Annotated in this window: 857 protein-coding genes, 22 tRNA genes, 3 rRNA genes, 2 other RNA genes, 14 pseudogenes and 1 riboswitch (1 of these 899 cut by a window edge); of the genes and pseudogenes, 491 read left to right on the top strand and 407 right to left on the bottom strand. The window is 50.7% G+C overall.

Annotated features, from left to right (window positions below):
- Positions 1-49 precede the first annotated feature (49 nt).
- From tuf to LVJ85_RS11275, 6 genes are all read left to right on the top strand, one after another.
- Positions 50-1,234 carry an elongation factor Tu gene (tuf, locus tag LVJ85_RS11300; RefSeq protein WP_085360686.1) on the top strand — a complete coding sequence of 395 codons (1,185 nt, stop codon included), beginning with the start codon at positions 50-52 and terminating at the stop codon, positions 1,232-1,234.
- A 19-nt stretch (positions 1,235-1,253) separates the two neighbouring features.
- Positions 1,254-1,565, top strand: coding sequence for a 30S ribosomal protein S10 (gene rpsJ / locus LVJ85_RS11295; protein WP_002642322.1), 312 nt, complete (start codon positions 1,254-1,256; stop codon positions 1,563-1,565).
- A 361-nt stretch (positions 1,566-1,926) separates the two neighbouring features.
- Positions 1,927-4,140, top strand: coding sequence for an ATP-binding protein (locus LVJ85_RS11290; RefSeq protein WP_244739892.1), 2,214 nt, complete (start codon positions 1,927-1,929; stop codon positions 4,138-4,140).
- Between the two features lie 32 nt (positions 4,141-4,172).
- Positions 4,173-4,544, top strand: coding sequence for a response regulator (locus LVJ85_RS11285; RefSeq protein ID WP_244739891.1), 372 nt, complete (start codon positions 4,173-4,175; stop codon positions 4,542-4,544).
- Positions 4,544-4,999, top strand: coding sequence for a chemotaxis protein CheX (locus LVJ85_RS11280; RefSeq protein ID WP_085364111.1), 456 nt, complete (start codon positions 4,544-4,546; stop codon positions 4,997-4,999). The genes LVJ85_RS11285 and LVJ85_RS11280 overlap by 1 nt, the downstream gene beginning before the upstream one ends.
- A 12-nt stretch (positions 5,000-5,011) precedes the next feature.
- Positions 5,012-5,158 (top strand): lipoprotein signal peptidase, encoded by a 147-nt coding sequence (locus LVJ85_RS11275; protein ID WP_244739890.1) that lies wholly within the window; start codon positions 5,012-5,014, stop codon positions 5,156-5,158.
- Positions 5,159-5,438: 280 nt separating this feature from the next.
- Here the strand turns inward: LVJ85_RS11275 and LVJ85_RS11270 are convergent, their stop codons facing one another.
- Positions 5,439-7,286 (bottom strand): glycine betaine ABC transporter substrate-binding protein, encoded by a 1,848-nt coding sequence (locus tag LVJ85_RS11270; protein WP_244739889.1) that lies wholly within the window; start codon positions 7,284-7,286, stop codon positions 5,439-5,441.
- Positions 7,287-7,593: 307 nt separating this feature from the next.
- On the opposite strand from LVJ85_RS11270, the gene LVJ85_RS11265 reads away from it, so the two are divergent.
- Complete coding sequence (locus LVJ85_RS11265) at positions 7,594-8,058, top strand: META domain-containing protein (protein WP_244739888.1); 465 nt, start codon at positions 7,594-7,596, stop codon at positions 8,056-8,058.
- A 69-nt stretch (positions 8,059-8,127) separates the two neighbouring features.
- Here LVJ85_RS11265 and LVJ85_RS11260 read toward each other — a convergent pair whose 3' ends face one another.
- Positions 8,128-10,176: a M3 family metallopeptidase gene (locus LVJ85_RS11260; RefSeq protein WP_244739887.1), complete on the bottom strand. Its 2,049-nt coding sequence runs from the start codon at positions 10,174-10,176 to the stop codon at positions 8,128-8,130.
- 318 nt (positions 10,177-10,494) lie between these two features.
- Here LVJ85_RS11260 and LVJ85_RS11255 point away from each other — a divergent pair, with 318 nt between their 5' ends.
- The 3 genes from LVJ85_RS11255 (at position 10,495) to LVJ85_RS11245 (ending at position 12,692) form a co-directional block, all read left to right on the top strand.
- A complete protein-coding gene (locus tag LVJ85_RS11255) occupies positions 10,495-10,791 on the top strand; it encodes a helix-turn-helix transcriptional regulator (RefSeq protein WP_169709798.1) in 297 nt (98 codons plus the stop codon).
- Between the two features lie 30 nt (positions 10,792-10,821).
- Positions 10,822-11,592: an exodeoxyribonuclease III gene (gene xth / locus LVJ85_RS11250; RefSeq protein ID WP_244739886.1), complete on the top strand. Its 771-nt coding sequence runs from the start codon at positions 10,822-10,824 to the stop codon at positions 11,590-11,592.
- Positions 11,593-11,726: 134 nt separating this feature from the next.
- Complete coding sequence (locus LVJ85_RS11245; protein WP_244739885.1) at positions 11,727-12,692, top strand: MBL fold metallo-hydrolase; 966 nt, start codon at positions 11,727-11,729, stop codon at positions 12,690-12,692.
- A gap of 136 nt (positions 12,693-12,828) precedes the next feature.
- On the opposite strand, the gene LVJ85_RS11240 is transcribed toward LVJ85_RS11245, so the two are convergent.
- The 3 genes from LVJ85_RS11240 to LVJ85_RS11230 form a co-directional block, all read right to left on the bottom strand.
- Positions 12,829-13,506 (bottom strand): OmpA family protein, encoded by a 678-nt coding sequence (locus LVJ85_RS11240; protein WP_244739884.1) that lies wholly within the window; start codon positions 13,504-13,506, stop codon positions 12,829-12,831.
- Positions 13,507-13,733: 227 nt separating this feature from the next.
- The gene (locus tag LVJ85_RS11235; protein WP_244743200.1) at positions 13,734-14,597 is read right to left on the bottom strand and encodes a YoaK family protein; all 864 of its coding nucleotides are present in this window, start codon (positions 14,595-14,597) and stop codon (positions 13,734-13,736) included.
- 140 nt (positions 14,598-14,737) lie between these two features.
- Positions 14,738-15,550, bottom strand: a complete 813-nt coding sequence (locus tag LVJ85_RS11230) for a DNA ligase (RefSeq protein ID WP_244739883.1) — start codon at positions 15,548-15,550, stop codon at positions 14,738-14,740.
- An 85-nt stretch (positions 15,551-15,635) separates the two neighbouring features.
- Between LVJ85_RS11230 and LVJ85_RS11225 the strand changes: the two genes are divergently transcribed.
- Together LVJ85_RS11225 and LVJ85_RS11220 are read left to right on the top strand one after the other, a co-directional pair.
- Complete coding sequence (locus LVJ85_RS11225) at positions 15,636-16,274, top strand: MBL fold metallo-hydrolase (RefSeq protein WP_244739882.1); 639 nt, start codon at positions 15,636-15,638, stop codon at positions 16,272-16,274.
- A 233-nt stretch (positions 16,275-16,507) separates the two neighbouring features.
- Positions 16,508-17,776 carry an OmpA family protein gene (locus LVJ85_RS11220; protein WP_244739881.1) on the top strand — a complete coding sequence of 423 codons (1,269 nt, stop codon included), beginning with the start codon at positions 16,508-16,510 and terminating at the stop codon, positions 17,774-17,776.
- A gap of 76 nt (positions 17,777-17,852) precedes the next feature.
- Here the strand turns inward: LVJ85_RS11220 and LVJ85_RS11215 are convergent, their stop codons facing one another.
- Positions 17,853-18,269 carry an MliC family protein gene (locus LVJ85_RS11215; RefSeq protein ID WP_115134399.1) on the bottom strand — a complete coding sequence of 139 codons (417 nt, stop codon included), beginning with the start codon at positions 18,267-18,269 and terminating at the stop codon, positions 17,853-17,855.
- Between the two features lie 285 nt (positions 18,270-18,554).
- Here LVJ85_RS11215 and ileS point away from each other — a divergent pair, with 285 nt between their 5' ends.
- Positions 18,555-21,341, top strand: coding sequence for an isoleucine--tRNA ligase (gene ileS / locus LVJ85_RS11210; RefSeq protein ID WP_244739880.1), 2,787 nt, complete (start codon positions 18,555-18,557; stop codon positions 21,339-21,341).
- Between the two features lie 506 nt (positions 21,342-21,847).
- Here the strand turns inward: ileS and LVJ85_RS11205 are convergent.
- The 5 genes from LVJ85_RS11205 to LVJ85_RS11185 form a co-directional block, all read right to left on the bottom strand.
- The gene (locus LVJ85_RS11205; protein ID WP_244739879.1) at positions 21,848-24,022 is read right to left on the bottom strand and encodes a malate synthase G; all 2,175 of its coding nucleotides are present in this window, start codon (positions 24,020-24,022) and stop codon (positions 21,848-21,850) included.
- Between the two features lie 214 nt (positions 24,023-24,236).
- Positions 24,237-25,082, bottom strand: coding sequence for a DUF817 domain-containing protein (locus LVJ85_RS11200; protein ID WP_244739878.1), 846 nt, complete (start codon positions 25,080-25,082; stop codon positions 24,237-24,239).
- Positions 25,083-25,191: 109 nt separating this feature from the next.
- On the bottom strand, positions 25,192-27,606 hold the full coding sequence (locus LVJ85_RS11195; protein ID WP_244739877.1) for a DNA translocase FtsK: 2,415 nt from the start codon (positions 27,604-27,606) through the stop codon (positions 25,192-25,194).
- A 349-nt stretch (positions 27,607-27,955) separates the two neighbouring features.
- Complete coding sequence (locus LVJ85_RS11190; protein WP_244739876.1) at positions 27,956-28,456, bottom strand: DUF302 domain-containing protein; 501 nt, start codon at positions 28,454-28,456, stop codon at positions 27,956-27,958.
- Positions 28,457-28,723: 267 nt separating this feature from the next.
- Complete coding sequence (locus LVJ85_RS11185; protein ID WP_085364095.1) at positions 28,724-29,059, bottom strand: carboxymuconolactone decarboxylase family protein; 336 nt, start codon at positions 29,057-29,059, stop codon at positions 28,724-28,726.
- A gap of 122 nt (positions 29,060-29,181) precedes the next feature.
- On the opposite strand from LVJ85_RS11185, the gene LVJ85_RS11180 reads away from it, so the two are divergent.
- Positions 29,182-30,105 carry an AraC family transcriptional regulator gene (locus tag LVJ85_RS11180; protein ID WP_244739875.1) on the top strand — a complete coding sequence of 308 codons (924 nt, stop codon included), beginning with the start codon at positions 29,182-29,184 and terminating at the stop codon, positions 30,103-30,105.
- Between the two features lie 91 nt (positions 30,106-30,196).
- Here LVJ85_RS11180 and LVJ85_RS11175 read toward each other — a convergent pair whose 3' ends face one another.
- Positions 30,197-31,348, bottom strand: a complete 1,152-nt coding sequence (locus LVJ85_RS11175) for an extracellular solute-binding protein (RefSeq protein ID WP_244739874.1) — start codon at positions 31,346-31,348, stop codon at positions 30,197-30,199.
- Between the two features lie 95 nt (positions 31,349-31,443).
- Positions 31,444-31,719, bottom strand: a complete 276-nt coding sequence (locus LVJ85_RS11170) for a hypothetical protein (RefSeq protein ID WP_244739873.1) — start codon at positions 31,717-31,719, stop codon at positions 31,444-31,446.
- Positions 31,720-31,838: 119 nt separating this feature from the next.
- Between LVJ85_RS11170 and rpsT the strand changes: the two genes are divergently transcribed.
- The 7 genes from rpsT to LVJ85_RS11135 all read left to right on the top strand — a co-directional run bounded on the left by rpsT (position 31,839) and on the right by LVJ85_RS11135 (position 39,840).
- Entirely contained in the window at positions 31,839-32,102 is a 264-nt protein-coding gene (gene rpsT, locus LVJ85_RS11165) for a 30S ribosomal protein S20 (protein ID WP_085364092.1), read from the top strand.
- Between the two features lie 239 nt (positions 32,103-32,341).
- Entirely contained in the window at positions 32,342-33,484 is a 1,143-nt protein-coding gene (locus tag LVJ85_RS11160; RefSeq protein WP_370686959.1) for a phospholipase A, read from the top strand.
- 148 nt (positions 33,485-33,632) lie between these two features.
- On the top strand, positions 33,633-34,307 hold the full coding sequence (locus tag LVJ85_RS11155; RefSeq protein ID WP_244743195.1) for a DUF502 domain-containing protein: 675 nt from the start codon (positions 33,633-33,635) through the stop codon (positions 34,305-34,307).
- 22 nt (positions 34,308-34,329) lie between these two features.
- Positions 34,330-34,782, top strand: a complete 453-nt coding sequence (locus tag LVJ85_RS11150) for an Ivy family c-type lysozyme inhibitor (protein ID WP_244739872.1) — start codon at positions 34,330-34,332, stop codon at positions 34,780-34,782.
- A gap of 74 nt (positions 34,783-34,856) precedes the next feature.
- Entirely contained in the window at positions 34,857-36,665 is a 1,809-nt protein-coding gene (aspS, locus tag LVJ85_RS11145; RefSeq protein WP_244739871.1) for an aspartate--tRNA ligase, read from the top strand.
- Between the two features lie 255 nt (positions 36,666-36,920).
- Positions 36,921-38,756, top strand: coding sequence for an excinuclease ABC subunit UvrC (uvrC, locus tag LVJ85_RS11140; RefSeq protein ID WP_244739870.1), 1,836 nt, complete (start codon positions 36,921-36,923; stop codon positions 38,754-38,756).
- A 76-nt stretch (positions 38,757-38,832) separates the two neighbouring features.
- Entirely contained in the window at positions 38,833-39,840 is a 1,008-nt protein-coding gene (locus LVJ85_RS11135) for an IS5 family transposase (RefSeq protein WP_244739869.1), read from the top strand.
- A 256-nt stretch (positions 39,841-40,096) separates the two neighbouring features.
- Here LVJ85_RS11135 and LVJ85_RS11130 read toward each other — a convergent pair whose 3' ends face one another.
- The 4 genes from LVJ85_RS11130 to tig all read right to left on the bottom strand — a co-directional run bounded on the left by LVJ85_RS11130 (position 40,097) and on the right by tig (position 45,485).
- Positions 40,097-41,509 (bottom strand): tetratricopeptide repeat protein, encoded by a 1,413-nt coding sequence (locus LVJ85_RS11130; protein ID WP_244739868.1) that lies wholly within the window; start codon positions 41,507-41,509, stop codon positions 40,097-40,099.
- Positions 41,510-41,677: 168 nt separating this feature from the next.
- On the bottom strand, positions 41,678-43,216 hold the full coding sequence (murJ, locus tag LVJ85_RS11125) for a murein biosynthesis integral membrane protein MurJ (protein WP_244739867.1): 1,539 nt from the start codon (positions 43,214-43,216) through the stop codon (positions 41,678-41,680).
- 221 nt (positions 43,217-43,437) lie between these two features.
- Complete coding sequence (gene clpP, locus LVJ85_RS11120; RefSeq protein WP_085364114.1) at positions 43,438-44,061, bottom strand: ATP-dependent Clp endopeptidase proteolytic subunit ClpP; 624 nt, start codon at positions 44,059-44,061, stop codon at positions 43,438-43,440.
- A gap of 113 nt (positions 44,062-44,174) precedes the next feature.
- Positions 44,175-45,485, bottom strand: coding sequence for a trigger factor (gene tig, locus LVJ85_RS11115; protein WP_085364074.1), 1,311 nt, complete (start codon positions 45,483-45,485; stop codon positions 44,175-44,177).
- 249 nt (positions 45,486-45,734) lie between these two features.
- Between tig and LVJ85_RS11110 the strand changes: the two genes are divergently transcribed.
- Complete coding sequence (locus tag LVJ85_RS11110; RefSeq protein WP_085364075.1) at positions 45,735-46,004, top strand: PepSY domain-containing protein; 270 nt, start codon at positions 45,735-45,737, stop codon at positions 46,002-46,004.
- A gap of 79 nt (positions 46,005-46,083) precedes the next feature.
- Here LVJ85_RS11110 and LVJ85_RS11105 read toward each other — a convergent pair whose 3' ends face one another.
- Complete coding sequence (locus LVJ85_RS11105; RefSeq protein ID WP_244739866.1) at positions 46,084-47,475, bottom strand: nucleobase:cation symporter-2 family protein; 1,392 nt, start codon at positions 47,473-47,475, stop codon at positions 46,084-46,086.
- A 291-nt stretch (positions 47,476-47,766) separates the two neighbouring features.
- On the opposite strand from LVJ85_RS11105, the gene dapA reads away from it, so the two are divergent.
- Together dapA and bamC are read left to right on the top strand one after the other, a co-directional pair.
- Positions 47,767-48,642: a 4-hydroxy-tetrahydrodipicolinate synthase gene (gene dapA, locus LVJ85_RS11100; protein WP_244739865.1), complete on the top strand. Its 876-nt coding sequence runs from the start codon at positions 47,767-47,769 to the stop codon at positions 48,640-48,642.
- Positions 48,643-48,658: 16 nt separating this feature from the next.
- Entirely contained in the window at positions 48,659-49,789 is a 1,131-nt protein-coding gene (gene bamC, locus LVJ85_RS11095) for an outer membrane protein assembly factor BamC (RefSeq protein WP_244739864.1), read from the top strand.
- A gap of 218 nt (positions 49,790-50,007) precedes the next feature.
- Here bamC and LVJ85_RS11090 read toward each other — a convergent pair whose 3' ends face one another.
- Both LVJ85_RS11090 and LVJ85_RS11085 read right to left on the bottom strand, forming a co-directional pair.
- Positions 50,008-51,642: an SWIM zinc finger domain-containing protein gene (locus tag LVJ85_RS11090; RefSeq protein WP_244739863.1), complete on the bottom strand. Its 1,635-nt coding sequence runs from the start codon at positions 51,640-51,642 to the stop codon at positions 50,008-50,010.
- A 345-nt stretch (positions 51,643-51,987) separates the two neighbouring features.
- Entirely contained in the window at positions 51,988-52,530 is a 543-nt protein-coding gene (locus LVJ85_RS11085) for a carboxymuconolactone decarboxylase family protein (RefSeq protein ID WP_244739862.1), read from the bottom strand.
- Positions 52,531-52,985: 455 nt separating this feature from the next.
- Here LVJ85_RS11085 and LVJ85_RS11080 point away from each other — a divergent pair, with 455 nt between their 5' ends.
- The 4 genes from LVJ85_RS11080 to LVJ85_RS11065 all read left to right on the top strand — a co-directional run bounded on the left by LVJ85_RS11080 (position 52,986) and on the right by LVJ85_RS11065 (position 57,763).
- Positions 52,986-53,933 (top strand): IS110 family transposase, encoded by a 948-nt coding sequence (locus LVJ85_RS11080; RefSeq protein ID WP_244739372.1) that lies wholly within the window; start codon positions 52,986-52,988, stop codon positions 53,931-53,933.
- A gap of 357 nt (positions 53,934-54,290) precedes the next feature.
- The gene (locus LVJ85_RS11075) at positions 54,291-55,754 is read left to right on the top strand and encodes a hypothetical protein (RefSeq protein WP_244739861.1); all 1,464 of its coding nucleotides are present in this window, start codon (positions 54,291-54,293) and stop codon (positions 55,752-55,754) included.
- Between the two features lie 243 nt (positions 55,755-55,997).
- Positions 55,998-56,651: a hypothetical protein gene (locus LVJ85_RS11070; protein WP_244739860.1), complete on the top strand. Its 654-nt coding sequence runs from the start codon at positions 55,998-56,000 to the stop codon at positions 56,649-56,651.
- A 14-nt stretch (positions 56,652-56,665) separates the two neighbouring features.
- Positions 56,666-57,763, top strand: a complete 1,098-nt coding sequence (locus LVJ85_RS11065) for an ImmA/IrrE family metallo-endopeptidase (RefSeq protein WP_244739859.1) — start codon at positions 56,666-56,668, stop codon at positions 57,761-57,763.
- Between the two features lie 37 nt (positions 57,764-57,800).
- Here LVJ85_RS11065 and LVJ85_RS11060 read toward each other — a convergent pair whose 3' ends face one another.
- The 4 genes from LVJ85_RS11060 to hrpA all read right to left on the bottom strand — a co-directional run bounded on the left by LVJ85_RS11060 (position 57,801) and on the right by hrpA (position 64,605).
- Positions 57,801-60,713, bottom strand: coding sequence for a DUF3418 domain-containing protein (locus LVJ85_RS11060; protein ID WP_244739858.1), 2,913 nt, complete (start codon positions 60,711-60,713; stop codon positions 57,801-57,803).
- Between the two features lie 72 nt (positions 60,714-60,785).
- Positions 60,786-61,898, bottom strand: coding sequence for a hypothetical protein (locus LVJ85_RS11055; RefSeq protein WP_244739857.1), 1,113 nt, complete (start codon positions 61,896-61,898; stop codon positions 60,786-60,788).
- A 2-nt stretch (positions 61,899-61,900) separates the two neighbouring features.
- Positions 61,901-63,082: a DNA cytosine methyltransferase gene (locus LVJ85_RS11050; RefSeq protein ID WP_244739856.1), complete on the bottom strand. Its 1,182-nt coding sequence runs from the start codon at positions 63,080-63,082 to the stop codon at positions 61,901-61,903.
- Positions 63,083-63,207: 125 nt separating this feature from the next.
- Entirely contained in the window at positions 63,208-64,605 is a 1,398-nt protein-coding gene (gene hrpA / locus LVJ85_RS11045; protein WP_244739855.1) for an ATP-dependent RNA helicase HrpA, read from the bottom strand.
- Between the two features lie 556 nt (positions 64,606-65,161).
- Here hrpA and LVJ85_RS11040 point away from each other — a divergent pair.
- The 6 genes from LVJ85_RS11040 to LVJ85_RS11015 all read left to right on the top strand — a co-directional run bounded on the left by LVJ85_RS11040 (position 65,162) and on the right by LVJ85_RS11015 (position 69,635).
- The gene (locus LVJ85_RS11040; RefSeq protein ID WP_244739854.1) at positions 65,162-65,740 is read left to right on the top strand and encodes a hypothetical protein; all 579 of its coding nucleotides are present in this window, start codon (positions 65,162-65,164) and stop codon (positions 65,738-65,740) included.
- Positions 65,741-65,877: 137 nt separating this feature from the next.
- Complete coding sequence (locus LVJ85_RS11035; RefSeq protein WP_244739853.1) at positions 65,878-66,114, top strand: hypothetical protein; 237 nt, start codon at positions 65,878-65,880, stop codon at positions 66,112-66,114.
- Positions 66,115-66,467: 353 nt separating this feature from the next.
- Positions 66,468-67,076, top strand: a complete 609-nt coding sequence (locus LVJ85_RS11030) for a lytic transglycosylase domain-containing protein (RefSeq protein ID WP_244739852.1) — start codon at positions 66,468-66,470, stop codon at positions 67,074-67,076.
- Between the two features lie 74 nt (positions 67,077-67,150).
- The gene (locus tag LVJ85_RS11025; protein WP_244739851.1) at positions 67,151-67,465 is read left to right on the top strand and encodes a hypothetical protein; all 315 of its coding nucleotides are present in this window, start codon (positions 67,151-67,153) and stop codon (positions 67,463-67,465) included.
- A gap of 12 nt (positions 67,466-67,477) precedes the next feature.
- The gene (locus tag LVJ85_RS11020) at positions 67,478-67,912 is read left to right on the top strand and encodes a VirB3 family type IV secretion system protein (protein ID WP_244739850.1); all 435 of its coding nucleotides are present in this window, start codon (positions 67,478-67,480) and stop codon (positions 67,910-67,912) included.
- Positions 67,812-69,635 carry a conjugal transfer protein gene (locus LVJ85_RS11015; RefSeq protein WP_244739849.1) on the top strand — a complete coding sequence of 608 codons (1,824 nt, stop codon included), beginning with the start codon at positions 67,812-67,814 and terminating at the stop codon, positions 69,633-69,635. Before LVJ85_RS11020 ends, LVJ85_RS11015 begins: the two co-directional genes overlap by 101 nt.
- A 30-nt stretch (positions 69,636-69,665) precedes the next feature.
- On the opposite strand, the gene istB (LVJ85_RS11010) is transcribed toward LVJ85_RS11015, so the two are convergent.
- Together istB (LVJ85_RS11010) and istA (LVJ85_RS11005) are read right to left on the bottom strand one after the other, a co-directional pair.
- Complete coding sequence (gene istB / locus LVJ85_RS11010) at positions 69,666-70,394, bottom strand: IS21-like element helper ATPase IstB (protein WP_370686940.1); 729 nt, start codon at positions 70,392-70,394, stop codon at positions 69,666-69,668.
- Positions 70,381-71,913, bottom strand: coding sequence for an IS21 family transposase (gene istA, locus LVJ85_RS11005; RefSeq protein WP_182073206.1), 1,533 nt, complete (start codon positions 71,911-71,913; stop codon positions 70,381-70,383). Before istA (LVJ85_RS11005) ends, istB (LVJ85_RS11010) begins: the two co-directional genes overlap by 14 nt.
- Before the next feature lie 64 nt (positions 71,914-71,977).
- Here istA (LVJ85_RS11005) and LVJ85_RS11000 point away from each other — a divergent pair, with 64 nt between their 5' ends.
- From LVJ85_RS11000 to LVJ85_RS10925, 16 genes are all read left to right on the top strand, one after another.
- A complete protein-coding gene (locus LVJ85_RS11000; RefSeq protein WP_244739848.1) occupies positions 71,978-73,588 on the top strand; it encodes a type IV secretory system conjugative DNA transfer family protein in 1,611 nt (536 codons plus the stop codon).
- A gap of 57 nt (positions 73,589-73,645) precedes the next feature.
- Complete coding sequence (locus LVJ85_RS10995; protein WP_244739847.1) at positions 73,646-74,287, top strand: hypothetical protein; 642 nt, start codon at positions 73,646-73,648, stop codon at positions 74,285-74,287.
- Between the two features lie 58 nt (positions 74,288-74,345).
- The gene (locus LVJ85_RS10990; RefSeq protein ID WP_244739846.1) at positions 74,346-74,969 is read left to right on the top strand and encodes a hypothetical protein; all 624 of its coding nucleotides are present in this window, start codon (positions 74,346-74,348) and stop codon (positions 74,967-74,969) included.
- A 248-nt stretch (positions 74,970-75,217) separates the two neighbouring features.
- The gene (locus LVJ85_RS10985) at positions 75,218-75,709 is read left to right on the top strand and encodes a hypothetical protein (RefSeq protein WP_244739845.1); all 492 of its coding nucleotides are present in this window, start codon (positions 75,218-75,220) and stop codon (positions 75,707-75,709) included.
- Positions 75,710-75,810: 101 nt separating this feature from the next.
- A complete protein-coding gene (locus LVJ85_RS10980) occupies positions 75,811-78,849 on the top strand; it encodes an LPD7 domain-containing protein (protein WP_244739844.1) in 3,039 nt (1,012 codons plus the stop codon).
- Between the two features lie 113 nt (positions 78,850-78,962).
- Positions 78,963-79,163 (top strand): hypothetical protein, encoded by a 201-nt coding sequence (locus LVJ85_RS10975; RefSeq protein ID WP_244739843.1) that lies wholly within the window; start codon positions 78,963-78,965, stop codon positions 79,161-79,163.
- Entirely contained in the window at positions 79,150-79,425 is a 276-nt protein-coding gene (locus tag LVJ85_RS10970) for a type II toxin-antitoxin system RelE/ParE family toxin (protein WP_244739842.1), read from the top strand. The genes LVJ85_RS10975 and LVJ85_RS10970 overlap by 14 nt, the downstream gene beginning before the upstream one ends.
- Before the next feature lie 125 nt (positions 79,426-79,550).
- The gene (locus LVJ85_RS10965) at positions 79,551-79,838 is read left to right on the top strand and encodes a CopG family ribbon-helix-helix protein (protein ID WP_199903497.1); all 288 of its coding nucleotides are present in this window, start codon (positions 79,551-79,553) and stop codon (positions 79,836-79,838) included.
- Positions 79,816-80,094: a type II toxin-antitoxin system RelE/ParE family toxin gene (locus LVJ85_RS10960; RefSeq protein WP_244739841.1), complete on the top strand. Its 279-nt coding sequence runs from the start codon at positions 79,816-79,818 to the stop codon at positions 80,092-80,094. The genes LVJ85_RS10965 and LVJ85_RS10960 overlap by 23 nt, the downstream gene beginning before the upstream one ends.
- A gap of 124 nt (positions 80,095-80,218) precedes the next feature.
- Positions 80,219-81,040 (top strand): hypothetical protein, encoded by an 822-nt coding sequence (locus LVJ85_RS10955; protein WP_244739840.1) that lies wholly within the window; start codon positions 80,219-80,221, stop codon positions 81,038-81,040.
- 68 nt (positions 81,041-81,108) lie between these two features.
- Positions 81,109-83,211 (top strand): hypothetical protein, encoded by a 2,103-nt coding sequence (locus LVJ85_RS10950; protein WP_244739839.1) that lies wholly within the window; start codon positions 81,109-81,111, stop codon positions 83,209-83,211.
- Positions 83,212-83,279: 68 nt separating this feature from the next.
- Positions 83,280-83,825 carry a plasmid mobilization relaxosome protein MobC gene (gene mobC / locus LVJ85_RS10945; protein ID WP_244739838.1) on the top strand — a complete coding sequence of 182 codons (546 nt, stop codon included), beginning with the start codon at positions 83,280-83,282 and terminating at the stop codon, positions 83,823-83,825.
- A 21-nt stretch (positions 83,826-83,846) separates the two neighbouring features.
- Positions 83,847-84,905: a traS protein gene (locus LVJ85_RS10940; RefSeq protein WP_244739837.1), complete on the top strand. Its 1,059-nt coding sequence runs from the start codon at positions 83,847-83,849 to the stop codon at positions 84,903-84,905.
- Positions 84,906-85,264: 359 nt separating this feature from the next.
- Entirely contained in the window at positions 85,265-85,561 is a 297-nt protein-coding gene (locus LVJ85_RS10935) for a hypothetical protein (RefSeq protein ID WP_036494604.1), read from the top strand.
- Between the two features lie 72 nt (positions 85,562-85,633).
- Positions 85,634-86,224 carry a site-specific DNA-methyltransferase gene (locus LVJ85_RS10930; protein WP_244739836.1) on the top strand — a complete coding sequence of 197 codons (591 nt, stop codon included), beginning with the start codon at positions 85,634-85,636 and terminating at the stop codon, positions 86,222-86,224.
- A 10-nt stretch (positions 86,225-86,234) separates the two neighbouring features.
- Positions 86,235-87,365 carry a DNA cytosine methyltransferase gene (locus LVJ85_RS10925; RefSeq protein WP_244739835.1) on the top strand — a complete coding sequence of 377 codons (1,131 nt, stop codon included), beginning with the start codon at positions 86,235-86,237 and terminating at the stop codon, positions 87,363-87,365.
- On the opposite strand, the gene LVJ85_RS10920 is transcribed toward LVJ85_RS10925, so the two are convergent.
- From LVJ85_RS10920 to LVJ85_RS10895, 6 genes are all read right to left on the bottom strand, one after another.
- Entirely contained in the window at positions 87,344-89,326 is a 1,983-nt protein-coding gene (locus LVJ85_RS10920; RefSeq protein ID WP_244739834.1) for an ATP-binding protein, read from the bottom strand. The two genes, LVJ85_RS10925 and LVJ85_RS10920, sit on opposite strands and share 22 nt — an antisense overlap.
- Before the next feature lie 535 nt (positions 89,327-89,861).
- The gene (locus LVJ85_RS10915) at positions 89,862-90,056 is read right to left on the bottom strand and encodes a hypothetical protein (RefSeq protein ID WP_244739833.1); all 195 of its coding nucleotides are present in this window, start codon (positions 90,054-90,056) and stop codon (positions 89,862-89,864) included.
- Positions 90,057-90,099: 43 nt separating this feature from the next.
- Positions 90,100-90,639 (bottom strand): hypothetical protein, encoded by a 540-nt coding sequence (locus tag LVJ85_RS10910; protein WP_244739832.1) that lies wholly within the window; start codon positions 90,637-90,639, stop codon positions 90,100-90,102.
- Positions 90,639-91,100 (bottom strand): hypothetical protein, encoded by a 462-nt coding sequence (locus LVJ85_RS10905; protein ID WP_244739831.1) that lies wholly within the window; start codon positions 91,098-91,100, stop codon positions 90,639-90,641. Before LVJ85_RS10905 ends, LVJ85_RS10910 begins: the two co-directional genes overlap by 1 nt.
- 22 nt (positions 91,101-91,122) lie before the next feature.
- Positions 91,123-91,905, bottom strand: coding sequence for an N-6 DNA methylase (locus LVJ85_RS10900; RefSeq protein ID WP_244739830.1), 783 nt, complete (start codon positions 91,903-91,905; stop codon positions 91,123-91,125).
- A 157-nt stretch (positions 91,906-92,062) separates the two neighbouring features.
- The gene (locus LVJ85_RS10895) at positions 92,063-92,353 is read right to left on the bottom strand and encodes a phosphoglycerate kinase (protein ID WP_244739829.1); all 291 of its coding nucleotides are present in this window, start codon (positions 92,351-92,353) and stop codon (positions 92,063-92,065) included.
- Between the two features lie 622 nt (positions 92,354-92,975).
- Between LVJ85_RS10895 and LVJ85_RS10890 the strand changes: the two genes are divergently transcribed.
- Entirely contained in the window at positions 92,976-93,446 is a 471-nt protein-coding gene (locus tag LVJ85_RS10890) for a hypothetical protein (protein WP_244739828.1), read from the top strand.
- Between the two features lie 49 nt (positions 93,447-93,495).
- On the opposite strand, the gene LVJ85_RS10885 is transcribed toward LVJ85_RS10890, so the two are convergent.
- The 7 genes from LVJ85_RS10885 to LVJ85_RS10855 form a co-directional block, all read right to left on the bottom strand.
- Complete coding sequence (locus tag LVJ85_RS10885) at positions 93,496-93,756, bottom strand: Txe/YoeB family addiction module toxin (protein WP_085360210.1); 261 nt, start codon at positions 93,754-93,756, stop codon at positions 93,496-93,498.
- Positions 93,753-94,001 carry a type II toxin-antitoxin system Phd/YefM family antitoxin gene (locus LVJ85_RS10880; RefSeq protein ID WP_085360212.1) on the bottom strand — a complete coding sequence of 83 codons (249 nt, stop codon included), beginning with the start codon at positions 93,999-94,001 and terminating at the stop codon, positions 93,753-93,755. The genes LVJ85_RS10885 and LVJ85_RS10880 overlap by 4 nt, the downstream gene beginning before the upstream one ends.
- Before the next feature lie 117 nt (positions 94,002-94,118).
- The gene (locus LVJ85_RS10875; protein WP_244739827.1) at positions 94,119-94,523 is read right to left on the bottom strand and encodes a type II toxin-antitoxin system VapC family toxin; all 405 of its coding nucleotides are present in this window, start codon (positions 94,521-94,523) and stop codon (positions 94,119-94,121) included.
- Positions 94,520-94,801, bottom strand: coding sequence for an AbrB/MazE/SpoVT family DNA-binding domain-containing protein (locus LVJ85_RS10870; RefSeq protein ID WP_244739826.1), 282 nt, complete (start codon positions 94,799-94,801; stop codon positions 94,520-94,522). Before LVJ85_RS10870 ends, LVJ85_RS10875 begins: the two co-directional genes overlap by 4 nt.
- A 183-nt stretch (positions 94,802-94,984) precedes the next feature.
- Complete coding sequence (locus tag LVJ85_RS10865; protein WP_040667449.1) at positions 94,985-95,305, bottom strand: type II toxin-antitoxin system PemK/MazF family toxin; 321 nt, start codon at positions 95,303-95,305, stop codon at positions 94,985-94,987.
- Positions 95,299-95,547, bottom strand: a complete 249-nt coding sequence (locus tag LVJ85_RS10860) for a MazE family transcriptional regulator (protein WP_009116123.1) — start codon at positions 95,545-95,547, stop codon at positions 95,299-95,301. Before LVJ85_RS10860 ends, LVJ85_RS10865 begins: the two co-directional genes overlap by 7 nt.
- Positions 95,548-96,049: 502 nt before the next feature.
- Positions 96,050-96,862, bottom strand: coding sequence for a hypothetical protein (locus LVJ85_RS10855; RefSeq protein WP_244739825.1), 813 nt, complete (start codon positions 96,860-96,862; stop codon positions 96,050-96,052).
- A gap of 42 nt (positions 96,863-96,904) precedes the next feature.
- Between LVJ85_RS10855 and LVJ85_RS10850 the strand changes: the two genes are divergently transcribed.
- Entirely contained in the window at positions 96,905-97,183 is a 279-nt protein-coding gene (locus tag LVJ85_RS10850) for a type II toxin-antitoxin system RelE/ParE family toxin (protein ID WP_244739824.1), read from the top strand.
- 9 nt (positions 97,184-97,192) lie between these two features.
- The gene (locus LVJ85_RS10845) at positions 97,193-97,486 is read left to right on the top strand and encodes a HigA family addiction module antitoxin (protein ID WP_107689158.1); all 294 of its coding nucleotides are present in this window, start codon (positions 97,193-97,195) and stop codon (positions 97,484-97,486) included.
- Between the two features lie 149 nt (positions 97,487-97,635).
- Here the strand turns inward: LVJ85_RS10845 and LVJ85_RS10840 are convergent, their stop codons facing one another.
- Positions 97,636-97,836 (bottom strand): Cro/CI family transcriptional regulator, encoded by a 201-nt coding sequence (locus tag LVJ85_RS10840; protein ID WP_244739823.1) that lies wholly within the window; start codon positions 97,834-97,836, stop codon positions 97,636-97,638.
- A gap of 131 nt (positions 97,837-97,967) precedes the next feature.
- Here LVJ85_RS10840 and LVJ85_RS10835 point away from each other — a divergent pair, with 131 nt between their 5' ends.
- The 8 genes from LVJ85_RS10835 (at position 97,968) to LVJ85_RS10805 (ending at position 103,932) form a co-directional block, all read left to right on the top strand.
- On the top strand, positions 97,968-98,564 hold the full coding sequence (locus LVJ85_RS10835) for a LexA family transcriptional regulator (RefSeq protein WP_244739822.1): 597 nt from the start codon (positions 97,968-97,970) through the stop codon (positions 98,562-98,564).
- 793 nt (positions 98,565-99,357) lie between these two features.
- Positions 99,358-99,792, top strand: a complete 435-nt coding sequence (locus tag LVJ85_RS10830; protein WP_244739821.1) for a DUF29 domain-containing protein — start codon at positions 99,358-99,360, stop codon at positions 99,790-99,792.
- A 191-nt stretch (positions 99,793-99,983) separates the two neighbouring features.
- Positions 99,984-101,516: an IS21 family transposase gene (gene istA / locus LVJ85_RS10825; RefSeq protein ID WP_182073206.1), complete on the top strand. Its 1,533-nt coding sequence runs from the start codon at positions 99,984-99,986 to the stop codon at positions 101,514-101,516.
- Positions 101,503-102,231: an IS21-like element helper ATPase IstB gene (gene istB / locus LVJ85_RS10820; protein ID WP_370686940.1), complete on the top strand. Its 729-nt coding sequence runs from the start codon at positions 101,503-101,505 to the stop codon at positions 102,229-102,231. The genes istA (LVJ85_RS10825) and istB (LVJ85_RS10820) overlap by 14 nt, the downstream gene beginning before the upstream one ends.
- Before the next feature lie 200 nt (positions 102,232-102,431).
- Entirely contained in the window at positions 102,432-102,689 is a 258-nt protein-coding gene (locus tag LVJ85_RS10815; RefSeq protein ID WP_244739820.1) for a lipopolysaccharide heptosyltransferase, read from the top strand.
- Positions 102,690-102,695: 6 nt separating this feature from the next.
- On the top strand, positions 102,696-102,950 hold the full coding sequence (locus LVJ85_RS10810) for a helix-turn-helix domain-containing protein (RefSeq protein ID WP_244739819.1): 255 nt from the start codon (positions 102,696-102,698) through the stop codon (positions 102,948-102,950).
- A complete protein-coding gene (locus LVJ85_RS13370; protein ID WP_255733921.1) occupies positions 102,899-103,024 on the top strand; it encodes a hypothetical protein in 126 nt (41 codons plus the stop codon). The genes LVJ85_RS10810 and LVJ85_RS13370 overlap by 52 nt, the downstream gene beginning before the upstream one ends.
- Before the next feature lie 194 nt (positions 103,025-103,218).
- Complete coding sequence (locus LVJ85_RS10805) at positions 103,219-103,932, top strand: tyrosine-type recombinase/integrase (RefSeq protein WP_370686920.1); 714 nt, start codon at positions 103,219-103,221, stop codon at positions 103,930-103,932.
- A 75-nt stretch (positions 103,933-104,007) separates the two neighbouring features.
- Here LVJ85_RS10805 and LVJ85_RS10800 read toward each other — a convergent pair.
- The 14 genes from LVJ85_RS10800 to tssK (LVJ85_RS10735) all read right to left on the bottom strand — a co-directional run bounded on the left by LVJ85_RS10800 (position 104,008) and on the right by tssK (LVJ85_RS10735) (position 114,668).
- A tRNA-Leu gene (locus LVJ85_RS10800) sits at positions 104,008-104,097 on the bottom strand.
- Between the two features lie 145 nt (positions 104,098-104,242).
- Positions 104,243-104,316 (bottom strand) — tRNA-Cys (locus tag LVJ85_RS10795).
- Between the two features lie 46 nt (positions 104,317-104,362).
- Positions 104,363-104,438 (bottom strand) — tRNA-Gly (locus LVJ85_RS10790).
- Positions 104,439-104,459: 21 nt separating this feature from the next.
- Positions 104,460-104,535, bottom strand: a tRNA-Gly gene (locus LVJ85_RS10785).
- 27 nt (positions 104,536-104,562) lie between these two features.
- Positions 104,563-104,638: transfer RNA gene (locus LVJ85_RS10780), tRNA-Gly, on the bottom strand.
- 87 nt (positions 104,639-104,725) lie between these two features.
- Positions 104,726-105,292 (bottom strand): CDP-diacylglycerol--glycerol-3-phosphate 3-phosphatidyltransferase, encoded by a 567-nt coding sequence (gene pgsA, locus LVJ85_RS10775; protein WP_115134410.1) that lies wholly within the window; start codon positions 105,290-105,292, stop codon positions 104,726-104,728.
- Between the two features lie 319 nt (positions 105,293-105,611).
- Positions 105,612-105,863: an integrase core domain-containing protein gene (locus LVJ85_RS10770; RefSeq protein ID WP_244739818.1), complete on the bottom strand. Its 252-nt coding sequence runs from the start codon at positions 105,861-105,863 to the stop codon at positions 105,612-105,614.
- Positions 105,839-106,417 carry a DDE-type integrase/transposase/recombinase gene (locus LVJ85_RS10765; RefSeq protein ID WP_244739817.1) on the bottom strand — a complete coding sequence of 193 codons (579 nt, stop codon included), beginning with the start codon at positions 106,415-106,417 and terminating at the stop codon, positions 105,839-105,841. The genes LVJ85_RS10770 and LVJ85_RS10765 overlap by 25 nt, the downstream gene beginning before the upstream one ends.
- Positions 106,418-106,559: 142 nt before the next feature.
- Positions 106,560-107,066: an S-ribosylhomocysteine lyase gene (gene luxS, locus LVJ85_RS10760; protein WP_244739816.1), complete on the bottom strand. Its 507-nt coding sequence runs from the start codon at positions 107,064-107,066 to the stop codon at positions 106,560-106,562.
- Between the two features lie 345 nt (positions 107,067-107,411).
- Complete coding sequence (gene tssH, locus LVJ85_RS10755; protein WP_370686919.1) at positions 107,412-110,195, bottom strand: type VI secretion system ATPase TssH; 2,784 nt, start codon at positions 110,193-110,195, stop codon at positions 107,412-107,414.
- A gap of 76 nt (positions 110,196-110,271) precedes the next feature.
- Positions 110,272-110,760, bottom strand: coding sequence for an Hcp family type VI secretion system effector (locus tag LVJ85_RS10750; protein ID WP_085356701.1), 489 nt, complete (start codon positions 110,758-110,760; stop codon positions 110,272-110,274).
- 152 nt (positions 110,761-110,912) lie between these two features.
- The gene (locus tag LVJ85_RS10745) at positions 110,913-112,571 is read right to left on the bottom strand and encodes an OmpA family protein (RefSeq protein WP_244739814.1); all 1,659 of its coding nucleotides are present in this window, start codon (positions 112,569-112,571) and stop codon (positions 110,913-110,915) included.
- A gap of 13 nt (positions 112,572-112,584) precedes the next feature.
- A complete protein-coding gene (locus tag LVJ85_RS10740; protein ID WP_085364068.1) occupies positions 112,585-113,247 on the bottom strand; it encodes a DotU family type IV/VI secretion system protein in 663 nt (220 codons plus the stop codon).
- Positions 113,248-113,264: 17 nt separating this feature from the next.
- Positions 113,265-114,668 carry a type VI secretion system baseplate subunit TssK gene (gene tssK, locus LVJ85_RS10735; RefSeq protein ID WP_231990519.1) on the bottom strand — a complete coding sequence of 468 codons (1,404 nt, stop codon included), beginning with the start codon at positions 114,666-114,668 and terminating at the stop codon, positions 113,265-113,267.
- Positions 114,669-114,824: 156 nt separating this feature from the next.
- Here tssK (LVJ85_RS10735) and tssB (LVJ85_RS10730) point away from each other — a divergent pair, with 156 nt between their 5' ends.
- Both tssB (LVJ85_RS10730) and tssC (LVJ85_RS10725) read left to right on the top strand, forming a co-directional pair.
- Positions 114,825-115,325, top strand: coding sequence for a type VI secretion system contractile sheath small subunit (tssB, locus tag LVJ85_RS10730; protein ID WP_085364066.1), 501 nt, complete (start codon positions 114,825-114,827; stop codon positions 115,323-115,325).
- A 39-nt stretch (positions 115,326-115,364) separates the two neighbouring features.
- Complete coding sequence (tssC, locus tag LVJ85_RS10725; RefSeq protein ID WP_085364065.1) at positions 115,365-116,903, top strand: type VI secretion system contractile sheath large subunit; 1,539 nt, start codon at positions 115,365-115,367, stop codon at positions 116,901-116,903.
- Positions 116,904-117,005: 102 nt separating this feature from the next.
- On the opposite strand, the gene hemL is transcribed toward tssC (LVJ85_RS10725), so the two are convergent.
- From hemL to LVJ85_RS10710, 3 genes are all read right to left on the bottom strand, one after another.
- The gene (gene hemL, locus LVJ85_RS10720) at positions 117,006-118,289 is read right to left on the bottom strand and encodes a glutamate-1-semialdehyde 2,1-aminomutase (RefSeq protein ID WP_244739813.1); all 1,284 of its coding nucleotides are present in this window, start codon (positions 118,287-118,289) and stop codon (positions 117,006-117,008) included.
- Positions 118,290-118,508: 219 nt separating this feature from the next.
- Positions 118,509-118,634, bottom strand: a complete 126-nt coding sequence (gene ykgO / locus LVJ85_RS10715; protein WP_085364063.1) for a type B 50S ribosomal protein L36 — start codon at positions 118,632-118,634, stop codon at positions 118,509-118,511.
- Positions 118,634-118,909, bottom strand: a complete 276-nt coding sequence (locus LVJ85_RS10710) for a type B 50S ribosomal protein L31 (protein ID WP_115134427.1) — start codon at positions 118,907-118,909, stop codon at positions 118,634-118,636. The genes ykgO and LVJ85_RS10710 overlap by 1 nt, the downstream gene beginning before the upstream one ends.
- A 458-nt stretch (positions 118,910-119,367) precedes the next feature.
- On the opposite strand from LVJ85_RS10710, the gene LVJ85_RS10705 reads away from it, so the two are divergent.
- The 9 genes from LVJ85_RS10705 (at position 119,368) to LVJ85_RS10665 (ending at position 129,349) form a co-directional block, all read left to right on the top strand.
- Positions 119,368-121,857, top strand: a complete 2,490-nt coding sequence (locus LVJ85_RS10705) for a type VI secretion system Vgr family protein (RefSeq protein ID WP_244739812.1) — start codon at positions 119,368-119,370, stop codon at positions 121,855-121,857.
- Positions 121,858-121,866: 9 nt separating this feature from the next.
- Positions 121,867-123,435: a LysM peptidoglycan-binding domain-containing protein gene (locus tag LVJ85_RS10700; protein WP_244739811.1), complete on the top strand. Its 1,569-nt coding sequence runs from the start codon at positions 121,867-121,869 to the stop codon at positions 123,433-123,435.
- Positions 123,432-124,043 (top strand): hypothetical protein, encoded by a 612-nt coding sequence (locus LVJ85_RS10695; RefSeq protein WP_244739810.1) that lies wholly within the window; start codon positions 123,432-123,434, stop codon positions 124,041-124,043. Before LVJ85_RS10700 ends, LVJ85_RS10695 begins: the two co-directional genes overlap by 4 nt.
- A 218-nt stretch (positions 124,044-124,261) precedes the next feature.
- A complete protein-coding gene (locus tag LVJ85_RS10690) occupies positions 124,262-126,076 on the top strand; it encodes an RHS repeat-associated core domain-containing protein (protein ID WP_244739809.1) in 1,815 nt (604 codons plus the stop codon).
- 68 nt (positions 126,077-126,144) lie between these two features.
- Positions 126,145-126,777 (top strand): tetratricopeptide repeat protein, encoded by a 633-nt coding sequence (locus LVJ85_RS10685; RefSeq protein ID WP_244739808.1) that lies wholly within the window; start codon positions 126,145-126,147, stop codon positions 126,775-126,777.
- 450 nt (positions 126,778-127,227) lie between these two features.
- Positions 127,228-127,374: an RHS domain-containing protein gene (locus LVJ85_RS10680; RefSeq protein WP_244739807.1), complete on the top strand. Its 147-nt coding sequence runs from the start codon at positions 127,228-127,230 to the stop codon at positions 127,372-127,374.
- A gap of 42 nt (positions 127,375-127,416) precedes the next feature.
- Positions 127,417-128,034, top strand: coding sequence for an RHS repeat-associated core domain-containing protein (locus LVJ85_RS10675; protein ID WP_244739806.1), 618 nt, complete (start codon positions 127,417-127,419; stop codon positions 128,032-128,034).
- Between the two features lie 29 nt (positions 128,035-128,063).
- Positions 128,064-128,585 (top strand): hypothetical protein, encoded by a 522-nt coding sequence (locus LVJ85_RS10670; protein WP_244739805.1) that lies wholly within the window; start codon positions 128,064-128,066, stop codon positions 128,583-128,585.
- 122 nt (positions 128,586-128,707) lie between these two features.
- On the top strand, positions 128,708-129,349 hold the full coding sequence (locus LVJ85_RS10665; RefSeq protein WP_244739804.1) for a hypothetical protein: 642 nt from the start codon (positions 128,708-128,710) through the stop codon (positions 129,347-129,349).
- A 210-nt stretch (positions 129,350-129,559) separates the two neighbouring features.
- On the opposite strand, the gene pta is transcribed toward LVJ85_RS10665, so the two are convergent.
- The 8 genes from pta to LVJ85_RS10625 all read right to left on the bottom strand — a co-directional run bounded on the left by pta (position 129,560) and on the right by LVJ85_RS10625 (position 138,701).
- A complete protein-coding gene (gene pta / locus LVJ85_RS10660; RefSeq protein WP_244739803.1) occupies positions 129,560-131,068 on the bottom strand; it encodes a phosphate acetyltransferase in 1,509 nt (502 codons plus the stop codon).
- Positions 131,069-131,207: 139 nt separating this feature from the next.
- Entirely contained in the window at positions 131,208-132,200 is a 993-nt protein-coding gene (locus LVJ85_RS10655) for an ornithine carbamoyltransferase (RefSeq protein WP_244739802.1), read from the bottom strand.
- Between the two features lie 115 nt (positions 132,201-132,315).
- Positions 132,316-133,425: a class I SAM-dependent methyltransferase gene (locus LVJ85_RS10650; RefSeq protein ID WP_244739801.1), complete on the bottom strand. Its 1,110-nt coding sequence runs from the start codon at positions 133,423-133,425 to the stop codon at positions 132,316-132,318.
- Between the two features lie 300 nt (positions 133,426-133,725).
- A complete protein-coding gene (locus LVJ85_RS10645) occupies positions 133,726-134,460 on the bottom strand; it encodes a UDP-2,3-diacylglucosamine diphosphatase (RefSeq protein ID WP_244739800.1) in 735 nt (244 codons plus the stop codon).
- Between the two features lie 161 nt (positions 134,461-134,621).
- On the bottom strand, positions 134,622-135,752 hold the full coding sequence (dapE, locus tag LVJ85_RS10640) for a succinyl-diaminopimelate desuccinylase (RefSeq protein WP_244739799.1): 1,131 nt from the start codon (positions 135,750-135,752) through the stop codon (positions 134,622-134,624).
- 73 nt (positions 135,753-135,825) lie between these two features.
- Positions 135,826-136,884, bottom strand: a complete 1,059-nt coding sequence (alr, locus tag LVJ85_RS10635) for an alanine racemase (RefSeq protein ID WP_244739798.1) — start codon at positions 136,882-136,884, stop codon at positions 135,826-135,828.
- A 186-nt stretch (positions 136,885-137,070) separates the two neighbouring features.
- Positions 137,071-137,877, bottom strand: a complete 807-nt coding sequence (locus LVJ85_RS10630; RefSeq protein ID WP_244739797.1) for an integrase core domain-containing protein — start codon at positions 137,875-137,877, stop codon at positions 137,071-137,073.
- Between the two features lie 170 nt (positions 137,878-138,047).
- Complete coding sequence (locus LVJ85_RS10625; RefSeq protein WP_244739796.1) at positions 138,048-138,701, bottom strand: alpha/beta fold hydrolase; 654 nt, start codon at positions 138,699-138,701, stop codon at positions 138,048-138,050.
- 224 nt (positions 138,702-138,925) lie between these two features.
- On the opposite strand from LVJ85_RS10625, the gene dnaQ reads away from it, so the two are divergent.
- Together dnaQ and ispD are read left to right on the top strand one after the other, a co-directional pair.
- Positions 138,926-139,645 (top strand): DNA polymerase III subunit epsilon, encoded by a 720-nt coding sequence (dnaQ, locus tag LVJ85_RS10620; protein WP_244739795.1) that lies wholly within the window; start codon positions 138,926-138,928, stop codon positions 139,643-139,645.
- On the top strand, positions 139,642-140,331 hold the full coding sequence (gene ispD / locus LVJ85_RS10615; RefSeq protein WP_244739794.1) for a 2-C-methyl-D-erythritol 4-phosphate cytidylyltransferase: 690 nt from the start codon (positions 139,642-139,644) through the stop codon (positions 140,329-140,331). Before dnaQ ends, ispD begins: the two co-directional genes overlap by 4 nt.
- Here the strand turns inward: ispD and LVJ85_RS10610 are convergent.
- Positions 140,306-140,476 carry a lipoprotein signal peptidase gene (locus LVJ85_RS10610; protein WP_370686918.1) on the bottom strand — a complete coding sequence of 57 codons (171 nt, stop codon included), beginning with the start codon at positions 140,474-140,476 and terminating at the stop codon, positions 140,306-140,308. The two genes, ispD and LVJ85_RS10610, sit on opposite strands and share 26 nt — an antisense overlap.
- Positions 140,477-140,596: 120 nt before the next feature.
- On the opposite strand from LVJ85_RS10610, the gene putA reads away from it, so the two are divergent.
- On the top strand, positions 140,597-144,262 hold the full coding sequence (gene putA / locus LVJ85_RS10605; RefSeq protein ID WP_244739793.1) for a bifunctional proline dehydrogenase/L-glutamate gamma-semialdehyde dehydrogenase PutA: 3,666 nt from the start codon (positions 140,597-140,599) through the stop codon (positions 144,260-144,262).
- A 102-nt stretch (positions 144,263-144,364) separates the two neighbouring features.
- Here putA and LVJ85_RS10600 read toward each other — a convergent pair whose 3' ends face one another.
- Positions 144,365-144,997 carry an isochorismatase family protein gene (locus LVJ85_RS10600; protein ID WP_244739792.1) on the bottom strand — a complete coding sequence of 211 codons (633 nt, stop codon included), beginning with the start codon at positions 144,995-144,997 and terminating at the stop codon, positions 144,365-144,367.
- Between the two features lie 725 nt (positions 144,998-145,722).
- Here LVJ85_RS10600 and LVJ85_RS10595 point away from each other — a divergent pair.
- The 7 genes from LVJ85_RS10595 (at position 145,723) to yacG (ending at position 151,461) form a co-directional block, all read left to right on the top strand.
- Positions 145,723-145,798 (top strand) — tRNA-Phe (locus LVJ85_RS10595).
- Between the two features lie 266 nt (positions 145,799-146,064).
- Positions 146,065-147,744 carry a type IV-A pilus assembly ATPase PilB gene (gene pilB / locus LVJ85_RS10590; protein ID WP_244739791.1) on the top strand — a complete coding sequence of 560 codons (1,680 nt, stop codon included), beginning with the start codon at positions 146,065-146,067 and terminating at the stop codon, positions 147,742-147,744.
- Between the two features lie 32 nt (positions 147,745-147,776).
- A complete protein-coding gene (locus LVJ85_RS10585) occupies positions 147,777-149,015 on the top strand; it encodes a type II secretion system F family protein (RefSeq protein WP_244739790.1) in 1,239 nt (412 codons plus the stop codon).
- Positions 149,015-149,881: an A24 family peptidase gene (locus LVJ85_RS10580; protein ID WP_370686917.1), complete on the top strand. Its 867-nt coding sequence runs from the start codon at positions 149,015-149,017 to the stop codon at positions 149,879-149,881. The genes LVJ85_RS10585 and LVJ85_RS10580 overlap by 1 nt, the downstream gene beginning before the upstream one ends.
- A gap of 3 nt (positions 149,882-149,884) precedes the next feature.
- Positions 149,885-150,508, top strand: coding sequence for a dephospho-CoA kinase (gene coaE, locus LVJ85_RS10575; RefSeq protein WP_244739789.1), 624 nt, complete (start codon positions 149,885-149,887; stop codon positions 150,506-150,508).
- A complete protein-coding gene (gene zapD, locus LVJ85_RS10570; RefSeq protein ID WP_244739788.1) occupies positions 150,505-151,275 on the top strand; it encodes a cell division protein ZapD in 771 nt (256 codons plus the stop codon). Before coaE ends, zapD begins: the two co-directional genes overlap by 4 nt.
- 3 nt (positions 151,276-151,278) lie before the next feature.
- Entirely contained in the window at positions 151,279-151,461 is a 183-nt protein-coding gene (gene yacG / locus LVJ85_RS10565; protein ID WP_085364438.1) for a DNA gyrase inhibitor YacG, read from the top strand.
- A gap of 126 nt (positions 151,462-151,587) precedes the next feature.
- Here yacG and LVJ85_RS10560 read toward each other — a convergent pair.
- A tRNA-Ile gene (locus tag LVJ85_RS10560) sits at positions 151,588-151,663 on the bottom strand.
- Between the two features lie 266 nt (positions 151,664-151,929).
- On the opposite strand from LVJ85_RS10560, the gene ubiD reads away from it, so the two are divergent.
- A complete protein-coding gene (gene ubiD / locus LVJ85_RS10555; protein WP_244739787.1) occupies positions 151,930-153,408 on the top strand; it encodes a 4-hydroxy-3-polyprenylbenzoate decarboxylase in 1,479 nt (492 codons plus the stop codon).
- Positions 153,409-153,732: 324 nt separating this feature from the next.
- Here the strand turns inward: ubiD and LVJ85_RS10550 are convergent, their stop codons facing one another.
- The 3 genes from LVJ85_RS10550 to LVJ85_RS10540 form a co-directional block, all read right to left on the bottom strand.
- Complete coding sequence (locus tag LVJ85_RS10550; RefSeq protein WP_244739786.1) at positions 153,733-154,809, bottom strand: ATP-binding protein; 1,077 nt, start codon at positions 154,807-154,809, stop codon at positions 153,733-153,735.
- Between the two features lie 494 nt (positions 154,810-155,303).
- Entirely contained in the window at positions 155,304-155,639 is a 336-nt protein-coding gene (locus tag LVJ85_RS10545) for a type II toxin-antitoxin system HicB family antitoxin (protein ID WP_244739785.1), read from the bottom strand.
- Positions 155,636-155,890 (bottom strand): type II toxin-antitoxin system HicA family toxin, encoded by a 255-nt coding sequence (locus tag LVJ85_RS10540; RefSeq protein WP_244739784.1) that lies wholly within the window; start codon positions 155,888-155,890, stop codon positions 155,636-155,638. Before LVJ85_RS10540 ends, LVJ85_RS10545 begins: the two co-directional genes overlap by 4 nt.
- A 52-nt stretch (positions 155,891-155,942) precedes the next feature.
- On the opposite strand from LVJ85_RS10540, the gene LVJ85_RS13365 reads away from it, so the two are divergent.
- On the top strand, positions 155,943-156,071 hold the full coding sequence (locus LVJ85_RS13365; protein ID WP_255733767.1) for a hypothetical protein: 129 nt from the start codon (positions 155,943-155,945) through the stop codon (positions 156,069-156,071).
- 409 nt (positions 156,072-156,480) lie between these two features.
- Here the strand turns inward: LVJ85_RS13365 and LVJ85_RS10535 are convergent, their stop codons facing one another.
- From LVJ85_RS10535 to LVJ85_RS10520, 4 genes are all read right to left on the bottom strand, one after another.
- The gene (locus tag LVJ85_RS10535; protein WP_244739783.1) at positions 156,481-156,786 is read right to left on the bottom strand and encodes a hypothetical protein; all 306 of its coding nucleotides are present in this window, start codon (positions 156,784-156,786) and stop codon (positions 156,481-156,483) included.
- A 131-nt stretch (positions 156,787-156,917) separates the two neighbouring features.
- A complete protein-coding gene (locus LVJ85_RS10530; protein ID WP_244739782.1) occupies positions 156,918-157,094 on the bottom strand; it encodes a hypothetical protein in 177 nt (58 codons plus the stop codon).
- A gap of 22 nt (positions 157,095-157,116) precedes the next feature.
- A complete protein-coding gene (locus LVJ85_RS10525) occupies positions 157,117-158,319 on the bottom strand; it encodes an integrase arm-type DNA-binding domain-containing protein (protein ID WP_244739781.1) in 1,203 nt (400 codons plus the stop codon).
- A gap of 221 nt (positions 158,320-158,540) precedes the next feature.
- A tRNA-Leu gene (locus tag LVJ85_RS10520) sits at positions 158,541-158,625 on the bottom strand.
- 162 nt (positions 158,626-158,787) lie between these two features.
- On the opposite strand from LVJ85_RS10520, the gene LVJ85_RS10515 reads away from it, so the two are divergent.
- From LVJ85_RS10515 to LVJ85_RS10470, 10 genes are all read left to right on the top strand, one after another.
- Positions 158,788-159,459, top strand: coding sequence for a hypothetical protein (locus LVJ85_RS10515; RefSeq protein ID WP_244739780.1), 672 nt, complete (start codon positions 158,788-158,790; stop codon positions 159,457-159,459).
- Positions 159,452-160,042 carry a GTP cyclohydrolase II gene (gene ribA / locus LVJ85_RS10510; RefSeq protein WP_244743183.1) on the top strand — a complete coding sequence of 197 codons (591 nt, stop codon included), beginning with the start codon at positions 159,452-159,454 and terminating at the stop codon, positions 160,040-160,042. The genes LVJ85_RS10515 and ribA overlap by 8 nt, the downstream gene beginning before the upstream one ends.
- A 133-nt stretch (positions 160,043-160,175) precedes the next feature.
- Positions 160,176-160,251, top strand: a tRNA-Val gene (locus LVJ85_RS10505).
- Positions 160,252-160,263: 12 nt separating this feature from the next.
- Positions 160,264-160,340, top strand: a tRNA-Asp gene (locus LVJ85_RS10500).
- Positions 160,341-160,796: 456 nt separating this feature from the next.
- A complete protein-coding gene (locus LVJ85_RS10495) occupies positions 160,797-162,158 on the top strand; it encodes a type VI secretion system Vgr family protein (RefSeq protein WP_244739778.1) in 1,362 nt (453 codons plus the stop codon).
- Positions 162,158-163,300, top strand: a complete 1,143-nt coding sequence (locus tag LVJ85_RS10490; protein WP_244739776.1) for a type VI secretion system Vgr family protein — start codon at positions 162,158-162,160, stop codon at positions 163,298-163,300. The genes LVJ85_RS10495 and LVJ85_RS10490 overlap by 1 nt, the downstream gene beginning before the upstream one ends.
- Positions 163,297-164,682 carry a hypothetical protein gene (locus LVJ85_RS10485; protein WP_244739774.1) on the top strand — a complete coding sequence of 462 codons (1,386 nt, stop codon included), beginning with the start codon at positions 163,297-163,299 and terminating at the stop codon, positions 164,680-164,682. The genes LVJ85_RS10490 and LVJ85_RS10485 overlap by 4 nt, the downstream gene beginning before the upstream one ends.
- A complete protein-coding gene (locus tag LVJ85_RS10480; protein WP_244739773.1) occupies positions 164,675-165,388 on the top strand; it encodes a hypothetical protein in 714 nt (237 codons plus the stop codon). Before LVJ85_RS10485 ends, LVJ85_RS10480 begins: the two co-directional genes overlap by 8 nt.
- A gap of 206 nt (positions 165,389-165,594) precedes the next feature.
- Complete coding sequence (locus LVJ85_RS10475) at positions 165,595-167,358, top strand: RHS repeat-associated core domain-containing protein (protein ID WP_244739772.1); 1,764 nt, start codon at positions 165,595-165,597, stop codon at positions 167,356-167,358.
- A gap of 682 nt (positions 167,359-168,040) precedes the next feature.
- Positions 168,041-168,517 carry a hypothetical protein gene (locus LVJ85_RS10470; RefSeq protein WP_244739771.1) on the top strand — a complete coding sequence of 159 codons (477 nt, stop codon included), beginning with the start codon at positions 168,041-168,043 and terminating at the stop codon, positions 168,515-168,517.
- A gap of 72 nt (positions 168,518-168,589) precedes the next feature.
- Here LVJ85_RS10470 and LVJ85_RS10465 read toward each other — a convergent pair.
- Positions 168,590-168,676, bottom strand: a pseudogene (locus LVJ85_RS10465) (IS1595 family transposase); the annotation flags it as partial.
- A gap of 295 nt (positions 168,677-168,971) precedes the next feature.
- Between LVJ85_RS10465 and LVJ85_RS13495 the strand changes: the two are divergent.
- The 5 genes and pseudogenes from LVJ85_RS13495 to LVJ85_RS10445 all read left to right on the top strand — a co-directional run bounded on the left by LVJ85_RS13495 (position 168,972) and on the right by LVJ85_RS10445 (position 171,929).
- Entirely contained in the window at positions 168,972-169,877 is a 906-nt protein-coding gene (locus LVJ85_RS13495) for an RHS repeat domain-containing protein (protein ID WP_370686916.1), read from the top strand.
- Complete coding sequence (locus tag LVJ85_RS10455) at positions 169,874-170,584, top strand: tetratricopeptide repeat protein (protein ID WP_244739770.1); 711 nt, start codon at positions 169,874-169,876, stop codon at positions 170,582-170,584. The genes LVJ85_RS13495 and LVJ85_RS10455 overlap by 4 nt, the downstream gene beginning before the upstream one ends.
- 298 nt (positions 170,585-170,882) lie before the next feature.
- Entirely contained in the window at positions 170,883-171,107 is a 225-nt protein-coding gene (locus tag LVJ85_RS10450; RefSeq protein WP_244739769.1) for a hypothetical protein, read from the top strand.
- A gap of 97 nt (positions 171,108-171,204) precedes the next feature.
- A pseudogene (locus LVJ85_RS13490) lies at positions 171,205-171,372 on the top strand (hypothetical protein); the annotation flags it as partial.
- A complete protein-coding gene (locus LVJ85_RS10445) occupies positions 171,348-171,929 on the top strand; it encodes a tetratricopeptide repeat protein (protein ID WP_244739768.1) in 582 nt (193 codons plus the stop codon). The pseudogene LVJ85_RS13490 and the gene LVJ85_RS10445, both read left to right, overlap by 25 nt.
- Positions 171,930-172,080: 151 nt before the next feature.
- On the opposite strand, the gene LVJ85_RS10440 is transcribed toward LVJ85_RS10445, so the two are convergent.
- Genes LVJ85_RS10440 through LVJ85_RS10430 form a run of 3 tightly spaced genes read right to left on the bottom strand, consistent with a single transcriptional unit; the run spans position 172,081 to position 177,863 of the window.
- Positions 172,081-173,577 carry a class I SAM-dependent DNA methyltransferase gene (locus tag LVJ85_RS10440; protein WP_244739767.1) on the bottom strand — a complete coding sequence of 499 codons (1,497 nt, stop codon included), beginning with the start codon at positions 173,575-173,577 and terminating at the stop codon, positions 172,081-172,083.
- Positions 173,578-173,595: 18 nt separating this feature from the next.
- Complete coding sequence (locus LVJ85_RS10435) at positions 173,596-175,017, bottom strand: restriction endonuclease subunit S (protein WP_244739766.1); 1,422 nt, start codon at positions 175,015-175,017, stop codon at positions 173,596-173,598.
- Positions 175,018-175,019: 2 nt separating this feature from the next.
- The gene (locus LVJ85_RS10430; protein ID WP_244739765.1) at positions 175,020-177,863 is read right to left on the bottom strand and encodes a DEAD/DEAH box helicase family protein; all 2,844 of its coding nucleotides are present in this window, start codon (positions 177,861-177,863) and stop codon (positions 175,020-175,022) included.
- A 142-nt stretch (positions 177,864-178,005) separates the two neighbouring features.
- Here LVJ85_RS10430 and LVJ85_RS10425 point away from each other — a divergent pair.
- Positions 178,006-178,236: pseudogene (locus LVJ85_RS10425) on the top strand (IS1595 family transposase); the annotation flags it as partial.
- A gap of 304 nt (positions 178,237-178,540) precedes the next feature.
- On the opposite strand, the gene LVJ85_RS10420 reads toward LVJ85_RS10425, so the two are convergent.
- The 3 genes from LVJ85_RS10420 to LVJ85_RS10410 form a co-directional block, all read right to left on the bottom strand.
- A complete protein-coding gene (locus tag LVJ85_RS10420) occupies positions 178,541-179,275 on the bottom strand; it encodes a hypothetical protein (protein ID WP_244739764.1) in 735 nt (244 codons plus the stop codon).
- A 1,583-nt stretch (positions 179,276-180,858) separates the two neighbouring features.
- Positions 180,859-181,038, bottom strand: a complete 180-nt coding sequence (locus LVJ85_RS10415; RefSeq protein WP_158087943.1) for an AlpA family transcriptional regulator — start codon at positions 181,036-181,038, stop codon at positions 180,859-180,861.
- Positions 181,039-181,412: 374 nt separating this feature from the next.
- Complete coding sequence (locus LVJ85_RS10410) at positions 181,413-182,627, bottom strand: site-specific integrase (RefSeq protein WP_244739763.1); 1,215 nt, start codon at positions 182,625-182,627, stop codon at positions 181,413-181,415.
- Positions 182,628-183,194: 567 nt separating this feature from the next.
- Here LVJ85_RS10410 and LVJ85_RS10405 point away from each other — a divergent pair.
- The 3 genes from LVJ85_RS10405 to LVJ85_RS10395 all read left to right on the top strand — a co-directional run bounded on the left by LVJ85_RS10405 (position 183,195) and on the right by LVJ85_RS10395 (position 185,337).
- Positions 183,195-184,136 (top strand): energy transducer TonB, encoded by a 942-nt coding sequence (locus LVJ85_RS10405; RefSeq protein ID WP_244739762.1) that lies wholly within the window; start codon positions 183,195-183,197, stop codon positions 184,134-184,136.
- Positions 184,137-184,237: 101 nt separating this feature from the next.
- The gene (locus tag LVJ85_RS10400; protein WP_244739761.1) at positions 184,238-184,897 is read left to right on the top strand and encodes a MotA/TolQ/ExbB proton channel family protein; all 660 of its coding nucleotides are present in this window, start codon (positions 184,238-184,240) and stop codon (positions 184,895-184,897) included.
- 5 nt (positions 184,898-184,902) lie between these two features.
- On the top strand, positions 184,903-185,337 hold the full coding sequence (locus LVJ85_RS10395) for a biopolymer transporter ExbD (protein ID WP_244743180.1): 435 nt from the start codon (positions 184,903-184,905) through the stop codon (positions 185,335-185,337).
- Between the two features lie 299 nt (positions 185,338-185,636).
- On the opposite strand, the gene LVJ85_RS10390 is transcribed toward LVJ85_RS10395, so the two are convergent.
- Positions 185,637-186,101 carry an Rrf2 family transcriptional regulator gene (locus LVJ85_RS10390; RefSeq protein WP_115134466.1) on the bottom strand — a complete coding sequence of 155 codons (465 nt, stop codon included), beginning with the start codon at positions 186,099-186,101 and terminating at the stop codon, positions 185,637-185,639.
- 89 nt (positions 186,102-186,190) lie between these two features.
- Here LVJ85_RS10390 and LVJ85_RS10385 point away from each other — a divergent pair, with 89 nt between their 5' ends.
- The 5 genes from LVJ85_RS10385 to grxD all read left to right on the top strand — a co-directional run bounded on the left by LVJ85_RS10385 (position 186,191) and on the right by grxD (position 190,440).
- Positions 186,191-186,556 (top strand): hemerythrin domain-containing protein, encoded by a 366-nt coding sequence (locus LVJ85_RS10385; protein WP_244739760.1) that lies wholly within the window; start codon positions 186,191-186,193, stop codon positions 186,554-186,556.
- A 237-nt stretch (positions 186,557-186,793) separates the two neighbouring features.
- Positions 186,794-187,948 carry an NnrS family protein gene (locus tag LVJ85_RS10380; protein WP_085364036.1) on the top strand — a complete coding sequence of 385 codons (1,155 nt, stop codon included), beginning with the start codon at positions 186,794-186,796 and terminating at the stop codon, positions 187,946-187,948.
- 135 nt (positions 187,949-188,083) lie between these two features.
- Positions 188,084-189,130 carry an N-acetyl-gamma-glutamyl-phosphate reductase gene (gene argC, locus LVJ85_RS10375; protein ID WP_244739759.1) on the top strand — a complete coding sequence of 349 codons (1,047 nt, stop codon included), beginning with the start codon at positions 188,084-188,086 and terminating at the stop codon, positions 189,128-189,130.
- A gap of 39 nt (positions 189,131-189,169) precedes the next feature.
- The gene (locus tag LVJ85_RS10370) at positions 189,170-190,057 is read left to right on the top strand and encodes a DMT family transporter (protein ID WP_244739756.1); all 888 of its coding nucleotides are present in this window, start codon (positions 189,170-189,172) and stop codon (positions 190,055-190,057) included.
- 74 nt (positions 190,058-190,131) lie between these two features.
- Positions 190,132-190,440 carry a Grx4 family monothiol glutaredoxin gene (gene grxD, locus LVJ85_RS10365; RefSeq protein ID WP_115134470.1) on the top strand — a complete coding sequence of 103 codons (309 nt, stop codon included), beginning with the start codon at positions 190,132-190,134 and terminating at the stop codon, positions 190,438-190,440.
- 83 nt (positions 190,441-190,523) lie between these two features.
- On the opposite strand, the gene LVJ85_RS10360 is transcribed toward grxD, so the two are convergent.
- Both LVJ85_RS10360 and LVJ85_RS10355 read right to left on the bottom strand, forming a co-directional pair.
- Positions 190,524-191,210 (bottom strand): M48 family metallopeptidase, encoded by a 687-nt coding sequence (locus LVJ85_RS10360; protein WP_244739754.1) that lies wholly within the window; start codon positions 191,208-191,210, stop codon positions 190,524-190,526.
- 1 nt (position 191,211) lies between these two features.
- On the bottom strand, positions 191,212-191,391 hold the full coding sequence (locus tag LVJ85_RS10355) for a hypothetical protein (protein WP_244739752.1): 180 nt from the start codon (positions 191,389-191,391) through the stop codon (positions 191,212-191,214).
- A gap of 41 nt (positions 191,392-191,432) precedes the next feature.
- On the opposite strand from LVJ85_RS10355, the gene LVJ85_RS10350 reads away from it, so the two are divergent.
- Positions 191,433-191,579, top strand: a complete 147-nt coding sequence (locus LVJ85_RS10350; RefSeq protein WP_370686915.1) for a lipoprotein signal peptidase — start codon at positions 191,433-191,435, stop codon at positions 191,577-191,579.
- A gap of 5 nt (positions 191,580-191,584) precedes the next feature.
- On the opposite strand, the gene LVJ85_RS10345 is transcribed toward LVJ85_RS10350, so the two are convergent.
- The 11 genes from LVJ85_RS10345 to gltS form a co-directional block, all read right to left on the bottom strand.
- Positions 191,585-192,319 carry a 1-acyl-sn-glycerol-3-phosphate acyltransferase gene (locus tag LVJ85_RS10345; protein ID WP_244739748.1) on the bottom strand — a complete coding sequence of 245 codons (735 nt, stop codon included), beginning with the start codon at positions 192,317-192,319 and terminating at the stop codon, positions 191,585-191,587.
- A gap of 23 nt (positions 192,320-192,342) precedes the next feature.
- Positions 192,343-192,921, bottom strand: coding sequence for a D-glycero-beta-D-manno-heptose 1,7-bisphosphate 7-phosphatase (gmhB, locus tag LVJ85_RS10340; RefSeq protein ID WP_244739747.1), 579 nt, complete (start codon positions 192,919-192,921; stop codon positions 192,343-192,345).
- 14 nt (positions 192,922-192,935) lie between these two features.
- On the bottom strand, positions 192,936-193,985 hold the full coding sequence (locus LVJ85_RS10335) for a glycosyltransferase family 4 protein (protein ID WP_244739745.1): 1,050 nt from the start codon (positions 193,983-193,985) through the stop codon (positions 192,936-192,938).
- A gap of 76 nt (positions 193,986-194,061) precedes the next feature.
- Positions 194,062-194,604, bottom strand: a complete 543-nt coding sequence (rfbC, locus tag LVJ85_RS10330) for a dTDP-4-dehydrorhamnose 3,5-epimerase (RefSeq protein ID WP_244739743.1) — start codon at positions 194,602-194,604, stop codon at positions 194,062-194,064.
- An 84-nt stretch (positions 194,605-194,688) separates the two neighbouring features.
- Entirely contained in the window at positions 194,689-195,570 is an 882-nt protein-coding gene (gene rfbA, locus LVJ85_RS10325) for a glucose-1-phosphate thymidylyltransferase RfbA (protein ID WP_244739742.1), read from the bottom strand.
- The gene (rffG, locus tag LVJ85_RS10320) at positions 195,567-196,631 is read right to left on the bottom strand and encodes a dTDP-glucose 4,6-dehydratase (protein WP_244739737.1); all 1,065 of its coding nucleotides are present in this window, start codon (positions 196,629-196,631) and stop codon (positions 195,567-195,569) included. Before rffG ends, rfbA begins: the two co-directional genes overlap by 4 nt.
- Positions 196,632-196,696: 65 nt before the next feature.
- The gene (locus tag LVJ85_RS10315) at positions 196,697-197,779 is read right to left on the bottom strand and encodes a glycosyltransferase family 9 protein (protein ID WP_244739732.1); all 1,083 of its coding nucleotides are present in this window, start codon (positions 197,777-197,779) and stop codon (positions 196,697-196,699) included.
- A 111-nt stretch (positions 197,780-197,890) separates the two neighbouring features.
- A complete protein-coding gene (locus tag LVJ85_RS10310; RefSeq protein ID WP_244739728.1) occupies positions 197,891-198,970 on the bottom strand; it encodes a glycosyltransferase family 9 protein in 1,080 nt (359 codons plus the stop codon).
- Positions 198,971-199,045: 75 nt separating this feature from the next.
- The gene (locus LVJ85_RS10305; RefSeq protein WP_309473638.1) at positions 199,046-199,423 is read right to left on the bottom strand and encodes a hypothetical protein; all 378 of its coding nucleotides are present in this window, start codon (positions 199,421-199,423) and stop codon (positions 199,046-199,048) included.
- A gap of 206 nt (positions 199,424-199,629) precedes the next feature.
- A complete protein-coding gene (locus LVJ85_RS10300) occupies positions 199,630-200,652 on the bottom strand; it encodes a lysozyme inhibitor LprI family protein (protein WP_244739726.1) in 1,023 nt (340 codons plus the stop codon).
- A 95-nt stretch (positions 200,653-200,747) separates the two neighbouring features.
- Positions 200,748-201,989, bottom strand: a complete 1,242-nt coding sequence (gene gltS / locus LVJ85_RS10295; protein ID WP_244739725.1) for a sodium/glutamate symporter — start codon at positions 201,987-201,989, stop codon at positions 200,748-200,750.
- Between the two features lie 471 nt (positions 201,990-202,460).
- Between gltS and truA the strand changes: the two genes are divergently transcribed.
- Positions 202,461-203,273 (top strand): tRNA pseudouridine(38-40) synthase TruA, encoded by an 813-nt coding sequence (gene truA / locus LVJ85_RS10290; RefSeq protein ID WP_244739724.1) that lies wholly within the window; start codon positions 202,461-202,463, stop codon positions 203,271-203,273.
- Positions 203,274-203,330: 57 nt separating this feature from the next.
- Here truA and LVJ85_RS10285 read toward each other — a convergent pair whose 3' ends face one another.
- From LVJ85_RS10285 to LVJ85_RS10270, 4 genes are all read right to left on the bottom strand, one after another.
- On the bottom strand, positions 203,331-204,749 hold the full coding sequence (locus LVJ85_RS10285; protein ID WP_244739723.1) for a sodium:proton antiporter: 1,419 nt from the start codon (positions 204,747-204,749) through the stop codon (positions 203,331-203,333).
- A gap of 392 nt (positions 204,750-205,141) precedes the next feature.
- Positions 205,142-205,504 carry a YbaN family protein gene (locus LVJ85_RS10280; protein ID WP_370686914.1) on the bottom strand — a complete coding sequence of 121 codons (363 nt, stop codon included), beginning with the start codon at positions 205,502-205,504 and terminating at the stop codon, positions 205,142-205,144.
- A 52-nt stretch (positions 205,505-205,556) separates the two neighbouring features.
- Positions 205,557-206,138 (bottom strand): DUF1415 domain-containing protein, encoded by a 582-nt coding sequence (locus LVJ85_RS10275; protein ID WP_244743175.1) that lies wholly within the window; start codon positions 206,136-206,138, stop codon positions 205,557-205,559.
- Positions 206,139-206,359: 221 nt separating this feature from the next.
- Positions 206,360-206,842 (bottom strand): Lrp/AsnC family transcriptional regulator, encoded by a 483-nt coding sequence (locus LVJ85_RS10270; protein ID WP_244739722.1) that lies wholly within the window; start codon positions 206,840-206,842, stop codon positions 206,360-206,362.
- Between the two features lie 244 nt (positions 206,843-207,086).
- Positions 207,087-207,184, top strand: a riboswitch (glycine riboswitch).
- A 178-nt stretch (positions 207,185-207,362) separates the two neighbouring features.
- Here LVJ85_RS10270 and gcvT point away from each other — a divergent pair.
- Both gcvT and LVJ85_RS10260 read left to right on the top strand, forming a co-directional pair.
- A complete protein-coding gene (gene gcvT / locus LVJ85_RS10265) occupies positions 207,363-208,463 on the top strand; it encodes a glycine cleavage system aminomethyltransferase GcvT (protein WP_244739721.1) in 1,101 nt (366 codons plus the stop codon).
- Between the two features lie 49 nt (positions 208,464-208,512).
- Positions 208,513-208,713: a hypothetical protein gene (locus LVJ85_RS10260; protein ID WP_244739720.1), complete on the top strand. Its 201-nt coding sequence runs from the start codon at positions 208,513-208,515 to the stop codon at positions 208,711-208,713.
- 427 nt (positions 208,714-209,140) lie between these two features.
- Here the strand turns inward: LVJ85_RS10260 and LVJ85_RS10255 are convergent, their stop codons facing one another.
- Positions 209,141-210,088, bottom strand: a complete 948-nt coding sequence (locus LVJ85_RS10255; protein WP_244739372.1) for an IS110 family transposase — start codon at positions 210,086-210,088, stop codon at positions 209,141-209,143.
- Positions 210,089-210,545: 457 nt separating this feature from the next.
- On the opposite strand from LVJ85_RS10255, the gene aldA reads away from it, so the two are divergent.
- The 4 genes from aldA (at position 210,546) to LVJ85_RS10240 (ending at position 213,545) form a co-directional block, all read left to right on the top strand.
- Positions 210,546-211,988, top strand: a complete 1,443-nt coding sequence (gene aldA, locus LVJ85_RS10250) for an aldehyde dehydrogenase (protein WP_244739719.1) — start codon at positions 210,546-210,548, stop codon at positions 211,986-211,988.
- A gap of 162 nt (positions 211,989-212,150) precedes the next feature.
- Complete coding sequence (locus LVJ85_RS13360) at positions 212,151-212,276, top strand: hypothetical protein (protein WP_255733757.1); 126 nt, start codon at positions 212,151-212,153, stop codon at positions 212,274-212,276.
- Between the two features lie 37 nt (positions 212,277-212,313).
- On the top strand, positions 212,314-212,697 hold the full coding sequence (gene gcvH, locus LVJ85_RS10245) for a glycine cleavage system protein GcvH (RefSeq protein WP_004285714.1): 384 nt from the start codon (positions 212,314-212,316) through the stop codon (positions 212,695-212,697).
- 158 nt (positions 212,698-212,855) lie between these two features.
- Entirely contained in the window at positions 212,856-213,545 is a 690-nt protein-coding gene (locus LVJ85_RS10240; RefSeq protein WP_244739718.1) for an aspartate/glutamate racemase family protein, read from the top strand.
- Between the two features lie 163 nt (positions 213,546-213,708).
- On the opposite strand, the gene LVJ85_RS10235 is transcribed toward LVJ85_RS10240, so the two are convergent.
- The 3 genes from LVJ85_RS10235 to ccoG form a co-directional block, all read right to left on the bottom strand.
- On the bottom strand, positions 213,709-215,577 hold the full coding sequence (locus tag LVJ85_RS10235) for an NAD(P)-binding protein (protein WP_244739717.1): 1,869 nt from the start codon (positions 215,575-215,577) through the stop codon (positions 213,709-213,711).
- A 269-nt stretch (positions 215,578-215,846) separates the two neighbouring features.
- Positions 215,847-216,407: a FixH family protein gene (locus tag LVJ85_RS10230; RefSeq protein WP_255733754.1), complete on the bottom strand. Its 561-nt coding sequence runs from the start codon at positions 216,405-216,407 to the stop codon at positions 215,847-215,849.
- A 1-nt stretch (position 216,408) separates the two neighbouring features.
- Positions 216,409-217,842, bottom strand: a complete 1,434-nt coding sequence (ccoG, locus tag LVJ85_RS10225; protein WP_115134494.1) for a cytochrome c oxidase accessory protein CcoG — start codon at positions 217,840-217,842, stop codon at positions 216,409-216,411.
- 250 nt (positions 217,843-218,092) lie between these two features.
- Here ccoG and LVJ85_RS10220 point away from each other — a divergent pair, with 250 nt between their 5' ends.
- Both LVJ85_RS10220 and waaF read left to right on the top strand, forming a co-directional pair.
- A complete protein-coding gene (locus LVJ85_RS10220; protein ID WP_244739716.1) occupies positions 218,093-219,397 on the top strand; it encodes an aminotransferase class I/II-fold pyridoxal phosphate-dependent enzyme in 1,305 nt (434 codons plus the stop codon).
- 141 nt (positions 219,398-219,538) lie between these two features.
- Complete coding sequence (gene waaF, locus LVJ85_RS10215) at positions 219,539-220,546, top strand: lipopolysaccharide heptosyltransferase II (protein WP_244739715.1); 1,008 nt, start codon at positions 219,539-219,541, stop codon at positions 220,544-220,546.
- A 117-nt stretch (positions 220,547-220,663) separates the two neighbouring features.
- On the opposite strand, the gene LVJ85_RS10210 is transcribed toward waaF, so the two are convergent.
- Complete coding sequence (locus LVJ85_RS10210) at positions 220,664-221,527, bottom strand: phosphatidylserine decarboxylase (RefSeq protein ID WP_244739714.1); 864 nt, start codon at positions 221,525-221,527, stop codon at positions 220,664-220,666.
- Between the two features lie 307 nt (positions 221,528-221,834).
- Here LVJ85_RS10210 and LVJ85_RS10205 point away from each other — a divergent pair, with 307 nt between their 5' ends.
- Positions 221,835-222,578: a pseudouridine synthase gene (locus LVJ85_RS10205; RefSeq protein ID WP_244739713.1), complete on the top strand. Its 744-nt coding sequence runs from the start codon at positions 221,835-221,837 to the stop codon at positions 222,576-222,578.
- A 225-nt stretch (positions 222,579-222,803) separates the two neighbouring features.
- Here LVJ85_RS10205 and LVJ85_RS10200 read toward each other — a convergent pair whose 3' ends face one another.
- Complete coding sequence (locus LVJ85_RS10200; protein ID WP_244739712.1) at positions 222,804-223,484, bottom strand: epoxyqueuosine reductase QueH; 681 nt, start codon at positions 223,482-223,484, stop codon at positions 222,804-222,806.
- A 184-nt stretch (positions 223,485-223,668) separates the two neighbouring features.
- Here LVJ85_RS10200 and LVJ85_RS10195 point away from each other — a divergent pair, with 184 nt between their 5' ends.
- The 7 genes from LVJ85_RS10195 to LVJ85_RS10165 all read left to right on the top strand — a co-directional run bounded on the left by LVJ85_RS10195 (position 223,669) and on the right by LVJ85_RS10165 (position 233,556).
- Positions 223,669-224,646, top strand: coding sequence for a DNA polymerase III subunit delta' (locus LVJ85_RS10195; protein ID WP_244739711.1), 978 nt, complete (start codon positions 223,669-223,671; stop codon positions 224,644-224,646).
- Between the two features lie 13 nt (positions 224,647-224,659).
- Complete coding sequence (locus tag LVJ85_RS10190; protein ID WP_244739710.1) at positions 224,660-225,016, top strand: PilZ domain-containing protein; 357 nt, start codon at positions 224,660-224,662, stop codon at positions 225,014-225,016.
- Positions 225,017-225,217: 201 nt separating this feature from the next.
- Complete coding sequence (mutY, locus tag LVJ85_RS10185) at positions 225,218-226,267, top strand: A/G-specific adenine glycosylase (RefSeq protein WP_370686913.1); 1,050 nt, start codon at positions 225,218-225,220, stop codon at positions 226,265-226,267.
- Positions 226,268-226,923: 656 nt separating this feature from the next.
- Complete coding sequence (aceE, locus tag LVJ85_RS10180) at positions 226,924-229,593, top strand: pyruvate dehydrogenase (acetyl-transferring), homodimeric type (protein WP_244739708.1); 2,670 nt, start codon at positions 226,924-226,926, stop codon at positions 229,591-229,593.
- A gap of 132 nt (positions 229,594-229,725) precedes the next feature.
- Positions 229,726-231,372 carry a dihydrolipoyllysine-residue acetyltransferase gene (gene aceF, locus LVJ85_RS10175; protein ID WP_244739707.1) on the top strand — a complete coding sequence of 549 codons (1,647 nt, stop codon included), beginning with the start codon at positions 229,726-229,728 and terminating at the stop codon, positions 231,370-231,372.
- Positions 231,373-231,466: 94 nt separating this feature from the next.
- Positions 231,467-233,245: a dihydrolipoyl dehydrogenase gene (gene lpdA, locus LVJ85_RS10170; protein ID WP_244739706.1), complete on the top strand. Its 1,779-nt coding sequence runs from the start codon at positions 231,467-231,469 to the stop codon at positions 233,243-233,245.
- 164 nt (positions 233,246-233,409) lie between these two features.
- Positions 233,410-233,556, top strand: coding sequence for a lipoprotein signal peptidase (locus LVJ85_RS10165; protein WP_370686912.1), 147 nt, complete (start codon positions 233,410-233,412; stop codon positions 233,554-233,556).
- 40 nt (positions 233,557-233,596) lie between these two features.
- On the opposite strand, the gene xseA is transcribed toward LVJ85_RS10165, so the two are convergent.
- The 7 genes from xseA to LVJ85_RS10130 all read right to left on the bottom strand — a co-directional run bounded on the left by xseA (position 233,597) and on the right by LVJ85_RS10130 (position 237,963).
- Positions 233,597-234,952 (bottom strand): exodeoxyribonuclease VII large subunit, encoded by a 1,356-nt coding sequence (xseA, locus tag LVJ85_RS10160; protein WP_244739705.1) that lies wholly within the window; start codon positions 234,950-234,952, stop codon positions 233,597-233,599.
- Positions 234,953-235,140: 188 nt separating this feature from the next.
- Positions 235,141-235,461, bottom strand: coding sequence for a hypothetical protein (locus LVJ85_RS10155; RefSeq protein WP_244739704.1), 321 nt, complete (start codon positions 235,459-235,461; stop codon positions 235,141-235,143).
- A gap of 131 nt (positions 235,462-235,592) precedes the next feature.
- Positions 235,593-235,925, bottom strand: a complete 333-nt coding sequence (locus LVJ85_RS10150; protein ID WP_244739703.1) for a hypothetical protein — start codon at positions 235,923-235,925, stop codon at positions 235,593-235,595.
- Between the two features lie 98 nt (positions 235,926-236,023).
- Entirely contained in the window at positions 236,024-236,344 is a 321-nt protein-coding gene (locus tag LVJ85_RS10145) for a hypothetical protein (RefSeq protein ID WP_244739702.1), read from the bottom strand.
- Positions 236,345-236,475: 131 nt separating this feature from the next.
- Complete coding sequence (locus tag LVJ85_RS10140) at positions 236,476-236,793, bottom strand: hypothetical protein (RefSeq protein WP_244739701.1); 318 nt, start codon at positions 236,791-236,793, stop codon at positions 236,476-236,478.
- The gene (locus tag LVJ85_RS10135) at positions 236,790-237,428 is read right to left on the bottom strand and encodes a T6SS effector amidase Tae4 family protein (RefSeq protein ID WP_244739700.1); all 639 of its coding nucleotides are present in this window, start codon (positions 237,426-237,428) and stop codon (positions 236,790-236,792) included. Before LVJ85_RS10135 ends, LVJ85_RS10140 begins: the two co-directional genes overlap by 4 nt.
- The gene (locus LVJ85_RS10130) at positions 237,409-237,963 is read right to left on the bottom strand and encodes a PAAR domain-containing protein (protein ID WP_244739699.1); all 555 of its coding nucleotides are present in this window, start codon (positions 237,961-237,963) and stop codon (positions 237,409-237,411) included. Before LVJ85_RS10130 ends, LVJ85_RS10135 begins: the two co-directional genes overlap by 20 nt.
- Positions 237,964-238,124: 161 nt before the next feature.
- Between LVJ85_RS10130 and LVJ85_RS10125 the strand changes: the two genes are divergently transcribed.
- Together LVJ85_RS10125 and LVJ85_RS13355 are read left to right on the top strand one after the other, a co-directional pair.
- A complete protein-coding gene (locus tag LVJ85_RS10125) occupies positions 238,125-238,349 on the top strand; it encodes a BCCT family transporter (protein ID WP_244739698.1) in 225 nt (74 codons plus the stop codon).
- Between the two features lie 3 nt (positions 238,350-238,352).
- Entirely contained in the window at positions 238,353-238,481 is a 129-nt protein-coding gene (locus tag LVJ85_RS13355; protein WP_255733749.1) for a hypothetical protein, read from the top strand.
- Between the two features lie 81 nt (positions 238,482-238,562).
- Here LVJ85_RS13355 and LVJ85_RS10120 read toward each other — a convergent pair whose 3' ends face one another.
- On the bottom strand, positions 238,563-238,721 hold the full coding sequence (locus tag LVJ85_RS10120) for a hypothetical protein (protein WP_181792224.1): 159 nt from the start codon (positions 238,719-238,721) through the stop codon (positions 238,563-238,565).
- Positions 238,722-239,001: 280 nt separating this feature from the next.
- On the opposite strand from LVJ85_RS10120, the gene LVJ85_RS10115 reads away from it, so the two are divergent.
- Complete coding sequence (locus LVJ85_RS10115; protein WP_244739697.1) at positions 239,002-241,467, top strand: heavy metal translocating P-type ATPase; 2,466 nt, start codon at positions 239,002-239,004, stop codon at positions 241,465-241,467.
- Between the two features lie 22 nt (positions 241,468-241,489).
- On the opposite strand, the gene LVJ85_RS10110 is transcribed toward LVJ85_RS10115, so the two are convergent.
- The 4 genes from LVJ85_RS10110 to queC form a co-directional block, all read right to left on the bottom strand.
- Positions 241,490-243,295 carry a hypothetical protein gene (locus LVJ85_RS10110; RefSeq protein WP_244739696.1) on the bottom strand — a complete coding sequence of 602 codons (1,806 nt, stop codon included), beginning with the start codon at positions 243,293-243,295 and terminating at the stop codon, positions 241,490-241,492.
- 170 nt (positions 243,296-243,465) lie between these two features.
- Positions 243,466-244,098, bottom strand: a complete 633-nt coding sequence (locus LVJ85_RS10105) for a 7-carboxy-7-deazaguanine synthase QueE (RefSeq protein WP_244739695.1) — start codon at positions 244,096-244,098, stop codon at positions 243,466-243,468.
- Between the two features lie 4 nt (positions 244,099-244,102).
- Positions 244,103-244,525 carry a 6-carboxytetrahydropterin synthase QueD gene (gene queD / locus LVJ85_RS10100; protein WP_244739694.1) on the bottom strand — a complete coding sequence of 141 codons (423 nt, stop codon included), beginning with the start codon at positions 244,523-244,525 and terminating at the stop codon, positions 244,103-244,105.
- 91 nt (positions 244,526-244,616) lie between these two features.
- Positions 244,617-245,267 carry a 7-cyano-7-deazaguanine synthase QueC gene (gene queC, locus LVJ85_RS10095; protein ID WP_244739693.1) on the bottom strand — a complete coding sequence of 217 codons (651 nt, stop codon included), beginning with the start codon at positions 245,265-245,267 and terminating at the stop codon, positions 244,617-244,619.
- 362 nt (positions 245,268-245,629) lie between these two features.
- Between queC and istA (LVJ85_RS10090) the strand changes: the two genes are divergently transcribed.
- Together istA (LVJ85_RS10090) and istB (LVJ85_RS10085) are read left to right on the top strand one after the other, a co-directional pair.
- The gene (gene istA, locus LVJ85_RS10090; RefSeq protein WP_182073206.1) at positions 245,630-247,162 is read left to right on the top strand and encodes an IS21 family transposase; all 1,533 of its coding nucleotides are present in this window, start codon (positions 245,630-245,632) and stop codon (positions 247,160-247,162) included.
- The gene (gene istB, locus LVJ85_RS10085; protein ID WP_370686940.1) at positions 247,149-247,877 is read left to right on the top strand and encodes an IS21-like element helper ATPase IstB; all 729 of its coding nucleotides are present in this window, start codon (positions 247,149-247,151) and stop codon (positions 247,875-247,877) included. Before istA (LVJ85_RS10090) ends, istB (LVJ85_RS10085) begins: the two co-directional genes overlap by 14 nt.
- Positions 247,878-248,004: 127 nt before the next feature.
- On the opposite strand, the gene LVJ85_RS10080 is transcribed toward istB (LVJ85_RS10085), so the two are convergent.
- The 8 genes from LVJ85_RS10080 to LVJ85_RS10045 all read right to left on the bottom strand — a co-directional run bounded on the left by LVJ85_RS10080 (position 248,005) and on the right by LVJ85_RS10045 (position 253,422).
- Positions 248,005-248,775, bottom strand: coding sequence for a DNA adenine methylase (locus LVJ85_RS10080; RefSeq protein ID WP_244739692.1), 771 nt, complete (start codon positions 248,773-248,775; stop codon positions 248,005-248,007).
- Between the two features lie 61 nt (positions 248,776-248,836).
- Positions 248,837-249,709 carry a DNA cytosine methyltransferase gene (locus LVJ85_RS10075; RefSeq protein WP_244739691.1) on the bottom strand — a complete coding sequence of 291 codons (873 nt, stop codon included), beginning with the start codon at positions 249,707-249,709 and terminating at the stop codon, positions 248,837-248,839.
- On the bottom strand, positions 249,663-249,845 hold the full coding sequence (locus LVJ85_RS10070; RefSeq protein WP_107727205.1) for a Com family DNA-binding transcriptional regulator: 183 nt from the start codon (positions 249,843-249,845) through the stop codon (positions 249,663-249,665). The genes LVJ85_RS10075 and LVJ85_RS10070 overlap by 47 nt, the downstream gene beginning before the upstream one ends.
- A gap of 179 nt (positions 249,846-250,024) precedes the next feature.
- A complete protein-coding gene (locus tag LVJ85_RS10065; RefSeq protein WP_244739675.1) occupies positions 250,025-250,450 on the bottom strand; it encodes a hypothetical protein in 426 nt (141 codons plus the stop codon).
- 67 nt (positions 250,451-250,517) lie between these two features.
- On the bottom strand, positions 250,518-250,835 hold the full coding sequence (locus tag LVJ85_RS10060) for a hypothetical protein (RefSeq protein WP_244739673.1): 318 nt from the start codon (positions 250,833-250,835) through the stop codon (positions 250,518-250,520).
- Between the two features lie 76 nt (positions 250,836-250,911).
- Positions 250,912-251,640 (bottom strand): IS21-like element helper ATPase IstB, encoded by a 729-nt coding sequence (gene istB, locus LVJ85_RS10055; protein WP_370686940.1) that lies wholly within the window; start codon positions 251,638-251,640, stop codon positions 250,912-250,914.
- The gene (gene istA / locus LVJ85_RS10050; RefSeq protein ID WP_244738919.1) at positions 251,627-253,159 is read right to left on the bottom strand and encodes an IS21 family transposase; all 1,533 of its coding nucleotides are present in this window, start codon (positions 253,157-253,159) and stop codon (positions 251,627-251,629) included. The genes istB (LVJ85_RS10055) and istA (LVJ85_RS10050) overlap by 14 nt, the downstream gene beginning before the upstream one ends.
- A 92-nt stretch (positions 253,160-253,251) precedes the next feature.
- Positions 253,252-253,422, bottom strand: coding sequence for a hypothetical protein (locus LVJ85_RS10045; protein ID WP_244739670.1), 171 nt, complete (start codon positions 253,420-253,422; stop codon positions 253,252-253,254).
- A 483-nt stretch (positions 253,423-253,905) separates the two neighbouring features.
- Between LVJ85_RS10045 and LVJ85_RS10040 the strand changes: the two are divergent.
- Positions 253,906-254,075, top strand: a pseudogene (locus LVJ85_RS10040) (lipoprotein signal peptidase).
- Positions 254,076-254,136: 61 nt separating this feature from the next.
- Here LVJ85_RS10040 and fabD read toward each other — a convergent pair.
- The 6 genes from fabD to LVJ85_RS10010 all read right to left on the bottom strand — a co-directional run bounded on the left by fabD (position 254,137) and on the right by LVJ85_RS10010 (position 259,140).
- Positions 254,137-255,063 carry an ACP S-malonyltransferase gene (gene fabD / locus LVJ85_RS10035; protein ID WP_244739668.1) on the bottom strand — a complete coding sequence of 309 codons (927 nt, stop codon included), beginning with the start codon at positions 255,061-255,063 and terminating at the stop codon, positions 254,137-254,139.
- Between the two features lie 10 nt (positions 255,064-255,073).
- Entirely contained in the window at positions 255,074-256,306 is a 1,233-nt protein-coding gene (locus LVJ85_RS10030; protein WP_244739666.1) for a DUF1294 domain-containing protein, read from the bottom strand.
- Positions 256,307-256,427: 121 nt separating this feature from the next.
- Complete coding sequence (locus LVJ85_RS10025; protein ID WP_244743167.1) at positions 256,428-257,393, bottom strand: beta-ketoacyl-ACP synthase III; 966 nt, start codon at positions 257,391-257,393, stop codon at positions 256,428-256,430.
- Between the two features lie 158 nt (positions 257,394-257,551).
- Positions 257,552-257,628, bottom strand: a tRNA-Pro gene (locus LVJ85_RS10020).
- A gap of 50 nt (positions 257,629-257,678) precedes the next feature.
- A complete protein-coding gene (locus LVJ85_RS10015; protein ID WP_244739664.1) occupies positions 257,679-258,389 on the bottom strand; it encodes an SAM-dependent methyltransferase in 711 nt (236 codons plus the stop codon).
- A 160-nt stretch (positions 258,390-258,549) separates the two neighbouring features.
- Complete coding sequence (locus LVJ85_RS10010) at positions 258,550-259,140, bottom strand: nucleoside triphosphate pyrophosphatase (RefSeq protein ID WP_244739662.1); 591 nt, start codon at positions 259,138-259,140, stop codon at positions 258,550-258,552.
- A gap of 54 nt (positions 259,141-259,194) precedes the next feature.
- Here LVJ85_RS10010 and LVJ85_RS10005 point away from each other — a divergent pair, with 54 nt between their 5' ends.
- The 4 genes from LVJ85_RS10005 to plsX all read left to right on the top strand — a co-directional run bounded on the left by LVJ85_RS10005 (position 259,195) and on the right by plsX (position 261,946).
- Positions 259,195-259,698, top strand: coding sequence for a DUF177 domain-containing protein (locus tag LVJ85_RS10005; RefSeq protein WP_115134545.1), 504 nt, complete (start codon positions 259,195-259,197; stop codon positions 259,696-259,698).
- A gap of 35 nt (positions 259,699-259,733) precedes the next feature.
- The gene (gene rpmF / locus LVJ85_RS10000; RefSeq protein WP_004283533.1) at positions 259,734-259,913 is read left to right on the top strand and encodes a 50S ribosomal protein L32; all 180 of its coding nucleotides are present in this window, start codon (positions 259,734-259,736) and stop codon (positions 259,911-259,913) included.
- Between the two features lie 169 nt (positions 259,914-260,082).
- Entirely contained in the window at positions 260,083-260,613 is a 531-nt protein-coding gene (locus LVJ85_RS09995) for a phosphoribosyltransferase (RefSeq protein ID WP_244739654.1), read from the top strand.
- Positions 260,614-260,881: 268 nt separating this feature from the next.
- Positions 260,882-261,946: a phosphate acyltransferase PlsX gene (gene plsX / locus LVJ85_RS09990; RefSeq protein WP_085363989.1), complete on the top strand. Its 1,065-nt coding sequence runs from the start codon at positions 260,882-260,884 to the stop codon at positions 261,944-261,946.
- A 143-nt stretch (positions 261,947-262,089) separates the two neighbouring features.
- Here plsX and ubiA read toward each other — a convergent pair whose 3' ends face one another.
- From ubiA to smc, 3 genes are all read right to left on the bottom strand, one after another.
- The gene (ubiA, locus tag LVJ85_RS09985; RefSeq protein ID WP_244739645.1) at positions 262,090-263,004 is read right to left on the bottom strand and encodes a 4-hydroxybenzoate octaprenyltransferase; all 915 of its coding nucleotides are present in this window, start codon (positions 263,002-263,004) and stop codon (positions 262,090-262,092) included.
- Positions 263,005-263,125: 121 nt separating this feature from the next.
- Positions 263,126-263,707: a chorismate lyase gene (locus LVJ85_RS09980; protein ID WP_244739643.1), complete on the bottom strand. Its 582-nt coding sequence runs from the start codon at positions 263,705-263,707 to the stop codon at positions 263,126-263,128.
- Positions 263,708-263,791: 84 nt separating this feature from the next.
- A complete protein-coding gene (gene smc, locus LVJ85_RS09975; protein ID WP_244739634.1) occupies positions 263,792-267,286 on the bottom strand; it encodes a chromosome segregation protein SMC in 3,495 nt (1,164 codons plus the stop codon).
- A gap of 459 nt (positions 267,287-267,745) precedes the next feature.
- On the opposite strand from smc, the gene LVJ85_RS09970 reads away from it, so the two are divergent.
- From LVJ85_RS09970 to fabI, 3 genes are all read left to right on the top strand, one after another.
- Positions 267,746-268,642: an OmpA family protein gene (locus tag LVJ85_RS09970; RefSeq protein WP_244739616.1), complete on the top strand. Its 897-nt coding sequence runs from the start codon at positions 267,746-267,748 to the stop codon at positions 268,640-268,642.
- A gap of 29 nt (positions 268,643-268,671) precedes the next feature.
- Positions 268,672-276,912: an Ig-like domain-containing protein gene (locus tag LVJ85_RS09965; protein ID WP_244739614.1), complete on the top strand. Its 8,241-nt coding sequence runs from the start codon at positions 268,672-268,674 to the stop codon at positions 276,910-276,912.
- Positions 276,913-277,163: 251 nt separating this feature from the next.
- Positions 277,164-277,955, top strand: a complete 792-nt coding sequence (gene fabI, locus LVJ85_RS09960; RefSeq protein ID WP_085364416.1) for an enoyl-ACP reductase FabI — start codon at positions 277,164-277,166, stop codon at positions 277,953-277,955.
- Positions 277,956-278,055: 100 nt separating this feature from the next.
- Here fabI and tsaD read toward each other — a convergent pair whose 3' ends face one another.
- Positions 278,056-279,120 carry a tRNA (adenosine(37)-N6)-threonylcarbamoyltransferase complex transferase subunit TsaD gene (tsaD, locus tag LVJ85_RS09955; RefSeq protein WP_244739612.1) on the bottom strand — a complete coding sequence of 355 codons (1,065 nt, stop codon included), beginning with the start codon at positions 279,118-279,120 and terminating at the stop codon, positions 278,056-278,058.
- A 146-nt stretch (positions 279,121-279,266) separates the two neighbouring features.
- On the bottom strand, positions 279,267-279,956 hold the full coding sequence (locus LVJ85_RS09950) for a helix-turn-helix transcriptional regulator (protein ID WP_085364414.1): 690 nt from the start codon (positions 279,954-279,956) through the stop codon (positions 279,267-279,269).
- A gap of 300 nt (positions 279,957-280,256) precedes the next feature.
- Here LVJ85_RS09950 and LVJ85_RS09945 point away from each other — a divergent pair, with 300 nt between their 5' ends.
- Positions 280,257-280,523, top strand: coding sequence for a hypothetical protein (locus LVJ85_RS09945; protein WP_244739610.1), 267 nt, complete (start codon positions 280,257-280,259; stop codon positions 280,521-280,523).
- A gap of 184 nt (positions 280,524-280,707) precedes the next feature.
- Here LVJ85_RS09945 and LVJ85_RS09940 read toward each other — a convergent pair whose 3' ends face one another.
- Positions 280,708-281,229, bottom strand: coding sequence for a co-chaperone YbbN (locus tag LVJ85_RS09940; protein ID WP_244739608.1), 522 nt, complete (start codon positions 281,227-281,229; stop codon positions 280,708-280,710).
- A 338-nt stretch (positions 281,230-281,567) separates the two neighbouring features.
- Between LVJ85_RS09940 and LVJ85_RS09935 the strand changes: the two genes are divergently transcribed.
- The 12 genes from LVJ85_RS09935 to LVJ85_RS09880 all read left to right on the top strand — a co-directional run bounded on the left by LVJ85_RS09935 (position 281,568) and on the right by LVJ85_RS09880 (position 291,035).
- Positions 281,568-282,305, top strand: a complete 738-nt coding sequence (locus LVJ85_RS09935) for a methionine ABC transporter ATP-binding protein (protein ID WP_085364411.1) — start codon at positions 281,568-281,570, stop codon at positions 282,303-282,305.
- Position 282,306: 1 nt separating this feature from the next.
- Positions 282,307-282,993: a methionine ABC transporter permease gene (locus LVJ85_RS09930; protein ID WP_085364410.1), complete on the top strand. Its 687-nt coding sequence runs from the start codon at positions 282,307-282,309 to the stop codon at positions 282,991-282,993.
- Between the two features lie 78 nt (positions 282,994-283,071).
- Positions 283,072-284,001 carry a MetQ/NlpA family ABC transporter substrate-binding protein gene (locus LVJ85_RS09925; protein ID WP_244739606.1) on the top strand — a complete coding sequence of 310 codons (930 nt, stop codon included), beginning with the start codon at positions 283,072-283,074 and terminating at the stop codon, positions 283,999-284,001.
- 330 nt (positions 284,002-284,331) lie between these two features.
- The gene (gene dnaB / locus LVJ85_RS09920; RefSeq protein WP_244739596.1) at positions 284,332-285,744 is read left to right on the top strand and encodes a replicative DNA helicase; all 1,413 of its coding nucleotides are present in this window, start codon (positions 284,332-284,334) and stop codon (positions 285,742-285,744) included.
- Between the two features lie 243 nt (positions 285,745-285,987).
- A complete protein-coding gene (locus LVJ85_RS09915) occupies positions 285,988-286,707 on the top strand; it encodes a Tfp pilus assembly protein FimT/FimU (RefSeq protein WP_244739594.1) in 720 nt (239 codons plus the stop codon).
- An 86-nt stretch (positions 286,708-286,793) separates the two neighbouring features.
- The gene (pilV, locus tag LVJ85_RS09910) at positions 286,794-287,528 is read left to right on the top strand and encodes a type IV pilus modification protein PilV (protein WP_244739587.1); all 735 of its coding nucleotides are present in this window, start codon (positions 286,794-286,796) and stop codon (positions 287,526-287,528) included.
- Positions 287,529-287,534: 6 nt separating this feature from the next.
- Entirely contained in the window at positions 287,535-288,464 is a 930-nt protein-coding gene (locus LVJ85_RS09905; RefSeq protein WP_244739579.1) for a PilW family protein, read from the top strand.
- The gene (locus LVJ85_RS09900; RefSeq protein ID WP_244739569.1) at positions 288,443-288,997 is read left to right on the top strand and encodes a PilX N-terminal domain-containing pilus assembly protein; all 555 of its coding nucleotides are present in this window, start codon (positions 288,443-288,445) and stop codon (positions 288,995-288,997) included. Before LVJ85_RS09905 ends, LVJ85_RS09900 begins: the two co-directional genes overlap by 22 nt.
- Positions 288,998-289,009: 12 nt before the next feature.
- Positions 289,010-289,465, top strand: a complete 456-nt coding sequence (locus LVJ85_RS09890; RefSeq protein WP_304653898.1) for a type IV pilin protein — start codon at positions 289,010-289,012, stop codon at positions 289,463-289,465.
- 261 nt (positions 289,466-289,726) lie between these two features.
- Positions 289,727-290,101 carry a mechanosensitive ion channel domain-containing protein gene (locus LVJ85_RS13350; protein WP_255733734.1) on the top strand — a complete coding sequence of 125 codons (375 nt, stop codon included), beginning with the start codon at positions 289,727-289,729 and terminating at the stop codon, positions 290,099-290,101.
- Positions 290,098-290,274: a mechanosensitive ion channel domain-containing protein gene (locus tag LVJ85_RS13485; protein ID WP_370686911.1), complete on the top strand. Its 177-nt coding sequence runs from the start codon at positions 290,098-290,100 to the stop codon at positions 290,272-290,274. Before LVJ85_RS13350 ends, LVJ85_RS13485 begins: the two co-directional genes overlap by 4 nt.
- Positions 290,275-290,525: 251 nt before the next feature.
- Positions 290,526-291,035, top strand: coding sequence for a protein disulfide oxidoreductase (locus LVJ85_RS09880; RefSeq protein ID WP_244739567.1), 510 nt, complete (start codon positions 290,526-290,528; stop codon positions 291,033-291,035).
- A 95-nt stretch (positions 291,036-291,130) separates the two neighbouring features.
- Here LVJ85_RS09880 and clpX read toward each other — a convergent pair whose 3' ends face one another.
- On the bottom strand, positions 291,131-292,408 hold the full coding sequence (gene clpX / locus LVJ85_RS09875; RefSeq protein ID WP_244739557.1) for an ATP-dependent Clp protease ATP-binding subunit ClpX: 1,278 nt from the start codon (positions 292,406-292,408) through the stop codon (positions 291,131-291,133).
- Positions 292,409-292,880: 472 nt separating this feature from the next.
- Between clpX and LVJ85_RS09870 the strand changes: the two genes are divergently transcribed.
- The gene (locus LVJ85_RS09870; RefSeq protein ID WP_370686958.1) at positions 292,881-293,819 is read left to right on the top strand and encodes a serine hydrolase; all 939 of its coding nucleotides are present in this window, start codon (positions 292,881-292,883) and stop codon (positions 293,817-293,819) included.
- 261 nt (positions 293,820-294,080) lie between these two features.
- On the opposite strand, the gene LVJ85_RS09865 is transcribed toward LVJ85_RS09870, so the two are convergent.
- Complete coding sequence (locus tag LVJ85_RS09865) at positions 294,081-295,358, bottom strand: NupC/NupG family nucleoside CNT transporter (protein WP_244739548.1); 1,278 nt, start codon at positions 295,356-295,358, stop codon at positions 294,081-294,083.
- Between the two features lie 266 nt (positions 295,359-295,624).
- Here LVJ85_RS09865 and LVJ85_RS09860 point away from each other — a divergent pair, with 266 nt between their 5' ends.
- The 4 genes from LVJ85_RS09860 to xerD all read left to right on the top strand — a co-directional run bounded on the left by LVJ85_RS09860 (position 295,625) and on the right by xerD (position 298,110).
- Positions 295,625-296,068 carry a peroxiredoxin gene (locus LVJ85_RS09860; protein WP_244739546.1) on the top strand — a complete coding sequence of 148 codons (444 nt, stop codon included), beginning with the start codon at positions 295,625-295,627 and terminating at the stop codon, positions 296,066-296,068.
- 14 nt (positions 296,069-296,082) lie between these two features.
- Positions 296,083-296,667: a GNAT family N-acetyltransferase gene (locus tag LVJ85_RS09855; protein WP_244739544.1), complete on the top strand. Its 585-nt coding sequence runs from the start codon at positions 296,083-296,085 to the stop codon at positions 296,665-296,667.
- 21 nt (positions 296,668-296,688) lie between these two features.
- Positions 296,689-297,156: a methylated-DNA--[protein]-cysteine S-methyltransferase gene (locus LVJ85_RS09850; protein WP_244739542.1), complete on the top strand. Its 468-nt coding sequence runs from the start codon at positions 296,689-296,691 to the stop codon at positions 297,154-297,156.
- Positions 297,157-297,237: 81 nt separating this feature from the next.
- Positions 297,238-298,110 (top strand): site-specific tyrosine recombinase XerD, encoded by an 873-nt coding sequence (gene xerD / locus LVJ85_RS09845; RefSeq protein WP_244739536.1) that lies wholly within the window; start codon positions 297,238-297,240, stop codon positions 298,108-298,110.
- A 92-nt stretch (positions 298,111-298,202) separates the two neighbouring features.
- On the opposite strand, the gene LVJ85_RS09840 is transcribed toward xerD, so the two are convergent.
- From LVJ85_RS09840 to lgt, 8 genes are all read right to left on the bottom strand, one after another.
- The gene (locus LVJ85_RS09840; RefSeq protein WP_244739534.1) at positions 298,203-298,409 is read right to left on the bottom strand and encodes a (2Fe-2S)-binding protein; all 207 of its coding nucleotides are present in this window, start codon (positions 298,407-298,409) and stop codon (positions 298,203-298,205) included.
- A gap of 236 nt (positions 298,410-298,645) precedes the next feature.
- Positions 298,646-299,485, bottom strand: a complete 840-nt coding sequence (locus LVJ85_RS09835) for a neutral zinc metallopeptidase (RefSeq protein ID WP_244739524.1) — start codon at positions 299,483-299,485, stop codon at positions 298,646-298,648.
- Between the two features lie 166 nt (positions 299,486-299,651).
- Positions 299,652-300,962, bottom strand: a complete 1,311-nt coding sequence (locus tag LVJ85_RS09830) for an MFS transporter (protein ID WP_244739522.1) — start codon at positions 300,960-300,962, stop codon at positions 299,652-299,654.
- The gene (gene ccoS / locus LVJ85_RS09825; RefSeq protein ID WP_244739520.1) at positions 300,946-301,149 is read right to left on the bottom strand and encodes a cbb3-type cytochrome oxidase assembly protein CcoS; all 204 of its coding nucleotides are present in this window, start codon (positions 301,147-301,149) and stop codon (positions 300,946-300,948) included. Before ccoS ends, LVJ85_RS09830 begins: the two co-directional genes overlap by 17 nt.
- Positions 301,150-301,467 (bottom strand): hypothetical protein, encoded by a 318-nt coding sequence (locus tag LVJ85_RS09820; protein ID WP_244739511.1) that lies wholly within the window; start codon positions 301,465-301,467, stop codon positions 301,150-301,152.
- Positions 301,468-301,534: 67 nt separating this feature from the next.
- Complete coding sequence (trpD, locus tag LVJ85_RS09815) at positions 301,535-302,578, bottom strand: anthranilate phosphoribosyltransferase (RefSeq protein ID WP_085364389.1); 1,044 nt, start codon at positions 302,576-302,578, stop codon at positions 301,535-301,537.
- Between the two features lie 76 nt (positions 302,579-302,654).
- Positions 302,655-303,239: an aminodeoxychorismate/anthranilate synthase component II gene (locus LVJ85_RS09810; RefSeq protein ID WP_244739509.1), complete on the bottom strand. Its 585-nt coding sequence runs from the start codon at positions 303,237-303,239 to the stop codon at positions 302,655-302,657.
- A gap of 84 nt (positions 303,240-303,323) precedes the next feature.
- On the bottom strand, positions 303,324-304,181 hold the full coding sequence (lgt, locus tag LVJ85_RS09805) for a prolipoprotein diacylglyceryl transferase (protein ID WP_244739507.1): 858 nt from the start codon (positions 304,179-304,181) through the stop codon (positions 303,324-303,326).
- Positions 304,182-304,561: 380 nt separating this feature from the next.
- On the opposite strand from lgt, the gene putP reads away from it, so the two are divergent.
- Entirely contained in the window at positions 304,562-306,058 is a 1,497-nt protein-coding gene (putP, locus tag LVJ85_RS09800; protein ID WP_244739500.1) for a sodium/proline symporter PutP, read from the top strand.
- 352 nt (positions 306,059-306,410) lie between these two features.
- Here putP and LVJ85_RS09795 read toward each other — a convergent pair whose 3' ends face one another.
- From LVJ85_RS09795 to mnmA, 3 genes are all read right to left on the bottom strand, one after another.
- A complete protein-coding gene (locus LVJ85_RS09795) occupies positions 306,411-308,039 on the bottom strand; it encodes a CTP synthase (RefSeq protein WP_244739497.1) in 1,629 nt (542 codons plus the stop codon).
- Between the two features lie 130 nt (positions 308,040-308,169).
- Positions 308,170-309,840: an AMP-binding protein gene (locus LVJ85_RS09790; RefSeq protein WP_244739481.1), complete on the bottom strand. Its 1,671-nt coding sequence runs from the start codon at positions 309,838-309,840 to the stop codon at positions 308,170-308,172.
- Positions 309,841-309,905: 65 nt separating this feature from the next.
- Complete coding sequence (mnmA, locus tag LVJ85_RS09785) at positions 309,906-311,006, bottom strand: tRNA 2-thiouridine(34) synthase MnmA (protein ID WP_244743162.1); 1,101 nt, start codon at positions 311,004-311,006, stop codon at positions 309,906-309,908.
- 234 nt (positions 311,007-311,240) lie between these two features.
- Here mnmA and panD point away from each other — a divergent pair, with 234 nt between their 5' ends.
- Both panD and kdsA read left to right on the top strand, forming a co-directional pair.
- Positions 311,241-311,624: an aspartate 1-decarboxylase gene (panD, locus tag LVJ85_RS09780; protein WP_244743160.1), complete on the top strand. Its 384-nt coding sequence runs from the start codon at positions 311,241-311,243 to the stop codon at positions 311,622-311,624.
- A 59-nt stretch (positions 311,625-311,683) separates the two neighbouring features.
- On the top strand, positions 311,684-312,526 hold the full coding sequence (gene kdsA / locus LVJ85_RS09775) for a 3-deoxy-8-phosphooctulonate synthase (RefSeq protein WP_244739479.1): 843 nt from the start codon (positions 311,684-311,686) through the stop codon (positions 312,524-312,526).
- A 122-nt stretch (positions 312,527-312,648) separates the two neighbouring features.
- Here the strand turns inward: kdsA and LVJ85_RS09770 are convergent, their stop codons facing one another.
- Both LVJ85_RS09770 and purN read right to left on the bottom strand, forming a co-directional pair.
- Positions 312,649-313,311, bottom strand: coding sequence for a DUF3108 domain-containing protein (locus LVJ85_RS09770; protein WP_244739477.1), 663 nt, complete (start codon positions 313,309-313,311; stop codon positions 312,649-312,651).
- Between the two features lie 23 nt (positions 313,312-313,334).
- Entirely contained in the window at positions 313,335-313,961 is a 627-nt protein-coding gene (gene purN, locus LVJ85_RS09765; protein WP_244743158.1) for a phosphoribosylglycinamide formyltransferase, read from the bottom strand.
- Positions 313,962-314,374: 413 nt separating this feature from the next.
- Between purN and LVJ85_RS09760 the strand changes: the two genes are divergently transcribed.
- Positions 314,375-315,181: a DUF4198 domain-containing protein gene (locus LVJ85_RS09760; protein ID WP_244739475.1), complete on the top strand. Its 807-nt coding sequence runs from the start codon at positions 314,375-314,377 to the stop codon at positions 315,179-315,181.
- Positions 315,182-315,430: 249 nt separating this feature from the next.
- On the opposite strand, the gene LVJ85_RS09755 is transcribed toward LVJ85_RS09760, so the two are convergent.
- The 5 genes from LVJ85_RS09755 to LVJ85_RS09735 all read right to left on the bottom strand — a co-directional run bounded on the left by LVJ85_RS09755 (position 315,431) and on the right by LVJ85_RS09735 (position 318,919).
- Positions 315,431-315,889, bottom strand: coding sequence for a ProQ/FINO family protein (locus LVJ85_RS09755; RefSeq protein ID WP_244739465.1), 459 nt, complete (start codon positions 315,887-315,889; stop codon positions 315,431-315,433).
- Between the two features lie 255 nt (positions 315,890-316,144).
- Positions 316,145-316,318, bottom strand: a complete 174-nt coding sequence (locus LVJ85_RS09750; protein ID WP_244739463.1) for a lipoprotein signal peptidase — start codon at positions 316,316-316,318, stop codon at positions 316,145-316,147.
- A gap of 50 nt (positions 316,319-316,368) precedes the next feature.
- Positions 316,369-317,466, bottom strand: coding sequence for a chorismate synthase (aroC, locus tag LVJ85_RS09745; RefSeq protein WP_244739461.1), 1,098 nt, complete (start codon positions 317,464-317,466; stop codon positions 316,369-316,371).
- A 174-nt stretch (positions 317,467-317,640) separates the two neighbouring features.
- Positions 317,641-317,997, bottom strand: a complete 357-nt coding sequence (locus LVJ85_RS09740) for an STAS/SEC14 domain-containing protein (protein ID WP_085363897.1) — start codon at positions 317,995-317,997, stop codon at positions 317,641-317,643.
- 22 nt (positions 317,998-318,019) lie between these two features.
- Positions 318,020-318,919 (bottom strand): DMT family transporter, encoded by a 900-nt coding sequence (locus LVJ85_RS09735; RefSeq protein ID WP_244739456.1) that lies wholly within the window; start codon positions 318,917-318,919, stop codon positions 318,020-318,022.
- Positions 318,920-318,957: 38 nt separating this feature from the next.
- Between LVJ85_RS09735 and LVJ85_RS09730 the strand changes: the two genes are divergently transcribed.
- Positions 318,958-319,104 carry a lipoprotein signal peptidase gene (locus tag LVJ85_RS09730; protein ID WP_244739448.1) on the top strand — a complete coding sequence of 49 codons (147 nt, stop codon included), beginning with the start codon at positions 318,958-318,960 and terminating at the stop codon, positions 319,102-319,104.
- 30 nt (positions 319,105-319,134) lie between these two features.
- Here the strand turns inward: LVJ85_RS09730 and LVJ85_RS09725 are convergent, their stop codons facing one another.
- On the bottom strand, positions 319,135-320,865 hold the full coding sequence (locus tag LVJ85_RS09725; RefSeq protein WP_085363918.1) for a potassium/proton antiporter: 1,731 nt from the start codon (positions 320,863-320,865) through the stop codon (positions 319,135-319,137).
- A gap of 213 nt (positions 320,866-321,078) precedes the next feature.
- Here LVJ85_RS09725 and LVJ85_RS09720 point away from each other — a divergent pair, with 213 nt between their 5' ends.
- The 3 genes from LVJ85_RS09720 to rpoH all read left to right on the top strand — a co-directional run bounded on the left by LVJ85_RS09720 (position 321,079) and on the right by rpoH (position 324,777).
- Positions 321,079-321,957 (top strand): DUF808 domain-containing protein, encoded by an 879-nt coding sequence (locus tag LVJ85_RS09720; RefSeq protein ID WP_244739447.1) that lies wholly within the window; start codon positions 321,079-321,081, stop codon positions 321,955-321,957.
- Positions 321,958-322,043: 86 nt separating this feature from the next.
- A complete protein-coding gene (lnt, locus tag LVJ85_RS09715; protein WP_244739445.1) occupies positions 322,044-323,591 on the top strand; it encodes an apolipoprotein N-acyltransferase in 1,548 nt (515 codons plus the stop codon).
- A 322-nt stretch (positions 323,592-323,913) separates the two neighbouring features.
- A complete protein-coding gene (gene rpoH / locus LVJ85_RS09710; protein ID WP_085363893.1) occupies positions 323,914-324,777 on the top strand; it encodes an RNA polymerase sigma factor RpoH in 864 nt (287 codons plus the stop codon).
- 79 nt (positions 324,778-324,856) lie between these two features.
- Here rpoH and ftnA read toward each other — a convergent pair whose 3' ends face one another.
- On the bottom strand, positions 324,857-325,357 hold the full coding sequence (gene ftnA, locus LVJ85_RS09705; protein ID WP_085363892.1) for a non-heme ferritin: 501 nt from the start codon (positions 325,355-325,357) through the stop codon (positions 324,857-324,859).
- A gap of 390 nt (positions 325,358-325,747) precedes the next feature.
- Positions 325,748-326,644, bottom strand: a complete 897-nt coding sequence (locus LVJ85_RS09700; protein ID WP_244739432.1) for a tyrosine-type recombinase/integrase — start codon at positions 326,642-326,644, stop codon at positions 325,748-325,750.
- A 116-nt stretch (positions 326,645-326,760) separates the two neighbouring features.
- Between LVJ85_RS09700 and LVJ85_RS09695 the strand changes: the two genes are divergently transcribed.
- Positions 326,761-326,907, top strand: a complete 147-nt coding sequence (locus tag LVJ85_RS09695) for a lipoprotein signal peptidase (protein WP_244743155.1) — start codon at positions 326,761-326,763, stop codon at positions 326,905-326,907.
- Positions 326,908-326,941: 34 nt separating this feature from the next.
- Here the strand turns inward: LVJ85_RS09695 and LVJ85_RS09690 are convergent, their stop codons facing one another.
- Positions 326,942-328,465, bottom strand: coding sequence for a helicase HerA-like domain-containing protein (locus LVJ85_RS09690; protein ID WP_244739426.1), 1,524 nt, complete (start codon positions 328,463-328,465; stop codon positions 326,942-326,944).
- A 322-nt stretch (positions 328,466-328,787) separates the two neighbouring features.
- Between LVJ85_RS09690 and LVJ85_RS09685 the strand changes: the two genes are divergently transcribed.
- Positions 328,788-329,006, top strand: coding sequence for a lipoprotein signal peptidase (locus tag LVJ85_RS09685; protein WP_244743153.1), 219 nt, complete (start codon positions 328,788-328,790; stop codon positions 329,004-329,006).
- Positions 329,007-329,255: 249 nt separating this feature from the next.
- Here the strand turns inward: LVJ85_RS09685 and prfA are convergent, their stop codons facing one another.
- The 8 genes from prfA to LVJ85_RS09645 form a co-directional block, all read right to left on the bottom strand.
- Positions 329,256-330,332: a peptide chain release factor 1 gene (prfA, locus tag LVJ85_RS09680; protein ID WP_244739417.1), complete on the bottom strand. Its 1,077-nt coding sequence runs from the start codon at positions 330,330-330,332 to the stop codon at positions 329,256-329,258.
- A gap of 323 nt (positions 330,333-330,655) precedes the next feature.
- Positions 330,656-330,732, bottom strand: a tRNA-Pro gene (locus LVJ85_RS09675).
- 36 nt (positions 330,733-330,768) lie between these two features.
- Positions 330,769-331,095, bottom strand: coding sequence for a hypothetical protein (locus LVJ85_RS09670; protein ID WP_244739415.1), 327 nt, complete (start codon positions 331,093-331,095; stop codon positions 330,769-330,771).
- Complete coding sequence (locus LVJ85_RS09665) at positions 331,079-331,381, bottom strand: integration host factor subunit alpha (RefSeq protein WP_054598949.1); 303 nt, start codon at positions 331,379-331,381, stop codon at positions 331,079-331,081. Before LVJ85_RS09665 ends, LVJ85_RS09670 begins: the two co-directional genes overlap by 17 nt.
- A 76-nt stretch (positions 331,382-331,457) precedes the next feature.
- Complete coding sequence (pheT, locus tag LVJ85_RS09660) at positions 331,458-333,821, bottom strand: phenylalanine--tRNA ligase subunit beta (protein ID WP_244739413.1); 2,364 nt, start codon at positions 333,819-333,821, stop codon at positions 331,458-331,460.
- Positions 333,822-333,935: 114 nt separating this feature from the next.
- Positions 333,936-334,229: a hypothetical protein gene (locus LVJ85_RS09655; RefSeq protein WP_244739412.1), complete on the bottom strand. Its 294-nt coding sequence runs from the start codon at positions 334,227-334,229 to the stop codon at positions 333,936-333,938.
- A 4-nt stretch (positions 334,230-334,233) separates the two neighbouring features.
- Positions 334,234-335,223 (bottom strand): phenylalanine--tRNA ligase subunit alpha, encoded by a 990-nt coding sequence (gene pheS, locus LVJ85_RS09650; protein WP_244739410.1) that lies wholly within the window; start codon positions 335,221-335,223, stop codon positions 334,234-334,236.
- 116 nt (positions 335,224-335,339) lie between these two features.
- Positions 335,340-335,606 (bottom strand): hypothetical protein, encoded by a 267-nt coding sequence (locus LVJ85_RS09645; protein WP_115134656.1) that lies wholly within the window; start codon positions 335,604-335,606, stop codon positions 335,340-335,342.
- Positions 335,607-335,964: 358 nt separating this feature from the next.
- On the opposite strand from LVJ85_RS09645, the gene LVJ85_RS09640 reads away from it, so the two are divergent.
- Positions 335,965-339,108, top strand: coding sequence for a right-handed parallel beta-helix repeat-containing protein (locus LVJ85_RS09640; protein WP_244739402.1), 3,144 nt, complete (start codon positions 335,965-335,967; stop codon positions 339,106-339,108).
- A gap of 51 nt (positions 339,109-339,159) precedes the next feature.
- A pseudogene (locus LVJ85_RS09635) lies at positions 339,160-339,320 on the top strand (lipoprotein signal peptidase).
- Positions 339,321-339,379: 59 nt separating this feature from the next.
- On the opposite strand, the gene crcB reads toward LVJ85_RS09635, so the two are convergent.
- From crcB to rsmA, 4 genes are all read right to left on the bottom strand, one after another.
- On the bottom strand, positions 339,380-339,766 hold the full coding sequence (gene crcB / locus LVJ85_RS09630) for a fluoride efflux transporter CrcB (RefSeq protein ID WP_244739400.1): 387 nt from the start codon (positions 339,764-339,766) through the stop codon (positions 339,380-339,382).
- A 207-nt stretch (positions 339,767-339,973) separates the two neighbouring features.
- Positions 339,974-341,773, bottom strand: a complete 1,800-nt coding sequence (dsbD, locus tag LVJ85_RS09625; RefSeq protein ID WP_244739398.1) for a protein-disulfide reductase DsbD — start codon at positions 341,771-341,773, stop codon at positions 339,974-339,976.
- 176 nt (positions 341,774-341,949) lie between these two features.
- Complete coding sequence (locus LVJ85_RS09620) at positions 341,950-342,675, bottom strand: amino acid ABC transporter ATP-binding protein (RefSeq protein WP_244739390.1); 726 nt, start codon at positions 342,673-342,675, stop codon at positions 341,950-341,952.
- Between the two features lie 21 nt (positions 342,676-342,696).
- Complete coding sequence (gene rsmA / locus LVJ85_RS09615; RefSeq protein ID WP_244739388.1) at positions 342,697-343,476, bottom strand: 16S rRNA (adenine(1518)-N(6)/adenine(1519)-N(6))-dimethyltransferase RsmA; 780 nt, start codon at positions 343,474-343,476, stop codon at positions 342,697-342,699.
- 161 nt (positions 343,477-343,637) lie between these two features.
- Between rsmA and LVJ85_RS09610 the strand changes: the two genes are divergently transcribed.
- The gene (locus tag LVJ85_RS09610) at positions 343,638-344,144 is read left to right on the top strand and encodes a hemerythrin domain-containing protein (protein WP_244739386.1); all 507 of its coding nucleotides are present in this window, start codon (positions 343,638-343,640) and stop codon (positions 344,142-344,144) included.
- A gap of 333 nt (positions 344,145-344,477) precedes the next feature.
- Here the strand turns inward: LVJ85_RS09610 and ispH are convergent, their stop codons facing one another.
- Complete coding sequence (gene ispH / locus LVJ85_RS09605; RefSeq protein ID WP_244739384.1) at positions 344,478-345,416, bottom strand: 4-hydroxy-3-methylbut-2-enyl diphosphate reductase; 939 nt, start codon at positions 345,414-345,416, stop codon at positions 344,478-344,480.
- A 25-nt stretch (positions 345,417-345,441) separates the two neighbouring features.
- Positions 345,442-345,957 carry a signal peptidase II gene (gene lspA, locus LVJ85_RS09600; protein WP_244739382.1) on the bottom strand — a complete coding sequence of 172 codons (516 nt, stop codon included), beginning with the start codon at positions 345,955-345,957 and terminating at the stop codon, positions 345,442-345,444.
- 145 nt (positions 345,958-346,102) lie between these two features.
- Between lspA and LVJ85_RS09595 the strand changes: the two genes are divergently transcribed.
- On the top strand, positions 346,103-346,879 hold the full coding sequence (locus tag LVJ85_RS09595; RefSeq protein ID WP_244739377.1) for a ferredoxin--NADP reductase: 777 nt from the start codon (positions 346,103-346,105) through the stop codon (positions 346,877-346,879).
- 70 nt (positions 346,880-346,949) lie between these two features.
- Here the strand turns inward: LVJ85_RS09595 and LVJ85_RS09590 are convergent, their stop codons facing one another.
- The 5 genes from LVJ85_RS09590 to uvrA all read right to left on the bottom strand — a co-directional run bounded on the left by LVJ85_RS09590 (position 346,950) and on the right by uvrA (position 353,190).
- Positions 346,950-347,801, bottom strand: a complete 852-nt coding sequence (locus LVJ85_RS09590) for a hypothetical protein (RefSeq protein ID WP_244739375.1) — start codon at positions 347,799-347,801, stop codon at positions 346,950-346,952.
- A 337-nt stretch (positions 347,802-348,138) separates the two neighbouring features.
- The gene (locus LVJ85_RS09585) at positions 348,139-349,086 is read right to left on the bottom strand and encodes an IS110 family transposase (RefSeq protein WP_244739372.1); all 948 of its coding nucleotides are present in this window, start codon (positions 349,084-349,086) and stop codon (positions 348,139-348,141) included.
- Positions 349,087-349,496: 410 nt separating this feature from the next.
- Positions 349,497-349,838 carry a hypothetical protein gene (locus LVJ85_RS09580; protein WP_085357026.1) on the bottom strand — a complete coding sequence of 114 codons (342 nt, stop codon included), beginning with the start codon at positions 349,836-349,838 and terminating at the stop codon, positions 349,497-349,499.
- Positions 349,825-350,334, bottom strand: coding sequence for a hypothetical protein (locus LVJ85_RS09575; protein ID WP_244739363.1), 510 nt, complete (start codon positions 350,332-350,334; stop codon positions 349,825-349,827). Before LVJ85_RS09575 ends, LVJ85_RS09580 begins: the two co-directional genes overlap by 14 nt.
- Positions 350,335-350,361: 27 nt before the next feature.
- The gene (gene uvrA / locus LVJ85_RS09570) at positions 350,362-353,190 is read right to left on the bottom strand and encodes an excinuclease ABC subunit UvrA (RefSeq protein ID WP_244739361.1); all 2,829 of its coding nucleotides are present in this window, start codon (positions 353,188-353,190) and stop codon (positions 350,362-350,364) included.
- 212 nt (positions 353,191-353,402) lie between these two features.
- On the opposite strand from uvrA, the gene LVJ85_RS09565 reads away from it, so the two are divergent.
- The 3 genes from LVJ85_RS09565 to ettA all read left to right on the top strand — a co-directional run bounded on the left by LVJ85_RS09565 (position 353,403) and on the right by ettA (position 357,261).
- Positions 353,403-354,176, top strand: coding sequence for a TatD family hydrolase (locus LVJ85_RS09565; RefSeq protein WP_244739351.1), 774 nt, complete (start codon positions 353,403-353,405; stop codon positions 354,174-354,176).
- Positions 354,177-354,324: 148 nt separating this feature from the next.
- Positions 354,325-355,419 carry a GTPase HflX gene (hflX, locus tag LVJ85_RS09560; protein WP_370686957.1) on the top strand — a complete coding sequence of 365 codons (1,095 nt, stop codon included), beginning with the start codon at positions 354,325-354,327 and terminating at the stop codon, positions 355,417-355,419.
- Positions 355,420-355,584: 165 nt separating this feature from the next.
- Complete coding sequence (gene ettA, locus LVJ85_RS09555) at positions 355,585-357,261, top strand: energy-dependent translational throttle protein EttA (protein ID WP_095197843.1); 1,677 nt, start codon at positions 355,585-355,587, stop codon at positions 357,259-357,261.
- A gap of 149 nt (positions 357,262-357,410) precedes the next feature.
- On the opposite strand, the gene ssrA is transcribed toward ettA, so the two are convergent.
- Positions 357,411-357,772, bottom strand: a transfer-messenger RNA (tmRNA) gene (gene ssrA, locus LVJ85_RS09550).
- Positions 357,773-358,068: 296 nt separating this feature from the next.
- On the opposite strand from ssrA, the gene LVJ85_RS09545 reads away from it, so the two are divergent.
- From LVJ85_RS09545 to ppk1, 6 genes are all read left to right on the top strand, one after another.
- Positions 358,069-358,572, top strand: coding sequence for a DUF1841 family protein (locus LVJ85_RS09545; RefSeq protein ID WP_244739342.1), 504 nt, complete (start codon positions 358,069-358,071; stop codon positions 358,570-358,572).
- Positions 358,573-358,650: 78 nt separating this feature from the next.
- On the top strand, positions 358,651-359,217 hold the full coding sequence (locus LVJ85_RS09540) for an RNA 2'-phosphotransferase (RefSeq protein WP_244739334.1): 567 nt from the start codon (positions 358,651-358,653) through the stop codon (positions 359,215-359,217).
- 82 nt (positions 359,218-359,299) lie between these two features.
- Entirely contained in the window at positions 359,300-359,836 is a 537-nt protein-coding gene (locus LVJ85_RS09535; protein ID WP_244739332.1) for a glutathione peroxidase, read from the top strand.
- A 43-nt stretch (positions 359,837-359,879) separates the two neighbouring features.
- Complete coding sequence (locus LVJ85_RS09530; protein ID WP_244739330.1) at positions 359,880-360,932, top strand: NADP(H)-dependent aldo-keto reductase; 1,053 nt, start codon at positions 359,880-359,882, stop codon at positions 360,930-360,932.
- Positions 360,933-361,082: 150 nt separating this feature from the next.
- Complete coding sequence (locus LVJ85_RS09525) at positions 361,083-362,210, top strand: M14-type cytosolic carboxypeptidase (RefSeq protein ID WP_085363865.1); 1,128 nt, start codon at positions 361,083-361,085, stop codon at positions 362,208-362,210.
- Positions 362,211-362,549: 339 nt separating this feature from the next.
- On the top strand, positions 362,550-364,607 hold the full coding sequence (gene ppk1, locus LVJ85_RS09520; RefSeq protein WP_244739321.1) for a polyphosphate kinase 1: 2,058 nt from the start codon (positions 362,550-362,552) through the stop codon (positions 364,605-364,607).
- Between the two features lie 112 nt (positions 364,608-364,719).
- Here ppk1 and LVJ85_RS09515 read toward each other — a convergent pair whose 3' ends face one another.
- Positions 364,720-365,547, bottom strand: a complete 828-nt coding sequence (locus LVJ85_RS09515) for a YadA C-terminal domain-containing protein (RefSeq protein ID WP_244739313.1) — start codon at positions 365,545-365,547, stop codon at positions 364,720-364,722.
- Between the two features lie 255 nt (positions 365,548-365,802).
- On the opposite strand from LVJ85_RS09515, the gene ung reads away from it, so the two are divergent.
- The 7 genes from ung (at position 365,803) to LVJ85_RS13475 (ending at position 370,190) form a co-directional block, all read left to right on the top strand.
- Entirely contained in the window at positions 365,803-366,462 is a 660-nt protein-coding gene (ung, locus tag LVJ85_RS09510; protein ID WP_244739299.1) for a uracil-DNA glycosylase, read from the top strand.
- Between the two features lie 81 nt (positions 366,463-366,543).
- Positions 366,544-367,500, top strand: a complete 957-nt coding sequence (gshB, locus tag LVJ85_RS09505) for a glutathione synthase (RefSeq protein ID WP_244739290.1) — start codon at positions 366,544-366,546, stop codon at positions 367,498-367,500.
- Positions 367,469-367,891: a diacylglycerol kinase gene (locus tag LVJ85_RS09500; RefSeq protein ID WP_244739282.1), complete on the top strand. Its 423-nt coding sequence runs from the start codon at positions 367,469-367,471 to the stop codon at positions 367,889-367,891. The genes gshB and LVJ85_RS09500 overlap by 32 nt, the downstream gene beginning before the upstream one ends.
- 6 nt (positions 367,892-367,897) lie before the next feature.
- Positions 367,898-368,302, top strand: a complete 405-nt coding sequence (locus tag LVJ85_RS09495; RefSeq protein ID WP_244739280.1) for a diacylglycerol kinase — start codon at positions 367,898-367,900, stop codon at positions 368,300-368,302.
- Between the two features lie 79 nt (positions 368,303-368,381).
- The gene (locus tag LVJ85_RS09490) at positions 368,382-368,861 is read left to right on the top strand and encodes a copper chaperone PCu(A)C (RefSeq protein WP_244739277.1); all 480 of its coding nucleotides are present in this window, start codon (positions 368,382-368,384) and stop codon (positions 368,859-368,861) included.
- A 723-nt stretch (positions 368,862-369,584) separates the two neighbouring features.
- Positions 369,585-369,704, top strand: a complete 120-nt coding sequence (locus tag LVJ85_RS13480; protein ID WP_370686956.1) for a hypothetical protein — start codon at positions 369,585-369,587, stop codon at positions 369,702-369,704.
- A gap of 6 nt (positions 369,705-369,710) precedes the next feature.
- On the top strand, positions 369,711-370,190 hold the full coding sequence (locus LVJ85_RS13475; protein ID WP_370686955.1) for a hypothetical protein: 480 nt from the start codon (positions 369,711-369,713) through the stop codon (positions 370,188-370,190).
- Between the two features lie 796 nt (positions 370,191-370,986).
- Here the strand turns inward: LVJ85_RS13475 and secA are convergent.
- Positions 370,987-373,743 (bottom strand): preprotein translocase subunit SecA, encoded by a 2,757-nt coding sequence (gene secA / locus LVJ85_RS09480; protein WP_244739267.1) that lies wholly within the window; start codon positions 373,741-373,743, stop codon positions 370,987-370,989.
- 184 nt (positions 373,744-373,927) lie between these two features.
- Here secA and LVJ85_RS09475 point away from each other — a divergent pair, with 184 nt between their 5' ends.
- Positions 373,928-374,347 carry a DciA family protein gene (locus LVJ85_RS09475; protein WP_244739261.1) on the top strand — a complete coding sequence of 140 codons (420 nt, stop codon included), beginning with the start codon at positions 373,928-373,930 and terminating at the stop codon, positions 374,345-374,347.
- Between the two features lie 130 nt (positions 374,348-374,477).
- Here the strand turns inward: LVJ85_RS09475 and LVJ85_RS09470 are convergent, their stop codons facing one another.
- Positions 374,478-375,521: a hypothetical protein gene (locus LVJ85_RS09470; protein ID WP_244739259.1), complete on the bottom strand. Its 1,044-nt coding sequence runs from the start codon at positions 375,519-375,521 to the stop codon at positions 374,478-374,480.
- A 200-nt stretch (positions 375,522-375,721) separates the two neighbouring features.
- Complete coding sequence (locus tag LVJ85_RS09465) at positions 375,722-376,921, bottom strand: acetate kinase (protein ID WP_244739257.1); 1,200 nt, start codon at positions 376,919-376,921, stop codon at positions 375,722-375,724.
- 426 nt (positions 376,922-377,347) lie between these two features.
- On the opposite strand from LVJ85_RS09465, the gene LVJ85_RS09460 reads away from it, so the two are divergent.
- Positions 377,348-378,475 carry an aminotransferase class V-fold PLP-dependent enzyme gene (locus LVJ85_RS09460; protein WP_244739255.1) on the top strand — a complete coding sequence of 376 codons (1,128 nt, stop codon included), beginning with the start codon at positions 377,348-377,350 and terminating at the stop codon, positions 378,473-378,475.
- A 164-nt stretch (positions 378,476-378,639) separates the two neighbouring features.
- Here LVJ85_RS09460 and clpA read toward each other — a convergent pair whose 3' ends face one another.
- Complete coding sequence (gene clpA / locus LVJ85_RS09455; protein ID WP_244739253.1) at positions 378,640-380,922, bottom strand: ATP-dependent Clp protease ATP-binding subunit ClpA; 2,283 nt, start codon at positions 380,920-380,922, stop codon at positions 378,640-378,642.
- Positions 380,923-381,237, bottom strand: a complete 315-nt coding sequence (gene clpS, locus LVJ85_RS09450; protein WP_244739244.1) for an ATP-dependent Clp protease adapter ClpS — start codon at positions 381,235-381,237, stop codon at positions 380,923-380,925.
- 243 nt (positions 381,238-381,480) lie between these two features.
- Between clpS and LVJ85_RS09445 the strand changes: the two genes are divergently transcribed.
- From LVJ85_RS09445 to guaA, 7 genes are all read left to right on the top strand, one after another.
- Complete coding sequence (locus LVJ85_RS09445) at positions 381,481-381,684, top strand: cold-shock protein (RefSeq protein ID WP_002217533.1); 204 nt, start codon at positions 381,481-381,483, stop codon at positions 381,682-381,684.
- 135 nt (positions 381,685-381,819) lie between these two features.
- Positions 381,820-382,044, top strand: coding sequence for a branched-chain amino acid ABC transporter (locus tag LVJ85_RS09440; RefSeq protein WP_244739242.1), 225 nt, complete (start codon positions 381,820-381,822; stop codon positions 382,042-382,044).
- A complete protein-coding gene (locus LVJ85_RS09435; RefSeq protein WP_244739240.1) occupies positions 382,041-382,262 on the top strand; it encodes a DUF1653 domain-containing protein in 222 nt (73 codons plus the stop codon). Before LVJ85_RS09440 ends, LVJ85_RS09435 begins: the two co-directional genes overlap by 4 nt.
- A 116-nt stretch (positions 382,263-382,378) precedes the next feature.
- Positions 382,379-382,825: an SsrA-binding protein SmpB gene (smpB, locus tag LVJ85_RS09430; RefSeq protein ID WP_244739238.1), complete on the top strand. Its 447-nt coding sequence runs from the start codon at positions 382,379-382,381 to the stop codon at positions 382,823-382,825.
- A gap of 71 nt (positions 382,826-382,896) precedes the next feature.
- Positions 382,897-383,346 (top strand): hypothetical protein, encoded by a 450-nt coding sequence (locus LVJ85_RS09425; RefSeq protein ID WP_244739228.1) that lies wholly within the window; start codon positions 382,897-382,899, stop codon positions 383,344-383,346.
- 75 nt (positions 383,347-383,421) lie between these two features.
- Positions 383,422-383,760, top strand: coding sequence for a hypothetical protein (locus LVJ85_RS09420; protein ID WP_115134719.1), 339 nt, complete (start codon positions 383,422-383,424; stop codon positions 383,758-383,760).
- Positions 383,761-383,901: 141 nt separating this feature from the next.
- Complete coding sequence (gene guaA / locus LVJ85_RS09415; protein ID WP_244739226.1) at positions 383,902-385,467, top strand: glutamine-hydrolyzing GMP synthase; 1,566 nt, start codon at positions 383,902-383,904, stop codon at positions 385,465-385,467.
- Between the two features lie 96 nt (positions 385,468-385,563).
- Here guaA and LVJ85_RS09410 read toward each other — a convergent pair whose 3' ends face one another.
- The gene (locus LVJ85_RS09410; RefSeq protein ID WP_244739221.1) at positions 385,564-386,712 is read right to left on the bottom strand and encodes an FAD-dependent monooxygenase; all 1,149 of its coding nucleotides are present in this window, start codon (positions 386,710-386,712) and stop codon (positions 385,564-385,566) included.
- 278 nt (positions 386,713-386,990) lie between these two features.
- Here LVJ85_RS09410 and surE point away from each other — a divergent pair, with 278 nt between their 5' ends.
- The 7 genes from surE (at position 386,991) to LVJ85_RS09375 (ending at position 394,090) form a co-directional block, all read left to right on the top strand.
- Positions 386,991-387,743 carry a 5'/3'-nucleotidase SurE gene (surE, locus tag LVJ85_RS09405; RefSeq protein WP_244739220.1) on the top strand — a complete coding sequence of 251 codons (753 nt, stop codon included), beginning with the start codon at positions 386,991-386,993 and terminating at the stop codon, positions 387,741-387,743.
- A complete protein-coding gene (locus LVJ85_RS09400) occupies positions 387,743-388,402 on the top strand; it encodes a protein-L-isoaspartate(D-aspartate) O-methyltransferase (protein WP_244739218.1) in 660 nt (219 codons plus the stop codon). The genes surE and LVJ85_RS09400 overlap by 1 nt, the downstream gene beginning before the upstream one ends.
- Before the next feature lie 78 nt (positions 388,403-388,480).
- Complete coding sequence (locus LVJ85_RS09395) at positions 388,481-389,413, top strand: peptidoglycan DD-metalloendopeptidase family protein (RefSeq protein ID WP_244739215.1); 933 nt, start codon at positions 388,481-388,483, stop codon at positions 389,411-389,413.
- A gap of 169 nt (positions 389,414-389,582) precedes the next feature.
- The gene (locus tag LVJ85_RS09390) at positions 389,583-391,400 is read left to right on the top strand and encodes a Na/Pi cotransporter family protein (protein ID WP_244739213.1); all 1,818 of its coding nucleotides are present in this window, start codon (positions 389,583-389,585) and stop codon (positions 391,398-391,400) included.
- A gap of 33 nt (positions 391,401-391,433) precedes the next feature.
- Positions 391,434-392,801: a tRNA lysidine(34) synthetase TilS gene (gene tilS, locus LVJ85_RS09385; RefSeq protein WP_244739211.1), complete on the top strand. Its 1,368-nt coding sequence runs from the start codon at positions 391,434-391,436 to the stop codon at positions 392,799-392,801.
- A gap of 78 nt (positions 392,802-392,879) precedes the next feature.
- On the top strand, positions 392,880-393,479 hold the full coding sequence (gene rpoE, locus LVJ85_RS09380; RefSeq protein WP_085364446.1) for an RNA polymerase sigma factor RpoE: 600 nt from the start codon (positions 392,880-392,882) through the stop codon (positions 393,477-393,479).
- Positions 393,480-393,484: 5 nt separating this feature from the next.
- On the top strand, positions 393,485-394,090 hold the full coding sequence (locus tag LVJ85_RS09375) for a sigma-E factor negative regulatory protein (protein ID WP_244739202.1): 606 nt from the start codon (positions 393,485-393,487) through the stop codon (positions 394,088-394,090).
- 71 nt (positions 394,091-394,161) lie between these two features.
- On the opposite strand, the gene hemB is transcribed toward LVJ85_RS09375, so the two are convergent.
- Positions 394,162-395,166 (bottom strand): porphobilinogen synthase, encoded by a 1,005-nt coding sequence (gene hemB, locus LVJ85_RS09370; RefSeq protein ID WP_244743151.1) that lies wholly within the window; start codon positions 395,164-395,166, stop codon positions 394,162-394,164.
- 460 nt (positions 395,167-395,626) lie between these two features.
- On the opposite strand from hemB, the gene LVJ85_RS09365 reads away from it, so the two are divergent.
- The 7 genes and pseudogenes from LVJ85_RS09365 to LVJ85_RS13470 form a co-directional block, all read left to right on the top strand.
- Positions 395,627-397,167 (top strand): 16S ribosomal RNA (locus tag LVJ85_RS09365).
- A gap of 171 nt (positions 397,168-397,338) precedes the next feature.
- Positions 397,339-397,415: transfer RNA gene (locus tag LVJ85_RS09360), tRNA-Ile, on the top strand.
- A 49-nt stretch (positions 397,416-397,464) separates the two neighbouring features.
- Positions 397,465-397,540: transfer RNA gene (locus LVJ85_RS09355), tRNA-Ala, on the top strand.
- 327 nt (positions 397,541-397,867) lie between these two features.
- Positions 397,868-400,754, top strand: a 23S ribosomal RNA gene (locus tag LVJ85_RS09350).
- A 138-nt stretch (positions 400,755-400,892) separates the two neighbouring features.
- Positions 400,893-401,005, top strand: a 5S ribosomal RNA gene (gene rrf / locus LVJ85_RS09345).
- Together the 16S, 23S and 5S rRNA genes with 2 tRNA genes alongside form the textbook arrangement of a ribosomal RNA operon.
- Before the next feature lie 377 nt (positions 401,006-401,382).
- Positions 401,383-401,694: a helix-hairpin-helix domain-containing protein gene (locus LVJ85_RS09340; RefSeq protein WP_244739194.1), complete on the top strand. Its 312-nt coding sequence runs from the start codon at positions 401,383-401,385 to the stop codon at positions 401,692-401,694.
- A gap of 117 nt (positions 401,695-401,811) precedes the next feature.
- Positions 401,812-401,934: pseudogene (locus LVJ85_RS13470) on the top strand (IS5/IS1182 family transposase); the annotation flags it as partial.
- 218 nt (positions 401,935-402,152) lie between these two features.
- On the opposite strand, the gene LVJ85_RS09335 reads toward LVJ85_RS13470, so the two are convergent.
- Together LVJ85_RS09335 and LVJ85_RS09330 are read right to left on the bottom strand one after the other, a co-directional pair.
- Positions 402,153-403,781, bottom strand: a complete 1,629-nt coding sequence (locus LVJ85_RS09335; protein ID WP_244739184.1) for an ABC-F family ATPase — start codon at positions 403,779-403,781, stop codon at positions 402,153-402,155.
- Between the two features lie 177 nt (positions 403,782-403,958).
- Positions 403,959-404,522: an adenine phosphoribosyltransferase gene (locus LVJ85_RS09330; protein ID WP_085363665.1), complete on the bottom strand. Its 564-nt coding sequence runs from the start codon at positions 404,520-404,522 to the stop codon at positions 403,959-403,961.
- A 188-nt stretch (positions 404,523-404,710) separates the two neighbouring features.
- On the opposite strand from LVJ85_RS09330, the gene gmk reads away from it, so the two are divergent.
- From gmk to LVJ85_RS09315, 3 genes are read left to right on the top strand one after another with little or no spacing between them, the layout of a single operon-like run.
- Entirely contained in the window at positions 404,711-405,328 is a 618-nt protein-coding gene (gene gmk, locus LVJ85_RS09325) for a guanylate kinase (RefSeq protein ID WP_115133060.1), read from the top strand.
- Between the two features lie 60 nt (positions 405,329-405,388).
- The gene (gene rpoZ / locus LVJ85_RS09320; protein WP_085363663.1) at positions 405,389-405,595 is read left to right on the top strand and encodes a DNA-directed RNA polymerase subunit omega; all 207 of its coding nucleotides are present in this window, start codon (positions 405,389-405,391) and stop codon (positions 405,593-405,595) included.
- A gap of 26 nt (positions 405,596-405,621) precedes the next feature.
- Positions 405,622-407,775 carry a bifunctional (p)ppGpp synthetase/guanosine-3',5'-bis(diphosphate) 3'-pyrophosphohydrolase gene (locus LVJ85_RS09315; protein ID WP_085363662.1) on the top strand — a complete coding sequence of 718 codons (2,154 nt, stop codon included), beginning with the start codon at positions 405,622-405,624 and terminating at the stop codon, positions 407,773-407,775.
- Between the two features lie 262 nt (positions 407,776-408,037).
- On the opposite strand, the gene LVJ85_RS09310 is transcribed toward LVJ85_RS09315, so the two are convergent.
- The 5 genes from LVJ85_RS09310 to pip all read right to left on the bottom strand — a co-directional run bounded on the left by LVJ85_RS09310 (position 408,038) and on the right by pip (position 412,291).
- The gene (locus LVJ85_RS09310) at positions 408,038-408,796 is read right to left on the bottom strand and encodes an amino acid ABC transporter ATP-binding protein (RefSeq protein WP_244739182.1); all 759 of its coding nucleotides are present in this window, start codon (positions 408,794-408,796) and stop codon (positions 408,038-408,040) included.
- 9 nt (positions 408,797-408,805) lie between these two features.
- Positions 408,806-409,489: an amino acid ABC transporter permease gene (locus tag LVJ85_RS09305; RefSeq protein WP_181792150.1), complete on the bottom strand. Its 684-nt coding sequence runs from the start codon at positions 409,487-409,489 to the stop codon at positions 408,806-408,808.
- 22 nt (positions 409,490-409,511) lie between these two features.
- Positions 409,512-410,354: an amino acid ABC transporter substrate-binding protein gene (locus tag LVJ85_RS09300; RefSeq protein ID WP_115133063.1), complete on the bottom strand. Its 843-nt coding sequence runs from the start codon at positions 410,352-410,354 to the stop codon at positions 409,512-409,514.
- Between the two features lie 141 nt (positions 410,355-410,495).
- The gene (gene aroD, locus LVJ85_RS09295; protein WP_244739181.1) at positions 410,496-411,254 is read right to left on the bottom strand and encodes a type I 3-dehydroquinate dehydratase; all 759 of its coding nucleotides are present in this window, start codon (positions 411,252-411,254) and stop codon (positions 410,496-410,498) included.
- Between the two features lie 101 nt (positions 411,255-411,355).
- Positions 411,356-412,291 (bottom strand): prolyl aminopeptidase, encoded by a 936-nt coding sequence (gene pip, locus LVJ85_RS09290; RefSeq protein ID WP_244739173.1) that lies wholly within the window; start codon positions 412,289-412,291, stop codon positions 411,356-411,358.
- A gap of 191 nt (positions 412,292-412,482) precedes the next feature.
- Between pip and LVJ85_RS09285 the strand changes: the two genes are divergently transcribed.
- Complete coding sequence (locus LVJ85_RS09285) at positions 412,483-413,031, top strand: DUF1287 domain-containing protein (protein WP_244743149.1); 549 nt, start codon at positions 412,483-412,485, stop codon at positions 413,029-413,031.
- Between the two features lie 348 nt (positions 413,032-413,379).
- Positions 413,380-413,874 (top strand): DUF4440 domain-containing protein, encoded by a 495-nt coding sequence (locus tag LVJ85_RS09280; protein WP_244739171.1) that lies wholly within the window; start codon positions 413,380-413,382, stop codon positions 413,872-413,874.
- 91 nt (positions 413,875-413,965) lie between these two features.
- Here the strand turns inward: LVJ85_RS09280 and yhbY are convergent, their stop codons facing one another.
- The gene (gene yhbY / locus LVJ85_RS09275) at positions 413,966-414,247 is read right to left on the bottom strand and encodes a ribosome assembly RNA-binding protein YhbY (protein ID WP_244739169.1); all 282 of its coding nucleotides are present in this window, start codon (positions 414,245-414,247) and stop codon (positions 413,966-413,968) included.
- 105 nt (positions 414,248-414,352) lie between these two features.
- Here yhbY and LVJ85_RS09270 point away from each other — a divergent pair, with 105 nt between their 5' ends.
- From LVJ85_RS09270 to LVJ85_RS09240, 7 genes are all read left to right on the top strand, one after another.
- Complete coding sequence (locus LVJ85_RS09270; RefSeq protein ID WP_085363653.1) at positions 414,353-414,973, top strand: RlmE family RNA methyltransferase; 621 nt, start codon at positions 414,353-414,355, stop codon at positions 414,971-414,973.
- Between the two features lie 63 nt (positions 414,974-415,036).
- Complete coding sequence (gene ftsH / locus LVJ85_RS09265; RefSeq protein WP_244739154.1) at positions 415,037-417,037, top strand: ATP-dependent zinc metalloprotease FtsH; 2,001 nt, start codon at positions 415,037-415,039, stop codon at positions 417,035-417,037.
- A 244-nt stretch (positions 417,038-417,281) separates the two neighbouring features.
- Positions 417,282-417,791 (top strand): hypothetical protein, encoded by a 510-nt coding sequence (locus tag LVJ85_RS09260; protein WP_115133068.1) that lies wholly within the window; start codon positions 417,282-417,284, stop codon positions 417,789-417,791.
- Positions 417,792-417,848: 57 nt separating this feature from the next.
- Complete coding sequence (locus LVJ85_RS09255; protein ID WP_244739146.1) at positions 417,849-418,517, top strand: PspA/IM30 family protein; 669 nt, start codon at positions 417,849-417,851, stop codon at positions 418,515-418,517.
- 24 nt (positions 418,518-418,541) lie between these two features.
- Positions 418,542-419,525: a tetratricopeptide repeat protein gene (locus LVJ85_RS09250; RefSeq protein WP_244739137.1), complete on the top strand. Its 984-nt coding sequence runs from the start codon at positions 418,542-418,544 to the stop codon at positions 419,523-419,525.
- A gap of 243 nt (positions 419,526-419,768) precedes the next feature.
- Positions 419,769-420,437 (top strand): YqiJ family protein, encoded by a 669-nt coding sequence (locus tag LVJ85_RS09245; protein WP_244739135.1) that lies wholly within the window; start codon positions 419,769-419,771, stop codon positions 420,435-420,437.
- A 126-nt stretch (positions 420,438-420,563) separates the two neighbouring features.
- Complete coding sequence (locus LVJ85_RS09240) at positions 420,564-422,279, top strand: flotillin family protein (protein ID WP_244739127.1); 1,716 nt, start codon at positions 420,564-420,566, stop codon at positions 422,277-422,279.
- 183 nt (positions 422,280-422,462) lie between these two features.
- Here LVJ85_RS09240 and LVJ85_RS09235 read toward each other — a convergent pair whose 3' ends face one another.
- From LVJ85_RS09235 to folB, 3 genes are all read right to left on the bottom strand, one after another.
- Entirely contained in the window at positions 422,463-422,966 is a 504-nt protein-coding gene (locus tag LVJ85_RS09235) for a hypothetical protein (protein ID WP_244739125.1), read from the bottom strand.
- Positions 422,967-423,245: 279 nt separating this feature from the next.
- Positions 423,246-423,872 carry a flavin prenyltransferase UbiX gene (locus tag LVJ85_RS09230; RefSeq protein WP_244739123.1) on the bottom strand — a complete coding sequence of 209 codons (627 nt, stop codon included), beginning with the start codon at positions 423,870-423,872 and terminating at the stop codon, positions 423,246-423,248.
- Between the two features lie 78 nt (positions 423,873-423,950).
- Positions 423,951-424,304 (bottom strand): dihydroneopterin aldolase, encoded by a 354-nt coding sequence (gene folB, locus LVJ85_RS09225; protein ID WP_085363644.1) that lies wholly within the window; start codon positions 424,302-424,304, stop codon positions 423,951-423,953.
- Between the two features lie 61 nt (positions 424,305-424,365).
- On the opposite strand from folB, the gene plsY reads away from it, so the two are divergent.
- The 3 genes from plsY to greA all read left to right on the top strand — a co-directional run bounded on the left by plsY (position 424,366) and on the right by greA (position 427,245).
- Positions 424,366-424,989: a glycerol-3-phosphate 1-O-acyltransferase PlsY gene (plsY, locus tag LVJ85_RS09220; protein WP_085363643.1), complete on the top strand. Its 624-nt coding sequence runs from the start codon at positions 424,366-424,368 to the stop codon at positions 424,987-424,989.
- A gap of 50 nt (positions 424,990-425,039) precedes the next feature.
- Positions 425,040-426,536 (top strand): patatin-like phospholipase family protein, encoded by a 1,497-nt coding sequence (locus LVJ85_RS09215; protein ID WP_244739121.1) that lies wholly within the window; start codon positions 425,040-425,042, stop codon positions 426,534-426,536.
- A gap of 232 nt (positions 426,537-426,768) precedes the next feature.
- Entirely contained in the window at positions 426,769-427,245 is a 477-nt protein-coding gene (gene greA / locus LVJ85_RS09210; RefSeq protein ID WP_085363641.1) for a transcription elongation factor GreA, read from the top strand.
- Between the two features lie 235 nt (positions 427,246-427,480).
- Here greA and LVJ85_RS09205 read toward each other — a convergent pair whose 3' ends face one another.
- The 9 genes from LVJ85_RS09205 to LVJ85_RS09165 form a co-directional block, all read right to left on the bottom strand.
- Positions 427,481-428,248, bottom strand: coding sequence for an endonuclease/exonuclease/phosphatase family protein (locus tag LVJ85_RS09205; RefSeq protein WP_244739119.1), 768 nt, complete (start codon positions 428,246-428,248; stop codon positions 427,481-427,483).
- 134 nt (positions 428,249-428,382) lie between these two features.
- Positions 428,383-429,675, bottom strand: coding sequence for a 3-phosphoshikimate 1-carboxyvinyltransferase (aroA, locus tag LVJ85_RS09200; protein ID WP_244739111.1), 1,293 nt, complete (start codon positions 429,673-429,675; stop codon positions 428,383-428,385).
- Positions 429,676-429,883: 208 nt separating this feature from the next.
- The gene (locus LVJ85_RS09195; RefSeq protein WP_244739109.1) at positions 429,884-430,849 is read right to left on the bottom strand and encodes an SPFH domain-containing protein; all 966 of its coding nucleotides are present in this window, start codon (positions 430,847-430,849) and stop codon (positions 429,884-429,886) included.
- Positions 430,850-430,882: 33 nt separating this feature from the next.
- On the bottom strand, positions 430,883-431,299 hold the full coding sequence (locus LVJ85_RS09190) for an NfeD family protein (protein ID WP_244739107.1): 417 nt from the start codon (positions 431,297-431,299) through the stop codon (positions 430,883-430,885).
- A 298-nt stretch (positions 431,300-431,597) separates the two neighbouring features.
- Positions 431,598-432,347 carry a 23S rRNA (guanosine(2251)-2'-O)-methyltransferase RlmB gene (rlmB, locus tag LVJ85_RS09185; protein WP_244739106.1) on the bottom strand — a complete coding sequence of 250 codons (750 nt, stop codon included), beginning with the start codon at positions 432,345-432,347 and terminating at the stop codon, positions 431,598-431,600.
- Positions 432,348-432,460: 113 nt separating this feature from the next.
- Positions 432,461-433,054, bottom strand: coding sequence for a uracil-DNA glycosylase family protein (locus LVJ85_RS09180; RefSeq protein WP_244739092.1), 594 nt, complete (start codon positions 433,052-433,054; stop codon positions 432,461-432,463).
- Positions 433,055-433,080: 26 nt separating this feature from the next.
- On the bottom strand, positions 433,081-433,695 hold the full coding sequence (locus LVJ85_RS09175) for a riboflavin synthase subunit alpha (RefSeq protein ID WP_244739091.1): 615 nt from the start codon (positions 433,693-433,695) through the stop codon (positions 433,081-433,083).
- Positions 433,696-433,744: 49 nt separating this feature from the next.
- Complete coding sequence (locus LVJ85_RS09170) at positions 433,745-434,983, bottom strand: multifunctional CCA addition/repair protein (protein WP_244739090.1); 1,239 nt, start codon at positions 434,981-434,983, stop codon at positions 433,745-433,747.
- Positions 434,984-435,116: 133 nt separating this feature from the next.
- The gene (locus tag LVJ85_RS09165) at positions 435,117-436,082 is read right to left on the bottom strand and encodes a tRNA-dihydrouridine synthase (RefSeq protein ID WP_244739089.1); all 966 of its coding nucleotides are present in this window, start codon (positions 436,080-436,082) and stop codon (positions 435,117-435,119) included.
- 249 nt (positions 436,083-436,331) lie between these two features.
- Here LVJ85_RS09165 and argB point away from each other — a divergent pair, with 249 nt between their 5' ends.
- The 7 genes from argB (at position 436,332) to LVJ85_RS09130 (ending at position 443,699) form a co-directional block, all read left to right on the top strand.
- Positions 436,332-437,240, top strand: a complete 909-nt coding sequence (gene argB, locus LVJ85_RS09160; protein WP_244739088.1) for an acetylglutamate kinase — start codon at positions 436,332-436,334, stop codon at positions 437,238-437,240.
- Between the two features lie 113 nt (positions 437,241-437,353).
- Positions 437,354-438,298, top strand: a complete 945-nt coding sequence (ttcA, locus tag LVJ85_RS09155; protein WP_244739087.1) for a tRNA 2-thiocytidine(32) synthetase TtcA — start codon at positions 437,354-437,356, stop codon at positions 438,296-438,298.
- 355 nt (positions 438,299-438,653) lie between these two features.
- Positions 438,654-440,003: an aldehyde dehydrogenase family protein gene (locus LVJ85_RS09150; protein ID WP_244739083.1), complete on the top strand. Its 1,350-nt coding sequence runs from the start codon at positions 438,654-438,656 to the stop codon at positions 440,001-440,003.
- A 1-nt stretch (position 440,004) separates the two neighbouring features.
- Positions 440,005-440,745, top strand: coding sequence for a toxin-antitoxin system YwqK family antitoxin (locus LVJ85_RS09145; protein WP_244739081.1), 741 nt, complete (start codon positions 440,005-440,007; stop codon positions 440,743-440,745).
- A 555-nt stretch (positions 440,746-441,300) separates the two neighbouring features.
- On the top strand, positions 441,301-441,573 hold the full coding sequence (locus LVJ85_RS09140; RefSeq protein ID WP_244739079.1) for a FeoA family protein: 273 nt from the start codon (positions 441,301-441,303) through the stop codon (positions 441,571-441,573).
- Between the two features lie 102 nt (positions 441,574-441,675).
- On the top strand, positions 441,676-443,553 hold the full coding sequence (locus LVJ85_RS09135; RefSeq protein WP_244739077.1) for a ferrous iron transporter B: 1,878 nt from the start codon (positions 441,676-441,678) through the stop codon (positions 443,551-443,553).
- Positions 443,553-443,699 (top strand): FeoB-associated Cys-rich membrane protein, encoded by a 147-nt coding sequence (locus tag LVJ85_RS09130; protein ID WP_085363626.1) that lies wholly within the window; start codon positions 443,553-443,555, stop codon positions 443,697-443,699. Before LVJ85_RS09135 ends, LVJ85_RS09130 begins: the two co-directional genes overlap by 1 nt.
- Positions 443,700-443,796: 97 nt before the next feature.
- Here LVJ85_RS09130 and LVJ85_RS09125 read toward each other — a convergent pair whose 3' ends face one another.
- Positions 443,797-444,666 carry a pirin family protein gene (locus LVJ85_RS09125; RefSeq protein WP_244739075.1) on the bottom strand — a complete coding sequence of 290 codons (870 nt, stop codon included), beginning with the start codon at positions 444,664-444,666 and terminating at the stop codon, positions 443,797-443,799.
- Positions 444,667-444,718: 52 nt separating this feature from the next.
- Positions 444,719-444,952, bottom strand: coding sequence for a DUF896 domain-containing protein (locus tag LVJ85_RS09120; protein WP_244739073.1), 234 nt, complete (start codon positions 444,950-444,952; stop codon positions 444,719-444,721).
- 188 nt (positions 444,953-445,140) lie between these two features.
- Between LVJ85_RS09120 and LVJ85_RS09115 the strand changes: the two genes are divergently transcribed.
- From LVJ85_RS09115 to LVJ85_RS09100, 4 genes are all read left to right on the top strand, one after another.
- Positions 445,141-445,506 (top strand): helix-turn-helix domain-containing protein, encoded by a 366-nt coding sequence (locus LVJ85_RS09115; RefSeq protein WP_244739071.1) that lies wholly within the window; start codon positions 445,141-445,143, stop codon positions 445,504-445,506.
- A 121-nt stretch (positions 445,507-445,627) separates the two neighbouring features.
- Complete coding sequence (locus LVJ85_RS09110; RefSeq protein ID WP_244739069.1) at positions 445,628-446,836, top strand: ABC transporter permease; 1,209 nt, start codon at positions 445,628-445,630, stop codon at positions 446,834-446,836.
- A 24-nt stretch (positions 446,837-446,860) separates the two neighbouring features.
- Positions 446,861-447,997: an ABC transporter permease gene (locus LVJ85_RS09105; RefSeq protein ID WP_244739067.1), complete on the top strand. Its 1,137-nt coding sequence runs from the start codon at positions 446,861-446,863 to the stop codon at positions 447,995-447,997.
- 45 nt (positions 447,998-448,042) lie between these two features.
- Positions 448,043-448,234, top strand: coding sequence for a hypothetical protein (locus tag LVJ85_RS09100; RefSeq protein WP_244739065.1), 192 nt, complete (start codon positions 448,043-448,045; stop codon positions 448,232-448,234).
- A 120-nt stretch (positions 448,235-448,354) separates the two neighbouring features.
- On the opposite strand, the gene nagZ is transcribed toward LVJ85_RS09100, so the two are convergent.
- From nagZ to LVJ85_RS09085, 3 genes are all read right to left on the bottom strand, one after another.
- On the bottom strand, positions 448,355-449,440 hold the full coding sequence (gene nagZ / locus LVJ85_RS09095; RefSeq protein WP_244739063.1) for a beta-N-acetylhexosaminidase: 1,086 nt from the start codon (positions 449,438-449,440) through the stop codon (positions 448,355-448,357).
- 146 nt (positions 449,441-449,586) lie between these two features.
- Positions 449,587-449,988, bottom strand: a complete 402-nt coding sequence (locus LVJ85_RS09090) for a VOC family protein (protein WP_244739061.1) — start codon at positions 449,986-449,988, stop codon at positions 449,587-449,589.
- Between the two features lie 104 nt (positions 449,989-450,092).
- A complete protein-coding gene (locus tag LVJ85_RS09085; RefSeq protein WP_244739059.1) occupies positions 450,093-451,583 on the bottom strand; it encodes a DegQ family serine endoprotease in 1,491 nt (496 codons plus the stop codon).
- 369 nt (positions 451,584-451,952) lie between these two features.
- Between LVJ85_RS09085 and LVJ85_RS09080 the strand changes: the two genes are divergently transcribed.
- The 4 genes from LVJ85_RS09080 to pth all read left to right on the top strand — a co-directional run bounded on the left by LVJ85_RS09080 (position 451,953) and on the right by pth (position 454,120).
- A complete protein-coding gene (locus tag LVJ85_RS09080) occupies positions 451,953-452,630 on the top strand; it encodes a sulfite exporter TauE/SafE family protein (RefSeq protein ID WP_244739056.1) in 678 nt (225 codons plus the stop codon).
- A 96-nt stretch (positions 452,631-452,726) separates the two neighbouring features.
- Positions 452,727-453,158 carry a type II toxin-antitoxin system RatA family toxin gene (locus tag LVJ85_RS09075; protein ID WP_244739054.1) on the top strand — a complete coding sequence of 144 codons (432 nt, stop codon included), beginning with the start codon at positions 452,727-452,729 and terminating at the stop codon, positions 453,156-453,158.
- Positions 453,151-453,435 carry an RnfH family protein gene (locus tag LVJ85_RS09070; protein WP_244739051.1) on the top strand — a complete coding sequence of 95 codons (285 nt, stop codon included), beginning with the start codon at positions 453,151-453,153 and terminating at the stop codon, positions 453,433-453,435. Before LVJ85_RS09075 ends, LVJ85_RS09070 begins: the two co-directional genes overlap by 8 nt.
- A 109-nt stretch (positions 453,436-453,544) precedes the next feature.
- Complete coding sequence (pth, locus tag LVJ85_RS09065; protein WP_244739049.1) at positions 453,545-454,120, top strand: aminoacyl-tRNA hydrolase; 576 nt, start codon at positions 453,545-453,547, stop codon at positions 454,118-454,120.
- Between the two features lie 222 nt (positions 454,121-454,342).
- Here pth and LVJ85_RS09060 read toward each other — a convergent pair whose 3' ends face one another.
- A complete protein-coding gene (locus LVJ85_RS09060) occupies positions 454,343-455,074 on the bottom strand; it encodes a phosphoadenylyl-sulfate reductase (RefSeq protein ID WP_244739040.1) in 732 nt (243 codons plus the stop codon).
- Positions 455,075-455,104: 30 nt separating this feature from the next.
- On the opposite strand from LVJ85_RS09060, the pseudogene LVJ85_RS09055 reads away from it, so the two are divergent.
- Positions 455,105-455,317 (top strand): annotated as a pseudogene (locus tag LVJ85_RS09055) (signal peptidase).
- 96 nt (positions 455,318-455,413) lie between these two features.
- Here LVJ85_RS09055 and LVJ85_RS09050 read toward each other — a convergent pair.
- Positions 455,414-456,064 carry a DedA family protein gene (locus LVJ85_RS09050; protein ID WP_244739038.1) on the bottom strand — a complete coding sequence of 217 codons (651 nt, stop codon included), beginning with the start codon at positions 456,062-456,064 and terminating at the stop codon, positions 455,414-455,416.
- Between the two features lie 194 nt (positions 456,065-456,258).
- Between LVJ85_RS09050 and hda the strand changes: the two genes are divergently transcribed.
- The 6 genes from hda (at position 456,259) to nth (ending at position 460,460) form a co-directional block, all read left to right on the top strand.
- A complete protein-coding gene (hda, locus tag LVJ85_RS09045; RefSeq protein ID WP_244743147.1) occupies positions 456,259-456,927 on the top strand; it encodes a DnaA regulatory inactivator Hda in 669 nt (222 codons plus the stop codon).
- Positions 456,924-457,592 (top strand): HAD family phosphatase, encoded by a 669-nt coding sequence (locus tag LVJ85_RS09040; protein WP_244739036.1) that lies wholly within the window; start codon positions 456,924-456,926, stop codon positions 457,590-457,592. Before hda ends, LVJ85_RS09040 begins: the two co-directional genes overlap by 4 nt.
- Before the next feature lie 11 nt (positions 457,593-457,603).
- Entirely contained in the window at positions 457,604-457,927 is a 324-nt protein-coding gene (gene cutA / locus LVJ85_RS09035) for a divalent-cation tolerance protein CutA (protein WP_244739035.1), read from the top strand.
- 101 nt (positions 457,928-458,028) lie between these two features.
- Positions 458,029-458,784: a CDP-diacylglycerol--serine O-phosphatidyltransferase gene (pssA, locus tag LVJ85_RS09030; protein ID WP_244739032.1), complete on the top strand. Its 756-nt coding sequence runs from the start codon at positions 458,029-458,031 to the stop codon at positions 458,782-458,784.
- Between the two features lie 118 nt (positions 458,785-458,902).
- Positions 458,903-459,709: a sulfite exporter TauE/SafE family protein gene (locus tag LVJ85_RS09025; protein ID WP_244739029.1), complete on the top strand. Its 807-nt coding sequence runs from the start codon at positions 458,903-458,905 to the stop codon at positions 459,707-459,709.
- Positions 459,710-459,821: 112 nt separating this feature from the next.
- Positions 459,822-460,460 carry an endonuclease III gene (gene nth / locus LVJ85_RS09020; RefSeq protein WP_244739028.1) on the top strand — a complete coding sequence of 213 codons (639 nt, stop codon included), beginning with the start codon at positions 459,822-459,824 and terminating at the stop codon, positions 460,458-460,460.
- 96 nt (positions 460,461-460,556) lie between these two features.
- On the opposite strand, the gene LVJ85_RS09015 is transcribed toward nth, so the two are convergent.
- Positions 460,557-460,895, bottom strand: a complete 339-nt coding sequence (locus LVJ85_RS09015; protein WP_244739026.1) for a hypothetical protein — start codon at positions 460,893-460,895, stop codon at positions 460,557-460,559.
- A gap of 293 nt (positions 460,896-461,188) precedes the next feature.
- Here LVJ85_RS09015 and LVJ85_RS09010 point away from each other — a divergent pair, with 293 nt between their 5' ends.
- The gene (locus tag LVJ85_RS09010) at positions 461,189-462,094 is read left to right on the top strand and encodes a lysine exporter LysO family protein (protein WP_244739024.1); all 906 of its coding nucleotides are present in this window, start codon (positions 461,189-461,191) and stop codon (positions 462,092-462,094) included.
- 95 nt (positions 462,095-462,189) lie between these two features.
- Positions 462,190-462,975: a DeoR/GlpR family DNA-binding transcription regulator gene (locus LVJ85_RS09005; RefSeq protein WP_244739022.1), complete on the top strand. Its 786-nt coding sequence runs from the start codon at positions 462,190-462,192 to the stop codon at positions 462,973-462,975.
- Positions 462,976-463,085: 110 nt separating this feature from the next.
- Here the strand turns inward: LVJ85_RS09005 and LVJ85_RS09000 are convergent, their stop codons facing one another.
- The gene (locus LVJ85_RS09000; protein ID WP_244739020.1) at positions 463,086-464,651 is read right to left on the bottom strand and encodes an RNA-binding protein; all 1,566 of its coding nucleotides are present in this window, start codon (positions 464,649-464,651) and stop codon (positions 463,086-463,088) included.
- Between the two features lie 4 nt (positions 464,652-464,655).
- Entirely contained in the window at positions 464,656-465,009 is a 354-nt protein-coding gene (locus LVJ85_RS08995; protein WP_244739018.1) for a hypothetical protein, read from the bottom strand.
- A gap of 370 nt (positions 465,010-465,379) precedes the next feature.
- On the opposite strand from LVJ85_RS08995, the gene pncB reads away from it, so the two are divergent.
- Positions 465,380-466,603 carry a nicotinate phosphoribosyltransferase gene (gene pncB, locus LVJ85_RS08990; RefSeq protein WP_244739016.1) on the top strand — a complete coding sequence of 408 codons (1,224 nt, stop codon included), beginning with the start codon at positions 465,380-465,382 and terminating at the stop codon, positions 466,601-466,603.
- Between the two features lie 300 nt (positions 466,604-466,903).
- A complete protein-coding gene (fabG, locus tag LVJ85_RS08985) occupies positions 466,904-467,650 on the top strand; it encodes a 3-oxoacyl-ACP reductase FabG (RefSeq protein WP_244739015.1) in 747 nt (248 codons plus the stop codon).
- Positions 467,651-467,844: 194 nt separating this feature from the next.
- On the opposite strand, the gene LVJ85_RS08980 is transcribed toward fabG (LVJ85_RS08985), so the two are convergent.
- Positions 467,845-468,744, bottom strand: coding sequence for a ScpA family protein (locus LVJ85_RS08980; RefSeq protein ID WP_244743145.1), 900 nt, complete (start codon positions 468,742-468,744; stop codon positions 467,845-467,847).
- A gap of 14 nt (positions 468,745-468,758) precedes the next feature.
- Positions 468,759-469,529 (bottom strand): ThiF family adenylyltransferase, encoded by a 771-nt coding sequence (locus tag LVJ85_RS08975; RefSeq protein ID WP_244739012.1) that lies wholly within the window; start codon positions 469,527-469,529, stop codon positions 468,759-468,761.
- Between the two features lie 138 nt (positions 469,530-469,667).
- Between LVJ85_RS08975 and LVJ85_RS08970 the strand changes: the two genes are divergently transcribed.
- Positions 469,668-470,135: a universal stress protein gene (locus LVJ85_RS08970; protein ID WP_244743143.1), complete on the top strand. Its 468-nt coding sequence runs from the start codon at positions 469,668-469,670 to the stop codon at positions 470,133-470,135.
- Between the two features lie 71 nt (positions 470,136-470,206).
- On the opposite strand, the gene serB is transcribed toward LVJ85_RS08970, so the two are convergent.
- From serB to LVJ85_RS08950, 4 genes are all read right to left on the bottom strand, one after another.
- Positions 470,207-471,043: a phosphoserine phosphatase SerB gene (gene serB / locus LVJ85_RS08965; RefSeq protein WP_244743141.1), complete on the bottom strand. Its 837-nt coding sequence runs from the start codon at positions 471,041-471,043 to the stop codon at positions 470,207-470,209.
- Between the two features lie 171 nt (positions 471,044-471,214).
- The gene (gene gap, locus LVJ85_RS08960; protein WP_244739006.1) at positions 471,215-472,243 is read right to left on the bottom strand and encodes a type I glyceraldehyde-3-phosphate dehydrogenase; all 1,029 of its coding nucleotides are present in this window, start codon (positions 472,241-472,243) and stop codon (positions 471,215-471,217) included.
- A 269-nt stretch (positions 472,244-472,512) separates the two neighbouring features.
- On the bottom strand, positions 472,513-473,472 hold the full coding sequence (locus LVJ85_RS08955; RefSeq protein ID WP_244739004.1) for a peptidylprolyl isomerase: 960 nt from the start codon (positions 473,470-473,472) through the stop codon (positions 472,513-472,515).
- Positions 473,469-475,799: an LPS-assembly protein LptD gene (locus LVJ85_RS08950; protein ID WP_244739003.1), complete on the bottom strand. Its 2,331-nt coding sequence runs from the start codon at positions 475,797-475,799 to the stop codon at positions 473,469-473,471. The genes LVJ85_RS08955 and LVJ85_RS08950 overlap by 4 nt, the downstream gene beginning before the upstream one ends.
- Before the next feature lie 70 nt (positions 475,800-475,869).
- On the opposite strand from LVJ85_RS08950, the gene amgK reads away from it, so the two are divergent.
- From amgK to LVJ85_RS08905, 9 genes are all read left to right on the top strand, one after another.
- Entirely contained in the window at positions 475,870-476,874 is a 1,005-nt protein-coding gene (gene amgK, locus LVJ85_RS08945; protein WP_085363598.1) for an N-acetylmuramate/N-acetylglucosamine kinase AmgK, read from the top strand.
- A 259-nt stretch (positions 476,875-477,133) separates the two neighbouring features.
- The gene (locus tag LVJ85_RS08940) at positions 477,134-477,418 is read left to right on the top strand and encodes a hypothetical protein (RefSeq protein ID WP_085363597.1); all 285 of its coding nucleotides are present in this window, start codon (positions 477,134-477,136) and stop codon (positions 477,416-477,418) included.
- Between the two features lie 154 nt (positions 477,419-477,572).
- A complete protein-coding gene (dld, locus tag LVJ85_RS08935; RefSeq protein WP_244739001.1) occupies positions 477,573-479,261 on the top strand; it encodes a D-lactate dehydrogenase in 1,689 nt (562 codons plus the stop codon).
- A 102-nt stretch (positions 479,262-479,363) separates the two neighbouring features.
- Positions 479,364-480,002: a 4'-phosphopantetheinyl transferase superfamily protein gene (locus tag LVJ85_RS08930; RefSeq protein ID WP_244739000.1), complete on the top strand. Its 639-nt coding sequence runs from the start codon at positions 479,364-479,366 to the stop codon at positions 480,000-480,002.
- 127 nt (positions 480,003-480,129) lie between these two features.
- Positions 480,130-480,891 carry a 3-oxoacyl-ACP reductase FabG gene (gene fabG, locus LVJ85_RS08925; protein WP_244738997.1) on the top strand — a complete coding sequence of 254 codons (762 nt, stop codon included), beginning with the start codon at positions 480,130-480,132 and terminating at the stop codon, positions 480,889-480,891.
- Positions 480,892-481,364: 473 nt separating this feature from the next.
- On the top strand, positions 481,365-482,360 hold the full coding sequence (locus LVJ85_RS08920) for a tripartite tricarboxylate transporter substrate binding protein (protein ID WP_244738996.1): 996 nt from the start codon (positions 481,365-481,367) through the stop codon (positions 482,358-482,360).
- A gap of 158 nt (positions 482,361-482,518) precedes the next feature.
- Positions 482,519-482,956: a tripartite tricarboxylate transporter TctB family protein gene (locus LVJ85_RS08915; protein ID WP_085363593.1), complete on the top strand. Its 438-nt coding sequence runs from the start codon at positions 482,519-482,521 to the stop codon at positions 482,954-482,956.
- A gap of 19 nt (positions 482,957-482,975) precedes the next feature.
- Positions 482,976-484,469 carry a tripartite tricarboxylate transporter permease gene (locus tag LVJ85_RS08910; RefSeq protein WP_244738995.1) on the top strand — a complete coding sequence of 498 codons (1,494 nt, stop codon included), beginning with the start codon at positions 482,976-482,978 and terminating at the stop codon, positions 484,467-484,469.
- 128 nt (positions 484,470-484,597) lie between these two features.
- Complete coding sequence (locus tag LVJ85_RS08905; RefSeq protein ID WP_244738994.1) at positions 484,598-485,650, top strand: AbrB family transcriptional regulator; 1,053 nt, start codon at positions 484,598-484,600, stop codon at positions 485,648-485,650.
- Here LVJ85_RS08905 and LVJ85_RS08900 read toward each other — a convergent pair.
- Positions 485,651-486,337, bottom strand: a pseudogene (locus LVJ85_RS08900) (type IV secretion protein Rhs); the annotation flags it as partial.
- Positions 486,338-486,453: 116 nt separating this feature from the next.
- On the opposite strand from LVJ85_RS08900, the gene istA (LVJ85_RS08895) reads away from it, so the two are divergent.
- On the top strand, positions 486,454-487,986 hold the full coding sequence (gene istA, locus LVJ85_RS08895) for an IS21 family transposase (RefSeq protein WP_182073206.1): 1,533 nt from the start codon (positions 486,454-486,456) through the stop codon (positions 487,984-487,986).
- Positions 487,973-488,701 (top strand): IS21-like element helper ATPase IstB, encoded by a 729-nt coding sequence (gene istB / locus LVJ85_RS08890; protein ID WP_306424952.1) that lies wholly within the window; start codon positions 487,973-487,975, stop codon positions 488,699-488,701. Before istA (LVJ85_RS08895) ends, istB (LVJ85_RS08890) begins: the two co-directional genes overlap by 14 nt.
- A 53-nt stretch (positions 488,702-488,754) precedes the next feature.
- On the opposite strand, the pseudogene LVJ85_RS08885 reads toward istB (LVJ85_RS08890), so the two are convergent.
- The 21 genes and pseudogenes from LVJ85_RS08885 to tagF all read right to left on the bottom strand — a co-directional run.
- Positions 488,755-489,744 (bottom strand): annotated as a pseudogene (locus tag LVJ85_RS08885) (type IV secretion protein Rhs); the annotation flags it as partial.
- A gap of 18 nt (positions 489,745-489,762) precedes the next feature.
- Positions 489,763-489,999 (bottom strand): hypothetical protein, encoded by a 237-nt coding sequence (locus tag LVJ85_RS08880; protein WP_244738993.1) that lies wholly within the window; start codon positions 489,997-489,999, stop codon positions 489,763-489,765.
- Between the two features lie 42 nt (positions 490,000-490,041).
- Positions 490,042-490,347 (bottom strand): barstar family protein, encoded by a 306-nt coding sequence (locus LVJ85_RS08875; protein WP_244738992.1) that lies wholly within the window; start codon positions 490,345-490,347, stop codon positions 490,042-490,044.
- A gap of 46 nt (positions 490,348-490,393) precedes the next feature.
- Entirely contained in the window at positions 490,394-490,705 is a 312-nt protein-coding gene (locus LVJ85_RS08870) for a hypothetical protein (protein WP_244738991.1), read from the bottom strand.
- A 38-nt stretch (positions 490,706-490,743) separates the two neighbouring features.
- Positions 490,744-494,835 (bottom strand): PAAR-like domain-containing protein, encoded by a 4,092-nt coding sequence (locus tag LVJ85_RS08865; RefSeq protein WP_244738989.1) that lies wholly within the window; start codon positions 494,833-494,835, stop codon positions 490,744-490,746.
- A 59-nt stretch (positions 494,836-494,894) separates the two neighbouring features.
- Complete coding sequence (locus LVJ85_RS08860; protein WP_244738987.1) at positions 494,895-496,031, bottom strand: DUF2169 domain-containing protein; 1,137 nt, start codon at positions 496,029-496,031, stop codon at positions 494,895-494,897.
- A gap of 12 nt (positions 496,032-496,043) precedes the next feature.
- Positions 496,044-498,317 carry a type VI secretion system Vgr family protein gene (locus LVJ85_RS08855; RefSeq protein ID WP_244738985.1) on the bottom strand — a complete coding sequence of 758 codons (2,274 nt, stop codon included), beginning with the start codon at positions 498,315-498,317 and terminating at the stop codon, positions 496,044-496,046.
- A 134-nt stretch (positions 498,318-498,451) separates the two neighbouring features.
- Complete coding sequence (gene tssM, locus LVJ85_RS08850; protein ID WP_244738977.1) at positions 498,452-502,009, bottom strand: type VI secretion system membrane subunit TssM; 3,558 nt, start codon at positions 502,007-502,009, stop codon at positions 498,452-498,454.
- Positions 502,010-502,040: 31 nt separating this feature from the next.
- Positions 502,041-503,306 (bottom strand): type VI secretion system protein TssL, long form, encoded by a 1,266-nt coding sequence (gene tssL / locus LVJ85_RS08845; RefSeq protein WP_244738970.1) that lies wholly within the window; start codon positions 503,304-503,306, stop codon positions 502,041-502,043.
- A 24-nt stretch (positions 503,307-503,330) separates the two neighbouring features.
- Positions 503,331-504,674, bottom strand: coding sequence for a type VI secretion system baseplate subunit TssK (gene tssK, locus LVJ85_RS08840; RefSeq protein WP_244738967.1), 1,344 nt, complete (start codon positions 504,672-504,674; stop codon positions 503,331-503,333).
- 31 nt (positions 504,675-504,705) lie between these two features.
- Positions 504,706-505,332, bottom strand: coding sequence for a type VI secretion system lipoprotein TssJ (tssJ, locus tag LVJ85_RS08835; protein WP_085363581.1), 627 nt, complete (start codon positions 505,330-505,332; stop codon positions 504,706-504,708).
- Positions 505,333-505,489: 157 nt separating this feature from the next.
- Positions 505,490-508,138: a type VI secretion system ATPase TssH gene (gene tssH / locus LVJ85_RS08830; protein ID WP_244738957.1), complete on the bottom strand. Its 2,649-nt coding sequence runs from the start codon at positions 508,136-508,138 to the stop codon at positions 505,490-505,492.
- A gap of 81 nt (positions 508,139-508,219) precedes the next feature.
- On the bottom strand, positions 508,220-509,260 hold the full coding sequence (tssG, locus tag LVJ85_RS08825; RefSeq protein WP_244738955.1) for a type VI secretion system baseplate subunit TssG: 1,041 nt from the start codon (positions 509,258-509,260) through the stop codon (positions 508,220-508,222).
- The gene (locus tag LVJ85_RS08820; protein WP_244738953.1) at positions 509,257-511,233 is read right to left on the bottom strand and encodes a type VI secretion system baseplate subunit TssF; all 1,977 of its coding nucleotides are present in this window, start codon (positions 511,231-511,233) and stop codon (positions 509,257-509,259) included. Before LVJ85_RS08820 ends, tssG begins: the two co-directional genes overlap by 4 nt.
- A complete protein-coding gene (gene tssE / locus LVJ85_RS08815; protein WP_107928955.1) occupies positions 511,226-511,741 on the bottom strand; it encodes a type VI secretion system baseplate subunit TssE in 516 nt (171 codons plus the stop codon). Before tssE ends, LVJ85_RS08820 begins: the two co-directional genes overlap by 8 nt.
- A gap of 32 nt (positions 511,742-511,773) precedes the next feature.
- The gene (locus LVJ85_RS08810; RefSeq protein ID WP_244738951.1) at positions 511,774-512,589 is read right to left on the bottom strand and encodes a type VI secretion system accessory protein TagJ; all 816 of its coding nucleotides are present in this window, start codon (positions 512,587-512,589) and stop codon (positions 511,774-511,776) included.
- Between the two features lie 160 nt (positions 512,590-512,749).
- Positions 512,750-513,232, bottom strand: coding sequence for a type VI secretion system tube protein Hcp (locus tag LVJ85_RS08805; protein ID WP_009115598.1), 483 nt, complete (start codon positions 513,230-513,232; stop codon positions 512,750-512,752).
- 79 nt (positions 513,233-513,311) lie between these two features.
- Positions 513,312-514,811 (bottom strand): type VI secretion system contractile sheath large subunit, encoded by a 1,500-nt coding sequence (gene tssC / locus LVJ85_RS08800; protein ID WP_009115599.1) that lies wholly within the window; start codon positions 514,809-514,811, stop codon positions 513,312-513,314.
- A gap of 34 nt (positions 514,812-514,845) precedes the next feature.
- Positions 514,846-515,364: a type VI secretion system contractile sheath small subunit gene (tssB, locus tag LVJ85_RS08795; protein WP_009115600.1), complete on the bottom strand. Its 519-nt coding sequence runs from the start codon at positions 515,362-515,364 to the stop codon at positions 514,846-514,848.
- A 70-nt stretch (positions 515,365-515,434) separates the two neighbouring features.
- Positions 515,435-516,502: a type VI secretion system protein TssA gene (gene tssA / locus LVJ85_RS08790; protein ID WP_244738949.1), complete on the bottom strand. Its 1,068-nt coding sequence runs from the start codon at positions 516,500-516,502 to the stop codon at positions 515,435-515,437.
- Between the two features lie 4 nt (positions 516,503-516,506).
- The gene (tagF, locus tag LVJ85_RS08785) at positions 516,507-517,061 is read right to left on the bottom strand and encodes a type VI secretion system-associated protein TagF (protein WP_244738946.1); all 555 of its coding nucleotides are present in this window, start codon (positions 517,059-517,061) and stop codon (positions 516,507-516,509) included.
- Positions 517,062-517,382: 321 nt separating this feature from the next.
- Between tagF and LVJ85_RS08780 the strand changes: the two genes are divergently transcribed.
- The 9 genes and pseudogenes from LVJ85_RS08780 to LVJ85_RS08740 all read left to right on the top strand — a co-directional run bounded on the left by LVJ85_RS08780 (position 517,383) and on the right by LVJ85_RS08740 (position 531,912).
- A complete protein-coding gene (locus LVJ85_RS08780) occupies positions 517,383-521,549 on the top strand; it encodes a DUF6531 domain-containing protein (protein WP_244738942.1) in 4,167 nt (1,388 codons plus the stop codon).
- Positions 521,550-521,568: 19 nt separating this feature from the next.
- Positions 521,569-522,051, top strand: coding sequence for an SMI1/KNR4 family protein (locus LVJ85_RS08775; protein ID WP_244738940.1), 483 nt, complete (start codon positions 521,569-521,571; stop codon positions 522,049-522,051).
- Between the two features lie 317 nt (positions 522,052-522,368).
- Positions 522,369-522,557: pseudogene (locus LVJ85_RS13465) on the top strand (RHS repeat protein); the annotation flags it as partial.
- Between the two features lie 117 nt (positions 522,558-522,674).
- The gene (locus LVJ85_RS08765; protein ID WP_244738938.1) at positions 522,675-524,855 is read left to right on the top strand and encodes an RHS repeat-associated core domain-containing protein; all 2,181 of its coding nucleotides are present in this window, start codon (positions 522,675-522,677) and stop codon (positions 524,853-524,855) included.
- A gap of 40 nt (positions 524,856-524,895) precedes the next feature.
- Positions 524,896-525,312, top strand: a complete 417-nt coding sequence (locus tag LVJ85_RS08760; RefSeq protein WP_085389449.1) for a CTP synthase — start codon at positions 524,896-524,898, stop codon at positions 525,310-525,312.
- A gap of 199 nt (positions 525,313-525,511) precedes the next feature.
- A complete protein-coding gene (locus LVJ85_RS08755; protein WP_244743139.1) occupies positions 525,512-526,705 on the top strand; it encodes an RHS repeat domain-containing protein in 1,194 nt (397 codons plus the stop codon).
- Between the two features lie 11 nt (positions 526,706-526,716).
- Positions 526,717-527,637 carry a hypothetical protein gene (locus tag LVJ85_RS08750; protein ID WP_244738935.1) on the top strand — a complete coding sequence of 307 codons (921 nt, stop codon included), beginning with the start codon at positions 526,717-526,719 and terminating at the stop codon, positions 527,635-527,637.
- Positions 527,638-528,140: 503 nt separating this feature from the next.
- Positions 528,141-531,230 carry an RHS repeat-associated core domain-containing protein gene (locus tag LVJ85_RS08745; protein ID WP_244738932.1) on the top strand — a complete coding sequence of 1,030 codons (3,090 nt, stop codon included), beginning with the start codon at positions 528,141-528,143 and terminating at the stop codon, positions 531,228-531,230.
- Between the two features lie 37 nt (positions 531,231-531,267).
- Entirely contained in the window at positions 531,268-531,912 is a 645-nt protein-coding gene (locus tag LVJ85_RS08740; RefSeq protein ID WP_095197873.1) for an Imm43 family immunity protein, read from the top strand.
- Positions 531,913-532,094: 182 nt separating this feature from the next.
- Here LVJ85_RS08740 and LVJ85_RS08735 read toward each other — a convergent pair whose 3' ends face one another.
- Complete coding sequence (locus tag LVJ85_RS08735) at positions 532,095-532,253, bottom strand: hypothetical protein (protein WP_244738929.1); 159 nt, start codon at positions 532,251-532,253, stop codon at positions 532,095-532,097.
- Between the two features lie 180 nt (positions 532,254-532,433).
- Between LVJ85_RS08735 and LVJ85_RS08730 the strand changes: the two genes are divergently transcribed.
- From LVJ85_RS08730 to LVJ85_RS08715, 4 genes are all read left to right on the top strand, one after another.
- On the top strand, positions 532,434-533,555 hold the full coding sequence (locus LVJ85_RS08730; protein ID WP_244743137.1) for an RHS repeat domain-containing protein: 1,122 nt from the start codon (positions 532,434-532,436) through the stop codon (positions 533,553-533,555).
- Positions 533,556-533,565: 10 nt separating this feature from the next.
- Positions 533,566-534,249, top strand: a complete 684-nt coding sequence (locus LVJ85_RS08725; protein WP_244738928.1) for a hypothetical protein — start codon at positions 533,566-533,568, stop codon at positions 534,247-534,249.
- A 176-nt stretch (positions 534,250-534,425) separates the two neighbouring features.
- Positions 534,426-538,568 carry a DUF6531 domain-containing protein gene (locus LVJ85_RS08720; RefSeq protein WP_244738926.1) on the top strand — a complete coding sequence of 1,381 codons (4,143 nt, stop codon included), beginning with the start codon at positions 534,426-534,428 and terminating at the stop codon, positions 538,566-538,568.
- Positions 538,555-538,881, top strand: a complete 327-nt coding sequence (locus tag LVJ85_RS08715; protein WP_244738924.1) for a hypothetical protein — start codon at positions 538,555-538,557, stop codon at positions 538,879-538,881. Before LVJ85_RS08720 ends, LVJ85_RS08715 begins: the two co-directional genes overlap by 14 nt.
- Before the next feature lie 102 nt (positions 538,882-538,983).
- Here LVJ85_RS08715 and LVJ85_RS08710 read toward each other — a convergent pair whose 3' ends face one another.
- Positions 538,984-539,127 carry a hypothetical protein gene (locus tag LVJ85_RS08710; protein ID WP_244738922.1) on the bottom strand — a complete coding sequence of 48 codons (144 nt, stop codon included), beginning with the start codon at positions 539,125-539,127 and terminating at the stop codon, positions 538,984-538,986.
- A 33-nt stretch (positions 539,128-539,160) separates the two neighbouring features.
- Between LVJ85_RS08710 and LVJ85_RS08705 the strand changes: the two genes are divergently transcribed.
- A complete protein-coding gene (locus LVJ85_RS08705; RefSeq protein ID WP_244738921.1) occupies positions 539,161-540,402 on the top strand; it encodes an RHS repeat domain-containing protein in 1,242 nt (413 codons plus the stop codon).
- Here LVJ85_RS08705 and istB (LVJ85_RS08700) read toward each other — a convergent pair.
- From istB (LVJ85_RS08700) to LVJ85_RS08645, 12 genes are all read right to left on the bottom strand, one after another.
- On the bottom strand, positions 540,299-541,027 hold the full coding sequence (gene istB / locus LVJ85_RS08700; protein WP_306424952.1) for an IS21-like element helper ATPase IstB: 729 nt from the start codon (positions 541,025-541,027) through the stop codon (positions 540,299-540,301). The genes LVJ85_RS08705 and istB (LVJ85_RS08700) overlap by 104 nt on opposite strands.
- Positions 541,014-542,546 carry an IS21 family transposase gene (gene istA / locus LVJ85_RS08695; RefSeq protein WP_244738919.1) on the bottom strand — a complete coding sequence of 511 codons (1,533 nt, stop codon included), beginning with the start codon at positions 542,544-542,546 and terminating at the stop codon, positions 541,014-541,016. Before istA (LVJ85_RS08695) ends, istB (LVJ85_RS08700) begins: the two co-directional genes overlap by 14 nt.
- A gap of 109 nt (positions 542,547-542,655) precedes the next feature.
- Entirely contained in the window at positions 542,656-543,099 is a 444-nt protein-coding gene (locus LVJ85_RS08690; protein ID WP_244738917.1) for a LysM domain-containing protein, read from the bottom strand.
- A 9-nt stretch (positions 543,100-543,108) separates the two neighbouring features.
- Positions 543,109-545,640, bottom strand: a complete 2,532-nt coding sequence (locus tag LVJ85_RS08685) for a type VI secretion system Vgr family protein (RefSeq protein WP_244738916.1) — start codon at positions 545,638-545,640, stop codon at positions 543,109-543,111.
- Positions 545,641-546,175: 535 nt separating this feature from the next.
- Positions 546,176-546,269 (bottom strand) — tRNA-Ser (locus tag LVJ85_RS08680).
- Between the two features lie 139 nt (positions 546,270-546,408).
- Positions 546,409-547,647 (bottom strand): NADP-dependent isocitrate dehydrogenase, encoded by a 1,239-nt coding sequence (icd, locus tag LVJ85_RS08675; RefSeq protein ID WP_244738912.1) that lies wholly within the window; start codon positions 547,645-547,647, stop codon positions 546,409-546,411.
- A gap of 267 nt (positions 547,648-547,914) precedes the next feature.
- Positions 547,915-548,005: transfer RNA gene (locus LVJ85_RS08670), tRNA-Ser, on the bottom strand.
- A gap of 21 nt (positions 548,006-548,026) precedes the next feature.
- Positions 548,027-548,117: transfer RNA gene (locus LVJ85_RS08665), tRNA-Ser, on the bottom strand.
- Positions 548,118-548,198: 81 nt separating this feature from the next.
- Complete coding sequence (gene yaaA, locus LVJ85_RS08660; RefSeq protein WP_244738908.1) at positions 548,199-548,978, bottom strand: peroxide stress protein YaaA; 780 nt, start codon at positions 548,976-548,978, stop codon at positions 548,199-548,201.
- 190 nt (positions 548,979-549,168) lie between these two features.
- Positions 549,169-549,612: a ricin-type beta-trefoil lectin domain protein gene (locus tag LVJ85_RS08655; RefSeq protein WP_244738906.1), complete on the bottom strand. Its 444-nt coding sequence runs from the start codon at positions 549,610-549,612 to the stop codon at positions 549,169-549,171.
- 129 nt (positions 549,613-549,741) lie between these two features.
- Positions 549,742-549,945 (bottom strand): methionine-binding protein, encoded by a 204-nt coding sequence (locus tag LVJ85_RS08650; protein WP_244738904.1) that lies wholly within the window; start codon positions 549,943-549,945, stop codon positions 549,742-549,744.
- A gap of 64 nt (positions 549,946-550,009) precedes the next feature.
- Positions 550,010-550,954 carry a class I SAM-dependent methyltransferase gene (locus LVJ85_RS08645; RefSeq protein ID WP_244738898.1) on the bottom strand — a complete coding sequence of 315 codons (945 nt, stop codon included), beginning with the start codon at positions 550,952-550,954 and terminating at the stop codon, positions 550,010-550,012.
- Between the two features lie 311 nt (positions 550,955-551,265).
- Between LVJ85_RS08645 and LVJ85_RS08640 the strand changes: the two genes are divergently transcribed.
- Positions 551,266-552,765, top strand: a complete 1,500-nt coding sequence (locus LVJ85_RS08640) for a surface lipoprotein assembly modifier (protein ID WP_244738895.1) — start codon at positions 551,266-551,268, stop codon at positions 552,763-552,765.
- A 118-nt stretch (positions 552,766-552,883) separates the two neighbouring features.
- Here LVJ85_RS08640 and recN read toward each other — a convergent pair whose 3' ends face one another.
- Positions 552,884-554,551, bottom strand: coding sequence for a DNA repair protein RecN (gene recN / locus LVJ85_RS08635; RefSeq protein WP_244738889.1), 1,668 nt, complete (start codon positions 554,549-554,551; stop codon positions 552,884-552,886).
- Positions 554,552-554,944: 393 nt separating this feature from the next.
- Between recN and glyA the strand changes: the two genes are divergently transcribed.
- On the top strand, positions 554,945-556,195 hold the full coding sequence (gene glyA / locus LVJ85_RS08630; protein WP_244738888.1) for a serine hydroxymethyltransferase: 1,251 nt from the start codon (positions 554,945-554,947) through the stop codon (positions 556,193-556,195).
- Between the two features lie 193 nt (positions 556,196-556,388).
- On the opposite strand, the gene LVJ85_RS08625 is transcribed toward glyA, so the two are convergent.
- The gene (locus tag LVJ85_RS08625) at positions 556,389-557,522 is read right to left on the bottom strand and encodes a PilT/PilU family type 4a pilus ATPase (RefSeq protein ID WP_244738887.1); all 1,134 of its coding nucleotides are present in this window, start codon (positions 557,520-557,522) and stop codon (positions 556,389-556,391) included.
- Between the two features lie 152 nt (positions 557,523-557,674).
- Here LVJ85_RS08625 and LVJ85_RS08620 point away from each other — a divergent pair, with 152 nt between their 5' ends.
- The 7 genes from LVJ85_RS08620 (at position 557,675) to LVJ85_RS08590 (ending at position 565,073) form a co-directional block, all read left to right on the top strand.
- Positions 557,675-558,379 (top strand): 5'-methylthioadenosine/adenosylhomocysteine nucleosidase, encoded by a 705-nt coding sequence (locus tag LVJ85_RS08620; protein WP_244738884.1) that lies wholly within the window; start codon positions 557,675-557,677, stop codon positions 558,377-558,379.
- 312 nt (positions 558,380-558,691) lie between these two features.
- Positions 558,692-559,012 (top strand): DUF5339 family protein, encoded by a 321-nt coding sequence (locus tag LVJ85_RS08615; protein WP_085363088.1) that lies wholly within the window; start codon positions 558,692-558,694, stop codon positions 559,010-559,012.
- Positions 559,013-559,317: 305 nt separating this feature from the next.
- Positions 559,318-562,884, top strand: a complete 3,567-nt coding sequence (gene mfd, locus LVJ85_RS08610) for a transcription-repair coupling factor (protein WP_244738876.1) — start codon at positions 559,318-559,320, stop codon at positions 562,882-562,884.
- Between the two features lie 108 nt (positions 562,885-562,992).
- Positions 562,993-563,733 carry a hypothetical protein gene (locus tag LVJ85_RS08605; protein WP_244738868.1) on the top strand — a complete coding sequence of 247 codons (741 nt, stop codon included), beginning with the start codon at positions 562,993-562,995 and terminating at the stop codon, positions 563,731-563,733.
- Positions 563,723-564,379 carry a hypothetical protein gene (locus tag LVJ85_RS08600; RefSeq protein WP_244738866.1) on the top strand — a complete coding sequence of 219 codons (657 nt, stop codon included), beginning with the start codon at positions 563,723-563,725 and terminating at the stop codon, positions 564,377-564,379. Before LVJ85_RS08605 ends, LVJ85_RS08600 begins: the two co-directional genes overlap by 11 nt.
- 158 nt (positions 564,380-564,537) lie before the next feature.
- A complete protein-coding gene (locus tag LVJ85_RS08595) occupies positions 564,538-564,942 on the top strand; it encodes a transposase (protein WP_244738864.1) in 405 nt (134 codons plus the stop codon).
- Positions 564,903-565,073 carry a hypothetical protein gene (locus tag LVJ85_RS08590; protein ID WP_244738858.1) on the top strand — a complete coding sequence of 57 codons (171 nt, stop codon included), beginning with the start codon at positions 564,903-564,905 and terminating at the stop codon, positions 565,071-565,073. The genes LVJ85_RS08595 and LVJ85_RS08590 overlap by 40 nt, the downstream gene beginning before the upstream one ends.
- A gap of 155 nt (positions 565,074-565,228) precedes the next feature.
- Here LVJ85_RS08590 and LVJ85_RS08585 read toward each other — a convergent pair whose 3' ends face one another.
- On the bottom strand, positions 565,229-566,698 hold the full coding sequence (locus tag LVJ85_RS08585) for a DASS family sodium-coupled anion symporter (protein ID WP_244738856.1): 1,470 nt from the start codon (positions 566,696-566,698) through the stop codon (positions 565,229-565,231).
- Between the two features lie 583 nt (positions 566,699-567,281).
- On the opposite strand from LVJ85_RS08585, the gene LVJ85_RS08580 reads away from it, so the two are divergent.
- The 3 genes from LVJ85_RS08580 to mobA are packed head-to-tail and all read left to right on the top strand — an operon-like array spanning position 567,282 to position 568,584.
- On the top strand, positions 567,282-567,530 hold the full coding sequence (locus tag LVJ85_RS08580; RefSeq protein WP_115133152.1) for a MoaD/ThiS family protein: 249 nt from the start codon (positions 567,282-567,284) through the stop codon (positions 567,528-567,530).
- Between the two features lie 4 nt (positions 567,531-567,534).
- Positions 567,535-567,996 (top strand): molybdenum cofactor biosynthesis protein MoaE, encoded by a 462-nt coding sequence (locus LVJ85_RS08575; protein ID WP_244738855.1) that lies wholly within the window; start codon positions 567,535-567,537, stop codon positions 567,994-567,996.
- Positions 567,997-567,999: 3 nt separating this feature from the next.
- Positions 568,000-568,584: a molybdenum cofactor guanylyltransferase MobA gene (gene mobA / locus LVJ85_RS08570; protein ID WP_115133154.1), complete on the top strand. Its 585-nt coding sequence runs from the start codon at positions 568,000-568,002 to the stop codon at positions 568,582-568,584.
- A gap of 287 nt (positions 568,585-568,871) precedes the next feature.
- Here the strand turns inward: mobA and galU are convergent, their stop codons facing one another.
- The 4 genes from galU to ampD form a co-directional block, all read right to left on the bottom strand.
- On the bottom strand, positions 568,872-569,744 hold the full coding sequence (gene galU, locus LVJ85_RS08565) for a UTP--glucose-1-phosphate uridylyltransferase GalU (protein WP_244738853.1): 873 nt from the start codon (positions 569,742-569,744) through the stop codon (positions 568,872-568,874).
- A 117-nt stretch (positions 569,745-569,861) separates the two neighbouring features.
- Positions 569,862-572,324 carry an NAD-dependent DNA ligase LigA gene (gene ligA / locus LVJ85_RS08560; RefSeq protein WP_244738851.1) on the bottom strand — a complete coding sequence of 821 codons (2,463 nt, stop codon included), beginning with the start codon at positions 572,322-572,324 and terminating at the stop codon, positions 569,862-569,864.
- 220 nt (positions 572,325-572,544) lie between these two features.
- Positions 572,545-573,813, bottom strand: coding sequence for a cell division protein ZipA C-terminal FtsZ-binding domain-containing protein (locus tag LVJ85_RS08555; protein WP_244738842.1), 1,269 nt, complete (start codon positions 573,811-573,813; stop codon positions 572,545-572,547).
- Positions 573,814-573,867: 54 nt separating this feature from the next.
- Positions 573,868-574,473, bottom strand: coding sequence for a 1,6-anhydro-N-acetylmuramyl-L-alanine amidase AmpD (gene ampD / locus LVJ85_RS08550; RefSeq protein WP_244743135.1), 606 nt, complete (start codon positions 574,471-574,473; stop codon positions 573,868-573,870).
- A gap of 206 nt (positions 574,474-574,679) precedes the next feature.
- On the opposite strand from ampD, the gene mltG reads away from it, so the two are divergent.
- The 7 genes from mltG (at position 574,680) to LVJ85_RS08515 (ending at position 582,433) form a co-directional block, all read left to right on the top strand.
- Positions 574,680-575,675, top strand: coding sequence for an endolytic transglycosylase MltG (gene mltG, locus LVJ85_RS08545; protein ID WP_244738840.1), 996 nt, complete (start codon positions 574,680-574,682; stop codon positions 575,673-575,675).
- A gap of 171 nt (positions 575,676-575,846) precedes the next feature.
- A complete protein-coding gene (gene tmk / locus LVJ85_RS08540; RefSeq protein ID WP_244738837.1) occupies positions 575,847-576,473 on the top strand; it encodes a dTMP kinase in 627 nt (208 codons plus the stop codon).
- 132 nt (positions 576,474-576,605) lie between these two features.
- Positions 576,606-577,865 carry a DUF2254 domain-containing protein gene (locus LVJ85_RS08535; RefSeq protein ID WP_244738833.1) on the top strand — a complete coding sequence of 420 codons (1,260 nt, stop codon included), beginning with the start codon at positions 576,606-576,608 and terminating at the stop codon, positions 577,863-577,865.
- A gap of 287 nt (positions 577,866-578,152) precedes the next feature.
- Positions 578,153-578,758: a DUF4230 domain-containing protein gene (locus tag LVJ85_RS08530; RefSeq protein ID WP_244743133.1), complete on the top strand. Its 606-nt coding sequence runs from the start codon at positions 578,153-578,155 to the stop codon at positions 578,756-578,758.
- A gap of 33 nt (positions 578,759-578,791) precedes the next feature.
- Positions 578,792-579,286, top strand: coding sequence for a thiol peroxidase (gene tpx / locus LVJ85_RS08525; protein ID WP_085363076.1), 495 nt, complete (start codon positions 578,792-578,794; stop codon positions 579,284-579,286).
- 148 nt (positions 579,287-579,434) lie between these two features.
- Positions 579,435-581,171: an exodeoxyribonuclease V subunit alpha gene (recD, locus tag LVJ85_RS08520; protein WP_244738831.1), complete on the top strand. Its 1,737-nt coding sequence runs from the start codon at positions 579,435-579,437 to the stop codon at positions 581,169-581,171.
- A 77-nt stretch (positions 581,172-581,248) separates the two neighbouring features.
- Positions 581,249-582,433, top strand: a complete 1,185-nt coding sequence (locus LVJ85_RS08515) for an acetylornithine/succinyldiaminopimelate transaminase (RefSeq protein WP_244738829.1) — start codon at positions 581,249-581,251, stop codon at positions 582,431-582,433.
- 134 nt (positions 582,434-582,567) lie between these two features.
- Here LVJ85_RS08515 and LVJ85_RS08510 read toward each other — a convergent pair whose 3' ends face one another.
- Positions 582,568-582,801 carry a hypothetical protein gene (locus LVJ85_RS08510; protein ID WP_244738826.1) on the bottom strand — a complete coding sequence of 78 codons (234 nt, stop codon included), beginning with the start codon at positions 582,799-582,801 and terminating at the stop codon, positions 582,568-582,570.
- A 98-nt stretch (positions 582,802-582,899) separates the two neighbouring features.
- On the opposite strand from LVJ85_RS08510, the gene LVJ85_RS08505 reads away from it, so the two are divergent.
- The 4 genes from LVJ85_RS08505 to LVJ85_RS08490 all read left to right on the top strand — a co-directional run bounded on the left by LVJ85_RS08505 (position 582,900) and on the right by LVJ85_RS08490 (position 586,238).
- Positions 582,900-583,130 (top strand): hypothetical protein, encoded by a 231-nt coding sequence (locus LVJ85_RS08505; protein WP_244738824.1) that lies wholly within the window; start codon positions 582,900-582,902, stop codon positions 583,128-583,130.
- 208 nt (positions 583,131-583,338) lie between these two features.
- Positions 583,339-583,584, top strand: a complete 246-nt coding sequence (locus tag LVJ85_RS08500; protein ID WP_244738821.1) for a hypothetical protein — start codon at positions 583,339-583,341, stop codon at positions 583,582-583,584.
- 291 nt (positions 583,585-583,875) lie between these two features.
- Positions 583,876-585,243: a cytochrome ubiquinol oxidase subunit I gene (locus tag LVJ85_RS08495; RefSeq protein WP_244738820.1), complete on the top strand. Its 1,368-nt coding sequence runs from the start codon at positions 583,876-583,878 to the stop codon at positions 585,241-585,243.
- The gene (locus tag LVJ85_RS08490) at positions 585,243-586,238 is read left to right on the top strand and encodes a cytochrome d ubiquinol oxidase subunit II (protein ID WP_244738818.1); all 996 of its coding nucleotides are present in this window, start codon (positions 585,243-585,245) and stop codon (positions 586,236-586,238) included. The genes LVJ85_RS08495 and LVJ85_RS08490 overlap by 1 nt, the downstream gene beginning before the upstream one ends.
- A gap of 210 nt (positions 586,239-586,448) precedes the next feature.
- Here the strand turns inward: LVJ85_RS08490 and LVJ85_RS08485 are convergent, their stop codons facing one another.
- Positions 586,449-587,045: a response regulator transcription factor gene (locus LVJ85_RS08485; protein ID WP_244738817.1), complete on the bottom strand. Its 597-nt coding sequence runs from the start codon at positions 587,043-587,045 to the stop codon at positions 586,449-586,451.
- The gene (locus LVJ85_RS08480) at positions 587,038-588,762 is read right to left on the bottom strand and encodes a PhnD/SsuA/transferrin family substrate-binding protein (RefSeq protein WP_244738816.1); all 1,725 of its coding nucleotides are present in this window, start codon (positions 588,760-588,762) and stop codon (positions 587,038-587,040) included. Before LVJ85_RS08480 ends, LVJ85_RS08485 begins: the two co-directional genes overlap by 8 nt.
- 188 nt (positions 588,763-588,950) lie before the next feature.
- Here LVJ85_RS08480 and LVJ85_RS08475 point away from each other — a divergent pair, with 188 nt between their 5' ends.
- On the top strand, positions 588,951-590,303 hold the full coding sequence (locus tag LVJ85_RS08475; RefSeq protein ID WP_244738815.1) for a cytochrome c: 1,353 nt from the start codon (positions 588,951-588,953) through the stop codon (positions 590,301-590,303).
- Positions 590,296-591,210 (top strand): c-type cytochrome, encoded by a 915-nt coding sequence (locus LVJ85_RS08470; protein ID WP_244738814.1) that lies wholly within the window; start codon positions 590,296-590,298, stop codon positions 591,208-591,210. Before LVJ85_RS08475 ends, LVJ85_RS08470 begins: the two co-directional genes overlap by 8 nt.
- Before the next feature lie 477 nt (positions 591,211-591,687).
- On the opposite strand, the gene rpiA is transcribed toward LVJ85_RS08470, so the two are convergent.
- Both rpiA and ispF read right to left on the bottom strand, forming a co-directional pair.
- A complete protein-coding gene (gene rpiA, locus LVJ85_RS08465; RefSeq protein WP_115133173.1) occupies positions 591,688-592,353 on the bottom strand; it encodes a ribose-5-phosphate isomerase RpiA in 666 nt (221 codons plus the stop codon).
- Between the two features lie 75 nt (positions 592,354-592,428).
- Entirely contained in the window at positions 592,429-592,908 is a 480-nt protein-coding gene (gene ispF / locus LVJ85_RS08460; RefSeq protein WP_244738813.1) for a 2-C-methyl-D-erythritol 2,4-cyclodiphosphate synthase, read from the bottom strand.
- Positions 592,909-593,075: 167 nt separating this feature from the next.
- On the opposite strand from ispF, the pseudogene LVJ85_RS08455 reads away from it, so the two are divergent.
- A pseudogene (locus LVJ85_RS08455) lies at positions 593,076-593,224 on the top strand (signal peptidase); the annotation flags it as partial.
- Positions 593,225-593,269: 45 nt separating this feature from the next.
- Here the strand turns inward: LVJ85_RS08455 and thiD are convergent.
- The 11 genes from thiD to LVJ85_RS08400 all read right to left on the bottom strand — a co-directional run bounded on the left by thiD (position 593,270) and on the right by LVJ85_RS08400 (position 602,960).
- Positions 593,270-594,091 (bottom strand): bifunctional hydroxymethylpyrimidine kinase/phosphomethylpyrimidine kinase, encoded by an 822-nt coding sequence (gene thiD, locus LVJ85_RS08450; protein WP_244738806.1) that lies wholly within the window; start codon positions 594,089-594,091, stop codon positions 593,270-593,272.
- A 401-nt stretch (positions 594,092-594,492) separates the two neighbouring features.
- Positions 594,493-595,131, bottom strand: a complete 639-nt coding sequence (locus LVJ85_RS08445; protein ID WP_085363062.1) for an alpha/beta hydrolase — start codon at positions 595,129-595,131, stop codon at positions 594,493-594,495.
- A 75-nt stretch (positions 595,132-595,206) separates the two neighbouring features.
- A complete protein-coding gene (locus LVJ85_RS08440) occupies positions 595,207-595,539 on the bottom strand; it encodes a ferredoxin (protein WP_115133176.1) in 333 nt (110 codons plus the stop codon).
- Positions 595,540-595,608: 69 nt separating this feature from the next.
- Positions 595,609-596,400: a polyamine aminopropyltransferase gene (locus LVJ85_RS08435; RefSeq protein ID WP_115133177.1), complete on the bottom strand. Its 792-nt coding sequence runs from the start codon at positions 596,398-596,400 to the stop codon at positions 595,609-595,611.
- A 99-nt stretch (positions 596,401-596,499) separates the two neighbouring features.
- Complete coding sequence (locus tag LVJ85_RS08430; protein WP_244738803.1) at positions 596,500-596,991, bottom strand: acyl-CoA thioesterase; 492 nt, start codon at positions 596,989-596,991, stop codon at positions 596,500-596,502.
- Between the two features lie 106 nt (positions 596,992-597,097).
- Positions 597,098-598,162, bottom strand: a complete 1,065-nt coding sequence (gene corA, locus LVJ85_RS08425) for a magnesium/cobalt transporter CorA (protein ID WP_244738796.1) — start codon at positions 598,160-598,162, stop codon at positions 597,098-597,100.
- 159 nt (positions 598,163-598,321) lie between these two features.
- Positions 598,322-598,921, bottom strand: a complete 600-nt coding sequence (locus LVJ85_RS08420) for a type IV secretion protein Rhs (protein ID WP_244738792.1) — start codon at positions 598,919-598,921, stop codon at positions 598,322-598,324.
- Positions 598,911-599,456: a DUF2062 domain-containing protein gene (locus LVJ85_RS08415; protein ID WP_115133180.1), complete on the bottom strand. Its 546-nt coding sequence runs from the start codon at positions 599,454-599,456 to the stop codon at positions 598,911-598,913. The genes LVJ85_RS08420 and LVJ85_RS08415 overlap by 11 nt, the downstream gene beginning before the upstream one ends.
- Before the next feature lie 36 nt (positions 599,457-599,492).
- Positions 599,493-599,669, bottom strand: coding sequence for a hypothetical protein (locus LVJ85_RS08410; protein WP_244738791.1), 177 nt, complete (start codon positions 599,667-599,669; stop codon positions 599,493-599,495).
- Positions 599,670-599,718: 49 nt separating this feature from the next.
- The gene (locus LVJ85_RS08405; protein ID WP_244738789.1) at positions 599,719-601,182 is read right to left on the bottom strand and encodes a S41 family peptidase; all 1,464 of its coding nucleotides are present in this window, start codon (positions 601,180-601,182) and stop codon (positions 599,719-599,721) included.
- A 416-nt stretch (positions 601,183-601,598) separates the two neighbouring features.
- Positions 601,599-602,960, bottom strand: a complete 1,362-nt coding sequence (locus LVJ85_RS08400) for a murein hydrolase activator EnvC (RefSeq protein WP_244738787.1) — start codon at positions 602,958-602,960, stop codon at positions 601,599-601,601.
- Between the two features lie 336 nt (positions 602,961-603,296).
- On the opposite strand from LVJ85_RS08400, the gene LVJ85_RS08395 reads away from it, so the two are divergent.
- Positions 603,297-604,172, top strand: a complete 876-nt coding sequence (locus LVJ85_RS08395) for a DMT family transporter (protein ID WP_244738785.1) — start codon at positions 603,297-603,299, stop codon at positions 604,170-604,172.
- A gap of 73 nt (positions 604,173-604,245) precedes the next feature.
- Here LVJ85_RS08395 and hemF read toward each other — a convergent pair whose 3' ends face one another.
- The 4 genes from hemF to LVJ85_RS08375 all read right to left on the bottom strand — a co-directional run bounded on the left by hemF (position 604,246) and on the right by LVJ85_RS08375 (position 609,541).
- The gene (gene hemF, locus LVJ85_RS08390; RefSeq protein WP_244738784.1) at positions 604,246-605,151 is read right to left on the bottom strand and encodes an oxygen-dependent coproporphyrinogen oxidase; all 906 of its coding nucleotides are present in this window, start codon (positions 605,149-605,151) and stop codon (positions 604,246-604,248) included.
- A 102-nt stretch (positions 605,152-605,253) separates the two neighbouring features.
- A complete protein-coding gene (gene pnp, locus LVJ85_RS08385; RefSeq protein WP_244738782.1) occupies positions 605,254-607,392 on the bottom strand; it encodes a polyribonucleotide nucleotidyltransferase in 2,139 nt (712 codons plus the stop codon).
- Between the two features lie 342 nt (positions 607,393-607,734).
- The gene (locus tag LVJ85_RS08380; RefSeq protein ID WP_244738780.1) at positions 607,735-609,144 is read right to left on the bottom strand and encodes a phospholipase D family protein; all 1,410 of its coding nucleotides are present in this window, start codon (positions 609,142-609,144) and stop codon (positions 607,735-607,737) included.
- 154 nt (positions 609,145-609,298) lie between these two features.
- On the bottom strand, positions 609,299-609,541 hold the full coding sequence (locus LVJ85_RS08375) for a hypothetical protein (protein ID WP_244738777.1): 243 nt from the start codon (positions 609,539-609,541) through the stop codon (positions 609,299-609,301).
- A 503-nt stretch (positions 609,542-610,044) separates the two neighbouring features.
- Between LVJ85_RS08375 and LVJ85_RS08370 the strand changes: the two genes are divergently transcribed.
- The 20 genes from LVJ85_RS08370 (at position 610,045) to LVJ85_RS08275 (ending at position 624,963) form a co-directional block, all read left to right on the top strand.
- A complete protein-coding gene (locus tag LVJ85_RS08370) occupies positions 610,045-611,013 on the top strand; it encodes a hypothetical protein (RefSeq protein ID WP_244738776.1) in 969 nt (322 codons plus the stop codon).
- Positions 611,000-611,176 carry an endonuclease Q family protein gene (locus LVJ85_RS08365; RefSeq protein WP_244738775.1) on the top strand — a complete coding sequence of 59 codons (177 nt, stop codon included), beginning with the start codon at positions 611,000-611,002 and terminating at the stop codon, positions 611,174-611,176. The genes LVJ85_RS08370 and LVJ85_RS08365 overlap by 14 nt, the downstream gene beginning before the upstream one ends.
- Positions 611,163-611,321: a hypothetical protein gene (locus LVJ85_RS08360; RefSeq protein ID WP_180384120.1), complete on the top strand. Its 159-nt coding sequence runs from the start codon at positions 611,163-611,165 to the stop codon at positions 611,319-611,321. The genes LVJ85_RS08365 and LVJ85_RS08360 overlap by 14 nt, the downstream gene beginning before the upstream one ends.
- Entirely contained in the window at positions 611,296-612,942 is a 1,647-nt protein-coding gene (locus LVJ85_RS08355) for a hypothetical protein (RefSeq protein WP_244738774.1), read from the top strand. Before LVJ85_RS08360 ends, LVJ85_RS08355 begins: the two co-directional genes overlap by 26 nt.
- A complete protein-coding gene (locus LVJ85_RS08350; protein WP_244738773.1) occupies positions 612,942-613,142 on the top strand; it encodes a hypothetical protein in 201 nt (66 codons plus the stop codon). Before LVJ85_RS08355 ends, LVJ85_RS08350 begins: the two co-directional genes overlap by 1 nt.
- Positions 613,096-614,436, top strand: a complete 1,341-nt coding sequence (locus tag LVJ85_RS08345) for a hypothetical protein (protein ID WP_244738771.1) — start codon at positions 613,096-613,098, stop codon at positions 614,434-614,436. Before LVJ85_RS08350 ends, LVJ85_RS08345 begins: the two co-directional genes overlap by 47 nt.
- Positions 614,426-615,667, top strand: a complete 1,242-nt coding sequence (locus tag LVJ85_RS08340) for a hypothetical protein (RefSeq protein WP_244738770.1) — start codon at positions 614,426-614,428, stop codon at positions 615,665-615,667. Before LVJ85_RS08345 ends, LVJ85_RS08340 begins: the two co-directional genes overlap by 11 nt.
- Positions 615,637-616,014 (top strand): hypothetical protein, encoded by a 378-nt coding sequence (locus LVJ85_RS08335; RefSeq protein ID WP_244738768.1) that lies wholly within the window; start codon positions 615,637-615,639, stop codon positions 616,012-616,014. Before LVJ85_RS08340 ends, LVJ85_RS08335 begins: the two co-directional genes overlap by 31 nt.
- A 124-nt stretch (positions 616,015-616,138) precedes the next feature.
- Positions 616,139-616,324, top strand: a complete 186-nt coding sequence (locus LVJ85_RS08330; RefSeq protein ID WP_244738766.1) for a hypothetical protein — start codon at positions 616,139-616,141, stop codon at positions 616,322-616,324.
- Positions 616,287-617,108 (top strand): hypothetical protein, encoded by an 822-nt coding sequence (locus tag LVJ85_RS08325; protein ID WP_244738765.1) that lies wholly within the window; start codon positions 616,287-616,289, stop codon positions 617,106-617,108. Before LVJ85_RS08330 ends, LVJ85_RS08325 begins: the two co-directional genes overlap by 38 nt.
- A 307-nt stretch (positions 617,109-617,415) precedes the next feature.
- Positions 617,416-617,655 carry a hypothetical protein gene (locus LVJ85_RS08320; RefSeq protein ID WP_244738763.1) on the top strand — a complete coding sequence of 80 codons (240 nt, stop codon included), beginning with the start codon at positions 617,416-617,418 and terminating at the stop codon, positions 617,653-617,655.
- 177 nt (positions 617,656-617,832) lie between these two features.
- A complete protein-coding gene (locus tag LVJ85_RS08315) occupies positions 617,833-620,430 on the top strand; it encodes a phage protease (RefSeq protein WP_244738761.1) in 2,598 nt (865 codons plus the stop codon).
- 64 nt (positions 620,431-620,494) lie between these two features.
- A complete protein-coding gene (locus LVJ85_RS08310; RefSeq protein ID WP_244738759.1) occupies positions 620,495-620,911 on the top strand; it encodes a hypothetical protein in 417 nt (138 codons plus the stop codon).
- Positions 620,912-620,913: 2 nt separating this feature from the next.
- Positions 620,914-621,510 (top strand): hypothetical protein, encoded by a 597-nt coding sequence (locus LVJ85_RS08305; RefSeq protein ID WP_244738758.1) that lies wholly within the window; start codon positions 620,914-620,916, stop codon positions 621,508-621,510.
- Positions 621,507-621,992 carry an HK97-gp10 family putative phage morphogenesis protein gene (locus tag LVJ85_RS08300; protein WP_244738756.1) on the top strand — a complete coding sequence of 162 codons (486 nt, stop codon included), beginning with the start codon at positions 621,507-621,509 and terminating at the stop codon, positions 621,990-621,992. Before LVJ85_RS08305 ends, LVJ85_RS08300 begins: the two co-directional genes overlap by 4 nt.
- A complete protein-coding gene (locus tag LVJ85_RS08295) occupies positions 621,989-622,615 on the top strand; it encodes a hypothetical protein (protein WP_244738754.1) in 627 nt (208 codons plus the stop codon). Before LVJ85_RS08300 ends, LVJ85_RS08295 begins: the two co-directional genes overlap by 4 nt.
- A complete protein-coding gene (locus tag LVJ85_RS08290) occupies positions 622,599-622,763 on the top strand; it encodes a DUF2635 domain-containing protein (RefSeq protein ID WP_085359550.1) in 165 nt (54 codons plus the stop codon). Before LVJ85_RS08295 ends, LVJ85_RS08290 begins: the two co-directional genes overlap by 17 nt.
- The gene (locus LVJ85_RS08285; protein WP_244738753.1) at positions 622,764-624,266 is read left to right on the top strand and encodes a phage tail sheath subtilisin-like domain-containing protein; all 1,503 of its coding nucleotides are present in this window, start codon (positions 622,764-622,766) and stop codon (positions 624,264-624,266) included. It begins immediately after the preceding gene.
- Positions 624,267-624,278: 12 nt separating this feature from the next.
- Positions 624,279-624,629 carry a phage tail tube protein gene (locus LVJ85_RS08280; RefSeq protein WP_244738750.1) on the top strand — a complete coding sequence of 117 codons (351 nt, stop codon included), beginning with the start codon at positions 624,279-624,281 and terminating at the stop codon, positions 624,627-624,629.
- A gap of 130 nt (positions 624,630-624,759) precedes the next feature.
- Complete coding sequence (locus tag LVJ85_RS08275; RefSeq protein WP_244738747.1) at positions 624,760-624,963, top strand: hypothetical protein; 204 nt, start codon at positions 624,760-624,762, stop codon at positions 624,961-624,963.
- Between the two features lie 33 nt (positions 624,964-624,996).
- Here LVJ85_RS08275 and LVJ85_RS08270 read toward each other — a convergent pair whose 3' ends face one another.
- Entirely contained in the window at positions 624,997-625,179 is a 183-nt protein-coding gene (locus LVJ85_RS08270) for a ribbon-helix-helix protein, CopG family (RefSeq protein ID WP_244738744.1), read from the bottom strand.
- A gap of 391 nt (positions 625,180-625,570) precedes the next feature.
- Between LVJ85_RS08270 and LVJ85_RS08265 the strand changes: the two genes are divergently transcribed.
- The 7 genes from LVJ85_RS08265 (at position 625,571) to LVJ85_RS08235 (ending at position 631,672) form a co-directional block, all read left to right on the top strand.
- Positions 625,571-625,873: a phage tail assembly protein gene (locus LVJ85_RS08265; RefSeq protein WP_085359564.1), complete on the top strand. Its 303-nt coding sequence runs from the start codon at positions 625,571-625,573 to the stop codon at positions 625,871-625,873.
- A 124-nt stretch (positions 625,874-625,997) separates the two neighbouring features.
- Positions 625,998-628,004 carry a phage tail tape measure protein gene (locus tag LVJ85_RS08260; RefSeq protein ID WP_244738742.1) on the top strand — a complete coding sequence of 669 codons (2,007 nt, stop codon included), beginning with the start codon at positions 625,998-626,000 and terminating at the stop codon, positions 628,002-628,004.
- A complete protein-coding gene (locus tag LVJ85_RS08255; RefSeq protein WP_244738739.1) occupies positions 628,004-629,200 on the top strand; it encodes a DNA circularization protein in 1,197 nt (398 codons plus the stop codon). The genes LVJ85_RS08260 and LVJ85_RS08255 overlap by 1 nt, the downstream gene beginning before the upstream one ends.
- Positions 629,190-630,272: a phage baseplate assembly protein gene (locus LVJ85_RS08250; RefSeq protein ID WP_244738736.1), complete on the top strand. Its 1,083-nt coding sequence runs from the start codon at positions 629,190-629,192 to the stop codon at positions 630,270-630,272. The genes LVJ85_RS08255 and LVJ85_RS08250 overlap by 11 nt, the downstream gene beginning before the upstream one ends.
- Positions 630,269-630,883, top strand: coding sequence for a phage baseplate assembly protein (locus tag LVJ85_RS08245; RefSeq protein WP_085359572.1), 615 nt, complete (start codon positions 630,269-630,271; stop codon positions 630,881-630,883). The genes LVJ85_RS08250 and LVJ85_RS08245 overlap by 4 nt, the downstream gene beginning before the upstream one ends.
- Positions 630,880-631,266: a phage GP46 family protein gene (locus LVJ85_RS08240; RefSeq protein WP_244738733.1), complete on the top strand. Its 387-nt coding sequence runs from the start codon at positions 630,880-630,882 to the stop codon at positions 631,264-631,266. The genes LVJ85_RS08245 and LVJ85_RS08240 overlap by 4 nt, the downstream gene beginning before the upstream one ends.
- Complete coding sequence (locus LVJ85_RS08235; RefSeq protein ID WP_244738731.1) at positions 631,256-631,672, top strand: baseplate J/gp47 family protein; 417 nt, start codon at positions 631,256-631,258, stop codon at positions 631,670-631,672. The genes LVJ85_RS08240 and LVJ85_RS08235 overlap by 11 nt, the downstream gene beginning before the upstream one ends.
- Here the strand turns inward: LVJ85_RS08235 and istB (LVJ85_RS08230) are convergent.
- Complete coding sequence (gene istB, locus LVJ85_RS08230) at positions 631,648-632,376, bottom strand: IS21-like element helper ATPase IstB (RefSeq protein WP_306424952.1); 729 nt, start codon at positions 632,374-632,376, stop codon at positions 631,648-631,650. The two genes, LVJ85_RS08235 and istB (LVJ85_RS08230), sit on opposite strands and share 25 nt — an antisense overlap.
- Positions 632,363-633,895: an IS21 family transposase gene (gene istA / locus LVJ85_RS08225; RefSeq protein WP_182073206.1), complete on the bottom strand. Its 1,533-nt coding sequence runs from the start codon at positions 633,893-633,895 to the stop codon at positions 632,363-632,365. Before istA (LVJ85_RS08225) ends, istB (LVJ85_RS08230) begins: the two co-directional genes overlap by 14 nt.
- Positions 633,896-633,959: 64 nt before the next feature.
- Between istA (LVJ85_RS08225) and LVJ85_RS08220 the strand changes: the two genes are divergently transcribed.
- From LVJ85_RS08220 to LVJ85_RS13460, 3 genes are all read left to right on the top strand, one after another.
- On the top strand, positions 633,960-634,799 hold the full coding sequence (locus tag LVJ85_RS08220; RefSeq protein ID WP_244738728.1) for a tyrosine-type recombinase/integrase: 840 nt from the start codon (positions 633,960-633,962) through the stop codon (positions 634,797-634,799).
- Positions 634,800-635,005: 206 nt separating this feature from the next.
- On the top strand, positions 635,006-635,500 hold the full coding sequence (locus LVJ85_RS08215; protein WP_244738726.1) for a hypothetical protein: 495 nt from the start codon (positions 635,006-635,008) through the stop codon (positions 635,498-635,500).
- Positions 635,497-637,065: a recombinase family protein gene (locus tag LVJ85_RS13460; RefSeq protein ID WP_370686954.1), complete on the top strand. Its 1,569-nt coding sequence runs from the start codon at positions 635,497-635,499 to the stop codon at positions 637,063-637,065. Before LVJ85_RS08215 ends, LVJ85_RS13460 begins: the two co-directional genes overlap by 4 nt.
- Here the strand turns inward: LVJ85_RS13460 and LVJ85_RS08210 are convergent.
- From LVJ85_RS08210 to LVJ85_RS08185, 6 genes are all read right to left on the bottom strand, one after another.
- Positions 637,024-637,099: transfer RNA gene (locus LVJ85_RS08210), tRNA-Asn, on the bottom strand. The two genes, LVJ85_RS13460 and LVJ85_RS08210, sit on opposite strands and share 42 nt — an antisense overlap.
- 176 nt (positions 637,100-637,275) lie before the next feature.
- Positions 637,276-637,482, bottom strand: a complete 207-nt coding sequence (locus tag LVJ85_RS08205) for a YbdD/YjiX family protein (RefSeq protein WP_244738723.1) — start codon at positions 637,480-637,482, stop codon at positions 637,276-637,278.
- On the bottom strand, positions 637,472-639,544 hold the full coding sequence (locus tag LVJ85_RS08200; RefSeq protein ID WP_244738717.1) for a carbon starvation CstA family protein: 2,073 nt from the start codon (positions 639,542-639,544) through the stop codon (positions 637,472-637,474). The genes LVJ85_RS08205 and LVJ85_RS08200 overlap by 11 nt, the downstream gene beginning before the upstream one ends.
- A gap of 397 nt (positions 639,545-639,941) precedes the next feature.
- Positions 639,942-640,862, bottom strand: coding sequence for a tRNA pseudouridine(55) synthase TruB (truB, locus tag LVJ85_RS08195; protein WP_244738713.1), 921 nt, complete (start codon positions 640,860-640,862; stop codon positions 639,942-639,944).
- Positions 640,863-640,918: 56 nt separating this feature from the next.
- Positions 640,919-641,290 (bottom strand): 30S ribosome-binding factor RbfA, encoded by a 372-nt coding sequence (gene rbfA / locus LVJ85_RS08190; RefSeq protein WP_085363010.1) that lies wholly within the window; start codon positions 641,288-641,290, stop codon positions 640,919-640,921.
- A 235-nt stretch (positions 641,291-641,525) separates the two neighbouring features.
- Positions 641,526-642,152, bottom strand: coding sequence for an opacity family porin (locus LVJ85_RS08185; RefSeq protein ID WP_255733909.1), 627 nt, complete (start codon positions 642,150-642,152; stop codon positions 641,526-641,528).
- Positions 642,153-642,368: 216 nt separating this feature from the next.
- On the opposite strand from LVJ85_RS08185, the gene cysI reads away from it, so the two are divergent.
- On the top strand, positions 642,369-644,135 hold the full coding sequence (cysI, locus tag LVJ85_RS08180) for an assimilatory sulfite reductase (NADPH) hemoprotein subunit (protein ID WP_244738703.1): 1,767 nt from the start codon (positions 642,369-642,371) through the stop codon (positions 644,133-644,135).
- A 344-nt stretch (positions 644,136-644,479) separates the two neighbouring features.
- On the opposite strand, the gene LVJ85_RS08175 is transcribed toward cysI, so the two are convergent.
- Positions 644,480-644,653, bottom strand: coding sequence for a hypothetical protein (locus LVJ85_RS08175; protein WP_244738698.1), 174 nt, complete (start codon positions 644,651-644,653; stop codon positions 644,480-644,482).
- A gap of 11 nt (positions 644,654-644,664) precedes the next feature.
- On the opposite strand from LVJ85_RS08175, the gene cysG reads away from it, so the two are divergent.
- Positions 644,665-646,074, top strand: coding sequence for a siroheme synthase CysG (cysG, locus tag LVJ85_RS08170; RefSeq protein ID WP_244738696.1), 1,410 nt, complete (start codon positions 644,665-644,667; stop codon positions 646,072-646,074).
- Positions 646,075-646,190: 116 nt separating this feature from the next.
- Here the strand turns inward: cysG and LVJ85_RS13345 are convergent, their stop codons facing one another.
- From LVJ85_RS13345 to rph, 3 genes are all read right to left on the bottom strand, one after another.
- On the bottom strand, positions 646,191-646,313 hold the full coding sequence (locus LVJ85_RS13345; RefSeq protein ID WP_255733675.1) for a hypothetical protein: 123 nt from the start codon (positions 646,311-646,313) through the stop codon (positions 646,191-646,193).
- Positions 646,314-646,407: 94 nt separating this feature from the next.
- A complete protein-coding gene (coaBC, locus tag LVJ85_RS08165) occupies positions 646,408-647,598 on the bottom strand; it encodes a bifunctional phosphopantothenoylcysteine decarboxylase/phosphopantothenate--cysteine ligase CoaBC (RefSeq protein ID WP_244738694.1) in 1,191 nt (396 codons plus the stop codon).
- Positions 647,599-647,761: 163 nt separating this feature from the next.
- A complete protein-coding gene (rph, locus tag LVJ85_RS08160) occupies positions 647,762-648,511 on the bottom strand; it encodes a ribonuclease PH (RefSeq protein WP_244738689.1) in 750 nt (249 codons plus the stop codon).
- A 100-nt stretch (positions 648,512-648,611) separates the two neighbouring features.
- On the opposite strand from rph, the gene LVJ85_RS08155 reads away from it, so the two are divergent.
- Positions 648,612-649,484, top strand: coding sequence for a YicC/YloC family endoribonuclease (locus LVJ85_RS08155; protein WP_244738688.1), 873 nt, complete (start codon positions 648,612-648,614; stop codon positions 649,482-649,484).
- A gap of 308 nt (positions 649,485-649,792) precedes the next feature.
- Entirely contained in the window at positions 649,793-650,938 is a 1,146-nt protein-coding gene (locus tag LVJ85_RS08150; protein ID WP_244738683.1) for an iron-containing alcohol dehydrogenase, read from the top strand.
- A 320-nt stretch (positions 650,939-651,258) separates the two neighbouring features.
- Here LVJ85_RS08150 and LVJ85_RS08145 read toward each other — a convergent pair whose 3' ends face one another.
- A complete protein-coding gene (locus LVJ85_RS08145; RefSeq protein WP_244738678.1) occupies positions 651,259-652,086 on the bottom strand; it encodes a symmetrical bis(5'-nucleosyl)-tetraphosphatase in 828 nt (275 codons plus the stop codon).
- 74 nt (positions 652,087-652,160) lie between these two features.
- Here LVJ85_RS08145 and LVJ85_RS08140 point away from each other — a divergent pair, with 74 nt between their 5' ends.
- Complete coding sequence (locus tag LVJ85_RS08140; protein ID WP_244738667.1) at positions 652,161-652,298, top strand: lipoprotein signal peptidase; 138 nt, start codon at positions 652,161-652,163, stop codon at positions 652,296-652,298.
- Between the two features lie 20 nt (positions 652,299-652,318).
- Here LVJ85_RS08140 and LVJ85_RS08135 read toward each other — a convergent pair whose 3' ends face one another.
- From LVJ85_RS08135 to LVJ85_RS08110, 6 genes are all read right to left on the bottom strand, one after another.
- Positions 652,319-652,705: a RidA family protein gene (locus tag LVJ85_RS08135; RefSeq protein WP_244738665.1), complete on the bottom strand. Its 387-nt coding sequence runs from the start codon at positions 652,703-652,705 to the stop codon at positions 652,319-652,321.
- On the bottom strand, positions 652,702-653,493 hold the full coding sequence (locus LVJ85_RS08130; protein WP_244738663.1) for a hypothetical protein: 792 nt from the start codon (positions 653,491-653,493) through the stop codon (positions 652,702-652,704). The genes LVJ85_RS08135 and LVJ85_RS08130 overlap by 4 nt, the downstream gene beginning before the upstream one ends.
- Positions 653,494-653,623: 130 nt before the next feature.
- Positions 653,624-654,553, bottom strand: a complete 930-nt coding sequence (gene ribF / locus LVJ85_RS08125) for a bifunctional riboflavin kinase/FAD synthetase (protein WP_244738661.1) — start codon at positions 654,551-654,553, stop codon at positions 653,624-653,626.
- Between the two features lie 579 nt (positions 654,554-655,132).
- Entirely contained in the window at positions 655,133-655,729 is a 597-nt protein-coding gene (locus tag LVJ85_RS08120; protein ID WP_244738657.1) for a hypothetical protein, read from the bottom strand.
- A 208-nt stretch (positions 655,730-655,937) separates the two neighbouring features.
- Positions 655,938-656,096, bottom strand: a complete 159-nt coding sequence (locus LVJ85_RS08115) for a hypothetical protein (RefSeq protein WP_244738655.1) — start codon at positions 656,094-656,096, stop codon at positions 655,938-655,940.
- A gap of 244 nt (positions 656,097-656,340) precedes the next feature.
- Positions 656,341-657,345 (bottom strand): PhoH family protein, encoded by a 1,005-nt coding sequence (locus tag LVJ85_RS08110; RefSeq protein ID WP_244738651.1) that lies wholly within the window; start codon positions 657,343-657,345, stop codon positions 656,341-656,343.
- A gap of 241 nt (positions 657,346-657,586) precedes the next feature.
- On the opposite strand from LVJ85_RS08110, the gene LVJ85_RS08105 reads away from it, so the two are divergent.
- The 5 genes from LVJ85_RS08105 to LVJ85_RS08085 all read left to right on the top strand — a co-directional run bounded on the left by LVJ85_RS08105 (position 657,587) and on the right by LVJ85_RS08085 (position 663,337).
- Positions 657,587-657,862, top strand: coding sequence for a hypothetical protein (locus LVJ85_RS08105; protein ID WP_244738648.1), 276 nt, complete (start codon positions 657,587-657,589; stop codon positions 657,860-657,862).
- A gap of 379 nt (positions 657,863-658,241) precedes the next feature.
- Entirely contained in the window at positions 658,242-660,449 is a 2,208-nt protein-coding gene (locus LVJ85_RS08100) for a TonB-dependent hemoglobin/transferrin/lactoferrin family receptor (RefSeq protein WP_244738646.1), read from the top strand.
- Between the two features lie 96 nt (positions 660,450-660,545).
- A complete protein-coding gene (locus LVJ85_RS08095; RefSeq protein ID WP_244738644.1) occupies positions 660,546-661,202 on the top strand; it encodes a class I SAM-dependent methyltransferase in 657 nt (218 codons plus the stop codon).
- Between the two features lie 81 nt (positions 661,203-661,283).
- Positions 661,284-662,321, top strand: a complete 1,038-nt coding sequence (locus tag LVJ85_RS08090) for a ChuX/HutX family heme-like substrate-binding protein (protein ID WP_244738642.1) — start codon at positions 661,284-661,286, stop codon at positions 662,319-662,321.
- A 224-nt stretch (positions 662,322-662,545) separates the two neighbouring features.
- Positions 662,546-663,337, top strand: coding sequence for a hemin ABC transporter substrate-binding protein (locus LVJ85_RS08085; RefSeq protein WP_244738640.1), 792 nt, complete (start codon positions 662,546-662,548; stop codon positions 663,335-663,337).
- A gap of 220 nt (positions 663,338-663,557) precedes the next feature.
- On the opposite strand, the gene LVJ85_RS08080 is transcribed toward LVJ85_RS08085, so the two are convergent.
- A complete protein-coding gene (locus LVJ85_RS08080) occupies positions 663,558-664,034 on the bottom strand; it encodes a NemA protein (protein WP_085362992.1) in 477 nt (158 codons plus the stop codon).
- Between the two features lie 430 nt (positions 664,035-664,464).
- On the opposite strand from LVJ85_RS08080, the gene LVJ85_RS08075 reads away from it, so the two are divergent.
- From LVJ85_RS08075 to LVJ85_RS08060, 4 genes are all read left to right on the top strand, one after another.
- Positions 664,465-665,988: an acetyl-CoA hydrolase/transferase family protein gene (locus LVJ85_RS08075; protein ID WP_085362991.1), complete on the top strand. Its 1,524-nt coding sequence runs from the start codon at positions 664,465-664,467 to the stop codon at positions 665,986-665,988.
- 318 nt (positions 665,989-666,306) lie between these two features.
- Positions 666,307-666,618, top strand: coding sequence for a YqjD family protein (locus tag LVJ85_RS08070; RefSeq protein ID WP_085362990.1), 312 nt, complete (start codon positions 666,307-666,309; stop codon positions 666,616-666,618).
- Between the two features lie 170 nt (positions 666,619-666,788).
- The gene (locus LVJ85_RS08065) at positions 666,789-667,208 is read left to right on the top strand and encodes a phage holin family protein (protein WP_244738637.1); all 420 of its coding nucleotides are present in this window, start codon (positions 666,789-666,791) and stop codon (positions 667,206-667,208) included.
- Positions 667,192-667,470 (top strand): hypothetical protein, encoded by a 279-nt coding sequence (locus tag LVJ85_RS08060; RefSeq protein ID WP_143773790.1) that lies wholly within the window; start codon positions 667,192-667,194, stop codon positions 667,468-667,470. Before LVJ85_RS08065 ends, LVJ85_RS08060 begins: the two co-directional genes overlap by 17 nt.
- Positions 667,471-667,541: 71 nt before the next feature.
- Here the strand turns inward: LVJ85_RS08060 and LVJ85_RS08055 are convergent, their stop codons facing one another.
- Entirely contained in the window at positions 667,542-668,735 is a 1,194-nt protein-coding gene (locus LVJ85_RS08055; protein ID WP_244738634.1) for an amino acid aminotransferase, read from the bottom strand.
- A 207-nt stretch (positions 668,736-668,942) separates the two neighbouring features.
- Here LVJ85_RS08055 and LVJ85_RS08050 point away from each other — a divergent pair, with 207 nt between their 5' ends.
- Positions 668,943-669,992, top strand: coding sequence for an ABC transporter permease subunit (locus LVJ85_RS08050; protein WP_244738632.1), 1,050 nt, complete (start codon positions 668,943-668,945; stop codon positions 669,990-669,992).
- A gap of 51 nt (positions 669,993-670,043) precedes the next feature.
- The gene (locus LVJ85_RS08045; RefSeq protein ID WP_244738630.1) at positions 670,044-670,220 is read left to right on the top strand and encodes a hypothetical protein; all 177 of its coding nucleotides are present in this window, start codon (positions 670,044-670,046) and stop codon (positions 670,218-670,220) included.
- Positions 670,221-670,263: 43 nt separating this feature from the next.
- Here the strand turns inward: LVJ85_RS08045 and LVJ85_RS08040 are convergent, their stop codons facing one another.
- Entirely contained in the window at positions 670,264-670,668 is a 405-nt protein-coding gene (locus LVJ85_RS08040) for a hypothetical protein (RefSeq protein WP_244738629.1), read from the bottom strand.
- Positions 670,665-671,111, bottom strand: coding sequence for a hypothetical protein (locus LVJ85_RS08035; RefSeq protein WP_244738628.1), 447 nt, complete (start codon positions 671,109-671,111; stop codon positions 670,665-670,667). Before LVJ85_RS08035 ends, LVJ85_RS08040 begins: the two co-directional genes overlap by 4 nt.
- Positions 671,112-671,240: 129 nt before the next feature.
- Between LVJ85_RS08035 and LVJ85_RS08030 the strand changes: the two genes are divergently transcribed.
- The 6 genes from LVJ85_RS08030 (at position 671,241) to trxA (ending at position 676,256) form a co-directional block, all read left to right on the top strand.
- Positions 671,241-671,621, top strand: coding sequence for a helix-turn-helix domain-containing protein (locus tag LVJ85_RS08030; RefSeq protein ID WP_244738627.1), 381 nt, complete (start codon positions 671,241-671,243; stop codon positions 671,619-671,621).
- A gap of 105 nt (positions 671,622-671,726) precedes the next feature.
- A complete protein-coding gene (locus LVJ85_RS08025; RefSeq protein ID WP_244738626.1) occupies positions 671,727-672,749 on the top strand; it encodes an ABC transporter permease in 1,023 nt (340 codons plus the stop codon).
- Between the two features lie 81 nt (positions 672,750-672,830).
- On the top strand, positions 672,831-673,640 hold the full coding sequence (locus tag LVJ85_RS08020; RefSeq protein ID WP_244738623.1) for a PD-(D/E)XK nuclease family protein: 810 nt from the start codon (positions 672,831-672,833) through the stop codon (positions 673,638-673,640).
- 11 nt (positions 673,641-673,651) lie between these two features.
- Positions 673,652-674,290 carry a hypothetical protein gene (locus LVJ85_RS08015; protein WP_244738622.1) on the top strand — a complete coding sequence of 213 codons (639 nt, stop codon included), beginning with the start codon at positions 673,652-673,654 and terminating at the stop codon, positions 674,288-674,290.
- A gap of 11 nt (positions 674,291-674,301) precedes the next feature.
- Entirely contained in the window at positions 674,302-675,843 is a 1,542-nt protein-coding gene (locus tag LVJ85_RS08010) for an ABC transporter ATP-binding protein (RefSeq protein WP_244738619.1), read from the top strand.
- An 83-nt stretch (positions 675,844-675,926) separates the two neighbouring features.
- On the top strand, positions 675,927-676,256 hold the full coding sequence (gene trxA / locus LVJ85_RS08005; RefSeq protein WP_244738617.1) for a thioredoxin TrxA: 330 nt from the start codon (positions 675,927-675,929) through the stop codon (positions 676,254-676,256).
- A 93-nt stretch (positions 676,257-676,349) separates the two neighbouring features.
- On the opposite strand, the gene LVJ85_RS08000 is transcribed toward trxA, so the two are convergent.
- Both LVJ85_RS08000 and LVJ85_RS07995 read right to left on the bottom strand, forming a co-directional pair.
- Positions 676,350-676,952 carry a thermonuclease family protein gene (locus LVJ85_RS08000; protein ID WP_244738615.1) on the bottom strand — a complete coding sequence of 201 codons (603 nt, stop codon included), beginning with the start codon at positions 676,950-676,952 and terminating at the stop codon, positions 676,350-676,352.
- Between the two features lie 173 nt (positions 676,953-677,125).
- On the bottom strand, positions 677,126-678,385 hold the full coding sequence (locus LVJ85_RS07995; protein ID WP_244738613.1) for an acetate kinase: 1,260 nt from the start codon (positions 678,383-678,385) through the stop codon (positions 677,126-677,128).
- Positions 678,386-678,851: 466 nt separating this feature from the next.
- Here LVJ85_RS07995 and trpC point away from each other — a divergent pair, with 466 nt between their 5' ends.
- Complete coding sequence (trpC, locus tag LVJ85_RS07990) at positions 678,852-679,634, top strand: indole-3-glycerol phosphate synthase TrpC (protein ID WP_244738611.1); 783 nt, start codon at positions 678,852-678,854, stop codon at positions 679,632-679,634.
- 93 nt (positions 679,635-679,727) lie between these two features.
- On the opposite strand, the gene lipA is transcribed toward trpC, so the two are convergent.
- The 3 genes from lipA to LVJ85_RS07975 are packed head-to-tail and all read right to left on the bottom strand — an operon-like array spanning position 679,728 to position 681,597.
- Complete coding sequence (lipA, locus tag LVJ85_RS07985; RefSeq protein WP_244738608.1) at positions 679,728-680,702, bottom strand: lipoyl synthase; 975 nt, start codon at positions 680,700-680,702, stop codon at positions 679,728-679,730.
- Positions 680,699-681,322: a lipoyl(octanoyl) transferase LipB gene (gene lipB / locus LVJ85_RS07980; RefSeq protein ID WP_244738602.1), complete on the bottom strand. Its 624-nt coding sequence runs from the start codon at positions 681,320-681,322 to the stop codon at positions 680,699-680,701. Before lipB ends, lipA begins: the two co-directional genes overlap by 4 nt.
- Before the next feature lie 2 nt (positions 681,323-681,324).
- Positions 681,325-681,597, bottom strand: coding sequence for a YbeD family protein (locus LVJ85_RS07975; protein ID WP_244738600.1), 273 nt, complete (start codon positions 681,595-681,597; stop codon positions 681,325-681,327).
- 294 nt (positions 681,598-681,891) lie between these two features.
- Here LVJ85_RS07975 and lon point away from each other — a divergent pair, with 294 nt between their 5' ends.
- The 3 genes from lon (at position 681,892) to LVJ85_RS07960 (ending at position 686,989) form a co-directional block, all read left to right on the top strand.
- The gene (gene lon / locus LVJ85_RS07970) at positions 681,892-684,342 is read left to right on the top strand and encodes an endopeptidase La (protein ID WP_370686910.1); all 2,451 of its coding nucleotides are present in this window, start codon (positions 681,892-681,894) and stop codon (positions 684,340-684,342) included.
- A gap of 188 nt (positions 684,343-684,530) precedes the next feature.
- Positions 684,531-684,800 (top strand): HU family DNA-binding protein, encoded by a 270-nt coding sequence (locus tag LVJ85_RS07965; RefSeq protein WP_054598979.1) that lies wholly within the window; start codon positions 684,531-684,533, stop codon positions 684,798-684,800.
- 359 nt (positions 684,801-685,159) lie between these two features.
- Entirely contained in the window at positions 685,160-686,989 is a 1,830-nt protein-coding gene (locus LVJ85_RS07960) for a SurA N-terminal domain-containing protein (protein ID WP_244738598.1), read from the top strand.
- A 121-nt stretch (positions 686,990-687,110) separates the two neighbouring features.
- On the opposite strand, the gene purF is transcribed toward LVJ85_RS07960, so the two are convergent.
- From purF to LVJ85_RS07920, 8 genes are all read right to left on the bottom strand, one after another.
- Positions 687,111-688,649, bottom strand: coding sequence for an amidophosphoribosyltransferase (gene purF, locus LVJ85_RS07955; protein ID WP_115133229.1), 1,539 nt, complete (start codon positions 688,647-688,649; stop codon positions 687,111-687,113).
- Positions 688,650-688,664: 15 nt separating this feature from the next.
- Complete coding sequence (locus LVJ85_RS07950) at positions 688,665-689,162, bottom strand: CvpA family protein (protein ID WP_244738596.1); 498 nt, start codon at positions 689,160-689,162, stop codon at positions 688,665-688,667.
- A complete protein-coding gene (locus LVJ85_RS07945; RefSeq protein WP_244738595.1) occupies positions 689,162-690,352 on the bottom strand; it encodes an SPOR domain-containing protein in 1,191 nt (396 codons plus the stop codon). Before LVJ85_RS07945 ends, LVJ85_RS07950 begins: the two co-directional genes overlap by 1 nt.
- A gap of 12 nt (positions 690,353-690,364) precedes the next feature.
- The gene (folC, locus tag LVJ85_RS07940) at positions 690,365-691,651 is read right to left on the bottom strand and encodes a bifunctional tetrahydrofolate synthase/dihydrofolate synthase (RefSeq protein WP_244738592.1); all 1,287 of its coding nucleotides are present in this window, start codon (positions 691,649-691,651) and stop codon (positions 690,365-690,367) included.
- Between the two features lie 63 nt (positions 691,652-691,714).
- Positions 691,715-692,137 carry a protein YgfX gene (locus LVJ85_RS07935; RefSeq protein ID WP_244738586.1) on the bottom strand — a complete coding sequence of 141 codons (423 nt, stop codon included), beginning with the start codon at positions 692,135-692,137 and terminating at the stop codon, positions 691,715-691,717.
- A gap of 3 nt (positions 692,138-692,140) precedes the next feature.
- A complete protein-coding gene (locus tag LVJ85_RS07930; RefSeq protein ID WP_244738584.1) occupies positions 692,141-692,500 on the bottom strand; it encodes a hypothetical protein in 360 nt (119 codons plus the stop codon).
- Positions 692,501-692,604: 104 nt separating this feature from the next.
- Complete coding sequence (locus LVJ85_RS07925) at positions 692,605-694,281, bottom strand: cation acetate symporter (RefSeq protein ID WP_115133233.1); 1,677 nt, start codon at positions 694,279-694,281, stop codon at positions 692,605-692,607.
- 5 nt (positions 694,282-694,286) lie between these two features.
- Complete coding sequence (locus tag LVJ85_RS07920) at positions 694,287-694,601, bottom strand: DUF485 domain-containing protein (protein ID WP_085362967.1); 315 nt, start codon at positions 694,599-694,601, stop codon at positions 694,287-694,289.
- A gap of 270 nt (positions 694,602-694,871) precedes the next feature.
- Between LVJ85_RS07920 and LVJ85_RS07915 the strand changes: the two genes are divergently transcribed.
- Positions 694,872-695,753, top strand: a complete 882-nt coding sequence (locus LVJ85_RS07915) for a LysR family transcriptional regulator (protein ID WP_085362966.1) — start codon at positions 694,872-694,874, stop codon at positions 695,751-695,753.
- A gap of 114 nt (positions 695,754-695,867) precedes the next feature.
- Here LVJ85_RS07915 and LVJ85_RS07910 read toward each other — a convergent pair whose 3' ends face one another.
- On the bottom strand, positions 695,868-696,494 hold the full coding sequence (locus LVJ85_RS07910) for a bifunctional 4-hydroxy-2-oxoglutarate aldolase/2-dehydro-3-deoxy-phosphogluconate aldolase (RefSeq protein ID WP_244743130.1): 627 nt from the start codon (positions 696,492-696,494) through the stop codon (positions 695,868-695,870).
- 129 nt (positions 696,495-696,623) lie between these two features.
- Entirely contained in the window at positions 696,624-698,462 is a 1,839-nt protein-coding gene (edd, locus tag LVJ85_RS07905; protein WP_244738582.1) for a phosphogluconate dehydratase, read from the bottom strand.
- A 490-nt stretch (positions 698,463-698,952) separates the two neighbouring features.
- Here edd and zwf point away from each other — a divergent pair, with 490 nt between their 5' ends.
- The 6 genes from zwf (at position 698,953) to LVJ85_RS07875 (ending at position 706,242) form a co-directional block, all read left to right on the top strand.
- Entirely contained in the window at positions 698,953-700,410 is a 1,458-nt protein-coding gene (gene zwf, locus LVJ85_RS07900; RefSeq protein WP_244738571.1) for a glucose-6-phosphate dehydrogenase, read from the top strand.
- 67 nt (positions 700,411-700,477) lie between these two features.
- Positions 700,478-701,176: a 6-phosphogluconolactonase gene (pgl, locus tag LVJ85_RS07895; protein ID WP_244738565.1), complete on the top strand. Its 699-nt coding sequence runs from the start codon at positions 700,478-700,480 to the stop codon at positions 701,174-701,176.
- Positions 701,157-702,194 carry a glucokinase gene (locus LVJ85_RS07890; protein WP_115133237.1) on the top strand — a complete coding sequence of 346 codons (1,038 nt, stop codon included), beginning with the start codon at positions 701,157-701,159 and terminating at the stop codon, positions 702,192-702,194. The genes pgl and LVJ85_RS07890 overlap by 20 nt, the downstream gene beginning before the upstream one ends.
- Before the next feature lie 87 nt (positions 702,195-702,281).
- Positions 702,282-703,136: an SIS domain-containing protein gene (locus tag LVJ85_RS07885; RefSeq protein WP_244738562.1), complete on the top strand. Its 855-nt coding sequence runs from the start codon at positions 702,282-702,284 to the stop codon at positions 703,134-703,136.
- Positions 703,133-704,794, top strand: a complete 1,662-nt coding sequence (gene pgi / locus LVJ85_RS07880) for a glucose-6-phosphate isomerase (protein ID WP_244738559.1) — start codon at positions 703,133-703,135, stop codon at positions 704,792-704,794. The genes LVJ85_RS07885 and pgi overlap by 4 nt, the downstream gene beginning before the upstream one ends.
- Before the next feature lie 224 nt (positions 704,795-705,018).
- Positions 705,019-706,242, top strand: a complete 1,224-nt coding sequence (locus LVJ85_RS07875) for a sugar MFS transporter (protein ID WP_244738553.1) — start codon at positions 705,019-705,021, stop codon at positions 706,240-706,242.
- Between the two features lie 244 nt (positions 706,243-706,486).
- Here LVJ85_RS07875 and efp read toward each other — a convergent pair whose 3' ends face one another.
- From efp to LVJ85_RS07835, 8 genes are all read right to left on the bottom strand, one after another.
- Positions 706,487-707,047 carry an elongation factor P gene (gene efp / locus LVJ85_RS07870; protein ID WP_085362958.1) on the bottom strand — a complete coding sequence of 187 codons (561 nt, stop codon included), beginning with the start codon at positions 707,045-707,047 and terminating at the stop codon, positions 706,487-706,489.
- A gap of 45 nt (positions 707,048-707,092) precedes the next feature.
- Positions 707,093-708,244, bottom strand: coding sequence for an elongation factor P maturation arginine rhamnosyltransferase EarP (earP, locus tag LVJ85_RS07865; RefSeq protein ID WP_244738551.1), 1,152 nt, complete (start codon positions 708,242-708,244; stop codon positions 707,093-707,095).
- 436 nt (positions 708,245-708,680) lie between these two features.
- Entirely contained in the window at positions 708,681-709,121 is a 441-nt protein-coding gene (locus tag LVJ85_RS07860; RefSeq protein WP_244738549.1) for a DNA polymerase III subunit chi, read from the bottom strand.
- 163 nt (positions 709,122-709,284) lie between these two features.
- Positions 709,285-710,580 carry a serine--tRNA ligase gene (gene serS / locus LVJ85_RS07855; RefSeq protein ID WP_244738547.1) on the bottom strand — a complete coding sequence of 432 codons (1,296 nt, stop codon included), beginning with the start codon at positions 710,578-710,580 and terminating at the stop codon, positions 709,285-709,287.
- Positions 710,581-710,663: 83 nt separating this feature from the next.
- Positions 710,664-710,810 carry a lipoprotein signal peptidase gene (locus LVJ85_RS07850; protein ID WP_244738545.1) on the bottom strand — a complete coding sequence of 49 codons (147 nt, stop codon included), beginning with the start codon at positions 710,808-710,810 and terminating at the stop codon, positions 710,664-710,666.
- Positions 710,811-710,856: 46 nt separating this feature from the next.
- Entirely contained in the window at positions 710,857-712,470 is a 1,614-nt protein-coding gene (locus tag LVJ85_RS07845; RefSeq protein ID WP_244738543.1) for a glycosyltransferase, read from the bottom strand.
- Between the two features lie 202 nt (positions 712,471-712,672).
- Positions 712,673-713,581: a factor H binding family protein gene (locus LVJ85_RS07840; RefSeq protein ID WP_244738541.1), complete on the bottom strand. Its 909-nt coding sequence runs from the start codon at positions 713,579-713,581 to the stop codon at positions 712,673-712,675.
- 169 nt (positions 713,582-713,750) lie between these two features.
- A complete protein-coding gene (locus tag LVJ85_RS07835; protein WP_244738539.1) occupies positions 713,751-714,899 on the bottom strand; it encodes a 5-(carboxyamino)imidazole ribonucleotide synthase in 1,149 nt (382 codons plus the stop codon).
- Positions 714,900-715,339: 440 nt separating this feature from the next.
- On the opposite strand from LVJ85_RS07835, the gene LVJ85_RS07830 reads away from it, so the two are divergent.
- Positions 715,340-716,872 (top strand): phospholipase D family protein, encoded by a 1,533-nt coding sequence (locus LVJ85_RS07830; RefSeq protein ID WP_244738537.1) that lies wholly within the window; start codon positions 715,340-715,342, stop codon positions 716,870-716,872.
- Between the two features lie 116 nt (positions 716,873-716,988).
- The gene (locus LVJ85_RS07825; RefSeq protein WP_244743128.1) at positions 716,989-717,687 is read left to right on the top strand and encodes an NAD-dependent deacylase; all 699 of its coding nucleotides are present in this window, start codon (positions 716,989-716,991) and stop codon (positions 717,685-717,687) included.
- A 193-nt stretch (positions 717,688-717,880) separates the two neighbouring features.
- On the opposite strand, the gene LVJ85_RS07820 is transcribed toward LVJ85_RS07825, so the two are convergent.
- Both LVJ85_RS07820 and cueR read right to left on the bottom strand, forming a co-directional pair.
- Positions 717,881-718,528, bottom strand: a complete 648-nt coding sequence (locus LVJ85_RS07820) for a tellurite resistance TerB family protein (RefSeq protein WP_244738535.1) — start codon at positions 718,526-718,528, stop codon at positions 717,881-717,883.
- Positions 718,529-718,661: 133 nt separating this feature from the next.
- On the bottom strand, positions 718,662-719,048 hold the full coding sequence (gene cueR, locus LVJ85_RS07815) for a Cu(I)-responsive transcriptional regulator (RefSeq protein ID WP_064130424.1): 387 nt from the start codon (positions 719,046-719,048) through the stop codon (positions 718,662-718,664).
- Positions 719,049-719,132: 84 nt separating this feature from the next.
- On the opposite strand from cueR, the gene LVJ85_RS07810 reads away from it, so the two are divergent.
- Genes LVJ85_RS07810 through LVJ85_RS07800 form a run of 3 tightly spaced genes read left to right on the top strand, consistent with a single transcriptional unit; the run spans position 719,133 to position 722,249 of the window.
- Positions 719,133-719,345: a heavy-metal-associated domain-containing protein gene (locus tag LVJ85_RS07810; RefSeq protein WP_244738533.1), complete on the top strand. Its 213-nt coding sequence runs from the start codon at positions 719,133-719,135 to the stop codon at positions 719,343-719,345.
- 22 nt (positions 719,346-719,367) lie between these two features.
- A complete protein-coding gene (locus LVJ85_RS07805; protein WP_244738531.1) occupies positions 719,368-720,030 on the top strand; it encodes a YitT family protein in 663 nt (220 codons plus the stop codon).
- Positions 720,031-720,056: 26 nt separating this feature from the next.
- The gene (locus LVJ85_RS07800; RefSeq protein WP_244738530.1) at positions 720,057-722,249 is read left to right on the top strand and encodes a cation-translocating P-type ATPase; all 2,193 of its coding nucleotides are present in this window, start codon (positions 720,057-720,059) and stop codon (positions 722,247-722,249) included.
- A 410-nt stretch (positions 722,250-722,659) separates the two neighbouring features.
- Here the strand turns inward: LVJ85_RS07800 and LVJ85_RS07795 are convergent, their stop codons facing one another.
- From LVJ85_RS07795 to gatC, 11 genes are all read right to left on the bottom strand, one after another.
- The gene (locus tag LVJ85_RS07795) at positions 722,660-723,313 is read right to left on the bottom strand and encodes an IS1595 family transposase (protein WP_244738528.1); all 654 of its coding nucleotides are present in this window, start codon (positions 723,311-723,313) and stop codon (positions 722,660-722,662) included.
- Between the two features lie 39 nt (positions 723,314-723,352).
- Positions 723,353-724,648 carry a hemolysin family protein gene (locus tag LVJ85_RS07790; protein ID WP_244738526.1) on the bottom strand — a complete coding sequence of 432 codons (1,296 nt, stop codon included), beginning with the start codon at positions 724,646-724,648 and terminating at the stop codon, positions 723,353-723,355.
- A gap of 199 nt (positions 724,649-724,847) precedes the next feature.
- Positions 724,848-725,858 (bottom strand): 2Fe-2S iron-sulfur cluster-binding protein, encoded by a 1,011-nt coding sequence (locus LVJ85_RS07785; RefSeq protein WP_244738524.1) that lies wholly within the window; start codon positions 725,856-725,858, stop codon positions 724,848-724,850.
- 110 nt (positions 725,859-725,968) lie between these two features.
- Positions 725,969-727,396 carry an Asp-tRNA(Asn)/Glu-tRNA(Gln) amidotransferase subunit GatB gene (gene gatB / locus LVJ85_RS07780; RefSeq protein WP_244738522.1) on the bottom strand — a complete coding sequence of 476 codons (1,428 nt, stop codon included), beginning with the start codon at positions 727,394-727,396 and terminating at the stop codon, positions 725,969-725,971.
- A 119-nt stretch (positions 727,397-727,515) separates the two neighbouring features.
- Positions 727,516-727,689 carry a hypothetical protein gene (locus LVJ85_RS07775; RefSeq protein WP_244738515.1) on the bottom strand — a complete coding sequence of 58 codons (174 nt, stop codon included), beginning with the start codon at positions 727,687-727,689 and terminating at the stop codon, positions 727,516-727,518.
- A 23-nt stretch (positions 727,690-727,712) separates the two neighbouring features.
- Positions 727,713-728,546: a type II restriction endonuclease gene (locus tag LVJ85_RS07770; RefSeq protein WP_107860822.1), complete on the bottom strand. Its 834-nt coding sequence runs from the start codon at positions 728,544-728,546 to the stop codon at positions 727,713-727,715.
- Positions 728,539-729,360: a site-specific DNA-methyltransferase gene (locus LVJ85_RS07765; RefSeq protein ID WP_244738513.1), complete on the bottom strand. Its 822-nt coding sequence runs from the start codon at positions 729,358-729,360 to the stop codon at positions 728,539-728,541. Before LVJ85_RS07765 ends, LVJ85_RS07770 begins: the two co-directional genes overlap by 8 nt.
- The gene (locus tag LVJ85_RS07760; protein ID WP_244738511.1) at positions 729,350-730,168 is read right to left on the bottom strand and encodes a Dam family site-specific DNA-(adenine-N6)-methyltransferase; all 819 of its coding nucleotides are present in this window, start codon (positions 730,166-730,168) and stop codon (positions 729,350-729,352) included. Before LVJ85_RS07760 ends, LVJ85_RS07765 begins: the two co-directional genes overlap by 11 nt.
- Before the next feature lie 5 nt (positions 730,169-730,173).
- Complete coding sequence (locus tag LVJ85_RS07755) at positions 730,174-730,380, bottom strand: hypothetical protein (protein WP_107688385.1); 207 nt, start codon at positions 730,378-730,380, stop codon at positions 730,174-730,176.
- Positions 730,381-730,467: 87 nt separating this feature from the next.
- On the bottom strand, positions 730,468-731,922 hold the full coding sequence (gene gatA, locus LVJ85_RS07750) for an Asp-tRNA(Asn)/Glu-tRNA(Gln) amidotransferase subunit GatA (protein WP_244738508.1): 1,455 nt from the start codon (positions 731,920-731,922) through the stop codon (positions 730,468-730,470).
- Between the two features lie 105 nt (positions 731,923-732,027).
- Complete coding sequence (gatC, locus tag LVJ85_RS07745) at positions 732,028-732,318, bottom strand: Asp-tRNA(Asn)/Glu-tRNA(Gln) amidotransferase subunit GatC (RefSeq protein WP_244738506.1); 291 nt, start codon at positions 732,316-732,318, stop codon at positions 732,028-732,030.
- Between the two features lie 223 nt (positions 732,319-732,541).
- Here gatC and LVJ85_RS07740 point away from each other — a divergent pair, with 223 nt between their 5' ends.
- The 10 genes from LVJ85_RS07740 (at position 732,542) to LVJ85_RS07695 (ending at position 745,422) form a co-directional block, all read left to right on the top strand.
- The gene (locus LVJ85_RS07740) at positions 732,542-733,582 is read left to right on the top strand and encodes a rod shape-determining protein (protein ID WP_085362942.1); all 1,041 of its coding nucleotides are present in this window, start codon (positions 732,542-732,544) and stop codon (positions 733,580-733,582) included.
- A gap of 39 nt (positions 733,583-733,621) precedes the next feature.
- Complete coding sequence (mreC, locus tag LVJ85_RS07735; protein ID WP_244738504.1) at positions 733,622-734,491, top strand: rod shape-determining protein MreC; 870 nt, start codon at positions 733,622-733,624, stop codon at positions 734,489-734,491.
- A 17-nt stretch (positions 734,492-734,508) separates the two neighbouring features.
- Positions 734,509-735,009 (top strand): rod shape-determining protein MreD, encoded by a 501-nt coding sequence (gene mreD, locus LVJ85_RS07730; RefSeq protein ID WP_244738503.1) that lies wholly within the window; start codon positions 734,509-734,511, stop codon positions 735,007-735,009.
- 11 nt (positions 735,010-735,020) lie between these two features.
- Positions 735,021-737,078, top strand: coding sequence for a penicillin-binding protein 2 (mrdA, locus tag LVJ85_RS07725; protein ID WP_244743126.1), 2,058 nt, complete (start codon positions 735,021-735,023; stop codon positions 737,076-737,078).
- Entirely contained in the window at positions 737,075-738,181 is a 1,107-nt protein-coding gene (gene rodA / locus LVJ85_RS07720; protein ID WP_244738502.1) for a rod shape-determining protein RodA, read from the top strand. Before mrdA ends, rodA begins: the two co-directional genes overlap by 4 nt.
- 67 nt (positions 738,182-738,248) lie before the next feature.
- Positions 738,249-738,908, top strand: a complete 660-nt coding sequence (locus tag LVJ85_RS07715; protein ID WP_085362938.1) for a MarC family protein — start codon at positions 738,249-738,251, stop codon at positions 738,906-738,908.
- Between the two features lie 141 nt (positions 738,909-739,049).
- On the top strand, positions 739,050-741,797 hold the full coding sequence (locus LVJ85_RS07710) for a M16 family metallopeptidase (protein WP_244738501.1): 2,748 nt from the start codon (positions 739,050-739,052) through the stop codon (positions 741,795-741,797).
- A 236-nt stretch (positions 741,798-742,033) separates the two neighbouring features.
- Positions 742,034-743,155 carry an ABC transporter permease gene (locus LVJ85_RS07705; protein WP_244738496.1) on the top strand — a complete coding sequence of 374 codons (1,122 nt, stop codon included), beginning with the start codon at positions 742,034-742,036 and terminating at the stop codon, positions 743,153-743,155.
- Between the two features lie 53 nt (positions 743,156-743,208).
- Positions 743,209-743,862, top strand: coding sequence for a DNA alkylation repair protein (locus LVJ85_RS07700; protein WP_244738494.1), 654 nt, complete (start codon positions 743,209-743,211; stop codon positions 743,860-743,862).
- Positions 743,863-743,964: 102 nt separating this feature from the next.
- Entirely contained in the window at positions 743,965-745,422 is a 1,458-nt protein-coding gene (locus LVJ85_RS07695; RefSeq protein WP_244738492.1) for an efflux transporter outer membrane subunit, read from the top strand.
- Positions 745,423-745,617: 195 nt separating this feature from the next.
- On the opposite strand, the gene nadE is transcribed toward LVJ85_RS07695, so the two are convergent.
- The gene (gene nadE / locus LVJ85_RS07690) at positions 745,618-746,412 is read right to left on the bottom strand and encodes an NAD(+) synthase (RefSeq protein WP_244738490.1); all 795 of its coding nucleotides are present in this window, start codon (positions 746,410-746,412) and stop codon (positions 745,618-745,620) included.
- Positions 746,413-746,812: 400 nt separating this feature from the next.
- Here nadE and LVJ85_RS07685 point away from each other — a divergent pair, with 400 nt between their 5' ends.
- From LVJ85_RS07685 to LVJ85_RS07670, 4 genes are all read left to right on the top strand, one after another.
- Positions 746,813-748,354: an OFA family MFS transporter gene (locus tag LVJ85_RS07685; RefSeq protein ID WP_244738486.1), complete on the top strand. Its 1,542-nt coding sequence runs from the start codon at positions 746,813-746,815 to the stop codon at positions 748,352-748,354.
- A 175-nt stretch (positions 748,355-748,529) separates the two neighbouring features.
- Positions 748,530-749,078: a YqgE/AlgH family protein gene (locus LVJ85_RS07680; RefSeq protein WP_085362926.1), complete on the top strand. Its 549-nt coding sequence runs from the start codon at positions 748,530-748,532 to the stop codon at positions 749,076-749,078.
- Positions 749,071-749,541, top strand: a complete 471-nt coding sequence (ruvX, locus tag LVJ85_RS07675) for a Holliday junction resolvase RuvX (RefSeq protein WP_244738484.1) — start codon at positions 749,071-749,073, stop codon at positions 749,539-749,541. Before LVJ85_RS07680 ends, ruvX begins: the two co-directional genes overlap by 8 nt.
- A gap of 111 nt (positions 749,542-749,652) precedes the next feature.
- A complete protein-coding gene (locus tag LVJ85_RS07670) occupies positions 749,653-750,063 on the top strand; it encodes a YidB family protein (RefSeq protein WP_085362924.1) in 411 nt (136 codons plus the stop codon).
- A 246-nt stretch (positions 750,064-750,309) separates the two neighbouring features.
- Here LVJ85_RS07670 and LVJ85_RS07660 read toward each other — a convergent pair whose 3' ends face one another.
- Both LVJ85_RS07660 and LVJ85_RS07655 read right to left on the bottom strand, forming a co-directional pair.
- Positions 750,310-751,572 carry an RsmB/NOP family class I SAM-dependent RNA methyltransferase gene (locus LVJ85_RS07660; protein WP_244743124.1) on the bottom strand — a complete coding sequence of 421 codons (1,263 nt, stop codon included), beginning with the start codon at positions 751,570-751,572 and terminating at the stop codon, positions 750,310-750,312.
- 173 nt (positions 751,573-751,745) lie between these two features.
- On the bottom strand, positions 751,746-752,147 hold the full coding sequence (locus tag LVJ85_RS07655) for an RNA-binding S4 domain-containing protein (protein WP_115133272.1): 402 nt from the start codon (positions 752,145-752,147) through the stop codon (positions 751,746-751,748).
- A 229-nt stretch (positions 752,148-752,376) separates the two neighbouring features.
- Between LVJ85_RS07655 and LVJ85_RS07650 the strand changes: the two genes are divergently transcribed.
- The 9 genes from LVJ85_RS07650 (at position 752,377) to LVJ85_RS07610 (ending at position 762,191) form a co-directional block, all read left to right on the top strand.
- A complete protein-coding gene (locus tag LVJ85_RS07650; RefSeq protein WP_244738481.1) occupies positions 752,377-753,336 on the top strand; it encodes an acetyl-CoA carboxylase carboxyltransferase subunit alpha in 960 nt (319 codons plus the stop codon).
- A gap of 276 nt (positions 753,337-753,612) precedes the next feature.
- Positions 753,613-755,406 carry a translation elongation factor 4 gene (lepA, locus tag LVJ85_RS07645; protein WP_244743122.1) on the top strand — a complete coding sequence of 598 codons (1,794 nt, stop codon included), beginning with the start codon at positions 753,613-753,615 and terminating at the stop codon, positions 755,404-755,406.
- Entirely contained in the window at positions 755,406-756,419 is a 1,014-nt protein-coding gene (lepB, locus tag LVJ85_RS07640) for a signal peptidase I (RefSeq protein ID WP_304653897.1), read from the top strand. The genes lepA and lepB overlap by 1 nt, the downstream gene beginning before the upstream one ends.
- A gap of 293 nt (positions 756,420-756,712) precedes the next feature.
- Positions 756,713-758,245, top strand: coding sequence for an IS21 family transposase (istA, locus tag LVJ85_RS07635; RefSeq protein WP_182073206.1), 1,533 nt, complete (start codon positions 756,713-756,715; stop codon positions 758,243-758,245).
- The gene (gene istB, locus LVJ85_RS07630; RefSeq protein ID WP_370686940.1) at positions 758,232-758,960 is read left to right on the top strand and encodes an IS21-like element helper ATPase IstB; all 729 of its coding nucleotides are present in this window, start codon (positions 758,232-758,234) and stop codon (positions 758,958-758,960) included. The genes istA (LVJ85_RS07635) and istB (LVJ85_RS07630) overlap by 14 nt, the downstream gene beginning before the upstream one ends.
- A gap of 769 nt (positions 758,961-759,729) precedes the next feature.
- Complete coding sequence (locus LVJ85_RS07625; protein ID WP_085362458.1) at positions 759,730-760,101, top strand: hypothetical protein; 372 nt, start codon at positions 759,730-759,732, stop codon at positions 760,099-760,101.
- Positions 760,102-760,187: 86 nt separating this feature from the next.
- Positions 760,188-760,562, top strand: coding sequence for a hypothetical protein (locus LVJ85_RS07620; RefSeq protein ID WP_244738478.1), 375 nt, complete (start codon positions 760,188-760,190; stop codon positions 760,560-760,562).
- 52 nt (positions 760,563-760,614) lie between these two features.
- Entirely contained in the window at positions 760,615-761,502 is an 888-nt protein-coding gene (locus LVJ85_RS07615; protein WP_143773775.1) for a hypothetical protein, read from the top strand.
- Positions 761,503-761,660: 158 nt separating this feature from the next.
- Complete coding sequence (locus tag LVJ85_RS07610; RefSeq protein ID WP_244738476.1) at positions 761,661-762,191, top strand: hypothetical protein; 531 nt, start codon at positions 761,661-761,663, stop codon at positions 762,189-762,191.
- A gap of 57 nt (positions 762,192-762,248) precedes the next feature.
- Here LVJ85_RS07610 and ruvB read toward each other — a convergent pair whose 3' ends face one another.
- Positions 762,249-763,280, bottom strand: coding sequence for a Holliday junction branch migration DNA helicase RuvB (ruvB, locus tag LVJ85_RS07605; RefSeq protein ID WP_085362462.1), 1,032 nt, complete (start codon positions 763,278-763,280; stop codon positions 762,249-762,251).
- Positions 763,281-763,358: 78 nt separating this feature from the next.
- On the bottom strand, positions 763,359-763,670 hold the full coding sequence (locus LVJ85_RS07600) for a hypothetical protein (protein WP_244738475.1): 312 nt from the start codon (positions 763,668-763,670) through the stop codon (positions 763,359-763,361).
- A 223-nt stretch (positions 763,671-763,893) separates the two neighbouring features.
- On the opposite strand from LVJ85_RS07600, the gene adk reads away from it, so the two are divergent.
- The 4 genes from adk (at position 763,894) to LVJ85_RS07580 (ending at position 768,085) form a co-directional block, all read left to right on the top strand.
- Complete coding sequence (gene adk / locus LVJ85_RS07595) at positions 763,894-764,541, top strand: adenylate kinase (protein WP_115133278.1); 648 nt, start codon at positions 763,894-763,896, stop codon at positions 764,539-764,541.
- A gap of 234 nt (positions 764,542-764,775) precedes the next feature.
- Positions 764,776-765,507 carry a ribonuclease III gene (gene rnc, locus LVJ85_RS07590; protein WP_244738474.1) on the top strand — a complete coding sequence of 244 codons (732 nt, stop codon included), beginning with the start codon at positions 764,776-764,778 and terminating at the stop codon, positions 765,505-765,507.
- 56 nt (positions 765,508-765,563) lie between these two features.
- Positions 765,564-766,487 carry a GTPase Era gene (gene era / locus LVJ85_RS07585; RefSeq protein WP_244738470.1) on the top strand — a complete coding sequence of 308 codons (924 nt, stop codon included), beginning with the start codon at positions 765,564-765,566 and terminating at the stop codon, positions 766,485-766,487.
- Positions 766,488-766,735: 248 nt separating this feature from the next.
- Positions 766,736-768,085 carry a sodium-dependent transporter gene (locus tag LVJ85_RS07580; RefSeq protein WP_085362466.1) on the top strand — a complete coding sequence of 450 codons (1,350 nt, stop codon included), beginning with the start codon at positions 766,736-766,738 and terminating at the stop codon, positions 768,083-768,085.
- A gap of 206 nt (positions 768,086-768,291) precedes the next feature.
- Here the strand turns inward: LVJ85_RS07580 and LVJ85_RS07575 are convergent, their stop codons facing one another.
- Entirely contained in the window at positions 768,292-770,304 is a 2,013-nt protein-coding gene (locus LVJ85_RS07575; protein WP_244738467.1) for a site-specific recombinase, read from the bottom strand.
- Positions 770,305-770,498: 194 nt separating this feature from the next.
- Positions 770,499-771,443 carry a tRNA (adenosine(37)-N6)-dimethylallyltransferase MiaA gene (gene miaA / locus LVJ85_RS07570; protein ID WP_244738466.1) on the bottom strand — a complete coding sequence of 315 codons (945 nt, stop codon included), beginning with the start codon at positions 771,441-771,443 and terminating at the stop codon, positions 770,499-770,501.
- A gap of 224 nt (positions 771,444-771,667) precedes the next feature.
- On the opposite strand from miaA, the gene LVJ85_RS07565 reads away from it, so the two are divergent.
- Positions 771,668-773,152, top strand: coding sequence for an aldehyde dehydrogenase family protein (locus LVJ85_RS07565; protein ID WP_244738465.1), 1,485 nt, complete (start codon positions 771,668-771,670; stop codon positions 773,150-773,152).
- Between the two features lie 92 nt (positions 773,153-773,244).
- Here LVJ85_RS07565 and LVJ85_RS07560 read toward each other — a convergent pair whose 3' ends face one another.
- The 3 genes from LVJ85_RS07560 to LVJ85_RS07550 form a co-directional block, all read right to left on the bottom strand.
- Positions 773,245-773,856, bottom strand: a complete 612-nt coding sequence (locus tag LVJ85_RS07560; protein ID WP_244738464.1) for a hypothetical protein — start codon at positions 773,854-773,856, stop codon at positions 773,245-773,247.
- A gap of 145 nt (positions 773,857-774,001) precedes the next feature.
- Positions 774,002-774,208 carry an NF038104 family lipoprotein gene (locus LVJ85_RS07555; protein WP_085362471.1) on the bottom strand — a complete coding sequence of 69 codons (207 nt, stop codon included), beginning with the start codon at positions 774,206-774,208 and terminating at the stop codon, positions 774,002-774,004.
- A 2-nt stretch (positions 774,209-774,210) separates the two neighbouring features.
- Complete coding sequence (locus LVJ85_RS07550; RefSeq protein ID WP_244738462.1) at positions 774,211-774,537, bottom strand: general secretion pathway protein GspG; 327 nt, start codon at positions 774,535-774,537, stop codon at positions 774,211-774,213.
- Positions 774,538-774,633: 96 nt separating this feature from the next.
- Between LVJ85_RS07550 and uvrB the strand changes: the two genes are divergently transcribed.
- From uvrB to LVJ85_RS07515, 7 genes and pseudogenes are all read left to right on the top strand, one after another.
- The gene (uvrB, locus tag LVJ85_RS07545) at positions 774,634-776,697 is read left to right on the top strand and encodes an excinuclease ABC subunit UvrB (protein WP_370686909.1); all 2,064 of its coding nucleotides are present in this window, start codon (positions 774,634-774,636) and stop codon (positions 776,695-776,697) included.
- A gap of 42 nt (positions 776,698-776,739) precedes the next feature.
- Entirely contained in the window at positions 776,740-777,618 is an 879-nt protein-coding gene (locus LVJ85_RS07540) for a hypothetical protein (RefSeq protein WP_244738457.1), read from the top strand.
- Between the two features lie 153 nt (positions 777,619-777,771).
- A pseudogene (locus LVJ85_RS07535) lies at positions 777,772-778,026 on the top strand (transposase); the annotation flags it as partial.
- 404 nt (positions 778,027-778,430) lie between these two features.
- Positions 778,431-778,685 (top strand): annotated as a pseudogene (locus tag LVJ85_RS07530) (transposase); the annotation flags it as partial.
- Between the two features lie 266 nt (positions 778,686-778,951).
- On the top strand, positions 778,952-779,446 hold the full coding sequence (locus LVJ85_RS07525; protein WP_244738455.1) for a transposase: 495 nt from the start codon (positions 778,952-778,954) through the stop codon (positions 779,444-779,446).
- Positions 779,447-779,580: 134 nt separating this feature from the next.
- The gene (locus LVJ85_RS07520; protein ID WP_255733632.1) at positions 779,581-780,729 is read left to right on the top strand and encodes a YjgN family protein; all 1,149 of its coding nucleotides are present in this window, start codon (positions 779,581-779,583) and stop codon (positions 780,727-780,729) included.
- Positions 780,730-780,741: 12 nt separating this feature from the next.
- Positions 780,742-781,746, top strand: coding sequence for a M48 family metallopeptidase (locus LVJ85_RS07515; protein WP_244738451.1), 1,005 nt, complete (start codon positions 780,742-780,744; stop codon positions 781,744-781,746).
- Between the two features lie 84 nt (positions 781,747-781,830).
- On the opposite strand, the gene LVJ85_RS07510 is transcribed toward LVJ85_RS07515, so the two are convergent.
- Positions 781,831-783,258, bottom strand: coding sequence for an acyl-CoA dehydrogenase family protein (locus LVJ85_RS07510; protein WP_370686908.1), 1,428 nt, complete (start codon positions 783,256-783,258; stop codon positions 781,831-781,833).
- 293 nt (positions 783,259-783,551) lie between these two features.
- A complete protein-coding gene (locus LVJ85_RS07505) occupies positions 783,552-784,379 on the bottom strand; it encodes an AraC family transcriptional regulator (protein WP_244738449.1) in 828 nt (275 codons plus the stop codon).
- A 121-nt stretch (positions 784,380-784,500) separates the two neighbouring features.
- Between LVJ85_RS07505 and LVJ85_RS07500 the strand changes: the two genes are divergently transcribed.
- The 9 genes from LVJ85_RS07500 to LVJ85_RS07460 all read left to right on the top strand — a co-directional run bounded on the left by LVJ85_RS07500 (position 784,501) and on the right by LVJ85_RS07460 (position 791,584).
- Positions 784,501-785,340 (top strand): cysteine hydrolase, encoded by an 840-nt coding sequence (locus tag LVJ85_RS07500; RefSeq protein ID WP_107726216.1) that lies wholly within the window; start codon positions 784,501-784,503, stop codon positions 785,338-785,340.
- 176 nt (positions 785,341-785,516) lie between these two features.
- Positions 785,517-785,840 (top strand): phosphoribosyl-ATP diphosphatase, encoded by a 324-nt coding sequence (locus tag LVJ85_RS07495; RefSeq protein WP_085362479.1) that lies wholly within the window; start codon positions 785,517-785,519, stop codon positions 785,838-785,840.
- A 174-nt stretch (positions 785,841-786,014) separates the two neighbouring features.
- Entirely contained in the window at positions 786,015-786,338 is a 324-nt protein-coding gene (locus LVJ85_RS07490) for a histidine triad nucleotide-binding protein (RefSeq protein WP_244738447.1), read from the top strand.
- Positions 786,339-786,401: 63 nt separating this feature from the next.
- Entirely contained in the window at positions 786,402-786,602 is a 201-nt protein-coding gene (gene tatA, locus LVJ85_RS07485; protein WP_244738445.1) for a Sec-independent protein translocase subunit TatA, read from the top strand.
- Between the two features lie 3 nt (positions 786,603-786,605).
- Positions 786,606-787,139, top strand: a complete 534-nt coding sequence (tatB, locus tag LVJ85_RS07480) for a Sec-independent protein translocase protein TatB (protein WP_244738442.1) — start codon at positions 786,606-786,608, stop codon at positions 787,137-787,139.
- Positions 787,140-787,146: 7 nt separating this feature from the next.
- Positions 787,147-787,893, top strand: coding sequence for a twin-arginine translocase subunit TatC (gene tatC, locus LVJ85_RS07475; RefSeq protein WP_244738439.1), 747 nt, complete (start codon positions 787,147-787,149; stop codon positions 787,891-787,893).
- A gap of 241 nt (positions 787,894-788,134) precedes the next feature.
- The gene (locus LVJ85_RS07470; RefSeq protein WP_244738434.1) at positions 788,135-788,503 is read left to right on the top strand and encodes a DUF2069 domain-containing protein; all 369 of its coding nucleotides are present in this window, start codon (positions 788,135-788,137) and stop codon (positions 788,501-788,503) included.
- The gene (locus LVJ85_RS07465) at positions 788,496-790,319 is read left to right on the top strand and encodes a PglL family O-oligosaccharyltransferase (RefSeq protein ID WP_244738432.1); all 1,824 of its coding nucleotides are present in this window, start codon (positions 788,496-788,498) and stop codon (positions 790,317-790,319) included. The genes LVJ85_RS07470 and LVJ85_RS07465 overlap by 8 nt, the downstream gene beginning before the upstream one ends.
- A 224-nt stretch (positions 790,320-790,543) precedes the next feature.
- On the top strand, positions 790,544-791,584 hold the full coding sequence (locus tag LVJ85_RS07460; RefSeq protein WP_244738430.1) for a zinc-dependent alcohol dehydrogenase family protein: 1,041 nt from the start codon (positions 790,544-790,546) through the stop codon (positions 791,582-791,584).
- Between the two features lie 219 nt (positions 791,585-791,803).
- On the opposite strand, the gene LVJ85_RS07455 is transcribed toward LVJ85_RS07460, so the two are convergent.
- Positions 791,804-792,637 (bottom strand): HlyC/CorC family transporter, encoded by an 834-nt coding sequence (locus tag LVJ85_RS07455; protein ID WP_085362488.1) that lies wholly within the window; start codon positions 792,635-792,637, stop codon positions 791,804-791,806.
- Between the two features lie 6 nt (positions 792,638-792,643).
- Positions 792,644-793,153: an rRNA maturation RNase YbeY gene (ybeY, locus tag LVJ85_RS07450; protein WP_244738428.1), complete on the bottom strand. Its 510-nt coding sequence runs from the start codon at positions 793,151-793,153 to the stop codon at positions 792,644-792,646.
- A 103-nt stretch (positions 793,154-793,256) separates the two neighbouring features.
- Here ybeY and hemC point away from each other — a divergent pair, with 103 nt between their 5' ends.
- The 3 genes from hemC to LVJ85_RS07435 all read left to right on the top strand — a co-directional run bounded on the left by hemC (position 793,257) and on the right by LVJ85_RS07435 (position 796,164).
- On the top strand, positions 793,257-794,192 hold the full coding sequence (hemC, locus tag LVJ85_RS07445) for a hydroxymethylbilane synthase (RefSeq protein ID WP_244738422.1): 936 nt from the start codon (positions 793,257-793,259) through the stop codon (positions 794,190-794,192).
- A gap of 275 nt (positions 794,193-794,467) precedes the next feature.
- A complete protein-coding gene (locus LVJ85_RS07440) occupies positions 794,468-795,421 on the top strand; it encodes a cation diffusion facilitator family transporter (RefSeq protein ID WP_244738415.1) in 954 nt (317 codons plus the stop codon).
- Between the two features lie 95 nt (positions 795,422-795,516).
- Positions 795,517-796,164: an HAD family hydrolase gene (locus tag LVJ85_RS07435; RefSeq protein WP_244738413.1), complete on the top strand. Its 648-nt coding sequence runs from the start codon at positions 795,517-795,519 to the stop codon at positions 796,162-796,164.
- Between the two features lie 68 nt (positions 796,165-796,232).
- On the opposite strand, the gene LVJ85_RS07430 is transcribed toward LVJ85_RS07435, so the two are convergent.
- Together LVJ85_RS07430 and ygiD are read right to left on the bottom strand one after the other, a co-directional pair.
- Positions 796,233-796,577 carry a cupin domain-containing protein gene (locus LVJ85_RS07430; protein ID WP_244738411.1) on the bottom strand — a complete coding sequence of 115 codons (345 nt, stop codon included), beginning with the start codon at positions 796,575-796,577 and terminating at the stop codon, positions 796,233-796,235.
- Positions 796,578-796,816: 239 nt separating this feature from the next.
- The gene (ygiD, locus tag LVJ85_RS07425) at positions 796,817-797,602 is read right to left on the bottom strand and encodes a 4,5-DOPA dioxygenase extradiol (protein ID WP_244738409.1); all 786 of its coding nucleotides are present in this window, start codon (positions 797,600-797,602) and stop codon (positions 796,817-796,819) included.
- 24 nt (positions 797,603-797,626) lie between these two features.
- Here ygiD and LVJ85_RS07420 point away from each other — a divergent pair.
- A pseudogene (locus LVJ85_RS07420) lies at positions 797,627-797,783 on the top strand (lipoprotein signal peptidase).
- Between the two features lie 70 nt (positions 797,784-797,853).
- On the opposite strand, the gene LVJ85_RS07415 reads toward LVJ85_RS07420, so the two are convergent.
- Both LVJ85_RS07415 and LVJ85_RS07410 read right to left on the bottom strand, forming a co-directional pair.
- Complete coding sequence (locus LVJ85_RS07415; RefSeq protein ID WP_244738407.1) at positions 797,854-798,459, bottom strand: nitroreductase family protein; 606 nt, start codon at positions 798,457-798,459, stop codon at positions 797,854-797,856.
- Positions 798,460-798,503: 44 nt separating this feature from the next.
- Positions 798,504-798,914 (bottom strand): DoxX family protein, encoded by a 411-nt coding sequence (locus LVJ85_RS07410; protein ID WP_244738405.1) that lies wholly within the window; start codon positions 798,912-798,914, stop codon positions 798,504-798,506.
- Between the two features lie 100 nt (positions 798,915-799,014).
- Between LVJ85_RS07410 and LVJ85_RS07405 the strand changes: the two genes are divergently transcribed.
- From LVJ85_RS07405 to LVJ85_RS07380, 6 genes are all read left to right on the top strand, one after another.
- Positions 799,015-799,902, top strand: coding sequence for a LysR family transcriptional regulator (locus LVJ85_RS07405; protein ID WP_004286095.1), 888 nt, complete (start codon positions 799,015-799,017; stop codon positions 799,900-799,902).
- Positions 799,903-800,036: 134 nt separating this feature from the next.
- On the top strand, positions 800,037-802,529 hold the full coding sequence (locus tag LVJ85_RS07400; RefSeq protein ID WP_244738403.1) for a type VI secretion system Vgr family protein: 2,493 nt from the start codon (positions 800,037-800,039) through the stop codon (positions 802,527-802,529).
- Positions 802,530-802,534: 5 nt separating this feature from the next.
- Positions 802,535-803,710, top strand: coding sequence for a hypothetical protein (locus tag LVJ85_RS07395; RefSeq protein WP_244738401.1), 1,176 nt, complete (start codon positions 802,535-802,537; stop codon positions 803,708-803,710).
- Positions 803,703-804,644, top strand: coding sequence for a hypothetical protein (locus LVJ85_RS07390; RefSeq protein ID WP_244738399.1), 942 nt, complete (start codon positions 803,703-803,705; stop codon positions 804,642-804,644). The genes LVJ85_RS07395 and LVJ85_RS07390 overlap by 8 nt, the downstream gene beginning before the upstream one ends.
- Positions 804,645-804,742: 98 nt before the next feature.
- On the top strand, positions 804,743-805,693 hold the full coding sequence (locus tag LVJ85_RS07385) for a hypothetical protein (protein WP_244738396.1): 951 nt from the start codon (positions 804,743-804,745) through the stop codon (positions 805,691-805,693).
- Positions 805,694-805,774: 81 nt separating this feature from the next.
- Positions 805,775-806,167, top strand: a complete 393-nt coding sequence (locus LVJ85_RS07380; RefSeq protein WP_244738394.1) for a hypothetical protein — start codon at positions 805,775-805,777, stop codon at positions 806,165-806,167.
- A gap of 167 nt (positions 806,168-806,334) precedes the next feature.
- Here the strand turns inward: LVJ85_RS07380 and clpB are convergent, their stop codons facing one another.
- A complete protein-coding gene (gene clpB / locus LVJ85_RS07375) occupies positions 806,335-808,908 on the bottom strand; it encodes an ATP-dependent chaperone ClpB (protein ID WP_244738392.1) in 2,574 nt (857 codons plus the stop codon).
- A 354-nt stretch (positions 808,909-809,262) separates the two neighbouring features.
- On the opposite strand from clpB, the gene trpS reads away from it, so the two are divergent.
- Positions 809,263-810,582, top strand: coding sequence for a tryptophan--tRNA ligase (trpS, locus tag LVJ85_RS13455; protein ID WP_370686907.1), 1,320 nt, complete (start codon positions 809,263-809,265; stop codon positions 810,580-810,582).
- Positions 810,583-810,631: 49 nt separating this feature from the next.
- On the opposite strand, the gene LVJ85_RS07360 is transcribed toward trpS, so the two are convergent.
- Positions 810,632-810,826 (bottom strand): hypothetical protein, encoded by a 195-nt coding sequence (locus tag LVJ85_RS07360; RefSeq protein WP_085418278.1) that lies wholly within the window; start codon positions 810,824-810,826, stop codon positions 810,632-810,634.
- A gap of 203 nt (positions 810,827-811,029) precedes the next feature.
- Here LVJ85_RS07360 and LVJ85_RS07355 point away from each other — a divergent pair, with 203 nt between their 5' ends.
- A complete protein-coding gene (locus tag LVJ85_RS07355) occupies positions 811,030-811,206 on the top strand; it encodes a hypothetical protein (protein ID WP_244738390.1) in 177 nt (58 codons plus the stop codon).
- A gap of 93 nt (positions 811,207-811,299) precedes the next feature.
- Here LVJ85_RS07355 and LVJ85_RS07350 read toward each other — a convergent pair whose 3' ends face one another.
- The 3 genes from LVJ85_RS07350 to LVJ85_RS07340 all read right to left on the bottom strand — a co-directional run bounded on the left by LVJ85_RS07350 (position 811,300) and on the right by LVJ85_RS07340 (position 817,649).
- Positions 811,300-811,731: a molybdopterin-binding protein gene (locus tag LVJ85_RS07350; RefSeq protein WP_370686906.1), complete on the bottom strand. Its 432-nt coding sequence runs from the start codon at positions 811,729-811,731 to the stop codon at positions 811,300-811,302.
- 80 nt (positions 811,732-811,811) lie between these two features.
- Entirely contained in the window at positions 811,812-813,719 is a 1,908-nt protein-coding gene (locus tag LVJ85_RS07345; RefSeq protein WP_244738388.1) for an ATP-binding cassette domain-containing protein, read from the bottom strand.
- A 99-nt stretch (positions 813,720-813,818) separates the two neighbouring features.
- Complete coding sequence (locus LVJ85_RS07340) at positions 813,819-817,649, bottom strand: DUF3683 domain-containing protein (RefSeq protein WP_244738385.1); 3,831 nt, start codon at positions 817,647-817,649, stop codon at positions 813,819-813,821.
- Positions 817,650-817,959: 310 nt separating this feature from the next.
- On the opposite strand from LVJ85_RS07340, the gene ffs reads away from it, so the two are divergent.
- From ffs to LVJ85_RS07305, 7 genes are all read left to right on the top strand, one after another.
- Positions 817,960-818,056: signal recognition particle sRNA small type (gene ffs / locus LVJ85_RS07335), an RNA gene on the top strand.
- A gap of 147 nt (positions 818,057-818,203) precedes the next feature.
- Complete coding sequence (gene hpnC, locus LVJ85_RS07330) at positions 818,204-819,019, top strand: squalene synthase HpnC (RefSeq protein ID WP_244738383.1); 816 nt, start codon at positions 818,204-818,206, stop codon at positions 819,017-819,019.
- Between the two features lie 136 nt (positions 819,020-819,155).
- A complete protein-coding gene (gene recO, locus LVJ85_RS07325) occupies positions 819,156-819,902 on the top strand; it encodes a DNA repair protein RecO (RefSeq protein ID WP_244738379.1) in 747 nt (248 codons plus the stop codon).
- Between the two features lie 125 nt (positions 819,903-820,027).
- A complete protein-coding gene (pdxJ, locus tag LVJ85_RS07320; RefSeq protein ID WP_115133313.1) occupies positions 820,028-820,759 on the top strand; it encodes a pyridoxine 5'-phosphate synthase in 732 nt (243 codons plus the stop codon).
- Positions 820,760-820,954: 195 nt separating this feature from the next.
- Positions 820,955-821,332, top strand: coding sequence for a holo-ACP synthase (gene acpS, locus LVJ85_RS07315; protein WP_244738376.1), 378 nt, complete (start codon positions 820,955-820,957; stop codon positions 821,330-821,332).
- Positions 821,333-821,467: 135 nt separating this feature from the next.
- The gene (locus tag LVJ85_RS07310; RefSeq protein ID WP_244738370.1) at positions 821,468-821,740 is read left to right on the top strand and encodes an ACT domain-containing protein; all 273 of its coding nucleotides are present in this window, start codon (positions 821,468-821,470) and stop codon (positions 821,738-821,740) included.
- Positions 821,741-821,752: 12 nt separating this feature from the next.
- A complete protein-coding gene (locus LVJ85_RS07305) occupies positions 821,753-823,114 on the top strand; it encodes a PFL family protein (RefSeq protein WP_244738368.1) in 1,362 nt (453 codons plus the stop codon).
- 96 nt (positions 823,115-823,210) lie between these two features.
- Here the strand turns inward: LVJ85_RS07305 and LVJ85_RS07300 are convergent, their stop codons facing one another.
- The 4 genes from LVJ85_RS07300 to LVJ85_RS07285 form a co-directional block, all read right to left on the bottom strand.
- A complete protein-coding gene (locus tag LVJ85_RS07300) occupies positions 823,211-823,507 on the bottom strand; it encodes a HigA family addiction module antitoxin (protein ID WP_244738359.1) in 297 nt (98 codons plus the stop codon).
- A 16-nt stretch (positions 823,508-823,523) separates the two neighbouring features.
- On the bottom strand, positions 823,524-823,802 hold the full coding sequence (locus LVJ85_RS07295; protein WP_244738356.1) for a type II toxin-antitoxin system RelE/ParE family toxin: 279 nt from the start codon (positions 823,800-823,802) through the stop codon (positions 823,524-823,526).
- Between the two features lie 132 nt (positions 823,803-823,934).
- A complete protein-coding gene (locus LVJ85_RS07290; RefSeq protein WP_244738355.1) occupies positions 823,935-824,360 on the bottom strand; it encodes a DUF2846 domain-containing protein in 426 nt (141 codons plus the stop codon).
- Between the two features lie 17 nt (positions 824,361-824,377).
- On the bottom strand, positions 824,378-825,301 hold the full coding sequence (locus LVJ85_RS07285; RefSeq protein ID WP_244738354.1) for a Slam-dependent surface lipoprotein: 924 nt from the start codon (positions 825,299-825,301) through the stop codon (positions 824,378-824,380).
- A 345-nt stretch (positions 825,302-825,646) separates the two neighbouring features.
- Here LVJ85_RS07285 and metZ point away from each other — a divergent pair, with 345 nt between their 5' ends.
- From metZ to LVJ85_RS07260, 5 genes are all read left to right on the top strand, one after another.
- Positions 825,647-826,816 (top strand): O-succinylhomoserine sulfhydrylase, encoded by a 1,170-nt coding sequence (gene metZ, locus LVJ85_RS07280; RefSeq protein WP_244738353.1) that lies wholly within the window; start codon positions 825,647-825,649, stop codon positions 826,814-826,816.
- A 62-nt stretch (positions 826,817-826,878) separates the two neighbouring features.
- The gene (locus LVJ85_RS07275; RefSeq protein WP_244738352.1) at positions 826,879-827,085 is read left to right on the top strand and encodes a DUF2788 domain-containing protein; all 207 of its coding nucleotides are present in this window, start codon (positions 826,879-826,881) and stop codon (positions 827,083-827,085) included.
- Between the two features lie 85 nt (positions 827,086-827,170).
- Positions 827,171-828,016 (top strand): dihydropteroate synthase, encoded by an 846-nt coding sequence (gene folP, locus LVJ85_RS07270; protein ID WP_244738351.1) that lies wholly within the window; start codon positions 827,171-827,173, stop codon positions 828,014-828,016.
- A 169-nt stretch (positions 828,017-828,185) separates the two neighbouring features.
- Positions 828,186-829,544 (top strand): phosphoglucosamine mutase, encoded by a 1,359-nt coding sequence (gene glmM / locus LVJ85_RS07265; RefSeq protein WP_244738349.1) that lies wholly within the window; start codon positions 828,186-828,188, stop codon positions 829,542-829,544.
- A 263-nt stretch (positions 829,545-829,807) separates the two neighbouring features.
- Complete coding sequence (locus LVJ85_RS07260; RefSeq protein WP_244738347.1) at positions 829,808-830,491, top strand: DedA family protein; 684 nt, start codon at positions 829,808-829,810, stop codon at positions 830,489-830,491.
- Positions 830,492-830,512: 21 nt separating this feature from the next.
- Here the strand turns inward: LVJ85_RS07260 and LVJ85_RS07255 are convergent, their stop codons facing one another.
- A complete protein-coding gene (locus LVJ85_RS07255) occupies positions 830,513-830,671 on the bottom strand; it encodes a lipoprotein signal peptidase (RefSeq protein WP_244743115.1) in 159 nt (52 codons plus the stop codon).
- 83 nt (positions 830,672-830,754) lie between these two features.
- Between LVJ85_RS07255 and speB the strand changes: the two genes are divergently transcribed.
- From speB to LVJ85_RS07240, 3 genes are all read left to right on the top strand, one after another.
- Positions 830,755-831,723, top strand: coding sequence for an agmatinase (speB, locus tag LVJ85_RS07250; RefSeq protein ID WP_244738345.1), 969 nt, complete (start codon positions 830,755-830,757; stop codon positions 831,721-831,723).
- A gap of 280 nt (positions 831,724-832,003) precedes the next feature.
- Positions 832,004-833,800 carry an assimilatory sulfite reductase (NADPH) flavoprotein subunit gene (locus LVJ85_RS07245; protein ID WP_244738341.1) on the top strand — a complete coding sequence of 599 codons (1,797 nt, stop codon included), beginning with the start codon at positions 832,004-832,006 and terminating at the stop codon, positions 833,798-833,800.
- Positions 833,801-834,094: 294 nt separating this feature from the next.
- Positions 834,095-835,312 carry an aspartate kinase gene (locus LVJ85_RS07240; RefSeq protein WP_244738339.1) on the top strand — a complete coding sequence of 406 codons (1,218 nt, stop codon included), beginning with the start codon at positions 834,095-834,097 and terminating at the stop codon, positions 835,310-835,312.
- Between the two features lie 76 nt (positions 835,313-835,388).
- Here the strand turns inward: LVJ85_RS07240 and azu are convergent, their stop codons facing one another.
- Both azu and ilvA read right to left on the bottom strand, forming a co-directional pair.
- Positions 835,389-835,961: an azurin gene (azu, locus tag LVJ85_RS07235; RefSeq protein ID WP_085362517.1), complete on the bottom strand. Its 573-nt coding sequence runs from the start codon at positions 835,959-835,961 to the stop codon at positions 835,389-835,391.
- A gap of 168 nt (positions 835,962-836,129) precedes the next feature.
- Positions 836,130-837,653 (bottom strand): threonine ammonia-lyase, biosynthetic, encoded by a 1,524-nt coding sequence (gene ilvA / locus LVJ85_RS07230; RefSeq protein ID WP_244738337.1) that lies wholly within the window; start codon positions 837,651-837,653, stop codon positions 836,130-836,132.
- A gap of 376 nt (positions 837,654-838,029) precedes the next feature.
- Here ilvA and LVJ85_RS07225 point away from each other — a divergent pair, with 376 nt between their 5' ends.
- From LVJ85_RS07225 to LVJ85_RS07210, 4 genes are all read left to right on the top strand, one after another.
- Positions 838,030-839,223, top strand: coding sequence for a D-alanyl-D-alanine carboxypeptidase family protein (locus LVJ85_RS07225; protein WP_244738335.1), 1,194 nt, complete (start codon positions 838,030-838,032; stop codon positions 839,221-839,223).
- Positions 839,224-839,441: 218 nt separating this feature from the next.
- A tRNA-Arg gene (locus LVJ85_RS07220) sits at positions 839,442-839,518 on the top strand.
- Positions 839,519-839,536: 18 nt separating this feature from the next.
- Positions 839,537-839,611, top strand: a tRNA-Glu gene (locus tag LVJ85_RS07215).
- A 431-nt stretch (positions 839,612-840,042) separates the two neighbouring features.
- A complete protein-coding gene (locus LVJ85_RS07210; RefSeq protein WP_244738333.1) occupies positions 840,043-843,720 on the top strand; it encodes a nitrate reductase subunit alpha in 3,678 nt (1,225 codons plus the stop codon).
- A 170-nt stretch (positions 843,721-843,890) separates the two neighbouring features.
- Here LVJ85_RS07210 and LVJ85_RS07205 read toward each other — a convergent pair whose 3' ends face one another.
- Together LVJ85_RS07205 and LVJ85_RS07200 are read right to left on the bottom strand one after the other, a co-directional pair.
- Positions 843,891-844,478, bottom strand: a complete 588-nt coding sequence (locus tag LVJ85_RS07205) for a LemA family protein (protein WP_244738331.1) — start codon at positions 844,476-844,478, stop codon at positions 843,891-843,893.
- A 206-nt stretch (positions 844,479-844,684) separates the two neighbouring features.
- Positions 844,685-845,371, bottom strand: coding sequence for a methyltransferase (locus tag LVJ85_RS07200; protein ID WP_244738329.1), 687 nt, complete (start codon positions 845,369-845,371; stop codon positions 844,685-844,687).
- Between the two features lie 194 nt (positions 845,372-845,565).
- Here LVJ85_RS07200 and LVJ85_RS07195 point away from each other — a divergent pair, with 194 nt between their 5' ends.
- Positions 845,566-847,554, top strand: coding sequence for a transglycosylase SLT domain-containing protein (locus tag LVJ85_RS07195; RefSeq protein WP_244738327.1), 1,989 nt, complete (start codon positions 845,566-845,568; stop codon positions 847,552-847,554).
- 126 nt (positions 847,555-847,680) lie between these two features.
- Here LVJ85_RS07195 and LVJ85_RS07190 read toward each other — a convergent pair whose 3' ends face one another.
- The 5 genes from LVJ85_RS07190 to LVJ85_RS07170 are packed head-to-tail and all read right to left on the bottom strand — an operon-like array spanning position 847,681 to position 854,063.
- Positions 847,681-848,694: a virulence RhuM family protein gene (locus LVJ85_RS07190; RefSeq protein ID WP_244738325.1), complete on the bottom strand. Its 1,014-nt coding sequence runs from the start codon at positions 848,692-848,694 to the stop codon at positions 847,681-847,683.
- A 49-nt stretch (positions 848,695-848,743) separates the two neighbouring features.
- The gene (locus LVJ85_RS07185; RefSeq protein WP_255733908.1) at positions 848,744-849,274 is read right to left on the bottom strand and encodes a restriction endonuclease subunit S; all 531 of its coding nucleotides are present in this window, start codon (positions 849,272-849,274) and stop codon (positions 848,744-848,746) included.
- The gene (locus LVJ85_RS07180) at positions 849,234-849,824 is read right to left on the bottom strand and encodes a restriction endonuclease subunit S (RefSeq protein WP_244738321.1); all 591 of its coding nucleotides are present in this window, start codon (positions 849,822-849,824) and stop codon (positions 849,234-849,236) included. Before LVJ85_RS07180 ends, LVJ85_RS07185 begins: the two co-directional genes overlap by 41 nt.
- Positions 849,817-851,730, bottom strand: coding sequence for a class I SAM-dependent DNA methyltransferase (locus LVJ85_RS07175; RefSeq protein ID WP_244738319.1), 1,914 nt, complete (start codon positions 851,728-851,730; stop codon positions 849,817-849,819). Before LVJ85_RS07175 ends, LVJ85_RS07180 begins: the two co-directional genes overlap by 8 nt.
- Before the next feature lie 50 nt (positions 851,731-851,780).
- Positions 851,781-854,063, bottom strand: coding sequence for a Tex family protein (locus tag LVJ85_RS07170; RefSeq protein WP_244738317.1), 2,283 nt, complete (start codon positions 854,061-854,063; stop codon positions 851,781-851,783).
- On the opposite strand from LVJ85_RS07170, the gene LVJ85_RS07165 reads away from it, so the two are divergent.
- Positions 854,056-854,265, top strand: a complete 210-nt coding sequence (locus tag LVJ85_RS07165; protein ID WP_244738315.1) for a hypothetical protein — start codon at positions 854,056-854,058, stop codon at positions 854,263-854,265. The two genes, LVJ85_RS07170 and LVJ85_RS07165, sit on opposite strands and share 8 nt — an antisense overlap.
- Before the next feature lie 44 nt (positions 854,266-854,309).
- On the opposite strand, the gene LVJ85_RS07160 is transcribed toward LVJ85_RS07165, so the two are convergent.
- The 3 genes from LVJ85_RS07160 to recA form a co-directional block, all read right to left on the bottom strand.
- Positions 854,310-855,074 carry a TIGR03915 family putative DNA repair protein gene (locus LVJ85_RS07160; protein WP_244738307.1) on the bottom strand — a complete coding sequence of 255 codons (765 nt, stop codon included), beginning with the start codon at positions 855,072-855,074 and terminating at the stop codon, positions 854,310-854,312.
- Between the two features lie 24 nt (positions 855,075-855,098).
- On the bottom strand, positions 855,099-856,361 hold the full coding sequence (locus LVJ85_RS07155) for a putative DNA modification/repair radical SAM protein (RefSeq protein ID WP_244738301.1): 1,263 nt from the start codon (positions 856,359-856,361) through the stop codon (positions 855,099-855,101).
- A gap of 142 nt (positions 856,362-856,503) precedes the next feature.
- A complete protein-coding gene (recA, locus tag LVJ85_RS07150; RefSeq protein ID WP_085355456.1) occupies positions 856,504-857,550 on the bottom strand; it encodes a recombinase RecA in 1,047 nt (348 codons plus the stop codon).
- A 494-nt stretch (positions 857,551-858,044) separates the two neighbouring features.
- On the opposite strand from recA, the gene narH reads away from it, so the two are divergent.
- The 11 genes from narH to LVJ85_RS07095 all read left to right on the top strand — a co-directional run bounded on the left by narH (position 858,045) and on the right by LVJ85_RS07095 (position 871,222).
- Positions 858,045-859,604, top strand: coding sequence for a nitrate reductase subunit beta (narH, locus tag LVJ85_RS07145; protein ID WP_244738299.1), 1,560 nt, complete (start codon positions 858,045-858,047; stop codon positions 859,602-859,604).
- Complete coding sequence (gene narJ / locus LVJ85_RS07140) at positions 859,604-860,272, top strand: nitrate reductase molybdenum cofactor assembly chaperone (RefSeq protein WP_244738297.1); 669 nt, start codon at positions 859,604-859,606, stop codon at positions 860,270-860,272. The genes narH and narJ overlap by 1 nt, the downstream gene beginning before the upstream one ends.
- Positions 860,273-860,274: 2 nt before the next feature.
- Positions 860,275-860,958, top strand: coding sequence for a respiratory nitrate reductase subunit gamma (gene narI / locus LVJ85_RS07135; RefSeq protein WP_197697447.1), 684 nt, complete (start codon positions 860,275-860,277; stop codon positions 860,956-860,958).
- Between the two features lie 285 nt (positions 860,959-861,243).
- Complete coding sequence (locus LVJ85_RS07130) at positions 861,244-863,142, top strand: type IV pili methyl-accepting chemotaxis transducer N-terminal domain-containing protein (protein WP_244738293.1); 1,899 nt, start codon at positions 861,244-861,246, stop codon at positions 863,140-863,142.
- Between the two features lie 2 nt (positions 863,143-863,144).
- A complete protein-coding gene (locus tag LVJ85_RS07125) occupies positions 863,145-863,810 on the top strand; it encodes a response regulator (protein WP_085362533.1) in 666 nt (221 codons plus the stop codon).
- Between the two features lie 72 nt (positions 863,811-863,882).
- Complete coding sequence (locus LVJ85_RS07120; protein WP_244738291.1) at positions 863,883-864,308, top strand: molybdopterin-binding protein; 426 nt, start codon at positions 863,883-863,885, stop codon at positions 864,306-864,308.
- Positions 864,309-864,561: 253 nt separating this feature from the next.
- The gene (locus LVJ85_RS07115; RefSeq protein WP_085362535.1) at positions 864,562-865,818 is read left to right on the top strand and encodes a nitrate/nitrite transporter; all 1,257 of its coding nucleotides are present in this window, start codon (positions 864,562-864,564) and stop codon (positions 865,816-865,818) included.
- Positions 865,819-865,894: 76 nt separating this feature from the next.
- Positions 865,895-867,277 carry a NarK family nitrate/nitrite MFS transporter gene (locus LVJ85_RS07110; RefSeq protein WP_244738289.1) on the top strand — a complete coding sequence of 461 codons (1,383 nt, stop codon included), beginning with the start codon at positions 865,895-865,897 and terminating at the stop codon, positions 867,275-867,277.
- Between the two features lie 356 nt (positions 867,278-867,633).
- Entirely contained in the window at positions 867,634-868,860 is a 1,227-nt protein-coding gene (glp, locus tag LVJ85_RS07105) for a gephyrin-like molybdotransferase Glp (protein WP_244738287.1), read from the top strand.
- On the top strand, positions 868,857-869,834 hold the full coding sequence (gene moaA, locus LVJ85_RS07100) for a GTP 3',8-cyclase MoaA (RefSeq protein WP_244738285.1): 978 nt from the start codon (positions 868,857-868,859) through the stop codon (positions 869,832-869,834). The genes glp and moaA overlap by 4 nt, the downstream gene beginning before the upstream one ends.
- A gap of 194 nt (positions 869,835-870,028) precedes the next feature.
- Positions 870,029-871,222: an amino acid aminotransferase gene (locus LVJ85_RS07095; RefSeq protein ID WP_244738280.1), complete on the top strand. Its 1,194-nt coding sequence runs from the start codon at positions 870,029-870,031 to the stop codon at positions 871,220-871,222.
- 93 nt (positions 871,223-871,315) lie between these two features.
- Here the strand turns inward: LVJ85_RS07095 and argH are convergent, their stop codons facing one another.
- Entirely contained in the window at positions 871,316-872,698 is a 1,383-nt protein-coding gene (gene argH / locus LVJ85_RS07090) for an argininosuccinate lyase (RefSeq protein ID WP_244738277.1), read from the bottom strand.
- A 45-nt stretch (positions 872,699-872,743) separates the two neighbouring features.
- On the opposite strand from argH, the gene LVJ85_RS07085 reads away from it, so the two are divergent.
- Both LVJ85_RS07085 and hemA read left to right on the top strand, forming a co-directional pair.
- A complete protein-coding gene (locus tag LVJ85_RS07085) occupies positions 872,744-873,781 on the top strand; it encodes a sensor histidine kinase (RefSeq protein ID WP_085362541.1) in 1,038 nt (345 codons plus the stop codon).
- A gap of 276 nt (positions 873,782-874,057) precedes the next feature.
- Entirely contained in the window at positions 874,058-875,317 is a 1,260-nt protein-coding gene (hemA, locus tag LVJ85_RS07080; RefSeq protein ID WP_244738275.1) for a glutamyl-tRNA reductase, read from the top strand.
- A 115-nt stretch (positions 875,318-875,432) separates the two neighbouring features.
- Here hemA and nusB read toward each other — a convergent pair whose 3' ends face one another.
- The 4 genes from nusB to LVJ85_RS07060 all read right to left on the bottom strand — a co-directional run bounded on the left by nusB (position 875,433) and on the right by LVJ85_RS07060 (position 877,797).
- Positions 875,433-875,867: a transcription antitermination factor NusB gene (nusB, locus tag LVJ85_RS07075; RefSeq protein WP_085362543.1), complete on the bottom strand. Its 435-nt coding sequence runs from the start codon at positions 875,865-875,867 to the stop codon at positions 875,433-875,435.
- A 61-nt stretch (positions 875,868-875,928) separates the two neighbouring features.
- A complete protein-coding gene (gene ribH, locus LVJ85_RS07070) occupies positions 875,929-876,420 on the bottom strand; it encodes a 6,7-dimethyl-8-ribityllumazine synthase (RefSeq protein ID WP_085362544.1) in 492 nt (163 codons plus the stop codon).
- Between the two features lie 105 nt (positions 876,421-876,525).
- Positions 876,526-876,849, bottom strand: coding sequence for a DUF2185 domain-containing protein (locus LVJ85_RS07065; protein WP_115133344.1), 324 nt, complete (start codon positions 876,847-876,849; stop codon positions 876,526-876,528).
- A 42-nt stretch (positions 876,850-876,891) separates the two neighbouring features.
- Positions 876,892-877,797, bottom strand: a complete 906-nt coding sequence (locus LVJ85_RS07060; RefSeq protein ID WP_244743111.1) for a DMT family transporter — start codon at positions 877,795-877,797, stop codon at positions 876,892-876,894.
- A gap of 217 nt (positions 877,798-878,014) precedes the next feature.
- On the opposite strand from LVJ85_RS07060, the gene LVJ85_RS07055 reads away from it, so the two are divergent.
- Positions 878,015-878,809: an FKBP-type peptidyl-prolyl cis-trans isomerase gene (locus LVJ85_RS07055; RefSeq protein ID WP_244738273.1), complete on the top strand. Its 795-nt coding sequence runs from the start codon at positions 878,015-878,017 to the stop codon at positions 878,807-878,809.
- Between the two features lie 7 nt (positions 878,810-878,816).
- On the opposite strand, the gene LVJ85_RS07050 is transcribed toward LVJ85_RS07055, so the two are convergent.
- Positions 878,817-878,975 (bottom strand): lipoprotein signal peptidase, encoded by a 159-nt coding sequence (locus LVJ85_RS07050; protein ID WP_085362686.1) that lies wholly within the window; start codon positions 878,973-878,975, stop codon positions 878,817-878,819.
- 472 nt (positions 878,976-879,447) lie between these two features.
- Here LVJ85_RS07050 and LVJ85_RS07045 point away from each other — a divergent pair, with 472 nt between their 5' ends.
- On the top strand, positions 879,448-880,794 hold the full coding sequence (locus LVJ85_RS07045; RefSeq protein ID WP_244738271.1) for a DEAD/DEAH box helicase: 1,347 nt from the start codon (positions 879,448-879,450) through the stop codon (positions 880,792-880,794).
- A 151-nt stretch (positions 880,795-880,945) separates the two neighbouring features.
- Here LVJ85_RS07045 and dapC read toward each other — a convergent pair whose 3' ends face one another.
- A complete protein-coding gene (dapC, locus tag LVJ85_RS07040; protein ID WP_244743108.1) occupies positions 880,946-882,133 on the bottom strand; it encodes a succinyldiaminopimelate transaminase in 1,188 nt (395 codons plus the stop codon).
- Positions 882,134-882,394: 261 nt separating this feature from the next.
- Here dapC and hisH point away from each other — a divergent pair, with 261 nt between their 5' ends.
- The 9 genes from hisH to LVJ85_RS06995 all read left to right on the top strand — a co-directional run bounded on the left by hisH (position 882,395) and on the right by LVJ85_RS06995 (position 889,167).
- Positions 882,395-883,039 carry an imidazole glycerol phosphate synthase subunit HisH gene (hisH, locus tag LVJ85_RS07035; protein WP_244743106.1) on the top strand — a complete coding sequence of 215 codons (645 nt, stop codon included), beginning with the start codon at positions 882,395-882,397 and terminating at the stop codon, positions 883,037-883,039.
- Positions 883,040-883,136: 97 nt separating this feature from the next.
- Positions 883,137-883,874, top strand: coding sequence for a 1-(5-phosphoribosyl)-5-[(5-phosphoribosylamino)methylideneamino]imidazole-4-carboxamide isomerase (gene hisA / locus LVJ85_RS07030; protein ID WP_085362552.1), 738 nt, complete (start codon positions 883,137-883,139; stop codon positions 883,872-883,874).
- 121 nt (positions 883,875-883,995) lie between these two features.
- On the top strand, positions 883,996-884,298 hold the full coding sequence (locus LVJ85_RS07025) for a hypothetical protein (RefSeq protein ID WP_085362553.1): 303 nt from the start codon (positions 883,996-883,998) through the stop codon (positions 884,296-884,298).
- A gap of 46 nt (positions 884,299-884,344) precedes the next feature.
- Positions 884,345-885,475, top strand: coding sequence for a glycosyltransferase family 4 protein (locus tag LVJ85_RS07020; protein WP_244738269.1), 1,131 nt, complete (start codon positions 884,345-884,347; stop codon positions 885,473-885,475).
- 91 nt (positions 885,476-885,566) lie between these two features.
- Positions 885,567-886,334 carry an imidazole glycerol phosphate synthase subunit HisF gene (gene hisF / locus LVJ85_RS07015; protein WP_244738267.1) on the top strand — a complete coding sequence of 256 codons (768 nt, stop codon included), beginning with the start codon at positions 885,567-885,569 and terminating at the stop codon, positions 886,332-886,334.
- Positions 886,335-886,392: 58 nt separating this feature from the next.
- Positions 886,393-886,938, top strand: coding sequence for a CreA family protein (locus LVJ85_RS07010; RefSeq protein ID WP_244738252.1), 546 nt, complete (start codon positions 886,393-886,395; stop codon positions 886,936-886,938).
- 194 nt (positions 886,939-887,132) lie between these two features.
- Positions 887,133-887,891 (top strand): sulfite exporter TauE/SafE family protein, encoded by a 759-nt coding sequence (locus LVJ85_RS07005; protein WP_244738250.1) that lies wholly within the window; start codon positions 887,133-887,135, stop codon positions 887,889-887,891.
- Positions 887,892-888,006: 115 nt separating this feature from the next.
- Positions 888,007-888,405 (top strand): phosphoribosyl-AMP cyclohydrolase, encoded by a 399-nt coding sequence (gene hisI, locus LVJ85_RS07000; RefSeq protein WP_244738248.1) that lies wholly within the window; start codon positions 888,007-888,009, stop codon positions 888,403-888,405.
- Positions 888,406-888,492: 87 nt separating this feature from the next.
- The gene (locus LVJ85_RS06995; RefSeq protein WP_244738246.1) at positions 888,493-889,167 is read left to right on the top strand and encodes a hypothetical protein; all 675 of its coding nucleotides are present in this window, start codon (positions 888,493-888,495) and stop codon (positions 889,165-889,167) included.
- Between the two features lie 84 nt (positions 889,168-889,251).
- Here LVJ85_RS06995 and LVJ85_RS06990 read toward each other — a convergent pair whose 3' ends face one another.
- Positions 889,252-889,608 carry a RidA family protein gene (locus LVJ85_RS06990; RefSeq protein ID WP_244738244.1) on the bottom strand — a complete coding sequence of 119 codons (357 nt, stop codon included), beginning with the start codon at positions 889,606-889,608 and terminating at the stop codon, positions 889,252-889,254.
- Between the two features lie 187 nt (positions 889,609-889,795).
- On the opposite strand from LVJ85_RS06990, the gene ybaK reads away from it, so the two are divergent.
- The 7 genes from ybaK to nhaA all read left to right on the top strand — a co-directional run bounded on the left by ybaK (position 889,796) and on the right by nhaA (position 897,537).
- On the top strand, positions 889,796-890,281 hold the full coding sequence (ybaK, locus tag LVJ85_RS06985; protein WP_244738242.1) for a Cys-tRNA(Pro) deacylase: 486 nt from the start codon (positions 889,796-889,798) through the stop codon (positions 890,279-890,281).
- An 80-nt stretch (positions 890,282-890,361) separates the two neighbouring features.
- Positions 890,362-891,381 (top strand): tRNA dihydrouridine(20/20a) synthase DusA, encoded by a 1,020-nt coding sequence (gene dusA, locus LVJ85_RS06980; protein ID WP_244738234.1) that lies wholly within the window; start codon positions 890,362-890,364, stop codon positions 891,379-891,381.
- A 126-nt stretch (positions 891,382-891,507) separates the two neighbouring features.
- Positions 891,508-892,239, top strand: a complete 732-nt coding sequence (locus LVJ85_RS06975; RefSeq protein ID WP_244738232.1) for a uroporphyrinogen-III synthase — start codon at positions 891,508-891,510, stop codon at positions 892,237-892,239.
- A 239-nt stretch (positions 892,240-892,478) separates the two neighbouring features.
- Positions 892,479-893,795 (top strand): uroporphyrinogen-III C-methyltransferase, encoded by a 1,317-nt coding sequence (locus LVJ85_RS06970; RefSeq protein WP_244743104.1) that lies wholly within the window; start codon positions 892,479-892,481, stop codon positions 893,793-893,795.
- Entirely contained in the window at positions 893,792-895,018 is a 1,227-nt protein-coding gene (locus LVJ85_RS06965; RefSeq protein ID WP_244738230.1) for a heme biosynthesis HemY N-terminal domain-containing protein, read from the top strand. The genes LVJ85_RS06970 and LVJ85_RS06965 overlap by 4 nt, the downstream gene beginning before the upstream one ends.
- Positions 895,019-895,165: 147 nt before the next feature.
- Positions 895,166-896,227: a uroporphyrinogen decarboxylase gene (gene hemE / locus LVJ85_RS06960; protein ID WP_244738229.1), complete on the top strand. Its 1,062-nt coding sequence runs from the start codon at positions 895,166-895,168 to the stop codon at positions 896,225-896,227.
- A gap of 155 nt (positions 896,228-896,382) precedes the next feature.
- Positions 896,383-897,537 carry a Na+/H+ antiporter NhaA gene (gene nhaA, locus LVJ85_RS06955; RefSeq protein ID WP_244738227.1) on the top strand — a complete coding sequence of 385 codons (1,155 nt, stop codon included), beginning with the start codon at positions 896,383-896,385 and terminating at the stop codon, positions 897,535-897,537.
- Positions 897,538-897,656: 119 nt separating this feature from the next.
- On the opposite strand, the gene gloB is transcribed toward nhaA, so the two are convergent.
- Positions 897,657-898,406, bottom strand: coding sequence for a hydroxyacylglutathione hydrolase (gene gloB / locus LVJ85_RS06950; RefSeq protein WP_244738225.1), 750 nt, complete (start codon positions 898,404-898,406; stop codon positions 897,657-897,659).
- Between the two features lie 526 nt (positions 898,407-898,932).
- On the opposite strand from gloB, the gene LVJ85_RS06945 reads away from it, so the two are divergent.
- Positions 898,933-899,370 (top strand): hypothetical protein, encoded by a 438-nt coding sequence (locus LVJ85_RS06945; RefSeq protein WP_244738224.1) that lies wholly within the window; start codon positions 898,933-898,935, stop codon positions 899,368-899,370.
- A gap of 202 nt (positions 899,371-899,572) precedes the next feature.
- On the opposite strand, the gene purL is transcribed toward LVJ85_RS06945, so the two are convergent.
- Positions 899,573-903,454, bottom strand: coding sequence for a phosphoribosylformylglycinamidine synthase (purL, locus tag LVJ85_RS06940; RefSeq protein WP_244738222.1), 3,882 nt, complete (start codon positions 903,452-903,454; stop codon positions 899,573-899,575).
- Between the two features lie 258 nt (positions 903,455-903,712).
- Here purL and LVJ85_RS06935 point away from each other — a divergent pair, with 258 nt between their 5' ends.
- From LVJ85_RS06935 to LVJ85_RS06925, 3 genes are all read left to right on the top strand, one after another.
- A complete protein-coding gene (locus tag LVJ85_RS06935) occupies positions 903,713-904,051 on the top strand; it encodes a P-II family nitrogen regulator (RefSeq protein WP_244738215.1) in 339 nt (112 codons plus the stop codon).
- Positions 904,052-904,166: 115 nt separating this feature from the next.
- Complete coding sequence (recR, locus tag LVJ85_RS06930) at positions 904,167-904,772, top strand: recombination mediator RecR (RefSeq protein WP_244738213.1); 606 nt, start codon at positions 904,167-904,169, stop codon at positions 904,770-904,772.
- Positions 904,773-904,962: 190 nt separating this feature from the next.
- On the top strand, positions 904,963-905,445 hold the full coding sequence (locus LVJ85_RS06925; protein ID WP_244738208.1) for a GNAT family N-acetyltransferase: 483 nt from the start codon (positions 904,963-904,965) through the stop codon (positions 905,443-905,445).
- Between the two features lie 91 nt (positions 905,446-905,536).
- Here LVJ85_RS06925 and cysK read toward each other — a convergent pair whose 3' ends face one another.
- From cysK to dapF, 4 genes are all read right to left on the bottom strand, one after another.
- The gene (cysK, locus tag LVJ85_RS06920; protein ID WP_244738207.1) at positions 905,537-906,469 is read right to left on the bottom strand and encodes a cysteine synthase A; all 933 of its coding nucleotides are present in this window, start codon (positions 906,467-906,469) and stop codon (positions 905,537-905,539) included.
- Between the two features lie 116 nt (positions 906,470-906,585).
- Positions 906,586-907,191: a hypothetical protein gene (locus tag LVJ85_RS06915; protein WP_244738206.1), complete on the bottom strand. Its 606-nt coding sequence runs from the start codon at positions 907,189-907,191 to the stop codon at positions 906,586-906,588.
- A gap of 1 nt (position 907,192) precedes the next feature.
- Positions 907,193-907,849 (bottom strand): DUF484 family protein, encoded by a 657-nt coding sequence (locus LVJ85_RS06910; RefSeq protein WP_244738204.1) that lies wholly within the window; start codon positions 907,847-907,849, stop codon positions 907,193-907,195.
- Complete coding sequence (dapF, locus tag LVJ85_RS06905; RefSeq protein WP_244738202.1) at positions 907,849-908,697, bottom strand: diaminopimelate epimerase; 849 nt, start codon at positions 908,695-908,697, stop codon at positions 907,849-907,851. The genes LVJ85_RS06910 and dapF overlap by 1 nt, the downstream gene beginning before the upstream one ends.
- A gap of 569 nt (positions 908,698-909,266) precedes the next feature.
- On the opposite strand from dapF, the gene LVJ85_RS06900 reads away from it, so the two are divergent.
- Positions 909,267-909,617 (top strand): TonB family protein, encoded by a 351-nt coding sequence (locus tag LVJ85_RS06900; RefSeq protein ID WP_085362576.1) that lies wholly within the window; start codon positions 909,267-909,269, stop codon positions 909,615-909,617.
- A gap of 41 nt (positions 909,618-909,658) precedes the next feature.
- Positions 909,659-909,841, top strand: coding sequence for a hypothetical protein (locus LVJ85_RS06895; RefSeq protein ID WP_143773778.1), 183 nt, complete (start codon positions 909,659-909,661; stop codon positions 909,839-909,841).
- A gap of 24 nt (positions 909,842-909,865) precedes the next feature.
- Here the strand turns inward: LVJ85_RS06895 and ushA are convergent, their stop codons facing one another.
- On the bottom strand, positions 909,866-911,443 hold the full coding sequence (gene ushA / locus LVJ85_RS06890; RefSeq protein ID WP_244738201.1) for a bifunctional UDP-sugar hydrolase/5'-nucleotidase UshA: 1,578 nt from the start codon (positions 911,441-911,443) through the stop codon (positions 909,866-909,868).
- Between the two features lie 266 nt (positions 911,444-911,709).
- On the opposite strand from ushA, the gene LVJ85_RS06885 reads away from it, so the two are divergent.
- The 4 genes from LVJ85_RS06885 (at position 911,710) to trmA (ending at position 915,429) form a co-directional block, all read left to right on the top strand.
- Positions 911,710-912,735: a YeiH family protein gene (locus LVJ85_RS06885; RefSeq protein ID WP_244738199.1), complete on the top strand. Its 1,026-nt coding sequence runs from the start codon at positions 911,710-911,712 to the stop codon at positions 912,733-912,735.
- 91 nt (positions 912,736-912,826) lie between these two features.
- Positions 912,827-913,114, top strand: a complete 288-nt coding sequence (locus LVJ85_RS06880; RefSeq protein WP_085362578.1) for a hypothetical protein — start codon at positions 912,827-912,829, stop codon at positions 913,112-913,114.
- 172 nt (positions 913,115-913,286) lie between these two features.
- Complete coding sequence (locus tag LVJ85_RS06875) at positions 913,287-914,177, top strand: NAD(+) kinase (RefSeq protein ID WP_085362579.1); 891 nt, start codon at positions 913,287-913,289, stop codon at positions 914,175-914,177.
- 160 nt (positions 914,178-914,337) lie between these two features.
- Positions 914,338-915,429 carry a tRNA (uridine(54)-C5)-methyltransferase TrmA gene (trmA, locus tag LVJ85_RS06870; RefSeq protein ID WP_244738197.1) on the top strand — a complete coding sequence of 364 codons (1,092 nt, stop codon included), beginning with the start codon at positions 914,338-914,340 and terminating at the stop codon, positions 915,427-915,429.
- 75 nt (positions 915,430-915,504) lie between these two features.
- On the opposite strand, the gene LVJ85_RS06865 is transcribed toward trmA, so the two are convergent.
- From LVJ85_RS06865 to LVJ85_RS06855, 3 genes are all read right to left on the bottom strand, one after another.
- Positions 915,505-916,125, bottom strand: coding sequence for an NAD(P)H-hydrate epimerase (locus LVJ85_RS06865; RefSeq protein WP_244738196.1), 621 nt, complete (start codon positions 916,123-916,125; stop codon positions 915,505-915,507).
- Between the two features lie 332 nt (positions 916,126-916,457).
- Positions 916,458-916,544: transfer RNA gene (locus LVJ85_RS06860), tRNA-Leu, on the bottom strand.
- Between the two features lie 65 nt (positions 916,545-916,609).
- Positions 916,610-916,696 (bottom strand) — tRNA-Leu (locus LVJ85_RS06855).
- 72 nt (positions 916,697-916,768) lie between these two features.
- On the opposite strand from LVJ85_RS06855, the gene rnr reads away from it, so the two are divergent.
- Positions 916,769-917,436: the 5' end (the start) of a ribonuclease R gene (gene rnr, locus LVJ85_RS06850; protein ID WP_244738195.1), read on the top strand. Its footprint extends 1,708 nt past the window's final position; only the first 668 of its 2,376 coding nucleotides appear in the window; the start codon lies at positions 916,769-916,771; the stop codon falls past the right edge of the window.

The raw sequence follows: 917,436 nt of genomic DNA, 5'->3' as shown, positions 1-917,436 counted from the left end.
GACGGCTATAATCCTGTTCTTTAATCGTTCTTTATAAAGGAATTAGCTCATGGCTAAAGAGAAATTCGAGCGGAGCAAACCGCACGTAAACGTTGGCACCATCGGTCACGTTGACCATGGTAAAACCACTTTGACTGCTGCATTGACCACTATTTTGGCTGAAAAATTCGGCGGTCAGGCTAAAGGTTACGATCAAATCGACAATGCCCCGGAAGAAAAAGCCCGCGGTATTACCATTAACACTTCTCACGTAGAATACGAAACCGAAACCCGTCACTACGCACACGTAGACTGCCCGGGTCACGCCGACTACGTTAAAAACATGATTACCGGTGCTGCCCAAATGGACGGCGCTATTTTGGTATGTTCTGCTGCTGACGGTCCTATGCCGCAAACCCGCGAGCACATCCTGTTGGCTCGCCAAGTAGGTGTACCCTACATCATCGTATTCATGAACAAATGCGATATGGTTGACGATGCAGAGCTGCTGGAATTGGTAGAAATGGAAATCCGTGATCTGCTGAGCAGCTACGACTTCCCCGGTGATGACTGCCCGATCGTTCAAGGTTCTGCTTTGCGTGCCTTGGAAGGTGATGCCGCTTACAAAGAAAAAATCTTTGAATTGGCTGCTGCTTTGGACAGCTACATCCCGACTCCTGAGCGTGCAGTTGACAAACCTTTCTTGTTGCCGATTGAAGACGTATTCTCTATTTCAGGCCGCGGTACCGTAGTAACCGGTCGTGTAGAGCGCGGTATCATCAACGTAGGTGACGAGATTGAAATCGTAGGTCTGAAAGAGACTCAAAAAACCACTTGTACCGGTGTTGAGATGTTCCGCAAATTGCTGGATCAAGGTCAAGCCGGTGATAACGTTGGCGTACTGTTGCGCGGTACCAAACGTGAAGACGTTGAGCGTGGTCAAGTATTGGCTAAACCCGGCTCTATCACTCCGCACACCAAGTTTAAAGCTGAAGTATACGTATTGAGCAAAGAAGAGGGTGGTCGTCATACTCCGTTCTTCGCTAACTACCGTCCTCAATTCTACTTCCGTACTACCGACGTTACCGGTGCGGTAACATTGGAAGAAGGCGTTGAGATGGTAATGCCCGGTGAGAATGTGACCATTACTGTAGAATTGATTGCTCCGATTGCTATGGAAGAAGGTTTGCGTTTTGCGATTCGCGAAGGCGGCCGTACTGTAGGTGCTGGCGTAGTATCTTCTATCATCGCTTAATTGGAAGGATATAGATCAAATGGCAAATCAAAAAATCCGTATCCGTTTAAAAGCTTACGACTACAGTTTGATTGATCGTTCTGCTCAAGAAATCGTTGAAACTGCTAAACGTACCGGTGCTGTTGTAAAAGGCCCGATCCCATTGCCTACAAAAATTGAACGCTTCAATATTTTGCGTTCTCCCCATGTGAATAAAACTTCACGTGAGCAATTGGAGATTCGTACACACTTGCGTTTGATGGATATTGTCGATTGGACTGATAAAACAACAGATGCTTTGATGAAACTGGATCTGCCTGCCGGCGTTGACGTGGAAATCAAAGTTCAATAATTAGGTTTATCAGTAAAAACCCGAAGATTATTTCTTCGGGTTTTTTGTGTTTATTTCATATGTTTCCGATAACAAGTTACCAAACGGAAATTGTTAAAAAAGGTTAGTATTTGTATTTATTTTACAACATTAAGATAGTTTTATAAGTTATTGTAAATAATGAATGATGGATTGTTTGAAGATTATGCGGGTACATTTTTAGCTTTTAAATATGACATTATTGATGTGATTTGCGCATTTATTTGGTATATTTATTAGTAATATTTAATATAAAAATAATTCCTTTTGTTATTTCATGTGATTCATGGCAATAAAACGAAAATATTGAATATATCTTGGACAACATTGATAAGGGGACGTTATGAGTAATAGCAGCACAGGAAAAAGCTTGGATAGACAAGATTTTTCACTAAAAAAACGTTATCGTAATATTACTGCATCAATCGCTGTTTTTTTGGCATTGGTTTCAGGATTGATGTATTACGCTTATAGCATATCGGTGGACATTCAAAAGCATCAGGTACAAATCGATGCGGCCGGTACTTTGAGTGATACCTTTTACGATATGTTGGTAACCATTCAATCTCTGCGCATCAACGATTTAGAACGGAATGTCGGGCTTGGTGAGGATGGGCAAGAAAGTAGTGCTCAAAATGTGCGTGAAAAGAATAATTCTGATGATCAAGAAAAAGAATATATCTTGATGCAAGTTGAAAATCAGAAGGTTCTGAAGGATTCTTACCAAACAGCACAGGGGTTAATTAATGTACTTTCAAAAGGGGGAAACTACAATATCGTAGAAGGTTTCGACAGTATTCAACCCTTAGAATCAGAAGCTACCCGAAACTCTTTGGCAAAAGTTCGAGATATTTGGCAGCAGTATGATCCTTTGCTTCTTGAAACCATTCATCTTCCGATCAAACCTGATCATAATTTAGAGACCGAAAGCAAAATTGCTGCATTTGCGGCAGAAAACCAAGAGGCTTTATATAACGGTATTGATGAGATTATTGTCGGCCTCAATGCGGAGATTATGGAACAGTCTGCAATATTGAAAACCGTGCAAATTGCCGGCATTGGTTTTTCATTGTTGTATTTCTTATTCTTTGTAACCTTTTTTATCCGCCGTTTGGAAAAATCTGACCGTGAAACAGCAGTGGCAAGACGCGAGAACCACGAAATTTTGCAAACCATCAATAGCGGCTTATTCCTGCTAGATAAAGATTTGAACATTGGTACTCAATACTCTAAAGAGCTTGAGCATTTATGGGGTAAAAAAGATTTTGGTGGCCAGAATATGCTCGATATATTGTCGGACATGGTGGCAAACTCCGAAGATTTGGAAACCGCCAGCAGTTTTATCCGCCAATTGTATAACCCCCGGGTGAAAGAGAAATTGATAGGCAGTTTGAACCCGTTTGTGCGCTGTCCGATGTTAGTGGCCAATCGGACTGGTGAAAAAGAGATCCGCTATTTGGATTTTAAATTCAACCGGGTTTATCAAGATAAAGAAATTGCGCGCGTTTTGGTAAACGTTAGTGATGAAACGAATGCGGTTTTGCTGGCTGAAAAAATTACAAAAGAGCGCAAACAAAACGACTTGCAGACAGAAATGTTGTTCTTTATTTTGAATGCGGATTCTGAGTTGCTGCGTGACTTTATTGAAACTGCTAAGAAACGGAATAACAACATCAATGAGATTTTGAAACAACCTGCAAAAACCCAGTCTGACTTTTTCCAAAAACTTGAAGCGATTTTCCGTGATGTTCACGGTTTGAAAGGCGATGCCAGCTCTTTAAGCCTGCATGGATTCGTATCGATTGCAGAACGGTTGGAAGACAATTTAAAAGAGCTTCAAAAAAGAAAGGTATTGAACGGCGAAGATTTCTTGATGCTGACGGTTTCGCTGGAAGAGCTGTTTAGTCTGACGAAAATGATTGAAGATCTAAACAGTCGTATTAACAAAGCCGCATCGGAAGATGAGCGCAAGCCGGTACAACCTATTAACCGCCAGAAAAACTTCTCAGACTCCGTCGCTCAACAGCTGGGTAAATATGTAGGCGAATTGGCCGAGCGTAACGGCAAAAAAGTTGACTTCAGTTGCGAGGGTATGGAGCAACGGGGCATTAGCATGATGCTCAAAAGCCAGCTAAGAGAATTGGCCGTGCAGTTATTGAGAAATGCGGTAGCTCATGGTGTTGAAAAACCGGATGTTCGCGTTAAAAACCATAAGCTTGAGTCGGGCCATCTTCGTTTGGTTCTTGAAGACAAAGACGATTGTGTGAGCTTATCGGTTCAGGATGACGGAGCAGGCATTAATCCCGAGTTGATTCGTGAAAAATTGGTAGAAAAGGGGATGTACTCTCGAGAAGAGGCGGATAAATTGGATAAAAGAGCGTTGATCCAAAAAATATTCGTTCCGGGTTTCTCGACTGCGGCAGAAAATAATGAAGATGCCGGCCGCGGAGTGGGCATGGATATCGTCAGCGACCGTATTAAGCAAATGAAAGGCAAAGTTTCGATTGCAACGAGGTCGGGCGCTTATACCTGCATCACCTTAACGGTACCCAAGTAATTTAAAACGATAATGGCTTAATAAAAGGGAAAATGATGCTCACAATTATGGTAGTAGATGACTCCAATATTATCCGTAACCGTATTACCCGCAGCTCGGAAAATAAAGGATTTGAAGTTGTAGCGAGTGCTGCCAACGGCAGAGATGCCGTGCAGTTGTATGATGTTTTAAGGCCGAATATGGTAACGATGGATTTAACCATGCCCGAAATGGATGGCTTGGCCTGTATCCGCCATATTATGGACTTGGATGAAAATGCGAATATTTTGGTCATTTCTGCACTTGCCGATAAGGCAACAGGCATTAAGGCGCTGGAATATGGTGCAAGAGGGTTTATTTATAAACCTTTTACCGATGAAGATTTATTTGAAGCCCTTGAGGAAATGGCGGAAGGATTGCAGTAATGAAAGAGAAACAGCTTCAGGTTTTTTTAGAAGGTGTACAAAAATACTTTAGCCAAGTTGCGGGTGAAGAGATTTTTGTAGGTACGCCGTATCTTGTCGAAAACATTATGCCTGCGGCAAAGCACTATTCGGGTGTGATTGCTATTTCGGGTAGCAAAAAAGGCATTGTGTATTTTACTTCACCGGCAAGTATGGCTCAGCGCTTGCTCGAGCTGATGGGGGAAGAAGATCTTTCTGAAGCCAACATTATGGATCTTGTAGGCGAAGTGGCGAACACCATAGCAGGCAACGCACGCAGTGAGTTTGGCGAAAACTTTGAAATTTCCGTGCCCATAGTTATCAGAGGCGCGCCCGATGAGATTATGTTGCCGAGAGAGGGGCGCTCTTTTGTGATTCCTCTTGAGTGGAAAAAATTACAGGCTGCGATTGTTATTGCTATATGTAAAGGTTATTGAGTACGGAGACCATTGCAAAACCCTCATCTGCGGCGCATTTCTGCGTTGTGCGCTGCTCGCTCGTTTGCCTATCTATATGATATGTCTGCACTCGCTGTGCTGCTACGCCTTGAACTGCATCCACATCTGAGAGTTTTGCAAAGGTCTCAAGCCCGGTAGAACGTTTGTGCAAGTGGATTGATGGATAGCCGGCAGATTGGCGGTGTTCTTTCTTGAATCCGCACCATCGTTTAAGACGGATATTGTTTGATGTTCAGACAATATCCGTTTTTGTTTGGAACAAGCATTTCAGACGGCCTTAAGAACTTTAGCTTTAGTTCTTGAGGCCGTCTGAAAACATATCGATACGCTACTTGTGACTTGAAATATTGAGGCGTATTTTCAGACGGCCTCATCGTTTAGGCTGAACTCAAAAACAGCAGAATCAATCGCAAAACACCTATGATTTATTGTGTTTTTCGCCGCAACCGTAAGCCTGCGTGATGCGGTCGATAATGATGGCTAGAATCACGATGGCGGCACCGGCTTCCACGCCTTGACCGATGTTGAGCGTCTGCACCGCTTGCAACACGTATTCGCCCAGCCCGCGCGCGCCGATCATGGAGGCCAGCACCACCATGCCGAGCGACATCATCACGGCTTGGTTCACGCCTGCCATGATGCTGGGCTTGGCTTGCGGCAGCAGCACCCATTTCAGCAACTGCCAGCGGTTGCTGCCAAACGCGATGGCAGCTTCAATCATCTGCGGGCTCACTTGGCGGATACCGAGGGCGGTGAGACGGATAAGCGGGGCGAGGGCGTACACCACGGTGGCGAACAGCGCCGGCACTTTGCCGATGCCGAACAGCATCAGCACGGGAATCAGATACACAAAGCTCGGCATGGTCTGCATCACGTCGAGCGCGGGCGAGAGCAGCTTGTAGAGGCGCGGGCGGTAGGCGGTGAAGATGCCGACGGGAATGCCGATGATCACGGTGAGCAATACCGAAGTGGCCAGCAGCGCGAGCGTCTGCATCAGCGCCGCCCACAGGCCGAACGAACCGATTACGTAGAAACCGCCGATGCACAAGGCGGCAAACCACCATTTGCGCGTGGCATGCCAGCCCACTACGCCGGTGAGCAGCAACACCAACCACGCGGGCAGGGCTTGCAGCAGGCGCTCCAGCGGCAGCAGCAAACCGAGCGTTACATCGCTGGCTTTACGCAGCTTGTCGCCGTGGTTTTGCACGGTTTGTTTGAGCGAACGGTTGAGGCCGTCTGAAACCGACCAGACGCGGAAAATGCCGTTATTGCTTGCGGATCGGATATCGAGCTTGGTTTTCAGACGGCCTGCCGCTTCTTCGGAAACCCATTGCCGCCACACTTCGGGGTGCTGCTGCAAAAACAGCTTGGCCTGCGCTTCGCCGCTGCGTTTGTTTTCCGACATTTCCAAGATGGCGCGGTTGAGCATATCCGGCTCGAATTGCAGCCGTTCGATCATGGCGGCCAGTTCGGGGTGGGCCGTCTGAAACGGGGTGGACACGGCGACGGCGAGTTTGGAAACGGGAAAACCCGATACGCAGCGGTTTTTGCTGGCGGGCTGCAACAGCGTTTCCCAGCAGGCGGCATCGTGGGCGGGGAAGTCCAGCGGCTCGAAGCGGTATTTCGCCATCAGGCCGGTGGGCTGCCAGTAGTAAAACAAGATCGGTTTTTTCTGCTCGTAAGCGGAAGAAACGGCCGCATCCAAAGCCGCGCCGGTGCCGGGGCGGACGTTGTTGAAATGCGCGTTGAGGCCGGTGGTGTCGAGCAAGCGCGTGTTGAAAGTTTCACACGTCCAACCCGTAGGGCAGTTGAGGAAACGCGCTTTTTGCGGCGACTCGGGGTCGGGGAACAAATCTTTGAAACGCGGCAGGTCGGCCACGCCTTTTAAATCGGGGTGCGCCTGCTTCACATAATCGGGCACATACCAGCCTTGTTTCGCCCCGCCTTTGAGCGTGTCGCCGATAACGGCAGCCTTTTTTTCTTCCACGGCTTTCTGCATCACCGGCGAGCGGCCCACCCATTGTTCGGCAATAATCTGAATATCGTCTTGCGCCAGCGCGGTTTCCAGCGTGGTGGTGGTGCCGGGCACGCTTTCGGTGGCACAGCCGTAGCCGTCGCGCAAGATGGTGTTTAAGACGGCGGTGGTGAATTGCCCGCTTTCCCAGTCGAGCGCGCCGAGTTTGACGGGTTTGTCGGGCTGGCAGGCCGCGGCAAAAGGGCTGGCGGCGAGTAAGACGGTAAACAGGAGCGGTTTTAAAAAAGACATCAGTATTTTGGGCTTTCGGAGGGAAACGGCAGGGGTTTCCGAAGGTTTCGGGTGCTCACACAAACAGACGCGGCAGCGGGAAATATTCTTGCCGATTGATGAATCTGTGATAGATTTCAAGATATTAATACAGATAACGGCCTTTGCAAAACTTATTCAGGCCGTCTGAAAAATACGGCATGGTATTGCCCACCCGCTTAAAAGCGTGGTTTTGCTCATAATATGTGAACCGAAACCGACCATCTTCAATCCCATCGCAAAACCTGTACAATCCGCAGAACATCACGAGCAAATGAAAGGTGCGAATATGAAAACATGGATGGCTTTATCTGCATCAACCTTAATTTTGATGACAGGCTGTATCTCTATGAATAATCAGTCGGAAAACAAACCCGCGCCGCCGCAGGCCGAAGCACTGCTGTCGTCTGAAACCGCGTTGAAGCGCGTTTGGATGTTGGCCGGTTTGGAAGGATTCACGCGCGAGCAGCTGACGGCTTTGCGCGCCGAAATGGATTTACGTTCGCTTCCCCGCGGCAGCGCCTATATGGGTTGCAACCGTATTATGCTGAATGCCGATTCGGTTACCACACAGCAGATTTCATTTGGTCACGCCGCATCAACCCGCATGTATTGTGCCGACAGAATGGCGTTGGAGCAGGCTTTTACGGCCAATATCAAAGGCAGCCATACTTACCGCATAGAAGGGCATAAGCTCATTCTGCGCAGCGAGTCCGGCAAGGAAATGCACTTTGTCGCTCAAGATTGGGATTGATAACCGCAAATAAGGCCGTCTGAAAATGTGTTTTCAGACGGCCTTAAACTTTAAAACAAGCCAGATGAATCAAGCGGCTTCCACATCAAACCCGCTGTGGCGCAGCAACGCGTCGATTTCAGGTTCGCGGCCGCGGAAGGCTTTGAACGATTCCATCGCGCTGCGCGAACCGCCCACGGCGAGGATTTCCATCCAGAAGCGTTTGCCGGTGGCTTTCACGTCGCCGCTTTCTTCAAAGGCGGCGTAAGCGTCGGCCGAGAGCACTTCCGCCCACGCGTAGCTGTAATAGCCTGCCGAATAACCGCCGGCGAAGATGTGGCTGAAGCTCAGGGCGAAGCGGTTGTAGGCGGGCGGCTGGATAACGGCCACTTCTTTGCGTACGTCATCAAGCACCTGCGCCCAGTTTTTCAGACGGCCTTCGTCTTTTTCGCTGTAAATCAGCATATCGAAGAGGGCGAATTCCATTTGGCGCACGAGGAACATGCCGCGCTGGAAGTTTTTCGCCGCCACCATTTTGTCGAACAGCTCGCGCGGCAAGGCGGCACCGTTGTCTTCGTGCGACGACATTTCCGCCAGCACGTCGTATTCCCACGCAAAGTTTTCCATAAACTGGCTCGGCAGTTCGACTGCATCCCATTCCACGCCGTTGATGCCGGATACGCCCAATTCGTCGACTTGCGTGAGCAGGTGGTGCAGGCCGTGGCCGGTTTCGTGGTAGAGCGTGATGATTTCGTCGTGGCTGAGGCGCGATTCTTTGCCGTTTACGGGCGGGGTGAAGTTGCACACCAGATAAGCCACCGGCGTTTGGGTTTGGCCGATGCGGTTGCCGGAGATGAAACGGCGGCGGCCGCGGTAGTCGTTCATCCATGCGCCGCCGCGTTTGCCTTCGCGGGCAAACAGGTCGAGATACACGCCGCCGATGATCGAGCCGCCTTTTTCCAACTCGAAATAGCGCACGTCGGGGTGCCACACGGGTACGGTTTTTTCAATGAAGTTCACGCCGTACAAACGGTTGACTTGGGCAAACAGGCCGGCCAGCACTTTGCCGACGGGGAAGTATTTTTTCACTTCGGTTTCGCTGAAAGCGTATTTGGCTTGGCGCAGTTTTTCGCTGGCGTAGGTCAGATCCCACGATTGCGGGTCGGCAATGCCCAAGGTTTCGCGTGCAAACGCCTGCACTTCGGCCAAGTCTTTTTCGGCGAACGGTTTGGCGCGGCGGGCCAAGTCGTGCAGGAAATCCAGCACTTGCTGCGGGGTTTCGGCCATTTTGGTGGCGAGCGACAGTTCGGCGAAGTTGGCAAAACCCAGCAGTTTGGCTTCCTGCAAGGCGATTTCCAAGCGGCGGCCGATGTTGGCGGTGTTGTCGAACTTGCCTTCGTCGCTCAATTCGCTGGCGCGGGTAACGTAGGCGCGGTAGATGTTTTCGCGCAATTCGCGGTTGTCGGCATATTGCATCACGGCGATGTAGTGCGGCATTTGCAGGCCGATTTTGTAGCCTTCCTTGCCTTCGGCTTGGGCTGCGGCGGCGAACATGGCCATGGCGTCTTCGGGCAGGCCGGAGAGTTGGCTGTCGTCGTCGAAATAAAGCGCAAACGCATCGGTGGCATCGAGTACGTTTTGCGAGAACTGCGCGCCGAGCTGTGCGCCTTCGGTTTGCAGTGCGGCAAACTCGGCCTGCTGTTCGGGCGGCAATTCGGCACCGCTTAATACGAAGTCGCGCAGATCGTGGTTGAGTTTGGTTTGCTGGGCGGCATCGAGTTTGGCGAATTCGGGCGAGTTTTTAATCGCTTTGAAGCGTTCGTACAGCTCGATGTCTTGGCCGATTTCGGTAAAGAATACGGTTACTTCGGGCATCAATTCGTTGTACACGGCGCGTAATTCGGGCGTGTCGGCCACGGAATTCAAATGTGCCACCACGCCCCAAATACGGCCCACGCGCTCGGTGAGGTCGGTGAGTTTTTCAACGGTGTTTTCCCAAGTGATGTCGCTTTGGGCTTTAACGGCGGCGATTTCTGCGCGCGCTTCGGTCATGGCGGCTTCCATCGCGGGGCGGATGTCGGCGGTTTGGATGCGGTCGAAACGGGGTTCGTCGGCGAGGTTCAGTAATACGTTGCTCATGGTTTTCCTTTGGGTGTTTTCAGACGGCCTGAATGGGGTGAGGCCGTCTGAAAAAAACGGGTAAGATGGGAATCAAACGGGGTGTATATAGTGCCGGATGGGGTAAATTCAAAGTGTTTCTTTGATTGGCAATACGGTAAAAACGGCGGTTTCTGAATATAACAAAAATCATGCGGGCAGGGTGGGCGGTTTCATTGTTATTGTCAAATCAAATGATTAAAACCGCAAATGCCTGCAAACCCGCTGCATCGGTTTGCTTCGCTATCGTCTCCGAATGGTATAGAATAGCCCTACAACAAACCGCTACTAACTATAACTATGGAAATATCATCCGATACCGTCCGCACGGCCATGCAGCTCAAGCTGATTGCCCATCCGCAGCGGCTGGCCATTGCGAAGCTGCTGTTGGAAAGCGAGCATAGCGCCGCGGAAATTGCCCAAGCAACGGGCATTCACGTTACCACCGTGTCCAACCATTTGAACAAAATGCGCAGCGGCGGCGCGGTTGATTTCACGCGCTACCACCGTGTGATGCAATACCGGCTCACTTCGCCGCTGATTGTCGCCGTGCTCCGTGCCGTGCAGGAAAACGGCGGTGGCAAAGAGGCCGTCTGAAAAACGCTTTGGAAACAGACAAAACACATCATGAAAATCGCTACTTGGAACGTAAATTCCCTCAATGTGCGCCTGCCGCAGGTGCAGGATTGGCTGCAACAGCACAGCCCCGACGTATTGGTTTTGCAGGAACTCAAGCTCGACCAAGACAAATACCCCGCCGCCGTTTTCCAAATGGGCGGCTGGCATACCGTGTGGAGCGGCCAAAAAACCTATAACGGCGTGGCCATCATCAGCAAAGAAGCCCCGCAAGACGTGCACATCGGCCTGCCTGCGCTGCCCGACGATCCGCAGCGGCGCGTGATTGCCGCCACCGTTAACGGCGTGCGCGTGATCAACGTGTATTGCGTGAACGGCGAAGCACCCGACAGCCCGAAATTCCAATATAAAGAACAATGGTTCGCCGCGCTGACCGAATTTGTGCGTGATGAGATGAGCCGCCACGAAAAGCTGGTGTTGCTGGGCGATTTCAATATCGCTCCCGCCGATTTGGATTGCTACGACCCCGAAAAATGGCGTGAAAAAATCCATTGCACCAGTATCGAGCGGTCGTGGTTCCAAAAACTGCTCGATTTAGGGCTGACCGACGGCCTGCGCCACCACCATCCCGAAGAAGTGATGTACACATGGTGGGATTACCGCGGCGCGATGTTCCAACGCAAACAGGGTTTGCGTATCGACCACCTGCTGATTACCCCCGCCTTGCGCGATGCCCTGCAAGATGTGCAAGTGGATTTGGAAGCCCGCGCACAAGAACGCCCCAGCGACCATGCGCCGGTGTGGGCGGAGTTTGCCGTTTAAACCGCTTAACTTCGAATGCCCGATGGCATGAGGCCGTCTGAAAACTTTCAGACGGCCTCAACCCTTGTCTTTCATACTTAAACCATTCCTCAAATTATCTATCTTTTCATCACTCTATTTATTAAAGCCAAACAATGTACTCACGATTTTTCAAACCCAAATTTTTTCTCAACCTCATATTGGCATTGGCCGCCGTGCCTGCCGCCGCACACGCCGCACAGTGTACGAATGCCGGCTTGGACGTGGTGGTGCTTGGTTCGGGCGGCCCCGAATTGAGCGACAAACGCGCTTCTACCGGCTACTTGGTGCGTGAAAACGGCAAAGCCCGTTTCATTATCGACTTCGGTGCAGGCTCTTCACTCAACTTCGAGCGTGCGGGCGGCGACATTAAAGACTTGGAAGCCTTGCTGTTTACCCATTTCCACGTCGACCATTCCAACGACTTGCCCGCATTGGTCAAAGCCTCGTATTTTTCCGAACGTAACCGCGACTTGCCGGTTTACGGCCCCACCGGAAACCACACCATCCCGACCACGCCGTTATTCGTAGAGCGGCAGTTCGGCGAAAAAGGCGTTTATCCGTATTTGTCGGACTTCCTCACCGGTGAAGCCGCGTTCGCCTTGAAGCCGATAGCGGTTAACGCCGACAAAAAACAGCCCAAACTGTTTGAAACCAAGCTCGGCGGCTTTACCTTGAAAGCCATTCCCGTAGAACACGGCCTGCTGCCTTCTTTGGGTTGGCGCATCGAGAAAAACGGCTGCTCCGTAACCGTGTCGGGCGATACCAGCAACATCGGTAAAACTTTGGACGTGCTGGCGAAAAATACAGATGTTTTCATCGCCCACAATGCCGTGCCGGAAAGCGCGCGCGACAAAATTGCCCTGAAGCTGCACATGATGCCGTCTGAAATCGGCCGCATCGCCCAAATCACCGGCAGCCGCAGCGTGGTGTTGTCGCACTTTATGCGCCGCACCGAAAACGTGAAACCCGCCACCTCCGCCGCCATCCGCAAAACTTACCAAGGCAAGCTGGCGTTTGCGCAGGACTGCGATATTTATTCGCTCAAAACCGGTATGAAAACCGGAAGCTGCAAGCGGTAAGAACGCAAAACAAAGACCCGATAAAATGATTTATCGGGTCTTTTTGAATTTAAGCCTTTAATCAACATCGGCTTCTTTTCCTCATTATGGATTTCGGAAAGCAAGCCGATAAACAGCAATTCAGAGAACTGCGGGATTATTGTTGTCGGGCGGCACGAATGGCGTTTTGATCGGGATTGATCAAAATTTCTACGCGGCGGTTTTTGGCGCGGCCTTCGGGCGTGTCGTTACCCGCTACCGGTTGGCGCGAACCGTAACCGATGGTGCTGAGGCGGGAAGCAGCCACCCCGCGACGGTTCAGATAGTCGGCCACGGATTGGGCGCGGCGTTGCGACAGCGGTTCGTTAATCGCGTCATTACCCGTGTTGTCGGTGTGGCCGGCGATGGTCAGTGTGGTGTCGTGGTATTGAACCAGCGTTTCGGCTGCTTTGTTCAACGCATCCATGGCATTGCCGCTCAGCGTGGCACTATTGGTAGCGAAGGTTACGCTTTCGGGCATGATCAATTTGATTTGGTTGCCTTGGCGTTCTACTTCCACATTGGTATTGGCCAAGCTTTCGCGCAGTTTTTTCTCTTGGTAATCCATGTAGCCGCCGACGCCTGCACCGACTGCGCCGCAAGCCAGAGCCGAGTTGCGCGCGCCTTTGCCGCCGTGGGTCAATGCGCCGACGATGCCGCAGGCTGCTGCGCCGCCTAAGCCGTACATGGCGGTTTTGCTCATTTTTTGCTGGCCGGTTACAGGGTCGGTAACGCAACCTGAAAGCATCAGTGCGGAGGTTGCGGCCAATACGGTGAAGGGTTTCAACAGTTTCATGATCATTTTCCTTTCGGTTTCGAAGTGATTATTCAGACTTCAAGCATGCTTCGGGTGGGCATGTTATCGGATTCACTATATAGAAATCGTATGGGCAAAACAGTTTGCTTAACTTGATATTACATAGTTGGCGGTTTGCTTACTGTTCAGACGGCATCGAGGCCGTCTGAATATGATAAACCGTATCTTTTATGATACAGCTTGAATGCGGGATAAACGGCGGGTGTTTATTGCTCGGGGTGTTGGCGGCGGTATTTTTGCAGCCGCTGCATCAGCATCAGTTTGATTCTCAGTTTGACGTCGTAGCCGACGGAGCCGAATCCCAGTATGAACAAAACGGCCGCTACGGGCAGGGCGAAGTGGTGGCCGACGGTATGGTAGCCCCATGCGCCGATGAGTCCGCCCGCAAAAAAAGCCAGCAGCAGGCCGGTAAACAGTTTGGCTTTGGGTTTGTTGACATGCACATGCGGCAGTTTGGGGTTTTCGCTGCGGCTGTAATAGAGCATTTTGGAAATTTCTATGCCTAAATCGGTAGCGGTGCCGGTCATGTGGGTGGAGCGGATGGCTCCGCCGGAAAGTATGGTGATGACGGTGTTGTGCATGCCCATGATGAAGCACAATAAAAACATCGCCAGTGAGGGCATTTCGGCGATTTTCCATTCCAGCGCGGTTACGCCGAGCACGCCGAACAGCAGCATGTAAACGCCTTCCAGCCACATCGAAAAGCCGAAACCGCCGCGAAACCGCCGTCTTTTTGCCCACAAAACGATCCAGCTTGAATGTGCCGCGCCGAGAATGAAGCACACCAGTCCGAGCATGGTGATCATCACGATTTTCCATTCGCCCAAATAAGCCATGTCGGCCGCATGCGACAGCTCGCCGGTCACGTGCGAGGTGTAACGGGCGACGGCAAAAAAGCCGCCGGCATTGATTGCGCCGGCCAGTAAAGCCATCAGGTAGCCGAGAACGCGAAAACGCACGTCGCTGACATTATGCTCGTGCAGATACGGTTTGTCGGCCTGCCAAAACGGCTGCGTGTTTTTGGCACGGCGGCGTTTGGTGCGGTAGGATTCGGGGGCTTGGTTGTCCATGTAGGGAATAAATGTAGATGTGCTGATCACATAGTTGCCTGCGGATATTGTACCGTGCCGTCTGAAAAAAGAAAGTTCAGACGGCCTGCGGTATTTTGCTTAGGCAGTCGGAGGGATTTGCATGGATAAGCCGTTCAACATTATGGCTCTTTTCGAACGCGGACAAATGTGGCAAAGCGCGGCGTGCCTTTTTGTGTGAAGCCGCTGTAACGGTAGGTAACCGTGCTGCCGACGGGCGGGGGATTGGCGCGGTCGGCATCTTTCAGGCCGCTGCCGATGCGGAACTCGCCGTGCCGGTTGGTGCAGCCCAAAGCGCCTACCATGCCTGAATATTTGCCTTTGCCTTCATAGTGGCGGGTAACGGTGCATTCGTCGTCGTGCCGGCTTTTGAGTTTCAGCAGGTAATCGCTTCTGCCGCTTTGATAGGGGATGTCGGGGTGGCGCAACATCACGCCTTCGCCGCCCGCTGCTTCCACTTGCTTTAAAAATGCGCGGGCATGGGCGTTATCTTTTACCGGCGTCTGCGGAATAATCTTGATCGGTGCTTGCGGATGCTGCTTCAGCCAGCTTTCCAATACGGCCAAACGCCGGTAGAGATTGCCTTGTGCCTGCGGCACGTCGAATACATGCAGTTTGATGTGGCGCCAATCGGCCGAACCGGAGCGCACGGTGGCGGAGATGTGTTCGAATTGTCCTCTTCGGCTGAACAGCTCGCCGTCTATGGGGTAGGGCGGGAAATGGGCGGTGTAGCCTGCCGGCGGGGTAAACGCATGGCCTTGGCGGCTGATCAGCTGTTTGCCGTTCCAATACGCGCGCACGCCGTCGAGCTTTTCGCTCATGGCCCAGTCTGCGATATTTTGGCCTTTGTATTCTTTGGCCAGCAGCAAACCGGGCGGTGCGGCGACGGCGGCCTGCGTGATAAACCAAGCGCAAGAGAGTATGATGGCTTTCATTTTGTTTCCTGTAATGTGTCGTATTATTTTAATGATTAGGAAAGATACTATTACAGGCCGTCTGAAAAATAAAGGAATCTGATAAATGACTTTGCAATGTGAAATGATTGCGGTAACGCCGTTCCGTCAAAACTGTACGCTGATTTGGGATGATGAAACCCGCGAGGCGGTGTTGACCGATGTGGGCGGAGACGTGCCGTTTTTGTTGGAAGAAATCAAAAAACACGATTTGAAGCTGACCGCTATTTGGCTGACGCACGGTCATTTGGATCATGCCGGCGGTGTGGTCGAGCTGCTTTCGCAAGTTGACGTGCCGGTATTGGGGCCGCATGAGGAGGATTTGTTTTTGCTGGAGCAGCTGCCGCAGATAACGGCGCAATACGGCTTTCCGGTGTCGCCGTCGTTCAAACCGACGCGCTGGCTGAAAGAAGGGGATACGCTCATGGTGGGGAAATATGCTTTTGACGTGCTGCATATCCCCGGCCACACGCCCGGTCATGTTGTGTTTTATTGTAAAGATGCGGAATTATTGATAGCAGGCGATGTCTTGTTTTATGAAAGCATCGGCAGAACCGACTTCCCGCGCGGAAACCATGCCGATCTGATCCACAATATCACAAGCAAACTGCTGGTATTGCCCGAAGGTATCACCGTGATCAGCGGGCATGGAAGAACGACAACGATAGGGCACGAGAAACATCATAATCCGTATTTGCGGGGGTGATTTTTTCTGTAAAGAAATGAAAAACTTAAAAAATGCCTATGGGTTTTTTGAAAGATGCTTCGGCATCTGTTTCATTTCCCGGCGGGCTGCGTGATATTGCCGGTACACGGTTAAGTTTAAGTGTCAGGAATAACCTTATGGCGAAGCGGTCAAACGTTTAACAAGCAGACTTGCGGAGCCGTATTTTATTTTTGGTGCTTATTTTCGACACCTCTCACACAAGGAGAAGAAGCATGTCTTTTGATTTGGGCAATTTATTGCAAAGCCAACTGGGCGGCGTATTGAGCCGTTTTCTCACCCAATCGGGCGAAAGTGCCGAAAACAGCACCAAAGCAGTCCGCCTTGCTCTGCCGGCGGTGGTGGCCGGGATGTTGAAACACATCAGCAACCAGCCCGACAATGCGGCAAACCTGTATGAAACCGTGAGCGGCGTTTCAGGCAATGTGCTGAACAACGCCGTTAGCCGTGCCGAAGAAGGCGGTGCGGGTTTCAACGATCTGCTGGTGTGGGGTAAAACCCAACTGCCGCACTTCTTGGGCGGCAACGCGGCAGACGTTTCCGATCAACTTTCTCAAGAAAGCGGCGTATCGAAATCGGCGGCCGGATCGTTGGTTGCCTTATCGCTGCCTTTGGTGCTGTCGGTATTGCGCAATAAAATCAAAAGCGAAAATCTCGACCGCGATCAAATGCTGGGCTTATTCAGCTCGCAACGCGACTGGTTGTCCGGCTCGTTGAGCAACGGCATGTTGTCGGCGCTCGGTATCGGCAGCTTGAGCGGTTTGTTCGGCAGTCTCACCGGCTTGTTTGGTACTGCCGCCCGCACCGCAACTGCGGGAGCTGCCGCCGCAGCCGCTGCACCGGCCGCCGCTGCCGCCGCAACCAAAGGCTCGGGATTGGGCAAATGGATTGCGTTGGTGCTTGCCGCGCTGCTGGCTTTGTTTGCCTTCAAGAGCTGCGGCGACCGCAAAGGCGCAGAGCCTACTCCTGTTTCTACTGAAGGAGCTGCGGCTTCCGACGCGGTTGTGGACAATGATGTCGAGCCGGTAGAAGCTTCGCCCGTATCGGCGCCTGTGATGCCGTCTGAACCTTCCGTGGTTTCAGCACCTGCGGCTGTTGAAGCATCTGCCCCTGCCGCCGATGCCGTAGCGCCTACTGATTTGAAAGCGGAAGAAGCCCGCGTACTGTATCAAGACGGTGTAGCCAAGTTCTACTTCGCTACTGCCAAAGCCGATGTGCCCGAAGGTGCGGAAGTGATGGTGGCCGATGTGATTGCTGCCGGTAAAGCAGGCAAAAAACTGGTGGTGAGCGGATTTGCCGACAGCACCGGTAACGCCGCCGCCAATGCTGCATTGTCGAAAAAACGTGCTACTGCCGTAAAAGCATTCTTTGAAGCACAAGGCGTTGACGCGGCCAATATCGAGTTGCGCAAACCTGAAAACACTACCGGTGCGATTGGCAACGATGTTGAAGGCCGCCGCGTAGAAGTGAAAGTTGAAGGCTGATAAAGATTCAACCGCATCATGTAAGAAGGCCGTCTGAACATTTTCAGACGGCCTTTTCTTATCTAGCAGTCAGGATTTATTTGCTGCTGTTGCAAGAAGTTTCGGTTACGTTGCCGTAACGGTCGGTGAATGACAAGAAAGCTTGGTTGCCTTTTTGGTGCCATTCGGTTTTCTTGTCGCGTGATACGTAACGCTCGCCTGAGCCTGAAACAGCGCTTTCAAGATTGGCGCTCATGCGTTGGTCTTGCAGGCCGTAGTTTACAGAGATGCGGTCGGTACCCATGCGGCTTACTTTTACAGTGAATCCGTTTTGGCAGCTGAAGTTTGATGCCGCGCCGTGAGCGTGGCCGTGGTCATGAGAATGACCGTGTGAGTGGTCATGGCCATGATGGTGGCCGTGATGACCGTGATCGTGAGGTTGACGGCCGTCAGAGGCACACGCAGCCAAAATCAAGGCAGCAGCCGCAGGAGCAAGTAATTTAACAAATTTCATCAAACATTCCTTTTCAGTAAAATAATCATATTCGAGCCGCCCGAAAGCGGTCTGTGTATATACTAACCGCCGTTTTATCCCATCATGGCCGGCGCGGCGCCAACATTATAACGTTTAACTTTCATTTACCGGCCTTTTCACAGCCTGTTGCACTTTTCAGACAGCGCAAACCCTTATAAAATGAAACAATTTTGCAAGCTTTAAGCAGGCCGTCTGAAATAACGGCTTTGCGGGTTTCGCTAAAACTATTTGAATCACTGCTATACATTACATACCGAGAACACCATGACCGATTACAGCAAAACCGTCAATCTCCACGAATCGCCTTTTCCCATGCGCGGCAATCTCGCCAAGCGCGAACCGGCGTGGGTAAAAGATTGGCAGGATCAGCAACGCTACCAAAAACTGCGCCAAAAAGCCCAAGGCCGCCCGAAATTCATTCTGCACGACGGCCCGCCCTATGCCAACGGCGACATCCACATCGGTCATGCCGTCAACAAAATTCTGAAAGACATCATCATCCGCAGCAAAACGCTGGCCGGCTTCGACGCACCTTATGTACCGGGCTGGGACTGCCACGGCCTGCCGATTGAAGTGATGGTGGAAAAACTGCACGGCAAAAACATGCCCGATGCCAAGTTCCGCGAACTGTGCCGCGAATATGCCGCCGAACAGATTGCCCGCCAGAAAAAAGACTTCATCCGCTTAGGCGTACTCGGCGATTGGGGCAAGCCTTACCTGACCATGGATTTCAAAACCGAAGCCGACACCGTGCGTACCCTCGGCGAAATCTACAAAGCCGGCTACCTCTACCGCGGCGAAAAACCCGTACAGTTCTGCTTGGACTGCGGCTCTTCGCTGGCCGAAGCCGAAGTGGAATACAAAGACAAAGTATCGCCCGCTATCGACGTAGCCTATCCGTTCAAAGACAACGCCGCCCTTGCCCAAGCCTTCGGTTTGGGTACCCTCGACGGAGAAGCCTTTGCCGTGATTTGGACAACCACGCCGTGGACATTGCCCGCCAGCCAAGCCGTCAGCGCGGGCGCGGAAGTGGTTTACCAATTAATCGACACGCCCAAAGGCAAACTCGTACTCGCCAAAGATTTGGCCGAAGACGCTTTGAAACGCTACGGCTTTTCAGACGGCCAAACCCGAGTGCTGGCCGAAACCACCGGCGACAAGCTCGAAAACCTGCACATGAGCCATCCGTTTTTAGAGCGCGACATCCCCATGCTCAACGGCGAACACGTTACCACCGATGCCGGTACCGGCTTGGTTCACACCGCACCTTCGCACGGTTTGGAAGACTATTTTGTCTGCCTGAAATACAGCATCACGCTCGACAACCCCGTTAACAGCGAAGGCCGCTACCGCAGCGACGTGCCGCGCGTGGCCGGCTTAACCGTTTGGGAAGCCAACGCCGTGATTATCGAATGGCTGCAAGAAGAAAACAGACTGCTTTCCCACGCCAAAATCGAACACAGCTACGCCCATTGCTGGCGGCACAAAACCCCGCTGATTTACCGCGCCACCGGCCAATGGTTTATCGGCATGGACAAAGCCGGAGCCAGCGGCAAAAACCTGCGCAACAACGCGCTCAAAGCCGTGGACGATACCGAATTCTTCCCCTCATGGGGCCGCGCCCGCCTGCAAGCCATGATTGAAGGCCGCCCCGACTGGGTAGTGTCGCGCCAACGCTATTGGGGCACGCCGATGACCTTCTTCGTTCACAAAGAAACCGGCGAACTGCACCCGCGTTCCGCCGAGCTTTTGGAAGAAGTGGCCAAACGCATCGAAGAAAAAGGCATCGAAGCATGGTTTTCGCTGGATGCCGCCGAACTTTTGGGCGCGGAAGCCGAACAATACGAAAAACTCAAAGACACTATGGACGTATGGTTCGATTCCGGCAGCACCCACTTTTCCGTGCTGAAACAGCGCGACGAGCTGGCTTGGCCTGCCGACCTTTACCTCGAAGGCAGCGACCAGCACCGCGGCTGGTTCCAATCGTCCATGCTCACCGGCTGCGCATCAATGGGCCGCGCACCTTACAAACAACTGCTCACGCACGGTTTTGTGGTGGATCAAAACGGCAGAAAAATGTCCAAATCGCTGGGCAACGTTGTCGCTCCGCAAGAAGTGTATAACGAATTCGGTGCCGACATCCTGCGCTTGTGGACGGCCTCTACCGATTACAGCGGCGAATTGGCGATTTCTAAAGAAATCCTCAAACGCGTTACCGAAAGCTACCGCCGCATCCGTAACACCTTGAGCTTCCTGTTTGCCAACCTGAGTGATTTCCGCCCCATCGAGCATGCCGTGCCGCAAGACCAAATGGTGGAAATCGACCGCTACGCCTTGATTCTGGCGCGCCAACTGCAAGAGCGTTTGGCCGGCGATTACTACCCGCGTTATGCCTTTCACTTCGCCGTGAAAGACATCGTGAGCTTCTGTTCGGAAGACTTGGGCGCGTTCTACCTCGACATTCTGAAAGACCGCCTCTACACCACCCACACCGACAGCCACGCCCGCCGCAGCGCACAAACCGCGCTTTACCACATCACCCGCAGCTTGGTATTGCTGATTTCGCCGATTCTCTGCTTTACCGCAGAAGAAGCGTGGGACATCATCGGCGGCGGCGAAGAAGACAGCGTGCTGTTCCACACATGGCACGAATTCCCGCCCATCAACGAAAAGAGCGAAGCCGAACTCGTGAAAAAATGGCAAGCCGTCCGCCAAGTGCGCGAAGCGGCTACCGCCGCCATCGAGCCGTTGCGCACCGATAAAACCGTCGGTTCTTCTTTGCAGGCCGAAGTCGATATTACCGCTCCCGAAGATTTGGCGGGCTATCTGAAAATGCTCGGCGACGAATTGCGTTTTGTGTTGCTGGTGTCCAAAGCCACCGTTCACAAAGGCGAAGAGCTGGCGGTAACGGCCAAAGTGAGCAGCGGCGAAAAATGCGAACGTTGTTGGCACTACACCGACGATATTGGCGCGGTTGCCGAACATCCCACCATCTGCAAACGCTGTGCAGAAAATGTGGACGGCAAAGGCGAAGAACGCCACTACGCTTAATATCGTTATTTCTTTTGCTTGAATGAAAGATCAAGGAGGCCGTCTGAAAAAATATTTTCAGACGGCCTTTTTCAGATGGCCAAGTGTCTTGGTAAAGTTTGTTGCGATTCTCAATTTTTGTCTTAAAACCAAAACTACCGTCCACATCAAAACCTATTGGAGAACAACAGCTACGGGCGGATATATAATCCGCCCCTCCGAAAGTTGCACGCAGTTTAGAAGGTGTTTGTGAAACCTGAACAGTTCGTTTTAGCGAAACCTGCTTGGGGGAGGGGCGAAGTTCACAGGTTTCGTTTTCAGACGGCCTCAAGCTTCCTATCTTTATCGCATTGTTGTTATGTTCGAGTTTGACCCAAACATCGCTGCTTCAAGCTGTCGAAATTCAAGATACCCGAAACAAGCCCGAGATGAATAGTGAATCTGTAAACGATTTGGCACAGCATTGGCCCTCAAACAAAAGGCCGTCTGAAAATATTTTCAGACGGCCTTGATTGTGTATGCAGGGTTTAGCCTTTAGCGACACGTCTCCAATGGTGCAGCAGCGGTTCGGTATAGCCGTTCGGCTGTTCCGTGCCTTTAAACACTAAATCGCAGGCGGCGAGGAAGGCGGGGGAGGAGTCGAAACGGCCGACCATCGGCGTGTATGCCGCATCGCCTTCGTTTTGTTTGTCCACTACGCCGGCCATGCGTTCCAGCGTTTCGCGCACTTGCGCTTCGCTGACTACGCCGTGCAGCAGCCAGTTGGCGATGTGTTGGCTGGAAATGCGCAGGGTGGCGCGGTCTTCCATCAGGCCGACGTTGTGGATGTCGGGCACTTTCGAGCAGCCTACGCCTTGTTCCACCCAACGCACCACATAGCCGAGAATGCCTTGGCAGTTGTTGTCCAATTCTTGCTGGATGTCGGCGGCAGACCAGTTGCGTTCGGCGGCGAACGGAATGGTGAGCAGGTCGTCGGTGTAGTTTTTGGCGGGTTGTGCCAACAGGCTTTCTTGTACGTCAAACACGTTCACTTGGTGATAATGCATGGCGTGCAGGGTGGCGGCGGTGGGCGACGGCACCCAAGCGGTGGTGGCGCCTGATTTGGGGTGGCCGATTTTCTGCTTGAGCATTTCTGCCATCAGATCGGGCATCGCCCACATGCCTTTGCCGATTTGGGCTTTGCCGCGCAAGCCGCATTGCAGGCCGGTTTGGACGTTGCTTAATTCGTAGGCGTTGATCCATTTGCTGGCTTTCATGTCGCCTTTGCGAATGAACGCGCCGCCGTGCATGGAGGTGTGCATTTCGTCGCCGGTGCGGTCGAGGAAGCCGGTGTTGATGAATACGACGCGGTCTTTGGCGGCTTGGATACAGGCGGCGAGGTTGGCGGAAGTGCGGCGCTCTTCGTCCATAATGCCCATTTTCAGGGTGTTGCGCGGCAGTTTGCCCAAGTCTTCAAACGCGGCGAACAGTTCGTTGGCAAACGCGACTTCTTCGGGGCCGTGCATTTTCGGTTTCACGATATAGACGGAACCGGAACGGCTGTTTTTGTTTTCGCTGCGGTTGAGGTCAAACGGGGCGATTAAGGCGGTCATCACGCCGTCGAGAATGCCTTCGGGGATTTCGTTGCCGTCTGAATCGAGTACGGCGGGCGTGGTCATCAAGTGGCCGACGTTACGGATAAACAGCAGCGAGCGGCCGGGCAGTTTGAATTGACCGCTGCCGTCGGGTTTGGTGTATTCGCGGTCGGCATTGAGTTTGCGGGTGAAGGTTTTGCCGCCTTTTTCCACTTCTTCGGTGAGTGTGCCGTTCATCAGGCCGAGCCAGTTGGCGTACACCAATGCTTTGTCTTCGCCGTCGACAGCGGCTACGGAGTCTTCGCAGTCCATAATAGTGCTCAAGGCAGCTTCTAAGATGATGTCTTTCACGCCTGCCGGGTCTTGGCTGCCGATGGCGCTGTTTTTGTCGATTAAGATGTCGATGTGCAGGCCGTTGTGCAGGAACAGCAGGGAAGTCGGGGCTTCGGCGCTGCCGTTGTAGCCGACGAATAATTCGGGAGAGGCCAAGCCGCTCTCGCCGCCGTCTTTCAAGGTGGCTTTCAGACGGCCTTCAGCCACTTGGTAGGCGGTAACGTCTTTGTGGCTGCCGTTGGCGAGGGGTAGGCTGTTGTCGAGAAACTCGCGGGCGAAGGCAATCACGGCATCGCCGCGTTTTGGGTTGTAGCCTTTGCCGGGCGCCAAGTCGCCGCTTTGGTCAACGGCATCGGTGCCGTAAAGTGCGTCGTACAGGCTGCCCCAGCGGGCGTTGGCGGCGTTCAGGGCGTAGCGGGCGTTGTTGATCGGTACCACCAATTGCGGGCCGGCTTGCTCGGAAAGCTCGCGGTCTACATTTTGAGTAGAAATTTTGAATTCAGACGGCACATCAACCAAATAACCCAACTCTTTCAAAAACGCCTGATAAGCGGCTTCATCTTTAACCGCGCCGGCGTTTTGCTTGTGCCATGCGTCGATTTTGGCTTGGATTGCGTCGCGTTTTTCAAGCAGCGCGCGGTTGCGCGGGGCAAACTTTTGCACCAGCTCGGTGAAGCCTTGCCAAAATTCGGCGGATTTCACGTTGGGGTGTTTTGCCAATACTTCGTTTTCGATGAATTGATAGAGATGGTTGTCCACCTGCAAACCGGCGGCTTGGGTGTAGTTGTATGCCATGATGATTCTCCTGGAATTTTTTTCTGATGGGGCTTTGCGGCGCTCTTTGGGCAAAGCCAAACCGAAAATACCACTAATTGCAGGAATAATCCATAGTCCAAAGCCGTCTTTTTCGGCAAGAGGCCGTCTGAAAAAGCTTTTTATTCACAATCGGTTTCATCTGACTACACGCCGGTTTTGCTGAAACGGCTGCATCTTAGCGTTTCAGACGGCCTCAATCTTTGGAAACGGCAATCGTGTGTTTGATGTGCTTTAAATTCGCCACGATGGTGAAGGTCATGATTACCAGCAATGCCCAAGAGCTCCATTTGCTTACATGCACCATCGACCATACGCCGATTTGGTTGGGATAGCGCCAAACGCCCGCCAGCGTGCCGATGTTTTCCGCCAGCCAGATAAAGAAACCGATTAATACGAACGCCAGCAGCAAAGGCATTTTGCGGTAGGTGTCGTAAGGTTTGAAATACACGGTGGTGCGGGCATACAAGCCCAACACAAACGCCGCTAAATACCAACGGTAATCGCCGATATAGTGGTGGGTGAAGAAGTTGATGTAAATCGCGGAGGCTGCCAGCGTTGCCAGCCAGTAGGGCGGGTGGCTGGTAATCCTCAAATCCAGCAGCCGCCAAGCCTGAATGATGTAGCTGCCCACGGCGGCATACATAAATCCGGCAAACAGCGGCACGCCGAAGAGCTTGGTATAGCCGTCGTCGGGGTATGACCATGATTGGATGCTGCCCGAGGTTTTAAACACTTCCAATGCGAATCCGACGATGTGAAACAAGGTGATGGATTTGACCTCGTCCCACGTTTCCAGTTTGAAATACACCATCGCCGCCTGCACCGTTAAGGCGAATACCAGCAGCAAATCATAACGGCTGATGCCCAGCCAGCCGCCGCGCGGAATGGCAAACATCGCCACAAAAAACAGCCCTGCAAACAAACATGCACGGGCTTCTTTCAAACCGAAAAACCAAAATTCCGTTACAAACCGCCGCCCACCTTTCAAATCTGCGCGGTAAGGGTGGTCGATCAGCCAATCATCAAGTTTGCTCAACATTATGTTCAATTCAATGGTTAATTCATCGTTTCAGACGGCCTGAGACCTTTGCCAATGCCGTCTGAAACGGTATCCGCAAAGGTCTCAGCTTAGGGTTGGGTGTTAACAATTAAAGGTTGTCTTTCTGCGCCAAAATCTTACGGCTGCCGCCGACATCAGCGGGCGATACGACGCCTGCGTCTTCCAATGCCTGCATCAGGTTGGCGGCGCGGTTGTAGCCTACGCGAAGCTGCCGCTGCAGGGAGGAAATCGAGGTTTTGCGGGTTTCCAATACGAAGGCGACTGCTTGGTCGAACAATTCATCGCTGTTGGCGTTGGGGTTGACGACATTGGTGGTTTCCAAAGCCGCTTCACCGCTGAGCAGGCCTTCGATGTAGTCGGCGGGGGCTTGGCGTTTGACGTGGGCGACAATCTGGTGGACTTCGTCATCGGATACAAACGCGCCCTGCAGGCGGGTAGGCTCGGCGTTGCCGGGCTGTAGGAACAGCGAATCGCCGTATTTCAGCAGTTCGTCGGCACCCATCTGGTCGAGAATGGTGCGGCTGTCGATTTTGCTTTGCACGGTAAACGCCATGCGGGTGGGAATGTTGGCTTTAATCAGGCCGGTAACTACGTCCACGCTCGGGCGTTGGGTGGCGACAATCATGTGGATGCCGGCGGCGCGGGCTTTTTGGGCGAGGCGGGCGATTTGCTGCTCGACGGCTTTGCGCTCGGTCATCATCAAGTCGGCCAATTCGTCTATCACCACCACAATCATCGGCAGCTTTTCCAGCGGTTCGGGGTCGTCCGGATTCAGGCTGAACGGGTTGAGCAGCGGTTTGCCTGCTTCTTTGGCATCGGCCACTTTTTTGTTGAAGCCTTCGATATTGCGTACGCCCGCATGAGAGAGCAGGCGGTAGCGTTTTTCCATTTCGGCCACGCACCAGTTAAGTGCCTGACCTGCTTCGCGCATATCGGTAACTACGGGGCAGAGCAGGTGGGGAATGCCGTCATAAATGCTGAGTTCCAGCATTTTGGGGTCTATCATGATGAAGCGTACTTCTTCGGGCGTAGCTTTAAACAGAATCGACAAAATCATGGCGTTCACACCTACCGATTTACCCGAACCGGTCATGCCGCCGACCAATAAATGCGGCATTTTCGCCAAATCGCCGACCACGGGAATGCCGGCAATGTCTTTACCCAGCGCGACGGTGAGCTTGGATTTGGCATCGGTAAACACGGGCGATGAGAGGATTTCGCTCAGCATTACGTCTTGGCGGCGTTCGTTGGGCAGCTCGATGCCCATGGTGTTTTTGCCGGCAATGGTTTCGACAATCCGCACGGCCTGTAAAGACATCGAACGCGCCAAGTCTTTGGAAAGGTTGACAATCTGGCTGCCTTTCACGCCTTGAGCCGGTTCGATTTCAAAACGGGTAATCACCGGGCCGGATGTGGCGGAAACCACTTGCGCGCCGATGCCGAATTCCGCCAGCTTGGCTTCAATGCGTTCGGCGGTTTGTTGCAGCTTGTCGGGGTTGACCACAGGCGGCTCGCCTTGCGGCAGGCGCAGCAGGTGCAGCGAAGGTTTGGTGTATTCGCCGCTGTGCCGGTGTTCGGCCGCTTCGCCTTTTTCGTCGAACAAGGCGGGCTGGACGGGCGCGGGCGGGGCGACCGATACGGCCACTTTGCGGTTGCTGCTGGTGCCTTCGATTTGTTCTACCGGCTCGGCGGTGATGTTTTTCGCTTCACGCACCATGCGGCGGGTGGTTTTGGCATCGGGCAGGTCTTTGATGTATTTGTGCTCTTTGCGGGTGAGCTTCATCCAAAACCATTCCAGCTTGGCACCGGTTTTTTCAAGGACATCCAGCCACGAAACTTGTGCCAGCAGCGACAAGGCCAGCAGTAAAACCACGAGCATAATCAGCAGGCTGCCCGACGTGCCCAAGAGCCAGCTCAAGCCGCCTGCGGCAAACGAACCGACCAAACCGCCTGCGCCGACGGGCAGCGAATCATCGAGGCGCGTTTGGAAAGAAAACATTTCCAGTATCGGGCTGCACAGCAGCAATATGCCCAAAGCGGCGGCGGCAATCATGTGGTTATAAGGTTTGCGCTCGGGCGTGTGCAGCGGGCGGAAGTTTTTATAGAGAAACACGCAGGCGGCGACAATCCACCACCAAATGGATAAGCCGAAGAGGTAGTAGCCGATGTCGGCAAGGTAAGCGCCGAAGAGGCCGCCGAGGTTGTGCACGTCGTCGGAAGGCGGCACGCTGCGCGACCAAGCGGGGTCGTCCATCGTGAAGCTGGCCAAAGACAAAGTGATGTAAACGGTTGCCAGCAGGCCGAGCAGCCAAAAGGTGTCGTTGATGAGGTTGACGACATGCTGCGGGCGTTTTTTGGCGGCATTGTTTTTGGTAACACCTTTCGCACGGCGCGGTGGCTTGCTTTGGCGAAGCTCGCGCCGTTCGTTTTCAGACGGCCTCGTCGTGCGGGTGTTGGATTTTGCTGCGGTTTTTTCGGTGGTTTTCGGGGATTTTGTAGCCATAAACAATCGTATCTGGAGGCCGTCTGAAAGCAGGCTGTGAGCTGCCAAAAGATTCAGCGCGGCGGCAAAATGCAGTTTGACCGCCTCAATGCAGATTAAGTTTACCGATAAGGTGCATCAACTGCGGCGGCGGTGCGGAAAAAGCGAAATTATACAATAGATATGCTGTATGAAGGGCGGGATGGAAGTGTGCAGCGGGAAGAGGGGAAAAGCGGTTTCAGCCTGTGGCTTGGATGTGTCTTTTGTGATGCGGAATATCCGGCGTCGGCTGTGTGTGCAGATTTCAATTGCCAATATTAAAACAGCCGTATGCGGTGTTTGGCATACGGCTGTTTTGGTCATGCGGAGTTTATTCGGTTACGGTTTTGCGGATCAGTTTTTCCGCGTTGGCGAGCGTATTTTCCACTTCGCTAAACTCAATGCGGCTGCCTTTGACCAAAGCGCGGGTGTCGTTGAACACCACTTTCACATTGCCGTCGGTTTCGGTAACCAGCACGCGCAAGGGCAGGCGCAGGGCGAATTCGGGGTCTTTAACCATCAGAGGCGTACCGGCTTTCGGTGTGCCGAAGATGATGACTTTGGCCGGCTGCATGGTCAAACCGTTGTCACGCGCGGCGGCCTGGTGATCGACAACGGCAAATACGGTCATGCCTTTTTGCTTGATGGTGTTTTCAAGACGGCTGACGGTATCGTTGAAACTGTATTTGCTGGAAACGGTATGGGTGCTTTGCATAGTGTGTTTGCCGTGATGATGGTGGTTACGGCCGCCGTGGTGCGGTGTTTGGGCGCAGGCGGCAAGCGCTGCGGCGGCGAGGAGTGAGAGGGCGGTTTTTTGCAAATAGTTCATCATGGATTCCTTTTTAGATCGGGTTGGAAGCGGTAGGCGGGCAGAAATTCAATGACCGGCAAACCGCATACATAAAGGATACGGGTTGAAGGATACGGGTTGTTTGGCAAGATATTAAACGGTTTGCCCGATATTGTGTATCTAAAAACAGTTAGGCCGAAGTATGGCAGGGCAGATGGTATTCAGACGGCCTAAACCGTGTGTATCGATTAGGCCGTCTGAAAAGGCAGTGTGCAGTTTGGGTGTTTTTAGTTAGGAAATTCGGGCAAATCAGCGTTGGGTTTCCACCGCTTCCAGCGCGCGCAGAGCGTAAGTGTAGGCGGCTCCGGCGTTGAGCGAGATGGCGGTAGCCAATGCCCCGGCGATTTCGCTTTCGGTTGCACCTGCCTGAACGGCTTTCTCGGCATGAACGCTGATGCAGCTTTCGCAACGGGTCGTGATGGCAACGGCAATGGCGATCAGTTCGCGGGTTTTTTCGTCTAAAGCTTCCGCTGCGGCAGCCTGCTCCAGCGAACCGTAGGCTTGCAGCATTTTAGGATGGGATTTGCCTAAAGCGGCAAACGATTGTTTAACGTGCGCGGTATGTTCGGGCCAATTTTGAAACATGGTTTTGCCTCCTGTTTTGTGAATGAGTTTGGGTGGTTTGTGTTGTGTGTGTTTGGGAGAGGCTTATTTTACGGAAAATAGATTAGAATAATCTGCAAATCGTCTCAAATTTTAGTGTAAAAATGGATATTCTCGATAAATTGGTTGAATTGGCGCAAATCACGGGCAGCGTAAACGTGCAGTGCCGTTTTCAGGAAAACTGGTATGTGAGGCAGGAGCCGAAGCGGACGCAGGGCGTGGCGCATATCATAACCGGCGGGGAAGGCTATCTGAAAATCGACGGTGAAGAAGAAATCCGCTTATTGAAAGCGGGAGATGTGGTTTTCTTTCCCCGTATTGCCGGACACGTGATCAGCAGCAGGGAGGCTTGCGATAATGTGGACGATGCTCCCGATTGGGAGCAGAGCGGGGTATTTACGCTGAAAAAACGCGGCGCTCAAGGCAAAGCGTTGAATATGTTTTGCGCCCTTTTTGAATACGACCGCAAAGCAGACCTTATCGACAGCCTGCCCGAAACTGTGCATGTGGGCATGGCACATACTGCGCTGGATTCGCTGGTCGGCATGTTGAAATACGAAGCGGAGCAGGCGGAAAAAGGTTCGGCAACGGTGGTTAACGCTTTATCTTCGGTGCTGCTGGTTTTGCTGATGCGTACCTATTTGAATCAGGAAGAGAAAACCATCCACATCGGCACGCTCAACGGCTGGTATCACCCGCGTCTGCGCGGCGTAGTGCAGGCAGTGCTCGCCGCTCCTGAAAAAGCGTGGAGCATTCAGGATATGGTGGACGTGGCCAATGTATCGAGAGCGCAGTTGATGCGCTTGTTTAAGCAGCAAATCGGCGTCAGCCCCCATGCTTTTGTCAATAATATCCGTTTGCAGCAGGCGGCCGTGTTGTTGAAACGTTCGGCAGATTCGATATTGTCTGTGGCATTGTCGGTAGGGTTTCAGTCGGAAACGCATTTCGGTAAAGTGTTTAAAAAGCAATACGGTATCTCTCCGGGGCAATACAGAAAAGACGGCAATCAGTTGGAAAGTGAAGTGTGAAACTGCAGGCAGTTTCAGAAGCCCAAAGAAAAACGGCTGCATCATGCAGCCGTTTTATATTGCTCAATAGCAAAGATACGAAATGTAGGAATTAGTTGGAACCTACTTTAATTTTCTGCCACAAGCTTACGGTCAGTTTTTTCGCATCGTTATCCATTTGCGGCATGACGAAACCGTTTTTCACATCATCCGCATTCGGGAAAATCGAGCGGGTGGCTACCAAAGCCGGATCCATTTTCTCGCGGGCAGGAAGGCTGGCCGGTGCGAAAGTAACCGCATTGCCGTTTTTCGCAGCAATTTCCGGATCTAGTGTGTAGTTGATGTATTTGTGGGCGTTGGCCACGTTTTTGGCGTCGGCAGGAATCAACCAAGATTCAATCCAGAAGCCCATGCCTTTCGGGGTGAGCACTTCGATGCCTACATTGTTTTTCACTTCTTCCGAACGTGCTTTCGCCATGTTCAAATCACCGCCGTTACCGGCTGCCAAGCATACGTCGCCGCGAGCCAACTCGTCGATAACCGAGGGGCTGAAACGTTTTACGTCGGGGCGGATGGCTTGCAAAGTCGCTGCGGCGGCTTTGATGTCGTCCGCGCTGGTGCCTTTCGGGTCTTTACCCAAGTAGTTCAATACGATGGGGAACATTTCGCTCGGAGTATCCCACAAAGCGATGCCGCAAGATTTCAGTTTGTTGGTGTATTCGGGTTTGAACAGCAAGTCCCAGCTGTTTTCGGGCAATTGGCCGCCCAACACTTCTTTGCCTTTGGCAGTAATGGCCAAAGTATTCACGCCGGAGAAATAGGGCACGGCGTATTCGTTGTCGGGGTCGGCGGTTTCCAACATTTTCAGCATGTCGGGATCGATGTTTTTATAGTTCGGAATCAAATCCTTGTGGATTTTTTGGTAAGCACCGGCCTGAATTTGACGCGGCAGGAAGGCGATGCCCGGCACTACCAAGTCGTAACCTGATTTACCGGTTAACACTTTGGCTTCCAGTGCTTCATTGTTTTCGTAGAGGTCGTAAGTCAGCTTCAGGTTGTTGGCTTTTTTGAAGTCTTCAACCGTGCTTTCGTCCACATAGTTAGACCAGTTGTAGATGTTGAGTGTGTCGGTTGCGGGCAGGCCGGCATTGGCAGCAGCGGCAGAGCCTGCATCTGCTTGAGGTTGGGCGGGTTTCTGCTCGCTTTGTCCGCCGCAGGCTGCCAGTGAGAAGGCGGCGATAACGGCTAATACTGATTTTTTCATACGGGTTGTTTTCCTGATGAAAGAGTTGAAATGAAAAAAGGCCGCAGCCCCATATAAACCCCGGCGGCGGCGCGGGGCGTATTGTAATGTAATGCTTAATAAAAATCAAAGTGATATGGCTCGAAACGCGCGGGGAGTAGGGGAGGGCTGCCGGGGTTTTGATAAAAACCTGTCTGATGTAGCATATTTATGCGTGATGTATGGCTTGCAAGATTGTTTAATGCAATGATCTGTATGATTTTTTTTGTTTGGTGATTATGCTGCTTGGCTTTTAGCTGAATCTCTAAACTGCTAAAAAGGCTGATTAACGGCTTGAGGCCGTCTGAAAACCTGCGAAGGCAAAAATCAAGTGTCGGCTTGTCGTTTTCCATCCAACTTTTCTTATTGCCATTCATAGATTTTGCGTAAAACGCTTGCGTATGGAGTGCTAAGTCTTTAAAATTGCGCGTTTACGAAATTAAATTTTGATTTTTATCAGGAGATATTCAATATGGCAAACAGCGCACAAGCCCGCAAGCGTGCCCGCCAGTCGGTTAAACAACGTGCCCACAACGCCAGCCAGCGTACTGCTTTCCGCACTGCGGTTAAGAAAGTTCTGAAAGCTGTCGAAGCGGGTGACAAAGCCGCTGCCCAAGCAGTATTCCAAGAGTCTGTAAAAGTTATCGACCGCATTGCCGACAAAGGCGTTTACCACAAAAACAAAGCAGCCCGCCATAAGAGCCGCCTGTCTGCAAAAATTAAAGCGTTGGCTTAATTCGGCAAACGGCAGCTTTTTGCCGCAGCAAGAAGCAGATGCTTGTTTATTACATTGAATGCCCCGGAAAGCGGTAACGGTTTCTCGGGGCATTTGCTTGTGTATTTCGGCGTGCATGACGTGCATGATATGTGCCGCCGCAGCTTGTATGCGGGGCGTCTGAATTTTTAGGAAAAGCCTACAAAGCCCGTTTTCAGACGGCCTATGCGGTGAAAGCCGCCCAAACAGGTAATGAAGAGATGTTGAAGAAACACGTTTTTTTGATGTCCGGCATGGCAGCGGTTGCCACTGCCCCCGCTTTTTCATCCGGTAATGAAGCGTTGCAGTGTACGTTGATACAGGACAACGCTTTACGGCTGGCATGTTTTGATAAAGTGTATGCCGCCCAGTTCCCGCCGCAAATGCCGCCGACTCCTGCCGAGCAGCCGCCCAAATCAGTCGATTTGGTGAAAACGGTGGATCAAAGTTTGGCTAAGAAAGAGGCCGCCATTGTGTTCAGTAAGCCGGTTTCATCCGGTACGGAGCCGACCGAAACCCTGCTGGATGCCGCAGACGCTTATACGCCTCTGAGTCTGATGTACGATTTGGATCAAAACGATGCGCGCGGCGTGCTGTCGGTGCGCGAACACAATCCGATGTACCTGTTGCCCGCTTGGTATAACAGCAGCCCGAATTACCGCCCTTCATCCAAAACGCGCGGAGTGGCCAACGACCCGCGGGCGAGAGACCAAAAGCGTCTTGAAACCAAAATGCAGGTGTCGTTTAAAACCAAGCTGATGGAAGACGTATTCAGCACTCGTTCCGACCTTTGGTTCGGCTATACGCAAAATGCCCATTGGCAGGTGTGGAGCCAAGGCGAAAAATCCGCGCCGTTCCGCAACAACGATTATCAGCCTGAATTTTTCATTACCCAGCCCGTAAAAGCCGATTTGCCCGCAGGCGGTAAGCTGCGCATGGTGGGTTTGGGTTTGGTACATCAATCAAACGGCCAAAGCCGCCCGCTGTCGCGCTCGTGGAACCGTGTGTACGGCATGGCGGGTTTGGAGTGGGGCAAGTTAACCGTCATTCCCCGCGTATGGGTGAGAGCTTTCGACCAAAGCGGTGAAAAAGATGATAACCCCGACATTTCCGATTATATGGGCTACGGCGATTTGAAACTGCAATACCGGTTTAACGACAAGCAAACCGTAGCCACCACCATGCGCTACAACCCCAAAACCGGCAAAGGCAGCGTTCAGGCCGATTACACATTCCCGCTTAAAGGCAAACTCAAGGCTTATGTGCAGGGATTCCACGGTTACGGCGAGAGCTTGCTCGACTATAACCACAAGCACAACAGCGTAGGCTTCGGCGTGATGTTAAACGATTGGGACGGCTTTTAACGCGGTTTGATGTGCCAAACCATGATTGAAACGCGTTTTGCATTGCGAAAACCGGCACGTATTTTATCGTGCGGCACTCGTTTATTGCAGCGCTAGCGCGTATAATGCCGCGCTTGGGCAAGATTAATTACCTGAATGGAACAGAATGATGGCCAAAAATGCAACGGAAAGCGGCAAACTCGGTAAGGCATTGAAAAAATACCTGATTACCGGTGTTTTGGTGTGGCTGCCGATTGCAGTGACATTATGGGTGATTACTTATATCGTATCTGCGTCCGACCAATTGCTTAACCTACTGCCGGCGCATTGGCAGCCCAAGCATTTTCTCGGTTTCAATATCCCCGGCTTGGGCGTGATTGTGACCATGCTGGCTCTGTTCATCACCGGCCTGTTTGGTGCGAACGTAATCGGCAAGCAGATGATTGCCGCGTGGGATCATTTGCTCGGCCGTATTCCCGTTGTGAAATCGATTTATTCCAGCGTGAAGAAAGTGTCGGAATCTTTATTGTCCGACAACAGCCGTTCTTTCAAAACCCCCGTGCTCGTGCCTTTCCCGCAGCCCGATATTTGGACGATTGCCTTCGTATCGGGCAGTATCCCTGAGTCGATAGTGCAGCATTTGGAGGGTGAAGAATACGTTTCCGTATATGTGCCGACCACGCCGAACCCGACCGGCGGTTATTACATTATGGTTAAAAAAAGCGATATCCGCGAACTGGATATGAGCGTGGACGACGCTCTGAAATATGTGATTTCGCTCGGCATGGTGTTGCCCAGCGAGCCATTTGCAAAAAATTTACTCGAAAAGCCTATAGAAGAATAAATAATAGATAAGGTGAGGATTGATGAAACACATTTTACTGTTGGGTTGTGTTGGTTTGGCCTTAGCGTCGCCTGCTTACTCTGAAACAGATAATACGGTAATTAATTCAAAAGGTGAGCCGGTGTATTTGTTTGAATGGATGAAGCAACCGGAGTTTAAGAAGTTATGGCTAAAACAAGTTTGGCAATATACGCCTAAAGCTCCGATGAATCGTTGGGTGCGAGATATGTCAGGGCCAATGCCGCCTTTGGAGAGAGTAAAGATTGGCGGTAAGGAGTATTATGCAACAGAGATGTGTCAGCCACATAATTGCCTGGATAATAAAATTGGTATTTTAACCAATAAAAAGCAAATATTTGCTTATCATGTGATTGAACATGAAGCTAATGCTTCTGCGAAAAGGTTTGTCGAAACTTATACCTACGGTAAACCCAACGTTGAGCAGTTGCATTATTTGAAAACAAGACTTGAGTAATTTATGCCTGTTTGACAACCATTCAGACGGCTTGAATCATTAATTAAATTAAAACAAATCAACAAGGTGAATTTATGCGTACCAACTATTGTGGCTTAATCAGCGAACAATATTTAGACCAAACCGTTACTGTGAAAGGTTGGGTGCATCGCCGCCGCGACCACGGCGGTGTGATTTTTATCGACTTGCGCGACCGCGAAGGCATTGTGCAGGTGGTTATCGACCCTGATACTCCCGAAGCCTTCAAAACCGCCGATTCAGCCCGTAACGAATACGTGTTAAGCATTACCGGTAAAGTACGCAATCGCCCTGAAGGTACGGCCAACGATAAAATGATTTCCGGCAAGATTGAAATTTTGGCGAAAGAAATTGAGATTTTAAACACTGCCGCTACGCCTCCGTTCCAAATCGACGACGAAAACATCAGTGAAAACGTGCGCCTGACCAACCGCGTTATCGACCTGCGCCGCCCGCAAATGCAGCGCAACCTGCGCCTGCGCTACCAAGTAGCCATGGGCGTGCGTCGTTATTTGGATGCACAAGGCTTTATCGACATCGAAACGCCGATGCTGACCCGTTCCACTCCCGAAGGCGCGCGCGACTACCTCGTGCCCAGCCGCGTGCATCCGGGCGAGTTTTTCGCTTTGCCGCAATCTCCGCAACTGTTCAAACAACTGCTGATGGTGGCCGGTTTCGACCGTTATTACCAAATCACCAAATGCTTCCGCGATGAAGATTTGCGTGCCGACCGCCAGCCCGAATTCACCCAAATCGATATTGAAACCTCGTTCTTAAGCGAGAACGAAATCATGGACATCACCGAAGGCATGGCCAAACAGGTGTTCAAAGACGCATTGGGCGTGGAACTGGGCGATTTTCCGCGCATGCCGTTCTCCGAAGCCATGTTCTACTACGGTTCCGACAAACCCGATATGCGCGTGTCGCTCAAATTCACCGAGTTGACCGACCTGATGAAAACAGAAGAATTCAAAGTATTCCGTGCTGCAGCCGATATGAAAGGCGGCCGCGTGGTGGCTTTGCGCGTGCCGAACGGTGCGAAATTGAGCCGCAAAGACATTGACGAATACACCAAATTTGTCGGCATCTACGGCGCGAAAGGCTTGGCTTACATCAAAGTCAACGACGTGAGCAACATCACCAACGGCGAAGACAGCGGCCTGCAATCTCCGATTGTGAAATTCCTGTCTGAAAACTGCCTGAAAGAAATCATTGCCAAAACCGAAGCGCAAAACGGCGACATCATTTTCTTCGGTGCCGACAAAGCCAAGATTGTGAACGAAGCCATCGGCGCATTGCGTATCAAAGTCGGCCACGAACACGGCGCGGAAAACGGCTACTTCGTGGACGAGTGGAAACCGTTGTGGGTGGTTGATTTCCCGATGTTCGAATACGACGAAGAAAACGACCGCTATGCCGCTATGCACCATCCGTTTACTTCGCCGAAACAAGGCCATGAAGATTTGATGGAAAGCGATCCCGAAAACTGCTTGGCGCGTGCCTACGATATGGTGCTGAACGGTTGGGAAATCGGCGGCGGCTCTATCCGTATCCACCGTGCCGACATTCAGGAAAAAGTGTTTGCAGCTTTGAAAATCACTCCGGAAGAGCAGCAAAACAAATTCGGCTTCCTGCTGGACAACCTGAAATTCGGTGCGCCGCCGCACGGCGGTTTGGCATTCGGTTTAGACCGTTTGGTTACTTTGATGACCGGTGCCGAATCCATTCGCGACGTGATTGCTTTCCCGAAAACCCAGCGCGCTCAATGCTTGCTGACCAATGCGCCGAATGCGGTTGATGAAAAACAACTGCGCGAATTGAGCCTGCGCTTGCGTGCGAAAGCAACTGAAAGCAAAGAAGCATAAGATTCTTTAACTGAGAAACCAAAGGCCGTCTGAAAACTTTTCAGACGGCCTTTTCGATAAAAGCCGAGTCTCTTTAAAATCGGCTTACTATACGATATTTCAAAAGAGATTTAGCTATCCAAAATTTCTACTCAATCCAAAAAAACGTTTGCGGCAGCCCATTCGTTCCCGATAGCCCGCAGACTGCATTCCTCCGCGCCACATATAATTTCCCGTATAATCCAGGCCGTCTGAAACCTGAATCTGCCTTCTGCCGTGTCCACTCCGTTCGACTTAACCGTTTTTTTGAAAAATCTGCCGAATTTGCCGGGCGTTTACCGCATGCTCGACAAAAGCGGGCAGGTTTTGTACGTCGGCAAAGCGGTCAACCTGAAACGGAGGGTGTCGAGCTATTTTCAGAAAAGCGACCACTCTCCGCGCATCACCTTGATGGTGAAGCAGGTGCATTCGGTCGAAACCACCGTTACCCGTTCAGAAGCCGAAGCGCTGATTCTGGAAAACAATTTAATCAAAGCCTTATCGCCGAAATACAATATCCTTTTCCGCGACGACAAAAGCTATCCTTATCTGATGCTGAGCGGGCACGAGTTCCCGCAGATGGCCTATTACCGCGGCACGCTCAAAAAGCCCAACCAATATTTCGGCCCTTATCCAAACGGTTACGCCGTGCGCGACAGCATTCAGATTCTGCAAAAAGTATTCCGCCTGCGCACTTGTGAAGACAGCGTGTTCGAACACCGCGACCGCGCCTGCCTGCTGTATCAAATCAAACGCTGTTCCGGCCCGTGCGTCGGCCACATCACTTACGAAGACTACCAAGCCAGCGTGCGCGAAGCCGTTACCTTTCTCAACGGCAAAACCGGCGAACTCACCCAAACCCTGCACCACAAAATGAATCAGGCCGCCGCCGCACTGCAATTTGAAGAAGCCGCCCGCTACCGTGACCAAATCCAAGCGCTCGGGTTGGTGCAAAGCCAGCAGTTTATCGACAGCAAAAATCCCAACAATCCCAACGATATCGACCTGCTGGCGCTGGTGGTAGAGCAGGGCAGCGTGTGTATCCATTGGGTCAGCATCCGCGGCGGGCGGCATGTCGGCGACAAAAGTTTCTTTCCTGACGTGCGCAACGATCCCGAACCCAACGGGCAGGATTATGCCGAAGCCTTTGTCGCCCAACATTATTTAGGCCAAAGCAAGCCCGACATCATCATCAGCAACTTTACTTTGCCCGAAGTTCTTCAGACGGCCTTAAACGAAGAACACGGCAAGCAAATCCAATTCGTTACCAAAACCATAGGCGAGCGCAAAATCTGGCTGAACATGGCAGAGAAAAACGCCAAACTCGCCATTGCCCAACACCGCTTGCAGCACAGCAACCAGCAACACCGCATCGAAGAACTGGCACGCGTGTTAAACATGGATTCAGACGGCCTCCAACGTCTCGAATGCTTCGACATCAGCCATACGCAAGGCGAAGCCACTATCGCTTCCTGCGTCGTGTACGACGAGCAAAACATCCAACCGAGCCAGTACCGCCGCTACAACATCACCACCGCCAAAGCCGGCGACGACTACGCTGCCATGCGTGAAGTGCTTACCCGCCGCTATGGAAAAATGGCCGAAGCCGAAGCCAACGGCGAAACCGTCAAATGGCCCGATGCCGTCTTAATCGACGGTGGCAAAGGGCAGGTCGGTATGGCCGTAACCGTGTGGGAAGAACTCGGCCTGCACATCCCCATCATCGGTATTGCCAAAGGCCCCGAACGCAAAGCCGGCTTGGAAGAACTGATTTTGCCGTTCACAGGCGAAACCTTCCGCCTGCCGCCCAACAGCCCCGCCTTGCACCTACTGCAAACCGTGCGCGACGAATCCCACCGTTTTGCCATTACCGGCCACAGAAAAAAACGCGACAAAGCCCGGGTAAGCTCATCACTCAGCGAAATTCCCGGCGTAGGTGCCAAACGCCGCCAAGCCCTGCTCACCCGCTTCGGCGGCTTGCGCGGCGTAGTGGCGGCCAGCGTAGAAGACTTGGCACAAGTCGAAGGCATCAGCACCGCATTGGCCGAAAAAATTTACGAACATCTTCATTAAAGCAAACAGGCCAAGACCTTTGCAAAATTCCCCCCAATCCCCTAAATTCCCTCCCAAGACATTTAGGGGATTTTTCATGAGCACCTTCTTTCAGCAAACCGCCCAAGCCATGATTGCCAAACACATCGATCGCTTCCCCCTGTTGAAGCTGGAGCAGGTGATTGATTGGCAACCGATCGAACATTACCTCAACCATCAAAGAACCCGCTACCTTCGAGACCACCGCGGCCGTCCCGCCTATCCCCTGCTGTCCATGTTCAAAGCCGTTTTACTCGGCCAATGGCACAGCCTTTCCGATCCCGAACTCGAACACAGCCTCATTACCCGCATCGATTTCCATCTGTTTTGCCGTTTTGACGAACTGAGCATCCCCGATCACAGCACCTTATGCCGTTACCGCAACTGGCTGGCGCAAGACAACACCTTGGCCGAATTACTGGATCTGATTAACCGCCAACTGACTGACAAGGGTTTAAAAGTAGAGAAAGCATCCGCCGCCATCGTTGACGCTACCATTATTCAGACGGCCGGCGGCAAACAGCGTCAGGCCATAGAAGTGGATGACGAAGGGCGGGTCAACAGCCAAACCACACCGAGTAAAGACAGCGATGCCCGTTGGGTAAAGAAAGACGGCCGCTTCCATCTGGGTTACAAACAACATACCCGTACCGATGCGGAAGGCTATATTGAGAAACTGCACATCACTGCCGCCAATGCCCATGAGTGCAAACACCTGCTGCCTTTGTTGGAAGGCCTAGCCAAAGGCACGACTGTCTATGCCGATAAAGGCTACGACAGTATGGAAAACCGGCAACATCTGGAAGAACATCAGTTGCGGGACGGCATCATGTGCAAATCCCACCGCAACCGGCCGCTGACGGAAGCGCAAACCAAACGTAACCGACATTTATCAAAAACCCGTTATGTGGTCGAACAAAGCTTTGGTACGCTGCACCGTAAATTCTGCCATGCCCGGGCAACTTATTTTGGTCTGAGCAAAGTGAGTGCACAAAGCCACCTGAAAGCGATGTGTTTGAACCTGTTGAAAGCAGCCAATAGGCTACGTGCGCCTGTTGCCGTCTGAAAGGCAGCTCAGATACCCGGTTATCGGGTATTTGAGGAGAATTAAAGAGAGCATTGAAATAGAAAAACAGCCGAAACCCTGTGTTTTGGCCCCAGCTGTTGGGTATAGGGGCTATTTTGCAAAAGTCTCGGCCTTTAATCTAGAAAGTAACACTGAAAGGAAAAATGGCTCTAGAACCTTAATCCGGTTAATGAACTCACGATTTCCGGCTCTCTTCCACTTTCAATCGGGAGTCCAACACTCTAGATTGCTCGGTTTAAGCCCTGATTTCCCGCCGCCATTGCGTTAACAGCTGATGAAGTTGGGCTGCGTGCTCATGGCCGTTATCAATAGCACTCTGCAATAAACGGCAAGCCGTTTCAGCACTCTTCGGCGCACCATGACCATGATAATGCAGACAAGCCAAATTGTATTGCGCCACTGCATCCCCTTGGCTTGCCGCCTGTTCAAACCAATACGCAGCCTGCTCGGGGTCTGCATCCACACCCTGACCGTTGTAATACATCATGCCGAGATTGGTTTGTGCCTTGCGGTGGTCAAGCTCCGCAGCCTGCAAATAATATTTGCGGGCAAGCATGTAATCTTGCTGGCGGTCTAATCCGTAATGATAAGCGAACGCGGTTTGATAATCCTGATCAGACTTCTGAAACATCAAAGCAGCCTTTTTGGCTTCTTCGTATTCGCCCGCACGGGTCAGGGCCGTGTCGGCCAGCAATTTCTGATGCGCGACCATATCGCCCAACTCGGCTGCACGTTTATATTGTCTCGACGCCACATCACCATCTGCATCAATACCTAAACCGTAACGGAAAATATCGCCCAGCAAGCGTAATGCTTTCGGGTGATTGCGACGGGCTGCCGAAGAGGCATATTTGCGCGCTTTGCCATAATCGCGTTCAACAAAACGCCCTGTCAGATAAACCTCTGCCAAAGCTGCCTGCGCATCGGAGTCTCCAGCACCAGCCGCTTTTTCCAACCATTCGATAGCGTTGCTGTCTCCCAACTCCAACAACACCTCGCCCAATGAAGATTGCGCAGGCGGCATGTTTTGCAACGCGGCAGGCATAAAGTGTTCTGCTGCCTTGTGCAGATTCTTTTCCACATGCTGCCCGTAACGGTATTGATTACCCAACAACCAATGGGCAGCCACCAAGCCCTGCTCGGCAGCACGGGTAAGCAATTCATGAGCGCGAGCCAAATCCGGTGTCGGGCATTGCTGGTAATACTTGGCCAAATACAGCTGCGCCTCGGCATTACCTTGCTCTGCCGCCAATTCTGCCCAATGCACGGCTTGAGGATCTTTTTTATCGGCACAGTATTCAAGCAAACGGAGCTGGGCATGAAGAATACCCTGCTCCGCCAGTTCCGCATAAGCATTAATCTGCTCTTCAAACGGCTCTCCATTGGCCGCTCGGATTTGCAGCAGATTATAACGGGCATACAGATGGCCTTTTCCTGCGGCCTGTTCCAACCAATAATGTGCCGCCTCATAGTCAGGTCGGGCACCCGCACCGTTTAGCAGACAGCCTGCCAGCTGGAATGCAGCCTCGGTATGGCCCGCTTGGGCAGCTTCAAACAGCAAGGGAACGGCAGCGGCACAATTATTAGGGTCTTGCAGCAATAACTCATGCCCTTGTTGAAATAATGATTCAGGGGTCGTTTGGGTCATATTATTTTGCCGGTAAGAAACAGAAAATTACATTGTATAGCAAGAAAAGGATAACATGTTATTTTTAAAGGCATATAACATAAAAATATCCTTTGATGTTTTATGAATAAACCATATTTTAAGAATGCTATTTGTTTATAATTAAGCAGTTAGGATAAACATTCTGATTTATTTTTCCAAGCGTTTGAAATCGCGCGGACGGAAGCCCAAAGTTGCCAAAGCGGCAAAATACAGCGTTCCGCCCAACACAACCAAGCCTAAAAGTTGTGCAGCCTTCTGCCAACCTGATACCGCTTCCCACTTCAACGGCAGATAAGCTTGAGCGCCCCATAAGCCTGCGCCCATCACTGCCAACGCCAACACCAGCTTCAGCAGGAACACGCTCCAACCCGCGCCCGGCTTGTAAATATCATGTTTGCGCAGCAGAAAATACAGCAATCCGGCATTCAAACACGCACCCAAGCCAATTGCCAACGCCAAGCCGACATGTTGCAGCGGGCCGATAAAGACGAGGTTCATCAGCTGCGTACACACCAGCGTGAAAATTGCGATTTTTACCGGCGTTTTAATGTTTTGGCGTGCATAAAAACCGGGCGCCAACACTTTAATCATGATCAGACCCAACAGGCCGAAAGAATAAGCAATCAGCGCATTTTGCGTCATCACAGCATCGTTCAGAGTAAACTCTTTATACATAAATAATGTCGCCACCAGCGGAAACGACAATACCGCCAACCCCACGGCTGCGGGCATCGCCAGCAGCATACACAAGCGCAAACCCCAATCCAGCAAAGACGAAAATTCCTGCGGGTTTTCACTGGCCGCATGTTTCGACAAAGTGGGCAGCAGAATAGTGCCTAATGCCGCGCCCAGCACGCCAGCCGGAAGCTCCATCAAACGGTCGGCATAATACATCCACGACACACTGCCCGATTGCAGAAACGATGCGAAAATCGTGTTAACCACCAACGAAATTTGCGCCACACTCACACCCAGAATAGCGGGAGCCATTTGCTTCATCACGCGGTTGACTGCGGCATCTTTAAAATTCAGCTTGGGCAGTTTCAAAAAACCCAGCTTGGCCAACCACGGCAATTGAAAACCCAGCTGCAACACACCGCCGATAAATACAGCCCATGCAAGTGCCATCACGGGCGGGTCGAAATAAGGCACCAAAAACAGGGCAAAAACGATAAACGAAATATTCAGCAAGGTCGGTGTAACCGCGGGAATGCTGAATTTATGGTAAGTATTGAGAATCGAGCTGACAAAAGATGAGAGGGAAATCAACAAGATATACGGAAAAGTAACTCTCAGCAGATCTGCCGAAAGTTGAAACTTATCCGGATTCTTAGCAAAACCCGGAGCAGAAGCATAAATTACCCACGGCGCCGCCAAAATACCGATGGCCGTTACCACCACCAGCACAAACGACAACATGCCCGCCACATGACGGATAAACTCGCGTGTCGCTTCTTCCGAACGGGTTTGCCGGTATTCGGCCAAAATCGGCACAAACGCCTGCGCAAATGCACCTTCCGCAAAAATCCGCCGCAATAAATTCGGTAATTTAAAAGCGACAAAGAAAGCATCTGTCGCCATACCCGCACCAAAAGTACGCGCAATAATCGTATCGCGCACAAAACCGAGTATGCGCGACACCATGGTTAAACTGCCGACTTTAGCCAGCGCACCGAGTAAATTCATGGTTTGGTTCTTTAGAAAATAACGTAAGGTACCGACAGGCCGCCTGAACATAACATTTCAGACGGCCTGATACCTCATGACAATAGTCGGAGATAAATGCGGATCAAGTTAAGCATTCAAGCAGCAATCAATACAGAAAAGCCGCAAAAGATAGCTGCCACGCTAGGCATGAGGCCGTCTGAAAACAAACACAGCCGTTTGCTTATATGAAACAGCCAAAATTACAGCTTGATGCCGGCCCGGTCTTCCAGCACTTGGTCGATCAAACCATATTTTTGCGCTTCTTCCGCTGACATATAGTTATCACGGTCGGTGTCTCGCTCCACTTTTTCCAAATCCTGACCGGTATGTTTTGCCAGCAGACGGTTAAGCTTGTCTTTTAACTTCAACAGCTCACGTGCATGGATTTCGATATCGGAAGCCTGTCCGCCCAATCCGCCGCTGATTAAAGGCTGGTGAATCATCACACGGCTGTTGGGCAGGGCAAAGCGTTTGCCTTTGGCACCGGCAGAAAGCAGAAACGCACCCATGCTGGCGGCCTGACCCAAACACAGCGTAGATACATCGGGCTTGATGAAATTCATGGTGTCGTAAATCGACATACCGGCAGTCACCGAGCCGCCCGGTGAGTTGATATACAAGAAGATATCTTTATCGGGGTTTTCGCTTTCCAAAAACAGCAATTGTGCCACCACCAAATTGGCACTGTCGTCGTTCACAGGGCCGACCAAGAAAACGATACGCTCTTTCAAGAGGCGCGAATAAATGTCGAACGCGCGCTCGCCGCGACCGCTCTGCTCGATAACGGTAGGCACCAAATAGCCGTTATGAATATCGGGAATCATCATTACACTCCTTTTCAGGATATTCAGTAAAAAGCACCAAAGCGCGGAAGGCTGCTTCGGTGCTTGTTTGTCTTCAACCAAAAGTTTCAGACGGCCTTGTCAGCCGGGAAACCTTAAGCCTGCGCGCCCATCACTTCGTCAAACGACAATACTTTCTCGTTGACTTTGGCTTTGCCCAACACAAAATTCACTACGTTGGCTTCAACGGCCAAAGAAGTCGGGCCTTGCAGACGTTGTTTGTCGGCGAAGTACCAATCAATCACTTCTTGCGGATCTTCGTAGCTTTCGGCGAAGTCGCTTACCACGGCTTTAACCTGCTCTTCGGTCGGCTCCAGTTTATTGTCGTCAACCAGTTGGGCCAAAATCAAGCCCAAAGCCACGCGGCGTTCGGCCTGCTCTTTAAACATATCGGCAGGCAAGTCCAAATTGGCCGCATCTGCCATGCCTTGATTAACGAAGTTTTGTTTCATTTCATTAGCCAAACGCTCGGCTTCGTCGTTAACCAATGCTTTGGGCAGTTGGATGTCGGTCACTTTCAACAGCGCTTCCATCACGGCATCTTTGGTTTGGTTTTCAGTGCGGCGAGACACTTCGCGCGCTACGTTTTTACGCACTTCTTCACGCATTTTCGCCACGTCGCCGTCTTCGATACCCAAGGCTTTGGCAAACTGCTCGTCCACTTCGGGCAGAGTGGCTTCGGAAACGTTTTTCAGGCTGATGGTAAATACAGCGGTTTTACCGGCAACGTCTTTACCGTGATAGTCTTCAGGGAAGTTAACTTCCACATCTTTGCTTTCGCCTTCTTTCAAGCCCAATACGCCGGCTTCGAATTCAGGCAGCATTTGACCGTTGCCCAATACAAACGGATAGTTTTGCGCGCTGCCGCCGTCAAACGGCACACCGTCGATTTTACCTTCAAAGTCGATGATCACGCGGTCGCCGTTTTGCGCTTCACGCTCTACATGTTTGAAGCTGGTGCGTTGTTTACGCAGGATTTCGATGGTTTTATCTACTTCGGCATCGCCCACTTCAGCAGTTACTTTTTCTACTTCTTGTGCAGACAAATCGCCTACTTTCACTTCGGGGAATACTTCGAAAATCGCGGCGATTTTCAAAGCATCTTTATCTTCCTGCTCTTCAACGTTTTCAAAGCGGGGATAACCGGCTACTTTCAGATTTTGGGCAACGGCAACGTCGTAGAATGCTTTTTGAACCAGCTCGTTCAACACATCGTTTTGCACGCTCGCACCATACATAGAAGCAACCATTTTCAGCGGCGCTTTACCGGGACGGAAACCGTCGATTTTCACGCGGCGCTGGGTTTGCTGCAAGCGTTTGTCGGTTTCTGCATTGATTTCATTCCATGGCAGAGACAACACTACTTTGCGTTCCAGATTTTCCAAATTTTCTACAGTTACGCTCATCGTAAACCCTTACTATTATTTAAAAATTAATTTTTTCACACCCAAGAAGGCTTCCAAAACCGCCTGCCTGGAAAACATTCAGATAAAAATCAGTCGCAAATTATAGCATATATTCAGATGGCTATAAAATATGTATCAAGCCCCTGTCCTGCGCTTTTGTGATTGGCAATTTACGGCTAATTTCGGGCTAATCTTGGCTGCTTACAATCAAAAATACCCTGATTGTTCGCAAATGAAGGAATGTATGCCATGAAAAGATTATTAACGACTATCGGCGCCGCCGTGATTTTCCTCACCGCCGCATCCCCTGCTTTGGCAGCCAAATACATCTCATCGCAAAAAGCCGTTGCTGCGGCCAAGGCGCAAGTGAAAGGCCGGGTGGTCGATGTCGATTCCGAGCTCGACTCCCGCCGCCCGCATTACGATGTGGACATCATTTCCAAAGGCAGAAAATATGAATTGAAAGTGGATGCACGAACCGGAAAGGTTTACTCCAAACGCATCGACTACGACGATTAATCCGAGCGCCGCCATACGCAACAGGCCGTCTGAAAAGTTTCAGACGGCCTGTTTACGCTACAAATCAAACAACGAACGGTTAGCTCTCCAACTCGTCGCTCAAATAGACTTTCGCACCCGTATCGCGCGGCATTACCAAATTCATCACCAATGCCGCCACACCGCCCATACAGATTGGGTTTTGGAACAGCTCTTTAACCGGCAGCAACACAAACACTTCCGGCTTGAAACTCACGCCCAAACCCAAGCCGATAGACGTTGCCGCAATCACGGCTTCGCGGCGGTTGATGCCGTTAGTCATCATGATGCGCACGCCTGCAATCGCAATCAGGCCGAACATCAATACCATCGCGCCGCCGATTACCGGGCTGGGAATGGTGGTAAAGGCACGTCCGACAACCGGAAACAAACCGAGCAGCACCAAAATCGCGGCGATATATTTACCCACATGGCGCGAAGCCACGCCGGTCATTTGAATCACACCGTTGTTTTGCGCAAACGTGGTCAACGGCAGCGAACCGAGCGCAGTGGCAATCACCGACACCAAACCGTCGGCCAACACCCCGCCGCGCAAACGCTGTTGGAATTCGTCGCCTTCATAAGGCTCGCCGGACACCATCGCCGTAGCGGTCAAATCGCCCACCGCTTCAAAAATACTCAGCAAATACACCAAACCGGCCACCAGAAACGGCACCCACTGGAAATCAAAGCCGTATTTAAACGGCACCGACACGGTGATTACCGGCAAATCTTCCAGCACCGAAAAATCCACCATGCCCAAAAACAGAGCCACAATATAGCCCGCAATCATGCCCACCGCGATACCGCTCATGCGCAGCAACGGATTTTTCAACGCATTGAAAAACAGCACCACCGCCAACACAAACGCCGCCAAAGCAATGTTCTGCCAAGCGCCGAATGTGCCGTCGCTCAAAGCTGCAAACCCGCCGCCAAATTCGGTAATCGCCACACTGATCAAACTCAGGCCGATCATCATCACCACCACGCCGCTCACGGTCGGCGTAATCACTTTTTTCAGATAAGGCAGCAGCCAAGCGGAACCGGCCACCAAAAACGCGCCGACAAACGCCACGCCCAGCAGCGCCGAAACCATGGCATGTTCGTCCAACCCCTGCTCTTTCATACCCAAACCGAGCGAAATCATCACGCCGACAAATGAAAAGTTAACCAACTGAATCGACAGCAAGCCCGAACCGATCGGCCCGAAACGGTTTACCTGCAAATAAGTACCGATACCCGAAGCCACCATCGCCATCGACACCAAATAAGCCGTCATTTCGGGCGGCAGTTTGAGCGCACCGCCCACAATCAGCGCCGGTGTAATCATCGGCACGAAAATCGCCAGCAAGTGTGTGATAGCACTCAGCAGCGCATTGGCAAACGGCGGTTTGTCTTCCAAACGGTAAACCAAGTCGGGTTTATCTGTTTTCGGAGGCATAGAAACAGCCATAGCAGGGATTCCTTGTTATGTAATCAAACGATAAAATTTGTAAGCGCGGATTGTAAACAATTTCCCTCCCTACTTCAATTTTCATTCCGGCACTTACGTTTTAGAATCAGACCATTTCAGCATATAGGCATAACAATAGCGCTTTCAGGTATCGACGAAACCTTTTCAGACGGCCTCAAAAACCTTTGCAAACCTTTGCAGGCCGTCTGAAATCAGCATTTCACATCAATTCCAAAGTAAGCTACAATCAGCCAACTTTATACAGAACGTTTGAGAAATAAAGGTTTTAACATGTTAAAAGGCAGCTTGGTCGCTCTGGTTACCCCCATGAATCAGGACGGCAGCGTAAATTTCGACCAACTCAAAGCCCTGATTGATTGGCACATCGAAAGCGGTACAGATGCCATCGTAGCCGTAGGCACCACGGGCGAGAGTGCCACCCTTCCCGTAGAAGAGCATTTGGCCGTTATCGAAGCTACCGTCAAACACGTCAACAAACGCGTGCCGGTCGTTGCCGGTACGGGTGCCAACAACACCACCGAAGCCATCGAGCTTTCCAAAGCCGCCCAACAGCTGGGCGCAGACTACACCTTGTCTGTCGTACCCTACTACAACAAGCCCTCCCAAGAAGGCATTTACCGTCATTTCAAAGCCATTGCCGAAGCCGCCAGCATTCCCATGATTATCTACAACGTGCCCGGCCGCACCGTAGTCAACATGAGCGACGAAACCATCTTACGGCTGGCAGAAATCCCCAACATCATCGGCGTTAAAGAAGCCAGCGGCGACATCGGTCGCGAAACCGAGCTTATCAACCGCGTTCCCGAAGGCTTTGCCGTTTACTCCGGCGACGACCCCACCGCGATGGCCTTTATGCTCTGTGGTGGCGACGGCGTGATCAGCGTAGCCGCCAACGTAGCCCCCAAGCCTTTTGCCGACATGTGCAGAGCCGCCATTCAAGGCGATATCGCTACAGCCCGCGCCCTCAACAAACAACTTATCCCCGTTTATAACGTGATGTTCTGCGAACCCAGCCCCGCAGCTCCCAAATGGGCTTTGGCCGAATTAGGCAAATGCAGCCCTCATGTGCGCCTGCCTATTGTTGAACTTTCTTCAGACGGCCAAGACAAAGTACAAAATGCGCTCAAAGAAGCCAATTTGATTTAACCACAGGAATCGCAATATGAACCGAATGAAACCGGTAGTATTAACCCTCGCCCTCATCGGCCTCGCCGCTTGTTCCGGCAGCAAAGAACAACCCAAACTCGACTATCAAACCCAAAACCGAAAAGTAGTCAGCCTTGAAGTACCGCCCGATCTGACCAACCCCGATCAAGGCAACCTCTATCAAATTCCGGCAGGCACCGGTGCCGTACGCGCAAGTGACCTCAACCGCAATAAAGCCGTTCAACAACCCGCCGGCCAAGCCGTATTGCAAGGCGTAAAAGGCGTACATTTGGAGCGCGACGGCAGCCAACGCTGGCTCGTTGTTGAAGGAAAAGAACCTGCCGAAATCTGGCCCTTGCTGAAAGTATTCTGGCAAGAAAACGGTTTTGACATCAAATCCGAAGAACCTGCCATCGGCCAAATGGAAACCGAGTGGGCAGAAAACCGCGCCAAAATCCCGCAAGACGGCCTGCGCCGCCTGTTTGAAAAAGTCGGCCTCGGCGGCGTTTACTCCACCAGCGAGCGCGACAAATTCATCATCCGTATCGAGCGCGGCAGAAACGGCACCACAGATATCTTCTTCGCCCACAAAGGCTTGAAAGAAGTGTATGGCGACAAAAATAAAGACACCACCATGTGGCAGCCCCGCCCCAACGACCCCAATCTTGAAGCCGCCTTCCTTGCCCGCTTCATGCAATATCTCGGCGTAGATGCCCGCCAAGCAGAAAACGCCTTAGGTAAAAGCGTTACCCCCGTGCGCAACGCTGGCGAATTAGCCAAAATCGAAGGCAACAGCGTACTGCTCAGCGGCGACCATAACCGCAACTGGCGCCGCACCGCGCTGGCACTCGACCGCATCGGCTTGACCGTACTCGGTCAAAACGTACAAAGCCACGCATTCTTAGTACAACCCGCGCCACAGGAAGGCGAAGCCGTTGCCAACCAAAAGCCCGGCATTTTCAAACGCATTTTCGGTAAAGGCAAAAAGAACAACGCCGCCGCAAACACCGCCCAACCCGAGCTGATCGTACTTGCCGAACCCACAGCCAACGGCACACGCCTGCGTCTGCTGAATAAAGACGGCACTGCCTACCAAGGCCGCGACGCCTCCAATTGGCTGAGCCGCCTGCATACCGAATTGCGTTAAACGCCATTTTTATCCTAATAAAAAACAGCCCGAACAATGGGCTGTTTTTTTACAGACTTATTTAACCCTCTTATCCCAGCATACTCGGTTTCAACCCGGGCATCTTCCGGCATAGCCGGTTGTTGGAATCCCCGGAAAAGCCGCAAACATAACAAACGCATTCTTTTAAGTGGCTTGCCATGTAGTAATAAATAAAGGGATGTAGGGTATGAAAACCCTTAGAGTTTGAATTTAGCCAATTCTTCCAGCAAAGCCGGCCGGTGCGGTTTAATACTGTATTGAGCCTTTAACGCATCTACAAAGTTTGCGAACTGCGCACGGCAATGAGGATATTGTTTTTTCAGGATGTTCAAGCGTTTGACCAAAATAGAATAGTGTTTGCGATTCGCTCCCGGCATCTGAATAGAAGCAGCCAGTAACGACAGGTGGCATTCAAGCAAAGCCGCGTCATATGTTTTGGGAAACTTAGGGCTGTAATTTTCTAAAGTTGCGTATTCCTTTTTGCGCCGCAATAAATCCAGCAGCGGGTCGAACAGCCGCTCTTCCAACAACACCGGAGCCAAAATCCAATCTTTGTCTTGCAACCGTTGCACCAATTTATCTCTTTCAGACGGCCATTCTTCAGCAGAAAAGGTTTCTTTCCATATTCGGTAGTATTCCGGTGAAAAAGATTTATCCAAAGCCAGCTTTTCAGCCAGCATACGGATAGATTGCCCTGTGCGGCGGTAAACTTCCAGAAGCTGTTTTTCCCAAGCCGCTACCGTACCGTGGTTATTTTTGGCAAAAGCAATCCGAATGCCTTCTTGCAACAATTGTTCGGCCTTAGACCAGTTTTCGGTTTCAAAAGCCTGAGCAACCGCTATTTGACGAAATGAAACCAATTCGAGATTCTTTTCAAAATACTTTTGGGCTGCTTCGTCTTCCTTGGCTTTCAGCAACATCTGCCGCTTGGCATCTGAAAAAAATTCATACAACCAATCGTCCGGCCGGTATGCTGCAATCTTTGTCTCCAACCATGCCTGCCAGGCGGCAAATGCCTGTTGCCTTTCCCACTCGCGCGCACGGATAAGGTAAAGATCGGTGATATAATCACCAAAATCGGAATAGCGGCTATCATTCAAACAAACATCTACAAATTCAACCAATTGCGCCAATTTCGATTCAGAAGCATCCTGCCGCTCCAAAACCTGACCCAACAAATCGATGGCATAACACATGGTATCGCTTAATTCGCCCTCGGAATCATCTGAATATTCGATAGCATCAATCAACCGCCCCATCAGCAACGGCAAAATGCCCGCCAAAACCGAACCGCCGCGATTAGAGACGTCAGAGAGCCAATCTTGCAATTCACCAGCCAAATTAATAGCCGAGCTGTAATGATAATCGCCGCCATAAGCAGCAAAAATCTGCTGCACTTGGAAAGCGTATATCTGCTCGGATTCAGTTTTATCCGGTTCAAGCATCAACATCAAACGGTTGCGGATTTCCTGATCTTGCGCCAATACCGACAGCAAATTGCGCAAAAACGGTGCGTCCTGCTTTTCCAAAAGCGCGGTCAAATCCGGCGGGTTCGCAACATTATGCTTCCGCCCCTTCTCCAAGGCATACCATAAAGCCGCCATATGTTTGCAGGGGTAGTTACAGGGGCAATCGCAACCGCCTTCCACAATTCGGCCTTTGCCATCCAGCTGAAGCCATGCCTGATAAGGCTCGGAACCGGAAATCTCCGCTTGATAACGCTGCCGACCGTTATCATAAACCGCCCCGACACGGCGGTTTTGAAAATAATGCCAACCGCGCTCGGCAATACTTGGAGAAAATAATTCAGACTTTTTGAATTTAGCGTGCATGGATGAATAGTACCTTGTCGAGAAAAGTGCTTCGGCTTTGCATCATAAACAAAGCCTGAAACCTTGGCAAAACTCCCCCTATCCCCTGCCAAAACACGCGATCGATTGACCACCGGCCAAACATTACCCGAACCGTCAGAAAACCTATTATGTAGGAAAACTAAGCTTCAGTACGCTTCCCCGTAAATCCCGCCCTACCCGACAGCCTATTTTCGTCTGAAAGAAAAAACTAAACACCTATGATTTGGCTTCTGGGGAGAATAAAGGAGATATTGGAGTAAAAGATTACAGGCCGTCTGAAAACAACATTTCAGACGGCCTATCCCAACATACCAAACAACCCTATCAAGCAAAAGGCTGCAATTGCTCGTTGATTTCCGTGCGTGCCAGATTATTGGCGTAATTGCACAATGTCGCCAGCGCCACACCCAGCACCACTTCCAAAGCCTGCTGTTCGTTATACCCCGCATCAAAAAACGCCTGCAACTCGGCATCGCCTACATTGCCCTTATTCGCCATCACCGCTTGGGTCAACAAAGCCAAGCGGTTGAGTTTGGGGTCTGCCAAGGCCTGCGTGTTGCGCAAAGCCTCAATCGCCTGCGGGTCGAGCAAATTCTTTTTCGTACTCAAAGCAGTATGCCCCGCTTTGCAAAAACCGCATTCATTCAGCACCGCCGCCGTAATCTGCACCACCTCACGCTCGCCTGCGGTCAGGCTGGTGGTGGCATTCAGCGCACCTACTTCCTGATACATCGCCAAGGCCGCCGGCGCATTGGCCAATACGCCAATCAGATTCGGCAAAAAGCCGTTGTTTTTCAGAGCCGTTTCCACGCGGGCTTTTGCCGCCTCAGGCGCGGATTCCACACTATGCACAGTTAAACGGGCCATACGTTCCTCTCCGGTTATTTCGATTAAAAAAGCCATTCTAACAAGGCCGTCTGAAAGGCTGAAATAACCGTAAGTAATATCGAACAAAGGAAAAATTATATCTTGGCAGCGGTATCTGCTCAGATTGCGGGCAAGACAAGGCCGTCTGAAAATTTTGCAACAAGCATTTTCAGACGGCCTTAATTTCCACAGATCAACTGCCGTATCATGACTGGTCGGGTGTGTGGCGCAAGCCACGCACTCGCTTACTGGAAATCCAAACAACGCGTGCGTGCAGATGGCACACACCCTTGTATGTTGAAACTAATGTACCATGGCAAGCAAACAGGCCGTCTGCCTCCGAACACACCCTTGGGCTTCCGCACCCGTATTGTAGCCAAACGAGCAGACGGCCAATCATCAACACAACCGAACAGTTGCAAGACCCTACAACCGAATACAAGGATGGTTTATTGATGAGCACCCAAAATTATGGCGGCATAGACGTAGCCAAAAAGAACTTCGTCATCGGTATTACCGGTAAGGCCAAAACCAAAACCGAAACCAATAATGCCAAAGGTTTCCAACATACCGTCGACTATTTGCGCAAACACAATGTCGATTTGGTTGTACTGGAAAGTACCGGCGGGTTAGAAATCCCTCTAGCCAAAGCGTTGCACCATGCAGGATTGCGTGTTGTCATCGCCAACCCACGCCAAACACATTCCTATTCCCAATCTTTTTCTTTAGGCAAAACCGATGCCAAAGACGCTAAAATGTTGGCCGATTTCGCCCAAGCCATCGAGACTAAAGGATTGGTGGGCGATATGCGCTATATTCCGCCTTCTACCGAAGAAGAAACGCTCGAAGCCTTGGTCAAACGCCGCAGCCAGTTGGTAGAGATGCGAGCGGTGGAGAAGAACCGCCACCATCAGATTCACGAGAGCCAAAAGCAGAGCGTTGCAGACCTTATCCGTCACTTTGACCGCCTAATCACCGATCTAGATAAACAAATCGACAGGTACGGTGGTGGTTTCAATGAAAAGGGAGATACTGTCTGCTCAATTAAAGGCGTGGGCAAAAATATCTGCGCCACCTTAATGGCGATGCTGCCCGAATTGGGAAAACTATCGCACAAACGCATTGCTATGCTGGTAGGTGTGGTGCCGCCACCCAATGAAAGCGGGGAATCCAAAACCAAGACAGGTTGTATTGGCGGCAGAATGGCAGTACGTAATGCGCTGTATATGGCGGCCTTAACCGCCAGCCGTTTTGAACCGAAGATTAAGGCGTTTTACGAACGGCTAACGCAACGCGGAAAACCGTTCAAAGTAGCCATCAATGCGTGTATGCACAAACTGCTGCGTATTCTGAATGCCCGGGTAAGGGATTACCTGCATTCAAACAACCTGCAATGCGCTTAATTACCTGTGTTTGCTGTTGCTGACCGACGGGTTGGTAACACAGTTGCGTATTCTGAATGCCCGGGTAAGGGATTACCTGCATTCAAACAACCTGCAATGCGCTTAATTACCTGTGTTTGCTGTTGCTGACCGACGGGTTGGTAACACAGTTGCTACATTTAAGTTTTAAGTTTCATGTGGGCTACGGCTTGCTATCTTTTAAAGAGGCCGTCTGAAAACACCATTTCAGACGGCCTCTAATGTTTCAAGCATTACCCAATTACAATAACAATCACATTACGACTCACCAGCACTCAACAACCAAAAATCATATAATAAGCAACTTAGCATTATTTCGCATACTTACCGCATATCAATATGAACAATAAGCCAACCCAACCACATTATTCCCCGGCCTTATTAAAGATCTCCATCTGCTGCATGATTATTGCCGTAATATCGCCGGGTTTCTACACACACGATGCCGCCTATCATGGTTATCACATCCTGCTGATAGGCTTGCTTTTAGGCTGGGTCCTTGTTCCAGCAGGCTGGGCAGTCTACGCCAATTTATTTTACATACTTATCGTATATAAATTATTGAGAAGAAAAAGTTTTAATATTTATCTACTCATATTCTCCAATACAGCAATGGTACTCTTGGCTTGTTGTACCCCTCTCTTTTCTGAATATCCAATTTTCGATGATCAAAAATTAGTTGCATGGGGCTGGGGCGCAATATTATGGGGGATATCCATAATGTTATTATGCGCAGCCCAACGGGCGAACACTTCCCTTTCCGTAAAGCGGCAAGTATTCCCGTGGCTCGGTATATCCGCATTGATTTTTCTGAGTGCGGGCATATTAAAAAACTATCAATGGCAACAAGCCAATGATCACGAAAAGAAGCACTATTTGTCATTTGGCGCAGCGTTTACCATAAAAACCCTATCCGGTATTCCTTATATTCCATTTCCAAAGGAAGTACCTGTCAATGCAGATACCTTATTTGCAATAGAAGGCGAGCTAAATAGCAAAGCCCAACTAAATATCCACATTGACGAAAATGGCAACACCCTGCGCGAACACGATTTACCCGACCGTTTTCAATACGGTCCGTATATATGGGAAAATCACATTGCTAATACTATTTGGTTTTTAAAACCAAGCTCACAAACTGCCGATTACACCCTCCGCATCCGGCCCGGCACACATCAAGCAGAATTTTCACTTTCCACGCCAACTAAAACCTTGTGGAAAGCGCCTGCGGTTATTGCCGAAGACTACCCACATTTCTCATCCGGCATTTATCCAGACTATGATTCCAGCTTGCGCAATTTATTTGAAGATTACGACAGCTTATTAAAAGATCAAAAAGACCAAGCCCCGCTCCCCGACCACTATCCCAGTGAACTGGCCAGCCTCAGCTGCCCCATCACTACCGGCATAAAGGTCAAAAGTGTGCCCGATGTTTTTAAATGGCAAAACACATTCATGTGGTTGCAGCGAAATAGCGAATCCGATCCACAAATTCAACACTATCAATCATTTTGCTCACCCAGCTATGCAATATTGCTCCCACCGATTACCAATTTATATACCGGCTATACCAACGAATCAGGAGAAAACAGCACAGTAAAAGTAGAAGCATTATTGTTCAGCCTTCCGGACATGCGTTTCATCACAAGTGTTTACACTCCCGTTCCCAAACCCACAGAAAACAAAATGTTCACGGTCAAATACCTAAAAATCGAACCGCAAGCCCACAGGCACGTTGCAACCGGTGAAATTATGGAGTACACATTTGACTTCGAACCCATTGTATTGGAAGAGAATAAATAACTTATTACATCTAACTGCCAACGAGTGTCTATATAACAAAGGCCGTCTGAAAACCTTATAAGCATTTTCAGACGGCCTTACTGTTTCTATACATCAATTATTATATTGCCGCCAGTAGTGGCTGGTAACACAGTATGCTACATACAGGCTACGGCTTGCTTCCAAGATAACTATAGAGGAGCTTGCACATATTCAAATTTCCTATTATTATTCATAAAGTTTATATAGAAAAACAGGAAATTTATGACAGATTTTGCTTTGACTTCGTTTGAGTTAAAAACAGGTGATATTGTAACCTCTAATGATATAGAGTCTGAACTTAACCGTATAGATCCAAGCTTGAGCAAAGACTTATTTATGGAAATTGGTCTAGCTGCACATAATGCATTACAAGACAAAAGCCAATTTTACGATAAAAATTCAATTGGTGCTGCATGGCAAGCTGAAGTGACTTCCTTTTTACGCAGCCAATTGGTTGCTCGCAATTGGATGTTACAAGATTGGGTAGGAGGTGCTTATTTGACACTTTCTCCTTGTAAAACAAAATGTATAATTGTTGCAACTGGGTGTTCTTCAGTAGGGAGAGAGCAAGGTTTTCCTACCACCACTTCAAGAAAGGGGAGAAAGTGGGAGGAAGCAGTATCTAATTTAAGACTAGATCTCCCCGATACTGTACAATTTTGGGTTTTGCTTATTCATCGCACAGTTTATGGCTTACAAATGGAACTATCCTTACCTGAAAATTTGATTGATGGTCAGATTACAGGTTATGTAAAAAGAATTATTTTACAAGATGTTAACTTCGGCATTATAGCTAATACAGAGATTACTCGTAAACATCAAACGCCTTCTGAAGTTCAAGAGCTTATTGTGGAAAGAAAACGGAAGGCGGTTTAATTCAAAGTTAAATTATGCAATTTTTTAATCCACAAAGGCTAGAGTTTGCCTTAAATCGCAGAGGAATTACCCAAACAGCACTTGCTGAATTATTAGGTATTACCCCGCGACAAGTGCGTAACTATATCAAAGATGGCCAAATTCCTGATGTTCGGGAGTTAAGTAGAATTTTAAATTTTCCAGTAAGTTTTTTTCTAAAGGAAGAAGAACTGCCTGAATTAAATACTCAGGCAGTTAGTTTTCGTGCAAAATCGAGAGTTTCAAGGAAATTGCAAAAGCAAGCCATTAATCATGGTTTGATAACTTTCATATTTAATGATTGGTTGGAGCGAGAATTTGAATTAAAGACAGCAAACTTACCAGATTATTCAGACAAAACACCAGAAGAGGCTGCCGATGAATTACGGCTTGAATGGGGTCTAGGTAATCAGCCCATTGGTAATATGATTTCACTTTTAGAATCAAAAGGTATTCGTGTATTTTCATTATCAGTAGATACACTAGATATTGATGCATTTTGCACATGGCATGATAATAAGCCATTTATATTTTTGAATACTCAAAAATCAGCAGAGCGCAGTCGTTTTGATGCTGCTCATGAGCTTGGACACTTACTTCGTGATAAATATAGTATGCAACATTATGCTTCAGGAAAGGTCAAAGAAAATTTGGATGAGCCTAGGGATATGATAGAAAAAGAAGCAAATGCTTTTGCTTCTGCATTTTTAATGCCAAAAGAAGCCATTCAATTATATAGAAATACACCTATAACTATTGATAATCTAATGAAAATAAAAAAAATATTTGGTGTCTCATTGGTTGCTTTGGCATATCGCATGCATAAGTTAGGTATTATTTCAGATTGGTTATATATTCATGTTCTTTGCCCTCAATTTGCCAAAAAACGCTATCGAACAACAGAGCCAGAGCCAATGAAGAAGGAGTTATCTAGCGTACTTAAGCAAATATTGACAATGTTAAAAGAAGATGGAGTAAGTCTTGAGAAAGTTGCCTCATCGTTGGATATGCCCGTAGAAGATATTGTTAATACAACGTTCAATTTGGTGGAGCCTGAATTTAATAGATATAGAAAACTGAAACTGATTAAATAATTAAAAAGCCGTCTGAAACTTTTCAGACGGCCTTTTTTTACCCTTTATTTAATCTTTCCCACTCCTTCAACAACCGCTTCACCGACACCGGATACGGCGTTTTCAACTCTTGCGCAAACAGTGACACACGCAATTCCTCAATCTGCCATTTAAACATCTTCAGGCCGTCTGAAACGGGTTGATTTTGTTTCAAAAGTGATTGTACCTTGTCTTGCCACATCTGCTCCAACTCTTGAATATCGGCTTCGCGTGCGGCATCGCGGGCGGGGTTGGCGCTGTATTTTTCCATGCGCAGGGTCATGGCTTTGAGATAGACGGGTAGGCGCGGCCATTGGCTCCACGGGGTGCGGCCGGCGAATCCGGCGGACAGCAGGGTTTGGGTGCGTTCGCGCAGCAGGTGGGTGAGCGGGTGTTTGCCGAGTTTGCCGTTGAGTTCGGCGTAAGCGGCGGCGGTATCTTGCAGGTAGCGGCTGATGGCTTCTTTGACGGCGGGCAGGCGGCTGCGGGCGCGTTTGATTTGTTCTTTAAAGGCTTTTTCGCTGCGGGGTAGCTCGTCGTCGCCGATAAAGGCGCGGTCGCAGATGGCGGCGGTGAGGTCGTCGCGCAGGGTGTCGGCACTGATGTGTTTGAGCAGCATGGCGGCTTGGGTGAAGCCTTGGATGCCTTTGTTGAGGTCTTTCATTTGCTCTTTAAGCTGGAGCTGCATAAGGGCGATCACGCCTTGGCGGTGGGCTTGTTCGGCGGCTTCGGGGGTGTCGAACAGGCGCAGGGCGATGGTGTTGTTTTTTTCTTTTTGCAGGCCGAGGTAGCCGGTGAGCTGTTGTTTGCCGCGGGCGAATTTGATGCTTTCAGGTAGCGTGCCGATGTCCCAGTTGGTGAGGTTGTCGCGTTCGAATTCTTGGGTGTTGTCGCGGAAGGTGACGGCGGCGGCTTGGCCTAGCTCTTGTTGGAGTTTGGCTAAATCGCGGCCGGTGGCAAGCTCTTGGCCGCCGTCGTCGATGATGCGCAGGTTGAAATAGCAATGCTCGGGCAGTTTGAACGCGCTCCATTCGTCTTGGTCGATTTGCTCGAGCAGGCGCATGTCGCCGGCGGTTTTGGCAATAAAGCAGGCAAGCTGGGGGATGATCGGCTCTTGGCGGTTGGGGTTGCTTTCTAAAAATTGTGTGATGAAGTCGGGCACGGGCACGCAGATGCGGCGGATTTGTTTGGGCAGGGCTTTGATAAGCAGTTGCAGTTTTTCGCGCAACATGCCGGGCACGAGCCATTCGAGCGCGGGGGCGTGGAGGCGGTTGAGCACGGTGAGCGGCAGGGTGAGGGTTACGCCGTCGAGCGGGTGGTGCGGCTCGAAGCGGTAGCTGAGTTTGAATTTGCCGTCGCTGTTTTGCCAATGGTGGGGGAACTGGGCTTCGGTGATGTGCGCGGCGGCATGCTGCATGAGGTCTTCGCGGGTGAGGAACAGCAGGCGCGGGTTGTCGCGCTCGGCGGTTTTGAGCCAGCTTTGGAAGGTGCGGATGTCGGCAAGGGGCAATGGTTTTTTCAGACGGCCTGTGTGCTTGGGGCTACCTGAAAGGCCGTCTGAAACGGGGGCGGTGTTGTCGGGCTGGGGACTTACGGTTTTGGTTTTGTCGGATTCAAGAATCCGACCTACGTTTTCTGCACTTTCAGACAGGCCTGTATTGTCGGGCGAGGATGCCCGACCTGCCTTTTCAGACGGCTCGTAAAACTGCGGTAAACGCCGGTTGTAAAACTCAAACAAGGCTTCTTCGTCCACCAACACGTCCTGCTTGCGCGATTTGTGTTCCAACTCACTGATTTCTTTAATCAGTTTTTTGTTATGGATAAAAAAGGCCGTCTGAAGATTGCATTCCTGCGCCACCAGTGCGCTGCGGATAAAGATTTCGCGGGCTTCTTCAGGAGCGACTTTGCCGTAGGCAACGGGGCGGCGCGGCAGCACGGTGAGGCCGTAGAGGGTAACGCGTTCGCTGGCAACGACTTCGCCGCGTTTCTGCTCCCAATGCGGCTCGAAATAGTGGTAGTGCACGAGGTGCGGGGCTTCCTGCTCGATCCATTCAGGCTGGATGGCGGCGACATCGCGGGCATAGAGGCGGGTGGTTTCGGTAAGTTCGGCGGCCATCACCCATTTAGGTTTGGATTTGAACAGGGCGGAAGCGGGGAACAAATGAAAGTGCGCGCCGCGCGCACCGGTGTAATCGTGGCCGTCGGGCGATTTCATGCCGACATTGGCAATCAGGCCGGTTAGCAGGGCGCGGTGGATTTGTTCGTAGCCAGCTTCTTTGGCGGCGCGGATGTGGGCGCGGTGCTGTTTTTTATCTAATTGTTTTTGTTTGAGTTTGGCAGATAAATCTTGATCGCCGGTGTTTTTCCCCAAGGGACTTCCTGCGGTCGCAGACGGCAATTGCGGTTGTGCAGGAGGCCGTCTGAAAGCCTGCTCTTTGGTGGTCAAACCCATTTCCACCGCAATGTCGGCAAGCTGGTGGTGCAACTCGCGCCACTCGCGCATCCGCAGGTGGGAAAGGAAATATTGGCGGCACCATTGCACCAATTGTTTGTTAGACAAACCTTTGTCGCGCTCGCGCTGGAAACTGTCCCAAATGTTGAGGTAGGCGAGAAAATCGGACTGCTTGTCGGTAAAACGTTCGTGCGCTTTTTGGGCAGCCTCGCGGGCTTCGAGCGGTCGTTCGCGCGGGTCTTGAATCGACAGAGCGGACACGATAACGAGTATTTCCGCCATACAGTCGTGCTTTTGCGCCGCCAGCAAAATGCGGGCGACCTTCGGGTCGATGGGCAGCCGTGCCATTTGCTCGCCGAGCTTGGTTAGGCGGTAGCGGGGGCGGAGTTCAGACAGGCTTTGTTTGTACGAATGGGGTTTTAGGTTACCTGAAAGGGAGGTGAACAGTATATTGTGATGGTTATTTGTGTTTTGCATCATTCGTCGGTCGGGTAGTTAGCCCGATATTGCTGTATTTCGTTAATTTAATTATGTCGGGCATGAATGCCCGATCTACGCACTCACAACCACTTCATTCCACATCTTTTTATGTTCAAATTTGAGTGATGTGTCCTGTTCCAACAAATTGACGTAATTAGAAATAAATTCGGCAGGATTTTCCAATAGTCGCAAATAGTATCTCAACGAATTAATAATTCCATTAACAATAACATGGCACCCATGGATGGTTTTGATTTTTTCAATTTCCCCTTCAATAAATTTCCGTTCACTTTCATCAATATCGGCTGTTGATAACAAATAATACCGCTTAACTTGTGTGGTTTGAAATTTTTCAAAGGCATCTTGCACAAGTTGGCGTGTAATCGGAATGCCGTGTTTTACTTCAACAGCTTCAAAGGCTTCATTCTTTTCATCATTGATATCTATGTCCCCAATCCGTCCGCTTCTTGTATCTGCCGAAGTATGATTTTCTAATGGTAACAATATTTTTTCATCAAATCGCCTCAATTCCTTTATCAGGCATTGGTAAATTGCATAAAAGGCCAACACAGGCAGCCTTGCTGCACCATCGGCGGTATATTTAGCTTGAAAATGTTTGTTTAATAAATCAATAATTGCCGAAATTGGCAAGTTGTGAGGTTTTGCTAAATCTATTTGTTGTGCATTGCGTTTTAAAATGAGTCCTTGCAGCAGGTAAGAAAAAATTTCGGGCAGCCGCTCGTTTTGCTGAATAAAGGAAATGGTTGACAAAAAAGATATTTTCAGTCTACTTGGATTAATTGCACCTGTATAATTTTCATCGTATGGTACTTTTTGTTCTAATGACCGAGTAAGCCAGCCACTTTCTGCCATTGCTGGAAATTTCTCCAATTTGAGAAATGGCGTGATATGGTTTTTATCAAATGTCCGCCCAGAGTAACCTCCGCTAATGCTGGATTGATGTTTGCGAATATCTTGTTCAGGATGAAGCTGCTTATAAACCAAACTAGTTATCACAACAGTTAAAACGGCCTTAGCTTTTTCTGAATAAGCTAAAATGTCGTCCAATACTACTCTTTCATTTTCTGATAGATTAGTCTGAATTACATTATGAGAACCCAGAGTTTGTAATGCTTCATCGTAGGCAGCCCGAATAAATTCATTTGGATTTTGACTTTCAGACATAATTACTTTCCTAATAGTTGCTGTTTGATTTGCTCGCCAACCGCGTTAATCATGGGAATGGCAACCGAATTTCCAATTTGTCGGTAAAGTTCACTTTTACTATTGATAAAACGGAATGTTTCAGGAAAACCCATAATCCGATAACATTCATTAATGGTGAGTTTGCGGACTTTTCCGTTGTGAAAAATCCAAAACCGCCCCGATGTTTCTTGCGATGGTAATGCTGGGTGTACTCCATTGGTTGAATAAATGCGGTTTGGTTGCTTGTGTACTCGGGATAAGTTTTCTGTTCCTTCGCGTACCCCTACCTTGCGAATAGCTTTGTTGCGATAACCAGCGAAAATCAAGCCTGACTTTTGCTGTTTCTGTTCCGACAAAATCGTATAAGGTTCATTTAAATATTCAAATTCACCTTGTGCATCTAAAAAATCTTTCAATACAGCTTGCCGTTGATGTTTTAATTTTGAAAAATCAAATTTTTTAGATTTGCTGCCAATAATGATGATACGCTCTCTATTTTGCGGCAAACCAAAATCTGTGGCATTAAGTAATTTTGTCTCAACGTAATAACCCAATTCCTGCAAATGCGTAACGATTGTTGTTAGTGTTCGTTTTTTGTCGTGATGAATAAGGTGCTTCACATTTTCCAAGAATACAACTTCAGGTTGTTTCGCTTCTATAATTTTGAAGACATGATAAATCAGTGTGCCACGCGTATCTTCAAATCCTCGCATTTTCCCTGAAATACTGAATGGCTGGCAGGGAAAACCTGCACACAATACATCGTGTTGAGGAATTAAATCTAATGGGATTTGTTCAATATTGCCAAAAGGAACTTCGCCAAAGTTCAATTCGTAACTTTTTTGGGCGTACGTATTGAATTCTGATGAAAATAAGCATTTCCCACCTAATTCTTGTAAAGGAATACGAAATCCGCCAATACCTGCAAATAAATCAATAAAAGTAAACTCAGGCTGTTCGGGGGCAGGGAATGGAATATCCCATTCTAATTGAGATAAATCCTGAAGTTGTAGATTTAAATGGTTTTGTATATAGGCAATACTGACAGGTTTGTACAATTCAGCAACTGATGATGTGGTGTTTTGTAAATAATGGGTTATGCAGGCAAGTTCATGTATGTCGCCATCAAAATTTAGCTTTTTTCTGAATGCGGAATATTTCATAAATTTCATTTTCCAAACTACATTTTATGCGCGTTATTTTAAAGTAAAGTGGTTTGTTAGCCTATTTCAAAAACGAGGCCGTCTGAAATATTGAGTTTACCGATACAAACTAAGTGTTTTGTTTTTCAAACGACTTCCTCCACCGCCCCCAATTCCAACAACACCTGAAAGCCATCATTGATATAACGCTGGTCAGGCGCTTCAAGGAACGGAAACGCCGCCACATCGCCGAGCTTCAACGCGGCCATGCGCAGGATGACGGCGGCCAGATTGCTGCGGATGATTTCGGGGTCGGTAAAGGCGGGGCGCTCGTTGAAATCTTCTTCGCTATACAGGCGCACGGCTACGCCGGCGGATACGCGGCCGCAGCGGCCGGAACGTTGGCGTGCGGCGGCTTGGGAGATTTTTTCCACATGAAGCTGTTCCACTTTGGCGCGCGCGGAATAGCGTTTCACCCGCGCCAAGCCGGTGTCGATCACGTATTTGATGCCCGGCACGGTGAGCGAGGTTTCGGCCACGTTGGTCGCCAGCACGATGCGCCGTTTGTTGCCGCTCGGGTGGAAAATTTTGTGCTGTTCGGCGTTCGACAAACGGGCAAACAGCGGCAGGATTTCGTCGTCACGGCGCAGCGGCGATTTGCGCAGGGCTTCGGCGGCCTCGCGGATTTCGCGCTCGCCGGGCAGGAACACCAGAATGTCGCCTTCGCCCAGCCGCGCCAGCTCGTCGGCGGCATCAACAATCGCGTCGGTCAGCTCGATTTCCGCTTCGTCTTCATCTTGTGAATGCAGCGGGCGGTAGAGAATGTCGACGGGGAAAGTGCGCCCGCTCACTTCCAGCACGGGCGCGTTGTTGAAATGTTTGGAAAAGCGCTCGGCATCGATGGTGGCTGAGGTGATGATGACTTTTAAATCGGGGCGGCGCGGCAGAAGTTGTTTCAGGTAGCCGAGCAGAAAATCGATGTTGAGGCTGCGTTCGTGCGCTTCGTCGATAATAATCGTGTCGTAAGCGGTGAGATAGCGGTCGGTTTGCGTTTCGGCGAGCAGAATGCCGTCGGTCATCAGCTTCACATAGGCATCGCGCGAGGTGTTGTCGTTGAAACGCACTTTGTAGCCGACGGTTTGGCCGATGTTGCTGCCCAATTCTTCGGCAATCCGCTCCGCCACCGAACGCGCCGCCAAGCGCCGCGGCTGCGTGTGCCCGATCAAGCCCGCCGCACCGCGCCCGAGCTCCAAGCAGATTTTCGGAAGCTGGGTGGTTTTGCCCGAACCGGTTTCGCCGCAAATAATGGTTACTTGGTTGTTTTGAATGGCGGTTTTGATGTCGTCCAAACGCTCGTGCACCGGCAGTGTGCCGTCATACTGCGGCTTGGGCAGCGCGGCTTGGCGTTTCAAAAACGCGTCGTGCGATTTTTGATATTTTTTCTGCACGGCTTCGATGCCGCCGAAGCGTTTGGGGGTTTTGAAGGCGTTTTGCAGGAAATGGCGGTCGCGGGAGAGCGTTTGGGTGAAGTCGGGCTGCTGCATAGTGTGTGTAAAAGTCTAGGTAAAACAAAGGGCAAGATTATAGCAGAAGGCCGTCTGAAAACGGGCGCAATGAAGTTTTTGCAAAACTACAAAAATATAGGAAAGCCTAGCATTGCTTGAAATTTAGTCGTATTTATTCTCGATACGGAAAACGACTCTCCAAAAATACTCAAGGCATCGGAAATACTGGGAACGCTACACAAATTTGCTTAATGGGAAATTTACAGGCAAAAATAACCGCTTTAAAGCGGTATATTGATTGAGTATGTGGTGCCCGGAGCCGGAATCGAACCGGCACGACCTGTTTAGGGTCGACGGATTTTAAGTCCTAAAATATAAATATAACTAATTGTTTTTAAACAAGAGTGAAGCCTGCAATTACAGTCATGTACAGCCGTATTTAGGTGCATCCAGGCACAAATTCGGCACACCATTAAAACGAAAACTTAAGCCTGCCTATCATATAAGGTATGTTTAAATTTTCGTTTTTATTTTGAGCTTATATCATTAGAAAGTACATAAAACTGATCAACTCTATGAAAGGCGGTCATAGGATATGAATAAGGAGCATGAGCAGCTTTATCTCGAGATATTGTCTTGTATAGGTAGTATTCAATCTTCTTTGATGTTTGCAATGGGCAACTACCGTAATAAATTCTTCGGTTCACTTGCATTGGCAGATAATGGAGAAAAGAGTTATGCCGAATTAATTGGTATGCTGTCTCACTTTGGTTTTCATCAGCTTGTACAGAACGATTTTTACTTTGGAGGCTGCGTACTAGGTTTTTTGGAAAAAATATACTGTAAACCTGAAGGATTGAAAGACGCTGTTTCCGAGCTTGAAATGTTACTTGATGGCACACATCCTGTTTGGGTGGGAAAGACTTTTTACTTTCATTCGGAGGTATTTATAAGTTACCGAAAAGAATTTTTTGAGCTTAAGATCGCGGAAAGGTATAAATACTATACAGGTGCCGGTACTATTGATGCGTCTGAAATTAGAAAAGAGATTGAAACTGTATGCGGCAAGCAAACTTACATCAATAGCTTGAATAGGCTATGTTTGTCAGAACGCCGTTTGCCTTATCTGCTTTCCCGATTAAAACAACTGGTGGATTTACAAAATACCGTTTGATTTCAAATGGCATGTTTGATATTTGGTTTTTTAGTAAGGAAGTTTTGGTGAGGTGTGATAATGGATTTTCGGTCTCTAATGAATGTGGGTAGCGCAATTTTCTTTATTGCTGTCGTTATGATTGGAGTATTCTTAATTTGGAAAATTGCTGGGGCGATTTTACTGGGACATTAGTAATCGGGATGTGGCACGATGAAAATGCAAAATGGGAAAAGTTCAAAGTTGAACACGGATGCAAGGTTGTAGAACATATCAAAGGTGATATTCAAACTGGCGTTGGTATAACAACCAACGGAAACGTTGGTATGATGGTTATTCCTGAATCAGATAAAACAGGATATCTATGTGATGATGGTGTTACCTATTGGAGATAGTTTAAATACATATAAATATTTACTGAGTTTATTTATATAGAGAGTAAGAAGGCATGGGCATGTTATTCAAATATTCGAAATACACGTATAAAAAAAGAAAAATGAGTGAATTTTTTAATGTTATTTTTACGCTTACGGTGCTTTGTATATTTTTTGTGTCTATCTTTTTATGGAACCTACCTGTATTGGCACTTTTATGCCTAGTGCTATTAGCTTTTAAATTTATGGTAACAGGTAAAATATAAAATGCTATATGTAGGTTTGGTAACACTCATATCTAACACGGCCGTCCAAAATTAATTTTGGACGGCTTTTACTTTATTCGCTTTTGAAAGTAAGAGAAAGGAAATTTCATGCTGAGGCAGATATTTGTAGTGGCATTATGTGCTTTGACAGGCATCGCGACTGCTTCACCTTATCCACAATACCAAGCCCTGGTGGAAAAACATGCTGCGGCACAAGGTTTGGATAAAAATCTTGTGTGGGCGGTTATGGCTCGTGAAAGCGGTGGCAACCGTTATGCATTGTCAAATAAGAACGCCCGCGGATTGATGCAAGTTATTCCGCCGACTGCGGCACGGATGGGCGTTAATCCAAAGCATCTTTATAACCCTGAGCATAATATTATTGCTGGTACGCGCTATCTGCGTTTTTTGCAAGACCGTTACAAAGGCAACATTGACTTGATGCTTGCAGGGTACAACGCCGGTGAGGGAACAGTGGACAAGTATAAAGGTATCCCTCCATACAGGGAGACACAAAATTACGTCCGCCTGGTACGTAACCGCTACGCACAATTGAGTGGCAATCCCGCTCATGCTGCTAGGACACGCACTGTATTTGTTAAAGCCGCTCACAGCGCACAACCTGTTGCCAAAGCGGGACGGACCGAGCCAGCTGAAATGGTTCATGCCCAAGCAATGAAACAGTATGCTTCTTGGGATGTATTTCGAGAATTTTAAGTGTGGCCTTCGGGCTTTTTTCATTTGCCGCCTTATGCGGCTTTTTTTGTTTGTATTTTAAAAAGGAAAAAATCATGATGAACAACATCAAAAAAGCAGTAAACAACCCCAAAACCATTGCAACTGTTATGTTGATGATGGCGGCTCCCTTGGTTTTGGCAGATGGATTTAACGAAGGTGCTCAACTTGCAACAAAAATTCGGACGGGTATTTACACCATTGTCGGCATTATCTGTGGCATTACTATGCTTTGGTTCTTCCTTCAAGCAAAAAGCGGACGTAAAACATGGGGTGATTTTTTTGAAATTTGCTTATATGTAGTTGGTGCGGGTGCGTCTATTGCCTTCGCTACTTACCTTTTCACCAAAGGCGGATCAATGACGTTTTAAGTAGAGGTTTCGATGAAAAGAGAAGACATTAATACTGAACATCCGACATTTAACGGGTTGAACCGTCAGGCGATGATGTTCGGGATTCCACTTCAAGCCGTTGCAACCTGCCTATTCTCAGGAATGATGTTTTCTTTACCCCTGACATATTTCCTTGGGTGGCGAGCGTTGCTTTTCTTGCTGCTGCCGCTGCCGTTTTTGGCATTTCTACGCACTATCTGCGCCAACGACGACCAAGCTCTTCGAATTTACTATTATGAAGTGATGTATTTCTTGCGCCGCCGCAATGCCAAAATGTTTAACGGTACTAATACCATTCTCGCCACGAAATTTGGGAGACAACAAAGTGATTATCAGCGATTTTTTGAGGAATGCGTTAAAAGCCCAACCGGCGCAGTCAGATTTTCTGCCTCAGATCTGCCAACACGTTACAAACAACATCGTTAATTACAAAACAGGCCATTTGGCCTTTGTAATACGTATGGAAGGGTTGCCCTTCGATGGTGTGGACGACAAACATTTGTTTACACAATTTGTAGGGTTACGTACGCTTTTGGCCGGTATGGGCAAAACTTTGGGCAATCGTCTAGGTGTGTGGGGAACGTTGCAACGCCAAAAAATAGTGTTCGAGCGTGAATACGGCTTTCAGACAACTTTTTGCCACAACTTTGCTGACAAGTACCTTAAGCGTTTTCAAGAAGCAGATTATTACGAAAATGTTTATCACTTAACGGTTGTAATTAAAACTGACTACTTGGATGCAGGTATAAAAGAAGCAGAAGAGCAGATTCAGATTCTAATGCGTTCACTTGAGCCTTACGATCCGTATTTGATGACTGCATATCAGAATGAAAACGGCGTACCTTTTTCTGAAGTGTACAGTTTTTTCGGTAGTTTGATTAATGGGTCTTATGAAGAGATTCCTCTGTCAACCGTAGATGCGTATCAGACTATTGCAGGCAGTAATCTACACTTCGGCTCAGATTTGTGTGAAATCCGAGCCCAAAATGGTACTCGCAAGTTCGCGCAGATGTTTGACCTAAAAGATTTTGGACTGAGCAAGCCGAAAATACTTACTTCGATTTTGCGACTACCTTGTGAATTCACATTTACGCAAAGCCTCGTATTCATCAATCCCTATGAAATGCAAGGTGAAATCCGCAAAAAGTTAAATGACTTGGATTCGGTAAATGACAAGGCTGTTGGACAGATTGAAGAGTTGGAGGAAGGCCAGGGATTACTGACCTCAGGCGAATTAATGTTTGGTGATTATCATGCTGCCTTAGTAGTTTACGGCAAGACTGCGGAAGAGGCTGCGGCCAACGGTGCACGTGCTTATTCCACATTCCTGAATTCAGGTAGCTACCGATTTACCAAAGCAGGCTTGTCTGCCCCTGCAACATTTTTTAGTCAAGTGCCCGGCAGCCGCGAAAAGCCACGTTCTTTCCCCAAAACTACCACCAATTTTGCCTGTACCTTTGGCATTCATAACTACTCGCACGGTAAGAAACTTGGCAATCCAATTGGCGATGGTACAGCGATTATACCGCTGCAAACTACGTCCAAAACGATCTACGACTTCAACTTCCATTTTTCCAATCCGAAAGAGGATAATGTCGGCGACAAAATTGCCGGTCACACGTTAATGTTGGGCGCAACCGGTACAGGTAAAACTACGCTGCAAACGGCTATGATGGCCTTTGCTGAACGCTTTAAGCCGTATATGTTTGTGATGGATTTGGACAAGGGAATGGAAATATTTATCCGCGCCATCGGCGGTTCATACTTTGCACTTGAGGCAGGCGAGCCGACCGGACTAAACCCATTCCAACTGGTTGATACACCCGCCAACAGGGAATTTCTCTACGGCTTGGTAGGTATGTGCGGTGCAGACGAAAACGGGAAGCTTACGGCTACGGAAGAACAGGAGATTCAGTTTGCCGTGGATACAGTGTTTAGTTTGGATTTTGAAAACCGGCATTTCAGCCACTTGCTACAAAGCATCCCCATCTCGCCGGATCCCAACTCTCTACGTGTGCGCTTATCGAAATGGTGCCGTAGCGAAGGTGGCCGTTTTGCCTGGTGCTTGGACAATCCGACCAATTTGTTTAATCCAGAGCAGTTTTACCGCGTCGGTTTTGACTTGATGTCAATTCCATTCCAAAACTGAGCCACAGTTGTGGTCTAAAATTGAGCCACCCTATGAGCGGTGTTTCATCCGGTAAGAATCATTGCCCGTCTCAAAAATATCACAGCAATAAGTCAGGCGGTCCAGTAAAGCACCCGTCATCTTTTCATCCATAAACAGTTTCACCCATTCGCTAAAGGCCAAATTGGTTGTCATGACAACACTCGTCCTTTCATGCAGTTGGCTCATCAGATGAAACAGCAGCGCACCGCCTTTCTGACTAAACGGCAGATACCCCAACTCATCAAGAATCAACAAATCGTACCGACATTGCTGCTCGGTCAGTTTCAGACGGCCTTCGTCTTTGTCTGCTTCCAATTTGTTGACCAAGTCCAGTACATTCCAAAAACGTACCCTAAATCCTTGTGTCGCCGCTTCGATACCCAATGCTGTGGCAATATGCGTTTTGCCCGTACCCGGTCCGCCTACCAACACCACATTACGCTTCTGTCTGATATAGTCCCCGCCCAAAAGCAGTTCCAATGCCGGACGGTGTATCAAACTCTGCTCAAAATCGAAGTCGGCCAAACTGCGGTGTTGCGGAAACCTTGCCTGGCTAATCCGGTTTTGGATACTCCTTGCGGTTTTGGCTATATGTTCGGCAGTCAACAACCGCTCCAGAATATCCAGCGTACCCCGTTTGCGACGGATGCCGTCCACTACGATTTCATCCCACTGCTCCGCCATCGCACCGAGTTTCAATTCTTTCAACAGTCCCGCCAGACGTTCATGCTGCATGATGCTTCTCCTTCATCGTATCCGTTTGTTTGCCCGACAGACTCAGTAAGCGGTCATAACGGCTGCAATCAACTGACGGCGGGACGGTAAGCGGGATGTCCCTAATATGGAAACGGGGTGGAGGCGGTTCTTTCAGACGGTTGATGATGTTCAAGACTGCCTCCGGAGTCGGCATACCTTCGTCCAATGCCAATTCCGCTGCCGTCAATGCCAAGTCGGCATCGTATTCGGCCATCAGGTTCAGCAGTTTGACCATCACCCGGTCTCCTTTGGGCTGCTTAAGCAAACAGGCTTTCAGACGCTCTATGACGGGCGGCAGTACCCAGCCGATAAAAGCCCTGCCGTCTCTTAACGCTCCGGGTTTCTTTTGCAGATAGGGCAAAAAATGCCAAGGGTTATAGCTGATGCCGTCTTTCACAAAGCTGCGCGGATGTTCGGCAATGCAGTCGGTATCGCTACAAAAGCGGACGGTCTGTGCGCCGATATAAACCCTAACCGTATTGCCCGCCCATTCGACCGGTACGCTGTAACGGTGGCGTTCGACGGTAACCAAAGATTGGTTGCTGACTTTGAGTATCTCCAAACGTTCTGCCGGATAGGGACGGAAAGCAGCCAACGAATGCTTCTCCCTTTCCCATATGTCGTTAACCGGCTGCCTGTATTCGGGATGTTTGTGCTGCCGCATCAGCCGCAGGCATTGCTGTTGCAGGTAGTCGTTGAGAGAGGTAAAGGAATCAAAAGCCAAAGTCGGCTTGAACAATCTTTCGCGCAGGTGGCGTATCTGCCGCTCGACCTGGCCTTTCTCCCAGCCGGAGGCCGGGGTACAGGCAACCGGTTCAATGAGAAAGTGGGTCATCATCTGTAAAAACTGTGCGTTAAACTCTCTCTCCTTACCTTTGCCGATTCGGGTAACGGCGGTCTTCATATTGTCGTAGATACCGCGGGCAGGTACGCCGCCGAAGAAAGCGAATGCGCGGTTGTGCGCATCCATCAACATATCAGCTTTCTGATTGGGATAAGCACAAACGAAAAAAGCCCTGCTGTGGCATAAGCGGAAATGAGCGATATTTACCTTAACGGTCTGTCCGGCCAAACAAACGGTTTCGATACTCCAGTCAAACTGATAAGCATCACCCGGAGCAAAAGCCTGAGCCATAAAGACCGGAACCGGCTTGGGTTGGTGCTGTTGGCGGAATTTGCGGATAAATACGGCAACGGCACTGTACTGTCCGGCATAACCGGCATCTTTGAGGCGTTCGAAATGTCGACGGGCAGAAAGGTGTTGCTGTTTGGGCAGCCGGGCTTCTTGGAGCAACTGTTGGGTCAACACGTCAAGAAAAGGACCGAGCTTGGGGTAATGGGTTTGTTCTCTGCGGTAGACGGGGGGTTCGACTGTGGCGTGCTGCAGATATTTGGCGACTGTATTGCGGGAGAGTTTGAGTTGTTTGGCGATTTCACGTTGTGAGAGTTTCTGTCGGTGAAAAAGCCGGTGCACTTTTGCGATGGTTTCCATGCATAACATCCAGGTTGGGCTCCGCTGTGTGATAGAGCGGAGCAGTTTATAACAAACGGAGAGTGGCTCACTTTTGGAGCACAACTCCCCGTTTCCCTGGCTCAGTTTTGCACGATATTTAACAGTTGTCCCTAACTGTTTACATTATAGACACAGCATGGCCGTCAATGACCCAAAAAAAGAAAACTTCCTGATCACGGCAGGATTCCGTGCCCGCTGCGGCCACAAAGTGTTTTTCTTCAATCCTTCGGGCACCATGCCCTATCATGATCGCGATCCATCTGCACCGTTGATCAGTCACCGTTGGAACCCGCTGACTTATGTGCGCCGAAACCCGATTAATACCTACAAGGATGCGCTGGCGGTAGCAGCGGTATTTTACCCGTTACCGACGGAAGACCGCGGTAGCGCAAAGTTTTTCCAACAAGAAGCGCAAAAACTATTCGTCGGCCTGTTACTGTATATGATCGAGACCGAACAGGAGCGCGATTTAAGCAAGATCGAAAACAAAACCACGATGGCCAACCTGTTTCGGCTTACTGCCCCTACTGACGGCAAGACCCTGCAAGAGTGGATACGGGCAGAGTTTGAATTGCGGGCAGCGCAGCCGGAGACAACACAACTCAGCAGTAACTGCCGAACACTGTTGATGGGCTTCGCTAATGGTAACGCAAAGACCGGCGGTGATGTTTTGTCCACTATGACCGCGCCGCTGGCGATTTTTCTTGACCCTGCGGTTGAAGCGGCCACCGGCGGCGATGATTTTTACCTGGATAATGTACGCCGTGAACTTACCACGATTTATTTAGGCATTTCGCCGGAAGAAATCAAAGTGTACGGCACACTGCTGAATCTCTTTTTTTCCCAGTTGTGTGATGTCAACGTGCGGCAAGGGCTGCCGAAAGACAATAAGGAGCTTAAATACCAATGCCTACTGATGTTGGATGAATTTACGGCACTCGGCCGCATTCCGGCTATCGAAGAAGGTGTCGGTTACTTGGCCGGTTACGGTATCCGCCCAACCATCGTATTTCAGACACCCGGACAAGTTGAGAAGGTTTACGGCAGAACCGGCCGTCAAACGTTTTTCAGTAACTTCACTTGCCGCTTGGTGTTTGCCCCGCGTGAACAGGATGAGGCTGAAGAACTCAGCAAGCTGATCGGTTACTATACCTACAAAGCCAAGTCGTCCTCGCGCTCACGAGGCAAAAACAGCAGTAGCAGCAGTAACAGTGTGAGCGATCAAAAACGCGCGGTCATGAATCCCGACGAGCTCAAAATCATGCCCGATAGTGATGTGATTATCAACATGACCGGTATCCGGCCTATCTATGCCGACAAAATCATCTACCACGAAGACCCGATTTTGCGTGAACGTGCCAATTTACCGGTTCCCCATGTGCCTGAATTGCTAGTCACCCTTACCCGGAAGCAACCGCCACAAGTGGTTACACCTGATTATGTGTCCCCCGAAGATATGGCGAGCTTCAAATGGGAGGAAGCAGCCAACAACGAAGAGATTGCCCGTGCGCTGATTACGGCACTGATTCCGCCGGACAGCAAGCCGGAGTTTGTGGCCGAAGTGGTGCCGGTGATCATCCAAAATTGGGGCGCAGGCAGAATGTCCATCGTGTCGGAAATCCTGAAAAACACTTCGACAGACGACAAGCCGAAAGCGGCTTAATTTAGGCTTGAATTAAAGACGGTCCTTTGTGGCCGTCTATTTTTTTGGAGATTGAAGATGAAGAGAATTGTGTTGGTGACAGGGGGAACTGAACGGCAACGTAACCGCTATATCGTAAGTCAGCAGAATAAAACAAAGAACAGGGATATCAGAGCCGTTTTAGCACTCGGCAATGAAGAAATACTGCATGATTTGGAACACGCATGGGGTGTTGATTTATACATCGGCATGAATAATACCGAACACATTGCACAAGAGGTTTTGGATAAGGTAACGGAACGTGTCCACCTTTCACATGAAAACGGACAGCTTACAGTCATTGAAACAGATAATTCAGGCAAAGAAATTAAATATAAGTTTGATAACGATGCGGGTATTTCATGTTGGCAGGCGATTACACATACCCAAATAGTCATTATAGGTAATAGTGATGATGGTCGGACAATTTTTCCCGCTGAACTTTTAAATGAAGAAGGTTGCGATGCCGCCTTTGCTTTCGCCGTCTTGCTCGCAACAAGAGAATTACATGAGCCTTTTGCGCATTTGGACACTGAAATTGGTTGCCGACTGGATAAGTTGTTTTCTTATAAACTCAATACCGTTTCTTATGATCCGAAGACACGCACCGGATTTGCATCAATACGCGACTACCCGCCTCCAGCCGTTGGAACGATTCGGGGACTTCCTGAAGATAGATAAAACCGCTCTTACTCGTCTGAAACTCTTCAGGCGTCCATTTCATTTTTGGAGAAAAGTTATGCGTAAATTAATTTTAATTACCGGTGCAGATGAATATAAGAGAAACCGTGTTATCACACACAAACAAAATACGAGCCATCATGAAATACGCTGTGTCCTGCCCCAAGCCGACAAATTGATGTTGCAGGATGTTGAAAGCAGTTGGCCGATTGATTTGTATATCAGTGTTGATGACAAGTCTTCTATCTCTCCAGATATCCTTGAAAAAGTTTCCGAAGAGATATTTTTGGAAGAAAAAGATGGACGTTTGTTTGCCGTGACAAACGGAACGGGCGGTATTACTAGAGATGAGATTAACGGTAACGGTTTTCCAAGTTGGACACCTATAATAAATACATGTGTAATTATCATTGGGAATACCGATTCGGCCAAATCTATTATTCCGCCTGAAGTGATCCACTTTGATGATTGTGATTCTGCTTTTACTTTTGGGATATTATTATCCACAAGAGAATTACACAATCCTGCTGCGCACTGCCCTGCTGAAATTGCTTGGAGAATAGACAAGCTTTTTCCGGGGCATATAGGCAATATCCTTTATGACCCTAAAACTCGTACAGGTGCCGCTTCCTATCGAGGCACTCCTCCTGAAGCGGGGATGATACGGTTATTACCGGAGTAATATAAAAATATGAGAGAGAATTTTGAATCAAGATGACGAAATTATTAGCAAATTGGTCATGATTGCTAATGATAAATAAAACTACACTTACGCGTCTGAATTTAATATGCCCATACCAAGCTGAGTAGGAGAAACGGGGAGCTCACTTTTGGAGCACCACTCCCCGCATCCCCGGCTCAGTTTTGCACGATCCGGTGAAATACGTTTTCAGACGGCCAATTTATTTATAAAGCCTTATACTTTGATCCATGAAAAAATCAAAATATCTCGACTTTCACACTTTTCTGTCTATATCTGTTTTGTTCGGTTCCTTTCTCTTTTCCCTGCATCCTCCTTCAGGAGGGAATGTCCCGGCAGATTTTGGAGAAAAGCTAATGGCTTTTGGCTTTGCATTGGCTGTTGTTATCCGATTTGCTCCTTTGTTGATGAAAGGTAAACTCAGAGAATGGTTTTGTTGGACGGACGTGTTTTACTCAGAAAATGTTAATCCGATCAAAATCAGGAATATAAGAGAGTATGTGAAAGAATTAAAAAAGACGGAAATACACTTCCGTCTTTTTTCATATTTGTACCGCTATTTAGGATTTTTTGTCGTTTTATCCATATGCAGGGAATTAACGGAAAATACAACTCATTCCTACGCCATTTTGCCTACAGTTACAGCAGTCTTATTCTACATAGGCACTATCGGATTAATACTGTGCCTGATTTTGATGGCAATACACTACAGCCGCTCATAGGGTGGCTCAATTTTAGACCACAACTGTGGCTCAGTTTTGGAATGGAATTGCTAGATACATATTTATATCAAGTATATTAATCATTTAAGGAGATGCAAGCAATGAGCAACTACGACGATATCCGAAATGCACTCACATATATCGATTCACACGATCGTGAAACTTGGATACAGGTTGGCGCGGCGCTGAAAGACGAGCTGGGAGATGAAGGCTTTAACCTGTGGGACAGCTGGTCTCAAGGAGCGGATAACTATAATGCCCGTGATGCTAAAGCAGCTTGGAAATCATTCAAACCCGGGCTGGTACACATTGGCTCTCTGTTTTATCACGCCCGTGCCAACGGCTACCGCCCCGACAAACCCTATACGTCACCGTCGCCCGAAGAACAGGCGCGGATTCAGGCAGAGCGGGAAGCGGTGCGTTTGGCTGAAGAACAAGCCCGTGCCGAACGCCGGGAACAAGTAAAACATCTCGCCCAACGGATTTGGGCGGGTGCTACACCTGCCCAAATCAGCCATCCCTATTTGGCAGCCAAAGGCATTACGGATCCGGCCACAATTGCCGGGCTGCGCCAAAACATGTATCAGGGCGACAATAATCTGTTGGTGCCCGTGTATTACAACCGCGAGATTGTCAACGTCCAGTCCATCAATCAGGACGGCGGCAAACGGTTTTTGGCCGACGGCCAAGTACAAGGCGGCTTTGCGGTGGTGGGCGACGCCGCCAACACCCAAAACGGCATTGTGATCGCCGAAGGTTTCGCAACGGCCGCAAGTATCCACCAAGCCACGGGTAAAACCGTTATCGTGGCATTCAATGCGGGCAATATGCCCGAAATATCGGAGCGGCTTGCCCAAAACCTACCCAAAGACGTGCCGGTTGTGTTTGCGGTAGATAACGATGCCAGTCAGACAGGTATGAAAAAGGCTTTACAGGCGGCAGCATATTTTGAAGGCCGCGCCCAAGTAGTCGAGCCTGAATTTACGATGGCGCAAATCCGCCGGTATCAGCTGGAGAACGGCACTGACGACAAAGGCCGTCCCAAGCTGCCGAGCGATTTTAACGACTTGCACCAGTTGGCCGGTCTCGATGCCGTGCGTGAAAAAATGGAATCGGTTTTCAGACGGCCTGAAACTGCACCGGCTGCCACGCCGCAAGCCGAGCCGATACGCGCCGCCACACCCGCCATGAGCGATGAAGAATGGGCAGCCGTAGTTGCCGAAGAAGCCCGCTTGTCGGGCTATTCCGCGCCGCCGCCCGCCGAACCGCCACACCAAGCCGCCTCAACCGAGGCGGCTTCTGTTTTACATAAGCAGGAGCAGGAGATGAACAGTAATCAACATGATGCACCTGAGACGGAAGCTACACCGGAGAAGCCGTCTGAAAACCCTCTGCCGGAAAACACGATCGAATACGCTGCGTTACGTCAGGCTAAAGAACCCGAACCTTATCAGGGTGTCGATCCCGATCACGTTTTTGGCGGCGGGCGTACCGCCGACGGGGTATCCGGCCGTGCGTATTATGAAGGCGATTTCAAGCATTATGAAATGTACGACCCGCGCATCAATATCCAATATTTGCGAAAGACCCCGCAGGAAATCCAAGCCGACTTGGATAATGCAGGGGATATTTACGGATATGAAGGTTTAACCCATGACGGTGAATTGGTGCCGTTCAGTAAAACAGATACCGGGTGGGAATCCCCGTTACCGGGTAGCGCGCCCGAACAAACATCCGAACCCGACCAAGCGGAAAAAAACGACGCTGTACCGGAGCCGGAAGCTGCAACCGTCAAAAAGCCCGTAACCGATCTGAATTACCGCATCCCGCCGGAGAGCATTGAAAGCCGTTACGTTGTAGCCGGTGGCAAGTATTTGTCGGCGGCCAACCATACCACCGTGATGTTTACCGACGCGGGCAAAAAAATCAGCACCGCCAAAACCGACACCCAAACCATCAACGATATGCTTGAGGTGGCCAAAGAGAAAGGCTGGGACAGCATCAAAATCAGCGGCAACCGAGAGTTTAAATCCATGATGTATGTGATGGCCGAGAGCCGGGGTATCCGCACCACCGGATACCGCCCCAAACCCGAAGACTTGGCCTTGTTGGAGCGGATGCGGCAGGAGCGGTCGTTGAATGCCATAGAACCGCAGCCCGAACGCGCACCGACGGTAGAACCGGTAAAGGAAAAAGTCGCGCCCGCCCCCTATCCCGGCGACAAGCGGCAAAGGCCGTCTGAAACCCAAGCGGGCGTAGCGGCCAAAACCGCAACGGCCGCAGAAGTAGGCGAACGGATTGTGGATGTCGGCACGGCACATTACCGCCACAACCCTAACGAGCAACTCAGTCCATATATTGTGTTGGAGAGCGAGGGTAAGGAGCGCACTGTATGGGGCGTGGATATACCGGATGCAATGGCACGCAGCGGAGCCGAAGTCGGCGACCGCATCCGGTTGCACAAGCTGGGGAAACAACCGGTTGAGATTGAAGTAGCTGTCCGTGATGAAAACGGGCAAGTCACCGGTACTGAGAAAAAAGAAGTCAAGCGCAATCTCTTCAGAATGGAAATCGTGCAAGACAACCGGCAGCAGCAGGAGAAAGAAACGCCGGCTAAAGGCGAGCAAAAGGTGTCCACAAAGCCCGATGTGGAGATGCTGTCGAAGGCAGATAAGATGATGGCGCAGAATGAGTTGCCGTCTGACGCTACGATCAATTCTTCTCAAGCCGCCGACACACAGCTCGGTGTGCCGTTGCAAGCCGTCGGACAATCCGAAATCCGCTCCGAAGTGGTCGTACAGGCAAACCGTATGAAAACGGCTGCACTGGAAACCAACTTTATTTCGGCGCGGTCCGTGTATATGGAAAAGGCGGCTAAACTATCGAAAGCCAACAAGCAGCATTTGCAATGGCACGAGCGAAATGTTCTTGACACCATCCGCGGTCTGAAAGGTGATGCCCGCACGTTGGCACTGACCAACTATTACGAGCATACTGCCAAACAGATGAGCGGAACCAAGCTGAAACTGCCGAAGCCGATTAAGCAGCCCGCCTATCAGCAAACGCCGCCCCGGCAAACAACCGAACGCAACCAACGGCAGGACCGCTCTCAAAGTAAAGAAATGGAAGTGGAACGTTAATGCTGCTGCCTCGAGATAAGGCCGTCTGAAATTTCAGGCGGCCTTATCCATTGACAAAACAAAGCCGTATCAGGCACGATAGCCCTATCCAATCTTTTGAAAGAGGTTCCGCGATGGCAGAAACCGCATTGAAACTTGATCCGAGACTTTCGGAATTCGATTCTTCGAACGAAGCCGATTCTTACCTGCAATGGCTTGAAAACAAAGTCGAGGCCGCCCGTACCGCTCCCACAGTCAGCCATGAAGAAGCATTGGCGCATTTTGAGCAGCAACGGATGAAGAGACTGGAACGCCTGAAAAATGCACATCATTGAATGGTCGGCAGGCGCATTGTCTGATGTTGACGATATTCTCGACTTTATTTTTGCAGACAACCCTCATGCAGCCGTTGAAATGGATTTGCTGATACATGATTCGGTTCAGCATTTGTCCACACTGCCGTATATAGGCAGAAAAGGTCGCGTGGCAGATACCAGAGAATATGTGATACACCCCAATTACTTGATTATTTACGAAGTATCCCCAAACCGTGTGAAAATCCTGTCGGTACTTCATGTACGGAAAGAATATCCGTAACCTTATATTTTGTTTATCGCCTATGGCCGTCTGAAATTTCAGACGGCCTTTTGCTGAATTGTCGGTTGATGGGAAAAACTTCCTGATATATATTGTATATATATATTCTTGAAAGGAGATTGAAAATGGCACAATTTATTATGAATGTTCCTGATGCCGAAAAAGAGGCATTTATGGAAGCTGCCCGCCTGTCTGATCGCAATGCCTCCCAACTGGTACGGGAATTTATGCGCGATTTCATTGAAAAGCAGCGTTATGAGGCCTATGTGAGAGCGGAAGTGGAAAAAGGCTTGGCCGATGTTGCCGCAGGCAGAGTGCGTAGCGGGGAAGAAGTTGATCGGGAAATGGAAGCATTATTGGAGCAATGGGCTGATGAAGAAAGAAATGCAGATGCAGGTAGAGTGGACGGATAAGGCCGTACAGCAGCGCAAGCAGCTTTTGGCAGCCCGACGGGATTATGCCGGTTCCGCTTCGGCCCAAAAAGCCTATGCGGAAATGAAGCGGTTATTAGATTTGGCAGCAACTCAACCTCAAATGGGAAAACCGGGAATCGTTAACGGTACCCGTGAATTATTTCCAATGCGTTACCGCATAGTTTACACAGTATCAGAAAACCACCTGACCGTTGTTGCCGTACTGCCCCAATGGCAAAAATGGCCTGATGAGTAAATCAACCCGTATTCACAATCTGCAATTGTCAAAAGGCCGTCTGAAATTCAGACGGCCTTATTCACATTTAAACCGTACAGCCCGGACACCGCAGTTCGGGCTTATTTTGTTTCGGAGTAAGCTCATGGAGAATGAAAGCAAACCCGCCGGCAGTAAACGCATGGATATTTTGCAGCAGTCTTTGGCCAAAAAGCAGACTGCTTTCGACAACAAATTACAGGCGCATTTCGACGACGTGCAGTCTGCAAACGGCCAACCGCTTAACGACAAGCGTAACGGCCAAGCGACCATGAACCGTTGGGAACGACAGAACGAGAGTTTGCTTACCCTTCAAAAAAGCATCGAAAAAACAGAGGCGGCCATCGAGCGGGAGCAGCGGAAAATTGATCATGTCGCACGCACCCTGATTCCCGAATTTTTAAAGCCTATGTTGGAAGCGGGAGAGATTACGCAGTGGCGCAAGTATCCCAACCGCTTTTTTGTGCCGGGCGTGGAAAAAGCCCGTATTGTGTGGCACGAAGACAAACAGGAGTTCGGTTACAGTCATTTGCAAGGCGTTAAAGGGGGACAATACGCCAAATTCCGCGATACCTATAATCATATCCGTGCCCTGCATAAGCAGGAACGCGAAAAAACGCTGAAAATAAACAACGTAGAAAACCCTGTTCAAGATACCGTTGTCGATAAAGCACGGCAATCTGCTTTGTCGGACAAATATCAAGCCGCCCGCGATGCCTATGTGAAGCAGACTGTTTTGTTTCCCGACCCGCAACGGCAACGCCGCAACCTGCTCGAATCGCAGATGGAAAATCTGATTAAGGGTTTGCCGGAGCAAACGCAGATGCAGGCCCGCACCAACTTTTACGTCAGTCAGGTTTCCGGGCAAATCCGGCAAAAAAGCGATAAACCCACTCTCGGGCAGGGGGAAATAGAGTTCGACCGCTGATTCAAACGTAACCCTTCAGGCCGTCTGAAAAACCATGTTTTCAGACGGCCTTTCTTATTGGAGAAATCATGCCCGAAGCCAAATACGGAGAAAGCCCCGGATTTTATATCACCGAAAAACGCTTGGGTGGCCGCACGGCCTACGATGCGGCCAAAGCCGCCGGTAAGACCGGACTTGACTACCGGCAATGGGTGCAGGTGCGCACGGATGAATTTAAAAACTGGTTCGGCGATTGGGAAAACGGTCGAGTTCCCGGTCGGCTACTTGATGCCAACGGCGAACCGAAGATTTTTTATCCCGAACCGGCTGCCGACACTTACGGCCTGACCCGCGACATTTCCTTTACCGAAAAGCAGAGGCGGCGTGTCCGGGAAACGGTAACGGAATACGTTAAATACGGTGCCGACGGCCAAGTATCGGCAATATCGACACAACCCAAAGACGGCTACATACCCGAGCAGCGCAACCGTACCCGGACCGTTTACGAAGACGTGGCCAAAACCGAGACAGTGCATGAAACCTTGCGCTTCAGCCGGGTTGATGCCAACACCTTTCATATTCGCGTCGAAGGCAGCAACCGCTTTGTCGGCGGTCTTTTATTAACGCACGAAAAAAACGGAGGGCAAGGCTTTTCGGGCAGCCGCCCGCTGGCCAAACAGGACGGCAGCCGTTACTTCGTGCCGTACCGCGTCGAAATAGAAGAAGCCTACTGGAGCAAAGGTGTAGGCTCCGCGCTTTACCGTTTTGCCGAACAGTGCATCGGCGAAGAAATCTATCCCGCCCGTTCACAGACGGGTGCGGCCAAAGCTCTTTGGCAGAAACGCAACCGCCAAGGCGGATTCGGAGGCTATTTTATGAATGTAGAAGGGCAAATAAAGTCCGCCGTCAACAACAGCGGTTTGTTCGACCGCAACAATCCTGATACCGGCGACCCGTTGCCGCAGGAAATCTTGGAAGACGGCCGCCGCCTTTACCGGGGACGGATGGCGGCAGAGCCGCCCGGATTGGAAAAGCACCGTCTTCAAACTCAGGAGCAGGCGATGGAAAAAACCATATCCGGGCTGCCTGCTGAAGTGCAGTTACAGGCAAGAATAAATTTTTACCAAAGCCATAACAGTCGGTGCAAAGAGCAGGAGCAGGCATACGAAGCGGCCAAAGCGTCGGGTAAAACCGAACTGGATTTCCATCAATGGAAACTTGTACGCACGGAAGAATTTAAAAACTGGTTCGGTGATTGGGAAAACGATCCCTCCGGTGCCTCCAAAGTCGTCAACCGGCGCACGGGGGAGCCGCTGGTGGTATATCACGGCACCCGAGATAAGGCATTCGGCGTATTTGATTTGGAAAAATCCGCCATCGGCTATTGGGGAAAAGGGTTTTACTTTGCGGAGAGCCGCAGCTATGCCGAACAGGCAGCCGGAGAAAACGGCCGCGTAATGCCTGTTTTTCTCAGGCTGAACCCGGAATCGCCGTCGCTGTATCCGCCGTCGGAAAGAACACCCGTCATCGAAGCCGTTTGGTACGACGAACAAGACAACCGGCGGGATTTGGGGCGGTTTTCAACGGCGGATGCCGCACAGGAAGCTGCTTTGCGTCAAGGTATCGATATCGAAGGTTTGGTTTTGAATACCGTGTATGTGCGCGGCAACCAAAACCCGCTGATGAACGATATCGAAGATTTGGTTTACCTGAGTGAAACCCGCACAGAAAAGAACGCGCTGCTCACCATCGCCGCTATCAGGGGGCGCGGTTTTGACGGCATTTATTCTCCGTCCGAAAACTTTTATGTCGCCTTCGACCCGGGCGGGATTGAACCTGCCGGTAACTGCGGCAGTTTGAAAAGCAATCTGATACCGCTTGCCGAAACACACCTTTCAAGGCCGTCTGAAACGCTTCAGACGGCCTTTTCCAATGGTGGGACGAAGCAAAGTACGCAAGGCAGCTTGAACGTACTCAAGCACCTATACCTGATGCAGACGGCCACATTGTCACCGGAAGATAAACAGCACCGCACGGTTTTGGAACATGCGTTGGAAAAAACCATATCCGGCTTGCCTGCCGATGTGCAGTTACAGGCACGGATTAATTTTTACCGTTCGCAAACGCAGGCAGTCGCAAACAAATATGAAACCACGCCGGAGCGGCAAGCTGAAACCGGCATTGAGCGGTGATTCTGTATAGCGTTCGTAGATTAGCCTGCATCTATACGCGATGCAGGCTTTTTCGGGATGTATGATTTATGAATGAAACAGCTAACCAAGCGAAATCAATACCTGTCAGGGTGTTTGGTCTAAAAGAACACGAATTACATTCTCTTCGCGAAGTGGCCTTTAAACGTTTCGGGAAAGCCAGTGTATCTTTATTGGCCAAAAAACTGTTGCAGGCAGAGTTGGAAGCGGCCGCCGAACCCGATCCGGTACAACTGCCGCCGCCCAAATGTAAAAAGCGCATCACCCTGCGCCTACCGGATAAAGACCGTGCTTATCTTGAGGCGGCAGCGGAGACACGTCGCGGCTCCATCAATGATGTCGTCAGAGATATTATCCAATCCCATATCTCGCACCATCCGATTTTGTCGGCATTTGAAGCCGATGTGCTGTCGCAGTCAAACTACCAATTGGTCATGATAGGCCGCAATCTCAACCAAATCGCCCGCCGCCTGAATGCGGGCGAAAACGTATCTTTGAGCAGCCAACAGATTACCGAACTGAAAAAGTTCATTGATGCCCACGTCGGCAAAGTAAACCATGTGCTGCAAACCAACCGCCGCCGCAAGCGCGAGTAAGCCATTAAGGAGCGTAGATCGATGCACCGTAAAATAGACGATTGGTTTTTAGGCTATAAAACCCGTGCCGTCAAAGCCAAAAAAGACGGCGGGCTGTATTTCGGCAATGGGCGGCGCAACCATGCCAAGCCTTTGAAGCCCGGCAGCGGTTTGGCCAACTTGCGCGCCGCCGCACTTAAACACCCCGAAGTGATGGTTAAAATCCCGAAGCGGCTCAGTAAAAACTCTAAAGGGATGCGCGGTGTACGCAACCATTTGGATTATGTATCAAGAAACGGCGAAGTGCCGTTGGAAACGCAATCCGGCGAAAAGCTGATCGGCAAACGCGCGGTCATGGATTTTGCAGACGACTGGCGGAAACTCGGCATTCCCGAAGAAAGCAAACATAAGGAAGCACTCAATATTGTGCTGTCCATGCCCGAAGGCACGCCGCCGGATGCGGTGTTGAATGCCGCCCGCAACTTCGCCGCCGAACAATTTGCCGGGCATCAATATGTGTTCGGCCTGCACCACGACAGCCACGATCCCGACGAGCCGAAGCACCCTCACGTCCACTTGTGCGTGTTGATGCGGGACGAGTTCGGGCAGCGGCTCAACCCGCGCAAAGCCGATTTGTTCGAGTGGCGTGTCCGGTTTGCTGAAAAGTTACGCGAAGAAGGCGTGATGTGCGCGGCCACTAAACGCGTACACCGGGGCAAAGTCCAAAAGCCGGAAAACAGCCTGCTGCGTGCCATGCGCCAACGTGGTGTGTTATCCAATGTGGCAAGACAACAGGCCATCGAATTGATAGAAGCCTTGAAAAACAATGACCGCCCCAAGCATCCTTTTTTGCGGGAAACCATGCAGACGCGCGGTATTGTCCTGGAGCAATACGGCCTAATAGCCAAAGAGCTTTATAAGATGGGCAATAAAACCGAAGCCCGCATCATCAGCCAACTGGCAAAAGATGTGGCCGGGCAATCGTTTGATACCAAAGCGCAAAGCAGCTTTGACCGAATACATGGCAATCATAGGTTCGAAAAGTTAGAGCATCCATCGGCGGTGATGGAGAAAGGACACGAAGACAGTATTTCTCGTTGACTTATCGTTTCATTTTCTTAAGTAAAAACTTTTCTTTATTTATACTGTCTGTATTGTTCAATGAATTAAATTCATTGGAGAGTGTTCATGCAAAGGATTAAATGATGAAGCTAAAATTATATACTCTAACGGTTTTGGTAGCGGCATTATATTCAACATCCGTATCTGCTCAATGGTCGAAGTATGAATCATGCAACCGCCAGCATAATGCCGATATAGCAGCGTGTAACAAGGTAAAAAATAGTACGAAAAGAGCAGTTTGTTGGTCATCTGCAAACGAACGCCTTGCATACTGTACCAAAAATAACGGGAAAATAGGTTTTCCGGCTTTATTGAATAAGTAATGGATAGGTCAAATCATGAGCGAGAAAATAACCAAAGATACTTGCATTGCACACAGAACACTGGCTGTTGCCGGTTCTCCCGAAACATTGGTAGATGTATTTATTGCCCAACCAGAGAAAGTGCATGAAGAAGAGTGGATTTGCCGGTATCGAATTGTTGGTGCAGGAGAAGACATGAATTTTCAAGTGCATGGAATAGATGCCGTTCAAGCTCTCAAACATGTTTTTGTGATGATAGACGCTTCCCTTGTCAGTACGGGTCTGTCTCTGACATGGCTTGGTGAAAAAGATTTAGGGTTCCTATCTGCTTAAACTAATTGGTAATCATGTATAAACCCGCCCACATTTAAGTGGGCGGGTTTTATTTCATTGGAACAAACCAGTATGGAATATAGAAAATCCGACAATACCTTGTTTACCGGCGACTGCCGCCTTGTGCTGCCCCAGCTGGCCCAACAAGGCGTGAAAGTTCAAACCTGCATTACCTCACCGCCGTATTACGGTTTGCGCGATTACGGTTGTGACGGACAAATCGGCTTGGAGCAGACCGTGAATGAGTATGTTGCCAACTTGGTGGAAGTGTTCCGCAGGGTGCGTGAAGTATTGGCCGATGACGGAACCTTATGGCTCAACCTCGGCGACAGTTATGCAGGCAGCGGCAAAGGCCGTAATGCCGACGGCAGCCCGTTTAGCGGGTATCAAGATTCGTTTCAGACGAGAACCCAACTGACAGGCCGTTTGAAAAGCACACCGCTGTCAGACGGCCTCAAAGCCAAAGACCTGATCGGCATTCCGTGGCGTGTCGCCCTCGCTTTGCAGGCCGACGGCTGGTATCTGCACCAAGACAGCATTTGGCATAAAACCAACCCGATGCCCGAATCCGTCACCGACCGCTGCGTCCGTTCACACGAATATCTCTTTCGTTTTCGTCAATCTGCACGAACAGCGGACAGCACAGCAGGCAATCAATTTTGAAAACTGAATAATGGAAATAAAAACACTTACACTTACTATTATGAAGTATCTTTTTTATTTTGATACGGAAAGGTATAATTCTTCTATGAAAAAAGAACTGTATATTCCAAGAATTGAAGCTGTGGATTTGTTCTGCGGCGTAGGGGGGCTTACCGCTGGTCTAATTCAAGCTGGTATTGCTGTAAAAGCAGGATATGATATTGAGCCAACCTGCGCATTTCCTTACGAATACAACAATAAAGGGGCAAAATTCTATTTAAAGAATGTTCAAGAAGTATCCGGAGATGAGATTAAAGCACATTATTCAGAAAGTGCTATTAAGCTATTGGCCGGATGTGCCCCCTGTCAGCCTTTCTCTACCTATAATCAAGGTAGAGATGCTCGTGATGACAAGAAATGGCCGTTATTGTATGCATTTGCAAGATTAATTCGAGAAATTAATCCAGAATTGGTGACAATGGAAAATGTACCGGACGTAACAAAGCATAAAGTTTATCACGACTTTGTTTCTAATTTAAAAACTCAGGGTTATCAAATTTGGGCTGAAGCAGTCTTATGTGCAGATTATGGTATTCCACAGATGCGTCGTAGACATGTATTATTGGCTTCTCGGATTGGCGAGGTAACTCTACTCCCTCCTACTCATAAAGATAAACATATAACTGTACGCGAAGCAATTGGACATTTACCTCCAATTGCTGCAGGTGAACAGTATGTTGGTGACAGCCTGCACCGTAGTGCTGGTTTGACGGACATTAATCTTAAAAGGATCCAAGCATCTAAGCCAGGTGGTACTTGGATGGACTGGCCAGAAGGATTACGGGCAGGATGCCACCGTAAAGCAAGTGGACAGTCCTATAAACGTGTATACGGCCGCATGGAGTGGGATAGGCCTGCGCCAACGATGACTACTTTATGTTATGGATTTGGTAACGGGCGTTTCGGACACCCTGAACAGGACAGAGCGATTTCTTTGAGAGAGGCTGCTATTTTTCAGGACTTCCCTCCTGATTATATTTTTATTGATATAAAAAAAACACGCCCAAGTTACAGTAAAATTGGGCGTATGATTGGTAATGCAGTACCTGTTGGATTAGGGCGAGTGGTTGGACAAAGCTTTCAGATATTATCTAAAATTTGATCCAGTTTATTCAATTTTTCTGTCTCATTAAGGTAATCCTGATAGCTTTTTTGCGCATTCTCTATTAGTGAGTCGTAATGTACTATGCGACTACCAGGAGATACTCCATTCATAAAATGTTTAATGCTTTCTGGATCGCGCTCTTCATCCTCTAAAGGTTTGCCTATAACAAATATAACTTCAATATTCGGACTAGGATTATTCTCAGTTTCAAGTAATATTTTTTTTAGTTTTCTCACATAAGTTCTTCCTTGTTCCGCAAGCTCAAATATTGTTAAATTGCGACTTACTTTTTTGAGTTCAATAATTAAATGTTTTTTTGCTGTAGTTCGATATGCGATGTCTACTCTACTGAGAGCTTCTTTATCACTTAAGGTATCAACTTTAATGCCACTTTTAAGCAGGCGACTTTCCATAATGGCAGTATTTTCAACCTTTTCCCATGATGGGTCTAGTAACCATAGATGATCAAAAAGATATTGTTGAAGCACTTTCTCCTTCTGATCATCGTTAACTAAGTCTAGAAAATTTTTGATTGTATCTAGACGGGAACGTACTATATCTCCGTATAAAGACGTTTCTAATTCATCCCTATCAGCAAATAATTCTATAAGTTTATCAATGGATTGGACTGATTCTGTGACTCTTGTAGCGTCTCCGGTTCTTAATCGCATTCTTTCAAATGCTAGGACTCCATGTTTATATAATGTTTTTTTATCATTCACATTATCTACAGGTAGTGCGTGAAGAGTTGCTATGAGTTCTTCTGCATTTTTTTTATAACCCTTAGGAAGTCCATCTATCCATGCTTGAAGTGCGGGAGATGTATTTTGCACTTCTGCAATGGCATGTCTTTTCCGTCTTTCTGACCAAGTACGTTCAACTTGGGATAACGTACTACGCATGAAAGCTAATAGTGCTTTATAGCGAGGATCGTCTTCCTGTATGCGTTGTCGGTCACTAGTAGCAATATCTGGATTATTGTCAGTATCTAGAAAATCAGCTTCTATTTGCCCAGTGAGATATTTGGTATATAGTCTTCCGTCATTTAATTTGTCCAGTATATTTTCATGAAAAAGTCGCCCTCTAGATAAAACGACAATGGAATTAAGATTGCCTATATCAGGGCTATCAAGCTGCTTTGGCACCTCTGCTGTACCAATCCAGCCAGTAATCTTCCAATCAGGATTACCATCTTCTCCAGTTTCCCATGACTCTAGATGATTTGGAACTATATCCTGCTCTTTTATATTTTTGAAGCCTGATGTATCAAGATTTGTTCCCTCAATAATCCAAATAAATTGAGATTTTTCCAAATCGTCGCGGTCTGACAGAGTTACCTTTTGACCATTGATAGTTACGGTAAAATTATCACTTAAAACAGAGAAGCGACGGGCAAGACGTTTTTTCAGGCTACTGATGGTTCTACTTAATTTGTTTTTATTGATACCGTCCAATCTGATATGCGTACCTCTTTGTATTGATATATCGCTTTCTGGTAAAGAAATAGGTTCATAATTATTCTGTCCTCTACTAATTGCCTCTCTTATTTTGTCAACACTCATTCTAAGACCATGCGCCACGTTATCCTGACCTATTGACTGAATTTTCACTTGATCTGCTATTGAAAAAAGAGCCAGTTTTCCTAATCCTTTTCTACCCATAACAGGTCGACCTTTAGCAGTTATTTTTCCATAAGGATCTTGATCGTCAGATCGTCGTCTATAGCCTACGGTTAGGTATTTTCTATTCATCTCGTCAATTGTCATACCTTTACCATCATCGTGAATTTCAATAAATTGACATGGACGATTCTCGTCCACGGTAATGGCAACGTTCTCAGCATCAGCATCCCATGCATTTGCAACAATTTCAGTTAAAACAGCTGAAAGGTTGCTATACAGATTAATACCCAAATGCTCCAAGACGTTAAGATCAACGGTCATTTGATATTTGCTCATCTAAGCTTTTTCCTTTAATAAAATTCTTATATTATTAGATAAACTTTTGTTTCATAAGAATACATATATATATATTATTATTATTATCCTATTGTGTAGAAATTTCTACATTTTTTTATTTTTAAGAAATTCATACTTTTTTTGCACGGATATCCATGCAATATCATCAATTGATGACCTAACTTTAAAGATTACATTCTATCTGCTTGCTATTTATTTTTATATATGTAAATCATATGCTTATAATGGAAGTATGAAAGCAATTGATTAAACATTAACACTAACCCAACAGAACAGCGGGTATTTTGCGGGTCGGTGGATATAGGGCGTGGCATGTGCCACTAACCTATCTAGGAGGATGGACCATGAAAAAAGATGGTCTTAAAGCTCCGCGGATCAGGAAAGTGCAAGACGCTATCCGTACAGTATGGCGGATATGGCGAATAGCGGATTTTGTCACTTTCCTATTTAATCTGCTATAAAAATCACGCCCCCGAAAGGGGGCGCATCTATTTGGTGACAACGCTACACGCATTTAAACAACAATAATCCCGCAGGAGGGGGCAAGTCGGGCTTGGGCTTGCCGGTTGCGTAGGTTGCCGCAGGTGCCGGAGCGGTCGGCATGGTCAAGTCCGGCTTGGGGGCGTGGGGACGTTTCGGGCGGAGGTACGGAGCCGGAAACGGGGCTGCTGCGAGCTGGATTTTGACAAACGATTTTCCCATCTGCCATATTCAGGCCGTCTGAAACCGTCTCTTTCAGACGGCCTGCTACATCAAAAATTAAAGATTACTTGCTCAATTGTCCACCAAGTTTTAGGGTAGGCTTCCCTAAATTCTTCAACTTTCCATAGATTTTCTTCATCATCAATTCCTGTATCATAGATAAATTTTCCATCTGAACCTATAAAATGTGTTGCTCTTATACAACCATTTCTTATGCTGGCCTCAACATTGGCGACATTTTCCAGCATCAGCAGATTAGTTAAGGCTACTGTGCCTAGCCTTGTATTGGGTGGAAAATCCCCTTTCAGGCAGTCTGAAAACAACTTGTCATACGTTGTGCGGGGTAACAATGCAAACGTGTCCGTCATAGTTCCGACACTGTAATCCTCACATGTTTGAGCCAGTAAGTCGTAAGTAAAATCGGAACTGCCTTTTAAGGCCGAAGCAAAAATTTCTATGCTATCGTCAGCGGTCAAACCGTCATTCAAACCGTCCATATCACGCCACATCGTCATAAACACTTCCCGCATTTGCTTAGGGTGAAGTTCTGATATTTGAGCGAGAATGTAAGCGACATTATTTACTTCCATTATTCGGCCTCCTTTACTGATTCAACGTTTGTAATCCCTTTCGCTGCAATCTCTTTTTCAAACCATGCAGCGGGGTTTACATAAAAATCAGGCGGGAAATCCAACTCAACATTAAAATCAATATTGGTATTCCGCCAAAACCAATGGGCGGCAATATCAAGTGCACCGTAAAAACAGATTTCCAAACAACATCCCATCAGCGCATATTCAAATGAACCGCTAATACTCCGTATCGAAGCCTCCATATAGACTTTGACCATTTTTCGGCTTTCGCCCGCCGCTAATAGCATTCTGTGCAGACGGCAATAAAGGTCTATATCAAAAGTTACGGTTAAGTCCCGATAATATTCGCTCAAGCAGTCCAACTCTTCATCCGTGCAGCCGATATAGTCAAGCTCGCTATCCAATTCGGCCACCATCAGGCGGCTGCCGTCATTTCTGTTTTCAAACCGATATTTCATTTCTATTTCCTTTTTTAAACGGTCAAAATAAAACAAGCTGTTCCTCAAGCGTAAACATGCGCTGCGGTATTGCCGTAATCGGATTTTCTTTGCTTTCTGCTGCTTCTTTCTTGTCGGCGGATATTCTGTCCGCCATTGCCTGACCGAAGCCGCCGAGTATCCAATCGGCCGTACACCAAGCCGCGCAAAATTCGTGCGTCAAACTGTTGCCATGCACGATTTTTGCGGGGATACGGTAAAGTTGGCATTGGATAAAACACATCCAAACGCACAAGGCATCAATATCAGTTCCGATAGCGACCATGTGCTGTGCAGGTGTGTAGCCAAGTGAACGGACGTTTTCGGCGAAAGCAATCACGTTCGCCCCACTTCCGCAGGTAGGCTCTAAAACGCTTACAAATGGCTCGGTTTTCAGCTTTTCAGCCAAATCCTGATTAACAATGGCTGCCATCAGTTTGCTGATGTTGTAGGGCGTAAAATATTGCCCGCTGTTTGGGTTGCCCAAACCTAAATCCATATACAGGCAGCCTAAAATATCGGCAAATAATCCCTGTTCTCTGTGGCTATGGGTTTCAACAATCAATAAGCCCAGTATTTCTGCAAACCGCTTAAAATCACTTTCCGCATACTGTTTGCGGATTTCGTGGTAACGGTTTTCCCGTTGCTCCCATTGGTCGTCAAATGTGTATTGGTTTATCAATACAATGGCGGCCACTTCGACAAAATCCCTGAATAAATCTGCAACCCGATAGGCAGCACCGAACGTATGAAACAGTCTGACAATCTCTTTATTGATGTCGGCCATACCGTTTAATCTCCGTTGTGTTGTTCAGACGGCCTCAACAGGCCGTCTGAAACATGGTTAACGATTACCACCAACTGTCATAAAAGACTGCCAAGCCGTTTGCTATGGCTTCGCGGGCGGCTGCAATAAATTTCTTGGTCTCTTCTATGTCTTCGGGCTACACCTCTTCTCCTCCGAAGAAAAAGCCCGGCGTATATTCCAATTCGTCGTTGTCCAACGCCTGCTCCAAGCGTTCCAAGTCCGCTAACTCCAGTCTTACCGTTCGGCAGTTAAACACCTCGTCTTGCCCGCCTTTTTCTCTGTAAAGCTCTTCCATCCAACCATGCAGATGATTGAATTTGCGCCAATAGGCAATATCGGTTAGCTGCGCTTGCTCGCGCTCTTCATCGGTTTGTCGGTCGCCCGCAAACTCGGCACGCATGGTGTAGCCGTACATGTCCAATCCCATAGTCATTCCTTTCATGTGAAATAATTAACAACACACAACCATCGGGGGCGGTCGCCGCCGTGTTGTGATGTCGTTAAAAATTTCAAAGCGCAAAAAGTCCAGACTGGCTTTGTGCGGCTTTCATCTTTGTCCGGTGCGCCCCTAGCGGCGTGGTGGAAAAGGTGGAAGACGTGCAAAGACACTCGTCTTGGTCTGGACTTTTTGCGCTTTGAAATTTAGACATCTATAGACAACACGGCGGCGACCGCCCCCGATGGTTGTTTACGGGACAGCCGCCTGCGGCGTTTCCGCCTTGGCGGAATTTTTTAAAACGCTTTAGGGCGTTTTTTGGCACTCGCTGCCTATCCTGCGTCTAGTTTAAAAATAGGTTTATTTAGGAAATTTTTCGTTTTTAGCAGGGGTGAGGTACGCGCGGACTTAGATAGTAACGTTTGCAATTTTAGATTACATTAGTTACAAATAGTTTTATATGGATATTAATTAGATGATGATAGATATTGATTAGATTGTTATTGGTATTTATTTGATATTTAGCTAGACAAAAATAGATATTAATTGATATATTTATAGATAAATATAGACTTTATTGGATTAATTTAGATAATAATTGGATAGGATTAGTATGCCGAAAATATCAGCAGCCGAATTTATTCAAGCTCATCAGAAAAGAGGTAGAAGTTCAAAGCTGGAACCGTACCGAGAAGATATTCTGCTGCTTAAATCTCATGGTTACACCCAGCAGCAAATACTAGATTTTTTGAAGATGAATGGCATTACTGTGGGGATGACTACGTTAAACTGGTTTATCCGTAGCCGGACAGAAACTGATGAAAAAAAATCTGTGCGGCAGAATCAGAAAATTCCTAGTCAGACGTCTTCGGAAAAATCGGAGATAACCGAGAGTGTCCTGACAAAAAATCAGCAAGAAGAAGTGCAAAAAACGCAACTAGATGTAGCCCAACAAACTGTAAAAATCTCTGGTAATGTTAAGCCAACAAATGAGGCTAATTCAGAATCCCCTGAAACTCCGCCGGGTGAGCCTCGGAAATTTAAATTTAAACCTTCTGAAGTTGATGCGAAAAATTTGATGTAAATAAGGCCGTCTGAATCTTTTCAGACGGCCTCTTCAAAAAAACTTGTACCTAACGTCCATAGTGAAAGCGGCAAGCATAAACTGTTACCGTATCTTCTTCTACGGAGTAAACCAGTCTGTGTTCCCGATCTATCCTACGCGACCACAAACCTGATTTCTGATGCCTAAGTGGCTCCGGCTTACCGATGCCTTTAGGGTGGTTGATTTTAATATCGTCCAACAGAACTTTAATCCGTTCCACCTTGCGTCCATCATGCTTTACCCAGTAGGCTAAGTCCTCTGCTGCATCTGCGGTAAAGCGGTGTTTCATAATTCGACATCCACAAACTCGCCACGCTCGGCTTGAGCCAAAGAATGCTCCAAACGGGCAGCATTGGTCGGGTTGCCAAACAGATAAAGCGTTTCCATAATTGAGTTGTACTCTTCTTCCGACATCAAAACACAATTGCCACCGTTGCGGCGGGTAATATGTGTAACGACATGATCATCACACACTTTGGTCATGATGTTGGCCAAGTCTTCTCGAGCAGCGGTGTAACTGACTACATTGTCCATTTTTCATCTCCAAATTTAAGCATGATTTTATTGTACAGGTTATATGTACATATATCAATTCTACTAAGAAAAAGCCGCCCGAAACCTTTCAAGCGGCTTTTCCATCACAAAATAACCTTATTTCAACAACAACGCCGGCCTACCCAGTCTGTTTAAGATGCCAACCGCTTTTTTATCAAAAGTGGCAAATTTTTCAGCACCCAACCTGCTGCCAAGATATTCATTCACCCCATCAGCAAAATCACCACCGTTTTCCACTACAGACAGTCCTGCTTCAACTTCATCTTCCTGCACGACTAAATTCGGCACTGAGCCGATAAAGTTTCTGAGCTGGGCTACTACCGTTTCTGACGGTATTTTATAAGCCCTAAGCAAAACCCACACCGTTTCCATCCATACTGAGGTCGGAATTACAATCTCATCATTAGCCTCAAATAAACGGATAGCCGTCTCCTGCTGGTTTTTATCGTCACCGATAAACAATCTGACCAATACATTCGTATCAACAGCCAAACTGCTCATATGTTTTTCTCCAATCCTGCAACTCCTGATTCAGCGGCAGCGTCCGCAATAGCCTCATTTATTTCTTCAACGCTTAAGTGCACACCGGCAACATTTTCCATACAACCGGCAAAATCACGGGCAGATTTTAATCGGTTTTGTTTTGCCCTGATTCTGAGTTCTCCACCAGGCAGTTTTAATACCTCTAACTCGTCACCAGTACCGATGCCTAGGTGCTGTAAATACTCTTTCTTAAACGTTACTTGATTTTTCGCAGTAATTTTCAAAGTCGTCGCCATAACTGCTCCTTTTCATTTTCATTCTAAAGTAAGGCTTATTATACCTTACTTTTAGTCTAAGTCTTATCGAATTTATTCACAAATACACATGCAATCCTTATTCAATTAATTGTAGTAAAAGGACTTTTTTGTTATGAAAAAGCCGTCTGAATTTTTCAGACGGCTTCAAAGCCTGTCAGTGGGTTATTCCATAAAAATTTCTTGGAGTACAGACAAAATATCGGATAGCACCTCATTGCTCAAATGCCCCATTGATTTGACCAACCGGCGTTTATCGACAACACGGATTTGATCCAACAAAACCAATCCGTCTTTATCGCCAAATGTTACCGGTACGCGGAAAGGAGCCGGTCGCCCGGCAGAAGTGAGCGGCGCAATAATGGCTGTTTTCAAATGATCGTGTATTTCAGACGGTGAAACAATTACACACGGTCGCGTCTTCTGTATTTCGCTGCCTACGGTTGGATCCAATTGAACCCAAAACACTTCGCCACGCCTTACCATCGCCATTCTACAACCTCATCTTCTCGGAAGTTTTCCCAAGTTAAACCGTCTTCTCCGTGCCGTGCCAAATCTTCAGCCGCCGCTGCCCAACCCTTGCGCACGGCAGGCTTGGGTTTGCTCAAAACAATAGTGCCGTCCACAACGGACATTTCGACACAATCGTTAAAGCCAAGCTGATTTATAAGGGCTTTGGGAATAATTACCCCATGAGAATTGCCCATTTTTCTGATTGTCGTTTTCATTACACAGCTCCTTTTTACTGTATGTAATAACAATGTTATTACTTTGTAGTATTGTTGTCAACTAAGTTATCCACAAAAAACGTGCATATCCTTCCTGCTAAATGACTTAAACGTTTATTTCCAAATTGAAAAATCATTTGCACAAAAAATCATCAGGCCGAATGGCCTTATTAATATCTGTAAGTGGTCTCTGATGTGATCTCTGTATAGATATTGTCCTCGGCGTACAAAGTTCTTTGTTCAATATGTACAGTGTACTTTGTACAATATGTACAAAGACATGATTTAATTGAATAAATTGTAGCAATAGAAAAGGCCGTCTGAAAACGGATACCACCGGTTTCAGACGGCCTCAAGACCCGAATTTACGAAAAAAGCATAAAAAAACGGCCGATGCAGTGCATTGACCGTAACAAAAAGCCTTTGAATTGCTCAAAAACAGGGTGAAAATCATTTGTTTAGGACGTATGGGTAATAGTAAGCCGCGGGATGCCGTCAGGTCTTATTTGCCTGATTTCATACCGCCTTTTTTCAAATAGTTTTGTATTGCTTGATACCCGTCATTACCTGATAGATCAGGTTTTTCGGGCGGGGGCTTGTCGGGCTTTTCTTGCGGTGGGGCGCGCTGCTGCCGCTCTTTTGCAGCTGCCTCCAGTTCTCGCCGCGTGCGTTCTTCCTGTGCTTTCAATGCCGCTTCAGACGGCCTGTTCGGTTGGGTGTTATCGTTATGATAAAAACCTAACCAGCCTTTAAGAATGCTCCGCTCCATAATGGGGCGAAGATCGAGATTTTGATTGTGGAATGCCGCCAGTTTCTTAATGGCGGTTTTTTTTGCCCCTGTGCCCGCTTTTTTACCGGCCTCAATCCGCATATCGAGATAGTTGTGCCACAAATCCAGCGGGATGAATTTCGGCAGGCGGTAGTTATCACGGTCATAGTGATGGCGACTGTTTGCCTCGGGAATGGGAATGCCCCGCAATTCGTAGATTTTGGCCAACAGCACTTCACGATTGAGTAGCCAGTGCATCTTACCGTGGACACCGCCACGCCGGTATTGCACCAAGCCGAGCTTGAGCAGGGTGCGGCGCACCTTTTCATAACCGCGCCGTGTCAGACCGAGTTCCTGCTTCAGATCCGCAGCGGTCTTATAGAGCCAACCGCACCGCTTCGGCTCTTTATCGGCCACATCGCTCCACCAAAACAGATTAGATAGAAACGAGGCCGCCTGAAAATCGTGCGCGCACACGGGCATAAATTCGTCATAGATTTGGACGAACTTTTCGGTTAGGTGTGGGCGCAGGTCGGCGATAAGCATTTAATGATTTCCGTTTAACGCTATGCGTTATATAATATATCCATGATTCAAACTTTTAACTGCAAACACACCGAGCAACTGTTTCAAGGCCGCTGCCCATTGAAATTCAGGGCTATCCAAAAAGCGGCGGAACGCAAGCTGCAAATGTTGGATTCTGCCGTTACTGTGGATTTTCTGCGTTCCCCGCCCGGCAACAGGCTTGAAGCACTCAAAGGCAGCCGTACCGGACAGTTCAGCATCCGCATCAATGACCAATGGCGGGTTTGCTTCCGTTTTGAAAACGGTCATGCTTACGATGTGGAAATTGTCGATTACCATTAAGGAGCCACCATGAATAACCAGATGAGACCCATACACCCCGGCGAAATTTTGCGCGAAGAATACCTGATTCCGCTGGGCATGACGGCCAACGCCCTGTCTGTCGCCCTGCATGTGCCCGCACCGCGCATTAACGACATCGTGCGCGAAAAGCGGGGCATCAGTCCCGACACCGCCTTGCGGCTTGCCCGCTATTTCGGCGGCGATGCACAAAGCTGGCTGAACCTGCAAAACGCCTACGATCTGAAAGTGGCGGAACAGTCTCTGAAACAGGAAATCGACCACATTATCCCCATGCAGGCATAAACAACCGCAACAACCGCCATACAACGGAGCCGTAACAGGCTCTGTTTTTTTATGTGCGTATAGGGGCATAAATTCGTCATAGATTGGGACGAATTTTTCGGTTAGGTGTGGGCGCAGATCAGCGATGAGCATGAGAATTTCGCACCAACTCAGTCAAATAGATCTGGGCGTAATTCACTCTTTTTTACTTTTGAATTGGTTAGTTTTTCTATTTTAATCGCCGCCTCTGGTGGAATTCTATTTCGCCCGTGAATCCAACTATTCACAGTTGATCTTTGAACACCAAGTTTTCTTGCTAGTGATGCTTGGCTTCCAATTAAAAAAACTGCCGTTTGTAGAGCATTCTGCATATTTGAAATTTTCCTCAGTAATATAATTTGCAATTTAAGTATATTTTTAATATACAAAATAGTCAATTATTCAGATGCGACAAGTATTTTAGGGCTATATAGAATTAAAATATTTAAATCAAGATTGTTCTATGCACTACGATTTGGCTAAATGGGTGGTAAATGCTAGAAAGCGGGCAAACTTAACGCAAGAAGAGTTAGCAGAAGCAATTGGTTTTTCTGGGAAGGCCAGTATTTCCGCTCTTGAGAAGGGTAGAAATAAACCGACATTTGATGTTATGGTAAAAATTTCAGAGGTTTGTAATTATCCATTGCCTTTTCAGAATCAAATCATCAACAATAATGCTGCCCACATACAGGTAGGAGGTAACAATTTTGGAGATGCTTCTTATTCTAATATCTCGGGAAGCAGCTCTGTTCCAATAAACCTTGAGAATGTTCCTGATTTGGACTTTCTTCAGCCGTTTCTTGCTCGTGTCTCTAATGATGATTTGTGTAGTGAGGGGATTTTTAAAAATGATGTTTTAACAATTAATCCGAACATCACTGCTAGACATGGTAACTTCATACTTGTTTTATCCAAATATGGGCGTGGATTTGTTGCAAAACTTTTCATAGATATAAAAAATCAGCATTTTTTAAAATACAACGAAAACAATCCTGAAATAATACCTAGCGATGCTCAAATTATTGGTGTGGTCACTAATCTAAATCGAAGCTATACATAGCTTAGTCAAATAACAAAAAAGCCATCTGAAAATCTTCAGGTGGCTTTTTTGTATCTTTGCTGTCATAGCATTAAAAATAAAATCCTTACTAATCAACAATTAATAAGTTTCTTTTAAAAAAAGTCAATTTAAAATTGACATTAATATATATCTTAAATATACTAAAGCTATGAATTGAGTTCTTTAACAATTCGAAATCGCAGCAACCGGCCTTCGAAGCCGTCTAAGTTTTCATACTTATTATTTATATTGGCTGAAATGTGCAGGCTTCACCAAAACTTTAGACGGCAAGCGTAGAAAAGGCTTAGAGCCTTTGGGTAAGTCGGACAAACGGTTGCAGGCACCTTTCAACGTGCCAAAAAGAAAAAAGCCGCGCATCCGGGTAGCGCGATGGCGTCCGGTAACAGGCGGCTGTTGAACGTATCGGATAATCGGGGCGTATCCCCAATGTCGGAGCGATAATCTACGGACAAGCTCCAATTGACAGTTTGATTTTTTTGAGACTGCCTCTTTGCTGGCAGATTCAGGGCTTTACCGCCCTAAGTGTGCCGATGATGCACACTCTTTATAAGACGGTCTCACACACCGTCTTAGGTCTGTACCCAGACCCAAGCCCGTTTGAAAAAGCGGGCTTCCGTGTGGGTATTTTACTCCGAATTCTTGAGAAAGTAACGAAAGTTATTTTTATGACAGTTTAATTGAGCCGGATAAGTAGATTTGCAAACCCATTGATTTTTATAAATATGATATGATTTAACTGATACAGGCATTTGATTTTAAGGAGGAATGAACAATGTCAACTTCTTATGAAACCGACTTCGCTGCATGGGCTGCCGAGCAGGCAGGCCTGTTGCGGGCGGGGTTGGTAAACAATATTGATTTTAGAAACTTGGCCGAGGAAATCGAGGATATGGGCAAAAGCGAGCAGCGGGCTTTGGAAAGCCGTTTGCAGGTTTTAATCTGCCATTTGTTGAAATGGAAATTCCAGCCTGAACGGCAGGGTACTTCTTGGAAAGCAACCATCAAAGAACAGCGGCGCGGCATCAGAAAATTACTGAAAGAGTCGCCCAGCCTTAAAAGCAGATTTGATGATGCAGAGTTTGTTTCTGATGTTTGGCTGGACGGAGTGGCCGCCGCTTTAAGGGAAACCGAGTTGGAAAACACCTTCCCCGAACAGGCGATTTGGAGTATAGCCGACATCTTAAATGACGAGTTTATGCCCGAATAATTCAGACGGCCTCAATATTGAAAAGCCCGCTTATATTAATAAGTGGGCTTTGCTTTTGGGAAACGGGTAACGGAGGTGTTAAATATCGTGCAAAACTGAGCCAGGGAAACGGGGAGTTGTGCTCCAAAAGTGAGCCACTCTCCGTTTGTTATAAACTGCTCCGCTTTATCACACAGCGGAGCCCAACCTGGATGTTATGCATGGAAACCATCGCAAAAGTGCACCGGCTTTTTCACCGACAGAAACTCTCACAACGTGAAATCGCCAAACAACTCAAACTCTCCCGCAATACAGTCGCCAAATATCTGCAGCACGCCACAGTCGAACCCCCCGTCTACCGCAGAGAACAAACCCATTACCCCAAGCTCGGTCCTTTTCTTGACGTGTTGACCCAACAGTTGCTCCAAGAAGCCCGGCTGCCCAAACAGCAACACCTTTCTGCCCGTCGACATTTCGAACGCCTCAAAGATGCCGGTTATGCCGGACAGTACAGTGCCGTTGCCGTATTTATCCGCAAATTCCGCCAACAGCACCAACCCAAGCCGGTTCCGGTCTTTATGGCTCAGGCTTTTGCTCCGGGTGATGCTTATCAGTTTGACTGGAGTATCGAAACCGTTTGTTTGGCCGGACAGACCGTTAAGGTAAATATCGCTCATTTCCGCTTATGCCACAGCAGGGCTTTTTTCGTTTGTGCTTATCCCAATCAGAAAGCTGATATGTTGATGGATGCGCACAACCGCGCATTCGCTTTCTTCGGCGGCGTACCTGCCCGCGGTATCTACGACAATATGAAGACCGCCGTTACCCGAATCGGCAAAGGTAAGGAGAGAGAGTTTAACGCACAGTTTTTACAGATGATGACCCACTTTCTCATTGAACCGGTTGCCTGTACCCCGGCCTCCGGCTGGGAGAAAGGCCAGGTCGAGCGGCAGATACGCCACCTGCGCGAAAGATTGTTCAAGCCGACTTTGGCTTTTGATTCCTTTACCTCTCTCAACGACTACCTGCAACAGCAATGCCTGCGGCTGATGCGGCAGCACAAACATCCCGAATACAGGCAGCCGGTTAACGACATATGGGAAAGGGAGAAGCATTCGTTGGCTGCTTTCCGTCCCTATCCGGCAGAACGTTTGGAGATACTCAAAGTCAGCAACCAATCTTTGGTTACCGTCGAACGCCACCGTTACAGCGTACCGGTCGAATGGGCGGGCAATACGGTTAGGGTTTATATCGGCGCACAGACCGTCCGCTTTTGTAGCGATACCGACTGTATTGCCGAACATCCGCGCAGCTTTGTGAAAGACGGCATCAGCTATAACCCTTGGCATTTTTTGCCCTATCTGCAAAAGAAACCCGGAGCGTTAAGAGACGGCAGGGCTTTTATCGGCTGGGTACTGCCGCCCGTCATAGAGCGTCTGAAAGCCTGTTTGCTTAAGCAGCCCAAAGGAGACCGGGTAATGGTCAAACTGCTGAACCTGATGGCCGAATACGATGCCGACTTGGCATTGACGGCAGCGGAATTGGCATTGGACGAAGGTATGCCGACTCCGGAGGCAGTCTTGAACATCATCAACCGTCTGAAAGAACCGCCTCCACCCCGTTTCCATATTAGGGACATCCCGCTTACCGTCCCGCCGTCAGTTGATTGCAGCCGTTATGACCGCTTACTGAGTCTGTCGGGCAAACAAACGGATACGATGAAGGAGAAGCATCATGCAGCATGAACGTCTGGCCGGACTGTTGAAAGAATTGAAACTCGGTGCGATGGCGGAGCAGTGGGATGAAATCGTAGTGGACGGCATCCGTCGCAAACGGGGTACGCTGGATATTCTGGAGCGGTTGTTGACTGCCGAACATATAGCCAAAACCGCAAGGAGTATCCAAAACCGGATTAGCCAGGCAAGGTTTCCGCAACACCGCAGTTTGGCCGACTTCGATTTTGAGCAGAGTTTGATACACCGTCCGGCATTGGAACTGCTTTTGGGCGGGGACTATATCAGACAGAAGCGTAATGTGGTGTTGGTAGGCGGACCGGGTACGGGCAAAACGCATATTGCCACAGCATTGGGTATCGAAGCGGCGACACAAGGATTTAGGGTACGTTTTTGGAATGTACTGGACTTGGTCAACAAATTGGAAGCAGACAAAGACGAAGGCCGTCTGAAACTGACCGAGCAGCAATGTCGGTACGATTTGTTGATTCTTGATGAGTTGGGGTATCTGCCGTTTAGTCAGAAAGGCGGTGCGCTGCTGTTTCATCTGATGAGCCAACTGCATGAAAGGACGAGTGTTGTCATGACAACCAATTTGGCCTTTAGCGAATGGGTGAAACTGTTTATGGATGAAAAGATGACGGGTGCTTTACTGGACCGCCTGACTTATTGCTGTGATATTTTTGAGACGGGCAATGATTCTTACCGGATGAAACACCGCTCATAGGGTGGCTCAATTTTAGACCACAACTGTGGCTCAGTTTTGGAATGGAATTGACATGTGGTTAGTAGGCGGAATTTTTGCATTTATGGTGTTAGGTTCTTGGCTTGCAATTTATTCAAAAGCATCCGACGGAAAAAATGACCGTTCAAACGTTGATTTATGAATATCTAAAGTATTTCCTTACTTTTTGTTGAGGCATATTTATGTTAAGCGAAGCTACTCCGGTAATCCAAACTATAAAAGCCCCGCCCGGCTTTACTCCGCCGGAAAACAACTACCCGCACTACCGGCTGTTGCCGGTACAAACGGAAACAGGCAGATTCTACTGCCTGTTTTTTTACATTACGAGCAATGATTTTTTAATACTGGAACCAAAAATCAAACGGCATCTTGCTATCGGAAAGCTGGCCGAATTTCTGAAAACAGCAACGTACACGGTGTATGAAACAGTATATGAGTGAACAGCTATGAATACATATGATGTTGAAGAGGCTGCTGCATATTGCAAATGCCATCCCGAAACGATTCGAGAGCATATCCGTGAAGGCCGTCTGAACGCCTCAAAACCGGGACGGAAATATTGCATTACACAGCGTGCACTTGACGCATTCCTTTCTAATCAAGAGAATGAGCAATTGCAGGCTTCACTTGCTAACAGGAGTGAAGAAAAATGCTTAAAACTGAAGGATTTATCGCCGTGGGAACGGTGTCTGGTACATTGACTTTACAACACCCAGCGGAAAAAGAGTTAGACGCTCTGCTCGCACAAAAGACAAAAAATCAGCCGAAGAACTGAGAGATAAACTCAAGCATGATGCTTGGCGGGTTTCCCAACTTGGCGAAAAGCCCAAGCGTTTATGGGATGAAGCCGCTTTAAAGTGGCTTAAAGAAAAGGCGGCAAAAAGAAGTATAGATGACGATAAGTCAAAAATACGAATGCTGACACAATTCAGAGGCGTTTATTTGCATCACATTGATAACGAGTTCGTGATGAATGTGGTAGGCAATCTGAAATGCAAAGACAGCACGAAGAACCGCTATTTATCTCTTATCATTTCTATTTTGAATGCAGCTGCAAAAAAATGGAAATGGATAGACAAAGCACCTTTCATTGAAAAATATAAGGAGGATGCAGGGCGAGTACGCTGGTTAAAGCCTGCTGAAGCTCAAAGGCTTATAGTGGTGGCAAAACCACGATACTTTGCTGATTTGATTATATTTAGTCTCAATACTGGTTTAAGACAAAGCAATGTTTTAAATCTTAAGTGGGACCAAATAGATTTAGATCGTAAAGTTGCTTGGTGCCATCCTGATGAGATGAAAGCTGGGAAAGCTTTGGGTGTTGTTTTGAATGATGCCGCAATTGAGGTTTTAAAGCGGCAGAAAGGAAAACACTCCGAGTACGTTTTCGTAAACAAACGTGGAAATCCTATTGTTGGTATAAATAGTAGGTACTGGAAGAGAAGTCTTGAGTTGGCCAACATAACAGATTTCACATGGCACGATTTGAGACACACATGGGCAAGTTGGTTAGTTCAACGCGGAGTGCCATTGAGGGTGTTACAAGAGATGGGTGGATGGAAAACACTGTCTATGGTTCAACGCTATGCTCACCTGTCGTCGGAGCATTTGCAGTCACATGCTCAGATACTGTCTGATTTGGTGAGCCATTCGCAAAATGACGACACAAATTTGTCACAGTAACTTTAACCGGAAAGATTTTGCTTGAGGATTATTTGATACGAAAAGATAATTTTCTTAGGAAAATCATGATGGTTATGGTGCCCGGAGCCGGAATCGAACCGGCACGACCTGTTTAGGGTCGACGGATTTTAAGTCCGTTGTGTCTACCTATTTCACCACCCGGGCTTTGTCTTTCACATCTATTTATGGAGATATCAAAGACAAATAACTTTGGAGGCGGGGGCGCGGATTTTAACCGGCCTGTATAAGGGTTGCACCCCTTATCGCATAAACACTCTGCCACCCCGCCGTAAGGGATGTATTTGAATAATGGAGGCGGGAGTCGGAATCGAACCGGCGTAGACGGCTTTGCAGGCCGCTGCATAACCACTTTGCTATCCCGCCTTAAAGCTATTCAAGCCGCTTAAGTGGTGTAAACGGCTTGGTAATGTGGAGCGGGAAACGAGTCTCGAACTCGCGACCTCAACCTTGGCAAGGTTGCGCTCTACCAACTGAGCTATTCCCGCTTGGGTTCAAATGTAAGCTGTTGGAGCGGGAAACGAGTCTCGAACTCGCGACCTCAACCTTGGCAAGGTTGCGCTCTACCAACTGAGCTATTCCCGCGTTTGAGTTACATCTGAAAGTAAACTGTGGAGCGGGAAACGAGTCTCGAACTCGCGACCTCAACCTTGGCAAGGTTGCGCTCTACCAACTGAGCTATTCCCGCTTGGGTTTTGCTTCTGCTTGTGGGCTTCGGCAAAAGAGAAAGCTATTATAGTGTCTGAAAATTTGCTGTCAAGGGTTTTGTTGGATTTTAATGCTTAAATTCTTTCCATGCCATTTTCAAGTAATAGAACATCGACCAGATGGTTAATACAGATGCAATAAACATCAATATGTTACCGATAGTGAGCAGGTTGAAGCCGTGATAATCTTGCAATCCGATAAGCAACAGCAAAATGGCTGCCATTTGTGCGGTGGTTTTTAATTTTCCGATAGTGGCAACGGCTACGCTGTTGCGTTTGCCCATTTGTGCCATCCATTCGCGCAGGGCGGAAATGGTGATTTCGCGGCCGATGATGATCATGGCGAAGATGGCGTGGGTGCGGCCGAGGCTGACGAGCAACAGCAAGGCAACGGCCACCATCAGTTTGTCGGCAACTGGGTCGAGAAATGCGCCGAAGTCGGAGGTTTGCTTCCAGCGGCGGGCGAGGAAGCCGTCAAACCAGTCGGTAACGGCGGCTACGGCAAAGATGATTGCCGCGGTCCAGTTGATGGTTTGCATATCCAGCCATCCGTGTGGCAGGTAAAACAGTATGGTAAATACCGGAATGAGTAAAACGCGCATCCAGGTCAGGAAAATGGGTATGTTCCACGGCATGTTGGGGGTTGCTTTCCGAAGATGATGATGTTTCAGACGGCCTTTGGGTATGCAGATAGAAAGGCCGTCTGAAAAAAGATGTTTATTATAGCGAATTTATTGGTTGTCGGCGGGTTTGCGCCTGTGTAGGTGCTACTTTTGATGCGGAAATGGTGTTCGATGTCGGCAAAAGGGTATAGGCACTTCGATTTTCATGCGGCAAGGTCGTCGGAACAGAACAATATTAACCACGGCTATGTTACTGAAACGAAGCTGCTCCGTGTTTCGAGGCCGTCTGAATGTTTCAGACGGCCTGAGATGTTAGAAATCGTCGCGTTGTTTACACAACAGGTTGAAAAAAATAAGCCTGCAACACCTCGAAAGGTACCTCTCCTTTCAAACCGCTATGTGGTTTGACTGTATTGTAGTCATTTACAAATCGGCACAACTCCTTGCGCCGGTATTCCGAATCTTTAAATTGCCCTTTGTCATGCCACATCTCCATCAGCGTGCGTATCACCCGCTCCGCTTTGCCGTTGGTTTGTGGGCGGGCGACGCGGGTAACAATTAGCCGATATGGTTCGCATAGCATGCGACGCTAAATGGATGATTAGCTCTGCTCTTGTATTCTATGACGTTATCAGAATAAACACACTCTGTCGTATAAGGACAGCAGTCGATCACATCGCGCACTAGGAATTTGGTCGCGCTGGTCGAAGTACGGTCAGGCAAGATGGCCGCATACAGCTCCCGAGAGAAATCATCAATAGCAACAAACAGATAATCCTTCTGTTCGGTTGCTTTTTGATGGCACAGTAGCGGCAATCGTTTGGTATCGACATGAACCATCTCGCCAAGATAGGATTTATTGTAGCGTTTGGCTTTTTTCTTTAATTTCTCTTCAATTTCCCGCTCGACCTTAGCCAGGAGTTTCATACCGTATTTAGCCTGTTTGAAACGGTTGTTGGTACTCTTTTGGGGAGTCAGCAATTGCAGCCGGGCGGCTTTCGATATGCGGTAAATGGTTACTCTGCTGACGTTGTACTGCCTAGCCAAAGAGGTAACGATCGTTTTGTCTTGGGTATAAGCGCGCCATATGGCTTGACGGCTATGTGGGGTTAAGCGGGTGTTTTTATGGGTGTTCATACAGAATTTTCTTTCAAATACTGTAAACAATGCTAGGATTTTCTACACATGAGGCCGTCTGAAAAAATAATTTCAGACGGCCTTTGGTTTATCCGGCTATTTATTTTTTCGGAAAACCACAGCTTTGGTTTTTAAATTCGCTTTATGAATTGAGCAAGCTCTCGTCCAACATTAAGTCTTCGCTCTTATTTACGCCGATTTTGCGTTCTAAGACGTTTTTGGCAATGTCTTGCGCTTCAATCAACGAGTGCATTTGGTAAGTGCCGCATTGGTATTCGTTTAATTCAGGAATCTCGTTTTGGTTCTGCACGTTTAACACATCCTGCATCGAAGCCAGCCAAGCTGCGGCAACTTGTTCTTCATCGGGCGTGCCGATCAGGCTCATATAGAAGCCGGTGCGGCAACCCATCGGAGAAATATCAATGATTTCCACGTCTTTGCCGTTTAGATGTTCGCGCATAAATCCGGCAAACAGGTGCTCCAATGTGTGAATGCCTTTTTCCGACAAAATCTCACGGTTCGGCACGCAGAAGCGTAAATCATATACGGTAATATCGTCGCCTTTGGGCGTGCGCATGGTTTTTGCTACGCGCACGGCCGGGGCGTGCATGCGGGTATGGTCGACTTTAAAACTGTCCAACAACGGCATAGTGAATTCCTTTTGAAAAAGCGGTGTTATGTGCCTGTAACCATTGTTCAGTTATGGAAATACAGGCGGTTGATTGGGTGGAATCATAACATTTTTTGGCTGAAAGGGCTGAACGCCTTTGCGGAATCTAGGAGGGGTTAGCTACGTCATTGAGGTAACGCGGTATCAGGGCATAGTTGGAAGCTTTTTGCTTTTTAAGGCCGTCTGAAAATAATGTTGTGCATTTATGGCTTAATAGTTAGACAAAATAAAGGCCTTTGAATACTTTACGTATATTTCCAATACTTGTTATTAGTGATTGAGAAGATAGAAGCATTCCAAGGCCTTTAGGTTCGTTAGTTTGCCTTATTCAAACAATACGTCGATATCGCCGTCGTTTACACCTAACGTAGCTTGTTTCGGAGGATGTCCGACGCTTTGTTGCCATTGCAAGAAGCTTTGCGCAATAACCGGAAGCACTTGCTGGTTGAGTAAGTGGTCTATGTTTCGTGCTCCGCTGTCGCTGACGGTGCAAGAAGAGGCGAGCAGATTGATGAATTCATCGCTGTAAACCAGTTTGGTTTGATGTTGTTCATACAGATGCCCCGCCACTTTATTCAACTTCAAGCGGACAATCTCAGCCAAAGCTTCAGTTTGAAGCGGTCTGTATAGGATAACCTGCATCCTTGCCAGCAAAGCTGCTTGGAAATGTTCTACCAAAATAGGGCGGATGGCTTCTTGAAGCTCGGCTTGGGTGTATTCCGGTATTTCTACGGTGTTATCTTCCGCAGCTGCTTCTGTTTGTTCTCCTTCGGCTTGAGCCGCTTCTTCAACATTTTGTTCAACTGCTTCATCGGCAGCAGTTTGTTCGTCGGCTGTTTCTTCAACAGGTTGGAGCAGTTGGATTAATTCGTCCGCACCTAAGTTGGAAGTCATCAAAATAACGGTGTTTTTGAAGTCGATTTCCCTGCCTTCGCCATCGCGCATGATGCCTTTATCGAATACTTGATAGAACAGGTTGAGAATATCTTTGTGCGCTTTTTCGATTTCATCCAGCAAAACCACGCTATAAGGTTTTTGGCGAACCGCTTCGGTTAGGATGCCTCCTTGACCGTAGCCTACATATCCCGGTGGGGAACCTTTAAGCTGAGAAACGGTATGCGCTTCGCGGTATTCCGACATATTGATGGTAATTAATGATTTCTCGCCGCCGAAGAGCGCATCAGCCAAGGCTAAAGCGGTTTCGGTTTTGCCGACGCCGGAAGGGCCGGAGAGAAGGAATACGCCCAATGGTGATTCATTTGTTTTCAAGCCTGCTTTAACGGCGCGGAGGCTTTGGGCAATGGCATGAATGGCTTCGTCTTGGCCGACTACGCGTTTGGACATGATGTCTTCCAATTGCAGCAGATTGGCCAGTTCGTCTTTGAGAATGCTGCCTGTCGGCACGCCGGTCCAGTCGGCGATAATGTTGGCGATTACGCTTTCATCAACGCTGGTAAAGATTAAACTTTGGCCGTCTGAAGCCATTTTTTCCAATTCGGATTGAGCTGCGTGCAATTCATCTTTGGCTTGCGTGCGGGCGTGGTCATCCAAGTCGGGATTTTTAATCTGGACGATGAGTTCTTGCACTTTATCGGCCAGTTGCTTTTCTGCTTCATAGCGTGCAGTTAATGTTGCTTTTTTCGCGTTCAACTCGTCTAACTCTTTTTGAGCTAAAGCCATTTTTTCTTGTTGTGATTCGGTTGCTTGGCTCAATAAATCATCGGTCTTCAAAGCTTCAATTTCCCGTTGCAGGGATGCAGCTTGGGCATCCATCAGGCTGAACTGATGAGGTACGGTATCCAAGCTCATGCGGACACGGGCAGAGGCTGTGTCCAACAAATCAACGGCTTTATCGGGCAGTTGGCGTCCTGTGATGTATTTACGGGAAAGTTGGACGGCGGCAACGATGGCGGAATCTTGGATGTGGACGTTATGGTAGGCGGCGTAACGTTGTTTCAAGCCGCGCAACATGGTAAAGGCTGATTCATCATCAGGCTCATCTACTTTAACCATTTGGAAACGGCGCTCCAGAGCAGCGTCTTTTTCGAAGTATTGCTTGTATTCGCTCCAAGTCGTCGCGGCGATGGTGCGCAATTCGCCCCTTGCCAAAGCAGGTTTAAGCAAGTTGGCTGCGTCGGCGCCGCCGGCGCTGTTGCCGGCACCAATCAAAGTGTGGGCTTCGTCAATAAACAGTAAAGTGGATTTCTCAGCGTTTTGAACGGCTTCAATCACGTTTCTCAAGCGTTGTTCAAATTCGCCTTTCACGCCGGCACCGGCTTGCAGCAGGCCTAAATCCAATACCAGCAATTGGGTATCTTTTAAAATGTTGGGTACTTCATTTGCGGCAATTTTTAATGCCAAACCTTCTACCAATGCGGTTTTACCGACACCGGGTTCGCCTACCAAAATGGGATTGTTTTTGCGGCGGCGGAGTAGGATGTCGATCATTTGGCGGATTTCGGTTTCGCGGCCGAAAATAGGGTCGATTTCGCCTTTTTGTGCTTTTTCGGTGAGGTTTACGGTAAATTTGGCCAGAGCTTCATTTTGATTGTTTTGGGCAACAGAGAGTGCGGCAGATTCTGTTTTGCCGGCATTTTCTTCAACAGAGCTTTCTGCTGAATGAGTTGAGTGCTGTATGCCTTCGGTTGATACTTCATCCAGCCAGTTTTTCAGACGGCCTATTTGTGTTTCCGTGATGCTGAAGAGAGGCCAAGCGTCTTGGCTCATCAACCGGTAGGGTGATTTTAATAATGCGGTATAAAGATGCGACGAGCGGATTTCTGTACTACCGTCGTCAGAAGCCTGCAACCAAGCATCGGCCAGCAATGCCACCAAAGATTTGGAAAGGCTGGGATTGCCGCGCACATTGCGAGGCAGTTTGTCCATTGTGGCGAGCAGCGGGTTCCAGATGCCGTCTGAATTGATTTCATAGCGGCGGAGAATGGATACGATATCGCCTTCATCCAGCTCTAGAAGTTTGATAAATAAGTGGTCGACTGTGATTTCGGCATGACCACGGGTTTGGCATAAACTGGCTGCTGCTTCCATAGCCTGTTGGCAATAGGCATTCAAACGGCGTAGAAGCATAGCTTGATTCTGAGCAGACATAATAATTCTCTAGTTAATGTGTTTAACTTTAATGTGTTTAGTAAAAAGTGCTGCCGGAGGGCAGCACTTTAGCGGCTTAAGCGCGGCTTTCGTTCCAGCTGTCAGAGTGGATGATGTTGCCGTCTTTGTAAGTCCAAGTGATTTTTTCGTAACGCAGTTCTACGCGCTCCAGGTGGTTGTAGCGCTCGCGTTGCGGATCTTTGATGTTGTACATTACGGGTGCAACACCTACCACTTTAACGTTGTCCAGCTTAGTATTGAAATATTCTTTCTCTTGGCCGGATTCGTCGATTTGGTACCATTTGATTTCTACTTCTTTTAAAGTTTGACCGGTAGTTACCGCTTTAAACAAGTAGGGAGAAGATGCGTCGTATTCTTTGTACAAAACGATCGGCTCGTGAACACGAGTGCCGGTCAATTTGCCGGTGTTTGCATCGGTAGGAATGCGAACGTTGTGTTGGAACTCAACGATCTCAACGCTGTCTTCACGGCCGTTTACATCTACGGAACCTTTAATGGCAGAGCCACCGTCGTCTTTCAGCCACATATAAGCAGGAATTGCCATATATTACTCCTTAGTTTAATGAGGAAGGTTAGGATTTCCCCCGAGGGGAGAAAGTTTGCCCAATACGAATATTAGGAAACTTTCTTTATTTTAATTAAATTATCTATATTAAATTTATTTTTTAGACGAAAGTCATATTTTTAAGACGGATGTCATTTCTGATTGATAACTTCGTCGGGAATCAGGATGATTTCTACCCGTCTGTTTTGTGCTTTGCCGTTTTCGGTAGCATTGTCGGCGATAGGTTTAGTGTCGCCATAACCTTTTGTTGCAAAGCGGCTCGCCGGAATGTTGGAAGAAATAACCAGCCAATCGCGCACGGCAAGGGCGCGTTGCTCAGATAATTTCTGGTTGCTGGCCGGATTTCCGACATTATCGGTATGCCCTTCAATAATGACTTGAGTATTGGGCTGTTTTTCAATTTCCTTGATCACGTTAATCAACGATTTATTGGCGTTGGCTTTTAATTCGTATTGGCCGGACTCAAAGAGCGCAAGGCTGTCAATCGTTAACACCACGGGTTCAATTTTTTTAGGCGGTTCTTGTACAACGGGCTTCGGTGGCTCCAATAACTTATCAAGTGTAGGAATTAAACCTTCGGCTCGGTAAAGCCCTAATCCGTAATAAGAGGGAATACCTTCGTTTTGGTAACGTTTCAATGTATTTAGATCGGCATATAAAACGTTGGTTATTCTTTGTTGCTCGGATTCCGGCAGCTTATCTTTATTCTTAAATTCATTTACGTGAGCATGAATTTGTTTCAAGAATTGCGCATTGTTGTATGCCGAACACATGATTGCGATCCATAGTGCTAAAGCTGCAACACACAGTAGTTTGAACACTAACTTCAACTGCCAATTGGTTTTATAAAAAGAATCTTGATCAATCATCTTTTTAGGCAAATGAAGTTCGGAGTTCTCTTGGCCGATATAGGCATATTGAATGTTCAGACGGCCTGTGCGGTTGGAGATAAATTTATGCCATGGAGAGTGAGAGGATGCGGCAGCATTATTCAGAATGCCGATGGTTCTCACATTGATATGATTCCACCCTGTATTTTGTTGGCTTTCAAAATATTGTTTTAAATATTCAAGGGTTTCAATCAGGTGGACGTAATGTCGGTTTTGCAGAGCCTTTTGGTTATGAATAAATTCTGACGCCAAATATTGTTGAAAGCTTTCAAACTGTTTCGGTAAGTTTGATTCTTGAACTTCTGCGTTTAATTTGTGTGAGAACCATACGGGTTCTAGCAGCTCATTTTCCCCTAAAAAATCGACAGGCATTTTGATGACCAAATTTACAGGGATGCAGGCATTAAGATTTTTTTGGAGGAAAAGAATATTTCTCAGACAGTTGGTAAGCAAAGAAGTGGTGTCGGCATGGCCAGCGGGGCGGCAAACGAGCGCTAACCCTAAAAAAAGCGGTTTGCTTTTGTATTCATCCATCAAGCCGATAACCACTTTATTTAAATGTTCGGGATTGCTTACAGGAATATAAGCGATGCCGTCTGAAACGCTGACTTTGTTATCCGTTGAATCGGGATCAGCATCTAAAGTGAAGATGAATTTATCCACCTGCTCAAGATTTTTGAGCTGGCTGTGAATGCCAAGAGATTCGTGAGGATAATCCGTATTTCTCGCAAAAAATTGTTTCCCTTTGAAAAACCATAGCGCGACACCGCTTGCAGCCATCAACAGGAGCACAATACTTTTCATAAGCCAATGGGCATTGACATAGAAAACGATGATGCAGAAAGCTGCCAGCCCGGAAGCCAGCAGCATGGATAAAAAAGTATAACGATTTGAATTCATATTTCAGTCGTACTTACTTGGTTGTGATTTGTTGTGCTAAGCCGCTCAAATAAAAGTCGTATATGAAATACGTCACAATGGTGACCGCCAGCAAGCAGGCAAATACCCATCCCGGATTAAAGGAGAAGCTTTTGGGCAACAACGTGCCTTTTTGGTCGGAATGGAAAAAGTGGCCGTCTGAAGTTTCTGTAGCAGTGTAAGCAGGCTTCGGTAAAAAACGGCTTAATTCGTTTCGCCATTTTTGAGCTTCTTGTTCATCTAAAATATATCTGCCTCTAAAGCCCAAATTTAAAATGCTCAGATAGCCTTCGGCTATTTTGGTATTGGGTGATTTATGAGTACATAATTCTTCGATTCTGTCGCACAAAACATCGCCGGCGTGATAAGACTGGAAGAAATGAACTTGCAGCGGTTCCATTTCCCAAGCATCGCGGTCTTGTCCTTGTAGATGCTTGAGCGCGATTTCGTCTAATAAGGCGCATTGTGCATACGATAAGGCATCAATTTCTTCTGATGAAAAGCCATTCTCGTGCAGATGGTTTTTAAATTGGGTGACTAAGGCTTTGCCATGTTCGTGCCAGGTTGCAGTTGTTTCAGGCGTGGCACCGGCGGAGAGGGCGGCCACGGCGATAGCGGTATCACGTAAACTGCTTCTGATTAAAAATTGATTATTCATTTACAGATGTCTCTCAATTAAAGGTTTACTACGGCGTATAAACTTAAACGTAAATTGGTTACGGAGGCGGGAACGTAAATACTGAATGCTTGGGATTCCAGCATGCGTTTAAATGCGGGGTGGTTTTTATCCAGCCTGAAATAGACATTGTCCATCCGCACAGGAAGACCTGCCGGGGCTTGGTTGAGCAGTTGCAGCGGCACGCCCAATACGGCGGTATTGATTACTCTTTCTACGTCATCCGGTGCGCCGACTTTGCTGACTAATGGCAGTTGCTTTTGAAGCTCCAGGAACGACAAAGTATCCGAATGTGCCGATAGAAAGAACTCTGCCGAGCCGTCGATACGGCTATCAAATATTTGAGCTTTCCATTGGGTCGGCTTGAAGTGATCCAAATTGATTTCAATAACAGGAGAAGGAATCACTTCATCAAGCAGGTTTCTGATTTTGATTTCCAAACCGCTGAAAGTTTTATATAAATCGTAATGATCGTAGTGATCGATGTTTTCAACCGATTCGGAAATGCGGAAGGTATAGAGCATTCCCAAAAGTCGGCTGAGTAATTTGTAGAGTTCTTCCGGATGGTGGTTCGGGTGTAATTCCAAATGCGAGATTTCCGGATAAACACTGTTTAAGCTATGCAAAAACCAAAACAGCGTTGAATCCGATACGGAGAAATCGACAAGGTCTTCGCTGCGTGCTTTTCTGCGTGCAGACAAACTATGAATGCGTGAGAACAGTAAAGACTTAAGTCTTTGTAGCAGTTCCATTAAATAGGAGGAGCTTTCAAGCAGAACGGAAGGAGGGACATACCGGCTGTCGAAAACCAATTTCCCATGCTCGTTTCTAACCAGCTTGGCTAGCGGGCATAAAATGTAGTTATCATTGTTTTCAAAATCGAATCTGAGTTGCATGTTGTATTGTTCAACTGCAATTTCGACTTCTTCATCCGAAAATAAATCGGAAACGGTTTGGAAATACTTTTTGAAACGGCGTGGCGTGCCGATGCTGTCTTGTTCTCCCAGTAAATTGGAAGTGTGGCTCTGCCAAACCGGGATAGCCAGATAAACAAAAGTACTTTTCGTGGTTTCGGGAACGATGTCTAAAGGACGGGCTTCGATAATATCGTTGCTCAAGCGGGTATCCAGCAGGATTCCGTCCGGCAGGCATAGTTGCAAAAAATCAACCTTCACTTTACCGACTTCGAGTGCCTTGTAATCAAGATGCTGTTGTACAACACCCCAATTAAATGCCCCTGTTGTTTTGAGCATAGTCGCCGATACAAAATCATTGTATTGATTTTGTTGCTGAAAATGCTGAGGCGACAATAATATGCCTTCTTCCCATAATGGCTTGTAAATCTTCACGACTGCTTTATTCCTAAAAAATAACCGATAATCATCATTTCTGGACAATAGCATATCTTAGCTCCTATACTCAAAATAAATAATTAGCGGTATATTTTCAAAACTGAACGAATAGGATGTCGATTCATTGCCGCAGTATGGTTTTTTGAAACGTGTACAAGGTTTTATCTTTGTATGATTTAAACAACAGTCTTTAGGATGGCAACAATCATGAGTAGCAAGAGTTTTCAAAACGAAGTACCGCCAGCGCGGATTAACATTAAATTGGATTTGCACACGGGAGGAGCGCAAAAGAAGGTAGAGCTGCCCCTAAAATTATTGGTGGCAGGTGATTACAGCAACGGACAAGATCACAGACCTTTGGCCGAGCGCGAGAAGGTTAATGTCAACAAAAACAACTTTGATTCGGTACTCGCCGACTACAATCCCAAAGTGAATATTGCGGTTAAAAATACTTTGGCAGGCGACGGTAGCGATTTGAACGTTGATCTGAACTTTTCATCTATGGACGACTTCCACCCGGAGCAGATTGCCAGAAGCGTTCCTGAATTGCGTGCGTTGTTGGCCATGCGTAATTTGTTGCGCGATTTGAAATCCAACTTGTTGGATGACGCCGGCTTCCGCCGTGAATTGGAAACCATTCTGAAAGATGAATCTTTGTCTAAAGAATTGCGTAACGAGCTGGAAAAAATTGCTCCTGTTGATAAATAAATTTCAACAACGTAATGAATATTGAATAAGGAAAAGAAGATGCAAAAAGTCCAGCAAGCCAAAACAACGGTTGTTGAAAACGCTGAAACCACTAAAGGTGGCAATATCTATGAAACACTTTGCCAAAAAATCAATTTAAACGCTGTTGATTCGGTTATCGATATCGAGAAATTCCAAAGCAATGAAAAGATGTCGGAATCTTCTGCCGATGAGCGTATCGCAGCTGCTGTAAACGTATTCTTAAAGATGGTTCAAGATTCTTCTCAAAAAGTAGAACGTCTTGACCGCAGCTTATTGGATTACCACATTGCCAGAATAGACGAGAAAATCAGCCGCCAATTGGATGAAATTCTTCACAATGAAGAGTTTCAAAAGGTGGAATCCGGCTGGCGCGGTTTGAAATTTTTGGTGGATCGCACAGATTTCCGCCGCAATGTGAAAATCGAAATTTTGGATGTCTCTAAAGAAGATTTGGTACAAGATTTCGAAGATGCGCCCGAAATCTCACAAAGCGGTTTGTACCGCCACACTTACACAATGGAATACGATACTCCGGGCGGCGAGCCTATCGGAGCGATTATTTCCAACTACGAATTTGGCCGAAACCCTCAGGATATTGCCTTGTTGCGTAATATTTCCCGCGTTTCCGCTTCTGCGCACATGCCGTTTATCGGTTCGGTTGGCGCGGAGTTTTTCGGTAAGGAACATATGGAAGAAGTGGCTGCGATTCAGGATATCGCCAGCTATGTTGACCGTGCGGAATACATTAAATGGAAGAGCTTCCGCGAAAGCGAAGATTCACGCTATATCGGTTTGACCCTGCCGCGTTTCCTTGCCCGTCTTCCTTACGGCAGCGACACTGTGCCGGTGCGCAGCTTTAATTACGAAGAACAAGTTAAAGGTAACGACCACGACCGCTATTTGTGGGCCAATGCTTCTTTTGCGTTTGCTGCCAATATGGTGCGCAGCTTCATCAACAACGGCTGGTGTGTTCAGATTCGCGGCCCGCAGGCAGGCGGTCTGATTGAGGATCTGCCTATTCACATGTACGACTTGGGAACCGGTAATCAGGTGAAAATTCCTACCGAAGTATTGATTCCCGAAACGCGTGAATTTGAGTTTGCCAACTTAGGTTTTGTACCTTTGTCGTTCTATAAAAACCGCGATTACGCTTGTTTCTTCTCTGCCAACTCGGCACAAAAACCGGCTCTGTATGAGACCAAAGAAGCTACTGCCAACAGCCGTATTAACTCACGTCTGCCGTATGTATTCCTGCTGTCGCGTTTGGCTCACTACCTCAAATTGATCCAACGTGAAAACATCGGTACAACCAAAGACCGTCGTATGCTCGAATTGGAGTTGAACACTTGGATTAGCGGTTTGGTTACTGAAATGACTGATCCGAGCGATGAGCTGCAAGCTACCCATCCGCTGAGAGAAGCCAAAGTGATTGTGGAAGATATCGAAGATAATCCGGGTTTCTTCAAAGTTCGCTTGTACGCGCGTCCGCACTTCCAAATTGAAGGCTTGGATGTGAACTTATCTTTGGTATCGCAAATGCCGAAAGAAAAGAAATAAGTTTTGGTCATGCAAAAAGCACTCTGATAAAGAGTGCTTTTTTATATGAGGCCGTCTGAAAATTTCAGACGGCCTCTGCATTTCTATTTAAAGCCAAACAGTTTATTTAGCCATCTCGACAAACACTTCTTTGGCCGTGGCAACGGTTGCTTCCACCAACTCGGGCGTATGCGCGGCAGACATGAAGCAGGCTTCGTAGGCCGAGGGGCCGAACGCCACACCGCGCTCGAGCATGCCGTGGAAGAAGCGTTTGAAATCTTCGATGTTGGAGCGGGTCATGTCGGCATAGCTTTGCGGCGTGCTGTCGGCAAAGTAAAGGCCGAACATGCCGCCGACGTAATCGGCGCTGAAGGTAACGCCGGCTTCTTTCGAGGCCGTCTGAAAACCTTTAACCAGTTGTTCGGTGAGCTTGGCGAGGTTTTCGTAGAAGCCTTCGCGCTGGATGATTTCGAGGGTTTTCAAACCGGCGGCCACGGCCACGGGGTTGCCCGACAATGTGCCTGCCTGATACACGCCGCCGAGTGGGGAGATGCAGGCCATGATGTCTTTGCGGCCGCCGAACGCCGCCAACGGCATGCCGCCGCCGATCACTTTGCCCATGGTGGTTAAGTCGGGTTTGATGCCGTGCAGCGATTGCGCGCCGCCCAATGCCACGCGGAAGCCGGTCATCACTTCGTCGTAAATCAGCACCGCGCCGTGTTGTTCGGTAAGCGAACGCAGGGCTTTGATGAAGTTTTCAGACGGCCTCACCAAGTTCATGTTGCCGGCAAACGGTTCGAGAATCACGCAGGCGATTTCGTTGCCGATTTGGGAGAAGGTTTCTTCGAGTTGGGCGACGTTGTTGTATTCCAAAACCAGCGTGTGTTGGGTGAAATCTGCGGGCACGCCGGCGGAGCTGGGATTGCCGAACGTGAGCAGGCCGCTGCCCGCTTTAACCAGCAGGCTGTCGGAATGGCCGTGGTAGCAGCCTTCAAACTTGATGATTTTGTCGCGTTGGGTAAAACCGCGAGCCAAGCGGATGGCACTCATGGTGGCTTCGGTGCCGGAGCTGACAAGGCGCACCTGTTCCACGCTGGGCACGAGTTTGGCGATTTCTTCGGCAATCACGATTTCGGCTTCGGTGGGCGCGCCGAACGACAAACCGCCCAATGCCGCTTCGCGCACGGCTTCAATCACTTCGGGATGGGCGTGACCGACAATCGCGGGCCCCCACGAGCCTACATAGTCGATATAGCGGGTATCGTTTTCGTCCCACACATACGCCCCTTGTGCTTTTTTGATGAAGCGCGGCACGCCGCCGACGCTGCCGAATGCGCGCACGGGCGAATTGACTCCGCCGGGGATGATGTTTTTGGCACGGTTGAAGAGCTGTTCGTTGCGGTTCATGGTGAGCAATCCTTTTATCGAATAGATGTATCGGGAGGGGGTGAGGCCGTCTGAAAAAATGAATGCGTTATTTTAGCAGCTTTATTTTCAGACGGCTGGAGGCATTGGGCGGGAAGTCCGCTATGTTTGAAGATGATTGGGCGTGCTGCATCAATAAAAAAACGGCTGCCTGTGAAAGCAGCCTGACTAAGTCTGTCAACTTGAATGAACGGAATGAAATCAGCGTTGGCGTGCCTTGAAGCGCGGATTGCTCTTGCAAATCACGTAAACTCTGCCTTTGCGCCGCACGATTTGGCAGTCGCGATGGCGTTTTTTGGCGGACTTTAAAGAAGATAAAACTTGCATCATTTATCCTTTCTGAAAGAGTTCATCATGGATTGGTAACGTTGGTTGAATTTGCTCGCACGGCCTTCGGTGTTATAGGCACGTTGCTTGCCGGTATAAACCGGATGGGAAGCGGAAGAAGTATCCAACATAAACACAGGATATTCATTGCCGTCGTGCCACTTCATCGTTTTGCCGTGCGTATTGGCGCAGGAACGGATCAACCAGCCTTCATTGGCGCCGCTGTCGAAAAACAATACAGTGCGGTAGTCTTCGGGGTGCAGATTGGGTTTCATAAAACAAGCTCCATTAAATGTTATAATGTAACATTATAGGCTATTTAAGAATGGTTATCAAGTGTGAGCAGGCTTTGGTAGGATTTCGATTAGAAAATAGGCAGGGTAGGGAGAGGGGAAAGCTTTACATGAGTTCATGTAATCATGGAGAGCGTCCTGATTAATTTGAGGGAAGTGGGTTTAAAGTAGTGTTTAAATGCTTGGAAGTAGCACTTTTGCAACATGTAAATGTAATTTGAATTTTTATTTAAAAACAATCTATAAAAGAAAATATTACCTAATTTGATAGGCATAACCTCTAAAAATAAAGCTTAGTGATTCTTAGCACCCCAAGGCCGTCTGAAATTTCAGACGGCCTTTTGTCATACCCATATTGGGCAAAGATGTCCATTCTGCTATATTGCCAAAGCATATATCTTCAATCCCGATACTTTGAATACAGTTTTGGAACACCCGCGATGACCCAAACCCAATCCTACCACCTCACCTTCTCCCGCTTCAGTCCCTCCCTCTCCGTCGTCTCCTTCACCGCCACCGAAGCATTGAATACAGCCTACCGTCTCGACATCGAACTGACCTGCGCCGATGCCGATTTGCCGCTGTCGTCGTACATCAACCAAGCGGCCAAGTTTACGGTGACGCCGGTAAGCTCTGATGCGTTGGGACTGATCGAAGGAATGATCGCGCCCCAAGCGTTGAAGGAATGGAGCGGCATCATCACTTCCTGCGAGAAGCTGTCGGTATCGGCCGACGAGACCCGCTACCGCATGGTATTGGAACCGCGCATTGCCGCATTGAAGCATCACCGCACTTCCCGTCTGTTTCAAAACCAAAACGTTCCCGACATCATTGCCGCACTGCTGAAACACCACGGCTTCTCCGGCGTCGATTTCCGTTTCAATACCTCACGCGAATACGGTGTGCGCGAGTATGTGACCCAGTATCAGGAATCCGACTTCGCCTTTCTCAACCGGTTGTGCGAAGAAGAAGGCATCTGGTACGCCTTCGAGCAGAATGCCCAATATGGCGAGGTGGCGGTATTCGGTGACGATGCCGCCCATTATTTTCGTGACAACCGTCTGCCGTATGCCTACCGCCCCCACGGCGGATTGGAGAGCATCGGCCGGGAAACGGTGTTTGCCTTACAGGTAAAACACAACCCCATTCTCGAATCCATCCGCGTCGGTGACTACAACTACCGCGATGCCGATACCGACTTATCGTCCCAAGTAACGGCTAAGGGTACGGAGACCGACAGCAGCGTCTTACTCGGCAGCGACAGCCATTGGGGTTTGCATCAAAAGACACCTGAAGAAGCCCAACTTCAGACGGCCTTACTTCAACAACTCGACCACAGTCGCCGTATCGTTGCTTCCGGCAGCGGCAACATTACCGCCCTCAGCCCCGGCCAAGTGTTTCAGACGGCCCCAAGCTTCAGCGAAGCACCCAACGGCTGGTTGGTAGTGTCGCTTACCCACAGCGGCAGCCGCGACCAAGCGTACAGCCATACTTTTACCGCCATTCCCGCCGACAGCATCTTCCGCCCCGAACGCATCACCCCGTTGCCCAAGATTCAGGGCAGCCTTCCCGCCAGAATCACCAGCCCCGGCAACTACACCTATGCCTATATCGACAATATGGGCCGTTACCGCGTCAAACTGCCGTTTGACCTCGACGAATGGAGCCCGGGCGGAGAAAGCCGTCCCATCCGTCTGGCCAAACCCTATGCCGGCCCCGACTACGGCCAACACTTCCCGCTGCACGAAGGCACCGAAGTGATGCTGTCGTTCGTACAGGGTAATCCCGACAGACCCTACATCAGCGGCGTGATGCACGACAGCTCCCACCCCGACCACGTCCCTGCCGACTGGAACACCCGTAACGTCATCCGTACTTGGGCGAATAACAAACTGCGGATGGAAGACAAACAGGGTCAGGAACATATCAAACTGGCGACCGAATACGGTAAAACCCAACTCAACCTCGGCCATATCGTCGACAGCCAAAGACAGAAGCGCGGCGACAACGGCGAAGGCTTCGAGCTGCGTACCGACAGTTGGGGCGCATTACGGGCGGGTAAGGGTTTATTCATCAGTGCCGATGCCCAGAATCAGGCTGCGGGTCAGGTGTTGGATATGGATGCCGCCATTGCCCAACTCGAGCAGGCAATCTCCTTAGCCAAAAGCCTCAACAAAGCCGCCCATACCGCCAAAAACGAAGCCACCGAGGCCGAAGAACAGGCAGGCCGTCTGAAAGACAGCCTCATACAGCTGCAACGCGCGGGCATCATCCAATCCGCCCCCGACGGCATCGCTACCGCCACCCCGCAAAGCCAACTGCACACCGCCGGCCAACACATCCACCACATTAGCGGCGGCGACACCGACATCAGCGCCGGCCAAAACTTCACCGCCCATGCGGTAGAGAGCGTCAACCTGTTTGCCCAAAGCAGCGGCGCGAAACTGCAGGCCAATCAGGGCAAGGTGGAGATACAGGCGCAGAACGACGAGATGCAGATTAATGCCCTCAAAGACGCCACCATCACCAGCAGCGCGGGCAAAGTGACCGTGGCGGCAAAAGACGAAATCCTGCTCACCAGCGGCGGGGCGTACATCAAGATTAAAGACGGCAATATCGAGTTGGGCTGTCCGAAGATGGTGTGGGTGAAGTGTGCGGGGTTTCAGGTGATGGGGCCGAGTAGTGTGTCGTTCCCTTTACACAATATACCTCCATTGCAGACGTTTAGTAACCGATTAGATTTATACGACATCTTCGGAGCATCTTTGGGAGAGTCTATAAACTATGTTGTTATCGGTAATAAAGACAGACAAGTACAACAAGGGGTGTTAGACAAAATGGGCCGCACGCAAAGAATTTATTCCGATAAGGCTGAAACTGTAAAAATATTTGCAGGATATGCCACTTTATTAGCTGGGAAAGAAGATTAAGGAAATTAAATGGCTAATTACCGTATTGAGTTTCTAGATGCAGAGAATAATCCTATGGCTGGATGCCATTTCCAAATTATGCATTATTTCCAAGTTTTGCAGGATGGTATAGCTGACAGTCAAGGTCGTGGAGTTTTTCGTTCTGATTTAATAAAAAATAAAAAAATATGGTTACGCTTTTGGGGGAAGGGTCAAACTCAAGAATCTGCTTTTGCATCCCAAACATTTTTATGGCAAGAAAATGTAGTAACCCAACCCGTGAAAGCACCAACGATATATGAAGTAGACTTGAGAGAGACTGAAAATAACAATAATGAACCGGCTGAGTATAGACAAGCTTTTTATGAAGTTCAGGCTGGGGACACTTGGGAGAGTATCGCTGAGAAGTGTGAAACCGAAGCCGTATTAATTCGATTAGTCAATAATCTTCAGGATGATGCTCCTTTAGAAGTTGGAGATGCTTTATTGTTGCCGAGAGGCGCTAAAAGGCCATTAAAACAATCGTTGGCAAATAAAGAGGTCATGCCAAGTATTGAAGCAGATGCTTTACATAAAGTATTACTTGAATTGGAAGAAAAAAAAGATAAAAAAAGTAAAGCTCCTGAACCTACACAACCTCCTATTCAAGATAATCTGCAAACCGTTCCGGAGGCAAAAAAAGAACCTGCGCCACAGTTGCCAAAACAGCAAGAGCCACCTAAAAAGCCTAAGTTAGATAAGATGAGGAGCGCAGAAAATGGAAAACCAGAAGAGAAAGCAATACCAAATGAAATTTGTTTCTGTAATAGAGATCTTACTTTAAAAGAATTAAAGATGATATTTACTTCACAAAAGATAGATAAAATAATTGAATATCTACCTTTGTTGAATCAAACAATGGCGGAGTATGGAATATTATCTTGTATAGAAAAAATACATTTTTTGGCTCAAATAGGACATGAATCTGCTTCTTTAAAATATACAGAAGAAATATTACCTAAAGGTACTACTGAAGATAAGGCATATGGAGGATATAAAGGGAGAGGTTTGATTCAATTAACCTTTAGAGATGGATATGAAAGTTATGGTAAGCATATAAGAATGGATTTATTGGGGCAAAATAAATATCTATTAGCGAAGCCAAAATTGGCTTCAAATTCTGCAGGATGGTATTGGTCATTAGGTAATCCTTTAAGAACTAATTTGAATAAATTTGCAGATGAAAATGATTTAATAAAAATCAGTGTAGTGGTCAATGGTGGCTTCAATGGATTCAATGACAGGTTGTCCTATTTAAAGAGGGGAGCGTATGCTTTAAATATTCATTCTTGTAAAAAAAATACAAAAAACAATAAATATAAATTTGATAACTTTCAATTAGAGGATAGCGCAGCTTTTTCAAATGCTGAGAATTGCCTTGCTTGGGGAATTTGGCATGATCCGAATACAAATAGAAAAGGGGTGAATAAAAATTTAGAAGAAGCAAAAAAAGGATATAAACAGTTTTTAAATTTACGTAACAAAGTAAAACTAACTAAAAAAAGATACGGAAAGCCTTTGTCATATTGGATATCATTTGCAGAAAGTAGATTAAAATGAAAAAATTGGTTGTAGCTATAATCCTATTTATTAAAATGAGCTATGGATTTACCCAAAACACACCTATATCACTTGATTCGTTTGTAGAAAACCAAAATCTTTCTTCAAGTAATTTATTGCTAGTTAAGGATTTATTAAACACTTTGCCTAAAAACATGGAAATTGTTTCAATTTCTGATAGGTTTCCAATTCAAATTTATCAATCAAAATCTATGCCTGTAGTAGTAAAATTAATGACTGTAAATAAATATGGCTATGATGGTGATACTTATAATCCGGCTTGTATTGTGGTCTCTAAACCTGCCAATTTTATTATTTATGGCGAAGGAAATAATGGGTTTCCACAATGTCTTGCACAAAAAAAACATCTAATTATTAGCTTCCCCGAAGGGAACTATTTTATTTATAAATATGTAGTAAGAGATACCCGAGATGCTAATACCGATGTAGCAGGTCTCGTGCTACTTGAGAATAGTGACGGAGATATTTCTGAAAGTATTTATAGTGAAAAAATTTTGAGATTGTCAAACCGCGTTCAAAACATAAAATTAATTAAAAAACTTGGTGTACAAGAATTAAATATCTTAAAAAATAAACAAGACAAATAAGCTGCATATAACATATACAAGAAAACCGCTACGGCCAAACCCACCGCTTCGGCAACCACCGCCGCGAGCTGCTGCAAACCACCGTTTACCACCGCGACCGCCTCGGCCGCATTACCCAAAAAGACAGCCACCATACCGACAGTACCCACAGCGACAGCAGCCGCTACTTCTACGACAAACTCAACCGTCTGACCCGCGCCTACAACGTCCACAGCGACTTGCGCCTCAGCTACAATTCAGACGGCCTGCTAGTCAAAGAACAATATCAAACACTGGGCGAACCGATACAGCCGGGCATCATCACGTCCCGTACCCAAGACGGTATTCCGTTGGTGACCGAATACCGTTACGACATCCTCGGCAACCGCACCCAAACCATCCTGCCGACGGGCGAAACCCTCAACTACCTCTACTACGGCAGCGGCCACCTGCACCACATCAATCTCGACGGCGACACCATTACCGATATCGAGCGCGACGACCTGCACCGCCCCGTATCCAGAAGCGCCGGCAAATTACACACCCGCCTGATTTCAGACCCCTTAGGCCGTCTGAAAGAACAACTGGTACAACTCGAAGTATCTAGCGGCAAAGCCACCGAGCTGAAAGGCCTGATCAAACGCCGTTATCATTACGACGCTGGCGGTAATCTGGTTCAAACCGAAGACCAACACCACGGCAATAAAGACTACGCCTACGACCCGCTGGGCCGCATTACCCGTGCCGGCGACGAACGCTTCGCCTTCGACCCCGCCCACAACATCAGCGGCGACGGTGTCAAAGTTACCGGCAACCGCCTGACCGACTACAACGGCATCCGCTACGTATATGATCAATTAGGCAACCTGAGCGAACGCCACAACGACGCAACGGGCGAAAGCCAGTATTACCGTTACGATGCCGACAACCAGTTAACCGAAGCGCGTATCGAACAGACAGGCAGGCCGTCTGAACACTGGCACTACCGCTACGATGCCTTAGGCAGAAGGGTCAGCAAACAGAACGCCCACAACCAAAGAGAAACCCGTTTCCTATGGGAAGGCAGCCGCCTGTTACAGGAATACAGCGATAAAGCGACCTATACTTACGTTTATACCGAGCAGGGGAGCTACGAACCGTTGGCACAAATCGTTCAGACGGCCAACCGGGACGGCAGCAAAACCGACAGACAGATTCTGTACTACCACAACGACCAAATCGGCATTCCGCACGAACTGACGGATGGGGAAGGCAACATCGTTTGGTGTGGAGAATACAGCGGTTGGGGTAAACTGAATAATGCGGAGAATGCAAACCTGAAAGAAGACGTGCATCAGCCGTTCCGATTGCAGAACCAGTATGCGGATAGAGAGACGGGGCTGCATTACAACTTCTTCCGTTATTATGATCCGCACTGTGGGCGGTTTACGCAGCAGGATCCGATTGGGTTGGCTGGTGGGGATAATTTATATACTTATTTCTACAACATTTTTATGGCGGTAGATGCTTTAGGATTAGATATTACTGCGAAAGCAACAGCTACAGGATACAATTTACAAGGAAGTAGATGTTTAGTTGAAGCATTTGGTTACCAATACTCAATGAAGGATGGTATTGATGCAGCAAATAAACACGGTTTATCGATAATTACAAAAGGATCAAAGCTAGCTAAAGTTGCACATGAAGCACCAGGAACTATTCTTAAAGGTGTGGAATATTTAGGCAAGGGCAAGGGGGTTAAGCTTGGATTAAATTGTGAGGAAACAAACGATTTCCTGAAAGATTTAGAAAAAGCAGAGCAAAATGGAAAATTCAGTAGATGTGGTAAAAACGGCCGGGGAGATCCGATGGGAGTTGATTCATGTATAAAAGAGGGAGAGCTCAGAGATTTTCTAAATTCCGTAAGCGGTAAATATAATTTGGATACTGAAAAAATTATCTTTGGGGCTCAAAATAGCATGAAAGAAAGTGTAATGGATCGACCAGGAGGAATAAAAGATAGAGTACGCAATGGTTTGTTTAAAGGAAGATTGGATCAGTCTTATGATTTCTAAGTTAACGGTCTTTATTGTAAGTTGTATGGTTAGTGGTTGTTTTGATATCCATAATAAATTGAAGCAAGATGAATATTATAACAATACCTACCAAAAAGAGTTTTGTCGCACAGCGCAAGAAAAAAATGTGTAAAAATAACTATTTACTTGTCGAATCTTGCAAAGAAAAATCTAATAGGGATGAGGTGGTTTCATGCCTTAAACCTTATGCTGAAAACGGTGTAATTTACGTTCAATTAGTTTTAGGTATTCTTTATTCTTTTGATGATTTACCAAATACCAAACCTGACTATACTCAATCTGTATATTGGCTGACAAAAGCAGCAGAATCTAATAATGCATATTCTCAAGCTATTCTAGCTGATTTCTTAGGCAAGAATGAAAATAAAAAATATCCATTTTATAGCAAAGATAAGCAGTTTTATTGGTATAAGAAGAGTGCTGAAAATGGTGAGTTTTCTGCGCAAAGAAACATGGGAGAATTTTATTTTTATGGCTTTAAAGGAGAAAAAATTATCCTAGAAAAAAACATAAAAGAAGCAGTAAAATGGTTTGAGAAAGCAGCAGCGCAGGAAGATGTCTCATCGTATCAAATGTTGATACACATTTATAGTGAAGGTTATCCTGAGATACCTATTGATGAAGATCGCGTAAAAGAATATATCAAAAAATTAAAAAGATTAGAGAGAAGCTCTTCTTAGGAGATTACAGTCAAATAATCTACTTTATTCCCTCTATCGTTTATTTTCAGGCAGGCATGTTTTTCAAGTGCCTGCCTGAAGTTTAAATAGGTCTAAAAATATGGTTAAGCAGGATAAATACCTTACCGATTTATACCTTAAAGGTTAGTACCAAACGCTGCGCGAATTAATCTAGTATAACATCAACCCTATAATTTCAAATAGCTTTTCTCTAACAGCTAAATATCGTTAAGATGCTGGCTAGCTATGGATAAAAGCCATTATTGAACAGACAGGCCGTCTGAACACTGGCACTACCGCTACGACGCCTTAGGCAGAAGGGGCAGCAAACGGAACGTCCACAACCAAACGGAAACCCGTTTCCTATGGGAAGGCAGCCGCCTGCTACAGGAATACGGCGATAAAGCGACCTATACTTACGTTTATACCGAACAGGGAAGCTACGAACCGTTGGCACAAATCGTTCAGACGGTCAACCGGGACGGCAGCAAAGCCGACAGACAGATTCTGTACTACCACAACGACCAAATCGGCATTCCGCGTGAACTGACGGACGAGGAAGGCAACATCGTTTGGCGCGGAGAATACAGCGGTTGAGGTAAACTAAATAATGCAGAGAGTACGAATCTGAAAGAAGGCGTGCATCAGCCGTTCAGGTTACAGAACCAGTACGCGGATGCAGAGACGGGTCTGCATTACAACTTCTTCCGTTATTACGATCCACACTGCGGGAGGTTTACGCAGCAGGATCCGATTGGGTTGATGGGGGGGGGGGATAACTTATACCAATTTGCACCCAATATACAAAGATGGGCGGATATCTTAGGTTTGTGGAAATGGGGGGATCCCATTCCAACTGCTAGTGAGGATAATTTTTGTGGTTATATGTTTAATAGAACAGTTGATGGAACGGTGAGAGATAAATTAGCAGGGTTATTTGTAAATAACACTACTAATATCGTTTCTGCTCAGGCAACTGTTCCAACTCCTAATATAGCAACAAAAGCCAAGCCAACAGCTTTATCAGCGACAGCAGGTGTTCTTAGTGTTGGGGTGAATGCTCAATTAAGTTTGTTGGATCCGGAAAATGCTCCTCATTATGCTAATGCAGGAGAGGAGTTTTATTTAAGGCATAAAATTGGTAAATGTAGAAAATCAGGAAAAGAAGATGTGGCTTCTGAAGCTCAAGATGCTTTAATTTTAGAAAAAAATCAGGAAAAAGCAGCTCAAATTTTAAGAAAAAATAACTGTATGTAATTATTGAATTTAATTGGAGAGTAAATGAAATGTTTATAAGATATTTTTTTATTAGTTTCACTTCAGTATTGCTAACGATAATATTTTTTTATTTTTCTTTAACAACAAATATTTTTGGTGAGAGTTTTATATATTCACCCCAAGATAAAAAGTACATTAATGAAGATAAAAATGAAAACAATCCATATATATATAAAGATAGTTATTACGCGTACAAAAATTGGAAGGTAAAAGTAGGAAATTCTGAGAACTTTAGAATAGGCTCTACAATTGCAGTCACAAATGTTAAAAATCCGATTACGTTGACAATGACAGATAACGATCTAAATCATATGGTAAATTTATCTATATCACAAAAAAACTCTGACAAAGGTTCTGTTACTTGTAATGCCAATAGAGTCCATGTGTTTTTTAATTCAAATAATGATATTGATGGTATAAGTTTATATGATGGGAATTTAAAAAATGGTTATCCTCAATATAGAGTTAAAATAAAGAGAAAAAATGGTCAATGGGAAATTGTTGAAAGAGCTGAGGCAAATTGTTTGTGAATGTGTAAGAAATAGGGCTTTCTTAGATTATTATTAAATAATAGTTTGGAGTTAGTTGTTTGAGGATGCATATTTTATTTGAAATAATTAATACTTATTGTGATGAGTAAAAGATTTTTATAATGAAAAATTTATTGTTTTTTATCATATTTTCTTTCATATTGTCTTCATGCGTTCATCATGAAAGTTCAGTAATGATTCAAGATAGTAATTTGTTGAATGAAACAACTCTGCAAGAAAGTTTGGGGCAGGATTTTAACGAAATTTTTAATTTGTTGTCTGATGATGGAATCAAAGCTATCAGCACAAATGCAAAAGTAGTTGAAGTCAATGGATATAGGATACTGTATTCAAATTCTGATGAAATATTTATTTTAAAAGATGGAAACGTTTTAGCAAGAATAAATGGAAGTAGCCGATTATTTTATGATTCTGACGCAGCGCCCTTGCTAGGACAGAGAGTGCTGCTGAAAGATAATTTTATAGAGTACAACAATAACGTTAATAGTTTTCTTGATTATGGAATTGATGGTCTGGATGTAATTGAAGAAAATGATTTTAAGTTTCTTAGAGAAAATCAAAAGAAAACGTTACAACCGAACTCTTCTTTTGTGAATGGGGAAAAGTGTACCAATGCAATTGAAGGCATTTCTCGGCTAGCTTGTTGTGGGAAAATTGGTTATTACTTTTCTTGGACAAATGGTTGGACAGTTAATGAAAAATTAACACAAAAATGTCAATATATAAGCAAGGGATTGAAGTAGATTAGTTCTAAATATTAATATTTACGAAAGTCGTAGAATTTTTCACTGTTGCTTTAGTGATCCAAAGTTGAAACCGAATTTACACATCCAGTAGTTTCTTTCATAGCAGTTATTATTCATGAATGATTGCTAATCTATATCAGCTCTAAATCAAAAGGCCGTCTGAAAATATTTTCAGACGGCCTTTTGGCTTTTTAAAGTGAAAACAGTTTATTCACCCATCTGTACGGCTTGGATGGCTGTCAGGGCGATGGTGTAAACGATGTCGTCTACCAATGCGCCGCGCGACAGGTCGTTTACCGGTTTGCGCAGGCCTTGCAGCACGGGGCCTACGCTTAATACGTTGGCGTTGCGCTGTACGGCTTTGTAGGTGCAGTTGCCGGTGTTGAGGTCGGGGAACACCAATACGGTGGCTTGGCCGGCTACTTTGCTGTCGGGTGCTTTGGATTTGGCTACGCTTGGTACGGTGGCGGCGTCGTATTGCAGCGGGCCGTCTACGTCGATATCGGGGCGTTTTTCGCGCACGAGGGCGGTAGCTTGGGCGACTTTTTCTACGGCGGGGCCGGCGCCGGAAGTGCCGGTAGAGTAGGAAATCATGGCTACTTTAGGCGGGATGCCGAAGGCTTTGGCGGAATCGGCCGATTGGATGGCGATGTCGGCCAGTTGCTCGGCGGTCGGTTCGGGGTTGACTGCGCAGTCGCCGTAAACCAGCACTTGGTTGGGCAGCAGCATGAAGAATACGCTGGATACCAAGCTGGCACCGGGGGCGGTTTTGATCAGTTGCAGGGCGGGGCGGATGGTGTTGGCGGTGGTGTGTACTGCGCCGGATACGAGGCCGTCTACATGGTTTTGCGCCATCATCATGGTGCCGAGCACAACGGTATCTTGCAGCTGCTCGCGGGCTTGTTCGGGTGTTAAGCCTTTGCTCTTGCGCAGTTCGCACATCGGCTCGACGTATTGTTCGATCAATGTGGCCGGATCAATGATTTCTAAAGAATCGGGCAGGGTGATGTGGCGCTCTTTGGCTACGGCTTCTACTTCGGCACGCGGAGCCAGCAATACGCAGCGGGCGATGCCTTTTTCATGACAGATAGCCGCGGCTTGTACGGTGCGGGGTTCTGCGCCTTCGGGCAACACGATGCGTTTGTTGGCTTTGCGGGCGGATTCCATCATGTTGACGCGGAATTGCGCGGGCGACATGCGGCCGGTTTTTTTCAGCAGCAAATCGGTGTTGCAAAGATTGTCGGTAGAGCCGAGGTAGGCCAAGCCGGTTTTTTCGGTAAGCGCGGCGCCCATGCCGGCATCTTCGCCGTCCAATACGAAGCCTGCCAATACGCCGGGGGCGGTGGCATAGGCTTGTTTGGCAATGTTCAGTTGTCCGGTCAGTTGCTCGAGTGAGTTGCCGTTGGCAACGAGGGAGAACACGACGTTGGCGTCGAGCGACAAGGCCAGCTCGATGTTTCGGGTTGACAGGAATACGCGTTCTGCATCGGGTTTGATTCCTTTGATCACGACGTTTTCGGCGTCTAAGCGGGAAACGCGGGCAACCAGCATATCCAGCCAGTCGTCGCAGCGGCCGGAGCAGAGCATGACTTCGGCTTCGCCGGTTTCATCGAGTGCACGTGACGCCGTCGCGTTGGGCAGGGCGGCGGCAACGGCTTGGGTAACGGCCCAGCCGTCTGAATGGGCGGATACGGGAACGATCAATACAGTAGCCATGTTTTGAATCCTTTTCATGGGAATGGAAAATGGAAAGTGCGGGGATTTTATCACTTTGGCGGTGCGGTTTATACCTGCTGCTTTCCGGTAAATGGTTGCCGGTGAGGGCGTGTTTGCAAATAAAAGCGAAATCAAATGCTTAGGATAACAGCGCCACCAAAACGGCTTTAATGGTGTGCATGCGGTTTTCCGCTTGGTCGAACACGACGGAAGCAGGGCTTTCGAATACTTCTTCGGTAACTTCCACTCCGTTCATGCCGAAGGCTTGGTAAATCCATTCGCCGACTTTGGTTTCGCGGTTGTGGAAGGCGGGCAGACAGTGCATGAATTTGACGTTGGGGTTGCCTGCGGCGGCCATCAGTTGGGCATTGACTTGATACGGGGTCAGCAGCTCGATGCGCTCTTTCCACACGCTTTCAGGTTCGCCCATCGAAACCCATACGTCGGTGTGGATGTAGTCTGCGCCTTTGACGGCTTCTTTCGGGTCTTCGGTAAGCGTGATGCGGGCGCCGCTGTTTTGGGCGATGCGGCGGGCGCGTTCGATCAATTCTTCAGACGGCCACAGGTCGCGGGGGGCGCCGATGCACACGTCCATGCCCAATACGGCGCCGCCGAGCAGCAGGGAATTGCCCATGTTGAAGCGGGCGTCGCCCATGTAGGCAAATGCGATTTCTTTCAGCGGTTTGCTGCAATGTTCGCGCATGGTCAGCATGTCGGCGAGGATTTGGGTGGGGTGAAATTCGTCGGTGAGGCCGTTGAACACGGGTACGCCGGCATATTTGGCCAGCTCTTCGATGGTTTGTTGGCTGAAGCCGCGGTATTCGATGGCGTCGTACATGCGGCCGAGCACGCGGGCGGTGTCTTTGATGCTTTCTTTGTGGCCGATTTGGCTGCCGCCCGGCTCGAGATAGGTAACCGACGCTCCTTGGTCGTAAGCGGCGACTTCAAAGGCGCAGCGGGTACGGGTGGAGGTTTTTTCAAAAATCAGCGCGATATTCTTGCCTTTCAGTTTTTGTTGTTCCCGGCCGCTTTTTTTGGCGGCTTTCAATTCGGCGGAAAGGTCGAGAAGGTATTGGATTTCTTCGGGGGTAAAGTCCAGCAGTTTCAGAAAATGGCGGTTTTTGAGATTCATGTCGGTTTCCTGAGGGGTAGGGTAAGGAAGGTTCAGACGGCCTGAGACAGGGCTTTTACGTAGGGGATAGTAATTTATTTTTTATATTCATTCAAATACCCTGTGCCGATGATGTTTACGCCGCTTTCAAACGGTAGAGAAACGTGGTTTCGCGGCTGCGGGCGAAGGCCAGCGGGTCGGCTTCATCATCGGCTTTGCGGTGGGTGGGGCGGGTGCTGAGGATATCGACCACTTGCAGTGAGGCCGTCTGAAAACATTCGGCCAGAAAATCGGGAGAACGCAGATGCAGATGCTCGGCTAAGTCCGACATAATCAGCCATGCTTCGCCGCCGGCATTCAGATGGCCGCGCACGCCGTTGAGAAAGCCTTTGAGCATGGCGTGGCCAGGGTCGTAGAGCGCGGCTTCGATGGCGGAAGTGGGTTTGGCGGGCAGCCACGGCGGGTTGCACACGATGAGGTCGGCCTTGCCTTGCGGGAATAAGTCGGTGGTTTCGATGCGGATGTTTGCCGAGAAGTCGAGGCGTTCGATATTGGCTTGGGCGCACGCTATGGCGCGGGGGTTGGTGTCGGTGGCGGTAATGTCGGGGATGCCGCGGCGGGCGAGTAGGGCGGCAATCACGCCGGAACCGGTGCCGATATCGAACGCGGTTCGGCATTCAGACGGCAGCGGTGCTTGGGCGATTAAATCGAGATATTCGCCGCGCAAGGGGGAAAAGACGCCGAAAGGAACATGAATGCGGGCATTGAGCGCGGGTACGAACACGCCTTTTTTGTGCCATTCGTGGGCGCCGATGTAGCCGAGCAAGCGGTTGAGCGGCAGCAAAAACGGTTGGCCGTCCGGCGTGCCGTAAACGTCGGCAAGTGCTTCGGAAACATCGGGAGCACGCGGCAAATCGAGGGAAAAGTCTGCGCCGATTTCCACGGCTAACATATTGAGCAGACGGCTGTTTTGCGATTGGCGCATGCGGTGGCTGTGAAAGGCCGTCTGAATATCGGTATTCGGTTTGCTGTTGGGCTTGCGCAGGCGTTTTTTCATGGCGGCCAACACTTGTTTGGCGTTGTGATAATCGCCTGTCCAAACGGTGGCGGTGTTGTCGCGGGCGGCGGCCAGCACGGCGGCTGCGTTGGTTTCGCCGCTGTAAACGGTTTGTGCGGGCGGTTTTTGGGTGCTTTCGCTGCGCCATTCAAGTTTATGGCCGCGGTTGGTGGGGATAAGGATAGACATGGGTGGCCGGAAAAAAAGAAGTGCCGGCAGTGTACTATATTTTGGCGGGCGGATGCGGGCTTTGCGGGTGGATTTGTGAGGGCTGCGGGCGGTTGGATGTCGGGCTGGGATACCGCGTCACGCGGTGTGATGATTTATGGTGGTTTTCAGACGGCATGTTGGGATGTCTGATTTGTGTTTTGCTTGTTTGTGGTGGTTTAGATGGCGGGCGGATGCGGGCTTTGCGGGTGAATTTGTGAGGGCTGCGGGCGGTTGGATGTCGGGCAAGGATGCCCGCCCTACATTTTGTTGCGGTAGTTTTCAGACGGCCTCTAAGGGCTTTATCTCCGCCCCGTTTTCCGTTACAGCCAAATAACCGCCGCGCACGCCGTGCCAATCGGGCAATACATAGCGGGTAACGGTTTGGCCGTGGCGGGTGTGTTGGTGGATGTTCGGTCTGTGGGTGTGGCCGTGGATGATGGCTCGGGCTTGGGGGTAGCGGTTTAAGGCCGTCTGAACGCCGTGTTCGGTCACGTCGGAAAGGGCGGTTTGCCCCATTTGCTGTTTCTTGTGTTTGCTGGCGGCGCGCAGGCGGTCGGCGATGGTGCGGCGGCGGTTTTGGGGCAGGGCGAGCAGCAGTTTTTTCAGCCACGGCTGGCGGATGATGCGGCGGAAGCGTTGGTAGGAAACGTCGTCGGTACACATTTCGTCGCCGTGGGTAATCAGGTAGCGGGTGCCGTAGAGTTCGGCGATGTGGTTGTCGGGCAGTAGTGTGATGCCTGCTTGGGCGGCGTAGCGTCGGCCGAGCAGAAAATCGCGGTTGCCGCAGATGAAGTACACCGGTGCGGTTTGGCTGAAGGTTTTTAATGCCGAGGCCGTCTGAACGGCGATGTCGCTCAGGATGTCGTCGCCGAGCCATACTTCGAATAAGTCGCCCAAGATATAGAGTGCGTCCACCTTGCCCTGCCAGCGGTTGAGGGATTGCAGAAACAGGCGGTTGAGTTCCGGTGTGTCGTCGGAAAGGTGCAAGTCGGCGATGAAGATGGTTTGGCGCATAGGCTGGTGTGTGGATGGGGCGGTAAAGGCCGTCTGAAAGCGAGCTTGTGTGCTTCGCTAAAAAACGGCCTTCGGGTTTTCGTGAACCTTGTGAAGTTCGATTGGGCGAAATTCACAAGGTTCGTTTGGGCGAAACCCGCTTGGCGGGTTTTCAGACGGCCTCAGAGCAAAGCTTTGAGCATTTCTTCATACACCGCCGAGAGCTTGGGAATGTCGCTCAACAGCACGTTTTCGTTAATCTGATGGATGCTGGCGTTGCAGGGGCCGAGTTCGATCAGTTCGGCGGCGATGGCTTTGATGAAGCGGCCGTCTGAAGTGCCGCCGCTGGTGGAAAGCTGTGTTTGCACGCCGCACACTTTGGCGACGGCTTCGCGGGCGATGTCGGTCAGGCGGCCTGCTTCGGTGAGAAACGGCTGCCCCGAGCAAGACCATTCCAAATCGTAGCTGATGCCGCAATTGTCCAAAATATCGTGCACGCGCTGTTTCAGGCCGATGTCGGTGGATTCGGTGGAAAAGCGGAAATTGAATTTGACGTTGAGCGTGCCGGGGATAACGTTGGTTGCGCCCGTGCCGCCGTTGATATTGGAAATCTGAAAACCGGTGGGCGGGAAATATTCGTTGCCTTTGTCCCATTCGGCGGCGGTCAGTTGCGCCAGTGCGGGCGCGAAAACGTGCACGGGGTTTAACGCCAGATGGGGGTAGGCGATGTGCCCCTGCTTGCCTTTAACGGTGAGGTTGCCGGAAAGCGAACCGCGGCGGCCGTTTTTCACTGTATCGCCCAGCGTTTCGACGGCGGTCGGTTCGCCGACGATGCAGTAATCAATCAACTCGCCGCGCGCTTTGAGCGCATTGACCACTTTGGTGGTGCCGTCGTAAGCGTCGCCTTCTTCGTCGGAGGTAATCAGTAGCGCGATGCTGCCGGTGTGGTCGGGATGTTCCGCCGCAAAACGCTCGCAGGCGGTAACGAAACAGGCGATGCTGGTTTTCATATCCGCCGCGCCGCGCCCGTAGAGGCGGCCTTCGCGCTCGGTCGGCTCGAACGGCGGCGAATCCCATTTTTCAGACGGCCCCGGCGGCACTACGTCGGTATGCCCTGCGAAGCACACCACCGGTGAAGCCGTGCCGCGCCGCGCCCAGATGTTTTTGGTGTCGCCGAAGTTCATTTCTTCGACGGTAAAACCGATTTTTTGCAGCCGTTCGGCCAAAATCTGTTGGCAGTTTTGGTCGTCGGGAGTAACGGAAGGCCGGGCGATGAGTTGCTTGGTTAAGGCGAGAGATTGGGTGTCGTTCATTTCTTCCTCTGTTTTTAGATATATCGAGGCCGTCTGAAACTGGGCTTTGTAGCTTTCAGACGGCCTCGGTGTGTTATTCGTAATAAGTAAACTTGGCGCGCTTCACGTTGCACAATAATTCGTAGGCAATCGTGCCTGCCGCTGCCGCCACTTCGTTGATGTTTACCGTGTCGCCCCACAGTTCCACTTCGTCGCCGATGCCTTCGCGGGAAACGTCAAGCTCGATCGTCATCATGTCCATGGAAATGCGGCCGATCAGGCGGCTGCGGTGGGTGCCGACAGCCACGGGCGTGCCGGTGGGGGCGTGGCGCGGATAGCCGTCGGCATAGCCGCAGGCGAGCAGGCCGACGCGGGTGGATTTTTGCGTATAAAACACCGCGCCGTAGCCCACGGGCGAATGCGGCTGCAACACGCGTTCGCCAAACACGCGCGTACTCAGGCGCATCACGGGTTTCAGGCGTTCGTCGCTGCCGCCGAAAGGCGATATGCCGTAAAGCGCAATCCCCGCTCTGCCCCAGTCGCGGCGGGCTTCGGGAAAGCGCAGCATGGCGGCGGAATTGGCCAGACTTTCTTCGCCTTCCAAGCCTTCGCAGCCCAAATCGAACGCTTCAAGCTGGATTTCGGTCATGCCGCTCTCGGGGTCGTCGGCGCAGGCGAAATGGCTGAATTTCACAATCTCGGCCACGTTTGGATTCTGCTTCAGCGCGGTGTAGGCGGCGGCGTAGTTGTGCGGGAAGAAGCCGGCGCGGTGCATGCCGGAATCCATTTTCAGCCACACTTTTACGGGTGCCTGCCATTCGTGGTGCAGCAGGGCTTCAAGCTGCCATTGGCTGCATACGGCGGGCCACAGGCGGTATTGGTCGACCAGCGCATATTCTTTGGTTTCAAACACGCCTTCGAGCAGCAGAATCGGGTTTTCGATGCCGTTTTCGCGCAATTCCACCGCTTCTTCAATGGCAGCGACGGCGAAACCGTCTGCCATGTCCGCCAACGCATGTGCGCACCGCACCGCGCCGTGCCCGTAGGCATTGGCTTTCACCACCGCCAACAGTTTGTTGCCGTGGATGTTTTTCAGTGTTTGGTAATTGTGGCGCAGGTTTTCGAGGCGGATTTGGGCGTTCAGCGGGCGCATGGTTTTGAGTATCCTTTGTGCGGTTTCGCAGCTGGTGTGTGAATAAGATTGATGGGCCGTATGTGTTTGTTTAGTGTGAGGCCGTCGGCGGTTTGATGTTGCTTTTCAGACGGCCTGTATGTAAAGAATGGGATTATAGGCCGATTGGCGGCGTTTTAAAATGGATGTAAGAAATCCTCGCGTTGTTTACACAACAGATTGAGAAAAATAAGCCTGTAAAACCTCAAAAGGCGTATCGCCCTTCAAGCCCTTATGCGGCTTAACCGTATTATAAAAATTCACAAAACGGCATAATTCCTTCTGCCTGTGTTCCGAATCCTTAAACGGAACTTTGTCATGCCACATTTCCATCAGGGTGCGGATTACCCGTTCTGCCTTACCGTTGGTCTGCGGTCGGGCAATACGGGTAAACTTCTGGTTGATGTTGTTCTGCACACAGGCAATCGCAAACGGATGCGACGCATTGCCACGGTATTCCATGCCGTTGTCCGAATAGGCGCATTCGATGGTATAAGGACAACAGTCAATCACATCACGCAAAAGGAACTTGGCTGCACTGGCCGCTGTACGGTCGGGCAAAATGGCCGCATACAGCTCGCGGGAATAGTCGTCAATGGCGACAAACAGGTAATCTCTCGAGGCGGTTGCTTTTTGGTTTTGCAACAAAGGCAGTCGTTTGGTGTCGAAATGCACCATTTCGCCGGGATAGGATTTGTTGTAGCGTTTGGCCTGTTTCTTGAGCTTTTCCTCGATGTTTTTTTCCACTTTTGCCAAACGCTTCATTCCGTATTTGGCCTGTTTGAAACGGTTGTTGGTGCTGTTTTGTGGTGCGAGCAGCTGCAACCGTGCGGCCTTTAGGATGCGGTAAATGGTAACTCTGCTGACTTGGTATTGCCGGGCCAGTGAGGTAACGGTGATTTTATCCTGTGTATAGGCGCGCCAAACGGCTTGGCGTTGGTGTGGGGTAAGGCGGGTGTTTTTATGGATGTTCATGGCAGTATTGTCTTTCAAATACTGTAAACAACGCTAGAGTTTCTTACATATGAGACCTTTGCAAAACTGCTATCTGCGGCGCATTTCTGTATCTCTGTATCTAAAGAGTTTTGCAAAGGTTCGCATATCTATGGCGCGGCGGATACGGTGAGGCCGTCTGAATGGGCGGTTTAGATGGCGTTGCCGTTTTGGTCTGTGTGGATGAAGCGGCCTTGCAGCAGAAACGCGGCGGCTTGGGCGGTAACGCGGCGGTCAAACAGCATGGCGGTGTGCGAGGTCGGCATCACGATGTGGTCTTTCATGCCCGGGCAGCAGGTTTCTCGGATGGTAACCGTGCCGTCGTGCCCGCCTTGAATGCCCAGCAAGCGGCCTACGCCCACGGTTTTGCTGCCGGCCAAGCTGCCCAATTCGATACCGTCGGGCAGGGCGGGCGCACGGCCGTCCAAAGCGTGGCAATAAGATGCGCCCAAGGCAAAACGCGCCAGCCCCAGCCGTTTGATTTGTTCGGCGGTGAAGCTGCCGCGGTGGGGCGTGCCCAAAGTAACGATTCTGCCGCGGACGCATTCGGGATAAGCCGCGGCGAAGTGGCGCAATACCAGCCCACCCAAGCTGTGGCCGACAAAATGCAGCGGCTCGTTGTGAACGCGGTAGTATTGCTCGACCTGCGATGCCAGCGCGGCGGTGTGCACGGAAACCGGATAGCGCAGGCTGCGGTAATCGAAGATGTCGGCGCTAAAACCCTGTTGCTGCATCATGCGGGCAAAAGGCCGCATCACCCAAGCGCGCATATACAGGCCGTGCAGCAGCAAAACGTGATGGGGCATAGCGGTTTGTCCTTTTTATTTACGGTGAATCGTTATGAAGTCGGGCACATTGCCGACGGAATATTATATCGCCGCAAAACTTGGTTGTGCCAGACGCTTGCCTGCTAGAAATCCGCAGCAAAAACCGAGTATGGCAAACGGGTTTGAGCACCATCTTTGCTTTTACTTTCCCCCTTGCTTTTAGTATGATGCGGCAACCGTATTTTGCCTTTTGATAAACCATCATGAACACCCGCCAAATCATTCTCGATACCGAAACCACCGGCCTTTATCCCAACAGCGGCGACAGATTGGTCGAGTTTGCAGGCTTGGAAATGGTCAACCGCAAGATGACCGACAACACCCTGCATCTGTATGTACATCCCGACCGCGACATTCCCGAAGAAGCGGCGGCGGTTCACGGCATTACGCTGGCGCAGTTGGAAGAGCAAAATGCGCCCAAGTTTGAAGAAGTAGGGCGGCAGATTGCCGACTTTTTGCGCGGTGCGGAATTGATTATCCACAATGCCAAGTTTGACGTGGGCTTTCTCGATATGGAGTTCCGCCGCATGGGCTTGCCCACCATCGAAGAGCTGGGCTGCGAAGTTACCGACACGCTCGGCATGGCGCGCGAAATGTTTCCGGGGCAGAAAGTGAGTTTGGATGCGTTGTGTACCCGTTTCGACGTTGACCGCAGCAAGCGTGTGTTTCACGGCGCATTGATCGACTGCGAACTGCTCGGCGAAGTGTATTTGGCGATGACGCGCGGCCAGTTTGATTTGATGGGCGACAGCGCGTCGGAAGAGCAGGAAACGGTGAATGTGGCGGTGGAGTTCCAGCGCCCCGCGTCTTTGAAAGTGGTGGCTGCCGATGCCGGAGAGCTGGCGGCGCATGAGGCGTATTTAGACGGTTTGGACAAAGCCGTGGGCGGAGCGTGTGTGTGGCGCACGGAGGCGCAGGCATGAAACGGCACATCGCCTTGATTCCCGCCGCCGGTGTCGGCGAACGCTTCGGCGCGGGCAAACCCAAGCAGTATGTGGAAATCAACGGCCGCACGGTTTTGGAACACACGGTCGGCATTTTCACCGCCCATCCGGGTATTAGCCTGACTGCGGTTGTGTTGGCGCCCAACGATACCGGTTTTAGCGAAACCCGTTTTCAGACGGCCTCAGAAAAAGTAGCCGTCTTACATTGTGGCGGCGAGAGCCGTGCGGAAACCGTGAGAAACGGATTAAACGCCCTGCTGGAGCGCGGCTTGGCCGAAGCGGGCGACAATATTCTCGTGCACGACGCCGCGCGTTGCTGTTTGCCAGCCGAAGCCCTCAGCCGCTTGATTGACGAAGCGGGCGATGCCGAAGAGGGCGGCATTTTGGCCGTGCCCGTGGCCGACACGCTCAAGCAGGCCGACGAACACCGCTGCATCGGTGCCACCGTGCCGCGCAACGGCCTGTGGCAGGCGCAAACGCCGCAGCTTTTTCGGGCGGACTTATTGCAACGCGCGCTGGAAACTTGCGATTTGAACCGCATCACCGACGAAGCCTCCGCCGTCGAAATGCTCGGCATCCGCCCCCGCTTGGTGCAGGGCGACAGCCGCAATTTGAAGCTCACTTTGCCGCACGATGAATTTATCGTACGTTTGTTGTTGAAATGAATATAGGCTGAGACCTTTGCAAAACCTCCAGATGTGGATGCAGTTCAAGGCGTAGCAGCACAGCGAATGCAGACATATCATATAGATAGGCAAACGAGCGAGCAGCGCACAACGCAGAAATGCGCCGCAGATGGGGGTTTTGCAAAGGTCTCAGGCCGTCTGAAATGATTTTTCAGACGGCCTTACCTTATATTCTATTGAGTCAAAGGTTTCACAGCGGCATCTGAATCTGCCGCATCAAGAAAATCAATCTTCGGAGAAAAACATGTTTAGCTTTATCAAACCCCAATCCGCTTTGCGTGATGCCGTTACCGCCGCCTACCGCCGCGACGAGGCCGAAGCGGTGGCCGATATGCTGCAACGCGCCGAAATGAGCGCAGAGGAAAAAGAAGAAGCGGCGAAACTGGCGCGCCGTTTGGTGGCGCAAGTGCGGGCCAACCGCACCAAAGCCAGCGGCGTGGATGCGTTGATGCACGAGTTTTCACTGTCGAGCGAAGAAGGTGTGGCGCTGATGTGTTTGGCCGAAGCCCTGCTGCGGATTCCCGACAATGCCACCCGCAACAAGCTGATTCAAGACAAACTTTCGGGCGGCAATTGGAAAAGCCATCTGAACAACAGCCCGTCGCTGTTTGTGAACGCCGCCGCATGGGGGCTGCTGATTACCGGCAAGCTCACCGCCGCCAACGACGATAAAACTTTGGGCATGGCCTTAACCCGCATCATCGGCAAAGGCGGCGAACCGATGATACGCAAGGGCGTGGATTACGCCATGCGTTTGTTGGGCAAGCAGTTTGTTACCGGCCAAACCATTGAAGAGGCATTGAAAAACGGCAAAGAGCGCGAAAAATCGGGCTATCGTTTTTCGTTCGACATGCTCGGCGAAGCGGCGATGACGCAGGCCGATGCCGACCGTTATTATCAGGATTATGTAAACGCTATCCACGCCATCGGCAAAGATGCGGCGGGTGCGGGCGTGTATGAAGGCAACGGCATTTCGGTAAAACTTTCCGCCATCCACCCGCGTTATGCGCGTGCCCAGCACGAACGTGTGATGAGCGAACTGCTGCCGCGTTTGAAAGAGCTGTTTGTGCTGGCGAAACAATACAATATCGGTCTGAACATCGATGCCGAAGAAGCCAACCGTTTGGAACTGTCGCTCGACCTGATGGAAGCACTGGTCGGCGATGCCGATTTGGCCGGTTTCAACGGCATCGGTTTTGTGGTGCAGGCCTATCAGAAACGCTGCCCGTTTGTGATTGATTATTTAATCGACCTCGCACGCCGCCATAATCAAAAACTGATGATCCGCTTGGTAAAAGGCGCGTATTGGGACAGCGAAATCAAATGGGCGCAGGTGGACGGTTTGAGCGGCTATCCCGTTTACACCCGCAAAGTCCACACCGACGTATCTTACCTCGCCTGCGCCCGCAAACTGCTGGCCGCACAAGATGCCGTGTTCCCGCAGTTTGCCACCCACAACGCTTACACCTTGTCGGCGGTTTACCAAATGGGGCAGGGCAAAGATTTTGAATTCCAATGCCTGCACGGTATGGGCGAAACGCTGTACGACCAAGTGGTCGGCGCGAACAACTTGGGCCGCCGTTGCCGCATTTACGCACCGGTGGGTACGCATGAAACGCTGCTGGCTTATCTGGTGCGCCGTCTGCTGGAAAACGGTGCCAATTCGTCGTTTGTGAACCAAATCGTTGATGAAAAAGTGAGCATAGACGATTTGGTCAAATGTCCGCTCGATGCCGCCGCACAAACACAAGGCAAAATGCACGCCGCGTTGCCGTTGCCGCGCAACCTTTACGGAGCAGGCCGTCTGAATTCGCAAGGCGTGGATTTGAGCAATGAGTTTGTGCTGAAACAACTGCAAAACGAGATGAACGCCGCCGCACAGAAAAATTTTCAGACGGCCTCCATCACCGCCGTGGCCGTACCAAGCGGCGAACCGCAGTCCGTGCGCAATCCCGCCGACCACAGCGATATTGTCGGTACCGCCGCCTTTATTCAGACGGCCTCCGTCAGCGATGTGGTGGCCGCCGCCAAAGCCGCAGAGCAGGCATGGGTGGCCAAGAGGCCGTCTGAAAGGGCAGAATGCCTGCGCCGCTTTGCCGACCTGCTCGAAGTCCACATGCCCGCGCTGATGATGCTGGCGGTGCGCGAGGCGGGCAAAACGCTGAACAACGCCATTGCCGAAGTGCGCGAAGCGGTCGATTTCTGCCGCTATTACGCCGACGAAGCCGAAACCACCTGCGCCGAACGCGCGCCGGTCGGCACCATTGTCGCCATCAGCCCGTGGAATTTCCCGTTGGCGATTTTTGTCGGCGAAGTCGCGGCCGCGTTGGCCGTCGGCAATACCGTGATTGCCAAGCCCGCCGAGCAAACCTGCCTGATCGCCCATTACGCCGTGCGCCTGCTGCATGAAGTGGGCGTGCCGCAAGACGCGCTGCAACTGGTGTTGGGCGCGGGCGAAGCGGGTGCTGCGTTAACGCAAGACGAACGCATCAACGGCGTGATTTTCACCGGCTCCACCGAAGTGGCCAAACTGATTAACCAAGCCCTGAGCCGCCGCGCCGACAACCCCGTGCTGATTGCCGAAACCGGCGGCATGAACGCAATGATTGTCGACAGCACCGCGCTGGCCGAGCAGGTGTGCACCGACGTGCTGGCTTCCGCGTTCGACAGCGCCGGCCAGCGTTGTTCCGCCCTGCGGATTTTGTGCGTGCAGGAAGACGTGGCCGACCACATGATTCGGATGATTAAAGGCGCGATGAGCGAGCTGAATGTCGGCAATCCGATACACCTTGCCACCGACATCGGTCCCGTGATTGATGCTGAAGCCCAGCAAAACCTGCTGGCGCACATCAACAAAATGAAAGGCGTAGCGAAGTCGTATCACGAAATCAGGCCGTCTGAAAACGAGCGGAGCGAGTTTCGCCAAAACGAGCGGAGCGAGTTTCGCCAAAACGAGCGGAGCGAGTTTCGCCAAAACGGCGGCAACGCCACATTCGTTGCGCCGATACTGTTTGAACTGAACGATTTGAACGACTTGCAGCGCGAAGTGTTCGGCCCCGTGCTGCATGTGGTGCGTTACCGCGCGCACGAACTCGACGGTTTGATTCGGCAAATCAACGGCAAAGGCTACGCGCTCACCCACGGCATCCACAGCCGCATCGACGGCACCATCGAGCACATTTGCAGCCGTATCGAAGCGGGCAACGTGTATGTGAACCGCAATATCGTCGGTGCCGTCGTCGGCGTACAGCCTTTCGGCGGCCACGGCTTGTCGGGCACCGGCCCCAAAGCGGGCGGCGCGTTTTACCTGCAAAAACTCAGCCGCGGCAAATGGCAGATACCCGCGCTCACCCGCAACGGCAAAGCCGACGAAACCGCGTTGGCGGCATTGGAAAAACTGATGCAGCAAATGGGCTTCGACCACGAACAAAAAGTGCGCTTGGGCAGAGTGATGGGAGAAACGCGCGTACACACCCTGCGCCAAGCCGAAACCCTGCTGCCGGGGCCGACGGGCGAACGTAACACCGCCATGTGGCGCGCACCCGAAAAAGTGTGGCTCTATGGCGGCAGCTTGGAAAACGCCTTTGCCGCGCTGATTCAACTGGCGGCGGCGGGTTCGGCGGCAGTCGTTACCCAAGAACACCCGCTGGCCATCTGGCGCGAACATTCAGACGGCCTGATTGAAGTGAGCAGCCGCAACGTGCCCGAAGGCATCAGCCATCTGGCCGCGCTGGAGCCGCTTCCCGCCGAACTCAAACAGCAAACCGCCCTGCAAGACGGCGCAATCATCAAAATACTCGATGCCGCCGACGGCTTGGACATTTTGCAGCTGTTCGAAGAAATCAGCCGCAGCGTGAACACCACCGCGGCGGGCGGTAACGCAAGCCTGATGGCGATGGCGGAAAGCTGATCGGGTTTGATGCCGTTTTAAACTATAACGAGGCCGTCTGAAAAAGTTTTCAGACGGCTTCAGTTATATTCAATGAAACAGCGAAGTATCGGGATAGAAGGGTTAACAGGCAACTTCGACAAGAAGATCGGGAATCTCGTCGGTATGCTTTACCACCAATGCCCCCGCTTTTTCCATATTGAAAACAGCCTGCTGTTCTTCATGTTCGCTCAAACTGCGGCAAGCATCCAAATTAACAATCACCCGCCATTTACCGTACCAGCACAGCTGCAACACCGTCGCCTGCACGCAGTATTCCGTCGTTAAACCGCCGATAATGATGGTGTCCGCATCGCGGCAAATCAGCCATTCAATCAAGCCCGTACTGATGTTTTCGGCCATATCGTGAAAACACGCGCCAAAAGTGTGTACATTGCTTTCCAAGCCGATATGCACCAAAAAATGATAGTTTTCAGACGGCGGCAAGCCCGGCAGATTGCGGTAGCCGTCGGTGCCCAATACGGCGTGGCTGATCCAATTTTCAGCGGAATCCAAAGGAAGATAAGCCTCTTGGGTATCAATATGCCAAGGTTCCTGACCCGCGTGCGCGTCTTTGGTCAACACCCGATAATCCGCCCATGCCGCCTGCCGGTTAAGATGCGGCACAATCGAAAGAGCATCGGGTACAGGCAGTTCGTCGGGGCACAGCTCGGAAAATGTTTTTTGCGGATGAATGTCGATGGCAACAATACTCATAGGTTTCTCTTTATCGGGACATTATTTTATAAATCATGGCGTTTATTTTCTCCTGCCCGGCAGCCGCCGGCGGAGCCGTTTCCTGCAAGGTTGGAAATTCTTTCAAACCCAAGTTGCGAACAACGAATTTCAGGGCAGATCCATTGCATCGTTCGTATCGAGCACTCCTCTTGCGCTTTGCTTGCCTTGATGATGCCTGTGTGTATTGTTATGTTGTAAGTTTATCCGCACCAACTGTTTTCAAAAATCCCGCCCGAATCGATATCGAGATTGAATGAAAAAGAAGGTGCGTATTGTTATGATTTTTTGCCGCATGCTGTTTAATACGGCTTGCCCGTTTCTTTTATAAACATGCCGGCATCACGATTTATATCTCGAGTCAATCATGCCGTTCGTTTAATAAATAAAAGCTAATAAATTATTTAATATAAGTTTTACGCTTGGCTTGTGTTTTCCGGAGCCGCTTCCAATGGTCGAAATAAAAGGTATGCAAGCCGAATCTCTGATATTCGGTAGATATTACAGATAATCGGTAATTCTTGCAAAAGAATATTGCATGTGATTATGGTTGATACATAGAAATGTTGCCTGATTGCCCCACCTTAATCCGGCCCTATACTTAATTTCTATAAAAAATATACTCTTACCTTTGGCGTTCAATATTTTTAAATCAAAAAGCTTGCAGAGGCTGTTTGATTCTGTTTTAATACGCATCTCTTCACCACGGCCAGATAGCTCAGTTGGTAGAGCAACGGATTGAAAATCCGTGTGTCGGCGGTTCGATCCCGCCTCTGGCCACCATTTAAACCGCAATCTGCGGTTATTTTTTTATCTGTTGTTTTTACGCCGAATAAATCTTAGATTGAATAAATTTCAACACAGGCCGGGTAGGTTTGCCCGGCCTGTTCGCTTATAATGACATGGTTCTTGCGGGGAAGGTATTTCCTGCGAATAAAAATAACATTACGGGTTCATGCTGCCACGGCAAGATTTGATGCTTTCCGCAGCATTTTATAATAATGATTAACACAATCCGCATCAGCGGCTTGTAAAGCAGGAAATGGAAAATGAGCGTCGGTATATTAAGAGTATTGGTGCAGGGCCAAGTCATCGACAATAATCAGGTCGAACGGTATCAAAACGTATTAAAAGCCAATAAACCCATTCTCCCTCTTTTGTTTGAAGAGGGTATTATCACACCTAAAGCATTAGGGGAACTGCTTGCCAGAGTATTCAGCTATCCTCTGCTGGATTTAACCCGTTATCCCCGCAACAACATCGTTTCTGATGTTCTCTCGGAAGAGCAAATGCTGCAAAACCGCTGTATTCCGATTTTCCAAAGAGGCCGGAAAGTTTATTTTGCAGTTTCAGATCCCACCCAAATTCAAAATTTCCAAAAAATAGCTTTTTCATCGGGTATGTCGGTCGATTTGGTGGTGGTTCGCGACGACCAACTGAGTACCTTGCTTGAATGGTTGGGTCAACGTTCCACCTCGATTCTGAATGAGATGAGCAAGGAACAGGAAGCGGCCGCACCTGTTCAATCTTTGTATATCGATAATGAAGAAGCAGAAGACGGGCCAATCCCCCGTTTCATTCATAAAACACTTTCCGATGCCTTGAATGCAGGTGCTTCGGATATCCACTTTGAGTTTTACGAGCAGATGGCCCGCGTGCGTTTCCGTGTCGACGGCCAACTGCGCGAAGTGGTGCAGCCGCCCGTAGCCGTGCGCGGCCAGCTTGCATCTCGGATTAAGGTGATGGCGCGTTTGGATATTTCTGAAAAACGCGTACCTCAAGACGGCCGTATTCAGATTGCCTTCCACAAACACGGCCGCCCGATCGACTTCCGTGTCAGCACACTGCCGACATTGTTCGGCGAAAAAGTGGTGATGCGTATTCTGAATTCAGATGCGGGTTCGTTAAATATCGACCAATTGGGCTTTGAACCGTTCCAAAAAGAAATGCTGCTGGAAGCCATCCACCGTCCTTACGGCATGGTGTTGGTAACGGGTCCCACCGGCTCGGGTAAAACGGTGTCGCTTTATACCTGTTTGAACATCTTAAATACGGAAAATGTCAATATCGCCACGGCAGAAGACCCTGCCGAGATTAATTTGCCCGGCATTAACCAAGTAAACGTAAACGATAAACAGGGTTTGACCTTTGCGGCGGCTCTTAAAGCATTCCTCCGTCAGGATCCGGATATCATCATGGTGGGTGAGATTCGTGATTTGGAAACTGCCGATATCGCCATTAAAGCCGCACAAACCGGCCACATGGTGTTTTCTACGCTGCACACCAATAACGCACCGGCAACGCTGTCGCGTATGCTGAATATGGGTGTCGCACCGTTTAATATCGCCAGTTCTGTAAGCTTGATTATGGCGCAACGCCTGCTACGGCGGTTATGCCCGAATTGTAAGGTTCCTATGGAGCGCCCTCCCGTTCCCGCATTGAAAAAAGCCGGTTTTACCGACGAAGATTTGGCGAAAAATTGGACCATGTACCGCCCGGTGGGCTGCGATAGCTGCCGGGGTAAAGGATATAAAGGACGTGCGGGCGTTTACGAAGTTATGCCGATAACTGAAGAGATGCAACGCGTTATCATGGAAAACGGCACGGAAGTCGACATTCTCAATATGGCTTATAAAGAAGGCATGGTTGATTTGCGCCGTGCGGGCTTGTTGAAAGTCATGCAGGGCATCACTTCGTTGGAAGAAGTGTTGGCTCACACTAACGATTAACATTAAGCATTAGATTTTAAAAAGGGGTCAAAATGAGCAGTTCCAGAATAGGAAATAGAAACACTAAAAAAGAAAAAGGTATACGTTTTAACTTTGAAGGCAGAAATATTGACACCGAACAAATGGTTCGGGGGGAAGTGGTTGCCAAAAACGAGGAAGAGGCCCGTAAAAAGCTTCAACGCCGCGGTATCAAACCGCTTCGTGTCAGCAAAGTTAAAGCCGTACGCAAGAAAAGAATTACTCAGGAAGACATCACAGTATTCACCCGCCAACTGGCAACCATGATGAAAGCCGGTTTGCCTTTGATGCAGGCATTTGAAATCGTGGCCAAAGGCCACTCAAATCCGTCGATGACGCAAATGCTGATGCAAGTGCGCGCCGATGTGGAGCAGGGCAGTGCGCTAGGTAAAGCGTTTGCCAAACATCCCAAATATTTCGACCGTTTCTACTGCAACCTGATTGCAGCGGGCGAAACCGGCGGTGTGTTGGAAAGCCTGCTCGACAAATTGGCTGTTTATAAAGAAAAAACCCAAGCAATTAAGAAAAAGGTTAAAAGTGCGCTGACTTATCCGATTGCGATCGTTGTCGTTGCCGTTGTATTGGTTTTCATTATGATGGTGTTCGTACTGCCGGCTTTTGGTGAAGTGTACAGCAGCATGGGTGCAGAGCTGCCGGGGTTGACTCAAATTGTGATGAGTATTTCCGACTTCTTTGTTAAATATGCGTGGGTTATTGTGATCGGAACGGTAGCACTGTGTTTTGGTGTTTACCAGTGGTACAAAAAATCACCAGTGTTGCAAAAACGTGTTGATGCCATGATGCTCAGATTGCCTATTTTCGGTTCGATTGTCAGAAAAGCGACCATCGCACGTTGGGCACGTACAACTTCTACTCTGTTTGCAGCCGGTGTGCCTTTAGTGGAAGTGTTGGATTCCGTATCAGGCGCGGCGGGCAATATCCTTTATGAAGAAGCTACCCATGATATTCGAGCCAAAGTTACCCAAGGTTTGTCATTGACATCCAGCATGCAGGGCACAGATATGTTCCCCAATATGGTGTTGCAAATGGCCGCTATCGGTGAAGAATCAGGTTCGTTGGATGATATGTTGAATAAGGCCGCAGAGTTTTATGAAGACGAAGTGGATAATGCCGTAGCGCAGCTTTCATCATTGATGGAGCCGATTATTATGGTTGTGCTGGGTTCCATCATCGGCATTATCTTGGTCGCCATGTATCTGCCGTTGTTCAACTTGGGTAACGTGGTAGGCTGATGATGTGGGCTATATTTCAAGAGCTGGCACCTTTTGCGGTGCCGCTTTCGTTGTTGTTTGGTCTGTTGGTAGGCAGCTTTTTGAATGTTGTTATTTACCGTGTTCCTGTAATGATGGAACGAAATTGGACGCTGTTTGCCAAAGACCATTTGAATTTGGACATCTCAGCTGAAGAATCTGCTTCGTTCAATTTAATCAAACCTGATTCCAGATGCCCTAAGTGCCATGCCCCTGTTAAACCGTGGCAAAACATCCCCATCATCAGCTATCTGCTGCTGGGAGGGAAATGTGGGTCTTGCAAAACACCGATTAGCAAACGCTATCCTTTAGTTGAACTGTTAACGGGTGTATTGTTTGCAGCGGTTGCTTGGAAATATGGTTGGAGTTGGATTACCTTCGGTGGTTTGATCTTTACGGCTATGCTGGTAGCACTGGCTTTTATTGATGCAGACACCCAATATCTGCCGGATCAATTGACTTTGCCTCTGATATGGCTCGGGTTGATTTTTAATATAGACGGTTCGTTTGTGCCGCTGACTTCCGCAGTTTGGGGAGCGGTTTGCGGTTATATGAGTTTATGGCTGCTGTGTTATATTTATAAAATCTTAACCGGCAAGATCGGTATGGGAGGCGGGGACTTCAAATTATTGGCGGCCCTTGGTGCATGGTTGGGAGTAGGTGTGTTGCCTATATTGGTATTCATGGCCGCTTTAATCGGCATTATAGTGGCGCTGATTATGCGGATCGCCAAAGGGCAGGAGTTTGCATTTGGCCCCAGCTTGGCAATCGCCGGATGGATTATATTCATTGCCAACGAGCAGGTGATATCATTAACATCGTGGTGGTTAACTGCTTCAGGGTTTTAGACTATGGCATTTTGGGTAGGTTTAACCGGAGGAATCGGCAGCGGCAAATCACAGGCCGCTGCCGAATTTCTCCATTTGGGCGTTCCGGTTATTGATGCTGATGAAATCAGCAGAAAGATAACCGGAGACAATGGCAGGGCTTTGCCGGAAATCCGGCGTGTATTTGGCGCGGCACTTTTTGATCATGAAGGCCGTCTGAAACGTGATATTTTGCGTGATTTGGTTTTCAGACGGCCTGAGGCCAAATCACAACTTGAATCATTGATGCATCCGCTTATTTTGGAAGAGATTCATGATCAGCAGCGCCATCATCAACATTCGATTTACGGCATTATCGACATCCCGTTGTTGATTGAAAAACCTATTTTTTCAGTATTGGCGAACCGCATTTTGGTTGTTGATGTTACCGAAGAATGCCAAATCAAACGTGTGCAGCAACGAAGCGGCCTTGACCCGGCTGAAATCAAACGTATCATGGCAACTCAAGCTACCCGGCAAGAACGCCTGCTTGCCGCTGACGATGTTTTGTCAAATGAAGGTACAATCCAAGAATTAGCTTGTAAAGTTCGCTGCCTGCATCGGTTTTATCAAGCCCGTTTTTCATACTTATCCAGAGTCACGCTATGATCCGTTTCGAACATCCGCTTTCCGAGCGATTACGCAGTTTTTTACGCATTGAATATCTATTCAAACGTTTTCACTCGGAAAGCGAGCGTCAAGACGACAGCCCGTGGGCGCATCATCTGGCCTTATTTTCCTTGTTTGAAATCATGGAATGTGCCGGGCGTGCCGAAGTGAAATTAGATATTCTCCAAGAGTTGGAGCGGCAGAAGCAGATATGGTCAGACAACCGTTTTCAGGGAGAACATCAAGTAGTGACACGGGAACGTTTGCAAGAAGTTTCAGATAACCTTCAGGGCGTTCAGCAAAAATTCGGCCAGCATTTGCGTGAAAACGATTGGTTGATGGCCATCAAACAGCGCATGCTTGTACCGGGAGGCACCAGCCCGTTTGATTTGTCCTCTTATTATTTTTGGCAGCAGTTGCCTTATGAACATCGCTTGAACGATTTGAGAAAATGGATTGGCACCTTGCTTCCTACCCGCGAGGCGATAACCGTGTTGTTGAATATCCTACGCTCAAATACCCAATCCGCAGAGTGTGTTGCACAGCAAGGTAATTATCAAAGCAACAGCTTGCCGCAAAATATCCATATGCTCACTATTGAAGTGGATATTCATCATCAAGCCTTGCCGGAGGTTTCTGCGAATAAATACATCACGCATATACGCTTTTTGGAGGCGTCTCAGGAGCATGCCCGTGGAAAGCAATTGGTGTCTGATGTGCCGTTTAAATTAATCATGTGTAGTTTTGATCCGATATTGGTAGGTTAAAGCATGAACGATAGAAAATTGGTGGTGCCTTGCCCCACTTGCCAAACGCCTACAGAATGGACGGATGAAAATAAATTCCGTCCTTTTTGTAGTGAACGTTGTAAGTTGATTGATTTGGGTGCTTGGGCAAATGAAGATTACGCAATTGAGGCGGAAGAAGATTTTTCTTTGCCGGAAGATTATTAAGTTGATACACCTTAAAATGTGAAGATGTTTGAATGCCTTTGGCAGGTACTTGAATACCTTGAGCAGTAAAATTAAAAACAAAATAGGCCGCAAACAATCGCTTGCGGCCTATTTTGTTCATTTATTTGGTGGGTCCGGTGGGGTTCGAACCCACGACCAAGGGATTATGAGTCCCCTGCTCTAACCCCTGAGCTACAGACCCGGGTTAGGAAAGACCGCTATTGTAGCATAATTTACTACTTGGGCAAGGCCGTCTGAATGGGTGGTGGGGTTTAAGAAGACTTTAAAGAAGCCGTGATTGTTGAAAGGGTTTGTTATAATCGCGCATTCCAGATATGGGAATTTCTTTTGGCGCGTGTGTTGCTTAACAGTCAGTAAAAACGATATTTACCTTTAAAAGATTTTTCCAAATACCTATCGAAATAAATCGATATCCCCAACCGTTTTCAGACGGCCTTGAAAGACAATATGAAATACAACGATCTGCGTGATTTTATTCAAAAACTTGAGCAGAAAAACAAACTCAAGCGCATCGGTTTGCCGGTTTCTCCCCATTTGGAAATGACCGAAATTTCCGACCGCGTGTTGCGTGCCGACGGGCCGGCTTTGTTGTTTGAAAATCCGGTGCGGCAAGACGGTTCGCGTTACGATTTTCCCGTGCTGGCCAATCTGTTCGGCACGCCCGAGCGGGTGGCGATGGGCATGGGGGCGGATAGTGTGGACAAGCTGCGCGAAATCGGCAAAACGCTGGCCTATCTGAAAGAACCGGAGCCGCCCAAAGGCATTAAAGACGCGTTTTCCAAACTGCCGCTGCTGAAAGACATTTGGAGCATGGCACCGAATGTGGTGAAAAAAGCGCCGTGCCAAGAAATCGTGATTGAAGGCGACGATGTCGATTTAAGCAAACTGCCGATTCAGCATTGTTGGCCGGAAGACATTGCGCCGCTGGTAACATGGGGGCTTACCGTTACCCGCGGCCCGCATAAAAAACGCCAGAATTTGGGCATTTACCGCCAGCAGCTTATCGGCAAAAACAAGCTGATTATGCGTTGGTTGGCACACCGCGGCGGCGCGTTGGATTTTCAGGCGCATAAAAAAGCCCACCCCGGCGTGCCGTATCCCGTGGCGGTGGTGTTGGGCTGTGATCCGGCTACTATTTTGGGTGCGGTAACGCCGGTGCCGGATACCTTGAGCGAATACCAGTTTGCCGGTTTGCTGCGCGGTTCGCGTACCGAATTGGTGAAATGTATCGGCAGCGATTTGCAAGTGCCCGCGCGTGCCGAAATCGTGCTCGAAGGCGTTATACACCCTGATGAAACCGCGCTGGAAGGGCCTTACGGCGACCACACCGGCTATTACAACGAGCAGGATTGGTTCCCCGTGTTTACGGTGGAACGCATTACCATGCGCGAAAATCCTATTTACCACAGCACTTATACCGGCAAACCGCCCGACGAACCTGCCGTGCTGGGTGTGGCCTTGAACGAAGTGTTCGTGCCGCTGTTGCAAAAGCAGTTTCCCGAAATCGTCGATTTCTATCTGCCGCCCGAAGGCTGTTCGTACCGCATGGCCGTGGTCAGCATCAAAAAGCAATACGCGGGGCACGCCAAGCGGGTGATGATGGGCTGCTGGAGTTTTCTGCGCCAGTTTATGTACACCAAATTCATTGTGGTGGTGGACGACGATGTGGACTGCCGCGACTGGAAAGAAGTGATTTGGGCGATTACCACCCGCATGGACCCCGTGCGAGATACGGTGTTGGTGGAAAACACGCCGATCGACTACCTCGACTTTGCCAGCCCCGTTTCAGGCTTGGGCGGCAAAATGGGTTTGGATGCCACCAACAAATGGCCGGGCGAAACCGACCGCGAATGGGGGCGCGTGATTGAGCGCGACAAAGCCACCGTGGCGAAAGTGGATGCGATGTGGAGCGAGCTGGGGTTGTAGTTGGTAAGACGCGATAAATCATAAGTTAACTGCTTTTGCTATAAGTGTATGCTTGAGTTTTTTGCACATAGTCGGGTTGCTACTGCCATAATTCACAATAGAGTGTCATGCAGCCGCTGTTACCAATAAAGAGGCCGTCTGAATTTTCAGACGGCCTCTTTATTTGATGAACCGGCAAGGAAGGGAGTGAAAGGTTTTATTTGCAGTCTCTATCTATTTTATTGACTTTGATTTGTGTGGGCTTGAAGTAGTAGGGTATAGCGTTATTGGGATTTTAGCCCTAAGCAGTTCATTTGCCATATAAACTAAACTTTTCAGACGGCCTCACTTGATGTTTTCAATAACCCAAATTTTGAATATGGGGCTGTTGATGATTAATTTGCCGCTGGTGTCCCGACTTATCCAATCGTGCCTTTCCATACGCCTAATTGCACCTTGCGTGCTACTGCTGCTGATGGACTCAACGCCCAGCATCGCAGCGTATCTTTTGCGGCTTTCGCTGCTATACGGACTTGCATCGGGGTTTGTGGCAATGTCGCGGATAATGGCCCGTTCCAGCGGTTTCATCTGTTGCCATTGATTCACTTCGTTGTGGCTCGCTCCCAGCTCTTCAATTCTACTTGCTGCTGCTGCCTCCAAGCTTGCGGACGGGCTCAATATCATGTCTTGAATGATGGCACGCATATACATCGGGGTGTGGTGCAAGCGTTCGAACAAGCTGTATAGCTCTGTTTTGTCGATAGAATTTCCCGTTCTGTCTTGGTAAACGTTTGCTAAAAAATCCGTAAAATCTTTTCCCAGCAAAGGAAAATCCAAAGCATGGGCAAAATGGAAAAACGGGGCTTTGTTGTCGTTAAACATGGCGCGCAAGCCGTTGGTGCTGCTGCCTGTGAAGATGGCCTTGATTTTGTTTTGATTGACATCAAGTCCTGTTCGGAATGACCTGATTAGGCCGTCAGTATCAGGCAGGCGCGCCAGCTCTTGAATTTCGTCCAGCAATAAAAGGGTAGGGCGGTTGTCTGCGGCAATCAGGGTAAGCAGGTCGGATAAGCGGGGGATTTCGGCTTTGTTTATTTCGCGCTCCAAGCCCACGCTCATGATTTCGATTTTGCTGATGCTGCTTAAAAAAGTTTTGGCTTTGTTTCCCGTTTGGATACTTTGCGCGAATTGATATAAGGCCGTCTGAAAATCAGCGCTGGGGTTGGTGCTATCCATAAATGAAAAGTAAAACACGTTAAGGCCGTTTTCCTCGGCCAACGGTAATACGTCTTGCAATAGAAACTGCGTCTTACCCATGCGGCGCGGTGCAAACAAGGTAAAAGCATGGGTAATGCCGTCTTTCAGACTGTTGATGAGCTTGCGGGCATATTCCCTGCGGTGGAAAAACAAGGGGTCTTTCATGGCTGTTTGTATCTGATTAGATGACGTTATACGTAATTATACACAATATGTATAATCGAACAATGTTTGTATAAAAGTAGCTAATTAAAATAAAAAATACCGGCAATAGGGCTGGTGGGGATGTTTTCAGACGGCCTCATAGCCTTTCTCATCTTCAATCATGATTGATGTTGCGATAGGGTTTTCTGTTTGCTGTCGAGCTTGGGGTTAAGTTGCCGCTATCTGATAACTTTTGAATTTTATCAATGAGCTTTAAGTACTTAATTTTTTAGGTATTTAGGGCATTTTAAGGTAAATCGGAATAGATGATAAAGGCCGTCTGAAAAGCTTGAGGAGAGACGCAAACTTTTATGATAACGTTATGATATTTTTAATATTTTAAAACATAAAATCCAAAAATACCGTAAAAAGTACCGTGTTTTTGCAAAAGTCAAAGCGGTTTTAGGGTATTTTTTACCTTTTTGGCTGGAGGCAAGCGGGCACAAAATCATTTTTCAGGCATGGGCGGATTGGCTGATTGCACGGTTTACCCATTCATTCAGGCTGATATTTTGCGCCGCTGCCGCCGCTGCCGCCGCTGCATGGGTTTCAGGGCTTACCCGCACATTAAAGCGGCCTGAATACTGTTTATACGGCTCAATGCCTTTTTCTTTGCACACATCGAGAAAAACCGCCAAACTGGCCACCCCTTCTTTGTGCAAGTCTGCCACGTTATCGGCGTAAAAATCCGCCCCGCCGTTAAGGCCGACAAACTCGCCGCGCAGCAACTCGGTTTCAGGGTCGTATTGAATAATGGCTTTATGGCCGTTGATTTCCATTACATTGTTCATGGCTTTACTCCGTTTTCTTCCAACCATTTACGCACGCTCGCAACCGCGCCTTTATCCGTATCAGGGCTTGGATGCGGCCTATGAAACACTTTCACTTGCCCGAAAAGGATTACGGCCACACGGCTGCCTTCTCTTTCTTGTATTTCCGCGCCCAATTCAACAAACAGGGCTTCAATATCCGCCCATTTAATGCTGCCGGATACGGGGCGGCTGAATATTAAAGCAAGCGTTCTTTGGTGTTTCTTTTTCATAAAAACAAAATGGCACTAATATTTAGTACCATTCTAAAACAAGGCGGGCTGTATGGCAACCTTAACCGCTGTCATGGGGCAAGGGACGGCCGCATTTTTCAGGCCGTCTGAAACCGCTCGAAACCACGCAACAAAATATCAAAAAGTTAATGTTAATCAGTCTGTTAAAGAATACCTTTAACAGCTCTCCACGAAAAAAAATTCTGTGAATGGGAGGGCGGGCGGTCTAGGAATATAAGCCGCCCGAACTTTTAACACCCCCTGCCCATTCAACAAAAGCCAGTAAGGAAGCTATACACCCGCTACACTTCACAAAAAACGCGGTGCGAATTACCCGCATGAATCAAACACCGGAAAGTACCTTAAGCCCTTAATTTATAAGGTTTATACCGTTAATCTGATTCGGCGGATTTAAGGCCATTAAGCCGTGCTAAAGCGGCTGCCAATGCTTCATAGTCATCAGCCCTAATCAATTCGATAGGCGGCTCACTTTTGCCTACTGGAACACTTACACCGCCAACCGCTTTAGAAACAGTAGTTTTATTAGCAGATATATCTATGACATCAGATGTATTTATGTTTTTTGTTGATTAAAAATACATATCAATACGGGGCGGGCGCAGGCGTTCAATCAAGGATTGCAACGATTTTTGCGGGTATTGTTCAGCCTGTTCACGGAGTTTTTGAATTATTTTTGCCGCAGAATTTTGTTCGGCCTGTTCGCAGAATTTCTTTGTTAAATTCACTAAAGAAAGCTGCTCAATACGTTCACGCAACCTTTCGGAAGAAGCCGCCAACATCTGTTTTTGCCATTCTTCAATATCCAAACGCGGAAATTTACCATGCGCCACCGCTAAGTCCACTAAACCAAATTGCGGTGTGTTGTCATTCTTCATAATCCCTACCTTCCCCACCAAATAAATCAGGAAACCACACCAGCAAGCAGGTAGGGAATAGCCTTGTTTTTGCCGTTGGTAGCTAATCGCAGGCTAGGTGTGGTTATAAACTTTTCAGACGGCCTAACCTCTTATCCATCACGAGGTGGCTTTACCGGCAATAAATAAAATACCAGTAGTACCAACGGCGGAATCAATACCCAAATGCCCCATTCCCCCGCTGCAATCAGTAACAGCAACAAAGTAAAAAACACCGACATTCCGCCGATAAAAAAATGCCAAAGCAACCCAAAAACAAGCCGTAGCATTTTGTATCCTTTCAGGCGGCCTTTAACCGCCTTGAATCAATCCCCGCGCTTCATCATAGCGGGCGCGTAAATAAGCTGAATACCATTGCATCATCTCTACCCGTTCGGCCATATAGTCCGTGCGGTTATAGGCGGCTCTGATTTTGTTGTCGTCGATATGGGCTAACTGCCGTTCGATTGCATCGGGATTATATCCCTGTTCGTTTAACAGGCTGCTGGCAAGGCTTCGGAATCCGTGCGGTGTAGCAATGCCTTTATAGCCCATGTTGTTGATGATTTTGCCCGCCGTGTTTTCGCTGATATGGCCGTCTATGGCGGTTCGGCTGGGGAATAGAAACGGGCTATGCCCCGTGATGGCGTGTAGCTCTTTCAGTAGCTCAAGCGGCCAGTCTGCCAGTGGGATAACGTGCGGTCGGGGCCGTTTCATGCGCTCTGCCGGTATCGTCCATATTTTCTTATCAAAGTCGATTTCCTGCCATTTGCCGCCGCGTATTTCGGTATTGCGGGCGAAGCAAAGCATAATCAGCATCACACATATACGGTTTTGCTGGTGTGTATCGGCTAATATTAAACGGCGGTAAAACTCCGTCAGTTCTTCACGGGGCAGGGCGGGCATGTGTGCCGCTTCTTTTTTCGGTAAATAGCCGACAAGCGGGGCGGCTGGGTTGCCGTCTGTCAGTTCCAGCAAGGCGGCATGGTTGAAAACGCTGCCTATCCATTGCCTGATTTTTTCCGCCGTTTCCAATGCGCCCCGCGCGGCGATATGCTCGATTACGGCCTTAATATCGCTTACCCGCAGTTCTTTAATCGGGCGGTTGCCGATATGCGGGAAAACGTCCGATTCAAAATACTGCATGATACGGGCGGCGTGTTTCTCTTTCCAGCGGGGCAGATTCTTGGTGTGCCATTGCTTCGTTACCGCTGCAAAGGTATTCAGTAGGGCGGCTTGCCGCTCTTGTTTGGTCTGTTGCTTGGCTTGACTGGGGTCTTGCCCTGTTGCAATCAGGCGGCGGGCATTTTCGGCGGCTTCCCGTGCCTCTGCTAAGCCGATAACGGGGTAAACGCCGATTGCAAGCGTTTTTCTTTTTCGGTCTATTGAATAATCAAGCCGCCAATACTTCCCGCTGTTTGGTTTTACCAACAGATACAAGCCGCGCCCGTCTGTCAGCTTATAGGGCTTTTCGGCGGGTTTGGCGTTTTTTATTTGGCGGTCGTTTAACGGCATTTTTACGGTACTTTTTTTACAGTATTTTTAGATACCGATAAAAGTACCGTGAATTTTCTGTTGATTCAATAATACGGGTGTAGATTGGTGTAGATGACAAAGGCCGTCTGAAACAGCTCTTTATCAGCCTGAAAGCCTTGCTAGGATTAGGTTTTTGTGTATTGGGGTAGATGGGTGTAGACGTAAAACAACAGCCCGTAAAGGCTGTTGTTTTTTGAGTTTGGTGCGGAAGGAGAGACTCGAACTCTCACACCTTGCGGCGCTGGAACCTAAATCCAGTGCGTCTACCAATTTCGCCACTTCCGCACTAAATGAACACGTGATTATACTGGAAACATGGCAAGATGCAACCAAATTCCTGCTTGAAAAAAGCTATAATCGGCTTAATTTACGCCAAGTAAGTAGCCGCCTGTGCGTTTTCAGACGGCCTTTAGTCTAATGAAATGCAGTGAATCAAAAGGAAAAACTATGCCTGTATTAAAAATTCAGGATTATTTACAGACGCAGGGATTACGTTTGCCGAAAGATATGGTGCACATGTCGTATCTTGCTGTTCAGGCTGTGATGAATGTAGGCCATGCTTCGATAGACCGTTCGGTATTGTGGTATGCAGATGATGAAGTGGTTTTATCGGATTATTTTGAGCAGGATGACGACAACGAAGCTTTGTTGAAGCAGGTTTTTATGGCTTTGGATTCCGTGTTCAGTAGAACGGATAAAGCAGCAAACGCAACCGTTTATGCGTTGAGGCCGTCTGAAAACAATCATCTGTGCTTGCTGCGATTGGCGCAACAAGGCGAACGTGTTGAGCAGAAAATGACCGTCGATGAAGAACATAGCCGCTTTTATTTGCCGGTGCGTACGGCGCAAACGGGATGGCTGAATCTGGTAGATGATGTGGATTCATGGTTGGAGCTGGGCGAGTTGCAAGGCGAGCATCACAGTCGTAGCCGCAGCCAAATTTCTTTGCCTGTCTGCACCGATAGCGGCGCCGTATTAGGCGTGGTTCATGTCGAATATCAGGACAAAGAAGCATTAAATGAGGAAGCGCAAGCAGAATGGGTGGCGTTGTCGCTGGCGTTGTCGCAGCCGCTGAGTGAATTATTAAAAGTTGAATTATCGGAAAATAATGATGACTAAACCGATTAAGTTTGTTGCTTCTTGCCGTTTACCCACAGAGTGGGGCGTGTTTACCTTGCATGGTTTTGAAGAAGTGGAAAGCGGACAGGAACATGTTGCGCTAACGATGGGGAATATCGCAGACGGAGAGCCGGTATTGGCGCGAATCCATTCTGAATGTCTGACCGGAGATGCGTTGTTTTCGCAAAAATGTGATTGCGGGCCGCAGCTTCAAGCGGCGATGCAGGCGATTCAAAAAGCCGGGCGAGGTGCGATTGTTTATCTGCGCCAAGAAGGACGCGGAATTGGCTTAATTAACAAAATCCGAGCCTATCAATTGCAAGATCAGGGCTTGGATACGGTTGAAGCCAATGTTGCTTTAGGCCTACCGGTAGATGCGCGGGACTTTACTTTGGCTAAGCATATTTTCGAACATCTAGGCGTCAAAGAGGTAGCTTTGCTGACCAATAATCCTGAGAAAGTGCAGGTATTAAGCGATGCAGGCATCAAAATAGTGGAAAGAGTGCCCTTGCAGGTGGGCGAAAATGCTGAGAACGAGCATTATTTAAACACTAAAGCTCAAAAGCTTGGGCATTGGTTTTAATATGCGTTTTAGTCATAAAACTAATTATATTTATATTTCAGATTCTTATTGAAAATGATGAATCGTCAGCGTAATTAATGCTTGCGTATTGAGTGAAAATTTGTTTTAATCACGTTTTCGCGATAAGCGCTACGGGTGATTAGCTCAGTTGGTAGAGCGTCTGCCTTACAAGCAGAATGTCGGCGGTTCGACTCCGTCATCACCCACCAAGTTTCTTGTGCGGAGTGGTAGTTCAGTTGGTTAGAATACCGGCCTGTCACGCCGGGGGTCGCGGGTTCGAGCCCCGTCCACTCCGCCAACTCTTATCATAGCCTGATGATTAATATAATGAATTTCGGGTTATATCTGTTTTATGTACCATATTGTGTACCTCATAAAGCCGGTGATCAATCACCGGCTTTTTTCATATATATAAATCTTCACTCGTTAATCACTCGTTAATACGTTTGTCACTTCGGTAAAACCATCTTCGTTTAGGAAAGTTCGGACGCCCGGCACTTTGGTTATGCCGGTGTAGCGGCTGTGTTTAAACCTTAGTGATTCTGCCAGGCTTATCGCACTGAAAGTCTATTTTTTGTGCACTGGTTGGTGTAATGAATTCATTTGCCGTTTTTTTTTGCGTAGCTGCAGCCAAGTCAGGAACTCATTGTATGGATAATTTCATTTTAAGAGCCGTCTGAAATTTCAGACGGCCTTTTGTCATACCCATATTGGGCAAAGATAGCCATTCTGCTATATTGCCAAAGAATATATCTTGAATCCCGATACTCTGACACACCGCTTTGGAACGCCCGCGATGACCCAAACCCAATCCTACCACCTCACCTTCTCCCGCTTCAGCCCGTCCCTCTCCGTCGTCTCCTTCACCGCCACCGAAGCATTGAATACAGCCTACCGTCTCGACATCGAACTGACCTGCGCCGATGCCGATTTGCCGCTGTCGTCGTACATCAACCAAGCGGCCAAGTTTACGGTGACGCCGGTAAGCTCTGATGCGTTGGGACTGATCGAAGGAATGATCGCGCCCCAAGCGTTGAAGGAATGGAGCGGCATCATCACTTCCTGCGAGAAGCTGTCGGTATCGGCCGACGAAACCCGTTACCGCATGGTATTGGAACCGCGCATTGCCGCATTGAAGCACCACCGCACTTCACGGCTGTTTCAAAACCAAAACGTTCCCGACATTATTTCATCGCTGCTGAAACACCACGGCTTCTCCGGCGTCGATTTCCGCTTTAACACTTCCCGCGAATACGGTGTGCGCGAGTATGTGACCCAGTATCAGGAAAGCGACTTCGCCTTTATCAACCGGCTGTGTGAAGAAGAAGGCATCTGGTACGCCTTCGAGCAGAACGCCCAATATGGCGAGGTGGCGGTATTCGGCGACGATGCCGCCCATTATTTTCGTGACAACCGTCTGCCGTATCCCTACCGCCCCCACGGCAGATTGGAGAGCGTCGGCAAGGAAGCGGTGTTCGCCTTACAGGTAAAACACAATCCCATTCTCGAATCCATCCGCGTCGGCGACTACAACTACCGCGATGCCGATACCGACTTATCGTCCACAGTAACGGCCAAGGGTACGGAGACCGACGGCAGCGTCTTACTCGGCAGTGACAGCCATTGGGGTTTGCATCACAAGACACCCGAAGAAGCCCAACTTCAGACGGCCTTACTGCAACAGCTCGACCACAGCCGCCGTATTGTTGCTTCCGGCAGCGGCAACATCACCGCGCTTAGCCCCGGCCAAGTGTTTCAGACGGCCCCAAGCTTCAGCGAAGCACCCAACGGCTGGTTGGTAGTGTCGCTTACCCACAGCGGCAGCCGCGACCAAGCGTACAGCCATACTTTTACCGCCATTCCCGCCGACAGCATCTTCCGCCCCGAACGCATCACCCCGTTGCCCAAGATTCAGGGCAGCCTTCCCGCCAGAATCACCAGCCCCGGCAACTACACCTATGCCTATATCGACAATATGGGCCGTTACCGCGTCAAACTGCCGTTCGACCTCGACGAGTGGAGCCCGGGCGGGGAAAGCCGTCCCATCCGCTTAGCCAAACCCTATGCCGGCCCGACTACGGCCAACACTTCCCGCTGCACGAAGGCACCGAAGTGATGCTGTCGTTCGTGCAGGGTAATCCCGACAGACCCTACATCAGCGGGGTAATGCACGACAGCTCCCACCCCGACCACGTGCCTGCCGACTGGAACACCCGTAACGTCATCCGCACTTGGGCGAATAATAAGCTGCGGATGGAAGACAAACAGGGTCAGGAACACATCAAACTGGCGACCGAATACGGCAAGAGCCAACTCAACCTCGGTCATATCGTCGACAGCCAAAGACAAAAACGCGGTGACAACGGCGAAGGATTCGAGCTGCGTACCGACAGTTGGGGTGCATTGCGGGCGGGCAAAGGTTTGTTTATCAGTGCCGATGCCCAAAATCAGGCTGCGGGTCAGGTGTTGGATATGGATGCCGCCATCGCCCAACTAGAACAGGCAATCTCCTTAGCCAAAAGCCTCAACAAAGCCGCCCACACCGCCAAAAACGAAGCCACCGAGGCCGAAGAACAGGCAGGCCGTCTGAAAGACAGCCTCAAAAAACTGCAACGCGCGGGCATCATCCAATCCGCCCCCGACGGCATCGCTACCGCCACCCCGCAAAGCCAACTGCACACCGCCGGCCAACACATCCACCACATTAGCGGCGGCGACACCGACATCAGCGCCGGCCAAAACTTCACCGCCCATGCGGTAGAGAGCGTCAACCTGTTTGCCCAAAGCAGCGGCGCGAAACTGCAGGCCAATCAGGGCAAGGTGGAGATACAGGCGCAGAACGACGAGATGCAGATTAATGCCCTCAAAGACGCCACCATCACCAGCAGCGCGGGCAAAGTGACCGTGGCGGCAAAAGACGAAATCCTGCTCACCAGCGGCGGGGCGTACATCAAGATTAAAGACGGCAATATCGAGTTGGGCTGTCCGAAGATGGTGTGGGTGAAGTGTGCGGGGTTTCAGGTGATGGGGCCGAGTAGTTTGCATCAGATTTTTAATCAAGAAGAAATAAAAGGTGACATTAATATTGAATATATTGATGTTTACGGAAATGTACCTGAGGGAGAACCTATTAGCTTTACTGCAAAACAAGGAAAAACTTTAACAATATCGTTGGATACTGAAGGTAAAGGAAAATTAGAAAATATATCTTTTGAAATATTTAAAGCAACGCAACCTAAAAGAGAGGATAAAAAATGAGTGGCGGAGAACAAAGAGCAAGAGTTAAAAGAGAAGAAACTGAAAAAGCTGTTAAGAGAAGTTCAATACCCCAACAAAAAGAAACTAGAGTTATTTATATTCCAGGGCAGCCTGTGAATAATATTTCTACAAATAATGACTATCAAGTTATTTTAGCTACCGTTAGGGAAGTAGTTTTTAATTTCAGTATTAATGGCTCCCGTAAAATTAGTGTTGAAGTTGAAAAAGTAAGTAGTTCTGTAAATGTTAGAGATTATGGTGTTTTTGATTTGAAGACAAAAAAGCTCATTTCCGGAAAATTTTTTATAACTTCAGGAGAAACTTATCGTGTTCATATTAGCAGGTACTTTAAAGGAACGTTTGTGGTAAAAGCTGGCGGTAAAGTAATTGGTAGGTATACCCCAAGCTTGATGGATGCTAATCGCTATAATAGTAAGCCTGCTATTTGGATTGAGCCGCTTTATATCGGTTTTGATGGGCGTAAAGATCAAATAAATATTGATTCATTTGTGCAAGTGCATAATTATAGTTCACAACAATGGTTGAGAAACCTCCCTCAATTTAAAGAGAAGACTTTATTTAAACCTTATCAACCTCAAGATGTTCAGAATACTTTTAACTCGGCTTCAAAGGGTTTTAGTAAAATTAATGAGTTAGCGGTAGTCATGATTTTCAAGCCAGCTTCAAATGTTGAATGGATGAATCCTAAAAGCCTTGAACGAGAGTGTAGTGCACATGAGCTAAGAGGAATAATTAGCCAACAAGATTTTAACGATCTTATCAAAGCAATAGCAGCTTATAGTGAGCCAAAGTATGCTGCTATTTTTAGTGGTGTCGGTTATCTGCAGGACAACCTTGAAATGAGAAATATATTAAATCGAAAGGTACAGGTAAAACGAATACGAGGATTCTGGACTATTGTATTTAAAGGGTATAATCCCCCATTTGGCTTTACTTATGCAGGATTTGATAAAAACCAATTAAAACCGTTAACTGGAGGTATATACATTGGAAAAAAAATAAATAGAGTTTGGCTTTCATTTAAGAACAATGTGTTAAAAAATGTTGCTAGAGGAACAACTAGAGGAGTTGCAGGTGTTGCATTAGCTATTGATATTATTGGAGATTATAATAAAGTTATGCTAGATGAGAAAGGCAGTAGAGATGTTATGGAGTTGATTGGAAGAGTAGGAATCAGCTCGGTTGCTGCTGGGGTGGGATTTATTGCGGGCAGTGCTGCATTAAGTGCAGTATTAATAGCTTTGTCTGGAGCAACACTTCCTATTGGCTTGGTGTTGTTAATTGGTACTGCTGCAGTTATGGCTGTCGGACTATTGATTTCAATAGTATCAGATGGATTAAAGCAGAAGATATATGGATAATCAAATTATGATTAAGAATATTAATTTTAATCAATCTATTGATTTTAGGCATCAAATTATTGCCTTGGGGATAGCTAGCATTTACCATTTATGCATTATTTTTGCTTCTTACCTAGGTTGGGGAATTCCGATAATGGTAAGCCAAGTATTTATTTTCTTTTTTATTGTATGGGGAATTTTATTTTTAATATGGTTAATTTCAAACTTTATTTTAAAAAAGAAAGGGATATTTTATTCGAAGCTATTTGAATCAGTTTTTTATAATGTTGGAATGAGAGTAACTTTGACATTGGTAAGCCCATTTTTGTTATTAATGACTATAAATTTCCCATTTTTATGGGAAATTGTTGCCATATCTTTTCTAATTGTTTCCTTGATTTCATTGTGGTATGTAATGTTAAATATCAGTGATGAAGAAATAAAAAATTTAAAAAAATCTAGTTTAATTTCTCGTGAAAATCAAAGGTACTTGCTTTGGTCTAATGATAGTTTACCAATGATATTGACGAAGTCAAAAATTATATGTTTTATTCCCTACTTCTTAACAATTTTTTTTGGAATAAAAGCCATTTTAAATAGAGGAACAGATGAAAGTTTATATGATGCAATTCTTTGCTTTATTCCATTGATGAGTATGTTATTTTATACAGAATTTTGTTTTTTATTTGTTGCTATTAGATATTTCTACATAAATAACAAGCAATAAGTATCATTTTAAAAATTGTTATGTAAATATATTTTTTACAATGTGATAACATCTATTCTATTATAGTTACTGCTCACTGATTTTCTGGTAGTTTTATTTAAACTAATATTTCTTATAAATTGTCTCATAAAGTACATAAAGTAATAGTTTTTATATTAATAATTTTTATATGTTAAAAACGTAATATCTGTAATTCCCACAGCGACTTGCGCCTCAGCTACAATTCAGACGGCCTGCTAGTCAAAGAACAATACCAAACACTGGGCGAACCGATACAGCCGGGCATCATCCGGCCCCGCAGCCAAGACGGCATTCCGTTGGTAACAGAGTACCGTTACGACATCCTCGGCAACCGCACCCAAACCATCCTGCCGAAGGGCGAGACCCTCAACTACCTCTACTACGGCAGCGGCCACCTGCACCACATCAACCTCGACGGCGACACCATTACCGATATCGAGCGCGACGACCTGCACCGCCCCGTATCCAGAAGTGCCGGCAAACTGCACACCCACCTGATTTCAGATCCCTTAGGCCGTCTGAAAGAGCAGCTGGTACAGCTCGAAGCACCCGGCGGCAAAGCCACCGAGCTGAAAGGCCTGATCAAACGCCGTTATCATTACGATACTAACGGCAATCTGGTTCAAACCGAAGACCAACACCACGGCAATAAAGACTACGCCTACGACCCGCTGGGCAGGATTACCCGTGCCGGCGACGAACGCTTCGCCTTCGATCCCGCCCACAACATCAGCGGCGACGGTGTCAAAGTTACCGGCAACCGCCTGACCGACTACAACGGCATCCGCTACGTATATGATCAATTAGGCAACCTGAGCGAACGCCACAATGACGCAACGGGCGAAAGCCAGTATTACCGCTACGATGCCGACAACCAACTGACCGAAGCGCGTATCGAACAGACAGACAGGCCGTCTGAACACTGGCACTACCGCTACGATGCCTTGGGCAGAAGGGTCAGCAAACAGAACGCCTACAACCAAACGGAGACCCGTTTCCTATGGGAAGGCAGCCGCCTGTTGCAGGAATACAGCGATAAAGCGACTTATACTTACGTCTATACCGAACAGGGAAGCTACGAACCGTTGGCACAAATCGTTCAGACGGCCAACCGGGACGGCAGCAAAGCGGACAGACAGATACTGTATTACCACAACGACCAAATCGGCATTCCGCGCGAACTGACGGACGCGGAAGGCAACATCGTTTGGCGTGGAGAATACAGCGGTTGGGGTAAACTGAATAATGCAGAGGGTACGAACCTGAAAGAAGACGTGCATCAGCCGTTCAGGTTACAGAACCAGTATGCGGATGAAGAGACGGGGCTACACTACAACTTCTTCCGTTATTACGATCCGCACTGCGGGCGGTTTACGCAGCAAGATCCGATTGGGTTGGCTGGTGGGGATAACCTTTATGATTTTGGCCAATCAACGCAAGGCTGGATTGATTTATTAGGTCTAGAAGGGCAAACAGTACTTCAGAAAATTGATAATTACTTAACAGGAGCATATATTGAAGGCTCTGCGACAGCAGGATTAGGCCTGGCGGCTAGTTGTGAATATGCGGGTAAAGGAAAAGTGAGCTGCAGTATAGCGCTTACAGCAGGAGCCAGCTTGGAGGCTGGTGCCGGCATATCTAAAACTGTAGGTAAAAAAGATGATGGGGCATATGCTGAGATATGTGCAACTGTAAAACCTGGTGTTTCAGTAGGAGCCTGTGGCGGCTCTAATTTAAAAAGAAAAGCCAAACCCTATGGCACTGGTAAGGCGGGTGTTGGTGCTGGTGCGGGATTAACTGCGAATATAGGATATCAAAAAACAATTGATTTCTTAGCCCCTCTTCCTAAAGCTCAACCACAATACTTGCCAAAGGGAATGCAACTACCGCCAGGAATAGATCCAAAGAATGTGCATCCTAATTATATATTTAACAACATGAGGTTTTAAGATTAAAAATGAATAAATCAGAATTATTAATTTTAGTACTTACTCTATCTTGGGTTTTTACTTATTGGTATTTTGCTTACAAAATATGCAAAAAATACCAGAAAATAAACTCTATATGGGAAATGCTTATTACAAAGAATCTAGAAAGTAATAAATTACTCTGGGCTATTATGCTGGGTAAACAATCTATAAATCATATTCCTAAAAACTTTAATTTCTATTTTGTAAAATATGGGGCTTTTGCCGTAATACCCCTAATTATTCTACTAAGAATAATTATTAACTAATAATACCAAGACCCAAAGTCAAACTCGAACGATAACCAATGCTTGTGTGGGTCGCTGTGCGGAAGAGAGAAAAGACCCTTGTACTAAACTACCAACAAAAAATGTTGCAAGAACAACCGCCTTGAGACAAGCTGGTATACCTATAAGCTCACCACCCATCGCACAAAATATAATACCTAATTGGGAACAATATATGTATAAAAACCCAAATGGTTCACAAGTACCTTTAATTGTTTCTCACCATCCTGCGGATGCGACACATCCCCGCCCACACTGGCATGTAGGTACAGCTAAGATGGATGGTAGTTTTGTGCAACGAAGAAATAATGGGAATGGTACATTTTCATGGAAATATTATAAAGATAATGTAACTATTCAACATAGGAAATAGCCAAATGATAGAAATGAAGGATAAAATTTTTATTTTAAAACAGAAAAATATAATAAAAAATTTAAAAGAAAACCATATGATCAATTATTTGATTACAGAATCTCAAAGTATTATTTCATATCCTCATTCATTCAAAATACTAAATAGTAATTTTGTAAATAATGAAAATGTAGAGTTAAAAAAAACAGATTTTGATATTCTTAAAAAAGAAGTATTCAGAAAATTAATATTAGAAGGTAATGAGAACGTTTATGTTTACTTTTATGGCGGAATAAATGATATAGCTAAATTCCCAATAGAATTATTTCCATTATTTATAATTAAAAACAAAGATATTGAAAAATGGTTAGCGTTAATACAGCAACCTAATTTTTATTGCTTAAAATTTTTCAACATTTCACTCAGTAAAATGGTTGATATATCTTCATTAGATAACAATGAGGAAGATATATTATCTATATCTACTGGAACTAAATCATAGTTAACAGAAAAATATTTCTCAAGATATATTCAAATAATATATTTCAAAATAAGAGGCTGACGTAGATCAGCCCTAAATACCACACCAAAGCCGCAGAATTTTTAACTGCGGCTTTGGTGTTCCAAAATTAAAACGGAACTCACATTCTTTTAAGAACAGAAAATACGAATCTGCCAGCAACCTGACTCGTACCAAAAATCAACGCAACAGCAATAAAGAAGACGAACGCTTTGCCTCCGATCCCGCCCACAACATCAGCGGCGACGGTGTCAAAGTCACCAGCAACCGCCTAATCGTCCGCTACGTATATGACCCGCTGGGCAACCTGAGCGAACAGAACGTCCACAACCGAACGGAAACCCGTTTCCTGTGGGAAGGCAGCCGCCTGTTACAGGAATACGGCGATAAAGCGACCTATACTTACGTTTATACCGAACAGGGAAGTTACGAACCGTTGGCACAAATCGTTCAGACGGCCAACCGGGACGGCGGCAAAGCCGACAGACGGATTCTGTACTACCACAACGACCAAATCGGCATTCCGCGCGAACTGACGGACGGGGAAGGCAACATCGTTTGGCGCGGAGAATACAGCGGCTGGGGTAGACTGAATAATGCAGAGAGTGCGAACCTGAAAGAAGACGTGCATCAGCCGTTCAGGTTACAGAACCAGTATGCGGATGCAGAGACGGGTCTGCATTACAACTTCTTCCGTTATTACGATCCGCACTGCGGGCGGTTTACGCAGCAGGATCCGATTGGGTTGGCGGGCGGCAATAACTTATATCGCTTTGCTCATAACGCACACAATTGGATTGATCCGTTAGGCTTGGAAGGAATAATGAAAACTATAGATAATGCTTTCGATCGTATTGGCAACAAATTTAGGAGACCTTATATTCCTCCTCATGCAGACCCGCATGGCTGTGGGCAAAATGGTCCACATACTGCAAGATGTAAAGCGGGATTGGATACCATTAAGCAAACTGGCCAACTGGGAACTCAGGTAAATTCTCAATTTGAACATGGATATGGATATGTAGGTGGAGTATTAAGTCGCGACGAAAAGGGTTCTTATGACATTTGTTTGCATCATGGGTTTTGTGCAGCAGCTATTCCTGGGCGATCTGCAGGAGTTGATTTATTAGCATCTACTGATAAGGCTACAAGTGGAAAATCTTCGTTATATTGTGGGGGGATTTCTATGGGGCCGAATGCTAGCTCTTGTAAAGATATTGAGACGGGATCTATCACCTCAAGTGTGGGTATTAGTACCAGCAAATGGGGGGGGGAATGTAATGGCATGTCAGCAGAAAACTTTATGTTTGAAAGATATATCAAAAAAAGGTTCATGAAATGAAATATTTATTTTTCTCTATAACATTAATTTTAATAGGTTGTCAAGAATCAGTTTATTTTAGGCAACCACAAATTGATGCAAAAGAAATGGAGCAGTTGAGGCAAAATTCTTGTCCGATTTGGAAGCAAGAAGATATATTAACTCAATACGAATGTTTAAAATTAGGTGCAAAAAATAATAATCCTATTGATCAGCAAAATTTAGCAACTTTTTACCTTGTTTCGCGAGCTGAAGGATCTAAAAAAGAGGCTTTTTATTGGTTTCAAAAAGCAGCTAATCAAGGCCTACCCCAAGCACAACATGATTTGGCTGTGATGTATTTAGAAGGCGATGGTATAGAGAAGGATAATAATTTAGCAAAAAAATGGGCAGAAAAAGCAATTAACAATGGAATGGTAGGAGCGAATGGAATTATTGGAGTGATTGAGAGTGAAAATAAAAATTTTGAAAAAGCATTCAAGTTGTATCAAATTGCGGCTGATACAGGATTTGCGCCTGCACAATATAATCTTGGCATTGCTTACCATAATGGAGAAGGAGTTAGGCCTGATTTTAAGGAGGCAGTTAAATGGTATGAATTAGCAGCAAATCAGGGATGGAGGCCTGCTATAGCTGTTTTAGTTGATATTTACAGTAGAGGCTCTCCAGAAATCCCTAAAGATGAAGCTAAAGTGCAATATTGGCAAAGTAAGCTCGATAATGAATAAATTTTTTTAGTTGAGATACAGACCTGGCTGAAAATATTGCCTCAAATACACTACTTATCCTTAGTACTACTTACTTAACAACAGAATTTGTCAACTACGACACCTTGGGCAGAAGGATCAGCAAACAGAAACATCCACAACCAAACGGAAACCCGTTTTCTATGGGAGGGCAGCCGCTCGTTACAGGAACAACAGGGCCTGCGCTTGGGGCACACAATTGGGTTCAACAGTTAAACAGTGCGTTCAAGCGACGGTATGTACACCCTTCTGATAATTATTTTTAATTTCCCAAAATGTTATGATAAAAAACAATATTATTCTGATGATATTTAGCTTGGAATTATTTGGTTGCGGCTATTTTGATAAGCAAGTATCTGACACAAAGCTAAATTGTGCTATCGATGTATCCGAGCAAGCTGTAAAACAGCTCATTCAATGTGCTCAGATTGGAGAGGCAGTCAGTCAATATAATTTGGGCATGAAATATCGTGAAGGAATAGATGTTCAACAAAATTTTGAATAAGGTTTTGATTTTGGACTCAACGTGCTGCTTGAGAAATGTTCAGAGCAAAATAATATTGTTCGCCAGTATGATTTAGGTGTAGCTTACTTACGAAGGTAAAAAAATACCTCAAGATATGGAGCAGGCTTTTTACTGGATTAATAAGTCAGCTAACCAAGGATTTAGTGGTTCTCAAAATATGATGAGTTGGTTTTACAGAACAGGAGCAGTTGTTGAGAAAAATAATAAAAAAGCATTTGAATGCGTAATCCTGAACAAGCTTTAAACTGGATGTTAGAGCCTGCCATAAAAGGAAATGTTAATGCAATAGTTAATGTTGGTTTAATATATCGAGACTTAGATAATCTTAAAGAGGCTGAAGAATGGTTGCGCAATGCCGCAGAATTTAATCATCCGGTTGCTCAAGCTCATCTTATTTGCCTTTTAGCTAAGAAAACTGACCAAGAAGCAAAAGAGGAAGCAAAAAAATGGTTAGATACTATTCAAGAGACAAATCCCGCAATCGCATTTTATGTATTAGGTAAGCTCCATTCCGAAAAAAATAAGCTATTCCCAAACAATGAATATCAAGCTTCTGAATATTATTCAAAAGGAGCAGAAATGGGAGATGCGGGTTCTCAATATGAAATTGCACAAAGATTAATCAATGGGCACTTCATTCCAAAAAATGAGCTGGCTGCATTACGTTGGTATGAATCGGCAGCTGAAAATGGCATACAAGATGCCAATATACGATTGGTAGAGATTTATAGTAAAGGCACTTTAGAGATTCCTAAAAACAAAACAAAAAAACAATACTGGCAAAGTAAACTGCCTCAATAATTACGTATTACGGATTATAAATAAACAATCCTGCTATTATTAAAAGCCCAAAGGCCGTCTGAAAATATTTTCAGACGGCCTTTGTCGGATTAGGGTGTAAAAAGCAAATCTAGACCCGAAATCACTGCAGCAATGCAGATAGAGACAGGCCCTAGTCTGCCAGCTGCGCGGCAACGCTACGGAAATTCATCAAAGCCGCTTCGATATTTTCGATGATTTCATCGGCCAAAATATCGGGATCAGGCAGATTATCCAAATCGGTTAAAGAATGGTCTTTGAGCCAGAAAATATCCAAGCTGGTTTTTTCGCGCCGATTGATTTCATCAATACTGAATTTACGCCAGCGTCCTTCGGGATTGTTTTCAGCATGATAGGTTTCTACGCGCTTTGAGCGGTCTTTTGGACAATAACAGGCAATAAAATCCTGCAAATCCGCCAATTGCATCGGTTTTTTCTTCAGCGTGTGATGCACGTTGGTGCGGTAGTCATACACCCAAATTTCTTGGGTAACGGCTTGTTCCTGTGCTGGGCGGTTATCAAAAAACAACACATTCGCCTTGACACCGTTGGCGTAAAAAATGCCTGTCGGCAAACGCAAAACCGTATGCAAATCGGTCATCTGCAATAGCTTTTTACGCACGGTTTCGCCTGCGCCGCCTTCAAACAGCACATTATCGGGCACAACCACCGCCGCCCGGCCGTTGTTTTTGAGCATGGTGTAAATATGCTGCAAGAAATTGACTTGTTTGTTGGAAGTCGTTGCCCAAAAGTCTTGACGGTTATAGATAAAATCTTCGGTTTCCGCTTCGCCCTCAGCATTGGTAATGGTGATGCTGCTTTTTTTGCCGAATGGCGGATTGGCCAAAACCAAATCCGCTTTACGTGCGCTTGGTGCAAGCAAAGAGTCGTCGGAGCTGATCGGGCTGTCGCCGTCCATTTCGCCGATACCGTGCAAAAACAGATTCATCAAACACAAGCGGCGCGTATTGGCGACAATTTCATTACCAAAAAATGTACCGTTTTTTAAGCGTGCTTTTTGCTCGGCATTCAAATCGGCGTGCTTTTCCAAATAGCTGTATGCTGCCAGCAGAAAACCGCCCGTACCCGCCGCCGGGTCGGCAATCACAGTATCCGCCTGCGGGCGGACACATTCGACAATCGCTTCAATCAAAGCTCGCGGCGTAAAATATTGCCCTGCGCCCGATTTGGTGTCTTCGGCGTTTTTTTCCAAAATGCCTTCGTAAATATCGCCTTTTACATCCACGCCCAAGCGTGTCCATTTGGTTTCACCAATCATCGCCACCAAGCGGGATAATTTAGCAGGGTCTTGGATTTTATTTTGTGCTTTGGCAAAGATTTGACCGAGTAGACCTTTGCGTTTGCCCAAATCGCGCAACAAGGCAAGATAATGGCTTTCCAAATCCGCCCCTGTGCGTTCGGTCAGGCTTTGCCAGTTGTATTCGGCGGGAATGCCGACATCGCGCTTATAAGGCGGCTGGCTGTATTCAAACGCCATTTTCAAGAAAATCAGATAAGTAATCTGCTCCAAATAATCGCCGTAGCTCACACCGTCATCGCGGAGCATATTGCAAAAGCTCCATACTTTGTTAACAATGGCATTTGAGGTGTGGTTTTGCGGTGTGGTCATTATGGGTTTCTCTGTGGTTTATTTATCCAAAAGGCTACCTGAAAATGCCGCTTTTAAGACGGCCTGTTTGAGCAGTTCGGCTTGTTTAAGTTGTGCGGTAAGTTCGGCGGCAAGTTGGTCGCAGGCTGTAAGTTTTTGCTCAAGGATATTGGCAATCTCTTTTTGTTCGCCCAATGAACAAAATACAAATGGATAATTAATTAATTTTTGACCATTGATATTAGATTGATTAACGCCGTCCGTTTTCACAAAATTACCATAATTTTTGGCAATCATTGAATTTAGAAAATAGGTTAAATATCGTCCATCAATAATATCGGTTAAATGATTTATTCTAATAAGATAGCCTGCAAAAATTGCTTTTTCATCTGTTTCAATAATTGATGTCTTACCGACTAATTCAGGACTATTTGTACGATTAAATAAAACATCCCCTTTTTTTAATAAATATTGCTCAATTTCTTCATCATCATCAGAATAAACAAGGTTTGTCCAATCAATTTTACCATTTTGCATATTTCCCATTCGTAAGACAGGAACTTTGCCTTCAGAACGTGATTTGGCTGATGTACCATATTCAACTCCTAAAGTCATTAATCCTAAACGCTCCCAAAACCAACCAACAGGCAATGCCGTTAGTTCAATTTCATTCAATTTTTCAATTGATTCAAGTTTTTTTAAGGCAGATGGTTTGCTTGGTTTTTTGCCTGTTTTTCCGCCCTGCTCCCATTGGCTGATAGCTGTTTGCCAGTCGGCAAGCTGCTGGGCGTGGTGTTGTTCGCGGGCCGTCTGAATTTGGGTGAGCAGTTCGTTTTCAGACGGCAGGGTGTGGGCGTGCTCGGCGCGCCACGCTTTGGTAAGTTCGCCGTTAAAGGCGTTTTTGAGCAGGGATTGGCGGTATTGTTTGAGTTGCTGGTCTGCGGTTTTCAAGCAGTCTATGCCGGCATCAATCTCGGCAAACAGGCTTTCGATTTTATTGACAATGGCTTGTTGGGTTTCAAGTGGGGGAATATTAACTGATGTTGCTTCAAATTTTCCTTTTGTTACATGAACCATTCCAGAACCATGCGCTTTCGCATAAAGCTCATTAGTAACTTTATCAAGTAAATAATAAATAAATGTTTTATCTATATTTTCTTTTGGCAACACTTTAAAAATATGCTGGTTTAAGAAAGCGTTTTCGCCTTTCCAAATATATGCTCCAAGTGATGCAGACCATGCAAAAAGTAAGTCTCCATTTTTAATATGGTATTTTTCCTCAATACTTCCATCATAGTAGTTATATTCAGCATTTGGGTTGTTTAAATTTTGAATACGAATAATAGGCGTACCTGCTTTGCTCCATTCTATTGGTTTAAAAGCTCTGCCATTAACATAAGTAGCAATTTCCCCCAAAGTCGTTTTCTTCCACCCTTTCGGTCTGTGTATTTCTGCGGTCATGTTTATGCTGTCCATTGTCGGTTAATTTCATCTAGCAGGGCGTTAAAATCTTGGTCGTTGGCGGCGATTTCGCTTAATACGTCATAAGCTTGACCCAAACCGCCGTATTGGTTGAACGGGGTGAGTTCAAAGTCGTTTTCTTCGATGGCAAACGAGGTAATGATATGTTCGCGTATCATGGTGAGCCACTGCATTTGCTCTGCGGTGAGCGGTTGGTCTGCACGGGCGTTGTGTTCAAATGTCCATGTTTGGAAGTTTTTGCGCACGGTTTTGGCAAAAGGTGTGATTTTGTCATCCACGCCAATTACCCGGCGGATGAGGCTGACCAAGGCGGTGAGTTCGCTCTCTGCCTGTTCGCTGACTTGATCCAAACGGGCATAGGCCTGCCAAATATGACTAAACGCCAATTTGGGTTTGGCTTTTTTGATGGCGGCTGCCAGCTCTTTAATCATCGCAAGGCTTAAGGCTTGGCGTTGGTAGGGCTGATTGTAGAAAATCTGCAAGGCGGTGATTTTGTCTTTGTTGTCGTGTATCCATTCGGCAAAGCTTTGGGTGATGGTTTGGTCATCTTCTGCCCAACCTACGTGGATAACGGTATCAATCTCGGTGTCGATTTTCTGCTCGTTTTGTTTGCGGATGTTGTCTAATTCGGTAATGAGTTTCATGGAAAGCAGGCGCGTAGCATCTTTGACGCGCTGTTTTTGTATGTGGTCAAGGGTTGTTTCAGACGGCATCTCTTCTATAGAAATACCCTCCTGTTCGCAGGCTGCCTGATGGACTTCATCAGCATTGATGGCATGAAACAGGTCTTTCACCAGTTGCGATAAAGGCACGCCGCCTGTGATGTCGGTAATCTGCTGTTGCTGTTCGCTGTCGAGCTGTTTGTTTAAACGGGCAAGGCGGGCGGCCAGTGAGCTGATGCTGTCGCTGTCAAATGCGCCGCCAAACACCACGGCTTTGCCCAAATCGGCGAAGCTGACCGAACGCTTGGTATCTAATTGCTGGCTGGCGGTTTTGAGGGATTTGGTTACACCGATGGCATCGACAATCACATAATGGGTTTTGGCAGAAGGGGCGGACGGGCTGACTTTTTGCAGGCCTTCTTTATCGAGCGTGCGTGTGCCACGGCCTTTCATTTGCTCGAAATAGTTGCGGCTTTTGACATCGCGCATAAACAGCAGGCATTCGAGCGGGCGGACATCTGTGCCTGTGGCAATCATATCGACGGTAACGGCAATGCGGGGGTGATAGCTGTTGCGGAAATTCGCCAAGACGGTTTTGGGCTCTTCGCCTTGTTCGATGATTTCCCCATGTTCGTCCACAATATCGTCTTTGGCTTTGTAGGTGATTTTTTTGCAGAATGCGTTGCCTTGTCCGAACTCTTCACGCACCATTTTGATAATGTCGTCGGCATGACTGTCGTTTTTAGCGAAAATCAGCGTTTTCGGCACTTCTAGGCGGTTCGGGAACATCACGGGCAAATGGTCGCGAAAGGTGCGGATAATGGTGCGGATTTGGCTGGGATTGACAATATCCCTGTCGAGCTGTTTGGCGGTATAGGCTTCGTCGCTGTCTTGCTGCTGCCAGCGTTTGCGGCGGGTGGTGCGTTCGCGGTGTTCGATCAGTTCCTCGGCCTTGAATTTGCCGCCTTCAAGGCTGATTTTGGTGTTGATCAGATACACTTCGTTGCCTACGTTTACGCCATCGGCAACGGCTTGCTCATGGCTGTATTCGCTGACCACGTTTTGATTGAAAAAACCGAAGGTGCGGTTGTCGGGCGTGGCGGTCAAGCCGATCAGATAGGCATCAAAATAATCCAACACCTGCCGCCACAGGTTGTAAATCGAGCGGTGGCATTCGTCGATAAAGATAAAATCGAAAAATTCCGGCGGCAGATTGGGCTGATAGGCAACGGGTAGAGGCTCTTTCAGGCGGTTTTCCCATTCTTCCAATTCCGTACCGTTATCGGGAATCGCCAAGTCTTCCCCTTTTAACAGCGAATACATGCGCTGAATGGTGCAAATACAGATTTCTACGCCGTTGGGAATGTGCGGCGATTTAATCACTTGGGTGTTGTAGAGTTCGGTAAATTTTCGGTTGTCGTCGGGCGGGGTAAAGACCAACATTTCCTGCTCGGCTTGTTCGCCCAAATTGACGGTGTCCACCAAAAACAAAATACGGCGTTTGCCGGTGTATTTGAGTAGACGGTACATAATGCTGATGGCGGTATAGGTTTTACCGGCGCCCGTGGCCATCTGAATTAAGGCGCGCGGCAAATCTTTTGCCAGAGAACCTTGCATATTTTCAATGGCAGTTAATTGGCAATCGCGTAAGCCCAATTCGGCAGCAGGTAAATGATTGGGATTGAGCGGCGGTATGGCTTTCAGTTTGGCACGCAGAGTGTTTCTGCCTTCGCTTGCCCATTTTTGCAGAGTTTCGGGGCGGTGGAAATGGAACACTTCGCGGGCACGCGGAGCCGGGTCGTTGCGGTTGGTAAAGCGGGTAATCACGCCCGTGCTTTCGTATAAAAAAGCAATGTCTGCTTGCGGAATGTGCTTGAGCTCACTTTCTGCATAACGCGCGCTTTGCTCTTCCACGGTGTTGAGCTTGTGGCCGAAGTTTTCTTCTTTGGCTTCAATAATGGCAACCGGCTCTCTATCAACAAACAATAAATAATCCACTGGCCCGCTGTCGGTGGGGTATTCACGCACCGCCACGCCCAAGCTGCTGTTGGGATTAAAGTATTTCACTGACTGTACCGCCCAACCTGCCTGCTCCAGTTTGTGGTCGATGATGTCGCGGGCTTGCTGTTCGGGGCGTTGGTTGTAAGTTACCTGCTTGGTCATGGATATTTCCCAGATAGCACGTTAAGTTTTATAAAAATCATCAAAAAACAGGGGGTTGATTATATTCAATTCATTAGGAGTATTGCAATGACTGCTTATCTAGGTAACTGTTTTTTCATTCATTGATGATCAAAGTATTGGCAGCGGATTTCATCACCATAGGATGAACCACAGCGAGTTGTTGCCGACCCGACCGGAAAAACCATATCAACAACATTGAGAATTTTTGAAGTCAGACAAAACGTGCCTCATGGAAATACAACGAAATTGACCGGAAATCTTTTACCTGTTCGTGAAAGAATGTGAGTTTCGTTTTAACTTTGGAGCGCCAAGGCAGCAGCTAAAATCCCTGCGGCTTTGGTGTGATGTTTAGGGCTAATCCACTTCAGTCCCTTAAATTATCTCTGCATTATCATCTCACATGAATGTCTGCCTAACGGTTTTATCTGTGTGAATTTATGGCAAGATAATGATTATATTTATGATTTTCGTCGTGAAAATATTTCTCACGACCAGTAAAAAAATTGCACTGTAAAAAAACGATACTGGAAAAGCTATGGGAGAGGTATTTGAAGAAGGGTTTGTGCTTGGTTGCCTGATAGATTTTAAATTAGATATACCTTACAAAACGGCTGGTAGGATTTCTCCTTCCAGCCGCGTATTTTGATTTATGGCATTTAGGATTCTTTCTGCAATTCAGCCAAAGTAATCCCTTCATTCCTCAACCGCCTTACCGTAGGCAGCTTACCATTAAAATGCTGGGGCGGTTTCCGGCCGGTTGTTTTAAACCATTCACTTTCCATACGCTTCAGCAAACCGAATGCCTGCTGTCGCGCACCTGCGAAGCCTAATGTGCGGGAGAGTCTTTCGAACAACGCCAAATAATCTGCTTCCGACTTGCGGACCACCGCCCGTTTTATATCCCCTTCAAAATCGCTCATGCGCTGCTCGGTATACCGCCACGACCATCGGTAAGGTTTTAATGGTTTCTTGGGGCTGTCCGGTTTGCGTTCATTCGGCAGGCGCACCAACTCATAACCGCTACTGTGAATACGGGTATGGCGGTTGGCGGCCATTTGCCATTGCTCACCTTTGGGCAAATCGCTGTTTTTATTGCGACGGTGCAGCAAAATAAACCGGACTTTATCCGGCTCCTTATCGTGACGGTAGCACAGCAATTTTGTGCTGCTTTTACCTTTCTGACGCGCACGGTAGCGTTGTTTGGGCGAGTGATGCAGTGGGAAGTTGACGGTAAATTTATCTACCAATACAGGCAACTTTACCGTCGGCACTTCACCGCAGACGTAATACTCGTAGCCGTCCTCTACAGCATCGGCAATTCTCTGCATATAGATGGAACGGCAGGTAAAAATTAACAATCCGGTTTGGGTTTGGGTTTGGGATGGCATCATCTGCACTCCTCGACAAAATGTTATGGGGAGCCGGAGTGTTTTTTCCTCTGGCTCATATAGTTTGTTCGGGCGCTATGCGCATCATCACCAAACCGGTTGGTCAACTTAGGCTATCTGTTCGTGAGCATCCTTTCTTTCGAGAAACCGCTCAACAATATCGGTATCCGATTCGAAATGCCTGGCCGCATTTCTCTCTTGTTACACCTGATCTTTTACTTTTTTGGTTTACCGTATTCAGTTGTGTTTTTGTGTTGTGTTGCAGATATCATACGCTAAATTTAAAAATTTGGGTATGTAATCAACCCACTAGGATTATCAAGGGTTGGGGCTTTATTTTTAAGTCAGGTAGGGGCAGCAAATATAGAAGAGTCCGAGATAGGGAGCCAAAGCCCCTATCTCGGCAAAAGGAGACCCCTTACAATCACCCTATCCGATGGTGCTAGCCACACCTGTTAATCGTTGGCTAGCCCCCAACGTGATGAGATCGAGATGGTCTGCCAAACCGTCCAGTTTGCCGAAGTCGTATGCACGTAATGGTGCTGGTACGACTGCGAAGGGCGCTTCGGGGTGAAACTCCCCGATTCGACCCAATCCGTTCCGGCCTTTAAGAACGGGCGACAAGGAAACGGCGGCCGCAGTAATGCGGAACCGACCTGTTTGTTTGTGAAAGCCGGTAGAGTCCGGCCTGCGGGACGTATCGAAAGAGCGTGACGTATGCAACACACGACGGCTGCGGTGCAACAGAAATGTTGTAGGGCGTACGGGAGAAATCTTGGTATGCCGGCACCCGGAGAAATCCGGGGTCGTTGAGAGCTTAAGCGTGTAACGGTAGCCGAAACGGGTCGGGAAACTGATGCCGAATGGCGCTGTGTTGAATCATCCGAATACCTCATGATGGTGATGAGGAGGCTGCGGACTGAATGAGCCGTAAGAAGCAAAATATCCAGTAAGTCAGGGTTTGTGGACTCTTTACCGACTGAAACCGGGTCACCGGGTAGCCGTAGGGTATGGATATTTATGTGAGGCGACAGCTAGGAATGATGCAGTAACAACAAACTAACTTGGGAAAGTCTGACTGCCCATAAAACGTACGGGTGGCACCGGCGAAAAGGGTAAAAGACCGGGAGAGTGTCTGAGTAGGAAAGCGTAAGCTGCGTACCCGAGCGCGAGTTCAGCGTGCAAAGGTAAGTCCCGTCGGGGATACGAAAGGAACGGGCAAACGAACAATCTCATCGTAATCAAACCGGATGGCATCCGGGCGTTGAACGGGCTGCCGGCTGATGACCGGCGGTTCGACCGCCGGTTGTTGAGGCGGAGCCTGTGAAGGCGAAAATCGGAGTCCGGTCACTACACACCGACCGGAATAGTTCTCGGCTTGGCCGCCGAGAACTGCCTGCACTTGGCTGTGCAGGAATAACCAATCAACACAACCTACGGTAAGCCGACAGGTAAAACCGTGTATATCTATCCAAAGTCTTATCAAAGATAAAATAGATAATGAATACATAGCGGGCTTCGGCCCGCTATTTTATTTAACACTTTCACAAACAAAAAACGCTGCAAAAATGCAGCGTTGTATGGTTTTAAAAAATCCGTTTGGACTCAATCCATGCTTCGACATCGGAGTCTTTCCATCGAATCATCTTTTTTGACTCAGTCAAATACAGAGGCTGCGGAAAAGTGATATCGTTTTTGCGGATTTCATCCAATTTACTCGCAGAAAGCGCCAATTTCTTAGCCACTTCTTTTCTTGTGAGTAACATAATGTTTCCTTTCATGAAAAAAGGAAACTCGGTTTTTCTTTATTCGCCAACCACCCCACCGTAGCACCGAGCAAAAGCTATTCGGGCATTGGACGTAATATTTTCAGTTGGGCAAATTTTAACAATTTTATGAGACACCTTATTAAATATAAGGTGTCAAACTGAATCAGATCGTTTTTACCTGAGCTACGGGCCTGGGGGAGCGGTTCTCAGACCATCCAATTCTGTCTTTGAGGTTGCTTTAAAGCAGTCCATTATACAATGGATATCGAACGTCAATATTCTAAAAACATTAGAGAAACTTGTCAAATATTCTATTAATTATATAGGCTTATGTGTGGGCAATTGTATGTGGTCGACCGTTAAATCCGATCTTACTCTTTATGATAGCTGCCTAAAAAATTAGACCAATCCTGCATGAGTACAAAACGTTGTTCCAATAAATCCGTCCGGTGATAAGCAGCTTCTACGGAATTTTTGACCGTATGAGCCAATGCCCTTTCAGCCTGTATGGGATCCTTCCCGTTTTCAGAGCACCAATCTCTAAAACTGGAACGGAAACCGTGCATGGTTGCCACCCGGCCTTTAATATTGCTGTGCGCCGAATGTTTGCGTAGGAAAGACGTTAATGCCATGTCCGACAATTGCTGTTGTTTCGACGGCGACGGAAATACGAATTGGGTATCAAACTCCCTGAGAATACTTAATATTTCCAACATTCTGTCAGTTAAAGGAATTCGGTGCACTGCTTTTGTTTTCATACGCTCAGCCGGAATAGTCCAAATTCGATTGGAAAAATCCACTTCCTCCCAAACCATCCCGCGAGCTTCTCCTGAACGGCATGCACTCAGAATGACAAACTCTACAATATACCTTGTTACATTGTAGTGTTCCCCATTCCTCAAATGTTTGGCAATAAATTCCGGAATATCCTTCCACGGCATAGCCGGAAAATGTTCTACACGCTGTTTTTTAGGCGTAGGAGGTGCAAGCAGATAGTGTGTCGCCGGAACCGGATTAAACTGACAATATTCGGATGCTATTGCCCAATCAAAGATACTGCCGATACGCTGACGAATCCTTACGGCTGTTTCTTGTTTTTCATTCCAAATAGGAGAGAGTACCTTTTCTATATCAGCGGCCTTAATCTCATTCATTCGACAGTGCCCAATAACCGGAAAAGCATATTGTTTTAAAGTATTAATCCATTGCCGGCTATGCTTTGGGTTTTTCCATTTAGGTTCCAAGATGGAATGAAGTTTGATTGCAGCTTCGTGAAAAGTGGGAATGCTTTGATTGTGCTTTTCCAGCTTCTTTTCTTTGTGGGGATCAATTCTCTGTGACAGCTTGAGACGATATTCAGAAGCCAATTTGACAGCTGCATTCACATCTACATCAGGAAATACACCCAAACTAATCTGTTTTCTTCTGCCGTCTTCGGGATTCACATATCTGAAAATCCATTGGCCATGCCCATTCGTCGTTGCAGAAGGACGGTATTGAAGACCCTGTACGCTGCCTTGGGCAATCGCCTTCTCTCCGGCTTTGATTTTTAAAATATCAGAGTTTTTTAAAATTTTACCCATCATGCACCTCTTCCATTTTATGTACCATTTTGTGTACCATTTTTAAAGTGATATCATGGCACAATATAGGTCTATCTGGTACTAGTAAATTTATAACTATATGAATTGAAAATTACTATTGAAATGGCAAATAACAATACGGCACTATACATGGCAGACGTCCACTCCGCCAAATATTGAAGAGCACCTGATTAATCAGGTGCTTTTTTATTGCTTGTTTTAAGTCTTCTGATGATGAAGAATCGCTACTAAGCTGAGTAATTTGAATGCGGCGGTACTGTTTTGTTTTTGTATTGAAGAAAGTGCTTTGATCAGTATCTAAAAAAGCAGTTGACTAGGCCTCCTGCAAGAGCTTTATCATCCCAATGTGTAGCATTAAGCTTTTTCGTTACCCAAATCGATCAAATCTCATATTTCTTTGTTATTTTAATTCTAAAAATAATAAACAAATTTAATAACTTATAAATTCTCTTTCAAAACATAGTGAAATGTTAAAAAAATCGCATTGTACGTTATATTGTACAAAAAATAAGTTGCAAACAGGAATAATTGCTATTAACATTGCAAATTATGGAAAATGAACGTGTCTTAATACCCACTACTCTTGTAGTGGTAATTCTATTGCATATATGGCTGATATTTTTGGCATGGCAGGTTGTGAAGCCTGCGCAAATGGGCGTGGAGCATATAGAGTTTGTTGATTTGAGCGATTTCGGTGGCGGAGACGGTAAGCCGGAAGGTGCCGGAGCGCCTGCTCCTGAAGAAACGCCTAAATCGGAGCCTGAAAAGCCCAAGCCTAAAGTTGAGGCTAAACCTCAACCCAAGCCCAAGCCTGTTGAGCAGCCTAAGCCTGAGCTTAAGCCTGTGATCACGAAAAAAGAACAGGCCGATATCAAGCAAGCTAAAGAAACGCCTAAGCCCAAACCTGTTGAAAAACCTAAGCCTGAAGTTCAGCAGAAACCGGTTGAAAAGCCGGTAGAGAAGCCGGCCGAAAAAACGGTTGAAAAGCCTGCTGAAAAACCTGTGGCTAAAACCAACGACAATGCTTCGGAAAATACTTCGGCAGGCGGTGCCAAGGTTACTGCGAAAGACGGTAAAGGCGATGGCAGCGGTTATTCCAAAATCCAAGGCAAAGGTGGCGGCACAGACGGTACCGGCGAAGGTCGCGGTTCGGGCAAAGGTGAGGGTAGCGGTAGTAAAACCGGTAGCGGTCACGGTGATGGGGATACTCGTGGCGCAGGTGGCCCGGGCGGTAGCCGAGGCAATCCTACAAAAGCAACAGGCTCAATTCCAAGACCTCCTTATCCTCCGCTTTCAGAAGAGAACGGTGAAGAGGGTACTGTTGTGCTCAAAGTAATAGTAGATCCTAGCGGCAGAGTTGTAGATGTGAAGATTTCTCGAAGCAGCGGCTATGCCCGCTTGGATAAGGCTGCGGTCGGTGGAGCCCGTAAAGGTAAATTTAATCCCAAAGGCTGGACTGAGTTTACGGTGCCTGTGAAATTTACCCTCTAAGATATTTTTAACATTCGGCAGGTATCTGTTTTATTCGAAAAAATGGATGCCGGCATAAAAAGCTTCATTAATTTATTTTGTAGTTATTTTTGGAAAGAGTTATGAATTTAAAGTTAATTTTTGAATCGGGCGATGCCGTACTGATTAGTGTATTTTTCTTGCTGCTGTTTATGAGCATTATGACTTGGGTCATCATGATTGTGCGCGGTATCAAGCTGATGCAGGCCAAGAAAGCCAATCAAGCGGTTAAGCCGTTAATTTGGAATGCTAAAAATTTGGATGAAGCCGTGCAGAAAGCGCAGAGCGTTTCTTCTCCGATGAGCGAATTGACCTTGGAAGCGGTACGCGCCCATCAAAATTACCGCAAACACAAAGATACGCAAATTGCTGCTGCCGTGCCTTTAAATGATTATCTGGTAAGACAAATCCGTAACAGCATGAGCCAGATTTTGCGCAAGTTTGACGGCGGCCTGACTGCGTTGGCTTCCGTGGGGGCAACGGCGCCGTTTATCGGCCTGTTTGGTACGGTTTGGGGGATTTACCACGCGTTGATCAACATCAGCGAAAGCGGCCAGATGAGCATTGCAGCGGTGGCAGGCCCCATCGGCGAGGCGTTGGTGGCGACTGCTTTCGGTTTGTTTGTGGCGATTCCCGCTGTATTGGCTTATAACTTTTTGGTGCGCGGCAATAAAACGCTGGCTCAGGATATGGATGCTTTTGCGCACGACTTTCATGTTCAACTGTTGAACAATAAGGATTGATGATTATGGCATTTGGTTCGATGAATTCGGGTGAAGAATCTCCGATGGCCGACATCAACGTTACGCCCTTGGTGGATGTGATGTTGGTATTGCTGATTGTGTTTATGATTACTATGCCTGTGCTGACGCATTCCATTCCTTTGCAACTGCCGACCGCTTCGGAAAATGTTAAACAGGAAACCCAGCCCAAAGAGCCTCTGCGCTTAACGATTGATGCCGACGGCGCGTATTTGCTGGGTGCGGAATCGACGACTAAATTGACGTTGGAAGAGGTAACCGCCAAGTTGAAGCAGGCCAAAGCGGATAATGAAGACACGATTTTGGCGATTGCTGCCGATAAAAGTGTGGAATATGACTTTGTTGCCCAAGCCCTACATTCGGCGCGTGAAGCGGGTATCGGCAAAGTAGGGTTTATTACCGAGACCAAAGCAGGTAACTAAGCGCTGAGTAATCGGTATTTATTTTTAAGGTTTGATTGGAAAAAGGCCGTCTGAAAATAGGATTCAGACGGCCTTTGTTTATGTTGGTTTTCAGCGAAACCCGCTCTGCTCGTTTTGGCGAAGCTCACAAAGTTCGCTTTCAGACGGCCTCAAGCTGTTTCAGGATAAAGAAGAGACGGCATGATGGGTTTGGGTTGCATCAAGGCCGTCTGAAATCATCAAGAATGAATCTTTGTGCAATCGTGAGTGAAACCATTCAATAGCGTTGGAAGCACGGCTTGATAAGGGAACATGCCATTTTAGGCATCTTCGGCCGCTTCGTTTTCTTCAATCAGGTCAACTTTCGGGAAATACAGTAAATCATAGGTGGGTTTGTTGACCAAGTCGGCAAGCGTGAAGCCGTCGAGATAGTTGAGAAACGCGCGAATGCCGCCGCCTAAAATGCCTGCCATGCGGCAGTTGGGGGAAATCATGCACTGGTTGTTGTTGCCCATACACTCAACCAGCTGCATCGGCTCGAGATGGCGGACGACGGTGCCGATGTTGATTTGGTCGGCAGGACGTGCCAAGCGCAGGCCGCCGCCTTTGCCGCGGATGCTGTCGAGAAAGCCGCCTTTTACCAAGGAAGTAACCACTTTCATCAGGTGGCTTTTGGAAATGCCGTAGGTGTCGGCGATGGTGCTGATGTTGACTAAAGCATCATCGTTGATGGCGGTGTAAATCAATACGCGCAGGCCGTAATCGGTGTGCTGGGTCAGATACATAATGATGAATGGCAGGTGAGTTTGACTTTGGGTTGTTATAAGTTTCATAATATATGAAACTTATAAAATAATCCAGCATAGGCACGACCATGAAACCTTTGAAACGCCATCCCGATTTAATCGAACGCTCGCGCGAGCATCATCATACTTTGGCATTGTGTGTGCGGATTTTGCGCGATGCCAAGCAGAACCACCGTGATGATATTGAAACGCACCTGCCTGATTTGTTTGCGCATTTTGCGGCGGAAGAAGCGCAGTTCGCGCCGTATTGGGATAAGCTGGATCCGGCTTTGCGGCAGCGTTTTGAGGCGGAACATGCTTTGCTGCGCGGGCTGGCGGCGGCACCGCAATACGATGATGCGGAGTGGAATACCCGCTTTGCCACGACTTTGCGCGACCATGCGCGTTTTGAAGAGCGTGAACTGTTTCCTGCGCTCGAGCCGTTTTTAGATTGAACTGTTAAAGCCGGAGAGGAAGGTTTTCAGACGGCCTCGGTCTGTATTTGAGGTATGGATTAAATAATGGTTGCTGCTGATTAAGGCTGATACGCGTTAAGACTTTTGTAGGATGGCCGTCTGAAAAATAGTTTGGCAAGGTAGGCGGCAATTTTTTGGACGCAGCTGCTTGATGCTTTTCCGGCATTTCGGTATGTGAAGATCACTGGATAAAAACTTATATAAAAGGAACTTACCATGAAAACCTTGTTTTCCCATCCTGTGTGGGCAATGGCTTTCCGCCCGTTTTATGCGTTGGCGGCTGTGTTTGGCGCCGTGTCGATATTGCTGTGGGGGTTCGGTTATCAGGGTACGGCGGATATGCCCTCGTTTTACTGGCACGCGCATGAAATGATTTGGGGTTATGCCGGTGCGGTGGTGGTGGGTTTTCTGCTGACGGCGGTTGCAACGTGGACCGGCCGGCCGCCTACGCGCGGTGCGGCTTTGTTTGGCTTGACAGCCTGCTGGCTGCTGGCGCGCATTGCGATGTATTTTCCGCACGGCGCGGCAGTCAGCGGGGTGTTGGGAACGCTGTTTTTCGGGTATGCGGCGGTGTGTATGGCGATTCCGGTGGTCGAAAGCAAAAATTCGCGCAACTATATTGCCGTGGTGGCGCTGGCGGTGTTCGGCCTTACCCATGCTGTGTTTCATCTCTATCTGGAGCCTTTTCAGGCGGCGGCGCTGCTGAACGGTATGCTGGCGGGTTTGATCATGGTGGCCGGTTTTATCGGCTTGGTGGGGATGCGGATTATGCCGTTTTTCACAGCCAAGCGTTTGGGCATTCCGCAGGTGTCTTCGCCGATGTGGGTGGCTTTGTCGGCTTTGGTGCTGCCTATGTTGGCGGCGGTGCTGATGCTTTTTCAGACGGCCTTTACGCTGGTGGGGCTGTGTGCGTTTGCCGCGGGCGTGGTTAATTTGGTGCAGCTGTTCCGTTGGTGGCACAAGCAGGTGCTGCGCGAGCCGATGTTGTGGATTTTGTTTGCAGGCTATCTGTTTACGGCGCTGGGCTTGATGGTGGTGGGCGTGGCGCAATGGGTGCCGGTTTATCTGAGTTTGGGGGCGCACTTGATCGGCGTGGGCGGCATCGGTTTGCTGACGGTGGGCATGATGGCGCGGACGGCGCTCGGCCACACGGGGCATCCGATTTATCCGGCGCCTTCGCCAATGACTTTGGCGTTTTGGCTGATGGTGGGGGCAACGCTGGTGCGCGCACTGGCGGCTTTTGTGGGCGGTACGGCTTATACGCACAGCATCCGCTTGTCGGCCGCTTTGTTTGCCGCGTCGTTGTTGCTGTATGCGTGGCGGTATATTCCGTGGCTGACGGCGCCGCGGGCGGACGGCAAACCGGGCTAACGTGTGCTTGAGTTTCCGTTTGAACATGAGGCCGTCTGAAAAAATAAAACAGCCTGAGCCAATCTTTTCAGACGGCCTGTTTGCGCTTAAACTGGCGCCTTGATAAAAACACCTTGTAATAAGTAGAGGAACATCATGTCGCATCAAAAAATAAAAGCAGGTATTGTCGGCGCAACCGGTTACACAGGCGTGGAATTGCTGCGTTTGCTTTCCGGCCATCCGCATGTTGAGGTTTGCGCGGTAACCAGCCGCAGCGAGGCAGGCATTCCGGTGGCCGATTATTTCCCCAGCCTGCGCGGTGTGTATGACTTGGTGTTCCAAACGCCCGACGATGCCGACTTGGCCGCGTGCGACGTGGTGTTTTTCGCCACGCCCAACGGCGTAGCCATGAAAGAAGCGCCGGAATTGCTGGCCAAGGGTGTACGCGTGGTCGATTTGTCGGCCGACTACCGCATCAAAGACATTCCCACTTGGGAAAAGTGGTACGGCATGACGCACGCCAGCCCCGAAACAGTGGCCGGGGCGGTGTACGGTTTGAGCGAGATGAACCGCGCCGAAGTGGCGAAAGCGCGTTTGGTGGCCAACCCCGGCTGCTATCCGACCTGCGTTTCGTTGGCCTTGCTGCCCTTGTTGAAAGCAGGCCGTCTGAAAGAAAACATGCCGCTGATTGCCGACTGCAAATCCGGCGTGTCGGGCGCGGGGCGCAAGGCCAACGTGGGTACGCTGCTGTGCGAGGCGGGCGACAACTTCAAAGCCTACGGCGTGGGCGGACACCGCCATTTGCCCGAAATCAAGCAAACCATTAGCGGCCTGCAAAGCGGTATCGCCGACGGGCTGGTGTTTGTGCCGCACCTTACGCCGATGATACGCGGCATGCAGGCCACTATGTATGTGCATCTGAAAGACGGCACCAACCCGCACGATATCTTGAGCGGTTTTTACCGTGACAGCGCGTTTGTGGACATCATGCCTGCGGGCAGCACGCCGGAAACCCGCAGCGTGCGCGGGGCGAACCTCTGCCGCATCAGCGTGCAGCAGGCGCCGCAAAGCGACGTGTGGATTGTGTTGTCGGTGATTGACAATCTGGTGAAAGGCGCGGCCGGCCAAGCCGTGCAGAATATGAACATCATGCTTGGTTTTGAAGAAAACGCAGGCTTGGGTAACGCGCCGCTGCTGCCGTAACCCGCATGACGTTTTGCCCACTTTGATTCCCGGCCCGTTATGTCGAAACCTTCCCTGCTGAAAAACCTGCCGTTTCTGCTCACCCCGCCGCTGTTATGGGCGGGGAACGTGATTGTGGCGCGGGCGGTGCGTAACGATATTCCGCCGTTTACCTTGTCGTTTGGGCGGTGGGTAATTTCGCTGCTGATTCTGCTGCCGTTTGCTTGGGCGGCGATGCGGCGCGATAAGGCGCTGTATTTCCAGCACAAAAAAATGATCGCGGCAACGGCACTCACAGGCATTGCCGCGTTTAACACGCTGGTGTACGCAGGCTTGCACACAACCACCAGCACCAACGCTTTGCTGCTCAATTCGTGCATTCCCGTGTTGATTATGCTGATAGGCGCGGTGTTTTACGGGCAGTGGCTGAACCGTTTTCAGACGGCGGGGTTGCTGCTGTCGCTGTCGGGCGTGTTGGTGGTCGTGTTGCAGGGCCGCGTGGACAATCTTGTGGCGCTGCGTTTTCACCCCGGCGATTTATGGGTGTTTGCCGCGGCGGTGTGTTGGGCGTTTTACACGCTGTGGATGAAGAGAATACCGGCAGAAATCAACCGCACGGGTTTGACCGCCGTGCAGATTATGCTGGGCTTGCTGGTATTGTTGCCTTTGTGGTGGTGGGAGCAGGCCGGCGGCGCGGCGGTAAATTGGAACCTGCGTTCGCTGGCGGGGTTTGCCTATGTGGGCATTTTCCCTTCCGTGGTGGCTTATTTATGCTACACCGCCGCCATCGCCCGCTTGGGCGCGGTGGGCGCGGGCTTGAGCATTTATCTGATGCCCGTATTCGGCACGCTGCTGGCGGTAACGCTCTTGGGCGAGACGTTGCAGGTGTATCATGTGGCGGGCATCGCGGCGATTTTCGGCGGCATTATGCTGAGCAACCGCAAATAAGCTTAACGTATCTTTTTTCAAACCGCGTATAATGCGGGCGTTTAATCGTTTTATTTTTAGAGTCAGGAATCGAGATGAGCATTCAAGATCAAATCAAAGAAGTCGTAACCACCCACCGTGTCGTGCTGTTTATGAAAGGCACCAAGCAGTTTCCGCAATGCGGCTTTTCTTCGCGTGCGGTGCAGATTCTTCAGGCCGCGGGCTGTGAAGATTTTGTAACGGTAAACGTGTTGGAAAACGACGCGGTGCGCCAAGGCATTAAAGAATACAGCAACTGGCCGACCATTCCCCAACTGTATGTAAACGGCGAGTTTCTCGGCGGTTCGGACATCATGATGGAAATGTACGAAGCGGGCGAGTTGCAAGAGGCGCTGAAAGCTTAATACGCCGATGGTTTGAATCATCGGATTGGAGGCCGTCTGAAAAGTTTTTCAGACGGCCTCTGTGTATTTGGGCGCAGGATAGCTTAATCCAGCAAAAACAGCTCGTTGCCGTGTTGCTTCAGCCATTGCTTGGCATCGGCGGTATGGGGCGTGTGGCGGTTGACCAGCGCCCAAAAGCGCGGGCTGTGGTCGGGATGGGGAAGGTGGCAGAGTTCGTGGACGCACACATAGTCGATCACGAAATCGGGCGCGCCGATCAAACGCCAGTTCAGACGGATGCCGGTGCGCCGTCGGCATACGCCCCAAAAGGTTTTGGCGTTGCTGAGGGCGGTGGCGGCGGGGAAGAGTTGCAGGGCGTGGGCGTGTTGCTGCAAACGCGGCAGCAGGGTTTCGGCGGCGCGTTCGGTGAGGAAGCGGCGCAAATGCGTTTTTTGCTGCGCCCACGGTTGTTCCGGCAGCAGAAAGTGCGGCGGTTGGTGGCTGATGTGGTGTTGCGCGTGGGTGTGGAGCTGGTGGTGTTCGCCGCGATACCAAATCCGTTCGGGCGTGGTTTGCGACGTGGTCACAGGCGGCGCGTGATGGAGGGTGCGGAGAATCAGCGGTTCGTTGTGTTGCAGCCACTGACGCAGCTGCCGTTCGCTCAGATAGGGCGGGATGTTGATGCGGATAGCGGTTGCCGACAGCGGCCGCAAAATGATGTTTTTCTTGGCGCTGCGTTTCAGATGGAGCGTGATGTCGAGGCCGTCTGAAAGGGTGTGGGCAAGCTGCATGTCAAATCAGGCCGAGATAGTGGAGCGCGCAGCCGATAATCACGGCGGCTCCGGCGGCAAGCAGGGCGGCGCGGGTGTTGGCCGACACGCCTGCGTCGCGCAGGCCGCGGTTGAAATAGGCTCCGCCGATCAGGGTAACCAGCAGGGCGAAAATGAGGGCGGAATAGGTGTCGCTGTTCATATGGTTTATATGATGTTAAGTTGGCTTTGAGGCTGAGACCTTTGCAAAACCTCCATCTGCGGCGCATTTCTGCGTTGTGCGCTGCTCGCTCGTTTGCCTATCTATATGATATGTCTGCACTCGCTGCGCTGCTACGCCTTGAACTGCATCCACATCTGAGGGTTTTGCAAAGGTCTCAGGCCGTCTGAAACTTTCAGACGGCCTTTTTGGCGGCAAACGGCCCGGCACCGTCGATTTTTTCCTGTTGGCTTTCAATCCAGTTTTCACATTGCTTCATCAATTCTTCAGCCGTGCCGCTGTCGTAGGCGACGGGCTTGCCGATCACAACGGTAACTTCGCCCGGGTATTTCAAAAACGAATTGCGCGGCCAGAATTCGCCGCTGTTGAGGGCGACGGGCACTAAGTCCATTTCAAACATCTGCGCCATGCGTGCGCCGCCGAGTTTGTATTTGCCGCGCGTGCCCGGCGGCAGGCGTGTGCCTTCGGGGAAGATGGTGATCCAGAAGCCTTCTTTTTTCCGCGCCATGCCTTGTTCCATCAGCTGGCGGTTGGCTTGGGTGCGGTTGCTGCGGTCTATGCCTATGGTTTTGGCGAGTTTCAAGCCCCAGCCGAAGAAGGGCAGTTTGAACAGCTCTTTTTTCGCCACGAAAACGTGCAGCGGAAAGATTTCCTGAAAGGCGAGCGTTTCCCAGCCCGATTGGTGTTTGCTGCAAATAATCGACGGGCGGTCGGGAATGTTTTCACGGCCGATCACGCGGTATTTGAGGCCGATGATGTGCTTGAGCATCCACACCAAAATCAGCGCCCATGCCCGCCCGACGTGATTGGCGCCTTTGGGAATCAGGGCGATGGGGATGATTAGGGTGAACATCGGCGGGGTAATCAATACCAATACCAGCCAGTAAATCAGGTTGCGGATATAGAGCATCGGGAGCTTTCTTTAACGGGTTTTCAGACGGCCTTCTCTTCCGCCGCTTGCTTGCGTGCGTTTTCCTGCATCAGATATTGGGAAAACGCGAGCAGGTTGTCGAAAATTTGGGTGTTTTCGGGCAAATCGTCGCCTTGGTTTTCCAGCGTTTTTTTGCCTTTGCCGGTCAGCACCAGCGCGGATTTTCCGCCGACCGCGTCAATCGCCTGCAAATCGCGCAGGCTGTCGCCCACCAGCCAAGTTTCGGCGGCATTGGCGTTGAAACGCTCGATGATGTCGATAATCATGCCGGGCTTGGGTTTGCGGCAGTCGCAGTTGTCGTCGGCAAGATGCGGGCAAAACCAGATGCCGTCGATTTTACCTCCGGCCTGTTGTACCAAACGGTGCATTTTGGTGTGCATTTCGGTCAGGTCTTGCACGGTGAAGAATTTGCGGCCGATGCCGGATTGGTTGGTGGCCACGGCGATGGTGTAGCCCGCTTCGGCGAGAAACGCAATCGCGTCCATGCTGCCTTCGATGGGCACCCATTCGTCGACGGATTTTACGAAGTCGTCGCGGTCGTGGTTAATCACGCCGTCGCGGTCGAGAATAATCAGTTTCATGCGTGCGATACCTTTCAGACGGCCTCAAGCATGGCTTGAAGCTCGGTAATGTGCTGTTCTAAAGAGGGATTGTAAGTTAATGCCTGTTGCGGGTCGGCCAGTTTGTGCGTGCCGCTTTGTTTGAGGGCGACGGCTTGTTCCACGGCGGCGGCCAGTGTTTCGGGACGGGCACGCGAGAAGAAGAAACCGGCATGGTCGTTCATCACTTCCGTGCAGGCCATGTTGTCGGACAACACCACGCGCGTGCCGCTCAATACCGATTCCACGCCCACCAGCCCGAACGGTTCGTAGAGCGAGGCCATGATGGTGTAATCCGCCGCTCGGTAAAGCACGGGCATGTTTTTGCAGAAACCGAGTTCGATGACATTGTTCATCGGGCGGGGCAGCGGCGAACCGGCTACGGCAAGTTTAACCGGCAAACGGGTGTGCTCGAAAAAGTTTGCCAGCATGTCCAAGCCTTTGCGTTTGTGGCCGGTGGAGGGGAAGAGGAACACGGTTTCGTTTTCGCCAAAGCCGTATTTGCGGCGGAGGTTGGCGGTTTCTTCGGGCACGGGGAAGAAGCGTTGCATGTCGGCGGGCGGATACACCACGCGGATTTTGTCGGGGTTCACGCCATAGAGTTCGACCAGCTCGCGCTGCATCAAAGCGGAATGCGCCATGATGGATTTGGCGGTGCGGTAATTGGTGCGGTTGCGGCGGATGGTGAGTTTGTCGAGCAGGGTGGCTTGCTGCTGCATTCCGCGCAAATAGCCCAGATGCGTGCCGCCGCAGACGAAAATATCGGCGTGGTCGCTGGGATTGCAGGCGATCAGCCGTTCACCGCTTCGGCGCAGTTTCTGCAACTGGCGCGCAAAGAAAAACGGGCGCAGTTTTTTGGGAATGCGCTTTTGGTTGACGGTTTGCGCGTCGATTTGCGCGTATTCGGGCAGGGAAGTGTCGAACCTCGAAGCGTAAACGCGCACCGGTATGTTTTGTGCGGCCAGCGCGCGGACGATATCGAAGGTGTAGCTTTCCATGCCGCCGCCGCGGTTGAAACGGTTGATGCTGATGGCGATGGGGTTCATAGGGTTCAAAATGATTAAAATAACTTTTCAGACGGCCTCAGAGCGGATGAGGCCGTCTGAAAAGGGAAGATCGACATTATTCAAAAACAACGGCTTGGGTAAGCGTTTTGCCGGCCGCATCTTTGGCCGACAGTTGCGGCTCGCCCGTGAGCGGCCAGCGGATATTCACCGACGGGTCGTTCCACAGCAGGCAATGCTCGGCCTGCGGGTTGTAGTAATCGGTGCATTTATACACGAATTCCGCGCCGTCTCCCAGTACATAAAAGCCGTGGGCAAAGCCTTCCGGCACCCACAGTTGGCGTTTGTTGTCGGCAGACAAAACCGCGCCGGCCCAGCAGCCGAAAGTGGGGGACGCGCGGCGCAAGTCCACCGCCACGTCAAACACGCTGCCCGCCACCACCCGCACGAGCTTGCCTTGCGTGTTTTCGGTTTGGTAGTGCAGCCCGCGCAAAACGCCCGCCGCGGATTTGGAATGGTTTTCCTGCACAAACGTGTGGTCGCAAACATTTTCCCGAAACCATTGGTCGCGGAAGGTTTCCATAAAAAAGCCGCGCTCGTCGCCGAATACTTGCGGCTCGAGGATTTTCACGTCGGGTATGGCGGTGGCGATGATGTTCATATCGGTGTGGTCGGTTTGGATTTTCAGACGGCCTTATCTGTATGAGGCCGTCTGAAAAATCATGTCTGCGGCCCGGTTGCCTGTTCAAGAGCCATGTTCGCGGCTTTCCAATAAACGCAATAAATAGCGGCCGTAATCGTTTTTGCACATGGGGGCGGCCAGGGCTTCGAGTTGGCCGTCTGAAAGCCAGCCGTTGCGCCAGGCGATTTCTTCCAAGCAGGCGATTTGCAGGTTTTGCAGGTGTTCCACCGTTTTCACAAACGAGGCGGCTTCGTGCAGGCTTTCGTGCGTGCCGGTGTCCAGCCAAGCGAAGCCGCGGCCTAAAAGCTGTACGTTGAGCGAGCCGTCTTCCAAATACATTTGATTGATGCTGGTGATTTCCAGTTCGCCCCTTTCAGACGGCCTCACTTGTTTGGCGAAACCGACTACACGGTTGTCGTAGAAATACAGGCCGGTAACCGCCCAGTCGGATTTGGGCTTTTGCGGTTTTTCTTCGATAGACAAGGCTTTGAACTGCTTGTCGAATTCTACTACGCCGAAACGCTCGGGATTTTTCGCCTGATAAGCAAAAACCGTTGCCCCCGATTCACGCGCGGCGGCTTGTTGCAAGGTTTGGGTAAACGATTGGCCGTAAAAAATATTGTCGCCCAACACCAAGCATACTTTATCGCTGCCGATAAAGGTTTCGCCGATGATGAAAGCCTGCGCCAAACCGTCGGGGCTGGGCTGTTCGGCGTAATCAATGCGGATGCCGAAATCGGAGCCGTCTCCCAAAAGGCGGCGGAAAGCGGCGTTGTCTTCGGGCGTGGTAATCACCAATACATCGCGGATTCCGGCCAGCATCAAAACCGATAAAGGGTAATAAATCATCGGTTTGTTGTACACGGGCAAAAGCTGCTTGGATACGCCGCGTGTAATCGGGTAAAGCCGAGTGCCTGATCCGCCTGCGAGAATAATCCCTTTCATTTTGCCGCTCCCAAGCGTTCGAGCCGGTAGGAGCCGTCGAGCACATGCTGCCACCAGCTGCGGTTGTTTAAATACCATGCTACGGTTTGGCGGATGCCGGATTCGAAGGTTTCTTGCGGTGTCCAGCCAAGCTCGCGGCTGATTTTCGAGGCGTCTATCGCATAACGCGCGTCGTGCCCGGGGCGGTCGTCCACAAAGGTAATCAAGTCGCGATAGGCTGCGACGCCCGCGGGTTTTTGCGGCATCAATTCTTCGAGCAGCGTGCAGATGGTTTCAACAACTTCGAGGTTGGTTTTTTCGTTGTGGCCGCCGATGTTATACGTTTCGCCCACTTTTCCCTGTGTGATGACGGTATATAACGCCCGCGCATGATCTTCGACAAACAGCCAGTCGCGGATTTGCAGGCCGTTGCCGTACACGGGCAGAGGCTTGCCGCCGATGGTATTTAAAATCATCAGCGGAATCAGCTTTTCGGGAAATTGATACGGCCCGTAGTTGTTGGAGCAGTTGGTAATCAAGGTAGGCAGGCCGTAAGTGCGCCGCCACGCCCGTACCAAGTGATCGCTGGATGCTTTGGAAGCGGAATAGGGGCTGCTGGGCGCATAAGGCGTGGTTTCGGTAAACAAATCGTCGGTGCCGTGCAAATCGCCATACACTTCGTCTGTGGAAATGTGATGAAAACGGAACGACGCCTGTTTTTCAGACGGCATGTTTTGCCAATATGCCCGCGCTGCTTCCAACAAGGTATAAGTGCCGACGATATTGGTTTCAATAAACGCCGCCGGCCCGTCGATAGAGCGGTCGACATGGCTTTCCGCCGCCAAGTGCATCACCGCATCCGGTTGGTGTGTGCTGAAAATCCGCTCAAGCGCCGCACGGTCGCCAATATCGGCATGTTCAAACATATAGCGCGGGTTGTCTGCCACGGATGCTAAGGATTCAAGATTGCCGGCATAAGTCAGCTTATCAAGATTCACCACACTGTCTCGAGTGTGGTTGATGATATGGCGGATAACTGCGGAGCCTATAAAGCCGGCACCGCCGGTAATGAGGAGTTTCATGTTTAAATTGCCGGCACCTTAGATAAATCAAGTTTGCTTAATCAAATGATTTAATTATAGAAAATTTACGGTTTGGCTGCTTCACTTTCTTGAAAGCGGGCATTCATCCAAGTAATAGCTTCCGCTAACGGAAAGTGGCGGGTTTCTTTCGATGGCGCAAGCAAATCGGAAACAACCATGAAACTCGGTACATCTTTATGGTGCATCGGATACCATTTGCTGATGTTGGCAGGATTATTGGCATAAAAACCCAACAGAGGCTTTTTAAAGGCGCAAGCTAAATGCACAGTGCCGCTGTCCACACAAATTGCCATATCAGACGAAGCAACCAGCGACAGGTATTGGGATAAACTGGTTTCGGGCGAGAGATTCAAACATATGTCTTTACGGCATAGGCTTTTTAATTCTTCCAAATAAGCTTGGCTGTTGCGGGTGTTGCATAAGACGAATTGTGCTTGAGCGATGTGCTTCGGGTCGCAGCCGTTTAAAAGCCCGGCCAATTCACTAGCCGGAATACACCGGCTTTCTTCACTGCCTTGTGGTGCAAGAAGAATGCGGTATTTTTTATCATACCCGTTTAACCAATAAGAATCCGCCTCGCGCAAGGTTTGAGGGCTCAATTCCAAAGAAACATCGGGTTCGCCGACGGGAAAGTATTGGTTAAATATGGAGGTTGTTAAATAGGTGGCAATGTGGGCGTTGGGAGGCGGCGGGCAATGGAAGTCGTAGTTTTTCACATTATCGGCGTTGTAATATTTTTTGTTGCCTTTGCCGAAAATAATGTTGATATCGGGCGCCAGCAGACCGGTTTTGATGATGTGCGTGCTGTTGTAGGTTTCGTAAAAATCGAGGTGTACTTGCCACTTTTTTCTATTTTTCAGGCAAGTGGTAAATGAATCGTCCAATAAAACATCTATCAAGCGGCAACATTGATAGATGGGCAGGCTGCGGGCATTGGTGAATACACCGATTTTGCAATGGGGGTAGAGGGTTTTGAGCTGGCGGATGTAGGCAATATGCGCAACCGTATCGCCTACGGAATGCCCCATCGGCCTGATCAAAACGGAAGATACATTCTTGAAGTTAAAGTTTACATTCGGTTTTTTATTGGCAAAAACACGAAGAATGAGGTTTTTAAAGAGTGACATGAAAGTTGTTGCTTCTTTTATTTTGGTAGCGTTTATATTTTAAGTTTTGCTTAACATATAAATGCTACCTTTTCTAAATATTTAAGACTTTTTGTTTATCTGATTAAATCGTTATGCCGAAGCTTTTTGTTGTTGTAAGCAGTTTTTTATTTGTTGATTCAGCCAACTCTTTGCTTCATCCAATGGGAAATTATGTGTTTTTTCCGTTTCGGCGGTAACCATTAAAAATGGCACGCCTTGATTGGGAAGGGGATGCCACATCTTAAGGTTTTTAGGTAAGTTGGCATAAAAAGCCAATAACGGTCTGTTGAATGCACAAGCCAAGTGGACTGTGCCGCTGTCAACGCATATGGCAATATCAGCAGAGGCGGTTAGAGCCAAATATTCTTTTAGGGAAGTTTTAGGCGCCAGAGATAGGGAAATATCGGGCGGACACAGCTGTTTCAGTTGTGCGAAATAAGGCTCGCTGAATTTAGAATTGCATAAAACAAATTCCACTTGATTCAATAATTCGGGAGGGCAGTTGTTTAAGAGTTCTGCCAAATCTTCTTCCGGAATACACCGTTTGGGGTCGCTTCCTTGCGGCGCAAGCAAAACGCGGATTTTTTGCTTTGCGGCATCAGGCCAAAGGGATATGGCTTTGGTTAATTCATGGTTGGGAATTTCGAGATGGAATTTACTTTTTTCTAAAGGAATATGTCTTACAAATTCCGAAGTAAGCAAGCGGTCGGCGATATGGTTTTCAGGCGGTGGGGGGCAATGAAAGTCATAATTGAGCACATTGTTGAGGCTATAGTATTTTTTGGCGCGCTTCTCAAACACCATGATCAGTTCGGGTGCTAATAGGGAGTCGCCAATAATGTGCATGCTGGTAAAAGATGCGTAAAAATCCAATAAAACCTGCCACTTTTTTCTATTTTTTAAATAGCTGGCCGGTTTGTCTTCAAGTAATTCATCAATTTCTTCGCAACATTTAAACACATCCCTGTTTCTGTCGGTTGTAAACATGCCGATGCGGCAATTGGGATAGGCTTTTTTGAGTTGGCGGGCGTAATTAATGTGGGCAACAGCATCTCCGACAGCATCTCCGATAGGGCGAATCAGAATGGATTGAACATTTTTAAAATCAAAGTCTTGGTTTTTCTTTTTATTTGCAAATAACCTAATAACTAATTTTTTAGATAAATGCATAATATTGATTCCTTAAAACTGTTTTTGATGTTGTTGGACGGATATTATCGGATTGCGGGATTTTGAAGACGGGAGCTAAGTATTTTGATTAAAGTTAAATGAAATAGACTGTTGCCAAGTATCAAAGGCCGTCTGAAAAACCTGATTCAGTATCTGCTGGTTTTCCCGGGTATCTTCTGTGCGGTAGAAATCTTCTTGTTTTTCGAGGCCTAAGGCTAGGAAGTAGTCGGTAATGAAATTGCCGTAGCCTTCGTCTTCATCTTGATAATAGTATTGGGTGAAGCGGTTGCCGAGGTCGTTGAAGCAGGTGGTGTCTATGCCGCCGCCCAATTGGTTCAGTATGAATTCGGCGCCGGAAAGTGTGCCGTTTTGCAGTTCTGCAAATTGGGGCAATGCTTCCGCTTCGGGGCTGTGCAGGTCTTGCGATACTGCCCATTTGTAATAATAACCCATGTGATTTGCTGCATTTTCTTTAGGCAAATCAGATGGGTAGTTTTCTTCGGTGTGAAAGGTAATGTGATCGTAGTGCATGGCGGAAATTTTACTATGAATGGCGGTAATGCTGTTGATTATTTTATACAATATTTAGGGTGATGTTTTATATATAAAGGCCGTCTGAAATTTCAGACGGCCTTGTGTGTTTGGGGAGCCGGAAGGGGTTAGTGGATGGTGTAGCCGCGTAAATATTGGCTGCGTTCGCGTGTCATGCGGGTGTCGCATTGCAGGCGCAGGTATTCTGCTTGCAAGGGGGTTTCGGCTTGGGCGGCTGCTTGACGGCAATGGTTGGTTTTGCTTTGAATCCAGCTGCGTTGTTCGCCGAGCAGTTCTTTTTGTACGGGTTGCTCCATGTTGTTCCAAAGCCGGTTGATTTCGTTGTTGGCGGCTTGGTTGTTTTGTTTGGCCTGCTCCAGTTCGTTGGCCGAGAAGGTTACTTCGGCACGTTTGGGTTCGGGGCTGAGGATTTCGGGTGCCGGGGTTTCTTCTTGGTCGAAGACGTTGCTGGCGGCGTTGTTGTCCAAAATATCTTCGGGATCGGCTTGGGGCGGCTCGGCATGGGGTTGGTTGTTGAGGTTGAGGGCGTCTTTGAGCGGTACGGCTTTGCCGTCTATCATGAGTATGCTTTTAATGCCGTAGGGGATGAGGGCTGTGGCGATGTTTTTGGCGGCAACGGTTAAGCCGTTGTCTTCATAATTGACGGTGGTTTGGCCGTCTGAAACGGATAGGGTGTAGGAAAGGGGGCGTGAGAAGCCGCCTTTGTCGTCATAGGTAAGCTGGCTGCCTGTGAGGCGCTCTTGCATCAGTTGGCTGATGCTGCGGTTGTTGTAGAGCAGGGGGCTGTTGGTTTGTGCGGTATTCAAAATGTCGCTGGGGATTTGAATATTCAGCCCGGCGGTGCAGACGGTATTGCCGTTGCTTTGTGTTTCTTGCGGGTTGTTGAGCGAGATATTGAGCTGTGTTGCCGCAGCGATGATTTTATCGGGGTCGATGAATTGCCGGCTGTCTTTGCGGGCATAGGATTGTGCTTCCTGCTTGATGATTTCTTGTACGTTGGCACGGATGTTGTGTGCGACGGCAGGGTTGTTACATTCGAGTTTGTTGCTTGCTTGCTGGGTAGGTGTGTCGTCGCTGCAAGCGGTGAGTGCGGTGGCAATCAGGGATAAAGTGAGTAGTTTTTTATACATTTTCAAACCTCATAAAATGATTTTCAGACGGCATCATAACAAAAGCACCTGTAACGGGTAAGGCTGTTACAGGTGCTTTTTATTTTGCTTTCAGTTTATTTGATGAAGTTTACAAAACTGGTGAGGATAACAACGTTGATCAAGTCAACGAAGAAGGCACCTACCATCGGCACGATCAGGAATGCTTTGTGTGATGCGCCGAAGCGTTCTGTAACGGATTGCATATTGGCAACGGCTGTGGGTGTTGCGCCCATGCCAAAACCGCAGTGGCCGGCGGCCAAAACGGCGGCATCGTAGTTGCGGCCCATCAATACATAGGTAACGAAAGTAGCATAAAGCACCATTACCAGAGTTTGCGCCAACAGAATGATGGTAACGGGGCCAGCCAAGCCGGTGAGTTCCCACAGTTTCAGGTTGAGCAGTGCCATAGCCAAGAACAGCGACAGAGAGGCGTTACCGAACACGTCGATGGCGCGGTCAAACATATTGAATTTGAACACAATGGTCAGGATATTGCGCAGAATCACGCCGCCGCCTAACGCCCATACGAATTTAGGCAGGTCGTAGAGGTAGTCTTTGTCGATGCCGTCCATGATTTCGGCAAAGGCCAAACACGCGGCAAACATGGCCAAAGTTTCGATGGCGGAGCTGGCGGTAATCAGGCGGGTTTGCTCGGGATGCTCGAACAAATCTTCTGTGCTTTTGCCGGGGTCGTCGTCATCGTACACGGCTTCTTGGGCTTTGATGCTTGCTTCGTCTAAGGGTTGGCGTCCCATTTTGTTGATCAGACGGCGTGCTACGGGGCCGCCGATCAAACCGCCGGCTACCAAGCCGAAGGTGGCGGCAGCCAAGCCTAAACCGGTGGCGCCGGTTAAGCCGAAGTTTTTCTCAAAATCCGGGCCCCACGCACCGGCGGTTCCGTGACCGCCTGTAAGGGTGATAGAGCCTGTCATCAAGCCGATTAAGGGGTCGAGGCCGAGTACGCCGGCCAAGCCGACACCGACGGCGTTTTGGATGAAGATGAAAAAGCCGACGATGGCGGTAAAAATTACCAACGGCAAGCCGCCCGCTTTAAGGCGGGAGAAGTCTGCACTCAAGCCGATGGAGCTGAAGAAAATCAGCATAAACGTGTCTTGCAGCGGTTTTTCAAATTTGAAGCTGACGCCGTAAAACGAGTGTAAAAAATATAGGATGATGGCGGCAACCAAACCGCCGGCTACGGGTTCGGGGATGTTGAAATTTTGTAAGAATTTGATTTTGTTTACCATTATTTTGCCTACCAGCAAAACGATGGTGGCGGCAATCAGTGTGTAATAACTGTTAAATACCCATTCCATAGATTCTTCTTTCCGGTAAAACTGTAAAAATCAAACCGCAGGCAAATTTTTGCGTGTGGCTAAACGTGGCGATATTAGGGGAAGAGTTAAAATTTGTCAAAGAAAGGTTTGCTTTTAATGGCTGTATTTTTTAGCAAAATTGCCTTGTTTTTATGATAAATGCAATATTTGATGGCGCTAACTCGGCTTCTGTGCCTATAAAAAATCAACAGGCGTGAAGCGGCGTGTGCGCTTGAAGGCAGAAGTGGGGCAGATATAAAAGTGATGTGGATTTAAGGGATAAGGTTTTTAGTGTGGGCTGAATACGGGCGCCACCATGCCTGCTTGATGGATGTTTTGCGGCATCGTAGTGGTTTGGTCTTTGATTGTGATTTAACCCTTAAAGAAGGTTCGGCGCGGCATTGCCTGCTATACTTGCGTGTTTTCAAATTTTTACGCGCTTGAGTTTTAAAGTGCGGTATGCAAAGTTTTATGGTTCAGGAAACAGTTTCTCAATCTACCCGGCGCTGGGCGTTGATGATTTCTTATAACGGGCAAGGTTTTTGCGGTTGGCAAAAGCAGGCCGGAGGTGTAGCCACGGTGCAGCAAGCTTTGGAGCATGCGTTAAGCTGCATTGCCGGCGAGCCGATACGCACGATTGTGGCGGGGCGTACCGATACGGGTGTGCATGCCACGGCGCAAGTTGTGCATTTCGATACTTCGGCAAAACGCCCGACACAGGCATGGATAAGAGGGGTAAACGCCCACCTGCCTCAAGATGTGGCGGTGTGGCACGCGCAGCCTGTGGATGCGCGTTTTCATGCCCGCTTTGATGCGTTCGGGCGCCGCTACCGTTATGTGTTACAGTCTTCCGCCGTCCGCAGCCCTTTGCTGGCCGGCAAAGTGGGTTGGGTGTGCAGAAAGCTGGATTTGGACAAGATGCGTGAAGCGGCGGCTTTATTGGTGGGCGAACACGATTTTTCCAGCTTTCGGGCGGCGGAATGCCAAGCCAAGTCTCCCATTAAAACGATTTACAGCGCCGAATTGAAAGGCAGCCCTTCGTTGATGACGTTAGACTTGCACGGCAATGCGTTTCTTCATCATATGGTGCGCAATATCATGGGCGCGCTGGTGTATGTGGGCGACGGGCGCTTGAGTGTGCAGGATTTTGCCGGTTTGATGGAGATGCGCAGCAGGCTGCATGCGCCGCCTACGCTGATGCCCGACGGCCTGTATCTGACAGGAGTGGATTATCCGCCGGAATGGGGTGTACTAACGCCCGAGCCTCCGGAATGGCTGTGGTAAAGAAAAGGCCGTCTGAAAATTTTCAGACGGCCTTTTATATTTAAAGCGGCTTATTGTTTAGAACAGCTCCCACACGAAGAAAATGAAGGTGTGCAGGATAAACAGCGGTACCAAAATACCGAAAGACCAAATCATGTAGCCGAAGAAGCTGGGCATATTCACTTTGCGTTGTTCTGCAATGGCTTTCACCATAAAGTTGGGCGCGTTACCGATGTAGCTCAATGCTCCCATAAACACCGAACCCATAGATACGGCCAATAAGGTGTGGAACAGCGGGCCGCTCATCAAAGCTTGGGCATCGCCGCCGGCCATGTTGAAGAATACCAAGTAGGTGGGCGCGTTATCCAAGAAGGCAGACAATATGCCGGTCATCCAGAAATACATGCTGTTGATCGGGTCGCCTGCATCGTTGTGTACCAAAGAAATCAAACCGGCAAACGCGCCTTTCTCTCCGGCCTGCAAAATGGCAATCACGGGCGCGATGGTAATGAAGATGCCCAAGAACAGTTTGCCCACTTCGAGAATCGGATCCCAGTTGAACTCATTACCGGCACGCACCTGTTTGGCGGTGATGGCCAAAGAGATGCCGGCCAAAACCAGCAAAATAATGTCGCGCAGCAGGTTGGGCAACAGATAAGGCGTACCCAATACATTCACGCCGGGATGGTCGGGCTTCCACAAGCCGGACATCAATACCGCGCTTACCACGCCCGCCAGCAGCAGGAAGTTCCATTTACCGAAGATTTGCAGTTTGCTGTCGGGAGAAGGGTCTTTCGGCAGAATTTCGTCTTCTTTAGAGAAGAAATAGCTGTCGACAAAGTAGAACAGAATCAGCAGCAATACGGAGCTGATCAGCACGGGCACCATCATGTGTTGCACGGTCCAGCCGAAATCAACACCTTTCAAGAAGCCCAAAAACAGCGGCGGATCGCCCAGCGGAGTCAGTCCACCGCCGATGTTGGCCACGAGGAAAATAAAGAAAACCACCACATGCACTTTGTGTTTGCGGTTGTCGTTGGCTTTCAAAATCGGACGAATCAGCAGCATGGCCGCACCGGTCGTACCCATAATCGACGCCAATACCGTGCCGATGGCAAGAATGGTTGTATTCAGGCGCGGGCTGCCGTGTAAGTTACCCCATACCAGAATGCCGCCTGAAATCGTATATAAAGCAAACAGCAGCACGATAAAGGGAATGTATTCGGCCACCAAAGCATGGGCGACGGTGTGGACGGCCTCGCCGAAACCGAACACGAAAATAAACGGAATCAGAAACAGCAGCGTCCAAACGGCCGTGATTTTACCGAAGTGATGATGCCATGTGTGCGAAAACAACAGAGGGCCGGTGGCAATCGACAGCAGAATCAGAATGAAGGGAATGCCCCATAGCAGGCTGAGCGAGGCGCCGTCGAGAGAGGCGGCCATCGCCGGCACCGGCGCAAGCAGCAAAGGGAGAAGTGCGGTGGATAATCGCATTATTTATTATTCCTTATGGTGGAGGGTCGTCGAAATACACGGCAGCCAAGATGAGCCGCCGCGCACGGCCGAAACCTAAGGCTTCGATGAATCATAGCGGTAAAAACAACCGTTTGAGGAGTCGGTTTGGTCGCATTTGAATGACCGAACGCACGTTTGCGCTTTGTACATCAATGGGTTTCCGGCTACGAAAGTGATGAATTGTAAATGAAAGACGCCGGTGTGTCAGCTTTTGCTACCGTGTGTTTTCAGACGGCCTGTACGATACATGAGGCCGTCTGAAAATAATCATGGCATAAAGGCAGAGGTAGGGATTGTTCATGAGTATCGGGAATGGATTGATGACAACCTGCGGGGAAAATGATGCTTAAGAATTTGAGCAGACAGGGAGTTTAAGCATCGGGCAGATGCCACATCCATACCGCTACGCAAAAACAGAATACGGCGGAAACAGCCGCCACCCACCAACGTTCGGGAAACTGATAGAGCATCAGGCAGCAGGAAAACGCCATCATGCTGAACGCAAAATATTTGGCACGGCGGGGTACGGCGCGGCGTTCTTCCCAATCTTTGACCATCGGGCCGAAGAAGCGGTGTTGGTGCAGCCAGCGGTGGAAACGCGGCGAAGCGCGCGCCCAGCAGGCGGCGGCAAGAATCACAAACGGCGTGGTGGGCAGAATCGGCAGAAAGATGCCGAGAATGCCCAAGAGCAGCGCGACGGCACCGAAAAGCCAGAATAAAGGACGTAATATCATGTTGTTATGTGGTGTGAAGTGAGCAGGGTTTTATCGTTTGTGTGGTTCAGCATTATTGTTTATCGCTTTCATCGTGCCGGAACGGGCAGCGCGGAATCTCCAAATCATTCCAGCCTTGATGCCCCATTTCCCGCAGCAAGGCCATGTTGCGGCCGAAAATCGCTTCGGCATCGGGGAAGGCTTCGGCTGCTTTGCTGATGCTGTCTTCGCGGATTAAATGCAGGGTAGGGTAAGGCGAACGGTTGGTGTAGTTGGTGATGTCGTCCGCTTCCGTGCCTTCAAACTGAAAATCAGGGTGAAACGGGGCAATCTGAATCACGCCTTCCAATCCGTTATCCGCCACAGCCTGCTCGGCGAAGTCGAGCATATCGTTGAACACCAAAAAATCACCAAATAAATCAGGGTGTACCAGCAAAGTGGTTTCCAATTCTTCCGGCGGCGTGCTGCCTAATAATTGCAGTTCGCGGTCGAGGTCTTCGAGAAAACCGTCGAGATGTTTGGCGCGGCTGACTTCTATCCTCACCAAACCTTTCACATAAGGTGCTTTGGCAAACGGGCACAGATTCAAACCGATAACGGCTTTTTCCAGCCACCGGCGCGTGTGTTCGACTACGGTTTTATCGCAAACAGACATCATTAGATTCAAAACTGCATTATTTGAGAACGGTTTGCAATGATAAAGTTTTTTACCCCGAATGAAAATACATAGAGCGTATTTCTGCCGTGCAAGCCGCTTGGTATGAGGTTTTCACGCCTCAAATGGTGTTTGTCGAGCTGTGGCGGTTTTTGAATGCGGCAACATACAGAAAGGCCGTCTGAACATTTTCAGACGGCCTCGAAAGTAAATCAGGTTGCTTAGTCTTGATGCAAATGACCCAAAGGCAGCGCGGTAGTATTTTTAATTTCTTTCAGCACAAAGCTCGATTTAGCGTCCTGCACGCCGGGGTGGGACAACAGCGTATCCAAAACAAAATGCGAAAAAGCGTTCATATCGGTAAAAAACGCATGGAGCAGATAATCGGTTTCACCCGTTAAAGCAAAGCAGCTCAACACTTCCGGCCAGCTTTGCACCGCCGAAGAAAAATCGTCGCGCGCTTCCACGGCCTTATCAATAGACACACGGATAAACGCCTGCAAACCCAGCTTCACCGCCACGGGCGAGAGCAAAGCCGCATATTGGCGGATGATGCCCGCATCCTCCAACTGCTTCAAACGGCGCAGGCAGGGGGAGGGCGACAAAGCCACCCGTTCGGAAAGCTCCACATTGGTCAGGCGGCCGTTTTCCTGTAATACCTGCAAAATTTTTAAATCGGTTTTATCCAGAGTGATTTGTCCCATTTGTATAGCCCTTTTTCTTATTTATTTTGATTGGATTCCCATTCCAACTGCAAGCTTAATATAAGATAATTTAACTTAACGCACAATAGTTTAAAAAACATATTTTTTTAAAATATTGTGTAACGATAAACTCCGTTTTCAGTTTCATATTGTTTGTTCGTTTTTCAGACGGCCTCAAGCCGGCCGCGCAGCTTCCGCACAATGTAAAGCAAACTTGCCCGCCGCCGAAAATCCCGCCATAATCAAACCCGATGCAGGAGAGTGCTACACCGTATTACACGGCAAGCCACCGAAGGCGCAGACACCCTTAAATCGCTCAGGTAAAAGGACTGCATTTCATCACAATCATCTGGAGAGCGGCGCGGCTGCGCCCACCGAAGGGGAGAAGGCCGTCTGAAAACATTCGGGCGAACACACAGGCATTCGATTCAGACGGCCTGTTGCCGAAAATCTCAGGTTCAAGGACAGATAGGGGCGCGTGAAAAGCATCGCAGCCCTTAACCTATGGAGAACCAGAGCAATGACTACCCTCAAAACCACCCCGTTCAACCAAGCCCATAAAGACGCAGGCGGCAAACTCGTCGATTTTGCCGGCTGGGAGCTGCCCGTCAACTACGGCTCTCAAATCCAAGAACACGAAGCCGTGCGCACCGACGCAGGCATGTTCGACGTATCCCACATGCTCGTTTCCGACATCAAAGGCAGCCAAGCCAAGCAATGGCTGCAAAAACTGCTCGCCAACGACGTAGCCAAACTTTCGTTCGTCGGCAAAGCCCTCTATTCCGCCATGCTCAACGACAACGGCGGCGTGATGGACGACCTTATCGTTTACCGCACCAACGAAGCCGAAACCCAATACCGCATCGTATCCAACGCCGCCACCCGCGAAAAAGACTTGGCACAATTTGCCAAAGTGGGCGAAGCGTTCGGCATCGAAATCACCCCCCGCTACGACCTCGCCATGCTCGCCGTGCAAGGCCCCAAAGCCATTGAAAAACTGCTCGCCGTCAAACCCGAATGGGCCGAAACCATCAACGCGCTCAAGCCCTTCCAAGGCGCAGACTTAGGCAACGACTGGTTTGTCGCCCGCACCGGCTACACCGGCGAAGACGGCGTAGAAGTGATTTTGCCCGGCACCGAAGCCACCGCCTTCTTTACCGCCCTACGCGAAGCCGGCGTACAACCCTGCGGCCTCGGCGCACGCGACACCCTGCGCATGGAAGCCGGCATGAACCTCTACGGCCACGACATGAACGACGAAACCAGCCCCCTGCAAGCCGGCATGGGCTGGACGGTGGACTTGAAAGACGAAAACCGCGACTTCATCGGCAAAACCGCCCTCGTCGCCCTCAAAGAAAAAGGCGTGGACGTGAAACAAGTCGGCCTGCTGCTGGCCAAAGGCGGCGTATTGCGCGAAGGCATGGAAGTCGTTACCGAACAAGGCAAAGGCATCACCACCAGCGGCGTGTTTTCCCCCAGCCTGAAACAATCCATCGCCATCGCCCGCGTGCCCAAAGCGTTTGAAGGCGATGAGGCCAAAGTGGTGATTCGCGGCAAAGAAGTGGACGTGCGCGTGTTGAAACTGCCGTTTGTACGGAATGGGCAGAAGCAGTTTGATTAAGCTATTATTATTTCAGTATCTATTAAGTATCTACAAAGGAGTAATTAAGATGTTAAACGTAGAACCAAAATATTCTATTAATAACGAAGTGAAACTAAAAAATGGTTCTCTAGTATTAATAACTGGAATTGATCAAGGAAAATATGGTGAATTCTTTTACGATTATCAATCTGAACTTGGGGTAGGTAGAGTTTCTGAGGATGAAATTTCTCATGTAACAAAAGAAAATTTTTATACTCAGGATGCCTAGAAAGCAGGGTGAGCCACCAGCACGCACGCGTTGGTTGAGAATAGTTGAGACCGCGTGCGCGGCTTGAGCCGCACACCCTACGCGAGGCAAGCAAGAATTGTTTTACCAACACTAAACTTTCAGACGGCCTCTTAACGAAACCTATATCCATCTGTTTCTACGATGCCGTCTGAAAATAGCTTGAATCACTTTACAAGCAAGTGTAGGTCGGATACTCGTATCCGACAAATCCTTTAAGGCTGTCTGAACTATTTTTTTGAATGGGGCATTTTCCTATTTTGTCGGATTCAAGAATCCGACCTACATTTGGGCAGCGTAGCTTGCAAGTTGTTTGCTTCCCCGTGTTTGCCGTTACTGACTGGTTGGTCATACAGCGAGTAGCAACTGTGTTACCAACCCGTCGGTCAGCAACAGCAAACACAGGTAATTAAGCGCATTGCAGGTTGTTTGAATGCAGGTAATCCCTTACCCGGGCATTCAGAATACGCAGCAGTTTGTGCATACACGCATTGATGGCTACTTTGAACGGTTTTCCGCGTTGCGTTAGCCGTTCGTAAAACGCCTTAATCTTCGGTTCAAAACGGCTGGCGGTTAAGGCCGCCATATACAGCGCATTACGTACTGCCATTCTGCCGCCAATACAACCTGTCTTGGTTTTGGATTCCCCGCTTTCATTGGGTGGCGGCACCACACCTACCAGCATAGCAATGCGTTTGTGCGATAGTTTTCCCAATTCGGGCAGCATCGCCATTAAGGTGGCGCAGATATTTTTGCCCACGCCTTTAATTGAGCAGACAGTATCTCCCTTTTCATTGAAACCACCACCGTACCTGTCGATTTGTTTATCTAGATCGGTGATTAGGCGGTCAAAGTGACGGATAAGGTCTGCAACGCTCTGCTTTTGGCTCTCGTGAATCTGATGGTGGCGGTTCTTCTCCACCGCTCGCATCTCTACCAACTGGCTGCGGCGTTTGACCAAGGCTTCGAGCGTTTCTTCTTCGGTAGAAGGCGGAATATAGCGCATATCGCCCACCAATCCTTTAGTCTCGATGGCTTGGGCGAAATCGGCCAACATTTTAGCGTCTTTGGCATCGGTTTTGCCTAAAGAAAAAGATTGGGAATAGGAATGTGTTTGGCGTGGGTTGGCGATGACAACACGCAATCCTGCATGGTGCAACGCTTTGGCTAGAGGGATTTCTAACCCGCCGGTACTTTCCAGTACAACCAAATCGACATTGTGTTTGCGCAAATAGTCGACGGTATGTTGGAAACCTTTGGCATTATTGGTTTCGGTTTTGGTTTTGGCCTTACCGGTAATACCGATGACGAAGTTCTTTTTGGCTACGTCTATGCCGCCATAATTTTGGGTGCTCATCAATAAACCATCCTTGTATTCGGTTGTAGGGTCTTGCAACTGTTCGGTTGTGTTGATGATTGGCCGTCTGCTCGTTTGGCTACAATACGGGTGCGGAAGCCCAAGGGTGTGTTCGGAGGCAGACGGCCTGTTTGCTTGCCATGGTACATTAGTTTCAACATACAAGGGTGCGTGCCACCGGCACGCACGCGTTGGTTGGGAATGGTTGAGAACGCGTGCGCGGCTTGAGCCGCACACCCTACGTGAGGCAAGCAAGAATTGTTTTACCAACACTAAACTTTCAGACGGCCTCTTAACGAAACCTATATTTATCTGTTTCTACGATGCCGTCTGAAAACAGCTTGAATCACTTTATAAGAAAAAGATTTACAAGAAAAAGAGCCGTTTCCGCTTTACACCCAAACCACACATACCCGTAAAATTTATCCGACACTACAAAGGAAAAAGGAGTAACAGCATGAAACAATTAGCAATGTATATCAACGGTGCGTTTGTGTCTGATTTTGCAGGCAGCTACCGCGATGTGTTGAACCCGGCTACCGAGGCGGTGATTGCGCAGGAGCCGAAGGGCAGCCGTGCCGATGTGGAAAAAGCGGTGGCGGCGGCGTATGCGGCGCAGCCTGCGTGGGAACGCGTGCCGGCGGTGGAGCGCGGTGCGTATCTGCGTAAAATTGCGGCGGGTATCCGCGAACGTGCCGACGAGTTGACGGATACGATTGTGGCCGAAGGCGGCAAAACCAAAGATTTGGCGCGTATCGAAGTGATGTTTACCGCCGATTATCTGGATTATCAGGCGGAATGGGCGCGCCGCTATGAGGGCGAGATTATTCAGAGCGACCGTCCGAAAGAAAATATTTTCCTGTTTAAGCGTCCGCTGGGCGTGATCGGCGGTATTTTGCCGTGGAATTTCCCGTTTTTCCTGATTGCCCGCAAAATGGGGCCTGCGCTGGTTACGGGCAATACGATTGTGATTAAGCCCAGCAGCGTAACGCCCATCAACTGCCATATTTTTGCCGAAATCGTGCACAGCGTCGGCCTGCCTGCGGGCGTGTTCAACGTGGTGAACGGCTCGGGTGCGGAAATCGGCAATGCGCTGGCATCGCATCCGCAAGTGGCGATGGTGAGCCTCACCGGTTCGGTAGAAGCCGGCCGCCAAGTGATGGAAGCGGCTTCGGCCAACATTACCAAAGTGTCGCTGGAATTGGGTGGCAAAGCGCCTGCGCTGGTGTTGAAAGACGCGGATTTGGATTTGGCGGTGAAGTCGATTGTGGCTTCGCGCGTGGGCAATACCGGCCAAATCTGCAATTGCGCCGAGCGTGTGTATGTGCATAAGAGCATTAAAGACCAATTTATCGAGAAGATGACCGCCGCTATGAAAGCGGTGCGTTTCGGCAACCCTGCCGAGGCGGCCGAAGGTGCGTTGGAAATGGGCCCGCTGATTGAAGAGCGTGCGGTAAAAGAAGTGGCGGAAAAAGTGCAGCGCGCCGTTTCGCAAGGTGCGACGCTGGTGTGCGGCGGCAAACGCGCCGAGGGCAAAGGCTATTTCTTCGAGCCGACCGTGTTGACCAATGTCGATAACAGCATGGACATCATGAAAGAAGAAACTTTCGGCCCCGTGCTGCCGATTGCCACTTTTGAAACGCTGGACGAAGCCATCTCGTTGGCGAATGATTGCGAATTCGGCCTCACCAGCTCGGTGTACACCACTAATCTGAACGAAGCCTTCTACGTAACCCGCCGCCTGCAATTCGGCGAAACCTATATCAACCGCGAAAACTTCGAGGCCATGCAGGGCTTCCACGCGGGTTGGAAAAAATCGGGTATCGGCGGCGCCGACGGCAAACACGGTTTGGAAGAATACCTGCAAACGCAGATGGTTTATCTGGAAACCAATATTTAAAGTGCAGAGTAGGTTGGGTAGTGTTGTCAGACGCTGCCCGGCCAATCGGAGATCATCCTGCGTTTTTTCAGACGGCCTCCTGAAACATAGGCCGTCTGAAAATTAAGATGGCATTTTCCAAACCAATTTGAATGACCTTTCTGAAAAACGAGGATAGATACGATGCGTAAGATAGTATTTTTGGCTGCTGTTTTGTCGTCGCTGGCCTTAGCGGGCTGCGATGCGAAAGACGCTTGCTTGGATCAAGGCGGCAGCTATAATGAAACCACCAAGCAATGCGAGAAATAACGGCAGTATTAATTTTGAAACCTATGGAGAACAAACCATGAGCAATATCCCCGCTGAATTGAAATATGTGTCCAGCCACGAATGGCTGCGTTTGGAAGCCGACGGCACCGTAACCGTGGGCATTACCGAACACGCGCAAGAGTTGTTGGGCGACATCGTATTTGTAGAGCTGCCCGAAGTGGGGGCGAATCTGGCTGCGGAAGAGCAGGCCGGTGTAGTGGAATCCGTAAAAGCGGCTTCCGACGTTTACGCGCCGATTGCCGGTGAAATCGTAGCGGTAAACGAAGCTTTGGTAGATGCGCCGGAAACGGCCAACAGCGAGCCTTACGGTGCAGGCTGGTTCTTCAAAATCAAACCGGCCAACGCAGCTGATTTGGATGGTTTGCTGACTGCCGAGCAATACGCTGCGGAAATCGGTTAATACCATCGGCAGTTCAAGTAGGGCGGGCATCCTTGCCCGCCATTTTTGCAAGAGACGGCGGGTAGGGATGCCCGCCCTACACTTATTCATATTTTCAGACAGGCATCAAGCTTTCATTGAGTGCAGTGCCTGTCTGAACCATTATCCGACGGAATATCATGAAAACCATAGGCATCATCGGCGGCATGAGTGCGGAGAGTACCGTGCTGTATTACCAAATCATCAACCGCGAAACCAACGCGCGCTTGGGCGGCAACCACAGCGCCGATATTGTGATGCACAGCGTGGATTTTGAAAAAATTGTGCGTTTGCAAAAAGCAGGCGATTGGGCTGCTGCCGGCGCGGTGTTGGCGGAAAGTGCGCGCAAGCTGGAGGGCATGGGCGCGGATGTGTTGGTGTTGGCCACCAATACCATGCACAAAATTGCCGATGTGATTGAACAAGCCGTAAGGATTCCGCTGCTGCATGTGGTGGATGCGACCGCGGCGGCGGTGAAGGCGAAAGGTTTGAGCCGTGTCGGGCTGCTGGGCACGCGCTTTACGATGAGCGACGGTTTTTATTCGGAGAGAATGGCCAAGCAGGGCGTGGAGATTACGGTGCCGTCTGAAAATAAGCAGGCCGAAATCCACCGGATTATTTTTGAGGAATTGTGTTTGAACAAGATTCAGGCGGGTTCCAAAGCTTATTATCAGCAAGTGGTGCGCCGTTTGCAGGAGCAGGGCGCCGAGGGTGTGATTTTGGGCTGCACGGAAATCGGTTTGCTGCTGAAAGAAAACGATTGCCCGCTGCCGCTGTTTGACAGCGCGGAAATTCACGCGCTGGCTGCGGTGAATTTTGCTTTGTCTTAAACGGAATATGGCAAATCAACTTATTTTTGATACAAGGCAGTAAGCACAGCAATGAGGTAGCGGAAATAAAGTTTATTTGCGATATAAAGCATTCAGGCCGTCTGAAAACTGATTTTCAGACGGCCTGAATGCCTGATGAATCACGCAGTAAACGCTACGGGCATTAAGCCAAAGCTTCCGCTACGGCGCGGTAGGCTTGGTCGATGGCGCCGTGTACATACGGCATCCATGCGGCATCGGCGCCGGCGATGAAGATGTTGCCTATCTGCTGCTGCATGGTGGAAGTGGCGTTTTCCGCGCTGCTGTCCGAATCCCACAAGCCGGTTTGCTCGTAGCTGTAACCGTGCGCCCAGCGGTTGAGGGTAACGGCAACCAAGACGCTGTCGAGTTTTTCTCCGGCGGCGTCGTAGATGCTGCGCAGCTGGTCGAGCATCTCTTTTTCGAGGCTTTCGTAGCTTTGGTTGTTTAAGGCGCGGCGGCCGCTCTTATACATGTCGCGCGCGGTTTGGCCGGTGAAGTCGGTGGCAATGCGCACCATGTGGATAACCATCGGCTCGTCTGCCGTTTGGGGGAACTGGTAGCCGCCCATGCTCACGGGGTCGTCGAGTTTGACCAAGCAATACGGGGCGTCGGGCGCGTAGAGCGAGTGTACGCCGAGCTTTTGGAACGCTTTGGAGTTTTTGACCACGACTTTGCCGTACACCATCGGCACTTTGATGGTGGTTTGTGCGGCGGCTTTTTGGGCGTCGGGCATTTGGGGAATCACGCGGGCGGCCAATACGCTGTGTCCGGCAAAAATGGCTTTCTTGGCGCTAACCTGTTTGAGCGCTTCGGCATCGTGCGGCATATAGGCCACGGCAACGCTGCCGTCGGGCTGGTTTTCCATCAGCAGGGCGGTGCTGTTGAGGCGCAGGCGTACGCGGTTTTCGGGCAGGTCGAGTTTGCTGTAATCGAATTTGGCTAACACAACATCTTCCATGGTGTAGCCGGGGGCGACCGCCGGAATCAGCTTGCGCACGAGCATGCGGGCGATGGAGGCGTTGCCGTCGGGGAAATGGTAGATGTAGGGTTCTTCTTCGGATTCTTCCTTTTCCAAGCCGAGGTTTTGTACGCCGGGGTAGCCGTCTTCAAAGGCTTCTTGTACGGAAATGGCGTTGATGGCGTGGCCCCAGTATTCCGAACTGATGTTTTTGAGGTATTTCAACGCGCCTTCGGGTAGCTGTACTTCGTTTTTCAGGAAGTTGTAATAGCTGGTGTTCTCGGCAAAGCTGATCCGCTCGCTGTCGGTTTTGCCTTCGAGATAATCGGTGGCCGAGGTGTACAGCTCGGTCAGGGCTTTTTTGTCGGCATCGGGCAAGGGGAATTGTTTGATGATGTCTGCCGCGCTCTCTTCGCCGGCTTCGGGTATGCCGCGGACGACGGTGTTTTTACCGAACGAAGCTTGGCTGAAGAAAACGCCTTCTTTGAGTTTGCGCGTGGTTTCGTATAAATCTTGATGGAAGTATTGCTCAAACTTGTTGTAGTCGATGCCGAGCTCTTTGAGCAGGGCGAGCGATTCTTTGGAGTATTCAGACTTGGGCGAGTCGATGGATTCGCTGCCTGCGTAAGAAATCAGTAATCGGCCGTTTACGGTAAATTCGTTGCGCTGGGCATGGCCGCCGAAATCGTCGTGGTTGTCGAGAATCAGGATTTTGGCTTGAGGGCGTTGCTGTTGATACAGGTAGGCTGCGGTCAGGCCGCTGATGCCGGCGCCGACGACGACAAGGTCGTATTCTTCTTCGGCTGCGCCGGGCAGGGTGTAGGGTTTGTTTTGCAGGGCAACGCTGTGAGCGGCGCGCTGAACGCCGTCGGCATCGCCGCGCAAGCCGAGCAGGGCGGGCGGGTAGTAGGTGGCGTTGACGGCGGCATTAACGGAAGATTCGAGCGTTTGCGGGGAAAATAATTTATAGATTTTATAACCGCCCAGCATCGCTGTGCCGGTAACGGCGGCGGAGCCGGCTAAGAACGCGCGGCGCGAGAGTTTGCGTTTCATAAACTTCCTGATTGATATGAGTAAGATATGTTATTTTGTGGCCTGCGATATGAAGCGGGCTGCATTTTCAGACGGCCTGATGTGTGTGCGGCGGGTCTGAAAAGGGTTGAATTTAAAAGGGCATAAGTCTAACAAATTATGCTTTATTCAGGCCATAAATCGGATGAAAAAACATGGTGTGGTGATTGATATTTACGACAGATAAGACCTCAATCGAGAAGGCCGTCTGAATTTTTCAGACGGCCTGTGTTGATATGGGTGCTGCGGCATTACGGTTTGCCGGCAGGCACGTTTACCAGCTTTTCTTTGGGCTTGAGGTTGACGGCATAGCCTTGGTTTTCAATCCATTTTTCTTCTACGCGCCATTTGCCTGCCGCGTCTTCTACCCGCACATACCAATGGTGGGTTGCAGGCAAAGGTTTGAAAACGGCACTATATTCGGTTTTATCGCCGGAAAGCGTGCCGCTTTGGGTGGCATGCAGTTTCACGGTTTGGTCGTCCGATTTTTTGGCGGGGTGCATCAATACCAAATTTAAAGGCTGGGTGCGGTCGAAATTGCCGCTGACGAATACTTTGGCAGCGTTTTTATCGGGGTTGAACAGCACTTGGGCGTTGATGCCGAGTTTAACGGCTTCTTCGTCGCGGTGCAGTTGCAGGTCGATGTGTTTGCCGTCTTTGTAGTAATCGTCGCTCACTAAATCTGCGGAATTGCTTTTCGCCAGATAAAAGGTATAGAAAGCCGCAGCCACCACAATGGCGGGGCCTGCCATCAACAGCCACGGCCACGGCTCTTTGTACCAGACTTTCGATTGTGTGCGGTGGTCGGTCACATTATTCTCCGATAAACGATGATTTTTCAGTAATGGTGTTGACTTCTTCGCTGCCGCTTTCTCGATAGGTAAATTCAAACATAATCGGATGGCTGCCTTTATCGGCGTATTCGGGAATCGTCGATACTTGCACCGGCACGGTTATGGTTTCTTTCGGCGGCACTTTGAGGCCGTCTGAAGGTAGGCCGGTGAGGGCGATTTCGTCGAAACCGCTCACTTTGGCGGTCAACACCTGTTCTTTTTCGCTGTCGTTGATGATGCGCAGATTGTAAGCGTTTTCCAGCCAGCCGTTGCTGTTTTCACGCAGCATCACGCCGCGGTCTTTGATGATGTCCACGCTCATGGTTTCGCGGGTGGCGATGCCGGCAATCATGGCGATCACAGCCACGAACAATACCGCTCCGTAGCCCAACACGCGCGGGCGCAGCAGGCGTTTTTTGATGTCTTTGTCGGCGTATTCGTGTTTCAACGCACTTTCGGTGGTGTAGCGGATGAGACCGCGCGGATAGTTCATTTTATCCATGATTTCGTCGCAGGCATCAATACAGGCGGCGCAACCGATACATTGGTATTGCAGGCCGTCGCGGATGTCGATGCCGACGGGGCATACCTGCACGCACATGGTACAGTTGATGCAGTCGCCAAGCTGGGTGTCTTCTTTGCTGGCGTTTTTCTTACGGGCGCCGCGGGGTTCGCCGCGCTCTTCGTCGTAAGAAATAATCAGCGTGTCTTTATCAAACATCGCGCTTTGGAAGCGGGCATACGGGCACATGTATTTACACACTTGCTCGCGCATTTGGTGCGCCATCAGCCACGTCATGAAGCCGTAGAACGCAGCGGCAAACAGCGAGCCACCGCCTGCCTGCAAGGTGAAAATGGCCGGTACGAATTCGCGGATGGGGGTAAACCAGCCGGCGAAAGTAATGCCCGTCCACGCGCACACGGCGAAAATCAGCAGGTATTTGGTCAGCTTGATGCGGATTTTGCGGAAATTCCACGGCTCTTTGTCGAGCTTGAGGCGTTTGTTGCGGTCGCCTTCGACGAAATGGTCTATCCACAACATGATTTCGGTGTACACCGTTTGCGGGCAGGAATAGCCGCACCACAAACGGCCGGCGATGGTCGTCCACCAAAACAGGCCGAACGCCGAAATAATCAGCAGCAACGCCAGATAAATCAAATCGCCCAAGCCCAGCGAAAGGCCGAAAATATAAAAATGGCGCTCGGGAATATCAAACAATACGGCTTGGCGGCCGCTCCAGTTGAACCACGGAATCACATAAAACACAAATTGCGTGGCCAATACCGCCAAGATGCGCAGATTGGTGTAGCGGCCTTTGGCCAGTTTGGGGTGAATGCGTTTGGATCCCTGGTAAAGTTGGATAACCTGCTCTTTGGGCCGGTTGGGTGTTTTGTCTTTCTGTTCGCTAGACATCACGGTGTTCCTTAAATTTTTTATGTTTTACGGCGCGTTTTCCAACGGCCTGATTTGCTTATTATAACAGTTTCATGATTTCAGACGGCCTTTAAGAAGGTTAAGACGGGAGGCCGTCTGAAACAGCCGAAAGTACAAGGTTTGCGTTTGTGCCTTGCTGTGCGGATTAGTGCGCATAGCAAGTAAAGCTTGCCTCTCAAGAAAAAATCCATTAAATTATTTTGTATTAGAACAAAACGGATTTTGTATTGTGGAATTAAAACCTAAAGGAAGCACCGCTGTCAATATCGCCCAATCCATCAGCAGCCTGATACGCGAAGAAGTGTGGCCTGCGGGATACCGTTTGCCTACCGTGCGCAGTTTGGCCGAAGATTTGGGCGTGAATCCCAATACCGTTTCCGCCGCCTACAAGCAGCTGCGCGATGCCGGCATCATTGCCACCGACGGGCGGCGCGGCAGTTTTGTGCCGGAGAAAACCGAAATCCTGCACACTGAAAGCGCCGTGCCGAAAGGCTTGGTGGATTTGGCTTCGGGCAATATCGACCGCAGGTTGCTGCCCGAGCTGCCGCCTTCATTGCTGGACGGCTACCATTTGGCAACCGACGTCGGCGGCAGGGGCGACAATCCCGAGTTGATGGCGCATATCGAACATTGGCTGCGCGACAACACCGGCATTGAAAACAGCGAGATGGTGTTGTTTTCCGGCAGCTTAGACATTATGGAACGCGCCCTCAGCCAGCGGTGTATGCCCGGAGCCAAAGTGTTGGTGGAAAGCCCTTGCTGGCTGCCGTTGCTGGCCTTGCTGTCGAATCTGCGCCTCGAAGCCGTGCCCGCAGAATTGGACGAAGAAGGCGCGCTGGTACCGGAGCATGACGGCTTAAGCGGCGTGTCTGCGGTTATCTTAACGGCACGCGCACACAGCCCGACGGGGATTGGTTACAGCCGCCGCCGTTGGCAGGAATGGCAGCGGGCGTTGTCGCAACATAATGCGCTGCTGATTGTGGACGACCATTGGGGCGCGCTCAGCCGCCATCCTTTTCACGGTATGCAAGGTTTTGATAACGAATGGATTTACAGCACATCGACCAGCAAGTTTCTCGGCACCGATGCGCGGATTGCCGTGGCGGCGGGTAACGGTCACACTTTGAATGCCATGAAAAAACGCTTCTCGCTGGGGCCGCGCTGGATCAGCAAACTCTTGCAACATGTTACTTTGCAACTATGGCGGCAGCTCGGTTCAGACGGCCTCAAAGCCATTGCAGACAGCTATCACGCGCGCCGTTGCCGTTTAATCGAAAGCCTGCACAAACACGGCATCCGCGTGCCCGGAAGCGGCGGGGAAGGCCAGCATATCTGGCTGCCTGTGCATAACGAAGCGCAGGTGATTCAGTTTTTGGCGGCCAAAGGTTGGGCGGTGCAAAGCGGTGCGGCGTGCAACCTTTCCAAGCAGCCCGCCGTGCGCATTACCATTGGCAATTTGAGTTTGGAGGATTGCGATACATTGGCCGACGATATCGCCGACACGCTGGCCGCCGGCGGCAGAAGCCTGTATTGAATTGTCGGTTGATAAAGTTGGTTTGCCGTTGCCTGAATAACGGTACAATACACCGCCTGACAAACGCGCCGCGTTTCGGCGGTTTTCAGCTTTCAGATTAAAACCTACACAAGCCGCAACACTATCCACACCCACAAAAATATGCCTAAAAAAATTCTGATTATTTCGCCGAGCTGGATCGGCGATTGCGTGATGACCCAGCCGCTGTACCGGCGTTTGCATGAGCTGAACCCCGGCGCCACGATTGACGTGTTTGCGCCGAAATGGTCGATGGCCGTGTTTGAGCGTATGCCCGAGGTGAACGACATCATTGAAAACCCGTTCGGCCACGGCGCGTTACAACTCAAAAAACGCATTCAAACGGGCAGGGCGTTGGGCAAGCGCGGCTATGATCAGGTGATTGTGCTGCCCGGTTCGCTCAAGTCGGCGCTGATTGCCGCGGCAACGGGTATCAAGCAGCGCACCGGCTATGTGGGGGAATCGCGTTATCTGCTGCTCAACGATATCCGCAAGCTCGATAAACAAGCGCTGCCTTTGATGGTGGACCGCTACACCGCGCTGGCGCATCCTTCCCAAGCCGATTTCAACGGCCATTCCGAACATCCCCTGTTCAGCATCAAGCCCGAAAGCCGCAGCGCTGCTTTGGCCGCGCACGGTTTGAATACCGAAAAGCCCGTGCTGGCGTTTTGCCCCGGAGCGGAATTCGGCCCGGCCAAACGCTGGCCCGCGCGCCATTTTGCCGAACTCGCCCGCCGTTATCAGGCGCAAGGTTGGCAGGTTTGGCTGTTTGGTTCGCAAAAAGATTTTGATATTGCGGAAGAAATCAATACGCTTTCAGACGGCCTGTGTGTCAATTTGTGCGGCAAAACCAGTTTGTCGGAAGCGATTGATTTGCTCGGATGTGCCGATGCCGTGGTGTGCAACGACAGCGGCTTGATGCACTTGGCCGCCGCGTTGGGACGCAAACTGGTGGCGGTTTACGGCTCTTCCAGCGCCGACCATACGCCGCCGCTCAGCAAACAGGCCGCCATCGTGAGCTTGAATTTGGACTGCTCGCCGTGCTTTCAGCGCGAATGTCCGCTGGGGCACATGGATTGTTTGAACAAGCTAACGCCCGACCGCGTGCAGCAGGCGCTGGAAAGTTTGTAAATAAAGTTTGAGGCCGTCTGAAAAAATCCCGCAGTTTCTTGTTACAAGGACTGCGGGATTTTTTTCAGACGGCCTTTATCAGACCAAGAGAATAGGGTTGTGCGACCCCCCCCCCCCTTATTCCTGTTTGCCGAATTCTTTTTCAACTGCCGCGCGTACTTTTTCGGCCGAGGCTTCGATGTCGGTTTGGCTGACAGTGTGGCCGGTTTCAACCGCTTCAGCAGCCACGGGCGCGGCGGATTCGGTCGCGGGATGGTGTGCGGCTGCCGCTTCTTGTACCGCTTTGGCTTCGGCAGCTTGGGGAACAGATTCGGTGTGCGGCGCTGCGGGTGCGGTCAGCGGCAGGCGTGCCAAAATGGTGCTGGTGCCGCTCACTTTGTCGCCAATGGAAACTTGCGCTTGAGCGTCCAAAGGCAGATACACGTCAACACGCGATCCGAAGCGGATAAAGCCGTAGCGTTCGCCGCGGCGCAGCGTGTCGCCCACGCGGGTGTAGCACAAGATGCGGCGCGCCACCAAACCGGCCACTTGCACGAAAGTTACTTCACGGCCGCTGCGGGTGGTGGCCAATACCGCGTTGCGTTCGTTTTCGGTGCTGGCTTTGTCGAGCGCGGCATTTAAAAATTTGCCGGGGTTGTATTCCACCGCCGTTACCGTGCCGTCGATGGGGGAGCGTTGGGAGTGCACGTTAAACACGTTCATAAACACGCTGATTTTTAACGACTCGACTTTGCGGTAGGGGTCGGTGGCGCGCTCAACCACCACGATGCGGCCGTCCACCGGGCTTAAGACGGCATCTTCGTCTTGAGGGGTAGGGCGCGCGGGGTCGCGGAAAAACTGTAAAGCAAAAACGGTAAACACCCAGAAAGGCAGCGACCACCAGCCTGCACATGCCGTTATCACAATGCTGAGTATCAGGCCGCCGAGGATAAACGGCCAACCTTCGCGGGCAATAATCGGGTGGGGGTAAAAACTGGGCATAGCGCTTCCTTTTTGCAAATGAAAATATCTCTCGAATTATAGCCGATAACCGCGCGTAAAGGGCAAAGCCGACAACGGGAGCGGGAGCAGAGGCCGTCTGAAAAATATAGACGCGTGAGGCAGACATCCTTGCCTGCCGTAAGATTGGCGCGGAAGTTTATCGGCAGGCAAGGATGCCCGCCCTACTATATAATTGAGTTTTAACACACAATCGGTTACCCGATGGCCTGCGGTTTCCGGCGGAGCGTGCACAAAGCAAACGGTGGGCGCGGCAAAGGTTTCAGGCCGTCTGAAAGGCTTTTTTATCATGCAACCACCCTCCAACGAACCGGTACGCCTCTCCAAGCGCATGGCCGAACTGGGCTTGTGTTCCCGCCGCGAAGCCGACAGCTACATCGAGCAAGGCTGGGTCAAAGTCAACGGGCAAACTGCCGTACTCGGCCAAAAAGTTACCGCCGCCGACCGCATCGACCTCAACAAACAGGCGCACGAAAAGCAGGCGCAGCGGGTAACGATTCTGCTCAACAAGCCGGTGGGTTATGTAAGCGCACAGGCCGAAAAAGGCTATAAATCGGCGGCCGAACTGATTACGCCCGAAAACCATTGGGAAGGCGACACCAGCCGCATCGAGTTCAGCGAAAAACACCGCTTCGGGCTGGCACCGGCGGGGCGTTTGGACATTGATTCGGTGGGCTTGCTGGTGTTGACGCAAGACGGCCGTATCGCCAAACAGCTTATCGGCGAGAACAGCAGCAGCGAAAAAGAATACCTCGTGCGTGTGCGGGGAAAGTTGAGCGGCGAGGGTTTGAAGCTGCTCAACCACGGCTTGAGCCTCGACGGCGAAAAGCTCAAGCCCGCGCAGGTGGAATGGCAAAACGAAGACCAACTGCGCTTTGTATTGAAGCAAGGCAAAAAACGCCAAATCCGCCGCATGTGCGAATTAGTCGGCCTGCGCGTTACCGGCCTGAAACGCATCCGCATGGGCAAAGTGAAATTGGGCCGCCTGCCGCCGGGAAAATGGCGTTATCTGCGCCATGACGAGCAGTTTTGATTGAGCCTGACAGCCGTGCAATATCCGCGCGGCAAGCTTTGTGAGATTTGAGGCCGTCTGAAAGCGCGTTTTGCGGGTTTTGAACGCAAATATTGCGGCATGATTGCTGATTTTGCACAGAGTTCGGTTTGGTTATTCAATATGTTGTCGGATGTGAAACATTAAAAAGAGGCCGTCTGAAAGTGTTTTCAGACGGCTTCTTAACTTGTATTGATACGGACGTGATTACTCGGCTTCTTCTTCGTCGCCGTAATATTTCACACCGATTTTAATCGGCGGACGGCCTTGCGATTTACGCCAATGGTTGGTATCGCGCAACGAATACGCACAACCGCAGTACTCCTGCTGGTAGAAATGTTCGCGCTTGCTGATTTCGATCATGCGTGCGCTGCCGCCGCCTTTTCGCCAGTTGAAATCCCAATACACCACATCATCGTAAGGGGCGACGGCGTGGTGGCCGCAGTCGTTGATTTGGTTCATGTTTTTCCAGCGCGAGATGCCCAAAGAGCTGGTGAGCACGGGAAAGCCGTGTTCGTGGGCATAAAGGGCGGCGCGCTCGAAACGCATGTCGAAACACATGGTGCAGCGGCGGCCGCGTTCGGGATCCATTTCCATGCCTTTGGCGCGCTCGAACCAGTTGTCTACATCGTAATCCGCGTCGATAAAGGGAATATTGTGTTTCTCGGCAAACGCGATGTTTTCGTTTTTGCGGATTTCGTATTCTTTTTTCGGATGGATGTTGGGGTTGTAGAAAAAGATGGTGAAATCAATGCCGCTGGCGAGCATGGCTTCCATCACTTCGCCGGAACAGGGGGCGCAGCAGGAATGCAGCAGCACTTTTTTCCCGCCGCCGGGCGGGTTCAGCACGGGGCGGTCGATGGGGGTAACTTCGGGTTTGTCGTTCATGATGTGGTCTGCCCAAAAGGTTTCAGACGGCCTTTAATCATGAGGCCGTCTGAAAATATAGTTGATTTGGCGTATATTTTAGCAGAACGCAGGCCGGCGTGTCAGGCCGTCTGAAATATGGCCGTCTGAAAGATAAGGTTATTGGGTATAATATCCGCTTTCTTTTTCAACGCACTCCGTTCAGATGATTTATCCGTGGCATCAAACCCAATGGCAGCAAATCGCCGCGCACCGGCAAAGCCTGCCCAACGCATGGCTGTTTACCGGCAAGGAAAACACCGGCAAAACCGTGTTTGCCCGCCACACCGCGCAAGCCTTGCTGTGCGAACAACCCGATGCGGCAGGTGGGCCGTGCGGCGTTTGCCCGTCGTGTCATTTGTTCGGGCAAAACAGCCACCCCGATTTTTACGAGCTGACGCCGGAAATCCCCGAAGGCGAGGCGGTGGGGCGCAAGCTGTTGCAGATTAAAATCGATGCCGTGCGCGATATTGTTGAGAATATCCACTTAACTTCCGTGCGCGGCGGCAGGCGGATTGTGTTGGTGCATCCGGCCGAAAGCATGAATCTTCAGGCGGCCAACGGTTTGCTGAAAGTATTGGAAGAGCCGCCGGAAAACGTGGTGTTTCTGCTGGTAACGCACGCGCGCGACAAATTGCTGCCCACCATCAAAAGCCGCTGCCGCCAAATGGTGTTGCCCGCGCCGTCGTACGAAGAAGCCCTGCAATATCTTCAGGAACGCGGCACCGAACATGCCGAAGCGTTGCTGGCTTTCCACGGTGGCGCGCCGCTGTTCGAACACACGCCCGAATTGGACGGCTTGCGCGAAGAGCTGCTCGGCCTGCTTGCCGCCCCGCGCCTGCTGGCGATTCTCGATTACGCCGCCGCGTTCGACAAACACAAGCAGCCGCTGGCGGTTTTTCTCGACTGGCTGCACAAATGGTTGCTGGATGTGGGTTTGGCGCAACAGAATATGCCGCCGCTGTATTATCCCGAATACGCAGCCGTGCTGGCAAAAACGGGGGCGAAAACTTCTCCGGCAGCATTGTTTGCACTAATAGGCCGTCTGAACCGCTTAAGCCCTTACGGACACCACACCTTGAGTGTTAAAATGCAGCTCGAATACTTACTCACCGAATATCTTAACTTTTGGCAAAACAAATAAATAAGGGAAAATTATGAATTCTGCAAAAGACTTGCCGGGCAAAATGATGACTTTGCAATTAAAAGAAAAAGTGGCACTCTACAACTGCTATATGCCGTTCCTCGAACATGGCGGCCTGTTTGTGCCGACCGACGATGCTTTTTCATTGGGCGAAGAAGTGCTGTTGGCATTGGAATTAACCAACCACCCCGGCAAAAAATTCCTGCGCACCCAAGTCGCTTGGATCAACCCCGCCCGCACGTCGGTAAACCGCCCCAAAGGCGTGGGCTTGGCTTTCAGCGATGACGAAATCTGCATTCAAACCAAAAACTTGATTGAAGCCGAATTGGGTTCCAATCTCCGCAGCGACCGTGCTACTTTCACGCTGTAAACAAGATGCTAAGGCCGGGCAGGGTTCCCGGCTTTTTCAATGATAGCGCTTGGGCAAACTTAACGATGCCGTCTGAAAACAAAGATTCAGACGGCCTCAAACTTATCTGAATGCACCGTATTGTTTTCCGTTAAAACAGAGTGCATTTCAAAAACACCGGTTCCGTTTTCCTCTTCAAATATCCTTTTTCATACGATGGTTATGTCTGCATCTTCCTTCTCCGAACGCCTTATCCGCTGGCAAAAAACGCACGGCCGCCACCATCTGCCGTGGCAGGTTCGCCATGCCTACAACGTGTGGCTGTCGGAAATCATGTTGCAGCAAACGCAAGTCGCCACCGTATTGGATTATTACCCCCGCTTTATCGCCCGTTTTCCCACCGTTCGAAGTCTTGCCGAAGCAGAGCAAGACGAAGTATTGAGTTTGTGGGCGGGCCTAGGCTATTACACCCGCGCGCGCAACCTGCATAAAGCCGCGCAGCAGGTGGTAAACGATTTCGGCGGCGTGTTCCCCGAGAGCCGCGAAGGGCTGGAAAAACTGTGCGGCGTGGGCCGAAGCACCGCCGCCGCCATTGCCGCATTTGCCTTTCTCCGGCGCGAAACCATCTTAGACGGCAATGTCAAACGCGTTTTGTGCCGCGTGTTTGCGCGCGACGGCAATCCGGCCGACAAAAAATTTGAAAACGAACTGTGGGCATTGGCCGAAAGTCTGCTGCCGGAACGGCGCGAAGACATGCCCGCTTACACGCAAGGTCTGATGGATTTGGGCGCAACCGTGTGCAAACGCACCAAACCCTTATGCGGCGAATGTCCGATGGAAAGCATGTGCGAGGCCAAAGCCCAAAACCGCATTGCCGAGCTGCCGAGGAAAAAAACACCGCCGCAAGTGCATACCTTGCCGCTGTATTGGCTGATACTGCGCAATCAAAACGGCGGCGTATGGCTGGAAAAACGCCCGCAAAAAGGCATTTGGGGCGGCCTGTATTGCGTGCCTTGTTTTGAAACGCTGGCCGAACTCCACCGCCGCGCGGAGCGCTTTTCCGTTTTTTCAGACGGCCTCGAAGAAGCTGCGCCCGTAACCCACCGCCTCACCCACCGCTTGCTGTTGATTACGCCGTTTACCGCCGTTGCCGATGTGAAGATGCCATCTGAAAACGGTTCAGACGGCCTTTGGGTGGCCGAAAAAGATTTGCAGAACTACGGTTTGCCTAAGCCTTTGGAAAACTATTTTTCCGGCGGTTCGCGACGTTGAGATTGAAAAGCCGGGATACGCAGAAAGCTTGCGATTAGGAAACGCTGTTGAATCGCCCCGTGTTTTGCTTGTGCCGGATTCAGAGCAGGGCATGAGATTTAACGGCTGATTAACCGTAAGCTCGGTAAGGCCGTCTGAAAATTTTGTGGTATGGCTGCTGCGGCTTCTACCTAAATTCTTCAAGCGTAAAAAAAGCTCGGCCGCGCGTGCAGATATCCGCCTGTGAATATTCTGAAAAAGTTTTTGCCACCACTATTTTTACATTTTCAAATTGTTCGATTTTGTTTCTTGTTTTTCGAAATAAAACATTTTCAAAGTATTTTTCTGTTTTATATTTTCCAAACAGAAAATTTTATCGGCTGAGTATGTTCAAAACAGCAGCCTCAAACTTCACGTCTATTTGCCAGCAATCCCGTTTACTGATAGGATTTCGCATTAAGTAACATATATTCAAACGCAGTTTTTCACTCTGTTTAAATATCAATAAAGCATTAATATGCTAACGCTTTTATTAGTGCATTGAATATTAAGAAGTATGTATTGCTGGTATCTTGGCCGGACGCTGAAAAGCAAGAAAGCCGGGCAGGTTTCATAAACGAAAATAGAAGAGGCCGTCTGAACAGGCTGATTCTGAAACTCAACAGAAGGGATAGATTATGTCAACCCAAATCCAAGACGCTGATCCGATTGAAACCCAGGAATGGCTGGACGCGTTAAGCTCAGTATTGGAAGCAGAAGGCGAAAGCCGCGCACATTTCCTGCTGGAACAATTGGTGAAATATACCCGCCGCCGCGGCGTGCACATGCCGTTTGACGCGACCACCGCTTATTTGAACACCATTCCGGTGGGCAAAGAGCAAAAATCGCCGGGCAACCATGAATTGGAACACCGCATCCGTTCGATCATCCGCTGGAACGCAGCCGCCATGGTATTGCGTGCAGGTAAAAAAGATCTGGAGTTGGGCGGTCATATCGCTTCTTTCCAATCCGCAGCCACTTTGTACGACGTCGGCTTCAACCACTTCTGGAAAGCCAAAGGCGAAGGCGAAGAGGGCGATATGGTATTTGTTCAAGGCCACTCAGCCCCCGGTATCTATGCCCGCGCTTTCGTTGAAGGCCGTCTGACCGAAGAGCAGCTCGACAACTTCCGCCAAGAAGTAGACGGCAAAGGTCTGTCTTCTTATCCCCACCCCCACCTGATGCCCGATTTCTGGCAGTTCCCCACCGTATCTATGGGTTTAGGCCCGTTGATGGCCATTTACCAAGCCCGCTTCCTGAAATATTTGGAATCACGCGGCCTGACCAAAACCAAAGGCCGCAAAGTATGGGTATTCTGCGGCGACGGCGAAATGGACGAACCGGAAAGCCAAGGCGCGATTTCACTGGCCGCCCGCGAAGGTTTGGACAACCTGATTTTCGTGATTAACTGTAACCTGCAACGCTTGGACGGCCCGGTACGCGGTAACGGCAAAATCATTCAAGAATTGGAAGGCAACTTCCGCGGCGCCGGTTGGAATGTATTGAAAGTGATTTGGGGCAGCCGCTGGGATGCGCTGCTGGCCAACGATACCAACAATGCACTGAAACAGCGTATGAACGAATGTTTGGACGGCGACTACCAAACCTACAAATCCAAAGACGGTGCGTATGTGCGCGAGCACTTCTTCAACACGCCCGAATTGAAAGCCATGGTGGCCAATATGTCTGACGCCGAAATTTGGGCGTTGAACCGCGGCGGCCACGACCCGCACAAAGTGTACGCGGCTTATTACGAAGCTACCAACAACGCCAACGGTCGTCCGACTGTGATTTTGGCGAAAACCATTAAAGGCTACGGCATGGGTTCTGCCGGCGAAGGCCAAAACGTTGCCCATCAAGCCAAGAAAATGGACGTGGAATCACTGAAAAAATTCCGCACCCGTTTCGGCATTCCGGTAAGCGACGAGCAAATCGAAAGCGGCGACCTGCCTTACTACCGCTTCCCCGAAGACAGCGAAGAAATGAAATACCTGCGCGAGCGTCGCAACGCTTTGGGCGGTTATCTGCCGCAGCGCAACCCGAATACCGAACCGCTGCCTATCCCTGAATTGTCTGCGTTTGACGCGCAACTGCAAACCAGCGGCGACCGCGAGTTCTCAACCACCATGGCGTTTGTGCGCATCCTTTCTACCTTGTTGAAAGACAAGCAAATCGGCAAACGCATCGTACCGATCGTGCCCGATGAAAGCCGTACTTTCGGTATGGAAGGCATGTTCCGCCAATACGGTATTTGGAACCCCAAAGGCCAGCAATACACCCCGCAAGACAAAGACCAATTGATGTTCTACAAAGAATCTACCGACGGTCAGATTCTGCAAGAAGGTATTAACGAGCCGGGCGCGATGGCCGACTGGATTGCCGCGGCAACCAGCTATGCCAACAACCGTTACGCCATGATTCCGTTCTACATTTATTACTCAATGTTCGGTTTCCAACGCGTAGGCGATTTGGCTTGGGCGGCGGGCGACATGCACGCACGCGGCTTCTTGGTAGGCGGTACTGCAGGACGTACCACACTGAACGGCGAAGGCTTGCAGCACGAAGACGGCCACAGCCACATTCAAGCCGATCTGATTCCGAACTGCTTGTCTTACGATCCGACTTTCCAATACGAATTGGCCGTGATTATCCAAGACGGTTTGCGCCGTATGTATGTAGAGCAAGAAGACGTGTTCTACTACCTGACCGTGATGAACGAAAACTACACCCACCCTGCTATGCCGCAACGCAAAGGCATCGAAGAAGAAATTCTGAAGGGTATGTATCTGTTCCGCGAAGGCGCGAAGAGCGACAAGAAAGTACAGTTGATGGGTTCGGGCGTGATTCTGAACGAAGTCATCAAAGCTGCCGATATGCTGAAAGCCGATTTCGGTGTAGAAGCCGACGTTTGGTCCGTACCTTCATTCAATCTGCTGCACCGCGATGCCATCGAAGTTGAGCGTTACAACCGCTTGCACCCGATGGAACAAAACAAACTGCCGTTTGTTGCCCAACAGCTGCAAGGTCATGAAGGCCCGGTAATTGCTTCAACCGATTACATCCGCAGTTTTGCCGACCGCATCCGCGCCCACATCCCCAACGATTACCACGTTTTGGGTACCGACGGTTTCGGCCGCAGTGATTCACGCGCCAACCTGCGCGACTTCTTCGAGGTGGACAGCCGCCACGTTGCCGTTGCCGCACTGAGCGCACTGGCCGACCAAGGCAAGATTGAGAAAGTGGTTGTGCAGCAAGCCATCGAGAAATACGGCATCAAAACCGATACTGCACCGAGCTGGAAGCGGTAATGATATTTTCAGACGGCCTCTGAAAATGAAAGAGGCCGTCTGAAAAGAATATCCGCTTGAAACCGTTTTAAGTCTTACAACAAAACAACATGCCGCAGCACATTGCTGCTGCGGTTGTTAAAGGAAAGCACGATGAGTCAAATCGTAGAAATCAAAGTACCCGACATCGGCGGCCATGAAAATGTAGACGTGATTGCCGTTGAAGTGAAAGCGGGCGACACCATCGCTGTCGACGATACCCTGATTACGCTGGAAACCGACAAAGCCACCATGGACGTACCTGCCGATGCCGCGGGCGTGGTGAAAGAAGTTAAAGTCAACGTAGGCGACAAAGTTTCCGAAGGCAGCGTGATTGTCTTGGTTGAAGCCGCCGGTGCCGCTGCTCAAGCAGCGCCCGTCGCCGAAAAAGCAGCTGAGCCTGCTCCTGCCGCCGCACCTGCACAAGCTGCTCCTGTTGCGGGCGGCGCAACTGTAAAAGTGGAAGTACCCGATATCGGCGGCCACGAAAATGTAGACGTGATTGCCGTTGAGATCAAAGTAGGCGACACCGTATCCGAAGACGATACGCTGATTACTTTGGAAACCGACAAAGCCACCATGGATGTGCCGAGCACCGCTGCCGGCGTAGTGAAAGCCGTGTATGTGAAAGTGGGCGACAAAGTTTCACAAGGCACTCAAATTATCGAAGTGGAAACCGCAGGCGGTGCAGCTGCCGCTCCTGCCGCAGCTCCCGCACAAGAAGCGCCTAAAGCCGCTGTGCCTGCGCCGCAAGCTGCTCCGGCTCCTGCCGCGCCTAAAGCCGATGCCGCTCCGGTTGCCGCATTCGGCAACACACCGGTAAACGAAGCTGCATTTGCCAAAGCCCATGCCGGCCCGTCCGCACGCAAACTGGCGCGCGAATTGGGCGTGGATTTGAGCTTGGTAAAAGGTACGGGCTTGAAAGGCCGTATCGTCGGCGAAGACATCAAAGCCTTCGTGAAAGCCGCCATGCAAGGCGGTGCGGGCAAAGCTTCGCCTGCTGCCGCAACCGCTTCATTAGGCGGCGGTTTGGACTTGCTGCCGTGGCCGAAAGTCGATTTCAGCAAGTTCGGCGAAATCGAAATAAAAGAACTTTCCCGCATTAAGAAAATTTCCGGCCAAAACCTGTCGCGCAACTGGGTAATTATTCCCCATGTTACCGTAAACGAAGAAGCCGACATGACCGAGTTGGAAGAGTTCCGCAAAACCCTGAACAAAGAGTGGGAGCGCGAGGGTGTGAAACTGTCGCCGTTGGCGTTCATTATCAAAGCTTCGGTAACCGCACTGAAAGCCTTCCCTGAGTTCAATTCTTCTCTTGACGGCGAAAACCTGATTTTGAAGAAATACTACAACATCGGCTTTGCCGCCGATACGCCCAACGGTTTGGTTGTGCCGGTAATTAAAGACGTGGACAAAAAAGGCTTGAAAGAAATTTCCCAAGAGTTGACCGAGTTGAGCAAAAAAGCCCGCGAAGGCAAGCTCAAGCCTAATGAAATGCAAGGTGCCTGCTTTACCATTTCCAGCTTGGGCGGTATCGGCGGTACAAGCTTCACGCCGATTGTGAACGCTCCCGAAGTGGCCATTTTGGGCGTGTGCAAATCGCAAATGAAACCGGTATGGAACGGTTCGGCCTTTGAACCGCGCCTGATGTGCCCGTTGAGCCTGTCGTTCGACCACCGCGTGATCGACGGCGCGGCCGGTATGCGCTTTACCGTGTATCTGGCGAACCTGTTGAAAGACTTCCGCCGCGTGGTACTGTAAGGCTTTTCAGACGGCCTCTGGCAATCTTAGAGGCCGTCTGAAAACAAGATTGTAATAAAGCAGCATGATGGCTGCTTTACAGAAAGGTTTAACAATGAGCTTGATTGAACTCAAGGTCCCCGATATCGGCGGTCATGAAAACGTGGATATCATCGCCGTAGAAATCAAAGCGGGCGATACCGTGGCGGTTGACGATACATTGGTTACTTTGGAAACCGACAAAGCCACGATGGATGTGCCTGCCGAAGCCGCCGGCGTGGTGAAAGAAGTAAAAGTCAAAGTAGGCGACAAAATTTCCGAAGGCGGCGTGATTGCCGTGATTGAAGCTGCCGGCGCGGCAGCCGAAGCACCCAAAGCCGAAACTGCGTCTGCTCCTGCACAAGAAGCACCGAAAGCGGCTGCCTCTGCACCGCAAGCCGCTCAATTCAGCGGTTCGGCAGATGCCGAATACGACGTGGTTGTGTTGGGTGGCGGCCCCGGTGGTTATTCCGCTGCATTTGCCGCAGCCGACCAAGGCTTGAAAACCGCGATTGTAGAGCGTTACGCCACTTTGGGCGGCGTGTGCCTGAACGTGGGTTGTATCCCTTCCAAAGCTTTACTCCACAACGCTGCTGTGATTGACGAAGTGCGCCATTTGGCTGCAAACGGTATCAAATATCCCGAGCCTGAGCTGGATATCGACATGCTGCGCGCTTACAAAGAAAAAGTGATCGGCAAGCTGACCGGCGGTTTGGCCGGCATGGCGAAGGCGCGCAAAGTGGACGTCATCCGCGGTAACGGCCAGTTTGTCGGCCCGAACCACATGGAAGTGGCTCTGACTTCCGGCGAAGGTAAAGAAGAAACCGGCGAGAAGAAAACCGTTGCATTTAAAAACGCCATCATCGCTGCGGGCAGCCGCGTGGTGAACCTGCCGTTTATCCCTGAAGATCCCCGTATTATCGACTCTACCGGCGCGCTGGCTTTGAAAGAAGTGCCGGGCAAAATGCTGATTATCGGCGGCGGTATCATCGGTTTGGAAATGGGTACGGTGTACAGCACGCTGGGCACCCGTTTGGATGTGGTTGAAATGATGGACGGCCTGATGCAGGGTGCCGACCGCGATTTGGTTAAAGTTTGGCAGAAGCTGAACGAATACCGCTTCGACAACATCATGGTTAACACCAAAACCGTTGCCGTAGAGCCGAAAGAAGACGGTATTTATGTAACCTTCGAAGGTGCCAACGCGCCCAAAGAGCCGCAACGTTACGACACCGTGTTGGTTGCCGCAGGCCGTGCGCCTAACGGCAAGCTGATTGGTGCCGAAAAAGCCGGTGTGATTGTTACCGACCGCGGCTTTATCGAAGTGGACAAACAGCAACGTACCAACGTGTCGCACATTTACGCCATCGGCGATATTGTCGGCCAGCCTATGTTGGCGCACAAAGCGGTGCACGAAGGCCATGTTGCCGCTGAAAACTGTGCCGGACACAAAGCCTATTTCGATGCCCGTGTGATTCCGGGTGTAGCCTATACCGCACCTGAAGTGGCTTGGGTGGGTGTAACCGAAACCTCTGCCAAAGAGCAGGGCATAAAAATCACCAAAGCCACCTTCCCGTGGGCGGCTTCGGGTCGTGCGATTGCCAACGGTTGCGACCAAGGCTTTACCAAGCTGATTTTTGACGCGGAAAGCGGCAAAATCATCGGCGGCGGTATCGTCGGCCCCAACGGCGGCGATATGATCGGCGAAATCTGCTTGGCGATTGAAATGGGTTGCGATGCGGCGGACATCGGCAAAACCATCCACCCGCACCCGACGCTGGGCGAAAGCATCGGCATGGCTGCGGAAGTGGCTTTGGGCACATGTACCGACCTGCCTCCGCAACGTAAGAAGTAAGCTGAATTCATTTTATTGAGACAAAGGCCGTCTGAAATTTTTCAGACGGCCTTTTGGTATGCTGAATGTGGGGCAGATCAATTTCAACGCGAAGTTTGCTTGCAGGCTGCATCAAAATTTTTAATGCTGTTAACTGAATCCTGCAAAAGGTTAGGCCGAGACCTTTGCAAAACCCTCATCTGCGGCGCATTTCTGCGTTGTGCGCTGCTCGCTCGTTTGCCTATCTAAATGATATGTCTGCACTCGCTGTGCTGCTACGCCTTGAACTGCATCCACATCTGAGGCTTTTGCAAAGGTCTCAGGCCGTCTGAAACCTTTTAAGACGGCCTCTGCACCCGATATACTCAGATTTTAAGAATAATCAAACAAATCCGGCTGTTTGTGTTCGCTGGTTACGCGCACGTCGGTTTCGCCGTCGGCAAAGGTAATGTGCAGTTTCTGGCCTTGCTTTAAAGCATGGGCGCTGCGGATGACTTGGCCACGGCTGTTTTTAACCACGCTGAAGCCGCGTTCCAAAATGTGCTGCGGCGACACGGCTTCGAGCAGGGCGGCCTGTTTCTCGAGGCGTTGGCGGTACAGGGCGAACAAAGACAAACGGCTTTGCTGTAAGGCCGTCTGAAAACGCATTGCGTCTCGTTTGGACGCCGAAATATCGGGGCGCAGATGGGCGAGGGTTTGCTGCTGGCGGGCGAGCTTCTGCACATTGAAGCGGTGGTTGTTTTGTATGGAAAAGCGCAGCGATTGTTGCAAGGCGGCAAGTTGGTTGCGTTGTTCGTTCAGCTTTTGCTGCGGATGGCGGATTTGGCGGGCGAACCAATCGACGCGCTGGCTGGCATCGTAATAACGTTGCTCCAACACGGTTTTCAGACGGCCTTGTGCTTGTGCGAGCTTGTGCAGCGACTCCAAGCGGTTGGGGCTGACCAGTTCTGCCGCACCCGTGGGCGTGGGTGCGCGCACGTCGGCGACAAAATCCGCCAGCGTGAAATCGGTTTCATGCCCCACGCCGCTGACCACGGGAATTTTGCACGCCTCAATCGCCCGCACGACCGGCTCTTCGTTAAACGCCCACAAGTCTTCGATGCTGCCCCCGCCGCGGCACACGATTAACACGTCTGCTTCGGCACGCGCAGAGGCTGTCTGAATCGCTTGGGCGATCTGAAATTCGCTGCCCGCGCCTTGAACTGCGGTCGGGTACACAATCACAGGGATTTCCGGCGCACGGCGTTTCAACGTGCTGACCACGTCGCGCAAAGCCGCCGCGGCAAGGCTGGTTACGATGCCGATGGTGCGCGGATGGGCGGGCAGCGGTTTTTTGCGTTCCGCCGCAAACACGCCCTCGGCCTGCAATTGGGCTTTCAGCTTTTCGTAGGCTTCGTAAAGCTGCCCCAAACCTTTCAGACGCACTTCGTTCACGGTGATTTGAAACTCGCCGCGCGCTTCGTAAATGCTGATTTTGCCGGTCAGCTCGATGTGGTCGCCTTCTTTCAACGGGGCGGCCAACTTTGCCGCCGTACCTTTAAACATGGCGCAGCGCACTTGGGCGCGGCTGTCTTTGAGCGAAAAATAGTAATGCCCGCTGGCGGCGCGGGTAAGGTTGGACACTTCGCCCGCCACCCACAGCCCGAACAGGTTGTCTTCCAGCAGGCTTCTGGCTAGGGCGTTCAATTCGGAAACGGAAATGGCGGCAGGGGCGAAGAGTTCGGACATGGTGTGATGTGCAATCTTAAAAAGAGAGAATTATAAAAGGAAATTAGGTTAGGGAAATCAGGTCTTTTGAAACCTTAAGGCCGTCTGAAATGCTTGGTTTCAGACGGCTTTATATTATATGCTTTTAAGCAAATATATTATTGAAACAATGGTTTTTGAGTTTAAATCATATAAATAGTAGATAAACCTTACGGGGCTAAAGGGTCTGTAGTATGTGCATAGCCATAGTCTGTTGCTAAATAAGCAAGGATTAAATTGGCGATTAAAATTCCAAGTAAAACCAATAGCCAGTATTTAAATTTTATTTTTTTCCTATGAAAGAAAAAAAAGGTAATAGTATTGATAGTAGGTAGGATAAATAATGCAATTAAACTGATAATTTTGACAAAATTAGTAGCACATCCCTCTACGCACATGTTCCATTCTAAATATTTACTTAAAAAATCAAAAAATAAGATTTCAGCCACAATGGTAATTGTATAAACTAAAAATATATAAACCCAGATCATTGTTTTACCTTAAAAAATAAATTTTTTAGACTTTCTGAATCTGAATAGCCATCAAAGGTAATGGCGACAGAGTTGATTTCTAATGTAAACTTCAAAAAAGAAGTTCTGATCTTGGCTATGAAAATCAAGCCTTATGGAGCTAAAGGATCAGAGGTGCGGACGTAACCATAATCAGTTGCCAAATATGCAATGATAAGTACACAGATAAAAGATAGTATCAATGCCATCAACCACCATGTGCTTTTAAGTATCTTATTCTTGTATAACAAAGTTGCGATGCTTAAAAAAATAGGGATAGCAAAGAAAATTATGGTTCCTACGGCATTAGAAAAATTACGCGAACAACCTTCAACGCACATATCCCAACCCAAGATATGCCTTAAAAACCTAAACAGAATTTCTTCCACCAAAATGGTTGCGATAAAAGTAATCATAAATATAAAAATATTAAATTTTAATGTCATTTTTTCACCTAGATCCGCATATTCTCAACGGATTGAGATTATATTGATTCGAAATTAAATCTGAAAAAAGTTCCAATTTAGGTAATAGAGGTTAAATCTTATGGAGCTAAAGGATCTGTAGTGTGCGCGTAGCCATAGCCTGTTGCTAAATAATCAATAATTATGCTGGAAAGTAAAATCATAGCTACTATTAAAAACCAATATTTAAATTTCATTTTCGTCTTTACAAGAAAAAAAGTGGCAGTAGAACACATAGCCGGCAAAACCAATAGTGTTAATGTATTGGACAGATTGGCAAAATCGGCAGAGCAGCCTTCAATACACATATTGAAATGTAAAAAATCATATAAAAAAAATGATATGGCGGTTTCGGCTGCAATCGTTAATGTAAAAGCTAAAATAACGTATATCCAAATCATTGGGTTACCTTGAGAAATGAAATTTTTAGATTCACTAAATCAGAATAGCCATCAAAGGTAATGGCGACAGAGTTAATTGCTAATGTGAACTTCAAAAATAACTTTTGATTTTGTCTATGAAAGACCAAACTTTATGGAGCTAAAGGATCAGAAGTGCGGGCATAACCATAATCGGTTGCCAAGTAAGCAATACCTACGTTTACAACCAGCATTAAAATAGATATGAACGTCAACCATTTAAAACGGGCTTTTTTTCTATAAAACAGAAAAAATAATATGGATAAAAGAGTAGGGAAAATCATCTGAATAGCACCTGCCACTTGGGAAAAATGTATACTGCAAGCTTCTATACATATTTTCCAGCCCAAAGTGTTTTCTAAAAATCTTAATAATAATTCTTCCATGATAAGGGAAAAAGCAAATACAAAAATGGTATATATAAAAATCATTGCTTTACCTCGAAAAACAAGATTTTTTTAGATTTACCTAAGTCTGAATAGCCCCAATCTCCAATACCAAAAGAATCAATTCCCAAAGTAAATCTGAAAAAAGAAGTCCATCCTACGCGGGTCAACGTATCTTGATTCCATAAATCGATATGTCCTCCGGTCGATTGGCCTGCCGCATCGCTGTCATGAGACCAGTATTCACCGAAGAAAATCACACCCCTGCGCCCTTTGATTTTCTCCTGCCAGTTTTTCCCCGTGATATTTTCAGGCCGCCCGATTCCGCAAATCGGGCGGCTCTCTAGCCAGCGTGCCAGCTCGTCTGCCCGTGTGGCGGTTGCCTTTCCGTTTAAAAGTATTCGCCCCAAGGTGTTCCTGCCAGCTTGCGGTTTAACTGTATTTTGAGAAAATGATGCCATCCGGCTGCCTGTGGCATGGAATGTTGCACTCATGCGGATAGCACATTGATTTTCATATCCCTTTGGAACTTTTCCTTTTACTTTATAGGGTGGCTCACTAGGATAAGCGCTCCACAGTTCCTGAAAGGTAACGGGTTTTACACCTGCAGGGCATTGGGAGTTAGGGCGCGTATTGGTGGCTATTTGATTGCCTTGGTTTCTATTCAATTGAGTAGTCATTTTTTTGTGTTTCCATTTGTTTGGCTAATGCTTCGTCTCCCAAATAAAGTGTGTAGCTGTTTTCTTCTGATGTTGCTACTCGTGGTAATTTACCTAGTTTGGAAACAATACCGTAATAAGTTTTCCCTTCATCCGTTTCGATAAAGTAAGGTATACCTTCGGTAATCTCAGGGTCTAGAATAACTTGTTCATCATAATATCGGGTTTCTTCAGCAGGAGAGTTGTTGGTGAAGGTGGGGTTTGTATCGGTTGAAATATGACTACTTTCTACCGCAAGCGTGTATTGGGTTTGAGAGCCTATCAGTTTTGCTCCGCAAGTAGTAAGCATGCCTTCAAATGCAATGGATTTGTTATCGCACACACTAGGATAACCACCTTCTACAATGTGAAAAACTCCTTTGCATTTGGGGCATGAAACAGGATCTCCTGATAATGCTACTTGTTTACCATTAACCGTCATTCTGCTTGATCCAGTAAGCACATAACCACCATGGGTGGTCATATCCCCTTCGATGATTGCACTTTTCATTTCCATAACATTAAAACTCCTGTAATTTTGTAATTATATATATTTTATACGAATAAATTTTTATGATTTTGGCATTTAGATAAAGTTCCTTCAACTCTTTTGAAAACACAAAATTGCGTTTCAGAACAAAACGAAAAGTGCAAATAACGCTAGGATTTGCTACAGATATGACCAGCAGCGACGGCCGCACTGAAAATAAATTCCGTGCGGTGGTATGGAGTATTTTTATGACGCTGATCAGCTACGCGGTGATTGTGACGGAGAAGATAGAAGGGATTAAGGCCGTGGGTTCGTTTTCGGGCTTCCCGTTTGTGTTTGTGATGTATCTGTGGTTTGCGGCTTTGTGGCGGCAGCTCAACCGCGACGTGCCGCGCCGGAAGGGAAAGGAGTAGCTTGTGGACAAGGAAATTTTTTATTGGAACCAAAGCACGCATGACAATATTGTGGAAACGGTGATGCTGCTGCTCACGGTGTTGTTTTTGTGTTATGTGGTCAAGCTGGCTTTTTTTGATAAAGACGAATAGTTTGATAAACCCTAAACATAAAGGCCGTCTGAAAACGCGTAAGCATCGTTTTCAGACGGCCTTATCCGTTAATCAATCGGATTAATCGGAAATTTTGGGCAAGTGCCTACCTATCGGAAACAGACGTTTCTTTTTGATTTGGGCAACATTGGAATAGATGGCCCATGCGGCCAAGCCTGCGTAGCCTAAAGTGGAAAGGATGCCGATCACGGCAAAAATGGGCATAAGACGTTCAATCATAACTTCTCCGGTAAATAAATGTTTATTTATGTGATTATTTGTAGCTTTATTTTTATTTTAAATGAATGGAAACAACGCTAGTCGTTGCGTAATATTTTGATATTAAAAAACGTTAATGTCAATTCAAATTGATACTTTTGTTTGTTGAGTTCCCTTATTGTTGTAAAAATATGTAATTAAAAGGTTAAGATTGTAGTTTATTTGAATGGGGGTTGAGTATCCGTATGGCTTTCAGACGGCCGATTGCCCCGCAGATAGGCTGCGCGTACAATCCCTTCCCATGAAAAAAACATGCTTCCATTGCGGGCTGGATGTGCCCGACAACGTTTCTTTGCCCGTGGTTTACGAGGGCGAATCTCACGATACCTGCTGTGCCGGCTGTCAAGCGGTGGCTCAAAGTATTATTGATGCGGGGCTGGGCAATTATTACAAACAGCGCACCGCCGATGCGGAGCGGGCTGCATTGCCGCCGCAGGAAATTCTCGACCGCTTGAAACTCTACGACATGCCGGAAGTGCAGGCGGGCTTTGTGGAAACGGCTGCCGACGGCGCGCGCGAGGCGGTATTGATGCTCGGCGGGATTACCTGCGCGGCCTGCGTGTGGCTGATTGAGCAGCAATTGCTGCGTACCGAAGGCGTTTTGCGTGCCGATTTGAATTACAGCACCCGCCGCGTCCGCATTGTGTGGGACAACGACAAAGTATCACTTTCGGATATTTTGCTGCTGATTCAGAAAACCGGCTATACCGCCGTGCCTTACGATGCCCGCAAAATGGAAGAGCAGATGCAGGCGGAACGCAAACAGGCGCTGATACGGTTGGCGGTGGCCGGGCTGTCTATGATGCAGACGATGATGTTTGCCGTGCCGACTTATCTTTATGGAAACGAAATCGAACCGCTTTACTTGGGCGTGCTGCACTGGGGCGCGTTTTTGATGGTGTTGCCGGCCATGTTTTATTCTGCCGTGCCGTTTTACAAAGGCTTTTGGCGCGATCTGAAAAACCGCCGTATGGGCATGGATACGCCGGTGGCCATTGCCATTTCGCTCACGTTTTCGGCAGGCGTGTACGGCTTGGTCAGCAACGCAGGGCAGGGCATGTATTTTGAATCGGTGGCGATGTTTGTGTTTTTCCTGCTGGGCGGGCGCTATATGGAGCAGATTGCGCGGCGCAAAGCAGGCGATGCGGCGGAGCGCTTGGTGAAACTCGTTCCCGCTTTCTGCCATAAATTGCCGAATTATCCTGAAAACGATACCGCCGAAGAAGCGGCGGTAGTGCAGCTGAAAACCGGCGATGTGGTGGCGGTGTATCCGGGCGAAGTGATTCCGGTGGACGGCACGGTGCTGTCGGGCGAGAGCGAAGTCAACGAAGCCATGCTCACCGGCGAGAGCCTGCCCGTTTTGAAACAGCAAAACGCCAAAGTGACTGCAGGCACGTTGAATACCCTCAGCCCGCTGGTTGTCCGCACCGACCAAGTGGGCGGCGATACCCGTTTGTCGCACATCGTCAAACTGCTTGACCGCGCGTTGGCGCAAAAACCGCGTTTGGCGGAAATGGCCGATAAATATGCTTCTGCTTTTGTGTCCGGCCTGCTGATTGCCGCTGTGCCCGTGTTTATCGGCTGGACGATTTACGCAGGGCCGTTTCAGGCGTTGTGGATTACCGTTTCGCTGCTGGTGATTACCTGCCCGTGCGCTCTTTCTCTCGCTACGCCCACCGCGCTGGCGGCCTCTACGGGCATGCTGGCTTCAGACGGCATCTTGGTTAGCGGCAGCAGAAGCTTGGAAACCCTGTCGCAAATCGATGATGTGGTATTTGACAAAACCGGCACGCTCACCAAAGGTACGCTTACTGTGATCCGCGCCATCGCTTTAGGCCGTCTGAAAACAGAAGAAGCCGCCGCTATTGCCAAAGCGCTGGAAAGCCAGTCGGAACATCCGATTGCCAAAGCCGTCATCCGCTACGCCGAACAAGTCGGCGGCAACCTTACCGCATTGCAGGCCGGGCAGCGTGTCAATCATGTTGGAAAAGGCGTGAGCGCCAGCCTTACCGTTAACGGCGAAACCCAAATCTGGGCATTGGGAACAGCCGATTTTGTTGCAGGCATTGCCGGTGTACCGCTTCCGACCGAACACATCGAACACAGCGGCAGCATTGTTTATCTCGGCAACGAACAAGGTTTTCAGACGGCCTTTTTGTTGGAAGACGAAATCAAAGAAAGTGTGGTCGATATGATTGCCGCCCTGAAAAAACAAGGCATGCGCCTGCATCTGCTCAGCGGCGACCGGGAAGCCGCAGTAGCTGGTCTCGCTGCTTCGTTGGGCTTGGATACCTACCGCGCAGAAGCCTTGCCGGAAGACAAACTCTCATACGTCGAAACCTTGCAGCGGCAGCAGCGTAAAGTGCTGATGGTTGGCGACGGCATCAACGATGCACCCGTGTTGGCGCAGGCCGATGTGTCGGTTGCCGTAGCCGGCGGTGCGGATGTGGCGCGCGAAGGTGCAGATGTGATCCTGCTCAACGACGATATGCGCGTACTCCCCATCACCATCAACCAAGCCCGCCGAACCCGCCTGATTATCCGGCAAAACCTGATTTGGGCGAGCGTGTATAACCTGATTGTGATTCCCTTGGCCGTGTTCGGCTACGTTACCCCGTGGATTGCCGCCTTGGGCATGAGCTTAAGCTCGCTGCTGGTGGTGGCGAACGCCTTGCGTTTGCTGAAGAAAAAGCCGTCTGCAAATTGATTTCAGACGGCCGGTGTGGAATTTATGAGGTTCCTAAAATATTTGCAACAGCATATTTATCACGATATGAACAATCTTTGTCTTGATTTAGAATACGCTCTGCAATTAATAGCTGAATCAATTGCCATAGGGGCTGGTAATGCCCTGACATTAATTCATTTGAGCATAAAGCTTTCAACTTTTTCAAATCTATAATATTTTGAGTAATTACGCTTGGTTGAGAGTCTAAATAATGGATGAGTTCTCCTTTCCTATCTGCCAATAATGAATTTATACCCCGCCTATTTTTAAATTCAAAATTCTCTGGCCACTCATAAGGTATGGTTGCAGGAATATTATCTCCCGTAATCGCTTCCAATTCTTTTGGCCATGTTTGTTGAGCAAAAGGAATACGAGTGAGTTTGACATCAACCCTTTTCAGCATTTCGTAATGAAATTCCTCATATGATCTAGATAGCGAGCCTGCGTTATAAGTAAATTTAACAACACATTCATTAAAGAATAAGAAAGGAGCGAATTGGATGGTATTAAAGAATTTTCCCAAAGTGCTTACCCATCTGCTTCCTCTGAACATAATTCTATGTAAAGTGGGAATTTGGTTTATAGGGACACCATCTGCAATACATTGGTCGATAAATTTTGATATTTCACTTTGGTTACTTGAAATATGTTTATCAAATAAAGATTTGAGTATATCTCCATGTGCCAAGTGATTAGAAAACCATTTATAGAGCTCTTCTTGTGATGAGAAGATTTTTTTTCCGGCAATATTTCTTAAACCTGATTCTTGACCATGGAGCTGTACTCTTTTTTGTACTCTTGTGTTAAAGCATAAGTCCATTGGCGATAGCTCGCCATTAGTTAAATAAAAATGCTTATATAATTTTTCATATATTCCTGTAAATAAATCATTATTGGCTGCAGTTGTATTATCGACAAATCTATGTTGTAAACCAAAGTATTCAGCTACGTTTTGTGCAGATAAAACTTCGGGAGAAAAAGCAGGACCATTTGTGAAAACATCCGTAATTTTATCTTTGGCTTTCGAACTCATAATAAGTGATAAAAGCAATCTACTGTCTTTGCCGCCACTTAAAGGAAAACTGATATTTCCTTTGAATGAATTGAGAACTCCTGCATATTTTCTTAAAGATTCAAAACAAAGATCCCAGTATTCTTTTCTATTTGTTTTATAGATTAATTCCAAATTTTGATCTTGTAAAAAATTCATAGACATTTTATTAATTTTCAAAATACCTTTTTGAATTTCTAAAGTTTCATTTGGCATCAATTTTTTGACAGATTCTATAATGGAAGTGTTATTGAAACAAACTGAATAGGTTAGAACCGTTCTTGCAAAGTTTTCGGAAACTTGGATATTTTTCAAACAGCTGGATACTATTAAAGGTGTCGATCCTACGGCAATCAGGTCTTCATCTTCATAGTAATATATCGGATAGGTATTTATCTTTGGTTGATTGATTTTTACATTGCCGTTGTTTTCAACTTCCAAATATAAGTAATCACCAATGATACCGTTTTTCGGTTCATTGATGAACGAAGAAATGTTTGGTATGGCATCTCCGTTTTTATTTACTGCCAAGCCTGTATAAAGTTTAATTCCATTGCTGTTGTTAATAACATAGTCATCAATTTTTGCATCTAATAGTGAATTTTCTCCCCAAATCCATAATCGACAGCTGCTCTTTTGATAGTAGGCGCTTAAGCCTGCAGGAAAAGGCCTAGTTTTTTTGGCTTTTTCTGCGCAATAAGTAGATTCTTGTGCTGCTTGGGATGACTTTGAATATATGAGTAAAAAATCAAGCATACTTTTATCTCTATAATGTTAATTTGACAAAATTATGAATTCCGTTACTAATTTTAACACGATTTTTATTTTTAAACATATATTTCTAAAAATATTAAACAAAAAATCAGTTTGGGTTGTTGGTCAAAATTCACATTCATAATTAATCGTTTGTGAAGTTGAAAAATATATTATTTAATCCCCGCCCATTTATGCGTTTGTACGCTCAGTTGCCAATGTACGTGGGCATCGGGGCGGCTGTTGAGCAGCCCGATTTGGCGGATGGTGTCGTAGATGTTCATTTCGCCGTTTTGTTCGCAGGGCGAGAGATAGTAGTGTTTGGCGCGGATTTTTTGTTCCATGCGTTCGCAAAAGGCCAGCACGTTGCCGTCGGCCACGATGCGTACTTCGTCGGCGGTTGCTATGCACTGCTTTTCGTATTTTTCGGCGTAGCAGGCTTTGGGGCTGGTGGCGACAAAGTCGATTTGCGGCGGTGCGGGGTTGAGGCCGTTGGTTTCGATGCAGAGTGTATAGCCTTCGGCTTTGAGCGCGTCGAGCAGGATATCGAGGTGCGGCTGGATGGTGGGTTCGCCGCCGGTGATGATGATATTGCGGGCCGTATGGTTTTTCAGACGGCCTAAAATATCCTGCAAACTCATCGTGTTGAATGTGAGGTAGTCGGTGTCGCACCACGAGCAGGCGAGGTTGCATTTGCCGAGGCGGATGAAGACGGCGGGCATGCCGGTGTTGTAGCCTTCGCCTTGCAGACTCTCGAAGATTTCGACGATGCGGTATTGCGGGTTTTCGGGGCGGATTTCGGTCATGGCGTTATTCCCCGTCGTATTCGGCGCAGGACGTGGGCGTTTCCCACAGGCGGATCAGGCTGACGGGCAGGCCGGCGTTTTTCAGACGGCCGAACATTTCCACGGTCATGTTTTCGGCAGTAGTGCGGAAACCGAGCCGCAGGGTTTTCATGTTCCAGCTTTCGAGCAGGGCGGCGATTTGGCTTTCGCGCGGGTTGTTGCCGTTGTAGATAAAGGCGTGGTCGAACGGCTCGATGATGGTGCGTTTGACGATGGTTTTGAGATCGGAAAAGTCCATGACCATGCCGTCTTTCGAGCCGCCTTGAATGAGGCCGTCTGAAATTACGACTTCGAGCTTGTAGGTGTGGCCGTGCAGGTTTTGGCATTTGCCGTCGTGTCCGTCGAGCATGTGCGACGAATCGAATGTGAAGATTTTGGTGATTTTCATGGTGGATTTGGTTCGGGGTTCAGGCCGTCTGAAACGGGTTTCGCTAAAACCTGTTTCAGACGGCCTTTTTTGTTTTGGGAAGATAAGGCGGTTAACGTGAAGCGAGATATTCCGCCAGCCCGCGTTCACGCAGCACGCAGCTCGGGCATTCGCCGCAGCCGCCGGTTACGCCGTGGTAGCAGGTGTGGGTGTGTTCGCGGATGTAGTCGAGGCAGCCCAACCGGTCGGCCAGCGCCCACGTTTGCGCTTTGGTGAGATACATCAGCGGCGTGTGGATTTGGAAGGCGTAGTCCATCGCCAGATTGAGGGTAACGTTCATGGATTTCACGAATACGTCGCGGCAGTCGGGGTAGCCGGAAAAGTCGGTTTCGCACACGCCGGTGATGATGTGTTTGATGTTTCGGCTTTTGGCGTAAATGGCGGCGTAAAGCAGAAACAGGGCGTTGCGGCCGTCGACAAAAGTATTCGGCACGCCGTTTGAGGCCGTCTGAATTTCGGCGGTGTCGTCCATTAAAGCGTTGTGGGTGATTTGCTGCATCAGGCTCAGATCGAGCACGGTTTGTGCGATGCCTAAGTCTTCGGCAATCCGGCGGGCGCAGTCCAGCTCGACGGCGTGGCGTTGGCCGTATTGGAAAGTGACGGCCTGCACGTTTTCGCGGCCGTAGGTTTGAATCGCCTGAATCAGGCAGGTAGTGGAATCTTGGCCGCCTGAAAAGATGACCAGTGCTTGTTCGTTGTTCATGTAAATGCTCAATTTTTGTATTTCGGTATCATTTATAAGTATTTGTTTTGTATTTTATTGTTCGTGATTTTATGTTTCTTATAAAAAATTGCTAATTATCCTTCGAAGTGTCGTGAAGAGGCAAGCAAGTTTGATAAAGCGGAATTATTGTCACTAACTCAATGACGGGATGCACGCAAGGTTTTATAGGAAGAAAAAATGAATGGGTGAGAGAACCGTGTCAATACTTTGGAGAGTTGGCAATGGATGTTAAATATCGTGCAAAACTGAGCCAGGGAAACGGGGAGTTGTGCTCCAAAAGTGAGCCACTCTCCGTTTGTTATAAACTGCTCCGCTTTATCACACAGCGGAGCCCAACCTGGATGTTATGCATGGAAACCATCGCAAAAGTGCACCGGCTTTTTCACCGACAGAAACTCTCACAACGTGAAATCGCCAAACAACTCAAACTCTCCCGCAATACAGTCGCCAAATATCTGCAGCACGCCACAGTCGAACCCCCCGTCTACCGCAGAGAACAAACCCATTACCCCAAGCTCGGTCCTTTTCTTGACGTGTTGACCCAACAGTTGCTCCAAGAAGCCCGGCTGCCCAAACAGCAACACCTTTCTGCCCGTCGACATTTCGAACGCCTCAAAGATGCCGGTTATGCCGGACAGTACAGTGCCGTTGCCGTATTTATCCGCAAATTCCGCCAACAGCACCAACCCAAGCCGGTTCCGGTCTTTATGGCTCAGGCTTTTGCTCCGGGTGATGCTTATCAGTTTGACTGGAGTATCGAAACCGTTTGTTTGGCCGGACAGACCGTTAAGGTAAATATCGCTCATTTCCGCTTATGCCACAGCAGGGCTTTTTTCGTTTGTGCTTATCCCAATCAGAAAGCTGATATGTTGATGGATGCGCACAACCGCGCATTCGCTTTCTTCGGCGGCGTACCTGCCCGCGGTATCTACGACAATATGAAGACCGCCGTTACCCGAATCGGCAAAGGTAAGGAGAGAGAGTTTAACGCACAGTTTTTACAGATGATGACCCACTTTCTCATTGAACCGGTTGCCTGTACCCCGGCCTCCGGCTGGGAGAAAGGCCAGGTCGAGCGGCAGATACGCCACCTGCGCGAAAGATTGTTCAAGCCGACTTTGGCTTTTGATTCCTTTACCTCTCTCAACGACTACCTGCAACAGCAATGCCTGCGGCTGATGCGGCAGCACAAACATCCCGAATACAGGCAGCCGGTTAACGACATATGGGAAAGGGAGAAGCATTCGTTGGCTGCTTTCCGTCCCTATCCGGCAGAACGTTTGGAGATACTCAAAGTCAGCAACCAATCTTTGGTTACCGTCGAACGCCACCGTTACAGCGTACCGGTCGAATGGGCGGGCAATACGGTTAGGGTTTATATCGGCGCACAGACCGTCCGCTTTTGTAGCGATACCGACTGTATTGCCGAACATCCGCGCAGCTTTGTGAAAGACGGCATCAGCTATAACCCTTGGCATTTTTTGCCCTATCTGCAAAAGAAACCCGGAGCGTTAAGAGACGGCAGGGCTTTTATCGGCTGGGTACTGCCGCCCGTCATAGAGCGTCTGAAAGCCTGTTTGCTTAAGCAGCCCAAAGGAGACCGGGTAATGGTCAAACTGCTGAACCTGATGGCCGAATACGATGCCGACTTGGCATTGACGGCAGCGGAATTGGCATTGGACGAAGGTATGCCGACTCCGGAGGCAGTCTTGAACATCATCAACCGTCTGAAAGAACCGCCTCCACCCCGTTTCCATATTAGGGACATCCCGCTTACCGTCCCGCCGTCAGTTGATTGCAGCCGTTATGACCGCTTACTGAGTCTGTCGGGCAAACAAACGGATACGATGAAGGAGAAGCATCATGCAGCATGAACGTCTGGCCGGACTGTTGAAAGAATTGAAACTCGGTGCGATGGCGGAGCAGTGGGATGAAATCGTAGTGGACGGCATCCGTCGCAAACGGGGTACGCTGGATATTCTGGAGCGGTTGTTGACTGCCGAACATATAGCCAAAACCGCAAGGAGTATCCAAAACCGGATTAGCCAGGCAAGGTTTCCGCAACACCGCAGTTTGGCCGACTTCGATTTTGAGCAGAGTTTGATACACCGTCCGGCATTGGAACTGCTTTTGGGCGGGGACTATATCAGACAGAAGCGTAATGTGGTGTTGGTAGGCGGACCGGGTACGGGCAAAACGCATATTGCCACAGCATTGGGTATCGAAGCGGCGACACAAGGATTTAGGGTACGTTTTTGGAATGTACTGGACTTGGTCAACAAATTGGAAGCAGACAAAGACGAAGGCCGTCTGAAACTGACCGAGCAGCAATGTCGGTACGATTTGTTGATTCTTGATGAGTTGGGGTATCTGCCGTTTAGTCAGAAAGGCGGTGCGCTGCTGTTTCATCTGATGAGCCAACTGCATGAAAGGACGAGTGTTGTCATGACAACCAATTTGGCCTTTAGCGAATGGGTGAAACTGTTTATGGATGAAAAGATGACGGGTGCTTTACTGGACCGCCTGACTTATTGCTGTGATATTTTTGAGACGGGCAATGATTCTTACCGGATGAAACACCGCTCATAGGGTGGCTCAATTTTAGACCACAACTGTGGCTCAGTTTTGGAATGGAATTGACAAAATACTTTTGCAAATTATACCGAACTCGGGAAAGCAGAATGATAAAAGCGACGATGTAGTCGCTTTTGTTTATCTACCAGTTGCAGATGACCAGCTCGCCGCTGGTCTTTTGCGTTTTATCACGGCTGACTGAGTAAGCAAGTTCGAGGCGGTCGATGCGGAAGTCTTTAAACAGCTCGAGAATATCCGGGTGGTCGTTGATGGAAAGCATAACCTTGCCTTTGCACTCGCTCATCATCTTGGCCAGTAGTTCGTACTGCGCCCAATCAAAGGCACGGTCGTAGCCTGCAAGCTGCCAGTACGGTGGGTCGGCGTAAAAGAAGGTATGTTCGCGGTCGTAGCGTTTGAAGCACTTTTCCCACGGTTCGTTCTCTATATATACACCGCTCAAGCGTTGCTGCGCTGCTTGCAGACGGTCTGCTATGTCGGCGGCTTTAAAGCCTGCTCCTGTAGTGGCCGTGCCAAAGTGCTGGTCTATTGTTTTACCTCCAAACGCCGTGTGTTGAAGATAGAAGAATCGGGCAGCACGTTGGATGTTGGTCATGCACTCGGGTGGCGTTGACTGAAGTCGGGCAAATACTTCGCGACTGGTCAACGTCCATTCAAACTGGCGCACGAACTCGTCGAAGTGGTGCTGTACGACTCTATATAAGTTGATGAGTTGGCCGTTGAGGTCGTTAAGCACTTCGCACTTGGCGGGTGTTTCACGCAAAAAGAACAGTGCGGCTCCGCCGGCAAACAGCTCTACATAGCATTGATGCTGAGGAAACATGGGAAGCAGGTGTTTGGCCAAGCGGCGTTTGCCGCCCATCCACGGTACGATTGGTTGGGGTTTGGGTGTCATTTTGACTCCTTAATATAAATATAGAAGTAAAACGGCACTCGCGGTGCTCTACCGGTTTCAATCAGAATGTTTTGATGAGTTTTTCGGCAATCCACTGCGCGACTTGAGGGCAGACGGCGTTTCCGGCAGCCCGAGCCTCACGAGCGTTGGCCGCATCCAGTCCGCGCCGAAGCCCATAATGGTCAGACGTTCGCGCCCGCTCAACCATCTGATGCCGACTGTTTTCGACAGCGACGATATTTCCGCCCGATATGTCGATACTTGTGCCGTCGGCAAAACCCGCAAGCAGCGTAGGATGAGCGTCCGCCCACGCGCTGCCCGCTTCCGTCTTGCCAGATACGCGCGCCATTGGTCCGGCATCACCCAAGAACTCCACGGGGGGCAGCTCTCGAAGACCTGCGACCATGAATATGCGGCGGCGTTTTGTGGGGACTCCGAAATAACGGCTGTCCAACACCCGCCAGTATCCCACATACCCGCATTCGGCAAGCGTTTCAAGCACCGTTTGGAAGTCGCGGCCACCGTTTGAAAACAGCAGTCCGGGGACATTCTCCAGCACCAGCCAGCGCGGTTGAAGGGTTTGCACGATACGCATTGCATCGAAGAACAGCCCGCTGCGTGTTCCGGCAAGGCCGCGCCGTTTGCCCATCGCCGAAACGTCTTGGCAGGGGAATCCGCCGACGACAGCATCGACGCGGGAGAGTGCGGGCAGGCAGGTACGCACGTCTTCGTGCCGCTCTGCATGGGGGAAGCGGTCGGCCAGCACGGCTCGGCAGACGGGATCGATTTCGACCTGCCACGCGGTTTGGAATCCGCCCCGTTCGAAGCCGAGGTCGAAACCGCCGATGCCTGCGAACAGGCTGCCGACGGTGGGTTTGGGACGGGGTTCAGGCCGTCTGAAAGTTTTTCCGGCATCCATTGTGTCCTTTCTCAAAGGTCGGATGCTCGGGGGCATTCTCGGTTGTTAAAGAGCGGAAGCTGTTTACGGTTTTACAGCGCGGACACTTGATTTCAAAGCGGCCGATGCCGATTGCCAACAGCTTGTTACAATTTTTGCAACGATGTTTCATTTTTTGCATTCATCCTATGCGTTAGTGATAAAATGCCGCTGCCTCGCGAGGTGGCGGCTTCGAAGCTAACGCAGGATATGGCCCTGCTTGGCCGGCGTGTCGGTGTTGCCGCACCGGCACGTCGCCGTCTTTCAATATTTCTTCATATTTGGGCCGTCTGAAATTTCAGACGGCTTCTTTTATTTGCGTACCAAAAACAACGCGGCCAGCATATTGGGGCTGATGCGCCAAGGCTCGCTGACACCCAAAGAGGCGGCAACGGCCTCGCTGCAAAACCAACGATTTTGACGTTGGCGGAACGGGCGGAACACCACACCCAAACTGCCCAGCAAGTCGTAGCGGTTGCCTTTGCGTTGCTCGAACCAATCCCTTACCAGTGTTTCAGACGGCCACCCGAAGCCGATGTCGATAAAATCCCAATGATCAGGGTTGAAGTTGATTTTTTTGAAGCGAACGCCACCGTCAAGCCAGCTGGCCGAGGCGCACATGCCGTCTGAAAACACCACCTCACAGTGGCTATACGGCCCTCGATCAACAAAACGCACCAAGCGGCTAATCCAACCACGCCATCCGGGCAAAGTACCTTTATATAACGCTATTTTCATAAAAAAATCCCCACATAAAGATGCAGGGATATTAAGGCGGGAGTCTGCTGCGGGCTATTAAACGGGTTTAAAGATTATCTACATCAGATGATGCCTGTACGGGATGGGAGGGCAAATGATAAACAGGGCTGATGGCCTCAACCTTGTCGACATCTTGAGCCTGCTCCAGCTGGTCTGCATAGGCTTGACGCTGACCTGCGACCGATGCGGACAAGGCGGCAAACTGCTTGGCTTTTTGCAGCGCCTTTGCACGGAGGCCTTCTAAATCACACCCACGGTCGGCGGCAATTTGTGCCAATAGCGGTGTAGGGGCAGACGGGTTTTGTTCCCATGCCAACGCCTCGGCCGCCTGCATTGACCATGTTTGGCGTTCAAATTCCGGCACTTCGTAAGCTTTAGATACTTGCCTGTCAATTCCATTCCAAAACTGAGCCACAGTTGTGGTCTAAAATTGAGCCACCCTATGAGCGGTGTTTCATCCGGTAAGAATCATTGCCCGTCTCAAAAATATCACAGCAATAAGTCAGGCGGTCCAGTAAAGCACCCGTCATCTTTTCATCCATAAACAGTTTCACCCATTCGCTAAAGGCCAAATTGGTTGTCATGACAACACTCGTCCTTTCATGCAGTTGGCTCATCAGATGAAACAGCAGCGCACCGCCTTTCTGACTAAACGGCAGATACCCCAACTCATCAAGAATCAACAAATCGTACCGACATTGCTGCTCGGTCAGTTTCAGACGGCCTTCGTCTTTGTCTGCTTCCAATTTGTTGACCAAGTCCAGTACATTCCAAAAACGTACCCTAAATCCTTGTGTCGCCGCTTCGATACCCAATGCTGTGGCAATATGCGTTTTGCCCGTACCCGGTCCGCCTACCAACACCACATTACGCTTCTGTCTGATATAGTCCCCGCCCAAAAGCAGTTCCAATGCCGGACGGTGTATCAAACTCTGCTCAAAATCGAAGTCGGCCAAACTGCGGTGTTGCGGAAACCTTGCCTGGCTAATCCGGTTTTGGATACTCCTTGCGGTTTTGGCTATATGTTCGGCAGTCAACAACCGCTCCAGAATATCCAGCGTACCCCGTTTGCGACGGATGCCGTCCACTACGATTTCATCCCACTGCTCCGCCATCGCACCGAGTTTCAATTCTTTCAACAGTCCGGCCAGACGTTCATGCTGCATGATGCTTCTCCTTCATCGTATCCGTTTGTTTGCCCGACAGACTCAGTAAGCGGTCATAACGGCTGCAATCAACTGACGGCGGGACGGTAAGCGGGATGTCCCTAATATGGAAACGGGGTGGAGGCGGTTCTTTCAGACGGTTGATGATGTTCAAGACTGCCTCCGTAGTCGGCATACCTTCGTCCAATGCCAATTCCGCTGCCGTCAATGCCAAGTCGGCATCGTATTCGGCCATCAGGTTCAGCAGTTTGACCATTACCCGGTCTCCTTTGGGCTGCTTAAGCAAACAGGCTTTCAGACGCTCTATGACGGGCGGCAGTACCCAGCCGATAAAAGCCCTGCCGTCTCTTAACGCGCCGGGTTTCTTTTGCAGATAGGGCAAAAAATGCCAAGGGTTATAGCTGATGCCGTCTTTCACAAAGCTGCGCGGATGTTCGGCAATACAGTCGGTATCGCTACAAAAGCGGACGGTCTGTGCGCCGATATAAACCCTAACCGTATTGCCCGCCCATTCGACCGGTACGCTGTAACGGTGGCGTTCGACGGTAACCAAAGATTGGTTGCTGACTTTGAGTATCTCCAAACGTTCTGCCGGATAGGGACGGAAAGCAGCCAACGAATGCTTCTCCCTTTCCCATATGTCGTTAACCGGCTGCCTGTATTCGGGATGTTTGTGCTGCCGCATCAGCCGCAGGCATTGCTGTTGCAGGTAGTCGTTGAGAGAGGTAAAGGAATCAAAAGCCAAAGTCGGCTTGAACAATCTTTCGCGCAGGTGGCGTATCTGCCGCTCGACCTGGCCTTTCTCCCAGCCGGAAGCCGGGGTACAGGCAACCGGTTCAATGAGAAAGTGGGTCATCATCTGTAAAAACTGTGCGTTAAACTCTCTCTCCTTGCCTTTGCCGATGCGGGTAACGGCGGTCTTCATATTGTCGTAGATACCGCGGGCAGGTACGCCGCCGAAGAAAGCGAATGCGCGGTTGTGCGCATCCATCAACATATCAGCTTTCTGATTGGGATAAGCACAAACGAAAAAAGCCCTGCTGTGGCATAAGCGGAAATGAGCGATATTTACCTTAACGGTCTGTCCGGCCAAACAAACGGTTTCGATACTCCAGTCAAACTGATAAGCATCACCCGGAGCAAAAGCCTGAGCCATAAAGACCGGAACCGGCTTGGGTTGGTGCTGTTGGCGGAATTTGCGGATAAATACGGCAACGGCACTGTACTGTCCGGCATAACCGGCATCTTTGAGGCGTTCGAAATGTCGACGGGCAGAAAGGTGTTGCTGTTTGGGCAGCCGGGCTTCTTGGAGCAACTGTTGGGTCAACACGTCAAGAAAAGGACCGAGCTTGGGGTAATGGGTTTGTTCTCTGCGGTAGACGGGGGGTTCGACTGTGGCGTGCTGCAGATATTTGGCGACTGTATTGCGGGAGAGTTTGAGTTGTTTGGCGATTTCACGTTGTGAGAGTTTCTGTCGGTGAAAAAGCCGGTGCACTTTTGCGATGGTTTCCATGCATAACATCCAGGTTGGGCTCCGCTGTGTGATAGAGCGGAGCAGTTTATAACAAACGGAGAGTGGCTCACTTTTGGAGCACAACTCCCCGTTTCCCTGGCTCAGTTTTGCACGATATTTAACATGCGGCCTTTGACTATGGCTTGTTCCCGTTGTATCGGCTGGGCATTTTCAGACGGCATAGTTTGGGCAGCGGCATAAGATATTGGATAAAACAGGCTGACCACCGGAGCAGCCAACAGATTGAGACCGAAAAGACGTCGCCGCAGCATGGTTTTACTCCTTTTATTTCTAGCCGATCGTGTGAAATATACGATTAATAAAAATGATTATCAATAGTTATTAAGTATAAAAAACGTTTATTATCAAATGGCTTGATGGAAATTTTTTATTTGGTTGAGTTTATTCTTTTACTGCCTAACGTATGAAACAAAAAGAAATTACAGAGGGCGAATAATAATGACTATATTAATGTGTTAGATAAGGTCGGATTATTTACCGTTTTTATGCTAAACAGTTTTTTGATGAAATGATCGTTTCATGATTTTTGAGCATCTCAAGAACTCCGCAGCTTTATCGTGCCTTTCGGCGTTTTTGACAACCCTCAAAAATTCCAAAATGGATATTCAAACAAGAAACAGCAAGTGTAAACAACGCTAGGATTTTCTACATTTTTTTTTGAGGCCGTCTGAAACAGGTTGGGGTGGATTGGGGGCTTTTGAGCAGGTATAGCTTTTCAGACGGCCTTGAGACCTTTGCCAAACCCTCATCTGCGGCGCATTTCTGCGTTGAGCGCTGCCCGCTCGTTTGCCTATCGTGTGATATGTCTGCACTCGCTGTGCTGCTACGCCTTGAACTGCATCCACATTTGGAGGTTTTGCAAAGGTCTCGGCCTCAAGGATGGGGCGGCAGAATGTATATATAAAAACAGGACGGGCTGTTTTGCCCGTCCTGTTTGGAGCCGAGAAGTTCAGCAGTTCCGGTTATCAGCAGGATTGGATAAAGGCTTCTACTTGTGCTTTATCGGTAAGCGCGCTGCATGATGCTTCTTTGTTGATGCGTTTGGCGAGGCCGGCCAATACTTTGCCGGGGCCGCATTCTGCCGATTGGGTAATGCCTTCGGATACCAATGCGTTTACCGTTTCGGTCCAGCGCACGGGGCTGTACAGCTGGCGCACCAAAGCGTCTTTGATTTTGTCGGGATCGTTGTAAGAAGCGACATCGGCATTGTGAATCACGCGGATTTGGGGCGTGCGGATGTCGATGTTTTTCAAGGCTTCGGCCAGTTTTTCGGCGGCGGGTTTCATTAGGCTGCAATGGGAAGGCACGGATACCGGCAAGGGCAGGGCGCGTTTGGCGCCTTTTTCTTTGGCCAAATTCATGGCGCGCTCGACTGCGGCGGCAGAGCCTGCAATCACAACTTGGCCGGGCGAGTTGAAGTTCACGGCTTCCACCACATCGCCTTGAGCGGCTTCCGAACATACTTGGCGGACAACGTCGTCATCCAAGCCCAAGATGGCGGCCATGGCACCTTCGCCTTGCGGTACGGCGTTTTGCATCAATTCTGCCCGCAAGCGCACCAGTTTGACGGCATCGGCAAAGTCCAAAGCACCCGCAGCCACTAAGGCGGTGTATTCGCCGAGGCTGTGGCCGGCTACTGCGTCGGGCGTTTTGCCGTCGCTTTCCAAATAGGCGCGGTAGGTGGCGACGCCTGCGGCAAGCATCAGCGGCTGGGTGTTGACGGTTTCGTTAATCACGGCGGCGTCTTCGCCGTTCATCATCGCCCACAGGTCTTGGCCGAGTGCGGCGGAGGCTTCGTCAAAAGTGGCTTTTACTGCGGCCGTGCCTTCAAAGCCGTTCATCATGCCGAGGCTTTGCGAACCTTGGCCGGGGAAGAAAAATGCAAAAGACATGGTATTCCTTTTAGTTTTTTAACAATAAGGCAATCGGGTTGTCGCCGTAATGTATCAGCAGGGCATAGGTTATGGCAATATTTGCGGCCACGGTTAGCCAGAAAACGCGGATAAACGAGGCTTTCCCTGTTTTGTGGTTGAAAGCGCCGCGGGCAAACAAGGCGCCAGGCCAGCCGCCGAGCAAGCCGATTTGATGCAGTTTCTTCTCGGGCACGCGCCCCAAATAGCCTTGTTTTTGACGGGATTTGGTCACGGCGGTTTGTTTGTCGCTGCGGTAAAGCCAAAAAGCTGCGGCGCTGGTGAGGCAATAGAAGGAGGCGAGCTTGAGGGAAAAGTAGGCGACGCCGGAGAGATACAGGCTGCCGGTCAGGCCGTAACACAACAGTTTGCGCATATTGAGATTGAATTCGTGGTAATCATAAGGGCGTTCGGAAAACAGCGAGGCTTCATGTCCGCTCAATACGACCCGCATGGCGCGCTGCGGTTCGCTGCCGACGGGGCGGTTGCAGTAAAAGCTGACTTTTTGGCCGATATTCGGGCGCTGCGACATGTAGTGGAACGCGGAAATATGGAAGAAAACGCTTTGCTGGTTTTCGGTTGAAATAAAGCCGTAGCCTTTTTCGTCGTTCCAATGGGCAATAGAGCCGCCCAGCACGCGGTTGGCAGGCAAAGCGGCGGGCAGTTCGGTATCTTGTGCGGCCTTAATGGTACTTTTGGCTTTAGACAGTTTGGGCGGCGGAGGCGGCGGAACGGGTATCTCAGCCACTGCGGGAATGTCGGGCAGGGCTGTCGGCGTTTTTTCGATGATATCGACTTCTACCAGCAGCCATTGTCCGTTGCTGTGTTTAACCAGTCGGCCTTCGAGCGTTTCGCCGTTTTCGGGGATGCGCGTTTGGTCGTTGAGAAACTGGCCGAGAATGAAAATCGGAGAGTTGCGCTGCACATGGTGCATGCCGTAACCGCCGTTTTGTTGGTAGTTCCAATCGCTGAGGGTGATTTCCACCCGCTCGTTTTCCTGCAAAGGCGGGAGTAGAGTGGCTTCGTCGGCGCATAAGCGGTTTCGGCTGTCTTCGTGAAGACTGAAACTGATGCGGTCGCCGCTTTGAGGGTTGCGGTAGCCTTCGGTGAGGGAGGCGGCTTCTAAAAGAATGCGTTGTGTGCCGTGGTCGTCGGATAATACCGAGCCGCGTTGGAGGTCGGTAAACCAATGGGTTACCGTGCCGTAATGTGTTTTTTTGTCCATTTTTATAATCTGTGTGAGTAAGGAGCTTCCCCTGCTCCTGTTAAGCAGGCCGTCTGAAAAAAGTTATGTTGTGTTTTCAGGTTTGTATGTGAGATTCAGACGGCCTGTATTTACTGAGGAATCAGTATTTCAATAATACCGCTCCCCATGCGAACCCGCCGCCGATACCTTCCAGCAGCAGATGTTGCCCGCGGCGGATTTGGCCGCTGCGGATGCCGTGATCCAAAGCCAAAGGAATGGATGCGGCGGATGTGTTGCCGTGGTCTTGCACGGTTAAGATTACTTTATCCATGCTCAGGCCCAAGTGCTTGGCGGTGCTTTCGATGATGCGTTTGTTGGCTTGGTGCGGCACGATCCAATCGATTTGTTGGGCGGTATAACTCGCTTCTGTAATCACGTCGTCGGCCACTTTTGCCAGCATTTTGACGGCGAATTTAAACACGCCGGGGCCGTCCATAGTCAGGAACGGTGTGCCGCACACTTGGCCGTTCACCACTTGGCCGGGCGTTTTGAGCAAGTCGATGTAGTCGCCGTCGGCTTGCAGTTTGCTGTGGATAATGCCCGGTTCGTCCGACGCGCCAAGCAATACCGCGCCTGCCCCGTCGCCGAACAGCACGCAGGTGGTGCGGTCTTCCCAGTTCATGATGCGGCTGAAGGTTTCCGCGCCGATCACCAATACTTTTTTGGCCATGCCGCTTTTAATGTAAGCATTGGCCGTGGTTAGCGCATACATAAAGCCCGCGCACACGGCCTGCACGTCGAAAGCGGGGCAGCCGGTTGAGCCGATGCCGAGCTTGCGTTGGACGATGGTGGCGGTGGACGGAAAAATCATGTCGGGCGTTGAAGTAGCCACGATAATCAAATCGACTTGGTCGGCGGGTACGCCGGCGTCTTCCAAAGCGTTGCGTGCGGCAGCCACCGCCAAATCGCTGGTTTGTTCGTGTTCGTCTGCGATGTGGCGGAATTTGATGCCGGTGCGCGTGGTGATCCATTCGTCGGATGTATCCACTTTTTTGGCTAAATCATCATTGCTTACACGGTTGGCGGGCAGGTAGCTGCCCGTGCCGAGAATTTTGGCATACTGCATGGCATCGCCTTTGGTGATGGTTTGTGAATAAAAGGTATTGTAAGGTAATACGCCTGATTTTCCCAACATTAATCACTGAGTTTCAGACGGCCTGAAACAGGACGTTGCAATATAGCAAAACAGGCGGCTTTGAATATCCAAAGCCGCCTGAAAAATGTTGGTCGGAATGAGAGGATTCGAACCTCCGACCCCTTCGTCCCGAACGAAGTGCGCTACCGGGCTGCGCTACATTCCGAATAAGCGGAGCATTATAGGCAAAGAAATTTTGCTTGGCAAGCAGAAAAATTATGCAGCGTGCAAGATAAATATGGTCGGCTGTTTCTTCAAATCGGGAAGGGAGGGGAGTTTGCGCCAATCGGCAACGTGTTTGCTGATAATGGTTTGCGTGGGCAGGGTTAAATCACTGGCAGTACACAAGCGCGTTGACGGAGAAAGGGTGGCGACGGCATCTTCAAGCATGGCGTTGTTGCGGTAGGGCGTTTCGATAAAAATTTGGGTCTCGTTGTTGCGCCGCGATTGTTGTTCCAAAGATTTCAATGCTTGGATGCGTTCGGTTTTTTCAGACGGCAGATAGCCTTTGAAAGCGAAGTTCTGACCGTTGGCGCCGGAGGCCATGAGTGCCAGCAAAAGGCTGGACGGGCCGACAAGCGGGCGGACTTCGAAGCCGTGTTTGTGGGCAAGTGCCACAAGGTTGGCGCCGGGATCGGCTACTGCGGGGCAGCCTGCTTCGCTGACTATGCCCATGCTCCGGCCTTCGTGTAACGGTTTCAGCAGTTCCGGCAAGGTGTTGATATCCGTGTGTTCGTTGAGGGTTTGCAGGTTTAGCTCGCGAATCGGCGTGGTGATGCCGAGGTGCTTTAAGTGGCTGCGGGCGGTTTTTTCTGCTTCGACCACAAAGTCGGTTAAACCGCTAATTTGAGCTTGTTCGTGTGGAAGCAGGCAGGGCGTGTCGGGCGTGCCGAGGGGCGTGGGAATGAGATAGAGAATGGGCGGCATGATGTTTGGTCTGAATAATAATAACTGGATTATATTATTGGGTTGAGGCCGTCTGAAAAAAGAGAGGTTAGTGGTTTTCAGACGGCCTCAATACTGTTTTTAAAAACTGTTTTTAAAATGTTTGCTTTCTATGTCTGAATAACAAGCTTCATTGTGTGGGTTACAGTACGTCGAAGCCTTCTAAAGCGAGAAAATCGACCAATTTAAAAATAGGCAGGCCGATGAGCGCGTTCGGGTCTGTGCTGTCAATTCTTTCCAACAATGCCGCGCCCAGCCCTTCGCTTTTGGCTGCGCCGGCGCAATATACGGCATCGGGTTCGCGCTCCAAATAGCGGCGGATTTGCTCGCTGCTGAGCGTGCGCATGGTAACTACGGTTTTATCTATATGTGTGTGCAGGCTGTTTGAAGAGGTGTTGAGCAGGCAGACTGCGCTGTAAAATTCGATGCGCTGCCCGCTTAAAGATGCGAGCATGTGTTGTGCATTCGCGACGTTCATCGGTTTACCCAATTGGGTGCCGTTGCTCCACGCAACTTGATCTGCACCGATAATCAGAGCTTCAGGAAATTGTGCTGCCAACGAGCGTGCTTTGCCGACTGCCAAACGTAATGCGGTTTCCTCTGCCGTTTCGTTGGCAGCGGGTGTTTCATCGCAATCGGGTGAGGCCGTCTGAAAAACGATGCTCAAGCGTTGCAGCTGGGCTTGGCGGAATACGGAGCTTGAGCCTAAAATAAGCGGCAGAGATGTATTCATGTATGCAATAAAATCATTGACGTTAAATCTTTTAAATTATATCATACCCCGTTTATGTCAGACCTTAATTTGATTGACCCCGCAGCTTTCGCCGCAGAAAAGCAGAGTTTGCAAGGCAGATTTTTGCTTAGCCAGTTGGACGAACGCGTTTGGTCGCACGAATATTTTGCCGACAAACAGTCAGAGGTTTCGTTTACGCTGCAAGGCGGGCAAGACCGCTTGCAGCGTTTGTTTCTTGATCTCAGTGTAAGCGGCAGCATTCCTTTGGTATGCCAGCGTTGCATCAAACCGATGCCTTTCGAGCTGAATGAACACAGCCGCATCGTTTTGTTTGATGACGAAGCCGTTTTAGACGAAGCCATGCTCTCCGATGAGGAATTGGAAGGAATGGTGGCAGAAAGCGAAATGGACGTGCGTGTTTTGGTGGAAGACCAAATCCTGATGGCACTGCCTTTTTCGCCGCGCCACGAATCATGCGACAATGCCGCTATTGAAGAGGTGAATCAGGACAAACCCAATCCGTTTGCCGTTTTGGCAGGGCTGAAAAGCAGCCGCTAACCGGTTTTAGTTTTATATATTTTTAGGAGCTTGAAATGGCCGTTCAACAAAATAAAAAATCTCCCTCAAAACGCGGTATGCACCGTTCACACGATGCTTTGACTGCACCTGCTCTGTCGGTTGACAGCGCTACCGGTGAAGTACACCGCCCCCACCACATTTCTCCCAACGGTATGTACCGTGGCCGCAAAGTGGTAAAAGCTAAAGGCGAATAAGTTTCTACGCCTTTGCTGATGAAGAGAAAGCCAGAAAATTGCCCCAAAACCGCAATTGCTGGCTTTTTTACGTTACTGATACGTCAGCTAGGTTGGTTGCAGTTAAGTAGGGCATGAGGCCGTCTGAAAGGTTTGAATGCCCTGCTTGTCGGGTATATGGTTTTGTACGATGAAAAAGAAAATCTGGTATACATACGATGATGTTCACCGCGTCATCAAACAGCTTGCCGATAAAGTAAAGGCTTCCGGTGTTCAATATGATGCAATGATCGCTATTGGCGGCGGCGGGTTTATTCCGGCGAGAATTTTGCGCTGCTTTTTAAATATTCCGATTTATGCGGTTACTACGGCTTATTACGACGGCGAGCATACGGGCAAAGTGACCGACAGCGTAAAGAAAATCCAATGGCTTGATCCGCTGCCTGAAACCTTGAAAGGCAAGAACGTGCTGGTTGTGGATGAAGTTGACGACAGCCGGGTAACTTTGGAGTTCTGCCTCAATGAGTTCGCGAAAGAGGGCTTCGGCACCATCGGAATCGCCGTTTTGCATGAGAAAATCAAAGAGAAGAAAGGCAAGCTGCCGGAAGGTATGCCTTATTTCAGCGGCATTACCGTGCAGGACTGGTGGATTAACTATCCGTGGGATGCTGACGATATCGACGAGCACAACCGTTTGGCCGATCAGGCAACCATTGATTGAGAAACTTGAAGCGGAATCTGCGGGCGGCTTGTGTTAAAGTAGCTGCCTGCATATTTGAGCGTCTTTTTATATTGTAAACACTACTGAAAATAAATTGATTTGCTTAAGACATCCTTTGTTTGCGGTGTATTTTGAGTAAATAGGTGATTGATTCAGACGGCCTTTGTAGAGAATGCCGTCTGAAAACATTGCAGGGATAGCCGGGTAGATGCGTAGAATAAAACGGCATTGATACTTCCGGCAAAATTTGGGAACACGGAGAAAATTTATGATTACTTTGGCAGTAGATGCTATGGGCGGTGATGCCGGTTTGGATGTAACTGTACCCGGAGCCATAGCTTTTCTTAAGCAGCAGAGTAATGTGCATCTGATTATGGTGGGCGACGAATCCGCCTTGAAATCTGCTTTGGCCGCTGCACAAGCGCCGATGGACAGGATTACTGTAATCCATTCCACGCAGGTGGTGGAAATGGACGAGGCGCCGCAGCTGGCGCTGAAAAATAAAAAAGACTCTTCCATGCGGGTGGCGATTAATCAAGTGAAAGAGGGGCATGCCCAAGCTGCCGTGTCTGCCGGTAATACCGGTGCTTTGATGGCTACCGCCCGTTTTGTGCTGAAAACCATCCCCGGTATTGAGCGGCCGGCAATTGCCAAGTTTCTGCCCTCGGCTTCCGACCATGTGACTTTGATGCTGGATTTGGGTGCCAATGTTGATTGCACGGCGGAACAGTTGATGCAGTTTGCAGTAATCGGCAGCGAGCTTTATCAGGCGCTTTATCCCGCAAAAGGTCGACCGAGAGTGGGTTTACTGAATGTAGGTACGGAAGAAATCAAAGGTACTGATACGGTTAAGCAGACTTTCAAACTGTTGAGCGAAAGCAATTTGAATTTTATCGGCAATGTGGAAGGCAATACGGTATTTACCGGCAATGTGGATGTGATTGTCGCTGACGGTTTTGTCGGCAATATTGTGCTGAAAACCATTGAAGGCGCAGTCAAATTCATGGGCGGCGCCATCAAGCAAGAGTTTAAGGCCAATCTGTTTACCAAAGCTGCGGCGTTGGTTTCCATGCCGGCTTTGAAGGGCTTTAAAAATAAATTCGACCCGCGCCGTTTTAACGGAGCCATTTTCCTCGGCTTGCGCGGTGTAGTGATTAAAAGCCACGGCGGAACGGATGCGGTAGGATTTGCTTTCGCGCTTGAAGAGGCTTATCACGAAGCGAATGCGGCCAGCTTGGCAAAAATTGAGCAGGGCGTAGCATCGCAGCTGGCGGTGTTGGCGGAGAAGCAATTGGAAAGCGAACATGCCGCTATGGCGGATAATTTGGGTTGATGATTGTTTTTTAATCTTGTATTAATCAACAAAAAGGCAGACGTATATTGCGTCTGCCTTTTTATTTGTGCGTTGATATTCGGAGTGAAATATCTAACCTGAATATGGAGTAATGTGTTGTGCACTTTCGTTTTGCTGATGCCTCAGGCCGTCTGAAAAGACAGCCATAAATAGTGCCCGGCAATAGCTAAAAACCAAACCAAGCCGATGCGGTTGTTTTCTAAGAACGTGCGGAAACACAGCCAGCGGTCGCGCGTTTTGATTTGGCGGTATTGTTGGAATTGCCAGTAAACGGTGAGCGGCAAGGCCAGCCAGAAAGGCCATGTGGCTTGAATTTGAACACCCAGTATAGCCATCAAGGCAGTAAACCAAAAGTGGCAAATCATGATGGCCGAGATGTCGTTGTCGCCGAACGTGATGGCCGAAGTGCGGATGCCGATTTTTAAATCGTCTTCCTTATCGGCCATGGCATAAATGGTATCGTATGCCAAAGTCCATAAAACATTGGCGGTGAAAATCAGCCAAGCCAAAGGCGGGACGGTTTCTGTTACGGCGGCAAAGGCCATGGGGATGCCGAACGAGAAGGCTAGGCCTAAATAAAATTGGGGAAGAGGGAAAAAGCGTTTGGTAAACGGGTAGGTAACGGCCAAAAACAGTGCAGGCAAGCTTATCAGCCAAGTCAGGCGGTTGAGGGGTAGAAGGCACAATGCAGCCATGAGGCAGAGAATCAGCGCCAAAAGTATGGCTTCTTCTGTGGAAACCAAGCCTTTGGCAAACGGACGGTTTTGGGTTCTTTCTACCGAGCCGTCGAAATCGCGGTCGGCAAAGTCGTTCACCACACATCCTGCGCTGCGCATCAGGAAAGTGCCGGCGGCGAAGGCGAGCAGGATGGTGAAGTCGGGAATACCTTCTGAAGCGATCCACAATGCCCAAAAAGTCGGCCAAAGCAGCAGCAAAGTGCCGATGGGCTTTTCTATACGCATCAGTTTGCTGTAAATCACCAGCCTTCCTACGACATAGCGCGGCAGAAATTTTAAGAGTAACCGTTTTATATTCATGTGTAATATTTACTTTATTTATTAATATGATGGAAATAGACAAGCCGTCTGTTTCCAAACGGCTTGTCGTTACGCTGTTTTATGCAGAATTATAGACCAGATTATGAAAAGACTCATGTGCTTAAACAAAACTTTGCAGCCCGGGCAGAAAGTATTCGGCCAAGCCTAATGTTTCTTGCTGCCAGCTAAAAAACGAGCGTCGTGCTGCGAAAGCGTGTCCGTCGAATCCGGGCAGGCGGTGTTGTTGGGATGGAGAGGTGTATTCGAAAGGGGAGCGGGTCAGCGGTAGAGAGCCGTCAAACAATTTTTCGCCCAGCGGACGGGTGCCGCAATCCAAAAGCCCGCACCAATTATCTGCATCGGCACGGCAAATGCTGCGCGCCCAAACGACCGGTGTTTGGTTTAGACACAGCAACACATCGCGGGAGAACCATTTGTCTGTGTCGTTGGGATTGAGGCCGTCTGAAAATGCCGGATCGAAGCTGTCTTTACCCAAACGGAGCAAACGCACGGAAAATGTGTGATTGGTGTTCCGCAATGCTGCGGTCAGCGATTGTGCATGCATTAATGTGGCGGCGTTTTCAGAGACGCTGTGTAAAACGGTTTCGGGCAGTTGGGGCTGCCATATCAGAGGATTGTTCATGTTGCCGGTTATATCGGGCGGCGTGTGCTCAGGCCCGTGTGAAAAGTGAGTATTGTACATGATAGTTGCCCTGCGTAATCATGCGTGAAGCGGAGGCTTGTCAGGACAACTGTGTTTTTCGGGCTTCAATATTGCGGGCAAGCTTTAAGCCGGTTCCGCCATGCTCAAAGCCTGTTGGATATCCACCGCCACAATGCGCGATACGCCTTTTTCCTGCATGGTTACGCCGATAAGCTGTTCGGCCATTTCCATGGTGAGGCGGTTGTGCGAGATGTAGAGAAACTGGGTTTGCGCCGACATTTCTTTCACCAGATTACAGAAGCGGCCGGTGTTGGCATCGTCGAGCGGTGCGTCCACTTCGTCGAGTAGGCAGAAGGGGGCGGGGTTGAGGCTGAACAGGGCAAACACCAAGCTCATGGCGGTCAGGGCTTTTTCGCCGCCGCTTAAAAGATGGATAGTGCTATTTTTCTTGCCGGGCGGGCGCGCCATGATGGATACGCCGGAAGTGAGCAGGTCATCGCCTATCATGTGCAGCTTGGCTTCGCCACCGCCGAACAGGGTGGGGAAGAAGGTTTGCACTTTTTCGTTTACGGCATCGAAGGTTTCTTTAAACCGCGATTTGGTTTTGTTGTCGATTTGTTCTATGGCTTCTTCAAGCAGGTTGATGGCGGCCTGCACGTCTTCGCTTTGGCCGCGGTAGTAGCCGTCGCGTTCGCGGGCTTCTTCCAACTCTTGCAAAGCGGCAAGGTTGACGGCACCGAGGGCTTCGATTTGTTGGGCGAGGCTGCCGATGTCGCTGTTGAGGTTTTTTAAGCTGCCGGACGCAGCGGCCAGTGATTCGAGTGCGTCGAAATCGGCTTGGCGTTCGGCAAGATTTTGGTGGAAGCGTTTGGCGTTCAGCAGGGCTTCTTGTTGTTGCAGCAAAGCGGTTTGGGTGGCGGCCTGCAATTGCGGCAGTTTTGCCGACAGGGTTTGCTGGCGGGCGTATTGTTCGCGGCCTTTTTCTTGGGTGGCGGCGAGTTGCTCCTGCATGGCGGCGTACTGCTCGTCGAGGGTTTGTGCCGATTCGGTCAGTTCGCTGAGTTTGGCTTGCTGTTCGTCGTTTTGGGTTTCGGTTTCGTAAGCAAGGGCCAATTCGGATTGGCGTTCCTGCCAGTCGAAAGTTTGCTGCTCAAGCTGGATCAATTGTTGCTGGAAGTGCTGTTTTTGCTGTTGCAGTTTGTGCACGGCCACTTCTGCCAAACCGTATTGGCGGTTGGCTTCGAGAAGGGCTAACTGGGCTTGTTTCAGACGGCCTTGCTGCTCTTGGCGGCTGCCGCCGGTGTTTTGCTGCTGGTGTTCGAGTTCGGCTGCGGCTTCGGTAAGCGTGGCGATATCGTCTTCGAGGCCGTCTGAAGTTTGCTCGAGAATGATTTGTTCTTCTTCGAGCTGTGCCAGTTCGCGTTCGATATGCTCGCGGCGGATTTGGCCCTGATTGGTGCGTGCGAGCAGTTCGGCAGCGCGGTTTTGAGCCGACTGGTATTGTTGGCTGTGCTGCTTTTGCTGCTGATGCAGGTTTTTGTAGTGCTGTTCGGCAGCATTCAAAGCGGTTTGGGTTTGGGCGGATTGTTGTTCCGCTGCGGCCAGTTTGGGCGTGAGTTGTTCCAATTCGGCGGTTAATTCGTCCAAACGGGCTTTGCGCGCCATCAGGTTTTCTTGTGCGGCTTGGGCATACAGCACCACGCTGACGCGGTCGATTTGGTGGCCTTCGGGCGTGAGCCAGATTTGGTGGTTTTGCAAATCGGCTTGATGCTGTATGGCGTAATCTAAATCGGGGGCGCATAAAACGCCGTCCAACCAATGGTGTAAGGCCGTCTGAAAAGGGGCTTTGGCTTGGATTTGGTTCAGCAGCGCTTGAGCGGGCAGGGTTTTCTTGAGGCCGCCTGAAAGATTGTCGGCCAACCAAGCGGCACTGCCTTCGGGCAGGGGCGAGGGCGGTTGGAAGGCGGCGGGTACGGCGCGGGCGTGCAGACGTGTGGCTAGAATCACGCTTAAGGCGTGCTGCCAGTCGGCGGGCGCGGTGATGTGTTGCCAAAGCTGGGGCGCGTCCGCCGCCGCGGTTTGCTGCCAGAAATCGGTTTGGGCGGCCTCGTTTTGGGCGAGCAGATGAGCCAGCGCCTGCTGTTGTGCTTGCAGGGTAATGTGTTGCTGCTTCAGGCTTTGCTGGTGTTGTGAGGCCGTCTGAAATTGTTCGCGCAGGCTGTTGAGCTGCTCTTCGGCGGCGAGAATCTGTTCTTCGTAATGTTCCTGCTGGCTGTGCAGCAGGGCGGCCTGTTCTTGTGCGGCGGCGGTTTCGCTGTTGTCGGGCAGGTTGAGTGCTTGGCTTTCCTGTTTCAGACGGCCTTTGCGGGCTTCGTGCTGTTGCAGGGTTTGCTGCGAGTGGGCGAGTTGCTGCTGCTTTAAGGCCAGTTCGCGCTTGATGCGGTTGTGTTCGTCCTGCTGGTTTTGGTAGGCGGTATTCAGCGCGGACTGCGCTTCTTCGAGTTCGGGCAGGCGTTCTTCGTGTTCGGCAACCTGCATGGCCAACTCGGCCAGTTCAATCTGTTTTTCTTCTATATGAATGTCGGCTTCTTCAAGCTGTTCTTTGATTTGCCGCTGCTCTTGGTGGATACGCGAAAGCTGTACCTGTGCGGCGGCTTTGTCGCGCTCGATGCGCTGGTGCAGGGTTTGTTGGTGGCGGATTTGTTCTTCCAAGCGGGCAATCTGTTCGCGCAATACGCCGCGCTGGTTGCTGATGTCGTGCACGCTCTGTTGCTGCGCCTGTTCGGTGGCTTGCAGGGCGTGGATTTCTTCGGTTAGGGCTTGGACTTGGGCGGCGGTTTCGTCTTGCTGTTGCTGGAATGTTTGGTGTTGCGCAGTGGCTTTGTCGGCAGTGGCCAGCGATTGCTGCCATTGCACATAGTCGAGCAGGTCTTGCTGTTGCGAAAGTTGGCGGGTGAGCGTTTGGTAGCGTTCGGCAGTTTCGGCCTGCTTTTCAAGTTTTTCTACTTGGCGGGCAAGCTCGTTTTGTAAGTCAGACAATCGTTGCAGATGCTCGCGGGTGTCTTTCAGACGGCCTTCCGTTTCTTTGCGGCGTTCTTTGTATTTGGATACGCCCGCCGCTTCTTCTATATATGCCCGCAATTCTTCCGGCCGCGCTTCGATGATGCGCGAAATCATGCCTTGTTCAATCACGGCATAACCGCGCGCGCCTACGCCGGTGCCGAGAAAGAGATCGGTGATGTCGCGGCGGCGTACCACTTGGTTATTAATAAAGTAAGTGGATTCGCCCTGCCGCGTAAGCTGCCGCTTGATGCTTACCTCGGCATATTGCCCCCATGCGCCCTGCAAGCTGTGATCGCTGTTGTCGAACACCAATTCCACCGAAGCGCGCGGAGCGGGGCGGCGTGTGGCGGCACCGTTGAAAATCACGTCCTGCATACTCTCGCCGCGCAGTTGTTTGGCTGATGCTTCTCCCAATACCCAACGCACGGCATCGATCACGTTTGATTTTCCACAGCCGTTCGGCCCGATAACGGCAACAAGCTGTCCGGGTACATGAATGGTGGTGGGGTCGGTAAACGATTTGAAGCCGGCAAGTTTGATATGGGTGAGGCGCATGGATTGGGGGATTGTGGTATGAAAAGCCGTATTTTAGCGGAAATTGCAAAGCTGATGTACGAAAGGCCGGAAAGTTGTCTAGTGCTTAAAGCTGCAAGAAGCAGAGACTTGTTGCAAAAAAGATAATTACCTTATTTATTTTGTTATTTTTATCGGAATATTTCAAATGATTAAAATTATGTTATTTAAATTCAAATGATTAACTTTTTCTGCTAAAAAGTTATTAAATGTTAAGGCAAATACAATGGGATACCTGTTATCCATAAAAAAATACCGTTGGTATCTGTATGTGAAAAAGCAACGGCAATGCGTATATCATTCTATTATTGCTATGGGCTATGTCATGTGAAACTTCATTAGTCGGTTTATATTGATTATAGCTGTAAATATTTGAATATAACGAATAGTGCCGTTCTTTCGGATGCGTTATAGATTATAGAAAGTCAGGAGTTTTGAATTATGTTTCAGTACCGTAATTTATTGTGGATATTATTACCGCTCACGGCAGTAGGCTGTGCGCATCAGCAAAGGGAAAGCTGGATAGATACCAAAGAAGCAGTATACAGCACTTCAGTGCCGGAAAACCGCTCTTCTGTGGTTGTTTACCGTGAGGCTGACGCCATTGCCGGCCCCACTGTCAATATTTACGTTAACGGACAGTATTCAGGCTCGCTGCAACCCAATGCTTACCGCCAAGAAACGATATGTGCGCAAAACCAACGTTTTCATGCTGAGTTTACCAAGCGCGATGCAGGTTACCGCCATAAGTTGAATTCAGGCGACTACTACAATTTGCCCGAAGCCGCTGTATCTTTCTTCAAAGTGGTAGATGACGGGGCGGGCAATCCCGTATTGCGTGCCGTATCGCCCGAGCAAGCCGAAGTCGAAATGAAAGGCATTCCACGCCAAAATCACACGCTTTCCCGTGTTTCCAGCGCACAAAAGTGTGCAATCGTTTTGAAAAAATATGCTTTGCAGGCTTCAACATTGTTTGCATTCGATCGTTCCGACTATGCCGGCATGCTGCCTAAAGGTAAGCAGGAAGTTGACCAAATCTCCAATGAAATCAAACAACACCCCGATTCGGTAACCAGTGTGGCGGTGGTGGGTCATGCAGACCCCGCCGGCAAGCCCCAATACAACCAAAAACTTTCAGTTGAACGTGCTGAAACGGTTAAACGCGTTTTGGTCGAAAGCGGTTTAGACAACAGAGTAGTCAGTGCGGAAGGCCGTGGCGAGCGCGAACTGGTAGTAAAAGACTGCCGCGCCAAACACCCGGCTGATGAGAATGCGCGCAAACAATGCGACCAACCTAACCGTCGCGTTGAAGTGATTCTGCACGGTGAAAAGAAATAAATTAAATTGAAAATGATAAGGTGAATAATATGTCTAAAAACATTACGTTAAAAATCAACAATGCCAAAGAAACCGTAGAAACCGTCAAATTTCAGACGGCCTCGGGTGAAGTTTTGCGCATTCCCGCACAAGCGGATGTCAATTATCAATTCGTAGACGAGCTCACGCAGTTTGCTCCTGAAAATATCATGACCAAACGCGTCGGCGACAACCTTGAGATTGCTTTTGAGGGTACCGAAATCCAAAATCCGGATTTGATTTTGGAAGGTTATTATTCAAACGGAACAGGTGCTTCGAAAAGCAGCTTGTTGGTCGGTGAGCACGAAAACGGTAATGTTTACCCGTATGTTCCTGAGAGTACCGAAGCTTCAGACGCCGTAACCATGTTGGCAGAAGAAGTTCAGGCCGGTCAGGCTTTGGGCGGTGAAATTATCAGCGCAACGTGGTTGCCTAATCCGCTGTGGTTGTTGGCTGCCCTGCCTTTGGGCGGCTTAGCCGCTTTGGGCGGCAATAATGATGATGGTGCTCCGCGCGATCCCATCATTTCCGTGAATGCTCCCGATAACACAACTGATAATACCCCTGAAATTACCGGTAAAGTTGGTTTTGCAGAACCCGGCAGTGTGGTTACCGTTGTGTTGACTGACAGTCAAGGCAATGCACAAACAGTTTCTACCATTATCGGAGAAACCGGAGAATATTCCGTAGAACCTGAAAAGCCTTTGGCTGACGGCGATTATGTTGCTACTGCTACAGTGAAAACGCCTTCTGATAAATCAGCAACGGCCACCGATCCCGGCAGTATTGATACGACCGCTAAAATTACTGTTGATGCACCGGATGCAAGCAGCGATACCACGCCTACCATTACAGGCAAAACCACAGATGTGGAAGAAGGCCAAATCGTTACTATTGTGGTAACAGATGCGAACAATAAAGTTCAAACATTAACCGCTACTGTTCAAGCCGATGGCGGCTATAGTGTAGATGTGCCAGAAGCATTGCCGGACGGTAAATATAATGTTACAGCGTCCGTAAAAGATAAATTAGGCAACGAAGGCACCGCTAAAGATGACGGCTCTATTGATACTACTGCGCCGCAAATCAGCGTAGACGCACCCGACAACAGCAGCGACAACACCCCGACCATCAGCGGTAACACCGACGCTCCGGTAGGCTCGGTAGTGACCGTAGTGGTAACCGACGCCAACGGCGCCAGCCAAACCGTGACCACCACCGTTAAAGACGGCGGTGTGTACAGCGTTGACGTACCGGCGGCACTGCCCGACGGCGACTACCGCGTAGAAGCCAAAGTACAGGATCCGTCCGGTAACGAAGGCAAAGCTAACGACAACGGTTCGGTAGACACCCAAGCTGCGATTACCGTAGATGCCCCCGCATTGAGCAACGACACCACCCCGACCATCACCGGTACCACTACCGATGTGGAAGAAGGCCAAGTGGTGACCGTCGTGGTGACCGGTTCAGACGGCCGCAGCCAAACCGTCAGCACCACCGTTCAAAAAGACGGCAGCTACAGCGTTGACGTAGCGCAACCGCTGCCCGAAGGCGAGTACAGCGTCAAAGCCACCGTCAGCGACAAAGCCGGCAATACCGCCACAGCCGAAGACAAAGAAGGCAACGTCATCGACACCTCAGCGCCGATGATCAGCGTAGACGCGCCCGACAACAGCAGCGACAACACCCCGACCATCAGCGGTAACACCGACGCTCCGGTAGGCTCGGTAGTGACCGTAGTGGTAACCGACGCCAACGGCGCCAGCCAAACCGTGACCACCACCGTTAAAGACGGCGGTGTGTACAGCGTTGACGTACCGGCGGCACTGCCCGACGGCGACTACCGCGTAGAAGCCAAAGTACAGGATCCGTCCGGTAACGAAGGCAAAGCTAACGACAACGGTTCGGTAGACACCCAAGCTGCGATTACCGTAGATGCCCCCGCATTGAGCAACGACACCACCCCGACCATCACCGGTACCACTACCGATGTGGAAGAAGGCCAAGTGGTGACCGTCGTGGTGACCGGTTCAGACGGCCGCAGCCAAACCGTCAGCACCACCGTTCAAAAAGACGGCAGCTACAGCGTTGACGTAGCGCAACCGCTGCCCGAAGGCGAGTACAGCGTCAAAGCCACCGTCAGCGACAAAGCCGGCAATACCGCCACAGCCGAAGACAAAGAAGGCAACGTCATCGACACCTCAGCGCCGATGATCAGCGTAGACGCGCCCGACAACAGCAGCGACAACACCCCGACCATCAGCGGTAACACCGACGCTCCGGTAGGCTCGGTAGTGACCGTAGTGGTAACCGACGCCAACGGCGCCAGCCAAACCGTGACCACCACCGTTAAAGACGGCGGTGTGTACAGCGTTGACGTACCGGCGGCACTGCCCGACGGCGACTACCGCGTAGAAGCCAAAGTACAGGATCCGTCCGGTAACGAAGGCAAAGCTAACGACAACGGTTCGGTAGACACCCAAGCTGCGATTACCGTAGATGCCCCCGCATTGAGCAACGACACCACCCCGACCATCACCGGTACCACTACCGATGTGGAAGAAGGCCAAGTGGTGACCGTCGTGGTGACCGGTTCAGACGGCCGCAGCCAAACCGTCAGCACCACCGTTCAAAAAGACGGCAGCTACAGCGTTGACGTAGCGCAACCGCTGCCCGAAGGCGAGTACAGCGTCAAAGCCACCGTCAGCGACAAAGCCGGCAATACCGCCACAGCCGAAGACAAAGAAGGCAACGTCATCGACACCTCAGCGCCGATGATCAGCGTAGACGCGCCCGACAACAGCAGCGACAACACCCCGACCATCAGCGGTAACACCGACGCTCCGGTAGGCTCGGTAGTGACCGTAGTGGTAACCGACGCCAACGGCGCCAGCCAAACCGTGACCACCACCGTTAAAGACGGCGGTGTGTACAGCGTTGACGTACCGGCGGCACTGCCCGACGGCGACTACCGCGTAGAAGCCAAAGTACAGGATCCGTCCGGTAACGAAGGCAAAGCTAACGACAACGGTTCGGTAGACACCCAAGCTGCGATTACCGTAGATGCCCCCGCATTGAGCAACGACACCACCCCGACCATCACCGGTACCACTACCGATGTGGAAGAAGGCCAAGTGGTGACCGTCGTGGTGACCGGTTCAGACGGCCGCAGCCAAACCGTCAGCACCACCGTTCAAAAAGACGGCAGCTACAGCGTTGACGTAGCGCAACCGCTGCCCGAAGGCGAGTACAGCGTCAAAGCCACCGTCAGCGACAAAGCCGGCAATACCGCCACAGCCGAAGACAAAGAAGGCAACGTCATCGACACCTCAGCGCCGATGATCAGCGTAGACGCGCCCGACAACAGCAGCGACAACACCCCGACCATCAGCGGTAACACCGACGCTCCGGTAGGCTCGGTAGTGACCGTAGTGGTAACCGACGCCAACGGCGCCAGCCAAACCGTGACCACCACCGTTAAAGACGGCGGTGTGTACAGCGTTGACGTACCGGCGGCACTGCCCGACGGCGACTACCGCGTAGAAGCCAAAGTACAGGATCCGTCCGGTAACGAAGGCAAAGCTAACGACAACGGTTCGGTAGACACCCAAGCTGCGATTACCGTAGATGCCCCCGCATTGAGCAACGACACCACCCCGACCATCACCGGTACCACTACCGATGTGGAAGAAGGCCAAGTGGTGACCGTCGTGGTAACCGGTTCAGACGGCCGCAGCCAAACCGTCAGCACCACCGTTCAAAAAGACGGCAGCTACAGCGTTGACGTAGCGCAACCGCTGCCCGAAGGCGAGTACAGCGTCAAAGCCACCGTCAGCGACAAAGCCGGCAATACCGCCACAGCCGAAGACAAAGAAGGCAACGTCATCGACACCTCAGCGCCGATGATCAGCGTAGACGCGCCCGACAACAGCAGCGACAACACCCCGACCATCAGCGGTAACACCGACGCTCCGGTAGGCTCGGTAGTGACCGTAGTGGTAACCGACGCCAACGGCGCCAGCCAAACCGTGACCACCACCGTTAAAGACGGCGGTGTGTACAGCGTTGACGTACCGGCGGCACTGCCCGACGGCGACTACCGCGTAGAAGCCAAAGTACAGGATCCGTCCGGTAACGAAGGCAAAGCTAACGACAACGGTTCGGTAGACACCCAAGCTGCGATTACCGTAGATGCCCCCGCATTGAGCAACGACACCACCCCGACCATCACCGGTACCACTACCGATGTGGAAGAAGGCCAAGTGGTGACCGTCGTGGTGACCGGTTCAGACGGCCGCAGCCAAACCGTCAGCACCACCGTTCAAAAAGACGGCAGCTACAGCGTTGACGTAGCGCAACCGCTGCCCGAAGGCGAGTACAGCGTCAAAGCCACCGTCAGCGACAAAGCCGGCAATACCGCCACAGCCGAAGACAAAGAAGGCAACGTCATCGACACCTCAGCGCCGATGATCAGCGTAGACGCGCCCGACAACAGCAGCGACAACACCCCGACCATCAGCGGTAACACCGACGCTCCGGTAGGCTCGGTAGTGACCGTAGTGGTAACCGACGCCAACGGCGCCAGCCAAACCGTGACCACCACCGTTAAAGACGGCGGTGTGTACAGCGTTGACGTACCGGCGGCACTGCCCGACGGCGACTACCGCGTAGAAGCCAAAGTACAGGATCCGTCCGGTAACGAAGGCAAAGCTAACGACAACGGTTCGGTAGACACCCAAGCTGCGATTACCGTAGATGCCCCCGCATTGAGCAACGACACCACCCCGACCATCACCGGTACCACTACCGATGTGGAAGAAGGCCAAGTGGTGACCGTCGTGGTAACCGGTTCAGACGGCCGCAGCCAAACCGTCAGCACCACCGTTCAAAAAGACGGCAGCTACAGCGTTGACGTAGCGCAACCGCTGCCCGAAGGCGAGTACAGTGTCAAAGCCACCGTCAGCGACAAAGCCGGCAATACCGCCACAGCCGAAGACAAAGAAGGCAACGTCATCGACACCTCAGCGCCGAAGATCAGCGTAGACGCGCCCGACAACAGCAGCGACAACACCCCGACCATCAGCGGTAACACCGACGCTCCGGTAGGCTCGGTAGTGACCGTAGTGGTAACCGACGCCAACGGCGCCAGCCAAACCGTGACCACCACCGTTAAAGACGGCGGTGTGTACAGCGTTGACGTACCGGCGGCACTGCCGGACGGCGACTACCGCGTAGAAGCCAAAGTACAGGATCCGTCCGGTAACGAAGGCAAAGCTAACGATAACGGTTCGGTGGATACCGTTGCACCGACGATTACGGTAGATGCGCCTGACAACAGCAAAGATAATACTCCGACCATCAGCGGTAAGACCGATGCGCCTGTGGGTTCGGTTGTGACCGTCATCGTTACCGACGCTAAAGGTGGTGTTCAAACTGTTACTACAACCGTAAAAGATAATGGAGGTTACAGTGTGGATGTGCCTAAAGGTTTACCTGATGGCAGCTATACTGTTGAAGCCAAAGTGCAGGATCCCGCCGGTAACGAGGGCAAAGCTAACGACAAAGGTTCGGTAGACACCGTTGCTCCGAAGATTACGGTAGATGCCCCGGATAATTGCGACGACAATACTCCAACTATCACAGGTAAGACCGATGCACCGGTAGGTTCAGTAGTGACCGTAGTGGTAACTGATGCCAACGGCCGAGTTCAAACTGTTACTACTACAGTGAAACCTAATGGCGGTTACAGTATAGATGTGCCTAAAGGCTTGCCTGATGGCAACTATACTGTTGAAGCCAAAGTGAAAGATCCGGCAGGTAATGAAGGTAAAGCCAGCGATAAAGGTTCAATAGATACCGTTGCACCAACCATCACAGTAGATGCGCCGGACAACAGTCGTGATAATACTCCGACCATTACTGGTAAGACCGATGCGCCGGTAGGTTCAGTGGTGACAGTGGAGGTGGCAGATGCCAATGGTCGCATTCAAACTGTAACTACAACAGTAAAAGGCAATGGCAGCTACAGCGTAGATGTACTTAACGGCTTGCCTGAAGGTAAATATGTTGCTAAAGCTTCTGTGAAAGATGCTGCCGGTAATATCGCTAAGGCAACTGATCCCGGTTCGGTGGATACCATAACCCCATCCGTTAAAGCGGCCGACCAATATGTCCAAGAAGCGACAGGTACTAAAGTTGGCGGAATTATTAAAGTGGGTGATGCTAGCGGTATTGTTATGATTACTGTAGCCGGCAAAGATGTTACGTCAGCGTCAGCTGCGCGCCCGGTTGTTATCAAAACCGACAAAGGAACATTGACTGTTAACGGCTACAATGCAGCAAAAGGTGAGGTGGCTTACACTTACACCGAAAATGGCGGACGCAAAGATCACTCCAAAGGAGATGATTCAGTTATCGATAAGTTTGTTGTTGCTGTTAAAGACAAAGCCGGTAATACAGGCATGGATACTTTAGACATCAAGATTACCGATACCGCTCCGGTAGCTGCTAATGATGTTAATAGTATGAGTGAAAGAGATACTTCTGTGTACGGTAATGTATTGGCTAATGATTTGAAAGGTGCTGATACGCCGATCACGTCTTCTTCAGGAAGCGCCAATGGCCAGTACGGAAAATTGGTGATGGCACAAGACGGCACATACACTTACACCTTAAATGGCAATAACTCTGCTGTGAAAGCATTGAACAGTGGACAAAAACTGGTTGATACCTTCACCTATACCATTAAAGATGCCGATGGCGATACGTCTACCGCGGAACTGAGCATCACTATTAATGGTGTGGATAACGACCAAATTACCATCGGTTCAAACGGTTCAAACACCATTAAAGGCGGAAGCGGTAATGACGTATTAATTGGCGACCATGGCGGTACTCAAACCATTATTACTAAGGGCGCTAATTACAATGTGGCTATCTTGTTTGACGTTTCCAGCAGTATGAATAACTTCATTGCTGCAGATGGTAAGTCTTACTTGCATATGGCTAAAAAATCATTGCTGAAACTAGCGGGTGATTTGGCTGCTCATGACGGAAATGTTAATACGACCCTGATTGTATTTAGCGGTAAAGCGCGTGAAGTTGTGGATATTCGTGATTTGAACGAACACAATGTAAACAAACTGCTGAAAGGCATTTCTGCACAAACAGCAAAAGAGACCGGTGGCGTTACTAACTACGAGGATGCGTTTAGAGATACAGCCAAGTGGTTTAAAGAAGTGTCCGGAAACGGTTACAACAACGTAACTTACTTCCTGACAGACGGCCAGCCTACCGCTTACGGTAAAGACGGCTCAAGCGGACATAAACGCAGCATTGGTTATGTAACGCAAGAAGCAGTTGATGCCGGTTTGCATAGCTTTAAAAAGCTGAGCGCATTATCTGCCGTTCATGCAATTGGTTTCAAGCAAGGTGTTGAGCAAACAACGCTGAAATATTTTGACACCACTACTTCAGGGCCGTTGGGTTATGGTCGTGATGTAGTAAGCGCACCGATTTACTACAACAAACATGCTTCTGTGGTTTATCACGGTGCGACAGGTGAAGCATCTATTGTTCATTCGCCTAAAGAGTTGGATGCAGCCTTGCAGAAAGGTTCTACTTCCATAGTTGCAAATCAAGTGTCTCACGATACTTTGATCGGCGGAGAAGGTAACGATATTCTGTTTGGTGATTCAATCAATACAGACCAACTGTCTTGGACCAACAAAGCTACCGGTGTGTCTTATGAAGCAGGTAGTCACGACGGAATGGGTTCTGCAGCACTGGATGAATTCATTAAATGGAGTGAAAACGGCGGTAAAGCAGCAACTACGCAGCAGAAAGTAGATTTTGTACATAATAATTGGGAAAATCTGCTGGATGGACGCTCAGATGGTGGTAACGACAATCTGAGCGGCGGAGCCGGTAACGATATCTTGTTTGGTGGTGCAGGTAATGACACTCTCGCAGGCGGAGAAGGGGCAGATAAGTTTGTATTCTTGGCCAATAGCAACAGCGGCAAAGACCAAATTTTGGACTTCCAAGCAGGTACCGACAAAGTAGTGTTTGCTGATTTGGTAAGCTCTGCAGATCTGCAAGGCGCAGTATGGAACGATAAAACCCATACTCTGAGCTTTACCGGTGTAGGTGAAAATGGTGCAACATATCAGAACAGCATTACATTCTCCGGTATGTCTTCAGGCGAAACCCTGAACAGCATTTTGGAAAAACATGTTGAATTTATCGGTTAATTAAACTGTTCGATACAAGGCCCTGCTGGTAAGCAGGGCCTTTTTTTAGCATATATTTATCATCGGAGTTCCAATAATAAGGGGATGTTTATTAAAATTTCTTAAACTGCATTATGCAAAGCTAAGGCTTATAACCAAGATCCATAAATGAAGGTTTTGGCTATACTTTCTATTTTCTATGCTTAACTTACTGATTTTGATATAATGCGCCGTTTAGTTAATCCGCAAAAACACTATTAAGGATAATGAGCATGGGTTTTCTGCAAGGCAAAAAAATTCTGATTACCGGTATGATTTCCGAGCGCTCCATTGCTTACGGTATTGCCAAAGCATGTCGAGAGCAGGGTGCCGATTTGGCTTTTACGTATGTTGTAGACAAATTGGAAGATCGTGTGCGTAAAATGGCGGCGGAGTTAGGTTCCGACTTGGTATTCCGTTGCGATGTACAAAGTGATGAAGAAATCGAACGAACATTTGCCGACTTGGGTAAAGTTTGGGATGGACTGGATGGCTTGGTTCATTCTATTGGTTTTGCACCGCGTGAAGCATTGGACGGTGATTTTTTAGACAGCATCAGCCGAGAAGCTTTTAAAATTGCTCATGAAGTTTCTGCTTATAGTTTGCCTGCATTGGCAAAAGCAGCTCGCCCAATGATGCAAGGTAGAAATGGTTCGATATTGGCTTTGACCTATCTTGGCGCCGTTAGAGCCATTCCTCATTACAATGTTATGGGCATGGCTAAAGCGAGCCTTGAAGCCGGTATCCGCTTTACTGCGGCTTGTTTAGGAAAAGAAGGTATTCGCTGTAACGGTATTTCAGCGGGCCCGATTAAAACATTGGCTGCTTCCGGTATTGCGGATTTCAGTAAACTGCTGAACCATGTAGCATCGCACAATCCGCTTGGCCGTAATGTAACGATTGCAGAGGTGGGTAATACTGCCGCGTTCCTGCTTTCTGATTTGGCTTCAGGTATTACCGGTGAAATCACTTATGTGGATGGCGGTTACAGCATCAATGCACTAAACGATCCTGAAAATATCTAAGTTGGCATTTTCTGAGATGCAAATAAATAAAACACCCGGTATGGCCGGGTGTTTTTATATCAATTGGTTTATCTTCGAAATTAAATCCTAAGGATTTAATTTAAGAGTTCATTATGTCGGTTAGCGGCCATCGCGGTTTGACGTTGAAAACGCCGGCTTTTTGGGCTTTTTGCAGACGCATGGCTCCGGCAAAAGCAATCATAGCTCCGTTGTCAGTACAATATTCCATCGGTGGAAAATATACCTTTACCGGTTCTGGTACAGGTTTGGATTTACCTTTCGTATGGGGCGGTTGTACTTTCAAGCTGCCTAGCGCTTCACGCAGTTTCCAGTTTGCACCAACCCCGCCCGCAACAACCAATGTGCGAAAACCTGTATCAAGTAGTGCTTTATGTGCTTTGGCTGTTAACACCTCCACTACGGCATCTTGAAACTCTCGACATATATCATTGCGGGTTTGGTCGGGTATGTTGCCGTTATTTTCTTCTCGGACTTTTTGAACAGCAGTAAGTACAGCCGTTTTTAAGCCGGAAAAACTCATTTGTAAATCATGGGAGTGCAGCATAGGTCGGGGGAAATGAAACACCTCCGGTATCCCCTCTTTGGCAAGCTGTGAAAGCTTGGCGCCTCCGGGGTAGGGAAGATCCAACAGTTTGGCTGTTTTATCAAAAGCTTCACCGGCTGCATCATCAACACTTTCACCTAACAAAGTATAGTTACCAATATCTTGCACCGCCATGAATTGTGTGTGACCTCCCGATACCAGTAAGGCAACAAACGGGAATGCAGGCCGCTCTTCAGAGAGTAGGGGGGAAAGCAAGTGGCCTTCGAGATGATGAACGGGGATAACGGGAATGTTGAGTGCGAATGCTAATGCGTTGGCGTAGCTTGAACCTGCGAGCAATGCACCGCCCAGCCCGGGGCCTTGTGTAAAGGCTATGGCATCCAAATCGGCATACTGCACTCCGGCTTGCTTTAGGCAGCTTTGTGTTAGAGGAACGAGCCTGCGGATGTGGTCTCGGCTGGCAAGTTCGGGTACCACGCCGCCGTATTCTGCGTGCATGGCCATTTGCGTGTGTAATTGGTGCGCCAATAAGCCGCGTTCTGTGTCGTATAAAGCTACACCGGTTTCATCACAAGAAGATTCTATTCCCAATACCAACATATATAAGGCCGTCTGAAAAATAAAGCCTGCTATTTTAATGGATTCTGATGGAAAGTGTTTGCCTAAACTGAAGGCTGTCTGTTTTTTCAGACGGCCTCAATACCTTGCAATACTTCATTCAGAGAAAATATTTGCTGTCGATGGTTTTAAATGCTACGCCCAAACCATTCAACTCTTCCGATAATGGCGACATCGTCCGTCATCTTATTGAGATTGATTTCAAAAGTAGGATACGCCTCATTGGCCGAAATCACGTTAACGATACCGCCGGGCATTAATTGAAGGCGTTTGACCAATAAATTTTCATTTAAGCGGAGTACATACAGGCCGTCGCGCGGCGTGGTTTCTCCGTGGTTGATCAGTATGGAATCGCCGTCGTTGAGTACGCCTTCCATCGAATCACCTTTTACTGAAATAACGGAAAGATTTTTAGTGTCTCGAGTAACGTAGTTTTCAATCCAATAACGGCGGAATGCCATGCTGAACACGGGTTTTTCATCATCTACCAGCCGGCCATGCCCGGCAGCCGCTTGGATATCATAGCGCGGTACAAAAACAAATTCTTCAATATCAACTGGATTACCTAGTGTGTCTTGTACACAGGCAGCTGTGGCAGTAGAAGCATCGGGGAACGGCTCTCCTTCTCCGGTGAGCAGCCAATCAATACTGCATCCTTTCAATTGCTTGATTTTTTTTAATGTTTCAGCTTTGGGGAGGCCGCCTTCGTTCCAAATGCGACTGAATCCCGCGATAGTCATATCAATGTCGGCGGCAATTTTAGCTTGGCGGGCTTCGTCTTTCCAAAGAAAAGCTAATCTATCTTTAAATGTGTCCATCTTTTATTCCTTGCGGAGTATGTTTTTTTATATTTTCCAACCATTGAACTTTATTTTACTTTAGTTTTGAGTAAAAAGTAAGACAAATTAAAATTAAAATAAGAAAAAGTATTGATTATTTAGATTTGTCTTATTAAAATGTGCTTCATCTGAGATTTAATGAAACTGTAAGTGTGATTTATACGGTTTGGTGTGTTTAATTTTATCTTATTAAATATTTTCTAACTTTACTTTTGAAAAGCTAAAATTTACTTCTCAAAAGTATGCTTGCAGAGATTCAGTTTAGTTGACGGGAGCAATATGATGATGAAGAAAAGTAAGAATTTGGCTTTATTAAGCTTATTTACAGTAGTATTCCTTGTGGCGACAAATGGCTATCAAGAAGCTAAAGCTGCTTTATTCTCGAGTGAATGTGCGGAATTGAATCATGTTGTGTTCGAACAAATGAACTCATCTCAGCAGAGTTTTGCTCAAAAATGTTCTGCGATAGAAGCTGCCCAAGCATGGGAGCAATCTTACGGTGATTTAAATACAGAAATGCTGATGGCAGGTGTAGTGTATGAGTGATGAAAGCCCGCTGAACTAAAATTCTTTTGAAAAATTTAAGAGGGCGTGAATGCTGTGTTTCATGCCCTCTTTGGTTTGACGATGAAAACCTGAGTTGCTGTTATATGGCGACTTTGCAATACGCTTTCATTGCGTTTGACAGTATTGTAGTTGATTTAAATGAGAAAATAGCATTCAAAATACATCACAACTTATTGCGTGCCAACCATTTTTCTAATTCTTCGCGGCTGATGCCGTTGTTATCTTCAAAATCCAATTTATTGAGCTGTTTGCCGTGTCCGTATTTGGCTAAAACAGGTGTGCCGCTTAAGCCGTATTGTGTTTTGAAAGCAGTCCAAGCCGGTTTGTCTTGATTGAGCCTGTGTACATTCACATAGTAGATTTTGTTATGCAACTGATGCTTGTGAATATAGCGTTTGAGCATAGGCTCGAAGGTATTGCAGTCTCCACAGCTGGGGCGGCCGATATAAGCGTAAAATACATCCCCTTTGGCTACTTTGGCTTTAAAATTTTCTACGGTTAAGCTGTTTAAGTCGAAATAAATATCGGAATAGGTGCTTTCCAGCCTTTTGGTATTTTCGGCAGAAAGTTTTACAGCAGTCTCCGCTTCGGATAATTTGTTTTGTAAAGCTTGGATTTCGGCATTAGAGCTACATGCAGTAAGGATGAGGGCTAGGGTGGTCAGCATAATTGATTTTGAAAGCATGATTTCTTCCTCCAACTTTTTGTATCAAAAATAATTTTTACTTCTTTTCATTATAGCTCTCGGGGTGTTTTCAATAAATAAGCAGATGTTGAAGGTTTTCAGACGGCCTGTTGCTCTTGGGATGCCGAGTATATTTTTGTATTTAAATTCACATGTGTAAACTTGATTTAACGGCCGCCTTGCAGTAATATTGCCGAACTGAAATTGATTCGCCGATTTGATACAGCTTGCGGGCGTTAAACAGCTAAAGCGTAAGGTTGCAGTTCGCAGCCCTTCGTTTTGTGATTCCGGCCCGCTGTGTTACACATCGGGCTTTTGTTGTATGTGTTGGAAAGTTTATGATTATTTTGGACAATGTTTCCAAGCGTTATCAAAACCGTGATAAGTCATGGTTTACTGCGGTAGAGCCGACTACGTTGGAAATTAAAGCAGGTGAGATATTTGGTTTGATGGGTTATTCGGGAGCGGGGAAATCCACTCTTTTGCGCTTGATTAACTTATTGGAACGCCCGGATACGGGTAAAGTAACTGTGGGCGGAGAAGAGCTGACTGCATTGAGCGCGGCTGCTTTGCGTAAGGCGCGCCAGAATATCGGCATGGTGTTTCAACAGTTTAATTTGTTAAGCAATAGAACGGTTGCCGATAATGTGGCGTTCCCGCTTGAGATTGCCGGGTGGCCGTCTGAAAAGATTAAAAAGCGTGTTGCAGAGTGTTTGGAAATTGTCGGCTTGGAAAACCGTGCGGAACATTATCCGGCACAGCTTTCAGGCGGGCAGAAGCAAAGGGTGGGCATTGCGCGTGCGCTGGCTTCCAGCCCTAAAGTCATTCTTGCCGACGAACCGACTTCCGCACTTGATCCTGCCACGACCCGAAGCGTGTTGGAATGTTTGGAAGACATCAATAAGCGTTTCAACGTAACAATTGTCATTGTAACCCATGAAATGAGCGTTATCCGTCGCTTGTGTGACCGCGCGGCACTGCTTCATCAGGGAAAAATCGTGGAAGTGGTGAACGTTGAAAATAATCAAATTCATGCACGTTCGGAAATCGGCTGTGAGTTGGTGAGGGAGGATTGATATGGCAGATATGACCTTCGCTCAGGCAGTTGAAAATATTAGCAGCATGCGCGGTGAAATCGTGCAGGCTCTGTGGGAAACCTTCATTATGGTAGGGCTTTCGACCACTTTTGCCACCCTATTCGGCACATTGCTGGGTGTGTTTTTGTTTGTAACGGCCAACCGCCAGCTTCACTATAACCGCCCCGTCAATTTGGTGTGGGACAATTTGGTTAATTTGATGCGCGCCTTCCCGTTTGTGATTTTGATGATTGCTATGATTCCGGCGACGAGAGCGATTGTCGGCAGCACGATTGGCCCGGTGGCGGCTTCGTTGGTGTTGAGCGTTTCAGGTATGTTTTATTTCGCCCGTTTGGTTGAGCAAAATCTTCGTGAAGTTCCTCGTGGTGTGATTGAGGCGGCCAGCAGTATGGGTGCGACTCCGATGACGATTATCCGCAAAGTGTTGCTCAACGAAGCACGTGCGGGCATGGTGTCGAGCATTACCGTGCTGGCTATCGGTTTGTTGTCTTACAGTGCTGCTGCGGGCATGATTGGCGGCGGCGGTTTGGGTGATTTGGCTATCCGTTATGGCTATTATCGCTATCAAACTGAAGTCATTATTTTTATTGTCGCCATTTTGGTGTTGTTGGTTATTTTGATTCAAAGTTTGGGCAATTTTATTTCCCGTAAATTGGATAAGCGGTAAACCTGTTTATAAGGCCGTCTGAATCTTCAGGCGGCATAATCTTACTTTTTACACATTTACCTCAAGGAGTATTTGATTATGCAAGCATCTGCTTTGTTTAAAACTTTTTCTGTCGGTGCAGTAGCATTCGCATTGGCTGCCTGCGGCGGTCAAAGCCAAAAGGAAACGGCTCCCGCAGCTTCCAACGCTTCGGCCGGCGGCGCTGCTGCGGTTGAGAAAAAAGAAATCGTATTCGGTACAACGGTTGGCGACTTCGGCGATATGGTGAAAGAGCAAATCAAACCTTCGCTGGAGAAAAAAGGCTATACCGTTAAGCTGATTGAGTTTACCGATTATGTACGCCCGAATCAGGCTTTGGCGGAAGGTGAGTTGGACATCAACGTATTCCAACACAAACCTTATTTGGACGACTTCAAAAAAGAGCATAAATTAGACATTACCGAAGTATTCCAAGTGCCGACTGCTCCGCTGGGTCTCTATCCCGGTAAATTAAAATCATTGGATGAAGTTAAAGAAGGCAGCAGCGTTTCTGCTCCCAATGATCCTTCCAACTTTGCCCGCGCTTTGGTGATGATGAACGATTTGGGCTGGGTTAAGTTGAAAGACGGCGTTAATCCGTTGACTGCGTCTAAAAACGATATTGCTGAAAACCTGAAAAAAATCAAAATTGTTGAGCTGGAAGCTGCTCAACTGCCCCGCAGCCGTGCCGACGTCGATTTTGCTGTTGTGAACGGCAACTACGCTATGAGCAGCGGCATGAGGTTGACCGAAACTTTATTCCAAGAGCCGAGCTTTGCTTATGTAAACTGGGCTGCTGTGAAAACTGCCGATAAAGACAGCCAATGGGTTAAAGATGTTGCTGAGGCTTATAATTCTGATGAATTCAAGTCTTATGCCAAACAGCGCTTTGCCGGCTATAAATACCCTGCGTCATGGGGCGAGCAAGCTGCTCAAGGTGCTGCTTCAGAAGCGGCTGCTACTGCGTCTGCTGCATCTTCAGCTAAATAATTTGCTTTAGTTTGCTGAACGCCTTTCCTTTTGGAAGGGCGTTTTGTTTTTATTGAAGTAATTTGACATGATAGATCGATGGCTTGTGATATTAGTCCTAGTTGAAGGATGATTAAGGCCGTCTGAAAAATGTATGTACCTTTGCTATGGTTAGATAAACTGACCACAAGGTAAATCAAACATTGATGCTGACTAACGGGTCACGGAGCTTTGCTGATTTAGGCTATAATTTCCCGCTTCTCTTCAATTGATGATTGGACACAATGATTGGCTTTGTGTCTAATGCTGCAAACTAAGTCCCACCATATTAAGGCTTTGAAAGGTAAAACCATGAATGATTACAGCGATATGATGCCGTCTGAAACAGACCGTGAGGTAACGGCCCTTTCACTGCCGCCGCATTCTATGGAGGCGGAGCAGTCGGTGCTGGGGGGCTTGCTGTTGGAAAATGCAGCGTGGGACAGAATTGCCGATGTCGTTAGTGCGGAAGACTTCTACCGCCACGAGCACCGCCTGATTTTCCGCAACATTGCTGCGTTGATTAATGAGAGCCGTCCTGCCGATGTGATTACCGTCCAGGAAGCGTTAGAGCGAAATGATGAATTAGAAGCCGCAGGTGGTTTCAACTATTTGATTTCTTTAGCTCAAAATACGCCGTCTGCGGCCAATATACGCCGCTATGCCGAAATCGTTAGAGAGCGGTCGATTATGCGCCAGCTTGCCGAAGTCGGTACGGAAATTGCCCGCAGTGCATACAATCCTCAGGGGCGTGATGCGGGGCAGCTATTGGATGAGGCCGAAAATAAAGTCTTTCAAATTGCAGAAAGTACGGCCAAGTCTAAACAGGGTTTCTTGGAAATGCCGGCTTTGCTGAAAGAAGTGGTTGCCCGTATCGATATGCTTTATGGGCGTGATAATCCTGATGAAGTAACCGGTATTGCCACGGGTTTTATTGATTTGGACAAAAAAACATCAGGGCTTCAACCCGGCGACTTGATTATTGTGGCAGGTCGTCCGTCTATGGGTAAAACGGCATTTTCTATCAATATTGCCGAACATGTAGCTGTTGAATCAAAACTGCCGGTGGCCGTGTTTTCAATGGAAATGGGCGGCGCCCAGTTGGTGATGCGTATGCTCGGCTCGGTCGGGCGGCTTGATCAGCATGTTTTGAAAACAGGCCGTTTGGAAGATGAGCATTGGGGCCGTCTGAATGAGGCTGTGTTGAAATTAACTCACGCACCGATGTTTATTGATGAAACCCCCGGATTAACGGCGCTGGAGTTGCGTGCGCGCGCACGTCGCTTGGCGCGCCAGTTTAACGGAAAATTGGGGCTGATTGTGATCGACTATCTTCAGCTGATGGCAGGTTCAGGCCGTAGCGATAACCGGGCGGCAGAGTTGGGTGAAATTTCCCGTTCGTTGAAAGCATTGGCCAAAGAGCTGCAAGTGCCGGTTATTGCCTTGTCCCAATTAAGCCGGACGGTGGAGCAACGTACCGATAAACGCCCCATGATGTCAGACTTGCGTGAGTCAGGAGCTATCGAGCAAGACGCTGATTTGATTATGTTTATGTATCGTGATGAATACTATAATGCCGAAACACAATTTAAAGGATTGGCAGAATGTATTATAGGGAAACACCGTAACGGGCCGACCGGAAAAGTATTTCTCACCTTTATCGGCCAGTTTACGAAATTTGAAAATGCCGCATATATACCGGAAGCGGCAATGATGGAAGATTGATACAGATTAAAATGATCAAGAAGACTGATTTCATTTTTTACTAGGTATGCCGTTATATTATCGTTTACAATGGTAAACAAAATTAAACAAAACTATTTAAGGCGGCATTAAGTTAAAAATGAGTCGTAAATAGAGTGGAACATTTTAGTTTGCAAGGTGTTGATATATTTATTTTTTATGCTGTGAACCCCATAGCCGCACCGATACAAACTGCCTCTAAGGCTGTGTAAAACGGCCTTATTCATGAAATACATTACTCCAATAACGTTACCAGGCTCACTTATGCGCTTACGGAATAAAGGTTTTACTTTAGTAGAATTACTGATTGTCATAGCAATTGTCGCCATTATGGCCACAATTGCCCTCCCCAATATGAGCCAATGGATCGCTTCTCGCCGCGCAGCGAGTAAGGCGGAACAGGTGGCCAATCTTTTGCGTTTTGCACGCTCCGAAGCGGTTCGTTTGAATTCTATCGTGTATGTATGTCCTGTTCAAATAAGAAAAGACGGCAATCCTGATAAATATTGCGATATGAAAACCTATGCCGGTCAAGGCTTGGCTGCGTTTGCAGATAATGACAAAAGCGGTTCATACGAGCGGAGTAGAGATACGGATTTGCGTACTGTGATTTTAAATTCTCCTAATAATCAGAGAGTGGCTTATCAGGTTGATAACCATGATTTCAGTACCAAGCATATAGGTCAAAATCAAATATGGGGATTTATGCCGGACGGTACATTCGGTCATAAAGCCAAAGTTACCGATAAATTGAAACCGTCAACAGGGTTTGTGAAAATTTCCCTTACTGATGCCTCGGCTGTCAGCGAAAGCGATAAAAAAGCGCGTTCTACCATCGTTATACTGGATAGTGCCGGCCGTGCAACCGTTTGTTCGGGCAATTCAGACGGCAGCACAGGTGCTCAAGACGTTATGAAAAAATTATGTCAATTTAAGAGTGTTTAATAGTTCATTATAGTTATAAACGCTTATGCCTGAATCAAGCTGAATCTTTTCTCATTATTTATGATAATCAAACAAGAATCTTAAAAATGAAAGTCCCTAACAATTCATTGATAAAACTATATACAGGCCGTCTGAAAATCCGGCAGCGCGGTATGACATTAATAGAAGTACTGATAGCGATGTTTGTGCTGGCGATAGGCGTATTGGCTTTACTTTCCACCCAATTAAGAACGGTAGCCAGTGTTCACGAGGCCGAGAGTCAAACCATTGTTGCTCAGGCCGTTCAGAACTTAATGGAAAGTATGTTGATTAACCCTACATTGTGCAGCAAGGACAATCTGGGGGATTCCCGCTGTACCGGTAAAGTAAACGATCAAACTCCGGAAGGCTGGGTAGTGAAAAGTTATGACAACAATAAAATTTTTGTGGAGGGGAATGCCGGTGCGATAAGTTATCGATTTTCAAATCCTATTAAAGTCAGGTCTTGCCGACAAAGCAGATGGTGCCAACCCGATAGTGTCCCTTCTTTAAATAAAAGGCAAATATTGGAGGATCATTTGGGCCGTTTCGAATCAGCCCTTTCCGAGGCATTACCAAATGCAAATATTTGGTACATCATTTGCAACGATAATTCAGGCCGTGAGATGACTATTTCAAATAATGCTGCCACCCCCAGCCACCTCTGTTCGCGAAACGACAACCATCCTTTGGTTGTGAAAGTGTTGTGGGAAATGGAAGCGGAAAAAGTGGAAAGTAATCAAGCTTTGAAAAGTAACGGTAAAAAAATCGTTTACACCTATCAGGCACGCTTGGCGGAGTGATGTGCAATGAAAAAATATCAGTCTTATTTATACACTTCACATAAGCAGGGGCAGAAAGGCTTCAGCCTGATTGAATTTGCCGTGGCAAGCGTGCTGAGCATGATTGTGTTGGTTGCGGTAAGTTCGGGTTATTTCACTGCCCGCCAATTAAATAATGCAGCGGATACCCGTTTGAAGTTTCAGCAAGATTTGCGTAATGCGGCCAATATGGTGGTGCGTGATGCGCGTATGGCAGGCAGTTTTGGCTGTTTTAACCTGATCGGCGAAAAAGGTGACAGAGTTATTCACGATAATAGCGCAACGTCAACATCAAATATATTCAAGCTTGAGAATGATGCCTCCAACCTGATGCCCGTCCGCTCTGTTCCACGGAATCAATTCCAATCTGTCGGGTTTACAGCAAGCTCTGATGCTTTGGTATTCATATACGGTTCCGGATCAGGAAATATAAGTGCTACATCAAATGGTGCGGGCAGCCAACCTTTGGTTTTCAGTAGCTGCAAAACGGTAATCCGTCCGGCTGCAGATAATGTACCTGCCCAAAATACACTGATAACTGAATTGGGTATTTCCACTCAGCAGCAGAGTGAAATGATGGTTATGAACTATGTGGTTAATGCTTATGTAACCGGTAGTATCAATGGTCAGTCAGGTTTATTCCGTTTCCAATTGGAGGGTGATAATTGGGGAAGTCCGCAATTATTGATCAGAGATGTTACAGGAGCTAATTTTAGATATACCTATGTGAATAATTGCCCGAAAGAAATACTACCGGATAAGACAAAGTTTGAAACATTTGAATATTCTTCCAAATTGTCAAAAATGCCGGCATTAATACAAATGACTTTGAATGGTGGCACTCAAGACCCAAACCAAATTTACACGATTAATGCTTCTGTGAGGGGGGGGAACTCATGCGCAAACCGTACACTGTAAATTATGCGGATAAATCGGCACAGCAAGGATTCTCTTTGTTTATTGTGCTGATGGTGATGATTGTTGTGGCATTTTTCGTTGTTAGTGCTACACAATCCTACAACACCGAGCAGCGCATCAGCACCAATGACGCAGACCGGAAATTTGCAGCGGCACTGGCAGAGGCAGCTTTAAGGGCAGGAGAAAAGGAAATCGCAGAGTTTGACGGAGTGATTCAATTTACCGATAGCTGTGAAAATGCCAGATGCAGAGCGGCCGGTAGTGCCGAAGGTAGCTTCGGAGATATTGTTGTTGCCGGTAATTCTTCAGTAGAGGCGTGGCAAAGAAGTGATGGTGGAAGCAGAGCTAAACTTTATATAGATACTAAAGGCACACCGTTACCCAAGTCCGGAGCCAGTCAAGATCCGCGCTATATTATCGAATATATCAGCACTCAAAATGACGGTTCGGTCATTTACCGTGTTACGGCTAAAGCTTGGGGTAAAAATGCCAATACCGTTGTAGTTTTGCAGTCGTATGTATCTGCAGACTAGGGAGAGAGCGTCATGACAAAGTATACAAAGCAGAAAGGCTTTACTTTGCTGGAAATGATGATAACCGTGGCCGTGATCGGCATTCTTGCGGTAATAGCATTTCCATCATATATGCACTACATTGAGCGTGGTCATCTTACACAGGCTCATGTTGGATTGATTAATATCAATAATGAAATCAAAACACAAAGAATTAAAGAACCGGCAAATTATAAAACTCTAGTCCAGTTACAAACCTTGGTACGAGCATCCCACATAGATGCAGAAGTTAAAAGAAAATATGATTTTCAAGTTAGTATGCCTGTTCGAGACAGTATCGCTTACAATCTCATTGCCAAACCCAAGGCAGATAGCGGTTATACAAAAGCAGTGTGGATGAGCAGTTCCGGAGAGGCCTACCGATGTAGCAATGCTGCTTCTGCTGAAAGGTTTGCTACCGATGGTGATTGTGAAAAAATAGGCGGCTAATGATTTTCAAATTGAAAGCTCAATAATCATTCAGAAGCTGACAGAGTGCCAAGATAAGATGTCGAAATCCAATATCGGGATTTCGGCTTTTTATCTTGGAGGTTTATTTTACGGAATGAGCAATAAGTATGAAGTGCAAGTTTTTCATAGAATGCACTTTATTCATTTTTAGCTAAACAAAATAATTTCAGACGGCCTTGAGCCATGTATTAAGCGATGACGAACACATTTGAAAAATTGAATAACGGCATTAGCTAAAGTTTGAGTAATTATGAAACCATGGCCGGTAGTGTGCAGACAATGCTTCAAGCTTTTTGGTTGAGGGTTCCGTATCTGGTTTTGGCTTTGTCGGTATTTATTCTGTTTTGGTTTTTATCCAAACTTTTTAAGTCGTTAACGGCCAAACTGTTTGCCAACCGATTGAGTGGGCGCATGAATCTTTTGCTGGTTTTGCAACGAATCGGCGGGGCGTTAATTATATTTGTCGGATTTTTGGCTGCGATGATGATTGCCATTCCCGATTTCACGCCGGCACAATTGATTAGTGCATTAGGTATCGGTTCGGTGGCGATTGGTTTTGTGTTTAAAGATATTTTTCAAAATCTGCTTTCGGGTATTCTGCTGCTTTTTGAGTGAAACTGTTCAGAATCGGAGACAGCATTGTGTCCGGTTCGTTTGAGGGAACGGTAGAAAATATAGAAATTCGCGCCACTACGCTGTGTACTTATGATAGCAGATGCATTGTGATTCCGAATGCCCAGCTTTTTATCTCGCCGGTAACCGTTAATACCAGTAGTAAATATTGTTAAAACACAACTTTCAGTCTGTCGGCGGCATCTGATATGGGGGCTGTTAAAAAATCAAATTATTGCTTCTGTTCAAAAATGTTGCAGCAGTGATATTTCAGATCTCGAAATTGCTGTGATTGCACTTTCCGATACCTCGGCCATTATGGAGCTGTGTTGGTGGACGCAGGATCATACGGACAATAACCGTATTTGGGATGAAGTATTATCGTGCATTCAGGTTTTTTGATGAAAGATCAAAAGGATTAAGATAAATGGCTTCAAAAGCAAAACGTTGGCTTAAAAGCATTTTTCAGACGGCCTTAATGGTTTTATTGATTTCTGTTGCGGTAGATTGGTGGCGTAAACCTGTGCAACCTTTGGAGTTTGCAGAGCAGCCTCTTTCTTTACTGGATGAGAAGCAAACCAGTTTAAGCAAACTCAGCAAAGATCGTGCCGCTGTGGTCTATTTTTGGGGTAGTTGGTGCGGTATTTGCAGTCATACTTCTCCGGTGGTGCAGCGTTTGCATCAATCGGGAATACCTGTGTTGAGTGTCGCTTTGAAATCAGGTTCTGCTCAAGAAGTGCAGGCTTACATGCGTGATAAAGGTTTGAGTTTTGAAACGGTAAACGATATGGACGGTAGTATTTCGGCTCATTGGAAAATCGCAGTCACCCCCACGATTGTTATAGTGAAGAATGGAAAAATGATACACAGTACGACGGGGATAAGCAGTTATTGGGGACTGCGGAGCAGAATTTGGTTGGCTAATCAGATTTATTGATATGTTAAGTAATTGATATTTTTATTTTTTAAAAATCCCTTGATTGCCAAATTGTTAAAAAGACTAGGCAATCAAGGGGTAATTTTTATGGGCTTTTATGCAGCGGGCTTTTTGCTTGAATTGGCTTCTTGATATTCGGTGCCGTCTGAAAGCAACAGCTTAGGCTTTTCGCCTTTTCCAATCACATTCTCATTAACCACAACTTTCTTGACTTCTTTCAGGTCGGGAAGGATATACATAGTCTCGAGCAGGCATCGTTCGACAATCGAACGCAAGCCGCGGGCGCCGGTTTTGCGCTCCATAGCTTGTTTGGCAATGCTGCGCAGGGCGGAAGGCAAAACTTCCAATTCTACGCCTTCCATTGCAAACAATGCTTGATATTGCTTGATAAGGGCGTTTTTCGGTTCGGTCAGAATGTTGATCAAGGCATCTTCATCAAGCTCGGCCAGCGTGGCAATAACGGGAAGACGGCCGATCAGTTCGGGAATCAAGCCGAATTTGATTAAGTCTTCCGGCTCAACGGTTTCAAACAGTGCCGTAATGTCGGCATTTTCATCCTTACTGCTCACAACCGCTCCGAAGCCGATGCCGCCTTTTTCGGTACGCTGGCGGATCACTTTTTCCAAGCCTGCAAATGCACCGCCGCAGATGAACAAGATATTGGTGGTGTCCACATTGATGAATTCTTGATTGGGGTGTTTGCGGCCGCCTTGCGGAGGTACGGAAGCTACCGTTCCTTCAATCAGTTTCAACAATGCTTGTTGTACGCCTTCGCCGGATACGTCGCGGGTAATGGAAGGGTTGTCGCTTTTGCGGGAAATTTTGTCGATTTCATCAATATATACGATGCCGCGCTGGGCTTTCTCCACATCGAAATCACACTTGCCCAAAAGTTTGGTAATGATTTGCTCTACATCTTCGCCGACATAACCTGCTTCTGTGAGCGTAGTTGCATCCGCCATCACAAAAGGTACATCCAGTTTGCGTGCAAGTGATTGTGCCAATAGGGTTTTACCGGATCCTGTGGGGCCGATGAGCAAAATATTGCTTTTGGACAGTTCTACGTTTTCGCTGTTTTTCGGGTGGCGTAAGCGTTTGTAGTGGTTGTAAACGGCGACGGCCAATGCTTTTTTGGCTTGTTCTTGCCCGATAACGTGGTCGTTGAGATTGGCCACGATTTCGGCAGGGGTGGGTAAACGGTCTTGCGCTGCGTTTTCGGCGGGCATATCGGAATCTTCATGCTGGGCTTTGAGCATGATGCCGCAAGTTTCCACGCATTCGTTGCAGATTAAAGCTTTTTCGCCTTCAATCAGGTTTTTTACTTCGTGCTCAGGTTTACCGCAAAACGAGCAGAAACGTTTTTCGTCTGACATATTTATATTTTCTTCAGGATTATTGTGTGATGTTTAAGATGCAGAATTTGCTTGGTTGAACCGATAAGTATAATAAGTATCTGCTTGTTTATCAAACTAAGCGGATAAATGCTTTGAGAGAATGAAAGGGGTGTGCTTTTTGCCGGGTTTTAATGATTTGGAAAGTAAGGCGGAGTAGGGTAGCACTTTTGAGTGTAAGCTTCATACAACATATTAAATAATCTTAGTTAAAGTAAATATAGTTATTTATTGTAAGGTTTTTTGAAGTTTTTTATGCTTATTTAATAGTTTGAAAAGGTAAAATATGGTTTAAATGGGGGAAAATATATTTTTCGGCTTTACAGCAAAGCCCGTTTTAATCAATAATTTACTAATTACAGATAGAACGTGTTGTCATAAGGCCCAAACAGTAGCTTTGTTATGGCGGCACATTTGTTTCAACTTAAGTACACACGGAAGATGAAAAATGCCGATGATGAATATCAGCAAAAAAATTGCCGCAGCTTGTTTGAGCATTGGTTTGGCTGCTTTCAGCCTACCTGCCGCAGCGGATGATTTGGACGTGCTGGGTCAGTTTTTGGAGCAGAACTTCCCCGTTGAAAGCGATCCCTTGGGCGCATTTGCGACCATGAAAATTGAAGACCAGCTTGAAGCACAGGCCGCTTATGCAGGCCCCTTGCTGTCTTCGCAATCTGCTTTGATCGTGAACAATAAAACCGGCGAAGTGCTGTTTCAGAAAAATCCCAACCGCGTAATGCCGATTGCTTCGATTTCAAAATTGATGTCTGCGATGGTGGTGTTGGATGCGAATCAGAATATGAACGAGCCGATTACCATTACCGCTGCTGAAATTGACCGCCTGAAAGGTACGGGCAGCCGTTTGGCGGTGGGCACTACGCTGACGCGCGGCGAGCTTTTGCATCTGAGCCTGATGAGCAGTGAAAACCGCGCTACTCATGCGCTTGGCCGCAGCTATCCGGGCGGTATGTCTGCATTTGTGGATGCGATGAACCGCAAAGCGCAAAGCTTGGGCATGGGCAATACCCGTTTTTACGAGCCGACCGGTTTGGATTTCCGCAATGTTTCCACGGCCAACGATTTGAGCAAAATGGTTCAGGCTGCGAGCAAATATCCGGTTATCCGCCGCGACAGCGTTTCCAACTACCGCGCGGTTTACACGCATAAAGGCCAGCAAAGCTATCGCAACAGCAATGCTTTGGTTCGTGAGGGCGGTTGGAACATCGAGCTTCAGAAAACCGGTTATATCCGCGAGGCAGGCCGTTCTATGGTTGTGAAGGCCAAAGTGCAGAACCAACCTGTAACCATCGTATTGTTGAATGCGCCTTCTTCTCTGAGCCGTGTGAACGATGCGCGTAAAATCGAATCTTGGATGTTGCAAACACGCTCTTAATCCATTGTTGGTTTGATTTTAGGATAGAAAGAAGTAACAGCCTGACGGGTTTTGTGCCGTCAGGCTGTTTGTTTTGTTGCAGACGATGGTTTGGGAAGAAGAGCAGAGGTGTTTTTAGCCGGGCTTGAGAAAGCATGTAACGCCGGCTTGAGATTGAGTTTTAGATCAATAGTGATTTGATTAGAACAGATGTAACGAGGCCGTCTGAAAGCGAAGCTCACAAGTTTGCTTTCAGACGGCCTCACCAATAACCAGATTCTTTTACGACAAGATACTTACGCCCGACAAGCCGATAAACAAGCCTGCAATCACCGCGCTCATCAGGTTAGACAGCGAACCGGCAACCACTGCTTTGATGCCCAAGCGGGCTACGTCTTTGCGGCGGTTCGGCGCCATAATGCTCAAGCCGCCCACCAATACGGCAATCGAACCCAAGTTGGCAAATCCGCATAGCGCGAAAGAAATAATCGCTTTGGTGGTGTCGGTGAGTTTAACTGCCGATTCGGGTTTCAAGTAGTTCACAAATTCGGAATAGGCCACAAATTCGTTCACCACTACTTTTTGCCCGATTAACGAACCTGCCACACCCGCCTCATGCCACGGCACGCCGATAATCCAAGCCAGCGGCGAAAACACCCAGCCCAGAATGGCCTGCAAGGTCAAATCACCGTGGCCGAACCAGCCCGCTATGCCGCCGATAATGCCGTTGATCATGGCAATTAAAGCGACGAATGCCAGCAGCGACGCGCCCACAGCAATGGCGATTTGCGCGCCGGTTACCGCACCGCCGGCCGCCGCGTCGATCACGTTGGTCGGCTTGTCTTCTTCATTTTCGGCCAACACTTCTTCATCGTTTTGCGTTTTTTCCGTTTCGGGTACCAACAGTTTGGCGAACAGCAAACCGCCCGGTGCCGCCATAAACGAAGCGGCAATCAGATAGGGCAGCGGCACGCCCATTTGGGCATAACCGGCCAACACCGAACCGGCCACCGAAGCCAAACCGCCGCTCATCACGGCAAACAGCTCCGATTCGGTCATTCTGCGGATATACGGGCGCACCACCAGCGGCGCTTCCGTTTGGCCTACGAAAATATTGGCCGCCGCCGACATGGATTCGGCTTTCGATGTGCCCAACACTTTTTGCAGAAAACCGCCGATGACTTTAATCAGCACCTGCATCACGCCGATGTAGTACAGCACCGCCATCAGCGATGAGAAAAACACAATCATCGGCAACACGCGCAGGGCAAACACAAAGCCGCCGCCGCCGAACATTTCAAACATTTTGTCCGACACCAAGCCGCCAAACAAAAAACTCACGCCGTTGTTGCCGTAAGCAATCACATTGCTGATGGCGTTCGACGCGCCTTGCAGCATATCGCGTCCTTGCGACACATACAGCACCAATGCGCCCAGAGCCACCTGAATCAGAAACGCACCGGCCACCGTGCGGATGTTGATGGCCTTGCGGTTGGTGGAAAGCAGCACCGCAATCGCCACCAGCACCGCCATGCCCAGCAAACTGTGTAAAACACCCATTTCAGTTTTCCTTTATTGACAAAGTTCCGCCATTATAAAGGAAGCCTGCCTAAAGCCGTGCCGGAATTTTCAGACGGCCGCAGATTTGAATTTGAATTGATTGTTAACCGGACGGATTGATTGCGGTTCGTCATGCCGGAGCCAAGCCGGGTGGGAGGTGTAGGGGTTTTATCCGGTTGATTCGTTTTTTCAGACGGCCTTTGGGTGTAAGCGCAGAATGGTATAAGATAAAGGACGTCTGAAAACCGATTGAGAAAGAGAACGACATGCCGCAATACAGCTTTACCCTGCCATCTTCCGCCGAGCGCGATTTCGTATCCGACGGACACCTGCCGCTGGTGGTTTATTTCTACCCCAAAGACAGCACGCCCGGCTGCACCACCGAAGGCTTGGACTTCAACGCCCGCTTGGACCAATTCAAAGCCCTCGGCTACACCGTGGTCGGCATCTCGCGCGACGGCGTGAAATCGCATCAGAACTTTTGTGCCAAACAAGGTTTCCAATTTGAACTGCTCAGCGACAAAGACGAAACCGTGTGCAAACTGTTCGATGTGATCAAACTGAAAAAACTCTACGGCAAAGAATCGCTCGGCATCGAACGCAGCACTTTCGTACTCAACAAACAAAGCGAAATCGAGCACGAATGGCGCAAAGTCAAAGTAGCGGGGCACGCGCAGGAAGTGTTGGAAACCGTCAGTAAGGCCGTCTGAAAAAAGGTGAAACCATGAATACACCGCAACCGATTACCCTCAGCTTAAACGGCATCCGTTTGGAGCCGTTGGGTATGCAGCACGAAGAAGGTTTGCGCGAAGCCGCGGCCGACGGCGAACTGTGGCAGCTGGTGTTTGCCTCCGTGCCCGAACCGCACAACACCGTCGCCTATATTCAGACGGCCTTAAACATGCCTAACCGCTTGGCCTTCGCCGTGATTGACGAGCGCAACGGCAAAGTGATCGGCAGCACCAGCTATCACGATATCGTCCCCGCCGCCGCGCGTTTGGAAATCGGCTATACCTGGTATGCCCGCAGCTACTGGCGCAGCCATGTGAACACCACCTGCAAATACCTGCTGTTGCGCCATGCCTTTGAAACGCTTGCCGTACAAACCGTTGGCTGGCGCACCGATATTCTGAACACCCGTTCGCAGCAGGCCATCGAACGCTTGGGCGCGAAAAAAGACGGCGTTTTACGCGGGCACCAAGCCCGGCGAGACGGCAGCGTGCGCGATACCGTGATGTACAGCATGATCCGCGCAGAATGGCCGCAAGCCGAAACCAAACTGGCGGCATGTTTGAATATTCAGCGATAATTTTTCAGACGGCCTTAAACCATGAACTATCCTTGTCTTTATTCCGCCCCGTTCGGCGACATCACCTTAATCTTCGATGCAGAGGAAAACCTTGTCGAAGTAAACCTGCACGGCCGCCCCGAATATGCGCCTTACCCCTTGCCCGAAGCATGGAAAAACAAACTGGACGACTACTTCTCAGGCCGTCTGAAAAACTTTCATCACCCGATTTCCACGCAAGGCACGGCGTTCCAGCAGAAAGTTTGGCAGGCGATTGCCGAAATCCCCGCCGGAGAAGTGCTCACTTACCAAGACATCGCCCGCAAAATCGGCAGCCATCCCCGCGCAGTCGGCGGCGCATGCGGCAAAAACCCGCTGGCCTTAGTGGTGCCGTGCCACCGCGTCGTCGCCAAACAAGGCTTGGGCGGATTTTCCAGCGGAGAAGGCGACGCGCTGGCGATTAAACGCTGGCTGCTGCAACATGAAGGTGTTGAAATAAATAGCAAATAAATTTATTGCAGCAAGTCGTATCAGAAATAAAGTTTATTTACTGCTAAGGCCGTCTGAAAACCAACCGGTATACAAACATCTATGAATGACCTAATCGACCGCCTGCTCGAACACCTCTGGCTCAACGACCGCCTCAGCCAAAACACACTCGACAGCTACCGGCGCGACCTGCAAAAAGTCGCCGCGCGCTTAGCCGAACACGGCCTCAACTGGCAAAACGCACAAAGCAGCGACTTATCCGCCGCCATTTACCATCCCGACGAGAAAACCCGTTCGCAAGCCCGCGCCCTTTCCGCCTGCAAACGCCTTTACGCTTGGCTGCTCGAAACCGAACGGCGCAGCGACAACCCCACCCGCCACCTCACCACGCCCAAACAGCCCACAACCCTGCCCAAGCTGATTACCGAAGCACAAATCGACGCGCTGCTGAATGCTCCCGACACAGAAAGCACACACGGCCTGCGCGATAAAGCCCTGTTGGAGCTTATCTACGCCACCGGCCTGCGCGTCAGCGAAGCGGTAAAACTCCAAATCGGCCAAGCTAATCTGCACAAAGGCATCATCAACACCATCGGCAAAGGCAACAAACAGCGCATTGTGCCGCTCGGCGAAGAAGCCGCCTACTGGATAAAACGCTACCTCGCCGAAGCCCGGCCGCTGCTGCTGAAAAACAAAGCCTGCGACGAATTGTTCGTGAGCCAGAAACGCACCGGCATCAGCCGCCAGCTCGCTTGGATGATTGTTGAAAAATACGCCCAAGAAGCCGGTATCGAACACCTTAGCCCGCACGGATTGCGCCACGCCTTCGCCACCCATCTCGTCAATCACGGCGCCGACCTGCGCGTGGTACAACTGCTGCTCGGCCACGCCGACATCAGCACTACCCAGATTTACACCCATGTTGCTAACGAGAGGTTGAAAAATATCGTGCAGGAACACCATCCGCGCGGTTAAGTACGGTTAAGTTATTGGTGCGGAAATGAAGACAGGCCGTCTGAAATATTTCAGACGGCCTGTGTGTTTTATAAATGGTGTTGAATAATAACTTAGCTTTGTACGTTGATACCGGCGGTCATGGTGCTGGTGCCGGAAGCGTTGCTGCCGGTGAGGAAGGAAGAGGCCAATTCGCTGCAACAGCCGCAGCAGGTTGCGACGCCCAGTTGGGCTTGCAGGTCGCTCAAACTGGAAGCGCCGGCGGCGACGGTTTCTTGAATTTGGCGGTCTGTAATGGCATTGCAGATACATACAAACATTTTCGTGCTCCTTGTCCCGTTATTTTGGAATTCGTAATGAGATTTAGTTTTATTATTAGCGTGTTTGAGAATATAAATAAAAACAGTTCGCATTGCAAGTATAGGAAATGTAAATTAGGCGGATACGGTAAATAAATCGGAAGGGAGAAACGCGAGGCTTCTCCCTTCCGATTGATGTGGCGCTTGTTGAGCAGCAGGCGAAACGCTGCGCTGTTAACAGCTTGGATATGCTTGATTTAGTTGCCGAAAGTATTGCATTGGTTGACGTCGCCGCTGTTTAAGCCGCGCTTAAACCATGCCATGCGTTGTGCTGACGAGCCGTGGGTAAAGCTGTCATGTACAACGTAGCCTTTGGATTGTTGTTGCAGGCGGTCGTCGCCCACGGCTTCGGCGGCGTTGACGGCTTCTTCGATGTCGCCTTCTTCAAACAGGTTTTGGTTAACGGCGTAATGCGCCCAAATGCCGGCAAAGCAGTCGGCCTGCAATTCCAGCTTGACGGAAAGTGCATTGGCTTGTGCTTTGGAGTTTGCCGCCTGCTGCATTTGGTTGACTTGGGGCAAGATGCCGAGCAGGTTTTGTATATGATGGCCGACTTCGTGGGCGATTACATAAGAGAAGGCGGCATCGCCGGATGCACCGAGTTTTTTACGCATGTCTTCATAAAACGATAAGTCGATATAGACTTTGCGGTCGGCAGGACAGTAAAACGGCCCCATCGCTGCTTGGCCAGTGCCGCAGGCGGTTTGCGTGCCGGCGGTGTAGAGTACCAGTGTGGTCGGTGTGTAGCGGCTGCCGTTTTTGGCGAAATAATTGCTCCATACGGTTTCGGTGTCGGCCAGCACCACGCGCGAAAGTTCGTTGAGTTGGGCTTCGAGTTTGCTGTCTAATTTGGTTTGCGGCTGAGTGATTTGCGTAGGCGAGGGTGTGCCGACCAAGCCGGATAAATCCACGCCGTAGTAAGCGCCTACCAATAAGATGATGATGCCGATGATGCCCGTGCCTTTGCCGCCGATACGGCCGGAACGCCCGCGGCGGTCTTCTACGTTTGAGCTTTGCTTTCTGCCTTGCCAGCGCATGGTTTTTTCCTTTTCGTGGTGTTATGTTGCCGCCATTATACGGTATAGATTTGATTTGGGCGGATGGTGTGAAGGGTAAATCTTTGAAGCGTATGTGATGCCGGTTTGATGAAAATAAAGTGAGAGGCCGTCTGAAACTGTTCAGACGGCCTCATGTGTTTGGTGATCAGTTGATGCGGAAATAGTGTTTCAAATCCTGCCAAAAACGCGGTTCGAGTTTGAGCAGGTAGGCCACCAGCGGTATGTTGCCCAGCGCTACCACGAGATAAAGCAGGGTAATGCTGTCGAAGGCAAACAGCAGTAATGCGCTCAACAGTGCGGCCGTTACCATAAACATGCCGTTAACGATATTGTTGGCGGCAATGGCGTGGGCGCGGAAGGTTTCGCTGCTGGCGGTTTGCAGCCAAGTGTAGAGCGGCACGGAGAAAAAGCCGCCGAAAAAACCGATGGCGATCATGGTAAGGATAACCGGATAGGCGTTGGCTTGAGACAAAAACCAGCCGATGCCTTGAAGCTGTGTGAAACGTTGACCGTAAGTCAGCCACACCAGCAGCAGCCCGCTAACGGTTAGGCCCGCGCCGCCTATGGCGACCAGCCCGAGGTGTAGGCGTTGGTGGCTGACTTTGGCGCACATGATCGAACCGGCGGCGATGCCTATCGAAAACAGGGCCAGCATCAGGTTGAATACGTTGTCGTTGCCGCCGAGATGGATTTGGGTGAAGGTAGGCAGTTGGGTGGTATAAACGGCGCCGACCATCCAAAACCACGAAATGCCGATGATGGCGGCGTACAGTTCGCGTTGGGCGAAGGTTTCTCTCAGCAGCACCCAAGTGCCTTTGGCGATGTTCGGCTCGATGCGGGTGGCGGGGTCTTTGGCGGCGACACGCGGCATAAACATGCTGGTAACGGTGCCTGCGATGGCGACGGTCATCACCATCATGCCGACGAAATGGGGCGGAATGCCCGCTACGGCTGTGCCGAGAATCTGGCCGAACAGAATAGCGATGAAGGTGCCCGATTCAATCAGGCTGTTGCCCATGATCAGCTCTTTGCTGTTGAGATAATCGGGCAGCACGGCGTATTTCAGCGGGCCGAACAGGGTGGATTGCGTACCCATGCAAAACAGGCAAAACAGCAGCAGCGGCGCGGATTGGATATAGAAGCCGTAAGCGGCGACGGTCATCACTGCAATTTCCAGCACTTTGATAACCTGCGCCAGCCGCGCTTTGTCGAACTTGGTGCTTAGTTGGCCTGAGATGGCGGAAAACAGAAAATAGGGCAGGATAAACAGCAGGGCGCCGAGGTTGAGCATTTGGCTGGCGGGCAGCACGGTGTTTTCTCCCAAGCCGTAGAAGCTGATCATCACAAACAGGGCGGTTTTAAACAGGTTGTCGTTAAACGCGCCTAAAAATTGTGTGCCGAACAGCGGCGCGAAGCGGCGGCCGGTGGAGAAATTCAGATTATCTTTCAGGCTCATTGTCGGGCTTTTCTTGGTTGTTGCCGGAAGCGGGCGTGTCGGCGGTGTCGTCGTCATCCATGATGATGCGGTGGGCGGGGCCTTCCAAATCGTCAAACTGCCCGTTTTTGCCCGACCACCAGAAAAAATAAGCAATCAGAAAAGCCAAAACAATGCTGATGGGGATCAGGATAAATACGCTTTCCATTTACATCATTCCTGTAAGGTCGTTCAGCACCAGCGTTTGCCCGCCGATGCTGAGGTATTCGTTGCGGATGCGGCCGAGAAGGTTTTCGTCGTCAAACAGCACAACATGGTCTTTTTCCACTTTCCAATAAAGCGGTGTTTCGTACTGCCCGTACAATTCAACGGCGCGGGCGGCGGCGGTGTCTTGCGGGGTGTTTTCGCTTTGCAGTTTGATGGCAAAACGGCCGCTCAAGGGCGGCTGTTCGGATTCGTCATCGGGCAGCATGATGAAAAAGCCCAGATGTTCGCCTTGTTGGGTGTGGATGCTGAAGTAGTGCATGTTTTCAGACGGCCTTAAGGATGATGGCGGTTTTAACGGATAACGGCGGATGTGCAGATGGTAAAGTTTATGCGTTCTGCTCCGCCGCTGCCTGTCGGGTGTAGTCGATAAATGCCTGCTGTTTGGCTTTGGCTTTGCCCGAATCGATGGCTTGGGCGGCGGCGGCTACACCTTCTTGCAGCGAAGGTACGATATCGCCCGCATACAGGCAGGCTGCGGCATTGAGCAATACGATGTCGCGCGCGGCTCCGGTTTCGCCTGCCAACACGCGGTTCATCATGGCGAGCGATTCGGTGCTGTCGGCTACGCGGATGTCGTCGAGATTAGCGTAAACGGGCAGGCCGAATTGGTCGGGCGTGATGTCGTATTCGCTGATGCGGCCGTTATGCAGCTCGGCCACGCGGGTGGCGCCGGTAATGGTGATTTCATCGAGGCCGTCGCTGCCGTTGACCACTAAAACGTGGCGGGAGCCGAGTTGTTGCAGCACGCGCGAGAGAATGCCGCACAAGTCGATATGAAACACGCCCAAAAGCTGGTTGGGTGCGCCTGCGGGGTTGGTAAGCGGGCCTAAAATGTTGAAGATGCTGCGGAAGCCCAATGAACGGCGCACAGGGGCAACGTAGCGCATGGCACTATGATGGTTGGGGGCGAACATAAAGCCGATGCCGATATTGTCGATGCTGCCGCCGACTTGTTCGGGAGAAAGGTTAAGGCTTGCGCCCATTTGTTCCATAACGTCTGCCGCGCCGCTGGAAGACGACACCGAACGGCCGCCGTGTTTGGCTACTTTGGCTCCGGCGGCTGCGGCCACAAACATGGCGGTGCTGGATATATTGAATGTTTGCGCGCCGTCGCCGCCGGTGCCGACGATATCGACCAGATGGGTGTTGTCCTGCACGGGCACGGGGGTGGCAAATTCGCGCATGACGGCGGCGGCGGCGCTGATTTCGGACACGGTTTCCACTTTGATGCGCAGGCCGGTAAGAATGGCGGCAATCTGTTCGGACGGAACCTGACCGCTCATAATCTGGCGCATCAGGTCGGTCATTTCGTCGTAAAAGAGTTCGTTATTGTCGATAAGGCGGGCAATGGCTTGCTGCGGGGTAATCATCGGGGTGTTGCCTTTAAACGGATAAGTTTTCGTGAAGGCCGTCTGAACGGTTTCAGACGGCCTTTGGTATATGTAATCAGGCCGTCTGAAAGTCGGCAAATTCTTTTAAGAAATTATCGAGCATTTCATGCCCGTGTTCGGTGAGCAGGGCTTCGGGATGGAACTGCACGCCTTCGATGGGAAAATGCTTGTGGCGCACGCCCATGATTTCGCCGTCGTCCGTCCAAGCCGTGATGTCCAAACAGTCGGGCAGGGTGGCGCGGTCGATGACGAGGCTGTGGTAGCGGGTGCAGGTTACCGGGTTGGGCAGGTCTTTAAACATGCCGCGGTTGTGGTGGTGTACCGGCGACACTTTGCCGTGCATCAGTGTTTTGGCGCGTACTATGTTGCCGCCGAATGCTTCGCCTATGGTTTGATGGCCGAGGCAGATGCCCATAATCGGCAGTTTGCCGGCGAAATGCTGCATGGCGGCTACGGAAATGCCCGCTTCTTTGGGCGAACAGGGGCCGGGGCCGATGACGAGGTATTGCGGTTTGAGGGCGGCAATTTCGTCTAACGTGATGTCGTCGTTGCGGCGCACGACCACTTCTTGGCCGAGTTCGGCGAAGTATTGGACGATGTTGTAGGTGAAGCTGTCGTAGTTGTCGATCATTAAAAGCATGATGTGTTGACTTTCTTAAGGCCGTCTGAAAAAAGGTTTTCAGACGGCCTGTTGATCATGGATGTAGTGTGTTGCCGATACGGATTATTTCAGCGCTTCGTTGCGTTTGCCGAAATAGATAAAGCCGATCATACCGAGCACGATCATCGGCACGCTCAGCCATTGCCCCATCGAAAGACCTAAAGTGAGCAGGCCGAGGTGGTCGTCGGGTTGGCGGGCGTATTCGGCGATAAAGCGGAAGATGCCGTAGCCGGCAAGGAAAACCATCGATACTTGTCCGACCGGGCGCGGTTTTTTAGAAAACAGCCACACAATCACAAACAGGCAGATGCCTTCGAGCGCAAACTGATAAAGCTGCGAGGGATGGCGCGGCAGCATACCGTATTGTGCGAGCCATTCCGCCCATTGCGGGTTGTGGACTGCTGCGGCGGCATCTTCGTGATGCGCCTGCGGAAAACCCATGGCCCAAAAGGCGTTGAGGTCGGTCACGCGGCCCCACAGTTCGCCGTTGATGAAATTACCGATGCGGCCGGAAGCCAAACCCAGCGGCACCAGCGGGGCAACGAAATCGGCAACGCGCCAAAAGCCGATGCCGCGTTTGCGTCCGAACAGCCACATGGCAACCAACACGCCCAAAAAGCCGCCGTGGAACGACATGCCGCCTTCCCAAACTTTCAAAATGTCGCCCGGGTTTTGCATGTAGTGCGAAAACTTGTAAAACAGCACATAGCCCAAGCGCCCGCCCAAAATCACGCCGAGTACGCCGTAAGTGAGCAAATCGTCGAGCATTTCTTTGGTGAACACGGTGTTGCCTTGATTGATGCGCCGTCTGCCCAACCAAATAAACAGAACGAAGGCCAAAATATAGCTGAGTGCATACCAGCGGATAGCCAGCGGGCCGATGCTGATCAGCTCGGGGCTGAACTGAGGATGTACCATCATAATCATGCTGCCTTGGTGTGTTTTTTAAGGCGGCCATTATAGCAGTTGGCGCTCCACTTAGGGATGCCGCCGTTTCAGACGGCCTCGTAGGGCGATGGCCGTTGCCGTGCGGAATGTCGGCATTGCGTGTTTCGATATCGGGTTTGGCATACTATTTGGAATAGATTGGGGCCGTCTGAAAGCAGGTTTTCAGACGGCCTTATCAGACGGAAATTACCGTTAATCGCTTAAAGATAAACGCAGATTAACGAATCTTGACTTAAATCAAGGCCTGCGGTTAAATGCCGATGCGTCTTTTACCAAAGTACGCACGGCAGAAAAAGAAACGCTTAAGCGCCACATGATGGCGCGGCTTGTTAAGTTTAGAAATCGAGGTATTTATGGGCAATTTTAATCCGATGTACGTTACCTTCGGGATGTACCTGGTCGCAGTATTGCTGATCGGTATGGCGGCATATTATTCCACCCGCAGTTTTGACGACTATATTCTCGGCGGCCGCAGTTTGGGCAGTTTCGTAACGGCGATGTCGGCAGGTGCTTCCGATATGTCGGGCTGGCTTTTGATGGGTCTGCCCGGTGCGATTTACGCCGGCGGTTTGAGCGAGGCATGGATTGCCATCGGTTTGACGGTCGGTGCGTATTTCAACTGGCGTTTGGTGGCGGGGCGGCTGCGCGTCCACACCGAATACAACAATAACGCGCTGACGCTGCCAGATTACTTTTTCCACCGTTTCGGCGCGAAAGGTAAATTGATGAAGGTGATTTCGGCGGCGATTATTCTGTTTTTCTTCACCATTTATTGCGCCTCGGGCATTGTGGCCGGCGCACGTCTGTTCCAAAGTCTGTTTGACGTTACCTACACACAAGCCATGTGGCTGGGCGCGGGCGCAACCATTGCCTACACCTTTATCGGCGGCTTCTTGGCGGTAAGCTGGACGGATACGATTCAGGCCACGCTGATGATTTTCGCCCTGATTCTGACCCCGATTATGGTTTACCTCGCTTTGGGCGGTGCCGATCAAATGAGCACAGCCATTCAAAGCGTAGCCGCAACCACCGGCAAAGAATACGGCAGCCTGCTGGCCGGCACCACGCTGATGGGGATTATTTCCACCGCCGCATGGGGCTTGGGCTATTTCGGCCAGCCGCACATCTTGGCGCGCTTTATGGCGGCGGAAAACGTGAAATCGCTGGTATCCGCCCGCCGTATCGGGATGACGTGGATGATTCTGTGCTTGGCCGGAGCCTGTGCAGTCGGCTATTTCGGCATTGCCTACTTCGGCGGCCACCCCGACCAAGTGGCGGCCATGGACGGCAATAACGAACGCATCTTCATTGCTTTGACCACGCTTTTGTTTAACCCGTGGATTGCCGGTGTGATTCTCTCGGCGATTCTGGCTGCCGTGATGTCCACCTTGTCGTGCCAGCTGCTGGTGTGTTCGAGCGCGATTACCGAAGACTTCTACAAAGGCTTCCTGCGCCCCGACGCGCCGCAAAAAGAGCTGGTATGGGTAGGCCGCTTGATGGTGCTGGCCGTGGCCGTGATTGCCATCATTATCGCCGCCGACCCCGAAAGCAAAGTATTGGGCTTGGTATCTTACGCTTGGGCCGGTTTCGGCGCCGCGTTCGGCCCCGTGGTGATTCTGTCGGTATTCTGGAAACGCATGACCGCCGCCGGTGCCTTGGCAGGCATGGTTGCCGGTGCATTGGTGGTTGTAACATGGAAACCGCTCACCGGCAGCAGCCTGTATGAAATCGTACCCGGCTTCATCGCCTGCTTCATCGCCATCGTTGCCGTGTCGCTGCTGGGCAAAACGCCGAAAGAAGTGGAAGATAAGTTTGAAGAGGCAGACAAAGCTTATCAGGCAGCGAAATAAACTGCTGCTGATGCCGATATGATTGAGGCCGTCTGAAATTTCAGACGGCCTTATGTTTAAACGGCTCAATAAAAAGTGTTAACGGCTGCTTGTTATCAAAAGTCGGGGACTTTGCATAATCAGCCATGGTTTTGAAACGCCTGTATCTAAAACCAAATCATAGGCTCGGATAGACCACCCTGTGAAGGCTACCTGTTGTTTGGAAGCCCGTTTTAGCGAAACTCACAAAATTCACTTTCAGACGGCATGGAGGTAAAGGCTACCGATAAAACGGGTAGTTGTTGTCAATAAAAAAGCTACCTGTTAACGGGAGCTTTTTTATTAGGCTGAAACAATTCTGTTTCGTTTTTCCTTACGCTTTTTTGTTGGCCAAAGCCGCTTTGATGTAAGCGGTAAACAGCGGGTGGCCTTTGCGTGGCGTGGAGGTGAACTCGGGGTGGAACTGGCAGGCGAAGAACCACGGGTGGTCGGGCAGTTCGATGGTTTCTACCAAACGCTCGCGGCCTGCGGATACGCCGCCGATCACCAAACCGGCTTGTTCCAGCTGCGGGATGAAGTTGTTGTTGACTTCGTAGCGGTGGCGGTGGCGTTCTTTGATGGCGGTGCTGCCGTAAATTTTGGCGGCAAGGCTGTCGGGTTTGAGTTCGACTTCTTGCGCGCCCAAGCGCATGGTGCCGCCCAAGTCGGTGTTTTCGTCGCGTTTTTCCACGCTGCCGTCGGCGGTTTGCCATTCGTCGATTAGGGCGACAACGGGGTAGGCGGTTTTCAGGTCGAACTCGGTTGAGTTCGCGCCTTCGATGCCGGCAACGTCGCGCGCGTATTCGATGAGTGCAATCTGCATGCCCAAGCAAATGCCCAGATAAGGCACTTTGTTTTCGCGCGCGTATTTCACGGCAGCGATTTTGCCTTCTACGCCGCGGATACCGAAACCGCCGGGCACTAAAACGGCATCCATGCCTTTCAGGCAGTCGGTGCCTTCTTTTTCGATGGCTTCGCTGTCGATGTAGGTAATCTGCACGTCGGTTTCGGTGTGGATGCCGGCGTGTTTCAGGGCTTCGGTGAGCGATTTGTAGGATTCGGTGAGATCGACGTATTTGCCGACCATGGCGATTTTAACGGTGTGTTTGGGGTTTTTAATCGCGTAAACGATTTTTTTCCACTCGGTCAAATCGGCCTGTTGCACGTTTAATTGCAACTGCTCGCAAATGATGTTGTCGATGCCTTGGCTGTGAAGCATTTCGGGGATTTCGTAAATACTGTCGGCATCGTAGCTGCCGGCCACGGCGCGCTCTTCGACGTTGCAGAAGAGGGCGATTTTGCGTTTTTCTTCATCGGGCAGGATGCGGTCCATGCGGCAGATGAGCACGTCGGGCTGGATACCGATTTCGCGCAATTCTTTAACGGAATGCTGGGTCGGTTTGGTTTTGATTTCGCCCGCTGCGGCAATGTAGGGAACGTAGCTCAGGTGGACAAACAGGGTGTTGTTGCGGCCGAGCTGGCTGCGCATTTGGCGGATGGCCTCCAAGAAAGGCAGCGATTCGATGTCGCCCACGGTGCCGCCGATTTCGACGATGGCGACATCATGGCCTGCCGCGCCTTCGTGGATTTTGCGTTTGATTTCGTCGGTGATGTGCGGGATAACCTGCACGGTGCCGCCCAAGTAGTCGCCGCGGCGTTCTTTGGCGATTACCTGCTCATAAACTTGGCCTGCGCTGAAGCTGTTGCGGCGCAGCATGGTGGAGTTGATGAAACGCTCGTAGTGGCCGAGATCCAAGTCGGTTTCCGCGCCGTCTTCGGTTACGAACACTTCGCCGTGCTGGAAGGGGCTCATGGTGCCGGGGTCGACGTTGATGTAGGGGTCGAGCTTGAGCATGGTGACTTTCAAGCCGCGCGATTCGAGAATGGTGGCAATAGAAGCGGCGGCGATACCTTTACCTAGTGAAGATACAACGCCGCCGGTTACGAAAATAAATTTGGTCATGATCTTTACCGCTCGTTTTGAATGCGTGATTTTACCGTGAATGGGGTTTGCCTTCAACTTTAGAGGCCGTCTGAAAAACGAAAAAACATTGCTTTTCAGACGGCCTTCTTGTTTTGTGCGGCAAGCGCGGCTAGGCTTTTTTGGCTTCTTCGCGCAGTTCGCGGCGGAGGATTTTGCCGACGTTTGATTTCGGCAACTCGTCGCGGAATTCGATGTCTTTCGGCACTTTATAGGCGGTCATCTCGGTGCGGCAGAAGGCGATAAGCTCTTCTTTAGTGAGCGAGGGGTCTTTTTTCACTACGAAGAGTTTCAGGGCTTCGCCGGTTTTTTCGCTGGCTACGCCGATACAGGCCACTTCGAGCACTTTGTCGTGATGGGCGACCACTTCTTCGATTTCGTTGGGATAAACATTGAAGCCGGAAACGACAATCAGGTCTTTTTTGCGGTCAACCAGTTTGAACCAGCCTTTTTCGTCAACCACGGCGATGTCGCCGGTTTCGAGGAAGCCGCGGCTGTCGATGGTTTTGGCGGTTTCTTCGGGGCGGTTCCAATAGCCTTTCATCACTTGCGGGCCGCGCACCCACATTTCGCCGGGTTGTCCTACCGGCACTTCTTTGCCGTCGGCATCACGCAGTTCGATTTCGGTGGAGGGCACGGGCAGGCCGATGCTGCCGGTGTAGGACGGAATGCTGAGCGGGTTGCAGCATACGCCGGGGCTGGCTTCGGTGAGGCCGTAGGCTTCGACAATCGGTGTGCCGGTGATGTTTTTCCATTTTTCGGCCACGGGTTTTTGGGTGGCCATGCCGCCGGCTAGGGTGAGCTTGAGGGCGGAAAAGTCGATTTCGGCCAGTTCGGGGCGGTTGACCATGGCGTTAAACAAGGTGTTTACGCCGATGAATACGCTGATTTTTTCTTTTTTCAATTCGCCCATGAAGCCTTTCATGTCGCGCGGATTGGTAATCAGCAGGATTTTGGCACCGGCTTGGGTAAAGATCATCAGGTTAATGGTTAAAGCCAAGATGTGGTAGAGCGGCAGGGCGGCAATCACGATTTCTTTGCCGGGTTCCAATAAATTTTTAATCCATTCGGCGGCTTGCTGCATATTGGCGCAGATGTTGCCGTGGGTGAGGATGGCACCTTTGGCCACGCCGGTGGTGCCGCCGGTGTATTGCAGAAAGGCGGTGTCGTCGCGGGTGAGGGTAACCGGGGTGAACGGATGCGCTGCGCCTTCTTTTAAGGCCGTCTGAAAAGGAATGGCGTTGGCGATGCGGTATTCGGGCACCATTTTTTTGACTTTGCGCACCACGAAGTTCATCAGCTTGCCTTTCAAGCCGAACATATCGCCGACGCTGGCGACGATCACGTTTTTCACTTTGGTACGCGGCAAAACCAATTCCAGCGTGTTGGCGAAGTTTTCCAGCACCACGATGGTGGTCGCGCCGCTGTCGTTGAGTTGGTGTTCGAGTTCGCGCGGGGTGTAAAGCGGATTGGTGTTGACGACGATCATGCCTGCTTTCAATGCGCCGAAAAGGGCGATGGGGTATTGCAGCAGGTTGGGCATCATGATGGCGACGCGTTCGCCGCGCGGCAGTTTGAGGGTATTTTGCAGGAACGAGGCGAAGTTTTCGGCCAGCTTGGCGGTTTCGGCGTAGGTGAGGGTTTTGCCCATGTTTTGAAAAGCGGGCAGATGGCCGTGTTTGCTTACGCTTTCTTGAAACACTTCGATAATCGAGTTGTAGCGTTCGGTGTCGATTTCGGCATGGATGCCTTGCTCGTAGCTTTGGAGCCAGATTTTTTCCATAAAGTGAGTTTCCTTGTTGTGAGGCCGTCTGAAAATCAGGTTGGCTTTTTCAGACGGCCTGACTGTTATTGTGTAATGATAACGGGTTTGTCGGTAGCCGTAATGATGCCGCCGCCCAAGCATACGTCGCCGTCGTAGAGTACGGCGGATTGGCCGGGAGTAACGGCCCATTGCGGTTCGTCGAACAGCAGCTCGGCGGTTTCGTCGTCGATGTAGCGCAGCTCGCACGGCGCATCGGCCATGCGGTAGCGGGTTTTGCAGGTGTAGCGGCCTTCGGCGGGACGTTCGGGCAGTGTCCAGCTTAAATCGTTCATGGTCAGGCTCTTGGTGTAGAGCAGCGGGTGGTCGTGGCCTTGTACGACGATTAATTGGTTGCGGGTCAAATCTTTGCCGGCAACAAACCACGGTTCTCCCGCGCCGCCGATGCCCAAGCCTTTACGTTGGCCGATGGTGTAGAACATCAGGCCGACGTGTCCGCCTACTTTTTTGCCTTCGGGCGTAACCATGTCGCCGTTGTCGGTGGGCAGGTATTTTTGCAGGAATTCGCGGAACGGGCGTTCGCCGATAAAGCAGATGCCGGTGCTGTCTTTTTTGGCGGCAGTCGGCAGTTTGGCTGCGGCGGCGAGGCGGCGGACTTCGGGTTTTTCCAAGTCGCCGAGCGGGAAGATGGCGCGTTCGAGCTGGTGCGGTTTGAGGCGGTATAAAAAGTAGCTTTGGTCTTTGTTGTTGTCGAGACCTTTGAGCAGGTAGTGCACGCCGTTGCGCACTTCTTTGCGGGCGTAGTGGCCGGTGGCGATCACGTCTGCGCCTTGTTCGACGGCGTAGTCGAGAAAGCATTTGAATTTGATTTCGGCGTTGCACAATACGTCGGGATTGGGCGTGCGGCCTGCTTGGTATTCTTTGAGGAAGTAGGCGAAGACGTTGTCTTTGTATTGGGCGGCGAAATTGACGATGTCGATGTCGATGCCGATGATGTCGGCCACCGACATGGCATCGAGTGAATCTTGTTTGATGCTGCAATATTCGTCGTTGTTGTCGTCTTCCCAGTTTTGCATGAAAACGCCGCGCACTTGGTGGCCTTGTTCTTTGAGAAGGTACGCGGTAACGGAGGAATCAACGCCGCCGGATAAGCCGACGATGATGTTTTGCGGGGTGGGTGTGTGCATACTGCGGTAGGGGTTTGGTATTGGATTAAGGGCGGATTTTAACATTTTTAAGCGGTTTATGAACCATCGGCGGATAAAGGCTGCCGATGCGGGCGGGCGAATACTTTTTCTGTGTGGACGGGCGGGCAGATTAGTTGAAAAAAGCGGGCTTAATCGGTGTACAATAACGCCTTTTTTCAGACGGCCTCCCAAGCCGTATCTCATACGCTTTACTATAAGAAAGACACACACATCATGTTCCGTACCATGCTCGGCGGCAAAATCCACCGTGCCACCGTTACCGAAGCCGACCTCAACTACGTCGGCAGCATCACCATCGATCAGGATTTACTCGACGCAGCAGGCATCTGCGTGAATGAAAAAGTACAAATCGTCAACAACAACAACGGCGCGCGCCTCGAAACCTACACCATTCCGGGCGAGCGCGGCAGCGGGGTCATCTGCCTGAACGGCGCTGCGGCGCGTTTGGTGCAGAAAGGCGACATTGTGATCATTATGTCGTATGTGATGATGACCGACGAAGAAGCCGCCAAATACGAGCCGAAAGTCGTGCTGGTCAACGAGAAAAACAACATCCGCGGCATCATTCATTACGAGCCGCCGCACACCGTTTTATAATCAAACATTCAGGCCGTCTGAAATTTCAGACGGCCTCCACAGCAAAGCGAGGCCATATCATGAATGTAGCAATCAAGCATATCAACGTCGGCAACGACCTGCCGTTTACCCTGTTCGGCGGCATCAACGTGCTGGAAGATTTGGATTCCACCCTCAAAGCCTGCGAGCATTACGTTAAAGTTACCGAAAAACTCGGTATTCCGTATGTGTTCAAAGCATCGTTCGATAAGGCCAACCGTTCTTCCATCCATTCCTACCGCGGCGTCGGCCTAGACGAAGGCATGAAAATTTTTGCCGCCGTGAAAAAAGAATTTAATGTACCCGTGATTACCGACGTGCACGAGCCGTACCAATGCCAACCCGTTGCCGAAGTGTGCGACGTGATCCAACTGCCCGCATTCTTGGCACGCCAAACCGATTTGGTGGTGGCGATGGCGAAAACCGGCAATGTAATCAATGTGAAGAAGCCGCAGTTTTTAAGCCCTTCGCAAATGAAAAATATTGTGGAAAAATTTAAAGAGGCCGGCAACGGACAAGTGATTTTGTGCGAACGCGGCGCACAATTCGGCTACGACAATTTGGTGGTGGATATGCTCGGTTTCGGCGTGATGAAGAAAACCTGCGGCAATCTGCCGGTGATTTTCGACGTAACCCACTCGCTGCAACAGCGCGAATCGGGTGCCGCCGCATCGGGCGGCCGCCGCAGCCAAGTGCTTGATTTGGCGCTGGCAGGCATGGGAACGCGCTTGGCGGGATTGTTTTTGGAATCGCACGCGAATCCCGACGAAGCCAAATGCGACGGCCCCAGCGCGCTGCCGCTGGCGAAATTGGAAGATTTTCTGGTGCGCGTGAAAGTGGTTGATGATGTGGTGAAATCGTTTCCGGTGCTGGCAATCGACTGATAATATTTAAGCTTTTGGTTTGATAGCAGAACGAATTGCGCTGCCGAGAGAAACATGAGGCCGTCTGAAAAATTGTTTTTCAGACGGCCTCGTGTTTTGGCTGAACCGTTAAGGCAAGCGCATTAAGGCTTCACGGGCTGGCCGTTGATTTTGATGCTTGTCAGTTTCAAATCGTAGGTTTTGCCGTCGTCGGTGTAGGTGATTTGTGCGGGCACGTTGTTAAACGCCGGAGCGAAGGCATAGTGAACCGTGCTGTCGCCGCGTTGGATGCGGTATTTGTTGATTTCGGTTTTGCCGCCGCTGATTTTGTATTGGCCGCTGCCGGTTTTGTTCAAGCCGCCGACGCGGTAGATTTTTTTACCGTTGGTAATGCGCAGGCCGGAGGGCAGGGAGGCGTCGTTGGCGGCCAGCTGCCATGCGAGGGTAAATAAATCCATGGTGGTGCCGGAAGCGGCTTCGGTTTTTTGTTCGCCCGCTTTGCCGTAAGTGACTTTGCCGCCGCCGAATTTGGCTTCGGCGTAGGTTTTGCCGCCGCGCACGTCTTTATAGTAGGAAGGAATCAGGCGGTTGCCGGAAATGGTGCCGCCGGATTCAAAGCGGATGTTGTACAGCGGCACTTTGATGTGGGAAACGATTTTGTAGCTGTTGCCGTTGCGGTTGAAAGTCATGGTGGCGGGGATGCCGTAGCTGCCCGAATATCTCAATTCGGCAGATTGCGGCAGTTCGGCCGCTGCTGCGGGAATGCTCACGGCAAGGGCGAGCAGGGATAAACTGAATTTTTTCATGTGGGTTCCTCTTTATGCGGAAATCAGGCCAAAAGCTGCGATTCGAGCTTGGCCGAAGGTGTGCGGATAACGCGGTTGCCGTCGATTTTCAGACGGCCTGCGGCAAAATCAGCCACAGCCTGCGGAAATAATTGGTGTTCTACTTTCAAAACCCGTGCGGCCAGTGTATCGGCGGTGTCGTCGTCAAACACCGGCACGGCGCCTTGTGCGATTACCGGACCGCAGTCCAACTCGGGCGTAACAAAATGAATGGTGCAGCCGGCAATACGGCAGCCTGCTTCGATGGCGCGTTCGTGGGTGTGTAGGCCGGTAAAGGCGGGTAGCAGGGAAGGGTGGATGTTGATCAAACGCCCTTCATAATGGCGGCAAAACTCGGGCGTGAGAATGCGCATAAAGCCTGCCAAAACCACCAAATCGGGCTGGTAAGCGTCGATTTTCTCCATCATTGCGCGGTCGAATGCCGAGCGGTCGGCAAATTGCTTGTGGTTCAGGCTGCCGGCGGTTATGCCGCGCTCCGCCGCCCAAGCCAAACCGGCGGCGTTTTCGTTGTTGCTCAAAACGGCGGCAATGCGCACTTGGGGAATCTGAGCTTCAACAATGGCCTGCATATTGCTGCCTCTGCCGGAAATCAGGATAACGATGTTTTTCATGTTCAGACGGCCTCGAATGAAAGTTAACATATCGCCGCACCAGCCGTGCTGCAAGGGCATTAGCTTAATTTAACGGCTTTTTAATGATTGTTGCCACAACCTGCTGATTTGTATCACGAAAGTGTCTGCAATGCGTTACAGGCGGCGTAAGATAATACATGCCTTATACACTCAATCGGCTGGCGGGATTGCGGCGTATTGTATCAAGACGGCGGGTCGGTTTGAAAGCATCATTCAGACGGCCTGAAACCTTTATGCAGGTGTTTTTGTGCGCTTATGTTGAATCGGTATACGACCCGACATCTTTGCAGGGCTTCGGTTGGCGAACTTTTCTTTTTCTTGAGAAATGTTATATTATAACAATTCCGTATCAATCAGATGATAGACAACTTCAAGATTCAAGAGAGGAAAAGATGAACAAATACACCGTATTGGCTTTGGCAGCATTATTGGCTACCGCTTCGGCACACGCCCACCGCGTTTGGGTGGAAACCGCGCACACGCACGGCGGCGAAATTTTGAAAGCGGAATTGGGGTATGGCGAGTTCCCCGATATGGAACCGATTGCCAAAGACCGTCTCCACATTTTCCGCAAACCGATGCAGCTGGTTACTGAAAAAGGCAAAGAAGATTTGGTGCAAAAAGGCGAGCACAATTACCAATACCAAAGCAAAAAGCCGGTGAAAGACGGCAGCTATTTGGTTACCGCCGAATATCAGCCTACTTTCTGGTCTAAAAACAAAGCAGGTTGGAAGCAGGCCAGCATCAAAGAAATGCCCGACGCCGATTATTGCGAACAAACGCGCATGTACGGCAAAAACATAGTCAATGTCGGCCACGACAGCGCCGATACCAAAATCATTACCCGCCCTGTGGGGCAAGGTTTGGAAATCGTGCCGCTCGACAATCCTGCCAATATTCATGTGGGCGACCGCTTCAAAGTGCGGGTGCTGTTTAACGGCGAACCGCTGCCGGGCGCGGTTGTGACCGCCACTTTCGACGGTTTCGATAACAGCGACCGCAGTAAAACGCACAAAGTAGAGGCGCAGGCGTTTTACGATAAGGCGGGAGACGACGGTACGGTGGATATCATTCCGCTGCGTCAGGGCTTTTGGAAAGTGAACGTCGAGCATAAAGCCGATTTTCCTGATCAAAAAGTTTGTCAGAAACTCGCCAGCTACACCACGTTGACTTTCCAAATCGGCCATCAGGCGCATTAATCAATAGAGATTAATCGTTAATCCAAGTCAGAGCCTAAATAAAACCGCTTGCTGATATAACGGCAAGCGGTTTTTTCAGACGGCCTGAGCGCTTTATAAAATTCGGACAAAAGCTTTAGGCCGTCTGAAAGCAGTTTGCGGACAACAAACGGGTCTCATAGGAAAGGATTGCCTATCCGCCCGCAGATAGGTTTGAGGCCGTCTGAAAAATCATATTCAGACGGCCTGTTTGTACAACAATGAAAATGCTTATTCGGCGGAAGCAGAAGGCTCGGCTTGCTCGGTGTTTTCCGCAGCAACTTCAGGCTGGGCTTCGGCTTTTTTCGCTTCTGCCGCAGCTTTGCGTTCGGCTTGTGCGGCGAGGGCTTGCTGTACTGCCGGATGCTGTTGGGCAATGGCTTGCTCTTCGGCGCTCACTTCGCCTTTGAAGCGGTTGTTCAAATCGAAGCGTTTGCCGCCGCGGGCCAAGGCTTTCAGGTAGCGCGGGCGGCGGCAGTGGTTGGCCAGCACGCGGGCAATCAGGGCGGGGTCGAATTGGGGCAGGGCGGTGACGAGATCTTGGTCGATGCCGACGGCCAAAGGTTTAAAGCGTTTGAACACATCGTATTTGTTGTAGATGTGGTCGGCAATCATATCGGTTTGTTTCTTTTTGCTCATGGTTTGTACTGCGGTTTTGAGCGCAGCACCCAAAGCGGTTTCCTTCGTCATGTCGGTTTCCTGTGGGTAAAGCTTGTGTTTTGAAACGCCGGACTGAATGATCCGGCTTGCTCAAGGGCGGCGAATTTTAAATGAGACGGTCAAATGATGAGGCGCGGCTTTTACCGCGTGTGGAATCAATTTGACTATCCATATTCAGATGGCCTAAAGCTCAGGCCGTCTGAAAAGTGTTTGATAGGCCTGATTCCGGATGGTTCGCCACAAATATAAGATTTTGCGCATTTTATTATAAAGCGCAAATTTTTGCTAAGATTTTATATCTGTTTTTAATGAATTGAGAGACTGAGACCTTTGCAAAACCCTCAGATGTGGATGCAGTTCAAGGCGTAGCAGCACAGCGAGTGCAGACATATCATATAGATAGGCAAACGAGCGGGCAGCGCACAACGCAGAAATGCGCCGCAGATGGGGGTTTTGCAAAGGTCTCAGGCCGTCTGAATGGTTTTCAGACGGCCTCGGTATATTCAGGTTTAGCGGCGGCGGGCGATATCGGGCGTGTTCACGCTCACGTCGGCATTTTGGGCGCGGTGGCGCAGGGCATGGTCGATCAGTACCAGTGCGAGCATGGCCTCGGCAATCGGGGCGGCGCGCAGGCCGACGCAGGGATCGTGGCGGCCGTGGGTGGCGAGTTCGACGGGATTGCCTTCGATGTCGATTGAGCGGCGCGGGGTGGCGATGCTGCTGGTGGGCTTGATGGCGATGTTGACGGCGATATCTTGGCCGGTGCTGATGCCGCCCAAGATGCCGCCGGCGTGGTTGGACAAAAAGCCTTCGGGGGTCAGCTCGTCGCCGTGTTCGCTGCCGCGTTGGGTAATGCAGCCGAAGCCTGCGCCGATTTCCACGCCTTTGACGGCGTTAATCGACATCATGGCGTGGGCGATGTCGGCATCCAGTCGGTCGAATACGGGTTCGCCCAAGCCGACGGGTACGTTGCGGGCTGTGACGGCGAGTTTGGCGCCGACGGAATCCAGCGATTTGCGCACGCTGTCCATATAGTTTTCCAACTCGGCTATTTGGCTTTGGTTGGCGGCGAAAAAGGGATTGTTGCCGATATGTTCGTAGCCTTCGAAGGTGATGGCTTTTTCGCCCACTTGGGTAACGTAGGCGGTGATTTCGGTGCCGAACTTTTCTTTCAGCCATTTTTTGGCAATCGCTCCGGCGGCAACGCGGGCGGCGGTTTCCCGGGCGGAGCTGCGGCCGCCGCCGCGGTAGTCGCGGATGCCGTATTTGTGCCAATAGGTGTAGTCGGCGTGGCCGGGGCGGAATTGTCGGGCGATGTTGCCGTAGTCTTTGCTGCGTTGGTCGGTGTTGCGGATGAGCAGGGCAATCGGTGTGCCGGTGGTTTGGCCTTCAAACACGCCGGAGAGGATTTCCACTTCGTCGGCTTCGCGCCGTTGGGTAACGTGGCGGCTGGTACCGGGTTTGCGGCGGTCGAGGTCGGTTTGGATGTCGGCGGCGCTTAATGAAAGCCCGGGCGGGCAGCCGTCGATGATGCAGCCTAATGCGGGGCCGTGGCTTTCGCCGAAAGTGGTTACGGTGAAGAGTTGTCCGAAAGAATTGCCTGCCATGATTTTTTATGTGGGGAAAGTGGATACAGGCGGCAAGTGTAGCATAAAGGCCGTCTGAAACGGAGTGGGGCGGGCAGAATCGCCGTATGCGTTTGGGAAAGAGTTTGCTGTAAAACACAAAACCGCTGCGGCTTTGTCGGCAGCGCAGCGGTTGTGGGTTTGGAATTTATCGGCTTATTCGGAGCGTGATTCTTGCAGCCATTGTTGAGCCGAAGCGGCATCGTCGAAATATTTGGGGTGCTGTTGGGTAAGCAGGCTGGAGAGGCGGGTGCCCAGTTTGATCCATACGTCGTCCACTACGATGGCAATGCGGCCGAAATCGTCTTCGTGTTCGCGCATGAATTTAAGCTGTTCCATCGCCATATCAATGGTGAAATCTTTGAGCATGCTTAAATCGAGCAGCATGTCGGGGCGGTGGATTTTTTGTGTGCATTCCAGTGCGGCACGTTCAAATTCGTAAAAGTCTTCCACTGTAAACTCGTTGTAGAGAGCCACATTCAAACCATAATCCTGTTCGCGGATGGAAATCATTATGCACTCCTTATCTGAATGGTTATTTGGATAATCTGAATTTGCGCAGCCGGGCAGGATTCAGGCTGCTCAAGATACCGCTTGCCACAATAATACCCATTCCCAGCACTTCCTGCCAGCTGATTTTATCGCCTAAAAACCATACGCCGGCGAGCGAGGAAAAGACAACTGCCAAATAAGAAAGAGATGCTACGGTGAATTTGTTGCCGACTTTGTAGGCGCGGGTCATGCACAGTTGGGCAATCATGGCGGAAAGGCCGATGCCGGTCAGGTAGGGCAGGGTTTGCCAAGTCAACGGATGCCAGCCGGTGTAGGTAGCCCATACGCTCGATAAAGCCATGCCGACTAAAGAAAGGTAAAACACAATCCGCCATCCCGGTTCGCCGAGCAGCGACAGTTCGCGCACGAGTAGATAAGCCCAAGCGGCGAGCAGGCCGCCGCACAGGCCGACCAAGGCGGCGAATTCCTGCCCGCTTTGAAAGGAAGGGTTAAGCAGCACAACTACGCCGATGAAGCCCAACACCAGCACGGCCACCGTGTAGGAAGAAATTTTTTCCTTTAAAACAATAAATGATAAAACGGCAAGAAAAATCGAGGAGGTGTAGCCGAGGGTTACACCTGTGGCTAAGGGCAGGTGCATGATGGCGTAAAAAATGCACAACATCCCCAAGGTGCCGGATATGCTGCGGTTCAAATGCCCTTTCCAATGCGGTGTGCGGAAACTTTTGCCTTGTGCTTTGGCGGTGATGCCGAGAAAAAGGGCGGCGAAGCCCATCCGCCAGAAAACCAGTTCGCCGGTACCGAGAGAGAATGTTTGCGAAGCACCTTTTACCAAGAGATTCATCAAGGTAAAGCAGACGGCGGCGATAATCACCCAGCCTGAGCCGAGTGGGTCTTTGTATGGGGATCGGGTAGCGTTCATGGGTGTGCGGTTTAGGGAAAAAGGGCAGGCCGAGACCTTTGCAAAACCCCCATCTGCGGCGCATTTCTGCGTTGTGCGCTGCTCGCTCGCTTGCCTATCTATATGATATGTCTGCACCCACTGCGCTGCTACGCCTTGAACTGCATCCACATCTGAGGGTTTTGCATAGGTCTCAGGCCGTCTGAAATTTTTCAGACGGCCTCTTGAGGGTGTGGTTAACTCGGGCATTTCAGCCCCAGCCATTTCATCGAGCCGTCGTGTTCCAACTCTTTAACGGTGAGGATGAAATCGCCGATGTGGATGCGGTCGCCTTCCACGGGTACATTGCCTTCAAAGCGTTTTTTAAACAGGCCGCTTAAGGTTAGGTTGCGTTCGTGTTCTTCCAGCCGCAAGCCGTAGGCATCGGCCAAATCGCCGGCGATACTGGAAGGGTTGACCACAAATTCGCCGAAGAAGTCTAAGTTGATCAGCGCCGATTGGCCTGTTTCGCAGAAGCGTTTGGCGAGTGTGTCCACCTGTTCGGGCGGCACGATATACCAAGCCACATCGCCGGCTTGCAAGCGGGTGTCGAATGTCAGCACTTCGCGTTTGTCGTTGCGGATGAGGGCGAAGCAGCGGGTGGAAAGCATACACAAATCCCGGGCCACTTCATCGGGGTGCTGCCCTTCGGCGTCGGAGTCTGCCACCACTTCGTAAGCCAGCAGCGGCACCGATTCGCTTTCCGAAAGCCAGATTTCGCGGCTGTCGGTCGGTTCGGGTTTGGGCGGTACGGTCACTTTCAACCAGCGGGCGACCACGGGAATGGTCGTTCCCTGAATCAGCAGCGACAAAATCACCACCGCAAACGCTACGTCAAACAGCAGCCGCGCATTGGGCACGCCCATTACCAGCGGCATCATCGCCAGCGTAATCGGCACCGCGCCACGCAAGCCTACCCAGCTGATGTAGGCCATTTCGCGCATATTGTAGTGAAACTTCCAGATGCCGCTGGCCACCGCAATCGGGCGGGCGACCAGCATCAGAAACGCGGCGATGGCGAGGGCGTCCAAACCGTGTTCGAGAAGGCGCGTGGGCGTAACCAGCAAACCCAGCACCACAAACATACTGGCTTGTGCCAGCCACGCTAAGCCGTCCATCACGCGCAAAACATGCTCGGTGGCGTGACTGTGGCGGTTGCCGACGATAATGCCGGCCAGATAAACCGCCAAGAATCCGCTGCCGCCGATGAGGTTGGTAAACGCAAAAGTCAGCAGGCCGCCTGAAACAATCATCAAGGCATACAGACCTTCGGCCAAATTCAGACGGCGTGTTAACCGCGATAAAATTTTGCCGCCGATAAAGCCCAGCAGCAGGCCGAAGCCGAGTTGTTGCACCAACAGCAGTAAGAATGGAAGCACGCCCGCTTCTTCGGGATTCATCGTCAGCGCAATCAAGGCCGTTACGAGGAAAATGGCCATCGGATCGTTCGCGCCCGATTCGATTTCCAGCGTGGCCTGCACCCGTTCGTTGAGGCGCACGCCGCTGTTGCGCAGCAGGCTGAATACCGCACCGGCGTCGGTAGAGCCAACGATGGCGGCCATCAAAATGCCCAAGCGCCAATCGACATTCATATAAAGTGTGGCGAAAATGCCCAGCAAGGCTACGGTGGCAATCACGCCCCAGCTGGCCAACACAGATGCCGGTTTCAAAGCGATGCGGAAGCTGTCGAGTTTGGTGCGCAGGCCGCCGTCGAGCAGGATCACGGCCAGCGCGAGTTGCCCGATTAAGGTGGCGGTAACGAAATTGTCGAACGCGATGCCGCCGATGCCGTCTTCGCCCGCCAGCATGCCGACGCCGAGAAATACCAATAACAGCGGCAGCCCCAGCCGGGCCGAGAGCGTGGTCGAGATCACGCTGAGAAAGAGCAGCAGCCCCGTGATTAAGAATAAAGTGTTGATTCCGTCCATGATGGTGTGTGCGTTGTTTTGCTTATGTTTGATAGCGTAAAACGCTGCCATTTTAGCATAAAACAGTATTTTCCCCGACGAAGCAGGCGGATCGGTCGGCACTGGCCATACCTTTTCAGACGGCCTCGATGCCATTGGTCGGGCCGTCTGAAAACAAATTTCCGAAATCGGCTATAATGCGCGCTATTTCAAACTTGTTGTTCAGGAAACACTATGGCTTTTGCCTCTCTTTTTACTCTGCTTGATGATATTGCTTCCGTGTTGGACGACGTGGCCGTGATGACGAAAATGGCCGCGAAAAAAACCGCCGGCGTGGTGGGCGACGATTTGGCTTTGAACGCCAATCAAGTTACCGGCGTGTCGGCCGACCGCGAGCTGCCGATTGTATGGGCGGTTGCCAAAGGTTCTTTGATTAATAAAGTGATTTTGGTGCCGGCGGCTTTGCTGTTGTCTATTTTTATTCCGTCGCTGATTAAGCCTTTGCTGGTAATCGGCGGCGCGTTTCTCTGCTTTGAAGGTGTGGAAAAGATACTGCACAAGTTTCTAAACAAACACAGCGGCGACGAAGCGCATGAAGCTGTCGGCGATGAAATCGTGGACGAAAAAACCAAAATCAAAGGCGCCATCCGCACGGATTTCATTTTGTCTGCCGAAATCATCATCATTGCACTGGGCGTGGTGGGCAGCTTCGGCGTGCTGACCAAATCGCTGGTGCTGTCTGTAATCGGCATCGGCATGACCGTGCTGGTGTACGGCTTGGTGGCCGGCATCGTGAAGATGGACGACTTCGGCATGTGGCTGATGAATAAAACCAATGCGTTAGCCCGTGCGGTAGGCAAAGGCATCATCTTGTTTATGCCGTGGTTTATGCGCGGCCTGAGCGTGGTCGGCATGTTGGCGATGTTTTTGGTGGGCGGCGGCATCATTGTCCACAATATCGACTTCGTACATCACCTGCTTGAAAAATACGGTGTGGTCGAAGGCTTGGCCAGCTACCCTGCCACGTTGTTGGTCGGCCTGCTGACCGGCGCGGCGGTGTGTGCGGTGGTGCTGCCGGTCATGAAAATGTTCGGTAAAAAAGCCGCACATTAAATATATGGTATGAAGGCCGTCTGAAAACTACATTTCAGACGGCCTCAAATCTTGGTACGCCGATTAACCCGAATCATCACAACCCTATGAATGTTTTTGAAAAAGCCGACACCTTGTGGCAAAAGCCGTGGCTGTATTGGCCGCTGTTGCTGGCCATCGCCCTTGCAACGCCTTTGACGTTTGCGCCGTATTATCATTTTTGGCTGATGCCTTTGCTGTTCGGTGCTTTGATCAAGCTTACCGAGCTGCGTCCTCAATACGCGGCGAGAAGTGCTTATCTGTTTGGATTGATCGGCTATACCGCCCAGTTTTACTGGATTCATACCGCGCTGCATACCGTGTCGGGGCTGCCGAACCTGTATGCCGTGCCGCTTACTTTTCTGCTGCCCGCATTTCTGGCGCTGTATCCCGCGGTGGCGTTTTGGCTGGCAAACAAATTTAATGTGTCTCGCACCGTGCGCATCGGCTTGGTGATTCCGCTGGTGTGGACGCTCACCGAGTTTGCCCGCGAGCGTTTGCTCACCGGCTTTGCATGGGGTGCGCTCGGGTATTCCCAAATTGCCGATTTCAGCCCGCTGGCCGGCTTCGCGCCTTTGGGCGGCATTCATTTGGTAACACTGGCAACTGCTTTAACAGGCGCATGGTTGGTGTTGCTGCTGGACGGCAAAAGAGGCCGTCTGAAACAGCGTGCCGTGGCAGCGGGCGCATTGGTGGCGGTGCTGTCGGCAGGCTATATGGCCAAACAGATTGAATTTACCCGCGCCGATGGCAGCTCTGCCACCGTGGCGTTGGCTCAGGGCAATATTCCGCAAACATTGAAATGGACGCCCGAGCAGTTCTTCCCCACGGTCGAACGCTATTACGAGCAGGTCGCCGGCAGCCGAGCCGACATCGTGATTCTGCCCGAAACCGCCATTCCGATGATGCGTCAGGATTTGCCGCAAGGTCTGATAGAACAGTTTGCCGCCCGCGCCAAAGCCAACGGCAGCGCATTGGCAATCGGTATCAGCCAATATACTTCAGACGGCCTCGGTTATGAAAACGCGGTTATCAACCTTGCCGGCTATCAGCCCGAACAGCCCGACCACATTCCGTATTACGCCAAAAACCACCTCGTGCCGTTCGGCGAATACAAACCCCTGCCGTGGCTTACCGAGCCTCTGTACCAATTGATGAACATGCCTTTGGCCGACTTCAAGCGCGGCGGCGATGCCCAAACGCCGTTTCAGATGGCCAACCAAAAAGTCGCGTTCAATATCTGCTATGAAGACGGTTTCGGCGACGAATTAATCGCATCCGCCAAACAATCCACGCTGCTCGCCAATGCCAGCAATATGGCGTGGTACGGAAAATCCAACGCCATGTTCCAGCATTTGCAGCAGTCGCAGGCGCGCTCTATGGAGTTGGGGCGTTATATGGTGCGCTCCACCAACACCGGCGCCACCGCGATTATCGACCCCAAAGGCCGAATTGTCAGCCAAACCGTGCCGGATACCGAAGCCGTATTGGAAGGCAAAATCGAAGGCTATACCGGCGAAACCCCTTACATGAAGATGGGCGGTTCGCTGCCCTTAGTCATCTTGCTCGGTCTTGCCGCAGCGGTATTGTTTGCAGCAGGAAAACGGCGCAGATAAATGCTTTCAGACGGCCTCAGGCTTTATTAACAGCCTGCACGGTGTTGCGGTATCCATCGAAAACCGAAAATATACAGGCCGTCTGAAACGATAAATCCACACAGCGTGTATAATCTGTGCTTTAATGCGGAACTAATCCTGATAGAAGCACTCAAATATTTTAAATCAATCAAATTTAAAAAAATACAAAATTTTACCTATTATGTATTGAATGTGTACACGATAATTCTGTTTAATAAGAAAGCCGGGTATCCGGTAAACCACAGAGGCTCAGGCATCCGCCGAAAGCCTTGCACAATATAAGGAAAGCCAACTAATGACAATGAATAACGCCTTTGCATTACCCGTCCCCAGCGGCCATGGTAGCTTGGAGCAGTACATTCATACCGTAAACAGTATTCCTATGCTTTCTGCCGAAGAAGAAACCAATCTGGCAGAGCGACAACAAAAAGGCGACCTTGAAGCCGCCAAACAACTGATTCTTTCCCATCTGCGCGTCGTCGTATCGATTGCACGCGGTTACGATGGTTACGGCCTTAACCAAGCCGACCTGATTCAAGAAGGCAACATCGGCCTGATGAAAGCGGTGAAACGCTTCGAGCCGACCCGTGGCGCGCGCCTGTTTTCATTTGCCGTACATTGGATTAAAGCCGAGATTCACGAGTTTATTTTGCGCAACTGGCGCTTGGTGCGCGTTGCTACCACCAAACCGCAACGCAAACTGTTTTTCAATCTGCGCAGCATGCGTAAAAACCTGAATGCCCTGTCGCCGAAAGAAGCACAGGAAATCGCCGACGATTTGGGTGTGAAACTGTCGGAAGTGCTGGAAATGGAACAACGCATGACCGGCCGCGACATCGGCATTTTGGCGGAAAACAGCGACGATGAAGACAGCTTCGCGCCGATTGACTGGCTGGCCGACAACGACAGCGAGCCGACCCGGCAAATCGAGCAGAAAGCCCACTACGCTTTGCAAACCGAAGGCCTGCAAAACGCCTTGGCCAAACTCGACGACCGCAGCCGCCGCATCGTAGAAACCCGCTGGCTGCAAGACGACGGCGGTTTGACACTGCACGATTTGGCTGCCGAATACGGCGTGTCTGCCGAGCGTATCCGTCAGATTGAAGCCAAAGCTATGCAGAAACTGCGCGGTTTTCTGACTGAAGACGCGGAAGCAACTGTTTAAGGTTTGAATTTTAAGATTTGAATTTGAATGATGTAAAAAGGCCGTCTGAATTTTCAGACGGCCTTTGTTGTATCAGGGCTTATTTGCCTGCCGTTGCCAAGCCGGCCAAGTCTTTATCGACATGATATAAGCCCTTGCCGTCGTCGCCGACCAGATTGATTTTGTCCAAAATCGATTTAAACAAACGCTCTTCTTCGTGCTGCTCCGATACATACCATTGCAGGAAGTTGAAAGACGAATAATCTTTTTCGGTAAAGGTTGCTTCTACCAATTCATTGATTTTCTTGGTAATCGTTTTTTCGTGTTTGTACACGGCCTCAAACATTTCCTTCAAACCTTTATAGTTGGTTTTCGGTGCGGGAATCGTGCCGATTTCAGGCATGGCGCCGGTTTCGCTCAAATAATCAAACAGGCGGTGCATATGCTGCATTTCTTCGGCGGCGTGGGCTTTCAAAAATGCGGCTGCGCCTTCAAAGCCTTTGCTGTCGGCCCAAGCAGACATTTGCAGGTAAACGTTGGAAGAATAAAACTCAAGATTCAGCTGTTCGTTTAAGTGTTTGACGATTTTTTCAGACAACATAACATCACTCCTTTGTAAAGGGTTGAGGGGAAATGGTTGAAAAACGGCGGTGTGTGCAATAGGGCGGAGCAGCTTGTTAAAAATGCGTCCGAGAAGATTGTTGTTATCGGCTAAGTTTTTATGAACTGCGTTGGCGTGGTAAGGCGATGATTCCGCTTTTATCTTTGAGTGTTATGGCGCCGGAAATATCCGTACATGCAAAGATAACACATTCAAGTTAATTAAAAAATGATATGGGTTATCATTTGATTAAAGTTGGGTAAGCGTTTTGAAAAATACCGGTCGCGGGATGTGGTGATTTGAGGCCGTCTGAATTTTCAGACGGCCTGTTTTGTGTTGGATATATTTGGCATTTGCTGAGCATAGCCGTTTGAGCCGAGAAACGTGCGGCTACTTTTTTTGGCGTTTCGAGCGCGGGTGGGTGTCGTCGTACACTTTCGCCAAATGGTCGAAATCGAGTTTGGTGTAAATTTGCGTAGTGGATAAATTGCCGTGGCCGAGTAGCTCTTGCACGGCTCTGATGTTTTGCGCCGATTGGAGGATGTGGCTGGCGTAGCTGTGCCGCAGCATGTGCGGGGAAATGTGTTGCGGGCTGCCTTGCGCTAAGGCCCAATCGCGCAGGCGGTTGCGAATCTGGCGGACGCTGAGGCGCCGGCCTAAGCGGTTGGTAAACAAAGCGGTTTCATTATCTTTGGCAACGCGCTGCGGCAGATAGGCTTCTATCGCTTCAATGCTTTTGGCGGTTAAAGGCACGCGGCGCTGTTTGCTGCCTTTGCCTGTTACGCTTACCCAGCCTTCTTGCAGCAAAACATCGCTTAGATTCAAAGCGTTGACTTCGCCGACACGCAGCCCGCTGCCATACATCAATTCAAACAAGGCATGGTCGCGCACGCTGAGTACTTCGTCGCACACATGCTGGTCGAGCAGATGGTTCAGCATTTCCTGCTCCAAGGCTTTGGGCAGGCGTTCGGGGGCTTTGGGGGCTTTGAGCGTTTCGGTAGGGTCGGCGGCCATCAAGCCTTGTTTGACCAACCATCCGCAATATTGCCGCCAAGCCGAAAGCTTACGCGCCATGCTTCGTTCGCCGGTGTTTTGTTGTGAAAGGCTTTTCAAGGTGGCGACAAAATGTTTGCGCGCGGCAGGTTCTTGACCGCAGTCGGCGGGGAGCAGGGCGGCCAGTTGCGTTAAGTCGCGGCGGTAAGCGGCTACCGTGTGGGTGGATTTGCCTTGCTGGACTAGCGTTTGAAGATAGTCGTCTTGATGGTCGAACAAATGGGAAAGCTGCATGATAGGGTTCGGGTGAAACAGAAAGCGATAGGCGCATTGTACTGCGTGGAAGCGGCGCGGCGTAAGCGGTATGTGATGCCGGATAAAAGGCTTGATTTAAGATGAGGCCGAAACCTTTGCAAAACCCCCATCTGCGGCGCATTTCTGCGTTGTGCGCTGCTCGCTCGTTTGCCTATCTATATGATATGTCTGCACTCGCTGTGCTGCTACGCCTTGAACTGCATCCACATCTGAGGGCTTTGCAAAGGTCTCAGGCCGTCTGAAAATGTTTTTCAGACGGCCTCATCATGCCATACCTTATTTCAGTATGTTTTTAATCACACCCATCACGCTGCGTGAAATGGCACGGGTAACTTGCTTGTTGATCTGGTCGCCCACGCTGTCGGCCAAATCATACGCCACGCCTTGATTGGCTTTTTTGCGGCTGCCGAACAAACCGCCCAAGAAGCCGCCGACTACGCCGTCTTTCTGTGGCTGTACGGCAGCTGTTTTCTCCGCTTTGGCCTGCTCTTTCGCCGCGGCTTCGGCCTGCTTCGCTTCGGCTTGCTGCTGCTCCAATTCCGCCAATGCTTCGTAGGCCGAGTAGTTGTCGACCATATCTTTGTAGTGGCGGTAGAGAATATCTTTTTGGAACTTCTCGTCGCGTTCGGAGGCGGCCAGCGGGGTCAAGTTGGATTGCGGCGGCAACACAAGCGCACGATCCACCGGCATCGGCATGCCTTTTTCATCCAAAAACGACACCAGCGCCTCGCCTACGCCGAGTTCGGCAATCGCTTCCACCACGTTCACATTCGGATTGGTGCGGAAAGTTTCGGCGGCGGCTTTCACGGCTTTTTGGTCGCGCGGCGTGAACGCCCGCAAAGCGTGCTGCACGCGGTTGCCGAGCTGCCCCAAAATCGTGTCGGGCAGGTCGAGCGGGTTTTGGGTAACGAAATACACGCCCACGCCTTTCGAGCGGATCAGGCGCACCACTTGTTCGATTTGCTCCACCAGCGCGGCGGGGGCATTGTCGAACAGCAAGTGCGCTTCGTCAAAAAACATCACGAATTTCGGTTTGTCCAAATCGCCCACTTCCGGCAGGGTTTCAAACAGTTCCGCCAACATCCACAGCAGAAACGCGCTATACATGCGCGGCGAACGCATCAGTTTTTCGGAATTCAGAATATTGATCACGCCTTTGCTGCCTTCGGTCTGCATCCAGTCCTCCAGATTCAGCGCAGGCTCGCCGAACAGGTTTGCCGCCCCTTCGTTTTCGAGCGTCAGCAATTGCCGCTGCACCGCGCCGACGCTGGCGGGCGATACGTTACCGTATTGGCTGCGGTATTCGGCGGCATTATCGGCAACGTGTTTGAGCATGCCGCGCAAGTCTTTCAAATCGATCAGATGCCAGCCGTTGTCGTCGGCCACGCGGAACACCAGATTGAGCAAACCTTCCTGCGTGTCGTTCAGATTCATCAGCCGCGCCAGCAGCATCGGCCCCATCTCGGAAATGGTTACGCGCACGGGCACGCCGGTTTCGCCGAACACATCCCAAAAGCGCACGGGAAAGCCTTGCAGCCAGCCGCTGCCCAAACCGAATTCGGCAATGCGCTCGGCCACTTTGCCGCTGTCGCTGCCTGCGTTCACGATGCCCGACAAATCGCCTTTCACGTCGGCCAGAAACACGGGAATGCCCGCTTCGCTGAAGGCTTCGGCCATGCGGCGCAGGGTAACGGTTTTGCCCGTACCGGTCGCACCGGCGATCAGGCCGTGGCGGTTGGCCATTTTGCCTTGGATTTCCAGCGTGTTGCCGCCTGAACGGGCGATGGGGAACGTGATCATCTGCATATCCTTATGTATTTGATTGGGAATAGCGGTATTGTCTTATGAATCGGGGCAGGGCGCAAACGGGATGATGGCGGCGCAATGGCGGGAAGAACGAAGAGAGATATTTTCAGATGTAGGAAATTCTAGCGTTGTTTACACTTTCCGTTTTTTGCATGCAGACCCATTTTGGGATTTTTGAGGGTTGTCAAGAATGCTGAAAGGCACGGCGAAGCCGCATCGTTCTTGAGAATACTCAAAAATCACGAAACCATCATTCCTGCAAAAAACAAAAGCTGTTTGGTATAAAAAGTGTAAATAACCCGACCTTTTCCAACACCTGAGACCTTTGCAAAACCCCTATCTGCGGCGCATTTCTGCGTTGTGCGCTGCTCGCTCGCTTGCCTATCTATCTGATATGTCTGCGCTCGCTGCGCTGCTACGCCTTGAACTGCATCCACATCTAGGGGTTTTGCAAAGGTCTCGGCCTTTTGATTCATGCCGTCTGAAAACAGATGATTGTTGTGAGGCGCTTCGATTAAGACAAAATGTTTACTAAAAAATGAAAACGTCTTAATGTATATTTACATTTTGGTGTTTCGGAAAATTTGTTCAAAAGGTCGTGCAAAAAAACAGAGGCCATCTGAAATCAATCAGATGGCCTTAAAAAAGAATCGATGAAAAGGAATGTAAACCGGCTGAATTAACTGCCTTGCTACGGGATGAATCTTAACGAATATAAACAAACTGTGCAACTATTTTTTACAGTATTGTGTGATTTTTAACATTTGTGTGGAAATTTTTACAACTAATCGCCCATTTCCGCCAGCAGTTCGGCTTGGTGTTCGGCGATTAAAGCCGTGGTCAGCTCGTCCAAATCGCCGTCCATAATGAAATCAAGCTTGTGCAGGGTTAAATTGATGCGGTGGTCGGTAACGCGGCCTTGCGGATAGTTGTATGTGCGGATACGTTCACTGCGGTCGCCGCTGCCGATGAGGCTTTTGCGTTCCGCAGCTTCTTTGGCTTGAGCTTCGCGTTTTTGCGCATCATTCAAACGCGCGGCCAACACTTTCATGGCTTGCGCTTTGTTGCTGTGTTGCGAGCGACCGTCTTGGCATTCCACCACCATGCCGGTCGGCAGGTGGGTAATGCGCACGGCAGAATCCGTTTTGTTGATGTGCTGGCCGCCGGCGCCGGATGCACGGAAGGTATCGATGCGCAAATCGGCAGGATTGAGCTGGATTTCTTCCAATTCGTCGGCTTCGGGCATCACGGCTACGGTACAGGCCGAAGTGTGGATGCGCCCTTGGCTTTCGGTGGCAGGAACGCGTTGTACGCGGTGGCCGCCCGATTCAAACTTGAGTTTGCTGTATGCGCCCAGCCCTACAATGCGGGCAATCACTTCTTTGTAGCCGCCCAAATCGCTTTCGTTGGCGGATACGATTTCGACCTGCCAGCGGTTGCGTTCGGCAAAGCGGCTGTACATCCGCAACAAGTCGCCGGCAAACAGTGCGGCTTCATCTCCGCCGGTGCCTGCGCGGACTTCGATGAAGATGTTTTTGTCGTCGTCGGCGTCTTTTGGCAGCAGCAGTTTTTGCAATTCCGTATCCAAAGTTTCGATTTTCGCTTTGGCGTTTTCGATTTCTTCGGCGGCAAATTCTTTCATTTCCGGGTCGGACAGCATTTCTTCCGCTTCTGCCAAATCGTTTTGCGCCTGAGTATATTGATGGAAGACTTCTACCACGGGCGTGATTTCCGCATGTTCGCGGGTCAGCTTGCGGTAATTGTCCATATCTTCGGTGGCTTCCGGCTGGCCGAGCAGGTGGGTGACTTCTTCGAGGCGGTCGGCCAGTTGTTGGAGTTTGTCCAAAATTGATGGTTTCATAGTGTTTTCCGGTAAAGGCCGTCTGAAAATAAGGGGAAGTCTGACCAAGCACGCGAATCAAGAATCTGACTTCGATGATGGAGATAAAAGTTTCAGACGGCCTGAAATGCTCAAGATGTCGGTAAAAGTCTTTTGGGGAAAACCGTTGTTTTGCTGTGCAGATTCTTGCACGGGCAAAATGGCGGTTGATTGTTTGGCAAAAGCTTTACCGATTTCCGTATCTGCGGGTATTTTTATCTGATTTAAACAGGGCAGTTCATTAAAGCTGTTTTTTGATAAATAAAAAAGCCAGCTAACGCTTAGCTGACTTTTTTATTTATTGTTGGTCGGAGTGAAAGGATTCGAACCTTCGACCCCTTGCACCCCATGCAAGTGCGCTACCAGACTGCGCCACACTCCGACTCGAAAAGAGAACGGGATTATAAAATCACCTTACTCAGCTGGCAAGTGTTTTTTCAATTTCTCCCAGCATTTTTTGCAACTCGCCGCGCATTTCCTCGGCTTGGATGGCAGGATTGCCTTCCGCATCCAAGGCATTGTGGGTAAATGTGTCCACAAACGGCGCAAAAGTGTCTTTCAGCTTGATCAGCTTCAATACGTCGGCACGGGTGTAGCTGTTGCCGCCGTAGCCGACCACGACGCCGTTTTCGTGCTGCCATTGCGCAAATTGAGCAGGGCTGATTTGCACCAGCTCGCACATTTCGTTCAGGCTGAAGTAGCGTTTGGCCGGAATAACGGGGATGGTATTAACGTTGTTTGTCATAGTAGTGCTCCACCATGCCTTTGAGTTTTTGGCTTGCATGGAAAGTAACGACTCTGCGGGCGGTAATCGGCACTTCTTCGCCGGTTTTCGGGTTGCGGCCGGGGCGTTGGGGTTTGTCTCGCAATTGGAAGTTGCCGAATCCGGAAATTTTGATTTCTTCGCCACGGGCTAAAGTGGCGCGGATTTCTTCAAAAAAGAGTTCGACGATTTCTTTGGCATCGTTTTTGGTTACGCTGCTTACTTTTTCTACCAAAATATCTGCCAGTTCGGCTTTAGTTAATGTCATATTATTACCTTCTTTTTTCAATAGGTGTGGATTATTACTAATTTTTTTTTAGAATTCAAGTGAATAAGGATTTTTTTTAGCCGCGAAGTTGCGCCCCTGCACTTTCGGCCGCTTTGATTAATTCGGCCATCACAGGCTCTACCGCTTCGTCTGTGAGCGTGGCTTCCATATCTTGCAGTATCACTTTGACCGCCATGCTCTTCATGTTTTCGGGCAGGCCGGTACCGCGGTACACATCAAACAGGGCGATTTCTTGAATCAGCGGGCTGCGGACGCTGCTTAATGCGGCATGCAGTTCGGCATAGCCGACGCTTTCCGGCAGTACGAAGGCCAGGTCGCGGCGGGCGGATTGGAATTTGGAAACGGGTTGGTAAACGGTTTTTTCTTGTGTCAACACGGCAGCCATGTCTAACTCGAATACCAGCGGCGCTTGCGGCAAATCGTATTTTTGCAGCCATTGCGGATGCAGTTCGCCGATGAAACCGACCGTTTCCCCGTTGATTTTAATTTCTGCGGTGCGGCCGGGGTGCAGGGCAGGGTGTTCTGCTTTGACGAACTCGGCATGTTTGCCCGCCAGCAGTTCTTCTACGTCGCCTTTGATGTCGTAAAAATCGACAGGGCGGCTTTTTTCGCCCCACTGCTCGGGGAGGGCGGAGCCGTACGCCAAGCCGCCGATGCGTTCGTTTTGAATGAAACGGCCGTCTGAATCTTTGCGGAAAACGCGGGCGATTTCAAACACGCGCACGCGGTTTTGTTTGCGGTTGAGGTTGTTTTGCAGGATTTCTACCAGCCCGCCGATAAGTGTTGAGCGCATCACGCTGTATTGTGCGGCCAACGGATTTTGCAGGCGGATAGGATGGCTGTTGGCCGCAAAATCCTGCTCCCACTGTTCATTTACGAAAGCATAGCTGACCACTTCTTGATAAGCGCGTGCGGCCAGTTGACGGTAAACGTCAAAGCGCGGACGGCGGGTTTCGGGCAGCGCCATCATTTTCAGACGGCCTGAAGTGTAATCGTCGGGAATGTTTTCGTAGCCGTACACACGGGCGATTTCTTCAATCAAATCGGCTTCGATTTCAATGTCGTAGCGGAAGCTGGGCGAGGTAACTTGGAGGCCGTCTGAAATTTTTTGCGGCTGCAAACCAAGTGAAGCCAAGATGTTTTCGATGCGTGCTTCATCTATGGCTACGCCGAGCAGTTTGGCAACGCGTTCGGTGCGAACCGATACCGTTTTGCGCTCGGGCAGTTTGCCGACGGCTTCTACGATTTCGCCGGCTTGGCCGCCGCAAATCTGCAAAACCAACTCGCTGGCACGTTCGATAGCGTCGCGTTGCAGTTCGAAATCGACGCCGCGTTCGAAGCGGAATGATGAATCGGAGCCAAAGCCGTATTGGCGGGATTTTCCGGCAATGATTTCAGGTGCAAACCAAGCTGATTCCAGCACGATATTGCGGGTGCCGTCTGAAACCGCGCTCGCTTCGCCGCCCATCAAGCCGGCCATGCTCAATGCGCCTTTTTCGTCGGCAATCACTAAGGTGTTGTCGGACAAGGTAACGGTTTTTTCGTTCAAACAAGCCAACGTTTCGCCTTCGGTAGCGCGGCGGACGATGATGCTGCCTGAAAGTTTGTCGGCATCGAAAACGTGCATAGGCTGGCCGATTTCCAGCATCACATAGTTGCCGATATCTACCAGCGCGGAAATACTGCGCACTCCGCTGCGGGCCAAGCGTTGCTTCATCCAGTCGGGCGTGGCGGCTTGAGCGTTCACGTTTTCAATCACGCGGCTGAGGAAACGGCCGCAGTCTTCGGGCGCATCGATGCGTACAGGTTGGATTTTGCCGCTGGCGATTGAGGCCGTCTGAATTTGAGGTTGGCGGAATGCGCAGCCGGTTAAAGCGGCGGTTTCTCGTGCCAAACCTTTGATGCTTAAGCAATCGGTGCGGTTGGGTGTGATTTTCAGTGTAAATACGGTGTCGTCCAAGTCCAGATAATTGCGGAGGTTTTCGCCGACGGGTGCATCATCAGGCAGAATGTGCAGACCGTTAACGCCGTCGTCGGGCAAGCCCAGTTCGTCGGTAGAACACAGCATGCCGTTTGAAACCTGACCGCGCATTTTGGTCGGCTTGATTTTGAAATCGCCCGGCAATACCGCGCCCGGCAAGGCACAAGGTACTTTGATACCCGGTTTTACATTCGATGCGCCGCAAACAATCTGAATCAGCCCGCCCGTGCCTGCATCGACTTGGGTGACGTTCAGGCGGTCGGCATCGGGGTGTTTTTCTACCGATTTGACTTCGGCTACTACTACGCCTGAAAAGGCGGGCGCGGCAGTTTCGGCTTCTTCGACTTCGAGGCCGGACATGGTCAATAAATGGCCGAATTCATCGGCTGAAAAATGGGTATCGGCTTGGGTTTTGAGCCACGAATAAGAAAATTGCATGAGTTATCTCTTTATATATCATTAACTTGGATATAACTACATAACGGCTTGGGTTGCTTGACTGTGTAAATCCGGCATATCCCATTTGTTTTGTATTTTTTAAGTAGAAAAGCGTTAGTGCCACATCATGATGAATACGGCCAGCATGCTGTAAGCGCAAATAAAACAAATCATGAATGCTGGTTTTTCTTTATGGTGAAAATAAGGTAAGAAAAAGCTGGCGCATAACCCTGTGATTCCACCTGCCAAAATGCTCCGGCTTCCGTATTCACTCCAAATCAAAGCTTGCTCAATTTCGCCTGTGCCGATTTTTAAATCAGCTAATTGTGAAGAACGATATGCACAATAGAAAGCAAAAATGAGCAAGGCTGATGTCAGTAAATAGAGCCACAGCCATATTTTTTGCATGGCATTACTTAAACTGTTTCAAAAAATTCAAATCGTTATCAAAGAATAAACGCAAATCGTTAACGCCGTAGCGTAGCATGGCGAAGCGGTCGAGGCCGATGCCGAAGGCGAAGCCGGTGTAACGTTCGGGGTCGATGTTGACGTTGTTCAACACGTTGGGGTGTACCATGCCGCAGCCGCCGACTTCCAGCCATTTGCCGTTATCACCCATGATGTCGATTTCGGCGGAAGGCTCGGTAAAGGGGAAGAAGGAAGGACGGAAGCGTACTTGCAGATCGTCGCGCTCGAAAAAGCGGCGGATGAAGTCGGTAAACACGGCTTTGAGATCGGCAAAGGTTACGCCTTCTTCCACCCATAAGCCTTCGGCCTGATGAAACATGGGGGAGTGGGTGGCATCGCTGTCCACGCGGTAAACGCGGCCGGGGGCGATGATGCGGATGGGCGGGTTTTTCTTATCCAGCATGTAGCGGATTTGGATCGGCGAGGTGTGGGTGCGCAATACGTCGCCGTTTTCTACATAGAAAGTATCCTGCATGGCGCGGGCAGGGTGGTTTTGCGGGATATTCAGTACTCGGAAGTTGTGGAAATCGTCTTCGATTTCGGGGCCGTCGGCAACGTCGAAACCCATGCCGTGGAAGAGTTCGACCACGCGTTGAAGGGTGAGGGTAACGGGATGCAGGCCGCCTGAGATTTGGCTGCGGCCGGGCAGGGTAACGTCCAGCGCTTCTGCGGCAAGGCGGGCTTGCAGCTGGGCGGCATTGAGGGCATCGCGTTTTTCGTTGTAGGCCGTCTGAAAACGGTTTTTGCATTCGTTAATGTGGGCGCCGACGGTTTTGCGCTCTTCGGGCGACATTTGTCCGAGCTGTTTCAAGAGGGCGTTTAGCTCGCCGGTTTTGCCCATGTAGCGGGCTTTGACTAATTCTAATGCTTGAAAATCAAGGGCTTCGTTAACGGCTGAAATGCCTTCTTCAACAATTCTGTTTACATTTTCCATGATGTTTAATTTATTTTCTGTGTTCCGGCGCGACGCCTGAGGGGATTGGGAAGATTAACAAACAAAGGCCGTCTGAAAACTGTTTCAGACAGCCTCGAAGGCGTTCCGCTTCAATTTTAAAGGTGGCTATTGTAACGCAAATTGCGCCTAAAAAACAGCGTGCTAAAGCAAAAAGCGAGGTGCGGTTTATATGAAAAAGGATGGTTGGTTTTTTGATGTTCGGGTGTATTTGCATTGTGTAAGTTAATGAATTTTATATTGATTGTTAGTTTTCGGCCGAGTGATGCTTGATGCGAAGCAAACCGGCCGTTTTTGTTGTAGCGATAGATGATTTTCAGACGGCCTTTGAGGTGAATTGCTGCTTGTTGCAAATGTGCAAACATACTGAAAATTCCAAAGAAATATTTGCATGATTACGTCATTGATGGTAACTTTTGTTTTAATTTGTAAATAATAAATAAAGTTACTTTTACAAATTAGGTTGTTTATTTTGATTGATAAAATAAATATATAAAACATATTGTTGTTTTAATTTTGTGGTTTTATTTGTGTCGAGAATATGTTTTTATCTTATGAAATAAAAATATTTGAATAAAGTCGGGATGATCGGAATGGTTATTTGATTAATATTTGTTTAAATTTGTTAAATATCATTTGGCTTGTTTTGATTTTTTGAGATTTTTATTTTATCTAGTTGTTTTATATAAAAAATAATTAATTAACATTACGGAGAGTTTTAAAATGTCTAGTCAGATGATTATTTCTGTGGGCAAATTGGATGGCGGTGGCCGCTTTACTGATGCAGAGGGTGTTGCCCGATACAGCGTGAAAAAAGGTTCGGGTGAGCCTTTGTATATCCGGGCGGAACAACATGCTGCTTATCAATTGGCGGATGCGGACACCGGATTGATGCCCGAAAACATTGAATTAGTGCAAATGGGCAATCATTTGCATATCCGTGCAAAAGGCTCCACATCTGCCCAGCCGGATATTGTGATCGAAGATTACTATCTTTATGTGAAGCCCAATGGTGTCGGCAAGGTTTTTGCTTTAGATGCCGGCGGTAATGCTCATTATTATGCTTCGGAAGTGCCTGAAACCACTTTATTGGCGGAAGAGGTAACGGTTAACCGTGCTTCTTCAGGTGGTGTAAATAAATTGGCTCTTGCTTTGGGTGGCTTGGCCGGTGCCGGTTTGATTGGTGCTTTGGCGGGCGGCAGCTCGGGTAAGTCTTCGGGAGAGGCTTCTGCACCGGCTTCGAGCAACAAACCCGAACAAGTTGTGAAAAAAGAAGAAAAAGCCCTGCTTGGGGCACTGCCGTCTGAATCTGAAAAGGCGCTTGTTCATGAAAAAGAAGAGGTGGTAAGCAACCATTTGGAAGTTGCTGTGAATGAAGCGCCTGTAGAAAAAAATAACTTTGTTAAGGAAGTTGCTGCTGATAAGGCAGAAGTTGCAGCCAATCAAACAGAAGTTGAAACTAAGCAAGTAGAAGTTGTTGCCGCTAAAGAAGAAGTTGCTGTCAATAATGAGATGCCGTCTGAAATTGTGGCTGAAGTTAAAGCAGAAACCGAGCCTGCTCCGAAGACAACAATTTCAGCTCCTGCCGCAGAAGAAGCTCCGCTTGTTGCTGAAACGGATTCAACTCCTAAGCTTTCGGAAACAGAAAAGCCGGTTGAGGTTGCAACAGTCGCTCCCGTAAAACTTGCCAGCGATGCTGCGGCTATCTCTCCCGAATCTTTAGAAAAAGTGGGCAATAATGACACCGAAGCCGTTGAAGTACGTTTCGGTAAAGACGGCCATTTTTATATTTACCAACACAAAACATACGGCAAATACATCGATGCGGCCGAATTCGGCACCGACTCAACGGGCAAGACCGATAGTTTGGCTGCCATTAATAATGCTTTGGCGGCCGCGCACGAAGAAAAGGTTGCCGTGCGCTTGAGCGGTAGTCTGTATATTTCCGACCAGATTGTGTTGAATGAAAAAAATGCCGGCGTTACCGGTATTTTCGGCGATGGTATGGGTAAGACCGTTGTGTCTTTTGATAAGGCGCAAAAAGGTGTTTATAACCCCAATAGCAATGACGATGATGTGCGCGAGTTTGCCGGTATTTTGGTGGACGGGCAGAGCAATAAAACCATTGCCGATTTGTCGGTTAAATACACCAATCCTGATTTTTACCGCAAAGGGCAAAGTTATTTCGGCAAAGTAAACGGTATTTTGGTTAATGATGCCGACAACACCTTGATCAGCAAGGTGGAAGTTTCCGGCGCAAACCGTGCCGGCGTGTTTTTCACGTCAACCCAGACTTTGCAGAAAGACCCAGAAAGCACTAGAGGCAGAACCTATAAAGCCAGATTGATTTTGAAAGAAGTGGACGAGCATTACGAAAATCTTCCTCTGGGCGAAAACAACCGTATTGTCGATAGCTACTTGCATCACAACCGGGTAGCGGGAGCGTTGGTCGCTTATCAAAAAGATTTTTTAGCCAATGGCAACAAGCTGGCTTGGAACGGCCATGAGGCTGACGGCGGCACGGGATATGGTATTGCCAGCATGGCAGGCAGCTACAACTATGGCATTACCTATACCAATAATAAAACCGACCACAACTACCGCAAAGGCTTGGATGTTCACGACGGCGACGATGTTGTGATTAAAGACAATATGTTGATAGGCGATAGACTTCACGGTATTGCGGTGTATAACCGTCAATTTACGATGGATAACGTAAAAATTACCGATAACACCATTATTCAAGATCCAAACTTCCGTTTGGCGGTTAGCGATAATCCGAAGTACACCTATCACGGTTATGCCGGTATCCAATTGCAGACCAATACTCAATTTAGAGATTTAGGCAGTAGCGATACGGGTAATTTTGAAATTCGCGGCAATACCATTAAAAATCTCGATGTATATAAGAATGCCCAGCATACCTACGGTATTGAATTCCGCAACCATGAGCAGAAGATGCATTATAAGTTGGACATCAGCAATAATGTGATCGAAGGCGAATCCAGCAAATATATGATTGCGATTATCAACGATACCCGTGACCGCCGTACTGGAGAAAAAGGCCCGGGTGCCAGCGATATCAATATTTCAGGCAATAAAATGAACATCGGGTCGATTTTGCCGGGAAATATGGCCGTATTTATCAACGAGCAGAGCAATAACGGCAAGTTGCGCGGCAAAGTAACATATGATGACAACAGCCTGATCATACGCAAACATTCAGACGGCAGTATGGAAGGTATTCAGATGATCGGTAATGCCGAAAGCTATCATGTAACCAACAACCAGTTTGAAATCCACGGCACTATGAACAAGCCGTTGATTAGTGTGTTGGGCCGCGCCGGTAATGAAATACCTGAACTGCATGTAAATGGCAACGACATTATCACCGATCTCAAAGGCGCGCTTTACCGCAGCTGGATTGAGCGCAGTAAAGCCGATGTTTTTGCCGATGGAAACACCCACAACAATAAACCGTTGGGCAAAGTGCAGCACATCAACAAGCCGGCAGCGGGTTTTTCGCCTGAAGACGAAGAGAGCGCAGCTGATATGCAATGGGATATCGGTGCCGACAGCATTTCAGGTGTGCCTGTGCATCACGATGTAGGCCGTGTGGCGCCTTCGGTTCGCTCCGAATCAGTAGTATTGGGAGTGGATGATCAAGATGATGAACTGTTTGCAGAGTCTCATCGCGCTCCGGCATTAGACGATTTGCTTTCTGTTACCGAACTGAATCTTTCCGGCTTGCTGGGTAAGCAAAACCATGCTGCATTTGCCGATAGCGTTATCGTGCCGGAATACAGGCAGTCGGCGGATATGCAGGCAGAGCAATGGCAAAGCGAGGTATTGGCGTATATCGTTTAAGTTTTGGTAAAAGGTATGGCGGCATGATGGGTAACAAACATGCTGGGACCTTTGCAAAACCCCCATCTGCGGCGCATTTCTGCGTTGTGCGCTGCTCGCTCGTTTGCCTATCGTGTGATATGTCTGCATTCGCTGTGCTGCTACGCCTTGAACTGCATTCACATCTGAGGATTTTGCAAAGGTTTCATGCTTGCCGATGCCGATGCCGATAAAGTGACAGCCTAAAACGGAATCATCCGTTTTCGGCTGTTTTATATGGATATTTCAGTGTTCAGAATAGGTTGCGAAAGAGATGTACCGTCATCATGCCGAGTGCCGTTAGGATGAGCGAACCAAACAAGTGCAGCGAAGAGACGGCTATGGCTGCGCCCCAACGCTGCGAGTTCAGCATGTTGACCACTTCAAGGGAAAAGCCTGAAAACGTGGTTAGGCTGCCTAAGAATCCGGTAATCAGCAGCAAGCGCCAATGCGGATCGATGGAGGGAAACAGTTCGGAAAGGGCGGCTATGATGCCGATAATATAAGCCCCGATCCAGTTGGCAGCCAGCGTACCGAAGGCGAACCACGAAAATGTGTGCGCGAACCAATGACCCAATGCCCAACGCAATAGGGCACCCAAAGTAGCGCCCATCACAACGGCGGAAAGATTGACCGGCATTTTGTTTTACCTTTATGAACGACGTACTGGGAAATCATGGATTGCGAGATGTGCAGCCCATGAACTCAGGTTGATGATTATCCAAAACTTGAGGCCGTCTGAAAAGTTTCAGACGGCCTCAAGTGTATTTCAATCAAATGTTACGGACGGCTTTAAAGCTTCAGGTATTGACTCGGCAAACCGCCGCAACTAATTGATCGAACCGGTTTATTTGTTTTCCTGATACCAACGGATAAACGCATCGGGTTTGGCAAAGCCGAGCAAAGCTTCGCTGCGGCTGCCGTCGGCGCGGAGAATGAAAATACCCGGCGGGCCGAACAAACCGTATTCTTTCAGCAGAGCCTGATGTTCGGCCGTATTGGCGGTTACATCGATTTGGAAGAAGCGGTTCATGTCCACAGCCTGATGCACTTCGGGCTGGTTCAGTGTGTAGGCTGCCATTTCTTTGCATGAAATACACCAGTCTGCATAAAAATCAAGCAGTACGGGCTGGTCGGGGTTTTGTTGCAAAGCGGCCTGCATTGCGGCTTTCAATTCGCTCACATCGGTATATACCTGCCCGTGCGCACTGGCGGAATCGGCAGCGGGCGGCGTGAGGGTCAGGAAGTGGTGCAGGGCGGTGCTTTGGCTGTTGGCGCTTTGATAAGCAAACCAAGAGCCGCCTGCCAGCAAAACCGAACCTAAAATCAGCGAAACGGTTTTCAGACGGCCTGACTGCTTGCGTATGCCTGCCAAGAGCAGACCGGCGGGAATAATCATCAGCAGGGTGTACAGCGCCACCACCAGCAAATACGGAATATAGGGCGTGGCAAGGTAAACGGCGACGGCGAGCAGGATAAAGCCGAAAGCGTATTTGATGCCGTCCATCCAACCGCCGGCGCGGGGCAGTATATGGCCGCCGAACGTGCCGATGGCAATCAGCGGAACGCCCGTGCCCAAGGCCAGAGCATAGAGTGCGATGCCGCCCAAAGCCGCATCACCGGTTTGGCCGATGTAGCCGAGTGCAAAAGCCAGCGGCGGCGCGACGCAGGGGCCGACAATCAGGGCGGAGAGCATGCCCATCACAAACACCGAAGCGATTTTGCCGCCGCTCAGTTTGCTGCTTTGGTTTTGAAAGTAGCCTTGAATGGAAGCGGGCAGTTGCAGGGTGAACACGCCGAACATCGACAAGGCCAACACCACCATCACAGCCGCAGCAGCCAGCACTACCCAAGGCTGTTGCAGCCATACGGTCAGCAGCGCGCCGGTCAGCCCTGCGGTAATACCGACCAAAGTGTACGTCAGCGCCAAGCCCTGCACGTAAACCATAGACAAGGCGAAGGCGCGGCCTTTGGAGGCGTTTTTATCGCCGACCACAATGCTGGAAACAATCGGCAGCAGCGGATACATACAGGCGGTGAAACTCAAGCCCAGTCCGGCGACAAAAAACGCCAATAAATTGGCGCCCAAAGTATCCCAAGAAAGCTTGAAACGGCTGGTTTCGGTGCTGTTTCGGGTTGGTGTTGAGGCAGGGCCGTCTGAAACCGGCATGGGTTGCAGAAAGCGGTTTTTGCCGGAAGGCGGTGTGGCAGATTCGGGCTGATACAGGCCTTTGCCTTTGATGTCGAACGCCGTTTCCGTGGGCGGATAGCACACGCCGGCCTCCGCGCAGCCTTGGTATTTTACCGTGAGGCGGTAGTTTTGCTGCGGTTTGGTGTAAGGCCAGTTAACCTGTGCGGCGTGATGGAAAACCGTCTGCCTGCCGAAAAATTCGTCTTCCTTCTCTTCGCCTTTGCTGAATTGCGCTTCGGCGAGCAAGCCTTCGGGCGCGGTTTCAGCCGAGATTTTCGATTGGTAGAGGTAGTAGCCTTCGGCAATGGCAAACTGCACATTGATACCCTGATCGGTTACATTGACTTGGGGAACAAAAGCCTGTTCGGGCGGCAGCAGCTTCGACGCGTCCACTTGGGCGGAAACGCTGCCGGCCAAACACAGCCATGCAGTAAAGAAATAAAGTAGTTTTTTCATATCGGATTTTAGGTTTGGTATTCAAATCATCTGATGCGGAACGTACCGCCGCAGTATTGAAGCGGGTACGTTGAAAGAGACGGATAAGACTGCCGATTCTTACAAGCATATTTTTCAGACGGCCTCAATGCTTGCCAAAGGCCGTCTGAAAACGTGCGGCGGCAACAGATCGCTTTTTACTTCATTACCTGCTGTAAAAACTGCTTGGCACGTTCGTGTTTGGGGTTTTTGAAAAACGCTTCCGGCTCGGCTTCTTCGATAATTTGGCCGTGATCGACAAAAATCACGCGGTCGGCCACTTCACGGGCAAAACCCATTTCGTGGGTAACGCACATCATGGTCATGCCGCTGTTGGCCAAGTCTTTCATCACGCGCAACACTTCGCCGACCATTTCGGGGTCGAGAGCGGAAGTCGGTTCGTCAAACAGCATCACGCGCGGTTCCATCGCCAAGCCGCGGGCAATCGCCACGCGCTGCTGCTGGCCGCCGGAAAGCTGGCCGGGCATGGCGTCTTTTTTGTGTGCCAAACCTACACGCTCCAGTAGCTCCATCGCTTTCTTTTCAGCTTGGGCGCGGCTTTGCTTTTTCACTTTCATCGGCGAAAGAATGATGTTTTCCAACACGTTGAGGTGCGGGTAAAGATTGAAGTTTTGGAATACAAAGCCCACTTCTTCGCGCACTTTGTTCAAATCGGTTTTCGGGTCGGCTACGTTCATGCCGTCCACCCAAATTTCGCCGCTTTCGATGGTTTCGAGTTGGTTGACCGTGCGGATCAGGGTGGATTTGCCGCTGCCCGAAGGGCCGCAAACCACCACCACTTCGCCTTTTTTGATTTCCAGATTCACGCCGTTGATGACGTGTAAGTCTTTGAAATGTTTGTGTACGTTGATAAATTTAATCATTATGTTGTTAATCCAGTGTATTCAGACGGCCTTGGCTGAAAGATGATTGCTCAATGCCACATAAAGCTCGGGCGCGATGTGTTCGGCGCGGTCTTGCGGGTTGATGCCGACGGCCTGCAAATCTTCGTCTGTGGCAATGTCTTTCAGATTGTTGCGTATCGTTTTGCGGCGCTGGTGGAACGCGGCTTTGACCAGCTTGGAGAAATGTTCGAAATCTTCGGCCTCGCCGATTCGGTGTTTGACCGGAATCATGCGTACCACTGCCGAATCGACTTTCGGCGCGGGGTCGAACGATTCGGGCGGCACTTCAATCAGCATTTCCATGTCGAAAAAATATTGCAGCATCACGCCCAAGCGGCCGTAGTCGTTGGTTTTCGGCTCGGCCACCATGCGCTCGACCACTTCTTTCTGCAACATAAAGTGCATATCGACCACATCGTCCGCCACTTCGCTCAGGCGGAACAGCAGCGGCGTGGAAATATTATAGGGCAGGTTGCCGACGATTTTCTTTTTGCCCGGCACGCTGTTGAAATCAAACTGCAATACATCGCCCTCGTGGATAACGAGTTTATCGGCGAAGGGCAGAGTTTTCAGACGGCCTACAATGTCGCGGTCGATTTCAATCACATGCAGGCGGTTGAGTTTTTGCGCCAAAGGCCCGGTAATCGCGGCCAAACCGGGGCCGATTTCGATTACCGTGTCGTCAGGCTGCGGGCGCACGGCATTGACAATATCGCGGATGATGCGCGTATCCTGCAAAAAATTCTGCCCGAACCGTTTTCGGGCTTTATGTTCTTTCATGCTGCTTCTTCAAGGCTGGTTTTGAGGGCGTATTGTAGCGCAAAATGCCCGCACTGTGCGGCGGGCGCAGGCATAAAACCGGCGCGGCGGCAATCGTGCGGACGGCGGCTAAACATTTGGCGGCGAAAGGTTTATGATGGGCAAAAATGAAAGGAGACAGAATGAACCTTTTCGATACGCGCAGCGTGACCTTTGCCGAACCGATTGATATGCTGTATGCCTGCCATGGCAAAGTGCGCCGTTTTTGCAGCCAGATTGAAGTGTTGCCCGAATATCTGGCGCAACACGGCTGCAACGAAACCGTGTTGCAGGCGGTTAAACAGATCAGCCAATATTTCAATGTGGCCGCGCCGCTGCATCATGAGGATGAAGAAAGCGATTTTTTCCCGCTGTTGCTGCAATATTGCCCGCAGGCGCAGGAAAATATTAACGAATTGTTACGCCAGCACGAAAGCCTGCATGAAAACTGGGCGGCGGTAGAGCAAGAATTTGCCCGTTTGCAGGCCGACTGCGCCTATCGCGTGGACGAAGTGGTGCTTCAGCGTTTTTGCGCCGCCTACGAAGCCCATTTGGCTTTGGAAGAACCGTTGTTTGAAATGGGCAGGCAGATTCCGCAGCAGGCATTGGCAGAGATAGGGCGGAAGATGGCAGCAAGGCGCAAGGCTTGAGATGCGGGAGTAAAAGCGGTTTGTATCTTTGGATAAAATGAAAATTGCTTGAGGCCGTCTGAAAGCGAATTGTGCGAATTTCGTCAAAGCGGGTTTTGGGGGGCTAAATTTTTTCAAGCCGCAAACAGATTTCGTAGGGGCGGATATGCAATCCGCCCCTACGGTTTTCTTGGGTATGAATATCTCGGAATGGCGGCTGACTTATGCCAAGGTTTGAGGCCGTCTGAAACCCGTTTGGCGGTTTTTCAGACGGCCTCAAGCAACCTAAGCCATTAAAAAACAGCGTAGGGCAGGGCGTGCGCTACGCTGTTTTAAATTCACAGAGCAAACGGCTTACTCTTTTCTCAAAGCCTTGGGCAAAACAAACACAATGCTTTCTTCCACGCCTTCGCCTTCGCGCACGGTGTCGTGCCCCCAGCTTTGAATGGCGGCAATCACTTCCTGCACCAATACTTCGGGTGCGGAAGCTCCGGCGGTTACGCCTACTTTGTTTTTGCCTTCAAACCATTCGCGCTGCAAGTAGCCTGCGTTGTCCACCATATAGGCATCAACGTCGCGCAGGGCGGCCACTTCGCGCAAGCGGTTACTGTTGGACGAGTTGGGCGAGCCGACCACGATTACGATATCGCATTCTGCCGCCAAATCCTTTACCGCTTCTTGGCGGTTGGTGGTGGCGTAGCAGATATCTTCTTTGTGCGGGCTGCGAATGTGCGGAAAACGCGCCTGCAAGGCTTCGATGATGTCGCGGGTTTCGTCCACCGATAGAGTGGTTTGGCTCACATGGGCGAGCTTTTCGGCATCGCGCACTTCGAGCTTGGCAACGTCGTCCACCGTTTCCACCAGCAGCATACTGCCTTCGGGCAGCTGCCCCATCGTGCCTTCCACTTCGGGGTGGCCGGCATGGCCGATCATGATGATTTGATAGCCTTGGCTATCCAAACGCGCCACTTCTTTATGCACTTTCGTAACCAGCGGGCAGGTGGCGTCAAACACCTGAAAACCGCGCTCAACCGCTTCATCCTGCACGGCTTTCGATACGCCGTGGGCGGAATAAATCAGCGTTGCGCCTTCCGGCACGTCGGCAAGGTCTTCGATGAACACCGCGCCTTTTTCGCGCAGATTGTCCACCACGAATTTGTTGTGCACGACTTCATGGCGCACATAAATCGGCGCGCCGAATTCTTCCAGCGCGCGCTCTACGATGCTGATGGCGCGGTCAACGCCCGCACAGAAACCGCGCGGGTTGGCCAAAATAATGGTTTTTTTCGTCATGATGGTGTTTGCTTCACAATAATGTTCAGACGGCCTTAGCGGCTTTTTCTTCTTTATCGTCGGCTTTTTTGTGTTTGAAGCCGTCGAGTATCAGCAATGCGGCGCCAACACAGATAAAACTGTCGGCCACGTTAAACGCCGGATAATACCAGTTTTGCCAGTAAACCAGCAGAAAATCAACCACATGGCCGTGAATCAGGCGGTCGATCACATTGCCGACGGCGCCGCCGATCACCATAGCCGCACCGAGTTTACCCCATTTGCCGAAATCGTCTTTCACAATCGCACGGGCAAGGTAGAAGCTGATTACGGCAGCCAGCCCCAAGAAAAAATATTTTTGCCAGCCGCCTGCGTCCGCCAAAAAGCTAAACGCCGCGCCGGTGTTGAATACCAGCGTTAAATCAAAAATATGGGGAATCACGTTGAGCCGTTCGGCAAATTCAAAATTCTGCAATACGGCGATTTTGGTAATCTGATCAAGCACGATGGCGGCCGCAATCAGCAGCCAATATTTGATTTTGGAAGTTTTCTGAGTGGTCATGTGTGTGTAATGCCAAAGAATCAAAGACCCGCATTTTACCTGAATCACGCCCGCGCGGGGTTAAAAATACCCTGCACCGTATTGTTTCAGACGGCCTTTAGGTATAATTCAGGCCGTCTGAAAACATTTAAATATCGGAAACCTCATGGCCGCCTCACCCGAAGCCAAATATACGGAAGAAACCGTATTATGGATCAAGCACCACACACCCAAGCTGATGACATTCGCCATCTCCCGCCCCGAAGCCTACCGTTTTTCGGCCGGCCAATTTTCACGTTTAGGCTTTCGTGACGGCGAAGGCTTTATCTGGCGCGCCTATTCCGTCGTTTCCGCCGAATACGCCGACACCTTAGAATACTTCGCCGTTTTGATCGAAGGCGGCCCCATGTCGGCCAAACTCGCCGCGATGAAAGAGGGCGACACCATTCTGCTCGACAAAAACGCCACCGGCTTTTTGCTGCCCGAGCGTTTCCCCGACGGCAAAGATTTAGTGATGCTTTGCACAGGCTCCGGCATCGCGCCGTTTCTGTCGATTTTGGAACAGCCCGAAATCTGGCAACGCTTCGACCGCCTCGCCCTCGCACACTCCGTTTCTTACGGCAACGAACTGATTTTCAACGACCGCATCGCCGCCCTTGCCGAGCATCCGCTGATTGAAGAACATTTCCACAAACTGCATTTCGTACCCGTCGTTACCCGCGAAACCACCGACGGCGCCCTCGGCAAACGCCTGCCCGAACTGTTAAAAAACGGCGAACTCGCTGCCGCACTCGATATGCAGTTTACCCCCGCAGACACCCGTTTCATGATCTGCGGTAACCCTGCCATGGTGAAAGACACTTTCCAAGCCTTGCTGGACATGGGTTTCGCCATGCACCGCAACCGCATTCCCGGGCAAATCATGATGGAAAACGGATTTTAATGAATCTTGCGGATGCTTAATTGAAGAGGCCGTCTGAACAGTTTCAGACGGCCTCTTTCATGAGCAACGCTTATTTATAAGGCGCAGAAGTTAAAATCGCAGATTCCGATTTCGTTAAAATGCTCGGAATAAAACTTTCCGAATAGCCCGCAATAATCAAAATCAACATAAGCGACCACGGATTATCCTCTGACAAAATCACCGAGCTGATCAGGTTGGACTTAATCAAAATATAAGTGATGCTGCCCGTGAAGAAGGCCAAAAACAAACGCTCCAAACCAATCAGAAAATAGCAATGCCTTCTCTCAAATTCCTGAAAACTCAAATTCTTAGAGTTAATCAACACCCCCGTGCTGTTGCCGAGCAGAATGGCGAAAATAAACGGCAGAATGTCCAAAAAATTTTGCAGAAAAGCATAATCTTTTCCAAACGGGAACACTTCCGACGCCACTTTAAACAACACGCACAAACAAATCGAAATAATGTTTGGCAGCAGATAAAGCAGCCGGTTTTTCAAAATAAGATTTTGCTCGTCGTGAATCGCATCAATCAGGCGGGGGAAGAGGTTGACGTTGTCTGCATCATCATTGTTCAAACACATCGCCAGCGCATGAGCAATCCGCTGCTTGTTGGTTTCAAAATTAATCGAACGCGAAAGAATGCCTTTGGCCAGAATATAATCGCACCGCACTTTATTGAACCTATCTCGAATGATTTTTTCAGATTCATCCGTATGCCCGTCGATAAAGAGCTTGATTCGGTTTTGAATATTCGAGCTGTCGATTTCATAAATCACATACTCGTTGTGCATCGCCAGCACATTCACAACCGTGTTCCCCAAAATATCGACCGACCCCACCTGTATATTTCTAATCGACGGCACGATGCCGGTTTTCGCATGTTCCGGAAGATAGTTCTCCATTTGCTTCTCCCTCGCAGTTAAAGGTTTTTCGATGCGATTCAGTATAAATTTTGAGTTTGGGTGTGTGTGGATATTGGGGAATGCTGTTTTGTTTTGATGTTATATTAACAATATAAATCATTGTTTTCATTAAGTCTAGGTGGCTGGGGAATGAGAGAGATAAGATGTTTTAGAGAAACCTGTGCAGTTCGTTTTCAGACGGCCTTAGTATATGAATTGCAGTTCCTCAAGTAATGCGTGCGTGACACCCTACACTTTAAAGCATAGCGAACGTTAAATCTTCATTGGTAGCAACTGTGTTACCAACCCGTCGGTCAGCAACAGCAAACACAGGTAATTAAGCGCATTGCAGGTTGTTTGAATGCAGGTAATCCCTTACCCGGGCATTCAGAATACGCAGCAGTTTGTGCATACACGCATTGATGGCTACTTTGAACGGTTTTCCGCGTTGCGTTAGCCGTTCGTAAAACGCCTTAATCTTCGGTTCAAAACGGCTGGCGGTTAAGGCCGCCATATACAGCGCATTACGTACTGCCATTCTGCCGCCAATACAACCTGTCTTGGTTTTGGATTCCCCGCTTTCATTGGGTGGCGGCACCACACCTACCAGCATAGCAATGCGTTTGTGCGATAGTTTTCCCAATTCGGGCAGCATCGCCATTAAGGTGGCGCAGATATTTTTGCCCACGCCTTTAATTGAGCAGACAGTATCTCCCTTTTCATTGAAACCACCACCGTACCTGTCGATTTGTTTATCTAGATCGGTGATTAGGCGGTCAAAGTGACGGATAAGGTCTGCAACGCTCTGCTTTTGGCTCTCGTGAATCTGATGGTGGCGGTTCTTCTCCACCGCTCGCATCTCTACCAACTGGCTGCGGCGTTTGACCAAGGCTTCGAGCGTTTCTTCTTCGGTAGAAGGCGGAATATAGCGCATATCGCCCACCAATCCTTTAGTCTCGATGGCTTGGGCGAAATCGGCCAACATTTTAGCGTCTTTGGCATCGGTTTTGCCTAAAGAAAAAGATTGGGAATAGGAATGTGTTTGGCGTGGGTTGGCGATGACAACACGCAATCCTGCATGGTGCAACGCTTTGGCTAGAGGGATTTCTAACCCGCCGGTACTTTCCAGTACAACCAAATCGACATTGTGTTTGCGCAAATAGTCGACGGTATGTTGGAAACCTTTGGCATTATTGGTTTCGGTTTTGGTTTTGGCCTTACCGGTAATACCGATGACGAAGTTCTTTTTGGCTACGTCTATGCCGCCATAATTTTGGGTGCTCATCAATAAACCATCCTTGTATTCGGTTGTAGGGTCTTGCAACTGTTCGGTTGTGTTGATGATTGGCCGTCTGCTCGTTTGGCTACAATACGGGTGCGGAAGCCCAAGGGTGTGTTCGGAGGCAGACGGCCTGTTTGCTTGCCATGGTACATTAGTTTCAACATACAAGGGTGTGTGGCGCAGCCACGCACGCGGTTTTGAATGGAACAGCGCATATCAGCCATTAAGATTTTAAAATCACGCTACATTATTTATGTACAAAACAATGCCGTCTGAAAAGAAAGTTTCAGACGGCATTGGAGCGGAGAACCATACAACGCGTGCGTACCGCACATACCCTACGCATAGAGTTTTAGGTTTTATGCAGGCTACGGCTTGCTACGCATGGTTTTATGCAGGCTACGACTTGCTTGTTATGAATCTTGATTTTTTAATGTAATTGATAAATTTTGAATTGCTTCTCGAAGCTCTTGTCTTGAGCGTAGAACATTGTCATAAAGTTCTTTCATTTTAGTATAGTCATTCTCATATGCGTCAACAAACCAAGAATCAAGAGGTTCTTTCTCTTTATCTATTAATGCAAATGAAACAAATGATTCTTCATTTTCATCTTTCCCTGCCCATAACCGAACATAATTTGTTCCTAAATGGGCTTCAAATATTTCGAAAGGATTTTTATTCCATTCTATTAACCCGTTTTCAGTTTGTTCGCTGATTTTATCAATAATCTCATTATATATTTTAGGTATCGCCATTTAATTTTATTCCTGAATTTGTTAGTAAAAATACATTTTGTGATGAAATTTCAGAAAGATAGTCGCATATTTCTGATATTTTTAGAATAATGTCTGCAATTCTATCATGGTCAAATTTATTCATTGATGATTTCTCAATGTAAGAATGAATCTCTGTTAGCATAGCTAAGTGCTGGTCAAATTTTGATAAGTAATCTGAGTTTTCAGGTTGTTGGCCTTTTAATTTACTAATATCATTTCTCAACTCCATGACATGAAAAACAGCAATTGAGAAATTTCTGCTGCGTAAAGCAGCGATCAATTCATTAGATTTACTAGTTACTTTATGTATAGAGATGATGATATCTAATTGTTGGATAACAGCTTTTGTATCTTCAGAAGCAAGTTTAGCTGCTTCTGCAATGGATTTTGTTTTATGTAATTGAAATATAGTAAATCCAAAACCGAAACAGGAGATTACTGTTCCAACTATACTAACTATATCTGATAACGTCATTTTTTATTTTACTCCTGCTTGCTAGATTTAAAAAATATTTTCCAGATACTTCCCAGTATAACTCCCCTCAACCTTAACCACTTCCTCCGGGCTACCTGAAGCAATAATCCGCCCCCCGCCATCGCCACCTTCCGGCCCCAAGTCCACAATATAATCCGCTGTCTTAATCACATCAAGATTGTGCTCAATAATCACAATCGAGTTGCCTTTGCCTTTCAGACGGCCGATTACTTCCAGCAGCAGGGCGATGTCGGCGAAGTGCAGGCCGGTGGTGGGTTCGTCTAGGATGTAGAGGGTGCGGCCGGTGTCGCGTTTGGAGAGTTCGAGAGCGAGTTTGACGCGTTGGGCTTCGCCGCCGGAGAGGGTGGTGGCGGATTGGCCGAGGCGGATGTAGCCTAAGCCTACGTCCATCAGGGTTTGCAGTTTGCGGGATACGGTGGGCACGGCGTCGAAGAATTCGCGGGCTTCTTCTACGGTCATGTCGAGCACTTGGCTGATGTTTTTGTCTTTGTATTGCACTTCAAGGGTTTCGCGGTTGTAGCGTTTGCCGTGGCACACTTCACAGGGCACGTAAACGTCGGGCAGGAAGTGCATTTCGACTTTGATCACGCCGTCGCCTTGGCAGGCTTCGCAGCGGCCGCCTTTGACGTTGAAGGAGAAGCGGCCGACGTTGTAGCCGCGTTCGCGGGCAAGTGGCACGCCGGCGAAGAGTTCGCGGATGGGGGTAAAGAGGCCGGTGTAGGTGGCGGGGTTGGAGCGGGGTGTGCGGCCGATGGGGGATTGGTCGACGTTGATAACCTTGTCGAGGTGTTCGAGGCCGGTGATGTCGTCGTAGGGCGCGGGTTCTTCGTGGGCGCGGTTGAGTTCGCGGGCGGTGATTTTGGCGAGGGTGTCGTTAATCAGGGTGGATTTGCCGCTGCCGGATACGCCGGTGATACAGGTAATCAAACCCAAAGGCAGTTCGAGGGTAACGTTTTTGAGGTTGTTGCCGCGTGCGCCTTTGAGGACGAGCATTTTTTCGGGGTTGACGGGCGTTCTTTCAGATGGCACGGCGATGGCTTTTTTGCCGCTGAGGTATTGGCCGGTAACGGAGTTTGTGCAGGCGGCGACTTTGTCGGGCGTGTCGGCAATGATAACGTTGCCACCGTGTTCGCCCGCGCCGGGGCCCATGTCGATAACGAAATCGGCTTCGCGGATGGCATCTTCGTCGTGTTCGACCACGATGACGCTGTTGCCGAGGTCGCGCAGGCGTTTGAGGGTGGCGAGCAGGCGGTCGTTGTCGCGCTGGTGCAGGCCGATGGAGGGTTCGTCCAACACGTACATTACACCGGTGAGGCCGCTGCCGATTTGGCTGGCGAGGCGGATGCGCTGGGCTTCGCCGCCGGAAAGGGTTTCGGCGCTGCGGCTGAGGTTCAGATAATCGAGGCCGACGTTAATCAGAAAGCCCAAGCGCTCGGTGATTTCTTTGAGGATTTTTTCGGCGATGTGTTTTTTGTTGCCTTCCAAATCGAGGGTTTCAAAGAACTGATGCGTTTGGGTGAGCGGCCATGCGGAGATTTCGTGCAGCGGCTGTTTGCCCACATAAACATAACGCGCTTCTTTGCGCAAACGTGCGCCGCCGCAGCTCGGGCAGGCACGATGGCTTTGGTATTCGGCAAGCTGTTCGCGCACGGTGGGCGAATCGGTTTCGCGGTAGCGGCGTTCGAGGTTGGGGATGATGCCTTCAAAGGCGTGGCTGCGGTTGAAGGTGGTGCCGCGTTCGGAAAGGTAGGTGAAATCAATCACTTCTTTGCCGGAGCCGTGCAGCACGATTTTGCGGATGTTTTCAGGTAGCCCTTCAAACGGGGTATCGACATCGAATTGATAATGCCGTGCCAGCGATTGAATCATTTGGAAATAGAACTGGTTGCGTTTGTCCCAGCCTTTAATCGCACCGGCGGCTAGGGAAAGCTCGGGGTGGGCGACCACGCGTTCGGGGTCGAAGAAATTCATGCTGCCCAAGCCGTCGCAAGTGGGGCAGGCGCCGACGGGGTTGTTGAAGGAAAACAGGCGCGGTTCGAGTTCGGGCAGGCTGTATGAGCACACGGGGCAGGCGAATTGCGAGGAAAACCAATGCTCTTCGCCGCTGTCCATTTCCATTGCCAACGCGCGTTCGCCGCCGTGGCGCAAGGCGGTTTCAAAACTTTCGGCCAGCCGCTGTTTGATGTCGGCTTTCACTTTTACGCGGTCGATGACTACGTCGATATTGTGTTTGATGTTTTTTTCGAGCTTGGGTACTTCGTCTAGCTGATAGACTTCGCCGTCCACACGCACGCGGGCAAAGCCTTGCGCCTGCAAGTCGGCAAAGAAATTGACAAACTCGCCTTTGCGTTCGCGCACGGCGGGGGCGAGGATCATCACGCGGGTGTCTTCAGGCAGTTTTAAGACGGCATCCACCATTTGCGACACGGTTTGGCTGCTCAAGGGCAAATCGTGTTCGGGGCAATGCGGCGTGCCGACGCGGGCATACAAGAGGCGCAGATAGTCGTGGATTTCGGTCACGGTGCCGACGGTGGAGCGCGGGTTGTGGCTGGTGGACTTTTGTTCAATTGAAATCGCGGGCGACAAGCCTTCGATCAAATCGACATCGGGCTTATCCATCATCTGCAAAAACTGGCGCGCATAGGCGGAAAGGCTTTCCACATAACGGCGCTGGCCTTCGGCATAGAGCGTGTCGAACGCGAGCGAGGATTTGCCGCTGCCCGACAAACCGGTTACCACCACGAGCTTGTGGCGGGGGATGTCGAGATCGACGTTTTTCAGATTATGGGTGCGTGCGCCGCGGATACGGATGGTGTCGTTGTCTTGCTTGCTCATGATGGTGAGGCCGCCTGAATTCCGGTTAAAAAAGAACCGCGTATTGTAACATTTTTATGTGTGCTGCCGTGCAGTTGGGAGAGGTAAATACTTTTCAGACGGCCTCAAAGGCCGAATCAAGTATGAAGGCAAAAGCGGTTTGGCCGCGCCCGCTGTTATCCGCCGCGCCGATATGTTATCTTTACTGACTTTTCCCACAGTTTAAGCTCATCATGCACTTAATCGACTCCCATTGCCATCTGAATTTCGACGGCCTCAGCAGCCGCCTGCCCGAAGTATTCGCCAACATGAAGGAAAACGACGTGAAGCAGGCGCTGGCCATCAGCGTGAGCAAACAAACGTTTACCGAAGTGTTGGCGCTGGCCGAAGCGCACGAACATATTTATGCCACCGTCGGCGTTCATCCCGACCAACAAGACACGCCCGAATTTACCGTTGCCGAATTGGTGGAGCATGCGAAACATCCGAAAGTGGTGGGCATCGGCGAAACGGGCTTGGATTACTATTGGTGCAAAGGCGATTTGGGTTGGCAGCACCAACGGTTTGCCGACCACATTGTAGCGGCCAACCAAAGCGGGCTGCCGTTGGTGGTGCATACCCGCGAAGCGGCGGCGGATACCATGCGGATGCTGCGCGAACATCAGGCGCATGCCGGGGTAATCCATTGTTTTACCGAGAATGTGGAAGTGGCCAAAGCCGCATTGGATTTGGGCTTTTATATTTCGTTTTCCGGCATCGTTACCTTTAAAAATGCCGTCGATATTCAGGAAGCCGCCAAATATGTGCCTGCCGACCGGATTTTGGTGGAAACCGACGCGCCGTTTCTCGCTCCCGTGCCCAAGCGCGGCAAGCCCAACGAGCCGGCTTATGTGCGTTATACTGCCGAATTCGTAGCGAAACTGCGCGGCGATTCGGTGGAGCATATTGCTGAAATCACCACCGAAAACTTCTACCGGCTGTTTAACAAAGTGCCCAAGGCGGTGTGAAAAAAGCTGAAACCGCAGCAAACCATCATCTTGGAAACATGGCAAACCCACAGAGGCCGTCTGAAAACTTTCCCTAAACGGAGCGTGAACCGTGAGTAAACCCACCCTGTTTCAAATCGACAAATCCCTTGAAAAACCGGAGCGCGTGATGCTGGTGGGCGTGATGCTGAGTGCGGACTATTCCGGTGCTAACGAATTGCGCGAACAGGGTTTTCAGACGGCCTTAGCCGAAGCGGCAGACTTGGTGCGCGCGGCAGGCGGCGATTTGGTGTGCACCGAAACCGCCAAGCGCGACAAAGCCCATACCGCGCTGTTTGTCGGTACGGGCAAGGCCGAGGAGTTGGCAGAAGTTGTGCAGCGGCACGACATCGAATTGGTGGTGTTCAACCACGAGCTGACGCCGACGCAGGAGCGCAATTTGGAGCGCGTTTTGCAATGTCGCGTGCTTGACCGCGTAGGGCTGATTCTGGCGATTTTCGCCAAACGCGCACAATCGCAAGAAGGTAAGCTGCAAGTGGAGTTGGCGCAGCTCAACCACTTAAGCGGGCGGTTGGTGCGCGGTTACGGACACATGCAAAGCCAGAAAGGCGGTATCGGTTTGAAAGGCCCGGGCGAAACCCAGCTCGAAACCGACCGCCGTTTGATCAACCAAAAAATCACCGCCTTGAAAAGACAACTGCAAAACGTGCAGAAACAGCGTGCTACCCGCCGCAAATCGCGGATGCAGGGCAGCATTAAAACCTTTGCGCTGGTCGGCTATACCAATGCGGGAAAATCCAGCCTGTTCAACCGTTTAACCAAAGCCGACGTGCTGGCGAAAGACCAACTGTTCGCCACGCTCGACACCACCGCCCGCCGCCTGTATCTGTCGCCCGAGGCCACGGTTATCCTAACCGACACCGTCGGCTTCGTGCGCGATTTGCCGCACAAGCTGGTGTCTGCATTTTCGGCCACTTTGGAAGAAACCGCGCTGGCCGACGTGCTGCTGCATGTGGTCGATGCCAGCCATCCCGATTTTGAGCGGCAGATGGATGATGTGAATACCGTGCTGGAAGAAATCGGTGCGCATGAAGTGCCGCAACTGATTGTGTATAACAAAATCGACCTGCTGCCCGACAACAAACGCCCTGCCGGTATTTTGTGCGATACGCAGGGCAGGGCGGTGGCGGTGAATGTTTCGGTAACCGAAAGTTTGGGTTTGGATGCTTTGCGCGAGGCGATGATTGAGCGGGCGCGAGATTAAGATAGGTTTTACAAGCAATTGAGGTTAGAATACCGCCTATCTTTATTTGGCTTTGTGCAAAACATACACCACTGTGAAACAAAGCCTAAGTGATTCCATTCAGACGGCCTTTCATGATGTTCAGGCCGTCTGAAAACATTTTTCCCAATACGATTAAAAGAGAACATTATGAGCCAATACGTTTATTCCATGCTGCGCGTGAGCAAAGTGGTGCCGCCGCAAAAAACCATTATTAAAGACATTTCCTTGTCGTTTTTCCCCGGCGCGAAAATCGGCCTGCTCGGTTTGAACGGCGCGGGCAAATCCACCGTGCTACGCATTATGGCGGGCGTGGATAAAGAGTTTGAAGGCGAAGCCGTGCCGATGAGCGGCATCAAAATCGGCTATCTGCCGCAAGAGCCGGAGCTGGATCCTGAAAAAACTGTGCGTGAAGAAGTGGAAAGCGGTTTGGGCGAAGTGGCGGCCGCGCAGAAGCGTTTGGAAGAAGTGTATGCCGCGTATGCCGATCCGGATGCCGATTTTGATGCACTGGCGGAAGAGCAGGGCCGTTTGGAAGCGATTATCGCCGCAGGTTCTTCAAGCGGCGGCGGTATGGAGCATGAATTGGAAATTGCCGCCGATGCGCTGCGTCTGCCCGAATGGGATGCCAAAATCGGCAATCTTTCCGGTGGTGAAAAACGCCGCGTGGCCTTGTGCAAGCTGTTGTTGAGCAAGCCGGATATGCTGCTTTTGGACGAGCCGACCAACCACTTGGATGCCGAATCGGTGGAGTGGCTGGAGCAGTTTTTGGTGCGCTTCCCCGGCACCGTAGTGGCCGTTACCCACGACCGTTATTTCTTGGATAACGCCGCCGAATGGATTCTCGAGCTTGACCGCGGCCACGGCATTCCGTGGAAAGGCAATTACTCTTCTTGGCTGGAGCAGAAAGAAAAACGCTTGGAAAACGAGGCGAAAACCGAAGCCGCCCGCCTGAAAGCCATGAAGCAGGAGTTGGAATGGGTGCGCCAAAATGCCAAAGGCCGCCAAGCCAAATCCAAAGCGCGTTTGGCCCGCTTTGAAGAAATGTCCAATTATGAATACCAAAAACGCAATGAAACTCAGGAAATCTTTATTCCCGTGGCCGAGCGTTTGGGCAATGAAGTGATCGAGTTTGTGAACGTGAGCAAGTCGTTCGGCGACAAACTCTTAATCGACGACTTGAGCTTCAAAGTGCCGCCCGGTGCGATTGTCGGCATCATCGGCCCCAACGGTGCGGGTAAATCGACCCTGTTTAAAATGATTGCCGGTAAAGAACAGCCGGACAGCGGCGAAGTGAAAATCGGCCAAACCGTGAAAATGTCGTTGATCGATCAAAGCCGCGAAGGTTTGCAAAACGACAAAACCGTGTTCGACAACATCGCCGAAGGCCGCGATATTCTGCAAGTCGGCCAGTTTGAAATCCCCGCCCGTGCTTACTTAGGCCGTTTCAACTTCAAAGGCAGCGACCAAAGCAAGATTGCCGGCAACCTTTCCGGCGGCGAACGCGGCCGCCTGCATTTGGCAAAAACTTTGCTGTCGGGCGGCAACGTGCTGCTGCTGGACGAACCTTCCAACGATTTGGACGTGGAAACCCTGCGTGCACTGGAAGATGCTTTGCTGGAGTTCGCCGGCAGCGTGATGGTGATTTCGCACGACCGCTGGTTCCTCGACCGTATCGCTACCCACATTCTGGCTTGCGAAGGCGATTCGAAATGGGTGTTCTTCGACGGCAACTATCAGGAATACGAAGCCGATAAAAAACGCCGCTTGGGTGAAGAGGGTGCCAAACCGAAACGGATTCGCTATAAACCGGTAACGCGTTGATTAAGAGTTTGAAAAGGCCGTCTGAAAAGTTTCAGACGGCCTTTTGGGTTTTAAACGAGATTTTGGCAACGGCTGTTTGTGCCGAGGCTGTGCCAGTATTATACAGGCAATAAAAAAGACCTTGTTTAAACAAGGTCTTTTATGAAAACTGGTGGAGGCGGGGGGAATTGAACCCCCGTCCGAAAGTCCTCTACAAAGCGTTCTACATACTTAGTCTTGCCTACTTAGAATCTCGTTCCCATTCTGCCGACAGACAGGCTGTTTGGAAACCAGTCACCTTAAATCTTATTTCCTGCCAAGTAACCCGACAGAAAACCAGCCAATGTAAAATGACGTTGCCGTAGCTTGCGCTACACAGCCCATTGACCAACTGTTGCAACGGCTAGCCTTAAGCGGCTAAAGCGTAAGTTTCGTCGTTTGCGACTATTTTCGTTCAGTGTTTTACGGGAATCTGAGACCCCGGTATGCCCGCATCTGCTTCGCAACCCCCGTCGAAACCAAGATCGCCCCCAGATATCGCAAATAAACTTTATTTCTGCTACGGCGTTGCTGCGCCTTAGCTCAAAGAGAACGATTTTGTAAACCGCTAAAGCGGCAACAGAATCGGTTCCGTACTACTTGTATTGTCTGCGGCTTGCTGCCTTGTATCAAAAATAAGTTTATTCGCTAAAGGAACCGGCAATTATACGCGTGTTGCGGATAAATTGCCAATCAATGTCGCGAGGCCGTTTGAAAACCATATAAAGGCTTTCAGACGGCCTTATCGGTTATAATGGCCGTCTGAAAACCATTGCGAATCTTCACATTATGTATGATGTCAACACCACCGATGTGCGCCGTTTTTTTGCGCAAGTTTGGCAGCAGCGTATGCTGCCTTTGCAAATGGATGCCTTGCAGCAAAAAGCGTTGAGAATCATCGAAGCGCATCCCGAATACCATCATTATTTGGAAAACATCGAAGACTATCTCGATAAAAACTGGACGCCCGAAGCAGGCGAAACCAATCCTTTTCTGCATATGTCGCTGCATCTTTCGATACAAGAGCAGGCGGCGATAGACCAGCCGCCGGGTATTCGTGCGATTCATGAAAAGCTGTGTGCGAAACATGCGGGCGATTGGGTAAAAGCGGAGCACGATATGGCCGATGCGTTGGCGGAAACGATTTGGGAAGCGCAGCGTTTCGGGCGAGGGTTGGATGTAAACGCCTACATCACGCGCTTGCGCAGGCTGGTGGGTTTGGGGCAGGAAGACAATGCGCGCATCAATCCGCATGAGGTTGGGTTGTCCGATAAAATCAGCGGTCGGGAATAATTCTGCCGATTAAGATAATGTGTTGCAAAACATGATACATGAGGCCGTCTGAAACCGTTTCAGACGGCCTCAGATGAAGTGAATAAGAGATTTTTTATTGTGAAAAAGACGAGTAAATTTTTAAGTTATATCCTCCGTCACCACCCCGAAGCCATCGGTTTGCATTTGGACAGCGAAGGTTGGGCGGATGTTGACGAGCTGCTGCAAAAAGCGGCTGAGCAAGGCAGAGATATTGATAGGGCGCTGCTTTTGGATGCGGTGGCCAATAATGATAAGAAGCGTTTTGCCTTGTCGGAAGACGGGCGCAAAATCCGTGCGCAGCAAGGCCATTCGACCGGCCAAGTGGCGATTGATTATCCGCCTCAAGAGCCTCCGGAGGTTTTGTATCACGGCACGGCAGACCGCTTTTGGCCGTCTATCCGCGAGCAGGGTTTGCTGGCCAAAAGCCGCCATCATGTGCATTTGTCGGGCGACTTCGATACGGCGGTTAAAGTGGGGCAGCGGCACGGTAAAGTGATGGTTTTGAAGGTGTTGGCGCAAAAAATGTATCAAGACGGCCACCGTTTTTATTTGAGCGGCAACCATGTTTGGCTCGCCGATCATGTGCCGCCGCAATATATCGTGGTTGAGGATGGTTCCGAATAGCTGCGGCGGGTATGAGCAAAGGCTTGAGGCCGTCTGAAAAATGTTCCCAGCAAAATAATTCATTGGAAAATAGAGGCAGAATATGGCCGGAGTGTATGATTTCACGGTAAAAAATGCAGAAGGTGTTGAAGTTCCTTTGTCAGACTATGCCGGTAAGGTGCTGTTGATTGTGAACACGGCAACGCATTGCGGGTTGACGCCGCAATACAAAGAATTGCAGGCTCTGCACGAGCGTTATGCCGACCAAGGTTTGGTGATTCTTGATTTTCCGTGCAACCAATTCCGCGGGCAGGCGCCGGAGAGCAGCAAGGAAATCGCGCAGATATGCGAAACCCGCTTCGGTACGCAGTTTGAAGTGTTCGATAAAATCGAAGTCAACGGCAAGCGGGCGCATCCTTTGTATATTTATCTGAAAGCGCAGCAGCCGCACGACAGCGGCGGCGGGTGGTTGAAAAACGCCCTGTTCAAAATGCTTTCGCGCGGTATCAGGCAGAAAAGCGGCGATATCGAATGGAATTTCACCAAATTTTTGGTGGACAGACAGGGCAGGGCGGTAAACCGTTTTGCACCTGCGGCGGCACCGGGCGAGTGCGAAGAAGCGATCCGCCGCCTGCTTTAAAAGTATTAAAAGTATGTGGCGCAAAATTTGGAAAGGAAAAACGATGGAACAGCGTGAATTAGGCACTTCGGGCATCAAGGTCAGCAAAATTTGCTTGGGCACGATGACGTGGGGCGAACAAAATACCGAAGCCGAAGCGCATGAGCAGCTCGATTATGCGTTGGCAAACGGCGTGAATTTTATCGATACGGCCGAAATGTATCCCGTGCCGCCGCGTAAAGAAACTTACACCCGCACCGAGCAATATATCGGCAGTTGGATTAAGCAGCGCGCTCGGCGGGATGATTTTGTGTTGGCCGGCAAAATTGCAGGGCCTACCGGCGCGAATAATCTCGACAGCTACATCCGAGGTGGCAACGATTTTTCCCGTGCCCAGATTTTCGAAGCCTGCGAAGCCAGCTTGAAGCGTTTGAATACGGATTACCTTGATTTGTATCAGCTGCATTGGCCGGAGCGCAAAGTCAACTTTTTCGGCAAGCTGGGCGTGTCGGCACTTCCGGCCGAAGAAAGTTTCACGCCGTTAGAAGAAATTGTCGAAGCATTGGGCGAGCTGGTGAAGCAGGGCAAAATCCGCGCTTTCGGCTTGTCGAACGAAACGCCGTGGGGCACGATGCGCTATCTGAACGAGCATGAACGCCGCCCTGAGCTGCCGCGCGTGGCTTCGGTGCAGAATCCGTATAACCTGCTCAACCGCAGCTACGAAGTGGGCATGAGCGAAATTTCTTTGCGCGAACAAATACCGTTGCTGGCTTATTCGCCGCTGGCTTTCGGCGTGTTAACCGGCAAATACCGCCACGGCGCTTTGCCCGAAGGCAGCCGCTTGGCTTTGTTTGAACGCTTCAAGCGTTATACCAAGCCGCAAGGTTTCGCTGCGGTTGAGCGTTATGCCGAGATTGCCGAAGAAGCCGGATTGAGCCTCACGGCGATGTCGCTGGCGTTTGTGAACAGCCGTGCGTTTTTGGCCAGCAACATCATCGGCGCGACCACGATGGCGCAGCTGCGGGAGAATATTGCGAGCGCCGAAGTGGAGTTGCCGCAAGATGTGTTGGCCGCCATTGATAAAGTGCACGCCGAAATCAGCAATCCTTGCCCTTAAGTTGTTGTCGGATAGGCTTTGAGGCCGCCTGAAAACATTCTTTCGGCACGTTGCGTGTGGTGCGCAAACAGCTAAAGACGCTGGTGGTGAAACCGTTTACAATAATGTTTTAACGAATCAATCAAGTTCCGAACAGGAAAACGTATCTCTATGAAAATCAGCACCCAATTCGACGCAGGCTCCGTCAGCGTGATCGACCTGAGCGACCCTGCCAATATCCGCCTCAACCTGCGCCCCGACAATGCTTCCGATTTCGCCCAATGGTTTTATTTCCGTTTGCAGGGCGCAGCCTATCAAAATTGTGTGATGCACTTTGAAAACGCCGCTTCATCCGCCTACCCCGCCGGTTGGGAAGAATATCAGGCCGTAGCTTCTTACGACCGCAGCAATTGGTTCCGCGTGCCTTCCCGCTATGAAAACGGCGTGTTTACCATCGAGCATACGCCGCTGGCCAACAGCGTTTATTACGCTTATTTCGAACCGTATTCGCACGAGCAGCATTTAAATCTGCTCGGCGATGCACAAGGCAGCGGCCTGTGCCAGATTGACGACTTGGGCAGCACCGTACAAGGCCGCGATATCAACCTGCTTACCATCGGCAACCAAGTGGCCAGCGATTTGAAAGTGTGGATTATCGCCCGCCAGCATCCCGGCGAAACCATGGCCGAGTGGTTTATCGAAGGTCTGCTGGGCCGCCTGCTCGACCCGCAAGACCCGACCGCCCGCGCTTTGCTCGACCGCGCCACGTTTTATATCGTGCCCAATATGAACCCCGACGGCTCGGTGTTGGGCAACCTGCGTACCAATGCCGCCGGTGCCAACCTCAACCGTGAATGGCTGGAACCGAGCATCGAGCGCAGCCCGGAAGTGTATTATGTGCGTGAAAAAATGCGCGAAACCGGCGTGGACTTGTTTTTAGACATTCACGGCGACGAAGCCATTCCGTTTGTGTTTGTGGCCGGCACCGAAGGTGTGCCTTCTTATGATGAGCGTATTGCCGCGCTGGAAACGCAGTTCAAACAAGCGTTTGCCGCCGCAAGCCCTGATTTCCAAGACGAGCACGGCTATGAAAAAGATGCGCCCGGCCAAGCCAACATGAGCATGGCGACGGCATGGGTCGGCGAAAACTTCCGCTGCTTGGCCTACACGCTGGAAATGCCGTTTAAAGACAACGACAACCTGCCCGACGACGATTTCGGCTGGAACGGCCAGCGCTCGCTGCGTTTGGGCGAAGCGGTTTTGTCGGCCGTGTTAAATGTGCTGCCCGACCTGCGTTAAAACTTGAAAAAGGCAGTTGCTTCGGCTTTACAAACCGAGTGCCGATAGACCGATTGTCTTTTATAAAGGCCGTCTGAAATGATTTCAGACGGCCTAAGTTTTTTCAGCTTCTTTGATATTCACAGCGAAGTAGAAAGAGCTTTGAATCTTCGATTATCTATACCTATGATATGAATAAACATTTTTTGCCATGAAGGCGAACGTTACTTTTATAATCCCGGCGATATGACAAAAGCTTCGGTTTTTGCGCCGTGCTTATGAGGCCGTCTGAAAAAAACGTTATACTTGATATAATTTATCTATTTTGTTGCACCATTACAGGATATTGAGGAAAGTACCATGCCTGATCAAAACCGTTTACTCTGTCGTGAACTGAGCCTGCTGGAGTTCAACCGCCGCGTGTTGGCTCAGGCTCAGGATACGCGCGTGCCTTTATTGGAGCGTTTGCGCTTCTTGTGCATCGTTTCATCGAATTTGGACGAATTTTTCGAAGTGCGCATGGCTTATCTCAAGCGCGAACACAAGCAGAATCCGCATCTGATTCTCGACAGCGGCAGAACGCCGGCGGAAACGATCGAGCTGACCGCCCAAGCGGCGCGCGAGTTGATCCGCGAACAATATGCCTTGTTTAACGAAGAGCTGCAACCAGCTCTGAGCAAAGAAGGCATCCATTTTTACCGCCGCCGCAACTGGACGCCCGAGCAGCGTGCTTGGATTGAAGATTATTTCGACCGCGAGCTGTTGCAGGTTCTCACGCCCATCGGTTTGGATCCGTCGCATCCTTTCCCGCGTCCTTTGAATAAATCGTTGAACTTCGCCGTCGAGCTGGTCGGCACGGATGCTTTCGGCCGCGCATCGGGCATGGCGATTGTTCAGGCGCCGCGTATTTTGCCGCGTGTGTTGAAGCTGCCGTCTGAAATTTGTAACGGCGACGACGGTTTTGTGTTTTTATCTTCGATTCTGCACGAGTATGTGGGCAAATTGTTCCCCGGCATGGAAGTGCGCGGCTGCCACCAATTCCGCGTTACGCGCGACAGCGATTTGACGGTTGACGAAGAAGATCTGCAAAACCTGCGCACGGCGATTCAAAGCGAACTGCAAGACCGCCACTACGGCGACGGCGTGCGCTTGGAAGTGGCGGAAACGTGTCCGAAGCACATTTACGAATTTCTGCTCAGCCATTTCGACCTCGATATTGCCGACCTGTATCAGGTAAAAGGCCCCGTAAATCTGGTGCGTCTGATGTCGGTGCCGGATATGGTGGATCGCCCCGATTTAAAGTTCCCGCCCCACACGGCGGGGGTTCCTAAACGTTTGAGCAAAGGCAAGTCGATTATTGCGGCGGTGGCCGAAGCGCCCGTGCTGCTGCATCATCCTTACCAGTCGTTTGAGCCGGTGGTGCGGTTTATTCAGGAAGCCGCCTCCGATCCCGATGTCGTCGCCATCAAAATGACGATTTACCGCACGGGCACCGATTCCGAATTGGTGAAAGCTTTGCTGCGTGCTGCCGAGGCCGGCAAAATCGTGACGGTGGTGGTGGAGCTGATGGCGCGTTTCGACGAAGCCAACAACGTCAGCTGGGCGCAGAAACTTGAGAATGCCGGCGCGCATGTGGTGTACGGCGTATTCGGTTATAAAGTCCATGCCAAAATGGCGCTGGTCATCCGCCGCGAAGCGGGCGTGCTCAAGCGTTATGCGCATTTGGGTACGGGTAACTACCACCAAGGCACGTCGTGCATTTACACCGACTTCGGCTTGCTGACTGCCGACGAGGACATTACCGCCGACGTTAACACGCTGTTTATGGAGATTACCGGATTGGGTCAGCCCGGGCGCTTGAACAAGCTGTATCAAAGCCCGTTTACCCTGCATCCGATGGTGATGGAAAGCATCGAGCGCGAAAAACGTAACGCGCAGGCGGGTCGCCCCGCGTGGATTATCGCCAAGATGAACTCGCTGATCGAGCCGGGCGTTATCGAAGCATTGTACGAAGCCAGTGCGGCGGGCGTGCAGATTGACTTGATCGTGCGCGGCATGTGTGCGCTGCGCCCCGAAGTGCCGGGCTTGTCGGACAATATCCGTGTCCGCTCCATTATCGGTCCGCAGCTTGAACACGCGCGTGTGTATTATTTCTTCAACGACGGCGAAGAAAACACCTATATTTCCAGTGCCGACTGGATGGCGCGAAACTTCTTCCGCCGTATCGAAACCTGCACCCCTATCGAAGAGCCGGACTTGAAAGCCCGCGTGATCCGCGAAGGCTTAACCTTGGCGTTGAAAGACAGCCGCAAAGCGTGGCTGATGCAGCCCGACGGCAGCTATGTCCGCGCGAAGCCCGCAGAAGGCGAAGCCGAATCCAGCTTGCAGGCGCAGTTGTGGTCGGAATACGGCGTGTGAAGTATTTGGTGATTTGAGAGAAGCAAAGAGGCCGTCTGAAAGTTTTTCAGACGGCCTGTCTTTATATCGGAAGCCCGAGGCAGGCATTGCTGCCCGCTGTTGACTTTAGAGATTACCACTCGAAGTTAAAGCCGACGTTGTAAGAAGCGTCGCCGCCTTTGGTGTTCAAAGACACGCCGGCTTTGGCGGCAAAGTGGTCGTTGAAGCGGTAGCCGGAGCCGATAGCCACGGCGGTTTCGGATTGGTAACCGCCCACTGCGGCCGAAACATTCAGTTTGCCGACATTGTAGGGTTGGAACAGGCCGGCTAAGGCTGCTTGAGAGGCGAGGCCGCGTTTGACTTCTTTGTCGATGTTGTTGACTTTGTGCTCAATCTGTTTCAGTTTGGCGGCGTTTTGGGTACCGATGCGTTCGATGGCCGCTTTGTTGGCGTTGATGGCGTTCAGATTGGATGCGATGTTGTTTTGGTTGGTTTGGGAACGGCTGTTCACTGTGCCGATAAGCCCCGCCTGAGTGTTGAGTACCGCAACGTTGGCGTTGATGCGTTGGGTATTATTTTCTACGCGTTCAGCCAGTTGGGGGTCTGCAACTTTGGAGATCCGTTCGATTTCCGTTTTGTTGGTGTTGATGACTTTGGTGTTGGCATTGATCAGTTCGCGGTTTTCTCTGGCATAGCGTCCTGTGTCAAAGATTTGCTTGCTTTGCTCTTGGATGGCGTTCAGGTTGGAGGCGATGTTGTTTTGGTTGGTTTTAATATTGCGCTGGGCTTCGCCGATAAGGTTTGCCTGCGAGTTAATTACAGCTAAATTATTGTTGATGCGTTCGGAATTGTTGGCGACTTTGGCAGACAGTTGATCGTCAGCATACACGTTGCCCGCTGCGAAAATACCAAGTGCGGCTGCGGTTACGGAAGCCAGCAAAGCGGTTTTTTGGGTTTTCATAATAACTACCTCACAATAAATATGGAATAAGCGTTTGTTTGAATCCCGGGATATGGTGTTTGGACGGCAGATATGCCGATTTCTTACGGAAATGGAAAAAATTTTGATATTTTTGTTGATAACATTTTGAATATTATTATTTTATTTATTCATTTTAAAATTGTTGGCAAGGCCGTCTGAAACCTTTGCTTTTTCAGACGGCCTCTCTTGCTATAATGCAGCCACTTATTTTTGATTGGTGAAACGGAGCGGCTCATGCAAACTTGGCACGATGCTATCGGGTCGGAAAAACAGCAGCCTTATTTCCAATGTATTTTGGACACGGTCAGAGCGGAGCGCGAAGGCGGGCAAATTGTTTATCCGCCTGCTTCCGATGTGTTCAATGCGTTTAAAGCGACTGAGTTCGACCAAGTAAAAGTGGTGATTTTGGGGCAAGACCCTTACCACGGTGCGGGGCAGGCGCACGGGTTGGCGTTTTCGGTGCGGCCGGACATTGCGATTCCGCCGTCGTTGGTGAACATCTATAAAGAATTGGCGAACGATATTGCCGGTTTTCAGATTCCGCGCCACGGTTTTCTGCAACATTGGGCGGAGCAGGGCGTGCTGCTGCTGAATACGGTGCTGACCGTGCGTGCGGGGCAGGCGCATTCGCATGCTTCTTTGGGGTGGGAACAGTTTACCGACCGCGTGATTGCGCAGTTAAACGGGCACCGCGAGCATATCGTGTTTCTTTTGTGGGGCAGCCATGCGCAGAAAAAAGGTGCGTTTATCGACCGCAGCCGCCATCTTGTGCTGACTTCGCCGCATCCTTCGCCTTTGTCGGCGCACCGCGGCTTTTTCGGCTGCCGCCATTTCTCGCAAGCCAACCGTTACTTGCAAGAGTACGGCGAAACGCCGATAGACTGGCAGGTATAGCCAAAACGAATGAGGCCGTCTGAAAGTTTCAGACGGCCTCGATGCGGCATGATGAAGCCGTTTAGATGATAAGGAAAGTTCATGAACATCTTGTTTATCGCCGACCCGATGGCGACGTTTAAAACTTATAAAGACACCACTTATGCAATGATGCGCGAAATGGCCATGCGCGGTTGGCGTTTGTCGCACACCTTGAGCAGCGAATTGGCGGTAAAAAACGGCGTGGTGACGGCTCAGGCTGCGGCGTTTGAGTTTGTTGCATTAGATCATGATGATAAACAATGGTTTAAAGCCGCCGATAAAGTTCAGACGGCCTTAAAAGACTTTGATGCCGTGATTATGCGTACCGACCCGCCGTTTGACATGCAATATCTCTACGCCACCCAGTTGCTCACATTGGCCGGGCAGCAAGGCGCGAAAGTGTTTAACAGCGGGCAGGCCATGCGCGATTTCAACGAGAAGCTGGCGATTCTGAATTTCAGCCGCTTTACCGCGCCCACTTTGGTATCGACCCGCTCCGCCGATGTGCGCGCGTTTCTGAAAGAGCATGGCGACATCATCGTGAAACCGCTCGACGGTATGGGCGGCATGGGCATTTTCCGTCTGACCGAAACCGACCCCAATATCGGCAGCATTCTCGAAACCCTGATGCAGATGGATACGCGCACGATTATGGCGCAGCGTTATATTCCCGAAATCGTGCACGGCGACAAACGCGTGCTGGTTATCGGTGGCAAAGTGGTACCGTTTGTCTTGGCGCGGATTCCGCAGCAGGGTGAAACGCGTGGCAATCTGGCTGCCGGCGGGCGCGGTGTGGCGCAGGAACTGTCCGCCCGCGACCGCGAAATCGCCGAGACCCTTGCACCCGAGTTGAAACGCCGCGGCATTTTGTTGGCCGGTTTGGACGTAATCGGCGACTATCTGACCGAAGTGAATGTAACCAGCCCCACCGGTTTTCAGGAAATCATGAAGCAGAAGGGCTTCGATGTGGCCGCTATGTTTGCCGATGCCGTGGCCGAATGGTCTGAGGCCGTCTGAAAACATGGAGCATAAGCCGCAAACTTATGCTGCTTCTATGAAAGGCAGCCGCGGAATCAAACGCATCATCAAGGCGTTGGGCTATTCCGCCGACGGCGTGCGTTCGGCTTGCGAAGAGCAGGGGTTTCGCCAGCTTTTGTGGATTCATGCCGCTTTGTTCGCCGGGCTGTTTTTTGCAGACTTTACCTTGCCCGTTAAAATGATATTGGTGCTGGTGTCGGCGATGTCTATCGTGGTCGAATTGATTAATACCGGTTTGGAAGCCGCCGTCGACCATACTTCCGAAGAAATGCACGTGCTGGCTAAAAAAGCCAAAGATGTCGGCTCGGCGGCGCAATATACTACATTGGCGGCATTGGCCGTTTTGTGGATGATGGCTTTAACAGGATAAACAATCATGTCAAATGAAGAATATGCGCGAAAACTTAAAGGCAAAAGCGGGGTCAAACGCATCATCAACGCCGCCGGTTATTCCAAAGACGGCCTGCGCGCAGCCTATCGGCACGAGAGTGCATTCCGCCAATTGATATGGCTAAACGGTATCTTGCCGGTGTTGGTTTTTGTTTTAGATTTCGGCCCTGCAACCCGCATGATGCTTATCATTGCCTCGTTTTTATCGCTGATTGTGGAGTTGTTCAATACCGCCATCGAAGCGGCGGTCGACCATACTTCCACCGCCCGCCACGAGCTGGCCAAACGGGCTAAAGATGCCGGTTCGGCGGCGCAGATGTTGGCCTTGGTTTTGCTGGTTGTGTTGTGGTTTATGGCGATTTGGCGCGAATATGGATTGAATCTTTTTTAATGTAAGTCAAACGCCCAAACCTTGTTTTGCCGTATAACCGAATTGTTTTTCCAACATCTCAATAGTGAAGGAGTAAAGCATGAAAAAATTACTGAGCGCATTAATGCTTGCCGGCTTGTGTCACACCGCATTTGCCGCGGATATCAACGTGGACGATGTTTGGGCACGCGCTACCGTAGAAGGCATGACCATGGGCGGTGCGTTTATGGACATTAAAAACGAAACCAAAAGCGACGATGTTTTAGTGGGTGCTACCAGCCCCGTGTCCGACCGTGTTGAAATGCATACCCACACCAACGACAAAGGCGTGATGCGGATGCGCGAAGTAAAAGGCGGCATTCCGTTGCCCAAAGGTAAAGAAACCAAGCTGCAACCGGGCGGGTATCATGTGATGTTCATGGGCTTGAAAGCGCCGCTGAAAGAAGGCGATAAGTTTCCGCTCACTCTGAAATTTAAAAAAGCCAAACCCAAAACCGTGGAAGTGGAAGTGAAAACCGCACCGAAAAACGGCGGGCATGATCACCACCATCACGGGCATGATCACAAGCATAGCCACTAATTCATGAGTGTGTGTTAACCCAAGGCCGTCTGAAAACATTTTTTCAGACGGCCTTAAATATAAACAGCCGCTTTGTTTAAAAAGCGGCTGTTTCACTTGCTTCAAATCATAAAACGGTATTGGAAAAATACGTTATCAAGCTTGGCGCGATTATGCGCAAAGCTTTTTATATTTTAAGAGGCTATGTCGATATTGGTATCAGCAGAGTCCGGTTTTTCTGTATCGGGCTGCTCTTCAGGTGAAGTATCAACAGATGCCTGCTTTTCTGCTTTAACAGGCATTCTGATCGAAGAAGTCGGTAAAGGAATGCCGGATGAAACCGGTTCTTTCATTACAGGAAAGCCGTTGTCAGCCTGTTCTTCTTCGGATTGTTCTTCTGTTGAAGAGGGTAAAGCATCTGCTTCATTGTTAACGGTAGCGTCGGCAACATTTGAAGAATCATCAACAATACCTTGAGTAGATTCGGCTACGCTGATTTCAGGTTCGGCTTCGCTCACTTCAGGTTGGGCTTCGCTCACTTCAGGTTGGGCTTCGCTCACTTCAGGTTGGGCTTCGCTCACTTCAGGTTGGGCTTCGCTCACTTCAGGTTGGGCTTCGCTCACTTCAGGTTGGGCTTCGCTCACTTCAGGTTGAGCTGCGCTGACTTCAGGTTGAGCTGCGCTGACTTCAGGTTGAGCTGCGCTGACTTCAGGTTCGGCTACGCTGACTTCAGGTTGAGCTGCGCTGACTTCAGGTTCGGCTACGCTGACTTCAGGTTCGGCTACGCTGACTTCAGGTTCGGCTACGCTGACTTCAGGTTCGGCTACGCTGACTTCGGGTTCGGCTACGCTGACTTCAGGTTGAGCTGCGCTGATTTCAGGTTCGGCTACGCTGACTTCAGGTTCGGCTACGCTGACTTCAGGTTCGGCTACGCTGACTTCAGGTTCGGCTACGCTGACTTCGGGTTCGGCTACGCTGACTTCGGGTTCGGCTACGCTGACTTCAGGTTCGGCTACGCTGACTTCAGGTTCGGCTACGCTGACTTCAGGTTCGGCTACGCTGACTTCGGGTTCGGCTATGCTGACTTCAGGTTGGGCTACGCTGACTTCAAGTTGGGCTGCGCTGACTTCAGGTTGGGCTTCACTGACCTTGGGTTCAGTTACGCTGGCTTTAGATTCCGAAATGTTGGAAACAGATTTAGCCGTTGGAGCATTAGGCTCAGTAACAGCGGGCGTATTTTGCTCCGTAATGTTTTGGTTCTGTTCAATGGTGTTTGATTCAGGGGTGGTTGGTTTTGTGGTGATTGTAGATACTTTATTTTCTGCATCCGGTTTGGCTGGAACGGGATAAATGTAGCAATTTTCTCCAACTTTAATCGATTCAATGCCTGAAACCAAAAAAGTATTGGTGGGGTTGCTGTCGCTCGAATATTCTACTTCCCCTTTTAACGCGACATAAATAGGTGTTTTGGCAGGTGTGCTTTTGCGTGTGCTGATGAGTTCGGCCATGGCTTCGTAGCCGTATTTTTTATATGGCAGTAATGAATAATGTTGACGCCGTGTGCAATCTTGAAGGCGGACAAAATCATTTTCAACGATTAACATGCCCGGGAAGTATCCATTAGCGGTATCTTTAGCGTTTTCAGCGGTGTGTGAAAAAGCTGGAACTGAAACGTTGTATAGCAGAGCCAAGATTGCCAAGCGGATATAGTGAGGCATAAAAACCTTTCTTGTATAGAATTTAATTTAAGTGAGTTTGTTATCGCGTAAATATATCACTTATGCATATAAATGCAAAATGTATTTTTAGGTGGTTAAAACGTATTAATTTCATGAACTTGTAATGATTTGTTTCTAAATGGGAAAATGGTAGTTGATATATTGGAAAACAGGCTGCAGCGGGGAGTATTTTCAGATAATTAAGAGAGATAATTCCATATTTATCAGATAGATAGAAGCAGATGTGGGATAGATACAACTTGGAAATCATTGTATTTTCTGCTGTTGCTTAATTGCAGTTATTGTTTGCATGATTTGCCATTGTTGAGATGGGGAAATCAAATATTATGCGGGCGTTGATGGGTAAATTCTTTATGTAAAAAAGCCTGCTTTGTTTCAAAGCAGGCTTTTAAAGCTATGGTTTTGTTTTAGCTTAATTTTCCGTGGCATTGTTTATATTTTTTACCGCTTCCGCAGGGGCACAAATCATTGCGGTGGATAAACCGGCCTTGTTGTGCAAGTGTTTCCGGGCTGTAATCGTTGCCTGTGGGGTCGAATGCCTCGGTGGCGAGATCATCACGCGATTCGCCCAGTACGTCTTCCATCGACGGTGCGCCGGAGTGGGTGGCCTGCATGAATGAAGGCTCTTTCGGCTCGGTATCGGCAACGATGTCATCGCTTTGTTCGACTTGGACAGCCGTTAACAGAGATGCTACGTTTTGCTTGATGCCGTTCCACAGGTGTTCAAACATGATGAAGGCTTCGCGTTTGTATTCCTGCTTGGGGTTTTTCTGGGCGTAGCTGCGCAGATGGATACCTTGGCGCAGGTAATCCATAGCGGCCAGATGTTCACGCCAGTTGTTGTCGATTACTTGCAGCAAAACGTTGCGCTCGAAGTTGCTCATGTTTTGTTTGCCGACCAAATCGGATTTTTCGGCATATTCTTTTTCTGCTTGGGCAATCAGACGTTCTTTGATGTCGTGGTTGTCCAAAGTGTTGTTTTCTTTGAGCCAGCCTTGGATATCGGCATTCAAACGGAACTCGCTTGCCAGTTGGGCTTCCAGTGCGGGAATGTCCCATTCTTCTTCCATGGTGTCGGGCGGCATGTGGCTGTCAACCAAGCTGCCCAATACTTCTTCTCGGATGGCTTGAGCCAATTCGCCGACATCTTTGTTGGTCAGAATCTCGTTGCGGTAGTGGTAGATTACTTTACGTTGGTCGTTGGCAACGTCATCGTATTCCAATACTTGTTTACGCATGTCGAAGTTGCGACCTTCGACTTTGCGTTGTGCGCCTTCGATTTGACGGGTGAGCATGCTGTGTTCGATGGCAACGCCGCGTTCAGGGGCGAGGCGGTTGAGAAGCGCTGCTGCACGGTCGAGGGCGAAGAGGCGCAACAGCGGGTCTTCAAATGAAAGGTAGAAACGGCTGGAACCGGGGTCGCCCTGACGGCCGGCACGGCCGCGCAATTGGTTGTCGATACGGCGGCTTTCGTGGCGCTCGGTACCGATAATATGCAAGCCGCCTGCTGCCAATACTTTTTTGTGCTCGGCTTCCCAGCCGTTTTCCAGTTTGCTGATACGGGCTTGTTTTTCTTCTTCGCTCAGGCTTTCGTCGGCACGGATAGCGTCGCTTTGATGTTTGACGTTGCCGCCCAGCACGATATCGGTACCGCGGCCTGCCATGTTGGTGGCAACGGTAATCATGCTTGGTTTGCCGGCTTGGGCAACGATTAAGGCTTCGCGTTCGTGCTCTTTTGCGTTCAATACGTTATGCGGCAATCCGGCTTTGGTGAGGAGCGCGGAAACCAGCTCGGAGTTTTCGATACTGGTTGTGCCGACGAGTACGGGTTGCCCTTTATCGAAGCAGGCTTGGATGTCTTTGATAACGGCTTCGTATTTTTCTTCGGCAGTACGGAAGATCTGATCGTTGAAGTCTTTACGCTGCATCGGGCGGTTGGTGGGGATGATAACGGTTTCTAAGCCGTAGATGCTTTGGAATTCAAAGGCTTCTGTGTCGGCAGTACCGGTCATGCCTGAAAGTTTTTGATACAGGCGGAAGTAGTTTTGGAAGGTAATCGAAGCGAGGGTTTGGTTTTCGCGTTTGATTTCCACGCCTTCTTTGGCTTCTACGGCTTGGTGCAAGCCTTCAGACCAGCGGCGGCCTGACATCAGACGGCCTGTAAATTCGTCGACGATAACGATTTCGCCGTCTTGGATAACATAGTGCTGGTCTTTGTGGAATAAGGTGTGTGCGCGTAAGGCCGCCATCAGGTGGTGCATCAGCATGATGTTGGCGGCGGAGTAGAGCGAATCGCCTTCTTGGAGCAGACCGATTTCAGCCAAAATGCGCTCGGCGTGTTCGTGTCCGGCTTCGCTCAAAACGACGGAATGGGCTTTTTCGTCCACCCAGTAATCGCCCGCACCTTCTTCGGTTTGTTGGCGGATAAGGCGGGCAGGCACTTGATCCATCACTTGGTACAACTGCACGTTGTCGTCGGCTTGGCCTGAGATAATCAGCGGGGTACGGGCTTCGTCGATCAGGATGGAGTCCACTTCGTCCACGACAGCAAAAGACAGCTCGCGCTGAACTTTGTCGTATTGGTCGGTTACCATGTTGTCGCGCAGGTAGTCGAAACCGAATTCGTTGTTGGTGCCGTAGGTAATATCGGCATTGTAGGCGGTTTGACGGAAGAAGGGCTGCATGTCGCTGACAATCACGCCGACGCTCAAGCCTAAAAAGTTGTACAGCGGTTCCATAATGCCGGCGTCGCGCGAGGCAAGGTAGTCGTTGACGGTTACGACGTGAACGCCTTTGCCGGTAAGCGCGTTGAGATATACGGCCAAAGTAGCCACCAGTGTTTTACCTTCGCCGGTACGCATCTCGGCGATTTTTCCGTCGTGCAGCACCATACCGCCGATCAGCTGGACGTCGAAATGGCGCATACCCAGTACGCGGCGGCTGGCTTCGCGGCACACGGCGAATGCTTCGGGCAGGATGTCGTTGAGGCTTTCGCCGTTGGCTAAACGTTGTTTGAATTCAGGTGTTTTCGCTTTCAGAGCCTCGTCGCTGAGTTCTTTCAATTGAGGCTCGAGCGCGTTGATTTTGGCGACGGTTTTGCGGTATTGTTTGAGCAGGCGGTCGTTGCGGCTGCCGAATACTTTTTTGGCTAAGTTGGTAAGCATGGAATTTCCTGTGGCGGAGCGGCTTGGGCGTTCCGTGAATATAAATAAGATGCAAAAAATTAAATCCGAATTTTAACACAAGCCGTTTGGCAGGGTTACAATGCCGTCTGAAATGGCGGCAGTTTGACTGAATTTCAACTTTTCTTTACTGAATGAAAACAACACTCGGGCGGTTTGACTCAAAATGGACTTGGAAAAACTCGGTAAACAAGACAGCCGGCTGCTGGGTTTGCTCAAGCAGTCGCAGCAGTGGAGCAGACTCGATAGGGAGATAAAGCAGATTATGCCTGCCAATCTGCGCCCGCATTTTCAGACGGCCTGTGTGGAAGAGGGCGTGTTGATTTTGTTGGCCGCCAATAATATGGCTTTGTCGCGCTTGCGTATGATTGCGCCGGGATTGCTGCCGCAGTTGCAGAATATCCGTTCGGATATTCGGGAAGTGCGTGTGAAGATTGTGCCGAAACAGCCGGAGCCGGTGCGTAAAAACACACTGGTGTTGAGCGAGGCGGCGGTGGAAGGGTTTAAGCGCACTGCCGATCAGTTGGAGCAATATCCTGAATTGGCGGAGGCTTTGCGCAAATTGGCGGAGAGACACGGCGGTTAGCAAAATTGCCGTTTGTTTTGAACTTATTATTGTTGTTATTCTTGAAAACGCTTTTACAGCGGCCTGTTGTTGCGTTGCGCAGGCAAATCTTATCTTTCTCTTAAACTCATCACCTTTTTTCAGACGACCTTTATCCATCTCGCCAAAACTGAAAATAATCTGCACGGTGGTTGCTGCGTCCGAACACGGCTTCGCGGGCGTGTCGGATGCACAAGCGGTTGAAGGTGGCTCTTTGTTGCTGATTGTTTTCGATCACGTTCACTTCCAATGCGGTAGGTTTGGGAAGATGGTCGGCAAAATTGTTTTTTACCGCGTTCCAGCGGCTGCGTTGCAGGTGCACGATGGCGAACATGTCGGCGGCTATGCTTACGCCGATGCTGAATTGGGCGCGGGAAATCTGTGCGCAGAATCCTGTATCCGGGAAAAGGCAGCAGTCGGATTCTTCGGTGTAGCTGTACAGTTCTATTTTTACGGAGTTCGGGTCGGCGAATAAAGCGGCAAACAGGCGTTCAAATAAGGAAGGCTGCATCACGCCTTCGCTCAACATGCCGTAAAGGTTGGCCAGCCAGCGGGTATAGCTGTCGGGCGTGAAAGCAAATTCGGTCAATATTTTGCCCAAGCGCGGCTGCGGTCTTTGCTCGATGAGTTTGACAAACTCGGAACTGACTTCGGGCAGTTGTGCCAATACGGCTTGGTGCAGGCCGTGGACGAATGATGTGTTGTGGTTGTAGGGATTGCGGAAAATACCCAGCAATTTCAGCCGTAAAATGCGCCACAGTGCTTCGGGTAATTTCTGCTTGCCGGGGCGGACGGTTCTCAACATGTTGCTGGCTTCTTCATAACCGCTTTCGTGACGGCTAAACCAGCTTTCCAAGTTGTATTGGCTGCCGCCGCTGCCTTCAACGAAGGATAAGGTGTAGAGGTTGTTGATTTCCAGATTGTTTTCGATGTTGACGCTTTCCGCTTTGCCTTTATAGGGCTTGTGGAACAGTGAGAGCGGCAGGCGGTATACGTTTTGATTTTGCGGATTCACGCCGCGGTTGAATGCGTGTTGGCGCTGCTCGGTCTGTGCAATAAAATGATGGCCTTTGGTTACGTTGGCGGTAAGCAGTGCATAAGGTTTTTCTTCGCACAGCGGCGGTTCGCAATCGCTGAGTATAAAAGCGCGTTTCATATTTTCAGACGGCCTGATAGAAAAGAGGCTTTCATCATAACCATGTTGGGGAAGTATTTACAAGTATGGGGGCGGGGTTGGAAAGGTTCTGCCGTGTGGCGATCTGCGGATTATATTTTCGGCGCGTTGGCGAAGATTTGGGTAATTAAAAAAACAGCCCTGCCGGAGCAGAGCTGTTTGATTGCCGATATGAATGCGCTTTATTTCAAGCCGCTCAATCGGGCGGTGTCTTGGGCAATCATCAATTCTTCGTTGGTCGGAATCACCACTGCTTGGGCTTTGCTGTCGGCAGTAGTAATCACGCCGGCATTGCCGAAGCGGGCTTGGGTATTGGCTTGGGCATCTTCGGTTAAACCTAAGAAGCTTAAGTGATTCAGAACTTTGCTGCGGATAACGTCGGAGTTTTCACCGATGCCGCCGGTAAACACCAGAGCGTCCAAACCGCCGGCAGCTACGGCCATAGAAGCGGCATATTTGGCTAAGCGGTAAGAAAAGACTTCCAAGGCCAGCTTGGCGCCTTCGTGGCCTTTGGCGGCTTCTTCTTCAATGGTACGGCAGTCGTTGGAAAGTTCGGAAATGCCGAGCAAACCTGATTTTTTGTTCAACAAGTCGGTAACTTGGGTAATGCTCATGTTGGCGTTTTCGGCCAAGAAAGAGAAGATGCTCGGATCCACATCACCGCTGCGCGTACCCATCACCAAGCCTTCCAGCGGGGTTAAGCCCATGCTGGTGTCTTGGCATTGGCCGTTGGCGACGGCGGCAATCGAAGCGCCGTTACCCAAGTGTGCAATGACCATGCGCAGGCTGTTTTTGTCTTTACCCAAGAAACGGGCGGCTTCGTCGGCTACAAAACGGTAGCTGGTGCCGTGGAAACCGTAACGGCGCAGGCCGTATTTGCGGTAAAGTTCGCGCGGAACGGCATAAGTGTAGGCGTGTTCGGGAATGCTTTGGTGGAAGGCGGTGTCAAACACGGCCACGTTCGGCAGGCCTTTGAAAATGTTTTGCGCGGCGCGGATGCCCAACAAGTTTGCAGGGTTGTGCAAAGGTGCCAGCGGGATACATTTCTCAATGCCGTCAACCACTTCTTCGGTGATTACGATAGATTCGCTGTACAGCTCGCCGCCGCTGACTACACGGTGGCCTACTGCCGCGATACGGCTGTCGAGGCCGTGTTGTTTCAATTCGTTCATCAAGGCTTCCACTGCGCCGGTGTGGTCGGGATTGGCGGTCAGCTCCACTTTGTGTTTTTCGCCGTTTACTTTAAAAGTAATGTAGGCATCTGACAGATTCAGCTTTTCAGCCAAGCAGCTTAATAAAACCTCTCCGCTGTCGTTATCCAATACCGCGCCTTTCAATGAAGAGCTGCCGCAGTTCAATACTAAAATCAGTTTGTCAGACATAAAAATACTCCTGTTTTTTTATGCGGTATTTACCGCTGTTTGGATGCGTAAATCCGATTTAAGGTTAAAAAAGCCGCGTATTTTATCAAAATTATTGAAGGCCGTCTGAAAATTAAGCCGCCCCTGAAAATGGGTGGGAGTAATTGGATTTGGCTGCTGTTAAAGTTTGAATGGTTTGGGGCGGTAAGCGGTGTGATATTGTCGATATTCATGCGGGGAAGGATTGTTGCAGGCAAGATAGACGGTGCAATCATTTTTCTGTTTATCAAAAGCTTATAATCTGCCTTGTACATCAAGTTTTGATAATGCTAACATCGGCCAATCCATCATTATTCATTGTCGGAATGAGCTTGTTGCAGTGGTTTGTTGTCCGCAGCAATCCATGCTATTTGTGTCAATTCAATCAAATCATTCAAAGGAGAAAACATGGCTACTTTGCCGCGCCCGGAAGTTGATGAAAGCGGTCTGCTCGAATATTCGGTTGTTTATACCGATCGTGCTTTGAACCACATGTCGCAGAAATTTCAGACGGCCTTACGTTATATTTCCGCTACGTTGAAAAAAGTCTATCAAGCCGGGCATGTGGCCGTGATTCCCGGCAGCGGTTCGTCGGGTATGGAAGCCGTTGCCCGCCAGCTTGCGCGTGATGAAAAATGTTTGATTGTCCGTAACGGTTTTTTCAGTTTCCGTTGGACGCAGATTCTCGAAAAAGGCCGCATCGCCGCCGATGCCAAAGTGTTGACGGCCAAACAGCCTGCCGATGAAACCCAAGCGCCGTTTGCGCCTGCGCCGATTGAGGAAGTGTGCGCGGAAATTGCGGCTTACAAGCCTGCGGTTGTGTTTGCGCCGCATGTGGAAACCGCTTCGGGCATTATGCTGCCTGATGCTTATATCCGTCGGCTGGCCGAAGCCACTCATGCGGCGGGCGGATTGTTGGTGATCGACTGTATCGCTTCCGGCTGTATGTGGCTGGATATGGCACAGCTTGGTATTGATGTGCTGATTTCCGCGCCGCAAAAGGGCTGGAGCGGCTCGCCTTGCTGCGGTTTGGTGATGTTGAACGAGGCTGCATATGCCAAAGTGCAGGCTACGGAGTCCGACAGCTTCACGCTTGATTTGAAAAAATGGCTGCAAATCATGGAGGCTTTTGAAAACGGCGGTCATGCTTATCATGCTACGCCGCCAACCGATGCTTTGCTGAAATTGCATGATGTGATGAAAGAAGCCGAGGCCATTGGTTTTGACAAACTGAAAGCGGCGCAGATTGAATTGGGCCGTAAAATCAGAACGCTGTTGGCGGAGCAAGGTTATCCGAGCGTGGCGGCGGAAGGTTTTGAAGCACCGGGCGTGGTGGTGAGCTACACCGATCGTGCCGACATTCAAAACGGCAAGGCTTTTACGGCGCACGGTATTCAGATTGCGTCGGGCGTACCGCTCCAATGCGGCGAGCGCAGTGATTTCCAAACGTTCCGCTTGGGCTTGTTCGGCTTGGACAAACTGGAAAATGTAGATCGCACGGTACAAACATTTGCAGAGGTGTTGAAGAAGGTTTGAGGCCGTCTGAAAATGCAGTGTTGTTAAAGGCTTTGCGGCGTTTCTAGTATCTAAGTTATTTATTTTTATAAGAGAACCTGCAAAGGCTTGTGTAAACATTTGAGGCCGTCTGAAAAATATTTTTCAGACGGCCTCAAATGTTTAGGGAAGGGCATACTACTGTTTTACAGCGCGGCTTCTTCCTCTTTTTTTACCGTGTTTTTCTTGAACTTCAACATCACCTCGGATTTTTTCGAATCCCAATCTATGCGGACAAAACCTCCGTCGGCGAGTTTGCCGAAGAGCAGTTCGTCGGCCAATGCTTTGCGGATTTTTTCCTGAATCAAACGGCTCATCGGGCGCGCACCCATTTGCGGATCGAACCCTTCTTCTGCCAAATAGCGGCGCAATGCCGGCGTAAACTCGGCTTCCACTTTTTTATCCAGCAGTTGTTGTTCGAGTTGCAGCAGGAATTTATCCACCACTTTGGCAATAATCTGTCCGTCCAGCGGCGCAAACGGAATAATGGCGTCCAAGCGGTTGCGGAATTCGGGTGTGAACTGTTTGTTGATGGCTTCCATTTCATCGCCGCGTTGACGTTTGCCCGCGAAGCCCATAGCCGGTTTGCTCAGGCTTTCGGCACCGGCATTGGTGGTCATAATAATGATAACGTTGCGGAAATCCGCACTTTTGCCGTTGTTGTCGGTCAGCTTGCCGTAGTCCATCACCTGCAGCAGCACGTTGAAAATATCGGGATGCGCTTTTTCGATTTCGTCGAGCAGTAACACGCAGAAAGGCTGTTTGTTTACCGCTTCCGTCAACAGGCCGCCCTGTTCGAAACCGACATAGCCCGGAGGCGCACCGATTAAGCGCGACACAGCATGGCGTTCCATATATTCCGACATATCAAAGCGTTGCAGTGGCACACCCAATGAATAAGCCAGCTGTTTGGCCACTTCGGTTTTACCCACGCCGGTGGGGCCGGAAAACAGAAAGCTGCCGATGGGTTTGTCGGGCAGCCCCAAGCCGGAGCGTGCCATTTTCACGGCGGCAACTAATGCTTCAATGGAATTATCCTGACCGAACACCATATTTTTCAGATCGCGCGCCAGATATTGCAGGACTTGTTTGTCGTCATGGGAAACGGTTTTTTCGGGAATGCGGGCAACTTTGGCAATCACCGCTTCGATTTGTGCTTTGCCGATTACTTTTTTCTGTTTTGATTTCGGCATAATCCGTTGCGCCGCACCGGCTTCGTCCATTACGTCGATGGCTTTGTCGGGTAAAAAACGCTCGTTGATATAGCGTGCGGAAAGTTCGGCGGCGGCTTCCAATGCACCGGATGTGTAGCGCACTTGGTGGAAGTCTTCAAACATCGGTTTCAATCCGCGCAGAATCTGCACGGTTTCGGCGACGCTCGGTTCCACAACGTCGATTTTTTGGAAGCGGCGGCTCAAGGCGTGATCTTTGTCGAAAATGGTGCGGTACTCATCATAAGTAGTTGCACCGATACAGCGCAGTAAACCTTTTGCCAACGCGGGTTTCAGCAGGTTGGAAGCATCCATCGTGCCGCCGGATGTGCTGCCTGCGCCGATAATGGTGTGAATTTCGTCTACAAATAAAATGGCGTTGGGTATTTTGGCCAATTGTTTTAAGACGGCTTTTACCCGCGCTTCAAAATCCCCACGGTATTTCGTGCCCGCGAGCAGGGCACCCATGTCAAGGGAAAATACCACCGCATCTTGAAGGGTTTCGGGTGCGCTGCCTTTAACGATCATGTGTGCAAGACCCTCTGCCAGCGCAGTTTTTCCGACACCGGCTTCTCCGACGAGAAGGGGGTTGTTTTTACGGCGGCGGCATAAAACCTGTACCATGCGTTCTATTTCTGCACGGCGGCCGATTAAAGGGTCTATGCGCCCGGCCAGCACTTCTGCATTCAGGTTGACTGTATAAGCCGACAAAGCATCGTTGTTTTCTTTGCCGGAAGTGCTTGATGCTTCGTCTTCCTGTTCGCTTTCGGACTGTTCGTCGAACGGTACGCCGTGCGCAACGCAGCGGAGAATGTCGTAGCGGGTCACCGACTGAAGCTGTAAGAAATATACTGCATGGCTGTCCGATTCACTCATCAGGGAAACCAATACGTCTAAAGGCTTTACGTCTTGCTTGCCGGCAGATTGCGCGTGAACCATGGCACGCTGCAATACACGCTGGAAACCTAAAGTAGGCTGGGTTTCGGTTTTGTCAAACAGATGTTCGGGCAGCACGGGGGTGTTGTCGACCATGCTGCTGATCAGTTGTTCGGAAAGCACGCCGCAGTCTGCACCGCATTTGCTCAATACGTTGTACACTTCTTCGCTTTGTTCTATCAGTGCCAACAGAAGGTGTTCCAGGCTGATAAATTCATATTTCTGCTTGCGTGCGTCGGTGTAGATAATCTGTAAAATCTGCTCAAGCTCGGCTGAAATCATTTAAACCTCCTCAACAGTACATTGCAGCGGATGGCCTTCTTCGCGCGCGCATGTCATTACTTGCCGTTGTTTCGTTTCGGCTATATCGCGCGAGTAGACGCCGCATAATCCTTTTCCTTCATGATGAACCAGCAGCATAACGGCGACTGCACGTTCTTCGGGCATCATGAATATTTCTGTTAATACTTTAACAACAAAATCCATCGTCGTGTAATCGTCATTGAGAAGATACACGCCGTAGCGTTTCGGCGGTGTGGTGCGGCTGCGGTTTAAGACGTCGGTATCTGAATCGTACTGCGTGTTGTGCTTAGTCATATTAAATCTTTAAAGAATTTTTTGGAGGCGGTTTATGTTGTTTTTTGCTTTATTTTAATAAATTTTGTCTTTTTTCCCAAACACTACTTGACTACACACCTTAACATAGGTAAAAAGCTTTCTTAGGCAGAGCTTGGCAGCCGGGTATAAAGCATAATGGTTTGGGAGAAACTCGAAACTTTTAGGTTTTCAGCGTTGCCTGAATTTGCTGTTTTTTGTTAATTTTTTAGTATAGGAAGTTCAATGGCAACCGGTATTGTTAAATGGTTTAACGACGCTAAAGGTTTTGGTTTCATCACTCCGGACGAAGGCGGCGAAGATTTGTTCGCTCACTTCTCTGCGATCAACATGGAAGGTTTCAAAACCCTGAAAGAAGGCCAACGCGTTTCTTTCGACGTTACCACCGGCCCCAAAGGCAAACAAGCTGCTAATATTCAGGCTGCTTAATTAAGACGTTGTCGGGGTGTTCCGACAACCGGTTTATATTTAATGGCGGGTTAGGAAACCTGCCATTTCTTTTTGCCTGATTTTACTCTGGTTTTATCGGAACATGTTGTTTTAAATACAAATCGGATGCTGCTAATGCCGAACTCTGAAGAATATAAAACTGCTTTAAAGCAAATTGAAGAGTTAATCAATCATTTGCGCTGCCATCAATCGGCATCATGTGCATTGGCGGAAGAGGAAGATGCTCTATTGATACGTCTCGCAGATTGGAAAACTGATCTCAAGCCGCACCATCATGAAGCCATAGCCGAAATAGGGCGTTATTACCAACAATTCATTTTATCTGATAAGTCAATATGAACATTGCCGTCAAACCCGGTATTTACCGCCATTACAAAGGCAATCTGTATGAAGTGATCGGCGTGGCATCGCATTCCGAAACGGAAGAGCCGATGGTTGTGTATCGCGCGCTCTATGGCAGTTACGGTCTGTGGGTGAGGCCGGCGCAGATGTTTGCGGAAACCGTAGTACACGAAGGCAAGACCGGGAAACGCTTCACCTGCATACAGGTATTCTGATTTTTTCATTGGTCTTTTCGTTGCAATAAAAACCTTTGAACGTATAACCATTTTCTTCTTTTCAGACGGCCTTCTGCTAGAATAGGCCGTCTGAATCATTATCCGATTGAAACATTATGAGTATAGCCAACAATAAAAAAGCGTTTCACGACTATTTTATCGAAGACCAAATCGAAGCCGGTTTGGTATTGGAAGGCTGGGAAGTCAAGGCCATCCGTGCCGGCCGCGTGCAGTTGAAAGAAAGCTATATCCATTGGAAAAAAGATGCTTTTTATTTGGTGGGCTGCCATATTACCGCGCTGCCCACCGCCTCTACCCATGTCAAACCCGACCCTGTGCGTCAGCGCAAATTGCTGTTGAACCAATCCGAAATCAACAAGCTTATCGGTAAAACCGAGCGTGCGGGCTATACGATAGTGCCGTTAAACATGCACTACCATCGGGGCAAAATCAAAATGGACATCGGTTTGGCGAAAGGTAAGAAGCAGCACGACAAACGCCAAAGCCTGAAAGAAGCCGACTGGAAACGCGAAAAACAACGCTTGATGAAAAACGCGGGTTAATCGGCCGCCCGCAGATTTACTGTTTTACATAGGCCGTCTGAAAACTTAATCTACATTGCAAAGGAAATACGATGAAACACAAAATCTTAGCTTTCACTCTGCTGGCTTTGGGGCTGAGTGCATGTGGCACCACTAAAGTTAACGTTGCTGACAATCGGTCAGACGAATTGAAAACCATACAGCGTATCTGCATTATTCCGAACCCCAAACGCACGCCGCACGGTTTGGAGCAAGTGATTGCCCGTTCGCTGCAAAATCAAGGTATTGAGGCTGAAATCGTGGATGTGGCTGCCAATCGCCAACGTCTTTATGAGCCGGAATGCCGCTACAACTTGCGCTACATTTCTGCCGGCAGCCCTGAAATGATTAAAAAGATCGCCATGATTCTGCGCACGCCCGATTATCATGTCGCCAACCTGGGCTATAACGTCAACGACGAGCCGGAATACCGCAGCTCGCCCAACTTGCAGCAGCAAACCGACGGCATTATCGCCCGCCTGCTGGGTAAAAAAGCGCAATAATTCTTAACACCCCCTTTTCAGACGGCCTGCACAGCACAATAATGCAGGCCGTCTGAACACATTCGGAGCGTAAACATGCGCCAGTCTTCACTTGCTTTGCCTTTATTCCTGATTATTGCGGGCGCGGTATGGTTTCTCAAAACCACCGGCATTTTGCCGCCGACCGCCACCTTGATTGCCGCCGGTTTGGCCATAGGCGGTATCGCCGTTTTGCTGATAGACGGCATTAACAAACAGTCTGTCGTCTCCGGCCCGCTGCTGGTTTACATCGGCGCCGCCGTGTACCTCAAAAGCCAATATCTGCTCGGCTATTCGCCGCTGATTGCTTTGGGTATGATGATTCTCGGCTGCTTGTTGCTGCTTTCACGCAGCAGCGTCGTGCCGTACAAACATCCCAAGCTGCCCGAACATTAAGCCGTTGCCCAAGCAGCAAAACACAATTCAGGCCGTCTGAAAAAATGGTACAATAACGCCCTTTTCAGACGGCCTGATAACTTTATTTGCCGTACCCCTTTTTGCATTGTGCAACCGCAAAACCAACCCGAAGAAATCACCATGACCCAAGACAAAATCCTCATTCTCGATTTCGGCTCGCAAGTAACCCAACTCATCGCCCGCCGCGTGCGCGAAGCCCATGTTTACTGCGAACTCCATTCCTACGATATGCCTTTGGAAGACATCAAAGCTTTTGCGCCCAAAGGCATTATTCTTTCCGGCGGCCCCAATTCCGTTTACGAATCCGATTATCAGGCCGACACCGGCATTTTCGACTTAGGCATTCCCGTGCTCGGCATCTGCTACGGTATGCAGTTTATGGCGCATCATCTCGGCGGCGAAGTTTCCCCCGGCGACCAGCGCGAATTCGGCTACGCCCAAGTAAAAACCATCGACTGCGAACTCACCCGCGGCCTTTCAGACGGCCTGCCCAACACGCTCGACGTGTGGATGAGTCACGGCGACAAAGTATCCAAACTGCCCGAAGGCTTCTGCATCATCGGCGACACGCCAAGCTGCCCCGTGGCCATGATGGAAAATGCCGAAAAACAATTCTACGGCATCCAATTCCACCCCGAAGTCACCCACACCAAACAAGGCCGCGCCTTACTCAACCGTTTCGTGCTCGACATCTGCGGTGCGCAACCCAGCTGGACCATGCCCAACTACATCGACGAAGCCGTAGCCAAAATCCGCGAGCAAGTGGGTAGCGACGAAGTGATTCTCGGCTTGTCCGGCGGCGTGGATTCTTCCGTAGCCGCCGCGTTGATCCACCGCGCCATCGGCGACCAACTCACCTGCGTATTCGTTGATCACGGCCTCCTGCGCCTGAACGAAGGCCAAATGGTGATGGATATGTTTGCCCGCAACTTGGGCGTAAACGTGATTCACGTTGATGCGACCGACGACTTCATGGGCAAACTCGCCGGCGTGACCGACCCCGAACAAAAACGCAAAATCATCGGTGCCGAATTCGTAGAAGTGTTCCAAACCGAAGCCGGCAAACGCCAAAACGCCAAATGGCTGGCACAAGGCACGATTTACCCCGACGTGATCGAAAGTGCCGGTGCCAAAACCAAAAAAGCCCATGCCATCAAGAGCCACCACAACGTAGGCGGCCTGCCTGAAACCCTCAACCTGAAGCTGCTCGAACCGCTGCGCGATCTGTTTAAAGACGAAGTGCGCGAACTCGGCGTAGCACTCGGCCTGCCGCGCGAAATGGTGTACCGCCATCCCTTCCCCGGCCCCGGCTTGGGCGTGCGCATTCTCGGCGAAGTGAAAAAAGAATACGCCGACCTTCTGCGCCGTGCCGACGATATTTTCATCCAAGAGCTGCGTAACACCACCGACGAAAACGGCACTTCATGGTACGACCTCACCAGCCAAGCCTTTGCCGTGTTCCTGCCGGTCAAATCCGTCGGCGTGATGGGCGACGGCCGCACTTATGAATATGTTGTAGCGTTGCGCGCCGTCGTAACCAGCGACTTCATGACCGCACATTGGGCCGAACTGCCTTATTCGCTGCTCGGCAAAGTGTCCAACCGCATCATCAACGAAGTACGCGGCATCAACCGCGTGGTGTACGACGTAAGCGGCAAACCGCCTGCCACGATTGAGTGGGAATAAGCCGGTTATTTTTATTGATATAACCATAGGCCGTCTGAAAAATCATTTTCAGACGGCCTTATTCATTACTGCCTTAACAAGTTGACGGCTTTTCATTCACAGTCCCATTGCATGTTTGATCAAGCGGTTTTTGACGGCGGGCACGGCGTTAACCAAATTCAGGCCGGTGTTGCGCAGCCGGGGCAGGGCAGGGAGGTGTTTTTCGTTAAAGAGGTGGAAGAGGCCGTCGCAGCCGAGCTGCATGGTGCGGACGGGTTCCAGGCGGTTGCGGGCGTATTGCTTCAATAGTTGGTAGGCGCCGACATCGGGGGCGTGGCGGCTGAGGCGGGCAAATTCAATCACGTCGCCGAAGCCGAGGTTCACGCCCTGCCCGGCGAGAGGATGGATGGTGTGCGCGGCGTCGCCCATGAATAGGACGCGTTGGGCGACAGTGGATTCGGGGCGGCGCAAGATTAAATCGAAAGCGAAGGCGGGGGAGAGCGGTGAAAGTTGGCCGAGTACGTTTTCGCCTTGCGCGGTGACGGCAGCGGCCAGGTCTTCGGGGCTGAGGCCGGTGAGTTTTTCAGGCTTGTGTGTGCTCCAAACGATGGAGATTTTTTTGTCGGGGAGCGGCAGGTAGGCAAGGACGTCGCCGTTTTTGAACCATTGGAAGGCGGTGCCGTGGTGGTCTTGTTCGGTGTGGAAGTTGGCAACTACGCCGTGCTGGCGGTAGGGGTCTTCTTTAACGGTGATGCCTGCTTGTCGGCGTACCCACGAGTTGGCGCCGTCTGCACCGATAATCAGTTTGGCTTGGAGTATTTCGCCGTTTGCGAGAGTTAGTGAGGCCGTCTGAATATCGGTTTCAAGCTTTTCGGCGGCTTCGGTAATCACGGGTATTTCTAAGGCGCGGATTTGCTGCCACAGGCCGGCGAGCAGCCAGCGGTTTTCGGCGATGCAGGTGAGGTGCGGTGCGTCGATGTCGGCGGCTTTGAACTCGATGCGGCCGCCGTTGTCGCCGCGTACGTCCATGCGTGAAACGGGCTGGATACGGCTTTCAGACGGCCAAGCGTTGAGCGATTGGAGCAGTTTTTGGTTGGCGGGGCTGATGGCGTAGATGCGGGCATCCCAGCCGTTTTCGAGTTTGGCGAAATCGGTTTCGGGAGGGCGGATTTCAAGCAGGGCGACGTCACGGCCTTGCTGTTTGAGGGATACTGCGGCGGCGGCGCCGACCAATCCGCCGCCGATAATGATGATTTCGTGGTTCATGTAGGCAGTTTCTGTGTCTGTAACGGTTTGGCTGGATTATACCCGTTTCAGACGGCCTTTTATATTTTGAGGCCGTCTGAAAACTTATTGCATAAGGTTTGGTCTATATGCAGCCGGGAAAAGGGGCGGCTGTTTTTTCAGACGGCCCCGGCTTTGAATAAAACGGAATCCGGCGGCAAGCATATCCAAGTAGATTGTGGGATCATGTACGGCGGTACTAAATAGACACTGATGGTTGCAGTCGGTAGAATGGATGCCGTCTGAAAATAAGGGAAATCATGAATATTTTGATTTGTAACGACGACGGCTATCTCTCGCCCGGCATTGCGATTCTGGCGCGGGTGGCCGCAGAGTTTGCCAATGTGCGCGTAGTAGCGCCGGAGCGCGACCGCAGCGGCGTCAGCAATTCGCTCACACTCGACCGCCCTTTGCGCATCCGTGAGGCCGACAACGGCTTTTATTATGTGAGCGGTACGCCGACAGACTGCATTCATCTCGCTTTGCACGCGCTGCCCGAGTTTCAGCCCGATTTGGTGCTTTCCGGCATCAACAACGGTGCCAATATGGGCGACGATACTTTATATTCGGGCACGGTTGCGGCGGCGACCGAGGCTTATCTGCTGGGTATTCCCGCGATTGCCTTTTCTTTAAACGATTTTACCGGCCGCTATTGGGAAACGGCGGAAAAAGCCGCTTGGATTATGTTGGAACATTTGCTGAAAAATCCGCCCAAGCAGCCGATTTTGTGGAATGTAAATATTCCTGCCGTGGCACCCGAAGATATTCAGGGCTGTAAAATTACCCGTTTGGGTAAGCGGCATCATGTGCAGAGCATCGTGCCTGCGCACAATCCGCGCGGCGAGGCGGTTTACTGGATCGGCCCGATAGGCGATATCTCCGACCGCAACGGCGGCACCGATTTTGCCGAGAGCGAATCGGGCTATATTACGGTAACACCCTTGCAGATTGATTTGACCGATTATCATAAAATGGACGAAGTGGCGGCATTTTGGCAGGGAGTGATGCCGTAATGCAGGGAAACTGGACGGGTTTTGAAAACCGCCGCCGCCGCATGATCGAACGGTTGGCGAGGATGGGCATCGGCGGGCGGGTATTGCAGGCAATGACCCGCGTGCCGCGCCATCTTTTTGTTGAAGAAGCCCTGCAAACCCGGGCTTATGATGAGATGTCGCTGCCGTTGGGTTTGGGGCAAACCATTTCCCAGCCTTATACCGTAGCCAAAATGACGGATTTGCTGTTGGGCGGCGCGTCGCAAAATATGCGGCGGGTGCTGGAAATCGGCACCGGTTGCGGTTATCAGACGGCCGTACTTTTAGCCTTGGATTTGCCTGAGATTTATTCGGTAGAGCGTTTGCGCCCGCTGCATGAGCGCGCCAAACAGCATTTGCGTACAGCAGGGTTGTTGGCCAAAGCGCGTATGGTGTGCGGCGACGGCTACTTGGGGTTGCCCGAAGTCGCACCGTTTGACGGTATCTTGGTTACCGCCGCACCCGCCGAAGTGCCGCTTGCCCTTTTGCAGCAGCTTGCCGTCGGCGGGCGTATGGTGCTGCCTTTAGACGAAGGCGGCGTGCAGTATTTGTGGCTGATTGAGAAAACACCGCAGGGATACCGCGAAACCTGTGTGCAGGAAGCCAACTTTGTACCGTTGGTCAGCGGTATGGACACTTAAATTGTAAAGACTTGAGAGTAAGGCATAATTTGTTTTATGATATATCGCGATGAAAAATCCAAACAGAAGGTAGAAAATATGTTGAAAAAAACCGCATTCCGTGCCGGCTCGGCAGCTTTGGTTTTCATGTTGGGCGCATGTTCGTGGCTGCAACAGCCCGCAGCGCCTGTCGTATCGGGTTCGGCAGGTTCCGCTTCGACAGGAGCAGAAAAAACTAATCCTTACGGTGCAAAGCCTTATGATCCGAATGCGGCCGGAGCGGGTGCAGCTCCCGCTCCTTATACTCCGCCTGCTGCAACGCCGGCTCCGGCTTCCGGCGGTGGTGCCTACATACCTTCCAATGCACCCGTTGACATCAATGCCGCGACGCATACCGTAGTGCGCGGTGACACGGTTTACAATATTTCCAAACGTTACAACATCACGCAAGATAATCTGCGTGCATGGAACAATCTGGCAGACAACACCATCAGCGTAGGCCAAGTTTTGCGTGTTAAACCCGCGGGTTACACCGCTCCGGCGGCAACCGCGCAAACCAAAACGCAAACTCCTCCGCCCGTGGTTTCCACCAGCGCTCCGTCTTCACGCCCGCAAATTTCCGAGCCGGCTAAAACGCCCAGCGTTTCTACCGGCAGCGTCCGCACCGTATCCGGCGTAACTTGGCAGCGTCCGACTACCGGCAACATCATCACCCAATTCGGCGGCAACAGCAAAGGCGTGGATATTGCCGGTACAGCAGGTCAAGCGGTGGTATCGGCGGCAGACGGTAAAGTGGTTTATGCCGGTTCAGGCTTGCGCGGCTACGGTAATTTGGTGATTGTTCAGCACAACCAAACCTTCCTGACCGCTTACGGACACAACCAAAATCTTTTGGTTAAAGAAGGCCAAACCGTAAAACGCGGCCAAACCATCGCCCGCATGGGTAACAGCGATGCTGACCGCACCAAGCTTCATTTTGAAGTGCGCCAAAACGGTAAGCCTGTGAATCCGACTCAGTTTGTGGCGTTTTAATGTGAATTGGTCAGATTGACAATCTGAGGCCGTCTGAATTTTTCAGACGGCCTTTTGCCCATCTGACGAATGGTTCACAGTATGTTTGAAATAATCACTATAATGGCGGGGCTATACGGTTTCAAAAATATTCTGAATAAAACGGAGAAACAGAGAATAGGGAAACGACATGAATATAAGCAGTATAAAAACCAATAAAAACGTTCAAAACCTTTGGAAGCCGGTGCTGATTGCTCTGGTGGTTTTTGTTTTGGGGTACAGCTTTTGGTACAGCGGCCCGTGGTTGAAATTGTGTTACGGCTTGGCCTTGTTTCTTTTCGGCATGCAATGTATCGAAGAAGGCTTGCGCAACGCCGCCGGAGGCACGCTGGAAAAGTTGATGGCGAAAAGTACTTCCACGCCGGCCAAAGGTTTGGGTTTCGGTGTCGGTGCTACGTTTATTCTGCAATCGAGCACGCTGGTGTCTCTGTTGACCATTGCGTTTTTGAGTACGGGGCTGATTACGCTCGCGGGCGGTATTGCCGTTATTTTGGGTACCAACTTGGGTGCGACCAGCGGTATTTGGTTGCTGGCGCTGGCGGGGCAGAGTATCAGTTTGAGCCCGGTGGCCGTGCCTATGCTGGTGTTCGGTATTTTGGCCGGATTTTTGAATGTCAAAACCAAAACCATAGGCCGTGTGTTGGTCGGTATTGCGCTGATTTTTTTAGGTATTGATGCTATTAAAGACGGTTTTCACGCTTTGGGCGGACAGGTTGATTTATCGACAATTAAAGCCGGCGGCTTGACCGAAATTGCGGTGTTTAGCGCCATCGGTTTGCTGTTGACGATTGTGTTGCAGTCTTCCCATGCTACGCTGATTTTAACTTTGGCGGCATTGTCGGCAGGTCAGATTAGCGTGGAGCAGGGTTTTGCCATTGCAATCGGTTCGAACGTGGGCAGCAGTGCTTCTACCGCTTTTGTGGGTATGCTCGGCAGCGACCGCAGCGGGCAGCGCCTCGCGTTGGCGCATTTGCTGTTTAACTCTGTAACCGCGGTGTTGTCGTTGTTGCTGTGGTTGCCGTTAACCAAGCTGGTAACGCTGTTGGCAGGTTCGACGGGTATGAGCAGTCTGCTTCAATTGGCTCTGTTTCATACTCTGTTTAACGGCTTGGGTTTGGCGGTGTTTTGGAAGCTGCAAAACCGCTTGGCAGACCAGTTGATGAAATGGCTGCCGGAAAAAACCGAAGGTACGCACTTTTTGCCGGAAGATAACCGCACACCGGTGCGTGCTTTGTATCTGAGTCCCAACATGCTTCGTTCGGGTGATACGGCTTTGCGTGCGGTATTTAAGGAAATAGGCCACCTGAACGCAGTCAGCTTGGAAGTCATCTGCCACGCTTTGTTTGTGCCGGTCAGCAAGCTGTATGAAGAAGGGTGGGATACCGATCAGGATTTGCCCGTTCCGCTTCCTCCTTTGCATTTGGATGCGCAGGCTTATTACGAATCGCAAATCAAGCCGCTTTACAGCGAGCTTTTGGACTTTACCAGCAAAATCGATATCGAAGGTGACGATCAAAATCAAGAGCTGACGACCGCACATATGGCTGCGTTTCAAATGGTGGAAATCGTTAAAGAGAGCAAGCACCTGCAAAAAAACCTGCAACGCTATCTGCAAGAGCCTGATGCCGCCGCCGCGCGCGACTATATCCGTTTGCGTAAGCATCTGTTTAAGACTTTAATATTGTTCCGGCAGATTACTGCGCTGCCCGTGCATAGCGGGAAGTGGCGGGAGCAGGTGGCATTATTGTCAAAACACGTTGATTCGCTGGAAACTTTCCGGGGCAGAGCGTTGGTCAAACTGCGCAACAAGCAAATCAGCGGTTGGGAAACTTCTTCTCTGATGAACGATATCAACTACGCCCGCCGTATCGGTTGGGGTGTGCAGGAAATCATCAATATGTCCAATCTGGACTTTTCACACAGGGCAACAGCCAATGCAGCGGCTTAATTAATATTGAGGCCGTCTGAAAATAAACCTGATATGAGTTTGACAAACAAAGGTTTCTTATCTGACCAACATGCAGAGCCAAGCAGTTTGGTGCTACATGTCGATTCGTCGTGGCCCGAAGCATTTGTACCGGGGGCGGTGATAGAAGTCGGCTTGAGCGGCGGAGTAGATTCCGTGGTGCTGCTTTACATTTTGGCAGCTTTGCGGGAGAAACGAGGAATCATGTTGAAGGCGGTACATGTTCATCACGGATTGAATCGTCGGGCGGATGAGTGGGCAGATTTTTGCCGCAGATACTGTCAGGATTTGGATGTGCCTTTGCGTGTAGAACATGTTGATGTGAAGCCGAACAGCCGTTTGGGTGTTGAAGCAGAGGCGCGCAAAGAACGTTATCGTGTGTTTTCAGACGGCCTCAGCAAAGTAGTCGCGTTGGCGCACCATCAAAACGATCAGGTTGAAACCTTTATGTTGGCCGCGTTAAGGGGAGGCGGTCTGAGGGCTTTGTCTGCCATGCCGCGTATGCGTTTGTTGAACGCAACCACGCAAATTTGGCGGCCGCTTCTCGATATTCCGCGTATCGAACTGGAAAAATATGCGGCTGAAAACGGGTTGGAGTATATAGAAGACGACAGCAATCAAAATCCAGCATTTTTGAGAAATTGGCTGCGAAATGAAGCTTTGCCGCTATGGCGCGAGAGAGTGCCGCATTTGGATAGTCACGTCATCAGCAGTATTAAATCGCTGCAAGGCGAATTGGCGCTGTTGAATGAAGTGATTGCGGAAGATTATGCGGATATTTGCCGCAGCGGATGGTTTGATATTGAGCGTTGGAAATCATTGAGCCGGCTTCGGCGCCATCAGCAGCTGCTTCATCACGCCAAAACCAACGGCTTGGGTATTCCGCGTGCAGAAAGTGTAGAAGATTTTGCGCGAACTTTGGCACAAGCCGCGACTGCCGAATGGTCTCTGCCGCAAGGGAAGATGTATGCCTACCGAGGGCGTTTGTTTGCCCAGAAAAACGGCTGGGAAAATGCCTGCCCTTGGGTGAAAAACGGTGGGATTCAGCAGGGCCGTCTGAAAGATATTATTCAAAAAAACAGTTTTACGCTTGATAGGCATTCGTTTGGATTATGTGAAGAAGTGTTGGATGGCTTGTGTATTATTCGTTCTGCAAATGCCGATGATGCTATTGAACTTGCCGTTGGTCGTAAAAATGTTTGGAAAATTTTACAAGAGCGCAAGATACCCCCGTTTGCACGTCGGTATTGGCCGGTTGTTATCGACAGTCAAAACAGGTGTGTGGCTATTGCCAATATTTTGGTAAACGTTCATTATGGCTGCCGCAACGGCTCTATGGTCGTCTTTAGCAAATTTAATCAGTTTATTTTGGAACCAAAGTAAAGGTAAAGTGTCACAGTACTGCAATGCACGCTTTGCCTTTTCTGTATTGGTTGTTCGATTATAGTAAGGGTTTTAAGTATGAATGATCGTAAAATCGATCAGGCACTGGTAGAGCGGGCGCAAAAAGGCGAACACAGAGCGTTTGAGCTGCTGGTGTCTAAATACCAGCGCCGTTTGACTAGATTGCTCTCCCGTTTCATCAAAGATGAGCATGAAGTCAACGACGTTGCACAAGAAGCCTTAATAAAAGCCTATCGGGCATTGCCGAATTTCCGCGGAGAAAGTGCGTTTTATACGTGGCTTTACCGCATCGGCATTAATACTGCTAAAAACTTTTTGGCTACTTCCGGAAAACGGCCGTTTGTAAGTACGGATGTTGCCAATGATGAAGGGGATGTTCTCGATTTAGCCAATCAGCTCGCTGATGATCACACACCGGAAGCAGAGATGATGAATCGGGAAATATTAGAAACTGTAGAAGCAGCAATCACTAAGTTGCCGGACGACTTACGGAAAGCCATTTCTTTACGGGAAATGGATGGTTTGTCTTACGAGGAAATAGCTCAGATAATGGACTGTCCCATCGGTACTGTTCGCTCGCGGATATTCAGAGCACGCGAGGTAATCGCTAAAGATTTAAGGCCGTTGTTGGATACGTCTGAAGACCAAAGGTGGTAAATAAAATGAATCAAAATAAAGACTATGAATTTGTCTCTGCCGCCATGGATGATGACAATTTGTCAGAGGAAATGCTGGATAAACTGTTGTCTGATGATGAAGCACAGCAAAAATGGCGTGAATATCACATTATTCGCGACTGCATGCAACGTGCCCAGTCAAGCATGGGTAAAGACATACAATTCATCAAAGAGGAAAGTTTTGAAGTTGCGGAAAAACCTTCTGCCGCTGCAAAACAACAAGGAACACAATCTCAAACTGCAAACAGTCAACAGCAACGCAAGGCGGCTAATTGTATGTTTGGCGGTTTTGCCGTAGCTGCAAGCGTGTTGGCTGTGGCTGTGGGTGTATGGCAATTTTTCCCGTCGGGAAATCAAGGCGATTCTGAAATGGTTGCCGAGCAAGTTGCACCTAGCGGAAACGATCAAAGCGGTATCGTTTCGGTTGGCGGTAAGGCAAAGCAGGTTAGTACGGATGCTGTTGCCAATGCGGAAGCGCAAGGTGCAGTTGTGCCTAATGCTGCCCGAGCCAACCAAGCGGAAGCTGTTGAAAGCAAAGCTGTGAGAGTAGAGAAAGTTCAGCAAGAGAGTATGGCTAGTGAAGCGAAGTAATTCACTGCTAAATCATCGTTGAATTTTAGAGGCCGTCTGAAATATTTTCAGACGGCCTCTGTGTATTGGCTTTATTTGGAGCGTAGTTGTTTGGCGGCTTCAATAGCATAATAAGTCAAAATGCCGTCTGCTCCAGCGCGTTTGAAAGCCAGTAAGCTTTCTAAGATAACCTTATTGCCGTCGAGCCAACCGTTTTGAATGGCAGCCTGAAGCATGGCGTATTCTCCAGATACTTGATAGGCATAAGTCGGTACACCAAATTCATCTTTAACACGTCGGATAATGTCTAAATACGGCAGCCCCGGCTTTACCATAACCATATCGGCACCTTCTTGAATGTCTAAAAAGACTTCATGAAGCGCTTCATTGGAATTGGCCGGATCCATTTGGTAAGTAAATTTATCTGCTTTTCCTAAGTTTGCAGAGCTGCCAACAGCATCGCGGAATGGCCCGTAAAATGCAGAAGCGTACTTTGCAGAATAGGCCATAATGCGGGTGTGTATATGACCGGAGTCCTCCAGTGCTTCTCGAATAGCGTCAATGCGCCCATCCATCATATCTGAGGGGGCGACTACTTGCGCACCTGCTTCAGCGTGGCAAAGTGCTTGTTTAATAAGCACTTCAATGGTTTCGTCATTAAGCACATAACCATTTTTATCGATTAAGCCGTCCTGACCGTGAATGGTATAAGGATCAAGCGCAACATCCGTCATGATGCCTAAATCGGGAAATGTCTCGCGAAGTTTTCTGACAGCTGTTGGAACAAGCCCTTCAGGATTGTAAGCTTCCTCGGCAGTTTCTGTTTTGTTTTTGGTTACAACAGGAAATAAAGCCAGCATTGGAATGCCGAGTGAAACAGCTTCTTCGGCTGTATATAAAAGTTTGTCCAAGCTTTGTCTTGTTACGCCCGGCATGGATGTAACAGCTTCTTCTTGATTTTGCCCCTCTAAAATGAAGACGGGGTAGATTAAATCGTCGGCAGTCAGACTATGTTCTCTCATTAATTTGCGGGAAAACTCATCTTTACGCATACGGCGCATTCTTGTAGAAGGAGTAAATCTGTTTGGAAAATTCATATATAAACACCTTACGTTTGGTTGTTTGCTGCATTTTATTTGGAATGTTAATAAATAAAATGCAAAATTATTTTTAGATGCTGGTACATTTATCGAACCATATACTTCATCAGTTAAGTAATCAAGTTTGATATGAAGTGGTTGGATATTTGAATGAAGATGAAAATTGTTTTTTGAAGCGTTTGAATAAAAATTTTTTAAAAAATAATTCTCATAATAAACAGCGATATGTGATTTTGGGTGTAATTTTTTTCGTTTTGGCGGTTGACGGGGGTGCGGGCGGATGTGTATAGTTCGATTTCTTCGCTGCTGACACAGCAGCAACCGTTCTTTAACAACACAGATTACCGATAAGTGTGAGTGTCTTTGGGCCTCATACTGCGACAAAAACAGAGAGACAAGATTATACATTGTCTGTCAGTTACTTTGAAGCAGACCAGAAGTTAAAAAGTTAGAGATTGAACATAAGAGTTTGATCCTGGCTCAGATTGAACGCTGGCGGCATGCTTTACACATGCAAGTCGGACGGCAGCACAGAGAAGCTTGCTTCTTGGGTGGCGAGTGGCGAACGGGTGAGTAATGCATCGGAACGTACCGAGTAGTGGGGGATAACTGTCCGAAAGGATGGCTAATACCGCATACGCTTTGAGAAGGAAAGCAGGGGCTCTTCGGACCTTGCGCTATTCGAGCGGCCGATGTCTGATTAGCTGGTTGGTGGGGTAAAGGCCTACCAAGGCGACGATCAGTAGCGGGTCTGAGAGGATGATCCGCCACACTGGGACTGAGACACGGCCCAGACTCCTACGGGAGGCAGCAGTGGGGAATTTTGGACAATGGGCGCAAGCCTGATCCAGCCATGCCGCGTGTCTGAAGAAGGCCTTCGGGTTGTAAAGGACTTTTGTCAGGGAAGAAAAGGTTGTGGTTAATACCCATGACTGATGACGGTACCTGAAGAATAAGCACCGGCTAACTACGTGCCAGCAGCCGCGGTAATACGTAGGGTGCGAGCGTTAATCGGAATTACTGGGCGTAAAGCGGGCGCAGGCGGTTACTTAAGTCAGATGTGAAATCCCCGGGCTCAACCTGGGAACTGCGTTTGAAACTGGGTGACTAGAGTATGTCAGAGGGGGGTAGAATTCCACGTGTAGCAGTGAAATGCGTAGAGATGTGGAGGAATACCAATGGCGAAGGCAGCCCCCTGGGATAATACTGACGTTCATGCCCGAAAGCGTGGGTAGCAAACAGGATTAGATACCCTGGTAGTCCACGCCCTAAACGATGTCAATTAGCTGTTGGGCAACTTGATTGCTTAGTAGCGTAGCTAACGCGTGAAATTGACCGCCTGGGGAGTACGGTCGCAAGATTAAAACTCAAAGGAATTGACGGGGACCCGCACAAGCGGTGGATGATGTGGATTAATTCGATGCAACGCGAAGAACCTTACCTGGTCTTGACATGTACGGAATCCTCCAGAGACGGAGGAGTGCCTTCGGGAGCCGTAACACAGGTGCTGCATGGCTGTCGTCAGCTCGTGTCGTGAGATGTTGGGTTAAGTCCCGCAACGAGCGCAACCCTTGTCATTAGTTGCCATCATTTGGTTGGGCACTCTAATGAGACTGCCGGTGACAAGCCGGAGGAAGGTGGGGATGACGTCAAGTCCTCATGGCCCTTATGACCAGGGCTTCACACGTCATACAATGGTCGGTACAGAGGGTAGCCAAGCCGCGAGGTGGAGCCAATCCCACAAAACCGATCGTAGTCCGGATTGCACTCTGCAACTCGAGTGCATGAAGTCGGAATCGCTAGTAATCGCAGGTCAGCATACTGCGGTGAATACGTTCCCGGGTCTTGTACACACCGCCCGTCACACCATGGGAGTGGGGGATACCAGAAGTAGGTAGGGTAACCGCAAGGAGCCCGCTTACCACGGTATGCTTCATGACTGGGGTGAAGTCGTAACAAGGTAGCCGTAGGGGAACCTGCGGCTGGATCACCTCCTTTCTAGAGAAAAGAGGCTGAGAGGCACTCACACTTATCGGTAAACTGTGATATTAAAGATGCGTTTAAGCTTGAAGATGTGCTGCATGAATTACTTTTAAGCCGAGCATGACCGAAAAGGTTATTCGGATTAAGAAGGATGGTTGTTGGCATATTGGAAAGCAAAGAGACCTTGGGTTTGTAGCTCAGCTGGTTAGAGCACACGCTTGATAAGCGTGGGGTCGGAGGTTCAAGTCCTCCCAGACCCACCAGACATTCTCAAAGCAAGAGTAAGCAGTATCGATACTTGAGTAAGAGTATGGGGGCATAGCTCAGTTGGTAGAGCACCTGCTTTGCAAGCAGGGGGTCATCGGTTCGATCCCGTTTGCCTCCACCAAACATTTAAAGACTTTACAAATTAAAGTTAGCTGCTACAATGCGCAGCTCATTTTAATTTGCGAAGTTTGAGACAAAAGTTTGTTTCATATAAACGCATTGATCTTTAACAAATTGGAAAGCCGAAATCAACAAACAAAGACAATGTCGGCTTACTGTAACAGGTAAGCCGCAGTATTTGGGTGATGATTGTATTGACCGGATTGTGAAACACAAAAGGCACAGTTCGGTACACAACAAGCAGTAAGCTTTGTCAAAGTAGAGTCTTCAAGTTGCGTAGGTAGTCAACGCCGAAGCAACGAAGTCAGAGAGGTTCTTGAAATGATAGAGTCAAGTGAATAAGTGCATCAGGTGGATGCCTTGGCGATGATAGGCGACGAAGGACGTGTAAGCCTGCGAAAAGCATCGGGGAGCTGGCAATAAAGCTATGATCCGGTGATGTCCGAATGGGGAAACCCACCGTATTTTGTACGGTATCCTTATCTGAATACATAGGATAAGCGAAGCGAACCCGGAGAACTGAACCATCTAAGTACCCGGAGGAAAAGAAATCAACCGAGATTCCGTAAGTAGTGGCGAGCGAACGCGGAGGAGCCTGTATATGATAGCTGTTGAGATAGAAGAACAAGCTGGGAAGCTTGGCCATAGTGGGTGATAGCCCCGTATTCGAAATTTCATCAGTGGTACTAGGTATACGACAAGTAGGGCGGGACACGTGGAATCCTGTCTGAATATGGGGGGACCATCCTCCAAGGCTAAATACTCATCATTGACCGATAGTGAACCAGTACCGTGAGGGAAAGGCGAAAAGAACCCCGGGAGGGGAGTGAAATAGAACCTGAAACCTGATGCATACAAACAGTGGGAGCCTATTAATTGGGTGACTGCGTACCTTTTGTATAATGGGTCAACGACTTACATTCAGTAGCGAGCTTAACCGGATAGGGGAGGCGTAGGGAAACCGAGTCTTAATAGGGCGATGAGTTGCTGGGTGTAGACCCGAAACCGAGTGATCTATCCATGGCCAGGATGAAGGTGCCGTAACAGGTACTGGAGGTCCGAACCCACGCATGTTGCAAAATGCGGGGATGAGCTGTGGATAGGGGTGAAAGGCTAAACAAACTCGGAGATAGCTGGTTCTCCCCGAAAACTATTTAGGTAGTGCCTCATGTATCACTTCCGGGGGTAAAGCACTGTTATGGCTAGGGGGTCATTGCGACTTACCAACCCATGGCAAACTAAGAATACCGGAAAGTGCAATCATGGGAGACAGACAGCGGGTGCTAACGTCCGTTGTCGAGAGGGAAACAACCCAGACCGCCAGCTAAGGTCCCAAATGACAGATTAAGTGGTAAACGAAGTGGGAAGGCCCAGACAGCCAGGATGTTGGCTTAGAAGCAGCCATCATTTAAAGAAAGCGTAATAGCTCACTGGTCGAGTCGTCCTGCGCGGAAGATGTAACGGGGCTCAAATCTGTAACCGAAGCTGCGGATGCACCTAGTGCATGGTAGGGGAGCGTTCTGTAGGCCGATGAAGGTGACTTGAGAAGGTTGCTGGAGGTATCAGAAGTGCGAATGTTGACATGAGTAGCGATAAAGCGGGTGAAAAGCCCGCTCGCCGAAAGCCCAAGGTTTCCTACGCAACGTTCATCGGCGTAGGGTGAGTCGGCCCCTAAGGCGAGGCAGAAATGCGTAGTCGATGGGAAACGGGTTAATATTCCCGTACTTGATTCAAATGCGATGTGGGGACGGAGAAGGTTAGGTTAGCAAGCTGTTGGAATAGCTTGTTTAAGCCGGTAGGTGGAAGACTTAGGCAAATCCGGGTCTTCTTAACACCGAGAAGTGATGACGAGTGTCTACGGACATGAAGTAACCGATACCACGCTTCCAGGAAAAGCCACTAAGCTTCAGTTTGAATTGAACCGTACCGCAAACCGACACAGGTGGGCAGGATGAGAATTCTAAGGCGCTTGAGAGAACTCGGGAGAAGGAACTCGGCAAATTGATACCGTAACTTCGGGAGAAGGTATGCCCTTTGATGTGAAAGACTTGCTCTGTAAGCATTGGAGGGTCGCAGAGAATCGGTGGCTGCGACTGTTTATTAAAAACACAGCACTCTGCTAACACGAAAGTGGACGTATAGGGTGTGACGCCTGCCCGGTGCTGGAAGGTTAATTGAAGATGTGCAAGCATCGGATCGAAGCCCCAGTAAACGGCGGCCGTAACTATAACGGTCCTAAGGTAGCGAAATTCCTTGTCGGGTAAGTTCCGACCCGCACGAATGGCGTAACGATGGCCACACTGTCTCCTCCCGAGACTCAGCGAAGTTGAAATGGTTGTGAAGATGCAATCTCCCCGCTGCTAGACGGAAAGACCCCGTGAACCTTTACTGTAGCTTTGCATTGGACTTTGAAGTCACTTGTGTAGGATAGGTGGGAGGCTTAGAAGCAGAGACGCCAGTTTCTGTGGAGCCGTCCTTGAAATACCACCCTGGTGGCTTTGAGGTTCTAACCCAGGTCCGTGATCCGGATCGGGGACCGTGCATGGTAGGCAGTTTGACTGGGGCGGTCTCCTCCCAAAGAGTAACGGAGGAGTTCGAAGGTTACCTAGGTCCGGTCGGAAATCGGACTGATAGTGCAATGGCAAAAGGTAGCTTAACTGCGAGACCGACAAGTCGAGCAGGTGCGAAAGCAGGACATAGTGATCCGGTGGTTCTGAATGGAAGGGCCATCGCTCAACGGATAAAAGGTACTCCGGGGATAACAGGCTGATTCCGCCCAAGAGTTCATATCGACGGCGGAGTTTGGCACCTCGATGTCGGCTCATCACATCCTGGGGCTGTAGTCGGTCCCAAGGGTATGGCTGTTCGCCATTTAAAGTGGTACGTGAGCTGGGTTTAAAACGTCGTGAGACAGTTTGGTCCCTATCTGCAGTGGGCGTTGGAAGTTTGACGGGGGCTGCTCCTAGTACGAGAGGACCGGAGTGGACGAACCTCTGGTGTACCGGTTGTGACGCCAGTCGCATCGCCGGGTAGCTAAGTTCGGAAGAGATAAGCGCTGAAAGCATCTAAGCGCGAAACTCGCCTGAAGATGAGACTTCCCTTGCGGTTTAACCGCACTAAAGAGTCGTTCGAGACCAGGACGTTGATAGGTCGGGTGTGGAAGCGCAGTAATGCGTGGAGCTAACCGATACTAATTGCTCGTGAGGCTTGACTCTATCATTTGAAGGACTTTGGATAGTTTCTTTGAATAAGCTTGCATCAGTCTTGTGAGACTGATACACATCACCGTTGATTAAAGAATAAATAAGTGGAAGCGAGCTTCCATAACGGCTTACCGATTTGTACAGTTTACGTCTGGCGGCCATAGCGAGTTGGTCCCACGCCTTCCCATCCCGAACAGGACCGTGAAACGACTCAGCGCCGATGATAGTGTGGATACCCATGTGAAAGTAGGTCACTGCCAGACACTTATTCCGAACCCCCGATACTTGTGTATCGGGGGTTTTAGTATTGCGGTCGTGGACAGGAAAATTTATTGGGTTCGGATGACGGCTCATAAGGTTAGTTTGCCGGCAGGCTTGTGCGCAATAGGCACAGAAGCCGAGAAGGCCGGTATATGGCGGATCAAAGGGGGGCGGAGTGGTAATGGAAAGACAGCGTGTTGTTGGGGAGCGACAATGTTCTCTATGTATATAGTAACCAGAGTTAAAAGTATTTGAAGGGTGTTGGGAATCTGTTTATGATGGTTCGGACTGCCTGTGCGGGCAGTGTGAGGTATATTGCCTGTTGGTAGAGGCCTCAGGTATGACACATTACGGAAAACCATCAAGAAGGATTTAGAAGATGAAGAAATATTTAGCGGGTGCGCTGGCTCTGTTGTGGTCGGCGGTATCGCTGGCGGCGGTGAATATCAATACGGCGACGGCGGAGGAATTGAAGGCGCTGCCGGGTATCGGTCCGTCGAAGGCGGCGGCGATTGTGGAATACCGTCAGCACAACGGCCAGTTTAAGAGTGTCGACGATTTGAAGAATGTGAAGGGTATCGGCGAGGGTATTTTAGCCAAGCTGCGCGATGAGGCGACGGTGAGCGGTGGCAAGAAACCGGTCAAAGCGGCGGTGCCGGAGCTGAAGGAGAAGGACAAAGAGAAGCGCTGATAGAGCCTAGGTTTGCTATCGGCTGAATTGGTAGATTGGTGCTGTTTGGTTGGCAGTGGACATAGTATAGAGAGCGGCCGGATGCGGGAGTGTCCGGCCGCTTCGTTTGGGTGGAAGCAGGTGATTGATTGGCAACCGATCGGGCATTACCTGAACCATTAAAGAACCCGCTACCTTCGAGACCACCGCAGCCAGCCAGCCTATCCCCTGCTATCTATCTTCAAAGCCATTTTACTCGGCTAATGACACAGCCTTTCTGCTCCTGAATTCGAACACAGCTTGAGGCTTTTGCAAAAGTTTTCTTTCAAATAAAAAACGCTGAAAGCTTTAGACCATTATAAGCTTCAGCGATTTTTACTGTTTTAGATACGATTAAGAACGAATTGATAGCAATTGAAGTTTAAGTTTTCAGACGGCCTCTTACATAAGTAAGAGGCCGTCTGAAAACTTATAAAAACTTACACCACTCCTTTTTTCTCCAAATAGCTTTCGTAATCGCCCAGATAGTGTTCGTAACCGCCTTTCCCGTCCAGTTCGATAATTTGGGTGGCCAGTGAAGATACAAATTGGCGGTCGTGCGATACGAAAATCAGCGTGCCTTTGTATTTTTCCAAAGCCATGTTTAAGGATTCGATGCTTTCCATATCCATGTGGTTGGTCGGTTCGTCCATAATCAACACGTTCGGTTTCAGCAGAATCAGCTTGCCGTAAAGCATGCGGCCTTTCTCTCCGCCGGAAAGTACCTGCACTTGTTTGACCACGTCGTTGCTGCCGAACAGCAAACGGCCGAGTGTGCCGCGGATAACCTGTTCGTCGTCGCCTTCCTGACCCCATTGGCGCATCCATTCGGTGAGGTTCATGTCGACATCGAAGTCGTTTTCGTGGTCTTGCGGATAGTAGCCAACGCTGGCTTTTTCCGCCCATTTGATGATACCGGCATCAGGTTGGACACCTTCGCTGTATTCGGGATTGAATGCGCCGGCCAACAATTTCAGCAAGGTGGATTTACCGGCACCGTTGGGGCCGATAATCGCCAAACGTTCTCCGGCTTCCAAAATAAAGCTCAGGTTTTTAAACAATTGGTTTTCAAAGCGTTTGCTCAAACCTTCCACTTCAACGGCTTGGCGGTGCAGCTTGGCTTTTTCGTCGGTTTCAAAGCGGATATACGGGTTTTGACGGGTAGACGGCTTCACTTCCACCATTTCGGCCTTGATCTTATCGGCTTGTTTCAAGCGGCTGGTGGCCTGGCGGGCTTTGGATTTGTTGGCCGAGAAACGTGCTACGAATTCTTGCAACTCTTGCAGTTTTTCTTTGGCTTTGGCGTTGTCGCGCATGGCGCGTTCGCGGGATTGTGCGGAAGCCAGCATGTAATCATCGTAGTTGCCGGGGTAGATGGTGATGCTGTTGTAGTCTACGTCGGCCATGTGGGTGCACACTTCGTTCAAAAAGTGGCGGTCGTGCGAGATGATGATCATGGTCGAGTCGTATTGGTTCAACACGCCTTCGAGCCAGCGGATAGTGTTGATGTCCAAGTTGTTGGTCGGCTCGTCGAGCAGCAATACGTCGGGTTTGGAGAATAAGGCTTGCGCCAACAATACGCGCAGTTTGAAGCCGGGAGCCACTTCGCTCATTTGGGCATTGTGCAATGATTCTTCGATTCCCACACCGCTCAACAGCTCGGCCGCGCGCGCTTCGGCGGTGTAACCGTCGTATTCGGCAAACTTGGCTTCCAATTCGGCGGCACGCATGTAGTCGTCTTCGGTGGCTTCGAGGTTGGCATAAATGGCATCGCGCTCGGTCATCGCCGCCCACATTTCGGTGTGCCCCATCATCACCACATCCAACACGCGCATGTCTTCGTAAGCGAATTGGTCTTGGCGCAATTTACCCAAACGCACACCGTTTTCGATGGCTACTTCGCCGCTGGTTGGCTCCAAATCGCCGCCGAGGATTTTCATGAAGGTGGATTTACCTGAACCGTTGGCACCAATCAGCCCGTAGCGGTTGCCTTCGCCGAATTTGACAGACACGTTTTCAAACAGCGGCTTCGCGCCGAACTGCATGGTTATGCCGTTGGTAGAAATCATTGATGTAAACCTTTTGCAAAATGAAATATTTAAAGCGCGAAATTATAGCATATTTTCGGATGAAACCATTGCTGCTTCATGTCGGGAATGAGGGGGATTTTCGAATAGCCGACGATAGCTTGAGGCCGTCTGAAAACATGTTTTTCAGACGGCCTCTTAGCCTATATCAGTAAACAATCAAGGCATAGAACCTTCATTTTGATAGAGCGTGAACAGTGATACGCCACGTTCGCGGATGTTTTTGCCGCCGGGTAAGTCTGTAAACTCTAGAATGGCCGCTGCTTCTACAATGGTGCCGCCGAGCTGACGAATCAAATCAATACCTGCCTGCATGGTTCCGCCGGTGGCGACTAAATCATCCACCAGCAACACGCGGGCGCCGGGGCGGACTGCATCGGTATGGATTTCCACCGTAGCTTCGCCGTATTCGAGGGCATAGCTTTGAGATACGGTTTCAAACGGCAGTTTGCCTTTTTTGCGGATAGGTACAAAGCCCACATTCAATTGATAAGCCAGTGCGGCTCCGATGATGAAACCGCGTGCATCCAAACCTGCCACTACGTCGATTTTTTGACCCATATAGCGGTAAACCAGCAAATCCACCAACAGGCGGAAATATTCGGGGCTTTGGAGTACAGGTGTAATATCGTGAAATAAAATGCCTTTTTTAGGCCAATCCGGTATTTTGCGGATTTTCGCAGCAAGTGCTTCTACGCCCATCACATCAGGATGAATCAACATAACATTACCCGTAAATATCAAATCTGTATCAATAGTTCAAAACAAAACGAGCTATTTTAACAAAAAGTCGCTTTTGTTTGTTGCTGTGCTGTGATTTTAAAGTGCGCGCGCAATAGATAGGCGGTTTTGCAAAGCCTTTGGGCGGTATGGCATAATAACTACTTAAATTTTTCATTTTCGGAACGACCATGCGCTCATCTTCCAAAGGCAATATTTTTATCATTTCCGCCGCATCCGGCACGGGAAAAACCACTTTGGTTTCGCGTTTAATCAATCATCACGACGACATTAAAGTTTCCATTTCCCACACGACCCGTCAACCGCGCGAAGGCGAAGAGCACGGCAAGCACTATTATTTTGTGGATGTGCCTAAATTCGAAACTTTAATCAGCGAGAGCGCATTTCTCGAATATGCAAAAGTATTCGACAATTATTACGGCACAAGTGTGGAAGGCGTGAATATCTTGCGCGAGCAAGGCTACGATGTGATTTTGGAAATCGACATTCAGGGCGCCGAACAAGTGCGCAGAGCTTGGCCGGGCGCGTGCAGTATTTTCATCCTTCCGCCTTCATTTCAAGTGTTGGCCCAGCGTTTGGTTGGCAGGGGAACAGACAGCCCGGAAGTGATCGCACATCGTTTAGGCAAGGCACGCAAAGAAATCGAGCAAGCGTATATGTTTGATTATGTAGTGGTAAATAACGATTTGGTTGAGGCCGAAGCCGATTTGCTGTCGATTATCAGAGCACACCGTTTGAAACAATCCTGCCAACACTTATTTATTGAAAATCTGTTGGAAAATTCTTAAAAAACAGCGACAATACAACATTATTATTTTTAAATCCGTTTCTAAAAGGAACCATTCAGAATGGCACGTATTACCGTAGAAGACTGCATCACTAAAATCCCAAACCACTTCGATTTGACCCTGACTGCCGCCCGTCGTGCGCGCCAGCTTGAAAACGGCAACGCCCCTTTGGTTGACGATATCCGCAACAACAAACCCACCGTTACCGCTTTGCGCGAAATTGCTGCCGGCGAAATCGGTGTGGAACTGCTCAAGCGCAACAAATAAAAGTAAAAAAACAAAAGGCCGTCTGAATGCAACAGCCTCTACCTACCGCCCCTTATGATCCGTTAACGGCAGAAGCGCGCGATTTATTGTTTCGCACCGCTTCGTATCTCAACGAGCAAGAGCAGCAGCAGCTTGAAAAAGCCTGTGCTTACGCCTTTCATGCCCATGACGGACAAACCCGCAAAAGCGGCGAACCTTATATTACCCATCCGATTGCCGTGGCGACCCAGCTGGCAATTTGGCACATGGATATACAGGGTTTGTGCGCGGGGGTGATGCACGATGTGTTGGAAGACACCGGTGTATCCAAAGTCGAAATGGCTGCCGAATTTGGCAACACCATTGCCGAAATGGTAGACGGCCTCTCCAAGTTGGAAAAACTCGAATACAACAGCCAAGCCGAGCATCAGGCGGAAAGCTTCCGCAAACTGATTCTCGCCATGACTAAAGATGTGCGCGTGATTGTCGTCAAATTGGCAGACCGCCTGCACAATATGCGCACCTTAGGTTCCATGCGCCCTGAAAAGCGCCGCCGTATCGCTCAAGAAACCCTTGAAATTTATGCTCAAATCGCCAACCGCATCGGTTTGAACAACGCCTATCAAGAGCTTCAGGACTTATCATTCCAAAACCTTCACCCGCGCCGTTATGAAACCCTGCAAAAAGCCATGAAAGCAAGCAGGAGAAACCGGCGCGATGTGGTCGGCAAAGTGTTGCGCGCGTTCAGCATGCGCTTGGTCGATGCCAATATCGAAGCCAAAATCAAAGGCCGCGAGAAAAACTTATACAGTATCCATCAAAAAATGCAGGCGAAAAATCTGCGTTTTGCCGATGTGATGGATATTTACGGCTTTCGCGTTATCGTCAACAGTATTCCGGCCTGCTATGCCGCGCTGGGTGCTTTGCACAGCCTCTATCAGCCCAAGCCGGGTCGGTTTAAAGACTATATCGCCATTCCCAAAAGCAACGGCTATCAAAGCCTGCACACCACATTGGTGGGCCCTTACGGTTTGCCGATAGAAGTGCAGATACGCACTCACGAAATGGATGCCGTGGCAGAAGGCGGCGTGGCCGGACATTGGATTTACAAATCAGGCGAAAGCACAGTCGATCAGGCGACCCTCCACACCAATCGCTGGTTGAAAAACATTTTGGATTTGCAGGCAGGCAGTTCCAATGCCATCGAATTTCTTGAGGCTGTTAAAGTCGATTTATTCCCCAACGAGGTTTATATCCTTACGCCGAAAGGCAAAATCCTTACCTTGCCGAAAGGTGCCACGCCTATCGACTTTGCTTATGCCGTGCATACCGATGTAGGCCACCACACCGTTGCCGCCCGCGTCAACAATACCATGATGCCGCTGCGTACCAAATTGAAAACCGGCGATTCTGTGGAGGTGATTACTTCCGAACAAGCCAAGCCCAATCCGGCATGGCTGAATTTTGCCGTTTCCAGCCGTGCGCGCAGCGCCATCCGCAATTACATCAAAAACATGAACCGCCAAGATGCGGTTACCTTGGGCGAAAGCCTGCTGCAAAAAGCCTTATCCAGCTTGTTGCCGCAAAACGTATTGCTTTCAGACGGCCTCAAAGAAAAGTACCTTTCCGATCTCAACCATAAACAAACCACTTTTGAAGACGTGTTGTACAGCGTGGGTATGGGGCATACTCTGCCGATTACCGTGGCCATGCACATTGCCGATTTGGCCGGCGAACACTTCGGCGGAGAAGTGCGCTTAAGCCCGATTAAAATCAACGGCAGCGAAACCGGAAGGGTACATCTCGCGCAATGTTGCCAACCTCTGCCCGGTGATGCCGTCCGTGCGGTTTTAATTAAAGATCAAGGTTTGGTTATCCACCGCGACACTTGTCCGAACGTGTTGAAAGTTGATCCCGAGCAGCAGCTCGACGCCGACTGGGAGAGCATTCCCGATCAGACTTTCCGTACGACGCTTATCGTGGGCGCGCGCGATACCCGCGGTTTGTTGGCCTTGATGGCTCAAGCCATTTCGTCTGCCGGCGCCGATATCGAATCGGTAGAAACGCCTCAAAAACAGCCGGGTACAGAAGGGTTTATCGAGTTTAAATTTTTCATTAAGGTTAGCGGTATCGACCAACTTAATGAAATCATCCGCGCCTTGCACGCGATTACCGACGTCCGCCGTGTGGTGAGGGTGTAGCGGGGATTTGTACTGCTTCATGCAGATGAATCGAATGTGATGAATAACGAAAGCCGTAGCATTTGGTTCTACGGCTTTTGCTTTGAGGGTGGGCAGTCTGCTGCTTGATCCGGGCTATGGTTCGGGCATTTTTAAATGAGGCCGTCTGAAATTATATTTTTCAGACGGCCTCAGTTTGCTTTGTCATGATTGAATATGGAACGATTGAGTAGGCTGTGAATAAGCAGTTGGTTTCGATATTTAACTGCTTCTCAATGAGCAGTTAATCGTCTTCGTCTCTACGGATTTGATGCAGGAAGCGTTTGGTTCGCTCGTGCTGAGGGTTTTCAAACAAAGTTTCCGGCGCGCCTTGCTCGACAATCACACCGCCGTCCATCACAACCACCAAATCGGCCACTTCCATGGCGAACTTGATTTCATGCGTTACCACAACCATTGTCCAGCCTTCTTTAGCCAGTTCTTTCATGGTGTTCAATACATCTTGCACCAGTTCGGGATCGAGTGCGGAGGTCGGTTCGTCGAACAGCATCAAATCCGGTTGGATAGCAAGTGCGCGGGCGATGCCGACACGCTGTTGCTGGCCGCCTGAAAGCTGGAAGGGGTACAAATCCACTTTATCGGCCAAGCCGACTTTGCCTAGCAATGCCAGCGCTTTTTGCCGCGCATCGGCAGATGAAACGCCTTGTACGGCGACGGGGCCTTCCATCACGTTTTCCAATGCGGTTTTGTGCGGGAACAGATTGTATTGTTGAAACACCATGCCTGATTTACGGCGCAGGGCAAGGATGTCTTTTTTGGAAGGGTGGGCGGCAAAATCAATGCGCAGCGGTTTTTCGCCGTCAAACTCGATGCTGCCTTGTTGCGGCATTTCCAAGGCGTTCAAGCAGCGCAGGAAGGTTGTTTTTCCTGAACCTGACGGGCCGAGAATCACCACTACGCTGCCTTTGGCTACGTCCAAATCAATGCCGTTCAAAATCGAATTGTTGCCGAAAGCTTTATGGATATTGCGGATTTTAATCATGGTTTATGCTCACTTGGCAACGTAGCGGTCAAGCCGTTTTTCCAGCTTGGCCTGTCCGATAAACAGGAAGAAACAGAACACCCAATAAACCAAACCGGCTTCGATATACACGGGTAAAAAGTCGTAGCTGGCATTGGCAATCTGCTGTGCCACGCGGAAAAGCTCGGTAATGGTTACGACGGAAGCCAGTGAAGTTTCTTTAAACAGGCTGATAAAGGTGTTGCTCAAAGGCGGTACGGAAACGCGGAACGCTTGCGGCATGATGATACGGCGGAAAGTCTGCATGTAAGTCATGCCGATGGAGAAACCTGCTTCCCATTGGCCTTTGGGCACCGATAAAATCGCCGCGCGTATGGTTTCGGAAGCATAGGCACCGATGTTCAGCGAAAAGCCGATTACTGCGGTCGGCAGCGGGTCAAGCGTGATGCCGATGGCGGGCAAGCCGTAAAACACCACCATCAACTGCACCAGCATCGGCGTGCCGCGGATGGCCGAAACATAAAACTTTACCAAGCCCAGCAGCACACGGTGCAATACGCCCGATACGGGGATCACGCGCACCAACGCAACGGCCAGCGCAATCAGAATGCCGAAAATAAAAGAAACGACGGCAAGCGGAATCGAATATAAGAATCCCGCTTTTACCATCGGCCAAAATGCGTTTATGACCAAAGCCGCACGGGCCTCGGTCATAAACGGCAACGCACTTAAAAGATCACTTAACACTTACATCTACGCCAAAGAATTGTTCGCCTAATTTTTTCAGCGTGCCGTCCGCACGAAGTTCTTCAACCGCGCCGCTGATTTTTGCCAAGGCTTCATCGTTGTTTTTGTTGACAATAAATCCCGCACCTAATTTTTCTTCCGCAGGGGCAGTCCATGCGGTTTTCAAGCCGGAATTCGGGTTTTTCTTGAGATAGTCAAGCAGGGCGAGGGAATCGTTAAACGTGAAATCGGCACGTTTTTGCTGTACCAACGCCAAAGCCTGCGCCATGCCGTCGACCGGAATGATTTTGGCTTCTGCTTTTTGCGCCATTTCGCCGTAGTTGCTGCTTAAAGTTTGCGCGGCAGACAGGCCTTTCACGTCCGCCAGCGTTTTGATGCGGTTGTCGTCTTTGCGGTCAACCGCCATCGGGCCGGAATAGCTGTATTCGGCGGATTTGTCGAAAGTGGCGCGGCGTTCGGGTGTGGTCAGGCTCACTTGGTTGGCCACGATATCGAAACGTTCCGCTTTCAAGCCGGCCAGCATCGCATCCCACTGGGTTTCTTTGAAATCCACTTTAACGCCCAATTTTTCAGCTACGGCGCGGGTAACTTCCACATCGTAACCGGTCAATTTGCCGCTTTCGTCATGATAAGTGAAGGGAGCATAAGTACCTTCGGTGCCTACGGTGATCGTGCCTTTGTTGTTGATGCGCTCCAGCAGCGAACCTGCAACTTGGGTTTCAGGAGCGGAAGAAGCCGGGGCGGACGCCGTTCCGGCAGAAGAACCGCCGCCGTTGCCGCAAGCGGCCAACACAAAAGCAGCCATGCCGCCGAGTACGAATTTTTTCAACATAATCACTCCAGTAAAGCGTCGATAAAGAAGCGCGCATTGTACGATAATCAAAAACACAATACAAAGAACGCTTGCTTCTATTCTTTATAATCGAAAAGTATAAGGCCGTCTGAAAATACGTTTTCAGACGGCCTGCCGATATTACTTGCCTGCCAACACATTCAAAATAAAGCGTAAATCGTTCGCACCGATCTGCCCGGGTGCGGAAGCGGTTCCCGCCGAGCCGAAAGTCATTGCCGAGCCGAAGGTTTCGCCCGCCAAGCGGCTTACCACGCCCAGTTTGCCCATCGCCATCGTTACCAGCGGCTGCCGCGCATATTGGTTGAACATGGTTTGCGTAGCATCGAGCAACACCAGCACGTCGGCGGCGGATTGCGGCATCACGGCGATTTTGCAGATGTCCGCGCCCCAATCCTGCATGGTTTTCAGACGGCCTATGATCTCTTCTTTCGGCGGCGTTTTATCGAAATCGTGGTTGCACAGCAAGGCCGCCACGCCGTTGGCTTTGGCCAGTGCAACGGTTTCTTTCACTTCGGCTTCGCCCGCAAACAGTTCTATATCGATGATGTCGGTCAGGCCGGAGCGTATGGCCGTCTGAACCAGCGAAAAATAAACCTCCGGCGGCACGGGGTACTCGCCGCCTTCTTCGGCGCGGCGGAAGGTAAACAGTAGCGGCGTATCCGGCAGGGTGGCACGCACTTCGCGCAGGCGTTCCACGATATAGCCGCTATCGGCCGCACGTTCGAGAAAGTCCGCACGGAATTCCACCACATCAAAAGCCAAGCCCTGCAAGCCTGCCAAAGCGGTTTGCAGGCCGTCTGAATCTTTTGCCACCAGCGGTACGCAGATTTTCGGGCTGCCTGCGCCCAGCACGGTGTTTTTGATTTTCACGGTATTCATCGAGGCGGATTCCTTTAAAAAACGGTCGGCGTATTGTACGGGATTTCAGACGGCCTGAAAGCCTGCGGTTTGAGGCCGTCTGAAAAACACGGCCGCTCTTTTCAGACGGCCAATTTGTCGGCAAACTCGTCCGCCGCCCGCACCAAACCTTTGGCCACTTCGCCTTCAAACGAGGCATGGCCGCCCTGCACAATCCGCAAATCGGCCTCGGGAAACGCCTGCTTCAGCTCCCACGCGCTTTTCATCGGCGTGCAGATGTCGTAACGCCCCTGCACGATCACGGTGGGTATATGGCGGATTTTGCCTACATTCGCCAGCAACGCTTTTTCGTTATCCAGCCAACAGCCGTTGACGAAATAATGGTTTTCGATGCGCGAAATCGCCAACGCCTGTTCCGCATCTTCTTCCACCGGTTTCGGGTCGAACTGCACCAGCCAGCTTTCCCATTCCGCCCATGTTTTCGCCGCCCGCAGAGCCTGTTCGCGGTCTTGGCCGAACAGCATTTCATGATAAGCCTGCACGATTGCGCCGCGCTTTTCTTCGGCCACGGGGGCGAGGTAATGCTGCCACTGTTCGGGATAAATGTGTTCCGCGCCGCCTTGCTCGTTCAGCCAGCGGATTTCACTTTGCCGCCCCAAGAATATGCCGCGCAAAATCAAGCCGCGCACACGGTTCGGATGGGTTTGCGCGTAAGCCAGCGAAAGCGTGCTGCCCCAAGAGCCGCCGAATACCAGCCAACTGTGTATGCCGAGCATTTCGCGCACTTTTTCGATGTCGGCCACCAAATCCCAAGTGGTGTTTTCATAGGTTTCGGCATACGGCAGCGAACGCCCGCAGCCGCGCTGGTCGATAATCACCACGCGGTATTTGTCGGGGTTGAAAAAGCCGCGCGCTTTCGGCGACGCGCCCGCCCCCGGCCCGCCGTGCAGAAAAATCACCGGAATGCCGTGCGGATTGCCGGATTCTTCCCAATAAATTTGATGGATGGCGGATACTTTCAACAGGCCGCTTTTGTAAGGCTCTTGAATCGGGTACATAGGATGCTCCTTGTTTGGCTGAATCGTTCGGTGGGTGGGTAACGATTTTCAGACGGCCTGAAACAGTTACCGCGGTAGGGCAATATTTATACAACTTAACTTTGTGATGCCGTCTGAATACATAAAGCTTGATTATGATATGCGGGTTTTGTGAAGATTCGGAGTGTCGCATGAAATTTTTCAGCCCCGCTATGTTTGCTGCTTTGGCAGTCGGTTTCCATACTTTGCCCGCTTGGGCGTTGTCGCCGCAGAAATTGGTGCAGGATGCGCGTTGGCAAATCGGTAAAACAGTATCTTACGATCCCGCCTACACGCGGCTCAACTATCCGATGGGCGATGTGCCGCTGCATAAAGGCGTATGTACGGATGTGGTAATCCGTGCTTTGCGCAAGCAGGGATGGGATTTGCAGCAGATGATTCATGAGGATATGTCGAAAAACTTTTCCGTATATCCGAAAAAATGGGGGCTGACCGCAACCGACCGCAACATCGACCACCGCCGCGTGCCGAATATCGCCACTTATTTTGACCGCAAAGGCTACCGCGTCCGTGCCGGCGCTTATCAGGCGGGCGATGTGGTAACTTGGGACTTAGGCAAAGGCTTAACGCACATCGGTATTGTGTCTGACAGAAGTATACGCGGCACCCCGCTGATTATCCATAACATCGGCCGCGGCACGAGAGAAGAGGATATTCTTTACCGCTACAAAATTACAGGGCATTACCGCTTGCCCAGATAAGTAGTGTTACGGGATTTTTAGCATGCTTGTGGATGAAGCATGAATCCGGTGTGAGGGATAAGTTAATTTAAAAGCCGAAGAGGCCGTCTGAAAATCATTTTCAGACGGCCTCTTGTTGATTTACAGCCGAATTTATTCCATATGATTGTTAATATCTGTTTTGTTTTTATGTTTTTTATAAAAATCAAAACCTTTTATTTAATTTTCGATAGTTATTTAAAAAGATTGTTTATTGTAAATCAAATAAGGGGCAAGCATATTCCAGCAAAGGAGTATTGATGCTATTCTGCTTCCAGTTGCTTCCCGACCAACCTCGTTAAAATCGTGAAAAGAAAAGGAGAAACCAATATGAAAATGAGTCTGTTGGCCGTTCTGGCTATGTCTTCAGTATTGGCTGCATGTGCAGGTAGCGGCAAAGGCAAATTGCCTTCAACCGATACGGTAAGCTGCAAAGCCGTGAGCAAGCAGGAAATAGCGGCATTGTTTGACCGGTGGAACAACTCGCTGAAAACAGGTGATCCCAAGCAAGTGGTGGCTAACTATGCGCCCGGTTCAATCCTGTTGCCGACGGTTTCCAACAAACCACGTTTAACGCCGGAAGAGAAAGAAGATTACTTCACCCATTTCTTATCGCACAAACCCGTAGGCTCGATTGACATGAGCCATATCCAGCTCGGATGTAACTTGGCGATGGATAATGGTTTGTACACATTTACTTATGCAGACGGCACCAAACATTCAGGCCGTTATACATTCACTTACGGTTGGGACGGCAACGCGTGGCTGATTTCTTCCCACCACTCTTCGCTGATGCCTGAAAAACCGGGCAAAAGCAAACATTAATCGTTTGTAGATAATGTTTAAATCGAAAGGCCGTCTGAAAATTTCAGACGGCCTTTCTAGTTTAGTTAAGCCTTAGGTAAGGCGGTCGAGCTTAGGCTTCCGGTTTTTTACGCCACAAAACCAAAAGTTTGCCGATGTGTTGCACAAGCTGTGCATTTACCGCTTGGCACAAAGCTTCGCATATTTCAATCCGCTCTGCACGGTCGTCACCCAAAACGCGCACTTTGATTAACTCGTGTGCGGTCAGCGCCGCGTCGGTTTCCTTAATCACAGAATCGGTCAGGCCGTGTTGTCCTATCATTACAACAGGATTCAAATGATGGGCGCGCGCTTTAAGCTCTAAAATCTCGCGTGTGGTTAATTTGTCGGTCATTTTCTTGAAATTCTTAAAACAATATAAACGCAGTATTTTACGCGAAACTGCATGGTTAAGGGGAAAATAACGTACAATAGCGCTCTTTATTTGCAGTGATCTGTTATGTCTGTCCGCTCAAAATCTTCCAAAGCATGGCTCAACGAGCATGTAAACGACCATTATGTCCATATGGCGCAAAAAGACGGCTATCGGGCAAGAGCAGCTTATAAGCTTTTGGAAATCAATGAAAAAGACAAATTAATCCGCCCGGGTACGGTGTTGGCCGATTTAGGCAGCGCGCCGGGAAGCTGGTCGCAGGTTGCCGCGGGGCTGGTTGGCGAAAAAGGGCAGGTGTTTGCTCTCGATATCTTGCCGATGGATGCCATTGAGGGCGTCTCTTTTATTCAAGGTGATTTTAGAGAAGACAGCGTGCTGGCCGAGTTTGAAGCCTTGCTGAACAAGCGCCCTTTAGACCTTGTAATTTCAGATATGGCACCCAATATGTCGGGAAATGCAGTAACAGATCAGGCACGCAGTTATTATTTGTGTGAACTGGCTTTGGATTTTGCCGCCAACCATTTGAAACCGGGCGGAAATTTTTTAGTGAAAGTATTTCAGGGCGCCGGTTACCAAGAATATATGGCGGCCATGCGCGAAGTATTTGCCTCCGTGCAAACACGCAAACCGCAAGCTTCGCGCAATCGTTCCAGTGAGATTTATTTATTAGGCAAAAATAAACGCTGACAATGCAGATAGCCTGATTTAAAATCCGTTTTTGTCTTTTACCCTTGTATGGAGCCTGTTTCAGTGGGGAATATTTTTAAGAATGTTTTAGTTTGGCTGGTGTTAGGTGTTGCCTTAATGGCCGCTTTCAATGCCCTTAACGACAAACAGGAAAGCAAACAGCAAATCGAATACTCGCAATTTATCGAGCAAGTCAATAAAGGCGAAGTAGCCAACGTTAATATTGAAGGCTCGGGTTTGAGCGGTTATTTGATTAAAGGTGAACGTACCGACAAATCCCGTTTCTTTACCAATGCACCTTTGGATGACAACCTGGTTAAAACGCTGCTGGACAAGCAAGTGCGTGTAAAAGTCATTCCCGAAGAAAAACCGAGTATGCTGACCAGCCTGTTTTTCAGCTTGCTGCCGGTGATGCTGCTGATCGGTGCATGGTTTTATTTCATGCGGATGCAATCCGGCGGCGGTGGTAAAGGCGGTGCTTTTTCATTTGGCAAAAGCCGTGCCAAATTGCTGGATAAAGATACCAATAAAGTCACTTTCGCCGATGTAGCGGGTTGCGACGAAGCCAAAGAAGAAGTTCAAGAGATTGTGGACTATTTGAGAGCACCCAACCGCTATCAAAGTTTGGGTGGTCGTGTGCCGCGCGGTATCTTGTTGGCAGGCAGTCCCGGTACCGGTAAAACTTTGTTGGCCAAAGCCATTGCCGGTGAAGCACAAGTGCCGTTTTTCAGCATTTCAGGTTCCGACTTCGTAGAAATGTTTGTCGGCGTAGGTGCCAGCCGTGTCCGTGATATGTTTGAGCAGGCCAAGAAAAATGCCCCTTGTATCATCTTTATCGATGAAATTGATGCCGTAGGCCGCCAACGTGGAGCAGGTTTGGGCGGTGGTAACGACGAGCGTGAACAAACCTTGAACCAATTGCTGGTTGAAATGGATGGTTTCGAAAGCAATCAAACTGTAATTGTGATTGCGGCTACCAACCGCCCTGATGTGCTTGATCCGGCATTGCAACGCCCGGGACGTTTCGACCGCCAAGTGGTAGTGCCCCTGCCCGATATCCGTGGTCGCGAGCAGATTTTGAAAGTACATGCGAAAAAAGTGCCTTTGGACGAATCGGTAGATTTGGTTTCTTTGGCGCGCGGTACGCCGGGCTTCTCAGGTGCCGATTTGGCCAACTTGGTTAATGAAGCAGCTTTGTTTGCCGGACGTCGCAATAAAATCAAGGTTGATCAAAGCGACTTTGAAGATGCCAAAGACAAAATCTATATGGGGCCCGAGCGCCGCTCGATGGTGATGCACGAAGATGAAAAACGTGCGACTGCCTATCATGAAGCTGGTCATGCTATTGTGGCTGAAAGTTTGGACTTTACCGATCCGGTTCACAAAGTAACCATCATGCCGCGCGGCCGTGCTTTGGGTTTGACTTGGCAATTGCCTGAGCGTGACCGTATCAGCATGTATAAAGACCAAATGTTGAGCCAGATTTCCATTTTGTACGGCGGTCGGATTGCGGAAGATATTTTTGTAGGCCGCATTTCCACCGGCGCTTCCAACGACTTTGAACGTGCAACCCAAATTGCCCGTGAGATGGTAACGCGTTTCGGTATGAGCGATAAAATGGGTGCGATGGTTTATGCCGAGAACGAAGGCGAAGTATTCTTAGGCCGTTCTATTACCCGTTCGCAGCACATTTCCGAAAAAACCCAGCAGGAAGTAGATGCCGAAGTGCGCCGTATTTTGGATGAGCAATATGCCGTGGCTTATAAAATCTTGGACGAAAACCGCGATAAGATGGAAACCATGTGCAAAGCATTGATGGAATGGGAAACCATCGACCGCGACCAAGTGCTTGAAATCATGGAAGGCAAGCAACCCAGTCCGCCTAAAGATTACAGCCATAATGTGCGCAAAGAAGAAGAGTTGATTGTGGTGGATAATGCTTTGGATGCTCAGGAAGAATCTTCGGTAAAAGAAGTTCCTGCTTCTGCGGAAGTTGAAGCGCAACAAGCTCCTTCGCGAGAACAACCGGAAGCCAATCAGCCGCAAAATGAAAATAAACTTTAATTTTCCCAATAGCAGCCTTCGGGCTGCTATTTTTTATGTGCTTTTTTCTTGCATACAAGAAACAAGCTAAAAGCCGCAATGTTTGGTATTTAAATCAAGTAAATCATGCCGACAAAAGCATGGGGATTTTTCGATTGGATGGAATTTATAAAAATATTGTTGTGGAATTTTATTTAGCGCTTGCCAAAGCGTTTTTATTTTTGTATATTTGTATTCAAATGAATACAAAAATTTTTAATTGAATATGAACGCAAGCAACAGAATTCCTCTTAGTGTCAGAATTTCTCAGGAAGATGCTGATTTTATTGCCGGTTTGAATTTGGAGGGGGCGAATACGCCTTCTGAGAAAATCCGTGAAATATTGAAGCAGGCGCGTTTGATGAATGCGCAACAGCGGGATTACGGTGCGGCATTGAATCAGGCCGAGCAGTTTTTTCAGACGGCCAAGCATGAAGTGCTGCATGCGGAAAAGCAGTTGGGAGTGCATTCGCCTATTTTGGCAAGGGTGTTTGAATTGTTGCCGGATTTGAGCGCCACTCTGGCATCGGATCTGCCGGAAGAAGCAGATTTGGATAGCTTGAAAAAATATGAGCAGGAAATTATGCGGCGTGTAGTGCGCTTGGCAGACAGCATTTTGCAGCTTGCGGTCACGGGCAGGGGCGCAGCTTATGATGATGCGGTTTTGGCTGAGTTGGAAAATACTTTAAGGCTGGCACGGATTGTGTGGCAGCGCTATGAAGATGAGGCCGTCTGAAAACGGTAATGATGGTTTTGCGGTTTATTTAAATCCATACATCGGAAAGGAATTGAGATGAGTGAAACGTTAGCACGCAGAGTAGGGCGTTTGGTAAGCGGTGGTTTCCACGCTATTGTTGATGCAGCAGAAAATTTAGCGCCGGAAGCGATAATGAATGAAAGCATTCGTGAAATTGAACGTGCCGTAGATGAAGTACGCGCAGAGTTGGGCAAAGTATTGGCTCAAAAACATTTGGCGGCGAAGAAAATGGCAGATGAAAGCAACCGTCATGAAGCTTTGAGTGCCAGTCTGCAAGCGGCGGTGGATGCCGGACGTGATGATCTGGCCGAGGCGGGAATTGCCGAACAGATGGATATTGAAGCCCGCTTGCCTGTGTTGGAAAACACCATAGCCGATTGTGCGGCGCAAGAAAAGGAATTGGAAGGTTTTATCGCTGCATTGCAAGCCAAAAAACGTGAAATGCAGCAGCAATTGCAGGAATGGCGTGCGGCGCAGCAGAGTAGTGCTTCAAGCTCATCAAATGCTGGTGGGAGTGATTTAAACCGAGTTGCCCGTGATGCTGAAAAAAGCAGCAATGCTTTTGACCGCATTATGAACCGCCAAAATGCCGTACACAGCAGTACGGATGCTGCGCAATTGGCAAAGCTGAAAGAACTTGAAGATTTAAGCCGCCAAAACCGCATTGCAGAACGGCTGGCGGTATTGAAAGCCCGGCAAAAATAAACCGAACAGCTGTAAGGTTGGGGAATGCAGCAGAATCCTTATCAAGCGCCGAAGATAAACAAAAAATGGTTGGCGTTGGCTTTGTTTTTGCTTGTGTTGAGTGTGATTGGATTGATTGTTGATCAACAAAATACTGAAAACACCCAACACGAAGCGATCGCGCATGTTAAACCTTCTTTAAGTGAGAAGAGGCCGTCTGAAAAAGCCGTGCCGACACAGGAAGTCCAAATTGCCGCTGATTTACCCAAGCCGGAAGCTCCGCCTTCTGTTGAAGTTATGCCGCAAGGGGAGGCGGAACAATGGTATGCGCAGGCTCGAGGTTATATGCATTCGGGCGACTGGAAGGAGGCCGTGCCGTGGCTAGAGAAGGCGGCAGAAGCCGGGCACTGGAAGGCGCAAAACAATCTCGGTGTTGCTTATATGGAAGGTCGCGGCATTGCTAAAGACGAGCAGCTTGGATGTATGTGGATTGAGCGTGCCGCCAAAAACAGCTTAGACGATAAGGTGTTGGAGAACCTCAGTATGTGCAGTATTGAGGCGTCTCGCCCGATTGACGCGGAAACGATGGACTTGTTCAAAAAGAAGACAGAAGAAGGCGCATTAAACGACGAGTTTGCTTTGGCGAAAATGTATTTGCATGGACACAGCGAAGCCAAAGATGCTGCGAAAGGGCTGTATTGGTTGGGCAAGGCAGCGATAAACGGGCATAAACATGCGCTGGTTGCTTTGTCTGATTGCTTTTCCCTGCGCAGGTGCAGCCAACAATATTACGATCCGGCAATCGCTTATGCCCTGTTGGTAAGGGCAAACCAAAGCATCAGCAGCGATTTGTCTTGGTGGGGCCGTCTGAAAATAAAATGGGCAGAACGCCGTATGTGGAGCAATTTGAGCAGCAGCGACCAGAAATATGCCGAAGAATATCTGCAAGAGTGGACTGAATGGGATGATGCGGCAATGGTTAAGTACATGATGGCCGAAGCCGGTTTGGCTTCCGGCAACGAAAAGTAATATAAGATTTTTTGTTTACATCATGTTTTATTAGTGGTTTTTGTAGTTTAATGGCATAATTTGCTGTTTTCAAAGGTGCCGTTGCAGCGTGAGTTGATGGGTAAAAGGCATGTCTGTCATCCAAACGAACTAAAGCGAGCACGACTAGACAACCATCAACGAAGCATTTGACACAGTTTTTTCAGACGGCCTCTCGGGTCTCAGTAAAATTTGAGGCCGTCTGAACACTAAGAAGGAAACAAAATGTGGAATCTGATTAACGCACCGCAGACTGAAATTTTCGGTATTGCGATTATGCTGATGCTGTTGCTCGGCGTGGCCGAAATCGTTTCGCTGTTGATGGGTGGCGTAAATGATTGGATAGACAATTTGTTGCCCGATAGTTTGACTGAAACCGCTCACGCCGAAGTGGGTTTGGACGTAGCCGACCCGGGTTTGTTTATCCGTTTTTTAAGCTGGCTGTATGTGGGTAAAGTGCCGCTGCTGATGCTGATGGTGGTGTTTCTCGCCGTATTCGGTACGCTGGGCTATTTGTTTCAGACGGCCTTCAACAGCATTGCCGGGTTTTATCTTAACGGCTGGTTGGCTGCGGCAGGAGTATGGTTTCTCAGCTTGCCGGTCGTGCGTGTGGTTGCGGCAGGTTTGTATAAAGTTATGCCCAAAGATGAAACCACGGCTATCGAGCAAAGCAGCTTGGTAGGAAGAGTGGGCGTGGTGGTGCTGGGAGAAGCGAAGCAGGGCAGCCCTGCGCAGGTAAGGGTGAAAGACGGCCACGGCCAGCAGCATTATGTGATGGCAGAACCCGATTCAGACGGCCTGATTTTGAAACAGGGAGAAGCAGTGTTGCTGGTGTCGGCAGAAGGCACGGTATTCAAGGCCATCGCCAATCCGAGCGGAAGTTTGGTCGATTAAAGCAAAACATATGCTCACTTTAAATAAATGCAGTTCGATTTAAGCAGAAGCGGTATTGCTTAACAAAATTTCGGTAGTTTCATTCAATCATTTTTTATAGATAAAACATCAAAAAGGAAAAACACTATGGGTTTGATTACGATTGCCAGCATCGCCGGTATTATTCTGGTCGCACTGATTATCCTCGGCCTGATTCTTACCCGTCTTTACCGCAGAGCGAGCAAAGAAGTTTCGTTTGTCCGCACCGGTTTCGGCGGCGAAAAGGTAATTATGAACGGCGGTGCGATGGTGTTGCCGGTATTGCATGAAATCATTCCGGTGAACATGAATACCCTGCGTTTGGAAGTCCGCCGTGCCGCCGAGCAGGCTTTGATTACGCGTGACCGTATGCGTGTCGACGTCATGGCCGAGTTTTATGTGCGCGTGAAACCCAGCGCCGAAAGCATCGCCACTGCCGCTCAAACATTGGGTATGAAAACCATGTCGCCCGAGCAGTTGAAAGAATTGGTTGAAGGTAAATTTGTTGACGCCTTGCGTGCCGTTGCAGCGGAAATGGCCATGGAGGAGCTGCATGAAAAGCGCGTGGATTTCGTTCAGAAAGTGCAGCAAGTTGTTTCCGAAGATTTATTTAAAAACGGTTTGGAGTTGGAAACCGTATCGCTGACCGGCTTAGACCAAACCAGTTTCGAGTTTTTCAATCCGCAAAACGCGTTTGACGCCGAAGGTTTGACCCGCTTGACCGAAACCATCGAAGTGCGCCGTAAAAAACGTAACGACATCGAGCAAGATACCGATTTGGCCATCAAAACCAAAAATCTCGAAGCAGAACGCACCCGCCTGAACATCTTGCGCGAAGAAGAATACGCGAAACTTGAGCAAGAACGCGAAATCGCCGTGCGCCGTGCCGAGCAAGAAGCCAGCATTGCCGAACAGGAAGCACAGAAAAAACGTGAAGCCGAAGAAGCCCAAATTGCCGCTGCCCGCGAAGTCGATTTGAAACGCATCAGCGCCGAGCGCGACATTAAAAACGAAGACATCCGCAAAGCACAGGCTATCGAGCAGGCCGAAGTGGAACGCCGCAAAGCGATTGAGTTGGCAGAGCAAGACCGCGCCATTGCCGTAGCCGAAAAATCCCGTGCCGAATCCGAAGCCAAAGCAGAAGCCGACAAAGCCCGTGCCGCTGCCGTACGCGAAGAAGAAAGCGTGGTTACCGTGCGCGAAACCGAGCGCGCCGAGCGTGCCAAAGCCGTTGAATTGATTGCGGCACAAGAAGCAGCGCAGAAAGATGCCATCGCATTAACGGTTGCCGCAGATGCAGAGAAACAGGCCGCGCAAGACCGCGCTGAAGCCGTGCGTATTGCAGCCGAGGCGGAAGCCGAGAAACAACGTCTGCAAGCAAAAGGTGAGGCAGATGCCAAAATGCTGCTGGCTCAAGCGCAAGAGCAGCAATATAAAGTGGATGCGGAAGGTACGCGTGCTGTGAACGAAGCCGCCAATGTATTGAGTGTAGAACAGGTAGAAATGCAAGTGCGCTTGGCCTTGCTGAAACACCTGCCCGATATCATCCGCGAATCCGTGCGCCCGATGGAAAACATCGACGACATTAAGATTCTGCAAGTGAACGGTTTGGGCGGATTCGGCACCAGCTCTGCCGGAGCGGAAGTTTCAGACGGCCAAAATGCACAAGCAAGCCTGTCTGATCAATTGGTAAACAGTGCGTTACGCTACCGCAGCCAAGCGCCTTTGGTTGATAATCTGATGAAAGAATTGGGTTTGAACGGAGGCGATATCAACGGCCTTACTCAGGTGTTGGATAAAAATATAACGCATAAACCTCAATAAATAGGCTAAGCAAAGCATTCAGGCCGTCTGAAAAAGTTTTCAGACGGCCTGATGTATATGGCGCTCCAAGATAGTTGTGCGCATTTTTATATAGTTTTTGTGCCTGCGCTTTAACCGACTTTCAGCGCAGACTTGGATTACGCAGAAACAGATAAGCAAATAACCAAGCAAAAGGCGCCGACCTTAAAAATTCACGAGCTGTTTTTTCAACGCCATGCTGTTGGCAACCATATTGCCGCAGTTTGCAATATCAAGTTCGGTTTCAGCAATCAAGAGATTAACAGGGCGGCCTGCATGCAGGCTCATGCGGATTTCTGCGGGAATGAAAGGTAAGTGGCGGGAAGCGGCAAAAGCGCGTGCACGCTGGTTGGCGAGCTTCAACATGGGCAGCAAGGTGATGTCGAGATGGAAACGTCTTACACCCAATACGATAATACGGGCGGCAAACCAATCGGCCTCTTCGGTAAAAACATCGGGGCTGCGGCCGGTGAAATCGTGTCGCATGGCGGCAATCAGCGTGGCTACGGTGCGGATTTGCGGCAAAAGTGCTTCACTGATTTGGATGCCGCCGGTTGGCATGGCTGCCGGGGCGCACAAGTCGGGGCGGTGGATATTGCCGTTCACAATCAAATGTACGCTTTGCAAAACGGCGGTTTCGGTTTCAATCGGTAAAGTGGCGGTTTTCATGATTATCTGCTCCTGTGGTGTCGGGTGCTACAGGCGGCAACACAATAAAAAGGCCGCCTGAAAAATCGGGCGGCTTCTGTTTCGCGTTTGCTTGGTTTATCTGTGTTTCAGACAAGCGCAAAAGAGTACCGCACGTTTGTGTGGTACCAGTAATAATAAGCAAAGGGGCGAATGTTTAATGTGTTCATGGCGGTCAATGTAAATCAGGGCGTTGAAAATTGTCAACGTTTATTTGGTTTTTTTGCTCTTTTGTTTTTTATCTTTTTGAAATAGTTGGATTTAATTTTCTTCTCCCCATTTGTTCATTAAGCGGTGGGGAATGCGCAGCTGGTCGAGAATGCGCGCGACCACGAAATCAATCAGATCGTTTAGTGCGCTGGGGTGGTGATAAAAACCCGGCGACGGCGGCAGGATAACGGCACCGAGCTGCGAAAGTTTGAGCAGGTTTTCCAAGTGCAGGGCAGAAAGCGGTGTTTCCCGTGGAACGATAATCAGTGGCCGGCGTTCTTTGATGCAAACGTCTGCGGCACGTTCGATCAGATGATCGGAGGTTCCATGTGAGATTGCGGCCACCACGCCCATGCTGGCCGGGCAGACAATCATGGCATCGGCAGGGTTGGTGCCTGAAGCGGGCGGGGCGAACCATTCGTCTTTGCCGAATACGCGCAGTTGGGCGGGCGATACTTGATACCGTTCGCACAAAAACGCTTGGCATTCGGAAGGCGATGCGGGCAGAGTGAGGTTCATTTCTTGGCGGGCAACAATTTGCGCGGCTTGAGAATATAAAAGCCACACGGTTTTGCCGCTTTGCAGCAGGCATTCGAGCAGACGGATACCGTAGGGCATGCCCGATGCGCCGGTAAAGGCGAGGGTAACGGTGTTTATCGGATGTTGGGGTGTATTCATGGTATGTGAAGCAGAGAGTGTTATTTTCAGACGGCCTGTGTGTTAAGGAACAGCAATAGGTAATCGGTTTAAAAAGCTTTAGATTTCCCTGCTGCGTTCGATTTCCACGCCGACTTCCCGCACATCGGGCAGAATGCCCGGTTTAACAATGCGAACGCGCACCCAAACGGCACCGAAATCGGACAATATCAGCCCGGCAACGTGTTCGGCTAAGGCTTCGAGCAGTAAAAATTGTTGGTTTTTCAAGCTGCTGCGCACGGCTTCGCATACGTCGGCATAATGGACGGTATCGTTGATGTTGTCGTCGGCCGCCGATTTTTCAGGGACGCCGATAACCAAGTCAAGTACCAAAGTCTGCTTTTGCTTGCGTTCCCAATCATAAAGCCCGATCAGGGTTTCGGCTTTCATGCCGTGTAAAAAGATTTTATCCATTTTGTGTTACGCCGTTTTCACGTTAAAATCACGGCTCCATTCTAAAACAAAAGTTTTTGCAATGTTCAATTTCTTGATGATTACTTCCGGCTATCTGATAGGTTCGCTGTCGTTTGCCGTGATTGTATCCAAATTTTACGGCATGGATGATCCGCGCACTTACGGCTCGGGTAACCCCGGAGCAACCAATGTTTTACGCAGCGGTAAAAAGAAAGCCGCAGCGCTGACACTGCTGGGCGACGCGCTCAAAGGTCTGGCAGCTGTGCTGCTGGCGCGTTATCTGCAAGAACCGTTGGCCTTGGATAATGCAACCATTGCGCTGGTAGGCGTGGCGGCATTAGTGGGGCATATGTGGCCGCTGTTTTTCCGCTTTAAGGGCGGCAAGGGTGTGGCCACGGCTTTGGGCGTGCTGCTGGCTTTGTCGTGGCCGACTGCGCTGGTGTGTGCGCTGATTTGGCTGGTGATGGCGTTCGGATTTAAAGTGTCGTCGCTGGCGGCTTTGGTTGCCACTGTACTCAGCCCGATTTTGGCTTTCTTCTTCATGCCCTATGATTCGTGGGTTTGGTCAACCGTGGCGATTGCCTTGCTGGTGCTGTACCGCCATAAGAGCAATATCCAAAACTTGATGAGCGGTAAAGAAGGAAAAATCGGAGAAAAAGTAGAAAAATCCGATTCTGAACAATAACGGAAAGCAGCCTCGGCTGCTTTTTTGATTTGGTTTGAAGGAATGATGTGATGTGGAATTTTTCAGACGGCCTGAAAAAATGTGCGGCCATATCTCTAGTTTGTTTGTTGTCTTCTTGTGCTTTGGTGCAATACCGGCCTTTGCAAACCATTGATCAGATTGATGTCAACAAAGGCTACCGCTTGGAGAAAGCCTTAAGCCGGCGTGCGGAAGACGATACGTTTGTGGTGTTGATTTTTTCGGGCGGCGGTACGCGTGCGGCGGCTTTGGGCTACGGCGTGCTGGAAGAGCTGAAAAAGCAGCAGGTTAATATCGGCGGCAAGCAGAAAAGCCTGCTGGACAATGTGGATATGGTGTACGGCGTATCGGGCGGCTCGGTATTGGCTGCTTATTTTTCGATGCACGGAGCCGAAACAGTGCCTGCTTTCGAGCGTCGGTTTTTAAAGCAGAATTTCCAACGCCAGTTTACCAAGCAGTTGTTTTCGCTGGCCAATGTGCCGCGGTTGACCTCGCCGGAATACGGCAGGGGAGATTTGTTGCAGGAGCAGTTTGAAAACACGCTATTCCGCGATGCGACTTTCGGCGATTTGGATAGAAACAGAAAAGGCCCGTTTGCCGTGATTTCTGCGACCGATATGGCGGCTGGCAGCCGCTTGGATTTCACGCAGGAATATTTCGATATGATGTGTCTGGATTTGTCGCAACTGCGGATTGCGCGGGCGGTGGCGGCTTCCAGTGCCGTGCCGTTGGTATTCAGTCCGATTACGCTGAACAATAACGGCGGCAAGTGCGGTTATGCCGTGCCCGAAGAAGTGCGGAAAGCGGCGGCCGAGAGCAGCAAAGGTTTGCAACGCCAAACCCAACGCGAGTTTGTACAAAGCTATCTGCAATACAACGACAGCACCAAACGCCCCTACATTCATCTGCTCGACGGCGGCCTGACCGACAATCTCGGCCTGCGCGGCTTGCTGGATGTGGCCGATGCCCGCTCCAGCAGCATGTTGCAGCGGCAATTGGCCGACGAGCGTATCCGCCGCATTGTGATTATCAATGTGAACGCGCAAAACAAAATCAGCAGCAGCATCGACCAATCGGCGGCTGTGCCGGGTTTGGCGGATGTGGTGAGCGCGATTATCGACATTCCGATAGACAAATATTCGCAAGAATCGCTGCGCCGCTTCCGCGCATTTGCCGACCAATGGAACGAAAGCACCCGCACGGGTCGCAACCGCAACCAAACCGGCATGTATTTTGTGAGCCTCAACCTGCGCGAGCTGCCCGAGTCGCAGTTGCGTAAAAACGTGTTGAACATTCCCACAACCTTTTATCTGCCGCCGAACGATATCAATGATTTGAAATCCGCCGCGCGTGCTTTGTTGCAGCAATCGACCGAATACAAACGGCTGTTGGCGGATTTGTCGGTAGAGCCTGTTGTGGGCACGGAGCCGGTGCTCAACAAGCCCGTTTGGTTTGTCGGCGAAGGGCCGCAGTTGCCGCAGTCGGAGGCGCCGGCAGGGTATGATCTTGAGTCGCTGCGTACACCGTAATTTTGATGTTTGAAGATATGCGGAGGCGTTTGTATTCCGTTTGACTGCATTTCCCCTATTGCAACATATTTTCAGGGAAATGGCCGGAAAGCTTTGCCTAAGCAGATGTTTTTGATACAATCCCGTCCCATACAACTTCTTAAAAACAAGCCGCCGGTTTCAGGCGGCTTGTATTTTTATTTGCCTATTATTCTGACGGCGTATCAGCCGTTACCGACTGGAGAAAAGTTTCATGCAGAAAATTCCGTTAACCGCACGCGGTGCAGAATTATTGAAAGAAGAATTACAACAGCTCAAAAGCGTTGCCCGCCCGCAAGTGATCGAAGCGATTGCCGAGGCGCGTTCGCACGGTGATTTGTCGGAGAACGCCGAATACGAAGCGGCTAAAGAGCGCCAAGGTTTTATCGAAGGCCGCATTGCGGAAGTAGAGCATAAATTGTCGATGGCGCACATCATTAATCCCGCCGAAATCCATGCAGAAGGCAAGGTGGTATTTGGTGCGACGGTAACGCTGGAAGACTTGGATACCGAAGAGCAGGTGCGTTATCAAATTGTGGGCGAAGACGAAGCGGACATCAAAAACAATAAAATTTTTGTCGGCTCGCCCATTGCCCGTGCGCTTATCGGCAAAGTAGAGGGCGACGTGGCCGAAGTTCAGGCTCCGGGCGGTATGCGCGAGTATGATATTGTTGCGGTAGAGTATATTTAATCTAGGTTGTTTGACTGCTTTAAAACGGTAACAGGCCGTCTGAAAAATCTTTTTCAGACGGCCTGTTACCTTTGCAAAACCCCCCATCTGCGGCGCATTTCTGCGTTGTGCGCTGCTCGCTCGCTTGTCTATCTATATGATATGTCTGCACTCGCTGCGCTGCTACGCCTTGAACTGCATCCACATCTGAGGGTTTTGCAAAGGTCTCAGCCTGTTTGTTTATGCAGCAAACCGATTAGGGCTGTTTGATGCGCGGCAGCACTTTCACGCTCAAGGGCAGGTGGTCGGAGAGCATTTGCCATTGTTTTTCTTTGTGGATTTGCGAATCGAGCACTTCGAGGTTGCGGGTGTAAATCCGGTCGAGGCTCAACACGGGCATGCGCGACGGGAAAGTTTTGGGGCGTTTGCCGTTGGCATCTACAAATACTTCTTCGAGGTTTAAGGCTTTGCCGAGCGCGGCGGCGGATTTTGAACGCCAGTCGTTGAAGTCGCCGGCGATAATCAGCGGGCTGTGCGGATCGACGTGGCGGTCGACGTATTCGAAAATCGCCTGATACTGCTTCATGCGGTCGGGTTCGCGCAGGTTGAGGTGGGCGCACAGGCACACGAGCGGGTGTTCCCAATATTCGGGCCGGATTTCGCAATGCAGCACGCCGCGCTGCTCGAGTTTGTTGACCGTGATATTGAGGTTGTGGCGGGTGTCGATGGGCATGTGGCTGAGAATGGCGTTGCCGTGGTGCCGCTCGGGGTAAACGGCGTTTTTGCCGTAGCTGCTGTTGAACGACAGATGCTCGCTGAGGATGTCGTAGTGCGGGCGGTGCGGGAAGTCGGGCAGTTTGATGCGGCGGGTTTGGTGTTCGCCTTGCACTTCCTGCAAGAATAGGATGTCTGAATTCAAACCCTGCAAGGCTTCGGCCATGCTGCTCACCTGTACTTTGCGGTTGAGTGCCGACATGCCTTTGTGCATGTTGTAAGAGGTAATGGTAACGGGTACGGGGGTCATAATGTGCTCGATATTTGTTATTGTGTATTCTTTGATTATATATCAACAGGCCGTCTGAAAAACCAGCTTTTACATAAAGACAGCTTTGTAAAAAGGCCGTCTGAATTTGGGTTTTCAGACGGCCTTTAACGGATTTATTTACGCAGCGAGGCGAATACTTCGAAATAGGTGGGAAAGGTTTTGTGGGTGCATTTGGGGTCGTTGATGACCACGGGCACGCCGAGCAGGGAAACGAGTGAAAAACACATGGCCATGCGGTGGTCGTCGTAGGTGTCGATTTGCGCATCGGGCGTGAGTGCGGCGGGCGGAACGATACGGATGGCTTCCGGCTCTTCGGTAACGGTTGCGCCGACTTTGCGCAGTTCCGCCGCCATCGCTGCGATGCGGTCGGTTTCTTTCACGCGCCAGCTGCCGATGTTGCGCAGGGTGCACGGTGCGCCGGTGGCGAGGGCGACGACGGCCAAGGTCATGGCGGCATCGGGAATGTGGTTGGCATCCAAATCAAAGGCTTGGATAGGGTGGTCGGCAGGGCGGGAGACTTCGATAAAATTGTCGCCCCACCTTACATCGGCACCGATTTTTTCCAATTCGCGGGCAAAAGCGACATCGCCCTGAATGCTGTTTTTGCCGATACCGGTTACGCGCACGGGTTCGCCGGAAAGCAGGCCGGCGGCGAGGAAATAAGACGCGCTCGAAGCGTCGCCTTCCACATACAGATTTTCCGGTGCATGGTAGTGTGCGTCGGCAGGCAGCTTGAACACGCGGTAGTCTTGGTTTTCGACGTTGACGCCGAATTGCGCCATCAGTTTCAGCGTGATGTCGATGTAGGGTTTGGAAATCAGCTCGCCGACCATGTGGATTTCAAACGCTTGGCCGGTCAGCGGCAGCGCCATCAGCAGCGCGGTCAGGAATTGGCTGGATACGTTGCCTTTAATCGGAATCACGCGCACGCCGTTGTCGGTGCGTTTGCGGATGCGCAGCGGCGGATAGTGTTCGTTGCCGAGGTATTGCACATCCGCACCGGCCGTGCGCAGGGCATCGACCAAATCGCCGATGGGGCGTTCGTGCATGCGCGGCACGCCGTGCAGGTGGTAGTTGCCGCCAAACACCGCCAGAGCTGCGGTAAGCGGGCGGAATGCCGTGCCTGCGTTGCCGAGAAACAAATCCGCCTCACGGTTGGGAAAACGCCCGCCCGTGCCGTGCACTTTCAGACGGCCTTCCGAGATAAATTCGAGTTTGACACCGAGTTTTTCCAACGCTTCAAGCATACGGTCGGTATCGTCGGATTTTAATAAAGAATGGATTTCGCACACATTGTCCGACAATGCCGCCAAGAGCAGCGTGCGGTTGCTGATGCTTTTGGAGCCGGGCAGGGCGACGGTGGAGGGCTTGAGTGTGGCGGCGGGCAGGCGGACGGATTCGGTCATTGTTTTTCTTTCCGTGAACGATAAAAAAGATGAAGCGGTATTATGCCTGTAATCGTGCGGCTTGGAAAACGGGCGTGAAAGGCGGGTATGGCTTTTGCTGAAGCGTTGGGATTCGGCAGGCGCGCCGAAACGCCTGTTTAAAATATTTCAGACGGCCTCCGGTATAAAGAGGCCGTCTGAAAATCAAGCGTTAGGGCGGGAGGCCGGATTATTTCGCCGTTTTGTTGCCTTCGACAATTTTCAAGCCGGCGGAAACCAAGCTGCCGATGTCGGCCACGTTGGCGGGCATAATCAGTGTGTTGTTTTCTTTGGCCAGTTTGCTGAAGGCTTCTACATATTGCTCGGCCACTTTCAGGTTCACGGCTTCGTTGCCGCCCGGAGTTTGCAGGGCATCGGCGATTTTGCGGATGGCGTCGGCATTGGCTTCGGCCACCAAGCGCAAGGCTTCGGCTTCGCCTTGTGCGCGGTTGATGCGGGCGATTTTGTCGCCGTTTGATTCGTTGATGGCGGCCTGCATTTCACCTTCGGACTGCTGGATTTCGGCTTCGCGTTGGCCGCTGGCAAGGTTGATTTGTTCGATTTTGCGGCCTTCCGATTCGGCGATGCGGGCGCGTTTTTCACGTTCGGCGGTGATTTGCGCATGCATCGCGCGCAGGATTTCTTGCGGCGGCACCAAATCTTTGATTTCGTAACGCAATACTTTCACGCCCCACGATACGGCGGCTTCGTCGAGCGCGGAAACGACGATGCTGTTGATTTCGTCGCGTTCTTCAAAAGTTCTGTCCAATTCCATGCGGCCGATAACCGAACGCAGCGTGGTTTGGGCAAGCTGGGTAATGGCCATGATGTAGTTGCTCGAGCCGTATGAAGCGAGTTTCGGGTCGGTTACTTGGAAATAGATGATGCCGTCGACGGTAAGCTGGGTGTTGTCGCGGGTGATACACACTTGGCTCGGCACGTCGAGCGGAATTTCTTTCAGCGTGTGCTTGTAGGCGATGCGGTCGATAAACGGAATCAGAATGTTCAGGCCGGGCGTGAGCACTTTATAGAAACGGCCCAAACGTTCCACCACATAGGCTTCTTGCTGCGGCACCACGGTAAACGCTTTGAAGCCGAATACGATCACGGCGATGAGGATTAAAATCGGAAAGCTGAGAAACAGGTTGAGATCCATAATGATTCCTTAAATCACAATTAAATCAGAGTATTAATTTAGATGTATAAGCAGAAAGTTACCGTTTTTGCCGGTAATCACGGCGGTTTGCGGGGCGGACGTGCCGGCTATGTTTTCCGCCTGCGCCTGCCAGAGCGTGCCGCGGTAGTGCACTTCATACAGGTTGCCGTACAGATGGCGCAGAATCTGCACCGTTTGCCCGATGTCCAAATCGTTGCGGGCGGATTCTTCCACGGGCGGGCGGCGGTGTTTTTTAATCCAGCCGTGCGCCCACCACACGCCCACGGCGGCCAGAACGGCGGCGGTGATGATGCTGGCGGCGAGGCTGTCGAACAGCCAAGCGGTCAAGCCTGCACCGAACAGGGCGGCGCTGACCACCAACAGATAAATCGTGCCGACAAACAGTTCGACAATCAGCACCAATACGGCGGCGATAAACCAAGCAATCATAGGTTGCCCCCTTCGTTATTTCAATCGGGTAGATGATAAAGGCTCTCGGCGAAAATTCAATGTTTTCGGCGGGAACGGTAAAAAAGGCCGTCTGAAACGGTTTCCGCAAAGAGTATCGTTAATCTGCTTAACAACAAAACCGTCATACTCGGGCTTGACCCGAGTATCTCTTAAATTTGCTGAAACTCAAGATACTCGGGTCAAGCCCGAGTATGACGGGTGTACTATTTTTAAGTTGATTGACTATATAAACGGTTTGCGTAAAGAGTTTTCAGACGGCCTTTAGAATCGAAACGGTTTATTTCTCGGCGTTCAACACCCGTTGGCGGCGGGTTTCGCTCAACACCATGCCCGCCGTTACCGATACGTTCATGCTTTCCACCGTGCCGAACATGGGCACGGAAACGAGCAGGTCGCAATGTTCGCGGGTGAGGCGGCGCATGCCTTCGCCTTCGTTGCCCATCACCCATGCGATGCTTTCGGGCAGTTTGGCGTGATAGAGATCGGCTTCGCCGCCCATGTCGGTGCCGACCACCCAGATGCCGTATTCTTTCAATTCGCGCAGGGTGCGGGCAAGGTTGGTTACGGTGATGTAGGGCACGGTTTCGGCTGCGCCGCAGGCCACTTTGCTCACGGTGGCGTTCAGCCCCGCGCTTTTGTCTTTCGGCGCAATCACGGCGTGAACGCCCATCGCGTCGGCGGTACGCAGGCATGCGCCGAGGTTGTGCGGGTCGGTGATGCCGTCGAGTACCAGCAGCAGCGCCGGTTCGCGCAGGTTTTCCAACACGTCTTCGAGGTGGACGTGGTTTTTGGAGGCGTCGATAAAGCCGACCACACCTTGATGGCGCGCGCCTTTGCTGATGGTGTTTAAGCGTTCGGCGGCGGCAAAATGCACGCGCACGTTTTCGGAGGCGGCTTTTTCCAGCACTTCGCGGGTGCGGGCATCGTGTTTGCCTTCTTGGACATACAGTTCGGTAATGCTTTTCGGGTTTTGCCACAAACGGGCGTTAACGGCGTGGAAGCCGTAGATAAGTCGTTGGTTTGCCATGTTTTGCTTTGTTGTGAAGGTTTCAGACGGCATTATACAGGGTTTGGGCGGCGCAGGGCTTTGAGGCCGTCTGAAAAACAGGTGGGTGATTAAAGAGTGATAAGGTTGCCGTTTCAATGGCTCGCCAAGCCGATTTCGCGGAAAAACGCGCCATAGGCTTCGGCCTTTTCTACCAGCGGCAAAGGGTAGGCGCGGGAAGAGGAAGGCAGGCGGTACAGGCGCAGCGGTCTGCTGGCAAACTCGGTTTCGGAATATCCGCCGATGGCGGGTTTGGCGGTTTCAGACGGCATCAGCGAGAGCAGGGTGTTGGTGGCCAAATCTCCCGTGGTCATGATGGTGCGGCAGTGCGGCAAGGTGTCGAGCAGCGCGGCCAAATCGACCGGCTTCACAATCTGCAAAAACTTGTCGGAAGCGTTGCCCTGCAAACGGATAACCTGATGCGCCGTATCGCTGACGGCGATGCCGCGTTCGCTTAGAAAGCTGCGGATAAGCGCCTCTTTAAAGGCTTTGCCGCCGGGTTCGACAAAATAATCTTTGTCGTTGAAGAACACCAAGCCGAAAATCCGCCACATGTCGTTTAGAAAATTGGGGTAGTAAAAGTCCATTTTCCAACGGGCGCGCGGCGGGGGAAACGAACCGAGCATCAGCAGAGTGGCGTTTGCGGGGGCGAACGGGGCGAGCGGGTGGGTTTCTATGGTCGGGTTCATGGCGGTTGCTGCGGTGGCGTTGGATATCAGCTTTTTTGCGCTGCTAAAATCCGCGCCACGGTATCGACCACGGCTTGGGTTTGCGGGTCGATTTCCACATTGATGCGGTCGCCGGCTTGGCGCGTGCCGAACAGCGTGCGTTGCAGGGTTTCGGGAATCAGGTGAACGTTGAATTCGGTGTCGGTAACGCTGCCGATGGTGAGGCTGCATCCGTCTAATCCCACAAAGCCTTTGGTGAGGATGTAGGGCTTGAGTTCGGGCGGCAGTGCAAACCAGACGGTGCGGTTGTGTTCGCTCTCTTCGATGCGGGTGATGCGGGTTACGGCGATGATGTGGCCGCTCATCACATGGCCGCCGATTTCGTCGCCGAAGCGGGCGGCGCGTTCGAGGTTGACCAAGCTGCCGGTATCGAGTTCGCCGAGGTTGGTTTTCGCTAGCGTTTCCGCCATCAGGTCGAAATCGACTTGGCGGCCGTTGATGCGGGTGATGGTGAGGCAGCAGCCGTTGTTGGCGACGGATGCGCCGGTTTGCAGGTCGTGCGCCATGTGTTCGGGCAGCTCGACGGTGTAGGTGCAGAAGTCGGCGGAGGGCGCATGCTTGGCAACGATGCGGCCCATGCCTTGTACGATGCCTGTAAACATCTTGATTCCTTAATAAAAATGGATGAAAGGTCGGTGCAGCGGCGACGGTTTATGCGGTGGCGGAACGCGCTTGGTAGGCGGCGTGCAGCGGTTTTATTTTTTCCAGCCGCGCCCGGTCGATGGCTTCGGCAATTTTTTGCGGCGCATCGGCATGGGCGGCGGCGATTTCGGCGGTGTTGATGCTGTTGGCGGCATCGAGCAGAGCCAGCCAGTGCCCGCGCTGCGGGTAGGGTTCGTGTTCACGGTTCAGATGGCCTTGCGTATCGGCCACGCAGACGTTTAAGGCCGTCTGAAAACGCTCGGGCCGTCTGAAAGCGTCGGTTTGCTTTAAGGTTTTCAACACGGTTTGTGCTTTCAGGTTTTCGACGCTGTGTAAAACGATGTGCCAGCGGCACACCAGCTCCGCCAGTTCCGAGCAGGCTTTGGGCACTTTCCAGCGGGCGTTGACGGCGCGGACGGGTTCGACGCCCGCTATATCGTGGCCGTGGTGTTTGGGCAGAATGTCGGCAGGCGTGAGTGCTTTGCCCAAGTCGTGCAGCAGGGAGGCGTAGCGTTCGGGCAGGGTCAAGCCCATGTCGGCGGTGCGCTGCAATACCATCAGCGTGTGGATGCCGCTGTCGATTTCGGGATGGTAGTCGGCGCGTTGCGGCACGCCGAACAGCGCGTCCACTTCGGGCAGCAGCACTTTCAAAGCGCCGCACTCGCGCATGATTTCAATCATTTTGCGCGGCTGTTTTTCCATCAGCCCTTTGGCCAATTCCTGCCACACGCGTTCTTCCACCAAAGCATCGGCCTCACCGTCGCGCACCATCTGCTTCATCAATTCCATGGTTTCGGGAGCGACGCTGAAACCGTAGCGGGCGGCAAAACGGGCGGTGCGGAGAATGCGCACGGGGTCTTCGGCGAAGGCTTCGGAAACATGGCGCAAAACGCCGTTGCGCAAATCTTCTTGGCCGCCGAAAGGGTCGATAATCAGGCCGTCTGAATCTTGTGCCATGGCGTTGATAGTAAGATCGCGGCGCATTAAGTCTTGCTCGAGGGTAACGTCTTTATCGGCGTAAAAAGCAAAGCCGGCATAGCCTTTGGCGGTTTTGCGTTCGGTGCGGGCAAGGGCGTATTCTTCGTGGCTGTCGGGGTGCAGAAATACGGGGAAGTCTTTGCCGACGGGCTGGAAGCCTTGCGCCAGCATGGCCGCGGCATCGGCGCCGACAACGACCCAATCGCGGTCGGTCACGCTGATGTTGAGTAAGGTATCGCGGACTGCGCCGCCGACAAGGTAAATCTGCATGATGTGATCAGGCCGTCTGAAAAAGTATCAGGCCGTATCTTAACTGATTCCGGATGATTTTTCAGACGGCAGCGAATAGCCTGAGTGAGAAGGGGAGTGTGATTTAATGGATAAAACTGAAAGCCGTTGATATTTAAAGACGTTGCGCCTGTTCAAACGCAATCAATACGTTTTTCACTTCGTCCGCTTCTTTCAACGTGCGGATGCGTTCAAACAATTCCTGCGCCTGCGGATACACTTTTTTCATCATGCCCAGCCATTGTTTTAAGCGGGCGACGGGGTATTTGTTGTTGGCTTCTTTGGCAAGGCACAGGTCAAAAAACAGATTTATCCAGCCCGCGATTTCGCCGAAATCCGCTTCGGTAACGCTTTCGCCGCGTTCAAACTGCTTAATCTGCCGCGCCAAATCCGGCCGCATCACCGCGCCGCGCCCGAGCATCACGCTGTCGCAGCCGCTTACTTCTTTAATGTCGAGATAATCCTGCAAGGCAAACACATCGCCGTTGGCCGTTACCGGAATCTGCACGGCCTCGCGGATTTTGCGCACCCATTCCCAATGCGCGGGCGGTTCGTAGCCTTCCACTTTGGTGCGCGCATGCACGGTCAGGCCGCAGGCTCCGCCATCGGCAATCGCGGCGGCGCATTCCAGCGCGAGCGTTTTGTCTTCAAAGCCCAAACGCATTTTGCCGGTGAGCGGAATATGGTCGGGCAGACTTTGGCGCAAAGTGCGGACGATATGGTAAATCAGCTCCGGCTCTTTCAACAGCACAGCACCGCCTTTGTGTTTATTGACGGTGGGCGCGGGGCAGCCGAAGTTGAGGTCGATTTTGTCGGCACCGAAGCGGACGGCTTCCAGTGCGTTTACCGCCATGTTGTCCGCATCGCTGCCCAAAAGCTGCACGGTGCAGGGTACGCCGGCAAAGGTTTTGTTTTCACGGGCGATTTCGGGCACATATTTCAGCCAGGTTTGGCGGGAATGCACGGTATGGGTAATGCGCACGAACTCGCTCACGCACTCGTCGAACCCGCCGATACGGGTCAGCAAATCGCGCATCACATCGTCCACCAGCCCTTGCATGGGCGCCAAAATCAACTGCATATCTGAAAAGGCCGTCTGAAAAAACCGCTTATTTTACCGCAAACCGCCTCTCAAAGCGCGAAAGTTGCGGAAACGGTTTGCGCCGTGCCACATCGGGGAGGCTGTTGTTTTTATCATCTTGATAATTTAAGATGTGGAAGCTTTTGCAGCCCGTGCTTTGAGGCCGTCTGAAAGCGAACTTGCGAGCTTCGCTAAAACGAGCTTGGCGAGTTTCGCTAAAACACACTACCGCATATACAAGGGAGAAATATGAGCGACACCCAACACATTTCCGCTTCGGAAAAAGCAGCGATTCTTTCCGAAGCCCTGCCTTACATCCGCCGCTTTTCCGGCAAAACCATCGTAATCAAATATGGCGGCAATGCCATGACCGAGCCGCACCTGAAAGAAGGGTTTGCCAAAGACGTGGTGCTGCTGAAACTGTGCGGCATCAACCCCGTGATTGTGCACGGCGGCGGCCCGCAGATTAACGACATGCTCAATAAAGTGGGCAAAGAGGGCACGTTTATCCAAGGTATGCGCGTTACCGACAGCGAAACGATGGATATCGTAGAAATGGTGCTCGGCGGCCATGTAAACAAAGAAATCGTGTCCATGCTCAACCAGCACGGCGGTAAGGCCGTGGGCGTTACCGGCCGCGACGGTCATTTTATCCGCGCCAAAAAACTGTTTATCAACACGCCCGAGCGCAACGGTGTCGATATCGGCCAAGTGGGCGTGGTGGAAAGCATTGACTGTTCGCTGATTAAAGGCATCATCGGCTACGGCCACATTCCCGTGGTTGCACCCATCGGCGTGGGCAGAAACGGCGAAGCGTTCAATATCAACGCCGACTTGGTGGCAGGCAAATTGGCGGAAGAACTCAACGCCGAAAAACTGTTGATGATGACCAACATCACCGGCGTGATGGATAAAAACGGCAATTTGCTCACCAACCTCACACCCAAACGCATTGATGAATTGATTGCCGACGGCACGCTCTACGGCGGCATGCTGCCGAAAATCAGTTCGGCGGTGGAAGCCGCGGTGAACGGCGTGAAAGCCACGCACATCATCGACGGCAGAGTGCCGAATGCTTTGCTGCTGGAAATTTTCACCGATTCGGGCATAGGCTCGATGATTTTGGGCGGCGAAAAAACACAAAGCGCAGCCGAATAGGGCGAACATCTGCTTCATTAAGTATGAGGCCGTCTGAAAAAGCCAGCAGCTTTTTTCAGACGGCCTCATGTATTTTAAGGTACAATCCGGCCTTTGTTTTTCACGTTTCCGCCATGTCTAAGAAACCCAAACACGAATTAGAAAACAATAAGTTAAATAAACGCTTGCGTCACGCGGTGGGCGATGCCATCAACGATTTCAACATGATTGAAAACGGCGACAAAATCATGGTCTGCCTTTCCGGCGGCAAAGACAGCTACGCCTTGCTGGACATCCTGCGCCAATTACAGGCCAGCGCGCCGGTCGATTTCGAGTTGATTGCCGTCAATCTCGATCAAAAGCAGCCCGGATTTCCCGAGCACGTTTTGCCCGAATACCTCGAAAGCATCGGCGTGCCGTACAAAATCATCGAAGAAGACACTTATTCCGTAGTTAAGCGCGTGATTGAAGAAGGCAAAACCACCTGTTCGCTGTGCAGCCGTTTGCGCCGCGGCGTGCTGTACCGCGTGGCAAAAGAATTGGGCTGCACCAAAATCGCGCTCGGCCACCACCGCGACGATATTCTGGAAACGCTGTTTTTAAATATGTTTTACGGCGGCAAACTTAAAGCCATGCCGCCCAAGCTGGTGAGCGACAACGGCGAGCATATCGTTATCCGCCCGCTGGCGTATGTGAAAGAAAAAGACTTGGAACGTTATGCCGAGTTGAAGCAGTTTCCGATTATTCCGTGCAACCTGTGCGGCTCGCAGCCCAATCTGCAACGTCAGGTGATTAAGGAAATGCTGCAAGATTGGGACAAACGCTTCCCCGGCCGCATCGAATCCATGTTTTCCGCCCTGCAAAACGTTGTGCCTTCGCATTTGGCCGATACCGCATTATTCGACTTCGCCGGTTTGCAACGCGGGCAGGTGTTGAAACACGGCGGCGATTTGGCTTTCGACAAAGAAACTGTGCCGCAGCAGTTTTCAGACGGCCGCGAGGGCAACGAAATCACCATTTCGCCCGAAATTCCCGTGAAAAAAGTGATCAATATCTTGGCCAGCAAGCCTAAAAGCTGAATAAAGTCGGATGCGGATTCAGGCGTGTTGAGGCCGTCTGAAAATATGTTTGATGAAAATGCTGCCTGTTGCGGGCAGCATTTTGTTATATGAGAGAAAAATATTTGGAGACGAGGATATAAACCGGCATTGCAATGAGAAATAAGCCCGCCCGCAATCTGTTTTATTCAGGTACAATAAACCTATCAGCAATTACATCGGGAAACTTTGACCGAAAACCGAACAGCCGATTATATGAGCAGAAAGCCGTTTAACGGTGTTTTCAGACGGCATCTGCCATTGATTATAAAATTTCCTACTCACAATAATTTTTATATTCCGGCCAAATCGGCCGCCGCATTTTTCGGAGCTGCCCGTGTTTTTCAGCACACATATTTTAAACGGAGAAACCTTATACGAGCGTGAAGCCCAATCATGGGAAGAGTTCGAATACCACTTGCGGCGTTTGAGAAAGCGCCAACAGGCGTTTGCCGAACTTTCGGTTACCCAACGCTCCGAGTTACTCAGCGCCTTTGCCGACCGCTTGGAAGCCAACCGCGGCCGCTTGGCGGTAATGATTTGCGAAGAAGTCGGTCGTTGCCTGCGCGAATGCAAAGCGGAACTGAACAAATCGGTTGAGCTGGTGCGCTATTACGCGCGCAAAGCCCCCGAATTGCTGGCGCATAAAACTATTGAGACTCAAGCCAGTCTAAGCCAAGTAAGATTCGAGCCTTTGGGCGTGGTGTTTGCCGTGATGCCGTGGAATTACCCGGTGTGGCAGGTGTTACGTTTTGCCATTCCCGCTTTGTGCGCCGGCAATGCCTGTATGGTGAAACCCGCGCCCAGCGTCGGTAGGGTAACCGAAGCCCTGTTTGAAATCATCGGCAGCAGCCTGCCCATGGAAGTGGCGTGGCTTGATCACGCCGAAGTGCGCCGCGCCGTTGCCTGCACCGATGCGCTGGCCTTTACCGGCTCCGCCGACACAGGACGCCGCTTGGCAGCCCAAGCCGGGCTGTACCTGAAAAAGAATGTGATGGAATTGGGCGGAAGCAATGCCTTTATCGTGATGTCGGACGCCGATTTGGCACAAGCCGCCAAAGATGCCTGCTATTCCCGTTTCCGCGACGCAGGCCAATCGTGCAATGCGGCCAAGCGCATTATCGTAACCGAATCCGTGGCCGAAGAATTTATCAGCCTGTTTTTAGCGGAATGTGCCAAACTGAAAACCGGCGACCCTATGGATCCCGAAACCACATTGGCTCCGCTGCACCGCCGCGATTTGCGCGAGCGGATTCACTCGCAAGTGATTGATGCCTTGGTAAACGGCGCAAGCGTGCTTCAGGGCGGGCAGATTCCGGAGTGTACCGAAAAAGGTTGGTTTTATCCCGCCACGGTGTTGGATCGTGTGAACCACAATTGCCGCGTGTATCACGAAGAAGTGTTCGGCCCTGTGGCCGTGATTATGCGGGCCTTGGGCGAAGAGCACGCTATCGCGCTCGCCAACGACAGCCCTTACGGTTTGGGCGCGAGCATTTATTCGCAAAACCATGAAAAGGCTTGGGAATATGCCGCCAAACTGCAAACCGGCGCGGTGTATATCAACCGCCATACCAGCAGCGATTTACACCTGCCTTTCGGCGGCGTGAAAGATTCCGGTTATGGCAGGGAATTGTCTGAATTTGGAATTTATGAATTTGTAAACGTGAAATCTTATTGGCAAAAATAATATGAAATCAATAGGCTATACAGTTTTTTCGTCGGCAGTGCTGGCAGGTTTTCCCCTTGCGGCGGTTGCGCAGATGCAGGAACTGTATTTCAATCAGCAAGGGCAGATTACCGCGAATATGTCGGCGGTGGCTTATGTGCGTCAGTATGAAGTGAAAGACGGCGTCGCCCAAGCTCAAGATTTCTATTATCCTTCCATGAAGAAATATTCAGATCCTTATCAGGTGGCGGCAGGGCAAATCAAAAATTTCGTTCCTGCGCCAAACAGCGGTATGCTGACCTTGTGGCATTTCAACGGACAGAAGAAAATGACCGGCCGCTATAAAAACGGCAAGCCCGACGGCGTGTGGACAAACTGGTATCCCAACGGTAAAAAATCGGCCGTGATGCCTTATGTGGAAGGTAAAAGTGAAGGCACGGGATCACGCTATTACCGTAACGGCAACAAAGAAAGTGAGATTCAGTTTAAAGGCAATAAGGCCAACGGCTATTGGAAGCAGTGGTACGCCAACGGCCAACCCAAAACGGAAATGATGATGGTTGACGACAAACCCAACAGCATCGTCAGTTGGAACGAAAACGGCTTGCTGCTTACCGAAATCACGATGGAAGGTGGAAGACGCAACGGTATCGTGCTCGATTGGCATCCCAACGGCGCGAAAAAATCCGAAGCGGTGTATTTAAACGGCTCGCTGGTTAAGAAAACGGTGTGGGATGAAGACGGCTATGTGCTGTCGGATTAATCATTCAATAATAATCACTTAATTAAATGAAACGCATCAATAAAGGCTGTCGGCTGAATGTCGGCAGCCTTTGTTTTTATTTGCGGTAAGCAGGGGGGGAGATAGGCTTGTTGAAGGAATGGTCTTTATTTCAAAGCGCCGCTATGGTTGAGGCCGTCTGAAAATATTCGGGCAAAAGCAGGTATGACGTTACGGTTACTTGATAAGTGGTTTGACGGTCGATAATTCTCTAGCTTTCTTCTGATGCAGCTCAAAAAAGTGTCGATTTGTTTTCAGACGGCCTCATAAGAGCAGGCGGTGAATTCCAAAATATTAATTTCTAATTTCTTGATTCTTCTTTTGTTTATATGAGGTTTGATGAAACGGCGGCATGGCTTGCATGTTTCTCCGCCGGCAGAAGAAATTCATCTTTCATTGCAAATCCAACTAAAAAACATTAAGATATGATTAAACCTGAATAAAAATTAATATCATAATATCAGACGCAGTTCTGTCACGTTCAGGGGTCTCCGTCTTAAGCTTAACTTTTGTATCAAAACAAGAAAGTAGGCTTTTATGTCTGTTATCCCGCTCTCCCAATTAAATAAAGGCACGTGTGCCCATATCGAATTTATTCAAGACAACCCCGCTTTCGGTGAGTTGGATCCTTTGGTGAGCCGCCGTTTGGCCGACTTGGGTTTTTCCAACGGTATGCCTTTGGAAGTAATGGCTGTCGGCGTGCTCGGCAAAGGGCCTTATGCCGTGCGTTTGAGCAACCATTCGCAGTTTGCTTTGCGTGCGCCCGAAGCTTCCAAAGTGATGTGCCGGGTGGTAACCGATCATTTCTAAGCGGTTGGGTTTCTTTATCTTCATTTTTAATGTTCAGCATTTTCAGACGGCCTCTTAACGAGAGAAGGAGCGGCTTGATACGCAATAATGAAAGGATTCAACATGAGTGCCTCTGCGTCGGCTTCTTTAAGCTATTTCGCTTTGGTGGGCGCGCCGAACTGCGGTAAGACGGTATTGTTTAACGGCCTTACCGGTGCGCATGCCAAAGTAGCCAATTATCCGGGCGTAACGGTGGATAAACGCGAGGGTGTGTTTATCGACGATACGTCTGTTCATATTATCGATTTGCCGGGTACATACAGCCTGCGCACTACCAGCCCTGATGAAGCGGTGGCGCGGGATGTGGTGCTGGGTAAGCTCGGCCGGCAGCCGGATGCGATTATTGCGGTGGCGGATGCGACCAACCTGCGCATGACGCTGCGGATGATGCTGGAGCTGAAAACGCTCGGGCTGCCGATGGCGGTTTCCCTCAATTTGAGCGATGTGGCTCGTTCGCGCGGTTTGAAAATCGATGCGGACAAATTGAGCAAGCTGCTAGGCGTGCCGGTATTGGAAACGGTGGCGGTGAGTAAAGAAGGTATCCGCGCCGTGCGTGAAGCGGTGGCGAAACTGCCGCGCCGTTCCGACCCCATCAATGTGGAAGAAGCGGAACAAACGCTCAACCGGCTCGACAGTAACGAGCTGTATGCCCAAGTGGAAGATATTCTGCGGCAGGTCGTGAGCACGGAAATGAAACTGCCGGAATGGCACCGCCGTTTAGACAGCATCGTACTGCACCCGATTTGGGGCTTTGCCATTTTGCTGGTGATTTTGCTGCTGGTGTTTCAGGCTGTTTATTCGTGGTCGGAGCCTTTGATGGGCGCGATTGAAGACGGCTTCGGTGCGCTCGGAGAATGGGTAACGACTGTGATTCCGGCGGGCATCTTGCAGGATTTGCTGGTGAACGGTGTGATTGCCGGTATCGGCAGCGTGCTGGTGTTTTTGCCGCAAATTACGATTTTGTTTGCCTTTATTTTGTTGCTGGAAGATTCGGGCTATCTGCCTCGTGCGGCGTTTTTGCTGGATAACCTGCTGTCGAAATCAGGGCTTTCAGGCCGCTCTTTCATTCCTTTGCTGTCGAGCTTTGCCTGTGCGGTACCGGCAGTGATGTCGGCGCGTACCATGCACGACCCGCGCGAACGGTTGATTACTATCATGATTGCGCCGATGCTCACTTGCTCTGCGCGCCTGCCGATTTACGCATTGATTATTGCGGCGGTGATTCCCAACCAAACGGTGATGGGCGTATTCAACCTGCAAGGGCTGACCTTGTTCGGGCTGTATGTGGCGGGCATTGTTTCTGCGGCGGCCACGGCTTATGCGATGAAATATTTTGCACGCGGTAAAACGGGTATCAGGCAGTTTCCTCTGCTGATGGAGCTGCCGACTTTCCGTATGCCCAATTTCAAGCATATTGCGGTAAGCCTGTGGGACCGTGTGAAAGCGTTTTTAAAACGTGCCGGTACGATTATTTTCGCTTTAAGCGTGGTGTTGTGGGCTTTGGTGAGCTTTCCCGTGCCGCCGGAAGGTGCAACGGCCGCGGCGATTGATTACAGCTTTGCGGGTACGATCGGCCACTTCATCGAGCCTCTGTTTGCACCGCTGGGTTTCACTTGGCAGATGTGTATCGCCATGATTCCGGGTATCGCCGCGCGCGAAGTGGTGGTGGCTGCTTTGGGTACGGTGTATGCCGTGGGCGCTGGTTCGGAAGATGCCGTGCAAAACGCGCTGATTCCGATTGTGCACAACAACTGGGGGCTACCGACCGCTTTTGCGTTCTTGGCTTGGTATATTTACGCGCCGATGTGTATGGCCACATTGGCGGTAATCAAGCGTGAAACCAAATCGGCACGGAAAACCTTTATGATCACGGCGTATCTGTTCGGGCTTGCCTATGTGTTTGCCTTTATCGTGTATCAGGTAACTTCGAGGATTTTCTGATGGAACAATATATTATCGTCGGTGCCATCGTGCTGCTGTGCACCTTATATATCTTGCGCAAGTTTGTGTTTAAACCGAAAAACAGCGGTTCGGCCTGCGGCGGTTGCGACCGCTGCGGCGGCGGTAAAAGCGGCGGCTGCCATTAGGGAGTAACGCTTTTACGGTATGAGGCCGTCTGAAAACACTGTTTATTTGAAACGGTGTTTTCAGACGGCCTTTAAGTTGATGGAAGGGATTGGGTAATTAAATATTACCGAAACGGCCATTGTTGAAATCGTGGATGGCCTCGCGGATTTCTTCGGCGGTGTTCATCACAAACGGGCCGTAACCGACCACCGGCTCTGCAATCGGCACGCCGGAGAGCAGGAGGATTTTCACTTCTTCGCTGCCTGCGGCGATGCGCACTTCTCCGCCGCCGTGTTCAAAGCCGACCAATTGGCCTGCGCCTGCGCGTTCTTTACCGTTAAAGACTGCCTCGCCGCGCAAGACCACCATAGAGAGGCTGTGGTTGGCGGGCAGGGTAAGGGCGGCTTCTTTGCCGGGGTGAATCACGACGTCCCACACATTCATTTCGGTATAGGTGTCGGCAGCGCCTTGAGTGCTTGCGTACTCGCCTGCAATCAGGCGCAGATGGCCGGCTTCATTGGGCAGCTGCACCACGGGAATGTTTTCTTTGGCGAGGTGTTGGTAGTGCGGCGCTACGTTTTTGTGTTCGGCAGGCAGGTTGACCCACAGTTGCACCATCTCGAAAAGCCCGCCTGTTTTGCTGAAGGCTTCGGAGTGGAACTCTTCATGAATAATGCCTGCTCCGGCAGTCATCCATTGCACATCGCCGGCTTTGATGACGCCGCCTCCGCCGGAAGAGTCGCGGTGGGCGACTTCGCCGTGATAGGCGATGGTAACGGTTTCAAAACCTTTGTGCGGATGTTGGCCCACGCCGCGCGGGCTGCGCGCTTCGTTGGGAGCAAACTCGTGCGGTGCGGCGTAATCAAGCATCAAAAACGGGTCGGTGCCGCGGTCGTCGCCCATGTGTGAAAACAAGGGCTGTACCAAAAAGCCGTTGCCTACCCAGTGTTGGCTGTTGGCGCGGTAGATTTGGCGTACGTTTCTCATGTGGTTTTCCTTTCTGATTGTGTGTGCTGTGTCGGTAAGTTGTCGGCAGGGCTTAATGTACCTGCATACCTGCGGCCTGTGCTTCGCGCAGTTTGGCGGGAGTAACGTCTGTGCCTTCGGGATCGACAACGGTTACGGTAGACAGCATATTGTTGATTTGCCCGCACACTTGGCGGATATAGGCTCGGCGCAAAGTGTCGCGCTCGGCCGATTCGGCTTCCGTTAACCCGATGGTTTTGGCTTTATAGGCCAGCTCGTTGATACGGTCTAATTCTGTGATACGCATGATGGACTCCTGATGGTGTTTGCCTGCAAAACGTCGAGCCTGTTTTAGCGAAGCTCACAAATTCACTTTCAGACGGCCTTGGTTTTTACTGGGCTTTTTTTGTGTTAAGGCGTATTATACGCAGTACCTGCTTATAGACAAGTACGCACATTTTTTATACTGTAAACGATAACCGACAAGGGCTAACCATGAACCATCCCGACGCACCACACGACAATTGCTGCCCCGTCAGCACCACGCTCGATATTATCGGCGGCAAATGGAAAGTATTGATTCTTTACCATTTAAACACCCAAACCCGCCGTTTCAACGAATTGCAGCGGCTGATGCCCGCTGTGACTCAGCGCATGCTTACCCTGCAACTGCGCGAGCTGGAAAGAGACGGCATTGTGCATCGCGAAGTATATCCGCAGGTGCCGCCGAAAGTGGAATACTCGCTTACTGAGTTCGGCCTGACGCTGATGCCGGTGATTGAAGCCATGCACCGTTGGGGTACGGAATATGCGCTAGAATGTGAAAAACATAAATTGACTCGGCAAAACGATACGGTATAGCCGAACCGCTTGCGGAAACGGCATTCTCATGCCCGCGTTTTAAGCACTTCTATATCAAGATTCAGCATATTGGATTTTCAGACGGCCTCATGCTCTAAAGGCCGTCTGAAAGGTGGATAGGATGAACCAACTTCTCGATATCTTTTGGCGCAGCGCCCGCCTCGAATGGCGCTACTTGATCCGAGAGCGCTGGGAGCTGTCGCTGCTGCTGTGGCTGCCGCTGGCGAGCGTGCTGCTGGTGTGGTGGATGTTTGCCCGCGCCGCCATTACCGATTTGCCCATCGGCGTGCTGGATAAAGACCACAGCGCATTGTCGCGGCAGACGGTGCAGTATCTCGACAGCGCGCCGGCTTTGAAAGTGGTGCACACTTACGCCAACGAACGCGAAGCTCAACAGGCTATGGATAGGGTGGATGTGTACGGCGTGGTGGTGATACCCGATGATTTTTCCCGCCAACTCAAGCAGGGTGGAGCTTCGCCGCTGATTTTGCAGCTCAACGGCCAATTCGGTTCGTTTTCGGGTTTGCTGGTGCGCGATGTGCAGGCGGTGGCGGGTACTTTGTCGGCGGGTGTGGAGATGAAAGCGTTGAACAAGCGCGGGGAATCGGTGCGGCAGGCGGAGCATACGTTCAGCCCGATACGCACGGTTACTTCGGCGCTGTTTAATATTTCCACCGATTACCAGCAGTTTCTCGGCACGACGCTGATTCCCGGGCTGCTGCATATTTTGGCGATGACGGCCGGGGCGGTGGCGTTCGGCAGGGAAATCCGCGACAAGAGCCTGCACAATTGGTTGGGCAAGGCGGGCTGCCGCGTCCGCAACGGGCATGTGCGCTTTGCCGATGCCGCGTTCGCTTTAGGTGGCAAGCTGGTGTGGCCGATGCTGGCTTTTACACTTTGGGGCGGCGTGCTGCTGTGGATGCTGGCGCAGACGCATGAAGTGGCTGCGATATCGTGGCTGCTGAATTATTTAGGCTTGTGGCTGATGATGCTGGTGTCGCTGTGGCTGGGCGTGATATTTTCCGCGCTGCCGATGTCGATGCGCACGGGGCTGTCGGCCACCGGCTTTATTTCCGCACCCGCTTTTGCCTTTTCGGGCATTGCATTCCCGCGCTTGGCGATGCCGACTTGGGCGCAGAAGTGGTCGGATATGCTGCCGCTGACGCATTATCTGGAATTGCAGCAGGGCTTGCTGGAAATGGGGATTCCGTGGCAATGGGCGGTGAAGCCGCTGGGATGGTCTTCGCTGGCGGCCTTGCTGCTTCTTTTGGCGGCGGCCAAACTTTCGCAGCGCGCGTATGCTTTGCCGCAGCGTTGGGGTGCGAGATAACGGCGGCGAAAGGTACGGAATAACATGAAGAAAAGTATGTTTTTTACAGCGTTTGCCGACACCATCCGCAACATTTTTACCGATAAGGGCGTGTTGCTGATGCTGGTGATTGCGCCGTTTATCTACGGTTTTTTCTATCCGTGGCCGTACAGTACGCAGGCGGCGCGGCGGATTCCGGCTGCGGTTGTGGATGAAGACCACAGCACATTGTCGAACAAAATCATTCAGATGGCCGAAGGCAGTCCGCGCTTGGCGGTAAGGGTGATGCAGAGCGAGCGCGAAGCCAAGCAGGCTTTGTGGCGGCAGGAAATCGGCGGCTATATGGTGATTCCGGCGGGTTTGAAAAGCGATGTGATGATGCAGCGGCCGGCGCGGGTAGGCGTGTTGGCCAACGGCAGCTATCTTTTGGTAAGCAAAGAGGTTCAAACGGGCTTTGCCGAAGTGGTGGGCACGGCATCCACCGGTATTCAAATCAAGCGTTTGCAGGCGGGCGGCATGGCGAAAGAGCAGGCGTTTGCCGCGCAAAACCCGATACCGTTTCAGCTGCAAGTGCAATACAACCCGACGCAGGGCTACGGCAATTATGTGGTGCCCGGCGTGGCGGTGCTGATTATCCAACAGGTGTTGCTGATGGGGTCGGCGCTGCTGGTCGGCACATGGCGCGAACAGCGGCGGCAACATGCTTCGATGCGGGTATGGCTGGGGCGGATTTCGGCTTTGTCGCTGATGGGCTGGCTGGCTTCGCTGTTTTATTTCGGCTGGGTGTTTTATATCCAAGACTACGCCCGCGCGCAGAATATCGGCGGCATGCTGGCCTTGACGGTGCTGTTTGCGCCTGCGGTGGCGACGCTGGGCTGTTTGTTCGGCTTGTGGTTTCAAAAGCGCGAGCGGGCGCTCCAGCTCTTGATGTTTACCTCGATTCCGATGTTTTTCCTCAGCGGCTATGCGTGGCCGTCTGAATCTTTGCCGCTGCCTTTGCAATGGTTGCGCTGGCTGATACCGAGCACTTCGGCGATTCAGGCTTCGGTGCGCTTCAACCAAATCGGCACGCCGCTTGCCGACGGCGCGTATCTGCTGTGGGTGCTGGTGGGTTTGCTGGCGGTTTATTTGCTGGTGTTGTGGTGGTATGTGAAAAGCGGCAAGAGTGGTAAACAGCCTTAGGTTTTGTATGGATACAGGCCGTCTGAAAGCATCCTGCGGGCGGATATGCAATTCGTCCCTACACTTGCTTTGGAAAATTTCAGCCTTCCCGTAGGTTGGGTTGCCAAACCCAACGTGGTAGAAGAGTTGAGTATTTTTTGTTGGGTCACGACCCAACCTACGTTTGCTGCCAAAGAACACAGGCCGTCTGAAAGCGAACTTGTGAGCTTCGCTAAAATATCTTTTCAGACGGCCTGAGTTTGTTTTACCTGATAGTTGATGATCCGAACGTTCATGATCGGTTTCAACCTGCACGCGGCAGCAATTATTTAACCGTAAATGCTCGGCTTATCAAGCAGACTCCCGAAAGCGTTTTGCTTAAAACGCCTCGCCCACTTTCACACCGCCGGCAACATCTTTCGGCGTGGCCAGTTTCGCCGTAGCGGCTTGGGCGGCTTTGAATTCGGGTGTTTCCATTACGGCGGCGGCTTCTTCGGCGGGCAGGGTGTTCGCCATGTATTGCCAGCGGTCGGCCAATGCAGGGTTGGACGGAATCACAAAGCCTTCGCGCAATTCGTCAACCAAATCGGGGCGGTTGCACACCAGCACGATGTCGCAGCCGGCATCAAACGATAATTTTGCCCGCTCTTTGATGCCGCCCGCTCCGCACGCGCCTTCCATGGTGAGGTCGTCTGAAAAAATCACGCCGTTGAAGCCGATGTCTTCACGCAGAATATCTTTCAGCCATTTGGCCGAAAAGCCCGCCGGTTGGCTGTCGACTTGCGGGTAAACCACATGCGCGGGCATCACGGCCGCCATGCCTGCCGCGCTCATGCGGCGGAAGGGCACGATGTCGGCGGCTTCCAATTCGTTCAAACTGCGGTCGTCTTGCGGCAAAACGTGGTGGCTGTCGCCTTCGACGAAACCGTGGCCGGGGAAGTGTTTGCCGCACGATTTCATGCCGCCTTTGTTTAAGCCTTTCTGCAAAGCCAGCGCCAGCTCGGTAACGATTTCAGCCTTGCCGTGGAAACTGCGGTTGCCGATTACGGCGCATTGACCCCAGTTTAAATCCAGCACGGGCGTGAACGACAAATCCACGCCGCACGCGCTCAATTCGGTTGCCAGCACCCAGCCCACCTGCTCGGCTTGAGCTTTGGCCGCTTCGGGGCTTTGCGTATCCCAAATTTCGCCGAGCACATTCATGGCGGGCAGGCGGGTGAAGCCGTCGATAAACCGCTGCACGCGCCCGCCTTCGTGATCGACGGCGATAATCAGTTCGGGAGAGCGCAATGCTTTGATTTCGCTTACCAGCTCTTTAAGTTGGGCAACGTTTTCAAAATTGCGGCGGAACAAAATCACGCCACCGACGGCAGGGTCGAGCAGGCGTTGTTTTTCTTCGCCGGTAAGACGGAAAGCGTGGACATCGGCCATCACGGGGCCGCGCGGGATAATGGGTTTGGTCATAAGTTTTCTCAAAAAATAGGGAATGTGGTGCGGAAAAGGGAAGATTATACAAGACTGTATCGGCGGGCAGTAGTAAGGTTACGTTTATATAGATAGGCCGTCTGAAAAGCGGGTTTTCAGACGGCCTTAACTAAGCATCAGCCGTTTTACTCGGCCAGCCAAGCCATGGCTTCGATTTTGTGGCCGTCCAAGTCGCGCACAAAGCAGCCGTAATATTCTTTGCCGTAATGCGGGCGCGGGCCGGGTGCGCCGTCGTCTTTCGCGCCTGCGGCCAAAGCCGCTTGATAAAAGGCATCGACTTCTTCGCGGGTTTCGGCATAAAACGCGATGTGTACGCCGTTGGCGGTTTGCGCGGGCTGGCCGTCGCATGGTGCCTGAATCCAAAACTCGGGATAGGCGCGACCGTAAGCCACGGCTTGATGTGCGCTTAAATCCAAAGTCCGTCCGATGCCGAGAGAAGCCAGCACTTTGTCGTAAAACGCCACCGCTTCTTCAAAACGGTTGGTACCGAGCGATACGTGGGAAAGAATGCTGGGATTGGCAGACATGGTTGTACTCCTTTCTAAAGGGTTGCGCCAAAAGATTTCAGATGGCCTCTTGAGGCCGTCTGAAAAAGTGTAAACGCCTGAACGGCAAAGACTTCAGCTTGATTTTAAGGCAGGTTTAAAGCCATAAAGAGCATATCGCCGTCGCGCTCGATCAGCAGGGGAATGTTTTTGCCCGCGCCTTCCAATGCGCTTTTAAGCGAAGCCTCGTCTTCAACGTTAATATGGTTGACGGTGATGATTTCATCGCCGCGTCTCAAGCCGGCGCGTTCGGCAGCGGCTTCGGCTTTTACCACCACCAGTTTTCTGCCGGTATTGGACGTGCGCACTTTCAGGGTCAGGCCGGTTTGCTCCACCGTAAATGCTTGGCCGTCGGTGGAAAACATCGGATCGTCTCCGCCCGCGTTGCCGGCTTCTGTGTCGTTACCGCTGGCGCCGAGTATTACTTTGATTTGCTGCTCTTTGCCTTTGCGCCATACGTTGAGCGTTACTTCTTTGCCCGGAGCCATTGCGCCGACCATCACAGGCAGGTCGCTGGATTGGCGCACCTCTTCGCCGTTGACGCTGCGCACGATGTCGCCGGGTTGTAGGCCGGCTTTCAGGGCGGGGCTGCCGGGCAGTACGCGGGCGATTAAGGCGCCGGAAGCTTTGTCGAGGCCGAACGATTTGGCCAGATTGTAAGAAACTTCCTGAATAATCACGCCAAGCTGGCCGCGCTGTACTTTGCCGCCGTTTTTCAGTTGTTCGGCAACGTTCATGGCCACGTCAATCGGAATGGCAAACGAGACGCCCATAAAGCCGCCGCTACGGCTGTAAATCTGCGAGTTGATGCCGACCACTTGGCCTTTCAGATTAAACAGCGGGCCACCGGAGTTGCCGGGGTTGATGGCGACGTCGGTTTGGATAAACGGCGTGTAGTTTTCGTTCGGCAGGTTGCGGCCTTTGGCAGACACGATGCCTGCGGTAACGCTGTTTTCAAAGCCGAACGGCGCGCCGATGGCGGCCACCCATTCGCCCGGTTTCAAAATTTTGGCTTTGCCCACTTTGATAACGGGCAGGTTTTCCGCGTCGATTTTCAACAAGGCCACATCGGATTGAATGTCGGAACCGATCAGCTTGGCCGTGTATTCGCGTTTGTCGTTGAGCAGCACTTTGATGTTGTTCATGCCGTTCACTACATGGGTGTTGGTAAGAATGTAGCCGTCGGGGCTGATGATGAAACCGGAGCCGAAATTCAGATCGCCGTCGTCTTCCTGCTCGGGGAACTCGGGCAGGTTGGGGACGAGGCGTTTGAAAAATTCGTAAAACGGATCGTTGTCGGGAAACTGGTTTAAATCCATGTTGTCTTGGCTGCGTCCGCTGCGGGGGGCTTTGACGGCTTGGATGTTGACCACGGTCTGGCCTTCTTGCTCGACCAGTTTGGTAAAGTCGGGCAGCAGCATTTCTACTTTGCCGCTTTCGGTTTGTGTTTCTACTTTTTGTACCAAATCTTTTTGCGGCTCGGCTTGCTTGCCGAAAAAGCTGTCCACTTTGTCGCAGCCGTTTAGGGCTAAGGCTGAAGCAAGCACCAAGGCAATGTATTTTGGCGTTTTGTTCACGATGTTTCCTTTTAAAACAGATTCGTTGAATTGCAAAGTTGTGATTGTAAATGAAAATATAGAACCCTGCACGGCGAAAACAAGTGCATATATTCCATTTAAACAGATGTTTTCACTGTTTTTCACTCTTCCTTACAATTCGTGGCAAAAACCGTTGCGGATATGCCGTCGGGCAGAGGTTTGAGGCCGTCTGAAAGATTTGTGCGGCCGAACCGTCATGAAGTGGGAGCCGCCCATCGTGGCGGCAATCATTGTTACAATAACGGGATTTTTCAACACATATTTTGAAGCGTTTGCCCGACCTTTGCCTGCGTAGCTTACGTTTGCGTTTCGGGCGGCGGGCAAGGGTTTGGGCGGCACGGCGGTGATATGGGCGGCGACATTACTTTTCTGACTTTATTCCTGATCGGTTTTTTCGGCGGCGGGCATTGCGTGGGCATGTGCGGCGGCTTGAGCAGTGCGTTTGCCTTGCAGTTGCCGCCGCATATCAACCGCTTTTGGCTGATTGTGCTGCTGAACGCGGGGCGGATCAGCAGCTATGTGCTGATCGGCGTGCTGCTCGGTTTGCTGGGTCAGGTCGGGATTTCGTTGGACGAAACCCGCTGGCTGCAAAACGGTTTGTTTGTGGCGGCGAATGTGCTGCTGTTGCTGCTGGGGCTGTATCTTGCCGGCCTGTCAGCCTTAGTGGTGAAAGTGGAAGCGGTGGGCAAACCGGTATGGAAGCGTTTGAACCCGCTGCTCAATAAGCTGCTGCCGATACGCAGCGTGCCGGCCTGTTTTGCCGTGGGGATGTTGTGGGGCTGGCTGCCGTGCGGTTTGGTGTACAGCGCGTCGCTGTATGCTTTGGGCAGCGGCAGCGCGGCTCAGGGCGGTATGTATATGTTGGCTTTTGCCTTGGGCACGCTGCCGAACCTGCTGGCGATGGGCTTTTTCGCGGCGCAGTTGAAATCGTGGCTGCAACATAAAGCGGTGCGTTTGTGCGCCGGTTTAACCGTATCGGCATGGGCGTTGTGGCAGTTGGTGTCGTTTTTTCAGACGGCCGTCTGAAAAGTATGGGCAGGGAAGAGATGGGCATGCAGGGCGGGCAAGTTGGCCGGCAGTTTTATTTGTTATAATGCCGCCTTTTAGCGCGTACAAAACCGTATGAAAACCGTAGAAAAAAATATGTTGGTGCTGCACAGTGCCGAGCAGATGTTCGAGCTGGTGGACAGGGTGGAAGATTATCCGCAGTTTCTGCCGTGGTACAGCAAAACCGAAATCATCGAGCGCAGCGGCAATGAGCTGAAAGCGCGTCTGTTTATGGACTACATGAAAGTCCAGCAATCATTCGCCACGCACAATCATAATGTGCCGGGGCGGGAAATCCGCATGGACTTGCTCGAAGGGCCGTTCAAAACCCTGCAAGGCACATGGAAGTTTATTCCCGTGGGTGACGATGCCTGCAAAATCGAATTCAAACTGCAATACGATTTTTCCAGCAGCCTGCTTTCCGCGCTGATTTCGCCGGTGTTCAGCCACCTTTCGCGCACGCTGGTGGACGCATTCGTTAAAGAGGCCGACCGCCGCTATGGTTGAAATAGAAATCGTGTACGGCACGGCGGAGCGCCAGCTGTTGCAGCGTCTTTCCGTTGCGGAAGGGACAACCGCGCGCGAGGCGGTGTTGCGGAGTCGCATTGCCGAAGAATTTCCCGAAGCAGACGTGCGCAATGCGCCGTTGGGCATTTTCGGCAAAGCGGTGAAAGACGATACGGTGTTGCGCGATAAAGACCGTGTGGAAGTGTACTGCCCGTTGTTGATTGATCCCAAAGAAGCCCGCCGTTTGCGGGTGCGCAACAATAAAGAAGCCGATTGAGCCGTGTTTGGCGGTATGACGGCTGTGCTTTTCTTTAATGAGACAGGCGAATCAGAAGATACATCAGGCCGTCTGAAATTTCAGACGGCCATAAATATGGAAAGATAAAATGTCGGAAATCAAATTAATCGTCGGATTGGGCAATCAGGGCGCGGAATACGCACACACGCGCCACAATGCCGGATTTTGGCTGATAGACGAATTAGCTTGGGCATGGAATGCCCGTTTGAAAGAAGAGAAAAAATTTTTCGGTGAAGTGGCGCGCGTTACCCGCCCCGAAGGCGAAATATGGCTGCTGAAACCGAATACGTTTATGAACCGCTCCGGTCAGGCGGTGGCGGCATTGGCATCGTTTTACAAAATCAAGCCGGAAGAAATTTTGGTGGTGCACGACGAATTGGACATTCCTTGCGGGCGCATCCGCTTCAAGCTCGGCGGCGGCAACGGCGGCCACAACGGCCTGAAAGACATTCAAGCCAGACTGGGCACGCCCGGCTTTTACCGGCTGCGTTTGGGCATCGACCATCCCGGCGACCGCAATCTGGTGGTGGGCTATGTGCTCAACAAACCCGGCGCCGAAGACCGGCAGGCGATAGATGATGCCATCGCCAAGTCTATACAAGGCTTGCCGCTGGTATTGTCGGGACAATGGGAAGAGGCGACCCGTTTTCTTCACAGCAAGTAATGTGAAATCTTTTTAAAATCAGTTGGTAACTGAAATATCGGTTTCAATGTTCCGTTACTGAAAATCTCACGCGGGCGGAGATGCAATCCGCCCTGCCGCAAGATGTTGGCCGTCGGACAGGTATGTTTTAGCGAAGCTCGCAAGCCCGCTTTCAGACGGCCTCATATACTCGTTTTCATTCTTCTCTATACAATCCACTCGAAACAAGCAGGTGCGACAGCCTTATTTGTGCAGCCCGCATTCTTTGCTGTCGCTGCTTTCCCACCACCAGCGGCCGGCGCGGATGTTTTCACCGAGTTTGACCGGGCGGGTGCAGGGTTCGCAGCCTATACTGGGATAGCCGCGTTGGTAAAGTGCGTTCAGCGGCACATTATGCGCGTGTGCGTATGCCCAAACGTCGGCTTCTTCCCAGTCGAAAATCGGGTTGAACTTGGGAATGGCGCGGGCGGCGTCGTGTTCTTCAAACGCCAAACTGCTGCGCGTGTCGGACTGGCTGCGGCGCTGCCCGGTCATCCATGCCGGTGCTTGCGCGAGGGCGCGGTTGAGCGGTTCGATTTTGCGGATGTGGCAGCATTGGCGGCGCAAGTCCACGCTTTCATACATGGCGGCTTGGCCGAACTGCCGTTCAAATGCGGCCGAAGTGTCGGCATCGGGGTGGAACACTTCGATTTGAAACGGATAGCGGATATTGCTTTCGTCAATCAAGGCTACCGTTTCGGCGTTGAGTTTGCCGGTGTTGAGCGTGATGATGCGCAGCGGCAGTTTCAGACGGCCTATCATGTCTGCAATCACCATATCTTCCACGGCGAGGCTGGAGGCCAAAACGGCATGCGGAAAACGGCCGGCAATTTCGTGCAGGCGTTCGCCGAGCGTGTTTTCCAATGATTTCAGACGGCCTGATTCGGTTGGGGCAGGGGCGGGGATTTGCCAGAATTTGGGTGCGTGTAGTGACATGGCGGTAAGGGTTTCGTGTGTTTAAACGGTATGAGACCTTTGCAAACCGCCTCATCTGCGGCGCATTTCTGCGTTGTGCGTTTATGCCCTAGGGGTACTGCCCGCTCGTTTGCCTATCTATATGATATGTCTGCACCCGCAGTGCTGCTACGCCTTGAACTGCATCCACATCTGAGGGTTTTGCAAAGGTCTCGGTATGCTCAATGTTGGTTGATATTGTGCACCCACCGCCGCAGGCCATAAAAGGAATGTTTGTTTATTTGTTTATAACCAAATGAAAGAGGCCGTCTGAAAATGGTGTTTCAGACGGCCTCGAAATGTATTGGAATGCTTGAAGGTTTATCCGCCGCGTTTGCCTGCGCGTTTGGCGCGGATCACTTCAATCACGCCGGGCAGCACCGAAATCACGATAATCGCGCCCAGCACCAAGCCCAGATTGTTTTTTACCACCGGAATATTGGCGAAGAAATAGCCCGCGTAGGAAAACAACACCACCCACAAAACGGCGCCGATCACGTTGAAGCGGATAAAGCGGCCGTAGTGCATATTCGCCATGCCTGCTACAAACGGGGCGAAAGTGCGCACGATGGGCACGAAGCGGGCGATGATGATGGTTTTGCCGCCGTATTTCTCGTAAAACTTGTGGGTTTTGTCGAGATAGCTGCGTTTGAAGATTTTGGAGCCGGGGTTGGCAAACAGCTTGGCACCGAAGTATTTGCCGATCATAAAGTTCACCGCGTCGCCGATGATGGCCGAAGCAATCAGCAGCGCCACCATCACATGGATATTCATTTCGCCGATGGCCGCAATGCCGCCGGCGGCAAACAGCAGCGAATCGCCCGGCAGAAACGGCGTAACCACCAGCCCCGTTTCGCAGAAAATAATCAGAAACAGAATGGCGTAAATCCACGCGCCGTATTGTGCGGCCAGCTCGGTAAGGTGCTGGTCGATATGCAGGATAAAGTCGATGATGACTGAAATAAATTCCATGTGGGTGCTTTCGGTTGATGAATATAGAGGCCGTCTGAAAAGGAATCAAACAGCTTTCAGACGGCCTTACTGTATGCGAAGTTCGCCATTTTAAGTGAAAACTTTAAATTCTGCCAAACCGTTGCCGCAGCTTGCTGCTGTTTATCGAAACAACGTACAATGTGCCGTCTGAAAGCCGTCTGAAAACCTTTTCCGTGAACCAGCTCATATTCGATTTTGCCGCCCGCGATTACCCTTCGTTCGATAAATTTTTGGGCACTTCCAACGCCGAACTCCTGCACGTTTTGCAACAGCAGCACGGGCAGTTTATTTACGTTTGGGGGCAGGAAGGTTCCGGCAAAAGCCATCTTTTGCAGGCTTGGGTGGCGCAGGCTTTGCAGGCGGGGCACAACGCCGTTTACATCGATGCCGCCCGCATGCCGCTGACCGACCAAGTGCTTGAAGCCGACTATCTGGCGGTGGATCAGGTCGACAAACTCAACGACGGCGAGCAGGCGGTATTGTTTGAAGCCTTCAACCGCTTCCGCAACAGCAAACACGGCTTTCTGCTGCTGAGTGCCGACGTGCCGCCGCCGCAACTGGTGATTCGCGAAGACTTGCGCACACGCATGGGCTATTGTTTGGTTTACGATGTCAAACCTTTGAACGACCAAGAAAAAATCAACGCGTTAGTGAGCATGGCGGCGGCGCGGCAATTAACCGTAGAACCGGAAATCTTCCAATACCTGCTCAACCACTGGCGGCGCGATATGGACAGCCTCATGCAGATGCTCGACACGCTCGACAACTACGCCGTGATGATGGGCAAACGCATCACCCTGCCGCTGCTGCGCCAACTCTTAAAACAACAGGAAACAGAATGAAAAACCTCGCCATTTTCGATTTGGACAACACCTTGATCAACACCGATTCCGACCATTCTTGGCCGCAATATCTGATGAAAAAAGGCGTGGTCAATGTCGAACACACCCGCGCCCAAAACGACAAGTTTTACCGCGACTATCAAAACGGCTGTTTGGATATCGACGAGTTTCTCAAATTCCATCTCGAACCTTTAAGCCGCTTCAGCCAAGAAGAATTGGCCGAAATGCACCGCGAATTTACCGCCGAATTTATCGCCCCGCACATCTCGCCGATGGCCCAAATGCTGGTGCAGAGCCACCGCAACGCAGGCGACGAACTGCTGGTCATCTCTTCCACCAACGAATTCATCATCACCCCGATTTGCCGTCTGTTCGGCATTGAAAACATTATCGGTACGCAGCTCGAAACCGGTTCAGACGGCCGCTATACGGGCAATTACGTCGGCACGCCCAGCTTGAAAGAAGGCAAAATCACCCGCCTGAACGAATGGTTGGCGGCACGCGGCGAAACGCTTGAAAGCTATGGCAAAACCTATTTTTACAGCGATTCCAAAAACGATTTGCCGCTGCTGCGTTTGGTGAGCGACCCCGTAGCCGTCAACCCCGATGAAACCTTGCAGCAGGAAGCCGAAGAAAAAGGCTGGCCCGTGCTGAATTTTCGATAAGGCCGTCTGAAATGCCCCAATTCAAACCTGTTGTCGTCGTAACCACTGCGCCCAACCGCGAAGAAGCCGAACGCATCGGCGGCCTGCTGCTGGAAAACCGTCTCGCCGCCTGCGTGCAATACGAAACCGTCCGCAGCCAATATGTGTGGGACGGCGAATTGTGCAACGACGAAGAAATCCGCATCGTGATTAAAACCGCCCGCTGCCACTATAAAGCGGTGGAAAAAACCATCGTGCAAAACCACAGCTACGACTGCCCGCAAATTCTGATGCAGCCGATGAGTAGGGGCTTTGTGCCGTATCTGCGCTGGATGAAGGCGCAGCTGGGTTTGTAAGCAGCCTCCGGCCTCATCGGGGCGTTTCTTCGCTATAATGAAATGAATAAACAGCATCACGAAACGCTTATTTCTTAGAAAACAGCCTTATCGGAAAAACCATGGATATACAGCAAAATCCAACCCAGCGGCACCGCGCGTCTTTGCGTAAGCACAGTATTTATCTGCTGCCCAATTCCTTTACCATCGCCGCCTTGTTTGCTGCGTTTTTCGCCATCACCCAAGCCATGCACGGGCATTATGAAACGGCGGCGATTGCGGTATTCATTGCCATGCTGCTCGACGGTATGGACGGGCGGGTGGCACGTTGGACAAACAGCCAAAGCGCGTTCGGCGAGCAGCTCGACAGCTTGGCAGATATGGTCAGCTTCGGCGTGGCGCCCGCTTTGATTGCCTACAAATGGCAGCTGTGGCAGTTTGGCAAAATCGGCTATTCGATTGCGTTTATTTATTGCGCGTGTGCGGCATTGCGTTTGGCTTTGTTCAACACATTAATCGGGCGCGTGGACAAACGCTGGTTTATCGGCATTCCCAGCCCCACGGCGGCAGCTTTGATTGTGGGCATGATTTGGGTAAACCACAGCTACGGGCGCCTGCCTTACGTGCAGTGGTTGTGCCTGATTATTACGCTGTTTGCGGGCTTGTCTATGGTGGTGCAGATTCCGTTTTGGAGCTTTAAGGAAATCAACGTGCGCCGCAAAGTGCCGTTTTTCGCCATGATTATCTTCATGCTGATTCTGGCGGTGGCGGCATCGGAGCCTTCTTTGGTGCTGTTCTTGTTTTTCTTGGGATACAGCTTGTCGGGCTATGTGATGTTTGGCTGGCGGTGGTGGAAAAAACGCCGTCAGGCCGTCTGAAAGTGAGCTTGGCGAGTTTCGCTAAAGTGAGCTTGCGAGCTTCGCTCAAACAGGCTTGGCTTTAAAACAAAAACCATTGTTGTCTATATCATCTACAAAGAAGCTATAAAGAAGAAAAATGCTGGATATTCAATTGATTATTATCATGCTGGCGGTGGGCAGTTTCGCCGGTTTTATTGCGGGGCTGCTCGGTATCGGCGGCGGGATGATTATCGTGCCGGTGGTGTTGTGGGTGCTGCAAATGCAGGGCATGGAAAACATCGCCCACGCGCAGCATTTGGCGGTGGGCACGTCGTTTGCGATTATGGTGTTTACCACGTTCTCCAGCATGATGGCGCAAAACCGCAAAGGTGCGGTGGATTGGCAGGTGGTGAAGCGTATGGCGCCGGGCATGATTTTCGGCGTGCTGCTCGGTTCGTTTATTGCCAAACACATTTCCAACGGCGCTTTGCAGATTTTCTTTATTGTGTTTACCGTGCTGATTGCTTTGAAAACGCTGGCGGATGCCAAGCCCAAACCGTCGCGCAGCCTGCCGGGAGGCGCGGGCTTGAGTGCGGTGGGCACTTTGTTCGGCGTCGTTTCGAGCTGGGTCGGTATCGGCGGCGGTTCTTTATCGGTGCCGTTTATGATGTATTGCAACGTGCCCGTGCATAAAGCGGTGGGCACTTCCGCCGGTTTGGCTTGGCCGATTGCGGTGGCGGGTGCGCTCGGTTATCTGTATTCCGGCTGGAATATCAGCGGCTTGCCCGAAGGTTCGTTCGGCTTTTGGTATCTGCCCGCGGTGGCGGTGTTGAGCGTTGCAACAGTAGTGTGCGCGCCGTTGGGCGTGAAAGTCGCGCACAAGTTGCAGCCTGCCAAACTCAAGCTGGCTTTCGGTATTTTGCTGCTGGTGATTGCCGGCAGAATGCTGTGGCGTTTGATATAGCGCTTATGCTTATGCGGGTATAGAAGTTTACAGTTCAGGCCGTCTGAAATATTTCAGACGGCCTTACTGACTGAATATCAAAAATAATTTTATTTCCAAACAAACCACTATCATGAATAAACAGATCCGCCAAGAAATATTCGAGCGTTTGCGCGCGGCCAATCCGCATCCGACGACCGAGCTGAATTTCAACAGCCCGTTTGAGCTGCTGATTGCCGTGCTGCTTTCCGCGCAGGCAACCGACGTAGGCGTGAATAAAGCCACGGCCAAGCTGTTTCCCGTCGCTTCCACACCGCAGGCCATGCTGGATTTGGGGTTGGAAGGTGTGATGGAATACACCAAAACCATCGGCCTGTACAAAACGAAATCCAAGTACATCATGGAAACCTGCCGGATTCTGTTGGAACAATACGGCGGCGAAGTGCCGGCGAACCGCGAGGCACTCGAAGCGCTGCCGGGCGTAGGGCGCAAAACGGCCAATGTGGTGTTGAATACGGCCTTCGGGCAGCCTGTGATGGCGGTGGATACGCACATTTTCCGCGTGTCGAACCGCACCAAGATTGCGCCGGGGAAAAACGTGCGCGAGGTAGAAGATAAACTGATGAAGTTTGTGCCGAAAGAGTTTCTGCAAGACGCGCATCATTGGTTGATTCTGCACGGGCGTTATACCTGCAAGGCGCAGAAGCCTTTGTGCGAAAAGTGTTTGATTAACGATTTGTGCGAATACCCGGCCAAAACCGTGCCGTTATAAGGATAAACCAAAGACCTTTGCCGCACGCTGCACTGTTTTTTGCAGCGCGCGGCAAAGGTCTTGCTTTTTGCTTGATGAGATAAACGGTTGAGCCGTTTATTTGACGATTTCTACGGGGCCGTGGTCGTCGCAGTGGTCGCCGTGTTGGTGGTGCAGACGGCCGTTAACGATGTAGTCGGTGTGGTCGCCGTGCGGTACGGCTTCGTGACCGCAGCCGGGGCCGTGAACATGGCCGGCGCAATCGTGAACGGGATGGCAGCCGTCGGGATTGGTTTCATTCACGTCCAAATGGTGTTCGTCGTAATGGCCGTTGTGCTCGTGATGCAGATGGCCGTCGTGCAGATAGTCAACATGGTCGCCGTGTTTGATGGCGGTGTGGCCGCAGCCTTTACCGTGTACATGTTCGTGATTGGGGTGGGTTTTGCAATCGCTCATGGCTTTTCCTTTGATGGGAGGTTGATACTTTTCATCATACGACTAAAAAGCATGATTGTAAATAACCTATTGTTTATAATAGACTTTATTTCGATATATCATAACACTTCACGATGCGGGGCAAAGGTGCTGCGCCCCGAGAGGGAAGGCGGAGCAAGCCTATTCGGGTATAATTCCGCCTTTTGCGCGGCTTGGTTGTAAAGGCGTGCCAATCTTTTTGCCGAACCGCCGGATTAAGTGCAAAGCGCGGTTTGTCTGCGCTTGAGGCCGTCTGAAAACTGAATAAATGGCTTATGGATAGTCTGCTTACGTTAATTTCCGTGTTGATACCGCTGTTTCTCGGCTTTTTTATCAGCGTGCCCAAACATTATGTGCGGCTGGTGGATAAGGCTTTGGCGTGGCTGGTTTATATTATTCTGCTGTTGATCGGCGTGTCGCTGTCGCGCGTGGATAATTTGGTTGCGCAGTTGGATACGATTGCCGGTGCGGCGGCCTTGCTTTGCGGGTGTGTGATGGGTATGAACCTGCTGGTTTTGATGTGGTTCGACCGCCGTTATCCCCGCCAAACGCAGGGCAGCGGCAAGAAAAGCAGGGTGAGTATGGCGGGCAGTGCGCGGCAGTTGGGCTGCGTGGCGGCAGGTTTTGTGCTGGGTAAAGCGATGGCAGGCCACTGGCTCCCGCCGGAAAGCACGGGCAATTATTGTTTGATGCTGATGGTGTTGCTGGTCGGTGTGCAGTTGCGCAGCAGCGGCATTACTTTGCGGCAGGTGTTGGTAAACCGCAGGGGCGTGCAGACCGGCGTGCTGTTTACCGTGTCGTCACTCGTCGGCGGCATTGTGTTTGCGGCGCTGATGCCCGAAGTGTCGTGGAGCAAAGGTTTGGCTTTGGCTTCGGGCTTCGGTTGGTATTCGCTCTCGGGCATTGTGATGACCGAGGCTTACGGGCCGGTGTGGGGCAGTATTGCTTTGTTGAACGATTTGTCGCGAGAATTTTTTGCTTTGGTGTTTATTCCGGTGCTGATGCGCAAGCACCCGAGCGCGGCGGTCGGCTCCGGCGGGGCGACGAGTATGGATTTTACGCTGCCGGTGATTCAAAGCTCGGGCGGTTTGCAGGTTGTGCCGCTGGCTATCAGCTTCGGTTTTATCGTGAACGTGCTGGCTCCGTTTCTGATGGTGGTTTTCTCCAATATGCACTTTTAAGCGCGCGCTTGCGCCACCGCGCCGAATTTGGCACAATTCGCCGCATAAGTTGATGATGTAAAATTATTTTAACAATTGATAAAGTCACATAAGCCATGCCTCCCCGCATACAACGTCACGAAAAAATTATTGCTTTAGTCCGCGAATACAACTTCATGCCCATCGAGCAGCTGGCTCGGGAGCTGGACGTGACGCCGCAAACCATCCGCCGCGACATCAACCAGCTGTGCGAAGAGAACATTCTGCGGCGTTATCACGGCGGTGCGACTTTGGGCGACAGCTTGGAAAACGAGGATTTGAACACTCATAAAGCCAAGCTGCAAAACGAGAAAATCCACATTGCCGATTTGATTGCCGAGCATATTCCCGACAACGCGTCGCTGTTTTTGAGTATCGGCACCACGATTGAGGCCGTGGCGATGGCGTTGGTGAAAAAGCGCAAAGGCTTGTGCATCATTACCAATAACATTCATGTGGCGTCGATTGTGTCGGGGCGCAGCGATTACACTGTGATTATTACTTCCGGCGTGGTGCGCCCGATTGACGGCGGCGTAACCGGCGTGGCGACGGTGGATTTTATTAACCAGTTCAAAACCGATTATGCCGTGTTGAGCGCGTCGGGCGTGGATGCCGACGGCTCGCTGCTGGATTTCGACTACAAAGAAGTCAGCGTGATGCAGGCGATGATGGCCAATGCGCGTATGTGTTATTTGGGTGTCGATCACAGCAAATTCGGCCGCAATGCTTTGGTGCGGATGGGCGATATTACCGAGTTTGACGCGGTGTTTACCGACCAAACGCCCGATGAAACCATGTGCAAACAGCTCGAAGCGGCGAGCGTGAAATGGTATGTGGCGGAACGCGATAGCGAAGAAGAGTAGAAAAATCCTATATGAATCAGGCCGTCTGAAAAATCTTTTCAGACGGCCTGAATCTTTTTTGCTTGTGTATTAAGCAGCTTAAGAACAGTTTAGAGGTTAGCACGCATCATTTACTGAATCGGCGCCAATTCTATCTGCTCAATCTGTTTCACCCACGAATCTTGTTCTAAACCGTTGTGGGCAAAATCGCCGATCAGCTTAAACACATTGTCGCTGAAACCGCCGATATTCAGGATATCGTTGCGGTTGGGTGTTTGCGCGCTGGTGTAGGGCTGGATGTCAATGCATACCATTTTGGCTTTGGGGCAGCGGCGTTTCAAGATTTCCCACTCTCTCATCAGGCCGGTTTTGCCGTTTGTCCGTCCGAGGTCGGCCCAGCTTTCGTTGTCTGAAACCATAATCAGCAGATCGACATGCGCTTTCTCTTTGTTGAGTTTTGCCAAAGGCGCGCTGCATGATGTGCCGCCACCGCCTATTTGGGCGAGCTTTTCGGCGTTGGTCATGATGCTGTCGCGCGGATTAAGCTCGACGCCGACTACGATGGTTTCAAACGGGATAACGCGCGCTTCCGGGTTGGTACGCAGGAAAGCGGCGGAAACCAGCGCGGCCACGTCCACGCAACGGGTTTTGCTGGTGGCCGAGTGGCGGTAGCCGGTAACGGGGCTGTGCATGGAGCCGGATACGTCGGGGCAGACAACCACTTTGCCTGCCAGCTTGGGCACGTTTTGGACGGCGGTTTCCATCGCGTCCTGCAAGGCGTTGCTGATTTCAGACGGCAAGTTTTTTGAGGCCGTCTGAAAAGCGGTCAGCAGCTGGTAGGGCAATACGCGTGCTTTGGCGATGGCCTGTTTGTTACGCAATTTCTTGGCGATATGGTGCACGTTTTTCTGCTTTTCAAACACGCCGTGGCGGTGGAAAGTGTTCAGATTTTGGCGCACTTGCTGCCACGAGCCGTTACGGGCGATTTGCGCCCAGCCGCCGTTGTCGAGATTCAGGGAAGTCAACATTTGGAACGGCACGTCGGGCAGCGGGCCGCTGCGTTCGCGTTTGTAGATTTCAAAGGCGCGGGTAAGCGGCGGCAAATCGGCTTCGTTGAAAGGTTTGCCGATCAACCACGCAAACCAAGCGGCACGCCAAGCTTCTTTGGGCTTGGGGTGAACCATTTTCACAATGTCGGCCAAAGAAGGGTTGTTGCCAATCGCGGCGTTCAGCAGCTGTTTTTCGTTGGCGGTAAGCAGCCAGTGCTGAATCAGCTTTTTCGGGCGCGAACCGAACGATTGCCGGCCGGTTGTGCCGCTGCGGATGATTTGGACGGAGTTACGCAGCATTTTGCCGTTGTCTGCAACGCGGTCGAACACCCGTGCCAGCATGGAAACGTCTTTGTGCGCCAGAATCGCCAGCAGCAGGGCGGGCATGTCTTTCATATAGCCTTTTTGGCGCGCATATACGGCGGTTTTTGCGATGAATTCTGCGTCTAATTTTTCGGCAAGCTCGCTGACTTTGGCCAGCTGGCTTTCGGCCGTAGCGTAGAACGTGTTGTTCAAGCAGCCGGTGGCGGCCAGTTGGGCAAGCTGTTGCTTGGGCGTTAAGCTGTAAGCCAAACCGCCCGCTTCGTTATAAGTGTCGGCGGCGGTTAAACGGTTTTTAATGGATTGGAACAGGCTGATGTTGGCCATTTCATTATCCTTTTCTGATTGCGCCTGCCGCTGTGTACCGGCAGGCATGGCTTAAATAGATGGCGGCTAGGTGGTGGCAAGATATCTGCTTTTTTGCAGTCTCCGAAAAATGTAATCCTGCCGGCATTCGCCGAAAAAAGTAGTGGTTGGGCGATGAGAAATAACTTTCACAGTAGTTCTCCGGCATTCGTTTGCCGCGCCCAAACGCTTGCCAAACGGTTTTCTTTAGTTTGGCTTTTAAGGCTTGAGGCCGTCTGAAAAGATGGTGGTTGTAGCGATAACTGATTTTCAGACGGCCTTTGGAATAAAGGGCACCCTTCACAACAAGAGGTGGAGAAATGTTACGCGCTCTATCCATCTGAGCTACTCTGCCATCGTGGCGGCAGAAACGGGACTCGAACCCGCGACCTCGAGCTTCACTAGGCTGTAATTCCTCCGGCATTTGTGCCGGGTGCTTGATGGGTATATTGCAAACGCCGTGCCATGTTTGATTTTTATTTGTGAAAAATTTTTAGTGTTTTGATTTTAAATGAAATAAAATTTTTATGAGAAAATCGGCAATCATATCGACATGAAAGAAGAATAGTTTAATTTCTAGTAAATTAGAAATATAGATAGATGAATAAGCCGGGATAGAAAGAGGCCGTCTGAAACAAAAAACCACAAAGCCTGTCAAACATGGTTTAATGACAATCCGGCCCAATCAGATAAGGGATGAGACGATTACCATGAAACCGAACGCTCCAATTATCCAATCGCTGCTCGACACTGATTTATATAAATTCAGCATGTTGCAGGTGATTCTCCATCAATTTCCCCAAGCGCACGGTGTGTATGAGTTCCGTTGCCGCAACAACGATCAAACCGTTTACCCGCTTGCCGAAATCCAAGCCGATTTGGAGCGTGAGTTGGACGACTTGTGCCGCTTGCAGCTCACCCAAGACGAGCTGGATTATCTGCGCGGGCTGCGTTTCATCAAGAGCGATTTTGTCGATTACATGGAGCTTTTTCAGCTCAAACGCCGTTTTGTCAAAGTGAGCACCGACGACGAAGGCCGCCTGCACATTAAAGTGGAAGGGCCGATGATACAGGCGATGTTCTTCGAGATTTACATTCTCGCCATCGTTAACGAACTGTATTTCCGCCGCCTCGAAACGCCCGAAGTGCTGGCCGAAGGCGAGTGCCGTCTGCAAGCCAAAGCGGCGCGTTTGAAAGAGTTGGCCGCCGCTCAAAAACCTTACGATCCGCCTTTCCTGATTTCCGACTTCGGCACGCGCCGCCGCTATAACTTGGCTTGGCAAGAGCACGTTGTCCGCACCTTGTTGGCTGCTGCGCCCGATGTGGTTCGCGGCACCAGTAACGTTTATTTGGCCAAGAAACTCGGCATCACGCCCATCGGCACGATGGCACACGAATTTCTGCAAGCTTTCCAAGCTCTGGATGTGCGCCTGCGCGATTTCCAAAAAGCCGCGCTGGAAGCATGGGTGAAAGAATACCGCGGCGACCTCGGTATCGCCCTAACCGACGTAGTAGGCATGGACGCTTTCCTGCGCGATTTCGACCTTTATTTCGCCAAACTGTTTGACGGCCTGCGCCACGACAGCGGCGATCCTTATGTTTGGGGCGACAAAGCCTATGCCCACTACAAAAAACTCAAAATCGACAGCCGCACCAAAATGCTGACTTTTTCAGACGGCCTCGATATCGAAAAATCATGGGCGCTGCATCAGTATTTCAAAGACCGCTTCAAAACCAGCTTCGGTATCGGCACCAACCTCACCAACGATTTGGGTCATACGACGCTGAATATCGTGTTGAAACTGGTGGAGTGCAACGGCCAATCCGTCGCCAAACTTTCCGACAGCCCGGGCAAAACCATGACCGACAACAACACTTTCCTCGCGTATCTGCGGCAGGTGTTTGAGATTCCCGAGCCGGTTGAGAAGGCATAACCGTCTAACCATGATGAGGCCGTCTGAATATTTTTTCAGACGGCCTTACTCTTGAATATTTAGATGGTTCACTCTATTTTTATGCCTGTACAAGCCTGTTTTCAAACTTATTTACGTCGGATTCATCGTAGCAGAAGGTGTGTAACCCGGCCGTAACGCCCGTGCCGGGCGGTTTTGCAAAGGTCTTTATTTGTGATATAAGGCGTGTGCTGATTGAAAACTAACCAACTTTATCAAAATTAAAAAGGCTTCACTTGAAGGCCGTCTGAACATTTCAACAGATTCAAAAAGGAAATATTTATGAGTTCACAAGATTTGAGCGGCAAAATCGCTTTGGTTACCGGCGCATCACGCGGTATCGGCGCGGCGATTGCCGATACATTGGCACAAGCCGGCGCAACCGTTATCGGCACCGCCACCAGCGAAAGCGGCGCGCAAGCCATCGGCGAGCGCTTGGCACAATGGGGCGGCAAAGGCCGCGCGTTGAATGCGGCGGATGAAAACGGCATCGAAAACCTCGTTGCCGACATCGAACAGGAATTCGGCAAGCTCGATATTCTTGTCAACAACGCCGGCATCACCCGCGACAACCTGCTGATGCGCATGAAAGAAGAAGAGTGGGACGAAATCATGCAGGTGAACCTGAAATCAGTGTTCCGCGCCAGCAAAGCCGTATTGCGCGGCATGATGAAGCAGCGCGGCGGCCGCATTATCAACATCACTTCCGTGGTCGGCACGATGGGCAACGCCGGTCAAACCAACTACGCCGCCGCCAAAGCAGGCTTGATCGGTTTTGCCAAATCGATGGCTCGTGAAGTCGGCAGCCGCGGCATTACCGTGAACTGCGTGGCCCCCGGCTTTATCGACACCGACATGACCCGCGCACTGCCGGAAGAAACCCGCAAAATGTTTACCGCGCAAACGTCGTTGGGCAAGTTTGGCGAAGCGCAAGACATTGCCGACGCCGTGCTGTTTTTGGCCAGCGATCAAGCCAAATACATTACCGGCCAAACCCTGCATGTGAACGGCGGTATGTTGATGCCTTAACGGCATAGGGTTAATCCGCTTGAGGGCAAGTGCATACATCATGCTTGGGGCAAGCCCGGGTATGCAGTACGGCGGCTCGGTAAATGGATTAACCGTATAAAAAGCTAAAGGCCAGCCTTTATGCCGACGAGGCCGTCTGAAAATGTTCAGACGGCCTCATTGCGTGTGTGGCTTACATGCTTGAAAAAGATGTTTTATCCAATCAAATCGGTATCTTCTTCAGCAGAATCAGCCGCCGCTTCCTCCGGCTCTTCCTGTGCGGGCTGCTCGGAAACTTCAACACCATCGTCTTTCAGGCGGATATCAATCTCGGCAAAATTTTCCGGCTGGATGATGCGCACCAAGCCTTCTTTGGCCAATTCCAGCAAAGCGATAAAGTTGACCACCACATAAGCGATGCCTTGTTCGGGATGGAACAGCTCGGAAAAGCGGCATTGCCCGCGTTCGTTCAAACGGCGCAAGATGCTGCTCATTTGCGCACGCACCGAAATCGCTTCCTGCACGACGGCATGGCTGCGGGTGTGCTTGGCGCGGGAAAGGATGTTCAGCCATGCTTGTGTGAGATCGGCAACGTGCACGTCGGGCAGTTTGGCTTCGACGGCAATTTCCAGCGGCAGATAAGCCCATGCGAAATCGCGTCCGGCGCGGGGCAGGGCGTCCAAACCGGCGGCGGCGAGCTTCATCTGTTCGTAAGCCAGCAGACGGCGCACCAGTTCGGCACGCGGGTCGGCCTCTTCGCCTTCTTCGACACTGGCCGGTTGCGGCAGCAGCAGGCGCGATTTGATTTCAATCAGCACCGCCGCCATCAGCAAATATTCCGCTGCCAAATCAAACTGATAGGCTTCCATTTGGGCGATGTAGTGCAGATATTGCTCGGTGATTTTTATCATCGGAATATCCAGCACGTCGATATTCTGCTTGCGGATCAGGTAAAGCAGCAAATCCAGCGGCCCTTGAAAGCTGTGCAGCACCACCTTGAGCGCGTCGGGCGGGATAAACAAATCCTGCGGCACGTCGGTAACGGGCTGGCCGAAAATCCACGCGACGGCGTTGGGGTTGTGCGTTGTGCCGTTTTCAGACGGCCTGTTTTGCATATCGGTACCCACAGTCATTTTTTACCGCCGATTTTTTCAATCGCAGCCTGCGCACAATACAGGCCGAATGAGGCGGTTACCAACATGCTCGCGCCGTAGCCTGCGCAGGACAATCCTTGCGGGACGGCATCGGCGGCGCAGGCTTCGCCTGATTGCGGCGGGGTGATGTTTTCGGTGGAAAACACGCAGGGTACGTTCATTTTGGCTTTGGTGTCGCGGGAAAAGCCGTAGCGTTTGCGCAGGGTGTAGCGCAGGTTGGCGAGCAGCGGGTCGTGGGTAACGCGGCTTAAATCGGCCGTCTGAATCAGTGCGGGGTTTTTCTGGCCGCCTGCGCCGCCGCTGAGGATAAAGGGCTGTTTGTGCTGTACGAAATAGGCCGCCATCGCCGCTTTGACGCGCACTTGGTCGATGGCGTCGATCACGAAGTCGAAAGGCCGTCTGAACAGTTCGTCGAGGTTTTCTTCGGTAACGAAGTCTTCGATTTCGGTTACTTGGCAGTCGGGGTTGATTTGCAGGATGCGTTCGTGCAGCGAGCTGACTTTGGCTTTGCCGAATTCGGAGGTCAGCGCGGGGAGCTGGCGGTTGACGTTGGATTCGGCCACGTTGTCCAAATCAATCAGGGTCAGACGGCCGATGCCGGTGCGTGCCAAGGCTTCTACCGCCCAAGAGCCGACGCCGCCGACGCCGACCACGCATACATGCGCCCGGCTGAAATGTTGCAGGGCTTGGTCGCCGTAGAGGCGGGCAATGCCGCCGAAGCGGCGCGCAGAAAGGGAATCGGACATCGTTCGGCCTTGTGGTAAGTCAAATTCAACGAAAAAAACGCTGCTAAAACAGCGTGGGGGTATTATACTTCAAGCTGGGTTTGATTCACACTTCACACAAAGGGCCGGTAAGGTGCCGTTAACCAAGGAGAATGAATGATGTATAAAAATTTAGTGGTGGCCGTAGATGGTAGCGCAACATCTCTCAATGCCTTGAAACATGCAGTCGCTTTGGCGGGTTCGGGCAATGCGCGTTTGACTTTGGTGCATGTGGCCAATCCCGCCGAATACATGGCGTTGGCTCCTGAGTTTCTGCAACACGAGAGTTATGAGGCGGCAGCGGTCGCACAAGGTAACGAGGTATTGGATTTTGCCGAAAACTGTGCCAAAGAGCAGGGCGTGTCGGATGTGGTGAAACATCTGCTGGTGGCCAATAAAGGCGCGCGCGAAATGGCTCAGGAATTGGTGGATTATGCCGATTCTCAAGGTTCTGACCTGATTGTGTTGGGTACGCACGGCCGCAGCGGTTTGATGCACTTACTGATGGGCAGCTTTGCCGAAACCGTGATGCGTCAAAGCCATCTGCCGCTGCTGGTAATCCGCAGCACGGAGAGCGAACAAGAATAAAAGCTGTTGCTTGAAATGATGATGCCGTCTGAAAAGTTTCAGACGGCATCATCATTTCATTCATCAGACTTTTAACGGAACCAGCCGCGCACGGCTTCCAGCCCGCCGAAGCGGATGCAGGCGTCGGCATATGCTTGGGCTTTGGGTTTGGCGCGGTAGGCGATGCCGACGCCGGATTCGAGCAGCATGGGGATATCGTTGGCGCCGTCGCCCATAGCCAATACTTGATGTGCCTGCAAGCCGAGTTTGGTGCGGTATTCGGCCAGCAAGTCGGCTTTGGTTTGGGCGTCGACGATTTTGCCGACGAGTTTTCCGGTGAGCTTGCCGTCTGAAATCTCCAGAACATTGGCGTGTTGGTATTCAAAGCCGAGCCGCTGTTGCAGCCGTTCGGTGAAAAAGGTGAAGCCGCCGGAGACCAGTAAAAATTTCACACCGTGTTTTTTACATTCATCGAGCAGATATTCCGCGCCGGGCGAAAGCTGTAAAACCTTGTCGTACACTTCTTGCAGTACCCGCGCATCCAAGCCGGCGAGTAGGGCGACGCGGCGGCGCAGGGATTGCTCGAAATCCAATTCGCCGCGCATGGCTTGCTCGGTAATCTCGGTAACCTGTTCTTTCAGGCCGACCCCGGCGGCAATTTCGTCCACGCATTCGATGGTAATCAGTGTCGAATCCATGTCGCTCACAATCAGACCCAAGTCGGAAAACGCCATGTCGGGCAATACGGCATAATCGATAGACTGCTCCTGCAGCGTGCGTGATAGCGTTTCGCCGACTTGGAAATCGTCTGCCACGGGAATGCGCAGGGTACGGCCGGATGGTGTTGCCGCGGGCAGGTTAAGGCTGTTTAAAACGCTTAAGTTGCATTGGTTGAGAGACGGATGCTGGAGAATGAGTACGCGTTGCATGGTGAAGTGGGAAGTCATGTCAAAGATGTCGGATTATAAAAGAAATTACTGAAGGCCGTCTGAAAAGTATAGAGGCTGAAATTTCGGATGTCGGATTAATGGTTTGTGTAATACGATGAGGCCGTCTGAACAAAATATTCAGACGGCCTCACCATGCAACCGGGTTTCGGATTATTTGAACGGTGTGACTTCCAAACCGAACATGGCACGGGCGGTATTCAGCATTTGACAGCTGAAGCCCCATTCGTTGTCGTACCAAGAGAATACTTTAACCATATTGCCGGCGGTTACTTTGGTCAGCGTGCTGTCGAAGTTGCTGGCTTGGGTGGTGTGGTTGAAGTCCATGGAAACCAAGGGCAGGGTGTTGTAGCTCAAAATCCCTTTCATTTCGTTTTCCGAAGCGGCTTTCAGAATACCGTTGATTTCTTCCACAGTGGTATCGCGGGCGGCTTCAAAGCTCAGATCGACCAGTGAAACGTTTACTGTCGGCACGCGGATGGCCAAGCCGTCCAAGCGGCCTTTCAGCTCGGGCAGTACCAAGCCTACGGCTTTGGCGGCACCGGTTTTGGTTGGAATCATGTTTTCCACGCCGCTGCGGGCGCGGCGCAAGTCTTTGTGGCGCACGTCGGTAACGGTTTGGTCGTTGGTGAGGGCGTGGATGGTGGTCATCAAGCCTTTGTTGATGCCGATGCCTTCGTGCAGGGCTTTGGCAACGGGAGCCAAGCAGTTGGTGGTGCATGATGCGTTGGATACGACGGTCATTTCGGGGGTTAATACGTTGTGGTTAACGCCGTATACAATAGTCGCGTCCACATCCTCGCCGCCGGGGGCTGAAATCAGCACTTTTTTAGCACCTGATTCCAAATGGACTTTGGCTGCGGCTTTGCTGGTGAATGCGCCGGTACATTCCATTACCAAGTCAACGCCTAAAAGATCCCACGGCAGTTCGGCGGGGTTGCGGGTAGAGAAGAAAGGAATTTTTTTACCGTTGATGATCAAGTGGTTTTCATCATGAGACACATCTGCGTCGAAGCGGCCGTGTACGGTATCGAATTTGGTGAGGTGGGCATTGGTTTCTATGCTGCCGCTGGCGTTAACCGCCACGACTTCAAGTTGTTTTTCCAGTTTGTAATCGTAGATTGCGCGTAATACCTGACGTCCGATACGGCCATAACCGTTGATGGCAATCTTAATGCCCATGTTGGTTTCCTTTGTGGTTTGGTTGGTGGTTGAGTGTGAATGCAGGCCGCCTGAAAGCGGACTTTTCGGGTTTCGGTAACGGTCTGCGTGAAGACGGAATTATACCGTGTTGTAGTGCGATGTAGTCAAGGCTAAATTATATGCGCTTAGGTTTTGTTTTAATATTAATGTTTTGGGGCGGCAAGCGGTTCCATGGGTATTTGTTGCGCATATAAAAAAGATAGCCGGCACCGGAAAAGCATGGCTATCTTTTTGTATTTTAGAACGGCTTAGCGGCGGATTTCCACATACGCGCTTTGATGCAGTTCTTTCAGCAGATTAGTTGCGGCTTGTTCGGCCTTTTGTTGGGCAATGTATTGGCGTACTGCTTCGCGTTGCCGCTCTTCGGGTGTGCCGGCATCGCGCACGTCGACCAGTTTGATGATGTGCCAGCCGAATTGTGTACGCACGGGGCGGCTGATCTGACCGGGAGTCAAGTTATGTACGGCATTTTCAAATTCCGGCACCATTTGGCCGTCTGAAAACCAGCCCAAGTCGCCGCCGCTGTTGGCACTGCCGTCTTGCGAAAACTGGCGCGCCAAGCCTGCGAAGTCCATGCCGCTGCGGGCTTGTTTGTGGATATTGCGGATGCTGCTTTCTGCGGCTTGAACGGCTTTGGGATTGTCGGCTTTAATCAAAATGTGTTGGGCGCGGTATTGGCGTAAAGGCCGGCCTTGCGGCAGGCTGATGCCTTGTCGGGCGGCACTTTGGATAAATGCGTTGATTTCGGCATCGCTGACGCGGGTATGCTGCATCACGGCTTGCTGCTGCACTTTTTGCGTGATGATGCTGTCGGCAATGCTGCGGCGCATGGCGGCTTTGCTTACGCCGCGTTTGGCACTTTGGGTATACAGGGCTTCAACCGTGGTTTTGCGCGATTGGGCGATGTCTGCCAGTGCGTTGTCGATTTCGGCATCGCTGGCAGTAATATTACGGCGTTTGCCCGCTTGGACGATCAGTGATTGATTGATGAGCTGCTGCAATACCTGTGTGCGCAGTTCGTTTTCGGAAACATTGTTTTTACCCAAAAAGCTGCGGGCTTCGGCCATGGCTTGGCGTACGTCGCGGTGGGTGATGACTTCGTTGCCGGCAACGGCGGCAATGCCGTCGACCTGTTTGATCTCAGAGGCTTGTGCGGTGTGTAAGGCCAAGCCGGTGGCGGCAGCAAGCATCAGGGTTTTGAAATTCATGGTTTGACTACCTCGTTGGTTTTGCTGTAGCCGGGAATGGCCAAGCGTAGTTTCTCGAATGGGTTGTTGCCGATATTGCTTAAGTCTTTAAGCTGCAAATTGAAGAATACGGCGTTTTTCTTGCTGTGCAGGCCGGTAACGTAGCGTTGGCCGACTACGCTGGCACTCCAGCAGCCGCAGCCGCTTTTGTATTCTAATCCCGCCAGCATTTCAAGCGGTTTTTTGGCTCTGATTTCGTAGTTGTAGCGTGCTACGGCATAAAGATTGGGGGTAAGCGGCCATTGTGCGGCCAAATCTATTTGGTTGAGTTTGTCGTAATGATAGCTGCCGTTGTCTTGCAGATAGATTTTTTCGTTGCGTCCGTATTTGTAGCGGGCGCTTAAGGTTTTGCCGGGAGCAGGGTTGTAGCGCAGTCCGGCGGAATAGCTTTCGGCACGGCTTTCGTTTTGGCTGTAATGGATATCCAAATCCAAGCGCACGTTGTTGCTGATGTTGCCGTTGGCAAAGGCTACGATGTCTGAGCGGTTGCGCGTGTAACGGCCTATGCTGCCGTCGGGCTGAACATTATCGTTTTTAAGATAAAACTTTTGCCCGATACCGGCGCGGAAGATTTCAGAGCCGTTATCCGGGTTGAGAAGCCGGGTTTGTACGGCTGTGGAAACGCTGTTGGCCGAGTTGATGCGGTCGTTGCCTGAATACAGGTTTTCTCGGAAAAGCTGGGCATAGTTGAAGCTGTTTTCGGTAGTGTCAAAGTTCGGCAGATCATTTTGGGATCTGGAAGGGATATAGTTGTAAAACAGGCGCGGCTCAAGGGTTTGCAGGTAGCGGTCGCCCCATAAGGAGATATTGCGTTCTAAAGTGATGCCGCTGTCGATATTAATGATGGGCAAAGTACGCGATACGGTGCGTGAGGGAATATTGCCCAAGCTGTCCAAATCATAATAAGTGCTGTGCAAACCGATTTTCGGCCGCACATAACCCCATGAATTGTGCAAATCCCATTTCACGCTGGGGTAGAGCACGACGCGGTTGCCGGCTTGTTTGGTATCGTGGGCAAAGCGGGTGAATTGCCCGAATACGTTGAACTGCGCTTTGGCGGCATTTTTTTCCCATTGCGTCGAGAAGCGGGGCATGATGCTGTATGGCTCGTCTTTGAAGCCGTCGGCATTGGCAAGGGTTTGGTATTTTTGTGCGGTGAAATAGCTGCTTGCGCTGCCGCCCCAAAGCCGGCGGTCGTAGTTTAACCAAATCTGACGGTTGAGGTTGACGTTACGGGCAATGTCTTCACGGCCGTAGAAGTCGCGGTAATAGTCGTCGTCGGAAACTTGATGGTATTCCACGCCGCCGCGCAGGTTGTCGGTAAATTGGTGGCGGTGGTCGAGTTTGGCCTGATAGCGGTTGTTGTGAATGCTTTTTCTGTCGTCCGGCATCCACGAACCTTCCACTTGTCCGGCGAATTTTTCGTCAAGATAGCGGAATTGTCCGCCCAAGCGCACGCCGCGTCTGGCGATAAAGCCGGGTGCAATCGTGGCATCGTAATTGGGGGCGAGGTTCATATAGTAGGGCAGATCAAACTCGAGGCCGTCTGAACCGATGGTTAGGTTGGGTACGAGCAGGCCGCTTTTGCGGTGGCCGTTGAGCGGGAAATCAACCCACGGTGTATAGAGAACGGGCACGCCGCCGAATACCAAAGAGGCGTTTTTGGCCACGCCGATACCGGTGTTTTGATCGGCTTCTATGCTTTTGGCTTTGATAAACCAGCTGGCATCGCCGGGCGAGCAGGTGTTGAATTGGGTGTTGATGAGCTTGTAGCGGCCGTTGCCCTGCATTTCGGCTTTTTCGCTCACGCTTTGCAGACGGCGGCCATCTTGCTCGGCTTCGAGGCGGGCGTTGTGGGAAACACCGGTGCCGTCTGAAAGGTTGTATTGGAGGTTGCTGCCGCTGACGGTGGAGCCGTTTTGGTAAAGCACGAATTGGTCGCCGGCCGTTACCGTTTCATTGGTTTGGTCGTAGTCCACCCATTGTGCGTTCAACACTTGATCGTTGCGCTCGATAATCACATCGCCTTCGGCCCGCACTTTGACATTGGTTTGGCCTTCCACTTTGTCGGCGGTAATGCGGGTGTAATCGGAGGGCAGGGGCGTTTCCCCGCTGCGTTTGATATCGGGATTGCTATGTGATTTTGCGTATTTCTGTAATTTTTCCGGCGAACAATTCAGGCAAGTGCTGCCGAGTGACAAATCATTGGCAGCCTGCGCCGTAACGCTTGCTCCGAAACCGACACTCAGTGCCAGCACCAGCGGTTTTAATGAAAATAAACGAGCCAAAGTCTCACCTTAAATCGGTTTTGCCAGTTAGAATAGCGGCTATTGTAACCTGAAAAAACACAAAACGACTATGCAACGACAATCTGAACTGAAAAACTGGCTCGAGGCGCTTTACCCCCAGCGGGCGTTCAATCTTGAGTTTGCCGCCGCCGATGCCGATTTCCGCCGCTACTTCCGCGCCGTGTTTTCAGACGGCCAAACGGTTGTCTGTATGGATGCCCCGCCCGATAAAATGAGCGTTGCACCTTATTTAAAAGTGCAAAAACTATTTGATATGGTTAACGTGCCGCAAGTTCAGCATGTGGACGAATCTCAAGGTTTTATGGTGCTGAACGACTTAGGCAATACCACGTTTCTCACCGCCATGCAGCACGAGCCTAGCGAAATTGCCCATAAAGCGCTGCTGCTGGAAGCCATTGACGAACTGATTGTTTTGCAGAAAAACAGTCAAGCCGGCGTATTGCCCGAATATGACCGCGAAGTGATGCTGCGCGAAATTAACCTGTTCCCCGAATGGTTTGTGGCTAAAGAACTGGGCAAGCCTTTGAACTTCAAACAAAAGCAGCTGTGGCAGCAAACCGTGGACGTTTTACTGCCGCCATTGCTGGCTCAGCCGCAAGTGTATGTGCATCGCGATTTCATCGTCCGCAACCTGATGCTGCAAAAAGACCGCCCCGGCGTGCTGGATTTCCAAGACGCTTTATACGGCCCGATTTCTTACGATTTGGTGTCGCTGCTGCGCGATGCCTTTATCGAATGGGAAGAAGAATTTGTGCTGGATTTGGTGATCCGCTACTGGGAAAAAGCGCGTGCGGCCGGTTTGCCCGTGCCTGAAAATTTCGACGAATTTTATCGCTGGTTTGAATGGATGGGCGTTCAACGCCATCTGAAAGTAGCCGGTATCTTCGCGCGGCTTTATTACCGCGACGGCAAAGACAAATACCGCCCCGAAATTCCGCGCTTTTTGAATTACCTGCGCCGCGCCACCCGCCGTTATCATGATTTGGCGCCGCTGTATGCTTTGTTGGTGGAGCTGGTGGGCGATGATGAACTGGAAACCGGATATACCTTTTAATAAGTAAACACAGCAGGTTTATGCTAAGAAATGATTCAGACGGCCTCGAAGCATCGATGAGGCCGTCTGAAATTTTTTGATGGAACGAATAATGTAAAAACAATAGTTTGTTGCTTTAAGCTGCTAAAAATGTGAAGAAAATGCATCGGTTTACAACATTATTCGGTAAAAAAAATCCCATAACTTGCAGTAGAAAGCATTTGCCCCTATTCTACATACACCGGTGCATGTATTGCACCATTGTTAAGGAAACAAATCCATGAAAAAAACCAAATTCTTTGCCCTGTATGCCGCCGCTGCTTTGTTGGCGACTGCAAACGTTTATGCAGCCAAAGAAATCAAAGTAGCATCCAATAACACATCTTACACACAAGACAACGTACAAAAGCTCGCTTCTACTGCCGTGAGCATGGGCGTGAAAGAGCCGGTTAACCTCAATCTGTCCGGCGGTAATCTGACCATTTCGGGTAGCTCTTCAACCAAGTGCGTATTTAAAGTCGGCGATGGTGATACGCCGAAAATTCAAGGTGTGAACTGTAAATAATACGTTCTCCGTTTAACCGGCCGCCCTCTGAGTTATAGCGATTCAGAGGGCGGTTTTGTTATGGGGAAGTTTTGTTTTACATATTTGACCAATCTGTGAAAAAAACGCACACTTGTTATATTTCACAAGTAACCATTGAATATAAGAGAACATCATGAACGCAACCCGGTTGTTACAAACGCTCACGGAAATTGTCGGCCAGCAATACATCATTACCGATCCGGCCAAAACCGAACCCTACCGCCAAGGCTACCGTTTCGGCGAAGGTAAAGCACTTGCCGTGGTGCGGCCGGGCACTGTGTTGGAGCAATGGAAGATTCTGCAAGCCTGTGTGGAAGCCGATGTGATTGTGCTCACGCAGGCTGCCAATACGGGGCTGACCGGCGGTTCCACGCCCGACGGCAACGATTACGACCGCGATATCGTGATTGTGAACACTATGCGCATGGACATCATCCGCCCCATCAATAACAACGAGCAAGTCGTGTGTCTGCCGGGCGCTACTTTGAATCAACTTGAATTGCTGCTGAAACCGTTGGGGCGCGAACCGCATTCCGTAATCGGCTCATCGTGTATCGGCGCATCCGTGCTGGGCGGCGTGTGCAACAATTCGGGTGGCGCACTGGTACAACGCGGCCCCGCTTATACCGAAATGGCTTTGTTCGCGCAAATAGACGAACAGGGAAAGCTTCATTTAATCAACCATCTGGGCATTGATTTGGGCGAAACCCCCGAAGAAATCCTCACCAATCTGCAAGGCCATCATTATCAGCAAAAAGACATTACCCGCGATGCCGGAAAAGGCCACGATCACGCCTACTGCAATCATGTGCGCCAAGTGGACGAACCCACCGCCGCCCGTTTCAATGCCGACCCTGCCCGCCATTACGAAGCATCGGGCTGTGCCGGCAAGCTGATGGTGTTTGCCGTGCGCTTGGATACCTTTCCTTTGGAAAAAAATATCGCCGTTTTCTATATCGGCACCAACGATACCCAAGAACTCACCGACATCCGCCGCGCCGTGTTGGGCAGTTTCAAAAATCTGCCCGTTTCCGGCGAATATATTCACCGCGATGCCTTTGATATGGCTGCCGAGTACGGCAAAGACACGTTTTGGGTGATTAAAAAATTCGGCACACACCAGCTGCCCAAGTTGTTTGATTTCAAGGCAAAAGTCGATCGGTTGGGCAAGAAGTTCAAGCTGTTGCCGCCGCACTTTTCAGATAAGGTTTTGCAGTTTGTCAGCCGATATCTGCCGGAACATCTTCCTTATTCTTTGCGCGACTACCGCAGCCGTTTCGAGCATCATTTGATTTTGAAAATGGGCGGCGAGGGGGTTGACGAGGCGAGGGCGTTTTTGAAAACTTATTTTGCCGAAAAATCGGGCGCTTATTTTGAATGCAGCCCCGAAGAAACCCAAGCGGCCATGCTGCACCGTTTTGCCGTGGCTTCCGCAGCCGTGCGCTACCGTGCCGTGCATGATCAAGAAGTGGAAGACATTGTGGCGCTGGATATTGCTTTGCGCCGCAACGATGATGATTGGTTTGAACGGCTGCCGTCTGAAATCGACAGTAAAATCAGCCACAAACTTTACTACGGCCATTTCATGTGCCATGTATTCCACCAAGACTATATCGTGAAAAAAGGCCATAACTGCACGGATTTGGAACACCAAATGCTGGAGCTGCTCGACCAACGCGGCGCTCAATATCCGGCGGAGCACAACGTAGGCCATCTGTATGAAGCCAAGCCTGCTTTGAAGCAGTTTTACCGCAAGCTCGACCCGACCAACAGTTTTAATCCGGGGATTGGTAAAACGTCTAAAAAGAAACATTGGGCCTAATAAACGGCGGATGATGGTTGGAGAGATTGAGGCCGTCTGAAAGCGAACTTGAGAGCTTCGCAACTTTTTCAGACGGCCTCAAGGTTTTATGGATAGATGGATATGGAAACGGCCTTGACGAAGCAGCCCCAACTGATTTGCCTGCTTGCAGATCACAGCTGCGCCGATCTGTATCGCGCGGAAATGCTGGATGTGCAGGACAAAAACCGCGTGGCGCACAATCCGTCTCTGGCGCAACGGATGGATTGGAAGGTAAGCCGCTACCTCAAGCAGCAGGCGGTTTTGCCCGTGCTGTCTTTGTCGCACAGCAAAGGTTCGGCGGCTGTTTTAACGGGTAATGGCGTACCGCATGCCGGTGTGGATTTGGAATACATGCGGCCGCGCGATTTTGCGGCGCTGGCCGAGTGGGTGGCTGCTCCGCACGAGCAGGAATATTTGGCGCAACGCGGTTGGCTGAGTGAAGATTTTTACGAACTGTGGACCTTGAAAGAAGCCTTATTGAAAGCCGCAGGTTTGGCGTTCCCGTCGGATATGCAAAGGGTAGGGTGGCAATATGATTCAGACGGCCTCAAATGTCTGCATGTGAACCAAGAGGGTGGTTGGAACGGCATAAGCGCAAAAATAGGCAATTTCATGCTGGCTTGCGTATGGAAAGGGCAGGCGGAATGTACGCTGGAAGCGCCGCGTGATATGGAAGTCCACATCATAAAGCGTTGGCATGTTTGCAGCGGCAACGGTTAAAGCAGATGTTTAAACAAAAGATACTTAGGCTTAAACCCGCAGGCTAAGGGCGTAAAATATCAACTTAACGGTATTGTTCGCTTTACAAAGCATGTAGCCAATAAACCCACAATCTAAAGGAGAAGCCATGAATCTATTTTCCCTCAACGGCCAAACCGCTTTAGTAACCGGCAGCGCCAAAGGCATCGGCAAAGGCATTGCCGAAGTGCTGAAAAAAGCCGGAGCCAATGTCGTTATCGCCGATATCGACCGTGAAAACGGAGAGAAAACGGCGGCCGCATTGGGCGGGCATTATCAATATTTGGATGTGCGTTCTCAGCAAAGTTGCCGGGAAGCGGTTGAGCAAGTGGTGAAGCAGCACGGTAAGCTTGATATTTTGTGTTCGAACACCGGCATTTTCCCGCAAAAAAACTTAGCCGAAATGAGCGAAGCCGATTGGGACAACACCCACAGCATCAACCTGAAAGGCACGTTTTTTATCGTTCAGGCGGCCTTAAACGTGATGCAGCCGCAGAATTACGGGCGGATTGTGATTACTTCGTCGATTACCGGCCCGGTAACCGGTTTTCCGGGGTGGAGCCATTACGGCGCCAGCAAAGCCGGGCAGCTCGGCTTTATGCGCAGTGCAGCGCTTGAATATGCACGCTTCGGCATTACCGTTAATGCCGTGATGCCGGGCAATATTTTGACCGAAGGTTTGGAAGCGCAGGGCGAAACTTATCTGGCGCAAATGCGTGCGGCCATTCCGACCCACACTCTCGGCAAGCCGCAAGACATCGGCTATGCAGCCTGTTTTTTAGCCAGCCGTGAAGCTGCTTATATTACCGGCCAAACATTGATTGTGGACGGCGGGCAGATTCTGCCGGAGTCGCCGGAAGCTTTGTTGTAATAGGTTTGAAGTAGTTGAGTGAGGCCGTCTGAAAAAGCAGATTGGACTTTCAGACGGCCTCAAAAGACCGGGTTCTGTGAGAAACAGAACCCGGTCTTTGTTTTTATCCCGGCAGATAAATTATTCGTGTGATTTAATTAAGATGAAAATAATTAATACTTATATAATGAGTTTTTGTGAAAACGAGTCGGCATGTGTAAAGGTTCAGCTTTGTTTTTCATGCAGATTTTTCTGTTTTAAGCATGAAACTGCGGGATGTTGATGATAAATAAGCCGGCAGAAAAAAGTTCTTAACATGTTAAGAACTATTCAGATGAAACATAAAATTTCACAAAAAATTAAATAAATTTGACAAAATTTCAATTCTCATTTAATTTTTTCGCTAGAGACTTGTCGAGAGCTTCACTGTACTCAAACCGTTTTGAAGATGCCCTGCAAGTCTTTTGACACATACCTCTATTGGAGAAATCGATATGCAATTAAAAAAATATACCTACTTAAGCTTGGCAGTTGCGACAGCATTGTCATTGAGCGCATGTAATAAAGATAAAGCAGAAGCAGGCGCTCCGGCCAAGCCTGAATGTATCGCACCGGCCAAACCGGGCGGCGGCTTTGATTTGACTTGTAAGCTGGCGCAAAGCGGTTTGAAAGATACCGGCCAATTGGATAAACCGATGCGCGTAACGTATATGCCGGGCGGTGTGGGCGCAGTAGCGTATAACAAAATCGTTGCCAACGATCCTGCCAATAACGATGCGATTGTGGCGTTTTCTACCGGCTCGCTGTTGAACTTGGCGCAAGGCAAGTTCGGCCAATATTCAGAAAAAGACGTGCGCTGGCTGGCGGCTGTCGGCACCGATTACGGTATGGTTGCCGTGAATGCTGATTCGCCTTTGAAAAACCTGCAAGATTTGGTTGAGGCGTTGAAGAAAGACCCCAAATCCATCAGCTTCGGCGCGGGCGGCAGCGTGGGCGGTCAAGACTGGCTGCAAACTGCGATGGTGGCCAAGGCTGCCGGCATCAAGCCGAAAGACATGACTTATGTGGCGCTTGAAGGCGGCGGCGAGGCGGTTACGGCGGTTTTGGGTAACCATATCAGCGTGGTAAGCGCGGGTATTGCAGAGATGGGGCCGCATATCGAATCCGGCAAAGTGCGCGTTTTGGCGGTGTTTGCGCCGAACAGACTGGAAGGCCGTCTGAAAGACATTCCTACGGCAAAAGAGCAGGGCTATGACGTGGAATGGCCGGTAATCCGCGGCTACTACATGGGGCCGAAAGTGAGCGAAGAGGCTTTCCAATGGTGGAAAACCCATTTCGATGCCATGCTGAAAGATCCGAAGTTTGCCGAATTGCGTGCCCAACGTGATTTGCTGCCGTTCCAGCTGACCGGCGACGAATTGGCACGGTATGTGGAAAAAAATACCGAAGAAATGCGTGCGTTGTCTAAAGAATTCGAGTTGATCAAATAATTGGGAAAGAGGGTAAGTATTGGCTCGAACAGCTTTTCAAGTGTTTGATAAAACTTGAAATTGATAAAAACGGCAACTGCGGTTGCCGGTTTTTATTATGATTTGGCCGTATAGTGATTAAAGAATACTTTTGACGGTTTTCGACGGAGTTTAAGCGTATGAAAATAGAACGCTTGTTTGCCGGAGTATTGTTGTTGGCAGTGCTCGGCCTTCTCTATCTGGCATGGGGTTATACGGCTCCGATTGCTTATGATCCCTTAGGGCCGCGCCCTTATCCCGTGCTGATTCTTTCTCTGCTTGGTTTGTGCTGCGTGTTTTTGATTGTGCGGCCGCGTGGAGAATATATTGATTTAGGCTATACCCCGGCCATTTTGAAAAAAGTCGGCCTGTGTATCGGGTTTTTGGCCGCTTATGCAGTTTTGTTTGAAATTTTAGGCTTTCCTATCGCCACGGCTTTGATGGCTTTCGGCGTGGGCAAGCTGTTTGGCGGCAAAACCCTGCATTGCGCAATATCCGGTGCGGTATTGGGCGGGCTTTTGTATTTATTGTTTAATTCGTTGCTTGATGTGCCGCTGCCGTTGGGCTTTTTCGGTTGATCATGGCGGAGGTATATAAATGGAAACGTTAGAATATTTGATGTCGGGTTTTCAGGTGGCCTTGATGCCGAAAAACCTGTTGCTGGCGTTTATCGGTGCCTTTATCGGCACCATTGTTGGTATGTTGCCCGGTTTGGGGCCGATTAACGGCGTGGCTTTGCTGCTGCCTTTTGCCTTTGCGTTGGGCTTGCCGGCAGATTCGGCTTTGATTTTGCTGGCGGCCGTTTATCTCGGCTGTGAGTACGGCGGGCGGATTTCGGCTATTTTGCTTAATGTGCCGGGCGATGCGGCGGCGATTATGTCAACGCTTGACGGTTATCCTTTAGCCAAGCAGGGTAAGGCGGGCATTGCGTTGTCTTTATCCGCGGCCAGCTCGTTTGTCGGCAGCCTGATTGCCACCATCGGCGTGGTTTTGTTTGCACCTTTGTTGGCACATTGGGCGATTGCATTCGGCCCTGCGGAATACTTCGTACTGATGGTGTTTGCCATTACCTGCTTAAGTGGCTTGGTTAGCGACCAACCGGTGAAAACCGGAGTAGCAGCGCTGATCGGCTTGGGTTTGGCGATGGTGGGTGTGGATGCCGTAACCGGTGTGTACCGCTTTACTTTTGATTCGGTTAATTTGTCGGACGGAATCCAGTTCACCACCATCGTTATCGGCTTTTTCAGCGTCAGCGAAATTCTGATCATGCTGGAGCATACGGAAAAAGGCCAAAAAGCGTTGGAGCAGGGCAAGCGCACGTTGTTTAATTTGAAAGAACTGCTGTTCAGTTTGGGTGCGATTGTGCGAAGCGGTGTAGCCGGTTTCTTTATCGGTATTCTGCCGGGAGCGGGTGCTACGATTGCCAGTGCGATGTCTTATACCAACGAGAAAAAAATTGCCGGCAAAGAAGGCAATTTTGGTAATGGCGATTTGCGCGGTATTGCCGCCCCCGAAGCCGCCAACAATGCCTCTGCCTGCGGTTCGTTCATTCCCATGCTGACTTTGGGCGTGCCCGGCTCCGGCACGACCGCCGTGATGATGGGCGCGCTCACGCTTTACAACATCACGCCCGGCCCACAGCTGTTTAGCGAACAGCCCGATATTGTGTGGGGATTGATAGCCTCTTTGTTTATCGGCAACGTGATTTTGCTGGTTCTTAATATTCCGCTAGTGGGTTTCTTTGCCAAATTGTTGAATGTGCCGAATTACATTCTGATTCCTGCCATTGCGGCGGTAAGCTTCGTAGGCGTTTATGCTATTCACAGCACAACTTTCGACCTGATTTTGATGGTGTGTTTGGGTATTTTCGGTTATATCCTGCGTAAACTGAATTTCCCGCTTTCAGCATTGATTTTGGGTTATGTGTTGGGTGAATTGATGGAGTCGAGCCTACGCCGGGCACTGTCTATTTCGCAAGGCGATGTCGGTATTTTGTTTAACGGAGTGATTGTGCAGGCTTTGTGGACTTTGTCTGTGTTTATGGTGCTGCTGCCGATATACCGTTGGTTGCGCCGCCGTAAAGCTGCTTAACGCACGGCTGATAGCGATATGATGGCAAACTGCATATGGTTTCATTAAGAATATGTACCATATGCAGTTTTTTGTTATACATTGTCTGTAAGTTACTGAATTGCTTTGATGCAATAGGGAATGCCCAAATGAACACGTTAACCAAGTATTTAATCGGGTTTGCCGCTGCGCTTGCCGGCGCATTAGCCGCCAATGCTATCGGGCTGCCGATTCCGTGGCTGCTGGGTTCATTGTTGGCAACCGCTGTGTTGAGCTTGAACGGCTTACCTGTAAAAGCACCGGGGCTGTGCCGTAAAGTGGGCTTAACGATTATCGGAATTTCTTTGGGGCTTTATTTCACGCCCGATATGGTCAGTTTGCTGCTCAAATATTGGCCTTGGCTGCTTTTCGGTATGGTGTTTTCCGTTAGTCTGGGTGTGCTTGGCAGTTTGCTGCTTTATCGTTTTGCCCGCGTGGATTTTGTAACTGCTTGGTTCGCTTCGGCCATGGGCGGAGCCAGTGAAATGGCGAATATGGCCGATCAGAAAGGCGCACAAATCGACAAAGTCGTATCCGCGCATTCGCTGCGTGTGTTGATGATTGTGACCATCGTGCCGTTTTTCTATCAATACATGGGCTATCAAAACATCGATAACAGCGTATTGCAGCAAAACACGCAAATACATTGGGGTGGCTTGATATTGCTCTTTGGTTTGGCTTATATGTTTGCACGATTTTTCGAGTGGCGAAGATGGTCGAATCCGTGGACGTTCGGCCCTCTTTTGGCAGCAATATTGTTGACCGTTTCCGACATCCACTTATCCGCCATGCCGCTCGTGATTTCTAAAATCGGGCAATTATTTATCGGCTGGGCGTTGGGGAACAAATTTTTACCGAGCTTTTTCAAAAGCGCCCCGCGTTTATTAAGCGTAGTGGCGGTCAGCGTAACCATATCGCTTTTACTCACAGCGCTGGCAACTTATATTTTGGCAAAAATCAGTGTAATTCCCTTACCGACATTAGGCTTAGGCTTGGCACCCGGAGGAGTTGCGGAAATGACGATTACCGCAAAAGTATTACAGCTCGGGGTGCCGGTTGTTACAGCATTCCACGTTTCCCGTATGGTGGCGGTAGTTGGTAGTGCCGGGGTTTTGTGCCGGTTTATGGAGGGATGGGTAAAGCGGAAAATTAATGGCGGATAGCAGCTCGCGGTGAATGAGATTGCCGAACTCGTCATGGTAGTAGCTGATGCCGTTGTAGTGTTTGATGCGGTTGTCGGTTACGGCGTTGAGGCCGTCTGAAACGGTTTGGCCGTTGGTGGACAGGATATTGTGCGCAGGGTCGAAGGCGAACCGTTCGTTGCCTGCTTGGGTGATTCTGCCGAGTTTGTCATACTCGAAATGCGTCGTTCCCGTCCGCTGGTCGCTGCTGTGGAGCAGGTTGCCGGTTTTGTCGTAGCCGTAGCTGCGTTTGACCGCGGTTTGGGCAGGGGTGCGGGCGGGTATGTAACCCGCCCCTACGGCTGTTTTGCCGCTTTCAGACAGGCTGTCGAGTGCGGCTATCTGTTTTTTCAGACGGCCTAGCGGGTCTAGCTCGTAGCGGCTGGTTAAGGCTCCCTGTGTCCTTTGGATTTCGCGGTGGAGTTTATCGCGTTCGATGTCGCTGATGACTTCGCCGTCGAGGTTGATTTGGTGCAGGTGGCCGCTGCCGTAATACAGGTAGTTGATTTGTCTGCCGTCGGGCAGTACGGTGGTGGTGCGGTTGCCGTTGAAGTCGTAATGGTAGTGGATGCTGTCGGTAATCGGCTGGAACAGCATATCGTACTGCGGGTCGCGCCAGTCGGTGTCTATCAGGCCGTTTCGGGCGTTCTCTTCTTTAGTCGGTACCTCCTGTTAAATATCGTGCAAAACTGAGCCAGGGAAACGGGGAGTTGTGCTCCAAAAGTGAGCCACTCTCCGTTTGTTATAAACTGCTCCGCTCTATCACACAGCGGAGCCCAACCTGGATGTTATGCATGGAAACCATCGCAAAAGTGCACCGGCTTTTTCACCGACAGAAACTCTCACAACGTGAAATCGCCAAACAACTCAAACTCTCCCGCAATACAGTCGCCAAATATCTGCAGCACGCCACAGTCGAACCCCCCGTCTACCGCAGAGAACAAACCCATTACCCCAAGCTCGGTCCTTTTCTTGACGTGTTGACCCAACAGTTGCTCCAAGAAGCCCGGCTGCCCAAACAGCAACACCTTTCTGCCCGTCGACATTTCGAACGCCTCAAAGATGCCGGTTATGCCGGACAGTACAGTGCCGTTGCCGTATTTATCCGCAAATTCCGCCAACAGCACCAACCCAAGCCGGTTCCGGTCTTTATGGCTCAGGCTTTTGCTCCGGGTGATGCTTATCAGTTTGACTGGAGTATCGAAACCGTTTGTTTGGCCGGACAGACCGTTAAGGTAAATATCGCTCATTTCCGCTTATGCCACAGCAGGGCTTTTTTCGTTTGTGCTTATCCCAATCAGAAAGCTGATATGTTGATGGATGCGCACAACCGCGCATTCGCTTTCTTCGGCGGCGTACCTGCCCGCGGTATCTACGACAATATGAAGACCGCCGTTACCCGAATCGGCAAAGGTAAGGAGAGAGAGTTTAACGCACAGTTTTTACAGATGATGACCCACTTTCTCATTGAACCGGTTGCCTGTACCCCGGCCTCCGGCTGGGAGAAAGGCCAGGTCGAGCGGCAGATACGCCACCTGCGCGAAAGATTGTTCAAGCCGACTTTGGCTTTTGATTCCTTTACCTCTCTCAACGACTACCTGCAACAGCAATGCCTGCGGCTGATGCGGCAGCACAAACATCCCGAATACAGGCAGCCGGTTAACGACATATGGGAAAGGGAGAAGCATTCGTTGGCTGCTTTCCGTCCCTATCCGGCAGAACGTTTGGAGATACTCAAAGTCAGCAACCAATCTTTGGTTACCGTCGAACGCCACCGTTACAGCGTGCCGGTCGAATGGGCGGGCAATACGGTTAGGGTTTATATCGGCGCACAGACCGTCCGCTTTTGTAGCGATACCGACTGCATTGCCGAACATCCGCGCAGCTTTGTGAAAGACGGCATCAGCTATAACCCTTGGCATTTTTTGCCCTATCTGCAAAAGAAACCCGGAGCGTTAAGAGACGGCAGGGCTTTTATCGGCTGGGTACTGCCGCCCGTCATAGAGCGTCTGAAAGCCTGTTTGCTTAAGCAGCCCAAAGGAGACCGGGTGATGGTCAAACTGCTGAACCTGATGGCCGAATACGATGCCGACTTGGCATTGACGGCAGCGGAATTGGCATTGGACGAAGGTATGCCGACTCCGGAGGCAGTCTTGAACATCATCAACCGTCTGAAAGAACCTCCGCCACCCCGTTTCCATATTAGGGACATCCCGCTTACCGTCCCGCCGTCAGTTGATTGCAGCCGTTATGACCGCTTACTGAGTCTGTCGGGCAAACAAACGGATACGATGAAGGAGAAGCATCATGCAGCATGAACGTCTGGCGGGACTGTTGAAAGAATTGAAACTCGGTGCGATGGCGGAGCAGTGGGATGAAATCGTAGTGGACGGCATCCGTCGCAAACGGGGTACGCTGGATATTCTGGAGCGGTTGTTGACTGCCGAACATATAGCCAAAACCGCAAGGAGTACCCAAAACCGGATTAGCCAGGCAAGGTTTCCGCAACACCGCAGTTTGGCCGACTTCGATTTTGAGCAGAGTTTGATACACCGTCCGGCATTGGAACTGCTTTTGGGCGGGGACTATATCAGACAGAAGCGTAATGTGGTGTTGGTAGGCGGACCGGGTACGGGCAAAACGCATATTGCCACAGCATTGGGTATCGAAGCGGCGACACAAGGATTTAGGGTACGTTTTTGGAATGTACTGGACTTGGTCAACAAATTGGAAGCAGACAAAGACGAAGGCCGTCTGAAACTGACCGAGCAGCAATGTCGGTACGATTTGTTGATTCTTGATGAGTTGGGGTATCTGCCGTTTAGTCAGAAAGGCGGTGCGCTGCTGTTTCATCTGATGAGCCAACTGCATGAAAGGACGAGTGTTGTCATGACAACCAATTTGGCCTTTAGCGAATGGGTGAAACTGTTTATGGATGAAAAGATGACGGGTGCTTTACTGGACCGCCTGACTTATTGCTGTGATATTTTTGAGACGGGCAATGATTCTTACCGGATGAAACACCGCTCATAGGGTGGCTCAATTTTAGACCACAACTGTGGCTCAGTTTTGGAATGGAATTGACAACTGCCGTCTTTCTTAAAGATTTCCACCTTAACCAGTTGGTCATGCAAATCATAGAAATAGTTTTGTACTTCGCCGTCGGGCAGTTCCCTATGAATCAGGTTGCCGAGGTCGTCGTAATAATAGCTGATGCCGTTGTAGTGTTTGATGCGGTTGTCGGTAACGGCGTTGAGGCTGTCTGAAACGGTTTGGCCGTTGGTGGACAGGATATTGTGTGCCGGGTCGAAGGCGAACCGTTCGTTGCCCGCTCGGGTGATTCTGCCCAGTTTGTCGTACTCAAAGTGCGTGGTGCCCGTCCGCTGGTCGCTGCTGTGGAGCAGGTTGCCGGTTTTGTCGTAGCCGTAGCTGCGTTTGACGGCGGTTTGACTGTAACCCGCCGCTACTTTGTTTTTGCCTTTGCCGCTTTCAGACAGGCCGTTGAGGGCGGCAATCTGTTTTTTCAGACGGCCTACCGGATCCAATTCGTAGCGGCTGGTCAAGGCACCCTGTGTCCTTTGGATTTCGCGGTGCAGCTTATCGCGTTCGATGTCGCTGATGACTTCGCCGTCGAGGTTGATTTGGTGCAGGTGGCCGCTGCCGTAATACAGATAGTTGATTTGTCTGCCGTCGGGCAATACGGTGGTGGTGCGGTTGCCGTTGAAGTCGTAATGGTAACGGATACTTTGGGTCTGCGGTAAAAACAGCATATCGTACTGCGGGTCGCGCCAGTCGGTGGCTATCAGGCAGTTTCTGGCGTTTTCTTCTCGGGTCGGTACCTTCCAGTGGTGCTGGTCGATGAGTTGGCCTCCTGCGTTGTAGTCGAAGCAGGTAATGCTGTGTGCATTGGCGGCGCGGACGAGGTTGCCGTTGGGGTCGTAATGATAGGCGGTTTCCTGAACCTTGCCTGTGCTGTCGTGGGCAAGGGTTTGGATCAGGCGGCCCAAGATGTCGCGTTGGAACTCGGTGATTCTGAGCGGGGTTTTGTCTTGGAGGCCGTCTGAAAGCGGGAATATGTATGTTTTGTTTACAAGCTATTCGTATATTCGTGCTGCATTAAGAATATCTGCCAACATGCTCCAATTTAAAGTTTGATTATCGCAATACTCTTCTTTGCCTATATTTTTATAATATCCATCCATATCCTTAATCCAGCTTTCCATGGCCTCTAAAAAGCTACTTAAGGTATTATTTTCAAAGTTTCCTGTATTTGTTTCATTGATGAATTCTCTTAAAAAAACTAAAAAATCATTTCTGTCATTAATTTTCATGGTTTAACTAAAATTAATTTAATATATTTATTGAAATTTTATTCAAAAATTTATTACAACTTGCTTTTTATCTTGAGTTTTTTGCCAATATTCTTGATACATGGTAAGGCAATCATATATTATATTATATAAAGATTCATTTTTTTTTCTTAGTCTTTCTATAAATTTGAAATTTATAATTATTTTTCCTTCAGGTAACCAGCTTAAATCTTGCATGCATTCATCTAGTGCATTGTAATTAAATCCAAAATAATTTGGAAAGTATAACTTTTCATTCATGATTTTTAAAAAACTGTTTGATGTTCTTAAACTTCCTAGATTAATATCTACGACAAGAGTATTACTCATTATAATATTACCTCTACAAATGTTTCATAAAACGTATCTTTATTTGTTATTTAAATATATTGTCATAGTCTATTTGGCAAGAATTTAGAAAAATATGGAATTTTTCTAAAGCATCTTTCACATTTTTATTGTCATGTTTTAATAATTGAATTTGTTGTTCTGAATCTACATCAATTATATCAATGATAGTTCCTAGCTCATGCAAGATTGTAAATCTTCCTAAAATTTCATCAGATATATAAGTTAGGCTCATGACCTCCATTGATTGATCATCTGAACTTTCTAGAATTTCAAAATTAGATAAATCCAATGTTTTTAGATAAGTTATAAAATCGTTTAAAGGGTTAATTCCGTTCAATTGTAATCTCCAAAAAATGATATTTAGTTATATGATTTTTAGCAGTCATTGCTTTCATTATCTTTAATATTGCCATTTTTATCTTTTCTTTTGCAAACTTGTATATCAGTAGCTTCGGGCATTTGTGGAACAGGCTTTCCTTTTTTCTTCGCTAATCGTGCCTCCAGCGTATTTGGCCCTAAAATTTTTCCCCAACCTGATTGAGCATTTGTCATTTTCACAGATGAATCTGGAACATCAAAAGCAACAAAAACACTTCCTGTTGCCGCTTGCTTACCGAAAGCATTTGGGTTCGCAGGTACTGCCACATGAGTAGTTCCCGAATCGCTCTCTATAACCTTATTAGTTGCTTTCATTTTTTGACATTCTTGGACACTCATCCATCTACCAACGCGTATCAATCCTAAAATATCAATCCATTGATTTGCATTTGGCGCAAACCAATACATGTTATCCCCACCTCCTAACCCAATCGGATCCTGATTAACAAACCTACCCACATCAGGATCGTAATACCGGAAGAAGTTGTAATGCAGCCTGATTTCGCTGTCGCAATACTGGTTCTGCAACCTGAACGGCTGGTGCGCTCTTCCCGTTACGTTGGTCTCTTTGGAGAGTTTGCCCCAAGCATCGTATTCGCCGAACCATATCAGATTGCCGTCCCTATCGGTCATCTCGCGCGGAATGCCGATTTGGTCGCAGTGGAAGTAGTTGATCTCCTGTCTGCTTTCGCCGTCCGTATCGGTGTAGCTGTGAATTTGCGCCAGCGGTTCGTAACTGTCTTGGTCGGTGTGGATATAGGTATATCTGCCGTTGCCGTTTACTTCCTGAACCAGGCGGCTGCCGCTCCATATAAACTCGGTAACGTCTTCGAGGCCGTCTGAAATTTGCCCGCCGTTTTTCAGACGGCCTTTACTGATTCTGCGACCTAATGCGTCATAATCAAACAGCCATGTCTCTTTTACCCATTCTCCCGTTTCAGGATTGTGTTTGAACGTTTCCGTTTTGACAAGTTGGTGAAACACGTCGTAGTACAGGTTTTGGGTGCTGCCGTCGGCAAATTCTTTGTGTACGGTGTTGCCGAATGCGTCGTAGAAGAATTTTGCGCCGTTATAGGTGTCGATGCGGTTGTTCTGGATTTTGCGTTCGCGGTTGTCGATAATGTTGTGCGCGGGGTCGAAGGCGAACCGTTTGTCCCCCGCTTGGGTGATTTGCCCCAGCGGGTCGTATCCGTAATGTACCGTACCACTTCTTTGGTCTGTCGAATGGGTAAGGTTGCCGGTTTTGTCGTAGCCGTAGCTGCGTTTGACGGCGGTTTGGCTGTAACCCGCCCCTACGGCTGCTTTGCCGTTTTCAGACAGGCCGTTGAGTTGTGCGATTTGGGCTTTCAGACGGCCCAGCGGGTCCAGTTCGTAGTTGCTGGTCAAGGCTCCCTGTGTCCTTTGGATTTCGCGGTGCAGCTTATCGCGTTCGATATCGGCGATAACGGTGTCGTCCAGCATAATGCTGTGTAAATGCCCGCTGCCGTAATATAAGTGATGGATGCGTTGGCCGTCGGGAAGTTCGGTAACGGTGCGGTTTCCGTTTGCATCATAAAAATAACGGATATCGGCACTTTTGCCGAGCAGGAACATATCGTGTTCGGGGATCTGCCAATCCAATTCGGGCAAAGCCAAGGCGGCGCATTCCTGCGCTGCGGGAAGTTTCAAAGCATATTCGCCGATAATGCCGCCGTTGGGATTGTAGTCAAAGGCTGTGCTGTGGTTCGGTATGGCTGCGCGTATCAGGTTGCCGTTTGAATCATAGTCGTAAGTGCGCTGCCCGATGCTGCCGTCGGTATATTTGGCAAGAATATGTTTCAGACGGCCTAAGTTGTCACGGCCGTATTCGCTCACAATCAATGGGGTATGGTCTTTGAGGCCGTCTGAAAGGTTCTTGTCGGCAGTAATGTCGACTGTGCCGTATTCGCTCTGCTGCACCAGTTCGCTGCCGGCGTTGTAGTGGTAAGCAGTCAGTTTACGGTCGAAACCGCTCTCGGCCACCAAACGGTCGAGCACGTCGTAGGCGAAGCGGTAGCGGGCGCCGTTTTCGTTGGTGAGGCCGATGAGCCTTCTTGCTTGGTCGTAGTGGTAGTCGAAGGTGTGGCCCAGCGCATTGGTGCGTTGTGTCGGCAAACCGTCTTGGCCGTATTCGTATGTGGTGGTGTGGCCTTCGCCGTCGGTATGGGCGGTCAGGCGGCCGGCATGGTCGTAACGGAAGGTTTCTTTGCTGCCGTCGGGATAGAGGGCGAGGGTGAGGTTTCGGTTGGCGTCGTAGTGATACTCGGTGTGCCGGCCCAAGGCATCGGTAATGCGCGCCAACTGTCCTTCGGGAGTGTAGGCCAGTTTGGTTTGGTAACCGGAGCAGTCGGTAATCAGGTCGGGCTGGTGGTTATGGTCGTAGCGGTATTCGGTGGTGCTGCCTTTCGGGTCGGTCACGCTCAGCAGCAAACCGTTGCCGGCATATTCGAAACGGGTGGTGTGTTTGAGCGGGTCGGTGTGGGTGAGCAGGTTGCCGGCTTCGTCGTAGGTGTAGCCGTCGTAGTTTCCTTCGGCATCGCTTTTGCGGATGAGGCGGTAGCTGTCGTCGTAGTCGAAATGCAGCATGGCGCCGTCGGGGCGGACGACGGTCTCGATTTGGCCTTCGTTGCTGTATCGGTAGCGGGTAACGCGCCCCATCGCATCGGTGTGGCTGAGCAGACGGCCCAAGTTGTCGCGTTCCATGATGTTGGTGCTGCCGTCGGCGAACACCCGTTTGGTCAGTTCGTTGTTGTCGTCGTACCAGTATTGTTCGGTGCGCCCCAACACGTCGGTCACTTCGGTGTAACCGTCGTGATAAGCGAAACGCCATTCTTCGCCCAACGAAGTCCAGTTGCGCAGCACTTTGCCGGTGGGGGTGTAATGGCTGTATTCGTAATAGGCGGTCAAACCCGCCGCATCGGTGTGCGACACCATCAGGTTGTTTTGATAGGTGAAACTGCGTTTGACCGCGCCGTCGCGGCCGATCACGCGCAGCAAATCGCCGCTGCAGCTGTATTCGTAGCGCACCAATGCCGCCCCGACCTGCGCGGCTGCGCCGACAGCGGGCAGGGCATCGAGCAACGATACCGACAACAAGCGCAGCTTCGGCGCGGCGGCATCGGCGACATTGCCGAAGTGTAGATAAAACACCCGTCCGTTGCCGTCGATAACGTATTGCGGCAATCCGGTGAGCGGGTGGTAGATAAAGCGCTGATGGTTACCGTTGGCATCTTCCACCGCCACCAATGGCAAGAGGCTGCAACTGTTGCCGTTCGGATCGTCTTCCGACACCGCCAGCGGCGCGAAACGCAACGACACCGAACCGTCCAGCGACGCAATCACATAATGGCCGTCTGAATTCTTGCTGAACCAGATTTGTTCGCTCTCGAACAACACCGGTTCTTCATCGTCTTCGTCCACTTCCGGCAGCGGAAACAGCCGCCCCTGATCGTCGATATAGGCCAAGCCTGCCGCATCGCGGATGATGCGTTGGCTGCCGGGTATGCTCCAGCCCTCGCCGAGCCAGCCGGTGCCGTCTTGGTCGGAATAATAGCTGCGGTTCCACACCAAAGGCATCAAGCCTTCGAAGGCAAAATCGGTTTCGTTCTCCAGAAACTTCAACCCGTGAATCGGATTGACCGGGCGGCCGACCGCCGCCGCAGCCTTACAGGAAATACACGGTTTCGGCGGCAGTTTTTTATTATATTTATTGTTCATGTGGAACATATCGCCGGCACGGACGATATAGCGCTTGCGGATTTTAACCGAAGAAGAATGCATCATCGGCCAGGCCGGTTTGGTGGCGGTGCGGGAAATCACCCCTTTGCGGCCGGGTAGGGCGATTTCGTCGCCGTAGGTGCGGTTCGTTTTACTGGCTTTGAAGACGAAAGCGGGTTTGCGGTTGATTTTAACGTCTTTGGCAACTTTTTTAGCACCGCCGAGGTCGGCGAACAGCGGGAAAGGAATCGGCGGCACTTGCGGCGGAGCGGGCGGGGGCGGCCAACAGAAATCGGGCACGGTAAAAATCACGCGGAACGAACTGCTCTTACGGGCGATTTTGTTGATGGCCATGAATATGCTCCTGTTTCGGTAATCTGCTTAAAGCGGTTTGCGGTCGGAAATCAATCGGTTTATGCGGGTGCCGTTAACGACGGCGGTATGGGGATAAATTCAGTTTGCGAATCACGGCAGGCTTGGGCGGCGGCGATTTGGTCTCCCCGTTCGTGCCGCGCGATAAACCTGAGTTGACACGAAGCGATTTCCAGCTCTTCCGCAAAAGAGGTTCGGTAGTTGCAGTCGATGCGCCGTTTTTCCACATCTACAAACACGGTATCCAGCACCATATCTTTGCACAATGACTGATTGGCTGCGGTATAGGCATGGACGAACACGGTTTCTACCGGCAGTTCGACGGTAAAGTGCTGGTTGGGCGCTTGGAAGGAATGCACCATACCGGAGAAACCGAGTTCATAAATATGGTTGGGTTTCAGATGGGGCAGTTGCAGCGACGGATGCGCGCCGTTCCAATAGGCCATAGAAAAATCTTCCGGCAGCAGCGGGGCGCGGTTTTCAATCCAATGGGTGTCGGCGGTGCCGGTATGTTTGGCGCGGCGGGCGAAGTAGCGCGGCATGAAGCCGAAGCCTTCGGGGGCGGCTTTTTCGGCAGGATCGCGCACGGGTTTGGCCGGATCGTAAATCTGATGGGCTCTCAGCATCCGCTTGAAGCTGTTTTTTTGCAGGAAGGATTTCGGATAATAGCCGATGCCGATGGCGTTTTCCTGATAGCCTGTGTGGTCGTCTTCGACTTCGCTGCCGCCGAAAGCAAATTCATAGCGGATGGGCAGGGAAAGGATAGGGGAGGGTTCGCCGACAGACCAGCCCACGGCTTCGCGTACCCAATAGCGCTCCCCGGTAACGGCAAGGGTTTTGCGGTAATCGCCGATGCTGACCGAAGCGGCAAATTGCCGGGCAGGCAGATCATCAGGCGCGTAGGCTACCGCATTGATCACAAAATCCGTTTTCGGTTTATAAAGGCAAAAATCGCTTTCAAACTCGGTGGCGGTTTGCGACGGCTCGCCGTAAAAGGTATCGGCAAACGTAAGCGGCGTTTGCGTGCGGGCAAACTGTAATTCCGTCTTGCCGGTTGCCGGGTCGATTTCAAACTCATAGCTGACTTTGGCCACCACAACATCATACGTTCGATCCAATTGGTCGACGTTTTTAAATTGCTGTGTGTGGAAACAGGTAAAGTTTTCCAGCTCAAACATAACGGTTCTTCTCTAGTTGATGTCCACTTTTTTACCGTCCATATCCACCACCTTGGAACCGACGATTTTGATTTTTTTGCTGACAATCGCAATCTTGTTTTTATCCATCACAATCATGGAATTACCGACTTGCAGGGTGATTTTGGAATTGGCGGACAAAGTAATGTTGCGGCCGGCATTGAGGCCGATGTTCATGCCGGCATTGATGTTCATGATAAGGCCGACACTGTGCATTTCCGCCGCTCCGACGTTGGTCATCCAGCCGCCGCCGACGTTCAGCATATAGCCCGCACCGATATTGGTCATCTGGCCGATGCCGACATTATTCATACCGTTTTGGCTTACCGTTTCCTGCTTGTTGCCGCCGATGCTGCTGACTTCGTTTGAAACCACGGTTTTATTGCGGTTGGCTCCGACGGTAAACGCTTGGTTTTGGCCGACGGTAACGTTTTGATCCTGCCCCACTGTCAAAGCCTGACTTTGGCCGATGGTTACATTTTCGTTTTGACCGACCGAACGGCTGCGGTTCATCGCCACGTCGACGCTTTGGTCTTTGCCCACGCTGGTGCTTTGGTTTTGGCCGACGCTGATGCTTTGGTTTTGGGTGATGCTGGCCGTTTCGTTCTGCCCCACCGATTTGGTGCGGTTTTGGGTAATCGAAGCCGTTTCGTTTTTCTGAACGGTTTTCGCCCTGTCGCCCACCACCGTTACCGTTTCGTTATTACCGATGGTGGTGGTGCGGTCGTTATTGACGTTGCGGGTTTCGTTATTTTTAACCAGCGATGTCAAATCTTTCTGCGCCTGAAAATTCACCATTTCAGAGCCGGCGGTATCGTTGAACATCAACTCGTTAAAGTTGGAAAGCGGCGAGTTGAAACTTTTACTCTTAATACCGGATTGCTTGGCGGCGGCAGGGAACCCCCACGGCGGCGACATTGCGCTGTTATACAGACGGCCTAATACGATCGGCCGGTCGGCATCACCGTTAATGAAGTCGACCAACACTTCTTCGCCGATACGCGGCGTATTGATGGAACCGTATCCCGCACCGGCCGAGCCTTGCGTTACGCGCACCCAATTGGAGCTGTTTTCATCCATTTTGCCGTAGCGATCCCAATGGAATTGAACTTTAATATCGCCGTATTCGTTGGTATAAACTTCTTCTCCGGCCGGGCCGGTTACCGTTGCGGCCTGCGTGCCCAACACTTTCGGTTTGGGTGTTTTCAGCGGCGGGCGGTATTGGTACGACTTCGGCAATACACGGAACGAAATTCTGAATTTGCCGATACGGTCGCCGGTGGTATAGCCGGCTTCTTCAAAATCGTAGTTTGCCTTCAAAATCGTATATTCGGTATTGGATGACGAATGCGGGTGTCTGCTCAGGGTAAACGTATAGCCCGGAGCAATCGTCAACGCCGTGCCTGAGCCGGTAATGACTTTGGTTTGGCTCTTCAAATCTTCACTGCGCACTTGGCTGTAATTCTGCGCTTCGGAAACATCGCTGAAGCCGGTATAGAAATCATAATGTTCCATAGAAACCGAGCTGAAATCGTGGACGGAATCCGAAGACTTCATCGGCACTTTGGCGTTTTTATAATTGTATTCTTGTGTAACGAACTGGCTGGATTTCAGAGAGTCCCGCTCTTCCCAGATGTCGATATAAGCAGTGCTGGGCGCGCCCGGCGCGGTTTGGCGGGAGTGGTAAGGAATGTTGGAAGAAGGAATCGCCTGCAAAATGCCGACATCGTCTGCGATAACCAGCTCGTGCGAGCCGTTGCTGTGGGTGAAATAATAATAAATGCCTTCTTGTTCAAACAAGCGGTTTAGGAAATCGAAACTGGTTTCTTGATATTGAACGCAAAAGCCCCTTGTCCGATACCCTTTTTGGCATTTCACTTGATATGGGAATCCGAACGGCGATAAAACTTCATTGGCGATATCCAACACCGATTTATCAACAAACACCCTGCTGTCTACATTTTGAGTGAGATACCACATAAACGGGCGGGCGGTACAAGCATAAGCATGGTAGCCCTCTTCGTCTTCATCTTCACCGATGTAGCCGAAATCGGTAACCAAGCCGTTCAGGTAGCGCGGGCTGCCCGCTTCGGTATCGATTTCCAGCGTTACGGGCTGGCCGATGATATCTTTGCCTTGTAAATTGGAATCTTTAGAAACAAATGTGATATCAAATTCAAAAAGATTGGAAACGGATTCCGCCCCAAGCATTTTTTTGAATAACAGTTGTGGTCCCAAAGGTGTATGAGCAACGATTGTTCTATTCATTTCGGGAAATTCCTTATTCACATTAAAAACCAACATTCCGTTTGTTAAGCGCCTAAACCTTTATTTTTAATCATTTGCAGGTGGATTTCGGAATGTGTTATTTCAGACGGCCTGCTTACATCCTCATTAGACGCTTAAACGCACTGAAAATTCCTTAATTTATTTAAATTAAAGGGGTTCGATGCGGTAGAGGTTGTAAATTCAACCACAACGTTTTTGCCTTGGATGTTGTATTCAACCACGGTGGTGTTCCCTGTTTGGCGGACGATTTTTCCTTTTTCAATCAGGCGGAAGATTGACCACGGCCCGGTGGCGCTGATACCGGCGCTGTTGATTTGAGGGGAAGAAATGTCTATTTTGGCCAAAGCGTTTTCATTTTTAGACGGCCAAGTAAAGGTCGCAGGATTAACAGGCCCGTGGCTGTATACATAGCTTTTTCCGTCGTACGAAATATTTACGCTCTCCAAGCTGGCATCGAGAATCAAAACTTTAACTGCGAAATCAAACGAAGGGGTTTCCGAACCTTTGTCGAAATAGCCTTGTCGGATGGCTGCTATGTCGTCCAATTTGGAAAAGCGGTCTTTAAATGCGCTGTTTTTAGCCGTTAATGTTTCCAGCTTTTCCGAGCGAGCCAACACGGCAGCTTCGCCTGATAAGTTGGTAAATTTGTTGTAGATGCCGTTAGGGCCGAAGATGCTGGAGAAACTTTCCAAGGCAACATTGTTTTCCGACCCTCTTTCGAAAGGATAGCCCTGTTGGCGGGTTTCTTGGCAACTGTTAGTTAGAGTAGCCAATTGTTTTTCCAAAGTAGACATGAGTTTCTCATCGACAATCTTATCGGTGTTTTTCAAGATAATCTCAGAAAAATTGTCCAGCATTTGGCGGAAAGGTGAGGGCAGTCGGTTTACTTCGGCCTTGTATTTCACAAAAGGATCGTCGGGAGGCAGATCCACCCCTTTTTCTACCGCAACGTTAACGGCAACCAAATAAACATACAAATCGTTGATGGCTTCGGTAATGCCGTTAATGGCGGGAGGCTGATCATTTGTGGTTTCGGTCAGTATATGGAAGTCTGCAAAAGCATCATCAACAGGTGTTGCTTGTTTTAAAGCGGCCAATTCGTTTTTCACATTGGCTTCACCTTCAGCGCCTAAAAGCTTGGAGAGGCCGGCTCTGTTTAACCAATCGGCAATTTTGCTGCCTGCTTTTTCAGTGACCCGATTATCAATGGTTAGCGTTGTGTTATCGCTAATTCCTTTGATGATATTAGCCAAAGGGGAATTTTTTTCAGACAGCAGTTTGGCAATCTGAATGCTCTCGCGCGATGATTTCGGCGTAACTAATGACAAGTCGGCTAAATAATTATTCCATACTCTAATGTAGTTGCTGAAATAGAGCCTTTGGGCATCGGAAAGAACGGAAGCCTTGCTTTGGCTTAAAGAGGCGTAATTACCCAGCACCCAGTTATCTTCGTTAAAAAACTGTTCTGCCGATTTAACCATGGCAGGTAATACTTTGGTGATGTATGCCTCTTTGGTATAGATGAAGTTAATCGGTTCTTTTAAAGCCCCGCCTGTTTTCCGACGGAACAATAAGTGGCTTTGTACACCGCCCATGCTGGAAAAGGAAACAGGTGTAACCCCTTCTTTGCCTGAGCGGGCAACCGTATTCACGGTATCTTCCAATACCATGGTGGCAATATCCCTTTGGGCAATTTCCTGCCTGCGGCGTTCTACCAATGCTTCATCATAGGGTACGCTGGGCGTGATGCTTTGCTTGGAAAGGATTTGGTTTAAAGCCTTCTCGACAGATTTTTTTTGCTGCTCGCTCATGCCTGAAGATTCTGCTTTAGACAGATTAGACATCAGCCAGTTTTGCATAAAAGCCGCATCGAAATGTTCTTTATTAAACATCATCAGATAGGCTTTTAAAGCGTTATAGCCATTGATGCCGTCTGAACCGCTGGTTGTGCGCAGAAGCTCGTCCAGCTTATAGCTGATTAAAGGCATTACGTTGTCTTGGAGAATTCTGCGGTAGGCAGACTCACCCACGTCCTCCATTTGAGCGCCTTGATACAGACCCATACGGTAGCCGAGGGGAGGGGATGAGAGATCGGGAATTTCGCTGCTTCTGGTGGTGTCTCTAACGTGTTCTGCAAACGTTACCGCTTTAAGCAAATCGGGCGCATCTGCATATTTTTTTGCATCCATGCCCAATTTAGTTGCTTTGCTGCCAACCTGTTCCAAATAGGAACGGTTATTGGAGTAGCTGTTCAACATCATGGTCAAGCAGGTAATTACGGTAGCCGCAATCGCGCCGACGCCGAGCCAATACAGCATTTGGTTTTTGACGAACCAAGATTTATTTTCCCCGGCTAAGTTTGCTTCGCTGAGGATAACGTCGGAAAACAATCTGTTCAGGAAGAAGCTGCGATCAGAGGTCTGAGCTGCGGTTCTCTCCGAATCCAAGTATTTTCTTGATAATTGGAAATCGCTTTGCAAACCTTCCAAGATGGGGTTGAGATGCTGCCCGGTTTGAGTACCGCTTGAAAAGTAGACACCTCTCCATGCAATCGGTTGCTCAAATTTAGAAGATTTGGATAGCTCTTTAAAGAGAGAAAGCACGGCTTGGTTCAGACGTTCAAACTCCTCAGGGAAAGCAAAAGCAGCAGCTTTGTCTTCAGAAGATTCCAATTGGTGGATGGTGCCTAACATAGACGAGCGCAATTTATCCACAATCTCCGATAAGGCATTGGATGCGGTGGCAATCGGCGTTTCCATTCCTTCTGTGTCAGACAGGGAAATACCTAAGTATTGGTTTCTTTGCTCTTCTGTTAAATGAGCGAAGAATTTATCAAAACCATGTAGCAAATCCAGTTTGGTAATCATGAGGTAAACAGGGAAATGAATACCTAGTTTGGTATGCATTTCGTGGATTCTTTTGCGCAGTTCAGCCGATATTTCCGTGATATTGGTTTTACCGCCTAATAAATCATCCACGCCCACAGTAACTAATACACCGTTGATAGGTTGTTTGGGGCGGTAGCGTTTCAGCAACGATACAAATTCTTCCCAGTCGCTGGAATCTTTATTGCTGTGGTTATCGTGTAGAGACAATCTGCCGGCAGTATCCAGCAAAACGATTTCATCAGATAAAAACCAATCGCAATCTCGTGTGCCTGCCAAGCCGCTGACAGACGTTCCCAAAGTGCTTTCCAGCGGGAAATTAAGGCCGGAGCGTTTCAGAGCTGTGGTTTTACCGGAGCCTGCTGCACCCAAAACGACATACCACGGCATTTGGTAAAGGTATTGACCTTCTTCCAGTCTCGCCAATAGGCTGTTTTTCGATTTGGAAAACTTGGCGTTTTTCAGCACTTTGTCCATCTCGGCAAACTGGCGGCTCATAGAGCTGATATCGCTTGCACTTTTCAAAATGGGTTCTTGTGCGGCTTTGATTTCTTTTAATAAAGCCGCATTACGACGCGATTCGCGATATTGACGGAATACGGCTTTAGCCAACCAAATACCGACAATGGCAGCACACACGGCAAAGCGCACGACTTTGCTCGCTAAAGGACGGATTTCTCCTATGGAAATCAGCGGGCCGATAAACCATACCAATATAATCAGACCGGCGATACCCAACATTACCCATAAAGAACGGGAACCTAGAAAATAAAGAATTTTTTTCATGTTTGTTTTTCCGTATCAATCCAATTTCAGATTATTGACCTGCACTGACATCGCTGCTTGGTTGAGCAGCCGGAGCGTTGGTTTGCACTTCTACTGCGCTGCCCAGTTTAGGGCCGCTGCCGGTCGTGAATAGGGTGATTTCAACCCGTCGGTTTTTGGCTCTGTTTTCCACAGTATCGTTCGGTACAACCGGATTGGTCGAACCGCGTCCTTCCGAACGGATACGCGTTCCGCCGTTTTTAACGTAAGTTAAGAGAATTTCTTTTACCGCATCAGCCCGACCTTGTGAGAGATGCCAGTTGGACGGGAAATTCAAGCTTTGAATAGGCTTGTCATCGGTATAGCCTGTAACGACAATTTGCCCTTCGACACTATCCAAAGCCTGACCGACCGTAGCCAAGACGGGGTAGTATTGGTCTTGAATCTGTGCGGAGCCTGATTCAAACAAACCGTCGCCCAAAATGGTTACCGTGCTTCTGTCTTGGGAGTCTTCAACAGATACCAGCTTTCTGGCGATTTCGTTTTCCAATAAAGGCCGCAGGCGGATGGTGTTTTTGGTTTCCTGCTGTTTAGGTGCGACAGCGGGAAGTTTGAGGCTGTTTACTTTTGTGCTGGCAGTATCAAAGTCATCGCCCAACGACCATTGCATCGCGAAATAGCCTATTCCCAAAGCAACTGCGCCTAATACGCCTACTACCCATAAAGGAATGGTCAGCCGCTGTTTTCGCTGGATGGTGTTGGTAACAATCGGATCGTGCTTGAAGAGATTAACGGTTTGATCCGGCCGTTTGCTGTGAATCAAGGCGAGCAAGTCTCTTTTGATTTTGTCGATTTCCAGCTCGCCGCTGTTTAAAACTTGATATTTACCCTTGTAGCCGAATTGCAGGCACAAGTACATAAACTCTAATAAATCGATGTTTTTATCAGGGTCTTGCTTTAAGTTTTGAATAATTTCAAAAAAGCGCTCACCACCCCATGTCTCATCGTAAAAGGACACCAGCAGGCTGTTTTTCGACCACGTTTCATCTGCCCAGCCTGCACGGACGGCCAATTCGTCTACGAATGTACACAAGCAGTATTTCGCAGCTTGAATGGCATCATATTTCGCTCCGTTTTTCTCAGCATTCTCTTCAAAGTTATTGATTAAAAGAGAAAACTTATTAATCAAGCTGTCGGTAGAGAGTTGACTGGTGGTTTGCTGCATGGCATTCACCAAGATAAAAACGGGTTTGGCAGCTTCAATCAAAGGGTTGTAGATATTTACTGCGCTATGTGTTGCATTATTCTGGTTATTCATAATGAAATTCCAAATTAAACCAAATTAACTCAAAGACTTAATTGCCCAAAATTCAACATCTAAATTCGGAAAATTACCGGCTAAATGAAAGGCCATGCCTGAAGAAGTGTCAAACATGTCCCACATCTCGTGTTTTTTATCCAACTCGAAATAAACATAGCCGCTGTGGTAGGGCAATTCTCTCGGTGCAACGGATAAGGCATGTACTCTGATTCCGGGCAGGTGGTAGGCGACTAATTCTTTTACTTTTTCCACCGTACCTATCTTCACCACGCTTGGAATTTTTTGGCGCAATGCTTCGTTCGGCATATCGGCTTTGATGGCGAGAACGAATGAGGCTTTATCCAGCAGGCTTTGATCAGGCGTTTGGGCAACGTGCGTTGCCTCGTCACGCATGTCGAGAGGAATTCTGATCGCTCTTTGTTCAAGCACGATAGAAAGTGATTTACGCAGATTGAAAAATAATTTTCCGAAGCATGAGGCCAAGTCGTTGTGCTGATACACAGGAATTTCGCCTACTTTGCGGGCAGGTAAGAAAGTCATCAAATCGGCACACAACTTCGAAAGATTAACGAATAATTGTTCCGGATGAGTTTGGCGGGCGCCTTCATTTTCATGGTGTAAATAGGCTAAATATCTGTTGATGGTTTGGAGCATCATGAAATCCATCACTTCAACAGAACCTCCGGTATTGGGATCGTTTACAGCATTGGCCAAACTATTGCTTTTCTGCATTAGCAGACCGTATATCTCTGAAATATAAGCCTTTAAATGCTGTTGCTTTTGGCTGCCGAGACAGGGTGGGATATAGGATTCGTCTAAGACCACCTCGAAATCTGCCGAACTGGAATGGATAAGCGCTATGGGGAGGGCAGTTTGTCCGCTGGTAACATCGCTTTCTAAAACCAGCATGGGGTTAAGTTCTGCCAACGTAACTTGGCGGCCGTCTAATTCGGTATTGGTGGTATCTGCAAGTGTTTTATCAAATGCTTTATAGCGGTGAGGGGCAGTTGAGTCTTGATCCGGAAAGCAAATCTCATTGTTCACGGAAGAGGGTAAGTTAACGGCCAAGCAGATTTTGGTGTCTTTAATATTGGCAGGAACGGTTAAGCTCAGATTTTCGAGTTGTTTCTGAGAAAGTAAAAAGACCGAGCCGTCGGGAAACACGCCTTCTGCTTCACGAATACCGATTACCCCGCGCTTGAGGCCGTCTGAATCCAAAACGAGTGAAGAAAATCCCCAAAAATAGCCTTCACGGGAAACGGCTAATTGACGTAAACCGGATTCAATGTAACGTTCAAATTGCTGGAAATGTTGGGGAGCAATGAAGATTCCCTCAGACCAGACCACTTTTGCTTCTATCGCCATGTTTTCAACCTAAATCTTCTATATAAAGTTATTATTTTTCTTCACGGAAAACGCCTTTGCTAAGGTCGCTGTCGTGTTTGTGAACTTTGCCGCTTTCTTTAATGCGTTTGTTGTCGGGGTGACGTTCTTTATATTCTTGCAGCATGTTTCTCATTTCCGCCTTCGACAATTGACTCAATTTGTTTTTGCCGAGATTTAAATAGAAATAATGCTTGCCGAATTGATACCAGCGTTTTTTCTGTTTCAACAATGTCAGTTGCCATTCGCTGTTATCCAAATCACGATAACTGGCTACTACACCTAAGTATTTCAGGTGGGAATCCATTTTAATCGGCAATATCGTAACCGTATCCGGGTGCAGCATGAATTGGTTTTGCTGGATTAATTTATCGCCTAAAGTTTCTTTGGCGTTGTTGGTAAGCTCGAAATAGTTTGCTTTCTTAAACTCGCCATCGGAAGACAATTGATATAAATCCAAGCGGATGGGTGAAGGGCGGCCGACCAAATCGGGGTTTACATCAGGCGAAACAAGGATTTGGACATCAATCTTTTCTCCGCTTTCATCGGATTCTTTCGGCGGTTTATGATTGGAAGCACATGCGCTCAATACTAAAGGTATTGCCAAGAATAATGTATATTTCATTAATTTTTTATGCATTTCGACTGCCTAATCTTGGTTGGTAATTTATTACATTGTTTAGCATGTAATAAATCTCATCATTTATATATTATGTCGTTTGATAACTTGTGTTTACATTATACAAATTGTAAACATTAAGCGTTAGAAAGGCGAAACAAATTTTAGTTTTTCCTTTTTACTTAAGATTATCTTTTTTCTTGAATTTATATTTGTATGTAAAGTCATGGTCTTTCACGCCGATGCTCACTGCAGAGACCTGTTTGCCTTGTGTTGCGCAAGTAAGCAGTTCGCGGCTGATTTGCGGCAGAACGGTATTGGTGAGAATCGCATCGATCATACGGCCGCCCGATTCGACTTCGGTGCAGCGCGAGGTAATCAGCTTCAGCACTTCGGGTGAATAGGTCAGGTCGATATTGTGGTTGTCTTTGATTCGTTTCACGATACGGCCCAATTGCAATTCAACAATTTTCGCGAGCATGTCGTCGGATAGCGGATAGTAGGGGATAACCTGCATGCGGCCCAGCAGGGCGGCGGGGAAAACTTTCAGCATGGGTGTGCGCAAGGCTTTGGCCAAGCCTTCCGGAGTCGGCAGCATGTCGGGGTCATCGCACATGTCCATAATCAAATCCGTACCGACGTTGGTGGTGAGGATGATGATGGTGTTTTTGAAGTCGATGTAGCGGCCTTCGCCGTCTTCCATCCAACCTTTATCGAATACTTGGAAAAAGATTTCATGCACGTCGGGGTGCGCTTTTTCCACTTCGTCGAGCAGGATAACGCTATACGGTTTGCGGCGTACGGCTTCGGTCAGCACGCCGCCTTCGCCGTAACCGACATATCCCGGCGGTGTGCCTTTCAGGGTGGATACGGTGTGCGCTTCCTGATATTCGCTCATGTTGATGGTAATCACGTTTTGCTCGCCGCCGTACAAGGTGTCGGCCAGAGCCAGCGCGGTTTCGGTTTTACCCACACCGGAAGGGCCTGCCAGCATGAAAACGCCGATGGGTTTGTTGGGATTGTCGAGATTGGCACGCGAGGTTTGAATGCGGCGGGAAATCGCATCCAAGCCGTGGCGTTGGCCGATGATGCGTTTGTTTAAAGTATCGGCCAGTTGCAATACGGCCTCGACTTCGTCTTTCATCATTTTGCCGACGGGAATGCCCGTCCAGTCGGCTACCACGTCGGCAATCGTGCGGCTGTCGACCAACGGCATCACCAGCGGTTGGATACCTTGCAGTTCTTTCAGTTTGTCGACCAGCTCTTTTTGGCGTGCGTACAACTGCTTGCTTTCATCATCGGCGGTTTCTTGCCCTGCCTGCATGATTTGTTCGCGTACGGCCAACAGCTCGGCAACCAAGCCGGTTTCTGTTTGCCATCTTTCTTCCAATTCTTTCAGACGGCCTTCAACTTCGGCCAATTCTTTGCCGATATTCGCCATCCGCTCTTCGGAATCGAAATTGAGCTTTTTCTCGCGTTCCAGATGGGCTTGTTCGAGCTTTAATGCTTCGGATTTTTTCTGCAGATACTCGATGCTGCCGGGTACGGCGTGCTGGCTGACGGCAACGCGCGCGCAGGCGGTATCGATCAGGCCGACGGCTTTATCGGGCAGTTGGCGTGCGGGAATATAACGATGGGAGAGTTTTACGGCCGCCTGAATCGCTTCGTTGAGAATAATCACCTTATGGTGTTTTTCCAGCGAGGCGTTTAACGCTCTGAGCATGTTGACGGCTTTTTCTTCGTCGGGTTCGTCTACCTGCACGACTTGGAAACGGCGGGTGAGGGCGGGGTCTTTTTCAAAGTATTTTTTGTATTCCGCCCATGTTGTTGCGCCGATGGTGCGCAGTTTGCCGCGGGCCAAAGCGGGTTTGAGCAGGTTGGCGGCATCGCCCGTGCCGGCTGCGCCGCCCGCGCCGATTAAGGTGTGGATTTCGTCAATAAACAGCACAATCGGCGTGGGGCTGGATTCGACTTCGTCCATCACCGCCCTGAGCCGCGATTCAAATTCGCCGCTGATGCTGGCACCGGCTTTGAGCAGGCCGATGTCCAGCAGGATTAACTGTACGTCTTGCAATCCGGGCGGCACGTCGCCTGCAGCCAAGCGCAAGGCCAACGCTTCGACCACGGCGGTTTTGCCGACACCGGCTTCGCCCGTGAGAATCGGGTTGTTTTGGCGGCGGCGCATCAGGATGTCGATGATTTGTCTGATTTCGGCATCGCGGCCGGTGAGCGGGTCTATTTCGCCGTTTTTAGCTTTTTCGGTAAGGTTGCTGCCGTATTTGGCCAACGCACTTTCTTTGTGGGTGGCGGTAGGCTCCGAAGATAAGGCGTTTTTAGCGGCATCGAGATTTTCTTCCGAACCGGCGGTAATGGCGATGATGTCGTCTGCCAGCGTTTCGGGTTTGATTTTGAGGAATTCCGATGAAATGTTGGCCAAGATGCCCTGCAAAGTTTTATTTTGCAGCATGGTGTAGAAAATATGCGCCGTGCGGATTTTGTCGGTGCCGAATTTCAGCGAGCTGTATGTCCAAGTTTGTTCGACAAGGGTTTGGATATGCTCGGAAAAATCGATAACGGCAGTGGCGCCGGCGGGCAGTTTTTCCACGGCGGCCAATACGTCTTTGCGTACTTTCGCTTCGTCTAAATTGAAACGGTTTATCAGGCAGAAAATGTCGGTTTTTTCGGTTTGCAGCAGGGAATGGAGCCAGTGCACCAGCTCGACATAGCTGTTTTCCCGAAGGCGGCAGAATGTGTAGGCATTTTCCAGAGTTTTGTATAAGGTAGTATTCAACTTACCGAATAATACGCTGCGGCTGATGTCTGACATAAGATTTCCTTAAATAATCCAACATGTCCAAAACGGTTTGTAAGAGGCTTTTATCAGGATGAGGCCGTCTGAAAAAGCCGTTTAACGGTTGCTGACGATTAAGTCTTCAGCGTCGCGGGAAACATTGCCCAGCCAAGTCGATAAGCCGAGCTGGGTTTGCCCGCCCAAATCCATCGGGGGAACTTCTTTTTGCATCAAAACGGGCTGTATGTCCCATTCGTATTCGTCTGCGGCAAACAGGCGCACCCATTCCCGCAGGCGGGCGGTGTTGGTGCCGTCTTTGAAAAACGACCGGTAGGCCGGCAGAGTCAGCGGGCCGACGATGATGCGGAATTTGCTTTGAACATCGTAAAGTTTGTCGCCCAGCAGCAAACCTTCTCCCAGCGTATAGCCGCCTGTTGCGCCGATTTGCGTTTTTTCCTCGGCAACTTCAACCCAGTATCCGACATTGGTTTGAATGGTAACGGGCGCTTTGAAATAGCGGTTGAGCAACTGTTGCAGGTTGGCGGCGGAACGGCTTTGCTTCATCAGCAAACCGGCAAAATAACGCTTGGCAAATTCGTGAATCAAGCCTTCATTGTGTATGGGCGGAGTATTCAGGCCGTTGAAGCTGGCGATGTATCTGCCGAAGCGGTCGTCGGCGTTTTTGTCTAAAGAAGTAATGCTCTGCGCGTTGGCCCATGCCCGATAAAACAAGACCGCCAAACGGTGTTGCAGCATATTGGCAAAGCCCGTCCATGTACGGTCGCCGTGCTGGTGTTGGCGCTCGTAGGCATATTCGGTCAAATGCAAGGGCAGGGGGCCGGAAGGGCCGAACAAACCGAAGCCGTTGATGGAAATTTCCGCATAATGGGGCGACAGCGTTACCGATTGGATGTTGCGCGGGGAAAAAATAAGCGAAGGCTCTTGGCGGATTCTGATTTTTTCCATTTTCGGGCTGACGGCCTTGCCCAACATTTTGCCGCCAGTAACAAATTTAACCGACTCAAGCTGGCGCAAGAGTGAAAAGTAGTCATATTTATACGGCTGGGAGGCGACTTTGTTTAAAAAGCCGGTGAGTTTTTCATCCCAAGCATCGTCCAGCGGGTCGCCGAAATCCGTTTGCACGTTAACCGGACTCATATGATTACCCTTTCTCCAACCGCGGTTGGCCACGTGGCCACATGCCCTTGTTGGAGCGTGTCGATCTGCAGTTGTATGAATGAGTTGATCGACACCAAGCGCCGGAAGTAATGGTTTAAAACCGAGCCAAACAGGAAGGGATGGATGCCGCCCAATTGTGCGTCGTCGAGCGTAACGGTGATTTTGATGCCGCGCACCGGAGCGGCGGTACCGTGATGGCGAACCACTTTATTCACGACGGCGGTGTCCACCCGCGTGATCGACTCGATCTGTTTCTTCAGCAAATCGTTTTCGGAAGAAACAAACACCATCAATAATTCTTTCAAGGTAACGGGGGCATCTTCTTGGTCGGTGTTCAGCAGCGACAGATAGTTCAGGCTCAATTGGTTTAAAAACGGCCAAAGTGTTCTGTCTTCGCTAACCGCCGCTAGAGGCCGCGTCAGTTTGGAAATCAGTTTGATCGAGCTGACCGGCAAAAAACCTTCGATCAGAAAATCCGACTCACCGTCGCGCGGCATCATCAGCGGCAAATCCCTGCTGGTACACCAAGCATCGACGGAAAGGTGCTGGATGCCTGAATTGAAGGCGTAGTCTTTATTGTCGGCCAGCGACAAAAACACTTCGCTACCCAGATAGGAAGAGCGGAAACCGTTTTTAACGGCGTTTTCAGACGGCATCCTGTCTGCCCGCCGTGCTGAAAAATAAGCGTGTTGGGTTTGCGCTTCGGGAAACAAACCCATATCCGGCGCTTTGTACATCGGCGAAAAAACCACGGTTTGGCGGTTGTTGGTGTCGAAACCTTTCACTTGCTCGATAGAGTGGACTTCGTAATTCAGCGGCTGGGTGCGGTCGATAACGACATGGTGTTCCCGATCTTGAATGTTCACGGGAAAGCGCGCGCTCTTTTTCCTGAATAGATTCACCACCGGCACGGCGTTTACGGAAAAATCTTCCACGCCGACCAGATCCGTCAGCTCGGGTATTTTGTGGCTGAACAAAAATGACAGGCTGAAATAGCGTTTGCGGTAAGTGATGATTTTCTTATTGATGCCCTTGTCGCTCACGATTTCTTCCAACTGTTCGGGCACTTTGGGCAGATGACCTTCTTTTTCGGCCTGCCGGACAGCTTGCTTGATATCTTTTTGGGCAATAAACAGGAATTTTTCCGGCAACCGCGCATATTCCTGAAGAATCCGGAACGCGCTGACCGATTTGTCCAGATTGAAAGACAAGGCTTCGTCTTCGCGGAATCCGCTATGTTCCGGTTTGGACGGCAGTGCGTAGTGCCATTGTTTGGGGTTTTCATAACTGTGGCAGACTACGCCCACGCATTCGGAAGCCAGCAGGAACAGCAAAGAAGACGACTTGGAAAGCTCCGTGCCTAAAAACACAGGCAATTTGTCCGGCAGCATTTCCGAACACGCCCCGGGCACGCTGAGCGAAAAATCCAAGCGTAGGGCGGATTGCACTTTTTTGCCGGAATAGGGTTTGAGCATGGGAAGCGTACCCGGCAAATAACCGAGCGAATCGGTATATTTGGCTTTTTCTATACGCAGCGGCAGGATTTCGGTGGTTTTGGTTACCGAAAACGGGCAGCTTACCTTGAATTCGTCAATCGGCAGCGACCTCAATATTCTGCCGCGCTCCAGCAGATTGATAACATCGGCGTTGTATTGGCCTGCGGGTTCTAAATTGACAATGGCCGCCGCCGGTTTTTGGTTGATGAAGTCGGGGTAAACGACTTCTAAAATTCTTTGCACGAAACGGGGATATTCCGCATCCAGTTTAAGCTGGGTGCGGGCGGTGAGAAAGCTAACGCCTTCCAGCAGCCGTTCGACGTAAGGATCGGGAATGTCGGAAGTATCTAAGGCCAGTCGGGAAGCCACTTTGGGATATTTGAGCGCAAACTCCCTGCCCATTTCTTTCAGGAAGGCCAGCTCTTTATTGTAATAAGACAGTAATTTGTTATTCACGGCCCGTTCCCCCTTCTAATAAATTAAACAGCCCGGTTTCGATATCCATGCTGGTTCGCAGCAGGAATTCTTTTGGATAAGGGTTGAGTTTCAGATGGCCTTTGATTTCAATAATCAGTTTGTTGTGCAAGGCATCGTCGTCATCGTCTTCGGTGTTCACAATCACTTGCAGCGATTTGCTGTCGAGCCGTGGTTCGAAATCGAGAATGGCCTGCTTGATGTTTTGCTCCACGTCCTGCCATTCTATGTCGGAAAAATTAACGCCGGAAAGGGGCGGAATGCCGTAGTTGAGCGTGGAAGAACGCACGTTTTCGGGCAGGTGTTGCTCCATGGTTTCCGCTTGCAGGTTGCAGGTGTTCAGCAGGTAAAGAATATCGCGCAGCACGGCTTGCCGATATTGGTCAAGATTGATGGCCTGATCGGGTCGTGCTTCTTTTTTTTTGCGCGGCTCTTCGTCGGTGAGTCTGTCGAACAAAGAAGGCAGCAGTTGATTTCTGAATTGCGACATGATTAATTGCCGTGGCTGACAGATGGGTGGGTTTAACGGTGTTGCTCGAATTTAATGCTGCGGATATCCAACAGGCCGAAATCGTGGTTGTCGGTGTACAGCATCTTCTGGCCGATGCCGGTGAAAAGCTGGTCTGCCACTTCAACCCAGTCGGTTTGCGCGCATTGCAGCAGCAGATCCGACCATTCCGATTCTGCATCGGGTAAAACGGCATAGCGGGCGGGGCTGGTGCATTGGATGCATTCGCCGTGGCTGAATGTGATTTCAGACGGCCTCCAAATCACGTCGAGCAAGGAAGCGGGTGCTTTGAAAGAAATGCTTTCGATAGAGCCCCAAGTTTGCCAGTAGTAGTGGCCGCGGTAGAAGTATTCGTAAACAAAAGCGGTACGTACATCGCCGTCGATAATCCAGTTGCCGCCGGTGTCTGCAACCGATTTGTCTGCCAGAAGATAGGTAATGTTTATCGGTGTTTCGTCGATGTGGTCGGATAAAATGGCATAGCCGTCGGCAAGAGCCGTGCTTTTTTGTTCTGCTACATGAGCGACCAAAGAGAGTTGTTTTTGCAGAATATCGAGCTTGCCGGCTTGCTGTTCCAGCGTTTTCGGCTTTTGCTGTGCCGTTAAAACGGCTTGGCGGCGCATTTCTGCTTCGATGTTTTCAATGAGATAGAGCATCAGGGGCTTTTGGGTGTTGGGGAAGAGTTTTTGGTATTGCCCGATCTGTTTCAGCGCCTGATCCCATTTTGCGCACAGGCAAAGATATTGAATCAATGCCAAACGGTGTTCCTGATTGTCGGGATTTGAACGCACCAGCTCAATCATGTCCGATAATTTAGTTTTCAAATCCATCTCAGCAACTCCTTGTTTGTTTTTGTAGAAAGTGTAGTAAGAGCGAAAGCCCGAATTGACTTTTCAGGAAGGGTAGAGGCCGTCTGAAAAGTATATATATGTAAAGCCTGACTTAAAACGCCTTTTAAGCCAGGCTTCTCCAACTAAACGTGCATAAGGATTATGCAGATTTGTTTTCTTTGATGTTGAAGGCCATCTGAACTTCGGCGCCTTTGGAACCTTTATCGGTTTGTTCCCAATATTGGTTTTTCACTTTGGCAGCTTGGAATGAGTAACGCATTTTCAGCGCGTCATTGCCTTGTACGCCGATGAATTTCACACCGGTTACCAAAACGTCTTCCAATGTGGTGCGCGAATATTCGATCTGTTCGCCGCCGGCTTTGCACACGGAGATTTCTACTTTGCTCAAGTGTTGGCCGGTAGCACAGTTTTTCAGAATGGTCGGAGCGGCTTTATCAATGGCGGCAACTACGGTCAAGTCGTTAAAATTCACTTTGCCGGCACCACCGCCACCACCGCTGGTCATCGAACCGGGTTGCTCGGCACCCCAGTCGAAACTTTCGATATTGGTCCAGTCTTTGTGGTTGGCATCTTTTGATTCGCCGTTTACACCTTCAACTTTCATGAACATATCAATAGCCATGTTTTACTCTCCTTGTTAAGAAATTTAAGCGATCAGACAACAGGGCATGAGTATGCCCGACTAAATAAACCAAACCCGACTATTCCTGTTTAGCCGAAGGCAGTTTGGAAACTAAGCGCAATGAAACGGTAAGCCCCTCAAGTTGGTAGTGCGGGCGCAGGAAGAATTTGGAAGTGTAGTATCCGGGGTTGTCTTCCACTTCTTCCACCACTACTTCCGCCGCCGCCAACGGTTTGCGGGCTTTTGTTTCTTGGGTAGAGTTAATCGGGTCGCCGTCTACATAATTCATAATCCATTCGTTCAGCCAGCGCTCCATATCTTCGCGTTCGCGGAAGGAACCGACTTTGTCGCGCACGATACATTTCAGATAGTGGGCGAAGCGGCAGCATGCAAACAGATAAGGCAGGCGGGCGGACAAACGCGCATTGGCCGTAGCATCGGGATCATAATATTCGGCAGGCTTGTGCAGGGATTGCGCGCCGATAAACGCTGCCAAATCGGTATTTTTGCGGTGGATCAGCGGCATGAAGCCCAATGCTGCCAGCTCGGCTTCGCGGCGGTCGCTGATGGCGATTTCGGTCGGGCATTTCATGTCCACGCCGCCGTCGTCGGTCGGGAAGGTGTGGCAGGGCAGGTTTTCAACGATACCGCCGGATTCCACGCCGCGGATAGAAGTACACCAACCGTAGTATTTGAACGAGCGGTTGATGTTCACCGCCATCGCATAGGCCGCGTTGGCCCAAGTGTATTTGTTGTGATCCGCGCCTTCGGTTTCTTCTTCGAAATCGAATTCGTCCACAGGATTGGTGCTGGCACCATAAGGCAGGCGCGACAAGAAACGCGGCAAGGCCAAGCCGATGTAGCGTGAATCTTCGGAATCACGCAGGCTGCGCCACGGTGCGTATTCGGCGTTTTGGAAGATTTTGCTTAAGTCGCGCGGATTGGCCAATTCCTGCCAAGATTCCATCTGCATCAGTTTGGGCGATGCGCCGGCGATAAACGGGCAGTGTGCGGCCGCGGCAATTTTTTCGAGGCTGTTGAGCATTTCCACATCGGGTGCGGAATGGTCGAAATAATAGTCGCCAACCAAGCAGCCGAAAGGCTCGCCGCCGAACTGACCGTATTCTTCTTCGTAAATGCGTTTGAACAGCGGGCTTTGATCCCAAGCCGTACCTTTGAAGCGCTTCAGGTTGCGGGCAACTTCTTTTTTGGAAATCGGCAATACTTTGATTTTCAGCAGGGTGTCGGTTTCGGTGTTGTTAACCAAATGATGCAAACCACGCCATTCGCCTTCCAGTTTTTGGAAATCTTCGTGGTGCATGATCAGGTTGATTTGTTCGGAAAGTTTTCTGTCGAGTTCGGCAATGATTGCTTCGATGGTTTGATAAGTGTCGTCTGAAATCGTAACGACATTTTGCAAGGCTTGTTGGGCCAATGTTGCCACGGCGTTGGTTACGGCACTTTTGGCTTCTTCGGTTTTGGGTTTGAATTCTTTTTGCAGCAGTTGTTCAAATTCGCTCGCTGCAAACGCGGTTTGCGCGCCGCCGCCCCCTTGGATATCTAATTGCTTTTCAGCCATGATTCACTCTCGCTTTATTGGTTTTCATCCGAAATTACTGCTCGTCTTTGGGTGTTGCTTTCGGTGCGGCTGCAAGGCTTTTCAGCAGCTCGCTGTCGCCCAAGACTTTTCCGATTAATTCCTCCGCACCGCTCTTGCCGTCCATGTATGAGAGCAGGTTGGAAAGCTCCGTGCGCGCTTGCAAAAGCTCGTTTAGAGGTTCTACTTTTTTGGCTACTGCGGCGGGTGAGAAATCGTCCATGCTTTCAAATTCGAGCTCTACGTTCAGATTGCCTTCGCCGGTGAGCGTGTTTTTCACGTTGAACGCCACGCGCGGTTTGAGGGCTTTCATACGCTCGTCGAAATTATCTACGTCAATTTCCAGAAACTTGCGTTCGGCCAATTCGGGCAGTGGTTCGACGGGCTTGCCGACCAGATCGGCCATGACACCCATCACAAACGGAAGTTCGATTTTTTTCTCGGAGCCGTACAGTTCTACATCGTACTCAATCTGTACCCGCGGAGCCCGGTTGCGGGCAATAAACTTTTGACCAGATGATTTGTTTCGTGACATGTTCAGTAACCTTTAAATGATTAAAGCTGTTTTCTCTCAACAAACTTTAGCTTATTAAAAATAGACTATTTCACTCGCCGGAAGTTCCAGTTTCTTCTTCCGGTTTGCCGATTAAAACTTCCAAATTGGCAATGCTTTCTGGACTGATATCTTTCATGATGTCGTAGAAGTCCATATTCATGAGGCGCTGTACCCTGCGGATAAACAGCGGGGCAGGGTGGCTGGGCTCAAGGGTTTCAAAATAGACGCAGATTTTCTCCAAAGCCAAATCGACATCGGCGCGGTTTTTGATATTCAGACGGCGCCACGCATCGGCATCTTGGAAAGCCGTTTGCTCTTGCGTGCCGTTTGCGGCGGAGGTTTCGGCTGTGCGGTCTGTTTGTTCCGCCTGTTGCGGCTGCGGTGTGCTGCCGTCGTTGTAATTGACAGCTTTATGAATCAGGGTGAGCGGCTTTTGAATGACCTCGAAATTGAGGGAATGCTCGTCTTGCAGCTTGGTTGAGAAAGTGTTTTGGATTTCTTTCAGATGGCCTAATGCTTGGATCAAAGCCACCAATTCCGGCTTGCCGGTGTCGGCACTTACCCTGATGTCGAGCATCAGCCGGTCTTTTCCGCCCGGATAGCTTTGCGGGTCATTGCCTTGTAACACGGAAACCGCTTCTTTTACGGTAACCGGTTGCTGGGTTAGCCCGTTTACCAACAGTTTGGCCGGAAAAATTTCTTTAACGATGCCGTCGAGCGTTGTGAAAGCGCTGAGTGCATTGATGCGGTAAAACGGGTCGTACTCGCCGTCTTCATCTTCGAGCTTGGGGTAGATGGAATCCCAATACGAATCCACATTGGTTTTGATGGCTTCGCAACCGGCGCAGAATCCGACAAGCCCGTGTTTGGCGGTAAGGGCTTGCGTGTAATAAGCCAAGACGCGCAGGTCTTTCGATTCGGCCAGCAATTGGTTGCATAATTTCTCTACCGTTGCCCAATCCGGTTCTTCCGCCGGAATAATGGTGTCGCCGTATTGTTGCTCGGGCTTGCCTTCTGCCGCGCTCTGCAGTTCCAGAAAGCGGCTGTCGTATTCGATATTCACCCCTTCAGGAGCATCGGTGGAAATAGGTTCGTCCCATCGGGAAAATGTTTTCATCAGTTTACGATCCAAATAATTTATTAAACAGAGAGCACGAGGGTTCGCCTTCGTGTTCTATATGGCGGCCGCTTTCGCTTTCCTGCCAAAAACTGCCGGTATCGCCTGAATTAGATAAATAGTTTCGGAAAGGTTCGGATAAAAGAACGGAGCCATGGCTTGTGCCGGCGTTAAAGCAATTTTCGATAACGCATTTGCCGTTGTTTAAGGTGTTGCGGAAGAAATCCGTTTTTTCAGCAATAAAGCTGATGGAATCTGATAAGTCGGAATGAGAGTCGGGTTTGCAGAATAATACAAAAGGATATTGCCTGCCGGTTTGGTCGGCGCTGAGGGCGGTTATGCCCGTATAAGCAATATTATTAGGCAATTTAATGCAAAACAGCCAAGTTTTCGGTGTGGTGAATGTTTTTCGGGTAAACGGAATTAATCTGTCTTGGCTGGTGCAACGACCAAACCAGCCGTCCCAAAAATATTTATCGTCGGCTTGAAGATTATCGGAAACAATAAAATCGCGAGATTGGCTTAGTTTGCCAAAAAAATAGATTTCTCTTTGTAGCATTAATCGTAATCCCAACAATGGATGAAATGACGATTATTCCCCTACGGATATTCTTGTTTTGAATTTTTCGGGTACTTTACCATAATTTTGATTGGTGCATTAACACTATTTATTTTCAGACGGCCTAACCATTTACCTAAGTTATTCTTATTGAAAGGAACAAATATTAAGTTCTATTGTCTGACTTAAGATTGCTTTTGGCCTCTTGAAATGTAAAGCGGCATTTTCAAATGAGCAGAAGCGATTTAAAATTTATTTCAGAAATCTGCGGTCGCTCTATTTTTAATTTTAAAAACAACGGAATTTTGACGGAGTAATCTCATGGCATCTTTCGGCAACACCATAGGCATTCTCATTCCCCAGCCTTCGGCGCCGGCCATGGTGTCCCAAGGCTCCGCCAATCCGCCCGAACCGCTGACCAATGCTGCCGGCCCCGTTGATGTGATTGAGATGGTGGCCGATGTTGCTTCTACCGCTTTATCAATTGCTTCCCCCGATTCCGCCGTATCCGCAGCCGTTGATGTGGCTTCTACGGTGATTTCCTTAGCTTCGATGATTCCCGGTGTGCCGGGGCCGAAGCCGCCTACTAAAAAGACCGTTAGCGGGTTTGGCGGCGGTAGCAGTATGGGGTTTGACGGCGGGTTGGTTACAGGTTCGGGAACCTGCATTTCTTGTAAGGTAGCCGCAGCAGTCGGCCCTCCGGTTAATGCCGTTCTCGGTATCAAGATCTTGTTTGACGAAACCGAGGCGGATTTTGCATTTGACGGGTTGCTTCCGTTTGTATGGCAGCGCAGCTACTATTCCGACCAACCCGGCAACGGTTGGCTGGGGCAGGGTTGGTCGCTGCCTTTCTCGATGCGGCTGGAACGCCGCGCAAACGGTTTTCTTTATATTGACGAACAAGGCCGGGAAATTCCGCTGCCGGATATTGATGACGAGCAAGACGAACTGCAATATGCCGACGATGATGAAGACGGTTCGGATACAGAAGATGCCGATCCGCTACCCGAATCCGCGGAAGAAGATCCTTATGGTTTAAAATCGGCTTATTTCGATCCTTACGAGCAAATCTATTTTTCGCAAATTTCAGACGGCCTCTACCAAATCGCCTCACCTGACGGCGGTGCCCGTTTATGGTTTGCCGAAGTCGACGAAGGCGACGGCATTTACCAACTGATTGCCCAAATCGACCGCAATAATCACCACATCCGCCTTTGCTACGGCGACAACGGGCTGCCGCACAGCGTTTACGACAGCAGCGGCCGGCAGTTCCAACTACATTTCTCCTCCATCCGCCTAAACGACAGCGACGAAGTATTCGATGCCGCTGCCGAGCACGGCGTATTTGTCGGCCAAGACGACAACCTTTACGTCAACCGCCTAACCTCGGTTACCCTCAACAGCCGCGAACTGGTGCGCTACGGCTACGACGGCTACGGCGATTTGACCGCCGTTTACGGCCGCGACGGCAAACGTCTGCGCGGTTTCGCCTACCGCAACCACATCATGATCGAGCACAACCGGCCCGACGGGTTGGTATCGCGTTACGAATACGACCGCTACGACACCGACGGCAAGGTATTGAAGAGCAGCAACAACAGCGGGCAGGAATGGCATTTCGATTACCGCCAAGGCCATACCCGCGTTACCGACGCATTAGGCAGGGAAGAAATTTACGGTTTCGACGAGAACTACGAAGAAATTTACCACATCGATGCCGCCGGCCACCGTACCGATACGGAACGCGACGACTGGGGGCGGGTTACCCTTCAACGCGACGAACTCGGCCGCGAAACCCGTTTCAGCTACGACACCTTCGGCAACCTTATCAGCATCACCGCCCCCGACGGCAGCCGCACCCAGATCGACTATCACGACACTTTAAACTTACCGGTTGCCGTCAACGACCCCGCCGGCAGAATCACCGAATACGCCTATGACCAGCGCGGCAACCTGATTCACATCACCGATCCAGCAGGCCACAGCACTAGCTATACCTACAACGAACAATGGCTGCCCGCCGCCATTACCGACGCATTGGGCAAAACCAAACAGCTCGAATACGATTCAGACGGCCAATTGATCCGCTATACCGACTGCTCCGGCCAAGCCACCCGTTTCAGCTACACCGAATACGGCGACCTCGAAACCGTTACCGATGCCCTCGGCCATACCACCCGCCATCATTACGACGCGGCCGGCAACCACATCCGCACCGACTACCCCGACGGCAGCAGCGAAAGTTTCGAATACGACCGCATCAACCGTTTGATTGCCCATATCGACGGCCTCGGCGCCAAAACCGAATACGAACTGGCGGTGGACGGCTTACCGGTCAAACGCACCAACGCGCTGGGCCATACCTTCGGCTACCGCTACGACCAAGCCCGCAGACTAACCACCCTCACTAACGAAAACGGCGACAGCTACCGCCTCGATTACGACAACACCGACAACCTGATTCAAGAAACCGGCTGGGACGGCAAAATCACCGGTTACGCCTACGATGCCGCCGGCCAACTGAGCGAACAAACCGAATACGGCCTTTCAGACGGCCTCAATGCCGACCGCCCCGAGATTTGGCACATCCACCGCTTCAAACGCAATATCCTCGGCCAGCTGGTGGAAAAAACCAGCCGCCGCATCGACGGCACCCCCGTTCCCGCCGAAGAGGGCAAACACTACAGCCGCACCCGCTTCGACTACGACCCGCTGACCGGCAACCTGATCAAAGCCCGCAACCGCCACAGCAGCGTCGAACTCATTTACGACGTACTCGACCGGCTCGTCAGCGAAACCACCGTCCACAACGGTCAAACCGCCAGCGTCGGCTACGCCTACGACCCGCTCGGCAACCGTATCCGAACCGTTCTTCCCGACGGCCGCAGCATCAACTACCTCTACTACGGCAGCGGCCACCTGCACCAAATCAACCTCGACGGCGAAGTCATCAGCGACATCGAACGCGACCGACTGCATCAGGAAATCCAAAGAACCCAAGGTGCCTTAACCAGCCGCTACGACTACGACCCGATGGGCCGTCTGAAACACCAAACCGCCACCGCCAACCGCACTTTGCAGCACAACGGCAAACTCAATACCTTGGTCGGCGGCGCAGTACGCCGAAGCTACCGCTACGACCAAGCCGGCAACCTGATTCAGACCGCCGACCAACGCAGCGGCGTATTGGATTACGTGTACGACAAACTCGGGCGGATTGAAAGCGCCGTTAACAAACAGAGCGGCAGCAGCGAAAAGTTCGCCTTCGACTCGGCTCACAATATCCTGTCGGATACAATTTCAGACGGCCTCAAAGACACCACAGGCCTGTTTGAACACCTTTCAGACAGGCATCACACAGGCCGGATAAAAGGCCGCAACATCGGCAAAGGCAACCGCCTCGAAGCATACAACGCCACCGAATACACCTACGATGCTTTGGGCAATATGATTTACCGCCAACTGCCCAATGGTGAAAGCCAGTTGTTCCAATACGATACCGAAAACCAACTTATCCGTGCAGAGATTAAAAAGCCCAAAGGCAATACCGAGATTTGGGAGTATGCCTACGACCCGTTTGGGCGCAGGTTAAGCAAAGAGCGCAAAGACAAGTTAGCGTGGATAAGCACCGCGCCGAAACGGACGCATTTCGTTTGGGACGGGACGAGATTGCTTCAAGAGTATAGCTATAAGGGCAGCTATAGCTACATTTACACCGACCAAGATTCTTACGAACCCTTAGCCCAAGTCTTTGATAACCACAAAGACCAACAACAATATCTTTTTTATTTCCACAACAATCAGATTGGCACGCCTCATGAGATGACCGACATCCACGGCAATTTACTGTGGTACGGCAGTTACTCGGCTTGGGGGGCTTTGGTTTCAGAACATAGAATTTATCAAAATGTTCATCAGCCGTTTAGGTTGCAGAACCAGTATTACGACCAAGAAACGGGGTTGCATTACAACTTCTTCCGTTACTATGAACCGGATACGGGGCGTTTCATCAATCAAGACCCTATTGGGTTGTGGGGTGGGGATAATTTGTATTTCTTCGCGCCGAATGCGAATGTTTGGGTCGACCCTTTAGGCTTACTATTCTTTGATCCAAATCATAGAGATTTATTTCCAACCACAGGTGACCAAAAAAATACCGTGCAAATTACTATGCAAGGCAGCCGTGGTCGTGATTTTACTGCCGCCTTTAAGGCAGCGGGTATTCCTAGAGCTGATGCTACAGGCTACACATGGCATCATGTTGATGATTTTGATCCGCAAACTGGTAAAACAACTATGCAGTTGGTTAGAACTGATGGAGATCATAAATCTACTGGGCATAAGGGTTCTGTACACCAGTTTGAGAAAAGATATGGCGTCACATATGGTACTCCTAAAGCTGTTGGTTTAAGCCAAAGGAAAGGTTGGCTAACGGGAAGAAGACCGTCCAAAAAGAGAAGGAAAAAGAAAAAAACAGGTGCTTGTTAAATTATTAAAGGAGTTTGCTATGCTTAATTTTTATGATTGCGATAAAAATTTATCTGAAAACGATTTTAATGAAGTTGAAAAAAAACTAGAAGTATCTTTTCCATCTTCATTTAAGTCACATTACCTCAAATGGAATGGAGGTACTCCCAATCTTTCTTGTTTTGTCAATGATAATATTGATTATGACTATATTGAAATCCGTGACTTTATCCCAATGAAATATTCTAAGCAGTTTGAAGATGATCCAGATTTTACATTAGAAGGAAGAGCAACAAATGAATGGGAACTTAATGAGTTACCTAAAAATTTGATTCCTTTTGCTTTTGATTGGGGAGGGAATTACCTCTGTTTAGAAAAAAATAGTTGGCTAATTATTTATTATGTAAGGGACGTGTGGAGTAAAAATATATCTAGAGAAGCTAATTTTAAAAAAAATTCAATTGTCATTGCAAAATCATTTGAGGAGTTCTTAAATTATTTAGAAGAAAATCCTGATGATTAATAAACTGGCGTAGCCTGTATATTATATATAGCAAGCGTAGGTTGGGTTGTAAAACCCAACAAAACCAGTAGATTTAACCAAACCCTTTCAGCAAGCCGTGGCCTGCATAAAATGTCTTTTTCGCAGGTAAGGTGTGTCTTAGGCACGCACGCATTCCTATTTTTTCTGAGCTTTCAAGGCCAGCTGAAAAACTAACTAAAATCTTTTTCAGATGGTTTTTTCCGTTCTTTAACAATTTAATTGTTCGGTGTTGAGAAGCATACCGATACAGAATGCGACGACTGGGGCAACTTACTGTCTAATGTGACGAACAATGGCTGCCCGCCACCATTACCGACGCACTGGGCAAAACCAAACAGCTCGAATACGATTCAGACGGCCAACTGATCCGTTATACCGATTGCTCCGGCCAAGCCACCCGTTTCAGCTACACCGAATACGGCGACCTCGAAACCGTTACCGATGCCCTCGGTCATACCACCCGCCATCATTACGACGCAGCCGGCAACCACATCCGCAGCGACTACCCCGACGGCAGCAGCGAAAGTTTCGAATACGACCGCATCAACCGCCTGATTGCCCATATCGACGGCCTCGGTGCCAAAACCGAATACGAACTGGCGGTGGACGGCTTACCGGTCAAACGTACCAACGCCCTCGGCCATAGCTTCGGCTACCGCTACGACCAAGCCCGAAGATTAACCACCCTTACCAACGAAAACGGCGACAGCTACCGCCTCGATTACGACAACACCGACAACCTGATTCAAGAAACCGGCTGGGACGGCAAAATCACCGGCTACGCCTACGATGCCGCCGGCCAACTGAGCGAACAAACCGAATACGGCCTTTCAGACGGCCCCAAAGCCGACCGCCCCGAGATTTGGCACATCCACCGCTTCAAACGCAATATCCTCGGCCAACTGGTCGAAAAAACCAGTCGCCGCATCGACGGCACTCCCGTTCCCGCCGAAGAGGGCAAACACTACAGCCGCACCCGCTTCGACTACGATCCGCTGACCGGCAATTTGGTCAAAGCCCGCAACCGCCACAGCAGCGTCGAACTCGTTTACGACGTACTCGACCGACTCGTCAGCGAAACCACCGTCCACAACGGCCAAAGCGCAACGGTAGGCTATCAATACGACCCGCTCGGCAACCGTATCCAAACCGTTCTCCCCGACGGCCGCAGCATCAACTACCTCTACTACGGCAGCGGTCATCTGCACCAAATCAACCTCGACGGCGAAGTCATCAGCGACATCGAGCGCGACCGACTGCATCAGGAAATCCAAAGAACCCAAGGTGCCTTAACCAGCCGCTACGACTACGACCCGATGGGCCGTCTGAAACACCAAACCGCCACCGCCAACTGCACTTTGCAGCACAACGGCAAACTCAATACCCTGGTCGGCGGCGCAGTGCGCCGAAGCTACCGCTATGACCAAGCCGGCAACCTGATTCAGACCGCCGACCAACGCAGCGGCGTATTGGACTATGTGTACGACAAACTCGGGCGGATTGAAAGCGCCGTCAACAAACAAACCAGCCGCAGCGAAAAGTTCGCCTTCGACTCGGCTCACAATATCCTGTCGGATAAGGTTTCAGACGGCCTCAAAGACACCAAAGGCCTGTCTGAACACCTTTCAGACAGGCATCACACAGGCCGTCTGAAAGGCCGCAACATCGGCAAAGGCAACCGCCTCGAGGAATACAACGGCACCGAATACACCTACGATGCCTTAAACAAAATGATTTACCGCCAACTGCCCGACGGCGAGAGCCAGTTGTTCCAATACGACAGCGAAAACCAACTTATCTGTGCAGAGATTAAAAAGCCCAAAGGCAATACCGAGATTTGGGAGTATGCCTACGACCCGTTTGGGCGCAGGTTAAGCAAAGAGCGCAAAGACAAGTTAGCGTGGATAAGCACCGCGCCGAAACGGACGCATTTCGTTTGGGACGGGACGAGATTGCTTCAAGAGTATAGCTATAAGGGCAGCTATAGCTACATTTACACCGACCAAGATTCTTACGAACCCTTAGCCCAAGTCTTTGATAACCACAAAGACCAACAACAATATCTTTTTTATTTCCACAACAATCAGATTGGCACGCCTCATGAGATGACCGACATCCACGGCAATTTACTGTGGTACGGCAGTTACTCGGCTTGGGGTTCTCTTGCGTCTGAAAAGCGCATTTATGAAAACATTCATCAGCCGTTCAGGTTGCAAAACCAGTATTTTGACCAAGAAATAGGGCTTCACTATAACTGCTTCCGTTACTATGAACCGGATGCGGGTCGGTTTGTGAATCAGGATCCAGTTGGATTGTTAGGTGGAGATAACTTTTATTTCTTTGCTCCTAATATCCAAGATTGGCTAGATCCTTTAGGTTTAGCTCGAGCAAGAGCTAGGCCAGGAACATATGGCGCAGAAAGAAGAACCCATACTGGCGGAGAAACTAATCATGTTCCTGCTTATGATGCATATAAAGGATTGGATGGTGCTCCATCTCGACATTATGGCCCAGCATTTCACATGGATAGAGCAGATCATAGAAGCATGACAACTACAGGTTCATCTCATCGTTCTGTAGCTTATAGAGCGCAACAGAGAAGTCATATAAGATCAGGCCGTTGGGATTTAGCTATGGAAATGGATATTCGAGAAACAAAAACAAAATTTGGTGATAAATATGATCGACGTATGAGAAGAATGATTTCAGAAGCAAGAAGACAACGCTTGCTTTCTAGAAAGCAAGCAGCACGACTACGTAGAATTATTGGAAGATGTTCATAATTTTTTGAGTATTATGATTTAATTACAGAAAGGAAATATCATGAAAATGTTAATTAATTCTTATAAATCAGTGGGTGAGTTCACATTTGGTTCCTCACTTGTTGATGTAAAAAAACAGCATGGAGAGCCAGCACGTTTAATTGAAGATAATATTATGAATAACATAGTTGAACAAAGAAATGCTTGTGAATTGGTTTATGAAAATAATATCCTTGTGTATGTTAATTGTTTTAAAGACTCTAATCCTCAAATAAATGGCATTGATATTTTTAAAGAATCTATTGAAGCCTTGAAATCCATGGATTCTGATTTTGTTGAGGGAAAGAAGTATATAACTTTTAGAAATTTGGGAATTTGTGTAGGTGGTATGCTAGGAAAAAAAATACCTGAAGGAAAACTATTAATAGCATTTGATAAAAATCATTTAGATTTTTTTGAAACATTTACTGAAGTATAATTTTTGAGAAACATTTTTTATTAATATTCTACTCAACTATTTCACCTCTCTCTTTTACCTTGGGCAATCATGATATCTTGCGGCAACACCATAGGCATTCTTATTCTCTAAATCTTCCGCACCAGCCATGGTATCCCAAGGCTCCATTAATCCGTCCGAACTGCTGACCGATGCCGCCTACTCTGTTGACGTAATTGAGATGGTGGTTCAAGCATCATACGGGCTGGATAAAAGGCTATATAACATCGGCAAAGGCAACCGCCTCGAAGCATACAACGGCATCGAATACACCTACGATGCCTTGGGCAATATGATCTACCGCCAACTGCCGAATGGTGAAAGCCAGTTGTTCCAATACGATACCGAAAACCAACTGGTATTGGCCGAAATCAAAAAGAACAGCGGCGAAAGCCAAACGTGGGAATACGCCTACGACCCGTTCGGCAGACGCTTGAGCAAAGAACGAACCGACAAAGGTGCCTTAACCGCTACCGCGCCGAAACAAACCCATTTCGTTTGGGACGGCAGCCGCCTGCTGCAGGAATATAACTACCGCGGCAGCTACAGCTATATTTATACCGACCAAGACAGCTACGAACCGTTGGCGCAAATCTTTGACAACGCCAAAGACGGCAAACAATACCTCAGCTATTTCCACACCGACCAAATCGGCATCCCGCGCGAGATGACCGACCAGCTCGGCAATCTGCTGTGGTACGGCGAATATACCGCTTGGGGCCGTCTGAAAACAGATGAGCGGGTTTATCAGCATGCGCACCAGCCGTTTAGGTTGCAGAACCAGTATTGTGATGAAGAGACGGGGCTGCACTACAACCTCTTCCGCTACTATGAGCCTGATTGTGGTCGGTTTGTGAATCAGGATCCGATTGGGTTATTGGGCGGGGATAACTTCTATGAGTTCGCATTAAATGCTGTAAACTGGGTTGACACTTTAGGCCTAAGAAGAACCTTTGGACAAAGAATAGGAGATTTTGGCGAACGTAGTTTGATGAAATATTTAAAAGGGACTGGTTACAGAGAAGTTTTTTCAGTCCAAAATGCTTCTGGAAACGGACTTGATGTCGTAGCTCGGAGAAGAGACGGTAAATTTGATATTTTCGAGGTTAAAAGTTCTATGTCAGGCAATTTTAAACTGAGTGAGGCACAGGCTAAAGGAGGTAAGGCCTATGCTAAAAAAGTTTTAGGACAGGATGTTCTACGAGGTGGTTATTATAAAATAGACATAAATGGCAATAAAACCAAAATATCACCAAAAGAGGCTAGTCGTATCCTCAATAATATTAATAAAACAGAGCAGGTAAACATAGATGTTGGGCGATGTGCAAAAACAAAAAAATTCTTTAATAAGTTAATGACTTTTAAACCATGGTAAAAGGATTTGATATGGAATTGAAGAATATCTATAAAAATTTAGCTAAATCAGTTGAGTTTGCAAATCTTGATGGAGATTTTAAAAAAGTTATCGATAATTTTTTAATACAATATTCAGAAGGAAAAAGGATAGTATTTCAATATACAGACCCAGAAGATCCTGATTTCCCAGAAGTTTATACAATTGGCAATCTCCTGTGGTTTAAAACTGTAGAGAGTTGTATACCTGTAGAAAATTTTATCAAAGAGCCATCTGTTCAAAATTACCACGATTTAATTGAAGGATTTTATTACTCAAGCTTAGAAAATATTACTACTTTTTTATCCAAAGAAGAAAAAAGCATTGGTTATAATGAAGTTGCTATGAATTTTTTTGCTGCTTTAACTTGCTATCCAATTGATGAACAACTGTTAATTCTTCAATTACTTATTGAAGGAATAAAAAATCAACAAATAGATACCGAAAAATTAGACAGTTTACAAACCTTATTTCCCTTAACCTTTTATTTAGCTCATACGTTTCTCCAAGAAACTATGAGTGCTAATTTAAAAGTCGAAGTTAATAAAATGTTGGCTAACTATCAATTTAATTCAGTATATGAAAAAATTCCTACCCAATACTTAAGCACCAACAAAACAGAAGTTATTGAGTTATTTAACACATTATGTGAATATCATCTCGATAAGAGTACCCTTGACCCAGATTCTCTTGCAGAATTCACGCTCCCTGTTTGGCAAATAGTTCCATGGGAAATTTTGGTTCTATTACATCTACGAACCCAAAAAGGATTAGAAATTGATATGATTGAACATCCATTAATTAACCCCTATATACCGTTCATTAAAAATGAAATATCCATCTCAACAAAACAACAGCAATTAAGAAGATCTATTTTTAACCAATTCAATTACTTACCAATAATTGCTTTATAAATTTTTCAGCAAGCGTAGGTTGGGTTGCAAAACCCAATAAAACCAGTAGATTTAACCAAAACCCTTTCAGACGGCCTTAAGCGCTTGAGGCCACCTGAACCGCTATTCTTTAACAATCCGAATCCAACAAACACCAAAATACGGGCAAACCTGACTTTGTCCGTATTGTTTGGTTTTCAGACGGCCTCTACCAAATCGCCTCACCCGACGGCGGTGTCCGTTTATGGTTTGCCGAAGTCGACGAAGGCGACGGTATTTACCAACTGATTGCCCAACTCGACCGCAACCATCGCCACATCCGCCTTTGCTACGGCGACAACGGACTGCCGCACAGCGTCTACGACAGCAACGGCAGGCAGTTCCAACTGAATTTCTCCTCCATCCGCCTAAACGACAGCGACGAAGTATTCGATGCCGCTGCCGAATACGGCGTATTTGTCGGTAAAGACGATAACCTTTACGTCAACCGCCTTACCTCGGTTACTTTCAACAACCGCGAACTGGTGCGCTACGGCTACGACGGCTACGGCGATTTGACCGCCGTTTACGGCCGCGACGGCAAACGCCTGCGCGGTTTCGCCTACCGCAACCACATCATGATCGAGCACAACCAGCCCGACGGGTTGGTATCGCGTTACGAATACGACCGTTACGACACCGACGGCAAAGTGCTCAAAAGCCATACCAACCTCGGCGAAGCATGGACGTTCGACTACCGCGACGGCTACACCCGCGTTACCGACGCATTGGGTCGGGAAGAGATTTACGGTTTCGACGGGAACTACGAAGAGATTTACCACATCGATGCCGACGGCCACCGCAGCGATACGGAACGCGACGACTGGGGGCGGATTGTTCTCAAGCGCGACGAACTCGGCCGCGAAACCCGTTTCGGCTACGACACCTTCGGCAACGTTATCAGCATTACCGCGCCCGACGGCAGCCGCACCCAAATCGATTACCACGACACTTTAAACCTGCCGGTAGCCGTCAACGACCCCGCCGGCAGAGTTACCGAATACGCCTACGACCAACGCGGCAACCTGATTCAAATCACCGACCCCGCCGGCCATACCACCGGGTACGCCTACAACGAACAATGGCTGCCCGCCGCCATCACCGACGCATTGGGCAAAACCAAACAGCTCGAATACGGTTCGGACGGCCGACTGATCCGCTATACCGATTGCTCCGGCCAAGCCACCCGTTTCAGCTACACCGAATACGGCGACCTCGAAACCGTTACCGACGCCCTCGGCCATACCACCCGCCATCATTACGACGCAGCGGGCAACCACATCCGCACCGACTATCCCGACGGCAGCCGTGAGGCCTTCGAATACGACCGCATCAACCGCCTGACTGCCCATATCGACGGCCTCGGCGCCAAAACCGAATACGAACTGGCGGCGGACGGCTTACCGGTCAAACGCACCAACGCGCTGGGCCATAGCTTCGGCTACCGCTACGATACCGCCCGAAGATTAACCGCCCTCACCAACGAAAACGGCGACACCTACCGCCTCGATTACGACAATACCGACAACCTGATTCAAGAAACCGGCTGGGACGGCAAAATCACCGGCTACGCCTACGATGCCGCCGGCCAACTGAGCGAACAAACCGAATACGGCCTTTCAGACGGCCCCAAAGCCGACCGCCCCGAGATTTGGCACATCCACCGCTTCAAACGCAATATCCTCGGCCAATTGGTGGAAAAAACCAGCCGCCGCATCGACGGCACTCCCGCTCCCGCCGAAGAAGGCAAACACTACAGCCGCACCCGCTTCGACTACGACCCGCTGACCGGCAATCTGGTCAAAGCCCGCAACCGCCACAGCAGCGTCGAACTCGTTTACGACGTACTCGACCGACTCGTCAGCGAAACCACCGTTCACAACGGTCAAACCGCCAGCGTCGGCTACGCCTACGACCCGCTCGGCAACCGTATTCAAACCGTTCTCCCCGACGGCCGCAGCATCAACTACCTCTACTACGGCAGCGGCCACCTGCACCAAATCAACCTCGACGGCGAAACCATCAGCGACATCGAACGCGACCGGCTGCATCAGGAAATCCAAAGAACACAGGGTGCTTTAACCAGCCGCTACGACTACAACCCGATGGGCCGTCTGAAAAACCAGACCGCCACCGCCAACCGCACTTTGCAGCACAACGGCAAACTCAATACCTTAGTCGGCGGCGCAGTGCGCAGAAGCTACCGCTACGACAAAGCCGGCAACCTGATTCAAACCGCCGACCAACGCAGCGGCGTATTGGATTACGTGTACGACAAACTCGGGCGGATTGAAAGCGCCGTCAACAAACAGAGCGGCAGCCGCGAAAAGTTCGCCTTCGACCCCGCGCACAATATCCTGTCGGATAAGGTTTCAGACGGCCCCAAAGACACCAAAGGCCTGTCTGAACACCTTTCAGACAGGCATCACATCAGCAGGACAAAAGGCCGCAACATCGGCAAAGGCAACCGCCTCGAGGAATACAACGGCATCGAATACACCTACGATGCCTTGGGCAATATGATTTACCGCCAACTGCCCAACGGCGAGAGCCAGTTGTTCCAATACGACAGCGAAAACCAACTTATCCGCGCAGAGATTAAAAAGCCCAAAGGCAATACCGAGATATGGGAATACGCTTACGACCCGTTCGGGCGCAGACTGAGCAAAGAGCGCAAAGACAAATTGGCGTGGACGAGCACCGCGCCGAAACGGACACATTTCGTTTGGGACGGGACGAGATTGCTTCAGGAATATACTTATAAGGGTAATTACACCTATATCTACACCGACCAAGATTCCTACGAACCGCTGGCGCAAATCTTCGATAACGCCAAAGACGGCAAACAATACTTAAGCTATTTCCACAACGACCAAATCGGCATCCCGCGTGAGATGACCGACCAATACGGCAATCTGCTGTGGTACGGCAGCTACTCGGCTTGGGGTTCTCTTGCGTCTGAAAAGCGCATTTATGAAAACATTCATCAGCCGTTCAGGTTGCAAAACCAGTATTTTGATGCTGAAACGGGGCTTCACTATAACTTCTTCCGTTACTACGAAGCAGAGACAGGACGTTTTACCAATCAAGACCCAATAGGTTTGGTTGGTGGGGAGAACCTGTATTTTTTTGCGCCTAATACGCAAAGATGGATTGATATTTTAGGATTATCTCCAAGTAGTATTTTAGATAGAGCACTTGGAGGGAAAGTAGGAGATAGACTTTCTGCGCACCATTTAATTCCAGTAGAAATTTGGGCAGAAAAGAAAAATTTCTTAGATAGCATCGGACTTCAGGATCAACGAGATCGGGCTAGTAATGGCTTATTGATACCCGGCAGTAGAGCTGCTTATTTGGATGGAGCAGGGAAAGGTATGAGAGTTTATCATAGTTCCAATCATCCAAATTATAGCGATATGGTAAGGCAACGGTTAAATGCTATAGAGCAATCCAAGATGTCTGATAAAGATAAAAGAAGAGCTGTCCGAAAACTTCAAATTGAGTTAAGAAGGCGAATTTGGGCAGGGAATGTTCCCCATCTTACATGTGGCAATCAGAGAAATAGAATGAATTAGTTTAGTAATTATGTGAATTATTAAGGAGGTTTTTGTTATGGATAATTTTTATGCAATGTTAGTGGATTATGAAGGTAAAAGCTGCCCAGGAAAAATCCTTGGCTTATTTTCTACTGAAATGATGAATCCTAAAAATGAACTGTTTCATTCAGTAGATATGAATAAAGAGATATTTCAGATTAATCAGGAAAAAATATATCTAAATTTATGGAAAAAACAAAATGTAAATTTTGATTATTACTCTGATTCCTCTTCTCATATTTTTTCAAAAGAATGTTGGAGCTTAATTAGTAAATATAAAATTGCTCCTCATATATCTATTCCTTTGACTGTTGCCATTTCTGACCAAGCTATAGCTGAGGAAAAATCGTATAAACTCTTCGTATTTGAGAAAAAGCAATTTTTTGATGAACAAACATCTATTTTCCAAATAGGAGAGATGGGAACTATATTACCCTCTAAAATAAACTTTACAGATACAAAATATGATTTATTTCAGTTAAATGACACCATATTGCATAATGTGTTAATAGTAAGTATAGAGCTTATGGATGTTTTAAAAACTGCTAATTTGGATGGCTACAAATTTGTTTCTTTGGATAATTTATTAGATACATTTATGAATGACCATCATTTAGATATAAGTGATTTCATTAAACCTAAACATAGAAAATTACCATAATAAATTGTAGCCTGTATTGTATTTAGGCATATGGGTCTTGCTAATCTTTATCTTTCAAGGCCGTCTGAAAAAAACTAGCTAAAATCTTTTTCAGATGAGCTACCGTTCTTTAACAATTTCAACTTGCCAGCGACATCGAACGCGACGCACTGCACCGGGAAACCCGCAGAAGCCAGGGCGGATTAGACAGCCTGTACGGTTACGACCCCCAAGGCCGTCTGAAAAACCAACGCACCGTCGGCAACCGCAACCTCCGAAACACACACGCCGCAACCGGCGGCGCAGTACGCCGAAGCTACCGCTACGACCAAGCCGGCAACCTGATTCAGACCGCCGACCAACGCAGCGGCGTATTGGATTACGTGTACGACAAACTCGGGCGGATTGAAAGCGCCGTCAACAAACAGAGCGGCAGCAGCGAAAAGTTCGCCTTCGACCCGGCGCACAATATCCTGTCTGATAAGGTTTCAGACGGCCTCAAAGACAAAGGCCTGTCTGAACACCTTTCAGACAGGCATCACATCAGCAGGACAAAAGGCCGCAACATCGGCAAAGGCAACCGCCTCGAAGCATACAACGGCACTGAATACACCTACGATGCCTTGGGCAATATGATTTACCGCCAACTGCCCAACGGCGAGAGCCAGTTGTTCCAATACGACAGCGAAAACCAACTTATCCGCGCAGAGATTAAAAAGCCCAAAGGCAATACCGAGATATGGGAATACGCTTACGACCCGTTCGGGCGCAGACTGAGCAAAGAGCGCAAAGACAAATTGGCGTGGACAAGCACCGCGCCGAAACGGACACATTTCGTTTGGGACGGGACAAGACTGCTTCAGGAATACACCTACAAAGGCAGCTATACCTACGTTTACACCGACCAAGATTCTTACGAACCGCTGGCGCAAATCTTCGACAACGCCAAAGACGGCAAACAATACCTAAGCTATTTCCACAACGACCAAATCGGCATCCCGCGCGAGATGACCGACATCCACGGCAATTTACTGTGGTACGGCAGCTACTCGGCTTGGGGTTCTCTTGCGTCTGAAAAGCGCATTTATGAAAACATTCATCAGCCGTTCAGGTTGCAAAACCAGTATTTTGATGCTGAAACGGGGCTGCATTATAACTTCTTCCGTTACTACGAAGCAGAGACAGGACGCTTTACCAATCAAGACCCGATAGGTTTGGTTGGTGGGGAGAACCTGTATTTTTTTGCGCCTAACGGGCAAGTGTGGGTTGATGTATTGGGTTTAGTTCCGCTTGGAGGAGTTGCAGGCTATTTAAGTCCTGCTCATCGAGGAGATGGGCTGGATGCACATGAAATGTTAAGAAATGCTTTTCTAAAAGATAGCCCATTAACAAAAATAAGCAGCCGTAGTGGGGCAAAAGGCAATCCAGCAATGGGATTAACAAAAGACTTGCACAGGGAAGTTCATAATGCAGAAGCTGCATTACGCGCCAGCCGTGGAATGGGGCGAAATGACTTCTTTAGGCGGGGCAAACAAGAAATTAGAATCATGTATCAAGCTATGGAACAAGTTTTAGTACGTACTCACGGAATCATTACTCAAAATCAATTGAGACAAATGCGCCAACAAGCTATTAAATTCGCAAAAAAACACCGTTGTTATTAAGGAAATTGATATGCCAAAACTAATTTTCACTTCGCAAAAGACACCTAATAGTATTGGTTATATAGGAGGAGGAGCAGAACACATTCCAGCTAAGCTTTGGCCTAAAATTCCCAATTCTGAAAGCTATCAAACTCATATATTTACATTATATTCTTCGTTTTTACCTGAATCTGTATTCCCACGTAGAAATTTAGCAATCTCCGTGTTTTGTTCTATCGAACAACATATATTAGGGGGAGTAAAAGAGTCAATTTCATCGAAATACACTGTTAATCAAAAAAATGATTTAAGTATTTTAAATGAAGGATACAGTACTTCAGTTATTTATGAAATCTGTGAAGGCTACCAAGAAAATTTAGCTAATATTCTCTTGAAAAAAAAATATTTCGAGAGACTTGATGTTGTCAATCCAGAAGCAGGTAAGAAATATAGAGAACAAGAGTCTTTATTTTTCGAAGATAATGGTATGGGCTTAGATGTATCTAAAGTTTTTGATATTCCTTATTTTGAACAAGATATTATTTATGCTCCCCAAAAATATGATTTTTGCCTTCAATTGTTAGAAGAAGATATTGATGATGAATTACATATTTTTCAGCATGGAATTGGATATTTTTTCTACGATAAAGGGGTCGGCAAGAAGTTAAAATCAGGAGATGTTGCAGGACTGTTTTTTATTCAAAATACTAATTAAGCAAGCGTAAGTTAGATTGCAAACCCAACCAAAACCGCAGACTTAGCCCCCCATCAGACGGCCTTTCCCCCAAGGCCGTCTGAAAAAACACCCATATTGCGCTATAATCCTTTAACTCCTTATTTTTCAGACGGCCTCGGCTTTCATTTATCCAACCCTTTAACCCCCGGACAACCATGGCATCTTTCGGCAACACCATAGGCATTCTCATTCCCCAGCCTTCGGCGCCGGCCATGGTATCCCAAGGCTCCGCCAATCCGCCCGAACCGCTGACCAATGCTGCCGGCCCCGTTGATGTGATTGAGATGGTGGCCGATGTTGCTTCTACCGCTTTATCAATTGCTTCCCCCGATTCCGCCGTATCCGCAGCCGTTGATGTGGCTTCTACGGTGATTTCCTTAGCTTCGATGATTCCCGGTGTGCCGGGGCCGAAGCCGCCTACTAAAAAGACCGTTAGCGGGTTTGGCGGCGGTAGCAGTATGGGGTTTGACGGCGGGTTGGTTACAGGTTCGGGAACCTGCATTTCTTGTAAGGTAGCCGCAGCAGTCGGCCCTCCGGTTAATGCCGTTCTCGGTATCAAGATTTTGTTTGACGAAACCGAGGCGGATTTTGCATTTGACGGGCCGCTGCCATTTGTATGGCAACGCAGCTACTATTCCGACCAACTCGGTAACGGCTGGTTGGGGCAGGGCTGGTCACTGCCTTTCTCGATGCGTTTGGAACGCCGCGCAAACGGCTTTCTTTATATTGACGAACAAGGCCGGGAAATTCCGCTGCCGGATATTGATGACGGGCAAGACGAACCGCAATATGCCGACGGTGATGAAGACGGTTCGGATGTAGAAGATGCCGATCCGCTACCCGAATCCGCGGAAGAAGATCCTTATGGTTTAAAATCGGCTTATTTCGATCCTTACGAGCAAATCTATTTTTCGCAAATTTCAGACGGCCTCTACCAAATCGCCTCACCTGACGGCGGTGCCCGTTTATGGTTTGCCGAAGTCGACGAAGGCGACGGCATTTACCAACTGATTGCCCAAATCGACCGCAACCATCACCACATCCGCCTTTGCTACGGCGACAACGGACTGCCGCACAGCGTTTACGACAGCAGCGGCAGGCAGTTCCAACTACACTTCTCCTCCATCCGCCTAAACGACAGCGACGAAGTATTCGATGCCGCTGCCGAACACGGCGTATTTGTCGGCCAAGACGACCACCTTTACGTCAACCGCCTAACCTCGGTTACCCTCAACAGCCGCGAACTGGTGCGCTACGGCTACGACGGCTACGGCGATTTGACCGCCGTTTACGGCCGCGACGGCAAACGTCTGCGCGGTTTCGCCTACCGCAACCACATCATGATCGAGCACAACCAGCCCGACGGATTGGTATCGCGTTACGAATACGACCGCTACGATACCGACGGCAAGGTATTGAAGAGTAGCAACAACAGCGGACGGGAATGGCATTTTGATTACCGCCAAGGCTATACCCGCGTTACCGACGTACTCGGCCGCGTCGAAATCTACGGTTTCGATGAAAACAACGAAATGGTGTACCACATCGATGCCGACGGCCACCGCACCGATAGCGAACGAGACGACTGGGGGCGGATTACTCTTCAACGCGACGAACTCGGCCGCGAAACCCGTTTCGGTTACGACACCTTCGGCAACGTTATCAGCATCACCGCCCCCGACGGCAGCCGCACCCAAATCGATTACCACGACACTTTAAACCTGCCGGTTGCCGTCAACGACCCCGCCGGCAGAATCACCGAATACGCCTACGACCAGCGCGGCAACCTGATTCAAGTTACCGATCCAGCAGGCCACAGCACCGGGTACACCTACAACGAACAATGGCTGCCCGCCGCCATTACCGACGCACTGGGCAAAACCAAACAGCTCGAATACGATTCAGACGGCCAATTGATCCGCTATATCGATTGCTCCGGCCAAGCCACCCGTTTCAGCTACACCGAATACGGCGACCTCGAAACCGTTACCGATGCCCTCGGCCATACCACCCGCCATCATTACGACGCGGCCGGCAACCACATCCGCACCGACTACCCCGACGGCAGCAGCGAAAGTTTCGAATACGACCGCATCAACCGTTTGATTGCCCATATCGACGGCCTCGGCGCCAAAACCGAATACGAACTGGCGGTGGACGGCTTACCGGTCAAACGCACCAACGCGCTGGGCCATACCTTCGGCTACCGCTACGACCAAGCCCGCAGACTAACCACCCTCACTAACGAAAACGGCGACAGCTACCGCCTCGATTACGACAACACCGACAACCTGATTCAAGAAACCGGCTGGGACGGCAAAATCACCGGTTACGCCTACGATGCCGCCGGCCAACTGAGCGAACAAACCGAATACGGCCTTTCAGACGGCCTCAATGCCGACCGCCCCGAAATTTGGCATATCCACCGCTTCAAACGCAATATCCTCGGCCAGCTTGTAGAAAAAACCAGCCGCCGCATCGACGGCACCCCCGTTCCCGCCGAAGAGGGCAAACACTACAGCCGCACCCGCTTCGACTACGACCCGCTGACCGGCAATCTGGTCAAAGCCCGCAACCGCCACAGCAGCGTCGAACTCGTTTACGACGTACTCGACCGGCTCGTCAGCGAAACCACCGTCCACAACGGCCAAAGCGCAACGGTAGGCTATCAATACGACCCGCTCGGCAACCGCACCCGAACCGTTCTCCCCGACGGCCGCAGCATCAACTACCTCTACTACGGCAGCGGCCACCTGCACCAAATCAACCTCGACGGCGAAATCATCAGCGACATCGAACGCGACCGGCTGCATCAGGAAATCCAAAGAACCCAAGGAGCCTTAACCAGCCGCTACGACTACGACCCGATGGGCCGTCTGAAACACCAAACCGCCAACCGCACTTTGCAGCACAACGGCAAACTCAATACCTTAGTAGGCGGCGCAGTGCGCCGAAGCTACCGCTACGACCAAGCCGGCAACCTGATCCAAACCGCCGACCAACGCAGCGGCGTATTGGATTACGTGTACGACAAACTCGGGCGGATTGAAAGCGCCGTCAACAAACAGAGCGGCAGCAGCGAAAAGTTCGCCTTCGACCCCGCGCACAATATCCTGTCGGATAAGGTTTCAGACGGCCTCAAAGACAAAGGCCTGTCTGAACACCTTTCAGACAGGCATCACCCCGGCCGTCTGAAAGGCCGCAACATCGGCACAGGCAACCGCCTCGAAGCATACAACGGCATCGAATACACCTACGATGCCTTGGGCAATATGATTTACCGCCAGTTGCCCGACGGCGAAAGCCAGTTGTTCCAATACGATACCGAAAACCAACTTGTACTGGCCGAAATCAAAAAGAACACCGGCGAAAGCCAAACATGGGAATATGCCTACGACCCGTTCGGCAGACGCTTGAGCAAAGAACGAACCGATAAAGGCGCCTTAACCGCTACCGCACCGAAACGGACACATTTCGTTTGGGACGGGACGAGACTGCTTCAAGAGTATAGCTATAAGGGCAGCTATAGCTACATTTACACCGACCAAGATTCTTACGAACCCTTAGCCCAAGTCTTTGATAACCACAAAGACCAACAACAATATCTTTTTTATTTCCACAACAATCAGATTGGCACGCCTCATGAGATGACCGACATCCACGGCAATTTACTGTGGTACGGCAGTTACTCGGCTTGGGGTTCGTTATCTTCGGAAAACAAAATCTATCCGAATATTCATCAGCCGTTCAGGTTGCAAAACCAGTATTTTGATGCTGAAACGGGGCTGCATTATAACTTCTTCCGTTACTACGAAGCAGAGACAGGACGCTTTACCAATCAAGACCCAATAGGTTTGGTTGGTGGGGAGAACCTGTATTTTTTTGCGCCTAATGCTCAGAATTGGACTGATGCTTTGGGTTTGTGGGGATTTGTTCCTTATGTTTTAGGGGGACTTGCTGTAATAGGAAGAGCAGCAGTAAGTATGTTGTCAAAAGCTGCTAGAGCAAGTAAGAAAGCGGCTCAAAAGTGTGTTGGGAAATGTCAAAAGCCCAAAATACAATTTGGTAATAATCCTAATCAAGTCCACCATACATTTAGACATACTGATAAATTGGGGTTAGACAGAGGAATTGTACAAAAAGAGGTAACTAAACATTTATCAAAAGTTTCCAGTCAAGTAGCAGAAGGAAAACCATTTAATGCAATCATAAAAGTTCAAGGAAAAAATATCCAATACACTGCATTCAAACTCAAAGATGGAACCTATAACATCGGGAGGATACATGGTGTACCATAAAAGATTATTGAATGAAAGTGAAAAAAAATTACTTAATATTTTACGAGAAAATATTTTTTCAGAATATAAAAGTATGAAACTTTCCTTCCCAGACTATGTATTATCATTAGATGATGGGAAAATGGGGAGTATAAAATTTTTTTATGACCACGAACCGGAAAGTTGCAATATTATACCAATATCTGAATATCAATTTAACGATATAGACAACGTTCCTGTTTTAACAACATTATATGCTTATGAAAATGGTGATTTATATGAGCTGGATATTTGGAAGTCTGACTTTAGCCAGTTATTATCTTACCCAATATAGGCAGATTGAGTTGGAAACTTAATCTGAACAACGATGTCGCCTGAAAAAACCTAACTAAAACCTTTTCAGACGGCCTTTCCCGTTCTTTAGCAACTTAATTTTCTAACTGCTGTTTACGGTTGGGACGGCAAAATTACCGGCGACACCTACGATGCTGCCGGCCACCTGCACCAAATCAACCTCGACGGCGAAGTCATCAGCGACATCGAACGCGATAAACTGCATCAGGAAATCCAAAGAACCCAAGGCGCCTTAACCAGCCGCTACGACTACGACCCGATGGGCCGTCTGAAACACCAAACCGCCACCGCCAACCGCACCTTGCAGCACAACGGCAAACTCAATACCCCGGTCGGCGGCGCAGTGCGCCGAAGCTACCGCTACGACAAAGCCGGCAACCTGATTCAGACCGCCGACCAACGCAGCGGCGTATTGGATTACGTGTACGACAAACTCGGGCGGATTGAAAGCGCCGTCAACAAACAGAGCGGCAGCAGCGAAAAGTTCGCCTTCGACCCGGCACACAATATCCTGTCGGATAAGGTTTCAGACGGCCTCAAAGACACCAAAGGCCTGTCTGAACACCTTTCAGACAGGCATCACATCAGCCGGACAAAAGGCCGCAACATCGGCACAGGCAACCGCCTCGAGGAATACAACGGCACCGAATACACCTACGATGCCTTGGGCAATATGATTTACCGCCAACTGCCGAATGGTGAAAGCCAGTTGTTCCAATACGATACCGAAAACCAACTTATCCGCGCAGAGATTAAAAAGCCCAAAGGCAATACCGAGATATGGGAATACGCTTACGACCCGTTCGGGCGCAGACTGAGCAAAGAGCGCAAAGACAAATTGGCGTGGATAAGCACCGCGCCGAAACGGACACATTTCGTTTGGGACGGGACAAGACTGCTTCAGGAATACACCTACAAAGGCAGCTATACCTACGTTTACACCGACCAAGATTCTTACGAACCGCTGGCGCAAATCTTCGACAACGCCAAAGACGGCAAACAATACCTAAGCTACTTCCACAACGACCAAATCGGCATCCCGCGCGAGATGACCGACATCCACGGCAATCTGCTGTGGTACGGCAGCTACTCGGCTTGGGGTTCTCTTGCGTTTGAAAAGCGCATTTATGAAAACATTCATCAGCCGTTCAGGTTGCAGAACCAGTATTGCGATGAAGAGACGGGGTTGCATTACAACCTGATGCGCTATTACGAGCCTGATACAGGTAGGTTTATCAACCAAGACCCGATTGGGTTGTTGGGTGGCGCGAACCTGTACTTTTTTGCGCCTAATGTAAACGCGTGGGTTGATCCGCTGGGGTTGTGGAGATTAGAGCTTTATGTTGTCAATTCCATTCCAAAACTGAGCCACAGTTGTGGTCTAAAATTGAGCCACCCTATGAGCGGTGTTTCATCCGGTAAGAATCATTGCCCGTCTCAAAAATATCACAGCAATAAGTCAGGCGGTCCAGTAAAGCACCCGTCATCTTTTCATCCATAAACAGTTTCACCCATTCGCTAAAGGCCAAATTGGTTGTCATGACAACACTCGTCCTTTCATGCAGTTGGCTCATCAGATGAAACAGCAGCGCACCGCCTTTCTGACTAAACGGCAGATACCCCAACTCATCAAGAATCAACAAATCGTACCGACATTGCTGCTCGGTCAGTTTCAGACGGCCTTCGTCTTTGTCTGCTTCCAATTTGTTGACCAAGTCCAGTACATTCCAAAAACGTACCCTAAATCCTTGTGTCGCCGCTTCGATACCCAATGCTGTGGCAATATGCGTTTTGCCCGTACCCGGTCCGCCTACCAACACCACATTACGCTTCTGTCTGATATAGTCCCCGCCCAAAAGCAGTTCCAATGCCGGACGGTGTATCAAACTCTGCTCAAAATCGAAGTCGGCCAAACTGCGGTGTTGCGGAAACCTTGCCTGGCTAATCCGGTTTTGGGTACTCCTTGCGGTTTTGGCTATATGTTCGGCAGTCAACAACCGCTCCAGAATATCCAGCGTACCCCGTTTGCGACGGATGCCGTCCACTACGATTTCATCCCACTGCTCCGCCATCGCACCGAGTTTCAATTCTTTCAACAGTCCGGCCAGACGTTCATGCTGCATGATGCTTCTCCTTCATCGTATCCGTTTGTTTGCCCGACAGACTCAGTAAGCGGTCATAACGGCTGCAATCAACTGACGGCGGGACGGTAAGCGGGATGTCCCTAATATGGAAACGGGGTGGAGGCGGTTCTTTCAGACGGTTGATGATGTTCAAGACTGCCTCCGTAGTCGGCATACCTTCGTCCAATGCCAATTCCGCTGCCGTCAATGCCAAGTCGGCATCGTATTCGGCCATCAGGTTCAGCAGTTTGACCATTACCCGGTCTCCTTTGGGCTGCTTAAGCAAACAGGCTTTCAGACGCTCTATGACGGGCGGCAGTACCCAGCCGATAAAAGCCCTGCCGTCTCTTAACGCGCCGGGTTTCTTTTGCAGATAGGGCAAAAAATGCCAAGGGTTATAGCTGATGCCGTCTTTCACAAAGCTGCGCGGATGTTCGGCAATACAGTCGGTATCGCTACAAAAGCGGACGGTCTGTGCGCCGATATAAACCCTAACCGTATTGCCCGCCCATTCGACCGGTACGCTGTAACGGTGGCGTTCGACGGTAACCAAAGATTGGTTGCTGACTTTGAGTATCTCCAAACGTTCTGCCGGATAGGGACGGAAAGCAGCCAACGAATGCTTCTCCCTTTCCCATATGTCGTTAACCGGCTGCCTGTATTCGGGATGTTTGTGCTGCCGCATCAGCCGCAGGCATTGCTGTTGCAGGTAGTCGTTGAGAGAGGTAAAGGAATCAAAAGCCAAAGTCGGCTTGAACAATCTTTCGCGCAGGTGGCGTATCTGCCGCTCGACCTGGCCTTTCTCCCAGCCGGAGGCCGGGGTACAGGCAACCGGTTCAATGAGAAAGTGGGTCATCATCTGTAAAAACTGTGCGTTAAACTCTCTCTCCTTACCTTTGCCGATTCGGGTAACGGCGGTCTTCATATTGTCGTAGATACCGCGGGCAGGTACGCCGCCGAAGAAAGCGAATGCGCGGTTGTGCGCATCCATCAACATATCAGCTTTCTGATTGGGATAAGCACAAACGAAAAAAGCCCTGCTGTGGCATAAGCGGAAATGAGCGATATTTACCTTAACGGTCTGTCCGGCCAAACAAACGGTTTCGATACTCCAGTCAAACTGATAAGCATCACCCGGAGCAAAAGCCTGAGCCATAAAGACCGGAACCGGCTTGGGTTGGTGCTGTTGGCGGAATTTGCGGATAAATACGGCAACGGCACTGTACTGTCCGGCATAACCGGCATCTTTGAGGCGTTCGAAATGTCGACGGGCAGAAAGGTGTTGCTGTTTGGGCAGCCGGGCTTCTTGGAGCAACTGTTGGGTCAACACGTCAAGAAAAGGACCGAGCTTGGGGTAATGGGTTTGTTCTCTGCGGTAGACGGGGGGTTCGACTGTGGCGTGCTGCAGATATTTGGCGACTGTATTGCGGGAGAGTTTGAGTTGTTTGGCGATTTCACGTTGTGAGAGTTTCTGTCGGTGAAAAAGCCGGTGCACTTTTGCGATGGTTTCCATGCATAACATCCAGGTTGGGCTCCGCTGTGTGATAGAGCGGAGCAGTTTATAACAAACGGAGAGTGGCTCACTTTTGGAGCACAACTCCCCGTTTCCCTGGCTCAGTTTTGCACGATATTTAACATAAAGGAGCATCATCCTGAAGATTATTGACTAATCGAATTAATACGGCTTCGGTTTCACACTTCTCAGCGATACTCTCCCAAGTGTCCCCAGCCTGAACTTCATAAAAAGCTTGTCTATACTCAGCCGGTTCATTATTGTTATTTTCAGTCTCTCTCAAGTCTACTTCATATATCGTTGGTGCTTTCACGGGTTGGGTTACTACATTTTCTTGCCATAAAAATGTTTGGGATGCAAAAGCAGATTCTTGAGTTTGACCCTTCCCCCAAAAGCGTAACCATATTTTTTTATTTTTTATTAAATCAGAACGAAAAACTCCACGACCTTGACTGTCAGCTATACCATCCTGCAAAACTTGGAAATAATGCATAATTTGGAAATGGCATCCAGCCATAGGATTATTCTCTGCATCTAGAAACTCAATACGGTAATTAGCCATTTAATTTCCTTAATCTTCTTTCCCAGCTAATAAAGTGGCATATCCTGCAAATATTTTTACAGTTTCAGCCTTATCGGAATAAATTCTTTGCGTGCGGCCCATTTTGTCTAACACCCCTTGTTGTACTTGTCTGTCTTTATTACCGATAACAACATAGTTTATAGACTCTCCCAAAGATGCTCCGAAGATGTCGTATAAATCTAATCGGTTACTAAACGTCTGCAATGGAGGTATATTGTGTAAAGGGAACGACACACTACTCGGCCCCATCACCTGAAACCCCGCACACTTCACCCACACCATCTTCGGACAGCCCAACTCGATATTGCCGTCTTTAATCTTGATGTACGCCCCGCCGCTGGTGAGCAGGATTTCGTCTTTTGCCGCCACGGTCACTTTGCCCGCGCTGCTGGTGATGGTGGCGTCTTTGAGGGCATTAATCTGCATCTCGTCGTTCTGCGCCTGTATCTCCACCTTGCCCTGATTGGCCTGCAGTTTCGCGCCGCTGCTTTGGGCAAACAGGTTGACGCTCTCTACCGCATGGGCGGTGAAGTTTTGGCCGGCGCTGATGTCGGTGTCGCCGCCGCTAATGTGGTGGATGTGTTGGCCGGCGGTGTGCAGTTGGCTTTGCGGGGTGGCGGTAGCGATGCCGTCGGGGGCGGATTGGATGATGCCCGCGCGTTGCAGCTGTATGAGGCTGTCTTTCAGACGGCCTGCCTGTTCTTCGGCCTCGGTGGCTTCGTTTTTGGCGGTATGGGCGGCTTTGTTGAGGCTTTTGGCTAAGGAGATTGCCTGCTCGAGTTGGGCAATGGCGGCATCCATATCCAACACCTGACCCGCAGCCTGATTCTGGGCATCGGCACTGATGAATAAACCCTTACCCGCCCGTAATGCGCCCCAACTGTCGGTACGCAGCTCGAAGCCTTCGCCGTTGTCGCCGCGCTTCTGTCTTTGGCTGTCGACGATATGGCCGAGGTTGAGTTGGGTTTTACCGTATTCGGTCGCCAGTTTGATATGTTCCTGACCCTGTTTGTCTTCCATCCGCAGTTTGTTATTCGCCCAAGTACGGATGACGTTACGGGTGTTCCAGTCGGCAGGGACGTGGTCGGGGTGGGAGCTGTCGTGCATCACGCCGCTGATGTAGGGTCTGTCGGGATTACCCTGTACGAACGACAGCATCACTTCGGTGCCTTCGTGCAGCGGGAAGTGTTGGCCGTAGTCGGGGCCGGCATAGGGTTTGGCCAGACGGATGGGACGGCTTTCTCCGCCCGGGCTCCATTCGTCGAGGTCAAACGGCAGTTTGACGCGGTAACGGCCCATATTGTCGATATAGGCATAGGTGTAGTTGCCGGGGCTGGTGATTCTGGCGGGAAGGCTGCCCTGAATCTTGGGCAACGGGGTGATGCGTTCGGGGCGGAAGATGCTGTCGGCGGGAATGGCGGTAAAAGTATGGCTGTACGCTTGGTCGCGGCTGCCGCTGTGGGTAAGCGACACTACCAACCAGCCGTTGGGTGCTTCGCTGAAGCTTGGGGCCGTCTGAAACACTTGGCCGGGGCTAAGCGCGGTGATGTTGCCGCTGCCGGAAGCAACAATACGGCGGCTGTGGTCGAGCTGTTGCAGTAAGGCCGTCTGAAGTTGGGCTTCTTCGGGTGTCTTGTGATGCAAACCCCAATGGCTGTCACTGCCGAGTAAGACGCTGCCGTCGGTCTCCGTACCCTTGGCCGTTACTGTGGACGATAAGTCGGTATCGGCATCGCGGTAGTTGTAGTCGCCGACGCGGATGGATTCGAGAATGGGATTGTGTTTTACCTGTAAGGCGAACACCGCTTCCTTGCCGACGCTCTCCAATCTGCCGTGGGGGCGGTAGGGATACGGCAGACGGTTGTCACGAAAATAATGGGCGGCATCGTCGCCGAATACCGCCACCTCGCCATATTGGGCGTTCTGCTCGAAGGCGTACCAGATGCCTTCTTCTTCACACAGCCGGTTGATAAAGGCGAAGTCGCTTTCCTGATACTGGGTCACATACTCGCGCACACCGTATTCGCGGGAAGTGTTAAAGCGGAAATCGACGCCGGAGAAGCCGTGGTGTTTCAGCAGCGATGAAATAATGTCGGGAACGTTTTGGTTTTGAAACAGCCGTGAAGTGCGGTGGTGCTTCAATGCGGCAATGCGCGGTTCCAATACCATGCGGTAACGGGTTTCGTCGGCCGATACCGACAGCTTCTCGCAGGAAGTGATGATGCCGCTCCATTCCTTCAACGCTTGGGGCGCGATCATTCCTTCGATCAGTCCCAACGCATCAGAGCTTACCGGCGTCACCGTAAACTTGGCCGCTTGGTTGATGTACGACGACAGCGGCAAATCGGCATCGGCGCAGGTCAGTTCGATGTCGAGACGGTAGGCTGTATTCAATGCTTCGGTGGCGGTGAAGGAGACGACGGAGAGGGACGGGCTGAAGCGGGAGAAGGTGAGGTGGTAGGATTGGGTTTGGGTCATCGCGGGCGTTCCAAAGCGGTGTGTCAGAGTATCGGGATTCAAGATATATTCTTTGGCAATATAGCAGAATGGACATCTTTGCCCAATATGGGTATGACAAAAGGCCGCCTGAAATTTCAGACGGCCTTGGGGTGCTAAGATTTATCTATAATATCAACCAGATTATAGAAACAACAGGCTTTGAGTATGACAAGCCAGATTCATCGGCAAACTACCAAGTGGAGTCTTGAATAGCATCAATTATGTTTCATTCATGAACATTTTGCCTATTCGCAAAAGGCAAATAGTTGGTCATGACGACGCTTATCTTTTCATGAGATTGGTAAAGTGTTGATGCGCTATGAATGCAGCTTTCTCTGGCAAAGCTCTAACAACCAGACTAAGGTAAGAACGGTATTTGATTTACCAAAGTGATCATACTGAAGTAATCGACGTATTGGTGGCTAAATACTATCATAAGATATGAAAAAAAGCCGGTGATTGATCACCGGCTTTTTTTGTGAGGTACACAATATGGTACATACAACAGATATAACCCGAAATTTTTTTATATTAATTATCAGGTTATGATAATCGTTGGCGGAGTAGGAGGGATTCGAACCCTCGATCCAGGTTTTAGCCCAGATGCACCCTTAGCAGGGGTGTGCCTTCAGCCTCTCAGCCACTACTCCGTTTCAAAGAAGTCAGAAATATAAAGGTTTCCGAAGATACTGTCAATAGCTTAATGCGGTATGATTTTTAACTGCTTGAAGTATCATTGAATAAAACCCACTGCCTTTCGGTAGTGGGTTTGTTTTTATCATTTACAGATTACATGCGTTCGATCATGGCTTTGCCGAAGGCTGAGCAAGACACTTCGTTTGCTCCGTCCATCAGGCGGGCAAAGTCGTAAGTAACTTGTTTGTCGCCGATGGCTTTTTCCATAGATTCGATTACTAAATCAGCGGCTTCTTTCCAGCCTAAATGGCGAAGCATCATTTCGGCAGACAAGATCAGAGAACCGGGGTTCACTTTGTCTTGGCCGGCGTATTTAGGTGCGGTGCCGTGAGTGGCTTCAAATACGGCGTATTTGTCGGAAATGTTTGCACCGGGAGCGATACCGATACCGCCTACTTGGGCGGCCAGTGCGTCGGAAATGTAGTCGCCGTTCAGGTTTAGGGTGGCGATTACATCGTATTCTGCAGGGCGCAGAACGATTTGCTGGAGGAAAGCGTCGGCAATAGCATCTTTCACGATGATTTCTTTACCGGTTTTCGGGTTTTTAAATTTGCACCACGGGCCGCCGTCGATTAATTGTGCGCCGAATTCTTTTTGTGCCAATTCGTAGCCCCAATCACGGAAACCGCCTTCGGTAAATTTCATGATATTGCCTTTGTGAACCAGCGTTACGCTGTCGCGGTCGTTGTCGATGGCGTATTGAATGGCCGCACGCACCAAGCGAGTGGTGCCTTCTTTGGAAACGGGTTTGATGCCGATGCCCGATGTTTCGGGGAAGCGGATTTTTTTCACGCCCATTTCGTTTTGCAGGAAGTTGATGATTTTTTTAGCGTTGTCGCTTTCGGCTTCCCATTCGATACCGGCGTAAATGTCTTCGGTGTTTTCACGGAAAATCACCATGTCGGTTTTGCTGGGGTCTTTGAGCGGAGAGGGTACGCCGTTGAAATAACGCACGGGGCGCACGCATTGGTATAAGTCTAATTCTTGGCGCAGGGCTACGTTTAATGAGCGGATGCCGCCGCCTACGGGCGTGGTCATCGGGCCTTTGATGGATACGGAATATTCTTTCAGGGCTTCCAGAGTTTCTTCGGGCAGCCAAACGTTGTCGCCGTATACGCGGGTTGCTTTTTCGCCTGCGTAAACTTCCATCCAATGGATTTTTTTCTCGCCACCATAAGCTTTTTCAACGGCAGCATCAATCACGTCTTTCATAACGGGGGTGATGTCTACGCCGATGCCGTCGCCTTCGATAAAGGGGATAATCGGGTTGTTGGGAATCGCTTGGCCGGGAATGATTTTTTGGCCTTCTGCGGGTACTTTAATGTGACTCATGGTGTCTCCTGTTCTGTGGGGTCTTTTTTTCTTTGCGGTTGGAAATATTGTGATTGATTTACGTTTTCTAAACACTTCTTCCGTGCGCATAATGCCTGCCGATTATGCTTGATTTTTGATGATTGCGCTAGGGGAAAAGAGAGTGTGAAGGTTCGGAATAGGGGTTGAGGCCCTCTGAAAAATTATAAAGACGGTTTAGGTAGTCTTAGATTGAGAAAAGTGTACAAATAAAATAACCCGCTGAATGAATCAGCGGGTTTTGAATTTTGGCGGAGGCGGTGAGATTCGAACTCACGGAGGGCTATCAACCCTCGACGGTTTTCAAGACCGTTGCATTAAACCGCTCTGCCACACCTCCGGTTTTATTGTGTTTCAAGATTGGCGGAAGCGGTGAGATTCGAACTCACGGAGGGCTATCAACCCTCGACGGTTTTCAAGACCGTTGCATTAAACCGCTCTGCCACGCTTCCGTTTCTTGAAAACGGGCATATTAGCGGAAATCTGCCGCATTGCCAAGTGTTTTGCTGATATTGCGGATTAGTTTTTTGTTTTTATTTGGATTGTTCTTTTCGCAGAAAAACCCATTCGTTTTCATTGGAAGCGGCGGCATTGAACGCATAGCCTTCGTAATCGAAGTTTTTGAGCTGTTCCGGCTCGGTAACGGCGTGTTCGGCGGCGTAGCGTACCATCAGGCCGCGGGCGCGTTTGGCGTAGAAGCTGATGATTTTGTATTGGCCGTTTTTTTCGTCTTTAAACACGGGGGTGATGATGCGTGCGTTGAGTTTTTGGGTGTCGACCGCTTTGAAATATTCTTGTGAGGCGAGATTAATCAAGGTGTTGTCGCCTGTTTCGGTAAGGGTGCGGTTGAGGGTGTCGGCGATTCGGCTGCCCCAGTATTCATAAAGGTTTTTGCCGCGCGAGTTGGCAAACGGGGTGCCCATTTCCAAACGGTAGGGCTGCATGAGGTCGAGCGGGCGCAAGACGCCGTATAAGCCGGAGAGCAGGCGTACGTGGTTTTGCAGGTAGCTGATGGCGGTTTCGTTTAGCGACACGGCATCCAAACCTTCGTATACGTCGCCGTTAAACATGTAAACGGCTTGTTTGGCGTTTTCGGGAGTGAACGGGGTATGCCATGCGCTGTTGCGTTCGGCGTTGAGCAGGGCGATTTTGTCGGAAACGTGCATCAGTTCTGCCAGTTGTTGTGGTGAGAGTGGACGCAGTTCGGCCATTAGTTTTTCGGCTTCGGTCAATAATTCGGGCTGGGTGTATTGGGAAGTGGGGGAGGGGTCTTTTTCGTTTAGGTTTTTGGCGGGGGAAAGTACGAACAGCATGGGGAGCTTGCCTTTGAAAATGGGAAATATGGCGTACTTTAGTGTTTGGCTGCGGGTTTGGCAAGACGGGGTGGATTGGGATATTTTATGGCGGTTTATGTGGTTTTTATATTGAGGCCGTCTGAAAAATGTTGTGCCGGCAACAGAGCTTTATATGTGTTGCTGTGCTGTTGCCGGCTGATAAGTGCGGTTAATGGGAGAAGCTGAATTGCTGCCCTTGGCTGTGGTTGCAGCGTGAGAGACGCAGTGTGTTGGATTTGGCGGCGTCCAAACATAAGCCATTGAGGCTGCTGCGGATGGTTTGGCCGTCGCGGTACCAGTTTTGGTTGGGTTGGCCTGTGCATTGTGCGGCGGCTACGGTGTGTGTTTTGTTGGTTTTGCCTGATGCGGCTTGGAGGCATAGGCCGTTAACTCGGATGTCGTTGCCGGCGACGGCAAAGCGTTGGGTATCGTGTTTGCTGCAAGAGGCGGCGGAAAGTGTGTGTTTGGTGGTGTTGTGCTGGAGACATTTTCCGTTGGCTGTTTTGATGCGGTAATCGTAGGCTTGGAGTTTGGCTTTGTTTTTGGCGGCGGGTGTGGCTGCGCAGCCGCTGATGATGAGGGTGGAAAGGAGGATAAGGCCGGATAGTTTCATGAGTTTTCCTTTTCTTGGTGTTATGGGTAATGGGAACGCAGGCTGCTTGAGGCCGGTTGGTTTTGAATGTTTATTATTTATGTCGTTGTGCCTCAAGTATGCGGTATGGAGGCCGTCTGAAAAATGTTGCTAACGGCGGTAGATGGGCTGTACGGGTTGTGCTTCTTGATAGATTACGGTCGAGCCGGGTGGGGCGTGGATGTGGATGTTTTTATGGACAACGGTTTGGCTTTGAGCGGGTAAATCTATCACGGCAGCTTTTCCGTAGGGTGTTTCTGTGTACACGCAGGCGTTGAGCATTAATATGTTTAGCATAATTAATGCTTTTTGCATGGTTTTTTCCTTTCAGACGGCATTAATTTTCGGTAAGCGGCGATGGCATTAACGATAGTTGCTTTTACTTATGTTTTAGTTCCCAACATTGGTGGATTTTTTTGTTGCGGAAGTCTTCGGGTACGGAATGTTTGGAAATGTTTTTGACGGCATATTTTTGTTCAATGCTTTTGTCTAGCTCAAAGCTGCGCAGGTTGTTGGAAAAATACATGATGCCGTCTGAAGAAAGCAGCTTCATGGCGTCGTCGATTAGTCTGACGTGGTCGCGCTGGATGTCGAGTATCTCAAGCATTTTTTTGCTGTTGGAAAAGCTGGGCGGATCCATCATGATCAGATCAAAATGCTTGCCTTCTTTGGAGGCCGTCTGAAGATATTGGAAAACGTCGGCACGCACGATTTGGTGCTTTTCGGTATCGATGTGGTTCAGCTCGAAGTTTCGCCGTGCCCAATCTAGGTATGTGTTTGACAAATCAACAGTTTTGCTGGTGCTTGCGCCGCCTGTGGCTGCATAAACGGTGAAGCTGCCGGTGTAGGAAAAGAGGTTGAGAAAGCGTTTTCCGTGTGCGCTTTCACCGACTTTTTTGCGGGTGTTGCGGTGGTCGAGAAAGAGGCCGGTATCGAGGTATTTGTCGAGATTGACCCAAAACTTCCTTCCGTTTTCATGCACAATAAAATCTTCGCCTTGCTTGCCGGTTTTTTCGTATTGCTGCGTTCCTTTTTGGCGTTCGCGGCGTTTGAAGTGGATGTGTTCCGCGCTAAATCCGGTGGTAAAGGAAATCGCTTCCAATACTTCCGCCAGCCATGCTTCATATTCTTCGGGCTGCATCAGCCAGCCTGTATCGTATTCCTGTAAGTGGATTTGGTCGCCGTAAATATCTATGGCAAAAGGAAATTGCGGAATGTCGCGGTCGTACATGCGCCATGCTTCGATGTTGTTGCGTCTGGCCCATTTCAAATGGTGTTTGATGTTTTTGCCTAAGCGGTTGGCGAATGAAGTGATGTCGGTCATGGAGGATACTTTCAGACGGCCTCGTGAGGTTTATGGAAAGGCGGCTCTTTGATGAGCGTTGTAAAATGTTATTCTACCGTAAAGCAGATTGTCGGCTGCGTTGAATTGCAACTTAATCTATAAGAAGGTTGGGTAAGAGTGCGGCGCCAAGTTTGCAAGAGGATTTTTAATTGTATTTGAAATCAAGGTGGTGACAATCATGGAACGCACTTTTTGTATGAATATGTTAAAATGCTTGTCAAAATGTAAAGATGAATCTGCGGGATTTGTCTTTTTAAATTATGTTTAAAATAATCAATTGCTTAATCTAGATGAAATACACATTACTTTTTCTTTCTATCAGCGGTTTGTTTTCCCAAGCTTTTGCCAATCCCGAGCCTGCCGATAAATCTGTTCCGCCCGAACCGGAATTGGAATTGAACATACATGCCGCCGAGCCTTCTCCCACCCAGCAAGTCGGCAAGGTAAAAACAGATGCCGAGCCTGCACAGGAAAAGGTGCTGGAAGTGGATGAAAAAACGCTGCTTGACAATCCTGAGCTTTTATCCCGCGCCATGTATTCTGCCGTGATGACGCAGAATGTTGACGGCATCAAAGTGTTGCTGCCGATTTACCGGCAATGGCCCAAGCACGATAAGGAGATGGCGGTGTTTGCACAGGCTTTGGTGTATCAGCACAACGGCCAAGCTGCCGAAGCCATTAAGCTTTACCGTATTTTGATTTCGGCGCAGCCTGATTCGCAGATTATCCGTTTACAGCTGGCGCAAGCTTTGTTTGACAACCAACAGAATGAAGCGGCGGCAGATCAGTTCGACCGCTTAAAGACCGAACAACTGCCTGAACCTGTGTTGCAGCGCGTGGAAGCATACAGACAAGCCTTGCGCCAGCGCGATTCTTGGCAGGTTTACGGCGGATTTAACATTACCCGCGAGCAAAATATCAACCAAGCGCCTAAGAATCAGCGGTTGGGCAGACAACTATCTGGGACTGAGTGTGAAGAGCGTCGTAAAACCAATCCTGCCAGCGATTGCTTCGACGGTTGGACGTTTGATAAGCCGATTAATGCGACGGGTTTCAATTACCAGCTGGGCGCAGAGAAAAAATGGTCGCTGAAAAAAGGTTTGTATGCCAAAGCCGGTGCGGACGTATCCGGTAAAGCTTACCGCTCTTATTCGCGCTACAACGATGCAACGGCGCGCGTTTCGGCAGGCTTGGGCTATGCCGATCAGCGCAACGATGTGGGCATCACGCCTTTCCATGAGCGCAGGGTTTACGGCGAGCATGCGTACAGCTATTCAAGCGGCGCACGCATCCATTGGAACCGTTGGCTAAACCATAGTTTGCAGAGCTTAACTGCGGTTGAAGCGTCGCGCCTGAAGAATCAGCAGCGCAGACGTTCCGACGTGAACAGCCTTTTGGCGAGCGGCTCTTTGGTGTTTTACCGCAATGCGCGCCAATATTGGCTGGGCGGTGCCGACTTGTATCAGGAGCGTAACAAAGAAGACCGTTCCGACGACTTCAACCGTTATGGCGTGCGTGCCCTTTGGGGGCAGGAGTGGGGCGGCGGTTTTTCTACCCGCGTGCAGGTAGGTGTGGCCAAGCGTTTTTATAAAACGCCCAGCTTCTTTAGTAACGGCGAAGAGCGCCGCGATAAAGAGTTGAACGCTTCTGTTTCCGTGTGGCACCGCGCGTTGCATTATGGCGGCGTGACACCGCGCATCACGTTTAGCCATCAGCGCACTTCCAGCAATGATACTTATTACACCAACAGTAGAAACCGTATGTTTATCGAGTTGAGTAAAACGTTCTAAGCATACTTTCTATTTGTTGTGTTGCATGATGAAAGGCCGTCTGAAAATGTTTTCAGACGGCCTTTTTTCAGACGGCCTTAATGATTTGTGGTGCTGTGCTTCGGCTTTTATCAAGAAACTAATTGCAGCCTGCCGCCATTTCCAGCAATTCCGCGGCATGGCTGCGGGTGGTTTCGGTAATGGTTTCACCGCCGAGCATACGGGCCACTTCCTGAATGCGTCCGGCTTGATCAAGCACGCTGATTTCACTCACGGTTTGGCCGTCGTTGCTGTGTTTGTGTACTTGCCAATGGTTTTCGCCGCATGCCGCCACTTGGGGAAGGTGGGTAACGGCCAAAACTTGGTGTTTTTTACCCAATGAACGCAAAGCCTTACCCACGGTTTCGGCAACGCCGCCACCGATGCCGGTATCGACTTCATCGAAGATCAAAGTCGGGACTTGGGTGTATTGGCTGGTAACGACTTGAATCGACAGGCTGATGCGCGCAAGTTCGCCGCCTGATGCGACTTTGTTTAAGGGGCGCAAGGGGCTGCCCGTGTTGGCGGCGACTTGATATTGAACTTGCTCCAATCCGTGTGCGGTAGGGGAGGAGGGCAGGAGTTCGATATGGAACTTGGCGCCTTTCATGGCCAGCTGCTGCATGTGATGGGTGGTTTCGTTGCTGAGTTTGGCAGCGGCCTGATGGCGCATGGCCGAAAGTGTTTGCGCCGCTTTCATGTACTCGGTTTCGCTTTGAGCAACGGCGGATTCGAGTGCGGCGATGTCGGCGGCAGCTTGGAGCGTGTGCAGTTGGTTGCTTAATTCTTCGAGTTTTGCCGGCAATTCTTCCGGCTCGACGCGGTATTTCCGAGCCATGCTCATCAATTCGCCCATGCGGCGCTCTTGTTCTGCAAGCTCTTCGGGATTGATTTCCACGCGGTTGGCAACATCGCGCATGTTGGCGCTGATTTCGCTGAGTTCCGCTTCGATGCTGGCGAGCATATTCAGGCTCTCGGCAAAGCCCGGCTCTATTTCTTGCAGGGTGCCCAGCAGTTTTTGGCATTGGTAAAGCTGCTGCTGCATACCGTTGTCGCCGTTGATGTAGTCAGCGGTTTGTGCTGCGGCTTGCAATAATTCTGAGGCGTGGGCAAGGCTGCTGTGGCTTTGGTTGAGTGTTTCCCATTCCCCTTGCTTGAGGTCGAGGCGGTTGAGTTCGTTGAACTGCCATTCCAGCCTTTCGCGTTCGATGGCGATATTTTCGGCTTGGTTTTGCGCTTCGCTGAGGGCTTTTTGCGCGTTGTGCCAGCTTTGGTAGCGTTGTTTGACGGTTTCCGCTTGCTGCTGGCTGCCCGCAAACGCATCCAGCAGTGAACGCTGTGCGGATTCTTGGTTGAGCGAATGGTGGGCGTTTTGGCCGTGGATGTCGATAAGTTGTTCGCCAATGGCTTTTAATTGGGCGAGGGTGGCGGTTTGGTTGTTGATGAAGCTGCGGCTTTTGCCTTTTGCGTCGATAATGCGGCGGATGCTGAGTTCTTCGTCGCCTTCTTCGATTAATCCTTGCTCGTAAAGATTTTTTTTCAGCTCGTGTAAATCGCTGATATCGAAAAGAGCGGAAAGCTGCGCTTCTTTGGCTCCGGTGCGGACTTGGCTGTAATCGGCTTTGTCGCCCAAGAGCAGGCCGATGGCATCAAGCGTAATGGATTTGCCTGCGCCGGTTTCGCCGGTGAGCACGGTAAAGCCGCTTTGAAAGTTTAAATTCAGTTTTTCTACGATGACAAAGTCGCGTAATGAAAGTGCCAGCAGCATGGGATTTCCTTCGGTTTGGAGGCCGTCTGAAAATGAAGTTGGTTTAGAAAATCTGATTATAACTAAGATTTATCGTAGCTTAAATAAGTTTTTGTTGATTTTGATTGTGCTGGTTTAATTTTATGGCATTTTGGAATCGCCTGAAACAGTTTGATTGTCCATTTTGTAGGTTTTCGACAGACAAGGCCAGAATAATTTTTACCAACAGAAAGAATGGCTTTTATCAAAACAAAACATAACGGCAAGCTGGGAGAAGGGTAGGGAAGCCGAGGTTGTTATGAACCTGTTTTGTTGACAATATCTGATTTTTTCATCCGCGACGGCAATAAATTCAGTTACAATAGCTTGAATTTTTTGCTTGATTGTTCCCAACATCTGAAGGATGCCCAAACCATGTTTTCAAAAAGCGTAACCATTGAGAAATACGATCCCGAACTCGCCGCCGCGATTGCCAAAGAAGTGCAACGCCAGCAAGATCACGTTGAGCTGATTGCTTCGGAAAACTACGTCAGCTGCGCCGTGATGGAAGCTCAAGGCAGCCAGCTTACCAACAAATACGCCGAAGGCTACCCCGCCAAACGCTATTATGGCGGCTGCGAATACGTGGACATCGCCGAGCAACTGGCCATCGACCGCGTGAAAAAACTCTTCGGTGCCGAATACGCCAACGTGCAGCCGCATTCCGGCTCGCAAGCCAACCAAGCCGTGTACGCTTCGGTGCTGAAACCCGGCGACACCATTCTCGGCATGAGCTTGGCTCACGGCGGCCACTTGACCCACGGCGCATCGGTCAACATTTCCGGCAAACTGTATAACGCGATTACTTACGGCTTGGACGAAAACGAAGTGCTGGATTACGCCGAAGTAGAACGCTTGGCTTTGGAACACAAACCGAAAATGATTGTGGCCGGTGCCTCTGCTTACGCCCTGCAAATCGACTGGGCGAAGTTCCGTGAAATCGCCGACAAAGTGGGCGCATACTTATTTGTGGATATGGCGCACTACGCAGGCTTGGTGGCCGGCGGCGAATATCCCAACCCCGTTCCGTTTGCCGACTTCGTGACTACCACCACCCACAAAACCCTGCGCGGCCCGCGTGGCGGCGTGATTCTGTGCCGCGACAACACGCACGAAAAAGCCCTTAATTCCGCTATTTTCCCGAGCCTGCAAGGCGGCCCGCTGATGCACGTGATTGCCGCTAAAGCCGTGGCTTTCAAAGAAGCGTTGGAGCCGGAATTTAAAGCATACGCGAAACAAGTGAAAATCAACGCGGCGGCCATGGCGGAAGAGTTGGTGAAACGCGGTTTGCGCATCATTTCTGGTCGCACCGAAAGCCATGTTTTCTTGGTGGACTTGCGTTCGAAAAACATTACCGGTAAAGCTGCCGAAGAAGCTTTGGGCAAAGCGCACATCACCATCAACAAAAACGCTATTCCGAACGACCCGGAAAAACCGTTTGTGACTTCCGGCATCCGCGTCGGCACTGCCGCGATTACCACCCGCGGCTTCGGCGAAGCCGATGCCCGCGAGTTAGCCAACTTGGTTGCCGATGTATTGGAAAACCCCGAAGATCAAGCTACGTTGGAGCGCGTAGCCAAAGCTGCTACCGCTTTGTGTGAGAAAAATCCGGTTTACGGTGCTTGATTCGATTTAGTGGGATAAATGAAAAGAGGCCGTCTGAAAACATGTTTTCAGACGGCCTTTTAAATATTTGAGACTTTACCCACTTGCTTCTGTAAGGCGCATCGGCATGGTTTACGGATGCCGCTGCTGGGCGGAATTAAACGGTATCTTTCAAGAAGATGGGTAAAGCTTTATCGGGCTAGAAATCCCTGCTTTAAATCAACTCCAAGTCCGGCCCTGCATTTTGGGCGCGGCGGCTGCGTAACTGGATGTCGAGGTGCAAGTCGTGGGCGGAGTCGGCATTCTTAATGGCGTCTTGGAAGCTGATGTGCCCGCTTTCATACAGTTCGTATAACGCTTGGTCGAACGTTTGCATGCCCAAGCTTTGCGATTTCTTCATGATTTCTTTAATGGAATGCACGTCGCCGTTGTGGATTAATTCGGCAATCAGAGGCGAATTCAGTAGCACTTCCACGGCGGCCACACGGCCTTTGCCGCCTTCGCGCGGAATCAAGCGCTGTGAAATGAAGGCTTGCAGGTTGAGCGAAAGGTCGGTAAGCAGCTGGGTGCGGCGTTCTTCCGGGAAGAAGTTGATGATGCGGTCGAGTGCTTGGTTGGTGCTGTTGGCGTGCAGCGTGGCCATGCACAAGTGGCCGGTTTCGGCGAAGGCAATGGCGTAATCCATGGTTTCGCGGTCGCGGATCTCACCGATCAAAATCACGTCGGGGGCTTGGCGCAGCGTGTTTTTCAGCGCGGCAAACCAGTTTTCGGTGTCCACGCCGACTTCGCGCTGGGTAATGATGCAGTTTTTGTGGCTGTGTACGAATTCGATCGGATCTTCGATGGTGATGATGTGGTCGAAGCTGTTTTCGTTGCGGTAGTCGATCATAGAGGCCAGCGAGGTCGATTTACCCGAGCCCGTGCCGCCGACAAAAATCACCAAGCCGCGTTTCTGCATGGCGATTTGTTTTAAAACCGGCGGCAGATTGAGGTTTTCAAATTTGGGGATGTTGCTGGTAATGGTACGGAATACCAAAGCCGTTGCACCGCGCTGAACCATGGCGTTGACACGGAAACGGCTGGTGTCGGGCAGGCTGATGGCGAAGTTGCATTCGTTGGTATTGGTAAATTCTTCCATCTGTTTGGGGCCCATGATGGAGAACGCAATTTCCATACAACGCTCGGGCGTGAGCGGTGTTTCGTTGATGCGGGTGATTTTGCCGTCCAATTTCATGGCCGGCGGAAAATTGGCTGTGATGAAGAGATCGGAGCCTTTGTATTTGTTTAAGGTTCTCAGCAGTGAATAGATTTCTTCTTTTGCGGGTAAAGGGTTTTCGTTTTCAACCATTGTTCAGCCTGTATGATAATTTGATAAAACGGACGTAATTATAACAAGTTCGGGGCGGTATTTTAAGCGTGTGAATAAGGCTTTACAGAAGGTAGAGGAAATAATTCATTGAGGGTATAATCTTTGAAATGATTATTTATAGGAAAAGATAAATGTTTGAGCAGCAAAAAAGCGGTACGGTCGCGGTAATCGGCGCGATGGAGCAGGAAATCGAACTGCTGAAAAGTAAAATGGAGCAGGTAAAAACCGAATATTTCGGCAAATTTACCGTGTATTCCGGCCTTTTGTGCGGCAAGCATGTGGCTTTGGTGTTGAGCGGTATCGGCAAAGCAAACGCGGCGGCGGTGACTGCATTGGTTGTGGGCAAGTATGCGCCTGATTATGTGATTAACACCGGCAGTGCGGGCGGCATCGGGCAGGGCTTGAAAGTAGGCGATGTGGTGATCGGTACGCGCGTGGCGCATCATGATGTGGATGTGACGGCATTCGGCTATGTGTCGGGGCAGATTCCGCAAATGCCTGCGGAGTTTGAAAGCGATGCCGAGTTGGTGGACAAAGCCGTAGTAGCGGCAGATGCGTTTGACGGTGCGACGGTGCACAAGGGTTTGATTGTAAGTGGCGACCAATTTATTCACAGCAGTGAAAAAGTGGATTTTATTCGTCGCAATTTTAACGGCGTGTTGGCTGTGGAAATGGAAGCGGCTGCGATAGCGCAAGTCTGCTTTCAATTGGACGTGCCGTTTGTGACCGTGCGGGCAGTGTCGGATTCTGCGGACGAACAGGCTGACATCAGCTTTGATGAGTTTTTGAAAATCGCGTCGGTTAATTCTGCGCGTATGGTGATGAACTTGATTTAAGCTGTATTATTTATTGTATTGAGCGGATTGCCGTTGGAATAATCATGGTTCCAACGGCAATCCGTTTTGTTTTTCTGCAATTGTTTTCTTTTGATTTTCATATGGTTAATTTAGACATCTGAAACTTAAATCTCATTCATACACTCTTACGCCTTAAGCCTCGTTTTGCGGTTGTGAAAAAAGCGTGTGTACACGGCGAAAGCCGGCAATGTATGAAACGCAGCTTCATGGCTGAATATGCTTGGCTGTGCAAACAGAATGAATTCAATCGTTTTTATTTCGAAATGTATATCTCTTTAAGGAGTGTAGGTAATGAATAAAACTTTATTGGCTTTTGCCGTAATCGCTTTAGGATTGAGCGCATGTTCGGAGAAAAAAGAGGCTGCTCCTGCTGCTGCCGAGCCGGCTGCTGCTGAAAGCACGGCTAATTTGCATCCTACTTGTACAGAATATTTCAAACGTGTTGAAGCCTGTATGGGCAAAGCGGATAAAGCCGCTGCCGAGCAGGTGAGAGTAGGTTTGGAGCAAACCAAACAGTCTATCGCTGCTGCGGACTCAAGCACTCAAGAAACGATTTGTAAGCAAAGCAACGACATGTTTGGCGAAACTGCCAAAGCCATGCAGTGCGAGTAATACAGTGTTTCAAACCCTGCCTCGGGCAGGGTTTTTTTAATGGCTGTCGGGCGGGAAGAGTAGGGCGGCTATGTCTTTTTGTGAATCATGCTCCGTTTTCTTTGGCAGGTATTTTCCGATAAAACTTTTTTCATTTCTCTTTGAGGCCGTCTGAAAATTTTGGTGCGGGCTGCGGCTGTTTGCCGCTGAATGGCGCTAACTTAATCTGATAAAATAAGCTTTTTTCAACACAGGCCGTCTGAAAACGGGTTTTGCGGGTTTCGCCAAAACTTTTTCAGACGGCCTAAACTGCTGTCCATGCCGATATGAACTATCCTATCCCCGCCCCCGCCCAAAAATCACGCTGGCTCGACCTTTCCCGCGGCAGCCTGCCGTTTTTCCTAGCCCGATGCCTGCCTGAAAAGCCCGTTAAAATCATTCTCACGCAAGATGTGGAGCAGGCCCTGCGCCTGCAAACCGCGTGGCAGTTTTTCCGCCCGCAGGATAAGGCCGTGTTTCTGCCCGACTGGGAAACGCTGCCCTACGAGCGTTTTTCGCCGCATCACGATTTGGTGTCGGAACGGCTGGCTGCGTTGTGGCAAATTAAGCAGGGCGCGGCGGATGCGGTGTTCGTGCCGGTGGCTACGGCCATGCAGAAGCTCGCGCCGGTGTCGTTTTTGATGGGGCGCACGTTTTGGCTGAAAACCGGCCAGAATTTGGATATAGCCGTGCTGCGGGAAAACTTGGTGGAAGCCGGTTACAGCCATGTTTCCAACGTGATTGCCGCCGGCGAATTCGCCCTGCGCGGCGGCATTTTGGATATTTTCCCCAGCGGCAGCGACATGCCCTACCGCTTGGATATGTTCGGCGACGAAATCGACAGCATCAAAACTTTCGACCCCGATACCCAGCGCACCATCGCGCCCGTTTCCGAAATCCGCCTGCTGCCCGCGCACGAGTTCCCGACCGACGACGACGCGCAAAAAATCTTCCGCAGCCGTTTCCGCGAAGAAATCAACGGCGACTACAACGCCGCCACCGTTTATAAAGCCGTGAGCAACGGCCATTTCGGCGCGGGCGTGGAATATTATCTGCCGCTGTTTTTTGAAAACGAATTGGCCACGCTGTTCGACTACATCGGCGAAGAGGCACTGGTGGTGTGCATCGGCGACGTACACGCCGAGGCCTCGCGCTTTTGGATCGATGTCAAATCGCGCTTTGCGATGGCGCAGGGCGACGAAACCTACCCGCCTTTGCATCCACAGCATTTGTATCTCAGCGAAGACCAGTTTGCCGGCCGTCTGAAACCTTACGGCCAAATCCTGCCCGACTTTAACGGCAAGCAGCACGCGCTGCCCGACGTGGCCGTGAACCGCCAATCCGAAACCCCGCTCGCCGCGCTGCAAAGTTTTCAGACGGCCTTTAACGGCAGGGTGTTGTTGTGTGCCGAAAGCGCAGGCCGCCGCGAAACCATGCTCGGCTTTATGCAGCAGCACGGCCTGAAAGCGCAAAGTGTGGACGGCTGGCAGGCGTTTTTGGACAGCGACGCGCCGTTGTGCATTACCGTAACGCAGTTGGCCTATGGGTTTCAGTTGCCGTCTGAAAACGCCGACCGTGTACCTGAATCGACTCAAACCGTAGGTCGGATTCTCGAATCCGACGAAACAGAAGCTGATTTGATGTCGGATACAAGTATCCGACCTACGGAAGCCGAACCTGTAGGTCGGATTCTCGAATCCGACACCCGCACACCTCAAACCTTGCCCCATTTTTCAGACGGCCTCGCCGTTATCACCGAATCCGACCTCTACCAATACGTCGCCCGCAGCCGCACCTCGCGCCGCAAAAAACACGCCCAAGTTTCAGACGGCCTCTTGCGCGACTTGGCCGAAATCAACATCGGCGACCCCGTGGTACACGAAGAACACGGCATCGGCCGCTATATGGGCTTGGTCAACATGGATTTGGGTGAGGGCGACAACGAAATGATGTTGCTCGAATACGCCGGCGAAGCACAGCTTTACGTGCCCGTGTCCAACCTGCACCTCATCAGCCGCTATTCCGGCCACGCACATGAAAACGTGCAACTGCACAAACTCGGCACCGCCGCATGGAGCAAAGCCAAACGCAAAGCCGCCGAGAAAGCGCGCGACACCGCCGCCGAACTGCTCAACCTCTACGCCCAACGCGCCGCACAGGAAGGCTTTAAATTCCCATTCAACGAGTCGGACTACCAAGCCTTTTCAGACGGCTTCGGCTACGAAGAAACCGAAGACCAAGCCGCCGCCATCGCCGCCGTGCTCAAAGACCTCACCCAAGGCAAGCCGATGGACAGGCTCGTGTGCGGCGATGTCGGCTTCGGCAAAACCGAAGTCGCCCTCCGCGCCGCCTTCGTGGCCGTGATGGGCGGCAAACAAGTGGCCGTGCTCGCCCCCACCACGCTGTTGGTCGAACAACACGCACAAAATTTCAGCGACCGCTTCGCCGATTTTCCCGTTAAAGTCGCCCAGCTTTCCCGCTTCAACAGCAGCAAAGAAACCAAAGCCACGCTCGCAGGCATGGCCGACGGCACGGTCGATATCGTTATCGGCACGCACAAACTCGTGCAAGACGACATCCAATTCAAAAACTTAGGCTTAGTCATCATCGACGAAGAACACCGCTTCGGCGTGCGTCAAAAAGAGCAGCTCAAACGCCTGCGCGCCAACGTCGACATCCTTACCCTCACCGCCACCCCCATTCCGCGCACCCTCAGCATGGCGCTCGAAGGCTTGCGCGATTTCTCGGTCATCACCACCGCCCCCAGCCGCCGTCTTGCCGTCAAAACCTTCGTCAAACCCTTCAGCGAAGCCAGCGTGCGCGAAGCCGTGTTGCGCGAACTCAAACGCGGCGGGCAAGTATTCTTTTTACACAACGAAGTCGAAACCATCGAAAACATGCGCGAACGCCTCGAAATCTTGCTGCCCGAAGCCCGCATCGGCGTAGCGCACGGCCAATTGCGCGAGCGCGAACTCGAACAAGTGATGCGCGACTTTTTGCAGCAACGCTTCAACGTGCTGCTCTGCTCCACCATCATCGAAACCGGCATCGACATCCCCAATGCCAACACCATCATCATCAACCGCGCCGACAAATTCGGCCTCGCCCAACTGCACCAACTGCGCGGGCGCGTCGGCCGCAGCCACCACCAAGCCTACGCCTACCTGCTGATTCCGGAATACATCACCAAAGATGCCGAAAAACGCCTCGATGCCATCTCAGCCGCCGACGAACTCGGCGCAGGCTTCACCCTGGCCATGCAGGATTTGGAAATCCGCGGCGCCGGCGAAATCCTCGGCGAAGGCCAAAGCGGCGAAATGATGCAAATCGGCTTCACCCTCTACACCGAAATGCTCAAACAAGCCGTGCGCGACCTCAAAAAAGGCCGCCAGCCCGACCTCGACGCACCGCTGGGTGTAACCACCGAAATCAAACTGCACAGCCCCGCGCTCTTGCCCGAAAGCTACTGCCCCGACATCCACGAACGCCTCGTTTTATACAAACGCCTCGCCACCTGCGAAAACGAAGCCCAAATCAACAGCGTGCACGAAGAACTCGTCGACCGCTTCGGCCTGCCCGAGCAACCCGTCAAAACCCTAATCGAAAGCCACCGCATCCGCCTGACGGCCAAAGAAATGGGCATAGACGCGATCGACGCCACCGCCGAGGCCGTCACCCTCACCTTCGGCAAACACCACAACATCAACCCCGCGCAGATTATCTTGCTGATGCAAAGCAACAAAAACTACCGCATGGCCGGCGCGGACAAATTGCGCGTGAGCGCGGTGATGGAAGATGTGGCGGTGAGGATTCAAACGGTGAAGGCGGTTTTGAAGAAGTTGGGGGAGGAGTAAACAGGCTAACTGAAAGAAAAGGCCGTCTGAAATTTCAGACGGCCTCAAAACCAACCGTAGGGCGGGCATCCCTGCCCGCCGCTTGCTAAATAAAGAAAGGACGACCAAATGCTTCATGCCATTATTCAAGGTAAAAGCAGCCGTTGGTTGAAAGACGCTAAAAAAGAAGCGCTTTTATCTGCCAACAAACGCACCCATACACCTAAAGAGGATGAAATTACTTCGACCATTTTCGGGGTAATGAAATATCTCAACGCTTTTGATGTATACCGTTTTTTTCGGAAACTATCAAAGCAAAGCATTCCAAACGATATTCAGCATGTCAGTCACCAAATCGTTTTTTGGAAACGCAGAAAACATAAGTGGAAAGATAACACGGAAAGGGTAACCGAACCCGATATGCTGGTTTATTTTGAGGTGGATGGTAAAAAAGAAAGCTATATTGTTGAACTGAAGTGGGGAGCTTACTCGCATTTCGGACACGATCAATTAGAGAGGGAGTGGGCTTGCTTTCAAAAAGGGGAAACGCATCTGATTTATCTGGCTGATATGATTCATCCTGATTTCTATAACAAACAAAAAGGACTTCCTTGGCATGCTCTCACTTGGCAACAATTTTTGGGTATTGTTTCATCGGAGTGTGAGCATAATCATGGCTCATATGCTTTATATATGAAAGATTTGTGTGAATTATTAAATACCTTGAAAATAAGGAGATTCTATGCTTTTTCTTCATTAAAACTACCATCTGGTTCAGAATGGCAAAATAGCCATTTTTTCATCTTTGATTTCACTCAAATTAATGTACCAATGTTAAATAATACTTGGAGGGTAACAGATGAACAGTAATATCCAGCAAGGCGTGGCAATCACCCAAGCTTTAAATGAATTGGAAAAATTTTTCCAAGAGGTAGAAGCACTACGCAGATTATTATCCGAACAATTAAATGATTTTTTATCGAACAGTACAGAATTCAAAATAGGAGATATAGACTATATTTGTACGGAATCTGAAAGTACTTGGCTATTTCCTTGGGATAATCTGAGTATTGCTATATTTGAGAAAAAAACAAGAAAGTTGATAGATGATAAGGCTCACAGATTTATTAACTTTCAATTTTCTTTCTTCGGAGAAAGCACCGCAATTCCCGACCAACAGGCGCGGCCTATTCTTCATGTCAGTTCTTCAGGGTTACGTCACTGCTTTGATGACTTTTATGTTCGATATCCAATTGATAAAAATTGGTATTTTGATGATTTTCCGGGAGCCTTATCTTTAGAAAAAAATGAATTAATTTGGTCGAATTATGATTATGGCGATAAATTTTGGCACTATAGTGTTGATTTATTAAGTATTAACGCAACTAATGTTAAACAAATTCTCATCGACCCCGTTTACCGCTTGTTACATGGTGAACCATGGGAAGTGGTTCCCGGTTCTGCTTTAGATAAAGCTATTGTTCGATACGAAAACTTAGAAAGCATTCTCAAATAAAACCAATTGCCATAGGGCGGGCATCCCTGCCCACCTCTTGCTCGGTAGAGCAAGACAACATAAGGTAATAACAGTATCTTGGACAAACGGCGGGCAGGGATGCCCGCCCTACGAAATGGTAAGAACCGATAAACAAAACACAAAAAAAGGAAAACGTCATGCCCAATTTCCGCCGCCATTATGTGCCGGGCGGTATGTATTTTTTCACGGTGAATCTGAACGACCGTTCAAAGGATTATCTTATCCGCTATATCGACGAATTTCGGGCGGCCTACCGTGAAACGCTGCGCCATTTGCCGTTTGAAACCGCGGCCATCTGCATTTTGCCCGACCACTTCCATTGCATTATGCGCTTGCCCGAACATGACCGTGATTTTTCGCGGCGCATTCAAAATCTGAAAATCAACTTCAGCAAACGGTTGCCCGAAGAAATCCGTTCGCCCAATACGGCCCAATCCAATAAGCGGGAAAGCGGGATTTGGCAAAGCCGTTTTGGGAACATGCCATCCGAAACGAACGGGATTTGGAAAACCATATTCATTATATTTATTACAACCCTGTGAAGCATGGCTATGCCGAGCAAGTGTGCAACTGGCCTTATTCTTCGTTTCATCAGGATGTGGCTTCGGGCTTATTCGATGCGGCTTGGGGTGGCAATATGCCGTCTGAAATTCAAAATTTATATCACGATTAAGCCGTAGGGCGGGCATCCCTGCCCGCCGTTTGGTTAGCAGAGTAGAAAAGCTCAAGGTAGCAACAAGTCCGCACGGGGGAACGGCGGGCAGGGATGCCCGCCCTACATTAAGGCCGTCTGAAATTTCAGACGGCCTCATTAACATAGACGCTATATTACCAATAACCTAAAACTTTCCACCAAACGCCGCCGATAAAAATGAATACCAGCAGGTTGACGACGCTCATCACGAAGCCGGCTTTCCACCACTCGCTGAGTGTGGTGTAGCCCGAGCCGAAAATCACGGGCGACGTGCCGGTGGCGTAGTGGGTAAGCGTCATCATGATACTGGAGGCGGCCGCCATCAACAGGGCGAACAGCATGGGCGGTGCGCCCAAGGCGATACCGGCGGCGTAGAAAGCGCCGAGCATGGCGGTTATGTGGGCGGTGGTGCTGGCAAACATATAGTGCGCATACATATAGGCCAGCAACAGTAGAGTAGAAGCGCCCACCCAACCCAAGCCGAGATGTTCGATGCTGCTTTCCAATACGCCGGAAAACCATGCGATCAGGCCGAGTTTATTCAAGAAGGTGGCCATCATCACGAGTGCGGCGAACCAAGTTACGGTGTCCCACGCACTTTTTTCTTTGAGAATGTCGTCCCAAGAAAGCACGCCGGAAAGTAACAGCAGGGAAAGGCCGATAAAGGCAGTGGTGGTGGCATCGACTTTCCAACCGCTGCCGAACAGCATGGCGGGCACGCCCGCCCACAAGATCAGCAGCAGCGCGAAAATGCCCAGCATGATTTTTTCGCCGCGGTTCATTTTACCCAATTCTTTCAGCCGTTCTTTGGCAAACTGGGCGGCGTTCGGCGTTTCTTTGATTTCGGGCGGATAGATGAAATAGAGCACCAACGGCATCAAAAACATGGCGGCCAAGCCGGGCAGCAGCATGGCCAGCGCCCAAGTGCCCCAAGTGAGGTGAATGTCGGAGTTGGTGGCTTTGGCAACGATATCGACCACCAGCGGATTAGGCGCGGTGGCGGTGATAAACATGGCGGAGCTGATGGGATTGCTGTGGTAGTTCACCAGTGCCAGATATTTACCGATGCGGCCTTGCGTGCCTTTTTCAGGGTCGGAATCGTAGCTGGAGGCAATCGCTTTCATCACGGGGTGGATGATGCCGCCGCCGCGTGCGGTGTTGCTCGGCGTAACGGGGGCGAGCAGCAGCTCCGACAAGGCCAAGCTGTAACCGATGCCCAAGGTTTTTTTGCCGAACAGGGAAATAAACAGATAACCGATACGCGCGCCCAAGCCGGTTTTCAGGATGCCGCGCGAAATCATGATGGATACGCCGATCAGCCAAATCAGAGGGCTGGCAAAACTGCTCAAGGCATCTTTAATGGCATCGGCGGGCTTTTCGGCAGTAACGCCGGTAACGGCCACCAGCATAATCGCCACCATCGAAAGTGCGCCGATCGGCATGGCCTTGCCGATAATGGCGGCAATCACGCCGACAAACATCGCCAGCAGATGCCATGCTTGGGGCGTTACGCCCTCGGGTACGGGAATCACGAACCAAATCAATAAGGCCAAACCTACTGCAATGGCAGCGGGTATCGGTTTGAAGCCGAGTTTGTTGTCCATATCGGTATCCTTTTTGTGTTTAAACGGGAAGCATAATGTGAATATGGTGTTGAGATAAAAATGCTTATTTATTCTACCGAAAAGGCCGTCTGAAAAGAACCGCGGCTTTCAGACGGCCTCGTCTCTTTAGCCGATGATTTGTTTGAGATCAAAAGCCGTTCGCATAGTTCGCTATATTTAGGGCTTGGAGGGCGCTGAAAAAAATTAGGGTAGGAATACGGTTTTATGCTGCCGCTTTTTCAATAAAAGTTTTGCTAAAAAAGGGGGTAAGAAAATACTTGTTTTGGCGTTTTTATCAACCGATAAAAACCGGTTGTTTGACCTATATCAAGCATAAAAACAGTATGGCGGTTTGCGAGAAAAAATAAAATTTTTCAGTGTGTTAAATATGCCAAAGTTAAACTTTAATCGAGCGGATTTACTGGAAGCTTGTTCTGTTTCGTGTAAAATCACACTTATAAAAAAGTGTATTTATCTTAACAAACTGAAACTTTATGTAATACACGGCAGGCTTGCGGCAGGGCGGCCGGAGAGGCTCTTGCGGGCGGCGTGTATTTGATGGGTTTCAAACGGTTCTGTGCTTATGATTACGATTTTATATTTCGGCGTGCTGAAGCAGGATTTGAATACTGCCCGTGAGTCTGTGGCGTGGCCGGGAGGAAGCGGGCGTGATTTGCTTGAGATGCTGCGGGCCCGCGGCAGTGATTGGGAGCGCGCGCTGGCCGAGGGCAGGGTGTTCCGCTTGGTAATCAATAAGAAAATCAGCACTTGGGAAGAGGAGATTCCCGACGGTGCGGAAGTGGGGCTGCTGCCTCCGGTAACAGGGGGCTGACGATATGAAGGCAGTAATCAGGGTTCAGACCGAAGATTTCAACCTGCAAAGCGAATACGATGCGTTGTTGGAAAAGGGAGCCAACACCGGTGCGGTCGCGGGCTTTGTGGGTTTAGTACGCGACCGCGATACCGAAACGCCTTTGGCGCATCTGTTTTTAGAGCATTATCCTGAAGTTACCGAAAACGAAATCGCCCGTATCGTTCAGACGGCATCGCAGCGCTGGCCGTTGAGTGCGTGTACGGTGGTTCACCGCGTCGGCAGTTTGTCGGCCGATGACCAGATTGTTTTGGTGCTGACGGCATCGGAACACCGCAAGGCGGCATTTGCGGCTGCTGAGTTTATTATGGACTACTTGAAAACCGAAGCACCGTTTTGGAAGAAGGAAACTTTTTCAGACGGCCTTGAGCGTTGGGTAGAGGCCAAACAAAGCGATGCGGAGGCAGTGTCTCAATGGGAGAAATAAACAATGACGGTAAGTGCATTGATTATGGCCGGTGGAGAGGGCCGGCGCATGGGCGGGAAAGACAAAGGTCTGATGATGTGTCAAGGGAAAGCCTTTGTCGATCATGTGATAGATGCCCTCAGGCCGCAAGTCGACAATATTGCCATTAGCGCAAACCGCAATATCGAGGAATACGCCCAGCGTACGCCGCATGTGTTTGCCGACGCGCGCCAATGGCAGGGTTTGGGGCCGCTGGCGGCTTTGGGAACGGCAGCCAGCGATATCCAGTTTGCCAAAGCGGATTGGTTGCTGATTGTGCCGTGCGATACGCTGAGGTTGCCGCCCGATTTGGTGGAGCGTTTTCTTCAAACGGCGGGAAAGTCTTTTTCAACCCACGCGTTTTATGCTGAAACGCCTATGAAACAGCATTACAGCGTGATGTTTGTACGGCCGCAAACGCTTCAAAGTACGCCGGCTTATCTGCAAACGGGTTTGCGTACCATGCGCGGCTGGCTGGAGCAGGAGCATGCTTTGCCTGTAACGTTTCCGCTGGAAGAGGCGTTTGTTAATTACAATTCGCCGCAAGACATGGCAGCCGTGCCTTGTTAGATGTTGTGTAAACAGCTTGAGGCCGTCTGAAAGCTAGCTATTCGAATAATGGCAGATACGATGGGAAAACAGGCCTAGCAGGCTGAGTTGGGGCCTTACAAGTGCTTTAGCCGTTGGTTTGTATCAATGATGCCGCTGCAAATCACGGTTCGACATGGAAATGTTGGGAAAAGTGTAAGTACCTCAATGTAATGAACTATCGGGAAAACGCAGGGCCGTCTGAATTTTCAGACGGCCCTTTATTTATGTGATGCAAGTTGTTGGGTATTAAACCATCATCTTGGCACTTAGAGCTTTTCTGCGTACTGCTTCAGCACCTCGCGGAAAGCGTCGCCGGTTTCGGGGTGTTTCAAACCGTAGGCGAGGGTGGCTTCCAGATAACCGATTTTGCTGCCGCAATCGTAGCGCGTGCCTTCAAAAGCATGTGCCAGCACAAACTCGTGATCCAGCAGGCGGGCGATGCCGTCGGTAAGTTGGATTTCATTGCCTGCGCCGCGCGGCAGGTTGGTGAGCAGGTCGAAAATACGCGGCGTGAGAATGTAGCGTCCGACCACGGCCAGATTGGAAGGTGCTTCTTCGGGTTTCGGTTTCTCAACGATATTGGTGATGCGCTTGTAGTTTTTCAGATTTTCGATTTCAACAATGCCGTATGAACCGGTTTGCGACGGGTCGACGGTTTCTACGCCCAAAACGCTGTTGCCGGTTTGGTTGTAGATATCCACCATCTGCTTCAACGCGCCTTGCGGTGCGTCGATCAAGTCGTCGGCCAGAATCACGGCAAACGGGTTGTCGCCGACGGCGGCTTTGGCACACAGTACGGCGTGTCCCAAACCCAATGCTTCGGCTTGGCGGATATACAGGCAGGTAATGTTCGGCGGCAGAATGTCTTTAACGTGGGCAAGCAGCTTTTCTTTGTTGCGCTGCTCGAGTTCCGTTTCCAATTCGTAGGCTTTATCGAAGTGGTCTTCGATGCTGCGTTTGTTGCGGCCGGTAACGAACACCATTTCGGTACAGCCTGCGGCCACGGCTTCTTCTACGGCATATTGGATCAGCGGTTTGTCGACGATCGGCAGCATTTCTTTCGGGCTGGCTTTGGTAGCCGGCAGAAAGCGGGTGCCCATACCGGCAACGGGGAATACGGCTTTTTTAATCGGTTTCATTATGTCTCCTTAAATGTGCTTGGCAATACGACAAGTTTTTAATAATAAAGTTTGAAATAAGTTCCAAATTTAAGCGATAAATTTTGTACCGCCTTCATCATTAATGCGGTTTTATCCTCAAGCCAATAAAGTCATCAACTGCGCTTCATCCAACACCGCCACCCCCAACGCCTGGGCTTTTTCCAGTTTGCTGCCCGCCGCTTCGCCCGCAACCACATAATCGGTTTTTTTCGATACGCTGCCGGACACTTTCCCGCCCGCCGCTTCAATCATGGCTTGCGCTTCGTCGCGTTTCAGCGTCGGCAGCGTGCCGGTGAGTACGAACGTTTTACCGGCAACGGCTTGATTGAGGCCGTCTGAAACAGTTGGTTCGTTTTCAGACGGCATATGTTCTAAAAACGCTTTCATAACAGATAACAAGGCTGTGTTTTCGGGCTGGCTGCGCCAGCTTTGCCAATCGCTGTTCAGGGCTTGGTCGTGCAGCAGGCCGTTTATGCTTTTGCCGGCCAAATCCCACAAGGCGGCGGCTTTAGTTTCGCTGATTTTGAAACCGGGCAGGCGGCTGAGCCATTTTTGCGGTTCGACATATTGCGCCAGCGGCAGGGTAACGGCCTGATCTTTCGGGATAACGCCGACGGCAAGCAGCTCGTCTATCATGGCTTGCTGTTCTTCTTGGGCGAAGAAATGGGCGATGGAACGGGCGACGACAGCACCGATGTCGGGCAGGCAGGCCAGCACCGGTTCGGGTGCACGGCGTACTTTTTCCAGCGTGCCAAACGCCTGCGCCAGCACTTTGGCCGTGCGCTCGCCGACGTGGCGGATGCCGAGGGCGAACAGAAAACGGGCGAGTTCCGGCTGTTTGCTGGCTTCGATGCCGGCGAGGATGTTTTCCGCCCATTTGGTCGGCGACTGTTTTTTCGCTGTTGTTTTGAGGCCGTCTGAAACCGTGCTGCCAGTGTCCGCAGCCTGTTCCTTATCGGTGTTTTCTTTCATCAACTGCAAAGTCGGCACGTCCAAACGGTAGAGGTCGGCGAAATGCTGCACCAGATTTTGGGCGACCAACTGCTCGATCTGCCGCTGGCCCAAGCCCTCGATGTCCATCGCTTTGCGCGAAGCAAAATGAATCAGCCCTTGCGCGCGCTGCGCCTGACACAGCATGCCGCCGCTGCAACGGGCCACGGCTTCGCCTTCTTCGCGTTCGATTTCGCTGGCGCAGATCGGGCAGCGTTCGGGCAGGCGGTATTGGGGGTAAAGCGGTATTTGTTCGTTTTGTACGTTTTCAGACGGCCTAACTGGTTCGGCAAATAAATCTTTTTGCAGGCCGTCTGAAACGGTTTCGGCAATAGTTTCAGTAAAGTTTTGCATCGGGCGGCGTTCAAACACCACGCGCACCACTTCGGGAATCACGTCTCCCGCGCGGCGCACTACTACGGTATCGCCCACGCGCACGTCTTTGCGCTGCGTTTCGCCTTCGTTGTGCAGCGTGGCGTTGGTTACGGTAACGCCGCCGACAAACACCGGCTGCAAGCGGGCGACGGGGGTAACGGCACCGGTGCGGCCGACCTGCACGTCAATCGCCTCGACCACGGTTAAGGCTTCTTCGGCGGGGAATTTGTGCGCGATGGCCCAGCGCGGCGCGCGGGAAACGAAACCCAAAGTTTCCTGCTGTGTCAAGCTGTTCACTTTTACCACCATGCCGTCGATTTCATACGGCAGTTCGGGGCGTTTGTGCGACATGTGTTCGTAAAATGCCAGTATTTCGGCGATATTCGGGAAAACGCCGAATTGTCCGTGCGGCAGGCCGAAACCGAGTTCCGACAAATAAACCAGCTCCTGAATATGCGCTTCCAAACGTGCGCCGCCTTCGATGCGGGCGATGCCGTAAGCGAAAAAATGCAGACGGCGTTTGGCTGTGATGCGCGAATCGAGTTGGCGCAGGCTGCCCGCCGCAGCATTGCGCGGGTTGGCAAACAGTTTTTGATTGGTGGCTGCCTGCATCTCGTTTAAGGCGGCAAAATCGGCTTTGAGCATCAGCACTTCGCCGCGCACTTCAAGCAGCGAAGGCAGGTTGTCGCCGTGCAGTTTCAGCGGGATATTGGCAATGGTTTTCACGTTTTGGGTAACGTCTTCGCCGGTGGTGCCGTCGCCGCGCGTGGCCGCCTGAACCAGCACGCCGTTTCGGTAGAGCAGGCTGATGGCGAGGCCGTCGAATTTGGGCTCGATAACGTATTCGGGTTGAATGCCCGATAATCCGCCGCGCACGCGCTCGTCAAACGCCAGCATTTCGGCATGGTCGAAGGCGCCGTTTTCATCTTGCGGCGAAAAAGCATTGTTCAGCGACAACATCGGCACCTCGTGGCGCACGCTTTCAAAGCCGTCTAAAGGCATGCCGCCGACGCGCTGGGTGGGGCTTTCGGGTAGGCGCAAATCGGGGTGGGCGGCTTCGAGGGCTTCGAGTTCGCGGAAGAGCCGGTCGTACTCGGCATCGGGCACGGTCGGCGCGTCGAGGGTGTAGTATTCGTAGGCGTAGCGGTTGAGCTGTTCGGTGAGTTCTTGAATGCGGCGTGCGGTGTCGTTCATGGATGAGGCCGTCTGAAAAAGGTAAGTGGTTTTTCAGACGGCCTCTGGTTTTCGTGAATAGATGCTGAAGGCCGTCTGAAACAGATAGGCCGTATTGTATAGAAAAAGGGGCTGTCTGCCATGCCCCTTCTTGATATAGGCATGTTTCGGCAAATAAAAAAGGCCGTCTGAAAAGTTTTCAGACGGCCTTTGATGATGGTTTGCGCTGCTGTTGCGCAGATTAAGAGAACAGGCGTTGTGCCAATTGTCCGCTCGGCTCGATGCCGACTTTTTTCATTTCGTCCTGACGCGCCAGCACATAGCTGCGGACGTCTTTCAGCCATTGGGTGGAGAGTTCTTCCAGTTTGTCGTTGACCAAATCCAAGCCTAAGGTGCTGGAAAGTTTTACGGCCAAATCCATAAAGCGGTTGAACTGTTTTTCGCCCGCAGGCACATGGGTAATGTCGAACAACATGCTGAAGCCGCGGTAGGCTTGGCTGTCGAGCAGGCTGGAGGTGAAGGGCGAGTTGTCGAGGGTAACGATGGTAAACAGCGGTTCGCCTTTGTCGTCGGGGAAGTGGAATGCGCCGTCCACGCCCAATTCGAAGCCGAGCTGTTCGACGGCAGAACGCAATTCCACGCCGCTTACGGTGCCGCGTGAAACGAGGTGCATGGCGATGGTTTGGTCGACGCGGGCGCACAGTTCGTCGAGCGGGCGGGCAACATTGAGGAAGGTCTCTACGTCGGTCAGCAGTAGGCCGCCGTTCATTTTTTCGGCAAACTGGTTTACTTGCTCGCCGAATTGTTCCAACTCTTGGGTGGTGGCCAAACCGCTGCGGCTGACGGATTGCAGGCCGATGATGAAGCCTTGGTAGTAAACGCTGGGAATCGGCTCGGCGATTTGGAAACGGTCGTCCATGGTGCAGCCGGCGATTTGGAAGCGGTGGCGGTTCGACAAGCGGGGAATGGCGTGCAACTCTTGCGGTTCGCTCAGGGAAATGTAGGCCATGTAGTCGAAGCGCGGGTCAAACCACGGCAGTTCGAGTTTGGTGAGGTCGTGCAGGTCGAGCAGCAGTTTGCGTTTGCCGTGGAGTTTGGTTTGTGAGTAAACGGGCGCGGCAACGCGTTTGAAATCGTAGGCGGCTTCGGCTTCTTGGGTTTCCGGTTCGATCACGCTTTCTTTGAAATCGTCTTCAAATTCGATTTCCACATCGGGCTTTTTCGCGGCGGCTTCGGAAACTTTGGCGGCGAATAAGTCGTCTTTGGGCTGCAAAGCGGGTTCGGAAATGTCTTTTTGGCGGACGGGGCGCAGAGGCACGCCGGTTTGGTCTTGCGATTTGCCGTCGCGCACGAAGTCGGTTTTGCTGCCGAGCAGGGCGTCTTTATCGGAATGGCCGAACTGGCGGCGTACCTGCTGGCGGTATTGGTTTTCTTGATACATGTTGTAGGCGATGACACCAAGGATGATGACAAGGGCTAAAACGATAATGATCAGGATTGTTTCATTCATAAGTCTGAAAACCTGTGTTGATGGGTTGAACGGTGCATTATGCCGGGATTATAGCTAAATTTGTGCTTCATTACAGCTTGAGGCCGTCTGAAACTGCGGATTATTTTCTGTGCGGACGATGTTTATGCCGCTTTCATGTATTTTAGCCCAATTGAAAAAATGACCGGGGTCACTTTTTCTGTCTGGTGCAATATCCTGATGACCGGTAACGGCTTCGATGGGATAGCGGCTGCGGAGCGCTTGCAGAAGCCGGTTGAGAGATTGGTATTGGGCTTCGGTAAACGGTTCGAAATCACAGCCTTCCATTTCGATGCCGATGGAAAAGGTATTGCATTTTTCGCGCCCGCGGAAAGACGACGCGCCGGCGTGGTAGGCCATGTCGTCGCAGGAAACGAATTGTACGGTTTCGCCGGTGCGGCTGATGAAAAAGTGGCTGGAAACGCGCAGCCGGTGGATAACGCTGAAAAACGGATGTGCGTCGGGGTTGATGCGGTTGGTGAATAATTGCTCCACCGCGCCGTTGCCGTATTCGAACGGGGGCAGCGAGATGTTGTGCACGACGACCAGTGAAACGGTTTCGTTGTCGGGGCGGGGCGAGAAGTTGGGCGAATCGATTCGCCGTGCAGGCTGCCACCAGCCTTGTTGCCAGTTGTTTTCCATCATCGGGTTTCTTTGCAGGGGCTGTTCAGACGGCCTTTATATAGGGAGGCCGTCTGAAAACGGTTGGTTTGTTCAGACGGCCTTTTGTCGGAAAATCAACGGCCGCTCCGGGGCTTGGGCGATAATTTAAAATTTACAGGAATTACCACTCGCGGCGGCTTTTACGTTTTATACTGTCGCCGAATTTCGATAGGACGAATCCTACCATGTTGAAAAAATTGTTTAAATGGCTTGCCGGTCTTTTTATTGTATTGGTTGCCGCGTGGTCGGCTTTGTTGTTTGTGCCGAAAGACAACGGTAAAGGCTACCGCGTCAAAGTGGAAAAAAACCAAGGCATGGCTTCGGTGGGTCGCAAGCTGGCCGACGACGGTGTGATTTACAACCGCCATGTGGTGTTGGGTACGGCGTATCTGCTCGGCGTGCATAACCGTTTGCACACAGGTACTTACCGCCTGCCTAAAAAAGTGTCTGCCTGGCAGATTCTGCAAAAGCTGCGCGGCGGCCGCCCCGATTCGGTAACCGTGCGGATTGTAGAAGGTATGCGTTTCTCGCAAATGCGCAACATCATCAACAACACCGCCGACATCGAGCATGAAACCCGCGGCTGGAGTAATGAAAAGCTGCTGAAAACCATTGATCCCAACCCGTTGAGCGACAACCCGGAAGGGCTATTTTTCCCCGACAGCTACGAAATCGACGCGGGCAGCAGCGACCTTCAAATTTATAAAACCGCCTACCGCATGATGCAGCGCAATCTGCAGGCGGCGTGGGATGAGCGCCAAAGCGGGCTGCCGTATCAGAATCCTTATGAACTGCTGATTATGGCCAGCTTAATTGAGAAGGAAACCGGCCACGAAGCCGACCGCCGCCACGTTTCCGCCGTGTTTGCCAACCGCATCGCCATCGGTATGCGCCTGCAAACCGATCCTTCGGTGATTTACGGCATGGGCAGCGCGTATAACGGGCGCATCCGCAAAGCCGACCTGCAACGCGACACGCCTTACAACACCTACACCCGCGCCGGTTTGACACCGACGCCGATTGCTTTGCCGGGCAAGGCCGCGTTGGAAGCCGCTGCCCATCCTTCTCAGGAAAAATATCTGTATTTCGTATCGAAAATGGACGGCACGGGTTTGAGCCAGTTCAGCCATACTTTAGACGAGCATAACGCTGCGGTACGCAAATATATTCTCAAGCGTTGATGCGGGCGCATCTTGACACGGGGCCGTCTGAAAGCGGGCTTGGCGGGTTTCGCTAAAACAGCTTTCAGACGGCCTTAGCGTTATAATGCTGCGTTTTACCGTAATGTGTTTTCAGACGGCCTTGATGGAACTGTTCCGCAGAGGCCGTCTGAAATTATCTGAAAGCTTTGTATGCAAGCACAATTCATTACTCTCGACGGCATCGACGGTGCGGGTAAATCCACCAATCTCGCCGTGATTAAAGATTGGTTTGAACGCCGCAAGCTGCCGGTTTTGTTTACGCGCGAACCGGGCGGCACGCCGGTGGGCGAGGCTTTGCGGGAGATTCTGCTCAACCCGTCCACCCAAGCCGGCCTGCATACCGAAACGCTGCTGATGTTTGCCGCGCGCTGCCAGCATATTGAAGACGTGATTCTGCCTGCGCTCGAACGCGGCGTGAATGTGGTTTCAGACCGCTTTACCGATGCCACATTCGCTTATCAGGGCGGCGGGCGCGGGGTGCCGCTGGAAAAAATCGCCGTGCTGGAAAACTGGGTGCAGGGCAGTTTGCGGCCGGATTTGACGATTCTGCTCGACGTGCCTTTGGAGGTGTCGATGCAGCGTATCGGCAGAAGCCGCGAAAAAGACCGTTTCGAGCAGGAAGAAGCGGCGTTTTTTAACCGCGTGCGCGAGGTTTATTTGAGCCGCGCCGCCGCTGCGCCTGAGCGTTATGCCGTTATCGACAGCAGCAGAAGCCCCGAAGACGTGAAAAGCGGCATCGAAGCCGTGCTCGACCGCCATTTCTCTGCACACGGATAAGTTTTTCAGACGGCCTCTTGCCGTTTTAACCAAACAACAACCGCCATTCCGACAGAGAACAGACGGTTTGTTTGGATGCAGCACACACTTTAACCATTAAGATAAACACAAGATAAAAGGACAATAACCATCATGATGTACCGCTGGATTCTGGCATTTAAAAAGCCGAGCAACAGGCTGTGGGTAACGCCTGCTTTGTGGGCGCTGGTGGCCGTTTTGTTTGCATTCGGCGCACGTTTGGCCACTATTTGGCTGCCCGCGGGGATTTTCCCGCAAATCAGCTTGGCCACCCTTGAAAGCCTGCTGGAAGTGATTGCCTCCAGTATGCTGGCGGTGAGTACGTTTTCATTGTCGATTATGGTGTCGGCCTTCTCGTCGGCTGCCAACGGTGCCACGCCGCGCGCCACCGAGCTGGTGATGAGCGACGACAACACGCGCACGGCGATTGCCAGCTTTATTTCCGCCTTCATCTACGCCATCATCGCCAAAACCGCTTTGGGCATGGAGTTTTACGGGCAGAACGGGCGTTTTGTACTCTTTGTAAGTACCGTGCTGGTGTTGGTATATCTGATTGTGACCCTCATCCGCTGGGTGCATACCATTTCGCAATTGGGCGGCATGGCGCACACCGTGAATAAAATCATGAAGGCGGCTGAAGATTCATTGGAAAAATACCGTGCCGACCCGAACATGGGCGCCGGTTGGCGCGGCTCGTGCAGCCACCATGCCCGCATGGTTAAGGCAGGCTTCAGCGGCTATCTCACCCATATTGATATGTCCACGCTGCAAAACCGCGCCGAAAGTGCCGATGTGCGCATTCATATTTTGGTGCGCCCGGGCGAATTGGTCGGCCACGATACGCCGCTGATGTTGGTGGAAGGCGGCGAAGTGGAAAGTGAAGATTTGCTGAAATGCTTCGTGTTCGGCGGCGCGCGCGGCTATGATTTCGACCCGAGCTGGGGCTTTGTGGTGTTGAGCGAAGTGGCGCAACGGGCTTTGTCTCCGGCGGTGAACGATCCGGGCACGGCTATTAATGTGATGACGGGCATGATGCGTATTTTGACCGAGCAGCCGCCTGAAAACGAACCGGGCGATAAAGCGGGCAAATACGACCGTTTGTCGATTAAACCCGAAGAAACCGGCAAATGGGTGGAAGAAGCGTTTTACCCCATCGCACGCGACGGCGCCGGTATTTTGGAAGTCGGCATCGTGATGCAGAAAGTGCTGGCCGGCATTTGGCGCAATGCTCCCGAAGCCGGTGTGTCGCAAGCCGCGGCAAGAGTGGCTGAGAGATCTTTGCAACGCGCGTTGAGCGAAATGTCTTTCGAGCCGGATGCGGAAGAGTTGCGCGCCAAGCATGAAGCTTTGTTTGGTAAGAAGTTGACTGCTTAAGATTCGTGTATAGAAAGCAAGCCGAACCTTGAGGCCGTCTGAAAATGTGTTTTAGCGAAACCCGCCAAGCCCGTTTTCAGACGGCCTTTGTCTTTACTTAGTCTTAATGAAAACAATAAAACTATGTTGAAGCAAATACCGTTTTAGCAAATACATCTTTTTAGATGTGGGCAGAGAAAATGCCCGCCCGCATCAAACGCCGCACCGATGCAAAAACACGGCCGGCTATTGAAATTTGCGTGAAGCGCATCATATTGTTGCAGCTACGTTTATTGAAACTTCGAGATATGAAAGCATTTTTCCGTTTGATACTGACTGTGTTGCTGCTGGCCGCCGCGGGTGTTGCCGCATGGTATTTCTGGCAAAACCGGCCTCAAGAATCCCGTCAAGTGCTCACGCGCGAAAGCGTGTTGACGCAAATCCAAGACCTGAACCGCTTGGAAAGTACGGCCTTTCATATTGATACCATTATCAAAACCGAGAAAAAAGGCAATTGGTATGCTTTGTGGCAGGATTCGCAAACCGGTCTCTTTATCGCGCAGGGCAGGGTGCTGGCGGGTTTGGATTTAAACAAACTCAAGGCAGAGAATGTGAATGTGGTGGACGATAAAGTGATTATCAGCCTGCCACCCGTGGAGATTCTGAGCGTCGGCTTGGACAATATCGAAGTGTACGACATCAAAACCGGCTCGCTCGGCCTGCATCCGATAGATAAGAGCGTGTTTCAAGAAGTGCAGGCACAGGCCAAAAAACAAGTGCTGGAAAGCGCCTGCAAAGCCGATATACTGGCGCATGCACAAGCGCAGGCGCAACGGCAGCTGGAAACGCTGTTTGCCCTCACACAAACCAACGTATCGATTTACCCCGCCGCCTTGCCGCCGTGCAAGGCATAAACTGTTTGACGATTTGATGATTAAGGAGATGTTATGGCTCAAGTAACCCTGCAAGGCAACCCCGTTGAAGTGGGCGGCGCTTTCCCGCAAAAAGGCCAAGCCGCGCCCGATTTCCAACTGACTGCCGTTGATTTGTCGGAAAAAACGCTGGCCGATTACGCCGGTAAGCGCAAGATTTTGAACATTTTTCCGAGCGTGGACACCGGCGTGTGCGCCCAATCGGTACGCACGTTTAACGAAAAAGCCGCCGGTTTGGACAACACCGTAGTGTTGTGCGTTTCTGCCGATCTGCCTTTTGCCCAAAAACGCTTCTGCGGCGCGGAAGGCATTGATAACGTGGCGATGTTGTCCACATTCCGCAGCGGCTTCGCCAAAGATTACGGCGTGGCTTTGGAAAGCGGCGCACTGAAAGGTTTGACCGCCCGTTCGGTAGTGGTATTGGACGAAAACAACCAAGTGCTGCACAGCGAGTTGGTAAGTGAAATCGCTCAAGAGCCGAACTACGAAGCTGCTTTGGCGGTGTTGTAATGTAAGCTGCCGATGCTTGATGAGGCCGTCTGAAAAGATATTTTTCAGACGGCCTTGATTCTTTGTAGAATACCTCTCTTTCGAGCAAGATGTTTCAAATGCCTTCTTGCTTGTTTTAGCTTTCCGATTGAAAACAACGGTGTCTTCCATGTCTTACGATGATTTGAACCAAGCGGCTGCCGATGCGGCGGTGGCCATGCTCAGACGCCATGCGCCCGAAGAGGCGGAGGTGGTGGAGCCTTATGTATCCAAGCTGTTTGCCGCTTTACAGGAAGGGCATGCGTATATTTGGCTGGAAGAACACGAAGCGCGCTCTTTGCAGCGGGCGCAATCGGTGGTGGGCAGCAGCGGTGATACGCCGTTGATTTTAGCGGGCAGAAAGCTTTTTCTGGGGCGGATATGGCAGCTCGAGCGCGATTTGGCTGCGGAGATTGTGCGTTTGGCCGGTGCTGCCGTGCCGCCGGTGGACTGGTTGCAGGCAGGGCGGAATTTGGAGGCTTGGTTCGGTTTGGAAGGCAGCAACGGCCAGCGTGATGCGGCGGCATTGGCTTTGCTGAAACCTTTTATGCTGATCAGCGGCGGGCCGGGTACGGGTAAAACCACGACGGTGGCGAAACTGCTCGGTTTGCTGTGCGGCCATGCGGGTAAGCTGCCGCGCATTGCGTTGGCCGCGCCTACGGGCAAAGCGGCGGCACACATGGCGCGGGCTTTGCATAAGGCGTTGGCTACATTCGATTTGCCCGACGCGGTGCGCAACCATCTGCTGCAACTGGAAGGGCAGACCGTGCACCGCTTGCTGAAACTGCGTCCGCCGCAGATGTTGCCGCTGTTTGATCGCGAGCAGCCCTTGCCGCTGGATATTTTGATTATCGACGAAGCGTCTATGCTCGATATCGCGTTGCTGTTGCAGCTTTTGCAGGCGGTGCCGTCGGGCTGCCGTGTGGTGCTGTTGGGCGATGAAAACCAGCTGCCTTCGGTGGGCGCCGGTGCGGTTTTGTCGGAGCTGGCTCAGAAAACGGTGCTGACTGCCGAAACGACGCAAGAATTGGAAGCGATGTTGCCGCAACATGGTTTTACGATGGCGGAACACGCGCCGCTGTTGGCGGAAAACGTGGCGCGTTTGCAGGTGAGCCACCGCTTCGGCGACAACAGCGGTATCGGCTGTTTGGCGCGGGCGGTGGCGGCCGAAAATGCCGACGAAGCGTGGGCGCAGTTTGCCCGTTTCCCCGACGTGCTCGAAGTGAGGGCGGGCAGCGGCAAGCAGCAGGCGGAAGAGCTTTACCGTTGCCAGCAGCGCTATTGGCAAGCGGTGGACGCGGGCGATGTGGCGGCGGCATTTCAGCATCAGGGTGATGCGGTGGTGCTGGCGGCGAGGCGTGATGACGCGCAGGCGTTTAACGAAGAATACCGCCGCTGCCTGCAACGCCACGGACGCGCCCGTGCGGATGCGCCGTGGTTTGCGGGGCAGGTGGTGATGGTGTCGCGCAACGATTATGCGCTGGACGTGTTTAACGGCGACATCGGCCTGATTTTGCCCGACGACGAACAGCCAGATGTGCTGGCGGCTTATTTTCCCGTGGCGGGCAGTTACCGCAAAATCGCCCTCAGCCGCCTGCCCGTGCATGAAACCGCTTTTGCCATGACCGTGCATAAAAGCCAGGGTTCGGAGTATCGCGAAGTGTGGCTGTTGCCGCCGAGGCAGGCCGAAGCGGGCAATGCGCACGGTTTGAACAAAGCTTTGTTATATACCGCCGTTACACGCGCCCGCGAGCGTTTTGTGTTTTGGGGCGGCAAAGAGGTTTTTCAGACGGCCTGTACGCTCAATGAACGCCGCCGCAGTGCTTTGCGCGAAATGATACGGAGCAACGGTTTCCTCGCAGACTGAATTTATGATTACAATGTGCGGCTTAACCGAACAGCCTCAGGCCGTCTGAATACCATAATGAATCCCGAGAGAACATCATGCAAAATTATCTGACTCCCAATTTTTCCTTCGCCCCCGTCATCCCCGACCACGCATCCGGCAGCCGCGTGTGGGACATCGAAGGGCGGGAATACATCGACTTGGCTGGCGGGATTGCCGTTAACGCTCTGGGGCATTGCCATCCCGCGTTGATTGAAGCTTTGCACGAACAGGCTGCCAAGCTGTGGCACATCTCCAATATCTACACCACCGAAGCGGCGCAAGAGCTTGCCAAAAAGCTGACCGAACACACCTTTGCCGATAAAGTGTTTTTCTGCAATTCCGGCGCGGAAGCCAATGAAGCGGCGTTGAAATTGGCGCGAAAATACGCCCGCGACCATTTCGGCGTGGAAAAAAACGAAATCATCGCCTGTGTCAACGCTTTTCACGGACGCACCCTGTTTACCGTATCGGTAGGCGGCCAACCCAAATACAGTCAGGATTTTGCACCGCTGCCGCCCGCGATTGCGCATGTGCCGTTTAACGACGCCGAAGCTTTGGCCGCTGCTGTTTCCGACAAAACCTGCGCCGTGATTATCGAGCCGGTTCAGGGCGAAAGCGGCGTATTGCCTGCCGAAGCCGCTTTTCTGCAAGCCGCCCGCCAAGCCTGCGACAAGCACAATGCGCTGTTGGTTTTTGATGAAGTGCAGACCGGCATGGGGCGTACGGGCAAACTGTTTGCCTACGAGCATTACGGCGTCTGCCCCGATATTTTGACCAGTGCCAAAGCACTCGGCAGCGGTTTCCCCATCGGCGCGATGCTGACCACCGATGCCGTTGCCCCCAGCTTCGGCCCCGGCACGCACGGCTCGACTTTCGGCGGCAACCCGCTTGCCTGCGCCGTAGGAAGCCGCGCTTTCGACCTGATTAATGACCCGAAAACGCTGCAACACGTCGTGCGCAGCGGCGAATTGCTGCAAGCGGAATTGGCGGCTTTGGGCAAAGAAACCGGCGTATTTAAAGACGTGCGCGGTATCGGACTGCTGATCGGCTGCGTGCTGGCAGACGAATACGCAGGCAGGGCGGGCGAATTGATGCAGGAAGCACTCAAGCACGGTTTGATGATTTTAGTGGCGGGCGGCAATGTGGTTCGCTTGGCACCGAGTTTGTTGTTGGACGATGAAGACAGACAAGAAGGCTTGGTGCGCCTAAAAGCAGCTGTGCGGGCTTGGTTGCCGGCATAGTTTCTTTGCATTTACCGAGAGGCCGTCTGAAATTTTTCAGACGGCTTATTTTTGTTTTGCTGAATTGTAAATATAACTTATGAAACAGTATAGAAAACGGTTAAAAAGATAAAGTTTGTTTTTTGCACAATTTTTTACCTTGATGTCAGAACTAATCCCAAGTCATAAAACAGGCGGATTAATTGTGCGATAAACGGGCTAAGTGTGTATAAATAAATTGTAATGATATGGGCATTGCGGCAGGTGAAAAACGCTAAAGCGTTAATTTCAATTGTAAATTCTATGATATTTTTAGCATTGTCTTGCGATTTTTTAGAAACTAAACCCGGCCTCTCCACTCTCATTACCCAGTGCGGTTCAATCTGCATAAGCGGCTTTAATGCCCGATATGGCCGTCCGGCTCCCTTCCCGGTCGGTTGAAACCAAAACAGAAAACAAACTGTCGATGTAGAAAGGAAGTATTTTTATGAATAAATTATGGATCACCGCAGTAATGGCCGGTTTGATGTTGACCGCTTGTTCAAGCAACAAAGAAAAAACTGCGGCTCCCGAAGCCAACCTGACTGTTGAACAGGCCATGCAGGAATGCCAAAAAACAGTTGGTGCTACTCAAGATCAAGCTGCATTTGATGCGTGCATGAAAGAGAAAGGTTTTGAGCGTCCCGCCGCAAACGCTTCGGCTCCCGCTGCCCAATAAGGCCGGCACTGCAAGGGAAAACGGCTGCCTACACGGCGGCCGTTTTTCTTTGCCACTTAATATGCGCAATTATGCGCAATCAAACGGCGGCTTGTGCGGTTGGGCATGGTGGCGGGTTGGTGTGTATCATGGCCGTCTGAAATGTATCAAACAACAAAAACACAGGTGTTCAACGTCGGCATCTAGATGCCGAGAGAAAGGAAAAAAGATGAAATACAGCAAAAAACTGTGGTTGGTGTGCCTGACTGCCGTATTTGCTTTGGGAGCGTGCGGCGGTGATGGCGACGATGATTCCGACCGCCGCGACAGAGGCCAACGGTTTGAGCGCGACAGAGACGACCGGCGCGACGGAGATTATCGTGATGACGACGGCCACAGCGACGGAGATGACGACCGCGATGACGATCGCCGTAGAGACCGCGACGACGACCGAGATGATGACGATCGCCGTTAAACCGCTTAACCAATCGTTGTCAGGCCGTCTGAAAAATTTTTCAGACGGCCTGTGTACAAGTGTTTGCACGCATTTGGGTTTAATCAAACCGCATTCGGCAGGGCGTTTTTTCGATCTTTACTTTTGATTTGAATCAAGATGCCGTTTTGAGGACTATAATCCTGCACGGAGCCGGCGCGAAAAAGCGGTTTGGTATAAGCAAACCGGCACACAGCCAGACCGCACGGCGATAAAAATATTGCGGGCGCAAATAAGACGCACTGCAGACGCACATCAAAACAGGAAAATCCAATGGACGCTTTAATCCTCAGCCGCATTCAATTTGCGGTCAACATCAGTTTTCATATTCTTTTCCCCGTGATTACCATCGCCTTGTCTTGGTTTGTGGTTTATTTCCGCTACAAAGCAGGTAAAACGGGTAACGACGGCTGGCTTCAGGCTTACCGTTTTTGGACTAAGGTTTTCGCCGTAACCTTTGCGATGGGCGTGGTGTCGGGCGTAACCATGAGTTTTCAGTTCGGCACCAACTGGCCGGGCTTTATGGAGCGGGCGGGCAATGTGGCCGGGCCGCTGCTGGGCTACGAAGTGCTGACGGCTTTCTTTTTGGAGGCCGGTTTTCTCGGCATCATGCTGTTCGGGCGCGAGCGCGTGAGCCAGCGCGTGCACATGATTGCTTCGACTATCGTCGCCGTCGGCACCAGTATTTCGGCTTTCTGGATTTTGGCGTTGAATTCGTGGATGCAGACGCCGCAAGGGCATTGGGTGGATTCAGACGGCATCATCCATGTGGCTGATTGGCTGCAAGTGGTTTTTAATCCTTCTTTCCCTTACCGTTTCGTCCACATGATGCTGGCTTCGGTGTTGACGGCATCGTTTTTGGTGGTCGGCCTTTCCGCTTGGCAGATTCTGAAAAAATCGGCCAACTCCGCCACCGCCAATGTGATGAAAACCGGCTTGACTACCGCCGCCGTCGCCATCGTGCTGCAAATCTTCGCGGGCGACGCGCACGGTTTGAATACTAAAGAACACCAGCCCGCCAAACTGGCGGCAATCGAAGGCGTGTGGCATACCGAGAAAAACGTGCCGCTTACCCTGATCGGCTGGCCGAACGAAAAAACGCAGCAAACCGATTATGCAGTCAAAGTGCCTTACCTCGGCTCGCTGATTCTCACGCACAGTATCGACGGCGAAATCAAAGGTTTGAGCGAGTTTGAACACAAGCCGCCGGTTGCGCCCGTGTTTTTTGCTTTCCGCATCATGGTCGGCATCGGCATGCTGATGCTTTTGGTAAGTTGGTACGGCTGGTACCGCCTGCGCAAGCACCGTTGGCAGCCGCACACCTTGCCGCGCTGGCTGCTGTACACTTTTGCCGGTATGACGTTTATCGGTTGGGCGGCAACGCTGGCGGGTTGGTACGTTACCGAAATCGGCCGCCAACCGTTTTTGGTGCAGGATGTGTTGCCGACTGCCGAAGCCGTTACCAAAATCGTGCCCGCCGGCGATGTCGGTTTAACGCTGGTAATGTATCTCGTTCTTTACGCCGCCATGCTGCTTTCTTATCTGATGGTGTTGAAATATATGGCGGAACATCCCGAACACGAAATCAGCTCCAAAGGCCGCTTGAATACGGCAGGCCGTCTGAATGCGGAGGAAAAATAATGGACTGGAATTACTGGCTGCCTTTGGTCTTTTTAGGATTGCTCGGCTTCGTGATGACCGTGTATGTGGTGTTGGACGGCTTCGATTTGGGCGTGGGCATGTTGCTGCCGCGTGCGAAAGCCGACGAGCAAAACATCATGGTCGGCTCCATCGGTCCGTTTTGGGATGCCAATGAAACGTGGTTGGTACTGGGCGCGGGTGTGCTGTTTATCGCCTTCCCCAAAGCCAATACCATCGTGTTGGGCAATCTTTATCTGCCTGCTACTTTTATGCTGTTCGCCCTGATCGTGCGCGGTGCGGCGTTCGATTTCCGCGTGAAGGCCGACGATAATCATAAAGAATTGTGGAACATCGCCTTTATGCTCGGCTCCGCAGGCATGGCGTTAACCCAAGGCTGGATGCTGGGGCGTTACATTACCGCGTTCGGCACCGGCGTATCCGATTACTTGTTTTCACTCGGCATCATGGCTACCGTGCCCGCCGTGTATGTTTTGCTCGCCGCCTGCTGGCTGGTGGCGAAAACCGAAGGCGACTTGCAGCATAAAGCCCGCCGTTGGGCGAATCAGGCATGGTGGCCGGTGGTGGGCTGTCTGCTGCTGATTTCGCTGGCCACGCCGTATATCCGCCACAGCATTTTCGAGCGGTGGTTTACTCTGCCCAATATGCTTTGGCTCGCTCCCGTGCCGCTTCTGAGTGCGTTCTGCCTGCTGCGCGCCAAACTGCTGCTGCAAAGCGAACGTATTTTGCACCACCGCATTTGGCAGCCGTTTGCATTGGTGATTGGCGCGCTGGTGTTGTGCGCCGTAGGTTTGGGCATCAGCCTCTATCCTTATGCTGTGATCGGACAGCTTACCGTGTGGGAAGCCGCCGCCAGCACGCCTACCTTAGTGGTAACGCTGATCGGTGTGTGCGTGACCGTGCCGTTGATTATTGCGTACAGCATCTTTGCTTACTGGGCGTTTAGAGGTAAGGCGACACACCTTACTTACGGTTAAGCCTAGCCAACGGTATTGAGGCCGTCTGAAAAGTTTTCAGACGGCCTCTTGCTTATTCAAGCTGAGACCTTTGCAAACCCTCAGATGTGGATGCAGTTCAAGGCGTAGCAGCGCAGCGAGTGCAGACATATCATACAGATAGGCAAACGAGCGGGCAGCGCACAACGCAGAAATGCGCCGCAGATGGGGGTTTGCAAAGGTCTCAGCTATTTATTCAATACCCAGCAGCATCAATTGGCGCAGCAGGTCGGCCAAGCTGTCGGCCTGCATTTTCTGCATCAGGTTGGCGCGGTGGACTTCGATGGTTCGCACGGCGACGTTTAATTCGTCGGCCATGTGTTTGTTGGTATAGCCTTTTACGAGATACGAGGCGATGGCTTGTTCTTTTGCGCTCAAGAGTTTGAAGCGTTGTTTGCTTTGCCATTGGGCGTAGTTGTCGAGCGTTTGCTTGGTGGCGGCGTTTAAGGCGCTTTGGAGACGGTGGAGGGAAACGGGTTTTTCTAAAAAGTCCACCGCGCCTTGTTGCAGCATATCGACTGCCAGCGGCACGTCGCCGAAAGCGGTCATCACGATGAGGGCTAAGGGGCTTTCGCGTTGGATTAAGGCTTGTTGAAGCTGCTGACCGTTGAGCCACGGCATGTTCCAGTCGGTGAGTACGATGCCCGGTTTATCCGGCTCGGCTTGCTCGAGGAATACTCTGGGGTCGCTCCAGAGTGTGGGGCGGTAGTCCAAACTTTCGAGCAGAAAACCGCATGCGTCCAGCACGGCTGCGTCGTTATCGACAACGTGGATATCGAGTTCAGGCATCGGTGTTCCTTTCGGGTAAAGAGATTTCGATTCGGGCGCCGGCAGTGTCGTCGGAGCGGTTGGCTAAGGTAATGCTGCCGCCGATGCCGCGCAGCAGGCGGTCGCAAATGACTAAGCCTAAACCCAAGCCGTCTGATTTGGTGCTGCGGAAAGGGATAAAAGGTTGGGCCAAGATGTCTTGGTTGAAGCCGCCGGCATCGTCTTCAATACGGATCACCAGCTCTTCGGATTCAGGCCGTCTGAAAACGGTGATGTCGATCCGCTTGGCTTGTTGCTGCTGGCAGTTGAGCAGGCAGTTCATCAAAACTTGTTCGACAATGCCGGCAACGGTGCGGATGGAAGACAAGCCGCTGTGGTTTTGCCAATGCAGCTGCGGGGCGTGTTTTTGGCAGGCCAGCCAGTCGGCGCAGTGTTGCAGAATGTCTTCTATGCGCGCGTCGGTATAAACGTGTTCGGGCGTTTTGCTCCATTGCCGCAAATTGCGGATGATGTGGCTGCCGCGCTCGGTGGTTTGGATGATGTTGTGCAGGGCTTTGCGTATGGATTCGGGCTGTTTGCCGGCTTCCAATAATTGCAGGCAGGCTTCGGCGTAGTAATGGATGGCGGCCATCGGCTGGTTGAGTTCGTGCGCGAGACCGGCCGCCATTTCGCCGGCGATGTTCATGCGGTCGGCGTGTGCCAGCAGGCGGTCGCGCTCTAATAATTGGCGGTAGGCTTGTTCGAGCTTTTTGCGGCGGCGGTACGCCAGCCAGCCCATCCAGCCGTAGTTGATGAGGGAAATCACCAGCATCAGCGCAACGGCGCCGACAAGTATCGTGTTTTCATACAGCCAGTTTTTCCATTGCATCTGCCAGTTGGGATGCAGGGGATGCCGCCCTAAACTCGCCAACACTTGTTCTGCCTCCACAAACGAAACCGGCGGAGACCACGACGGCATGCCGGCTGCGGCGGTGCTGCCCATCAAGGATGCGGCGATGCGCGAGGCGGTTTGCTCCGGCACGGAGGGCAGGGCGGCCAGCACCCAATGCGGGAAAACAGGCGTGCCGGAGATGCAGTTGTTGACGACGCTGTGAACGTGCAGCGGTTTGAAGCTGCTTTCGGGCAGACCTTGCTGCACGCGCCATTCTTCCATCAGGCACAAAGGCGTGATGGCGGCATCGACTTCTTGGTTTTGCAGGGCGGTTAAGGTCTGCTCCACCGGATAGCCGGTAAACACAACCTGATAATCCCGCCCCGAGCGCAATCCTTTTTCCAATAAAGCCGATTCGGCCAACATAAACCCGCCGAACGCCTGAACGTCAACGGCGGCAACGGTTAATCCGCGCAAGTCGGTTTCGCTGCCCAAGCCCGAATCGGCGCGCACCCAAATCGTGCTGGCCACTTGTTCGGCCGCTTTCGGCTTATGCCCGCTGGGGAAACGCGCCGTCGCCAGCCAACGCCAGCCCTGCGTATCGGGCAGCGAAACAAACTGCGCCTGCGGCCCCAGCGCGAAATCAATCCGCTGCGAAGACAGCTCTTTCTGCCAATTGTTCAAACTTAAAGGAACGAGCACAAACTGCTCGCCTTCCTGCTTCTTGCCCAGCCAATCCAGCCACGGCTGCCATTGGCTGCGCGCCGCTTCCGCACCCTGCGGCGCCAAGACGCCGACATACCATGTTTTCGCCGAAACGGTGGCGCAAAACAGTGCGGTGATGCAAAAAAACAGCCGAATGATCATAGATATCCCTATGTTTTATTGCGTTAGGTCAAATATGGCTGCTTTATGTGGTTTTCCACAATAGAGCCGCCACGGCCGGTGGTACGACAATGTGCTCAAGCACAAATAAATATTCTTTGAAGCATCAAAGCACAGATTCATTAAACTGTAAATATAACGATGCCGAAGGGTGGAAAAAAGGAGCACATATGAAAATGTTTACCAAAGCGGCTCTGGTTGTGGCGATATTGTTCGGCGCGGCATACGGCGGAGCCAAATGGATAACCCACAGCCGCAGCCCGCAAAACGCGGCGGCGGTTGAGGCAAGTTCGGAGACGATCAAACGCGGCGAATACGTTGCCCGTTTGTCGGACTGCTTTGCCTGCCACACCGCACCCAAAGGCAAACCCTATGCGGGCGGTTTGGCGATGCAAACGCCTTTAGGCGCGGTGTACAGCACCAATATCACGCCGGATAAAGAAAGCGGCATCGGCAATTATACTTACGCCCAGTTCAAAAACGCCGTGCAACACGGCATCCGTTCAGACGGCACTCCGCTGTATCCTGCCATGCCTTATCCGTCTTATGCGATTATGCCCGACGACGATATGCGCGCGATGTATGCTTATTTTATGAACGGCGTGGAGCCGGTATCCCAAAAAAATGCCGACAGCACCCTGCCGCCCGTATTGAATTGGCGCTGGCCTCTCGCTTACTGGCAAGCGATGTTTGCACCGCAGCGGCAGTTTGAAGCCGACCGCCGTTTCGACGCCCGCATCAACCGCGGCAAATATCTGGTCGAAGGCCCCGGACACTGCGGCGCCTGCCATACGCCCCGCGGCGTGGCTTATCAGGAAAAAGCTTTGAGCGACGATAAACACTATTTCCTCAGCGGCGCCGTGATTGACGGCTGGCGCGCGAAAAGCCTGCGCGGCGAAGAACGCGGCTTGGGCACATGGAGCGAAGCCGAATTGCAGGATTTCTTTGCCAGCGGCCGCAACGACACCGCCGCCGCATTCGGCGCCATGGCCGAAGTGGTCGAGCACAGCACGCAATATTGGACGGACGAAGACCTGAAAGCCATGTCGGCTTATTTGAAAACCCTGTCCGCATCGCCCGACAAAGCACAAGGACTGCCCAAACGTGAAGATACGACCACAGCCATGCTGAAAAGCGGCAAATACGACAGCCGCGGTGCCATGCTGTATGCCGAACACTGCATCGCCTGCCACCGTGCCGACGGCAACGGCATGGCGCGCATTTTCCCGGCGTTGAATAAAAACAGCGCGGTTTACGCCAACAACGCCCAATCCGTGATTCAAGTTACGCTTGAAGGCGGGCGCACGCCGCATACCAAGCACGACGTCATGACCTTCAGCATGCCCGGATTCAGGCACTTGAGCGACGAAGACATTGCCGAAGTCGTGAACTTCGTCCGCAACAGCTGGCACAACCAAGCACCGGAAATCAAAGCGCGCGACGTTGCCGAAATCCGCCGTTTTGTCAACACCAAAGCACCCAACATCGTGCCTCAAACTGCATCGGGAGACCATCATGAATAAAACATTCGCTTTATTGGGCATGACAGTCGGTGCCGCTCTTCTCGGATTGGCAGGCTGCAACGAGAGGCCGTCTGAAAAAACAGCCGAGCATCCCTACACCTATCCGATTGTGACCGGCAAGGGCGACCAGAAAAAAGTAGTCGGCCAATACACCGTACCGGCCGACAGCGACATCGAAAAAGAGCCGAATGCCGAGCAAATCCGCTACGGCCAACGCTTGATGAACGAAACCCCGCGCCTGCTCCCCGAGCATGTCGGCAGCAAAATGAACTGCAGCAGCTGCCACATCGCACAAGGCAAAGTGCCGGGCGGCAACCCCTACATCAACACCTACAACCGCTATCCCCGCGTGATGCCCCGCCCGGGTAAAGAAATCGACTTGGTCGGCCGCATCAACGGCTGCTTCCAACGCTCCATGAACGGCAAACCGCTGCCCAAAGACAGCGAAGCCATGCAGGCGATGGTGGCCTATATCAAATGGGTCGGACAAGGCGTACCCAAAGGCCGGCAAGTGGATATCGTGAACGCCGTGAAGATAGACACCAACCTCGTGCCCAATCCCGAACGCGGCAAAAACCTGTATGCCCAACATTGCGCCGCATGCCACGGCAGCAACGGTGAAGGTAAAAAAGACGGCACCGGCGTCTATGCCTTCCCGCCGCTGTGGGGCGACGAATCCTTCAATATCGGCGCAGGCATGGCGCGCACCTACAAAGCCGCCGCCTTCATCAAAGCCGCCATGCCCATGGGCGCACAAATGCACGGCATGTGGGGCGAAGGCAAAGTCTTGACCGACCAAGAAGCCGTGGACATCGCCGAATATTTCACCCACCAACCGCGCCCGGACTTTGCCGGCAAGGTTAAAGACTGGCCGAACGGCGACAAACCGAAAGACGCACGGTATTGATGAGATAGTGTTGAACAACCCGTTTGGCAAACACGCCGCCATACCCGGAGAAGTTTCGGGTGTGGCGGTTATGTTTTGGGAAGGCCGGTGTTAAGAGGATTGAGGCCGTCTGAAAACTCTTTACGCGGGTTTTGAAACATTTTCCGAACGGCATTCAAGCGGTGCGGGTTTCGCAAAATATCTTCTGAACGATAAGCAAGGGTTCGTCATACTCGGGCTTGACCCGAGTATCTCGGTTTCCTCCAGTAAGTTGGGGGGATACTCGGGTCAAGCCCGAGCATGACGTACAATGTTTTGTAAATTGATGCGCCATCAATATCGTGGAATGCAGGCCGTCTGAAATGAGATGGGGGCATTGGGGTATTGCCCGCGCTTTGACTGTTAAAGAAACGTGTTTAAATAAATTAAAGGCCGTCTGAAAAATATTTTCAGACGGCCTTTTGCCTTTAGACGATAAAGCCGAATCGGCAGCAAAGATTAGTTTGGCGTAATCACTTTCACGCCGTCTTGGGTGCCGAGTACCAAAACATCGGCGGCGTTGTGGCCGAACAAGCCGTTTTCCACCACGCCGGGGATTTTGTTGATTTCGTCTTCCAAAGAAACGGGCAGAGTGATGTTCAGGCCGTGTACGTCAACGATTTGGTGGCCGTTAAACGTGATGAAGCCCATGCGCAGTTCGGGGTTGCCGCCCAAAGCCACCAGTTTGCGGGAAACCATGGAGCGCGCCATCGGAATCACTTCTACGGGCAGCGGGAATTTGCCCAAGCGCGAAACGTATTTGCTTTCGTCGGCGATGCACACGAATTTGTCGGCAATGCTGGCAACGATTTTTTCGTTCAGATGCGCGCCGCCGCCGCCTTTGATCATTTGCAGCGAGTGGTTTACTTCGTCGGCGCCGTCGATGTAAACGGCCAGATGTGAAACTTCGTTCATCTGTACTTCGGGGATTTCGTAGCGCGCCAACAGTTCGGAAGTGGCTTTAGAGGTAGAAACCGCGCCTTTGATTTTTTTGCCGCTGTTGCCGAGAGCTTCGATAAACATATTGACGGTAGAGCCGGTGCCGATGCCGATGTATTCGTTTTCGGGTACAAACTCTACCGCTTTTTCTGCCGCAATGCGTTTCAATTCATCTTGTGATGCCATGTTTTCTCTCTCCATGTATAAAAAACGGGTTGCAAATGAGCTTATGGTAACAGCTTTCTGCCGGATATGCAGTATTCAGACGGCCTGTAACAGCACGGCGGCCTGCGCTTCGATGCCTTCCTGCCTGCCGAGATAGCCGAGCTTTTCGTTGGTTTTGCCTTTGATGTTGACGGCTTGTTCGGGCAAACCCAAATCAGCGGCGATGTTGGCGCGCATGGCGGGGATGTGCGGGGCGAGTTTGGGTTGCTGCGCGATGATGGTGGTATCTACGTTGACCACGCGCCAGCCTGCGGTTTGTACGCTGCGGTATGCTTCACGCAGCAGCACGCGGCTGTCGGCATCTTTGAATTCGGCGGCGGTGTCGGGGAAATGGCTGCCGATGTCGCCCAATCCGGCTGCGCCCAGCAGCGCGTCGGTGAGGGCGTGCAGCAGCGCGTCGGCGTCGGAATGGCCGAGCAGGCCTTTGTGGAAGGGAATGGTAACGCCGCCCAAAATCAGCGGTCGGCTTTCAACCAGTTGGTGGACATCGTAGCCTTGTCCTACGCGGATGTTCATAAATCTTCCTTCAATGTGAAGCAGCACGGTTTCAGACGGCCTTTGAAAAGTGCTTTTAAAACGGTGTGTTAAAACCGTAACGCATTGCGCGTAAGCCGTACTGCGGTTGGATTGACGGCGGTATTGTACACAAAAAGACTCAGGCCGTCTGAAAGCTTTCAGACGGCCTGAGACCTTTGCAAAAAACCCATCTGCGGCGCATTTCTGCGTTGTGCGCTGCTCGCTCGTTTAGCCTTGTATATGATATGTCTGCACTCGCTGTGCTGCTACGCCTTGAACTGCATCCACATCTTGGCTTTTGCAAAGGTCTCGGCCTGTTTCATATAAAAAAGGATTGAGGCTTAGCAGAGCAGACGCGGCTTTAATCGCGGTACTGCCGCCAGAAATGCGCCAGCGGCCCCGCACCTTTGCCGACGCGCCAGCCTGCGCCGGCTTCGATGGCGCCGTGCAGATAATTTTTGGCGGCGGCAACGGCTGTGCCCAAGCTGGAGCGTTGGGGGCGGAGGGCGGCGATGGCGGCGGCGAGGGTGCAGCCGGTGCCGTGGGTGTTCGGAGTGTCGATGCGGCTGTTGCGGAAGCATTGCGGGTCGTATTCTTCGGTGAGCAGCCAATCGCGTGCTTCTTTGCTGTTTTCCCAATGGCCGCCTTTCAAGAGGGCGGCTGCTGCGCCTTTTTCCATCAGTTGTTTGCCTTGCGCGAGCATTTCCTTCTCGTCTTTGGCCAGACTGTTGCCGGTAAGTTTGGCGAGTTCTTCAAGGTTGGGGGTAATCACGTCGGCCAGCGGTAAAAGCTCGCTGCATAGGGCTTCTACGGTGTCTTCTTGAGAGAGGGAATCGCCGGAGGTGGCGACCCAAACGGGGTCGAACACCACGAATGCGCCGCTGTATTTTCTTAAGGCGGCGGCAACGGCTTTGATGGATTCGACATCGGGCAGCATTCCGATTTTGACGGCGTCGATGCGGATGTCGGAAAAAACCGACTCGCATTGGGCGGTGATGATTTCGGGCGGAATAACGTGAACGCTTTGTACGCCGCGTGTGTTTTGGGCGGTAACGGCGGTGATGATGCTGGTGCCGTAAGCGCCGAGTGCGCCGAAGGTTTTTAAATCAGCCTGAATGCCGGCTCCGCCGCCGGAATCTGATCCTGCGATGGTTAATGCGCGGACAAGGGGTTTGCTGGCCATGAAGTATCCTCATTTCTATTGATGCTGCGCGTGATTATGGTTCACGTTGGTGTTTGGGGCGGTGAAATCTGCCTATTTTTAGGCGGGCTGCATTATAGAGGTATCGCCGCGGTGCAGGACATAGAAAATGCTGTTTGGTATTTTTTTACGATGACTGTATATGCGCAAAAACGGACGGTTTGTTTGCAATCGGTATATCGGATTGTTATGTAAGTGTTTTCGGTGTTAAAGCTGGAAAAGCGACGGTGTGCATGCGGGCGTTTGCGTTGCGGAAATACAGGCTTTGATGGGATGGATAATATTTTGCCTAGATAGTTCCGTGTGATACTTTATCTTTCATGATGATTTAAACGCCGCTGCCTGTAAGTAAGGGGCAGCGGCGCGGGTTGGTGCTGGACGGTTTAGTGATCGAGCAGGGACGGGGCGAGGCGCAGGATGGTGTCGCGCAGGGGAATCAGTTTGCCGTGGAAAAAGTGCGAGGATTCGGGCAGCACGACCACGGGCAGGTCTTGCGGGGCGGCCCAGCGCAGGGCTTTGTTTAACTCGACCACTTCGTCTTGCTCGCCGTGTATCAGCAGGGTTTTGGCGACGTCGGGGGCGTTGGGTTCGGGCGTGCGCGTGTAATGTTTGACGGCGGGCGCGAGCAGCAGCAATAGGTCGGGTTGGCGTTGTTGGGCGGCAAAGAGGGAAACGTAGCCGCCGAACGAGAAGCCGCTGAGTACGAACTGCTTGGCTTCGGGGTGTTGGGCGCGGGCGTAGTCGATAACGGCGATGCAGTCTTCGGTTTCGCCGCGCCCGTAATCGTGTTCGCCGTCGCTGCCGCCGACGCCGCGCAGGTTGGGCAGGTAGCAGTGGAAGCCGAGTTTGTTGAGGGCTTTGGCGGCCGTCTGAATCACTTTGTTGGTGTTGGTGCCGCCTTGCAGGGGATTGGGGTGGTTGATCACGGCCACGCCGCGCGCGGTGCTTTGCGGGGGCAGGTAGATGGTTTCGAGTTGGCCGGCGGGGCCTTGAATGAGGTGTTGGTTGGCGATTTTCAGCATAATGTTTCTTAGATGGGTATGCGGTTGGGGATGAGGCCGTCTGAAAGTTTCAGACGGCCTGTCGGTATTTGGGGTTTATGCAGACTCGGGCGGATCAATCAGCAGGCGTTCTACGGCTTCTCCGCCGGCGAGGTCTTGCCGGAGGATGTCTTGTAAGTCTTCTTCATCAACGTAGGTGTACCAGCGGCCTTCGGGATAGATGACCATGGCGGGGCCGGATTCGCAACGGCCGAGGCAGCTGGTGCTGCTGATGCGCAGTTTGCCGGGGCCGATCAAGCCCATTTTTTTGGCGTTGCCTTTGAGAAAATCGACGGCTGCGGTGCCTTCGCCGTTGTCGTTGCAGCTTTGTTTGCAGGTGTCGTGGCGGGCGTTGGTGCAGATGAAGAGGTGGCGGTTGAAGTAAGTCATAATGGTACTTTCTGCGGCGGGCGTTTTAGCGAAGTTCTTTAAAGTTGCTTTCAGACGGCCTGCGGCGGTTTAGAGGTAAAAGTGTTTGCCGTTGTTGGTGTTGCCGGCTTTCAGCTCGGACAGCATGCGTTTGAAATCGAGATCGTATTGCTTGCTGAGTTTGTCGGCGCGTTTTTTCAGGTTGTCGAGGCGTTGTTCTTTGGGGCTGCTTTGGAAGGCCATCACGGCGACGTTGCCGTGGCTTTCGGCGGGCAGCTCGAGTACGCGGCCTTCGAAGACGTTGAGCAGGCGTTCGACAAAGCGTTGGTAGCGTCTGTCGCCGCTCCACCAGTTGGTGACGAAAATGCCGTTGGGCGAGAGGGCTTGGCGGCAGTCTTGGAAGAAGGGTTCTTCGACCAAGGCGTCGATGATTTGGTGGCCGTCGAATCCGTCGGTGAGGATAACGTCGGTGCTGCCGCGCAGGGTTTTGATGTATTCGGCGCCGTCGGCTTCGATGATTTCGAAGCGCTCGTCTTCAAAGGGCAGTTCGAACAGGCTGCGGGCGACGTTGATAACTTGGGGGTTGATGTCGATGGCGGTTTGGCGGGTTTCGGGCAGATAGGCGTCTATCCAGCGGGCAAACGAGCCGCCGCCCAAGCCGATTTGGGTGATGTGCGCGGGGGGCTGCTCGGCAAACAGCAGCCAGCCCATCATGGCGCGGCTGTATGAAAGCACCAGCTCGGCGGGATGGTCGAGGTTCATGGAGCTTTGCACGGTGCTGCTGCCTAAGTGCAGCGAGCGGATGTTGCCGGATTCGGAAATGCCGACTTCGGGCAGCGCGGTTTGTTGGGCGCGCAGGCGGCGGTAGGGGTGGTGTGCCATGAGCAGCTTATGGTGGGTTGGAAAAGGGGTCTATTTTAATACAGTTTGAGGCCGTCTGAACGTTTCAGACGGCCTGAGTTTGTTTTATGCGGCAGGTGCTTAGCCGCACGAGCTGCAGCTGCTGACGTTGTCGGCCTGCAGGCGCAGTTTTTTGCGTTGCTCGGCGGCTTCGAAACGGCAGCGTTGTTCTTCGGTTTTCAATTCGAGCGGAGGTACGGCGACGGGGCGGCCGTTTTCGACGGCAACCATGGTGAAGAAGCAGCTGTTGGTGTGGCGCACGGTGCGTTCGCGGATGTTTTGGGCTTCGACGCGGATGCCGACTTCCATCGAGGTGCGGCCGACGTGGTTGACGCTGGCGTAAAAGGTAACGAGTTCGCCGACGTGAATCGGCTCTTTGAAGGTCACTTTATCTACGGAAAGGGTTACGCAGTAGTGGCCGCTGTAACGGCTGGCGCAGGCGTAGGCAACTTGGTCGAGCAGTTTGAGCAGGTCGCCGCCGTGCACGTTGCCGCTGAAGTTGGCCATGTCGGGCATCATTAATACCGACATTTGCAGTTCGTGTTGGATTTCTACGGAATGGTTTGAACTCATGGTTAGGTGTCCTTTTTGATGTGTTTGTTTTGGAACGATGTTTTAGCGGAGCTTTTTAAAGCTGGTTTTCAGACGGCCTGTTGGGTTTGAGGCCGTCTGAAAAGGGTTACAGCCATTTTTTGCGCGAGAAGAAAACGAGCAGGCCGATGATGACGCAGGCCATCAGGCCGAGCACCATGTAGTAGCCGTAATGCCAGCGCAACTCGGGCATGTTTTCAAAGTTCATGCCGTAAATGCCGGTGATGACGGTGAGCGGCATGAAGAGGATGGTAATTACGGTGAGCATGCGCATCTGCTGGTTGAGGCGGTTGGATTGGAACGATAAATGCACGTCCATCATGCTCGATACGGTGTCGCGTGAGGCGTCGAGCGATTCGGTAAGCTGCATGGTGTGGTCGTACACGTCGCGCAGGTAGATTACCGGTTCGCCTTGAAAAATGGGAAAGTCGCTGTGGGTGAGGCGGTAGAGTACGTCGCGCAGGGCTTGCAGGGTGCGGCGCAGGCGGGTGGCGTCGCGTTTGAGTTTGTGGATGCGCCCGAGCAGGTCGCTGTTGCTGTTGTCGGTGTTGAAGAGGGTTTTGTCGATGTTTTCGACGCGGCGGTCGTATTGCTCGAGGGTGATGAAATAGTCGTCCACCAAGCGGTCGATGATGCGGTAGGCGAGGAAGGCGGCGTTTTTGCTGCGCAGGTCGCTGTGTTCGCTGTCCATGTGGCTGCGGATGCTGCTGAGCAGGCCGAGCGGTTTTTGCTGGAAGGTAAATACGAAATGCTCGCCGACAATCAGATACACTTGGTCGGATTGCAGCCTGCCCGATGTGTATTGGTACACGCGGCCGGCGATGAATACATAATGGCCATAGTCTTCGATTTTCGGGCGTTGGCGGCGGCTGAGGATGTCTTCCAGCACCAAATCGTGTATGCCGTAGGGGGCGAGCAGGGTTTTCAGCAGGGCGCCGTCGTTGATGCCGACGAAATGCAGCCAGTTGGTTTCGTGTTCTTGGGGGCGGTGTAAGTTAGGCACGCCTTCCTGCAACAGGTAGTCTTGCTGGAAAAAGCTGTCGGCAGAATAAACGGTTTGATGCAGGGCGTGTTTCGGTACGCCTGAGGTGCTGCTGCGCGGGGCGGCGATGTCGGTGTGGATGGGGAAAGTGTCTGTGTCGTTCTGATTCATGGTGGTTAAAGCGTTTCAGACGGCATCATGGTTGAGGCCGTCTGAAAAACGGTTGCGCCATTGAGGGGCGGATGCGCTATTTTATACCTATTTGTGATTGAGTGCGGCTATGAACTGCCGAACGGTAGCCGTGTCGCGCTAAACAGGTGCTTGGAATGCTTAAGGGTGTTTGGCAAATTTCTTTTTCACGGCTTCGGAAAGGTCTTTTGTCCAGCCGAACCACGGCAGGTTGTTGGAATAAGCGGGCAGCAACGAGGCTTGGCGGGGGTTGCGCAGCAGCGGTGCCAACACTCTTTCGTAATGCGGCAGATTGGGCAGGTAGGCCGGCCATTTCAAATAGCGCGCAGCATAATAGTGGGCGACAAAATCGGCCTGCTGTTCCATGTTTAGCCCGGAGAACGATTTAATTTCGGCGGGCGGCGGGTAAGCATAGCTTTTGCGGTTGATGTAACCGCCCTTGACCGACAGCATCATGCCACCCAGCCAAGTGCGGTAGCCCATTTGGTATTGCCAAACATGGGTGATTTCGTGCATCAGCCAAACTTGGTAATACTCTTTTGAAGCGGTGAAATCGCACGGGCAATCGTCGGGCGGGAAATAAATATTGCCGTTGGGCACCATCGCCACTTTGAGGGCGGGCATCATGGGGATGCCGCGGCACACTTTAACGCGGGTGTAGTCGATGCCGTCTGAAAACACCAAACGCGCCATGTCGATTTCTTTGTCGGTAAGCAGACGGGAGCGGTTGCTATTGTTCACGGCGCTCCTTCCGTTTTTGCCAAAGCCGCGCTGTGCGCAGACGCCAAAAGCCCAGCACGGCGAAGTAGCCGATTACGGCAAGCGTCGTGCCTAAAACGGGCACGCCCACCAGCAGCGGTTTGCCTGCACCGGCCAGCCAGCTGAGGGTTTCTGAGAAAAAGTGGCCGCTGCTCCACGAGGGGAACGTCAGGTCGCCGCCGTTGGTGCCTAAAATCAGCGAGCCGATTTTATAGGCGGTGTAGTAAAGCGGCATGTAGGTCAGCGGGTTGGTATATAGGGTGGAAAACACAGCCACAGGCAGATTGGTGCGCAAAAAATAAGCCACAATCAGCGCGCTCATCATCTGCGTGGGGCCGGGCATCAAACCGCAAAACATCCCCACGGCCACCGATACGGCGGCTTGGCGGCGGTTGAGCGTCCAGAAATAAGGCTTGTCGAACAGCGGGGCAAAAGGTTTGCTCCAGCGTGAAGCGAAAATCTGCTCGCGTTTGGGAAGTTTCTGGCGGTAGGACGTGCGGCGGGGTTCTTCGGTCATGTCGGCAATATATTGGAAAAGTAGCGTTATATTACTTCAGATGAAGGCGGAAAAGGATATTCCAAGAGCGCGGCTGGTGTCGGCAGGAATAACGAGGCCGGTTTTACTTAATTTATAGCAAATAAACGGATTTTTTATTACGGCTCGTTGTGCTTGGGTCACGCCGCGGGTATGACGGATTTTCGCGTTTATATCCTTGGCGCGGATAATCATCAGGCCGTCTGAAAAGATTTTCAGACGGCCTGATGGTTTCAATCACGGATTATTTGCTTTCGCCGTTGTCTTTTTTAGGTGCCGGTTTTTTGGCAGCCAAGCCCAGCGATTTTTGCCATTGGTCGGGTGATTTCACCAATTCCAAAGCTTTTCTCAACTGGTCGTCTTTGGCGGGGTTGGGAATGCGGCGCGAAGAAAGGTCTTCGTCTTTCGTTTTCTCTTTTTTACCTTTGGCGCCGGGCGTTTCTTGCAGGCTTTCAGACGGCACATAATCGTTGCCGTTCACTTCTTTGCCGCCGAGCGGGTTGCCGATGTGGCCGATGAGGTCGGCTTCGCGGCTTTCAAACAGGCGGTCTTTGTCTTTCACTTCCACGTCCGGCACGATGCCTTGTGCCTGAATCGAGCGGTCTTTGGGTGTGTAGTACAAAGAAGTGGTCAGCTTGATGGCGCTGCCGTTGGAAAGCGGCAATACCGATTGCACCGAACCTTTACCGAAGCTTTGGGTGCCGACGACAACTGCGCGGCGGTGGTCTTGCAGCGCACCGGCCACAATCTCGGAAGCCGATGCAGAGCCTGAGTTGATCAGCACGGTTACGGGGATGGTTTTCAGCTCGGCTGGCAGGCCGGAGAGCGGGTCGCGGCCGGAAGAGAGCATGTAGTCTTCAGGCGTGGCTTTCAGGCTCATGCCGCCTTTGCCGTCGCGGCCTTTGGTGCTGACCACGGTGGAGTCGGCAGGCAGGAAGGCGGCGGATACACCCACGGCACCGTTCAATAAGCCGCCGGGGTCGTCGCGCAGGTCAAGCACCAAGCCTTTCAGCGCGCCTTTGTTTTGTTTCACTAAGGCTTGTGCGGATTCGTTCAGTGCGGGCACGGTGCGCTCTTGGAACTGGCTGATACGGATATAGCCGTAGCCGGGTTCGAGCAGGTGGTGGCGCACGCTTTTCACTTTAATGATGGCGCGGGTGATTTTCACGGTAATCGGTTTGGCGGCATCTTTGCGCGACAGGGTCAGCACGATGTCGGTGCCGGGTTTGCCGCGCATTTTTTTCACGGCTTCGTTGACGGTCATGCCGCGGGTAGATACGCCGTTGATTTTAACGATGAAATCGCCGCTTTTCACGCCCGCGCGTTCGGCCGGGGTGTCTTCAATCGGGGAGATGACTTTCACGAAGCCGTCTTCCGCGCCCACTTCCATGCCCAAGCCGCCGAATTCGCCGGTGGTGGATTCTTTCAGGTCGGCGTAGTCTTTTTTGGTCATGTATTCGGAGTGCGGGTCGAGGCCGGCAACCATGCCTTTCATGGCGCCTTCGATGAGGTCTTCGTCGGATTTGTCTTGGTAATAGTTGGCTTTGATTTGGCCGTAAACTTCCGCCATGGTGCGGATGGATTGTACGGGCAGCGCTTCATTGTTTTTTTCGCCCGCCGCGTAGCTTTGCACGCTCAGGCTGAGAATGACGCCGCTGAAGGCGCCGAGTGTATAGAGTGCGACTTTTTTCAAAGTGGAATTAGACATCTTTGTGCTTTCTCTTTCTTCTTAGACAAAACAGGCTTTCAGACGGCCTGTTTGGATAATGGCGAAACTTTATGTGATTTATCGGCGTCGGGCAACCTTATCCGCGTAAAAAAATACTAATTCAGGTAGGTTAAACAAGATTTAAGTGCTATTTTGAAACAGGGAGATAGCGCGGATAAACGGTTTTTGTCACGGTTTCGTCTTGCTCCGGTTTGATCGGGTTGTTTCTTGAGGTTGTCGGAACGCCGGATACTCGGGTCAAACATGAGTATGACGGCCGTGTCGTGCCTTTAAAGTTTCTTGTCGTGTATGTTTCGCAGTATGCTTTTTCATTTTTCAGACGGCCTTTGTGCCTGTGATGAAGGCTTTGGGTTGAGGCCGTCTGAAACAGGTTTGTGCGGGTAAAAGCCGGTTTGTCAGCGTATCCACGACAAGGGGTTCATTTGCTGGCCGTTGCGACGGATCTCAAAATACAGGCCTTGTTCGCCGGAAGGCAGGCTGCCGCTGGTGCCGACGGTTCGCCCTGCGCTGACGCTGCTGCCGCCGGAAACGGAGATGCCGCTCAAGCCGGAATACACGCTGACATAGCCGTTGCCGTGGTCGATCACCACCATATTGCCGTACCCTTCAAGCGGGCCGGCATGGGCGACGATGCCGGGGGCGATGCTTTGTACTGCCGCACCGCCGGTGGCGAAGAATACGCCTTTCCATGTGCCGCCGCCGGGACGGGGTTGGCCGAAGCGTCCGCTGATGCTGCCGTTCACCGGGCGGTTCAGACGGCCGTGCATACGGCTGAAGCCGCCGGAAGGTTCGGCATTGTGTGCCGGAGCTTTCAAGGCACGGTCTTCGGCGGTGAGGGTGGAACGGGGTGTTTGCGGTGCGCGTGCGGTTTGGGTGGGTTTGGTGTCGCGCTTGCTGGTTTTGCTGTCGGTTTTGTTGTGCGCTTTGGCAGGTTTGGTTTTTTCTTTGCGTGCTTTTTCGGCAGCAGCCAAACGCTCTTCGGCGGCCTTTTTACGGGCGGCGGCTTCTTGTCTGCGTTTTTCGGCATTGCGGCGGGCGATGTCGGCGATGAGGCGGTTGAGCTGCTGTTCGTTTTGGCGCAGGTTGGCTATGCGTTTGTTTTGGTTGTCGATTTGGGCGGAAAGTTGGCGGCTTTCGCGTTGTGCGGCGGTGTTGGCGCGGCCGAGTTTGTTCATGGCGGCCTGTTTTCGGGCTTTGATTTTGTTTAGGCGGGCCAGCTCGGCGTCGATGGCGGCTTCTTGTTTTTTAAGCTCGTTTTGCTGGCGCACTAAATCTTGAATCACTTTTTGGTTGGCTTCGTTGATGTAGCGGCTGTATTGGAGGTAGCGCGCTTTTTGGCCCGGCTCGGCGTTTTTCAGAAACAGCACCACGGCATTGGGCTGGCGGTTTTTGTATTGGCCGGACAGCAGGCGGGCGAGCTGGGCTTTGGTGCCGGTTACTTCGGTTTTCAGACGGCCTAATTCGTTTTGCAGCTTTTGCAGTTTTTGCCATGCGTCGTTTTGCTGTTTGTTGACGGCGGCAAGCTCTTGCTGGGCTTTGGCAAGGGCGGCGCGGGTGCGCTCGAGGGTGGCGCGGGCATTGTTGCGGGCGGTCTGTTTTTGCTTTAAGTCGGCCTGTGCGGCATGGATGGCCTGTTTGATTTCTTTTAAATCGCCCGCGGCCTCGGCTGTTGTGGCCGGAGGGGATTCAGGCTCGGCGTGAGCGGCGGCGGAAAAGCAAAATAGGGCGGCGGTAAGCAGCAGCGGTTTGAAAGGCATGGCGTATGGGGGATACGGTTTATGAAAGCTGCAATTATAGCGGATTGGCAGGCCGTCTGAAAATGTGCTTGCTTTGGCGGTTGGCTTTTCAGACGGCCTGAGTTGCCGCTTGATAGAAACATGCGCTGCTGCTTGGGTTTTCGGGTGCGACGGCAGGCAAGAGCGGCTGGGTTTGGCTTTGATTGGGGCTGTTGCGGCAAGACATTTTTGGGCGGCGGCAGGTATAATCCGCGGCTGACGGTTGGTTTGAACCTGCCGGAAAACGCGTTCGGCTGCGATAGGTTTTACAAGCGGCGGCGGGCGGTTCCGGCTTTTTGATGGGTTGATGTATTCCTTATGATTTATTTGATTATCAGTATTCTGTGCAGCGTGTCGGTGTCGGTTTTGTTGAAGATGGCGCGTTCTAAAAAAATCGATATCGAGCAGGCGGTGGCGGTGAACTATATTGCGGCCATTGCTTTGTGTATGTATTTCCTCAAGCCTGATCTGTATGCTTGGAAGGCTTATCTGCCGACGTGGTGGCTGTTTGCGGCTTTGGGTGTGCTGCTGCCGGTGGTGTTCATTATTATGGGCAGGGCGGTGGAGAAAACGGGGATCGTGAAGTCGGACGCGGCGCAGCGGCTGTCGCTGTTTTTGCCGGTGGTGGCGTCGTTTACGCTGTTTGGCGAGCAGTTGACGCAAGGCCGCTTGATCGGTTTGGCGCTGGCGTTTACGGCTTTGTTTTGCCTGTTGTGGAAGTCGGACGGCGGTAAGAAATCGGCGGGCTTCGCTGCCGGTGCGCTGTTGCTGCTCGGCGTGTGGGCGGGCTATGGCGTGATTGATATTCTGTTTAAACAGGTGGCGAAAAGCGGCACGGCTTTTTCGGGCAACTTGTTGATTGCATTTTGTTTGGCGGCGGTGTTGATGTTTGCTTATCTGTTTTCCAAATCAACCAAATGGACGGCGGCAGGCGTGCTGGGCGGCTTGGTGTTGGGCTGTTTGAATTTTGCCAACATTTTTACTTATGTGCGGGCGCATCAGGTGATGAGCAGCAACCCTACGCTGGTGTTTGCGGGTATGAACATCGGTGTGATTGTGCTGGGCACACTGGTGGGCGCGTTGGCGTTTAAAGAGAAAATCAGCACCATTAATGCGGCCGGTATCGTGGTGGCGGTGTGCGCGATAGGCTGTTTGTTTTATTGGCCGGTGGTGTCGGGTTGGTTGGGCATATAGTGGTTTGAGGCAAATATTATTGAGGCCGTCTGAAATCTTTTTCAGACGGCCTCTCTAGTTATATGAACTCGCTTTAAGCCAATTCTTCCAACCAATCGCGCGGTTTCAGAAATTCTTTCAAGCGCGCTTCGGGCGTGCCTGCTTTGGGTTCGTAAGCGTATTCGAACCGCACCAGCGGCGGCATCGACATCAAAATGCTTTCGGTGCGCCCGCCGCTTTGCAGTCCGAACAGTGTGCCTCTGTCCCACACCAAATTAAATTCCACATAACGGCCGCGGCGGTATAGCTGGAATTGGCGTTCGCGCTCGCCGTATGCCGCGGCTTTTCTGCGGGCGACGATGGGGCGGTAGGCTTCGACATAACCTTCGCCGACGGCACGGATGAAATTCAAGCAGATGTCGAAATACCAACGGTTCAAATCATCGAAAAACAGCCCGCCCACGCCGCGCGTTTCGCCGCGGTGTTTGAGGTAGAAATACTCGTCGCACCATTGTTTGTATTGCGGATAAACATCGGCACCGAAAGGCGCGCACACGGAGGCGGCGGTTTGGTGCCAGTGCAGAATGTCTTCTTCAAACGGATAAAACGGCGTTAAATCGAAACCGCCGCCGAACCACCATACCGGCTCTTTGCCTTCGGGATAGGCAATAAAAAATCGCACATTGGCATGGCTGGTGGGCACATAAGGGTTTTTCGGATGGATAACCAACGATACGCCCATCGCTTCAAACCTCGCGCCGGCCAGTTCGGGGCGGTGTGCGGTGGCGGATGCGGGCATGGCATTGCCTTTCACATGCGAAAAATTGACTCCCGCCTGCTCGAACACGGCACCGTTTTTCAAGACGCGGCTCTCGCCGATGCCCAGTTTGCTCTGCCATTGGTCGGCAACAAAACGGGCTTCCCCGTCTTCGGCTTCCAAGGCGGCGCAGATGTGGTTTTGCAGCGTTTTCAATACTGCCAATACGGATTCTGTATACATGATTTTTCCTTATTTTTCCGTTTACCATTTTTTCAGACGGCATCGGTCATAAACGGAATAAGGCCGTCTGAAATTTTCAGACGGCCTCTTGTACAAACCGGATTACGACTCGCCGTCAGCCTGTTGCTCTTGGCGCGGCTCGCGTTCGGGCGCTTCGATCAAGGCTTTCATCGACAGGCGCACGCGGCCGCGGTCGTCCACTTCCAGCGCTTTCACTTTCACGTTTTGACCGACTTGCAGGTAGTCGCTCACGTTTTTCACGCGCTCGTGGGCGATTTGGCTGATGTGTACCAAACCGTCTTTACCCGGAATCACGGAAACGATGGCGCCGACGTTGTTGTCCAACAGTTTCAATACGGTACCGTCGTACACTTTGCCCACTTCCACTTCGGCGGTGATTTCTTCGATGCGTTTTTTCGCCGCATCGCCCGCTTCTTGAGTGGTGGCGGCAATGGTTACCGTGCCGTCGTCGGCGATATTGATTTCGGTGCCGGTTTGTGCGGTAATGCCGCGGATGGTTTCGCCGCCTTTACCGATCACATCACGGATCTTGTCGGGATGGATTTTGATGGTGAACAGGCGCGGAGCGTGTTGAGACAGCTCTTGCGGGCCTTCAACGGCTTCTTTCATTTGCGCCAAAATGTGCAGACGCGCCTCTTTGGCCTGCTCCAAAGCAATCTGCATGATTTCTTTGGTAATGCCTTGAATTTTAATGTCCATTTGCAGCGCGGTAACGCCTTCGGTAGTACCGGCCACTTTGAAGTCCATATCGCCCAAGTGGTCTTCGTCGCCCAGAATGTCGGTCAACACAGCGAATTTGTTGTTTTCCAAAATCAAGCCCATGGCGATACCGGCAACGTGCGCTTTCAGCGGCACACCGGCAGACAGCAGGCTCAAACAGCCGCCGCACACGGAAGCCATAGAAGAAGAACCGTTAGACTCGGTAATTTCGGAAACCACGCGCATGGTGTAGCTGAATTCTTCAGGCGAGGGCAACACGGCAACCAGCGCGCGTTTGGCCAAACGGCCGTGGCCGATTTCGCGGCGTTTCGGCGCACCCATACGGCCCACTTCACCGGTAGAGTATGGCGGGAAGTTGTAGTGCAGCATGAAGCGGTCGGTGTATTCACCGCTCAAGGCATCAATGATTTGCTCGTCGCGCTGAGTGCCCAAAGTGGCCACTGCCAAAGCTTGGGTTTCGCCGCGGGTAAACAGGGCGGAACCGTGGGTGCGCGGCAATACGCCGGTTTGGATGTTGATCGGGCGCACGGTGCGGGTGTCGCGGCCGTCGATACGCGGTTGGCCGTCCAAAATCTGGCCGCGCACAACGTCGGCTTCCAGTTGTTTGAAAATGCCTTTGATTTGGTTGGCGGTAAGCGTGTCGGTTTCTTCGGTAATCAACGCATCTTTAACCGCATTCCATGCTTCGTCGAGCTTGGCGGAACGGGCTTGTTTTTGACGGATTTTGAACGCTTCGCCGATGGTCTCTCCGGCGATTGCGCGGATTTTTTCCACCAATGCGCTGTCGGTTTCGGCAGGCTTCCAATCCCATACTTCGGGGTTGACTTCGTCGGCAAATTCGTTGATGGCGTTAATCACGGCCTGCATTTGCTCGTGGCCGTAAACCACCGCGCCCAACATTACGTGCTCGGGCAGCTCTTGCGCTTCGGATTCCACCATCAATACGGCTTTTTGCGTACCGGCAACCACCAAATCCATTTGTGATTTCGCCAGTTGCGCTTTGGTCGGGTTCAGCACATAAACATTGTTCACATAACCCACGCGCGCAGCACCGATCGGGCCGGCAAAAGGCACGCCGCTTAACACCAGCGCGGCAGAAGCGCCGATCATGGCGGGGATGTCGGAGTCGATTTCGGGGTCAACGGAAACCACCATCGCTACGATTTGGATGTCGTGGTAGAAACCTTCGGGGAACAGCGGGCGGATGGGGCGGTCGATCAAGCGGCTGGTCAGGATTTCTTTTTCGCTTTGCTTGCCTTCGCGTTTGAAGAAACCGCCGGGGATTTTACCCGCAGCGTAAGTGCGCTCGAGATAGTCAACCGTCAGCGGGAAAAAGTCTTGGCCTTCTTTAACGTCTTTATTGGCGGTAACGGCTACCAAAACCACGGTGTCGCCCATAGAAACTTTCACGGCTGCCGCGGCTTGGCGGGCGATTTCGCCGGTTTCGAGGGTAACGGTGTGCTCGCCGTATTGGAAAGATTTAACGTGTTTGTTGAACATTTCGTTCCTTTCGGTAAGAGCCGCAGCCGCTAAAACACTAATGATGCACACAAGCTGAATATATGTGCATGGTTAGGGTTTCAGGCAGGCTTTGGCAGGTTAGATACGTTTTCAGACGGCCTGTGTTGATTCAGGCCGTCTGAACGCGGATTATAGCCTTAAAAGGCATCTTCATCTACCCGAAAGACGCTAAATAATGGCCATGACGGGTAGGTTGACTGCGGTTTGAAAAGAAGAGCGGAGTAGGCCTTGAGTGTTTTTTACAGACTTGCGTACTTGAGCCGCCTGAATCTCGTTTCAACGCCATTTTTTAGAAACGTTTTTTCAGACGGCCTCTGCTGTTTACAGCAACCACTCAATCGGCAGCAGCGAGCAGAACCATACGGCAAACCGTTTGAACACGCTGCTTTTCGGCTCTTGCTGATAGACAAGCGTTTTGCCGTTTTCTTCGGTTTGCCATTGCAGGCCGCCTTCGGAAAGTTTGGTTACGGTGTAGGTATGCACGGCGTGATGCTGCTTGAGGCCGTCTGAAAGCTGTGTTGCAAGCTCGGGGCTGTCGAGAATAAAGCCCATTTCGGTATTTAAGTCAGCCGAACGCGGATCCATATTGAACGAGCCGACAAAAAGCTTTTTGCCGTCCACCGCAAAAGTTTTGGCATGCAGGCTGGCACCGCTGCTGCCGTGGATTAATCCGCCGTGGTCGTCTGTGGTAACGGTGGCATCCGGTTTCAATTCAAACAGTTTCACACCTGCGGCAAGCAAGTCTTTGCGGTATTTGGCATAGCCCGCGTGAACGGGCGCAACGTCGGTAGCGGAGAGCGAATTGGTCAGCACCTGTACGTTTTTACCGCTTCGGGCAATGTTACTGAGCAGTTCAGCCCCTTTTTTCGTCGGCACAAAATAAGGCGACACGATAAGCAGTTCTTTTTCAGCCGCCGCCATTACAGGGCTGATGTGCGCCAAGGCTTTCAAGTAGTCTTGGGTTTCCGCATTGGCAGACGGCGTGGTGTCGAATGTGGTGTTGGCATGATTTTCCAAAATCAGTTTGGCAGGGTAGCTGGATTCGCTCGCCCAATAGCGGTCGAAGTCTTGCTCGACATCTTTTGCAGCAGCACCGACGGCGGCTACATCCAAGTCGGCAAACATCACGCCCGTGCCTGCACCGAAGTATTCATCACCGACATTGCGGCCGCCGATAATGGTAACGATGCCGTCTGCAGTGAAAGATTTATTGTGCATGCGGCGGTTGAGACGGAAAAAGTCGCTCAAATAGCCCAAAGGCCGAAAACCGCGCTGCATGAAAGGGTTAAACAAGCGTATTTCGATATTGGGGTGGGCATTGACCGCCGACAGCAGCTCGTCCATGCCGCCGGTGTTGTTATCGTCAAGCAAAAGACGTACGCGCACACCGCGCTCAGCCGCTTTATACAAACTCTGTATCAGCAAACGGCCGGAAATATCGTCATGCCATATGTAATACTGCACATCCAGCGTGTGCTGCACCGTTTCCGCCAGTGCCAGCCGAGCCAAAAACGCATCACGCCCGTCGCGCAGCGCGTAAATACCTGAAAGACCGGGATGCGCCTCGGCTTGCGGCAGCAAATGCCGCACCAGCGCACTTTCAGATTGGGGCGACAGATAGTGCGAAGGCTTGCGCCGGCTGTTGTCGGGGAGTTTTTTATGGGTTACGAGTGCGGTAATCGCCAATACGGCGACAATGAATAGCAGGAATATAAAGATTTTTTTTAGCATATTGTTTTTGTTTTAAAGTTGTTTAGGGTTGAGTTGCAGCAAGGTATGAACAATTATCGCTTGGCCATTGAAACAATGGATGAGGGAAGTTGGAGGATAATTTAATTAGACATGAAAATGTTGAGAAGTTTTCTGTTTGATTTCTGAAAATTATTTAATCATATTCACCATATATCTTATGGTCGTAATCCTCTCCTAAAATTTCTTTTCTTTGTTCGATGGTTAAGGCATTCCATAATGTGTTGTAATACAGCTTATGAATAACCGGATAGTATTCATCTCCAAATTTCTGAATGATATTAATATCTCCTGATCTATCCGGATCATGGAATATTTTATTCAGCTGCTCCATTAGCAGATAAATTTCCATAATGTCATTTTTATTTAAAATTTTCATATACTTCTTTCTCATAAACTCATTCTCAAACTAATGGTTTTTACAAAGGGTTGGGTTTTAATAATATATAGAGATAGAAAAGCTAATATAGCAGGGCAGGCATTATAAATACTTGGCTGATGCGGTGGAGTTTGCAAGATATTTTGTAAGATTTAGTTGGTTTCTAATTAGGCCGTCTGAAATTTCAGACGGCCTTTGTCTTGGTTAAGAGTATATAAATTTTGATGTTGTGTTTGGGAGTTTGATTGATATTGGCAATAGACTTTTTGGATAGATAAGCTTAATTCAAAGGTTTTGAAAAATTTAGATGCCGTTTCGCATTCGGCCTAAAAACAAAACAGGCTGCAATTGCTTGCAGCCTGTTTTGTTTTATCTGGCTCCCCGTTCTCGCCCAGCTGCGAACCAAAACTATATCTATTCGGCTGCCTGTAGTGTTTGCGAAGGCCGCGTGATTGCTAAAAATCACGCTGTTTTAGTTTTGTCTTTGGCCGTTTAATAACGGCATGTCTAAGAAATCCCGTAATTATCTCCAATCTCTTGATTCAGTTGTTTTCCGCTGTCATGACTGTCGGAAAAACTTCGAGTGCGCGCCTGAGCGGGTGGAAGATGAACCGGCTCGGCCGCATCATCCTTTCCGTTATTTCGCCGCCTGCCCTGTTTGTGACAGTGAGGTGGAGCAGGCTCAGTATCAGGTTAATTTGATTAAGGCTTGGTGTAATGCCACCGGCCCTAAAACCGATGCGGGGAAAGCGGCAACTGCGAAAAATCTTGAGGGACACCCTACGCCGGAGGAGGCGCGCCGCACGCGTTTTAATGCGATGAAGCATGGGTTGAATGCCCGTGTGGCTCAGTATTTCCCGGCGAAACCTGACCGTTATGCGGCTTGTGAAACTTGCGATATCGACCGCACTTTCTGTGCTTCACAGCCGGCTTGTCAGAAACAGACACAGCTTTTCATGCTGCATCAGGCTGCATTTGAACAACGCGACCCGAAACACCTTATACCGATCTATGCCGATATGCAGGCGGGGATTACCGCGATCATGCAGCAGATCCTTCAAACCATCTTGAAAGACGGGGTTTCTTTGCGCACGCCTGCTTGGGCGGTAGATAAAGACGGTGGTGTTGTCATTGCAGAATATGAAGATTTGGCGACCGGCCAGAAACGCACAATTTATGAAGTTAAAGCGCATCCGCTCTTGCGTTCTTTGCAGGATTTCCTCAGTAAAAACGGCATGTCGTTGGCAGATATGGGCATGACACCGCGGGTTATCGAGCAGGAAGAAGCGGCGATGGGCAAACTGGCTCAAGACGCGGAAAGCCAGCAATCGTTGGTGGAATATGCGCAGCGGCAGGCATTGGCTCTGGAAAACCTGTCGGAATTGGCCAAGCGGGCAAATGCCAAGAAACAGGCTGACCCTGTATTGATTGAATATCAGCAGCAGAACGGCGGTAATAATGAAAAATCCTAATGATGAATATCAGACGCATTGCGAGAAGTGCGGGGTGAAACTGAACTGGCAGGAAGAGCTGAAATTCGGTTGGCTGTGTGCTGGTTGCGATTATGAAGCCTATTTGGCTTGTACGGTTGAGATTGAGAAAGAAGAAAAGGAATTGCAAAATGATGCCGTCTGAAACCTGTGAAGCCTGCAATCGAGTGCTCACAGAGGAAGAAAAGCTGGAGTTTCTTTTTATGTGCACCCAATGCCATGCCGAGGAATCGGCTTATTTTAATCAAGCGTTCGGACTGAGCGATGAGCACGGCAGCGCAGCGGATTAAGGTTAAGCACCGCGCCGAGGTGGAAATCATGCGCTATGCAAAGGCTGACCCTGAAACGGGCGTGAAGCCGCACGCGCTTTGGCATAAGCATGTGCATAACGTTGACCTTGACCCGATGCAGTGTTTGAAAATGCAGGAAATGGATGATAACCGCAGCACGGTTGATTTTTCCTGCCGTCGGACGGGCAAAACGGCGGTTAAAGAGATGTATTGCTTGGAATATCTTGCCACCAATCCATATCAGGAAGAAGGGATTGTCGCGCCGCGATTGCAGCAAAGCCAAACCAATCTGATGTATCACTTGGATGCGATACGCCGCTCTCCGATTTTGACGGGATATATCGCACATAAAAACGGCCGCCGCCAGATGGCCGATCTGCGCTACCAGTTTGAAAACGGCAGCAAGGCTATCTGCTACGGGATTATGAGCCAGATTGACGGTGACGGCCTGTCTATCGGCTCGCTGGAAGAAATTGACGATATGCCGGCCGACCGCCTGTTTTCACGGTTTTTGCCTATGCTTGGCTCTGCTCGGCGCTTGGGTGTGGATGCCGGCGTGAAGTTTGATCCGCAGATACGCATTACCGGTGTTTATAAGGGTGCGGACGTGCTGACCGAGCTGATTAATACCGGCGGCTATCACATTCTGCCGCCGGTGGATGTGTATCTCGGGGTGGAATTGGGGATTTTGAACCAAGCCTTTATCGATGAGATGAAGGCCCAACTTCCTGAAGCCGAATATTTGCGCCAGTTTTTGTGTATGAACGTGGCGGCGCAAAACTGGATTTGGGAAAAATACATACGCCGCGCGATGGCGGTGGGTTTGCAGTCGGGCATTCAGGCGGCCTGCCCGATGCCGGGCGGGCGTTATAAGAAGCGCGGGTTGTTGAGTTTCGGCTATGACCATTCGGGGCACGGTGAATCTGCCCATGCTTCAAAGTCGGCGTTGGTAGTATGCGAGCAGATAGGAAACTTTGCCACGTTTCCGTTTGTGAAAACATGGCCTGCCGGTACGGATGATGCGGTGGTGCAGCGTGATTTGCTCGGTTTTTGGCAATACTTCATGCCTGATTACGCGATGGGGGATGCTTACGGTTTGGGTATGTTGACCGGCCTGAATGACCAGCTTTTTGCGCGCGGCTTAACCGACATTGACCGCCGCACGATAGGCGACGGCCAGTCGACGGCATCAACTTGGCAGCATTGGCCGTTTGCGCCCATTCGGTTTGAGGGCATGGTTAAGCACAATATGGCCAGCCTGTTGAGGCAGGCATTCCACAATAATCAGGCTGCCATTCCGTATGTGGACGATGGCTCGGATGCGCTCAAGGCGAAAAATGATGCTAATACGAGCTGGGGGCCGAGTGTGCTGGATGTGATTCAGACGGAAAGCTCCGATTTTGCGGCGTTTATCCGCCAACTTGGCAATATTAAAGCCGAACCGGCTAAAAATTCGGCTTACAACTCTTACAAAATGGCAAATCCGAAAATCGGTGACGATATGTTTGATGCGGCCTGTGCCGCGGTAATGGCGTTGTTGACGGCAGGTGCGGAGACTTATGTGCCGTCGGTGATTCAGACGCGGGCGGTGTCGCAGGCGGATTTATTGGGGATACGGTGATGGCAGAACCTTTAAGTGAAGAAGAGCGCGCCCGTGCAGCGGAAATGAAAAGGCAGTGGATTGAAGCGTTCGGCGACGACAGCTTTATCCGCGAATTGTATAAGGTCGGCCTGATAGACGGCTGGCGTGATGTTGTATCGGTGAGGAAACTAAATGGGAATGATGAGTTGGCTGTTCCGCCGGAAGGTAGCGGCGGTTGAGGAAAGGCCGTCTGAAAATACTGAAATCGGTATGCGTACCACGCCTGAGCGGGCTACGCGTTTGGAGTATGCGTGGGAAAATATCGATTTTGACCACCGCGCCGTGGTGGCGGATATCCGCCGTATGGATAAAGAAGACGGCCGCGTGAAGCGCATCCATAACCGCGTGGCGCGGGACGTAACGCGCGGCGGCCTTGTGCTGCTCCAAGCCGCTGAAAACGACCGGATTAACAAGGAATGGCGGGCGTTTGTGCAGCGGCTTGAGCTGAATAATGCGCAAAAGCTGAAATCGGATGCGCGCGGGCTGGTCATGGAAGGGAATCTGCCGATACAGTGGGTGCTCAATGAATCCGGTCATGTCGTGCGGGCGGTGCGGATGCCGTCTGAAACCATCCGCCCAAATGTTTTGCCGAACGGTCAATTTAAAGATGTTCAGACGGCCTATGCCCAGCATGATTACCGCACCGGTGTGGATGTGGCTCAGTTTGCGTTGTGGCAGCTGACTTTGGCGCGGCTTGACCCTGATAACTACGATGACTTGTCTTGTTTGGGCAGGCCGTTTATGGATGCAAGCCGTGAAATTTGGCGCAAGCTGCGCATGACCGATACGGATTTGGTTGTACGCCGCCATCACCGCAGCCCGATGCGTTTGGCTCATGTGTTGGAGAATGCGACTAAAGAAGACATGGAGCAATACCGGGAAGCAACGGAGGCGAATAAAGACCTGATTACTACTGATTTCTACCTGAATAAAAAAGGCAGCGTGAGCGCGGTTCAGGGTGATGCGACGATGGGGGAAATCGGCGATGTGGTTTATCTGCTCGACAGTTTCTTTGCCGGCTCGCCGCTGCCCAAGGGCTTGATGGGCTACACCGACGGCATGGCGCGTGACATTCTCGAAGATTTGAAACGCGATTACTACGATGAAGTAGATCAGCTTCAGGATGTGATGGCGTGGGTTTACACGCAGGGATTCAAACTGCATCTGCTGCTTCAAGGTATTAATCCCGAATCGCAGGTGTTTCATATTGCCTTTGCTGAGCGTCGCACCGAAACATTAAGCCAAACCACCGACCGAGCCTTGAAACTGCAGGCATTGAGTATGCCGCAGTCGATGATTTGGGAAGAAATGGGGTATAACGCGGCTGATGTCGAGAAACGTCGCGCCGATGATGCCAAGCGCTATGATCCTTATCCGCAGTCGGACGGCCACCGGCATCAACGCAAAATCAACATCACGCCGGGCAATGCGCCTAAAGGCGAAAGTATGACGAGTGTGAGCAATGGAAGATAAGTATCCTATTGCACCGCCGAACCGCCCCGATTTGAGGGAAACATGGGCAATCGTTAAGGAAATGGAACAGCGAAGCATCCAGGGCTACCGCGAAGCTGCACAGCGTATCCGCCGCAGATTGGAAGCCTACGACGATATTGGCTTGGCTGAATTAGCCGAGATCCACCGCATGCTGGAAACGGAATTGAAAAGTTTGGAGCAGGAGCAAAACGGCCTGCTGTTTCAAGGTATGTTGGCCGCTGCTGCGGCTGCCGTGTTGGGTGTTCGGGGCGGTAGGCGGAACGAACAGATGGAGCATCTTGTCGTGCGGCAGATTATCGATACACCGCATTCGGACGGCCTGAACCTTTCCGCCAGGCTGTGGCGCATCCATGCCGGCGCGGCACATGATTTGAAGCAGATTGTCGACATTGCCGTACAGCGGGGTTGGGATGCCGAGCATACCGTGCAGCATATTGCCAAGATGACGCCCGAATTAAGGCAGGCCTTGCAGGAGGCAGGCGGCAGCACTTTGGGCAAACGGGTGGAAAACGGCCTTCTGCACGATCCGAATAATGCCGCTGTGAAATTCCGCCGTGTGTTGCGTACGGAAATCAACCGCGCACACCGCGACAATTACGAGCGCATGGTGTTTGAAGACGAAGATGTTATCGGTACACGCTTTATGCTTTCGCCGCGTCATCCGCGACCCGATATCTGCGATATCCATGCCACCGCCGATTTATACGGTTTGGGCGAAGGAGTGTACCCGAAAGGTGCCAACCCCTGCCCGGCACATCCAAATACGTTCAGCTATATCGAAGCGGTGAGAAAAGACGAAATCGGCAGCAAAAACCGGACCGTGAACCGCAAACCGGACGATATGCCGGAAATGGTTTGGAAGATACGGCAAAGGGATTGGGGGGACGGATTTAAGCAAAGAGCTGAAGAGGCTTACCGTTATTTCGAAAAACATGGTATGAAACTGGATATCCACGCGGTTGGCCGTATTGACAGGCTGGACAGATTTAAAACTTATATTCCGTTGACCAAAGAAGACGTTGCTGAATTTTTCTTAAACGCCAAGCCTAATTTTGTGGATATTAAAACAGACAGGTGGGTTTATTTTTCTGCCGAGAAGCAGCTGACATTGGTGCAGTCGAAAACAGATGGTATGATTGTAACGGTTGAACGCGATAAAAGGCCTAAAGGTCAAAACAAATGGAAACGAATCACACCCGAAGATTATTAGCTGCCGTCAAAGCTTTGGCTGAGGTGGATATTGACCATGCCGCAAGCACTCTGCCTGCCCTGCTGCCGATCGGCTATCTGGATGCCTATGCCGACAGCGGCGGGACTGCTTTTGATCAGGATATGTTGGATATTTTCGCTGTTGCGATTGAAGATTATTTTTGGGAAAACGAAGAAGCCATTAAAGCGGAATCGCCTGATGCTTATGCGCTGTTGTCCGACGGCATCTCGGACTTGTTCGAACCGTGCGAACCCGGGCTTTATCTCAACGACCCTGCCGCATGGCAAGATTACCGCCGCAATCTGAAAGCCTTTGCCGATCGGTTGGAAACGGTGTTGCCTGAATAAGATTATGTAGGCCGTCTGAAATTTTCAGACGGCCTTTTTCATTTATAATAACTTCGCTTTTCCGTTTACAGTTGTAGGAAATTAAGTTATTGTTAGGATACCTTTCAACTGGTAGGAGATTGCCATGTTTTTGAAACACTTGAAAAAGGCTGTTTCCGAGCAAGTAAAAAACCAAAAAACAGTCAAGCAGATAGAGCAAGCTTTTAATGAAGCGGAAATAAGTAATGCTGCTTTCGAGTTGAAAAAGCAACAGATTTTGCAGGAAATGAGAAATGGTACACGACGAAGCTGCGGAAAACTCCCTCTATGATTTTATTTATATCAACCATGAAGCCCTGTCTTTATACAATGCCCAATTGGATAAAGACGGGCTTTTGACTCATCAGGTTATTACCAAATCTGTCAGCGACCAGCAGAAAAACCAACTCGGTGCCAGCGTAAAACTTGTTTCGGGCGGGCATGAGATGCAGAGTTCGGTATCTGAATCAACGCAAAGCAACTTTGATGCCAGCCGTGCCATGCCGCTGAATGTGATTCGGGAATTAAATCACCGCGGCCTGATTCAAAAAGATGTTGAACAAGCCAAACTTGGCCAGATCGTTTTATTCTCAGGCAGGCTGCAAATTGTGGATTACGCACTGATGGCTTCAATCGTCCGACCCGCTACGCAGATGCACATCAATGAAATGCCTTGTAAAACACCTACCGAAAAACTGAATAAAAAAGCCAAACAAGCCGAGTTTGATGCTTTTGCCAACTTAATCGAGCAAATGCCAAAATTAATACAGTTCCGGTTGTTTGATGACCACCGCTCGGCATGGGGAACAATTTCATCAGGCAGCCTGATGGTGCATTCGTTGGACTTTGTGATGAAACACGCCATTACCGTTCCGGGGCAATGGCATATCCTTGCCGTTTTAGATGCTTTGCCCGACGGAGCTGCCGAGATGGAAATTGATAAAGCGGCTTTTAAATATATGACGCAAATGGAAAGTGCCTATATGGAAGCATTTATACATCTGCGCGGCCTAATGGGACGGCGACTGGAAGAATATGGTGTTTCGCCGCTGGCTATTTTCAGAAAAGTGGAATAATTACGTTTACTTAATATGTAGGCCGTCTGAAAATAATGTTGACTTTCAGGCGGCCTTATTGTTAAATAGCTGCATTGCTTCAATCAGCAATACGGGTTTGACAGCCCGTTATGTAAAGGCAGACAAACCGCTGCCGAGCATCTTGAATGCCAAGCGGTGTTTTTACGTCTGTAATCTCTTCGCAACCTATGGGGCGCGAAGGCAGGAGGCTTCGTGCCTGCCGGTTCCTTTACCCGGTCTGTCAACCTGTCTTCTGCGCCCCGCCTCACGTTTGACAGCGTGAGAAAAATTTGTAAAGGAACTTATCATGAACAAATCAAGCAAATTAAGCCTTTCCAGCCGCCCCGATATTAATGATGCTTTGGATGAGCTTTGCGGCACGCGGCAGGCATTCGAGGGCATGATTACGCTACTTTCCTGCTCCAACTCGAGCAAAATCGATATTGAAGTGATGACGCAATTTTTAAAGACTTTCTCGCTCAGGCTGCATATGTGTGAAAAAGTATTGCAGAAAGCGACGGATGAGACTTTGGCCGATGCGGCTTAATTTTTTAATGCTTTAACTTCGCTTTTCCGACAATCTGTATTTATCAGGCCGTCTGAAAACCATATAAACCGAACGGTTAAAATGGTTTTCAGACGGCCTTTTTATTGCTAAAAATCATACTGTTTTACCTATTACAACTCTATTAATCTTGGTTTTATCTTCAATACGGATAAAGCCATGTCTTATTTTCCACGCATTATTCAATTATCCGGGCAGACGCACGACGGCACGCTGCGCGTGTGCTCGGCTCAGGCGACTTTGCCGCAATCCGGCAAGCAGACTTCTTGGGTAACAATTACGCGCACGGGCAACTTTACCGACCCGCGCTACGGCCGCTTTGAAATTACTCCAGCCATGCTGTTGAGCATGGTGAAGAATTTTGACGCAAACATTGTCGGGCAAGATGTGTTTTTGGATGTGAACCATAAGCCCGGCGACGGTGCGGCGGCAAAAATCCTGAAGTTATCGGTGGAAGGCAACCGCTTGCGCGCGCTGGTGGAGTGGACGGATTTCGGATTGAAAGCCGTTAAAGAGCGTGGCTTCAATTATCTGAGCGCCGAATATCACGAGAACTGGCAAGACAACGAAGCCGGTGCTTTTCACGGCGCAACCCTTTTGGGCGCGGGTTTGACGGTGCGTCCCGTTATCAAACGCCTAGACCCTGTAACGCTGTCGTGTGAATCCGACGGTTCGACCTTTGTTTTGTCGGAATTGGCCGACGATTTGATTACGAAAGCGAAGCAAAACATGAATAAATTGCAAGAGTTGTTGAAAAAGCTCGCCGCTGCGGGCTACTCAAAAACCGTTTGCGACAGCGTTAAGGCGTTGGGCGAAGCGGCGATTAACGAAAATACCGACGATGCAACGGCATCCGCGGTAATTACCAACCTGGAAGAAACCGCGAAAAAGCTGGCTCAAGGTGAAGCCGATGCGAAAAAACTGGCGGAATCCGGCCAGCCTGCGGGCGGCGAGCCTAAGACGGAAGACGGTAAGGACGGTAAAAAGGCATTGTCTGAGCCTGATCCCGCTGCCGGCAAAACCTTGTCGGCTGAAGATGTGGACGCGGCTGTGGCAAAGGCTTTGGCCGCACGCGATGAAGAAGCCAAAAAGTTGGCGCAAAGCCGTGCCGACAATGAAAAGCTGTTGGCTGAAGAAATCGGCAAGGCTGAGGGTTTGTCCGATGATCTGAAGAAAGATTTATCTGAAAGTGCCAAAGCACTGCTGCCCGACAATGCGACACCTGAGCAGGTGAAAGCGTTGGCCGAGCATCAAATCAAGATGGGCAATCAGATGACTGCTTCCAAGCAGTTGGCGGCTTTGGGTTACAACGTGAGCGGCACGCCGCATATCACGGTGCCGGACGAAGGCGTGAAACAGCTATCGGGCATCTACACGGAAAATCTGAAAAAGACCCCAATTGCTTTGGCGTTGTCGGACAAGACCAGTCCGTTTGTGAATATGGTGTTGTCTCAATTTGACCGAGTGTTTGCCCGTGAGCTGAATGCGGAAGCGAAAATGCTCTCGGGTACGCAGACAGATATGCGAAACACCACTCTGCCGTATGGTGTGCAGCGTGAAGTGATTAAAGAGGCGCTGCATGATTTGAATATTTTGAATCTTGTGCAGACGCTGACCGATTTCAGCGCACAGGCCACGACGCAGATTCCGTATGAAGTGCGCGAATTGGATGCGGTAATGAACGACGGCTTGGTGTTTGAAGGCAATCCGATTCCGTTTGCCGGTATCAGCCAACACATGGATACAGCGTTTGTTGTTCAAATGAAATTGGCGCTGAAAGTGACCAATGAAGTGGTTCATTTTACCCGTACCTCTGCCATCAATTGGGATGCTTTGGCGCGAAATATTCAAAGCAATGCCCGCATTTTGCGTGAGTTGGTTGCCCGCCGCCTGATGAATGAAATCCAGCGTTGCAGTGATGCTTACGGTGCGGTTGAAGTAAGCGAGGAATCGGTTAACCCCAACGCTACCAGCGGTGTGTTTAAAACGGCCAATTTCCCGGTGGTTCGCCCCTTCCAGGCTAAAAACCTGCAGGGTGAAGACGTGGGCAATCCTGAAAACCCGATCACGGTTAAGGTGAGCAACAGCCCGATTAAGGCTTATGACGGCACGGGTAATCAATCGAGCGGCACTTACTGGCGTGCGGTGAGCTTCAATCAGGGTGTTTTCCAGCTGGTTAATGAAAAAGGCCAGCCGAAGGCATCTCAAAGCAATGTGAAGATTACCTACAGCAAAGCGACCAATGTGGCGTTGTTTAACTTGGATGCTGCCCCCGGTGTGAGCATTGAAGACCATTTGAACGGCCTGCTGCGTTTGGTGGGCAGCCGCAAAGCGATGTTGAACGGCCAGCGTTACTACGCACCTGATTACTTGCTGATGTCGCCGGTGCTGAACGATCAGCTTTCCAATGCTTCGGAGTTCGTGCAAGAGAAGAAACGCAACGGCACGGATACCACCGGTACGGGCGATTTGGGCGTGGTAAAAGGTTTAAGCGTTTATGGTACCAACGCGCCGAATACCGATTTGGGCGACGACCGTATCTTGATCGGTCAACGCGGCCTGACCACTTACACGGTGGTGAAACCGTTTGCTACGGGTGATTTGTTCGAGTTGACCAACGGCAACGGCCATCCGCTCGGCCAGAAAGCGGCCTATGGCGAAGAATACAACGCGATTCATACGCCGAAACCGTTGCGCATGGCTACTACATCCATTGTGGTTTACAGCGCAAAAGACCGTGCGAAAATCGGTGCGTAATTAACAGGCCGTCTGAAATCGACGTGGGGTTTCAGACGGCCTATTCGATATTAAGGAAAGATTAATGAAAGTCCCTTATTTCAATAGTGAAGACCATATTATCTTTATCGGCGGCGTGATGGTTCCGCCGAATGAAACCCGTTTGGTAGAAGAAAGCTTTATTCCGTCCGCTAGTACGGCTGATTCTGAGCCGGCACAGAACGGCGAAGTCCGTCAGCAAGGCAGTGAGCCAGCACAGAACGGCGAAGTCCGTCAGCAAGGCAGTGAGCCGGATAACGGCGGTGCGGTTGTAATTGACCGTGAAAAGTTGTCCGAACTGCTGAAGCAAAAACAAGACGATGTGCTGAAAGTGTTGCCTGATCTGAGTTTTGAGGAAATCGAAGTATTGGGTGGTTTGGAGCAGGAAGGCCAAGCACGCAAAGGTATTTTGGGCGCGGTGGCCGAACGCTTGCTTGAGCATGCAGCCGGTATGGGGCAGTGAGCATGGATGCGCGTACTGCTTTTCTCGGACGGTATAAAAACTCGCTGCTGGACAGCGTGCGTGCATTTTCAGAAACCGATTTGGAGCGGCATGCCGATATTGCTTTGCAGGCATTGAGCCAAATCAAGCCTAAACGTTGCTTCACGGTGATTAGTTTGGTTTCCGGCCGCTCACTATATCCGTGCCCAGTTAATTTGAACGGTATCCATGCCTGCCATTGGGGCCGTGCGCACAAGGCTGCTGTTCAACCGTGGGAAGATCATTATGCCGGCCGTCTGCCTGAATGGTCGGTAACACACAATGAAGCAGGTGTGCGCTTTCTGCGGGCGAATCCTGCCCCAACATTCCAGCAGATAGGCACATTGGGCAGTTCGGCGGAGGTGGAATACTGTGCCGATTGGCAATGGAGTGATACTCAAGGTATGGAAAACCTGTTGATGCTACGCGCTCAAGCCGAAGCCATGCGTGAGCTTGCAGCCAAAAACGCCACCACGGCGTACAACATCCGCGAAGGCATCAGCGCCACGCCGAAAAACGGCACACCCGCTTATCTGTATGAGCAGCTTCTGCAAGAGTTTGAAAGGCTGGCCGGTCGATGAATATCAGCTACAAGGTTGATGCAGAAAAGGTACTGGAGGGGTTTCGGCGCACGCCGCGCGTGATGAGCCGGAATCTCGACAAGGGGCTAGACCGTGCCGCATTGCAGATGGTGCGGACAGCTCAGGATAAGGTTCGGGATAACGACAGTATCGCGTTTTCTTTGTTGGTGCAGTCCATACGCTATCAGCGTACAGGGCCGCTTGAGCGCACGGTGTGGCCGGCAGCAAATTACGCCCGATACCTCGAGGAAGGTACCAAGCCGGGATACATGCCGAACGGCTATGCTTTGGCTGCTTGGCTCAAAGCCCGTGGCGCAGCCAACCCGAAACGGCGGAGCTTTGCGTTGGCCAAGCATATTTTCAAGCACGGTACCAAGCCGCACCCGTTTTGGCAGCCGTCGTTTGAAGCGGCCGAGCCGGAAATGCGTCGGATTATTGCTCAGGCAGTGGAGCGTGGTGTGAGTGAGGTGTTCGGTTCATGAATATTTATGAATACGAAATGAAAAGGCTCAAGCACGGTATCGCCGCTGCTTTGCCTGATCGGGTAGTTTCGGAAAGTTTGATTGACCACGCGGAATGGCGGCGTGAAGAGTTGCTGAAAGGCGTGGTTACGGTAATGCTGGAGCGGATTAAAAGCGATGGCGAATGGAGTGCCACCCTGCAGGTTTTGATTACCGGCCAGCTTGAAGTGGAGTTGCCGGAGAATAAAGACACAATGGGTGCTCAGGTGGAAGCCGCTGAAATCTCGCTTTATTCAGAGCTTCGCGCCTTTTTGCGCAACACGGGCGGCCTGCCTTCCGTAGAAGTGCAGGATGTTGAGTTTTCAGCGCACAGTAAAGCGCCTTTCGGCTGGTTTTTGCTGCGTGCGCAATACGGCCCCATAAATGAAGCGTGCATGGATTGGGATTTCGGCGATTTGATTGTGCCGCCGAATATGTATCCGCCGACGGTATTGGTAATGCCTTTTGACGGGGTGGATATCAAGGTGGATGTGGAACCGCACGAAACCGACCAAACACATAAAAAGTGGCTGACCGGAGAGCGTACCGACGAGCAGCCGGAAGCAACCATAAAGATGGAGTTACAAAATGGAAATCAAGGTTAAGCCACGAGATGGCATCAAGGTGCGATTGGAAGATGGCACGGGCTTTGTAGCAGAGAAAGGCCAAACTGTTTTTCAGACGGCCTATTACACCCGCCGCATAGAAGACGGCGATCTGATTGTGGTCGAAGAAGAAAAGAAAGGTAAGTAAATGGCAGACAATATTACTTTTGAGAGTATTTCAGGTGATTTGCCGCTGGGCGGGGTGTTTTTGGAAATCGACCCGTCTCAAGCACTTGGCAATCTGGTTAATGCCGAGCGCAAAGTGTTGATTATCGGCCAACGTCTGACTACCGGTGCTACACCTGCCAAAACGCCCGTGCGCGTATTGGATCAGGCGGATGCAGAGCGCAAATTCGGGCGCGGCTCAATGCTGCATAATATGTTTGGCGCAGTGCAGGCTTTTGTTGATCAGGTGGGCTTGGTTGATGTGTATGCCGTTGCGTTGGATGACAAATCATCCGGCACACAAGCTACGGCAACGCTGACATTCGGTGGCCAAGTGGTTACGCCGCGTATGTTGCAAATTTATATCGGCGGCGTTCCTGTGCAGGTTGGTGTTTCGGTAAACGAAAATGCAGCGGCGGTGGCGACAAAAGTGGCAGCGGCGGTTAATGCCAATACGGCACTACCGGTAACAGCGGCTGCCAGCTCGCATAATGTTACCCTGACTGCCCGTCATAAAGGTGAAGCAACCAACGGGCTGGAAATTGCCTGTCAGTATTATGACGGAGACTTACTCCCGGGCGGCTTGACCTGCAATGTTTCAGGGGGTGCCAACGGTATCGGGAAGATGGCGGGTGGCACGGGCAATCCCAGCGTTGCCGAAGCATTGGCCTCTGTGTCTGAAGATTGGTTTTATTCCGTTGCATCGCCCTATACCGATGAAGCCAACATTAAAGCGATGGAAAACGATTTTGACGGCCGCTGGGGCGGCATGGATATGCGCACCGCTCATGGTTTCTTGGCTCTCGACGATACGCATTCGGGCTTGACTACGGCGGGTAATCGCCGTAACAGCGCCCATACCACGATTTGGGGTTTGAAAGGCTGCCCGACATGGACGGCTGTGCGGGCGGCGGCGTTGGCTGTAACCTGTCAATTTTATGGAGATGCCGACCCTGCTCTGCCGCTGAAATCAGTGAAAGTGCCGGGCGTATTGGCTCCGCGTATGAAAGACCGTTTTTCTTATAACGAGCGTTCGCTGTTGGTGCGTGACGGTATTTCAACGACAACCGTATCCCGCGACGGCAATATCTATCTTGAGCGCGTGGTTACGACTTATCAGGAAAACGCCGCCGGCATCGCCGACAGCTCACTCAGCTCGTTGGAAACTAAATGGACGGTCGATTATTACCGTTACGTGGTTCGCACACAGATCGCCCTTAAATTCCCGCGCCATAAACTGGTAGATGACGGCACGAACATCGGCCCGGGGCAGAAAGTAGTATCACCTCAAATCATCAGTGATTTGATCACGGCGGTTGAAGCGGATTTGGAGACAGCCGGCATCGTCGAGCAAACCGAACAATCGCGCAAACGCCGAAAAGTGGTGCGGTCGCTGACAGATCCGAACCGAATCAATGCTGTGTTGCCGCCGAATTTGGTAAACCAATTCCGCACGTTCGCGGCTGCCGTGCAATATAAACTGTAAAGGATTGATTAAATGGCTAAAGTAACAGGTCTTGTTTATATCAGCTTGGACGGTACTAAGCTGCATTCGGAAAAAGGTGCCGAAATTGACGTGGGCGGCGCGTCGAAAGAAGCTCAGATGTCGGTACACGGTTTTGTAGGACACGCAGTAGATGAAATCAAGCCGGGTGTGATTACCGGCACCCTGATCCACACATCGGATATTGATGTGGTCGCTCTACAGGCATGGACAGGGAACGCGTTGTTCGAAACAGACAGCGGCCAGCGTTATCAGGTGCGAAATGCCGCCGTTACCGGCACGCTTACTCTCGCCGGAAACCGTGTGAAAATAACCATTTCCGGCCAGCCCGCCCAGTTGGTTTAGTGGTGTTGGTGCTCTAATTTGCCGCCCTTTGTGGCGGCCTTTTTACGCCTGTAAAAAATATTTTTAGAATAAGTGGTATTTTTGGGAGATATATGGTATTTTGCGCGCATAAATAAGAACGGGGATAATAATGGATAACCGACAAACTCACCAACTAAATGATATTTATGATGAACTTATGGGAAGCCGCAAAGCGTTTGAGGGAGTGCAAGCCTTGTTAGCCGGTAGCAATTCGTCGAAAGTTGACACGGAAATGCTTTCCCAGCTCATAGGAACATGTAATAACCGATTGAAAGATGTGGAAGCACGTTTCAGCGGTATTATTCGTTCGTAAGTGATTATTTTTTCGAGAAGGCCGTCTGAAAATTCAGACGGCCTTGTTTGCATATAGGCGAACAGCCTCGTTGATAATTGCTGCTTGAGACTTTCCTGTTTTTTTTGCCAGCGCTGTAATTAATTCGATCGTTTCTTTTGGCAGCTTGTAGCTTTTTGCCTTTACTCCCCTTTTTTCATCGCTGCGTTTTTGGATTTCATTGGGTGATAGTGCCATTTTGAGCCATCCTTGATTTTTTAATTTAATGGTTGTATATTTGATGGAAGCGGGGGAGATGCACCTCCCCCTGTCTGGTACTACGTTACCATGCCTGAGCGTTTATCAGGAGTAGTAACACCAGAACGATTACTTTGATGAATGCACTCATCGGGTAATCCTTCCTTGATAAGCCCTGCTTCGGTAGGGCTTTTCCCGTTGTTGGCCATCCCCAACAGTTATTATTATAGGTGTACCTATAATAATTTGCAAGCACTTTTTATCGACAGGCCGTCTGAACAACAGACGGCTTTTTCATTGCTAAAAATCCCACTGTTTTACCCTCTCAAACAGCCTGAAAATAAAGGCTGTTTTTTTATTTTTGTCTGAACATAACCCACGGAGAACGTAAATGCGTACACAAGTAGTAACCCTGAAGCATGGTTTTAAAGTAGCCGGTGAATATCTAAAAGACGTTGTACTGCGCGAACCGCGCGTCAGCGACATGATTCAGGCTGAAAATCTTGTTCCTAACGGTGGGAATATCGCTTTCCGTACTGCTTTATTGGCAACCTGTATCGATAAAGTGGACGGATCAGACCTGCCTGTAACGGTGGCGATGATCGGAGAATTGAAACTGGGTGATTACAACATTTTGGTTGAGGCGTTCGGTCAGTTGGAAGCCGAGGGAGAAGATGAAGCAAAAAAAGAGTAAGGCTGTTGCAGGCTGTTTTGCTGTTGGCAGGACATACCGGTTGGAGTGAAACGGAAATATTAAATCTCCCCGAATGGCGGTTTTATGCGTATCTCGATGAATTAGTGAAGTTGAAAGGTGTTGAATGAAAACAAGTCATGAGTTGTTCGTGAAAATCACGGCACGGGCTGACGGGGTGAGCATGGCCTTTCAACGTGCCGCTAATGATACGAAACGATTTTCAGACGGCCTGAACCGACTGGGTAACAAAAGCTATTTCGGACGTTTGATTTCCGACCTGCGGAAAGTGCGCGAAGAAAGCAGAGCGGCCTGGAAGCAGATGAGTACGCTTGAAAAGACGCGACACCGTATGCGGCAGGCGGGAAGTATTGCAGCCGGTGCAACGGCAGCGGCGTGGGTTTTGAAAGAGCCGGTTAAAAAGACGATGGATTATGACCGTCGTCTAGCCCACTTGGTCAATGTTGGTTACTCCGATCTGGCTGTCGGGGAGCGTATTGCCAATAAAAGTACCATTGATGCAGTTATTCAGGAGGCAGTTAGAAAAACAGGAGCGAAAAGGGATAACGCCATCGGAGCCGCTGAAAATATTTTGGCGGCCAACAGCAACATCAAACTTTTAAAGCCTGTTTTGGAAACTTCTTTAAAAGGTGCGGTTGCGCTTGATGCCGAAGCATCGGATGTCAGCCAGATTCTTCTCTCAGCCAATAAGAGCATGAAAATTGCGGCAACCGATTTTGAACGGGCACTGGATATAGTCACTTCTTCGACGGGGTTGGGCAATTTTGAGGCTGATGCATTGGCGCGGCATTTACCGCAGCAAATGTCTTTAGCTGCCAACGTTTTTGGCACAGATTTGCAGGGTTTGAACAAGCTGGCTGCGTTGAACCAAGTGGCAAGGGTAAATGCGGGCAATTCGGATGAAGCAGCAAATAATGTAGTCAATATTTTGCAAAAGCTGACATCAGCCGATACGAAATCGAGTATTGAAGATGCTTATAAGGATAATTTGGGCATCAAGAATTTCTCATTGGATGATGCTTATGTCAAAGGCCATCTTGCAGGAAAAGACAAGATGCAAGTCTTTGACGAAGTGGTATCAAGGCTTTTTACCGAAGATAAAAAATCCCAAAAGATTTTGGCTCAAATCGACAAGTTGCGTAAATCAGGGCAAACCGAAGATTCAATATATGAGGCCATTCATTCCACAATGGAAGGTTCTGCGATTCAAACTGTTTTGAGAGACCGACAGGCATTATTCGGGTATTTGGCGTGGAAAAATAATAAATCGATGTATGACGATATTGTCAGCGCCGGCGAAAACTCACAATGGGCCTTAGATAAAAATTTCTCGGTTATTAAAGATACAAACTCGTGGAAAGCTGATGCAGGAAAAAATGAATGGGAAATCGCTACGCAAAAAGCATTCGGCCCTTTCAACGATGCACTGGGAACGGCAGCACAAGTTGTTACGAACTTCTCACAATCATTTCCTAATGCTGCGGCGTTGGGAACCGGGGCGGGATACACGGCGGCGGCATTGGGTGCGGCTGGCGTTACCGGTACTGTAACCATGAAAGGAATAGGCGGTGGAGCAGGAGCCGTAAAGGCGGGCGGGCAAGCTGCGGCAAATGTAGCAGGCAAGGCTGCCGGTTCGCTTTTTTCATTAAAAAATCTGTTTGGCGCAGGGTTGCTGTTTCACTCGGAACAACTCAACAAAGGCGAAAATGAACTGCTGTCAATCCTACACAAACAGCACAAAAATCCTAATAAGGACAGCGGGGTAGATTCAAAGCGTTTGGCAATGGGAATAGGTCCGGAAGTGGGCAAACAGGCGGGCGAGGCTATTAATCAGGCAGGTCAGGCAGCGGCCCAAAGTTTTCAGCAGGCGGGCGAGGCTATTAATCAGGCAGGTCAGGCAGCGGCCCAAAGTTTTCAGCAGGCGGGCGAGGCTGTGACGGCATCTAACAATGCGGTTGGGCAAGCTCTGATTGCTCAGGTAGGACAAACCAAAATTCAAGGCCAAATCAATGTATCTGTAACGGCATCACCCATGCTCAATGTTCAGACATCGGCCGTGGGCAATAACAACACCACGTTGAATGTGGGCAAAACCAATACGGGAGCGAAATAATGGCTTTGCGCGAAGCGTCGTTTAAAGGCGCGAAATTTCACGTTGAAGAAACAGGCGGCAGATTCGGCCGCCGTACTGTTTTGCATCAATATCCATTCCGTGATGTGCCCTACGGCGAGGATTTAGGACGGGCGGCACGCCGTTTCGACATTACAGCGTTTTTTATCGACGCCGCCGAATATCAGGCGTTTGTGGATGCGTGTGAAAGCGAAGGGGCGGGCACGCTGATTCATCCTTTCTATGGAAAGGCATTTGTACAGCTTGAAGATACCGCCGATGTCCGTTTCCCGAGAGCCGAAGGCGGCAGATACTCGGTGCAGGTTTCTTTTGTGGAAGCAGGCGAAAACACAGAGCCGGACGCGCAGGAAGATGCGGGAGGTTTGTTGGATTCTGCCGTTGACGATGCGCTGGATTTGGTCGGGCAAGAGTTTGCCGTTCAATGGCTGAAAGAAGTGGCCGGCTTTCTCGATGTGGCCGAAATCAGACTTAATCAGGTTTATCAATTTATCGAGGGCTTTCTTGATGCGGACGATTTGTCCAAGTCACAGCTATCACGCTTGACGACAGGTTCGCTCGTGGCAAAGCCTTTGGAGTTGTTTGCACGAATTAAAAGTTTAATCCGTATGGCGATATTTAAGGCTAAGCCTTTTTCAATACGAAATGAAACCGGATACACGATAGCGGCTTACCCAGCTTTTCAGACGGCCTCACGCCCGCAAACAAACCTGCTGACTACGTTGCGCGGCGGCGCAGTGCGTGCCGATTGGGCGGTGAATACCATCGAAGCGGATTTGCAGGCACTCCCACCAAGCCTTGCCGATATGGTCAGACAGACAGCCGTATTAGAGCAAGTTCGACAGTTGGCCTTTGCCGAATACGATGGGAAGGCGGATTTGATTAAAGACCGTGCGCGCGCTTTGGCCGCATTGGAAGCGGAAATCACGATTGCTCCGTCTGCCGTGTTCCGAGTATTGGAAACGGCAAGAACACACGCAGTGGCGGCGGTGGAAGCGCGTATCCCTACTTTGCGCGAAATGAAGGTGCTGGAAACCAAAACCACCATGCCTGCGTTGGTGCTCGCATGGCAGGTTAACGGCTCGATTGAGGCATACGCCGATATCGTTTCCCGCAACAAAGTGCGGCATCCCGGCTTTGTGCCGCCCGGAAGAGTGGAGGTAATGCGCGATGGCCAATAACTGCACTCTACTGGTCAACGGCATGATTTACGGCGGCTGGACGAGTATCAGCATTCAGCGAGGGATCGAGCAGCTTGCCGGCAGTTTCTCACTGCGTGTTACCGAGCGATGGCCGGGCGTGGTTGAAAGCCGACCGATTAAAAAAGGCGATGTGGCCGTGGTGAAAATCGACGGCGAGGCGGTGTGCACAGGCTATGTGAACCGCACCCGAATCGGTTTTGACGACCAGAGCACATGGTTTGACGTGGAAGGGCGCGATAAGACGGCCGATTTGGTGGACTGCTCGGCCATCTGGAAAAGCGGCCAATGGCGCGACAGCTCCGTGAAACAGATTGCCGCCGATTTATGCAGCCCGTTCGGCATTTCCGTGGTTATTGGCAAGTTGGCCGAAAAGGCGGCGGCTGAAAAAATCGCCAGTTTTGCTCTGGAAGACGGCGAAACGGTGCAAGACACGTTAGAACGGCTGCTACGCATGCAAGCGCTGATGATGTGGACAGACGGCCTCGGCAATCTGATTATCAATCTGCCCGAACAAACACCCGCACAAACGGCGCTTGTTCAGGGCGAAAACTTGCTGCAAGCCGAAGCCGCCACCGATGAAACCGAGCAATTTGCCCAATACACCGTGAAAGGCCAAGCCCGCGGCGTGCACAACGCGAAAGGCGAAGCCGCCGACGGCACGGTCAAACGATACCGACCTCTGGTTATCCTTGCCGAAGACCACGGCACCACCCCCGTCAAACGCGCCAAGCATGAGCAGACCATGCGCGAAGGCAAGGCCGACACCGCAAGCGCCACTGTACAAAGCTGGCGGCAAGGCGGTGACAAAGGCGGCTTGTGGCTGCCCGGTTTACGGGTCATGGTCAACGCGCCTTATCTGCATAAAGTCAACGACGAGATGATTATTGCGGAGTTGGAATACCGTAAAGACGAAAACGGCACCGTAACCCGCCTGCAACTCACCAACCCCAAAGCATACGACCGTTTGGCCGAACAACCGCCCAAAAAGAAAACGCCTGCCAAGCGGAAAAATTCAGGCCGTCTGAAAAACCAAACAGGAGCCAAGCCATGAATCCATTGCAGAAAATGCGCCTGATGGTGGCGCGCGGCGTGGTTAAGCTGGTTAAAGATGCCGGCTTGCAGCTGATACAGGCCGATTTACTGGCCGACGAAACCCGCGACGGCGTGGAGCGCATACAAAACTACGGATACAGAGGGCATCCGCCGCAAGGCAGCACCGTCGCAGCGGTGGCGGTTGAAGGCAGCCGCGATCATTTGGTGGTAGTGGCCTGCGAACATCCCGACTATGTGCCGAAACTCGACAGCGGAGAAACAGCGATGTATTCGATGTTTGGCCAGCTTTTCAAGATGGACGATCAGGGCAACGTTACCTTGATTTGTAAGAATTTTAAGATTGAGGCCAGCGGCGACGTTACCACCACGGCCAAAAACGTTACCACTACAGCCGACGGCAACGTCAAAACACAGGCTGGCGGCAATGCCAGTATCACCGCCACCGGCGGGGCGAGCATGAGCGGCGGCGCCGGCGCAACCATAACAGGCGGCCTAACTGCCGACACCATAGATGCAGACAGAGTAACCGCCAACGGCGTGGACGTAGAAACACATACACATAAAGGCGTTTTGACAGGCGGAGACAATACGGGAGCGCCAAACAAATGACAAAACTGGTACTGGATTTGAACAAGGGCATACCGTTTAATCTGTATGAAAATGAAATCGTTGGCGCGGTGATTTTAAGCCTGTTTTGCGATGCCCGCGGCACCGAACAGGACGGCACCATCGGGCGCGGTTGGTGGGGCGATGCCTTGACTGATCGCGACGAATGGGGCAGCAGGCTTTGGGAGCTTGAACGCAGTAAAGAAGTATCCGAAACCCTGCACCGCGCCGAAGATGCCGCTAAAGATGCCCTGCGCTGGATGATTGATGACGGCATCTGCGAGAGCATCAGCATCACGGCCTATTCGCCGCGCCGCGAAATATTGGGGCTGATGATCAAGCTGGATAACCGCCGTTTTGATTTGGAATTGCAACATGCCTTATGACACCGAAAGCCTTGCCGAATTAAACCGCCGCCTGCAGTCAGAGCTGCCGCTCTCAGGCAGCGGTGAAGTGCTTCGCCGCAATCTCTACACGCCGTTTTCGCGGGCGTTGGCCGGAGCGGTGCACGGCTTGCACGGGCATATTGAGTGGCGTGTAAAACAGATGTTCCCGCAAACCTGCGATGATGATGTGCTCGAAACGCTGCATGCGCCGTTGTGGTTGGGTTCGGGCCGTCTGCCCGCCGTACCCGCCAGTGGCAAGGCCACGATTAAGGGCAACCGCGGCGTATCCATACCGAAAGGAACATTACTCAACCGACGCGACGGCGCGTGTCAATTCCATTCCAAAACTGAGCCACAGTTGTGGTCTAAAATTGAGCCACCCTATGAGCGGTGTTTCATCCGGTAAGAATCATTGCCCGTCTCAAAAATATCACAGCAATAAGTCAGGCGGTCCAGTAAAGCACCCGTCATCTTTTCATCCATAAACAGTTTCACCCATTCGCTAAAGGCCAAATTGGTTGTCATGACAACACTCGTCCTTTCATGCAGTTGGCTCATCAGATGAAACAGCAGCGCACCGCCTTTCTGACTAAACGGCAGATACCCCAACTCATCAAGAATCAACAAATCGTACCGACATTGCTGCTCGGTCAGTTTCAGACGGCCTTCGTCTTTGTCTGCTTCCAATTTGTTGACCAAGTCCAGTACATTCCAAAAACGTACCCTAAATCCTTGTGTCGCCGCTTCGATACCCAATGCTGTGGCAATATGCGTTTTGCCCGTACCCGGTCCGCCTACCAACACCACATTACGCTTCTGTCTGATATAGTCCCCGCCCAAAAGCAGTTCCAATGCCGGACGGTGTATCAAACTCTGCTCAAAATCGAAGTCGGCCAAACTGCGGTGTTGCGGAAACCTTGCCTGGCTAATCCGGTTTTGGGTACTCCTTGCGGTTTTGGCTATATGTTCGGCAGTCAACAACCGCTCCAGAATATCCAGCGTACCCCGTTTGCGACGGATGCCGTCCACTACGATTTCATCCCACTGCTCCGCCATCGCACCGAGTTTCAATTCTTTCAACAGTCCGGCCAGACGTTCATGCTGCATGATGCTTCTCCTTCATCGTATCCGTTTGTTTGCCCGACAGACTCAGTAAGCGGTCATAACGGCTGCAATCAACTGACGGCGGGACGGTAAGCGGGATGTCCCTAATATGGAAACGGGGTGGAGGCGGTTCTTTCAGACGGTTGATGATGTTCAAGACTGCCTCCGGAGTCGGCATACCTTCGTCCAATGCCAATTCCGCTGCCGTCAATGCCAAGTCGGCATCGTATTCGGCCATCAGGTTCAGCAGTTTGACCATTACCCGGTCTCCTTTGGGCTGCTTAAGCAAACAGGCTTTCAGACGCTCTATGACGGGCGGCAGTACCCAGCCGATAAAAGCCCTGCCGTCTCTTAACGCTCCGGGTTTCTTTTGCAGATAGGGCAAAAAATGCCAAGGGTTATAGCTGATGCCGTCTTTCACAAAGCTGCGCGGATGTTCGGCAATACAGTCGGTATCGCTACAAAAGCGGACGGTCTGTGCGCCGATATAAACCCTAACCGTATTGCCCGCCCATTCGACCGGTACGCTGTAACGGTGGCGTTCGACGGTAACCAAAGATTGGTTGCTGACTTTGAGTATCTCCAAACGTTCTGCCGGATAGGGACGGAAAGCAGCCAACGAATGCTTCTCCCTTTCCCATATGTCGTTAACCGGCTGCCTGTATTCGGGATGTTTGTGCTGCCGCATCAGCCGCAGGCATTGCTGTTGCAGGTAGTCGTTGAGAGAGGTAAAGGAATCAAAAGCCAAAGTCGGCTTGAACAATCTTTCGCGCAGGTGGCGTATCTGCCGCTCGACCTGGCCTTTCTCCCAGCCGGAGGCCGGGGTACAGGCAACCGGTTCAATGAGAAAGTGGGTCATCATCTGTAAAAACTGTGCGTTAAACTCTCTCTCCTTACCTTTGCCGATTCGGGTAACGGCGGTCTTCATATTGTCGTAGATACCGCGGGCAGGTACGCCGCCGAAGAAAGCGAATGCGCGGTTGTGCGCATCCATCAACATATCAGCTTTCTGATTGGGATAAGCACAAACGAAAAAAGCCCTGCTGTGGCATAAGCGGAAATGAGCGATATTTACCTTAACGGTCTGTCCGGCCAAACAAACGGTTTCGATACTCCAGTCAAACTGATAAGCATCACCCGGAGCAAAAGCCTGAGCCATAAAGACCGGAACCGGCTTGGGTTGGTGCTGTTGGCGGAATTTGCGGATAAATACGGCAACGGCACTGTACTGTCCGGCATAACCGGCATCTTTGAGGCGTTCGAAATGTCGACGGGCAGAAAGGTGTTGCTGTTTGGGCAGCCGGGCTTCTTGGAGCAACTGTTGGGTCAACACGTCAAGAAAAGGACCGAGCTTGGGGTAATGGGTTTGTTCTCTGCGGTAGACGGGGGGTTCGACTGTGGCGTGCTGCAGATATTTGGCGACTGTATTGCGGGAGAGTTTGAGTTGTTTGGCGATTTCACGTTGTGAGAGTTTCTGTCGGTGAAAAAGCCGGTGCACTTTTGCGATGGTTTCCATGCATAACATCCAGGTTGGGCTCCGCTGTGTGATAGAGCGGAGCAGTTTATAACAAACGGAGAGTGGCTCACTTTTGGAGCACAACTCCCCGTTTCCCTGGCTCAGTTTTGCACGATATTTAACACCGCATATTTCGTGCCTGCGGGAGTTTTATACCTATGCTGCACAGATACGCCTTATTCCCGGCAATATTTCAGACGGCCTGTCTTATCCCAAAACGGGGCGGCCGCTGCCGCGCGTAATGACCTTAGACAATGCCGAAAAACTTATCTGGCAGCCCGATTTGGGCACGTTTGAGGGCATTCGGGATGCGGCCATCATCAGCATATTAATCGGCTGTGGCTTGCGTATCAGCGGCGTTGCCGCCCTGAACCGTAGCAACCTGATAACGGCCATCGATCAAGGCGACCCGCGCTTGATGATCCGCACTACCGAAAAAGGGGAGAAAACTCGCCAGCTGCCGATTCCAAGAGAAACCGAGATGCTGATAAGGGTTTACCTAGAGCACCCCATGCTTCACAGTATTGATACCCTGTTGCCCGATGGCGACCATGTGCTATTCGTTACCACCGGCAACCGCAACTGCCCGGCCTACCTTTACCACGGAGAGCGCCGCCGCTTCACTACCCGCGGCCTGCGTAAGATGATGCGTAAACACGGCGAAGCGGCGGGCATTGATACCGCTCAACTTCACCCGCATGCCATCCGCCATTTATTCGGCACTGAATTAACCGAGAGCGATGTTAATCAGGCCGTTACACAAGACCTGATGGGGCATGCCGACCCGCGCAGTACAAAAATCTATACCCACTTGGCTACCCGAAAACTGTTCCATGAAATCGATAGAGCAAATCCGCTCTCGAAAATCAAATCTCCCGTCAGCGGATTGTTGGGTCATTTGGGTAAAACGTAAAAAGGATTCTTTCGGGTTCAATTGGTTCCTACAAAACATAGTAGAGGAACCCTTACCCTTACGCCCCGTAATGGTCTTGATGGTTCTTCAAACTGACCTTAATATCGGGCTAAATCAAATAGGTTCCTACAATTAGGTAACTTCGCACTTCGACAAAAAGCGAAGTATCACCACAAAAACACAAGCATTACAGGAGCGTTAAAGCAATGGAAAAGCGAAGTAGTAAAGCTGAAACTGCACGGCTTGAAGGGGTGGGGGTTCGGCAGACAGACAACAGCCCAGCCGCTGGGGGAGGTGGGTACCTAGAAATCTACACTTTTTCTGAACTCCCTATTAGGCCGTCTGAAAAAAATCGCGCGGCTTCGCCGCCTGAAAAAGACCCCCGCTTAAACCAACTGCGAGAAATCGGTCTGAACCATATTTGGCAGGAAGTTGCCGCCGCGATTGGTTACGACAATTTCATCAAAATGTGGCAAATTTTGGATTCTCACGAAGAAATCAGGCGACCAGACGGAGGGATTTTGACGACGCTTCGCGCATTCCGCGCCCAAAAGCGTTACCAGCGCGACCGTTTTGGCGTTTTGATCAAGCAATCATATGGAAATTGCGAATCTGTGAAGCGATTAAACGCGCAGATGGGCGAAAAAGTTGGCAGTTCACACATATCGCGTGTGGCAGACAGGATTAAATTAAATAAATGAAGACGGCAATTATTTATGCGCGCGTGAGTACCGCGCGTCAAGCCGACGAAGGTATCTCAATAGACAGCCAAATCGAGCGCAGTATGAAAAAAGCGGCAGATTTGGGGGCGAATGTATTAAACGTATTTCGGGATGAAGGTAAATCGGGAAAATCTGACCGGCGTCCAGCTTTTCAAAGCGCAGTGCAATATTGCACGTTTGAAAAGGTAGATTATTTTATTGTTTGGAGTACGAGCCGATTTGCGCGGAATAAAATTGACGCAGCTAGCTACAAGCGGTTGCTTGAAGGAGTTGGCACTCGGGTGGTTTATGTGTCTATGGACATTGATAACCGCACCGATGAAGGCTGGTTTAGCGAGAGTTTGCTTGAAATTATGGATGAGCACTACTCTCGACAGATCAGCCGTGACACCAAGCGCTCAATGATGAAGAATGCCGAAGAAGGTTACTGGAATGGTGGCTTTGTGCCGCTTGGTTTCCAAACGCAGGCTGTGGGAAAACGCAAAAAGTTAATTATTAACGAGCAGGAAGCGCCTATTGTGCGTGAGATTTTCAGACGGTATCTTGCTGGTGAAGGAACAAAAGCAATAGCAATGGAGCTGAACAGGCGTGGATTGAGTTTGCGAAATCGACCATACAGCAAAGATAATATTCGGCTTATATTGGGCAATTATGTTTATATTGGGGTGAGTGTTTTCAACCGTACTACAAATCGGAAACCAAACCCTGAAAGTGAATGGGTTATGCACGAAACACACGATGGAATTATCGACAAGGAAGCATTTAAGGCTGCCCGTGCGAAATTGGCTGAAGGCAGAGAGACAACGGGGAAAGGCAGCCCGTTGAGCCAGCATGTGTTCACGGGCTTATTAAAGTGCGGGAAGTGCGGTTTGGCAATGCGGATAGAAACTGCAACAGGAAGAAGCCGCACATACAGCTATTACAACTGTTCAGGAAATCAGAAAGGACACGGATGCAGTTCGCGGCGTATTGATGCAGATAAATTCGACCCCTATTTGCTAGAAGTGGTAATGGACAAGGTATTGCACGCTGACGTGGTGGCCAATTTCATAACGGAAGCCCAGCAGATGTTTCTTTCCAAGCGCAGCGAGCGGCAGCCGCGTATTGACTTAATACAATCGGAATTGCGCGATATCCGCGGCCGTCGGAAATCGTTGTACGATATTTTAGAGAAAATGGGCACCTCTGCGCCTAATATCGATGAAATGCTTGCGCGCGCGAAGTCCTATACAGACCGTGAGAATTTATTGCTTGAAGAGCTTGAGAGCATCAATAACGAGCCTGAATACGAGCCGATCAATGATATTGACTTGAAAAATGCGGTAAACGTATTGAAAGGGGTGATTATGAAGTCGAAGTCACCTGAGAAAATCCGTGCTATGCTTCAGCACTTCATTGAGCGTATTGACGTGAACGATGATGAAATTATGATCCACTATCGTCCAGAGTTAATTATCAAGGAAAAATGCCCTGAACCAAATGTGGTTCAGAGCATTGATAGTTGGCTCCCCGACCTGGGCTCGAACCAGGGACCTGCGGATTAACAGTCCGTCGCTCTACCGACTGAGCTATCGGGGAAGAAGTCGGCATTATAGCTTGGATTTTATCTGCGTCAATACTTTTGTTAGCCTTATGGCATGAAAAAAGATTAATGGTATGAATTGTAATGAAATTTATTTTGGAGCAGGTTTGAGGCCGTCTGAAAAAAAAACAAACCCTGCCGGGAATGCAGGGTTGTTTTTTCAGGGTAACGTTTAACAGCAGCGTCCGCCGTTGCTGCCGCTACGGCGTTTGCTGCAGTAATCCTGAAACTGCAATTTCGTCATCACGGGTGCATTGGGATTATGTTTGCGTTGGCGGGCAACGTAGTTTTCATAATCGGGCATGCCGGCCATCAGGTTGGCGGTTAGGCGTGCTGTTTTCAAAATGCGCTTGATGCGTTGCAGAATATTATGACTCATTGTGTTGAACCTCGTTGCGGTACACGGCAGGGACTTCTTTTGCTGTCGGCCAAGCCACCTTGCGGGCTTTCAGGGCGACGCGCAAGCCGTATACGGCCACAATCACGACTACAGAGAGGAAGATAACGGTTAAGCCTGAGTTGACGTAGTCGTTGAAGGCGATACGACTCATTTCTTCCATGTTTTTGGCCGGGGCTAAAATCTCACCGCGCGCAGCGGCATCTTTGAATTTGGCTGCGTGTGCCAAGAAGCCGATTTTGGCGTCGCTGTGGAACAGTTTTTGCAGGCTGGCATAACAGGTAACGAATAGTACGCCGAGGGCGGGAACGAGGGGAACCCATACATAGCGTTCTTTTTTCATTTTTACCAATACGACGCTTACCATAATCAGTGCGACACCGGCCAGCATTTGGTTGCCGATGCCGAACAGCGGCCATAAGGAGTTGATGCCGCCCAGAGGGTCGGTAACGCCTGTGTAGAGGAAGTAGCCCCACAGAGCGACGGCCATCAAGGTGGCGGTCAGGTTGGCGGGTAATGAATCGGTATTGCCGAAAGGTTTGACGAAGATGCCGCCCAAGTCTTGAATCATGAAGCGTGCCACGCGTGTGCCCGCGTCTACGGCGGTCAGAATGAACAGGGCTTCAAACAAGAGGGCGAAGTGATACCAGAAAGCCATCATGCCGGGGCCGGAAATGAGTTGGCTCATGATGTTGGCCATGCCGACTGCCAGAGTGGGCGCACCGCCGGCACGGGAAAGAATGGTGTTTTCGCCTACATCTTTTGCCATGTTCAGCAGGGTGGCTTCTTCAACGGGGAAGCCCAGTTGGTTGGTAATCACTTGGGCGGCGTTGGCGGCATCGGTGCCGATCAGGGCGGTGGGGCTGTTCATGGCGAAATAAACGCCCGGGTCAAGCGAAGCGGCAGCGGCCAAAGCCATGATAGCGACAAAGCTTTCCATCAGCATGCCGCCGTAGCCGATCATGCGGACATGGGTTTCGTTTTCCACCATTTTGGGGGTAGTACCTGAAGAAATCAGGGCATGGAAGCCTGAAACTGCGCCGCAGGCGATTGTGATGAACAGGAAGGGGAAGAGTTTGCCTGAGAATACGGGGCCGGTGCCGTCGATAAACTTGGTTACGGCAGGCATTTGCAGGGTAGGTCCTACGATGACGATGCCGACAGCCAAGGCGATGATGGTGCCGATTTTCAGGAAAGTGGAAAGGTAGTCACGCGGGGTAAGCAGCAGCCAAACGGGCAATACGGCAGCGATAAAGCCGTAAATCATGATCGCCCAAGTCAGCTGAACGCCGTCTAAGTCGAAGAAATGGGCAAAAGAGCTGTGTGCCACATCTTCGCCGTAAATGATGGCCAGCATCAGCAAAATGAAGCCGACTACGGAAATTTCGCCGATTTTGCCGGGGCGGATGTAGCGGGTGTAGATACCCATAAACAAAGCGATCGGAATGGTGGCGGCGATGGTAAACGTACCCCACGGGCTGTGTACCAGTGCTTTTACCACGATCAGTGCCAATACGGCCATGATGATGACCATAATCATCAGAATGCCGATAGAGGCAATCACGCCGGCGGTGGTGCCGAGTTCTTGTTTGACGATGTCGCCCAAGGATTTACCGTCGCGGCGCATGGAGACGAACAGCACCATCATATCTTGTACGGCACCGGCGAAAACCACGCCGAAGATAATCCACAACGTGCCGGGCAGGTAGCCCATTTGGGCGGCCAGCACGGGGCCGACCAGCGGGCCTGCGCCGGCAATCGCGGCGAAGTGGTGGCCGAACAATACGCCTTTGTGCGTGGGAACATAGTCCAAGCCGTCGTTATGGCGCTCGGCCGGCGTCAGCCGGTTGGGATCAAGCTCTATAACGTTTTTGGCGATGTACAGACTGTAAAAACGATAGGCGATGCAGTAAACGGAAACGGCGGCCGTAACCATCCATACCGCGCTTACTTGCTCGCCTCTGTGGATGGCAAGCGTGGTAAAAGAGGCCAGGCCGACCAAAACCACGATGCCCCAAATCAGAAACGTTTTGAGATGTTTCATAATGACCTCGTCAGTTTGTTGAGATAAAAGCTATTGTCTGGTTGCGTTTATCGGTTGGCGGAGAAGCGAGCAAGATCAAGACGGCGTGTATGAAAGCTGCCGCAAACATGAGATATGGGCCAGAGACGGAATGCTGTGCCGCATACGCCCGTTTCATTGTTTACGACAACTTAAAAACCAATGCCGGTCTTGTGTAAATTATGGTTGTGCAACGTGAACAATCGTTGCAAGGGTAGCACAGTTCCTGCCATGAGCATATGCGGGCGGGGCGGAATGCCGATATGCATTGAGCAAAATCAAAGTATTGCTGTAAAAAAAAGCGTGTTTCGCAGCGGCTTTCGCTGTTGTACACGCTCGTTATCGGATAATAATTTTGGTTATATGCGTTACGGTGGAATTATGTTGCCGTATTCATCAGGCGCAAGGCTTTCAGACGGCCTTCATGGGGCAGGTAATCGGCCAAACCGATAAAGCTGCCGTCTTCCACGTAAATCCGCAGGGGGGTGTCGGCGGATAAGTTGGGGGTGTGGTATTCGGGTTGGCGGCCGAATTTGAGCATTTGTACGGCTCCGTCGGGCAAGGTAAGGCGCGGCAGATGCTTGACCAAAACATCACACGGCAACAGCAGGGCATCGCGTTCGGCTTCGCTTAAGGCTTGCAATGTTTCCAGCGTATGTGCTTCGTTTATGGAAAATCCGGCGGTTTCCGTGCGGCGCAGGGCGGTCAGGTGGGCGAAGGTATGGATGTGTTTGGCGATGTCTTCGCTTAATGTGCGGATGTAAGTGCCTTTGCTGCAACGCACGTCGATCACGGCTTCGGGCGCGTGGAACGAAGTTATATCAATGGTGTAAATCACAATGTCGCGCGGTTTGCGTTCGATCACAATGCCTTTGCGCGCATATTCGTAAAGCGGCCTGCCTTCGTGCTTCAGTGCGGAAAACATCGGCGGCACTTGGCGGATAGGGCCGGTCAGTGCTTGGCAGGCCGTCTGAAAATCTTCGGCGGAAATGTCGGCACGGCCTGTGGCGACGACTTCGCCTTCGGCATCTCCGGTTGAGGTTGCCTCGCCGAGTTTGAGTGTGGCGGTGTAGGCTTTGTCGGCATCCAGCAGATATTGTGCAAACTTGGTGGCCTCGCCGAAACACACGGGCAGCAGGCCGGTGGCGAGGGGATCGAGTACGCCGGTGTGCCCGGCTTTTTCGGCGCGGTACAGGCGGCGGGCTTTTTGCAGGGCGGTGTTGCTGGACAGGCCTTGCGGTTTGTCGAGCAGCAGCACGCCGTTGACGGGGCGTTTTTGCGGTTTGGACGGCTGGTTCATATCGGTTGGCCAAAGGTTTGAGGCCGTCTGAAAAATTTTCAGACGGCCTGCGGTGTTTAGTCTTCAACGGGCTTTTCTGCCGCTACTTTGTCGATAAGGTGGGAAATGCTCATGCCGCGTTCGAGCGATTCGTCGTATTTGAAATGCAGCTCGGGCGTTTTGAAGAGCTTGATGCGTTTCGACAACTCGGTGCGCAGATAGCCTTTGGCGTGTTCGAGCGCGTCTTCGGTAATTTCGCGGGTGCTGTCGTCGAGCACGGTGTAGTAAACCGTGGCGTGGCTGTAATCGCGGGTTACGTCCACCTCGTTAATGGTGATAAAGCCTGCGCGCGGGTCTTTGAGGCCGGTGCGGACAAGTTCGGCCAGCTCGCGCATGATCTGTTCTTTAACACGGTCTTGGCGGGCATAGCCGCGTTGTGGTTTTCTCATGGTCTTCCTTGATAATCAATGATGCCGTCTGAAAGCATTTCAGACGGCCTGAGATAGGTTAAGGCGTGATTATACTGGTTTTGCAGTGCGCGGTCAGGAAGAGTGTTGTGCGGGAGTGTGTAAATGCCGATTGGCCGGCAGAGGTATATACATTGAAGTATGGCGTTCACAAAAACGGTGATGCCGTCTGAAAGCGGTTTCAGACGGCATGGTCTCAAATGTAAAAGGCTGCTGGTTAGAAGGTTACACGCAAGCCGGCAGCGATCTCATTTCTGTGAATTTTCACATGCTGGAATTTGCCCCAGTAGTTATAACGGTAACCTACGTCCATCACGGCTTTTTCATTGAGCTTGAAGCCAACACCTGCCGACACGCCTGCGCCCAAGCCGCTTTTCTTCTTATGGAAATGAACCGTTTTGCCCACTTGCGGCAAGGTTTTCTTGATGCGGACATCAATGCGGTTGTGCGCCAAACGCGCACCTACATAAGGCTTCACTTTGTCGCTCAATGGAAAATCATAGGCGGCGGAAAGCCCCGCGCTGTTGAATCTGACTCTGCCTTCATCGCGATATTTCAGCTTGATGTTGGTTTTGATCTTTTTAGTCAGCTTCAATTTATAGTTGAACGTTCCGCTGCCGGAAAAGTGCAGCGGCTTGTAGTGGGTGTAGTCAACGCCGATACGGAAATGATTGCCGAAATCGTATCCGACGGTCAGGCGGGGGCTGAAACTGTTTTTTGAATACGCCAAATTTTTATTGTTTTTGATGTTTATTTGGCTGAGTGCAGCCTCAGGTTGCACAAAAATACCCGATTCTGAGAAAGCGGATACCGATGAAGTGAGAAAAAATACCGTTAAGAAAATTTTCCTTTTTATAATAAATCCTGTTAATATTATTTTAATAACTAATTGTTTTAAAAAAGAAAATTATATGATAAAAGCATTATATAGACAAATTTTTATTTATTGGTCATGTTGGATATAACCAATCTTTCTTACATTAAAACCAAGCATTCTTTCCTTTTTTCAGACGGCCTCGATACAGTATCGGCATCACAACAATAAAGCCGAGGAACATTCATGACCGCCGCCGACCCAAGAGCCAAACTCCCCGACGCCCCGCTTGCCGACAACGAACGCTTGAAAGACCAAAGCCGCTATCTCGAAGGCACGATTAAAGACGACCTTTCAGACGGCCTCACCGGAGGCTTTAACGGCGACAATTTCCAACTGATCCGTTTTCACGGCATGTATGAGCAGGACGACCGCGACATCCGCGCCGAACGCGTGGAGCAGAAACTGGAGCCGCTGAAAAACGTGATGCTGCGCTGCCGTTTGCCCGGCGGCATCATCCAACCCGCGCAATGGCTGGGCATCGACGAATTTGCCACCGAACACACGCTGTACGGCTCCATCCGCCTTACCAACCGCCAAACCTTCCAATTCCACGGCGTGCTCAAAGAAAACATCAAACCCATGCACCAATGGCTGCACAAGCTCGGTTTGGACTCCATCGCCACCGCCGGCGACGTGAACCGAAATGTGTTGTGCACCAGCAATCCCGTTGAAAGCGGGCTGCACAAAGAAGCCTACGAATGGGCGAAAAAAATCAGCGAGCATCTGCTGCCGAAAACCCGCGCCTATGCCGAAATCTGGCTGGACGGCGAGAAAGTCGAATCCACTGAAATCACCGAACCGGCCCCGCTGAAAGAGGCGGTGAAAAGCGGCGACGCCACCGAACCCGTACTCGGCAAAAACTACCTGCCGCGCAAGTTCAAAACCACTGTCGTGATTCCGCCGCACAACGATGTCGATTTGCACGCCAACGATTTGAACTTCGTGGCCATCGGTGAAAACGGCAAGCTGGTCGGCTTCAACGTATTGGTGGGCGGCGGCCTGTCGATGGAACACGGCAACACCAAAACCTATCCCAACACCGCCAAAGAATTCGGCTTCGTGCCGCTGGAAAAAACGCTTGATGCCGCCGCAGCCGTGGTTTCCGTGCAGCGCGACTGGGGCAACCGCAGCGACCGCAAAAACGCCAAAACCCGCTACACACTCGAGCGCGTGGGCGTGGACGTGTTTATCGAAGAAGTGGAAAACCGCATGGGTGCGAAATTCGAACCCGTGCGCCCGTATGAATTTACCTCGCGCGGCGACCGCATCGGCTGGGTGCAGGGCGAAGACAAAAAATGGCATCTCACCCTGTTTATCGAAAACGGCCGCCTGCTCGATTACCCCGGCAGGCCGTTGAAAACCGGTATGCGCGAAATCGCCAAAGTCCACAAAGGCGACTTCCGCCTTACCGCCAACCAAAACCTGATCGTGGCCAACATTGCCCCGCGCGATAAAGCCAAAATCGAAGCCATTGCCCGCGAACACGGCTTGATCAGCGATGCCGTTACCCTGCAGCGCGAACACAGCATGGCTTGCGTGTCGCTGCCGACCTGCCCGCTGGCGATGGCCGAAGCCGAACGCTTCCTGCCGCAGTTCACCGACAAACTGGACGCGCTGTTTGCCCGACACGGTTTGCAGCAAGAACATATCGTGCTGCGCATCACCGGCTGCCCCAACGGTTGCGGCCGCGCCATGATTGCCGAAATCGGCTTGGTCGGCAAAGCGGTAGGCCGCTACAACCTCTACGCCGGCGGCAACCGCGAAGGCACGCGCATTCCGCGCTTGTTTAAAGAAAACATCACCGAGCCGGAGATTTTGGACATCATCGACGGCTGGCTGGGCGAATGGGCAAAAGGCCGTCTGAACAACGAAGGCTTCGGCGACTTTGCCGTGCGCACCGGCATCGTGAAGCCCGTGTTGGACGCGCCGCGCGATTTTTGGGCGGCGTGATTCGAGAATTTGGCTGTACATTGGAGGCCGTCTGAAAAGGTTTTTAGCGAAATTCGCAAGGCTTGCTTTCAGACGGCCTCAACACTTTGTAAGGTCGGTAGGGGTTTTGTTATAAGGTCGGTGGGGGGTGAAATTCTTGTTTTTCAGGGGAAATCCGTAGGGGCGGATTACATATCCGCCCGTGCATGGGCAATAGATATTGAAGTAGCCAACGGTTTGATTTTTTAGAAAGCAAAATGGGGTGGAAGCTGTTTTGCATCATCCGCAAAGCCTGCTTTGGCGAAACTCACAAAGTTCGTTTTGGCGAAACTCACAAAGTTCGTTTTCAGACGGCCTCAAGCTTTTTAAAGCCCGGCTTCGGCTTTTCTGTATGCCAAAGTATCGTTTTTTATCCCCGCCCGACCATATATATAACCAAACACCATAAGCAAAGCAAAAACCATTCCTTTGGCTGCGGCATAAACCGTTTTAATATTTTCGACAACCGAAGCGGCAGCCGGACTGCCGATGACAGTCACAAGGAAACCCCATGAGCCATTATCCGATTTTTGCCGATTTGAACCGCCGCCCCGTTTTGCTGGTGGGGGCGGGACACGTTGCCGAACGCAAGGCCGAGAGTTTGTTGCAGGCCGGTGCGCAGGTGCGCGTGGCAGCCGCCGCACTCAGCCCGCGTTTTGAAACATGGCGGCAGCAAAACCGTATCGAATGGCTGGGTACATCTTTTCAGACGGCCTTTCTCGACGGCGTATTCCTTGTGATTGCCGCAACCGACGATGCCGCGCTCAACCGCAGCGTGTTTGAAGCGGCCGAGGCGCGCGGCGTATTCTGCAACACGGTGGATACGTTGGATTTGTGTTCGTTTATCGTGCCTGCCGTGATAGACCGCAGCCCGATCAAAATCGCCGTGTCCAGCGGCGGCACTGCACCCGTGTTGGCGCGTTACTGGCGGCAGGCGATTGAAACGCTGGTGCCGCTGCACACCGGCAAAATGGCCGAGATTGCAGGCGAATGGCGCAGCAGAGTGAAAAAAGCCGTCCGCACCATGCCCGAGAGGCGGCGTTTTTGGGAAAACCTGTTCGCAAGCCGTTTCAACACGTTTGTGGCGCAGGGCAACCGTGCCGCCGCCGAAAAGGAGTTGTCGGCACAGCTTGCCAATTTGGACACGCCGCGCGGAGAAGTGGTGTTGGTCGGCGCAGGTCCGGGCGACGCGGGTTTATTGACCATACACGCGCTGCAAGCGATTCAGGCTGCCGATGTGGTGTTGTACGACGCGCTGGTGTCGGACGAAATCTTGGCGATGGTGCGCAAAGATGCCGATAAAATCAGCGTCGGCAAGCGTGCGGGCGCGCATCATGTGCAGCAGGAAGCCACCAACCGCCTGTTGGTTCGATATGCGCAGGAAGGCAAGCGCGTGGTGCGACTCAAAGGCGGCGATCCTTTCGTGTTCGGGCGCGGAGGCGAAGAAGCGCAAGTATTGGCCGAAGCGGGCATTCCTTACCGTATCGTGCCGGGCATTACCGCCGCACTCGGTGCCACGGCCTACGCGGGCATTCCGCTGACCCACCGCGACTGCGCCCAAAGTGCGTTGTTTATCACCGGCCACAGCCGCCACGACGGCAGCGAACCCGATTGGCGCACGCTGGCCTTGAGCCACCAAACGCTGGTGGTGTATATGGGTACGCTTAAAGCCGCCGATATTGCCGCCAAGCTGATTGAATACGGCCGCAGTGCCGATACGCCCGTTGCCGTGGTGTCCAACGGTACGCTGGCACATCAAAGCGTGCAGACAGGCCGTCTGAAAGACTTGCCGCAGATGGCCGCACATGCCCCGCGTCCGGCCTTGATGGTCATCGGCGAAGTGGTGGCATTGCGCGAGGAATTGCGCTGGTTTGCCGACAGCGAATCTGCTTCGGACATGATGCAGATTCATGCGGCTTGATGATGGTTTGATGCTGTGAATAAGCAGTTTGAAAAGAGATGAAAAACGCTGAAATCTCAGATAGTTGGGATTTCAGCGTTTTGTTATTGACGCTTTGCGTTTGGTACGGACGGCAGCTAAACCTGCTGTTTGACGGGTTGCGCCCATTCTTTGACTGATTCGGCAGCAGTTTCGATTTGTGAGGCAAACAGCGGTGATGTAAATACTGCTAAATTACTAAAGTGCCGAGTTTGGTGCATGAAGTGTCTTTATTGGTTTTGTGCTTGGAATGTTTGTTCGGGGCGGTAGGGCGGGTTTGTCAGGCCGTCTGAAAACATTCCGTGCAGTCTTGTTTTATGGTTGTTGGGTCAGCAAGGCCGCCAGTCTGGCCGTGACGGCTGCGGCGGCTTGGTGTTTGTCGGTTTCGGGAAATCCGGTTTCGCCTTGTCCGTCGATAATCGTGATGCGGTTGACGGTTTTGCCCATCGCCACGGCCACATCATTCGCCACCAGCATGGGAATGCCTTTTTTCAGGCGTTTGGCGCGGGCGTATTCGAGCACGTTTTCGCTTTCGGCGGCAAAGCCGACGCAGAAAGGTGCATCGGGCAGGGCGGCGACGGAGGCGAGGATGTCGGGGTTTTCTTCCAACTCAATCACGGGCGGGGAGCCGCTGCTGTCTTTTTTCAGTTTCTGCGCGCTGCTGTTTTTGACTTTGTAGTCGGCTACGGCGGCCACGGAAATAAACACGTCTTGCTGCGGAATGTGTTTCATGACGGCGCGGTACATGGCTTCGGCGCTGACGGCTTGTTCGACATGCGCCAAACCTGCGGGCAAGGCCGTCTGAATTTGGCCGTAAATCAGGGTTACTTCGGCACCGGCGGCGCGGCAGGTGCGGGCGAGTGCCATCCCCATCTGGCCGCTGGAAATGTTGGTAATGCCGCGCACGGGGTCGATGGCTTCAAACGTTGCGCCCGCCGTAATCAGCACTTTTTTGCCTTGAAGGGATTTGGCCGCCCACATATCGGGCAGCAGGTCGGCCAATTCAACGGCTTCGGGCATACGGCCTACGCCGGTTTCGCCGCAGGCCTGTTCGCCCGAGGCGGGAGGAAATACGGTGATGCCGTCTGAAATCAATTGGGCGATGTTGCGCTGATTGGCAGGGTTGAACCACATTTCCACATTCATGGCCGGCGCAACGGCCAGCGGACATTTGCGTGCGGCGGCGAGGTTGGTGAGCAGGTTGTCGGCGATGCCGCAGGCGATTTTGGCGATGGTGTTGGCGCTGGCAGGAGCGATGAGGAACACGTCGGCTTCGCGCGTGAGGTTGATATGCGCCATGCCGTTGCCGCTGCCGCCGGCGTGGGTTTCCGCCAAAACGGGATTGCCGCTCAAGGCTTGGAAGGTCAGAGGCTGTACGAATTCGGTGGCCGCGCGGCTCATGGCAACGGTTACGCTGTGGCCTTGTTTTTTCAACAGGCGCACGAGTTCGCAGGATTTGTAGGCGGCAATGCCGCCGCTGATACCGAGTAGGATGTGTTTGCTCATAAAGGGTACATGGCCTGAAACAGGTTTTTGTGTCAAGGTGTTATTTGTTGATAAGGCCGTCTGAAAAGCTGTTCGGACGGCCTTTCATATAGCATGAATCGATAAAGACCCGCTTTGGCGCGGAGCAGGCGGTCGTGGTTTTTCAGACGGCCTCTAAAACTCGTCAGGCCGTCTGAACGCCGTTTGCAGCCTGCTTCAAGGTTTGTTGTTGGTAGTCGAACAATTCTTCAATGCCTTTTTTGCCCAAGCCGATCAATTGGTTGAGTTCTTCGAGGCTGAACGGCGCACCTTCGGCAGTGCCCTGTATTTCAATGATTTTGCCCGAGGCGGTCATTACCAGATTCACATCGCTGTCGCAGCCCGAATCTTCGGGATAATCCAAATCCAGCAGAGGCACGCCGCCTACCACGCCTACCGACACGGCGGCCACGGCTTCGCGGATCGGGTTTTGAATCAGCATGCCGGATTCAACCAGCTTGTTTACCGCCATCTGCAAAGCCACAAACGCACCCGTAATCGAAGCCGTGCGCGTGCCGCCGTCGGCCTGAATCACGTCGCAATCGATCAGAATCTGACGCTCGCCCAGTTTGTCCAACTCAACCACAGCCCGCAGCGAACGGCCGATTAAACGCTGGATTTCCTGCGTGCGCCCGCTTTGTTTGCCCGCCGCAGCCTCGCGCCGCATACGGGAAGCGGTGGATGCGGGCAGCATGCCGTATTCCGCCGTAACCCAGCCCTGATCCTGCCCGCGCAGAAACGGCGGCAGGTTTTCGTCGATCGAAGCCGTGCAAATCACTTTGGTGTTGCCGAACTCGATCAGGCACGAGCCGTCGGCATGCGGCAGAAAATGCGGCGTGATTTTAATATTGCGCAAAGCGTCGGCGGGGCGGGAAGTGCGGGTGTAGGCAGTCATAAACATTCCTTTAATCTTTAGTGGGGCGGATTATAACATGCCGTATTGTGGTATATTTTCAAAGATTTCACTCGATATTTTTGAAACGGAGTAAAACACCATGGCCATCCACAGCATGACCGGCTTTGCCAATGCCGCAGGCGAATGCGGCGGCAAACGCATCAATTTGGAAATCCGCGCCGTCAACCACCGCTATTTGGACGTGCAGTTCCGCATGCCAGACGATTTGCGTCATTTGGAAAACACCTTGCGCGAGAATATCGCCGCCAACGCCGCACGCGGCAAGCTCGAATGCCGCATCCAAATTCAAGACATCGCGCAAAGCGGACAGGGATTGGCCGTGAACGAGGAATTGGTTGCCCAATTGGCAGCGTTGAATAAAAAATGGCGCAAAGAGTACGATGATTTGGGCAAGCTGAACGTGGCCGATATTTTGAAATTCCCCGGCGTACTCGCCAGCCAAAACGAAGATGAAGAAGCATTTACCGAAATGCTGAAAAACCTGCTGGCCCAAGCATTGGCCGACTTTACCGCCGCCCGTGCGCGCGAAGGCGAAAAACTGGCGCAGCACTTGCTGATGCGTTTGTACGAAATGGAAAAAATCATCAACGGCTTGAGCGGCGTATTTCCCCAATTGCTTGAAGCGCATATGGAAAAAGTGCGCACACGCCTGAAAGAAGCTGTTGAAAACATCGATAACGACCGCCTCCAGCAGGAGTTTGCGCTGTTTATTCAAAAATCGGATGTTGACGAAGAATTCAGCCGTTTGCGCACCCATATCGAAGAAGTGCGCCGTATTGTTACCGGTGCGCAAGGCAGCGTCGGCAAACGCTTGGATTTTCTGATGCAGGAACTCAACCGCGAAGCCAACACGCTCGGCAGCAAAGCCATCGCCGCCGAATGTACGCAGGCCTCGGTGGAATTGAAAGTTTTGATTGAGCAGATGCGCGAACAAGTTCAGAATATTGAGTAAGGTTTTCAGACGGCCTGCCGTCATTGCCAACCAAGCTGCATCTTTGGAAGTAGGGGAGCAACCTGCTTTTGAAGGTGCAGTTTTTTTATGGTTCGGCAGGGCAGATTTTAATTTGTGTTAAAAATCAGGGCGTATTTGTTTTGAATGGCCGCTTCAATTTAAAAAAACCGTTAATAAGCGCTTGTTTCGATTGCAGTGTTACCTGCCTTGTGGCAATTTCAACCCGTCAATGCGCATTCTTAACCCAAAACAAATTATGGCATTGATGTATTTCCCAATTAATAACACAACTACCAAGGAGCAAAATTATGGCAACTCAATTCTTCATGCCCGTTCAAAACATTTTAGGCGAAAACGCCTTGTCTGAAGCGATGGATGTTATCGCCGCTTTGGGCTTGAAAAAAGCATTGATTGTTACCGACGGTGGTTTGAGCAAAATGGGCGTTGCCGACAAAATCGGCGGTTTGTTGAAAGGAAAAAACATCGACTATGCGGTATTCGACAAGGCCCAGCCGAACCCGACGGTTTCCAATGTGAATGACGGCTTGGCGGCGTTAAAAGCGGCAGGTGCCGATTTCATCGTCTCTTTGGGCGGCGGTTCTTCACACGACTGCGCCAAAGCCGTGGCCATTGTTACGACCAACGGCGGCAAGATTGAAGATTACGAAGGCTTGGACAAATCGACAAAACCGCAGTTGCCTTTGATTGCCATCAACACCACCGCCGGTACGGCTTCGGAAATGACGCGCTTTGCCGTGATTACCGACGAAGCGCGTCATGTGAAAATGGCGATTGTCGATAAGCATGTAACGCCGCTGCTGTCGGTGAACGATCCTTCATTGATGGAAGGTATGCCCGCCCCCTTGACCGCAGCTACGGGCATGGACGCTTTAACCCACGCGGTGGAGGCTTATGTTTCTACCATCGCTTCGCCGATTACCGACGCTTGCGCGGTTAAAGCGATCGAGCTGATTGCAGGTTATCTGCCGACTGCCGTTCACGAGCCGAAAAACAAAGAAGCGCGCGAAAAAATGGCCTATGCCCAATTCTTGGCGGGTATGGCGTTCAACAATGCTTCTTTGGGTTATGTGCATGCGATGGCGCACCAATTGGGCGGTTTCTACGACCTGCCGCACGGTGTGTGCAACGCGCTGCTGCTGCCCCACGTTGAGCGTTTCAACCAACAGGCCGCCAAAGAGCGTTTGGACGAAATCGGTGCCATTTTGGGCAAACACAACAGCGATTTGAAAGGCTTGGACGTTATCGATGCGATTACCAAACTGGCGCGTATTGTCGGCATTCCCAAATCTTTGAAAGAGCTGGGCGTGAAGAAGGAAGACTTCAGCGTGTTGGCCGACAACGCCTTGAAAGACGTTTGCGGATTTACCAACCCGATTCAGGCCAACAAAGAGCAGATTATCGGCATCTTTGAAGCCGCGTATGATCCTGCTTGATTGGCTCAATGCCGGTTTGATTCGATTTGAATCTAAAGGCCGTCTGAAAACGTTCAGACGGCCTTATTTATATTTATTGTCTGATCGTTTTGCAATATCGGCAAGGATAGTGAAATATGCGCACGTAGGGGCGGACTGTATATCCGCCCGATGCTTGGGAACGTTCAGACGGCCTCAGGCTGTTTGCAACAAAGTTACCGTTCTGCTATGCCCGGGTATGGCTGAAATTTATCCGCTATATCCGAGTGCCATCAAAAACCTTGCATGTTTTCAAACAAAAACATTCCCGCCGGAGCGGGAATGCAGATGTGTGACGACGCTTACAAAGCGGTTGACCAATGCAGTTTGCTTTGGGAGGCAACTTGGGTTACTTCGTTGGTATCCAGATTGGTGGCGGTAAGCTGGCCGCCCCACAGTGCGCCGGTGTCGAGCCCGATTACATGGCGGTCGTTGAAATAGCCGAGAGCCGACCAGTGGCCGAAAACAATGGTGTGGCTCAAGTGCCGGCGTTCGGGTGCTTCGAACCACGGGCGCAGATTGTCGGGCATGTCTTTGAGGCCGCCTTTGAAGTCGTAGTCGAGCTTGTTTTTGAAGGTTAGCGCACGCATACGGGTGAAGACGTTGGTAATCATGCGCAGGCGGTCGTAGCCGGTGAGGCTGTTTTTCCACTTTCTGGGTTTGTCGCCGTACATGTTGAGGAAATAGTCTTTGGTGCGGTCGCTTTTCAACTCGGCTTCGACTTCCAGCGCGAGGGTTTCGGCTTTTTCGATATCCCATTTAGGCAATAAGCCGGCATGAACCAAAACATGTTGTTCGCCGCGCACGAGCAGGGGTTGGGCGCGCAGCCAGTCGAGCATCTTGCGGCTGTCGGGATGTTCGAGAATCGGCGCGATGGTGTCGCCGCGTCTGATTTTGCCCACGCCGTACGACACGGCGAGCAGGTGCAGGTCGTGGTTGCCGAGCACGGTGCGGATGCTGCTTTCGTGCCGCATCACGTATTGCAGGGCTTCGAGCGACTGTGGGCCGCGGTTGACGATGTCGCCCGTGAGCCACAGCGTGTCGGTGCCGTGGTTGAAACCTATTTTGGCGAGCAGGGCGGTAAGTTCGGCAAAGCAGCCTTGAATGTCGCCGATTGCATAATGTGCCATGTGTGTGAATCCGTGTGGTTAGATGAGGTGTGTGAGGCCGTCTGAAAGCTGTTCAGACGGCATATCTTATCATTATGAGACCTTTGCAAAGCCCCCATCTGCGGCGCATTTCTGCGTTGTGCGCTGCTCGCTCGTTTGCCTATCTATGTGATATGTCTGCACTCGCTGCGCTGCTACGCCTTGAACTGCATCCACATCTGAGGACTTTGTAAAGGTCTCATTATATTTTAAATCAGCTGTTTAGCACCAATACGGCTTCTGCTTCCACCTGCACGCCTTTGGGCAGGCCGGCAACTTCGACGGCGGCACGGGCGGGGAAGGGTTGGCTGAAGTATTCGGCCATCACTTCGTTGAATACGGCGAAGTTGCCCAAGTCGGTGAGGTAGGCGTTGACTTTAACGATATCGTCTAAAGAACCGCCCGCCGCTTGCGCCACGGCTTGCAGGTTTTTAAACACTTGGTGCGCTTCGGCGCGGAAATCGCCGTTGCCGACTACGGTCATGGTGGCGGGGTCGAGTGGGATTTGGCCGCTCATGTAAACGGTGTTGCCTGCGCGCACAGCTTGGCTGTATGCGCCGATGGCGGCGGGGGCGTTGTCGGTGTGGATGATGGTCTTCATTTTGACAGAGTCTCCTTGTCTTTGGATGAAATAATTAAATGGATTAAATCTTTTGAATTTTGGGGCTGATTAATTAATTCATGGGTTAAATTTAAATGATTAAATTCTTTTTTAAGAATTTCGATGACATTAGTAGTTTTATTAACAATAGAAATATCCTTGCTTGGAGAAAATTCTAATGATAATGTAATTCTATCGTCATATTGATAATATTTCTCGTCAACAATAATGGAAATATTTTTAATATATAGTGAATCTTTATTCTTGTTAAGAAATTTCATCGCTTTTTCTAATTGGGCGCGAGATGTTTTTTTCAAGGTTGGGTTAGATTTTTCTAAAATATATGCAGTTAACAGTCCGCAACCTAAAGGAATTAATAAAACATTAATATAAGATTCCGCCCATTCTCCAATTAAATATAACCAAGGATATTTACTAGAATCATCTTTCCAATTTTTCTTAAGCACTAATAAAATGAATGGGATTGCGCATAAATAACTTAACACTACTCCATCAAGGTTTTTATCTTTTTTTATTCTAGATATTGTTGCTTTTACTAAAGCAAAAAACATAAGAATTATAGAAATAAAAAAGATTATAGGTGAGATAATGTTAATAAAAACATAATCATTACCTAAGGTAAGCTGTGTAAAATAATAGATGAAAATCAAAGGTGATAAAGCTAAAGCTGGAATAACAATGATGATAAAAAAAGAAAATTTCGCTATAATCCATAATTCCGAGGAAAACTCTTTCAATTGTTTGCATTTTGATTTTTGAATATTCATGACTAAATACCTTTAAAAAGTAAAAATTTAGTTTTTATGGTAATATTTAATATGGTATCAAAAAAATTAAATTGTCAATAAAATTAAGATATTATCAGATATTATCTTTTATATATGTATATTTGAAAGTCTATTTACTCACCCAATTTCTCGCCGCATCCATATCCGCCCAAATCTGTTTTTTCAAATCGTCGATGTTGTCGAACTTGGCTTCGTCGCGCAGTTTGTGTAGAAAACGCACGCGGATACGTTGGCCGTATAAATCGCCGTTGAAGTCGAACAAATGCACTTCGAGCTTCTGGCGGCGGGTTGCCGATACGGTGGGGTTGAAGCCGAAGCTGGCCACGCCGCGGCGGGTGCCGAAGCTGCCTTCCGCTTCAACCACAAACACGCCGCTGAGCGCGTAGTGGTGTTGGGGAAGCTGCACGTTGGCGGTGGGGCAGCCGATGGTGCGGCCGAGCTTGGCGCCGTGTTTGACTTTGCCGCTGAGTGCGTAGTCGTGGCCGAGCAGTTTGCGGGCGTATTCCAAGAGGCCGTCTGAAAGGGCTTTGCGGATGGCGGTGCTGCTGGCACGGATGTTTTCCACCAGCACGGAAGGGGTGCGCTCGGTAACCATGCCGGGCTGGCTTTGCAGTAGGGTGAAATCGCCTTCGCGTCCTGCGCCGAAGCGGAAATCGTCGCCGATGAGCAGGTATTTGGTGTTGAGGGTTTCGCGCAGCAGACGGCTGATGAAAGTTTGGGCGTTGATGTCGGCAAAGGCTTGGTTGAAACGCAGCACCCACACGGCATCGACGCAGCCGGTTTCGCGCAGCAGGTGCAGTTTGCTGCGCAGCGGGCTGAGGCGGTAGGGCAGTTCGCGGCCTTGTTTGCGGGCGAAAAATTCTTGCGGCTGCGGTTCGAAAATCACGGCAACCACGGGCAGGCCGCGGCTTTGTGCTTCTTGTTTGAGCCGCTGCAGGATGTGGCGGTGGCCGAGATGCACGCCGTCGAAATTGCCGATGGTAACGGCGGAGCCTTGCGGAAAGTCGGGGCGGCTGCCCTGACCGAACCAGATTTTCATGGGTAATGTCTGTGTGTGGAAAAACGGCGTATTGTAAGCCGAATCGGCAGCGGGGGGAATGCTGCGGCCAATAGCTTTTTTTGATGACGGATACCGTTATATCCGGTTTTGACCTGAGATGTTGACGGCTGCTGAAATCGGGATACCGGGGTCAAGCCCGGGTATGACGTATGTGGTTTGTTTCGGCCGGTCTGTTATATGGGGCGGTTTGGCGGGGAATGGTGTGAGGCCGTCTGAAAGTGCGCTGTGCGGATTTCGCTAAAGCGGATTAAGCAGACCAATCAAACGCTTTCAGACCGGCAGGCAGCTTGCGTAGGGGGCGGATTGCATATCCGCCCTTGCCGGAAAATGCCAACATTCCATTTGACCCCCGTTATGCCGAATTTAAAAACCGAATCTGACCTAACCCACCACGACCGAACGGCATCTGCGGGCGGATATGCAATCCGCCCCTACGGTTTGGCGTTGAGTGCGGATATTTTTGAGTTTGATTGATTTTGCAGCAGCCTCGCGTTGCCGGCTTTAAAAGATGCGTTTGAGCAAAATCTGAAAATGCGTTTTCAGACGGCCTCGATTAGGTTAGCCGTCGCGGCGCTCGAGCAGCATCAGCAGCATGGCGGCATTCAGTACCAATACATCGTCTTCTGCCGGTGCTTGGGTGGTTTTTTCCAAGCTGAATTTGCGCTCGAAAAACGAGGCGTTTTTCTTAAGGCGGTAGGTTTCGCATCCGTCGGACGTGGCGATGGTATAGGTCGGGTTGAGAAAATAGCCGGTGAGCATGCCGAGAATGGGAATTTCGCCGACGATGCCGTCGAGCACGGCCACCCACGGATTTTCTTCGTGCAGGGTGTAGCGCGGGCTGCCCGCTGCGTCGCTGAGGGTATAGCTGGTTTTCCACAGCGATTTCATGCCGCTGCGCTTGATGCTGCCGATGGTTCGGCCTGCCGCGTCGCGCACGGTGTAGTTGGCGTTGAAGTCGATAATGCGGTCGGCGTCGATGGTGTAGAGCCTCTCGCTGCGGCTGCCGTTGCGGAAAATTTCGATGGATTCTTTGATCTTAAAAATCTTCTGCCGCGTGTAGGCCACTTCTTCGCCTTGCGCGTCGAACACGGTGAAGTCGTTGGACGGTGTGAAGATTTTGAAGGTGAAGTTGAGGGGGAATTGAAGGTTTTGCATGTGTTGTTTCGATAAATCAAGATGTTGCCGATTATAGCAAATTTTGATTCGTCATGACGGAGTTGTTTTTGAAGAGGCCGTCTGAAAACGGACTTTGTGAGTTTCGCCAAAACCAGCTTTGCAGGTTTCAGACGGCCTGATTAAGTTAAGCAAACAGCTCGCAGGAGTGCGGGCTGCTGGGAAAGCTGTATGGTTTCAGACGGCCTGCTCAGCCTTTTTTGAGGTGGAGGACAAAGGCTGCTACGGCGGCCGCGGCAAAGAAATAGCCTAGGTAAGGCGTGCTGTTCGGCTTATGGACAACCACAAAATTGATAATTGAAGTCACTGCAAACAAGATAGAAATTTTTAAGTAGTATCCTTTTTTCATTTTAAACCTTTCTTTATTTCATGAAAAACGTTTAAATGCGGGATGCCGCAGCAGGTCGTTGTTTTGTGCTTTACGGCAAGCCTGCATGTGAAGACAGCTTTTGCCGGGAAAGGTTCTTATAATGTTGATACTTTAAGGTTTTTTGAGGGATGGAGGCCGTCTGAAAAATTAGTTTCAGACGGCTTTTGTATGGGTTTTAAGGTATCGGATGTTTGTAATCGAGGTTGTATTGAATCGTTGCCAATCAAGCCAAGTGTCGGCCTTGCGGCAAGTTTATCTGTTTTTTTGCTTTCTCTTCCGCTGCATCGGCCGCGTCATAGGCTTCGACGATTTTCTGCACCAAAGGATGGCGCACTACGTCTTCGCTGGTGAAGGTGTGGAAATACAGGCCTTCGATGCCGCTGAGTTTTTCCTTGGCGTCTTTCAAGCCTGATTTAATGTTGCGCGGCAGGTCGATTTGGCTCAGGTCGCCGGTAATCACGGCTTTGGCACCGAAGCCGATGCGGGTGAGGAACATCTTCATCTGCTCGGGCGTGGTGTTTTGCGCTTCGTCAAGAATCACATACGCACCGTTGAGCGTGCGGCCGCGCATGTAAGCCAGCGGGGCGATTTCGATTAAGCCTTTTTCCAAGAGCTTGGTTACTCGGTCGAAACCCATCAAGTCGTATAGAGCGTCGTAAAGCGGGCGCAGATAGGGATCGACTTTTTGGGCGAGGTCGCCGGGCAGAAAGCCGAGTTTTTCGCCGGCTTCTACGGCGGGACGTACCAAAACGATGCGTTCGATTTGGTGTCTTTCCATCGCGTCAACGGCGGCGGCTACGGCCAGATAGGTTTTACCCGTACCGGCAGGTCCCAAGCCGAAAACGACATCGTGGTTGAGCAGCGCGCGGATGTAGCCGTTTTGGCGCGGTGTACGCCCGCCGATGCTGCCGCGTTTGGTACGCAGATAGTATTGCTGGTCGTGGTGTTTTTCTTCGTGCTGCGCATCGGCGGTTTTGGCTTCGACGGCGGCAAGCTGGATGTCGCTGTCTTCCAGATCGCGGCTTTCGGCTATATCGGCCAAAGCAAGCAGAGCACAGCGGCCTGCATGGGCGAGGTTGCCTAAGAAGGTAAAGTTGGCGAAACGGCGGCTGATTTGGATGTCGAGGGCTTTGCCTAAGGTGTCGAGATGGCTGTCGAGCGCGCCGCACAGGCGTTGCAGCACGGTGTTGTCGATGTCGTCGAACTGTAAATGCACGGTATGGGTCATATGATTTAGTAACTTCTGATTTCCAAAATGTTGTAATGGCTTTGTTATAAGGATAGCAACGCAAAAATTCAATGCTTGTCATGCAATAATTTTCAGACGGCCTCAAACTGTAAATATAAGCACTCTTTAATGGCTTGGATTCAGATGGCCTGAAAATTTCTGTTTTGTGATTTTTTATACAGCAGTTTTCAAATTTGGTTCATTTAATAAGGTGAAATGTTAGTTGGTGGGGATTGCTTCGATGTGCGACAAAAAAGATATTGATTTAATAAACTCACTCTCCAAATATCTCAATGGCGAATTATCGGGAGAAGAGCTTTTGCTATTGTGGGAAAATGCTCCCACAGCATGGCTTCCTATTTATTATAATTTATGCCATTTTGTTGCGGATGAAGATATTAGAAGCAAAGACAAAATTTATGGCGACAGGCAAATGCGGCAATTTCATAAGTTGCTCAATGGCTTAAAAAACAATGAAAGCATAGAGATTTTAACGGCAATATCTTTCTTGGAATAAAGATATGTGGTTGTTATTTCAATCGTTCTAATTATTTAGAATGTCATAAACGAATATTTATTTTCACCATAAAAATTTTGCCGGATTGATTTCAATATCTATCCGGCAAAACTATTTCTCAAAAGAAAAAAGTTTCAGACTTACCGTTTTTTCAGACGGCATTTTTACCGATATGGCGGTTTCCTATTTTCTCAAAACTATTTATACTAATCTAAATCATTCTCAAATATATTTTTATTTGTTGAATTATTCGTATTGATAATTAATCATGCATGATGCGTGCCGAACCGGCCTGTGTGCCGGCCTCGTTTGATTCGGATAAACGGGGCGCTTCGGGTGCGTTTTGATGCTTTGCAAACCCATTTAATCAGGAAAAGAGATGAAACTGAATCCCACCGTATATGCCGTTGCTTTGGCTTTTGCCGCGCCGGCCGTTTATGCCGATACGCCGTATATTCATAAGGCAAATCTGGAAACCGTTACCGTAACCGCAGACCGCCACGCGCAGGCTTTGGATAAGGCCGCGCCGAATGTGGCGGTGGTTTCGCGTAAAGAGCTGGATAGTGCGGCGGCGGCCAATTTGGATGATGTGGTGCTGTACGAGCCGGGCGTGGACGTGCCGACCGACAACAGCCGCCGCGGTAATGCGGGGGTAAATATCCGCGGTATCGGCGGCAACCGCATTTTGATGATGGTGGACGGTATCCGCGTTCCCGAAGCCTATGCGGGCGGCGGCAGCAATGCGGCGGTTTCGGGCCGCGATTTGGTGGAAGCCGATACTTTGAAGCAGGTAGATATTGTGAAAGGCCCGTATTCCGCGCTGTACGGCAGCGATGCTTTGGGCGGCGTGGTCAATTTTTCCACTTATTCGCCCGCTGATTTTGTCGATGCCGAAAAACCGTTCCATTTCGGCCTGAAACACGGCTACCGCAGTCGCGACCGCAGCCACGGCGTAACGGCAACGGCGGCGGGCTATACGGAAAATGCGCAAGGTTTGCTGATGCTCACGCACCGTCAAGGCCATGAAAGTAAAAACCGCGGCAGCGTCGATACACGCAACGGCCGCCGCACTAAGCCGAACCCGCAGGATTTCCTCAGTTACAACATTCTGGCCAAAGGCGATGCGGGCAATGAAAACCACCGCGTAGAAGCTTTGTTCGAGCATTTTTACCGCAAAAAAGAGACTGATTTGCTCAATACGTTGGGTGCCGGTGCGCCGCGCGGCCCGAGTGTAACCACAACACATTCCAACACTTCCGACGACCGCGCCCGCCGCCAGCGTATCGAGCTGGGCTACCGCTACCGCGGTGATTCGGCCTTGAAAGAAGCCAATGTCCACGTTTACCGGCAGAAGTTGAAATCGGAAGACGATTCGGTTACCGATGACAGCACGAGCATCGGCGGGCGCGTGGTGGGCGGAGGCATCCGTTATTCCGATTACGGTTTCAACCAAACCACCCAAGGCATCAATACCCGCGGCGTGTTTGAAGCCGATACGGGCCGTCTGAAACACACTATTGTGGCAGGCGCGGAATTCAAACAAACCGACACCGAGCGCACGCGCGAAAGCACCACGGTGGGGCGCGACGGCAGCATCAGCCACATGTACGCCGGTGCGCTGTATCCGAACAAAACCTTCCCCGACTCGCGCCGCCGCACACTCAGCCTTTATGCGCAAGACAGCTTGGCGTTTCCCAACGGCATCGTGCTGACGCCGGCCTTGCGTTTCGAGCATGAAAAGCTCAAACCGCAAATCGACCAAGCCTATCTGAACAGCAAGCCCGACAGCCTGCCGAAAGACTTCAGCGACAGCTCGTTCACGCCCAGCCTGCGTTTGAGCGTGCCGTTCGGCGAGGCGTTTACCGGCTTTGCCACTTATTCGCGCGGCTTCCGCACGCCGCCGTTCGACACCGCCACAATGTCGTTCAGCAACAGTCAGCACGGTTATAAAGTGATTCCGAACAACAACTTGAAATCGGAACATTCCGACAGCTTCGAGCTGGGTTTGAAATATAAAGACGAACGCACCAAAGCGCAGGTTACCACCTTCTACAACCGTTACCGCGATTTCATCAACCGCACGCAGATCGGGGTTGAGCCGGGCGCAGGCGGCCGCCCGATTCAGGTGCACAGATACGACAATCTGGACAAAGTAAAAACCTACGGCATCGAAGCCGCCGCTTCCGTGAAACTTAATGACAACTGGCAGGTCGGCACCAGCATCGCTTGGATGCGCGGCAAAGACGGCGAAGGCAAACCGCTGGACACCGCCTACCCGCTCAACGGCGTGCTGGGGGTGGACTACGCGCAAGAAAAATGGGGCGCAGGCACCAAATTGCGCTGGGCAACGGCGCAGAAACGCACCAGCAACCCCGCCTTTTTCAAAGCACCCGGCTACGGCGTGTGGGATGCGGGCGTTTGGTACAAACCGCTTAAAAATCTGGAGCTTGGCCTGAATGTTTACAACATCGCCAACAAGAAATACTGGCAGCACGCCGATGTGGCGGGCGTGGAAAACCTCGGCACGATAGATACCTACACCCAGCCCGGCCGCAATGTCGCCGCTTCGTTGCAGTTGAAGTTTTAAGCGCAATTTCAGACGGCCTCGATAGGGGTTTCAGACAGGCCGTCTGAAAAATATGGCCGCTCTGTTTTCAGACGGCCTCTGTGTTAAGGAATAAGCATGGAACCCACTCTCGAACAAACCGCCGCCCAGCTCCGTTGTCCGCATGGCGAGATGGGCAGGGCGTTCGGCCAAGCCATGAATTTGCGCAATCTTTCGCTGATTGTGAACGCGTTTTCCACGCTGGGTTTGAACGACGGCGACCGCGTTCTCGAATTGGGCTACGGCAACGGCGGTTTGCTGGGGTATGTGTTGTCGCTGGCGGCGCGGCTGCACTATACGGGCGTGGAAACTTCGCCTTTGATGCACGAAGAAGCCGTGGCATTTAACCAAGCCTTTATCAACGCGGGGCTTGCCGATTACCATCTGTATAATGGCGCGGAATTGCCGTTTGCCGACCATGCGTTCGACAAAATCATCAGCGTCAATACGCTTTATTTTTGGGAGCATCCGGCGGCGTTAATGGAAGAAACCTGCCGCGTGCTCAAAACCGGCGGGCGTTTGTGCCTGAGTTTTTGCGGGAAAAACTTTATGCAGACGCTGCCGTTTTGCGCTTACGGGTTTACGCTTTACGAACCGCATGATGTTGTGGCGCTGACCCGCGGCCTGCCTTTGCGCCTGTGCTTTCAGACGGCCAGACAGGATAAGGCCGTGGATAAAAGCGGCAATCTGACCGACCGCATTTATATGGAAATGTTGTTTGAAAAAACGGCATAATGTCATGTTTTTCAAACAGGCGTTTTGATGTTCAAGAGGCCGTCTGAAAAAGCACAGACAAAAAAGAAGGAGCAGAATCGAATGAATCTTTGGGAGCAATACCAAGCCGACAAAGCCCAAAAGAAGGGCATGTATTTCCCGCGCGAAGCCGCCGCCGATTTGGGCGTGAGCGAAGGTGCGCTGATGGCCGACGCGCCGGAAACGGTTTACCTCGGCGGCAAAAACCATGTACGCGACATCGTGTTGAAACTGCACACGCTGGGTTTGGTGCAGTGCATTGTGCGCAACAGCGTGTGCGTGCACGAAAAGCAGGGCGTGTATGAAAACGTGAGTATGGCGCCGACTTCGGGCATCGCCGTGAACGTAGGCGGCATCGACCTGCGGATTTTCCCGGCGCACTGGCATCATGTGCTGGCCGTTACCAACCGCGACGGCGAAAAAGTGTCCCGTTCGATTCAGTTTTACGACGAATTCGGCGTATCCGTGCAGAAAGTCTTTATGCGCGAAGAGGGTAAAGAAGCCGAGTGGCAGGCTTTGCTCGACGCGTTCCGCACCGAAGGCAAGCCTGCATTCCAAACCGGCGAATTGCCGCCCGTAACCGCCACGCCCGCATTGCCGTCTGAAAAAGAAGCCGCGTTTCAAGAGCGTTGGAACGAATTGAAAGACGTGCACCACTTCGGCGGCCTGTTGGAAACATTCAATCTCGACCGCCAAACCGCCTACCGCCACGCCCCCGAAGGCGCAACCAAGCTGCTGAACCACGACGCATGGCAGCAAGTGCTCGAAGCCGCCCGCGACCGCGGCATCGAAATCATGATTTTCGCCGGCAACCGCGGCCTCGTGCAGATTCAGACAGGCAAAGTGCACAACGTCGTGCGCACCCGCGGCTACCTCAACGTGCTCGACGGCAAAGAAGAAGGCTTCAGCATGCACCTGAAAGACGACGAAATCGTAGAAACTTGGGTCGTGCGCCGCCCGATACGCGACGGCTTTGTTACCTGTGTGGAAGGCTTCGACAACCGCCGCAAAACCGTGATTCAGATTTTCGGCAGAAGGCAGGAAGGCGAGCCGGAACTCGAAGCATGGCGCGAGATTACCGATAAGCTGCTGGCAGGTTGATGCTTGGTAAGGTTTTCAGACAGGCATCGAGGCCGTCTGAATCAACACGCCGTATCGTAGGGCGGGCATCCTTGCCCGCCGCATTTGGGCTTAAGTTTTTCGGGTACATGGCGGGCAGGGATGCCCGCCCTACAACAGCATGAAGTCTTAACCAAACCTCTCAGACGGCCTCCACCATACACCGAAGGCCGTCTGAAACTCCCATATCCAAAAAGGAAAAACACATGAAAAAAACCATCTTCACCGCCGCCGTATTGTGCGCCGCCCTGCAAACCGCTTACGCCCAACGCATCGTCGTGATGTCGCCCGACGTGGCCGATATCGTTGTCGCACTGGGCGCCACCAACGAAATCGTTGCCCGCGACCAAACTGTTCAAAACCCCATATTGAAAAGCAAGCCCAGCATCGGTATCCACCGCCAATTAACCGTCGAGCCGATTATCGCCGCCAAACCCGACGTGGCCATCGGTTCGTGGATGGTGCAGCCGGCCACCATTTTCGCCAACTTGAAAAAAGCCGGTGTCAATGCCGTGAACGTCGCCCCCGACGACAGCATTGCCGCCTACCCGCAAAGCATCCGCGCCGTGGGCAAACTGATTAACAAAACCGCCCAAGCAGACGTATTGGCAGGCAAATGGCAGGCCGAGATGAAACAGCAGCCGCAAAACGGCAAACGCTATCTCTTCAGCTACGACGGCCGCATCGTCGCCGGTAAAAACACCGCTGCCGACGAAATCATCAAACGCGCAGGCGGCATCAACGCGGCAGCCAACCTCGACGGCATGAAACCGCTCAACCGCGAAGCATGGATCGCCGCCAAACCTGATGTGATCATCATCGCCGACCACCACGAAAAACTGATCGGCGGCACCAAACAATTCGCCGCCCGTCCTGAAGTCGCCGGCAGCAACGCCGCCAAAAACGGCAAGATTTACCTATGGAAAGCCAACGATATGTTCCGCTACGGCTTGGATACGCCGCAGGTTGTGAAGAAGTTGAACGGGTTGGCGAAATAAGGCGGCCGGTTTTCAGACGGCCTTGATTAACCTTAGAGAAGAGGCCGTCTGAAAAGGCAGTTTGGAAATTTGAATGGTGCTACACCAAGTAGGGCGGGCATCTCTGCCCGCCCTACGGTTTGGTTTCGGGTGGAAAGATTGCAGGAATATTGTTGTATCAAGCCGGTTTGCGTTGCGAAGATTTAAGCCCTTCGGAACCTTCGTTAAAAGCATCTGCCGATTAGTATTTGGCGTTAACCAGTCTGCCGTTTTGATAAACTTTTTGCTGCATCAGATTGCCGTTGTAGGCATAAGTGGTCAGCGTGCCGTTTTCAGGATGGGCGTGGAAATCAAGCAGGCGGTTGCGCGGCAATGTGTAAGGGTCGGTGCGTTTTCTGCTGTTGTCGTAATAAAAATCCTGCACGATATATTCGTTGCTGCGTTTGCTGATCAGCTGTCGGTAAAAACCGCCTTGAACCGGCTGGTTGCCGGCGTTGCCGCGGCTGTCGAAATAAGTGACGATTTGCTCTTCAACCACATTCACGCCGGACGGGTTGCGGTTACGGTCGATGCCCACGGGAATATTGATGGACGTGCCTAAGCCGACATGGCGGCCGATATTGGTGCCGACGCCCAAGCCGACCGACATTCCGGGCGTGCCCACCGTACAGGCGGACAGGGCAGACACAAGCACTCCGGCAAGTAAAATGTTTTTCATGATTCGTCCTTAAATAAAGCGCTAAAACAAACAGATATTATCAGTATATCGGTATTTGCACTTGCATATTGTTAGAGATGGTAAAGAAAGAGGCCGTCTGAAAAGGCTTGTGTCGGTATTTCAGACGGCCTCAAACCAAACCGGCAGCCGATATGAAACCGCGATAAATATTGTCGCGAAAAGGCTTCATATCAGATGCACCATGCGTGCGAAAACAGCGCAAAACCGGCTTTTCCATTTGATTTCAACATTTTTATAAAATGCTGTCTGTTTGTTGCAATTGCCTGTCTTTACACAATAAAACCTTTACTATATATTGCCCATTGAACCGGTGCGCCATACTGCATGGCGGCCGTTTGTCCGAAATATCAAACCGACGGAAGCCTGCGCACCAACCTGCGGCTTCCCGTATTCCAAGAGGAGATGCACAATGAGTACTAATCCCGCAGAACGCGTACAGCACGAAGGCCTGCGCGCCAAGATTATGTCGGCTGACCAAGCGGCCGAGTTTGTTCAAAACGGCATGACCGTAGGCATCAGCGGCTTTACCGGTGCCGGTTATCCCAAAGCCCTGCCCACCGCCATTGCCGAGCGTGCCAAAGCCGCTCATGCGCGTGGCGAGGAATTTGCCATCGGTATGATTACCGGTGCTTCTACCGCGCCGGAGTGCGACGGCGTATTGGCTGCCGCAAACTGCGTCAGCTTCCGCAACCCGTTCCAATCCGACCCCGGCATCCGCAACAGCATCAACGCAGGCAATATCTTCTATCAAGATATGCACCTTTCTCACGTCGAGCAGCAAATCCGCAACGGCTTCTACGGCGAAATGCAGCTGGCCATCATTGAAGCCACCGGCATTACCGCCGACGGCAAAATCATTCCGGCTATGGGTATCGGCCACTGTAACGAAGTGTTGAAAGCGGCCAAACACGTTATCATCGAAGTGAACGCCAAACAAAACCCCTTGCTCGAAACCATGCACGACGTGTATTTCGACGTAGGCACACCGCCCAACCGCCAACCGATTCCGCTGGTAAAACCCGACGACCGCATCGGCACGCATTATCTGGAATGCGATTTGGACAAAATCGTTGCCATCGTGCTGACCGACGCATTCGACCGCAACAGCAAGTTTGCCGACCCCGATGAAAACTCCAAACGCATCGCCGCGCAAATCATTGACTTCTTCTCGCACGAAGTAAAAGCAGGCCGCCTGCCTGCCAACCTGCTGCCGCTGCAATCCGGCGTGGGTAACGTAGCCAACGCGGTATTGGCCGGTTTGATGGATGCGCCGTTTGACAACCTGACCGGCTACACCGAAGTGTTGCAAGACGGTATGTTGGATTTGATCATTGCCGGCAAAATGAAATCTGCGTCTGCAACCGCACTGTCGTTCAGCCCCGATGCCCTGCAACGCTTTAACGACAATATCGAGTTCCTGCGCGACAAAATCGTATTGCGCCCGATGGAAATCACCAACAACCCCGAGTTGATCCGCCGTTTGGGCGTAATCGGCATGAATGCCATGATCGAAGCCGATATTTACGGTAACGTAAACTCCACTCATGTGATGGGTACGAAAATGATGAACGGTATCGGCGGTTCGGGCGACTTTACCCGCAATGCCTTCTTCTCGTTCTTCGTCAGCCCGTCGGTAGCCAAAGACGGCGCCATTTCCTGCATCGTGCCGATGGTTTCCCACCACGACCACACCGAGCACGACGTGATGTTTATCGTGACCGAGCAGGGTATGGCCGACTTGCGCGGCAAAGCACCCCGCCAACGTGCCAAGTTGATTATCGAGAACTGTGCGCATCCTGATTACCGCGACATGCTGCGCGACTACTTCGACCGCGCCGAAAAAGCAGGCGGTCTGCACACGCCGCACATGCTGAGCGAAGCCTTGTCTTGGCATCAGCGTTTTGTTGAAACCGGCGACATGCGCGTCAAATAATACCGATTCGGTAAGAAGCCTTTTTGCACCAAGCTGCAAAAAGGCTTTTGACTTTTTTAGTTGACTGGAGATTGATGTTTGGCATATGGTTTTAGCGAAGCTCGCGTAGCTCGTTTTAGCGAAGCTCACATAGTTCGCTTTCAGACGGCCTCTCGGTGAAAGCGGCGTAAAATCCATAATCACTTAAATAAAATTAACGGTATCTGACTGTTTTTATTCAATCGCTAACTTAAATCTGTATTGAATAATCGGATTTCAATGCCATATCCAAACAGGCAGTAAGAAAATTTTTTAACCATTATCAGGAGGCAGTAAACCATGAAACAAGATTTCGAACAGCAAAAAGACGAATTGATGAAAGAAATCCGTTCCGTATTGAGCGATGTTGAAGAGTTGTACAACACCGGTGTTGAAGCCGGCACCGAAGAAGCCAAAGCTTTGAAAGTGAAACTGCAAGACAAATTGAGCGCTGCTAAGGCTAAATTCTATGATTTCGAAGATCAGGCTGCGAGAAAAGTGAAAAACACTGCCAAGCAAGCTGACGAGCTGATTCAAGACAAACCTTACTACGCTATGGGTTTTGCGGCATTGGCCGGTTTGGTGGTAGGCGTTTTGTTAAACCGCCGTTAATCTACCGGTTAGAGGCCGTCTGAAAAAATTCAGACGGCCTTTCATTGCCCCGCTGTATTGACGGATGCAATGAAACAAAACAAATAAAATATGACACACCATATCATTCACACAACGACACCTGTATTTGGTTTATGTGTGGTTCAGACGGCCTTTAAAAGGACATCAGTATGAATATAAAAAGAAATTTCAACCATTTCCAAATATTATTGAACCAAGGCGTTGATTTGCTGCTGCTGCGTTTGCGTATGCTGCATTTGGATTTGAGCGATCAAGCCGGTTGTGTGATGAGAATTTTTGCCGTTATCGTGCTGATTGGTGCTTTGTTTGCCTTAAGCATCGTCAGCTTGCTGCTGGGCTTGAACCATGTGTTGAGCGATGAAGCGAAGATTTGGGTGTTTTTCGGTATTTCCGGCGTGTGCCTGTTGAGCATAATTATCATGGCGGCGTGGGCGGTATCGTCTTGGAAGCACAAAAACTCACAGATAGCCGCCACCTTGCGCGACATGCAGGAAGACATCGCTTATTTGAGCGGCGCCGTAAAACAAACCGCACACACAGCAGGAGAAAAAGATGCCAACACGATCTGAACAACGCAAACTTTTACAAATGCAGGCGGAGCTGGCCCGTTTGAAAATCACAGCCGAGCATTTGAAAACCCGCAAAGCCAAAGAGCAGGACAACTTTTTTGAAAACAGCTTGAGCACCGTCGTCAGCTTGGCAGATGCCGTTCCTTCCGGCAATATGCTGTTCAAAACCTTCTTTTTGCCCTTGAGCTGGAAATACCGCATCATTACCGGCATGGCATTGGCCGCATGGAAATTTTCGCGTTTGACTTCTAAAAAACGCTGATGCACTGAAGCCGGATAAATAAGAGGCCGTCTGAAATTTTCAGACGGCCTCTTATCTTGATGGGTGCAGCTTTATTTCAATACTTCCGCAAAAGCATCGGCCACATAATCAATGTTCGATTCGTTTAGCCCCGCCACACACATGCGGCCGGAGCCGACGAGGTAAACGGCAAACTCGTCTTGCAGGCGCTGCACTTGTTCGGGTGTTAAACCGGTGTAGCTGAACATGCCGCGCTGGGTGATGAAATAATCGAAGTTTTTACCCGGCACTTTGCGCGTCAGCACATCGTACAGCTTTTGGCGCATGGCGCGGATGCGGTCGCGCATGGCATACACTTCGCTTTGCCATTGTGCCGACAGCTCCGGCGTGTTCATCACGTCGGCAGCCACATAGCCGCCGTGCGCGGGCGGGCTGGAATAAATGCGGCGCACGGTAAATTTCAGTTGGCCGAACACCAACGCGGCTTCTTCCTCATTCGGGCACACCACCGACAAGCCGCCTACGCGTTCGCCGTAGAGCGACATATTTTTTGAAAACGAATTGCTCACAAACAGCGGCAAGCCCATCTGCACGGCTTTGCGGATAGCGTAGGCATCGCTGTCCAAATCATCGCCGAAGCCCTGATAAGCCATATCCATAAACGGAATCAGCTTGCGCGTTTGCACGATTTCCAGCACAGCATCCCATTGCGCGGCGGTTAAATCCACGCCGGTGGGGTTGTGGCAGCACGGATGCAGAATCAAAATGCTGTGTTCGGGCAGATGCAGTAAAAACGCCAGCATTTCTTCAAATTGCACACCGCCGGTGGCCGGGTCGTAATACGGATAAGTGCCGACTTCAAAGCCCGCACCTTCAAAAATGCTCTTGTGGTTATCCCAAGTCGGGTTGCTCACATACACTTTGGCGTTCGGAAACCAGCGGTGCAGAAAATCCGCGCCTACTTTCAACGCGCCCGAACCGCCGAGCGTTTGGATGGTGGCGATACGGTTTTCCTGCAAAGCGGGGTTGGTTGCGCCGAAGAGCAGGTTTTGCACGGCGCGGCGGAATGCGTCCAAACCTTCCATCGGCAGATAGGGGCGCGGCAGGGCGGTGGCGGCGCGTTTTACTTCGGCTTGGCGCACGGAATCAAGCACGGGCAGTTTGCCGTTTTCGTCGAAATAAATGCCGATACTGAGGTTGACCTTATGGGCGCGCGGGTCGTTGTTGAAGGTTTCGACCAAACTGAGAATCGGGTCGCCGGGGTAGAATGCAACGTGCTGAAACATTTTGGATTTCCTATGTAGAGAAAACGGATTGGCCTGCTGCAGGCAAAACGCTGAGGCGTGTGTTTTTGCTCTGCAAGCTGTTGTTCAATCGGATTTTGGCACAAAGGCGCATTGCTTACAATTGAGGCCGTCTGAAAAGCCGAAGCGTTTTCAGACGGCCTCAATATGATAAGATGCCCGCATCTTTCGATTTCGGATGATCACTCTATGTGGCGGTATATTTTTCAGCGTCTGCTTTTGCTGGTGCCCACGCTGCTGGGCATCTTGGCGGTAACGTTTGCCGTGATCCAGTTCGTGCCCGGCGGGCCGGTGGAGCAGATGGTGCAGCAGCTCACGCAAAGCGGAGTAGGCGGCGAAACGGCGGCTCAGTCAGCGGGAGCATTGAAGCGCGGTGGCGGTTTGAGTGCCGACGATATGGCCGCGCTGAATGCTTTATACGGTTTCGACAAGCCGCCGCTTACGCGCTTTTTCGACATGGTATCGCGGTTTGCCCGTTTTGATTTAGGCGAGAGTTTTTTCCATCATCAAACGGTGCTGGAATTGGTGAAAGAAAAAATGCCGGTGTCGATGAGCTTGGGCTTGTGGACGTTTTTTCTGACTTATCTGATTTGTATCCCGCTGGGCATTGCCAAAGCGGTGCGCGACGGTTCGCGGTTTGATGCGGTATCGGGCATCGTGATTTTGGTCGGCTACACCATTCCGCCGTTTGTGTTGGGTTTGGTATTGCTGGTGTTGTTCGGCGGCGGCAGCTTTTTCGCATGGTTTCCGCAGGGCGGTTTGGTGAGCGATGATTGGGAAACACTCGGTTGGGGCGCGAAAATAACCGATTATCTGTGGCACATGGCTTTGCCGATTACCGCCTCTGTGGCGGGCAATTTGGCGGTGATGACGGTGCTGACCAAAAATGTGTTTCTCGAAGAAATCCGCCGCCAATATGTCTATACCGCGCGCGCCAAAGGTTTACCGGAAAAGCAGATTTTGATGAAGCACGTGTTTCGCAACGCCATGATTCCGCTGATTACCGGCTTTCCCGCCGCCTTTATCGGTGCATTTTTTACCGGCAGCCTGCTGATTGAAACGCTGTTTTCGCTCGACGGCTTGGGTTTGCTTTCTTATGAAGCGGTGATGAAACGCGATTATCCGGTGGTGATGGGCACGCTGTATGTGTTTACGCTGATGGGTTTGCTGGCGAAGCTGCTGTCGGACATTTCTTATTCGTGGGTGGATCCACGCATTCATTTCGGCGGGCAGAAATAGGTCGGGAAAAGATTTCAGACGGCCTGAATCATTTTAATCGGGAGACAAACCATGATTAAACGTTTAAACGATATTCCTGCAGACAGCCAAAAGCATAAACATGACGGCGCCAAAGTGGTCGGCATGGTATTGCAAGACGACGAGGCGACCAAGAGGCTGGTTATGCACAGTGCCAAACGTGTGGTTTCCGCCCATCAAACAGAATTGAAAAAACTAGCGTATAAATAAAACAGGCCTCCTGAAAATATCGAAGGCCCGTTACTACTAACTACTAAGGCTCAATAGAAAAATGGCACTTATTGCACAGCCAATCTTCAACCAATGACCCGTGAGGAGTAATTGTTACAATTTTTGCAAAATTTACATCGGCAGCTCTAACTCTTAAATCTTCATGAGTGAATGGAAGAGGTACATTTACCATGCCATTTAATAAGACCATATTTTTTTGAGTAACTATACTGTCCTGATACTTAACGGTATATCTAATTAATTTCGTATGGGGACTAATAAGTTTTGGAACCCAATATTCATTAAATTCTTGCCATTCTGTAACAGGATTTCGCATAATTGTTAAGTCGTTGTCTGATCTGTAAAAAAATATGCCTTCGGCTTCATTTTTCAACCATTGTTCAGGTGATGAAGTAGCTAAAATATTATTGATATCTGAAGTATTCATGCAAATACCCCGTTTTCATGGAGAATATTTGCCATTTTTTCCGTGCATTCAGTTCCCACCCTTTGTAAAATGTTACAGTCATTAACTAATTGAGCTGCATTAAGACCGAATGTATAAAAATAAATATAATCAACTACAAAAAATGCTATATTTTTATTATTGTGTCGAAAACTACATTTAAATATTTTTTCTGCATTCAATTGACTAAGAGTTTTACAAATTAAGTGCTCATGTTCAATCAGTTTTTCTTGTTCAGCAACTCTTTTGATAAAAAGAATTTCCAGTCTATTTTCATCTGTATTAATGAAAATGTCGAGAAGATCGTTTGCTATCAAAATAGAAATTGATTTTTCTGTTGTTTCATGGACTTTTATGTAGGCACTTTGAAAGATATTGGCTAATTGCTGCGGTGTAACCAATTGAGGAGTAATCAAATTAGTCATGAGTTTTCCTTTTTAAGATATTGAGTAATGTGCTTGTAAATAGCGTTTGTATGTTAGAATAGTCAACAGTTTTAAACCACCAACAGTTATTCCTTATAACCCGCCCAAAAAGTATCTAGGCTGGATATTATGCAGATTAATGAAAAAATTAAAAAAGTAAGAGAGCTGAATCAACTCACACAAGAAGAGATGGCTATGCAGCTCAATATGTCTACAAATGGTTATGCAAAAATTGAACGTGGTAAAACGCGTTTGAATATTCCCACACTAGAAAAAATTGCCACAGTGTTGGGAATTGATTTGGTTGATTTATTGAGTATTGATGATAAAAGTTTGATTTGTTTGGTAAGTGAAAACAGTCAATATAGTAGTAATTATTATGGTGTGGATAACTCTGCAGAAATAGAAAGAATGCAGTTGATGCTTGACCATAAGGAACAACTGCTTATTCAAAAAGAACGTGAGATTGAGGCATTGAAACTTGCATTATCTGCGTTTCAAAAAACATGATGTTACATATGAGTTACTGAAAGTTAGATTGCTTTAGGCCGTCTGAAAATGTTAGCCCAACTTATTTTCAGACGGCCTTCAAGTGTTCTATTTTAATAATTAAAGATGCAGAAAAATTTTTCTTCCCAAGCATGGCAGGCATTCAAACAACACAAACGCGGCTGGCTGGCTTTGAGGCTGTTGGCCGTATTGTTCGTCATTGCTTTGGCAGCGCCGCTTTGGAGCAACGACAAGCCGTTATGGATACACTACAACGGCCAATATTACTTCCCGCTCGTCAACACCTATCATGAAACCGAGTTCGGCGGCGATTTCGACACGCCCGCCGATTACCTCGACCCTTTGGTGCGGCAAAATATCACTTCCAACAGCAACTACGCCGTGTATCTGCCCAATCCTTACGCCGCCAATACCCTCAACGATTTCGACACGCAGCCAGACCCTGCGAGGCCGTCTGAAACCCATTGGCTCGGCACCGACGACCGCGGGCGCGACGTGTTGGCGCGGTTGGTGTACGGCTTTCGCGATTCGCTGCTGTTTGCACTGGCCTTAACCGCCGTAACCACCCTTATCGGCGTGCTGGCAGGCGCGGTGCAAGGCTATTTCGGCGGCAAGGTCGATTTGGTGATGCAGCGGTTTTTGGAAATCTGGGGCGGGCTGCCCGAGCTTTATTTGCTGATTATCTTATCGTCGTTTTTCAATCCCGGCCTGCTGGTGCTGCTGGTGATTCTGTCGCTGTTCGGCTGGATGGGCTTGTCGGACTATGTGCGCGCCGAGTTTCTCAAAAACCGTCAGGCCGATTATGTGTTGGCGGCGAAAAGCATGGGCGTAGGCAACCGCACGATTATGTGGCGGCACATTTTGCCCAACAGCTTAACGCCGGTGCTGGCGTTTTTACCGTTCCGCATTTCCGGCGCGGTGCTGGCCTTAACCAGCCTCGACTTCCTCGGTTTGGGCGTACCCGCTTCGCAAGCCAGCTTGGGCGAACTGCTGGCGCAAGGCAAAGACAATCTCGACGCATGGTGGATAGGCCTGTCGGCCGTCGGCGCGCTGACGGTGATGCTGTTGCTGCTGGTGATGATAGGCGAAGGGCTGCGGTATGCGTTTGATGTGAGGGCGCGGACATAAAACAGATAAAGGCCATTTCCCTATCAATATTTAAATTTAAAAAAGCATTGATTTTGTATTTCTCTTGGCATATGGAAAGTAATGATGGAAGTAGATAAGTTTAAGGATTTTTTCTGTAATTTTAGAATGTTAAGGGAAAGAGTGATGAATCAATCGGATTTTCAGCAGCAGTTTGTTAAGTTTTATGATGAGTTTAGATGTTTATATGAAAAACAACCTGAGCAGAAAGCAAAAGCTAAGATTGATTATTCTATAAATTTGGATGCTTCTGAATTAAAAAAATTTTTGGATGCTTATCGGGAGAGAGATGATGCCTTATTTCGGGCAGGAATGCAGATGAACCTTTGGCAGTTTGTGAGAATAGGCAGATCGGAGCTGAAAAATTGTGAAGTTTTAGGTTGGTTGATGGACGAAAAAGGCGATCACGGCTTGGGGAAGTGTTTTTTATTGAATCTATTGAAATTTATTGATAAAGAAAACCGCTTGGGTTCGGTAATTGATTATTTAAGATATGAACCTTATGCAACTCAGTTTGAGATTTGTCAATACGGCAACATCTCCGAACGCATAGATATCGTGATAAAAAGCCGAAGCACCTGTTTGTTTTTGGAAGCGAAAGTAGACGCTAATGAGGCAATAAGTCAGCACAACAGCCAATTACGGCGTTACTGGGAACGCTTGAATAAAGAAACGGCATCACAAAAACATTTGCTATTTCTCACGAAAAATAAACAACTTCCACATGATACATTACTGCACGATAAAGTTATTTTGCTTTCTTGGCAGGAGATTGCTAAATGTCTAAGGCAAACAATTGCTTCGTATTCACACTATTCTCCATATCAGCAGGTTATTTTTAACCAATTGGCTAATCACTTTGCATCACTATAAAGGATTTTAAAATGAACAATACTGAACAAGAGCTGGCTAAACTGGTTTTGAAAAATTTGGATATGCTGGAGAAGTCTTATGAACTTTTAGGCAAAATTGATGATGAGTTTTATCACAAAATAGATACAAAATTTCAGGAGTGGTATAAAGAAGTTAAACAAGACACTATGTGGCCAATGAATTTGGAAGGTAAGAAAGAGAGTGAAGCGATTTGGTTTACTTGGGATGTTAAAACACGTCATAAAATTAGTACACATGAATTTAAGTGGTTAAGTGTATTTACTGATTTAGGACGGTATGAAGATGGGGAGATTATTGAATCTGGTATTAGATTTGGTTTTAACAGAAATTTTTTTACGCTAACCGCTAAAGAATCTAAAAGTTTTATGCAGAAACAATTTGAGAAGTATCCAGAATTATCTCAAGCTAACTTTCAATATGTTGGGGCGGGTAGTGAGGAAAGAGTAATATTTTTACCTGTTAAATTAGATTTAGAGAGATTGTTAGAAGAATATCCTAATTATACTGATGCACTTTTGCCGTTAGACGAAGCTTTTGATGCGGTTATAGAGCATATGCTAATTTTTAAAGCAATTGCTAGAGATTTAATGGAGGGGTATTTAAAAAAAGAATATCAACAAGAAGAATAATATTTAAGCAAATGAACATTCTCGAAATCCAAAACCTAAACGCCTCTTTCCCCGGCAAACAGGTGCTGCACGACATCAACCTCAACGTCAAACAAGGCCGAAAGTTGGCGATTGTAGGCGAGAGCGGCAGCGGTAAAACCGTGTTGGCGCAGGGGATTATGCAGTTGAATCCGGCGGTGTCGTTTGAAGGCCGTCTGAAATTCAACGGCGAAAACCTGCTCGATAAATCGTCGCGCGCGCTGCAAAAATTGCGCGGCAGGGAAATCGGCATGGTGTTTCAGGAGCCGATGACGGCTTTGAACCCCGTGATGCGCGTGGGCAAGCAGATTGCCGAAGTGTTGGCGCTGCATCTGGGTTTGCCGCCCAAGCAGGCGTGGGCGCGGGCGGTGGAATTGCTGGCGGAAACGGGTATTCAGAATCCCGAAGAGAAAGTGTTTGCCTTTCCGTTCCAGCTTTCGGGCGGTCAGCGGCAGCGGGCGATGATTGCGATGGCGGTGGCGGCGGAGCCTAAATTGCTGATTGCCGACGAGCCGACTACCGCGCTGGATGTGGCCGTACAGGCGCAGATTCTCGATTTGCTTTCGCGCTTGCAGGCCGGCCACAACATGACTTTGGTGTACATCAGCCACGATTTGAATTTGGTACGCCGTTTCGCCGACGATATCGCCGTGATGCGGCACGGGCGGATTGTCGAGCAGGGCGAGGCGGCGCAGGTGTTTGCCCGTCCGCAGCACGAATACACCAAAATGCTGCTGAACGCCGGCGCGGTGCGGCAAGTGCAGCCTTTGGCCGAACATGCCGCAACCGTGCTGGAGGCGGAAAACATCAGCGTGGCGGTGGGCGAGCGGGCAGGGTGGTTTAAAAAGCGCAGCAAAGTGTTGCTGCATCCGTTGTCGTTCGACTTGAAAGCAGGCGAAACGCTGGGCATTATCGGCGAAAGCGGCAGCGGCAAAACCACGCTGGCCAAGGCGGTAATGCGTTTGATGGAGTCAGAAGGCCGTCTGAAAATCAACGGCGCACCGTGGCGGTCGGAATTGAGAAAAGCCGTGCAGATGGTGTTTCAAGACCCGTTCGGCGCGTTTAACCCGCGTATGAATGTGTTCGATATTGTCTCCGAAGCCCTGCGCGTGCACGAGTCGGCGATGAGCCGCGAAACCATGCGCTCTCGTGTGGTGGAAGTGCTGCAACAAGTCGGCCTGCCAGAGGATATTCTCGACCGCTATCCGCACGCTTTTTCAGGCGGCCAGCGGCAGCGGTTGGCGATTGCCCGCGCCATTATCGTGAAGCCGCAAGTGCTGGTGCTCGACGAACCCACCAGCGCGCTCGATGTGCAGTGGCAGCAGCAGATTTTGGCATTACTGGCTGATTTGCAAAGAAAACACGGCTTGAGTTTGATCATCATCAGCCACGATTTGGCCGTGATCCGCGCCTTGTCGCACCGCGTAATGGTGCTGAAAGACGGGCGCGTAATCGAGCAGGGCGAATTGGAAAAAGTGTTTGCCAAACCCGATGCGGACTATACTCAAAAACTATTAGCCCACAGCAGCCCTTGAAATTTTGTCTGCCAGCCCCTATGCTAACAACCATGAGCTAATCGAATGGCTTTCATTCACCATCATTTGATAAGGAAAAGAACATGAGCAGCAACTTAATCGTACACGCCACCGACGCGACTTTCGAGCAAGACGTTTTGAAATCAGACGTACCTGTATTGTTGGATTTTTGGGCACCGTGGTGCGGCCCTTGCAAAATGATCGCCCCGATTTTGGACGAAGTGGCCGCCGAATTTGAAGGCCGTCTGAAAGTGGTTAAAATCAATATCGACGAAAACGAGCAAAGCCCCGCCCAATTCGGCGTGCGCGGCATTCCGACTTTGATGATTTTCAAAGACGGTCAAAACGTGGCTACCAAAGTAGGTGCATTGGCCAAAGGTCAATTGGTTGCGTTTGTAAACGCTTCAATCTAATCGGACTTTTGAATAGTTTGTTTCGATATGGATTTAAAGGCCGTCTGAAATTTCAGACGGCCTTTTGTTGATATGCTTTAGCAGCGAGTAAGGTTACCACCAAGAAAAGCCGTTTTGCTGTTCGCGTTGTGCTTGACGGAATGCCCACGGTGCTTGGGCTGAGCGGTTTTGCCACAAGCCCAGCTTGCCGTTGCGGGCGTAGGCTTCGGCGTAAGCATAGGCGGCATAATCGGTTTTGTTTTGCTTGCGTTTGGCAATCGACACATAATGCCATGCGTGGCCGTGGAGGATTTGCAGGAGGTTGATATCGTGTTGATTCGACCAGACTTGCGCAACTTCGCGATGATAGCGGTCGGTATCGAAAACGCGCACTTCGACCGTTTGCCCCAAAACGGCGGCCTCCAGCGCTTTGCGGGCGGCATGGCCGTGTGCTTGCTGCAATTCGGGGGCGTCGATATAGGCTAGGCGGATTTTGTGTTTGTGACCGTGTGAGTCGGTGAGCCGCAGCGTGTCGCCGTCTGAAACCGCTGTTACTTGCCCCGAATAGCGTTGGCCAGCCTGCACTTTAGGCCGGCTTTTTTCGGTTTTAGCGGTGGTGTTGCGATGGGATTGAAGCCACGAAAACAAGTCGTCGGCGTAGGTATTTCCGGCGAAAACAAGGAATAGTGCAAAGAGTGCGGCTTGGGGTGTTTTCATAAAAAACCGATTGGGTTAAAGCAGGAAGGCTGCAAGCATAGCGTTTGAAGCGGCAAGCTGGCAACTGCGAAAATGTTTGAACTTGTGCTGAATGATGAATCGTATTGAAGGCTGATAAAAGCGGAAGGCCGTCTGAAAAATATCTTCAGACGGCCTCATGCTATTTCAGGCGGTTATGCCGAAAAACCTGCCAAGCGGCCGGTATCCATAGCGATCATGCGCTCTTCGTTGGTCGGCACCACCAAAACGGCAGGGCTGTGGCCGGGCTGGCTGATGATGCCGGATGCGCCGAAGCGGGTGGCGTCGTTGGCTTTTTCATCAATGGTCAAGCCCATGAAGCGCAGATAGCCTACGGTTTTGCTGCGGACAACATTGGAGTTTTCGCCGATACCGCCGGTGAACACCAAAGCGTCTATGCCGTCGGTTGCAACGGCCATGGCGGCGATGTATTTGGCCAAGCGGTAAGTCATCACTTCCAAAGCGAGCTTCGCGCCTTCGTGGCCTTCTTCTGCCGCTTCTTGAATGGTGCGGCAGTCGTTGGAGAGTTCGGAAATACCGAGCAGGCCGGATTTTTTATTCAGCAGGTCGGTAACGGCTTTAACGTCCATGCCGGCGTTTTCGGCCAAGAATGAATAGGTGCTGGGGTCGATGTCGCCGCTGCGCGTACCCATAACCAAACCCTCGAGCGGGGTCACGCCCATGCTGGTGTCTCTGGATTCGCCGTTTTTAACCGCACACACGGAAGCGCCGTTACCCAAGTGGGCGATAACCAATGAGCAGTCGGCAACGTCTTTGCCGAGGATTTTGGCGGCGGTGGGCGCTACATAACGGAAGCTCGTGCCGTGGAAGCCGTAGCGGCGGAAACCGTATTTGCGGTAGAGTTCTTGCGGCACGGCGTAGGTGTAGGCGTGCTGCGGCATGGTTTGGTGGAAAGCGGTGTCGAACACGCCGACGTTGGTTAAGCCGGGGAAAATGCTTTGTGCGGCGCGGATGCCGGTGAGGTTGGCGGGGTTGTGCAGGGGCGCCAGCGGGATACATTCTTCAAGCGTGGCGATGACGTCGTCGTCAATCACCACGGAGCCGCTGTATTTTTCGCCGCCGTGTACAACGCGGTGGCCGATGGCTCTCACCAGATTTTGCAGGTCGTGCGCTTTTAATTCTTCCAACAGGGCTTGAACCGCGCCGGTGTGGTCGTATCGGTCGGACAGGCTGACTTCGTGTTTTTCGCCGTCGTTTTTATTCACAAACCACGATCTGCGGTCGGCAGGCTGCACATGGGGATGCTCGAAATATTTGAAGGTAATGTAGGCGTCGGGCGTGGTCAGTTTTTCGGCAAGGCAGCTTAAGATCACTTCGCCGCTTTGGTTGTCGATTAACGCGCCTTTGAGCGATGAACTGCCGCAGTTTAATACTAAAATCAGCTTGTCGGACATGGTTTCTCCTTGTTGGTCTATTTCTTTTGGTGGGCCGTCGCAGAGCCGCTCGGCAGGCCGGAAGCCTGATTTGCGCCGTATGCCGTGCAACACCCGCCGAATGTAGTTTAAGAAGCCTTTATGTGTAAAATGCTTTCTTTAAATGGATACCATCAAAAAAAATGATGGCTGAAATAATAGCGGATATTTCCAATGAGCAATAGACGGTTTTCGGCGCGTATGGTTCGGCCGTCTGAAAAAATGCGGTGGGATTTGTTTTCAGACGGCCATGACTTTATACTCTGACACTTTGATATTTCAGCGCCTGCCGTTCAGACGGCCTCAATTCATGCCTACTTTTAGAGTTTGGCTGTTTACTGCAAAGCTCTGACTTGCAGTAAACGTAAACGGTTGTCAGAAAGCTTCGAGGCCGTCTGAAAGCGAACTTTAGCGAGCTTTGCTAACACACATTTTATGAAAGCCAGTTATGTCCGACATTTTGAATAAAATCTTGGCTACGAAAGCCGAAGAAGTTGCCGCCGCCAAAGCTGCCGTGCCGTTTGAGCTGATTCGAGAACAGGCCGCCGCCGCTGCACCTGCGCGGGGTTTTGCCGACGCGATTCACGCCAAACACCAAGCAGGGCTGCCGGCGGTGATTGCCGAAGTGAAAAAAGCCAGCCCTTCCAAAGGCTTGATTCGTGCCGACTTTAATCCGGTGGAAATCGCGCAGGCTTACGAACGTGCCGGCGCGGCGTGTTTGTCGGTATTGACCGACGAGCAGTATTTTCAAGGTTCGCCCGAATATCTCAAGCAGGTTAAGGCCGCAGTATCGCTGCCCGTGCTGCGTAAAGATTTTATTATCGACGACTATCAGATTTATCAAGCCCGCGCTTGGGGTGCGGATGCGGTGTTGCTGATTGCCGCCGCTTTGGAGGCAGAAGAATTGGCGCAGTTCGAGCGCACCGCCCATTCGCTCGGGATGTCTGTATTGTTGGAATTGCACGATCCGTCCGAGTTGGAAAAATGCCGCAATCTCACCACGCCGCTGTGGGGTGTAAACAACCGCAACTTGCGCACGTTTGAGGTTTCTTTGCAGCAAACATTGAATCTGCTGCCCGCCTTAAGCGGAAAAACCGTGGTAACCGAGAGCGGTATCCGCAACAAGGAAGACGTCGATTTTATGCAAAGCCACGGCGTGCGTACCTTTTTGATCGGCGAAACGTTTATGCGTGCCGATGATATTGAGGCTGCGGTTAAGGCGCTGTTTTAAATTCGTTTGATTTAGCCAGTGTTGTGAAAGCTGAATGTAAGAGGCCGTCTGAAAAATGATTTCAGACGGCCTCTTATCATGCGACTAGACGGCTTAACCGTTCAATACGTTTTCCTGCAAAGCTTGTGAAGCCTGTTCGTCGGCATGGTAGCTTGAGCGAACCATGGCGCCGATGGCGGCGTTGGTAAAGCCCATTTCGTAGGCTTCTTTTTCAAACTCTTTGAATTGCGCGGGCGTTACATAGCGCAAAACGGGCAGGTGGCCGTCTGAAGGTTGCAGGTATTGGCCGACGGTAATCATTTCGATGTTGTGTTCACGCATATCGCGCATGATTTCGCGCACTTCTTCGTCGGTTTCGCCCAAGCCGACCATGATGCCGGATTTGGTGGGGATGTCGGGCTGCATTTCTTTGTAGCGGCGCAGCAGTTCGAGCGAATGTTTGTAATCGGAACCGGGGCGCGCTTGTTTGTAGAGGCGCGGGTGGGTTTCGAGATTGTGGTTCATCACATCGGGCGGTGTGCGTGCAAGGATGTCGAGGGCGATATCCAAGCGGCCGCGGAAGTCCGGCACGAGAATTTCGATTTTGGTGTTGGGGCTTTTTTCGCGGATGGCGCTGATGCAGTCGGCAAAGTGCTGGGCGCCGCCGTCGCGCAGGTCGTCGCGGTCAACGGAAGTGATGACCACGTAGCGCAGGTTCATGGCGGCTACGGATTCGGCGAGGTTTTTCGGCTCTTCGGGGTCGAGCGGATTGGGGCGGCCGTGGCCGACGTCGCAAAATGGGCAGCGGCGGGTGCAGATGTCGCCCATGATCATGAATGTGGCGGTGCCTTTGCTGAAGCATTCGCCGATGTTGGGGCAGCTGGCTTCTTCGCAGACGGTGTGCATTTTTTGGTCGCGCAAGATGTTTTTGATTTCAAAAAATTTCTTGCCTGTGGGCAGCTTGGCGCGAATCCATTCGGGTTTTTTGAGCTTTTCTTCGAGGGGAACGACTTTGATGGGGATGCGGGCGGTTTTGGCTGCGCCTTTATGCTTCACGCCTTGGGCGTTGTCTAATTTGTTTTCACTCATGATGCGGTGTCTTCTTTCGGGGCGAGTTGTTTGGTGAGGTGTGCGGTCAGTTTTTCCGCGACTTCGGCTAATGCGGGGCAGGGTGAAACGAAATCGGCCATCTGAACCATTTCCATGCCGGCATAGCCGCAGGGGTTGATTTGCTGGAACGGCGTTAAGTCCATGTTGATGTTGAGCGCGAGGCCGTGATACACCGAGCCGTTTTTAATCCGCAGCCCGAGGGAGGCGATTTTGCGCCCGTCAACGTACACGCCGGGGCGTTGCGGGTCGGCTGCGGCGCGGATGCCGTATTCGTTTAAGGTGTCGATGATGCTGTTTTCGAGCGCGCTAACGATGTTGCGCACGCTGGTTTTACGGCGTTTGAAGTCGATCAGGGTGTAAACAACCAGCTGGCCGGGGCCGTGGTAGGTGATTTGGCCGCCGCGGTCGATTTGTACGACGGGGATATCGCTGTGCAGCAATAGATGCTCGGGTTTGCCTGCCAAGCCTTGGGTAAACACGGGCGGGTGTTCGACTACCCACAATTCGTCTTCAGTGGTGTCGGTGCGTTCGGCATTGAAGGCTTTCATGGCTTCGAATACCGGTTGGTAGTCGGCAAGCCCCAGTTGTACGGTTTTCATGTTTACAGCACTACTTTGACAAGCTCGTGGGAGGTAAGGTCGCGGTAGATGTTGTCTAACTGCTCTTGGTTTTGCACGTTGTTGATGTGCACGGTAGCCCCCAAATAGTTGCCTTTGCTGCTGGGGCGGACACTGACGTGGTGCGCTTGGGTTTCCGGCGCGTGTTTCTGTACGCACGAAAGCACAGATGATTCGAACTCGGGATGTTGCACGCCCATCACTTTAATGGGGAAGTTGCAAGGAAATTCGATTAATGAAGTTTTTTGCTCTGACATGGGTGTTTCCTCAGGTAGAGGCCGTCTGAAAAGGTTTCAGACGGCCCTGTAACTTAAACCGGCAGTATTTTAACGCAAACACGGTGTGCAATCCATTATACTGCCGTGTAAAGGGCTGTTTGCTTGTGAAGCTAAAATATCGTCGTTTAAGGTTTTTTCAAGGCTTGAAATCGGGCTTCTTTAGCCCAATGTAGGCGGCAATCCGATAAATTAAAGACAAGTTCGAAACAATCAGCGCGTGCGCCGGATATTTCGGCAGGTCTTTCCAGTAAATGATTAAAGAGACTAAACATTATGGCTACAGATAAACATATTGAGGAATACGCCGCTCTGGCCACCCTGCCGTTGCGCGATGTGGTGGTTTATCCGCACATGGTGCTGCCCCTGTTTGTGGGTCGCGAAAAATCCATCGCTGCGTTGAATTTGGCCATGAACAACGACGAACAGGTTTTTCTGTTGGCTCAACGCGATGCGAACGATGATGATCCCAAAGCGGAAGATTTGCATGAAATGGGTACGGTTGCCCAAATTCTGCAAGTATTGAAGCTGCCCGACGGCACGGTAAAAGTATTGGTAGAAGGCGTGCACCGCGCCCGTGCTTTAAAGGTTGAAGATACCGGCGAACTGTTTATGGCACACGTCGAAACGGCGGAAGATACGGATGCTGATAACCCTGACATGGAAGCCTTGCGCCGCACGCTGCTGTCGCAGTTCGACCAGTTTGCCAAGTTGAATAAAAAGATTCCGGCCGAAGTGATCAGCACCATTCACGGCATCAATGAAAACAGCCGTTTGGTAGATACCGTGGCGGCACATTTGCAGCTGAAATTGGAGCAGCGTCAAGAAGTGCTCGACACTGTGAGCATTACCGAACGCATGGAATACCTGCTCGGCCAATTGGAAGCCGAACTCGACATCATGCAAGTCGAGAAACGTATCCGCGGTCGCGTAAAACGCCAGATGGAAAAATCGCAGCGCGAGTATTACCTCAACGAGCAAGTGAAAGCGATTCAAAAAGAATTGGGCGAGGAAGACGAGCGCGGCGAACTTGAAGCTTTGGAAAAACAAATCAAAGAAGCCGGTATGAGCAAAGAGGCTGAAGAAAAATGTTTGTCCGAACTGAAAAAGCTGAAAATGATGCCGCCGATGTCGGCAGAATCTACCGTGGTGCGCAACTACATTGACACCTTGCTTGAGCTGCCGTGGAAGAAAAAATCACGCGTCAGCAAAGATTTGGCAAAAGCCGATTTGGTATTGGATGCCGATCACTACGGCTTGGAAAAAGTCAAAGAGCGCATTTTGGAATATTTAGCCGTGCAAAAACGCATGGATAAAATCAAAGGCCCGATTTTGTGTTTGGTAGGCCCTCCGGGCGTAGGTAAAACTTCGCTGGGTGAGTCTATCGCCAAAGCAACAGGCCGCAAATATGTGCGCATGGCTTTGGGCGGTGTGCGCGATGAAAGCGAAATCCGCGGCCACAGACGCACTTACATCGGTTCTATGCCGGGCAAGATTTTGCAAAATATGGCCAAAGTCGGTGTGAAAAACCCCTTGTTCCTGCTTGATGAAATCGACAAACTCGGCAGCGATTTCCGCGGCGATCCTGCAAGCGCATTGTTGGAAGTGCTTGATCCTGAACAAAACAATTCGTTCTCGGATCATTACGCAGAAGTCGATTACGACTTGAGCGACGTGATGTTTATTGCTACGTCCAACAGTCTGAACATTCCGCCTGCGCTGCTTGACCGTATGGAGATCATCCGCCTGTCGGGTTATACCGAAGACGAGAAAATTAACATTGCCATGCAATACCTCGTGCCCAAGCAAATGAAGCGCAACGGCGTGAAAGAAGGCGAACTGGTGATTGACGAAAGTGCAGTACGCGGCATTATCCGCTACTACACCCGTGAAGCCGGTGTGCGCTCGCTTGACCGCGAAATTGCCAAAATCTGCCGCAAAGTAGTGATGAAGATTACATTGGCAGAAGACAAGAAAACCACTTCTTCAAGCAGAGGCCGTCTGAAAACCAAAGTTGTGAAGGTTGACGAGAAAAACCTGCATGATTATTTGGGTGTACGCAGATTTGACTACGGCGTGGCCGAAGATGAAAACCGCATCGGCCAAGTTACCGGTTTGGCGTGGACTGAAGTGGGCGGCGAATTGCTGACCATCGAAGCGGTTGCGCTGCCGGGCAAAGGCAATATTATCCGTACAGGCCAGTTGGGCGATGTGATGAAAGAGTCTGTGTCTGCCGCGTGGAGCGTGGTGCGTTCGCGTGCCGAAGCGGTGGGCTTGTCTCCCGACTTTTACGAGAAAAAAGACATCCATGTGCATGTGCCAGAAGGTGCAACGCCTAAAGACGGCCCCAGCGCAGGTATCGCGATGACTTTGGCTATGGTATCCGCCTTCACGCAAATTCCCGTGCGTGCCGATGTGGCGATGACCGGTGAAATTACCTTGCGTGGAGAAGTATTGCCGATCGGCGGCTTGAAAGAAAAACTGCTGGCGGCCCTTCGCGGCGGCATCAAGCATGTGCTGATACCGAAAGATAACGTTAAAGATCTGGAAGAAATTCCCGACAACGTGAAAAAAGGGCTGACCATCCATCCGGTAAAATGGATAGAAGAAGTTCTCGCTTTCGGGCTTGAACGCCAGCCTGAGCCGTGGAAAAACGAAGAGGCTGCCACCGATTCGTCATTGGCTAAATCAGGCCGCAAGTCAAGCGTAAAGGCAACTAAGCACTGAATTTGTATGAATGTGTTGTAAAAGATGCGGGTGTTGTAAAGAAAGCTTTAAAAAGCCCAATACTGCGCATCTTTTTGCTTGACACTTTGATTTTAGGCTTGTTATAAAGTCGTCAGATGTACGGATTTGTACCTAAACGCCCGATTTTTAGGGGTTTCATTATTTCAAACGATAGAAAGGGACTTATTGTGAACAAGTCTGAATTGATTGAAGCTATTGCCCAAGAGGCCGATATTTCTAAAGCTGCCGCAGCCAAAGCTTTGGACGGTATGACCAATGCCGTAACCAATGCCTTGAAAAAGGGCGACACTGTAACCCTGGTTGGTTTCGGTACTTTCTACGTTGGCGAGCGTGCCGAGCGTCAAGGCCGTAACCCTAAAACCGGTGAGCCTTTGACTATTGCTGCAGCTAAAACGCCTAAATTCCGTGCAGGTAAAGCATTGAAAGATGCTCTGTAATTTGACGGATCATTTGATTTTAAAAAGCAGGCTGCCAGCCTGCTTTTTTGTTTTGTCTTTTTATCAATCAATAACGTAATGATGACATTGTTTCAAGAGAGATGCGATAAAGCGGTTCTTTATTTTCAGACGGCCTGAAATCCCAGTGAAATCTAAAAAACATTAACACATTGTGAAAACACCGAAATCATTGCCATCTCAAGGCTGCAAGCATATTGAAAGGCTGTTACAATGTGCACCGAAATATCTATTGAAAATGCAGCCTAACGGTTTTGAAAATCGGATATCAAAACAGCTTTCATTCAGGTTTGCATAATTCACAAAATAATTTTAATTCAATCACATAATATTTAAACGCCATGTTTGTAACAGTTGAAAAATACAAAACGCCCGCCAAGATTTTATTGGGACTGATTGCCGTAACGTTTGTGGGTTTCGGTGTGAGCACCGTTGCCGCGCCGGGTTACGATTATATTGTCAAAGTGGGTGACAGAAAGGTCAGCGAATTTGATTTGAATTCGGCCATGCAGAATTTACAGCATTCAGGCGGTGGTTCTGAATCGCGTGAGGCCGTGTTCCAAGCATTGCTCCAACGTGCTTTATTGGCCGAAGGGGCTGAGGAAATGGGTTTTGCCGTATCGCAAGAGCAGTTGAAACAAACTATCGTTAATAACCCTGTTTTTCACGATTCAGACGGCAAATTCAGCCAAAGCCTGTTTAATCAGCATTTGAGCCAACGCCATCTTTCCGAAGACCAATATATCGACGAATTACGCAGTGAGTTTACGGTTCAGCATCTGCTGGCTATGGTAGGCGGTGGTGTCTTGGTGAGTGATGCGCAGGCCAAGCAGATTATCAATGCCAGCCAAGTGGAACGCACCATACGCACGATGACTTTTGCGCCCGAAGCATTTGCGGCCCAAGTGAAAGCAGACGATGCGGCATTGAAAAAATATTATGATGCCAATAAGAAAAACTATGTGCTGCCTCAAGCGGTTAAGTTTGAATATGTAGCATTGGGCATTCAAGATTTGGCCGAGAAGCAAACGGTTAGCGAAGATGAACTGAAAAAAGCGCTTGAGCAGGTTGTGCCTGCGCGTGAGATTGCCCATATTTTGTTTACGGTTGCCAAAGATGCGCCTGAAAATGTGCGAGCAGCAGCCAAAGCTGAAGCGGAAAAGGTGTTGGCTCAAGTTAAAGCCAATCCGGCTAAATTTGCTGCTTTGGCGAAACAATATTCGCGCGATGAAGCTTCTGCCGAAAAAGGCGGTAATCTCGGTTATCTGCCTAAAGACGGCGGTTTGTTGAAAGAGTTTGAAGACAAAGCGTTTTCGTTGGAAAAAGGTCAGATTAGCGATTTGGTTCAAACAGATGCGGGCTATCACATCATCACGGTTTTGAATATTCAAGACCTTGCTCAGGAAAAAGCGCGTGTTGAGGCGGAGTTGAAACAGAAAAAAGCAGCTTCGGCTTTCAATGAGGCTAAAGAGAAGCTCTCTGAAGAAGCGTTTAATCATCCGGACAGCTTGAACGAAGTGGCGAAGAAGCTGAATTTGAAAGTTGAATCTCCGGCTGAGTGGCTGACGAAGGAAAACGGCAAGGCAGCCGGTATGCCTGAGTCGCTGATTAATGCCATATTCAGTGATGATGTGATTAAGAAAAAACATAACTCCGAGCCGGTAACGGTAAACGAGGGTTTGGTTTGGGTGGTGCGTGCCAAAGAAGTGCGAGAAGAATCGACTCAAACATTCGAGCAGGCTAAGGATTTTGTGAAGACTGATTATGTGCGCGCAGAAGCTGTCAAGCTGGCTGAAAGAAAAGCGAATCAGGCTTTATCGGATGTTCAAAAAGGTAAAACCGACGGTTTGGCGTGGTCGCAGGTGTCGCAGATGACAGCGGAGCAGGCGCGCCAATCTATGCCGCCGGAAGCTTATGCCCAGCTGGTTAAAGCCCGTCCGTCTAAAGACAAGCCTGCTTATGTGTTGCTTTCCAATCTGCCTGCTCCGGTGTTGGTGGAAGTTCAGGCGATAAAAGTGCCTGACAATATCAGCCCTGATCAGATTAATGCGATTAAGCAGACCATTAACCAAGGGCAGGGCGTGACCAATTTGAATGCTTTGTTGGCTTATTTGAACTCCCATATCAAGCAGACTCAAGGCGCACAGAAGGTTAATAGTTCGCAGGAATAAGTTGAAAGTAAGTAGTGAAACAAAAGCGGAGCAGATTAATAGTCTGCTCCGCTTTTTGTATTTCAGACGGCCTCAATAGCCGATTAGGACAGGAGGCCGTCTGAAAAATCGTGTTTCGATTTTATTCCTCATCATCGCGGTTGCTGTTGATGCGGATGGCGGTATGTATTTCACCGGTGGCGATGGTGGAAGGCGAGGATTTGTCGTTAGACAATTTTTGCAAATATTCTTCGTCGATATCGCCGGTGATATAGCAACCGCTGAAGCATGAATCATCGAAACTTGTGATGGCAGGGTTCAGGTCTTTCACCACTTGCTCGAGGTCTGCCAAATCTTGGAATACGCAGCCGTCTGCGCCGATTTCACGGGCAATGTCTTCGGTGGTGCGGCCGTTGGCAATCAATTCTTCCCGTGTGGGCATATCGATGCCGTACACGTTGGGGAAGCGTACTTCGGGAGCGGCGGAGGCGAAATAAACTTTGCGTGCGCCTGAAGCGCGTACCATTTCCACGATTTCGCGGCTGGTGGTGCCGCGCACAATCGAATCATCTACCAGCAATACGCTTTTGCCTCTGAATTCGGATTCCATCGGGCTGAGTTTTTGGCGCACAGATTTTTTACGGGTAGCTTGACCGGGCATGATGAAAGTGCGGCCGATGTAGCGGTTTTTAATCAGGCCTTCGCGATAGGGTTTGCCGAGGTGGTGGGCAAGCTCCATGGCGCTGGGGCGGCTGGTATCGGGAATCGGCATCACCACGTCGATGTCGTCGATCGGCAGTTCGCGTTTGACTTTTTCTGCGAGGGTAACGCCCATATTCAAGCGCGATTGATAGACGGATACGTTGTCAATTACCGAGTCAGGACGGGCGAAATACACATATTCAAACAGGCAGGGGCTGACTTGCGGATTTTCGGCGCATTGGCGCGAGAAAAAACGGCCGTCTAAAGTGATGAATACGGCTTCACCGGGGGCGATGTCGCGGTCCAAATCAAAGGCCATGCCGTTGAAAGCTACCGATTCGGAAGCAATGGCGTAGGCGGTTTTGCCGTTTTCATCGGTTTGAGTGCCTAAAACCAGAGGGCGGATGCCGAAAGGGTCGCGGAAGGCCACCAAGCCGTATCCTGCAATCATGGCGACTACGCCGTATGCGCCCCGCACGCGTTTGTGCAGTTTGGCGACAGCATTAAAAATGTTGTCTACGCTGAGAATGGAAGAATCGGAGTCGGTAACTTCGCGGCGCAGTTCGTGTGCGAATACGTTGAGCAGCACTTCTGAATCGGAACGGGTGTTGATGTGGCGCAAGTGTTTGTTACACACGTTTTCATACAGTTCGGCGGTATTGGTGAGATTACCGTTGTGTGCCAATACGATGCCGAAAGGGGAGCTGACGTAAAAAGGCTGGGCTTCCGCGGTGCTGTCGGCATTGCCGGCGGTAGGGTAGCGCACATGGGCGATGCCGGCATGGCCGGTCAGGTCGCGCATGTTGCGGGTGCGGAAAACATCACGCACCATGCCTTTGCCTTTGTGCATGTGAAAAATGCTGCCTTCTACGGTTACGATGCCTGCTGCATCCTGGCCGCGGTGTTGCAGCATCTGTAAGCCGTCGTAGAGGCTTTGATTAACGGGTTGGTAGGCTACCATGCCTAATACGCCACACATTGTTTTTCTCCGAAGTTAAAGAGAGGGATTGGGTAATTGCTGTGTAATCACAGACGATAAATAGGGTACGGCAAGCTGTGCCAATGCTTCAAAGTAGCTCGCGCTCAGCGACTGCTGCCAGCCGTCGGTATGCGGCAGGTCGGTAAACGAGCAAACGGTTACGGCCAATGTAACCAGCAAGATGCCTTTTGCAGCGCCGAACAGCCCGCCGAGCAGACGGTTTACGCTGCCCAAGCCGCTGGCTTTTACCGCCGAGGTAAGCAGGGAGCGTAAAAAATGCTGCACGAGCCATGCAGCAAAGAATAGGGTAACGAAAGATAAAGCGATGCCTAAGGCTTGGGGTTCGAACGAGCTGAATGCGATTTCGGCAAAAGGCACGGCGAACATTTTAGCCACGATAAACGCGATAATCCAAGTAATCAGCGAGGCGACTTCGATAATCAGGCCGCGCATCATGGAAACGATGATGCAAATGCCGATCAGGCCGAATGCGAGAATGTCGAAGGTCGTCATTATTGCTGTCCGATTACCATGCCGTCTGCGCCTTTTTGGCGGATTTTTTCCAATGCTTTACCGGCGGCTTCGCGGTTGGGATAGTGGCCGGTGCGGACGCGGTACACTTTGCCTTTGCTGGTTTCGGTTTCGCTTACATAAGTGCTGACGCCTGCATCGGCAAGTTTTTGCTGCATTTGTTGGGCTTGCCGGCGGCTGCTGTATGCGCCGATTTGAATGATGGCTTTGGTGTTGGCTTTGCCTTCGAGAATGGCTTTGGGGTCGCTTTTTTCTGCCGTGCGCGTCGATTTGTTGTTTAGGGCGTCTTGAGCGGCTTTGCGGTTGGCTTCCTGTTGTTTTTTCTGCTCGGCTTCGGCGGCGCGTTTTTCCGCTTCGGCTTTGGCTTTTGCCTGCTGTTGTGCTTTCAGACGGCCTGCTTCTTGTTTGGCTTGTTGGGCTGCTTTTTCACGTTCGGCGGCTTTGGCTGCCGCTTCGTTTTTGGCCTTGAGAGCTTCTTGTGCCGCTTTTTGTTGGGCGGCTTTTTTCTCGGCGGCTTTACGCGCGGCTTCGGCTTGGCTGTCCGGCTCGACGCGGTTGTTGATGATGACTACGGGAGGCGGAGCGTTGTCGGCTTCGGCTTTCGGCGCTTCGGTTTTGGCAGGTTTGCCGGCTTGTGCAGGTGCCGGTTTAGCAGGTTCTTTTACTTTTTTTTCAGACGGCGTTTCAGGCTTGGCTTCGGGTTTGGCGGCAGCTTGTTGTTTGGTAATGGCTGTTGCGGCAGCGGTGGCTGCGGCCGTTTCGGCTGAAGGCTCGGGTGCAGGTTCGAGAACAGGCTGGGGCGCGGTTTCGACTTCGGGGGCAGCTTGTGTTGGCGGCGGAGAAGTAAGCGGATTATCCAGCTCGACACTTTGCGTGTTGTCTTCCGGAGCAGGCTCTAAAACGGCGGCGGGGGATAAATCGGATGCGTCGTCAGAGGCGTTGCTGCGGTTGGCTTCCGAGGCTTTTACTTCTTCTCTTGAGGCCGTCTGAACGGAAGAAGCGCCTTTTATGGTGATGTTTTCGGCTTCGGCACCTTCATCGCTCTGGCTCAGTGCTTTGGCCAAAATAAAGCCCGCTACGATGACCAATGCGGAGGCGCCGACCAAGCGGCGGCGGTTTTTTCGCTTTAATTGCTCGTATTCTCTTAACGACTGGAAGCGGTTGTTTGCCATGTTCTGCCTTGTTTACAGGGTTGCCATCACTTCGGCAACGGTGTGGAATGAACCGAAAACGGTAATTCTATCATTTTCCGAAGAAGCCGCCAAAGCAGCTTGGAAGGCCGTCTGAACATTGTCAAAACGTGTAATGTTTTCAATGTTGTGTTCTGACAATTTTTGACTCAAAGCGGCAATATCCATACCGCGCGGCAGGTGCAGCGGGGCGATGTACCATTCGTCGAACTGGTCTTTAACGATATCAAGCACTTGGTCGATGTCTTTGTCGGCCAGAATGCTGAATACGGCGGTGCGCTTTTGGGCGAACGGCAGCGCTATCAACCCTTGCCGCAAGGCGCGGGCGGCGTGCGGGTTGTGGCCTACGTCGAGAATCACCAGAGGCCGGCCGGGCAGCACTTGGAAGCGGCCGGAGTTGCTGACGAGCAGCAGGCCACGTTTGATGGAGCCGATGTCGATGGGCAGTTTGTCGTTCAGGCATTCGATAACGGCCAGCGCGCAGGCGGCGTTGTTCAGTTGGTATGCGCCGCGCAGGGCGGGAATCGGCAGGGCGTTGCGGTTACGTTTGAGGCCGTCTGAAAACAATCGGCCGGATTGCGGGTGGAAATGGAACGACCATTGCTGCTGTTCGAGTTTGCTGAAATCGAAATCGCGCTTGATCAGCAACAGTTCCGCGCCGATGTTTTCGGCATGTCGGCGTAGGGATTCGGGCGGTGGGTTTTGGCCGCAGATGGCGGGTTTGCCGCTGCGGAACACGCCTGCTTTTTCGTAGCCGACTTGTTCGACGGTGTCGCCCAAGAAGGATTGGTGATCCAAATCGATGCTGGTAACGACGGCGCAGTCGGCATCGAAAATATTGACTGCATCCAAGCGGCCGCCCAAGCCGACTTCGAGTACCATCACGTCGACTTGTTCGTGCATGAAAATATCAACGGCGGCTAAGGTGTTGAACTCGAAATAAGTCAGTGAAATGTCGCTGCGCGCGGCTTCGATGCGTTCGAACGAGGCGACGATGGTTTCGTCGCTCACAGGCTCGGCGTTGACGGCGATGCGTTCGTTAAATTTGAGCAGGTGCGGGCTGGTGAGGGTGCCGACTTTGAAGCCCGCCTGTTTGTAAATCTGGGTAAGAAAGGCGCAAACCGAACCTTTGCCGTTGGTGCCTGCCACAACAATCACAGGGCATTGCGGGTTGAGGTTCATGGCGGTTTTGACTTCGCCCACGCGCGACAAACCCATGTCGATCAAGCCTGCGCTGTGTGCGGTTTCGAGATGTGATAACCAGTCGTTGAGTGTTTTCATGATGGTGTTGTGTCGGTGTGTGAGGCCGTCTGAAACACGCTCTGCGTGTTTCAGACGGCCTGTTTATGTTTTCGGTTGCCCCCAGCGCGCCCATACGAGCAGGCGGCGGTAGTTTTCGCGGTCGGTCATATCGGGCAGGATAAACTGCCGAATCTGCCGGTCGCCCAAGTCCCATTTTAAAAACAGGGCGTAGCGGGAAATCAGGCTGCCTGCGCACAGGCTGGCGGTAAAGGCGGTTTGTTCGCTGCCGACGAAAACGGCGGAGTTTCCCTGCCTGCTGACGGCGATTTTGTGTACGGCATCGTGTCGGCGCAGTTTTTGCGTCTGCCAAGCCCATGCGAATGCGGCGGATAAAAGCAGCAGGCCGACGATGCGGAACGCGCCGTAAAAGGCAAACAAACAGGCGGCGGCCGCCCAGATGTGCAGTAAAACGGTCAGCACAAGGCCGGTTTTCGAGGGCTTGAGGGCCGTCTGAAAAGCCTGCATGGTTTACATCATGTTGTCGAACACGGGGCTGACGGTCATGTCGGCTTCTTCCATGTCCAGCACCATATCGTGGATTTCCACTTCGAAATATTCCCAAAACGCTTTCAGGCTCATGTCTTCGGGCCATTTGTTTTTGGGGATGTCCCAACCGGCGATTTCGGCTTCGAAGATTTGCTGGTAACGCTCGTCGAAGTAGGAAACCACGGCTTCGGGTTCGTCGAACTGCGGCACGAGAAACACCGAGCAGTTGCTGCGGATTGGTTCGAGGGTTAGGTCGGGCATATTGTCGTCGGCCTGTTTGAGCCATGCCAGAAAGTGTGCGGTGGGTTTCAGCACCACGGCGGTGCGGTCTACGAAATACATGAAGTTTCCTTGCGGGCGTTTGTTTCAGACGGCATTGTACTCAATATTGAGGCCGTCTGAAATATCGTTTTCAGACGGCCTGTTATGCTACGGAACGATGTTTATTAGTGGTCGCTGGCTTCAGCTGCGCCGATACCGGTCATCGAACGTACATATTGAGCTTCGAAACCTGCTTTATCCAATTCGGCCTGTTTCGATTTGTCGGTAATCGAGAAGAACCAAGCTGCGATAAAGGCCAGCGGAATCGAGAACAGGGCAGGGTTGCTGTATGGGAAGATGGCTTCTTTGTTGTGCAGCACTTTCACCCAAACGGTCGGGCCTAAAATAATCAGCACGAAAGCAACCAACAAGCCTAAGAAACCGCCGATAACTGCGCCGCGTGTGGTCAGGCCTTTCCAGAACATCGACAAAGCCAGAATCGGGAAGTTGGCCGAAGCAGCCAGCGCGAACGCCAAGCCCACCATGAACGCTACGTTTTGGTTTTCAAACGCAATGCCCAACACAATCGCCAAAACACCCAAGCCCAAAGTAGCCAAGCGGGATACGCGCATTTCTTCTTCTTGAGTGGCTTTGCCTTCGCGGATTACAGAAGAATACAAGTCGTGGCTGACCGCAGACGCACCGGAGAGGGTCAAACCGGCTACAACTGCCAAAATGGTGGCGAATGCTACGGCTGAAATGAAGCCCAAGAACAGGTTGCCGCCCAATGCGCCGGACAGGTGAACCGCCGCCATGTTGGTACCGCCGATCATTTCGACTACGGTTTTGCCTTCGTTCACCATAGTGGTGAAGAATTGCGGGTTGTCTTTGGTAACGAAGATGATCGCGCCGAAACCGATGACGAAAGTGAGCAGGTAGAAGTAGCCGATGAAGCCGGTGGCAACGAATACCGATTTACGCGCTTCTTTGGCATCGGGTACGGTAAAGAAACGCATCAGAATGTGCGGCAGACCGGCCGTACCGAACATCAACGCCAAGCCCAGCGAGAGTGCGTCGATCGGGTTGGACACCAAGCCGCCCGGCGCCATAATCGCCGTACCTTTTTCATGGATTTCGGTAGCTTTCAGGAACATGCCTTCCAAGCTGAAGCCGCTGGCTTTCAGAATCATGAACGCCATGAAAGTCGCACCGGACAGCAGCAGAACGGCTTTAATGATTTGCACCCAAGTGGTTGCCAACATACCGCCGAACAATACATACGCCACCATCAGCGCGCCCACGATAATCACCGCGGAAGTGTAGCTCATGCCGAACAGCAACTGAATCAGTTTGCCCGCGCCCACAACTTGCGCGATCAGATACAGAATCACCACCAACAGCGAACCGCTGGCCGCAAACACGCGCACGGGTTTTTGTTTCAGGCGGTAGGCAACTACGTCGGAGAACGTAAATTTACCCAAGTTACGCAAGCGTTCGGCCACGAGGAACAATACAATCGGCCAGCCCACCAAGAAGCCGGTGGAGTAGATCAGGCCGTCGTAACCGGTGGTGTACACCATGGCGGAAATACCCAAAAACGACGCGGCAGACATGTAGTCACCCGCAATCGCCAAGCCGTTTTGGAAGCCGGAAATGCCGCCGCCGGCGGTGTAGAAGTCTTTGGTGGATTTGTTTTGCTTGGCAGCCCATTTGGTAATAAACAGGGTGCCGCCGACGAAAATCAGGAACATCACGATGGCCGCGATGTTTAAGGGTTGTTTTTGAACTTCGCCGGTGAAGGCATCCGCCCAAACGCTGCCGGAAGCCAAGAGAGCAACTGCGGTGATTAATAATTTATTCATCTGATTTATTCTCCCTGAACTTCGCGCACGACTTCTTTGGTCATGTCTTCGAATTTACCGTTGGCAATGCTCACGTAGATGCCGGTGGTAACAAATGAAAAGATAATGACAAACAAACCGGCATAAATGCCCCAAGTGGTAATGCTGCCTTCAGATACGGGTTTGGCAAATGTTTCGGGCGATTCGCCGATCATCCAAATGTAGAGGACGTACATAAAAAAAATCACCGCAGAAAACCCCCATCCGATCAGGGCTTTTTGACGGGCCATCCGCTGGAATTTGGGATGTTTGAGCACTTGTTGTGCCGTTTGTTTTTCCATTTTTCTTCTCCTTTTTTACAAAACCTTTAAGGTGTAAACGATGGGCATTAAAATTAAAAAATATTGCAATGGCTAATTTTATTTTCTGATAGTATCAATTTGTTTTGTTGATGGTATAAGCCAAAAAATATGATTTTAAAAGAAATATCATTTTTAAAAAAACTTTTCAGACGGCCTCGAAATGTGTTAAAACAAGCAAGCGGACACTGCTTTAAATCAAGCCGCATAACGCTTTATTCATAACATAATAAATAGATGAAGTGAGAAATAATGGACTACAACCAACTGAAAACATTCACCGAGGTTGCCCATATCGGCAACCTGACCCAAGCGGCGGAGCGTTTGCATTTATCGCAGCCCGCCGTTTCCGCGCAAATCAAATCTCTGGAAAAACGGCTCGACGTCACCCTGTTTAAGCGCACCACCAACGGCATGGAGCTGACGCCCGCCGGAGAAGTGTTTTTGCCGGAAGCCGAAACTTTATTGCAGCACCACCATAAGCTCGACTGCTTTGCCAAAACGCTGGCCGAGCATTATGTTGCCCATGCCGATATCGGTTTGATTCATCCCGTGCCTTCCGACAAAATCACCCGCCTTACTGAAAAAGTGCTCGGCCACGATCCCGATATTCTCTTTCATATTCAATACGGTATGAGCGGCGAAATCGAACAGCGCGTGCTGGATAAGCAGCTGCACGGCGGCTTTTTCCTCGGCCCGGTCAACCACCGCAGTTTGCGCAGTATTTTTCTGCAAGACATTCATTATTCGCTGATTTGTCCGCTGGAAGCCGAAGAGACCGTTCGGGAAGACCTGCCCGCGAGCTTGGGGCAGTATGCGTGGATTGAAATGTCGGGCGTGTCGGGCAGCCGCAAGCACATGCAGCAGTTTTGGCGCAAACACAAAATCTCGCCCAAGCGCCAGATTATTTGCGATTATTCTCAAACCATCATTGATTTGGTGTGTCAGGGAACGGGCGTTGCGGTCGTGCCCGAACACCGCGCCCGTTTTGCCAAAGAGAGCGGCAGACCGATTGCGGTTATCGAGGAATACCGCCAAACCATGCCGCTGCATTTCATTTATTTAAACGAGTTTGAAGAAGACCCCATTTTGAATCTGCTGAAAAATTGTGTGGAAGAAGTGTGGGGAATATAAAGTTGAAATGCTTGGTATAAATTCCGATTGATATCGCTAAGCTGCCATTACATAAGTACATGAGGCCGTCTGAAAAAATATTTTCAGACGGCCTCATCTATTTTTAAAAGCAGTTTACTTGGCTTTCAATGCCGATGCTTCTCGAGCCAAGCGGGTGATGGCTGCCCAGTCCTGATTTTTGACTGCATCTTTGGGTGTCAGCCATGAACCGCCGACGCATAAGACGTTGGGCAGTTTCAGGTATTCGGGCGCGGTGTCGGGGCTGATGCCGCCGGTGGGGCAGAATTTCACTTGCGGGAACGGGCCGTAGAGGGCTTTGAGCATGTTGATGCCGCCCACGACTTCAGCAGGGAAGAGTTTCATGGTGTCGATGCCGTGTTCCAGCGCGAGCATCAGCTCGCCGGGCGTGGCGATGCCGGGGATAACGGCGATGCTGCTTTGGGCGGCGGCTTTGGCGGAATGGATATTGAAGCCGGGGCTGATGGCAAATACTGCGCCGGCATCTTCTACGGTTTTGAGTTGCTCGCCGTTGATGACGGTACCTGCGCCGACGATGGCGCCGGGCACTTCTTTCTTAATCAGCTCGATGGCTTTGAGGCCGTGCTCGGTACGCAGGGTAATTTCCAGCGTGGGGATGCCGCCTTCTACCAGTGCGTGCGCCAAATCGACGGCGGTGTGGATGTCGTCGATGGCTATTACGGGCACTACTGCACCGGCGGAAAGAATGTCGCGTGCGTTCATGGGTTGCTCCAATTTGGAAGACGGGGAGGCCGTCTGAATTTCTGAATAAATAATCAATAAAGGATTCGGCTGTTTTTCAGACGGCCTCATTAATTTAAGGCAGGCCGTCTGAAAATGGTGTGTTGCTTGTTAGGCAAAGTCGCCGCCGAAGCTCATGGCGCCTGTTTCGGCGCTGCTGGTGATGCTGCGGAAACCGGCAAACAGTTCGCGGCCGATGCCGTGGGTGTTTTTGCTTAAATCAGGTACGGGTGTTTCGCGGGCGTTCCATTCGGCTTCGTTGACGAGGGCGGTAAGTTCGCCGGTAACGGAATCGAAGCGGATGAGGTCGCCGGTGCGGATTTTGCCGATGCCACCGCCGAGCAGAGCTTCAGGGTTCATGTGGATGGAGGCGGGCACTTTGCCCGATGCGCCCGACATGCGGCCGTCTGTAACCAGTGCGACTTTAAAGCCGCGGTCTTGCAGGATGCCCAAAGGCGGCGTGAGTTTGTGCAGCTCGGGCATACCGTTGGCGCGCGGGCCTTGGAAGCGTACTACGCACACGAAATCGCGTTCTAATTCGCCGCGCTCGAAGGCGGCCAATACTTCGCGTTGGTCGTCAAACACGATGGCGGGTGCTTCGATGATGCGGCAGTGTTCGCGCACGGCGGAAACTTTAATCACGCCGCGGCCGATGTTGCCTTTCATCAAACGCAGGCCGCCGTCGGGCGAGAAGGGGCGCGAGAAGGGGCGCAGGATGTCTTCGTCGCGGCTTTCGGCAACGGCGTCTTGCCATTCGAGTTTGCCGTCAATCAGGAAAGGCTCTTTGGTATAGGCTTCCATGCCGTGCCCCATCACGGTATCGACGTCGTCGTGCAGCAGGCCGCTGTTGCGCAATTCGCGGATCACGAAAGGCAGGCCGCCGACAGCGGCGAAGTGGTTAACGTCGGCTTGGCCGTTGGGGTAAACGCGGATTAATAGCGGAATGATAGACGATATTTCGTCGAAGTCGTCCCAAGTCAGAATGATGCCGGCAGCGCGCGCCATCGCTACCAAGTGCATGGTGTGGTTGGTGGAGCCGCCGGTTGCCATCAGGCCGATTAGGGCGTTCACAAACGATTTTTCACTCAGCATCTCGCCCATGGGTTTGGCGGTGCCGTTTTTAATGCTTTCGACCAAATGGGCGGCGGCGTAGCGGGTTAAGACTTCGCGCATGGGTGTGTAAGGGTGGAAAAACGCGGCGGCAGGCAGATGCACGCCCATCATTTCCATCATCATTTGGTTGGAATTGGCCGTGCCGTAAAAGGTGCAGGTGCCGGGGCTGTGATACGAACCCATTTCGCTTTCGAGCAGCGCATCGCGACCGACTTTGCCTTCGGCGAAAAGCTGGCGGGTGCGGGCTTTTTCTTTGTTGCCGATGCCGCTCTGCATCGGGCCGGCGGGGGCGAAGATGCCGGGAATGTGGCCGCAGCTCAGCGCGCCTATCATCAGGCCGGGTACGATTTTGTCGCACACGCCGAAATACAATGCGCCGTCAAACATTTGATGCGACAGGCCGACTGCCGTGCTCATGGCAATCACGTCGCGTGAGAACAATGAAAGCTCCATGCCTTCATAGCCTTGCGTGATGCCGTCGCACATGGCGGGCGTGCCGCCGGCTACTTGGGCGGTGGCGCCGTGTTTTTGGGCTTCGTCTTTAATCCAGTCGGGAAATTGGAAAAACGGCTGGTGGGCGGACACCATGTCGTTGTAGGCGGTAATCATGCCCAAATTCGGCGTGCTGTGTTTGAGCATTTCGATTTTGATGGTGTTGGGCATGGCTGCATAGCCGTGGGCAAGGTTGGAGCAGCCCAGTTGGTCGCGCTCGACGCGGCCTTGCTGTTTCAGGGCGCGGATGCGTTTGAGATACGCTTCGCGGGTGGGGCGGCTGCGTTGGACGATGCGCTCGGTTACGGCGGCGAGCTTGGGGTAGAGGGGAGCGGGGGTGTTCATGGTGTTCTGCCTTTCGTAGCGGTGTGCGGCGGAAGATATTATTGGCTGGATGTTGTGCCTTGTTTTTAAGAAGATTCAAACAGATAAGGCCGTCTGAAAATACTCTTCTCCAAATTATAATATATATTTGTAGTTAAGTTACAAAATATTGCTTGAACTGGGTCAAATTTTTCTGCGTAGTTTTGCAACAAATTTAAAGCCTAAGTTCACGTAACGATTTGACTATATGTTTACATAGGTCAAAATTTTATTAAAAACATCATGGACAAAATGTGTAGTGCTGTGTAGGATTGCTACTGATTTTATGTTGATTACAGTAATCAAACAAGGTGTGTAGTTTTATGCAAATCATATACAGTGTTCCGGTTTGACGTTCTGAATTAAAACAGAAGATTGGCCGGGATTTGGAATGGTACAAGGCAGATTGCCATGCTGCGCTCGGCAGTGGTGCGGGCCGGCCTCGATATCAATAAAAAATGAAAGAAGATGGATGAATACGCAAACAAACTTCGATTTGGTGTTATTTGGTGCAACCGGCGATTTGGCCATGCGCAAACTGCTGCCCTGCCTGTATCAAGCGCATGTGGCGGGCTTGCTGCATCCCGACGGGCGTATCTTGGGGGTAAGCCGCAGCGATTTGGATACCGCCGGTTTTTGGGCGAAGGTCGAAACCAATGCCAAAATCCACATCAAACAGCATTTCAGTGAAGAAGCGTGGGCGTCATTCATCAAACGCATTGCTTATGTACCGGTGGACGTTACCCGACCCGAGCATTTCAAAACGCTGGCGGAAACCGTAAAAGCACGCCAGCAAACCGATAATGTCGTCATCTATCTTTCTACTGCGCCGAAATTCTTCGCGCCTGCTTGTGAAAATCTGGCCGCTGTGGGCTTGAATGCCGCCAACGTGCGTATTGTGCTCGAAAAACCGTTGGGCACCGATTTGAAGTCTTCGCAAGAAATCAACACCGATGTCGCCCGTTTCTTCAAAGAAGAGCAGGTTTACCGCATCGACCACTATTTGGGCAAAGAATCGCTGCAAAACCTGCTGGCTTTGCGTTTTGCCAACGTAATGTTCGAGCCGCTGTGGAACAACAAATACGTGAAAAGCGTTCAACTGACCATCGCTGAGCAATTGGGGGTGGAAGAGCGCGGCGAGTTTTACGACATCACCGGTGCGTTGCGCGATATGGTGCAAAACCACCTGATGCAGATGCTGTGCATGACGGCGATGGAAGCCCCCGCCGGTTTGGATGCCGATGCCGTGCGCGATGAAAAACTGAAAGTGATTAAGTCTCTGAAACCGCTGACTTCCGCCGATGTCGATGCCAATGTGGTACGCGGCCAATATACCGCCGCTCAAAAAGACGGCCAAACAGTCAACGGCTATTTGCAAGAGCATAACGTACCGGCCGACAGCCGCACCGAAACGTATGTGGCCATCAAAGCGGAAATCGACAACCAACGTTGGGCGGGCGTGCCTTTCTACTTGCGCACCGGCAAACGCATGGCGGGTAAAGTGGCCGAAATCGTGCTGAATTTCCGCGATTTACCCAATCATATTTTCGACGGCAGCCAAAAAGCCCCCAACCGTTTGGTTATCGAACTGCAACCTGCCGAATCCATCCGCCTGTACACGCAAGTCAAAACGCCCGGAGCGGGAAATCATGTGGAACTCACCGCTTTGAGCGTGGACATGGGTAAAGAAGTGGCCGGCCGCCGTGCGGAAGCCTACGAGCGTTTGCTGTTGGATGTGATCAACGGCAAGCTGGCGCTGTTCAACCGCCGCGACGAACTTGAGGCCGCGTGGGAATGGGTGATGCCGATTATGGAAAACTGGGAAAGCAGCCCGACTCCGCCGCACGGTTATGCCGTACATTCTTGGGGCCCCGAAGCGGCGCGCGAATTGCTGGCGCGCGACGGCAATCAATGGCACGAAGAACAATAAATCAAGGTTGTTTCAGACGGCCTCCTGCTTCTTGAGGCCGTCTGAAAAAATAGAGAAAGGAAATATCATGGCTTACCAATGGCACCATCACGAAAGTGCCGCCGCATCTGCCGCCGCCTTGGCCGATGCCGTTGCCGCTGCATTGGAAGTTGCGCTGGATAAACGGGGCAATGCCGTTTTAGCCGTGTCGGGCGGGCGTTCGCCAATCGCTTTTTTTGAAGCCTTATCGCAGAGAGATTTGGATTGGGCGCATATTGCCGTTACGCTGGTGGACGAGCGTATCGTTCCTACCGATCACCCCGACAGCAATACCGGATTGGTACATGAATACCTGTTGAAAAACAAAGCTGCCGCCGCAGAGTGGATTCCGGTGGTGGAAGCGGAACGGCAAGCAGCCGATCTGCAACCCGAGGCCGTTGTTCAGACGGCCTTGAAACACTACCGCCAGCCGGACGCGCTGGTGTTGGGGATGGGAGGTGACGGGCACACCGCATCGCTGTTTCCGCAAGCACCGCAATTGGACAGCGGGCTGGATTTGGCCAACGAAGTGCCGCTGCTGCATACCACGCCCGTGACTGCGCCGCATGAGCGTGTGAGCATGACGCTGGCCGCCATTGCGAAAACGCCCGCAGTATTTTTGGCGATTCAAGGCGCAGAGAAAAAAGCCGTGTTCGATCAGGCCGCCGCCGCGCTTTCGAAAAACCTCCCGACTAGTTTTATTCTCAATAATGAAAAGGTAAATTGCCATGTCCACTACGCAAACTGAAACCGTTGTTGCCGAATGGCCGCGTTTGGTAGCCGATGTCGGCGGTACCAATGCACGCTTTGCGCTGGAAACCTCGCCGCAGCAGCTTGAGCAGATAGAAGTGCTGAAGTGCAATGATTACGACACCATCGTCGATGCCATCCGCGAATACCTGAAGCGCGCCGGCAACCCCAAAATCAGCCACGCGGCGATTGCGATTGCCAACCCGATTTTGGGCGATTGGGTGCAGATGACCAACCATCATTGGGCGTTTTCAATCGAGACCACACGCCAATCTTTGTGTTTGGACACCTTGATTTTGTTGAACGATTTTACCGCACAGGCTTTGGCGATTACCCGTTTGCCCAAAGAGGAATTGGTGCAGGTGGGCGGTTCCAAACCGGTTGAAAATGCGCCGAAAGCCGTGATCGGGCCGGGTACCGGTTTGGGCGTAAGCGGGCTGATTCCCAGCAATTCGGGCTGGGTACCGCTGGCAGGCGAGGGCGGTCATGTAAGCTTTTCGCCTTTTGACGACGCGGAAATTATGATTTGGCAATACGCTAAGAAAAAATACGGCCATGTGTCGGCCGAGCGCTTTTTGAGCGGTGCCGGGTTGGTATTAATTCATGAAGCTTTGTCAGAAAAAGAGGGTGTCAAACGTCAAAAAATGACGCCGTCTGAAATCAGCGAGCAGGCGTTGAGCGGCTCTTCGCCCTTATGCCGTTTGACCTTGGATATTTTCTGCGCCATGTTGGGCACGGTATCGTCCAATCTCGCGCTTACATTGGGCGCAAGCGGCGGCGTGTATTTGTGCGGCGGCATCATTCCGCGTTTTATTGATTATTTCAAAAGCTCGCCTTTCCGCACGCGCTTTGAAAGCAAAGGCCGCTTTGATGCTTATCTGGCGGCGATTCCCGTATATATCGTGTTGGGGAAACATCCCGGTATTACGGGTGCGGCTGTGGCCTTGTCCCATCATTTGGAAGGCAAGTGCAACAACACTGCGGCATTAGGCGGCGCGGCAGGCAAAAAAGCATAAAGCGGTATGTTTTTCTGCATTGAATAATCTGAGCAAACCAGTATCCCGATATCCAAAAATAAAAAAATTAAAGAGAGTAGAATCATTATGTTAAGTAAAATCAGCGAATCACTCGGCGATTTGTCGGGTGCGGAGAGAAAAGTGGCCGAATCGGCTTTGGCCGAACCGAAATGGTTTGTTCATGCCGCAGTGGCTGAGATTGCAGAACGCGCTTCCGTAAGCCAGCCTACCGTTATCCGTTTTTGCCGCAGCTTGGGTTACAAAGGCTTGCCTGAATTCAAACTGGCTTTGTCGGCAAGTCTCGGCAATGAAGGTATGCCTTATGTGCACGAAGAACTGAACGCCGACGATGATATGGGCACGGTGGTGGAGAAAGTGCTGGGCAATGCCGCCGCCTCCATTTTGGGTGCGCGCCGCTTTTTGAAAGAAGCCGACCTTGAAGCCGCCGTGGCCATGCTCAGCCAAGCGCGCCGTATTGAGTTTTACGGAGTGGGTAACTCGGGCATCGTTGCCCAAGACGCGCAACATAAGTTTTTCCGCTTCGGCATTTCTACCGTGGCTTACGTCGATACCCACATTCAATTGATGGCTGCATCGGTGTTGAGTAACCAAGATGTGTTGGTGGTGATTTCCAATTCCGGTTCTTCGATCGAATTGCTGGATGCCGTGAGCATTGCCAAAGAAAACGGTGCTTCCGTGATTGCGGTTACGCGCTCGGAATCGCCGCTTGCCCAATTGGCCGATTGCGTGTTGAGTATTTCTTCCCAAGAAAACAGCGAATTGTACACGCCGATGGTGTCGCGCCTGCTTCAGTTGGCCGTTATTGATATTCTGACGATCGGTTTGGCGTTGAGACTCGGCGAAACCGCCAGCCTGCAATTGCAGAAAGGCAAACGCAGCATTCACAGCAAACATTTGGAATACAACAAGGAAGAGTCATGAAACATATGCAGGAATTGCCTGTATGGCGCGAGCTGTGGAAGCATTTTGATACCACCAAAAACCTGCACATGCGCGATTTGTTTAAAGACGATCCGCACCGTGCCGAACGCTATTGGCTGGAAGTGGGCGGCCTGATATTGGATTACTCTAAAAACCGCATCACCGATGAAACGCTGTCTCTACTGATGCAGTTGGCTCGGGAAGCGGGTGTGCCGGAACGTATCAAGCAGATGTTTCGCGGCGAAAAAATCAACACCACCGAAAACCGCGCCGTGTTGCATGTGGCTCTGCGCAACCGTACAAATGCCCCGATTCTTGTGGATGGCGAAGACGTAATGCCGCAAGTGAACCGCGTTTTACACCGCATGGGTGAGTTTGCTCACGAAGTGCGCAGCGGCGAATGGCTGGGCTACACCAATCAAGTGATTACCGATGTGGTGAATATCGGCATCGGCGGCTCGGATTTGGGGCCGCTGATGATGTGTACCGCACTCAAACCCTACGGCCATCCGCGTTTGAGAATGCACTTTGTATCCAATGTGGACGGTTCGCAGTTGCGCGACGTGCTGGAAAAAGTACACCCCGAAACCACGCTGTTCATCATCGCCTCCAAAACCTTTACCACGCAAGAAACCCTTACCAACGCCCTGACTGCACGCGAGTGGTTTTTGAAGCATGCCGACGAAGAATCGGCGGTTGCCAAACATTTTGTGGCCGTATCCACCAATAAAAAAGCCGTTGCCGATTTCGGTATCGACACCGCCAATATGTTTGAATTTTGGGATTGGGTTGGCGGACGTTACAGCCTGTGGTCGGCAATCGGCCTGCCGATTATGCTTTATCTGGGCGAAGAAAATTTCATTGAAATGCTCAATGGCGCGCACTTGATGGACCAGCATTTTTTCAATGCGCCGCTTGAGCAGAATATGCCGGTATTGCTGGCGATGATCGGGATTTGGTACATCAATTATTACGGGGGCGGCAGCCACATTATCGCCCCTTACGACCAACACCTGCACCGCCTGCCCAAGTTTATCCAGCAGCTTGATATGGAGAGCAACGGCAAACAGGTTACGCTCGACGGCAAAGCGGTGGAGCATGAAACCGCACCGATTATTTGGGGCGAAACCGGTATCAACGGCCAGCATGCCTTCTTCCAATTGCTGCATCAAGGCACGCATATTACGCCCATCGACCTGATTGCCTCGCTGCAAAAGCGCAGCAATTTGCCCGGCCACCACGAAATTTTGCTGGCCAACGTCTTCGCCCAAGCGGAAGCGTTTATGCGCGGCAAAACGCCTGACGAAGTGCGCGCAGAGTTAAAAGCGCAGGGTATGGATGAGGCGCATATCGAAGAGTTGGTGTCGCATAAAACCTTCTCCGGCAACCGCCCCAGCAATCTGATTCTGATGAACAAAATCAACCCCCGCAATATGGGCAGCCTGATTGCCTTGTATGAACACAAAACTTTTGTGCAGGGCATCATTTGGGGCATCAACAGTTTTGACCAATGGGGCGTAGAGCTGGGCAAACAGCTTGCCAAAACGATTTTGTCGGAGCTGACCGGCGAAACCGAAGTGCAGCCGCACGACAGCTCCACCGAGCGGCTCATCCGCTTATACCGCAATGCCAATTGCGACAAAGATGCCGGCTGCTAAGTTTTTTATCGCATAGAAAAAGCAAACGGGTAGTACAGCATAATAGGCCGTCTGAAAACATGTTTTTAGGCGGTAAAAAATATATAAGGTATATAAAAAATCGCAATATCCGTTTGATAAGAGTATGAGTATTATCGGTATTTCAACCGCTGTCGGGTTTGCCTCCGAGGGCTGTGGGAATAACGGTTTTTAATAAATCACGTTTGTATAAGGATTTAAATCAAATGTCTACGCAATCACAAACAAACAACAATTCCGCTTTGTCGGTTTTGACCGCGCTGTTTTTTATGATGGGGTTCATCACATGTATGAACGATATTTTGATTCCCCACTTAAAAGCCATTTTTAATCTGAACTACGTTCAGGCCATGCTGATTCAGTTCTGCTTTTTCACCGCTTATGCCGTGATGTCGATTCCGATGAGCAAGCTGATTGAAAAAGTGGGCTATAAAGGCGGCGTGATCGGCGGCTTTTTATTGACGGCTTTCGGCTGTTTGCTGTTTTATCCTGCTGCCGACAGCGCCTCTTATCCGATTTTCTTGGGCGCGCTTTTTATTCTTGCTTCAGGCGTTGTTTTGCTGCAAACCGCAGGCAATCCCTATGTTACCTTGCTGTCTAAGCCGGGCAAGGAATCTGCCACGCTTACGCTGGTTCAGGCTTTCAACTCTTTGGGTACAACTATCGCGCCGATGTTTGGTTCGATGTTGATTTTGGCTGATGCCGGTCAAGCTGCAACCCAAGCCGAAAAAGTGGCTTCCGTACAAATTCCTTATTTGGGCTTGGCAGGCGCGTTGGTATTGTTGGCTGTGTTGGTTGCCATGATTAGATTACCGGATGCCCGCAAAATCGCCGAAGCCGTTACCGAACAAAACCATGACGGCAAAACCAGCGTATGGCAATACAAACATATGGTACTCGGCGCAATCGGTATTTTCTGCTATGTAGGCGCGGAAGTTGCTATCGGTTCTTTGCTGATTAACGTGATGGAACTGACTGCCGGACTTGACCATGCCAGCGGTGCAAAATATCTGTCGTTTTACTGGGGCGGCGCGATGGTAGGGCGGTTCATCGGTTCTGCCGTAATGAACAAAATCGCACCCAACAAATACTTAACCTTTAATGCCGTGGTGGCAACGGTATTGGTGGCTACGGCCATTTGGGCAGGCGGCGGTGCGGTTTCGATGTGGGCGCTGTTGTTCGTGGGCTTCTTCAACTCCATCATGTTCCCAACGATTTTCTCTCTGGCTACCAAAGGTTTGGGTAAATTTACCGGTGCTGCTGCCGGCGTTATCGGTACGGCAATTGTGGGCGGTGCGATTGTGCCGGTGATACAGGGTTTCTTTGCCGACAACATCGGTTTGTTGCTGTCGTTCTTCGTACCGGCCATCTGCTATCTGTATATCGTCTTCTTTGCTACCAAAGGCTACAAAGCAGACGAACACGCTTAAGCGCTGTTTTGAACTTTGCTTCATGAAAACAGGCCGTCTGAAATTTCAGACGGCCTGTTTTTGTGTTAATCCTTTGGTTTTACAGATGATGCTTTCAAAGGATTCGGCTTCGTTAGTTTGAACGGAGGCTTGGAATCTATTGAGGCCAAATTAAAAACCGCATCGCTTGAAACGGCTGTTGCCGATATAAGCGATGCGGTTTTTGTTTTTCAGACGGCCTCAAATCAAGGCTGTCGGTTTTGCATTAGGCGCGTTTGCGGAATTCGCCGGTGCGGGTGTCGATTTCGACTTTGTCGCCGTTTTCAACGTAGGCCATCACTTGGATTTCGGTGCCGCCGACCAAACGCGCGGTTTTCATCACTTTGCCTGAAGTATCGCCTTTAACGGCAGGCTCGGTGTATTCTACTTCGCGCACGATGATGGTGGGCAGTTCTACGGAGATCGGGTTGCCTTCGTAGAAAGTTACTTCGCATACGTCTTCCATGCCGTCTACGATGAATTTCAGTGCGTCGCCGATGTTTTCGGCTTCGATTTCATATTGGTTGAATTCTTCGTCCATGAATACGTACATGGGGTCGGCAAAGTAGCTGTAAGTACAGTTTTTGCGGGCCAGAATCACGACGTCGAATTTGTCGTCGGCTTTGTAGATGGTTTCGGTGGCTGCGCCGGTCAGCAGGTTTTTCAGTTTCATGCTGACTTTGGCAGAGCTGCGGCCGCCTTTAATGTATTCGGTTTTTTGTACTACCATCGGGTCGTTGCCGACCATAAATACGTTACCTGCGCGCAGTTCTTGTGCGGTTTTCATGTTGTGTTTCCAATCAATGATTCGGTTAAAAATAAACGCGTTATTTTAGCGATGTTCGATAAATTTGGCTAGTTTTTCGATGGCGGACGGCTGTTTGAAAAGTGTGTTTTTCCAATCCGCGACACTTTGCCGCCATTCGTCGGCATGCCGCTGCAAGGTTTGCCATGCTTCGAGGCGTTGCGCGGGCGTGAGGGAGCGTGCGCCGTTGAGTTCGTCCGACAGGGCTTGATGTGCCGTCTGAATATTATCGGGGTAGTGCGTATAGGCTTTGTGCCAAAAGGCGTGCAGTTTGTCGATATGCACGGATTCTTCCTGCGGGTAGATGTGCCAGAGAAAGGGTTTGGCGGCGAACTGGGCGCGCACGAAGCTGTCTTCGCCGCGGATGATGAGGCCGTCTGAAAGGTGCAGTAGGCGGTCGAAACCGCTTTGCGGGATAAAAGGGATTTTGACGAGTCGGACTGAGGCCGTCTGAAAAATGCTGCCGTCGCTGTTTAGGGCATGGGGAGGAATCGCGCCTGCTTTTTTCAGGCTGTCGATGATTGGGTTGCCGGCCAGCAGCAGGGTAAGCGGCTGCTCCGCTTGTTGCCACATGACGAACCATTCCGCCCATACGGGGCTGTGATAGCCGAACAGCAGCCATTCGGGGGTGGTTTTGGTAGGGAGTTTTAAGGTTTGGCGTAATGTGTGTTCGTCGAAACGGCAGTGTGTTTCGTAATCTTGTTCGCGCAAGAGGCCGCCGCTTCGTTCGCTGAACCCCATAAACCAGAAATATTTTTGCAGGCCGTCGGCTTGGGGCGAGGGCAGGGCGTGGAGTTTTTCGTTGCTGTCTTCCGCGCTGAGATATTCCCAGTTGAGCCACAGCGGTCGTTGCCGGCGGATAACTGCCGAAACGTCGGGCGGTAAATCGCAGGCGAAGGTTTCGATAACGATGTGCGGCGGCGGGGCGTTATCCAAGCCGTCGGCACGTTCTGCCTGCCATGCCCGCACGGTGATGTGTTGATGGGTACAGGGTGTAGCGGGCAAATCGGGGCAAAGGGCGCGCAGGGCGGCGGTATCGTCCACCCATAAATGCACCTGCCAGCCTAGCTCTCGGGTGAGCATTTTTGCCAGCCGCCACGACACGCCGATATCGCCGAAGTTGTCGATAACATTGCAAAACAACCAGCAAATTTTGGGGGAAGTATTTTCAGACGGCATGGTTTCTCGGTTAAGGCTTTGACTGGTCGGAGATTATAGCGGGAAAAGCTTTTGTCAAGCATTTTTATGTTTTTATCCACACAATTTCATGCGGGCGGGCGTGGCTTGCCGATTGGGTGCTTGACAACTTTAATTCTATATTAACTTATTGATATTTATAAATTTTAATAAAAGGCTTATTTTTTGTGCAACGATGTGGAAAGCCTGATTTTTCGGGGAAAAGGCGGGTATTTCACATATTGTCCACAAAGTTATCCACATCTTTTGTGAGTAAGCGGTAAAGTATTGACGGCACCTGTATTTAGCTCGATGTCATGGTGTGGAAGAGGTGGAAATTTTCATGTTTTTTTGAATGAACGGTTGCCGAAAAAATTTTTTTTGTTTCGGAAAAAACAGGCAGGCAAGTTTTTCAGACGGCATTTCGATGAGAAAAACTTCAGGCTTTATCCTGCATATTGTGATGCTCGATTTCAAAACCGCTGCTCCGATAAGCGCGGAAACGTTCGCGGGCTTCGGCGAGTGCTTCGAGGTTGCTGCCGACGATTTCCAACACGCGCGCAGGCGGCACCGGCGCGTCGCACCAAAAGTCGGACGCAAGATTCAGCACCACCAAACCGCTTTCCGTTTCGGGCAGAGTGTTGCCGCAGGCCAGCACCAGCGGCACGTCTCGGGGGCAGTCTTGGCCGGTTTCCCAAACTTCGTGAGCCAAGAAACCGGTCGGCTCGAATTGCCATAAGTCGATATCCAAGCGCGCAACGGCTTCGGGAGAATCCGCCCACACCAACACGCGGGAGCCGCTTTGCATGGCACGGGCGGCCAAACGGCAGGTGAAGGCGTAGGGGTTGCCGACATGGGTATAGAATGTTGCTTTAGGCATGTTGGTCTTTCGTGTTCGGTTGCGCTGTGTTTTTTCAGACGGCCTGAAGTGTTGTATGGGTATGTTTAATTATGTTTAATATAGATGGGAGATGCGGTAAGGTCGGGTTGCGGCGTAAACAATAAGATGAGGCCGTCTGAAAGTGTTCAGACGGCCTCTGCCGTTATTTGGCTTCCAGCTTGGTTACGCCGCCCATATAAGGTTGCAGTGCGGCGGGGATGTTGATGCTGCCGTCGGCGTTTTGGTGGTTTTCCAACACGGCCACCAACGTGCGGCCGACCGCCAAACCCGAGCCGTTTAAGGTGTGTACCAAACGGTTTTTGCCGTCTTCGTCTTTGAAGCGGGCTTTCATGCGGCGGGCTTGGAAGTCTTCGCAGTTGGAGCAGCTCGAAATTTCGCGGTAGGTGTTTTGTGCCGGCACCCATACTTCCAAATCGTAGGTTTTGGCTGCGCCGAAGCCCATATCGCCGGTGCAGAGGGTGATTACGCGGTAGGGCAGTTCCAGCAGTTGCAGGATTTTTTCGGCGTTCCCTACCATTTCTTCGAGCGCATCGTAAGATTTTTCGGGGCGGACGATTTGCACCATTTCCACTTTATCGAACTGGTGCTGGCGGATCAGGCCGCGCACGTCTTTGCCGTATGCACCCGCTTCGGAACGGAAACAGGGCGAATGCGCGGTCAGCTTAATCGGCAGGCTTTCAGACGGCACGATGCTGTCGGCCACGGTGTTGGTGAGGGTAACTTCGGCGGTGGGAATCAGATATTGCGTGGTTTTGGTTTCGTCGCCGCCGCGGGTAACGTGGAACAGGTCTTCACCGAATTTCGGCAGTTGGCCGGTGCCGAACAGCGTGCTGTCGTTCACGATATAGGGTGTGTAGCACTCGGTGTAGCCGTGTTGCGTGGTGTGGGTGTCGAGCATAAATTGCGAAAGCGCACGGTGCAGGCGGGCGATTTGGCCTTTCATCACGGTAAAGCGTGCGCCGGAAAGCTGCGCGCCGGCTTCAAAATCCAAGCCCAGCGGCGCGCCCAAATCAACGTGGTCTTTCACATCAAAATCAAATGCGCGCGGCGTGCCGATTTTGCGGACTTCTACGTTTTCGGTTTCGTCTGCACCCACAGGCACGCTTTCGTGTGGCAGGTTGGGAATGGTGGTAAGCCATGCTTCAAGCTCGGTTTGAATGGCTTCGAGCTTGACGGCGTTTTGTTCGAGTTCGGTTTTGATATCGGCAACTTGCGCCATCACTTGAGCGGCTTCTTCGTGTTTGCCTTGGCCTTTGAGCATGCCGATTTTTTTCGATTCGCTGTTGCGGGCGGCCTGCAATTCTTCGGTGCGGACTTGCAGCGCTTTGCGTTTGTTTTCCAATTCTTCAAAACGGGCGGTGTCAAATTCGTAACCGCGTGCAGCCAAACGGGCGGCGACGGTTGCGGTGTGGTTGCGGAGTTGTTGGATATCTAACATGGTTTCTCTCAAACAAAGTAAAAAATCGGAATGGCCGTTATTGTAAACCAATTCAGGGCGGAAAGGCCGTCTGAAAAATGTTTTCAGACGGCCTGAGACCTTTGCAAAACCCTCAAATGTGGATGCAGTTCAAGGCGTAGCAGCACAGCGAGTGCAGACATATCATATAGATAGGCAAGCGAGCGAGCAGCACACAACGCAGAAATGCGCCGCAGGTGGGTTTTTTGCAAAGGTCTCGGCCTTTGAGGTGCGTTTTTATGGAATTTGCATGCGTGCTTATGCGTTTTCTTCTATCGGTAGCTCCAGTTGCGGATCGGGCGCGGGCGGGTTTTCTAAAAACTCGTTCACGCCGCGTTCGCAGCAGCTTTTCTTTTCATTCAATGTGGCTTTCAGCAAAGCATCGTTGCGCGGCAAGGCGGCGCGTTCGGCTTCGTTATGCCAAAGGTGGTAGGCGATGCCGGCGAATTTCAGATTGTGCCGCTTCATGCCGCTATGGTAGCAGCGGGCGACAAATTCGCTGTCTTCGCGCCCCCAGCCGACAAATTCGTTGTTGAAGCCGTTTACCGCCAGTACGTCTTCACGGAAAAAGCCCATGTTGCAGCTTTTGATGCCTTTGTGTTTGCGGTTGCCGCGTTTGCCGACCAGTTTGGCAAGCTTGGTCAGGCGCAGGGCGGACAGGCGTTTTTCGATGCCGTTGGCGGTAAAGGAAAGGTCGGGCAGCGGCAGATTGGGGTGGCTGAGAATGTCGTCGGTGCGCGCTTTGGTGAGAATCACGCGCGAGCCTTGAATCAGACGGCCTTTTTTGGCGATGGCAATATGGTCGGCGATAAACGACGGATCGAGTACCATGTCGCCGTCGATAATAATCAGGTAATCCGAGGTGGCGGCGGCGATGGCGCGGTTGCGTGATTCGGCGGCGCGGAAGCCGTCGTCTTTCTGCCAAGTGTGTTTGACCGGCACGGGGCTGGCTTGGGTAAATTTACCGACCACTTCGGTGGTGCGCCTGTCTGAGCCATCGTCGGCGATGATGATTTCCTGCGGCAGACGGGTTTGCGCCAATGCCGATTTCAACACCAAAGCCAGCGCGTCGGGGCGGTTGTAGGTGGTGATGATCAGCGACACGCTCATGTTGCGGTTGTGTTCGTAGAGCTTAACGTATTTATAGTACGAACCTTGCGCATTGGCGGCGGAAATAATCAGGCCGTCTGAACCGTAGAGAAAGCCTTTTTTGAGTAGGTAGTTTTTGATAAACGATGCCGCGCCGTGCCAAAGGGCTTTAAACGGCGAGGAATCTTTTTTGTAGCGGTTTTCTTCGGCATATAGCGTGCTGTATTGCTGCATTTTTTGAATCAGCCCTTCGGCGTTTTGAAACGAATAATGTTTCAGATGGCCTTTGAGGGAGCGGACGTTGGTTTTGGGCGGCAGCACCAAAGATTCATGCACTTTGCGGTCTGAAAACTGAATGTATTTGCGTTGATACAGGCGCGGCAGAATGTCGGGATACCAGCCGCAGGCTCGGATTAAACGGCCGTTGTAATGGTTTAATCGCGACAAGGTGTACACGGTTTGCGGGTCGTCGTGTTCTACGGCATCGCGGATGCTTTCAATCAGCTCGGCATCGGGTACTTCGTCGCTGTCGATGCTGAAAATCCAATTGTGTTTGGCCAACGACGCAGCGAGGTTTTTCATCGGGCCGAAGCCGATAAACTCGTGCTTGCACACGCGCACGTTATCGAAGCGGGCGGCAATTTCAAGCGTGCGGTCGGTGGAGCCGTTGTCGAGTAGCAGCACTTCGTCGAAATCGGCCAGCGCGGTCAGCACTTCTCGGAGATAGCGTTCGGAATTTTTCACCAGCATGGCTGCGCTGGCGTGGATTTTGTGTGTTTGCATAAATGGTTAAGGTGCGGGAGGCCGTCTGAAAAACGGCTTGAGTCATTTGGGACATAGGGTAAGGCCGTCTGAAAAGCATGGTAGCACGGTTTGCACGGCGGCTTTTCAGAAAACGCTGAGTTTCCGATATTTTCGCAGATTTGGCAAAAGAATCAGGCCGTCTGAACATTATTTTTCAGACGGCCTTGAGGCTTGGATAAGGTTATTTCAGCGGTTCGCGCGAGCCGGCGATGCCGATTTCCAAGCTGTCTTGTTTTCCGTCTGCTCTCACTTTCATATGGTCGAAACGGAGATTTCCGGCAATTTCTTCGCTGTTTGGGCCGAAGAAGGTTACGTCATAGTAGCCTTTGTGATGGTTTGCCGAAGACGCCTGCCCCCAAATTTCACCACCGTTTTTAAGTGGGTCGGTGGTGATTTTTTTCAATTCGCCTTTGTGCAGACTGATGTCGCCGAAGCGGTTTAAGCCGCTGATGCTGCCGCTGCCCTCACCTTTATCGAAATCGACGGTGTAAGTGAGTTTGCCTTCTTCGTTTGCGGTGAAGGCAGAGCCGTTGTAGGTGAATTTACCCGCTTTGGGCAGTTGCTCGAAAGGTGTGAACCGGCCTTGAGCATCGTCAACTGAATATTCATTGTCTTTTAAGGTAAGCTCCCCTTGTTTCATTGAATAGAGCTTATCCAGATTATTGCCCGCGATGACAGAATATTGTTGCTTGTATAAGCGCATTGAGCCTATTGCAGACTGATCATCTTTGGTTTGATTGGAAAGGCGGGTTTGAGTAACTTGGATTTGATATTTCAGATTGTTCAATCCCAAAGGCAGGTTGGAAATATCGATGACTTTATTACCGACATGGTATTTTTTGTTGTTAAAAGTCATCACGATGTTGTTGATACGGTATTCTTCGCCGGGTATGTCGCCGATGTCGTCTTTACTGGCTGTGTAAGTATATTCCCATTCATCGTCTTGGTAATGCTTGTACATGCTCCAGCCTTTTGTGCTGGTTGGTGTTGCCGAAATATCGGGCTGGCCTCCGCCGCCACCTCCGCCGCCGCAGGCGGTGAGCAGAAAAGCAGAGACGGTAAGGGATAACAAAGATGCGGTGTTTTTCATATTGGCTCTTTCAGAAAGCGTTGTATAGGTCGGAATCATAACAAGAATGTGTTTTAAATATGCTTTTGAAATATGAACGGTTGTTTTTTAAGCCGGGATTCCCGGAAAGCAAGCAGGCCGTCTGAAAAGTGTTTCAGACGGCCTGTATCGGTAGGGCGGTTTATTAGGATTATGCCGACAAGCTGCGGTGTAAAGTCTGTGCGGTGTTAAACGCTTCGTCGGCATCGTCGGCGCATATGGTGAAATGCCCCATTTTTCTGCCGATGCGGGCAGATTTTTTGCCGTATAGATGCAAGTGCGCGCGCGGGTGATTTTGCAGCGGCAGCCAATCGGGTTCGCTGCCGTTCTCGCCCCACACGTCGCCCAGAATATTGGCCATGCAGCAGCTTGACAATAAACGGGTATCGGCGGGCGGCAGGCCGCACATGATGCGTACTTGCTGCTGGAATTGGTTGGCGGCGCAGGCGTCGATGGTGTGGTGGCCGCTGTTGTGCGGGCGCGGGGCGATTTCGTTGACGATTAATTCGTTTGTATCGCCGACTACAAACATTTCCACCGCCAATACGCCGACGTAATCCAGTTCGTCTGCCAAGCGGCGCGCCATCCGTTGCGCTTGCTGTTGGACATCCGCACTCAAGCGGGCGGGGACGATGGAGTAGGCGAGAATGCCGTTTTCGTGGATGTTTTCGGCGGGGTCGAAGGTTTGTACGTTGTCGCTGTTCAGACGGCATACGATCACGGAAATTTCGCCGCGTAAGTCCACCATTTTTTCCAACACGCAATCTACGCCGCCTTGTTCGGCAAACGCGGCTTTCAGTTCGCTCAAGGTTTTGATGCGGATTTGGCCTTTGCCGTCGTAGCCCAGCGTGGCAGTTTTGAGGATGCCGGGCAGAAACGCCGCGCTGGCTTCGGTGATGTCTTCAGGTTTGCAGACGGCCTGATATGGTGCGGTTTGCAGGCCGGCTTTTTGAATCCATGCTTTTTCCTGAATACGGTTTTGCGCAATGGCCACGCAGTCGCCGCCGGGTGAAACTACGGTGTGTTGTGCCAGAAAACGCATGGCATCGGCGTTGACGTTTTCAAATTCGGTGGTAACGGCGGCGCATTTGGCCAACTCGTTTAAGGCGGCCTCGTCGTCGAAAGCGGCGCACAAATGGCGGTCGGCAAAGTCGGCGGCCGGCGCATTGGGATCGGGGTCGAGCACGGTAACCCGATAGCCCATGGTTTTGGCGGCGACGGCAAACATACGGCCGAGCTGGCCGCCGCCGAGAATGCCGAGGTTGGCGGGGGGAAGGATGGGTTTGTGGTTATTGTTCATGATTGTTGTTGGAAATCAATTTGGAGCTGCTGGCAGGAAGTGTGTTAAATGGAGCGAAATTATAAACCATCGTGTCGGTTTGAGTGGTAATTTCTGTGCGGGAAAACAGGCGGGATAGGGCGCGGTTTGCGCGGCGGGATACGGGTTTGGGGCGGCAATGCACAACCTGCCGTTTTGCGGCTTTTTAGCATGTTTTTGCTTTTTTGCAACGAAATATAGCGTACAATCGCGGGCGGAGCATTCCGGCAACGCCGCCGTCGGGTTTATACGGCCTTATATTCGCCCGATTGCACCGTTCGGACGGCAATAGTTGGCCTGCATAAAAATGCAGTTACAATGCCACCGGTTTAAACGCTTTCAGACGGCCTTTGGCAAATGCTGCCGCAGAGATGTGCTTTCTTTAATGATGCCGAGGCCGTCTGAAAAATTGACACAAACACATGAGACACTACATTATCTGCTTCATGCTGCCATTTTTCTTCTCGGGCTGTTTGAGCCTGCCGTCGCTTGAAAACCGCACGGTTACGCGTTATTTGGACGTGCCGGCGTCGAAGCGTCTGACTTCGGCGCTAAAGTCTCCCCGAAACAACAATGCCGACTGGGAAGAAGATACTTCGGGCATCTATATTCTTGACGATGCGCACGATGCTTTTGTTGCCCGTGCCACATTGATCGATTCTGCCGAACATACCCTCGACCTGCAATATTACATCTGGCACAACGACGTATCCGGCAAAATTCTGTTCAACATGCTGCACAGGGCGGCTTCGCGCGGCGTGCGCGTGCGTCTGCTGCTGGACGACAACAATACCAACGGCTTGGACAATGTGCTGGCGGCACTCAACAGCCACCCCAATATCGAAATCCGCCTGTTCAACCCTTTTCTCAACCGGAAATGGCGTGCGCTCGGTTATTTGACGGATTTTCCCCGCCTCAACCGCCGCATGCACAATAAAACCCTCACGGCCGACAACCACGCAACGATTCTCGGCGGGCGCAATATCGGCGACGAATATTTCAACATCAGCGCAGATACCGCTTTTGCCGATTTGGATATTCTCGCCACCGGCCGAGTGGTGTCTGAAGTTTCCGAAGATTTCGACCGCTATTGGGCGAGCGATTCCGCCTATCCGCTTGAGCGTATCGTGCGGCGGGCCAACGTTGCCAAAGGCATGCAGGCGCTGGAAATCGGCGATGACGACAAAAACATCGTTCTCGCCCGCTACCGCAATGATTTGGAGCAGTCCAAGCTGTTTGAAGCGATTAAAAACAACCAGATCGAATGGCGGTTTGTGAAAACGAAATTGGTGAGCGACGATCCTTCCAAAGCCTTGAACCGCGACCGCAACAAGCCCCGAATCAGCGAGAAAATCGACGAGGCTTTGGGTTCGCCCGAAAAAGAAATTTATCTGGTGTCACCGTATTTCGTACCCACCAAAGAAGGCACGGAAGCGATTGCCGATTTGGTCAAACAAGGCGTTAAAGTAACCGTGCTGACCAATTCTTTGCAGGCCACCGACGTGGCTGCCGTGCATTCCGGCTATGCGCGTTACCGCAAGCCGCTGATTAACGCGGGCGTTGATTTATACGAGCTGAAAGCCAATCATGCCGTACCCAGAAGCAAAGACCGCGGTTTGACGGGTAGTTCTTCCACTAGCCTGCACGCGAAAAACTTTATTGTGGACAGGCAGCGCGTGTTTATCGGCTCGTTCAACCTCGACCCGCGCTCCGCCAGGCTGAATACTGAAATGGGCGTGGTGATTGAAAATCCCGAGTTGGCGCAGAAAATGCAGAACAAATTGCAGCAAACCACGCCCAAGTATGCTTATAAAGTAACCTTAAACCCGCGCAACAAACTGCAATGGCAAGACCCGGAAGACGGTACGGTATCTTCAAAAGAGCCGGAAGCGGGCTTTTGGAAAAGGGTAACGGTGAAAATACTGTCGGTATTGCCGATTGAAGGATTGCTGTAAAGATTGAGGCCGTCTGAAAAAAGTTTTTCAGACGGCCTCGTTGTATGAGTTTAAAGATGCGGTATGCTTTGAATTGCCTTATCACGCATCAAACCAATAACGGAGAGGCGGTTGTGATGAAAAAATGTGTGGTTCTGACCGGTGCGGGCATCAGCGCCGACAGCGGATTAAAAACCTTCCGCGACGCAGGCGGCTTGTGGGAAGGCTATAAAGTGAGCGAAGTCTGCACGCCCGAAGCATTTGCCCGCAATCCGCATATGGTGCTGGAGTTTTACAATATGCGGCGTAAACAGGCCAATGCCGCTTCGCCCAACGCCGCGCATGAAGCACTGGTGCGGCTGGAGCAGCATTACCGCGTGCAAATCATCACGCAGAATGTCGATAATCTGCACGAACGCGCGGGCAGCCGCCATGTGCTGCATCTACACGGCGAATTGAACAAAGTGCGCAGCTGTGCCGATGAAGATGAAGTGTTGGATTGGACGGGCGATTTGACCGAATCGGATACCGACAGCAAAGGCTGCCCCTTGCGCCCGCATATCGTGTGGTTCGGCGAAGAAGTGCCGCTGTTTCCGCAGGCGGTGGAAGAAATGCGCGATGCCGATGTGGTGATGGTGGTGGGTACGTCGTTACAGGTTTATCCCGCCGCGTCTTTATTGGGATTCGCCCCACCACACGCGGAGTGTTTTTTGGTGGACCCCAATCCGCAGCAGGCGGGCAGGGCAGTGGAAATTCTGGCGAAAAAAGCCAAAGACGGCATGCCGGAATTGGTGGAAGAGTTGGTTCGGAGGGCGGAAAAAGCGCGCAGCGATTAAAGTTGGATGCCTTTGAAAAATCCGCAATGATTTTGAAACACTTGTGCCGATTGCGAAACAGATTGCATATCCGCCCGCTGCGATAATTGGTGGTGTGTTGTTTACTCATTTGCATTGAGGCCGTCTGAAAAATATTTTCAGACGGCCTCAATGTGTTTGAACAAGCACTTATCAGCGGAATCGCATCAAGCGCTTAAAAACCGGCTTGCTGCTCCAAGGCTTCCACCAGTTTCTCGTCCAAATTCAGAGCTTGAGACAGCTGGGAAAGGAACACAATTTCTTTGCGCGCCAAGTCGCCGCACACCATGCGGGCAGCCAAGTAGGCTTCGGCGGCCAAAGCGGGATTGTTGCCGATGTCGCGGGCGATATCAGCGGCGGTGGCGGGTTTCGAGATTTCGTCGGCAACCCATTTCGCCGTTTCGGGGTCATTGCCGCTTTCGGCCTGAATCATTTGGCGCTCTTCGTCTTCAATCACGCCGTCGGCAGCCGCAGCCGCAATCATGGTGCGCAGAATAACGCGCCCCGCATCTTCGGCGGCTTGGCCGGTAGGCTCGAACGACGCCTGATTCAATACGGGCTGGGCTTGTTGGTTGGTGGCGGCGTTATTGTTGTTGCGCTGCCAGTTTTGATAAGCATGGTAGGCCAGCATACCCAAAGCGGCCATCGAGCCGGCACTCAGCAGTTTTTTGGAGGTTTTTTTCTTTAACAGCATGGAAGCCAAGCCGGTAACGGCGGCGCCGCTGCCGATTTTGCCGAGCAGGCTACCGTTGCTTTTGCCTAAGCTGCTGCTGCCTTTTTGTACGGTGTTCAAAACTTGATTCAGAAGGTTGTTGAAGTTCATGTTGATCCTTTCGTTGATGTGGCTGGGCTGATATGGCGTTGTTTGACGGGAATGCAAGCGGGATTTATGTTAGGGAATGTAGGAATAAGGCAAAGACGGATTACAAAAGCCCAAACCGCGCGGGTAGGGCAGATTATTTCCCCAGCCCTTCCAAAATCGAACACTCCGGGCAGTCGTCGCCCTTGCAGGCGTCGTGAAGCGATTGAAGTTCGGCCACCATCTGCTGCAAAGAAAGGATTTGTGCATTGAGTGCGGCAATGTGGCGTGCGGTAAGGGCTTTGACTTCGCGGCTGTTGCGCACGGGATTGTCTTGCAGCTTGAGTAATTCTGCGGTTTGTTGCAGCGAAAAACCGACGTCTCTGGCGTGGCGGATGAATTTCAAACGCTTCAAATCGCTTTCTTCATAACGGCGGTAACCGCTTTCCGTGCGCGGCGCGGGCGAGAGCAGGCCGTGTTTTTCATAATCGCGGATTTGTTTGGCAGACAAACCGGTTTGGCGGGCGGCTTCGCTGATGTTCATAAGGCTTGACCTTAACTGTGGGTAAAGGTTTATATTAACACCGTTATGGCAAATAACCCCATATTGTTTACGAAAGGAAAAATCATGGAAACCATCAATATCAACATCAGCGGCATGACCTGCGGCGGATGCGTAAAAAGCGTTACCAAAGTGCTGGAAGCGTTGAACGGCGTGGAAAAAGCCGAAGTGGATTTGGCCTCTGCCTCTGCAAAAATTACGTTCGACCCGGCCAAAGTGCAAACTGCCGAACTGGTTGAAGCCATTGAAGATGCGGGCTTTGATGCTTCTTTATCTTAATAAAACACAAAGGTAGTTTTCTATGACTCAAGCCCGACGCATTTTGCCGAAAACGCCGTGGTCTGCGCCTGCATGGTGGTCTTTGCGGCCGCAATCTTTGGCGATGTTGTGCTTTGCGCTGGTTTTGTTCGGCGTGGGCGAGGGCATGCTGGTGAACGCCGGTTTGGGTTCCACGCCGTGGACGGTATTGGCGCAGGGCATTGTGGTGCAAAGCGGCCTCGATATCGGCACGGTTACGTTTTTGATCAGCGCGGCGGTATTGATGCTGTGGCTGCCTTTGCGCCAACGGCCGGGGCTGGGCACGGTATTGAATATGGTGTTGATTGCCGCGGTGTTGGGCGTGTTTGTGCAGTGGGTGCCGCCGCCGATTGCTTGGGCGTGGCGGGTGCTGCAATGTGTAGGCGGCGTGGTGGTAATCGGCATTGCTTCGTCTCTGTATCTGACTTGCTATCTGGGTGCCGGCCCGCGCGACGGCCTGATGATCGGTTTGTGCCAGAAAACCGGTTGGCGGGTAGGCGTGGTGCGCACGATGATAGAAAGCTCGGTGTGCCTGACCGGCTGGCTGCTCGGCGGCGTGGTGGGTTTGGGGACGCTGCTGTTTGCGTTCGGCGTCGGCTGGGTGGTGCAGTTGAGTTTGCAGCAGATTGCCAAACGGTATCCGCAGCAGCCTCTTGAGGCCGTCTGAAACTAAATATGAAAGGCTGAAATACCATGCAACAAAAAGCCCGTTTCCAAATCGACGGCATGACTTGCCAAGCCTGTGCCAGCCGTATTGAAAAAGTGTTGAACAAAAAAGACTTTGTTCAGACGGCCTCGGTAAACTTCGCCGGCGAAGAAGCGCAGGTGGTGTTTGACGACGGCCGTGCCGATGCCGACACGCTGATTCACATCATTGAAAAAGCAGGCTTTAAGGCCGTGTTGAAAACCGACGCGCCCATGCAGCCCGAGGCCGAACCGCATATCGGCTGGCGGCTGTGGCTGCTGCTGGCGATTAACGTACCGTTTTTGTTTGGTATGGTAGGCATGATGATCGGGCGGCACAATTGGATGATGCCGCCGATGTGGCAGTTTGTGCTGGCGAGTATTGTGCAGCTTTGGCTGGCGGTTCCTTTTTATAAGAGTGCGTGGGCGAGCATCAAGGGCGGGCTGGCGAATATGGATGTGCTGGTTACTGTGGGCACGGCGGCGATTTATCTCTACTCGGTGTTCATGCTGTTTTTCCATCCGCACGCGCATCACGGCGACATGGCGCATGTGTATTTTGAAGCGGGCGTGATGGTGGTAGGCTTTGTGAGCTTGGGCAAATTTCTCGAACACCGCGCCAAGAAAAACAGCCTCAACAGCTTGAGCCTGCTGCTGAAACTCACGCCGCGCCAAGTAAGCGTGCAGCGCGGCGGGCAATGGCAGGAAGTGCCGCTCGACAACGTGCAGATCGGCGATTTGATCCGTGCCAACCACGGCGAACGCATCGCGGCGGACGGCACGGTGGAAAGCGGCAACGGCTGGGCAGACGAAAGCCATCTCACCGGCGAATCCAACCCCGAAGCCAAAACCGCGGGCAGCAAAGTGCTGGCGGGCGCGGTGATGACCGACGGCAGCGTGGTTTACCGCGCCGAACAGCTCGGCAGCCAAACCCTGCTCGGCGACATGATGGCGGCTTTGTCGGAAGCGCAAGGCAGCAAAGCGCCGATTGCGCGCATTGCCGACAAAGTGGCTGCCGTGTTCGTGCCCGCGGTGGTCGGCATCGCCGTGATTACGTTCCTGATTACTTGGTATGTCAAAGCCGATTGGGTAACGGCGCTGATGAACGCCGTAGCCGTGTTGGTCATCGCCTGTCCGTGCGCGCTCGGTTTGGCCACGCCCGCCGCAATTATGGTCGGCATGGGCAAAGCGGTGAAGCACGGCATTTGGTTTAAAGATGCCGCGGCTATGGAAGAAGCGGCTCATGTGAACGCGGTGGTACTGGACAAAACTGGCACGCTCACGCAAGGCAAACCTCAGGTTGCCGCAGTATGGTTGAGGCCGTCTGAAAAGCCCTCCGCCCTTGAATCTGAAACCGCCGCGATAGACGAAAACGAACTCTACCGCCTTGCTGCCGCCGTCGAACAAAATGCCACCCATCCGCTGGCCGCCGCCATTGTTCAGACGGCCTTATCGCACGGCATTAGCATTCCCGAAGCCCAAAACGCACAAACCGCCGTCGGCGCAGGCATTTCCGCCGAGATTGACGGCGCGGGCTTAGTGAAAGTGGGCAAACCCGATTACTGCCACCTCGTGCTGCCCGATAATCTTGATTCCGTATGGCGCATCGCCACCATCGTGGCCGTGTCGGTCAACGACCAACCCGTCGGCGCGTTCGCCCTTGCCGACGCGCTCAAAGCCGACACGCAGGAAGCCATAGGCCGTCTGAAAAACCACGGCATCGACGTTTACATCATGAGCGGCGACAACCAAAACGTAGTCGGCTACATCGCCGAACAGCTCGGCATCGCCCACGCCTACGGCAACATGAGCCCGCGCGACAAAGCCGCCGAAGTGCAAAAATTGAAAAACGCCGGCAAGGTGGTTGCCATGGTTGGCGACGGCATCAACGATGCCCCCGCGCTCGCCGCCGCCAACGTGAGCTTTGCTATGAAAGACGGCGCAGACGTTGCCGAACACACCGCCTCCGCCACACTGATGCAGCATTCCGTCAACCAAATGGTCGATGCCCTGCTGATTTCCCGCGCCACTTTGAAAAACATCAAACAAAACCTGTTTTTCGCCTTTATCTACAACACCTTGGGCATACCGCTGGCAGCGTTCGGCTTTCTGAACCCGATTATTGCGGGCGCGGCAATGGCGATGAGTTCGGTGTCGGTGTTGGGAAATGCTTTGAGGTTGAAGCGGGTGAAGATTGAATGACGGAGATTGAAATACGCCCGGCAGCGGTTGAAGACGCGCAGAGTATGGCCGATATTTTCAGACGGCCGTATCGTCGGCGTTTTGGGCTGAATGTATTGTGAAAACAAAATCTTGGACTGCTGAAATGCACAATCAAGCGGTTGGATTTATTTATCGAATAGTTGTAGTTGTCCTAAACCGGCCGTTTCGCAGGATTTATTAAGATGATGCCTGTCTGAAAACTTAGCAAGTAAACTTAAAAATTAGTACACCCGTCATACTCGGGCTTGACCCGAGTATCTTGAATTTCGGTAAATCTAAGAGATACTCGGGTCAAGCCCGAGCATGACGAAACCATGACAAAAATAAAGTTTATTTGCTAAGTTTTCAGACAGGCATTGCTTTAATCTTGGGGCTGAAGTAGATTAGCCCTAAATACCACACCAAAGCCGCAAAGTTTTTAACTGCTGCTTTGGTGTCCCGAAGTTAAAACGAAACTCACATTCTTTCAAGAACAGAGGAAAAGATTTTCGGTCGATTCCGTTGTATTTGCGCAAGACACGTTTCGCCTGATTCCAAAAATTCTCAATGCCGTTGATATGGTTGTGTCGGTCGGCAAACTTTTTGCTGTGATTAATCCTGTGATGGTAAAAACCGCTGACATCCAACACGTCGTAACTGCTCAGGCAGTCCGTATAAACTACACTATCAGGTGTAATTTTCCTTGTAATAACAGGAAATAAACTTTCCTTTCGGGCATTATTCACTACAACCGTATAAACCTTACCTCCACGTTTAAGGATACCGAAAACCACCACTTTACCTGCTGCTCCCCTACCGCGCTTTCCTTTACGCTTACCGCCGAAATAGCTCTCATCCAATTCTATAGCGCCCTCAAAAACCTGATCTGCTTCCAAAGCCAAATGATGGCTGATAACAAGACGGATTTTACGGTAGAAGAGAATGGCCGTATTGGGCTGAATACCCAAGATATCGGCAGCAGAACGTGCGGTTACTTCCAATACAAAATATTCAAGCAGTTTTCTTTGCAGACTCTTCTTTAACTTACAGTGGGTTATCTTCATTTTGGCAGCCTATCATGACTGCTAATCTACGTCAGCCCCTTAATCTTTCTTTTCAAGCGCATCCTGATGAAGCGAAACCAAAAGCTGGTCGATTTTCAGATTATCCGTGTCGATAATTTCAAACTTGTATTTGTCGAACACCACGAAATCGGTTCTCTTGGGCACTTTGCGCAAGGAATACATCATAAAGCCGCTGAGGGTTTCGTAGTTTTCCGAATGGGGGAAAGCGGCGATGTCGAGCGCGCGCATCACGTCTTCCAGCGGCGTTGCGCCGTCGATCAGCCAAGAGGTTTCGTTGCGGCGGATAATCTGCGGTTCTTCTTCGGTCGCCACCAAATCGCCCATCACTATGCTCATCACGTCTTTCAGCGTAATCACGCCGACCACGAGGGCGTATTCGTTGATGATCACAGCGAAGTCTTCTCCGGCGTTTTTGAAGGTTTCCAACACTTCGTAAAGCGACAAAGTGTCGGGAATAAACAAAGCCTTACGCAATACGCGGCGGTCGGTCAGGTTGATGTTCGGCTCTTTCAGATAATGGGTGAGAAACGTGTGCGATTCGATATAGCCGATCACTTTTTCCAGCCCGCCGTTGCACACTAAAATTTTGGAATGCGGCGTTTCATCCATTTTTTTCAGCACGGTTTCGTTGTCGTCGCTTTTGTCCACATAAACCAAATATTCGCGCGCGCTCATGGTGGAAGTGACCGTGCGCTCCTGCATATCGAAAATGTTTTCAATCAGATAATGCTCCTGCTGCTTTAACACGCCGGCCTGCGCACCGGCATCCATCACGGCGTAAATGTCTTCCGAAGTCAGCCCGTCGCTGCGCACGGTGGAAATTTTCAGCAATTTGAAAATCAGATTGGCCATGCCGTCAAACAGGAAAATCAAGGGCTTAAGCACGAAAATCAGCAGCATCACCGGCCGCACCACCCGCACGGCCACCCGTTCGGGGTTAATCATGGCAAAGCGTTTGGGCATCAGGTCTGCAAACAGAATAAACACGCTGGTCACAAAAACAAACGCCAGCACGGAAGCCGCCGTTTCCAAGCCGGTGCCGGCCAGCAGATTGCTTAAAAACGGCCGTACCGCCGCCTCGCCGACCGTACCGCCAAATACCGCCACCGCGTTCAAACCGATTTGCACCACCGTAATAAAGCTGCCCGGATGCTCCTGCATGTTCAGCACATCCAGGGCGCGCACATCGCCTTCTTTTGCCATCACTTGTAATTTGATTTTGCGGGAGGAGGCCAAAGCCAATTCGGCGGCGGATACAAAACCGCTAATCAGCACCAGCAGCAATAAAATGAAAACTGCTTCAAGAATACTCATAAAAAATAAAGATTTGTTGTAAACGGTTGGATTGTAGCATTATTTGATAGACAAAATTGAGGCCACAAAGTTACACCAAGCAAAATGCCTGCCTGAAAGCGCTTGATTTGGCTAAGCGGCGTTCAGGCAGGCATGTTTAAGTACATAACTTTGCAACTAAATATTTTCAGCTCGGCATCGGCTGGAGATAGACAGCGAATTAAACCGCAGAAACAAACGCATCTGAGAAGAAAGCTTCTTCGGGCAAGCTGCATTGCTGCTGCAACAATTCCTTAGCTGATTCAATCATTTGTGGTGATCCGCATGCATATACTTCAAAGCCGGATAAGTCGGGGTAGTCGGCAGCAACTTGCGTTTGAACATAGCCCGCCGCGCCTTGCCAGCCTTCATCAGGGCGGGATAGCACGGGCGTGAAACGGGCATTGGGTAAACGGGCAATCAAGTCTGAGGCCGTCTGAAAATCATACAGGCCGCTTTCATGGTGTGCTCCCCAATACAGATGTACCGTGCGGTTGCTGCCATTGTCGGCCAGTTGGCGCAGTATGCTGGCGATAGGCGCAAAACCTGTGCCGGTTGCCATGAAAATAATCGGCTTGTCACTCTCTTGCAGCGTGAACGTACCCAAAGGACCGCGCACACGCAAAATGGTTTTTTCTTGAATGGAAGCCTCTTCACCGAACAGCATAGCGGAAAACAAACCGCCTTCACGCTTGGCAATGTGCAGCGTCAGCGTTTCCGGCCGGTTTGGACTGCCGGCGATAGAATAGCTGCGGGTTTGGCCGTTTTTGAGCAGAATATCGATATATTGACCCGCCCAAAACCGGAAGGGTGGTGATTTGGGTAAAGACAAAGTCAACACGGCCACATCGCCGATATATTCCGCAGAAGCCACCCGAGTCGGGAATGTTTTGACGGGCGGGGCAGATACGCCGTTGTAGCCGGGTATTTTCAGCATCACATCGCCGCTTAACGTGGTGCAGCACATCAAAATTTTACCTTGCGCCGCTTCTTCCGAACTCAAAGCCAACTCGGCATGAACGCCTTGCACAGCCCCGCCGTTTACCACCTCGGCCTTGCACTGCCCGCAAATACCGCTTTGGCAAGCGTGGGGCAGATTGAAGTTTTGTCGCTTGGCTGCGCTCAATATCGGTTCGCCGGCTTCAACGCTGAAAGTCGCATGATCGGGCGCAAGGGTAACGGTGTATGACATAAGTTTCGGAAGATAAAATCGTTTATCGGAATAGCTTTAACAGTTTCAGGCCGTCTGAAAATGATTTTTCAGACGGCCTCTTTATACTACATAATCAAGATATTACACAATCAAGCCAGTTTCGCTTTCAGCAATTCCTGCACCTGCTGCGGATTGGCTTTGCCTTTGCTGGCTTTCATCACTTGGCCCACCAGAGCATTAAAGGCTTTTTCCTTACCGGCTTTGAATTCTTCCACCGATTTGGCGTTGTTGGCCAGCACTTCGTCAATGATTTTTTCAATCGCGCCTGTGTCGGTCATTTGTTTCAAACCGTCGCGTTCGATAATGGCTTCGGCATCCAAATCGCTGCACCACATCGCTTCAAACACCTGTTTGGCGAGTTTGTTGCTTAATGTGCCGTCGGCGATTTTCGCTACCAAACCGGCCAGGCGGTCGGCCTGAATCGGGCTTTCAGACAGGCTTAAGCCTTCTTTGTTCAAGGTGGCGGCCAATTCGCCGTTCATCCAGTTTGCCACCAACTTACCCTGTCCGCTGGCTTGGGCGGCGGTTTCAAAGAAAGCGGCTTGAGAGCGGCCGGCGGTCAACAAACGGGCATCGTAGTCGCTCACGCCGAAATCGCGGATAAAGCGTTGCGCCATTTCAGACGGCAGCTCAGGCATTTCGCTGCGGGCGCGTTCCATTTGCTCGTCGGAAATGATCACAGGCAGCAAGTCAGGGTCGGGGAAATAGCGGTAGTCGTGCGCATCTTCTTTCAGGCGCATCACGCGGGTTTCGCCTTTATCGGGGTCAAACAGCATCGTTGCCTGCTGCACTTTGCCGCCGTCTTCCAAAATCTCAATTTGGCTTTCCACTTCATAATTAATCGCCTGCTCCAAGAAGCGGAAAGAGTTTAAGTTTTTGATTTCACGGCGCGTACCGAATTCCTGCTGGCCTTTCGGGCGCACCGATACGTTGGCATCGATACGAAACGAGCCTTCCGCCATATTGCCGTCGCAAATATCCAGCCACGTTACCAAGCCGTGCAAAGCTTTGGCATAAGCCACAGCCTCGGCGGCAGAACGCATTTCCGGCTCAGAAACCACCTCCAGCAGAGGTGTACCGGCGCGGTTGAGGTCAATGCCTGTTGCACCGCTCAAACCTTCATGCACCGATTTACCTGCATCTTCTTCCATGTGCGCACGGGTTACATTGATGGTTTTGACTTCGTCGCCCACCACAATCTCCAATTTGCCGTGTTCTACAATCGGCAAATCCAACTGGCTGATTTGATAGCCTTTGGGTAAATCGGGGTAGAAGTAGTTTTTACGGTCGAATACGTTTTTGCGGTTGATTTTCGCATCCAAAGCCAAACCGAGTTTGATGGCTTTTTCCACCACTTCGCGGTTCATCACCGGCAACACGCCCGGCAAAGCACATTCTACCACACTGGCATGCGCATTCGGCTCGGCACCGAAAGCGGTAGAAGCGCCGCTGAAAATTTTGGATTTGGTGTTTAATTGGACATGGATTTCCAGTCCGATTACGGTTTCCCAGGTCATAAAGAATCTTTCAAAATCAAGGAATATTTTAAAATTTAGGTAGATTGGTCGGGTATGAAACCCATATCAAGCAATTCTTGGTCGCAAAATGGCAAAACCAGGTGCAAACTTTTCTGATATTATTTAACGGCATATTTAATCACTTCTTCTTTTCCATCGGGATAATGACGTATTAGATCACCGTTCTCACGCCGATACACGACAACTTCATGCTGTTTTTTATCTGTCATCCACGCGTTGAACACAATATGAAGACGGCGCTGCTGTTCGAGCAATTCTTCGCGCTTGGTCATGAAAAACCTCTTTAATGTGAAGATTATTTATTGAAACCTTCATCTTGAAGTTTCGCAATAAATCTCTCTAATGTGGTTAAATTATAAATACTGGAAATATTATTAAATGCTTCTTCCAATTTGTTTTTAGCAGATTTCCAACCTTGGCCGTCAGTAATCCAAACAAATTCATAATTAGGGTGCCGATTTATCTTAGGAGCAATATCTGAATAAGCGCGGGCAACTTCATTAGGCTTTGAACCACCAGTATTATAAAAGTTGGTTTCTATTAGGTAGGTTTTGAGCTTTGTTTTAATAACGAAATCAAAACGCTTAATATCCTTCCCCAAACCGGTAATATCAGGAAAATTAGTATTAGGGACTTCTTTTAGAAATGGAATATTTGCATTCTCCAACTGTTTGGCAACGGCAAAGTTCATATTGTCCCCACCGCGATTTTTTCTGCCATGAGTGCTTAACCCAGCTTCCACACCAAAAACATAGTCCACCAGATTAGTAATATCTTTATTTTGGAAAATTTTTTCCAAACCTGTTTGTTGTATGTAGTCATAAATCCCCTCTAATGAGGAAAAGTAACTATCTACAAAAACAATTTCCCCTTGATTGTTGAAAGTTTTAGTTTTATTACTTTCTCGAACAGCAATTAAAATACCAAGCACATCAAAGGCTTTAGGATTTTCATTATAAATATCTCGAATGGCTTCTTTTAAATTACTTTTACCGATTAAATAATTTAGCTGATTGAGTTTCAGAGCTATTTTGCTAACATTTTTTCTGACAGTATCAAAACTAACAAAATAATCCAATGTTGCATTTGTTTCCGCCAATTGATCTAAAAATTTTTGAAATTCAGACATTTTTATTATCTAACCTATTTTTTGTTAACTCAAAAAATCCTGTTTCTAGCTCACATCCACAAAATTTCCGTCCATTTTTTAATGCAGCTATACCTGTCGTTCCACTTCCCATAAACGGGTCAAAAATCAAATCGCCCACATTTGAAGCTGCCTGAATGCACCTCTCAACCAAAGCCAACGGTTTTTGTGTCGGATGCTTGCCCAATGCTTTTTCTGCTTTACTTGGTGGTGCAATTTGCCAGACACATTTCATTTGTTTATCGTTGTTTTGCGCTTTCATTACATCATAATGAAAAGTATGTTTGGCTTTTTTGCTTTTCTTCGCCCATAGCAGTGTTTCGGTGGAATGTGTGAAAAAACGGCAAGATAAATTCGGTGGCGGATTGGGTTTTTCCCATGTAATGTTGTTCAAAATATGGTAGCCGATGATTTGCATCAGGTAGCCTATCAAATAAATATTATGATAAGTACCGCATACCCATATCGTGCCGTTTGGTTTTAATAGTGCATAACATAAATGCAGCCACTCTTCGTAAAATTCTAAATCGGCAGACAATCCTTGCGATTTATCCCAATGACCTTTATTTACCGAGACCATTTGCCCGTTTTGGCAGGTAAAACCATTATTGGATAAGAAATAAGGTGGATCTGCGAAAATCATATCGAAGCAGCCGTTTGGATGTTTATCCAAAATACGGCGCATAACAGTTAAAGCATTTTCGTTGTAAATTACGAGGCCGTCTGAAATATATTTTTTGAGACCGGTATGGTAAGCCACTGCTTCTTCTTTTAGCCGGTTAAATTCACTCGCCATATATCGCCAACAATTCGCCTACTTTTTGTCTACTACTTCCTTTAGCTGCAATATTTCTTTGTACATCAATGGTTTCTAGCCGTGCTTCTTTGTAAATTTCCCGTGTAAAAGCTGTATCATGATTGGAAATTAACACGCCTTGAGATTGTATCGAAATTTGCTTTGCCGTTTCGGCTAAGCGGGTTTGGTCATTTAAATCAAATCCGCCTTTAGCATAAGCGGTAAATGAAGCTGTTTCACTCAAGGGTACATAAGGCGGATCGCAATACACGATATCGTCTCCATTTACCAAATCCAAGGCCGTCTGAAAATCAGCACACATCAATTCAATACGATTGGCTTTTTCGATAAATGCCAACATTTCCATTTCAGGGAAATAAGGTGTTTTGTATCGACCGAAAGGTACATTGAAAGCACCTTTGTTGTTATATCTGCACAAACCATTAAACGCGTGCCGATTTAAATAAATAAATAAAGCGGAACGTTCACTTAATTCCTGAGAAGCATTAAATCTTCCCCGTAATTCGTAAAAGCGGCTTTCCTGATTATTTTCTACGTTAAAAAACGAACGCGCATAATCAATAAACTGTTGTTTTTCTTCTTTGAGTATGCGGAACAAACCAATCAAATCAGGATTGGTGTCGTTTAACAAATAGGCTTCAAAATCCAAAGCCATAGACACGGCAGCAGAACCCGCAAACGGCTCGATAAGACGTTTGCGGGGTTGTTTGGGCAGATTAAATTCAATAAAAGATGCAAGTTTGAATTTCCCACCAGCCCATTTTAAAAAAGGTTTAGAAGAAGCCATTAGAATTAAGCGGCCATAAGCAATTTGTAGTTTTGGGCTAATTCCAAAGCTTCTTCAAAATCTTCACATTCAAATGTTTCAATATACGCTTGGTCTTTGTCAGAAATTTGAGCATTGAAGATATCGACTACATATTCTTCAGTTTCCTCATCAAAAGAGATAAAGAAATCTACGGTTCTATCAAAGTTTAAGCCTTCTTGGTAAATGCTCATGGTTAAATACCTTGTTAAATCGAATGAATCATATCAAAGGCGGACTGAGGTTTTTCAGACGGCCTCATTATTTTCAGGTAGCCCTTTTTAAACACCAGCAGGTATCTTAATATGCCAATCACTTTCCAACTGCATCTGATGCGCCACGCCCAGCAATTTCGCTTCGGCAAAATAATTGCCAATCAACTGCACGCCAATCGGCAGGCCGTCTGAAGAGATGCCTGCGGGCAGGGTCATGGCGGGGAGGCCGGCGAGGTTGACGGCGATGGTGTAGATGTCGCTCAGATACATTTGCACGGGGTCGTTGATGTCGCTGCCCAGTTTAGGTGCGGCGGTCGGTGCGGTCGGTGCGAGGATGATGTCGCATTGCTGTAAGGCCGTCTGAAAATCGTTGGCGACCAAGCGGCGCAGTTTTTGGGCTTTCAGGTAGTAGGCGTCGTAATAGCCGTGGCTGAGTACATAGGTGCCGATCATGATGCGGCGTTTGACTTCGCTGCCGAAGCCTTCGGCGCGGGTGTTGCTGTACAGCTCTTCCAAGTTGCCGAACTGCTCGGCACGGTGGCCGTAGCGCACGCCGTCGTAGCGCGACAGGTTGGTGCTGGCTTCGGCGGAGGCGAGTACGTAGTAAGCAGGGATGGCAAGCTCGGTTTGCGGCAGGCTCACTTCTACCATTTCCGCGCCTTGTGCTTTTAATAGGTCGATGGCCGTCTGAACGGTTTTTTGTACGTCTGCGCTCATGCCTTCGCCGAAATATTCTTTAGGTAGGCCGACTTTCAAGCCTTTGAGGGGGTGGTTCAGATCGCGGGTGTAGTCTTCTTTGGCGCGTTCCAAGCTGGTGGAATCGCGTTCGTCAAAGCTTGCCATGGCATTCAGCAGAATGGCGCAGTCTTCGGCGGTTTGCGCCATCGGGCCGGCTTGGTCGAAGCTGGAGGCATAAGCTACCATGCCGAAACGGGAAACGACGCCGTAAGTGGGTTTCAGGCCGGTGATGCCGCAATGCGAAGCGGGTTGGCGGATGGAGCCGCCGGTGTCTGAGCCTAAAGCTGCCGGTGCCAAACGGGCCGCTACCACGGCTGCGGAACCGCCGGAAGAGCCGCCGGGCACGTTTTCTAAATTCCACGGGTTTTTGGTGGCGCCGTAGAAAGAAGTTTCGTTGGTCGAACCCATGGCAAATTCGTCCATATTGGTGCGGCCGAGGGTTACCATGCCTTCGTTAAGCAGGTTTTGAACCACTGTGGCGGTGTAGGGGGAAACGAAGTTGTCCAACATTTTGCTGGAGCAGGCGCTTTTCCAGTCTTTTTGGCAGAAGATGTCTTTGTAGGCAATCGGTACGCCGGTGAGGATGCCTGCGTTGCCGGCGGCGATGCGTTCGTCTGCGGCTTTGGCTTCGGCGAGCGTGAGGTCTTTATCTAAAGTGATGTAGCCGTTGATGGCGGGGTTTCGGGCATCAATGGCGTTCAGGTATTCTTGCGCCAGCTCGGTGGCGGAGATTTGTTTGCTGTGCAGCAATTCGCTGGCTTGTTTTAAGGTGTATTGGGTCATTTTATGTTCAACCGTGGGTTTCAGACGGCCTGAATAGGTGTTGCGTTGCTCAATCAGTATGAGGCCGTCTGAAAAATATTCGTTATTGATGGATGCTGTGTTTTTTTATTCTTCGATAACTTGGGGAACGATATACAGGCGGTTGCGCACTTCGGGGGCAACGGCTTGGTATTCGGCGGCGTGATCGGTTTCGGTAACGGTATCTTCGCGCAGTCTCAGAGCTACTTCGTGCGGGTGTGCCATCGGTTCGATGCCTTCGGTATTTACCGTTTGCATTTTTTCGACTAATGAAAATATGTCATTCAATTCTTGAAGGTTTTGTGCTTTTTCAGCATCTGTCAGGCTCAGGCGGGAAAGTTTGGCAATTTTTTCCACATCGCTCAAAGTCAGGGCCATAAAAAATCCTTAAATTTAATTCAGCAAATACACAAACTAGGGTATTATTACGCGTTTATCTGATTATTCATCCGTTCGGCGGAGAATTATAACCGAAAACCCTATCTTTCGGCATGGCGATTTTAGTGCTTTTCGACTGTTTGTAACAGTATGCGGCCGTCTGAAATGCGATGCTCTATCTTTCTTACTTGTTTAACCAGACACCATAATCCAGGACATATTTATGTTTCGCTTTTTAACACGCTATTTTTCCAACGATCTTGCGATTGATTTGGGCACGGCCAACACACTGATTTATATCCGTAACAAGGGTATCGTTTTGGACGAGCCTTCGGTTGTGGCGATGCAGACGGATGCGGCGCACGGCAAGAGTGCGATTTTGGCGGTGGGCGCGGAAGCTAAAAAAATGCTGGGTCGCACGCCGGGCAGCATTCAGGCCATCCGCCCGATGAAAGACGGTGTGATTGCTGATTTCAACGTGACTGAAAAAATGTTGAAACAGTTTATCAAAAAAGTGAATAACAGCCGCTTTGCCGCGCCGCCGCGTATCGTTATCTGCGTGCCGTGCGGTTCTACCCAAGTGGAGCGCAAAGCCATTCGTGATTCGGCTTCGGCAGCGGGCGCTTCTTCGGTGAATCTGATTGAAGAACCGATGGCGGCGGCAATCGGTGCGGGACTGCCGATTGAAGAGGCGACCGGTTGTATGGTGGTAGATATCGGCGGCGGTACGACCGAAGTCGGCGTGATTTCGCTTTCCGGCGTGGTGTATTCGCATTCCATCCGCGTGGGCGGCGATGCTTTCGACGAGAGCATCATCAATTATGTACGCCGAAACTACGGTATGTTGATAGGCGAGGCGACTGCCGAGGAAATCAAAACCAAAATCGGTTCGGCCTTCCCGGGTATGGAAGTCAACGAAATCGAAGTAAAAGGCCGCAATTTGGCCGAAGGTATTCCGCGCGCATTTACCATCAGCTCGAATGAAGTGCTGGAAGCATTAACCGAGCCTTTGAACCAGATTGTTCAGTCGGTTAAAAATGCTTTGGAGCAAACGCCGCCCGAATTGGGTGCGGACATTGCCGAGCGCGGTTTGGTGCTGACCGGCGGCGGCGCGCTGTTGAAAGGTTTGGATCGTTTGCTGGCTGAGGAAACCGGCCTGCCGGTGATGATTGCCGAAGATCCGCTAACCTGCGTGGCGCGCGGTTCGGGCAAGGCTTTGGATATGATAGGCAAACTGAATTCGATTTTTGTGGTCAATCCTTAATATCGAATCAATCCGAACCATCAGGATGCCGTCTGAACAATGTCCGAACCTTCTTTAAACTTTGCCCAAAAGGGCATGAAGCCCGCCAGCAAATTGATTGTGCTGTCGATTGTGTGCGTGGCTTTGATGATGCTCGACAGCCGCTATGCCGCGGTTCAACATGCCAAAGGCTATGTGGCTACCGCGCTGTATCCTTTGCAGTGGCTGGCCAACCAGCCGGTGCATCTTTACCGTTATGTAAACGGCTTCATGCAGTCGCAATCTGCCTTGATGGCGGACAACAAACGTTTAAACGAAGAGAATGGCCGTCTGAAACTGATGCTCGAGCAATCCAGGCTGCACGCGCGTGATTTGGCGGAATTGAAAAAACTGCAAGGTTTGCAGCAACAAGGTATACGCATTACGGGCGGCGCGGAAATCGTTTCCAACGGCAAAGACCCGCTTTCCGACAAACTGATTCTGAACAAAGGCAGCACACACGGCGTGCGTGCCGGCGATGCGGTAATAGACGGCAACGGTTTGATGGGGCAGGTAACGCAGGTTTACCCGCTTAATGCGGAGCTGACTTTGGTAACCAACAGTAAAAACGTGATTCCTGTGGCGGTGGCGCGTACGGGCGTGCGCAGTTTGCTGTACGGAAGCGGCAGTGCCGTAAGTTTGCGCTATTTCCCTTCGGATGCGGATTTGCGCGCAGGCGATGTGTTGCTGACTTCGGGTTTGGACAGCGTATATCCCGAAGGCATTCCGGTTGCTAAAATAGAGCAGGTGTCGCATGCGGCGGGAACACCTTATTACCGCGTTTCTCTGTCGCCTTTGGCGGGTTTCCGCAGCAGCAAGTATGTGCTGGTGATTCCGCAACAGGCCGGGCAGGCGGTGCCGTCTGAAACTGCTGCCAAAACTTCCTCTTAGGCTTATCTAGTCTTGCCATGACTGATTTTGAAGATTTCCACAACCGGGTGTCCAAACGCATCATATTATCCGGCTTCGTGTTTGCCATGTTGCTGGATTTTATGCCGTTTCCGTTTGACGTATTTTTTTGGCTGCCCGAATTTACCGCTTTGATTTTGCTGTATTGGGCATTGAATAAACCGCAATCGGTGGGCATCGGCATCGCTTTTCTCACCGGTTTGCTGGTGGACATCGGCACGGCATCTTTGCTGGGGCAACACGCGCTGGCTTATATGGTGATGGTGTTTTTTATCCAACAGCGGCAACGGCAGATTGTGTTGTACAGTTACGGTTTTCAAGCCGTTGCTGTATTGGCGGCCTTGTTGTGCAACCAAGCCGTGCTGGCTGTTGTGCGCCTGATGCACGACCAGCGTTTTGCCGAATGGCAGGTATTCGTTGCACCTTTTGTCGGCGCATTGCTGTGGCCGCTGTTAAGCAAAATTATGCTCTCCATTCTTAACTCACGCCGTTTACGTTGATGAACAACTACATGTACCGGCCGGGCAACGGCCATGATTACGATGTCGCCCGACACCAGCGCGATTTCCGATTGCGGCTGGTGTTGGCGTTTGTGCTGATTGTGGTTTTCTTCTCGGTTTTGCTCGGCCGTTTTGTTTATCTTCAAATTTTCAAACATCAAGATTATGTGGTTCAGGCCAATACCAACCGTATTTCTCTGGTGCCGACTGCGCCCATACGCGGCGAGATTGTCGATGTGAACGGTGTGGTATTGGCGCACAATTATCCGGCGTATTCGCTTGAAATAATGCCCCGCAAAGTGGAAGGGAAAATAGATGATTTAATCGAATCGCTGCGCCCTTATGTGGACATTACGCAGGGTGACTTGAAGCGTTTTAAAAAATTCCGTGCCGAATTCCGTTCTTATGAAAATATCCCCTTGAAACTCAAGCTTCATCCCGATGAAGCTGCCAAGCTGGCAGCCCAGCTTTACCGCTTTAAAGGCGTGGAAATCAATGCACGTACTTTCCGCGCTTACCGCTATCCCGAGTTGACGGCGCATTTTCTCGGCTATATCGGCCGTATCAGCGACCGCGATCAGAAAAAACTCGAAGAAGACAATCTTTCCGCGCTTTACCGCGGCAGCACCCATATCGGTAAATCGGGTTTGGAAAGCTTTTACGAACGCCAGCTTCACGGCTTGCCGGGTTATCAGGAAGTGGAAAAAGATGCCTACGGCAATATCGTCCGCGTGATGAAAACCGTGCCGCCGAAAACCGGCCAGATTTTGCGCTTGGCTATGGACATCCGTTTGCAGCAGGAAGCCGACAGGCTGATGGACGGCCGCCGCGGTGCGATGGTGGCGATTAATCCGCAAACGGGCGGAGTGTTGGCGTTTGTGTCCAAACCTTCTTTCGACCCCAATCTGTTTATCGACGGCATCGACAGCGATACTTGGAAGGCATTGAACGAAGACTGGCAGAAACCCTTGATTAACCGGGTAACGCAGGGGCTGTATCCGCCCGGTTCGACGTTTAAGCCTTTTATGGGTATGGCTTTGCTGGAAAACGGCAAGATTACCCAAACCACGATTGTGCCGGCGCCGGGCGCATGGAGCATTCCCGGTTCGCGCCATTTGTTTCGCGATTCGGTGCGCAGCGGACATGGTTCGGCCAATTTGAGCAAAGCCATTCAGGTTTCTTCCGATACGTTTTTCTACCGCTTGGGCTATGAAGTGGGGATTGATAAAACCTCGCCTTATTTGGCCGAGTTCGGTTTGGGTTCGCCAACGGGCATCGATTTGCCGCACGAATACAAAGGCGTGCTGCCGTCGCGCGAATGGAAAGCCAAGCGTTTTGCCAAGTCTAAAGACCCGAAAGCGCGCGCATGGAATCCTGCCGAGATGGTATCGGTGAGTATCGGGCAGGGCTACAACGCCTACACGCCGCTTCAGATGGTTCATGCAACGGCTTCTTTGGCCAACAACGGTGTGGTGTACCGCCCGCATTTGGTGAAAGAATTGCTTGATCACGAACGCCGTGAAATCACGCTCATCGACCCCAAGCCGGAGCGGACGATTCCGTTCAAACGGGAAAATTTCGACTATATCAAGGAAGCGATGGCCAAAGTGTTGCAGGGCGGCACGGCAAGGCGTATCAGCCACGGCCTGCAATATACAATGGGCGGCAAAACCGGTACGGCACAGGTAGTGCAGATTAAACAGGGCGCGCGCTATAACGCGGCGGCATTGGCCGAGCAACACCGCGACCATGCTTGGTTTATTTCTTTTGCGCCGGTGGAGCAGCCGCAGATTGCGATTGCGGTGTTGCTGGAAAACGGCGGCTGGGGCGCCAATGCCGCTCCTTTGGCCCGCGCGTTGAGCGACTATTACCTGCTGACCTTGCAGGGAGGCAAGGCAGGCAAAGATGCAGTGATTCAGACGGCCTCGGCGCCTCATCTCAATCAAGCATCAAGCCATGCGCCGCTGACTGCATCAAGTGCGCCGTTGATGCAGTCGGAGCCGTCGCCGTTCCGACAGGCTTATCAAAGTGTGGCAGGCGTTCAGACGGCCTCGGGAGCAGCACCATGAATATGAATGAAGAAACACTGTTGGGCAGAATCCGGCGCGTGGTGTGGGAGCCTATGGATCCGTGGCTGTTTTATGCCATGTTGGCGATTTACATCATGAGCCTGTTTCTGCTGTATTCCGCCGACGGGCAGGAAATCGGCCAGCTTGAAAACAAAACCGTACACACGGTATTGGCGTTTATTTTGCTGTGGTTTATCGCACGGGCGAAGCCGCAGACTTTATCTGCATTTGCACCGCCTATGTATGCCTTGGGCGTGGTGTTGCTGTTGGGCGTGCATTTTTTCGGCGTAACGGTCAACGGCTCGACCCGCTGGCTGAATATCGGTATCGGGCGCATACAGCCGTCTGAAATCATGAAAATAGCTTTGCCGATGATGGTGGCGTGGTATTTTCAGAAATACGAAATGTCGTTGCGTTGGTATCACTACGTCGGCGCGCTGCTGCTGGTGATGATTCCCGGCCTGCTGATTTTGAAGCAGCCCGATTTGGGTACGGCCACGCTGATTATGGCTTCCGGCCTGTTTGTGATTTTCTTTGCCGGTTTGCCGTGGAAAGTGATTTTTACCGCGCTGGTCGGCTTTTTGGCCGCGCTGCCGCTGATTTGGAACTACGGCATGCACGACTACCAAAAAACGCGCGTGCTGACCCTGCTTGATCCGACCAAAGACCCGCTGGGCGCGGGCTACCATATTTTGCAGTCGATGATTGCCATCGGTTCGGGCGGTATTTGGGGCAAAGGCTGGCTCAACGGTACGCAAACCCATTTGGACTACATTCCCGAAGCCACCACCGACTTCATCTTCGCCGTGTACGGAGAAGAATTCGGCTTGATCGGCAATGTGTTGCTGCTGGCGATTTACCTGCTGATTTTGGGGCGCGGCCTCTACATTGCCGCCAAAGCGCCCACTTTATACAGCCGGACTTTAGCCGGTGCGCTCACGATGACGTTTTTCTGCTATGCTTTTGTCAATATGGGCATGGTCAGCGGCATTCTTCCCGTGGTGGGCGTACCCTTGCCGCTGGTCAGCTACGGCGGCACGGCTACCTTATCCATTATGGTGGTGCTGGCATTGCTGATGGGCATTGGCAACCAGCGGCGTTGAGTGCTTCCGCAGCCGCAGAGGCCGTCTGAAAACACAATATCAAACAACAATAAAAAGGCTAATACACATGATAGGCATGGAAATCGGCAAGCTGATTTTGGCGTTTATGGTGCTGATCAACCCGTTTGGCGCACTGTCGATTTATTTGGATTTAACCCGCAACCTCAGCACGCGGGAGCGCCGCAAAGTGGCGCAGGTGGCCTCGGCTACCGTGATGATTGTGATTACTGCGTTTTGCTTAACCGGCGGAGCTATCTTGAAGCTTTTCGGCATCAGCGTCGGCGCGTTTCAGGTGGGCGGCGGCATTTTGGTGCTGCTGATTGCCATTTCGATGATGAACGGCGGCAACAATCCCGCCAAGCCCGATGTCGGCACGGGGGAGGACAACGATATTACCATCCGCCCCAAAGCCGCCCAGAGCATAGGCGCGATTGCCGTAGTGCCGCTGGCGATTCCGATGATGATCGGGCCGGGCGGCATTTCTACCGTGATTATTTATGCTTCGGCGGCCAAACATTACCGCGATACGCTGATGATTTTGGCGGCAGGTTTGGTAATCAGCCTGATTTGTTACGGCGTGTTGATGGCTGCTACTTATGTGAGCAAAAAGCTCGGCGATACCGGTTTGACCATTCTCAACCGCGTGATGGGCATGCTGCTGGCGGCGGTTTCCGTAGAAATCATCGTGGCTGGCTTGAAAGCCTTGTTTCCGCAGTTGGCGGTTTAAGATAAGTTGAGGCCGTCTGAAAACTTTTCAGACGGCCTCGGTAACACATCAGGCATCATGCCTGAACAATATTAAAAAATAAAAAGCACGGATGCCATTGTTTGCGGCACCGACCGAATAAAATACCGACACATTACAAAAATGCGACTCATACGTTTTTTACTGCTTGCCGCAGTGCTTCTCTCTGCCGCTTTCGTGCGCGCGGGTAAAGTGGAGCATGTCGAAGGCAAACTCGACAACGGCTTGATTTATCACATTTTCAATGTGCCTTCCGCCGAACGCAGGTTGGTTTTGCGTTTGCAGGTAGAAGCCGGAGCCGCAGATGAAGATGGCGGCGAGGAAGGCATCGCCCACATCACCGAACACATGGTGTTTCAAAGCTCGACGGCTTTTCCGCAAGGCTTGTCGGCTCATCTGAATCAGGAAGGCTGGCAGCTCGGCCGCCACTACAACGCCCAAACCGGCTACCGTTTTACCCGCTATCTGCTCACGCCGCCGCAGGGCAGGCGCCAGCTTGAAGACGCTTTGGCGGTTTACCGGCAGATTCTTTCCCTGCAAAACTTCTCGCCTGCCGATTGGCACAAAGAGCAGCAAGTGATTCTGGCAGAGTGGCGCCAGCAGCAAACGCTAGCCAACCGTCTGAGCCGCCGGCATCACGCTTTGCTGCACAGCGGTTCGCGCAGCGGCCGTTATGCGCCCATCGGCAGCCGCGATGCGATTGAAAACGCGCAGATTGCTACGGCAAACCGTTTTCACGGCAAATGGTATGGCAGCAATAATGCCGTGCTGGTTATCGTTGGCGACATCAATCCCAAAAAAGCCGCCGCTGCCGTTGAAGCCGCATTAGGCCGTCTGAAACCGATCAGCCTGCCCGTGCGCAATGCCGCCGAATACGAACCCAAGCCGCACGCGCAGCCGCAGCAGTATATTACCGATAAAGACAATACCGAAAACAAACTGTCGCTGGTGTTCCGTTTCAACAATGCCGCGTCGCAAGAAAACAGCGATGCCGGCCTTTATCAGCGGCTGCTGGATAATTTTGCCGCGCACATTATCAACACGCGTTTGCAGGCGGAAGGCGGGACTGTGGCCATGAAGTTCGGCGACCTCGGCAAGCAAACAGGCTCGCTCGGCTTCTATACCGATGTTCCGCCGGGCGGGCATCAAGAGGCTTTGGCTGCGTTGCACCGCCTGCTTGAAAACGTGAAGCAGCAGCCCGCGTCAGACAGCGAAACCGCCGCCTACCGCAAAATCGTGCACAACCATTTGAGCCGTCAAGACGCATTGCCCGACGATTTCCCCAACATCGTTCAGACGGCAGATGAAACCGCGCTTGCCGGTAAACGCGTGCCTTCTGCCGCGCTGAGAGTCGCCGAACGCGGGCAGCTTTACCGCGTGAATGCCCAAGCCGTGAACCGCCGCATTTTGGAATGGCTGGATTCGGCCGACAAACTCGTGATGATGCAGACGGCAGCGTCGGAGCCGCAAAACGCAACCGCGCCAGACAAGCCGCTTGCTGAGTCTAAGGCCAAGATGCCGTCTGAAAAAACAGTGCCGCAGCGTGCGCATATCCGCCCCGTTACGCCCGAGCGAATTATTCCGAAGGTAGCAGCGAAAAATATTTTCCCTACGCACAAAGGGCAGGGCAGCGTCGTCTCGAAAAGCTATGATAAAGACAACGCCGTTACCTATTTGAAATTCAGCAACGGCGACCACATTGCGATTCTGCATCATGCCGTTGCAGGCAAAAAACTGTATTTCAAAGCCGTGGCCGACACCGGCTATCTGCAACGCGGCGTGAATGCTTGGCAGGCGCAGTTGGCGGCCGATATTGTGAACCGTTCCGCTCCAGAAGGTTTCGACAAAGCTGCCTTCAAACAATGGCAGCGCCAACACGGCATCCAATACCGTTATCAGCTCGACAGCGACCGCCAAAGCGTAGATGCGCAAGTGTCCGAAACCGCATTGGAGATGCTGCTGCAACTCTACCGCGGCCGCCAAACCGCGCCCGCCACCGACGGCTGGCAAGCAGAGCTGGAAGCCGAAGCCGTGCGCTTGCCGGTGTATCTGCAATCCGTGCCCGGCAAGCAGGAGCAGGAATTAGAGATACTGCGTTACGGCCAAACCGAAATCCGCCCTCAAAACAGCGGCGAAATCCGCGCCGTGACGCAGCACGACATCGTGCAACAATGGCGCAGGCTGGCAGCCAAGCCGGTGAATTACTATATTGTGAGCAGCATGCCGTCTGAAAAAATCATGCCTCTACTCACACAATATCTGGCCGACATTCCCCGCAGCCCTGCCGAAAACGTTAACAGGCCGCTGCTGGAAGGGGCGACCTTGCGCCGCGCCCACATCAACGATATCGACGGCACAGACGTTAACGCTTGGTCGTGGCAGCCGTTTTACGATTGGACGCCCGATACTTCGGAGCAGATTCCGCTGCTGGTCAATCTTGCCAATGCGCGTTTGAAAGACGAATTGCGCAGCCGCAGCCAAAGCACATACAGCGTGAAATTCGCCGCGATGCCGCAGCCCGTTTACAACCGCGTGGAAAGCAATCTGTTTTTCAGCACGCCGCCCGACAAAGCCGCCGAAGCATGGGAAACCGCCCAGCAGATTTTGCAGCGCCTTCCCGAAAACCTCACCAAAGCCGAGGCCGATAATCTGCAACAGCTGTTTATCGAGCAGGAAGCCAAACGCCGCCAAAACCCCGAAGTGTGGCTGGAGCGTTTGGCCGCCAGCCACAGGCACTACGGCGACGCCCGCTATCTGAGCCGCCTGCCGCAGCTGCACCGAACCATCATCCAAACCCGCCTGCGCCAAACGGCCAAGCTCTTGTGGTCAACCCAAAACGCGCGGGTGTTGCTGGTGGATCCGAGCCGGTGAGGGTAGGGAGGTTTCATCAAAGTTTCGCTGCCTTCCGTCATTAAGATGAATAAGTAGTGAAACATTTGCCGAATAAGGCCGTCTGAAAAAACGGGTAAGCTGTTTTTCAGACGGCCTTTTTTTGATACACGACAAGTTTCTTTGCTATATATGCTGAAAATCAGATTAATGGAGATAGTGTGCAAGAGTATGATAAGGATAAACATGAGGCCGTCTGAAAAAGCCGAAGGCGCTGTATGAGAATTTTCAAAAACATCTTCTACTTAGCACAAAAAGAACTCAGCAGCCTGTTTTCCGACGTGGTGCTGATGGTGCTGATTGTGTTTATGTTTACGGTTACGATTTTTTCCGCTGCCCAAATCGACCCGGGGGTGAAAAACGCCGCCGTGGCGGTGGTGGACGGCGACCGTTCGGCGCTTTCCTACCGCCTGCGCGATGCCGTGCGCGAGCCGTTTTTCCAGCCGCCGCAGGAAGTGGCGGCGGAAGCGGTGAATAAGGCGATGGACAAGGGCGAGTACATTTTTACTTTGGAAATTCCGCCGAACTTCGAGCGCGATGTGCTGATGGGGTGCAGCCCCGAATTACTGCTGCAAGTGGACGCCACCGCGATGTCGCAGGCAGGTTTGGGTGCGGCTTATCTGACCCGTATTCTAGAGCGCGAAACGACGGAGTTTGCGCGGCAGCAGTCGGCGGAAAAATGGCTGCCCGTGAAGCCGGTGATCCGTTCGCATTTCAACGCCAATGCAGAAGGCAGCTATTACGGGCCGCCGATGGAGTTGGGCAATATGGTGCTGGTGCTGGCGCTGATTCTGGTGGGTGCGGCAGTTATCCGCGAGCGCGAGCACGGCACCATCGAGCATTTGCTGGTGATGCCGGTGAACGCCGCCGAAATCATGCTCGCCAAAGTGCTGGCCAACAGCGCGATGATTTTGCTGGTGTCGATATTGGCGATGTGGGTGGTGGTAAAAGGCATACTCGGCGTGCCGATTTACGGTTCCATCATGCTCTACGGCTTCGGCGTGGCTGTGTATCTGTTTTCGATTGCCACGCTGGCGGTGATGCTTGCCACGATTGCGCCGAGCATGGCGCAGTTCGGCCTCTTGATGATTCCGCTGTACATGGTGCTGCTGCTGTTTTCCGGTGTGGCCTCGCCGCGCAACAATATGCCCGCAGCGGCGCAATGGATCAGCGAATATTGGCCGAGCACGCAGTTTATTCAGTTTGCCCAAAGCGTGCTGTTTCGCAATGCCGGCTTGAGCATCGTGTGGCCGCAGCTTTTGGCAATGGCTTTGACCGGCCTGCTGTTTTTGGCATTTGCGCTGATGCGGTTTAGAAAGATGCTGGAGCAGCAGGGCTGAGTGTTGAGAATGCGGACAAAGGCCGCTGAGGCCGTCTGAAAAAGGTGCATACGATGAATTACGAAGAACTGCTCGCTATCCTTATCCGCGAAGCCGACCCCGAACGCGCCGTGCCGATGAAAGCCTATATGAAACACCGTTTCGACTATCTCGGCATCAGCAAGCCGCGTTTGGCTCAAATCTGCAAGCCGTTGTTTAAAAATGCGGCGGCAGAAGAAGTTGACTGGCGGTTTGTCGAACAATGTTGGGCCGATCCGCATCGCGAGCTGCAATACTGTGCACTTGAGTATCTGAAAACCATGCAGAAAAAGCTCACGCCGCTTGACATTCCGCACCTGAAAAAGCTGATTACCGAAAAATCGTGGTGGGATACGGCGGACGTGCTCGACCGCATTGTCGGCGGCATCGCTTTGGTTTACCCCGAAACCAATGCCGTGCTGCTGGATTGGAGCAACAGCGGCAATATCTGGCTGCGGCGCGTCGCCATCGACCACCAGCTTTTGCGCAAAGACAAAACCGACACCGCGCTGCTGGAGCAAATTATCTGCAACAATCTGGAGCAAAAAGAATTTTTCATCAACAAAGCCATCGGCTGGGCTTTGCGCGATTACAGTAAAACCAACCCCGAATGGGTGCGGGCATTTATCGAACGGTACCGCAGCCGTATGGCGAAACTCAGTATCCGCGAGGCGGAGAAATATGTGTAAGCCGCATGACCGAAACAATCTGCACAAACGTTTTAGCGAAACTCACAAAGTTTGCTTTCAGACGGCCTCCTGCCTGTCTGAAAATAAAGATAAGGAAAAACTATGAAACCCCGTTTGAACCCTGTTGCAAGCAGCCTGATGTTGGCTTTGATGCTCGCCGCCTGCAAAAGCACCGTTGTGCCGCTCGACAGCAAAATCAATATTCCGCAAGCCTTCAGCCAAGCGGAAGCGGCGCGCGGCAGCGCGGAAATCGGCCGTTGGTGGCAGCATTGGAACGACCCTGTACTCAGCCGCTTAATCGAACAAGGCTTGCAGCAAAACCACGATATCCGTATTGCCCGCAGCCGTCTGAACGAAGCGCGCGCCATTTTGCGCTTGGCTGATGCCGACAAAGGCCCGACGGTCGGCGCGGGCGCGGAAGCATCGCGCCTCAACGCCCGCATCAGCAACCCGCTAAACGACGAAACCCGTGCCGTGCTGGGCAGGATTCCGCAGGCTGCCGATTTGGCGGGCGAGCGTTTCACGTTGAAAGGCAACAGCCTCACGGGCGGTTTTTCCGCATCGTGGGAGCCGGATATTTTCGGGCAGAAACGCAGCGATGCCGATGCCGCCGCTTATGCCGCGCTCGGCAGGCAGGAAGAAGTGTACGGTACGCAAGTGCTGATCGGCGGCGAAATTGCCGAGCATTATCTGCAAGCCCGCGCCGCCCAAGCGCGTTTGAAATCAGTCAACCGCAGTATCGCCACCGTGGAGCGGCTCGCGAAATATGTGCAAGGCCGTTTCAAAGCAGGCCACGTTACCGCTTATGAAGTGGACGAAGTGGCCACCAGACTTACTGCTTTACGCGCCAAACAAAGCACCATCGAATCGGAATACGCCGCCCATGTGCGCAGCATCGCCGTGCTTACCGGCCAAACCCCGCAAACATTTTCCCTGCCCGAAAGCAGCGTCAACATCTTAAGCGTGCAACCCGCCGCCCCGAGCGGCCAAACCCCGCAAGGCTTGCTTGAGCGCCGCCCCGACATCCGCGCCCATGCCGCGCAAGTGAACGCCTATGCCGCCAAGCTCGCCAGTGCCAAAGCCGATTTGTTACCGCGGTTTACCATCGAATTTTTGGGCAGGGGCACCATCAGTATCGACAGCGACAGCGATTTAAAAGGCTGGGGCAGCTTAATCAAAGCAGGCATCACAGTGCCGATTTTCACCAACGGACGCATCAAAGCCAATATCGCCGCCGCCGATGCACGGCTTCAGACGGCCTTATTGCAATACGACCAAAACATTCTCAAAGCCCTCGGCGAAGTGGACAGCGCATATCAGGCACACAGCGCGCTCACCCGCCAAAACACCTTGCTGGTTACCGCACACAAACAGGCGGTAAAGCAGGCGGGCGATGCCGAAAAACTGTTTAAATACGGCCAGAAAACGCTCGACAACGCCCTCTCCGCACGCCTGAACGAAGAAGCGATGCAGGAAAACCTGATTCAATCGCAACTGGCGCGCGCGCGGATGCTGGTCGGTTTGTATAAGGCGTTGGGCGGCGGTTGGGTCGGCGGGTAAGCTGTAAAAAGCTTTGATTAATTATATGTTGATTAATGCTTGAGGCCGTCTGAAAAACCTGCCAGTGAGTTTTGCTAAAACGAATTTTTCGGGCTTTACTACGAGAACTTTCAGACTTTACACAACCAATGCTTGTTACGCCAAAGGCCGTCTGAAATATTTTTTCAGACGGCCTTTTAAACGTCGGACGTTTTTTTAAGAAGAAATCAAATCATGCGGAATGGTGCAGACCGGAATCGGGTTGACCTTATGCTGCATGGCTTGGTGCAGGCGGGTGTAGATTTCCAGCACTTCGCGCTGGCGGCCTTCGAAGTCTTCCGGGCGGTTCCAGCCGTAAACGCTCATGGCCCATTCCAGCTCGGGGTAAGTGGCGCCCATTTGTTCTTCGTCGGTGCGGTCGGTGTCCCACAGGCCGTCGGTCGGTGCGGCCACTTGAATGGATTCAATCACGTTGAGCGTTGAGGCCAATTGGTAAACTTGGGTTTTCAGCAGGTCGCCGATAGGGTTGATATCGACGCCGCCGTCGCCGTATTTGGTGAAGAAGCCGACACCGAAATCTTCTACTTTGTTGCCGGTGCCGGTAACTAAAAAGCCGTTGATTTGTGCGTAGTAATAAAGGGTAAGCATACGCAGGCGCGAGCGGGTGTTGGCTAGGGCGAGCTGCTTGGCGGGATAGTCGTTTTCGTTTACTTCGACCGTTTCTGCAAAAGTGTCAAACGTAGGCGTGAGGTCGATATACATGCTCTGTACGTTGGGAAAACGCTGGTGAAGGTTTTCGATATGGGCTTTGGAACGGCTGCTTTGGTCAGCTTTTTGGCGGATGGGCATATCGAGCACCAAAGTCGGCAGGCCGGTGCGTGCGGCCAAAATGGATACGACTGCTGAATCCACACCGCCTGATACGCCCACTACAAAGCCTTTGGTTTTGGCTTTGGCTGCGTAGTCTTTCAACCAACCGACAATATGGTCGATAACGGCTTGTGTCTGCATAAGGTATCCTTTCGGGCTGTCGTTTCAGGGGGGTAAAGTTTATTGTAATATAACGTAATTTTAATATATGTAAAAGTAAAGAATGTAAAGCAGATGCTTTACATTGGAATGCTTGGAAATAATAATGTTGCAATTTATCGGCTTGAGGCCGTCTGAACTGTGTTCGACCCGTGTATGCGTAATAAGTTTCAGACGGCCTCAAGCTTGGCGGGCTGCATGAATTTGATGCATGTTGGGATGCAAATAAAATCACTGTCGGTTTCCGTAAAGGGAAGCGATGTTTTGATAAAATATGATTCATTTAAAAATGGTGTGGACGAAACGGCAGTGGTTTGTGCTTTGGCGCAGCGGCCAACTGTTTTTCATATCTCACACACATTCAATCATCCGAAGGAATTTCATGTCTTTTTTAGATAAAGCCAACACCGTGGCCGCTCCCGGCTTCAACCGGTGGCTGGTGCCGCCCGCCGCATTGGCGGTTCATTTGTCTATCGGGCAGATTTATGCCTATTCCGTGTTTAATGCCCCCCTTACCAAAATTATCGGCATCACCGAATCGGCTCCGGGCGACTGGAAGCTGACCACGGTGGGTTGGGTGTTCAGTATTGCTTTGGCGGTGCTGGGTGCGTCGGCGGCGATGTTCGGCACTTGGATGGAACGGGTAGGGCCGCGCAAAGCCATGTTTGTTGCCGCCTGCTGTTTCAGCTTGGGATTTTTGGTGTCGGCGCTGGGCGTTTACACCCATAATCTGTGGCTGCTGTATCTGGGCAACGGCGTACTCGGCGGCGTAGGCTTGGGCTTGGGCTACATCGGGCCGGTATCGACGCTGATGAAATGGTTTCCAGACAAACCGGGCATGGCAACGGGTTTGGCGATTATGGGATTCGGCGGCGGTGCGATGTTGGCCTCGCCTTTATCCGTGGCTTTGATGAACGCGTTTGGCAGCGCAAGCTCCACCGGCGTGGCGGAAACCTTTGTCGTGCTCGGTATTTTCTATTTTATTTTCATGCTCTTCGGCGTGTTTACCATCCGCGTGCCCGCCGAAGGCTGGAAACCCGAAGGTTTTGTGCCGCCGGCGAAGGCCAAGAAATTGGTCAGTAGCAGCCATGTAAATGCGGCGCAGGCGATTAAAACGCCGCAGTTTTGGCTGCTTTTCTGTATTTTGTGTTTGAACGTAACGGCGGGCATCGGCGTGTTGGGTCAGGCTTCGGTAATGATTCAGGAGCTGTTTTCCGAGGCTTCGGTAGGACAAGGCGCGGCGGTGGGCGTGGCGGCAGCAGCCGGTTTCGTGGGTTTGCTGAGCTTGTTTAATATGGGCGGCCGTTTTTTCTGGTCGAGCATTTCCGACAAAATCGGCCGCAAAAATACCTACACAATATTTTTTGTGTTGGGTTCGCTGCTTTATTTTGCCATTCCGTCTATCGGCGAGAGCGGCAGCAAGGCGCTGTTTGTGGTGGGTTTCTGCATCATTATGTCGATGTACGGCGGCGGTTTTGCGGCGATTCCGGCCTATCTGAAAGACTTGTTCGGCACTTACCAAGTGGGCGCGATTCACGGCCGTTTGCTGCTGGCGTGGTCGGCGGCGGCGGTACTCGGCCCCGTGTTGGTCAACTACATCCGTCAAGGCCAAATCGACAGCGGCGTACCGGCGGCACAGGCTTACAGCATTACCATGTATATCATGGCGGCGCTGTTGGTGGTGGGCTTGGTGTGCAATCTGCTCGTTAAACCCGTGCATGAAAAACACCACGATAAAAGTGTGAAAGACGCGGCGCAAAGTCATAACCCCGATGATGAAACCACGCTTTCCGATGCGTATCTCACTGCAGAAGAAGTGTCGCACGGCGGCGTGCGTGTGTGGTGGCGTTGGGCGTTGGCGGGCGTGCCGTTGCTGTACGGCGTGGTGATGGTGTTTGCCAAAGTGATGGATTTGTTCCGCTAGGTTTTTACCATTGGAGAACTCTGATTTTAAAAGTGAATTGAGGCCGTCTGAAAACCGATTTCAGACGGCCTCGATTCATTCGCATTCATCACAACGATTTTGCAGATTCCCCGCCTTGTAAAAAATCACATAAACCCCATTTCTACTTTTATTCACTGACTTTACGAGCGATAACATGAATCTCGCAGACCATTTTCTGGTAGCCATGCCGTCAATGGACGATCCGTTTTTTGAAGGCAGCGTCGTATATTTGTGCCAACACAACGAAGAAGGCGCGATGGGTATCGTGATCAACAAACCTTCTCCGGTAACGATGGATTTGATTTTCGCCGCCGCCGATACCAATATTCCCGAGCGTTTTCAAAACGAGTGGGTGATGATGGGCGGGCCTGTTCAAATCGACCGCGGCTATGTGGTGCACACGCCGGTGGGTAATTGGCAGAACAGCCTGATTGTGAACAGCGATGTGGCGCTGACGACTTCACGCGACATCATTGAAAATCTCGCGCAGCCCGATGCGGTGGATAAAGCCGTGGTCAGCATAGGCTATGCCAGCTGGGAAGCGGGGCAGTTGGAAGAAGAGCTGGCCGCCAATGCGTGGCTGACCGTGCCTGCCGACACCAAAATCCTGTTCGACCTGCCGTATGCCGACCGCTATGAAGCTGCGTTTGCCAAAGTCGGCATCAATCCCAGCCTGATTATGAACGGTGCCGGCCATGCTTAAAGCGCCGCGCGGCACAACGCTGGCGTTTGATTTCGGCGAAATGCGCATCGGTGTGGCCGAAGGCGATGCCGAAGTAGGCACGGCGCATCCCATCAGCACGGTAACGGGCGACAGCAACGATGCCAAGTTTGAAGCCATCGCCAAGCTCGTGAAAGAATGGCAGCCCAAACATTTCGTCGTCGGCTTGCCCGTTCACACCGACGGCACGGAACACGAGTTAACCCGCCTGAGCCGCAAATTCGGCCGCCGCCTGCACGGCCGTTTTAATCTGCCGGTGTATTGGGTGGACGAGCGTATGTCGTCGCTGTATGCGGAAAGCCTGCTGGCCGAAGCGCAGGTGTTCGGCAAAAAGCAGAAACAGGTGCTCGACCAAGTGGCCGCTCAAGCGATTTTGCAGGGCTTTTTTGAAGGCGGCGCGGCGGAATATTTCAACGGCAGAGAAGCAGACGGAGAGGCCGTCTGAAACTAACAATATTTTTCAGACGGCCTGCCTGAAATCAAATAAAGCAACTTATCCTTGCCTTATTTTTTGCTACACTTCCCATTTTTTCACCCACATAAGAGAGAACACATCATGGCTTTAATGGATTCATTGCTCAGCGCGGCAGCATCGGCCATCGGCGGCAGCAACCAGCAAAACACCGCGATTCAAATGGTTTTAGATTTAGTACGCCAAAGCGGCGGCGTCGGCAATTTGATCAACCAATTGCAGCAGGGCGGTTTGGGCGGCGCGTTGGAAAGCTGGATTTCCAACGGCAGCAACCAAAGCGTGTCCGGCAACGATTTGCAGTCCGCTTTGGGCAGCAGCCTGATCGACCAAATCGCCTCCAAGTTCGGCATGGAAGGCGGCCAAGCCAGTGATTTGTTGGCTCAATATCTGCCCAATTTGGTGGACAGCGCCACGCCAAACGGTTCGGCTCAAGACGCCGACGGTTTCGGCTTGGATGATTTGGCTTCTTTGGTATTGAAAAACCTGATGAAATAAGCCTGTTAGATAATATTGAGGCCGTCTGAAAATGTTTTCAGACGGCCTCAATGCTTCTGACTTTTATGATTTGACTAAACAATCAGCCTGAGACCTTTGCAAAACCCCATCTGCGGCGCATTTCTGCGTTGTACGCTGCTCGCTCGTTTACCTATCTATATGATATGTCTGCACTCGCTGCGCTGCTACGCCTTGAACTGCATCCGCATCTGGGGGTTTTGCAAAGGTCTCAGTCTTTACATTGCATCAGCCTTTACGCTGCATCACCGCGGCGAAGAAACCGTCGGTATGATGTTCCGCCGTATCCATGCGCAGGTATTTGCCGGTGTTCAAACCGTTCACTTTGGCGGCGCGCAGCAACTCGGCGCAGTCCAACAGTTCAAATTCAGGGTGTTCGCTTAAAAAACGCTCAACCTGTAATTCGTTTTCTTCCGGCAAGATGCTGCACGTTGCGTACACCAAGCGGCCTTGTGCTTTCACCAACGCTGCCGCCGCATTCAGAATGCTGTGTTGCTGTTCCAAAAGATTTGATACGGTTTCGGGCGATTGGCGGTATTTCAAATCGGGATTGCGGCGCAAGGTGCCGAGGCCGGAGCAGGGCGCATCAACCAGCACGCGGTCGGCTTTGCCGTTCAGACGGCCTATGCGCGGGTCGTGTTCGCTGCTGATTCGTTCGGGATGAATATTGGTCAGCCCGGCGCGCACCATGCGCGGTTTGAGGTTTGTCAAGCGTTTTTCGGCAATATCAAATGCGTAAATGCGGCCTTTATTCGCCATCATCGCGCCGATCGCCAGCGTTTTACCGCCGGCACCTGCGCAAAAATCCACCACCATTTCCCCGCGCTTGGCGCCGGTGAGCAAGGCGAGCAGTTGGCTGCCTTCGTCTTGAACTTCCAACGTGCCGTCCAAAAACAGAGGATGTTTGTTGAGCGCGGTTTTATCTTGAAGACGGATGCCCCAAGGAGAAAACGGCGTGGCTTCGGCGGCCAAACCCTTGTTTTGTAAACTTTCCAACACCTTATCGCGCTTGGCTTGCGCAATATTAACCCGCAAATCCAACGGGGCGGGGCGGCTGATGCTGCGTCCGAATGCGAGTATGGCTTCATCGCTGTAATGCGCCTGCAAGTGTTTGACCAGCCATTCAGGCAATTCCGCTGCTGTGTTGAGGCCGTCTGAAAACTCGGTTTTGCGGCTTTTCAGACGGCTTAAGAATTCCCGTTCTTCTTCGTTGATCAAATCGCTCAGTTGGCTGATGTTCGCACCGCGCCCCAGTACCAAAGCCGCCAGTGCCGCCGGTTTGGCTTGGGCATGAGGGCGGCGCAGTACGGCAGAAATCTTTTGATAATGGCGCAAGGCGGCAAATGCGGTTTCGGCGATTTCGTGGCGGTCTTGGCGGCCGAGTTTTTTATGTTCGCGGAAATAAACGGAAAGCACGGCATCGGCAGGCTGTTTGAACGTTAGCATGGCGGCGAGCACGGCGGCGGTGTGGTCAAGTTGGGCGGGAGTCATCATAGTGTTAGGGAAATATGAATATTGCGCGGATTATACGCAACAAATACTTGCTGCGTTGCGGATTAACGGTGTTGGTATCACATGAAGGCCGACGGTATTTTCAGACGGCCTAAACATGCGGATGTCGGTTGAAGATTATCTTTTTGGCGTTCAAAAGAAAGAATCCAGCGTTACCATTCGCCGCGCTTGATTTTTTCAATTTGGCGTCGGTCGCGTTTGGTTGGCCGTCCGTCGGGATACGCGGCACTCACGCGGCTGGCTTGGTCGAGCAGTTTTTGTGCCTCGCGTTTTTCGGCCGTCTGCTTGTCTTCTTCATACAGCAGCCGCGCTTCGGGAGCGGGGCGGCGCTGGTGGTTGAGCGCCAATACGGTGATTTTATAGGGCAGCGAGTTTAAAGTAAGGTCGATCACGTCGCCGGTGGCGATGTTTTTGCTGTTTTTCACTTTGGCACCATTCACCTGCACCCGACCAAGCTCGATATGCTTCTGGGCCAGCGCGCGGGTTTTGAAAAAACGCGCCGCCCACAGCCATTTATCCAGCCGCATTGCCGTATTGCTGTTGTCGTTTTTCATATTCGTGTCGTGTGATTGAAGTGTCGGCGAGTTTAGCATAAGATACAGGATTCGGTGCAGTGCGAGTATTTGCACTAAACCCCCGGAGAAATAGAGATAAAAGCCGTTTTGAATAACGGTACTGCACATTAATCAGGCAAAAGGTCAGATGAAACGCGACAAAATACTGCCGAAACTGCTTTGATTAGCGTATGATTACGTCCGAATCCTATTGATAAGAGCATGAATTATGAAACCCGTTTTCTTGGATTTTGAACAACCTATTGCCGAATTAACCAAAAAAATCGATGAGTTGCGTTTTGTACAAGGCGGATCAGCCGTAGATATTTCTGAAGAAATCGTCCGCCTGCAAAAGAAAAGCGCCGATTTGACCAAGTCGATTTTCAGCAAACTGACTCCCGCCCAAGTATCGCAAGTATCGCGCCACCCCCAACGTCCTTACACTCTGGATTACATCAACGCCATTTTCACTGATTTCGAAGAACTCCACGGCGACCGCCATTATGCCGACGACCACGCCATTATCGGCGGCTTGGCGCGTTTCAACGGGCAAAGTGTAGTGGTTATCGGACATCAAAAAGGACGCGATACCAAAGAAAAAATCCGCCGCAATTTCGGTATGCCCCGCCCAGAAGGCTACCGTAAAGCGCTGCGTTTGATGCAGATGGCAGAAAAATTCCATCTGCCTGTGATGACTTTCGTTGACACCCCGGGCGCTTATCCGGGCATCGGTGCCGAAGAGCGCAACCAGTCTGAAGCCATCGGCCGCAACCTCTACGAATTGACTAAACTGCATGTGCCGGTTTTGTGTACCATTATTGGTGAAGGCGGTTCCGGCGGTGCATTGGCGATTGCCGTGGGCGATTATGTGAACATGCTCCAATATTCGACTTATTCGGTGATTTCTCCCGAAGGTTGTGCTTCCATTTTGTGGAAAACCGCCGAGAAAGCTGCCGATGCCGCCCAAGCATTAGGCATTACCGCCAAACGGTTAGCAGACTTGAATTTGATCGACCGCGTTATCGAAGAGCCTTTAGGCGGCGCGCACCGTGATCACGAAGAAATGGCGAAGCGGGTAAAAGACGTGCTGACCGACCAATTGCGCACGGCTCAAGATATGCCCATGGCTGATCTGCTTACCCGCCGTTTCGACCGAATCATGTCTTATGGTCAATTCGTAGAAAAATAAATCTTGAATTTTCGATATGAATGAATAGAAAACAGCAGGTAAGTGCCTGCTGTTTTTTTGTTTAATCTGCACAAAATCACATATTCATCTTTTCATTTCAAACGGCATTTATATTTAGTTAGCCTGCAAGCATTCAGGCCGTCTGAATTAGCCCAAACTGCTTTTTTCAGCTAAAATACGCAGCTATTTGATTCCGATTTATCAGGCCGTCTGAAACTGCATTATTCCTGTTTTCAGACGGCCTCACAGAGAATAACGAGCAGCATGTCTAACTCAATGAAAAACATCAGAAACTTTTCCATTATCGCCCACATCGACCACGGCAAATCCACACTGGCCGACCGCTTTATCCAATATTGCGGCGGCTTGGAAATGCGCGAAATGAGCACGCAGGTGCTGGACTCGATGGATATTGAAAAAGAGCGCGGCATTACCATCAAAGCGCAAACCGCCGCCCTGAACTATAAGGCGCGCGACGGGCAAACCTATCAGCTCAACCTGATCGACACCCCCGGACACGTCGACTTTTCCTACGAAGTTTCCCGCTCGTTATCTGCTTGCGAAGGCGCGCTCTTGGTTGTGGATGCTTCGCAAGGCGTGGAAGCGCAAACCGTGGCCAACTGCTATACCGCGATTGATTTGGGTGTGGAAGTGGTGCCCGTGCTGAATAAAATCGATTTACCCGCCGCCGACCCCGACCGCGTGGCGCAGGAAATCGAAGACATCATCGGTATCGATGCTGTCGGTGCAGTAACTTGTTCGGCCAAAAGCGGCTTGGGTGTGGAAGACGTGTTGGAAGAAATCGTAGCCAAAATTCCCGCTCCCGAAGGCGATGAAGATGCACCCTTGCAAGCCATGATTATCGATTCGTGGTTTGATAACTACGTTGGCGTAGTGATGCTTATCCGCGTTAAAGAAGGCCGTCTGAAACTGAAAGACAAGCTGCTGTTTATGAGCACCAAAGCCGAAACGCAGGCGGAGCAACTTGGTGTGTTTACGCCGAAATCGGTGCAAAAACAAGAATTAAAAGCCGGCGAAGTAGGTTTCCTGATTACCGGTATTAAAGAATTGAATGCCGCCAAAGTTGGCGATACCATTACTTTGGCAGCCAATCCTGCCGAAAAAGCTCTGCCCGGTTTCCAAGAGGTTCAATCGCAGGTATTTGCCGGTTTGTATCCGGTGGAAAGCCACGATTACGAAGCCTTGCGCGATGCTTTGGAAAAACTGCAATTAAACGACGCTTCGCTGAAATTCGAGCCGGAAGTTTCCCAAGCCTTGGGTTTCGGTTTCCGCTGCGGCTTCTTGGGGCTGTTGCATTTGGAAATCGTGCAGGAACGCTTGGAGCGCGAATTCGATATGGATTTGATTACCACCGCGCCGACGGTGGTATATGAAGTATTGCTGAAAAACGGCGAAAAAATCGAAGTGGAAAACCCGTCCAAACTACCCGATGTCGGCAGTATCGACACGATATTCGAGCCGATTATCACGGCTACGATTTTGGTGCCGCAGGAATATGTGGGTGCGGTGATGACCTTGTGCAACCAAAAACGCGGCGTACAAAAAAACATGCAATACATGGGCCGCCAAGTGATGCTCACTTACGATCTGCCGATGAACGAAGTGGTAATGGACTTCTTCGACAAGCTCAAATCCACTTCACGCGGCTATGCTTCGTTGGATTATGAGTTTAAAGAATTCCAAGCGGCCGATCTGATTAAGCTGGATATTATGGTGAACGGCGAAAAAGTCGATGCCTTGAGCCTGATTGTCCACCGCTCCAATGTCGTGTTCCGCGGCCGCGAATTGGCGGCGAAAATGCGCGAACTGATTCCGCGTCAGATGTTCGATATTGCCGTACAAGCGGCAATCGGCAGCCAGATTATCGCCCGCGAAACCGTAAAAGCCCTGCGTAAAAACGTATTGGCCAAATGTTACGGCGGCGATATCACGCGTAAGAAAAAACTTCTTGAAAAACAAAAAGCCGGTAAACGCCGTATGAAACAGGTCGGCAATGTGGAAATTCCGCAGAGCGCGTTCTTGGCTATTTTGCAAGTTGGGGATAAATAATGAGTAAAGCTTTGATACTCGGTGCGATAGCCGCTTTGGTTGTCGGCTTGGTGCTGTTTGCCAAAAGCAATAAAGAGCGCGAAGAAAACGGTGAGTGGAGCAATTCGTTGCAATGGGGCTATCTGTTGATGATGGTCGGCCTGTTTGGCATATTGTCCGCTTTTATGAGCTTCACCGCTGTTTTATTGATTTTCGTATTGATAACGGGCGCGATATGGTTCGTACATAAAGGCCGTCTGAAAAAGCACGCAGAATATCATGGTGCCAACAACCACTTTACCGATTATTTGGGTGGATTTTTTCCGATTATCTTAGTGGTGTTTGTGTTGCGTACATTTGTTGCCGAGCCGTTTCAGATCCCTTCCAGCTCGATGCGCCCCGGTTTGGTGGTGGGCGATTTCATTCTCGTGAATAAGTTTGCATACGGTATCCGCACACCGATTATCAATAATGTGTTGATTCCTACCGGCCAAATCCAACGTGGTGATGTAGCCGTATTCAATTATCCCGAAGATCCTAAGATCAATTACATCAAGCGTATCGTTGCTGTTCCGGGGGATGTTATCGAATATCAGGATAAGGTACTGACGATTAACGGCGTTAGGGAGAAAGACATACTTAAAGGCACCTATTCTTATCCCGATGATCAAGATCCTGCGCTGACTCGTGAGGCGAAAATTTATCAGGCATCGGTATTCGATCATGATTTTGATGTGCTGAAGATGGATGATATTCCGGCTGTAGATGTCAATGCAGTGAATTTCGTACAGCACAGAATGTTAGAAGCCGGCTTGCAGAGCGGTTTGATTGAAAATTGCCAATATGCTGCTGATGGCAGTGGATTTACTTGTAAAGTACCCGAAGGCCACTATTTTGTGTTGGGAGACAATCGGGACGGCAGCTCTGATTCCCGCTATTGGGGTTTTGTAGACGATAAATATATCGTTGGAAAAGCCTTTTTCATTTGGATGAATTTCCGTGATATGAGCCGTATAGGAACCAGCATTCGTTAGTTAGCTTAAATGAAAAAGCCGGACTTTGATTAGATCAGAGTTCGGCTTTTTTGTTTTTATTTTGGTTGTTCAAATTGATTGGATTTATCATCAATGTGGGAATGCTTTATTAAGTAGATAGAAGATATGAATCATTTTTGCTCTTAAAAATACAGCTTGGATGATATTTCCAGTCGTCTGTTAAATATCGTGCAAAACTGAGCCAGGGAAACGGGGAGTTGTGCTCCAAAAGTGAGCCACTCTCCGTTTGTTATAAACTGCTCCGCTCTATCACACAGCGGAGCCCAACCTGGATGTTATGCATGGAAACCATCGCAAAAGTGCACCGGCTTTTTCACCGACAGAAACTCTCACAACGTGAAATCGCCAAACAACTCAAACTCTCCCGCAATACAGTCGCCAAATATCTGCAGCACGCCACAGTCGAACCCCCCGTCTACCGCAGAGAACAAACCCATTACCCCAAGCTCGGTCCTTTTCTTGACGTGTTGACCCAACAGTTGCTCCAAGAAGCCCGGCTGCCCAAACAGCAACACCTTTCTGCCCGTCGACATTTCGAACGCCTCAAAGATGCCGGTTATGCCGGACAGTACAGTGCCGTTGCCGTATTTATCCGCAAATTCCGCCAACAGCACCAACCCAAGCCGGTTCCGGTCTTTATGGCTCAGGCTTTTGCTCCGGGTGATGCTTATCAGTTTGACTGGAGTATCGAAACCGTTTGTTTGGCCGGACAGACCGTTAAGGTAAATATCGCTCATTTCCGCTTATGCCACAGCAGGGCTTTTTTCGTTTGTGCTTATCCCAATCAGAAAGCCGACATGTTGATGGATGCGCACAACCGCGCATTCGCTTTCTTCGGCGGCGTACCTGCCCGCGGTATCTACGACAATATGAAGACCGCCGTTACCCGCATCGGCAAAGGCAAGGAGAGAGAGTTTAACGCACAGTTTTTACAGATGATGACCCACTTTCTCATTGAACCGGTTGCCTGTACCCCGGCTTCCGGCTGGGAGAAAGGCCAGGTCGAGCGGCAGATACGCCACCTGCGCGAAAGATTGTTCAAGCCGACTTTGGCTTTTGATTCCTTTACCTCTCTCAACGACTACCTGCAACAGCAATGCCTGCGGCTGATGCGGCAGCACAAACATCCCGAATACAGGCAGCCGGTTAACGACATATGGGAAAGGGAGAAGCATTCGTTGGCTGCTTTCCGTCCCTATCCGGCAGAACGTTTGGAGATACTCAAAGTCAGCAACCAATCTTTGGTTACCGTCGAACGCCACCGTTACAGCGTACCGGTCGAATGGGCGGGCAATACGGTTAGGGTTTATATCGGCGCACAGACCGTCCGCTTTTGTAGCGATACCGACTGTATTGCCGAACATCCGCGCAGCTTTGTGAAAGACGGCATCAGCTATAACCCTTGGCATTTTTTGCCCTATCTGCAAAAGAAACCCGGAGCGTTAAGAGACGGCAGGGCTTTTATCGGCTGGGTACTGCCGCCCGTCATAGAGCGTCTGAAAGCCTGTTTGCTTAAGCAGCCCAAAGGAGACCGGGTAATGGTCAAACTGCTGAACCTGATGGCCGAATACGATGCCGACTTGGCATTGACGGCAGCGGAATTGGCATTGGACGAAGGTATGCCGACTCCGGAGGCAGTCTTGAACATCATCAACCGTCTGAAAGAACCGCCTCCACCCCGTTTCCATATTAGGGACATCCCGCTTACCGTCCCGCCGTCAGTTGATTGCAGCCGTTATGACCGCTTACTGAGTCTGTCGGGCAAACAAACGGATACGATGAAGGAGAAGCATCATGCAGCATGAACGTCTGGCCGGACTGTTGAAAGAATTGAAACTCGGTGCGATGGCGGAGCAGTGGGATGAAATCGTAGTGGACGGCATCCGTCGCAAACGGGGTACGCTGGATATTCTGGAGCGGTTGTTGACTGCCGAACATATAGCCAAAACCGCAAGGAGTATCCAAAACCGGATTAGCCAGGCAAGGTTTCCGCAACACCGCAGTTTGGCCGACTTCGATTTTGAGCAGAGTTTGATACACCGTCCGGCATTGGAACTGCTTTTGGGCGGGGACTATATCAGACAGAAGCGTAATGTGGTGTTGGTAGGCGGACCGGGTACGGGCAAAACGCATATTGCCACAGCATTGGGTATCGAAGCGGCGACACAAGGATTTAGGGTACGTTTTTGGAATGTACTGGACTTGGTCAACAAATTGGAAGCAGACAAAGACGAAGGCCGTCTGAAACTGACCGAGCAGCAATGTCGGTACGATTTGTTGATTCTTGATGAGTTGGGGTATCTGCCGTTTAGTCAGAAAGGCGGTGCGCTGCTGTTTCATCTGATGAGCCAACTGCATGAAAGGACGAGTGTTGTCATGACAACCAATTTGGCCTTTAGCGAATGGGTGAAACTGTTTATGGATGAAAAGATGACGGGTGCTTTACTGGACCGCCTGACTTATTGCTGTGATATTTTTGAGACGGGCAATGATTCTTACCGGATGAAACACCGCTCATAGGGTGGCTCAATTTTAGACCACAACTGTGGCTCAGTTTTGGAATGGAATTGACAGTCGTCAGTAACTTTTAAAAATTTATTCATACAATACAAAAAAATATGAAATTTTATAAAAGAAAATATACGAAAGAATTATTTATGAAACTTTTACAAATTTTATTATTTTTACACATAAATGTTAATTTAAATTATTTTATAAAATGAAAAATTTTTGAAGGTTAAATTGCGTTTTGTCTTTCCGTCGAAAAATAACGCAAGATGGATAAATTAGATTTTTATGCTAAATATTTATTATATTGGAATAGTTATTGTATAAATTTCATGATATTTAGCATTGTTATTAAATTGAACATCAAAAAATATTATTAATTTAAGTTAAATAAGGTTATATTTTTTATATTTTAGAAGCTTTGGCAATCTAATTATATTGAATTATTTTAATGAAATATTATTGAAAGTGTATATGTTTATGAAATATATAAGATTTGTTATATAAATAAACATGGCCGTATGTAAATTTTACTTTACTGTTTAAAAGATAACGTTAAAAATAATAATTTAAGAAATGGATTATTAATTTTTCATGGATATAATTAACTCAAATCCATCGAATATTTATTTTCTTGAAGTTTTTATATTTTAAGCTATAGGTTGTAGATGGATTTATTGCAGTGCGGGAGTTGTATATCCCTTTTTATGTTTCTGACCGTAACTCAAATATTTAAATTTGATTCAAGGTCTGTTTAACTTGTCTATGAAAGGAATGTATCATGAAAAAATTGACTGCTGCTATCGTGGCTTTGGGTATGAGCGCTTCTGTTTTCGCCGCTGGTTCTTTCAATCAAGCTGTTGTAGTTAATACAGATGCTCAATTGAACGTATTTAAAGCTTCTAACAACGTTCAAGGCTTGAACGTTGTTACTTCTACTAAAGACTTGCATGACGTTGAACAAGGCATTTTGGCTAACAAGCTGGACTTTGAAATTGATGAAGCTTCTAACAACGTTCAAGGTGGCAACGTAGTAGTTGGTGGCATGTTTACCCGTCGCGTTGATCAAGCAGCTTTCGCTAACGAAGTAAACTTGAAAACTACCCGTGGTGCTAACAACACTCAAGGTGTTAACGTAATCGCAATCAAATAAGCATTGATTTGCTGATATGGGTTGGCAGTGGAAATGAAAATTTTGCTGTCGACCCTGTTTAATATATTGAATATGGAAGGCAGGGTATGATTATGATGATGAGAAATTTATCAAAATTAAATATTTGCCTGTTTTTTTCAGTGATGATGGCTCCTTTGCAGCTGATGGCAGAGCATCCGGGGTTTCCTGATATTCCTTCCACTAGATCGATGATAACCCCTGAGAAGATGATTAATGAGGCTCGTGTACGGCCTCAGGATCCGAAAACTAATGGTTATCATGTGATTGATCCCTACGGAAATTCATACTATGTTGATAATATTGTGAAGCCGAAATGTGCTTTTTACGCTAATTATATCAATGTAGATACTTCATCTTCTAAACGTGCCGGTAAAGTGAATCAACCCAAGATTACAAGCAAAGCCTATATTGGAAAAGTTAATATTCAAGGCTGCCATTAATTAATGTTTTTAAAAGTAACCTAATCAAAAATAGTAGGGAGAATGCATTATTATGAAAGCTTCTGCTTTAAAAATTCTAGGCTTGGCTTTATTGCTTTCCGGTTGTTCTTCTCAATCGGTAGATTTCGTTTCTACTACTGCCACACCCAATTACACAGAATCTTCGTTAGACAAATCTTTGGATTGTGTTGGTAAGGAGTTTGAAGAATTTACCAAGACTTCGCCTCGGGTTTCTCTGTTTATCGTATCTAGTGTTATCGACGGAACAGTAAGGCAGCAAGCGTTGCACAGCCCGTTGGCTGATGCAGGAGCTTTTCATTTAAAAACGCGTATACATGCATTATTCCCATATACTTTGGCCAAAGTGGTCAAAGAAGAGCCTTTGATTTTTCAAGCGGTTAACGGGCCGGTTGGGATTAATGCTTTTGGTTTGGTGAATACCAACTATTTGAAAGCCTATCAAGACGGTAATTTGGCTTCCATGAATTTTATCCGTAACCAAGCAGGTTTGTCTCCCGCTACTTATCTTCAGTTGATCCCGATTGAAGCTGCATTTACGCGCAACGATCAGGAAGATTTTTTCAATAGAGGCCGTGGTGCCAATGCTTCTCAGAGCAAAGCTAGAATTCAGGGTAATATTGATTACGGCGTGAGCAATTCTTCTAAAATCATTAGCTTGGCCGTTAACGTTACCGATCCTTCAACCAATACTATTGCTTATGCGACTTCTTTCGATTTGAAATATTCGGCCAAGAGAAAAGAGTTTAGCATTCAGTTGACAGGTTCTGAGCCCGGTATCGGATACTCGTTCTCTTCCGGTCAAGTGGAAAGCGTGCAAAGTGCGCAGCAGGTATTGCTTGATGCAGCCAGCTTATGGGTAGCGGATTTGGCTTATCCTGAATTGCAGCTGCAAAAAAAATGTGCGCCTAAAAAATCTTAAATTCATGGTGTAATGCCAAAACAGCCGTATGTTTTGGTGGATTATAGTAGAATGGTCACTAAAGGCCGTCTGTACAAAACGGTATAGACGGCCTTTATGTTTACTTTTGTAGATATTCAATGGCTTTTAATGCCATCCGAGAGGGAGGAGATGTGACCTTGAAAAATATGAATGTCAAAGGCTATTGTCGCCTGTGTGTTTGGTTACCTGCCATTATGCTGGCAGCCGCATGCGCACATTCAGAGAAGGAAACTGTTCAAGCTAAGCCTACTACTAAAGAACAAGTTGCTGCGGTGGCAGAGAGTCACTTCAATAAGCCTCATGAGCAAGTGGAATTACAATCTTCGCGCAGTAAAAAAAGCAGCGGTATGAAGAAGATGTCTAATCAGGCTGACCATGTGACGGCTGAGGGTGTGGTGAAGTCGGGCGACAATCCGCCGGCGCCTGTTATTGATACCGATAAGGCGAAAGTGGCTGCGAAGGAATTTAAGGCGCAGGCTGCGGCTCATCCTCCTTATAAAGATTTAGATATGCTTACGGAAGAAGAGCATAGAAAGATTCTTAAGAAATCTCTGCCTATGATCGGTCAGTACGGTAATGTTGATTCCACCGGTTTGGGGCATTATCCCCGCCGTGATGGGGAGCGCTATCAGTCTGACCGGCCGATTATTTATTATGTAGATGAGTAAACATGTTTGAAGGTTCAATATATTTGAATGCCGTCTGAAAATGTTCAGACGGCATTTTTATTTATCCATGCTCACACCGAAGTGCAGGTAGCTGCGTTCGGTCGCCATGCGCCCACGCGGGGTGCGTTGCAGGAAGCCTTGTTGGATTAAATACGGTTCGATAACGTCTTCGATGGTGTCGGTGGATTCGCCGATGGCGGCGGCGATGTTTTCCAGTCCGACCGGGCCGCCGCTGAATTTATAGATGACGGCTTCGAGGAATTTCCTGTCCATCACGTCCAAGCCAACCGCATCGACATCGAGCATGCTTAAGGCGGCATCGGCGGTTTCGGCGTTAATCAATCCCTGATTTTTCACTTCGGCGTAATCGCGCACGCGGCGCAGCAAACGGTTGGCGATGCGGGGCGTGCCGCGGCTGCGGCGGGCGATTTCCATTGCGCCTTCTTCGCCCATGTTCAACTGCAAGAGCTGGGCGGAACGGGCGACGATGGTGGCCAAGTCGTTGTGTTCGTAAAATTCCAAACGGGAAACGATGCCGAAACGGTCGCGCAGCGGGTTGGTGAGCATGCCGGCGCGGGTGGTTGCGCCCACCAGTGTGAACGGCGGCAGGTCGATTTTCACCGAGCGGGCGGCGGGGCCTTCGCCGATCATGATGTCGAGTTGGTAGTCTTCGAGTGCGGGGTAGAGGATTTCTTCCACCACGGGGCTGAGGCGGTGGATTTCGTCGATAAATAATACGTCGTGCGGCTCGAGGTTGGTCAGCAGGGCGGCCAAGTCGCCGGCGCGCTCGAGCACGGGGCCGCTGGTTTGGCGCAGGTTTACCCCCAACTCTTTGGCGATGATGTGTGCCAGCGTGGTTTTGCCCAATCCGGGCGGGCCGAACAGCAAGGTGTGGTCGAGCGCTTCGCCGCGTTTTTTCGCCGCTTCGATAAAGATGGCAAGCTGTTCTTTGGCTTTGTGCTGGCCGATGTAGTCGCCCAACGTTTTCGGGCGCAGGGCGCGTTCGAGCAGCTCTTCTTGGGCGGAGATGCTTTGGGCGGTGATGATGCGTTGCGGTTGTGCCGCGCTCAGGTTGTCGGTTTGCAGCATGGTGTACGGCTCGTGTGGTTAAAGGTTTCGAGGCCGTCTGAAAACCGTGCTTTCAGACGGCCTCTCGAATTATCGGTTTCAAGCTCTGTCGCGGGTTTGCCGCCAGACCAGATAATCCCGTAGCGGCGGCATGGGCGGGTTGATGCAGTGCGGGCATACGCCGGTGATGTCTTCGTCGTCGTCTTCGATGTGCAGGGCGTTGGGGTCGAACCGCGCCTGCTGCATCACGGCTTGCGCCAATGCTTGCTCTTGCACGACATCGAATTCGAAACCGCTGAGGATTTCGCCCAGCAATTCGTGTTCCGCCGTGCTGAAGTTTTCGCTGTTGACGGTAATCAGGCGCAGATAGTCGCTGTTGCTGATTTTTCGGTGTAGTAACTCAATATTCATTATTCAGGTTATTCAAGCCGTCTGAAACGGTTTAGGGCAGAAGTTTTATTTAACGGACGGATTATAACGTGTTTCAGACGGCCTCAACTAAGTTTTACCCCCTCTTGAGGCCGTCTGAAAGCATAATGAAAGCATAACAAGCCTTTTCATAACGGCATAACCATATTAAGATTAGCCTTGAAGTATCTTTATCCTATTTCGACCAATATTCAAGGAACACAGAATGAAAGTATTACTGCTCGGCGCTCCGGGTGCAGGTAAAGGCACACAGGCTCAATTTATTACTGCTGCTTTCGGCATTCCGCAAATTTCTACCGGCGACATGCTGCGTGCGGCGATTAAGGCCGGTACGCCGTTGGGCTTGGAGGCGAAAAAAATCATTGATGAAGGCGGTTTGGTTCGCGACGACATCATCATCGGCATGGTGAAAGAGCGTATCGCGCAAGACGACTGCAAAAACGGCTTTTTGTTTGACGGCTTCCCGCGCACACTGGCGCAAGCCGAAGCGATGATTGAAGCGGGTGTGGATTTGGACGCGGTAGTTGAAATCGATGTGCCTGATTCTGTGATTGTGGACCGCATGAGCGGCCGCCGCGTACACTTGGCTTCAGGCCGCACTTACCATGTTTCTTACAATCCGCCAAAAGTTGAAGGTAAAGACGACGTAACCGGCGAAGATTTGATCCAGCGCGACGACGATAAAGAAGAAACGGTGAAAAAACGCCTTGAGGTATATCACGACCAAACGGCGGTATTGATTGATTTCTACGGCAAACTGACCGGCGAACATGCGCCGAAATACATCAAAGTGGACGGCACGCAGGCCGTTGACACTGTAAAAGCCGAAGTATTGTCTGCTTTGGGTAAGTAACCGGCAGCAAGCCGAAATAAGGTACAATACAGGCCGTCTGAACATTTCAGACGGCCTGAGCTTTTGTCTCTCCGGTTTATGGTGCGGCGGCTCGGTTTTTTTATCTATGATACAGCCTTAAATCTTTTCAATATTTGTATGTGCGGTAAGTTTTGCCGTATGTCGGATTGCGTAAGCAAACGCGCTCTTGAAAAGTGTCGAAAAGCATTCGGGCTGCTTGATGAAAGTATCCAAATGAAACGCAACCCTATCCAACAACAGGCTTTAGAGCAGATTCAGCGGTGCATCGGCTATACATTCCGGCAACCCGCACTCTTGGAGCAATCGTTAACCCACCGCAGCTTTTCGGGGCGCAACAACGAGCGTTTTGAGTTTGTGGGCGATTCGATTTTGAATTACACCGTGGCCAAGATGCTGTTCGACACCTTTCCCGATTTGCCCGAAGGCCGTTTGTCGCGGATGCGGGCGAATCTGGTTAACCAAGATACTTTGGCCGAAATCGCTTCGGATTTGAATCTCGGCGACGCATTGTTTCTCGGGCAAGGCGAATTGAAAAGCGGCGGTTTCAGACGGCCTTCGATTCTGGCGGACGCGATGGAAGCCATGTTTGCCGCCATCAGCTTCGATGCCGATTTTGCCACGGCGGAAAATACCGTGCGCCATTTGTTTGGCGAGCGCGTAAAGAAAGCCGACATGATTCACGAAGGCAAAGACGCTAAAACATTATTGCAGGAATCGTTGCAGGCGCGGCGTTGGCCTTTGCCGAAATACCGCATCGAGCACCAGCAGGGCGAAGGCTGCGATGCCGAATTCAGCATAGCTTGCGATTTGGGTGAGCTGGGCTATATCAGCCGCGCCAAAGCCTCCAGCCGCCGTGCTGCCGAGCAGGAAGCGGCAAAAGCAGCATTCGCTTGGCTGGAAGCAAACCATCCGCAAAAAAGCCATTCAAAAAGTAAGAAGAAATAACGAAATATTGTTTTCAGACGGCCGTCTGAAAGACACCGATAGAAAGAATGAAACCGATGAATACAGAAATACCTACCGATATGCTCCCCAATGCCGACGGCTACCGCTGCGGCTTCGTGGCGATTGTCGGCCGCCCCAACGTGGGCAAGTCCACGCTGATGAACCATTTGATTGGTCAGAAAATCAGCATTACCAGTAAAAAAGCGCAGACTACGCGCCATAAAGTAACCGGCATTTACACCGACGACACCGCACAATTGGTGTTTGTGGATACGCCCGGTTTTCAAACCGACCACCGCAACGCTTTAAACGACCGCTTGAATCTGAACGTGACCGAAGCCATGAGCGGCGTGGACGTGATTGTGTTTGTGGTTGAGGCGATGCGCTTTACCGAGGCAGACCGTACTGTGATGAAGCAGCTGCCCAAGCACACGCCGGTGCTGCTGGTGGTCAATAAAATCGATAAAGACAAAGCCAAAGACAAGCTGGCATTGCAGGCGTTTATCGATACCGTGAGCGCAGAATTTGAGTTTGCCGGCCATGAAGTGGTCAGCGCCAAGCACGGTTTGCGGATTGCGCATCTGCTGGAAACACTCAAGCCGTATCTGCCTGAAAGTATTCCGCTTTATCCCGAAGATATGGTTACCGACAAATCCAGCCGCTTTTTGGCGATGGAAATCGTGCGCGAAAAGCTGTTCCGCTATTTGGGCGAAGAGCTGCCGTATGCCATGAATGTGGAAGTGGAGCAGTTTCAAGAAGAAAACGGCATGTACCATATTTACATTGCCGTGTTGGTGGATAAAGAAAACCAGAAGCCGATTGTGATCGGCAAGGGCGGGGAAAAATTGAAGAAAATCTCCACCGAAGCCCGCTTGGATATGGAAAAGCTGTTTGATACCAAAGTGTTTTTGAAAGTGTGGGTGAAGGTGAAATCCGGTTGGGCAGACGATGTGCGCTTCTTGAAGGAACTGGGGCTGTAAGTTTGTCGCATCTTGCGGGGCAAATTCGAATACAGCGTTAATTGCTTGGCGTTACCTGCTTGAGGCCGTCTGAAAAAGCTTTGAGATCGCTTTGTAGGTATCAGATTCTGATTGTGTTCCGCTGCATGATTTTTGGTATTATCACTCTATTTTTTTACCTGATTGTGTGTTGAGGCCGTCTGAGAATATTCGGCGGCATCCAACCCTGATTTTCTTTTCCCTTTCCATTCAGCAAAACGAGAATATTTATGTCGATCAGCTCCCATTGGACATCCAAAATCGGTTTCATCTTATCGGCGGCAGGCTCCGCTATCGGTTTGGGAGCCATCTGGAAATTTCCCTACACGGCAGGCACAAACGGCGGTGCCGTATTTTTTCTTTTGTTTCTGGTGTTTACCGTTTTAATCGGCCTGCCGGTATTGCTGGCGGAGTTTTTTATCGGCCGCCGCACGCAGCGTAACGCGGTGGATGCGTTCAAGGCTTTGGCGCCGAAATCTATGTGGCCGTGGATCGGTCGCATGGGCGTGGCCGCCTGTTTCATTTTGCTGTCGTTTTACAGCGTGGTCGGCGGTTGGGTGCTGGCTTATGTGGTACATGCGTTTACTGGCGAAATCGCGCCGGACACTGATTTCAAACAGCTTTTCGGCGCAACCATCAGCAATCCCGCCGTGGCCATCGGCTATCAAAGCCTGTTTATGCTGCTGACGATTTTGGTGGTGCAAAACGGGATTTCGCAAGGGATTGAAAAAGCCAGCCGTTACTTGATGCCCGCTTTGTTTATCGTTTTCCTGCTGTTGGCGGCGCGTTCGCTGATGTTGCCGGGTGCGATGGAAGGCGTGTCGTTTCTGCTCAAGCCTGATTTTTCAGCCGTAACCGCAGACACGGTGCTGACTGCTTTGGGGCAGGCGTTTTTCTCGCTGAGTTTGGGCGTTTCCGCCATGATTACTTACGCGGCTTATCTGGACGACAAGCAGGATTTGTTCCGCTCGGCCAACAGCATTATGTGGCTGAATATGCTGGTATCGCTGCTGGCGGGCTTGGTGATTTTCCCAGCCGTTTTCGCGCTCGGTTTCCAGCCCGGCGAGGGGCCGGGATTGATTTTTGCCGTGTTGCCGGCGGTATTTCAAAAAATCCCTTTCGGCACAGTGCTTTTTGCCGTTTTCATGCTGCTGGTGACATTTGCCACGCTTACATCCGCTTTTGCTATGCTCGAAACGGTGATTGCCGCAGCGATTCACAATAACGAACAACGCCGCCGACGGGTCACTTGGCTGGCGGGCTTGGCGATTTTGATGGTCGGCATTCCTTCCGCCTTGTCGTTCGGCGCCATGTCTGAATTTACCTTGTTCGGCAAAACGGTGTTTGATCTGTGGGATTATCTGATTACTTCTTGGATCATGCCCATCGGTGCGCTGACGACAGCGGTGTTTGTGGCTTGGGTGCTGCCGAAAAGCAGTGTGTTGGAGCATATGCGGCAGGGCAGTACCTTGCCGGCCAAGATTGTGGTCGTTTGGTATCACGCTTTGCGTTATGCCGCGCCCGTAGCGATTTTGCTGGTATTTGCCAATACCTTAGGCTGGCTTGACTGGTTGAAATAGTTTTAAAGGCCGGATGCTTTGAAAACAATGATGTGAATGCTTTTCAGACGGCCTAATTTTCAGACGGCCTGAAACATTTTATTGAAACAATGTAAAAGACCTTTGCAGAATCCCTTAGCAATATATATCAGGCAGGGATGGCAAAGGTCTTATTTTATGCAGTCGGTTATCAGACACGCGGTTGGGTGTCTGCAATACATCAACGGTTACTTGTGTTCCGATTTGCCGTTGCCTTTAACAATATCGGCAATGGGTTGAACGGGGAAAAACAGATTAAGCGGATTGGCCTTGATTTGCTGCCAAGTGTTTTTCAGCAGCTTGGGTACGCTGTCGATATGCGTATCCCGTGCGCGGAGCGCCACCAGCAAGGCCAGTGCAAAGCTGACGATTAGGTTCACCAGCCCGATTAACATCACAAAACTCAAATTGATCATAAACGAAATGAATCCGATATGGCCGCTTACCGCCGCATAGCCGAGATTGGCCGAAGAGAAGGCAACATGGCGGATATCGAGCGGCAGATTGAGCAGATAACCGAAATAACCGGTCATGCCCAGCAGCATCCCGAAAATAAAGTTTCCCATCAGCGAACCGTAATTGTTGTGGAAGTAGTCTCCCACCCATTTACGGGCTTGAGGGGAAAGTATTTTTTTCAATAAAGGGTTCACAGTGAGGCGGCGGCGCAAATCGAGGTAATCGGCGCGGTTGTCGAAGAAGCCGGCAATAATGCCCGAGCAGAACAGCCAAACTCCCGCAATCGCCGCATACCATAAAGTAGGTTGGGTAAAAACCTGAACCGATTTCAGCTGATAAGCCACGCTGTGCGCATCCAGCAGAGGTTCGCCGGTGTTGGACGCAAAAGTGAAGGCAATCAGAGCAGCTACCAGAATAGCCAAACAGACGTTGCCGAATACGGCCACGCTTTGTGAGCGGACCACGTCGATTAGCAGCGCGCCGAGCTTTGTTTCTACCGAAGAGCGGCTTTTTTCGGTGTGAGCCACTTGTTCAGCAAAGCTCGCCGCCGTCATGGCAGGCTGTTTGGTGGCGACGGTAAAGCCCAGCATGTGAATCAGCATGAAACCGAAACCGTAATTCAGGCCGCTGAGCAGGGAGGTGGTAAATACCCCAAACCCCATGTGGCCGATGTGGATTTTAATCAGCGCCATTAACGAAATGAGTACACCCCCGCCGGCAGCCGACCAAAGCATACTGAAATATTCTTTGCGGCTGCGGGTAATGTAATGCTCGCCGTGATGGCTTTTGTTTTCACTGATGCTGGTAGCCAGCATTTTCACGCTGCGGCGCCACAGTTGGTCGGTGCTGCGCTGTTCTACTGCGGCGGAAGTCATGGATTTGAGCAGGCAGACCACCGCATGTTTGTGATGTTCGCCAGTTTGAATACGGAGCAGGAGGCTCAAACGTTCGATGGTTTGGGAAAGACGTTCGAGCAAATGGGCAACCTTTACCGACGACCCCGAACCGGCTCCCGTGCCTTTGCGGCGTAAACGTTCCACTTGGCTAAGGCATTGGTCGAGCATTACTTCGATATGAGCGGTGTCGTAAGGCGTGGTTTGGGTTTGGTAATGTTCGGCCAACTTGGACGTTTCGCGCTGGAGCGCGACAAACGCCGAATTAACGTCCAACAGCCTCGGTTCGATGCGGATCAGATCCGGTTCCAATGCTTCGGCCGCCACCCAAACCGACAGCATTTCCAAAGCATGCAGTCGGGCGGCGGAAAGTTGGCGCAAAACATTTTGCACCAGTGCTTTATCTGCCTGTTCGTTGATTAAGGAATGGAGCTTCAGCCATTGGCGTACAGTCAGGGTCTGAAGCCATTTGCCGTCGTTTTTGGAATGAAAAAGATAAAGAAAAACGTCGCGTAAATTATTCAGGTCTTTATAAGAAGGGCTGAAACGCTCATACAGGCGCAAACCCAGCTCTCGGGCGAAACCGCTTCGGGAAAATATGCCCAATCCCACTAAAGCGGGGTAAATATGAACTTTGGAAAGCCAAGTGTAAAAACGCCGACTCAATTTGGTACATAAGGCTTGATCTTCCTGCAAGACGGCAAGCAAGGCATCGAAACGATCGGATGCGCGTTTGGCTCCGCCTTTGCGGACAAAATTGATTAAGGCATCGAGTGTGTCGACGAAATCGGCGTTGTCGATGTGTTTATTGAGAATAATGTGTATGGCGGATTGGATGTGTTTTGAAGTCATTTTTATTAATGCCGGTCGGTCTTTCTTTTTCACTTGTGCGGAACTTTTGTGAAGGCCGCAAGCAGTTAAAAATACCTTATTTTGAGAAAACAATCAGCAAAAAATGTAAGCCGGCGCGTGTTTTTACATTGCGGCAGGCAGGTGAGTTTTGAAATAAGATTCTGTTTCGTATCAATTAAAATTGAAAAATGGTGCTATACGCCGAAATGTTTCCGGATATGGCTTAAGGCCGTCTGAAAAATATCTTCTTCGGCGTAAGTGTCGAGTGTTAATTCAGGCTGTATTTTACGCAGCCATGTGAGCTGCCGCTTTGCCAACTGTCGGGTTGCAGCACAGCCTTTTTCGATAAACGTATCAAAATCATATTGTCCTTCGAGATATTCCCAAGCTTGGCGGTAGCCGACGCAGCGCATGGAAGGCAGGTCGGCGTTTAAGCCGGGATACATGGTTTGCAGCCGTTTGACCTCATCGGGAAAGCCTTGCTCCACCATGTTGAAAAAGCGTTTATTTATTTGGGCGTGGAGCAGGGCGCGGTTTTCGGGAATCAGGGCAAGAGTATATAAATCAAGCGGTGGCGTGTAAGTTTGCTGTTCTGCAAAATGCTTACTGAGCGGCTTGCCCGTAAGCATGAACACTTCCAAAGCACGTTCGATGCGCTGGCTGTCGGCAGGTTCCAAGCGCGCTGCGGTCTCGGGATCTATATTTTTCAGACGGCCATATAGATGTGCCGGCCCGTATTGTTTTTTTTCGGCCTGAAGGGCGGCGCGCGTATCGGCATCGGCTTCGGGCAAAGTGTTCAATCCCTGTGTCAGCGCATGAAAATACATCATGGTACCGCCTACGATTAAAGGCAGTTTGCCGTGCCGGTGTATTTCTCCGACCAAGCGGGTGCAGTCGTGTACAAAATCCGCCGCGCTGTAAGCTTCAAGCGGGGAGATGATGTCGATAAGGTGATGGGGAACGCTTTGCCGCTCGGCGGCGGTCGGTTTGGCGGTGCCGATGTCCATATCCCGGTAAACCAACGCAGAGTCCAAGCTGATGATTTCCATCGGTAAAACTTCGGCAATGTGCAGAGCGAGATTGGTTTTTCCGCTGGCGGTGGGGCCGAGGAGTGCGAAGGCTTTCGGGGCTGAAGTCATTAGGCGGGTCGGATGAAAGTAAAGGACAAAGATTATAACAACTACACCCGGCAATGAATATATATGTTTATGCTTAATTATTTTATGACATTTACAATTTCAATGCATCATAATTTTTTACATAATCATAAAATCTTAAGCCTTGAAACATCAATTAAAAAATACTATGCTGAATACAAGCCGAAAAGGCTTGTCTGTTAACTATATGAATGAGGAGAAACATCATGGCAAAAGACCTGAATGTGTTTGATAAAGAATACGGCCTGCTGATCAACGGCGAATGGACCAAAGGCAGCAAAGGCGAATTGATGGCATCTTACAACCCTTCAAATGGCGCCGAGCTGGCGAAATTTGTCGATGCCAGCAATGAAGATGTAGATGCGGCGGTAAAAGCGGCACAGGAAGCGTTTAAAACATGGAAAAAAACCACTGCCGCCGAACGTGCGTTGATTTTGAACCAAATCGCCGACGTGATCGACGAAAACGCCGAGCTGTTTGCTTTGCAGGAAACGTTGGATAACGGTAAGCCCATCCGCGAAACCCGTGCTGCGGATATTCCTTTGGCTTCCGATCATTTCCGCTATTTCGCCAGCGTTATCCGCGGCGAAGAAGGCACTTGCAACCAGTTGGACGAAGAAGATTTGTCTATCGTATTGCGCGAACCTATCGGCGTGGTAGGCCAAATTATTCCGTGGAACTTCCCGTTCCTGATGGCGGCTTGGAAAATCGCTCCTGCTTTGGCTGCGGGCTGTACCATCGTTATCCACCCGTCAAGCAGCACTTCGTTGAGCCTGTTGTCGTTTGCCCAAAAAGTGAACCACTTGCTGCCTAAAGGCGTGTTGAACATCATTACCGGCCGCGGCTCGAAATCAGGCGAATACATGCTGCACCATAAAGGCTTCAGCAAGCTGGCGTTTACCGGTTCTACCGAAGTCGGCCGCCATGTCGGTATCGCCGCCGCCGAAATGCTGATTCCGGCTACATTGGAATTGGGCGGTAAGTCTGCCAACATCTTCTTCGACGACATGCCGTTCGACAAGGCTTTGGAAGGCGCGCAAAAAGGTATTCTGTTCAACCAAGGCCAAGTGTGCTGTGCCGGTTCGCGTATTTTCGTTCAGGAAGGTATTTACGATAAATTCGTGAATGCGCTGGCGGAAGAGTTCAAGAAAGTGAAAGTAGGCCTGCCGTGGGAAGATGACACTCAAATGGGTGCCCAAGTGAATGCCGGCCAACTCGACACCATTTTGAAATACGTGAAAATCGGCGAGCAAGAAGGCGCGCGCATCATTACCGGCGGTAAGAAAATCGAAGGCGGCGATTTGGGCAAAGGCGAATTCGTTGAGCCTACCCTTATTGCTGCACAAAGCAACGACGACCGTATTTCTCAAGAAGAAATCTTCGGCCCGGTGGCGACTGTAATCAAGTTCAAAACCGAAGAAGACGTAATCAAAATGGCCAACGATTCCGAATACGGTTTGGGCGGTGCGGTTTGGAGTAAAGACATCAACCGCTGCCTGCGCGTTTCCCGTGCGTTGGAAACCGGCCGCGTTTGGGTGAACTGCTACAACCGCTTGCCGGCCGGCGCACCGTTCGGCGGTTACAAAACTTCCGGTATCGGCCGCGAAACCCACAAGATGATGTTGGCTGCTTACACCCAAGTGAAAAACATCTATATCAGCACCCGCGAAGAGCGTGAAGGCATGTATTAATTGTTGATGTAATCTTGGTTTGAATCAGGCCGTCTGAAAAATGATTTTCAGACGGCCTTAATGTTTCTTTCAACTTATTGATATTGAGCAGTCTATATTTGATTCAACACCATAATGTTTACAGTAGAAAGCAGCGAAACCATCATAGCCAAAGTGCCCGATATATCTGAGAAATAGGGCTGTTTTTTCCATTTTGCCCCTAAGAAAAGCTGGATAATCAAAACAGCAGGCAGCGGCAGCGTGAAATAATGGAGCAGATTCATATTTAATGTGCCGTTGAAATTCAAAGCTATCATCGCGCAAGAATAGACAGCCGCCCAAAATAGATAAACCAGCCCGTATAGCCTGATTTGGCGCTGCATGATGTTTTCCGGCAGGCTGCCTTGTCGGAAGGCATAAAGGATAAAACCAAGTGCGATATGGAATACCGATGCGGCAAGGATAAACGCCGCGAAAGACATAAACGCCGTCATGCCGGCAAAAGTAGGGAGGCGGGAAAGATAATAAAGCGGCATCATCCAAAAAGCGCAAGCCAGCAGGCGGATAAAGCCTGAAAGCAAAATGCGGTGGCCGGTTGTTTTGTCTGCCTGTTTTTCATTTAGAGAAAAACTGCCCGAAGCGTTTTTGCCGGAAAAAAGCAGAATATCGGCATAGATGCTGCACAAACCCGACGCCAAAATAATCACCGCCATCCATAAATCCATCTCTCCCTCCTTGGTATTGTGAAAACACAGATTCATTCATAAGATTACGGCACAGGCGCGCTGCTTGCGCCGCAATTTCATGATGTTAAAGCGGATAAGGCAGATGAGGCGGAATATGGAAATGGTGAATCAGAGCACGAAAATATTACTCTTTGTCTTGCTTATCTTTTTCTTTTTTATCGTCGTCACCATCAGGGATGGCTGCCCGCACTACCGCTCCCGTGCCTTTTACCGCAACTTTGCCTACCGTTAAAACCGTTGTCGCCGCCAAATCCGCAGCAGCGGCGACAACGCAGCCGTTCAGCATCAGGCAGGCAGCAATAAGAATGACGAATCGCTTAAAAAGTTTCATATTCAGTGCTTGCAATCTTCATGATGTTCATGGTCTTCGTTGCAGGCGGCAAGCCAAGCATCGTCGTCGCCGTCGAACTCTTCCACTTCGTCAAATTCACCGTTTTCCGCAAGAGTCACCAATTCTTCCAAATCGTGTGCGCCTTCCACCCAAAAGCAGGGAATGTCCGGCGGTGTATTCGGGGCAAGAACGGCGGCCAAGCCTTCATGCCATGCCAGCCAGTAGCCGTTGGCCGTCTGAACAAATTGTGCGTCGGGGTGGATGCTTTCGCCTTTGGTGTTGACCAACATGCGTTCGGCGATTTCCGTTTGGAAGGGCAGTATTTTCATTGTGAGATCCGTTAAGGTTTGGAAATAGCGAGCATTATAACAAAGGCCGTCTGAAAACGAGGCGGCAGCTTTTCAGACGGCCTTTGTTATAATGCTATGTTTCTGTTTTTAATAAAGCCGGGCCGCATCATGCAAGTGATTCAATTCGAAAACTCCCCCTTTAAACTCCACCAGCCTTTCCCGCCTGCCGGCGACCAGCCCACCGCGATCGCCGGCCTGCTCGAAGGGCTTTCAGACGGCCTCGCTTACCAAACCCTGCTCGGCGTAACCGGCTCGGGCAAAACCTATACCATGGCCAACGTGATTGCCCAAAGCGGCCGCCCCGCCATCATCATGGCGCACAACAAAACGCTGGCGGCGCAGCTTTATGCCGAGATGCGCGAGTTTTTCCCCGAAAACGCAGTGGAATACTTCGTTTCCTACTACGACTATTACCAGCCCGAAGCTTATGTGCCCAGCCGCGACCTGTTTATTGAAAAAGATTCCGCGATTAACGAACACATCGAGCAGATGCGCCTTTCCGCTACCAAAAACCTGATGACGCGCAACGATGTGATTATCGTCGCCACCGTGTCCGCCATCTACGGTATCGGCGACCCCACCGAGTATCAACAAATGGTGCTTTCCGTGAAAGAGGGCGACACCATCGAGCAGCGCGACATCATTTCCACCCTCGTTTCCATGCAATACGAGCGCGGCGAAATGGATTTCAAACGCGGCTCCTTCCGCGTGCGCGGCGACGTGATCGACGTGTATCCCGCCGAGAGTTCTGATAATGCCTTGCGCATCAGCCTGTTTGACGACGAAATCGACCGCCTCGACATCTTCGACCCGCTCACCGGCAGCAACATCCAGCGCGTCGGCCGCTACACCGTGTTCCCCTCCAGCCACTACGTTACCCCGCGCGATACCGTGCTGCGTGCCTGCGAAAGCATTAAAGAAGAACTGCGCGAACGCATTGATTTCTTTACCAAAGAAAACCGCCCCGTCGAAACCCAACGCATCGAGCAGCGCACCCGCTTCGACCTCGAAATGCTCTACGAAATGGGCTTTTGCAAAGGCATCGAAAACTACTCGCGCCACTTTTCCGGCAAAAAAGAAGGAGAACCGCCGCCCACGCTGATGGATTATCTGCCCGACAACGCCATCATGTTTATCGACGAAAGCCACGTTACCGTGACCCAGATCGGCGGCATGTACAAAGGTGACGCCAGCCGCAAACAAAACCTCGTCGATTACGGCTTCCGCCTGCCTTCCGCCCGCGACAACCGCCCGCTCAAATTCCACGAATTTGAAAAAATCATGCCGCAAACCATCTTCGTTTCCGCCACACCCGCCAAATACGAAGAAGAACACGCCGGCCAAGTGGTCGAACAAGTCGTGCGCCCCACCGGCCTTGTCGACCCGCAAATCGAAATCCGCCCCGTCGCCACCCAAGTAGACGACTTACTCAGCGAAATCAACGACCGCATCGCAAAAGGCGAGCGCGTACTCGTTACCACCCTCACCAAACGCATGGCCGAACAGCTCACCGACTATTACAGCGAACTCGGCATCAAAGTACGCTACCTGCACAGCGATATCGATACCGTAGAACGCGTTGAAATCATTCGAGATTTACGCCTCGGCCTGTTTGACGTGCTCGTCGGCATCAACCTTTTGCGCGAAGGCTTGGACATCCCCGAAGTATCACTCGTCGCCATCCTCGATGCCGACAAAGAAGGCTTTCTGCGTAGCCACCGCAGCCTGATCCAAACCATAGGCCGCGCCGCCCGCAACGTAAACGGCGTCGCGATTTTGTATGCCGACAAAATCACCGATTCCATGAAAGCCGCCATCGACGAAACCGAACGCCGCCGCGAAAAACAGATTAAATTCAACCAAGAACACGGCATCGTGCCGAAGCAGATTACCAAACAGGTAAAAGACATCATCGACGGCGTGTACCACGACGATTCAGGTAGCCCCAAAGGCAAAGGCCGTCTGAAAAACAAAGTGAAAGTCGGCGAAATCCATACTGAAGAAGACGCGATTAAAGAAATCGCCAAACTCGAAAAAGCCATGCAGCAGGCGGCGCGGGATTTGCAGTTTGAAGAGGCTGCGGTGTTAAGGGATAAGATACGGGGGATTAAGGAAGGGTTGTTGTTTGGGGCGGAGTAACCTTATTATTATATTTTCAAATTTTAAATGGTTATTTGAATTATGAATCAAATTATGAGAACAAATATAATAGGCGCGGCACAATATGCAATGGAAGCCCATAAAAGTGCATTAGTTAGCTTTATATCCTTTATATCCAGTAATAGAGGGAATGAGCATAATATAGAACATATTGGAACAGGATTTTTTTATACTTCAGAAACAGGCATTAACCTTTTGATTACTGCTAATCATGTTATTGAACAGCTGCTAAAAAGCCCTAATCCTTATTGTAGTATTTTATTGGGAGATAATAAATTAGGAAATAGTGAGTTTTATCTTTATTCGGTGTTTAAATTGAAGTTTCATATGGATTCTAGGACTGATATTGCCTACTGTATTGTGGATGAAAATTTTCTACGTGAAATAGATATAGCAATTTTTTCATCAAGAGATAGATCTATTTTAAGAAGGCCTAAATCATTTAGGTCAACTATTGTTGATGGTGGAAAAATAGAGGATGAATATATCTTTGGTTTTCATGCAAGTAATAATATACGTAAATTAAACTTTCAGGGTTACAAAAGAAATTCAAGTAAATATCAAATTAGAAGAATACATGATGTGTCAAAGGATGTCTCCGTTTTAACTAGCATTAAAAATCCTATATTTTTATATTTCGATAGAAAAGATATGTTGTCTGTAAATGATGATGATTTTATAAAAACAAAGTTTCAAATAACTCGACAACATTTCACCAAGATTGGTAATTCTCCTGATTGGGCAGGTATGAGTGGTTCGCCATATATTAATGTTTACACAACTGAGAATGATCAGCTTTATTTGAGAGTGTCTGGTATTTTGGTTGAACATTTATATGCTCCACCAGCAAATGGTCGTTATTTAGTAGCATCACCGTTAGAAAATATAGTGAACTCGTAGCAAGTGTAGGTCGGATACTTGTATCCGACATAGCGGTTTTTATTACAGAAATATTCAATCATTATGATAATGCATACATAAACATCGGATTCGAGAATCCGACCTACATCTTGTATCATCTGTATGGGTTAATTTGTATAACAAGGGGAAAATATGCGGTATCGTCGGTATTACCGTGCGGGCGGAACGTATTTCTTTACGGTGGTGGCGCATAACCGCCAACCGATTCTAACCGGCGATGCGGTGCGCTTGGCTTTGCGTGAGGCGGTTTGGGCGGTGCGGGAAAAATATCCGTTTGAAATTGCGGCATGGGTGTTGATGCCGGATCACCTGCATACCATTTGGCATCTGCCTGAAAACGATGCGGATTTTTCCGAACGGTGGCGGCAAATCAAAAGGCACAGCAAGCGTAGGTCGGATACTTGTATCCGACAAAATGCTTGGTATAACGGAAATGTTTAATCATTGTGATGATGCGTAAATGTCGGATTCAAGAATCCGACCTACGGTTACTGTGGTTATCAATCGATAAGGCCGTCTGAAAATTCAGACGGCCTCAATGCTGTTATCTCAAATATGGCAAACAAATGTAGCAAGCGTAGGTCGGATACTTGTATCCGACAAAATGGTTGGTATAACGGAAATGTTTAATCTTTGTGATAATGCGTAAATGTTGGATACTTGTATCCGACATAACGGTTGGTATGACGTAAATGTTTAATCATTGTGATGATACATAAATGTCGGATTCGAGAATCCGACCTACATCTTGTATCATCTGTATGGGTTAATTCGTATAACAAGGGGAAAATATGCGGTATCGTCGGTATTACCGTACGGGCGGAACGTATTTCTTTACGGTGGTGGCGCATAAGCGCCAACCGATTCTAACCGGCGATGCTGTGCGCTTGGCTTTGCGTGAGGCTGTTTTGGCGGTGCGGGAAAAATACCCGTTTGAAATTTCGGCATGGGTGTTGATGCCCGACCATCTGCATGCCATTTGGCATCTGCCTGAAAATGATGCGGATTTTTCCGAACGTTGGCGGCAAATCAAACGGCACAGCCAGCGTAGGTCGGATACTTGTATCCGACAAAATGGTTGGTATAACGGAAATGTTTAATCTTTGTGATAATGCGTAAATGTCGGATTCAAGAATCCGACCTACGGCTATCAAACCAAGAAGCAAGCGTAGGTCGGATACAAGTATCCGACAAAATGTTTGGTATAACGGAAATGTTTAATCATTGTGATGATGCATAAATGTCGGATTCGAGAATCCGACCTACATCTTGTATCATTTGTATTGGTTAATTCGTATAACAAGGGGAAAATATGCGGTATCGTCGGTATTACCGTGCGGGCGGAACGTATTTCTTTACGGTGGTGGCGAATAAGCGCCAACCGATTCTAACCCAAGATGCTGTGCGCTTGGCTTTGCGTGAGGCGGTTTTGGCGGTGCGGGAAAAATATCCGTTTGAAATTGCGGCATGGGTGTTGATGCCGGATCACCTGCATACCATTTGGCATCTGCCTGAAAACGATGCGGATTTTTCCGAACGCTGGCGGCAAATCAAAAGGCACAGTCAATATTTAATCGGTGCCGACACGCGGTTATGGCAAAAACGGTTTTGGGAACATGCTATTCGTGATGAAGCGGATTTTGTTCGTCATTTCGATTATGTGCATTTCAATCCGGTGAAGCACCGCCATGTGCCAAAGGTATCTGATTGGCCGTTTTCTACTTTTCACCGTTATGTCAAACAAGGGCTTTATCCGCAAAACTGGGGCGGGGATGGCTCTGATTTTATGGTGGCGTATGATTCATGAAGGTGTCGGATTCGGGAATCTAACCTATGGGGTGATCAATTAACGAGGCCGTCTGAAAATTCAGACGGCCTTTGCTGTATACGATAAATTTTTATTTTATAATTCGATGTTTTTATTTTAATGGTGGGGAAGATATGGCGGAAGTATTTGACAATAGGCCTTATCCGGATGGTGGGCATAGTGCCGGGGCGGATGGTGTGTTTGTGCAGGCGGAGGATTCGCTTCCGTCTCATGGTTTCGGCGGAAACGTTAGCCGAAATTGGCGCTTTGATTTTCACGGTACGGTCAATGAATATTTTAAGATTTGGATCGTGAATCTGTTTTTATCTGTGATTACTTTGTCGTTTTATTCGCCGTGGGCGAAGGTGCGGCGTTTGCGTTATTTCTACGGTAACACGGTGCTGGGGCAGGATAAATTTGATTTTACGGCGATTCCTGCCCGTATTTTGATCGGGCGGATTATTGCTACGGTTTTGTTTGTGGCGTTTTCGCTTTTATCCAATATTGATCCGATGTATTCGAGTGCGGTTTTGTTGTTGGCATTTGCGCTGATGCCGTGGCTGGTGCGCTCGACCATGCGTTTCCGTGCGCGTAATACGAAATACGGCAACAGCCGTTTTTATTTTTCGGCAACGATGGGGCAGTCTTATTGGGTGTTGGCGAAATGTGCGGTGGTGACGGTTTTGGGCGCGGGCTTGCTGTATCCTTTGGCGCTTTATTGGTTTAAGTCTTATCAAATCAAGCATTTGCATATCGGTAATTTGCGCTTTAATCTGAATACGGGTGTGGGCGGTTTTTATGGCGCGGTGTTGAAGCCTTTGCTGTTTATCGTGTTGTTGGTTGCGGCGGCGGTGCTGGTTTTGTTCGGTATGGGTTATGTGTCGGATTTGGGCTATGTGTTGTCGGATCGGGTGGTGTTTCCGCTGGTGTATCTTTTGATTATGCTGCCTTATATTGCTGTGTTGGGCTTTTTTATACCGCTGACGCAGGGTTATCTGTTCCGCGCAACTTGGCAGGATGTGAGTGTGGGCAACAGCCGTATTACGACTGATTTGAACCCGTATAAATACGCTTGGATTAAATTGACCAATTATATTGCGGCTGTCTTTACGCTGGGTTTGCTGCTGCCGTGGGGTGCGGTGCGTTTGTACCGCTATCAGGCGCAGTCTTTGCAGGTTGAGTTGCAGGATAATCCGCAAGATTTGATGAATATGGCTCAAAATGATCCGGATGCTATCGGTGAGGAAATCGCCGATGTGTTTGATATCGATATTTCACTTTAAGGCTGCTTGAGCATGTCTGAATCTCTTACGGTAAGTTATTACGACGGAAAGCGTAATGTTCCCCATCAGGCTGAAATTTCGCTTGATGGGGGCAAATTGCGCGTGGTGTATAACGGCGGGCAAACTGCCGAATATCCGCTGCACAGTATTGCTTATATGGCCGGAGTGGGCGGCGTTTTGCCTGCTTTGGAGTTGCCGGGCGATGCGCGCATTGAGTTTTTGAATCATGATGTTCCGCACTGGCTGCCTTTGCAAAACAAAACGATGTTGAAGCAAGTAGGGCGGCTTGAGAGAAGTTGGAAATGGGCGGTTGTTTCTTTGGTGGCAATGATTTGCGCGGTTGTGGTGATGTTTAAATGGGGCATTCCCGCTGCAGCTTATCATGCTGCCCACCATCTGCCTGAAAAGACTTTGCGCGGTGTAGGTAATCAGGCAGAGGAATTTATTCTTGAAATCACTGGCAAAAGCAGCCTTACCGCCAAGCGGCAGAAAGAAATATCTGATTTATATTACAAAAAGCTTAATCCTGAAAATCCGGCAAAACTGTTGTTTCGAGACGGCAAAGGGCTTGGCGCCAATGCGTTTGCGATTCCGAACAACACCATTATGCTGACCGACGCATTGGTTGACTTGGCCAAGCACGATCATGAAATTTTAGCCGTGCTGGCACACGAGCAAGGCCATCTCAAAGAGCGCCACAGCTTGCAACAGGCTTTGCGAGGTATCGGCATGAGCGTGTTTCTGCTTGCGCTTACCGGAGATGCCACGGACTTTCTAGACGGCTTGCCGGTGTTGTTTGCCACCGCGCAATATTCGCAAGAGTTTGAGCTGGAAGCGGATTTGCATGCCATCAACGAATTGAAGCGCTTGAATATTCCGCCCCAACATCTTGCTACTTTCCTGCAACGTTTGCATCAGGATCATGGCCATGATGAGGGGAATGCGGTGGAGAATATTTTGAGCACGCATCCGGTTACGTCCGAACGGGTAAAGCAGGTTAAGCAACATGCGAAGTGAAGATTTTTGAAATAACCATCGTTTAAAACCATAAAGGCCGTCTGAATATTTTCAGGCGGCCTTTTAATAGACGGGCAAAACAATTTAGTCTTGGCAATCCAACATATCCTTACGGATATCCCGCAATACAAATTCGGCGGTATCTTCGTCTTCGGCCTGAACCCACACAAACAGTTTGGCGACAATCTTGCCGAGAAACACTTTTTCTAAAGCATCGGCATGGCTCAAATTGTATTGCGCTAAGAAATCGGCAATGTCGGCGGGCAGGGCGGTGCGCTTGGCTTGGCGGATGTTGGTAAAGCGTTTGTCCGATTGCAGGCGTTCCAGCAAGGTTTGGTTTTTATCAAGCTTGATGCCTTGTTCTTTTTCTTCGATGGTGGCGCGGGTGAATTGGTCGTAAATCTCCGCGTAGAGCATATCGTTGGGGCCTTCGAAGATGGTGAAGGGGCGGATGTCGATGGCAATGTTGCTGGCGGGGTGGCCGTGTTCGAAGCCTTTGGCGCCGAGCAGTTTTTGCAAGATTTGTGCTGCGCCGTAGGTGTATTCGGTGGCCAGCGTTTTGATGATGTTGGCTTCCATCAGCTGGTGTGCGACGACGGCATCGGGGGCGACGCGGTTGCAGGTGAAGCGGTAGAGCACTTGCGAGATGCCGTAGCGTTGCATGATTTCGCGGCATTCGCGGGCGACGAATTTGATGTCTTGCTTCACGAAACGGTTCATGTTTTCAATGATGTATTCCATGATGCCGTGGGTCATGCCCACCAGTTGCAGGCGGCTGCGGATGAAGATGTTTTGGAACGCGCGTAAGCCGGCGGCATCGCTTTCGGAAAGTTTCATCACGCAATCGGCGGGGATTTGGGCATCAATATGGTTGACCGCATAGCGCACGGCGAGCAGGCCTTCGGAATTGAGGGTTTCGCAGCGGATGTATTGTTTGGGCACCAGCAGCAGGTTGATGGTTTTCGACAGTTTGCCGTTTTTGCGCTCTTTGGCGGCAACCAGCAGAAATTCGCTGGTGGAATTGCCTTGCCAGTATTTGGTTGCATTAACGTAAACGGTTTGTTCGTCGATATATTCGTAATACGACTGCATTTCGCGGGCAATCGCGGCACCGGAGGTTTCCGGTTCGGTAATGGCGAGGCCGCCGCCTTCGCCGTTGAAAATGAAATCGAGGCCGGTACGGATTTGGGCTTCGTTGCCGAATTCGACCAGAGGCTGCAAAACCAATGCGCCTTCGATGCCGGTGCGCAGGGTAACGGGTACGCCGTAATGGCCGGCGATGCGCAATACTTCCTGAATTTCAAACTGGCTGCTTTTTCTGCCGCCGTGCTTTTCGGCTAAAAAGGGCAGCAACAGGCCGGCTTTTTTCAGCTCCAGCCATTTGTTTTCGGGAAGGTATTGCATCAGATTGATTCCGTTTGGAAAGATGCGTTTGAATGCAGATTCGATGTGCTGTAAGAAATCAGCGGTGTTCATCTGAATGAGCTGTGCTTCCAAAATACCTGATGCCATGATGATTTGCATTTCCGTTTTAGAGTAAAATTTCTATTTTATAGCATATTTTTTGTTTTTTGATAATGGTTGATGAAAAATCGGCAGGTTTTCCGGAAAACACGGGGAGAGTTGTGCCGGATTGGCTTTAAATGAGAGGGAAGGCGGAAGGATATCCGATGAGATGCTCATGCTTCTTTTTCAAATCATCCCAACGTAAATGCAAGTGTGGCAGGGTCGGTACTTAATACTTGCAATATTTATGAATCGGGCGGCGCAAAGGTATTTTCAGACGGCCCCGGATATATTGGCATTCAGGTTCCGCGCCCGTAGCGGCGCAGCCATTCGCTTGGTGTCATGCCGATTTCGCGTGTGAATACGCGGCTCAGTGCGGCAGGGTGGCTGTAGCCGACTTTTTCTGCTGCCAAGCCGATCGGCAGCCCTTGTTGGAGTAAAGTCTGTGCTACGGAAATACGCCAGTTGGTAACGTAAGCCAAAGGCGGTATGTTCATGATTTCTTTGAAATAGGCTGCAAAACCCGAGCGCGACATGGCGGCCTTTTCCGCCATCAGTTCAAGTGTCCATTCTTGTGCGGGATGTTGGTGTATTTCCTGTAATACATTGCTTAATTTTTTATCTACCAAGCCTCTCAATAAACCTATTTGCAGTTTTTTCTGCTCAAGGCAGCAGCGGATAACCTGAATGGTGAAGTAGGCGCACAAATGGTGTATGGCGGCATGGTAGCCGCATGATTGTCGGTTGCTTTCGTTGAAAATTTGATCGGCAATGGTTCTTAATTGGGGCCGGTCTTCTAAAAAAAGCACTTCTACGTTGCGCAGGGTATCTACCAACGGGTTGCGTACGCCTTCTCCGAAATCAAAGTTGATGCAGAGTATTTCAAGCCCTTCGCTGTCTATGGGGTGGATGCGGTGCAAAACATTGCTGGGCGAGAAAACAATGCCCGGTTGGTTTATTTCTATGGTTCGATTCTCTGATAAATGAAGCAGGCAGCGGCCTTTGCGGATAAAGTGGAGATAGCCTTTGTTGGGCTCGTCGAAGTGGCCTGTTCTGCACAGTTGGCCGATGAAGAAGAGGTTGGTGCGGAATCGGAAATAGGTAAAAAGGCGGGAGACGCTATCCATGAAGACTTTCGGTTAATAAGTGTGGATGACGGGTTAAACCGGCTCGGGGTATTTTTCTTAAAATGCCGCCACGTTTGCAGAAAAACAAACATTATCCACATTATTTGAAAGGAAGAATTCTATGTCAAACCACAAAGATGAGCAAATCGACCAATCCCGCCGCAATGCTTTGGGCACAGGCTCCCGTTTGGCTATGGCCGCTACCGTTTTGGGGGCGATGGGCGTAACAGGTGCGGCAGCTGCAGCCGGTAAGAAAACCCAAGAAAAAGGTATGTATGACGAACCCGAGCAATACGGTTTGAAACGCCACGGTATGAAAATCGATCCCCAGCGTGTCGCTTTGTTGGTGGTTGACCCGCAAATCGACTTTTTAAGCCCGAAAGGGGTGTTGTGGGGTGCGGTCGGTAAAAATGTAATGGAAAACAATACCGTAGAGAATCTCGAGCGTTTGTTTAAGGCTGCCAAAGCAGTCGGTATGCCCACCATCGTTTCGCCGCATTATTATTATCCGCAAGACCATCAATGGGCGTTCGGCGGTCCGGGAGAACACGCGATGCACGACGGCGGCGCGTTTGCCCGCAAAGGTGCTTATACTTTGGAAGGGTTTGAAGGCTCGGGCGCGGACTTTATGCCGCAGTACAAACCTTATATATTTGACGGTAAAACCGTGATTGCTTCTCCGCACAAAGTGTTCGGGCCGGAAAGTAACGACGTTGTGCTGCAGTTGCGCAAACGTAAAATCGACCAAGTAATTTTGGCGGGTATGTCGGCCAACTTATGTATCGAGTCACACTTGCGCGAGCTGATCGAACAAGGTTTTGAAGTGGCTGTCGTAAAAGATGCGACCGCAGGCACGATTATCCCCGAAGGCGACGGTTATCAGGCGGCATTGGCTAATTTCCGGATTATTGCCAATGATTTGTGGACGACTGACCAAGCAGTCCGGTATATGAAAGGTTGATGCGCAAGCAAACCGAAGCCGGAATCTTCCCGGCTTTAAAGCAAACTTCAGACGGCCTCATAAGGGGCCGTCTGAAAAACCTTCAAACACGCGCATCCTGTCATAGACAGCATGGCACAGCCGCGCCATAATCACGCTGTTTTGAGAGTCATCCGATTTGTTGATGAAAGATTGATATGAGCGACCAAGTTTTAACCCAAATCCAAAACGTTATCGATTCCCGCAAAGGCCAAGACCCGCAAACGTCTTATGTGGCCCAGCTTCTGCACAAAGGCGAAGACAAAATCCTGAAAAAAGTGATTGAAGAAGCGGGCGAAGTGCTGATGGCTTCCAAAGACGGCGGCGGTGAGCATTTGGTGTACGAAGTGGCGGATTTATGGTTTCACACGCAGGTGTTGCTGGCGCATCACGGCTTGCGCGTTGAAGAGGTGTTAAACGAGCTGGCGCGCAGGCAGGGTTTGTCGGGGTTGGCGGAAAAAGCGGCGCGGCAGGAAAGCTGAATTTGTATTAAAATCCACCCGAAAAGATGCGGAGGCCGTCTGAAAGATTCGGTTTCAGACGGCCTTTCTTTTATAATTGTATAAAGGCAATATCGAATCGGGCCTGTCTGAAAACAGTCCGGCCGCTTTGTGCCGAGGATTGGGTTTTCGGCTATATTTTCGGAGTATCTTGAGATGACTGACTGTATTTTCTGCAAAATCGTGGATAAGCAAATCCCCGCCGGCATCGTGTATGAAGACGGCGACATGCTGTGTTTCAAAGACATCCGCCCCGCCGCGCCCGTGCATCTGCTGTTGATTCCGAAAGTGCATTTCGATTCGCTCGCGCATGCCAAGCCCGAGCATGAGGCGTTGTTGGGCAAAATGATGATGAAAGTGCCGCAAATCGCCGAAGCCAACGGCCTTAGCGACGGTTTCAAAACCCAAATCAACACGGGCAAAGGCGGCGGGCAGGAAGTGTTTCACCTGCATATCCACATTATGGGGCGGCCTGCCTGAACATAAGGCAGAGGCCGTCTGAAAAACATTTCTATATTGATTTTAATGATAAGGACTTAAATCATGGGTAGCTTCTCTATCTGGCACTGGGTTGTCGTGCTGGTGATTGTTGTGCTGATATTCGGCACCAAAAAATTGCGCAACGTCGGCAAAGACTTGGGCGGCGCGGTACACGATTTCAAAAAGGGTCTGAACGAAGGTACCGAAGCCGATAAAAAAGACGATGTGATCGAACACCAAAAAGACGACAACAAATCGGCTTAAACCATGTTTGATTTCGGTTTCAGCGAACTGCTGCTGATAGGTGTGATTGCGCTGGTGGTGCTCGGCCCCGAGCGCCTGCCCAAAGCCGCCCGCATGGCGGGGAGCTTGCTCGGGCGTGTGCAGCGCACGGTGAGCAGCGTGAAGCAGGAATTGAGCGCGCAAATCGAAATGGACGAACTGCGCAAAGCCAAAAGCGAGTTCGAATCCGCCGCAGAATCGCTGCGCGACGGGCTGGGCAGCACGGGCGAAAGCCTGCGCAAGGATTTGGACGATATTTCAGACGGCCTCAAAGTGCCGGCATGGGAACGTGTGCCGCAACAGCGCACGCCCGCCGATTTCGGTTTGGACGAACACGGCAACCCGCTGGGCAGCGACCATGCCGACAACGGCTGGCTCGATTACCCGATGCCGTCTGAAAACCCGCACGCATCCGGCGGGTTTCATACAGTCTCCCTGCGGCGGCAGGCCATGCAGCGCAAACGCGACATGCGAGTGCGCCACCGCCCGAAACCGCAACTGCGCGTCCGCAAAAAGTGAGTAAACGGTGTCTGAAGAACAACAAGCCCAGCAGCCTCTGGTTGAACATTTAATCGAATTGCGCCGTCGCCTGATGTGGATAATCGGCGGCCTCTTGATCTGCTTTTTCGGCCTGATGCCCTTTGCCCAAAAGCTCTATACGTTTGTGGCCGAACCGCTGATGGCAACGCTGCCGGCCAACACCAGCATGATTGCCACCGACGTGGTCGCGCCGTTTTTCGTGCCGGTGAAAGTAACGCTGATGGCGGCTTTTTTGCTGTCGCTGCCGCACACGATGTATCAGGTTTGGGCGTTCGTTGCCCCCGCGCTTTATCAAAATGAAAAACGCCTGATTACGCCTTTGGTGCTCTCGAGCATTTTGCTGTTTTTTGCAGGCATGGCGTTTGCTTATTTTCTGGTGTTTCCGGTGGTGTTCAAGTTTCTGGCCGGCGTTACACCCATCGGCGTGAACATGGCGACCGACATCGACAAATACCTGTCGTTTGTCTTGGGCATGTTTGTCGCGTTCGGCACCACATTCGAAGTGCCGGTGGTGGTGGTTTTGCTGAACCGCATGGGCGTGCTGTCGCTGGAGCAGTTAAAGTCCGCACGGCCTTATGTGATTGTGGGTGCGTTTGTGATCGCCGCCGTCATCACGCCGCCCGACGTGATTTCGCAAATCATGCTCGCTGTGCCGTTGGTGTTGCTGTATGAAGCGGGCTTGTGGTTTTGCCGTTTTATCAAGCCTTTGTCACGGCAGCGGGATAGTGATTGATGAAAGCCGAACCGTTGTTGTGCAGCCAAACCCATCAGCATCATTTTCACATTGGCATGGCGAAGCAGTGAAGCAACATATCGAGGCCGTCTGAAAAATCATATGGTTTTCAGACGGCCTCTGCTGTTTTTAAGGTAAAATGCCCGACGCATTTTTGCGCTGATTTGCAAACTAATTTCTTTAAAGGCCGTCTGAAAACCATATGATTTTTCAGACGGCCTCAAGTCAAACAGATTGAACGATGAATACACTTTCCGATAAAAAACACTGGTCGCACACCGCTGCCGTCATCAGCCTGTGCGGGCTGATTGCCGTCAGCCTTGCTTGGGAGTTGTGGCTTGCGCCTCTGCGCCCGGGCGGTTCGTGGTTGGCTTTGAAAGCCTTGCCTTTGTGTCTGCCGCTGGCGGGCATTTTGAAAGGCAGGGTTTACACTTTCCAATACAGTTGCCTGCTGGTGCTGTTTTATTTTGCCGAAGCGGTGGTGCGGCTGTTTGATGCCGCGCCTGCCAGCCGTGCCTGTTCCGCTGCGGCATTGGTGTGCAGCAGCGTGTTTTTCGTCGCCTGCTTGGTTTTTGTGAAACAGCAGCGGAAGGCGGTGCCACATGTTTAGCCGTTATTCCGACTATTCGGCGACGGTGTGGACGTGGCGTTTGTGGCCGTTGTGGTTGTGCTTCATCTGCATCTGTATTGTGCCTTTCGTGTCGCTGTACCGCGTCGGCCCGTTATCGAGCTTTTATCTGGAAGCGGGTTCGCTCGCCGGTGCGGTGTTATTGTTGCTGCTGACGGCGTTGACAGGCCGTCTGAATGTGCGTTTGCCTGCCGCTTCGGTTTATTTCTTGGTTTTGGCTGCGTTTTGGTGGCTTCAGGCGCGGTTGATGGATTTGACCTATCCGGGCTTGAGCGATATGACGGCCTCGGCATTCGTGATTCTGGCGCTGGCGGCTTGGGCCTGCCGCGGCTGGGTGGCGGAATGGGGGCAGGAACGCGTGGTGTCGGTGTTGGCATGGACGCTGCTTGCCGGTGCGTTGATAGAGGCGGCAGTGGCGTTGATGCAGTTTACCGGCTGGGCTTCGGCGGAAATGTTCCGCGGCATCATTGCCTACCGCGGACTGCGCGAAGTGAGCGGGCAGCTCGGCCAGCGTAATCATCTGGGGCATTATCTGATGTGGGGCACGCTGGCGGCTTCGTATTTGTGGGCGGTGCGCAGGATGCCCGGCTGGCTTGGTTTTCTCATGGTACTGGCACTGACTTCGGTGCTGGGCTTGGTGAACTCGCGCACCATTCTCACTTATGTGATCGGTGTCGGCTTGCTGCTTCCGTTTTGGCGTTGGCGCTCAGGCCGCAGAGCCAACCGTTTGGTGCTGATTATGTTGTTTGCGCTGGTGATGACGGTGGTGGTGCAGTTCGGCATCGGCCATGTGTTGGACATGATTTCGGGTATGCAGTACGACACCGCCGTCGAGCGGGCGAGCGGCTCTACTTTTGACGGTTCGGCACGCGATAAAGAGTGGCGCAAAGCGTGGGCGGTCTTCCTTTCCGCACCGGTTTGGGGCTACGGCTGGGGCAGTTATTCGCTGCAAGGCTTTCTGACGCATATCGAAGAAGGAAGATTCAGCGGCAACATGATGAATGTGTTGTTTACCCATTCGCACAATCTGATTTTGCAGCTGTTGGCGGAAATGGGTATCGTCGGCACGGCGTTGATGGTGCTGGGTTTCTTGGCCGCCATTTGGCGTATGTTCAGACGGCCTCTGCATCACGCTTCGCTGTTGTTATTGGCAATGATGACCGTATCGCTGTGTCACAGTATGCTTGAGTATCCGCTTTGGTATATTTATTTTCTGGTGCCGTTTGCTTTGATGGCCGACCTGTCGCCCGCAGACGAGCGCGATATTTCAGACGGCCTTCAGACTGCGAAACGGCACAACATCGGCGGTGCGGTATTGGCAGTGTGCCTGCTGGCGGGGATTGCCCGTTTGAGTTTCGCCTACACGGATTTGACCGCTTACAACCGCCAGCCGAAAGACGAAACGGTTGAGCAGTCTGCCGAGAAAATCGAAGGACTGCGGCGGATTGCCGACACCGAACCGATGCTGCGTTATTATGCCCAATTGTCGCTGACCCGCCGGGTAAATCCGGCCGCGCCGACCGTCTATCCTTGGGCGGCAGAGGCGGCACGAGAGGCTTTGGTTTACCGGCCTTATTCCAATGCTTATCAGGTCGGGCTGTATCAATACCGCGCAGGGGAAACCCAAAAAGCGGTCGAATGGATGAACAATATGTATCTGTATTACCCGTATATGATGCAGCATTATTTGGACAAAATCCGCAGCAACAAGGAGCTGAAGCCTTTGGAAGCGGGCCTGCTCGAAGCGTGTGCGGCGTTCAACGATCAAAAATTCCCAAAAGCCAAGCCGTGCAAATGATGTGTTTGTTTGGTTGAAGGCCAAGGATTGAAATTAACAGAGGAGCAGGGATGCTCCTCTGGTTGTTTGTATCTTCTCAAATAAAAAAATAAGCCTTTAGCATTTTGTTATAGTATAACATTATGAAATTAAAGATAATTTGACTTCTCTTGCCGTTTTGGCCTATAACTGTCCGACACTACCCGTGTAGTTTCATGTCACATTTTGTTATGAAAGGACGACACATGAAAGGAATGGCTTATTACGGTGCAGGCGATATCCGTTTTGAAGAAAAACCGAAACCTCAAATTATCGACCCGACCGATGCTGTGATTAAAATTGTGAAAACCACTATTTGCGGTACCGACTTAGGCATTTGGAAAGGTAAAAACCCCGAAATCACGCCCGGACGCATTTTGGGTCACGAAGGCATCGGTATTGTGGAAGAAGTCGGCTCGTCTGTGAAAAACGTGAAAAAAGGCGATAAAGTCATTATTTCATGCGTGAGCAAATGCTGTACTTGCGACAACTGTAAAGTGCAGCTGTATTCACACTGCCGCAACGGCGGCTGGATTTTGGGCTACATGATTGACGGCACCCAAGCCGAATATGTGCGCACGCCTTATGCGGATAACAGCCTGATTCCGCTGCCCGATAATGTCAACGAAGAAGTGGCGCTGCTTTTGAGCGACGCTTTACCCACCGCCCACGAAATCGGCGTGCAATACGGCGATGTGCGCCCGGGCGACACCGTATTTATCGCCGGTGCAGGCCCTGTGGGGATGTCGGCTTTGTTGACCGCCCAGCTGTACAGCCCGTCGGTATTGATTGTGTGCGATATGGACGAAAACCGCTTGAAGCTCGCCAAAGAATTGGGCGCAACCCATACCATCAACCCGGCTTCCGGCGATGTGTCTAAGCAAGTGTTTGATATCGTAGGCGAAGACGGTGTGGACGTGGCAATTGAGGCTGTGGGTATTCCGGCGACTTGGGATATGTGCCAAGACATCGTTAAACCCGGTGGCAACGTAGCGGTGGTGGGCGTGTACGGTGTACCCGTTGATTTCAAACTGGAAAAACTGTGGATTAAAAACCTGACCATCACCACCGGTTTGGTCAACACCAACACAACCGAAATGCTGATGAAAGCGATTTCTACCAGCTCTGTGGACTACACCAAAATGCTGACCCACCGCTTTAAGTTCAGCGAATTGGAAAAAGCTTACGACATTTTCAAACATGCTGCCGAAAACGGTGCGATGAAAGTGGTGTTGGAAGCGGATTAATCCGTAACGACTGATTGGAGTAAGCCGATAATATTAAGAGGCCGTCTGAAATTTTCAGACGGCCTCTGTTTGATTCATGCCATAGAAGAAGCGCTTGCTTCATTGCTGTTGCTCACAAGCCATTGCCGCCATGCTTGGAGTAAGCCCGAGCTGGCAGAGACTAAGGCTGCACACAAAACTGCGGACGGCTGCCCGCAGTTTCATGTTTCAAGCCGAAGGTCAGTCTTCTTTGATGCGGATCGCCATCAAGGTATGCAGCCTGCGGTTGTCGGCGCGGGCTACGGTGAATTGCAGCGGGCCGATAACCACTTTTTCGCCGCGCACGGGCAGGTGGCCGATTTCCTGAATCACTAAGCCGCCGATGGTATCGACTTCTTCGTCGCTGTAATCGGTGCCGAAATATTCGTTGATGTCTTCGATTTCGGTGATGGCGTTGATGCGGTAGCGTTCGGCGGATACCGGAAAGATATTGTCGCCGCTTTCGTCTTCGTCGAACTCGTCTTCGATGTCGCCGACGATTTGTTCGATGATGTCTTCAAACGTTACCAGCCCGGAAATGCCGCCGTATTCATCGACCACGATGGCCATGTGGTTGCGCTGTTCGCGAAACTCTTTCAAAAGCGAATTGAGCGATTTGCCTTCAGGCACAAACACGGCGGGGCGCAAGATGGCTTGCAGGTTGAATTGCTCGGGGTTGAGCGCGTATTTGAGCAGGTCTTTGGCGTGGAGGATGCCGAGCACGTTGTCTTTGTCTTCGCCGATAACGGGGAAGCGCGAGCGGGCGGTTTCGATGATGTAGGGGATGATGCGCTCCATGCTTTCGTCGGCTTTGATTACGTCCATCTGGCTGCGGGTAATCATGGCATCGCGCACTTCGAGTTCGGCGAAATCGAGCACTTTTTCCAAGCGCAGCAGGGTTTCGCTGTCGAACACTTCCTGCTCGTGTGCCTGACGCAGCAGGTTGATCACGTCTTCGGCGGAATCGGGAGCGTCGCCCGAAATGCGGGCTACGAGGCGTTCAAAAAAAGAGGGCTTCGACTGGCTGTCGTCCATTTCTGATTAATCCTGTCGGTAAGGGTTGGGGTATCCTAACTGATTCAGCAGGCGGGTTTCAAGTGTTTCCATGATTTCGGCTTCGTCGTCTTCGATGTGGTCGTAGCCCATCAGGTGCAGCGTGCCGTGTATGGTGAGGTGGGCGAAGTGCTGCGCGGGCGTTTTGCTTTGTTCGGCGGCTTCTTTCAGTACCACTTGCGGGCAGATGATTAAATCGCCGTAGAGGCCGTCTGAAAGTTGGTCGGGCATGATTTCGCCTTCGTTGAGGGCGAAACTCAATACGTTGGTGGCGTAGTCTTTGCCGCGGTAATCGGCGTTGTAGGCGCGGGCGGGTTCTTCGTCGAGCAGCACGATGCTGATGTCGGCGCGGCGGTATTCGTTTTTAAGCGCATGCCATGCCCAGCGGTAGAAGTCTTGTTCGGACGGCAGTTCGGAAAGGCTGCTTTGGTTGTCGAAATGCAGGGTGAAGCGTTGTTGTTGCAGGGTGAGGAAAGGGTATTTTTTGGCGCGTTTCATAAATCGTTGCGGGAATGTGGCTCAGGCGGAAATATAGCATAAGGCCGTCTGAAAAACATGATAGACTTGTGCCGTTATTTTGACGTATTGCAAATATATTCTTATGAACCCTAAAAAACTCGTTATCGCCAGCCGCGAAAGCATGTTGGCTATGTGGCAGGCCGAGCATATACAAGGCCGTCTGAAACAGCTTTATCCCGAATGCGAGGTCAGCATTTTGGGCATGACTACGCGCGGCGACCAGATTCTCGACAAAACGCTCTCGAAAATCGGCGGCAAAGGTTTGTTTATCAAAGAGCTGGAGCAGGCTTTGCAAGACGGCCGCGCAGATTTGGCCGTGCACTCGATTAAAGACGTGCCGATGGTGTTGCCCGAAGGTTTTGCGCTGGCCGCCATTTGCGAGCGTGCCAACCCGTTTGACGCATTTGTGTCTAACCGATATGCGCGTTTGGAAGAGATGCCGGAAGGCGCGGTGGTGGGTACGGCGAGCTTGCGCCGCGAAGCGCAGATTCGCGCACGTTATCCGCATTTGACCATCAAACCGTTGCGCGGCAATGTACAAACCCGTTTGGCTAAGCTGGACAACGGCGACTACGATGCCATTATTCTTGCCGCCGCCGGTTTGCAGCGTTTGGGGCTGGACGAGCGCATCCGCATGATTATGTCGCCGTTCGACAGCCTGCCTGCCGCGGGGCAGGGCGCATTGGGTATCGAGATTGCCGCCAACCGCTATGATTTGCTGGAAGTGTTGAACCCGTTGAACCACGCCGTGACCAATGCCTGCGTAACCGCCGAACGTGCGCTTGCCCGCGCGTTGGACGGCAGTTGCCAAGTGCCGTTGGCGGCTTATTGCACCGAAGAAAACGGCCTCCTGACCTTGCGCGGCTTGGTCGGCCATCCCGACGGCTCGGTGGTTTTGCAGGCCGAAGCCGAAGCGCCCGCGGCCTATGCCGACGCGCTGGGCCGCGCCGTTGCCAAAAAGCTGGCGGACGATGGCGCAGTAGAATTGATTCAGGCGATTTTAAGCGAGCAGCAATAAGCGTTTCAGACGGCCTTTCTTAGAGCCTGTTTGTAATCTTCTTGTATAGGCGTTTTTCGAGGTTTCGGCCGACAACATGGCCGCAATGTAGATTTTGAGCAGGCTGAGACCTTTGCAAACCCCCAGATGTGGATGCAGTTCAAGGCGTAGCAGCACAGCGAGTGCAGACATATCAGATAGATAGGCAAACGAGCGAGCAGCGCACAACGCAGAAATGCGCCGCAGATGGGGGTTTGCAAAGGTCTCAGGCTCTTATATTTCCAAAGGAGAAAGCCATGCCGCACGACCATCATTCCCACAGCCACACGGCCAATAAAAAAGTATTGGCGGTAGCATTTGCGGTGATCGCATCTTTCATGGTGGTGGAGGCAGTCGGCGGCTGGCTCACCAACTCGCTGGCGTTGCTGTCGGACGCAGGGCATATGTTCAGCGACGCATTCTCGCTCGGTATCGCCTTGCTGGCGTTCAAATTCAGCGAAAAAGCCACCACGCTCGATAAAACCTTCGGCTACAAGCGGTTTGAAATTTTAACGGCGGCTTTTAACGGCATCACTCTGATCGTGATTGCCGCAATGATTTTTTTAGAAGCCGTCGAACGTTTCCGCCAGCCGCCGGAAATCGCCACCACCGGCATGCTGGTGATCAGTATCATCGGGCTGCTGGTGAACCTTTTCGTGGCGTGGTACATGCTGCGCGGCGGCGACACCGAAGGCAATATCAACATGCGCGGAGCCTATCTGCATGTGTTGAGCGATTTGTTCGGCTCGTTCGGCGCGATAGCCGCCGCCGTGCTGATGATGGCGTTCGGCTGGAAATGGGCCGACCCGTTGGCCAGCGTTTTTGTGGCGGCATTGGTAGGACGGAGCGGCTGGCAGGTATTCCGCAAAACCCTGCACATTTTGATGGAAGGCACGCCCGATAACGTCGATGTCGACGTGCTGCTCGACACCATCAGGCAAACCGAAGGCGTACAGTCGGTGCATGATTTGCATGTGTGGACGATTACCAGCAACATCAACGCCTTATCCTGCCATATCGTTGTCGACGGCGATTTGAGCGTGGTCGAGGCCGAACAAATCGTTTACCGCATCGAGCATGCGTTGGCGCATCAAAATATCCAACACACCACTGTGCAGGTGGAAAGCAGCCGACATCCGCACGAAGACAGCGTATTGTGCTCGATTCATCCGGACGAGCATGAAACGCACGGCCATCATCATGCACATTAAATCTGCTAGAATTCAGGCCGTCTGAAACCTGATTACATCTTTTCAGACGGCCTCAACACATAGAAAACCGTTACCCATCATCATTAAGGACACCCATGACCGAAGCCGTATTGTTCGACTTGGACGGCACCCTCGCCGACACCGCACTCGATTTGGGCGGCGCACTTAACACCTTGCTGCGCCGCCACAATTTACCCGAAAAAAGCATGGCAGAAGTCCGCCCCGTTGCCAGCCACGGCGCAAGCGGCCTGATTTTGATGGGCGCAGGCATCACCAAAGACCATCCCGAACATTCCCGCTGGCGGCAGGAATATCTGGCCGAATACGAACGCTGCTTCGACCATGAAACCGTGTTGTTCGACGATATCGACCGATTGATTGCCGAACTCGACAAACGCGGCATCAAATGGGGCATCATCACCAACAAACCGCACACCTTCACCCACCGTCTCGTGCCGAAACTCGGCTTCAGCATCGCGCCTGCCGTGGTTGTCAGCGGCGATACCTGCGGCGAAGCCAAACCCAGCACCAAGCCCATGTTTTACGCCTGCGAACAAATCGGCGTAAACCCCGAAAATTGTATCTATGTAGGCGATGCCGAGCGCGATATGCAGGCAGGAAAAAATGCCGGCATGAAAACCGTATTGGTAAACTGGGGCTATATCGCCGCCGAAGACAAAACCGAAGAATGGCCGCATGATGCGCGCATTGATACGCCGCTGGATTTGTTGGCGCATCTCTGATGGATGCCGATTCAATTCAGTTTTCTAACAAAAATGCCTGTCTGAAACCCTATCAGACAGGCATTTGTTCAAACCGCTTCAAACCCCGCTTCGGCATACACCACGGAAACCAGCACGCAATCTTCTGCTTCGTTGTTGCGCACTCCGTGTATCAAGCCCGAATCGATCACAATGCTTTCGCCCGCGCCGATTATCCGGCCGCTGTTTTCATCATCCAATAATTCGGCGCGGCCTTGCAGCACCAGCCAAATATCCTGCCCTTGCGGATGGCGGTGTGCAGGCAGTTTGCCGCCGGGCGGAATCTGCCACAGCACCATGTTCATCTGCCGCCCTTGATGCAGCACCGTGCGTACCGGTTCGACGGGGCGGTCAACCAGATAATCGGCAAAACGGATAATGTCGGGGATATTCATAACATGTCCTCCATGTGGGATTTTCAGACGGCCTGAGACTTTTGCAAAACCCCCATCTGCGGGGCATTTCTGCGTTGTGCGCTGCTCGCTCGTTTGCCTATCTATCTGATATGTCTGCACTCGCTGCGCTGCTACGCCTTGAACCGCATCCCATCTAAGGGTTTTGCAAAGGTCTCATCCTATATAACTGAGGCCGTCTGAAAAGTATAAGCCATTGATTCAAAGTATAAGTGAAAAAATTATCCCAGCAACACCGAAGTCATGCTTAACGAACCGCCGACAATCACGTCGTTGAACAGCTTGACTTCATCTTCTTCATCGCGCAACGCCATAATGTAGAGCAGGGGCAGGTAATGTTCGGGCGTGGGTACGGATAAAGCGGCAGCCTCGCCCAAGCGCAGGTAGTGGATCAAGGTTTCGTTGTCCCGATTCAAAATGGCTTGGTTGATGTCGCGGCGGAAGGTTTCCGCCCATTCGTAAGCCGCACCCGCTTGGCGGATATGGGCAAAGCTGATGGTGCGCAGGTTGTGAACGATATTGCCGCTGCCGACAACCAACACGCCTTGTTCGCGCAAGGGCTTGAGCTTTTGCGCCAATGCGAAATGCCATTCGGCGGGTTGATTCCGGTTCAGGCTCAGTTGTACGACGGGAATGTCGGCTTCGGGATAAAGATGCTTGAGTACACCCCATGTGCCGTGGTCGAACCCCCGAAGCATATCGACGGATACCGGTTCGGGTGCGAGCAAACGCTGCACTTCGGCGGCAAGTTCGGGGCTGCCGGAAGCAGGATACTGCACTTGATTCAGCTCTTCGGGAAAGCCGTAAAAATCATAAATCATGGCCGGAGCCGCGCTGCCGGATACTTGCAAAGCATCGCCGTACCAGTGGGCGGAAACCATCAGTATGGCGCGGGGCTTGGGAAACTGCGCCGCAATTTGCTTAAAGCCTTGGGTAAACGGATTATCCGCTTCGATAACGTTCATCGGGCTGCCGTGGCCGAGAAATAGGGCGGGGGTTTTGTTCATGGGGCTATTGAAATGTAACGATGCCTGAGACCTTTGCAAACCCCCCATCTGCGGCGCATTTCTGCGTTGTGCGCTGCTCGCTCGTTTGCCTATCCTATCTGATATGTCTGCACTCGTTGCGCTGCTACGCCTTGAACTGCATCCGCATCTGGAGGTTTTGCAAAGGTCTCTGCCTGCCTGAAACGGTTTAAGGGTTGGCTTTGCCAAAACCTGCGTTATCCGTTTCAGACAGGCATAATCAATCAAACGGCTTACAGGCCGAATACTTTCAGACGGCCTTCCAGCGGCTCGAATGCTTTCTCACCCGCAGGCGCATCAATGCCGCCGAACACCATTTGCGCACGCAATGTCCAGTTGGCGGGAACCGACCATTCTTGGGCAACGGCGTTGTCAATCAGTGGGTTGTAGTGTTGCAGATTGGCACCGATACCGGCTGCGGCGAGCGTAGTCCATACTGCGTATTGGTGCATGGCATCGGCGTGTTCCGCCCAGATAGGGAAATTGTCGGCATAGCTGGGGAAGCGTTCTTGCAAGCCTTTTACGACGTTTTGGTCTTCAAAAAACAGCACCGAACCGGCCGCGGCTTTAAACATATCCAGCTTTTGCTTGGTCGGCTCGAAGTTTTCGGCGGGTACGATGTCGCGCAAGGCATCTTCGGCAAATTGCCACAGCTTTTCGTGTTCCGCGCCGAACAGCACCACCACGCGGGTAGATTGCGAATTGAACGACGAAGGCGTGTGCAGCACGGCATGTTTGACAATCTCGGCCACTTTGGCAGCAGGCAGAGGCAGGTTTTTGTTTAAAGCGTAAACGGAGCGGCGGGTTTCCGCGGCTTGTTGGAGTGCGGTGTAAGTCATGATGGTTTCCTTAAATGATGAAGAAAAAGCGGTTTCAGACGGCATTATAGCTTTTTGCCCAACTTATTATCCAAAGCCCAAGCACCGCCGCCCGCCGCTGCGATATATAGGAAAATAAAGCAGAACAGTGCCGCCGCTTCGCCGCCGTTTAGCAGCGGCAACAAAGGCGCTTTGGCTGCGTGCGACATAAAATAGGCAACCGCCATCTGGCCGGACAACACAAACGCCACCGGACGGGTAAACAAACCCAACAGCAGCAACAGGCCGCCCACAACTTCAAGAACGCCGGTCAAACCGTAAATCGACATTAGCTGCAGGCCGTCGAACATCTCAATATGCGGCAACGCAAACAGCTTCGCCGTGCCGTGCAGCATAAACATATAAGCCGACGTGATGCGCAAAACAGACAATAACATGGGTTGGAAACGGCTCAAATTGGAATGGGTATTCGTCATGATGATTACTCATATAGTGGGAAGATGAGCACAGTATAGATATTTCCCTTTTGTGGATATATACTCTTTTTGTTTAACAATTATTTCCCAATAAGAAATCATGGATACCCTGTTCAGCCTCAAAGTGTTCCGCCAAGTGGTCGAAAACGGCAGCTTCACCCGCGCCGCCGACCATCTCGGCATTTCCAACGCCATGGCCAGCAAACACGTCAGCCATTTAGAAAACACCTTACAAGCCAAACTCTTACACCGCAACAGCCGCAACCTCCATCTCACCGAAACCGGCGAAGAATACTACCGCCAATGCTGCCACGCCCTCGAAACCCTCGAAACCGCCGCCCAAAAAGCCGCAGGCGTTACCGAAAAACCGCAAGGCATCCTGCGCATTACCATGCCGCAATGGTTTGCCAGCCCGCGCGTCAGCCGCTGGATCAGCGAATACAAACAACGCTATCCCGAAGTATCCCTCGACTTGGTACTCAGCAACCGCCACACCGACCTCATCGCCGACGGCTTCGACCTCGCCTTGCGCGTCTCCAACGACCCCGGCCCCTCACTGATTGTCAAACCCTTGGCCGATATTCAGTTTTTCCTCTTAGCCTCACCCGATTACCTGCGTCGCAACGGCGTACCGCAAACCCCCGAAGAAGCCGCGCAACACCCAGCAGTGCTGCCTTCCTACACCGACATGAGCCGCCTCGAAATACAACACAAACACAACGGCCAACGCAGCCTGCTCGAACTCAACGCAGCCATACACAGCGACAGCACACTCATGGTCGGTAGCCTGATCCGTGCCGGCGCCGGCATCGGCTTCCAACCCGAATGGTGCGCTTGCGAAGACCTAACCGCCGGCAGAGTAGTGCGCCTGCTGCCCGATTACCATTTCCTGACGGCAAAACTTTATGCCGCTTATGTGGATCGTGCTTTTTTGAGTGCGAAGGTGAGAAGTTTTATTGATTTTTTGAGTGAGAAGGTTAAGGAGTGATGATTAAGGCCGTCTGAAATTTCAGACGGCCTTTTGTCATACCCATATTGGGCAAAGATGTCCATTCTGCTATATTGCCAAAGCATATATCTTGAATTCCGATACTTTGACACACCGCTTTTGGAACACCTGCGATGACTCAAACCCAATCCTACCACCTCACCTTCTCCCGCTTCAGCCCCTCCCTTTCCGTCGTCTCCTTCACCGCCACCGAAGCATTGAATACAGCCTACCGTCTCGACATCGAACTGACCTGCGCCGATGCCGATTTGCCGCTGTCGTCGTACATCAACCAAGCGGCCAAGTTTACGATAACGCCGGTAAGCTCTGATGCGTTGGGATTGATTGAGGGAATGATCGCGCCCCAAGCGTTGAAGGAATGGAGCGGCATCATCACTTCCTGTGAGAAGCTGTCGGTATCGGCCGACGAGACCCGTTACCGCATGGTATTGGAACCGCGCATTGCCGCATTGAAACACCACCGTACTTCGCGGCTGTTCCAAAACCAAAACGTGCCTGACATCATTGCCGCACTGCTGAAACACCACGGCTTCTCCGGCGTCGATTTCCGTTTCAATACTTCCCGCGAATACGGTGTGCGCGAGTATGTCACCCAGTATCAGGAAAGCGATTTCGCCTTTATCAACCGGCTGTGCGAAGAAGAAGGCATTTGGTACGCCTTCGAGCAGAACGCCCAGTATGGCGATGTGGCGGTATTCGGTGACGATGCCGCCCATTATTTTCGTGACAACCGTCTGCCGTATCCCTACCGCCCCCACGGCGGATTGGAGAGCGCCGGAGCCGAAGCGGTGTTTGCCTTACAGGTAAAACACAATCCCATTCTCGAATCCATCCGCGTCGGCGACTACAACTACCGCGATGCCGATACCGACTTATCGTCCGCAGTAACGGCCAAAGGTACGGAGACCGACGGCAGCGTTTTACTCGGCAGCGACAGCCATTGGGGTTTGCATCACAAGACCCCCGAAGAAGCCCGGCTTCAGACGGCCTTACTGCAACAGCTTAACCACAGCCGCCGTATCGTTGCCTCAGGCAGCGGCAACATCACCGCCCTCAGCCCCGGCCAAGTGTTTCAGACGGCCCCAAGCTTCAGCGAAGCACCCAACGGCTGGTTGGTAGTGTCGCTCACCCACAGCGGCAGCCGCGACCAAGCATACAGCCATACTTTCACCGCCATTCCCGCCGACAGCATCTTCCGTCCCGAACGCATCACCCCGTTGCCCAAGATTCAAGGCAGCCTGCCGGCACGGGTTACCAGCCCCGGCAACTACACCTACGCCTATATCGACAACATGGGCCGTTACCGCGTCAAACTGCCGTTCGACCTCGACGAATGGAGCCCGGGCGGGGAAAGCCGTCCCATCCGCTTAGCCAAACCCTATGCCGGTCCCGACTACGGCCAACACTTCCCGCTGCACGAAGGCACCGAAGTGATGCTGTCGTTTGTGCAGGGCAATCCCGACAGACCCTACATCAGCGGCGTGATGCACGACAGCTCCCACCCCGACCACGTCCCTGCCGATTGGAACACCCGCAACGTCATCCGTACTTGGGCGAATAACAAACTGCGGATGGAAGACAAACAGGGTCAGGAACACATCAAACTGGCGACCGAATACGGCAAAACCCAACTCAACCTCGGCCATATCGTCGACAACCAACGGCAGAAACGCGGCGACAACGGCGAAGGCTTCGAGCTGCGTACCGACAGTTGGGGCGCGTTACGGGCGGGTAAAGGTTTGTTTATCAGTGCCGATGCCCAAAATCAGGCGGCGGGTCAGGTGTTGGATATGGATGCCGCTATTGCCCAACTCGAGCAGGCAATTTCCTTAGCCAAAAGCCTTAACAAAGCCGCCCATACTGCCAAAAACGAAGCCACCGAGGCCGAAGAGCAGGCAGGCCGTCTGAAAGACAGCCTCAAACAGCTGCAACACGCGGGCATCATCCAATCCGCCCCCGACGGCATCGCCACCGCCACCCCGCAAAGCCAACTGCACACTGCCGGAGCACACATCCACCACATCAGCGGCGGCGACACCGACATCAGTGCCGGCAGCAACTTCACCGCCCATGCAGTAGAGAGTGTCAACCTGTTTGCCCAAAGCAAAGGAGCAAAACTCCAAGCCAATCAGGGCAAAGTGGAGATACAGGCGCAGAACGACGAGATGCAGATCAACGCCCTCAAAGACGCCACCATTACCAGCAGCGCCGGCAAAGTGACCGTCGCAGCCAAAGACGAAATCCTGCTCACCAGCGGCGGGGCGTACATCAAGCTTAAAGACGGCAATATCGAGTTGGGCTGTCCGAAGATGGTGTGGGTGAAGTGTGCGGGGTTTCAGGTGATGGGGCCGAGTTCCGCCGGGGTGAACATGCAAGGCATACCCGCCGTTGAGAAGTATGATGAGCAGTTCGTTTTACTTTCTCCTTCAGGTAAACCTAAGAAAAAAGCCCAATATGTAATTATCGATAAAAAGGGCAATGAATTTTTCGGCATTACCGACGAGAAAGGCAGAACTGCCCGAATTCACACGGAAACCCAGGAAGAGCTAGAAATATTTGAAATCTTTGGAACTTATACTGCGGAAGACCATAGCGAACAGGATTAATTATTATGTCGGAATGTTATAAAACGAATACCACGCCGCAATCACAGCTAAAATTATGTTTGGAGTGTCAAAACTCATGGACTGAGGCTCAATTTGAAGCACTCAACCGCATGAAAAGCGCAGAAAGAGAAACTTATCTGGTTTGGTTTTCTCCTCAAGGAATCGTGCAACGCAAAGGGCGCTTTAAAATCAAGAGCCATTATGCACAACGTGCTTACGATATTGCTGCTGTATATGCCAAGATGTATTTGGGAGCAGGCGAGTTTCAACAGTTTCCGTTGCTGAAAAAACATCCCGGCCTGTTTTATTGGATGGGGCTTGCCGCCTTTGCCAGTAAAACGGTGGGATGTTCTTTGGAGAATCCGTGGGTAAAAGATCCCGGAAAACAAGTAAAACGGCATATAGATACGCTGAAATATAAATCCAAAGTTCCATTACCTACTCCCGTAAATATGGCTACTTTATCCGTACCGACTTTGGTTGAAGTATTCTCCTCGATGGATAAGATGCTCGGTAAAGGCAATATATGGCTGTTTTTAGATGTAATGCCTTGGCATTATCTTTACGCTAAAGACAGAGAAGCATTCCAACGTTGCAGGGTTCAAAGGAAATACGGCATGTTACCGGAGGTGATGCAGGAAGATTTGGAAAGGGTGGACGGTTTTGAGGAAACCGTCGGCAATAAATCAATGGATTTTTCTGATTCTGGAAAACAGTATATTTTGAAAGCATTTACTGCATTAGATAGGGCGTTAGTATTTCTGAAGCAAAATAGAGCGGATAGTGCTGCCAAGGAAAAACTCACACACCTTTTACGTTTGGCTGACCACGAACAGGAAATCATTTTACAAAAAATCATGTACAACAGCTTTATTTTTAAAAAATATCTGGAAGTTTCACGTTATTTGGAAAGCAATCACCCCGACCTTTACCGCGAGATGCCGCAAAATGAACTGCATTTGGTAGCAAGCTGTAAGATTAAACGGGGAGAGGAGCGTTTTTTGTCTGCCGCGCCGAAAGGGATTGTGTTGGAGAATTTGAAACAGAGGATGAAATGGATTGCCGATGCGGCAGATTTATACCATCGACGCATGAGCAAACCTGTTGATAAACAATTTTTAGAGGAGCAATTGCGTATTTTGGCAAACGGTAAAAAAGCGGATGGAACAGAGCATGCTTAAACATTTTTTTTATTTGGTTTTATCAATTACGACAGCTATTTTTTTATTAGGAGCGTGTAAACCCATGCAGCAAGAACCGCAAAAAGATAACTTGCCTGAAACCGTATCAATAAGCCTGCCGGAATCTGCACAACATTTTTCGCAAAGGTTTGTTGAAAATTATCAGGGAGCGCCTGCAGATGCCGAGTTTTTTAATGTCAATGTTCATCCGGTATATTTTAATAGCGAAAAAACTGTTCTTTTTGAACATGGCAAACATACTTTCAAGCTACCTTATGTAGGAATGATCAATGCTTATGAAGACAGTGGGCATAAACCATTTTTAGGTATTTCGGATTATGTGATTTATGCCGATCTAGGCAAAGCCAGCAACATTAGCGATGAAGAAGCCAGACAGAACTTTTACCGTTTGGTCAAACAGATGCATCAGGCGGGGTGGAGGGATTTGATTTACCGTAGTGAGCCTAGAATTAAGCGCAACCGTAAAAATGCGGCTGCTTTTTTTGAAATTGAAGACGGCTGGCTAAATGAAAAATGGACTTCCGGTATTCCGACTACTATTGAATTGACAGCGGAAGAATGGAAAAAGCTTCCGCACCGTGCCAGATTGGGAGACTTATATGCGGATGGCGTGATAGTAAGCTTTTCTTTGGGTAAAGATGATTCCGATCAATACCGTGATAAATACGGAAACGGTCAGTATGCACTTGTAGTAACGATTGAAGCTTACTGGAATAGAGTTCGTTTGATTGCTACGGAAGAGTTCGGTAAGCCTACATACAATGATGCTTTAAATAAACAATTCAAAAGCTATGCCATATACCGGAAAATGGAAGAAGATAAAGCCCGTGCGCAAGGGTTTGAAATCGACGAAAGCTATCAAGACCCGCCGATTCCGCCGTTGATTGAGTTGCCGCGCGACGGATCGCGTTAAATGCAATCAGGCCGTCTGAAAAAAGATTGAATAGTTCCAGACGGCCTCTTGTTAAATCTTATCTGTTTCTTTGCTTTCAAATATCAGCCGGCAGATAAATGCCAACTTACACGACCATGTTTAAAAAGATATTGATTTATTTGTTAACGATGACGGTAGGTTTGCTGGGAGCGTGCAAACCCATGCAGCAAGAACCGCAAAAAGATACCCTGCCTGAAACCGTGTCGATAACCCTGCCCGAATCTGCCCAACATTTTGCCAACCGTTTTACCGGTTATATCGATGACGAATCGCCGGGAGAACCGTATTCTTTAACTAATTATTCTGCTACGTTTGCATCTGAAAAAACAGTTTTATTTGAACATGGTGTGCATTCTTTTAGGCTTCCTTATGTAGCAATCATTAAGCTTTATGAGGATGGTAAGCAGCAGCCTTTTTTAGGTATTGACGAATTTAAAATATTTGCGGGCTTAGGTAAAACCAGCAACATTAGCGATGAAGAAGCCAGACAAAATTTTTACCGTCTAGTCAAACAGATGCATCAGGCGGGGTGGAGGGATTTGATTTCTACCACGGCACCAAGAATCAAAATGAACCGTAAAAATGCCGCTGCTTTTTTCGGAATGGAAGAAGGTTATTTTAGGATAAAACCAATCACCGGTATTCCAACTACGATTGAGCTTACTCCGGACGAGTGGAAACAATTGTCCAATTTGGCGGACATCGGAACTTTGTATGCAGACGGTGTGGTGGTGAGTTTTGTATTAGGTAAAGATAATGACGAGCAATACCGCGATAAATACGGCAACGGTCAGTATGCACTCGTGGTAACGATTGAAGCTCATTGGAATCGAGTTCGTTTGAATGCACAGGAAGAATTCGGCAAGCCTACTTTTAATAAGGCCGTAAAAAAGAAATACCAAACCTACGCAATGATTAGGAAATTAGAAGAAGATAAAGCCCGGGCGCAAGGGTTTGAAATCGACGAAAGCTATCAAGACCCGCCGATTCCGCCGTTGATTGAGTTGCCGCGCGACGGATCGCGTTAAATACAGTAAGGCCGTCTGAAAAGATTCTGAGTATATTTTCAGACGGCCTTATTGCTGAATGTCTCAAGAAGGTACGATTAAATGATGATTAAAAAAATCATATATACAACTATTTTATCAATCCCGTTGTTGGCTTATCCGAGTACCTATAAGGGTAAGAATACAAATATATATGTCAAGGTAAAGCATTTAAAAAACGGAAATAATATTGCATTCAATATTTATTCATCTTCGAATGGTAAACGCTCCGAGTTATTAAAAGGGGTTGCAAAATTAAAACCGGGAGATGTTGAAACTGAGTCAGATCAAAATACTATGGAAATTTATGAAGTAGACGAATATATTTATGATCAAAAAAACTGCTATATATTGATGCGTCTAGAATCTGAAAACGGCAAGAGAGGTTCTCTATACACTAATTGTCCTAAGAAAAAATTGAAGAAGTCTAAATTTCCGATTTTGAAAATTAAGTAAGAGTATATGATGGTTTGGTCGGTTGATAGCGGAAAAAGGTGGTAAATGAATTTATCAGCAAGAAAAAGAAAAGTGTAAACAATGCCAGCATTTGCTCAACAAAAAATAGGCCGTCTGAAAATTTTCAGACGGCCTTTAGTCATGCCGGTTGCTACGGTTCAATCCAATCAATCAAATGCCAGCTTATCCCCATCCGCTTTCACATGAATCACGCTTTCAGGTTTGTATTTGCCTTCGAGCAGAGCCAAGGCCAGCGGGTTTTCGATTTCCGCTTGGATGGCGCGTTTGAGCGGGCGTGCGCCGTACACGGGGTCGAAGCCTGCTTTGGCGATGATGTCCAGCGCGGCATCGTCGACTTTGAGATGCAGGTTCTGTGCGGCAAGGCGTTTTTCCAAGCCTTTGAGCTGGATTTTGGCGATGCTGCGGATATTGGCCTGATCCAATCCGTGGAACACGACCACTTCGTCGATACGGTTAATCATTTCGGGGCGGAAGTGTTCTTTCACGTCTTCCATGACCACTTCTTTCACGGCCTCGTAATCCGATGTGCCCATTTGCTGGATGTGGTGGCTGCCGATGTTGGAAGTCATCACGATCACGGTGTTTTTAAAGTCCACCGTGCGGCCTTGACCGTCGGTCAAGCGGCCGTCGTCCAGCACTTGCAGCAGGATATTGAACACGTCGGGGTGGGCTTTTTCCACTTCGTCGAGCAGGATTACGCTGTAAGGTTTGCGGCGGACTTGTTCGGTTAGGTAGCCGCCTTCTTCGTAGCCGACGTAGCCGGGAGGCGCGCCGATTAAGCGGGCAACGGCGTGTTTTTCCATGTATTCCGACATATCGATGCGGATCAAATGGTCTTCGCTGTCAAACAGGAAGCTCGCCAATGCTTTGCACAGCTCGGTTTTGCCGACACCGGTCGGGCCTAAGAAGAGGAAGCTGCCGTATGGTTTGTTGGGGTCGGCCAGGCCGGAGCGGGAGCGGCGGATGGCGTTGGAAACGGCGCACACGGCTTCGTCTTGCCCCACCACGCGGTTGTGCAATACTTCTTCCATTTTCAAGAGTTTGTCGCGTTCGCCTTCCATCATTTTGCTCACCGGAATGCCGGTCATGCGCGATACGATTTCGGCCACTTCGTCCGCGCCCACTTTGGTGCGGAAGAGTTTGTTGGCCTGCTGCTCTTGCGGATTGTTTTCCAGCGCTTGCAGCTGTTGGCTGAGTTTGGGCAGTTCGCCGTATTCCAGCTCGGATGCGCGGGCGAAGTCGCCTTGGCGCTTGGCCTGCTCGATTTTGACTTTGATCTCGTCGATTTGTTTTTTGATGTCGGCGGTGCCGGCGGAAGCGGCTTTTTCGGCTTTCCAGATTTCGTCCAAATCGGCGTATTCTTTTTGCAGTCCGGCGATTTCTTCGTCGATTAAATCGAGGCGTTTTTTGCTGGCATCGTCGCTTTCTTTCTCAACGTGCATTCTTTCCATTTTAAGTTGGATGATGCGGCGGTCGAGTTTGTCCATCTGCTCGGGTTTGGAATCCAATTCCATTTTGATGCGGCTGGCGGCTTCGTCAATCAAGTCAATGGCTTTATCGGGCAGGAAGCGGTCGGTAATGTAGCGGTTGCTCAACTCTGCGGCGGCAACGATGGCCGGGTCGGTGATGTCGATGCCGTGGTGGATTTCGTAACGCTCTTGCAAACCGCGCAAAATGGCGATGGTGTCTTCCACGCTCGGTTCGCCCACCAATACTTTTTGGAAGCGGCGCTCCAGTGCGGCATCTTTTTCGATGTATTGGCGGTATTCGTCCAAAGTGGTGGCTCCGATACAGTGCAGCTCGCCGCGCGCCAAAGCGGGTTTGAGCATATTGCCTGCGTCCATTGCGCCGTCTGCCTTGCCCGCACCGACAAGCGTGTGGATTTCATCAATGAAAATCAAGGTATTGCCATCGTCTTTAGCCAAATCGTTTAAGACGGCCTTCAGGCGTTCTTCAAACTCGCCGCGGTATTTGGCACCGGCAATCAATGCGGCCAAATCAAGCACCAGCAGGCGTTTGTTGCGCAGGGAATCGGGCACTTCGCCGTCCACGATACGTTGCGCCAAACCTTCCACGATGGCGGTTTTACCCACGCCGGGTTCGCCGATTAATACGGGGTTGTTTTTGGTGCGGCGTTGCAAGACTTGGATGGCGCGGCGGATTTCGTCGTCGCGGCCGATCACGGGGTCGAGCTTGCCTTCGCGGGCGCGCTGGGTTAAGTCGGTGGTGTATTTTTTCAAGGCTTCGCGTTGGTCTTCGGCATTGGGGTTATCCACAGAGGCTCCTCCTCGTACCGCGTCAATGGCGGCGTTGATGTTTTGTTCGGTGGCTCCGGCGTTTTTCAGGATGCGGCCGGTGTTGTCGTTTTGCTGTACCAAGGCAAGCGGGAACAGTTCGCTGGCGATATAGGCATCGCCGCGCTTCACGGCGGCTTTGTCCATCAAGTTTAAGACGGCCTGCAATTCGCGGCTGGGGAGGATTTCGCCGCCGGTGCCGGATACTTTGGGCAGGCTGTTCAAGGTTTGGGTAAGCTGTTGTTTTATTTGGGGTACGTTTACGCCTGCGTGTGAGAGCAGGGCTGCGGTGCCGCCTTCGGCATCGTCGAGCAGGGCTTTCAATACATGGCCTGCTTCGAGATAGCTGTTATCGGCAGCCAAGGCCAAGCTCTGGGCATCGGCCAGAGCTTGTTGGAATTTTGCGGTCAATTTATCGAATCTCATCTGTTTTCTTTCTTTAAAGTTTATGTATTGTTCGGATGAAAGCTATATGGGTCTGCCTGTGGGTAAGTCAATACCGTATAAAGGGATTTGTATTGAATTAATTTATATTTTATTGAAATATTTATAAAATTATCTTTATATAGGCTGTGGATAATATTTTGAGGCCGTCTGAAAAGCAGTAGCGTTGACGTTCGCACGGCATAGCGGGTTTTGCGGATGAGGCCGTCTGAAAATCAACAGGGAAAAGAGTGGTTTGATGTATAATCCGTTCCCTGTTTTTAATGATGATCGATATTTTATTTTTCAGACGGCCTGATTCAAAAGGCCGTCTGAAAACCGCAGGAAAGAGCAAAAATGACTAAAAAACGTGTTTTAACCGGAGTAACCACCACCGGCATTCCGCACTTGGGCAACTACGTCGGCGCTATCCGCCCCGCGATTGCGGCCTCGCACGCGCCGGATACCGAATCTTTCCTGTTTCTCGCCGATTACCACGGCATCATCAAATGCCATGATCCCGAGATGATTCACGAATCCACCCAAGCCGTTGCCGCCACTTGGCTGGCTTGCGGTTTAGACCCCGAAAAAACCACGTTTTACCGCCAGAGCGACATTCCCGAAATCATGGAATTGAACTGGATTCTGACCTGTATCACCGCCAAAGGTCTGATGAACCGCGCCCATGCCTACAAAGCGGCGGTGCAGGAAAATTTAGCAAAAAGAATTCAGCGCACGTTTGGGATTAATGGAAGTTACCAAGAGTATGAATGGGCTGATTTAAGATTGTCACAAGAGATTCAAAATTTATTTAATTATCAAACAGACTCAATAATCTCAAATTCATACAAATTATTATGGGATTTTCTCGCTGACATAGATGAATATTTACCATCTGGAATAATAACTATTCCAATATTGGAAGACTTTGAAAAAGAGTTTGTAGAGATTCCTTTTGATGATAGTGGAGCTTATCAAATTAGGAATAAATCTGTTGATGAATTGAGAAATTTTTTCAAAAAATATGGTTATCTTTTGGATTTGAATGATGATGGTATCGAGATGGGCTTGTACAGCTACCCGATTCTGATGACCGCCGACATTTTGATGTTTAACGCGCAAGAAGTACCGGTGGGCCGCGACCAAATCCAGCACGTGGAAATGGCGCGCGATATTGCCGGCCGTTTCAACCACCGCTTTAAAGAAGTGTTTACGCTGCCCGAAGTGAAAATCGACGAAAACGTCGAATTGCTGGTGGGCTTGGATGGTCGTAAGATGAGCAAGAGCTACGGCAACACCATTCCGCTGTGGGAAAACGATAAGAAAACCCAAAAATCGGTCAACAAAATCATCACCAACTTGAAAGAGCCGGGCGAACCGAAACAGCCCGACGAAAGCCCGTTGTTTGAGATTTACAAAGCCTTTGCCACCCCCGCCGAAACCGCTGAATTCACGCAAATGCTCGCCGAAGGTTTGGCGTGGGGCGAAGCCAAAAAAATGCTCGCCGCGAAAATCAACGCCGAATTGGCCGAACCGCGCGAACGCTACAACGCCCTAACCGCCAACCCTGCGCAAATCGAAGACATTTTGCAGGCCGGTGCGCAAAAAGCCCGCAAACAGGCTCGCGTATTGCTTGACCAAGTGCGCGATGCCGTGGGAATACGGGCTTTGAAATAATTAAGTTTCGTATGCGGTTGGAAATTGATAAAGCCGGGCTTGAGGCAGTTTACTCGTCTTCAGGTTCCGGCTTGATGTCTTCCAAGTGCAGCCGTTTGTTTTCGATTTCGCGGTCGCTTAAAGGATGGTCGGCATAGGTGACCAAATCGTCCACCGAATCTTCGATAACCAGCTCGCGCTCTTCTGCTTCCATTTCTTCTGCGGGCGTTAAATCGAATGTGCTGTCTTGTTCGGTCGGTTTCATACAGGCTCCTTTCGTTTTATTGGCGTGGGGGATTTTCAGACGGCCTCATTTTAAACTTGATGAGGCCGTCTGAAAAAGCATTTAGCAAATCTTAATCTTGCCTTACATCTTGATATATTTTGAGTTTTCTAAAATTTATGAGAGAAAATACTAGGAACCGATTGGCTTTCTGCGATATGCCGTTCGGCGCTTAGAGGGGAATCATGATAGGCCGTATTCTACGCATTGCTTTTTTCGTTGCTTTAATCGTATTGATCGTAAACCGTTTGCTTGGCCGCCAACGCAAACAGGGCATACATGATGTGGTGCGCACAAGTGCTTGGGTGCTGCTGGCGGCGTCTGCGCTGGCTTTGGGCTGGTATACGTGGTTTGCGCAATAGCAGATAGGGAAGCGGAATATATTGAGGCCGTCTGAAATGTTTCAGACGGCCTTTTTTCAGACGGCCTTATGAGGTTTGCCGGAAAGTATTGGATTAGGCTTTCACGCCCAAAATCACGGCGCCGGCTTTAAACAAGGCTACGGCTTCTTGGCCGGTTTTCAAGTGCAGGGCTTCGGTGCTTTTTACGGTGATGCCCGCGCTGACGGTGATGCCGTTGCCTGCGTCCAGTTCGATAACGGAGTTAACGGCGCCGATGTCGATATGGCTGATCACACCTTTGAGCTGGTTGCGGGCGGAGAGGCGGATGCCGTCCAAGCCGGAGGCGATGATGATGTTGGTGGATTTGACTAAGGCAATCACTTCTTTGCCTGCTGCCAGCTCTAAAGCATCGACGCTTTCGCAGGTTACGGAGGCGGTGATTTCTTGGCCGCCGTTCAGCTCAACGATAACCTCGCTGTTGACCGCGCCTTTGGTTACGGATTTGACTACGCCGTTAAATTGGTTGCGTGCGCTTGTTTGCAACATAAATCTTCCTTTCATGTTTTGAGGGGTAAAGATTGCTATGGAATATTTTTCAGGCAATATACTGTATGAAACCGGTGCGGTCAAACTACGCCGTTTTGTTTGTTTTCCAAGATTTCCCAACGCTCCAATTTTTCCAGCAGCAGCATTTCGATTTCTTCCGCGCGTGTTTGCAGGGCGCCGGCTTTTTCGTAATCTTTGAACACGTCGGGGTCGGAAAGGCTGCCGTTGATTTGGGCTTGCTCGGCTTCTAAAGCGGCGATTTCTTCGGGAAGGGCTTCAAGCTCGCGCTGCTCTTTGTAGGAGAGTTTGACGGTGCGGTTGGCTTTGGGTTTGCTCTTTTCGGCGGCGGGTTCTGCGGGCTTTTGCTCCGAGGCCGTCTGAATCGATTGTTCGCGTTTTTTGGCATCGAGATAGTCTTCATAGCCGCCGATGTATTCTTTCAGACGGCCTTCGCCTTCAAACACGATGCTTTGTGTGATGACGTTATCCAAAAACATCCGGTCGTGGCTGACCAAGAACACTGTGCCTTGGTAATCGCGCAATAGTTCTTCGAGCAGCTCTTGGGTGTCGATGTCGAGGTCGTTGGTCGGTTCGTCGAGTACGAGGATGTTGGCCGGGCGGGTAAACAGTTTGGCCAGCAGCAGGCGGTTGCGTTCGCCGCCGGACAGCGACGATACAGGGCTTTGGGCGCGGGCAGGGTGGAAAAGGAAGTCTTCCAAATAGCTCATCACGTGTTTTTTCTTGCCGCCGACTTCCACATAATCGTTGCCTTGGCCGAGGGTGTAAAACACAGTGTCGTTTTCGTTCAGCACGCTGCGGAATTGGTCGAAATACGCCACTTCCTGCTTGCTGCCCAAACGGATTCTGCCGTAAGTGGGTTGGAGTTCGCCCAAAATCAGTTTCAGGAAGGTGGTTTTGCCGATGCCGTTGGGGCCGATGAGGCCGATTTTGTCGCCGCGCTGGATCACGGTGGAGAATTTGTCCATGATGATTTTGTCGCCGTATTGGAACGAGGCGTGCTCGAGTTCGGCGATGATTTTGCCGCTTTTTTCGCCGGCATCGAGTTTGAACGACACTTGCCCTTGGCGTTCGCGGCGGGCGGCGCGCTGTTTGCGCAGCTCTTCCAAGCGTTTGACGCGGCCTTCGTTGCGGGTGCGGCGGGCTTCGATGCCTTTGCGTATCCACGCTTCTTCTTGGGCGTGGAATTTGTCGAACAGACGGTTGTGCTCGGCTTCTACGGCCAATTCTTCGGCTTTTTTCTCGCTGTATTTGGAAAAGCTGCCGGGGTAGGAGCGCAGTATGCCGCGGTCGAGTTCGACGATGCGGTTGGCGATGTTGTCGAGAAAGCGGCGGTCGTGGGTGATGACGACGATGCTGCCGGAAAATTGCTGCAAAAGGTTTTCCAGCCACAGAATCGCGTCGATATCGAGATGGTTGGTCGGCTCGTCGAGCAGCAGTACATCGGGTTTCTGCACCCATGCTTGCGCCAAAGCCAAGCGTTTCTTTTGGCCGCCGGAAAGGTTGGCGATGGTTTCGTTTTCAGGCAGGCCGATTTCGCTGATGGTTTGCTTGATGGCGGCATCAAACTGCCAGCCGTTTTGCGCTTCCAATTCGGTTTGCAGTTCGTGCAATTCTTTCAGCAAGGCTTCGTTTTCGCCGTTTTCAAGCTGCTGGCTGACGTGATGGTAGCGGCGCAAGATGTCGCGCAGGCTGCCCAATCCGTCGGCAACAACGTCAAACACGGTGGCTTGCGGGTCGAAAAAAGATTCTTGCGGCACATAAACGGTTTTGAGGCCGTTTTGCAGGATGAGTTGGCCGTCGTCGGGCTTTTGTACTCCGGCCAGAATTTTCAGAAAAGAGGATTTTCCGGCTCCGTTGCGGCCGATTAAGCCGATTTTTTCGCCGCTGTCGAGCTGGAAAGAGGTTTTGTCTAAAAGGGCGACATGGCCGACGGCAAAGGAAAGGTTTTCTGCTTGCAGGATATTCATGGTCTGGCGGGATAAAAAAGTGGCTATTTTAACCGATTTTGATGAAAAGGCCGTCTGAATTGTGTTTCAGACGGCCTCTCGATTGCCTTTCCAAGCAGCTTACAGCAACACTTTCTCGATGCCGCCGTTGTTGGCTTTATCGACAAACTCGTTTTGCCAGTTGTCGCCGAGGATGTGTTTTGCCATTTCCACCACGATGTAGTCGGCGGGCATGGCGTTGTCGTCGGTGTAGCGGCTCAAACCTTGCAGGCAGGCGGGGCAGGAGGTGAGCATTTTGACCGGTTCGCCCTGCGGCAGCTGCTTGAGGTTTTTCTCGATTTCTTCCTGTTTGCGGAATTTCACCTGTGTGGCGATGTCGGGTCGTTTGACGGCAAACATGCCCGATTCGCCGCAGCAGCGGTCGCTCAACACCACTTCTTTGCCCATCAGCTCACTGGTCATTTTGGTGGCGTTCATGGTTTTGATCGGGCTGTGGCAGGGGTCGTGATACAGGTATTGCTGGCCGCTTACGCCGTCGAGCTTGATGCCTTTTTCCAATAAAAACTCATGAATATCAATGATGCGGCAGCCGGGGAAAATGTCTTCGAAGCGGTATTTTTCCAGCTGGTCGTAGCAGGTGCCGCAGCTCACGACCACGGTTTTGATGTCGAGGTAGTTTAAGGTGTTGGCCAAACGGTGGAACAGCACGCGGTTTTCGGTGGTCATCTGTTCGGCTTTGTCGTGGTTGCCGCCGGCATCTTGCGGATAGCCGCAGCAGAGGTAGCCTGGCGGCAGCACGGTTTGCACGCCGGCATGCCAGAGCATCGCTTGCGTGGCCAAGCCGACTTGGCTGAACAAGCGTTCCGAACCGCAGCCGGGGAAGTAGAACACGGCCTCGCTGTCTTCCGGCAATTGCGGGTTGCGGATAATCGGCACGGTTTTGTTGTCTTCAATATTCAGCCAAGCGCGTGCGGTTTTGATCGGCACATGGCGAGGCAGCGGTCGGTTGATGAAGTGGACCACTTGCTCTTTAATCGGCGAGCCGCCGGTGGTGGCTTTAGGTGCGGCTTTCTGACGGCCTGCGCCGATATGGGCTTTCTTGCCCCAGTTGTAGGCCAGATTCTGCAATTTGAAACCGGCTTCCACCACGCCTTTGCGCAACACTTGGATGGTGCGCGGGTCTTTGGCGTTAAGGAAGGCCATGCCGGCGGCAACGGCGGGGTTGAACTTGCGTTTGCCGGCTTTGCGCAGATAGTTGCGGATGGCTACGGTTACGTCGCCGAAGTCGATGTTGACGGGGCAGGGCTTCACGCAGCGGTGGCACACGGTGCAGTGGTCGCCGAGGTCGTTTAATTCGTCGAAGTGGCGCAGCGATACACCGCGGCGGGTTTGTTCTTCGTATAAAAACGCTTCGGTGAGCAAGCCGACACCGAGGATTTTGTTGCGCGGGCTGTACAGCAGGTTGGCGCGCGGCACATGGGTGCTGCACACGGATTTGCACTTGCCGCAGCGCAGGCAGTCTTTCACCGATTCGGCGATGGTGCCGAGGTCGGACTGCTCCATAATCAGCGATTCCACGCCGAGCAGCTCAAATGAAGGCGTGTAGGCGTTGCGCAAGTCGGAGCCGCGCATCAGTTTGTGGCGGTTGAAGCGGCCTTGTGGATCGACTTTGGCTTTGTAGTCCCAGAAGGGCTGCATTTCTTCGTCGGTGAGGAATTCGAGTTTGGTGATGCCGATGCCGTGTTCGCCGGAAATCACGCCGTTGAGGCTGCGGGCGATTTTCATGATGCGTTCCACCGCTTTATGGGCGGTTTGCAGCATGTCGTAATCGTCTGAATTCACGGGAATATTGGTATGGACGTTGCCGTCACCCGCGTGCATGTGCAGGGCGACGAACACGCGCCCGCGCACCACGCGGCTGTGAATTTTGGCCAAACCTTCCATGATTTTGGTGTCGGCCTTGCCGCTGAAGATTTCAGACAGGGGTTTCATCACGTCGGCTTTAATCGACACGCGCAGGCGGAAATCGCGGAAGGCGATGAAACAGCTTTCTTCGTCTTTGGCTTCGGGCGCGGCGTGAACGGCATGGCCGTAGCGTTGTTTGTATTCGCCCAAAGGCGCGTCGAGGTTGCTAAGCAGCCATTCCCAACGCTCTTTTACGGCGGAAACGTGTTGGAGCGCGTGTTTGGCGCGTTCGCCCAACAATTCGCTGCTGGGCAGGTCGGTGCCCATTTTGTCCACCGGCAGGTTGCCTTGCAGATATTGGATTAAGGCTTCGCACAAGGCGAGTTTGTTTTTAATCGACAGTTCGATGTTGATGCGCTCGATGCCGTCTGAATACTCGCCCAAACGCTCCAGCGGAATCACCACGTCTTCATTGATTTTAAAGGCGTTGGTGTGCTTGGCGATGGCGGCAGTGCGGCTGCGGTCGAGCCAGAAGGTTTTGCGTGCTTCGGGGGAAACGGCGATAAAGCCTTCGCCGTCGCGGGCTTGCGCCAGTTTGACGATATGCTCGGCGGCATCGGCTACGGCGGCTTCGTCGTCGCTCACAATATCGGCAATCAGCACCATTTTCGGGCGGCCTTTACCCGCTGCTTTGGTGGCATAGCCGACCGCGCGCACATAGCGCCAGTCGAGATGTTCCAAACCGGCCAGCTTCACGCTGCCGTGGCCGAGCATGTAGTCGCGGATTTCCACGATAGACGGCGTGGCGTTGGCAACCGTGCCGAAAAATTCCAAACACACGGTGCGGATGTATTTCGGCATGGTATGCAGCACGAAGGCCACGCTGGTGATGATGCCGTCGGTGCCTTCTTTTTGCACGCCGGGCAGGCCGCTGAGGAATTTGTCGGTAACGTCTTTTCCGAGGCCGACTTTGCGGAATTTGTGGCCGTCGATTTCCAAGCGTTCGGTTTTAACGATGTTGAGGCCGTCTGAATCTAAAGTATGTACATCGAAAACGGCGGTTTTTTCGTCGTGGATTTTGCCGAAGTTGTGGCGCACGCGCTCGATTTTCAGCCACTCGCCTTGTGGGTTGACCATTTTCCAGTAGGCAAGGTTATCGAGCGCGGTGCCCCACAATACGGCTTTCTTGCCGCCCGCATTCATGGCCACGTTGCCGCCCACGCAAGAAGCGTCGGCGGAAGTCGGGTCAACCGCGAATACCAATTTGGCGGCGGTGGCGGTTTCTTCCACCCGCCGCGTTACCACGCCCGCGCCGCAATGGATAATCGGATGTTTGCCTTCCAAACCGGGCAGTTCCACATATTCCACGCCGTTGTGTTTGTCGAGTTTTTCGGTGTTGATGACCGCGCTCATGGCATCGAGCGGCACCGCGCCGCCGGTATAGCCGGTGCCGCCGCCGCGCGGAATGATGGTTAAATCGAGTTCGATTAAAGCTTTCACCAAAGGCGCGACTTCGGCTTCAGTGTCGGGATTCACCACCACAAACGGATATTCCACGCGCCAGTCGGTAGCGTCGGTAACGTGTACCACGCGGGCGAGGCCGTCGAACATGATGTTGTGTTTTTTGGTGATTTTGGAGAGGCGCGCCAAAATTTGTTCGCGCTTTTTACGGGTGGTTTCGAAGCTTTCGTCAAAGCGCGCTACGGCGGCTTCGGCCGCCCGCAGCAGCTCGGCTACTTGCTCGTTGTCGTCGCGGCGCTTTTGGATTTCGTTTAAGCGGTGGCGCATTTCTTTCACCAAAGCCTCGCGGCGGTTGGGATGCTCGAGCAGGTCGTCCACCAAATAAGGATTGCGCATTACCACCCAAATATCGCCCAACACTTCAAACAGCATCCGCGCCGAGCGGCCGGTTCTGCGCTGGCCGCGCAGGATTTGCAGCACGTTCCAAGCCGGTTCGCCCAAAAGGCGGATGACGATTTCGCGGTCGGAATAAGATGTGTAGTTGTAGGGGATTTCACGGATACGCTGGGCGGTGGCTGTGGTCATAACAGGCGGTTCCAAAGTCGTTGTTTTTTCAAACTGCATGAATGGCGGGCGTAAGCTTTTTATTCATAACAGTTTATTTTTTATTAAAGCTTTCAGACGGCCTGATAGAGAGGCCGTCTGAAAAAATGTTGATGTAACAGATTCGTAATTTAATGTAATTTCGATTGTTTTTCAATGGAAAAATATGGCCGGCATCATGTAATTTGTTCATGTAGCAAGCTGTGATTGTTGACAATCTGAATCTTTTTGCAGGCAAAATGGGGCAGGCTATTGGTATTTTGAGATAAAGCCGTTATAATGCTCGGCTTACGGCGGGTCTCCCCGCATGGTAATTCGGAACAACGGGTCAGGGGCGGAAGCCAGCAGCCCACTCTGATGCGCCAGTGCCGGGGGTTGGGCTCGCCACCCTTTACCAAACACCGACGGCTTGTCTGAGCCGTCGGTGTTTTACTTTTCAGACGGCCTTAAGCGTAAGGCTTGGCCTGTTACTTTTTACTTTTATAGATTGAGTAGATGCCGTCTGAATGATTTTGTTTTTATTGGGAATATCTGCCATGTCGGTTAACCATTATGAAAACTTCCCTGTCGGGTCTTTGGTGTTGCCACGCCGTTTGAGAAAGCCGGTTCATGCCGTGTATGCGTTTGCGCGCACGGCAGACGATATTGCCGATGAAGGCGATGCGCCCAACGAAAAGCGTTTGCAGGAATTGGATAATCTGCGGCAGGAATTGGACAGAATTTCGCGTGGCGAGACGCCGCAAACCGATCTGATGCGCCGCTTGCAGCGTGAAGCTTTGCAGCCGTTTGCCATCCCTTTGCAGCCTTTTTACGATTTGCTGTCGGCCTTTAGTCAGGACGTAGTGAAAAAGCGTTACCGGCATTTCGGCGAGCTGGTGGACTATGCGCGCCGTTCGGCTAATCCGGTGGGGCGCATCATGCTGCATCTTTACGGCGAAACCGACCCGCGCAGCATCGCCGAGAGCGACGGCATCTGCACGGCTTTGCAGTTGATTAACTTCTGGCAGGACGTGGCAATCGATTGGCAAAAAGGCCGCGTTTACATTCCGCAGGAAGATTTGGAAAAGTTTGGCGTAACCGAAGCGCAAATCGCCGCAGGCAAAGCCGATTTTGCCTTCCAGCGCTTGATGGCTCACCAATGCGGGCGCGCTCATCAAATGCTGAAAGCCGGTTCTCCGCTCGGTAAAACTTTAAAAGGCCGCATCGGTTTTGAACTGCGCATGATCATTCTCGGCGGCCAACAGATTTTGAACAAACTGGAAGCGAACCGCTACGATGTGTTCAACCAGCGACCCAAATTGGAAGTGGCCGACTGGTGGAAAATCGTGAAACGGGCGGTGTTGAAAAAGTGATGCCGTGTTTGATGTTTGTTGATTGAATTGAGGCCGTCTGAAAGCTCGTGTAGTTTGTTTTCAGACGGCCTGAGACTTTTCACTTTCGCGAAAGATACGGAGTATAATCCCGCGATATTTTCCCGCTTCATCTTTTATGACCGCCCAAACCCACCGCATCAATCACGAACCCGCTTTTCTGCTTACCGCCAAGCCGTGGCGCGAGAGCAGTTTGTGGCTGGAAGTGTTCAGCCGCCGCTACGGGCGCGTGGCTTTGCTGGCACGCAGCGCGCGCAAACGGCAGAGCGAATTGCGCGGCGTGCTGGTGCCGTTTGTGCCGATGAGTGCCTCGTGGTATGGTTTGCAGGAATTGAAAACCCTGCACCGTGCCGAATGGTTGGGCGGTTGGCGGCAGCCGCAGGGCAGGGCGCTGTTTAGCGGTTTGTATGTGAACGAGTTGGTGTATAAACTCACCGCCCGCGAAGATCCGCATCCCACCCTTTACGATGCGCTGCATACTGTGATGCAGACGATTGCCAACGAAGCCAACCATGTTGCCGCCTTGCGCCGCTTTGAATGGACGTTGCTGACCGAACTCGGTTTCGCCCCTGATTTGCACCAAGACGAAAACGGCGAGGCGGTTATTGCGGAACGCCGCTACTGGCTGCGCCCCGAGCACGCACCGCTGCCGCTCGAGCAGGCAAACGGTTTGCCGCCGGCTGAAGCGGAAGGGATTGCGGTGGACGGCAGCAGCCTGATCCAGCTTCGTAACGGCGAGTTTGAAAACGGCGAAAGCATGCAGCAGGCGCTACGGCTTACCCGCATGCTGTTGGACTTCCGCCTGCCGGAAGGTATCAAATCGCGGCAGGTATTGCAGCAGATGCAGCAGTTTCAGACGGCCTGATTTAGGACGGCAAATATCACGGCTCGTCATACTCGGGCTTGACCCGAGTATCTTTCGACGTGTGTGGTTTTTAAGTCGACTGATAAACAGGCCGTCTGAAAAGACAAAACACGAAAGGATTTCCCATGTTGTTAGGCGTAAACATCGACCACGTTGCCACCCTGCGCAATGCACGCGGCACCATTTATCCCAGCCCGCTTGAAGCCGCGCTGATTGCCGAAACCCACGGTGCAGACCTGATTACCCTGCATTTGCGCGAAGACCGCCGCCATATCAAAGATGCCGACGTGTTCGCCATCAAACAGGCCATCCGCACGCGCATGAATCTGGAAATGGCCTTAACGGAAGAAATGCTGGAAAACGCTTTGCAGGTGATGCCCGAAGACGTGTGTATCGTGCCCGAAAAGCGCGAAGAGGTAACTACCGAAGGCGGCTTGGACGTGCTGGCGCAGCAAGACAAAATAGCCGAATTCACCAAAACCCTCACCGATGCCGGCATCCGCGTTTCCCTGTTTATTGATGCCGATGAAGCCCAGATTCAGGCGGCACGCGATGTCGGCGCGCCGGTAATCGAACTGCACACCGGCGCGTATGCCGATGCCGAAACGCCACAAGAGCGTCAGGCGCAATTGCTGCGGATTGAAGAAGGCGCGAATTTCGGCAGCGATTTGGGTTTGGTGGTGAACGCAGGCCACGGCCTGACTATCCACAACGTCAGCCCGATTGCCAAAATTTTGGCCATTCACGAATTGAACATCGGTCATTCGCTGATGGCGCAAGCGATTTTTATCGGACTGCCCGAAGCCATCCGCCAGATGAAGGAAGTGATGTTCAGGGCGCGTTCGCTGCCTTATTGATTCAGTTGATTATAGAAAAATAAATTTAACGGTATCTCCGAATGGTATTTCCGTCATACTCGGATTGAACCCGGGCATTCCTATGCCACTCAAAGTCCGTATACCCGGGGTCAAACCCGGATACGGCAAAAACCAAGTTTACCGGGCGCGGCCTGATTCAGGCCGTCTGAACACACACATAAAAAAGGAAACACCATGATTTACGGAGTCGGCACGGATATTGTTTCGTTAAACCGCATTGAAAAGCTGCATAAAAAATACGGTAAGGCTTTTGCCGACCGCCTGCTCAGCCGCATTGATCTGCTTGAATATCCGCAGGCAGGCAGCCCCGCAAACTTTCTGGCGAAACGTTTTGTGGCCAAAGAAGCTTTTGCCAAAGCGGTCGGCACCGGTCTGCGCTCGCCTGTGAGCCTGCGCAATATCGGCATCGGTCATGATGAGTTGGGCAAGCCGGAGTTTTACTGCGAACCTGAGTTGCAGCAATGGTTGGAAGAGAAAGGCATCAAGTGCGTGCACTTAAGCATGAGCGATGAAGAAGACAAGGTGCTGGCCTTTGCCGTGGCGGAAAAATAACCGCTGCCCGCCCGAAAACGTACGCATGGTTTTTCAGACGGCCTTCTTTATGGGAAGCAAGCCTTTCCAATCAGGCCGTCTGAAAACCGTTTTTATTTTTACATCTGTTTTCACATTTATATTTAAGGAAACCTTATGAGCCATTCAGTGATCACCGTAATCGGCAAAGACCGCGTCGGCATCGTGTACGACGTGTCTAAACTGCTTGCCGAAAACCAAATCAACATCCTCAACATCAGCCAACAACTGATGGACGATTTTTTCACCATGATTATTTTGGTGGACACGGCAAGATGCCCGAAAACGCGTCAGGAAATGCTGGATCTGTTTGCAGAAGAGAGCAAAAAACTCGCGCTCGACATCCGTATGCAAAACGAAGAAATTTTCAACGCCATGCACCGCATTTAAAGGATTGAAACCATGACAACCAGCATTCAATCCAGCGAAATATTAGAAACCGTGCGCATGGTGGCCGACCAGAATTTCGACGTGCGCACCATTACCATCGGCATCGACCTGCACGACTGCATCAGTGCCGACATCAACATCCTCAACCAAAACATCTACAACAAAATCACCCGCATCGGCAAAGATTTGGTGAAGACCGCGCAATACCTTTCCGCCAAATACGGCGTGCCGATTGTGAACCAGCGCATTTCCGTTACCCCGATTGCCCAAATCGCCGCGGCCACCCACGCCGATTCGTATGTGAGCATCGCCCAAACGCTGGATAAAGCAGCCAAAGACATCGGCGTATCGTTTATCGGCGGCTTTTCCGCATTGGTGCAAAAAGGCATGTCGCCGTCTGACGAAGTGCTGATCCGCTCCATTCCCGAAGCCATGAAAACCACCGACATCGTGTGCAGTTCTATCAATATCGGCAGCACGCGCGCGGGCATCAACATGGACGCGGTAAAACTGGCGGGCGAAATCATTAAAGAAACCGCCGAAATCACACCAGAAGGTTTCGGCTGCGCCCAAATCGTCGTTTTCTGCAATGCCGTCGAAGACAACCCCTTTATGGCCGGTGCGTTTCACGGAGCAGGCGAAGCCGATGCGATTATCAACGTCGGCGTATCAGGCCCCGGCGTAGTGAAAGCCGCTTTGGAAAATTCCCATGCTCGAACGCTGACCGAAGTGGCCGAAGTAGTGAAAAAAACCGCTTTCAAAATCACCCGCGTCGGCGAATTGATCGGACACGAAGCCGGCAAAATGCTCGGCATTCCGTTCGGCATTCTCGATTTATCGCTGGCACCCACGCCCGCCGTCGGCGATTCTGTCGCCCGCATTCTCGAAGAGATGGGTTTGAGCGTGTGCGGCACCCATGGCACCACCGCCGCCTTAGCCTTGCTGAACGATGCCGTGAAAAAAGGCGGCATGATGGCCTCAAGCGCAGTCGGCGGCTTGAGCGGCGCATTTATCCCCGTTTCCGAAGACGAAGGCATGATTGCCGCCGCCGAATCGGGCGCGCTTACTTTGGACAAACTCGAAGCCATGACCGCCGTCTGCTCCGTAGGCTTGGATATGGTGGCCGTGCCGGGCACTACTTCCGCCGCCACCATTTCCGGCATCATCGCCGACGAAGCCGCCATCGGCATGATCAACAGCAAAACCACCGCCGTGCGCATTATCCCCGTGCCGGGTAAAGACGTGGGCGACAGCGTAGAATTCGGCGGCCTGCTCGGATACGCACCGATCATGCCCGTGAAAGAAGGATCGTGCGAAGTGTTTGTGAACCGCGGCGGACGCATTCCCGCTCCGGTACAGTCGATGAAGAATTGATTGGTTTGTATGGTTAAAAGGCCGTCTGAAAATATTTTCAGACGGCCTCTTGTTTAATTTCAACTTAAAAATTGCCAAAGCCCGTATTTCTCATTATCAAGCAGGTGAAGCCGTATAAGCGGGAGTAACCTCGGGTATGTTTTTCTGCATGGCCTGCCATAAGTCATAGTCGGCCTGTTGGTGCAGCCAGCTTTCAGGGCTGGGGCTGCCGTCTCCCAGCCATTTATGCAGGCGGATGGCCATATCCGCGCTGATGCCTGCCTTGCCGTTGAGCAAGCGCGATAAGGTAACGCGGGAAACGCCCAGCTGCTTGGCGGCTTCGGTTACGCTCAAGCCCAATTCAGGCAGGATGTCTTCACGGATAACCTCCGCAGGATGGGGGGGATTGTGCATCAACATAATCTTGCTCCTAATGGTAATCCTGATAATCCACGATTTCGGCATGGCCGTTTTCCAGCTTGAAAGTAACGCGCCAATTTCCGTTTACTTTCACACTCCAATGATTTTTCAAATCGCCGGAAAGCGGGTGCAGATTCCAGCCGGGAATATTCATATCAGACGGCACGCTTGCCGCATTCAATCGGGCGAGGATACGGCCAAGTTTGGCAGCATGAGCAGCTTGTATGCCCGACTTGCTGCCTGTTTTGTAAAACCGTTCCAGCCCTTTGTGTTGAAAGGAAATAATCATCGTTGTATCGCTGTTGTTTACGTTAATTGTATCGTTACTGTTTACACAAAGCAACCTGCCGTGAGATTGTATGGAATATGATAAAGGCCGTCTGAAAATGTTTTCAGACGGCCTCTCGGCTTTATTTATCTTTTATATATCCAAACTTTCTTTAGTGGCCGTTATTTCGGCTTTACATTGATCCAATGATACGCTTTCGAGTTTCGGACGGCCCACAAATGCGCCGAAGCCTACACTTGCTTTCACGCATTGGATTTCATTGGCACGCAACGGAATGGTTACACTGCGGCGGGCTTCGGTTTTCGCCCAAATCTCGTATTCGCCGGGCGCCAATTCTTTGCTGAGGTAGCCGCCGTTGCGGATATTGCCGATTTTGTGTTCCCCTGCATAGACATCGTAATGAATGGCACTGCCTTTGAAAGACGGCGAGCGGTATACATATAATTTGCTTTGGCCTTCGGCAGGGGCTTCGAGAGAAGAAAAAGAGTTACCGGTGGCGCCGCAGGCAGCCAAAAGAACAGACAGGGTGCTTATAGAAAGTATTTTTCCGATTGTCATTGTCGATCCTTTTTCAATTAATAGCGTTTGCCGCCAAAGGCTGTGTCTAAGCTGGAGTTATTGTCGAATTTCACCACGCCGGCAGTTTCTTCATAATTTTTGCCGAACAAACCGCCTTCGTAGCGTCCGCCGCTGTTGCCGAACACACTTGCATTGCCTGAGTATTGCGCCCCGTTCAGACGGCCTTCATGTAGGGTAATGTTGCGGCGCAAGCCCGGCATCTCGATGGTTCCGTTAACGGTTTTCCGCCCGAAATTAACATGAATGCGGCTTTTTGCGTCCATAAGGATTTTTTCATCAATACTGTCGTTACGCACGGCATTTCCGTAATAGGTGGCCGTACCTGTATTCGGAATGTTTTTCTCGGGCGTTAACGTGCCTTGATAGCTGATTTCTTGAAATTGCTTGCTGTTGTTGAGCCATGCGCCGTAAAACGATGCGCCTTGGTTCCAGCCTTTGAGTGTGCCGTCGGTGGTTTTATGTGTTATTGCGCCTTTGGGTTTGAGATCAAGATTGATTTTGGTGCCGTCGGGCGTGGTAAAAATGACGATTGATTCGCTGCTGTCCATGGGTGTATTGCCAGTAGAGTTACTGCCTGTGGAGGTGCTGCCTGTGGAGGTGCTGCCTGTGGAGGTGCTGCCTGTGGAGGTGCTGCCTGTGGAGGTGCTGCCTGTGGAGGTGCTGCCTGTGGAGGTGCTGCCTGTGGAGGTGCTGCCTGTGGAGGTGCTGCCTGTGGAGGTGTTGCCTGTGGAGGTGTTGCCTGTGGAGGTGTTGCCTGTGGAGGTGTTGCCTGTGGAGGTGTTGCCCGTGGAGGTGTTGCCCGTGGAGGTGTTGCCCGTGGGAGTGCTGTCGGTAGAAGGACTGTTCGAGCCGCCCCCACCGCCGCACGCGCCCAGAATCAGCGCGGAACTTACAGAAACGGCGAGAAGTATGTGTTTCATATTTTGAATCTCCTAAATAAATGTATTTGACTTAAATTTGATTTTCTGAACAGAAACGGCAGCAATGTTTTACCGTGTAAAAATTGTTTCATTTTTTTTTTTTTTTTTTTTCAACAGGTTATTTGTGATTTTTAGATTTTGTAAAATATGTCAATGATTTCGTTTGGAAAATAGTTTTAAATTGAATGAGGTTAAGCTATTGTTTTATTTAATAGTCATAAGAATGTTTGGTGAAATTCAGGCTGGGCATGGCTTTAAGGTTGAAACCCCGCCCAAATAAGCGCAAAATGTTCCCAATTTTTTGCCGTGCTTTTTCAGACGGCCTGTTGATAACGAGAAAGAATCATGAGCGACACACTCCATCCCGAAACTTTAGCGATACGCGGTGCGAAAAGCCAAACCGAATACAACGAACACAATCAGGCATTGTTTCTAACCAGCAGCTTTATGTTTGACGATGCGGCGCAAGGCGCGGCTTTGTTTGCCAAGGAAATCGAAGGTTATACTTATTCGCGCACGGCCAACCCCACCGTGGCGGCTTTTGAAAAACGCGTGGCCTGTTTGGAAGCGGGCGAGAGCGGTGTGGCGACTTCTACCGGCATGTCGGCGATTCAGGCGGCGATGCTGACGTTTTTGAAAACGGGCGACCATCTGATTGCCAGCCGCAGCCTGTTTGGCACTACGGCCGGGTTTATCAACGGTATCGTGTCGAAATTCGGTATTGACATCACGCTGGTGTCGCAAACCGATACGGCCGAATGGCGTGCGGCGGTGAAAGACAACACCAAAATGCTGTTTTTGGAAACGCCTTCCAATCCTTTGAACGAAATTGCCGATATCGAAGCATTGGCCGCCATTGCGCATGATGCCGGCGCGCTTTTGGTGGTGGACAACAGTTTCTGCACGCCTGCTATCCAGCAGCCTTTGAAGTTGGGGGCGGATTTGTCGGTGCAGTCGGCCACCAAAGGTATCGACGGTCAGGGCAGGGTGCTAGGCGGTGTGATTTGCGGCAAAACGGAGTTGGTTAAAGAAATCGCCATGTACAGCAATTCGGCGGGTTTGGCCTTGTCGCCGTTCAGCGCGTGGGTGCTGCTTAGCGGTGTGGAAACGCTGTTTGTGCGCATGGAAAAGCAGGCGGCCAATGCTTTGCAGATTGCCGAATGGCTGCGCGGGCAGGCCAAAGTGAAAGCGGTTTTTTATGCGGGTCTCGACGACCATCCGCAAGCCGAGTTGGTGCGCAAACAGCAGGTTTCAGGCGGCATTGTGGTGGCTTTTGAAGTGGAAGGCGGTCAAGAAGCGGCATGGAAGGTGATTGATTCGGTGAAGATTTTTTCTAAAACTGCCAACCTCGGTGATGTGCGCTCCACCATTACGCACCCTTGGACGACCACTCACGGCAGAATGGCGCCGGAAACAAAACAGGCCGCAGGTATTGAGGCGGGCTTGCTGCGTTTGTCGGTAGGTTTGGAAAACGTGCAGGATTTGATCGCCGATTTGCAGCAAGCGTTGGCGTAATTTTCAGACGGCCTTTAAGGTTTCGTACAGGCCGTCTGAAACATACATTGAAGGAGTAAGAAATGGATGAGGCAGTATTTGCCGATTGGGCATTGAAAATCTGTTTGACCGTGCTGATTGTGTTCTTGGGCTTTATCGTGTGGAACCTCGGCAAGGAATCGAAGGCAGGCAAATTCGGCATGTTTATTTTGTTTTTGGTGTTGGGGCTGGGTGTGTTCGGCTTCATCTTTAAAAACGTGCTGATTGAGTTTTTCGTATTGTCCAAATAAATCTCAATGCGAGGCCGTCTGAAAATTTTTACCTGATTTCAGACGGCCTCTCCGTGTTTAAGCTGTATCTTCCGAAAGAAAACCGATGACTTCTCCCGTTTGGCAGGCAGGCCGTTTTGCCATTGATTTGAGTGCGCCGAAAATTATGGGCATTGTGAACCTCACGCCCGATTCGTTTTCAGACGGCGGCGTGTATTCGCAAACCGTTCAGACGGCCTTGAAACACGCCGGGCAGCTGCTGAAAGAAGGTGCGGATATACTGGACATCGGCGGCGAATCCACCCGCCCGGGTTCGGATTATGTGCCGCCCGAAGAAGAGTGGGCGCGGGTGTCGCCGGTGTTGAAAGAATTGGCAACGTGGGGCGTGCCGGTCAGCTTGGACACGCGCCGCACGGTGGTGATGAAGCGGGCTTTGGAGCAGGGCGGAGTGGACATCATCAATGATGTGTCGGCATTAAGCGATGAAGGTGCGGTCGATTTGCTGGCGCAGCAGTCGCAAACCGGTATCTGCCTGATGCACATGCAGGGCATGCCCGCAACTATGCAGGAAAATCCGCAATATCAAGATGTTGTGCGTGAAGTTGCCGGTTATTTGAACGAACGTGCGGCTGCGTGCGAACAAGCCGGTATTGCACGCAACCGCATCGTGCTCGACCCCGGTTTCGGCTTCGGCAAAACCCTGCAACACAATATCCTGCTGATGCGCCATTTGGACGAACTGGCTACACAATCCGGTTTGCCGCTTTTAATCGGCGTTTCCCGCAAACGCATGATCGGCGCGCTGACCGGCGAAGAAAACGCCGCCGACCGCGTACACGGAAGCGTGGCGGCGGCGTTGGCATCCGTAGCACGGGGCGCGCAGATTGTGCGCGTGCATGATGTGAAAGCCACCGCCGATGCGCTGAAAGTGTGGAATGTATTGGGTGTGTGAGCCTAAAGTTTGAAACAGTATTGTGAGGCCGTCTGAAACCGATATTCAGACGGCCTTTGAATATGCGTTTTGATATGCGTAAAGTTTCAACCGAAAAACCTTGTAAACTGCTGGATACCGCCGCGGGGCTGCTTTACAATACGGGCTAAAGTTTGAACGGAGTGTCTTTATGTCGAAAAAATATTTTGGTACGGACGGTGTACGCGGCGAAGTCGGCCAATTTCCCATTACCCCCGATTTTGTATTGAAGCTCGGTTATGCCGCAGGTCAGGTGCTGGTGCAGCACGACAGCGGGCAGAAGCCGACCGTGATCATCGGTAAAGACACCCGTATTTCAGGTTATATGCTCGAAGCCGCACTGGTGGCAGGCTTTACCGCCGCAGGCGTTAACGTGATTCAAACCGGCCCGCTGCCTACGCCGGGCATCGCCTATTTAACCCGCGCGCTGCGTCTTTCCGCCGGCGTGATGATTTCCGCTTCGCACAACGTTTATTCCGACAACGGCATTAAGTTTTTTGCCGAAGGCGGCGTGAAATTGAGTGACGAAATCGAGCTGGAAATCGAAGCCAAACTGGACGAAGAAATAAAAACCCGCCCGTCCGACCGTTTGGGTCGCGCCCGCCGTGTCAGCGGTGCGGATGACCGCTACATCGAATTCTGCAAATCCACGTTCCCCGCCAACTACGATTTGCGCGGCTTGAAACTGGTGGTCGATACCGCCAACGGAGCGGGCTATCATGTTGCGCCGAAAGTGTTCCATGAATTGGGTGCGCATGTGGTGGCCGTCAGCGACGAACCCAACGGCTACAACATCAACGAAAAATGCGGCGCCACGCATCCTAAAGCCTTGCAAGCGGCAGTGCTGCAAAACGAAGCCGACTACGGCATTTCGCTCGACGGCGACGGCGACCGCCTGATGATGGTTGACCGCCACGGCAAAGTGTACGACGGCGACAGCCTGATTTATGTGATCGCCAAAGCCCGTGCCGCAGAAGGATCGTCTATCGGCGGTGTAGTCGGCACGGTAATGACCAATATGGCGATGGAATTGGCTTTGCAAGAGCAGGGTGTGGCCTTCTGCCGTGCCAAAGTCGGCGACCGCTATGTACTTGAACAGCTGCAACAACGCGGCTGGCTTATCGGCGGAGAAGCCAGCGGCCATATTTTGTGTATGGACAAACACAATACCGGCGACGGCATCATTTCCGCTTTGCAGGTGTTGGCAGCCCTGCGCACGCTGAATCAGGATTTGGCTACCGTTTGCGCCGACTGGCAGCCGTTCCCGCAAACCATGATTAATGTGCGGATTCAAAAAGGCCAAGATTGGCAAAGCGCTTCAAAAGACGTGTTGGCCGAAGTTGAAAAAGAGCTGGAAGGCAAAGGCCGCGTGGTATTGCGCGCTTCCGGCACCGAGCCTGTGGTGCGCGTGATGGTGGAAGCGCGTCAGGCCGATTGGGCGAAGAAAGGCGCGGAACGGATTGCACAAGCGATTCAAAACGCTTCGGATTCTGCCAAAGACAAGAAGTAATTCAGGTATCAATCTTTAAGATGTTTCAGACGGCCCAGGGCATGGTTTCCGGGCCGTCTGAAATAACATGAGAAACTGTTGGGCAACATCAAATTCCACCTTATTTTCAGACGGCCTCAAGCGCAGTATCAAGCCCGTTTGCAATACAATGAAGTTTAAACTGCGAAATATCCGGGCAGGCCGATAAGCAATGTTTTCAGACGGCCTGCCTACTCAAACCGATATTTTATTTCACACAATCAAATCAATAAGGGACAAGCGTTATGCTTGCTATTTTAGAAGCTTTTTTCATTCAATACGGTTATGCGGCGGTATTCATGGTGCTGCTGGCTTGCGGATTTGGCGTGCCGATTCCCGAAGACATTACTCTTGTTGCCGGCGGCGTGATTTCGGGTTTGGGCTATACCAACGTACATATCATGGTTGTAGTGGGCTTGCTCGGCGTGCTGGTCGGCGACGGTCTGATGTTTGCCGCCGGACGGGTGCTCGGCCACAAAATCCTGAAAGTGCGCTTTATTGCCCGAGTGATGACACCGCAACGCTACGCCCAAGTACAGGAAAAGTTTGATAAATACGGCAACCGAGTGCTGTTTGTGGCGCGTTTCCTGCCCGGCTTGCGCACGCCGATTTTCATTACCGCCGGTATCAGCCGCAAAGTGTCTTACTTGCGCTTTTTGGCGATGGACGGCCTCGCGGCTCTGATTTCCGTGCCGGTGTGGGTGTATCTCGGCTCTTACGGTGCAGAAAACCGCACATGGCTGATGGAAAAAGTGCATCAGTTCCAATACGCGCTGTTTGTGCTGATCGGTATCGGTGCGGTGGTGCTGCTGTATTTCTACTGGAAGAAACGCCAGCGCCAACGCTTTTTCCGCGAACACATCCGCGAGATCCGCTTGAAACGCAAAGAGCGCAAAGCGGCGGCAAAAGTGAACAATGCAGCCGATTAAACATTCATTTAAAATCAAATCCTAGATAAGCAAAAGGCTTTCAGGCCGTCTGAAAAACCCGAGACCTTGCAAAACCCTCAGATGTGGATGCAGTTTAAGGCTTAGCAGCGCAGCGGGTGCAGACATATCATATACAAGGCTAAACGAGCGGGCAGCGCACAACGCAGAAATGCGCCGCAGATGGGCTTTGCAAAGGTCTCAGCCTTTATGTTTTTCTGCATACTCACATTTTTTCAGACGGCCTCATCCCACGAAAGACAAACATGACAAACAAAATCTACGGCGACGGCGCGTTCCGCCGCGAATCGCTCAAAGGCTCGACCATTGAAAACACTTATGCGGGCGCACTTTCCTTTATGCGCCGCCGCTACACGCGCGATTTGACCGATGTCGATGTGGTGGTGTCCGGCGTGCCGCTCGATTTGGCCACGACTTTCCGCCCCGGCGCGCGTTTAGGCCCGGCCGCCATCCGTGCCGCCAGCGTGCAGTTGGCCGAATTGAATCTTTTTCCGTGGGGCTTTGATCCGTTTGACGATTTGGCCGTGATTGATTACGGCGACTGCTGGTTTGACGCGCATCAGCCGTGGACTATCCGCGAAACCATCGTCCAGCACGCCCGCGACATTATTCAAAACAGCAACGCCAAAATGCTCACGTTCGGCGGCGACCATTTCATCACTTATCCGCTGTTGCAGGCGCATGCCGAAAAATACGGCAAGCCTTTGAGCCTGCTGCATTTCGATGCACATTGCGACACTTGGCCGGATGACGCGCCCGAATCTTTGAACCACGGCACCATGTTTTACAAAGCCATCAAAGAAGGTTTGATCGATCCGAAAACTTCCGCCCAAGTCGGCATCCGCACTTGGAACAGCGACTTCATGGGCATGAACATGCTGTTTGCGCCGTGGATTAATGAAAACGGCGTTGAAGCGACGGTAAAACGTATTTACGACATCATCGGCGACAACCCCGTTTACCTGACCTTCGATATCGACTGCCTCGACCCCGCTTTCGCTCCGGGCACCGGCACGCCCGTTCCCGGCGGTTTGAATTCGCATACCGCTCTGGGCATTGTCCGCGCGCTGGGCGATTTGAATATCGTCGGTATGGACGTGGTGGAAGTGTCTCCCGCTTACGATAACGCCGAGATTACCGCCATCGCCGCCGCGCATGTGGCCGCCGATATGCTGTGCCTGATGCGCAATAAGAAAGTGGCGGGCAAGTTGTAAAACACAAATGTTCTCGACCTTGAGATAAGCTGCATTTCATCAACATCCTCCGAACCTGCCGGAAAACTGCCGTCGGTTCGGAGGATTTTTTATGGGCAGCAGAAATGCGCCGGCTCCATGCCGTGCGGTTTGATATAACAAAAGTGCATGTGGTTAAAACCAACCATTCTTTCCTTTTTTCAGACGGCCTGTTTAAAGTGGCGGCTATGTTTGGGAAGCGCGTGCCTAACGTGTCTGCCGTAAAGATATAACGCCGAATAAAGAGAATAAAGGAATCCGCATGAGCCAAGCCAATCCGCTGCCGTCTGAAATTGCCGACCGGCTTTCTTCACTTTCTTCCACCCAGCTTGCATGGCTGTCGGGCTATTGTTGGGCGCAAAGCCGGCAGAGCGGGGCGGCTGCTCAGACGGCCTTTGATGCTTCCGCTGCCGCCGTACCCGCCGCCGAACCGCGCCGCGTAACTGTGCTTTCTGCCTCGCAAACCGGCAACGCCCGCCGTGTGGCCGCCGATTTGCTGGTGAAACTGGAATCGGCGGGCATCAATGCGCGCTTGGTGGCGGCGGCCGATTTCAAGAGCAAAACGCTGCCCGAAGAAGACATCGTGCTGTTGGTCACGTCCACGCAGGGCGAGGGCGAGCCGCCTGAAGAAGCTGTGCCGCTGTATAAATTCGTGTTCGGCAAAAAAGCTCCCGATTTGGGCAAACTCAGCTTTGCCGTGCTGGGCTTGGGCGATTCTTCTTATCCCAAGTTTTGTCAGGCGGGCAGGGATTTCGACAGCCGTTTCGCCGAATTGGGCGCAACCCGCTTGAGCGCGTTTGGCGAGTGCGATTTGGATTTTCAGACGGCCGCCAATGCTTGGGTGGAAACGGTTGCCGCTAAAGTGGCCGAACTGTGTGCGCAAGCCGCCGCACCGGTTTCAGACGGCCTCAAGGGCGCATCTCCCGCCGCGTCTGCCGCACAGGTGTACACCAAAGAAAAACCGTTTACCGCCTCACTTTCCGTCCGCCAAAAAATCACTGCCCGCAATGCCGAAAAAGACGTGGAGCATATCGAAATCGATTTGAGCGGTTCCGGCATCCGCTATCAAACCGGCGACGCGCTCGGCATCTGGCCGCTGAACGCTCCCGAATTGGTGGCGGAAATTCTGGCCTTGAACAACTTAAACGGCAGCGAAACCGTGCGCCTTGCCGACGGCAGCGAAACCGATATTCAGACGGCCTTAACCGAACATGCCGACATCACCCAAAATACGCCTGCTTTTGTGCAGCAGTATGCCGCTTTGTCGGGCAGTGAAACCTTGCAGCGTACGGTGGAAAACGCCGAAGCGTTGGACGCTTATCTTGCCGTTACCCCGCCGGTGGGCGTGCTGGCCGCTTTTCCGCACCCGCTGGATGCGCAAACCCTGTTCGGGCTGTTCCGCGCCCAAACGCCGCGCCTGTATTCGATTGCCTCGGCGCAAGACGAAGTGGGCGACGAAGTTCATCTCACCGTGGGCGTGGTGCGTTACGAACATCACGGCCACACTTACACCGGCGCGGCTTCGGGCTTTTTGGGCGGCGCGCTCGAAGAAGGCGGCAGCGTGCGCGTGTTTGTCGAACCGAATCCGCATTTCCGCCTGCCCGAAAAAGGCGACACACCGGTAATCATGATCGGCGCAGGCACCGGCGTGGCTCCGTTCCGCGCCTTTATGCAGCAGCGCGAAGCCAACGGCGACGCAGGCAAAAACTGGTTGGTATTCGGCAACCAGCGGTTTACCGACGATTTCCTGTATCAGGCCGAATGGCTGCAATACCGCAAAACCAGCCTGCTGACCCGCGCGGATTTGGCGTGGAGCAGGCAGGGCGAAGAAAAAGTGTATGTGCAGCACAAACTGGCCGAAAACGCCGCCGAAGTATGGGCATGGTTGCAGCAGGGCGCGCATGTGTATGTGTGCGGCGACGCAACCCGCATGGCGCGCGATGTGGAAAATACTTTGCTCGAGATCATCTCCGAACAGGGCAAACTCAGCCGCGACGATGCCGAAGACTATCTGAACGGTTTGCGTGAAGACAGGCGTTATCAGCGCGATGTTTATTAACGATTTGAATCGTTTGAATTTGAAGCCGTGAGGCCGTCTGAAAAAAGTTTTTCAGACGGCCCCGTTGATGTATAAGCGTCATTATGCCGTGTGCAAAAAAGACACCATGCCGACGAGGCGGCAAAGGAAGCGTTTTTATACTTTATCAGCCGCGAAATAAGGCGCATAATGAGACCTTTTTACGCGCGGCAGCACCTTGTGTTTAACGGTAAAAATAGTAATAATGTTACGAATTTTTCCAAGCGCAACTAATCTTCCGTTGCATCCATAACATCAATCAAGAAAGCACGAAAAATGGCGTTAATCGTACAAAAATACGGCGGCACTTCAGTAGGCTCCGCCGAACGCATCAAAAACGTAGCCAAACGTGTCGCCAAAACCCGCGCAGAAGGCCACGATGTCGTTGTGGTGGTATCTGCCATGAGCGGTGAAACCAACCGCTTGGTTGCATTGGCGCACGAAATGCAGGATTTCCCCGACCCGCGCGAATTGGACGTTGTATTATCCACGGGCGAACAAGTTACCATCGGCCTGTTGGCGATGGCGTTGAAAAACATCGGCGTAGACGCCAAGAGCTACACCGGCTGGCAAGTACCGGTGAGAACCGACAACGCCCATACTAAAGCGCGCATCGAAGACATCGACGACAAAGCTATGCGTGCCGATTTGAAAGAAGGCAAAGTGGTGATTGTGGCCGGTTTCCAAGGCGTGAATGCCAACGGCGACATTTCCACATTGGGCCGCGGCGGTTCGGATACTTCGGCCGTTGCATTGGCCGCCGCCTTAAAAGCCGATGAATGCCAGATTTATACCGATGTGGACGGCGTCTATACCACCGACCCGCGCGTCGTGCCGGAGGCCCGTCGTCTGGATACGGTAACTTTTGAAGAAATGCTGGAGCTGGCAAGCTTAGGCTCGAAAGTTCTACAAATCCGTTCGGTGGAATTCGCCGGCAAATACAAAGTCCGCCTGCGTGTGTTGAGCAGCCTGCAAGAAGGCGGCAGCGGTACATTAATTACCTTTGAAGAGGACAACAACATGGAAAGAGCAGCCGTATCCGGTATTGCATTCGACAAAAACCAAGCCCGTGTCAACGTGCGCGGCGTGCCGGACAAACCCGGTGTGGCTTACCAGATTCTCGGCGCGGTAGCCAATGCCAACATCGAAGTGGACATGATTATCCAAAATGTCGGCGCGGAAGGCACAACCGATTTTTCATTTACCGTACCGCGCGGCGAATACAAGCCCGTGTTGGAGTTGCTGAACGGCTTGAAAGAGAGCATCGGTGCCGCAGAAATCGACGGCGACGATACTGTATGCAAAGTGTCTATCGTTGGTTTGGGTATGCGTTCGCATGTTGGCGTTGCGTCTAAAATGTTCCGCACTTTGGCCGAAGAAGGCATCAACATTCAAATGATTTCTACTTCGGAAATCAAAGTATCGGTGCTGATCGACGAAAAATACATGGAATTGGCAACCCGCGTGCTGCACAAGGCATTTGATTTGGGCTAATTCCGTTTCATTCCGCTATAAAAAACACTCACAAGCCATGAAAGCTTGTGAGTGTTTTTATTTCAGCCGGTGAAAATTAATCGGCCAAGTTCACTTTGCCGCGCATCAAACCGAGGTGGCCGGGGAACGAGCAGAAGAATTCATATTGGTTGCCGGCCGCAAATTTGCCGGTATCTACGGTAATGCTGGTTTCTTCGCCGCCGCCGATGAGTTTGGTAGAAGCAACAATGCGCTCATCGCCCGCCTTAATGTAGTCGCCTTCAGCACCTGCAGAAGCACCGTCTTTGGTTACAGCATCCACATCTTCCGCTTTGGTAATCACAATATTGTGGCCCATTGCGGCTTTAGGCATTTTGCCGACGTGTTTCAAAGTGATGGTGAACTCTTTACATGCTTTGCTGATATTGATTTCAGACACGTTGTATTTCATCGCATCGTCGGATTCCACTACTGTGCTGCACGCAGCATCGGCGGCAGCCGCAGGAGCTGCTTCGGAAGCGGCAGCAGCGGGTTCGGCCGCAGCAGGTTCAGATGCAGCTGCGCTGGCTGCGGCAGGGGCTTCGGCTGCCGGAGCTTGTTGTGCAGGCTCTTGCGAACAAGCAGTCAAACCTAATACGGCTGCGGAAATAAAAGCTAAATAAAGTTTCATGTGAACATACTCCTTATGTGTATTGAGTTGTTTGGGTTAGCTGTTTTGAATAATTTGATTTAGACCATATTATTCATGAAAAAAGCTGAAAAAACAGGTTTTATGGTGTTTTATTTCAATCTTGATTGCGCTATGTCAAGTTTACTGTTCAGACGGCCTTAGTTACATTCAGCCCAAAAAGAGCTTATAAGCTGCATTATGGGTTTCGTCTTCGTAAACATAGCCCAGCCCGTCGAGAAATTCCGCAAAGGCTTCGCAATCTTGTTCGGGCACGTCCACGCCAACCAGCACTCTGCCGTAATCCGCGCCATGGTTGCGGTAATGGAAGAGGGTGATGTTCCAGTCGGTCTGCATATTGCTTAAGAATTTCGCCAATGCGCCCGGGCGCTCGGGAAACTCGAAGCTGACAACGCGCTCGTTGGCTACTTTGTGCGTGCGACCGCCAACCATGTAGCGTGTGTGGATTTTGGCAATTTCGTTGTTAGTTAAATCGGTGTTCGGCAAACCGGCGGCAGTAAGTTCGGCACTGATTTTGGCTAAATCTTGAACGCCGGCCGTCTGAATACCGACGAAAATATGCGCGATTTGATCGTCGCCGTAGCGGTAGTTGAATTCCGTGATGTTGCGGCTGCCAATAACGTTGACAAACTTCAAGAAGCTGCCGGGCTTTTCGGGAATGGACACGGCAAAAATGCCTTCGTTACCTTCGCCCAACTCACTGCGTTCCGACACATGGCGCAGACGGTGAAAGTTGATGTTTGCACCGCTGGTTACGGCAATTAAAGTTTCGCCTTCCGCTTGATTACGGTTAACGTAAGCTTTCAAGCCAGCCAATGCGAGCGCACCGGCCGGCTCCATAATGCTGCGCGTATCGTCGAAAATGTCTTTGATGGCGCCACAGATGGCATCGGTATCAACCGTAATAATGTCGTCCAATAAATCTCGACAGATACGGAATGTTTCTTCTCCAACCAGCTTCACAGCCGTGCCGTCTGAAAACAATCCTACATCTTTCAGCTCGACCCGTTTGCCTTCGGCAATAGAAACCTTCATACAACATGAATCGTGGGTTTGCACGCCGATGATTTTGATTTCAGGGCGGACTTGTTTGATAAAAGCGGCAATGCCAGCAGCCAAACCGCCGCCGCCGATAGGCACAAAAATCGCATCGATTTTGCTGGAAGTTTGGCGCAAGATTTCCATGCCGATGGTTCCTTGTCCGGCAATTACATCCGGATCATCGAACGGAGCGATGTAAGTCAAACCTTCTTTTTCGGCAAGTTCGACCGCATAATCATAGGCGTCGTTATACGATACGCCTTTAAGCACCACCTCGCCGCCTCGGTTTCGTACTGCGTCCACTTTGATTTGGGGAGTCGTTTCCGGCATCACGATTACAGCACGGCAACCCAAGCGCTGCGCCGACAAAGCAACCCCTTGCGCATGATTTCCCGCGCTGGCCGCAATAATGCCGCGAGCCAACGCATCTTTAGAAAGTTTGGACATTTTGTTATACGCGCCACGGATTTTGAAAGAAAACACGGGCTGCAAATCTTCGCGCTTGAGTAAAATATGATTACCGGCACGATGCGAAAGGCTACGGGCTGGTTCAAGAGGTGTTTCTACGGCTACATCATAAACAGATGCGTTGAGAATGCGGATAAGATAGTCGGAATAAGAAAGAGTGCTCATAATATTATGATAATCAAAAGTATATATTCTTATTTATTTGAGCCGTGTGTAAAAAAACAAACCGCCCAAGTCTAAAGCTGCATTTTTAATATTCTGCCGCCCGTGCAAACTTGGTAAGCACCAAGTTAAATAATATCTGAATAAACCTGAAACCATACTCCGCAGGCCGTCTGAAAGCAAGAAAAATCTTAGCAAATGAACACATTAATAGGTATAATGCGCCTCTATAACCAAAGGCTTGCTTCAAACCGCAAGCCGGCTAAATCAGGCGTGAAACCGCTTTACCGCGTCTGCATAGTTTACCCAACTATTAACAGGCCGTCTGAAAATACAGACGGCTTGTATCACTCATAAACATTTAAAGAAGTTGAACTACATGAAGAAAACCTTACTCGGCCTGATGACGGCCGCTTTTGTTTGCAGCTCAGCCTTTGCCACTGTTCCTGCTCCGCAAGCCAACGCTCCCGCGCAAACAGCCACACCTACGGCAGTTCCCCTGCCTGAAATTTCCGCCACAGCTTATATCGTGAAAGATGCGCAAAGCGGCCAAATTCTCGCTGAAAAAAATCTGAATGCCCAAATCGAGCCGGCTTCTCTTACCAAACTGATGACTGCCTACTTGGCTTTTAAAGCATTGGACAACGGCACGTTAAAACCCGACCAAATGCTGACCGTATCTGAAAAAGGTTGGAAAGCCGAAGGATCACGCATGTTTTTGGATCCTAAAAAACCGGCCAGCGTTAGCGATTTGATTAAAGGTTTGATTGTTCAGTCAGGTAACGATGCCGCCATTACTTTGGCAGAAGCCATCGGCGGCAGCGAAGAGGGTTTCGCTACCATGATGAATGCGGAAGCCAAACGCTTGGGCATGAAAAATACTGTTTACACCAATAGTACCGGTTTGCCGGGAGAAGGCCATCTCACTAGCGTTAACGATTTGGTGATTTTGGCAGATGCAATTATCCGAGATTTCCCTAAATATTATCCGATTTATGCGATGAAATCGTTTAAATACAATAACATCGAACAGCCGAACCGCAATTTGCTGCTGTATCGCGATCCCAACGTAGACGGTTTGAAAACCGGCCATACCAGTAGCGCAGGTTACAACTTGGTGGCCTCAAGCAAACGCAACGGCCGCCGTGTGATTTCCGTTGTAGTCGGCACGGAAAGCACAGAAGCTCGTGCGTCAGAAAGCAGCAAATTATTGAACTGGGCTTTGCAGGCTTACGATACGCCCAAACTATACGATGCTAATCAAACCATTTCCCAGGTGAAGGTATATAAAGGCAGTTCCAATGCCGTAAATGTAGGTTTCTTAAACGCTTCGTATGTGACGATTCCTCATGGTGAAGGGCAAAATATTAAACCGATTTTGGAAACGGTACAGCCCGTATTGGCACCTATTCAAAAAGGGCAGGTTTTAGGCAAGCTGAAAGTTATGAACGGCAATACCGTCTTGGCTGAAAAAAACGTGGTAGCTTTAAATACCGTAGAAGAAGCGGGTTGGTTTGGCCGTACTTACGACAGCATCGTTCTTTGGTTTAAGAGTTTATTTGTCGACGAATAAACTCATTGGTTAAAAAAAGCCGCTTATTGAAAGCGGCTTTTTTAGCTTTTAGGCTCTTTAAATTGAATATAAGATAAATGACAATATATTCAAAAAAATAAATTTAAATAAATTCATATTATTATAAATTTTTTGCCAATAAAGGCTAGACAACATAAAGCAATGCTATTACTATTTCAATTCTTGATTCACAGCACTAACGAAGCGCAGTGAGATACGCACCCGTAGCTCAGTTGGATAGAGTATCTGGCTACGAACCAGAGGGTCGGGCGTTCGAATCGCTCCGGGTGCGCCAAAAATCAAAATGATATCCGCGCCCATCGTCTAGCGGTTAGGACATCGCCCTTTCACGGCGGTAACCGGGGTTCGATTCCCCGTGGGCGTGCCAAATACTAAAAACCTCTTAAGAAAGATTTTTCTTAAGAGGTTTTGTTTTGTCAAAAAATATTTCTATCTACATAACTTGCAAAGTAAATGATTAGGTGATTTTTGCCTTGTTTATCAATGCTTCTAAGTTTTTTGCACAATGCAATCAAACTGTTTTCTCTAAACAATCATTATCTTTAAAAGCAATTTTCAGACGGCCTTGATGCCGTCTGAAAAACATCTCCCTTCATATAGTTTCTTAAATTCAGATTTGAATTACTTCTAAAGAACTAGACATCTACTTAAAAAGCGTTTTTCCCCTCAGCCTTTTTTCTCCTGTTTAAACCCTTTCGGCGCATATTTTCCTGCAGGCGGCTGGATTATATTCTAAGGCGTAAAAAAATTATTTTCAGACAGGCATTTCCTGCCGGACATAAGCATAAGGAACCCGCCATGAGCCACTTTTTAGACCGCCTGAAATTTTTCAGCCAAAAACACGAACCCTTTGCCGACGGGCACGGTGTACTCACCGAAGAAGACCGCAAATGGGAAGATGCCTACCGCAGCCGCTGGCAGCACGATAAAGTGGTGCGCTCCACCCACGGTGTGAACTGTACCGGTTCGTGCAGTTGGAAAGTTTATGTGAAAAACGGCCTGATTACTTGGGAAACCCAGCAGACCGACTATCCGCGCACCCGCCCCGATTTACCCAACCACGAGCCGCGGGGCTGTCCGCGCGGTGCTTCTTACAGCTGGTATGTGTATTCCGCCCAACGTGTGAAATACCCGATGATGCGCGGGGTGTTGGCGGAAATGTGGCGTGAAGCGCGAAAAACCATGTCGCCGATTGAAGCTTGGGCATGGATTGTAGAAGACGAAAACCGCGCCAAATCGTACAAAACCCAACGCGGTTTGGGCGGCTTCGTGCGTACGTCTTGGGACGAAGCCAATGAAATGGTGGCTGCGGCCAATGCTTACACTATTAAAAACTACGGCCCCGACCGCGTGTTCGGTTTCTCGCCGATTCCCGCTATGTCAATGGTAAGCTACGCTGCCGGTGCGCGTTATTTGGGCTTAATCGGCGGTGTGCCGCTGTCGTTTTACGACTGGTATTGCGACTTGCCGCCGGCCAGCCCGCAAATTTGGGGCGAGCAAACCGACGTTGCCGAATCTGCCGACTGGTATAACGCCAACTATCTGATGGTGTGGGGTTCCAACGTGCCGATGACGCGCACGCCTGATGCCCATTTCTACACCGAAGTACGTTACAAAGGCACCAAAACGGTGGCCGTGTCTTCCGACTTCGGCGAAATGGCGAAGTTCGGCGATATTTGGCTGGCGCCGAAACAAGGTACCGACGCAGCTTTGGCGATGGCGATGGGTCATGTGATTCTGAAAGAGTTCCACATCGACAATCCTTCTCCTTATTTCACCGATTATGTGCGCCGCTTAACCGATATGCCTGTATTGGTGCGCTTGGATGCCGACGGTAAAGGCTATGCGCCTAAATATTTCCTGCGCGCGTCCGAATTGGCCGCATTCGGCGAAGAACAAAATGCCGATTGGAAAACTTTGGTATGGGACGAGCTTTCAGACGGCCTCTGCCTGCCCAACGGTTCTATCGGTTTCCGCTGGGACGGCAGCCAAAAATGGAACTTGGAAACCCGCGCACAAGATAAAGAAGTTCATGCCGCCCTGTCGCTGAAAGAACGTGCCGATGAAGTGGTAAACGTAGGCTTTACCTACTTCGGCGGCGAGTGCGACGACATGATTTACCGCAAAGTGCCCGCCAAACGCATTCCGCTGGCCAACGGCGAAACCGCGTTGGTAGCGACCGTGTTCGACCTGATGGTGGCCAACTACGGCGTGGACAACGGCTTGGGCTGCGAAAATGTTGCCAAAGATTATTTCGACGACAAACCTTACACGCCGGCATGGCAGGAAAAACACACCGGCGTGAAACCGGAGCTGGTGATTCAGGTAGCCCGCGAGTTCGCCCAAAACGCCCACGACACCGAAGGCCGCAGCATGGTAATTGTCGGTGCCGGTCTGAACCACTGGTATCACATGGACATGGCGTATCGCGGCATCATCAATATGCTGATGATGTGCGGCTCTATCGGTAAATCCGGCGGCGGCTGGTGCCACTATGTAGGCCAAGAAAAACTGCGCCCGCAAAGCGGCTGGATTCCGTTGACGTTTGCCACCGACTGGCACCGCCCGCCGCGCCAAATGAACAGCACCTCGTTCTTCTACGCCCATACCAGCCAATGGCGGCATGAAAAAGTGCATGTAGATGAAATTCTTGCGCCGGATGCCGACGGCGATATGAGCAAGCTCTCCATGATCGATTACAACGCCAAAGCCGAACGCATGGGCTGGCTGCCGAGCGCGCCGCAATTGGGTGCAAACCCCTTGGATATTGCCGACCAAGCCGATGCCGCAGGAGTGGATACGGCTCAATATGTGGCAGGCCGTCTGAAAGACGGTTCGCTGGATCTGGCGTGTAACGACCCCGACAACCCGCAAAACTTCCCGCGCAACCTGTTTGTTTGGCGCTCAAACCTGCTCGGTTCTTCGGGCAAAGGCCATGAGTATTTCCTGAAATACCTGCTGGGCACGCAAAACGCCGTGTTGAGCGACGAAAACGACGAAGAGTGCATCAAGCCGTCTGAAATTACCGTGCGCCCCGCCGCCGAAGGCAAACTCGACCTGCTGACCGTACTCGATTTCCGCATGTCCACCACCTGCTTGTACGGCGATATCGTGTTGCCGACCGCCACATGGTACGAAAAAGACGACCTCAACACCTCGGATATGCACCCGTTTATCCACCCGCTCACCGAGGCCGTGCAACCGCTGTGGCAAAGCAAAACAGACTGGGAGATTTACAAAGGTTTCGCCAAAAAATTCAGCGAGTTGGCTAAAGACTACATCGGCGTGCGCAAAGACATCGTGCTTACCCCGCTGATGCACGACAGCCCGCAGGAACTCGGCCAGCCGTTTGACCCGAAAGACTGGAAACACGGCGAATGCGACCCGATTCCCGGCAAAACCATGCCCGCAATTACCGTCGTCGAGCGTGATTACGGAGCGATTTACGAAAAATTCACTTCGGTCGGCCCGTTGCTGGAAAAAATCAACAACAACGGCAAAGGCATGGCTTGGGACACCAAGCACGAAGTCGAATTCCTGCGCAAACTCAACGGCGTACAAGCAACCGGCGCGGGCAAAGGCCAGCCGAAAATCGAAACCGCCATTGATGCCTGCGAAATGGTGCTGACCCTCGCACCCGAAACCAACGGCCACGTTGCCAAAAAAGCATGGCAAGCCTTGGGTAAAGCCACCGGTCGCGATCATACCCATTTGATTAACGCCAGCGAGCATACCGCCATCCGCTTCCGCGACATCGTCGCCCAGCCGCGCAAAATCGTTACCTCACCGATTTGGTCGGGCGTGGAAAGCGAAGAAGTGTGCTACAACGCCGGCTATACCAACGTGCACGAACTGATTCCGTGGCGCACCATCACCGGTCGCCAGCAGTTCTACCAAGACCACAAATGGATGCGTGATTTCGGCGAACATCTGTGCGTGTACAAGCCCGCCGTCGATTTCAAAACCACCAAAAAACTGCTCGGCAAATACCCTAACGGCAATAAGGAAATTACTCTTAATTTCCTCACGCCGCACCAAAAATGGGGCATCCACAGCACCTATTCGGAAAACCTGCGCATGCTCACCCTGTTCCGCGGCGGCCCGCACGTGTGGATTTCCGAAATCGATGCCAAGAAAGCCGGCATTGTCGATAACGACTGGGTGGAAGTGTTCAACGCCAACGGCACCATCGCCTGCCGCGCCGTGGTGAGCCAACGCATCCCCGAAACCATGATCCTGATGTACCATGCACAGGAAAAAATCGTCCATACACCCGCGGGCGAGGTTTCACAAAAACGCGGCGGCATCCACAATTCCGTTACCCGCGCCATCTTGAAACCCACCCACATGATCGGCGGCTACGCCCAGCTTGCCTACGGTTTCAACTACTACGGCACGGTAGGTTCCAACCGCGACGAATGGGTGATTGTGCGTAAAATGAACAAAGTGGATTGGATGGATGAACCGGTAAGGTAAGGCCGTCTGAAAAGCTTGGTATGTAAAAAAGTGCCTGTCTGAAAGGGAGTTTTCAGGCAGGTATTTTTGACTTTATTTCATGTGGTTACGTTATCTAATCATTTTGAAAAGATTTAGATGATAAAAAGGGAACCATACATGGTTCCCTTTGAATAAGTTGGATTAAAGATTTACAGTAGAATTCTTGATGTCATGCGTACGGCAGCACTGTCTTCAAATGATAACAAAGCAGCTTTTCTACCATGGCCGAGAAATCCGGCGAAAATATTTGCGGGGAAAGCATTGCGCATTTCGTTGTATGAGACGGCTGAATTATTGTAATTTTGCTTGGCATACGCCACGCGGTTTTCAGAGCTTTCTAAAATATCCATCAAATCGATAATTAATTTATCTTTTTTCAATTCGGGATAGGTTTTAATTACGGATTGTAAATTAGATAAAGCCTCATTTAATTCGGTTTCTACCGCTCCGAGGGAAGAAACGGAATTTTCATCAAGATTGGCAGAAGCTGCGGACAAAACTGCTTCGGCACGCTGTCTGGCACAAGCAACTGCTGAAATAGCAGCTTGATCACGACCTAAATAAACCTTTGAAGCATCTATTAAATTAGGAATGATATCGTGGCGGCATTTCAGCTGCTCGTAGATATTATTAAAAGCATGAATATATTGTTTTTTCCCCATTAACAATTTCTTATTGATAATAATCAACAACAGGCCGCAGAAAATCACGAAGAAGAAAGTGAGTGCAGAGTTCATCGTAACACCTTTCATTTTTTAGTTATTAAACGTTTTCACCAATGTTGTTTCTAAAGTGATTGTAACAAATAATTTTTCAAAATGTAAAGAAATTTTTAAATTTTACAAATTAATACTTCATTATCTTTACATTTTATTACCGATTATTAGTTTTGAAGTTGGTCTGTTTGTTCTAGCTTTGGTTTGGATATTCTGAGTGTAGACTTTTAATCAACTTTCCATTTTGCACTACCTAAAACCACTTCTATATTGTTTTCAACCACTTCCGACCATTCCTCGGTAAGCCTCATACCTGCCACGCGTTTTTTCAGCACCAAGCCATATACAGAGGCAGCATGTGGCCACCAACGGTTTCCAGCTGTTTCCATAAATTGAAAAAGCTTCATTGCGTCGTTGCTTTTAAGCGGTGGTAGATACACCATAAATTTGCCAAGTTCTATTTGAAAACCGATTGCCTCAAGTTGTTTTTTCAAATCCGGAAGAGGGTGGCAATATCGTGCTTCCGGCAGATATTTACCGTTAAACCAATTGCGCAAACGCCAAAGCGAATAAGGGTTAAACCCTGTCAGAATGATTCTGCCTTCAGGCTTTAAAGCTTGAAAAGCTTGAAAAAGTATGTGTTCTGTTGAAGTATTTGTTTCCAAAGTATGCGGCATTAGCAGCAAATCTAATGTGCTTTGTTCCCAAGCCCATGCAGCCGTATCCATATAGATATCTTTGCCGATACAGATACATTTTTCAGATGGCCTCAACCATTCTTCCATACCAAATTGCGCGGATTTACTTACGAAAAAATCGGCGGAAGACTGCTCAAAAAAATGCCGCTCCAGTGTCGATGTATAAATCCCCATATCGGTATCGGTGAACCACCGTGACAATTTTTTATATTCCATTCAAAGCACCTTTTGCGAAAAAGCAGAAAGACAAAGGGATAAAATATACTCTTAAAAATATTCCCAATCAGTATGGTTTACTGGGTAAATATATAAATTATCTCAAATATTTTGCAATATCTTCTTGACTGAATCCTTTCAAAACATTAACATCTGCCCCATTATAAATTAACTATTTAGAATTTCTTGAGACTATGGCGAAACTAAAATCTATAGCCCTAGCCGTTACAGGCGTATCGGCAGTTTCTGGTGCCGCATATACTCATGCAGCTCCTTCTACTCAAACAGGCATGGCAATGATGCGGTTAAACTCATCATTACTGGACCAAGAGCAAAAAAATATTGCTTCAGGCAGCCTTTGGAATGTTATGCGTAAAGACTTCCGCATGGCAGAAGTAAACTCAGAACTCGTACGCCGTCACGAAAGCAAATTCTCAGCAGGTCGCGCTTATTTCGACCGCACCATCAACCGCAGCAAACCTTATATGTACCATATTGCCAATGAAGTCAAAAAGCGCAATATGCCTGCGGAAATCGCTTTACTTCCCTTTATTGAAAGTGCATTTGTTACCAAAGCTAAATCTCATGTTGGCGCTTCCGGTTTATGGCAGTTTATGCCTGCTACCGGCCGTCACTTCGGTTTAGAGCGTACCGCACAATATGATGGCCGTCACGATGTGTATGCTGCCACTAACGCAGCATTGAACTATCTCGAATATCTGCACGGTATGTTCGGCGACTGGTCGCTTGCTTTAGCCGCATATAACTGGGGCGAGGGCAACGTAAGCCGCGCAATCAAACGTGCCCGCGCACAAGGTTTGAACCCGGTTTATGAAAATCTTCGTATGCCTGCCGAAACTCGCAATTATGTTCCCAAATTGCTGGCTGTAAGAAATATTGTCAATAATCCCCAAGCCTTTGGTATGGGTTTGAGTGAAATTGAAAACAAACCTTACTTTAAAGCAGTTGCATTGGATAAGCCGCTTGACACAAATTCAATCGCCAAAATGGCCAACATCAGCGAAAGTGAATTCTTAGCTTTGAATCCGGCTTTTAATGGCTCTGTATTTGTTCCCAAAGCAAACCGCAAACTTCTTTTGCCGGCTCATGCTACTTCTACTTTCGAGAAAAACTATCGAAGCATTAGAAATGATATTCAGCTTGCTTGGGATAATGACTCAACCGACCGTAAGTTCACAGGCAAAGCTGCTATTGATTCAGCCATCAATATTGCTGCATTAACCCAACCAAGCAAAAAAGAGGTTAATACTCCTGAAATCGTACAGGTTGCACAAGCTACAAACATTCAACTTCCCGAACGTTACGAAACTAACGTAGTGACCGTTCAGCAAATTAACGGTATTTCTGACAGTAAACAAGTAGAATCGAATCCTTCGCCGATTACTATCTTGGCAGCGAAATCAGAGCCGGTAAAAGAAACTGCTGAAACTACAGCAGCTCCCGCACCGATTTCCATTGCAGCCTCATTGATTGCCGAAAACTCAGCTCCGGTTGATGCCATTACAGTAGCAGTAGCAGAGCCTTTGCCGTTGCCAACCCAAACATCGGCCACTCCTGCTCCTGAAAAACCGGCACCTTCAGACGCGCCTGTGGATGTAGCCGAAAATGATGCTACTTTACCTAACCGTGCTCCGGCATCTTCCGAAGCACAAGATCCTTTATTGGCCCTGGTTGATGATGCAGAACAAAATCGTTTGAATGCTGCTGAAAGCGTGAGAAACAGCTTGGCTCAATTTGAAGCAGATTCAGCTACCAAAGCCCGCACTGATCGAATTATCGCAAGCCGAGCAAAACAACAGCAACGTACCGAAACCCGATTGGCTCGTGCCAATGCTGCTGCGAAACTGGCAAATAACACTCACCGCGTAGAAGCAGGGGATACGTTATTTAATATTTCTCAACGCTACAATCTCAGTGTTGCTGATTTGATCACTGTGAATAACATCAAAGGTAACAGCATCCGCAAAGGCCAAGTACTGAAAGTTACTGCGGCATCAACCCAACGTAATGCCGTGCGTAATGTTTCTTATACTGTGCGTAAAGGCGATACTTTGAATACCATTGCAAGCCGTTTCAATGTGGATATCAATGATATCCGCCGTTGGAACCGCAATACCCGTACAGTAACTCCGGGTCAACGTTTGAAACTGATGGGTAGTTGATTTCCTCTTACATTATTTAGATATCAAAAAAAGCACCTGAAAATTCAGGTGCTTTTTTTGATATGGTTAGCTTTCTATATTGAGAAATAACCAAATCCCAAAAAGCTGATTTCTAGCTGGTTTCAGTTATTTTTTGAGCTTAACTTTTAAGTGCAATAATTCGGCAATATCTTCTTCTCCCTGCTGTTCCTTGATTTGACGCTGTGCAGCCATATAGCGTTCGTATTCGGCTTCTGCTTTAGCATCGGCCTGTTTTTTGCTGATTTTACCTGCACCTTGCAGCACTTCACGGTCGTTAAACGCCAAAAATTGATCCAGCTTTTCCGTCCAATCCTTTAAAAACACCTGCTTTTTTCTCTGCGCCTGATCTTCGGCAAAATCCAGCCACATAATGACTATGCGATTTAACTGGCTGATTTCTTTTTCGTTTAAATAGTTTTTGGCCGTTTTAATGTCTTTTTTACGCACTACGCCATCGGTCGTATGCGTTAAACCCATTAACGGTTTGGCCGCATCGACACGCCGATAAACCAACTCCGCAGCAGTATGCCCGGTCGCTGCAAAATGCAGTTTGTTTTGAATGGTTTTAAAAAATTGCGTGGTTTCTTTAAAGCTGGGCTGATAATCCGCAGCCAGCGCAAAAATCTCACGCACACGTAAATAGACCCGCTTTTCACTGGCGCGGATATCACGGATGCGCTCCAGCAATTCATCAAAATGATCCGGTGCAGGCAAGGTTCCCACCAGCGGATTTTTCAGGCGCTCGTCATCCAGCACAAAGCCTTTTTGCAGATACTCGCCCAACGTGCGCGTAGCCCATTGGCGGAACTGCGTACCGCGTGAAGAACGCACGCGGTAGCCGACGGCGATAATCATTGGCAGGGAATAATGGGCGATTTCGCGGCTTACCTGCCGCCCGCCTTCGGTTTGAACTATTGAGTAATACTCAATAGTTGCCCGTTCCTCCATTTCTTTTTCAGCCAATATCGCTTTGATATGCTTATTGATATTGGAAACGGTGGTTTGATACAGCTCAGCTATTTCCAACTGTGTGAGCCAAAGCTGCCCGCCCAGTTCACGTAAAACGAATTGGGAGCGGCCGTCTGAAGTGGTGTAGAGGATTAAGGTGTTGTCGGTCATGGCTTAATCTATTTTCGGCTGGGTATTGCACTGATATTTATAAAATATTTTATTTCCTGTATTGCAGATAGCGCATAATTTGGCGTAATTCCAAGTATTGCATATAACGGGCAGCAGTTTTCCAGTCTGGCTGGTTTTCAGTTGTGACAGGCAGCAAAATTTTCTGCTTTGCCATGCGTGCTGCGTTGAATTTATAGCCGTATTGATATTTACCCTTCTGCTTCAGAATGGCGGTTTTTAGAAATAAATAAGCATATTTTCCTGCTTCGGGTGCTTTGATTCTCAATCGTTTTACATCATCGGAGAACAGGCATTCGTAAGGATGATAAAAATTTTCTACTACGCTGCCATTGTAATTCACACCCAAAACGTTTTGGTCTAAGCTGGCATTTTGATTGGCAACAAAAGCAGTGATGCCGTTATTGCCGTCACTTGCACCCGCAAAAGGTCTGTTTCCTATTTCCATATCCTGTTTGGTTAATCGGACACCTGATAAAATCTCACAAATATCCTGTATGGTAAACGTTGCCCAGCGGTTTTTAGACGGCCTCCAAGCCTCTACCCCCCCCCCGCAAGTTATTGTTATTTAATTGTTTATTGTAATAATTTAAGATAGTTTTGATTTTATCCTGCTCGATTTGCTTCATAAAATATTCCATGAACTGCCAGTCGGGTTGGCTGTCTGAATTGACGGGAAGCATGATTCTTGTGCGATTTAGCCTACCTAACGTGGCTCCTGTGCTTCCCCAAGAAAATTTTTCCATTTGGATTTTTAATAAAGGAATTACAAACATTGCCACCCAGTAATTCAAATTTTTATTTCTTAAAACCTGAATATTTTGTCCTGTCCAAAAACTGTTTTTTTGATAAAAAACAGTTTGCGTATCCAAGCCAATAGTAATGACATTACCACTATCTTTTTTATATTTCAGGATCTGTTCATCAGAAACAAATAGATTGATTCCATTATCTATATCACTGCGAGTGATATAAGGAATTTCTCCATTCCCAGAAATGTTTAATTTATTTTTATCGATTCCACTTTGAGTTGCTTTAATATCAAAGATACCTTCTTTACCACCGATAAAAAAGCTTTTCCATTCTCTATCTACTAGTTTTAATTTACTCATTATCTTCCTCTAATCCAAACAAATACCCACGTCCATGTGTAATCATATTGACTTCGAAAGTCAGGTAATCGGCAATCACTTTTTCAAAATCGGCTTCGCTGGGAATTTCATCGTTAAAGTAGTAAAACGAGTGCAGCCATTCATCCTCAGCCTCAACAGTTGTTTCTACGCAAAAGCGGCTTTCAGCTTGAATGCGGTTGTGCCATACGTCTAAGAGATGCTGTTTTTTGTCTTTGGCACTCACCGTTTCCACCAGACCGATGTGTTTTTGTACTTCAAAACCGTCATTTTCAAAGTTGATGAATTTGACGATTTTGTCTTTTTCGTGCGGGATACCTGTTGAGAAAATTGCGATGCAAGGATTGGTTCCAACTCTGTAAAAGGTGTTTTTATTTAAGGTAATCACGCCTTCAAGTGTATGCTTTTTGAGGATATTTTCTTTGATTGCCTGTTCTTCTTTGGTTTTCCCCGTCATAGATGACTGCGGCACAATCACAATGGCTTTACCGTCGGCAGCCAAAGAATCCAGCAAATGCTCTGTAAAGGAAATCTCGTATAGGTTGGGATTGGTCTTTGAGCCTTGCGAATACGGCGGATTCATCATGCCGATGTTGCAACCTTTAAGTTGCAGTTGGGCGGGATTTTGTTTGAGAAAATCTTCCTGTTCTAAATTGCTTTTTCCGTCGCCGCGCAAAATCATATTGGTAGTGGCGATGGTAAACATATAGGGTTGCAATTCGATACCGTGCAGTTGTTCTTTGCGGATTTTTCTTTTTTCTGCTTCCTTATCGGTTTTTTGCAGCATATGGTGCATGGCGGCAATAAGAAAGCCGGCCGTACCGCAACAAGGGTCAAACACCGAATCGGTCGGTTTAATATCGATAAGTTCACAAAAGAGTTCAACGATATGACGCGGGGTCAAAACGATACCGAGCGTCTGCCCGTCTCCGCCGGAATACGACATAAATTCGCCATAAAACCGCCCTAAATAATCTTCGGATGACTGGATATTTTTGATATTTTTGTAAATGTTTTCGTAAATAAACTGGGTATAGTGCTTAAGTGGGGTTTTGCCCAAGGTTTTGTTGGTTTCGTTGATGGCTTTGGTATCTCGGATAACGAGAAATTGGCTGAGTAATTTGTCTTTTTTTACTTGCGGCTTGACTTGGGCACGGTCGAGATTAGCCTGTATGGCTTCATAGATTTTTTGGCCGTCGGTTTTAATGTCGTCGCCATTAAGATGGTCGATATTAAAATTGTGGTGTTCAATTTCACGCAGAGCTAGCAAAATACCGGAAACAATCAATGGTTTATCTTTATCCTGAATGCTGCCGTAGTTGCGCAAATCTTCGTGCAGGGCTTTGGCGTCTTTAAGAATTTCTTCGGTAGTTTTCTCTTCGTCGGTTTGTTCTTTAAGGATGTTTTTGGTGTAATACTCGCCAATATTTTTGTCATTAAATAGCGTGAACGTTTCAACATCCTCCAATTCTTTGTATTCGCCACGCTCATTGATAAACATCGGAGAAATTTTATGGCGTTTTTCATTGCCGGATACGCCGATGGCGATGATTTTTTTATAACTGGTATTTCTGGCTAGATGAATGCCGTAATGTAATGCACCGTTGACAGCAAAATATTTGATGCTGTCGGTAGTTTGGCAAATCAGCTCGCTTCCATTGCGTTTGATGTGATCGGCAATATCAGCTTTGTCTTCAATAACAATAACAAAGTCTTTGACTATTCCACAAAATTCCGGATACCCCGCTTTGCCGGTTTGTGCCTTGGATGCAGTTTTAAGTGCCTTATCCAATTCTGCAATATCACTGCCTTGAGGGCATAAATCCAATCCTGCTTCTTTGAGTAGGTCATATACCCAAAAATCCGTTTTAACTTCTTTTTTAGCCATTTGATGTAGTTTCTTGATTGTTGATTTAGGAGGTGTTTTCAGACAGTCTTTTACCGCTTCAACTTCGCAAACGCCTCGGCCATTGCGGAATTGGCGGGGGCTTTTTCCTGCCGTTGCGGTTTTGGGCCGTTGTTTTTGCGTTTGTTTTCAGACGGCCTGCTGCTTTTTGCCGTGTTGCCCGCTTCATCATCCAAGCGCATGGTCAGCGCGATGCGTTTGCGGGCGGCATCGACTTCCAGCACTTTCACTTTCACCACATCGCCCGCTTTCACCACTTCGCGCGGGTCTTGGACGAATTTGTCGGCCAGTGCGGAGATGTGGACGAGTCCGTCTTGGTGGACGCCGATGTCGACGAATGCGCCGAAGTTGGCGACGTTGCTCACTACGCCTTCCAAAATCATGCCGACTTTTAAATCACTGATTTCGTTGATGCCTTCGGCAAAGGTGGCCGTCTGAAATTCGCCGCGCGGGTCGCGGCCGGGTTTTTCCAGTTCGGCGAGGATGTCCATGACGGTGGGCAGGCCGAATTGGTCGGTGGTGTAGCTGGTGGGCTTGATTTGTTTGATTTTTTCGCGGTTGCCGATAAGGTCGGCGGCTTTGATGTGCAGGTCGTCGAGCATTTTGGCGACGACGGGGTAGGCTTCGGGGTGGACGGCGGATGCGTCCAGCGGTTCTTTGCCGCCGTTAATGCGTAAGAAACCGGCGGCCTGCTCGTAGGTTTTTTCGCCGAGGCGCGGTACTTTGAGGAGTTTTTTACGGCTGTCGAACGCACCGTTTTCGTCGCGGTAGGCAACGATGTTTTGCGCCAGCGTGCTGTTGAGGCCGGAAATGCGCGCCAGCAGCGGGGCGGAAGCGGTGTTCACGTCCACGCCGACGGCATTCACGCAGTCTTCCACCACGGCATCCAATGATTTGGCAAGTTGGCTTTGGTTAACATCGTGCTGGTATTGGCCGACTCCGATGGATTTGGGGTCGATTTTTACCAATTCGGCCAGCGGGTCTTGCAGGCGGCGGGCGATGGAGACGGCTCCGCGCAGGGAAACGTCCAGCTCGGGAAATTCTTTGGCGGCCAGCTCGGAGGCGGAATAAACGGATGCGCCGGCTTCGCTGACCACGATTTTGTGCAGCCCCATTTCAGGCAGGCCTTTCACCAATTCGCCGGCGAGTTTGTCGGTTTCGCGGCTGGCGGTGCCGTTGCCGATGGCAATCAGTTTCACGCCGTGTTGTTTGATGAGGCGGGCAAGGGTGGCTAAGGCGTTGTTTTCTTGGTGCAGATAGGCAACGGCGGTGTCGAGCAGTTTGCCGGTGTCGTCCACTACGGCGACTTTGATGCCGGTGCGGAAGCCGGGGTCGAGGCCCATTGTGGCGAGGCGGCCGGCGGGGGCGGCGAGCAGCAGGTCTTTGAGGTTGCGGGCGAACACGGTAATCGCGTCGGTGTCGGCGGCTTCTTTCAGACGGCCTAAGGCTTCAAGCTCCAGCGAGAGGAAGATTTTGGCGCGCCATGTGAGGCGCACGGTGTCGCGCAGCCATTTGTCGGCGGGGCGGCCTTGATTGGCGATGCCGAAATGTTTGGCGATGATTTTTTCGTATTCGCTCTGCTCGGTGATCGGGGTTTCGTCGGGTTGGTATTTGAGGGCGACTTGCAGCACGCCTTCGTTGCGGCCGCGCAATACGGCCAGCGCGCGGTGGCTGGGCATGTTGCGGACGGGTTCTCGGTGGTCGAAATAGTCTTTGAATTTTTCGCCGGCATCTTCTTGTCCGGCAACCACTTGGGCATGGATTTTGGCTTCGTTCCACAGTTTTTCGCGCAAGTTGCCGAGCAATTCGGCATCTTCGGCGAACTGTTCCATCAGAATGGCGCGCGCACCGTCGAGCGCGGCTTTGGTGTCGGGCACTTGCTCGTTCAGATAAGCTTCGGCGGCGGTTTCGGGGTTTTCAGACGGCCTCTGCAATAAGCTGTCGGCCAAGGGCTGCAAACCGTTTTCGCGGGCGATTTGGGCTTTGGTGCGGCGTTTGGGTTTGTAGGGCAGATAGAGGTCTTCGAGCGTGGTTTTGTTGTCGGCCGCTTCGATGGCCGTCTGAAGTTCGGGCGTGAGTTTGCCTTGTTCGTCAATGCTTTTTAAAACGGTTTGCTTGCGCTCTTCCAATTCGCGCAGGTATTGCAGACGCTCGGCGAGATGGCGCAGTTGGGTATCGTCCAGAGCGCCGGTTACTTCTTTACGGTAGCGGGCGATAAAGGGCACGGTGGCTCCGTCGTCGAGCAAGGTAACGGCGGCTTGGATTTGGGCAGCGGTGGCGTTTAATTCTGATGCGATGGTGGAAATAATGTTCATGGTGAAGGTGTTGAAGCTGAAAAAAGGGAAAAGGATAGCGGTTTTGGGGAGGTTTGGCAAAGGAAAAGGCCGTCTGAAAACAGGGTTTTGCAGGAATGGGAACAATGTTTCAGACGGCCTCGAAGGCAAAGGCTTGCGGCGGCGGATAAAAGCTGCTGCGGATACAGCGGATTATGCTTTGATTGCTTGTGGCTGGGCTTAAAAAATCATTCATGTTGACCAATCAAATAGGGGAGGCCGTCTGAATCAGAGTGTCGGTTGTTTTTCGGTTAGGTATTTCCAGTAACGCTGCGGCATCTGCTGGCGGTGCAGGCGCGGGTTGCGACGGGAGAGGATAGTGGTGCTGTGGAAATAGCGTTGCCACAGCCGCTGGTAATCGCGTTCGCGCTCGGAATAGTGAGCTTCGATGCCGGATTGCGCTAAGTCGCTGATTGGATGGAGGCCGTCTGAATGGTTGAAGATGCCGTAGCCGCGCTGCATGTCGTAAACCGCCCATTGTTGTGCGGGATAGCGTTGGCGGAAATGGCGCACGGTTAGCGGCAGCACGTCGTATTGCGGTTCGATGCGGGCGAGGTAAAGCCCGTTTTCCATTTCTTCAAAGCGCACAAAGGCTTCCATGCGGTGCTTTTCGTGGCCGACGCTTTTCACCCATTTCGCCCATTGCATCACATCATAATGGCCGTAGTCGCTCAAAATGTCGCGGCGGCCGGATTGTGCCAACGCCAGGCGGACGATGCGTAAAAAGGTGTCGGGCATTTCGGGGGCGGCGGATAAAAAGCCGTAGAGCAGTTTGAACGTACCGCGGCGGCCAATTTGACGTTCCAAGCGTTGAAACACGCGCTGTGCTTGCTCCGGCTCGGTAACGACGGTTTCGCTTTGGTCGAATAAATCGGTGTCGTCGGCATCGCAGGTAATGTGTACGCTGTCAAGCGGGTATTTGCGTGCATAGGCTTGGAACACGGCGGTTAAAAGGCCGTCGAAACTGCCGTCGTAATGCAAGATGAAACGCATGGATGGGATTCCTGTCGGCGCGGTTCAGCCAAATAAATCGCTTTGCACGGCGTCGCTTTGGCTGAATTTGGAACGGGTGTTTTGTAAAAGCAGGCCGCGCAGTTGCGGGCTGTCGATTAAGTCGGCGTAGCGGTTGGGTTCGGGCAGGGTGATGAAATAGCGTGCGCGGTTGAGCGCCACGCCCATTTTGCGCAGCTGTGCCATGGTAATCATGCGGAAGCGGCGGGCCTGCACGATTTTGCGGGCGGACTTCACGCCAATGCCGGGCACGCGCAAGATGGTTTCGAGCGGTGCGTGTTGCAGCGGCACGGGAAACCATTCGCGGTGGCGCAGCGCCCAAGCGAGTTTGGGGTCGAAATCCAAGTCGAGAAAAGGTTGTTGGTCGTCTAAGATTTCGTGGTCGGAAAAGCCGTAAAAACGCATCAGCCAATCGGCCTGATAGAGCCGGTTTTCGCGCTGCAGCGGCACTTGCGTCGATAAAGGCGGCAGGCGTTTGTCTTCCAATACCGGCACATAGCCCGAGTAATAGACGCGCTTGAGGCCGTAATGGCGGTAAAAACCGCCGGCGGCGCGGATGATTTGGCGGTCGGTTTCGCCTGCCGCGCCGATAATGAACTGCGTGCTTTGCCCCGCCGGGGCGAACTTGGGCGTGGATTTGATGGTTTTGCGGCTGTCGGCAAAGGCGGCGATTTCGTTGCGGACAAACGCCATCGGCTGCGTCATATCGCTGTGGTTTTTTTCGGGCGCGAGCAGCTTGAGGCCGGAAACGGTGGGGATTTCCATGTTGACGCTGAGGCGGTCGGCATACAGCCCGGCTTCGTGCAGGATTTCGGCAGAGGCTTTGGGAATGGTTTTGAGGTGGATGTAGCCGTGAAAGCGGTGTTCTTCTCGCAGTTTTTTGGCAATCCGCACCAAGCGTTCCATGGTGTAATCGGCGTTTTTGAAGATGCCGGAACTTAAAAACAGCCCTTCGATATAGTTGCGGCGGTAAAAGCTCATGGTCAAATCCACCACTTCATCGACCGTAAACGCCGCGCGCGGGATGTCGTTGCTGCGGCGGGAGGCGCAATAGGCGCAGTCGTAGATGCAATGGTTGGTCAGCAGGATTTTCAGCAGCGATACGCAGCGGCCGTCTTCGGTGAAGCTGTGGCAGATGCCCGCACGCGAAGCGTTGCCCAAGCCTTGCCCGTCGTTGCTGCGCGAACCGCCGCTCGACGAGCAGGAAACGTCGTATTTGGCCGCGTCGGCTAAAATTTCGAGCTTGCGGCTGATTTTTTGGTAGTCCATAGCTTAGCTTTGATTAAAGAAAATCATGTTTTTTTATTATAATTGTGAGATTTTATTTAGTCAGCTAAATTTTTTCTTAGTTTGAGGCTTAAGAGAAGGCCGTCTGAAAATTCAGACGGCCTGAATGGATTTGCTTTGCCGATTATTCTTCAGGCTGTTCGCCGTCGGTATCGTCCAGCGTGCCTTCGGTGATTTGAACATTCACACCGACTTTGGCACGGATTTTGGCGTCGATTTCGTTGGCGACTTCGGGATTTTCTTTCAGCCATACGCGCACGTTGTCTTTGCCTTGGCCGATTTTGGCACCGTTGTAGCTGTACCATGCGCCTGATTTTTCAACGATATCGTATTTTACGCCCAAATCGACCAGTTCGCCTTCCCAGCTGATGCCTTCGCCGTAAAGGATGTCGAATTCGGCTTGGCGGAAGGGCGGGGCGACTTTGTTTTTGATGACTTTGACTTTGGTTTCGTTACCCAAAACGTCGTCGCCTTTTTTGATGGAACCGGTGCGGCGGATGTCGAGGCGCACGGATGCGTAGAATTTCAGCGCGTTACCGCCGGTGGTGGTTTCGGGACTGCCGAACATCACGCCGATTTTCATGCGGATTTGGTTGATGAATACGACTAAGGTATTGGTTTTTTTGATGTGGCCGGTGAGTTTGCGCAAGGCTTGGCTCATCAGGCGGGCTTGCAGGCCGACGTGGCTGTCGCCCATTTCGCCTTCGATTTCGGCTTTGGGCACGAGCGCGGCGACAGAATCGACCACGACCATATCCACGCCGCCGGAGCGTACCAGCATGTCGCAGATTTCAAGCGCCTGCTCGCCGGTGTCGGGTTGGGAAACCAGCAGCTCTTCCACTTTTACGCCGAGTTTGCGGGCGTAGATGGGGTCGAATGCGTTTTCGGCATCGATAAAGGCGCAGGTCCCGCCGTTTTTCTGGCATTGGGCGATGGCTTCCAAACACAGGGTGGTTTTACCGGATGATTCGGGGCCGAAGATTTCGACGATACGGCCGCGCGGCAAACCGCCCACGCCGAGCGCCAAGTCCAAACCGAGCGAGCCGGTGGAGATGACTTCTAAATTTTCGTCTTTATGGCTGCCGTCCATCTTCATGATGGAGCCTTTGCCGAAGTTTTTTTCGATTTGCGCGAGCGCGGCGGCTAATGCTTTGCTTTTTTCGTCTGACATGATGTTTCCGTGTGGAATGATGGTAAGGATTTCGGCGCAGATTATCGCATAAATCGCTGCTTTCCGAAAAAGTTTTCATCAGGCTTTCAGACGGCCTGATGGGTATATGGCCTGCCGTAGCGGTTGAGGCCGTCTGAATATTTTTGCGGCGTATTTCAGGCAGGCGGGTGAATACTCAAGTTCAATCGTATGCCGAAACGATTGGTTTTATTCAGACGGCACGGGTGCTGCCCGTGCATTCAAATAGGTATTCCAACTGCCCGCCATACTCCCAAATAACTACCTCCGTTCCCCTTTTCAGCTAGCCGGCCTACATTCCTTTGCTGCCTGCGCCTGCTCTTTAGACGCATGTTTTTCTTGCACGCCATCTACTAAGCTTCTATCTGTGAAAAAGTTTTAATACAGCGATAGCAACCACTTGACGAAGCCGTTTTTCAGACGGCCTGCCACTACCGGAGAGGCCGTTTGAAAACCAAACCAAAAGGAACACTACCATGAAAATCAGAGCACAAGTCGGCATGGTTCTGAACTTAGACAAATGTATCGGCTGCCACACCTGCTCCGTTACCTGTAAAAACGTCTGGACTTCGCGCGACGGCGTGGAATATGCGTGGTTCAACAATGTGGAAACCAAGCCCGGCATCGGTTTTCCGAAAAACTGGGAAGACCAAAACAAATGGAACGGCGGCTGGGTGCGCAGGCCCGACGGCAAGCTGGTGCCGAAGCAGGGCGGTAAGTTGAAGATTTTGGCGAATATTTTTGCCAATCCGAATATGCCGAAAATCGACGACTACTACGAGCCGTTCACCTACGATTACGAGCATCTGCAAAACGCGCCGAAAATGAAAACGCCACCGACCGCGCGTCCGGTTTCCGTACTCACCGGTAAAAAAATGGACAAAGTGGAATGGGGCCCGAACTGGGAAGACGATTTGGCGGGCGAGTTTGAAAAACGGGCGAAAGACGTGCTGTTTGAAGGCATTCAGAAAGACATGCACGCCGCGTTTGAGCAAACCTTCATGATGTATCTGCCGCGCCTGTGCGAGCATTGTTTGAACCCGACCTGCGTGGCTTCCTGCCCGTCCGGCAGCATTTATAAGCGCGAAGACGACGGCATCGTGTTGATCGACCAAGACAAATGCCGCGGCTGGCGCATGTGCGTATCGGGCTGCCCCTACAAAAAAATCTACTACAACTGGACTTCAGGCAAGGCCGAAAAATGTACGTTCTGCTATCCGCGTATCGAAGGCGGCCAGCCAACCGTGTGTTCCGAAACCTGCGTGGGCCGCATCCGTTATTTGGGCGTGCTGCTGTACGACGCGGACAAAATCGAACAAGCCGCTTCGGTGGAAAACCCGCAGGATTTGTACGAGCAACAACTGGGCGTGTTCCTCAACCCGCACGACCCCGAAGTGCAGCGCGAGGCCTTGAAACAAGGCATCAGCCAAGGCTGGATTGATGCGGCGAAACAATCGCCAGTGTACAAAATGGCGATGGAATGGAAAGTAGCCTTCCCGCTGCACCCCGAATACCGCACTTTGCCGATGGTTTGGTATATCCCGCCGCTCTCGCCGATTCAGTCTGCTATCGAAAATGGTTTGGTGGGCGAAAACGGCATCATCCCGAGCGTGGACGAAATGCGTATCCCGCTGAAATATCTGGCCAACCTGCTTACCGCGGGCAAAGTCGAGCCGATCAAATTCGCGCTGGAACGCATGATTGCCATGCGCCGCTTCAAACGCGGGCAGGTGGTTCACGGCGAAACGCTGGCGCAAACGCTGGAAGGCACCGGCCTCACGCCCGAGATGGTGGAAGACATGTATCAAATCATGGCGATCGCCAATTATGAAGACCGCTTTGTGATTCCGACTTCGCACAAAGAAATGGTGGAAAACAGCTTCGGCGACAAAGCCGGCTGCGGCTTTACCTTCGGCAACGGCTGCTCCGGCGGCGGCAGCGAAGAGAGCTTGTTCGGCAAACGCAAAGGCGCGCCGATTATCTTCCACGGCCTGCGCAAAGATGCCGAGAAAAACCGTGAAGAAGGAGTACGCTGATGGGAGCGAATCCTGTTTACAAATGGTTTTCCGCGCTGCTGTGCTACCCCGAAGCCGAGCTGATCGAAGCCCTGTCTGAATTTCAGACGGCCTTACAAGAATGGCCCGAGCTGCAAACGCAAGCAGGCCGTCTGAACAGCTTTTTAGACTACCTGAACAGCCACAGCCTGCGCGAATTGCAGGAAAACTACGTTGCCACTTTCGACCGCAACCGCAACCACGCGCTCTACATTTTCGAGCATGTGTACGGCGAAGACCGCGACCGCGGCAGCGCCATGGTGGACTTGCTGCAAGAATACCGTAACCACGGTTTCGAGCTGGGCAACGACGAGCTGCCCGATTACCTGCCCGTATTGCTGGAATACCTGAGCCAAGTGCCGCCCGAACACGCGCAAAAACTGTTGGGCGATGCCGTGCATGTGATCGCCCACATCGGCGGCAAACTCGAGAAAAACGGTTCGCCCTATGCCGTGCTGCTGCAAGGCATCACAGCCCTCAGCCCGGTAGCGCCGCAGCCCCTCATCGAGCCGCCCGTGCGCGATATGGACGAAGCGATGGAAACGTTCGGCCCCGATATTTCCGGCACCGAGCCGCTGCTGAAACCGAGCGTCGAAACCGTACAGTTTTATCCTAAAGCCGCTTTTCAGACGGCCCAAACAGGAGCATAAACATGAATACCCTGCACCAATTCTTCTTCGGCATCTTTCCCTACATTGCCCTCGCGATTTTCTTCTTCGGCAGCCTCGTGCGCTTCGACCGCGAGCAATATTCGTGGAAAAGCGAATCCAGCCAAATCCTTTACGAAGGCCAATTGCGCTTGGGTAACATTCTGTTTCACGTCGGCATCTTGGCCGTGTTTTTCGGGCATCTGTTCGGCCTGCTCACGCCTTTATGGTTTTGGGACGCGCTGGGCGTTTCCCACAGTGCCAAGCAGATTTTCGCGATGGTAATGGGCGGCATCTTCGGCGTGATGGCGATGATCGGTTTGATTATCCTGCTGCAACGCCGTCTGAAATGCGACCGCTTGGCCGCCAACACCACATGGCGCGACAAACTGGTATTGATTTGGCTCATCATCACCTTAGGCTTGGGCTTGCTGACCATCTTCGTGAGCATGGGCCATACCGACGGCCACGAAATGGTGAAACTGATGACTTGGGCGCAGCACATCGTTACCTTCCGCGGTGAAGCCGCCAGCCATATCGAAGACGTGAACTTCCTGTTCAAACTGCATATGGTAATGGGCATGGGTTTGTTTGTGATTTTCCCGTTCACCCGCTTGGTGCATGTGTGGAGCGGCTTCGCCAGCGTCGCCTATCTCGGCCGCGCATGGCAGCTGGTTCGCCGCCGTTAAGCACGGGAAATCGATATCTTCGATAAATCCAATATCTTTGACATAAAACAAAAGCATGAAGGCCGTCTGGAACTTTTCAGACGGCCTTCATGACTTATGATTTGAGCTTTGCTATATGGATAGCAGATAAAGCATGGGGTGAGGCAGGGCAGGTTTGCTGTTTATAGTTCTAAGTAACTAGACCGAAAAGGCGGTTGGCCTATTTCCGATGTAGATAAAATGCCGCATAGTTACGCATGGCGGGAAGGCGGTTTGTCTTGCCGAAAACAATGATGGAGCACGGCGTTGCGTTTCACTTTTCTCAACAGCTTGTCGGCACGCTTGAAATTTCTCACTGTGGTGTGGGTGTCGGCGGCGTTGGCATCGATTATTTTTACCTTGCTGCTGTCGTGGCGGCTGGAAGGCAGCGCGGCGGCGATTAACGATGCCGGCAGTTTGCGTATGCAGGCATACCGCTTGGGCTTGATGTTGCGCGAACAGCACAATGTTGAGCACATCGACCGGAAAATCGCCCAATTCGATACGACTTTGCAGCAGTTGGAACGCGGCGACCCCGTGCGGCCGCTGTCGTTGCCCGATACGCCCGAAGTGGGGTGGCACATGGAAAACTTGAAAACCGAATGGCAGCACATCAAGCTGCAGTTGCAAAGTGCCGCACACAACCGCACGGGCGTGGAAGAAAAATATTTAAACCAGTTTGTAGCGTCGATTGACGATTTGGTTTCCGCCGTGGAAATCGTCAATTCCCGCCACACTTATTGGCTGCGCCTGTTTCAAAGCGGGCTGATGGCGATGGTGCTGATCGGCGCTGGCGTGATGGTGGTGCTGCTGTATTTGTGGATTATCCGCCCGATGGAAGAGCTGCAAAACGGCGTGGAAAGGATTCACGACGGCAAGCTGGGTACGCAGGTGCCGATTAACGAGCTGGCCGAGTTTGCCCAGCTTGATAAAGGCTTCAACCAGATGAGTAAGCGCTTGCAGCAGCTTTATGCCAATCTGGAACACGAAGTCGCTGAAAAAACCCGTGATTTGGCCGATAAAAACTATACGCTGCAAACCCTGTATTCGTTTTCGCGTTTTCTGAACCAAACGCAAACCGCAGCCGAAGCCGGCACGATGTTTTTAGAAAAAATCATGCGCCTGATTCCCGCCCGCGCCGGCAGCATCCGCCTGCTCGATTTCAGACGGCATCGTATGGATTTGGTGGCGCATCAAGGCTTGCCCGACACTTTGCAAAACGCCGAAGCCTGCCAGCGTTTGGAAGACTGCTTTTGCGGCAAAACCGTGCAGCAGAGCGGCTGGCAGCCGATTCATTTCGACGGGTGCACGGAAACGTCGGTGGCTATGCACACTACGGGCTGCGAAAAATCGGGTTTCCATTACCTTCAGGTGTTCAAAATCCGCCACAGCCACAAAGACTTGGGCATCATGACTTTGTATTTCGACGAAGAATATGCCTTTAACACCAACACCACCCATCTGCTCGATTCTTTGTGCAACCTGTTGGGGCTGGTGCTGACCAATATCCGCTTGGCCGACGAAAGCAGGCAGCTGGCGGTGTTGCAGGAGCGCAATCTGATGGCGCAAGGGTTGCACGACAGCATCGCCCAAACGCTGACTTTTCTGAATTTGCAGGTGCAGATGTTGGAAAGCGCGATGGCGGCGGGCAACCAAAACCAGATGTCGGAAAACCTGCAATTCATCAAAGACGGCGTGCAGGAATGCTATGAAGACGTGCGCGAACTGCTGCTGAATTTCCGCACCAAAATCAGCAAAAAAGAATTTGCCGAAGCCGTGCAAACGCTGGCGGCGCGTTTCCGCCAGCAAACCCAAACCGACATCGAAGTGGTGTGGCACGGCGACGGCCCCAATTTGAGCAGCGAACAGCAGTTGCAGTTTATTTTTATTTTGCAGGAAAGCCTTTCCAATATCCGCAAACACGCCCAAGCCAAATCGGTAAAGGTAACGCTGGATAACGAGCGCGATTTCGTGATGACGATTACCGACGACGGCAACGGCTTCGACCCCGCTTCATTGGAAAACCTGTCGGGCGGCCATGTAGGCCTGAACATTATGCGCGAACGGGCATTGCGTATTCATGCGTGTTTGGATTTGGATTCACAACCCGGGCAATATACGCAGGTGCGTTTGACACTGCCGCAAGAAGAAAGAATTTTGATTTGATTATGGATACAAACGAAAAAATCAGCATCATTTTGGTGGACGACCATACTTTGTTCCGCAGCGGCATCAAGGCTTTGCTGGCGCGGCAGGAAGATTGCGAAGTGATCGGCGAAGCGGCCGACGGCTTGAGCGGCGTGAAACTGGCGGAGCAGCTTAATCCCGACGTGGTGCTTTTGGATTTGGACATGCCGGTGATGAACGGCCGCGAAGCCTTAGCACAGATACTCAGCAGCCGCCCCGACCAAACGGTGGTGATGCTGACCGTCTCCGAAGACAGCGAAGATTTAACCGAATGTATGCGCTTGGGCGCGCGCGGTTTTCTGCTGAAAAACATCAACGCCGAGTTTTTGGTGGATGCCATCAAGAAGGCCGCCGCCGGCGACAACGTGTTTTCGCCCGAAATGACCGCGCGGCTGGTGCAGTCGCTGATACGCCCTGCCGCGCCCGCCGCAGCAGGGGCTTTGGATACGCTCACGCCGCGCGAGATGGAAATTCTCGGCCACCTCGCCGCCGGACACAGCAACAAAATCATTGCTCGCAAGCTGGATTTGGCCGAATCCACCATCAAAGTGCATGTGCAGAGCATTTTGCGCAAGCTGGAGCTGACCAGCCGCGTGCAGGCGGCGGTGTATGCGGTGCAGCATAATGTGCCGCAACCTAACGATTAAAAACAATCAAATCGTGCCTTGAGGCCGTCTGAAAAAACGGTCGGGCTGTTAGCGAACGATAAAGGAAATGTGATGAAAAGCAGTGCGCGCAACCAATTGGTAGGCAAAGTAACCGCGCTCGAAGAAGAGGGCGGCAGCTGTTTGGTTACCGTGGCAACGGATTCGGGTATCGAAATACAGGCGCAGATCAGCAGCTTCAGCCGCCGCCGTCTGAAACTGGCAACGGGCAGCATGGTCGTGGTGATGGTGAAGGCGGCTTCGATTGTGATTGCCACCGATTTGGCGCCGATGGTGCTGTCGGCGGAAAACTGCTTGCCCGGCAAGGTCAAGCGGGTGGAGCAGGGCGCGGTGAACAATGTGGTTACGCTGGATATCGGCGGCCATCATCTGTGCGCCACGATTACGCTGTACAGCAGCGAAACTTTGGCGCTGGAGCCGGGCAAACCCGCAGTTGCCGTATTCAATGCCAATCAAGTGATGCTGGGCGTTTTGGTTTAAGCTGCCGTAAGCGTTTACCGTATTCGGGCACATCGGGCCGTCTGAAAAATATTTTTCAGACGGCCCGATGTGTTTGCGGCAAAAGAGATACGACTAAATAACTACCCGGATGCCCATTCGGTGGATACGGGGCTATGCCAATGCCTTGTGTCTTCGATGCTTCAAGTGAATGCGCCGCAGATTCCAAGAGAGTAACGTAACACTAAGCAGAAATTTCATTTTGTTATCAACTAAGAAAGGGAGGGGCGGCAAGATGGCCTCGGAAACTTACAAACGCTATTCGGTGTTGGTGTCGAGCACGCTTTCGTTTACGGTGTGCTTTATGGTGTGGATGATGCTGGCGGTGGTCGGCATCAAGGTGCAGGAAGAAATGGGCTTCAACCAAACCCAATACGGCATCTTGATTGCGCTGCCGGTGTTGTCCGGCTCGCTGATTCGGGTGCCGCTGGGCATTCTTACCGATAAATACGGCGGACGTGTCGTGCTGTTTGCACTGATGGCGATTTCGGTGCCGGCGATTTTCCTGATGAGCTATGCCAACCAATACTGGCATTTCCTGATTATCGGCCTGTTGATGGGCTTGGCGGGCGGCTCTTTCTCGGTGGGTACGCCTTATGTGGCGCGCTGGTTCCCCAAGCATCAGCAAGGTATGGCGATGGGCGTGTTCGGCGCGGGTAACGCCGGTTCTGCCGTCAACAAATTTTTGGCCGCTTGGCTGATCACCACTTACGGCACTTGGCAGATTGTGCCGACCGTGTATTCGGCGATTATGCTGGCAATGGCGGTGATTTTTTGGTTTACCAGCTACCACGATCCGAAACATTTGGTGTCGTCTAGCGTGACGTTGCGCGAACAGCTGGCTTTGCTGAAAGACCCCGGCGTGCTGCGTTACAGCCAATATTATTCGGTGGTGTTCGGCGGCTATGTGGCGCTGGCCTTGTGGATGACCAAATATTATGTGGGCGAATACGGCATGGAGCTGAAAACGGCGGCGTTTTTAGCGGCCTGTTTCTCGTTGCCCGGCGGCGTGCTGCGTGCGTTTGGCGGCTATCTTTCCGACAAATTCGGTGCTTACAAAGTAACGTGGGCGGTGATGTGGGTGTGCTGGGTGTGCTTCTTCCTGCTCTCTTATCCGCAAACCGACTTGGTTATCCAAACCAAAAACGGCCCCTTGAGCATGCACATCGGCTTGGGCGTAACCCTGTTTACCGTGCTGATGTTTACCGTGGGCGTGGCAACGGCTGTGGGTAAAGCCTCGGTGTTTAAATTCGTGGCCGACGACTATCCCGACAATATCGGCGCGGTATCGGGCATCGTGGGCTTGGCAGGCGGTATGGGCGGATTTTTGCTGCCGATTATGTTCGGCGCGCTGGAAGACTGGACGGGCATCCGTTCGACATCGTTCATGCTGCTTTACGGCACGGTGTGCGTTTCGCTGATTTGGATGCACTTCTCGTTTAAAGCCAAGCGCGACCAAGAACTGAAAGCCTTGAATCAGAAGCAGTCGTAATCCTTACATCAGACCGTCTGAAAACGCAGCGGTTTTTCAGACGGCCTCAACAGGTTTCTTTTTACGGAGTATCGTTATGTCGCATTTGATCGAACACTGGCAGCCGGAAGACAAAACATTCTGGCAGCAAACCGGTAAAAAAATCGCCACCCGCAATCTGTGGATTTCCATTCCCGCTCTTCTGCTGGCCTTTGCCATTTGGCAGGTGTGGAGCGTGGCGGTAGTCAACCTGCCCAATATCGGCTTTAAATACAGCGAAAACCAGCTTTTCTGGCTGGCGGCGCTGCCTGCGCTTTCCGGCGCGACTTTGCGTATTTTTTACTCGTTTATGGTGCCGGTATTCGGCGGACGCAAATGGACGGCTTTATCGACAGCCAGCCTGCTGCTGCCCGCCATCGGTTTGGGCTTCGCCGTGCAAAACCCCGATACCGACTACATCACCATGATGGTGTTGGCCTTGCTGTGCGGCTTCGGCGGCGGCAATTTCTCGTCGAGCATGGCCAATATCAGCTTTTTCTATCCCAAAGCGGAAAAAGGCACGGCTCTGGGCTTGAACGCGGGCTTGGGTAATTTGGGCGTTTCCACCGTTCAATTTGTCGTGCCGCTGGTGATTACCGCCGGCATTTTCGGTGCGTTCGGCGGCGAACCGCAAACTTGGGTCAAAGGCGACGTTACCAAGCAAATGTGGCTGCAAAATGCGGGCTTTATTTGGGTGCCGTTTATCATTCTTTCCACTTTGGCGGCATGGTTCGGCATGAACGATTTGGCCAGCGCAAAAGCCAGCTTTAAAGACCAAGCCATTATTTTCAGCCGCAAGCACAACTGGATTATGTGCATTCTCTATTTGGGCACGTTCGGCTCATTTATCGGCTTCGCGGCAGGTTTCCCGCTGCTGATTAAAAGCCAGTTTACCGGCATCGATCCGGTGAAATACGCCTTCTTGGGGCCGTTGGTGGGTGCGCTGGCACGTCCGTTCGGCGGTTGGATTTCCGATAAAATCAAGAGCGGCGCGGCGGTTACCCAAATCGTATTCGCAGGCATGATTATCGCGGTGTTCGGTGTGATCGCTTTCCTGCCGAGCAACGGGCAGGGCGGCAATTTCTGGGGTTTCTTCGCCTGCTTCTTGGCCTTGTTTGCGCTGACGGGCATCGGCAACGGTTCAACCTTTATGCAGGTGCCGGTGATTTTCCTCAATATGCACCAAAAGTTTGCCGACGAAGGCAAGGTCAGCGAAGAGCAGGCGCGTTTGGACGCTACCAAAGAAGGTGCGGCGGTGATCGGTTTTACGGCGGCATTTGCGGCTTACGGCGGTTTCTTCATCCCGAAAAGCTATGGCACGTCTATCGACCTCACCGGCGGCGTGAACGCGGCTTTGATCGGCTTCATCATTTTCTATGCCATTTGTTTGGTGTTGAACTGGTGGTATTACGCCCGTAAAGGCGCGGAAGCCAAGTGCTGATCAATGAAGCATATGAGGCCGTCTGAAAAAGTTCAGACGGCCTTTTTCAGACGGCCTTAATGTCTTGTGCAAACCTTTCACGGCAGCGGGCAACTAATCCCTCGGATAGTGCGGAAATACTCCCAAAGTAGCATACGGGCTATGCCTTTGCGGTTTGGGTTCATGCTTTAGGGGCATTCTGTATGCGCTATCACGGCCTTATGATGTCATTACCCGCAAACCCTCAAGCGGGGGGTACACACCGCATCACACCGCCGTATGCCGTTGCACCAAAAACATATAAAGCGCAACCTGTCTTGGTATATCATCCGGCATACCGCTCGCTGTTATTTTTATTTTGCAATCAAGGATAAACCATGTCGCTCACATCCGTTACCGAACTGCAAACCCTGATTCGGGCGCATATCGATAAAAGCAAATACCGCCCCGAGATTGAAACCGTAGCCGTTGCCCGCGCTGCAGGACGCGTTTTGGCGCAAGATATTACGTCACCCTTGAATATCCCGTGCGCCGATATTTCCGCTATGGACGGCTACACTTTGCCGGCCGCAGCCGAAGCGGGCAGCCGTTGGCAGGTGGCGGGAGAATCGGCGGCGGGCAAACCGTTTGCAGGCAATGTACCCGAAGGCGGATGCGTTCGGATTATGACCGGTGCGGTTGTACCGACAGGCGGCGCGTGCGTGGTATTGAAAGAAAACGTAACCGTCGAAGAAGACAGCATCGTGCTCAACCAAACCGCCCGCGCAGGCGACAATATCCGCTATTGCGGCGAAGAAGTCGCCATCGGCAATACCGTGCTGCAAGCTGGGCGTATTCTGCGCACGGCCGACATCATGCTGCTGGCTGCGCTGGGTGTCGGCGAAGTGCCGGTGTACCGCAAAATCAAAGTGGCGGTGTTATCCACCGGCGACGAACTGCACGAACTCGGCACACCGGTGGGCAGACCCGACCAAGTGTACGACAGCAACCGCCACACGCTGATGGCGCGGCTGAACCTGCTGCCGGTGGAAGTGCTCGATTTGGGGCAGGCCGCCGACGATTTGGAAGGCGTGCTGCATGTGCTCGACGAAGCCGCCCAGCAAGCCGATGTGGTCATCACTTCCGGCGGCGTATCCGTGGGCGATTATGATTACGTTCGCGAAGCCGTATTGCGTTTGGGCGCCATCCATCATTACAAAGTGGCCGTGAAGCCCGGAAAGCCTTTTGTGTTCGGCAAAATGTTGAACACATGGTATTTCGGTTTGCCCGGCAACCCCGTGTCCGGCTTTGTGGGCTTCGACCTCTTTATCAAAGAAGCCTTGTGGCTGCTGTGCGGCGCAACCGACGTGCCGCAGCCATTGCGTTTTTCGGCCGTCTTAACCCAGCCCGTGAAAAAATCGCCCGGCCGCACCGACATCCAGCGCGCGCTTTTGCAGCAAGAAGCCGACGGAAGCTGGTCGGCCGCACCCTCCGGCGCGCAGGATTCCCACCGCGTATGGGGCGTGAGCCGCGCCAACGGCTACATGATTCTGCCGTGTGAGGCAGGCGATTTGCCCGCCGGTACGACCGTAACCGTCCAGCCTTTTACAGAGGCTTTCTTATGAACGCACTGACCGACCCTTTCCAACGCCGTCTGACTTACCTGCGTTTGTCCGTTACCGATTTGTGCAACTACCGCTGCGTGTATTGCCTGCCCGACGGCTATCAAGGCAAGGCCAAACCCGACGAACTGAGCCTGCGCGAAATCGAAACACTGGTGCAAACATTCGCCCGTAACGGCACGCGCAAAATCCGTCTCACCGGCGGCGAGCCGACCTTGCGCCGCGACTTGGCCGACATCATTGCCATCTGCAAAGCACAGCCCGAAATCGAACACGTCGCCCTGACCACCAACGCTTTCAAGCTCGCCAAACTTTTCCCCGCCTACCGCGCGGCAGGCTTGGACAAACTCAACATCAGCATCGACAGCTTCGACCCCGAAGTGTTTTACCAAATCACCGGCAAGCGCGAATGCCACAACATCCTGCGTGCCTTAGACGACATCTTGGCCGAAGGCTTCTACTCCATAAAAGTGAACACCTTATTAATGCGCCGCTACATCGACAGAACGCTCGCCGACGCATTGGAGTTCGTGCGCCACCGCCCCGTAACCCTGCGTTTTATCGAATTGATGCAGACCCGTGATAATTTTTCACTCTTCAACGCACAACACCTTTCCGCCGCAGGATTGGAAGCCGATTTGCAGGCGCAAGGCTGGCAGCTCTTGCCACGCCAAGCACACGCCGGCCCCGCGCGGGAATACCGCCATCGCGATTTCGCCGGCGGCATCGGCTTTATTGCCCCGTACAGCAAAGATTTCTGCCGCAGCTGTAACCGATTGCGCGTCAGCGCCCAAGGCAAAATGCACTTATGCCTGTTCGGCGGCACCGCCTACGACCTCCGCCCCTGGCTGCAACAAGGCGACACCGAAGGCTTGCAGCAGCACCTGCACGAATTGATGGACGAAAAACCGGAGCACCACTTCCTGCACAACAAAAAATTCGGCTTGATACGCGATCTTTCGATGATTGGCGGATAAGGTTTCAATCTGCTTGAGATTTCATCAAGTTTCAATGGCGTAATATCCGTTATAAAACCAAGCAGGCCGTCTGAAAATTTTCAGACGGCCTGCTTGGTTTTTTGTTTTCATCTTATGTTAAAAAGCGTAAGATAGATAGCTGGAATTTTCTAATCTTCATCAGTTTCCCATTTTAATTGTAGAAAGGTACCGCCATGTTTTTCGATAAGATCGAAGCCGCACCTGCCGACCCGATTTTGGGTTTGGGCGAAGCATTCAAAGCAGAAACCCGTGAAAATAAAGTGAACTTAGGCATCGGCGTTTACAAAGACGCCCAAGGCCAAACCCCGATTGTGAAAGCGGTAAAAGAAGCCGAAAAACGCCTGCTGGAAACCGAAAACACCAAAAACTACCTGACCATCGACGGCGTGGCCGAATACAACGCCCAAACGCAAAAATTGCTGTTTGGTGCCGACAGCGAAATCGTTACGTCCAAACGCACCAAAACCGCGCAAAGCTTGGGCGGTACCGGTGCTTTGCGCGTGGCTGCCGAATTTATCAAACGCCAAACCGGTGCGAAAAACGTGTGGATTTCCACCCCCACTTGGCCGAACCACAACGCCATTTTCAAAGCCGCAGGCATCAATATCCGCGATTACCGCTACTACGATAAAAACACCCACGGCTTGGATTGGAACGGCCTGATTGAAGATTTGAGCCAAGCCGAAGAGGGCGACGTGGTGCTGCTGCACGGCTGCTGCCACAACCCTACCGGTATCGACCCGACCCCCGAGCAATGGGAAACCTTGGCGAAAATGTCTGCCGAAAAAGGCTGGTTGCCGCTGTTTGACTTCGCTTACCAAGGCTTTGCCAACGGCTTGGAAGAAGACGCTTACGGCTTGCGCGCCTTTGCCAAACTGAATAAAGAACTGCTGGTAGCCAGCTCTTATTCCAAAAACTTCGGCATGTACAACGAGCGTGTGGGCGCGTTCACTTTGGTAGCCGCCGACGAAGAAGCTGCCAACCGTGCTTTCAGCCAAGTGAAAACCATCATCCGTACCCTGTATTCCAACCCCGCTTCACACGGCGGTTCGACCGTGGCTTTGGTGTTGAAAGACGAGGCGTTGAAAGCACAATGGATTGCCGAGCTGGACGAAATGCGCGGCCGCATTAAAGAAATGCGCCAAAAATTCGTGGATTTGCTGAAAGAATACGGCGCGGAACAAGATTTCAGCTTTATCGTGAAACAAAACGGCATGTTCTCGTTTTCAGGTTTAAGCCCGGAGCAAGTTGACCGCCTGAAAGACGAATTTGCCATTTACGCCGTGCGTTCAGGCCGCATCAACGTGGCAGGCATCACGGAAGACAACATCCGTTATCTGTGTGAAAGCATTGTGAAAGTGCTGTAAGGCTCAAGCCTGATTGAGCTTTGATTAAGAAGAGGCCGTCTGAAAAGATTTTTCAGACGGCCTCTTTAAGTTATCGCTTTATTGATTCAGAAATCAAGCAGCCAAAATGTCGCGCCAGCGTTTTACCTGCAAACGCACTTGCTCGGGCGCGGTGCCGCCCAAGTGGTTGCGGGCATTCAAGCTGCCTTCGGGTGTCAGTACGCCGTACACGTCTTCGGCAATCAAACCGCTGAAACCTTGCAAGACGCTTAACGGCAGTTCGCTCAAATCCACACCTTGTGTGTCGGCATGGCGCACGGCCAAAGCAACCACTTCATGGCTGTCGCGGAAAGGCATACCTTTTTTCACTAAATAGTCGGCCAAATCCGTAGCGGTCGCAAAGCCCTGCATCACGGCGGCGCGCATGTTTTCCGGTTTAACGGTTACGCCGCGCATCATGTCGGCGTAAATGCGCAAGGTGTCAATCAAAGTATCTGCCGTGTCAAACAGCGGTTCTTTGTCTTCCTGATTATCTTTGTTGTAGGCCAAAGGTTGGGATTTCATCAACATAATCAGGCCGGTAAGGTGGCCGATAACTCTGCCGGATTTGCCGCGTACCAGCTCGGGCACGTCGGGGTTTTTCTTTTGCGGCATAATGGAAGAGCCGGTGCAGAAGCGGTCGGCGATGTCGATGAAACCGAAACGCGGGCTCATCCACAAAATCAATTCTTCGCTCAAGCGGCTCAAATGCACCATAATCAGGCTGGCCGCAGCGGTAAACTCAATCGCAAAATCGCGGTCGGAAACGGCGTCCAGCGAGTTTTGGCAGATTTGCTCAAAGCCGAGCAGTTCGGCGGTGGTTTCGCGACGGATGGGGTAGGTTGTGCCGGCCAGCGCGGCTGCTCCCAAAGGCATACGGTTTACGCGTTTGCGGCAGTCGGCCATGCGCTCGAAATCGCGTCCCAACATTTCCACATAAGCAAGCATGTGGTGGCCGAAACTTACCGGCTGGGCCACTTGAAGATGGGTGAAACCGGGCATCACAACATCGGCGTTGCGTTCCGCCAAATCAACCAACGCGGCTTGCAGGTCGCGGATGAGGGCTTGAATGTCGGTAATCTGGTCGCGCAGCCATAAGCGGATGTCGGTAGCTACCTGATCGTTGCGGCTGCGGCCGGTGTGGAGACGCTTGCCCGCATCGCCGATTTTGTCGGTCAGGCGGCGCTCGATATTCATGTGTACGTCTTCGAGATCGAGCGACCAAGCCATTCGGCCGGATTCGATTTCTGCTATAATGTCGGCCATTCCCTGTCGGATGGCGGTTAAGTCTTCCTCACTCAATACTCCTGCCTGTTGCAGCATCTGCGCATGGGCCAAAGAGCCTTGTATATCCCACTTCGCCAAGCGTTTGTCGAAATCGATGGAGCCGGTATATTTTTTTACCAGCTCGGATACGGGTTCATTAAAACGCCCCGACCAGGTTTTATTATCATTCATAAATTCATCCACTCAGTTGTCGCATTTAGAGAGTTTGTTGTAAAGATGCCTATTATACGCCAAATACAATCTTGGTTTGCACTTCCTGATTTACGGAATTTCGGCACCATCTCGCGTTTGATTTTGTCCAGCATATTCGGATTGATGGCTTTCCCTTTAATCAGCCTCTCTACTGAAAGTTATACCGACCAGCTTTATCACAACGCGGCTTGGGCCGCGCCCACTTTATTGGCGATTCTGATTAAAGGCTACCTGCTCGCCAACACCTTGCCGCGCATTACCGAATCGCGCTTTGCCGTGCTTATCGTGCACATCAGCAACCTGATTATCTTTACCATTGTCGATTACGTTATTCTCGGCGAGCGCATGTATTTTTGGCAGCATTTCTTTTTGTTCAACTTTTTTGCTTTGGGCTTTATGTACACCGAAGCTTCACGCCGTTACAGCTTGGCGCCTTCGCTTTCGGAAGCGCGTTTGAGCGCGCTCACCGCCCGTATCCGCCCGCATTTTCTGTTTAACAGCTTAAACGCAGCCATCAGTTTGATCAGGCTCCGCCCTTACGACGCGGAAACGCTGCTGGAAAACCTCGCCAACCTTTTCCGCGCCCAACTGCGCGACGGCAGCCAAAACAGTACTCTGGGGCAGGAAATCGAATGGGCGCAGGAATATATCGCCATCGAGCAAATCCGCATGGGGCACACACGCGTTCAGGTGATGTGGCAGCACCACGCGCCGGACGATGCCGAAACCCCTCATTTGCTGCTGCAACCTCTGCTGGAAAATGCGGTATTTCACGGTATTGAATCCACCCACCGTCCGGGCTGTATTTCGGTATTGACCACCCGCCAAAAGCACTGGATTTATATCCGCATCGAAAACCCGTATGTACCGACCGACAGCCAAGAAAATGCCAAGCCGCACAAAGGAAATTCGATGGCATTGCGTAATTTGAAAGAACGTTTGGCGCTGATGTACGACAACGATGCCGTGATTAAAAGCCGCCAGCTCGACGGCATTTTCCGCGTCGATATCCGTTTGCCTTACCGCAAAAAATCTTCCGATTTGAAAAAACTGTTCGGTTAAAAACGCAGGCATTTCTTGTCTGCTTTGAGTCTCAAGAGGCCGTCTGAAAATATTTTTTCAGACGGCCTCTTGAGATTGATGCGATACAAAATCAACGCCAAGCCATTGACTATTGCTTGTCGTGCTTTGCTTAAACAACAGCAAGCAGTTGAAAATTTTAGGTAAACCATAGCATTTAACATAGCTTTCCATCAAACACCGCTATGGTTTTCGGATTTTTTTCAAGCGCAACTTAAGCTATAATAATGCGTTCGCAGATTCACTCCACACCCTCTCATGCAACTTACTGCTGTCGGCCTCAATCATCAAACCGCACCTCTCAGCATTCGTGAAAAGCTGGCTTTCACCGCCGAAAGCCTGCCTGAAGCCGTTCGCGCTCTGACTGCGGGCGAGGGCGTGCAAGAGGCCGTGATTCTTTCTACCTGCAACCGCACCGAGCTTTATTGTGTGGGCGATGAAGAATACATCGTCAAATGGTTGTCGCAATATCACGGTGTCAACTTAGATGAAATCCGCCCGTATCTTTACACCTTGGATAACAACGCCGCCATCCGCCATGCCTTCCGTGTGGCTTGCGGCTTGGATTCTATGGTTTTGGGCGAACCGCAGATTCTCGGTCAGATTAAAGATGCGGTGCGCGTTGCCCAAGAGCAGCACACCGTTGATACTTGGCTGAACGCGCTGTTTCAGAAAACATTTGCCGTGGCTAAAGAAGTGCGCACCGGCACGGCGGTGGGAGAAAATTCAGTTTCCATGGCGGCTGCGTCGGTGAAAATGGCCGAGCAGATTTTTCCCGATATCGCCGATTTAAACGTACTGTTTATCGGCGCAGGCGAAATGATTGAATTGGTAGCCACTTACTTTGCCGCCAAAACGCCCCGCCTGATTACGGTAGCCAACCGCACTTTGCCGCGCGCCCAAGAGTTGTGCGAAAAACTCAGCGTCAATGCCGAACCGCGCTTGCTTTCCGAATTGCCTGATATTTTGTACGAATACGACGTGGTGGTTTCTTCCACGGCCAGCCAGCTGCCGATTGTCGGCAAAGGCATGGTTGAGCGCGCGTTGAAGCAGCGCCAAAATATGCCTGTATTTATGCTGGATTTGGCCGTGCCGCGCGATATTGAAGCGGAAGTCGGCGATTTGAACGACGCTTATCTCTACACGGTGGACGACATTGCCAATATCGTCCAAACCGGCCAAAAAGCCCGTAAGCAGGCTGCCGAAGCGGCGGAGGCGATGGTTGAGCAGAAAGTGGCCGAGTTTGTCGAATGGCAGAAAAGCCGCCAAAACGTGCCCATGATCCGTGCTTTGCGCGACGAAGGCGAACGGGCGCGCCGTCAGGTTTTGGAAAATGCCATGAAGCAGCTCGCCAAAGGCACGCCGCCTGAAGAAGTGTTGGAAAGATTATCGGTGCAGCTGACCAATAAACTGCTGCATTCGCCGTCGCGCACATTGAATAAAGCCGGTTCGCAAAGCAGTGAACTGGTGGATGCGGTGGCGCAGATTTATGATTTGGAACATTTGAAGCAGGGCTGAATTGAGGCCGTCTGAAAAATATGATTAAAAAACCGATGCTCAGAAACGGCATCGGTTTTTTATGTTTTAAATCTGTGAAACTGATTTAAAAAAATTTTGCTTTTAGTTGCGCTTTTTAGTTGCGCTTGGGATCGTTCGGGCGCAGTTGCAGGGCGAGTTTGTCGAGAATGCCGTTAACGAATTTGTGCCCGTCGGTGCCGCCGAAGGTTTTGGTTACTTCGATGGCTTCGTTGATGATTACCGGGTAGGGGGTTTCGGGCATGGCATTCAGCTCGTGGCAAGCCATCAGCAATACCGCGCGCTCGATGGGGCTGAGTTCGTTTTCGTCACGGTCGAGCAGGGGGCGGATTTGCTGCATGTAGGTGCTTTGGTTGCTGTGCGCACCGAAAAAGAGCGCGGCAAAAAGGTCGCCGTCGGCTTTTTTGAAATCTTTGCTTTCGCGGATGTTTTTGGCGGTTTCGGCGGCGGGGGAATCCGTGAGGGCGGCTTGATACAAAGCCTGTACGGTAAATTCCCGTGCGCGGCGGCGGGGAGATGATGGTTGTTTCATGGGTAAATCCTTAATGTTTTTTTCAGGCGGCCTCAGCTTGGTTGAGGCCGTCTGAATCAGATTATTCGTCGTCTTCTTCGAAAGCGTCGTCGATTTGATCTTCCAGCAAGAGGTTGATCAGATTGCCGCATTCGACGGCCACGATGGCGGCATCGGTGGCTTTCTCTTCGATGCGAACGTGCGCCTGCTCGTCGTTTTCGGTAGTGAGGATGGCGTTGGCAATCGGAATGTTGTAGTCGAGGCCGACGCGGGTAATGGCGGCGCCGGATTCGTTGGCTACCAGCTCGAAATGGTAGGTTTCGCCGCGGATGACGGCGCCGAGGGCGATCAGGGCATCATATTGTTGCGAAGAAGCCATGTTTTGCAGCACGAGCGCCACTTCCAATGCGCCGGGTACGGTGGCGACGGTGATGTTGTCGGTGTCCACGCCCAAAGCAATCAGTTTATCGGTGCAGACTTTGAGCATGGCGCTGCCGATTTCGTTGCTGAAGCGGGCTTGCACGATGCCGATACGCAAATGGGTACCGTTGTGGCTGGGTTCGATGATGTTCATGATTCGGTGTCCGTTGAGGTTAATGTGTCAATATAAATGGAATAGGGTGCTTGACGGCGGCATCAGGCGAAAGGCCGTCTGAAAAGAAGCGGGGTGCAGGGCAGCTTAGTCTTTCGGCTGCCAGTCTTCAACGCTTTGAAACGCGCCGTTTTCGTCGGTTTCCCACGCCGAGCCGGCGGGTTGGTTTAACCACTCGGCAACGGCGGGGTTGCTGCGGGTAATGTCGCTGATGCTGTACACGCCGAAGTTGTCGGGATTGGCGGTGTATTCGTCGGTTTCGTCGCCGCTGAAAAAGCGCCAGCCGCTGTCTTGCTCAAACACCGGCTCTTCGCGGTACATAAAACCGACCGGTCGGCCTTCTTCGCTCACCGTTTTGGCGGCAATGCAGCGGCCTAGCGCGGTTGACAGGGCATTGGCAAAAATATTCATGTTCAGACGGCCTGTGGCAGATAAAGTAAGGGCTGGATTTTATCACGATTCCGCCGGTTTACGCATGGCGGTTTTCGTGCGGGGCGAACCGAGATAAATGGCAAAAAGCGTGAGTGCCGCCCCCGTCCATTGCAGCATATTGATGGGTTTGTCGAGCAGAAAATAGTCGATAAGCAGCGCCGCAACCGGTTCGCTCAACAGCAGCAGGCCTGCCAGAGAGAGCGGCAGCAGCGGGATGGAATACGCAATCAAACCCCATGCAATACATTGTATGACCGCGCCGTAAACTAATACCAAGCCGAGATCGCTAAGGGTAGTGGGGAAGAGGTTGTGCGCATCCAATAATAAAGTCGGCAACAACAAAGCCGCCATACCGCCCAAGCTTACCAACAGCATCATCGGAAACAGCGGCGTCGGTTCGGCTTGGTGGGTTTGGCGCACAAACACCATCGATAATGCCAGCATTGCGCCCGAGATAATCCCGCTGGCAAAACCCCAGCCTGCCGCTTCGTTGCGGCCGAATTCGGGGCTGGCAATCAAGGCTACGCCGACCACGGCGGCAATCAGGCTCAATAATTGGGCTTTACCCGGTTTTTCGCCGAAAAAGGCCGCGCCGATGGCCGTGAGAAAAAAGATTTGCAGGCTGTTGAGTAAAGTCGAAATACCCGGGCCGACCGCATAAATACTTTCGTGCCACAAAGCCAGCTCCATACCTAAAAATGCGCCCGAAAGCATTGCCAAACCTGTGGCTTTTCTACTTTTCGGCAGTTTTTGTCCGAAAAAACGCGACAAACCCCAAAAAATAACCGCTGCGATGGAAAGCCGCCAAAAGGCGATGGCATACGGCCCTACGGATACGAATTTAACAATCAGGCTGCCCAGCCCGAAAAGTACGCAGCCCGTAATCAGCAGCGGTGCGGCGCGGTTGGTTGGAGATGCGGTTATCATGGTAGGTTGGCGACAAAGATTCAGACGGCCTGCATTGTAGGGCAGGCCGTCTGAAAAGAGAAGGCGGCACATCCGGCTTTATGCAGAGCGGCAAACCGGTTCGGCTTTAACGAAATGCCGTCTGAAACTTGGTTTTTTTCAGACGGCCTTAATTTCAATTAACGCAAACTTGGTTATAATCCCAGCTTCCTTTATCCAGTTACTCAGGAATAAAACAATGACGAAAACTTTCAAAATGAGCGCATTGGCAGTTACCGCAGCATTGGCTTTGGCCGCATGCAACAAGCAAACCACGGAAAATGCACCGGCAGCATCGGGCGAAAAAGCCGCATCCGCCGCCGCTTCCGACATCGGCAATGCAACCCAGCAAGCCAGCTACGCTATGGGTATGGACATCGGCCGTTCGCTCAAACAAATGAAAGACCACGGCACCGAAGTGGATATGAAAGTATTCAACGAAGCCCTGCAAACCGTGCTTGACGGCAAAGAGACCAAAATGAGCGACCAAAAAGCCCAAGAAGTGATGATGGCGTTTTTGGCCGAACAGCAGAAAAAAGCCCAAGCGAAAATGGTAGAAGATGCCAAGAAAAATCTTGAAAAAGGCCAAGCCTTCCTGAAAGAAAACGCCACCAAAGAAGGCGTGAAAACCACCGCTTCCGGCCTGCAATACAAAGTGAAAAGCGAAGGCACCGGCGCACAGCCTAAAGCCAGCGATATCGTTACCGTGGAATACGAAGGCCGCCTGATCGACGGCACCGTGTTCGACAGCAGCAAACAGCACGGCGACCAGCCAGTTACCTTCCCGCTGAACCAAGTGATCAAAGGCTGGACGGAAGGCTTGCAGCTGATGAAAGAAGGCGCCGAATATACCTTGTTCGTACCGGCTGAAATGGCTTACGGCGAAAACAGCCCCAGCGAAAAAATCGGCCCGAACTCCGTTTTAGTATTCGACGTGAAACTGCTGAAAATCGAAAAAGAGCCGCCTCAAGCTCCGGCTCCCGCTAAAAAATAAAACATCTTCATGAGATGATATTAAGAGGCTGAGACCTTTGCAAAACCCTCAGATGTGGATGCAGTTCAAGGCGTAGCAGCGCAGCGAGTGCAGACATATCATATAGATAGGCAAACGAGCGAGCAGCGCACAACGCAGAAATGCGCCGCAGATGGGGGTTTTGCAAAGGTCTCAGGCCGTCTGAAAAACATATTTCAGACGGCCTTTCATCTTTATAAACCACACAAAACGCCTGAAAGCAGATGCGCCTTTTTCACCGCTTTCCCAATAGCTTTTCTAAGAAAAACAGTCATTTTTCTTGACCTTGCAGCAGAAGTTCTATACTATCCGCACCCTTGTCTTTTTGAAGCCATCGTCTTCAGCCAACTTCATATTATTCAAGCCCGCCCGAGCGGCGCTTTTCTGATTTGCTTGGTACAACAAAGAAACATCAGTCGGCACATGCCGCATAAGCTATGTTTTCTTTGCCAGAGCCGGGCATACTTGCAGGTTGTCGCCGATGTTAACCACAGGTCTAAAGATACCTGCGACAACCCTGCGTAAACCACTCTTAGTGATTTCCATACGCCGTCTTTGCTTCAAGGCCGTCTGAAAAAACTTCAGGCGGAAAAAGTGTTGTTGTTCCGTTCAGGAAACCCATGTCTGTAAAATTTAGCGATTTAAATCTCGACAAAAACCTCTTATCCGCATTAACCCAAGCCGGCTACGATTCGCCCACGCCGATTCAGGCACAATCCATTCCCCATGCGCTCGACGGCCGCGACATCATGGCTTCGGCGCAAACCGGCTCCGGCAAAACCGCCGCATTTTTGCTGCCTACATTGCAACGCTTGACCAAACGCAGCGACAAACCCGGCAAAGGCCCGCGCGCGCTGGTGCTCACGCCCACCCGCGAGTTGGCGGCGCAAGTTGAAAAAAACGCGCTTACCTACGCCCAAAACATGAAATGGTTCCGCACCGTCAGCATTGTCGGCGGTTCTTCTTTCGGCTACCAAATCCGTGCCTTGAGCAAACCGATTGACCTGATTGTGGCCACTCCCGGCCGTTTGATGGACTTGATGGACAGCGGCAAAGTCGATTTCAGCCGCTTGGAAGTGCTGATCCTCGACGAAGCCGACCGCATGCTCGACATGGGCTTTATCGAAGACATCGAAACCATCGTCGCCGCCACGCCCGAAAGCCGCCAAACCCTGTTGTTTTCCGCCACTTGGGACGGCGCAGTAGGCAAACTCGCCCGCAAACTCACGAAAAATCCCGAAGTGGTCGAAGTGGAGCGCGTGGACGATCAAGGCAAAATCGAAGAGCAGCTTTTGTATTGCGACGATATGCGTCACAAAAACCGCCTGCTCGACCACATTCTGCGCGATGCCAACATTAACCAGTGCGTGATTTTCACGTCCACCAAAGCCATGACCGAGCAACTGGCCGACGATTTGTACGAAAAAGGCTTTGCCGCCAACTGCCTGCACGGCGACATGCCGCAAGGTTGGCGTAACCGCACGCTGATGGATTTGCGCAAAGGCCGCTGCAAAATTTTGGTTGCCACCGACGTTGCCGCGCGTGGTATCGACGTGCCGACCATCACACATGTGATCAACTACGATTTGCCCAAACAGGCAGAAGATTACGTTCACCGTATCGGCCGCACCGGCCGCGCAGGCCGCACGGGCTTGGCGATTTCTTTTGCCGAGGTTAACGAGTACGTTAAAGTCCACAAAATCGAAAAATACATTAACCGCAAACTGCCCGAAATGACCATCGAAGGCATGGAGCCGACCCGCAAACGTGCCACCAAAGCCTTGAAGCCGAAAGGCAAAGGCGGTTGGGGCGAGCGCAAGTTTGGCGATAAAAAATTCGGCGACAAAAAGTTTGGCGATAAGAAACCGGGTGCCAAAAAATTTTCCGGCAAGAAACCCGGCGTGAAGCCGAAAGGCGAAGGCTTCGGCGGCAAGAAAAAGCCTGTCGGCGGATTCGCTAAAAAATAAAACAGATTCAAAATCTGAACAAACTCAAACACACACGCAATAAATTTCCCGCATTCAGAAAAACTGCCTGCAAGCATGATTTCTGATGCGGGATTTTTTTATCTGTTTGTTATTCAGATTTTTAGACGGCCTGATTCAGCAAAACATTGTCTTAGCGGTAAAGCGAAACAATTGTTTCCGCCGCTTTCACGCAAGTGTCCACATCGGCAACCAAAGCAATGCGCACATAGCCCATACCCGGATTGCCTCTATCGGTATCCCGCGCGAGGAAGCGGCCGGGCAACACTTGAATGGCGGCTTCTTGCCAAAGTTTGCGTGCAAACGCCAAATCGTCGCCGTACGGCACTTTCAGCCAAATATAAAACGAGGCTTCGGGCAGGCTCACGTCGAATACTTGTTGCAATACCGGCAATACCTTGTCGAATTTTTCCTGATACAGACGGCGGTTTTCGACAACGTGCGCTTCGTCGTTCCAAGCCGCGATGCTGGCGCGTTGGACGGGAATGCTCATGGCGCTGCCGTGGTAGGTGCGGTAGAGCAGGAATGCCTTGAGAATGTCGGCGTCTCCGGCCACAAAGCCCGAACGCAGGCCGGGTACGTTGGAGCGTTTGGAAAGGCTGGTAAACATCACAATGCCTTTGTTGCTTCTGCCCAGCTGCTGCGCTGCTTGCAGGCCGCCCAACGGTTTTTTGCCGTCGAAATAAATCTCGGAATAGCACTCGTCGGAGGCAATCACGAAGCCATAGCGGTCTTGCAAATCAAACAGCTTTTGCCAGTCTTCCAGCTGCATTACGCTGCCGCTGGGATTGTCGGGCGAGCAGACAAACACGATGCGTGCGCGCGTCCAAACCGCTTCGGGCACTTCCGACCAGTCGGGCTGGAAACGCGGCGCGCGGCTGTTGGCAAAATAGATTTCGCCGCCGCCGAGCAGGGTTGCTCCTTCGTATATCTGATAAAAAGGATTGGGGCTGACCACAACCGGCTTGAGGCCGTCTGAAACGGGACTCAGCACGGTTTGGGTGAAGGAAAACAAAGCTTCGCGGCTGCCGAGCACAGGCAGGATTTCCGTGTCGGGGTTGAGCTTCAGGCCGTCGTAGCGGCGGAACGCCCAGTCGGCACAAGCTTGGCGCAATTCGGGCAAACCGGCAGACAGCGGGTATTTTTCCAACTCGGGCAAAGCGGCGGTTAATGCGTCGGTAACGACTTTAGGCGCAGGGTGTTTCGGTTCGCCGATATGCAAAGGCACGGGCTGCAAACCTTCCGGCGCGTCGATACCTTCCATGGCTTCACGCAAACGGGCGAAAGGATAGGGTTTCAAAAGTTCGAGCAATGGATTCATGGTGTGGGATGGTTCGGCGGATGTCCGATAAGTCATGTTAAAGAAAGCGTATCTTAGCATTATTCGGCCATGAGAGCAGGCGGATAAAACGCCCGTGCAAAAAAACTGCAGCCGCCGTTTCTTTTCATGGCGCATATTCCGAGGCAGTGTTAATTTCTGCTATGATGCGGCAAACAAAAAATCAGAAATCTCGGTATGCCCGCCGCATCGGATAACGGCGGCGCAACAGGGGTTTCAGGCCGTCTGAAAGGATACTTCCACATGAACATCGCCATCGTAGATTACGGTATGGGTAATCTGCATTCCGTGCTTAAATCTGTGCAGGCCGCGCAAAAACTTGCCGGAATCGACGCTGAAATCAAACTCACCGACCGCCCCGAAGAGGTTTTTGCCGCCGATAAAATCATTTTTCCGGGGCAGGGCGCCATGCCCGACTGTATGAACGCCCTGAAAAAAAGCGGCTTGGGCGAAGCGGTTTCAGACGGCCTCAAAAACAAACCTTTCTTCGGCATCTGCGTGGGCGCACAGCTTTTGTTTGACCACAGCGAAGAGGGCGACACCGCCGGTTTGGGTTGGTTTAAAGGCGACGTCAAACGCTTTGCCGCCAATCTTCACGACGAAGAGGGCTGCAAACTGAAAGTGCCCCACATGGGCTGGAACAACGTACACCAAACGCAAGCTCATCCGCTGTTCCAAGATATTCCGCAAGACACCCGTTTTTATTTTGTGCACAGCTACTATTTTGCGCCCGCCGATAACGACATCGTACTCGGCACCAGCGCCTATCCCGACGAGTTTGCCTGTATCGTCGGCAAAGACAACGTGTTTGCCACCCAATTCCACACCGAAAAAAGCCACGACGGCGGCTTGTTGCTCCTGCGTAATTTTTTACGCTGGAATGGGTAAGTTGTGTAAAATACATAAAATATAGCGCCACTTTTTTCAGACGGCCTCCAGCCTTTCTTTAGGGCCGTCTGAAAATACCTAAACCAATGGAAATAAAATGTTACTGATTCCCGCCATAGATTTGAAAGAAGGCCGCTGCGTGCGCCTGAAACAAGGTTTGATGGATCAAGCCACCGTGTTTTCCGACAACCCCGCCGAAACCGCCCTGCATTGGGTCAAACAAGGCGCGCGCCGCCTGCATTTGGTGGATTTGGACGGCGCTTTTGCAGGCAAACCGAAAAACCTTGAAGCCATTACCGAAATCCTGCAAGAAGTGTCCAAAAACATTCCCGTGCAGCTCGGCGGTGGCATCCGCAATTTGGAAACCATTGAAAAATATCTCGATCTGGGTTTGACCGATGTGATTATCGGCACGGCGGCGGTGAAAAACCCCGAATTCGTGCGAGAAGCCTGCAAACAATTCCCCGGCCACATTATCGTCGGCTTGGACGCCAAAGACGGCATGGTAGCCATCGACGGCTGGGCAACCGTAACCGACCATCACGTTATCGACTTGAGCAAACAGTTTGAAGACGACGGCGTCAACAGCATCATCTATACCGACATCGGCCGCGACGGCATGATGAGCGGTGTGAACATCGAAGCCACCGTTAAGCTGGCCGAAGCCGTGAACATCCCCGTGATCGCTTCCGGCGGCCTGACCGATTTGAACGACATCCGTGCCTTGTGTGCCGTAGAAAAAAGCGGCGTAGCGGGCGCAATTACCGGCCGGGCTATTTACGAAGGCAGCATCGATTTTGCCGAAGCGCAACAGTTGGCAGATTCGTTGGCATAAAAATACCGTAATAAAGAAAAGGCCGTCTGAAACGGCTATGCAGGCAGACGGAATTCCGCATCATGTTCTGCCTGCGAAAACAAAACACACACGGACTACTCTCTTAAATTTAAGGAAAAACATGTTTCAGGCTTTTTTGCTTGGCTTTTGGGCAGTATGGTCTTACGACCGCGACGTTCACGCAATCAGTGAAAGTTTAAGTTTCATGATTCTCGCCGTGCTGATCAGCATAGGTGTGAACTTCTCCATGCCCATGATCGACGGCGAATGGGTGTTGGTTATGGGCATTTTGTGGATGTATGTAGCGGCCGTATTAACATTGGTTAACCGCTATTCCAACAGCTTTGTGACTACAATGGTTATCGCTTCGGCTGCTGCGGTAGGTTTTTACCAACTTTCCGAACGGCTGCCCGGGTGGATATAGCTTTGGATAAGGGAGGCGGAATTTTATTGATTGATGAGAGAGCGGTATGAAGATTGCGATGGTATCCAGAGTTATCTTTTTAGGTGGAGTAACCAATTATCTGATTGACTTAACCGAAGAGTTAATTAAACAAGGACATGACGTTTATTTGTTGTCTTATGGTGCCAGATACAAAGACTCTCCAGAAAATGCAGGACAATTCAACCGTTTGCTTGCAACAGGAATTAAATTCATTGAAATTGATTTTCCCATCAATAAAACCAGTAAAGTTGTTTATGTATTTAATTTAATCCGTAGCCTCATCAAATTTCAAAGTGTTCTCAAAAAACACCGCTTCGACATCATTCATATCCATACTCCTATTTTGTCGTTTGTACCCAGATACTTGAAACGAAAATTTGTCCGCACCCGACACGGTATTGATAATAAATTGCCCATTTTGGATTATCCTGCCGATAAAGAAATCGCGATTAGCCGTGAAGTGTACGACATTCTAAAAAAACGCTATAACTATAGCGAAAAAGAACTCTGCCTTATCCATAACGGCGTTTCTAAAGACAAATACTATAAAAAATTTACAGCTAGTGAAAAAGCTGCTTTCAAAGCGAAGCAGAATATATCTGCCGACAAAACCGTTATCGGCTTGGTGGCTTCTTTCGAGTACAACAAAGGACACGATATTTTATTGAAAGCCGTTCACGGCCTTCCGGATGAAATTAAAGAAAAAATAGAAATTGTTTTTGTCGGTTCTTCCGCCGAAAGCTATCTCGCCAATGTTAAAAAAAACATAGACGAATTGCAGTTAAGCGAAAAAGTTAAAATTCTGCCTTTCCAACCTTTAACGGAAATTTATCCTATTATTGATATTATGGTTCTGCCGTCTCGAGTCGAAGGCTTTGGTTTAGTGGTGGTGGAGGCAATGTTAATGGGCTGTTGTGTTGTTAGAAGCAATACCGGCGGCGCATACGAACAAATTGAGCATGGTCGTACCGGATATATTTTTGAAAACGGCGATGCCGACCAATTAAGGCAATATCTGAGCGAACTTGTTTTGGATGCCGATAAAAGGGCAGCTTTCGCAGAGGCTGGTCAAAACAAAGCTTTGGCATTTTTTACCAGCGAGATTATGGCTCAAAAAACATTGGAAGTTTATAAAGACTTGCTCGATGGTAAATAAACAGTTATTAAAACCTACAGATAGCGTTTTAAACACTATCTGTTTTATTTTATGTTTTATTAAGTAATTAACTACACAGAAATATACTGAAATGGCATTAGCAAAACGCATTATCCCCTGTTTGGACGTGGACAACGGCCGCGTTGTCAAAGGTGTCAACTTCGTCGGCTTGCGCGATGCCGGCAATCCGGTTGACGTAGCCAAACGCTACAACGACGAAGGTGCCGACGAGCTGACCTTTCTCGACATCACCGCTTCTTCCGACGACCGCGACACGATTCTGCATGTGATTGAAGAAGTCGCCTCGCAAGTGTTTATCCCGCTTACCGTCGGCGGCGGCGTGCGCTCCGTAGCCGATGTGCGCCGCCTGCTCAATGCGGGTGCCGACAAAGCCAGCATCAACACCGCCGCCGTAACCAACCCCGATTTGGTGAACGAAGCCAGCGGCTTTTTCGGTTCGCAAGCGATTGTGGTGGCGATTGATGCCAAAGCCGTCAATCTCGAAAACACCCGCTGGGAAGTGTTCACCCACGGCGGACGCAAAGCCACGGGCATTGATGCGGTCGAATGGGCGCAAAACATGCAGGCGCGCGGAGCTGGCGAAATTCTGCTTACCAGCATGGACAGAGACGGAACCAAAATCGGCTTTAACCTGCCGCTTACCCGCGCCATCAGCGAAGCGGTGGATATTCCCGTTATCGCCTCCGGCGGCGTGGGCAATGTGCAGCATCTGATTGACGGCGTGAAAGAAGGCAAAGCCGATGCCGTGCTGGCTGCCAGCATTTTCCACTTCGGCGAGGTGAGCATCCGCGAAGCCAAAGAAGCCATGCGTGCGGCGGGTATCGAAGTGCGTTTGTAATATTCACTTTCAGACGGCCTCCCAACTGTTGAGGCCGTCTGAAAAGAAAGAAACCGATATGAAAAAGTTCATTCCAATTGTATTGATGTCTTCCCTGCTGGCCGCATGCGGTGGCGGCGATACCGAAAAAATCGGCGAGGCGAGCACCGTGTTCAACATGCTCGGCAAAAACGACCGCATTGAGATTCATGCGTTTGACGATCCGCAAATTAAAGGCGTTACCTGCTATATTTCCTATGCCAAAAAAGGCGGTTTGAAAGAAGCGGTAAACTTGGAAGAAGACGCGTCCGACGCTTCCGTTTCCTGCGTGCAGACTGCGCCGCAAATCAGCTATAACGAAGCTGAAGTGACCAAGCCGCAAAAGATTTTCAAAAAAGGCTCCAGCTTTATTTTCAAGACCCTGCAAGTGATGCGCTACTATGATCCCAACCGCAAAGTGTTTTCATACATGGTGTACAGCGACAAAGTGATTCAAGGTTCGCCGAAAAACTCGATGGACGCTTTCTCCTGCTACACGGGCGCGCCGCTGGACGCTGCCAAGGTGAGCGTGCAGCCGAACCAGCAGATTCACGGTTCGTGCATCGTTACGCTTGCCCAAAAATAAACAGCAAATAAACTTTAAAAGAGTACGTTCGTCATGCTCGGGCTGGACCCGAGCATCTTCATAAGATTACTGGAATTCAAGATACTCGGATCCAGCCCGAGCATGACGGAACTATGATAAAAAAGTTTATTGTATAAACTTCAGGCCGTCTGAAAACCGTAGGCTTCTACGAAACCAAAACAGATTGGAACAGCATGGATCTCACCCTCTGGCACTATCTGGCGATTGCCGCGCTGGGCATTTTGGCCAGCATCATCAATATTTTAGCAGGCGGCGGTTCCAATCTGATTCTGCCGCTGTTGATGGCCTTCGGCGTGCCGCCCGATATTGCCAACGCCAGCAACCGCGTCGGCATTTTTTTCCAGTCGCTCACCGGTATCCGCGGGTTTAGAAATGCCGGTGCATTGCCCACGCACGATTTGCGCGGCATTTTGCTGCCGATGGTGGCGGGCGGTTTGGTCGGTTCGGTGTTGGCTTCGGTATTGCCCAATCAGATTCTGAAACCCGCCTTGCTCGTCTGCATTCTCGGCGTGGCCACGCTCACTTTTCTCAAACCTCAGCTTTTGTTGCCGCCGCAAAACGTGCAGGAACGCAAAGTGTCCGACACGCGCGGGGCGGCGGTTTTGCTGTTTGCGGTCGGTATCTACGGCGGTTTTGTGCAGGCAAGCACCGCGTTTATCCTGCTACCCGTATTGGCCGGCGTACTGCACTACAACCTGCTGCGCGCCAACGCCTTGAAACTGGTGTGTACGCTGGCGTTTACCATCGTGGCTTTGGCCGTATTTATCGTGCAGGGGCAGATTTGGTGGGATGTCGGCCTCGTGCTGGCGGCCGGCAATATACTCGGCTCGATGATCGGCGTGAAAATTGCGTTGAAACTTTCGCCCAACACCTTGCGCACGATTTTGTTTGTGATGACGGTGGCGGCCGTAGCAGCGGCGTTTTTAAAGTAGATGAATGAGTGGGCGGAGAAACAGTCGCCGATATAAGATAAAATTACCGATTTTAAAAAAATACTGTACAAGAAAGCCGGTAATAAAAGGCCGTCTGAAAAAGGAGTCAACAAACATGCCGAACCCACTGTTGGATGCCGTTAAATTCGATGAAAAAGGCTTGGTCTGCGCCATCGCACAAGACGCGAAAACCCTGCGCGTGCTGATGGTGGCTTGGATGAACGCCGAAGCACTGCAAAAAACCGCCGAAACAGGCTACGCCCACTATTACAGCCGTTCGCGTCAAAAGCAATGGATGAAAGGCGAGGAATCGGGGCATACGCAAAAAGTGCGCGAGCTGCGTCTGGATTGCGACGGCGATGCGGTAATTATGCTGATAGACCAAGCCGGCGGCATTGCCTGCCATACAGGACGCGAAAGCTGCTTTTACCGCGTGTGGCGCGATGGTGAATGGCAGATTGTGGATGCGGTATTGAAAGACGAAAAAGAGATTTATGGGCATACGCACGGTTGATTAGAATCACGGTTAAAGGCCATCTGAAAAGTTCAGGCCTTTCATTATTTATTTTTATTTGACAGTTATTTTTAGGAGATTTTCATTATGAACGAAATACAAAAACAAACATTAGAGCATGCTATTAAGAACTATTCATTCCCCGCTGCTTATTATGATTTTTCTAAAAATAAAGAAGTAATAGGTTTAAATATGAGTGATGTGGAACTTCGTATCGGTTCACAATTGCGCTCTTCCGATATTCAAGAGATAAAATTTGGATTAGCCAATATATTATTTTGGGGATATGCTCAAATTGGATTTGGAAGCAAACGCATAGAGAAATTCTATGACAAAATTGATGATAAGCAGCTAATTGAATTTAAAAACTTAGTTGCCAATGGGAGAGTGCCAACAATAATAGAAATTAAAAAATTGAATTTGCCAGAGTTATCAGGAGGCATGTCTTTTGCCACAAAAGTTCTCACTTTTCTTGATTTGGATGAACATTGTGTTCTTGATAATCAAATACTAAAAATCAAAGCACATGTTCCCGCTAAATTAAAAGCTTTAAATGAAATCAAAAAAAGCGATAAAGAAACTTTAATTAGAATTAGTACCCATAATGCAGATTGCTATGAAAAATGGTGTCGTGAATGTCAAGAAATTAGCATGCAATATTTTGACGGAAAATTTAGAGCCGTGGACATAGAAAGAGGTTTTTTTAATCTGATTCAGCAGGGAAGAGTTTTAGAAGCAAGTGAAATATATCAAGCTGCCTAATATACAAGCTTTTCCGTATATTTCATCTTGGAGGCCGTCTGAAAATCTTTTCAGACGGCCTCGATTCATCTATCCATACCTAAATTATTTCCGAATCTGCACAGCCGAAACTTTGATTTCCACAGCCCAGTCGGAATTAGCCAGTTTCGCTTCTACACAAGCGCGGGCAGGGGCGTGGCCGGGGGCTACCCATTCGTCCCAAGCTTCGTTCATGGCGGCGTAGTGGGACAAGTTCGGCAGAAAAATGGTGGCTTCCAAAATGTGTTTTTTATCGGAACCGCATTCGGCCAGCCATTTGTCGATTTGCGCCAGCACGTCGCGGGTTTGTTCGGTTACGCCGACATCGGTGCGTTCCGGTACCATGCCGGAGAGGAAAACGAAACCGTTGGCGACGGTGGCTTCTGAAAGGCGGGGCGTTTGGCCGAAGTATTGGATGGTCATGTTGCTGTCCTTTTTGTGTGGAGGAAAACCGGTGTTGGAAATGTCCGAAAGGCAGATACTGCGTGTCGGTCGAGGCGCTTATGGTAACATAGCCGGCCACATATTCTAACCGCCGTCAAGCATGCCGATGGCCGATTGCAGCGGTTAGGTTTAGCGATTTTTCTATACGATTTTTTCAGACGGCCTTATGAGCAAAACCGATTACCCCATCACGACTGCCATCCGTTTTCTGCGCGGTCATAATATTCCTTTTACACCGCATCTTTATCCCTATGTCGAACACGGAGGCACGGCAAATTCGGCGGAATGTTTGGGCGTGCCGGAGCATCAAGTGGTGAAAACCATCGTGCTGCAAAACGAGCATAAACAGGGCATGATTGTGCTGATGCACGGCGACAAACAGATTTCCACCCGCAATCTCGCCCGCGAATTGGGCATGAAACATATCGAACCGGCCGACCCGAAGCAGGCCAATAAATGGACGGGTTATTTGGTCGGCGGCACCAGTCCTTTCGGCACCAAAACGGCGCTGCCGGTGTATGTGGAGCGCACGATACGCGATTTAGACCTCATCTACATCAACGGCGGCAAACGCGGTTTTCTGGTTGCCGTCGCACCGCAGGCTTTAGACGCTTTGAACGCGCAAGATGTCAACGTTGCCACCGGAAGCTGAGCGAGCGGCCTGTTTTGCACGAAAGCAGGCCAAAAGCTTTATAATGCACAGCTTCGGATTTTTAAATGTGATGCGTTTTCATGACTTCTGCTTCTTTACCGCCGCGCCGCCTTTCCGTGGCACCCATGCTCGATTGGACGGATACTCACTATCGTTACCTTGCCCGCCAAATCACCCGTTATACTTGGCTGTATAGCGAAATGATCAATGCCGGCGCGATTATTCACGGCGATCAAAACCGTTTTTTGAAGTTTAACGAGGGCGAGCAGCCGGTGGCCTTGCAGCTTGGCGGCAGCGAACCGGCTGATTTGGCCAAAGCCGCCAAAGCAGGCGAAAACTACGGCTACAATGAAATCAATCTCAACTGCGGCTGCCCCAGCCCACGGGTGCAAAAAGGTGCATTCGGCGCGTGTTTGATGAGCGAAGTAGAGCTGGTGGCCGACTGCATCAAAGCCATGCAGGATGCGGTGCAGATTCCCGTTACGGTTAAGCACCGCATCGGTGTCGACCGCCAAACCGAATACAGCACCGTGCAGGATTTTGTCGGCACACTGTCGCAGAAAACCGCGTGCACCACGTTTATCGTTCATGCGCGCAACGCTTGGCTGGACGGCTTGTCGCCGAAAGAAAACCGCGAAGTGCCGCCGTTAAAATACGAATATGTGTACCAACTCAAGCGCGATTTTCCTGATTTGGAAATCATCATCAACGGCGGCATCACCACCAACGAACAGATTGCCGCCCACTTACAGCATGTGGACGGCGTGATGGTCGGGCGCGAGGCGTACCACAACCCCATGATTATGCGCGATTGGGATGCGCTGTTTTACGGCAGCCACGAAGCGCCCATCGAATACGCCGATTTGGTGCACCGCCTGTACCGATACAGCCGCGACCGCGTTCAGGCCGGCGGAGGCGCTTTATTGCGGCACACCGTCCGCCATTATTTAGGCTTGATGCACGGCCTAAACAAAGCGCGCGTATGGCGGCGGATGCTGTCGGATGCCGTTTTATTGAAAGACAACGACGGCAGCCTGATTTTGCAGGCATGGAAAGAAGTCGCTGAAGCCAACGGCTTGCCTTACGAAGCGGGCGAATAACGGTTATAAGTTTTCAGACGGCCTCATTACCCAATGCACACCAAAGGCCGTCTGAAACATCAATCAAGCGTTTTTCAAAACACGCTTTGCTTGCCCGAATAAAACCGAAACGAAACAGGAAACAGCATGAACAGGCCGTCTGAAAACCTTCCTGCCATTTTGATTGTGCGTCCGCCGTCGCAAGCCTCGGCGGATGTAGCCAAATTTGAAGCACAAGGCTGGCGTGCCGTGCCGTTCAGCCCGATGCAGATTGAGCCGGACCATAAAGCCTTGCAGCAACTCAACCGCCGCTTTCACAATGCAGATGCCGTTTTCTGGGTCAGCCCCAGCGCAGTCGAAACCGCCGCGCCGCACATTGATTTTTCAGACGGCCTTCCCATCCAAATCACCGTAGGGCAGGGCAGCCGTAAAGCCTTAGCAAAGTTTTACCCTCACAACATCATCTGCCCCGAAGAGGGCAACGACAGCGAAGCCGTGCTGGCTCTGCCCGTGTGGAACACACTCAAACCCGGTGCCGAAATCCTGATTGTGCGCGGCCACGGTGGGCGCGATTTTTTAAGAAACGCTTTGATTCAACGCGGTTTTCAGGTCAAACTGGCCGAAATCTATTTCAGACGGCCTTGCCCGCCCGATTGGTCGGTATGGGAAACCGTAGAGCCGCAAGCCGCCTATATTACCTCTGCCGAAATGGTGGATTTATTGTTCCGGCAAGTGCCCGATAGATTCGCCCAACCGCTGCGAACCTTGCTATACTTCACCCATCATCCGCGTATTGCCGAAGCCTTACGCAAAGCAGGCGCCCGCCGTATCCGCATGATCGGGCGCACAGACGAATGTGTTACACGGAGCGACGAATGAGCGAATCCAACGGAAACACCCCCGAAAACGAATTGCCCGACACCCCGCAAAGCGGGCAATCCAAACAACTCTTGGTGGTATCGAAAGACGGCACGGTGAGGCCGTCTGAAACCGTATCCGAAAATACCACGCCGAAATCATCCGAAAAAGAAACAGCCTCTGCAGCAGAAAAGCCGTCCGAACCGAAAACAGGCTTTGCCGCAGCGGCACCGAATAGTCCCGAACCCGCAGGAAATCTTATGTCTGACTCCAAAAATACCCAACCCCTAGTCACTCCGGTGGTGGTGAAACAATCATCAGGCCGGGCGGTAGCCGTTGTGGCGCTGGCTTTTTCACTGCTGGCTTTGGGCGCGGGCGGCTTTTTGTTTGTGCAGGGGCAAAACCTGCTCAAAACGCAAGAAATGGATTTCAACCAAAAAATCGACAAAGCCGCATTGGGCGAATCGCAAAACGCCGCGCTGCTGCAAGAAATTTTGCGTAAACAAAACAACAACCAAAACGTATTAGACCAAATCGTCGGCAACCAAAAACAAAATGCCGACAAAATCGCCGCCGCCAACAAAGCCTATCAAGAATTGCTCAAAGGCCGCGCCGATTGGCTGGTGGACGAAACCGAAACCATGCTGAATATGGGTTCGCAGCAATTACTGCTTACCGGCAATGTGCCCGCCGCCGTTAACGTGCTGGAAAACATCGAAAGCCGCTTAAGCCGTTTCGACCATCCCGAGCTGCTGCCGATCAAGCAAGCCGTAAGCGCCGATTTAACTGCTTTGAAAAACCGCCCTTATCTTGACGTTTCCGCCGTATCCCTGCGCCTCGACCGCTTGGAAACCGCCGTTGCCGGCTTGCCGCTGATGGTGGACGGCGCGCTCAAACCGGGTCAAACCGCCCAACCGGCAGCCGCGCCCGCCGCCAACCTTTCTTGGTGGGAAAACGCTTGGCAGAAAACCCTCGCCGCGCTGAAAGGCATGGTCGAAGTGCGCCGCTTGGACAACAACGACGCCATGCTGATTGCCCCCGAACAAGTGTATTTCGTGCGTGAAAACCTGAGATTGCGCCTTTTGGATGCCCGCACCGCCTTGCTCCAGCACAACGGCGAAGTGTATCTGAACGATTTGAACAATGCCGAAACCGCAGTCAAACAGTATTTCGACACCGCCTCTCCGGCCACACAATCTTGGTTGCGCGAGTTGGGCGAATTGAAAGCTTTGGACTTGCGCTCCGTATCCGACGACGTGCTGAAAAACAGCTTAAACGCCGTGCGCAATTATCAGGAAGTCGTGCGCCCGAGCCGTCCTTCTACGCTGCCCGAAGCGGCTTCCGCGCCCGCCGTTGCGCCTGAAGCTTCAGCTTCTGCTCCGGCTGCTTCGGATTCCGCAGAGAAAGATTCCGCAGAGAAAAAAGAAGAAGCGGCTTCTGCCCCCGTTGTCGCTCCGTCTTCTCCCTCAACGTTAAGCCCGAAAAAAGAAGATGCGCCGAAAAACGTAAAACCTTCGACAGTGCCGCGTGAAAACAAACCGGCTTCGTCTCCGGCAGTGAAAGGGGAGCGGGCATGAGAGGCTTAATCTGGATTATCGTTTTATTCGCCGTTGCCGTCGGCTTGGCGATTGCGGCGGGTTCTTACAGCGGCAACGTGTATGTGGTGGTTGAGCAAACCATGATGCGCGTTAACCTGCACGCATTTATTATCGGCTTGATGGCGCTGGTGATCGTACTGTATCTGCTGGTGCGCCTGATTGCCGGCATTCTCAACGTGCCCGGCCGCATCCAACGTTTCGGCACGGCGCGTAAAGGCCGCCAAGCTTCTTTGGCGCTGAACAATGCCGGTTTGGCGTTTTTTGAAGGCAAATTCCAAAAAGCCGAACAGGAAGCCGCCAAAGTATTGGCCAACAAAGAAGCGGGCGACAACCGCACTTTGGCCTTGATGCTGGGCGCACACGCCGCCGACCAGATGGACGACATGGCCTTGCGCGACCGCTATCTGACCGACATCCAAGCTTTACCTGCCAAACAGCAGCTTTCGCGCCATTTGCTGCTGGCAGAATCGGCACTTACCCGCCGCGACTACACGGCTGCGGAAAATCATCTTGCCGCAGCTACCCAAATCAATCCGACCTTAACGCGCTTGGTGCGTTTGCAACTGCGCTACGCTTTCGACAAAGGCAATGCGCTTGACGTGTTGGATAAGTCTGAAAAGCTGGTGAAAGCGGGCGCCATCAGCGATTACGAATCCGACCAATACCACAACTGGGCTTACCGCCGTTTGCTGGCTTTGGTTTCCGACGCGGGCGGCTTGAAAGCCTGCTTGAAACGCATTCCCGAGCATTTGAAAGCAGGCGAATTGTGCGTAGTCATCGCTGAAAAATACCAGCGCTTAGGCTTGTATCAGCAGGCGGTGAAATGGGTGGAAGAGTATTACCCGAAAACCCGCCAACTCGAACTGCTGGAGCCTTTCGTGGAAAGCGTGCGCTTTTTGAGCGACAAAGAGCAGCGCAAGGCGATTGATACTGCCGACGCTTGGCTGAAAACCCATCCCGACAATGCCGTTTTGCTGATGTATTTGGGCCAGCTTGCTTACGACAAAAAACTGTGGGGCAAAGCGCAAGGCTACTTGGAAGCCAGCATCGCCCTCAACCCCGAAGTGCCTGCGCGTTTGGCTTTGGCCAAAGTGTTTGAAGAAACCGAGCAGCCGCAGAAAGCCGAATTGCAGCGCAAACTGGTTTTGGAAGCCGTTGCGCGCGATGAAGGCGAAAACCTGCTACCCGTAGAAAGCCGTTAACCGCGTTTTCTTATCCGCTTCAATGAAGAGGCCGTCTGAAAAACAGTCTTTCAGACGGCCTCTTAAAATAACAGCCGGCTGTTGATGTTTTGAATACAAGTTCATGTTTGCAGCCGGAATCACTGCAAAATTTCACGAGAAAATAAAATGACTCCTTTGAAAAACGACACCTTTTTGCGTGCCTTGCTTAAGCAACCTGTTGAATACACACCGATTTGGATGATGCGTCAGGCAGGCCGCTATCTGCCCGAATACAAAGCCACCCGCGCCCGCGCCGGCAGTTTTTTGGATTTGTGCAAAAACACCGAGCTGGCCACCGAAGTGACCATTCAGCCGCTGGAACGTTTCGATTTGGACGCGGCGATTCTGTTTTCCGACATCTTAACCGTGCCCGATGCGATGGGTTTGGGCTTGTATTTTGCCGAAGGCGAAGGCCCCAAATTCGAGCGTGCTTTGCAGCATGAAGCCGACATCGCCAAGCTGGAAATGCCGGACATGGGCAAGCTGCAATATGTGTTTGATGCCGTTACCTCCATCCGCAAAGCCTTAGACGGCCGCGTGCCTTTAATCGGCTTTTCCGGCAGCCCGTTCACGCTCGCCTGCTATATGGTGGAAGGCGGCAGCAGCAAAGAATTCCGCACCATCAAAACCATGATGTATTCGCGCCCCGACTTGCTGCACAAGATTTTGGATGTTAACGCCCAAGCCGTAACCGCATATTTAAATGCGCAAATCGATGCGGGTGCGCAGGCGGTGCAGATTTTCGATACATGGGGCGGCGTGTTGAGCGATGCGGCGTTTGAAGCGTTCAGCCTGCATTATATGAAGCAGATTGTCGGCGGTTTGAAACGCGAAAGCGAAGGCCGCCGCGTGCCGGTGATTGTGTTTACCAAAGGCGGCGGTTTGTGGCTGGAAAAAATGGCTGACACCGGTGCCGACGCCCTCGGCTTGGATTGGACATGCAACATCGGCGAAGCCCGCAAGCGCGTAGGCGGTAAAGTGGCGCTGCAAGGTAATTTCGACCCGTTCGCCCTGTTCGGCACGCCGGAGAGCATCCGTGCCGAAGCCGCCCGCATTCTGGAAGCATACGGTAACGGCAGCGGCCATGTGTTCAATCTCGGCCACGGCATCAACCAACATGCCGACCCTGAACATGCTAAATTGCTGGTGGACACGGTACACGAATTGTCGCGACAGTATCACCGTTAATCCGCGTTTGAAATAGCATTGAGGCCGTCTGAAAAGCTGTTTTCAGACGGCCTTTGAGAGAAAAACCTACTGTTGGGCGCATTTGTTCCGGCAGTAGGTTTGTATTCAGTAGTCAACTCAACCCATCAACAGACTTTTAAGAGAAAGGAAGGTTAGTGAAGGATAAATTAACTCATTTTTTTAGTTCGGAACCTGCGGCAGGCATCGTATTGATGATTGCGGCGGTACTCGGCATCATCGTGGCGAATTCGCCCGCTTCGGAACATTATTTCAGCATGCTCGGCGCTTATGTGGCCGGCTTGAGCATTTCGCATTGGATCAACGACGGTTTGATGGCGGTGTTTTTCCTGTTTGTCGGCTTGGAAGTGAAACGCGAATTGTTGCAGGGCGAATTGAATACCAACGCCAAGCGGATATTGCCCGGCTTGGCCGCGTTGGGCGGTTTGATGATGCCCGCGCTGTTTTATATTTTGTTTAACAGCGGCAACCCCGAAACATTGAAAGGTTGGGCCGTGCCCGCCGCCACCGATATCGCTTTTGCGCTGGGCGTGCTGGCTTTGTTGGGCAGCCGCGTACCGGTGTCTTTGAAAATTTTTCTGACGGCGCTGGCGATTATGGACGACTTGGCCGTTATTGTGATTATTGCCCTGTTTTACAGCAGCAGCATCAGTTTCGTTTATCTGGCTTTGGCCGCCGCAACTTTGGCCGCTCTGTTTTTCTTGAATAAAAAAGGCATATTGAAAAGCCTTCCGTATCTGCTGTTGGGCTTGTTGCTGTGGTTTTTCGTTTTGAAATCCGGCCTCCATGCCACGCTTGCGGGCGTGTTGCTGGCTTTTGCCATTCCTCTGCGGGTGCAGGATTCTATTCAGGAAGCACCGCTGCTCAAGTGGGAGCACGCTTTGGAAAATCCGGTGGCGTTTTTCGTGGTACCGGTGTTCGGCTTTGCCAATGCCGGCGTATCTTTCGCGGGCTTGGACAGCTCGGTGCTTTTCAACCCCGTGGTAGCAGGCATTTTCGCCGGTTTGTTTTTGGGCAAACAGTTGGGCATTTTCGGCGTGGTTTGGGTAACGGTGAAACTCGGCTGGACCCAATTGCCTGAAGGGGCAAGCTGGTTGCAGGTGTATGGTGTGGCGCTGTTGTGCGGCATCGGTTTTACCATGAGCCTGTTTATCAGCCTGCTGGCGTTTGTTGACCCCGCCATACAGGATTACAGCAAAGTAGGTGTGTTTTTAGGTTCGCTGTTCGCGGGCGTTTCGGGTTATCTCGTGTTGAAATTCGCACCGTTTGAGAGAATTAAGATTAAGTATTAAATCGTGTTATCGAGGCCGTCTGAAAACTTTTTCAGACGGCCTCAATGCTAAGGTAAAGCTGTTTACGAAACCCATGTTTTAACAATAAAACCCATCAACCGCAAACGCGATTGCCAACATCAAAAGTGGTTTTTCAATTCCCTCATTGCTGCGAATACCTCAACTTCATCTTCACTGTTTATTCCGCTGAGAGTACGAACCCGCGCGGCTATTTCCCTGTGGTCGGTTCGTAAAAAAGGATTGATATTCCGTTCCCGAGCAAGGCTCACCGGTAGCGTGGGAATATTGCGGGCTTTCTCAAGTGCCGTCTGAATATGGGCATTATCCGGTTCGATGTGGGCGGCAAAGCGCAAGTTTGCAGCCGTGTATTCGTGAGCCGGATAAAAGAGCGTTTCGTCAGGCAGATTTTTGTACCGTTGCAGAGAAGCAAAAAGTTGCGCTGCCGTGCCGGTGAAAACACGGCCGCAGCCTGCTGAAAATAAAGTGTCTCCGCAAAACACATGAAGGCCGTCTGAAAAATGCAGCACATAGCCGAGATGGGTGCCGGTGTGCCCGGGCGCGGCCCATACTTCAACCGTGTGGCCGCCGAAGCTTAATTTGGCGCCTTCATCGACGTTTATGTCGGCAGTCGGAATATCAAGATTGCCGTAAACCGTGCACTCGGGAAATGCTTGTTTCAGCGCGGCAATGCCGCCGGTATGGTCGTTGTGATGATGGGTAATCCAGATTTGAGAGAGCGAAAGGCGGTGCTGTTTGAGGTAGGCTATCACAGCATCGGCTTCGCCGGGATCAACGCACACGGCTTCTCCCTGATGTTCAATCAGCCAGATATAGTTATCGGAAAAAGCGGGGATAGGGTGGATATTCATTGGGTTTAGGTTCCTGAAATATATGGGTTTGAACGGAACTTGGTTTTATACAAGCATATCGAAGGTGTTGGCATGAAACAAGGCCGTCTGAAAATTTCAGACGGCCTTGTTTGTTGAACAGCTGTTTCAGTTCAAAGAGAGTGCGTTAGTCAGGATTAGGCTGAGTTTCATTTAAAGTTTGCCGCACATAAATGATCTTTTTGACCCACTGTAAAGCTTCTTCTGCTTCATCCAAGCGGCGTTGGATACGGCTGCTTTCACAATCGGCATGCCCGGCGTATCGATGGTATTCGCGGGTTAATCTTTCTATTTTTGCTTGTAATTCACTACGCCGCTGTAAGTAGTATGAGTTGTCAGCCTGTTTCTGTTGTTCTGTGAAGCACCCCACGCAGCAGCCGATTTATACGGCTTAGGCACGGGCGTATATCCCGATGTGCCCGACGCATCCAAATACGTTTTAGTTATATTACAGCGGTGTTTGGGGATGAGATTTAATGTATTATTCCATTTTTCTAAAGGGCTATTTATGAAATACATTATTTCTCTGTTGGTTTTGGCGTTAACCGCGTGTGGAGATCCAGAACTTAAACCACCTGAAATCAGCAATTCTATTGAGATTTCAGACAATGAGCAGCAAGATTTGAGTGATGCAGTGCACCACCTAGGAGTTTTGTGTAACAACGTTTTCTCAAAACCTGATTCTTTTAACGTCGTATCGGTTGCACAGCGTGAGGCATCGCCGGAGCAGAAAAATTCTTACGGCTGGGATAAGGTTTTTGAAGTTGAGCTGATGCTGGATAACCATCCGGATTTTAAAACAGCTATCAAAAATAACTGTTCATTCTATATTGGCGACGGCCGCCGCGCTGGCGTGGTGTCTAAAACAAGTTGTATGGAAGATGCCTGTCGTCTTAGTCCGCTTGAAGAAGGAGTCAGCGGGGGAAAGTTTTACGAATTTAATTAAAATCGATATATAGGCCGTCTGAAAATCATCTGAATCTAACGGTTGAAAAGGTTTTCGGCCACCGTTGTGCGGTGCGGCAGGTAAAGCAAACATAATTGGTATTGGAGGCCATACGGATGGTTCTCAAATGTAGAGTTGAAACAGTAACAAGCTGCCTGAAACGGTATTCAGACAGCTTGTCGGTATTACCCCATCAGCTCAATTAACCCAAAGCCTTGCGCGCGCCGGCAAACATTCTGTACCAGCCGGAAAGTTCGCTGTCTTGCCAATCGTCGGGGTGCCAGCTCATTTGGGCGGTGCGGTACACGCGCTCGGGGTGCGGCATCATGATGGTTACGCGGCCGTCGGCGTTGGTTACGCCTGCGATGCCTTGCGGCGAGCCGTTGGGGTTGAGCGGGTAGGTTTGGGTAACTGCGCCCAAGCCGTCCACGTATTGCAGGGCGATATTGAGGCCGTCTGAAATCTTGCCGCCGATATGGGCGAAATCGGCGCGGCCTTCGCCGTGGCTCACGACTACGGGGAGATGGCTGCCTTGCATTTCGGCCAGAATCAGCGAGGGCGATTTGGGCACGTTGACCATGCTCAGGCGGGCTTCAAACTGCTCGCTTCGGTTGCGTTTGAACTTCGGCCAGCCTTGCGTGCCGGGGATGATTTCCGCCAAGTTGCTCACCATTTGGCAGCCGTTGCACACGCCCAAAGTGAGCGTGTCGCCGCGCTCGAAGAAGGCGCTGAACTGGTCGCGCAGTTCGGGGTGGAACAGGATGGATTTCGCCCAGCCTGCGCCCGCACCCAATACGTCGCCGTAGCTGAAGCCGCCGCACGCGGTAAGCATTTGGAAGTCGGCGAGTTTCACGCGGCCGGCCATCAAGTCGCTCATGTGTACGTCGTAAGCATCGAAGCCCGCGCGGGTAAAGGCGGCGGCCATTTCCACCTGTCCGTTCACGCCTTGTTCGCGCAACACGGCGATTTTCGGCTTCGCCCCGCTGTTGATAAACGGCGCAGCGATGTCTTCTTTGAGGTCGAATTTCAGGTCGGCAAACAGCGCGCTGCGCTTGTCGTCTGCCAGCAGGGCAAATTCGCTGTCGGCGCATTCGGGGTTGTCGCGCAGACGTTGGATTTGGTGGCCGGTTTCTTGCCATGCCTGCTGTAATTTCAGACGGCTTTCGTCGAAAATCACTTCGCCATCTTTGGAGATGTGCAGAATGTCGGTATTGTTGGGTACGGCGATTTCGGACACCGCGTCCAACAAATCTGCGGCGGAAAAGGCTTGCCGTATCGCTTCGGTATCGGCTCGGCGCACTTGAAGCACTGCGCCTAATTCCTCGTTAAACAGCACGGAGAGTGCGTCTGCGTTTTCAGGTAGCCGTACATCCAAGCCGCAACGCCCCGCAAACACCATTTCCGCCAACGTCGCAAACAAGCCGCCGTCGCTGCGGTCGTGATAAGCCAAAAGTTTGTCTTCGGCCACAAGCTGCTGAATCACTTGGTAAAACGCTTTCAGACGGCCTGCTTCGATATCCGGCGCTTCGCCTGCCATATCGTTATACACTTGGCTTAAGGCCGAGCCGCCCATGCGCGCTTTGCCGAAGCCCAAGTCCACGGCCAGCAATACGCTGTCTGCCGTGTTTTTCAATTCGGGCGTAACGGTTTTGCGCACGTCCTGCACCGGTGCGAAACCGGTAATAATCAGGCTCAACGGCGAAGTTACCGATTTTTGTGCGCCGTTGTCTTGCCACACGGTTTTCATCGACAGCGAATCTTTGCCCACGGGAATGCTGATGCCCAGTTCCTGACAGGCTTGCGACACGGCTTCGACGGTGCGGTAGAGTTTTTCGTCTTCGCCGGCGTTGCCGCAGGCGGCCATCCAGTTGGCGGAAAGTTTGATGTTGCCGATGTCGCCGATATTCACTCCGGCGAGGTTGGTCAGCGTTTCGCCGATGGCCATGCGGCCGGAAGCGGGCGCGTTAAAGAGGGCGACGGTCGGTTTTTCGCCCATGGCCATGGTTTCGCCTTTGTGGGTATTGAAACCCATCATGGTTACGGCGGCATCGGCTACGGGGGTTTGGTAACGCCCCACCATTTGGTCGCGGTGGGTCATGCCGCCGACGCTGCGGTCGCCGATGGTAATCAGGAAGTTTTTGGCGGCCACGGTAGGCAGGCGCAACACGCGGTAGGCGGCTTCTTTCAGGTCGATATGCCTGCCTGAAAACGGTTTTTCAGACGGCCTTACGGTGTTGTCGCTGCGGGTGGTTTTGGGCGGTTTGCCGAGCAAAACGTTCAGCGGCAAATCGACGGGATTGTTGCCGTACAAATCGTCGCGCACTTGCAGATGGCCGTCATCGGTAGCGGTGCCGACCACGGCAAACGGGCAGCGTTCGCGCTCGCAGATTTCGCGAAACAAATCAAGGCTTTCCGGCAAAATCGACAATACATAACGCTCTTGCGCTTCGTTACACCAAATCTGCATCGGGCTTAGGCCGTGCTCTTCCAGCGGCACGTCGCGCAGTTTGAACACCGCGCCGCGGCCGGCGTCGTTCACCAATTCGGGGAAAGCGTTCGACAAGCCGCCCGCGCCGACATCGTGAATCGACACAATCGGATTATTTTTGCCGAGTTGCCAGCAGCGGTCGATCACTTCCTGCGCACGGCGTTCGATTTCGGGGTTGCCGCGCTGTACCGAGTTGAAGTCCAAATCGGTGGCGTTGCTGCCGGTATCCATAGACGAAGCCGCGCCGCCGCCCAAGCCGATCAGCATGCCGGAGCCGCCGAGTTGCACCAATAATGCGCCTTCGGGGATTTGGTCTTTATGGGTTTGGCCTGCTTGGATGTTGCCCAAGCCGCCGGCAATCATAATCGGTTTGTGGTAGCCTCGCATTTGGCCTTCGAACTCTTCTTCAAAGGTGCGGAAATAGCCCAAGAGGTTGGGGCGGCCGAATTCGTTGTTGAATGCCGCGCCGCCGATGGGGCCTTCGATCATGATGTCGAGCGGGCTGCTGATGTGGTCGGGCTTGCCGTAGCCGCCTTCCCACAGTTGTTTGAAGCCGGGGATGTTGAGGTTGGACACGGTAAAGCCGGTCAACCCCGCTTTCGGGCGCGCGCCTTTGCCGGTGGCACCTTCGTCGCGGATTTCGCCGCCCGCACCGGTGGCCGCGCCCGCGAAAGGGGCGATGGCGGTGGGGTGGTTGTGGGTTTCCACTTTCATCAGGATATGCGTTTCTTCTTCGCTGAAGCGGTAGCCTTGCTGCTCGTCCGCACGCGGGTAGAAACGCTCGATTTTCGCGCCTTCGATAATGGAGGCGTTGTCTTTATAGGCCACAATCGTGCCTTCGGGGTGGGCGTTGTGAGTGTCGCGGATCATGCCGAACAGCGATTTGGGCTGTTTTTCGCCGTTTAAGATGAAGTCGGCATTGAAGATTTTATGGCGGCAGTGTTCGGAGTTGGCCTGCGCAAACATCATCAGTTCGACATCGCTGGGGTTGCGCTGCAAGGCTTGGTAGTTTTCCAGCAGGTAGTCGATTTCGTCGGGCGACAGCGCCAAGCCCAGTTCGCTGTTGGCTTGTATTAAAGCGTCTTTGCCTTTGCCTAAAACGTCAACGGTGGCAAAGGTTTGCGCTTCGGGGTGGGCGAAGAGCTGTGAGGCCGTCTGAAAATCAGGCAGCACGCTTTCGGTCATGCGGTCGTGCAAGAGGGCGGCCCATTGCTGTTTTTGCCCGGCGTTCAGTTCGCCTTTCACCCACACCGCCATGCCGCGCTCGATGCGTTCGATTTCGCCCAAGCCGCAGTTGTGCGCAATGTCGGTGGCTTTGGATGCCCACGGCGAAATGGTGCCGATGCGCGGGGTGATTAAAAACAAATGCAGGCTGTTTTCGGCTTCGGGTGTTTTTTCGACACTTTCTGCTTCTAACAAAGCCTGCAATTTCGTTGCGGTTTCGTTGTTCAGCGCGGATTCGCTGCTCACAAAATACCAAAATTCGCTGCTTAATTCTGCTTTCGGCAGGCCGGCGGCTGCGGCTTTTTGCAGGAGTTTTTCGATGCGGAAATCAGACAGGGCGGCAACGCCGCGCAAGGGCAATACGACGGACATGAATCTAGCTCACACATGCGGTTGGAAATGGGCGTAATTGTACACAAAATCAGTATGGTTTGCTCGGCTGCAATCAACCGAATTAATTTTTAATGCGCCAGCCGTATTAGCCGTACTGTCTGCGGCTTGCTGTCTTGTATTAAAAACCCGTTTGATTGGCTGGATTTTCCTTTTCAGACGGCCTGAAAAGCCCATTGAACCTTGCTGTGCTTTATGTTAAAAACAGGCCGTCCGAATCTTCTTCAAAGCGAGAAAACCATGAAAAAAATCGAAGCCATTATCAAGCCGTTCAAACTCGACGATGTGCGCGAGGCGTTAACCGAAATCGGCATCACCGGCATGACCGTTACCGAAGTGAAAGGCTTCGGTCGCCAGAAAGGGCACACCGAAATCTACCGCGGCGCGGAATACGCGGTGGATTTTCTGCCCAAAGTGAAAGTGGAGCTGGTATTGAGCGATGCCGACGTGGAGCGGGCGGTGGAAACCATTATCGAAACCGCGCGTTCGGGCAAAATCGGCGACGGCAAGATTTTCATCATGCCGGTTGAAGAGGCGATCCGTATCCGCACGGGCGAGCGCTCGGATGCGGCGGTTTGAGCGCTTGCTTGAAAACCGTTGAATCAAACTTCAAAGGCCGTTTTTCAGACGGCCTTTAAGCTAAAGTGCTATATAATCCGAGCTGTTTGACCCTATCCCACAGGCCGTCTGAAAAATGCCTAAAAATCCCGATGCCTTTACCCGATTAATCAACGCGCTGAAAATTCTGCCCAATGTCGGCCCCAAATCTGCACAGCGCATGGCTTACCAATTATTGCAGCACAGCCGCGACGGTGCACAGGAATTGGCGGATGCATTACAACACGCGTTGAAGCAGGTGCATCATTGCGCGCGCTGCAATACGTTTTGCGAAGGCGGGTTGTGCGACATCTGCGCCGACCCCGAACGCGACCCGCGCCGCCTGATGATTGTACACATGCCTGCCGATGTGTCGGGTATGGAAGCGGCCAACTGCCACGACGGCTTGTATTTCGTGCTGATGGGGCAAGTTAATCCGGCGCAGGGCATGGATTTGAGCCATATCGCTTTAGACAAACTGGTCGAGCGGCTGCAAAACAGCGAGGTGGAAGAAATCATCATTGCCACCAATTTCACCGCAGAAGGCGATGCCACGGCTTATGTGTTGTCGGAGCTGTTTAAAAACCTTTCTTATAAGGTCAGCCGTTTGGCGCGTGGCATTCCTTTGGGCGGCGAACTTGAATACATAGATGCCGGCACTTTGGCGCAAGCGGTGTATGAACGGCGTTTGCTCAAAGAATAATGCGGCATGTGTGAAAATGCCGTCTGAATTGAAAAAATATCCGTTTATAGAGAAAAAGTTACGCTTGGTATAAATAACTTCACAGCCAACAAAAAAACGCGTATTTTCCGCATGAAATTTTCCCTTTTTTCTTTCTTTTTTCAGACGGCCTCTATCCTCATACAGGCCGTCTGAAAACCAAGAGACGACGATGAGCCTGATTACCGTACTCCGCCCCGCCACCGCCCAAGATTGCGAACACATTTACAATGCCCACCGCTATTCGGTGCAATACACCTGCACCCGCAGCTACGACAATAAAATATTGGAAGTGTGGAGCAAACTGATCAGCCCTGCCGGTTATCTGGATACCATTGCCGATCCGAATAAAGCCTTATGGGTGGTGGAATACCGCGGCCACATTCAGGGTTTTTTCCAGCTTGATTTCAAAGAAGCGCAGCTGGATGCCCTGTATGTTCACCCCTTCGTACACAATCACGGCTTGGGTACGGCTTTGTTGCAGCGGGCGGAAGAATTGGCCATCGACGCGGGCTTGAGTTTCATCAAACTCTATGCGTCGTTAAATTCAGTGGCATTTTACAAGCTCAACGGATACGAATCGCTGGGCGAAGCGGTTTTGCCTTTAAGCCGGGAAGTAGCGGTGCAATGCGAATTGATGAGAAAGTATCTCTAAACATACACAAGCCGCAACAAGGTGTAAATTTCAAACAGACATAAAAAAAGGCCGTTTTCAGACGGCCTTTAACATGTTTGCAAGATTGACCTTAAGCCAAATCAGCAAACAACGGAGTAGAAAGGTAACGCTCGCCGTAAGAAGGAATCAGCACCACAATCAGCTTGCCTGCGTTTTCAGGTTTTTTGGCCAATTCCAAAGCAGCCGCAACAGCTGCGCCGGAAGAAATGCCCACCAAAATGCCTTCTTTCTCGGCCATAGCACGCGCGGTGGCAAAAGCGTCTTCGTTAGAAGCTTTAATAATGCTGTCGTAAACCTGAGTATTTAAAATGCTGGGCACAAAGCCTGCACCGATACCTTGAATAGGGTGGGGGCCTTTTTCGCCGCCGCTGAGAACCGGAGAGGCTTCAGGCTCTACCGCAACTACCTGCACTTCGGGTTTGCGGGCTTTCAACACCTCACCCACACCCGTTACCGTGCCGCCGGTGCCTACGCCGGCCACAAAAATATCGACTTGGCCGTCGGTATCGCGCCAAATTTCTTCTGCGGTGGTTTCGCGGTGAACTTGGGGATTCGCTTCATTATCAAACTGACGCGGCATGAAGTAAGTGTCGGGATTTTCGTCAACCAGCGATTTAGCTTTGGCAATCGCGCCGCCCATGCCTTCTGCTGCGGGAGTAAGAATCAACTCCGCACCAAACGCACGCAGCAACATGCGGCGCTCTTTGCTCATGCTTTCCGGCATGGTAATCACCAATTTGTAACCGCGAGCAGCACAAACCATCGCCAAGCCGATACCGGTATTGCCGCTGGTGGCCTCGATGATGGTGGTATTTTGATTGATTTTGCCTGCTTTTTCCGCAGCGTCCAGCATGGAAGCGGCAATACGGTCTTTAACGCTGCTGCCGGGGTTGAAAAATTCTAGTTTGGCAATCACGCGGCCGGGCAGGCCTTCTGTGAGGCGGTTCAGCTCTACCAGCGGGGTGTTGCCGATTAAATCAGTGATGTTGCGTGCAATATTCATAATTCTGCTCTCCTGATGAATCAAAATGTCGGATACTTTTATACTATATTCAAATTATATGAAAGCCCAATATCTTATGTTTCTTAGGTTATAACTTTTAGTTGTTAAGGCTGGTTTTAACCGAAACGGATATTCAGCAATTCATTGAATACATAGGCCGTCTGAAATAAAAAAGCCATCAAAACACCGGCCTGCAACTGCTTGCCGCTAAACCGCGTAACCGGCTCCTTCGAAATCAAACTGCGGTGTACATAGAAAATCAACATAATCAGCGCTTGGGCAACAAACCAATACGCAGGTTTGAGCGCATACATTTGCAGCAGGGCGGGCATCACATAAGGCGTGATGCCGGTTGGAAAACGGAGATACACCAAGAATGCCAACAATAAAAACACGATGGTCATCAGCATTCCGCTCACGGCAAACAAACTGATAAAGCCGTTGGTTTCCTGCGCCTGCCACCAACCTTTTTCAGGCAGCTTTTTCCAGTGGTTGATGAAAAAGAACAGGCTCGCCAAAGCGATGTACAAATGCGGAATATACAAAGGGGCAAGGTAAGTAATGCCTAAAATGCCGGGGAGTAATTGTGCGCCGATTACACTGAAACCCAACCACAGCAAAACACTTGCCCAAAGCCATTGAAATTCGCCCGCCTTAAAAGCAGCAACAATAAATACGGTAATGTAAACAGCCAATACCCATAAATCAAAACCGACGGCCATGTTAGCGGTATCCCATCATGCGGGATAGAGCCGCGCCGATAGCATCCGCCATGTAACGCACCGTTTCCGTTTCCAAATCAGCTGCAAAACGGTGAACGTCTTCATCGCCTGCCAACAATACTGCCCCGGTTTTGCCGCCTATCGGTATCGGCAGTTGCAGAAAACTTTCGAGCACTATGCCGTCATCCGGCAACAGTGCGCGCATTTCCGCGCTGATTTTGGTGCCCAAAACCGGCGCATCCAAAGCGGCAATTTCAATATTGACCTTATCGGCTCCGGCAGGCAGGCAAACCTTTTCAGGAATACGCGTTTTGTTTTGCGGTTCGGCAATCAATACCAAACGAAACCTGCGAATATCAAAATCGTCTTCCAAAGATTGATATAAGGCCTGCACCAACTGCGCCACCGTATTGGCTTGCAGCAATTTCACGTCCAAAGCCAGTTGGCGCAGCATAATGCGGCGGTTGGCTTCCGAATCGGCCAACATGGTTTGCAGTTGGCCGGCCATTTTTTCGATTTTCAGCCGTGAAGCCGTCAATTGGGCTTGGGCAAACGAGCGCACTTTATCATCGCGCAAACGTATGCCCAGCTCATCGGCATGTTCTGCCAAAAAATCAGGATGCTCCCTTAAAAAATCCAAAACGTTTTCTTTTTTCATCAGTATTGCAGCTCACCTTCATATACAGTTTCTACCGGGCCGGTCATCATCACATCGGCGCCGGGTTGCCAAGTAATCAGTAAATCTCCACCCGGCAAGCTCACGCGCACTTCTTCTCCCTCTGCAAGCAAACCCAAGCGCATACCGGTTACCACCGCCGCACAAGCGCCGGTGCCGCAAGCTTGCGTTTCTCCCGTGCCGCGTTCGTACACTCTCAGCCGGATATGTTTATCATTGCCCACCTGCATAAAACCTACATTCACACGCTCGGGGAATTGCTCGTGCGACTCCACAGCCTCTCCCCATACCTCAACCGGAGCCGTATCCACATCTTCCACCACGATTACCGCATGCGGATTGCCCATGTTCACGCAGCTTACCGCCACAGATTCCAAGCCAATCAAAATAATATGGGTTAAAGAATCGGCGGTTTCTCCTGCTGCGGGGATAAACGGAATTTCAGACGGCATGAAATGCGGTTTGCCCATATTGACCGTAACCAAACCGTTTTCTGCCAAGCGCGGCAAGATAATCCCGCGGGCGGTTTCCACCACGATTTCCGTTTTATCGGTAAGGCCTTTGTCAACCACAAAACGCACAAAACAGCGCGCACCATTGCCGCATTGCTCCACTTCGCCACCGTCTGCATTGAAAATACGGTAGCGGAAATCCACGGCATCAGAGCTCGACTTTTCCACCAACAATAATTGGTCAAACCCCACACCGGTATGGCGGTCTGCCCATTTCGCCAAAGGCGCGCTGCTCAGGTCGAGTTGCTGGTTGATTCCGTCAACCACCATAAAGTCATTGCCCAACCCGTGCATTTTTGTAAACTTCAGCTTTTTCATGATCTTCCTTTTTCGGCCGTTTATTATGTAGAGAATAAGACACTCGGAGTAGCTGGAATCAAGGCCGTCTGAAAATTAAATAATGCTGATTCTACACCATATCGATTCATTTTGCGGCGGCAGTTCCATTCTCCGAAAATGGAAAATCTTTGGATAAAGACGGATTATACGAGTTGCATATAAGAGACAATCGGTATTTAAAAGAAACAAGCGGTATGTTTTATAATTGCCCTTAAACTCAAGAAAGATAACAGATTGTGGCTTAATCAAGTTGTTGTTATTAAATAATAAATAACCAAAATAAAAATATTTCAACGATTAGTTATTAGAGATATAAGTTCAAATTAAATTATTTTCAAACTTCCAAATAATCCGAATATCTAAAATATTTTCCGATTATCTCAATTTAGTGCTTGCAATATTATTCACCATCATGCAGAATACATAACAAGAAAAGTGTAATATTTTAATTGAATACCAAAATAATTATATTTTTCCCGATATATTTAAATATTTTGGCATTTAATGATTCAAAGATGGCCAAACACATTACGAACAAGGATAATATAATGAAAATCAAACGTGCTCTTTCCACCGTGTTTGCTTTTATGCTCCTGTCAGCCGCGCAAACGACTCTTGCCCAAGATATTACCTTTCATCAAAAAGCTTCCGAAGCCGTTCAGCCGATTATCGGTAATTTGGCTTTAAGCATTGATATCGACGCATCGGGCCAAGTGAATGATGCACGGGTTGTGCGCAGCAGCGGCTCTAAAAAAATTGATGCAGATGCAGTGAGCTGGATCCGTACGCAATATATGCGCCCGGTAACCATGAATGGCGATTCGATCCATTTCAGCGCGATCAAAGAAATTAATTTCAGCAAAACCGCTCCGATTCAACATGCAGGTTTGAGCCGCTAAACATTGCTGCTGATGTTCAATAAGAAAGCACTTTTATCTGGTTGGATAAAAGTGCTTTTGTTTATAAAAGGTTGCTTTGCAAACTTGGTGGCGACTTAACAGCAACAGACTACAAACCGAAGGAAGCAAGAGGCCGTCTGAAAAAGTTGATAGCAACTGCAACAACTTCTGAGCTGTATAAGCAAACATTAAAGCAGCAAAAATTTCAGTATCTGCTGCTTTAAAAGTTTCATAGAAAAGAACAATCTTTATTTCTCAAACTGCGACACATCTACCGGCGAATGCCGTTCAAAATAGAGTTTCAGTACATCGGCGTCGACGAAACCTGTGTTCACATAAGAAGGTCTGTCGGCCACTTTGGGATAATGATCCCCGCCGTTGGCCAGAAAATCGGAGAGTGCGAGGCGGTAAACTTGTTGTTCTTGCAAGGGTTTGCCGCCGATAAGGATATTGCTGATCACACCTTCTTTATCAACGTCGAAAGAAACATTGTCAAATTGCGGATAGCCGCCCGAGCCGGGTTTGATTTTGCTGATGGTTTGCAGGTATTCGCGCAATTCGCTGCCGGTCAGCCCCACATAGCTGATGATGTTGCCGAAAGGCTGCACGCGCAGAATGTCTTTGTAGCTGACTTTGCCGGCTTGGATGGAATCGCGGATGCCGCCGCCGTTCATCACCGATACATCGGCACCCGTGCGTTCGCGTTGGGCGCGGGCAATCAAGCGGCCGAGGTTGGTGGGTTGGTGGCGGACAACGCTGCGGTCGCCTTCGAGCTTGCCGTTTATGCTGCCGACTTCGATGCTGAATTTTTTATCCGCTTCGTCTTGATATTTTTTCAGACGGCCTGCCAGCTTTTCATCTTGCGGTATCTCTTTTTGATATAAAACGTATTCGGTTTTGCCGTCGGCCGTTTCGGTTTTGTATTTCAGGTTAACGGGAATGAGTTGGTAGGATTTCAGCGTCAGCTTGCCGTCTTTAAACGTGAAGTCGGCGCGCCCCAAATATTTGCCCCATTCGCCGGCCTGCATAATCCATGTGCCGTTTTGGAAATCGGGTTGGCAAACCTCGCCGGGGCGGTAGTCTTTTTTCAGACGGCCTTCCGAATCTACGCACACGGGGGTATGGCTGTGGCCGCCGATAATCATGTCGAACGATTTTTCGGGCAAGGCATTGGCCAGTTTGATGTCGCTGCGGTAGCCTAAGTGGGTGAGGGCGATTTTAATATCGGGCTTGCGGCGTTTGAGGTTGTTTAGGGCTTTCGATGCGGAGCGCTCGGTGTTGTCGATAATGATGTTTTCGGTGTACACCAAATTGGCGGCGGTGGCGGTTTCTTCAGTGGTTAAGCCCACCACGGCGATGCGCAGCCCTTTCTCACGCATCATCACATAGGGTTTCACCAGATATTTGCCGGTTTTTTTGTGGCGGATATTGGCGGAAATAAAGGGAAACTTCGCCCATTTTTCCTGCATGCCGAGCATTTGCAGCGGATTGTCGAATTCGTGATTACCCAAAGCCATAGCCTGATAGCCAATGGCGTTCATGGCTTCGATGTCGGGACGGGCGTTGTTGACGTCCGACTCAGGCACGCCGGTATTGATGTCGCCGGCACTCAGTACCAGCAGCGAACCGCCTTTCTGTTTCACTTCCTGCCTGATTTGTTTAACCAAAGTCTGATGGGCGGCCATACCGTATTCGCCGCGGGCGTTCGGCCAGAAACGGCCGTGGGTGTCGTTGGTGTGTAAAACGGTGATATGGTAGGTTTTTCCGCTTTGGTAAGCTTGGGCAAAAGCGGGAGCAAGCAGGGTAATGAGCAGGATTTTTTTCATGACGGCACTTCCTTCGTTTTAAGGTGATAGGGACTAATCCGATTTACAATACAATCAAAACGACGTGCAATGACACAGCCGCGAACTTAGATTTTATATTACTATAGAAACAGTTTACATTATTTAGCAAATCCTTTCCTCAAATAATGAGTGAAAACTCTAGTAATAAGAAGCGCTGAAGGCCGTCTGAAAAAAGAAAGCATAACTTCATTCAGACGGCCTCATAACAACATGAAACAAATACTTATATTCAAAAGGAAACCGAAGTGCAGAAAAGCAGGTTTGGGCTTATCCAGCTAGTGCCGCTGGCGGCGGTGTCGCTGCTGTGTATGGTGCTGGCAGAATCGCCCGTGCTGGCCGGTTGGGGCATCAGTCCGCTCACATTGGCTATTGTGGCAGGCATGTTGCTGGGCAACACTGTTTTTCTGCGCACACCGGTTTTGTTGCCTCAAGCTATTGCGTTGAGCAAAACCCATCTGCTGCGGGTTGGCATCATGCTGTACGGCTTCAGGTTGACTTTGGCGCAAATCGCTTATGTAGGCTGGCCTGCATTGCTGGTGGATGCAGCAATCGTAGCCGGAACGATGATGCTGGCCTTGAAGCTGGGGCGGCGGTTCGGGCTGGAAAACAAAACGGCAGCTTTGGTCGGTGCGGGCAGTGCGGTATGCGGAGCGGCAGCGGTATTGGCCGTGCAGCCTGTGCTCAAAGCGCAGGAACGTGATGTGGGTGTGGCCGTGGCAACCGTGGTGGTGTTCGGCACGCTGGCGATGTTTGTTTATCCGCTGCTGGCCGTTTGGTTACTGCCAAACGATGCCTCTGCCGCTGCTTGGTTTGCTTGGGGCATTTACACCGGCTCGACCGTGCATGAAGTGGCTCAGGTTGCGGCGGCGGGCGCGGCGGTGAATCCGACTGTTGCGGATGTGGCGGTGATGACCAAGATGATTCGGGTCATGCTGCTGGCTCCGTTGATTATGGCATTGCCTTTTGTGATGAGTGAATGCAGCAAGCAAACAAGCGGCGGGCGGCTGGTCATGCCGTGGTTTGTACCGGCATTTTTGGCCATGGTGGTATGGAACAGCTGGTTTCCGCTGCCGTCTGAAATCCACAAAGCTGTATTGACCTTGGATACTTTGCTGCTTACTACGGCGATGTTTGCATTGGGGTTGACGACACGTTGGCAGGCGGTAAGGGCGGCGGGTATCAAGCCGCTGCTGCTGGCGGGCGTATTGGCTTTGTGGCTGCTTATTGGTGGCGGAGCGTTGTCTTACATGGTTTACTTGCTGCTTAAATGACAACAACATGCACGGTTAAAACAGGCCGTCTGAACTTTTCAGACGGCCTTTGCTATAATCTGCGTTTATTTTTTCAGACGGCCTTTTCATCATGAATAAAGAACTGATCGGTCTTTTCTTTCTGCCCGCAGGCGTTATCTGCATGTCGATGGCGGCTTTGTGGCAGATGTACGTTATGATGACCGAAAGTTACACCCTCAACCGCTTTAAAGACAAACAACTGGTTTGGGTGGTAAGCGCGCTGTTTTTCAGCTTCAGCCTCGCCGTATATTGGTTTTGCCCGAATGCACGCAAAAAAGGCATCATTTTCGCCGTGCTCGGCGGTGGCGGTGCGCTGATGTATTTTCTGGCACGAATCTGGCTGCCGTTTAAGCAATAAAGCTTTTTTTGTTCCAATACTTTTTCAGACGGCCTTAATGCAGGCCGTTTCCGCCAAATCTTTTGAGGCCGTCTGAAATCGATTTCAAGCACTATTTCAGCTGCATACACTTTCAGAAGCGGCACAAAAACCGCTATAATCCAAGCATCTCAGACCGCACGGTTTTCCCGACATGATCAGCCAATTTAAACACATCGGCATCGTTCCCCGCCCGCAGACACCCAATATTCAGGAAACCCTGCATACCTTGGTTGAGTTTCTCGGCAGCAAAGAGCTGGATATTTATTTGGACAAAGCCAGCATTGACGACGGCTCGGTGTGCGCGGAAGACGTTGACGTGTGCAAGGTGATCGAAAAAGCCGAGTTCGGCAAGAAGTGCGATTTGGTGATCGTGCTTGGCGGAGACGGCACCTTTCTCTCCGTCGCCCGCGTGATTGCGCCGTTCAGAGTGCCGATCATCGGTGTTAACCAAGGCCATCTCGGCTTTCTAACCCAAGTGCCGCGCGAGCAGATGACGCAGATTCTAAACGGCATGCTGTCCGGCAAATATCTGCCCGAAGAGCGGATTCTTCTCGAAACCTCTTTAATCCGCAACGGCGAAACGGTTACGACTTCTCTCGCCTTAAACGACGTGGTTTTATCCCGCGGCGGGGCAGGGCAGATGATTGAATTTGAAGTCTTTATCGACAGAGAATTTGTCTATACCCAGCGTTCAGACGGCCTCATCGTTTCTACGCCCACAGGCTCCACCGCCTATGCACTGGCGGCAGGCGGGCCGATTATGCAGGCCAGCTTGCGGGCGTTTACACTGGTGCCGATTTGTCCGCAGTCGATGACCAACCGCCCGATTGCCATTGCCGACACCTGCGAAATCGAAATTCTGATTACCAAAAGCGGCGATGCCCGCGTTCACTTTGACGGACAATCCTTTATAGACGTGCAAAATTTCGACCGCATCAAAATCCACCGCTACCGCCACCCGCTGCGCGTATTGCATCCCACCGATTACCAATACTACAAAACATTGCGCCAAAAATTACATTGGGGCGAACAGTTGGTTTGATTCAACATCTCAAGCCATTAGTCTCCATAAAGCAATCTCCAACGCATTTTCTAAAAGACATAGCGTTCCCCAAAATACTATGAGGCAGCAAACGGCTACTTAGACCGCTCTGCTACCTGTATAATTGCCTTTCTGTTTTTCTCCGTAAGGACTTCCCGTTGTGACGCAACCAGTCGATTATCAGCAACAGCTAAACGATAAAATCAATTATATCAAAGCATTATTTGCATCCATTCCCACGCCCGAATTAGAAGTCTTCGCCTCGCCGGCCAAACACTACCGTATGCGCGCCGAATTCCGCGTGTGGCATGAAGGCGATGAAATGTTTTACGCCATGTTTGAAGCCGGCCGCAAAGCAGGCGGTGCTACGCTGGTGCGCTGCGATTCGTTCGACCCTGCCTGTGAAGCCATCAATCGGCTGATGCCGCAGCTGATGCAGGCAGCCGATAGCGTGCCCGTATTGAAAAACCGCTGGTATCAGGTTGAGTTTTTAGCGACCTTGAGCGGCGAAATGCTGGTTACCATGATTTACCACAAAAAACTGGATGAAACATGGCAGGCTGCTGCACGCGATGCGCAGGAAAAACTCGGCATCCGCATCGTCGGCCGCAGTAAAGGGCAGAAAATCGTGTTGGCTGAAGACTTCGTAACCGAAACGCTGCACGTTAACGGCAAGCCTTTCATTTACCGTCAATATGAAGGCAGCTTCACCCAGCCCAACGCACAAATGTGCGGACACATGCTGGCTTGGGCATGCAACGTAGCGCAACCTTTGGGCGGCGACATGCTCGAACTGTATTGCGGCAACGGCAATTTTACTTTGCCTTTGGCACACTATTTTGACCAAGTGCTGGCAACGGAAGTGTCGAAAACCTCCGTTCAGGCGGCATTATGGAACATAGAAACCAATCGCAGCAGCAACGTCAAAATAGCCAGATTGTCGGCAGAAGAATTTACCGAAGCCTACACCGGTGCGCGCGAATTCCGCCGTCTGAAAGAGCAGGGGATTTCATTGGATGATTACCGCTTTTCCACGATTTTCGTTGACCCGCCGCGTGCCGGTATCGACCAAGAAACTTTAAAGCTGGTGCAACAGTTTGAAAATATTATCTATATTTCCTGCAACCCCGAAACCTTGCATCAGAATTTGGAAGTATTGTCCACCACGCATCACGTCCGCCGCATGGCTTTGTTTGACCAGTTTCCGTTTACCCATCATATCGAAAGCGGCGTTTGGCTGGAGAAAAAATAAGCCTGATATTGCATGCGCCCAAACCGCAGTTAAACCAAAGCCGTATGCTTGTTTGCATACGGCTTTTGTTTTTATTCAAACAATATCAATGCACACAATCTCGCCACATAATTCTTTCCCCGCCGGGCTGAAATGCCCCGGCTTAAACGCGGCAAAAGTATAAGTGAGGTCAGCCTTAAACGCATCTTTATCCGCCTCGCCCGTATCACCGTTTAGGCCGGTAGGGATATCCAAAGCAATCTTGATGCCGTCTGAAACGTTTAACAATCGGCAGGCTTGCGCCACCGATACAGGCAAATCACCGCTGAACCCGGTGCCGAAAATCCCTTCGATAATCAAGTCGTAATGTTCTTTCAGACGGCCTTCCAGCAGATCCGGCGGTATAAATTCAATACCCGGTAAATGTTCCAAGCGACTGCGGTTTAAAGCAGCAAGTTCCGATACTTCATTGCCCAACAAAAAAACAATATCGGCCTTCCAGCCGTGCTGTAGGAGAACCCGAGCAATGACCAAACCGTCGCCGCCGTTGTTCCCCTTGCCGCACACAATCAAAGCGCGTCCGGTGTCAGGGTGGCGTTTAAGTATGTCGGCGGCCGCGCCTTGACCGGCATTTTCCATCAATTGCTCAAAACTCGTACCCGCATCGACAGCTTCCTGTTCATAGCGGCGCATTTCGGCAGCAGTGCAGATTTTCATGGCAACTCCCTTCATACAGGGTTTATATAGAATGAGGCCGTCTGAAAACTTTTAGCACAACATTAGATAAGCCTGTTTTCAGACGGCCTTGGTATTGTAGAAAAAAGCATAGCAAAAAAGCAAGGTAAGGCATTGAATCAGATGAAATACCGTTTTCAATCTTGATGCTGAAAACAGAAATACTTAATTGAGAACAGGCTGAAGGCGGTTTGCCGTCGTTCTACCGTAAAATGCGGCAGTTCGGCTATGAATATTGAATCACTTTATGTAAAAATAATTAAAACCCATATCGTACAGGCAATAAAAAATCCGGTTTCAAACCGGAGTATTTTTGGTGCCCAGGAGAAGACTCGAACTTCCACACCCGTGAGGATACTAGCACCTGAAGCTAGCGCGTCTACCAATTCCGCCACCTGGGCCATGTTGATTTTTCTGTGTTTTTACTGCATTAAGGCAAAAATAATGTTTCCTAACCGGAAACCGATGGTGCCCAGGAGAAGACTCGAACTTCCACACCCGTGAAGATACTAGCACCTGAAGCTAGCGCGTCTACCAATTCCGCCACCTGGGCTTTGCTTTAATCTTTGCTTTACGTTAAAGTGTCGCCTGCAAAGAGATGTGAATTATATATTTAAATGGAAGATTGTCAATCATCAAAATGAAGAAAAATACTAAGTCTCTCAGTTTAAGAGAGAAAGATCCTTTTTTGAGCCGAGAGCAGCAAAGATACGAAAATCCGTTGCCCAGCCGCGAATGGATTATCGAATTATTAGAGCAGGAAGGCGTGCCTTTGCAGATTCCTGTTTTGGCAGACAAACTCTCGGTTACTCGGGAAGAATACGAATTTTTCGAACGCCGCATCAAAGCAATGGCGCGCGACGGTCAAGTGTTGATCAACCGACGCGGAGCCGTTTGCGCGGCAGACAAACTGGCTTTGGTAAAATGCCGTATCGAAGCCCATAAAGACGGATTCGGCTTTGCCGTACCTTTAATGCCGACGGGCGAAGGCGATTTTGTTTTATACGAACGCCAAATGCGCGGCTTAATGCACGGCGATATTGTGACCGTGCGTCCGGCCGGCACCGACCGTAGAGGCCGTCGCGAAGGGCAGGTCTTGGATATTGTCGAGCGCGCCCAAAAACAAGTGGTCGGGCGTTTTTATGTAGAACGCGGCATTGCCATTCTCGAGCCTGAAGACCACCGTTTAACGCAAAGTATTGTATTGGAGCCGGACAGTATCACCACACTCAAACCCGAATCCGGCCAAGTTGTCGTAGCGGAAATCGAAAGCTATCCCGACGGCCACCGCCC

Source organism: Neisseria sp. Dent CA1/247, assembly GCF_022870825.1.
Lineage (GTDB): Bacteria > Pseudomonadota > Gammaproteobacteria > Burkholderiales > Neisseriaceae > Neisseria > Neisseria zoodegmatis.
Note: the sequence above shows the minus strand (reverse complement) of the source record. Positions and strands in the feature narration are given on the sequence as shown.

Bases quoted from the DNA above. Each gene is read 5' to 3' on its own strand.
- tuf (WP_085360686.1), top strand. From the start codon at position 50: ATGGCTAAAGAGAAATTCGAGCGGAGCAAACCGCACGTAAACGTTGGC.
- rpsJ (WP_002642322.1), top strand. From the start codon at position 1,254: ATGGCAAATCAAAAAATCCGTATCCGTTTAAAAGCTTACGACTACAGT.
- LVJ85_RS11290 (WP_244739892.1), top strand. From the start codon at position 1,927: ATGAGTAATAGCAGCACAGGAAAAAGCTTGGATAGACAAGATTTTTCA.
- LVJ85_RS11285 (WP_244739891.1), top strand. From the start codon at position 4,173: ATGATGCTCACAATTATGGTAGTAGATGACTCCAATATTATCCGTAAC.
- LVJ85_RS11280 (WP_085364111.1), top strand. From the start codon at position 4,544: ATGAAAGAGAAACAGCTTCAGGTTTTTTTAGAAGGTGTACAAAAATAC.
- LVJ85_RS11270 (WP_244739889.1), bottom strand. From the start codon at position 7,286: ATGTCTTTTTTAAAACCGCTCCTGTTTACCGTCTTACTCGCCGCCAGC.
- LVJ85_RS11265 (WP_244739888.1), top strand. From the start codon at position 7,594: ATGAAAACATGGATGGCTTTATCTGCATCAACCTTAATTTTGATGACA.
- LVJ85_RS11260 (WP_244739887.1), bottom strand. From the start codon at position 10,176: ATGAGCAACGTATTACTGAACCTCGCCGACGAACCCCGTTTCGACCGC.
- LVJ85_RS11255 (WP_169709798.1), top strand. From the start codon at position 10,495: ATGGAAATATCATCCGATACCGTCCGCACGGCCATGCAGCTCAAGCTG.
- xth (WP_244739886.1), top strand. From the start codon at position 10,822: ATGAAAATCGCTACTTGGAACGTAAATTCCCTCAATGTGCGCCTGCCG.
- LVJ85_RS11245 (WP_244739885.1), top strand. From the start codon at position 11,727: ATGTACTCACGATTTTTCAAACCCAAATTTTTTCTCAACCTCATATTG.
- LVJ85_RS11240 (WP_244739884.1), bottom strand. From the start codon at position 13,506: ATGAAACTGTTGAAACCCTTCACCGTATTGGCCGCAACCTCCGCACTG.
- LVJ85_RS11235 (WP_244743200.1), bottom strand. From the start codon at position 14,597: ATGGACAACCAAGCCCCCGAATCCTACCGCACCAAACGCCGCCGTGCC.
- LVJ85_RS11230 (WP_244739883.1), bottom strand. From the start codon at position 15,550: ATGAAAGCCATCATACTCTCTTGCGCTTGGTTTATCACGCAGGCCGCC.
- LVJ85_RS11225 (WP_244739882.1), top strand. From the start codon at position 15,636: ATGACTTTGCAATGTGAAATGATTGCGGTAACGCCGTTCCGTCAAAAC.
- LVJ85_RS11220 (WP_244739881.1), top strand. From the start codon at position 16,508: ATGTCTTTTGATTTGGGCAATTTATTGCAAAGCCAACTGGGCGGCGTA.
- LVJ85_RS11215 (WP_115134399.1), bottom strand. From the start codon at position 18,269: ATGAAATTTGTTAAATTACTTGCTCCTGCGGCTGCTGCCTTGATTTTG.
- ileS (WP_244739880.1), top strand. From the start codon at position 18,555: ATGACCGATTACAGCAAAACCGTCAATCTCCACGAATCGCCTTTTCCC.
- LVJ85_RS11205 (WP_244739879.1), bottom strand. From the start codon at position 24,022: ATGGCATACAACTACACCCAAGCCGCCGGTTTGCAGGTGGACAACCAT.
- LVJ85_RS11200 (WP_244739878.1), bottom strand. From the start codon at position 25,082: ATGTTGAGCAAACTTGATGATTGGCTGATCGACCACCCTTACCGCGCA.
- LVJ85_RS11195 (WP_244739877.1), bottom strand. From the start codon at position 27,606: ATGGCTACAAAATCCCCGAAAACCACCGAAAAAACCGCAGCAAAATCC.
- LVJ85_RS11190 (WP_244739876.1), bottom strand. From the start codon at position 28,456: ATGATGAACTATTTGCAAAAAACCGCCCTCTCACTCCTCGCCGCCGCA.
- LVJ85_RS11185 (WP_085364095.1), bottom strand. From the start codon at position 29,059: ATGTTTCAAAATTGGCCCGAACATACCGCGCACGTTAAACAATCGTTT.
- LVJ85_RS11180 (WP_244739875.1), top strand. From the start codon at position 29,182: ATGGATATTCTCGATAAATTGGTTGAATTGGCGCAAATCACGGGCAGC.
- LVJ85_RS11175 (WP_244739874.1), bottom strand. From the start codon at position 31,348: ATGAAAAAATCAGTATTAGCCGTTATCGCCGCCTTCTCACTGGCAGCC.
- LVJ85_RS11170 (WP_244739873.1), bottom strand. From the start codon at position 31,719: ATGGAAAACGACAAGCCGACACTTGATTTTTGCCTTCGCAGGTTTTCA.
- rpsT (WP_085364092.1), top strand. From the start codon at position 31,839: ATGGCAAACAGCGCACAAGCCCGCAAGCGTGCCCGCCAGTCGGTTAAA.
- LVJ85_RS11160 (WP_370686959.1), top strand. From the start codon at position 32,342: ATGTTGAAGAAACACGTTTTTTTGATGTCCGGCATGGCAGCGGTTGCC.
- LVJ85_RS11155 (WP_244743195.1), top strand. From the start codon at position 33,633: ATGGCCAAAAATGCAACGGAAAGCGGCAAACTCGGTAAGGCATTGAAA.
- LVJ85_RS11150 (WP_244739872.1), top strand. From the start codon at position 34,330: ATGAAACACATTTTACTGTTGGGTTGTGTTGGTTTGGCCTTAGCGTCG.
- aspS (WP_244739871.1), top strand. From the start codon at position 34,857: ATGCGTACCAACTATTGTGGCTTAATCAGCGAACAATATTTAGACCAA.
- LVJ85_RS11135 (WP_244739869.1), top strand. From the start codon at position 38,833: ATGAGCACCTTCTTTCAGCAAACCGCCCAAGCCATGATTGCCAAACAC.
- LVJ85_RS11130 (WP_244739868.1), bottom strand. From the start codon at position 41,509: ATGACCCAAACGACCCCTGAATCATTATTTCAACAAGGGCATGAGTTA.
- murJ (WP_244739867.1), bottom strand. From the start codon at position 43,216: ATGAATTTACTCGGTGCGCTGGCTAAAGTCGGCAGTTTAACCATGGTG.
- clpP (WP_085364114.1), bottom strand. From the start codon at position 44,061: ATGATTCCCGATATTCATAACGGCTATTTGGTGCCTACCGTTATCGAG.
- tig (WP_085364074.1), bottom strand. From the start codon at position 45,485: ATGAGCGTAACTGTAGAAAATTTGGAAAATCTGGAACGCAAAGTAGTG.
- LVJ85_RS11110 (WP_085364075.1), top strand. From the start codon at position 45,735: ATGAAAAGATTATTAACGACTATCGGCGCCGCCGTGATTTTCCTCACC.
- LVJ85_RS11105 (WP_244739866.1), bottom strand. From the start codon at position 47,475: ATGGCTGTTTCTATGCCTCCGAAAACAGATAAACCCGACTTGGTTTAC.
- dapA (WP_244739865.1), top strand. From the start codon at position 47,767: ATGTTAAAAGGCAGCTTGGTCGCTCTGGTTACCCCCATGAATCAGGAC.
- bamC (WP_244739864.1), top strand. From the start codon at position 48,659: ATGAACCGAATGAAACCGGTAGTATTAACCCTCGCCCTCATCGGCCTC.
- LVJ85_RS11090 (WP_244739863.1), bottom strand. From the start codon at position 51,642: ATGCACGCTAAATTCAAAAAGTCTGAATTATTTTCTCCAAGTATTGCC.
- LVJ85_RS11085 (WP_244739862.1), bottom strand. From the start codon at position 52,530: ATGGCCCGTTTAACTGTGCATAGTGTGGAATCCGCGCCTGAGGCGGCA.
- LVJ85_RS11080 (WP_244739372.1), top strand. From the start codon at position 52,986: ATGAGCACCCAAAATTATGGCGGCATAGACGTAGCCAAAAAGAACTTC.
- LVJ85_RS11075 (WP_244739861.1), top strand. From the start codon at position 54,291: ATGAACAATAAGCCAACCCAACCACATTATTCCCCGGCCTTATTAAAG.
- LVJ85_RS11070 (WP_244739860.1), top strand. From the start codon at position 55,998: ATGACAGATTTTGCTTTGACTTCGTTTGAGTTAAAAACAGGTGATATT.
- LVJ85_RS11065 (WP_244739859.1), top strand. From the start codon at position 56,666: ATGCAATTTTTTAATCCACAAAGGCTAGAGTTTGCCTTAAATCGCAGA.
- LVJ85_RS11060 (WP_244739858.1), bottom strand. From the start codon at position 60,713: ATGATGCAAAACACAAATAACCATCACAATATACTGTTCACCTCCCTT.
- LVJ85_RS11055 (WP_244739857.1), bottom strand. From the start codon at position 61,898: ATGTCTGAAAGTCAAAATCCAAATGAATTTATTCGGGCTGCCTACGAT.
- LVJ85_RS11050 (WP_244739856.1), bottom strand. From the start codon at position 63,082: ATGAAATATTCCGCATTCAGAAAAAAGCTAAATTTTGATGGCGACATA.
- hrpA (WP_244739855.1), bottom strand. From the start codon at position 64,605: ATGCAGCAGCCCGACTTCACCCAAACGCTCTCCCGCGACCGCCATTTC.
- LVJ85_RS11040 (WP_244739854.1), top strand. From the start codon at position 65,162: ATGAATAAGGAGCATGAGCAGCTTTATCTCGAGATATTGTCTTGTATA.
- LVJ85_RS11030 (WP_244739852.1), top strand. From the start codon at position 66,468: ATGCTGAGGCAGATATTTGTAGTGGCATTATGTGCTTTGACAGGCATC.
- LVJ85_RS11025 (WP_244739851.1), top strand. From the start codon at position 67,151: ATGATGAACAACATCAAAAAAGCAGTAAACAACCCCAAAACCATTGCA.
- LVJ85_RS11020 (WP_244739850.1), top strand. From the start codon at position 67,478: ATGAAAAGAGAAGACATTAATACTGAACATCCGACATTTAACGGGTTG.
- istA (WP_182073206.1), bottom strand. From the start codon at position 71,913: ATGTTATGCATGGAAACCATCGCAAAAGTGCACCGGCTTTTTCACCGA.
- LVJ85_RS10995 (WP_244739847.1), top strand. From the start codon at position 73,646: ATGAAGAGAATTGTGTTGGTGACAGGGGGAACTGAACGGCAACGTAAC.
- LVJ85_RS10990 (WP_244739846.1), top strand. From the start codon at position 74,346: ATGCGTAAATTAATTTTAATTACCGGTGCAGATGAATATAAGAGAAAC.
- LVJ85_RS10985 (WP_244739845.1), top strand. From the start codon at position 75,218: ATGAAAAAATCAAAATATCTCGACTTTCACACTTTTCTGTCTATATCT.
- LVJ85_RS10980 (WP_244739844.1), top strand. From the start codon at position 75,811: ATGAGCAACTACGACGATATCCGAAATGCACTCACATATATCGATTCA.
- LVJ85_RS10975 (WP_244739843.1), top strand. From the start codon at position 78,963: ATGGCAGAAACCGCATTGAAACTTGATCCGAGACTTTCGGAATTCGAT.
- LVJ85_RS10970 (WP_244739842.1), top strand. From the start codon at position 79,150: ATGCACATCATTGAATGGTCGGCAGGCGCATTGTCTGATGTTGACGAT.
- LVJ85_RS10965 (WP_199903497.1), top strand. From the start codon at position 79,551: ATGGCACAATTTATTATGAATGTTCCTGATGCCGAAAAAGAGGCATTT.
- LVJ85_RS10960 (WP_244739841.1), top strand. From the start codon at position 79,816: ATGCAGGTAGAGTGGACGGATAAGGCCGTACAGCAGCGCAAGCAGCTT.
- LVJ85_RS10955 (WP_244739840.1), top strand. From the start codon at position 80,219: ATGGAGAATGAAAGCAAACCCGCCGGCAGTAAACGCATGGATATTTTG.
- LVJ85_RS10950 (WP_244739839.1), top strand. From the start codon at position 81,109: ATGCCCGAAGCCAAATACGGAGAAAGCCCCGGATTTTATATCACCGAA.
- mobC (WP_244739838.1), top strand. From the start codon at position 83,280: ATGAATGAAACAGCTAACCAAGCGAAATCAATACCTGTCAGGGTGTTT.
- LVJ85_RS10940 (WP_244739837.1), top strand. From the start codon at position 83,847: ATGCACCGTAAAATAGACGATTGGTTTTTAGGCTATAAAACCCGTGCC.
- LVJ85_RS10935 (WP_036494604.1), top strand. From the start codon at position 85,265: ATGAGCGAGAAAATAACCAAAGATACTTGCATTGCACACAGAACACTG.
- LVJ85_RS10930 (WP_244739836.1), top strand. From the start codon at position 85,634: ATGGAATATAGAAAATCCGACAATACCTTGTTTACCGGCGACTGCCGC.
- LVJ85_RS10925 (WP_244739835.1), top strand. From the start codon at position 86,235: ATGGAAATAAAAACACTTACACTTACTATTATGAAGTATCTTTTTTAT.
- LVJ85_RS10920 (WP_244739834.1), bottom strand. From the start codon at position 89,326: ATGAGCAAATATCAAATGACCGTTGATCTTAACGTCTTGGAGCATTTG.
- LVJ85_RS10915 (WP_244739833.1), bottom strand. From the start codon at position 90,056: ATGGCAGATGGGAAAATCGTTTGTCAAAATCCAGCTCGCAGCAGCCCC.
- LVJ85_RS10910 (WP_244739832.1), bottom strand. From the start codon at position 90,639: ATGGAAGTAAATAATGTCGCTTACATTCTCGCTCAAATATCAGAACTT.
- LVJ85_RS10905 (WP_244739831.1), bottom strand. From the start codon at position 91,100: ATGAAATATCGGTTTGAAAACAGAAATGACGGCAGCCGCCTGATGGTG.
- LVJ85_RS10900 (WP_244739830.1), bottom strand. From the start codon at position 91,905: ATGGCCGACATCAATAAAGAGATTGTCAGACTGTTTCATACGTTCGGT.
- LVJ85_RS10895 (WP_244739829.1), bottom strand. From the start codon at position 92,353: ATGGGATTGGACATGTACGGCTACACCATGCGTGCCGAGTTTGCGGGC.
- LVJ85_RS10890 (WP_244739828.1), top strand. From the start codon at position 92,976: ATGCCGAAAATATCAGCAGCCGAATTTATTCAAGCTCATCAGAAAAGA.
- LVJ85_RS10885 (WP_085360210.1), bottom strand. From the start codon at position 93,756: ATGAAACACCGCTTTACCGCAGATGCAGCAGAGGACTTAGCCTACTGG.
- LVJ85_RS10880 (WP_085360212.1), bottom strand. From the start codon at position 94,001: ATGGACAATGTAGTCAGTTACACCGCTGCTCGAGAAGACTTGGCCAAC.
- LVJ85_RS10875 (WP_244739827.1), bottom strand. From the start codon at position 94,523: ATGAGCAGTTTGGCTGTTGATACGAATGTATTGGTCAGATTGTTTATC.
- LVJ85_RS10870 (WP_244739826.1), bottom strand. From the start codon at position 94,801: ATGGCGACGACTTTGAAAATTACTGCGAAAAATCAAGTAACGTTTAAG.
- LVJ85_RS10865 (WP_040667449.1), bottom strand. From the start codon at position 95,305: ATGGTAAGGCGTGGCGAAGTGTTTTGGGTTCAATTGGATCCAACCGTA.
- LVJ85_RS10860 (WP_009116123.1), bottom strand. From the start codon at position 95,547: ATGAAAACGACAATCAGAAAAATGGGCAATTCTCATGGGGTAATTATT.
- LVJ85_RS10855 (WP_244739825.1), bottom strand. From the start codon at position 96,862: ATGCTTATCGCCGACCTGCGCCCACACCTAACCGAAAAGTTCGTCCAA.
- LVJ85_RS10850 (WP_244739824.1), top strand. From the start codon at position 96,905: ATGATTCAAACTTTTAACTGCAAACACACCGAGCAACTGTTTCAAGGC.
- LVJ85_RS10845 (WP_107689158.1), top strand. From the start codon at position 97,193: ATGAATAACCAGATGAGACCCATACACCCCGGCGAAATTTTGCGCGAA.
- LVJ85_RS10840 (WP_244739823.1), bottom strand. From the start codon at position 97,836: ATGCAGAATGCTCTACAAACGGCAGTTTTTTTAATTGGAAGCCAAGCA.
- LVJ85_RS10835 (WP_244739822.1), top strand. From the start codon at position 97,968: ATGCACTACGATTTGGCTAAATGGGTGGTAAATGCTAGAAAGCGGGCA.
- LVJ85_RS10830 (WP_244739821.1), top strand. From the start codon at position 99,358: ATGTCAACTTCTTATGAAACCGACTTCGCTGCATGGGCTGCCGAGCAG.
- istA (WP_182073206.1), top strand. From the start codon at position 99,984: ATGTTATGCATGGAAACCATCGCAAAAGTGCACCGGCTTTTTCACCGA.
- LVJ85_RS10815 (WP_244739820.1), top strand. From the start codon at position 102,432: ATGTTAAGCGAAGCTACTCCGGTAATCCAAACTATAAAAGCCCCGCCC.
- LVJ85_RS10810 (WP_244739819.1), top strand. From the start codon at position 102,696: ATGAATACATATGATGTTGAAGAGGCTGCTGCATATTGCAAATGCCAT.
- LVJ85_RS13370 (WP_255733921.1), top strand. From the start codon at position 102,899: ATGCTTAAAACTGAAGGATTTATCGCCGTGGGAACGGTGTCTGGTACA.
- LVJ85_RS10805 (WP_370686920.1), top strand. From the start codon at position 103,219: ATGAATGTGGTAGGCAATCTGAAATGCAAAGACAGCACGAAGAACCGC.
- pgsA (WP_115134410.1), bottom strand. From the start codon at position 105,292: ATGCCGTGGAACATACCCATTTTCCTGACCTGGATGCGCGTTTTACTC.
- LVJ85_RS10770 (WP_244739818.1), bottom strand. From the start codon at position 105,863: ATGCTATGCGAACCATATCGGCTAATTGTTACCCGCGTCGCCCGCCCA.
- LVJ85_RS10765 (WP_244739817.1), bottom strand. From the start codon at position 106,417: ATGAACACCCATAAAAACACCCGCTTAACCCCACATAGCCGTCAAGCC.
- luxS (WP_244739816.1), bottom strand. From the start codon at position 107,066: ATGCCGTTGTTGGACAGTTTTAAAGTCGACCATACCCGCATGCACGCC.
- tssH (WP_370686919.1), bottom strand. From the start codon at position 110,195: ATGTCTGCTCAGAATCAAGCTATGCTTCTACGCCGTTTGAATGCCTAT.
- LVJ85_RS10750 (WP_085356701.1), bottom strand. From the start codon at position 110,760: ATGGCAATTCCTGCTTATATGTGGCTGAAAGACGACGGTGGCTCTGCC.
- LVJ85_RS10745 (WP_244739814.1), bottom strand. From the start codon at position 112,571: ATGAATTCAAATCGTTATACTTTTTTATCCATGCTGCTGGCTTCCGGG.
- LVJ85_RS10740 (WP_085364068.1), bottom strand. From the start codon at position 113,247: ATGAATAATCAATTTTTAATCAGAAGCAGTTTACGTGATACCGCTATC.
- tssK (WP_231990519.1), bottom strand. From the start codon at position 114,668: ATGCTATTGTCCAGAAATGATGATTATCGGTTATTTTTTAGGAATAAA.
- tssB (WP_085364066.1), top strand. From the start codon at position 114,825: ATGAGTAGCAAGAGTTTTCAAAACGAAGTACCGCCAGCGCGGATTAAC.
- tssC (WP_085364065.1), top strand. From the start codon at position 115,365: ATGCAAAAAGTCCAGCAAGCCAAAACAACGGTTGTTGAAAACGCTGAA.
- hemL (WP_244739813.1), bottom strand. From the start codon at position 118,289: ATGAACCGCAACGAACAGCTCTTCAACCGTGCCAAAAACATCATCCCC.
- ykgO (WP_085364063.1), bottom strand. From the start codon at position 118,634: ATGCAAGTTTTATCTTCTTTAAAGTCCGCCAAAAAACGCCATCGCGAC.
- LVJ85_RS10710 (WP_115134427.1), bottom strand. From the start codon at position 118,909: ATGAAACCCAATCTGCACCCCGAAGACTACCGCACTGTATTGTTTTTC.
- LVJ85_RS10705 (WP_244739812.1), top strand. From the start codon at position 119,368: ATGACCCAAACCCAATCCTACCACCTCACCTTCTCCCGCTTCAGTCCC.
- LVJ85_RS10700 (WP_244739811.1), top strand. From the start codon at position 121,867: ATGGCTAATTACCGTATTGAGTTTCTAGATGCAGAGAATAATCCTATG.
- LVJ85_RS10695 (WP_244739810.1), top strand. From the start codon at position 123,432: ATGAAAAAATTGGTTGTAGCTATAATCCTATTTATTAAAATGAGCTAT.
- LVJ85_RS10685 (WP_244739808.1), top strand. From the start codon at position 126,145: ATGAATATTATAACAATACCTACCAAAAAGAGTTTTGTCGCACAGCGC.
- LVJ85_RS10670 (WP_244739805.1), top strand. From the start codon at position 128,064: ATGTTTATAAGATATTTTTTTATTAGTTTCACTTCAGTATTGCTAACG.
- LVJ85_RS10665 (WP_244739804.1), top strand. From the start codon at position 128,708: ATGAAAAATTTATTGTTTTTTATCATATTTTCTTTCATATTGTCTTCA.
- pta (WP_244739803.1), bottom strand. From the start codon at position 131,068: ATGGCTACTGTATTGATCGTTCCCGTATCCGCCCATTCAGACGGCTGG.
- LVJ85_RS10655 (WP_244739802.1), bottom strand. From the start codon at position 132,200: ATGAATCTCAAAAACCGCCATTTTCTGAAACTGCTGGACTTTACCCCC.
- LVJ85_RS10650 (WP_244739801.1), bottom strand. From the start codon at position 133,425: ATGTCTATCCTTATCCCCACCAACCGCGGCCATAAACTTGAATGGCGC.
- LVJ85_RS10645 (WP_244739800.1), bottom strand. From the start codon at position 134,460: ATGCGCCAAACCATCTTCATCGCCGACTTGCACCTTTCCGACGACACA.
- dapE (WP_244739799.1), bottom strand. From the start codon at position 135,752: ATGAACGACACCCAATCTCTCGCCTTAACCAAGCAACTCATCGCCCGG.
- alr (WP_244739798.1), bottom strand. From the start codon at position 136,884: ATGCGCCCGCTGAACGCCCAAATCCGCCTCGAAAACCTGCGCCACAAT.
- LVJ85_RS10630 (WP_244739797.1), bottom strand. From the start codon at position 137,877: ATGAACATCCATAAAAACACCCGCCTTACCCCACACCAACGCCAAGCC.
- LVJ85_RS10625 (WP_244739796.1), bottom strand. From the start codon at position 138,701: ATGCCCCATCACGTTTTGCTGCTGCACGGCCTGTATATGCGCGCTTGG.
- dnaQ (WP_244739795.1), top strand. From the start codon at position 138,926: ATGAACACCCGCCAAATCATTCTCGATACCGAAACCACCGGCCTTTAT.
- ispD (WP_244739794.1), top strand. From the start codon at position 139,642: ATGAAACGGCACATCGCCTTGATTCCCGCCGCCGGTGTCGGCGAACGC.
- putA (WP_244739793.1), top strand. From the start codon at position 140,597: ATGTTTAGCTTTATCAAACCCCAATCCGCTTTGCGTGATGCCGTTACC.
- LVJ85_RS10600 (WP_244739792.1), bottom strand. From the start codon at position 144,997: ATGAGTATTGTTGCCATCGACATTCATCCGCAAAAAACATTTTCCGAG.
- pilB (WP_244739791.1), top strand. From the start codon at position 146,065: ATGAGCGTCGGTATATTAAGAGTATTGGTGCAGGGCCAAGTCATCGAC.
- LVJ85_RS10585 (WP_244739790.1), top strand. From the start codon at position 147,777: ATGAGCAGTTCCAGAATAGGAAATAGAAACACTAAAAAAGAAAAAGGT.
- LVJ85_RS10580 (WP_370686917.1), top strand. From the start codon at position 149,015: ATGATGTGGGCTATATTTCAAGAGCTGGCACCTTTTGCGGTGCCGCTT.
- coaE (WP_244739789.1), top strand. From the start codon at position 149,885: ATGGCATTTTGGGTAGGTTTAACCGGAGGAATCGGCAGCGGCAAATCA.
- zapD (WP_244739788.1), top strand. From the start codon at position 150,505: ATGATCCGTTTCGAACATCCGCTTTCCGAGCGATTACGCAGTTTTTTA.
- yacG (WP_085364438.1), top strand. From the start codon at position 151,279: ATGAACGATAGAAAATTGGTGGTGCCTTGCCCCACTTGCCAAACGCCT.
- ubiD (WP_244739787.1), top strand. From the start codon at position 151,930: ATGAAATACAACGATCTGCGTGATTTTATTCAAAAACTTGAGCAGAAA.
- LVJ85_RS10550 (WP_244739786.1), bottom strand. From the start codon at position 154,809: ATGAAAGACCCCTTGTTTTTCCACCGCAGGGAATATGCCCGCAAGCTC.
- LVJ85_RS10545 (WP_244739785.1), bottom strand. From the start codon at position 155,639: ATGAACAATGTAATGGAAATCAACGGCCATAAAGCCATTATTCAATAC.
- LVJ85_RS10540 (WP_244739784.1), bottom strand. From the start codon at position 155,890: ATGAAAAAGAAACACCAAAGAACGCTTGCTTTAATATTCAGCCGCCCC.
- LVJ85_RS13365 (WP_255733767.1), top strand. From the start codon at position 155,943: ATGGCAACCTTAACCGCTGTCATGGGGCAAGGGACGGCCGCATTTTTC.
- LVJ85_RS10535 (WP_244739783.1), bottom strand. From the start codon at position 156,786: ATGAAGAATGACAACACACCGCAATTTGGTTTAGTGGACTTAGCGGTG.
- LVJ85_RS10530 (WP_244739782.1), bottom strand. From the start codon at position 157,094: ATGCTACGGCTTGTTTTTGGGTTGCTTTGGCATTTTTTTATCGGCGGA.
- LVJ85_RS10525 (WP_244739781.1), bottom strand. From the start codon at position 158,319: ATGCCGTTAAACGACCGCCAAATAAAAAACGCCAAACCCGCCGAAAAG.
- LVJ85_RS10515 (WP_244739780.1), top strand. From the start codon at position 158,788: ATGCCTGTATTAAAAATTCAGGATTATTTACAGACGCAGGGATTACGT.
- ribA (WP_244743183.1), top strand. From the start codon at position 159,452: ATGACTAAACCGATTAAGTTTGTTGCTTCTTGCCGTTTACCCACAGAG.
- LVJ85_RS10490 (WP_244739776.1), top strand. From the start codon at position 162,158: ATGCTGTCGTTCGTGCAGGGTAATCCCGACAGACCCTACATCAGCGGG.
- LVJ85_RS10485 (WP_244739774.1), top strand. From the start codon at position 163,297: ATGAGTGGCGGAGAACAAAGAGCAAGAGTTAAAAGAGAAGAAACTGAA.
- LVJ85_RS10480 (WP_244739773.1), top strand. From the start codon at position 164,675: ATGGATAATCAAATTATGATTAAGAATATTAATTTTAATCAATCTATT.
- LVJ85_RS10470 (WP_244739771.1), top strand. From the start codon at position 168,041: ATGATAGAAATGAAGGATAAAATTTTTATTTTAAAACAGAAAAATATA.
- LVJ85_RS10455 (WP_244739770.1), top strand. From the start codon at position 169,874: ATGAAATATTTATTTTTCTCTATAACATTAATTTTAATAGGTTGTCAA.
- LVJ85_RS10450 (WP_244739769.1), top strand. From the start codon at position 170,883: ATGATAAAAAACAATATTATTCTGATGATATTTAGCTTGGAATTATTT.
- LVJ85_RS10445 (WP_244739768.1), top strand. From the start codon at position 171,348: ATGCGTAATCCTGAACAAGCTTTAAACTGGATGTTAGAGCCTGCCATA.
- LVJ85_RS10440 (WP_244739767.1), bottom strand. From the start codon at position 173,577: ATGACCACACCGCAAAACCACACCTCAAATGCCATTGTTAACAAAGTA.
- LVJ85_RS10435 (WP_244739766.1), bottom strand. From the start codon at position 175,017: ATGACCGCAGAAATACACAGACCGAAAGGGTGGAAGAAAACGACTTTG.
- LVJ85_RS10430 (WP_244739765.1), bottom strand. From the start codon at position 177,863: ATGACCAAGCAGGTAACTTACAACCAACGCCCCGAACAGCAAGCCCGC.
- LVJ85_RS10420 (WP_244739764.1), bottom strand. From the start codon at position 179,275: ATGATGCCATCCCAAACCCAAACCCAAACCGGATTGTTAATTTTTACC.
- LVJ85_RS10415 (WP_158087943.1), bottom strand. From the start codon at position 181,038: ATGTTACTCACAAGAAAAGAAGTGGCTAAGAAATTGGCGCTTTCTGCG.
- LVJ85_RS10410 (WP_244739763.1), bottom strand. From the start codon at position 182,627: ATGATGGGTAAAATTTTAAAAAACTCTGATATTTTAAAAATCAAAGCC.
- LVJ85_RS10405 (WP_244739762.1), top strand. From the start codon at position 183,195: ATGGAAAATGAACGTGTCTTAATACCCACTACTCTTGTAGTGGTAATT.
- LVJ85_RS10400 (WP_244739761.1), top strand. From the start codon at position 184,238: ATGAATTTAAAGTTAATTTTTGAATCGGGCGATGCCGTACTGATTAGT.
- LVJ85_RS10395 (WP_244743180.1), top strand. From the start codon at position 184,903: ATGGCATTTGGTTCGATGAATTCGGGTGAAGAATCTCCGATGGCCGAC.
- LVJ85_RS10390 (WP_115134466.1), bottom strand. From the start codon at position 186,101: ATGTATCTGACCCAGCACACCGATTACGGCCTGCGCGTATTGATTTAC.
- LVJ85_RS10385 (WP_244739760.1), top strand. From the start codon at position 186,191: ATGAAACCTTTGAAACGCCATCCCGATTTAATCGAACGCTCGCGCGAG.
- LVJ85_RS10380 (WP_085364036.1), top strand. From the start codon at position 186,794: ATGAAAACCTTGTTTTCCCATCCTGTGTGGGCAATGGCTTTCCGCCCG.
- argC (WP_244739759.1), top strand. From the start codon at position 188,084: ATGTCGCATCAAAAAATAAAAGCAGGTATTGTCGGCGCAACCGGTTAC.
- LVJ85_RS10370 (WP_244739756.1), top strand. From the start codon at position 189,170: ATGTCGAAACCTTCCCTGCTGAAAAACCTGCCGTTTCTGCTCACCCCG.
- grxD (WP_115134470.1), top strand. From the start codon at position 190,132: ATGAGCATTCAAGATCAAATCAAAGAAGTCGTAACCACCCACCGTGTC.
- LVJ85_RS10360 (WP_244739754.1), bottom strand. From the start codon at position 191,210: ATGCAGCTTGCCCACACCCTTTCAGACGGCCTCGACATCACGCTCCAT.
- LVJ85_RS10355 (WP_244739752.1), bottom strand. From the start codon at position 191,391: ATGAACAGCGACACCTATTCCGCCCTCATTTTCGCCCTGCTGGTTACC.
- LVJ85_RS10345 (WP_244739748.1), bottom strand. From the start codon at position 192,319: ATGCTCTATATCCGCAACCTGATTTACTGGCTGGTATTGGTATTGATT.
- gmhB (WP_244739747.1), bottom strand. From the start codon at position 192,921: ATGAAACTGATTATTCTCGACCGCGACGGCGTGATTAACCACGACCGC.
- LVJ85_RS10335 (WP_244739745.1), bottom strand. From the start codon at position 193,985: ATGAACCCCATCGCCATCAGCATCAACCGTTTCAACCGCGGCGGCGGC.
- rfbC (WP_244739743.1), bottom strand. From the start codon at position 194,604: ATGAACATCATCGCCACCGCCATACCCGACGTGAAAATCCTCGAGCCG.
- rfbA (WP_244739742.1), bottom strand. From the start codon at position 195,570: ATGAAAGGGATTATTCTCGCAGGCGGATCAGGCACTCGGCTTTACCCG.
- rffG (WP_244739737.1), bottom strand. From the start codon at position 196,631: ATGAAACTCCTCATTACCGGCGGTGCCGGCTTTATAGGCTCCGCAGTT.
- LVJ85_RS10315 (WP_244739732.1), bottom strand. From the start codon at position 197,779: ATGTCACTCTTTAAAAACCTCATTCTTCGTGTTTTTGCCAATAAAAAA.
- LVJ85_RS10310 (WP_244739728.1), bottom strand. From the start codon at position 198,970: ATGCATTTATCTAAAAAATTAGTTATTAGGTTATTTGCAAATAAAAAG.
- LVJ85_RS10305 (WP_309473638.1), bottom strand. From the start codon at position 199,423: ATGGGTTATTATTACAAATGGGCAGTATCGCAAGACCTGCACAGCCCC.
- LVJ85_RS10300 (WP_244739726.1), bottom strand. From the start codon at position 200,652: ATGTATAAAAAACTACTCACTTTATCCCTGATTGCCACCGCACTCACC.
- gltS (WP_244739725.1), bottom strand. From the start codon at position 201,989: ATGGAATGGGTATTTAACAGTTATTACACACTGATTGCCGCCACCATC.
- truA (WP_244739724.1), top strand. From the start codon at position 202,461: ATGGTTCAGGAAACAGTTTCTCAATCTACCCGGCGCTGGGCGTTGATG.
- LVJ85_RS10285 (WP_244739723.1), bottom strand. From the start codon at position 204,749: ATGCGATTATCCACCGCACTTCTCCCTTTGCTGCTTGCGCCGGTGCCG.
- LVJ85_RS10280 (WP_370686914.1), bottom strand. From the start codon at position 205,504: ATGATATTACGTCCTTTATTCTGGCTTTTCGGTGCCGTCGCGCTGCTC.
- LVJ85_RS10275 (WP_244743175.1), bottom strand. From the start codon at position 206,138: ATGTCTGTTTGCGATAAAACCGTAGTCGAACACACGCGCCGGTGGCTG.
- LVJ85_RS10270 (WP_244739722.1), bottom strand. From the start codon at position 206,842: ATGGGACAAATCACTCTGGATAAAACCGATTTAAAAATTTTGCAGGTA.
- gcvT (WP_244739721.1), top strand. From the start codon at position 207,363: ATGACTACCCTCAAAACCACCCCGTTCAACCAAGCCCATAAAGACGCA.
- LVJ85_RS10260 (WP_244739720.1), top strand. From the start codon at position 208,513: ATGTTAAACGTAGAACCAAAATATTCTATTAATAACGAAGTGAAACTA.
- LVJ85_RS10255 (WP_244739372.1), bottom strand. From the start codon at position 210,088: ATGAGCACCCAAAATTATGGCGGCATAGACGTAGCCAAAAAGAACTTC.
- aldA (WP_244739719.1), top strand. From the start codon at position 210,546: ATGAAACAATTAGCAATGTATATCAACGGTGCGTTTGTGTCTGATTTT.
- LVJ85_RS13360 (WP_255733757.1), top strand. From the start codon at position 212,151: ATGCGTAAGATAGTATTTTTGGCTGCTGTTTTGTCGTCGCTGGCCTTA.
- gcvH (WP_004285714.1), top strand. From the start codon at position 212,314: ATGAGCAATATCCCCGCTGAATTGAAATATGTGTCCAGCCACGAATGG.
- LVJ85_RS10240 (WP_244739718.1), top strand. From the start codon at position 212,856: ATGAAAACCATAGGCATCATCGGCGGCATGAGTGCGGAGAGTACCGTG.
- LVJ85_RS10235 (WP_244739717.1), bottom strand. From the start codon at position 215,577: ATGAAACGCAAACTCTCGCGCCGCGCGTTCTTAGCCGGCTCCGCCGCC.
- ccoG (WP_115134494.1), bottom strand. From the start codon at position 217,842: ATGTCTAGCGAACAGAAAGACAAAACACCCAACCGGCCCAAAGAGCAG.
- waaF (WP_244739715.1), top strand. From the start codon at position 219,539: ATGCCTAAAAAAATTCTGATTATTTCGCCGAGCTGGATCGGCGATTGC.
- LVJ85_RS10210 (WP_244739714.1), bottom strand. From the start codon at position 221,527: ATGCCCAGTTTTTACCCCCACCCGATTATTGCCCGCGAAGGTTGGCCG.
- LVJ85_RS10205 (WP_244739713.1), top strand. From the start codon at position 221,835: ATGCAACCACCCTCCAACGAACCGGTACGCCTCTCCAAGCGCATGGCC.
- LVJ85_RS10200 (WP_244739712.1), bottom strand. From the start codon at position 223,484: ATGAACGACAAACCCGAAGTTACCCCCATCGACCGCCCCGTGCTGAAC.
- LVJ85_RS10195 (WP_244739711.1), top strand. From the start codon at position 223,669: ATGATTTATCCGTGGCATCAAACCCAATGGCAGCAAATCGCCGCGCAC.
- LVJ85_RS10190 (WP_244739710.1), top strand. From the start codon at position 224,660: ATGAATTCTGCAAAAGACTTGCCGGGCAAAATGATGACTTTGCAATTA.
- mutY (WP_370686913.1), top strand. From the start codon at position 225,218: ATGTCTGCATCTTCCTTCTCCGAACGCCTTATCCGCTGGCAAAAAACG.
- aceE (WP_244739708.1), top strand. From the start codon at position 226,924: ATGTCAACCCAAATCCAAGACGCTGATCCGATTGAAACCCAGGAATGG.
- aceF (WP_244739707.1), top strand. From the start codon at position 229,726: ATGAGTCAAATCGTAGAAATCAAAGTACCCGACATCGGCGGCCATGAA.
- lpdA (WP_244739706.1), top strand. From the start codon at position 231,467: ATGAGCTTGATTGAACTCAAGGTCCCCGATATCGGCGGTCATGAAAAC.
- xseA (WP_244739705.1), bottom strand. From the start codon at position 234,952: ATGTCCGAACTCTTCGCCCCTGCCGCCATTTCCGTTTCCGAATTGAAC.
- LVJ85_RS10155 (WP_244739704.1), bottom strand. From the start codon at position 235,461: ATGATCTGGGTTTATATATTTTTAGTTTATACAATTACCATTGTGGCT.
- LVJ85_RS10150 (WP_244739703.1), bottom strand. From the start codon at position 235,925: ATGACATTAAAATTTAATATTTTTATATTTATGATTACTTTTATCGCA.
- LVJ85_RS10145 (WP_244739702.1), bottom strand. From the start codon at position 236,344: ATGATTTGGATATACGTTATTTTAGCTTTTACATTAACGATTGCAGCC.
- LVJ85_RS10140 (WP_244739701.1), bottom strand. From the start codon at position 236,793: ATGATTTTTATATATACCATTTTTGTATTTGCTTTTTCCCTTATCATG.
- LVJ85_RS10135 (WP_244739700.1), bottom strand. From the start codon at position 237,428: ATGACTACTCAATTGAATAGAAACCAAGGCAATCAAATAGCCACCAAT.
- LVJ85_RS10130 (WP_244739699.1), bottom strand. From the start codon at position 237,963: ATGGAAATGAAAAGTGCAATCATCGAAGGGGATATGACCACCCATGGT.
- LVJ85_RS10125 (WP_244739698.1), top strand. From the start codon at position 238,125: ATGACCAGCAGCGACGGCCGCACTGAAAATAAATTCCGTGCGGTGGTA.
- LVJ85_RS10120 (WP_181792224.1), bottom strand. From the start codon at position 238,721: ATGATTGAACGTCTTATGCCCATTTTTGCCGTGATCGGCATCCTTTCC.
- LVJ85_RS10115 (WP_244739697.1), top strand. From the start codon at position 239,002: ATGAAAAAAACATGCTTCCATTGCGGGCTGGATGTGCCCGACAACGTT.
- LVJ85_RS10110 (WP_244739696.1), bottom strand. From the start codon at position 243,295: ATGCTTGATTTTTTACTCATATATTCAAAGTCATCCCAAGCAGCACAA.
- LVJ85_RS10105 (WP_244739695.1), bottom strand. From the start codon at position 244,098: ATGACCGAAATCCGCCCCGAAAACCCGCAATACCGCATCGTCGAAATC.
- queD (WP_244739694.1), bottom strand. From the start codon at position 244,525: ATGAAAATCACCAAAATCTTCACATTCGATTCGTCGCACATGCTCGAC.
- queC (WP_244739693.1), bottom strand. From the start codon at position 245,267: ATGAACAACGAACAAGCACTGGTCATCTTTTCAGGCGGCCAAGATTCC.
- istA (WP_182073206.1), top strand. From the start codon at position 245,630: ATGTTATGCATGGAAACCATCGCAAAAGTGCACCGGCTTTTTCACCGA.
- LVJ85_RS10080 (WP_244739692.1), bottom strand. From the start codon at position 248,775: ATGACACCCAAACCCCAACCAATCGTACCGTGGATGGGCGGCAAACGC.
- LVJ85_RS10070 (WP_107727205.1), bottom strand. From the start codon at position 249,845: ATGAAACATCGTTGCAAAAATTGTAACAAGCTGTTGGCAATCGGCATC.
- LVJ85_RS10065 (WP_244739675.1), bottom strand. From the start codon at position 250,450: ATGAAAATAGCGTTATATAAAGGTACTTTGCCCGGATGGCGTGGTTGG.
- istA (WP_244738919.1), bottom strand. From the start codon at position 253,159: ATGTTATGCATGGAAACCATCGCAAAAGTGCACCGGCTTTTTCACCGA.
- LVJ85_RS10045 (WP_244739670.1), bottom strand. From the start codon at position 253,422: ATGCTGCGGCGACGTCTTTTCGGTCTCAATCTGTTGGCTGCTCCGGTG.
- fabD (WP_244739668.1), bottom strand. From the start codon at position 255,063: ATGTCTTTTGCATTTTTCTTCCCCGGCCAAGGTTCGCAAAGCCTCGGC.
- LVJ85_RS10030 (WP_244739666.1), bottom strand. From the start codon at position 256,306: ATGGACAAAAAAACACATTACGGCACGGTAACCCATTGGTTTACCGAC.
- LVJ85_RS10025 (WP_244743167.1), bottom strand. From the start codon at position 257,393: ATGCAGTATGCCAAAATTCTCGGCACGGGCAGCTACCTGCCCGCCAAC.
- LVJ85_RS10015 (WP_244739664.1), bottom strand. From the start codon at position 258,389: ATGCCGCCCATTCTCTATCTCATTCCCACGCCCCTCGGCACGCCCGAC.
- LVJ85_RS10010 (WP_244739662.1), bottom strand. From the start codon at position 259,140: ATGAATACATCTCTGCCGCTTATTTTAGGCTCAAGCTCCGTATTCCGC.
- LVJ85_RS10005 (WP_115134545.1), top strand. From the start codon at position 259,195: ATGTCAGACCTTAATTTGATTGACCCCGCAGCTTTCGCCGCAGAAAAG.
- rpmF (WP_004283533.1), top strand. From the start codon at position 259,734: ATGGCCGTTCAACAAAATAAAAAATCTCCCTCAAAACGCGGTATGCAC.
- LVJ85_RS09995 (WP_244739654.1), top strand. From the start codon at position 260,083: ATGAAAAAGAAAATCTGGTATACATACGATGATGTTCACCGCGTCATC.
- plsX (WP_085363989.1), top strand. From the start codon at position 260,882: ATGATTACTTTGGCAGTAGATGCTATGGGCGGTGATGCCGGTTTGGAT.
- ubiA (WP_244739645.1), bottom strand. From the start codon at position 263,004: ATGAATATAAAACGGTTACTCTTAAAATTTCTGCCGCGCTATGTCGTA.
- LVJ85_RS09980 (WP_244739643.1), bottom strand. From the start codon at position 263,707: ATGTACAATACTCACTTTTCACACGGGCCTGAGCACACGCCGCCCGAT.
- smc (WP_244739634.1), bottom strand. From the start codon at position 267,286: ATGCGCCTCACCCATATCAAACTTGCCGGCTTCAAATCGTTTACCGAC.
- LVJ85_RS09970 (WP_244739616.1), top strand. From the start codon at position 267,746: ATGTTTCAGTACCGTAATTTATTGTGGATATTATTACCGCTCACGGCA.
- LVJ85_RS09965 (WP_244739614.1), top strand. From the start codon at position 268,672: ATGTCTAAAAACATTACGTTAAAAATCAACAATGCCAAAGAAACCGTA.
- fabI (WP_085364416.1), top strand. From the start codon at position 277,164: ATGGGTTTTCTGCAAGGCAAAAAAATTCTGATTACCGGTATGATTTCC.
- tsaD (WP_244739612.1), bottom strand. From the start codon at position 279,120: ATGTTGGTATTGGGAATAGAATCTTCTTGTGATGAAACCGGTGTAGCT.
- LVJ85_RS09950 (WP_085364414.1), bottom strand. From the start codon at position 279,956: ATGGACACATTTAAAGATAGATTAGCTTTTCTTTGGAAAGACGAAGCC.
- LVJ85_RS09945 (WP_244739610.1), top strand. From the start codon at position 280,257: ATGATGATGAAGAAAAGTAAGAATTTGGCTTTATTAAGCTTATTTACA.
- LVJ85_RS09940 (WP_244739608.1), bottom strand. From the start codon at position 281,229: ATGCTTTCAAAATCAATTATGCTGACCACCCTAGCCCTCATCCTTACT.
- LVJ85_RS09935 (WP_085364411.1), top strand. From the start codon at position 281,568: ATGATTATTTTGGACAATGTTTCCAAGCGTTATCAAAACCGTGATAAG.
- LVJ85_RS09930 (WP_085364410.1), top strand. From the start codon at position 282,307: ATGGCAGATATGACCTTCGCTCAGGCAGTTGAAAATATTAGCAGCATG.
- LVJ85_RS09925 (WP_244739606.1), top strand. From the start codon at position 283,072: ATGCAAGCATCTGCTTTGTTTAAAACTTTTTCTGTCGGTGCAGTAGCA.
- dnaB (WP_244739596.1), top strand. From the start codon at position 284,332: ATGAATGATTACAGCGATATGATGCCGTCTGAAACAGACCGTGAGGTA.
- LVJ85_RS09915 (WP_244739594.1), top strand. From the start codon at position 285,988: ATGAAATACATTACTCCAATAACGTTACCAGGCTCACTTATGCGCTTA.
- pilV (WP_244739587.1), top strand. From the start codon at position 286,794: ATGAAAGTCCCTAACAATTCATTGATAAAACTATATACAGGCCGTCTG.
- LVJ85_RS09905 (WP_244739579.1), top strand. From the start codon at position 287,535: ATGAAAAAATATCAGTCTTATTTATACACTTCACATAAGCAGGGGCAG.
- LVJ85_RS09900 (WP_244739569.1), top strand. From the start codon at position 288,443: ATGCGCAAACCGTACACTGTAAATTATGCGGATAAATCGGCACAGCAA.
- LVJ85_RS09890 (WP_304653898.1), top strand. From the start codon at position 289,010: ATGACAAAGTATACAAAGCAGAAAGGCTTTACTTTGCTGGAAATGATG.
- LVJ85_RS09880 (WP_244739567.1), top strand. From the start codon at position 290,526: ATGGCTTCAAAAGCAAAACGTTGGCTTAAAAGCATTTTTCAGACGGCC.
- clpX (WP_244739557.1), bottom strand. From the start codon at position 292,408: ATGTCAGACGAAAAACGTTTCTGCTCGTTTTGCGGTAAACCTGAGCAC.
- LVJ85_RS09870 (WP_370686958.1), top strand. From the start codon at position 292,881: ATGATGAATATCAGCAAAAAAATTGCCGCAGCTTGTTTGAGCATTGGT.
- LVJ85_RS09865 (WP_244739548.1), bottom strand. From the start codon at position 295,358: ATGGGTGTTTTACACAGTTTGCTGGGCATGGCGGTGCTGGTGGCGATT.
- LVJ85_RS09860 (WP_244739546.1), top strand. From the start codon at position 295,625: ATGCCGCAATACAGCTTTACCCTGCCATCTTCCGCCGAGCGCGATTTC.
- LVJ85_RS09855 (WP_244739544.1), top strand. From the start codon at position 296,083: ATGAATACACCGCAACCGATTACCCTCAGCTTAAACGGCATCCGTTTG.
- LVJ85_RS09850 (WP_244739542.1), top strand. From the start codon at position 296,689: ATGAACTATCCTTGTCTTTATTCCGCCCCGTTCGGCGACATCACCTTA.
- xerD (WP_244739536.1), top strand. From the start codon at position 297,238: ATGAATGACCTAATCGACCGCCTGCTCGAACACCTCTGGCTCAACGAC.
- LVJ85_RS09840 (WP_244739534.1), bottom strand. From the start codon at position 298,409: ATGTTTGTATGTATCTGCAATGCCATTACAGACCGCCAAATTCAAGAA.
- LVJ85_RS09835 (WP_244739524.1), bottom strand. From the start codon at position 299,485: ATGCGCTGGCAAGGCAGAAAGCAAAGCTCAAACGTAGAAGACCGCCGC.
- LVJ85_RS09830 (WP_244739522.1), bottom strand. From the start codon at position 300,962: ATGAGCCTGAAAGATAATCTGAATTTCTCCACCGGCCGCCGCTTCGCG.
- ccoS (WP_244739520.1), bottom strand. From the start codon at position 301,149: ATGGAAAGCGTATTTATCCTGATCCCCATCAGCATTGTTTTGGCTTTT.
- LVJ85_RS09820 (WP_244739511.1), bottom strand. From the start codon at position 301,467: ATGCACTACTTCAGCATCCACACCCAACAAGGCGAACATCTGGGCTTT.
- trpD (WP_085364389.1), bottom strand. From the start codon at position 302,578: ATGATTACCCCGCAGCAAGCCATTGCCCGCCTTATCGACAATAACGAA.
- LVJ85_RS09810 (WP_244739509.1), bottom strand. From the start codon at position 303,239: ATGCTTTTAATGATCGACAACTACGACAGCTTCACCTACAACATCGTC.
- lgt (WP_244739507.1), bottom strand. From the start codon at position 304,181: ATGATGGTACATCCTCAGTTCAGCCCCGAGCTGATCAGCATCGGCCCG.
- putP (WP_244739500.1), top strand. From the start codon at position 304,562: ATGGGCAATTTTAATCCGATGTACGTTACCTTCGGGATGTACCTGGTC.
- LVJ85_RS09795 (WP_244739497.1), bottom strand. From the start codon at position 308,039: ATGACCAAATTTATTTTCGTAACCGGCGGCGTTGTATCTTCACTAGGT.
- LVJ85_RS09790 (WP_244739481.1), bottom strand. From the start codon at position 309,840: ATGGAAAAAATCTGGCTCCAAAGCTACGAGCAAGGCATCCATGCCGAA.
- mnmA (WP_244743162.1), bottom strand. From the start codon at position 311,006: ATGCACACACCCACCCCGCAAAACATCATCGTCGGCTTATCCGGCGGC.
- panD (WP_244743160.1), top strand. From the start codon at position 311,241: ATGTTCCGTACCATGCTCGGCGGCAAAATCCACCGTGCCACCGTTACC.
- kdsA (WP_244739479.1), top strand. From the start codon at position 311,684: ATGAATGTAGCAATCAAGCATATCAACGTCGGCAACGACCTGCCGTTT.
- LVJ85_RS09770 (WP_244739477.1), bottom strand. From the start codon at position 313,311: ATGAAAAAATTCAGTTTATCCCTGCTCGCCCTTGCCGTGAGCATTCCC.
- purN (WP_244743158.1), bottom strand. From the start codon at position 313,961: ATGAAAAACATCGTTATCCTGATTTCCGGCAGAGGCAGCAATATGCAG.
- LVJ85_RS09760 (WP_244739475.1), top strand. From the start codon at position 314,375: ATGAACAAATACACCGTATTGGCTTTGGCAGCATTATTGGCTACCGCT.
- LVJ85_RS09755 (WP_244739465.1), bottom strand. From the start codon at position 315,889: ATGACGAAGGAAACCGCTTTGGGTGCTGCGCTCAAAACCGCAGTACAA.
- aroC (WP_244739461.1), bottom strand. From the start codon at position 317,466: ATGGCAGGCAATTCTTTCGGACAACTCTTCACCGTAACCACTTTCGGC.
- LVJ85_RS09740 (WP_085363897.1), bottom strand. From the start codon at position 317,997: ATGATTTCCATCCGCGAACAGGATTATGGTTTGAATGTGGCTCTCTAC.
- LVJ85_RS09735 (WP_244739456.1), bottom strand. From the start codon at position 318,919: ATGAACGCTACCCGATCCCCATACAAAGACCCACTCGGCTCAGGCTGG.
- LVJ85_RS09725 (WP_085363918.1), bottom strand. From the start codon at position 320,865: ATGGACGGAATCAACACTTTATTCTTAATCACGGGGCTGCTGCTCTTT.
- LVJ85_RS09720 (WP_244739447.1), top strand. From the start codon at position 321,079: ATGGCTTTTGCCTCTCTTTTTACTCTGCTTGATGATATTGCTTCCGTG.
- lnt (WP_244739445.1), top strand. From the start codon at position 322,044: ATGAATGTTTTTGAAAAAGCCGACACCTTGTGGCAAAAGCCGTGGCTG.
- rpoH (WP_085363893.1), top strand. From the start codon at position 323,914: ATGAATAACGCCTTTGCATTACCCGTCCCCAGCGGCCATGGTAGCTTG.
- ftnA (WP_085363892.1), bottom strand. From the start codon at position 325,357: ATGTTGTCTGAAAAAATCGTCAAACACTTAAACGAACAGCTGAATCTT.
- LVJ85_RS09700 (WP_244739432.1), bottom strand. From the start codon at position 326,644: ATGCAGCTTTCCCATTTGTTCGACCATCAAGACGACTATCTTCAAACG.
- LVJ85_RS09690 (WP_244739426.1), bottom strand. From the start codon at position 328,465: ATGATCACGTTCCCCATCGCCCGTTCAGGCGGCAACACGCTGGAAATC.
- prfA (WP_244739417.1), bottom strand. From the start codon at position 330,332: ATGAAACCATCAATTTTGGACAAACTCCAACAACTGGCCGACCGCCTC.
- LVJ85_RS09670 (WP_244739415.1), bottom strand. From the start codon at position 331,095: ATGACAAACAACGTTAATACCATCCCCGTTATTCCGGCCAAACGCTAC.
- LVJ85_RS09665 (WP_054598949.1), bottom strand. From the start codon at position 331,381: ATGACATTAACTAAAGCCGAACTGGCAGATATTTTGGTAGAAAAAGTA.
- pheT (WP_244739413.1), bottom strand. From the start codon at position 333,821: ATGCAATTTTCTTATTCGTGGCTCAAAACCCAAGCCGATACCCATTTT.
- LVJ85_RS09655 (WP_244739412.1), bottom strand. From the start codon at position 334,229: ATGCAAAAAATATGGCTGTGGCTCTATTTACTGACATCAGCCTTGCTC.
- pheS (WP_244739410.1), bottom strand. From the start codon at position 335,223: ATGGAAAATGTAAACAGAATTGTTGAAGAAGGCATTTCAGCCGTTAAC.
- LVJ85_RS09645 (WP_115134656.1), bottom strand. From the start codon at position 335,606: ATGTTTGCACATTTGCAACAAGCAGCAATTCACCTCAAAGGCCGTCTG.
- LVJ85_RS09640 (WP_244739402.1), top strand. From the start codon at position 335,965: ATGTCTAGTCAGATGATTATTTCTGTGGGCAAATTGGATGGCGGTGGC.
- crcB (WP_244739400.1), bottom strand. From the start codon at position 339,766: ATGCCGGTCAATCTTTCCGCCGTTGTGATGGGCGCTACTTTGGGTGCC.
- dsbD (WP_244739398.1), bottom strand. From the start codon at position 341,773: ATGAAAAAACTACTTTATTTCTTTACTGCATGGCTGTGTTTGGCCGGC.
- LVJ85_RS09620 (WP_244739390.1), bottom strand. From the start codon at position 342,675: ATGATTAAATTTATCAACGTACACAAACATTTCAAAGACTTACACGTC.
- rsmA (WP_244739388.1), bottom strand. From the start codon at position 343,476: ATGAAAGAACATAAAGCCCGAAAACGGTTCGGGCAGAATTTTTTGCAG.
- LVJ85_RS09610 (WP_244739386.1), top strand. From the start codon at position 343,638: ATGAACCTTTTCGATACGCGCAGCGTGACCTTTGCCGAACCGATTGAT.
- ispH (WP_244739384.1), bottom strand. From the start codon at position 345,416: ATGACGAAAAAAACCATTATTTTGGCCAACCCGCGCGGTTTCTGTGCG.
- lspA (WP_244739382.1), bottom strand. From the start codon at position 345,957: ATGACCACTCAGAAAACTTCCAAAATCAAATATTGGCTGCTGATTGCG.
- LVJ85_RS09595 (WP_244739377.1), top strand. From the start codon at position 346,103: ATGGCCGCCTCACCCGAAGCCAAATATACGGAAGAAACCGTATTATGG.
- LVJ85_RS09590 (WP_244739375.1), bottom strand. From the start codon at position 347,801: ATGGAGAACTATCTTCCGGAACATGCGAAAACCGGCATCGTGCCGTCG.
- LVJ85_RS09585 (WP_244739372.1), bottom strand. From the start codon at position 349,086: ATGAGCACCCAAAATTATGGCGGCATAGACGTAGCCAAAAAGAACTTC.
- LVJ85_RS09580 (WP_085357026.1), bottom strand. From the start codon at position 349,838: ATGGCGATACCTAAAATATATAATGAGATTATTGATAAAATCAGCGAA.
- LVJ85_RS09575 (WP_244739363.1), bottom strand. From the start codon at position 350,334: ATGACGTTATCAGATATAGTTAGTATAGTTGGAACAGTAATCTCCTGT.
- uvrA (WP_244739361.1), bottom strand. From the start codon at position 353,190: ATGAGCAAGCAAGACAACGACACCATCCGTATCCGCGGCGCACGCACC.
- LVJ85_RS09565 (WP_244739351.1), top strand. From the start codon at position 353,403: ATGCACTTAATCGACTCCCATTGCCATCTGAATTTCGACGGCCTCAGC.
- hflX (WP_370686957.1), top strand. From the start codon at position 354,325: ATGCTGGTGGGCGTGATGCTGAGTGCGGACTATTCCGGTGCTAACGAA.
- LVJ85_RS09545 (WP_244739342.1), top strand. From the start codon at position 358,069: ATGTATGATGTCAACACCACCGATGTGCGCCGTTTTTTTGCGCAAGTT.
- LVJ85_RS09535 (WP_244739332.1), top strand. From the start codon at position 359,300: ATGGCCGGAGTGTATGATTTCACGGTAAAAAATGCAGAAGGTGTTGAA.
- LVJ85_RS09530 (WP_244739330.1), top strand. From the start codon at position 359,880: ATGGAACAGCGTGAATTAGGCACTTCGGGCATCAAGGTCAGCAAAATT.
- LVJ85_RS09525 (WP_085363865.1), top strand. From the start codon at position 361,083: ATGAAAATCAGCACCCAATTCGACGCAGGCTCCGTCAGCGTGATCGAC.
- ppk1 (WP_244739321.1), top strand. From the start codon at position 362,550: ATGCCTGATCAAAACCGTTTACTCTGTCGTGAACTGAGCCTGCTGGAG.
- LVJ85_RS09515 (WP_244739313.1), bottom strand. From the start codon at position 365,547: ATGAAAACCCAAAAAACCGCTTTGCTGGCTTCCGTAACCGCAGCCGCA.
- ung (WP_244739299.1), top strand. From the start codon at position 365,803: ATGCAAACTTGGCACGATGCTATCGGGTCGGAAAAACAGCAGCCTTAT.
- gshB (WP_244739290.1), top strand. From the start codon at position 366,544: ATGAACATCTTGTTTATCGCCGACCCGATGGCGACGTTTAAAACTTAT.
- LVJ85_RS09500 (WP_244739282.1), top strand. From the start codon at position 367,469: ATGCCGTGGCCGAATGGTCTGAGGCCGTCTGAAAACATGGAGCATAAG.
- LVJ85_RS09495 (WP_244739280.1), top strand. From the start codon at position 367,898: ATGTCAAATGAAGAATATGCGCGAAAACTTAAAGGCAAAAGCGGGGTC.
- LVJ85_RS09490 (WP_244739277.1), top strand. From the start codon at position 368,382: ATGAAAAAATTACTGAGCGCATTAATGCTTGCCGGCTTGTGTCACACC.
- secA (WP_244739267.1), bottom strand. From the start codon at position 373,743: ATGCTTACCAACTTAGCCAAAAAAGTATTCGGCAGCCGCAACGACCGC.
- LVJ85_RS09475 (WP_244739261.1), top strand. From the start codon at position 373,928: ATGGACTTGGAAAAACTCGGTAAACAAGACAGCCGGCTGCTGGGTTTG.
- LVJ85_RS09470 (WP_244739259.1), bottom strand. From the start codon at position 375,521: ATGAAACGCGCTTTTATACTCAGCGATTGCGAACCGCCGCTGTGCGAA.
- LVJ85_RS09465 (WP_244739257.1), bottom strand. From the start codon at position 376,921: ATGTCTGACAAACTGATTTTAGTATTGAACTGCGGCAGCTCTTCATTG.
- LVJ85_RS09460 (WP_244739255.1), top strand. From the start codon at position 377,348: ATGGCTACTTTGCCGCGCCCGGAAGTTGATGAAAGCGGTCTGCTCGAA.
- clpA (WP_244739253.1), bottom strand. From the start codon at position 380,922: ATGATTTCAGCCGAGCTTGAGCAGATTTTACAGATTATCTACACCGAC.
- clpS (WP_244739244.1), bottom strand. From the start codon at position 381,237: ATGACTAAGCACAACACGCAGTACGATTCAGATACCGACGTCTTAAAC.
- LVJ85_RS09445 (WP_002217533.1), top strand. From the start codon at position 381,481: ATGGCAACCGGTATTGTTAAATGGTTTAACGACGCTAAAGGTTTTGGT.
- LVJ85_RS09440 (WP_244739242.1), top strand. From the start codon at position 381,820: ATGCCGAACTCTGAAGAATATAAAACTGCTTTAAAGCAAATTGAAGAG.
- LVJ85_RS09435 (WP_244739240.1), top strand. From the start codon at position 382,041: ATGAACATTGCCGTCAAACCCGGTATTTACCGCCATTACAAAGGCAAT.
- smpB (WP_244739238.1), top strand. From the start codon at position 382,379: ATGAGTATAGCCAACAATAAAAAAGCGTTTCACGACTATTTTATCGAA.
- LVJ85_RS09425 (WP_244739228.1), top strand. From the start codon at position 382,897: ATGAAACACAAAATCTTAGCTTTCACTCTGCTGGCTTTGGGGCTGAGT.
- LVJ85_RS09420 (WP_115134719.1), top strand. From the start codon at position 383,422: ATGCGCCAGTCTTCACTTGCTTTGCCTTTATTCCTGATTATTGCGGGC.
- guaA (WP_244739226.1), top strand. From the start codon at position 383,902: ATGACCCAAGACAAAATCCTCATTCTCGATTTCGGCTCGCAAGTAACC.
- LVJ85_RS09410 (WP_244739221.1), bottom strand. From the start codon at position 386,712: ATGAACCACGAAATCATCATTATCGGCGGCGGATTGGTCGGCGCCGCC.
- surE (WP_244739220.1), top strand. From the start codon at position 386,991: ATGAATATTTTGATTTGTAACGACGACGGCTATCTCTCGCCCGGCATT.
- LVJ85_RS09400 (WP_244739218.1), top strand. From the start codon at position 387,743: ATGCAGGGAAACTGGACGGGTTTTGAAAACCGCCGCCGCCGCATGATC.
- LVJ85_RS09395 (WP_244739215.1), top strand. From the start codon at position 388,481: ATGTTGAAAAAAACCGCATTCCGTGCCGGCTCGGCAGCTTTGGTTTTC.
- LVJ85_RS09390 (WP_244739213.1), top strand. From the start codon at position 389,583: ATGAATATAAGCAGTATAAAAACCAATAAAAACGTTCAAAACCTTTGG.
- tilS (WP_244739211.1), top strand. From the start codon at position 391,434: ATGAGTTTGACAAACAAAGGTTTCTTATCTGACCAACATGCAGAGCCA.
- rpoE (WP_085364446.1), top strand. From the start codon at position 392,880: ATGAATGATCGTAAAATCGATCAGGCACTGGTAGAGCGGGCGCAAAAA.
- LVJ85_RS09375 (WP_244739202.1), top strand. From the start codon at position 393,485: ATGAATCAAAATAAAGACTATGAATTTGTCTCTGCCGCCATGGATGAT.
- hemB (WP_244743151.1), bottom strand. From the start codon at position 395,166: ATGAATTTTCCAAACAGATTTACTCCTTCTACAAGAATGCGCCGTATG.
- LVJ85_RS09340 (WP_244739194.1), top strand. From the start codon at position 401,383: ATGAAGAAATATTTAGCGGGTGCGCTGGCTCTGTTGTGGTCGGCGGTA.
- LVJ85_RS09335 (WP_244739184.1), bottom strand. From the start codon at position 403,781: ATGATTTCTACCAACGGCATAACCATGCAGTTCGGCGCGAAGCCGCTG.
- LVJ85_RS09330 (WP_085363665.1), bottom strand. From the start codon at position 404,522: ATGTTGATTCATCCTGATGTGATGGGCGTAGAAGCACTTGCTGCGAAA.
- gmk (WP_115133060.1), top strand. From the start codon at position 404,711: ATGCGCTCATCTTCCAAAGGCAATATTTTTATCATTTCCGCCGCATCC.
- rpoZ (WP_085363663.1), top strand. From the start codon at position 405,389: ATGGCACGTATTACCGTAGAAGACTGCATCACTAAAATCCCAAACCAC.
- LVJ85_RS09315 (WP_085363662.1), top strand. From the start codon at position 405,622: ATGCAACAGCCTCTACCTACCGCCCCTTATGATCCGTTAACGGCAGAA.
- LVJ85_RS09310 (WP_244739182.1), bottom strand. From the start codon at position 408,796: ATGATTAAAATCCGCAATATCCATAAAGCTTTCGGCAACAATTCGATT.
- LVJ85_RS09305 (WP_181792150.1), bottom strand. From the start codon at position 409,489: ATGACCGAGGCCCGTGCGGCTTTGGTCATAAACGCATTTTGGCCGATG.
- LVJ85_RS09300 (WP_115133063.1), bottom strand. From the start codon at position 410,354: ATGTTGAAAAAATTCGTACTCGGCGGCATGGCTGCTTTTGTGTTGGCC.
- aroD (WP_244739181.1), bottom strand. From the start codon at position 411,254: ATGAATACCGTGAAAATCAAAAACACCGTGCTGGGCGCAGGCAGCCCG.
- pip (WP_244739173.1), bottom strand. From the start codon at position 412,291: ATGTACCCGATTCAAGAGCCTTACAAAAGCGGCCTGTTGAAAGTATCC.
- LVJ85_RS09285 (WP_244743149.1), top strand. From the start codon at position 412,483: ATGTTTGCTGCTTTGGCAGTCGGTTTCCATACTTTGCCCGCTTGGGCG.
- LVJ85_RS09280 (WP_244739171.1), top strand. From the start codon at position 413,380: ATGAAAATGAGTCTGTTGGCCGTTCTGGCTATGTCTTCAGTATTGGCT.
- yhbY (WP_244739169.1), bottom strand. From the start codon at position 414,247: ATGACCGACAAATTAACCACACGCGAGATTTTAGAGCTTAAAGCGCGC.
- LVJ85_RS09270 (WP_085363653.1), top strand. From the start codon at position 414,353: ATGTCTGTCCGCTCAAAATCTTCCAAAGCATGGCTCAACGAGCATGTA.
- LVJ85_RS09260 (WP_115133068.1), top strand. From the start codon at position 417,282: ATGAACGCAAGCAACAGAATTCCTCTTAGTGTCAGAATTTCTCAGGAA.
- LVJ85_RS09255 (WP_244739146.1), top strand. From the start codon at position 417,849: ATGAGTGAAACGTTAGCACGCAGAGTAGGGCGTTTGGTAAGCGGTGGT.
- LVJ85_RS09250 (WP_244739137.1), top strand. From the start codon at position 418,542: ATGCAGCAGAATCCTTATCAAGCGCCGAAGATAAACAAAAAATGGTTG.
- LVJ85_RS09245 (WP_244739135.1), top strand. From the start codon at position 419,769: ATGTGGAATCTGATTAACGCACCGCAGACTGAAATTTTCGGTATTGCG.
- LVJ85_RS09240 (WP_244739127.1), top strand. From the start codon at position 420,564: ATGGGTTTGATTACGATTGCCAGCATCGCCGGTATTATTCTGGTCGCA.
- LVJ85_RS09235 (WP_244739125.1), bottom strand. From the start codon at position 422,966: ATGAAAACCGCCACTTTACCGATTGAAACCGAAACCGCCGTTTTGCAA.
- LVJ85_RS09230 (WP_244739123.1), bottom strand. From the start codon at position 423,872: ATGAATACACCCCAACATCCGATAAACACCGTTACCCTCGCCTTTACC.
- folB (WP_085363644.1), bottom strand. From the start codon at position 424,304: ATGGATAAAATCTTTTTACACGGCATGAAAGCCGAAACCCTGATCGGG.
- plsY (WP_085363643.1), top strand. From the start codon at position 424,366: ATGTTCAATTTCTTGATGATTACTTCCGGCTATCTGATAGGTTCGCTG.
- LVJ85_RS09215 (WP_244739121.1), top strand. From the start codon at position 425,040: ATGTGGAATTTTTCAGACGGCCTGAAAAAATGTGCGGCCATATCTCTA.
- greA (WP_085363641.1), top strand. From the start codon at position 426,769: ATGCAGAAAATTCCGTTAACCGCACGCGGTGCAGAATTATTGAAAGAA.
- LVJ85_RS09205 (WP_244739119.1), bottom strand. From the start codon at position 428,248: ATGACCCCCGTACCCGTTACCATTACCTCTTACAACATGCACAAAGGC.
- aroA (WP_244739111.1), bottom strand. From the start codon at position 429,675: ATGACCGAATCCGTCCGCCTGCCCGCCGCCACACTCAAGCCCTCCACC.
- LVJ85_RS09195 (WP_244739109.1), bottom strand. From the start codon at position 430,849: ATGGATCTCAACCTGTTTCTCAGCTTTCCGATTTTAATCCTCATCGCC.
- LVJ85_RS09190 (WP_244739107.1), bottom strand. From the start codon at position 431,299: ATGATTGCTTGGTTTATCGCCGCCGTATTGGTGCTGATTGTCGAACTG.
- rlmB (WP_244739106.1), bottom strand. From the start codon at position 432,347: ATGGCAAACCAACGACTTATCTACGGCTTCCACGCCGTTAACGCCCGT.
- LVJ85_RS09180 (WP_244739092.1), bottom strand. From the start codon at position 433,054: ATGAACCCGACCATAGAAACCCACCCGCTCGCCCCGTTCGCCCCCGCA.
- LVJ85_RS09175 (WP_244739091.1), bottom strand. From the start codon at position 433,695: ATGTTTACAGGCATCGTACAAGGCATGGGCCGCATCGTTGCCAAGCAT.
- LVJ85_RS09170 (WP_244739090.1), bottom strand. From the start codon at position 434,983: ATGCAGATTTACCTTGTCGGCGGCGCAGTCCGCGATACCTTACTCAAC.
- LVJ85_RS09165 (WP_244739089.1), bottom strand. From the start codon at position 436,082: ATGCAGTTGATTTTGGCGCCCATGCAAGGGCTGGTGGACGATGTGATG.
- argB (WP_244739088.1), top strand. From the start codon at position 436,332: ATGAGCGACACCCAACACATTTCCGCTTCGGAAAAAGCAGCGATTCTT.
- ttcA (WP_244739087.1), top strand. From the start codon at position 437,354: ATGTCTAAGAAACCCAAACACGAATTAGAAAACAATAAGTTAAATAAA.
- LVJ85_RS09145 (WP_244739081.1), top strand. From the start codon at position 440,005: ATGAAATCAATAGGCTATACAGTTTTTTCGTCGGCAGTGCTGGCAGGT.
- LVJ85_RS09140 (WP_244739079.1), top strand. From the start codon at position 441,301: ATGTCTGTTATCCCGCTCTCCCAATTAAATAAAGGCACGTGTGCCCAT.
- LVJ85_RS09135 (WP_244739077.1), top strand. From the start codon at position 441,676: ATGAGTGCCTCTGCGTCGGCTTCTTTAAGCTATTTCGCTTTGGTGGGC.
- LVJ85_RS09130 (WP_085363626.1), top strand. From the start codon at position 443,553: ATGGAACAATATATTATCGTCGGTGCCATCGTGCTGCTGTGCACCTTA.
- LVJ85_RS09125 (WP_244739075.1), bottom strand. From the start codon at position 444,666: ATGAGAAACGTACGCCAAATCTACCGCGCCAACAGCCAACACTGGGTA.
- LVJ85_RS09120 (WP_244739073.1), bottom strand. From the start codon at position 444,952: ATGCGTATCACAGAATTAGACCGTATCAACGAGCTGGCCTATAAAGCC.
- LVJ85_RS09115 (WP_244739071.1), top strand. From the start codon at position 445,141: ATGAACCATCCCGACGCACCACACGACAATTGCTGCCCCGTCAGCACC.
- LVJ85_RS09110 (WP_244739069.1), top strand. From the start codon at position 445,628: ATGAACCAACTTCTCGATATCTTTTGGCGCAGCGCCCGCCTCGAATGG.
- LVJ85_RS09105 (WP_244739067.1), top strand. From the start codon at position 446,861: ATGAAGAAAAGTATGTTTTTTACAGCGTTTGCCGACACCATCCGCAAC.
- LVJ85_RS09100 (WP_244739065.1), top strand. From the start codon at position 448,043: ATGCAATTCGTCCCTACACTTGCTTTGGAAAATTTCAGCCTTCCCGTA.
- nagZ (WP_244739063.1), bottom strand. From the start codon at position 449,440: ATGACCAAACCCATTATCCCGCGCGGCCCCGTGATGGCCGATGTCCAC.
- LVJ85_RS09090 (WP_244739061.1), bottom strand. From the start codon at position 449,988: ATGTCTGCCAATCCCAGCATTCTTTCCCACGTATCGCTCGGTACCAAC.
- LVJ85_RS09080 (WP_244739056.1), top strand. From the start codon at position 451,953: ATGGGCGGCGACATTACTTTTCTGACTTTATTCCTGATCGGTTTTTTC.
- LVJ85_RS09075 (WP_244739054.1), top strand. From the start codon at position 452,727: ATGAAAACCGTAGAAAAAAATATGTTGGTGCTGCACAGTGCCGAGCAG.
- LVJ85_RS09070 (WP_244739051.1), top strand. From the start codon at position 453,151: ATGGTTGAAATAGAAATCGTGTACGGCACGGCGGAGCGCCAGCTGTTG.
- pth (WP_244739049.1), top strand. From the start codon at position 453,545: ATGTCGGAAATCAAATTAATCGTCGGATTGGGCAATCAGGGCGCGGAA.
- LVJ85_RS09060 (WP_244739040.1), bottom strand. From the start codon at position 455,074: ATGTCACTACACGCACCCAAATTCTGGCAAATCCCCGCCCCTGCCCCA.
- LVJ85_RS09050 (WP_244739038.1), bottom strand. From the start codon at position 456,064: ATGGAATTTATTTCAGTCATCATCGACTTTATCCTGCATATCGACCAG.
- LVJ85_RS09040 (WP_244739036.1), top strand. From the start codon at position 456,924: ATGAAAAACCTCGCCATTTTCGATTTGGACAACACCTTGATCAACACC.
- cutA (WP_244739035.1), top strand. From the start codon at position 457,604: ATGCCCCAATTCAAACCTGTTGTCGTCGTAACCACTGCGCCCAACCGC.
- pssA (WP_244739032.1), top strand. From the start codon at position 458,029: ATGGATATACAGCAAAATCCAACCCAGCGGCACCGCGCGTCTTTGCGT.
- LVJ85_RS09025 (WP_244739029.1), top strand. From the start codon at position 458,903: ATGCTGGATATTCAATTGATTATTATCATGCTGGCGGTGGGCAGTTTC.
- nth (WP_244739028.1), top strand. From the start codon at position 459,822: ATGAATAAACAGATCCGCCAAGAAATATTCGAGCGTTTGCGCGCGGCC.
- LVJ85_RS09015 (WP_244739026.1), bottom strand. From the start codon at position 460,895: ATGAGCGATTGCAAAACCCACCCCAATCACGAACATGTACACGGTAAA.
- LVJ85_RS09010 (WP_244739024.1), top strand. From the start codon at position 461,189: ATGGATAGTCTGCTTACGTTAATTTCCGTGTTGATACCGCTGTTTCTC.
- LVJ85_RS09005 (WP_244739022.1), top strand. From the start codon at position 462,190: ATGCCTCCCCGCATACAACGTCACGAAAAAATTATTGCTTTAGTCCGC.
- LVJ85_RS09000 (WP_244739020.1), bottom strand. From the start codon at position 464,651: ATGGCCAACATCAGCCTGTTCCAATCCATTAAAAACCGTTTAACCGCC.
- LVJ85_RS08995 (WP_244739018.1), bottom strand. From the start codon at position 465,009: ATGGATAGAGCGCGTAACATTTCTCCACCTCTTGTTGTGAAGGGTGCC.
- pncB (WP_244739016.1), top strand. From the start codon at position 465,380: ATGAAACCGAACGCTCCAATTATCCAATCGCTGCTCGACACTGATTTA.
- fabG (WP_244739015.1), top strand. From the start codon at position 466,904: ATGAGTTCACAAGATTTGAGCGGCAAAATCGCTTTGGTTACCGGCGCA.
- LVJ85_RS08980 (WP_244743145.1), bottom strand. From the start codon at position 468,744: ATGCAAAACAGGCCGTCTGAAAACGGCACAACGCACAACCCCAACGCC.
- LVJ85_RS08975 (WP_244739012.1), bottom strand. From the start codon at position 469,529: ATGTCCGATTCCCTTTCTGCGCGCCGCTTCGGCGGCATTGCCCGCCTC.
- LVJ85_RS08970 (WP_244743143.1), top strand. From the start codon at position 469,668: ATGTATAAAAATTTAGTGGTGGCCGTAGATGGTAGCGCAACATCTCTC.
- serB (WP_244743141.1), bottom strand. From the start codon at position 471,043: ATGCAACGCGTACTCATTCTCCAGCATCCGTCTCTCAACCAATGCAAC.
- gap (WP_244739006.1), bottom strand. From the start codon at position 472,243: ATGGGCATTAAGATTGCCATCAACGGTTATGGCCGTATCGGACGTCAG.
- LVJ85_RS08955 (WP_244739004.1), bottom strand. From the start codon at position 473,472: ATGAATTTCAAAACCCTGATGCTTGCTGCCGCCACCGGCTTGGCCTTA.
- amgK (WP_085363598.1), top strand. From the start codon at position 475,870: ATGCAACGACAATCTGAACTGAAAAACTGGCTCGAGGCGCTTTACCCC.
- LVJ85_RS08940 (WP_085363597.1), top strand. From the start codon at position 477,134: ATGAAAAAAACCAAATTCTTTGCCCTGTATGCCGCCGCTGCTTTGTTG.
- dld (WP_244739001.1), top strand. From the start codon at position 477,573: ATGAACGCAACCCGGTTGTTACAAACGCTCACGGAAATTGTCGGCCAG.
- LVJ85_RS08930 (WP_244739000.1), top strand. From the start codon at position 479,364: ATGGAAACGGCCTTGACGAAGCAGCCCCAACTGATTTGCCTGCTTGCA.
- fabG (WP_244738997.1), top strand. From the start codon at position 480,130: ATGAATCTATTTTCCCTCAACGGCCAAACCGCTTTAGTAACCGGCAGC.
- LVJ85_RS08920 (WP_244738996.1), top strand. From the start codon at position 481,365: ATGCAATTAAAAAAATATACCTACTTAAGCTTGGCAGTTGCGACAGCA.
- LVJ85_RS08915 (WP_085363593.1), top strand. From the start codon at position 482,519: ATGAAAATAGAACGCTTGTTTGCCGGAGTATTGTTGTTGGCAGTGCTC.
- LVJ85_RS08910 (WP_244738995.1), top strand. From the start codon at position 482,976: ATGGAAACGTTAGAATATTTGATGTCGGGTTTTCAGGTGGCCTTGATG.
- LVJ85_RS08905 (WP_244738994.1), top strand. From the start codon at position 484,598: ATGAACACGTTAACCAAGTATTTAATCGGGTTTGCCGCTGCGCTTGCC.
- istA (WP_182073206.1), top strand. From the start codon at position 486,454: ATGTTATGCATGGAAACCATCGCAAAAGTGCACCGGCTTTTTCACCGA.
- LVJ85_RS08880 (WP_244738993.1), bottom strand. From the start codon at position 489,999: ATGAAAATTAATGACAGAAATGATTTTTTAGTTTTTTTAAGAGAATTC.
- LVJ85_RS08875 (WP_244738992.1), bottom strand. From the start codon at position 490,347: ATGAGTAATACTCTTGTCGTAGATATTAATCTAGGAAGTTTAAGAACA.
- LVJ85_RS08865 (WP_244738989.1), bottom strand. From the start codon at position 494,835: ATGGCCATCAACAAAATCGCCCGTAAGAGCAGTTCGTTCCGCGTGATT.
- LVJ85_RS08860 (WP_244738987.1), bottom strand. From the start codon at position 496,031: ATGTTTGAGCTGGAAAACTTTACCTGTTTCCACACACAGCAATTTAAA.
- LVJ85_RS08855 (WP_244738985.1), bottom strand. From the start codon at position 498,317: ATGAATAGAACAATCGTTGCTCATACACCTTTGGGACCACAACTGTTA.
- tssM (WP_244738977.1), bottom strand. From the start codon at position 502,009: ATGAAAAAAATTCTTTATTTTCTAGGTTCCCGTTCTTTATGGGTAATG.
- tssL (WP_244738970.1), bottom strand. From the start codon at position 503,306: ATGAATAACCAGAATAATGCAACACATAGCGCAGTAAATATCTACAAC.
- tssK (WP_244738967.1), bottom strand. From the start codon at position 504,674: ATGGCGATAGAAGCAAAAGTGGTCTGGTCTGAGGGAATCTTCATTGCT.
- tssJ (WP_085363581.1), bottom strand. From the start codon at position 505,332: ATGCATAAAAAATTAATGAAATATACATTATTCTTGGCAATACCTTTA.
- tssH (WP_244738957.1), bottom strand. From the start codon at position 508,138: ATGTCAGACATCAGCCGCAGCGTATTATTCGGTAAGTTGAATACTACC.
- tssG (WP_244738955.1), bottom strand. From the start codon at position 509,260: ATGAGTCCGGTTAACGTGCAAACGGATTTCGGCGACCCGCTGGACGAT.
- tssE (WP_107928955.1), bottom strand. From the start codon at position 511,741: ATGTCGCAATTCAGAAATCAACTGCTGCCTTCTTTGTTCGACAGACTC.
- LVJ85_RS08810 (WP_244738951.1), bottom strand. From the start codon at position 512,589: ATGGATTTGAAAACTAAATTATCGGACATGATTGAGCTGGTGCGTTCA.
- LVJ85_RS08805 (WP_009115598.1), bottom strand. From the start codon at position 513,232: ATGGCTATTGATATGTTCATGAAAGTTGAAGGTGTAAACGGCGAATCA.
- tssC (WP_009115599.1), bottom strand. From the start codon at position 514,811: ATGGCTGAAAAGCAATTAGATATCCAAGGGGGCGGCGGCGCGCAAACC.
- tssB (WP_009115600.1), bottom strand. From the start codon at position 515,364: ATGTCACGAAACAAATCATCTGGTCAAAAGTTTATTGCCCGCAACCGG.
- tssA (WP_244738949.1), bottom strand. From the start codon at position 516,502: ATGAAAACATTTTCCCGATGGGACGAACCTATTTCCACCGATGCTCCT.
- tagF (WP_244738946.1), bottom strand. From the start codon at position 517,061: ATGCTACAAAGAGAAATCTATTTTTTTGGCAAACTAAGCCAATCTCGC.
- LVJ85_RS08780 (WP_244738942.1), top strand. From the start codon at position 517,383: ATGGCATCTTTCGGCAACACCATAGGCATTCTCATTCCCCAGCCTTCG.
- LVJ85_RS08775 (WP_244738940.1), top strand. From the start codon at position 521,569: ATGCTTAATTTTTATGATTGCGATAAAAATTTATCTGAAAACGATTTT.
- LVJ85_RS08760 (WP_085389449.1), top strand. From the start codon at position 524,896: ATGAAAATGTTAATTAATTCTTATAAATCAGTGGGTGAGTTCACATTT.
- LVJ85_RS08755 (WP_244743139.1), top strand. From the start codon at position 525,512: ATGGTGGTTCAAGCATCATACGGGCTGGATAAAAGGCTATATAACATC.
- LVJ85_RS08750 (WP_244738935.1), top strand. From the start codon at position 526,717: ATGGAATTGAAGAATATCTATAAAAATTTAGCTAAATCAGTTGAGTTT.
- LVJ85_RS08740 (WP_095197873.1), top strand. From the start codon at position 531,268: ATGGATAATTTTTATGCAATGTTAGTGGATTATGAAGGTAAAAGCTGC.
- LVJ85_RS08725 (WP_244738928.1), top strand. From the start codon at position 533,566: ATGCCAAAACTAATTTTCACTTCGCAAAAGACACCTAATAGTATTGGT.
- LVJ85_RS08720 (WP_244738926.1), top strand. From the start codon at position 534,426: ATGGCATCTTTCGGCAACACCATAGGCATTCTCATTCCCCAGCCTTCG.
- LVJ85_RS08715 (WP_244738924.1), top strand. From the start codon at position 538,555: ATGGTGTACCATAAAAGATTATTGAATGAAAGTGAAAAAAAATTACTT.
- LVJ85_RS08705 (WP_244738921.1), top strand. From the start codon at position 539,161: ATGGGCCGTCTGAAACACCAAACCGCCACCGCCAACCGCACCTTGCAG.
- istA (WP_244738919.1), bottom strand. From the start codon at position 542,546: ATGTTATGCATGGAAACCATCGCAAAAGTGCACCGGCTTTTTCACCGA.
- LVJ85_RS08690 (WP_244738917.1), bottom strand. From the start codon at position 543,099: ATGGCTAATTACCGTATTGAGTTTCTAGATGCAGAGAATAATCCTATG.
- icd (WP_244738912.1), bottom strand. From the start codon at position 547,647: ATGAGTCACATTAAAGTACCCGCAGAAGGCCAAAAAATCATTCCCGGC.
- yaaA (WP_244738908.1), bottom strand. From the start codon at position 548,978: ATGCTGTTCGTACTTTCCCCCGCCAAAAACCTAAACGAAAAAGACCCC.
- LVJ85_RS08655 (WP_244738906.1), bottom strand. From the start codon at position 549,612: ATGAAACTATCCGGCCTTATCCTCCTTTCCACCCTCATCATCAGCGGC.
- LVJ85_RS08650 (WP_244738904.1), bottom strand. From the start codon at position 549,945: ATGCAAAAAGCATTAATTATGCTAAACATATTAATGCTCAACGCCTGC.
- LVJ85_RS08645 (WP_244738898.1), bottom strand. From the start codon at position 550,954: ATGACCGACATCACTTCATTCGCCAACCGCTTAGGCAAAAACATCAAA.
- LVJ85_RS08640 (WP_244738895.1), top strand. From the start codon at position 551,266: ATGAAATACACATTACTTTTTCTTTCTATCAGCGGTTTGTTTTCCCAA.
- recN (WP_244738889.1), bottom strand. From the start codon at position 554,551: ATGCTGCTGGCACTTTCATTACGCGACTTTGTCATCGTAGAAAAACTG.
- glyA (WP_244738888.1), top strand. From the start codon at position 554,945: ATGTTTTCAAAAAGCGTAACCATTGAGAAATACGATCCCGAACTCGCC.
- LVJ85_RS08625 (WP_244738887.1), bottom strand. From the start codon at position 557,522: ATGGTTGAAAACGAAAACCCTTTACCCGCAAAAGAAGAAATCTATTCA.
- LVJ85_RS08620 (WP_244738884.1), top strand. From the start codon at position 557,675: ATGTTTGAGCAGCAAAAAAGCGGTACGGTCGCGGTAATCGGCGCGATG.
- LVJ85_RS08615 (WP_085363088.1), top strand. From the start codon at position 558,692: ATGAATAAAACTTTATTGGCTTTTGCCGTAATCGCTTTAGGATTGAGC.
- mfd (WP_244738876.1), top strand. From the start codon at position 559,318: ATGAACTATCCTATCCCCGCCCCCGCCCAAAAATCACGCTGGCTCGAC.
- LVJ85_RS08605 (WP_244738868.1), top strand. From the start codon at position 562,993: ATGCTTCATGCCATTATTCAAGGTAAAAGCAGCCGTTGGTTGAAAGAC.
- LVJ85_RS08600 (WP_244738866.1), top strand. From the start codon at position 563,723: ATGAACAGTAATATCCAGCAAGGCGTGGCAATCACCCAAGCTTTAAAT.
- LVJ85_RS08595 (WP_244738864.1), top strand. From the start codon at position 564,538: ATGCCCAATTTCCGCCGCCATTATGTGCCGGGCGGTATGTATTTTTTC.
- LVJ85_RS08585 (WP_244738856.1), bottom strand. From the start codon at position 566,698: ATGGACAACAAACTCGGCTTCAAACCGATACCCGCTGCCATTGCAGTA.
- LVJ85_RS08580 (WP_115133152.1), top strand. From the start codon at position 567,282: ATGATTACGATTTTATATTTCGGCGTGCTGAAGCAGGATTTGAATACT.
- LVJ85_RS08575 (WP_244738855.1), top strand. From the start codon at position 567,535: ATGAAGGCAGTAATCAGGGTTCAGACCGAAGATTTCAACCTGCAAAGC.
- mobA (WP_115133154.1), top strand. From the start codon at position 568,000: ATGACGGTAAGTGCATTGATTATGGCCGGTGGAGAGGGCCGGCGCATG.
- galU (WP_244738853.1), bottom strand. From the start codon at position 569,744: ATGAAACCGATTAAAAAAGCCGTATTCCCCGTTGCCGGTATGGGCACC.
- ligA (WP_244738851.1), bottom strand. From the start codon at position 572,324: ATGAACGACACCGCACGCCGCATTCAAGAACTCACCGAACAGCTCAAC.
- LVJ85_RS08555 (WP_244738842.1), bottom strand. From the start codon at position 573,813: ATGAATGAAACAATCCTGATCATTATCGTTTTAGCCCTTGTCATCATC.
- ampD (WP_244743135.1), bottom strand. From the start codon at position 574,473: ATGGAAAACAACTGGCAACAAGGCTGGTGGCAGCCTGCACGGCGAATC.
- mltG (WP_244738840.1), top strand. From the start codon at position 574,680: ATGTTGAAAAAATTGTTTAAATGGCTTGCCGGTCTTTTTATTGTATTG.
- tmk (WP_244738837.1), top strand. From the start codon at position 575,847: ATGCAAGCACAATTCATTACTCTCGACGGCATCGACGGTGCGGGTAAA.
- LVJ85_RS08535 (WP_244738833.1), top strand. From the start codon at position 576,606: ATGATGTACCGCTGGATTCTGGCATTTAAAAAGCCGAGCAACAGGCTG.
- LVJ85_RS08530 (WP_244743133.1), top strand. From the start codon at position 578,153: ATGAAAGCATTTTTCCGTTTGATACTGACTGTGTTGCTGCTGGCCGCC.
- tpx (WP_085363076.1), top strand. From the start codon at position 578,792: ATGGCTCAAGTAACCCTGCAAGGCAACCCCGTTGAAGTGGGCGGCGCT.
- recD (WP_244738831.1), top strand. From the start codon at position 579,435: ATGTCTTACGATGATTTGAACCAAGCGGCTGCCGATGCGGCGGTGGCC.
- LVJ85_RS08515 (WP_244738829.1), top strand. From the start codon at position 581,249: ATGCAAAATTATCTGACTCCCAATTTTTCCTTCGCCCCCGTCATCCCC.
- LVJ85_RS08510 (WP_244738826.1), bottom strand. From the start codon at position 582,801: ATGCAGATTGAACCGCACTGGGTAATGAGAGTGGAGAGGCCGGGTTTA.
- LVJ85_RS08505 (WP_244738824.1), top strand. From the start codon at position 582,900: ATGAATAAATTATGGATCACCGCAGTAATGGCCGGTTTGATGTTGACC.
- LVJ85_RS08500 (WP_244738821.1), top strand. From the start codon at position 583,339: ATGAAATACAGCAAAAAACTGTGGTTGGTGTGCCTGACTGCCGTATTT.
- LVJ85_RS08495 (WP_244738820.1), top strand. From the start codon at position 583,876: ATGGACGCTTTAATCCTCAGCCGCATTCAATTTGCGGTCAACATCAGT.
- LVJ85_RS08490 (WP_244738818.1), top strand. From the start codon at position 585,243: ATGGACTGGAATTACTGGCTGCCTTTGGTCTTTTTAGGATTGCTCGGC.
- LVJ85_RS08485 (WP_244738817.1), bottom strand. From the start codon at position 587,045: ATGCCTGAACTCGATATCCACGTTGTCGATAACGACGCAGCCGTGCTG.
- LVJ85_RS08480 (WP_244738816.1), bottom strand. From the start codon at position 588,762: ATGATCATTCGGCTGTTTTTTTGCATCACCGCACTGTTTTGCGCCACC.
- LVJ85_RS08475 (WP_244738815.1), top strand. From the start codon at position 588,951: ATGAAAATGTTTACCAAAGCGGCTCTGGTTGTGGCGATATTGTTCGGC.
- LVJ85_RS08470 (WP_244738814.1), top strand. From the start codon at position 590,296: ATGAATAAAACATTCGCTTTATTGGGCATGACAGTCGGTGCCGCTCTT.
- rpiA (WP_115133173.1), bottom strand. From the start codon at position 592,353: ATGGCATCACAAGATGAATTGAAACGCATTGCGGCAGAAAAAGCGGTA.
- ispF (WP_244738813.1), bottom strand. From the start codon at position 592,908: ATGAACATCCGCGTAGGACAAGGCTACGATGTCCACCAACTGGTTGAA.
- thiD (WP_244738806.1), bottom strand. From the start codon at position 594,091: ATGGCCAGCAAACCCCTTGTCCGCGCATTAACCATCGCAGGATCAGAT.
- LVJ85_RS08445 (WP_085363062.1), bottom strand. From the start codon at position 595,131: ATGCTGAAAATCGCCAACCAACACCTCATTCAAGGCCCCGCCGGCCAA.
- LVJ85_RS08440 (WP_115133176.1), bottom strand. From the start codon at position 595,539: ATGACTTACTTCAACCGCCACCTCTTCATCTGCACCAACGCCCGCCAC.
- LVJ85_RS08435 (WP_115133177.1), bottom strand. From the start codon at position 596,400: ATGGCACACCACCCCTACCGCCGCCTGCGCGCCCAACAAACCGCGCTG.
- LVJ85_RS08430 (WP_244738803.1), bottom strand. From the start codon at position 596,991: ATGAGTTCAAACCATTCCGTAGAAATCCAACACGAACTGCAAATGTCG.
- corA (WP_244738796.1), bottom strand. From the start codon at position 598,162: ATGAATCAGAACGACACAGACACTTTCCCCATCCACACCGACATCGCC.
- LVJ85_RS08415 (WP_115133180.1), bottom strand. From the start codon at position 599,456: ATGACCGAAGAACCCCGCCGCACGTCCTACCGCCAGAAACTTCCCAAA.
- LVJ85_RS08410 (WP_244738791.1), bottom strand. From the start codon at position 599,669: ATGATTATCCGCGCCAAGGATATAAACGCGAAAATCCGTCATACCCGC.
- LVJ85_RS08405 (WP_244738789.1), bottom strand. From the start codon at position 601,182: ATGTCTAATTCCACTTTGAAAAAAGTCGCACTCTATACACTCGGCGCC.
- LVJ85_RS08400 (WP_244738787.1), bottom strand. From the start codon at position 602,960: ATGCCTTTCAAACCGCTGCTGCTTACCGCCGCCCTATTTTGCTTTTCC.
- LVJ85_RS08395 (WP_244738785.1), top strand. From the start codon at position 603,297: ATGATTTATTTGATTATCAGTATTCTGTGCAGCGTGTCGGTGTCGGTT.
- hemF (WP_244738784.1), bottom strand. From the start codon at position 605,151: ATGTATACAGAATCCGTATTGGCAGTATTGAAAACGCTGCAAAACCAC.
- pnp (WP_244738782.1), bottom strand. From the start codon at position 607,392: ATGTTCAACAAACACGTTAAATCTTTCCAATACGGCGAGCACACCGTT.
- LVJ85_RS08380 (WP_244738780.1), bottom strand. From the start codon at position 609,144: ATGCTAAAAAAAATCTTTATATTCCTGCTATTCATTGTCGCCGTATTG.
- LVJ85_RS08375 (WP_244738777.1), bottom strand. From the start codon at position 609,541: ATGAAAATTTTAAATAAAAATGACATTATGGAAATTTATCTGCTAATG.
- LVJ85_RS08370 (WP_244738776.1), top strand. From the start codon at position 610,045: ATGTCTAAGAAATCCCGTAATTATCTCCAATCTCTTGATTCAGTTGTT.
- LVJ85_RS08365 (WP_244738775.1), top strand. From the start codon at position 611,000: ATGAAAAATCCTAATGATGAATATCAGACGCATTGCGAGAAGTGCGGG.
- LVJ85_RS08360 (WP_180384120.1), top strand. From the start codon at position 611,163: ATGATGCCGTCTGAAACCTGTGAAGCCTGCAATCGAGTGCTCACAGAG.
- LVJ85_RS08355 (WP_244738774.1), top strand. From the start codon at position 611,296: ATGAGCACGGCAGCGCAGCGGATTAAGGTTAAGCACCGCGCCGAGGTG.
- LVJ85_RS08350 (WP_244738773.1), top strand. From the start codon at position 612,942: ATGGCAGAACCTTTAAGTGAAGAAGAGCGCGCCCGTGCAGCGGAAATG.
- LVJ85_RS08345 (WP_244738771.1), top strand. From the start codon at position 613,096: ATGGGAATGATGAGTTGGCTGTTCCGCCGGAAGGTAGCGGCGGTTGAG.
- LVJ85_RS08340 (WP_244738770.1), top strand. From the start codon at position 614,426: ATGGAAGATAAGTATCCTATTGCACCGCCGAACCGCCCCGATTTGAGG.
- LVJ85_RS08335 (WP_244738768.1), top strand. From the start codon at position 615,637: ATGGAAACGAATCACACCCGAAGATTATTAGCTGCCGTCAAAGCTTTG.
- LVJ85_RS08330 (WP_244738766.1), top strand. From the start codon at position 616,139: ATGTTTTTGAAACACTTGAAAAAGGCTGTTTCCGAGCAAGTAAAAAAC.
- LVJ85_RS08325 (WP_244738765.1), top strand. From the start codon at position 616,287: ATGGTACACGACGAAGCTGCGGAAAACTCCCTCTATGATTTTATTTAT.
- LVJ85_RS08320 (WP_244738763.1), top strand. From the start codon at position 617,416: ATGAACAAATCAAGCAAATTAAGCCTTTCCAGCCGCCCCGATATTAAT.
- LVJ85_RS08315 (WP_244738761.1), top strand. From the start codon at position 617,833: ATGTCTTATTTTCCACGCATTATTCAATTATCCGGGCAGACGCACGAC.
- LVJ85_RS08310 (WP_244738759.1), top strand. From the start codon at position 620,495: ATGAAAGTCCCTTATTTCAATAGTGAAGACCATATTATCTTTATCGGC.
- LVJ85_RS08305 (WP_244738758.1), top strand. From the start codon at position 620,914: ATGGATGCGCGTACTGCTTTTCTCGGACGGTATAAAAACTCGCTGCTG.
- LVJ85_RS08300 (WP_244738756.1), top strand. From the start codon at position 621,507: ATGAATATCAGCTACAAGGTTGATGCAGAAAAGGTACTGGAGGGGTTT.
- LVJ85_RS08295 (WP_244738754.1), top strand. From the start codon at position 621,989: ATGAATATTTATGAATACGAAATGAAAAGGCTCAAGCACGGTATCGCC.
- LVJ85_RS08290 (WP_085359550.1), top strand. From the start codon at position 622,599: ATGGAAATCAAGGTTAAGCCACGAGATGGCATCAAGGTGCGATTGGAA.
- LVJ85_RS08285 (WP_244738753.1), top strand. From the start codon at position 622,764: ATGGCAGACAATATTACTTTTGAGAGTATTTCAGGTGATTTGCCGCTG.
- LVJ85_RS08280 (WP_244738750.1), top strand. From the start codon at position 624,279: ATGGCTAAAGTAACAGGTCTTGTTTATATCAGCTTGGACGGTACTAAG.
- LVJ85_RS08275 (WP_244738747.1), top strand. From the start codon at position 624,760: ATGGATAACCGACAAACTCACCAACTAAATGATATTTATGATGAACTT.
- LVJ85_RS08270 (WP_244738744.1), bottom strand. From the start codon at position 625,179: ATGGCACTATCACCCAATGAAATCCAAAAACGCAGCGATGAAAAAAGG.
- LVJ85_RS08265 (WP_085359564.1), top strand. From the start codon at position 625,571: ATGCGTACACAAGTAGTAACCCTGAAGCATGGTTTTAAAGTAGCCGGT.
- LVJ85_RS08260 (WP_244738742.1), top strand. From the start codon at position 625,998: ATGAAAACAAGTCATGAGTTGTTCGTGAAAATCACGGCACGGGCTGAC.
- LVJ85_RS08255 (WP_244738739.1), top strand. From the start codon at position 628,004: ATGGCTTTGCGCGAAGCGTCGTTTAAAGGCGCGAAATTTCACGTTGAA.
- LVJ85_RS08250 (WP_244738736.1), top strand. From the start codon at position 629,190: ATGGCCAATAACTGCACTCTACTGGTCAACGGCATGATTTACGGCGGC.
- LVJ85_RS08245 (WP_085359572.1), top strand. From the start codon at position 630,269: ATGAATCCATTGCAGAAAATGCGCCTGATGGTGGCGCGCGGCGTGGTT.
- LVJ85_RS08240 (WP_244738733.1), top strand. From the start codon at position 630,880: ATGACAAAACTGGTACTGGATTTGAACAAGGGCATACCGTTTAATCTG.
- LVJ85_RS08235 (WP_244738731.1), top strand. From the start codon at position 631,256: ATGCCTTATGACACCGAAAGCCTTGCCGAATTAAACCGCCGCCTGCAG.
- istA (WP_182073206.1), bottom strand. From the start codon at position 633,895: ATGTTATGCATGGAAACCATCGCAAAAGTGCACCGGCTTTTTCACCGA.
- LVJ85_RS08215 (WP_244738726.1), top strand. From the start codon at position 635,006: ATGGAAAAGCGAAGTAGTAAAGCTGAAACTGCACGGCTTGAAGGGGTG.
- LVJ85_RS13460 (WP_370686954.1), top strand. From the start codon at position 635,497: ATGAAGACGGCAATTATTTATGCGCGCGTGAGTACCGCGCGTCAAGCC.
- LVJ85_RS08205 (WP_244738723.1), bottom strand. From the start codon at position 637,482: ATGAGTCATAATATTCTGCAACGCATCAAGCGCATTTTGAAAACAGCA.
- LVJ85_RS08200 (WP_244738717.1), bottom strand. From the start codon at position 639,544: ATGAAACATCTCAAAACGTTTCTGATTTGGGGCATCGTGGTTTTGGTC.
- truB (WP_244738713.1), bottom strand. From the start codon at position 640,862: ATGAACCAGCCGTCCAAACCGCAAAAACGCCCCGTCAACGGCGTGCTG.
- rbfA (WP_085363010.1), bottom strand. From the start codon at position 641,290: ATGAGAAAACCACAACGCGGCTATGCCCGCCAAGACCGTGTTAAAGAA.
- cysI (WP_244738703.1), top strand. From the start codon at position 642,369: ATGACCGCCGCCGACCCAAGAGCCAAACTCCCCGACGCCCCGCTTGCC.
- cysG (WP_244738696.1), top strand. From the start codon at position 644,665: ATGAGCCATTATCCGATTTTTGCCGATTTGAACCGCCGCCCCGTTTTG.
- LVJ85_RS13345 (WP_255733675.1), bottom strand. From the start codon at position 646,313: ATGCACCAAACTCGGCACTTTAGTAATTTAGCAGTATTTACATCACCG.
- coaBC (WP_244738694.1), bottom strand. From the start codon at position 647,598: ATGAGCAAACACATCCTACTCGGTATCAGCGGCGGCATTGCCGCCTAC.
- rph (WP_244738689.1), bottom strand. From the start codon at position 648,511: ATGACTGCCTACACCCGCACTTCCCGCCCCGCCGACGCTTTGCGCAAT.
- LVJ85_RS08155 (WP_244738688.1), top strand. From the start codon at position 648,612: ATGGCCATCCACAGCATGACCGGCTTTGCCAATGCCGCAGGCGAATGC.
- LVJ85_RS08150 (WP_244738683.1), top strand. From the start codon at position 649,793: ATGGCAACTCAATTCTTCATGCCCGTTCAAAACATTTTAGGCGAAAAC.
- LVJ85_RS08145 (WP_244738678.1), bottom strand. From the start codon at position 652,086: ATGGCACATTATGCAATCGGCGACATTCAAGGCTGCTTTGCCGAACTT.
- LVJ85_RS08140 (WP_244738667.1), top strand. From the start codon at position 652,161: ATGAGACCTTTGCAAAGCCCCCATCTGCGGCGCATTTCTGCGTTGTGC.
- LVJ85_RS08135 (WP_244738665.1), bottom strand. From the start codon at position 652,705: ATGAAGACCATCATCCACACCGACAACGCCCCCGCCGCCATCGGCGCA.
- LVJ85_RS08130 (WP_244738663.1), bottom strand. From the start codon at position 653,493: ATGAATATTCAAAAATCAAAATGCAAACAATTGAAAGAGTTTTCCTCG.
- ribF (WP_244738661.1), bottom strand. From the start codon at position 654,553: ATGAAAATCTGGTTCGGTCAGGGCAGCCGCCCCGACTTTCCGCAAGGC.
- LVJ85_RS08120 (WP_244738657.1), bottom strand. From the start codon at position 655,729: ATGCAAAACCTTCAATTCCCCCTCAACTTCACCTTCAAAATCTTCACA.
- LVJ85_RS08115 (WP_244738655.1), bottom strand. From the start codon at position 656,096: ATGAAAAAAGGATACTACTTAAAAATTTCTATCTTGTTTGCAGTGACT.
- LVJ85_RS08110 (WP_244738651.1), bottom strand. From the start codon at position 657,345: ATGACCCATACCGTGCATTTACAGTTCGACGACATCGACAACACCGTG.
- LVJ85_RS08105 (WP_244738648.1), top strand. From the start codon at position 657,587: ATGTGCGACAAAAAAGATATTGATTTAATAAACTCACTCTCCAAATAT.
- LVJ85_RS08100 (WP_244738646.1), top strand. From the start codon at position 658,242: ATGAAACTGAATCCCACCGTATATGCCGTTGCTTTGGCTTTTGCCGCG.
- LVJ85_RS08095 (WP_244738644.1), top strand. From the start codon at position 660,546: ATGGAACCCACTCTCGAACAAACCGCCGCCCAGCTCCGTTGTCCGCAT.
- LVJ85_RS08090 (WP_244738642.1), top strand. From the start codon at position 661,284: ATGAATCTTTGGGAGCAATACCAAGCCGACAAAGCCCAAAAGAAGGGC.
- LVJ85_RS08085 (WP_244738640.1), top strand. From the start codon at position 662,546: ATGAAAAAAACCATCTTCACCGCCGCCGTATTGTGCGCCGCCCTGCAA.
- LVJ85_RS08080 (WP_085362992.1), bottom strand. From the start codon at position 664,034: ATGAAAAACATTTTACTTGCCGGAGTGCTTGTGTCTGCCCTGTCCGCC.
- LVJ85_RS08075 (WP_085362991.1), top strand. From the start codon at position 664,465: ATGAGTACTAATCCCGCAGAACGCGTACAGCACGAAGGCCTGCGCGCC.
- LVJ85_RS08070 (WP_085362990.1), top strand. From the start codon at position 666,307: ATGAAACAAGATTTCGAACAGCAAAAAGACGAATTGATGAAAGAAATC.
- LVJ85_RS08065 (WP_244738637.1), top strand. From the start codon at position 666,789: ATGAATATAAAAAGAAATTTCAACCATTTCCAAATATTATTGAACCAA.
- LVJ85_RS08060 (WP_143773790.1), top strand. From the start codon at position 667,192: ATGCCAACACGATCTGAACAACGCAAACTTTTACAAATGCAGGCGGAG.
- LVJ85_RS08055 (WP_244738634.1), bottom strand. From the start codon at position 668,735: ATGTTTCAGCACGTTGCATTCTACCCCGGCGACCCGATTCTCAGTTTG.
- LVJ85_RS08050 (WP_244738632.1), top strand. From the start codon at position 668,943: ATGTGGCGGTATATTTTTCAGCGTCTGCTTTTGCTGGTGCCCACGCTG.
- LVJ85_RS08045 (WP_244738630.1), top strand. From the start codon at position 670,044: ATGATTAAACGTTTAAACGATATTCCTGCAGACAGCCAAAAGCATAAA.
- LVJ85_RS08040 (WP_244738629.1), bottom strand. From the start codon at position 670,668: ATGAATACTTCAGATATCAATAATATTTTAGCTACTTCATCACCTGAA.
- LVJ85_RS08035 (WP_244738628.1), bottom strand. From the start codon at position 671,111: ATGACTAATTTGATTACTCCTCAATTGGTTACACCGCAGCAATTAGCC.
- LVJ85_RS08030 (WP_244738627.1), top strand. From the start codon at position 671,241: ATGCAGATTAATGAAAAAATTAAAAAAGTAAGAGAGCTGAATCAACTC.
- LVJ85_RS08025 (WP_244738626.1), top strand. From the start codon at position 671,727: ATGCAGAAAAATTTTTCTTCCCAAGCATGGCAGGCATTCAAACAACAC.
- LVJ85_RS08020 (WP_244738623.1), top strand. From the start codon at position 672,831: ATGATGGAAGTAGATAAGTTTAAGGATTTTTTCTGTAATTTTAGAATG.
- LVJ85_RS08015 (WP_244738622.1), top strand. From the start codon at position 673,652: ATGAACAATACTGAACAAGAGCTGGCTAAACTGGTTTTGAAAAATTTG.
- LVJ85_RS08010 (WP_244738619.1), top strand. From the start codon at position 674,302: ATGAACATTCTCGAAATCCAAAACCTAAACGCCTCTTTCCCCGGCAAA.
- trxA (WP_244738617.1), top strand. From the start codon at position 675,927: ATGAGCAGCAACTTAATCGTACACGCCACCGACGCGACTTTCGAGCAA.
- LVJ85_RS08000 (WP_244738615.1), bottom strand. From the start codon at position 676,952: ATGAAAACACCCCAAGCCGCACTCTTTGCACTATTCCTTGTTTTCGCC.
- LVJ85_RS07995 (WP_244738613.1), bottom strand. From the start codon at position 678,385: ATGTCCGACAAGCTGATTTTAGTATTAAACTGCGGCAGTTCATCGCTC.
- trpC (WP_244738611.1), top strand. From the start codon at position 678,852: ATGTCCGACATTTTGAATAAAATCTTGGCTACGAAAGCCGAAGAAGTT.
- lipA (WP_244738608.1), bottom strand. From the start codon at position 680,702: ATGAGTGAAAACAAATTAGACAACGCCCAAGGCGTGAAGCATAAAGGC.
- lipB (WP_244738602.1), bottom strand. From the start codon at position 681,322: ATGAAAACCGTACAACTGGGGCTTGCCGACTACCAACCGGTATTCGAA.
- LVJ85_RS07975 (WP_244738600.1), bottom strand. From the start codon at position 681,597: ATGTCAGAGCAAAAAACTTCATTAATCGAATTTCCTTGCAACTTCCCC.
- lon (WP_370686910.1), top strand. From the start codon at position 681,892: ATGGCTACAGATAAACATATTGAGGAATACGCCGCTCTGGCCACCCTG.
- LVJ85_RS07960 (WP_244738598.1), top strand. From the start codon at position 685,160: ATGTTTGTAACAGTTGAAAAATACAAAACGCCCGCCAAGATTTTATTG.
- purF (WP_115133229.1), bottom strand. From the start codon at position 688,649: ATGTGTGGCGTATTAGGCATGGTAGCCTACCAACCCGTTAATCAAAGC.
- LVJ85_RS07950 (WP_244738596.1), bottom strand. From the start codon at position 689,162: ATGACGACCTTCGACATTCTCGCATTCGGCCTGATCGGCATTTGCATC.
- LVJ85_RS07945 (WP_244738595.1), bottom strand. From the start codon at position 690,352: ATGGCAAACAACCGCTTCCAGTCGTTAAGAGAATACGAGCAATTAAAG.
- folC (WP_244738592.1), bottom strand. From the start codon at position 691,651: ATGAAAACACTCAACGACTGGTTATCACATCTCGAAACCGCACACAGC.
- LVJ85_RS07935 (WP_244738586.1), bottom strand. From the start codon at position 692,137: ATGCAGGCTTTTCAGACGGCCCTCAAGCCCTCGAAAACCGGCCTTGTG.
- LVJ85_RS07930 (WP_244738584.1), bottom strand. From the start codon at position 692,500: ATGTATTTCGTAGACCGCACCGCCGTGGTGCTGAAACCCACCGCACAC.
- LVJ85_RS07925 (WP_115133233.1), bottom strand. From the start codon at position 694,281: ATGAATAAATTATTAATCACCGCAGTTGCTCTCTTGGCTTCCGGCAGC.
- LVJ85_RS07920 (WP_085362967.1), bottom strand. From the start codon at position 694,601: ATGGAAAAACAAACGGCACAACAAGTGCTCAAACATCCCAAATTCCAG.
- LVJ85_RS07915 (WP_085362966.1), top strand. From the start codon at position 694,872: ATGGACTACAACCAACTGAAAACATTCACCGAGGTTGCCCATATCGGC.
- LVJ85_RS07910 (WP_244743130.1), bottom strand. From the start codon at position 696,494: ATGAACGCACGCGACATTCTTTCCGCCGGTGCAGTAGTGCCCGTAATA.
- edd (WP_244738582.1), bottom strand. From the start codon at position 698,462: ATGAACACCCCCGCTCCCCTCTACCCCAAGCTCGCCGCCGTAACCGAG.
- zwf (WP_244738571.1), top strand. From the start codon at position 698,953: ATGAATACGCAAACAAACTTCGATTTGGTGTTATTTGGTGCAACCGGC.
- pgl (WP_244738565.1), top strand. From the start codon at position 700,478: ATGGCTTACCAATGGCACCATCACGAAAGTGCCGCCGCATCTGCCGCC.
- LVJ85_RS07890 (WP_115133237.1), top strand. From the start codon at position 701,157: ATGTCCACTACGCAAACTGAAACCGTTGTTGCCGAATGGCCGCGTTTG.
- LVJ85_RS07885 (WP_244738562.1), top strand. From the start codon at position 702,282: ATGTTAAGTAAAATCAGCGAATCACTCGGCGATTTGTCGGGTGCGGAG.
- pgi (WP_244738559.1), top strand. From the start codon at position 703,133: ATGAAACATATGCAGGAATTGCCTGTATGGCGCGAGCTGTGGAAGCAT.
- LVJ85_RS07875 (WP_244738553.1), top strand. From the start codon at position 705,019: ATGTCTACGCAATCACAAACAAACAACAATTCCGCTTTGTCGGTTTTG.
- efp (WP_085362958.1), bottom strand. From the start codon at position 707,047: ATGAAAACCGCACAAGAACTGCGCGCAGGTAACGTATTTATGGTCGGC.
- earP (WP_244738551.1), bottom strand. From the start codon at position 708,244: ATGCCGTCTGAAAATACTTCCCCCAAAATTTGCTGGTTGTTTTGCAAT.
- LVJ85_RS07860 (WP_244738549.1), bottom strand. From the start codon at position 709,121: ATGCCTAAAGCAACATTCTATACCCATGTCGGCAACCCCTACGCCTTC.
- serS (WP_244738547.1), bottom strand. From the start codon at position 710,580: ATGTTAGATATCCAACAACTCCGCAACCACACCGCAACCGTCGCCGCC.
- LVJ85_RS07845 (WP_244738543.1), bottom strand. From the start codon at position 712,470: ATGCAAACACACAAAATCCACGCCAGCGCAGCCATGCTGGTGAAAAAT.
- LVJ85_RS07840 (WP_244738541.1), bottom strand. From the start codon at position 713,581: ATGAAAAACACCGCATCTTTGTTATCCCTTACCGTCTCTGCTTTTCTG.
- LVJ85_RS07835 (WP_244738539.1), bottom strand. From the start codon at position 714,899: ATGAACAATAACCACAAACCCATCCTTCCCCCCGCCAACCTCGGCATT.
- LVJ85_RS07830 (WP_244738537.1), top strand. From the start codon at position 715,340: ATGAGACACTACATTATCTGCTTCATGCTGCCATTTTTCTTCTCGGGC.
- LVJ85_RS07825 (WP_244743128.1), top strand. From the start codon at position 716,989: ATGAAAAAATGTGTGGTTCTGACCGGTGCGGGCATCAGCGCCGACAGC.
- LVJ85_RS07820 (WP_244738535.1), bottom strand. From the start codon at position 718,528: ATGAACTTCAACAACCTTCTGAATCAAGTTTTGAACACCGTACAAAAA.
- cueR (WP_064130424.1), bottom strand. From the start codon at position 719,048: ATGAACATCAGCGAAGCCGCCCGCCAAACCGGTTTGTCTGCCAAACAA.
- LVJ85_RS07810 (WP_244738533.1), top strand. From the start codon at position 719,133: ATGGAAACCATCAATATCAACATCAGCGGCATGACCTGCGGCGGATGC.
- LVJ85_RS07805 (WP_244738531.1), top strand. From the start codon at position 719,368: ATGACTCAAGCCCGACGCATTTTGCCGAAAACGCCGTGGTCTGCGCCT.
- LVJ85_RS07800 (WP_244738530.1), top strand. From the start codon at position 720,057: ATGCAACAAAAAGCCCGTTTCCAAATCGACGGCATGACTTGCCAAGCC.
- LVJ85_RS07795 (WP_244738528.1), bottom strand. From the start codon at position 723,313: ATGAAGATAACCCACTGTAAGTTAAAGAAGAGTCTGCAAAGAAAACTG.
- LVJ85_RS07790 (WP_244738526.1), bottom strand. From the start codon at position 724,648: ATGAGTATTCTTGAAGCAGTTTTCATTTTATTGCTGCTGGTGCTGATT.
- LVJ85_RS07785 (WP_244738524.1), bottom strand. From the start codon at position 725,858: ATGTCATACACCGTTACCCTTGCGCCCGATCATGCGACTTTCAGCGTT.
- gatB (WP_244738522.1), bottom strand. From the start codon at position 727,396: ATGACCTGGGAAACCGTAATCGGACTGGAAATCCATGTCCAATTAAAC.
- LVJ85_RS07775 (WP_244738515.1), bottom strand. From the start codon at position 727,689: ATGACCAAGCGCGAAGAATTGCTCGAACAGCAGCGCCGTCTTCATATT.
- LVJ85_RS07770 (WP_107860822.1), bottom strand. From the start codon at position 728,546: ATGTCTGAATTTCAAAAATTTTTAGATCAATTGGCGGAAACAAATGCA.
- LVJ85_RS07765 (WP_244738513.1), bottom strand. From the start codon at position 729,360: ATGGCGAGTGAATTTAACCGGCTAAAAGAAGAAGCAGTGGCTTACCAT.
- LVJ85_RS07760 (WP_244738511.1), bottom strand. From the start codon at position 730,168: ATGGCTTCTTCTAAACCTTTTTTAAAATGGGCTGGTGGGAAATTCAAA.
- LVJ85_RS07755 (WP_107688385.1), bottom strand. From the start codon at position 730,380: ATGAGCATTTACCAAGAAGGCTTAAACTTTGATAGAACCGTAGATTTC.
- gatA (WP_244738508.1), bottom strand. From the start codon at position 731,922: ATGACCCAATACACCTTAAAACAAGCCAGCGAATTGCTGCACAGCAAA.
- gatC (WP_244738506.1), bottom strand. From the start codon at position 732,318: ATGGCCCTGACTTTGAGCGATGTGGAAAAAATTGCCAAACTTTCCCGC.
- LVJ85_RS07740 (WP_085362942.1), top strand. From the start codon at position 732,542: ATGTTTCGCTTTTTAACACGCTATTTTTCCAACGATCTTGCGATTGAT.
- mreC (WP_244738504.1), top strand. From the start codon at position 733,622: ATGTCCGAACCTTCTTTAAACTTTGCCCAAAAGGGCATGAAGCCCGCC.
- mreD (WP_244738503.1), top strand. From the start codon at position 734,509: ATGACTGATTTTGAAGATTTCCACAACCGGGTGTCCAAACGCATCATA.
- mrdA (WP_244743126.1), top strand. From the start codon at position 735,021: ATGTACCGGCCGGGCAACGGCCATGATTACGATGTCGCCCGACACCAG.
- rodA (WP_244738502.1), top strand. From the start codon at position 737,075: ATGAATATGAATGAAGAAACACTGTTGGGCAGAATCCGGCGCGTGGTG.
- LVJ85_RS07715 (WP_085362938.1), top strand. From the start codon at position 738,249: ATGATAGGCATGGAAATCGGCAAGCTGATTTTGGCGTTTATGGTGCTG.
- LVJ85_RS07710 (WP_244738501.1), top strand. From the start codon at position 739,050: ATGCGACTCATACGTTTTTTACTGCTTGCCGCAGTGCTTCTCTCTGCC.
- LVJ85_RS07705 (WP_244738496.1), top strand. From the start codon at position 742,034: ATGAGAATTTTCAAAAACATCTTCTACTTAGCACAAAAAGAACTCAGC.
- LVJ85_RS07700 (WP_244738494.1), top strand. From the start codon at position 743,209: ATGAATTACGAAGAACTGCTCGCTATCCTTATCCGCGAAGCCGACCCC.
- LVJ85_RS07695 (WP_244738492.1), top strand. From the start codon at position 743,965: ATGAAACCCCGTTTGAACCCTGTTGCAAGCAGCCTGATGTTGGCTTTG.
- nadE (WP_244738490.1), bottom strand. From the start codon at position 746,412: ATGCAGACACAAGCCGTTATCGACCATATTGTCGGTTGGTTGAAAGAC.
- LVJ85_RS07685 (WP_244738486.1), top strand. From the start codon at position 746,813: ATGTCTTTTTTAGATAAAGCCAACACCGTGGCCGCTCCCGGCTTCAAC.
- LVJ85_RS07680 (WP_085362926.1), top strand. From the start codon at position 748,530: ATGAATCTCGCAGACCATTTTCTGGTAGCCATGCCGTCAATGGACGAT.
- ruvX (WP_244738484.1), top strand. From the start codon at position 749,071: ATGCTTAAAGCGCCGCGCGGCACAACGCTGGCGTTTGATTTCGGCGAA.
- LVJ85_RS07670 (WP_085362924.1), top strand. From the start codon at position 749,653: ATGGCTTTAATGGATTCATTGCTCAGCGCGGCAGCATCGGCCATCGGC.
- LVJ85_RS07660 (WP_244743124.1), bottom strand. From the start codon at position 751,572: ATGACTCCCGCCCAACTTGACCACACCGCCGCCGTGCTCGCCGCCATG.
- LVJ85_RS07655 (WP_115133272.1), bottom strand. From the start codon at position 752,147: ATGAAAAACGACAACAGCAATACGGCAATGCGGCTGGATAAATGGCTG.
- LVJ85_RS07650 (WP_244738481.1), top strand. From the start codon at position 752,377: ATGAAACCCGTTTTCTTGGATTTTGAACAACCTATTGCCGAATTAACC.
- lepA (WP_244743122.1), top strand. From the start codon at position 753,613: ATGAAAAACATCAGAAACTTTTCCATTATCGCCCACATCGACCACGGC.
- lepB (WP_304653897.1), top strand. From the start codon at position 755,406: ATGAGTAAAGCTTTGATACTCGGTGCGATAGCCGCTTTGGTTGTCGGC.
- istA (WP_182073206.1), top strand. From the start codon at position 756,713: ATGTTATGCATGGAAACCATCGCAAAAGTGCACCGGCTTTTTCACCGA.
- LVJ85_RS07625 (WP_085362458.1), top strand. From the start codon at position 759,730: ATGAAAAAATTGACTGCTGCTATCGTGGCTTTGGGTATGAGCGCTTCT.
- LVJ85_RS07620 (WP_244738478.1), top strand. From the start codon at position 760,188: ATGATTATGATGATGAGAAATTTATCAAAATTAAATATTTGCCTGTTT.
- LVJ85_RS07615 (WP_143773775.1), top strand. From the start codon at position 760,615: ATGAAAGCTTCTGCTTTAAAAATTCTAGGCTTGGCTTTATTGCTTTCC.
- ruvB (WP_085362462.1), bottom strand. From the start codon at position 763,280: ATGCTGCAAACCGACAACCTGAGCGCGGCACAACCGCAACGCATCATC.
- LVJ85_RS07600 (WP_244738475.1), bottom strand. From the start codon at position 763,670: ATGAATATTGAGTTACTACACCGAAAAATCAGCAACAGCGACTATCTG.
- adk (WP_115133278.1), top strand. From the start codon at position 763,894: ATGAAAGTATTACTGCTCGGCGCTCCGGGTGCAGGTAAAGGCACACAG.
- rnc (WP_244738474.1), top strand. From the start codon at position 764,776: ATGAAACGCAACCCTATCCAACAACAGGCTTTAGAGCAGATTCAGCGG.
- era (WP_244738470.1), top strand. From the start codon at position 765,564: ATGAATACAGAAATACCTACCGATATGCTCCCCAATGCCGACGGCTAC.
- LVJ85_RS07580 (WP_085362466.1), top strand. From the start codon at position 766,736: ATGTCGATCAGCTCCCATTGGACATCCAAAATCGGTTTCATCTTATCG.
- LVJ85_RS07575 (WP_244738467.1), bottom strand. From the start codon at position 770,304: ATGACTTCAAAACACATCCAATCCGCCATACACATTATTCTCAATAAA.
- miaA (WP_244738466.1), bottom strand. From the start codon at position 771,443: ATGACTTCAGCCCCGAAAGCCTTCGCACTCCTCGGCCCCACCGCCAGC.
- LVJ85_RS07565 (WP_244738465.1), top strand. From the start codon at position 771,668: ATGGCAAAAGACCTGAATGTGTTTGATAAAGAATACGGCCTGCTGATC.
- LVJ85_RS07560 (WP_244738464.1), bottom strand. From the start codon at position 773,856: ATGGATTTATGGATGGCGGTGATTATTTTGGCGTCGGGTTTGTGCAGC.
- LVJ85_RS07555 (WP_085362471.1), bottom strand. From the start codon at position 774,208: ATGAAACTTTTTAAGCGATTCGTCATTCTTATTGCTGCCTGCCTGATG.
- LVJ85_RS07550 (WP_244738462.1), bottom strand. From the start codon at position 774,537: ATGAAAATACTGCCCTTCCAAACGGAAATCGCCGAACGCATGTTGGTC.
- uvrB (WP_370686909.1), top strand. From the start codon at position 774,634: ATGTTTCTGTTTTTAATAAAGCCGGGCCGCATCATGCAAGTGATTCAA.
- LVJ85_RS07540 (WP_244738457.1), top strand. From the start codon at position 776,740: ATGAATCAAATTATGAGAACAAATATAATAGGCGCGGCACAATATGCA.
- LVJ85_RS07525 (WP_244738455.1), top strand. From the start codon at position 778,952: ATGCGGTATCGTCGGTATTACCGTGCGGGCGGAACGTATTTCTTTACG.
- LVJ85_RS07520 (WP_255733632.1), top strand. From the start codon at position 779,581: ATGGCGGAAGTATTTGACAATAGGCCTTATCCGGATGGTGGGCATAGT.
- LVJ85_RS07515 (WP_244738451.1), top strand. From the start codon at position 780,742: ATGTCTGAATCTCTTACGGTAAGTTATTACGACGGAAAGCGTAATGTT.
- LVJ85_RS07510 (WP_370686908.1), bottom strand. From the start codon at position 783,258: ATGGCATCAGGTATTTTGGAAGCACAGCTCATTCAGATGAACACCGCT.
- LVJ85_RS07505 (WP_244738449.1), bottom strand. From the start codon at position 784,379: ATGGATAGCGTCTCCCGCCTTTTTACCTATTTCCGATTCCGCACCAAC.
- LVJ85_RS07500 (WP_107726216.1), top strand. From the start codon at position 784,501: ATGTCAAACCACAAAGATGAGCAAATCGACCAATCCCGCCGCAATGCT.
- LVJ85_RS07495 (WP_085362479.1), top strand. From the start codon at position 785,517: ATGAGCGACCAAGTTTTAACCCAAATCCAAAACGTTATCGATTCCCGC.
- LVJ85_RS07490 (WP_244738447.1), top strand. From the start codon at position 786,015: ATGACTGACTGTATTTTCTGCAAAATCGTGGATAAGCAAATCCCCGCC.
- tatA (WP_244738445.1), top strand. From the start codon at position 786,402: ATGGGTAGCTTCTCTATCTGGCACTGGGTTGTCGTGCTGGTGATTGTT.
- tatB (WP_244738442.1), top strand. From the start codon at position 786,606: ATGTTTGATTTCGGTTTCAGCGAACTGCTGCTGATAGGTGTGATTGCG.
- LVJ85_RS07470 (WP_244738434.1), top strand. From the start codon at position 788,135: ATGAATACACTTTCCGATAAAAAACACTGGTCGCACACCGCTGCCGTC.
- LVJ85_RS07465 (WP_244738432.1), top strand. From the start codon at position 788,496: ATGTTTAGCCGTTATTCCGACTATTCGGCGACGGTGTGGACGTGGCGT.
- LVJ85_RS07460 (WP_244738430.1), top strand. From the start codon at position 790,544: ATGAAAGGAATGGCTTATTACGGTGCAGGCGATATCCGTTTTGAAGAA.
- LVJ85_RS07455 (WP_085362488.1), bottom strand. From the start codon at position 792,637: ATGGACGACAGCCAGTCGAAGCCCTCTTTTTTTGAACGCCTCGTAGCC.
- ybeY (WP_244738428.1), bottom strand. From the start codon at position 793,153: ATGAAACGCGCCAAAAAATACCCTTTCCTCACCCTGCAACAACAACGC.
- hemC (WP_244738422.1), top strand. From the start codon at position 793,257: ATGAACCCTAAAAAACTCGTTATCGCCAGCCGCGAAAGCATGTTGGCT.
- LVJ85_RS07440 (WP_244738415.1), top strand. From the start codon at position 794,468: ATGCCGCACGACCATCATTCCCACAGCCACACGGCCAATAAAAAAGTA.
- LVJ85_RS07435 (WP_244738413.1), top strand. From the start codon at position 795,517: ATGACCGAAGCCGTATTGTTCGACTTGGACGGCACCCTCGCCGACACC.
- LVJ85_RS07430 (WP_244738411.1), bottom strand. From the start codon at position 796,577: ATGAATATCCCCGACATTATCCGTTTTGCCGATTATCTGGTTGACCGC.
- ygiD (WP_244738409.1), bottom strand. From the start codon at position 797,602: ATGAACAAAACCCCCGCCCTATTTCTCGGCCACGGCAGCCCGATGAAC.
- LVJ85_RS07415 (WP_244738407.1), bottom strand. From the start codon at position 798,459: ATGACTTACACCGCACTCCAACAAGCCGCGGAAACCCGCCGCTCCGTT.
- LVJ85_RS07410 (WP_244738405.1), bottom strand. From the start codon at position 798,914: ATGACGAATACCCATTCCAATTTGAGCCGTTTCCAACCCATGTTATTG.
- LVJ85_RS07405 (WP_004286095.1), top strand. From the start codon at position 799,015: ATGGATACCCTGTTCAGCCTCAAAGTGTTCCGCCAAGTGGTCGAAAAC.
- LVJ85_RS07400 (WP_244738403.1), top strand. From the start codon at position 800,037: ATGACTCAAACCCAATCCTACCACCTCACCTTCTCCCGCTTCAGCCCC.
- LVJ85_RS07395 (WP_244738401.1), top strand. From the start codon at position 802,535: ATGTCGGAATGTTATAAAACGAATACCACGCCGCAATCACAGCTAAAA.
- LVJ85_RS07390 (WP_244738399.1), top strand. From the start codon at position 803,703: ATGCTTAAACATTTTTTTTATTTGGTTTTATCAATTACGACAGCTATT.
- LVJ85_RS07385 (WP_244738396.1), top strand. From the start codon at position 804,743: ATGCCAACTTACACGACCATGTTTAAAAAGATATTGATTTATTTGTTA.
- LVJ85_RS07380 (WP_244738394.1), top strand. From the start codon at position 805,775: ATGATGATTAAAAAAATCATATATACAACTATTTTATCAATCCCGTTG.
- clpB (WP_244738392.1), bottom strand. From the start codon at position 808,908: ATGAGATTCGATAAATTGACCGCAAAATTCCAACAAGCTCTGGCCGAT.
- trpS (WP_370686907.1), top strand. From the start codon at position 809,263: ATGACTAAAAAACGTGTTTTAACCGGAGTAACCACCACCGGCATTCCG.
- LVJ85_RS07360 (WP_085418278.1), bottom strand. From the start codon at position 810,826: ATGAAACCGACCGAACAAGACAGCACATTCGATTTAACGCCCGCAGAA.
- LVJ85_RS07355 (WP_244738390.1), top strand. From the start codon at position 811,030: ATGATAGGCCGTATTCTACGCATTGCTTTTTTCGTTGCTTTAATCGTA.
- LVJ85_RS07350 (WP_370686906.1), bottom strand. From the start codon at position 811,731: ATGTTGCAAACAAGCGCACGCAACCAATTTAACGGCGTAGTCAAATCC.
- LVJ85_RS07345 (WP_244738388.1), bottom strand. From the start codon at position 813,719: ATGAATATCCTGCAAGCAGAAAACCTTTCCTTTGCCGTCGGCCATGTC.
- LVJ85_RS07340 (WP_244738385.1), bottom strand. From the start codon at position 817,649: ATGACCACAGCCACCGCCCAGCGTATCCGTGAAATCCCCTACAACTAC.
- hpnC (WP_244738383.1), top strand. From the start codon at position 818,204: ATGTCGGTTAACCATTATGAAAACTTCCCTGTCGGGTCTTTGGTGTTG.
- recO (WP_244738379.1), top strand. From the start codon at position 819,156: ATGACCGCCCAAACCCACCGCATCAATCACGAACCCGCTTTTCTGCTT.
- pdxJ (WP_115133313.1), top strand. From the start codon at position 820,028: ATGTTGTTAGGCGTAAACATCGACCACGTTGCCACCCTGCGCAATGCA.
- acpS (WP_244738376.1), top strand. From the start codon at position 820,955: ATGATTTACGGAGTCGGCACGGATATTGTTTCGTTAAACCGCATTGAA.
- LVJ85_RS07310 (WP_244738370.1), top strand. From the start codon at position 821,468: ATGAGCCATTCAGTGATCACCGTAATCGGCAAAGACCGCGTCGGCATC.
- LVJ85_RS07305 (WP_244738368.1), top strand. From the start codon at position 821,753: ATGACAACCAGCATTCAATCCAGCGAAATATTAGAAACCGTGCGCATG.
- LVJ85_RS07300 (WP_244738359.1), bottom strand. From the start codon at position 823,507: ATGCACAATCCCCCCCATCCTGCGGAGGTTATCCGTGAAGACATCCTG.
- LVJ85_RS07295 (WP_244738356.1), bottom strand. From the start codon at position 823,802: ATGATTATTTCCTTTCAACACAAAGGGCTGGAACGGTTTTACAAAACA.
- LVJ85_RS07290 (WP_244738355.1), bottom strand. From the start codon at position 824,360: ATGACAATCGGAAAAATACTTTCTATAAGCACCCTGTCTGTTCTTTTG.
- LVJ85_RS07285 (WP_244738354.1), bottom strand. From the start codon at position 825,301: ATGAAACACATACTTCTCGCCGTTTCTGTAAGTTCCGCGCTGATTCTG.
- metZ (WP_244738353.1), top strand. From the start codon at position 825,647: ATGAGCGACACACTCCATCCCGAAACTTTAGCGATACGCGGTGCGAAA.
- LVJ85_RS07275 (WP_244738352.1), top strand. From the start codon at position 826,879: ATGGATGAGGCAGTATTTGCCGATTGGGCATTGAAAATCTGTTTGACC.
- folP (WP_244738351.1), top strand. From the start codon at position 827,171: ATGACTTCTCCCGTTTGGCAGGCAGGCCGTTTTGCCATTGATTTGAGT.
- glmM (WP_244738349.1), top strand. From the start codon at position 828,186: ATGTCGAAAAAATATTTTGGTACGGACGGTGTACGCGGCGAAGTCGGC.
- LVJ85_RS07260 (WP_244738347.1), top strand. From the start codon at position 829,808: ATGCTTGCTATTTTAGAAGCTTTTTTCATTCAATACGGTTATGCGGCG.
- speB (WP_244738345.1), top strand. From the start codon at position 830,755: ATGACAAACAAAATCTACGGCGACGGCGCGTTCCGCCGCGAATCGCTC.
- LVJ85_RS07245 (WP_244738341.1), top strand. From the start codon at position 832,004: ATGAGCCAAGCCAATCCGCTGCCGTCTGAAATTGCCGACCGGCTTTCT.
- LVJ85_RS07240 (WP_244738339.1), top strand. From the start codon at position 834,095: ATGGCGTTAATCGTACAAAAATACGGCGGCACTTCAGTAGGCTCCGCC.
- azu (WP_085362517.1), bottom strand. From the start codon at position 835,961: ATGAAACTTTATTTAGCTTTTATTTCCGCAGCCGTATTAGGTTTGACT.
- ilvA (WP_244738337.1), bottom strand. From the start codon at position 837,653: ATGAGCACTCTTTCTTATTCCGACTATCTTATCCGCATTCTCAACGCA.
- LVJ85_RS07225 (WP_244738335.1), top strand. From the start codon at position 838,030: ATGAAGAAAACCTTACTCGGCCTGATGACGGCCGCTTTTGTTTGCAGC.
- LVJ85_RS07210 (WP_244738333.1), top strand. From the start codon at position 840,043: ATGAGCCACTTTTTAGACCGCCTGAAATTTTTCAGCCAAAAACACGAA.
- LVJ85_RS07205 (WP_244738331.1), bottom strand. From the start codon at position 844,478: ATGAACTCTGCACTCACTTTCTTCTTCGTGATTTTCTGCGGCCTGTTG.
- LVJ85_RS07200 (WP_244738329.1), bottom strand. From the start codon at position 845,371: ATGGAATATAAAAAATTGTCACGGTGGTTCACCGATACCGATATGGGG.
- LVJ85_RS07195 (WP_244738327.1), top strand. From the start codon at position 845,566: ATGGCGAAACTAAAATCTATAGCCCTAGCCGTTACAGGCGTATCGGCA.
- LVJ85_RS07190 (WP_244738325.1), bottom strand. From the start codon at position 848,694: ATGACCGACAACACCTTAATCCTCTACACCACTTCAGACGGCCGCTCC.
- LVJ85_RS07180 (WP_244738321.1), bottom strand. From the start codon at position 849,824: ATGAGTAAATTAAAACTAGTAGATAGAGAATGGAAAAGCTTTTTTATC.
- LVJ85_RS07175 (WP_244738319.1), bottom strand. From the start codon at position 851,730: ATGGCTAAAAAAGAAGTTAAAACGGATTTTTGGGTATATGACCTACTC.
- LVJ85_RS07165 (WP_244738315.1), top strand. From the start codon at position 854,056: ATGTTCATGGTGAAGGTGTTGAAGCTGAAAAAAGGGAAAAGGATAGCG.
- LVJ85_RS07170 (WP_244738317.1), bottom strand. From the start codon at position 854,063: ATGAACATTATTTCCACCATCGCATCAGAATTAAACGCCACCGCTGCC.
- LVJ85_RS07160 (WP_244738307.1), bottom strand. From the start codon at position 855,074: ATGCGTTTCATCTTGCATTACGACGGCAGTTTCGACGGCCTTTTAACC.
- LVJ85_RS07155 (WP_244738301.1), bottom strand. From the start codon at position 856,361: ATGGACTACCAAAAAATCAGCCGCAAGCTCGAAATTTTAGCCGACGCG.
- recA (WP_085355456.1), bottom strand. From the start codon at position 857,550: ATGTCAGACGAAAAAAGCAAAGCATTAGCCGCCGCGCTCGCGCAAATC.
- narH (WP_244738299.1), top strand. From the start codon at position 858,045: ATGAAAATCAGAGCACAAGTCGGCATGGTTCTGAACTTAGACAAATGT.
- narJ (WP_244738297.1), top strand. From the start codon at position 859,604: ATGGGAGCGAATCCTGTTTACAAATGGTTTTCCGCGCTGCTGTGCTAC.
- narI (WP_197697447.1), top strand. From the start codon at position 860,275: ATGAATACCCTGCACCAATTCTTCTTCGGCATCTTTCCCTACATTGCC.
- LVJ85_RS07125 (WP_085362533.1), top strand. From the start codon at position 863,145: ATGGATACAAACGAAAAAATCAGCATCATTTTGGTGGACGACCATACT.
- LVJ85_RS07120 (WP_244738291.1), top strand. From the start codon at position 863,883: ATGAAAAGCAGTGCGCGCAACCAATTGGTAGGCAAAGTAACCGCGCTC.
- LVJ85_RS07115 (WP_085362535.1), top strand. From the start codon at position 864,562: ATGGCCTCGGAAACTTACAAACGCTATTCGGTGTTGGTGTCGAGCACG.
- LVJ85_RS07110 (WP_244738289.1), top strand. From the start codon at position 865,895: ATGTCGCATTTGATCGAACACTGGCAGCCGGAAGACAAAACATTCTGG.
- glp (WP_244738287.1), top strand. From the start codon at position 867,634: ATGTCGCTCACATCCGTTACCGAACTGCAAACCCTGATTCGGGCGCAT.
- moaA (WP_244738285.1), top strand. From the start codon at position 868,857: ATGAACGCACTGACCGACCCTTTCCAACGCCGTCTGACTTACCTGCGT.
- LVJ85_RS07095 (WP_244738280.1), top strand. From the start codon at position 870,029: ATGTTTTTCGATAAGATCGAAGCCGCACCTGCCGACCCGATTTTGGGT.
- argH (WP_244738277.1), bottom strand. From the start codon at position 872,698: ATGAATGATAATAAAACCTGGTCGGGGCGTTTTAATGAACCCGTATCC.
- LVJ85_RS07085 (WP_085362541.1), top strand. From the start codon at position 872,744: ATGCCTATTATACGCCAAATACAATCTTGGTTTGCACTTCCTGATTTA.
- hemA (WP_244738275.1), top strand. From the start codon at position 874,058: ATGCAACTTACTGCTGTCGGCCTCAATCATCAAACCGCACCTCTCAGC.
- nusB (WP_085362543.1), bottom strand. From the start codon at position 875,867: ATGAAACAACCATCATCTCCCCGCCGCCGCGCACGGGAATTTACCGTA.
- ribH (WP_085362544.1), bottom strand. From the start codon at position 876,420: ATGAACATCATCGAACCCAGCCACAACGGTACCCATTTGCGTATCGGC.
- LVJ85_RS07065 (WP_115133344.1), bottom strand. From the start codon at position 876,849: ATGAATATTTTTGCCAATGCCCTGTCAACCGCGCTAGGCCGCTGCATT.
- LVJ85_RS07060 (WP_244743111.1), bottom strand. From the start codon at position 877,797: ATGATAACCGCATCTCCAACCAACCGCGCCGCACCGCTGCTGATTACG.
- LVJ85_RS07055 (WP_244738273.1), top strand. From the start codon at position 878,015: ATGACGAAAACTTTCAAAATGAGCGCATTGGCAGTTACCGCAGCATTG.
- LVJ85_RS07045 (WP_244738271.1), top strand. From the start codon at position 879,448: ATGTCTGTAAAATTTAGCGATTTAAATCTCGACAAAAACCTCTTATCC.
- dapC (WP_244743108.1), bottom strand. From the start codon at position 882,133: ATGAATCCATTGCTCGAACTTTTGAAACCCTATCCTTTCGCCCGTTTG.
- hisH (WP_244743106.1), top strand. From the start codon at position 882,395: ATGAACATCGCCATCGTAGATTACGGTATGGGTAATCTGCATTCCGTG.
- hisA (WP_085362552.1), top strand. From the start codon at position 883,137: ATGTTACTGATTCCCGCCATAGATTTGAAAGAAGGCCGCTGCGTGCGC.
- LVJ85_RS07025 (WP_085362553.1), top strand. From the start codon at position 883,996: ATGTTTCAGGCTTTTTTGCTTGGCTTTTGGGCAGTATGGTCTTACGAC.
- LVJ85_RS07020 (WP_244738269.1), top strand. From the start codon at position 884,345: ATGAAGATTGCGATGGTATCCAGAGTTATCTTTTTAGGTGGAGTAACC.
- hisF (WP_244738267.1), top strand. From the start codon at position 885,567: ATGGCATTAGCAAAACGCATTATCCCCTGTTTGGACGTGGACAACGGC.
- LVJ85_RS07010 (WP_244738252.1), top strand. From the start codon at position 886,393: ATGAAAAAGTTCATTCCAATTGTATTGATGTCTTCCCTGCTGGCCGCA.
- LVJ85_RS07005 (WP_244738250.1), top strand. From the start codon at position 887,133: ATGGATCTCACCCTCTGGCACTATCTGGCGATTGCCGCGCTGGGCATT.
- hisI (WP_244738248.1), top strand. From the start codon at position 888,007: ATGCCGAACCCACTGTTGGATGCCGTTAAATTCGATGAAAAAGGCTTG.
- LVJ85_RS06995 (WP_244738246.1), top strand. From the start codon at position 888,493: ATGAACGAAATACAAAAACAAACATTAGAGCATGCTATTAAGAACTAT.
- LVJ85_RS06990 (WP_244738244.1), bottom strand. From the start codon at position 889,608: ATGACCATCCAATACTTCGGCCAAACGCCCCGCCTTTCAGAAGCCACC.
- ybaK (WP_244738242.1), top strand. From the start codon at position 889,796: ATGAGCAAAACCGATTACCCCATCACGACTGCCATCCGTTTTCTGCGC.
- dusA (WP_244738234.1), top strand. From the start codon at position 890,362: ATGACTTCTGCTTCTTTACCGCCGCGCCGCCTTTCCGTGGCACCCATG.
- LVJ85_RS06975 (WP_244738232.1), top strand. From the start codon at position 891,508: ATGAACAGGCCGTCTGAAAACCTTCCTGCCATTTTGATTGTGCGTCCG.
- LVJ85_RS06970 (WP_244743104.1), top strand. From the start codon at position 892,479: ATGTCTGACTCCAAAAATACCCAACCCCTAGTCACTCCGGTGGTGGTG.
- LVJ85_RS06965 (WP_244738230.1), top strand. From the start codon at position 893,792: ATGAGAGGCTTAATCTGGATTATCGTTTTATTCGCCGTTGCCGTCGGC.
- hemE (WP_244738229.1), top strand. From the start codon at position 895,166: ATGACTCCTTTGAAAAACGACACCTTTTTGCGTGCCTTGCTTAAGCAA.
- gloB (WP_244738225.1), bottom strand. From the start codon at position 898,406: ATGAATATCCACCCTATCCCCGCTTTTTCCGATAACTATATCTGGCTG.
- LVJ85_RS06945 (WP_244738224.1), top strand. From the start codon at position 898,933: ATGAAATACATTATTTCTCTGTTGGTTTTGGCGTTAACCGCGTGTGGA.
- purL (WP_244738222.1), bottom strand. From the start codon at position 903,454: ATGTCCGTCGTATTGCCCTTGCGCGGCGTTGCCGCCCTGTCTGATTTC.
- LVJ85_RS06935 (WP_244738215.1), top strand. From the start codon at position 903,713: ATGAAAAAAATCGAAGCCATTATCAAGCCGTTCAAACTCGACGATGTG.
- recR (WP_244738213.1), top strand. From the start codon at position 904,167: ATGCCTAAAAATCCCGATGCCTTTACCCGATTAATCAACGCGCTGAAA.
- LVJ85_RS06925 (WP_244738208.1), top strand. From the start codon at position 904,963: ATGAGCCTGATTACCGTACTCCGCCCCGCCACCGCCCAAGATTGCGAA.
- cysK (WP_244738207.1), bottom strand. From the start codon at position 906,469: ATGAATATTGCACGCAACATCACTGATTTAATCGGCAACACCCCGCTG.
- LVJ85_RS06915 (WP_244738206.1), bottom strand. From the start codon at position 907,191: ATGGCCGTCGGTTTTGATTTATGGGTATTGGCTGTTTACATTACCGTA.
- LVJ85_RS06910 (WP_244738204.1), bottom strand. From the start codon at position 907,849: ATGAAAAAAGAAAACGTTTTGGATTTTTTAAGGGAGCATCCTGATTTT.
- dapF (WP_244738202.1), bottom strand. From the start codon at position 908,697: ATGAAAAAGCTGAAGTTTACAAAAATGCACGGGTTGGGCAATGACTTT.
- LVJ85_RS06900 (WP_085362576.1), top strand. From the start codon at position 909,267: ATGAAAATCAAACGTGCTCTTTCCACCGTGTTTGCTTTTATGCTCCTG.
- ushA (WP_244738201.1), bottom strand. From the start codon at position 911,443: ATGAAAAAAATCCTGCTCATTACCCTGCTTGCTCCCGCTTTTGCCCAA.
- LVJ85_RS06880 (WP_085362578.1), top strand. From the start codon at position 912,827: ATGAATAAAGAACTGATCGGTCTTTTCTTTCTGCCCGCAGGCGTTATC.
- LVJ85_RS06875 (WP_085362579.1), top strand. From the start codon at position 913,287: ATGATCAGCCAATTTAAACACATCGGCATCGTTCCCCGCCCGCAGACA.
- LVJ85_RS06865 (WP_244738196.1), bottom strand. From the start codon at position 916,125: ATGAAAATCTGCACTGCTGCCGAAATGCGCCGCTATGAACAGGAAGCT.